Source organism: Anaerosalibacter sp. Marseille-P3206 (assembly GCF_900155565.1).
Classification (GTDB): Bacteria; Bacillota; Clostridia; order Tissierellales; family Sporanaerobacteraceae; genus FUHM01.
The window spans coordinates 1,614,803-2,305,136 of the sequence record NZ_FUHM01000002.1; the positions used below are offsets into that span (position 1 = coordinate 1,614,803).

670 protein-coding genes, 7 tRNA genes, 1 rRNA gene, 2 other RNA genes, 9 pseudogenes and 7 riboswitches (1 of these 696 only partly in view) are annotated in these 690,334 nt (G+C 31.4%); of the genes and pseudogenes, 596 read left to right on the plus strand and 93 right to left on the minus strand.

The genetic code is table 11. The features are described from left to right. Nucleotides 1-209, minus strand: partial view of a tyrosine-type recombinase/integrase gene (locus BQ9840_RS09055; protein ID WP_200804907.1) — the start only. Its footprint begins 520 nt before the window's first position; 209 of the gene's 729 nt are visible here — the first part of the coding sequence; the start codon lies at nucleotides 207-209; its stop codon lies beyond the left edge, outside the window. A 477-nt stretch (nucleotides 210-686) separates the two neighbouring features. Here BQ9840_RS09055 and BQ9840_RS09060 point away from each other — a divergent pair, with 477 nt between their 5' ends. Beyond that, nucleotides 687-4,739, plus strand: a complete 4,053-nt coding sequence (locus tag BQ9840_RS09060) for a S8 family serine peptidase (protein ID WP_077369480.1) — start codon at nucleotides 687-689, stop codon at nucleotides 4,737-4,739. Nucleotides 4,740-4,797: 58 nt separating this feature from the next. Here the strand turns inward: BQ9840_RS09060 and BQ9840_RS09065 are convergent, their stop codons facing one another. After that, nucleotides 4,798-6,315, minus strand: coding sequence for a caspase family protein (locus BQ9840_RS09065; RefSeq protein WP_159436134.1), 1,518 nt, complete (start codon nucleotides 6,313-6,315; stop codon nucleotides 4,798-4,800). Nucleotides 6,316-6,686: 371 nt separating this feature from the next. Beyond that, nucleotides 6,687-6,873, plus strand: a riboswitch (cobalamin riboswitch). A gap of 113 nt (nucleotides 6,874-6,986) precedes the next feature. Here BQ9840_RS09065 and BQ9840_RS09070 point away from each other — a divergent pair. The 5 genes from BQ9840_RS09070 to BQ9840_RS09090 all read left to right on the plus strand — a co-directional run bounded on the left by BQ9840_RS09070 (nucleotide 6,987) and on the right by BQ9840_RS09090 (nucleotide 10,604). Next, nucleotides 6,987-7,307 carry a CGGC domain-containing protein gene (locus tag BQ9840_RS09070; RefSeq protein ID WP_077369482.1) on the plus strand — a complete coding sequence of 107 codons (321 nt, stop codon included), beginning with the start codon at nucleotides 6,987-6,989 and terminating at the stop codon, nucleotides 7,305-7,307. Between the two features lie 21 nt (nucleotides 7,308-7,328). After that, nucleotides 7,329-8,351 carry an ABC transporter substrate-binding protein gene (locus BQ9840_RS09075; protein WP_077369483.1) on the plus strand — a complete coding sequence of 341 codons (1,023 nt, stop codon included), beginning with the start codon at nucleotides 7,329-7,331 and terminating at the stop codon, nucleotides 8,349-8,351. 3 nt (nucleotides 8,352-8,354) lie between these two features. After that, complete coding sequence (locus BQ9840_RS09080; protein ID WP_200804908.1) at nucleotides 8,355-9,446, plus strand: FecCD family ABC transporter permease; 1,092 nt, start codon at nucleotides 8,355-8,357, stop codon at nucleotides 9,444-9,446. After that, complete coding sequence (locus BQ9840_RS09085) at nucleotides 9,446-10,216, plus strand: ABC transporter ATP-binding protein (protein WP_077369484.1); 771 nt, start codon at nucleotides 9,446-9,448, stop codon at nucleotides 10,214-10,216. The genes BQ9840_RS09080 and BQ9840_RS09085 overlap by 1 nt, the downstream gene beginning before the upstream one ends. Before the next feature lie 91 nt (nucleotides 10,217-10,307). Beyond that, nucleotides 10,308-10,604, plus strand: a complete 297-nt coding sequence (locus tag BQ9840_RS09090; RefSeq protein WP_077369485.1) for a MarR family winged helix-turn-helix transcriptional regulator — start codon at nucleotides 10,308-10,310, stop codon at nucleotides 10,602-10,604. Here BQ9840_RS09090 and BQ9840_RS09095 read toward each other — a convergent pair. Continuing rightward, on the minus strand, nucleotides 10,580-11,353 hold the full coding sequence (locus BQ9840_RS09095) for a protein kinase domain-containing protein (protein WP_077369486.1): 774 nt from the start codon (nucleotides 11,351-11,353) through the stop codon (nucleotides 10,580-10,582). The two genes, BQ9840_RS09090 and BQ9840_RS09095, sit on opposite strands and share 25 nt — an antisense overlap. Before the next feature lie 190 nt (nucleotides 11,354-11,543). On the opposite strand from BQ9840_RS09095, the gene BQ9840_RS09100 reads away from it, so the two are divergent. From BQ9840_RS09100 to BQ9840_RS09165, 14 genes are all read left to right on the plus strand, one after another. After that, entirely contained in the window at nucleotides 11,544-12,521 is a 978-nt protein-coding gene (locus BQ9840_RS09100; protein ID WP_097677477.1) for an SAM hydrolase/SAM-dependent halogenase family protein, read from the plus strand. A 168-nt stretch (nucleotides 12,522-12,689) separates the two neighbouring features. Next, on the plus strand, nucleotides 12,690-15,719 hold the full coding sequence (ebgA, locus tag BQ9840_RS09105; RefSeq protein WP_077369487.1) for a beta-galactosidase subunit alpha: 3,030 nt from the start codon (nucleotides 12,690-12,692) through the stop codon (nucleotides 15,717-15,719). Nucleotides 15,720-15,750: 31 nt separating this feature from the next. Then, nucleotides 15,751-17,832, plus strand: a complete 2,082-nt coding sequence (locus tag BQ9840_RS09110; protein WP_077369488.1) for an MGH1-like glycoside hydrolase domain-containing protein — start codon at nucleotides 15,751-15,753, stop codon at nucleotides 17,830-17,832. Nucleotides 17,833-17,882: 50 nt separating this feature from the next. Further along, nucleotides 17,883-19,040 (plus strand): galactokinase, encoded by a 1,158-nt coding sequence (locus BQ9840_RS09115; protein ID WP_077369489.1) that lies wholly within the window; start codon nucleotides 17,883-17,885, stop codon nucleotides 19,038-19,040. A 102-nt stretch (nucleotides 19,041-19,142) separates the two neighbouring features. Then, a complete protein-coding gene (locus tag BQ9840_RS09120) occupies nucleotides 19,143-20,192 on the plus strand; it encodes an HD-GYP domain-containing protein (RefSeq protein ID WP_077369490.1) in 1,050 nt (349 codons plus the stop codon). A gap of 339 nt (nucleotides 20,193-20,531) precedes the next feature. Then, nucleotides 20,532-21,890, plus strand: coding sequence for a YjiH family protein (locus BQ9840_RS09125; protein ID WP_077369491.1), 1,359 nt, complete (start codon nucleotides 20,532-20,534; stop codon nucleotides 21,888-21,890). 13 nt (nucleotides 21,891-21,903) lie between these two features. Beyond that, nucleotides 21,904-22,863 carry a threonine ammonia-lyase gene (locus BQ9840_RS09130; RefSeq protein ID WP_077369492.1) on the plus strand — a complete coding sequence of 320 codons (960 nt, stop codon included), beginning with the start codon at nucleotides 21,904-21,906 and terminating at the stop codon, nucleotides 22,861-22,863. A 162-nt stretch (nucleotides 22,864-23,025) separates the two neighbouring features. Further along, nucleotides 23,026-25,122 (plus strand): methyl-accepting chemotaxis protein, encoded by a 2,097-nt coding sequence (locus BQ9840_RS09135; protein WP_077369493.1) that lies wholly within the window; start codon nucleotides 23,026-23,028, stop codon nucleotides 25,120-25,122. A 70-nt stretch (nucleotides 25,123-25,192) separates the two neighbouring features. After that, a complete protein-coding gene (locus BQ9840_RS09140; RefSeq protein WP_159436135.1) occupies nucleotides 25,193-25,570 on the plus strand; it encodes a hypothetical protein in 378 nt (125 codons plus the stop codon). Between the two features lie 118 nt (nucleotides 25,571-25,688). Next, the gene (locus BQ9840_RS09145; protein ID WP_077369495.1) at nucleotides 25,689-26,843 is read left to right on the plus strand and encodes an acyltransferase; all 1,155 of its coding nucleotides are present in this window, start codon (nucleotides 25,689-25,691) and stop codon (nucleotides 26,841-26,843) included. 12 nt (nucleotides 26,844-26,855) lie between these two features. Beyond that, entirely contained in the window at nucleotides 26,856-28,400 is a 1,545-nt protein-coding gene (gene murJ, locus BQ9840_RS09150) for a murein biosynthesis integral membrane protein MurJ (protein WP_234978642.1), read from the plus strand. Nucleotides 28,401-28,419: 19 nt separating this feature from the next. Continuing rightward, nucleotides 28,420-28,623: a hypothetical protein gene (locus BQ9840_RS09155; protein ID WP_077369496.1), complete on the plus strand. Its 204-nt coding sequence runs from the start codon at nucleotides 28,420-28,422 to the stop codon at nucleotides 28,621-28,623. 206 nt (nucleotides 28,624-28,829) lie between these two features. Then, entirely contained in the window at nucleotides 28,830-29,819 is a 990-nt protein-coding gene (gene galE / locus BQ9840_RS09160; RefSeq protein ID WP_077369497.1) for a UDP-glucose 4-epimerase GalE, read from the plus strand. A gap of 14 nt (nucleotides 29,820-29,833) precedes the next feature. Continuing rightward, nucleotides 29,834-31,351, plus strand: coding sequence for a UDP-glucose--hexose-1-phosphate uridylyltransferase (locus BQ9840_RS09165; protein ID WP_077369498.1), 1,518 nt, complete (start codon nucleotides 29,834-29,836; stop codon nucleotides 31,349-31,351). 52 nt (nucleotides 31,352-31,403) lie between these two features. On the opposite strand, the gene BQ9840_RS09170 is transcribed toward BQ9840_RS09165, so the two are convergent. Beyond that, nucleotides 31,404-32,063 carry a hypothetical protein gene (locus BQ9840_RS09170; RefSeq protein ID WP_077369499.1) on the minus strand — a complete coding sequence of 220 codons (660 nt, stop codon included), beginning with the start codon at nucleotides 32,061-32,063 and terminating at the stop codon, nucleotides 31,404-31,406. Between the two features lie 167 nt (nucleotides 32,064-32,230). Between BQ9840_RS09170 and BQ9840_RS09175 the strand changes: the two genes are divergently transcribed. Beyond that, nucleotides 32,231-33,940 (plus strand): methyl-accepting chemotaxis protein, encoded by a 1,710-nt coding sequence (locus tag BQ9840_RS09175; RefSeq protein ID WP_077369500.1) that lies wholly within the window; start codon nucleotides 32,231-32,233, stop codon nucleotides 33,938-33,940. Between the two features lie 75 nt (nucleotides 33,941-34,015). Here the strand turns inward: BQ9840_RS09175 and BQ9840_RS09180 are convergent, their stop codons facing one another. Next, the gene (locus BQ9840_RS09180; RefSeq protein WP_077369501.1) at nucleotides 34,016-36,970 is read right to left on the minus strand and encodes an Ig-like domain-containing protein; all 2,955 of its coding nucleotides are present in this window, start codon (nucleotides 36,968-36,970) and stop codon (nucleotides 34,016-34,018) included. A 185-nt stretch (nucleotides 36,971-37,155) separates the two neighbouring features. Here BQ9840_RS09180 and BQ9840_RS09185 point away from each other — a divergent pair, with 185 nt between their 5' ends. Both BQ9840_RS09185 and BQ9840_RS09190 read left to right on the plus strand, forming a co-directional pair. After that, nucleotides 37,156-38,763, plus strand: a complete 1,608-nt coding sequence (locus BQ9840_RS09185) for a CTP synthase (protein ID WP_077369502.1) — start codon at nucleotides 37,156-37,158, stop codon at nucleotides 38,761-38,763. Between the two features lie 56 nt (nucleotides 38,764-38,819). Beyond that, nucleotides 38,820-40,478, plus strand: coding sequence for an S-layer homology domain-containing protein (locus tag BQ9840_RS09190; RefSeq protein ID WP_077369503.1), 1,659 nt, complete (start codon nucleotides 38,820-38,822; stop codon nucleotides 40,476-40,478). Nucleotides 40,479-40,505: 27 nt separating this feature from the next. Here the strand turns inward: BQ9840_RS09190 and BQ9840_RS09195 are convergent, their stop codons facing one another. From BQ9840_RS09195 to BQ9840_RS09205, 3 genes are read right to left on the minus strand one after another with little or no spacing between them, the layout of a single operon-like run. After that, on the minus strand, nucleotides 40,506-41,852 hold the full coding sequence (locus tag BQ9840_RS09195) for an ABC transporter permease (RefSeq protein WP_077369504.1): 1,347 nt from the start codon (nucleotides 41,850-41,852) through the stop codon (nucleotides 40,506-40,508). Further along, entirely contained in the window at nucleotides 41,845-43,890 is a 2,046-nt protein-coding gene (locus tag BQ9840_RS09200; protein WP_077369505.1) for a COG1361 S-layer family protein, read from the minus strand. The genes BQ9840_RS09195 and BQ9840_RS09200 overlap by 8 nt, the downstream gene beginning before the upstream one ends. Next, the gene (locus BQ9840_RS09205) at nucleotides 43,887-44,597 is read right to left on the minus strand and encodes an ABC transporter ATP-binding protein (protein WP_097677478.1); all 711 of its coding nucleotides are present in this window, start codon (nucleotides 44,595-44,597) and stop codon (nucleotides 43,887-43,889) included. The genes BQ9840_RS09200 and BQ9840_RS09205 overlap by 4 nt, the downstream gene beginning before the upstream one ends. A gap of 189 nt (nucleotides 44,598-44,786) precedes the next feature. Between BQ9840_RS09205 and BQ9840_RS09210 the strand changes: the two genes are divergently transcribed. The 13 genes from BQ9840_RS09210 to prfA all read left to right on the plus strand — a co-directional run bounded on the left by BQ9840_RS09210 (nucleotide 44,787) and on the right by prfA (nucleotide 55,238). Further along, nucleotides 44,787-45,170: a 3-aminobutyryl-CoA ammonia lyase gene (locus BQ9840_RS09210; protein WP_077369506.1), complete on the plus strand. Its 384-nt coding sequence runs from the start codon at nucleotides 44,787-44,789 to the stop codon at nucleotides 45,168-45,170. Nucleotides 45,171-45,201: 31 nt separating this feature from the next. Continuing rightward, nucleotides 45,202-46,023: a 3-keto-5-aminohexanoate cleavage enzyme gene (locus BQ9840_RS09215; RefSeq protein WP_077369507.1), complete on the plus strand. Its 822-nt coding sequence runs from the start codon at nucleotides 45,202-45,204 to the stop codon at nucleotides 46,021-46,023. 121 nt (nucleotides 46,024-46,144) lie between these two features. Next, the gene (locus tag BQ9840_RS09220; protein ID WP_077369508.1) at nucleotides 46,145-46,801 is read left to right on the plus strand and encodes a hypothetical protein; all 657 of its coding nucleotides are present in this window, start codon (nucleotides 46,145-46,147) and stop codon (nucleotides 46,799-46,801) included. Nucleotides 46,802-46,868: 67 nt separating this feature from the next. Next, nucleotides 46,869-47,720: a class II fructose-1,6-bisphosphate aldolase gene (locus tag BQ9840_RS09225; protein WP_077369509.1), complete on the plus strand. Its 852-nt coding sequence runs from the start codon at nucleotides 46,869-46,871 to the stop codon at nucleotides 47,718-47,720. A gap of 10 nt (nucleotides 47,721-47,730) precedes the next feature. After that, a complete protein-coding gene (gene fsa, locus BQ9840_RS09230) occupies nucleotides 47,731-48,378 on the plus strand; it encodes a fructose-6-phosphate aldolase (protein WP_077369510.1) in 648 nt (215 codons plus the stop codon). Nucleotides 48,379-48,390: 12 nt separating this feature from the next. Further along, nucleotides 48,391-49,359: a class II fructose-bisphosphatase gene (gene glpX / locus BQ9840_RS09235; RefSeq protein WP_077369511.1), complete on the plus strand. Its 969-nt coding sequence runs from the start codon at nucleotides 48,391-48,393 to the stop codon at nucleotides 49,357-49,359. Nucleotides 49,360-49,457: 98 nt separating this feature from the next. After that, nucleotides 49,458-50,828: a transcription termination factor Rho gene (gene rho / locus BQ9840_RS09240; RefSeq protein ID WP_200804910.1), complete on the plus strand. Its 1,371-nt coding sequence runs from the start codon at nucleotides 49,458-49,460 to the stop codon at nucleotides 50,826-50,828. Between the two features lie 96 nt (nucleotides 50,829-50,924). Then, complete coding sequence (gene rpmE / locus BQ9840_RS09245; RefSeq protein WP_077369513.1) at nucleotides 50,925-51,125, plus strand: 50S ribosomal protein L31; 201 nt, start codon at nucleotides 50,925-50,927, stop codon at nucleotides 51,123-51,125. 120 nt (nucleotides 51,126-51,245) lie between these two features. Beyond that, on the plus strand, nucleotides 51,246-52,205 hold the full coding sequence (locus BQ9840_RS12745; RefSeq protein WP_234978643.1) for a DUF1385 domain-containing protein: 960 nt from the start codon (nucleotides 51,246-51,248) through the stop codon (nucleotides 52,203-52,205). Further along, complete coding sequence (gene prmC, locus BQ9840_RS12750; RefSeq protein ID WP_077369514.1) at nucleotides 52,196-53,062, plus strand: peptide chain release factor N(5)-glutamine methyltransferase; 867 nt, start codon at nucleotides 52,196-52,198, stop codon at nucleotides 53,060-53,062. The genes BQ9840_RS12745 and prmC overlap by 10 nt, the downstream gene beginning before the upstream one ends. A gap of 11 nt (nucleotides 53,063-53,073) precedes the next feature. Further along, nucleotides 53,074-53,610 (plus strand): chromate transporter, encoded by a 537-nt coding sequence (locus BQ9840_RS09260; protein WP_097677479.1) that lies wholly within the window; start codon nucleotides 53,074-53,076, stop codon nucleotides 53,608-53,610. After that, a complete protein-coding gene (locus tag BQ9840_RS09265; protein WP_077369516.1) occupies nucleotides 53,607-54,125 on the plus strand; it encodes a chromate transporter in 519 nt (172 codons plus the stop codon). Before BQ9840_RS09260 ends, BQ9840_RS09265 begins: the two co-directional genes overlap by 4 nt. A 45-nt stretch (nucleotides 54,126-54,170) precedes the next feature. Next, nucleotides 54,171-55,238, plus strand: coding sequence for a peptide chain release factor 1 (prfA, locus tag BQ9840_RS09270; RefSeq protein WP_077369517.1), 1,068 nt, complete (start codon nucleotides 54,171-54,173; stop codon nucleotides 55,236-55,238). A 49-nt stretch (nucleotides 55,239-55,287) separates the two neighbouring features. On the opposite strand, the gene BQ9840_RS09275 is transcribed toward prfA, so the two are convergent. Continuing rightward, nucleotides 55,288-55,995 (minus strand): ZIP family metal transporter, encoded by a 708-nt coding sequence (locus BQ9840_RS09275; protein ID WP_077369518.1) that lies wholly within the window; start codon nucleotides 55,993-55,995, stop codon nucleotides 55,288-55,290. A 159-nt stretch (nucleotides 55,996-56,154) separates the two neighbouring features. Between BQ9840_RS09275 and BQ9840_RS09280 the strand changes: the two genes are divergently transcribed. From BQ9840_RS09280 to BQ9840_RS09425, 30 genes are all read left to right on the plus strand, one after another. Beyond that, nucleotides 56,155-57,198, plus strand: coding sequence for an L-threonylcarbamoyladenylate synthase (locus BQ9840_RS09280; RefSeq protein WP_077369519.1), 1,044 nt, complete (start codon nucleotides 56,155-56,157; stop codon nucleotides 57,196-57,198). Next, a complete protein-coding gene (locus BQ9840_RS09285; protein WP_077369520.1) occupies nucleotides 57,191-57,712 on the plus strand; it encodes a low molecular weight protein arginine phosphatase in 522 nt (173 codons plus the stop codon). Before BQ9840_RS09280 ends, BQ9840_RS09285 begins: the two co-directional genes overlap by 8 nt. A gap of 2 nt (nucleotides 57,713-57,714) precedes the next feature. Further along, nucleotides 57,715-58,164, plus strand: a complete 450-nt coding sequence (rpiB, locus tag BQ9840_RS09290) for a ribose 5-phosphate isomerase B (RefSeq protein WP_077369521.1) — start codon at nucleotides 57,715-57,717, stop codon at nucleotides 58,162-58,164. Between the two features lie 39 nt (nucleotides 58,165-58,203). Then, a complete protein-coding gene (gene upp / locus BQ9840_RS09295) occupies nucleotides 58,204-58,833 on the plus strand; it encodes a uracil phosphoribosyltransferase (protein WP_077369522.1) in 630 nt (209 codons plus the stop codon). 116 nt (nucleotides 58,834-58,949) lie between these two features. Continuing rightward, complete coding sequence (locus tag BQ9840_RS09300) at nucleotides 58,950-59,990, plus strand: glycosyltransferase family 4 protein (RefSeq protein ID WP_077369523.1); 1,041 nt, start codon at nucleotides 58,950-58,952, stop codon at nucleotides 59,988-59,990. Between the two features lie 12 nt (nucleotides 59,991-60,002). Next, entirely contained in the window at nucleotides 60,003-61,112 is a 1,110-nt protein-coding gene (gene wecB / locus BQ9840_RS09305) for a non-hydrolyzing UDP-N-acetylglucosamine 2-epimerase (protein ID WP_077369524.1), read from the plus strand. Nucleotides 61,113-61,375: 263 nt separating this feature from the next. Further along, nucleotides 61,376-62,554 carry an acetyl-CoA C-acetyltransferase gene (locus BQ9840_RS09310; RefSeq protein ID WP_077369525.1) on the plus strand — a complete coding sequence of 393 codons (1,179 nt, stop codon included), beginning with the start codon at nucleotides 61,376-61,378 and terminating at the stop codon, nucleotides 62,552-62,554. Nucleotides 62,555-62,714: 160 nt separating this feature from the next. Beyond that, nucleotides 62,715-63,368, plus strand: a complete 654-nt coding sequence (gene atoD, locus BQ9840_RS09315; RefSeq protein ID WP_077369526.1) for an acetate CoA-transferase subunit alpha — start codon at nucleotides 62,715-62,717, stop codon at nucleotides 63,366-63,368. Further along, complete coding sequence (locus tag BQ9840_RS09320) at nucleotides 63,368-64,027, plus strand: 3-oxoacid CoA-transferase subunit B (protein ID WP_077369527.1); 660 nt, start codon at nucleotides 63,368-63,370, stop codon at nucleotides 64,025-64,027. Before atoD ends, BQ9840_RS09320 begins: the two co-directional genes overlap by 1 nt. A 100-nt stretch (nucleotides 64,028-64,127) precedes the next feature. After that, nucleotides 64,128-65,489, plus strand: coding sequence for a short-chain fatty acid transporter (locus BQ9840_RS09325; protein ID WP_077369528.1), 1,362 nt, complete (start codon nucleotides 64,128-64,130; stop codon nucleotides 65,487-65,489). A gap of 243 nt (nucleotides 65,490-65,732) precedes the next feature. Then, nucleotides 65,733-65,960: an AtpZ/AtpI family protein gene (locus tag BQ9840_RS09330; RefSeq protein WP_077369529.1), complete on the plus strand. Its 228-nt coding sequence runs from the start codon at nucleotides 65,733-65,735 to the stop codon at nucleotides 65,958-65,960. Nucleotides 65,961-65,964: 4 nt separating this feature from the next. Further along, nucleotides 65,965-66,357 (plus strand): ATP synthase subunit I, encoded by a 393-nt coding sequence (locus tag BQ9840_RS09335; RefSeq protein ID WP_077369530.1) that lies wholly within the window; start codon nucleotides 65,965-65,967, stop codon nucleotides 66,355-66,357. 72 nt (nucleotides 66,358-66,429) lie between these two features. Then, entirely contained in the window at nucleotides 66,430-67,098 is a 669-nt protein-coding gene (gene atpB / locus BQ9840_RS09340) for a F0F1 ATP synthase subunit A (RefSeq protein WP_200804912.1), read from the plus strand. Between the two features lie 43 nt (nucleotides 67,099-67,141). After that, nucleotides 67,142-67,423, plus strand: coding sequence for an ATP synthase F0 subunit C (gene atpE / locus BQ9840_RS09345; RefSeq protein ID WP_077369531.1), 282 nt, complete (start codon nucleotides 67,142-67,144; stop codon nucleotides 67,421-67,423). A gap of 71 nt (nucleotides 67,424-67,494) precedes the next feature. Further along, nucleotides 67,495-68,007, plus strand: coding sequence for a F0F1 ATP synthase subunit B (locus tag BQ9840_RS09350; RefSeq protein ID WP_077369532.1), 513 nt, complete (start codon nucleotides 67,495-67,497; stop codon nucleotides 68,005-68,007). Then, a complete protein-coding gene (locus BQ9840_RS09355) occupies nucleotides 67,995-68,537 on the plus strand; it encodes a F0F1 ATP synthase subunit delta (protein ID WP_077369533.1) in 543 nt (180 codons plus the stop codon). The genes BQ9840_RS09350 and BQ9840_RS09355 overlap by 13 nt, the downstream gene beginning before the upstream one ends. 21 nt (nucleotides 68,538-68,558) lie before the next feature. Beyond that, nucleotides 68,559-70,067, plus strand: coding sequence for a F0F1 ATP synthase subunit alpha (gene atpA, locus BQ9840_RS09360; protein WP_077369534.1), 1,509 nt, complete (start codon nucleotides 68,559-68,561; stop codon nucleotides 70,065-70,067). A 32-nt stretch (nucleotides 70,068-70,099) separates the two neighbouring features. Continuing rightward, nucleotides 70,100-70,957 (plus strand): ATP synthase F1 subunit gamma, encoded by an 858-nt coding sequence (gene atpG / locus BQ9840_RS09365; protein ID WP_077369535.1) that lies wholly within the window; start codon nucleotides 70,100-70,102, stop codon nucleotides 70,955-70,957. A 19-nt stretch (nucleotides 70,958-70,976) separates the two neighbouring features. Next, nucleotides 70,977-72,374, plus strand: a complete 1,398-nt coding sequence (gene atpD, locus BQ9840_RS09370; protein ID WP_077369536.1) for a F0F1 ATP synthase subunit beta — start codon at nucleotides 70,977-70,979, stop codon at nucleotides 72,372-72,374. 2 nt (nucleotides 72,375-72,376) lie between these two features. Then, complete coding sequence (locus BQ9840_RS09375; protein WP_077369537.1) at nucleotides 72,377-72,793, plus strand: F0F1 ATP synthase subunit epsilon; 417 nt, start codon at nucleotides 72,377-72,379, stop codon at nucleotides 72,791-72,793. Nucleotides 72,794-72,937: 144 nt separating this feature from the next. Next, a complete protein-coding gene (locus BQ9840_RS09380; protein ID WP_077369538.1) occupies nucleotides 72,938-73,726 on the plus strand; it encodes a YwmB family TATA-box binding protein in 789 nt (262 codons plus the stop codon). A gap of 27 nt (nucleotides 73,727-73,753) precedes the next feature. Then, on the plus strand, nucleotides 73,754-75,007 hold the full coding sequence (gene murA / locus BQ9840_RS09385) for a UDP-N-acetylglucosamine 1-carboxyvinyltransferase (protein WP_077369539.1): 1,254 nt from the start codon (nucleotides 73,754-73,756) through the stop codon (nucleotides 75,005-75,007). Between the two features lie 69 nt (nucleotides 75,008-75,076). Beyond that, a complete protein-coding gene (gene spoIID / locus BQ9840_RS09390; RefSeq protein ID WP_077369540.1) occupies nucleotides 75,077-76,102 on the plus strand; it encodes a stage II sporulation protein D in 1,026 nt (341 codons plus the stop codon). Between the two features lie 88 nt (nucleotides 76,103-76,190). Further along, a complete protein-coding gene (locus tag BQ9840_RS09395; RefSeq protein WP_143254328.1) occupies nucleotides 76,191-76,952 on the plus strand; it encodes a M23 family metallopeptidase in 762 nt (253 codons plus the stop codon). 103 nt (nucleotides 76,953-77,055) lie between these two features. Next, a complete protein-coding gene (gene spoIIID, locus BQ9840_RS09400; protein WP_077369542.1) occupies nucleotides 77,056-77,310 on the plus strand; it encodes a sporulation transcriptional regulator SpoIIID in 255 nt (84 codons plus the stop codon). 168 nt (nucleotides 77,311-77,478) lie between these two features. Next, a complete protein-coding gene (locus tag BQ9840_RS09405) occupies nucleotides 77,479-78,501 on the plus strand; it encodes a rod shape-determining protein (protein WP_077369543.1) in 1,023 nt (340 codons plus the stop codon). A 58-nt stretch (nucleotides 78,502-78,559) separates the two neighbouring features. Further along, complete coding sequence (locus tag BQ9840_RS09410) at nucleotides 78,560-79,621, plus strand: flagellar hook-basal body protein (RefSeq protein ID WP_255371028.1); 1,062 nt, start codon at nucleotides 78,560-78,562, stop codon at nucleotides 79,619-79,621. 13 nt (nucleotides 79,622-79,634) lie between these two features. Then, on the plus strand, nucleotides 79,635-80,429 hold the full coding sequence (gene flgG, locus BQ9840_RS09415; protein WP_077369544.1) for a flagellar basal-body rod protein FlgG: 795 nt from the start codon (nucleotides 79,635-79,637) through the stop codon (nucleotides 80,427-80,429). 14 nt (nucleotides 80,430-80,443) lie between these two features. Then, nucleotides 80,444-80,743 (plus strand): rod-binding protein, encoded by a 300-nt coding sequence (locus tag BQ9840_RS09420; protein WP_143254329.1) that lies wholly within the window; start codon nucleotides 80,444-80,446, stop codon nucleotides 80,741-80,743. An 18-nt stretch (nucleotides 80,744-80,761) separates the two neighbouring features. Further along, complete coding sequence (locus BQ9840_RS09425; RefSeq protein ID WP_077369546.1) at nucleotides 80,762-81,604, plus strand: transglycosylase SLT domain-containing protein; 843 nt, start codon at nucleotides 80,762-80,764, stop codon at nucleotides 81,602-81,604. Nucleotides 81,605-81,662: 58 nt separating this feature from the next. Here BQ9840_RS09425 and BQ9840_RS09430 read toward each other — a convergent pair whose 3' ends face one another. From BQ9840_RS09430 to BQ9840_RS09440, 3 genes are all read right to left on the minus strand, one after another. Then, entirely contained in the window at nucleotides 81,663-84,524 is a 2,862-nt protein-coding gene (locus BQ9840_RS09430) for a phosphodiester glycosidase family protein (RefSeq protein ID WP_077369547.1), read from the minus strand. 22 nt (nucleotides 84,525-84,546) lie between these two features. Next, complete coding sequence (locus BQ9840_RS09435; RefSeq protein ID WP_200804914.1) at nucleotides 84,547-85,260, minus strand: tRNA lysidine(34) synthetase; 714 nt, start codon at nucleotides 85,258-85,260, stop codon at nucleotides 84,547-84,549. A 139-nt stretch (nucleotides 85,261-85,399) separates the two neighbouring features. Further along, nucleotides 85,400-85,476: transfer RNA gene (locus tag BQ9840_RS09440), tRNA-Pro, on the minus strand. A 210-nt stretch (nucleotides 85,477-85,686) separates the two neighbouring features. On the opposite strand from BQ9840_RS09440, the gene BQ9840_RS09445 reads away from it, so the two are divergent. The 19 genes from BQ9840_RS09445 to BQ9840_RS13025 all read left to right on the plus strand — a co-directional run bounded on the left by BQ9840_RS09445 (nucleotide 85,687) and on the right by BQ9840_RS13025 (nucleotide 100,646). Further along, nucleotides 85,687-86,160 carry a COG2426 family protein gene (locus tag BQ9840_RS09445; RefSeq protein WP_077369548.1) on the plus strand — a complete coding sequence of 158 codons (474 nt, stop codon included), beginning with the start codon at nucleotides 85,687-85,689 and terminating at the stop codon, nucleotides 86,158-86,160. A 91-nt stretch (nucleotides 86,161-86,251) separates the two neighbouring features. Beyond that, nucleotides 86,252-86,359, plus strand: a riboswitch (SAM riboswitch). Between the two features lie 61 nt (nucleotides 86,360-86,420). Further along, the gene (gene metK, locus BQ9840_RS09450; protein ID WP_077369549.1) at nucleotides 86,421-87,608 is read left to right on the plus strand and encodes a methionine adenosyltransferase; all 1,188 of its coding nucleotides are present in this window, start codon (nucleotides 86,421-86,423) and stop codon (nucleotides 87,606-87,608) included. 183 nt (nucleotides 87,609-87,791) lie between these two features. Beyond that, nucleotides 87,792-88,349 (plus strand): sigma-70 family RNA polymerase sigma factor, encoded by a 558-nt coding sequence (locus BQ9840_RS09455; RefSeq protein ID WP_077369550.1) that lies wholly within the window; start codon nucleotides 87,792-87,794, stop codon nucleotides 88,347-88,349. A gap of 45 nt (nucleotides 88,350-88,394) precedes the next feature. After that, the gene (locus BQ9840_RS09460; protein ID WP_077369551.1) at nucleotides 88,395-88,616 is read left to right on the plus strand and encodes a DUF1659 domain-containing protein; all 222 of its coding nucleotides are present in this window, start codon (nucleotides 88,395-88,397) and stop codon (nucleotides 88,614-88,616) included. Between the two features lie 31 nt (nucleotides 88,617-88,647). Further along, nucleotides 88,648-88,866, plus strand: coding sequence for a DUF2922 domain-containing protein (locus tag BQ9840_RS09465; RefSeq protein ID WP_077369552.1), 219 nt, complete (start codon nucleotides 88,648-88,650; stop codon nucleotides 88,864-88,866). Between the two features lie 17 nt (nucleotides 88,867-88,883). Beyond that, nucleotides 88,884-89,027, plus strand: coding sequence for a YvrJ family protein (locus BQ9840_RS09470; protein WP_077369553.1), 144 nt, complete (start codon nucleotides 88,884-88,886; stop codon nucleotides 89,025-89,027). Nucleotides 89,028-89,118: 91 nt separating this feature from the next. Further along, nucleotides 89,119-91,332 carry an SF1B family DNA helicase RecD2 gene (locus BQ9840_RS09475; RefSeq protein WP_077369554.1) on the plus strand — a complete coding sequence of 738 codons (2,214 nt, stop codon included), beginning with the start codon at nucleotides 89,119-89,121 and terminating at the stop codon, nucleotides 91,330-91,332. 9 nt (nucleotides 91,333-91,341) lie between these two features. Next, nucleotides 91,342-92,010, plus strand: a complete 669-nt coding sequence (locus BQ9840_RS09480; protein WP_077369555.1) for a ComF family protein — start codon at nucleotides 91,342-91,344, stop codon at nucleotides 92,008-92,010. A 23-nt stretch (nucleotides 92,011-92,033) separates the two neighbouring features. Next, a complete protein-coding gene (locus BQ9840_RS09485; RefSeq protein ID WP_077369556.1) occupies nucleotides 92,034-92,444 on the plus strand; it encodes a TIGR03826 family flagellar region protein in 411 nt (136 codons plus the stop codon). Between the two features lie 82 nt (nucleotides 92,445-92,526). Then, nucleotides 92,527-92,808: a flagellar biosynthesis anti-sigma factor FlgM gene (gene flgM, locus BQ9840_RS09490; protein WP_077369557.1), complete on the plus strand. Its 282-nt coding sequence runs from the start codon at nucleotides 92,527-92,529 to the stop codon at nucleotides 92,806-92,808. A 15-nt stretch (nucleotides 92,809-92,823) separates the two neighbouring features. Continuing rightward, a complete protein-coding gene (locus tag BQ9840_RS09495; protein WP_159436136.1) occupies nucleotides 92,824-93,297 on the plus strand; it encodes a flagellar protein FlgN in 474 nt (157 codons plus the stop codon). Nucleotides 93,298-93,299: 2 nt separating this feature from the next. Beyond that, on the plus strand, nucleotides 93,300-94,709 hold the full coding sequence (gene flgK, locus BQ9840_RS09500) for a flagellar hook-associated protein FlgK (RefSeq protein ID WP_077369559.1): 1,410 nt from the start codon (nucleotides 93,300-93,302) through the stop codon (nucleotides 94,707-94,709). A gap of 176 nt (nucleotides 94,710-94,885) precedes the next feature. After that, complete coding sequence (locus tag BQ9840_RS09505) at nucleotides 94,886-95,248, plus strand: four helix bundle protein (RefSeq protein WP_200804915.1); 363 nt, start codon at nucleotides 94,886-94,888, stop codon at nucleotides 95,246-95,248. Nucleotides 95,249-95,302: 54 nt separating this feature from the next. Then, nucleotides 95,303-96,808 carry a flagellar hook-associated protein FlgK gene (flgK, locus tag BQ9840_RS09510; protein ID WP_077369560.1) on the plus strand — a complete coding sequence of 502 codons (1,506 nt, stop codon included), beginning with the start codon at nucleotides 95,303-95,305 and terminating at the stop codon, nucleotides 96,806-96,808. Between the two features lie 149 nt (nucleotides 96,809-96,957). Next, on the plus strand, nucleotides 96,958-97,917 hold the full coding sequence (gene flgL / locus BQ9840_RS09515; protein WP_077369561.1) for a flagellar hook-associated protein FlgL: 960 nt from the start codon (nucleotides 96,958-96,960) through the stop codon (nucleotides 97,915-97,917). A gap of 168 nt (nucleotides 97,918-98,085) precedes the next feature. Further along, complete coding sequence (locus BQ9840_RS09520) at nucleotides 98,086-98,526, plus strand: DUF6470 family protein (protein WP_077369562.1); 441 nt, start codon at nucleotides 98,086-98,088, stop codon at nucleotides 98,524-98,526. A 99-nt stretch (nucleotides 98,527-98,625) separates the two neighbouring features. Then, complete coding sequence (gene fliW, locus BQ9840_RS09525) at nucleotides 98,626-99,072, plus strand: flagellar assembly protein FliW (protein WP_077369563.1); 447 nt, start codon at nucleotides 98,626-98,628, stop codon at nucleotides 99,070-99,072. 1 nt (nucleotide 99,073) lies between these two features. After that, entirely contained in the window at nucleotides 99,074-99,307 is a 234-nt protein-coding gene (gene csrA, locus BQ9840_RS09530) for a carbon storage regulator CsrA (protein WP_077369564.1), read from the plus strand. A gap of 184 nt (nucleotides 99,308-99,491) precedes the next feature. Continuing rightward, the gene (locus BQ9840_RS13025) at nucleotides 99,492-100,646 is read left to right on the plus strand and encodes a flagellin N-terminal helical domain-containing protein (protein ID WP_077369565.1); all 1,155 of its coding nucleotides are present in this window, start codon (nucleotides 99,492-99,494) and stop codon (nucleotides 100,644-100,646) included. A 569-nt stretch (nucleotides 100,647-101,215) separates the two neighbouring features. On the opposite strand, the gene BQ9840_RS09540 is transcribed toward BQ9840_RS13025, so the two are convergent. Next, nucleotides 101,216-101,422 (minus strand): hypothetical protein, encoded by a 207-nt coding sequence (locus BQ9840_RS09540; protein ID WP_077369566.1) that lies wholly within the window; start codon nucleotides 101,420-101,422, stop codon nucleotides 101,216-101,218. 134 nt (nucleotides 101,423-101,556) lie between these two features. On the opposite strand from BQ9840_RS09540, the gene BQ9840_RS09545 reads away from it, so the two are divergent. The 23 genes from BQ9840_RS09545 to BQ9840_RS09650 all read left to right on the plus strand — a co-directional run bounded on the left by BQ9840_RS09545 (nucleotide 101,557) and on the right by BQ9840_RS09650 (nucleotide 122,827). Continuing rightward, nucleotides 101,557-103,410 carry a motility associated factor glycosyltransferase family protein gene (locus BQ9840_RS09545; protein ID WP_077369567.1) on the plus strand — a complete coding sequence of 618 codons (1,854 nt, stop codon included), beginning with the start codon at nucleotides 101,557-101,559 and terminating at the stop codon, nucleotides 103,408-103,410. A 71-nt stretch (nucleotides 103,411-103,481) separates the two neighbouring features. Next, complete coding sequence (locus BQ9840_RS09550) at nucleotides 103,482-104,108, plus strand: hypothetical protein (RefSeq protein ID WP_077369568.1); 627 nt, start codon at nucleotides 103,482-103,484, stop codon at nucleotides 104,106-104,108. Then, entirely contained in the window at nucleotides 104,095-105,951 is a 1,857-nt protein-coding gene (locus tag BQ9840_RS09555) for a motility associated factor glycosyltransferase family protein (RefSeq protein WP_077369569.1), read from the plus strand. Before BQ9840_RS09550 ends, BQ9840_RS09555 begins: the two co-directional genes overlap by 14 nt. A 12-nt stretch (nucleotides 105,952-105,963) precedes the next feature. Further along, nucleotides 105,964-107,004, plus strand: coding sequence for a UDP-N-acetylglucosamine 4,6-dehydratase (inverting) (pseB, locus tag BQ9840_RS09560; protein ID WP_077369570.1), 1,041 nt, complete (start codon nucleotides 105,964-105,966; stop codon nucleotides 107,002-107,004). 324 nt (nucleotides 107,005-107,328) lie between these two features. Further along, nucleotides 107,329-108,432, plus strand: coding sequence for a class I SAM-dependent methyltransferase (locus BQ9840_RS09565; protein ID WP_159436137.1), 1,104 nt, complete (start codon nucleotides 107,329-107,331; stop codon nucleotides 108,430-108,432). 48 nt (nucleotides 108,433-108,480) lie between these two features. After that, a complete protein-coding gene (locus BQ9840_RS09570) occupies nucleotides 108,481-109,218 on the plus strand; it encodes a cytidylyltransferase domain-containing protein (protein WP_077369572.1) in 738 nt (245 codons plus the stop codon). 14 nt (nucleotides 109,219-109,232) lie between these two features. Continuing rightward, complete coding sequence (locus BQ9840_RS09575; protein WP_077369573.1) at nucleotides 109,233-110,138, plus strand: dTDP-4-dehydrorhamnose reductase family protein; 906 nt, start codon at nucleotides 109,233-109,235, stop codon at nucleotides 110,136-110,138. A 2-nt stretch (nucleotides 110,139-110,140) separates the two neighbouring features. Beyond that, a complete protein-coding gene (locus BQ9840_RS09580; RefSeq protein ID WP_077369574.1) occupies nucleotides 110,141-111,217 on the plus strand; it encodes an N-acetylneuraminate synthase family protein in 1,077 nt (358 codons plus the stop codon). Between the two features lie 5 nt (nucleotides 111,218-111,222). Continuing rightward, nucleotides 111,223-111,765 (plus strand): GNAT family N-acetyltransferase, encoded by a 543-nt coding sequence (locus tag BQ9840_RS09585; RefSeq protein WP_200804916.1) that lies wholly within the window; start codon nucleotides 111,223-111,225, stop codon nucleotides 111,763-111,765. A 6-nt stretch (nucleotides 111,766-111,771) separates the two neighbouring features. Next, a complete protein-coding gene (locus BQ9840_RS09590) occupies nucleotides 111,772-112,290 on the plus strand; it encodes a hypothetical protein (protein WP_077369576.1) in 519 nt (172 codons plus the stop codon). A 188-nt stretch (nucleotides 112,291-112,478) separates the two neighbouring features. Then, nucleotides 112,479-112,943 carry a DnaA N-terminal domain-containing protein gene (locus BQ9840_RS09595; protein ID WP_159436138.1) on the plus strand — a complete coding sequence of 155 codons (465 nt, stop codon included), beginning with the start codon at nucleotides 112,479-112,481 and terminating at the stop codon, nucleotides 112,941-112,943. A gap of 316 nt (nucleotides 112,944-113,259) precedes the next feature. Beyond that, a complete protein-coding gene (locus tag BQ9840_RS09600) occupies nucleotides 113,260-113,481 on the plus strand; it encodes a hypothetical protein (protein WP_077369578.1) in 222 nt (73 codons plus the stop codon). Beyond that, nucleotides 113,439-113,675, plus strand: coding sequence for a hypothetical protein (locus BQ9840_RS09605; protein WP_077369579.1), 237 nt, complete (start codon nucleotides 113,439-113,441; stop codon nucleotides 113,673-113,675). The genes BQ9840_RS09600 and BQ9840_RS09605 overlap by 43 nt, the downstream gene beginning before the upstream one ends. A 114-nt stretch (nucleotides 113,676-113,789) precedes the next feature. After that, on the plus strand, nucleotides 113,790-115,160 hold the full coding sequence (locus BQ9840_RS09610; protein WP_077369580.1) for an AAA family ATPase: 1,371 nt from the start codon (nucleotides 113,790-113,792) through the stop codon (nucleotides 115,158-115,160). Beyond that, complete coding sequence (locus BQ9840_RS09615; RefSeq protein ID WP_077369581.1) at nucleotides 115,126-115,980, plus strand: RloB family protein; 855 nt, start codon at nucleotides 115,126-115,128, stop codon at nucleotides 115,978-115,980. The genes BQ9840_RS09610 and BQ9840_RS09615 overlap by 35 nt, the downstream gene beginning before the upstream one ends. Before the next feature lie 251 nt (nucleotides 115,981-116,231). Then, nucleotides 116,232-116,660 (plus strand): nucleotidyltransferase substrate binding protein, encoded by a 429-nt coding sequence (locus tag BQ9840_RS09620; RefSeq protein WP_077369582.1) that lies wholly within the window; start codon nucleotides 116,232-116,234, stop codon nucleotides 116,658-116,660. Continuing rightward, nucleotides 116,657-116,788 (plus strand): nucleotidyltransferase domain-containing protein, encoded by a 132-nt coding sequence (locus BQ9840_RS12885; protein ID WP_143254330.1) that lies wholly within the window; start codon nucleotides 116,657-116,659, stop codon nucleotides 116,786-116,788. The genes BQ9840_RS09620 and BQ9840_RS12885 overlap by 4 nt, the downstream gene beginning before the upstream one ends. A gap of 162 nt (nucleotides 116,789-116,950) precedes the next feature. After that, nucleotides 116,951-117,688: a TRM11 family SAM-dependent methyltransferase gene (locus BQ9840_RS09625; RefSeq protein ID WP_077369583.1), complete on the plus strand. Its 738-nt coding sequence runs from the start codon at nucleotides 116,951-116,953 to the stop codon at nucleotides 117,686-117,688. Between the two features lie 30 nt (nucleotides 117,689-117,718). Beyond that, the gene (locus tag BQ9840_RS09630) at nucleotides 117,719-118,555 is read left to right on the plus strand and encodes a DNA adenine methylase (protein WP_077369584.1); all 837 of its coding nucleotides are present in this window, start codon (nucleotides 117,719-117,721) and stop codon (nucleotides 118,553-118,555) included. After that, a complete protein-coding gene (locus BQ9840_RS09635) occupies nucleotides 118,548-119,825 on the plus strand; it encodes a type II restriction enzyme (protein WP_077369585.1) in 1,278 nt (425 codons plus the stop codon). The genes BQ9840_RS09630 and BQ9840_RS09635 overlap by 8 nt, the downstream gene beginning before the upstream one ends. 265 nt (nucleotides 119,826-120,090) lie before the next feature. Next, the gene (locus BQ9840_RS09640) at nucleotides 120,091-120,186 is read left to right on the plus strand and encodes a MerR family DNA-binding transcriptional regulator (protein ID WP_077368356.1); all 96 of its coding nucleotides are present in this window, start codon (nucleotides 120,091-120,093) and stop codon (nucleotides 120,184-120,186) included. 13 nt (nucleotides 120,187-120,199) lie between these two features. Continuing rightward, entirely contained in the window at nucleotides 120,200-121,519 is a 1,320-nt protein-coding gene (locus BQ9840_RS09645; RefSeq protein WP_200804917.1) for an RNA-guided endonuclease InsQ/TnpB family protein, read from the plus strand. A gap of 144 nt (nucleotides 121,520-121,663) precedes the next feature. After that, nucleotides 121,664-122,827, plus strand: coding sequence for an RNA-binding domain-containing protein (locus tag BQ9840_RS09650; RefSeq protein ID WP_077369586.1), 1,164 nt, complete (start codon nucleotides 121,664-121,666; stop codon nucleotides 122,825-122,827). Between the two features lie 55 nt (nucleotides 122,828-122,882). On the opposite strand, the gene BQ9840_RS09655 is transcribed toward BQ9840_RS09650, so the two are convergent. After that, a complete protein-coding gene (locus BQ9840_RS09655) occupies nucleotides 122,883-123,245 on the minus strand; it encodes a hypothetical protein (RefSeq protein ID WP_077369587.1) in 363 nt (120 codons plus the stop codon). Between the two features lie 282 nt (nucleotides 123,246-123,527). On the opposite strand from BQ9840_RS09655, the gene BQ9840_RS09660 reads away from it, so the two are divergent. From BQ9840_RS09660 to BQ9840_RS12550, 30 genes are all read left to right on the plus strand, one after another. Next, the gene (locus tag BQ9840_RS09660) at nucleotides 123,528-124,835 is read left to right on the plus strand and encodes a glycosyltransferase family 2 protein (RefSeq protein WP_077369588.1); all 1,308 of its coding nucleotides are present in this window, start codon (nucleotides 123,528-123,530) and stop codon (nucleotides 124,833-124,835) included. 101 nt (nucleotides 124,836-124,936) lie between these two features. Then, nucleotides 124,937-125,488, plus strand: a complete 552-nt coding sequence (locus tag BQ9840_RS09665) for an RNA polymerase sigma factor (protein ID WP_077369589.1) — start codon at nucleotides 124,937-124,939, stop codon at nucleotides 125,486-125,488. After that, nucleotides 125,478-125,807: a hypothetical protein gene (locus BQ9840_RS09670; protein WP_077369590.1), complete on the plus strand. Its 330-nt coding sequence runs from the start codon at nucleotides 125,478-125,480 to the stop codon at nucleotides 125,805-125,807. The genes BQ9840_RS09665 and BQ9840_RS09670 overlap by 11 nt, the downstream gene beginning before the upstream one ends. After that, on the plus strand, nucleotides 125,794-127,953 hold the full coding sequence (locus BQ9840_RS09675; RefSeq protein WP_077369591.1) for a hypothetical protein: 2,160 nt from the start codon (nucleotides 125,794-125,796) through the stop codon (nucleotides 127,951-127,953). The genes BQ9840_RS09670 and BQ9840_RS09675 overlap by 14 nt, the downstream gene beginning before the upstream one ends. A 34-nt stretch (nucleotides 127,954-127,987) precedes the next feature. Then, nucleotides 127,988-128,182 carry a hypothetical protein gene (locus tag BQ9840_RS09680; RefSeq protein ID WP_077369592.1) on the plus strand — a complete coding sequence of 65 codons (195 nt, stop codon included), beginning with the start codon at nucleotides 127,988-127,990 and terminating at the stop codon, nucleotides 128,180-128,182. 246 nt (nucleotides 128,183-128,428) lie between these two features. Continuing rightward, nucleotides 128,429-130,429: a methyl-accepting chemotaxis protein gene (locus BQ9840_RS09685; protein WP_077369593.1), complete on the plus strand. Its 2,001-nt coding sequence runs from the start codon at nucleotides 128,429-128,431 to the stop codon at nucleotides 130,427-130,429. Nucleotides 130,430-130,632: 203 nt separating this feature from the next. Then, nucleotides 130,633-132,633 (plus strand): methyl-accepting chemotaxis protein, encoded by a 2,001-nt coding sequence (locus BQ9840_RS09690; protein WP_077369594.1) that lies wholly within the window; start codon nucleotides 130,633-130,635, stop codon nucleotides 132,631-132,633. 159 nt (nucleotides 132,634-132,792) lie between these two features. Continuing rightward, on the plus strand, nucleotides 132,793-134,052 hold the full coding sequence (locus tag BQ9840_RS09695; protein WP_077369595.1) for a double-cubane-cluster-containing anaerobic reductase: 1,260 nt from the start codon (nucleotides 132,793-132,795) through the stop codon (nucleotides 134,050-134,052). Between the two features lies 1 nt (nucleotide 134,053). Then, on the plus strand, nucleotides 134,054-134,272 hold the full coding sequence (locus BQ9840_RS09700; RefSeq protein WP_077369596.1) for a DUF3343 domain-containing protein: 219 nt from the start codon (nucleotides 134,054-134,056) through the stop codon (nucleotides 134,270-134,272). 156 nt (nucleotides 134,273-134,428) lie between these two features. Beyond that, the gene (locus BQ9840_RS09705; protein WP_077369597.1) at nucleotides 134,429-136,429 is read left to right on the plus strand and encodes a methyl-accepting chemotaxis protein; all 2,001 of its coding nucleotides are present in this window, start codon (nucleotides 134,429-134,431) and stop codon (nucleotides 136,427-136,429) included. 148 nt (nucleotides 136,430-136,577) lie between these two features. Then, nucleotides 136,578-137,966, plus strand: coding sequence for an ATP-binding protein (locus BQ9840_RS09710; protein WP_077369598.1), 1,389 nt, complete (start codon nucleotides 136,578-136,580; stop codon nucleotides 137,964-137,966). Nucleotides 137,967-138,001: 35 nt separating this feature from the next. Continuing rightward, nucleotides 138,002-139,933, plus strand: coding sequence for a Dam family site-specific DNA-(adenine-N6)-methyltransferase (locus BQ9840_RS09715; protein ID WP_077369599.1), 1,932 nt, complete (start codon nucleotides 138,002-138,004; stop codon nucleotides 139,931-139,933). Nucleotides 139,934-139,992: 59 nt separating this feature from the next. Beyond that, a complete protein-coding gene (locus BQ9840_RS09720) occupies nucleotides 139,993-140,412 on the plus strand; it encodes a HutP family protein (RefSeq protein ID WP_077369600.1) in 420 nt (139 codons plus the stop codon). Nucleotides 140,413-140,552: 140 nt separating this feature from the next. Further along, entirely contained in the window at nucleotides 140,553-141,569 is a 1,017-nt protein-coding gene (locus BQ9840_RS09725; RefSeq protein ID WP_077369601.1) for an ABC transporter substrate-binding protein, read from the plus strand. A 1-nt stretch (nucleotide 141,570) separates the two neighbouring features. Next, nucleotides 141,571-142,449, plus strand: coding sequence for an ABC transporter permease (locus BQ9840_RS09730; RefSeq protein ID WP_077369602.1), 879 nt, complete (start codon nucleotides 141,571-141,573; stop codon nucleotides 142,447-142,449). Next, nucleotides 142,442-143,218, plus strand: a complete 777-nt coding sequence (locus BQ9840_RS09735; RefSeq protein WP_077369603.1) for an ABC transporter ATP-binding protein — start codon at nucleotides 142,442-142,444, stop codon at nucleotides 143,216-143,218. Before BQ9840_RS09730 ends, BQ9840_RS09735 begins: the two co-directional genes overlap by 8 nt. Before the next feature lie 77 nt (nucleotides 143,219-143,295). Beyond that, nucleotides 143,296-143,970 carry a response regulator transcription factor gene (locus BQ9840_RS09740; RefSeq protein WP_077369604.1) on the plus strand — a complete coding sequence of 225 codons (675 nt, stop codon included), beginning with the start codon at nucleotides 143,296-143,298 and terminating at the stop codon, nucleotides 143,968-143,970. 71 nt (nucleotides 143,971-144,041) lie between these two features. Next, nucleotides 144,042-144,998: a sensor histidine kinase gene (locus BQ9840_RS09745; RefSeq protein WP_234978644.1), complete on the plus strand. Its 957-nt coding sequence runs from the start codon at nucleotides 144,042-144,044 to the stop codon at nucleotides 144,996-144,998. Nucleotides 144,999-145,125: 127 nt separating this feature from the next. Further along, nucleotides 145,126-145,890: an ABC transporter ATP-binding protein gene (locus tag BQ9840_RS09750; RefSeq protein ID WP_077369606.1), complete on the plus strand. Its 765-nt coding sequence runs from the start codon at nucleotides 145,126-145,128 to the stop codon at nucleotides 145,888-145,890. After that, nucleotides 145,877-147,730 carry an FtsX-like permease family protein gene (locus tag BQ9840_RS09755; protein WP_077369607.1) on the plus strand — a complete coding sequence of 618 codons (1,854 nt, stop codon included), beginning with the start codon at nucleotides 145,877-145,879 and terminating at the stop codon, nucleotides 147,728-147,730. The genes BQ9840_RS09750 and BQ9840_RS09755 overlap by 14 nt, the downstream gene beginning before the upstream one ends. Nucleotides 147,731-147,852: 122 nt before the next feature. Then, nucleotides 147,853-148,557, plus strand: a complete 705-nt coding sequence (locus BQ9840_RS09760) for an ABC transporter ATP-binding protein (RefSeq protein ID WP_077369608.1) — start codon at nucleotides 147,853-147,855, stop codon at nucleotides 148,555-148,557. 1 nt (nucleotide 148,558) lies between these two features. Further along, a complete protein-coding gene (locus BQ9840_RS09765) occupies nucleotides 148,559-151,804 on the plus strand; it encodes an ABC transporter permease (protein WP_077369609.1) in 3,246 nt (1,081 codons plus the stop codon). Between the two features lie 240 nt (nucleotides 151,805-152,044). Next, on the plus strand, nucleotides 152,045-152,953 hold the full coding sequence (locus BQ9840_RS09770; RefSeq protein ID WP_077369610.1) for a substrate-binding domain-containing protein: 909 nt from the start codon (nucleotides 152,045-152,047) through the stop codon (nucleotides 152,951-152,953). 7 nt (nucleotides 152,954-152,960) lie between these two features. Then, complete coding sequence (pstC, locus tag BQ9840_RS09775; RefSeq protein ID WP_200804970.1) at nucleotides 152,961-153,818, plus strand: phosphate ABC transporter permease subunit PstC; 858 nt, start codon at nucleotides 152,961-152,963, stop codon at nucleotides 153,816-153,818. After that, on the plus strand, nucleotides 153,819-154,637 hold the full coding sequence (gene pstA, locus BQ9840_RS09780) for a phosphate ABC transporter permease PstA (RefSeq protein ID WP_077369611.1): 819 nt from the start codon (nucleotides 153,819-153,821) through the stop codon (nucleotides 154,635-154,637). It abuts the gene before it with no gap. Further along, complete coding sequence (gene pstB, locus BQ9840_RS09785) at nucleotides 154,630-155,379, plus strand: phosphate ABC transporter ATP-binding protein PstB (RefSeq protein ID WP_077369612.1); 750 nt, start codon at nucleotides 154,630-154,632, stop codon at nucleotides 155,377-155,379. The genes pstA and pstB overlap by 8 nt, the downstream gene beginning before the upstream one ends. A gap of 14 nt (nucleotides 155,380-155,393) precedes the next feature. Next, nucleotides 155,394-156,059 carry a phosphate signaling complex protein PhoU gene (gene phoU, locus BQ9840_RS09790; protein WP_200804918.1) on the plus strand — a complete coding sequence of 222 codons (666 nt, stop codon included), beginning with the start codon at nucleotides 155,394-155,396 and terminating at the stop codon, nucleotides 156,057-156,059. Between the two features lie 10 nt (nucleotides 156,060-156,069). After that, nucleotides 156,070-156,753: a response regulator gene (locus tag BQ9840_RS09795; protein WP_077369614.1), complete on the plus strand. Its 684-nt coding sequence runs from the start codon at nucleotides 156,070-156,072 to the stop codon at nucleotides 156,751-156,753. Then, the gene (locus BQ9840_RS09800; RefSeq protein ID WP_077369615.1) at nucleotides 156,750-158,459 is read left to right on the plus strand and encodes a sensor histidine kinase; all 1,710 of its coding nucleotides are present in this window, start codon (nucleotides 156,750-156,752) and stop codon (nucleotides 158,457-158,459) included. Before BQ9840_RS09795 ends, BQ9840_RS09800 begins: the two co-directional genes overlap by 4 nt. A gap of 550 nt (nucleotides 158,460-159,009) precedes the next feature. Beyond that, nucleotides 159,010-159,174, plus strand: a complete 165-nt coding sequence (locus BQ9840_RS12550) for a hypothetical protein (protein WP_159436139.1) — start codon at nucleotides 159,010-159,012, stop codon at nucleotides 159,172-159,174. Between the two features lie 45 nt (nucleotides 159,175-159,219). Here BQ9840_RS12550 and BQ9840_RS09810 read toward each other — a convergent pair whose 3' ends face one another. Together BQ9840_RS09810 and BQ9840_RS09815 are read right to left on the minus strand one after the other, a co-directional pair. Then, nucleotides 159,220-159,744, minus strand: a complete 525-nt coding sequence (locus tag BQ9840_RS09810; protein WP_077369616.1) for a hypothetical protein — start codon at nucleotides 159,742-159,744, stop codon at nucleotides 159,220-159,222. A 140-nt stretch (nucleotides 159,745-159,884) separates the two neighbouring features. Next, nucleotides 159,885-161,156 carry a hypothetical protein gene (locus BQ9840_RS09815; RefSeq protein ID WP_077369617.1) on the minus strand — a complete coding sequence of 424 codons (1,272 nt, stop codon included), beginning with the start codon at nucleotides 161,154-161,156 and terminating at the stop codon, nucleotides 159,885-159,887. A 570-nt stretch (nucleotides 161,157-161,726) separates the two neighbouring features. Here BQ9840_RS09815 and BQ9840_RS09820 point away from each other — a divergent pair. The 12 genes from BQ9840_RS09820 to BQ9840_RS09875 all read left to right on the plus strand — a co-directional run bounded on the left by BQ9840_RS09820 (nucleotide 161,727) and on the right by BQ9840_RS09875 (nucleotide 172,743). Next, nucleotides 161,727-163,016: a radical SAM/SPASM domain-containing protein gene (locus BQ9840_RS09820; RefSeq protein ID WP_077369618.1), complete on the plus strand. Its 1,290-nt coding sequence runs from the start codon at nucleotides 161,727-161,729 to the stop codon at nucleotides 163,014-163,016. After that, nucleotides 163,016-164,635: an ABC transporter ATP-binding protein gene (locus BQ9840_RS09825; protein WP_077369619.1), complete on the plus strand. Its 1,620-nt coding sequence runs from the start codon at nucleotides 163,016-163,018 to the stop codon at nucleotides 164,633-164,635. The genes BQ9840_RS09820 and BQ9840_RS09825 overlap by 1 nt, the downstream gene beginning before the upstream one ends. 261 nt (nucleotides 164,636-164,896) lie before the next feature. Continuing rightward, nucleotides 164,897-165,979, plus strand: coding sequence for a FecCD family ABC transporter permease (locus BQ9840_RS09830; protein ID WP_077369620.1), 1,083 nt, complete (start codon nucleotides 164,897-164,899; stop codon nucleotides 165,977-165,979). Beyond that, nucleotides 165,976-166,731, plus strand: coding sequence for an ABC transporter ATP-binding protein (locus BQ9840_RS09835; protein WP_200804919.1), 756 nt, complete (start codon nucleotides 165,976-165,978; stop codon nucleotides 166,729-166,731). The genes BQ9840_RS09830 and BQ9840_RS09835 overlap by 4 nt, the downstream gene beginning before the upstream one ends. 35 nt (nucleotides 166,732-166,766) lie before the next feature. Further along, complete coding sequence (locus BQ9840_RS09840) at nucleotides 166,767-167,648, plus strand: class I SAM-dependent methyltransferase (RefSeq protein ID WP_077369621.1); 882 nt, start codon at nucleotides 166,767-166,769, stop codon at nucleotides 167,646-167,648. 14 nt (nucleotides 167,649-167,662) lie between these two features. Further along, on the plus strand, nucleotides 167,663-168,829 hold the full coding sequence (locus BQ9840_RS09845; protein WP_077369622.1) for an iron ABC transporter substrate-binding protein: 1,167 nt from the start codon (nucleotides 167,663-167,665) through the stop codon (nucleotides 168,827-168,829). 133 nt (nucleotides 168,830-168,962) lie between these two features. Next, complete coding sequence (locus BQ9840_RS09850) at nucleotides 168,963-170,006, plus strand: DUF1284 domain-containing protein (RefSeq protein ID WP_077369623.1); 1,044 nt, start codon at nucleotides 168,963-168,965, stop codon at nucleotides 170,004-170,006. Nucleotides 170,007-170,037: 31 nt separating this feature from the next. Then, nucleotides 170,038-170,259, plus strand: a complete 222-nt coding sequence (locus BQ9840_RS09855; RefSeq protein WP_077369624.1) for a hypothetical protein — start codon at nucleotides 170,038-170,040, stop codon at nucleotides 170,257-170,259. Beyond that, the gene (locus BQ9840_RS09860; protein ID WP_042678896.1) at nucleotides 170,240-170,551 is read left to right on the plus strand and encodes a YbjQ family protein; all 312 of its coding nucleotides are present in this window, start codon (nucleotides 170,240-170,242) and stop codon (nucleotides 170,549-170,551) included. Before BQ9840_RS09855 ends, BQ9840_RS09860 begins: the two co-directional genes overlap by 20 nt. Before the next feature lie 188 nt (nucleotides 170,552-170,739). Then, complete coding sequence (locus BQ9840_RS09865) at nucleotides 170,740-171,108, plus strand: GntR family transcriptional regulator (RefSeq protein WP_077369625.1); 369 nt, start codon at nucleotides 170,740-170,742, stop codon at nucleotides 171,106-171,108. Nucleotide 171,109: 1 nt separating this feature from the next. Next, a complete protein-coding gene (locus tag BQ9840_RS09870) occupies nucleotides 171,110-171,991 on the plus strand; it encodes an ATP-binding cassette domain-containing protein (protein WP_159436140.1) in 882 nt (293 codons plus the stop codon). After that, complete coding sequence (locus tag BQ9840_RS09875) at nucleotides 171,991-172,743, plus strand: hypothetical protein (RefSeq protein WP_077369627.1); 753 nt, start codon at nucleotides 171,991-171,993, stop codon at nucleotides 172,741-172,743. Before BQ9840_RS09870 ends, BQ9840_RS09875 begins: the two co-directional genes overlap by 1 nt. A gap of 16 nt (nucleotides 172,744-172,759) precedes the next feature. Here the strand turns inward: BQ9840_RS09875 and BQ9840_RS09880 are convergent, their stop codons facing one another. Continuing rightward, nucleotides 172,760-174,274, minus strand: a complete 1,515-nt coding sequence (locus tag BQ9840_RS09880; RefSeq protein ID WP_077369628.1) for an oligosaccharide flippase family protein — start codon at nucleotides 174,272-174,274, stop codon at nucleotides 172,760-172,762. Nucleotides 174,275-174,451: 177 nt separating this feature from the next. On the opposite strand from BQ9840_RS09880, the gene BQ9840_RS09885 reads away from it, so the two are divergent. Genes BQ9840_RS09885 through BQ9840_RS09895 form a run of 3 tightly spaced genes read left to right on the plus strand, consistent with a single transcriptional unit; the run spans nucleotide 174,452 to nucleotide 177,391 of the window. After that, the gene (locus BQ9840_RS09885; protein ID WP_077369629.1) at nucleotides 174,452-175,681 is read left to right on the plus strand and encodes an ABC transporter substrate-binding protein; all 1,230 of its coding nucleotides are present in this window, start codon (nucleotides 174,452-174,454) and stop codon (nucleotides 175,679-175,681) included. An 11-nt stretch (nucleotides 175,682-175,692) separates the two neighbouring features. Further along, complete coding sequence (locus tag BQ9840_RS09890; RefSeq protein WP_077369630.1) at nucleotides 175,693-176,394, plus strand: GTP-binding protein; 702 nt, start codon at nucleotides 175,693-175,695, stop codon at nucleotides 176,392-176,394. Beyond that, nucleotides 176,387-177,391 (plus strand): ATP-binding cassette domain-containing protein, encoded by a 1,005-nt coding sequence (locus BQ9840_RS09895; RefSeq protein WP_077369631.1) that lies wholly within the window; start codon nucleotides 176,387-176,389, stop codon nucleotides 177,389-177,391. The genes BQ9840_RS09890 and BQ9840_RS09895 overlap by 8 nt, the downstream gene beginning before the upstream one ends. A 116-nt stretch (nucleotides 177,392-177,507) precedes the next feature. Here the strand turns inward: BQ9840_RS09895 and BQ9840_RS09900 are convergent, their stop codons facing one another. Beyond that, a complete protein-coding gene (locus BQ9840_RS09900; RefSeq protein WP_077369632.1) occupies nucleotides 177,508-178,215 on the minus strand; it encodes a cell wall hydrolase in 708 nt (235 codons plus the stop codon). An 8-nt stretch (nucleotides 178,216-178,223) separates the two neighbouring features. Beyond that, nucleotides 178,224-178,354, minus strand: a riboswitch (cyclic di-AMP (ydaO/yuaA leader). A gap of 281 nt (nucleotides 178,355-178,635) precedes the next feature. Between BQ9840_RS09900 and hcp the strand changes: the two genes are divergently transcribed. The 18 genes from hcp to tsaD all read left to right on the plus strand — a co-directional run bounded on the left by hcp (nucleotide 178,636) and on the right by tsaD (nucleotide 200,151). Beyond that, nucleotides 178,636-180,285, plus strand: a complete 1,650-nt coding sequence (gene hcp / locus BQ9840_RS09905; RefSeq protein WP_077369633.1) for a hydroxylamine reductase — start codon at nucleotides 178,636-178,638, stop codon at nucleotides 180,283-180,285. 183 nt (nucleotides 180,286-180,468) lie between these two features. After that, entirely contained in the window at nucleotides 180,469-182,163 is a 1,695-nt protein-coding gene (locus BQ9840_RS09910) for a M3 family oligoendopeptidase (protein ID WP_077369634.1), read from the plus strand. Between the two features lie 141 nt (nucleotides 182,164-182,304). Then, complete coding sequence (locus tag BQ9840_RS09915) at nucleotides 182,305-182,982, plus strand: TVP38/TMEM64 family protein (protein WP_077369635.1); 678 nt, start codon at nucleotides 182,305-182,307, stop codon at nucleotides 182,980-182,982. A 51-nt stretch (nucleotides 182,983-183,033) separates the two neighbouring features. Continuing rightward, entirely contained in the window at nucleotides 183,034-183,399 is a 366-nt protein-coding gene (locus BQ9840_RS09920; protein ID WP_077369636.1) for a flagellar protein FlaG, read from the plus strand. 12 nt (nucleotides 183,400-183,411) lie between these two features. After that, nucleotides 183,412-185,295 (plus strand): flagellar filament capping protein FliD, encoded by a 1,884-nt coding sequence (gene fliD / locus BQ9840_RS09925; protein WP_077369637.1) that lies wholly within the window; start codon nucleotides 183,412-183,414, stop codon nucleotides 185,293-185,295. 20 nt (nucleotides 185,296-185,315) lie between these two features. Next, entirely contained in the window at nucleotides 185,316-185,705 is a 390-nt protein-coding gene (fliS, locus tag BQ9840_RS09930) for a flagellar export chaperone FliS (RefSeq protein WP_077369638.1), read from the plus strand. 8 nt (nucleotides 185,706-185,713) lie between these two features. Next, complete coding sequence (gene flgN / locus BQ9840_RS09935; RefSeq protein WP_077369639.1) at nucleotides 185,714-186,184, plus strand: flagellar export chaperone FlgN; 471 nt, start codon at nucleotides 185,714-185,716, stop codon at nucleotides 186,182-186,184. A 427-nt stretch (nucleotides 186,185-186,611) separates the two neighbouring features. Next, nucleotides 186,612-187,148 (plus strand): ribosome hibernation-promoting factor, HPF/YfiA family, encoded by a 537-nt coding sequence (gene hpf / locus BQ9840_RS09940; protein ID WP_077369640.1) that lies wholly within the window; start codon nucleotides 186,612-186,614, stop codon nucleotides 187,146-187,148. Between the two features lie 202 nt (nucleotides 187,149-187,350). Beyond that, nucleotides 187,351-190,092 carry a preprotein translocase subunit SecA gene (secA, locus tag BQ9840_RS09945; protein ID WP_077369641.1) on the plus strand — a complete coding sequence of 914 codons (2,742 nt, stop codon included), beginning with the start codon at nucleotides 187,351-187,353 and terminating at the stop codon, nucleotides 190,090-190,092. A 16-nt stretch (nucleotides 190,093-190,108) separates the two neighbouring features. Continuing rightward, nucleotides 190,109-191,219 (plus strand): peptide chain release factor 2 gene (gene prfB, locus BQ9840_RS09950; RefSeq protein WP_097677481.1). Its coding sequence is split into 2 segments (ribosomal slippage): nucleotides 190,109-190,183 and nucleotides 190,185-191,219, totalling 1,110 coding nucleotides; the frame shifts between segments, so codons are not numbered across the junction. Between the two features lie 161 nt (nucleotides 191,220-191,380). After that, nucleotides 191,381-193,483, plus strand: coding sequence for a Tex family protein (locus BQ9840_RS09955; RefSeq protein WP_077369642.1), 2,103 nt, complete (start codon nucleotides 191,381-191,383; stop codon nucleotides 193,481-193,483). A gap of 18 nt (nucleotides 193,484-193,501) precedes the next feature. After that, nucleotides 193,502-195,265 (plus strand): hybrid sensor histidine kinase/response regulator, encoded by a 1,764-nt coding sequence (locus BQ9840_RS09960; protein WP_077369643.1) that lies wholly within the window; start codon nucleotides 193,502-193,504, stop codon nucleotides 195,263-195,265. Between the two features lie 34 nt (nucleotides 195,266-195,299). Further along, nucleotides 195,300-196,460, plus strand: coding sequence for an amidohydrolase (locus tag BQ9840_RS09965; RefSeq protein ID WP_077369644.1), 1,161 nt, complete (start codon nucleotides 195,300-195,302; stop codon nucleotides 196,458-196,460). A gap of 54 nt (nucleotides 196,461-196,514) precedes the next feature. After that, a riboswitch (FMN riboswitch) is annotated at nucleotides 196,515-196,636 on the plus strand. A 105-nt stretch (nucleotides 196,637-196,741) separates the two neighbouring features. Continuing rightward, entirely contained in the window at nucleotides 196,742-197,350 is a 609-nt protein-coding gene (locus tag BQ9840_RS09970; protein ID WP_077369645.1) for an ECF transporter S component, read from the plus strand. 156 nt (nucleotides 197,351-197,506) lie between these two features. Next, nucleotides 197,507-197,968, plus strand: a complete 462-nt coding sequence (tsaE, locus tag BQ9840_RS09975; protein ID WP_077369646.1) for a tRNA (adenosine(37)-N6)-threonylcarbamoyltransferase complex ATPase subunit type 1 TsaE — start codon at nucleotides 197,507-197,509, stop codon at nucleotides 197,966-197,968. Then, on the plus strand, nucleotides 197,965-198,657 hold the full coding sequence (tsaB, locus tag BQ9840_RS09980; protein ID WP_077369647.1) for a tRNA (adenosine(37)-N6)-threonylcarbamoyltransferase complex dimerization subunit type 1 TsaB: 693 nt from the start codon (nucleotides 197,965-197,967) through the stop codon (nucleotides 198,655-198,657). Before tsaE ends, tsaB begins: the two co-directional genes overlap by 4 nt. A gap of 7 nt (nucleotides 198,658-198,664) precedes the next feature. Then, on the plus strand, nucleotides 198,665-199,114 hold the full coding sequence (gene rimI / locus BQ9840_RS12755; RefSeq protein ID WP_077369648.1) for a ribosomal protein S18-alanine N-acetyltransferase: 450 nt from the start codon (nucleotides 198,665-198,667) through the stop codon (nucleotides 199,112-199,114). A gap of 14 nt (nucleotides 199,115-199,128) precedes the next feature. Next, nucleotides 199,129-200,151 (plus strand): tRNA (adenosine(37)-N6)-threonylcarbamoyltransferase complex transferase subunit TsaD, encoded by a 1,023-nt coding sequence (gene tsaD / locus BQ9840_RS09990; RefSeq protein WP_077369649.1) that lies wholly within the window; start codon nucleotides 199,129-199,131, stop codon nucleotides 200,149-200,151. Between the two features lie 166 nt (nucleotides 200,152-200,317). Here the strand turns inward: tsaD and BQ9840_RS09995 are convergent, their stop codons facing one another. Beyond that, a complete protein-coding gene (locus tag BQ9840_RS09995; protein ID WP_077369650.1) occupies nucleotides 200,318-202,228 on the minus strand; it encodes an ABC-F family ATP-binding cassette domain-containing protein in 1,911 nt (636 codons plus the stop codon). Between the two features lie 69 nt (nucleotides 202,229-202,297). After that, nucleotides 202,298-202,507, minus strand: coding sequence for a hypothetical protein (locus BQ9840_RS10000; protein WP_077369651.1), 210 nt, complete (start codon nucleotides 202,505-202,507; stop codon nucleotides 202,298-202,300). 235 nt (nucleotides 202,508-202,742) lie between these two features. Between BQ9840_RS10000 and BQ9840_RS10005 the strand changes: the two genes are divergently transcribed. The 8 genes from BQ9840_RS10005 (at nucleotide 202,743) to groL (ending at nucleotide 211,403) form a co-directional block, all read left to right on the plus strand. Beyond that, nucleotides 202,743-203,393, plus strand: coding sequence for a redox-sensing transcriptional repressor Rex (locus BQ9840_RS10005; RefSeq protein ID WP_077370156.1), 651 nt, complete (start codon nucleotides 202,743-202,745; stop codon nucleotides 203,391-203,393). A gap of 235 nt (nucleotides 203,394-203,628) precedes the next feature. After that, nucleotides 203,629-204,768 carry an acyl-CoA dehydrogenase gene (locus BQ9840_RS10010; RefSeq protein WP_077369652.1) on the plus strand — a complete coding sequence of 380 codons (1,140 nt, stop codon included), beginning with the start codon at nucleotides 203,629-203,631 and terminating at the stop codon, nucleotides 204,766-204,768. A 19-nt stretch (nucleotides 204,769-204,787) separates the two neighbouring features. After that, a complete protein-coding gene (locus BQ9840_RS10015) occupies nucleotides 204,788-205,579 on the plus strand; it encodes an electron transfer flavoprotein subunit beta/FixA family protein (protein ID WP_077369653.1) in 792 nt (263 codons plus the stop codon). 35 nt (nucleotides 205,580-205,614) lie between these two features. Then, nucleotides 205,615-206,832, plus strand: a complete 1,218-nt coding sequence (locus BQ9840_RS10020; RefSeq protein WP_077369654.1) for an electron transfer flavoprotein subunit alpha — start codon at nucleotides 205,615-205,617, stop codon at nucleotides 206,830-206,832. A gap of 160 nt (nucleotides 206,833-206,992) precedes the next feature. Beyond that, the gene (locus tag BQ9840_RS10025) at nucleotides 206,993-208,258 is read left to right on the plus strand and encodes a Glu/Leu/Phe/Val family dehydrogenase (RefSeq protein ID WP_077369655.1); all 1,266 of its coding nucleotides are present in this window, start codon (nucleotides 206,993-206,995) and stop codon (nucleotides 208,256-208,258) included. A gap of 105 nt (nucleotides 208,259-208,363) precedes the next feature. Then, on the plus strand, nucleotides 208,364-209,239 hold the full coding sequence (locus BQ9840_RS10030; RefSeq protein WP_077369656.1) for a DNA-3-methyladenine glycosylase family protein: 876 nt from the start codon (nucleotides 208,364-208,366) through the stop codon (nucleotides 209,237-209,239). 214 nt (nucleotides 209,240-209,453) lie between these two features. Next, nucleotides 209,454-209,735: a co-chaperone GroES gene (groES, locus tag BQ9840_RS10035; RefSeq protein WP_077369657.1), complete on the plus strand. Its 282-nt coding sequence runs from the start codon at nucleotides 209,454-209,456 to the stop codon at nucleotides 209,733-209,735. A 30-nt stretch (nucleotides 209,736-209,765) separates the two neighbouring features. Next, entirely contained in the window at nucleotides 209,766-211,403 is a 1,638-nt protein-coding gene (groL, locus tag BQ9840_RS10040; protein WP_077369658.1) for a chaperonin GroEL, read from the plus strand. Nucleotides 211,404-211,440: 37 nt separating this feature from the next. On the opposite strand, the gene BQ9840_RS10045 is transcribed toward groL, so the two are convergent. After that, a complete protein-coding gene (locus tag BQ9840_RS10045) occupies nucleotides 211,441-211,728 on the minus strand; it encodes a hypothetical protein (RefSeq protein ID WP_077369659.1) in 288 nt (95 codons plus the stop codon). A gap of 135 nt (nucleotides 211,729-211,863) precedes the next feature. Here BQ9840_RS10045 and BQ9840_RS10050 point away from each other — a divergent pair, with 135 nt between their 5' ends. Continuing rightward, the gene (locus BQ9840_RS10050; RefSeq protein ID WP_077369660.1) at nucleotides 211,864-212,694 is read left to right on the plus strand and encodes a polysaccharide deacetylase family protein; all 831 of its coding nucleotides are present in this window, start codon (nucleotides 211,864-211,866) and stop codon (nucleotides 212,692-212,694) included. Nucleotides 212,695-213,007: 313 nt separating this feature from the next. Here BQ9840_RS10050 and BQ9840_RS10055 read toward each other — a convergent pair whose 3' ends face one another. Continuing rightward, nucleotides 213,008-214,423, minus strand: a complete 1,416-nt coding sequence (locus tag BQ9840_RS10055) for a DDE-type integrase/transposase/recombinase (RefSeq protein ID WP_077367778.1) — start codon at nucleotides 214,421-214,423, stop codon at nucleotides 213,008-213,010. Nucleotides 214,424-214,638: 215 nt separating this feature from the next. Between BQ9840_RS10055 and BQ9840_RS10060 the strand changes: the two genes are divergently transcribed. Continuing rightward, nucleotides 214,639-215,442, plus strand: a complete 804-nt coding sequence (locus tag BQ9840_RS10060; RefSeq protein ID WP_077369661.1) for a divergent polysaccharide deacetylase family protein — start codon at nucleotides 214,639-214,641, stop codon at nucleotides 215,440-215,442. Nucleotides 215,443-215,482: 40 nt separating this feature from the next. On the opposite strand, the gene BQ9840_RS10065 is transcribed toward BQ9840_RS10060, so the two are convergent. Next, entirely contained in the window at nucleotides 215,483-216,505 is a 1,023-nt protein-coding gene (locus BQ9840_RS10065) for an alpha-hydroxy-acid oxidizing protein (protein WP_077369662.1), read from the minus strand. A 164-nt stretch (nucleotides 216,506-216,669) separates the two neighbouring features. Between BQ9840_RS10065 and BQ9840_RS10070 the strand changes: the two genes are divergently transcribed. The 15 genes from BQ9840_RS10070 (at nucleotide 216,670) to BQ9840_RS10140 (ending at nucleotide 223,536) form a co-directional block, all read left to right on the plus strand. Beyond that, nucleotides 216,670-217,233 carry a hypothetical protein gene (locus BQ9840_RS10070; RefSeq protein ID WP_077369663.1) on the plus strand — a complete coding sequence of 188 codons (564 nt, stop codon included), beginning with the start codon at nucleotides 216,670-216,672 and terminating at the stop codon, nucleotides 217,231-217,233. A 63-nt stretch (nucleotides 217,234-217,296) separates the two neighbouring features. Beyond that, nucleotides 217,297-217,860, plus strand: coding sequence for an RNA polymerase sigma factor (locus BQ9840_RS10075; RefSeq protein WP_077369664.1), 564 nt, complete (start codon nucleotides 217,297-217,299; stop codon nucleotides 217,858-217,860). Then, nucleotides 217,847-218,329, plus strand: a complete 483-nt coding sequence (locus tag BQ9840_RS10080; protein WP_077369665.1) for a hypothetical protein — start codon at nucleotides 217,847-217,849, stop codon at nucleotides 218,327-218,329. The genes BQ9840_RS10075 and BQ9840_RS10080 overlap by 14 nt, the downstream gene beginning before the upstream one ends. A gap of 2 nt (nucleotides 218,330-218,331) precedes the next feature. Next, nucleotides 218,332-219,114 carry a hypothetical protein gene (locus tag BQ9840_RS10085; RefSeq protein ID WP_077369666.1) on the plus strand — a complete coding sequence of 261 codons (783 nt, stop codon included), beginning with the start codon at nucleotides 218,332-218,334 and terminating at the stop codon, nucleotides 219,112-219,114. After that, on the plus strand, nucleotides 219,111-220,028 hold the full coding sequence (locus BQ9840_RS10090) for a hypothetical protein (RefSeq protein ID WP_077369667.1): 918 nt from the start codon (nucleotides 219,111-219,113) through the stop codon (nucleotides 220,026-220,028). The genes BQ9840_RS10085 and BQ9840_RS10090 overlap by 4 nt, the downstream gene beginning before the upstream one ends. Before the next feature lie 131 nt (nucleotides 220,029-220,159). Next, complete coding sequence (gene rph, locus BQ9840_RS10095) at nucleotides 220,160-220,933, plus strand: ribonuclease PH (protein WP_077369668.1); 774 nt, start codon at nucleotides 220,160-220,162, stop codon at nucleotides 220,931-220,933. After that, nucleotides 220,926-221,558, plus strand: coding sequence for an XTP/dITP diphosphatase (locus BQ9840_RS10100; RefSeq protein ID WP_369800198.1), 633 nt, complete (start codon nucleotides 220,926-220,928; stop codon nucleotides 221,556-221,558). The genes rph and BQ9840_RS10100 overlap by 8 nt, the downstream gene beginning before the upstream one ends. Continuing rightward, nucleotides 221,536-222,012, plus strand: a complete 477-nt coding sequence (locus tag BQ9840_RS10105; RefSeq protein WP_077369670.1) for a metallophosphoesterase family protein — start codon at nucleotides 221,536-221,538, stop codon at nucleotides 222,010-222,012. The genes BQ9840_RS10100 and BQ9840_RS10105 overlap by 23 nt, the downstream gene beginning before the upstream one ends. An 84-nt stretch (nucleotides 222,013-222,096) precedes the next feature. Further along, nucleotides 222,097-222,170, plus strand: a tRNA-Gly gene (locus tag BQ9840_RS10110). A 51-nt stretch (nucleotides 222,171-222,221) separates the two neighbouring features. Next, a tRNA-Arg gene (locus BQ9840_RS10115) sits at nucleotides 222,222-222,298 on the plus strand. A 12-nt stretch (nucleotides 222,299-222,310) separates the two neighbouring features. Continuing rightward, a tRNA-His gene (locus BQ9840_RS10120) sits at nucleotides 222,311-222,387 on the plus strand. Between the two features lie 5 nt (nucleotides 222,388-222,392). Further along, nucleotides 222,393-222,468: transfer RNA gene (locus BQ9840_RS10125), tRNA-Lys, on the plus strand. A 4-nt stretch (nucleotides 222,469-222,472) separates the two neighbouring features. Next, a tRNA-Leu gene (locus tag BQ9840_RS10130) sits at nucleotides 222,473-222,556 on the plus strand. A 62-nt stretch (nucleotides 222,557-222,618) separates the two neighbouring features. Further along, nucleotides 222,619-223,416: a metallophosphoesterase gene (locus BQ9840_RS10135; RefSeq protein WP_077369671.1), complete on the plus strand. Its 798-nt coding sequence runs from the start codon at nucleotides 222,619-222,621 to the stop codon at nucleotides 223,414-223,416. Nucleotides 223,417-223,459: 43 nt separating this feature from the next. Next, nucleotides 223,460-223,536: transfer RNA gene (locus BQ9840_RS10140), tRNA-Arg, on the plus strand. Between the two features lie 42 nt (nucleotides 223,537-223,578). On the opposite strand, the gene BQ9840_RS10145 is transcribed toward BQ9840_RS10140, so the two are convergent. Then, nucleotides 223,579-224,805: a tyrosine-type recombinase/integrase gene (locus BQ9840_RS10145; protein ID WP_077369672.1), complete on the minus strand. Its 1,227-nt coding sequence runs from the start codon at nucleotides 224,803-224,805 to the stop codon at nucleotides 223,579-223,581. Further along, entirely contained in the window at nucleotides 224,786-225,007 is a 222-nt protein-coding gene (locus BQ9840_RS10150; protein WP_077369673.1) for a helix-turn-helix domain-containing protein, read from the minus strand. The genes BQ9840_RS10145 and BQ9840_RS10150 overlap by 20 nt, the downstream gene beginning before the upstream one ends. A gap of 234 nt (nucleotides 225,008-225,241) precedes the next feature. On the opposite strand from BQ9840_RS10150, the gene BQ9840_RS12955 reads away from it, so the two are divergent. Then, nucleotides 225,242-225,373, plus strand: coding sequence for a hypothetical protein (locus tag BQ9840_RS12955; protein ID WP_255371029.1), 132 nt, complete (start codon nucleotides 225,242-225,244; stop codon nucleotides 225,371-225,373). 12 nt (nucleotides 225,374-225,385) lie between these two features. Here the strand turns inward: BQ9840_RS12955 and BQ9840_RS10155 are convergent, their stop codons facing one another. After that, entirely contained in the window at nucleotides 225,386-225,736 is a 351-nt protein-coding gene (locus BQ9840_RS10155) for a helix-turn-helix domain-containing protein (protein ID WP_077369674.1), read from the minus strand. Between the two features lie 145 nt (nucleotides 225,737-225,881). Between BQ9840_RS10155 and BQ9840_RS12555 the strand changes: the two genes are divergently transcribed. Together BQ9840_RS12555 and BQ9840_RS10160 are read left to right on the plus strand one after the other, a co-directional pair. Further along, the gene (locus tag BQ9840_RS12555; RefSeq protein ID WP_159436141.1) at nucleotides 225,882-226,037 is read left to right on the plus strand and encodes a hypothetical protein; all 156 of its coding nucleotides are present in this window, start codon (nucleotides 225,882-225,884) and stop codon (nucleotides 226,035-226,037) included. Between the two features lie 14 nt (nucleotides 226,038-226,051). Next, nucleotides 226,052-226,261: a hypothetical protein gene (locus BQ9840_RS10160; RefSeq protein ID WP_077369675.1), complete on the plus strand. Its 210-nt coding sequence runs from the start codon at nucleotides 226,052-226,054 to the stop codon at nucleotides 226,259-226,261. Here the strand turns inward: BQ9840_RS10160 and BQ9840_RS10165 are convergent. Beyond that, nucleotides 226,239-226,718, minus strand: coding sequence for a hypothetical protein (locus BQ9840_RS10165; RefSeq protein ID WP_077369676.1), 480 nt, complete (start codon nucleotides 226,716-226,718; stop codon nucleotides 226,239-226,241). The genes BQ9840_RS10160 and BQ9840_RS10165 overlap by 23 nt on opposite strands. A gap of 66 nt (nucleotides 226,719-226,784) precedes the next feature. Between BQ9840_RS10165 and BQ9840_RS10170 the strand changes: the two genes are divergently transcribed. The 69 genes from BQ9840_RS10170 (at nucleotide 226,785) to BQ9840_RS10450 (ending at nucleotide 262,653) form a co-directional block, all read left to right on the plus strand. Then, complete coding sequence (locus BQ9840_RS10170) at nucleotides 226,785-227,561, plus strand: phage antirepressor (RefSeq protein WP_077369677.1); 777 nt, start codon at nucleotides 226,785-226,787, stop codon at nucleotides 227,559-227,561. Nucleotides 227,562-227,571: 10 nt separating this feature from the next. Then, nucleotides 227,572-227,817 (plus strand): helix-turn-helix domain-containing protein, encoded by a 246-nt coding sequence (locus tag BQ9840_RS10175; RefSeq protein ID WP_159436142.1) that lies wholly within the window; start codon nucleotides 227,572-227,574, stop codon nucleotides 227,815-227,817. After that, on the plus strand, nucleotides 227,817-228,014 hold the full coding sequence (locus tag BQ9840_RS10180; RefSeq protein WP_077369679.1) for a hypothetical protein: 198 nt from the start codon (nucleotides 227,817-227,819) through the stop codon (nucleotides 228,012-228,014). The genes BQ9840_RS10175 and BQ9840_RS10180 overlap by 1 nt, the downstream gene beginning before the upstream one ends. After that, on the plus strand, nucleotides 228,015-228,242 hold the full coding sequence (locus tag BQ9840_RS10185) for a hypothetical protein (RefSeq protein WP_077369680.1): 228 nt from the start codon (nucleotides 228,015-228,017) through the stop codon (nucleotides 228,240-228,242). Then, nucleotides 228,243-228,431, plus strand: a complete 189-nt coding sequence (locus BQ9840_RS10190; protein WP_077369681.1) for a hypothetical protein — start codon at nucleotides 228,243-228,245, stop codon at nucleotides 228,429-228,431. Between the two features lie 103 nt (nucleotides 228,432-228,534). Beyond that, on the plus strand, nucleotides 228,535-228,876 hold the full coding sequence (locus BQ9840_RS10195; protein WP_077369682.1) for a hypothetical protein: 342 nt from the start codon (nucleotides 228,535-228,537) through the stop codon (nucleotides 228,874-228,876). Nucleotides 228,877-228,888: 12 nt separating this feature from the next. Then, nucleotides 228,889-229,188: a hypothetical protein gene (locus BQ9840_RS10200; protein WP_077369683.1), complete on the plus strand. Its 300-nt coding sequence runs from the start codon at nucleotides 228,889-228,891 to the stop codon at nucleotides 229,186-229,188. Continuing rightward, nucleotides 229,181-229,312 carry a hypothetical protein gene (locus tag BQ9840_RS12960; RefSeq protein WP_255371030.1) on the plus strand — a complete coding sequence of 44 codons (132 nt, stop codon included), beginning with the start codon at nucleotides 229,181-229,183 and terminating at the stop codon, nucleotides 229,310-229,312. Before BQ9840_RS10200 ends, BQ9840_RS12960 begins: the two co-directional genes overlap by 8 nt. Before the next feature lie 46 nt (nucleotides 229,313-229,358). After that, a complete protein-coding gene (locus BQ9840_RS10205) occupies nucleotides 229,359-229,769 on the plus strand; it encodes a hypothetical protein (RefSeq protein WP_077369684.1) in 411 nt (136 codons plus the stop codon). Beyond that, nucleotides 229,766-229,912 carry a hypothetical protein gene (locus BQ9840_RS12560; RefSeq protein ID WP_159436143.1) on the plus strand — a complete coding sequence of 49 codons (147 nt, stop codon included), beginning with the start codon at nucleotides 229,766-229,768 and terminating at the stop codon, nucleotides 229,910-229,912. Before BQ9840_RS10205 ends, BQ9840_RS12560 begins: the two co-directional genes overlap by 4 nt. Further along, nucleotides 229,905-230,471, plus strand: coding sequence for a host-nuclease inhibitor Gam family protein (locus BQ9840_RS10210; protein ID WP_077369685.1), 567 nt, complete (start codon nucleotides 229,905-229,907; stop codon nucleotides 230,469-230,471). Before BQ9840_RS12560 ends, BQ9840_RS10210 begins: the two co-directional genes overlap by 8 nt. After that, nucleotides 230,472-231,038, plus strand: coding sequence for an ERF family protein (locus tag BQ9840_RS10215; RefSeq protein ID WP_077369686.1), 567 nt, complete (start codon nucleotides 230,472-230,474; stop codon nucleotides 231,036-231,038). A 51-nt stretch (nucleotides 231,039-231,089) separates the two neighbouring features. Continuing rightward, a complete protein-coding gene (locus BQ9840_RS10220) occupies nucleotides 231,090-231,857 on the plus strand; it encodes a helix-turn-helix domain-containing protein (protein ID WP_077369687.1) in 768 nt (255 codons plus the stop codon). Then, complete coding sequence (locus BQ9840_RS10225; protein ID WP_077369688.1) at nucleotides 231,790-232,635, plus strand: ATP-binding protein; 846 nt, start codon at nucleotides 231,790-231,792, stop codon at nucleotides 232,633-232,635. Before BQ9840_RS10220 ends, BQ9840_RS10225 begins: the two co-directional genes overlap by 68 nt. An 11-nt stretch (nucleotides 232,636-232,646) precedes the next feature. Further along, on the plus strand, nucleotides 232,647-233,444 hold the full coding sequence (locus BQ9840_RS10230) for a site-specific DNA-methyltransferase (RefSeq protein ID WP_077369689.1): 798 nt from the start codon (nucleotides 232,647-232,649) through the stop codon (nucleotides 233,442-233,444). A gap of 1 nt (nucleotide 233,445) precedes the next feature. Beyond that, nucleotides 233,446-233,583, plus strand: coding sequence for a hypothetical protein (locus tag BQ9840_RS12565; protein WP_159436144.1), 138 nt, complete (start codon nucleotides 233,446-233,448; stop codon nucleotides 233,581-233,583). Beyond that, nucleotides 233,580-233,753 (plus strand): hypothetical protein, encoded by a 174-nt coding sequence (locus tag BQ9840_RS12570; RefSeq protein ID WP_159436145.1) that lies wholly within the window; start codon nucleotides 233,580-233,582, stop codon nucleotides 233,751-233,753. Before BQ9840_RS12565 ends, BQ9840_RS12570 begins: the two co-directional genes overlap by 4 nt. Next, nucleotides 233,744-234,037: a hypothetical protein gene (locus BQ9840_RS10235; RefSeq protein WP_077369690.1), complete on the plus strand. Its 294-nt coding sequence runs from the start codon at nucleotides 233,744-233,746 to the stop codon at nucleotides 234,035-234,037. Before BQ9840_RS12570 ends, BQ9840_RS10235 begins: the two co-directional genes overlap by 10 nt. Continuing rightward, nucleotides 234,021-234,167, plus strand: coding sequence for a hypothetical protein (locus tag BQ9840_RS12575; RefSeq protein ID WP_159436146.1), 147 nt, complete (start codon nucleotides 234,021-234,023; stop codon nucleotides 234,165-234,167). Before BQ9840_RS10235 ends, BQ9840_RS12575 begins: the two co-directional genes overlap by 17 nt. After that, a complete protein-coding gene (locus BQ9840_RS10240) occupies nucleotides 234,131-234,646 on the plus strand; it encodes a Holliday junction resolvase RecU (RefSeq protein ID WP_077369691.1) in 516 nt (171 codons plus the stop codon). Before BQ9840_RS12575 ends, BQ9840_RS10240 begins: the two co-directional genes overlap by 37 nt. Continuing rightward, nucleotides 234,647-235,039, plus strand: coding sequence for a replication terminator protein (locus tag BQ9840_RS10245; protein ID WP_077369692.1), 393 nt, complete (start codon nucleotides 234,647-234,649; stop codon nucleotides 235,037-235,039). Between the two features lie 22 nt (nucleotides 235,040-235,061). Beyond that, a complete protein-coding gene (locus BQ9840_RS10250) occupies nucleotides 235,062-235,778 on the plus strand; it encodes a hypothetical protein (protein ID WP_077369693.1) in 717 nt (238 codons plus the stop codon). A gap of 19 nt (nucleotides 235,779-235,797) precedes the next feature. Beyond that, the gene (locus tag BQ9840_RS12580; RefSeq protein ID WP_159436147.1) at nucleotides 235,798-235,974 is read left to right on the plus strand and encodes a hypothetical protein; all 177 of its coding nucleotides are present in this window, start codon (nucleotides 235,798-235,800) and stop codon (nucleotides 235,972-235,974) included. A 52-nt stretch (nucleotides 235,975-236,026) separates the two neighbouring features. Next, nucleotides 236,027-236,437 carry a YopX family protein gene (locus tag BQ9840_RS10255; RefSeq protein WP_159436148.1) on the plus strand — a complete coding sequence of 137 codons (411 nt, stop codon included), beginning with the start codon at nucleotides 236,027-236,029 and terminating at the stop codon, nucleotides 236,435-236,437. 3 nt (nucleotides 236,438-236,440) lie between these two features. After that, nucleotides 236,441-236,623, plus strand: a complete 183-nt coding sequence (locus BQ9840_RS10260) for a hypothetical protein (protein WP_077369695.1) — start codon at nucleotides 236,441-236,443, stop codon at nucleotides 236,621-236,623. Further along, nucleotides 236,624-236,791, plus strand: a complete 168-nt coding sequence (locus tag BQ9840_RS12585; RefSeq protein ID WP_159436149.1) for a hypothetical protein — start codon at nucleotides 236,624-236,626, stop codon at nucleotides 236,789-236,791. Nucleotides 236,792-236,802: 11 nt separating this feature from the next. Then, nucleotides 236,803-236,952 carry a hypothetical protein gene (locus tag BQ9840_RS12590; protein WP_159436150.1) on the plus strand — a complete coding sequence of 50 codons (150 nt, stop codon included), beginning with the start codon at nucleotides 236,803-236,805 and terminating at the stop codon, nucleotides 236,950-236,952. Nucleotides 236,953-236,954: 2 nt separating this feature from the next. Beyond that, nucleotides 236,955-237,104 (plus strand): hypothetical protein, encoded by a 150-nt coding sequence (locus BQ9840_RS12595; protein WP_159436151.1) that lies wholly within the window; start codon nucleotides 236,955-236,957, stop codon nucleotides 237,102-237,104. Nucleotides 237,105-237,304: 200 nt separating this feature from the next. After that, entirely contained in the window at nucleotides 237,305-237,943 is a 639-nt protein-coding gene (locus BQ9840_RS10265) for a putative HNHc nuclease (protein WP_077369696.1), read from the plus strand. A gap of 3 nt (nucleotides 237,944-237,946) precedes the next feature. Next, nucleotides 237,947-238,405, plus strand: coding sequence for a hypothetical protein (locus tag BQ9840_RS10270; RefSeq protein WP_077369697.1), 459 nt, complete (start codon nucleotides 237,947-237,949; stop codon nucleotides 238,403-238,405). A gap of 200 nt (nucleotides 238,406-238,605) precedes the next feature. Next, nucleotides 238,606-238,791, plus strand: coding sequence for a hypothetical protein (locus tag BQ9840_RS10275; RefSeq protein ID WP_077369698.1), 186 nt, complete (start codon nucleotides 238,606-238,608; stop codon nucleotides 238,789-238,791). Nucleotides 238,792-239,138: 347 nt separating this feature from the next. Then, on the plus strand, nucleotides 239,139-239,642 hold the full coding sequence (locus tag BQ9840_RS10280) for a hypothetical protein (RefSeq protein ID WP_077369699.1): 504 nt from the start codon (nucleotides 239,139-239,141) through the stop codon (nucleotides 239,640-239,642). Nucleotides 239,643-239,690: 48 nt separating this feature from the next. Further along, nucleotides 239,691-240,125, plus strand: a complete 435-nt coding sequence (locus BQ9840_RS10285) for a hypothetical protein (RefSeq protein WP_097677482.1) — start codon at nucleotides 239,691-239,693, stop codon at nucleotides 240,123-240,125. Further along, nucleotides 240,118-240,240 carry a hypothetical protein gene (locus tag BQ9840_RS12965; protein ID WP_255371031.1) on the plus strand — a complete coding sequence of 41 codons (123 nt, stop codon included), beginning with the start codon at nucleotides 240,118-240,120 and terminating at the stop codon, nucleotides 240,238-240,240. Before BQ9840_RS10285 ends, BQ9840_RS12965 begins: the two co-directional genes overlap by 8 nt. Before the next feature lie 94 nt (nucleotides 240,241-240,334). Then, the gene (locus tag BQ9840_RS10290; RefSeq protein ID WP_077369700.1) at nucleotides 240,335-240,793 is read left to right on the plus strand and encodes a phage terminase small subunit P27 family; all 459 of its coding nucleotides are present in this window, start codon (nucleotides 240,335-240,337) and stop codon (nucleotides 240,791-240,793) included. Beyond that, the gene (locus tag BQ9840_RS10295; RefSeq protein ID WP_077369701.1) at nucleotides 240,793-242,490 is read left to right on the plus strand and encodes a terminase large subunit; all 1,698 of its coding nucleotides are present in this window, start codon (nucleotides 240,793-240,795) and stop codon (nucleotides 242,488-242,490) included. Before BQ9840_RS10290 ends, BQ9840_RS10295 begins: the two co-directional genes overlap by 1 nt. Nucleotides 242,491-242,656: 166 nt before the next feature. Continuing rightward, nucleotides 242,657-243,892, plus strand: a complete 1,236-nt coding sequence (locus tag BQ9840_RS10300) for a phage portal protein (RefSeq protein WP_077369702.1) — start codon at nucleotides 242,657-242,659, stop codon at nucleotides 243,890-243,892. After that, entirely contained in the window at nucleotides 243,893-244,777 is an 885-nt protein-coding gene (locus BQ9840_RS10305; RefSeq protein ID WP_077369703.1) for a head maturation protease, ClpP-related, read from the plus strand. Then, complete coding sequence (locus BQ9840_RS10310; protein ID WP_077369704.1) at nucleotides 244,770-245,984, plus strand: phage major capsid protein; 1,215 nt, start codon at nucleotides 244,770-244,772, stop codon at nucleotides 245,982-245,984. Before BQ9840_RS10305 ends, BQ9840_RS10310 begins: the two co-directional genes overlap by 8 nt. Before the next feature lie 50 nt (nucleotides 245,985-246,034). Further along, entirely contained in the window at nucleotides 246,035-246,247 is a 213-nt protein-coding gene (locus BQ9840_RS10315) for a hypothetical protein (RefSeq protein WP_077369705.1), read from the plus strand. Between the two features lie 22 nt (nucleotides 246,248-246,269). Next, nucleotides 246,270-246,575 (plus strand): head-tail connector protein, encoded by a 306-nt coding sequence (locus BQ9840_RS10320; RefSeq protein WP_077369706.1) that lies wholly within the window; start codon nucleotides 246,270-246,272, stop codon nucleotides 246,573-246,575. Beyond that, nucleotides 246,576-246,911 (plus strand): phage head closure protein, encoded by a 336-nt coding sequence (locus BQ9840_RS10325; RefSeq protein WP_077369707.1) that lies wholly within the window; start codon nucleotides 246,576-246,578, stop codon nucleotides 246,909-246,911. Then, nucleotides 246,911-247,351 (plus strand): hypothetical protein, encoded by a 441-nt coding sequence (locus tag BQ9840_RS10330; RefSeq protein ID WP_077369708.1) that lies wholly within the window; start codon nucleotides 246,911-246,913, stop codon nucleotides 247,349-247,351. The genes BQ9840_RS10325 and BQ9840_RS10330 overlap by 1 nt, the downstream gene beginning before the upstream one ends. 12 nt (nucleotides 247,352-247,363) lie before the next feature. Continuing rightward, nucleotides 247,364-247,798, plus strand: a complete 435-nt coding sequence (locus tag BQ9840_RS10335) for a phage tail terminator family protein (protein ID WP_077369709.1) — start codon at nucleotides 247,364-247,366, stop codon at nucleotides 247,796-247,798. 1 nt (nucleotide 247,799) lies between these two features. Then, nucleotides 247,800-248,876, plus strand: coding sequence for a phage tail sheath C-terminal domain-containing protein (locus tag BQ9840_RS10340; RefSeq protein ID WP_077369710.1), 1,077 nt, complete (start codon nucleotides 247,800-247,802; stop codon nucleotides 248,874-248,876). A gap of 14 nt (nucleotides 248,877-248,890) precedes the next feature. Beyond that, nucleotides 248,891-249,322, plus strand: a complete 432-nt coding sequence (locus tag BQ9840_RS10345) for a phage tail tube protein (protein ID WP_077369711.1) — start codon at nucleotides 248,891-248,893, stop codon at nucleotides 249,320-249,322. 96 nt (nucleotides 249,323-249,418) lie between these two features. After that, the gene (locus tag BQ9840_RS10350) at nucleotides 249,419-249,799 is read left to right on the plus strand and encodes a hypothetical protein (protein WP_077369712.1); all 381 of its coding nucleotides are present in this window, start codon (nucleotides 249,419-249,421) and stop codon (nucleotides 249,797-249,799) included. A gap of 23 nt (nucleotides 249,800-249,822) precedes the next feature. Beyond that, nucleotides 249,823-249,966 (plus strand): hypothetical protein, encoded by a 144-nt coding sequence (locus tag BQ9840_RS12600; RefSeq protein WP_159436152.1) that lies wholly within the window; start codon nucleotides 249,823-249,825, stop codon nucleotides 249,964-249,966. An 8-nt stretch (nucleotides 249,967-249,974) separates the two neighbouring features. Further along, nucleotides 249,975-252,002 carry a phage tail tape measure protein gene (locus tag BQ9840_RS10355; protein WP_077369713.1) on the plus strand — a complete coding sequence of 676 codons (2,028 nt, stop codon included), beginning with the start codon at nucleotides 249,975-249,977 and terminating at the stop codon, nucleotides 252,000-252,002. Nucleotides 252,003-252,015: 13 nt separating this feature from the next. Continuing rightward, nucleotides 252,016-252,444, plus strand: coding sequence for a hypothetical protein (locus BQ9840_RS10360; protein ID WP_077369714.1), 429 nt, complete (start codon nucleotides 252,016-252,018; stop codon nucleotides 252,442-252,444). A gap of 1 nt (nucleotide 252,445) precedes the next feature. After that, nucleotides 252,446-253,444, plus strand: coding sequence for an XkdQ/YqbQ family protein (locus BQ9840_RS10365; protein WP_077369715.1), 999 nt, complete (start codon nucleotides 252,446-252,448; stop codon nucleotides 253,442-253,444). Further along, nucleotides 253,445-253,693 carry a DUF2577 family protein gene (locus BQ9840_RS10370; RefSeq protein ID WP_077369716.1) on the plus strand — a complete coding sequence of 83 codons (249 nt, stop codon included), beginning with the start codon at nucleotides 253,445-253,447 and terminating at the stop codon, nucleotides 253,691-253,693. It abuts the gene before it with no gap. Then, entirely contained in the window at nucleotides 253,694-254,143 is a 450-nt protein-coding gene (locus BQ9840_RS10375) for a DUF2634 domain-containing protein (RefSeq protein WP_077369717.1), read from the plus strand. Then, a complete protein-coding gene (locus tag BQ9840_RS10380; RefSeq protein ID WP_200804920.1) occupies nucleotides 254,144-255,181 on the plus strand; it encodes a baseplate J/gp47 family protein in 1,038 nt (345 codons plus the stop codon). After that, nucleotides 255,178-255,519, plus strand: coding sequence for a phage tail fiber protein (locus tag BQ9840_RS10385; protein WP_077369718.1), 342 nt, complete (start codon nucleotides 255,178-255,180; stop codon nucleotides 255,517-255,519). The genes BQ9840_RS10380 and BQ9840_RS10385 overlap by 4 nt, the downstream gene beginning before the upstream one ends. Nucleotides 255,520-255,620: 101 nt before the next feature. Continuing rightward, nucleotides 255,621-256,340, plus strand: a complete 720-nt coding sequence (locus BQ9840_RS10390) for a putative phage tail protein (protein WP_159436153.1) — start codon at nucleotides 255,621-255,623, stop codon at nucleotides 256,338-256,340. After that, complete coding sequence (locus BQ9840_RS10395) at nucleotides 256,340-256,759, plus strand: hypothetical protein (protein WP_077369720.1); 420 nt, start codon at nucleotides 256,340-256,342, stop codon at nucleotides 256,757-256,759. Before BQ9840_RS10390 ends, BQ9840_RS10395 begins: the two co-directional genes overlap by 1 nt. A 1-nt stretch (nucleotide 256,760) precedes the next feature. Then, nucleotides 256,761-257,738, plus strand: coding sequence for a hypothetical protein (locus BQ9840_RS10400; protein ID WP_077369721.1), 978 nt, complete (start codon nucleotides 256,761-256,763; stop codon nucleotides 257,736-257,738). Between the two features lies 1 nt (nucleotide 257,739). Then, entirely contained in the window at nucleotides 257,740-258,078 is a 339-nt protein-coding gene (locus BQ9840_RS10405) for a hypothetical protein (RefSeq protein WP_077369722.1), read from the plus strand. Between the two features lies 1 nt (nucleotide 258,079). Further along, a complete protein-coding gene (locus BQ9840_RS12760) occupies nucleotides 258,080-258,238 on the plus strand; it encodes a hypothetical protein (protein ID WP_200804921.1) in 159 nt (52 codons plus the stop codon). 88 nt (nucleotides 258,239-258,326) lie between these two features. Beyond that, nucleotides 258,327-258,578, plus strand: coding sequence for a hemolysin XhlA family protein (locus BQ9840_RS10410; protein ID WP_077369723.1), 252 nt, complete (start codon nucleotides 258,327-258,329; stop codon nucleotides 258,576-258,578). Nucleotides 258,579-258,582: 4 nt separating this feature from the next. Next, the gene (locus BQ9840_RS10415) at nucleotides 258,583-259,251 is read left to right on the plus strand and encodes an N-acetylmuramoyl-L-alanine amidase (RefSeq protein ID WP_159436154.1); all 669 of its coding nucleotides are present in this window, start codon (nucleotides 258,583-258,585) and stop codon (nucleotides 259,249-259,251) included. Continuing rightward, entirely contained in the window at nucleotides 259,244-259,492 is a 249-nt protein-coding gene (locus BQ9840_RS10420) for a hypothetical protein (RefSeq protein ID WP_077369725.1), read from the plus strand. Before BQ9840_RS10415 ends, BQ9840_RS10420 begins: the two co-directional genes overlap by 8 nt. Beyond that, on the plus strand, nucleotides 259,489-259,794 hold the full coding sequence (locus tag BQ9840_RS10425) for a phage holin, LLH family (protein WP_077369726.1): 306 nt from the start codon (nucleotides 259,489-259,491) through the stop codon (nucleotides 259,792-259,794). Before BQ9840_RS10420 ends, BQ9840_RS10425 begins: the two co-directional genes overlap by 4 nt. A gap of 219 nt (nucleotides 259,795-260,013) precedes the next feature. Next, nucleotides 260,014-260,391: a hypothetical protein gene (locus BQ9840_RS10430; RefSeq protein ID WP_077369727.1), complete on the plus strand. Its 378-nt coding sequence runs from the start codon at nucleotides 260,014-260,016 to the stop codon at nucleotides 260,389-260,391. Between the two features lie 60 nt (nucleotides 260,392-260,451). Continuing rightward, nucleotides 260,452-260,985: a helix-turn-helix domain-containing protein gene (locus BQ9840_RS12765; protein ID WP_143254335.1), complete on the plus strand. Its 534-nt coding sequence runs from the start codon at nucleotides 260,452-260,454 to the stop codon at nucleotides 260,983-260,985. Between the two features lie 3 nt (nucleotides 260,986-260,988). Next, nucleotides 260,989-261,330 carry a hypothetical protein gene (locus BQ9840_RS10440; RefSeq protein WP_077369728.1) on the plus strand — a complete coding sequence of 114 codons (342 nt, stop codon included), beginning with the start codon at nucleotides 260,989-260,991 and terminating at the stop codon, nucleotides 261,328-261,330. Between the two features lie 480 nt (nucleotides 261,331-261,810). Continuing rightward, a complete protein-coding gene (locus BQ9840_RS10445) occupies nucleotides 261,811-262,098 on the plus strand; it encodes a hypothetical protein (protein WP_077369729.1) in 288 nt (95 codons plus the stop codon). A 264-nt stretch (nucleotides 262,099-262,362) separates the two neighbouring features. Beyond that, nucleotides 262,363-262,653: a hypothetical protein gene (locus BQ9840_RS10450; protein WP_200804922.1), complete on the plus strand. Its 291-nt coding sequence runs from the start codon at nucleotides 262,363-262,365 to the stop codon at nucleotides 262,651-262,653. Nucleotides 262,654-262,694: 41 nt separating this feature from the next. Here BQ9840_RS10450 and BQ9840_RS10455 read toward each other — a convergent pair whose 3' ends face one another. Beyond that, the gene (locus tag BQ9840_RS10455) at nucleotides 262,695-262,865 is read right to left on the minus strand and encodes an aspartyl-phosphate phosphatase Spo0E family protein (RefSeq protein WP_077369730.1); all 171 of its coding nucleotides are present in this window, start codon (nucleotides 262,863-262,865) and stop codon (nucleotides 262,695-262,697) included. A gap of 99 nt (nucleotides 262,866-262,964) precedes the next feature. After that, a complete protein-coding gene (locus BQ9840_RS10460) occupies nucleotides 262,965-263,315 on the minus strand; it encodes a hypothetical protein (protein ID WP_077369731.1) in 351 nt (116 codons plus the stop codon). 184 nt (nucleotides 263,316-263,499) lie between these two features. Between BQ9840_RS10460 and BQ9840_RS10465 the strand changes: the two genes are divergently transcribed. From BQ9840_RS10465 to BQ9840_RS10485, 6 genes are all read left to right on the plus strand, one after another. Further along, nucleotides 263,500-264,252 carry a L,D-transpeptidase gene (locus BQ9840_RS10465; protein WP_077369732.1) on the plus strand — a complete coding sequence of 251 codons (753 nt, stop codon included), beginning with the start codon at nucleotides 263,500-263,502 and terminating at the stop codon, nucleotides 264,250-264,252. 68 nt (nucleotides 264,253-264,320) lie between these two features. Further along, a complete protein-coding gene (locus BQ9840_RS10470) occupies nucleotides 264,321-264,626 on the plus strand; it encodes a hypothetical protein (RefSeq protein ID WP_077369733.1) in 306 nt (101 codons plus the stop codon). A gap of 294 nt (nucleotides 264,627-264,920) precedes the next feature. Then, a complete protein-coding gene (locus tag BQ9840_RS12610; protein WP_159436155.1) occupies nucleotides 264,921-265,091 on the plus strand; it encodes a hypothetical protein in 171 nt (56 codons plus the stop codon). Between the two features lie 128 nt (nucleotides 265,092-265,219). Further along, nucleotides 265,220-265,582, plus strand: coding sequence for a GntR family transcriptional regulator (locus BQ9840_RS10475; RefSeq protein ID WP_077369734.1), 363 nt, complete (start codon nucleotides 265,220-265,222; stop codon nucleotides 265,580-265,582). A gap of 2 nt (nucleotides 265,583-265,584) precedes the next feature. After that, nucleotides 265,585-266,283, plus strand: a complete 699-nt coding sequence (locus BQ9840_RS10480) for an ABC transporter ATP-binding protein (RefSeq protein WP_077369735.1) — start codon at nucleotides 265,585-265,587, stop codon at nucleotides 266,281-266,283. Between the two features lie 11 nt (nucleotides 266,284-266,294). Next, entirely contained in the window at nucleotides 266,295-267,125 is an 831-nt protein-coding gene (locus BQ9840_RS10485) for a hypothetical protein (RefSeq protein WP_077369736.1), read from the plus strand. Nucleotides 267,126-267,169: 44 nt separating this feature from the next. On the opposite strand, the gene BQ9840_RS10490 is transcribed toward BQ9840_RS10485, so the two are convergent. Continuing rightward, nucleotides 267,170-267,358 (minus strand): hypothetical protein, encoded by a 189-nt coding sequence (locus tag BQ9840_RS10490; RefSeq protein ID WP_077369737.1) that lies wholly within the window; start codon nucleotides 267,356-267,358, stop codon nucleotides 267,170-267,172. Between the two features lie 85 nt (nucleotides 267,359-267,443). Between BQ9840_RS10490 and BQ9840_RS10495 the strand changes: the two genes are divergently transcribed. Continuing rightward, a complete protein-coding gene (locus BQ9840_RS10495) occupies nucleotides 267,444-268,688 on the plus strand; it encodes a M48 family metallopeptidase (RefSeq protein WP_200804923.1) in 1,245 nt (414 codons plus the stop codon). On the opposite strand, the gene BQ9840_RS10500 is transcribed toward BQ9840_RS10495, so the two are convergent. Next, nucleotides 268,689-269,537, minus strand: coding sequence for a sigma-70 family RNA polymerase sigma factor (locus tag BQ9840_RS10500; RefSeq protein WP_159436156.1), 849 nt, complete (start codon nucleotides 269,535-269,537; stop codon nucleotides 268,689-268,691). A gap of 127 nt (nucleotides 269,538-269,664) precedes the next feature. Here BQ9840_RS10500 and BQ9840_RS10505 point away from each other — a divergent pair, with 127 nt between their 5' ends. Both BQ9840_RS10505 and BQ9840_RS10510 read left to right on the plus strand, forming a co-directional pair. Further along, a complete protein-coding gene (locus BQ9840_RS10505; protein ID WP_077369740.1) occupies nucleotides 269,665-270,069 on the plus strand; it encodes a GntR family transcriptional regulator in 405 nt (134 codons plus the stop codon). Then, a complete protein-coding gene (locus tag BQ9840_RS10510; protein WP_077369741.1) occupies nucleotides 270,059-271,171 on the plus strand; it encodes a DUF1648 domain-containing protein in 1,113 nt (370 codons plus the stop codon). Before BQ9840_RS10505 ends, BQ9840_RS10510 begins: the two co-directional genes overlap by 11 nt. 73 nt (nucleotides 271,172-271,244) lie before the next feature. Here the strand turns inward: BQ9840_RS10510 and BQ9840_RS10515 are convergent, their stop codons facing one another. The 3 genes from BQ9840_RS10515 to BQ9840_RS10525 form a co-directional block, all read right to left on the minus strand. After that, nucleotides 271,245-271,496 carry a hypothetical protein gene (locus tag BQ9840_RS10515; RefSeq protein ID WP_077369742.1) on the minus strand — a complete coding sequence of 84 codons (252 nt, stop codon included), beginning with the start codon at nucleotides 271,494-271,496 and terminating at the stop codon, nucleotides 271,245-271,247. Nucleotides 271,497-271,561: 65 nt separating this feature from the next. Beyond that, a complete protein-coding gene (locus tag BQ9840_RS10520) occupies nucleotides 271,562-271,825 on the minus strand; it encodes a hypothetical protein (protein WP_077369743.1) in 264 nt (87 codons plus the stop codon). Between the two features lie 14 nt (nucleotides 271,826-271,839). Next, nucleotides 271,840-273,081, minus strand: coding sequence for a Y-family DNA polymerase (locus tag BQ9840_RS10525; protein ID WP_077369744.1), 1,242 nt, complete (start codon nucleotides 273,079-273,081; stop codon nucleotides 271,840-271,842). 193 nt (nucleotides 273,082-273,274) lie between these two features. On the opposite strand from BQ9840_RS10525, the gene glyA reads away from it, so the two are divergent. The 17 genes from glyA (at nucleotide 273,275) to BQ9840_RS10610 (ending at nucleotide 299,538) form a co-directional block, all read left to right on the plus strand. After that, the gene (glyA, locus tag BQ9840_RS10530; RefSeq protein WP_077369745.1) at nucleotides 273,275-274,507 is read left to right on the plus strand and encodes a serine hydroxymethyltransferase; all 1,233 of its coding nucleotides are present in this window, start codon (nucleotides 273,275-273,277) and stop codon (nucleotides 274,505-274,507) included. 74 nt (nucleotides 274,508-274,581) lie between these two features. Continuing rightward, nucleotides 274,582-275,616, plus strand: coding sequence for a M42 family metallopeptidase (locus BQ9840_RS10535; protein WP_077369746.1), 1,035 nt, complete (start codon nucleotides 274,582-274,584; stop codon nucleotides 275,614-275,616). Nucleotides 275,617-275,749: 133 nt separating this feature from the next. Next, nucleotides 275,750-276,970, plus strand: coding sequence for a MalY/PatB family protein (locus tag BQ9840_RS10540; protein ID WP_077369747.1), 1,221 nt, complete (start codon nucleotides 275,750-275,752; stop codon nucleotides 276,968-276,970). 182 nt (nucleotides 276,971-277,152) lie between these two features. Further along, nucleotides 277,153-278,028 carry a DUF4007 family protein gene (locus tag BQ9840_RS10545; protein ID WP_077369748.1) on the plus strand — a complete coding sequence of 292 codons (876 nt, stop codon included), beginning with the start codon at nucleotides 277,153-277,155 and terminating at the stop codon, nucleotides 278,026-278,028. Nucleotide 278,029: 1 nt separating this feature from the next. Next, complete coding sequence (locus BQ9840_RS10550; protein WP_077369749.1) at nucleotides 278,030-281,587, plus strand: hypothetical protein; 3,558 nt, start codon at nucleotides 278,030-278,032, stop codon at nucleotides 281,585-281,587. A 21-nt stretch (nucleotides 281,588-281,608) separates the two neighbouring features. Beyond that, a complete protein-coding gene (locus BQ9840_RS10555) occupies nucleotides 281,609-284,071 on the plus strand; it encodes a sigma factor-like helix-turn-helix DNA-binding protein (protein ID WP_077369750.1) in 2,463 nt (820 codons plus the stop codon). Between the two features lie 11 nt (nucleotides 284,072-284,082). Next, the gene (locus BQ9840_RS10560; RefSeq protein WP_077369751.1) at nucleotides 284,083-285,672 is read left to right on the plus strand and encodes a hypothetical protein; all 1,590 of its coding nucleotides are present in this window, start codon (nucleotides 284,083-284,085) and stop codon (nucleotides 285,670-285,672) included. Beyond that, a complete protein-coding gene (locus BQ9840_RS10565; RefSeq protein WP_077369752.1) occupies nucleotides 285,641-287,359 on the plus strand; it encodes a phosphoadenosine phosphosulfate reductase domain-containing protein in 1,719 nt (572 codons plus the stop codon). The genes BQ9840_RS10560 and BQ9840_RS10565 overlap by 32 nt, the downstream gene beginning before the upstream one ends. Before the next feature lies 1 nt (nucleotide 287,360). Continuing rightward, on the plus strand, nucleotides 287,361-288,182 hold the full coding sequence (locus BQ9840_RS10570; RefSeq protein WP_077369753.1) for a hypothetical protein: 822 nt from the start codon (nucleotides 287,361-287,363) through the stop codon (nucleotides 288,180-288,182). Then, entirely contained in the window at nucleotides 288,167-288,751 is a 585-nt protein-coding gene (locus BQ9840_RS10575) for an ATP-binding protein (RefSeq protein ID WP_077369754.1), read from the plus strand. Before BQ9840_RS10570 ends, BQ9840_RS10575 begins: the two co-directional genes overlap by 16 nt. A gap of 22 nt (nucleotides 288,752-288,773) precedes the next feature. Continuing rightward, entirely contained in the window at nucleotides 288,774-292,877 is a 4,104-nt protein-coding gene (locus BQ9840_RS10580; protein ID WP_077369755.1) for a hypothetical protein, read from the plus strand. A gap of 33 nt (nucleotides 292,878-292,910) precedes the next feature. Beyond that, nucleotides 292,911-295,370 carry a PglZ domain-containing protein gene (locus tag BQ9840_RS10585; RefSeq protein WP_077369756.1) on the plus strand — a complete coding sequence of 820 codons (2,460 nt, stop codon included), beginning with the start codon at nucleotides 292,911-292,913 and terminating at the stop codon, nucleotides 295,368-295,370. Nucleotides 295,371-295,385: 15 nt separating this feature from the next. Further along, complete coding sequence (gene brxL / locus BQ9840_RS10590; RefSeq protein ID WP_077369757.1) at nucleotides 295,386-296,819, plus strand: BREX system Lon protease-like protein BrxL; 1,434 nt, start codon at nucleotides 295,386-295,388, stop codon at nucleotides 296,817-296,819. Further along, a complete protein-coding gene (locus tag BQ9840_RS10595; protein ID WP_077369758.1) occupies nucleotides 296,809-297,957 on the plus strand; it encodes an aminotransferase class V-fold PLP-dependent enzyme in 1,149 nt (382 codons plus the stop codon). Before brxL (BQ9840_RS10590) ends, BQ9840_RS10595 begins: the two co-directional genes overlap by 11 nt. Before the next feature lie 4 nt (nucleotides 297,958-297,961). Continuing rightward, nucleotides 297,962-298,183 (plus strand): DUF3343 domain-containing protein, encoded by a 222-nt coding sequence (locus BQ9840_RS10600; RefSeq protein ID WP_077369759.1) that lies wholly within the window; start codon nucleotides 297,962-297,964, stop codon nucleotides 298,181-298,183. 4 nt (nucleotides 298,184-298,187) lie between these two features. Further along, entirely contained in the window at nucleotides 298,188-298,988 is an 801-nt protein-coding gene (locus BQ9840_RS10605; RefSeq protein WP_077369760.1) for an REP-associated tyrosine transposase, read from the plus strand. Between the two features lie 133 nt (nucleotides 298,989-299,121). Beyond that, nucleotides 299,122-299,538 (plus strand): acyl-CoA thioesterase, encoded by a 417-nt coding sequence (locus BQ9840_RS10610; protein WP_077369761.1) that lies wholly within the window; start codon nucleotides 299,122-299,124, stop codon nucleotides 299,536-299,538. A 43-nt stretch (nucleotides 299,539-299,581) separates the two neighbouring features. Here BQ9840_RS10610 and BQ9840_RS10615 read toward each other — a convergent pair whose 3' ends face one another. Further along, the gene (locus BQ9840_RS10615) at nucleotides 299,582-300,442 is read right to left on the minus strand and encodes a MurR/RpiR family transcriptional regulator (protein ID WP_077369762.1); all 861 of its coding nucleotides are present in this window, start codon (nucleotides 300,440-300,442) and stop codon (nucleotides 299,582-299,584) included. A 405-nt stretch (nucleotides 300,443-300,847) separates the two neighbouring features. Between BQ9840_RS10615 and BQ9840_RS10620 the strand changes: the two genes are divergently transcribed. The 9 genes from BQ9840_RS10620 to BQ9840_RS10660 all read left to right on the plus strand — a co-directional run bounded on the left by BQ9840_RS10620 (nucleotide 300,848) and on the right by BQ9840_RS10660 (nucleotide 310,573). After that, entirely contained in the window at nucleotides 300,848-302,485 is a 1,638-nt protein-coding gene (locus BQ9840_RS10620) for an ABC transporter substrate-binding protein (RefSeq protein WP_097677483.1), read from the plus strand. Between the two features lie 142 nt (nucleotides 302,486-302,627). Continuing rightward, on the plus strand, nucleotides 302,628-303,581 hold the full coding sequence (locus BQ9840_RS10625; protein ID WP_077369763.1) for an ABC transporter permease: 954 nt from the start codon (nucleotides 302,628-302,630) through the stop codon (nucleotides 303,579-303,581). Between the two features lie 16 nt (nucleotides 303,582-303,597). Further along, complete coding sequence (opp4C, locus tag BQ9840_RS10630) at nucleotides 303,598-304,476, plus strand: oligopeptide ABC transporter permease (RefSeq protein WP_077369764.1); 879 nt, start codon at nucleotides 303,598-303,600, stop codon at nucleotides 304,474-304,476. Nucleotides 304,477-304,488: 12 nt separating this feature from the next. Beyond that, a complete protein-coding gene (locus BQ9840_RS10635) occupies nucleotides 304,489-305,496 on the plus strand; it encodes an ABC transporter ATP-binding protein (protein WP_077369765.1) in 1,008 nt (335 codons plus the stop codon). 3 nt (nucleotides 305,497-305,499) lie between these two features. Then, nucleotides 305,500-306,507 carry an ABC transporter ATP-binding protein gene (locus BQ9840_RS10640; protein ID WP_077369766.1) on the plus strand — a complete coding sequence of 336 codons (1,008 nt, stop codon included), beginning with the start codon at nucleotides 305,500-305,502 and terminating at the stop codon, nucleotides 306,505-306,507. Nucleotides 306,508-306,534: 27 nt separating this feature from the next. Beyond that, the gene (locus BQ9840_RS10645) at nucleotides 306,535-307,962 is read left to right on the plus strand and encodes a hypothetical protein (protein WP_077369767.1); all 1,428 of its coding nucleotides are present in this window, start codon (nucleotides 306,535-306,537) and stop codon (nucleotides 307,960-307,962) included. A gap of 44 nt (nucleotides 307,963-308,006) precedes the next feature. After that, the gene (locus BQ9840_RS10650) at nucleotides 308,007-308,933 is read left to right on the plus strand and encodes a dihydrodipicolinate synthase family protein (protein ID WP_077369768.1); all 927 of its coding nucleotides are present in this window, start codon (nucleotides 308,007-308,009) and stop codon (nucleotides 308,931-308,933) included. Nucleotides 308,934-308,955: 22 nt separating this feature from the next. After that, the gene (locus BQ9840_RS10655; protein ID WP_077369769.1) at nucleotides 308,956-309,642 is read left to right on the plus strand and encodes an N-acetylmannosamine-6-phosphate 2-epimerase; all 687 of its coding nucleotides are present in this window, start codon (nucleotides 308,956-308,958) and stop codon (nucleotides 309,640-309,642) included. 49 nt (nucleotides 309,643-309,691) lie between these two features. Then, nucleotides 309,692-310,573, plus strand: coding sequence for an ROK family protein (locus BQ9840_RS10660; RefSeq protein ID WP_077369770.1), 882 nt, complete (start codon nucleotides 309,692-309,694; stop codon nucleotides 310,571-310,573). A gap of 29 nt (nucleotides 310,574-310,602) precedes the next feature. Here the strand turns inward: BQ9840_RS10660 and BQ9840_RS10665 are convergent, their stop codons facing one another. Further along, nucleotides 310,603-311,097, minus strand: coding sequence for a hypothetical protein (locus tag BQ9840_RS10665; RefSeq protein ID WP_077369771.1), 495 nt, complete (start codon nucleotides 311,095-311,097; stop codon nucleotides 310,603-310,605). 81 nt (nucleotides 311,098-311,178) lie between these two features. Beyond that, a complete protein-coding gene (locus BQ9840_RS10670; RefSeq protein ID WP_077369772.1) occupies nucleotides 311,179-312,549 on the minus strand; it encodes an MATE family efflux transporter in 1,371 nt (456 codons plus the stop codon). A 223-nt stretch (nucleotides 312,550-312,772) separates the two neighbouring features. On the opposite strand from BQ9840_RS10670, the gene BQ9840_RS10675 reads away from it, so the two are divergent. The 20 genes from BQ9840_RS10675 (at nucleotide 312,773) to BQ9840_RS10760 (ending at nucleotide 327,016) form a co-directional block, all read left to right on the plus strand. Next, on the plus strand, nucleotides 312,773-314,149 hold the full coding sequence (locus BQ9840_RS10675; protein WP_200804924.1) for an MATE family efflux transporter: 1,377 nt from the start codon (nucleotides 312,773-312,775) through the stop codon (nucleotides 314,147-314,149). A gap of 71 nt (nucleotides 314,150-314,220) precedes the next feature. Continuing rightward, complete coding sequence (locus BQ9840_RS10680) at nucleotides 314,221-315,516, plus strand: amidohydrolase (protein WP_077369774.1); 1,296 nt, start codon at nucleotides 314,221-314,223, stop codon at nucleotides 315,514-315,516. 52 nt (nucleotides 315,517-315,568) lie between these two features. Then, on the plus strand, nucleotides 315,569-316,603 hold the full coding sequence (gene mtnA / locus BQ9840_RS10685; protein ID WP_077369775.1) for an S-methyl-5-thioribose-1-phosphate isomerase: 1,035 nt from the start codon (nucleotides 315,569-315,571) through the stop codon (nucleotides 316,601-316,603). 48 nt (nucleotides 316,604-316,651) lie between these two features. Then, complete coding sequence (locus tag BQ9840_RS10690; RefSeq protein WP_077369776.1) at nucleotides 316,652-317,422, plus strand: S-methyl-5'-thioinosine phosphorylase; 771 nt, start codon at nucleotides 316,652-316,654, stop codon at nucleotides 317,420-317,422. Nucleotides 317,423-317,434: 12 nt separating this feature from the next. Continuing rightward, nucleotides 317,435-318,076 carry a class II aldolase/adducin family protein gene (locus tag BQ9840_RS10695; RefSeq protein WP_077369777.1) on the plus strand — a complete coding sequence of 214 codons (642 nt, stop codon included), beginning with the start codon at nucleotides 317,435-317,437 and terminating at the stop codon, nucleotides 318,074-318,076. A 10-nt stretch (nucleotides 318,077-318,086) separates the two neighbouring features. After that, nucleotides 318,087-319,271 (plus strand): trans-sulfuration enzyme family protein, encoded by a 1,185-nt coding sequence (locus BQ9840_RS10700; protein ID WP_234978671.1) that lies wholly within the window; start codon nucleotides 318,087-318,089, stop codon nucleotides 319,269-319,271. A gap of 375 nt (nucleotides 319,272-319,646) precedes the next feature. After that, complete coding sequence (locus tag BQ9840_RS10705) at nucleotides 319,647-320,300, plus strand: nucleoside deaminase (RefSeq protein ID WP_077369779.1); 654 nt, start codon at nucleotides 319,647-319,649, stop codon at nucleotides 320,298-320,300. A 51-nt stretch (nucleotides 320,301-320,351) separates the two neighbouring features. Next, nucleotides 320,352-320,666 (plus strand): alpha/beta fold hydrolase, encoded by a 315-nt coding sequence (locus BQ9840_RS10710; RefSeq protein ID WP_255371048.1) that lies wholly within the window; start codon nucleotides 320,352-320,354, stop codon nucleotides 320,664-320,666. A gap of 198 nt (nucleotides 320,667-320,864) precedes the next feature. Further along, nucleotides 320,865-321,044, plus strand: a complete 180-nt coding sequence (locus BQ9840_RS10715; protein ID WP_077369780.1) for a hypothetical protein — start codon at nucleotides 320,865-320,867, stop codon at nucleotides 321,042-321,044. Then, nucleotides 321,038-321,325, plus strand: coding sequence for a type II toxin-antitoxin system RelE/ParE family toxin (locus tag BQ9840_RS10720; protein ID WP_077369781.1), 288 nt, complete (start codon nucleotides 321,038-321,040; stop codon nucleotides 321,323-321,325). The genes BQ9840_RS10715 and BQ9840_RS10720 overlap by 7 nt, the downstream gene beginning before the upstream one ends. Nucleotides 321,326-321,424: 99 nt before the next feature. Beyond that, nucleotides 321,425-321,553, plus strand: a complete 129-nt coding sequence (locus BQ9840_RS12970; protein ID WP_255371032.1) for a hypothetical protein — start codon at nucleotides 321,425-321,427, stop codon at nucleotides 321,551-321,553. Continuing rightward, nucleotides 321,540-321,671: a hypothetical protein gene (locus tag BQ9840_RS12975; RefSeq protein ID WP_255371033.1), complete on the plus strand. Its 132-nt coding sequence runs from the start codon at nucleotides 321,540-321,542 to the stop codon at nucleotides 321,669-321,671. Before BQ9840_RS12970 ends, BQ9840_RS12975 begins: the two co-directional genes overlap by 14 nt. Nucleotides 321,672-321,689: 18 nt before the next feature. Beyond that, a complete protein-coding gene (locus BQ9840_RS10725; protein WP_077369782.1) occupies nucleotides 321,690-322,217 on the plus strand; it encodes an isochorismatase family cysteine hydrolase in 528 nt (175 codons plus the stop codon). A gap of 20 nt (nucleotides 322,218-322,237) precedes the next feature. Next, nucleotides 322,238-322,762, plus strand: a complete 525-nt coding sequence (locus BQ9840_RS10730) for a GNAT family N-acetyltransferase (protein WP_077369783.1) — start codon at nucleotides 322,238-322,240, stop codon at nucleotides 322,760-322,762. Between the two features lie 225 nt (nucleotides 322,763-322,987). Continuing rightward, entirely contained in the window at nucleotides 322,988-323,593 is a 606-nt protein-coding gene (locus tag BQ9840_RS10735; protein WP_077370162.1) for an IS607 family transposase, read from the plus strand. A 13-nt stretch (nucleotides 323,594-323,606) separates the two neighbouring features. Continuing rightward, nucleotides 323,607-324,926, plus strand: coding sequence for an RNA-guided endonuclease InsQ/TnpB family protein (locus BQ9840_RS10740; protein WP_200804925.1), 1,320 nt, complete (start codon nucleotides 323,607-323,609; stop codon nucleotides 324,924-324,926). 96 nt (nucleotides 324,927-325,022) lie between these two features. Next, on the plus strand, nucleotides 325,023-325,235 hold the full coding sequence (locus tag BQ9840_RS12890) for a hypothetical protein (RefSeq protein ID WP_234978646.1): 213 nt from the start codon (nucleotides 325,023-325,025) through the stop codon (nucleotides 325,233-325,235). A gap of 224 nt (nucleotides 325,236-325,459) precedes the next feature. Beyond that, the gene (locus BQ9840_RS10750) at nucleotides 325,460-326,074 is read left to right on the plus strand and encodes an SGNH/GDSL hydrolase family protein (RefSeq protein WP_077369784.1); all 615 of its coding nucleotides are present in this window, start codon (nucleotides 325,460-325,462) and stop codon (nucleotides 326,072-326,074) included. Nucleotides 326,075-326,112: 38 nt separating this feature from the next. Next, nucleotides 326,113-326,445, plus strand: coding sequence for a hypothetical protein (locus BQ9840_RS10755; RefSeq protein WP_077369785.1), 333 nt, complete (start codon nucleotides 326,113-326,115; stop codon nucleotides 326,443-326,445). 109 nt (nucleotides 326,446-326,554) lie between these two features. Continuing rightward, nucleotides 326,555-327,016: a ferritin family protein gene (locus BQ9840_RS10760; protein WP_077369786.1), complete on the plus strand. Its 462-nt coding sequence runs from the start codon at nucleotides 326,555-326,557 to the stop codon at nucleotides 327,014-327,016. A 7-nt stretch (nucleotides 327,017-327,023) separates the two neighbouring features. Here the strand turns inward: BQ9840_RS10760 and BQ9840_RS10765 are convergent, their stop codons facing one another. Then, nucleotides 327,024-327,257, minus strand: a complete 234-nt coding sequence (locus tag BQ9840_RS10765; RefSeq protein WP_077369787.1) for a hypothetical protein — start codon at nucleotides 327,255-327,257, stop codon at nucleotides 327,024-327,026. Between the two features lie 111 nt (nucleotides 327,258-327,368). Continuing rightward, complete coding sequence (locus BQ9840_RS10770) at nucleotides 327,369-328,613, minus strand: MFS transporter (RefSeq protein WP_077369788.1); 1,245 nt, start codon at nucleotides 328,611-328,613, stop codon at nucleotides 327,369-327,371. Between the two features lie 151 nt (nucleotides 328,614-328,764). Here BQ9840_RS10770 and BQ9840_RS10775 point away from each other — a divergent pair, with 151 nt between their 5' ends. From BQ9840_RS10775 to BQ9840_RS10880, 22 genes are all read left to right on the plus strand, one after another. Further along, nucleotides 328,765-329,367, plus strand: a complete 603-nt coding sequence (locus tag BQ9840_RS10775) for a hypothetical protein (protein WP_077369789.1) — start codon at nucleotides 328,765-328,767, stop codon at nucleotides 329,365-329,367. Between the two features lie 10 nt (nucleotides 329,368-329,377). Beyond that, nucleotides 329,378-330,667, plus strand: a complete 1,290-nt coding sequence (locus BQ9840_RS10780) for an NAD(P)H-hydrate dehydratase (protein ID WP_077369790.1) — start codon at nucleotides 329,378-329,380, stop codon at nucleotides 330,665-330,667. A 17-nt stretch (nucleotides 330,668-330,684) separates the two neighbouring features. After that, a complete protein-coding gene (locus BQ9840_RS10785) occupies nucleotides 330,685-331,290 on the plus strand; it encodes a LolA family protein (RefSeq protein ID WP_077369791.1) in 606 nt (201 codons plus the stop codon). Between the two features lie 15 nt (nucleotides 331,291-331,305). Then, nucleotides 331,306-332,481 (plus strand): alanine racemase, encoded by a 1,176-nt coding sequence (gene alr / locus BQ9840_RS10790; RefSeq protein ID WP_077369792.1) that lies wholly within the window; start codon nucleotides 331,306-331,308, stop codon nucleotides 332,479-332,481. Between the two features lie 163 nt (nucleotides 332,482-332,644). Beyond that, a complete protein-coding gene (locus tag BQ9840_RS10795) occupies nucleotides 332,645-332,926 on the plus strand; it encodes a CopG family ribbon-helix-helix protein (RefSeq protein ID WP_077369793.1) in 282 nt (93 codons plus the stop codon). Next, complete coding sequence (locus BQ9840_RS10800) at nucleotides 332,923-333,273, plus strand: type II toxin-antitoxin system PemK/MazF family toxin (protein WP_077369794.1); 351 nt, start codon at nucleotides 332,923-332,925, stop codon at nucleotides 333,271-333,273. The genes BQ9840_RS10795 and BQ9840_RS10800 overlap by 4 nt, the downstream gene beginning before the upstream one ends. A 112-nt stretch (nucleotides 333,274-333,385) precedes the next feature. Beyond that, nucleotides 333,386-333,850: a hypothetical protein gene (locus BQ9840_RS10805; protein WP_077369795.1), complete on the plus strand. Its 465-nt coding sequence runs from the start codon at nucleotides 333,386-333,388 to the stop codon at nucleotides 333,848-333,850. A 15-nt stretch (nucleotides 333,851-333,865) separates the two neighbouring features. Next, complete coding sequence (locus BQ9840_RS10810) at nucleotides 333,866-334,930, plus strand: GNAT family N-acetyltransferase (protein ID WP_159436157.1); 1,065 nt, start codon at nucleotides 333,866-333,868, stop codon at nucleotides 334,928-334,930. Between the two features lie 13 nt (nucleotides 334,931-334,943). After that, nucleotides 334,944-335,873, plus strand: a complete 930-nt coding sequence (locus tag BQ9840_RS10815; RefSeq protein WP_077369797.1) for a PIG-L deacetylase family protein — start codon at nucleotides 334,944-334,946, stop codon at nucleotides 335,871-335,873. 102 nt (nucleotides 335,874-335,975) lie between these two features. Then, nucleotides 335,976-337,097, plus strand: coding sequence for a glycosyltransferase family 4 protein (locus BQ9840_RS10820; RefSeq protein WP_234978647.1), 1,122 nt, complete (start codon nucleotides 335,976-335,978; stop codon nucleotides 337,095-337,097). Nucleotides 337,098-337,102: 5 nt separating this feature from the next. Further along, nucleotides 337,103-337,588 carry a DUF4330 domain-containing protein gene (locus BQ9840_RS10825; protein WP_077369799.1) on the plus strand — a complete coding sequence of 162 codons (486 nt, stop codon included), beginning with the start codon at nucleotides 337,103-337,105 and terminating at the stop codon, nucleotides 337,586-337,588. 16 nt (nucleotides 337,589-337,604) lie between these two features. Continuing rightward, nucleotides 337,605-338,159, plus strand: coding sequence for a hypothetical protein (locus BQ9840_RS10830; RefSeq protein WP_143254336.1), 555 nt, complete (start codon nucleotides 337,605-337,607; stop codon nucleotides 338,157-338,159). Continuing rightward, on the plus strand, nucleotides 338,150-339,481 hold the full coding sequence (locus BQ9840_RS10835; protein WP_077369801.1) for an O-antigen ligase family protein: 1,332 nt from the start codon (nucleotides 338,150-338,152) through the stop codon (nucleotides 339,479-339,481). Before BQ9840_RS10830 ends, BQ9840_RS10835 begins: the two co-directional genes overlap by 10 nt. A gap of 14 nt (nucleotides 339,482-339,495) precedes the next feature. Further along, nucleotides 339,496-340,602 (plus strand): polysaccharide pyruvyl transferase CsaB, encoded by a 1,107-nt coding sequence (gene csaB / locus BQ9840_RS10840; RefSeq protein ID WP_077369802.1) that lies wholly within the window; start codon nucleotides 339,496-339,498, stop codon nucleotides 340,600-340,602. 5 nt (nucleotides 340,603-340,607) lie between these two features. After that, nucleotides 340,608-341,363, plus strand: a complete 756-nt coding sequence (locus BQ9840_RS10845) for a WecB/TagA/CpsF family glycosyltransferase (protein ID WP_077369803.1) — start codon at nucleotides 340,608-340,610, stop codon at nucleotides 341,361-341,363. Nucleotides 341,364-341,382: 19 nt separating this feature from the next. Beyond that, nucleotides 341,383-342,240, plus strand: coding sequence for a YitT family protein (locus BQ9840_RS10850; protein WP_234978648.1), 858 nt, complete (start codon nucleotides 341,383-341,385; stop codon nucleotides 342,238-342,240). Nucleotides 342,241-342,253: 13 nt separating this feature from the next. Continuing rightward, nucleotides 342,254-343,072, plus strand: a complete 819-nt coding sequence (locus BQ9840_RS10855) for a transketolase (protein WP_077369804.1) — start codon at nucleotides 342,254-342,256, stop codon at nucleotides 343,070-343,072. Then, nucleotides 343,073-344,005 carry a transketolase family protein gene (locus tag BQ9840_RS10860; protein WP_077369805.1) on the plus strand — a complete coding sequence of 311 codons (933 nt, stop codon included), beginning with the start codon at nucleotides 343,073-343,075 and terminating at the stop codon, nucleotides 344,003-344,005. It begins immediately after the preceding gene. 108 nt (nucleotides 344,006-344,113) lie between these two features. Then, a complete protein-coding gene (locus tag BQ9840_RS10865) occupies nucleotides 344,114-344,554 on the plus strand; it encodes a protease complex subunit PrcB family protein (RefSeq protein ID WP_077369806.1) in 441 nt (146 codons plus the stop codon). Between the two features lie 105 nt (nucleotides 344,555-344,659). Beyond that, nucleotides 344,660-345,436, plus strand: a complete 777-nt coding sequence (locus BQ9840_RS10870) for a muramidase family protein (protein WP_077369807.1) — start codon at nucleotides 344,660-344,662, stop codon at nucleotides 345,434-345,436. Between the two features lie 62 nt (nucleotides 345,437-345,498). Then, complete coding sequence (locus BQ9840_RS10875; protein WP_369800226.1) at nucleotides 345,499-347,889, plus strand: AAA family ATPase; 2,391 nt, start codon at nucleotides 345,499-345,501, stop codon at nucleotides 347,887-347,889. A gap of 182 nt (nucleotides 347,890-348,071) precedes the next feature. Then, nucleotides 348,072-349,136, plus strand: a complete 1,065-nt coding sequence (locus tag BQ9840_RS10880) for an AI-2E family transporter (RefSeq protein WP_255371034.1) — start codon at nucleotides 348,072-348,074, stop codon at nucleotides 349,134-349,136. Between the two features lie 36 nt (nucleotides 349,137-349,172). Here BQ9840_RS10880 and BQ9840_RS10885 read toward each other — a convergent pair whose 3' ends face one another. Both BQ9840_RS10885 and BQ9840_RS10890 read right to left on the minus strand, forming a co-directional pair. Further along, the gene (locus tag BQ9840_RS10885; protein WP_077369810.1) at nucleotides 349,173-350,360 is read right to left on the minus strand and encodes a coenzyme F420-0:L-glutamate ligase; all 1,188 of its coding nucleotides are present in this window, start codon (nucleotides 350,358-350,360) and stop codon (nucleotides 349,173-349,175) included. Nucleotides 350,361-350,443: 83 nt separating this feature from the next. Next, nucleotides 350,444-351,016, minus strand: a complete 573-nt coding sequence (locus BQ9840_RS10890) for a 5-formyltetrahydrofolate cyclo-ligase (protein WP_077369811.1) — start codon at nucleotides 351,014-351,016, stop codon at nucleotides 350,444-350,446. A gap of 195 nt (nucleotides 351,017-351,211) precedes the next feature. Here BQ9840_RS10890 and ftsE point away from each other — a divergent pair, with 195 nt between their 5' ends. The 5 genes from ftsE to BQ9840_RS10915 all read left to right on the plus strand — a co-directional run bounded on the left by ftsE (nucleotide 351,212) and on the right by BQ9840_RS10915 (nucleotide 356,511). Then, nucleotides 351,212-351,898: a cell division ATP-binding protein FtsE gene (gene ftsE / locus BQ9840_RS10895; RefSeq protein WP_077369812.1), complete on the plus strand. Its 687-nt coding sequence runs from the start codon at nucleotides 351,212-351,214 to the stop codon at nucleotides 351,896-351,898. Continuing rightward, nucleotides 351,882-352,784: a permease-like cell division protein FtsX gene (gene ftsX, locus BQ9840_RS10900; RefSeq protein WP_077369813.1), complete on the plus strand. Its 903-nt coding sequence runs from the start codon at nucleotides 351,882-351,884 to the stop codon at nucleotides 352,782-352,784. Before ftsE ends, ftsX begins: the two co-directional genes overlap by 17 nt. Before the next feature lie 18 nt (nucleotides 352,785-352,802). After that, complete coding sequence (locus tag BQ9840_RS10905; protein ID WP_097677485.1) at nucleotides 352,803-353,927, plus strand: murein hydrolase activator EnvC family protein; 1,125 nt, start codon at nucleotides 352,803-352,805, stop codon at nucleotides 353,925-353,927. Between the two features lie 185 nt (nucleotides 353,928-354,112). Then, complete coding sequence (locus BQ9840_RS10910) at nucleotides 354,113-355,339, plus strand: S41 family peptidase (protein WP_077369815.1); 1,227 nt, start codon at nucleotides 354,113-354,115, stop codon at nucleotides 355,337-355,339. Between the two features lie 29 nt (nucleotides 355,340-355,368). Then, a complete protein-coding gene (locus BQ9840_RS10915) occupies nucleotides 355,369-356,511 on the plus strand; it encodes a hypothetical protein (RefSeq protein WP_077369816.1) in 1,143 nt (380 codons plus the stop codon). 25 nt (nucleotides 356,512-356,536) lie between these two features. Here BQ9840_RS10915 and BQ9840_RS10920 read toward each other — a convergent pair whose 3' ends face one another. Next, on the minus strand, nucleotides 356,537-358,120 hold the full coding sequence (locus BQ9840_RS10920; RefSeq protein WP_077369817.1) for a hypothetical protein: 1,584 nt from the start codon (nucleotides 358,118-358,120) through the stop codon (nucleotides 356,537-356,539). Nucleotides 358,121-358,279: 159 nt separating this feature from the next. Between BQ9840_RS10920 and uvrB the strand changes: the two genes are divergently transcribed. The 9 genes from uvrB to BQ9840_RS12615 all read left to right on the plus strand — a co-directional run bounded on the left by uvrB (nucleotide 358,280) and on the right by BQ9840_RS12615 (nucleotide 369,292). Continuing rightward, on the plus strand, nucleotides 358,280-360,244 hold the full coding sequence (gene uvrB / locus BQ9840_RS10925; RefSeq protein ID WP_077369818.1) for an excinuclease ABC subunit UvrB: 1,965 nt from the start codon (nucleotides 358,280-358,282) through the stop codon (nucleotides 360,242-360,244). 13 nt (nucleotides 360,245-360,257) lie between these two features. Then, nucleotides 360,258-363,077: an excinuclease ABC subunit UvrA gene (gene uvrA, locus BQ9840_RS10930; RefSeq protein WP_077369819.1), complete on the plus strand. Its 2,820-nt coding sequence runs from the start codon at nucleotides 360,258-360,260 to the stop codon at nucleotides 363,075-363,077. 152 nt (nucleotides 363,078-363,229) lie between these two features. Continuing rightward, the gene (locus BQ9840_RS10935; RefSeq protein ID WP_077369820.1) at nucleotides 363,230-363,571 is read left to right on the plus strand and encodes an ArsR/SmtB family transcription factor; all 342 of its coding nucleotides are present in this window, start codon (nucleotides 363,230-363,232) and stop codon (nucleotides 363,569-363,571) included. A 22-nt stretch (nucleotides 363,572-363,593) separates the two neighbouring features. Next, entirely contained in the window at nucleotides 363,594-364,598 is a 1,005-nt protein-coding gene (locus BQ9840_RS10940; protein WP_077369821.1) for a permease, read from the plus strand. 15 nt (nucleotides 364,599-364,613) lie between these two features. Next, nucleotides 364,614-365,546, plus strand: coding sequence for a CobW family GTP-binding protein (locus tag BQ9840_RS10945; RefSeq protein WP_077369822.1), 933 nt, complete (start codon nucleotides 364,614-364,616; stop codon nucleotides 365,544-365,546). 15 nt (nucleotides 365,547-365,561) lie between these two features. Further along, entirely contained in the window at nucleotides 365,562-365,795 is a 234-nt protein-coding gene (locus BQ9840_RS10950; RefSeq protein ID WP_077369823.1) for a thioredoxin family protein, read from the plus strand. Nucleotides 365,796-365,989: 194 nt separating this feature from the next. Further along, nucleotides 365,990-367,441, plus strand: a complete 1,452-nt coding sequence (guaB, locus tag BQ9840_RS10955; protein WP_077369824.1) for an IMP dehydrogenase — start codon at nucleotides 365,990-365,992, stop codon at nucleotides 367,439-367,441. Beyond that, on the plus strand, nucleotides 367,442-368,980 hold the full coding sequence (guaA, locus tag BQ9840_RS10960) for a glutamine-hydrolyzing GMP synthase (protein ID WP_143254337.1): 1,539 nt from the start codon (nucleotides 367,442-367,444) through the stop codon (nucleotides 368,978-368,980). 69 nt (nucleotides 368,981-369,049) lie between these two features. Continuing rightward, the gene (locus BQ9840_RS12615; protein WP_077369826.1) at nucleotides 369,050-369,292 is read left to right on the plus strand and encodes a hypothetical protein; all 243 of its coding nucleotides are present in this window, start codon (nucleotides 369,050-369,052) and stop codon (nucleotides 369,290-369,292) included. A gap of 70 nt (nucleotides 369,293-369,362) precedes the next feature. On the opposite strand, the gene BQ9840_RS10970 is transcribed toward BQ9840_RS12615, so the two are convergent. After that, nucleotides 369,363-369,791 carry a helix-turn-helix domain-containing protein gene (locus BQ9840_RS10970; RefSeq protein ID WP_077369827.1) on the minus strand — a complete coding sequence of 143 codons (429 nt, stop codon included), beginning with the start codon at nucleotides 369,789-369,791 and terminating at the stop codon, nucleotides 369,363-369,365. A gap of 276 nt (nucleotides 369,792-370,067) precedes the next feature. Here BQ9840_RS10970 and BQ9840_RS10975 point away from each other — a divergent pair, with 276 nt between their 5' ends. The 7 genes from BQ9840_RS10975 to BQ9840_RS11005 all read left to right on the plus strand — a co-directional run bounded on the left by BQ9840_RS10975 (nucleotide 370,068) and on the right by BQ9840_RS11005 (nucleotide 376,028). Next, complete coding sequence (locus tag BQ9840_RS10975; RefSeq protein WP_077369828.1) at nucleotides 370,068-370,256, plus strand: hypothetical protein; 189 nt, start codon at nucleotides 370,068-370,070, stop codon at nucleotides 370,254-370,256. A gap of 2 nt (nucleotides 370,257-370,258) precedes the next feature. Beyond that, nucleotides 370,259-371,380 (plus strand): tyrosine-type recombinase/integrase, encoded by a 1,122-nt coding sequence (locus BQ9840_RS10980; protein ID WP_077369829.1) that lies wholly within the window; start codon nucleotides 370,259-370,261, stop codon nucleotides 371,378-371,380. Next, nucleotides 371,373-371,693 (plus strand): plasmid mobilization protein, encoded by a 321-nt coding sequence (locus BQ9840_RS10985; RefSeq protein WP_234978650.1) that lies wholly within the window; start codon nucleotides 371,373-371,375, stop codon nucleotides 371,691-371,693. The genes BQ9840_RS10980 and BQ9840_RS10985 overlap by 8 nt, the downstream gene beginning before the upstream one ends. Nucleotides 371,694-371,788: 95 nt before the next feature. Beyond that, a complete protein-coding gene (locus BQ9840_RS10990; RefSeq protein ID WP_077369831.1) occupies nucleotides 371,789-372,730 on the plus strand; it encodes a hypothetical protein in 942 nt (313 codons plus the stop codon). Further along, nucleotides 372,717-374,171 carry a VapE domain-containing protein gene (locus BQ9840_RS10995; RefSeq protein WP_369800227.1) on the plus strand — a complete coding sequence of 485 codons (1,455 nt, stop codon included), beginning with the start codon at nucleotides 372,717-372,719 and terminating at the stop codon, nucleotides 374,169-374,171. The genes BQ9840_RS10990 and BQ9840_RS10995 overlap by 14 nt, the downstream gene beginning before the upstream one ends. 429 nt (nucleotides 374,172-374,600) lie before the next feature. Continuing rightward, on the plus strand, nucleotides 374,601-374,960 hold the full coding sequence (mobC, locus tag BQ9840_RS11000) for a plasmid mobilization protein (RefSeq protein ID WP_077369832.1): 360 nt from the start codon (nucleotides 374,601-374,603) through the stop codon (nucleotides 374,958-374,960). A gap of 57 nt (nucleotides 374,961-375,017) precedes the next feature. Beyond that, a complete protein-coding gene (locus tag BQ9840_RS11005) occupies nucleotides 375,018-376,028 on the plus strand; it encodes a DNA cytosine methyltransferase (RefSeq protein ID WP_077369833.1) in 1,011 nt (336 codons plus the stop codon). Nucleotides 376,029-376,145: 117 nt separating this feature from the next. Here the strand turns inward: BQ9840_RS11005 and BQ9840_RS11010 are convergent, their stop codons facing one another. Both BQ9840_RS11010 and BQ9840_RS11015 read right to left on the minus strand, forming a co-directional pair. Further along, entirely contained in the window at nucleotides 376,146-376,916 is a 771-nt protein-coding gene (locus BQ9840_RS11010) for a hypothetical protein (protein WP_077369834.1), read from the minus strand. A 3-nt stretch (nucleotides 376,917-376,919) separates the two neighbouring features. Beyond that, complete coding sequence (locus BQ9840_RS11015; RefSeq protein ID WP_077369835.1) at nucleotides 376,920-377,897, minus strand: DNA cytosine methyltransferase; 978 nt, start codon at nucleotides 377,895-377,897, stop codon at nucleotides 376,920-376,922. A gap of 458 nt (nucleotides 377,898-378,355) precedes the next feature. Between BQ9840_RS11015 and BQ9840_RS11020 the strand changes: the two genes are divergently transcribed. The 5 genes from BQ9840_RS11020 (at nucleotide 378,356) to BQ9840_RS11035 (ending at nucleotide 383,735) form a co-directional block, all read left to right on the plus strand. Continuing rightward, on the plus strand, nucleotides 378,356-380,932 hold the full coding sequence (locus BQ9840_RS11020; RefSeq protein WP_159436159.1) for a KAP family P-loop NTPase fold protein: 2,577 nt from the start codon (nucleotides 378,356-378,358) through the stop codon (nucleotides 380,930-380,932). Nucleotides 380,933-381,347: 415 nt separating this feature from the next. Further along, nucleotides 381,348-381,569: a Fic family protein gene (locus tag BQ9840_RS11025; protein WP_077369837.1), complete on the plus strand. Its 222-nt coding sequence runs from the start codon at nucleotides 381,348-381,350 to the stop codon at nucleotides 381,567-381,569. A 324-nt stretch (nucleotides 381,570-381,893) separates the two neighbouring features. After that, on the plus strand, nucleotides 381,894-382,019 hold the full coding sequence (locus BQ9840_RS13115; protein WP_369800170.1) for an excisionase family DNA-binding protein: 126 nt from the start codon (nucleotides 381,894-381,896) through the stop codon (nucleotides 382,017-382,019). A gap of 8 nt (nucleotides 382,020-382,027) precedes the next feature. Continuing rightward, nucleotides 382,028-382,402 carry an IS607 family transposase gene (locus BQ9840_RS11030; protein WP_369800224.1) on the plus strand — a complete coding sequence of 125 codons (375 nt, stop codon included), beginning with the start codon at nucleotides 382,028-382,030 and terminating at the stop codon, nucleotides 382,400-382,402. 13 nt (nucleotides 382,403-382,415) lie between these two features. Next, the gene (locus BQ9840_RS11035) at nucleotides 382,416-383,735 is read left to right on the plus strand and encodes an RNA-guided endonuclease InsQ/TnpB family protein (RefSeq protein WP_200804926.1); all 1,320 of its coding nucleotides are present in this window, start codon (nucleotides 382,416-382,418) and stop codon (nucleotides 383,733-383,735) included. Here BQ9840_RS11035 and BQ9840_RS12620 read toward each other — a convergent pair. Then, a complete protein-coding gene (locus tag BQ9840_RS12620) occupies nucleotides 383,716-383,922 on the minus strand; it encodes a hypothetical protein (protein ID WP_159436160.1) in 207 nt (68 codons plus the stop codon). The genes BQ9840_RS11035 and BQ9840_RS12620 overlap by 20 nt on opposite strands. A gap of 309 nt (nucleotides 383,923-384,231) precedes the next feature. On the opposite strand from BQ9840_RS12620, the gene BQ9840_RS11045 reads away from it, so the two are divergent. The 8 genes from BQ9840_RS11045 (at nucleotide 384,232) to phnE (ending at nucleotide 390,825) form a co-directional block, all read left to right on the plus strand. Further along, the gene (locus tag BQ9840_RS11045; protein ID WP_159436161.1) at nucleotides 384,232-384,777 is read left to right on the plus strand and encodes a DUF4825 domain-containing protein; all 546 of its coding nucleotides are present in this window, start codon (nucleotides 384,232-384,234) and stop codon (nucleotides 384,775-384,777) included. 255 nt (nucleotides 384,778-385,032) lie between these two features. After that, complete coding sequence (locus tag BQ9840_RS11050) at nucleotides 385,033-385,503, plus strand: RNA polymerase sigma factor (protein WP_077369839.1); 471 nt, start codon at nucleotides 385,033-385,035, stop codon at nucleotides 385,501-385,503. Nucleotide 385,504: 1 nt separating this feature from the next. Continuing rightward, on the plus strand, nucleotides 385,505-386,716 hold the full coding sequence (locus BQ9840_RS11055) for a hypothetical protein (protein ID WP_077369840.1): 1,212 nt from the start codon (nucleotides 385,505-385,507) through the stop codon (nucleotides 386,714-386,716). A gap of 65 nt (nucleotides 386,717-386,781) precedes the next feature. Further along, nucleotides 386,782-387,027 carry a hypothetical protein gene (locus tag BQ9840_RS11060; RefSeq protein WP_077369841.1) on the plus strand — a complete coding sequence of 82 codons (246 nt, stop codon included), beginning with the start codon at nucleotides 386,782-386,784 and terminating at the stop codon, nucleotides 387,025-387,027. Nucleotides 387,028-387,283: 256 nt separating this feature from the next. After that, complete coding sequence (locus BQ9840_RS11065; RefSeq protein WP_159436162.1) at nucleotides 387,284-387,544, plus strand: hypothetical protein; 261 nt, start codon at nucleotides 387,284-387,286, stop codon at nucleotides 387,542-387,544. 128 nt (nucleotides 387,545-387,672) lie between these two features. Further along, nucleotides 387,673-388,545, plus strand: a complete 873-nt coding sequence (locus BQ9840_RS11070) for a phosphate/phosphite/phosphonate ABC transporter substrate-binding protein (protein ID WP_077369843.1) — start codon at nucleotides 387,673-387,675, stop codon at nucleotides 388,543-388,545. A gap of 11 nt (nucleotides 388,546-388,556) precedes the next feature. Continuing rightward, the gene (gene phnC, locus BQ9840_RS11075; RefSeq protein ID WP_077369844.1) at nucleotides 388,557-389,288 is read left to right on the plus strand and encodes a phosphonate ABC transporter ATP-binding protein; all 732 of its coding nucleotides are present in this window, start codon (nucleotides 388,557-388,559) and stop codon (nucleotides 389,286-389,288) included. Next, on the plus strand, nucleotides 389,260-390,825 hold the full coding sequence (phnE, locus tag BQ9840_RS11080; RefSeq protein WP_077369845.1) for a phosphonate ABC transporter, permease protein PhnE: 1,566 nt from the start codon (nucleotides 389,260-389,262) through the stop codon (nucleotides 390,823-390,825). The genes phnC and phnE overlap by 29 nt, the downstream gene beginning before the upstream one ends. Before the next feature lie 77 nt (nucleotides 390,826-390,902). Here phnE and BQ9840_RS11085 read toward each other — a convergent pair whose 3' ends face one another. Both BQ9840_RS11085 and BQ9840_RS11090 read right to left on the minus strand, forming a co-directional pair. Then, nucleotides 390,903-391,928 (minus strand): ornithine cyclodeaminase, encoded by a 1,026-nt coding sequence (locus BQ9840_RS11085; RefSeq protein WP_077369846.1) that lies wholly within the window; start codon nucleotides 391,926-391,928, stop codon nucleotides 390,903-390,905. A 246-nt stretch (nucleotides 391,929-392,174) separates the two neighbouring features. Then, nucleotides 392,175-393,443 (minus strand): helix-turn-helix domain-containing protein, encoded by a 1,269-nt coding sequence (locus BQ9840_RS11090; RefSeq protein WP_077369847.1) that lies wholly within the window; start codon nucleotides 393,441-393,443, stop codon nucleotides 392,175-392,177. A 257-nt stretch (nucleotides 393,444-393,700) separates the two neighbouring features. Here BQ9840_RS11090 and BQ9840_RS12980 point away from each other — a divergent pair, with 257 nt between their 5' ends. From BQ9840_RS12980 to tnpB, 3 genes are all read left to right on the plus strand, one after another. Continuing rightward, nucleotides 393,701-393,835, plus strand: coding sequence for a hypothetical protein (locus BQ9840_RS12980; RefSeq protein WP_255371035.1), 135 nt, complete (start codon nucleotides 393,701-393,703; stop codon nucleotides 393,833-393,835). 130 nt (nucleotides 393,836-393,965) lie between these two features. Further along, nucleotides 393,966-394,397, plus strand: coding sequence for a histidine kinase dimerization/phospho-acceptor domain-containing protein (locus BQ9840_RS11095; protein WP_255371049.1), 432 nt, complete (start codon nucleotides 393,966-393,968; stop codon nucleotides 394,395-394,397). Between the two features lie 43 nt (nucleotides 394,398-394,440). Beyond that, complete coding sequence (gene tnpB, locus BQ9840_RS13120; protein ID WP_077370167.1) at nucleotides 394,441-394,551, plus strand: IS66 family insertion sequence element accessory protein TnpB; 111 nt, start codon at nucleotides 394,441-394,443, stop codon at nucleotides 394,549-394,551. An 82-nt stretch (nucleotides 394,552-394,633) separates the two neighbouring features. Here tnpB and BQ9840_RS11105 read toward each other — a convergent pair whose 3' ends face one another. Next, on the minus strand, nucleotides 394,634-396,019 hold the full coding sequence (locus BQ9840_RS11105; RefSeq protein WP_077369849.1) for an MATE family efflux transporter: 1,386 nt from the start codon (nucleotides 396,017-396,019) through the stop codon (nucleotides 394,634-394,636). 113 nt (nucleotides 396,020-396,132) lie between these two features. Between BQ9840_RS11105 and BQ9840_RS12625 the strand changes: the two genes are divergently transcribed. The 17 genes and pseudogenes from BQ9840_RS12625 (at nucleotide 396,133) to BQ9840_RS11180 (ending at nucleotide 412,539) form a co-directional block, all read left to right on the plus strand. Further along, the gene (locus BQ9840_RS12625) at nucleotides 396,133-396,270 is read left to right on the plus strand and encodes a hypothetical protein (RefSeq protein ID WP_159436163.1); all 138 of its coding nucleotides are present in this window, start codon (nucleotides 396,133-396,135) and stop codon (nucleotides 396,268-396,270) included. Next, a complete protein-coding gene (locus BQ9840_RS12630) occupies nucleotides 396,239-396,388 on the plus strand; it encodes a hypothetical protein (RefSeq protein WP_159436164.1) in 150 nt (49 codons plus the stop codon). Before BQ9840_RS12625 ends, BQ9840_RS12630 begins: the two co-directional genes overlap by 32 nt. 237 nt (nucleotides 396,389-396,625) lie before the next feature. Beyond that, a complete protein-coding gene (locus BQ9840_RS11110; RefSeq protein WP_077369850.1) occupies nucleotides 396,626-397,291 on the plus strand; it encodes a GntR family transcriptional regulator in 666 nt (221 codons plus the stop codon). A 561-nt stretch (nucleotides 397,292-397,852) separates the two neighbouring features. Beyond that, entirely contained in the window at nucleotides 397,853-398,875 is a 1,023-nt protein-coding gene (locus BQ9840_RS11115) for a TRAP transporter substrate-binding protein (protein WP_077369851.1), read from the plus strand. Between the two features lie 17 nt (nucleotides 398,876-398,892). Continuing rightward, nucleotides 398,893-399,369, plus strand: a complete 477-nt coding sequence (locus BQ9840_RS11120) for a TRAP transporter small permease (protein WP_077369852.1) — start codon at nucleotides 398,893-398,895, stop codon at nucleotides 399,367-399,369. Between the two features lie 3 nt (nucleotides 399,370-399,372). Continuing rightward, entirely contained in the window at nucleotides 399,373-400,638 is a 1,266-nt protein-coding gene (locus BQ9840_RS11125) for a TRAP transporter large permease (protein WP_077369853.1), read from the plus strand. A gap of 25 nt (nucleotides 400,639-400,663) precedes the next feature. Next, entirely contained in the window at nucleotides 400,664-401,833 is a 1,170-nt protein-coding gene (locus BQ9840_RS11130) for a pyridoxal phosphate-dependent aminotransferase (protein ID WP_077369854.1), read from the plus strand. 69 nt (nucleotides 401,834-401,902) lie between these two features. Next, nucleotides 401,903-402,877, plus strand: a complete 975-nt coding sequence (locus BQ9840_RS11135) for a C-terminal binding protein (RefSeq protein WP_077369855.1) — start codon at nucleotides 401,903-401,905, stop codon at nucleotides 402,875-402,877. 180 nt (nucleotides 402,878-403,057) lie between these two features. Beyond that, a complete protein-coding gene (locus tag BQ9840_RS12635) occupies nucleotides 403,058-403,219 on the plus strand; it encodes a hypothetical protein (protein WP_159436165.1) in 162 nt (53 codons plus the stop codon). 144 nt (nucleotides 403,220-403,363) lie between these two features. Next, nucleotides 403,364-403,594: a hypothetical protein gene (locus tag BQ9840_RS11140; RefSeq protein ID WP_077369856.1), complete on the plus strand. Its 231-nt coding sequence runs from the start codon at nucleotides 403,364-403,366 to the stop codon at nucleotides 403,592-403,594. A gap of 363 nt (nucleotides 403,595-403,957) precedes the next feature. Beyond that, nucleotides 403,958-405,031, plus strand: a pseudogene (locus tag BQ9840_RS13125) (type IIL restriction-modification enzyme MmeI). Between the two features lie 324 nt (nucleotides 405,032-405,355). Next, complete coding sequence (locus BQ9840_RS11155; RefSeq protein WP_077369859.1) at nucleotides 405,356-405,754, plus strand: GntR family transcriptional regulator; 399 nt, start codon at nucleotides 405,356-405,358, stop codon at nucleotides 405,752-405,754. Beyond that, nucleotides 405,755-406,108, plus strand: coding sequence for a type II toxin-antitoxin system RnlB family antitoxin (locus BQ9840_RS11160; RefSeq protein WP_077369860.1), 354 nt, complete (start codon nucleotides 405,755-405,757; stop codon nucleotides 406,106-406,108). It begins immediately after the preceding gene. A gap of 272 nt (nucleotides 406,109-406,380) precedes the next feature. Beyond that, nucleotides 406,381-409,548, plus strand: coding sequence for a helicase-related protein (locus BQ9840_RS11165; RefSeq protein WP_077369861.1), 3,168 nt, complete (start codon nucleotides 406,381-406,383; stop codon nucleotides 409,546-409,548). Between the two features lie 5 nt (nucleotides 409,549-409,553). Continuing rightward, nucleotides 409,554-410,297: a DUF4391 domain-containing protein gene (locus tag BQ9840_RS11170; protein ID WP_077369862.1), complete on the plus strand. Its 744-nt coding sequence runs from the start codon at nucleotides 409,554-409,556 to the stop codon at nucleotides 410,295-410,297. 1 nt (nucleotide 410,298) lies between these two features. Continuing rightward, on the plus strand, nucleotides 410,299-412,161 hold the full coding sequence (locus BQ9840_RS11175; protein ID WP_077369863.1) for a site-specific DNA-methyltransferase: 1,863 nt from the start codon (nucleotides 410,299-410,301) through the stop codon (nucleotides 412,159-412,161). Nucleotides 412,162-412,173: 12 nt separating this feature from the next. Then, a complete protein-coding gene (locus tag BQ9840_RS11180; RefSeq protein ID WP_077369864.1) occupies nucleotides 412,174-412,539 on the plus strand; it encodes a hypothetical protein in 366 nt (121 codons plus the stop codon). 252 nt (nucleotides 412,540-412,791) lie between these two features. On the opposite strand, the gene BQ9840_RS11185 is transcribed toward BQ9840_RS11180, so the two are convergent. The 8 genes from BQ9840_RS11185 to BQ9840_RS13030 all read right to left on the minus strand — a co-directional run bounded on the left by BQ9840_RS11185 (nucleotide 412,792) and on the right by BQ9840_RS13030 (nucleotide 422,943). Then, a complete protein-coding gene (locus BQ9840_RS11185) occupies nucleotides 412,792-413,154 on the minus strand; it encodes a zinc ribbon domain-containing protein (protein ID WP_077369865.1) in 363 nt (120 codons plus the stop codon). 19 nt (nucleotides 413,155-413,173) lie between these two features. Continuing rightward, nucleotides 413,174-414,499 carry a zinc ribbon domain-containing protein gene (locus BQ9840_RS11190; RefSeq protein ID WP_077369866.1) on the minus strand — a complete coding sequence of 442 codons (1,326 nt, stop codon included), beginning with the start codon at nucleotides 414,497-414,499 and terminating at the stop codon, nucleotides 413,174-413,176. Between the two features lie 61 nt (nucleotides 414,500-414,560). Beyond that, on the minus strand, nucleotides 414,561-416,945 hold the full coding sequence (locus BQ9840_RS11195) for a zinc ribbon domain-containing protein (protein ID WP_077369867.1): 2,385 nt from the start codon (nucleotides 416,943-416,945) through the stop codon (nucleotides 414,561-414,563). 12 nt (nucleotides 416,946-416,957) lie between these two features. Continuing rightward, the gene (locus tag BQ9840_RS11200) at nucleotides 416,958-417,719 is read right to left on the minus strand and encodes a hypothetical protein (RefSeq protein ID WP_077369868.1); all 762 of its coding nucleotides are present in this window, start codon (nucleotides 417,717-417,719) and stop codon (nucleotides 416,958-416,960) included. Nucleotides 417,720-417,827: 108 nt separating this feature from the next. Beyond that, nucleotides 417,828-418,616 (minus strand): prolipoprotein diacylglyceryl transferase, encoded by a 789-nt coding sequence (locus BQ9840_RS11205; protein WP_077369869.1) that lies wholly within the window; start codon nucleotides 418,614-418,616, stop codon nucleotides 417,828-417,830. Next, on the minus strand, nucleotides 418,616-420,859 hold the full coding sequence (locus tag BQ9840_RS11210; protein ID WP_077369870.1) for a hypothetical protein: 2,244 nt from the start codon (nucleotides 420,857-420,859) through the stop codon (nucleotides 418,616-418,618). Before BQ9840_RS11210 ends, BQ9840_RS11205 begins: the two co-directional genes overlap by 1 nt. A 22-nt stretch (nucleotides 420,860-420,881) precedes the next feature. Next, complete coding sequence (locus BQ9840_RS11215; protein WP_200804927.1) at nucleotides 420,882-421,442, minus strand: hypothetical protein; 561 nt, start codon at nucleotides 421,440-421,442, stop codon at nucleotides 420,882-420,884. Between the two features lie 88 nt (nucleotides 421,443-421,530). After that, nucleotides 421,531-422,943 (minus strand): helix-turn-helix domain-containing protein, encoded by a 1,413-nt coding sequence (locus tag BQ9840_RS13030; RefSeq protein ID WP_077369872.1) that lies wholly within the window; start codon nucleotides 422,941-422,943, stop codon nucleotides 421,531-421,533. A gap of 684 nt (nucleotides 422,944-423,627) precedes the next feature. On the opposite strand from BQ9840_RS13030, the gene BQ9840_RS11225 reads away from it, so the two are divergent. From BQ9840_RS11225 to BQ9840_RS11245, 5 genes are all read left to right on the plus strand, one after another. Further along, nucleotides 423,628-424,269 (plus strand): hypothetical protein, encoded by a 642-nt coding sequence (locus BQ9840_RS11225; protein ID WP_077369873.1) that lies wholly within the window; start codon nucleotides 423,628-423,630, stop codon nucleotides 424,267-424,269. A gap of 123 nt (nucleotides 424,270-424,392) precedes the next feature. Then, nucleotides 424,393-424,662 (plus strand): hypothetical protein, encoded by a 270-nt coding sequence (locus tag BQ9840_RS11230; protein ID WP_077369874.1) that lies wholly within the window; start codon nucleotides 424,393-424,395, stop codon nucleotides 424,660-424,662. Next, nucleotides 424,655-424,933, plus strand: a complete 279-nt coding sequence (locus BQ9840_RS11235) for a DUF4160 domain-containing protein (RefSeq protein WP_077369875.1) — start codon at nucleotides 424,655-424,657, stop codon at nucleotides 424,931-424,933. The genes BQ9840_RS11230 and BQ9840_RS11235 overlap by 8 nt, the downstream gene beginning before the upstream one ends. Before the next feature lie 87 nt (nucleotides 424,934-425,020). Continuing rightward, nucleotides 425,021-426,025 carry a phospholipase D-like domain-containing protein gene (locus BQ9840_RS12900; protein ID WP_234978652.1) on the plus strand — a complete coding sequence of 335 codons (1,005 nt, stop codon included), beginning with the start codon at nucleotides 425,021-425,023 and terminating at the stop codon, nucleotides 426,023-426,025. A 379-nt stretch (nucleotides 426,026-426,404) separates the two neighbouring features. Continuing rightward, complete coding sequence (locus BQ9840_RS11245) at nucleotides 426,405-426,656, plus strand: hypothetical protein (protein ID WP_159436166.1); 252 nt, start codon at nucleotides 426,405-426,407, stop codon at nucleotides 426,654-426,656. Nucleotides 426,657-426,821: 165 nt separating this feature from the next. Here the strand turns inward: BQ9840_RS11245 and BQ9840_RS11250 are convergent, their stop codons facing one another. Continuing rightward, entirely contained in the window at nucleotides 426,822-427,490 is a 669-nt protein-coding gene (locus tag BQ9840_RS11250) for a P-II family nitrogen regulator (protein WP_077369877.1), read from the minus strand. Further along, nucleotides 427,491-428,966 carry a DUF1538 domain-containing protein gene (locus BQ9840_RS11255; RefSeq protein WP_077369878.1) on the minus strand — a complete coding sequence of 492 codons (1,476 nt, stop codon included), beginning with the start codon at nucleotides 428,964-428,966 and terminating at the stop codon, nucleotides 427,491-427,493. Between the two features lie 371 nt (nucleotides 428,967-429,337). On the opposite strand from BQ9840_RS11255, the gene BQ9840_RS11260 reads away from it, so the two are divergent. The 44 genes and pseudogenes from BQ9840_RS11260 (at nucleotide 429,338) to BQ9840_RS11455 (ending at nucleotide 484,375) form a co-directional block, all read left to right on the plus strand. Then, nucleotides 429,338-429,574, plus strand: a complete 237-nt coding sequence (locus BQ9840_RS11260; RefSeq protein ID WP_143254340.1) for a hypothetical protein — start codon at nucleotides 429,338-429,340, stop codon at nucleotides 429,572-429,574. Between the two features lie 771 nt (nucleotides 429,575-430,345). Further along, nucleotides 430,346-430,480 carry a hypothetical protein gene (locus tag BQ9840_RS12985; RefSeq protein WP_255371036.1) on the plus strand — a complete coding sequence of 45 codons (135 nt, stop codon included), beginning with the start codon at nucleotides 430,346-430,348 and terminating at the stop codon, nucleotides 430,478-430,480. 267 nt (nucleotides 430,481-430,747) lie between these two features. Beyond that, a pseudogene (locus BQ9840_RS11265) lies at nucleotides 430,748-431,008 on the plus strand (Fic family protein); the annotation flags it as partial. Nucleotides 431,009-431,025: 17 nt separating this feature from the next. Beyond that, nucleotides 431,026-431,677 (plus strand): annotated as a pseudogene (locus BQ9840_RS12905) (ATP-binding cassette domain-containing protein); the annotation flags it as partial. A 74-nt stretch (nucleotides 431,678-431,751) separates the two neighbouring features. Further along, nucleotides 431,752-431,891: pseudogene (locus tag BQ9840_RS11275) on the plus strand (nucleotidyltransferase domain-containing protein); the annotation flags it as partial. Nucleotides 431,892-432,043: 152 nt separating this feature from the next. Beyond that, the gene (locus BQ9840_RS12990) at nucleotides 432,044-432,172 is read left to right on the plus strand and encodes a hypothetical protein (RefSeq protein WP_255371037.1); all 129 of its coding nucleotides are present in this window, start codon (nucleotides 432,044-432,046) and stop codon (nucleotides 432,170-432,172) included. Between the two features lie 111 nt (nucleotides 432,173-432,283). Next, on the plus strand, nucleotides 432,284-433,327 hold the full coding sequence (locus tag BQ9840_RS11280) for a hypothetical protein (RefSeq protein ID WP_200804928.1): 1,044 nt from the start codon (nucleotides 432,284-432,286) through the stop codon (nucleotides 433,325-433,327). A 19-nt stretch (nucleotides 433,328-433,346) separates the two neighbouring features. Then, nucleotides 433,347-434,048, plus strand: a complete 702-nt coding sequence (locus tag BQ9840_RS11285) for a rhomboid family intramembrane serine protease (protein WP_025642384.1) — start codon at nucleotides 433,347-433,349, stop codon at nucleotides 434,046-434,048. Nucleotides 434,049-434,482: 434 nt separating this feature from the next. Further along, nucleotides 434,483-434,614 (plus strand): DUF4180 domain-containing protein, encoded by a 132-nt coding sequence (locus BQ9840_RS13130; RefSeq protein ID WP_369800228.1) that lies wholly within the window; start codon nucleotides 434,483-434,485, stop codon nucleotides 434,612-434,614. A gap of 22 nt (nucleotides 434,615-434,636) precedes the next feature. Next, entirely contained in the window at nucleotides 434,637-435,164 is a 528-nt protein-coding gene (locus BQ9840_RS11295) for a GNAT family N-acetyltransferase (RefSeq protein WP_035143318.1), read from the plus strand. A 444-nt stretch (nucleotides 435,165-435,608) separates the two neighbouring features. Continuing rightward, the gene (gene tet, locus BQ9840_RS11300) at nucleotides 435,609-437,564 is read left to right on the plus strand and encodes a tetracycline resistance ribosomal protection protein (RefSeq protein ID WP_025642386.1); all 1,956 of its coding nucleotides are present in this window, start codon (nucleotides 435,609-435,611) and stop codon (nucleotides 437,562-437,564) included. Nucleotides 437,565-437,961: 397 nt separating this feature from the next. Next, nucleotides 437,962-438,456: a PcfB family protein gene (locus BQ9840_RS11305; RefSeq protein ID WP_025642388.1), complete on the plus strand. Its 495-nt coding sequence runs from the start codon at nucleotides 437,962-437,964 to the stop codon at nucleotides 438,454-438,456. Between the two features lie 60 nt (nucleotides 438,457-438,516). Beyond that, the gene (locus BQ9840_RS11310) at nucleotides 438,517-439,308 is read left to right on the plus strand and encodes a replication initiator protein A (RefSeq protein ID WP_025642390.1); all 792 of its coding nucleotides are present in this window, start codon (nucleotides 438,517-438,519) and stop codon (nucleotides 439,306-439,308) included. A gap of 13 nt (nucleotides 439,309-439,321) precedes the next feature. Further along, complete coding sequence (locus tag BQ9840_RS11315) at nucleotides 439,322-440,170, plus strand: ATP-binding protein (RefSeq protein ID WP_051403574.1); 849 nt, start codon at nucleotides 439,322-439,324, stop codon at nucleotides 440,168-440,170. Nucleotides 440,171-440,179: 9 nt separating this feature from the next. Beyond that, the gene (locus tag BQ9840_RS11320; RefSeq protein WP_025642393.1) at nucleotides 440,180-440,902 is read left to right on the plus strand and encodes a BRO family protein; all 723 of its coding nucleotides are present in this window, start codon (nucleotides 440,180-440,182) and stop codon (nucleotides 440,900-440,902) included. A gap of 16 nt (nucleotides 440,903-440,918) precedes the next feature. Further along, the gene (locus tag BQ9840_RS11325; RefSeq protein ID WP_025642395.1) at nucleotides 440,919-441,455 is read left to right on the plus strand and encodes a hypothetical protein; all 537 of its coding nucleotides are present in this window, start codon (nucleotides 440,919-440,921) and stop codon (nucleotides 441,453-441,455) included. Between the two features lie 34 nt (nucleotides 441,456-441,489). Then, nucleotides 441,490-443,271, plus strand: coding sequence for a VirD4-like conjugal transfer protein, CD1115 family (locus tag BQ9840_RS11330; RefSeq protein ID WP_077370168.1), 1,782 nt, complete (start codon nucleotides 441,490-441,492; stop codon nucleotides 443,269-443,271). A 144-nt stretch (nucleotides 443,272-443,415) separates the two neighbouring features. After that, entirely contained in the window at nucleotides 443,416-443,736 is a 321-nt protein-coding gene (locus BQ9840_RS11335; RefSeq protein ID WP_025642399.1) for a single-stranded DNA-binding protein, read from the plus strand. A gap of 1 nt (nucleotide 443,737) precedes the next feature. Next, nucleotides 443,738-443,953 (plus strand): Maff2 family mobile element protein, encoded by a 216-nt coding sequence (locus tag BQ9840_RS11340; RefSeq protein ID WP_018579567.1) that lies wholly within the window; start codon nucleotides 443,738-443,740, stop codon nucleotides 443,951-443,953. A gap of 18 nt (nucleotides 443,954-443,971) precedes the next feature. Continuing rightward, a complete protein-coding gene (locus BQ9840_RS11345) occupies nucleotides 443,972-444,841 on the plus strand; it encodes a VirB6/TrbL-like conjugal transfer protein, CD1112 family (protein ID WP_025642403.1) in 870 nt (289 codons plus the stop codon). Between the two features lie 20 nt (nucleotides 444,842-444,861). Beyond that, the gene (locus tag BQ9840_RS11350; RefSeq protein WP_025642405.1) at nucleotides 444,862-445,266 is read left to right on the plus strand and encodes a hypothetical protein; all 405 of its coding nucleotides are present in this window, start codon (nucleotides 444,862-444,864) and stop codon (nucleotides 445,264-445,266) included. 31 nt (nucleotides 445,267-445,297) lie between these two features. Next, nucleotides 445,298-445,726, plus strand: coding sequence for a PrgI family protein (locus tag BQ9840_RS11355; protein ID WP_071138473.1), 429 nt, complete (start codon nucleotides 445,298-445,300; stop codon nucleotides 445,724-445,726). After that, nucleotides 445,629-448,079 carry a VirB4-like conjugal transfer ATPase, CD1110 family gene (locus BQ9840_RS11360; RefSeq protein WP_077369882.1) on the plus strand — a complete coding sequence of 817 codons (2,451 nt, stop codon included), beginning with the start codon at nucleotides 445,629-445,631 and terminating at the stop codon, nucleotides 448,077-448,079. The genes BQ9840_RS11355 and BQ9840_RS11360 overlap by 98 nt, the downstream gene beginning before the upstream one ends. 4 nt (nucleotides 448,080-448,083) lie before the next feature. After that, nucleotides 448,084-450,588, plus strand: a complete 2,505-nt coding sequence (locus BQ9840_RS11365) for a CD1108 family mobile element protein (protein ID WP_077369883.1) — start codon at nucleotides 448,084-448,086, stop codon at nucleotides 450,586-450,588. Between the two features lie 19 nt (nucleotides 450,589-450,607). Beyond that, nucleotides 450,608-450,883, plus strand: coding sequence for a hypothetical protein (locus BQ9840_RS11370; protein ID WP_077369884.1), 276 nt, complete (start codon nucleotides 450,608-450,610; stop codon nucleotides 450,881-450,883). Further along, nucleotides 450,867-451,757 (plus strand): CD1107 family mobile element protein, encoded by an 891-nt coding sequence (locus BQ9840_RS11375; RefSeq protein ID WP_077369885.1) that lies wholly within the window; start codon nucleotides 450,867-450,869, stop codon nucleotides 451,755-451,757. Before BQ9840_RS11370 ends, BQ9840_RS11375 begins: the two co-directional genes overlap by 17 nt. Further along, entirely contained in the window at nucleotides 451,757-454,075 is a 2,319-nt protein-coding gene (locus tag BQ9840_RS11380) for a VWA domain-containing protein (protein ID WP_077369886.1), read from the plus strand. The genes BQ9840_RS11375 and BQ9840_RS11380 overlap by 1 nt, the downstream gene beginning before the upstream one ends. A 93-nt stretch (nucleotides 454,076-454,168) precedes the next feature. After that, nucleotides 454,169-455,866: a DNA topoisomerase 3 gene (locus BQ9840_RS11385; RefSeq protein WP_077369887.1), complete on the plus strand. Its 1,698-nt coding sequence runs from the start codon at nucleotides 454,169-454,171 to the stop codon at nucleotides 455,864-455,866. Beyond that, nucleotides 455,863-456,819, plus strand: a complete 957-nt coding sequence (locus tag BQ9840_RS11390; RefSeq protein WP_077369888.1) for a DNA cytosine methyltransferase — start codon at nucleotides 455,863-455,865, stop codon at nucleotides 456,817-456,819. The genes BQ9840_RS11385 and BQ9840_RS11390 overlap by 4 nt, the downstream gene beginning before the upstream one ends. Nucleotides 456,820-457,875: 1,056 nt before the next feature. After that, nucleotides 457,876-458,028, plus strand: a complete 153-nt coding sequence (locus tag BQ9840_RS13135; protein WP_369800230.1) for a hypothetical protein — start codon at nucleotides 457,876-457,878, stop codon at nucleotides 458,026-458,028. Between the two features lie 2,156 nt (nucleotides 458,029-460,184). Beyond that, nucleotides 460,185-460,331, plus strand: coding sequence for a hypothetical protein (locus BQ9840_RS12640; RefSeq protein ID WP_159436167.1), 147 nt, complete (start codon nucleotides 460,185-460,187; stop codon nucleotides 460,329-460,331). 176 nt (nucleotides 460,332-460,507) lie between these two features. Then, entirely contained in the window at nucleotides 460,508-462,379 is a 1,872-nt protein-coding gene (gene ltrA, locus BQ9840_RS11400) for a group II intron reverse transcriptase/maturase (protein ID WP_077369889.1), read from the plus strand. Nucleotides 462,380-462,519: 140 nt separating this feature from the next. Next, a pseudogene (locus BQ9840_RS11405) lies at nucleotides 462,520-467,343 on the plus strand (helicase-related protein); the annotation flags it as partial. Between the two features lie 84 nt (nucleotides 467,344-467,427). Further along, on the plus strand, nucleotides 467,428-467,604 hold the full coding sequence (locus BQ9840_RS12645; RefSeq protein ID WP_159436168.1) for a hypothetical protein: 177 nt from the start codon (nucleotides 467,428-467,430) through the stop codon (nucleotides 467,602-467,604). Then, entirely contained in the window at nucleotides 467,594-469,426 is a 1,833-nt protein-coding gene (locus BQ9840_RS11410) for a JAB domain-containing protein (RefSeq protein ID WP_159436169.1), read from the plus strand. Before BQ9840_RS12645 ends, BQ9840_RS11410 begins: the two co-directional genes overlap by 11 nt. A 173-nt stretch (nucleotides 469,427-469,599) precedes the next feature. After that, complete coding sequence (locus BQ9840_RS11415) at nucleotides 469,600-469,830, plus strand: helix-turn-helix domain-containing protein (RefSeq protein WP_077369892.1); 231 nt, start codon at nucleotides 469,600-469,602, stop codon at nucleotides 469,828-469,830. Between the two features lie 11 nt (nucleotides 469,831-469,841). Next, nucleotides 469,842-470,447, plus strand: coding sequence for a DUF1819 family protein (locus BQ9840_RS11420; RefSeq protein WP_077369893.1), 606 nt, complete (start codon nucleotides 469,842-469,844; stop codon nucleotides 470,445-470,447). Between the two features lie 14 nt (nucleotides 470,448-470,461). Next, on the plus strand, nucleotides 470,462-471,019 hold the full coding sequence (locus BQ9840_RS11425; RefSeq protein ID WP_077369894.1) for a DUF1788 domain-containing protein: 558 nt from the start codon (nucleotides 470,462-470,464) through the stop codon (nucleotides 471,017-471,019). A 19-nt stretch (nucleotides 471,020-471,038) separates the two neighbouring features. After that, nucleotides 471,039-474,632 carry a BREX system P-loop protein BrxC gene (gene brxC / locus BQ9840_RS11430; RefSeq protein ID WP_077369895.1) on the plus strand — a complete coding sequence of 1,198 codons (3,594 nt, stop codon included), beginning with the start codon at nucleotides 471,039-471,041 and terminating at the stop codon, nucleotides 474,630-474,632. Nucleotides 474,633-474,649: 17 nt separating this feature from the next. Beyond that, nucleotides 474,650-478,102: a BREX-1 system adenine-specific DNA-methyltransferase PglX gene (pglX, locus tag BQ9840_RS11435; protein ID WP_077369896.1), complete on the plus strand. Its 3,453-nt coding sequence runs from the start codon at nucleotides 474,650-474,652 to the stop codon at nucleotides 478,100-478,102. Between the two features lie 14 nt (nucleotides 478,103-478,116). Further along, nucleotides 478,117-480,711 (plus strand): BREX-1 system phosphatase PglZ type A, encoded by a 2,595-nt coding sequence (gene pglZ, locus BQ9840_RS11440; RefSeq protein ID WP_077369897.1) that lies wholly within the window; start codon nucleotides 478,117-478,119, stop codon nucleotides 480,709-480,711. A gap of 15 nt (nucleotides 480,712-480,726) precedes the next feature. Continuing rightward, complete coding sequence (gene brxL / locus BQ9840_RS11445; RefSeq protein WP_077369898.1) at nucleotides 480,727-482,775, plus strand: protease Lon-related BREX system protein BrxL; 2,049 nt, start codon at nucleotides 480,727-480,729, stop codon at nucleotides 482,773-482,775. 63 nt (nucleotides 482,776-482,838) lie between these two features. Beyond that, nucleotides 482,839-483,795: a nucleotidyltransferase domain-containing protein gene (locus tag BQ9840_RS11450; RefSeq protein WP_077369899.1), complete on the plus strand. Its 957-nt coding sequence runs from the start codon at nucleotides 482,839-482,841 to the stop codon at nucleotides 483,793-483,795. Continuing rightward, nucleotides 483,785-484,375 (plus strand): Cap15 family cyclic dinucleotide receptor domain-containing protein, encoded by a 591-nt coding sequence (locus BQ9840_RS11455; RefSeq protein WP_128751705.1) that lies wholly within the window; start codon nucleotides 483,785-483,787, stop codon nucleotides 484,373-484,375. The genes BQ9840_RS11450 and BQ9840_RS11455 overlap by 11 nt, the downstream gene beginning before the upstream one ends. Here the strand turns inward: BQ9840_RS11455 and BQ9840_RS11460 are convergent. Together BQ9840_RS11460 and mobC (BQ9840_RS11465) are read right to left on the minus strand one after the other, a co-directional pair. Continuing rightward, nucleotides 484,348-485,691, minus strand: a complete 1,344-nt coding sequence (locus BQ9840_RS11460) for a relaxase/mobilization nuclease domain-containing protein (protein ID WP_077369901.1) — start codon at nucleotides 485,689-485,691, stop codon at nucleotides 484,348-484,350. The genes BQ9840_RS11455 and BQ9840_RS11460 overlap by 28 nt on opposite strands. A 1-nt stretch (nucleotide 485,692) precedes the next feature. Further along, the gene (mobC, locus tag BQ9840_RS11465; RefSeq protein WP_077369902.1) at nucleotides 485,693-486,046 is read right to left on the minus strand and encodes a plasmid mobilization protein; all 354 of its coding nucleotides are present in this window, start codon (nucleotides 486,044-486,046) and stop codon (nucleotides 485,693-485,695) included. A gap of 356 nt (nucleotides 486,047-486,402) precedes the next feature. Between mobC (BQ9840_RS11465) and BQ9840_RS11470 the strand changes: the two genes are divergently transcribed. The 10 genes from BQ9840_RS11470 (at nucleotide 486,403) to BQ9840_RS11515 (ending at nucleotide 497,565) form a co-directional block, all read left to right on the plus strand. Continuing rightward, a complete protein-coding gene (locus tag BQ9840_RS11470; protein WP_077369903.1) occupies nucleotides 486,403-487,395 on the plus strand; it encodes a hypothetical protein in 993 nt (330 codons plus the stop codon). 33 nt (nucleotides 487,396-487,428) lie between these two features. Then, nucleotides 487,429-488,796: a DUF6884 domain-containing protein gene (locus tag BQ9840_RS11475; RefSeq protein ID WP_077369904.1), complete on the plus strand. Its 1,368-nt coding sequence runs from the start codon at nucleotides 487,429-487,431 to the stop codon at nucleotides 488,794-488,796. Nucleotides 488,797-488,919: 123 nt separating this feature from the next. Further along, complete coding sequence (locus BQ9840_RS11480; protein WP_200804929.1) at nucleotides 488,920-490,446, plus strand: hypothetical protein; 1,527 nt, start codon at nucleotides 488,920-488,922, stop codon at nucleotides 490,444-490,446. Nucleotides 490,447-490,469: 23 nt separating this feature from the next. Further along, nucleotides 490,470-490,934, plus strand: a complete 465-nt coding sequence (locus BQ9840_RS11485) for a hypothetical protein (RefSeq protein WP_077369905.1) — start codon at nucleotides 490,470-490,472, stop codon at nucleotides 490,932-490,934. A 46-nt stretch (nucleotides 490,935-490,980) separates the two neighbouring features. Continuing rightward, nucleotides 490,981-491,721, plus strand: a complete 741-nt coding sequence (locus tag BQ9840_RS11490) for a hypothetical protein (RefSeq protein WP_200804930.1) — start codon at nucleotides 490,981-490,983, stop codon at nucleotides 491,719-491,721. Nucleotides 491,722-491,849: 128 nt separating this feature from the next. After that, nucleotides 491,850-492,383 (plus strand): hypothetical protein, encoded by a 534-nt coding sequence (locus tag BQ9840_RS11495; RefSeq protein WP_159436170.1) that lies wholly within the window; start codon nucleotides 491,850-491,852, stop codon nucleotides 492,381-492,383. A gap of 355 nt (nucleotides 492,384-492,738) precedes the next feature. After that, nucleotides 492,739-493,293: a TetR/AcrR family transcriptional regulator gene (locus BQ9840_RS11500; RefSeq protein ID WP_077369907.1), complete on the plus strand. Its 555-nt coding sequence runs from the start codon at nucleotides 492,739-492,741 to the stop codon at nucleotides 493,291-493,293. 24 nt (nucleotides 493,294-493,317) lie between these two features. Then, nucleotides 493,318-496,548 carry a hydrophobe/amphiphile efflux-3 (HAE3) family transporter gene (locus tag BQ9840_RS11505; RefSeq protein WP_077369908.1) on the plus strand — a complete coding sequence of 1,077 codons (3,231 nt, stop codon included), beginning with the start codon at nucleotides 493,318-493,320 and terminating at the stop codon, nucleotides 496,546-496,548. A 21-nt stretch (nucleotides 496,549-496,569) separates the two neighbouring features. After that, entirely contained in the window at nucleotides 496,570-497,178 is a 609-nt protein-coding gene (locus BQ9840_RS11510; protein ID WP_077369909.1) for a 4Fe-4S binding protein, read from the plus strand. Nucleotides 497,179-497,259: 81 nt separating this feature from the next. Continuing rightward, nucleotides 497,260-497,565, plus strand: a complete 306-nt coding sequence (locus tag BQ9840_RS11515; RefSeq protein WP_097677487.1) for an antibiotic biosynthesis monooxygenase family protein — start codon at nucleotides 497,260-497,262, stop codon at nucleotides 497,563-497,565. 247 nt (nucleotides 497,566-497,812) lie between these two features. On the opposite strand, the gene BQ9840_RS11520 is transcribed toward BQ9840_RS11515, so the two are convergent. Genes BQ9840_RS11520 through BQ9840_RS11530 form a run of 3 tightly spaced genes read right to left on the minus strand, consistent with a single transcriptional unit; the run spans nucleotide 497,813 to nucleotide 499,310 of the window. Beyond that, complete coding sequence (locus BQ9840_RS11520) at nucleotides 497,813-498,316, minus strand: hypothetical protein (protein ID WP_077369910.1); 504 nt, start codon at nucleotides 498,314-498,316, stop codon at nucleotides 497,813-497,815. A gap of 32 nt (nucleotides 498,317-498,348) precedes the next feature. Beyond that, entirely contained in the window at nucleotides 498,349-498,879 is a 531-nt protein-coding gene (locus tag BQ9840_RS11525) for an ImmA/IrrE family metallo-endopeptidase (RefSeq protein ID WP_077369911.1), read from the minus strand. A 5-nt stretch (nucleotides 498,880-498,884) separates the two neighbouring features. Further along, nucleotides 498,885-499,310, minus strand: a complete 426-nt coding sequence (locus tag BQ9840_RS11530) for a helix-turn-helix domain-containing protein (RefSeq protein WP_077369912.1) — start codon at nucleotides 499,308-499,310, stop codon at nucleotides 498,885-498,887. Nucleotides 499,311-499,442: 132 nt separating this feature from the next. Between BQ9840_RS11530 and BQ9840_RS11535 the strand changes: the two genes are divergently transcribed. The 28 genes and pseudogenes from BQ9840_RS11535 to BQ9840_RS11665 all read left to right on the plus strand — a co-directional run bounded on the left by BQ9840_RS11535 (nucleotide 499,443) and on the right by BQ9840_RS11665 (nucleotide 530,423). Beyond that, nucleotides 499,443-500,678, plus strand: a complete 1,236-nt coding sequence (locus BQ9840_RS11535) for a DNA polymerase Y family protein (RefSeq protein ID WP_077369913.1) — start codon at nucleotides 499,443-499,445, stop codon at nucleotides 500,676-500,678. Nucleotides 500,679-500,691: 13 nt separating this feature from the next. Then, a complete protein-coding gene (locus tag BQ9840_RS11540; RefSeq protein WP_077369914.1) occupies nucleotides 500,692-501,009 on the plus strand; it encodes a hypothetical protein in 318 nt (105 codons plus the stop codon). Nucleotides 501,010-501,125: 116 nt separating this feature from the next. After that, the gene (locus BQ9840_RS11545) at nucleotides 501,126-501,686 is read left to right on the plus strand and encodes a hypothetical protein (protein ID WP_077369915.1); all 561 of its coding nucleotides are present in this window, start codon (nucleotides 501,126-501,128) and stop codon (nucleotides 501,684-501,686) included. 274 nt (nucleotides 501,687-501,960) lie between these two features. Beyond that, nucleotides 501,961-502,398: a sigma-70 family RNA polymerase sigma factor gene (locus BQ9840_RS11550; protein WP_077369916.1), complete on the plus strand. Its 438-nt coding sequence runs from the start codon at nucleotides 501,961-501,963 to the stop codon at nucleotides 502,396-502,398. 440 nt (nucleotides 502,399-502,838) lie between these two features. Next, on the plus strand, nucleotides 502,839-503,069 hold the full coding sequence (locus tag BQ9840_RS11555) for a hypothetical protein (protein WP_077369917.1): 231 nt from the start codon (nucleotides 502,839-502,841) through the stop codon (nucleotides 503,067-503,069). Between the two features lie 100 nt (nucleotides 503,070-503,169). Continuing rightward, complete coding sequence (locus BQ9840_RS11560; protein ID WP_077369918.1) at nucleotides 503,170-504,846, plus strand: recombinase family protein; 1,677 nt, start codon at nucleotides 503,170-503,172, stop codon at nucleotides 504,844-504,846. Continuing rightward, entirely contained in the window at nucleotides 504,839-506,506 is a 1,668-nt protein-coding gene (locus BQ9840_RS11565; protein ID WP_077369919.1) for a recombinase family protein, read from the plus strand. The genes BQ9840_RS11560 and BQ9840_RS11565 overlap by 8 nt, the downstream gene beginning before the upstream one ends. Then, nucleotides 506,499-507,983: a recombinase family protein gene (locus tag BQ9840_RS11570; protein WP_077369920.1), complete on the plus strand. Its 1,485-nt coding sequence runs from the start codon at nucleotides 506,499-506,501 to the stop codon at nucleotides 507,981-507,983. The genes BQ9840_RS11565 and BQ9840_RS11570 overlap by 8 nt, the downstream gene beginning before the upstream one ends. Nucleotides 507,984-508,081: 98 nt before the next feature. Further along, nucleotides 508,082-508,531: pseudogene (locus tag BQ9840_RS12995) on the plus strand (DEAD/DEAH box helicase family protein); the annotation flags it as partial. Between the two features lie 1,596 nt (nucleotides 508,532-510,127). Further along, complete coding sequence (locus tag BQ9840_RS13000; RefSeq protein WP_255371050.1) at nucleotides 510,128-510,757, plus strand: restriction endonuclease; 630 nt, start codon at nucleotides 510,128-510,130, stop codon at nucleotides 510,755-510,757. Nucleotides 510,758-510,916: 159 nt separating this feature from the next. Further along, a complete protein-coding gene (locus BQ9840_RS11580) occupies nucleotides 510,917-512,068 on the plus strand; it encodes an ImmA/IrrE family metallo-endopeptidase (protein ID WP_077369922.1) in 1,152 nt (383 codons plus the stop codon). Continuing rightward, the gene (locus tag BQ9840_RS11585; RefSeq protein ID WP_077369923.1) at nucleotides 512,061-512,552 is read left to right on the plus strand and encodes a DUF4411 family protein; all 492 of its coding nucleotides are present in this window, start codon (nucleotides 512,061-512,063) and stop codon (nucleotides 512,550-512,552) included. The genes BQ9840_RS11580 and BQ9840_RS11585 overlap by 8 nt, the downstream gene beginning before the upstream one ends. A 228-nt stretch (nucleotides 512,553-512,780) precedes the next feature. Then, nucleotides 512,781-514,028: a Fic family protein gene (locus BQ9840_RS11590; protein ID WP_077369924.1), complete on the plus strand. Its 1,248-nt coding sequence runs from the start codon at nucleotides 512,781-512,783 to the stop codon at nucleotides 514,026-514,028. Nucleotides 514,029-514,181: 153 nt separating this feature from the next. After that, complete coding sequence (locus BQ9840_RS11595) at nucleotides 514,182-515,780, plus strand: hypothetical protein (protein WP_077369925.1); 1,599 nt, start codon at nucleotides 514,182-514,184, stop codon at nucleotides 515,778-515,780. Next, on the plus strand, nucleotides 515,743-516,312 hold the full coding sequence (locus BQ9840_RS11600; RefSeq protein WP_077369926.1) for a DUF4830 domain-containing protein: 570 nt from the start codon (nucleotides 515,743-515,745) through the stop codon (nucleotides 516,310-516,312). The genes BQ9840_RS11595 and BQ9840_RS11600 overlap by 38 nt, the downstream gene beginning before the upstream one ends. 144 nt (nucleotides 516,313-516,456) lie before the next feature. Then, nucleotides 516,457-516,681 carry a type II toxin-antitoxin system RelB family antitoxin gene (gene relB, locus BQ9840_RS11605; RefSeq protein WP_077369927.1) on the plus strand — a complete coding sequence of 75 codons (225 nt, stop codon included), beginning with the start codon at nucleotides 516,457-516,459 and terminating at the stop codon, nucleotides 516,679-516,681. A 1-nt stretch (nucleotide 516,682) separates the two neighbouring features. Then, the gene (locus BQ9840_RS11610) at nucleotides 516,683-516,955 is read left to right on the plus strand and encodes a type II toxin-antitoxin system RelE family toxin (RefSeq protein ID WP_077369928.1); all 273 of its coding nucleotides are present in this window, start codon (nucleotides 516,683-516,685) and stop codon (nucleotides 516,953-516,955) included. Nucleotides 516,956-517,167: 212 nt separating this feature from the next. Then, entirely contained in the window at nucleotides 517,168-517,359 is a 192-nt protein-coding gene (locus BQ9840_RS11615) for a hypothetical protein (protein ID WP_159436171.1), read from the plus strand. Nucleotides 517,360-517,661: 302 nt separating this feature from the next. Continuing rightward, on the plus strand, nucleotides 517,662-518,603 hold the full coding sequence (locus BQ9840_RS11620) for a linear amide C-N hydrolase (RefSeq protein ID WP_234978654.1): 942 nt from the start codon (nucleotides 517,662-517,664) through the stop codon (nucleotides 518,601-518,603). Between the two features lie 371 nt (nucleotides 518,604-518,974). Further along, nucleotides 518,975-519,511 carry an RNA polymerase sigma factor gene (locus tag BQ9840_RS11625; protein WP_077369930.1) on the plus strand — a complete coding sequence of 179 codons (537 nt, stop codon included), beginning with the start codon at nucleotides 518,975-518,977 and terminating at the stop codon, nucleotides 519,509-519,511. Continuing rightward, nucleotides 519,512-520,852, plus strand: a complete 1,341-nt coding sequence (locus tag BQ9840_RS11630) for a DUF4179 domain-containing protein (protein ID WP_077369931.1) — start codon at nucleotides 519,512-519,514, stop codon at nucleotides 520,850-520,852. A 106-nt stretch (nucleotides 520,853-520,958) separates the two neighbouring features. Continuing rightward, nucleotides 520,959-521,564 (plus strand): IS607 family transposase, encoded by a 606-nt coding sequence (locus tag BQ9840_RS11635; protein ID WP_077370162.1) that lies wholly within the window; start codon nucleotides 520,959-520,961, stop codon nucleotides 521,562-521,564. Nucleotides 521,565-521,577: 13 nt separating this feature from the next. Next, nucleotides 521,578-522,897 carry an RNA-guided endonuclease InsQ/TnpB family protein gene (locus BQ9840_RS11640; protein WP_200804872.1) on the plus strand — a complete coding sequence of 440 codons (1,320 nt, stop codon included), beginning with the start codon at nucleotides 521,578-521,580 and terminating at the stop codon, nucleotides 522,895-522,897. A gap of 254 nt (nucleotides 522,898-523,151) precedes the next feature. After that, nucleotides 523,152-524,948: a MutS-related protein gene (locus BQ9840_RS11645; protein WP_077369932.1), complete on the plus strand. Its 1,797-nt coding sequence runs from the start codon at nucleotides 523,152-523,154 to the stop codon at nucleotides 524,946-524,948. Between the two features lie 81 nt (nucleotides 524,949-525,029). After that, nucleotides 525,030-525,542, plus strand: a complete 513-nt coding sequence (locus BQ9840_RS11650) for a GNAT family N-acetyltransferase (protein WP_077369933.1) — start codon at nucleotides 525,030-525,032, stop codon at nucleotides 525,540-525,542. Nucleotides 525,543-525,715: 173 nt separating this feature from the next. Next, nucleotides 525,716-526,852: an ArsR/SmtB family transcription factor gene (locus BQ9840_RS11655; protein ID WP_159436172.1), complete on the plus strand. Its 1,137-nt coding sequence runs from the start codon at nucleotides 525,716-525,718 to the stop codon at nucleotides 526,850-526,852. Nucleotides 526,853-526,855: 3 nt separating this feature from the next. Beyond that, on the plus strand, nucleotides 526,856-528,676 hold the full coding sequence (locus BQ9840_RS11660) for an ABC transporter ATP-binding protein (protein WP_077369935.1): 1,821 nt from the start codon (nucleotides 526,856-526,858) through the stop codon (nucleotides 528,674-528,676). Next, nucleotides 528,645-530,423 carry an ABC transporter ATP-binding protein gene (locus BQ9840_RS11665; RefSeq protein WP_077369936.1) on the plus strand — a complete coding sequence of 593 codons (1,779 nt, stop codon included), beginning with the start codon at nucleotides 528,645-528,647 and terminating at the stop codon, nucleotides 530,421-530,423. Before BQ9840_RS11660 ends, BQ9840_RS11665 begins: the two co-directional genes overlap by 32 nt. A 63-nt stretch (nucleotides 530,424-530,486) precedes the next feature. Here BQ9840_RS11665 and BQ9840_RS11670 read toward each other — a convergent pair whose 3' ends face one another. Next, nucleotides 530,487-531,104: a uridine kinase family protein gene (locus BQ9840_RS11670; RefSeq protein WP_200804931.1), complete on the minus strand. Its 618-nt coding sequence runs from the start codon at nucleotides 531,102-531,104 to the stop codon at nucleotides 530,487-530,489. 7 nt (nucleotides 531,105-531,111) lie between these two features. Further along, a complete protein-coding gene (locus BQ9840_RS11675) occupies nucleotides 531,112-531,648 on the minus strand; it encodes an ECF transporter S component (protein ID WP_077369938.1) in 537 nt (178 codons plus the stop codon). A gap of 554 nt (nucleotides 531,649-532,202) precedes the next feature. Between BQ9840_RS11675 and BQ9840_RS11680 the strand changes: the two genes are divergently transcribed. The 5 genes from BQ9840_RS11680 (at nucleotide 532,203) to purN (ending at nucleotide 539,639) form a co-directional block, all read left to right on the plus strand. Continuing rightward, nucleotides 532,203-535,964, plus strand: coding sequence for a phosphoribosylformylglycinamidine synthase (locus tag BQ9840_RS11680; RefSeq protein WP_077369939.1), 3,762 nt, complete (start codon nucleotides 532,203-532,205; stop codon nucleotides 535,962-535,964). Nucleotides 535,965-536,112: 148 nt separating this feature from the next. Further along, nucleotides 536,113-536,592 (plus strand): 5-(carboxyamino)imidazole ribonucleotide mutase, encoded by a 480-nt coding sequence (gene purE / locus BQ9840_RS11685; protein WP_077369940.1) that lies wholly within the window; start codon nucleotides 536,113-536,115, stop codon nucleotides 536,590-536,592. A gap of 4 nt (nucleotides 536,593-536,596) precedes the next feature. Next, nucleotides 536,597-537,946: an amidophosphoribosyltransferase gene (gene purF / locus BQ9840_RS11690; protein ID WP_077369941.1), complete on the plus strand. Its 1,350-nt coding sequence runs from the start codon at nucleotides 536,597-536,599 to the stop codon at nucleotides 537,944-537,946. A gap of 53 nt (nucleotides 537,947-537,999) precedes the next feature. Beyond that, on the plus strand, nucleotides 538,000-539,028 hold the full coding sequence (gene purM, locus BQ9840_RS11695) for a phosphoribosylformylglycinamidine cyclo-ligase (RefSeq protein WP_077369942.1): 1,029 nt from the start codon (nucleotides 538,000-538,002) through the stop codon (nucleotides 539,026-539,028). Further along, a complete protein-coding gene (purN, locus tag BQ9840_RS11700; protein WP_077369943.1) occupies nucleotides 539,022-539,639 on the plus strand; it encodes a phosphoribosylglycinamide formyltransferase in 618 nt (205 codons plus the stop codon). The genes purM and purN overlap by 7 nt, the downstream gene beginning before the upstream one ends. Before the next feature lie 255 nt (nucleotides 539,640-539,894). Here the strand turns inward: purN and BQ9840_RS11705 are convergent, their stop codons facing one another. Beyond that, on the minus strand, nucleotides 539,895-541,310 hold the full coding sequence (locus tag BQ9840_RS11705; RefSeq protein WP_077367778.1) for a DDE-type integrase/transposase/recombinase: 1,416 nt from the start codon (nucleotides 541,308-541,310) through the stop codon (nucleotides 539,895-539,897). A gap of 215 nt (nucleotides 541,311-541,525) precedes the next feature. Between BQ9840_RS11705 and purH the strand changes: the two genes are divergently transcribed. From purH to BQ9840_RS11740, 7 genes are all read left to right on the plus strand, one after another. Further along, on the plus strand, nucleotides 541,526-543,058 hold the full coding sequence (gene purH, locus BQ9840_RS11710) for a bifunctional phosphoribosylaminoimidazolecarboxamide formyltransferase/IMP cyclohydrolase (protein WP_077369944.1): 1,533 nt from the start codon (nucleotides 541,526-541,528) through the stop codon (nucleotides 543,056-543,058). A 26-nt stretch (nucleotides 543,059-543,084) separates the two neighbouring features. Continuing rightward, the gene (gene purD / locus BQ9840_RS11715; protein WP_077369945.1) at nucleotides 543,085-544,338 is read left to right on the plus strand and encodes a phosphoribosylamine--glycine ligase; all 1,254 of its coding nucleotides are present in this window, start codon (nucleotides 543,085-543,087) and stop codon (nucleotides 544,336-544,338) included. 219 nt (nucleotides 544,339-544,557) lie between these two features. Beyond that, nucleotides 544,558-546,228, plus strand: a complete 1,671-nt coding sequence (locus BQ9840_RS11720) for a formate--tetrahydrofolate ligase (RefSeq protein ID WP_077369946.1) — start codon at nucleotides 544,558-544,560, stop codon at nucleotides 546,226-546,228. A gap of 130 nt (nucleotides 546,229-546,358) precedes the next feature. Continuing rightward, entirely contained in the window at nucleotides 546,359-546,682 is a 324-nt protein-coding gene (locus BQ9840_RS11725; RefSeq protein WP_077369947.1) for a YerC/YecD family TrpR-related protein, read from the plus strand. A gap of 171 nt (nucleotides 546,683-546,853) precedes the next feature. After that, a complete protein-coding gene (locus tag BQ9840_RS11730) occupies nucleotides 546,854-548,326 on the plus strand; it encodes an NAD(P)/FAD-dependent oxidoreductase (RefSeq protein ID WP_077369948.1) in 1,473 nt (490 codons plus the stop codon). Beyond that, nucleotides 548,313-549,578: an NAD(P)/FAD-dependent oxidoreductase gene (locus BQ9840_RS11735; RefSeq protein ID WP_077369949.1), complete on the plus strand. Its 1,266-nt coding sequence runs from the start codon at nucleotides 548,313-548,315 to the stop codon at nucleotides 549,576-549,578. Before BQ9840_RS11730 ends, BQ9840_RS11735 begins: the two co-directional genes overlap by 14 nt. 1 nt (nucleotide 549,579) lies before the next feature. Next, on the plus strand, nucleotides 549,580-549,954 hold the full coding sequence (locus BQ9840_RS11740) for a DUF1667 domain-containing protein (protein ID WP_077369950.1): 375 nt from the start codon (nucleotides 549,580-549,582) through the stop codon (nucleotides 549,952-549,954). 273 nt (nucleotides 549,955-550,227) lie between these two features. Here BQ9840_RS11740 and BQ9840_RS11745 read toward each other — a convergent pair whose 3' ends face one another. The 4 genes from BQ9840_RS11745 to BQ9840_RS11760 all read right to left on the minus strand — a co-directional run bounded on the left by BQ9840_RS11745 (nucleotide 550,228) and on the right by BQ9840_RS11760 (nucleotide 553,515). Beyond that, nucleotides 550,228-551,193 (minus strand): IS3 family transposase, encoded by a 966-nt coding sequence (locus BQ9840_RS11745; protein ID WP_077368205.1) that lies wholly within the window; start codon nucleotides 551,191-551,193, stop codon nucleotides 550,228-550,230. After that, nucleotides 551,190-551,867: a helix-turn-helix domain-containing protein gene (locus tag BQ9840_RS12915; RefSeq protein WP_077368208.1), complete on the minus strand. Its 678-nt coding sequence runs from the start codon at nucleotides 551,865-551,867 to the stop codon at nucleotides 551,190-551,192. Before BQ9840_RS12915 ends, BQ9840_RS11745 begins: the two co-directional genes overlap by 4 nt. A gap of 72 nt (nucleotides 551,868-551,939) precedes the next feature. Next, nucleotides 551,940-552,743: an ABC transporter permease gene (locus BQ9840_RS11755; RefSeq protein WP_200804932.1), complete on the minus strand. Its 804-nt coding sequence runs from the start codon at nucleotides 552,741-552,743 to the stop codon at nucleotides 551,940-551,942. After that, nucleotides 552,736-553,515, minus strand: coding sequence for an ABC transporter ATP-binding protein (locus tag BQ9840_RS11760; protein ID WP_234978655.1), 780 nt, complete (start codon nucleotides 553,513-553,515; stop codon nucleotides 552,736-552,738). The genes BQ9840_RS11755 and BQ9840_RS11760 overlap by 8 nt, the downstream gene beginning before the upstream one ends. Before the next feature lie 120 nt (nucleotides 553,516-553,635). On the opposite strand from BQ9840_RS11760, the gene BQ9840_RS11765 reads away from it, so the two are divergent. Then, the gene (locus BQ9840_RS11765; protein WP_077369952.1) at nucleotides 553,636-554,214 is read left to right on the plus strand and encodes a thymidine kinase; all 579 of its coding nucleotides are present in this window, start codon (nucleotides 553,636-553,638) and stop codon (nucleotides 554,212-554,214) included. 4 nt (nucleotides 554,215-554,218) lie between these two features. Next, the gene (gene nudC, locus BQ9840_RS11770) at nucleotides 554,219-555,055 is read left to right on the plus strand and encodes an NAD(+) diphosphatase (protein WP_077369953.1); all 837 of its coding nucleotides are present in this window, start codon (nucleotides 554,219-554,221) and stop codon (nucleotides 555,053-555,055) included. A 23-nt stretch (nucleotides 555,056-555,078) separates the two neighbouring features. Here the strand turns inward: nudC and BQ9840_RS11775 are convergent, their stop codons facing one another. The 5 genes from BQ9840_RS11775 to BQ9840_RS11795 all read right to left on the minus strand — a co-directional run bounded on the left by BQ9840_RS11775 (nucleotide 555,079) and on the right by BQ9840_RS11795 (nucleotide 559,178). Beyond that, entirely contained in the window at nucleotides 555,079-556,233 is a 1,155-nt protein-coding gene (locus BQ9840_RS11775; protein WP_077369954.1) for a DUF4097 domain-containing protein, read from the minus strand. An 11-nt stretch (nucleotides 556,234-556,244) separates the two neighbouring features. Beyond that, nucleotides 556,245-556,814, minus strand: coding sequence for an HAAS signaling domain-containing protein (locus BQ9840_RS11780; RefSeq protein WP_234978656.1), 570 nt, complete (start codon nucleotides 556,812-556,814; stop codon nucleotides 556,245-556,247). Continuing rightward, nucleotides 556,807-557,127, minus strand: a complete 321-nt coding sequence (locus BQ9840_RS11785; protein WP_077369956.1) for a PadR family transcriptional regulator — start codon at nucleotides 557,125-557,127, stop codon at nucleotides 556,807-556,809. The genes BQ9840_RS11780 and BQ9840_RS11785 overlap by 8 nt, the downstream gene beginning before the upstream one ends. A gap of 129 nt (nucleotides 557,128-557,256) precedes the next feature. Next, the gene (gene rodA, locus BQ9840_RS11790) at nucleotides 557,257-558,375 is read right to left on the minus strand and encodes a rod shape-determining protein RodA (protein ID WP_077369957.1); all 1,119 of its coding nucleotides are present in this window, start codon (nucleotides 558,373-558,375) and stop codon (nucleotides 557,257-557,259) included. Between the two features lie 83 nt (nucleotides 558,376-558,458). After that, a complete protein-coding gene (locus BQ9840_RS11795; RefSeq protein WP_077369958.1) occupies nucleotides 558,459-559,178 on the minus strand; it encodes a tRNA lysidine(34) synthetase in 720 nt (239 codons plus the stop codon). A gap of 79 nt (nucleotides 559,179-559,257) precedes the next feature. On the opposite strand from BQ9840_RS11795, the gene queG reads away from it, so the two are divergent. The 25 genes from queG (at nucleotide 559,258) to BQ9840_RS11925 (ending at nucleotide 586,231) form a co-directional block, all read left to right on the plus strand. After that, nucleotides 559,258-560,385: a tRNA epoxyqueuosine(34) reductase QueG gene (gene queG, locus BQ9840_RS11800; protein ID WP_077369959.1), complete on the plus strand. Its 1,128-nt coding sequence runs from the start codon at nucleotides 559,258-559,260 to the stop codon at nucleotides 560,383-560,385. Nucleotides 560,386-560,461: 76 nt separating this feature from the next. Next, entirely contained in the window at nucleotides 560,462-561,652 is a 1,191-nt protein-coding gene (locus tag BQ9840_RS11805; protein ID WP_077369960.1) for a glycine C-acetyltransferase, read from the plus strand. A gap of 62 nt (nucleotides 561,653-561,714) precedes the next feature. Beyond that, complete coding sequence (locus BQ9840_RS11810) at nucleotides 561,715-561,996, plus strand: DUF503 domain-containing protein (protein WP_077369961.1); 282 nt, start codon at nucleotides 561,715-561,717, stop codon at nucleotides 561,994-561,996. 8 nt (nucleotides 561,997-562,004) lie between these two features. Continuing rightward, nucleotides 562,005-562,652: an endonuclease III gene (nth, locus tag BQ9840_RS11815; protein ID WP_077369962.1), complete on the plus strand. Its 648-nt coding sequence runs from the start codon at nucleotides 562,005-562,007 to the stop codon at nucleotides 562,650-562,652. Nucleotides 562,653-562,702: 50 nt separating this feature from the next. Further along, nucleotides 562,703-564,685: a cell division protein FtsA gene (locus BQ9840_RS11820; protein ID WP_077369963.1), complete on the plus strand. Its 1,983-nt coding sequence runs from the start codon at nucleotides 562,703-562,705 to the stop codon at nucleotides 564,683-564,685. Between the two features lie 52 nt (nucleotides 564,686-564,737). Further along, nucleotides 564,738-566,150: a VanW family protein gene (locus tag BQ9840_RS11825; protein ID WP_077369964.1), complete on the plus strand. Its 1,413-nt coding sequence runs from the start codon at nucleotides 564,738-564,740 to the stop codon at nucleotides 566,148-566,150. A gap of 16 nt (nucleotides 566,151-566,166) precedes the next feature. Next, nucleotides 566,167-566,829, plus strand: a complete 663-nt coding sequence (locus tag BQ9840_RS11830; protein WP_077369965.1) for a DUF2225 domain-containing protein — start codon at nucleotides 566,167-566,169, stop codon at nucleotides 566,827-566,829. Between the two features lie 28 nt (nucleotides 566,830-566,857). Then, a complete protein-coding gene (locus tag BQ9840_RS11835) occupies nucleotides 566,858-567,826 on the plus strand; it encodes an ABC transporter substrate-binding protein (RefSeq protein WP_077369966.1) in 969 nt (322 codons plus the stop codon). 14 nt (nucleotides 567,827-567,840) lie between these two features. Then, a complete protein-coding gene (locus BQ9840_RS11840; protein WP_077369967.1) occupies nucleotides 567,841-568,890 on the plus strand; it encodes a FecCD family ABC transporter permease in 1,050 nt (349 codons plus the stop codon). A gap of 16 nt (nucleotides 568,891-568,906) precedes the next feature. Continuing rightward, on the plus strand, nucleotides 568,907-570,163 hold the full coding sequence (locus BQ9840_RS11845) for an ABC transporter ATP-binding protein (RefSeq protein ID WP_077369968.1): 1,257 nt from the start codon (nucleotides 568,907-568,909) through the stop codon (nucleotides 570,161-570,163). A 134-nt stretch (nucleotides 570,164-570,297) separates the two neighbouring features. Continuing rightward, nucleotides 570,298-571,119, plus strand: coding sequence for a Cof-type HAD-IIB family hydrolase (locus BQ9840_RS11850; protein ID WP_077369969.1), 822 nt, complete (start codon nucleotides 570,298-570,300; stop codon nucleotides 571,117-571,119). 17 nt (nucleotides 571,120-571,136) lie between these two features. Beyond that, complete coding sequence (locus BQ9840_RS11855; RefSeq protein ID WP_077369970.1) at nucleotides 571,137-571,604, plus strand: tRNA (cytidine(34)-2'-O)-methyltransferase; 468 nt, start codon at nucleotides 571,137-571,139, stop codon at nucleotides 571,602-571,604. Nucleotides 571,605-571,626: 22 nt separating this feature from the next. Continuing rightward, nucleotides 571,627-573,228 carry a Na/Pi cotransporter family protein gene (locus BQ9840_RS11860; RefSeq protein ID WP_077369971.1) on the plus strand — a complete coding sequence of 534 codons (1,602 nt, stop codon included), beginning with the start codon at nucleotides 571,627-571,629 and terminating at the stop codon, nucleotides 573,226-573,228. A gap of 136 nt (nucleotides 573,229-573,364) precedes the next feature. Beyond that, a riboswitch (glycine riboswitch) is annotated at nucleotides 573,365-573,465 on the plus strand. Nucleotides 573,466-573,632: 167 nt separating this feature from the next. After that, on the plus strand, nucleotides 573,633-574,007 hold the full coding sequence (locus BQ9840_RS11865; RefSeq protein ID WP_077369972.1) for a GrdX family protein: 375 nt from the start codon (nucleotides 573,633-573,635) through the stop codon (nucleotides 574,005-574,007). A gap of 73 nt (nucleotides 574,008-574,080) precedes the next feature. After that, complete coding sequence (gene trxB, locus BQ9840_RS11870) at nucleotides 574,081-575,025, plus strand: thioredoxin-disulfide reductase (protein WP_077369973.1); 945 nt, start codon at nucleotides 574,081-574,083, stop codon at nucleotides 575,023-575,025. A 43-nt stretch (nucleotides 575,026-575,068) separates the two neighbouring features. Continuing rightward, entirely contained in the window at nucleotides 575,069-575,386 is a 318-nt protein-coding gene (locus BQ9840_RS11875) for a thioredoxin TrxA (RefSeq protein WP_077369974.1), read from the plus strand. A gap of 68 nt (nucleotides 575,387-575,454) precedes the next feature. Further along, nucleotides 575,455-576,741 (plus strand): glycine/sarcosine/betaine reductase component B subunit, encoded by a 1,287-nt coding sequence (locus tag BQ9840_RS11880; protein ID WP_077369975.1) that lies wholly within the window; start codon nucleotides 575,455-575,457, stop codon nucleotides 576,739-576,741. Nucleotides 576,742-576,778: 37 nt separating this feature from the next. Next, nucleotides 576,779-577,255: a glycine/sarcosine/betaine reductase complex selenoprotein A gene (grdA, locus tag BQ9840_RS11885; protein WP_077369976.1), complete on the plus strand. Its 477-nt coding sequence runs from the start codon at nucleotides 576,779-576,781 to the stop codon at nucleotides 577,253-577,255. A gap of 33 nt (nucleotides 577,256-577,288) precedes the next feature. Next, nucleotides 577,289-578,599, plus strand: a complete 1,311-nt coding sequence (gene grdB, locus BQ9840_RS11890) for a glycine reductase complex selenoprotein B (protein WP_083717924.1) — start codon at nucleotides 577,289-577,291, stop codon at nucleotides 578,597-578,599. Nucleotides 578,600-578,692: 93 nt separating this feature from the next. Then, a complete protein-coding gene (grdC, locus tag BQ9840_RS11900) occupies nucleotides 578,693-580,231 on the plus strand; it encodes a glycine/sarcosine/betaine reductase complex component C subunit beta (protein WP_077369979.1) in 1,539 nt (512 codons plus the stop codon). A 10-nt stretch (nucleotides 580,232-580,241) separates the two neighbouring features. Beyond that, nucleotides 580,242-581,423 (plus strand): glycine/sarcosine/betaine reductase complex component C subunit alpha, encoded by a 1,182-nt coding sequence (grdD, locus tag BQ9840_RS11905; protein ID WP_077369980.1) that lies wholly within the window; start codon nucleotides 580,242-580,244, stop codon nucleotides 581,421-581,423. Between the two features lie 134 nt (nucleotides 581,424-581,557). Next, complete coding sequence (locus BQ9840_RS11910; RefSeq protein ID WP_077369981.1) at nucleotides 581,558-582,622, plus strand: BMP family lipoprotein; 1,065 nt, start codon at nucleotides 581,558-581,560, stop codon at nucleotides 582,620-582,622. Nucleotides 582,623-582,722: 100 nt separating this feature from the next. Continuing rightward, on the plus strand, nucleotides 582,723-584,246 hold the full coding sequence (locus tag BQ9840_RS11915) for an ABC transporter ATP-binding protein (protein ID WP_097677512.1): 1,524 nt from the start codon (nucleotides 582,723-582,725) through the stop codon (nucleotides 584,244-584,246). Further along, entirely contained in the window at nucleotides 584,233-585,309 is a 1,077-nt protein-coding gene (locus BQ9840_RS11920; protein ID WP_077369983.1) for an ABC transporter permease, read from the plus strand. The genes BQ9840_RS11915 and BQ9840_RS11920 overlap by 14 nt, the downstream gene beginning before the upstream one ends. Nucleotides 585,310-585,337: 28 nt before the next feature. Then, entirely contained in the window at nucleotides 585,338-586,231 is an 894-nt protein-coding gene (locus BQ9840_RS11925; RefSeq protein WP_077370172.1) for an ABC transporter permease, read from the plus strand. A 70-nt stretch (nucleotides 586,232-586,301) separates the two neighbouring features. Here BQ9840_RS11925 and BQ9840_RS12650 read toward each other — a convergent pair whose 3' ends face one another. Continuing rightward, on the minus strand, nucleotides 586,302-586,442 hold the full coding sequence (locus BQ9840_RS12650; protein WP_159436173.1) for a hypothetical protein: 141 nt from the start codon (nucleotides 586,440-586,442) through the stop codon (nucleotides 586,302-586,304). Nucleotides 586,443-586,459: 17 nt separating this feature from the next. Continuing rightward, a complete protein-coding gene (locus BQ9840_RS11930; protein WP_077369984.1) occupies nucleotides 586,460-587,770 on the minus strand; it encodes a helix-turn-helix domain-containing protein in 1,311 nt (436 codons plus the stop codon). Between the two features lie 17 nt (nucleotides 587,771-587,787). Here BQ9840_RS11930 and BQ9840_RS12655 point away from each other — a divergent pair, with 17 nt between their 5' ends. From BQ9840_RS12655 to BQ9840_RS12010, 17 genes are all read left to right on the plus strand, one after another. Beyond that, nucleotides 587,788-588,027, plus strand: a complete 240-nt coding sequence (locus tag BQ9840_RS12655) for a hypothetical protein (protein WP_159436174.1) — start codon at nucleotides 587,788-587,790, stop codon at nucleotides 588,025-588,027. 104 nt (nucleotides 588,028-588,131) lie between these two features. Then, on the plus strand, nucleotides 588,132-589,511 hold the full coding sequence (gene rpoN / locus BQ9840_RS11935) for an RNA polymerase factor sigma-54 (RefSeq protein ID WP_077369985.1): 1,380 nt from the start codon (nucleotides 588,132-588,134) through the stop codon (nucleotides 589,509-589,511). 315 nt (nucleotides 589,512-589,826) lie between these two features. After that, nucleotides 589,827-590,867 (plus strand): sugar-binding transcriptional regulator, encoded by a 1,041-nt coding sequence (locus tag BQ9840_RS11940; protein ID WP_077369986.1) that lies wholly within the window; start codon nucleotides 589,827-589,829, stop codon nucleotides 590,865-590,867. Nucleotides 590,868-590,896: 29 nt separating this feature from the next. Beyond that, on the plus strand, nucleotides 590,897-591,901 hold the full coding sequence (gap, locus tag BQ9840_RS11945) for a type I glyceraldehyde-3-phosphate dehydrogenase (RefSeq protein ID WP_077369987.1): 1,005 nt from the start codon (nucleotides 590,897-590,899) through the stop codon (nucleotides 591,899-591,901). Between the two features lie 67 nt (nucleotides 591,902-591,968). Continuing rightward, entirely contained in the window at nucleotides 591,969-593,162 is a 1,194-nt protein-coding gene (gene pgk / locus BQ9840_RS11950) for a phosphoglycerate kinase (protein WP_077369988.1), read from the plus strand. A 12-nt stretch (nucleotides 593,163-593,174) separates the two neighbouring features. Further along, nucleotides 593,175-593,918: a triose-phosphate isomerase gene (gene tpiA / locus BQ9840_RS11955; protein ID WP_077369989.1), complete on the plus strand. Its 744-nt coding sequence runs from the start codon at nucleotides 593,175-593,177 to the stop codon at nucleotides 593,916-593,918. A gap of 20 nt (nucleotides 593,919-593,938) precedes the next feature. After that, nucleotides 593,939-595,477 carry a 2,3-bisphosphoglycerate-independent phosphoglycerate mutase gene (gene gpmI / locus BQ9840_RS11960; protein WP_077369990.1) on the plus strand — a complete coding sequence of 513 codons (1,539 nt, stop codon included), beginning with the start codon at nucleotides 593,939-593,941 and terminating at the stop codon, nucleotides 595,475-595,477. A 2-nt stretch (nucleotides 595,478-595,479) separates the two neighbouring features. Further along, complete coding sequence (gene eno, locus BQ9840_RS11965) at nucleotides 595,480-596,772, plus strand: phosphopyruvate hydratase (protein WP_077369991.1); 1,293 nt, start codon at nucleotides 595,480-595,482, stop codon at nucleotides 596,770-596,772. Nucleotides 596,773-596,893: 121 nt separating this feature from the next. Further along, nucleotides 596,894-597,121: a preprotein translocase subunit SecG gene (gene secG / locus BQ9840_RS11970; protein WP_077369992.1), complete on the plus strand. Its 228-nt coding sequence runs from the start codon at nucleotides 596,894-596,896 to the stop codon at nucleotides 597,119-597,121. 20 nt (nucleotides 597,122-597,141) lie between these two features. Beyond that, nucleotides 597,142-599,157: a sodium-translocating pyrophosphatase gene (locus BQ9840_RS11975; RefSeq protein ID WP_077369993.1), complete on the plus strand. Its 2,016-nt coding sequence runs from the start codon at nucleotides 597,142-597,144 to the stop codon at nucleotides 599,155-599,157. Between the two features lie 295 nt (nucleotides 599,158-599,452). Then, nucleotides 599,453-600,220 carry an alpha/beta fold hydrolase gene (locus BQ9840_RS11980; RefSeq protein ID WP_077369994.1) on the plus strand — a complete coding sequence of 256 codons (768 nt, stop codon included), beginning with the start codon at nucleotides 599,453-599,455 and terminating at the stop codon, nucleotides 600,218-600,220. Beyond that, on the plus strand, nucleotides 600,213-601,859 hold the full coding sequence (gene murF / locus BQ9840_RS11985; protein WP_369800209.1) for a UDP-N-acetylmuramoyl-tripeptide--D-alanyl-D-alanine ligase: 1,647 nt from the start codon (nucleotides 600,213-600,215) through the stop codon (nucleotides 601,857-601,859). The genes BQ9840_RS11980 and murF overlap by 8 nt, the downstream gene beginning before the upstream one ends. Before the next feature lie 24 nt (nucleotides 601,860-601,883). After that, nucleotides 601,884-603,050, plus strand: a complete 1,167-nt coding sequence (locus BQ9840_RS11990; RefSeq protein WP_077369995.1) for a D-alanine--D-alanine ligase family protein — start codon at nucleotides 601,884-601,886, stop codon at nucleotides 603,048-603,050. 108 nt (nucleotides 603,051-603,158) lie between these two features. Beyond that, nucleotides 603,159-605,270: a ribonuclease R gene (gene rnr / locus BQ9840_RS11995; protein WP_077369996.1), complete on the plus strand. Its 2,112-nt coding sequence runs from the start codon at nucleotides 603,159-603,161 to the stop codon at nucleotides 605,268-605,270. A gap of 74 nt (nucleotides 605,271-605,344) precedes the next feature. Then, the gene (gene smpB, locus BQ9840_RS12000; RefSeq protein ID WP_077369997.1) at nucleotides 605,345-605,806 is read left to right on the plus strand and encodes an SsrA-binding protein SmpB; all 462 of its coding nucleotides are present in this window, start codon (nucleotides 605,345-605,347) and stop codon (nucleotides 605,804-605,806) included. Between the two features lie 5 nt (nucleotides 605,807-605,811). Next, nucleotides 605,812-606,162: a transfer-messenger RNA gene (gene ssrA, locus BQ9840_RS12005) on the plus strand. Between the two features lie 134 nt (nucleotides 606,163-606,296). After that, nucleotides 606,297-606,860: a hypothetical protein gene (locus BQ9840_RS12010; RefSeq protein ID WP_143254342.1), complete on the plus strand. Its 564-nt coding sequence runs from the start codon at nucleotides 606,297-606,299 to the stop codon at nucleotides 606,858-606,860. 43 nt (nucleotides 606,861-606,903) lie between these two features. Here BQ9840_RS12010 and BQ9840_RS12015 read toward each other — a convergent pair. After that, a pseudogene (locus BQ9840_RS12015) lies at nucleotides 606,904-607,494 on the minus strand (IS3 family transposase); the annotation flags it as partial. Between the two features lie 240 nt (nucleotides 607,495-607,734). On the opposite strand from BQ9840_RS12015, the gene BQ9840_RS12020 reads away from it, so the two are divergent. Together BQ9840_RS12020 and BQ9840_RS12025 are read left to right on the plus strand one after the other, a co-directional pair. Beyond that, nucleotides 607,735-608,166, plus strand: a complete 432-nt coding sequence (locus tag BQ9840_RS12020; protein WP_077370000.1) for a DUF1492 domain-containing protein — start codon at nucleotides 607,735-607,737, stop codon at nucleotides 608,164-608,166. 234 nt (nucleotides 608,167-608,400) lie between these two features. Then, on the plus strand, nucleotides 608,401-609,333 hold the full coding sequence (locus BQ9840_RS12025) for an Abi family protein (protein WP_077370001.1): 933 nt from the start codon (nucleotides 608,401-608,403) through the stop codon (nucleotides 609,331-609,333). Between the two features lie 226 nt (nucleotides 609,334-609,559). Here BQ9840_RS12025 and istB read toward each other — a convergent pair. Both istB and istA read right to left on the minus strand, forming a co-directional pair. Further along, a pseudogene (istB, locus tag BQ9840_RS12030) lies at nucleotides 609,560-610,264 on the minus strand (IS21-like element helper ATPase IstB). Further along, nucleotides 610,248-611,536 (minus strand): annotated as a pseudogene (istA, locus tag BQ9840_RS12035) (IS21 family transposase). The pseudogenes istB and istA overlap by 17 nt, the downstream one beginning before the upstream one ends. Nucleotides 611,537-611,891: 355 nt before the next feature. Between istA and BQ9840_RS12040 the strand changes: the two are divergent. From BQ9840_RS12040 to BQ9840_RS12105, 14 genes are all read left to right on the plus strand, one after another. Continuing rightward, nucleotides 611,892-612,194: a recombinase family protein gene (locus BQ9840_RS12040; protein ID WP_097677488.1), complete on the plus strand. Its 303-nt coding sequence runs from the start codon at nucleotides 611,892-611,894 to the stop codon at nucleotides 612,192-612,194. A 485-nt stretch (nucleotides 612,195-612,679) separates the two neighbouring features. After that, entirely contained in the window at nucleotides 612,680-613,942 is a 1,263-nt protein-coding gene (gene ltrA / locus BQ9840_RS12045; protein WP_077370002.1) for a group II intron reverse transcriptase/maturase, read from the plus strand. Nucleotides 613,943-613,997: 55 nt separating this feature from the next. Next, the gene (locus BQ9840_RS12050) at nucleotides 613,998-615,287 is read left to right on the plus strand and encodes a recombinase family protein (RefSeq protein WP_077370003.1); all 1,290 of its coding nucleotides are present in this window, start codon (nucleotides 613,998-614,000) and stop codon (nucleotides 615,285-615,287) included. A 197-nt stretch (nucleotides 615,288-615,484) separates the two neighbouring features. Next, nucleotides 615,485-615,865: a hypothetical protein gene (locus tag BQ9840_RS12055; protein WP_072745489.1), complete on the plus strand. Its 381-nt coding sequence runs from the start codon at nucleotides 615,485-615,487 to the stop codon at nucleotides 615,863-615,865. A 115-nt stretch (nucleotides 615,866-615,980) separates the two neighbouring features. Beyond that, on the plus strand, nucleotides 615,981-616,766 hold the full coding sequence (locus tag BQ9840_RS12060) for an APH(3') family aminoglycoside O-phosphotransferase (protein WP_158281693.1): 786 nt from the start codon (nucleotides 615,981-615,983) through the stop codon (nucleotides 616,764-616,766). 315 nt (nucleotides 616,767-617,081) lie between these two features. Next, the gene (locus BQ9840_RS12065) at nucleotides 617,082-617,312 is read left to right on the plus strand and encodes a type II toxin-antitoxin system MqsA family antitoxin (protein WP_077370005.1); all 231 of its coding nucleotides are present in this window, start codon (nucleotides 617,082-617,084) and stop codon (nucleotides 617,310-617,312) included. 251 nt (nucleotides 617,313-617,563) lie between these two features. Beyond that, a complete protein-coding gene (locus BQ9840_RS12070; protein WP_077370006.1) occupies nucleotides 617,564-618,034 on the plus strand; it encodes a GNAT family N-acetyltransferase in 471 nt (156 codons plus the stop codon). Between the two features lie 95 nt (nucleotides 618,035-618,129). Next, nucleotides 618,130-618,990 carry an AraC family transcriptional regulator gene (locus BQ9840_RS12075; protein WP_077370007.1) on the plus strand — a complete coding sequence of 287 codons (861 nt, stop codon included), beginning with the start codon at nucleotides 618,130-618,132 and terminating at the stop codon, nucleotides 618,988-618,990. A gap of 473 nt (nucleotides 618,991-619,463) precedes the next feature. Continuing rightward, nucleotides 619,464-619,871 (plus strand): CPBP family intramembrane glutamic endopeptidase, encoded by a 408-nt coding sequence (locus BQ9840_RS13140; RefSeq protein ID WP_369800210.1) that lies wholly within the window; start codon nucleotides 619,464-619,466, stop codon nucleotides 619,869-619,871. 169 nt (nucleotides 619,872-620,040) lie between these two features. Continuing rightward, the gene (locus BQ9840_RS12085; protein ID WP_077370008.1) at nucleotides 620,041-621,195 is read left to right on the plus strand and encodes a DUF3885 domain-containing protein; all 1,155 of its coding nucleotides are present in this window, start codon (nucleotides 620,041-620,043) and stop codon (nucleotides 621,193-621,195) included. A gap of 209 nt (nucleotides 621,196-621,404) precedes the next feature. Next, complete coding sequence (locus BQ9840_RS12455; protein WP_200804935.1) at nucleotides 621,405-621,512, plus strand: YgiT-type zinc finger protein; 108 nt, start codon at nucleotides 621,405-621,407, stop codon at nucleotides 621,510-621,512. Nucleotides 621,513-622,008: 496 nt separating this feature from the next. Then, the gene (locus BQ9840_RS12095) at nucleotides 622,009-622,863 is read left to right on the plus strand and encodes a malate synthase (protein ID WP_077370009.1); all 855 of its coding nucleotides are present in this window, start codon (nucleotides 622,009-622,011) and stop codon (nucleotides 622,861-622,863) included. 666 nt (nucleotides 622,864-623,529) lie between these two features. After that, entirely contained in the window at nucleotides 623,530-624,012 is a 483-nt protein-coding gene (locus BQ9840_RS12100) for an RNA polymerase sigma factor (RefSeq protein WP_077370010.1), read from the plus strand. Beyond that, entirely contained in the window at nucleotides 624,012-624,920 is a 909-nt protein-coding gene (locus BQ9840_RS12105; protein WP_077370011.1) for a zf-HC2 domain-containing protein, read from the plus strand. Before BQ9840_RS12100 ends, BQ9840_RS12105 begins: the two co-directional genes overlap by 1 nt. Nucleotides 624,921-625,017: 97 nt before the next feature. On the opposite strand, the gene BQ9840_RS12110 is transcribed toward BQ9840_RS12105, so the two are convergent. Next, nucleotides 625,018-626,535 (minus strand): IS1182 family transposase, encoded by a 1,518-nt coding sequence (locus tag BQ9840_RS12110; protein WP_077370012.1) that lies wholly within the window; start codon nucleotides 626,533-626,535, stop codon nucleotides 625,018-625,020. Between the two features lie 471 nt (nucleotides 626,536-627,006). Between BQ9840_RS12110 and BQ9840_RS12115 the strand changes: the two genes are divergently transcribed. Continuing rightward, nucleotides 627,007-627,897 carry a YitT family protein gene (locus BQ9840_RS12115; protein WP_159436175.1) on the plus strand — a complete coding sequence of 297 codons (891 nt, stop codon included), beginning with the start codon at nucleotides 627,007-627,009 and terminating at the stop codon, nucleotides 627,895-627,897. Between the two features lie 279 nt (nucleotides 627,898-628,176). On the opposite strand, the gene BQ9840_RS12120 is transcribed toward BQ9840_RS12115, so the two are convergent. After that, complete coding sequence (locus tag BQ9840_RS12120; RefSeq protein WP_077370014.1) at nucleotides 628,177-628,404, minus strand: hypothetical protein; 228 nt, start codon at nucleotides 628,402-628,404, stop codon at nucleotides 628,177-628,179. 171 nt (nucleotides 628,405-628,575) lie between these two features. On the opposite strand from BQ9840_RS12120, the gene BQ9840_RS12125 reads away from it, so the two are divergent. From BQ9840_RS12125 to BQ9840_RS12155, 7 genes are all read left to right on the plus strand, one after another. Then, the gene (locus tag BQ9840_RS12125) at nucleotides 628,576-629,154 is read left to right on the plus strand and encodes a hypothetical protein (RefSeq protein ID WP_077370015.1); all 579 of its coding nucleotides are present in this window, start codon (nucleotides 628,576-628,578) and stop codon (nucleotides 629,152-629,154) included. Nucleotides 629,155-629,349: 195 nt separating this feature from the next. Beyond that, nucleotides 629,350-631,041, plus strand: coding sequence for a phospho-sugar mutase (locus BQ9840_RS12130; RefSeq protein ID WP_077370016.1), 1,692 nt, complete (start codon nucleotides 629,350-629,352; stop codon nucleotides 631,039-631,041). A gap of 112 nt (nucleotides 631,042-631,153) precedes the next feature. Further along, entirely contained in the window at nucleotides 631,154-633,598 is a 2,445-nt protein-coding gene (locus BQ9840_RS12135) for a sugar phosphate nucleotidyltransferase (protein WP_077370017.1), read from the plus strand. A 17-nt stretch (nucleotides 633,599-633,615) separates the two neighbouring features. Further along, entirely contained in the window at nucleotides 633,616-642,153 is an 8,538-nt protein-coding gene (locus BQ9840_RS12140; protein ID WP_077370018.1) for a GH36-type glycosyl hydrolase domain-containing protein, read from the plus strand. A gap of 282 nt (nucleotides 642,154-642,435) precedes the next feature. Next, nucleotides 642,436-643,305 (plus strand): sulfide/dihydroorotate dehydrogenase-like FAD/NAD-binding protein, encoded by an 870-nt coding sequence (locus BQ9840_RS13145; RefSeq protein WP_077370019.1) that lies wholly within the window; start codon nucleotides 642,436-642,438, stop codon nucleotides 643,303-643,305. Beyond that, on the plus strand, nucleotides 643,305-644,687 hold the full coding sequence (gene gltA / locus BQ9840_RS13150) for an NADPH-dependent glutamate synthase (protein WP_077370020.1): 1,383 nt from the start codon (nucleotides 643,305-643,307) through the stop codon (nucleotides 644,685-644,687). Before BQ9840_RS13145 ends, gltA begins: the two co-directional genes overlap by 1 nt. Nucleotides 644,688-644,840: 153 nt before the next feature. After that, nucleotides 644,841-646,208, plus strand: a complete 1,368-nt coding sequence (locus tag BQ9840_RS12155; protein ID WP_077370021.1) for an MATE family efflux transporter — start codon at nucleotides 644,841-644,843, stop codon at nucleotides 646,206-646,208. Between the two features lie 48 nt (nucleotides 646,209-646,256). Here the strand turns inward: BQ9840_RS12155 and sdaAA are convergent, their stop codons facing one another. The 4 genes from sdaAA to BQ9840_RS12175 all read right to left on the minus strand — a co-directional run bounded on the left by sdaAA (nucleotide 646,257) and on the right by BQ9840_RS12175 (nucleotide 649,059). Beyond that, the gene (sdaAA, locus tag BQ9840_RS12160) at nucleotides 646,257-647,123 is read right to left on the minus strand and encodes an L-serine ammonia-lyase, iron-sulfur-dependent, subunit alpha (RefSeq protein WP_077370022.1); all 867 of its coding nucleotides are present in this window, start codon (nucleotides 647,121-647,123) and stop codon (nucleotides 646,257-646,259) included. 4 nt (nucleotides 647,124-647,127) lie between these two features. Next, nucleotides 647,128-647,799 (minus strand): L-serine ammonia-lyase, iron-sulfur-dependent subunit beta, encoded by a 672-nt coding sequence (sdaAB, locus tag BQ9840_RS12165; protein ID WP_077370023.1) that lies wholly within the window; start codon nucleotides 647,797-647,799, stop codon nucleotides 647,128-647,130. Between the two features lie 76 nt (nucleotides 647,800-647,875). Continuing rightward, nucleotides 647,876-648,520 (minus strand): polyprenyl diphosphate synthase, encoded by a 645-nt coding sequence (gene uppS, locus BQ9840_RS12170; protein ID WP_077370024.1) that lies wholly within the window; start codon nucleotides 648,518-648,520, stop codon nucleotides 647,876-647,878. 140 nt (nucleotides 648,521-648,660) lie between these two features. Further along, nucleotides 648,661-649,059, minus strand: a complete 399-nt coding sequence (locus BQ9840_RS12175) for a PspC domain-containing protein (RefSeq protein WP_077370025.1) — start codon at nucleotides 649,057-649,059, stop codon at nucleotides 648,661-648,663. Between the two features lie 159 nt (nucleotides 649,060-649,218). On the opposite strand from BQ9840_RS12175, the gene BQ9840_RS12180 reads away from it, so the two are divergent. The 8 genes from BQ9840_RS12180 (at nucleotide 649,219) to BQ9840_RS12215 (ending at nucleotide 659,366) form a co-directional block, all read left to right on the plus strand. Next, entirely contained in the window at nucleotides 649,219-649,650 is a 432-nt protein-coding gene (locus tag BQ9840_RS12180; protein WP_077370026.1) for an FHA domain-containing protein, read from the plus strand. A gap of 12 nt (nucleotides 649,651-649,662) precedes the next feature. Then, nucleotides 649,663-650,904, plus strand: coding sequence for an FtsW/RodA/SpoVE family cell cycle protein (locus tag BQ9840_RS12185; RefSeq protein WP_077370027.1), 1,242 nt, complete (start codon nucleotides 649,663-649,665; stop codon nucleotides 650,902-650,904). After that, nucleotides 650,897-652,300 carry a peptidoglycan D,D-transpeptidase FtsI family protein gene (locus tag BQ9840_RS12190; protein ID WP_077370028.1) on the plus strand — a complete coding sequence of 468 codons (1,404 nt, stop codon included), beginning with the start codon at nucleotides 650,897-650,899 and terminating at the stop codon, nucleotides 652,298-652,300. Before BQ9840_RS12185 ends, BQ9840_RS12190 begins: the two co-directional genes overlap by 8 nt. A gap of 37 nt (nucleotides 652,301-652,337) precedes the next feature. Beyond that, complete coding sequence (gene pepF, locus BQ9840_RS12195) at nucleotides 652,338-654,143, plus strand: oligoendopeptidase F (protein WP_077370029.1); 1,806 nt, start codon at nucleotides 652,338-652,340, stop codon at nucleotides 654,141-654,143. Nucleotides 654,144-654,252: 109 nt separating this feature from the next. Beyond that, nucleotides 654,253-654,444: riboswitch (cobalamin riboswitch) on the plus strand. A 120-nt stretch (nucleotides 654,445-654,564) separates the two neighbouring features. Next, nucleotides 654,565-654,743, plus strand: a riboswitch (cobalamin riboswitch). A gap of 120 nt (nucleotides 654,744-654,863) precedes the next feature. Next, on the plus strand, nucleotides 654,864-656,024 hold the full coding sequence (sucC, locus tag BQ9840_RS12200; protein ID WP_077370030.1) for an ADP-forming succinate--CoA ligase subunit beta: 1,161 nt from the start codon (nucleotides 654,864-654,866) through the stop codon (nucleotides 656,022-656,024). A 13-nt stretch (nucleotides 656,025-656,037) separates the two neighbouring features. Then, nucleotides 656,038-656,934: a succinate--CoA ligase subunit alpha gene (sucD, locus tag BQ9840_RS12205; RefSeq protein ID WP_077370031.1), complete on the plus strand. Its 897-nt coding sequence runs from the start codon at nucleotides 656,038-656,040 to the stop codon at nucleotides 656,932-656,934. Nucleotides 656,935-657,334: 400 nt separating this feature from the next. Beyond that, nucleotides 657,335-658,696, plus strand: a complete 1,362-nt coding sequence (gene prdC / locus BQ9840_RS12210) for a proline reductase-associated electron transfer protein PrdC (protein ID WP_369800212.1) — start codon at nucleotides 657,335-657,337, stop codon at nucleotides 658,694-658,696. Between the two features lie 19 nt (nucleotides 658,697-658,715). Next, the gene (locus BQ9840_RS12215) at nucleotides 658,716-659,366 is read left to right on the plus strand and encodes a proline reductase (RefSeq protein ID WP_077370032.1); all 651 of its coding nucleotides are present in this window, start codon (nucleotides 658,716-658,718) and stop codon (nucleotides 659,364-659,366) included. A gap of 68 nt (nucleotides 659,367-659,434) precedes the next feature. Here the strand turns inward: BQ9840_RS12215 and BQ9840_RS12220 are convergent, their stop codons facing one another. The 3 genes from BQ9840_RS12220 to BQ9840_RS12230 all read right to left on the minus strand — a co-directional run bounded on the left by BQ9840_RS12220 (nucleotide 659,435) and on the right by BQ9840_RS12230 (nucleotide 662,858). Beyond that, nucleotides 659,435-660,775: an aminopeptidase C gene (locus BQ9840_RS12220; RefSeq protein WP_077370033.1), complete on the minus strand. Its 1,341-nt coding sequence runs from the start codon at nucleotides 660,773-660,775 to the stop codon at nucleotides 659,435-659,437. A 35-nt stretch (nucleotides 660,776-660,810) separates the two neighbouring features. Continuing rightward, nucleotides 660,811-661,956, minus strand: a complete 1,146-nt coding sequence (gene iadA, locus BQ9840_RS12225) for a beta-aspartyl-peptidase (RefSeq protein WP_077370034.1) — start codon at nucleotides 661,954-661,956, stop codon at nucleotides 660,811-660,813. 89 nt (nucleotides 661,957-662,045) lie between these two features. Beyond that, nucleotides 662,046-662,858: an NAD(+)/NADH kinase gene (locus BQ9840_RS12230; protein ID WP_077370035.1), complete on the minus strand. Its 813-nt coding sequence runs from the start codon at nucleotides 662,856-662,858 to the stop codon at nucleotides 662,046-662,048. A 106-nt stretch (nucleotides 662,859-662,964) separates the two neighbouring features. Between BQ9840_RS12230 and BQ9840_RS12235 the strand changes: the two genes are divergently transcribed. After that, nucleotides 662,965-663,870, plus strand: a complete 906-nt coding sequence (locus BQ9840_RS12235) for an RluA family pseudouridine synthase (RefSeq protein WP_077370036.1) — start codon at nucleotides 662,965-662,967, stop codon at nucleotides 663,868-663,870. Here the strand turns inward: BQ9840_RS12235 and BQ9840_RS12240 are convergent. Beyond that, entirely contained in the window at nucleotides 663,867-664,472 is a 606-nt protein-coding gene (locus tag BQ9840_RS12240) for a hypothetical protein (RefSeq protein WP_077370037.1), read from the minus strand. The two genes, BQ9840_RS12235 and BQ9840_RS12240, sit on opposite strands and share 4 nt — an antisense overlap. 130 nt (nucleotides 664,473-664,602) lie before the next feature. Here BQ9840_RS12240 and BQ9840_RS12245 point away from each other — a divergent pair, with 130 nt between their 5' ends. From BQ9840_RS12245 to BQ9840_RS12260, 4 genes are all read left to right on the plus strand, one after another. Continuing rightward, nucleotides 664,603-664,887 (plus strand): hypothetical protein, encoded by a 285-nt coding sequence (locus BQ9840_RS12245; protein ID WP_077370038.1) that lies wholly within the window; start codon nucleotides 664,603-664,605, stop codon nucleotides 664,885-664,887. A gap of 88 nt (nucleotides 664,888-664,975) precedes the next feature. Further along, the gene (locus tag BQ9840_RS12250) at nucleotides 664,976-666,745 is read left to right on the plus strand and encodes an ATP-dependent metallopeptidase FtsH/Yme1/Tma family protein (protein ID WP_077370039.1); all 1,770 of its coding nucleotides are present in this window, start codon (nucleotides 664,976-664,978) and stop codon (nucleotides 666,743-666,745) included. Between the two features lie 72 nt (nucleotides 666,746-666,817). Then, nucleotides 666,818-666,992, plus strand: a non-coding RNA gene (ssrS, locus tag BQ9840_RS12255) — 6S RNA. Nucleotides 666,993-667,085: 93 nt separating this feature from the next. Beyond that, nucleotides 667,086-667,328, plus strand: a complete 243-nt coding sequence (locus tag BQ9840_RS12260; RefSeq protein WP_077370040.1) for a hypothetical protein — start codon at nucleotides 667,086-667,088, stop codon at nucleotides 667,326-667,328. Here the strand turns inward: BQ9840_RS12260 and BQ9840_RS12265 are convergent. Beyond that, a complete protein-coding gene (locus BQ9840_RS12265) occupies nucleotides 667,325-668,125 on the minus strand; it encodes a histidinol-phosphatase HisJ family protein (protein ID WP_077370041.1) in 801 nt (266 codons plus the stop codon). The two genes, BQ9840_RS12260 and BQ9840_RS12265, sit on opposite strands and share 4 nt — an antisense overlap. A gap of 155 nt (nucleotides 668,126-668,280) precedes the next feature. On the opposite strand from BQ9840_RS12265, the gene BQ9840_RS12270 reads away from it, so the two are divergent. The 15 genes from BQ9840_RS12270 to BQ9840_RS12340 all read left to right on the plus strand — a co-directional run bounded on the left by BQ9840_RS12270 (nucleotide 668,281) and on the right by BQ9840_RS12340 (nucleotide 687,459). Continuing rightward, nucleotides 668,281-668,472, plus strand: coding sequence for a hypothetical protein (locus tag BQ9840_RS12270; protein ID WP_077370042.1), 192 nt, complete (start codon nucleotides 668,281-668,283; stop codon nucleotides 668,470-668,472). 87 nt (nucleotides 668,473-668,559) lie between these two features. Further along, nucleotides 668,560-669,285: a glycerophosphodiester phosphodiesterase gene (locus tag BQ9840_RS12275; protein ID WP_077370043.1), complete on the plus strand. Its 726-nt coding sequence runs from the start codon at nucleotides 668,560-668,562 to the stop codon at nucleotides 669,283-669,285. Nucleotides 669,286-669,312: 27 nt separating this feature from the next. After that, a complete protein-coding gene (locus BQ9840_RS12280) occupies nucleotides 669,313-670,200 on the plus strand; it encodes a diacylglycerol/lipid kinase family protein (protein ID WP_077370044.1) in 888 nt (295 codons plus the stop codon). Between the two features lie 128 nt (nucleotides 670,201-670,328). After that, a complete protein-coding gene (locus tag BQ9840_RS12285) occupies nucleotides 670,329-670,769 on the plus strand; it encodes a MarR family winged helix-turn-helix transcriptional regulator (protein WP_234978658.1) in 441 nt (146 codons plus the stop codon). A 42-nt stretch (nucleotides 670,770-670,811) separates the two neighbouring features. Continuing rightward, a complete protein-coding gene (locus BQ9840_RS12290; RefSeq protein WP_077370046.1) occupies nucleotides 670,812-676,160 on the plus strand; it encodes a diguanylate cyclase in 5,349 nt (1,782 codons plus the stop codon). Between the two features lie 83 nt (nucleotides 676,161-676,243). Next, the gene (locus BQ9840_RS12295; protein ID WP_077370047.1) at nucleotides 676,244-677,251 is read left to right on the plus strand and encodes a LacI family DNA-binding transcriptional regulator; all 1,008 of its coding nucleotides are present in this window, start codon (nucleotides 676,244-676,246) and stop codon (nucleotides 677,249-677,251) included. Continuing rightward, the gene (locus tag BQ9840_RS12300; protein WP_077370048.1) at nucleotides 677,238-677,642 is read left to right on the plus strand and encodes a hypothetical protein; all 405 of its coding nucleotides are present in this window, start codon (nucleotides 677,238-677,240) and stop codon (nucleotides 677,640-677,642) included. Before BQ9840_RS12295 ends, BQ9840_RS12300 begins: the two co-directional genes overlap by 14 nt. A 191-nt stretch (nucleotides 677,643-677,833) precedes the next feature. After that, entirely contained in the window at nucleotides 677,834-679,360 is a 1,527-nt protein-coding gene (hutH, locus tag BQ9840_RS12305) for a histidine ammonia-lyase (RefSeq protein ID WP_077370049.1), read from the plus strand. 15 nt (nucleotides 679,361-679,375) lie between these two features. Then, on the plus strand, nucleotides 679,376-681,412 hold the full coding sequence (locus BQ9840_RS12310) for a urocanate hydratase (protein WP_077370050.1): 2,037 nt from the start codon (nucleotides 679,376-679,378) through the stop codon (nucleotides 681,410-681,412). A 20-nt stretch (nucleotides 681,413-681,432) separates the two neighbouring features. Continuing rightward, complete coding sequence (ftcD, locus tag BQ9840_RS12315) at nucleotides 681,433-682,329, plus strand: glutamate formimidoyltransferase (RefSeq protein ID WP_077370051.1); 897 nt, start codon at nucleotides 681,433-681,435, stop codon at nucleotides 682,327-682,329. Nucleotides 682,330-682,338: 9 nt separating this feature from the next. Next, nucleotides 682,339-683,592, plus strand: a complete 1,254-nt coding sequence (gene hutI, locus BQ9840_RS12320) for an imidazolonepropionase (protein WP_077370052.1) — start codon at nucleotides 682,339-682,341, stop codon at nucleotides 683,590-683,592. Between the two features lie 129 nt (nucleotides 683,593-683,721). Next, a complete protein-coding gene (locus tag BQ9840_RS12325) occupies nucleotides 683,722-684,186 on the plus strand; it encodes a chemotaxis protein CheW (RefSeq protein ID WP_077370053.1) in 465 nt (154 codons plus the stop codon). A gap of 15 nt (nucleotides 684,187-684,201) precedes the next feature. Next, a complete protein-coding gene (locus BQ9840_RS12330; protein WP_077370054.1) occupies nucleotides 684,202-685,374 on the plus strand; it encodes a sensor histidine kinase in 1,173 nt (390 codons plus the stop codon). After that, entirely contained in the window at nucleotides 685,367-686,026 is a 660-nt protein-coding gene (locus BQ9840_RS12335; RefSeq protein WP_077370055.1) for a response regulator, read from the plus strand. The genes BQ9840_RS12330 and BQ9840_RS12335 overlap by 8 nt, the downstream gene beginning before the upstream one ends. A 14-nt stretch (nucleotides 686,027-686,040) precedes the next feature. Then, on the plus strand, nucleotides 686,041-687,459 hold the full coding sequence (locus tag BQ9840_RS12340; RefSeq protein WP_077370056.1) for an aminopeptidase: 1,419 nt from the start codon (nucleotides 686,041-686,043) through the stop codon (nucleotides 687,457-687,459). A gap of 25 nt (nucleotides 687,460-687,484) precedes the next feature. Here the strand turns inward: BQ9840_RS12340 and BQ9840_RS12345 are convergent, their stop codons facing one another. Beyond that, on the minus strand, nucleotides 687,485-688,402 hold the full coding sequence (locus BQ9840_RS12345; RefSeq protein WP_077370057.1) for a selenium metabolism-associated LysR family transcriptional regulator: 918 nt from the start codon (nucleotides 688,400-688,402) through the stop codon (nucleotides 687,485-687,487). Nucleotides 688,403-688,608: 206 nt separating this feature from the next. On the opposite strand from BQ9840_RS12345, the gene BQ9840_RS13005 reads away from it, so the two are divergent. Continuing rightward, nucleotides 688,609-688,731, plus strand: a complete 123-nt coding sequence (locus tag BQ9840_RS13005) for a hypothetical protein (protein WP_255371039.1) — start codon at nucleotides 688,609-688,611, stop codon at nucleotides 688,729-688,731. 65 nt (nucleotides 688,732-688,796) lie between these two features. Next, nucleotides 688,797-690,326, plus strand: a 16S ribosomal RNA gene (locus BQ9840_RS12350). Nucleotides 690,327-690,334 lie beyond the last annotated feature (8 nt).

The window sequence follows — 690,334 nt, forward strand, 5'->3', positions numbered from 1 at the left end:
AGAAAGGTTCTTTCTTGTTTTTTGATTTTAATAGGTTCTATAAGATTGGCGATGTTTTGTTTACACAAATCTTTGTTACAAGCATATTTCCAAAAGGCTCGTAATGTATATTGATGCCTACTACGACTAGCAGAAGCGAGGCTTTTTTCTTCTTTTAGATAAAATAAAAAGTCCTCTATATCTTCTACTTTTAAATCATCAATATACATGGGACAATTATATTTTTTTCTAAAAAGAATTGGAAGGATGACAAATCAGATAAGTAGGATTTTATTGTTTCCTTACTTTTGTCTGTGGTTATTAAATAATTTTTGTACATATTTATTACATCACTTAACATCATTACTAAGACGACTCCCTTCTTTATAGCTATTGATGTTATTATTTGACAAATGAGTAATTATTATTTGTTATATAATACATTATAACATGAAAAGATTATAAAGGTAATGATTTCTGGCTGAAATTTGGTTAAGTACCCGAATTTTGGTGAAAAACCCGTTTTATGTCGAAAGTTGTTGAAAGAAAGATCAGCCAAGGCATAAAATTCAGTTAATTTTCAAGATAGAAAATATTCTAAAAATTAGAGGAATTTCTATATTTATATAGAATATAGAATATACATATATAAATTTTTAAAAAAGGAGGGTAGTTTGTAAAAATATATTAGAAAAGGGGACGATGATTTGAAACGAATTTCAAAAATGCTTATGTTTGTTTTAATCTTATCTTTAATGGTTTCGAGTTTTGCTTTTGGAGAAGAACAATTACAACCAGAATCTTTTTTAAGTGTAGATGAGGATGTTGAAAACATTGAACAAAACATTGAAGAAAATGATCAAATAGAATCCCTAGATGATACAATTTGGGAACCTGTATCAAATGAAATAATTGATGAAATAAAAGATGCTTTTAAAAAAGGTGAAAAGATAGATAATCTTATTCTAGATGAAGATGATGAAGTAAGGATTATTGTTGAATTAGAAGAAAGACCTTTGATAACTTATGCTACAGAAGAAGATATACAATATTCTGCAATGCCTAAAGGAGAGCTAGATAGTTTAGAAAGAGAACTTTTACAAAAGCAGGAAATAGTTGAAAGGGAAATTCATAGTAAGAATATCAGTTTCAGTTTAGATAAGAGATTTACTACTGTATTTAATGGATTTAGTGGTAAATCTAAATTTAGTGAAATAGATGCTATAGAAAACATAGTGGGAGTTAGAAAGGTTTACATTTCTAAGGAATATGAAAGACCTACTATTAAACCTGATATGCACACCAGTAATGATATGGTTAGATCTCTTAATGCTTGGAATTTAGGATTTAAAGGTGAAGGAATGGTTGTAGCGATTATTGATACCGGTATAGACCCAAGTCATTCAGATATGGTGTTAACTAATAGTGGTGCTGCTTCATTAAGTGAAGAAGATATTAATGTAATGAAAAATGAACAGGGCTTAAAGGGTAGATTTTATACAGAAAAAGTACCTTATGGTTATAATTATTATGATAAAAATGAAGAAATACTTGATATTGGACCTTCAGCTTCTGAACATGGTATGCATGTAGCTGGTACAGTAGCTGCTAATGGATATGTTAAAGGTGTTGCTCCTGAATCACAACTTTTAGCTATGAAGGTATTTAGTAATGACCCTATTTATGCTACGACTTTTGATGACATTTATTTAGAGGCTATTGAAGAAGCTATAAAGTTAGGGGCTAATGTGCTAAATATGAGTTTAGGTTCTACTGCTTCATTTTATGTAGAAGATAGTCCAGTAAATAAGGCTATTTCTTATGCAGTGGATAATGGTATTGTATGCTCTATTTCAGCAGGAAACTCTGGATATATAGCTCATGGTTGGACTGAAACAAACTCTGGATTACCTACTAAAAACAATCCTGATATTGGCCTTGTAGGGGCTCCAGGACTTTCATATGATTCAATCCAAGTTGCATCTTTTGAAAATACTCATATGATGACTCCATATTTAATACTTGGTGATGAAAAGATAGTTTTATCAGTTGCTAGTTCTAATCATCCAGTTTCACTGGGTTCTGATGTAGAGTATGTAGATTGTGGAGTGGGTGATGTAACCGATTTTGAAGAGATAGATGTAAGTGGGAAAATAGCATTAATTATACGTGGGGGATTAACTTTTGTAGAAAAGATAGTTAATGCTGAAAAGGCAGGAGCTATTGGAGTTATTGTATATAATCACAAAGATGGTGGAGAAGAGTTAATTAATATGGCCTATCCTCCTGAAGCTACAATACCTGCTGTATTTGTTGGACATAGTAGTGGAGATAAAATGCTTGAATCTCCTATTAAGACTGTTAGTTTCACAGATGATGAAATGCAAGTTCCAAACCCTATGTCAGGACAGATGTCTGATTTTTCTTCTTGGGGTACTACTCCAAGTTTAGAGTTAAAACCAGAAATTACTGCTCCGGGGGGACAAATATATTCTACACTTCAAAATAACAGTTATGGGACTATGAGTGGTACAAGTATGTCAGCTCCTCATGTTTCAGGTGGTGCTGCAATAGTTAAGGAATATATTAGTAAAAATGGCAGATTAAATGAATTGCATCTTGAAGATTTAATTATAGGTGATGAAATAGGTGATAAGGTATCACCATTGCCTAATAATTCTATAATTATTGGAAATAGGGCTTATGATAGAAGGTTATTGGATTCAGAATATAGTGATATGATTAATGAGCAAATATTAAAGGCTATTACAGAAAACGAACCAATCTATATTAAAACTAGCAAAGGGAATATAATTACATTGTTTAATGAGGAAGTAAAAGATTTGTCTGTTCTTCCTAAAACACTTATCTATATGGATATACATGGGAATGAAACGGTTTATACATCGTCAGCTAAAGAAAGTTCTATTGGTGAGCAGACTAAATTAGCAAAGATACTATTGATGAATACAGCTAAAGTTTTATTAGATGAAGAAAACATAGCTATTTCACCAAGAAAACAGGGCGCAGGATTAATGGATGTAGAAAGTGCCATAGTTACACCAGTAATAGTGGTTAATAGATTAAATAATGAGGCTAAGGTAGAGTTGTTTGATTTTAATGAAACTGAATTTGATTTAAATTTAAGAGCAATCAATACAACTGATAAGGAGATTACTTATAGTATTGATTTAGATTTGTTAACTGATTATATTTACCAAGATCATTTCAATTTATTAGTAGCTAGAGAAATTGATAAAGTAGTATCAGGACCAGATACTATAACGATTCCTGCAAAGGATTATGTAGATTTTACTTTACATGTAGATTTTGGAATGGATGAGGAATTGTATAGAAATATGTTTGTTGAAGGATTTGTTAGATTAGCTGATACTTCTGATACTTATCCTGAACTTAGCATACCTTTCTTAGGGTTTTATGGTAGCTGGGATGAACCAGAGATATTAGACGGATTTGAAGAATTAGGAGAAGAATCCTATTATGGATATGCTGGAATGATAGATGGAGAATTCAACTTTATGATTCCTAGTAAAGCTGCTATTAGTCCAGGTACTGCTGATGGTGAAATATTTGGAACTAATATAGTTATTCCAATACCTTCATTTATGAGAAATGCTGAAGAAGTTAGATATAATATTTTAGATAGTGAAGGAAACAAATTATCAACTATTTTAACAGAGCAGTTTGCATCAAAAACTTATATTGATGGAGGAAGGAAATTACCATTTTCTTTCAATCCTAATAGAGCTTGGGATGGTAAGATAAATGGTGAGATTGTTGAAGATGGATTGTATTATTATGAGATTGAATCTAAAATCCATTATGATGGAGCAAGGTGGCAGGAAAAGAAAATACCTGTATATGTGGATACTAAAGCACCAGAGATAAGCAATTTATCATTTGATAAATATAGTTCAAAGTTAAAATTTGAAGCTGAAGATAGTGGAATAGGTCTTTCACGAATACTTATATTTGTTAATAACAAACCTGTAGAAAATATAGAAGTAGAAGATGAACAAAATCTATTTGAAATAGATATGTTAGAACATCTATCAGGGTTAACAAATTATGAGATTAAAGTGGTGGTATTAGACTATGCAGGTAATATGAGGGAAAAGAATATTGCGGAAGGTAAGGATGAAGGTAGACCAGTTATTTACTTAATTAATCCTGAATTACTAGAGCCATACAATGAAAATGTCATTAAATTTAGTGGTTATGTATTTGATACAACATTAACTCCTGTAGTTAAAATTAATGGAATACAAGCTGATGTATCCTATAATGAAGAGATCGAAATAAAACAAGATGATGAAGTAATAAGAAGTGGTGAAGGATATGAATTTGAACTTGAATTAGAGTTTGAAGATGGATATCATGAGGTTGAAATCCTTTCTATTAGTCAAGGTGGAGTAGAGACTAGCATAGTTAGAAGATTTTGGGTAGATACTACTGAACCAGAGTTGACAGTGGAAGTAAAGGAAAGAGAGCTTACAGATGAAAGCGCTACTTTAGAAATATTGATGAAAGATAATTTTCCAGCTTTAACTTTATATATTAATGGAAGTGAAGTTAATAGAGTTGATAGATTATCTCAATATTCAATAGTAGAACCTATTGAAGAAAGCTTTACTTTTGATGTAGATTTAGATATAGGAATTAATGAATTAAAAATAGTTCTTGTAGATATGGCAGGAAATATGGTGGAGGAAGTTATAACAATTGAAAGAACTGAATAAATAAACAAAGAAGAACTCATTTCTAATTAGAAATGAGTTCTTCTTTCGTTTCTGTGTTTTACTTATGTGTATTAATATAATAGTCATATATTGCATTTAAAAGGCTTTCAAATTCTTTAGTAGTTAAAGGTTCACTGTTAAATGCTACATAGTTTACATTAAAGTTTTCTTCTATTAAGTCTACTGTGAATTGTATTATTAGATTTCCATAAACACCATTTTTTTTGACCATCCCATTAAATTCGACTACATGTGTATCTTCATTGGAGTAGAAATATTCCCAAGCGGGATTATAAAAGTAGTTGTCAAAGGCCTCTCGTATAGTTGGATATGAATGATTAGTGAAATGGCCATTTTGAACAAAATCTAAACATGTATTTTCATAATCTATTATACCTTCTACTGTGAAAAAAGAGGCTAATACTTTATCTTTAAGTCTATGTCCTCTTTGTGAGTATATATTGTCTTCGATTACTATAGTATACTGGGAATTGTAATCATAGTTTTTTAAAGGAGTAATAGTAATGTTTTGTTCATCAGAGCTTATTTTAGCATCTGTTGGGAATTTATTGCCATTAGAATCTAATATATATATATTATCTTCCAATGCATCTTTATTTAATTTCATGTTAAATTTAATATTCCATGCCTTATTAAGAGGAATATCATAAGAGGTTTTCCAAGTAATTATATTTTCAGGAGAAGCTTTTTTTATAGTAGAGCCAATTATAAAGTTGTCACCAATAGGATATGTTTGGACATTACTTGTTCTTACGTTATTCATAGTATAGTAATAAATTTCTTGTAGAGTTACATTACCATCATAGTTACCATCAGCTAGAAAATTGCCATTATATCCATTGCCCATTACAAAAGCTCTAGTGAATTCTCCTCCCCACCCCCAACTATCTGAAAAATTATATTCATAGGAATATTGATTTATTGAAGCTGCTGTAATAACTTTGTATTTACTATCTGTTAAGTAGCTTCGGCTTTTTATTTTTGTAAAGGCATCTAAAATAGATTGATTATAATTTTTTAGATAATCTTCTTCTGTATAGTTGTTTTCAGACATTGTTCCAAAGCTCTTATTTATGAATCCTCCTGAGTGACAACTATCTAATATCACTACAATTGTCCCAGGTATATTTCTTAGTTCTTTTTCTAATTCATGAACGCTTAAACCATATTCATCTACTCCTATTAAATAGGATGTATTATTTGAAATATCATATGCACCGTGGCCTGAATAGTATAGGTAGGAAACATCTCTTGGTTTAGCGTCTTTAAATGCTTCTCTAATACTATTTATTATCTCATCTTTTGTTAAATTTTGATTCTTTATTATACTAGTGAAAGGTGTATTGTTTGTTCCAAAGTAATTAAAAGTAAGAGCATTTTCAACTCTTATTAAGTCGTTTGATGGACCATTGAGGTTTTCAGAAGTTTGATAATTACTATTACCTATTAGTAAAGCTCTGTAGGTTGGAGTTTCAATTCCATAGCTTACAGTTGGTACAAAACTAAGTAATAAAACAAATGCTAATATTGTAATTATAGTATTTTTTTTAATCAAATTATCTCCCCCTTGTATAAATATGTTTGCAGAATAATGTTATATTTATATATTCGATAAATAAAAAAAAACTCCTTCTATAAAGTAGGAGTTTTAATATGTAAAGGCAAGCTATAAGCTTGCCTCAGTTGTAGACAGAACTGCTATTAGTCTAAAGGTTGAGTGCTATGTCAACCTTCAAATATATAATATAAAAATATTAAAAACAATTCAATGATATATATTTGGCTAATGTTCATAGATTTGTTATGGAGACTAAATAAAACCATGCTGCGACATAAGGTGAGACAGTAGGGAAGGTTTTTTTGTCGCAAAACTTACGGTACTTGGGCTTGACAAATCTTTAACCACCTAGTAAAATTTAACTGTCAATTTAATAGTTTAAAATAGGTTCTATTAATTTTTAATTTGTAGATTAAAAGGGAAGTTGGGTGAAAATCCCACACGGTCCCGCCGCTGTAATAGAGTAGTTTTTTCAATATGCCACTGGGAAACTGGGAAGGCTGAAAAAACAATGAGGCTTAAGTCAGAACACCTGCCTATTTTATATTACTATACTTTACGGACGATAAAGGGGGTAAATAAAATGGTTTATAGACATTCTCTATGAGCAATCCTTTGTTGTGTGTATTAAAGGATTGTTTTTTTATTAAATTTAATTAGGGGGAAATATGAAAATAGCAATTGGAATATGTGAAAAAATTAATGGTATATGTACAACTATGGGATGTTTCAGGGCTTATAATAATAAAGAAAAACATTTTTCCCAATATAAGAATATAGATACTGAAATTATGTCTTTCTTTACTTGTGATATTTGCTCTAAAAATACTAAGGAAAATATAATAAATATAGCAGAAAAATTAAAAGAAAATGGAGTTGATAAACTTCATCTAGGAGTTTGTATAGTTAAATGTGAAGCTAATAGATTAGACGAAATAAAGGAGATTTTTGAATCAAAGGGTATTCAGATTATCGAAGGTACTCATTAAAACACATAAGGAGAGGATAGCATGAAAAAGTTTTTAAGTTTGTTTTTAGCTATAATTATGATTTTTGGAGTTACTGGATGTAGTAAGGAATCTGATGTTAAGGAAAATGTTTCTACAGTTGCTCAAGAGTCTATGGAAGAGTCAGAAAATAATAATGAATCTCACTATCCAGTAACTATAAAGACGTATAATTATTCTGCTGAACCTGTGGAGATTACATTTGAAAAGTCACCAGAAAGGGTTTTGGCTGTATATCAAAATTCTATTGAAACATTATTAGCATTAGGATTGGAAGATAGAATTGTTGCTACAGCTGGATTAGATCATGAAGTAAAAGACGAATACAAAGAAGCTTTTGAAAAAGTTAAATATTATGAAAATAGACCTACAAAAGAGGAAGTTCTTGCAATGGAACCTGACTTTATACTAAGCTGGTATTCTCTATTTGGTGAAAAGAATTTAGGAGATGTTGATTTTTGGCATGAAAGAGGGATTAACACCTATATGGCACAGAATAGTGGTGTTGTACAACCTAATTCCTTAGAAAACGAATATGAAGATATTTTAAATATGGGTAAAATTTTTGATGTTGAAGATAAAGCAAATGAAATAGTTAACAACATGAAAGATGAAATAGAAAAAGCTAAAAATTTTGCAAAAGATAAAGATCCAGTAAAAACTGTTATCTTAGAAATTGGTGGAGATAATGTATTTAGAATCTATGGAGAAGATAGTATAGGAGGAAATGTAGCTACTCAGGTTGGTGCAGATTTAGTTGCAAGGCAAAATGGAAATATTGGTGGAGAAGATTTAGTAAAACTTAATCCTGATGTAATTTTCACTGTTTATTATGGTGATGAAATAGATAGGGATACAGCTTTAAAAGCTATTACAGAAAATCCTGCTCTTTCTAGTATAGCAGCTATAAAAAATGAAAGGGTACATCCTATAATGTTAAGCGAAGTTTATGCTAGTGGTATTAGAACTTTAGATGGAATAATAACTATTAGCAAAGGTTTATATCCAGACCTTTATGAGGAGTAGAATATGGAACAGAAGAGTTTAGATAAGGATATTCAACAGGGATTATTTAAGGGAACACCTATATATATAGGTGTTTCTATTATACTTTTAGTTGCATTAGTATTTTCAATATTAATATCTGTAGCTATGGGGTCTGTTGATATATCATTTAAAGACATTTATAGGATTATATTTTATAAGACATTTTCTATAGGAAACCCAGATACTCTTCCTAGCGATGCAATTATAGATATTGTTTGGTTTATAAGACTTCCAAGGATTATTTTAGCTACTTGTGTTGGTATGGGATTATCAATATCAGGATTAATAATGCAAGCAGTTGTTAAAAATCCTTTAGCTGATCCATATATTTTAGGTGTATCATCTGGGGCATATTTAGGGACAACTTTAGCTATTATGTTGGGAGTGGGCATATCCCTTGGGTCCAATTATGTTGGGATATGTGCTTTTATAGGAGCTTTTGCCATATCCATTCTTGTAATAACTATGGCGAATATAAATGGTAGGGCTAATTCTACAAAATTATTATTATCTGGTATGGCCCTTAGTACCTTATGCTCAGCTTTTTCTAGCTTTATAGTATATTTTTGCAAGAACAAAGAGAAAATCAGGAGCATTACTTATTGGCTAATGGGTAGTTTGGCAGGTGCTAAATGGGAAAGTATAAAATTCATATTTCCTATAATAATAATTTCCACCATATTTTTTATAACTCAATATAGAACTTTAAACTTAATGCTTCTTGGTGATGAAGTTTCTATTACATTAGGAAAAGATTTGCACACATATCGTCAAGTTTATTTACTTGTAACTTCTTTAATCATAGGTTTAATAGTGTATTCATCAGGAATTATAGGTTTTGTAGGGTTAATAATTCCACATATTGTAAGAATATTATTCGGAACCGATCATAAAAAGATTATACCAATTACGGCTTTAATAGGTTCTATATTTTTAATATGGGCAGATGTTTTATCACGAATAATAATACCAGGTAGTGAGTTACCAATAGGTATACTGATATCTATGATAGGTACTCCAATTTTCATATATTTAATGATAAATAAATCATATGGTTTTGGAGGTGGAAGGTGATGGAAGTTTGCTCTGAGGAATTAGTTGTTTTTTTAGGTGGAAAACAAATACTAAAGGATTTAAGTATCAATATCTCTAATAATGAATTTGTAGGAATAATTGGTCCTAACGGTAGTGGTAAAAGTACATTGTTAAGATGTCTATATCGTACATTAAAACCTAAAAAAGGTACTATATTTATAGATAATAAAGATATAGAGGATCTTTCATTAAAAGAAACTGCAAAAAAGATCGCAGTAGTTTCTCAGCATAATGAATTAGATTTTGATTTTTCAGTATTGGATATGGTTTTAATAGGAAGATCTCCTCATAAAAGATTTTTAGAAAGGGACAACCATAAGGATTATAGAATAGCTTTAAGTTCTTTGGAAAAGGTAGGAATGGAGGATTTTGCACATAGAGATTATAATAGTTTATCTGGTGGAGAAAAACAAAGAGTAATTTTGGCAAGAGCATTAGCTCAAGATACTGAATGTTTGATTCTAGATGAACCTACAAATCACCTAGATATAAAATATCAACTTCAGTTTATGTCTATTGCAAAAAGTCTAAATATTACGGTTATATCAGCTATTCATGATTTAAATATAGCTGTACTATATTGCGATAAAATATATGCAATGAAAGATGGGCAAATTGTAGATTATGGTGTTCCAAAGGAAGTATTAACTAAAAAATTAATAAAGGAACTATATGATGTTGATTCAGAAATAATTTTGAACAAGGAAAACAAGATTATGAGTATAGCTTTTAAACCATTTCATATTTAAACTATTTTCTATGGTTAAGGATATAATTTGAGTTGTATCTGAATTGTTGTTTACTTTAGAATTTGATATAATTTGTTCTAGAGGTGATGGCATGAAGTTTTTTAAACCAACAAATAAACTTAAGGAGTTATTATTATTACAACATATAGAAATGAACCCGGATACAACTCAAAAAGAAATTGCAAAAATAATTGATGGAGCTCCATCTATGGTTAATGTATATATTAACAAATTGGAAGATGCAAACTATTTAAAAAGAGAATATAAATCTGCTAAGATAGTTTATTATAGAATTACTGAAGAAGGGAAAAGGATGAAGGATCAATTACAAAATGATTATGATAAAGAACTATTAGAATTATATCAACTGTGTAGAAAAAATCTATAATGATAAAGGGGACAGTGAACCTGTCCCCTTGTCCTTTTTAGTACTTTTAGAGTGCGTTCATCCTGTACTTCTTTTCTGAATATAGCTAAATCATCTTTAGGATTTAAATTACCTTGTTTTTTTCTAAGCATAGTTAATAATATAGTAGCTAGTGAATATATATCAGATGCCTTATCTGGATTTTCATTAGATAGTATTCTAGGGGATTTAAAATAGGAACAGTCGGTATTGTCATCTATATAGCAGTTTTTTTCTAATTTTACTGTTGCTAAATCTTTAAGCTTCAATTTATAGTGTCCATTGTTTTTTATGAGCAATATATTATTTATATTCAATTCACCATAGTTTAGCCCTTTTAGATGAAGATAATTTATAGCTTTACATATTTCTACAAAAATATCTATAATATCAAAAAAGTCCATATTTTCTATGTATTCTAATAATTCCATAGATTTTTTGATATATTCATAAGTATAATAATATTGTTCTTCTGTTACTTCCTTATTATCAATGTTAGATATTCTGTTGAAATAATAATTTTTAACTATATTATCACTGTTGATATTTATGAAGCTTAGAAATTCACTTGAATAAAAATCTATCAGTGAACTAGGCATAAATTCATAATTTAATACATTTAATTGCATTTTCTTATTTTCATCCCACATATCTAGAACTAGGTAGGTAGAAAATATATTATTTTGTGTTAGATTTTTAATAATTCTATACCTATTATTAATTAACTCCATAAAATCACCCCTTAGATGATATAATTTTCTTTTATTACATTATATACAAATATGTGCTATAAAAGCAATACAATTGACAAAGTATCAGTGGCGATATTTACTAACTCAGTAACTTACTTCCTAGCACTAATTTTTATTTGTGGTATAATATTTTGGTAGTAATCAGAACAAATATATTAGGAGGGATTGCATGTTTAATTCTAAAAAACAAACACATATCAAGTTAACTAGTTTACTTATTGCACTAGTATTAGTGCTATCAACAGCTAGTTTTGCTTTTGCTGATGAGGCAAAGACAACTGCAAAAGCAGAAAGTTATTTGGACAAAAGGTCAGCATTAGTATTTTTATCAGATTTCGGTCTAAAAGATGGAGCTGTATCTGCAATGAAAGGTGTTGCTTTTAAAACAGATCCTGAGCTAAAGATGTTTGATATAACTCATGATATTCCAAGTTTTGATATTTGGGAAGGTGCTTATAGATTCAAACAAACTTGTAGCTTTTGGCCAGAAGGAACAGTTTTTGTAGGAGTAGTTGACCCAGGTGTTGGTACAGACAGAAATTCTGTTGTACTAAAAACTAAAAATGGATACTACTTTGTAGGACCAGATAACGGACTTTTTGGTTTAGTTGCAGAAGATATGGGAATTGAAGAAGTAAGAAAAATTGATGAAAAGAAAAATAGACTTGAAGGTTCTGAAAAATCCTATACTTTCCACGGAAGAGATATTTTTGCATATGTAGGAGCAAGACTTGCTTCAGGTCAAATCAAATTTGAAGATGTAGGACCTAAGCTTAAAAAAGAAATAGTAAAGATGCCTTACCAAAAGGCAACTATTAAGAATAAAACTGTTATGGGTAATATTCCAGTATTAGATATCCAATATGGAAACATTTGGTCCAATATCCCAGATGAAATGTTTGAAAAGTTAAATGTTAAGGCTGGAGATATGTTTAGAGTTGAAATATTAGAAGGCGATAAGGTGGTATACAAAGGAGATATGCCATTTGCTGATAGCTTTGGAGATGTAGAATTAGGCAAACCATTGCTATACTATAATAGCTTGTTGAATGTTTCAGCTGCTATTAATATGGGTAGTTTTGCAGAAGAACATGGAGTAAGTTCAGGTGCAGAATGGACTATTAAGATAACAAAAATAGGGAAATAATAATTATTTGAACAGACTAATCTAAATGAGGTTAGTCTGTTTTTTTCTTGAAAGGAGTTTTTATTGACTGTAAATATAATGTATAATAATATTAATTAGTTTATTTTACTTATAGAAAATGTTTACTATCACTTAACACATGGGTTAATACTAAAGGGAGGTTGGGAGATGGCTGATTTTAAAGATTTGGACAATCTAGAGGTTTTACAACTTAATAGATTAGATAGTAGGGCATATTTTATGTCTTTTGATGACATAGATTCTGCCGTTACTTTTGAAAGGGGAAGGGCAAAGAGGTTTAAACTTCTCAATGGAATGTGGAAGTTTTACTATTCTAATACTCCAGAAGAGTCTCCAGAGGGTTTCTATGAAAAAAGTTTTGATGTGAGTAATTGGGATGATATCAGGGTTCCTGGGAATTGGCAGTTACAGGGATATGGTTATCCTCATTATACAGATTTGATATATCCATTTCCAGTTGATCCGCCTAGGGTTCCATCAGAAAATCCTACTGCTTGTTATAGAAGAAATTTCTATATACCTGAGGATTGGAGTGGTCTTCAAGTGTTACTTAGATTTGAAGGAGTAGATAGTGGATTTCATCTTTGGGTTAATGGAAAGGAAGTTGGTTATAGTCAAGGAAGTAGAATGCCTTCAGAGTTTGATATTACTTCATACATAAAAACTGGAAAGAATACTTTGGCTGTAAGAGTATATCAATGGACTGATGGCAGTTATTTAGAAGACCAGGATATGTGGTGGTTAAGTGGCATATTTAGAGATGTGGCTCTAATTGCTAGAAACAGAGTTCATATTGAGGACTTTTTTATAAAGACTAAGCTTGATGAGAATTATGAAGATGGTGTATTGAGTATAGAGACTGTTATAGCAAATATTGATTCTAAAGCTGAAGGAGATTACAAAATAGAATATATACTACTAGATGAGGATTTCTCAAAAGTAGGAGAAAAAATAATTGGCAAGCCTCAAAATATAATTAATGTAGAGATACCTGTTAATGGACCCAATAAATGGTCAGCAGAAAATCCATATCTATATAATCTTCTTCAAGTTCTTAAAGATGCTAATGATAATATTTTAGAAGTTGTACCTTCAAAGGTAGGGTTTAGAACTGTGAAAGTGAAAGATGGGAATTTCCTTGTGAATGGCGTACCTATAATGTTGAAGGGTGTTAATCGTCATGAAGTACATCCTGACTTAGGTAGGGCTGTACCTTTCCATGCTATGGAAGAAGATGTAATACTAATGAAAAGGCATAATATAAATGCTGTTCGTACTTCTCATTATCCAAACCATCCAAGGTTCTATGAACTTTGTGATAGATATGGGTTATATGTCATAGATGAAGCTGATTTAGAATGTCATGGATTTGAGTTATTAGGAGATATTAGTCAGTTAAGTGGGGATCCAAAGTGGGAGAAGGCTTATGTTGATAGAATAGAGAGAATGGTTGAAAGAGATAAAAATCATCCTTCTATCATAATGTGGTCATTGGGCAATGAATCTGGTTTTGGTTCAAATTTCAAGTCTATGACTGAGTGGTGCCACAAGAGAGATGATACTAGATTAGTCCATTATGAGGGGGATTTTGAAGTAGAAGTAGCTGATGTGGTTAGTACTATGTATTCTTCTCATGAGAAGATGGAGGAACATGGGAAGAAGGATATGGATAAGCCTCATATTCTCTGTGAATATGCTCATGCTATGGGAAATGGCCCAGGTGGACTTAAGGAATATTGGGATATTTTCTATAAGTATAAGAGGCTTCAAGGTGGATTTGTGTGGGAATGGGTTGATCATGGTATTAGAAGATATACGGAAGATGGAAGAGAATACTTTGCCTATGGTGGAGATTTTGGAGATGAGCCTAATAATGCTAACTTCTGCTGTGATGGGTTATTGAGACCGGATAGGATTCCTACCCCAGGGCTAAAGCAATACAAGAAGATAATTGAACCTGTAAAGGTAAAAGAAGTTAATTTGAGTAAAGGTCAAGTAGAGATAAAAAATATATATGATTTTATATCATTAGATCATTTGAATTTACATTGGAATATTTCAGGAGACGGTAAAACACTTCAAAGTGGAATACTTGATATGCCATATATTGAAGCTGGTAGTAGTGAGATTGTAACAATACCTTTTGATCTTAATAAAAAATATGAATTGAATACAGATTTGTGGCTTAATATTCAATTTGATTTGGCTGTAGATACTGATTGGGCTAATAAGGGGCATGTGATTGCTTGGGAACAGTTTAAATTGCCATATAGTTCATCTAAAAAGTCTATTTTAGCTAAACAATACATGCATAGTTTAAATGTTGAAGAAGACTGTAAGTTTATTAATATAGAAGGATATAATTTTAGATTAATATTTAATAAGATTAAAGGTCAAATTTGTAATTGGAATTATGAAGGGGTAGATATTTTGAAGGAAGGTCCTAAGTTAAATCTTTGGAGGGCTCCTATAGACAATGATATGTATGTAGTCAAAGAATGGAGAAGGAAGGGAATCCATCAAATACAACATAGGATTGATAATGTGGAAACAAATATAGATGGCAAACAGGTAACAGTGACTATAAAAGATTTTGTTTCTCCACCAAATGGTGATTGGGCTGTGGAATGCGAATATAAATACAATGTATATGGTAGTGGAGATGTAGATATGTCTATAAAGGGAAATCCAAAGGGAAAACTTCCAGAATCTTTCCCAAAGATTGGGCTACAGATGAAATTGCCTATTGATATGTCAAGGGTAAAATGGTATGGAAGAGGACCAGGGGAATCCTATATTGATAGTAATGAAGCCAGTCCATTTGGGATATATTGTAGTTCTGTAGATGAGCTATATACTCCATATTCATATCCACAAGATAATGGAAACAGATCTGATGTGCAATGGGTTTCCTTAGCTGATGAGAGAGAAACAGGATTTGTAGTAATTGCTGAAGATATGCTAAATTTCAGTGCTCATTATTATACTACAGAGGATTTAGAAAGTGCTAAGCATCTATCGGATCTTAATAAGAGGGATTTTATTACATTAAATATTGATTATAAAAATCATGGACTAGGAAGTAATAGCTGTGGGCCTGTACCATTACCACAACATAGTCTTAAACCTAATAATTTTGTATTTAATATTAGATGGAAACCTTTTTGTGAGGAGTAATATAAATTATAGGAGGTTTTATAAAAATTCTATGAAGGACAATATTAGATATCAATTTAAGAATATTATAGATGTAACAGGTGTCCCAAGTAAAGCAGAACCTGATGATGATTATGAGATAAATCCATTTTCTGATATGGGGGCATGGCATGCTTACCATCTTCCAAGAATAGATGACAAAGATTATTATGGAGGGTTTACAGGGCCACTATATATTGCACAAGAATATGGAGTATGGCTAAGTAAATGTTTTAATCGTATAGCAATATATAATGCTTGCAATGGGGAAGAGTTTAAATTAGTTGATTGTAAAAATGCTGATTTGGCCTACTATCCAGGGCTATTGGTGCAGGAATATGATATGGAAGATTTTATTTTAAGGCTTGAGCTTAGATTTGTTACTAATAGAACAGCAATTGTTACTACAAAGATTAAGAGTCAAATTAAAGAGAAATTGAACTTAAAGCTTAATTGGGATGGAGAACTTTTAAAGTACTGTAATGACTATGAAAATGAAATTCTAGATTTAAGATTAGAAGTTTCTACAAATGGAGTAAAAGTTAAATTTCCAAATATAAATTGGCCATATAATGCTTTTACTTCAAGTGAAATGGAATATGAAGTTAGATATCCATTTGAAGTAAAGACTAATGTTAGTGGTGATAGATATTTAATTGAAACAGATACTATAAGCATTAAGGCGGGAAGAGAATATGTTTTAAATACGACAAATACTTATACATTTACTAAAGATGAAAAAGATAAAGAAAATGAAAAAATAATAGATATATTTAAGAATACAACAAAATATATTGAGGATAACAATTCAAGATGGGAAGAATATCTTTCAAAGGGTTTAAAGGGAGTAAATGAAGAATATGAAAAACTTATTGTTAAATCAATAGAAACCTTAATAACTAATTGGAGAAGTCCAGCAGGAGCAATAAAAAGACATGGTATTACTCCATCTATGTCTTATAAATGGTTCAATGGTATGTGGGCATGGGATTCATGGAAACAAGCTGTGGCAATTGTAAGTTTTGCCCCAGAGCTTGCGAAGGATAATATTAGAGCAATTTTTGATTATCAGAAAGAAGATGGAATGATTATAGATGCTATATTCTATAACAAGAATGGCTACAATTACCCTGGAGAAAAGGGTGGAAACTGGAATGAAAGAAATTCAAAACCTCCACTTGCTACATGGGCTGTATGGAAGGTTTATGAGTCAACAAATGACAAATTATTTCTTGAAGAGATGTATCCAAAACTTGTTAAATACCATGATTGGTGGTATGTTTATAGAGATAATGACAAGAACGGAATAGCTGAATATGGGGCTTGTATAGATGCTTTAAATGATGATGTAGATCAAATAATACTTGCTGCTGCTTGGGAAAGTGGGATGGATAATGCTGTTAGATTTGATAAGGACTATGGAGTAGAAGTGTTAGAAAATATAGATGATAATGGAAAAATTATTGGATACTCAATCAATCAAGAGTCGGTGGATTTGAATTCGTATCTATATGCTGAAAAGAAATACTTGGCAAAGATTGCAAAGGAATTAGATAAGTCTGATGATATTGATAAATATGAAAAAGAAGCTCAATATGTGAGAGAATTTATAAGAAAGAATATGTTTGATGAGGAAACAGGATTTTTTTATGATATAGATATTCATACTAAAAATCCACTGGTTGAAAGAGGAAAAGGAGTTGAGGGCTTTATTCCTCTATGGGCGGAGGCTTTATCAGAGGAACAAGCAAAAAAACTGAAAGATATTTCAATCGATGAGATGAAATTCAACACTAAAGTACCTTTTCCCACTGCATCGGTGGACAATCCAAGATATGCACCAAATAAATATTGGAGGGGTCCGGTGTGGCTTGATCAAGCATATTTTGCCATTGAAGGCTTAAGTAATTATGGCTATAAAGATGAAGCTTATACATTAGCAAAAAAAATATTAGAAAATACTGAAGGAAGTATGGTTGAAGGTGAAGTCATTCGAGAAAATTATAATCCAGAAAGTGGACAAGGACTTAATTGTACAAATTTTAGTTGGTCTGCAGGGATGATGTATTTATTGTGTAGAGAGTATTTTGTATAGATATAAAAATGCTACTATAATGATGTGGCAAAGAAAGCAGGGGTGTTAAAATGGATATAGCTAATTTTAAAGATAGATTTTGCAAGCTTTATGGTGATGGAGAGGTGAGGACATTTTTCTCTCCAAGTAGAGTCAATTTAATTGGAGAACATATTGACTATAATGGAGGATATGTATTACCATGTGCTCTTGAAATGGGTACTTTTGGCTGTGTTAGAGGGAGAAGTGATAGAAAAATAAGACTTGCTTCAGAGAATTTTGATTTAAAAGTAGAAGTAAATATTGATGAACTAGAGTATGAGGTTGATCATGGTTGGACTAATTATCCAAAGGGAGTTATTTATTATATGAAGGAAAGTGGCTACAAGGTTTCGGGAATGGATATTTTGGTGTATGGAAATATTCCCAATGGAGCTGGACTTTCATCTTCTGCTTCTTTGGAATTATTAGTAGCTGAGATGATTAACAATTTATTTAATGATGGAGATATATCTAAATTAGAACTAGTGAAGATTTCTCAAAGGGCTGAAAATGATTTTGTAGGTGTAAAGTGTGGAATAATGGATCAATTTGCTGTAGCCATGGGAAGAGTGTATAAAGCTATGCTCTTAGATTGTGATAGCCTTAAATATAGATATATAAATATGAATATCAAAGATTATAAATTAGTAATAATGAATACCAAAAAAAGAAGAGAGTTAAATGATTCTAAGTATAATGAGAGAAGAGATGAGTGTGAAAAGGCATTAAGCATTATTAATAAATATAAGTATATTGATAATCTTTGTCAACTTTCTTTGGACGGATATTTAGAAGTCGAAAAATATATAGATGAAGAGTATATCAGAAACAGAGCTCGACATGTAATTTGTGAAAATCAAAGAGTTTTAAAGGCTTGTGAAGCTTTGGAAAATGAAGATATATTTCAATTGGGACAACTTTTTATTGAGTCTCATAATTCATTGAGGGATTTATATGAAGTGACAGGGATGGAATTAGATACTATAGTACAAGCAGCAATTGCACAAAAGGGTTGCATAGGTGCAAGGATGACCGGAGCAGGTTTTGGAGGATGTGCCATAGCACTTGTTGAGAAAAAAAGTGTAGATAATTTTATAAATAGAGTTGGGGAAATATATAATAGAAAAATTGGGTATAAAGCTGAGTTTTATTTAACTGGGATAGGTGATGGAACTAGGGAAATTTAGTTGCTCCTTTGCCAATTTTGTGACTTTTTCCTTATTGACAATAATATACATCGATAGTAGATTGTCATTATAGAGGATAAAAGGTAAAAAAGGGGTGGCAATGTGAACAAGAAGGAGATTTCTGTAATATCTTGTCATGAGAATCAAGTTTTAGCTGAGAATGTTTTTGATGATGAAGGAGTTTTAATAGCCATTAAAAATACAATACTGACTAGTTATGTTATTGAAAAGATAAGACTTTTTAAAGTAAAAAAGATATGGATTTATGATGATACTGATGTTATAAAGGAAGTTGATTCTTACGAAGAACATATAGAAGAATTCAAAAAACAATATATAAAAGATACACTGTTTATTAAAAAGGCTATTATGGAACTTTCAAAAGGAGAGAGACTGAATATTAATACTGTAAAAAACGTAACATCTTCTCTTTATAATGAAGTAATGGATAGTCATAGTGCGGTTAGATACATAAGTAGGCTTAAGGATTATAATGAATATACTTATTATCATAGTATGAATGTTGGTATTTATGCTACTCTTTTGGGAAAGTGGATGGGACTAGAAAAGGATGATTTAAAAGAATTGACAATGGCAGGAGTACTTCATGATATTGGAAAGGCAAAAATACCAAATGAAATATTGGATAAAAGGGGCAAATTGACAAGAGAAGAATGTGCTATAGTGAAGGAACACCCCTTTTATGGTTATTTAATGATTAGAGATGATGAAAATATAGGGGAAAATGTAAAGAAAACTGTACTTATGCATCATGAAAAGGAAAATGGTACGGGGTATCCACAGGGTTTGAAGGGAGATAAGATAAATACTTATGCAAAGATTGTAGCTGTAGCAGATTTTTATGATGCTCTCACTTCAAATAGACCTTATAGAAATAAAGTTTCTCCATTTGAAGCTATAGATATATTTATCAAAACAGGTATAGACGCCTATGATGTAGGTGTATCTATGACTTTCTTTAAAAATATTGTCAATTGTTATATAGGCGAAAAAGCTCAGATAAGTGATGGGAGAATTGGAGAAATATTATATGTGCCCCCATATGATTTAACTAATCCTATAGTTGAAATTGAAGATGAAATATATGACTTATCTAGACATGATGAGATAGAAATTGTTTGTTTGATTTAGTGTTTTTAAATGCAAAAAAACTTATAAACGCAAGAAAATTTATTGCGATTAAGGACTTTTTTCTTGTTTTATCGACAAATCATTCAAGACATTTAGCATGAACAACATTATTTGACAGTAGATTTTCAAACTGTAATACTTTATAATACTTGATAAGATTTAAAAAATTATAAATTTCTATAAATTTAATATAATTGGAACGATTATTGCAAATATAAAGACCGTTAGTGTATTCACAATGTTTTTATTTATTCAAATGAAGAAAAGGAGGTGAAAATTGGTTTATCAAGTTTTTGTAAGTGGCAATACTAAATATACTAAATTTATGGGGGTTTTAAAATGGATGGCAAGATGAAGAAAAAGTTTTCAGCAGGTGATTATTTAAAATTTATAGTACCTTCAATCATAGGAATTTTACTTTTTATGGTTCCTTTTAAATATGAAGGGGAAACTACAATTGTAGTTGCATTATTAGCATCAAAGCTAACAGGAGCTATTGCAGATATTTTACCAACTATTCTTTTAATATTAGTAACTTTTACTGGAGTTATGACTGTGATTTACAAGCTTTTCAAGCCTTCATTTATTGAAAAAAATGAATTTTTTAAAGGTGTATTTAATGTCAATACTTTTTGGACATTGACAAGGGTAGTTGGAGTTGTACTTTGCTTTTTAGTATATTTTAAAGTTGGACCAGAATGGATTTGGGGTGAAGATACTGGTGGACTTATACTAAATGATTTAATGCTTACATTATTCTCAATGTTTATATTTGCAGGATTTTTATTACCATTTTTAACTGATTTTGGACTATTAGAATTTATAGGTGCATTGTTTACACCTATTATGAGACCAGTATTCGGATTACCAGGTCGTTCATCTATAGATTGTATTGCATCTTGGGTTGGTGACGGAACTATCGGAGTTGCATTAACTAATAAACAATATGAAGAAGGATATTATACAGCAAAAGAAGCATCTGTTATTTCAACTGCATTTTCAGCTGTATCGATTACTTTCTGTTTAGTAATATTATCTCAAGTAGGATTAGCGCCATTATTTGGAAAATACTATTTGACAGTAATTTTATCAGGTATAGTAGCAGCTATTATACTTCCAAAGATTCCACCACTATCTAAAAAACCTGATACTTATTATACAGGAGAAAAGAGAGATATTGGAGAAAACGCTCCAGAAGGATTTACAAATGCTCAATGGGGAACTTATTTAGCAGTAAAAAAAGCAGAAGAAAGTGGAAGTGTTAAGAACTTAGTAATAAATGGTACACATACTGTACTTGACATGTGGATGGGAGTAATGCCAGTAATAATGGCATTTGGTACTATAGCACTTATTGTTGCTGAAACTACACCATTATTCAAATGGTTAGGGGTTCCATTTATTCCAATTCTAAAATTATTCCGTATTCCATATGCTGTAGAAGCATCACAAACTATGATTGTTGGTTTTGCAGATATGTTCTTACCATCAGTTATAGGTGCTAGTATACCTAGTGAAATGACACGTTTTGTTATTGCGGCTGTTTCAGTAACACAACTTGTTTATTTATCAGAAGTAGGTGCAGTAATATTGGGATCAAAGATTCCTATTAATTTTAAAGATTTATTCATCATATTCTTAGAAAGAACACTTATTACATTACCAATAATATCTTTAGTAGCACATATAATATTTTAGGGAGTGGTTTTAAATGCCTATTAAATACGAAGACGTACTAAATGCAAGAAATAGAATAGATAAGTATATTTATCATACACCACTAGATAAGTCCATGTATTTAAGTGATGAGGATACAAATATATACCTGAAATTAGAGTGTCAACAGGGAATGAAATGTGCCAAGCTTAGAGGGGCATTGAGTAAACTTACTAGTTTAAGCAAAGAGGAAATAGAAAGAGGAATTGTAGCTATATCCTCAGGAAATCATGGAGCTGCAGTAAGCTATGCTACTCATTTACTAGGCATTAAAAATGTAACTATATATGTACCTGCAACTACTCCAAAGAGTAAGGTTGAGAAGATTAAATACTATGGTGCAAACGTTGTAGGGGTTGGAGAAAACTATGATGAAGCTCATGAAATTGGACTAGAACGTATTAAAGATAGTGGAAGTGTATTTATAGATCCATGTTCAGATCCAGTTGTATTAGCTGGTCAAGGAACTATAGCATTGGAAATATTTGAACAACAAGCTCAAATAGACACAATACTTGTGCCAATAGGTGGGGGCGGAATCCTTACAGGAATAAGTGTTGCTGCAAAACATATAAATCCAAATGTAAAAATCATTGGACTTCAAACAGCGGCATGTCCTGCAATGGTACAATCCTTAAAGGATAAAGTATTTTATGAAATGTTCCCTACAGGAGCTTCAATATGTGATGCATTAGTTGGAGGAGTAGGCGAAATCCCTTACAATATGGCAGAAAGATGTATTGATGATATTTGGGTAATAGAAGAAGAAGATATTGCAGAGGCTGTTTCATTTTTAGCTAAAAAGGAAAAGGTTATAAGTGAGCCAGCAGGAGCGATTGGAGTTGCAGCTGTTCGTAAAAATCATTCAAAGCTTAAAGGGAGAAATGCAGCTGTTGTTATAACAGGTGGCAATATTGATGAAAGCTTGATGGTTAAATTGTTAAATCAATATTAATATATTAGATTACTTATTTGAAGGGTCTTTGTAAAAAATATCAATATCTTTTACAAAGACCCTTTCAAATTATACCATTTTACTGTATAATATATAGATAAGTATGAAAAATGTGACAAAGGTTTATTTACTATTATATGTAAAAGGGGTGGGGTATTAGAAATGAGAAAATTTAAGGAATTAAAAATATTCAAAAGTAAAAAGAAGAATCTAAAAGTAGGAAATAAAGAAAAAGGTCTTAATAAAGGTAGTTCTATAAGTAGAAAGATAGCAATTATTATTAGTTTTTCTTTAATTTTATCTATAGTAGTTACAAGTTATTTTTCTATAAGAAATAGTAAGAATGCATTGTATAAAGAATTAGATAATAGTGCAATTCAAATAGCTAGTATCCTCTCCTATCAAGTAGAATCTATGTCTAGTATTGAAAAAGATATTGATTCTATAGCAGAAGACTACATATATGATATGAGTTATCTCATTGGGAGTGTAGAAGATGTTGACAATGAAAAGTTGAAAGAGATGACTAAATCTACAGGAATAGCAGAAATAAATATTGTAAACACAAAGGGTGAAATCATTAAGTCAAATTTAGATAAAAACATAGGTTATGTATATAAAACTGAAAACCCAATTTGGAAAATATTAAGAAGTGGGAAAGATAGGGTGATAGAGCCAGTTAGAGAGAGTACTGTTGATGGTAAAAAGTACAAATATGGTGCTCGTATGATATATGGTGGAGCTGTTCAAATAGGCATTAGTGCAGATGCTTTAGATATAACTTTAAAAAGTTTAGGGATTGATTCACTTGTGGGAGAATTAACCAAAGGTGGAAATGTGCTTCATATAACTCAATTAAACAAGGATCTTCAACCTGTTAATGGTATAGAAGAAGGAGAAAGCTTTGAAGTTTCAAAGGAAGTGAAGAAGGCTTTAGGAAATGGCGAGACATGTGCTTTTCCTAAATGGGACAATAAGCTTAAAAAGCAAGTATATAATGTATATATACCTAAGATTGGTGAATACAAGATGCTTGAAGGAGCACTTAATATTGGTCTTTCTATGGACAGTATAGAAGAGGCTTATGTCAAAAATATCAAACACAGTATTATGTTGGGGATTATACTATTGATATTATTGTTAGTGATTATAACATTGTTTATTGATAAAAGTGTAATAAATCCTATTAGACAATTAAATATATTGATATCTAAAATATCTAATTTAGACTTGAGAAAAGATGAATCCTATGAAAAGTTATTGAAAAATAAGACAGAAATAGGTCTTATGGCAAAAGAAATGAATAATATGAGATTGGGTCTAAATGATATAATGAACAATATATCTAATGCTTCTAATAAACTTAATAAAAGTTCACAAGAGATTTCAAATAGTTCAAGGGAAACTTCTTATTCTATAGAAGAAGTTGCAAAGGCAGTTGGAGAATTGGCAAATGGGGCATATGAGCAGGCTAAAGAATCTGCAAATGGGTTTGAAAAGTTAAATGTGTTGGCAAAGACATTTGATGATACTTTGGAAGGTGCAAAGGTACTAGAAAAATATGCTGTAGAAACTTCAAATGCAAATAGTGAAAATGTAAAGGTATTAGAAGATTTAAAGGAAAGTATTTATGCAAATAACAAGATGATTCAAGAAATTTCTGAGAGGATATATACTCTATCAGAGAGATCAAATAATATAAGAAATATTGTTGAAACAGTTGATGCTATTGCAGAAGAGACCAATCTATTGGCATTAAATGCAGCAATAGAGGCAGCTAGAGCTGGTGAAGCAGGAAGAGGATTTGCAGTAGTAGCTGATGAGATAAGGAAGCTTGCTGAAGAAACTAGATCGTCAACAGAAGAAATAGGAAGAATAACAAAAGATATAACTAGTGAGATAGAAGTTACAAAGGGTCAAATGGATAGTGCAAATATTGCTTTAGGTAAGTCAAATCAAGTTGTAGAAAAGACTATATCTTCTTTTGACAAAATAAAAGAATCTCTACAGGCAACTCTTAAACAGATAGATTCATTAGGTAGTAGTATCGTAAGTGTAGGTAGAGATAAGGATGAGGTTGTATTATCTATTGAATCAATAACTTCTATTGCAGAAGAATCCTCTGCATCTACAGAAGAAGTTTCAGCTTCTGTAGAAGAACAGACTGCAACTATTGAAGAAATTGCAAGAATGACTGAAGACTTAAAGAATATGGCTGATGAATTAGATAGCATAATAGCAAAGTTCAAAATTGAATGAGTCAGGGGACGGTCCCTTGACTCACTTGAAAAACGCTACACAGGCAGAATGTATTGTCTTATTAAAAAGGTTGAAAGGGGTATTGGAGTCTACGGACAAAAATGCTGTTCCATTTGAAGTAAAAAGCGTTGAACAAGTTTATAGTGGTGTAAATGAAGGGATAACTATAAAAGAAGTAAATGGGAAGGTTATAGTAACTATTGTTGAAATGTACCCAACACCAGGATATACAACTAATGTAGATAAGATATTTAGGGATAGTACTGGGGAGTACGAAATTTACTTATCTGAAAAATCACCAAAACAGGGAAGTATTCAACTTCAAGTTATTACTTACAAAGTGATCGATTTAGAAATTGATGCTACTAATTTAGGGGAAAAACCATATACCTTTAAAACCGTAAGACATTCCATATTTACACCATCGATTAATCAGTTATATAAATAAGTATTAAAAAGACGTTTTTTGACAATATGTCATATAAAACGTCTTTTTTCGTTTAAAAATATGTCTATTAATGTTATAATGTATAACGTACTAAAGAAATTGAGAAAGGGAGTTCAATATGGCTAAGAGAGAAAGAATAGAAGAGCTCTTTTATATTAGAGCAATAGCGGCCTTAGGAATACTGATTATCCATGCAACAGGGAGTTTTGCCGTATCATCAGAATATGGATCAAAGGCTATGTATTTAGGTATATTCTTGAATCAGTTTTTTAGATTTGGAAGTCCTATATTTATGATGGTATCTGGCTTAGTTCTTTTCTACAACTACCGTTCATTAGATGAATTTGACTCAAAGAAATTTTATAAAAAGAAATTTAAGTTTATATTTTTACCTTATGTACTCTGGTCTACTATTTATTTTTTATACAGCCACTATATAAGTAAAGTACCCCTGAAAGGGCAAGGGAAAGTACTTTTAAGAGGCATTCTATTAGGGGAATCATATTCACATTTATACTTTATATTTTTGATATTTCAATTCTACATATTAGTTCCATTAATACTTAAATACCTTATAGAACCTATGAAAGAAAAACCATTAAAAGTTTTTATAATATTTACCATAATCCAAGGTGCTATACTAATATATCAATACTATTTTAAAAATTATAATGCTACAGGATTTATTAGATTGTTTAATAAATACTATTGGAAAACTGTATTTGGATGGTTTGCGTATTTTATCACTGGAGGAATAATAGGTTTACATTATAAAAAAATAGTTAATTATATTGAAGAACATATAAGAGGAATTTTACTGGGTTATATAATAGTTGCAATCTTTTATGTAGGACAAGTTTATATTAATATATATATAAACCAAGGGCGAGATTATTATGGAAAGTTTGGTTCAATAAGACCCCATACTATTATATATGCATTTTTTTCCATGGCAGTACTTTTGTATATTACTAGGAGGATTGTCAAGAAGGATAATTTCTTATTTAGAAATCTTAAGGATTTTGGTACCTATTCCTTTGGAATATATTTTGCTCATCCATTGGTGCTTGGGGAAATAAAGATAAAACTTTTAAAATATTTCCCTCATGCAATAGGGTATAGTAGACTTAGTTCTTTGGTTTTGATAGTAGGATTAGGAATTATAGTTTCATATTTTGTAGTATTACTCTTAGGAAGTACAAATATTAGATGGCTATTCATTGGAAGGATTCCAAAATATAAATGGGGAAGAGAATTATCGACAAATTTGTAGGAGGCGTTTAACTTGGGAAGCAATACTAGGAAAGCAGCGGGATTTGCTGCCATGATTGCAGGAGTTACATTATTTAGTAAATTTTTAGGATTTGTAAGGGAAATTCTAATTGCCTCTAAATTTGGTTCTGGGGTTGAAACAGATACCTATTTTGTAGCTATGACAGCTACTGTCATAGTTATGACAACTGTAGGTGCTGCGCTAAAGACTACCCTTATTCCAGTTTTTTCAGAAATTGAAGAGACAAAGGGAAAAGAACATAAATTAAAATATTTAAATAATGTTTTCAATGTAATATTTTTAATAACTATAATACTTGTTGTAGCAGGATATTTTCTTTCACCAATTGTAGTAAAGATACTTGCAAAAGGGTTTACTGGTGAGCAGTATGAAATGGCTATAAAATTAAATAGAATAGGTCTTCCAATAATAATTTTTATGGGATTTAGCTATGTTGTTTCAGGATTTTTAGAGAGTAACGAAATATTTGGCCCACCAGCTATATCAGGAATTCCTTTTAACTTGGTATATATATTATACCTTTTGATTTTAGGGAATAAATTTGGAATTGTAGGACTTATGTTGACAAGTGTAATTGCAGCTATAAGTCAATGGTTAATTCAAGTACCAGCGGCTAGGAGATTGGGATTTAGTTATTCTATGGATATTGATTTAAAGGACAAATATTTGGGAAAAGCTCTATCACTTACAGTACCAGTACTTATAGGTTCTGCTGTTCAACAAATAAATGTAATTATAGATAGAACTCTTGCTTCTAGTTTAAAGGAAGGAAGTATTTCTGCTCTTAACTATGCAAGTCGTGTAAATGATATGATTATTAGTGTATTTGTCATGGCAATTACAACTGTTATTTTTCCTATGTTGTCCAAGGTTTTTTCCAAGGAAGATACAAAGGAAGGTAAACAGTTGATGTCACAGGGGATTAATATGATTCTTATAATCACTGTTCCAGCTACTATAGGGATAGTTATACTAGCTCCTCCTGTAATAAAGATATTTTTCCAAAGGGGAGCTTTTGATGGGACTGCAACTTATATGACATCTCAAGCATTAATCTTTTATTCACTTGGTTTAGTGGGCTCATCTTTGAGATTAATGCTCAATAAAGTGTTTTATTCAATTCAGGATACTTCCACACCAATGAAAAATGGCGTTTTTGCTGTATTAATCAATATAGTTCTTAATTATATTCTTGTCAGATATATGGCTCATAGTGGTTTAGCTTTGGCTACAAGTATTTCAGCAATTATTACTACTATCTTATTGTTTCTAGATTTGAGAAGGAAGTTAGGTAAAATTGGGTTGAAAAAATATCTAATATGCTTTCTCAAGACATTACTAGCATCTATAGTAATGGGAATTGTGGTATATACAACTTATTTCGGACTAACGGGGCTGTTACCAAATAATAGCATAATTGAACTTCTTATACTCATACTCTCAGTAATTGTAGGAATGTCTATTTACTTTATATTATGTTGTATTTTAAGAATAAAGGAAATGAGGATATTGTTAAAGGGATTGAAAAAATCGTGAGATAAAGGAAGGGATACGGATGACGGAAATATTTAGAAATATTTTGGAGAAAGATATTGATTTATCTAATGTTTCTAATAGTGAGTTGAAGACTGTATTAGACGAAATTGGGAGAGATGCAGTTTACAATCATTTATTATTTGGTAAGGACTATACTTATGATTTTTTTATTAAAAATTTAAAGAGTTATTTAGATTTATATAAGTATTTAGATAAAGAATAAATAATATATTTCCGGGGAAATATGTCGAAATAAAATAATATTTAGCAGAAGCTGTTATCAATTTCAAAAAACCAGTCAGAATTTTGTTTGACTGGTTTTTTATATATAGGATAGAAATAGCTGACCGTTTGTTGTAAGATATTAATAAAGGGCGTAATAGTATATGATTATACTCTGATAAAACCTAGTAAAGGGTGGTGAACAGTATGGCTGTACTTGTTTTAGGGGGAGCAGGATATATTGGTTCTCATTGTGTATATGAACTAATTGATAAGGGCGAATCCGTAGTAGTTGTAGACAATCTCCAAACAGGACATCAGGATGCACTACATGAAAATGCTATATTTTGTGAAGGTGATATTAGGGATATTGACTTTTTAAACAATGTATTTTCAAAATATGATATAGATTCAGTAGTTCATTTTGCAGCAAACTCACTTGTTGGAGAAAGTATGAGCAAACCACTGAAGTACTTTGACAATAATGTATATGGAACAGAAGTTTTACTAAAGGCTATGGTAGAAAATGATGTGAAAAAAATAGTGTTTTCTTCATCAGCAGCGGTTTACGGTGAGCCTAAACATATCCCCATCAAAGAGACTGATAAGACAAATCCTACAAATCCCTATGGTGAAACAAAGTTAGCTATGGAGAAGATGATGAAATGGGTAGATTTAGCTCATGGTATAAAATATGTTTCTTTAAGATATTTCAATGTAGCTGGGGCTCATCCAAATGGAAATATAGGAGAAGATCACAATCCAGAAACTCATTTGATACCATTAGTACTTCAAGTTCCCCTAAATAAAAGAGAAAAAATATTTGTATATGGAAATGATTATGATACGAAGGATGGAACATGTATTAGAGACTATATTCATGTAAAGGACTTAATAAATGCTCATTTATTGGCGTTGGAATATTTGAGAAAAGGCCATGATAGCGATATATTTAATCTAGGAAATGGATTAGGTTTTTCCGTAAATGAAATAATAGAAGCTTGTGAAAAGGTAACGGGGAAATCTATTGAGAAAGAGTTTACTTCAAGAAGAGCAGGAGATCCTCCTATGCTAGTTGCTTCTTCAGAGAAGGCAAGAAATATTCTAGGATGGGAGCCTAAATATACAAATGTTCGAGATATAATTGCTACAGCTTGGAAGTTTCACAGTTCACATGTAAATGGATATATAAAGTAATATGGGGGAATTTCATGATTGATATTAATAAGGAAATCACAAGACTTGTAAATTTTTCTATAGGGAAGGGTTTGATTGATGAGAGAGATAGAATATATGGAATCAATAAATTGTTAGAGGTTTTATCTCTAGATGATTATACAGCTCCTTTTTGTACCATGGATGAAGATGTTTGCGTTGATGATATACTCGAAAACATAAGATGCTGGGCAGTAGAAAACAACAGAGTATCTGATAGCATAGATGAATTGGATTTATTTGATACAAAGATAATGGCTCAATTGACAAAGATGCCTTCAGTAATAGAGGATGAGTTTAAACAGTTATATAATGAGTCTCCGGCGAAAGCTACAGACTATTTCTATGCATTGGCTAAAAATACAAACTATATAAGAGAAAAGAGAATTGCAAAGGATATAAAGTGGAAATACGAAAGTCCCTATGGGATATTGGATATAACTATCAATCTATCTAAGCCAGAGAAAGACCCTAGGACTATTGCAAAGGCTAAGAATATTCGTAAGTCCCACTATCCTGAATGTTTGTTGTGTAAAGAAAATGAAGGCTATGCGGGTAGAATCAATCATCCTGCCAGGGGAAATCATAGGATAATTGAACTAGAACTAGCTGGAGAACAGTGGTTTCTACAGTATTCACCCTATGTATACTACAATGAACATTGTATAGTTCTAAAAGGTGAACATGAGCCAATGATTATTACTAAAAACACTTTTAGAAGACTATTAGAGTTTGTAAAAATGTTTCCTCACTATTTTATAGGTTCAAATGCAGACTTACCAATAGTTGGAGGGTCTATATTAACTCACGATCATTATCAAGGTGGTAGATATACCTTTTCAATGGCAAAGGCAAGAGAAGAAAATCATGTACATTTAGAAAAATATGATATAATAGCTTGTACCCTATATTGGCCAATGAGTGTAATAAGACTTAAAGGAAATAATATAGATAATCTTGTAGAGGCTAGTTATGAAATATTTACAAAGTGGAAGGGCTATAATGATGAAACTGTGTCTATTATATCTGAAACTAATGGAAACCGTCATAACACTATAACCCCAATTTGTAGATTTAAAGATGACTTTTTTGAAATGGATTTAGTATTAAGAAATAATAGAACTACAGTTGAAAGACCACTTGGTATATTTCATCCTAGACCTAAATATCACCACATTAAAAAAGAAAATATTGGTTTAATAGAAGTTTTAGGATTAGCTGTCCTACCATCGAGACTAAAGCATGAGATGAACTTGTTGTGTGAATACTTATTGAATGGTGATATTGATGGAATTAGAAAACATGATGATTTGAGAAAGCATGGTGATTGGGCAGCTAATATCTTAGAAAATTACTTATTGACAGAGGACAATATAAAAGATGTACTACACAAGGAAATTGGAAGTGTATTTTTAGGCGTTATAGAAGATGCAGGAGTGTTTAAGAATACTGATGAAGGGAAAAATGCGTTTACAAGATGCAGGGAAGTTTTGTTTGAAGATATGGGAGATTAGCAAAAACCAGCCTTAAGTTCACATACATGTTCTTAGGCTGGTTTTTTATATTTTAATCTATAGCATTAAAAGCCTTTGCCATTACTTCTCCACGTCTATTTTCTTTATAGCTATTGTAATAATTTTTTACTTCCTTTGCTACAGAAGGATCAAATCCATTTGATTTAAGTTCATTTTCCATTTCTTTTACTAGTGCATTTACCTTTGCATCACTTTCATTTTCCAATGATTTTCCCTTTGACATGTATTTACTAACAAGTTTAGATTTAGATACAGTGCCATTTTTATATTCGCTGTATCCTTGGCTAATCATGGAGTTTAATGCTTCTTCATAGGCGTTTTGTAAGGAGGTAAATTTATCATTGTAATTAGATAATATTGACAAATAAATTACATTGTCTTTATTATTTATATTATTTTCTTTATCATTATTTTCGTTATTACTATTACCTTCTCCTTCATTTGTGACATTGGTATTTGTGTCTTCTTCATTTAAGTTTTCGTTGTTTTTTTCTATAGCTTCTAAAATAGGATTTGAATCTTTAAAGGTTTCTTTATTATTATCAGGTATATCTTTTACTTCTTCATATTTTTTGTAGCTACTCATCATATCAAATACAAATTTGATATTTCCCCAATTTAAAACAACTAGAACGACTAAAATTCCTACAATACTATAAACTATATACTTCTTTTTCTTTACTTTTGCCATTCAAAAATCCTCCTAAAAACATAGTCTTAATTTATTATACCATAAAAAATATAAATGGTTTTTATGTTTTTTTCTGTGTTAAATTTTATATATTTTGGTTGAAAGATTAATAATTTGGTATATAATGAAATGAGCATGTCAAGTTCTAAAAATATAGGGGGTAAAAAATGTTAAAAAATATTAAGGTTAGGATAAAATTTTTGGTGGCATTTTTAATTATAGTTATACTATCAGGAGTTTCTAATTATATATCATTGTCAAAAATCGAGTACATAAATAAAAACCAAAAGATAAGTGAACACAATGAAGAAGAAGTAATAAGATTAGCTAAATTAGAGAAAAATTTATTAGAAATCAGAGGTGATTTGCAAGCTATAGCCTACAATGTGGGTTCAGAAGCGACTAGTTATTATCTTGGCAATATCAAAGTATTATTTGACAATATTGATGAATTGATTTTAGAGTATGAAAACAGTGAATTTGATTATCTAGAAGGAGAAGAAGAAATATTTAATGTTTTTAAAACTAATTATGATGAATATAAGAAAAATGTAGAATCTATTATTAAATTAAGTCAATCAGCAAATTATGATCTTGCAGGGAAGCAATATGGTGAGAGTATAAAAGTTAGGGATATAGCTATAAGTGAATTACATAAAATAGTTGATATGAATCAAAAAAGTTCTGAAGAAATAATTATTAAAAACGAAGAAATTTTCAATAAGTCTAAGAGAATAGTTAATACAATGTCTATTATTTCTTTAGTTATTACCATTGTTTTCGGCATGTATATGTCTAGTAGTATTATGGCATTACTTAAGAGAATTCAAAAATATGCAAATTCTTTAGCAAATTATGATCTTACAGAAGATATTCAAAATGACAGAAAAGATGAATTTGGAGATACTATAGAAGCAATGAAACATATACAGGAAAACTTAAGGATTCTTGTAGGAGATATAATCGGTGAAACTCAAAATTTAAGTGCTTCTAGCCAAGAACTTTCAGCTACTACTGAAGAAATCAATGCTAAGTTTATTGAAATAAATAACTCTGTAGATCAAATAGCACAAGGAATGCAAGATGCAAGTGCTGCTACGGAAGAGATGTCAGCTTCAGTAGAGGAAGTGACATCAAGTATGGAAATGCTTGCAACAAGTGCTTCTGAAGGAAATAATAAGTCTTTTGAAATAAGAGATGAAGCTGTAAAAACTAAAGAAGTAAGTGGTGCATCTAGGGATGCAGCTATAAAATTGTATGATGAAAAACAAAGAAATATTTTGAAGGCAATAGAAGATGTTAAGGTAGTTGAAGAAATAAAAGCTATGGCACAAGCAATATCAGATATTGCTGAGCAGACAAATTTATTGGCATTAAATGCAGCAATAGAGGCAGCTAGAGCAGGAGATAATGGTAGAGGATTTGCAGTAGTTGCAGAAGAGGTAAGGAAGTTGGCAGAACAATCATCAGAAACTGTAGGTGTAATAGAAAGTACTATATTGAAGGTTCAAGAAGCTACTGGAAATTTAGCAAGTAATACTAAAGAAGTACTAGAGTTTATGGATGAGAAAGTAATGAAGGATTATGATGCATTTATTACTACTTTGGATAATAATGTTGAGGATTCTAATTTTGTTAACAATATGTCACAAGATATTGCTTCAATGACACAAGAGATAACTGCTACTATGACTCAATTGAGTCAAGTTGTAGAAACCATAGCTAAAAATGCTGAAGGCTCAAGTGAAAATACAGTAGGTATAGCTGGTGGCATGAATGAAATAGCTCAAGGGGCAGATCAAATAGCTATTACTGCAGAGAATCAAGCTGAATTAGCTGAAAAGCTTAATAGTATGGTTGCAAAGTTTAAAATATAAGATAAGTAAAACCAGCCAATTTGGCTGGTTTTATTGTTTAATATTTTAATAATCTGATCTTCAGCACTGATAGTTTTAGTCGGCGTAGAAAGATTGTCCACCAGATTCTGTTCTGTTGCCACTTTTGTCCATGATAAAATCTGGCTTGTCTTTTATCATTATTCTATAAGAACCACTTTCTTTATTGTTTATTTTTATATTTATTGTACAGTAATCTCTACTTAGGCTAGTAGAGTAACTAGAATCCGAAAGTACATTTCCACTAGGATCTATGATGATTAAATCACGAGCGAATAGTGATTTTAGTTCATCTTGGAGTTTTTCAGTAAAAGTTAGTTCTATAGTACTATAATTAGTTCTTAGATGATAATTATCATCTTTAACTCTTGGTGCTACTTTGTCTAGTATATTTATTGTTCCACCTTGAACATCAAGCTCTATCATAGTTTTCATTTTGTTTGTATTTTTTATAGACAATGTAGGTGGTTCTGTACTATTTGAATTATCAAGTCTTAGGGTGATGACCTCGGAACCATCTACAATTACATCATATATGGTTCTTCCATGTATTGAAAAGTCATCTGGCTTAGCATCTACTATTGGTTGATCAAATTTTATCTTTATTTCATTAGGATCTTCATACACTGCTTGGTATCCTGGTTCAGTTTGATAGAAATCTATTGCTTTTCCCTTCATTGTTGTATATGAAGTAAAATTAAGCGTTATTGGTTCTATTAAATTTCCGGATATATCTTTAACTCCTAGTATTTGAATTTCTGTTAAATTACCAGATGTACCGACTTTTACTTCTTTTCCTTCAATAGTTTCTGGAAGAGTAATCATTAGCATTTTTCCATCACTTAAAGTGTCAAATTGAGTGTCTTGTGGCAAAAACATTCTGAAATTACCAAATTTAACTAAATAGTTGTTTGGATTTGTAATTGTACTCATGTCCATTATTTTGCTAAATTGAAGTGTTATTTGTCTATCTTTACCTGAGTGACTAATAACTCTTGGTGGTGTTAAGTCTTTCATGTCTATAGTTTTTGTATATGGATATATTACATTTTTTAGAGTTGTAGTGTCGTACACTCCTTGTATGGTTAATGTATTTGTACCTACTGGCAATGGTTGAAATAGTACAATCTTATATTCTCTACCAGAACCTGTTATATCCTTAATACTTATTAGTTTATTATCTTTATCTTTTATGGTATAGAAACTTCTGTTGTTAGCTACTACATTTTTGTTGTAGTATACATTTATTTCTTTTCCATTATCAGAAACCCTGATGCTTACTACTTCTGGAGTACTTAAATCTACTGCTGGTACTACGTTTATTTCTCCATATCTAAGCTTGTTTCCTGAGTAGTCTGCTACTCCATCTACGTATATGGTTTCTTTTTTGTTTGCTTGGAGTTTGTTGTTTGAAAAATCTAGTATAACTTCTTCGCCAGATACTTTTACTTGTGTTGGATATCTTTTTAATGACCCATATTTCCAATAGAAATTATTTCTTGAAGCTGTATTAGTATCTATTTCTTCATCAAATGTTAATGTTACTTCTTCTAGTGTTGCTCTTGCTTCTATTAGTTTTGGAGCTTCAGTGTCTTTGATTATTTCAAAAGGTATTGCTTCTTCAACGGATTTATATCCTACATAGTCTTCTATATAGTTAGTAGTTAGAGTATGCATTCCCTCATCTAATGTAGTATAGAAAGTCAAGTAAACAATATTGTCTTCATTTCTTACAGAACCAGAAAATCTTTTTCCATCAATGGTAAAGTTTGAATTCCTTGCAGGTTTTATAGGTTCTGAAAAATATATTTTTAACATTTTATTTCCAAGTTGTTTTACTTTTTCTACATTTGGTACTGCATTGTCAAAAACAGTGAATTCTTCATCTTTTATAGATAGTTCTTCTCCATTTAATGACTTGATTTTATAAATGGATAAGTTGTATTTTTTTTGATTGATCATAGTTGAATTATCAGCTAATGTCAAAACCACTTGTCTGTCTCCATCTTCAAGTCTTACTTTCTTTATATTGCCAGCATTTGTATAGTAGTTGCTAGTAAATAAAGCAGTACTTTTGTCTATAGCTTTTGAGAATGTTAACTTTATTTCCTTTAAGTTGTCAGCTTTTATATCTACTAGTTCAAGTGGAAGTTCTTTTATATTAAAGTTTTCATATTTTGTATAGTAGCTACCATTAGTGAAAGCATAACTATATTCACCACTTTCTAGGCCTTTAACTTCTACTGAAAATCTTCCGTCACTTTGAAGGGCTACATCTACTGATTTTTCTCCAGCTGTTATTCCTTTGGATATTGGCTTTATGTGTAGCTTTAGTGTGTTAGTACCAGTAGCTATACCTTCAACTTTTAGTGTATCTCTATTAATGGTATATGCACTTTCTACATTGAAAGGACTAGGTATATTTAAGTTAAGTGATTCAGCTAATGTTGTGTTAGTACCTTTTTTGTTTATTCTTAAGGCATTTACAGTCATAGAAGCCATTAGACCTCTTATTAAAACATCATTTGGTTGTACGTCAATATTGTCCATGATGCCTAATCCAGATGCAAATGTTGGTACATTTGCCCAATCTTTTGCTTCTTCGTTATAGCCTAGTGCTCTTAGAAGTACTGTTTGCAATTGTTGAACTGTTACAGTTTCATCAAAACCAAATTTTGTTTCAGTTTTACCAACTATAAGACCTTTATTTACAGACCAAGATATATATGGTTTGTAAAAAGAATTGGTTACATCTTTAAAAGGAATTTTTGCTGAACTATTTCTAGCTACAGATTCCTCTTTAAATAGTCTACTAACTAGAACTACCATGTCTTGCCTATTAAGATAATTATTTAGCATCAAGTCTCCGCTTGCATTACCTTGCAATACTTTTACATTACCTAGTATTTCGCCAGCTTGTTTATAGAAATCATCTTGTGAACTTGCTAGACTAGGTGTAAAAGTTGTTAGTAGTAGTGCAATCGACAATAATAGTGATATCGATTTTTTCATTGTTTATCTCTCCTTCCATAGAATAGTTTAAATAGATTATACTACAAAATTGGGTATTAATATATTACAATACGGTTACGATGTAGATATAGCCTATTTTTTAATAGTTTCATTTTGTTGACATATTATTACCGTTGCGATAAAATACTATAGTTAATGTACTAAAAATAAGGAGGTTTTTATATATGCCTACCAAGTATATATTTGTTACGGGCGGAGTTGTTTCATCACTAGGTAAAGGTATTACAGCTGCAAGCTTAGGGCAGCTTCTAAAAAGTAGGGGTCTTAAAGTTACTATACAAAAATTTGATCCATACATAAATGTAGACCCTGGAACTATGAGTCCCTATCAACATGGGGAAGTATTTGTTACAGATGATGGTGGAGAGACTGATTTAGATTTAGGCCACTATGAAAGATTTATAGATATTAACTTAAGTAAGAACAGTAATACTACCACAGGAAAAATTTATTGGTCAGTATTAAACAAAGAGAGAAAGGGAGAATACTTAGGAAGAACAGTTCAAGTAATTCCCCATATAACAAATGAAATAAAGGAAAGAATCAGAAGAGCTGAAAAAGAAAAAGAAGTAGATGTTGTTATCACAGAAATAGGTGGTACTGTAGGTGATATCGAAAGTTTACCTTTCTTAGAAGCTATAAGACAATTTAAAGGTGATGTTGGTAGAGGAAATTGCATGTATATTCATGTAACATTAGTTCCTTATCTAACAAAGGCAGGAGAACTAAAGACTAAACCAACTCAACACAGTGTAAAGGAACTTAGAAGTATAGGAATTCAACCAGATGTGCTTATTTGTAGAACAGAAAGACCTATTTCTGAGGATATGAAGGAAAAGATAGCTTTATTCTGTGATTTAGAACCAAATGAAGTTATTCAAAACTTAGATGCACAAACTCTTTATGAAGTACCACTAATGATGGAGGAAGAAGGACTTCCACAATTAGTTATCGATCACTTAAATCTTAAATGCAATAGCTTAGATTTAAGTGAATGGAGAAGCATAGTAGAAAAGGTAAAAAATCCTCAAGGAAAAGTAACTGTTGCCTTGGTAGGAAAATATGTAGAGTTAAAGGATGCCTATATGTCTGTAGCTGAATCATTAAGACATGGAGGTATTGAAAATGATGTAGATGTAGATATCAATTGGATTCAATCTGAGGATTTAACTGATGAAAATGCTCATGAGTTATTAGAAGATGCAGATGGAATATTGGTTCCAGGTGGCTTTGGAGATAGGGGAATTGAAGGGAAGATTTCTGCAGTGAAATATGCTAGGGAAAACAATATCCCTTATTTTGGAATATGCCTTGGAATGCAAATGGCTGTAGTGGAGTTTGCTAGAAATGTAGTGGGCCTTAAGGATGCTCATAGTTCAGAGTTAAAGCCAGATACAACTACTCCTGTTATAGATCTTATGCCAGAACAAAAGGATGTAGATGTATTAGGTGGAACTATGAGACTTGGTTTATATCCATGTAAATTAACTGAGGGAACTAAAGCTCAAGAAGCATATAAAGACGAACTAATATATGAAAGACATAGACATAGATATGAGTTCAATAATGAATATAGAGACAAGATGGTGGAAAATGGTCTTGTGATAAGTGGAATATCTCCAGATGAAAGGCTAGTAGAGGTAGTTGAACTAAAGGATCATCCTTGGTTTGTTGCTGTTCAATTCCACCCAGAATTCAAGTCTAGACCTACAAGATGTCATCCACTATTTAGAGAATTTATTGGAGCTTGTAAAGAATATAATAATAAATAGAGGAATAATTGTATTTTTGTAGAATATTATCTTAGGAAGAGAAAGGGGGATTTTTAGTGAAAAGGAAATTTTCTCGTGTTTTGACCCTAATATTGCTATTATCACTAGTGATATCAAATGTTTCACTTGCTCAGATAATGTTCACAGATGTAGATGAAAATCATTGGGCGAAGGAATATGTAGAAGATGTAGTGAAACAAGGTTTTATGTATGGATACAATGATGGAACGTTTAGACCTGGTGGAAATGTTAATAAAATACAGGCTTTGACTATGGTGTCAAAACTTATGGATTATACAAAAGAAGATTTGGATGTTGCTAGAAATAAATATGATAATTTTGTAAAACAATTTCCACTAAGCGAAGGGGAAAAAGATATTTTGTCTTTTGCATTGTATAAGGAAATAGTATATGAAGACCTTGTAACTAATACCTATTTCAAAGATGGAAAGGCTACTGATGCTGAAAAATTAGAAGTATGTGTTTATTTGGTACGTGCCATGGGTCTTGAAGAAGAGGCTAGAAAAGGTGGAGGAGTACTGTTGTTTAAGGATGCAGAGTGGATTCCTGACAAGGCTTGCCCATATTTGCATATACTTATTCAAAAGAAAATTCTAGACAGCAAGGGAGATAGTGAAGGGAAATTTAATCCATTTCAGCCTATTACTAGAGGTGCTATGGCTAAAATGCTTAGTTTAGCCAATGCAGATATGGATAAGAATCCTCAAAAGGAATTACCTGTTGTTGAACCTAAACCAGTACAACCCCCTGTAGAAGATACAGAAGTACAACCATTGCCTATAGAATTAAATGTAAAACCAGAAGGAAATGAAATTCTAGGAAATATTGTTGCAAAAGCAGGAGATTTTGTAATTATTGAAAGTATAGATAAAAAAGATTCTTATAAGATAGTTTCAAATACTAGTATTACTGTAAATGGCAATACAAGTACCAAAGAGAGTCTTGAAAAGGGAATGACTGTTAAGATTACAGTAAAAGAAGGTAATATCCTATCAAGCATTGAAAGTGAAAGTACCAATGATATTTTGTCAGGCAAAATTCTAGGAGTAAATTTAGGAGCTAATCCAAGCATAAAATTAGAGTCTGATGATAATACGGTTAAGACTGTTTATTTAGCTGAAGATACTAAAGTTTTGGTTAATGGAAAATCCTCTCTTTTATTTACACTAAGGGAGAATGATACTGTAAAAGTGGAAGTTATTAATAATTTAGGAATAAAAATTGTGGTTGAAAGCTTAAATGGCTCTCTAAAAGGGACTATAGTAGAGAAAAATATAGAAGATGATTATTTACTAGTAGTTGAAAGAGAAGATGGATCAGAACATGAATATACATTAGATAAAAATGTAAATATCATGAGAAATGGTAGTCAAGCTAATTTTGAACAATTAAGAAGAAAAGATGTTGTAAATATAAACCTTGCGAATGGTCTTGTTACAGATGTGGATGCAATGTCGGTAAAAGGCGAAGATGAAGGGTATATAAAAGGCATTTTAATTTCTGATGAGCCACAGTTAATTATAGGTATGGAAAATGGAAAAGAGGAAACCTATGATATAATGAAATCTGCTTTTATAAAAGTTGATGGAAAAATAGTTGATATTTATGGCTTGAGATTAGGTCAATATGCAAATGTAAAATTAGAAAGTGATGAAATAGTTGAATTAAAAATAGTTACAAAGAAGGGAAAATAGGAGACAGAATATATTCTGTCTCCTATTTTATTCTGTTCTTATTGCTTCTAGTGCACTTAAGTTCATTGCTCTTCTTGCTGGATAGTATCCTGATAATAGTCCTATAAAAGTTGCAAAACCTATAGATGCAAATATGAGCCATATAGGGATGATACTTATCTTTGTTTCAGCACCTGTTCCCACAAAATCTCCTAAGCGTGGGGCCAGTTTGTTTAGTAAAAAGGATAGTCCGCCGCTTAGAGTCACTCCGACTATACCACCTAATAGTCCGATCATTCCTGATTCAAATAGGAACAATCTCTTTATATCTCTAAGGGATGCACCTATTACTTTCATTACACCTATTTCTTTTGTTCTTTCGTATATACTCATGACCATGGTATTGGTTATACCTATGGCTGCTACTAAAAGGGACACTGCACCAATGCCACCCAGTATGGCTTGTATTACTCCTGAAGTCTTTTTCATACTTTCTAAGTAATCGGTTAAACTACTGGCGTTGTACCCCATATCTTTTAGCTGGTTTTGAACTTCGGTTACTTTATTTATATCTGGTACATATAAAAGTACTTGTTCATATCCTCTTTGACGTTTTCTTTCTTCTGGACTAATCTTATTTCCTTCTGCTTTGTTTTTTTCTTGAATAAGTTTTTTTACTTGGTCAATTGGCATATAAACAGAGTATGCTTTTTCCCAATCACCTTCAGCTAAAATTCCTACTGATTTAATTTTGTAAGTTTTATAGTCAGGTTTCTTTTGATTATCTACTTCTATAGAAGGGCCTCTTCTTTTGCTTCCATATTCCATGTCAAAGGTGAATATTATCTTGTCTTTCATAAGGTCGATATTAGGTTCTTTGGTACTTCCATATCTTGAATTCTCATCATTAAACATTTGTTTTATTTCTCCACCATATACAACTGAAAGTTCATCTCCACTTCTAAGAAGTCTACCATCTGCAAGCTTAAAGCCAAACTTATCCATGTTTTTAGGGTCAATACCTTTTATGCTAGTATAGGTTGTATATTTTCCATCTACTAGTTTTCCGTTTGTTTCTACCACAGGAGTTACAGCTTCTACACCGTCTAGTTTAGAGAATTTTCCTATGGCCTTGTCATCTAAATCTACTTGTTTCTTATTTCCCATACCAGGATCGTTGTATCCACCATAGTATCCTCGGTATACGGTTATGATATTTAAACTTCCCATTTCACTTATCTGTGCTTTAAAAGTTTCACTCATCCCAAATCCTAAGGAGAGCATTACTACTATGGAACTAGTTCCTATGACTACGCCTAAAATAGTAAGAAAGGTTCTGAGTTTTCTTCTCCATAGGCTTTTTACGCCCATGGAGATCAAATCAATACTACTCATCTAATGCCATACCTTCCTTTTTCTTTTTCCTCTTCTTATAGAAGAAAAATCCTCCTACCGAAAGGGCTATGATAACTGTAATCCAGAAACCTTTCTTTTTAAACAAACTTGTTTTTTCTGGAGGCATTTCTTCTAAGGAATCTTCCATAGGAGGAGCTTCTATTACATTCATAGAGAAGTCCTTCACTATTTCTACATGTTCTCCAGAGGTATCGTCATAGGAAAAGATGATCTTGCCTTTTAATTCTCCCATATCATTAGGGATTATTGTTCCCTCAAAATTTTCACTTGAACCTGATTCGAAATTTCCTACAAAATAATTTCCATTTTCAGTTTGGAAATTTCCTTCTATTCTAACCATAGTATTGTATAGAGTGACTTTACCAGTGTTGTAGAATTCCACAAACATTGGAGTTGGTTCACCAATAAATACTTCTGGAGGAATGCTTATTTCTCCAACATCTAGTTTAGACTGTTGTACTACTGGTACGCCGATTAATTCTGTTGCAGTAAATTCTTCTCCATCAGCATTTTCATATTCAAAATTAGCTGTTATGGTATAGGATTTTGGTTTTGCATCTGGAACGGTGAACATTGTTATAGATTTTGCTACTCTTCCCTTTGGTGGTATAGAGTCAATAAAGAAGGTATTACTGCTTCCTACTGGAGTAAATACATTTCCACTTTGCTCGGTTTTTTCATCTACAACTAGAGAAATTTTTATATTTTTAACTGCCTTTTTGCTATTTGTATTGAAAAATGATAGATTCATGGTGAAGTTTTCACCAGCTTTTGCAAGAGTAGGTTCAAAGCTATATTTATCTATTATTAGCTTTGGCTTTCCTTTAGCATTACCTTCTCCTTTCTTTTCCACATATACTCCTAAGTATTGGGTTACTATATATTTATCTTCGCCTGTACTTAATTCATCAGTGTATTCAATTGTTATATTGATAGGATAATTTTTGCTAGTTGCTTCATCAGTTGGAGATAGTACATATGTCAAATTTGCACTTTCTCCAAGGGCTAATTTATTTATTTTTTTTGTAGTTGCAGTTTTGGGTATTACTGCTGGGTCTGGACTTTCTACTACAACTTTCACATTATTTGCATCTATTTCTCCTACATTTTTCACGTCAAAGCCTATGGTGAAATTTGTTCCAGGCCTTACTGTACCTTCTGGATAGCTTATGTTTTCGATTAATATGTTTGAGTTTTTTCCTGACTTTTCGTCTATGTTTATGAAGAACTTTTGGCTATCTTCATATTCTTTGTTTTGGCTATCTTTGTAGGATATCTTAAGATCAAGACCGTGTCCGCCTCTAGGAATTTTTTTAGAAGCTTTTAAGTCAAATTTGATGTATCCAACTCCACTTCCTGATAGTTTTGGCTGATATTTAATGTTTGAACCAGTTGCCATCACGAAACCTTCATTAGATAGTCCATCAAGTGTAAACTTAATATCCTTTGCATCAATAGAGCCTTTGTTTTCAATGTTTAATCCTACAGTTACTTCATCTCCAGGATTAATGCTCTCAGGAGATATATCTACTTTGCTTATTACTATTCTTGGTGGTACATTTTTGTTAATGACTCTAACGTATATGATTTCGCTTGAAGAGCCTGGATTGTCCCAACCGTTAGTATAAGTATAGTTAAGCTTTATAGGATAATTTTTTTCAGTTGCTCCTGGCGCTATAGCAAGTTTTAGGTTAATACTTCTAGAACCTTTTCCATCTATTTTGTCAATAGTTTGTGTAAAGCTTAAGTCATTGAAAGTAAATGGATTATCTTCTGCTATAAATTCTGGAGTAATAACTACATTTCTAGCTGAATATGAACTTTTGTTTCTAATTGTAAGAGGAATGGTGATGGTACTTCCTGCATGACCTTGCGGTATAGAACTATTTTCTACATTTAATAAAGGCATGAGTTTTGTAGTATCAATTTTATCATCATCTCTATCAGCATTAGAAATATTAGGTAAAAAACTAACTACTAAAACAATTATAAGAAATAAATTCAAAAACTTTTTCATACTTGGGATTCCCCCTTAATAATATTTTCAGTAATTTTTTCAATGTTACCATCTCTAATATAGACAACTCTGTTGGCATAATCTGATATTTCCGTATCGTGGGTGACTATAATTAGAGTTTGATTATGTTCTTTTGCCATGGAAGTCATCAAATCCATTACTTCGAAAGTGGTCTTTGTATCTAAGTTTCCTGTAGGCTCATCAGCAAAGACTATCTTTGGATTTCCTACAAAGGCCCTAGCTATACTAACTCTCTGCTGTTGACCACCACTCATCTCAGAAGGTTTGTGATTTAGCCTACTACCTAGTCCAACGTTTTCTAACATCTTTTTTGCTCGCTTGTCCCTAACTTGTCTAGGTATTCCTCTGAAGGTAAGAGGAAGACTTACATTTTCCATGGCTGATAGGGTTGAAATCAAGTTGTAGGATTGAAATATAAAACCTATATACATTTGCCTAAATTTAGCTAGTTGTTTTTCGTTCATCTTTTCTATATGATTTTTGTCAATTATTATTTCTCCTTTTGTAGGCTTTTCTAGCCCAGCAACCATGTTCAAAAGGGTACTCTTACCAGAACCAGAAGTTCCTAAAAGACAGATGCATTCTTTTTCATCAATAGAAAGACTTATATTGTCTAATGCTACTATTTTTTCATCCCCCATCTTATATACTTTTCTTACATTATTTAAAACAATTAATCCACCCAAAAATTCACCCCCTACAGATAAGTATATAACAAAATTTTACCATAGTGTTAGAAATAAATAACTACAAAATGGTTACAATTTATCTTACCTTTGTTAAATAACAAACAATATCTATAGCCAAGAAATAATCCTTATGATATAATATTAATTGTTGAAATGCGATTATTAAAAAAATAGGAGGTAATACATATGGAAAAAGCTATGATTAGAGTAAGAATGAGTGCAGGGGATGCACATTACGGTGGAAATCTTGTTGACGGTGCTAAGATGTTACAATTATTCGGAGATGTTGCTACAGAATTACTTATTCAACATGATGGAGACGAAGGTCTATTTGTTGGATATGAAGATGTTCAATTTACAGCTCCAGTATTTGCAGGGGATTATATTGAAGCAGTAGGTGAAATAACTAAAGTTGGAAACAGCTCAAGAAAGATGGTATTTGAAGCAAGAAAGGTTATAGCTCCAAGACCAGATATTAATGATTCAGCTTGTGACATACTAGAAGAGCCAGTTGTAGTATGTAAGGCTGTAGGAACTTGTGTAGTACCAAAAGACAAACAAAGAAAGTAATTATAAAATAAATATTTTGTGAGGTGATATTATGGAAAAGTTAATCATAACAGCAGCTATATGTGGTGCTGAGGTAACAAAGGAAAACAATCCAGCGGTACCTTATACAGTTGAAGAAATAGGTAGAGAAGCAGAAGCTGCTTACAAAGCGGGAGCAAGCATTATCCACCTTCATGTTAGGGAAGATGATGGAACTCCAACACAAGATAGGGAAAGATTTAGAGCTTGTATTGAGGAAATAAGAAAGAGATGTCCTGATGTTATCATCCAACCATCAACAGGTGGAGCAGTAGGAATGACTGATGAAGAAAGACTTCAACCAGTAGAACTACTACCAGAAATGGCAACATTAGACTGTGGAACATTGAATTTTGGTGGAGACGAAATATTTGTTAACACTGAAACAACTATTAAGAATTTTGCAAAAGTTATGAATGAAAAAGGAGTTAAGCCTGAAATAGAAGTATTTGACAAGGGAATGGTTGACTTAGCAGTAAGATATCACAAACAAGGTCATATATTAGCTCCAATGCATTTTGATTTTGTACTTGGTGTACAAATGAATGCAACTGTAAGAGATCTATCTTATATGGTAGAAAGTATACCAGAAGGTTCAACTTGGACAGTAGCTGGAGTTGGTAGACACGAACTACCAATGGCTGTAGCTGCTATCATCATGGGTGGACATGCAAGAGTAGGATTTGAAGACAATGTATATTTAGAAAAAGGTGTATTGGCTAAATCAAATGCAGAATTAGTTGAAAAGGTAGCAAAGATTTCAAGAGAATTAGGCAGAGAAGTAGCAACACCTGCTGAAGCAAGAGAAATCCTTAGCCTAAAACCATTAAAATAAAATAATTAGGATCTAGTTAACTTGTTAACTAGATCTTTTTTTTTCTTTATATAACTTTTTTAAAATTATAGAAGGAATTAATAGTTTTATGGAGAATAAAATAAGTAGAGGAGGTGCTGAAATGGTAATTAATAGCAACAAAACTCTACTTGTTAGATGTAGTTCATGTGGAAAGATAGCAAAATACGATTTAAATTTGTTTAATATTTCCCGGGAAATAAATCATGAATTTAAATGCACCTGTGGCGAAACAAATGCTATTTTAAAAACTGTAGATCATAAAAAATATTATCTTGGAATAAAATGTTTTGCATGTGGCCAAAGACATTTCTATAGATTGAGTGCTAGAGAGCTTTTTTGTGAAGACCATTTGTATAGATGTATAGGGAATCTTAAGTCTTGTTATATAGGGAGTAATGAGGGGGCTAGTTCTCCTTTAAATATAAAAAATATAGGACTAGATGATTTGATTAGTAATGAAGAATATCAGGATAAATTCAATAACCTAGATATTGTTATTGCTTGTTTAAATAAATTGAAGGAATTAGATGAAAAGGGAAAGATATCCTGTGAGTGCGGAAACAAAAACATGACTTTGGAGTTTTTTTCTGATAGAATAGAACTGAAGTGTAGTGATTGTAATAGCGTTCAGATAATTTTTGCGGAAACTAATGAAGATTTAAATGTACTTAAGAGAAAAGAAAAAATACATTTACAATTACATAATATCACATTCATAGATTCACTATTTGAAAAAAATAAAGATATAAAGGGTTAGTAATCTTTTGTGTAAATAGTGGATAAAATGATATAATAGATGTGGAATATTAAAAGGAGGCTTTAAAATGCTAGTTACAGGAAATGAGATTTTACAAGAAGCGCATAAAAATGGTTATGCGGTAGGAGCTTTTAATATTAACAATATGGAGATAATTCAAGCTATTATAGCCGCAGCTGAAGAGACAAAATCACCAGTTATTCTTCAAGCTAGTCAAGGTGGAATTAAATATGCTGGTATAGAGTATATAGCAGCATTAGGCAAGGTAGCAGCTGAAAACGCAAGTGTTCCAGTTGCACTACATCTTGATCATGGTACAGATTTTGAAGAAGTAATCAAATGTATAAGACATGGATTTAGTTCAGTAATGGTAGATGCTTCAAAATTTCCATTGGAAGAAAATATCGCAAAGACAAAATTAATAGTTGATATTGCTCATTCAGTTGGAGTTTCTGTAGAAGCTGAGCTAGGCAAAATCGGAGGAACAGAGGATCATATAGTTGTAACTGAAAGGGAAGCAACATTTACAGACCCAGATGAAGCTGTAAGATTTGTTGAGGAAACTGGAGTTGATTCATTGGCTATTGCTGTTGGAACTGCTCATGGAGTATATAAGGGAGAACCAAAATTAGACTTTGATAGGATAAAAACTATAAAAGAGAAACTAAATATTCCTCTAGTACTACATGGTTCAAGTGGAGTTCCTGAAGAAAGTATTAAAAATGCTGTGTATCTAGGAATCAACAAGGTAAATATTGATACAGATATAAGAGCTGCTTTTGCTCAAGGAGTTAAAGACTTCTTAAAAGAAAATCCAGATAATATTGACCCAAGAAAGATTTTAGGACCAGCTAGACTTAGAATGCAAGAAATTATCATGGATAAGATGCATATATTTGGTTCAGCAGGAAGGGCGTAGGAGGTTAGAAATGAAGCTTTTTATTGATACAGCTAATGTAGAGGAAATAAAAGAGATAAATGAATGGGGAGTAATATGTGGAGTAACTACCAACCCATCTCTTATTGCTAAAGAAGGAAGAGATTTCGAAGAAGTAATAAAGGAAATAACTGATATTGTAGACGGACCAATTAGTGCTGAAGTCATATCTCTTGAAAGTGAAGGTATGATTAAAGAAGCAAGAGAATTAGCCAAAATTCATAAAAATATTGTTATCAAGATTCCAATGACTAGTGAGGGATTGAAGGCAGTAAGTGTGTTATCTAAGGAAAATATTAAGACCAATGTTACATTAGTGTTTTCTCCAAGCCAAGCATTATTAGCTGCTAGGGCAGGAGCAAGCTTTGTAAGTCCTTTTGTTGGAAGAATGGATGATATAGGAAATGAAGGAATGGCTATAATAAAAGATATAGTAGAGATATATAAAAACTATGACATGAAAACAGAGATAATTGCAGCTAGCATTAGACATCCTATGCATGTTCTTGAAGCTGCAAAGGCAGGAGCACATATAGCTACTGTACCTTATAAGATATTTAATCAAATGGTTAGTCATCCGATGACGGATGCAGGTATAGATAAGTTCTTAAAGGATTGGGAAGGATTAGTCCAAAAATAAGGAGTGGTTATATTGGATAGAAATCTAGCTTTAAATTTAGTTAGAGTAACAGAAGCTGCAGCATTGGAAAGTGCCAGATTTTTAGGTAGAGGAGATAAGAATGCCGCTGATCAAGCTGCTGTTGATGGTATGAGAAAGATGTTTGATACTTTAAATATTGATGGAACCGTTGTAATAGGTGAAGGAGAAATGGATGAAGCTCCTATGCTCTACATAGGTGAAAGGATAGGAAAAGCTGTTGAAGGTTGTCCAGAACTTGATATTGCAGTAGATCCACTTGATGGAACAAATTCAGTAGCAAAGGGGCTTTCAAATTCAATTTCAGTAGTGGCAGTAGGTCCTAAGGGCTGTTTGCTTCATGCACCTGATATGTATATGATGAAAATAGCAGTAGGTCCAAAGGCTAAAGGAAAAATAGATATAAATGCTTCAGTGGAAGAAAATCTTATGAATGTAGCAAAGGCACTAAACAAAGATATTTCAGATATAACTGTTACTATATTAGATAGACCTAGACACAAGGAATTAATTGAAAGTGTTAGAAAAGTAGGAGCTAGAATCAAACTTTTTGGAGATGGTGACGTTGCAGCTGCTATAGCTACATGTTTTGAACATTCTGGAGTAGATGTACTAATGGGTATAGGAGGAGCACCAGAAGGAGTGTTGGCAGCAGCAGCTCTTAAATGTATGGAAGGTGAACTTCAAGGAAAACTTACTCCAATGGATGATGAACAAAGAGAAAGATGTAAAGACATGGGTGTTGATGTAGAAAAAGTATTAACCCTTGAAGATTTAGTAAAAGGTGATGAAATACTATTTGCTGCAACAGGTATTTCTGATGGAGAATTATTAAAAGGTGTTGGATTCTATGAAAACAACATGGCTAAGACTTACTCTGTAGTCATGAGAGCAGAAACAGGTACAATTAGATTTGTTGAAGCACTTCACAAGCTAGATAAAAAACCTGAATATGCAAAATAGTTCCTGTGGGATTATCCTACAGGACTTCCCTTTCTTTTTTCTCATCTCGTTATTTTCCAAAACACAAAAACTTATAGATTAAATGTGGAGGTGTAATTTTGGTTAGCCAAAATGATTTAGAAGGTAAGAAGATTACCCAATTGAGAGAAATTGCAAATAAATTAGGGATTAAAAGCCCATACAAATACAAAAAAAATGAACTTATTGATTTAATACTTCAAAACAATGCGTTAAAACAGCAGGAAGCAGAAAGGGAAGCTGATTATGGATATGAAGAAAGAGAAGTAGATATTAAGGATATAAATATGGATGTATTGCCTGATAAGGTTAGCGAAGAAATAGAACAGATGGATAATATAAATCTTGCTGCAGGAATATTAGAAATTCATACAGATGGTTATGGTTTTTTAAGAAGAGAAAATTATCTTTCTGGAGATGAAGATATATATGTTTCCCCTTCTCAAATAAGGAGATTCAGACTAAAAACTGGTGACAAAATAACAGGTATTACAAGACCTCCTAAACAAGGAGAAAAGTACAAAGCTCTTCTATATGTGAAACAAGTAAATGGAGAACATCCTGAAACTTCAGTTAGGAGACCAGATTTTGATTCATTAACTCCAATATATCCTAATAAGAGGATAAAACTAGAGGTAAATTCTAGCGATTTATCTATGAGGATGATAGACTTAATAGCACCTATTGGGAAAGGTCAAAGAGGAATGATAGTTTCTCCACCAAAGGCAGGTAAGACTACTTTGCTTAAGATGATTGCTAATGCTATTGCTATGAATCATCCTGAAATGGAGATAATAGTTCTTTTGATAGATGAAAGACCTGAGGAAGTTACAGATATGCAAAGGAATGTGAAGGGTGATGTAGTTTATTCTACTTTTGATGAACAGCCTAAACACCATACAAAGGTAGCTGAAATTGTTCTTGAAAGAGCTAAGAGACTTGTGGAACATGGGAAGGATGTAGTAATACTTCTTGATAGTATTACAAGACTTGCAAGAGCTTATAACTTGACTATCCCTCCAACAGGTAGGACATTGTCAGGAGGATTAGACCCTGGAGCATTACATAGACCTAAGAGATTTTTTGGTGCTGCTAGAAACTTAGAGGAAGGTGGGAGTCTAACAATACTTGCCACAGCTCTAGTAGATACAGGCAGCCGTATGGACGATGTAATATTTGAAGAATTCAAGGGTACAGGAAATATGGAAATACATTTAGATAGAAAACTATCTGAAAAGAGAATATTCCCAGCTATAGATATCAACAAATCTGGTACTAGAAGAGAGGAACTTATTTTGACACAAAAAGAGTTAGAGACTATATGGACCATAAGAAAAGCCATGGGAAATGCTCCTACTCAAGATGTATTAGAACTTTTAATCGATGACTTGATTCAAACAAAAAATAATGATACATTTATAGATGTAATGAAAAAGAAAATTTATGTATAAAGTTGAAATAATTTTTATTCTATGCTATAATGTACGAGTTGAAATAGTAAATTGGAAAATTCCTATAAACTAGTTATTTAAAGAGAGGTGAGCATCATGAAGAAAGGTATTCATCCAGAATATCACGAAGCTACAGTATACTGTGCTTGTGGAAATACTTTTAAAACAGGTTCAACAAAAGAAGAATTAAAGGTTGAAGTATGTTCAGAATGTCATCCATTCTTTACAGGTCGTCAAAAATTCGCAGAAAAAGGTGGACGTGTAGAAAAGTTCAAGAAGAAATATGGATTGAAATAATTTCTTTAAAAAGACAGGTTAGATGCTTACATCTAGCCTTTATTTTTTATATAATAGTATTTGGAGGGAGACAGGGGACGGTTCTCTGTCTCCTAACTAAAATAGATAGGGGTTGATTATTTGAAAATAAAGGATGTAAATAGAGTTCCGAAGCATATGACCACTATAGGAGGGCAAGCCCTTATTGAAGGGGTTATGATGAAAGGACCTAAAGATATTGCAATAGCAGTTAGAAAGCCAAACAAAGAAATTGAAGTAAAAAAAGAAGCCCTTGATACTCCTAGTACCAAGCACAAATTCCTAAGACTTCCCTTTATAAGAGGAGTAGTAGGACTTGTTGAAGCTATGGTAATAGGTACAAAATCCCTAATGTATTCAGCTGAGTTTATAGAAGAAGAATATGAAAAGTCTAAATTTGAAGAATATGTTGAAAACAAGTATAAGGATAAAAAGAAGGCAGAGAATTTAGAAATGTTTTTTACATTGTTACTGTCATTACTAGTGGTTGTGGTTGTATTCATGATGATTCCAACTTTTTTGACTAATCTATTTAAGAAGGTCGTAGATAGCCCTATACTTTTGAATTTGATTGAAGGACTTATACGAATAATAATATTTTTAATATATGTAACGGCTATTTCTAAGATGGAAGATGTGGCAAGAGTATTTGAGTATCATGGTGCAGAACACAAGACTATCCACTGTTATGAAGCAGAGGAAGAGTTGACTGTAGAAAATGTGAAGAAGTATCCTATTCTTCACCCAAGATGTGGAACTAGCTTCTTGTTTATGGTAATGATAGTGAGTATTTTGGTATTAAGCTTTTTTGGATGGCCTAGTCCATTAAAGAGATTTTTAGTAAGAATACTAATGTTGCCTGTGATAGCAGGTATATCTTATGAGATAAATAGACTTATTGGTAGGAGCAATAGTAAACTTGCATACATGCTTTCCTACCCTGGACTTGGACTTCAAAAGTTGGCAACAACTAGAGAACCAGATGCAGAACAAATAGAAGTAGCAATTGCAGCATTAAAGGGAGTATTGGTAGATGATAAGGAGGCAGACATTTGGAAATAAAAAAGCTTTTGAAAATTGGAGTAGATAAATTAGGTAAAAGAGAATATTTAAATCCTACACTTGATGCACTACTTATACTTTCTTATCTACTGAATGTTGACAAAAGCTATCTTTATACACATGGGGATAGAATTGTTTCAGAGGAAATTGTGGATAAGTTTCTATATTATATAGATAATAGAAAAACAGGCTATCCTCTAAGCTATCTTTTAAATGAAAAGGATTTTTATGATCTCAGTTTTTATATTGAAGAAGGAGTATTAGTTCCCAGACCAGATACAGAAATATTGGTAGACTGGGTTATTAATACTGCTATAGAAAAGTATCAAGAAAAACCTATTAATATAGTAGATTTGGGGACGGGTAGTGGTTGTATTGCCTTGACTCTTGCATATCACTTAAAAAATTCTATAGTATATGCTGTTGATTTAGATGATGTGGCGTTAAAGGTAACAGAAAAAAACATCAATAAACACAATTTAAATGATAGAGTTGTACTATGTAAGGGAGATATGTTTTGTGGAATAAAACCTTTACAACTAGGTGGAAAAATAGATATAATAGTATCGAATCCTCCATATATACCTACTGAGGATATTGAAAAACTTCAAGTGGAAGTTAAGGATTATGAACCTAGAAGGGCATTAGATGGAGGAATGGATGGACTTGATTTTTATAATAAAATCATACCTGAGAGTAAAGACTATTTAATAAAGGGTGGAATATTAGCCTTTGAGATAGGATACGATCAAGGAGAAATTGTGAAGGATATTTTTATAAAAGAAGGTTTTAAAGATGTAAAGGTGATTAAAGATTTACAGGGCCTTGATAGAGTTGTAGCAGGGATTTTGCCTTAGGGGGTTTGTATATGCTTTTCAAGATGTTTATGACCTTTTTTAAAATAGGTGCTTTTACCATTGGTGGCGGATATGCTATGATTCCACTTATTCAAGATGAAGTTGTAGAGAGAAATAAATGGCTTACAATGGAAGAGTTTTTGGATATAATAGCTATTGCTGAGGCAACCCCAGGGCCTGTAGCAGTGAATACTAGCACTTATGTAGGGTATAAAATGTATGGACTTAAGGGTGCACTCATTTGCACATTGGGAACTATTCTCCCATCTTTTGTAATTATATTAACTATTGTCAAATTCTTGTGGAAGTACAGACAAAATGAAATTGCAGACAAAGTATTTTTAGGTATCAGACCAGCAGTAGCGGCTTTAATTTTTTCAGCTGTGTACAAAATAGGAAAGACTATGAAGATTACTAAAACTACTTTGGCGATTTCTGTGGCTACAGTATTATTGATTGTATTATTAGATATTAGCCCAATATATATAATATTAGTAGCGGCAATAGGATCTATTGGATATTTCAGAAGCAAGGAGAATAAATTATGACATTACTCAAACTTTTTCTTTCATTTCTAAAAATAGGAGCATTTAGTTTTGGTGGGGGATATGCAATGCTTCCCCTTATAGAAAAGGAGACAATAGAAATACATGGTTGGCTTACTACAAAAGAATTTATAGATATACTGGCGGTAGTAGAAATGACCCCAGGTCCAATAGCTATAAATTCAGCTACATTTTTAGGATATAAGGTGGCAGGAGTTTGGGGATCGGTAGTTGCCACTATAGGCGTAGTGCTTCCTTCTATTGTAATAATACTAATAATTGCTCATTTTTTATCTAAGTTTAAAGATTCTCCTTATGTTGATTGGGCTTTTAGAGGAATTAGACCGGTAGTATTAGGGCTTATAGTTTCTGCTAGTATTACAGTGGCTAGAAATGCATTTATAGATGTAAAAAGTGCAATAATAGCTGTGGTATTATTTTACTTTCTAGCATTTAAGAAATTGCATCCCATTCTTGCTATAGTAATTGCAGGAGTAATAGGAGCTTTTGTTTTTTGATAAATTTAAATAAATTATATGGAAATCAATTGTTGAGGTGATTATATGCTTGAAAAATTATCATTTATTGAAAATAAGTACAAAGAGTTAAGCAAAAAGATAATAGACCCAAAGGTAATGGAAGATATGGACGAGTGGCAAAAACTTGCCAAGGAACATGGGGAAATGGAACCTATAGTTCTAAAATACAAGGAATACAATGAAGCTATGACTACACTAGAAGAAGACAAGGAAATGTTAAAGGAAAAATTGGACGATGAATTCAAGGATATGCTAAAGGAAGAAATAAGTGAATTAGAAGAAAAGGTTGCAAAACTTGAAGAAGAGTTAAAGCTGTTATTGATCCCTAAGGACCCTAATGATCACAAAAACGTAATTGTTGAAATAAGAGCTGGAGCAGGTGGAGATGAAGCAGGATTGTTTGCAGGAGATCTTTTCAGAATGTACTCTAGATTTGCTGAAAGACAAGGCTGGAGAGTTGAAATCATGAGCACTAATGATCAAGGTATTGGTGGTTTCAAAGAAGTAATATTCATGATCAAAGGAAAAGGTGCTTATAGTAGACTAAAATATGAAAGTGGAGTTCACAGAGTACAAAGAGTTCCTGAAACAGAATCTGGTGGTAGAATTCACACTTCAACAGCAACAGTAGCAGTTCTACCTGAAGCAGAAGATATCGATATTGAAATCAATCAAAGTGACATAAGAGTGGATGTATTCCGTTCTTCAGGAAATGGTGGGCAAAGTGTTAATACCACTGACTCAGCTGTTAGAATCACTCATATTCCTACAGGAATGGTAATCTCTTGTCAAGATGAAAAGTCTCAACTTAAGAACAAAGACAAAGCTATGAAGATTCTTAAGACTAGACTTTATGACAAGATGATAACAGAGCAAAATGCAGAAATTGCACAAGAAAGAAGAAGTCAAGTTGGTTCTGGAGATAGAAGTGAGAGAATCAGAACATATAACTTCCCACAAGGAAGAATTACAGACCACAGGATCAATTTAACAGTATATAAACTTGAAAACTTCTTAGATGGAGATATAGACGAAATGGTGGCTGCACTAATAACCACTGATCAAGCAGAAAAATTAAAACAAGTTGGATAGGGAGACACGGAGACAAGGAGGCAAGGTTCTTTGTCTCCTTTATTGTCCATTATAATATTAGTCCTAAGGCAAATCCTATAACAATTCCAATGGTTGAGGCTTTTCCCCTATATAGAGCTTTGGCATTTGGTATCAAATCATCACATACTATATATAACATAGTTCCTCCAGCAATAGAGAGGCAAAGGGAGATATATAAATTAGAAATATTGCCAAGATAAGCACCTAAAAATGCACCTATTCCCATAGGAAATCCTGCAGCCATAGTGATTAATAATATTTTACCAAGTGATACTTTAGATAATTTTAAAGGTAATGCCATAGCCAATCCTTCAGGTAAATTGTGAAGAACCATTGCTATTGATAAGCTTAGTCCTAATTTGTTTGTTACCATAAATGCTGAACCTATAGCAAGTCCTTCAGGGAGATTATGAAGTCCAATACTTATTGCCATAATAATACTATTTCTAAGGATAGGATTGTAATTATCTTTGGGAATTTTCTCTTCTATAAAAACAATCAATAATACTCCTAATATAATGCCAAATAACTCTGGCCATATTCCTCCTAATACATAGGATTCAGGAAGTAATTGAAATGATGCAATACTTAACATAAATCCTCCAGTTAGTCCCAAAAGCATGCTTATAAAACGGTTGTTTGAAACTTTGATAAATGTAGACAGTATGCCTCCTAGGCTTGTTCCTACAACGCCTATAAAAAAACCTATAAATGTAATAGTATGAACGTTTATCATAATTACCTCCCTATCTTTTTACTATATGTTATTCTTATTTGATAAAATAAAGAACACCCTTATCTCCTAAAAAATTTCTAAATTTCCTATTTAAAAAGTGATTATTCATGTATAATATATATTTAGAAGAAAAAAGCTAATGAAGAAGAAGGGATACAATTGAAGACGATAATAAAAAAAGTAAATAGAGAAAATCCTAATGAGAAAATTATAATGATGGCTTCAGAGATTATAAAAAATGGAGGAGTTGTTGCTTTTCCTACTGAGACAGTTTACGGATTGGGTGGCAACTCTTTTGATGAAAATGCAATAGATAAAATATTTATAGCTAAAGGTAGGCCTCAGGACAATCCTCTCATACTTCATGTATCTAGTATAGATGAAGTATATCCACTGGTTGAGAGGGTAGATGAAAAGGCAAGGCTTTTAATGGAAAGATTTTGGCCTGGTCCTCTTACTTTGGTATTTAATAAAAGCGAAAAAGTGTCTTATAAATTGACAGGAGGATTAGATACTGTAGCTATAAGAATGCCTAAACACAATGTGGCACTTAGCCTTATTAAGCATTCGGGTGTCCCTATTGCTGCTCCAAGTGCTAATACTTCAGGAAGACCTAGTCCAACAGAGGCAAAGCATGTTATAGAAGATATGAGTGATAAGATTGACATGATAATAGATGGAGGTAGTACTGGAATAGGTGTGGAGTCAACAGTACTGGATGTTTCCATGGATGTGCCTGTTATATTAAGACCTGGTGGAATCACTATAGAAGACTTGCTTAAAATATTCCCTAAAGTAGAATATGACCAAAGTATATTAAAAGATAATGTTGTTCCCAAGTCTCCAGGACAAAAGTATAAGCATTATGCACCAAAGGCAAAAATGGTAGTATATAATGGAGAAGTTGAAAACATCACAACTGCTATAAAAAATCATGCCCATCAATTGGTTTTGGAAGGAAAAGTAGTAGGGATAATGGCTACTGAGGAGACAGTGGCTAATTATGATGAAGGTAGTGTACTTGTAGTGGGAAGTAGAAATAAAAGAGATACTATAGCACAAAACCTTTTTAGTGTATTGAGAGAATTCGATAGTTTAAATGTAGATGTAATATTAGCTGAAGGAATAGATACTAAAGGAATTGGAACTGCTATTATGAATAGAATGAAAAAAGCTTGTGGTGGTGATATAAGACATGTGTAATGAAGTTAAAAGAATTCTCTTTGTGTGTACAGGAAATACTTGCAGAAGTCCTATGGCAGAAGCTATACTTAAAGATATGCTAGAAAAAAACAATATAGAAAATGTAGAAGTACAATCTCGAGGGCTATATGCATCAGAGGGGCAAAGTGCAAGTGATGAAGCTATTGAAGTATTGAGTAGAGAAGGAATAGACCTAAGTGGTCACAGAGGAAAACAGATTAAGCAAAGTGTAATATTGGATTCAGATTTGATATTAACTATGACTAAAGGGCATAAGGAAATACTTCTTAAATATTTTCCGAATCTAAAGGAAAAAGTCTATACACTAAAAGAATATGCCTATGGCGTAGAATCTGATGTGATAGACCCTTTTGGAAGAGGAATAGTTGCCTATGAGGTAGCATTAGAAGATATAAAAAAAGCATTAGCAAAAATAATAGGACAAGGGGACAGGTTCACTGTCCCACAAAAAGGGACAATGAACCTGTCCCTCCGTCCTAATAAGGAGGAATGAAAATGAAAATTGGTATTGGTTCAGATCATGGTGGATATGAATTGAAGGAAATTATTGTGAAGTATTTAGAAGATGAAGGGATAGAGTATGTTGACTATGGAACAAATTCCCTAGATTCTGTAGATTATCCTGAGTTTGGACAAAAGGTTGCAGAGGCTGTTAAAAACAAAGAAGTAGATAGAGGTATTATTGTATGTGGAACTGGAATTGGAATATCTATATCTGCTAACAAGGTACCAGGTATTAGATGTGCTCTATGCGGTGATACTTATTCAGCTAGAATGAGTATAGAACACAACAATGCTAATATGTTAGCATTAGGTGGAAGAGTAGTGGGAAGGGATTTGGCTATCGAAATTGTTTCTACATGGCTTAAGGCAATTTTCCAAGGTGGAAGACATGAAAGAAGAATTAATAAAATTTCTGACATAGAGAGAAAGTATATGGTATAATGTATAAGGATTTTAATCTAGAAGGAAGGAGACTTGTGTATGGGTAGTGTAACAGTATTGGATCATCCTTTAATAAAGCATAAATTGACTTTTATAAGGGATAAAAACACAGGGTCTAAAGAGTTTAGGGAACTAGTAAAAGAAGTTTCTATGCTTATGGCCTATGAAGTGACAAGGGATCTTGCCCTTGAGGAAATAGAAATAGAAACGCCTGTTTCTAAGATGAAATCTGAAGTAATAGCTGGGAAAAAATTAGGTCTTGTACCTATTTTGAGAGCAGGTTTAGGTATGGTAGATGGTATGCTTAATTTACTGCCTGCAGCAAAAGTGGGTCATATTGGGCTTTATAGAGATCCTGAAACTTTTAAGCCTGTAGAATATTATTGTAAATTACCTCAAGATATTGATGAGAGAGATTTAATAGTTCTTGATCCTATGCTTGCAACAGGTGGTTCTGCAGTGGCAGCTATTCAGTTTTTAAAAGACAGAGGAGCAAATCATATTAAGTTGATGAATTTAATAGCTGCACCAGAAGGCGTTGAAGCAGTAAGAAAGGCTCATCCAGATGTGGATATTTATGTTGCTAGTATAGATGAAAAACTAAATGAACATGCCTACATAGTTCCCGGACTAGGAGATGCAGGAGACAGATTGTTTGGTACAAAATAATGGGTGGAGCTTGCTCCACCTTGTTTTGTATATTGAAGACTTTTACAATGGAATAAGTTGACTAATCTATAAAGATAATGTAAAATTTAGTGAAGAATAAAAGGAGCGAATCACATATGGAAAATTGTCTAATACCATTTATTACAGCAACAATCTTATCCTTTGTAATGACACCCATTGCAAGGAAAATTGCATATAGAGTAAAAGCCATAGACATACCAAAAGATGCAAGAAGAGTACACAAAAAACCTATTCCTCTATTGGGAGGACTTGCAATATACATTTCAACAATTATTACAATTCTAATTTTTTTGCCATTAGATAAGACTACATTTTCAATAATAATTGGAGGTAGTATTATTGTTATTTCAGGAATAATAGATGATACCAAAGATTTGAGTCCTAAGATGAAATTATTATTTCAAATACTCGCAGCTGTAGTCCTAGTTATAGGTGGTATAAAAATAGATTTTATAACCAATCCTTTCAAAGGGGGACTATTGTATCTTAAAGGCTTTTCTATACCATTGACTATATTTTGGATAGTGGGAATTACAAATACTGTTAATCTAATAGATGGACTAGATGGTTTAGCAGCAGGAGTATCTCTTATAGCTAGTATGTCGTTGTTCTTTGTGGCAAGTAGATTTATGTATGAACCTATTATGATTATGTCACTTGTTCTTGCTGGTTCTTGTTTAGGATTTTTACCATTCAATTTCAATCCAGCAAAGATATTCATGGGGGATACAGGAGCACTTTTTTTAGGATTTATGCTATCTATAATCTCTATTGAAGGTGTAATGAAAAGTGTAGCTACAATAGCCATAGTAGTTCCAATAATTATATTGGGATTACCAATATTTGATACTACTTTTGCCATATTTAGAAGGCTATTAAATGGAAGACCTATAATGGAAGCGGATAAAGGACATTTGCATCATAAGCTTCTTCAAAGGGGTCTTAGTCAAAGGCAAACAGTTCTTATATTGTATGCAATAAGTGCAGTATTTGGATTTTCAGCAGTATTAATAGCAAAGGCAAATAGCAAACAAGCTGTTATAATTGCGGGAATAGTGATTGTTTTAACTATACTTCTTGCTAGGAGATTAGGGCTTGTAGAAAAGAGAAAAAATGAAGAAAGGGAAGAAGAATAGGGAGGAATATAAATGAAAGTTTTGACCGTATTTGGTACGAGGCCAGAAGCTATCAAGATGGCACCTATAGTGAAGACTATGGAACAATATGAAGAAATAGAAAATATAGTATGTGTTACTGCTCAACATAGACAGATGTTAGATCAAGTACTTAATCTATTTGATATAAAACCTGATTATGATTTGAACATATTTAAACCTGGACAAACCTTAACTGAAATCACTACAAGGGCGTTAAAGGGCTTAGAAGAAGTTATTATTGAAACTAAACCAGATTTATTGCTAGTTCAAGGAGATACAACAACAGTATTTGCAGGAGCGTTGGCTGCATTTTATCAGAAGGTGAAAATAGGTCATGTAGAAGCAGGTCTAAGAAGCGGAAATATATATTCACCTTATCCAGAAGAAGCAAATAGAAAGCTTACAGGTATTATGACAGATTTTCATTTTGCTCCTACAGAGAGAAATAGGCAAAATTTACTTAGAGAAGGATATCCTGATGAAAAGATATTCGTAACTGGAAATACTGTAATTGATGCACTTTTTCATGTGATTAAAGAAGACTATGTATTTGAAGAAGAACTTTTAAATAATATAGATTTTAAAAACAAAAAGGTCATCTTAATGACTGCTCACAGAAGAGAAAATATTGGAAAGCCAATGGAAAACATATTTAATGCAGTTTTAAGAGCTGTAGAAAAATACGAAGAAGTAGAAGTTGTATTTCCAATACATTTAAATCCAAAGGTTAGAAATATTGCATACAAGGTATTTGACAATCATCCTAGAATCCATTTGGTTGAACCATTAGATTATGAACCTTTTACAAATTTAATGGCAAAATCTCATCTTGTTGTTACTGATTCAGGGGGACTTCAAGAAGAAGCTCCAAGCCTTGGAAAACCTGTATTGGTTGTAAGGGAAGAGACAGAAAGACCAGAGGGAATAATAGCAGGAACTGCAAAATTAGTTGGCACACTAGAAGAAAATATATTTAGAGAATTAGATCTATTGTTGTCAGATCATAATGAATATACAAAGATGGCAAACGCAGTAAATCCCTATGGGGATGGTAAAGCTTCTAAACACATAATTGACGTTATTTTACAAAACATTAGATAATATTAAGAGTTTCAAAGAAGGCTTCTATTTAAATATATTATAAGGAAGCCTTTTTTATTTATAATAAGTACTAGCTTTTAGTATAAATATATGTTAAAATATTATCAGAATGAGTTAAATATATAACGATGTTTGTTTAATTATTAACAAATCATATTTAATACATAGTACTAAACAATTGGCACTAAACTTGCATTAGATAGTATAGTGATACTCGAAAGCTGTTAATAAAATTAAAAACAAATAAATGGGAGGTATTTACTATGAGAGAAGTTGTTATTGCTAGTGCAGTTAGAACACCTATTGGAACATTTGGTGGAAGCTTTAAAAATGTTTCAGCTGTTGATTTAGGAACAGCTGCTGTAAAAGAAGCAATAAAAAGAGCAGGTATAGAAGCAAATCAAGTTGAAGAACTTATATTTGGAAATGTACTGCAAGCTGGTTTAGGTCAAAACGTAGCCAGACAAGTATCTGTTGCTGCAGGTATCCCTATAGAAGTACCATCTTTTACTGTAAACAAGGTATGTGGTTCAGGACTTAAAACTGTAGCTCTAGCAGCTCAAGCTATATTAGCTGGGGAATCTGACATAATTGTAGCTGGAGGAACAGAAAACATGAGCCGAGCTCCATATATACTTAATGACGCAAGATGGGGCCAAAGAATGGGCGATGGAAAATTAGTTGACTATATGATACATGATGGACTTTGGGATATTTTCAATGATTATCATATGGGTATTACTGCCGAAAATGTAGCGGAAAAATGGAATTTAACTAGAGAAGAACAAGATGAATTCTCACTACAAAGTCAACTTAGAGCTGAGGAAGCTATAAAAAGTGGAAGATTTAAAGATGAAATAGTGCCAATAGAAGTTCCACAGAGAAAGAAAGATCCAATCATAGTGGATACAGATGAACATCCAAGATTTGGTTCTACAATAGAAGGAATGGCTAAGTTAAGACCTGCTTTCAAAAAAGATGGAACCGTAACTGCTGGTAATGCCTCTGGAATAAATGACGGTGCTGCAGCACTTGTAATCATGTCAAAAGAAAAAGCAGATGAATTGGGAATAAAACCACTTGCAACTATAGTTTCCTATGCTTCAGCAGGAGTTGAACCAAGTTTAATGGGAACTGGTCCAATACCATCTTCAAGAAAAGCACTTCTAAAAGCTAATTTAACTATTGATGATATAGATTTAGTAGAAGCAAATGAAGCTTTTGCTGCCCAATCATTGGCGGTAGTTAAGGAATTAGGTTTAGATCCTGAAAAGACTAATGTAAATGGTGGAGCTATTGCTCTAGGTCATCCAATAGGAGCATCTGGTGCCAGAATATTAGTTACACTACTATATGAAATGGCAAAGAGAGATGCACATCAAGGTTTAGCTACACTATGTATTGGTGGAGGCCAAGGTATAGCACTAATAGTTAGAAGATAATTAAAAATCAAAATAATCACTAGGATACAATTTAGGGTTTGTATCCTAGTTTAGTTAATAAAATTTTTACAAAAGGGGAATAATTCAGAAAAAAACATTGAAAAAATATTAACAAGTGGTATAATAAAGTTGTAAGCTGAAAAAAACGGAGGTGTATATTATGAATAAGGTTGTAACTATTGATGAAGCTATTGGTCACATTAAAGATGGTATGACAATCATGATTGGTGGCTTCTTAGGTTGTGGAACTCCTCACAAACTTGTTGATGCATTGGTAGAAAAAGGAGTTAAAGATTTAACATTAATTTGTAATGATACAGGATTCGTTGATATTGGTTCAGGAAAATTGGTAGTTAACAAACAAATCAAAAAGCTATATGCTTCTCATATTGGAACAAACAAAGAAACTGGAAGACAAATGACAGAAGGAGAAATGGATGTAACTTTAATCCCTCAAGGTACACTTGCAGAAAGAATAAGAGCGGCAGGAGCAGGTCTTGGTGGAGTATTGACTCCAACTGGTGTAGGTACAGTTATTGAAGAAGGCAAACAAAAGATAGAGATCGATGGAAAAACTTACTTATTAGAACTACCACTAAAAGCAGATGTGGCATTAATCCTAGGTCACAAAGTGGACAAGAAGGGTAATGTTGTTTATAGAGGAGCTACTAGAAACTTCAATACACTAATGGCAACAGCTGCGGATTTAGTAATAGTTGAAGCTGAAAACATAGTTGAAGTTGGAGAAATAGATCAAAATGATGTAGTGACTCCAGGATTATTTGTTGATTACATTGTTGGAGGTGACAAGTAATGGATAAGAAACAAATAAAAGAGTTCATTGCTAAAAGGGTTGCACAGGAATTGAAAGATGGGGACGTAATAAACCTAGGTATTGGTTTACCAACTCTAGTTGCTAATTATGTTCCAGAAGATATGGATGTTACTTTCCAATCAGAAAATGGTTTTGTAGGATTAGGACCAGCTCCTGAAGAAGGAAAAGAAGATAAAGACATAGTAAATGCTGGTGGTCAATATGTAACTATAAAAGAAGGCGGAATGTTCTTTGATAGTGCTACATCCTTTGGAATTATTCGTGGCGGACATGTTGATGCAACTGTATTAGGAGCATTACAAGTAGACCAAAAGGGAAATCTAGCTAACTGGATGATTCCTGGAAAGATGGTACCAGGAATGGGCGGAGCTATGGATTTAGTTGTAGGAGCTAAGAAAGTTATAGTTGCAATGGAACATACTGTTAAAGGAAATCCAAAGATATTAAAAGAATGTAATCTTCCACTTACAGCAGCTGGTGAAGTAGACTTAATCATCACTGAAATGGGCGTAATGGAAGTAACTGACAATGGATTAGTACTAACTGAGATAAATCCAGAATATACTGTAGAAGATGTTAAAAATGCTACAGAAGCAGAATTTACTGTAGCAGATGATTTAAAGAAAATGGAAATATAATTAGGCTACAATAAGTAGCATCTAGGGATTTCCTAGGTGCTACTTAAAAAATATTTCAATTTGTTATATTATTAACAAGTTTAATTAAAGGGGGATTAAAATGTTTAAGAAATTTACTAATGGATGTGTTGCACTAGTACAAAAATTTCTACCTGATGCATTTATATTCGCAATTTTCTTAACTATCCTAACATTTATACTAGGGATTATATTCACCCATCAAGGGCCACTAGATATGATTGTCCATTGGGGAGAAGGTTTTTGGAGTTTGTTAGCATTTTCAATGCAAATGGCATTAGTACTTGTAACCGGTCATACATTAGCACTTTCAAAACCAGTTAAAAAAGGTCTTAGGAGTGCGGCCAGTTTAGCTAAAACACCAACCCAAGCTATATTTGCAGTTTCTCTTGTTTCAGCATTGGCTTGTTGGATCAACTGGGGATTTGGACTTGTAATAGGTGCATTATATGCTATGGAATTAGCTAGACAAATAAGAGATGTTGACTACAGGCTTTTGATTGCCAGTGCATATTCTGGTTTCTTAGTATGGCACGCTGGTATATCGGCATCTATCCCACTTACACTTTCAACTAGTACAGCAGATTTGCAAACTATGACAGCAGGAGCTGTAACTGAAGCAATACCTACAACACAAACTATTTTTGCACCATTTAATTTAATTATTTCTTTCGCAATTATTCTTACATTACCACTTATCAACAAAGCAATGCATCCTCAAGGAAGCGATGTTGTTGCTATAGATCCAGAACTTCTTAAGATGAACAATAAACAAGAAGAAGAAGCTGCTACAATTGAAGTTAATGAAACACCAGCAGATAGAATTGAAAATAGTAAAATTATATCTTTGATAACAGGAATTTTTGGATTGATTTATATCGTATATTATTTTTCAACTAAGGGATTTGACTTAAACTTAAATATTGTAAACTTTATATTCTTAATACTTGGGATACTATTCCATCAAACTCCTAGAAGATTTATAGCTGCTGTTGGAGAAGCTGTAAAGGGTGCTGGAGGAATCATACTTCAATTCCCATTCTATGCAGGTATCATGGGTATGATGGTTGGTAAAAATGCAGATGGAGCTAGTCTTGCTTCTCTAATATCTCATTGGTTTGTAAGTATTTCAACACCAAGGACATTCCCACTTTGGACTTTCTTAAGTGCAGGAATTGTAAACTTCTTCGTGCCATCTGGTGGAGGACAATGGGCAGTGCAAGCTCCAATCATGATGCCAGCAGGAGCAGCATTAGGTGTTCCAGCAGCAAAGACTGCTATGGCTATTGCATGGGGAGATGCTTGGACCAACATGATTCAACCATTCTGGGCATTACCAGCATTAGGTATTGCAGGACTTGGAGCAAGAGACATAATGGGATTCTGTTTAATTGACTTGATTTGGTCAGGTATAATAATAATATTAGGATTTTTATTTTTATAAAATTTTACAAAGACACAATAAATTATAGTTTTATTAAAAAATTAGTAAAGGCAACTTGATTTCAAGTTGCCTTTTTTGCATCTTACTATGGTACAATTAAATAAACAAATTCGATTATATATTGATTATTTGGGTAAAAAAAGTGACATACTAAAAATATAATACTAAGCACTTATATTGAAAAAAATTTAGAAGTAGTATATATTCTATATATGTACAAATTTAAATTTGGAGAGGTGTATTTTGAAAAAGAAAGATAATAAAAATATGCTTATAGGTCTTGCATATATCACACAAGTAGGCCTTTCTATAGTTACGCCAATCATATTAGGAGCATATTTGGGAAATTGGTTGGATAGGAAATTTCATACTGATATGATATTTTCTATAGTGTTTATTATAATAGGCACACTAGCTGGATTTTTAAATTTGTTTAAATTAGGGCCTAAAAATCCTGACAAAAAGGAGTGATAATATGCTAGGAGATAAGGTGATTTCAAAAATTATTAAGTTGACTATCGCAATTAGTATAGTTATTGTTGGACTCTTAGCTATATTCATAAAAGATGCTAAAAATTATATTTTAGGTATGATATTTGGTTCTAGTATTAGTGTATTGTCTTTTATACTTATGGGAATTACTACAAAAAGGGCAGTTCATATGGATTCGTCTAGGGCTTATGGTTATACTGTTAGAAATTATTTTTTAAGATATTTAATATATTTTATAGTGCTATTTGTAGCTGCAGTAGCAGATTATTTAAATTTATTTACTACAATTTTAGGACTCTTTATGATAAAAATTGTTATACTTTCCGGTGCTATTTATGATAATATAAAAGAGTGCTTTAAAAGAAAAGCAAATTAATATATTAGCACGTGGAAGTATATATTTTTATACATAGTTACTACAATAGTCTAGAGAAAGGAGGTAAATATTTTGAAAATAGAAATAGCTATGAAGTTATTTGGGAAAGATATTTTAATTCCAGACTCTATTGTCAATAGTTTTATAATAGTTATCATATTATCGATATTTGCAATAGTGGTCAATTCAAAAATCAAGAAAGCTAAATTAGATGATAAGCCTTCTGGATTATTGAATTTTATGGAAGCAGTAGTTGGAACAATAAATGGATTAGTTAAGGACACTATGGGACTTAAAAATATGTTCTTTGCACCATATATTACAACCTTGATTCTTTATTTAGCAGTAGCCAATTTATTTGGCTTGTTAGGGTTTACACCTCCAACTTCTGACTATAGTGTTACGCTTAGTTTAGCCTTAATTACATTTACATTAACTCAAATATTTAGATTTAAGTCATTAGGTTTTTTAGGCTATTTCAAGAGTTTTGCAGATCCTGCATTTTTAACTCCGCTAAATGTCATTGGAGAGTTGGCAAACCCTGTATCATTATCTTTCCGTTTATTTGGTAACATACTAAGTGGAGTTATTATTATGGGACTATTGTATAGTGCATTGGGATATTTTGCACCAATAATTACGCCTGTACTTCATGGATATTTTGATGTTTTTTCAGGTTTATTACAAACATTTATTTTTGCCATGCTCACTATGATATTTATTTCTAGTGCCATGGAATAATAACTAAATTAAAACTTTTAAAAACTGGGAGGAGGAAAATAACATGTTAGAAGGAATAACTAGTGAAGCTTTTATTTTGGGATGTTCAGCAATAGGAGCAGGTCTTGCTATGATAGCAGGTATAGGACCTGGAATTGGGCAAGGTCATGCTGCAGCTAGAGCTGCAGAAGCAGTAGGAAGACAACCAGAAGCACAAGGTGATATTGTTAGAACTATGCTTTTAGGTCAAGCCGTTGCAGAGACTACAGGTATTTACGGATTAGTTATAGCTATTATACTACTATTCGTAAGACCACTACTAACAGCTTATTTGAACCTATTATAATAGACGTGGTGGATGGGAAAACCCATACCACCATTTCTTAGAATAACCTTCGGGAAAAGGAGGTCCAGTAAATGGAATTTGATGTAAGAGTACTACCAGAACTTTCTTCAATGATATTGCAATGGGCATCTACAATTATATTGTATTTTATACTGAAACATTTTCTATACAAACCTGTTACTAAATTTATGAATGATAGAAGTGAAAAAATTCAAAATGATATAGATGGAGCTAAAGCTTTAAAAGGTGAAGCTATTCAATTGAAATCTGACTATGAAGAGAGAATAAGCAGCGCTAAAGCTGAAGGACAGGAAATAATAGAAAAATCTAGAAAGCGTGGAGAAGAAATAAAAGAGAGTATAGTAGCTGAAGCAAGAACAGAAGCTGATGGAATACTAAAAAAAGCTAGAACAGAAATAGAAAGAGAAAAAGAAAAGGCTTTAGAAGAAATAAAACTTCAAGCTGGAGAGATGGCTGTCCTAATAGCAGAAAAAGTTATAGAAAAAAATATAGATGCAAATATGCAAGGTGACTTGATTAACAAGTTTGTTAATGAGGTAGGTACAGAAAAATGGCAAAATTAGTCAGTAAGAGATATGCTTTAGCCCTATTTGAAACTGGTTTGGAATTGGAAAAATTGGAACAGTTTAAAGAAGAGATAAATTATGTGTCCAATGTACTTGATGCGGAACCAAAAATTGAAATGGTTCTTACTCATCCAAAAGTAACAAACAATGAAAAAAAGGAACTATTAGATAGTTTGTTTAAGAAAAATATCTCTCAGGAGATGTTGAATTTCTTATATGTGATCATTGATAAGAGAAGAGAAAGATATATAAAAGAAATATCTGAGTACTATGATTTTCTATACAATGAAGAGAAAAACATAGTACTAGCAACTGTTGTAACTGCTGTTCCTATTGGGAAAGCAGAAGAGGAAAAACTTAAAACTACATTGACAAAGAAGTTAAATAAGGATGTACAACTTAAAAATGTTATAGATGAGAGTATCATAGGTGGTGTGATGCTTAAAGTTGATAACAAAGTAATCGATGGCTCAATTAAGGGACAATTGGATTCTATGATGAAGAACTTAAAAGCCATGAGAGTATAAGGAAGTAGAGGTGATAAACTAATGGAACTAAGACCAGAAGAGATAAGTTCAGTTATAAAGGAACAAATTAAAAGATATGATAAGAAACTTCAGATGGTTGATGTGGGAACTGTTATCCAAGTTGGTGATGGAATAGCTAGAATCCATGGTCTTGAAGGCTGTATGGCTGGGGAACTTATAGAATTCCCTGGTGGTGTATATGGTATGGCACTAAACCTTGAGGAAGACAATGTTGGTTGCGTACTATTAGGTTCCGATAGAGATATTAAAGAGGGAGATACAGTTAAGAGGACTGAAAGAATAGTTGAAGTTCCTGTAGGAGATGTAATGATAGGAAGAGTAGTAAATGCTCTAGGTCAACCTATCGATGGAAAAGGACCTATAAATGCTAAAGAGTTTAGATCTATTGAAAAAATCGCTCCAGGAGTTATCACAAGAAAGAGCGTTTCAGAACCATTACAAACTGGAATAAAGGCTATTGACTCAATGTTCCCTATTGGTAGAGGTCAAAGGGAGTTAATCATTGGGGATAGACAAACAGGAAAAACAGCAATTGGAATAGATACAATCATCAACCAAGCAGATCAAGATGTAATATGTATTTATGTTGCTATTGGACAAAAGAGAAGTACAGTAGCTCAAATAGTTGACGTATTAGAAAAAAATGGCGCTATGGATTACACTATTGTAGTTTCAGCAACAGCTAGTGAATTGGCTCCATTACAATATATTGCACCTTATTCTGGTGTAACTATAGGAGAAGAGTTCATGGCTAAAGGCAAAGATGTCCTCATTATATATGATGACTTGTCTAAGCATGCTATTGCATACAGAGCCATGTCATTATTACTTCGTAGACCACCAGGACGTGAAGCTTTCCCTGGAGATGTTTTCTATCTTCACTCAAGACTTCTTGAAAGAAGTGCAAAATTAGACAAAAAATATGGTGGTGGATCTATTACGGCCCTACCAATTATCGAAACTTTGGCGGGAGATATCTCAGCATATATTCCTACTAATGTTATTTCAATTACTGATGGGCAAATTTTCCTTGAGACAGATCTATTCTTCTCAGGACAAAGACCAGCTATAAATACAGGATTATCTGTATCTAGGGTTGGCGGTGCTGCTCAAATTAAGGCCATGAAAAAGGTTGCTGGAAAGCTTAAACTTGACTTGGCTCAATATAGAGAGTTGGCAGCTTTTGCTCAATTTGGTTCAGAACTAGATAAGGATACTAAGGAAAGATTACATCAAGGTGAGCGAATGATGGAAATACTTAAACAGCCTCAATACTCTCCTGTAAAAGTAGAGCATCAGGTTGTTATACTATATGCTGTTACAAACAAATTCTTATCTGATATACCTGTTGAAAAGGTAAATGAATTTGAACGTGATTTTATTGTCTTTATGGACAATAATCATCCAGAGATATTGAAGAATATTGTAGATACAAAGGATTTAACTGAAGAAAATGAAAAAGCACTTAAAGCTGCTATTGAAGAATTTAGGGAGAGTTACCTACAATAATCCCATTAAGTTAGGTAGCAGGAGGTGAAATTTTGGCTGAATCAACAAGAGATATAAAAAGACGTATCAAAGGTATTACCAATACAAAACAAATAACAAAGGCCATGGAACTAGTTTCTTCTGCAAAGCTTAGGAAGGCAAGGGAAAAGCTTGAAAAAACTAGACCTTATTTCAATACAGTCTATGATAGTATAAATGAAATACTTTCAACTACAAAAAATATACATCATCCTTTCTTAGAGGTAAGAGAAGTTAAAAAATCTCTATATGTAGTTATCACAGCTGATAGAGGATTGGCAGGTGGATACAATTCCAATATCATAAGGCTTGTGGAAAATGAGATAAGGAATAAGAAGGATGAGGCTCTTTTGATTGTAATAGGATATAAGGGAAGAGACTATTTCAAGAGAAGAGGATACAATGTGGTAGGGGAGTTTGTTGGCATAACTGAGGAACCATATTTTAGTGATGCTCAAAAGATAGGTAAGATGGTTATGGATCTCTATAAAAATAAGGAAGTAGATGAGGTAAAGTTAGTTAGCACAACTTTTATCTCCACTATTTCCCAAGAATCAAAGCTTATTAAACTCCTTCCTAATGAAAATATGAAAGAAGTAGAAAAAGTAAAAACAAGTGTAGTTGATTACGAACCATCTCCAGAAGAAGTACTCAGCTACCTTATTCCTAAATATATTGAAAGTACTATTTATGGTGCATTGATCGAGTCATCCTGTAGTGAGCAAGGAGCTAGAAGAACAGCTATGGAATCAGCTACGGATAATGCTGAAGAGATGATTGATGAATTGACTTTAAGCTTTAACAGGGCTCGTCAAGCTGCTATAACCAGCGAATTGTCTGAGATTGTAGCTGGAGCAGAAGCTCTCAAGTAAGAGAGAAAGGAGTGTGGATATGGACAAAAATGTTGGAAAAATAGTTCAGGTAATTGGACCTGTTGTAGATATTAGATTTAGTGATGAAAACCTTCCAAACCTTTTAAATGCCATAGAGATTGATAACCATGGTACTAAGTTAATTGTCGAAGTAGCTCAACATATAGGAGATGACACAGTAAGATGTATAGCCATGGGTTCAACTGATGGACTTGTAAGAGGAATGGAAGCTGTAGATACAAAAGAAGCTATAAAAGTTCCTGTAGGAAGAGAAACCTTAGGAAGACTTTTCAATGTATTGGGAGAACCTATAGATGAAAAGGGAAAAGTAAAGACAAAACACTATTCTCCAATTCATAGACCAGCTCCAACTTTTGAAGAACAGGAGACTACAAAGGAAATATTTGAAACTGGAATAAAAGTAGTAGACCTTATTGCTCCTTATTCAAGAGGTGGAAAGATAGGACTATTTGGTGGTGCTGGAGTAGGAAAGACAGTACTTATACAAGAGCTAATAAATAATATTGCTACACAGCATGGTGGATTGTCTGTTTTTACAGGCGTTGGAGAAAGAACTAGAGAAGGAAATGATTTGTATTATGAAATGGCTGATTCTGGAGTAATAGATAAAACTGCTTTAGTATTTGGTCAGATGAATGAGCCACCAGGATCTAGAATGAGAGTAGCTCTAACAGGCTTAACTATGGCTGAGTACTTTAGAGATCAAGAACACCAAGACGTATTACTTTTTATTGACAATATATTTAGATTTACACAAGCTGGTTCAGAGGTATCAGCACTATTAGGAAGAATGCCTAGTGCGGTAGGTTATCAACCAACATTGGCTACTGAAATGGGACAATTGCAAGAGAGAATTACTTCTACAAAGAAAGGTTCCATAACATCAGTTCAAGCTGTATATGTACCAGCTGATGACTTGACAGACCCAGCTCCAGCAACAACTTTTGCACATTTGGATGCAACAACTGTACTTTCTCGTCAGTTGGTTGAATTAGGTATTTATCCTGCAGTGGATCCACTAGATTCCACATCAAGGATATTAGACCCAGAAGTTGTGGGAAAAGAGCATTATGAAGTAGCACGTAGAGTACAAGAATTATTGCAAAGGTATAAGGATCTTCAAGATATAATTGCAATACTTGGTATAGATGAACTTTCTGATGATGACAAATTAACAGTTGCTCGTGCAAGGAAGATTCAAAAATTCCTTTCACAACCATTCCATGTAGCTGAACCGTTTACCGGAATAGAAGGAAAATATGTACCTATCAGGGAAACGGTAAGAGGATTTAAGGAAATCCTTGATGGAAAACATGATGACTTACCAGAGCAAGCTTTTTATATGGTAGGAACTATCGAAGAAGCAATAGAAAAAGCTAAGGGGATGGAGGGTTAAACATGGCTAAATTTCCTCTTGAGATTGTAACTCCTGATAGAATGTTTTTTTCAGGTGAAGTGGATATGGTCATTGTGAGAGGTACAGAAGGGGATTTGGCAGTTCTTAAAAATAGAGCTCCCCTAGTTACACCATTAAAGATAGGAAAAATAAAAGTCGAAATTGACAATGAAGAAAAGATTGCAGCTGTATCCAGTGGCTATATAAAAGTAACAGATGAAGGAACTACTATTATTATAGATTCCGCAGAATGGCCTGAAGAAATAGATATAAAAAGGGCAGAGGAAGCTAAGAAAAGAGCTGAAGAAAGGCTTAAAAAAAGATCTGATGGTCTTGATGTGGCCAGAGCAGAAATGGCTCTTAAAAGAGCAATCAACAGACTTGATGTTGCAGATTTAAAATCGGGAAGAAACAAATAATTGAATACAATGTATAAAAGGTACCCTTTCATGGCAATACTCTTACCATGAGGAAAGGGTACCTTTATTTTGTAAAAATGTTTTGTCCCCCTTTACATTTTTTACATAGTACCTTTTCCTCCAATATTCTAAGGAGGTAGGGAAATGAAAAGAGTAGCGTTTTTAACTGGTTTTATTTTAATCTTATTTGCGTTTTCAAGTTGTAGTGGGAGTGAAAGTAAAAATGAAAATCTATTGATTGAAATGACAGAGAACATAGGAGCTGAGTTTCATCAAATGGATATTAACTATGGGGGAAAATTAAATGATTCATTTATGGGTATTAGGGATATAAATATATTTGGGCTTGGATTAAAAGATCAAATGGGAATAGTGGGAGAAAAACTAAATGCTAATACAGAGGAAATAGATGAAAAATCAAAGGGTTATATAGAAAAGACCATAACTCAAGAAAATTTTAATCAATATACTATCTTGGGAATAGATGAAATAGGTTCTCCTATTACCATTATTATTACTTCTTATAAAGATGATGAAACAGGCAAAGGGGAGACAACTGTTTTTGTGGATATGATGTTAAATAAGAAATATGAGGAAATAGATGATATAATTGAGAAAAAAAGGGAAATACTTAAGAAAAATGGAATAGAGGCGGAAATTACCACTTGCATAGTAGGTACTTTTAAAGGAAAATTGGATAGAGATGAAATTAATGATAAAATAACAATGACAATTAATAAGATAAATGGTAAAATAGTAGAAGACTATTATGATAACAGTTTAATAAGTGTTTCAGCTTATACACCACTTATTAATGAGCATATATTTATAGGAAATAAAAAGATGAATTTAAACGTAGCAATGAGGTATAATGAATATGAAGATGCGACATACATTTGGATTGGGACACCTATTATTGCTATTGGATACTAACAAAAAGAAAAACAGGAGGAGATTCATTTGAGCAAAATAGTGGTAGAGAAGAGTCCACCATTGAAAGGAACAGTTAGGGTTAGTGGGGCAAAGAACTCAGCATTACCAATTTTAGCAGCTTCTCTATTAGGCACAGAAGATATAGTACTTGAAGATGTACCAAATTTAAAAGATGTAGATGTTTTTTGTGAAGTACTGTCTTTATTGGGAGCTAAGGTTAATAGATATGACGGAGGAAAAATAGTCATAAATTCAGCAAATATAGATAAATATGAAAACCCTTATGAATTAATGAGCAAAATGAGGGCTTCTTTTTTGGTCATGGGGCCATTATTAGCCCGCTTAAAACATGCTAAAACATCTATGCCAGGTGGTTGTGCTATAGGCACTCGTCCTATTGATTTGCATTTAAAAGGATTTAAAGCATTGGGAGCAGATATTGATGTAGAGCATGGATATGTAGGAGCTTCTGCAGAAAAATTGGTAGGGGACAGGATTTATTTAGACTTCCCTAGTGTTGGCGCAACTGAAAATATCATGATGGCAGCAGCATTAGCAGAAGGTGAAACTGTACTAGACAATGCAGCTATGGAACCAGAAATAGTGGATTTAGCTAACTTTTTAAGTAAAATGGGAGCAGATATTAAAGGCGCAGGGACTAGCAGTATTAGAATTAGAGGAGTAGAGAAATTAGGTGGAGCAGTTCACTCTGTTATTCCAGATAGGATTGAAGCTGGGACTTATATGGTGGCTAGTGCCATAACGGGTGGAGATATCATCATTGAAAATGTAATACCTAGTCATATAAAGCCAGCTATTGCAAAGTTAAGAGAAACTGGTTGTGAGATTTGGGAAAATGGAGATAAGATAAGGGTTATTGGTAACAAACAACTAAAACCTATCGATATTAAGACTCTACCTTATCCAGGATTTCCCACAGATTTACAAGCTCAATTTATGGCATTGATGACTGTAACTGAGGGAACTAGTGTTATTATTGAAACTGTATTTGAAAATAGGTTTATGCATGTTGATGAATTGAAGAGAATGGGAGCAAATATTAAGATAGATGGAAGAAGTGCAATAGTTCAAGGAGTGGAAACTTTGGCCTCAGCCCCTGTAAAAGCTACAGATTTAAGAGCAGGAGCCGCACTTATATTAGCAGGATTAGTAGCAGATGGAAATACTGTTATTGACAATATCTATCATATAGATAGAGGTTATGATGGAATAGAAAAGAAATTAGCTACATTAGGTGCTAAAATTTCTAGAATAGAATAATTAACATAACATCTTTTTCTCTAGCATAGAATGTAATTAAGCAATTAAGAGATAAGTGAGGGGGAAAAGATGAAAAAGTTATTGATATACTTGAGTATTATTTTAGTTGTAACTGTGATTCTTCCTGCAATTATTGTAAAGACTGTTAAGCTAGTGTCTTTGGATGATAAGACTGGGACAAGAAATATGGAAGTAGAAGAAAAAAGTGAAGAAGAATTTATTGAAAATAAGTTTGACGGGTACATAAAAGTGTACGATACGAGGACTCAAGAGGTAGTGAAGATCCCTCTTGAGGACTATGTAAAAGGAGTTGTAGCTGCTGAAATGCCTGGGGAGTTTCATATAGAAGCCCTAAAGGCTCAGGCAGTGGCTAGTAGGACTTATGCTCTTTATAGAAGTGAGAAATTCAAGGAAGGGCATCCTGATCATCCTACAGCTCCCCTTTGTACAGGAGTCCATTGTCAAGCTTTTCTTTCGTTGGGGGAATTGGAAGAAATTCACTCTAAAAAGTGGGTAGATAAGTATTGGCCTAAGATTGAAGAAGCTGTAAATAGTACAAAAGGCGAAGTGATTTATTATGATGGAGAGATTATAGAGCCATTGTACCATTCCACCAGTGGAGGTATGACAGAAGATTCTATAAATGTATTTGCAAGTGATATCCCCTATTTAAAGTCAGTGACAAGTCCAGACGAAGAGGGAGCACCAAAGTTCAAGGAGATTTTCACATTTAGTGTAGCAGAGTTTATATCAAAAATAAGAGGAAAATACCCAGGAGTAAATGTAAACAAAGACAATCTCCCTGATAAGATAAAATTAATTGAAAAGAGTAATAGTGGAAGGGTAAAAAAGATTTTTATAGATGGGCAAGTAGTAGAGGGAAGAGATATAAGAGAATTATTTGGGCTTAACTCTACAAACTTTAAAATACTCTACAATCCCAGAACTGGGATTGTAGATATTGAAACGATAGGATATGGCCATGGTGTTGGAATGAGCCAATGGGGCGCCAATGGCATGGGCAAGAAAGGCAGTAGTTACAAAGAGATAATTGAACATTATTATACTGGAGTAGAAGTAAAAAAGTATAAATGAGAGTCGAGAAATTTTTCGACTCTCATTTTTTTCTTTAAAGTGTATTAAATATTTAAATATGGAAATACTAGCTAATGGAGGTGGAGATATGAGAGAAAAACTTAGAAAAATCATGGGGAAAGATGGATTTTATATTATTTTATTCATTTGTGTGTGCATAATTGCTACTACATCTGTATGGATATCTAGAAGTAAAGTGAACAAGCTAGAAAGCGAAGATGAACCTATAAAAGAAGAGGATTTCATAGTAGTAGACGATGAAGGTGAAGATAATGAGCCAAGTTTAGAGATTTCTAAGATGGAGGGAGGCAAACTAGAGGAAACTGAAGAGGAAGAGGTAAGTGAAACTGAAGAGGAAATGGATATTGTTGATGAAGAAGAAATAGAAGAGGAAGAAGAAAACCAAGAAGAGAAAAAAGTTCCTACTACAGAAACCATAGAGACTTTTGCTATGCCAGTTCAAGGAGAGATAATCAATGATTTTACAAATGAAAACTTAGTATATTCAAAGACTTTAGAAGAATGGACTAGTCATGGCGGTATAGATGTAGAAGGCAAAGTGGGAACAACTGTCAAGGCTTTTGCAGATGGAACGGTAACAGAGGTATACGAAGATGAATTATGGGGAATAGTAATAGTAATTGACCACGGCAATGATCTCATTAGTAAATATGCAAATCTCTCCACAAAGGAAATGGTCAAGGCAGGTTTAAATGTAAAAAAAGGTGATCCTATAAGTGGGATAGGAAATCCTAAGGGAATAGAGTTAAATGAAGTTCCACATCTTCACTTTGAAGTAATACAAAATGGGAAAAATGTAGATCCAAAAGAATATTTACCTGGATATTAGTAAATTTTAAGAATACTGAATATATAGTTCTATAAGACTAGTTAAATGCATAAGTATTTAAAAAGATTAAAATCCCAAAAAAGTAAAAAGGGGGTTATAATGAGTGAAGGATTATATTGAAGAAAGAGCCTTGGAAATAGCAAAGTATATAATAAGTGAAAAGGCCACTGTAAGACAAGCAGCAGGTGTATTTGGGGTGAGTAAGAGTACGGTACATAAGGACGTAACAGAGAGACTCCCAAAGATAAACCCTCTTATAGCAAATATGGTGAAAAGTGTTCTCGAACAAAACAAAGCTGAAAGGCATATTAGAGGTGGCAAAGCTACAAAGATGAAATATCAAGCTGTCAACGATTAAATAGGTCCCTAAGGGACCTTTTAAGCTTTTTTGCATAATTTTCTAAAAAAAACAGAGGAATTTTCCTAATTATATAGAATAATGTTATGATGCACTTATAATTTCTGATATAATGATTACAGGTATATATTGCTTTCACATATTAAGAAACAAAAGGAGGAAAAAGGGATGGCTGCATTGAGAACAGATATGGGGATAGATTTAGGTACTGCTAGTATACTTGTGTATGCAAAAGGTAAGGGTATTGTGCTAAATGAACCTTCAGTGGTAGCAATAGATCAGAATACGAATAAATTTTTGGCAGTTGGAGAAGAAGCAAGAAAGATGCTAGGAAGGACGCCGGGGAATATTATAGCTATAAGACCGTTGAAAGATGGAGTAATTTCAGACTATGATGTTACAGAAAGACTACTCAAATACTTTATACAAAAGGCAATAGGTAGAACCTTATTTAAACCTAGAATAATAGTTTGTGTACCTAGTGGAGTAACTGAGGTAGAAAGACGAGCAGTATTAGAAGCAAGTATACAAGCTGGTTCAAGGAAGACTTATCTTATAGAAGAACCTATTGCAGCAGCTATTGGAGCTGGAATAGATATAACTCAACCTGATGGGAATATGATAGTTGATATTGGTGGAGGAACTACAGATGTAGCGGTAATTTCTCTGGGAGGTATTGTAGTCAGCCGTTCACTTAGGATTGCTGGTGATGATTGTGATGATGCTATAACTAGATATATAAGGAAAAAACACAATATGATGATTGGTGAGAGAAGCGCTGAAGCACTAAAAATGAATATAGGAACAGCTTACAGAAGACAAAAAGAAGTATACATGGAAGTAAGGGGACGAAACTTGGTAACAGGTCTTCCAAAGACTATAAATGTTTCTTCTGATGAAATGTTAGAAGCACTAGAAGAGCCAGTTAATGCAATAGTAGAAACTGTACATGCAGTATTAGAAAGAACTCCCCCAGAACTAGCTGCAGATATTGGCAATACAGGAATCGTTATGACTGGTGGAGGAGCATTGCTATATGGATTAGATAAGTTGATACAAATAAAAACAGGCATACCTACAAGGATTGCAGATGATCCTATAGAATGTGTAGCTATAGGAACGGGTAAATCATTGGATTGGGTAGATATATTAGATAATAGTTTAATAGATTCAGAATCAATAAGAAGATAATACTAAAGTAAAACACAATTAATGTCGATATTAATTTACGAGTATATTTAAGGATGTGATGATTTTGAATAGAGGGCTTTATATAAGTGCTACTTCACTAATAGCAGATCAAAAGAGAATCGATGGTATAGCAAATAATCTAGCCAATGTAAACACCTCAGGATATAAAAAAGACATAGTTTTGGCAGAATCATTTCCAGAAGTATTGCTTTCAAAGATCAATGATAGGCCAGACTTTAGATCTCAACAAGACAATGAAATACAATATGAAACAGATGGTGAAGTACATACAGCTCACACTAAGAAAGGTTATTTTATGGTGGAGACAGCAAATGGTACAAGCTATGTTAAGGATATAAGATTTATTGTAGATGATGAAGGATATCTTAAAACCTTCTATAGAAATGAAAAAAATGAATACAATACAGATGTAGAGAACTACATACTTGGTCCTGGAGGCAACCGTATTCAAGGAGGAGGAGATATTGAAGGACTTCTTGAAGGTCTAGTATACAATCCAAAACCAAGAGTTATTGGGACTATGAGTGCGGGGGTCAATATTCAAAAAGTTGTAACAGATTTTTCTCAAGGAAATATGTTGGAAACAGGAGGAACATTTGATTTAGCTCTAAATGGAAGTGGGTTTTTTAAGATAGAAGGAGAAGACGGGAAAATCTATTATACTAGAGATGGTTCCTTTACTATGAACAATATTGGAGAATTGACAACACTAGAAGGATATAGAGTATTAGGTAATGGTGGCCCTATAGTTGTAAATGGAGGAGAGTTTTCAGTATCAACTAATGGTCAAGTTATAGTGGATGGTAGAATGGTATCTACATTGGACATTGTAGATTTGGACAATAAGGAATATTTAAGAAAGATAGGGAATAATCTATATCAAATGGTGGAAGGTGAAGACGGAGAATTTGAAAACGCAGAAGAGACACCTTTCCAAGGACAAGTAATTCAAGGATATTTAGAAGAATCAAATGTTGATAGTATCAGGGAAATGATTGAGATGATAACTTTACTTAGAAATTTTGAAGCAGGTCAAAAGGCTATCAGAGTTCAAGATGAGATGCTTGAAAAATCATCAAACGAAATAGGAAGAGTGTAGAGGAGGAGTACTAATGAGATCAATGTGGACTGCCGCTACTGGCATGAGAGCACAACAGCTTAATATAGATACTATTTCAAACAACTTGGCTAATGTAAACACTACTAGCTATAAGAGTCAAAGAGCTGAGTTTAAGGATTTATTTTATGCTACAATGAAAAAAAACAACTTAACTGATCAAGAAGGTAGCCCGGTAAATTTAGAAATAGGCCATGGAGTTATGCCTATTGCAACTAAAAAAGATTTTAAAACAGGAAGTTTTTTAGAAACTAACAATTCCTTTGATGTAGCTATAGATGGCACAGGCTTTTTTGCAATAGAACTTCCAAATGGAGAAGTTAAATACACAAGAGATGGAAGTTTTAAATTGAGTATAGATGGCGATGAGGGTATGTTAGTAACTTCAGAAGGTTATAGGGTTTTAAGTGAAGATGATGATGAGATAGTATTTGATTCTGGTGTTAGAGATATGACTATTGATGAATTTGGAAATATTACAGTTTGTGATGAAGATGGTGAAAAACTTGAAGTTGGAAGAATAAAAGTAGTTGATTTTATAAATCCAGAAGGGCTTTTAAGTGAAGGAATGAACCTTTACAGTGCAACAGTTGCTTCAGGAGAAGAAATACCTATGGAAACTGAAGAGATGAATAGTAGATTAGTGCAAGGATATCTAGAAAGTTCCAATGTTCAAGTAGTTGATGAAATGGTAAAGATGATAACTGCACAAAGAGCATACGAGATTAATTCTAAAACTATACAAACTTCAGATGAAATGTTACAGACAATAAACACTCTTAAGAGATAATTGAGGTGATAGAAGTGGAAATATTACCAACTTCCCTTCCACAAAGAAAAATAGAAGGGGCAAATGAGAACAAAAAGGATAAAGAACTAATGGATGTGTGTAAAGACTTTGAGTCTGTATTTATCCATATGATGCTCAAGGAAATGAGAAAAACCATACCTGAAGGTGGATTTGTAGAAAAAAGCACTGCTACCAAGATATTTGAAGATATGTTTGATGAAGAGATTTCAAAGGAAATATCAAATAAAGGCGATGGAATTGGCTTGGCAAAAGTGCTATATAATCAATTCAAAAGACAGAATGTAAATCTATAATTAGGGGGTTTAAGTTTCATGAGTAAAAAGATAGTCTCAATCCTTTTGGCACTCATGATAATGGTGGGAATTATTAGCGTAGGATATTGTGATGTAAACAAAAAATTGTCAAAAGCAGAAGTTGAAAAAATGATTGAAGAAGTAGCTAGGAAAAGGGGAATTCCAAGTGTTATTCTAAAATCTATAGCAAAAGCTGAAAGTTCATTGAAACAGTTTAACACAGATGGTTCAGTTGTAGCCAGCAGAGGTGGAAATCTAGGGATAATGCAAGTCCATAGATCAAGTGGCTACAATGAAAAAAAGCTAAAGGAAGACCCTATATACAATATTGAGTCCGGTGCAGATTTACTATTGAGCAAATGGAGATATGCAAATAGTCGAATGCCTCAAATAGGAGATATGGACCCAAATGTATTGGAAAATTGGTACTTTGCCCTTTGGGCTTACAATGGACTATTAGAGAGAAACAATCCAAATGTAAGAGAAAATACTTATCAATCTAAAATATATAGTATTGCCAATAAGGATTATGGTCAAAAGATCACACCAATAAGTAGAGGAAGTATACAATCTAGAGGAGTACCCAAAAAAGGCGGTAAGATAAAATCTCCAGATACTATTCACAAAGGAGATATAATCACCTATAATGTAGGGGATGTAGTAGTACCAGATGGAAAGAAGTTCTTAGTACTACAAAACACACCTTATGGCAAGGAAATAGGGAAAGTAAAACAAAACACTTCCATGACCATATTAGAAGGACCAAAACTAAAAAAAGGCTTTTATTTTTATAAAGTAAAAACACAGGACAATAAAACAGGTTGGATATTTGGAAATTGGCTAAAGTTAAAAGAAGAATAAAGATAAGAAAAAGAGCTGCTAATTAAAGCAGCTCTTTTCGTCTTTGTAGGACTAATTCCTACTGAATTTGAGGTTTTTGAAAAATAGTTTTTATTTGATATGTGATATTGTCGCCATTTACAGTAAATTCAGCAATACTCAAATTATATATATCTTCTGGATTAGTAATTCCCTTTGAATTTACTTGAATATATCTAATTCCATCCTTCAAATTTGCACTATTTTCATTTCCTCCATGAACAACCCATATGTCTTTTCCATTTAACTTGGTTTCTGATAATATTTCATGTAGTAGATTTGCCTCTAATTTGTCTGTAAATCCACCACTGCCAAATATAGGTTTTGGAAGAACAAGTACTATATTTTTTTCTTTAGAATTTTCCAAGTCATTTTTTAACCATAACCATTGTTCTGGATTAGATGCTCTCAAGCCATTTTTAGAGTCATCAGCTTTTATAATCAATAGATTATTGTTATACCTATATGGTTTGTATCCTTTAACTATATCGATATTAGCCTTTGCCTTAGATGCATTCTTGAACTCATTAGAACTACCACCTAAGTAAATAGCTACATTGTGCTTGTTTACATTAGCAAGTATTTTGTCACTAGCCTTATAGCCTACTACTTCGTCTAAATTTTGTGGTGCAGATGTAACTGCAAAGGAAAATCCATTCTTATTTTTAGCGACATTTACATTTCTTTCATCTTTCATAACACTTGCAGTTGGCAATTGAACATTTTCAAACTTAACAGGGTATTGAGCTACTAGTTCATCTAAGTATATTTCTCCAGTATATTTCTTAACTGAATCTATTTCAGTTAAATATATTCTATCCAATTTAATAGGATAAGATACATTAGAAGGTATATCTGCTACTACATGCTTCCAACCAGTCCAATCAATATTCTTTGCAAAGTCTATATAATATGATTGACCTTTGCTATCTGTGATATTTCCTCTAAGCCAGCCTGTTCCTTCATCACCATATACCCAAAGGCCTAGTTTAGAAGGATTTCCTTCAATTGATAATCCTTGTTCACCATTAGGTCTTAGATTTACATAACAAGCTCTAGTTCCTTCTCCACTAGTGAAGTCATACTTAAGAGCTATTGCCCCATTTCCTTCCTTAGCTTCTATAGCTGGATAAATACTTCCTGTTACTTCTTTAGGATAAGAGCTAAAGCTAAATCTACTTATATCATCAAGAGAATCCACCTTAGTTCCCTTACTTCCTACTGCTACTAATATATTTTCTACTCCAGTTCCAATTCTTGCTGTAATAGCACCAGAGGTAATAGTATTTCCGCTATAGAATATTCCATCTTGAACATGTCCAATATTTCCTGTAACTTCCCACTTCACATCTTCAGGATATACTAGTGCTTGAAAACCATCTTTATCTTTTGCATAGAATACTCCTAAGTTTTTCTGACTATTGATATCTACTGTGAAGCGTTCAGTTTCAGTTACAATATCAGCTACTTTATCCAATACAACCATATCAATATCAGCAGTAATACCATTATAATTTGCTCTTACTTTAGCTTTTCCAGGAGATAGGGCTTTTAGGGTATTGCCATTAATTTCTCCATTTACTCCTTCCACAGTAAATACTGCGTTGTTTTGATCTACTTCAATAGGATTGTGATATTGATCATATCCCTTTATCTTAAATCTTCTTGTAGTATTAGCAAACATGAATTTATCATCTGTAGAAATCTTAATACTTGCAAGTTCTCCCTTAGGTGCATTTGAAAAAAGTCCAACGCCATTGATTACCTTTCTTTCTCCACCATCAGAGGGTCTATTCACAAGTTTAGCTTGTGATTCATCTACATATTTTACAGCCATAGCTGTTGAGCCACCACCATCAAACATTATGGCATTATATGAACCAAGTTCTTTTAATATTGAACCAAAAGTTTTTTCATTAACACCTTTATAAGAAGTGTCTCTACCATCTATAGTTGCAATGATAAGTTCCTTCCCATCTTGAGAAACACCCATTCCAGTTCTAGGTGCTAGCCCTGGTGCGATATTGTGAGAATTCATAGGTACTCCATCTTTAAGGATAATACTTCCTCCACCGATGGCCATTTTGATGTTTTCAAGATTTGGTGTAGTAGTAAGATTTAATTGTACAGTATCTCCTACATGGAAGTTGTCTAAAAGTCTGTCCTTAACTCTCTCTCTACCTACAAGAACATATCCATTCTCTGGGATAGCTATAGGAGGTTGTCCGATTCTCACTTCTGTAACAACATCATCTATAACCACTATCTCAATAAGATCATTGTGTAGTTTGTTTCCAATAGATTGAGCTCCCCAATGTTTGTTGTAAAGCATAACTTCTGCATAAGCTTGACTAGCCTTATTTATAGCAGAAAGTATAACTTCTTTGCCTGTAGCTGATGATACAGCTGCCAATTTCTTATCAAAATATGCAATCTGCACATTCTTATTATTATCCAATACAAAAGCAGGTTTAGCATATTGTCTTTCCATAGGAGAGGATATTATTTCACCATCATTAATAAGAGTTCCAATTGGACTTGCAAAAGGTTTATAATTGAAAAAGTCTCCATTGACTCCTGCAATTGCATTTGATTCATTTACCATAGTGCTTACTTTTTCCCTTTTAGAGATTCCCTTATTGCTAAATAGTCCCTTTACTTCTGTGTACTCATCTTGTAAATCCACTCTAAGTACATTTATATTCCACCAACCTTTTGCAGTAAACCTCTGTACATGCTCATGTACTACTCCGCTTGAAAGATGTTCAGAATCTTTATTTTCATAGATGACAAAGGGAAGAGATTGTGCATTACTTGCCTTAGCGAATGGAAGCAAATTACTGCTTAGTATAATGGAGAGAGCTAATAAGCTTACTGCAAATTTTTTAATAAATTTGTTCATATTTTCTTCACCTCACTTAATATTAAAACCAAAGGTTTAAACCATCCTCGTTCTTTAAAGATGTAAGGAGTCTTTCTCTAGACCCAGGAACCTCTTTATATATCTCTGTTAGAAGGTTGTGAACATGTTCCCTTTTGGTTAATTTGTCTACATAACAAGGATTTTTTACTACAGGTATATCGTATTTTTGGATGGCTCCTATTATATCTTGTTCTGATAGGTATAGAAATGGACGTATTAAATATATATCTTTTCTAGATAGATAGGTAAGGGGTTTTAAGGTACTGATTCTTCCTTCATATAACATACTTAAGAAAAGTGTATCTAATGCATCGTCTGAATGATGGGCAAATGCTAATTTGTTGAATCCTCGTTCCTTTAGTGCATTGTGAATGGCACCCTTACGCATTTTAGCACATAGAGAACAAGGATTTTTTTCTTTTCTAACATTGAAAACAATCTCACTTATTCTAGTTTTACTTAAATTCAATGGTACGTCTAAACTATTGCAATAGGACCTAATGGTATCAGTGTCAAATCCATCAAAACCTAAATCCACAGTAAAGGCTTCCAATTGAAAATCCACTGGGCTAAAAGATTGATACTGTTTTAGGGCTTTTAACAGAACCATACTATCTTTTCCCCCGGACAATCCAACCCCTATCTTGTCTCCAGTTTCAATTAATTCAAAATCTTGTATAGCTCTTCGCATACATCCTAGTATTTTTTTCATCATACCAACCCTTCTAATAGAGAAACTATCTTCATTATATAATTTAAATATATCAATTAGGTTACAAATACATTACAATACATTGACAAAGGCAATAATCAAAAAATAAAAAAAGGATTGAAATTAATCAATCCTCTTTCGATGGTCGGGGTGGAGGGATTCGAACCCCCGGCCCCATGGTCCCAAACCACGTGCGCTACCAAACTGCGCTACACCCCGTCATCCCGTCGACTATTATAGTATAGGGGATTTTCTCTTTATATGCAACATATCAAAATAGGCCAAAAACCGTAATATATTTGATGTTTCTCGTTGTATCTACATTAATCTAACTTTTTCTCATTTTTTTAAATTATTTTTAAAACAATAAAGGTATTTATAATAATACATAGAATATAATTAACTAATAGCCAAAAGGAGGAGTGCAGAATGATTGAAATATTTGAAACAATAAAGGAAGAACTAATGGTAATGCTAGTTGCTGCTATGCCTCTTTCTGAATTGAGAGGAGCAATTCCTCTAGGGATAACCATGGGTTTTACTCCATGGGAAAGTACAGTTTTAAGCATCATAGGAAATATTATACCAGTACCTTTCTTGCTTAAGCTATTAGAACCAATAATGAACTATTTAGAAAACACCAAGCTCTTTTCAAAGACAATCCAATGGGTAAAGAGAAGAACCCTAAAAAGAAGTAGGGATAAAATCAAGAAATACTCTATATTTGGTCTATTCATACTAGTAGCAATACCCCTTCCAACTACAGGGGCTTGGACAGGATGCATAGCTGCAACACTACTAAAAATAGACTTCAAAAATGCACTAACATCCATAATATCTGGGGTAATAGCTGCTGGAATCATAGTATATACATTAAGCTCTAACATAATAGCCGTATTTTAGGGACATGGGGACAGGTTCACTGTCCTTTATCTTTTGTTGACATAAAACAAAACTTATGTTAAAATTAGTCTAAATTAATAAAAATCTTGATGCCTTATCAAGAGTGGTGGAGGGAATGGGCCCTATGAAACCCGGCAACCCACAGGTGAAGCTGTGACGGTGCTAAATCCCACAGAATATTAATTCTGGAAGATGAGGTAATGACAAAAATTGCCTTTTCCTTTTGGAAAAGGCTTTTAAATTTTAAGGAGGTACTTTTAATGAAAAAGTGGTTATTTACATCAGAATCAGTTACTGAGGGCCACCCAGATAAAGTTTGTGATCAAATTTCAGACGCCATATTAGACGCCATAATAGCACAAGATCCTTATGCTAGGGTAGCTTGTGAGACTGCTGTTACTACTGGAATGGTATTGGTAGCAGGAGAAATCACTACAAATTGTTATGTAGACATTCCTCATATTGTAAGGGAAACTGTAAAAGAAATCGGTTATACAAGGGCAAAATATGGATTTGACGGAGAAACTTGCGCTGTTCTTACATCAATAAACGAGCAATCACCAGATATCGCTATGGGAGTAAACGAAGCTCAAGAACACAAACAAAATAAAGAAGATGAATACAATAAAATAGGTGCTGGAGACCAAGGTATGATGTTTGGTTATGCTTGCAACGAAACAGAAGAACTTATGCCATTACCTATATCCTTAGCACATAGACTATCTAGAAGACTTACAGAAGTGAGAAAGAATGGCACACTTTCATATCTTAGACCAGATGGTAAGACTCAAGTAACTGTTGAATACCATGACAACAAGCCAGTGAGAATTGAAAGTATAGTAGTTTCATCACAACACTGTCCAGATGTAGAATTAGAGACTATCAGAGAAGATATCATAAGAGAAGTAATATCAAAGATAGTTCCAGAAGATATGCTAGATGAAAACACTAAATACTATGTAAATCCTACAGGAAGATTTGTTGTAGGTGGACCTATGGGCGATGCTGGACTTACAGGTAGAAAGATAATAGTAGATACCTATGGTGGTTATGGTAGACATGGTGGTGGAGCTTTTTCAGGAAAAGACCCAACAAAAGTAGACAGATCAGCTTGCTATGCTGCAAGATATGTAGCTAAAAACATCGTAGCAGCAGGATTAGCTGACAAATGTGAAGTAGGCCTTGCTTATGCTATAGGAGTAGCTAAACCACTTTCCATCTATGTTGATACCTTTGGAACTGGAAAGATTGATGACAATAGAATCGAAGAATTAGTAAGAAAACACTTTGACCTAAGACCTGCAGCTATTATAGACAAATTAGATTTAAGAAAACCTATATACAAACAAATTGCAAGCTATGGACACTTTGGTAGACTTGACTTAGATCTTACATGGGAAAGAACTGACAAAGCAGAAACACTAAGAAGTGAAGGATTAGGAAAATAACTAATTCTAAGTAAAACATAGGCAGAATTAGTACAATTCTAACAAAAAAAGAATAGAAAAGAAGAATTTCTTAAAAAGTAGAATGATGAAAAGGCGTCATTCTGCTTTTTTTTTATTCTATTTTCTGAGGTAATATCTAACTACCGGTAATAAACGAAAGCTAGCTTTCCTTGGAGGAAAACTATGTACAAAGAAATAGATGATTTGAGGATATTAAGTAAAAATGGAGACAATCTAGCAAAGCAAAATTTATTACAAAAGCTAAATCCCCTAATCATAAGCTCAATAAAGAGGTATTATAACAACTACAGCCAGTATGAAGACCTAATCCAAGAAGGCTATGAGGAGATACTAAAATGTATAGTTGACTATGATGAAAACAGAGGTGTGAACTTTTTAGGATATATAAAAGTTAAGTTGAAATTTCTATATCTAAATAAACACAAAGAAAAGAAGACTTTTTCTCTAAATGAAACATTAGGAGAAGATGGAGTCGAATTAATAGAACTATTAGAAGGAGAAGAAAACCCCCTAGAAGATTATCTAATGAAGGAATCAAATGAATCTCTAATAGATGCATTGTCTAAACTAACAGAAAGGCAAAGAGAAGTCTTAATATTATTCTATATAGATGAACTGTCCATAGGTGAAATATCCAAAAAACTAGGTATAAGCTACAGAACAGTAGTAAATACCAAAACCAGAGCCCTAGAACTATGTTTAAAAAATTGCCAATGGTAAAAATCATCTTCCACTTCTATATAAAGAGTATAAGGAGGTGATAACATGGCAGTTAAAGAAACTAGAGAAGCTAGAAAATTGAAGCTAGAACTAGACGGAGGAATGAAAGGTGATAAGCAAATCATCAAAAGCAAAACTTTCTCTAAAGTAAAAGTAGATGCAGCAAATGAAGACATTTATGCAGTAGGAACAACCCTAGCTGGTCTTCAAGAAAAAGCACTACTAAAAGTGAAAAAGATTGAGGAAGTTTATCTATCAGAAGAGTAATAGTTAAAAATAGTTAAAAGGAGGTGAGCAGATGGAAAAGTCAAAACTAGAATTGATCTTCAAAAATAATGCAGACAAAAAAATCACCCTATCTGTAGATGAGCCAAAAGCTGACTTAACCGGAGTAGAAGTGAAAACAGCAATGGATACATTAGTTGCTAAAAATATTTTCAACTACGATGGAGGTGGCATGGTTGCCACAGTAGGGGCTAGACTAGTGAAAACTACAGTTGAAGATTTGGAAATTTAGTGTAAAAGGAGACCATCATGGAAAATCTATATACTCAAATAGCAAATTTAGGCTTTCCAATAGTGATTTCAATATATCTTCTAGTTAGAATAGAAGGAAAACTCAATGAACTCACTAAAAGCATAAATGAGCTATCTAAAACAATAGCTAGCATGAACTAAAAAAACCCTTGACTTATTATAGCAAATATAAGTCAAGGGTTTTTTTCTATGGTATAATTATCATAATGATAAGGATAATGGAGGAATTGTTTTGATAAGCATCGAGGGAACTATAGAAGAAGTAATATTTAGAAATGAGACAAATGGATATACTGTAGCCATATTAGAGTCAACAGATGATGTAGTCACCATAGTTGGCTATATTCCCTTTGTAAATATAGGAGAGACCATAAAGGTAGAGGGGGAATGGATGAATCATCCTAATTATGGTGAACAAATAAAAATTGAAAACATCTCTACAGTAGTTCCTGCTACACTAAACGGTATAGAAAAATATCTCTCATCAGGACTCATCCCCTACATAGGACCCAAAACTGCAAAAAAGATAGTTGAAAGATTTGGAATGGAGTCCATAGACATTATAGAAATGAATCCAGAAAGGCTAAAAGAGATAGATGGAATCGGAGACAAAAAGATAGAAAAAATCCTTGAAGCCTTTCAAGAACAAAGAGAACTAAGAGAAATAATGATATTCTTGCAACAATATGACATCAGCCCATCCTATGGGGTGAGAATATATAAGAAATACGGAAATGAAACAGTAAAGATCATCTCAGAAAACCCATATAGACTCTCGGAAGATGTATTTGGCATAGGATTTAAAACAGCAGACAAAATAGCTCAAAGTATGGGAATTGAAAAAGACTCCCCCTATAGAATAAACGCAGGAATAAAATTTATTCTAATGGACTATGCAGGCAGTGGTCACAGTTTTGTACCAAAAAAAGAACTATTGAATAAGTCAAAAGAAATGCTAGAAGTAGAAGAAGAGTCTATAGAGGAATCCATCAGAGACTTGGCCATAAAAGGTGAAATCCAACTTGAAAATGGAGAAGAAGAGATATTAGTATACTATATGCCCTTTTACAGAGCAGAGGCTAATGTTAGTAAGAAAATAGTAGAACTCTCTAGAGTTGAGTTGGACTCATTGAATATAGATATAGAAAAGGGAATAGAAAAAATTGAAGAAGAAGAGGGAATAAGATTTGCAGCTAAACAAAAAGAAGCCATTAAAGAAGCTGTAGAAAATGGAATGGTAGTAATAACAGGAGGCCCTGGAACAGGGAAGACCACCACTATAAATGCCATAATACAGCTATTCGAAAGGGAAAATTTAACCATAGCATTGGCTGCACCTACAGGGAGAGCTGCAAAGAGGATGAGTCAAGCATCTAACAGAGAAGCCAAGACCATTCACAGACTATTAGAATATTCCTTTATGGAAGCAGAAATGGGCTTTGGCAGAGATGAAGACACTCCCCTAGAGGCAGATGTGGTCATAATAGATGAAACTTCTATGGTAGATATTATTCTTATGAATCATCTCATGAAGGCTATCATACCAGGGACAAGAGTAGTATTTGTAGGAGATATAGACCAACTTCCTTCTGTAGGACCAGGTAATGTACTAAGAGATATTATAGACAGTGGAATTGTAAAAGTAGTTATGCTAGATGAGATATTTCGACAGGCAGAAGAAAGTATGATAGTAGTAAACGCTCATAGGATTAACAAGGGAGAACCTCCATTTTTAAACGTAAAAGACAAGGACTTCTACTTTATTCCCAAAAGTGATCCCAAAGAAATAGTTTCAACTATATTGGATTTATGCAATAGAAGACTTCCTAACTTCAATGGATATGACTCATTGGCAGATATTCAAGTGCTTACTCCTATGAAAAAAGGAGAAGTGGGTATAAACTCCCTAAACAAGCATCTACAAGAAATACTCAATCCCAAAGGTTATGGAAAAGCAGAAAAAAAGATGGGCAATGAGCTATTTCGTGTAGGAGATAAGGTAATGCAGATAAAAAACAACTACACTACCGAGTGGAAAATATATGATGATAATAGAGTAATAGAAGAAGGAGAAGGAGTATATAATGGTGACTTTGGATTTATAACTCATATAGATGAAGAAGATAGAATAGTTAAGGTACTATTTGATGGAGAAAAAGAAGTAGAATATGAATTCAAACAACTGGATGAATTAAAACTAGCCTATGCTACTACAGTTCACAAAAGTCAAGGCAGTGAATTTCCAGTAGTCATCATGCCAATATCTTGGGGTCCACCAATGTTACTTACGAGAAATCTACTTTACACCGCCATTACAAGAGCAAAACAATTAGTAGTACTTGTAGGGCAAGAAAAATATCTTTATATGATGATCAAAAACAATAGGATTGCAAAGAGATACTCCGGCCTTGACAACAAACTTAGGCAGATATTCACTATGTTTTAGGAGGATATTATGGGACTATTTGATGGGCTCAATAGTTTGCTTTTCCCTGATAATAATATATGCCTTTTTTGTAGAGAAAAAATAGAAGTAGATGCTCCATACTTTCTATGCCAAGATTGTATAGATAAGCTTAAGTTTCTAAACAAGGAGATAAATATTGACTCTCCCTATATAGAAAGCGGGATATATTCACTATTCTTCAATGAATATGTTAGGGAAAAAATATATAAATACAAATACTATAGATGTAGTTATCTATATAAAACCTTTGGTGAAATTCTAAAACAAAGCATTGAAAGTGTAGAGCTTTTTAAAAATATAGATATAATAACCTATGTCCCAATACATAGGAAAAGAAAGGCCCAGAGAGGATTTGACCAATCAGAACTAGTGGCTCAATATATAGGACAATCACTGGATATCAAAGTTTCAGTGGGAAATCTAGTGAGAACTAAAAACACTATGGCTCAAAACAAATTATCAAGAAGTAGAAGACTTGAAAATATTAGTGGAGCTTTTAAAATTAAATATGAAGATGAATTTTTTGATAAAGAAATTCTTCTAATTGACGATATAATTACTACAGGAGTAACACTAAATGAATGTGGGAAAGTATTGTTAGAATCTGGAGGTAAGAAGGTTTATGCCTTGGCAATTACCTCTGGGAAAAATAGATAATAATAAATTAAGAAGGTGATTTGATGGATGTAAGAAATTGTACACGTTGTGGTAATATTTATGTATATGATAATTTTAAGATCTGTCCAAAATGTAGGAGAGAAGATGAAAAGGATTTTCAAACTATAAAAGAATATATAGATGAGTATCCTGATGCAAATATAACTGAAGTATCTGAAGAGACAGGAGTAGATACTCAAAAGATAATTGCTTTCCTAAAAGAAGGTAGATTAGAAATAAAAGGAGACAACAATATATTCTTAGCTTGCGAAAGATGTGGACAGCCTATTAAGACTGGGAGATTTTGTGACAAATGTACTCTAGAGATGCAAAAAGAGATGAGAGAAGCCATAGGTGGCAGAAAAGATCCAAGCGAACTTCATACTGGAGAACTAAAACAAAGGCTTGGAGTCAAGGATAGAAGACGTAATTAATAATAAAAATAAAATATTAAAGTAATACCCCATTGTTTCCGATAATAGTATTGAGAAAAGAAAGGAAAAATGGGGTGTTTTTATGAAAATTAATAAAGTGGATAAAATACTTCAAGTGTATAATACTCAAAACATAAAGAAAACAGAATTAGCAAAAGGCAATGGAAAAAAGGATGAATTGAAATTATCAGAAAAGGCAATTGAATTTCAAAATGCAGTCAATAGCCTAAAAGATATTCCAGATATCAGAAAAGATAAAGTTGAGAAGATTAAGCATGAGATAAAAACAGGAACTTATAAAGTAGATGGTGAAAAAATAGTAGAGAAGATGATGGGAAATATTAGCTTTGATAAAAGAGCTTAATATGGTGGTGATATTTTGACTTTTAAAGAAGAATTAGAAGCTGTTTTAACTCAGCAGCTAAAAACACTCATAGATTTAAAGGATATTACAGAAGAAAAGACTCAAGTATTGATAGATGAAGACTTAGAAACTCTAGAGAGAATAACTAGAGTCGAACAAGAGCTAATAAACAGAGTGGGAACATTAGAAGTAGAGAGGGAAAGGCTTCTTGACAGTTGGGGGCTAAAGACAAACACCTCTCTTTCTATTATCATATCCAATCTTCCAGAAGATGAAAAGGAAGACATAGGAAAACTAGGGGAAGAACTATATAAAATCATAGAGATAATAGATGAAAAAAACAAATTAAATAGTCAACTTTTAGCAGACAATATAGATTGGGTTGAGTTTAATTTAAACTTACTAACAAGCGTACAAACTCCTTCTACCTATAGTAAAGGAGAGGGAAATATGAAAAGCAATAATAGCTTATTTGATAGGAAGGTGTAGATATGTCATTTGGAGGACTGTATATTTCTATATCAGGATTATATGCAAACAAAAAAGCATTAGATACAATATCTCACAATATTTCCAATTCCAACAACCCTATATACGTGAGACAAAGTGCCATACATGCAAGTAATAGGTATTCAACAACTCAAGTTGGAAATATGCAAATGGGTACAGGAGTCCATGTAGAAGAAATCAGGCAAATTCGTGACGAATTTATTGACTTGAGACTTAGAAGAGAAATGGAGATACATGGATATTGGAGTGCTACTAGTGATGTACTTCACGAGGTAGAAATGATATTCAACGAACAAACCAACAGTGGACTACAAAAGGTAATGTCAAATTTTTGGGATAGCTGGTCTGAACTATATCAGAAGCCAGATAGCATTACAATGAGGGGTCTAGTCCATGAAAGTGCTGTAGCCTTTGTAGAAACTGTAAATCATATAGATACTCAGCTAGACAATCTTCAGCTGAATCTAAATAAAAAGATATTAAATGAAGTAGATGAAATAAACAATATTTTAGAAGATGTAATGTTTTTTAATGAAAAGATAAAACTAGGAGAAGGACAGGGAGAAAATATAAGAGCAAATGACTTTAGAGATAGTAGAAATGAATTGTTGGACAAACTATCTGAAAAACTCCCTATCACCTATTATGAAAAATACACTGGAGAAGTAGTAATCTCTCTAAATGGAAGAGACTTAATCAACGGAAACTATATGAATCCATTAAAAATTGTTAAAGACAATAAAGGCTATGGAAACATCTATTGGTCTGACACTAATGAGAAAATTGATTTACAAGGAAAAGGAGAACTTGGCGGATATATAGATGCAAGAGATGAAGCTGTGGAAAAGTATAGGAAGAGTTTGAATGAGTTAGTTAAGACTATGGCAGATGAGATAAATGAGGTACACAAGAATGGAAAAAGTTTGGATTGGGATGGAAAGACTAATGAAGAGATTGAATTTTTCATAGGTTCAGGTGGAGAAATCAATGCAGCCAATATCAGAGTCAATCCAGAACTAGGAAACTTCAACAAAATAGCAGTATCCAAGTCTGGAGCATTGGGAGATGGAGAGAACATCAAAGATATACTGAAACTTAGAGATGAGATTAATAAAGAATTAAAGGATATGACTTTCGATAATTTTTACAGAGACATAATATCCACCCTAGGTGTAGAAAGAAACAAAGCAAGAAGTATTACACTAAATCAAGAAATACTCATAAAACAAATAGAAGATAGAAAAGGTGCCATCTCAGCAGTATCCCTAGATGAAGAAATGGCAGACATGCTAAAATATCAACACTCCTACATAGCCAACTCCAGAGTAGTCAACGCCATAGATGAGATGGTAGAAAACATAGTAAATAGAATGGGAATAGTGGGAAGATAAAATGCAAAGCATTTTATCTTCCAATTGTGAATTGTAAATTATAAATTTTAAATTAAAAGAATAAATTCAACCAAATACAAATTAAGCTTTAGCTTAATTTGTATTTGCACCATAATTCACAGTTCAAAATTTACAATTTAACATTTTTTCGACCAAAAGGAGAAAATAAGATCGGAGTGAGAAAAATAGCTAATATTATTAGAGATAAAAGTTATGATTTTGCTCTTCGAATTGTAAAAATGAACAAGTATTTAATTAATGAAAAAAGGGAATATGTGCTATCTAATCAAGTGTTAAGAAGTGGTACAAGTATAGGAGCGAACATAGAAGAAGCATGTTCTGCACAAAGTAGAAAAGATTTCATACATAAGCTGTCAATAGCACAAAAAGAAGCATTTGAAACAAGATATTGGCTTAGATTATTAAAAGACAGTGGGGAACTAAAAGAAGACTACGCAAATAGTATTATAAAGGACTGTGATGAATTAATAAGTATATTAACAAAGATATTAATAACAACTAAGTCCAATTCAGAATAATTTACAATTCACAATTTAAAATTTAAAATTTTTACGACCGGAGGGAGTAAATATATGTTTGGATTCAATACAGCAGTTTCAGGACTTCTAGCAAGTCAAAGAGCATTATACATTACAAATCATAATATACAAAATATGACAACAGAAGGCTATTCAAGACAAGTTGCAAAACAAAGAGCCACAAATCCTATGAACCTACCAGGAATAGGATTCTTAGGAACAGGAACAGAAATATATGATGTAGTCAGGATAAGAGATTCCTATGTGGACTTTAAATATTGGAACGAAAATGCTCCAAAAGGAGAATGGGAAGTAAAAAAGGAAAAACTAATGGAAATAGAAAAATTATTTGGAGAACCTTCTAATAGTAGTTTTAGACAATATTTAGATGATTTCTTTACATCTATAAATGAACTATCAAAAAATCCATCTGATTTTTCCTATAGACAGCCAGTAAAAGAAGCTTCTCTAGCACTTACAAAACATATAAATGAAACAGCAAAGAGACTAGAAAATCTAAGGAAAGATACAATGTTTTCAATAGATACAAAAGTAAAACAAGCAAATGATATTGCATATCAAATATCTAGTTTAAACAAACAAATATATTCTCTAGAAATTGACGGTAAAAGTGCCAATGATTTGAGAGACAAAAGAGAACTACTAGTAGACAATCTATCAAAGATAGCCAATGTAAAAGTAGATGAATCACCAGAAGGAAAATACAGAGTAAGCATAAGTGGAGTATCCATAGTAGACCACGACTATGTAAGTGAAATTGAATATAAAAGAGAAGACCCAACGAATGCAGATAGCAAAAGAATACTTCAATGGGCAAATGGTGGAAAATTAAATCTAAAAGGTGGAGAACTCAAGGGACTTATAGAATTGGTAGATGAAAATGGAGAAAAAGGCAGCTATAGAGGTATACCTTTTTATCAGGAGAAGTTAGATGAGTTTGCGAGAGAATTTGCAAAGAGGATAAATGAAGTGCATAGAGAGGGATATGGGTATAAGAAGGAAGAAAAGAATAAGTTGTTTTTTGCAGTAGATGAAGCTACAGGGACAATTCCAGAAAAGACTGGCATGACTGATGAAGAATATAAGAAAGAATTAAATAAGTATTACGAACAGTTCAATGCTACTAATTTAACTATTTCAAAAGATATACTAGAAGATGTAGGCAATATTGCAGTAGCTAAGGATAATGGAAACAATGTAGAAGACAATACAAACATGCTAGAAATATTAGCCTTAAGAGAAGATAAAAACTTCTTCTCAGAAGGAATGTCCAAAGGAACTCCTGATGACTTCATCAAATCCCTGTTATCTAATTTAGCAGTAGACAGTATGCAAGCTCAAAGAATGGACAGCACCCAACAGTTGATCATAAACAATATCGTAAAAAGAAGACAATCAGAATCAGGAGTATCAGAAAATGAGGAAATGGGTAATATAGTTAAATTTCAACACGTATACACTGCCTCAGCAAGAATGATAACAACCCTTGATACCATACTTGATGTCACTATAAATAGGTTAGGACTAGTAGGAAGATAAGAGGCTTACGCCAATTGTGAATTGTGAATTGTGAATTTTAAATTAAAAACAAACAAATACAAATTAAGCTAAAGCTTAATTTGTATTTGCACCATAATTCACAATTTAAAATTTAAAATTCAAAATTTTTTCGAACGGAGTGAGAAAATATGCGTATTACCAATGGTATGATGATTACAAATATGTTATTTAATTTAAATCAGAATATGTTAAGATTTGATAAACTAAATCAACAGATGCACACACAGAAGAAATTCTCTGTTCCATCTGATGATCCAATAGGTGTAAGTAAAAGTTTGAAATATCACACTGATCTTTCTAAAATAGAACAATACAAAAGAAATGCAGAAGATGCCAACTCATGGATGAAAGAAACAGAATCAGCCTTAGTAGAAATAGGAGAAGTACTACATAGAGCAAATGTACTAGCAGTTCAAATGGCAAATGATACTTATTCAAAGGATGATCTTCTAAAGGTAAAAGAAGAGGTATCTCAACTAAGAGAAAGCCTTATAGAAATATCAAATTCCACCTATGCAGGAAGACACTTATTTAGTGGATATAAGACCGATAAGAAACTGTTGGATGGAGATGGGAAGTATAATGTAGATTTGAGTAAGGATGAAATAGTTGAATATAATATAGGAGTTTCTGAAACTATAAAGGTAAATACGGTGGGGATGAAGGTATTTGGTGTTGGAGAAGTGGATGATGCATTAGATACAAATTCAACTGAACCTTTTGAAAAAGATGCAGTTGATCAAAATAATAAAAGCTATATTATAGCTGTATTTGAAAAATTCGAAAAAGCTTTGGCTGGAGAAGTAAATAAAGAAGAAGTAGACAAATCCTTAACTAGAATCCAAACCTGTATGGATCAAGTATTAACAGTAAGATCAGAAATAGGTGCAAAGATGAAAAGACTAGAACTAACTATGAAAAAATTGAGTTCCCAAGATCTAAGTACCCAAGAACTAATCACTAACAACGAAGGTATAAACCCAGCAGAAGTAATAACAAAGTTAAAAACCGAAGAAAACATCTACAGAGCCAGCCTATCCATGGGAGCAAGAATCATACAACCAAGCCTAGCGGACTTCTTAAGGTAGGACCTTAAGAAGTCAATTTTAAATTGTGAATTGTGAATTTTAAATTAAAAGCTCAAATACAAATTTAGCTAAAGCTAAATTTGTATTTGTACCATAATTCACAATTCAAAATTTACAATTTAACATTTTTTCGACCGTAGGGAGAAAATAAGATCGGAGTGAGAAAACATGATCGGTTTAACACCATTAAGTATACAAACCACATATCCAAAAGTACAAATAGACAGACAACTTCCAAGAGTAACAATAGACCAATATCAATGCTTTGCAGAAGCAGGGCTTAAAAATGCCAAAGATTTTACAGCAGATTCAGTATCATACGCTTATTCAAAAGCAGCAGAAGGAATAGATACCATAGTATCAGAAGGAAATGCAATGGGAGCAATAGAAACAGGCAATTTCAATATCATCACAGACACGGCATTTGATAGTGGACTAGGGCAGAAAGAGTTCAATGTAGATATAATCCCTAAAAGCAGACCCAAAATAGAAGTAGAAGGCCACCTAAACATAGAATATGAAATGGGAAAAGTAAACTTCTACAAAGAAAGCATGCTAGAACAAAAATACAAAACCACAATGGGTGGATTAGTAGATGTGAAACTGTAACCCCACAATTCACAATTTAAAATTCACAATTGGCGTGAAGCACCTACATAAATTTAAAATGTTCACAAACTCATTAACAAATAAAAGGAGTGAAATAATATGAAATTACACACCTCAAGCTTTGGCGAAATTGAAATAAACGAAGAAGGCATCCTTACCTTCCCAGAAGGAATCCCTGGATTTGAAGACTTAAAAAAATACATAATTATCAACAATCCAGACGAAGAAAACCCATTTCATTGGCTTCAATCTGTGGATAACGGTGATTTAGCCTTTGTAATAATTAATCCTTTTTTCATAAAACCTGACTATGACATAGTCATTCCTCAATCAGCACTTGAAAAACTAAAAATCAAAGATGAAAGCGATGTTGTATTGTACTCCATAGTAGTAGTACCAGAAAAGATAGAGGACATGACAGTCAATCTAACAGGTCCAATTGTCATAAATATAAAAGAAAAATTAGCCAAACAAGTTATATTAGAAGACAAAAGATACACAACCAAGCACTATATATTTAAAACAGAAGAAAGTAGGGGTGAATAATATGCTCATACTTTCCAGAAAAAAAGACGAAAGCATCATCATAGGAAATGACATAGAAATCACCATAATAGAAATAGAAGACGGAAAAGTAAAACTAGGCATAGATGCCCCAAGAAACATAGACATACACAGAAAAGAAATATACCTACAAATCCAAGAAGAAAACCAAAAAGCTTCTCAAAGTAAAATAGATATGGAAAATTTAAAAAAATTATTAAAAAACCCTAAAGTTTAATGCTATACATCCGATATTAATATTAAGAAACAAAAAAATCCTTTTGGCCAAAGGAAAATATAAATTTTGTGATTGTAATTTATATAATTCACAATTCACAATTCACAATTCACAATTCACAATTTCGCCCATAGGGCGACTGGCAAGGATGCCGAAACAATAAAATTTCAGGGAGGAATATATAATGAGAATTAACAACAATCTTATGGCTATGAACACTCATAGACAATTAGGAATCAACAATGCAGCAACATCAAAATCATTAGAAAAATTATCATCAGGATTTAGAATTAACCGTGCTGGAGATGATGCAGCAGGACTAGCTATTAGTGAAAAGATGAGAGCACAAGTAAGAGGATTAAACATGGCTTCAAAGAATGCACAAGATGACATTTCACTTATTCAAACTGCAGAAGGTGCATTAACAGAAACTCATGCAATTCTTCAAAGAATGAGAGAATTAGCAGTACAATCAGCTAACGATACAAATGTTGGAGTAGACAGAGATAAAATACAAGCAGAAGTTGACCAACTTTCAAGAGAAATTACAAGAATTGCTGAAACAACAGAATTCAATACACAAAAGCTTTTAAATGGTGATAAAGCTACAAATACTGCTGCATTAACTTTCCATGTTGGTGCAAATCAAGGACAAAATGTTGAATTGACAATAAACAATATGGACGCAAAAGCATTGAAAGTTACTGAAGGAACATATACAGATGTAACTGCAGGTGCTGGTGTTAAAGCAAAAAATATTACTACTGGAACTTTAACAATGGATGTAAAAGTTTCAGCAGGTTCTACCACTGGTGTAGTTGTTAGCGTTGCTACAACTGGAGCTGTAAAAATAACTTTATCTTTGAAAACAGGAGCACAAACAGCACAAGATGCTCTTAATGCTTTAAAAGGTACCGATGCTGAGAAATATGCTTCTTTCGCACTTCAAGCTAAAGCTTCTACTGCAATGACAGCAACAACAGGAGCAACATTAACAGCTGCAACTTTCTCTGATGCAGATTCTAAAACTGGCGCTGGTATTAAAGTTAATACACAAGTAGCTGCAGATACTGCAATAACAGTAATCAACAATGCTATTAACTCTGTTTCAGAAGAAAGATCTAAACTTGGTGCTATGCAAAATAGATTAGAACATACAATTAAGAACTTAGACACATCAGCAGAAAACCTACAAGCATCAGAATCAAGAATCAGAGACGTAGATATGGCAAAAGAAATGATGGAATTCACAAAACAAAATATACTACAACAAGCAGCAACAGCTATGTTGGCTCAAGCAAATTCACTTCCTCAGGGAATACTTCAATTATTAAGATAGTTGAAGTAACTAGAAATTGTTAATGGCGAATTGTAAAATTTAAAATTAACAATTCCAACGGAAGTTGGTTTCGGGTCCATTAGAGAGTAATCTCTAATCGCAAATTGGGTGAATTGCTGGAACTTCCTAAAGATCTACTTCCTACAACGTAGTTGGAAACGACAAGCGTGAAAGGTTAAAAAGTAGTAGAGATGAAACAATGGATAATCAGCAGCCGAGCTCCTGTATCGAAAGGTTGGAGAAGGTTCAACGACTAGGATGTACCACCTAAAGCTTAATGCTATGGTGATGAGATCCATAGGGGCAGAGGTGCCCTCGAAGTACCCAACAACCATTATTATGGTTGAAGATATAGTCTGGCAGATAGTGAAAGCTATTTGATGGTCCGCAAGCAAACCAAGCACCTCAAACAGTGCTTCAATTATTAAGATAAGCAGAGAACCAATTTTAATGTTTTCCTAAAATTGTGTGAATCGCTTACTCAACGACCTTAGGGAGTCGAGTTACCTTTAAGTCTTGAGAAGATAATTAAATACAAAAATTGTACAAGCCGAGGAATTTTCCTCGGCTTAAATTTTACCTTCATTTCTATATTTATGTATATTATTATATACTTTATTCATGTAATTTTGATTTTTCTTCAATCTAAGTCTAGCGGCTTTTGTTCTTAAAGCTGATTCAGAAATGCCAAGTTTTGTAGCTAATTTACTATTATCTGAATGTGGATATTCACTTTTTATAATTTGAATCATTTTATCTGTATAATAGGTTGGCATATTATTTCACCTCGCAAAACATATGTTCATATTATATTATACCACATGACAATAAAACTTTCCTCGGTTTTTAAACTTTTTTGCTAAACATCCGATAATATATATGTGAAATCATATTATGAAAGGTTGATAAAATGAATGAATTGATATTAAAAAACAACTTGGAGATTTTAAAAGTATTAGGTTATGATGATTCATATATAGTAAAACCTTTAGAAATAGAAGACACAAAGGATGGTTTACATACTTATAGATATTTTGTAGAGGATAACAAAAAGATATATATTCATAGCAAATATAATATACAAAGAGAAGTGGATATTACTTTAGAAGAGATTGATTTTAATAAGGATGCAATCTATTTGGTTTATGGATTAGGGTTAGGCTATCACATAAAGGAACTAAAAAAGAAAATTAGCAGTAGGAGTTTTATTTTTGTAATAGAAAAGAATTGGGATATTATCTCAACATATTTAAATAATGAAGATTTTTCAGAAATAGCTAGTGGGAATATATTTTTCTTTTTTGGAGATGAAGATGAAATATTAACACGTTTTAATAATAGTATATTTGCTTTTAATACTATGCCCCTTTTAGGAAATTTAACTTATGTTATTTTACCTTCCTATGATAAGATTTATGGAAAATGGATTCATAATATGAATGAAAAGTTTAGAGCTACTATTGAGCATGCATTTTTTATGTTAGGAAATGATATGGATGATACTATTATTGGAATAGAAAATAATTTTGCAAATATGAAAGAACTTATAGAAAGTCCAAGTATAGAATGTGTAAAGGATAAATATAGAGATATCCCTGCTATTATAGTATCTGCAGGACCTTCATTAGATAAAAATATTTCTGAGTTAAAAAGTGCAGAGGGAAAAGCTCTTATTATTGCTACAGATGCAGTGCTAACTACATTAAAAAATAATGGCATTGTTCCAGATGCAGTTGTTAGTATTGAGAGAATATTATTGACGTATGAGAAGTTTTATAAAGATAAAGATATAGATAGCAATATAGTATTTTTGGGGCCTCCAGTAGTTAGAAAAGAAATATTTGATAAAATGAAAGATAATAAAAAGTTGATATTTTTAAAGCAAGGTGAAAAAATAAATGAATGGATAAATAATGATATATTAAATGAAAATAGATTATTACCAATGGGAACTTCTTGTGCCCATATAGCATTTTCATTTTCACAATATGTTGGTGCAAATCCTATTGTATTTATAGGACAAGATTTAGCTTATACACCTGATGGGATTACCCATTCTAAGGATGTTGAAGTTAGAGCTGAAATTAATGCTAAAGAAAAACCAGGAATTTGTTATGTAAAAGGAATAAATGGCGAAGACTTGCCTACAAGTGAGGCATTTAAGAACTTTTTAACATGGTATGAACTTCAGATTGCAAAAGATAGTAGCAGCCGAGAATATATAGATGCAACTGAAGGTGGGGCAATGATTAATGGAACTAAGTTAATGCCCCTTAGCAAAGTTATTGATGAATATTGTATTGAAACAAGTCCTAGACTAAATGATATATTGCCTGAAGAGAAATTTAATAAGCAGAAATATGATAGAGCTATTGAAGAAATAGAAAAATTATTTAAAGCATTTGATGAGATTAGAAAAGAAGCAGGACTTCAAATTCTTAGACTAGATAAATTACAAAAGAAAACAATAAAAGAAAAGAAGAAATTAAATGACAATGATACTGAGAAGATAATGGATGTGTTAAATAAAGCTTCTAAATTAGAAAATTTTATATTAGGCAATGATATAACTAGAACGTTTTTTCAAGCTCCATTAATGATGGCAGCTAGTGAAGTAAGAATGTTGGGCAATCAATTATCTGTAGAAACCTTAAAAGCAAATGTAAAAATACAGAAAAGAATGGTTGCGTCTATTATTGGTGGCTGCTATGCGGTACAAAAATCTCTAATTGAAATAAAGAACAATATGAAAACAAATCAGTAGTAATAATCATATTAAAAAAACCTCTATTCTTGTCGATAATACTTATAGATCATAAACTTGGAGGTATTAAAATGAAAATATATGTACTTGACAAAGTATTAGAATATCCAAATAGCGAAGACGAAATTAAGAATATATTTAATGAAATAGACGAAATCATTTCAAAATCTAAATATGCTTTTAGTCATTTAGAAGTAGATGGTTATGAAGTATATGAAGATTTTCAAAACTATTTTTTAGACAATATAAGAAACATAGAAGAAGTAAAGGTAATTGCAAAGACTTTCAAGGAATTTGTAATTGAAATACTAAACACCACTGCTGAGTATTTTGAAAATGCAATACCTGAGATAGAAATACTTTCAGATGAATTTTACAAGACTCCAACGGGAGAATCTTGGAACAAGTTATCAGATTTAATTCAAGGTGTTAAGTGGATTATGGATAGTTTTGTAATAATAGATCAAAGTGATGAAATCAAAGATATAGTTAAAAGCTATGAAACTTGGAATCTCTATGCAAAGGATATCTATTCCTTAAGAGAACTTTTAGAAGAATTCGAAGAGATTCTTGAAAATGAAGATTTAGTTTCCACAGCTGATATACTTTCCTATGAAATAGCACCATTATTTAATGAAATGCTTAATAAGTTAAATATTCTAGTGGATAGAAAGGTAGGCACAAGTGCTCTTAGTTGATAATATAAATATATTAAAAACTAGATATACAAAAACTTGGGACAGGATTAAAAACTATGAAGATAAGTTGGATGAAAACTATATAAAAGTAGAAGAAACCAAAAAAGGTTTTAAAACATTATCAGTAGACAAAGATGGCAAAATCATATATATGCATAGTAAATACAATCCCATAAGAGAAGCAGAGACCATAGTAGATGAATATGATGGTGTAGAAGATGGTGCAAATGTGATTTTCTATGGTATCGGATTGGGATATCATATTGATTCATTTTTAGAAAAATATCCAAATGTTAACTACTATATATATGAACCAATACCTGAAATTTTACATGCATATTTATCTAATAAATCACTAAAAGATCTACCTTCAAAAAATTTAATGGATATAATGGTAGGTTTAGATGAACAAGAAATAGCTACTTTTTTAAGTAGGTTTATAGATAAAAATAGAAGTGACGTGCAGATAGTAGAACTACCTATACACAAACAAATATTTCCTGATGAATATGAAAAGTTCCTAAAATTATTTAAAGATATGATAAATGATAAAAGAAGTGGGATTCACACTGATTATGCCTTTCAAAAAAGATGGATAATAAACAGCATGAGAAACTTTGGAGATGTTATATCTACTCCAAATATTATAATGGAAAAGAAAGACCAATTTAAAGGTAAGCCCGCAATACTTGTAGCAGCTGGTCCATCATTAAATGAAGAAATAGAGAACTTAAAATATATAAAAGAAAATGGACTTGCGTATATATTCAGTGTAGGTTCAGCTATCAACAGCCTTATACATCATGAGATTTATCCAGATGCTGCAACTACATATGATCCTACAGTTAATAATCAAAAGGTATTTGCAAAGGTGAAGGAAAAAGAAATTAAGGATATTCCTATGATATTTGGTTCTAGTGTTGGATATGAAACTCTTATAGATTATCCTGGAGAGAAGTATCATATGATTACAAGTCAAGATACAGTTGCAAACTATTTTTTAAAAATAGAAGAAAGTGACAACATAGCAATAGTTTTAGATGCTCCCTCAATAGCTGTTGTTACATTGCAGTTGTTATATACCTTAGGATTTGGTCCAATAATTCTTGTAGGCCAAAACCTAGCATATAGAGGAAAAGAAAGACATTCTGAAGGAGTATATTACAGTAGTGAAGTTTCAGAACAAGAGATGGAGAATGGTATATGGGTCAAAGATGTATATGGAAATGAAGTTCTTACAAATGAAGGTTTCAATAATATGAGAAGTCAAATGGAATTATATATAAAGGGATTTCCTAATATTAATGTAATAAATACCACTAAAGGTGGAGCTCATATTGAAGGAACTAGCTTCATGGAATTTGAAGAGGTAATGAATAGTTATTTGAAAGAAAAAGTGGTTGAAGACAATTGGCTTGAAGGAAATAAAACTAATTATGATAGGGATTATGTAAAATCTCAAACAGAAAACATGGATCGAGCTTTAAAAAGAGCCAAAAAGTTAATAGGTGAGTATCATGATATATTGGACAAGATTGAAAGACTAATAAACAATAGAAATTTCAATGAAGTAGAAAAGAAATATACAGAATTAGACAAAGTATTTGGTAAATTAGAAAGAAACAAGTTCTTCATTACTTTCATACTACCTATGAATAGGGTACAGTACAAAATATTAGCAAATAGTATAGACAATCTAAACGCAGAAAAGAATTCTACTGTGAAGGGGAGAAGGATTGTTGATAGCTTTAGAGGATTTATAGAACTGTGTAATAGAGATATAAATATGATTGAGCCAATATATGAGGAAATGAAGGATGAAATAAAAAGTTTTATAGTATAGCGAGGGATGAAAATGCTGGATGACAAAACAATACTAATAACAGGTGGTACAGGTTCTTTTGGAAATAAATTTGTAGAAATGGTTTTTAAGAAATATAAACCTAAAAAGGTCATTATATATTCAAGAGATGAATATAAACAAGATGTTATGAAGAAAAAACTTAAAGAACACCAAAAGGATTTAAGATTTTTTATAGGTGATGTTAGAGATAAAGAGAGATTATATAGAGCTTTTGATGGTGTTGATTATGTTATACATGCTGCAGCTATGAAGCAAGTACCTGCTTGTGAATACAACCCATTTGAAGCTATAAAAACTAACATTCATGGAGCACAAAATGTAATAGATGCTGCTTTAGATAGAGGTGTTAAGAAGGTTATTGCATTATCTACAGATAAAGCTGTAAATCCTATAAATTTATATGGTGGTACAAAGTTAGTTTCAGATAAATTATTTATATCTGCAAATGCATATTCTGGTGGAAAAGGGACAAGATTTGCAGTAGTTAGATATGGAAATGTTGCTGGTAGTAGAGGATCTGTAATACCATTTTTCAAACAACTTATAGAAGATGGAGAAAAAGAACTTCCTATAACAGATTTTCGTATGACAAGGTTTTGGATAACATTAGAGCAAGGTGTAGAATTAGTATTTAAGGCGTTAGAAGAAGCAAAAGGTGGAGAAACTTATATATCCAAAATACCATCATTTAAAATAACAGATTTAGCAAAAGCAATGTCTCCAAGTGTAAAACTTAAAGAAGTAGGTATTAGAGAAGGAGAAAAATTACATGAAGTAATGGTTACTAAAGATGACTCAAGAACTACTTATGAATATGAAAAACATTATATAATATATCCACATTTTGATTGGTGGAGTTCAGAAAGGTATTTTACACCAGGTGGACAACCTATTGAAGAAGGATTTGAATATAATTCTGGAACAAATAGTGAATGGTTAAGTATTGAAGAATTGAGAAAAGCTTTGAAACAATTAGATATGATGCCTTATGTACAAGATTATTTTGAAGAAGTAGCAGTGACTAGAGAATAATATTTTATAATAACATAATATATTTTTAGATGGTGAACTAGGTTTTGATGAACCTAAGTTAATTAAGGCTTTTTAAGTGACTATTCTTAAATTTAATATGTTATAGGCACTGGATAGAATTAGTATTTAAGGTATTAAAAGAAGTAAATAAAGAGTTTGCAAAGTTATTTTACATCAGTTTAATAAGTAATAGGGTAAGGGTTTAAACATAATTATAGAATTAATAAGGCAAATAAGAAATATATAAATTTATATTATATAATGTTGGAGAAGTTAAGATGGATTTTTAAGCATTTATTACTGTGTAGAAGGGAAGTTAATTATATGATGATATGGGAAAGAACTACAAGTTTTAGTTATGACAATAATAAAAATGAAAAATGGATGTTTAAAGATGATGATTTTATAAAAGAATTTGATGTTCAAGTTTTTTTTAGTAAGCCAATGGATGTATTTTCTCTAAAAGGATCAAGTGCTAATTTTTTCAAAGAGAGTATTAAAAAAATAAAAAGTTCTAGGGAGGAGTTGTATTTTAAGGAACTTGAATCATTAGACAAATGTCCAATATGTAATAATGCGGTTGAGAATTGTGAATTCCAACTAAAGATATATAATGCTGATTATGTTAAGTGTACGAATTGCAATCATGTATTTATAAAGAGAAGGCCTTCTAAAGAAAAAATCCAAGAGTTTTATAAAAATGATTCTATATATCAATCAACATATGCTGATGTAGATACAATTATGAATAGGGTTAAAGAAGTTGCTATTCCAAAAGTAGAATTTATAACAAAACTTTATAAAGAAAGATTTGGGGAAAGATGCCCAAAAATATTGGACATAGGTGCAGGAAGCGGCCATTTTGTATATGCTTGTAGAAAATTGGGATTTGAAGCCGATGGCATTGAAATAAGTACTTATGGTAGAAAATTTGCTAAACAAAATTTTAATGTGAATTTGCTAGACGGTGATTTTGTTAAAGATTATAATCGATTAGAGGGTTATGATATAATTACTTTTTGGGGAGTAATAGAACATGTTACTAATCCGTTAGAAATGTTAGTAGCTGCAAGGAAAACTTTAGGGAATAATAAAGGGCTTATAGTTGCAGAAGTGCCACGTTGGGAGTCAATAAGCACGTGCATTCAGAGCCAAACACCTAATACAATAATAAGACATTTAGATCCATTAGGACATATAAATTGTTTTTCAGATATGTCTATTGCAACATCTTTTGTTAAAAGTGGATTAGATATAATTGGGGCATGGTATTTTGGTATGGATGCTTTTGAATTAGTAAATCAATTAAACTATTACATGGAAGATAATCAACTTATTTCACAGTTTCAAAAATTTGTACCAAAATTGCAAGAACAATGTGATTTATCTAGATTATCTGATGAAATGGTATTGATAGGAATGAATTAAAAAATGTTGAGTATAGAATTGATATAAGTTTAAAGGGATGTGAAAAAAGTGAATGTAGTTTGCATTGTACAAGCAAGAGTAGGTTCTACTAGATTACCTGAAAAGGTTTTAAAAAAAATTTGTGGTAAAACTGTTTTAGAGCATGATATTGATAGATTAAAACAAGTTAAAAACTTAAATAATCTAGTAATAGCAACTACAACATTAGAGGACGATAATAAAATTGAAAAATTAGTGACAAAGCTAGGGGTTGATTGTTTTAGAGGATCCTCTGAAGATGTCTTATCTAGGTATTACTTTGCTGCTAAAAAATACAAAGCAGATGTTATAGTAAGAGTTACTAGTGATTGTCCATTAATTGATTATGATACAAGTGATAAAATTATTAAATATTACTTAGATAATTTAGATAAATATGACTATGTAAGCAATACTATTGAAAGAACATATCCTAGAGGATTAGATACAGAAGTGTTTAGTTTTCAAGCTTTAGAAAAAAGTCATATGGAAGCTAAAAAGAAATATGAAAGAGAACATGTAACTCCATATATTTATCAAAACACAGATATGTTTAGAGTAGCTCAATATAAAAATGAAGATGATTATTCTAATTATAGATGGACGTTAGATACTGAAGAAGATTATAAATTAATAAGTATAATTTATAATAATTTGTACAAGAAAGATAAATTATTCTCTTTCGATAATATATTAAAATTTATAGATGAAAATCCTTATTTAATTAAAATAAATGAACATGTTCAACAAAAAAAGTTAGGAGAATAGTGGAGGGAGAATAATTGAAACAAAGGATACTTATTACTGGTGCTACCGGTATGTTAGGAATAAGTATTATTAATGCGTTTAAAGATGACAATAGGTTTGAAGTATATGGTATTAGCAGAAGAGTTAATGAAAAAGTAAATGATTATAATAGGGTTATTGCAGATATTACAGATAATAATGAATTATTGATAATTTTAAATGATATTAAACCAGATGTAATAATACACTGTGCTGCTAATACTAATGTAGACAGTTGTAACCACAATAAAGAATATGCATATAAATTACATGTAGAGGCTACTCATACTTTAGCAAAATTTGATTCTAGATATATATATATATCTACAGATTCTGTTTTTGATGGTCAGAAGGGTGACTATTATGAAGAGGATGAGACAAATCCATTGAATTATTATGCAGTTACAAAATTAAAAGGTGAAAAGGTAAGTTTAAATAGTAATTCTAAAGCATTAATTTTAAGGACAAATATATATGGTTTTCATTTAGAGAAAAAAAATTCACTGGTGGAATGGGCTTTAGATAATTTATTATTAAATAAAAAAATTAATGGGTTCAATGATGTATATTTTAATCCTGTATATGTGAATCAATTAGCAAGAATAATAAAAAAGATTGTTATTATAAAAGATATTTCGGGGATTTTAAATGTTGGTAGCAAGGAATATATAAGTAAATACAAGTTCCTTATAAAGTTGGCAGAAGTATTTAGTATATCTAAAAGTTTAATAATACCTAAATCTATAGATGATATTAAATTTGATGCTATAAGACCTAGAAACACAACTTTAAATCTAGACAAATTTGAATATGTATTTAAAGAAATTCCTAGTATAGATGAAGGAATAATGGAATTAAGAAATGATTATGATAATTTTTTTAGCAATAAGGAGGTATTTTAACTATGAGTTTTAATTCTAAAATTAGGATAGGTGACAGAACAATAGAAAAAGGTGGGAAACCTTATTTTATTGCAGACATTGCTGCTAATCATGATGGTTCAATTGATAGGGCTTTTAAATTAATAGAATTAGCAAAAGAAGCTGGAGCAGATGTAGCTAAATTTCAAAATTTTAGTGCGAATAAAATTGTAAGTAGAAATGGATTTGATTCATTAGGGGGTCAATTGTCGCATCAGGCAAATTGGGAAAAATCAGTTTATGATGTTTATGAAGATGCAAGTATCCCTGAAGAATGGACAAGACGTTTAAAAGAAAAATGTGATGAAGTAGGAATAGAATATATGACTAGTCCATATGATTTTGATTCTGTTGATTTAGTTGAGCCTTATGTAAATGCTTATAAGATAGGTTCAGGAGATATAACTTGGAGCGAGATATTAAAACATATAGCAAAAAAAGGTAAACCTGTATTATTAGCTACAGGAGCTTCTGATTTGGATGATGTAAAAAGGGCTGTGGATGAAATAAAATGTATTAATAAAGATATTGTTTTAATGCAATGTAACACAAATTATACAGCTAGTAAAGAAAACTTTAAATATATAAACTTAAATGTATTAAATACATATAGGAAAATGTATCCTAATATAATATTAGGTTTGTCAGACCATACTTTAGGGTATTCTACAGTATTAGGTGCTATAGCTTTTGGAGCTACTATAATAGAAAAACATTTTACTGATGATAATGATAGAATTGGTCCAGATCATAAGTTTTCTATGAATCCAACCACATGGAGAAAAATGGTGGAGGCAGCTAATGAATTATATTTATCTTTAGGAGATGGAGTAAAAAGAATAGAAGAAAACGAGCAACAAACAGCTATAGTTCAAAGAAGATCTTTATATTATAGAAAAGATTTAAAAGCTGGGCATGTAATTGACAAAAAAGATTTATTTCCAGTAAGACCTATAAAACAAGATGGCATACCACCATATGAAATAGATAGAATTGTAGGCAAAAAGATTTCAATAGACGTAAAAAGTGATGATTATGTAAAATGGAGTGATTTTGAGTAATGGTTATGGGGAAAAAGGTTTATTTGAAAGCGATTGAGAGAGAAGATTTACCCTATCTTATGAATTGGAGAAATAGACCTGATTTTAGAAAATATTTTAGAGAATATAGAGAAATTAATTCAGATATGCAAGAAAAATGGTATGAAAATAAAGTGATTAATGATAATTCTACAATAATGTTTTCTATTAAAGATATAGAAAATAATCAATTACTAGGATGTTGTGGGTTATGTTATATAAATTGGATACATAGGTATGCAGATTTATCTTTATATATAGGGTGGAATAATGAATATATAGACAATAAGGGATATGCATTAGAAGCATGTGAACTTCTTTTTAATTATGCCTTTAATGAATTGAATCTAAATAAAATTTGGACTGAGATATACGAGTTTGACAATAAAAAGAAAAAATTATATGAATCAATGGGGTTTAAGGTAGATGGAATATTAAGACAGAATTATTTTTATGACGGAAAGTGGTGGAATTCATATATTTTGTCTTTATTGAAGGATGAAATATATGAATTTAATGAGGGAGATTAGTGTATAATGCTAGAAGAAGATATTGAATCTAAACTTAAGAAAGCTTTTGAAATGTTAAGAAAACGGGATAAAATATTGCTTGAAATAGATATAAATGAAAGGACATTATGCCATAGATTAGCAATTTATTTAGAACAAATTTTTGCAGGGTATGATGTAGATTGTGAATATAATAGAATTGGTTCAAATGATCCAAAAAAGCTAATATTTAAAGATTTGAAAAAAGATTTCAAAGATGCAAAACTTGATAATTCAGCAGCTGATGATACAGTTGCAAGGACTGTATACCCAGATATAGTAGTTCATAAAAGAACTACGGAAGAAAATTTACTTATAATTGAGATTAAAAAATCTACAAATAATACGGATAGAAATATTGATATTAACAAAATAAAAAAATACAAAAGTCAATTAGGGTATAAACACGGTGTATTTATTGAAATAGAAGTTAAAAATAAAATTGATAGTGATGAGGATTTTTATGAACTGTCGTTTATACATGATAATGTAAATTGTATTAATTAACAAATTTAAACCTTGACATTATACAATTAGTAAATCTAAATTATACAGACTGGAGATTTTTCCAGTTTTTTTTGTTGCTTTTTATAGGGAACTAGATACAATTATATTATAACATATATAAAATACTCAGAGGATTCATGAATTATGATTTTCTTAATAAGAATCATTATATGAAAGGAGTGAAATGTATGCCTTCAAAGATTGATTTATTATTAAAAGAAATAGGAAATATCAAAAAAAGTTTATCAATAATAGAGGAAGAACTTATACAGATGCAAAATCTAAGACAAGAAACAAAAACAAACATGGGAAAAGTAGATGAAGAAACATCAGATATTTGGAGTCAGGTTATCAAAGTTATTAAAAATGAATTAACAGAAGTTAGTTTCAACACTTGGATAAGAGATATAAAATTAGTATCTAAGGATAATAATTATTTCTATATTTCCGTGCCAAATGCTTTTCATCAAAATATAATCGAGGGAAGATATCTTAAAATAATTGAAAATGCTCTTATGTTTGTAACTAATAAAAATTATACGGCAAAAGTTTTAGTAGAAGAAACCTATGAAGATTGTAGTGAAAAATGGGGAGCAATTGAAAGGATAGAGAAAACCGATAATAAATATAATTTTGATAATCTTATAAAATGAAGTTGAAAAGAATCACTTTAGAATTGTGTAGTAAAATATATCAATAAGATTATGACATTGATTGATAGTTTTTTTGTTCAAGTAGTTGATGAAATGTATGTATCTAAAAATTGTAATGAATTGAAATTCACATATAGGGTTTAATTTGATGGTTAGTGTCTTATTTAATTTCAAAGATCATGAGAAGGGTCTTTTTCTATAACAAAATATGGTAGTTAGAATTACTTATATTTCTCCATTCGAATATAATTAAGATGAAAATAGAATATGTGACTACCGAAAAAGCAAAGGGGCCAATGAGGATAATAATGATAGATTGGATGAAAATGAACCAATGGAAAGAACCAATATGAACTCACCATTACCAGAGATTACTTTAAAGACTACTACAGATATTTCTAATCAATCTATCAGTCAATCAGGAAATAGGAGAGTTGAAAGTATAAAAGATGATAGATTGATAGAGAAAACATATCTTATGAGAATTTTCAAGATATGTATGAAAAGATTATCAGTAATTGTGAGCTTTATGCTATAGATGAAAAATATAGAGAAGCAGTGGCTCATGCTATAAAACTATTGTTACTTGATATTGAGAAAAGTAATAATATTAAGGTAGGGGATAATTATATACCTGTTCAAATAGCCAAAAAGGTGCTTATATACAATTCTATAAATGAAATAGATATAGATATGGATTCAAAACTTAGATATGAGGATTTGATTGAATAAGTTAGTGCCGGGGGCGAATATTTTATGTTTGTATATTTTATATCCTATAAGTAAATAATATTTATTGTCATTTGTGAAAAAATCACATATAATATATACAGAGGAGGGATAGATATGCTTGTTAGGTTTATATTAGAGAATTTTTTGTCATACAAGGAAAGAACAGAATTTGCTATGATTCCAGGTAATGTTAGAAGAATGAAGGATCATTTGATTGATTCAGGTGACATTAACGTGCTTAGATGTGGGACAGTTTATGGAGCTAATGCATCTGGAAAGTCTAATTTAGTTAAAGCTATAAAATTTTCATCTGATATAATAGTTAAAGGTATTGAAAATGTTGATGCTACCAATAAACATTTTAGACTTGATGATTTATCTGCAAATAAACCAAGTATTTTTGAATATGAGATATCTATAGAAAATAAAATTTATTCATATGGTTATGCGACTACGTTATCCAATAAAGAAATTATTGAAGAATGGTTATATTTAAAGAAGAGTAATGGAGAAGAATGTATTTTTGATAGGGAATGTTTACATGGTGAAACAAAAATTGAAACAGATATTAAATTTAAAGATAAAGAATCTAAAACTAGATTTGGAGTTTATATGAAAGACATTGAACGTATGCCAAAAACATTATTTTTAACTGAAATAGCAAATAAAAATATTAAAAGTAAAGAACTTGATATTTTTAAACAAGTTTATGATTGGTTTAAGAATAAGCTTGTGGTTATATTTCCTACATCAAAGTTTTTGGGAGTTAACAGAATACCAACTGATTCAAGAATAAAAGAACAATTTAGTGAGTATTTAGAGTATTTTGATACAGGAATTACTAATGTGGAGATAAAGGAGATAGATTCGAATAGATTTTTAAAACAATTACCTGATGATTTAAAGTTAGAATTTAATAATATGGAACGTAATAAAAGTACTGTATTAATTATTGAAAATAAAATTTTTTCTATTGAAAAAGACAATAAAGGTCAAATTATTATTAGCAGAATAGGGATTGAACATAATTATTCTAAAGATTTATTCGATCTTGAAGATGAATCAGATGGTACTGTAAGACTTTTTGACTTAATTCCTCTTTTGGCATTAATACCGAAGGATAAGGTAGTATTTATTGATGAAATAGATAGAAGTTTTCATCCTAAATTAACAGTAGAGTTTATAAAATTGTTTTACAAACTTTCTTTAAGAACTAAAGCTCAATTGATAGTGACTACACATGAATCTCATTTGTTAGATCTTAATTTATTTAGAAGAGATGAGATTTGGTTTGTAGAGAGGAATAAAGAAGGTAGTTCAGAAATATATTCTCTTGATATTTTTAAAGATAGATATGATAAAAAAATAGAAAAAGATTATTTGATTGGTAGATATGGAGCTATACCAATTTTTGAACATTTAAATTCTATTGATTGTGGGGGAAATAAAAATGGGAAGGCTGAGAACACGGACAAGATACAATAAGAGGAGCTATGAAAGTGAATCTAAAGATCCAAATAAAGTTTTTATTATAGCTGTTGAAGGTAATGAAACTGAAGCACAGTATTTTTGTGGCCTTGAGAACAATAGTAAGTATTTGGGAATACCTAGTACGGTGAGAATTGAAGTTCTGGATAGATATGATACCAAAAGTGCACCTAAGTATGTGGTAGAGTTATTAGAAGAATACATAAGAGAAGGATATACTACTACTTTTATTGACAAATTTAAAGATACTATTGAAAATGCAGGGCTAGGGGATACTGCTGAAAACCTTATTAGAAAATATTTTGAGGATAAAATATCTTCGGAAACAAGAAAAGAGATGGAGAGGCTTATATATGAGGCTGATCGAGATAGAATATATTATCAGTATTTAGAAACTTGGAATATAGATAAAAAAGAATTTTGTGTTGTCTTTGATAGAGATAAACAGAGTACAAAACCTTGGGATTTTTCTCAAGTAGTTAAAGATTCTATAGAAAAGGGCTATAGAGTAGTTATTACTAATCCTTGTTTTGAGTTTTGGCTTTTATTGCATGTATGTGATGTACAAAAGGAATATTCCTTAGATGAAATAATACAAAATAGGTCAGTTAGTAGGGATAAAAATTTTGTTGATAGTAAACTATCTGAGATTTTAGGTGGATACAATAAGTCTAATATAAAATTTGAAGAAATATTTATGAATAAAATTGATATTGCTATAAAAAGAGAAAAAGAATATGCAACTTATTGGAAAGATATTATTAATAATGTTGGTAGCAATGTTGGGAGTTTTATTGAGGATATAAGGAAGAGATGATTTTGTGAATAGTATGAAGGGACAAAGTGTTGCTATAGGCTCTACAAAAGTAGGGCTTATTTTTTTAGATTTAAAATTTGATTGAATAAGTTAGTAAGTTAGTGCCGGGGTCGAATATTAAGAATTGCTTATATTTCTCCATTCGAATATAATTAAGATAAAAACATAATATATAGCTACTAGAGAAGAAAAGGGGAGTATAAGTTATGGACAATGGTATTATCTTAGTTTAAATTAAGGGAGGTAATTATGTGGATCAAGATGTCCGTTGGATTCAAAGATTCAATAACTATAAAAAGGCACTGAAGCAACTTCAAGGGGCAGTAGAATTAATGAAAAAAAGAGAACTTTCAATACTTGAGAAACAAGGAGTTATACAGGCTTTTGAATATACTCATGAATTAGCATGGAAGACTTTAAAGGATTTTCTCGAAAGTAAAGGAAATACAGACATATATGGCTCAAGGGATGCTACCAAAAAAGCTTTTTTACTAGACTTGATAGAAGATGGAGACATATGGATGCAAATGATAAAAAGCCGTAACTTAACTAGTCACACATATGACGAAAGTACAGCTGATGATATTATTACCCTTGTAAAAGATTTATATTTTGAACAATTTGAAAATTTAAGAATCAAAATGGAACGATTGGAAAAGGAAGAGAGTAAAAAGATATGAAATATGGGTTAAATGAGAATACATTAGAAAGTATAATTAGTATTTTTGCTAATCATTCAAAAATAGAAAAAGTATTGCTTTATGGTTCCAGGGCAAAAGGAAATTATAGAAAATTAGGATTTGATTAATCATATCAATAGAATAGGGATTATGATATACCAAAGAAGTTAATAAGTTCTATTTAGCTAAAAGCTCTACATAAAATAGGGCTTTTTTAAAATATTCTCCTATTGAAACATATGTTTGGCTAGTGTATAATTATATTATTAAAGGGTTAAGGGAGAGATAATATGGATTGGGAACCTAGGGATTATAAAATGGAAACTACTACATTATGGAGTTTTCCAGAAAGAGGAAAATGGGCTACTCATAATGGAGAATATAGAGGAAATTGGTCACCATATATACCTAGAAATATTATCGAAAGGTATTCTTGTAAAGATGATATTGTACTAGATCAGTTTATGGGAAGTGGTACTACTTTGATAGAGACGAAATTGTTGGAAAGAAAAGGGATTGGAGTTGACATTAATCCTATAGCTATAAAAATAGCAAAAAGGAATTTGAGTTTTGATAAAAATAGAGAGTATGAACCTAGAATTTTCAATGGAGATGCAAGGAATTTATACTTTATACCTGATAATAAAATTGATTTGATTTGCACTCATCCACCATATTCAAATATAATTAGATATAGTCAAGGAATAAAAGGAGATTTATCTAATTGTGACATTGATAAGTTTGTAGATGAAATGAGTATTGTTGCTAAAGAATCGTTTAGAGTATTAAAGGAAAATAAGTATTGTGCAATATTGATAGGAGATACGAGAAAGTCTAAACACATAGTACCACTTGGATTTAAGGTGATGGAAAAGTATTTGGAAGCAGGTTTTGTGTTAAAAGAGATAATTATTAAAGAACAGCATAATTGCAAAACAACAGATTATTGGTATGAAAAGAGTGTAAAACATAATTTTTTGCTAATTGCTCATGAGTATTTGTTTGTATTTAGGAAACCTAATTTTTAGTAATCAGCATTTTGTTAGGAGAGGATTTTCGTGAAAAATGATGAATTAGTGATGCCAGTTGTTAAATGGGTAGGAGGAAAAAGACAGTTACTTACTGAGATTGATAAATATATACCTTCTCATTTTTCTACTTATTATGAGCCATTTTTAGGTGGAGGAGCTGTGTTTTTTTATTTACAACCCCAAAAAGCAATAGTAAATGATATAAATGAAGAACTAATTAATTTATATAAAGTTATAAAGGATAATGTTGAAGAATTAATAGTGGATTTAAAAAAACATAAAAATGAACCTGATTATTTTTATAGCATAAGGGAGTTAGATAGGGATATAGAGGTGTATAAGAAATTAAATCTTGTTGAAAGGGCTTCTAGAATACATTATTTAAACAAAACTTGTTATAATGGATTATTTAGAGTAAATTCTCAAGGACAGTTTAATGTACCTTTTGGAAGATATAAAAACCCTAATATTGTAAATGAGACAACTTTGAGAGCGGTTAGTAATTATTTTAATAGTTCTAATATAATATTTAAATGTTGTGATTTTGAAGAGGCGGTTAAAGGAGCTAGGAAAGGTAGTTTTATATATTTTGATCCACCTTATGATCCAGTTAGTGATACTAGTAGTTTTACAGGTTATGATAAAGGTGGCTTTAGTAGGGAAGAACAAATAAGGCTAAAAAAGCTATGTGACAAATTGAATGATAGAGGTATTAAGTTTTTACTTTCAAATTCTGAAACGGACTTTATATTAGATTTATATAGAGATTATAAGATAGAAATTGTTCAAGCCAAGAGAACCATTAATTCAAAAGGAAATAAGAGGGGAGAAGTGAATGAGGTGTTGGTGATGAATTATGAGTAAAACAAAGAATGATCTAGCTTGGGACAAGTTATTTGATAAATATAATATATTAACTGAAATAGATAGAAAAGGTTTTTTTGAGATTTCATCAGCTCAAATTAATGAGTATAGAGAGGCTAGATTAGCGACTAAGTTTGATCACAAGATCAATTTGCCAAAGCTATTTAAGGATAACCATTTATCAATATTACCAATAACTAGGGGGAGTTATATAATATCTTCTTTCGAAGCTTACAAAGAGTTTGATGAAATAAATGCAGAAATAACAAAATTTACTTTTCCGGGAAATATAGAAAGTATTGACTATGAAAATATAACATCTGAAGCTATGGCAATTAATTGTGCCTATGTGTCAGGGATATTATCTGATTTTCTTCAAGAAAAGAGCCTATTACCTACAGTTAGTGGTAGAATGAGTTCAGAAGAGTTTTCATTTTATATTAATAATTCTAATATCAAGAGAAATGTAGAGGTCATGGTTTCAAATTCTCAAATAGAAATCGATGGTGGATATGAGGGTTTAGATAGTCTTGCTTTAATAGAGGCTAAAAACTCAATTTCAGATGATTTTTTGGTAAGGCAATTGTATTATCCTTTTAGATTATGGGACAATAAGATAACAAAGACGATTAGACCAATTTTCATGGTATATTCTAATGGTATATTTACATTATATGAGTACGATTTTAAAGTACCCAATAATTATAATTCATTAGTTTTATTAAAGCAAAAAAATTATACTCTAGAACAAGATACTATTAGCTTAGATGATATAAAATGTATATTAAAAAGTGTAAAAGTAATTGAGGAACCAAGAATTCAATTTCCACAAGCAGACAATATGAAAAGATTAATAAATTTAATTGAACTATTATATAACAATGAAATGACAAGAGAAGAAATAACGACTACCTATGATTTTGATCCAAGACAAACCAACTACTATGCGGATGCTGGCAGGTACTTGGGAATAATAGGTAAAAGGAAAGAAGATAGAGAAACAATTTACTATTTAACTGATGAAGGTGAGAAACTTTTTAAAATGAACTTAAAGGAAAGGCAACTTAAATTTGTTGAAACAATACTTAAATACAATGTTTTTAACGGCACATTAAAAGAATATTTTAAAACAGGTGAAATGCCAAATAAGGAAAAGATAGTTAAAATAATGAAGGTATCAAATTTATATAGAATAGGATCTGATAGTACATTTGAGAGGCGAGCACAGACTGTTTCAAGTTGGATAAACTGGATTTTACAACTAACCTAAACATTCTCTCAGCACTAATAAAATCAAAACCTAGCCATGGTTTTGAACTGACCTTTGTCAAGTAGACAGATAAATTAATTAAAAAATGCAAGTATAACTATTAAATATTGTGGAGCTTGGTAGTGAATGTGCAGAAGATGAGGATTTGATTGCAAAAGTTAGTAAGTTAGTGCTGGGGGTTTTAAAACAGTATACTTAAAACTAACTAAAATTACTTAAAAACATTGCATATTAAATAAATTTATACTATACTTTATAGTAAGGGGTGATTATCATAAAACTTACTATAAAAGAAGCAAGTGAATATTTAGGAGTTGCAAAATCAACTCTAAGAAGATGGGAAGATGAACTATTCAAATAGCCAAAGGCGGTGAATGAATGTAATGATATTCAATAGAAAAATAGAAGTTATCTTTACAAAACAAGATGAATTAATTCTAGATGGACAATCTAAAATATGTAATTGGCTATACAATCACCTATTGGAAATGACAATAAAAGATTATAAAGAAAATAATAATGACAAAAAACTCTTGACAGGAAGGAACTTAAGAAATCAAGTTCCAATACTAAAACAAGAGTTTATTTTTTTATACTCAGTACATTCATCACCACTCAAAAACACAGCAATAAGACTGAAAGAAACATACAAAAAATTTTTCAACAATGAAACAGGATATCCTAAATTCAAATCATGGAAAAAACATTGGTTTTCACTATATTATGATGAACCAAACAAAGGCTTTAAACTAATAGAAAACAAAAATTTACAAATATCCTTAGGAATAAATAAAGAAAATAAAAGAATAAAAGTAATAGGAAAACTAAAAGAAAATTTAAATTTAAGAAACACAGACAAAATAAAAAACTTCAGATTATGCAAACAACAAGGCAACAAATTCTATGCAATATTTTGTATAGAAAGAAAAGACATAGACAAAAAAGAAACAAACAAATGGATAGCAATAGACCAAAATCATAAAAACTTCTTTGTAGCCATAGATAATACTGGAGTAAGTTATGAATTTGAAAAACTGCCACAAACAAAATATTGGGACAAAGTAATAGATGAAATAAAATCAAAGAGAGATTTATGCAGCAGAAAATCAAAACTAATAGAAACAGAAACAGGGAGAAGCTATTACCTACCAAGCAAAAGATGGACAAAGCTAAACAAAGCATTAGACAATGCTTACCACAAGAGACGAGAACAAATAAAGTCAAGTTGTTATAGCATTGCTAATTGGATAGCAAAAAACTATGACTATGTAGCAATAAGAGACTATACTCCTAGTCTTAATACTGCAACTTATGATAATATGCATAGAAGCATGTTAAATCAAGAAATAATAGGAGAATTTAGAAACATACTAAAATGGGTAATGGAAAGAAGCGGTAAACACTATTCAAAAGTAGACGAAAAAGATACAACTAAAAATTGTTGTATATGTGGAAATAAAGAAAAGAAAGATCCACAGATAAGAGAATTTACATGTCAAAAATGTAAAACTAAATTATCAAGAGATATAAACAGTAGTGTTAATATAGCTAAAAAAGATAAATTATTGTCTGGTTCGGACTATGTTGATTGGGATTTATACAACTCAACATATACAGCTAAATGGAATTTTAAAAAAAGTAAAATTCTATTTACTGGCCATACGTTAGAGAAATCTAATATATGGATGAATTAAATCGAGAAGGTGATACTTCTTGAGCAAAATCTATTTGTATAAATATATTTTGATATATTTGAGTAGGTTTTGTAGAACGGCGAATATTTACACATAATATGATATAATCTATATAACTTAAATATTAATACAGGAGGTGATAATATGGATTTAGCTGAATTACAAGCAATTGTACGACTAGGAGATGATAGCAAAACTCAGTTTAAGCAATCTATAAATAGTTCTGATGCACTTGCAGCAGAGATTTCAGCTTTTGCCAATACTAAAGGTGGCAAATTAATAATTGGAGTAAATGATGATGGTGATATTGTTGGTTTATCTTCTGATGAAGTAAAAGTGTTAAACCAGATGATATCTAATGTATGTTCTCAAAAAATAGATCCATCTATTTCTGTGACTACTGAGAACATTGGATACGGAGAGAAAATAGTTGTTGTTATTAATGTGCCAATGGGAACTAATAAGTTTTATATGGCTAATGGCAAAGATATATGGATAAAGATGGGTTCGGATAAGAGAAGAGCAAAACGTGAAGAATTAAAGCGATTATTACAAGAGTCAGCTCACTTATTTGCTGATGAACAGCCAGTTGAATTTACAAATATTAAGGATTTAGATATGGATTTGATAAATAGTTTTATTGAAACGAGATTTAGAGAAAACATTGAAAAAATTTCGATTCCTTTAGATAAAGTATTGAATAATATGAAGGTAATGCATGATGATAAATGTACATTAGCTGGATTACTTTTATTTGGGAAAAACTACAATCCTATTTTGTCTCAATATGGAATTGGCGCTGTATCTTGGTACGGAAATGATTTAAGTGGAACTGAATATAGAGACAGTGAAGATATTAAGGGAAATGTTTTAAAGCAGTATAAGGATGGTATGGCCTTTTTAAAAAGGCAACTTAGAAAAATTCAGAAGGGACAAAGCTTCAATAGTTTAGGAATTCTTGAAATTCCTGAAATTGCATTAGAAGAGGCATTAGTGAATGCAATTGTACACAGAAACTATTATATTAGTAGTAATATAAGGTTGTTAGTTTTTGATAATAGAGTTGAAATAATTAGTCCCGGGACATTGCCAAATACATTAGATGTTGAAGTTATAAAGATGGGAGTTCATGTAGTTAGAAATCCTATATTATTATCTCATATAAAGGATATTAAAGGTATACCTTATAGAGGCATGGGTACGGGAGTTTCAAGAATTATAAAGAGTTGTAATGAAGTAAATGTATCTGTTGAATTTTTCAATGAAGTTGAAAAAAATCAATTTAGAATTGTGTTTTGGAGGGAGTAAGTGATCAAAACCCAGCCAACATTACTTTTGGCTGGGTTTTTAAAACAAGGTTTTTTTATTTTACGGATTTTAGTTTAGCTATATCAAAAGCATTTTTTGTAGTAATTATCTCCATTGTATTCAAATCATGTCGAAGTTCTTTTACTTCATTTAATACTGCTTGTATTTCAGTATGAAGTTCATCAGCTAAAAGGTTGATTTCATCTTTAGTAGCTAAATTAGTAATCTCATCCTTAGTAACTAAATTAGCGATTTCATCCTTAGTAACCAAATTAGTAATTTCATCCTTAGTAACTAAATTAGCGATTTCATCTTTGGTAACCAAGTTGGCAATCTCATCTTTAGTAACCATGTTATTTTGTATTTGTTCTAGTTGTCCGTTCAAATTCTCTAGTAACTTTAACACCTTATCATCCATGCATTTTCACCCCTTGATTTTTTGTTTTAATAGTTCTTTAGTATTTGACAAATGAAATACCGTCCTTATAAATTGAGTTTCTGTCAGATCATATATGTAAATATATATTATCATTTATTATTTATAATGACAATAATAGTTTTCTACCAAGCTAAATATTCTCCCATGGAGCTAACTTACTAACTTAACAGTTGACACCAATATTTTCCAATTGAAACAAAGTAAAAAAAAACATATAATATTTACGTTAAATTAGCTTTAAAACGGAAGGGAAATTTAAATATGTATAAAAATAAGTATATAAGTGTTAATGAAAAGTTTTGGTTAAGTCATCTGTTTGCTTTTTTATGGATGGTGTTTTCTATTGTAGTATCTATACCTTGGTTAAATGATTTAGCTAGTATAGTAGGTAAACCTATTGCTTTATTAATTATTGCAGGTATAGGGTACATACCTGGGTATATCAATTTGTTTACGTTAGCAAGTTTACTTTTAGATCGTCAACCTGGTTTTAAGACAATAAACCCCTTAGATCCTGTAACAATTATAATAGCTTGTAGAAATGAAGAAAAATGTATAGCGGATACATTATACTATATTAAAAAACAAGATTATGAAGGAGAAATTCATGTTATTATAGTAGATAATGGATCAACTGATAAAACATCAGATATAGCATTGAATACTGGAAGGGATTTAAATTTAAGTTTTGAGATATTATTTGAGGACAACCTTGGCAAATATAATGCTTTAAATAAAGCTTTAGAATATGTAAAAACTGATTATGTAATTACACTCGATGCTGATACATTGCTTCATAAGTCAGCTGTACGTTATATTATTTCACGTATTACATCTTCTCCAGAAGATGTTTGTGCCGTCGCTGGTGCAGTATTAGTACGAAATGGCAGGCGAAATTTGGTAACAAGGCTTCAGGAATGGGATTATTTTTTAGGTATTGCAAGTATAAAGAGAATGCAAGGCTTATACCAAGGTACATTAGTTGCTCAAGGGGCCTATTCTGTTTATAAAACAGAAGCATTAAAAATTGTCGGTGGTTGGTCTAATGCTATTGGAGAAGATATTATATTGACTTGGAATTTTTTAAAAGAAGATATGAAGGTATATTTTGAACCTTTAGCTGTAGCATTTACAGAAGTGCCAACTACTTTAAGGCATCTATATAGACAGAGAAGCCGTTGGGCAAGAGGTATGATTGAGGCTTTAAAGATTATTATGCCATGGAATCATCCAATAAAATATGTACGGTATTTAACAGGTGTGAATCTTGTTATGCCTTATTTAGATATAGTTTATACTTTTTGCTGGATTCCTGGATTGATTTTTGCGTTTTTTGGTAAGTTTTGGATCGTTGGTCCAATGACATTATTCGTTATTCCTATAGCTTTATTACAAAATTACATTCTCTATAGATATCAAAGTGAAGTATTTAAAAATCTCAAATTAAAAATTCGCAAAAATCATTTTGGTTTTATTTTGTATGTTCTAACTTATCAAATGCTTATGAGTCCAATGTCCTTGTTAGGATATATTCAAGAAATATTTCTTTTAAAACGTAATTGGAAGTAAATATTGTTTCAAAAACCAGTCAATGTGAACTTTGACTGGTTTTTGTGTTTTCATTGCAACCTTTTTTGAATATAATAGTCTAAAGGTATAGGGAGGACAAAATGGAGAGGTATATAGAAAAAGAGCTAATAAAAAAACTTAAGAAGGGTAAAGAAGAAGGTTATCAAATAGTGCTAGATACATATGGAGATAGACTTATGAAGACTTGCTATCTAATCCTTAATGATGAAAGAGAATGTGAAGATGTGGTACAGGAAACTTTCTTAAGGGTTTTTAAAAACATTCACAGTTTTAATGAAAAAGCCTCTCTTTATACTTGGATTTACAGGATTGCTATTAATCTATGTAAAGATAGTTTAAGAAAAAGGACCTTCAATCTTCCTTATGATGATGGTCTAGAGATAGAAACATTAGAAACAGTTGAGGATGCTATATCTGATAGCATTGATAGAAAAGTGTTAAGGCAAGAACTATTGAAATTACCACCAATATATAAAGAGGTATTAGTATTATTTTATTTTGAAGGATTGTCCATAAAGGAAATAAGTGAAATTAATGGTGAAAAGGAAGGTACTATTAAGAGTAAATTATCAAGAGGAAGAAATAAGCTTAAAGAATCTCTATTGAAGGGAGGACATTTTGTTGAAGGATAAATTTGATTTAGAACTGAAATCTATAATGGATGAAGAAACTAAAAATGTTTTTATGCCAGATGAACTTAAAAACAGGATTATGGAAGACACCAAAGGTAAAAGTTTAAAAGAAAAGATATCTGCTTTTTTAAATAGATATATAGAGATCCCACTGCCAGCAATACTAGGAGGATTGGCAGCGGTAATGATTATTAATTTAATGCCACTAGTTAAGTTAAATAAAGATATTAATTATAGCGATGGAAAAGTAATTAAAGTTGGCTATTCTGAGATTATAGTTAGGAATGTAAAGGATGTGGATTTACATGAAAAGGATTAGGGTCAAAGTTAAAACTCTAATAATAGTATTGGTTTCTGTAGTTATGATATTTGGACTTATTTTACCTCAAGTTATGTTTAAGATATCTGGTTATATTAGCGATAAGGATAGGGAAAAAGCCATTAAATTTTATAATGTATATTTAAATACCCTATCATTTGGCAAAAAAGATGAAGCACTATACAATATGGCTACTCTTATGGCACCGTGTATAGATACTTATAATATATTTATGGGAATGAGAGGGGGAGAAGGCTACAATATAACCAAAGATAGAGTTGAAGAAGTCATAGGATATTATGAAAATATATTGGACAAATATGGGAAAAGCAAATATTATGCTAAATCTTATAATAATTTGTTGGATATATACACTGGATTAGGGGATATTGATAGTGCTTATGAGTTAATGGACTGGGGAAAGAAATCTTCCAATGAAAAGATAAGATATATTAGCGATTTATTCAGAGCTTTCTATTATTTTGTGGATAAAGAGTATGATAAATCATTAAGTATTGTGGATTATTATATAGATAAAGGTGAGGAAGATAGCAAACTTTATGTTTTAAAAGGACATATATACTTTGCTAAGGAAGAATATGATAAGGCTAAGGAACTTTATAAATTAGTAGACGATATGCCTTATATATATGAAGAAGATAATATTTTGTTTGGCAATCTAAAAAAGCTTTATAGAAGCCGATGGATTGATGAGTTTTCAAAGTATAAGGGAGAACATAAAATAAGAGGTAAGGTTGTAATTGATGGGAAGGGGATACCCTTTGCTCAAATATATGTAAAAGATATATCTAAATCTGGAATTTATGGTTCAGCGGGTAATGAATTTGTTGCAATTACAGATTCCAATGGAGAGTTTGAAACGGTAGGGTTCAAGGAAGGGGAATATGAAATAGGTATAGGGATTAGCCAGCCTTTAGTCTATGATATGGTATATATGGAACAGAATATAAGACGTTTGGATGTATATGAGGACACTGAATATGATTTTAATTTTACTTCTCCTATGGAAATGATAAGTCCTAAGGGTCAATTTGTATTAAAGGATAAGGAAATTACTCTAAAATGGGAGAAAATAGAGGGAGTAGAGTATTACAGAGTTCAAGCTGTAAGCTTTGAAGATTCGAAGGAAAGTAGTGTTACTTTTGCAATTCCTGATAAGTATGGAGAATATGATATAGTAGAAAATCAAGCTACATTAAATTTAGATGTTTTAAAATTAAGTAGTAGAGCGATGTCTTATTCAGGAGAGGAAATGATTGCAAGTCCTCAGAATATATTAGGTACTTTTTATCCACAGAGTAGTGTACCAATAGTAATATCGGCTTATGATAAAGACGGCAATCTTATAAATAGTACATTGCCTATAAAATCTTTCTACGATGATATTACTGTAATAAAAGTTAATGATAGAGAATTGACAAAAGGAGAAAATCTGATACTTCATAAGAAATATGAAGAAGCTGTTAAATATTATGAAGAATTATTGAAGGAAGATACGAATAATAAAGAAGCACTTATGTATCTTTCTAGGATGTATGTTGAAGGATGGAAAAAGGGTACTAAAGATTTGGCTAAAGGAGCAGAGTATTCTTTTAGACTATATGAGCTAACAGAGGAAAAAGATATACTTGGACGTTTGTTATTTAGCTTTGATAGAGATGAGATGGAAAAACATTTAGAAATATTTGAAAAGGTATTTGAAATAATACCTGATGAAGAATTAAATAATGACTTACTTTGGGAAAAAGGTAGATACTATGCCACTAAGGATGATTTCAATAGGAGTAGAGAATACTATGAAAGAGCAGAGACAGACTATATAGACTTAGATGTTATCTATATAGATTTATATAATAGAGAATTTGACAGAGCATTAAACAAACTAAAAGATAATAAACTTAATTTATGGTCAATGAACAAAAGAAATTTAATAACTGGTATAGAAGGACTTAAAGGTATAGATGAAAATTCTAAAGAGTGGATAGAATTTAGTGAATTTCTATACAAGAGCATAAAAAGAAAAGATGAAGAAGATGACTTCAACAAAATTTACAAAAATATAACAAATCCATTCATAAAGATAATCTTAAAAGAAATAGGAATATATTATAGATGGTTATTATAAGTTAGAGGAAGTACTGTTATATTGGGAAAATATTGTGACAGAAGTCGGAGAAAAATTAGATATAGATAATGATGTAATTGATATTTTTAAAACCAACAAAGAATTTAAAACATACATACTTTTAGCTGTGAACCAATATATTCCTTCATTGGATCATTTAATTATTATTGCTATATTATCTTGTGGTGACTACATTAATAAGTGTATGCCCCCGGCACTAACTTACTAACTTTTGGATGAGTTTTAAAAAAACTTAACAAACTTAACACAAATCAATGAAAAATGTATAAAATCCTCGAATATTAGAGGATTTTATATTTTTTTGTAGAATAACATAGGGTGATAAAGTATTATAAAAAAGGCTTTTATCAAAACATTATAAGGAAGCCTTTTTTGAAACCCATTTCGGAAAGTTTTATATTAAGGAAAACTAGAACTTTCCTATGGGTTATAAAAAAACTAAGGGGATGGTTAAATGAAGTTAAAGGGTAAAATTGTATTGTTTACCGTATTGATTTGTATTTTTAGTATTTTATCTGTTTCAATAATTGATTATATGGGATCAATTAAGAAACTAGAAGAAGAAGTTAATGAAAAAGTACAGCTTGAAACTATGAGTATAGCTAAGGATATAGACAAATGGATGGCTATACAAAAAGATACGCTTTATGATGTAGTAGATAGTATAGTTTTTAACAATAATTATGAATATGATTATCTTCATAATTATTTAATAAAAGCTAATGATAGATATCCTGAAAAGGATCATTACATACTTCTTTCGGATGGTTTTTATGCAGATGCAATTGGCTGGGTACCAGATGATGTTAATGATATAGCTACACAAAGCTGGTATACAGAATCCATTGGAAATGATCAGGTTTTTGTATCAGAACCATACTTTGGTCTTGCATTATCTAAGATGGTTGTTACTATTTCCAAATCTTTCAAAACACTTGATGGAAGAGAAGGTTCTGTAGGTTGTGATATTCTTCTCGATAGTTTAGTTAATTTAATATCTTCAGTAGAGGTAGGAGAAGGTTCATATGCATTTTTAATTGATAATGAGGGAAATATTGTTACTCACTTGAATGAGGAATTTAATGCAGGTGAAAATAAATCTACTAATATAAACGATATACTAGGTGGAAAACTTAATAATATACTGGAAAAAGAAAATATGGGTATTAAGGATAGAAAAATTAAAGACTATGATGGAGTCGATAGGTTTTTCTTCTTTGAAGATGTTAAAGAATCTGATTGGAAAGTAGGAGTTGCTGTTTCAGTAGACCATACTGTAGGAGCTATTGACAATACTATTCACAATACAATATTGGCAACAATAATAGTGTTGATAGTAACTATTATTTTATCTTTGTATATTTCCAATTCAATCACAAAACCAATAGTTAAAACAGTAGCAATTGCTGAAAACATAGGAAATTTGAATCTATTAGACAAAATAGATGAAAAGGATCTAAACAGAAAAGATGAAATAGGTCAAATGTACAAATCCTATCAAAATATAATTGATAAACTAAAGGTATTTATGAAGGATATGGAAGAATCTATTCTCACTAACCAACAGGTATATGAAAATACTATAGAAAAATTAAACTATTTAGTAAATCAAGCAGAAGACACCTCAGCAACTACGGAAGAATTGTCAGCAGGAATGGAAGAGACATCGGCAACGGTCATATCTATAAATGAATCTGCCAATGAAGTAGATAATGCTATTTCAGATTTTACAGAAAAAGTAGAAGAAGGTGCAATTACTTCAAGTGAAATAAGCTCAAAGGCAGATGTGTTAAGTAGTCAATTCAATAAAGCAAGGAACAATACCAAGGGTGTATATGCAAGTACAAGGAAAGAAATAGAAAATGCTATAAAGTCTTCAAAAGAAGTAGAAAAGATAAATGTATTATCAAATGCCATATTAGAGATAACCGATCAAACAAGCCTACTTGCATTAAATGCAGCTATAGAGGCGGCAAGAGCAGGAGAATCAGGAAGAGGGTTTGCAGTTGTAGCAGATGAGATTAGAAAGCTAGCAGAAAACTCCAATTCAACTGTAGTAGAAATCCAAGCTGTAACTGAAAGTATAACAAAGGTTGTAAGCCAATTGGTAAACAATACTACTAAATTAATAAACTTCTTAGAAAGTGATATAATGGGTGACTATGAAATGGCAGTAGATGCTGTAGCACAATACAAGGATGATGGTTCTTCACTTAACAATATTATCTCAGATGTGTCAGCAACATCAGAAGAATTAGCAGCTTCAATAAATCAAATATCCATGTCCATGAACGATATATCTATAACAGTAGAAGAATCAACAACTGCAACAACCAATATAGCGAATATGAATATGAACATAGTAGAAGCTATAAATAATATAAATGACATAATGGAAAAGAACAAAGAAGTATCAGACAAGCTAGAGGAAATAGTTTCTCAAGTTAAATTTTAACAATTTAAGTATATGCCCCCCGCACTAACTTACTAACTTTTGATTCAAATTAAATAATAGTAATTAAACCCAGCGTGGAGATATCTAGTGAGAGGTTTATTTCCTTAGTTGGGTTTTTTTATGTAATTAATTAATGAATTTTAGCTAGATGTCGATATATATTAACAGAGTATATTTTTTATATTAAAAGAAAGGATGGTTAAATGAAACTGAAAGGAAAAATAGTATTATTCACCGTACTAATATGCGTTATTAGTATTTTATCTGTATCTATTATTAACTATGAATTGTCAATTAAAAAATTAGAGGAGGAGGTTAATGACAAAGTTCAACTTGAAGCTATGGGTATAGCCAAAGATGTTGACAAGTGGATGGCATTGCAAAAGGATTCTATTTATGAAGTAATAGAAAGTATGGTTATTAGTAATGATTTAGAATATGAATTTATTCGAAATTTTTTAGACAAGGCTGTTCAGAGAAATGCAGGAAATGCTTACTTTTTATCATTTTCTGACAAATCTTTTGTATCTGCATCAGGATGGATTCCTGACAGTAGCTATGATCCTACATCTAAGGACTGGTTTATTGAAGCTATTGATAATGATGATTTTTACATATCTGAGCCCGCTATAGATGCGAGGACCGGAGAAATGGTTATCACTATATCTAAGTCTTTCAAGACCCTTGATGGAAGAACTGGCGTTGTAGGTAGTGATATTAATATTGATTATTTAGTTGATCTTATCTCTTCAGTAGAAGTTGGAGAAGGTTCATATGCGTTTTTAATGGATGATAAAGGGAATATTGTCACTCATGAGAATGAAGAGTTTAAGCCTAGCGAAGATGCTTCTATAAATGTTAATGATGTTCTAGGTGGAAAACTTAATAATATAATTGAAAAAGAAAATATGGGTATAAGAAGTAGAAAAGTTAAAGACTATGATAAAGTAGATAGATTTTTCTTCTTTAACGATGCATTTGAATCTAATTGGAAAGTAGGAGTTGCTGTTTCTGTAGACCATACTGTAGGAGCTATTGACAATGCTATTCACTACACAATATTGGCAACAATAATAGTATTGATAGTAACTATAATTTTATCTTTGTATATTTCCAATTCAATCACAAAACCAATAGTTAAAACAGTTGCAATTGCTGAAAACATAGGAAATTTAAATCTATTAGATGAAATAGATGAAAAGGATCTAAAGAGAAAAGATGAAATAGGACAAATGTACAATTCCTATCAAAATATAATTGATAAACTAAAGGTATTTATGAAGGATATGGAAGAATCTATCCGCACTAACCAACAGGTATATGAAAATACTATAGAAAAATTGAACTACTTAGTAAATCAAGCAGAAGATACCTCAGCAACTACAGAAGAATTGTCAGCAGGAATGGAAGAAACTTCAGCAACAACTATATCCATAAATGAATCAGCAACTGAAATAGACAAGGCTATTGCAGATTTTGCAGAAAAAGTAGAAGAAGGGGCAACTACCTCAAGTGAAATAAGTACTAAGGCAGATACATTAAGTAATCAGTTCAATGAAGCTAAAGATAATACCAAGGAAATATATGCTAGTACAAGAAAAGAAATAGAAGATGCAATAGAATCCTCCAAGGAAGTAGAAAAGATAAATGTATTATCAAATGCCATATTAGAGATAACCGACCAAACAAGCCTACTTGCATTAAATGCAGCTATAGAGGCAGCAAGAGCAGGCGAAACAGGAAGAGGATTTGCAGTTGTAGCAGATGAGATTAGAAAGCTTGCAGAAAACTCCAATTCAACTGTAGTAGAAATTCAGTCTGTAACTGAAAGCATAACTAGAGTTGTAAGTCAATTAGTAAACAATACTACTAAATTAATAAACTTCTTAGAAAGTGATATAATGGGTGACTATGAAATGATGGTAGAGGCTGTAGAACATTATAAGGATGATGGTTCTTCACTTAACAATATTATCTCAGATTTGTCAGCAACATCAGAAGAATTAGCAGCTTCAATAAATCAAATATCCATGTCCATGAACGATATATCTATAACAGTAGAAGAATCAACAACTGCAACAACCAATATAGCGAATATGAATATGAACATAGTAGAAGCTATAAATAATATAAATGACATAATGGAAAAGAACAAAGAAGTATCAGACAAGCTAGAGGAAATAGTTTCTCAAGTGAAATACTAGTAGAGTAACCCAGCTAAGGGATGTAAACTTTGGCTGGGTTTTGATATCTAAAAAAACAATAATAAAACAATATCTTATTGAATTTTTCTATAGTAGTTATTTAAGTTAATCTATAATGATATAATATCCTTGGAAAATTAATATGAGGGGGATATGATAATGGCTGACTACAGAGATATGTGGAAAGATTTAAATGTGGATTTAGAGAAACATGATCAATTATGTGAGATCCTTCCAGAATTATATGGAGAAACCTATTTGACACAGGAAAATAGGCCAGAAGGGATGAACTATTTTAATTATGTAGTAGCAGAAGTTCATGGCGCAAGAATTCAAGAACTTGAAGAACATAAGAAAAATGGTCGTAAGATAATAGGTACATTTTGCGTATTTGTTCCTGATGAAGTAATATTAGCAGCTAATGCTGTTAGTGTAGGACTATGTGCAGGAAGTCAATTCTGGATTGAAGATGGAGAAAGAGTACTACCAAGGAATCTATGTCCATTAATCAAAGCTTTTACTGGTGCAAAGATAGGCAGGACTTGCCCATATTTCCAATCTTGTGATTTATTGGTTGGGGAAACTACTTGTGATGGAAAGAAAAAAGCTTGGGAAGTGTTAAAGGATTATACTCCTGTTCATGTAATGGAATTGCCTCAAATGAAGAGACCCCAAAACTATGAACAATGGGCAGAAGAGATAAAATTATTTATTGAAAGAATAGAAGAACTTACAGGGAACAAGGTAACAGTTGAAGGATTACAAAAGGCTATAAAGTTAAACAATAGAAAGAGAAGAGCATTAAAGAGATTGTATGATCTAAGAAAAAATACTCCAACTCCTATTAGTGGATTAGATGTGTTACTAATTTCACAAATAGCATTTTATGATGAACCTGAAAGATTTATAGAAAAGGTAAATGAATTATGTGATGAATTAGAAGAAAGAGTTAAAACTATGAAACCTAATGGAAAGAAGAGAATAATGATAACTGGTACACCTATGGCATTACCAAACTGGAAGATGCATTCAATAGTGGAAGGATTAGATGCTGAAATAGTATTAGAAGAAACTTGTACAGGTACTAGATATTTTGAAAATGAAGTAGCTGAAGATGGAGAAACATTAGATGAAATCCTTAAGAATTTGGCAGATAGATACATGGGTGTAAACTGTGCCTGTTTCACTCCTAATGATGGAAGAATAGATGATATATTGAAATATGCAAAAGAATATAATGTTGATGGAGTAATAAACTATAACCTATCTTTCTGTCATACTTATGCAATTGAATACAGCCAAGTAGAAAAAGCATTGAAAGAAAAAAATATACCAGTAATGATGATAGAAACAGATTATTCAACGGAAGATACTGGTCAAATTAAAACAAGGGTTGAAGCATTTTTGGAGATGATTTAATTTGCAAAGAAACTACATTCTTTTTAATAATCACACCAATGGATTGAAGCTAGAATCATTTCTTAAGAAGAATAATATAAAATATACCATATCACCTACCCCGAGAAAACTATCGACAAGCTGTGGTATATCGATTATGTATAAAAAGGAAGATGAACAAAAGATAAAAAAGATAGTCAAAGAAAATGATATAGAAGTAAAAGGATTTTATACAATATAAAAAAGACTCAGCCGCATGAACATAATTGTGGCTGGGTTTTGATATTTTTATTTATCAAATTTTTGAGAAAAAAGAAGGATTATATATATTAATGTAGAATAATATATTAAGAATAAAAATCAGAAAATTCTTTAAAATCAGAAAGGAGTGATATATATGAAGTTAAAGGGGAAAATAGTATTATTTACAGTACTAATATGTGTTGTTAGTATTTTATCTGTATCTATTATTAACTATGAATTGTCAATTAAAAAATTAGAGGAGGAGGTTAATGAAAAGGTTCAAATTGAAACTATTGGCGTTGCTAAAGATATAGATAAGTGGATGGCAATGCAAAAAGATTCATTATATGAAATATCAGAGAATATGATTGTTAATAATAATTTTGAATATGATTTTGCTCGTGATTATTTAAAGAAAGCTGGCGAAAGAAATTCTGGCAATTTATATTATATGTCTTTTTCTGATAAAGAGTTTATAGATGGGTCAGGGTGGATACCAGATAGTAGCTTTGATCCTACATCTAGGGATTGGTATGTTGAGGCTATTGGAAATAATGATTTCTATATATCAGAACCTTATGTAGATGCGAGAACAAAAGGTATGGTTATTACTATTTCAAAGGCTTTTAAAACACTTAGTGGAAGAACTGGTGTTGTAGCTAGTGATATTCAAATTGATTATTTAGTTGATCTTATTTCTTCAGTAGAAGTTGGAGAAGGTTCATATGCGTTTTTAATGGATGATAAAGGTAATATTGTCACTCATCAAAATGAAGAGTTTAAAGCTAGTGAAGATGCTTCTATAAATGTTAATGATGTTCTAGATGGGAAACTTAATAATATAATTGAAAAAGAAAATATGGGTATAAGAAGTAGAAAAGTTAAAGACTATGATAAAGTAGATAGATTTTTCTTCTTTGGAGATGTTAAAGAATCTAATTGGAAAGTAGGAGTTGCTGTTTCTGTAGACTATACTGTAGGAGCTATTGACAATGCTATTCACTACACAATATTGGCAACAATAATAGTATTGATAGTAACTATAATTTTATCTTTGTATATTTCCAATTCAATCACAAAACCAATAGTTAAAACAGTTGCAATTGCTGAAAACATAGGAAATTTAAATCTATTAGATGAAATAGATGAAAAGGATCTAAAGAGAAAAGATGAAATAGGACAAATGTACAATTCCTATCAAAATATAATTGATAAACTAAAGGTATTTATGAAGGATATGGAAGAATCTATCCGCACTAACCAACAGGTATATGAAAATACTATAGAAAAATTGAACTACTTAGTAAATCAAGCAGAAGATACCTCAGCAACTACAGAAGAATTGTCAGCAGGAATGGAAGAAACTTCAGCAACAACTATATCCATAAATGAATCAGCAACTGAAATAGACAAGGCTATTGCAGATTTTGCAGAAAAAGTAGAAGAAGGGGCAACTACCTCAAGTGAAATAAGTACTAAGGCAGATACATTAAGTAATCAGTTCAATGAAGCTAAAGATAATACCAAGGAAATATATGCTAGTACAAGAAAAGAAATAGAAGATGCAATAGAATCCTCCAAGGAAGTAGAAAAGATAAATGTATTATCAAATGCAATATTAGAGATAACCGACCAAACAAGCTTACTTGCATTAAATGCAGCTATAGAGGCAGCAAGAGCAGGGGAAACAGGAAGAGGATTTGCAGTTGTAGCAGATGAGATTAGAAAGCTTGCAGAAAACTCCAATGCAACAGTAGTAGAAATCCAAGCTGTAACCGAAGGAATAACTAAAGCAGTAAGTCAATTAGTAAACAATACCACTAAATTAGTGAACTTCTTAGAAAGTGATATAATGGGTGACTATGAAATGATGGTAGAGGCTATAAGTCAATACAAAGATGATGGTTCTTCACTTAACAATATTATCTCAGATTTGTCAGCAACATCAGAAGAATTAGCAGCTTCAATAAATCAAATATCCATGTCCATGAACGATATATCTATAACAGTAGAAGAATCAACAACTGCAACAACCAATATAGCAAATATGAATATGAACATAGTAGAAGCTATAAATAATATAAATGACATAATGGAAAAGAACAAAGAAGTATCAGATAAGTTAGAAGAAATAGTTTCACAAGTGAAATTTTAACAACTTAAGTATATGCCCCCGGCACTAACTTACTAACTTTTGATTCATAACTTAAACAAGATTAAGTATGTTTTAAATAACTTAATCTTGTTTAAGTTATTTATATTAGGATATAATAAAGATAAAAGTAATTGAAGATGGTGATAAAATGGAATTTATAGGTAGGGAATATGAACTAAATAGTCTTGAAAAATTATATAGAGAAGATACTTTTCAATTTGTAGTTATGTACGGAAGAAGAAGGGTTGGAAAAACTAGACTACTAATGGAGTTTTGCAAAGATAAAAATTCTATATTTTTTGTAGCAGAAGAATACAATGACAAAGTCGCTTTGGAAAAGTTCTCAAAAAAAATATTAGAACATTTCCACATGGATAAATGGGTTCAAGGTTTTGACTCTTGGGAGAAGGCTTTTTTATTTCTTAATGAAAAAGCAAAAGAAGAACCATTAGTACTTATAATAGACGAATTTCCATATATAGTTTCAGCAAATCATTCTATTCCTTCTCTTATGCAAAATTTAATAGATCATCAATTAAAGGATAGAAAATTGTTTATAGTTGTATGTGGTTCTTCTATGAGTTTTATGGAAAAAGAGATTCTTTCTTATAAAAGTCCTCTTTATGGAAGAAGAACAGCTCAAATTAAAATAGAACCTTTTAATTTTTTTGATAGTATAAAATTTTTCCCTGATTATGGTCTAGAAGATAAAGTAATAGCTTATGGGATTGTTGGAGGTATACCACAGTATTTATTGAAGTTTAAGGATGTATTTTCTATTGAACAAAATATAAAAGAACAAATATTAGATAAATCAAGCTATCTTTATGAAGAACCAGCTACTCTTTTGAAGCAAGAACTTAGGGAGCCAGCTTTGTATAATTCAATTATCGAAGCTATTGCTACAGGAAGTTCTAAGCTAAATGAAATAGCTACAAAGGTTGGAGAGGATAGTTCAAAAACTTCTAATTATATAAAATCACTTATTGAACTTGAGATTGTAGAAAAGGAAGTTCCTGTAGGAGAAAAGAAAAACAGTAGAAAAACAATTTATTCTATAAAGGATCCCCTTTTTAGATTTTGGTATAGATTTATTTTTAATAATATAGGACTTATAGAGCAAGAAATGATTGACTATGTATATGAAGAAAAAATTTCACCTCAATTAAATGATTTTTTAGGAAATACATTTGAAAGTATCTGTGTAGATATTTTAAAGTCTAAAAACAAAAGTATGGAATTGCCTTTTGTTTTCGAAAATATAGGGAGATGGTGGGGGAATAATCCTATTATGAAGAGAGAAGAAGAAATAGATATACTGGCAATATCTAAAGATAATGCATTAATTGGTGAGTGTAAGTGGAGAAATCAGCTTTTAGATATGAGTGTTGTCAACTCATTAATAGAAAAATCTCAAGCATTAAGGTATAAAAACAAATATTATGTATTTTTTTCAAAATCAGGATTTACAGAAGAGGTTATAAGTTTTTCAAAGCATAATAAAAAAATTATGTTGATAAACAATATTCTCACCTAGCACTAAATTACTAACTTTTGAAAAGGGCGATTTATATGACTGTAGAATATTTTGAACTAAATAATAGAAGATATCTTGGTAACAAATATAGACTTATACCTTTTATTAAAAAGCTTGTTAAGGAAAACTGTAAAAATTGCAACTCTTTTTTTGATGTTTTTAGCGGAACTGGAGTGGTGGCAGAAGCTTTTAGTGAATATAATTTGATTACCAATGATTTGCTATATAGTAATTTCATAAATCACTATGCTTTCTTTTCTAGTGATGATTTTGATAAAGAAAAGCTTATTAGATTTATTGATAAATGGAACAATATTTCCAATATTAAAGAAGAAAATTATATGTCTATTAATTTTGGAAATAAATATTTTAGCAATGAGGTTGCTAGAAAGATTGGCTATATTAGAGAGGAAATTTCTAAATTAGGTAAAGATAAGGAGATCAATAAAAGGGAAGAGTGTATACTTATCACTTCATTGATATATGCAATGGATAAAATTGCAAACACTTGTGGTCATTATGATGCCTATAGAAAGTCTAAAAAATATAATGATGATTTAGTGTTGAAATTCCCAAATATTAAGAAGTGCAAGGACAACAATAAGATTTATAATACTGATTCAAATAAACTTGTTAGAAAAGTTAAAGCTGATATAGCATATATTGATCCACCATATAATTCAAGACAATATTCAGACACATATCATCTACTAGAAAATGTGGCAAGGTGGGAAAAGCCAGAAGTATATGGTGTAGCTGCTAAGATGGATAGGACTAATATCAAGAGTGATTATTGTACAAATAAGGCTTTCGAAACATTTAAAGATTTAATTGACAAAATAGATGCAAAATACATTATTGTCTCCTACAACAATATGGGTAAAAAAGGGGATAGCAGGTCAAATGCAAGGATTACAGATGAAGAAATATTATCTATTTTGAGAGAAAAGGGAGAAGTTCAAGTGTTTGAAAAAGAGTACAAAGCATTTACAACCGGAAAATCTGAAATTGATAATAACAAAGAAAGGTTATTCTTATGTAAAAAATTAGTTGATATAGCTTCTCCATTAAATTATACTGGTGGTAAGTACAAACTATTAGAACAAATAAAACCACTATTTCCTCAAAAATTTGACACTATGATTGATCTATTTTGTGGGGGCTGTAATGTTGGCATTAATGTAGAGTGCAATAATGTGAAGTTTATTGATAGTGAGCCACGATTAATAAGATTATTTAATGCATTTAAAACACATTCGAAAGAAGAAATACTAAGTCAAATAGATAGTATAATCAGTGACTTTCAATTATCTAATTCTCGCAAATATGGTTATGGCTATTATAATTGTAATAGTAGCAGTGGATTGGGGAAATATAACAAGGAAAAATATATGCTGTTGAGAGATAAGTATAATAGTAGGCAGGAAGATAACTTTTATCATGATATGGTATTATATGTTTTGATAGTATTTGGTTTCAATAATCAAATGAGATTTAATAAAAGTGGTGAATTTAATCTTCCTGTTGGGAAGAGAGATTTTAATTCAAGGATGAGAGAAAAACTTATCAATTTTATTGATAGAATTCAAAGTAATAATTATGAATTTATAGCAAAAGATTTTTCAAATATTAAGGCTCAAAATATTGAAAAGTCAACTTTTGTATATGCTGACCCCCCTTATCTAATAACTACTGCTAGTTACAATGAACAAGGTAAATGGAATGAAAAACATGAAAAAAAGTTACTACGATTTTTAGATGATTTAAATGATAGGGGCATTAAATTTGCACTATCTAATGTAGTTGAAAATAAGGGTAAACGCAATGAAATTCTAATAAATTGGACTATTTCAAATAGAGATAAATATATAGTTCATTATTTAAACAATGACTATTCAAATTCCAATTATCAAACTAAAAATAAAGATAAAAATGCTACAGTAGAAGTATTGATTACAAACTATTAGCCCCCGGCACTAACTTACTAACTTTTGACTTAATAAATAAATGAAAGGATTTGATAAATATGAATAAAAACAGTACAGAAGTTGCAAAGGCTGCTATTAGATTGGCAGTATCTACTAGAGAAGAGGAAAAAGCTATAATAGAAGAGCTTGAAAGCAAAGGTGTAAAATCTGCAGCGGTAGACATAGGTGGAGATTTGGTCAATTCTATACCTAAGATTATTGAAAGAGCATTAGTTGCTTCAAAGAAAACTGGAATTATCAAAGATGTACATGTTCATGAAGGAGCAGTGGCTGGAGCAGCAAAGGATGCTATTAGTCAAGTTAATTCAAAGGCACTTGGCCTTAACTTTGGAGGAAAATTAGGTATAGCTAGATCAGGGGAACATGTGGTAGTATGCCTATTTATTAGCATAGGCCTTCTTCATTTGAATGATTTAGCAATAGCAATAGGACATAGATCTATTCCAATAATAGATTAAAGTGATAAATTAGTATTGACAATTACTAATTTTCTTATTATAATCAAATCATTATATTTTTGTAGATAGCCATGAGGCTAAGGGTAGCAAGGTAGATTAGTAGGATGTAGTTTAAAAAACAATATTAGGAGGATGGTAGCATGGTAGGGAAAAAATACCACACCAGTCTAAGTACATGCTTAGGCTTTATTTTGTTATTTGCAATTGTCTTATCTTTAAGTGGATGTGAAAAATCAAATTCCACAGAAAGTTCCAAGGAAATGATTTCAATTGGCATTAGTCAAATCATTGAAAATCCCGTGCTGGATTTAGCTAGGGATGGATTTGTTGATGCCCTAAATGAAAATGGCTATGAAGATGGTAAAAACATTAAAATTGATACTCAGTTTGCTCAAGGGGATATGGCGTTGACTATAACAATATCCCAAAACTTTGTATCTCAAAACAAAGATTTAATCCTTGCAATTTCTACCCCATCAGCTCAAGCAGCTCTACAATCAACTAACAAAACACCAATTTTATTTACAGCAGTTACAGATCCTGTGTCATCAGGATTAGTAAAGGATTTAGAATCTCCAGAGGCCAATATAACAGGAACTACTGATTTGGTTCCTATGGAAAAACAGCTTAAATTAGGAAAAACACTTTTCCCTAATGCAAAAAAAGTAGGGGTTCCATACAATACTAGTGAGATAAATTCTCAAGTTCAAGTAGAATTGGCCATAAAAGCAGCTAAAACTTTAGATCTTGAAATAGTAGAAATACCTGTCACAGTTTCTTCAGAGATAGAGCCAGCTCTTAGTGGAAAGATCAAAGATGTAGATTTTTTATTTCTCCCATCAGATAATTTAATAGCATCTAGTATGTCTATTATTACTAAGGTAGCACTAGATAATAGTGTGGGAACTATTGGTGTAGATGAACCTATGGTTAAAAATGGCGCATTAGCTTGTGAGGGACTTAATTATTACAAATTGGGATACCAAACAGGGCTTATGGCTATAGAAATAATAGAAGGAAAAGATGTTAGAGATATACCTGTTTCTAATATAGAGGAAACTGAACTTACTATAAATAGTGAAATGGCAGAGAAGCTAGGAATTACATTGCCAGAAAATATTTCAAATGAAGCAGTAATTGTTGAAGGAGGTAACTAATATGAGTAGTTTTGCAATTGGAATCCTTCAACAAAGTTTAATATTTTCTATTGCGGTTATGGGAATATATATAAGCTATAGCATACTAAAATTTGCTGACCTCTCTGCTGATGGTAGCTTTACTTTAGGTGCAAGTGTATCAGCAATACTTATTACCAGAGGAATGAATCCTTATATTTCATTAATTTGTGCTATGCTGGCAGGTTTTGCAGCTGGAATGGTTACAGGATTATTAAATGTTAAGCTAAAAATACAAGATATACTTTCAAGTATTTTGGTAATGGTAGGGCTCTATTCTATAAACTTAAGAATAATGGGAAAAGCAAATCTTCCGCTTTTCAATCAAGATAGTATTTTTAAAGATAAAAATGCTTTATTAGTAGCTATTATAATTGCAGCTATTTGTGGATTGTTCTTTACATTATTCTATAAGACTAAGTTAGGATATCTACTGAAAGGCATTGGGGACAATGAAAATATGATTGTATCTTTAGGGATCAATACAGGAACTATAAAGATATTTGCCCTAGCCCTTTCAAATGGATTTATAGCACTGTCTGGAGGAATATTGGCTCAATATCAAGGATTTAGCGACATTAACATGGGAACTGGGACTATGATTATGGGACTTGCTTCTATTATTATCGGTTATAATATATTGTTTAAAAATGTAAGGGTTTTAAATAGTAGTCTAATGTGCATAATGGGCACTATCATATATAGAACAAGTATAGCACTAAGTTTGAAGGTAGGGTTTAACCCTAGTGATTTAAAGCTAATTAGTTCAGTTATTGTTATTATTGCTTTGACTATTGGTAATGGAAAACAAATTATAAAAGATTCATTGAAGTTAAAAGAGGTAGGTGGGAATAATGCTTAAACTTGAAAATATATCAAAAACCTTTAATAGAGGAAGTATTAATGAACAATGTGTATTTGAGGATTTCTCTATAGATATTAATGATGAAGAATTTATAACTATAATAGGAAGTAATGGAGCAGGGAAATCTACCCTTTTAAACATTATTTCAGGAAAGACTAAGGTTGATAGTGGGAGAATAATGTTAAATGGTTCTGATATTACAGAAGAAAGGGAATATGAAAAATGTAAGATTATATCTAGAATTTTTCAAGATCCGTCTCTGGGAACGAATCCATCTATGACTATTTATGAAAATTTATCTATGGCAAAAAACAAAGGGGAAAAATTTGGATTAAGTTTTCTCGTAGATAAAGGTGACGAGGAGTACTTTAAGGAAATATTGGGAGTTCTTCATTTAGGTCTTGAGGATAAGCTGCATACTCCTGTATCACAACTTTCGGGAGGACAAAGACAATCCTTAGCACTTATCATGGCAGTATTAGGAGAGCCAAAGCTATTATTGCTTGATGAACATACAGCAGCTTTAGACCCAAAGACTAGTGAAATAGTAATGGATACAACAGAGAGAATAGTTAAGGAAAAGGGACTTACTACATTGATGATTACCCACAATATAGATCATGCTATTAAATACGGAAACAGACTAATAATGCTCCATAGAGGAAATATAGTAATAGATATATCGGGAGATATGAAAAAATCTATAACAAAAGAGGAGTTATTATCACTTTTTAAAGATATAAGTGATAAAAACTTGTTTAGCTAACTTTTAGCCATGGTAATTTTACTAATTTTACCGTGGCTATTTTCATGTTATAATAAGTTAAAGAATGAGGTGATAATGTGTACAAGATTCTTATAATTGAGGATGACAGGGCTCTTTGTGACAATGTAAAAGAGGGAATTATTAAATGGGGTTTTGATACGGTTTCTATAGAAAATTTTGAGAATATATTAGAAGAGTTTGCAAAACTCAATCCTCATTTAGTATTAATGGATATAAATCTTCCACATTTTGATGGGTTTTATTGGTGCAAAAAGATAAGGAATATGTCAAAAGTTCCAATTATATTTTTATCTTCAAGGGATAGTAATATGGATATAATAATGGCAGTGAATATGGGCGGTGATGATTTTGTCACAAAACCATTTTCTATGGACATATTGTTAGCAAAAATCCAAGCTATACTTAGAAGGACTTATTCCTATGGAGAAAATGAAGGTCAAATAATAGAGTGTGATGGAGCTATTTTAAATATAAATGATGGAACATTGACCTATGACAACAAAAAAATAGAGCTTACTAAAAATGAGTTTAAAATACTTCAATTACTTATGAAAAATAGAGGGAAAATAATATCAAGGGATAGGATTATGAGAGTGCTTTGGGAAAGTGAGTATTTTATAAGTGAAAATACATTGACGGTAAATGTAAATAGGCTTAGAAAAAGGCTTGAAAATGTGGGACTTAAAGATTTCATAGTCACTAAAAAATCTCAAGGATATATGATACCATGAGCTTCTTTAAATATCTAAAAGACTCACTTTGGAGAATTCTATATTTCATAGTAATAATATTAATAATTAACTTGATACTATTAAGTAGTACAGCTTTGAATAGATCTATATCTGATATTATTTATATGAATATACTCATATTTTCTGTTTCATTAATATTTTTAATAATAGCTTATATAAAATGGAGAAATACTTATAAAGATATTAGAAAGGCTCTCTGTAATAAGGAAAATATTGATAGATTACTCCCAAATGGCAATAAACTAGAACAAGCACTTATGAGGGAAATAATAGATTTCAAAAATGAAGAAAAGACAATAGAAACTAGTAAACTGAAAGAGGATTTACAAGAGATACATGACTATATAACAAAATGGGTTCATGAAATAAAAATACCCCTATCAGTATGTGAGCTCATAGCTGACAAAATTGAGGAAGAAGAACTATATGATATATCAGGGGAACTTAGGCAGGAACTAGAGCGGATAAATTTTCTTACTAGCCAAGTATTATATACTAGCAGGGTTTCAAGTTATTCTGAGGATTTTATAATAGAAGAAATAAATATTGATGGATTAGTCAAAAGTGTAATCAAAAATAATATTAATGCTTTTTTATCAAAAAAGATAGAAGTCGTAATAGATGACTTGAATTATAATGTATTTACCGATAGCAAATGGACTTTTTATATATTAGATCAAATAATCAATAATGCTTGTAAATATGTAGATATCCATGGGAAAATTGAAATCTCTGCAGAAGAAGATGATGAAAGTGTTATACTTTCTATAAAGGATAATGGAATGGGTATTCCTACTAAAGATATAGAAAGAATTTTTGACAGAGGATTTACAGGGGACAATGGAAGAAAAACTACAAAATCTACAGGCATGGGACTTTATATAGTAAGAAAGATTGCAATTAAGCTTAATATAAAAATAGAAGTAAGTTCTAAAGTTTCACAGTACACAGAGTTCAAAATAATATTTTATAAAATAGCTGATTATTTCAATGTGACAAAGATGTAATATTGCTATCCATATTGTCACCATAAGTGATGGCGTGGGGCTAAAGAAAATATTAGAATATAGATGAACAATAAATATTATTCTCTCTTTATTAAGAGAGAATTTTTAATACATAGGAGGGAATACCATGGAAATTGTACTTGAAACTAAAAATTTGAGAAAAGAATATGGTTCAAAGGGAATAATATTTACAGCAATAGAAGATATAGATTTAAGCGTAAATAAGGGTGAGTTTTTAGGAATAATGGGACCATCAGGAGCTGGAAAGACAACACTTTTAAATATGTTATCTACAATTGATAGACCTACTTCTGGAGAAATATATTATGAAGGTAAGAATATTGGTAATATGAAAAATAGGGAGCTTTCATTATTTAGACGAAATAATATAGGTTTTATATTTCAAGATTTTAATTTGTTAGACAGTATGTCAGTTGAGGATAATATGGCACTACCCCTTGCTCTTTCGAAAGTTAATGTAAGAGAGATAAATGAAAAAGTAGAAAAGTTGAGTAAGTTCTTTGGATTAAAAGAGCAACTAAAGAAATATCCTTATCAACTATCAGGGGGACAAAAGCAGAGAGTGGCAGCAGCAAGGGCTCTTATTACTTCTCCATCTATAGTTTTTGCAGATGAACCTACTGGAGCATTGGATTCTAAATCTTCACAAGAGTTGTTGCAATGTTTATCTCAAATGAATGAAGAGTTCAACACAACCATAATAATGGTCACTCATGATGCATTTGCAGCAAGTTATTGTAAGAGGATTTTGTTTATTAAAGATGGAAAAATCCATGCAAGAATAGACAAGGATTCATCTAGGAAAGAATTCTTTAAGAGGATCATTGATTTCCTTGGTTCTATGGGAGGTGGAACGGATGAACTCTTTTAAAATAGCTATTATTAATTTCAAGAGAAATATAAAGACTTATGGATTGTATCTAATGGCAATGATTTTTTCCGTAGCAGCTTATTACAACTTTTTATCTATGAGGTATAATCCACAGTTTTTAGAGTCAAAAGATGTATCAATTTATATAGAAGGTACATCCCATATAGCTTCTATGCTTATGATAATGTTTTTAGTATTTTTCATAGTGTATTCTAGCAACTTTTTCTTAAATCAGAGAAAAAGAGAAATAGGAGTCTATGCTTTTATGGGAATTGACAACTACAAAATAGCATTTATCTTTGCGTCAGAAGGATTATTGCTTGGAGTATTGTCATTAGCTATTGGATTAATCATTGGAATACTATTTAGCAAATTGTTTATGATGATACTGGCAAAGGCAGCTCTTTTAGATATTACAATTAAGTTTTATTTATCAAAAAAAGCTATTTTGGGTACTGTAATTGCCTATTCAATTATTTTAATTATTACATTTTTAAAAGGATATTTGGATATTATTAGAACAAATTTGATTGACTTAATGAATTCACTAAAAAAAGAAGAAGAACTTCCAAAAGTTAATTATTTTAAGGGAATTGCTTCAATAATAATTATTGGTGTAGCATATTTTATTGCAATTAACTATAAAAAGGTAGGTTTTGAAACAGCTTTTATGGTTACAGTTCTTCTTATAATATGGGGAACTTATTGGCTATTTGGTTCTTTTTTCTCTATGGTTGTAAGGCATTATATTAACAAAAAATCTTATCTATATAAAGGAGTAAATATTATTAGTGTTTCAAATATAGCATTTAGAATTAAGAACAACTATAGAACCCTTGCAGCAGTAGCAGTATTGATAACCACTTGTATAACTTGTTTTGGCACAGTTAGTTCTCTTAAATACTATGTGGAAAAGAACCATAAAGTTGAAGTTCCTTATACTATTTCCTATATTTCCAATAATGAAGAGGAAATTGGGAAAGTAAATGAAATTGCGGAAAGTTCAAATCATAAAATTGAGCTTATGGAAAAGGCAAACTTCCTTTATGTACCTGAAAATGAAGTTGTATTGATGAAGTTATCTACTTTTGAAAATGTAATATCAGATTTAAAAGTAGAAGATATGGTATCTAAATTTAAATTATCAAAAGATGAAGTTGTTTATATAGAAAGACCTGGGACAATGATGTCTATATTAGGAAAACAGAATAGTATCAATATAGGTGATAAGAAATATGATATAAAGCTCAAAACTAAAATTCCCCTTTTAGGAAATGGAGTAAATTTTCCTTGTATAGTTGTTAATGACGAGGAATATGAGGTATTGAAATCACAATTTGATGAAAATCAGTTTAATGGAATTATCCTAGATAATCCAGATGATACAAAGGATTTAACATTTGATTTAGCCAAAGTATTATCAGAGGATTCTAGACTATTTACTTATTGGATAGCTGGTGTAACATTTTATGATTTTGCAGGGATTGTCTATTTTATAGGTGCTTTTTTATCATTGGTATTTGTATTTGCAACAGGTAGTATAATCTATTTCAAGACTTTAAGTGAATCCTTTAGAGATAAAAACAAATATGAAATACTTAAGAAATTGGGAACTACGGATTTAGAAATATATAGTTCAGTTTCAAAACAGGTAGGCATATTCTTTATACTTCCACTAATAGTTGGAATAGTTCACAGTATAGTTGCCATTTCAGTATTGAGCGATATGATGAATTATGGTTTAGTTGTGCCAACAGCAATAAGCATAGGTGTATTTGCACTTGTTTATGGGATATTTTATATATTTACTACAAAAAAGTTTATAGCAGTGGTTGACTAGCCAAATCAAATATATGCCCCCGGCACTAACTTACTAACTTTTGCCCTTATTTTATTTGAGACATCTATCAAATATTAGGGTATAATATTAAATAATAGACTAAATAGTAAGGGTGAAGAATTATGCCAAAATTTATAGAAGTAAATAATGTGGAAAAGATATATAAAATGGGGGAAGTTGAAATAAGGGCATTGGATAATATATCTTTTTCCATAGAAAAAGGTGAGTTTGTTGTAGTGGTTGGACCTAGTGGAGCGGGAAAGAGTACTGTATTAAATTTATTAGGGGGCATGGACACTCCAACTCATGGGGAACTAATAGTTGATGAAAGCAATGTAAGTAATTATTCTTCTAGAGAATTAATTACTTATAGAAGAGAAGATATAGGTTTTGTATTTCAATTTTATAATTTAGTACAGAATTTAACTGCATTAGAAAATATAGAATTGGCAACAGAAATATGTAAAAATCCTTTTGAACCAGAGATAGTGTTAGAACAAGTAGGTTTAAAGGATAGAAGAGATAATTTCCCTAGTCAATTGTCTGGGGGAGAACAGCAAAGGGTAGCCATAGCTAGAGCATTGGCCAAAAATCCTAAGCTATTACTATGTGATGAACCTACTGGAGCATTAGACTATAATACTGGAAAATCAATACTTAAACTATTGCAAGACACTAGCAAAAATAATAATATGACAGTGATTGTAGTTACTCACAATTTAGCTATTGCACCTATGGCAGATAAGGTAATAAAGATAAAGAATGGAAAAGTAGAAGAAGAATTGAAAAATAAAAATCCACTACCAGTAGAAAGGATTGAGTGGTAATATGAAACGTTCCTTAATGAAAGATACCTTTAGAGAAATTAAAAATTCCCTAGGACGTTTCCTAGCTATATTTGCTATAGTAGCATTGGGAGTAGGTTTTTTTGCAGGTGTTAAGGCTACTGCACCAGATATGAAAATTACTGCAGATGCTTATTTCGATGATTATAGACTGATGGATTTCTATTTGATTTCTACTTTGGGATTTAATGAAAAGGATATAGAGGAAATTTCAAAACTTGAAGAAATCCAAGGATTATCTCCAAGCTATTCTATGGATGCAATATTTCAAGATGGAGATAATGAAAAGGTAATAAAGCTAATATCTTTACCTATAGAAAAAGCAAAGGACAATGATGAAGATTATATAAATAGAGTCAAATTAATAGAAGGAAGACTACCAGAAAACCCTGGAGAGTGCTTGGCGGAAAGTGGCAGTATCAAAGAAGAATCATTATCTTTGGGTGATAAAATCAAATTAGGTTCTGGAACAGAGGAAGATATTTTAGATAGCTTAAAAAGAGACGAATATACTGTAGTTGGATTGATTGAAAATCCTCTTTATATAGCTTTTGACAGAGGAAGTAGTAATATTGGAAATGGTAAAGTACACAGTTATGTTATGATTCCAGAAGAAGATTTTGATTTGCCTGTTTATACTCAAGTATATTTAACAATAAAAGGGGCTAGAGAACTTCAAACATTTGATGAAGAATATGATAAACTACTAAGTCATATTAAAAAAAGCTTAGAGGATGTAGGGAAATTAAGAAAAGATTTAAGATATGATGAAATAGTTCATGAGGCCAATGAAAAGCTAGATGAAGGAAGAAAAGAATTAAAAGAAGGAGAAGAAAAACAAAAAGAAGAATTATCTAAAGCAGAAAGTGAGCTAAACGATGCAAAGAAAAAAATAGAAAAAGGTGAAAGTGAATTAAGGGACAAAGAAACCAAATTTTACAATACCATTAAATCAGCAGAAAATAGAATAAAAGAAGAAGAAAACAAACTTAAATTAGGTGAAGAAGAATATTATGCAAATATTAGTTCTTTTAAAGATAAAAAAGAAAAGGCAAATGAGGAATTCAAGCTAGCAGAAGAAAAAATAGCCAATGGAGAAAGGGAATTAGCAACAAAAGAAAAAGAAATAGAACAGGTAAGGCTGGGATTAGACTATATTGAGTCTGAAGCAGAAAAAGCGAAAACCTTCGCTATGATCGAATCTTATGAGAAGGAAATAGAAAAGGCAAAAGAGGAAATTTCCATATCTAAGATGGAGCTAAATAAGGGGAAAGAAGAGTTAAGGCAAGGAGAATTAGAACTAGAAAAGGCTAAAAAGGCTATAGATGAAGGTAAGAATAAATTAGAAAATGAAAAGGTTAAATTAGAAGCTTCCAAAAAAACTGCCTTAAAAGAATTTGAAAGTGGTCATAGGGAATTGGAAGATGCAAAAAAAGAATACAAGGAAGGCTATGAGGAATATCTAAAAGCTAAAAGAGAATCTGATGAGGAAATAACTAATGCTAAAAAGAAAATAGCCGATGGTGAAGAGGATTTAAAGAATTTAGAAAAGCCTAAATGGTATATTTTAAAAAGAAATCAAACTAAAGATTTTATTGAATATGAAATGGCTGCTGACAGGATAGATGCAGTAGCAAGTGTGTTTCCTGTGTTTTTCTTAGCTATTGCTATTTTAGTGTGTTTAACTACTATGACACGTATGGTAGATGAGCAAAGAGCATATATAGGTAGTTTAAAGGCCATGGGGTATTCAAATATGTCCATAGCATCAAAATACCTTATATATGCACTTATGGCGAGTATAAGTGGTAGCATAGTAGGATTAATCATAGGATTTAGAGTATTACCTACTGTAATATTTAATGCCTATAGGATAATGTATATCATGCCTCCTATCATAATAGGGTACAATTTAAGTTATGCTATATTATCCACTTTGGTAGCAGTACTAGCTACAACATTGGCAGCACTAATAGCTTGTTATGGAGAATTAAGACAGACACCTGCTAATCTTTTAAGACCAAAAGCTCCAAAACCAGGGAAGAGGATTTTGTTAGAGAAAATAAATTTTATTTGGTCGAGATTAAAGTTTTCTCAAAAGGTTACAGCAAGGAATTTATTTAGATACAAAAGAAGATTTTTTATGACCATTATAGGAATAGCTGGTTGTACTGCATTATTATTAGCAGGATTTGGGCTTAAAGATTCTATAATGGCTGTTGCTACTAAACAATTTGATGAGATAAATAGATATCAGATGATTATAGATCTAAAGGATGCTATAGGAGTAGGGGATAGTAGCAAGTCCTTAGATGTATTAAAAGATGACGAAAGAATAAAAGAATATATATTGGTAAAAGAACAGACCTTGGATATAGGTAAAGGAAATAAAGAGGAGTCTATCAATATAATAGTTACGGAAAACCCAGATGATATTGGAAAGTTTATTATACTTAGAGACAGGGTTACTGGTGAAAGTTTATCAATAGAAGAAGATGGAGTAATACTTTCAGAAAAAGTGTCTGAACTAATTGATGCTAATATTGGAGATGAAATATATATAATAGATGAAAATGATAAAAAAGTAAATGTGAAAATTACAGGTATCACGGAAAACTATGCCAATCATTATCTATATATGTCTCCTACTTTGTATGAAAAAACATTTGCTAAAGATATAGAATATAAAAGAATTTTGGTTAATACCACTGACACCGAAAAATCATTTGAAAATAAGCTCTCTAGGGATTTGCTGAAAAATAAAGATATAAGTTCTATAGATTTTATTACTAGTTTAAGTAAAGATTTTAATAATGCGCTAGATAGCCTAGATTATGTGATTATGGTATTGATATTTTCCGCTGGGGCTTTAGCTTTTGTAGTATTGTATAATTTAACCAATATAAATATTTCTGAGAGGATTAGGGAGATAGCTACTATAAAAGTATTAGGTTTTTATGATGAGGAAGTTTCAAAATATGTCTACAGGGAAAATACAATTTTAACCATAATAGGGACAATATTCGGGCTAATATCGGGAATATTTCTCCACAAGTTTATTATAATCACTACAGAAATTGAGTTTATAATGTTTGGAAGAGAAATAAGGGCTATTTCTTTTGTATACTCAGCTATTTTAACATTAGTGTTTGCAGCATTGGTTAATTTGGTAATGCATTTCAAACTGAAGAAGATAGATATGGTTGAATCATTGAAATCAATAGACTAAGCCAACTTAAATATAAGCCCCCGGCACTAACTTACTAACTTTTGACCACGGTAATTTTCCGTGGTTTTTTCTTTTTGTTTGTCAAACAAAAAGAACCGTCCCCGCTGTTCGTCCCCGCTGTTCGTTCGTTGTCGTTGCATTTTACATTTTACATGGATTTTACATACACCAAATTCTAGATTTTACATTCATGCCTTATTATTAAACATGTAAACAAAATATATGTAAAGGCGGGATATGATGAAAAAGTTGATTAGTAAAAGGTGGATTAGTATTATGATGATTACAATTTTAGTTGCAGCTATTGCAACTGGCTGTACAGGTAATAGTAATGCAAGTACAACAGATGATAAATCATTTAACTTAGAAAATGAAATAGTAGTTGTAACAAGAGAGGAAGGTTCAGGTACTAGGGGAGCTTTTGTAGAATTGTTTGGTATAGAAGTAAAAAATGAAGATGGGACAAAGACTGATAGGACTACAAAAGAGGCAATTACTCAAATGAAAACTGACACAGTTTTAACCACTGTTGCAGGCAATGAATATGCAATAGGTTATGTATCCACAGGTTCACTAAATGATACAGTTAAGGCAATCAAAATTGAAGGGGCTGAACCTACTACAGATAATATTAAAAATGGCAGTTACAAAATAGCAAGACCATTTAATATTGCTACTAAAGGTGAGATGAATGAATTAACTAAAGATTTTATTGATTTCATAATGAGTAAAGAAGGCCAAGAGGTAGTTTCAAAGAGCTATATATCAGTAGATGATAGTGCAAATTCATATAGTGGGACAAAACCTTCAGGGAAAATAGTTGTTGCAGGTTCATCTTCAGTTACACCACTTATGGAAAAGCTTAGAGAAGCATATTTAGAAATAAATCCAAATGCTGAAATAGAAGTACAACAAAGTGATTCATCTTCAGGTATGAAAGCTGCAATAGATGGAACTGCTGATATAGGCATGGCTTCAAGAGAACTAAAGGATAGTGAAAAAGAAGAACTTGATGATATTGCCATAGCATTAGATGGAATAGCAGTAATCACTAATAATGCTAACAGTATTTCAGAACTAACAGTAGATGATGTACAACAAATATTTATAGGTGAAAAAACTAAATGGAGTGAAATTGAAGAAAAGTAGGGATGATATGATATCAAAACTAAAAGAAAAAACAATGGAAATAGTATTTTTCATAACAGCTTGTGTTTCTATATTATCATTGATATTGATATGTATATTTATGTTTGCAAATGGTGTACCTGCAATTAGAGAAATTGGGTTAATGAAGTTTTTACTAGGTAGAGATTGGTCCCCTAGTAATATTCCCCCTTCATTTGGCATATTTCCAATGATACTTGGCTCCCTATATGTAACTGGGGGAGCCATATTATTAGGAGTGCCAATAGGAATACTAACAGCTATTTATTTGGCAAAATTTTGTCCTGAAAGATATCATAAATATTTAAAGCCAGCAGTGAATTTAATGGCAGGCATACCTTCAATTGTATATGGCTTTTTTGGACTTATAGTTTTGGTTCCAGTAACTAGAGAAATATTTGGAGGAACGGGAAATAGCATATTAACTGCCTCAATTCTATTAGCTATTATGATATTACCAACTATTATAAGTTTGTCGGAATCTGCAATACGAGCAGTTCCCAAAGATTATTATGAGGGAGCAATTGCCCTTGGTGCAACTCATGAACGTGCTGTTATTTTTGCAATGTTGCCTGCTGCAAAGTCAGGGGTTATGTCATCCATAGTACTTGGAATAGGTAGAGCCATTGGAGAGACTATGGCTGTGGTAATGGTTGCAGGAAATCAAGCTAGAATGCCAAATGGAATTCTTAAGGGAGTGCGTACTCTTACTTCAAATATTGTTATAGAAATGGGCTATGCTGCTGATTTGCATAGGGAAGCTTTAATTGCAACAGGTGTTGTATTATTTGTATTTATTTTGATTATAAATGGGCTGTTTTCAGTATTAAAAAGGAAGGTGGTTTAGATGAGTAAGTTTATTAGATTTATGGTTAAGCTATCTGCTTTTATTACCTTTTCAATACTATTTTTTATCATTGTATATATCTTAATTAAGGGTGTACCTTATCTTAAGCCATCATTATTTTCACTAGAGTATAATACCGAAAATGTATCACTTTTCCCTGCAATTATTTCTACAATAATAATGACATTTTTATCATTGTTAATTGCAGCTCCAATAGGTATATTTACAGGCTTTTATTTAGTCGAATATTCTAGTAGTGAAAATAGATTAGTTAAGATAATAAGGCTAACAACTGAAACTCTATCTGGAATACCTTCTATTGTATATGGACTATTTGGTTTACTGTTTTTCGTAACTTATTTAGGTTGGGGTTTTTCTATTTTAGCTGGAGCTTTTACCCTTGCTATTATGATTTTACCGCTAATAATTAGAGCTACTGAAGAAGCTCTATTGGCTGTAGACGATAGTTTAAGAGAGGCTAGTTTTGGTCTAGGGGCAGGGAAACTTCGTACAGTGTTTAAAATTGTACTACCAGTTGCTATTCCTGGAATATTGTCAGGAATAATACTAGGGGTAGGTAGGATAGTGGGAGAAACTGCAGCTTTGGTGTATACTGCTGGTACAGTACCACAGATACCTAAAAATTTATTTTCCTCTGCCAGGACTCTTTCTATTCATATGTATGCTCTCTCAAGTGAAGGATTATACACAAATGAAGCTAATGCAACAGCAGTAATTCTTTTGATTGTGATTATAGGAATAAATGGACTATCATCCTATTTGACTAAAAAATTGTTAAAGGGGAATATAAATGGATAAGATTAAAATTGATAATATGGATTTGCACTATGGAGAATTTCATGCTCTAAAGGGTATAAATATGAATATTGAAGAAAAATGTATTACATCTTTTATCGGTCCTTCTGGTAGTGGTAAATCTACACTGCTAAAATCTCTAAACCGTATGAATGATTTAATAGATGGTTGTAAGATTACGGGAAATATTTTTTTAGATGGAAAGGATATTTATGATAATATTGACGTAAATAATTTGAGAAAACGAGTAGGCATGGTATTTCAAAAGCCAAATCCCTTTCCCATGAGCATATATGACAATATAGCTTTTGGCCCTCGTACTCATGGGATCAAGGCTAAATCAAAACTAGATGATATAGTGGAGAAAAGTTTAAGAGATAGTGCAATATGGGATGAAGTAAAAGATAGACTTAAAAAAAATGCATTGTCATTATCTGGAGGACAGCAACAGAGGATTTGCATAGCTAGGGCATTGGCAGTAAATCCAGAAGTACTTCTAATGGACGAACCAACAAGTGCCTTAGACCCTATATCTACAGGGAAAATAGAGGATTTAATTCAGGAATTAAAAAAGGATTATACTATTATCATTGTAACTCACAATATGCAACAAGCAGCAAGGGCTTCTGATAAAACTGCCTTTTTTCTAGCGGGAGATTTAATAGAATTTACTGACACAGAAAAGCTGTTTTCACTGCCAAGGGATAAGCGAACTGAAGATTATATTACTGGGAGATTTGGTTAAACCATTATGGAAGGATGATAATTGTGAGAAATAAGTTTTATAGGGAATTAGAGGTTCTTAACAATGAACTTATACAGATGGGTTCAATTGTGGAAAATGCAATAGAAAATGCTATAATAGCATTGAGAGAAAAAGATATGGAATTGGCACAGAAGATTATTGATAATGATGATGAAATTGACAATATGGAAAAGGCTATTGAAAGCAGATGTTTAAAATTATTAGTTCAACAACAACCAGTAGCAGGAAATCTTCGTTTGATTTCATCTATTTTTAAGATGATAACCGATTTAGAAAGAATTGGAGATCAAGTAGAAGATATATCAGAGATAACTTTGAGAATAGGAAATAGCAAATTGATAAAAGAGCTTACTCATATACCTCAAATGGCAGAAGCTACAATGAAAATGGTCAATGATAGCGTAGATGCCTTTGTGAATAGGGATATGGAATTAGCAAAATCAGTTATTGTACATGATGATGTAGTGGATAATCTATTTACAATAATAAGAGATGAGTTAATAGATTTGATCAGAAATGATATAGACAATAGAGAACAGGCTATTGATTTGTTAATGATAGCAAAGTATCTTGAGCGAATTGGAGATCATGCTGAAAATATAGCTGAATGGGTATTGTTTTCAATAACTGGAAAGCATGAATTTCAAGAAAACATATAGAGGTGAGCATATGCCTAAAATTTATTGTGTGGAAGATGATGAGAGTATTAGAGAACTTATAATCTATGCGTTAAAAAATAGTGGATTTGAAGCAGAAGGTTTTGAAGAAGGAGAGGAGTTTTTTTCTAGACTTAATTTTTCTAAGCCAGATTTAGTCATACTAGATCTTATGCTTCCCGGGGAAGATGGCCTTACTATTTTGCGAAAGATAAGAAACGATGCAGATACTAGAGAAATGCCAGTTATTATACTAACAGCAAAATCAACTGAATATGACAAGGTAAAAGGTCTAGATATGGGCTCAGATGACTATGTTACAAAACCCTTTGGCGTAATGGAGTTGATATCAAGAATAAAGGCTGTTTTAAGACGAACTTCAATGAAAGAAAAAGATGAGAATGTATTGATATTAGAAGGAATTTGTCTTGATTATCATAAGAGAATAGTAACAGTAGATGATGAGCCTATTAATTTAACTTACAAAGAATTTGAACTACTATACTATTTACTAAAGAACAAAGATATAGTTCACACAAGAGAAAATTTGATGAATCAAATATGGGGATTTGATTTTGAAGGAGAAACTAGGACAGTTGATGTACACATAGGAACCCTTAGAAAAAAATTAGGTGATTATGGGGAATTAATACAGACTGTAAGAAATGTGGGTTACAAAGTAGGTGAACTAAATTGAAAAAGAGGATATTTAAAAACTTTTCTATTTTAGCAATTATAACAGCTATATTAACAGCAGTTCTCATAAGTGTTATTTTTTATAATTTTTATATTACTTCAGAATGGGAATCACTAAGAAATACAGGATATATTCTAGCTAATACAATGACAAATGAAAAATATAGGGATTTTAATTATTTAAATAAGATAAAAGATCAAAACTCAAATCTTAGATTGACAGTAGTAGATTCTAAGGGAGTTGTATTATTTGATTCAGATACTGATGAAAGCAAAATGGAAAATCATTTAGAAAGGCCTGAAATAAAAAGTGCAATTGAAAATGGAAGTGGGGAATCAACAAGGTATTCTTCAACACTGGGAAAGGATACTCATTATTTTTCTATACTACTTTCCAATGATCTGGTGTTGAGAATTGCTAGGGATTCAGAAAATATGTTTTCTGCATTAAGTAATATATTACCATGGATATTGGTAATTCTCATACTTGTAATATCATTATCATTTCTCATGTCATCATTACTAACTAAGAAAATACTTAAACCAATTCAAGGAGTAACAGAAAATATTGATCAGCTTATTAAAGGAGTAGAATTAAAAGAAGTGGAGATTTATGATGAGTTACTGCCTTTTACTAAAGCTGTTAATAGACAAAGTTTGGAGATCAAAGAATATATAAAAAAATTAAAAGAAAAGGCAGATACAATACAGGTGATAACTCAAAATATGAGTGAAGGATTTATGATAATTGAAAAAAATAAGAAGATTGTTTTAGTTAACAATAGTGCTATAAGATTATTGGAAGCTAGAGATGATAGGGATTATTATGGGGAAAATTTCATAGTATTATCTAGGGATATGGAGATAAATAAAGTATTAGAAAAGGTATTGGAAAATGGAGAAAATAAGGATATATTTATTCATTTGGCGGACAGATATCTAAATATTTATATAAATCCAGTAATGAATGATGGTGTGGTTATAGGGGCGATGATGTTAATAGTGGACAATACAGATAAATATAAGGCAGAGAAAATGAGAAAAGAGTTTTCTGCAAATGTATCTCACGAATTAAAAACACCACTAACATCAATAAACGGATATGCAGAAATTATAGAATCAGGTTTAACGAGTAGAGAAGATACTATTAAATTTGCAGGAACAATAAGAAAAGAGGGAAATAGACTTCTTGAATTAATTGATTCAATTATAAAATTGTCAAAACTTGATGAGGATTTTGAAGAGAAAGAATTTGAATTAGTAGATTTGTATGAATTGGCAAATAACACTGTTGAAAATTTTTCTATAGTTGCAGAAGAGAAAAATATAAGTCTTAATGTTGAGGGAAGCCACAATCAAATACAAGCCAATAAAAGTATGATGGAAGAACTTCTATACAATTTAATAGACAATGGAATAAAATACAATAAAACAGGTGGCAGTGTAAATGTGAAAATTGAATATACACCAAGCTCAACGATATTGACGGTAACTGATACAGGTATAGGAATATCAAAAGTAGATCAAGAAAGAGTGTTTGAAAGATTCTACATGGCAGACAAGAGTAGAGGTAAACAAAGCACAGGTTTAGGACTTTCCATAGTAAAACATATAGTAGAATACCATAATGGCAAAATTACACTAAAAAGTGAAAAAGACAAAGGAACAGAAATAACAATAGAGCTAAATATATGCCCCCGGCACTAACTTACTAACTTATTGTCGCAAGGTGACAGAAGAATTCTCCTGTCACTTTTTGGGTTATCTCAAGGCAAGATGGAAAGGTAAGGTGGATATTGTTTAGATTCTATTTTTGGGAGAAAGAATGAAATTAAAAATATTTGTAGAATAAGCAAACCTAGTAAGAATTTTCATGTATGAAAACAAAGATTAAGTCGAGGTATATGTTTATAAGGTGTTGACTTAAGATATATACAAGAATTATTAGGATATTCTAGTTCAAAGACTACAGAAATATATACCCATGTAACCCTGAAAAGCATACAAAATATTTCTAGTCCACTTGATATGATAGTTAGCAGGGATAACCAAGTTTAATCTGAAGGTTATGTTATAAGTATTAACGACAGTTAGAAACAATGACTATAAGGGATATTAGACGACGTATGTCGTGAAAGCGATAGTTAGGTGAAATAAAAACTTTCTGTGTAGAATGCAATTTGTTGATACCAGATTGTTTATTTAAAGTAAATATTGCATAGCAATAATTACATAAATGATAGGAGGGTTTGCATTAATGGATTTTGTTAAACAAATTATTGACTACATTCCGATTAATGAGCAAGAAACACAAGACAAGAAAATAATTCTAGATTATATTAAGTTGTTTCCTAAAACTGTATTATTAAGAGATAATGAAGTTGCTCATATTAAGTCCTTGTCATCATATATACACAAATGATCTCTAACAAATTTTTCAGCAGTATAATTAGTATTTTGTATGTCCTTAGGATATTTTAGTGATGTCACTATTTTTATTTTTATATTCTTTAAGTTCATTTTCTGTCCACTCAAAATTTTGTTTAATTATTACATTAGTGCCATTTATGTTAGAAAGACACAGTGGTTTTGCATCTAATTTTATATTAGTTTTCGAATCCTTCTGTATTGCATTATGCTGCTCTTTTAGTTTTTTTATCATATCATCTTGAGAAATTAATAAGGAAAAGCTATGTGTATGGTTATTTTCATTTTTTTCAAAATTAATATCTATGACATTTTTCTCATTAATATTTATTCTAAAAAATTTATAGCCTTCAGGTATATTATCAGGTACTTTAAATTTAAAATCAATGAAGTCCATTGCCCTATCTAGAGTAGTAAAGTGTTTAGTGGGGGAATAGAATGAAAATTCGCTATTTTTATCTTTTAAGTTTGTAGCATTTGTCAATGTTGTGGTTCCAAGTACTATAAATAGCACAACAGCTATTATAGATATTTTATAGGAATCTTTTTTAAACCTTTTTATCATTGTAATTCTCCTTTCAATTTGAGATTTACTTTCATAAAAGTTCACAGGAAGTATATCAATGGATTGGCTGTTCTTGTACAGGAAAGTTTCAATCTTGATCCTTTTTCAAGAAGTCTATTTATCTTTCTACAGTTCCTTTGTTATGTAGAAGAACGCCTTCTTATCCTATTGTATCTATACAGGAAATGATTATGTCCTGTAATCTTTACGCATCTTTCTAGTTCTATACGAAAAGTATTATATAGCGAATCATCTGACATATAAATAAAAATTGGACGAATTTTTTTAAAAATATAATTTTCTAATTCTTCAAAGGAGGCATTACTGTTTTTTAATAGATAGAATTTATAGATAACATTAAATACATCTGGATAATTCTCTTCATTATAGTTTGCTTCCTTTGCTTCTAATGGGACATCTATTCCTGTAATGGTAGAAATCACATTCAAATAAATTGCTGTGGGTAAAAAGAGTTCTTTAGATTCATTCAGTACAAACAATAGAAGCTCAAATGCAAATTCATATTCTTTCCTTTTTAAATAACCTATAGCAGTATTGTATATGTATATAATTATTTGTTTCTTATCTTTATGTATATGTTTTTTGAAGAGAGGCAATATTTGTTTTACTTCATCATTCCATTCATTTGACTTCATTTCATCTATTAAGTCTAATTTAATAGAGTAAGTTCTTAATAATCCAAGAATATTATCTTTTTCCATATAGATTTTTTGGACTTTTAATAAATTCTCTGTGGCTTCAAGATAGTATTTTTTTCTTATGAGAGTATTTATATAATTACATTGAAGTCGAAGAGATTTAATGTTTTGCAAACTGACAACTTGGTTTATTTCTTCTAAGTCTTTTAAATTGCCAAAATTATAAAAGTAACTATGTATTCTATCGGCTAGTATTAGCTGTATGCTGGATTCATATATTGGGAGTAGTTCTAAGCATTTTTTTATATCCTCTTCTAAATCAACTGTCAAAAAATTTTGTATAAGATTAATTACGTATATGAGTTCCTTTTCGAGTACAAAGTTTTCGTAAGGGGTAAGAGCTTTCGTATAATCAATAATTAAGTTATTTAATAATTCATCATTATAATTTTCAAAAGCATCGATGATCTTTTTATGAAACTTCTCATGTATTACTGATAGGTCTTTTTCATAATTGTATTCTAGTCCCAATTTTTTAAGTAGTTCATCATATATGTCATCATTTTTAATGATTTTTGTATTTTCTATGGCAGAAAGAGTAGTAGGAGAACATATATACTCTTCATCGTCTTTGACGAAGTCATTTATACCCCATGAATCAGGATGGCTCTCTTTATAGTAATTTGTTCTATAAAATTTAATTACAAGACCTAATTTCATTTTATGATCATTAGGAATATCTAGAAAAACCATTTAAACACCCCTCTTATAAACATATGTTTTATAAATTGAATATAAAAATATTACAAAGGTTTTAATAAAATAATATGTCAATTACGTAATTATATTTATGCAGTCAAAAAAGTCAAGAATGTTTGCAAAATTAGCAACGAAAAAAAAGTTATGCTAATTTCAACATATGTAACTCTAAAATTGCTAAACTCTATATAGAATAAAAAACTCAATTCAAATATCATGAAAGGAGGTTTAAGTATGACTATTGTTAGAACTGGTAAGGCTTATAATCAACCATGTGATGTTAACTTCTTCTGTAAAATAAAAAAATAACAATTAAAAATTGAGTGTACATTACATTAAAATCATATTACAAATAGGTAAAAAAGTCAAAATGTTTGAAAAATTAACAATGAAAAAAAGTTATAATCAACCATGTGATGTTAACTTCTTCTGTAAAATAAAAGGGTAAAAGAATGGAGTACTAAATAATACATCATTGAAAGCATTTTTTTATGTTGATTGAGTAGTATCTATGCTTGTTATATCTTTATAACAAGCATAGATGGTTTACTAGGAGGTGGTTATATGGAATTAAGTCAATATAGTATATTAACGAAAAAAGGAAATGATTATTTATTAATTAATACTAAAACTGGCTATGTCGTGAAAATATATGGTGACATTGAAAAGTTGAAATTTGAAAAAATTATAAATACGAAATTTGATTTCGATGATTCTGATAATTTCTATTCTGAATTATTAGAAATGGGTTTTATCGTTGAAGATTTTAAAAATGAGTTTAAACAAGTGAAAAGTAATTTTGATTATTATTTTTCATCAGATTATTTTTTAAGGTTAACTTTAATAGTGACAGAAAATTGTAATTTTAAATGTAAATATTGTTATGAGGAACATAATAATATTTCTTTTACTAAAGAATTATATAATGCAATATATAATACTATCGAAACTGGTATTGTTAATGGTAGATATAAGAATATAGAAATTAATTTTTTTGGTGGTGAGCCAATGCTTCAATATTCACCTATAATAGATTTTTTAAAAAAATTAAACGAACTAATTTTAGAACATAGAGATGTAAACCTTTCATGTACTATGGTTACAAATGGATATTTTTTAACATTACCTAAATACGAAATTTTATCTAAATTAGGAATAAAAAATTACCAAATAACAGTTGATGGTATGCAAAAAGACCATGATTTATATAGACCATTAGTAAATGGTGAAGGAACTTGGAGTATAATTATAAACAATTTAAAAGATATATTAAAAAGCAAGGTGAAATCAAACATTTATTTACGTAGCAACATTAATAGTGATATATCAAAAAAATATTTTGACTTTCTATATTATATTAAGAAAAACTTAGACAATAATTTTATATTGCAACTAAGTCCTATTAAAAAGTTTAGTGAAAATGTAATTGGATGTAGTAATGATGAAAATATTGATGAAATTATTACTTCAATATACGATAAAAGCAAAGAATTAAATATAAAAACTATGATGCAACATGGATTAGATTTTGGTTGTATGGCATGTAAAATGGCATTACCTAATAGCTATGTTATTGATCCTTATGGGAATCTTTCTAAATGTAGTGTTTATTTTAAAGATGATATAACAAAAGTCGGTAAAATTATGGAAGATGGGTTATTACTTTTTAATGAAAAATTATCTTTATGGGATAATGATAAATTAGATTCGAAATGTGAGAACTGCAAACTATTTCCACTTTGTGGGAATAGAAGTTGTCCATACGTAAAAATAAAAAGTCTCAATTCTGAAAGTTGTGAACCGAATAAGAATATAGATACGATTAAAAAATTAGCTATGAAAGGATTGATATAATGAAAAAAAATAATAGTTATTTAAGTCTAAAAAGAAATATAGAAGGAATTTTCCCTCATCAAGTTGCTTCTTATTTTTTATCTGTGATAAACGCTCTATTAAACACCTATTTAATACTGTTAATGCAAAAATTAATTGATTCAGTATCAACTAATAGCGATATTACTCCTATTTTAAAGAGATTTGGGATAGTAATTTTACTATTCCTTATAGAAACATTTATAAATCAGTATTTTTTCAGAGAAACAACTATATTAGGTAGTAATAAAGTACAAACAATCTTATTTGATAAATTATTAAATAAAGATATAAGTTTTTTCTCAAAACAACAAACCGGAGCTCTCAATTCTTTGCTGACTAATGATGCTGAAAATGTTGCAGATTGGATGTCTTCTGGAGTGTTAATAATGCTGATACAATCAACATCTTTTATAATAACATTAGGACTAATGGTTAGATATAGTTTAATCGTAACTTCTATTTTGGTAGTACTTATTGTAGTTTGTTTTTTAGGGACAAATATTGTATCTAATTCCATATCAAAAGCTACTGAAAAATCCTATGAAATTAAAGGTGAGGTAAATCAATTTATATTAGAAAGTTTAAAAACAGTAAATGTTATAAAGGTGCTTAAAAAAGAAGGTTATTTTTATAATAGATTTAGCCAATTAGTCAATGAGAAAAAATTTAAAGTTGATAGAAAGGTAGCTGCACTTTATGCTGTATATATTTCTATTTATGCTATGCTTTCGTGGATAGTGCCTTTTGTGGCTATTGGTCTAGGTGTTTGGTTGACGGCTCAAGGGAAATTAACAATAGGTACTGTAATAGCACTTTATGCATTGGTAGGCAGACTTCAAGAACCAGTTCGAATTTTAGCTGAATCCATTAGCGATAAAAAGGTCGCAATGAAACTAGCAGACAGACTAAATATAATATTAAATAATGACAGAAAAAAGGAAGGAGAAAGAGAAATTTCAGGTTTTGAAGTATTAGATGTCAACATACCTTCTTTTTCATATGACGAGAAGGAGATATTAAAGGATTTAAACATTGAAATCAAGCCTAGTGATGTATTAATTGTAAAAGGTGAAAGTGGTAGCGGAAAATCAACTTTAGCAAATCTTATAATGGGAATTTTGCCTTTTGATAAAGGAAATATTAAAATAAATGGTGATAATATTAAAAGTATTAATAAAAGTTCATGGTGGGAACATGCTTTAATCCAAGGACAAGATCAATTAATATTAGAAGGTACCTTATATGAAAACTTAACATTAGGTGATGAGTATACAGACAATGAAATTAACGAAGTCATTTCTATAGTTTGTCTAGATGATTTTGTAAATGAATATGGTTTAAATTACAAAATTGATGAAAGTGGTAAAAATATAAGTGGAGGTCAGAAACAACGTATTTCTTTGGCGAGAATTTTATTGAGGAAGCCAAAATTATTGATAATGGATGAGCCAACATCTGCTCTCGATGCTGAAACATCTAATCGATTAGTTCAAAACATTATAGAGTTTGCAAATGAAAATGATATGGCTCTATTAATAATATCTCATGGAGATGAATTTGATAAATATGCCACTTCCCAATTAAACTTAGCATATTAAAAGAATCAATAAATATAGCCCCCGGCACTAACTTACTAACCTTTGGTGACAAAAGTAACCTTATCAACTGTTGACATTGTCGACAAAATATGATAACATTTGCAATGGAAATTAAGCCATGAAGGCTTTAACGTTTAATGACTACGGATAATAACCCATGAAGGGATGTTTAAAAGACAGCTCTATTCATGGGTTGTTTTTTTGTCTAAAAAGTAAAAAAATGCAAATTGTATACATAAGAAATTAAGGAGTGAATTGGATATGAATCAGGAAGTGTATGCAAAAAATAAGACACATAATACTGGCCAATATAAAAAATTTATAAGAAAAAAAAGGCTTATAATTTTAGGCTTAATTGTTTCAGTTCTTGTTTTGGCTGTTTTGGCAATTAATGCTGGTTCTTCAAAGCTTAATCCAAAGCAGGTTTTGGATGCAATACTAGGAAAAGGTAGCGATATTTCAGATATAGTAATTTGGCGTATACGTTTACCTAGGGTTTTAGCTGGGATAATTGCAGGAGCAGGTTTGTCAGTAGCTGGTTGTGTAATGCAAAACAATTTAAGAAATCCTTTGGCTTCTCCATCAACTTTGGGGATATCAAATGCAGCGGCATTTGGAGCAAACTTGGCTATTATAGTATTTGGTGCTGGTAGCACTCATAGTTCTAGTGCGGATGCTGTAAATATAAGCAATCCATATTTAGTTACTATTTCTGCTTTTGTATGTGCTATGGCAGCAGTTTTTATTGTAATAATGCTTGCAAAGTTGCGTGGATTTAGGCCAGAAGCTATAGTTTTAGCAGGAATAGCAATTGGTTCTCTTTTTTCCGCTGGAACTATTTTAGTTCAGTACTTTGCACAGGATACAAAAGTAGCAGCAGCAGTTTTTTGGTCTTTTGGAGATCTTGGTCGAGTTTCTTGGAAAGAAGTAATCATTTTGGCATGTGTTGTTGGTTCATCAATAATATATTTTATGTTTAGAAGATGGGATTATAATGCTTTTGACAGTGGTGAAGAATCTGCAAAAAGTCTTGGTGTTAATGTAGAAAGAGTACGTTTTGAAGGGATGTTAATATCATCTTTAATTACTGCAGTTGCAGTTTCATTCCTAGGCATTATCGGATTTATTGGACTTATAGGGCCTCAAATAATGAGAAGGTTTATAGGAGGGGATCATCGTTTCTTGATCCCAGCTTCAGCACTTATGGGTTCATTAATTCTTTTATTATCTGATACTGTAGCAAGAACAATTATTGCACCAGTGGTATTACCTGTAGGTGTTATTACATCTTTTCTAGGGGCACCATTGTTCTTATATTTATTAATAAGGGGGTATGAAAATTGACGATTTTGTCTGTTAATGGATTGGAATTTAAATACTCTAGTCATTCAGTTTTAAACGGTGTATCTTTTTCTTTGGAAAAAGGAGAATGTTTAGCTATACTCGGAACAAATGGAACTGGAAAATCCACCTTATTAAAATGTCTAAACAGAATTTTAAAGCCGCAAATGGGTACTGTTCTTATTGAGGATAGTGATATTAAGGAATTGAATAGGATAGAATTGGCGAAAAAAATAGTCTATGTTTCTCAAAATGGTAGAAGTTCTAGAAGTACTGTTTTTGACACAATACTACTGGGAAGAAAACCATATATAAAATGGGACGTTACAAAAAATGATTTAGATATAGTAAATAATGTTATTAAAACCCTAGGTCTTGAGGATTATTCCTTGAGATATACAGATGAGTTAAGTGGTGGAGAACTTCAAAAGGTATTGATAGGAAGGGCACTTGCTCAGGAGCCAGAGGTACTTATGCTTGATGAACCTACAAGTAGCCTTGACTTAAAAAATCAACTAGAAGTAATAAATATAATAAAAGAAATAGTTAGGGAAAAACAAATAGCTGCTATAGTGACAATACATGATTTAAATTTAGCACTTAGATTTGCAGATAAGTTTATGTTTCTAAAGGATGGTAAGGTTTTTACTGCTGGGGGAATGGAGATAATGACTCCTGAAAATATAGAAAAGGTTTATTCAGTGCCTGTAAACATTGAAACATATAATAACAATCCAGTTGTAATACCTTTGTAAAATATGAACTTAAAATAGAAAGAAGGTGAATTAGAATGATGGATGTAGAATTTTTTAAATCACAATGGCAAAAGGCTGTAGAAAAATCTATATATCTTAGCTCATGCAATAGTGCTAGAACAACAAATGCACAAAAAATAGCAAATTTCTGGGATGATAAATCTGCTAAATATGATGATTCATGTGCTCAAGATTATAGAAGGGTAGAGAAGGTATTAGATATATTACACAATGAAAATTATATTAACAAAGAATCATCTGTTCTTGAAATAGCAAGTGGAACTGGGATATATACAATACCAATTTCAAAGTGTGTAAAGGATGTAGTTACAATAGATATTTCTAAAAAGATGATAGAAGTTCTTAATGAAAAAGCTAATAAAGCTGGGGCTAAAAATATAGCACCTTTAAATGAAAATTGGAATGAATTAAATTTAAAGGAAAAGGGACTTTATAAAAAATTTGATTTAGTATTGTCAGCGCTTAATCCTTCAATAAAAGACTTTGATGCTCTAAATAAAATGAATGAGGCTTCAAAGGGAGCCTGTTGTCTTGTGAGTTGGGCAGGTCCTGTTGAAGACAAAGTAGCTAGTGATTTAAGTAGTATAATATTGGATGAAAAAGATAGTAAAAAACTACAGAGAAGAGCGTTCGATATAATATATTCATTTTCTATATTATACTCAATGGGATATTTCCCTAAAATTGATTATGTAGATTTTGGTTATACAATTGAGGAAAGTTATGATGAGGCAGTAGATAGACTGTGTAAAAAATACTCTGCTTATGTTGATGAAAATATAAAAGTAAAAGATAAAATCACTAAATACATAGAGGAAAATATAGTTGATGGAGTATTTAGAGAGTCTTTAAAATCAAAGATAGGCATAATTACTTGGCAAGTTAAAAATATATAAGGGAGGAAAATTATATGAAAAAGAGAATTATATCACTGTTAATGATTATGTGTATGGCTATGACATTATTAACTGGATGCGGTTCAAAACCAGCTAATGATGCTGACGGTGAAGTTAAAACAGAGGCTGGTGAAGCTAAAGAAGCTAGTGAAAGTATTACCGTAACAGATATGCTTGGTAGGGAAGTAACAATAGAAAATGGAGTAGCAGAAAAGGTTATTGCAAATAATTCTGGAGCATTGAGATTATATTGCTATGTTGGAAGCATAGATAAATTAGTTGGGGTACCAGAAAGAGAAAAAAAGGATTCTAGAAGAAGACCATATGCATTGGCAAATCCAGGAATAGTTGAGATCCCTAGTTTTGGTCAAGGTAGTGGCAGTAATGGTGATGATTTTGAAAAGATATTAGAACTTAATCCAGATGTAATTTTTGCTATTGATGATGATAAGGCTAATCTTGATAAGATGCAAGAAAAGCTTGGGATTCCTGTAGTTGCTTTAAGTTATGGGACAGGAGTTATATTTGATGAAGATGTATATGATTCTTTAAAGCTTATTGGAGAAATTATAGGTGAGGAAGAAAGAGCAAACGAAGTAGTTGAATACATGGAAGAGTGTAAAAAAGATTTAAATGATAGAACAAAAGATATACCAGATGACCAAAAATTAACTGCTTATGCAGGTGGCTTAGCATGGAGTGGTTCTCATGGAATTGAAAGTACTAGAGAAAATTATCCTTTGTTTGATGCAGTAAATGCTAAGAATGTAGTTCAAGGGATAGGTCAAGATGGTGCTATTATGATAGATAAGGAAAAGTTACTTGAATGGAATCCAGATAGAATATTTATTGATTTAGCAAGTTTTTCTCTTGTCCAAGAAGACTATATGAAAAACCCAGAATACTATAAATCATTAGATGCTTTTAAAAATGGTGAAGTATATTCTCAATTACCTTATGTTTGGTGTTGGGTTAATGTTGATACAGCTATGGCTGATGCTTATTATATAGGAAAAGTTTTATATCCAGAACAATTTAAGGATGTTGATCCTGCGGAAAAAGCAGACGAAATTTATGAGTTCCTTGTTGGAAAAGGAGTTTACTCAGAAATGGTAGAAGAAGATGGTGGATTCCAAAAGATAACACTAGAAGATTTAGAAAATATAGAAGTAGAAAAGTAAATATTGGTGGGAGATGTTAAGTTATTAGTTGGTGGTGTATATTTGGTAATATAAGGTGACAGAATGGTTATTCTGTCACCTATTCTTTTTTTATGGATGAGTTGATATAATATATAGAAAAGGGGGACTGAACATGATACTAATATTAAACTGCTTATTAGAAGAAAAGAGTGTCAATGATTTTAATAAAGCTATGAAAAAACATCTTGGAAACTTACCTATTAACTATGAAATCATCAGAGTAAGAGAAGCAGGTAAAATAGCCAACTTGAATGTATATTCTCATCTAATAATATCTGGCTCTGGAGCTTCACCTGCAGAAGATAATCCTTGGAATTCTGACCTTGAAAAGATAATAAAACATTTTGTAAACAATAAAAAGCCAATACTTGGAATATGCTATGGACATCAATTTCTTGTTAGAGTATTAGCTGGAGTAGATCATGTAAGAAAAGCTGAAAAGGGAGAAATAGGTTTTGCAAGTATTGATATTGATGACAATGAGATATTTAATGGAATAGTAGATCCTGTATTTAGTGTAGCTCATTATGAAGAAGTATTTGATTTAAATGAAGATTTTAAGATAATAGCTAGAAATAAAAATTGTGCAGTTCATGCATTTCAATATAAAAACTTGCCAATTTGGGGCACTCAATTTCATCCAGAATATGGTCCAGAAGATACAAGGGCTAATATCAACGAGTATAGAGAAAAGGACCCTGATTTTGAAAAATACTATATCTATGATTTAGAAGATGAGAAAAAAACAATTCAAAACAAATTGATATTTGATAACTTTATAAGTTCTAATAAGATATGTTTAAGACCTCATCATCTAATGTGCATACAATCTTATATAGGTAAGGGATATAGTGAAGAATTTGTAAAAAATATGGATATTGTTGTTGGAAGTTTAAGAGAAAACAAAGATCAAATTATTAGATTAGTTGAAGGAAATGATCATGTTTGTAGCCATTGCCCTCATAATATAGACGGAAGAAAGTGTGAATCAGATGAAAAGGTAGTCACAATGGATAGAAAGGTACTTAAGTATTTAGAAATTACTCCAGGAGAGTATAGTTATAGTCAATTATTCAATAGGCTAAAAGAAAAATTGACTGACGAAGCCTTCAGAGATATCTGTGGAGACTGTGAATGGTATGAACTTTGCCATTAACTTATTGCCATATAATAAGGAGAGGAATTCTATGAAAATCAAAAAAATGATAGCACCTATAATAATTACTTGCTTATTGTTATTATATTTTTTCTTGTATATTTTAGGGATTATTAATATTCCTAGTCAGTTATGGGTAAAAATAATTATGCTAATAATTCCATTAGGGCTAATGGGAGTCAGCATATTTGTTTTAGTTGAAAGAATAAAAGAGATAAGGAGTGGTGAAGAAGATGATCTTAGTAAATACTGATTATTATAATGACAAAGAACTAGAAATGCTTGGACTTGTTAAGGGTAGTACAATTCAAAGTAAAAATATTGGAAGAGACATAACCCAAGGGTTTAAGACTATTGTAGGAGGAGAGCTTAAGGCATATAATGAAATGATGAATGATGCAAGAGCACTTGCTACAAAGAGAATGGTTGAAGAAGCTGAGGAACTAGGAGCAGATGCAATAATAAACATTCGCTATGCATCCTCTGCAATAATGCAAGGAGCAGCAGAAGTTATAGCCTATGGAACAGCAGTAAAATTTAAATAATTAATCAAAACCCACTATGGTGGGTTTTTTGGTAATTATCATTATATTGTCAACTTAAATATTGTCCTCTGGCACAAACTTAGTGCTAGAGGACAATATTTATTATTGACAAAAAAGTCAAACAGGCATATACTTAATTACATAAGTAACTAACTATATAACTATATATCAAATATGGGGGTGGTAAATTGCTTGATTTAAATTCAGACAAATCTATTTATATACAAATTGCAGAATCGATAGAAAATGAGATACTTTTGGGAAATTTAAAGGAAGAGGATCAAGCACCGTCAACAAATGAATTTGCTAAAGTTTATCAAATAAATCCAGCTACAGCAAGAAAAGGGCTCAATCTTTTAGTTGATGAGGAAGTACTTTACAAGAAAAGAGGACTTGGGATGTTTGTAGCAAAGGGAGCAAAAGCAAAGATCTTAAAGAAAAGGCAAAATGTTTTTTTCAAAGAGATTCTTCCAGAGATTATTTTAGAAACTCAAAGACTTGAGATATCAATAGATGAATTAATCAAATATTTAATAGATTATGAGGGAGGGGAATAATTTGCTTGAAATCAAAAATCTAAATAAAGCCTATGGTAAAACCCAAGTGCTAAAAGATGTGAATATTACCATTGAAGATAATAAAATCTATGGATTACTAGGTAGAAATGGAGTTGGGAAAACTACACTATTAAACATAATATCTAGTCAAATACTAAGACATAGTGGAGAAGTATTATTAGACAATGAGGATGTATTTGAGAACGCTAAGGCTATGGAACAAATCTGTTTTGTAAAAGATAGGGGGATAGCTTTTGAGGAAAATAAGATAAAAGAATTATTTAAAATGGCTAAATTTATATACAAGGATTGGGATGATGAATATAAGAATTACTTGGTTAAGGAATTTAATTTAAATACTAATAAGAAATATGAAAAACTTTCTAGGGGATATCAAACAATAGTAGGTTTAATAATAGGTTTAGCCTCAAGGTCAAGAATTACAATATTTGATGAACCTTCTCTTGGTCTGGACGCAGCATTCAGATACAAATTCTATAATTTACTTCTTGAAGACTATGAAAAGAATCCTAGAACTATAATCATATCTACCCATTTAATTGATGAGGTAAATAATTTGTTTGAAGAGATTATAATATTGTCAGAAGGAAAAGTAATGCTTAAAGAGGAAACAGATTTTCTAATGGAAAGTGCTTATTTTCTAAGTGGAAAAGAAGAAAATCTTTTAGAAATTATAAATACCAAAAAAATTATTAGCAGAGAAGAGTTTGGAACAACAGTAATATTAGGGATTTTTGATAATTTAAGTGAAGATGAGATACAAGATTTAAAAAATAAGGGAATAGAAATAAGCCAAATACCACTGCAAAAGCTGTTTGTCTATTTAACAGAACAAAATGTTTTAAAGGAGGAAAACATATAATGGATTCAACTAAAAGAATGATAAAATTTCAAAATTATGGAGATAGAAAATCTTTGGAAGTATTTTGGCTTATTATGATAGCAATAAATATATTTAGCTATATTTTGAATTATTATATTGGTACGAATTCTAAGGCGTTTTATTTTTCAATAGGCAATAGTAGTACAATGTCAGTTGCTGGTCTTAATGTATCAGTAGCATTTATATATCTATTGGTAGTAGGAATATGTATGTACTATAAATATTTTCCTATAGCAATTGGATTTAGTGTTACACGAAAATCTTTTTATAAATCGGTTATTGTAAGTAATATTACTACCTGCTTAACCATGGCAATTATAAGTGGTTTATTACTCAAAGTTGATAGATTTATTATAGCCGCAATTGGAAGAGAGGCATTAGTTGATTTTGCATTTTTTAACATTGTAGATGATAATATCATATACATTATATTTTCTCTATTTATTCAATTTTTAATTACAATATCTATATCTAATTTCTTTGGAGTACTTTTATATAGATTAGGGGCAGTTAAATTTTGGGGTGGAGTTTTGCTTTTATTTATTGTTATCCAATCTAATCATTTTAAAATAGTAAAAAACATCTTAGATAGTTTAGGAAAGATATTTACTACTAGAATTACACCTATTAATTTAATATACTTACTTATAATAGGTTTGATACTTTATTCTCTAGGCTATTTTATTATTATGAGAACCGATGTAAAAGTTGGGGCAGGGGAAAAAAGTTGAAAAGATGTCTAGTAAGTTAGTGCCGGTGGCTAATATTTAATTTGGACAAAACATATAAAACAAACAAATACACCCCACATCCTAATAATAAACTCAATGTAAAAATAATTTTATAGCTAATATTAAAACCAATCTCCAAAAAAATCCTCATAAAAAATATCATAAAGGTTGCTGAAACTAAAGGTTTTAGGATTATATCCATATAATCTACTTTTAATTTCAGCATATTTTTTAATACAAAAAAGTTTAATATGCAAATAATTATACTGGACAAATAAAATCCAATAAAAAAGCTGTTTATTCCAAACCTTGGGTTACTTACCAATAAACATGCTGAAATTTGAATGATTGTTCCTATTAATCTATTTATAGATGAATATACTTGTTTATTTAGACCGTTGAGTATATCACAAAGAATATTTTGCAAAGACAAAAATACTGTATTGTAACTCATAATATAAATAAACTTACCTAATTCCAAATCATCATATAAAAATCTTGCCAAAGAATTGGGGAAAAACACATACAAGCTAGTTAAAGGAATAGAAAATAAAAAAGTTATTTTGATTGAAGTCAAAATTTGTTCTTTAACTGTGCGATAATTTTTAGAGGACATTTCCCCTGATAAATTGGGAACCATAATAAGCCCCATAGCGGAAGTAATCATAAAGGGCAATGAAATTAAAGGCATAGCCATTCCCATAATCCTACCAATAACCTCCATAGCATCTGAATTTGAAAATCCTATTTCAATTAATTTCTTCGGTACTAAAGTAGTGGTAGCAAATCTTGACGACATAGCTAATAAATTAGAGAACCCAATGGGTATTGCAATGGTAGAAATTTTAGCTAATATGTGGGTTTTACTGATTTTTTGATATGTATTAAAGGTAAATTTACTTTTCATTTTTCTTTTATTAAAAATAAGATAAAGTAAATTAATGCACTCTCCTAAACTAATGCCAATGATGGGAATCATGGCACCATAATAGGGTTCTATAGTCTGTACATAATAAATCATGCTTAATACAAGAAGTAATTTAGGCAGGTATTCTAAAATTTGTGAAATGCTTGGAACCTTTATTATATTTAATCCATAATAATAGCCCCTTAAAACAGAACCAATAGAAATTAACACAATGGCTGGTATTAGAAGATATATATGTATAAACATATTTTCATCTTTAAATATTATTAGAGCAATAGTCTTGCCAAAAATAATTAAAAATATAGTCAATATTCCTGAAATAGCACAGACTATAAAAAGAGCCATATTAAAAATTTTATTAATTCTATAGCTATTGTTTCTGGAATTTTCCATTGCTACTAGTTTAGATACTGCTGTAGGAATTCCTCCTATGGAAATCACCAAGGCAATCATCAATATTGACATAGCCATTTGAAACAATCCCATGCCTTCCGCACCAATAAATTTAGCTAATTTTATATTATAATTAAAATCCATAATCATTATTATGAAATTTACTAAAACTATAAAAAAAGAGCTATAGATAAACTTATTTTTATTCAAAAAACCACCTCAGAGTTACAAAATATATTTATCTATATGCATAGAATTAATGAATTATATTTCAAAAGTTAGTAAGTTAGTGCCGGGGGCAAATATTTAATTTGGTCGTAACATTCGTTACCGAATTTACATAAAAAAAAGGTTAAACTAATATTAGCTTTAGAAGGAGGCGTTAAAATGGGAAAATACTTTGACTATAATGATTCCATTTATGATATTACAAATAGATATCCAGAGACATTGGATTTATTTATCACAAATGGATTTGAAAATATGAGAGACGAAAAAATGAGAGAAATCTTTGGAAAGTCTATTACCTTGGAAATGGCATTGTCTATGAAAAAGATAAATATTGATACTTTTGTTGATAGAATGATTGAAATAATCGAGGAAAATAAAACTGTTGTAGATGATAGCTTGATTTCAACAAATAAGAATACTAACGCAGATGTGAGAATTGACGGAGTTATTCCATGTCCTGTAAGAATACCACTAATGGATGCTTTTAATACTTGGATGGAGGAAAAGTGGAATAAGCTAAATATATCTGTTGACTATGAACTAAAAGCTGCATCAAGTGGAGTAGTTTGGATAAAGAATACATTAGAAGAGGCTGATTCAGAAGATGTTCTATCAGATATATTTATATCTGCAGGATTCGATTTATTCTTTGACACTAAACTTATGGGAAAATTTAAATCACAAGGTGTATTTGAGGATATGACTGGATTTGATAAGTTTAATTCTGATTTTGACAATGAGTATATTGACTTAAAAGACCCAGATAGACAATACTCCATTATTGGAGTTGTTCCAGCAGTTTTTCTTGTTAATACTGAAGAATTAGGCGGAAGGAAGATGCCAAGTAGTTGGGAAGATATATTGAGTCTAGAATTTGAAAATGCAGTTAGTTTGCCTATTGGGGATTTTGACTTATTTAATTCAATTTTACTAAACATATATAAAAAGTTTGGTGAAGATGGCTTAAGAAGACTAGGGAAATCACTTCTTAGAAGTATGCACCCATCTGAAATGGTTAAATCACATATAAAAAAGGATAATAAACCTGTGGTTACGATTTTGCCATACTTTTTCACTAAGATGATCAAAAGAGGTGGCCCGATGGTTCCAGTATGGCCAAGTGATGGAGCTATTATTAGTCCAATATTTTTATTGGCTAAGAAGTCAAAGAAAGATTTAGTTAAGCCTTTTGTAGATTTTTTTGCATCAAAAGAGGTTGGAGAGATATTAGCACACAATGGAAGATTCCCAAGCACTAATCCAATGGTAGACAATATGATTTCAGCAGAGCATAAGTATATGTGGTTAGGATGGGATTATATAGTGGAAAATAATATTGGCCAATTGATAGCAAAATGTGAGGATATATTTCATAAGTCAATATGAGGAGGGATAGAATGAACTTGGTTACATTTTCAGGTCCTCCATCTTCAGGGAAGACCTCGATAATATTAAAGACCATCGAAGCGTTAAAGAGTAGAAATATTTCTGTAGGGGTAGTTAAATTTGATTGCCTCTATACAGATGATGATATATTGTACGAAAAGGCCAATGTTCCTGTAAAAAAGGGACTATCTGGTTCCCTTTGCCCAGACCATTTCTTTGTAAGCAATATAGAAGAAGTGGTTCAGTGGGGAAAAAGCGTAAAGCTTGATCTGTTGATTACAGAAAGTGCAGGACTTTGCAATAGATGTTCTCCTTATATTAAGGGAATAGAGTCAGTTTGTGTAATAGACAATTTAAGTGGAATAAATACTCCTAAGAAAATTGGGCCAATGCTTAAATCAGCAGATATTGTAGTAATTACAAAAGGAGACATTGTATCTCAAGCAGAAAGAGAAGTATTTTCTTCTAGAGTTAATTCTGTAAATCCAAAAGCAATAACTATGCATGTAAATGGTCTAACAGGACAAGGTGCTTATGAACTTAGCACTCTCCTTTATGATGAAAATGCAAATATAGAGACAGTTCAAGGGAGAGAATTAAAATTCCCTATGCCATCAGCATTGTGTTCATATTGTCTAGGGGAAACAAGAATTGGTGAAGACTATCAAATGGGTAATGTGAGAAAGATGAAATTAGGTGATGACGATGAATAATAGACTAATAGATACAATTACAATAAGAGAACTTATAGAAAAATATCCTTTTGTAATAAACTACTTTAGCAATAATAAATTAAATGTTGAAGGATATGAAAATCATAGTTTCAAAGAATATTTAGCTCATTTCACAGATGAAGAAATAGAGGAATGGGCAATTGATACTGTTGTATTGTTGGAAGGGCTAATAGAATATATCAATCAAATGGTAGAGTTTCTTGGAATAGAGGAAGACAAAGGGGTAGAGAGTTTAACCATATTAGCAGGTAAGGACAAAAGTGGAAATAGGGAAGGATTTGAAGAGTTAAATATAAATAGAGGAGAGATAGTCTCAATCGTAGGGCCAACGGGTTCAGGTAAGAGTAGGTTACTTGCAGATATTGAATGGGCAGCACAAAATGATACTCCTACTGGAAGATCTATTTTAATTAACAATGAAGTGCCTGATAAGAAATGGAGATTTTCTTCTAATAATAGACTTGTAGCACAACTTTCACAAAATATGAATTTTGTAATGGACTTGACTGTAGCTGAATTTTTAGAGCTCCATGCAAAGAGTAGAATGGTGGAAAGTGTAGAGGAAGTTGTGAAAAACATCATAGAGGCAGCAAATAATCTAGCAGGAGAAAAGTTTGACCTAAGCACTCCAATTACCAGCTTAAGTGGTGGTCAGTCAAGGGCTTTAATGATAGCAGATACGGCAATTTTGAGTTCATCTCCAATAGTGTTAATAGATGAAATTGAAAATGCAGGAATAGATAGAAAGAAGGCATTAAAACTGTTAGTAAGTAGTGACAAAATTGTTTTAATGGCTACTCATGATCCACTATTAGCACTAATGGCGGATAAGAGAATTGTAATAAAAAATGGTGGAATAAATAAAATAATTGATACTAGCAGTGAGGAAAAAGAAGTACTTTCTCAACTTGAAAAAATGGATGCTGTTATTCAAGAAATGAGAAACAGCCTTAGAAACGGACATTTAATAAGTTAGTAAGTTAGTACAGGGGGCGAATATTTAAATTGGCTAGGCAAAAAAATTAAGCTAACAGGGGGAAAATATAAAAAAAGATGCGCTAGGAACTGTCCTAGTGCATCTTTTTAATCTTACTATTTATAAAATACATGTTCACCAATTTTTGTTACATATGTTTTATTGTTTACAATCCATTTACCTTCTGCTTTTTTAGGATTGAAAAAATAAGTAGCATTTCCTACTGGCTTTTTACCACTTAATGCTTCTTTTGCTGCTTTTATACTTTCTTCTGATGGAGTATTGTATATAGTTCCCTCTGCTACAGGACTAAATTGGGGAATGTTTTGATAGTATTCAAATATTACGCCCTTCACAGTATTTGGGAAACTACTTGATGCTACTCTGTTTAGTATTACACTTCCTACAGCAACCTTTCCATTATAAGGCTCACCTTGTGATTCCGCATGTATTATTCTAGAAAGCCAATACAAATCTGTTTCATTGGTATTTCTACTTAGGCTTGTCCCACGGGAAGATGTTGTGCTAGTAGATTTTGCGTATAATTTTGACTGAGTTTGTTTACCGGCAATTCCATCAACTTTAATCTTACTAGCTTTTTGAAATGCAATTACAGCTTTTCTAGTGTTTTTGCCGAATATACCATCAACTTTTCCAGCTGAAAACCCTTTGCTGTTTAGAGTTTTCTGAAGTAGAGATACTTTTTCACCTCTGCTACCAACCTTTAAGTTTGTGTAGCTTGAAGCAGCATGTACACTTGTTACGTTTAGCAAGATTAATAGTGAGAGGAATATGGGAACAACTCTCTTTAAACTTTTCTTCATAAGTAGTACACTCCTTCCTTATTTTGCTTCCGAAGTTAGCTGACGGGTTCGGGATGAAGGTTCCCTACCATAATACATGGATTAACCCCTTCTTGGTTCCTCCGTACCTAGAAAATCCAGGATTCAGCAAGTGTAGTTTTTGCATATTTAACATTATAGAAATCAATGATTGCAATGTCAACCGAGGAGAATAAATTACCGTTTATATGCCAAAAGTTAGTAAGTTAGTGCCGGGGGCAAACATTTATCTCTGTCAGTCGTCATAACATAGTGAAGAATATTTACTTTGTTTTGGGCAACAATATTAAGCCAGCTAGGGGAAAAGGGTAAAAATTTGTCTATCTGTAACGTTTGTTACCGAATCATATGGGTATATATATTAATATAGTTTTACAAAGAAAATATTGAGGAGGTTAGAAAATGAGTATGTTTTGTTATCAATGTCAAGAGACAGCAAAAGGTAAGGGTTGTACTATTCAAGGGGTATGTGGTAAGACTTCTGATGTAGCAAATTTGCAAGACTTATTAATTTACACACTAAAGGGAATATCTATTTTAGGATTAAAAGCTGATGAAATAAATATGTGTATACCAGAAGTAGACAAGATGCTAGTAGATGGACTATTCATGACAATAACAAATGCAAATTTTGATGAAGATAGATTTATTAAAAAGATCAAAGAAGCACTAAAAATTAGAGATGAACTAAAAGCTAAATTGGAAGTTAAGGGAGTTAAATTAGAAAAATTACATGATTCAGTAACTTGGACTGGAGAAACAGTTGAAGCTTTTGAAGCGAAGGCAGATAGTGTTCAAGTAGGAGTATTGGCAACGGAAAATGAAGATGTTCGTTCTCTTAGGGAGTTAATTACCTATGGAGTTAAGGGAATGGCTGCTTATGCAGAACATGCAGCTAATTTAGGTTTTGAAGATGAAGATATTTATAAATTTATAAGAAAGGCATTAGCAGCTACATTAGACGACAATCTTTCAGTTGATGAACTTATAGCACTTACATTAGAAACAGGTAAATATGGTGTAAATGTTATGGCTTTACTTGATAAGGCTAATACTACAGCTTATGGTAATCCAGAAATTACGGAAGTAAATATAGGAGTAAGAAACAATTCAGCAATACTTATATCAGGGCACGATTTAAAAGATATGGAAGAATTATTAGAGCAAACTAAAGGTACCGGTGTAGATGTTTACACTCATGGAGAGATGCTTCCAGCACATTATTATCCAGCATTTAAGAAGTATGAACATTTTGCAGGAAACTATGGTAATGCATGGTGGAAACAAAAAGAAGAATTTGAAAAGTTTAATGGGCCAATACTATTTACAACTAACTGTATAGTTCCACCAAAGGAATCCTATTCTGACAGAGTATATACTACTGGATCTTCAGGATATCCAGGATTTAAACATATTCCAGATAGAGTAAATGGAGAAGCTAAGGATTTCTCAGAGATCATAGAACATGCTAAGAGATTACCAGCACCTACTGAAATTGAAACAGGTAAAATTGTGGGTGGATTTGCACATGAACAAGTATTTGCATTGGCTGACCAAGTGGTTGAGGCTGTTAAGACTGGAGCAATAAAGAAGTTCTTTGTAATGGCTGGATGTGATGGTAGAATGAAGTCAAGAGAATACTATACAGAATTTGCAAAAGCACTTCCAAAGGATACAGTAATACTTACTGCAGGATGTGCAAAATATAAATACAATAAGCTAGATTTAGGAGATATAAATGGAATACCTAGAGTATTAGACGCAGGACAATGTAATGATTCATATTCATTAGCACTAATAGCACTAAAACTAAAAGAAATATTTGAATTAGAAGATGTAAATGAATTGCCAATTGCATACAATATAGCATGGTATGAACAAAAAGCTGTAATAGTATTGTTAGCATTATTATATCTAGGAGTTAAAAATATCCACCTAGGACCAACACTACCAGCATTCCTTTCACCAAATGTTGTCAATGTATTGGTTGAAAACTTCGGAATTGGTGGAATAACAAATGTAGAAGATGATTTAGCAATGTTTATGGCATAAAGAAAAGGGCTCTACTTATAAAGTAGGGCCTTTCTTAATGCCAAAAGTTAGTAAGTTAGTGCCGGGGGCAAATATTTATTCAAGTCATGATGGTTAGTAAGTTAGTTCCGTGGTAGAAAAATTTCTATCATTTTACTGAAAAGTTTGATATTATAGGATTAGTAGCGAAAGGAGGATGACAAAATGAAATTTAGTGATTATAAGTATGTTAGACCAGATGTAGAAAGTATAAGAAGTAAGTTTGTAAGCTTGATTGAAAGATTTGAAAATGCTTCAAATGTAGAAGAACAAAATGAAGTTATAAAAGAAGTAAACAAGATTAGAGAAGAAGTGGACACTCTAGGAAATTTAGCTTATGTAAGACATTCAATTGATACAGAAGATAAGTTTTATGAAGCTGAACAAGAATTTTTAGATGAAAATATGCCTCTATTTACTGAAGTAGTAGTTAAATACTATGAAGCATTGGTTAATTCAAAATTCAGAAGTGAACTTGAAGAAAAATGGGGAAAACATTTATTTAATTTAGCAGAAATAGAACTAAAGACTTTTTCACCAGAAGTGATTGAAGATTTAGTTAAAGAAAACAAACTTGTTAGCGAATATGACAAATTAGTTGCTTCTGCAAAGATAATGTTTGAAGGTGAAGAGAGAAATCTATCTCAAATGCAACCTTTTATGCAATCAAAGGATAGAGACACTAGAAAGAGAGCATATGAAGCATATATTAGTTTCTTTAATGAAAATGAAGATAAATTTGATGAAATATATGACAACTTAGTTAAGGTAAGAGATGGTATAGCTAAAAAACTTGGATTTAAGAACTTTGTTGAACTAGGATATGCTAGAATGTCCAGAACAGACTATGATGCAAATATGGTAGCTAATTATAGAAAACAAGTATATGAAGACTTGGTGCCAGTAGTAGCAGAACTTAAAGATAGACAGAGAATAAGACTTGGTCTTGATGAACTTAAATACTATGATGAACCATTAGAATTTACAACAGGTAATGCTATACCAAAAGGAGATCCAGATTGGATATTAGGAAATGGAAAGAAAATGTATGGAGAACTTTCTCCTGAAACTCATGAATTCTTCTCATTTATGGTAGAAAGAGAACTAATGGATTTAGTTAGCAAGAAGGGTAAAATGAGTGGAGGATATTGTACTTACTTCCCAGATTATAAGTCTCCATTTATATTCTCAAACTTTAACGGAACTAGTGGAGATGTGGATGTACTTACTCATGAAGCTGGACATGCATTCCAAGCTTATCTAAGCAGAGATATTGAAGTGCTTGAATATATGTCACCAACATTAGAGGCTTGCGAAATACACTCAATGAGTATGGAATTTATAACTTGGCCTTGGATGAAATTATTCTTCTTAGAAGATGAAGAAAAGTATAAATTCAGTCATTTAAGTGGAGCAGTAAACTTCATTCCTTATGGAGTTACTGTAGACGAATTCCAACATTTTGTATATGAAAATCCTTCAGCTACTCCTGAAGAGAGAAAAGCAAAATGGAGAGAAATAGAAAAGAAATATATGCCTTTCAGGGATTATGAAGACAATGATCTATTAAATAGAGGTGGATATTGGTTTAGACAAGGGCACATTTTCCAAGTACCTTTCTACTATATTGACTATACTCTAGCACAAGTATGTGCATTCCAATTCTGGATTAAGTTCAGAGAAGATAGAGAAAAAGCTTGGGCAGACTATGTAAAACTTTGCAAAGCTGGAGGAAGTATGCCATTTTCACAATTAGTTCAATACGCAGGACTTAAAGTTCCTTTTGAAGATGGATGTATAAAAGAAGTTGTAGGACCAATTAAAGAATGGTTAGACGGAGTTGACGATACAAAATTCTAATTAAGCAGTGAGTCAAGAGCAATCTCTTGACTCATTTTATTTGCATTAAAATACATATTATGTAGTAAACTATGGACGTGGTTGCAAAATTTAAAAATTGAGTTAAAGTATAGTTATAACGAATAGATTAGAGGGGTGTTTATGACTAGGAAGAGAGTATTAAAAATTAGTTTAATAATAGCTTTTATAATGGCCTTAATTTATCTAATTACAAGTATGAATATATATGATAAGGAAAGTTTGACGGAGTTTTTTTCAACAGGAAGTGAGGATACTAATTTTTCTGTATTCTTCACAGTAGCTACAACTATATTAATAATTTTCTTTGTACCAATTTCATGGCTAAATGCATTGGGAGCATATTTCTTTGGGCTAAGGGGTTTTAGTTATATAGCAATTGCAGGAGTAATAGGAGCTACAGTTTCATTTTTTATAGCTAGAGTATTTCAAGAGGATGCTATGAAATTTGTTGAAAAAATATACAACAGAAAGAAAAGAAAGGTAAGTTTAGAAGAAGTGACGGAGAAAATTGATAAATTTGGTATGGGTTATGTGTTTTTCATAAGAAGTATGCCATTTATACCTTTTAGCATAGCAAATTTCGTATCTGGAGTAACTTCTATTAGGTATAGAGATTATCTAGTAGGAACTATACTAGGCCTTATTCCAGGCCAATTCATAACCAATCTTTTCTTTACAAAGGCAGTTGGTTTTAAAGAAAATCCTATAGCTGCAATAGGCGCAGCAGGTTTAAAAGCTATGTATGTAATAATAGTTTTACTATGGCAAAAGAAAAGTAAATATCGAACTAAAGAATAGAGTCTTTTAGTCGATATATATTACAGAGAAGTTAGTAGAGGAGGAGTAGTTATGCAAATTGATAATGTTTCAACTATCAATTCAACTCAAAGATATACACCTATGATCGGTGAAAAAAACACTGCTAATCAAGATAGAAATATAGGAAATATGAATAAAAGACAAGCTAAGGTAGTTGAGGATAGAAAATACAGAGAAGATGAGATAATAGATGCAATTGAATCGGCTAATAAAAAGTTTGTCGCATATGATAGGAAATTTGAATTTTCTATTCATGAAAAGACTAAACAGATAATGGTGAAAGTAATAGATGCTAATACCGATGAAGTAGTTAGAGAAATACCTCCTGAAAAGATACTAGACTTAGTAGCATCTATTTGGGAAATGTCAGGGATTATAGTTGATGAAAAAATTTAAGGTGGTGAAGAAATGTATAATAATATGAGAATAACAGGTCTTGCATCTGGGATAGACACAGAAGAAATGATACAAGGTTTGATGAAGGCTGAGAGAATTAAATATGATAGAGTAGGACAAGAAAAGCAGGTATTGTTGTGGAGACAAGAGATGTACAATGGTCTAAACAAAGACTTTGCCAACTTTATTTTAAACACTAGGAAAGAATTTGGACTTACAACAACCACAGCTACTGGAGCTTTTCAAACAAATTCATACAGTAATTTAACTTGGGTAAAGAAAGCAACTTCTTCTAATGAAACCATAGCAACAGTAAGCAGCACAGCTAAAGCTGTGAATGGAAGCCATAGTGTGAAGGTTACCCAATTGGCAGAGGGAGTTAAGGCTGCAAGTGGGAGTGATATAAGGAAAGAAAATTTCAATCCTGCAGATGCAAGTATAGGTACAATTGTAGTTAATGAAGATGGAAAATTGCAACGTGTTAATAATGAAAAGAAACTAGAGGATGTAGCAAACTTAACATTTACTATTAATGATGGTACAAAGTATAAAGATGGAAATATAGTAAGTTTTAAAATTGAAGTTTCTAATGATAATGGAATCACTATGAACGATGTTGTCAAAGCAATAAATTCTAAAACACAAACAGTTGATGGAAAAGAAGTATCTTTAGGGGTTAAAGCATCATATGACAACAATATAGGAAGATTCTTTTTACAAACAGAAGCAACAGGAAAAGATGCTAAGTTAAGTATAAGTATTCCTGAAGCTAGTGTGGGTGCTAATCCAACAGAAGAAGAAAAAGCTAAACTAGCAGTTATTGAAAATAGTAAGAAATTAATTGCTGCACTTGATCTTAAGGTAACTGGCTATGATGAAAGTGGAAATCCAATTACCGACTCTAACGGTGCTCTAACAATCGGAACAGAATACCATGGCCAAAATGCCCTAATAAACTTCGATGGTGCAACAGGCATAGAACAGTCCTCAAACCAATTCAGCATAAACGGTATCGACTTTAACCTAAAAAGTCAATCTGATGATACATTTACTGTAACCGTAGGAACAGATGTGGATGCTGTATATGATAAAATTAAAAAATTTGTAGATGAATATAATGAACTTGTGGACAAGACCAATAAACTTTTAACAGATGAAAGATATAGAAGTTATCAACCTCTTACTGCAGAACAAAAAAAGGAAATGGACAAAAAAGATATTGAACTTTGGGAAGAAAAGGCTAAAAGTGGTCTTTTAAGAAGTGATAATATAATATCTAGAACCATGCAAAATGCAAGAAGAGGGTTATATGATGAAGTAAAAGAAGTAAGTGGTAGCTTTAAGCTGCTATTCCAAATAGGTATAGATACAGAGAAATTTTCAAGAGGATCAGCAGGTGGTAAACTTGAAATAAATGAATCTAAATTAAAGGATGCTATAAGAAAAGATACAGATGGAGTATTAGAATTATTATTCAAGGAACCAGAATATGGTAACAAGGATAAAGGCCTTGAAGATGTAAATTCACTTAAATCAGAAAAGGAATTAACATCTACACAACTTGAAGCTAAAAGAAAGCAAAGTGGACTTATCAATAGACTTCAAGATAATTTAATATTAGGAATGCAAGATATAATTGAAAAGTCTGGAGCAGGAAATGAAGCGAATCTATATAGAAGTATTAAATCAAATATGCTTATAGAATTTGTTACTAAGAATTCAAGCATTAGTCTTATAGATAAAGATGTATTATCAATAGATAGAAAGTTAGATGATTTGGGAGCTTATCTTGTAAGAAAAGAAAACCACTACTATAGCCAATTTGCAGCAATGGAAAAAGCAATATCTCGTATGAATCAGCAGAGTATGTGGTTAATGCAACAATCTTCTAATTAGTATTTGAAAGGATGGGTTAAATGAGTTATAACGCTCTTAATCAATACAAGCAAAACACTGTTTTTACAGCAACCAAAGAAGAATTGACACTTATGCTATATGAAGGAGCTATAAAATTTATCAACATTGGAAAATTAAATATTGAAAACAAAGATACAGTAAAATCCCATGAAGCATTGATGAGAGCTCAGGATATTGTTATAGAATTGAATGCTTCTTTAAATATGGACTATGAAATATCAAAAAACCTAAGAAGTATATATGACTTTGTATTAGAAAAGTTAGTAGATGGAAATATTGAAAAAGATATAGCTCCATTAGATGAAGCATTGGAGATTTTACAAGATCTAAGAGATACTTGGAAGGAAGCTATGCAAGAAGTAAAAAAAGCTAGATATGCTAGTAAGTAGGTGTAAAGATGAGTAAAGATATAGTTGATAAACTCGTAAGTATTAGTAGTGAAAAGCTTGTATTATTAAATAAACTATTAGATTTATCAAAGCTGCAAAAGAAATTTATTAGTGAATCTGATATGGACAATGTAAATATTATAATAGATAAAAAAGATGAAGTAATGAAGGAGATAGACGCTCTAGATATTAAGTTTATGACTCATTTTGCAGAGCTTAAAAAGGAAAACAATGTAGTCGAGTTAAATGAACTAGATACTAGTAAATATCCAAATTTAAAAGAGCTAAAGAATGTAGTCAAGGAAATAACATCAACCTTAATGGCAATATCTTTATTAGATGAAGAAAACAATAAGTCATTAAAAGCAGATTTAGAAAAGATAAAATTAAACTTAAGAACTGTAAAGAAAGGGCAAAAAGCATACAAAGGATACAATAAGGTATTAGATAATAATATAATGATAGATGAAAAAAAATAGCTGCTAAAATAGTAGCTATTTTTTTCATCAAAATTACTTTTTGAATACTAATCTATATATAGTGCCTGTACACATTCAAAACACAACAATAAGAATAACTATAATTATCGAATAAATTTGAAGGTTGTCACAATAAGTCGAGTGAAAAATCATCAAATTTTGTCCACTTTTTATCAATAAGTTATCCACAGCCTTAAATTACTATATACAGTTATCAACAGAATTATACACACTATCCACAGAAACTCATAAAAACTATCCACAGGCTGTCCACAAGTATGTGTTAATAGTTTTTCAAATATTTATTCATAGTTTATGATAATTTATTAATTTTAAAAAATATGTTATAAGACAAGTTAAGTGGGTATTATATATTAATAAGACATATAAGTAGAGTTCCTACTTATACTGAAAGGAGTTGGGGTTTATGAAGATGAATATTACAGGTAAAAACATGGAGATTACAGATGCACTAAGAGATGTTACTTATAAGAAGATGGGTAAGCTTGACAAGTATTTTGATAAGGATGTATTAGCTGATGTAACTTTCAGTGTTGAAAAGAACAGACAGATTATCGAAGTTACCATAGACCTTCCTGGAACAATACTTAGAGCAGAAGAGTACACTGATGACATGTATGTTTCAATAGACAGAGCAGTAGATGTACTAGAAAGACAAATAAGAAAATACAAGACAAAACTTCAAAAGAGATATCAAAATACAGATACAATCAGATTTGAAAATATTCAACCACTACCTCAAGAACAAGAAAAAGAAGAAAAACCAAAAATCGTGAAAACTAAAAGATTTTTTATGAAACCAATGCACGAAGAGGAAGCATTATTACAGATGGAATTATTAGGACATAATTTCTTCATGTTTATGAATGCTGAAACAGATGAAGTAAATGTGGTATATAAGAGAAAAGATGGAAATTATGGCTTGATTGAACCAGAGTTTTAATAGTATAATTAATATATAGAATTGCAGGATATATATCCTGCAATTTTTCGTTATATAGGATTAGTTATTTCACTTCAGGAAATAATGTTAACAGAAAGAGGAAATATAAATATTTAGGTAGGTACTAGTAACTGTTGTAACTAAAAATGATAAGTGATAAAATTAGTTGATAGATGTGGATAATTTGAGAGGTGGTAAAATGATGAAAGCCTTATTTGAAAAGCTATTTGGCTCTTATAGCGATAGAGAACTTAAGAGACTCTACCCAATAGTGGATGAAATTGATTCACTAGAAGGTGAATATAAAGCACTTTCTGATGAAGAATTGAGAGGTAAGACTCAAGAATTCAAAGATAGACTTAGTAATGGTGAAGAATTAGACAATCTTATTCCTGAAGCTTTTGCAGTAGCGAGGGAAGCTTCTAGTAGAGTATTAGGTATGAGACATTTTAGAGTTCAATTACTTGGAGGCATAATACTTCATCAAGGAAGAATAGCTGAAATGAAAACAGGTGAAGGAAAGACACTGGTTGCTACACTTCCTGCTTATTTAAATGCCCTTACAGGAAAAGGTGTCCATATAATCACTGTTAATGATTACTTGGCAAAAAGAGACAAAGAGTGGATGGGAAAAATATACGAATTCTTAGGATTAAGTGTAGGCTGTATTGTACATGATATGGACAATGAGGAGAGAAAGAAAGCCTATAACGCAGATATTACCTATGGTACAAACAATGAATTTGGATTTGATTACCTAAGAGACAATATGGTTATATTTAAAAATGAAATGGTTCAAAGAGAACTAAATTTTGCCATAGTTGACGAGGTTGACAGTATATTAGTAGATGAAGCTAGAACACCTCTTATCATTTCAGGTACAGGAGACAAATCTACAGAATTATATAAGGTAGCAGATGGATTTGTAAGAGGACTTAAGGGAAGAGTGCTAGATCCTAGTGAAACAAAGACCGATCCATTTAATAGAGAAATAAAAGAAGAAGTCGTAGATTTTGTTATGGATGAAAAGGCAAGAAGTGTTACATTGACAGAGAAGGGAACTAAAAAAGCTGAAAGTTATTTTGGAATAGAAAATCTAGCTGATCCAGAAAATATGGAAATAGCACATCATGTAAATCAAGGATTGAAAGCTAGATATCTTATGAAGAGAGATATTGACTATGTTGTAAAAGATGGAGAAGTAATCATAGTAGATGAATTTACTGGAAGACTTATGTATGGCAGAAGATATAGTGATGGTCTACATCAAGCTATTGAAGCAAAGGAAGGGCTAAATGTAAGAAGTGAATCTAAGACATTGGCAACTATTACATTCCAAAACTACTTTAGAATGTACAATAAACTTTCTGGTATGACCGGTACAGCTAAAACAGAGGAAGATGAATTTAAGGAAATCTATGGTATGGATGTAGTGGAAATACCTACAAATAAACCTGTCATAAGAGAAGATCATCATGATGTGATTTATAAGACAGAAGAAGCTAAATTCAATGCTGTAGTAGAAGAGATAAAGGAAAAACATGCAAAGGGTCAACCTATATTAGTTGGAACTATATCTATAGAAAAATCAGAAGTTTTAAGTAAACTTCTTAAAAAAGAAAAAATTACTCATGAAGTATTAAATGCTAAACACCATGATAAAGAAGCTGAAATAGTTGCTCAAGCAGGTAGAATGGGCTCAGTGACTATTGCTACCAATATGGCTGGACGTGGTACTGATATTGTACTTGGAGGAAATTCAGAGTATCTTTCAAAGGCAGAAATGAAGAAAAAAGGCTATAGTGATCATATAATATCTCTTGTAGATAGTTTTGCTGAAAACGATGATCCAGAAATCGTAGAAGCTAGAAAGGTATACAATTCTATACATGAAAAGTATAAGAGTGAAACTGATAGTGAACATGAAAAGGTAATTTCAGTAGGAGGATTACACATAATAGGCACAGAACGACATGAGTCAAGAAGAATAGACAATCAGCTTAGGGGTCGTGCTGGTCGTCAAGGAGACCCAGGAAGTACAAAATTCTATATTTCCCTTGAAGATGATTTGATGCGTCTGTTTGGAGGAGAAAGAATAATTGGGATTATGGAAAATGCTAGTATGCCTGATGACGAACCACTAGAGCACAATCTTTTGACAAAATCTATAGAAAGAGCTCAAATGAAAGTTGAAGGGAATAACTTTGCAATAAGAAAACATGTACTCCAATATGATGATGTAATGAACAAACAAAGAGAAGTAATATATGGTGAAAGAAGAAAGGTACTAGAAGGAGAAAATTTAAGAGACCACATTGTTTCAATGATTAAGAGAATAATAGAAGATGCAATAACTATGTATTCTCAAGGAAGTAACTATCCTGAAGAATGGGATTTAGAAGGTCTTGAAGTTTATTTAGGCAGTATATTTTTACCAAAGGGATATTTAACTCTTGAAAGAGTTAAAAAATATTCTGATGAAGAACTTAAAGAAGAATTGATTAAGCTTGCAGAAGAATTGTATAGAAATAAAGAAACTGAAATTGGAGAAGAAAGATTTAGAGAAATCGAAAGAGTTATTTTACTTCAAGTAGTTGACAATAAGTGGATGGATCATATTGATGCTATGGATCAGTTGAGACAGGGAATTGGTCTTAGGGCCTATGGTCAAGAAGATCCAGTTAGAGCTTATCAAGTTGAAGGATTTGATATGTTTGAAGAGATGATTAAGAACATTCAAATTGATACTGTTCGCTTCTTGTATCATGTGGAGATGCCTGATAAGATCGAAAGAAAAAGAGTAGCTAAAGTAGCTGGAACTAATCAAAATGGTGAAGATGTAAAACAAAAACCAATAGTTAAAGGCAAAAAAATTGGAAGAAATGATCCTTGTCCATGTGGCAGTGGTTTGAAATATAAGAAATGCTGTGGAAAAGATTTATAATTAAAGGAGTGATTCAATGGAAGAACTATATGAGTATAGAGATAGGATTGCTGATATGAAACAAGCAATAGATGAGCTGGGTGTTTCTCTTTGACTTGGATAATATAAAAAAAAGAGTGAAAGAATTAGATACTTTGGCCATAGAAAAGGACTTTTGGGATGATCAAGAAAGAGCTCAAAAGATTCTTCAAGAATCGAAAAACTTAAAAGACAAGGTAGAATACTACGAGAAATTGTGTGAGGAAGTAGAAGACTTAGAAGTCTTAATAGATTTAGTCTTTGAAGAAGAAGATTACTCTATGGTAGGAGAAGTTAAAAATGTTTTTGTAAGAGTCAATAAAAATATTCAAAGGTTAAAATTAGATACTCTATTGAGTGGAGACTATGACAAGAAAAATGCAATTCTTTCAATTCACTCAGGTGCAGGAGGATTGGAAGCACAAGACTGGGCAGAAATGCTTTTAAGAATGTATAGACGTTGGGCAGAAAGTAAGGAATTTAAGGTAGATACCTTAGATATTTTACCTGATACAGAGGGAGGCATAAAGAGTGTCACTCTTCGTATAGGAGGGTTTAATGCCTATGGGTATTTGAAAGCAGAAAAAGGAGTTCATAGATTGGTTAGAATATCACCTTTTGATTCATCTGGGAGAAGGCATACTTCATTTGCCAGTGTAGATGTATATCCTGAAATAGATGATGATAATGAGATAGATATAAATGCAAGTGATTTAAAAATAGACACTTATAGGTCTAGTGGTGCTGGAGGTCAGTATGTAAACACCACTGACTCAGCTGTTAGAATAACCCATATTCCAACTGGGATTGTTGTTCAATGTCAAAACGAAAGATCTCAGCTTAGTAACAAGACAACTGCAATGAGAATGTTAAAGGCAAAGCTTATACAGCTTAAAGAAGAAGAACACAAGGAAAAAATCGAAGACTTACAAGGGAAGTATACCCAAATTGCTTGGGGTTCTCAAATTAGATCCTATGTATTTCATCCTTATAATCTAGTTAAAGACCATAGGACTAATGCAGAAGTTGGAGATATAAATGGAGTAATGGATGGAGATTTAGATATTTTCATAAATGAATATTTAAAACAAAAAGCCCTTAAAAATTAAGGGCTTTTTGTTTTGTTAAAAAAATTTACAAAAAATAAAGGAATTATAAATTGTATGTAGAATATAGCTAGTGTAGTATAGCACATATAAGTGTATTTAATTGATAAATGTAAACTTATTGTTTAATTTATATAAATATTTAAAGAGGATGGTAAATTTTAATGGATATAATAAACATTTTGGTAAATGAATTTAAACTAAAGAGATTTCAAGTTGAGAACACTATAAAACTTATAGATGATGGCAATACTATTCCTTTTATTGCTAGGTACAGAAAAGAACAAACTGGAGAACTTAATGATGTCATTTTAAGGGAACTAGATGAAAGACTTAGCTATTTAAGAAATTTAGAAACTAGGCAGGAAGAAGTAATTCGCCTTATAGATGAACAGGGAAAACTTACTAGTGAACTAAAAAGCGAGATACTGTCTTCTGAAACTCTTCAAAGAGTAGAAGATTTGTATAGACCTTTCAAGCAAAAGAGAAGAACTAGAGCTACTATGGCAAAAGAAAAAGGTTTAGAACCATTAGCAGAATTAATACTTAGTAATTCATGCCTTAAAGGAACTTTAGATGAGATAGCATTGCCTTTTATTGATGAAGAAAAGGGTGTAAATACTACGGAAGAAGCATTTAATGGCGCCATGGACATAATTGCTGAGATAGTTTCTGATAATGCAGAGTTTAGAAAGACTATAAGAAAAATATATATGGAAAAGGGGGTTATTTTTACAGAGGCGGTTGAAAAAGATAGCGAATCTGTTTATGAGATGTACTATTCCTATAGGGAAAGAGTTAGATCTATTCCAAATCATAGGATATTGGCAATTAATAGGGGAGAAAAAGAGAAGTTCTTAAGAGTAAAGATAGAAGTTCCAGAAGAAGAAATACTTGATATCATAAGGAATAGTATGATATCAAACAGTAAAGCTATAACTACTATGTATTTAGATGGCGCTATTATAGATGGATACAAAAGATTATTGTCTCCTTCTATAGAGAGGGAAGTAAGGTCAAATCTTACTGAAAGAGCGGAAGAAGAAGCCATAAAAGTATTTGCAGCTAATTTAAAACCACTTTTGATGCAGTCACCTATTAAGGGGAAGGTTGTAATGGGGGTAGACCCAGGTTTTAGGACAGGATGTAAGGTGGCTGTTGTAGATGAAACTGGCAAATACTTAGAGAACACAGTAGTGTATCCTACTGAACCACAAAATCAAGTAGAAAAGACAAAAGAAAAGCTTAGTGAATTAATAAATAAATATGATGTAGATGTTCTAACAATAGGAAATGGAACAGCGTCTAGAGAGACTGAGGTAGTGGTTGCAGAAACCATTAGGGAGCTAGACAGAGAAGTATCTTATGTGATAGTAAGTGAAGCAGGAGCAAGTGTATATTCTGCTTCAAAGGTAGCAAATGAAGAATTTCCAGAGTTGGATGTTTCCATTAGAGGAGCCATTTCTATAGCTAGAAGGCTACAAGATCCAATGGCTGAACTTGTAAAGATTGAGCCTAAACACATAGGTGTTGGGCAATATCAGCATGATTTAAATCAAACTAAGTTGGATGTTGCATTAAAAGGGGTTGTAGAAGACTGTGTAAATACAGTGGGGGTAGATTTAAACACTGCTAGCGTTTCACTACTTAACTATGTTTCTGGTATATCTAATAGGGTTGCAAAGAACATAGTTGAGTATCGAGAGGAAGTAGGAAAGTTTAAAAACAGGAAACAATTGTTGAAAGTCAAAGGATTAGGAGATAAGACATTTGTTCAATGTGCAGGGTTTTTGAGAATACCTGATGGAGAAAATCCATTAGATAATACGGGAGTTCATCCAGAGTCTTATGAAATAGCTGAAGCTATTTTAGAAAGATCAGCATTGGATGATGCATTTGCAAAAACGCTAGCAGAAGAGTTGAATGTTGGACTTCCTACCCTTAAGGACATAATAAAAGAGCTTAAAAAACCGGGAAGAGATCCAAGGGAAGATATGCCTAAGCCTATATTTAGAGTTGATGTTCTAAATATGGAGGATTTAAAACCAGATATGATTCTTACGGGTACTGTAAGGAATGTAGTTGACTTTGGAGCATTTGTAGATATAGGAGTAAAACAAGATGGATTAGTTCATATCTCTAAGCTTAGTGATAATTATGTAAAACACCCTATGGAAGTAGTAAAAGTTGGAGACATAGTAAAAGTTAAAGTATTGGATGTAGATGTTTCAAAGGGTAAAATATCTCTAAGCATGAAAGATGTTTAACCACTAGGAGGTGGTAATATGAGCGATATTAATGAGTGTTGTTACCAAGGGGGATTATTTTGCGGATTTATAGGTTTAAAATCATTAGGCAAGAGTATTAATCAATTTGATAAATTAGCTATGAAGTTAGTGGAGGAGAATGGATCGCTTATTTATTTGTATAAAGGTAATAAAGAAAAACCAGATTTTGAAGCCTTGTCAAAATTCTTTCAAATGGATTTATTTGAAAAAGTTGAGAATGGACAGTTAATATGTATAGATATAGAAGAATTATTAATAGAAGAAGATACAATAGATTTAGAAAGTGCTATAAAATTGTATGAAAAAGAGATAGATGCTTTAAGGGAAAAAGGTATTGAAAAAGTACTCATATATGGGACTAGGAATAATTATATTATTAAAAACTGTACTAAGAAAGGATTATATAGTTATCATAAAAAATTAAAAGCTCTTTGTAAAGAAAAAAATATCATGGTAATTATTAAATATATTGTAGACGATTTATCTGAAAAGGAATTTGTAAAACTAATTAGTCTTCATGATGTATTTGTATTAGATGATGATAAAACTGGCAAAAAATATACTTATTTAGAATTGATAAGTTATTCACTTTTGTATTTGTCAAAAAAACAACAAACAGATGAAGAGTATAGACAAGAAATGAAACGAATTGAATATTTAAAGAATTTGGGAGAATTGGTGGAGGGTTTCACTCATGATTTCAACAATCTGTTAACTACTATTGTTGGATTTTCTCAAATAGGGTTATTTAAGGATATAGAAAATCAATTAAAAGATTACCTTAATGTAATTTATAATACTGCGATGGATGGAAAGGCAATGGTAGATAAGATTCAGGAATTTATAAAAGGTAACAATATAAGGGAAAAAAAGCTACATAGGATAAATGATTTAGTTAAAAGTAGTATTAATATGATTAAGTATAAAATTAAGTTTAATACTGAGAAGTTGGGAAAAGAAATTGTACTTAAAGAAGAATTGAATTCTGAAAGATGTATATATGCTGATGAATTTGAAATACGACAGGTGTTTTTGAATGTGCTTTTAAATGCTTTGGCTGCCATGGAAGATGGAGGTACTCTTACTGTTAAAACTTACGATGAAAATGAAAAAGTATATGTTCAAATTACAGATACAGGAGTTGGAATGAGTGAAAACGTAAAAAGGAGAATTTTTGATCCATTCTTTACTACTAAGGGAAAAGAAGGTACAGGATTAGGTTTAAATACTGCAAAAAAGATAATTGAAAACCACTCTGCGGATATAGTTGTTGATAGTGAAATGGGTGTGGGAACTACTTTTACAACTATATTTCCGGAAAACATAAAAGAGATTAGATATGTGGAAGATGAAATGAATAGTGAATTCATACATGGAGCAAAGGTATTGGTAGTAGATGATAAGTATCCAGTGGCAAAGACTATTGCTGAGTTAATTGGGCTGGTGGATATGAGTGCTGAAGTAGAGACGAATAGTGAAAGTGTACTAAGTAGGCTTGATGAAAATCTTTATGACATTGTGATATGTGATTATTCAATGCCAAATATAAATGGATTAGAAGTATCTAAGTTGGTAAAAGAAAAATATCCAGAGAAACCATTTATACTACTTACAGGGTATTCGGATAAAGTATACGAAAAATCAAATACAATAGATTATGTGCTTAAGAAGCCCTGTAGCGTTGAAGAATTAGCAGATGTTTTAGGAAAAGCCCTTAATATTATTGATGGTAATAAGAATAAAAGCTATAATGTTAATTAGATAAACTAAATATTTCTATAAGGGGGCACTGAATATGTTATATATTAAAAATGGTTATATTTATACTATGGCAGGAAATGTAATTGAAGGTGGTAGTATACTGATTGATGATGGTAAGATAGTGGAAGTAGGAAAGGATATTGTAGCACCATTAGATGCAGAAGTTATTGATGCTGAGGGTAGAATGGTTACTCCTGGATTTATTGATGCTCATTGTCACTTAGGCATGTGGGAAGATGGTATGGGGTTTGAAGGTGACGATGGAAACGAGTGGGTTGATCCTGTAACTCCACAACTTAGAGCAATTGATGGATTAAATCCAATGGATGTTACTGTTAGAGAAGCTTGTGAAGGCGGAGTAACAACTGCAGTTACTGGACCTGGAAGTGCTAATGTTGTAGGTGGTCAGTTTGTAGCTATTAAAACTCATGGCAAAAGGGTAGATGATATGATTCTTAAGGAACCTGTAGCTATGAAGGTTGCATTTGGTGAAAACCCAAAAAGAGTATATGAAAGTCAGAAAAAATCACCTATTACCAGAATGGCTACAGCAGCAATTTTGAGAGAGACTTTATTTAAAGCTAAGGATTATTTAGAAAAGAAAGAAAGTGCAGTGGAAGAACCATCAAAGATGCCTGAATTTGACATGGGAATGGAAGCAATGGTTAAAGTTATAAAAAAAGAAATCCCACTAAAAGCTCATGCCCACAGAGCAGATGATATTTTAACTGCAATTAGAATTGCAAAGGAATTTGATATAGATATTACATTAGATCACTGTACAGAAGGGCATTTGATTGCAGATATCCTAGCTGAAGAAGGTAGACCAGCTATAGTAGGTCCATCATTGACTGATAGATCTAAGATAGAGCTTAGAAACCAAACTTTCGATACTCCTAGAATTCTTCATGAAGCAGGAGTTAAGATTGCTATTATGACAGATTCACCAGTTATTCCAGAACAATATTTAGCTCTTTGTGCTGGACTTGCAGCAAGATCAGGATTAGATGAGATGGAAGCTTTAAAAGCTATAACTATTAATCCAGCAGAAATAGTAGGTATTGCTGATAGAGTAGGTAGTATCGAAGTGGGTAAAGATGCAGATATAGTTATATTTGATGGAAATCCTCTTAAGGATATAGATTCAAAAACTTATATGACTATTATAGATGGCGAAATAGTTTATAGAAGATAGTATAATTAAGTTGACTATAAATAGATATAAATGTATAATATAAGTGAAAATATAGATTATCTTCAGGGCGAGGTGCAATTCCTCACCGGCGGTGATAGTCCGCGAGCCAAAGCAATTTGGTTGACTTGGTGAAACTCCAAGACCGACAGTTAAAGTCTGGATGGAAGAAGATTTTATACACATGCTTATTTATTTGAGTATATGTGCCCCGAAGAAATATCTTCGGGGCTTTATTATTTTAATAATCCCTGAAGAAATAACAAAATTGGAGGGATTAAACAATGGAACTAAAAAAAGAAAGAGGTAGAGTTTCAGCAAAAACTCTTACAAAAATTGGTGTACTTTCAGCCATTGCCTTTGTACTTATGCTACTAGAGTTTCCACTATGGTTTGCACCTGGATTTTTGAAGATGGATTTAAGTGAAGTACCAGCACTTATGGGTTCTTTTGCATTAGGGCCTATGGCAGGAGTAATGATTGAACTTATCAAAAACTTATTGAATCTAGCTATTGATGGGACTACTACTATGGTAGTGGGTGAGGCTGCAAATTTTGTTGTAGGAAGTGTATTTGTATATGTTGCAGGTTATATATATCATAAGAATAAAAACATCAAGAATGCAGTATTAGGGATGGCACTAGGCACATTAGCTATGACTGTTGTCATGTCTTTTGCAAACTATTATGTTATGATACCTTTTTATGCAAAGTTATTTAATGCGCCATTAGACGCAATTGTTTCCATGGGAAATGCAGTGAACAAATATGTAGTGGATTTCAAATCACTAATATTATATGCAATTGTACCATTTAACCTATTGAAAGGCATTATTGTAACATTGATAACATTCCTTCTATACAAAAGAGTATCACCGATACTCCATAAATAATATTGGCTGGACAGAGTACTATACTCTGTCCTATTTTATTGTCAATAAGTTAGTAAGTTAGTGCCGGGGGCAAATATTTAAGTTAGTTTAATATAGCACAATGAAATTGTAAATGCTATAATTGATATGATTCATATAATATAGGAGTTGAATGAAATGCTTAAGATTACTTTAGATGGATTAAAAGAAACAGAAGATTTTGGTTTAAAGTTAGGCAGTATACTTAAAGGTGGAGAAGTCATCTGCTTTATTGGAGATTTAGGAGCAGGAAAGACTACTTTGACCAAGTCAATAGCCAAGGGTTTAGGCGTTAAAGACTATGTAACTAGCCCTACTTTTACACTTATAAATGAATACAAGGGAAGAGTTCCCCTATATCATTTTGATGTTTACAGATTGGAAGGAGTAGAAGATATTCTAGACTTAGGATTTGAAGAATATTTTTATTCTAAGGGGGTTACTATCATAGAATGGGGTAATAAAATAGAAAAGGCATTGCCAGAGGATTTACTAACCATTGAAATGAAAATGGGTTCCCATATTGACGAAAGAATATTGTGTATTTATGGTAGTGGAGAAAAAAGCAATAGGATAATAGAGGAGTTGAGAGATAAGTGAAAGTATTGGCAGTAGATACATCAAGTGTAGTAGCAACATGTGCTGTGGTTGATGAGGAGAAAGTATTAGGTGAATTTACATTAAATCAAGATATGACTCATTCAGAAAAGCTTATTCCAATGATAAAAGTTGTAATGGATAGTTTAGGATTGAGGCCAGAAGATATTGATTTGTTTGCAGCAGCAGTAGGACCAGGTTCTTTTACAGGACTTAGAATAGGACTGGCAACTATAAAAGGATTGGCTCATGTAGTAGACAAACCAGTTTTGGGTATATCTACACTAGAAGCATTGGCTTTTAATATACCTTGGGGAGATACAATTATTCCAATTATGGATGCAAGAAGGGATAGAGTTTTCACTGGAATATATAGATGGGAAAATGGAATACTTTTAAATGTATTAGAACCCACAATATTTGAAGTTGATGAACTTTTAGATTTTATAGATGATAATTATGAAATGGTTATGTTCAATGGTGATGGCACAAATGTGTTTAAAGAGAGAATAATGGATAGACTTCTAGATAAGGCACTATTTGCACCTGTATCACTAAATATGTCAAGGGCTTCAAGTGTAGGGGAATTAGCATTAAATAAATGGAATACAGGAGAAAGAGAGAACTATTTTGAATTAGTTCCTGATTATTTAAGAGAGTCTCAAGCTCAAAGAGAATTAAAAAAAAGGTAGTGAGTACATGGATATAATTATTAAGGAAATGACAGAAGAGCATATAGATGATGTGATAGAAATTGAAAAGATTTCTTTTACTACACCTTGGTCTAAGGATTCTTTTGTTGTGGAAATAACACAGAATATGCTTGCAAAATATGTTGTTGCAGAGGCAGATGGAAAGATAGTAGGCTATGGTGGTATATGGCTTATAATAGATGAAGGACATATTACTAATATTGCAGTGCATAAGGATTATAGAGGATTAGGTATAGGTAAAAAAATAATAGAGGGTCTAATAGATGTGTGTAGTGTAAGAAATATAAGAGCTATGACATTGGAAGTAAGAAAGTCTAATGAAGTAGCAAAAAATCTTTACAAACAATATGGATTTAAAGAATATGGAATTAGACCGAAATATTATGCTGATGACAATGAGGATGCAATTATTATGTGGAAAAGAATAGATGGTTAACAGAGGTGAAAACAATGGAAAAGAATATTATTACATTAGCAATAGAGACTTCCTGTGATGAGACTTCTTGTGCAGTTCTTAGAGGTGGTAGGGAAGTACTTTCAAATGTTATCTCTTCACAAATAGAGATACATAGGAAATTTGGTGGAGTAGTGCCAGAGGTAGCTTCAAGAAAGCACATTGAAAGCATTAATAGTATCATACAACAAGCTCTTGATGAAGCTAAAATTGGATTTAGTGATGTGGATATAGTAGGGGTTACAAGAGGACCTGGATTGGTAGGAGCACTTTTAGTTGGAATATCAAGTGCCAAGGCCATTGCATATGGATTAAATGTACCACTTGTAGGTGTTAATCATATAGAAGGGCATATTTGTGCCAACTATATTACCCATAGTGATTTAAAGCCACCTTTTACTTGTCTAGTGGTATCTGGTGGACATACTTATTTAGTCCAAGCAAATTCATACACAGATTATGAAATGATAGGTAGAACTAGAGATGATGCTGCAGGGGAAGCTTTTGACAAAGTTGCCAGATCCTTAGGACTTCCTTATCCTGGAGGACCACTTATTGACAAGATGTCATATGAAGGCAATAGAAAAGCTATAGATTTTCCTAGACCTTGCTTAGATGAAAAAGGATATGACTTTAGTTTTAGTGGGCTTAAAACTGCTGTATTAAATTATCTTAATCATGCAAAGCAAATGGGTGAAGAGATAGTAGTAGAAGATGTGGCCGCAAGTTTTCAACAGGCTGCAATAGAAGTGCTTGTAGAAAAGAGTATCAAACTTGCATTGGAAAGAAAAAGTAAAACTATTGTATTGGCAGGAGGAGTAGCAGCTAATACAGGACTAAGAAATCTACTAGAGAGTAGAGGAAAGGAAGAAGGAATTGAAATCAAATATCCTTCCACCATATTGTGTACAGACAATGCTGCAATGATTGGTTCTGCTGCATATTTTAATTATATAGATGGGTTTACTTCAAATTTCGACTTAAATGTTGAGCCAAATTTAGAATTGGGAGTGAAATAATCAACAATTTTTGCACATATTATCCACACTTCAATTAGCAAATAATTAAAAAAGTGTGGATAATGTGGAGAACTTGAGAAATATTTGATAGAATAGGGCATGTACTTGTGGATAAACATGTGGATATTGTGGATAACTTGTGGATTTGTTGTGAATAATGATTTTTTTATTTTTCAGTTATGTTAATCCACTTTTCATATAACTTGTCCAATTCATTATGAGTTTCGTCTCTTTTTATGGCTAATTGCTGAACTTTTTCTGGTTCTTCATAAATATTAGGATCACACATAATATGGTCAATTTCACTTATTTGTTCTTCTAGCTGTTTGATTGATTCTTCAAGTTCAATTATTTTTCTCTTTTTTTCTTTTTCCTTTTCTCTTAATTCTCTTTCTTTTTTTCTTTCTAATTTTAATTGAGTTTTAGTTTTTTCTTCTTCCTCTTCTATTTCAATTACTTCATTTTTCTTTTCTACATAGTAGTTATAATTCCCTAAGTATTCTTTTAATCCTTCTTCAGTTAGTTCAAGGACTTTGTCAACAACTTTATTTAAAAAATATCTATCATGAGAGATGACTAATAGAGTACCATCATAGTCTTTGAGAGCATCTTCTAGTACTTCTTTAGAATCTATATCTAAATGGTTGGTAGGTTCGTCCATGAGTAGGAAATTTGCTTTTGATAACATTAGCTTTAGAAGTGCAAGTCTACTTCTTTCTCCACCACTCAAATCGTTAATTTCTTTAAATATATCATCGCCTATAAATAAAAACTGTGCTAAATATGATCTTACTTGATAATGATCAAAGGAGGAGTTTTCATCCCATATTTCATCAATAACGGTTTTTTCTAAATTCAGTTTAGTTTGTTCTTGGTCAAAGTAACCAATATTCACATGATGACCTAGCTTAATATTTCCCTCACTTGCCATTGTATCTCCTAATACCATTTTAAAAAGAGTAGTTTTACCAATGCCATTAGGACCAATGAGGCCTACTTTTTCACCTCTATAGATATTGAAGTTAATATCTTCAAATAGCTTGAAGTTGTCAAAGGATTTCCCTAGAGATTCCACAGCTAATACTTCTCTACCACTTACTATTTTAGGTTCAAATCTCAAATTTGTTTTTTTAGAGTTTTCAATAGGCTTGTCTATTTTTTTCATCTTATCAAGAAGCTTTTGTCTACTTTGGGCTTGTTTTATATATCTTTGACCACCGTAGTTTGCAAATCTCTTGATGATCTCTTCTTGTCTTTCAATTTCCTTTTGCTGATTTTCATATTGTTTTTTCAATAATTCCATTTCTACTTTTCTCTTTTTCATGAATTCAGTATAATTGCCATTGTATGTTTTGAGATTTAAATTTTCTAGTTGAAATATTTTAGTTACTACATTATCTAGAAAGTATCTGTCATGAGAGATAATCAGTGCAGCTCCACTATAATCTTTTAGGAATTTCTCCAGCCAACTAATAGCTTCTATATCCAAATGGTTAGTAGGCTCATCAAGAAGCAGTAGATTAGGTTTTTTAAGTAGTAGTTTACCAAGAGACAATCTGGCCTTTTGTCCACCACTTAATTTATTTACTTCCTTTTCCATTTCTTCTTCAGAGAAACCTAGACCCTTTAAAATCCCTTTTATTTCACTTTTAAAACCATACCCATTTTTTTGAGTAAATTCTTCCAAGAGATCAGCATATCTATTCATAAGCTTGTTTAATTCTTCTGATTCACCATTATTACCTTCAATACTTATCTGTTGTTCTAAATCTCTTAGCTCTCTTTCCATCTCAATAAGGGGAATAAATACCTCTAAGCACTCATCAAATACAGTTCTGTCACTTTCTACATGAGTATGTTGTTTTAAATAACCTATTTGCAGGTCTTTTTGTACAAAGATATCTCCACTATCACTAGGGACTTCTCCTGATATTATATTGAAAAGTGTAGTTTTACCAGAACCATTTAATCCAACTACACCAATTTTCTCTCCTTCATTCACTGAAAAACTTATATTTTCTAATATGTTATCCACTATAAAACTTTTATTTATATTACTACAGGATAATACTATCATCACCTTGTCCCCCTTATAAATTCTATATTATATTCTATCAAAAAAAATAGCCCTAGAAAAGGTCAAGGACTATTTCTTGCCTAATTCCATTGAAAGACTTGAAAGTATCTTATCTACCAAATTTATGTCGCAAAAACCGCTTTCAGTAAAGTGTTCGCAGTTTTTACAACTTTTTGTTTCTTCAAAATGAGAAGTACTAGAAGAAAAAGAAGTATCAAAAACAGGTCTGTATTCGTTGCAATACATTGCAACTTTTCGTAATTGTTCTTTACTAGCCATAATAATTCCTCCTTCTAAAAGTATATAGATATTATTTCTAATAAAAATATTTATATACATGAGTTATAAAACTTATACAAATTGACACAATAATAGCAAAATGTTATAATTATTTAATAACTACTTAAAGTAATAAAGTGTTTTTCAATTACATATTAAATATTACATATTAAATTTGGGTGGACAAATGTTAAATATAGTGTATAGTTTTAATATAGGGAGTGAGGGATTTTTAATGGAAAGAGAAAGCAAAGTGTCAATGACAGTTATAAGGCGATTACCCAAATATTATAGATATTTAGGAGAGCTTTTAAACAAAGGGATAAACAGAATTTCATCCCAAGAATTAAGTAAATTAACAGGATTTACAGCATCACAAATAAGACAAGATTTAAATAATTTTGGTGGATTTGGTCAACAAGGGTACGGGTATAATGTGGATGAATTAAAAACTGAATTAGGTAAAATATTGGGGCTAGATAAATGCTATAATACCGTAATAGCTGGTGCAGGTAATCTAGGCCAAGCGGTTGCAAACTATAAGGGATTCGAGGATGCAGGATTCAAGGTATTGTCCTTATTTGACAAGAATCCAAAATTAATAGGTTTAAAGATTAGAGATATTGAAATAAAAGATGTAGATGAAATGGCAAAGTTTATTGAAGAAAATGATGTAGAGATAGGAATTATCACTACTCCAAAGAATAATGCACAAGATATAGCGGATATATATTCCAAAAGTGGTATAAAGGGAATTTGGAATTTTGCTCCTGCAGATATTAAAGTACCTGAAACTATAGTTGTAGAAAATGTACATTTAAATGAATCTTTATTTATACTTTCTTATTTTTTAAAGAACCATATTTTACCTGAAGGTGGATTTTAAAAAACAAATTATTAACAACAAAATATTACAAAAAATTATTATATGATGCTTAAAAGACTTGTAATCCTTATAATATGAAGGATTTACAAGTCTTTTTATCTCTTTTAAAGAGATAAAAACAAAAGGAATTATTTCAAAAGATAAAATTTTAACAATATTGATGGAATTATATTAAGAAATGAACTATAATATATATGGAGATTATCAGCCAATATTATAGGGAGGGAAGTATAATATGAATTTCACATTGACGAAAGAGCAGGAAATGGTTAGAACCGTAATGAGAGAATTTGCTGAAAATGAAGTAAAACCAATTGCAGCAGATATTGATGAAACAGGAAGGTTCCCAAGAGAGAACGTTGAAAAAATGGCTAGATACAATATGTTGGGTATACCTTTCCCAGAAGAACTAGGTGGAGCAGGCGGAGACGAATTAGCTTATGCAATAGCAGTAGAAGAATTATCAAGAGTTTGTGGTACAACAGGAGTTATATTATCAGCTCATACATCATTAGGATGTTGGCCAATTTATAAATACGGTACAGAAGAACAAAAACAAAAATATTTAATACCATTAGCTAAAGGTGAAAAACTAGGAGCTTTTGCATTAACAGAACCTAATGCTGGTACAGATGCAGCAGGACAACAAACTATTGCAGTAGAAGATGGCGATGACTATATTCTAAACGGATCAAAGATTTTTATAACTAATGGTGGACAAGCAGATGTATATATAGTATTTGCTATGACAGATAGAACAAAGGGAACAAGAGGAATTAGTGCTTTTATAGTTGAAAAGGACTTTCCAGGATTTACTATCGGAAAGATAGAAGAAAAAATGGGAATTAGAGCTTCTTCAACAGCTGAACTTATTTTCCAAAACTGTGTAGTACCTAAGGAAAATCTTTTAGGTGAATTAGGAAAAGGTTTCAAAATTGCAATGTCTACATTAGATGGTGGTAGAATTGGTATTGCAGCTCAAGCATTAGGAATTGCTCAAGGTGCATTAGATGAAACAGTACAATACTTAAAAGAAAGAAAACAATTTGGTAGATCACTTTCTAAATTCCAAGGACTACAATGGATGGTAGCAGATATGGCAACTGAAATAGAAGCAGCTAGAATGTTAGTTTATAGAGCAGCTTATAACAAAGCAAACGGTCTTCCTTACAATAAAGAAGCAGCTATGGCAAAATTATATGCAGCTAACACAGCTATGAATGTAACTACAAAATGTGTTCAATTACATGGTGGATATGGATATACAAAAGACTATCCAGTTGAAAGAATGATGAGAGATGCTAAGATTACAGAAATATACGAAGGTACTTCTCAAGTACAACAAATGGTTATTGCTGGTCATTTATTAAGATAATAAAAAGGAGGAGGAAGTTATGAAAATCATAGTATGTTTAAAACAAGTTCCTGATACAAATGAAGTAAAGATTGATCCAGTAAAAGGAACTTTAATTCGTGAAGGAGTTCCAAGTATTATAAATCCTGATGATAGAAACGCTTTAGAAGAAGCATTAAGAATAAAAGATAAATGTAAAGATACTGTGGTTACAGTTGTTAGCATGGGGCCACCTCAAGCTGATGTTGCACTAAAAGAAGCATTAGCTATTGGTGCTGACGAAGCAATATTACTTAGTGACAGAGCTTTTGCAGGTTCTGATACATGGGCTACATCAACAGCTATAGCTGGAGCTATTAAGAAAGTTGGAGACTATGACATAATATTCTGTGGTAGACAAGCTATTGATGGTGACACTGCACAAGTAGGACCACAAATTGCTGAACATTTAGGAATCCCTCAAATTACTTATGTAGAAGAACTAGAAATATTAGACGGAAAAGTTAGAGCTAAAAGAGCTCTAGAAGATGGATACTTTGTAGTAGAATCAGAAATGCCAGTATTGCTTACTGCAATTAAAGAATTAAATGAACCAAGATATCCATCAATAAAAGGTATTTATAAAGCATATAGAGAAAACAAAGTTACTGTTTGGACTGCTAATGACTACGAAGTAGATAGAGATAATTTAGGTCTTGACGGATCACCAACTGAAGTTAACAAGTCTTTCACACCTCCAGGAAAAGCATCTGAAGTTGAAATGCTAAATGGAGATGCTAAGGAAGTTGCAAGACAATTAGTTGTAAGACTAAAGGAGAGAAAGATTATATAAGGGTTTGAACTTAAATTATAAAGGAGGATGTAGCTATGGCAGTAAAAGTCATAAAAGAAAAATGCGTTGGCTGTGGAGCTTGTATTAAGGTTTGCCCATTTGATGCAATAATGATGGTTGATAAAAAGGCTGTTATAACGGATAAATGTACCGCTTGTGGTCAATGTGTACAAAAATGTCCTGTAAAAGCAATTGAAAAAGAAGAAGGCAAAAAAGGCGGAGTAAATGTTGATGAATATAGAGGAGTTTGGGTATTTGCTGAACAAAGAGGTGGAGAACTTCTAAATGTAGCTATTGAATTATTAGGAGAAGGTAGAAAAATAGCTGATGAATTAGATACTGAACTTACTGCAGTATTACTTGGACACAATATTGATGATGACGCTGAAACATGTATTAAATATGGTGCAGATAGAGTGTTATATGCAGATAGTGAACTATTAGATGTATATACAACTGAAGGATATGCAAAAGTAATATATGATTTGATTCAAGAAAGAAAACCAGAAATACTTCTTATAGGTGCTACTAATATAGGAAGAGATTTAGGACCAAGACTATCAGCAAGAGTTCATACTGGACTTACTGCTGACTGTACAAGATTAGATGTTGACAAAGAAAACAGACGTCTTATGATGACTCGTCCAGCATTTGGTGGAAACCTAATGGCTACTATTCTTTGTCCAAACCATAGACCACAAATGTCTACAGTTAGACCAGGGGTTATGGAAAAGGCAAAACCAGTAGAAGGAAGAAAAGGAGAAATCGAAAAATTTGCTCCAAAACTAACTGCTGCTGATATCAAAGCTAAAGTTATAGAAACTGTAAAGAGTGACAAGCCAGTAGTTGCTCTAGAAGAAGCTCCAATCATAGTTTCTGGTGGTAGAGGATTAGGAAATGCAGAAGGATTTAAACTAATTGAAGAATTAGCTGAAAAATTAGGTGGAGTAGTAGGAGCTAGCCGTGCTACTGTAGATTCACAATGGATAGACCAACCTCACCAAGTAGGTCAAACTGGAAAGACTGTTAGACCAGGACTTTATATTGCCTGTGGTATTTCAGGAGCTATCCAACACTTGGCTGGAATGCAAGATTCTAAATGTATTATAGCTATAAACAAAGATCCAAATGCTCCAATATTTGAAGTGGCTGACTATGGTATAGTTGGTGACTTATATGAAGTAATCCCAGCATTTATGGAAGCATTGGACAATGTAGAGGACATAATGGAAGCTATAAAAGCTGTTAAATAAAATTAATATAAAATGAGATAAAGCTTAGTCTTTATCTCATTTTGTTGATTTTCTTTGTGTTTACAAATAAGTATGTCTATGTTATAATTTCTATTGTAAATGAATATGGTTTTTGGTGAAAACCTTTTCACCAGAATCAAAATATAGGGAGGTCATGTTGATGTCAAAAGAAAATTTAAATCCACTAGAAAGTGCTCAAAAACAAGTTAAAAGCGCATGTGACGCTTTAGGCCTAGACCCAGCTGTATATGAAATACTAAAAGATCCACAAAGAATGATTGAAGTATCAATACCTGTTAAGATGGATGATGGTACAGTTAAGACTTTTAAGGGATATAGAGCTGTACATAACAACGCTATTGGACCTGGTAAAGGTGGAGTTAGACTACATCCTGGAGTAAATCCAGATGAAGTTAAAGCGTTATCTGTATGGATGACTTTCAAATGCGGTGTTATGGGTGTACCATATGGTGGAGGAAAAGGTGGAATTACTGTTGACCCAACTAGCTTATCACAAGGAGAACTAGAAAGACTTGCAAGAGGATATGTTCAAGGAATATATAAATATATAGGCGAAAAAATAGATATACCTGCTCCAGACGTAGGAAGTAATGGACAAGTTATGGCTTGGATGGTAGACGAATACAATAAATTAACTGGCGAATCCTCTCTTGGCGTTATAACTGGTAAACCAGTTCCATGGGGTGGTTCAAAAGGAAGAAATGAAGCTACAGGATTTGGTGTTTCTGTAATAGCTAGAGAAGCAGCTAAAAAAGTTGGAATCGAAATGAAAGGTGCAAAAGTTGCTATCCAAGGATTTGGAAACGTAGGAAGCTATACAGTTAAAAACGTTCAAAAACAAGGTGCTAAGATAGTAGCTCTTGGTGAATGGGCTAAATCAGTAGGAACTTATGCATTATATAATGAAGATGGACTAGATTTTGCAGACATGAAAGCTTACATGGATGAACACAAAAACCTTGTAGGATATCCAAAAGCTAAACAAATCACTCTTGATGAATTCTGGGCATTAGATGTAGACATTCTTATCCCAGCAGCATTAGAAAATGCAGTAACAGCTGAAGTAGCTGAAAAAGTTAATGCTAAATTAGTATGTGAAGCAGCTAATGGACCATTAACTCCAGGTGCTGACGAAGTATTTGAAAGAAGAGGAATCCCTGTTACTCCAGATATCTTAACAAATGCTGGTGGAGTTACAGTATCATACTTCGAATGGGTACAAAACCTATACGGATACTATTGGGAAGAAAAAGAAGTTGAAGAAAAACAAGAAGTTGCAATGGTTAATGCATTCAACGATGTTTGGGCATTAAAAGAAAAAGAAAATGTTACAGTAAGAAAAGCTGCATACATGAATTCAGTTAAGAAAATAGCAGAAGTAATGAAATTAAGAGGATGGTATTAATCCTTATTAATAAATAAAGGCTGGTCATTGACCAGCCTTTTTCAATGAATGAGTCAGGGGACGGTTCCTTGACTCATTGTTAGTGCTAGTCAAGAGGTGAAAATAATGAGTTTTAATATAGTAGAAAATGGAGGCAAGATTATAGCAAAAATAAATGATTTTGACCCAACCCATATATTTGAATGTGGACAATGCTTCAGATGGAATAGGGAAGAAGATTTTAGCTTCACTGGAGTTGCCTTTGGGAAAGTATTAAATGTAAAAAAGGAAGATGACTGTATCACCTTTTCCAACACTAATATAGACGAATTTAATGATATATGGTTTAATTACTTCGATTTAGAAAGAGACTATAGTAAGATAAAGAAAAAACTTTCTAAAGATCCTATACTAAAAGAGGCTGTAAACTTTGGTAGTGGTATAAGAATACTTAATCAAGATCCTTTTGAAACCCTCATCTCCTTTATCATCTCTGCAAATAATGGAATACCTAGAATAAAAAAATCCATTGAACTTATATGTGAAAGATATGGGGATTGTATTGGACAATACAATGGTAAGAGTTATTATTCTTTTCCTACTTCGGAAGTATTATCTAAGGTTTCAATGGATGAACTAAGAGAATGCAGTGTTGGATTTAGAGATAAGTATATTTATAATGCTTCAAATATGGTTGCAAATGGAGAAATAGATATTTACAATCTAAAGGATTTGTCTATTAATGAAGCTAGAGATACATTGATGAAATTCCCTGGAGTAGGACCTAAGGTTTCTGATTGTATAATGCTTTTCTCAATGGAAAAACATGATGCATTTCCCATAGATGTGTGGGTGAAAAGAGTTATGGAATACTTTTACCTTAAAGAAGATACTAGCTTAAAGAAAATTCAAGCTTTTGGGCAAGAAAAATTTAAAAACTTAGCTGGATTTGCTCAACAATATTTATTTTATTATGCTAGGGAATTAGGAATAGGCAAATAATGAAGGAAATATGAGGTAATAAATGAAAAGATGAGATATTTACCATTATAGATGAAATAATAGGAAAAAAGGTATAATTAGGCTAAATATAAAACTTGATAACAAAAATAATATTAAGTAACATAGAGATTGTAGACATTAGCACTCAAGAGTTAAGAGTGCTAATAAATTTGAAGGGTAAATAATACATTTTTAATACAAGGAGGTTATAAATATGAACATTAAACCATTAGGAGACAGAGTTGTTATTAAAATGATTGAAGTTGAAGAAAAGACAAAGAGTGGTATTGTTCTTCCAAGTTCAGCAAAAGAACAACCACAAATGGCTGAAATAGTAGCAATAGGCCCTGATATTTTAAATGATGAAAAGAAAAAAGATCAAGTTAAAGTAGGAGACAAAGTAATATTCTCAAAATACTCCGGAACAGAAGTTAAAGTTGATAATGTAGAATATACAATACTTAAATTAAATGACGTTTTAGCTGTAGTTGAATAATATTCTAAATAATAAAGGAGAGTGAATATAATGGCTAAGGAAATTAAATTTGGCGAAGACGCACGCCGTGCTATGGAAAAAGGAATAAACAAACTTGCAGATACTGTTAAAGTAACACTTGGACCTAAGGGTAGAAATGTTGTATTAGATAAAAGTTTTGGTGCACCATTAATTACTAATGATGGTGTTACAATTGCACGTGAAATTGAATTAGAAGACCCATATGAAAACATGGGAGCTCAACTTGTTAAAGAAGTTTCTACAAAGACTAATGATGTTGCAGGTGACGGAACTACTACTGCTACATTACTTGCACAAGCAATCATTAGAGAAGGACTTAAGAATGTTGCAGCTGGAGCTAATCCAATGATATTACAAAAGGGTATTCACAAAGCTGTTCATACTACAGTTGATGAAATAAGAAGATTCTCTAAAAAAGTAGAATCAAAAGACTCTATTGCACAAGTTGCTTCAATATCAGCTGGTGATGAAGAAATAGGTAAGCTTATTGCTGAAGCTATGGAGAAGGTTGGTAATGACGGAGTTATCACTGTTGAAGAATCAAAATCAATGGGAACAACTTTAGAAGTAGTTGAAGGTATGCAATTTGATAGAGGATATGTATCCCCTTACATGGTTACAGATGCTGAAAAAATGGAAGCTGAATTAGAAGAACCATATATCTTAATTACTGACAAGAAGATTACAAACATTCAAGATATATTACCAGTATTAGAACAAATAGTTCAACAAGGCAGACCATTACTTATTATTGCTGAAGATGTTGAAGGTGAAGCTTTAGCTACATTAGTAGTAAACAAATTGAGAGGAACATTTAACTGTGTAGCTGTTAAGGCACCAGGATTTGGTGATAGAAGAAAAGAAATGTTACAAGACATAGCAATACTTACTGGTGGTCAAGTAATATCTGAAGAATTAGGATATGATTTGAAAGACACTACTATAGAAATGTTAGGTAGAGCAAGAAAGGTAAAAGTAGACAAAGAAAACACTACTATAGTAGATGGTGAAGGTGAACAATCTGAAATTGAAAATAGAGTAAGACAAATCAAAGTTCAATTAGAAGAAACTGATTCAGAATTTGATGCTGAAAAATTACAAGAAAGACTTGCAAAACTTTCAGGTGGAGTAGCTGTAATCCAAGTTGGAGCTGCTACAGAAACTGAACTTAAAGAAAGAAAGTTAAGAATAGAAGACGCATTAGCTGCTACAAGAGCTGCTGTTGAAGAAGGTATAGTTCCTGGTGGTGGAACAGTTCTAGTAGACTGTATACCAGCAGTTAGCAAATTAGTTAATGAAACTAGTGGAGATGAAAGAACAGGTATCCTTATAGTTCTAAGAGCATTAGAAGAACCTGTAAGACAAATAGCTACTAATGCTGGACTAGAAGGTTCAATCATAGTAGAAAAGGTTAAAGAAAGAGAACCAGGTATCGGATTTGACGCATTGAAAGAAGCTTATGCTGATATGATGGAAGTTGGTATAGTAGACCCAACAAAGGTAACACGTTCAGCTCTTCAAAATGCTTCTTCAGTAGCTGCAATGGTATTAACTACTGAAAGTGCAGTAGCAGATATTAAGGAAGATGACCCAATGGCTGGAATGGGCGGCATGGGCGGAATGGGTGGCGGAATGCCAATGATGTAGTCCCATATAAAAACCTCTGAGACAATCTCGGAGGTTTTTATTTTTTGTCTTTTTCTACCCAACTTTTTTCTAGTGGTGCGAAGTATTCTAGTATAGCTAAAGCTGCTAAAACTATATATAGATAGATATTTGTATAAAATGGGCCTGAATGTTTTGTATTACTAGAAAATAAAACTATGAAAGCAATAGCTGATGATACTACACGATAAGAATATTTTGTAATAAGCCTACTTTCACAGTGAGGACATCTAATTCCTCCAAAGATCTTTTTCAATACTGAATAATCTAGTTTTCCCTTACATTCAGGACAAGTTTTCTTTTCCACAACATCACCTCTGTTTTTAGTATAACATAAAAAGAATTATTATTTTCAGAAAAACTGTAATGATTTTGTAAGCCTTTTTTATAAAATATATGTTACTATCCTATATATTAAATTATAGAAAAGAGGATTATAACGATGAAAAAATCATTATATGCAGTTTTAGCTTTAATACTATTAATATTAGGAACTATACTTGTTAAAAATGGAAAGGTAAAGATAGCCATTGCAGATTCAAATAAAGTCATTCCAGTACTTATGTATCATCACATTGTAGAAGATGAAAATGAAGCCAATAAGATAACATTAACTTCTAAAAGATTTGAAGAAGATATGGAATATTTAAAAACAAAGGGATATACAACTATATCTTTTAAAGAATTAATTGATTATAGTGAAGGCAATAATAATTTACCAGATAAGCCTGTAATAATAACCTTTGATGATGGTTATGAAGATAATTATATAAATGCTTATCCTATATTAAATAAAAACAATATGAAAGCTACTATTTTTGTAATAGGTTCTAGAATTGGAATAACTAATTTTAATAATGATCCTAGATATTCATATATGTCTTGGGGACAAGCCAAAGAAATGTACCAAAGTGGACTAATAGAAATACAACCTCATTCTTATGATTTGCATCATTATAAAACAAATGCGAAACATGGACAAGGTGTACTACCAAAGGATAAAGAAAATGAAAAAGAACATTACAATAGGTTTTTAGTAGATACAGAAAAGGTTATGAAACTTATTAAGGACAATGTAGGAAGTGAATCCTATGTCTATGCATATCCTTATGGTAAGTACAATGCGACTAATGAGGAAGTTCTTAAAGCTTTAAATTTTAAAGTTACTTTGACTACAAAAAGCCAATATGCAGATATATCTAATGGATTGTACAAACTTAAAAGAATAAATGTGCCTTGTAACAAGAAATTAAGAGAGTTACTTTTATATTAAATATTAAATGAATATATTTTTCAAACATAATGAATACATTTATTATATAAAAGGGTAATGTAAAAAGTTTTATGAAAAAATAAAAGTCAAAAATAATACTTTTCAATTAAATTTTGAGTGGGATCTCCCGCCACCCTTGACAAAAAATAAGAAAATGCTTAGTTAAAACTAACAAGGGCGAGGGGAACTCAAAAACAAGACAACGCAAATAAGCCCTTGAAATGTTCATTATAGCATTTTCTTAAATATTTTTGTCAAGGGCAAGCCTACGGTGGCTAGTGCTGCTGGGCTCAAAGAATCTAAAAACAAGACTTTAAGCACAAGAAGATATGTATTCTTCAGACAGTTGTATTAATTTAATCCATCTTGCAGGCATATTGGGTAAATCCTCAAGTTCAGGAATAACAACAGGTACACTAGCTTCCAATGAAGCATGAGGTCTTAAAAAGTTGAAATAAACAGCAAACAATGTAACAAAAGTAACAGAACCATGCTGGGCACCAAATCCATGAGAGGATTTGTAATTGCCTTTAAAAGTGCGATTAAGACGTTCGATAACTTGCTTAAGTGGTCTAAATTCTTTTGAAACAGGATCATCATTAGTAAGACCAATGACCTGTGAAACATCAAAAAATATATCATGTTGGGCAAAAAAATGTTGAGCAAGAAGGTAAATAGGATTACCATCAACAATGATATTAAGATTCTTTGGAATTTCCTTAAATTTAGACAAAACATCATCTAAAGCAATAATAGCTGAAGGAGTGTCACGATTAGGAGAAACATGGTAAGACAAAATAATCTTCTTAACAGCATCAAAGAAAAAGAAGATATAATGCCATTTACCATTAACCCTAATATAAGTTTCATCACCACAAATAGAGTCAGATAGCTCATAAGGGTAATTGTCAACAAATGGCTTAGTAATAACACTTACAGTGTTAGCATAATTAAGAACAGTTTGATGAGAAATATCAACCTGATGAATATCTTTCATGATAGCAGCAGTCTTTCTAGCACTTAGGCCATAATTAACATAATAAGTTAAAACAAGACCTAAAACATGATTGGAAGCATAAATCCTTGGCAAAGAAACAGAACCTTTAACAGGAGAAGTTCTAGATAAAGGCTTAAAGTTAATATTAAAAGCTCTGTAAATATAATGCATTTTAAAAGAATGAGGCTTAATCTCAAACAGCTCCTTTTGTTCTTTAGATAAAGAATTTTTGTTTTTAAGATAAAAAGAGCACTCATTGTTTTTACACTTGTAGATAATAAAGAATTTACGATCCTTAATAGGCTCAAGAGCCTTGTTACAATGAGGACATCTTAAAATAACAGACTTGGAAAATTGATTTTTTCGGCTAAAAGTTGATTCACAAACCTTGCATTTAAATTGGCCTCTGCCACCGTTGTTATCGTATATGTAAATGTGAGGAGCACCACAACAAGGACAAGAAATAGATTCAGGAACAGGAACTTTAGAGTTAACAGGTTTAAGCTCTTTTCCTTTATCCAACAAATAATTCTTTAAAAGAACTTTGTGATCATATTTCTTAACCTTATCAAAGATAGGCATTTCGTCGACTTTCAGTTTACGATAAGGCTTATCAATGGGTTCATCAGGTAGCTTCGAAGCTTTAATAGCACCTAAACAAAATAGAAGATATAAAATAATGTTATTTTGGACTTGAATAAAGTATAGTAAATAAGTTATAATATCGAACATGGATGACAATTCCTTTCTAGTTAGATTTGTTTGACGACGATATTATAACTAATGAATGGATATTTGTCATCCATTTTTGTATATAAAAACAAAAAATATTTAGCTCTCTTTAGGGGGTAAATATTTTTATTAAGATAAATGTTTGAAAATCAAGGATTGTCAGAGATGTATATTAATATTTTTGACAATACCTATAAAAGTTTAGGGGGATTTTTATGTATATTAGTAAAAAAACATTATGGATTTTACTTATTGTATTCATTATCATTATGGGATTAGTTGTATTTAATTTAGTGTTTGGGAAAAAGAGTATTGAAACAGATGCTCCAGTAAAAGGATATGTAGCAATAGTAATTGATGATTTAGGAGGAAATGGAGAAGGAATAGATGAACTTTTGCATTTAGATATCCCAATTACTGCTGCTATCATGCCTTTTTTAGAAGCTACAGAATCTGAGGCTGTGAAATGTAATGAGGCGGGTTTAGAAATAATATTGCATATACCCATGGAACCTGAACAGGGTTCTCCTAGTTGGCTAGGACCTAGACCTATTACAGTTGATAAAGCCGATGATGAAATAAGGAATATTATAGAAGATGGGCTTAAAGAAGTAAAATATGCAAAAGGTATGAACAATCATATGGGTTCTAAGGTTATGAAAGATAAAAGGATTATGACAGAAGTTTTGAAAATTGCCAAAGAAAATAATCTATATTTTTTAGATAGTTTAACTGGAGAATATACTGTAGCAAACGATATATCCCATGAACTGGAAGTTGTATATCTTAGTAGAGATGTATTCTTAGACAACTCTAAGAATAAAAATCAAATAAAAAAGGCTATGGAGAAACTTGCAGATATAGCTTTGGAAAAGGGATATGCTATTGGAATAGGCCATGTAGGTGGTCAAGGAGGAAAAGTTACTATTGAAGTTATAGAAGAGATGAAAGAAGAATTAAAAGTAAAAGGAATAGAATTTGTATATTTATCACAATTAGAAAACAATAAGAAAATGTAAGAAGGTTACATAAAAAGGAACTTTTAAAGTTCCTTTTTGTTTACCATTCTATTAAAATCTTTGAATTATCGATGGATTCCAAGTCCTTAGTGCTTGTGAGTATCATTGTTTGATATAGTTCGTTTTTCATCTTATTGAGAATTAACGAAACTCCTTCTTCATATCCACCAAAAGCACCAACGATAATAGGTCTACCTATTAGTACTCCATCAGCACCTAGGGCAATCATCTTAAACACATCAACTCCTGTACGAATACCGCCATCAACAAGTATCATTACTTTTCCTTTGACAGCTTTACTTATCTCAGGTAGTACCTTTGCAGTTGATTCACAATGGTCCAATACCCTACCACCATGGTTTGAAACTACTATAGCCTTAGCTCCAACTTCTACAGCTAATTTAGCTTCTTCTACAGTCATTATTCCCTTTAAGATAAAGGGTAAATTAGTTGAAGATACTATTTCTTTTAATTCATCTACAGTCTTTGGACCAACAGGTTGTCCTTTTAAAGCCATAGTTATTAGTCCCGCTCCATCAATATCCATTCCTACAGCCAATGAATTTATACTTTCAGCAATTTTAACATTTTTGATAACGTGGTTGTTTTCTCTTGGTTTTATTATAGGTACACCTTTACCATCTACATTTTTTAATGCATTTATCCCTTCTTCATATAATGATAAATCTGCGGAATCTCCAGTCATAGCTATTGTACCTGCTTTTAAACTACCCTTTATTACACTATTAATATATTCCCTTTCTGTCAAAGCTCCTCCCATATTAAAAACAGTACCAGTTATAGGTGCAACTATTATAGGAAAGTCTAAAATTGTATTGAAAAAGTTGAATTTTAAATCTGGATTTTTTGCGTCATGGATTGTTTTTAATTTCAATTTAACCTTACTTAAATCGTCTACATTGCTTTTAAAAGTAGAACCTGTTAGCGAACCACCCATACCAGGAACTTCTCCAGCACAGGCTACACCATTGCACACAGGACAGACTCTACAGTAGCCCTTCATTTTCTCCCTTGCCACAGTTCTAACTTCTTTTAAATCCATATTTATACACCCCTTTTATTAACTTTATATATTCCTTATATTTCGATTATATATTATAATTATATCATTTCAAAGAAAAAAACTTTATTTGCAGTACTTTTGTTTTAATGGTCGTTATATTAATAGATATGTTTTTTATAATAATTACATCAGAGGTGGATAATATGGAAAATAATAAAAAAATATATATTTTACTTACTTATAGTGGTTCTTTACTTTCCAAATGCATTTATGTATATACAAAAGAACCTTACACACATGTTTCTATTGCATTAGACAGTAATTTGAAGGAACTCTATAGCTTTGGAAGACTATATCCTTCAAATCCTATATTTGCTGGATTTGTCAAAGAAGATATAATAAATGGTACTTATGCTAGATTTCCAAATACAAGATGTGCACTATATTCATTGGAGATAAGTGATTTTCAATATTATAGATTAAAAAAAGAACTATATAAATTTAAGCAAAATGGTGATAAATATGGCTATAATCTATTAGGATTATTTGGAGTAGTACTAAATGTTCCAATAGAAAGAAGATATAATTATTTTTGTTCTCAATTTGTAGCTACACTATTAGATAATAGTGGTATAAATATGTTCCACAAACCTAATGGTTTAGTATCTCCTAAGGACTTTAGGGAATGTAGAAAATTAAAACTAATATACGAAGGTATGTTAAAAAGTTACAGTAGTGATTTAGTATTATATAGTAAAGTTTTATAAAAAGTTTGCAGTACTTTTGTTTTTGCTTACGTTTATGTTAGTAGACAGGAAAGGAGGGGAGGTATGACTGAGGATAATGTTTTAATAAAAGAGACACTCACAGGCAGTGAAATAGCTTTTGCCAAGATAGTAGATAGATACAAGGGATATGTATTCGCTATTATATTAAATTTTATTAAGGATCATGATGAAGCAGAAAATGTGGCTCAAGAAGTATTTTTACAAGTTTATATCTCCCTTCCCAATTATAAATTTGATAATTTCAAAGGATGGATTGGCAAAATTGCAGCAAATAAGTCTATAGACTGGAAGAGGAAACAGATGAGTAAATTCAAAGAGGAAACCATAAATAATGCTGAATATATCATAGATAGTCAAGAATCAAACTATTGTGAAACTCCAGAAGATAAGCTGATTGAAAAAGAAAATAGAGAGTTAATATTAAAATTATGTAAAAGCATACCTCCCATATATAGAGACACTATCATGAAGTTTTATTTTGAAGAAAAAACTTATGAACAAATAGCTGAAGAAGAAGGCACTACCACTAAGACAATAGCTTCTAGACTCTATAGAGGAAGGAATATGTTAAAGGAGAAATGGAGGGAAGAAAATGAAACATTATGATTATATGGAATGGTTTTTTTATAAGGAAAAAAATATTTCTGATGAAAAGTATAGAGAAATGGAAGAACATCTTTATAATTGTGATGAATGTATGAATACTTTTCTTTCTCTCATAGACAATGAAGAAATAGATCAAGCTGAAGAGGCAATTTCATCAGATTTTACTAAAAATGTTATAGGTAATATTCAAAAAGTAAAATATAAGCCAAAACCAAAGATACATTATGAGGCAACATCATTTATGAGTGGATTTGGCTATTATGTAGCAGCTGCAGCAGTAGTTATAATGCTGACATGGAGTGGGTTCTTTAGTGGATTAGTTGACGTGGTACCCAAAATTGCAGAGACTACTATTGAAGAAGATATAACAGAAAAACCCAATATTATTTTTAGCTTGTCAGAAAAAATAGTCAATAGGACTTCAAGTTTTATAAATGATTTTGAAATATACAATGGTAAGGAGGAGTGAAAATGAAGGAAAAGAGTAAATTTGTAAGTTTTCTATTATCTTTTGTCCCTGGATTATCACATTTATATCTAGGTTTTAGCGATAGAGGTGCAATATTTTTAGTAGTATTCTTTGCATTAGTATTTGGAGTATCAGGATTGACCGTATTGACAAATGATGAAGCATTTATTGCAATACTCGCTTTTACTTTGCCAATACTTTGGCTTATTGCATTAATAGATGCCTCTTCTATGAGGAAAAAGGCTATCTATAATGAGAACAATCCTTTAGGAAATGCAATGAGTGAAGAGGATAGAGAAGAGCTGAAAAAGTCAAATAAAAAGACCATAGCAATGACTTTGTCGATAATACCAGGTGCTGGTCATATGTATTTAGGCCATCAGAAAAAAGGTTTAGTTATAATGGGTGCATTTTTCTTTACAGTATTTTTCATGGGATGGTTAAACTTGAGTTTCTTTCTATTTATATTGCCTTTAATATGGTTTTATAGTTTTTTCGATGTACTACATTCTGTTAATGGGAAAAACATAGATGAAGAAGAGATCTCATTTGTATTGCCTAAAATCAAGCCAGAATGGATAGGTTGGACACTTATTGGATTAGGTTTACTTGTTATTGTAGAACGTATACTTTATCCAATGCTATCTTATGAAATACGAAACTACATCCAAACATCAATAGTATCAATTATATTTATCATTGGTGGTATTAAGATACTTCAAAAGAATAAAAATTCAAATGCTAAAGATATTGATGAATCAGATGAGGATGGTGAAGAAATATGAAACAAAGAAGAGTAGGAACTATTTCCATGGCAATTGTTTTAATTGCTGTGGGAATTATAATGTTAGTTTCCCAAATAAATGATGTATCAGCTGTAAAATTGTCAATGAAGTTTTGGCCTGCAGTATTATTTTTACTTGGTGGAGAAATACTTTGGTACAGTTATAAATATAATGACGAAGATATAAAAATAAAATATGATGTTTTTAGTGTATTTATTGTACTTTTGATAGTTGGTATAAATTTATGTTTTTATGGATTGATGGAAACAGGTTTAATGTCTAGAATAACTTCTAAAGTTTCATCTCAGACATATACTTATAAACTTCCATATAAGGAAGTTGAATTAGGTAATGAAATTGAAAAAATAGTCGTAAATTCACCTAGTGGTACAAATCTAACTATTAGAACGGAAGGGAGTAACAAAATAGTTTCCTCAGGTTCTATAAATGTTACAGCAGATAGGGAAGAAAAAGCTAAGGAATTTTTAAATAATGAGTATATCATTACCAATGTATCTGACAATATTATGTATATCTCATTTATGGATAGATCTAATTACGATGATAGTATTTATTATGCGCATCCTTATGATTATGAACTTATATTGCCAGAGAACAAAAAGGTTGAAATCAATGGTGGAGATAATTTGAAGTTAATAACTAGCAGTATTAAAAGTGATTGGGTTATAGACAATGTGAATAGAATAAGATTAAGAATGGGAAAAGATTTAAATGTAAAAGTAAAAACCCTTGTAGACAGCAGAGAAATGTTACGAGGAAATGCCAAATGGAATATTACTGAAGAGAAAAGTGGAGAAGAAATAGTAAATGTTACAGGAGAGTTAATGTATGGCGATGGAAAGAGCAATATTAATATTCTTAATTCTGGAGAAATAGTTGTAGATGAGCTATAAAGTGAGTCAAGGGACGGTCCCTTGACTCACTAGTTTTTTGGTATAATATTTTAATTAATCAACATAATATAGAAAAAGAAGTCGCTTTCTGTTATTATAAAGTTAAAGAATATGTAGGGAGATGTATTAATATGGACAGAATAGAAGGAAGACAGTATGATGAACTTAGGAAAATTAATATTACTAGGAATTATTTAAAGCATCCTGATGGATCAGTTCTCATGGAAATGGGGGAGACAAAAGTAATATGTACTGCTATGATAGATGATAGAATTCCACCTTTTTTGAAAGGCTCTAATACAGGATGGATAACTTCTGAGTACTCTATGTTGCCAGGATCAACTATTAATAGAAAAGTAAGGGATTCTTCAAGGGGAAAGGTAGAGGGAAGGTCTCAAGAAATTCAAAGACTTATTGGCAGATCTTTAAGATCAGTTGTAGACTTAAGTGTTATAGGAGAAAGAACTATTTGGATTGATTGTGATGTAATTCAAGCAGATGGAGGGACTAGAACAGCTTCTATTACTGGAGCTTTTGTGGCACTTATAGATGCTTTAAATAAATTGTATACAAGAGGAGATATCCCATATATACCAGTGTCAAATTTTATATCAGCTGTTAGTGTAGGAATAGTAGGTGGTGTTCCTATATTAGATCTATGCTATGAAGAAGACTATAAGGCAGAAGTAGATATGAATATTGTCATGACGGACAATGGAAGATTTGTCGAAATACAAGGGACAGGTGAAGAAAGCACTTTTTCTTTAGAAGAATTAAATAAACTAATATCATTAGCGCAAAGTGGAAATGAAAAGATAATATCTATACAAAAAGAAACACTAGGTGAGATTGGAGAATTAGTAGGCAGAAAAATAGATGTAGAGGGGAAATCAGATGATGAATAGGAAACTTGTTCTATCAACTGGAAATATTCACAAGATAGCAGAAATAAAAGATATTTTAGAAGGACTACCTATTGAAATTTATTCAAAAGAAGATATAGGATTGAAAGATTTAGAAGTTGATGAAGATGGAGAAACTTTAGAAGAAAATGCTATAAAAAAGGCTTTGGCAATAGCAGAAAAAACAGATGGTATTGTAATTGCAGATGATACAGGATTATTTGTTGATAAGCTAGATGGTAGACCAGGAGTTTATTCTTCTAGGTATTCTGGAGAAGATGCTACTTATGAAGATAATAACAATAAGCTACTCAAAGAACTAAAAGGAGTTCCTATTGAAGAGAGGACAGCTGATTTTAAAACTGTTATTGCAATAGTTTCTGAGGATAAAACTGTAACAACTGTATATGGTGAGTGCAAAGGTAAGATTGGGTTTGAGCCAAAGGGAGAAAAGGGTTTTGGATATGATCCATTATTTATTGTAGATGGCTATGGAAAAACTTTTGCAGAATTAGGTGAGGAAATAAAGAATAAAATTAGTCATAGGGCAAGGGCAATGGAAGAACTAAAAAAACAGATTAAAAAGCTATTAGAGGATGATTGTAGTGAGGATATTTGTAGTAAGTGATACTCATGGCAGAATAAATGAATTCGTTAGATACGCCAAAAAACTAGAAAAACCAGATTTAATAATACATTTAGGTGACAATGTAGAAGATGCTTATCAAATAGAAAAAGAGATGAAAGTTGATACAGTTGTTATAAGAGGTAATTGTGATTTTGTATCAAATGATATCGAATCTGAAAAATTGTTAAAGATAAAAGATAAAAATATTTTTATAACTCACGGAAACAAGTATAATGTAAAATACGATCTTACAAGGCTTTTATATAAAGCTGAGGAAGTTGAGGCGGATATGGTTTTGTTTGGTCATACACATATTCCATTTATAGAAAGTGAAAAGTATGGTATAATAGTAATGAATCCAGGGAGCCCTACTTTACCAAGGGGTTCAAGTGATTATAGCTTCGGGATAATTGATATAGGCGAAAAAATTAAAGCAAAAGTTATAGAATTTTAAAAAAAGCTATTGACATTGTATTTTGTATCTGCTATAATTTTAAATTGTTAGCGGAAGCTGCTTGGAAGTTAACTCGAAGTTTCTGCGGGTGTAGCTCAGTGGTAGAGCACTGGCTTCCCAAGCCAGCTACGAGGGTTCGATTCCCTTCACCCGCTCCAGTGTCAAGTTTGTATGACATATATATGAGTCTTTAGAGCTTCAGGAACCGTGCACCTATAGCTCAGTTGGATAGAGCAACGGACTTCTAATCCGTGTGCCGGGGGTTCGAATCCTCCTAGGTGCACCACTTTTATGCATGGTGGATATGGCCTAGTTGGTTAGGGCGCCAGATTGTGGCTCTGGAGGTCGTGGGTTCGAATCCCACTATTCACCCCATACATGACCTATTAGCTCAGGCGGTAGAGCACCTGACTTTTAATCAGGGTGTCCGGCGTTCGAGTCGCCGATAGGTCACCAATATGCGGGAATGGCGGAATTGGCAGACGCGCTAGACTTAGGATCTAGTGTCTTTGACGTGGGGGTTCAAGTCCTCTTTCCCGCACCAAAACAAAAATTGGCTCAGGCCAATTTTTTTTTATACCAATATATCTTGAAAGGGAAATTATCATGAAAACAAAGATAATAATATTTATTTTATTAATATCAATTTTATTTATGTATTTCATCATTGAAATAAAATGTTTCAAAATAAATAATGTTGTTTTATATAATGATAAATTAACTGAAGATATAAATATAGTTCAAATAACAGATTTTCATGACAATAGACATATAAACAGAAAAAAACTGATTGAAGAAATTGGAAATATCAATCCTGATTTTATTTTTCTAACAGGAGATATAATAGATGCTAAGACAGAAGATACTAGATATACTTTAGAATTAATAGAGGAATTAACAAATATCAATGATAATATATATTTCGTATGGGGAAATCATGAACATAGAAATATTAAAGGAGAAGAATTTGTCAATAATCTTGAAAAAATAGGTGTTAATGTTTTAAATAATGAAAATGTATGTGTAAAATTAAATAAAGATGAAATAAATATTTCAGGAGTAGATTTCTATTTAGATAAATCTGATTATGAAAAAGCATTACAAGGCTTAAATGAAAAAAACTATACTATACTTCTATCACATTCTCCAAATAGACCACTATATTATACTAGAGGATTAGAAGATCTAATACTTGCAGGTCATACCCATGGTGGTCAAGTAAGACTTCCAATAATAGGACCTATAATAGCTCCAGGTCAAGGTTATTTCCCTAAGTATGATAAGGGAATATTTGAGTTAGAAAATGGAGTTATGTATATAGACAGTGGACTTGGAAATAGTGTACTTCCTATTAGATTTTTAAACAGAGTACAAATAAGCAATATTAAAATAAGTCCTAGTTAAATTCAATATTATAGGATATAATATATATTGTAAATAAAAAAGTGCACCCTTAGCTCAGTTGGATAGAGTCGCTGACTTCGAATCAGTTGGTCGGGGGTTCGAGTCCCTCAGGGTGCGCCAAGAAAAAACCCTGTAATCATAACGGTTACAGGGTTTTTATTTTTACTTAACTATCTTTAATTTCGGTGGATTCGTGCCACTTTCCGTGCCACTTTTCAAAATATCGTTAAATGTGTCTGCCATTTTTCTTTCTACAGACTCTAAAGCATGAGCATAAAAATCTGTAGTTGTGGAAGTTTTTGCATGGCCAAGAGAATGGGAAATACTTACTATATCTATGTTGTTATTTATCAGTATTGTAGTGTTGGTATGTCTTAGCCCATGGAAGGTGATGTGTTTTAGATTGTTTCTCTTAATGAATTTATTAAACCACTTTGAAGGAGTGCTAACAAAAATAATGCTTCCATTTTCTTGAGTAAATACAAAATCGTTTTCATCTTTGTTATCCTTGCCATAATACCAATCTTCACCCAGCAGTTCTTTTTTTAATGACTCATCTTCTCTATGTTCTTCTATTAAATCAACTAAAAATGCTGGAAAAGCTATTACTCTTTCTGAATGAGTATTTTTGGTAGATTTGATGAATGATCCTTTCTCTTTTGTATATGAGTTAGCCTGTTCTATTTTTATTTCTTTATTGTCTAGGTCAATATGTTTCCATTGTAAGCCCGTTATTTCACCCAGCCTTGCGCCTGTTGTAACAGCAAGTAATATTATTAGCCGATACTTTGTAGGTTCTCCAGTAAGGCAATTAAGCATTTTATTTACATCTCCTATATCATAGTAATTATCTTTCAGCTTTGCCTTAGGTGCCTTTATAGGAACATTGTCCATAGGATTATCTGCAATAATCTTTAGCGTTACAGCATCATTAAACATTGCTTTCAAAAGTGTGTGGTAGTGCTTAACTGAATTAATGGATAATTTGCCTGTTTCAGTTTTTGCTGGAGATTCTTTTATTATTTTCATCAGATCTATCATGTCTCCAGTAGTAAGGCTATCTAGTGTTTTATTGCCTATCAATTTTAATATCCTTGTATCTAGTAATTTTTTATATTCTTCTTTGGTTTTAGGTGCTATTTCTTTATAGTCTAACCACCAAATAGAGTATGCTTCAAAGGATCCCTTAGCTAGTTTCTGAAACTTAGGATCCTTCTTCTTTACTTCATCTTCAAAATCAAATTCAGCTAACATTAAAAACTTTTCTAAATCTCTACCTTTTAGATCTGTAGTAACAGTTTTTGAAAATCTTCTTCTGGAGCCGTCCAAATTAAATCCATCAGAAACAAATATTCTGTATTTATTTTTATCAACTTTTGTTACTGACATCTTTATCCTCCTTTGCTTTTAATAATTTTTTTAAAAAATACGCAGGTGTTACTTTTAAAACTTTTGCTATCCTAATTAGTTTTCCTATAGTCAATCCATCTATGTCTCCATTTTCTATTCTACTTATATAAACTTGGCTAATGCCAATTCGTTCTCCTAATTGTTTTTGTGTATACCCTCTTTTTGCTCTCAAACCTTTCAACTAAACCATCACTTCCGACTATTTTTCTTTAATTATGTCGAAAGCTATCTCAATATTCAACGAACAAAATGTGGTAATGTCGAAAAATGTCGGAAATATAACTGCTAGTTATATTATTTATGTTACAATTATATATACAAGGAAAAAGTTTTCCTGTTTGATTTTTTTAAAAAAGCGTGTATAATAATATTGGAACGTTTGTTCTGAACGTTAGTTTGTAAAAGGGGGATACATATGAAAGAAAACATTAAAACAGAACTGGATGAGGTTGTTGAACAATTATTATTACCAGAATTATTGATACTCCTTTCATTTGCGAAGTCGCTTTTAAATAGAGAAGGTAAAACAACTAAAAAGAAAGAATGATCTCTAAACAGGTCATTCTTTTGCTATTTTAGTTAAAAAATCCATAAATATTTTTCTATGTTCTTCAGGTAATTTAAAGTATTCGATTAGAAATCTTTCTTCCATAGGGTCCATGTTCCCTAAATTATCCGCTATAACCTTCAATAAGTCATCTTGCGTTCTGAACATCTCTCCTTTTCCTTCTAGAAGCCATTCTTCGTTTACATAGTATTCTCTACAAATAGCTTTTATCATTTGATCCGTAAGGTTTCTATCTCCGCTTTCTATTTTTGATATTCCAGCTCCAGTAACACCTAATCTTTTGCCAAATTTCTCTTGGCTTAATTCTAATTCTTTTCTTAACTGCAACACTCTATTGTTCATTATCTCATGCCTCCACCTTCTTTTATTGTCTTTCTGAATACATTTTACTAAAAAAACTTGGCAAAGTCAAGAAAAAAGTGTTGACAAACTTGGCAAAGTTAAATATAATATTGTCATAGCCAATAAAACAAAGGGAGGCGAGAATGTGGCAGAGAAAAAAATAACAGTAAAAGAAGCACAATTATTATTAGAAACAGTTAGCTCTTTAGATGAAAAAACAAAAGAATTAGCTTTTGCGACCCTGACAGGAATGAGATTGGTTTCAGAAGCTAATAGAAAAAACAAAAGACAAACTGCGTAGAAAGGAGGGTGAATGTGGAGGCATCTATTTTCTCTAGAAAGATGATTGAAGAAAAGGCCAAGGAGATTGCTGGCATTAATAATGTAGATATAAAGCTGCAATCTCCAGGGCATATATTGATAAAAATAGAATGTAAATCCGATGCAAAATATAAAGAGTTTAAAGAATGGATTAATACCAACAAACCATTAGGTGCAAAAGTTACTTTTTGCAGAAAACTTTGATCCAAGTTCCAAGCGGAGCTAATTCTTGAGCATATATTTGCAATTTAACTAGTTCTTCATCAGTGAATTTGTTTTTAGTTTCTATACCAATTATGTTTTCTGGTACAGCAACATGAAGTACAAAAGGCACTAAATCAGGTAAGCCTTTTTCGATTTTTAGTTTGATAGCTTCTTTATTACCACCATCAGACATCGCAAGTCGTTCTACCAAAGGTGGAAGTTTTGGTTCTGGCGGAACCTTATCTTGGTTTAATTGATGATAAATTTTAAAGTTATATTCCAAATGACATGGAAGAAGCTTTTTTATAGAAGATATAGTATCTTTATTTAAAAATTCTTCACTATCTCCAAGATAAATATTGATTTCAGAATATTTGTTTGGTGGCTGCCAAACACGTACGTTAAGATTTGGATAAAGATTTTGAATTAAAGTTTGTACAAAAAGCCTAGTAGACATAGTCACACCCCCTTTCACGGTAAATTCTACCACATGAACGGGACGAGTTCAAAGGAGGAATGAGAATTGAATAACAATTTACAAGTTTTTAAAAACAATGAGTTTGGAGAAATAAGAGTAATTGAAATTAACAGTGAGCCTTGGCTAGTAGGAAAAGACATCACTGAAAAGCTGGGGTACCAAAATGGTAGTAGAGATATACAAAGACATGTAGATCCAGAAGATAGAGTTGTTACAAAAATACATGACGGTACTCAAAACAGAGATATGACAATTATAAACGAAAGTGGTTTTTATGCCTTGGTTCTAGGTTCAGAAATGCCAACAGCTAAAAAATTCAAAAGGTGGGTTACAAAAGATGTGTTGCCGACTATAAGAAAGCATGGAGCTTATTTAACTGATGAAAAAATAGAAGAAGTTCTAACAGATCCAGACACGATAATCAAACTTGCAACTACTTTAAAAGAAGAGCAACTGGCAAGGCGAAGAGCGGAAAAGCAAATAGAAGAACAGAAACCAAAAGTTATTTTTGCAGATGCAGTAACAGCTTCACATACTTCTATTTTAGTAGGAGAGTTAGCAAAGTTACTGAGACAAAATGGAATAGATACAGGACAGAATAGATTGTTTAAATGGCTAAGGGATAATGGATACCTAATAAGAAGGAAAGGAACTGACTACAATATGCCAACTCAATATTCTATGGATCTAGGGTTATTTGAAGTAAAAGAAACTTCTATCACTCATTCAGATGGCCATGTAAGTATATCTAAAACGAGTAAAGTAACTGGAAAAGGTCAGGTATACTTTATCAACAAGCTAACAGAATTGAAGGAAGCATAGGAGGATGGATATGGACGAAACATTATTGAAGGAATTAAACGAAAACATCAAAGAACTTAACGAGAGAGTTAGAAAGATTAATCAGAATGTATTTAACGCAAGGGAAGCAGCTGAATATCTTAGGATTGGATATGACACAATTCTAAGACTGACTAGGATAGGAAATATAGAGTATGTAGCAAATGGATCTAGCTACCTATATAAGAAAGAGTATCTAGACAGATGGTTAGACAGAAATAAAAGGGAGGTAATCTAATGAAGCTTACGAATTGCGAATCAAAGGAAGAGAAAACATTAAGGGAGATAGAATTACAAGGACTTAGCAACAATGAATTAGTTGGTTTGTCTAAAACAATAAAGGAAGGATGGTATAAGCAAGATTTGCGAGATGAAAACATAGTAATCGACGCATTAATACAGATAACTGAAGAATTAGGAAGGAGGTGCAAATAGATGAATAAGAAAGCAGAGGAATTATTAAGCAAAAATCAAGTTGCAAAACGTATATTAAGCAATAAAAGTTTTTATGAGAAACAAATAGTAAAGTATAAAAAGTTGGAGAAAAAAGATAAAGATGACTTTGTAAAAGGTTTAGATAGCGGAGTGCAGATAGGGTTTAAATCTGCGGCATATAATTGCAAAATATTGTTAGATTCAATGCTTGTAGGGGAGGTAAATTAGATGATTAAGAAGGTTTTGACGGTATGTTACAGAGTTGGAGAATTTTGTTGGAGTTATGTGGAAGAGTTTTTATTTCAAAAGGAGATTAGGCCAACTAAAGTAGTTGGGACAGATACTACAGTAATAGGAGCTAGAAACACACTAGCAGTTGGACATAGGTTCCGTGGTGATGTAGGGGAGGTGATGTAGTGGGAGGTTTTGTTTGTAGTATATGGTCGCCAATAGTTGGGTTTGTACTTGCGGCAGCTTATATTGTTTGTTTAGTTAGAGACTATGTAAAGGAGGAATTGTAGTGAAAACATGGGAAATAATGCAACATACAGGTAAAAGATTTAAAAGAAAATCAGATGGTCTAACAATAGCAATAACGGAAGATGGAACATTGAATTGGGAAAGTGGATATATGAATTTAAACACAAATGATGATTGGAAAGAAGTTAAGGAACCAGTAACGTTTATGGAAGTATTGGAAAAAGCAAAAGAAGATAATACTACAAGAATTCACATGGAAAATAAAAAAAGAAACATAGTAGAGAATAGTACATTAGGTACTTTGATGTATAGATTGATAGCAGATTATAATTCTCAACATGTAGCAGAAATCTTATTAACAAGTGAATTTTATATCGAATAGGAGGTGGACAAGTTGCAAGAAACTTCTATAGATTTAAGAGAAAATATATCAGCTTTGTGTGTAGCAATTCTTCGAGATGATATAGCTATACCCGAACAAGCTTTTGCAGTATTGGAGGGCAAAAAGTACGAACTAACAGAAAAAGATACATGGGATATGGTTAGGCTACATTTGTTAGAGGGAGTAACGTTTAGAGAATTAGAAGAAATATATGGAATAGGTTATTCAGCGATACATCACAGAATTACAAGGCATACACCATATGAAGAATTAAAAGAATTAAAAAAATCAAGGAGGTGCAAAATTGTCTAAGAAGGACAGGCAGTATAAAGCAAAAGCAAGAAGAGAAAAGGAGAATATAAGGAAAGAAACTGCAGCAATGATAAAAAGGTTAAAAAAAGACCAGTTCAGATGGCAGTCTGAAAAGGTCAACTAAAATTAACTATTTAGATAAGTATATCACATTGGAAAGGAGAATTTCAATGAGAAGACATAGAAGTTTTAGGCTTAGATGGAGTAGATATTATCAATTCTTAGTAGAAGGACAAGTTTTCTACATGAAACAAAAGGCTTTTACAAACGATAGTGATGGATGTATAGAATGGGAAGTGATTACAGAGCAGACGTATAGAGAAGCACTTAAAAGAGGATATAGAGACAATGTAGTAGTTGTAGAAGAAGAAATATCTATAGCTGATGTACAAGCCCTCACACTTATATTCAATGAAATATGTCAAATAGATGAGGATTGCATGAGACAAGCAGTTATAGAAGGACAGGAATCTGTTAGAGAACTTAGGAGACATACAAGGATTCCTAAAGGCTTGGAATATAGGATTTTCAAAAGGGTTACGGAACTAAAATTAAATGAATTTGAGGAAGTGGCTATATGAGGTGTCCAAAGTGTGGTAGAGGAGTAAAGATTAAGAAGAATCAATTATACAACTGCCAGTGTGGGGCTAAATTACTGGCAGTTGAAATAAACAAGAAACTGATTGTTGAAAATTTAAAAAAGGAGAAGATGAATAATGGATAAAATGACTGAGATGGAAATAATGGAAGTGGAGAATATTGAGGAAGAAGAAAAAGAGAGATTCAAGATTCAAGATGTAGAGCAGGTTAATTGGGCTTTTAGAAAAATAAAGGCATTCCAAAGTGAAATAAATCAAACAAATGAACTGGCAGATAAGGAATTAGAAAGAATAGAAATATGGAGAAAAAAAGAAAATGAAACAGCTAGAAACTCAATAGAATTTTTTCAAGGACTTATAATTGAATACTTCGCAGAAATGAAGAAGAAGGATCCTAAATATAAAATATCTACGCCTTACGGAAAGGTATCGACTAGAAAGCAACAACCTAAGTGGAATTATGATGATGAAAAATTAGTTGAATGGCTAGAACATTATAAGCCAGAACTGGTACGAGTTAAAAAAGAAATAAATAAGACAGACTTTAAAAAAGCAGTAAAAGATGAAGATGGATTTATAGCGATAGGTGATGGCAAAGTAGCGAGTAGTGAAACTGGAGAAGTTATAGAAGGTGTAACTATAGAAGAAAGACCCGAGACTATAAATATTAAGGTGGTGGAATAGATGGCTGCATTGGCTGAAAAGTTGTTATCCATACAAGCTGAACTAAAAGTACCTAAAAATCAATACAATAGCTTTGGAAATTATAATTATAGAAGTTGTGAGGATATCTTGGAAGGATTAAAACCTTTGCTAACTGAATATAAAGCTACATTAACGATAAGTGACGAAATAGTGCAAATAGGAGATAGATATTATGTAAAAGCTACAGCTACATTAGCAGACATAGAAAAGGATATGTGCATAGAAACAACAGCTTACGCAAGGGAAGATGAATCTAAGAAGGGAATGGATTTAGCACAGGTGACAGGTAGTACAAGCAGTTACGCAAGGAAATATGCCTTAAATGGACTTTTTGCAATAGATGATACAAAAGATAGCGACTATACAAATACGCATGGGAAGGCAAAGGACAAGCCAAGCAAACCAGTGAACAATCCAAAGACAGATGGAGAGGTAAAACTATACTGCAGTAGTTGTGGAACGGTAATAAATCAAAATGTAGCTTCATACTCAAAGCAAAAGTTTGGCAGAGTGTTGTGTATGAATTGTCAGAAGAAAGAGAAGTAGGCTAGGGGCTTTGCCCCTGGTCCATATAGAAGTAAAAGAAGAGGTGGGTATATGAAAAATCATGCTAAATTAACAGGTGTATTGGAAAAAGGATACGGTTTAGCTCCAAAGCTGATTATGTTAGATAAGGATTTAAGCATAGAATCAAAAGCTATATATTGTTATATTTCTTCGTTTTGTGGAAATGGGACAAGCGCTTTTCCTAGTGTAGAAACTATTACGCACCATTTAGGAATAGGAAAGAAAAGATTTTATAAACATGTTAAGCCATTAGAAGATAAGGGATATATTACTATAATTCCTAGAAGAAATGGAAATAGGAGAGATAGCAATTTATATAAATTGAATATGGAATTAGATTTTGAATGTAGTCAAAATGAACATATTCAAAATGAACCTATTCAAATTGAACATGTTCAAAACGACCCCAGTAATAATAACAGTCTTAATAATAACAATATTAATAATAACAGTTCAAATAAAAACAACTACAACAATAATAGTAGTAATTGTGAAGAAGATATTGATAAAGAATTTAAAGAATTAGCACAGCTATATCAGAAGTGTGGTTTTAAAGTGAACGGACTTACTCCTAGTTGGATAAATAGCATTAAGGAAGAATATGGTTTCCAATGGTGTAAAAATGCTTTCTTAGTAGCTGAGAAGAAAGGAAAACTCACAAAAAGCTACGTAGAAGGAATACTTCAAAATTGGAATAAAGATGGTGGCATGAAATTAGGGGGTGGACCAGATGGAACGAATAGCAGAAACAACGAAAGTAGCCTTGGGCAGTACGCGGACATTGGAATCACAATATAAGCTGAAAACTTGCCCTAAATGTGGAGGTAACAAAGAATTCATTCTAACGATAGGAGGAGAAGAAAGAAAAGTACCTTGTTTATGTAAATGTGAAGCAGAAGAAAGAGACAAGCTGAAAGAACTAGATGAACGGAAACAAAAGATATTAAGATTAGAAAGACTAAGAAGCCATTCACTTATGGGAAAACAATTTGAAAGTTGCACATTCCAAAACTTTGAAATAGACAGCCAAAATAAAGGAATGTATAAGCTGGGAAAAAACTACTGCGAGAATTGGCAAGAGATGAAAGAAAATAATATGGGATTACTTTTATATGGATCTCCTGGAACAGGAAAAACTTTCTTAGCTTTCTGTATAGCAAACGAATTACTAAGCGAGATGGTACCAGTAATAGCTATATCTAGTATTGGGCTACTAGGTAAAATAAAGGAAACTTACAAGAGTTGGGGAAGAGATGGAGAAACAGAGATTATTAGAAGCCTTAAAAATGCAAGCCTATTGATATTAGATGATCTAGGAGCAGAAAACAATACAGATTGGGCAAAAGAAAAAGTATACGAAATAATCGATTCGAGATACAGAGACAAGAAACCTTGCATAATTACAACGAATTTGAGTAGAGAAGGCTTGAAAGAAAAGCTTACTGGAGAGGATGGTGTATCTAGAACATATGACAGGATTGTAGAAATGTGTTACCCGATACAGGTACAAGGACAGTCAAGGAGAATAGGTTCAGCTAGAGAAAAAGAAGAAATAGTTAAGAAACTGTTGAAGTAAGGAGGGATAAATTGAAACTTTATCATGACCATTTTCAGAATTACAAAAGATACAATATTCCAAAAGCGCAGCTCATAATAGCTGACATACCTTACAACATTGGAGAAAATGCATATGCAAGTAACCCTCAATGGTATAAAGATGGTGATAATAAAAACGGAGAAAGTGAATACGCAAAGAAACAATTCTTTGATACGGACAGTGATTTTAGAATTTCAGAATTTATGCATTTTGTGAATACCATGTTAAAGAAAGAACCAAAAGAAAAAGGACAAGCAGGTTGCATGATAGTATTTTGTGAATTTGAGCAGCAATTTATGCTAATAGAAAAAGCTAAAGAATATGGGTTTAATCACTATATTAATTTAGTGTTTAGGAAGAATTATTCACCGCAAGTATTAAAAGCAAACATGAAAGTTGTAGGTAATTGTGAGTATGCAGTGCTTTTATATAGAGACAAATTGCCGAAGTTCAACAACAACGGAAAAATGATATTTAATTGTATGGATTACAAAAGAGATACAGAAACACCCAAAATACACCCAACACAGAAAAGTATACATGTAATAAGCAACTTAATAAGTATATTTACAGACATAGGTGATGTAGTAATAGATCCATGTGCAGGTAGTGGAATAACATTATTTGCAGCTGAACAGCTAGGACGTAAATCATATGGATTCGAAATAAAAAAACAATATGTAAGTGACTTTAACGTAAAGTTGGCGAAAAATATTCAACGTTCTTTTTTCAATATGCAATTAGAGAAGATAGAAAACAACAGGAGAATTTCACATAAGGAGGGATAACATGACATATCCAGAAGAACTGATAGAAAAAGTTAAGAACATGTACCTAGCTGAGTACACAACGAGAGAGATATCAAATGAAACAGGGCTAAGTATTCATCATATTTATAAAATCTTAAAGGAGCTGAACTGGAAATGAATGCACCTTGTAAGGACTGTAAGCAAAGAAGATTATATTGTCATAGTCAATGCGAAAAGTATAAAAATTGGAAATATAATTATAAAACAAGTGATAGGGAAGAAAATGTATACACTGATTACGTTGTAGGAGCAGTACAGAGAATGAAAGGAGTAGGGAGATGGGGTTAAACGTATATCAAACGGAGTTGGTACATGGGATTGAAGAAATGGCACTAGAAAGGGGAATGAGCATTAGACAAGCTACTAAAGGAGCTTTAGAACTAGAAGAACTAACGTATAAAAATAAAATTGAAAAAGTTCAAACGGATCTAGCTGCAGCAGAACAAAAACTTGACTATGCATATACAGCTGATGATATAGAAAAAACCGTATTAGATATTTATGGGGCTGAGATGGAATTAGGTATTTTACATGAGAAGTTAGAGCAGATAGGAAGTGATAGAAAATGTTGATAGGGAAAAAGCTATGGAAGAAGTTGTTGAACGGAACATTGTTAAAAACTTACATGATAAGCAGAATATTGAAAGGATAAGGAGTGAAGGTAATTGGGATACCATAAGGGAGACGGATTTGAAGAAATAATTAACTTAGCTAACACAACCTACAAAAGGAAAGGAATAGCATTAGTACAGAAAATAGCAACACCAATGAAGCCAATTAGGCGAGGTAAAAAGATAGTATCAGCATACTATGAGGAAAAAAGCACACTAGACTATATAGGAGTATATGATTCAATACCTATAGCTTTTGATGCAAAAGAAACTAGAGAAGAAACAAGATTTCCACTAAACAATATACAACCACATCAAATTAAGTTCATGAAAGAATGGGATGAATATGGAGGAATAGCATTTTTACTAATTTATTTCACTAAGTTAAATTTGATATATAGGCTTGATTGGACAACACTAGACTGGTACTGGAAACAGTATCAAGAGAATAGGGGCAAAAAAGGATTCGGAAGTATACCAATTAGGGAATTTGAGTGTAATTGCAAACAACTGAAATCTAGAGATGGAATAATATTAGACTATTTAGAAGGATTAAAGGAGGTAATTTAAATGGACAATATGATTAATTTAGAGAAGTTTGCAGGTGGAGCATTAGCAGAGAAATTCAATGTAGGCTTAAAGGAGGTGCTAGAAAACATAGCAGATCCAAACACAGAAGCGACAAAGAAAAGAAAAATGACAGTAGAATTAACATTTGATCCAGACCAGGACAGAGAATTAAGTGTAGTAGGAATAACAGTAAAAACTAAATTAGTACCAAATACACCAGTAGCTACAAAAATAATAATAGATAGAGACGGTAATGGTGGAATAATTGCAAGTGAGTATAAGAACCAACTTAAAGGACAGCAGTATCTTAGAGTAGATGAAGAGACAGGAGAAATATTGTCAGATGATGAGGAAGATGAAGTAGATATTAAAGGAATTAAGCTTATAAAATAATAAAATTTAGGAGGAATGAATTATGTTAAATAAAGAAGCTTTAGAATATTTGGTAGGTTTAGGTTACGAGGAAGATGTTTTAGTGGAAACTGAAAAGGGGTTGTTTTCTAAGACTAAATTAGAAAGAGTAGAACTACCACAAATAGAAACTTTGAAAGTATCTAATTTAACAAGCATTGTAGACTTCATGAAGGCTAACATAGATGGAATTGAAGGGAAATTATTAATCCAAGTCGTAAGTCCTAGAGAAGTAAAAATACTTTCACCTCTAGATACAGATAGAAATAGACAAGAGATATTAAGGGCAGTGGCTATATTGCCTGACAATATAATTTATGACAGATTCATAGATACTGAAAGATTTAATATCATGTTACAATCAGGATTTGCTGATAATGAAGACAAGAAACTATTGTTAAAGTTTACAGGGCTAATAAGGGACGAAGCGGTAAAAGATACAGGGGATGATGGAATATCGCAACAAGCAACAATAAAAACAGGAGTAGCAAGTGTAGCGGATGCAAAAGTACCTAATCCAGCAACATTGGCACCATATAGGACATTCCCAGAAATAGAACAAGTAGAATCTAAGTTTATATTCAGGATGAGAAGTGGTCCAGAAGCGGCATTATTTGAAGCAGATGGTGGAGCGTGGAAAAATTGGGCAATGAGAAGAATTAAGGAACATTTAGTTGAGAATTTAAAGGAAATAGAAAGCAGATACGAGATTATATCTTAATTAAATTGGAGGAATTAAAATGGATGCTGAAACTTTAAGAATGATAACCGAACTAGAAAAAAGAGGTTATAAAGTTATCAAGATATCAAAAGCTATGGAAAAAGACATGGAAGAATGCGAAGAAATGGATTTGGAAGGGAAAAGTAAAGAATGCCTTGGTTGTTCTTGCAGTATATGCTTAATGCAAATTTATTAATTAAATATGAGGGTAGTACAAGCTACCCTCTCCTATAAGGAGGTTTAGAAAAGTGAGAGAGATTAAGTTTAGAGGGAAAAGAGCTGATAATGGTGAGTGGACCTATGGTTATTACTACAAACATAATCCACCTTTACAATGTATAGGAGATTCTAACGAAAAGTCTCAACACTACATTATAAAAACTGGATTCGCTGATTGGAATATGCCAAGACCAGTTGAAATGATATTAATAGATCCAAATACATTAGGTGAGGACACAGGGTTTAAAGATAAAAATGGCAAAGAAATATACGAAGGAGATATTTACAAAGACGAAGAGAATATGCTATGGAAAGTAATCTTTGATGATGGGTGTTTTAAACTAGAAAATATTCATATACCAGGGAGAATGTTTATCACCGAAGACGTAGAAATCATAGACAATATTTATGACAATTCCAAGTTGTTGGAGGTGGAATAAAGAATGTTTGAAACTATAGAATATTGCACAAGGGCGGTTATAAGATATTTGAACGGAGACATGGATCTGTTTAAATCTTACACTAGAAAGGCTATGAAAATATACGAGCAAGAGAAATGTATAGCGGCTATAGGGGAAATGATACCAACTACAACAAAACAAAAACTTTACGAGATGGTGAGCTAGATGAGAAATTGTAAAGATTGTGTATGTATACAGTGTGAAAAAGAATTTGGGATAAATAAAGAAAAATGTATGTGTCATAGGTGCGAAACAGAATTCAGTGGAGATGGCATAGGGTATTGCAAGAAGTATAGAGAAATGTGGGAAGACACGCAATTAAAAATGTTTTAGGAGGAACAGCTATGGAAGACAGAATAGAAATAAGATGCATAGGGTGCGGAAAGTTATTAGGGAAAGTACCAACAAATACAGAAGCAGAAGCAGAAATAGAAATGAAGTGTCCAAAGTGTAAAGAGATCCACGCCTACAGGATAGGGAGGAAAGGAGAATAAAGATGTATTATTTAAGATTACAATCTTATCAGATAAAAAATGCTATAGGCAAGACATTTGAAACAGGAGATAGAGCAATATACAAACACAAGAAATATAATAGATTTTATAGAAATTTTTATCCTATACCAGATAGCACCAGTACAAAGTGAAGATTTAAATGAAATAGGAAAATGGAGCTTTTCTAAAAACTATTGGTTAAATAAAACATGCCCTAATTGTGGGGAATTGATACCAGTAGAATATTAATGTACATTACAAGCAAAATACGCAACAACTAAATAACAAGCTAGAGGCTCTAGAAGTCCAGGGAGATTATTCCTTGGGCTTTTTATTTTAGGAGGGAAGAGAAATGCAATACTTCTCACAGATAAAAGGAATTAGAGAAACAGAAAAAGGAACAGATCTAATAGTTCATGTTCCTGGAGAGCAGATACAGAAAGAAATTGTCAGATATAGAAATGGATCCGTAATAAATAGTGAAATAAGAATAGATGATAACAGAACTATTACAGCGGACCAAAGAAAGAAAATATACGCAACAATAAAAGACATAGCGAACTATCTTGGAGATTGGCCTGAATACTACAAAGAGTTTTTAAAGTTCAATTTCTGTATGGAAAAAGGAATAGATTATTTTTCATTATCAGATTGTAGCATAGAAGTCGCAAGGGATTTTATTACATACCTTATAGACTTTATACTAGCCAATGATATACCACTTACAGACGAAGCACTCAAGAGGACAGATGATATAGACAGATACCTATGGTCATGTATCAAGTACAAAAGATGTGCAATATGCGGAAGAAAAGGAGAAACACATCATTGGGATGCAATAGGCATGGGGAACGATAGGAGAACATTGGACGATAGCTTGAAAAGAAAGATACAACTATGCAGAATTCACCATACAGAGATACGCAAAATAGGGAAGGAAAGCTTTGGGAAAAAATATCACGTTTACGGTGTTATATACAAGGAGGAATGACAGATGAAAATAAAAGATAAATATTACAAAGAAACCGAATACTTATTATACAGCTATAAGATGTTTAAAATATCTATAGAGAATATGAAAAACGAGATAAAATACTTAGAAAATGAAGAAGATGGAATGACAGGAATAAGCTATGATGGTATTAGTACAAGCCCAACTCATAAACTTAGTAGTATAACAGAAGATACAGCACTAGCTAAAAGTGAAAAAATAGATTACTTAGAGCATAGCATTAGAAGAATAGAAAGCACACTAGAAGGAATAGACAGGGCATTAGAAGGATTATCAGATATAGAAAGAGATGTAGTGACAGAAAGATATATAGAAGGCCTTCAATGGTGGCAAGTAGGGTATAAAGTAAAGTATTCAGAAAGACATTGTAAGAGAATAAGGACAGGTGCAATAGAGAAGATGGCAATAGGAATAAATGGAGATAAAGCAATAGGGAAATAATGTCCCGATAATGTCCCCATTTTTGACTTTAGGTGTTATATAATTAGAATTGGAAGAAATCTTAGCTAACAGGTCTTAAAAAATTAAAAAGGATTTATCAAAAAGGCTATTACTATTTTAGATAGAATAGACCTCCTAAGAAGGGCATACCTAAGTGGACTGGGTATGTCCTTTTACATATTTAAAAGGAGGTGAAGGAAATGACCATAGGAGAGATAATAAGATACAAAGATATAAACACATATAGAAAGCTAACAAAGATGTGTAGCAAGAAGATAGACAAGCCAAAGAAGGAAATAGAACTTGGAGATACAGTAGAAAATCTTATGCAGCATGATAGCTATAGGAGAGAAGGAAGAAGATTGAAACAAACCAAGTGGGGATAATGAATTTAGACATATAAAAGCAGCTACCTATAAACCTTGTAAAGTGTTCCGATTTTCACGAAAGGATTAACGATAAGAGCATGTCTAACGGTTAGACCTTTTTAAAAGGCCATTTAGTTTTTCAACTATAGTTAAAATCATATTTATTATAGTTAGAAATTTTATCATTAGACCACCTCTTAATCATTATTAAGGTAGCCGCTAATTTGATTTTATAGCATCAACATATATTAAACAACCAATACTTATCGACATTTATCTAAGTAATTGTGTCGAATAATGTAACACGATTATAACAGGATTTTCTCTTTTCTTGTAGAAGTAGACAAGAGAAGGGAGGGAGTAATGTGGATAAATATATAGTAAGCTTAGAATCAGGCTGGACAGATATTGTAGCAGCAGTTGTAGTTATTTATAGTGCAGTGCTTTCCACTATAACTTTTATAAGACAATGTATGAGAGAAAAACCAATAGGTAAATTAGAATTTGGATTTATAAATATTATAGGAATGATGCAAGGACATAAAATGGTTGAAGAAAATGAATTTGAAATAAATCCGAGCATAACATTTAACAACAAAGGTGTAAATAAAATTAAAGTAACAAATATTGGCATAAAACTTCCAAATGACATGAATATATACTTTTTAAACAAATACGTACAAATGCCTCAAATAGTCGAGCCTGGAAATAGTTTTACTACATGGACTGTTGGAGACAAACTGGTTGAAGAGTTAAGAAAAAATGACTATAATGGCGAGAAAACATTACGTTGCTTTGCTACAGATGCAGTAGGAAATAAATATCATAGTAAAAAATTTAAAATTAATTTAGAACAAAAATTCAGATAAGAGCCATTACCAAGGCTCTTTTTTCATGGGATAAAAGGGGTGACGTAGATGGCTTTAAAGAAAATATGTAGATGCGGGAGAGTAATAGATTACAATCAAACATTTTGCAACGAATGTGAAAAGATATACCAACAAGAGAGAGCTATAGCTAATAAGCACTATGATAAATATATAAGAGACAAGAAGTCCACTGCATTCTATAATAGTCCAGAGTGGAATAAAACAAGAGCATATGTATTAGGAAAGTATAAAGGGTTAGATCTTTATGCTTTTTTTATTTTAAGAGAAATTGTTTATGCTGATACAGTTCACCATATAGAAGAATTGAGGGAGAATTGGAATAAGAGAATAGATATAAATAATTTGTTTCCTTTATCCAGTAGCAATCATAATGTTATACATGCTATGTATGAGAAGGATAAAGAAGGTACACAGAAATTATTATTTAGTTTATTGAAAAGGTGGAGGGAAGAGTATGAATAGGTGGTGTAACTTATGCAACTGTTGGTGCGATGATGTAGAAGAGATAACAGATGGACAACTAGGATGTGATTATGATTGCAGTAATTGTGAAGAGAGTGAGGACATGCAGGAGTAGGGGGAGGTTAATAATTTTTTAGTAAAGATATGAATACCCCATCCCCACTCTCATTTTCATGAAATTCCCGAAATGAAATCTAGGAGGTGAGGAAATGGCAAGACCTTGTAAATCAGTAAACGTTATATCGAAAAATTTAACTAAAGAAGAAAAAGAAATAAGATTAAAGGCGGAGGAAAAACTAAAAGGTGGAGCTGATAAAATTTCCCCTCCAAAGCATTTAACTAAAGAACAGAAGAAAATATTTAGAAGCATAGTTAAGGAATTAAAAGAAAGTGGTATACTAGGCAATCTAGATGTATATATATTGTCAACTTGCGCAGTGGCATTAGATAGAATTAGAACTATCGAAATAATGATAAATGAAAATCCAAAATTAATTTCAGATACAGATTTAAGACTGGCCCTCGATAAATACACTAAGGATTTTTTTAGATGCTGTAATGAGTTGTCGCTCTCTCCACAAAGTAGAGCTAAGTTTGCAAACATTAATATGCAAGCTAAAGAAGAAAAGGAAGATCCACTATTAAGAGTGTTACGTGGTGATAAGTAATGATATTACTAGATGGAGCTATGCAATACGCGCAAGATGTTGTAGAAGGCAAGGAAATCACTACATGGGAAGTAAAAACGCAGTGTAAATGGTTTTTAAATGATTATAACAATAAACAGTACCAAGAAGATTTTAAATTCTACTTTGACGAGGATAAGTTGCAAACAATCAACGATTTGCTAAAACTTATGAATTTTGCTACTGGATTTGTAGCAGGAAAACAAGTATTAGAGCATTTGGCACCGTTCCAATGCTTTTTTATTGCCAATATATTTGGGTGGAGATTCAAAGATAATCCAGATAAGCTTAGATATAATGATGATACTTTATTTATAGCAAGAAAAAATGCCAAGACAGCTATAATAGGCATTGTATTTATATTATTAATGTTAATATCACAACAATATAGTGAGTTTTATAGCATATGCTTAACCAAAGAATTGGCAGCAGAAATAAAGAAAAGTATGGAACAAATAATTAATGCAAGTCCATTGATTAAAAGTAGATTCACAATATCTACTACTAAAACAGGAAGAATCACTTGCAACCTAACCAAATGTTTCTTTGAACCTAGGGTGAGTGAAGCGGGAAAAAACAACTCTATTCGTGCAGAAGCTTTTGTAAGTGATGAGCATGCAAACTTCACAGAGAACAGTAACTTTAGGGCTATGAAATCTGGACAAAAAAACGTATTGAATGGATTAGTATTTAGAACTACTACAGCTTATGCAATAAACAATTCTATCATGGAAGAGGATTTAGATTATATCAGAAAAGTTTACAACGGAGTAATTGATGACGAAAGACAATTCGCTTTAATATATTATGCGGACAAAGAACATCTTTGGGACGATTATGGTATGTATCAAGCCAATCCTCTAAGAATAGAAGAAAATTATAATACAATGAGGGAAGACAGAGCAATAGCAATAGAAAAGCCTAGTGAAAGAGAAGAGTATTTAACCAAAACATGTAACGTATTTGTCCAAGAGAATTCAGAGGAAAAATATTTAGACATAAACGAGTGGAAAAAATGCAATACTGATAAAGTTGATTTTACAGGCAAAGAAGTTGTTGTAGGGGTTGACTTGTCTATTAGTACAGACCTTACAGCAGTTTCAATAATGTATAAAGAAGATGGGAAATATTATTTACATTCTAAAGGATTTCTGCCCTCCGCTACATTAGGTCAGCGCAGAGAAAGAATTGATTATAGGCAATACGAAAGAGAAGGTTATTGTGAGATACATGAAGGTTTTACAATAAACTATACAAAAATAGAGGAGTATATAAGAAACATAGAAGATAAATATAAATGCAAAATAAAATCTATAGTTTCTGACCCTTACAACGCTTTGCAGATGATGGAATCTTTAGCAGAAGATTATGAAGTAATACTTATTAAACAAACTTATACTAACTTATCTCCACCAACAAAAGCTTTTAGAGATGATGTCTATAAAGGAAATATGGTTTACCAAAAAAACAAATTATTAGATTGGTGTGTAAGTTGTGCTACAACTCAAAAAGGTAGATCAGAAGATATTATGTTAAATAAAGAGAATAAAAATAAACAAAGAATTGACTTATTAGTAGCGAGTACATTTTGCTATAGCCAATTATATTTAATTAACAACACTAGCATAGATATAAATAAATATGCTGAATCAGATTTTTTAGACAAGCTTTGGGGGTGATTTTAATACTTAAATACATTGAAGATATTTTCATTATAAGTGGCTTAATTTTAATAGTTATAGCTACTTTTTTATTGTCTAAAATCATAGGAACATATGTCTTGGGAATAGTTTTGTTTGGAATAGGAATATTCCTGTCAAGACATCCTCCAAAGGAGGTGAATAAATGATATTTAGAAGAGGATTTGAAGTAAAAAACGAATCAGACTCAATGGATATAGCTGATGAAAGACTATTGGAATGGCTTGGAATAAAAATAGATGGAGTCAATGTAAGAGGTAAAGATGCTTTAAAAGAAGCTACAGTATTCGCCTGTATAAGGATTTTAAGTGAAGCGGTAGCAAAGTTACCTATAAAGATTTATCAAGACCAAAATGGCATTAAAAAGGCTACTGACCATTATTTATATTCAATATTAAAGATTAGGCCAAATTCTTTCATGAGTTCATTTAACTTCTTTACTTGCTTAGAAGCTCAAAGGAATACTCATGGCAATTCATATGCAAATATCGAATATAACAATAAAGGAAAAATAAAAGCAATATGGCCAATGAAATCAGAGAAGGTAGAAATATGGATTGATGATAAAGGTATTTTAAATACTAGCAATAGATTGTGGTATGTAGTCAATTTAGATAATGGAAAACAAGTCAAATTAAGACCTGAAGAAGTTTTACACTTCAAAGGCTTTACTTTAGATGGAGTAAGCGGAATAACTCCTTTGACATATTTAAGGACATTAGTTCAGAATGGAAAATCATCAGAAGAATATATCAATAAATTCTTTCAAAATGGTATGCAAACTAAAGGCATTGTTCAATATATAGGAGATTTGGACCAAAAAGCAGAGGAGACATTCAGGAATAAGTTTGAGCAAATGAGTAGTGGTCTTAAAAACGCACATAGAATTAGTCTATTGCCTATAGGTTACCAATTTCAGCCTATATCATTAAGTATGGCTGACGCTCAGTTTCTTGAAAATACGGAATTAACTATAAGACAAATAGCTGCCGCATTTGGAATTAAAATGCACCAATTAAACGATTTAGAAAGAGCTACTCACACAAATATTTCTGAACAACAAAGGCAATTCTATATAGACACACTAATGGCAATTCTAACTATGTATGAACAGGAATTGACTTATAAATTACTATTAGACAGTGAATTAAACAAGGGTTATTATTGTAAATTTAACGTAGATGCAATTACTAGAGCAGATATTAAAACAAGATACGAAGCTTATAGAATTGGAGTTCAAGGTGGATTCTTAAAGCCAAATGAAGTAAGGGCTAGAGAAGAAATGGAATCCGCAGAAGGTGGTGACGCATTATTAGTAAATGGAAACATGGTACCTATTACAGAAGCTGGAGCTGCTTATAAAAAGAAAGGTGGTGAGTAAGTGAGTAAAGTATTAGAGTTCAAATCAAAACATAAGACTGGTGGAACTATAGAGATTAAAAATCAAACTGAAGATAAAGCAGAATTATATTTTTATGGTGATATAGTTTCTGACTGGTGGGGAGCTTGGCAGGACGAGGATCAGTATCCAGATGCAATAAAAGATTTTCTCAAAGATGTAGAAGGAAAAGACTTAGATATCTTTATTAATTCAGGTGGCGGTTCTGTATTCGCTGGTCTAGCAATATATAATATGCTAAAAAGACACAAAGGGTACAAGACTGTATATGTAGATGGTATGGCTGCAAGCATAGCTAGTGTGATTGCATTAGCTGGAGATAAAGTTGTTATACCTTCCAATGCTTTTATGATGATTCATAAACCATGGCAATATTTGTGGGGAGGATATAACGCAGATGAATTTAGAAAAATGGCAAAAGATCTAGACGATATTGAAAAAGGTATAATAAATGTTTACAAAGAAAATCTCAAAGAAGGCATAGATGTTGAAACTATACAAGAATTAGTCAATGAAGAAACATGGCTAAATGGAGAAGAAGCGGCTGAATATTTTAATATTGAAGTAGGGGAAGAAAATAAAGTCGCAGCTTGTACATCAGATTGTTTCAATAGTTACAAAAATATACCTGAAGAACTTTTAGATAAACCCAGCAACAATAATAAAGATTTAGAAAAGAAATTAGACCACATCATCAACAAAATAAACAAACTAGAAAAAAAAGAACACAAAAACGAACCAAAAAGCAACGAAAACGAACCTAAAAATGAAGAAATAGAAAAATTAAAAGAGAAACTATCATTCAAGAATAAAGGAATAGATAGTTTTTTATTTTGTCAAAAACAAGGAGGAAAGAATAATGAGTAAAGAATTAAGGGAACTTTTAAATCAATTAGATTTAAAAAACAAAGAAATGGGCGAACTTCTCAATAAAGAAGGAGTTACTAAGGAAGAATTAGAGAACATTTCTAATGAAATTGATGTATTGCAAGCTAAAATAGAAGCACAAAAGAAGAAAGATGATATTGACAATAGTCTTAGTGATGGTGAAGGTACTAAAATACCTACAAATGAAGAAAACGAAGTGGTTTATAATGGGGCTTTGTTTACTAGAGCAATAGCAAACTCTATATTAAGACAAAGAAATATGCCTGGGCTTGAATTTACTCCAGAAGAACAAAACAAAATAACTGAGCATATAGGAGAAGATGGAGGGTATGCAGTTCCAGAAGATATCTCGGTTAAAATTAATAAAAGATTGAAAGATGCAACGGATTTACAAAACTTAGTTGATAGTGAAAGAGTTTATACTAGAAAAGGACAAAGAACATATGAAAAGAGAGCAGACCAAACCGCATTAGTAAACTTAGATGAGTATGGATCTATTGAAGAAACCGATCATCCTAAACTAGAAAGATTATCTTTCAACCTTCATGATTTTGCTGGAATAGTAACTATACCAAACGATTTACTTCAATTTGCTACAAGTGAATTAGAAAACTATATTATAGATTGGTTAGTAGACAAAGTAAGATTTACTAGAAACATAAAAATATTATATGGCACTGGTGAATCTACAGACTTACAAGGAATAATGACATCTAAAAAATATAAAAGTTTAACATTGCCTGAAGCAGCTACTATGAAAGACTTTAAGAAATTAAAGAATGTAGATTTGCTAAATGTATTTAAACCAACAGCTAAATGGATTGTTAATCAAGATGGTTTTAACTATTTAGATTCATTAGAGGACAAGCAAGGTAGACCATACTTACAACCTAATCCAAAAGATGCAACACAATATGTATTTTTAGGGTTGCCAGTTGTAGAATTACCTAACACTGTATTAAAAACTACTGAAACCGATATACCTATAATTTTAGGAGATTTAAAAGAAGCCTATAAATACTTCTATGATGATGATTATCAACTGTTGACTACAAACATTGGAGCTGGAGCATTTGAAACAAACACTACTAAAACTAGACTTATCACTAAATTAGACGGAACTGAAAAAGATAAAGATGCTATATTGATAGCTAAAATACCAATAGCAGCAGTTCCACAGGCATAAGAGAGGGATAAACCCTCTCTCTTAAATAATAAAGAGAGGATGAATTTAATATGATGTATTTAGTTGAAAATACTTTTATAGATAAAGAAACAAAGGAATTACACGAAAAGGGAACTATTTACAAAACTGATAAAGAAGAAAGAGCTGAAGAACTTAGAGAAGGAGGTTTTTTAGGAGCTGAATTGGTAGTAAAAGAAGAAAACGAATCTTCTGAAGAAGAAACACCTAAGAAAGAGGAAGAGTCAAAGGGAAAGAAAAAATAATCTCCGTTTTGGAGGTGGTTAGATGATATTAGATTTACAAGAAGCTAAAGAATGGCTCAGAATTGATTATGATGAAGATGACATGCAAATACAACTTTTAATCGATACCGCAGAAACATATTTAAAAGATTCAATAGATGATTTTTATAAAAAAATAGTACACGATACAGATGGAAGTTTTAAAAATAAGGCTAAACTAGTAATGCTGGTCCTTATAACTAACTGGTATGACAGTAGGGACTTTACTGAATTAGATGCAGATGAAAAAGTCAGGTATACAATTACTTCATTAATGAAACAAATGTCATATGGTTATGAGGTGACGTAGATGAGTAGAATGACAAGTAAGTTAAGAAATAAAGTTGATGTATATACAAAACAGAAAGTAGAAAACGAATTAGGAGAAATTGAATACAAATATGCTAAATTAAAAACTATATACACACAAATAATACCCAAAACATCTACTTTAAAAGATGGCCAAGCAGAAACTGAATATGTAGAGTCTACTCATAAATTTAAAGTCAGAATTAAATCCTTACCTGAACTAGATAACACTTATCGATTTGCATATAAGGGACAAACATACGAAGTAAAATACTTTGATCCGGATTATCGAAGCAATGAATTCTATGACGTATATACAAGGTTGGTGATAGAGTAATGGCTAAAGATGGTTTTGATTTTAGTGAACTAAGTGAGCTCGAAGAAGATTTATTAAATTTAGCTGGTGAAGTTGAAAATGGAAAACAAGCTAAAAGGTTTTTAAGAAACAAAGGAAATAAATTAAAAAGAAGGACATTAAAGGTCGCTAAAGCAAAGGTTAAAAAGAAAAGCGGTAATCTATTCAAAGGAATTAAAAGAGGGAAACCTTATAAATACTATGTAGACGGTAGCTGGGCTGTAAGAGTTTATGCTGGATCACCTGCTAATCACGCACATTTACTTAATGATGGCCACAGAATAGTAGACAAAAATGGAAACGAACATGGCTTCAAAGAAGGCTATCACTTCTTTGAAGAAGCTGCTGAAAAATATGAAGAAGAATATTATGATGATGTACAGGATTTTATAGATGAATTGTTGGATGAACATGGATTCTAGGTGGTGATTAAATTGGTTAAATATACTGAAATCCATAAAGCTATAGTTAATAAATTGAATAAAACAGGAATAAATACTACTTCAAAAGATGTGAGTGAAGGCTTTGACAGACCTTCATTTTTTATTTCTTTAGACAATATCAAAGCTAGTGATTTTATGAGGGAAGCCTTAGATAGGGAAATAACTGTAAGGATATATTATTTCTCTACAACTGTAGATAACAACAGAATAGAATTATTGAACATGCAGGATAAACTTAATGAAATATTTTTAGAAGATAATTTAATAAGAGCCAATGAATATGTGAATATAGAAATTGACGAATTAGAATTCAATATAATCGATAAAGTTTTACATTGTTATTTCGATATAAGGTTATGTGAAAACTACGATAGAGTTGACGATACTCCAACTATGGAAGAATTACAAATAGAAAGGAAGGGATAATATGGCTGATATAGGAATGCCCAAAATAGATATTGTTTTTAGAGGTTTAGGCACTAGTGCAGTACAACGTTCATCTGGCGGAAGGACAGCGGTATTGATTATTAAAGACGATACCGATACTACTTCCGCCTTTGCTGAATATAGAGGAATAGATGATTTAACAACGGAAGAACAAGCGAAATACACACCTGAAAACGTGCAATATATTAAAGAAGCATTAGAAGGAATTCCTAAAAGATTAATAGTTGTTAGAATGGCTAAAACACTAGAGGGCGAAAGTAGCTTAACAGATTTATTAAAAGCAATAAAAGGCAAGGTAGAAATGAATTGTTGGATAGGAATGGCAGATGCAACCCAACAAGAAACTGATGATTTAGTTAGCTTTGTAAAATCAAGTGTAACAAATGATAAGAAAAGATATAAAGCATTAGTTTATAAAGCTACTAAACCAGACGATATGCACATAGTAAATTTAACTAACGAAGGTGAAAATAAATCTATACCATATATGTTAGGCTATCTAGCAGGGCTAAGTTTAGACATGAGTGCTATTGCTAAACCTCTAAAGATTGACAGTGTAATCGAACCTGACGATTTAGATACAGCTATCAACAACGGAGAATTTATTCTCTACAATGACGAGGGCGAAGTTAGAGTTGCTAGAGGAATAAATTCGCTGGTAACAACTGGTCAAGGTATTACTGATGATATGAAATTTATTTTAATAGTAGAAGTAATGGATATGATTTATACAGATATCTACACTACATGGAAGAGATTTTACAAAGGTAAGTATAAAAATTCATTAGATAATCAAATGCTTTTAATAGGCGCTATCAATTCTTATTTTAAAGCACTTGCTAATGATTTAATATTAGATCCTAACTTTGAAAACAAAACTAGAGTAGATGTTGAAAAACAAAGATTAGCTAACATACCTAAATATGGAGAAGAAGAAGTTGCCACATGGGATGACAATAAAATAATGGAAATGACAGTTGGTACTAATGTATTTTTAGCTGGAAATATAAAAATTTTAAATGCTATGGAAGATTTTGACTTTGAAATAACTATGTAAAGGAGGGTTAATACATGCCTAGAGCAGAGAATAGAAGTAATAATTATTGGAATGGATCTAACGGAGATCTATGGGTAAATGATTCAGATTGGGACAAAGTAAAAAGTTTCAATTTAAAAATGATACTGGAATGGGAAGATGTTCCTAACGGATTATCTACTGACAGAGTATTGATGGGTTATGGCTATGAAGGAGCTTTCACATATAGAAAATCTGACAAAAACTACAACAAGGCAATAGATTTATTATTTGCAGAATATGCAGCTGGGAGAGTTCCTGATGTGAGTATAGTGGCGAAGGCATATAATAAAGCTACTGGTAAAAGACAACGAATAAAAGTAACTGGAATCACATTTGATGAGATTGATTTACAAAGTTGGGAAGAAAAATCAGTTGGAGAAATAGAAATGCCTTTTAAAGCCAGTGATGTAGAAATATTAGAATAAAACACTATAGTATGGATAGGTTAATTTAAGCGCCTTAGAAACGGTTCTAGGGCGTCATTTATTTTCACTTTTATGTAAAAAAAGGAGGAAAAAGAAATGGGTAAAAAAGCTACATTAGCAGAAATAATTGCAAGAAAAAAACAAGGCGAAATGGATAAAATGCAAGTCAAATATTATTCTAGTGAAGTCTTAGGTATGGATATAGAAATCAGAAAAATACCTTTATCACAGTATATGGATTTAATTGATGAAGTAGAGGAAGGCAATAGCATAGAAGGCATGAATAAATTAATCTATGAATGCTGTCCAATGTTTAAAGAAAATGCAAAAGAAGCTATGGAAGTATATGAAGTAGCCACTCCTACTGATTTACCAAGTGCAGTGCTGGAAGATCAGTTAAATGAAATTAATGGCATTATAGAGGTTATCAACTCTTTTTATGGTCTAGAAAAAATAGATGTTGATATAAAAAACTAATAAGAGATGATGGAGAATTTCAGATGTATGCCTATTACTTGGATAAAGGACATACATTGGATTCTTTATTATCTCTTTCTAATTTAGAAAAGATTTTTTATATAGAAGCTATGAATTATGCTATAGAAATGGAGAACGAGAAATATAAAGCCTTATTTGGGAAGTAGGTGAGGAAGTGGCAAAACAGATTAATACTGTACTTTCTCTAAAGGATAAAATTTCACAACCTCTAGTTAAAGTGTCCAAGAATGTAGATAAAGTAACTAGGGAAATGAAGAAATCTCAAAATCAAATTGAAAAGTGGAAAAATAAATCTGTAAAAGCAATGGATAAAGTAATTAAGAAATCGGTTAAAGTTGGAGCAGCGATAGGGGCAGCAGTTGGAACTATAGCGGTAAAAGTCGGTTTTGATGGAATGAAAGAGTTAGATGCTGCTAGTGCAAAGGTAAAGTCTATAGCCGGAAATTCTCTTGATCTAAAAAATATCCAAGAAGATCTATTGAAGACATCCAATAAAGCTGGTATCGCAGTTGAAATGTTGGGAGATACACAGTATTCAGCCATATCGGCAGGTATCAAGGCTAAAGATAGTGTAATGGCTAGTGTTCAAGCTAGTAAATTAGCAGTAGCGGGTTTCACTGATTCTAATAGTGCTTTATCCGTAATGGCTAGTACAATGAATGTATTTGGCATGGAAGGCAAGAAGGCTATGGAGGATATATCAGATAAGCTTCTAGTCACTCAGAATCTAGGGGTTACAGATGTTCAAAAATTATCGGAGAGTTTAGGGTCCGTTACCCCAATAGCTAAAAGTGCTGGGTTATCACTTGATGATGTTTTAGGTTCTGTAGCCAGTTTAACAAAAGGCGGTCTTGAAACTTCTCAAGCTATGACTTCTTTAAAAGGCATGATGTCTAATGTTATAAAACCGTCAAAACAAGCCCAAGAGGAAGCACAAAGATTAGGATTAGATTTTAGCGTTGCAGCGATTAAAAGCAAAGGCTTTGCTAATTGGTTAGAGGAAGTGAAGAGTAAAACAAAAGGCAACACAGATAGCTTGGGTAAGCTATTTGGAAACGTCAATGCTTTAACTGGTGCATTAGCTTTAACAGGGGATGGATTTGAAGAATTTAAGGAAATCTTAGGAGAAGTAGAGAATAGTACAGGAAAAACAGAAGAAGCATACAAGACCATGACTAATACAATAGGGTTTAAATTAGACAAAATGAAAAATAGATTCAAAAATACTTTTACATCTATAATGAATACTCAATCAGGTGCTATTGGTGAAAATATAGATAAAATAGATACATGGCTAGAAAACAACGAAAATAAAATACAACAGTGGGTACAGTCTATCGGCGAAGGTGTAACAAAGATAATTAATTTTATAAAAAGTGTAGTAAGCTTTATAAAAAAACACGAAAAAGCTATAACAACTGTAGGCGTATTCGTGTTGAGTATGTATAGTGTGATTAAAGTAATAGGCACTGCTAAAAAAGTATTAACCGGATTAAATAATATAGGAATGTTGGTGAATGGCACATTAGCTATGACACCTCTTGGATGGTTGGTACTTGCGATAGGGGGAGCTATTGCAGCAGGATATGCACTATATAGAAACTGGGATATGGTAAAAGAAAAGGCTGGAGACTTAGGGTATGGAGTTGTAGCAGCTATGGAGAACATGGAAACAGGACTAAAAAACATATTCAAAGGCATAGGAAACTTCTTTATTGATTGGGTTATAAATCCTATTATTAAGGGCCTTAATATGCTTAGTTTTGATATTCCGGAGTGGGTACCTAAGTTTGGTGGAAAGCACTTTGGGTTTAACTTAAAAACCGTAAACAAGTTTGAATACGAAGGATTTAAGTCTCTTAAGAAAGGGAAATACGATACAAAGCAAGGCATGGTTACTGGTGGCGGAAAACAAATGCTAGGTTTTGCTAAGGGAACTTCCTATTCTCCAGCTGGTTATGCAAAAATCCACGAAGAAGGTGGAGAGATAAGAAAATTATCCTCAGGAGAAACAATAATACCCGCCGATAAATCTGATAGATTATTGAAGAATAAAACTCTTGGAGAAGATCTGAAAGTCGATGTAAAAATCTATGGAAATATCTATGGCGATGATGAAATTGCTGATAAGGTAGGAAATACTGTATATAAGAAAGTAAAAATAGCATTAGAAAATGTTTAGGAGGTGGTAGAGAATGGGGGATAAAAGCAATATAGTCTTTAGTGCAAACAACAGAGAAGAAGTAATGATATTGCCAGTAGTACCAGAAATAGAAGTTGAGAAACCTCAAAACAATGAACAGTTTGAAACTATAAATAATGGTACTTTAAATTTAATTGGAGATGAAGGGCTTAGAACATTTTCTATCACTTCAATATTTCCTTCTCAAAAGTATATATGGTTAAAGTCTGGAAGTGTAGCAGAGCCTTTTAAATATGTAGATTTTTTCAATAAATGGAGAGCAAAGAAAGTACCACTTAGAATAGTTACAAGTAGGCCAGACGGACGTGAATGGTTTAATATGGCTTGTTTAATAGATAATTTCACATTCAAAGTAAGACGAAATGGAGATATAGCTTATACTTTAGATGTAAGTGAATATCCATTTGTAGAGGGTGTATAGCATGAATAATTACACTATAAATTTAATAAAAGATAATGGTGGCAATAAAAATATAACTAATATAAGTAGTGGCTTAAGCTGGAAAGATAGCATAGATACTTTAGGAATGGAATTAAACTTTACTACTGGAAGAAGTACAATTGATAGATATATGAAAGGTTATGATTTGGTTGAGATAGGGGATAAAATAATACTACTTAACAATAGCAAAGAACTGTTTAGAGGAATTATAGTAGATTTAGGAATCGATAAATATTCTAAAGCTATTACAGCGTTTGACTATGCCTTTTACTTAAATCAATCCAGGACCATAATTCAATTTAACAAAGTAAAAGCAGATGATGCTATAAAACAATTATGCAATAAATTTAATGTACCTATAGGTAATATAACATCTATACCTACAACTATTACTAAAATATATAAAGATGATACTGTAGCAGATATAATTAGAGATATATTGAAACAAGCCACAGATGCCCTAAGAATAAAATATAGGTTAGAGATGAAGGCTGGAAAATTATATATAGAAAAATATACAGATTTAGTTATAAAGCCAAAGTTTAAACCTGCTCCTAATATAGCTCCTTTTAATCCTTTAAAAGCAATAGGAAGTATAAGTAAAACTGAATCGATAGCAGATATGAGAAATAGTATATTAATAAGCTCTAGTAATGAAAAAAGTAGTAGAGTGGTTGCTACTGCTAAAGACGATAAAAACATAGCTAAGTTTGGACTCTTGCAAGATGTTGAAAGCGTAGATGATAAGAATATAGCACAGGCTAAGGTAATTGCTCAAAACAAACTTAAAGAATTAAATAAAGTAAATGAGGACATATCAATAACCATACTGGGTGATGATAATGTAAGAGCAGGCAGAATACTAGAAATAGACAATGATACGTTTAAGCTAAAAGGACAATATCTAGTTAAAGATTGTATCCATGCCTATCATAATAGAATTCATACTATGGATTTAACTTTAGAGAAGGTGATATAGATGTGGGATGTAGGATTGGCTCAAATGTTTAAGGAAAGGGATAATAAAAGTAATATAGGTCCTTGTATTGGGAAGGTAGTAGGAATTAATCCTTTAAAAGTATCTATATTAGATGGACAAGTAATTTTATATGGAGATCAATTAATAAAGTGTAGTCATGTAGTAAATTTAATTATGAGTGAAGAAGTATTGATCATACCTGCTGAGAATGAGCAGGTATTTTTTATAGCTGGTAAGGTAGGTGATTAGATGTTTCCTACACTAAATTTAGATAATATCGTAAAGGAATTACAAGTCGAAGAAAAGAAAAATCAAGGAAAAACCTTCCTGTATGATTTTAAAAAAGGTGATTTTGCAATAAGAGGTGGCAGACTTGTAGAAGTAGAAGGCAAAGAAGCCGTAAGGGTTTGGATAGAAAAAATACTAAGAACAGAGAAATTTAAGTTTGAAGTATATAAAGAGGATGAAGGAATTGATGAATATGGTATTAGTATTAAAGATTTAATCCAAGGCAAAAAAGTCCCTCAATTCTTTCTACAATCTGAGCTAAGAAGGGAAATAGAACAGGCCTTAAAAAAACATAGCGAAATAGATAGAATAGAAGATTTTAGAACAGAACAAGAATTAGCAACATTAAAAATATATTTCACAGTAATATTAAAGAATGGCGAAACCTTCAATCAGGAGGTGAAATTTTAATTGGAAAGTATAAAAGAAATACACAATAGAATGTTGAAAAATATAAGTGATGAATATGACAAGACCGAGGGGTCTTTTTTTTATGATTCTACTAAGCCAGCAGCAATTGAATTTGCTTTAATGTATATGGAATTGGAGGAAGTAGCCAACAAGCTAGATGTAGAAAACTTATTTGATGAAGAATTAGAAAGGTTTGTATATCAACGTACAGGAATAAAGAGAAAACAGGCTACAAGATCCACAACTATAGTAGTAATATCAGGGGCTGAAGGATCTGGTATAAAAAAGGGTGATTTGGTTGGTACTGATACTGTAAACTTTATTGTCCAGGAAGATATTATAATAGACGAATCTGGCCAAGCAAGAGTATTTGTAGTATGTGAAGAATATGGATTTGTGGGAAATGTACCAGCTAATAGTATAAATAAATTCCCAGTATCAATACCTGGACTAATTGATGTCTATAATCCAGAGCCTGTTACCAATGGCTATAATTCTGAAACTGATGATGAACTAAGGAAAAGATATTATGATAAACTTCAAAGACCAGCCAAAGCAGGTAATAAATATCATTATGAACAATGGGCTAAGGAGGTTGTAGGGGTCGGTGGTGTTAGAGTAGTACCAAGATGGAATGGCCCTCTAACTGTAAAAGTAGTAATAATTGATTCCAACGGCCAACCAGCAAGTAAAGATTTAATTGGCAATGTATTTAATCATATTGAGAGCGAAAGGCCATTCGGTGCTAATGTAACAGTTGTAAGTGCTACGCCGGTAACGATAAATATATCGGTTACTTTGGTATTAGTGGAAGGTTATGAGGAACTACGGGTAAAAGAAAATATATCTAAAAACATATCAGAATACCTAAAATCCATAGCATTTAAGACTGATTACGTATCTTATGCACAGATAGGAAGTATTATTTTAGATACAGATGGTGTGCTGGATTATTCAGATTTGCTAATTAACAGTGGTATATCAAATATACCTATTTTAAATGAAGAAGTAGCTATAATGGGGGTGATTAATCAATGAATCATATGTCAGTTTATTTAAAGAATAAAGTTTTAAACGAGAACCTACAAAATGTATATGTAGGTCTTTTTAATGAAGATGTAGAAGTATCTAAGGCTAGTTATAAAAGACAACCTAGTGTTTTTGTATCGGCTACAGAAGGACAAACTTCGAATAATGCAGATATATTATTTCCGATAGCAGCAGAAAGTTGGGGACCTATTACTCATATAGGAATTTATGATAGTTTGAATGGTGGAAACCTACTCTTTAAATCTCCAGCAGAATTTGTAAAGACAATAGATGTTTCAAGTCAATACAAGATACCTAAGAATTATCTAATAGTAAGGTTAAGGTGATGTAAATGCATCCAATACAGGAATTACAATGGGGACAAGTTAATATTCATACGTGGCAAGACCTAAGCCCACATATGTGGGAATGTTTTAGATTAGCTTTAATGGAGGCAGAAACAGAACAAGAAGTCCAAGGTGTGGTATTAGAATATTCTAAGGCCTTTAACGAAGTTATAACTGAACTAAAGGGCCAAGGGGTAAGAGTAGAGTTTTCTCCTACTATAGTTTCTACAACTACAGAAATGATAGTAAATATAGTAGTTAGTAAAAGGGATTATAAATCGGCTATGCTTGAATATCTACCTTGGTATGAAAGAAAATCCATAATATTTGACAGTATCTTAAATGCCTATGACAAGGAATTCAGACAATTAGAGCAAGGTTTGGATATTGTAGATAGAAATATGTTATTGGATACTGCAATAGAAAAGTTAAATATTTATGAAAGAGATTTGGGAATAAAAGCTATTCAAAATCTAAAATATGACCAAAGAAGGGAACAGATTTCCAGTAGGTATATAGCCAGTTTTGACCAAACTACAGAGGAAACTATAAAATCAGTTGCACAGGCATATTCAAATGGTGAAGTAGAGGTAAATCCTACTGATACAGATGGATTATATGAAATTAAGTTTATAGGTTCCAGAGGTGTACCTAATAATTTAGAAGGATTAAAACAAGCCTTAGATATAGTCATTCCAGCTCACTTAGGACTAACGTATAAATATACTTTTACCCCTTGGGAAGATTTGAAATTAAGAACTTGGGGAGATTGTCTACCTAAAACTTGGAATGAATTAAGAGTATGGGAAGGAGTGATTTAATGGAATTAACAGAAAAACTTAATTTAAAGAAACCTGACTCAACTGATTATGTTAATGTTAATGATCTAAATGACAATATGGATATTTTGGATCAAGAGGTTGGAGATTTAAAAGATGATTTAACGACGCATAAGGCAGAAACAGCGTCACTAATTAAGATTAAAAAAGATGTAACAATAATGGCTAGTGGATGGGTTGATGATAGTTTAGTTAGTGGATTTTGGAAGTATGAAATATTAGATGCAGATATAACAGCAGATACAGTAGTAGATGTAAATATTCATTTAGGAGATTTAGAAAAAGCTAGTAGCATTAAGTCGGCTAATTTGAGTAGTAATGGTAAGGTCACTATATATGCAGATGAAAAGCCGACGGCTAATTTGACTTGTGATTTAAAGTTAATAAGGCAGGTGAGTTGATATGGCAGTTGGTAGAGTTAATGTCGGTGGGGTGGTTATAGAAACTATTGATAAGTTAGGAATATTTGATGAAACTGAAACTGCAATGGCCTATAATAACATCCTGAGTGATGGTGGAATGTTTTTGTTTGCATCAGCTGGAAACCAAATCTTTAAATTTGACCTACAATTCAATATAATCGCAAGTGCAAATGTAACTATAGGTAAATCAAAAATAAACTACGATAATGGGTTTTTATATTTTAGGACAGGGACAAGAGGAATAACCAAATTAGATATATCAACAATGCAGTATCAGGAGTTTACAGATAGTGATTTTTCATCTACTGATATATACGCTTTTGATGACGATTATATGTATCTATTAGGTTCAACTTTTGTTGTGAAAGTAAATAAATTTAATATGTCAGTAGTAAGTAGAGCATCTGTAAAAAACAGTCTAAACACAAACGAATATGCTAATACATTGGTAATTGATGATGAATTTATTTATGTAATTAGCTCTATAAATTACAATAGCAATGTTGGGACTTTTGTAACTAAAGCCGGTAAACAGGCTTTAGACATAATTGAATCCAAAAAAATTAGCGATGATTACTATCATTATCCCCATGCGATTTTAGATGATGGTATTATCTATGCTGCTTCATCTATTTCATCTGGACAATCGCTAATAAAATTGAGGTCTAGTGACCTTGTTATAGTAGCATCGGCTAGTCATATGAGTTTTTCTACTTTTTTAGTAGATAAAAACAATTTATATTTGAACGGAGGCAGTACATTAGTTCGAAAGGTAGATAGAAATACGTTGGTTGAAATTTGTAAAACAATTAATTCATATCCTACCACTACGCAATCACACCCAAAACATCCTACTGAACTAGTTGGTGAGACTATATTTGCAATAGGGAATGTTGGAGGTACTGCGCCATTCAAGATATATAAAATAGCAAATACAATCAGCAGAAGGAGGAAATAAAATGATTTACGTATTTGAAAATCCAAATAATGGAGCAAGTGTTGTATATGATGAAACAACATTAACAGAAAAAGACAAATCTAAAGGAATAGCAATAGAACAATTACCTATAAAAGAGGAAATTGAAGGTAAGATTGCAATACTAAAATGCAGAAAATCAACAAATGAAGTATGGTATGAGTATGAGGACATACCTGAATCAGTAGAGGATGAACAAACTAAAAAAATAGCAGAATTAGAAACTGCATTACTAGAAATGACTACATTAAATGCTATCCAGCAAGCACAAAATGAGCAAGCTATTATGGAACTAACTATGACGATAGGAGGAGGAATGTAATATGTTTACAACAGAAAGTGCATTAGTACAGATTTGGGCAAGAAATGTAATAACAGAGAAAAATCCTAATGGTACTTATACAAGGGAACAAGTACCTAATTTAAGCAATTTAAGAGAAATGGTATATGCAGTATTAGATGCAGAAGAACAAGTAGCTTAGTGAAGATAAGGTTATTTATGTGCAACATCAATAACACCTAGGAGGGTGTATTTTTATGCCCTTCTGGATAATTTGACGGAGGTGGAATATGGAAGAGAACATTTGCAGAGAAAAGCATAAGAGAATTGACGAAAGGCTAGATGTACACGATACTAGATTGAATAATCACTCAGAACGTATAGACAAATTAGAACAGTATCAGAGCAAAACAGAAACTCAAATAGCGAATCTATGTGAGCAGATAAAGAACCTAGTGACTACAATGAGGTGGTTTATTGGCCTTATCGTAGGTAGTATGGTTGGGTTTTTCATTTGGTATGTACAAACTTTGGGGAGGTGAGAAAATGAGTAATTTCAGAATACTAACTACAGAACAATTATTGAAAGAGCTAGATAGGTATAAATTTAAACAACTGCATATTCATCACACATGGAAACCTGAACATAAAGATTTTAAAGGCAATAACCATATTGCTATGCAACAAGGAATGTATAATTACCATACTAAAACTTTAGGATGGCAAGATATTGGACAACACTTATCATTATTCCCAGATGGTAAATGGGTAACTGGCAGACCTTTCAATATTACCCCTGCAAGTATTAAGGGGTGGAATACTGGAGCCTTAGCTGTAGAGATGATAGGTAATTTCGATATAGGTCATGATGCATTGGGAGGAAAGCAGAAAGAAAACATATTGAAACTTGTAAAATATTTCATAGATAAATATGGAGAAGGATCTATTAAATTTCACAGAGAGGGGCCAGGAGTAGCAAAAACTTGTCCTGGTACGAGTTTAAATAAGGCTAAACTAATTCAAGATGCTAAAAATTTAGGGAAGGTGAATAAAATGGCGAACAAAAAAGAAGATAACACTCCTAGCACTTGGGCCAAAGAAGGATGGGAATGGGCAAAAAAAGAAGGTTATTTAGATGGGAAAAGGCCTAAGGAGCCGATTACTAGAGAGGAAATGGCTATTGTGATTAAAAGGTTGGTAGATAAAATTGGATAACATAGATACAAAGGAATTAGAAAGATTAATAAAAAAACAAAAGGAGAATAAGAAAAAAGGCAGGTTTAGTAAATTTATAGTAGTATTAGTAATTCTATTAAACGTAATATTTACAGCTGGAATATTTTATGTATTTACAAGGGTAGGGAATGAACCATCTACACTAATTGTATCTTGGTTTGGATTCACTACTGTAGAACTATGGAGCTTGTCCAAAATTAAGAGGGAGGCAAATAAATGAATATTGATATAATTGTAAAAGTATTAATACCGATTTTAGGTGCTATCTTAACATATTTGATAGTGCCTTTTGTTAAGTCTAAAACTACTAAACAGCAGAGAGACAATATCTATTTTTGGGTACAAGTTGCAGTAGGAGCAGCAGAGCAAATATACGCAGGAAAAGGGCAGGGCAAACTAAAGAAAGAATATGTAATAACTTTCCTACAATCTAAGGGAATAAATATAACCATACAAGAATTGGATGTACTTGTAGAAGCAGCAGTAAAGGAATTAAATTTAGTGCAAAGGAAAATCGAATAGATTTAATTGGGCCAGGGTTAATTCCCTGGTCTTTTTTTGTGCCTAAAATTAATTAAAAACATTTCGACATTATTCTACATATAAGCTATAAGCTAGTTGTTGCAACGGTTACGTGAATTAAAATAGTTTTGTATAAACCTTGACATAACAAACGATATCGTTTATAATTATATATAGATAAACGAAGTCGATTAAAAAATAATTCAAGGAGGTAACAAAATGAAAAACATATTTAAGGAAGCTCATGAAATGACAAGAAAAATGAAAGAACGTTACCCAGAGGTAGATTATCAAACACAATTCGGTCTATACGTTAGCTACCTCTTTGAAGAAGGAAAGGAGGAAGAAGAAGTGAAGGAATTGAAAGGGACTCCAAAACAAATAGCTTGGGCAGAAGATATTAGGACAAAGTTTTTAAAACAAATAGGAGAAGCTGAAGAAAGAATAGCAGATAGGCAGAATGAAAAAGCAGATACATACAGGGCAATGTTCGCAAACGCAAGAGAAAAAATAGTAAATATCGAAGATTCAGCTTGGTTCATAGATAACCGTAACGAGTGTGGCATATCTATAGCAAAAATATTACTTAAAAAATAACAAAGAAAGGTCTAGGAGGTACCTTCAAACTTCCTAAATAAAATTGTTGGAGGGATTAGAATGAATATTAAGGAAGTGGCAGAAAAAGAATTAAAAGAAATGGGATATGGGAAAAATGAAAAAGCCCTTTTCTATCTTGGATGTATGGTTAGAAAAGTAGATAAAAAGCAATGTGCACTAAAAGGTCATTCGAGTTTTGCAAATAGAATTTTCAATAAGTATGAATTTGAAGCAAACATCAAAAGGCTGTACACAGGCACTATTGAAAAAGTAGTAGAGTATAACATTGAAAGCGAAGTTGAATGGGCTATGAAGGGGTTTGTTGAAAATTATACAGAAGAAATTGAAAAAATGAAAAATGAAGAAAAACAGTTCTATCTTATATCTGGTTCAGCTTTTGCAGGGGTAGCCCAAGTAGATGAAGTTATGACATTTAAAGAAGCGAGTGAGAAATGGAACGTTAGCACTTCGAATCTAAGAAACAATGTTAGAAATGGAAGATTTGAAGATGATGAAGTTAGAAAATCCGGTGAAGTTTGGCTTGTGGCAGAAAGTGCAATGAAAAGATTATATGGAAAAAAAGAGGAGGAATAAAAAATGTTAAAGGAAAAAATATTTAATAAAAACAACATTAGAAATTATGGCATGGAGGTAAAAAATTCCTATCTAACACCAGATAGCATTGAGTGTATGTCAATCAAAACACGAAAAAGCATACTAGAAAAACTAGAAAGTTACAACGATACCGATATAGTAGTTGTGGTAGTGACAGGTGACCTTGTAGAAGATGGAGTAGAACTATATGGAATATATCTAGAAGAAGAAGTATCTGAAAAATCATGCTGGCACTCATGGGGAATGCCGACAGGTAGAGCAAAGTCTATGATGAAAGAAGGAAAGTATATAGAAGCTGATGAATATTGGAAGGTCCAAGGCTAGGAAAAACCTAGTCTTTTCTTTTGCCAAAAATAAAGGAAATAAGGTTTCCCTTCTCTCCTTTGCTCATTTTAGAAAATTCTACACTAACTCACCAGTGTAGATTCCTTATAGGTAGTCTAATCAAACTAGTCATATAATAATAATACATGTTTCAAATCCTAATAGGTAAACTATTGACTAGTTCCAAAAATAAATATATCAGAAAATTCAAAACGTGTCAATGAATTTTTCTCGAAAATATTTACGCCAGTTTTTTTATTTTGCCAATGAATTTACTAATCTCCAATCTTGCACAAAAACAACTCACATATCTAACATAAGACAAGTTTTATCCCATACGGTAATGTAATTGGTATAGCAACATACGAAAATGCAATACAAGCTAAATACGAGGGTTTGGCGAACTATTGTATATTTTGCATAAGTTTAGAAGGAATTTCTCTGTTTTTATAGAAATATAAGGTAAAAGAGGTGGTAAAAATGGAGAAAACTAAAATTATATTGGAAAAAATTTTGAAAGCAATGATTGTTATATGTTCATTATTTGGCATTACATGTTCAATTTTGTTTCTTAGAATACATATTAAAAGTTGGCCATTATTAACTTCTATTTATTCATACGAAATAATTTTATTTGTAAATTTAATTATTACATTTTTATTGGCCATAAAATTTAAATTTAAATATTTTAAATGGGTAGCTTTTATTGGTATAATATTAGCTGGGGTTAATTTATTTGGTTTTGGAATATTTATAAAAAGAATATAAGAAAGCTTATGATAAACTCTATTTTTATTGGTTATTTTATCAATTTTATTATTGAAAATGCGTGCCACTTTCCGTGCCATTCGTGCCATAAAAAGCAAAATATATCGTTTTAAATCAAAATGCCAAAAATAAGAATGGCTATTTTACAAGGGTATAAGCTTGTCCCAAACCATACAAAACATAAAACAACTGACTTCGAATCAGTTGGTCGGGGGTTCGAGTCCCTCAGGGTGCGCCAATTATTCACAATAGGGGGAATTTGGGTTGGATGATAAAACCTTTGAATTGATTGAAAAGATGTATAGTGAGTTTAGTAAAAGATTTGATGGACTTGAGAAAAAATTTGATATACTTGAGAATGATAATAAAGAAATGAAAGATGATATCAAATCTGTAAAAGAAAATTTGAATAAAACAAATGTAACTATTGAACATGATTTAATGCCTAAAATAGAGGTATTATTTGATGGACAATTACAAAATATTCAACAGCTAGAAAGAATAGAAAATGCAGTATCAAAACATGAAGATATAATCATGAGAAAGATTAAATAGATTTTTGATGTATAAAAAGAGGACAAGAACTGTCCTCTTTTTTATAATTTTTTTGCAATTAAATTGTTATATTTGGTAATAACCTGATTAAGCTCTTGACTAGCTTTAATTATTTCAGGATCTTGCAAATTAAAATCCTTTCTTTCAATTAACTCATTTAAATTTTCCTTTAACTTGTCTATGTCTTTAATCAATTCATCTATTTCAGACAAGATTAAACACCTCCTAATAAATAGGATGCTTTAAACAAAGAAAAATATACTTTGTAACAAAACACCCTTGTACTTATTATTTAGTACAAGGGTGTTTTGTTATTTTATTTCTATTCTTTTAACAGCTTTTAGCCTAGCGATATCACTCCAATTATCTGCTGTAGCTATTTCAATTCTGGACAAGTCAGTTTTAACTTTTTTCAAATCACTATCGATTGTGATATGTCTATCTGCATTATTTGCTTCCATCAAATCTAATTTTTCTTCTAATTTATTAAACCTATTATTAGTTTCTTCTCTGAAATCATTTAATTCTGTTCTTACTGAACTAATATCACCCTTTAATTCTGTTCTTATTGAGTCGATATCACCTTTTAAGTCTTTTTTGGTATCCTGTAGTTCGAAATAAATTTTTTCCAATAAATCATAAAGTTTATCTTCGCTATTCAAAATTTCACCTCCGTTTTTATGAGATCAATTTAGCCGTTCTAAAAATGTCTTAATATAATTATATATTAAAATGTAACATAAGTATACTATATATTTCAGCCAAAGGAACGTTATTATGACAGGTTAAAAAAGGTTACTTTTTTCCCTGTAGCTGAATAGAATATACAAAGGGGGCATTGACTAAATGTTAAGAAATACATTAAAGAAAATAGGAACAATTGTTATTATTTTTTTGTTGTTTTTAAATAATTGTTATGCAGAAGATATTAAAAATGAGGAAGTTTTAAGAGACTATGTAAGTAAAGGATTTAATGAGAAACAGCTAGAGGAAAGGTATGCACTATTAAGATTTCAAGCAGAAAACAATATAATTGTAAATCCAGTTATTGAAAAGGATACAGAAAAGGCATTGTCAGAAACAGAAAAAGTGATTTTAGACACAATACCAGAAGAAATGAGAAAATTGGAATGGTTTATTGTTATTAACAAGACCAAGAAAATATTAACGGTGTATAACAAGGGCGAGATATATAAAAAATATCCAGTAGCTCTTGGAAAATCTAAAACCCCAACTCCAGATTATAAATTCACTATCATAAATAAGGCAAAGAATCCTCGTTGGGGTGGAATGGGTGGCAGATATAGACCTGTAAAAGGTGGAGCATCTAACAATCCATTAGGTAAGCGATGGCTAGGCCTTTCTACTGAAAAACATAGGGGATATGGAATACATGGTAATTCATCTCCTTACTCTATTGGGCAATATGTATCTCATGGTTGTATAAGAATGATAAATGAAGATGTAGAGGAATTATATGAATATATACCTGTAAAAACAAAGGTATGGATTGGAACAGAAGAAATACTCAAAGAATGGGGAATTGAACAGTATATTCAATATGAAGAAATAGAAGAAGTTTGTGACTCATTGACTTGAAAATTGTTGTCATAATGGAGTGCTAGCTATAATATTATTTAGATATAGGATTAAAAGGAGTGAATGATGTGTATGACAATTTTATGTCTTTAGAGATACTTAGTACCTTTGCAGGTATTGTAGCAGCTACTAGTATTATTGTTCAATTTAGTAAAAGCATTATAAAAAAGAACTTTGGAGATAGTTTTGTTAGGCTTTATACATTCATAATCGCACTTATTTTAAATTTTGTATTTGGAAAAACTGGTTCTGGTATTCAGGGAATAATACTCACTATAATAAATGCACTTATGGTCACATTTGCTGCTATGGGTGGCTATGAAGTATTTTCAGACCCTATGGCACAAAAACAAAGAGTAAAGAATAAATATTGAAATCGAGGCTAGGCCTCGATTTCTTTTAGTTTGTTAGCATCTACCACAAGGTAAAAAGCAGAATAGTATTACTAGAAGTAAGAAGAAGAAAAGTAGTGAATCGTCAAAGCAGCCACCGAATAATCCACATTGTTTATCTGCCATTCAAAACACCTCCTAGGAGAATATGGGATTTTGTTCCCATTATAAAATATGCTAAAAACAAAAAAAGTGTTAATGTATATAAGTTATTTTGAATAATTAAATGAAAGCTAGAATATATTTTATTATCAATACGAAATAGGAGTGTTGTAAATGAGACATATGACTATTATTGATTGCAATGATGGTTTAGACCTTGAAGACAAAGTATATAATTGGATAGAAGACAATGAAGAAGAGATACTGGAGGTAATTGATGTAGAGTTTGAAAACAGAGGCAATATATTCTTTGCAATCATTACTTACGAAGAGAGAACAAATTAAAAAATCCTTGGTGTTGATTAAAAATCAACACCAAGGATTTTTTAATATAATTTTGTTGACAAATATACAATGTTAGTGTACTATGTAGATAGTGCACTAAGACGGAAAAATAATATGGAGGTGAGAAAGTGGAATTTGATGATAAACTTCCTATATATACACAGATTATGAATTACTTAAAGAAAAAGATGGTTTCAGGAGATATAAGTGGGGGTGATAAATTGCCATCTGTAAGAGAGTTGTCAACAGAATTAAAGGTAAATCCAAATACAGTCCAAAGATCCTATCAGGAGTTGGAGAGAGAGGGGTTAGTATATACTCAAAGGGGTATGGGTACATTTGCTACAGAAGATAAAAAAAATATTGTGGAATTGAAAAAACTCATGGCAGTTGAGATTATAAATGTTTTTGTTGAAGAAATGAGATCTTTAGGATTTGATGATGGTGAAATAATTGAAATTATATCAGATAAGATTAATAAGGAGGGTTAAAAATGAGTAGCTTAGTTGAAATAAAAGATTTATCAAAGAGTTATTTTAATAAAAAAGCTCTTAGAAATCTAAACTTAAATATTGAAGATGGTAGGGTAGTAGGAATACTTGGCCCTAATGGTAGTGGGAAAACTACTCTCATAAAGATACTTACTGGACTTTTAAGACAATCAAGTGGAGAAGTACGAGTTGATGGGAAAAAAATAGGTGTAGAAACAAAAGCAATAGTATCCTATCTACTAGATAGAAACTTCTTATACAAATGGATGACTATAGAAGATGCTTTTAAATTTTATGGTGATTTTTATTCTGACTTCGATGAGAAGAGGGGAGAAGAACTACTTAAATTTATGAAGCTTGAAAGGAATATGAAAATTAATTCTCTATCAAAAGGTATGACAGAGAAACTAAATTTAACATTAGTATTAGCAAGAAAAGCAAAGCTTTATATATTAGATGAGCCAATTGCAGGAGTTGACCCAGTAGCAAGAGATAAGATACTAGATGCAATAATTTCAAACTATAACCAAGATAGTTCTATGATTATAACTACACATTTGGTTAGAGATATGGAAAATGTATTTGATGATGTAGTATTTTTAAGAGAAGGAGAAGTAATATTACAAGGAAATGCAGAGAGTTTAAGAGAAGAAAAATGTATGAGTATAGATGAATTATACAAAGAAGTATTTGAAGAATAGGAGGGTTAGACATGGGTAAATATATGAAATATGAGATTAAAGGAAGTTATAAGTTTATATTGGGAGTTTTAGCAATTGTACTAATACTTACTACAGCATTATACAGTTATACATTTAGAAGACAAACAACAGAAGCAATGATGCCAAATGCAGCTTTTACAGGAATAGCTATACTTATAATGCTTGGTGCATTATTTGCAGAATTTCTATATATAGTTGATTCTTTTAGGAAAGAACTATACGAAGACAGAGGATATTTGACTTTTACACTGCCACTTACTGGAAATCAAATACTAGGCTCTAAATTATTGGTAGCAATTATGTGGTTTATATTATTAGGAGCTGTAGTTTTTTTATTCAATGGGTTTATGATTTCTAGATTTATAGAATTTGATGTTAGTCTTGATGATTTATTTCCAAGTTTAGATTTTATTATTAATATTACTATCACATTTATTAGTGGTGTAGTTACTTTGATACTTATCTATTTTTCTATGGCTTTAAGTAGAGTTACATTTAGAAATAAAAAAGTTGGTGGATTGTGGTTTGTAGTATTTTTAGTATTAAATGCTCTAGTTGGATATGCTACTATAAAAATAATAGGAGCTTTTCCATACTATTTAGATTTAAAGGCTTTCAAAGTAGTTAGCTATAATCATATATTAATTAATGGAATGAATACTATATCTGGTTTCTTTAGGAGCTTTGATAAAGGAGGTATGGCTATTACAGCTGGAGGAACCACATTTATTAACTTAGTAGCTTTTGTATTTACCTTAATTATAGGAGTAGTATCTTTCTTGAGCACAGGATATTTAATTGAAAACAAAATTGATTTATAGTTAATATGAAAAATAGCCCAAATTTAGGGCTATTTTTCGTTATTTTACCAAATACATATTGGGTTACAAAATAGTATTACTAATAGTAAGAAGAAAAATAGTAGACTATCATCACTTCCAAATAGGAAGTCTAATGGACCTTGGAATAGAATTACTAATAGCAAAAAGAAAAATAATAAACTTGACTGTTGATCAGGACTACATCCTGTAGCTGCAGGTTTATTTTCAATCATTGAAGGCACCTCCTACTTATTTCTAATATACAGTATGAAATTGGGCATAATTATGTTACTATTAATATTGAAAGGATGTGATAATTTGGATAAAAAGGTAATGATATTCTTTAGTTTGTTTTTCACAATTCTAATATTATTTATACTTATTATATTTATAAGTGAATATAAGAATATGGAAGAGTTAAGGGAAGAATATTCTTATATTTCAGAAGAGGCTTTTTCTTATAAGAAGACTAATTTAAAAATATGGGCAGTAAATTTGATACTTACTTTTATTATTCCCTTTTTAATTTTAAAAACAGGATTATCAAATAAAATTAAGATTTTTGCCCAGAGTAAAACAAGTAATCAATTTTTCATTATAGCTATTTATGTTCTCATATATTTTTTAATTGATTTTATAGTTACTTTACCTCTTAGTTATTACAGTAGTTTTGTTGTTAAACATAGATATGGGCTTTCAAATCAAACCTTTGGAAGATGGGCTGAATTGTTATTTAAAAACTTTTCTTTGAATTTTGTATTGATATTAGGGTTTACTTGGTTCCCGTTTTATTTAATATACAAAATTCCTAATAAATGGTGGTTATATCTAGGTTTATTATCTATTCCTATATCTATATTTGTATCATTTATTAGTCCTATGTATATTGATCCTTTATTCAATAAATACACAGCTATTGAAGATAAAGAGCTAGAAAGAGAAATACGTACTTTATTAGATAAAGCAGGGGTAGGAGATGCAAATATTTATCAAGTAAACAAAAGTGTTGATACAAAAGAAATGAATGCCTATATGACAGGAGTTTTAAAATCTAAGAGAATTGTTCTTTGGGATACTACCATTAACAATTTGACAAGAGAAGAAGTAGTATCTATAACTGCTCATGAAATTGGGCACTATGTAAAGGGGCATATTTGGAAGAGTATTGTTTTAGGAAGTGCTTTTTTAACTCTAATACTATTCCTAATAAATAAAACATCTCTTTGGATATTAAATGGGTCAAATGGATATTTTGGATTTAGACATCTTTATGATATTGCAAGTCTTCCACTTTTAATATTTGTTATAAGTATTTATATGTTTTTTACATCTCCAATTACTAGTACCTATTCTAGAAAACTTGAATGGGAAGCAGATACATTTGAATTAGAACTAGCAAGAAACAAAGAAGCCACTGCTTCATCATTGCTTAAACTTCATGAGGGAAGTCTATCATTACCTAGACCAAGTAAAATCTACAAAATATGGTACTATAGTCATCCATCTTGTGAGGAAAGAGTTAAATTTGCACTAGATTATGAGTATAAAAATAAGCTACCCTAATTAAGGGTAGCTTAAATAATCTTTGAGAGAAACTCCATTACTTGATATTTTAATTTTTGATAAAGTTTTAACTTCAATTTGCCTGATTCTTTCTCTAGTGAGATTATATTTATCTCCTATTTCTTCTAATGTAGCTGGTCTGCCATTTTTAAGACCAAATCTAAGTTCTAATATTTCTTTTTCTCTAGATGGCAGAGTATTCAATATTTTCTCTATATTATTTTTCAAATCATCATCTATAACTATTTCTTCGGTGGATGGTTCATTAGAAGGAATAAAGTCTTGAAGTTCTACATAAGATTCTTCACTATCTAGGCTTAGATTAGTATTAAGAGAAGTAAAATTATAAAAACTATTTCTATAGTAATCAATATTATTGTATTCATTTTCAGTGATTTTGATTTTTTGACATAGTGATTTAACATCAATATTATTGTCTTGCGATTGGTTTAAATTTTCGATTTGGGTTAACTTGTTTACTTTTTCATACATATGAGCAGGTAGTCTTATTAAGTGGCCAGTATTCATTATTGCTCTGTTTATCTCATGATTGATCCAATAGTAGACATAGGTTGAAAAGCTAGTTTCTCTATCTGTATCAAATTTTTCTATTCCACGAATCATTCCTATGACCCCTTCTTGTACTAAGTCTTCAAAGGACAGTGAACAGTAACCCTTCTTTTTATTTTTAGCTGCTATGTATACAAGACCTATATTGTTTTCTATTATTTTATTTCTTGTATTTATATCTTTGTTTTTCTTGTAAGCAAGGAGTAGTTCCCTATTAGAAGGTTTTCTATTTTTACTTACATCAAAGCTATCTAAAGGTTTAGCAGTCATATTTTTCATTTTCATCACCTACTATTAAGTATATTCTACATTTGTTAATAAAATCCTTTAAAAGTAAATAAAAAATTATTGACAATGATTTTGGCTTGTTATATAATATGTATAACAAATAGAAAGGATGAAACAAATGATTGTTAAAATTGATTTTGAATCTGAAACCCCTATTTATGAACAACTTAGAAGACAACTAATTGAAGGTATCGCTATGGGTGAATTACAGATTGGCGAAGAACTTCCTTCTGTAAGACAATTAGCAGAAGACATTGGGATAAATCTTCATACTGTGAATAAGTCTTATAATATATTAAAAGATGAAGGGTATTTAGTTATAGACAGAAGAAAAGGAGCAATGGTTAAAGATACTCTACCAAATATGTCTCAAAAATATTATGAGGGCTTAGAAAGTGAACTTAAATATATTATTGCTGATGTCTTTTGTAGGGGAATGGGAAAAGAAGATTTTTTATCTCTTTGTGAAAAGATCTTTGATGATTATATTAAAAGTAGGGAGAGTGAAATAGATGGAAGATAGAGTTTATATAGTTATTATGAATCTGTTCTTTTATATGATTATGTTAATATTACAAATTTTCATGCCTAAAGTGACTAGAAAAAATATATACTTTGGCATAAGAATACCAGAAGAAGAAGTAAATAGTTTTGAAGTTAAAAATATATATAAAAATTATGTGATAGAAAATATTATTGTAAGTATTCCATCAATAGCTTTACTTTCTTATTGGGCTTATATTACAGACAATATTGTAGTTACTGCTTCTTTACCTATTTTTATTTATATAGGCATATTGTTTATAGTTTATTTACGTGCAAATAGCAAAATGAAGAAATTGAAAGAAGTAAAAAGTTGGGAAAAACCAAAAGAAGAAGTGGTAGTTGATATAAAATTTAGCAAAGAAAAAATAAAAGCAGGAAATGTATCATCATTATGGTTTTTGATTCCAGTAGGTATAGCTTTATTAAACTTAGTAGTTGGATTAAATAAGATTCCTACTTTACCAGATAAAATTCCTACTAATTGGGACTTACAAGGGAATATAACTGGTTATATGGATAAAACTAAATTTGCATGGTTTATGCCTCTTACTCAGCTAGGAACAGCTGGTATACTGTTTTTCGTCTATAAAGTTATTGGTTGGTCAAAACAAGAGATAAGTTCTAAAAATCCAGAGGAATCAGTTAAAAGAAATATCATATTTAGAAGAGTATGGTCTATATATACTCTAGTTATGGGTATTGTTTTAAATATTATTATGACTTTAGCTAGCTTTTATTCTCTTGGAATAATTGGAGGAAGTGTAAACACTATTACAAATTTGTTTTTTATATTTACGATATTGATTATAGTAGCTAGTATTATTATCTCTATAAAAGTAGGTCAAGGTGGAAGTAGACTTAAATTTAATAGTGAGAATGGTTATGAAGAAATGAACAGAGATGATGATGAATTTTGGAAATTAGGAAACACAATATACTATAATCCTGATGATCCTACTCTGTTTATTGAAAAGAGATTTGGGGTAGGGTGGACTGTTAATGTAGGTAGGCCACTGGGAATGCTTTTTATGATTCTTCCTTTTATCATCGTCATAATAACTTTGATAATGGTAAAATAGATTATTTTAGGATATGAAAACAGGCGAAAATTATTTCGCCTGTTTTATGTTGGAAGTATATTTTTACTTAATACTAATGAATACTTTCATGCTCATTATCTTTTACTAATTTAGAAAGTAAAGATTTAGTCAAGCTATTTACATCTTCAATTTTTTCTTTAAGTTTAATGAAGTTTTTTTCAAGGGTATTATCCTTTGTACTGCTATAGTCTTCAGAAGTAAGTAACAAATCAATACTAGTTACACATTCTAAGTTGTTCCAGTTATTATCTTCTATTTTCTTTGCTTGCTCAATTATTTCATTTATGGCTCTTTTATTTTCCAAATTATCACCCTTTCAATGATGTTATTTCAATTTTTAGTATATGCAAAGAAAGGATATATTAATCTTCACATTTTAAATAAAAACCATTTACAACTGTCAATTTCATACTTTATTTCATATATTTTTTGAATGTTATTTATAATACTTTCACATTTGTATACGATCATTTTATTTCCTGCTAACTTTTCTTCTTCACTAGTTATTACTCTGTCTACTTTTATGACTACATTGGTTTTGTCTTCAGACTCAATTCTATATCTTAGTGGTACAGGATTACCTTCATTTGTAAACCATGCAATCATTTCTATAGGTTTCATAATCACTTTCATTAAACTCACCTTTCTTAAAGTAAACTAGACATCATAGGATATTCCTCTTCCATAACTACTCCACCAGTAATAGGTTTTATTCCAGAATAAAGAAAACAAGAACGAAAAACTGAATTATGTCCATATTTACATCTTATTTTATCAATTGTATCATCTAACTTTCTCTCTTTTTTTCTATTATTATCAAATATAGAAAGTTGAAAGAAGTCATTGGAAGAAAGTTCTGATAGATCAATAGAAAATCTTCTTATTGGTTCCCCTTTCCACATTTCTTCAAACAATTCTACAGCTGTTTCATATATGGTATTAGTAATATCAGTAGGATTTTCTAGTTTTTTTTGATGTGAATAAGAAAAAAAGTCATTACTTTTTAGTGAAACAGAAATCACATTCGTACACTTATCTAATTCTCTAAGTCTCATAGATACCATTTCAGAAAGAGATAGTAGTATCATACAGGCTTCCTTTTTTGTATCTACATCAAAAGATGTAGTAGTAGAATTACCTACACTTTTAATTGGGACAGATTGAACTTTCACTGGAGAGTCTTCTATACCATTAGCATAATTCCATATTAAAAGGCCATGTTTTTTAAGCCAAGAGTATAGATAATCTTTATCTTGTTTGGCTAAATCACCTATAGTATATATTCCCCTGCTATTAAGCTTAGTTCTAGTTCTAGAGCCTACCATGAATAATTCTCCTACAGGTAGAGGCCACATTTTCTTTGGTATTTCCTCATGAAAAAGAGTGTGTATCATATCTGGCTTTTTAAAATCAGAAGCCATTTTTGCCAATAGTTTATTAGGACCTATTCCAATATTTACAGTAAAGCCTAATTCGTTTTTTATCCTTTCTTTCATCTCAATAGCAGCTTTCATATAGTCCATATTTCCATAGGTATAGTCTAAGAAAACCTCATCAATAGAGTATCTTTGTATGGAAGGAGAATATTCTTTAAGTAAATTCACCATAGCATTGCTACATTTTATATATAATCCATATGTGGGAGATACTATAGTTAAATTAGGGCATTTGTTTCTAGCAGAATAGAGAGATTCTCCTGTTATGATTCCATATTTTTTAGCAGGTATGGATTTGGCTAGGATAATTCCATGTCTATTTTTTTCATCTCCTCCTACTACAGAAGGAATTTCTCGTAAATCTATTTTTTCTCCATGTTGTAGCCTATAAGCAGCTTCCCAAGACAAATAAGCAGAGTTTGCATCAATGTGAAAAATAATTCTATCTTTCATTATTATCACTCCTGTAGTATAGATTATAACAGAACATACGTTCAGTGTAAAGTTTTTTGTTATAGTTATTTGATAATTTTTAATTTTTATTAATATAAAACTTAATCATTGAACATATATAGATTTTCTTATATACTTAAATTAGAGAATTTCGTAAGTCTAACTTTATTTAAATACACAAGGAGGTTTTAATATGAATTTTGAGAATTTATCAAATTTTGACCCAGAGGTAATGGAAGCAATAAATCTTGAATTGAACAGACAAAGAGACAAAATCGAATTGATTGCGTCTGAAAACTTTGTTTCAAGACAAGTAATGGAAGCAATGGGAAGCTATATGACTAACAAATATGCAGAAGGATACCCAGGAAAGAGATATTATGGTGGTTGTGAATATGTAGATATTGTTGAAGATTTAGCTAGAGAAAGACTTAAAAAACTTTTTAATGCTGACCATGCTAATGTACAGCCTCATTCAGGAGCTAATGCAAATATCGGTGTTTATTTCTCTATATTAGAACCAGGTGACAAAGTTTTAGGTATGAACCTTTCACATGGTGGACACTTAACACATGGAAGTCCAGTTAATATTTCTGGAAAATATTTTAACTTCATTGATTACGGTGTTGACGAAAAGACACAAACAATAGATTATGATAAAGTTATGGAAATTGCTAAAAAAGAAAAACCAAAATTGATTGTAGCAGGTGCAAGTGCATATCCAAGAATTATTGATTTTAAAAAGTTTAGGGAAATTGCAGATGAAGTAGGAGCATATTTGATGGTAGATATGGCTCATATTGCAGGTTTGGTAGCAGCAGGTCTTCATCCAAGCCCAGTTCCATATGCAGATTTTGTAACTACTACAACTCACAAGACATTAAGAGGACCAAGAGGAGGAGCAATACTTTGTAAAGCTGAATATGCTAAGAAATTAGATAAGGCTATCTTCCCAGGACTACAAGGTGGACCATTAATGCATATTATAGCTGCAAAAGCAGTTTGCTTTAAAGAAGCATTAGACGATAATTTCAAAGTATATCAACAACAAGTAATAAACAATGCAAAAGCTCTAGCAGAAGCATTAAAAGAAAAAGGATTTGATTTAGTTTCAGGTGGAACTGATAACCATCTAATATTATTAGATTTAAGAAATAAAGGACTTACAGGAAAGAAAGCAGAAGCTCTATTAGACGAAATAGGAGTAACAACTAATAAGAATACTATTCCATTTGATCCAGAAAGTCCATTTGTAACAAGTGGTCTTAGAATAGGAACTCCTGCAGTTACAACAAGAGGATTTGTGGAAGAAGATATGAAAGTGATAGCTGAAATATTTGACTTAGCTCTAAATGAATCAGTAGATAGAGATGAAGTAAGAGCTAAAGTTAAAGGATTATGTGATAAATACCCACTTTATAAGTAATTAACTAGTGAGTCAAGGGACGGTCCTTTGACTCACTTCTTCTTAAAAATCATATGACATTGGAGGATAAAAACATGAAAATTGATACAGAAAATATTTTAAATAAAATGAAGAAATATCTTGATATTCCAAGTCCAGGAGGATTCACAAAAGAAGCTACATTAGAAGTTAAAAAGGACTTTGAAATGTATGGACTTAATACAAATTTGACAAATAAAGGAGCATTAATTGCAACATTAGAAGGGGAAAATGACGAAGAACATGTAATGATTACTGCTCATATTGATACTTTAGGATGTATGGTTAAGGATATTACAAGTGATGGTAAGCTTAAATACAATAAAATTGGTGGAGGTAGTTGGAGTTCTATTGAGGGGGAAAATTGCTATATAATAACTAGAAAAGGCAAAAAAATTCGTGGTTCAATTATCCCTACAATAGCATCAGCTCATATATATGGCCCAGATAAAAATGACGCTAGAGACGAGAGTGTTATGAGAGTTAGAATAGATGAAGATGTAAATTCCAAAGAAGATGTACTTAATTTAGGAATAAATATTGGAGACTTTATATGCTTAGATACAAGAACAGAAGTAACTGAAAGTGGATTTGTTAAATCACGTTACTTAGATGATAAATTAGCTGTAGCAATATTGGTTGAAATTGCACGATGTTTTAGTGAAAATAATATGAAACCTAAATATACTACTCATTTCTTCATTAGCAATTATGAAGAAATAGGCCATGGTGTAGCAGGAATACCAGAAAAGGTAAAGGAAATGATAGCTGTAGATATTGGAATTGTAGGAGAAGGACAGAATTCTGATGAACATAGTGTGAGTATAGTTGCTATGGATAGAAGAAGCCCTTATGATTTTGAATTTAGAAATAAACTTGTAGATATTGCTGAAGAAAATAATATTAAGTATAAAGTAGATCTATACAATTTCTATAGTTCAGATTCTACTCATGTTGCTGGTCAAGGAAAAGATGTAAACTTTGCATCTTTAGGACCTGCAGTAGATGCATCACATCACTATGAAAGAACTCACATGGACTCCATCATAAATACAGCACAAATACTTTTAAATTATTTGATGGTAGAATAACGGTACTTTGAGTAAGTTTGGGATAGGAATGAGTCAGGGGACGGTCCTTTGACTCACTTAGGAATAATATAGGACGGCCTTTGGTCGTCCTATATTACTACTATATAAATAAGATTATAGTGGAGGGGAAAAAATGAAATTTGATTTTGACTCAGTGATTGATAGAAAAGGCACGAATAGTAGGAAATGGGATAACTGTGAAGAAATCTTTGGAAGAGAAGATATTCTTCCTATGTGGGTTGCAGACATGGATTTTAAAGCTCCTGAAGAAGTTATTTCTGCTATGAGAGAAAGACTTGAACATGGAATATATGGCTATACATTTAGGTCAGAATCTTACAATGAAGCTATAATAAACTGGGTAAAAAAGAGACATGGTTGGGATATAAAAAGCGAGTGGATTACATTTAGTCCTGGAGTAGTACCTGCAATAAGTATAGGTATTCAAACCTTTACACAAGCAGGAGACAAGGTGATCATTCAACCGCCTATTTATCCTCCATTTTATTCAACAGTAAGAGAAAGTGGAAGGATTGTAATTGAAAATGAACTATCCTATGTAGATGGTCATTATAAAATGGATATAGCTAAATTAGAAGAACAGATAAAAGCAAAAGATATTAGCTTTACTAACAACACATATGGTTTAAACAATAAATTTGATGAAAAAGTGAAGATGTTTCTACTTTGCAATCCTCACAATCCAACAGGAAGAGTATGGACAAAAGAAGAACTATTAGATATAGGTAAGATATGTACTGAAAACAATATTTTGATAGTTTCTGATGAAATACATTCAGATATCATATACAGTGATTACAAACATATTCCAATAGCTTCATTGTCAGAGGAATTAGAACAATGTACTATAACTTGTATTGCACCAAGCAAGACATTTAGTTTAGCAGGACTATCTGCATCTGCAATTATTATTCCAAATGAAAAAATAAGAAATATGTTTAACAATACCCTAGAAACATGGCATATTGGTGGTGGAAATATATTTGGAAATGTAGGACTAGAAACAGCATATAGATATGGAGAAGAGTGGCTAGAAGAGCTGTTAGTATATCTAGAAGGAAATCGAAATTACCTTATAAAGTATTTTGAAGAAAGAATACCTAAGATAAAACCAGTTTTTTCTCAAGCAACTTATCTTGCATGGCTAGATTGTAGTGAACTGGGATTGGAAGGTAGGGACCTAATGGACTTCTTTGTTAATGAAGCAAAAGTAGGAGTTAATCCTGGAACAGCATTTGGGGAAAAATACGGACACTTCATAAGACTAAACATAGCCTGCCCTAGAAGTACACTCAAAGAAGGATTAAAGAGAATACAAAGTGCAGTAAACTGAGTTAAAGGCATGGCCTTTGACTCGGTTTTTTTTACTATTACAAACTTTTAATAAAAAATTGGAATTATTAGAAGGAATTTGACGTTTTATATAGAACTATACAAATAAAGAAGAAATAAGTGAGTCAGGGGACGGTCCCCTGACTCACTTAAAAAGTATTCAAGCATGAAGGGTGGCAAACTATGATATTTAACAAACATGGTAGCTTTTATTTAAGAAAATCTTGGCCGATGAAGGGACTAAAGGCTATTAGACAAGAACCAACAATATTTACTCCACAAAATGAAGCATTAGCAGTAGATACTCTTGGAATAGGAAGGGTGATGGTTACTTCATTAAGGTATTGGATGTCAGCAACAGGATTAGCTGAAGAGGGTAAAGACAGTAGTGGGAGAATAACTCTTGATCCAACAGGTTTAGGGGAAATAATTGAAAAATATGATCCTTTTTTTCAAAGTATTGGTACAGCATGGCTACTTCATAGGAATTTAGCAAAAAATGAAGATGACGCTACAACATGGTATTGGTTTTTTAATGAATTTGACAAGAAAACGTTTACCAAGGAAGAATTTCTAAAGGGGTTAAAATCATATATTTTACTACATGGTGAAACAATAGCTGATTCATCTTTAAATAGGGATTTTGATTGTCTAAAAAAAACCTACGAAAGGGAAGAATTTAGTGATATTTCAAATTATATAGAAGAGGGGATAATATCATACTTTTCCCAGCTTGATTTAATAAAACAAGAAGGAAAGAAAATGTATAAGAAACTAACTCCTGTAGATAAGAAACTACCAGAAGAGATACTTTTATATTCAATAATAGATGATATTGATGATAATCAAAATCAAGTAAGTATAAAAGAGTTACATGAAACAAAAAAATACATAGGAAAGGTGTATAATCTATCCTATTTAATTCTTATGGATAAATTAGAGGCTTTAGAAAGAAAAGGGTACATTAAAATTTATAGTCGTTTTGGGCACAATCATATAGAAATAAATGAAAAAGATAAAAATCTAATACTCGAAAATTATTATAGGAAGGTTATGTAATATGAAATATACAAATATGATTAATCCAATAGAAGGATTTAAGTATTCTGCTAACATTAGATATGATTTGATGCAAGACAATAGCATACTTCAATATATACCTACGCAGAATAGTTTAAAAATTTTTAGAGATATATTTAATGATATAACAAATGGAGGTATAGGAAACAAACAAGCGTCTAGACTAATATATGGTTCTTATGGGACAGGTAAATCTCATCTTATGACGATACTTGCTTCTATCTTAGGAAAGCTAAATTCAGAAAAAGCATACTCAATTTTTGAACAGAAAGTAGCTTGTATAGATCATAAGCTAGCTAAGGATATTCATAATTACTTAGATATTTCATTGCCTTTTATTATAGTTCCTATTGATGGTAGTTTTAACAAGTTTCATGAATGCATATATTATTCACTAACAAGAGCATTAGATGAGAAAAAAATTAATTATAAATTAAAAGATCCATATATTGAGGCAACACAAATAATTAAAAATTGGAAGAAAGAAGGAAATTCGGATTTTTATCAGTTATTGGAGGACTCTTTTTCTAAATATGAAATATATGCTAATGATTTAGTGACAGAATTAATGAATTTTAATCCAAAGGCTTTGGAAATATTTAAAAATATATTTTACGATATAACTTGTGGTGTTGAATATAGACCGAAGCCAGGAAACTTATATGAGAATTTAGATTATATTAATAGCGTTATATTAAAACAAGGATATAGGGGAATTATATTTATATTTGATGAATTTGGTAAGTATTTAGAAGATAATATTAAAGGTTTAAAGGTAAAAACCATTCAAGATTTTGCAGAGTATTGCGATCATAGCAATTTTGAAAACTATTTTTTACTTATTTCTCATAAACAACTTTTACAATATGTAGAAGCAGATGATAGAGATGAATGGGAAAAAATCGAAAGTCGCTTTCAACCTGTTTCTTTTGAACAAAGTGTCGAAGATACAATGTATCTTATAAGCAATGTATTAATAAAAAAAGAGCCTATCTGGAGTAAATTTGTTCAAGAAAACAGCGATTATTTCCAACAAATTCTAAATGAAACTTTAGATATAGGGTTTTATAAAAATTTAAGCAAAAATGATGTTAAAAATCTTTTGTATGGCAATTATCCACTTCATCCTATAGTTGGACAAACACTAAACATTTTATCTAAAAAAATAGCTCAAAATGAACGAACTATTTTTACATTTTTAGCTAGTGAAGAAGAAAATAGTTTAGGTGACTTTTTAATAAAATATGATGTGTCTGATTTTCATTTTGTAGGTGCAGATTTACTGTACGATTATTTTGAAGAGAACTTAACCAAAAACAAATCTTCTTTTGAGTATAGTGAATGGCTTGAAGTTAAAAATTCAATCAATAAATTAAACAAAAAGGATGATAATTATCATTTAAAAGTTAAAATTATTAAGTCGATTGGAATCATTAATATAGTAAATGATTTCGATATCTTAAAACCAGATGATAAAACTTTAAGTTATATAATAGATGATGATGAGCAAGCTATTGTTAAAGCTATAAATGAAATGTTACAAAACAAAATAATAATTTATCTTAGACAATATAAATACTATAGATTTTTTGACGTTAGTAGTGTAGATATCGAAGGATTAATATCTCAAACTATGGAAATATCAGATAATACAGCTCAAGCTGTAGAATTATTAAATAGAAGATTTACACAGTTTCCAGTATTGCCAGATAAGTACAATGAAAAATATAAGATGATTAGATATTATTATCCAATATACATATTAGATAGTGAAATAAACGAACTAGAAAAATTGTTGAATAAGAAATACTATGATGGTTTATTAGTTTATGTGATAACAAAAAAATCAAAAGAAGAAATACTTTCAGAGTTAAATGGAGAAAGAATAATATATGTTTTGAGAGATAATTCTTTTGAAATTATGGAAGAGTTAAAGAAATTAATAGCTATTGAGTATTTATTGACTCAAGAAAAGAAGCTAAAAAAAGAGGATCCCAAATCTATTGTAGAGCTTGTAGAGTACAAAAAAGAAGTAGAAACTTATATAAATAATTATACTATTGAATGGGCTAATCCAGCACAAGAAGATGTTTGTTATGTTGAAGATGAAAAAGTATTAGAAAAGATAAATTCTACAGGCAAATTATCTGAGTATATGTCAAGAGAAATGTTTAAGTATTTTGATAGAACATTGATTATAAATAATGAATTAATAAATAAAAACAAACTATCTAATCCTATGATAAAAGCTAGAAAAGAAATATGTAATGATTTATTACTACAAGAGGAAATGCTACCTTCTTTAGGATATAAAGAACTTTCTACAAATCATACTTTTATTCGTTCACTATTAGAGCTAAATGGAATACTAAAGGAATCAGAAATAGTCATACCCGAGTTGGATAATCAAAATCTCAGACTGAAAAATACTCACTACACTATGAAAGAAATAGATACATTTATAAGAAATGCAGAAAAAAATGAAATTAATTTAGGAGATATTTTTCATATATTAAAATCAAAACCTTATGGGTTAAGAGATGGTTATATAGTTGTACTTTTAGCAGCAAGCTTAAGACAATATAAACATAATGCTTTGATAAGGTTAAAGGGAATAGATCAAGAACTAAGTGGAGATTTATTTGATAGAATAGCAAAATATCCAAATCAATACACTTTAATTATCCAGAATTGGGACAAAGAAAAAGAGGGATATATCCTATTTTTAGAAAGAAAATACCATAATTATATTGATGAATATGCCAAGAAGAAAAACAGATTAAAAGCATTGCACGATGGAATATTAAGTCACTACAAAAGCATTAGTAAGTTTGGGAGAACAACTGTTAATCATGTAAAAGAATCTACCATAAAATACAGAAAAATAATAGAAATGGAAACCGAAAATTATAGGGATTTTTTCTTTAACAAGTTAAACGAATTAGGTAAAGATTATATTGAAACTGGATTTGTTATTTCAGATGTAAAAAAGGATTTAGAGTGTGCAGATATAAGATTAATAATAAGTACAGAAAAAGTAATACGTGAAGTATTTAAATTAGAAAAAAACAAAGGTATTGCTACTCAGTTTTTAGATTTATATAAAAAAAGGTGGAAAAAAAGAGTAGAGTTTAATCTAAATTATTTAACGGGCAAGTTTATAAGAATGTTAGAAACAATGGATATTAACATGGATGATATTGACATAGTTAAGCAAATGGGATTATTGATTACAGGTTTTCAATTTAATTATTGGAGTGATGAACAAAGCAAAGAATTTATTAATTCACTTAAAGAAATATACAATGATTTGGAAAAATCCAATGATAATTTTAAATTAGAAGATGGCGATATAAAAATAATATTAGAAGATGAAGATGGTACTACAAAAAGAGTTAAATTCAATAGAGAAGAGTTACCTGATAATGGACAAATCCTCAAAAATTTAATTTCAACTAATATTGAAAACTTTGGACAAGCATTGAGTCATGATATGAAAAGACAAGTGTTATATGAAGTTTTAATGAAGTACATTTAATTATTAGGAAGGATAGTTTCCATGTTAGAAAAATACCTATATAAAGAATGGAACAAAATTGAATATACTACTAGAGTATTATCAATAAAAAATATATGTAATAAATTATCTCTTATATATGGTAAACCATCAGAAACATTTGTTGATTTTGTCAAACAATATTTTGTAGAAAATAAGGATGCTATTTTTGTTAATGGTAATCAAATAATAGATAAAAAGACATTAATAAATAAAAATATTAATAGCCTTCAAGAACTATACAATATATTACTTAATGAGTATTTTGTAATGGATATTGATATAAAGTTTCTATCATTAGACATTATTAAACCTAAAAAGGCTGAAACAGATATAGTAAAATATTTACCATTTCCAGAAGAGTTATTTAACAATTTTTACAAGGCCACAAATATATTGAATGATATAAAGGATAATGATAATGAAAAAGCAAATGTTATATTTAATTATTTAAGTAAGCAAAAGATGCCGGCTAATATATATGATATTTATCTGAATTTAACAGGTGCACTTATTGATATAACTATTCGAGATTTATTTAATATATTGAATAATTGTAGAAACTTTGTTCATTATAAAGAATATTGGACAGTAAAAGGTATAAAAAGAACTTTTTCTGAACAAATACAGCTTAATCAATGGCTACATACTAGATTATTGAAAACGCCAAGTTATGAACTAGTCAATACATATATAGATAATGTTTTTGATGATAAAATGGAAATTTCAATAGACAAAGTGATAGACGATGTGGAAATACTAGGTATAGAAATAAGCAAAAAAAGAATAGAAGATTTACTTATTGAACGAAATTATACTGAAGTATTTCCAGGATGCTGGTTAATACACGAAGAATTAGATTCATTAGGTAGATTTAGTTTAAAAAAACAATGGGAATTAACATGCTCAAGTCTTTTGAAAAGTATTAAAAACAAAAGAAATATTGATATATTTTATAGAAGAATATTAAAGGGTGAAACACTAGGTTCCATAGGAGATAGCTTAGATATAACAAGGGAAAGAGTTAGGCAGATAGAGAAAAAAATAAGAAAGAAAATGACGCATAGGAGTTATTCTAAATATATTAGACCTTTTTATAACTGGTTTATAGACAAGCTTAAGTTAGAAAAAATTATAGACTTATCTACCATTGGTATTACAGAAGAAGAATATAGATTATTTGATTTAATAATCAATAATTATTTTGAAAATAAAAATGTATGTAGGATAATGGATGGCATAGTAATTTTTAAACCTGAATATGAAAGAATTATCACAGAATTAAATAAAATTACTATTGATAGTAAGATAATTTCTCTAGAAGAGATTCCATTTGCATCTGGTTTTAGTAAACACATAGATAATTATATTAGGGTTTTACAAGAATATATAGGTATGACTAAAATAGACGAAAATAAATATTTTTATACAGGCAAGAAACCAACAAACGAAGAAGAAATATACATAATCATTTATAAATCAGGTCGACCTTTACACTATAGTGAGGTAGAAGTTGCAGCAGAAAAATTCAAATTACCTTTGAGTACAGAACCAGGAAGAAATACCTTAGCAACTATGCAAAGGGATAATTTACTAAGAAGGGTGGCACCTGGAACTTATGGCTTGAAGGAATGGGGGATTCCTAAACATATATATATAACTGATTTGATATACAAGGTTTTAGAAGAAGCAGGTAGGCCATTGTATTATGAAGAATTATTTTCTGAAGTTAAAAGACGTAGGTTTGATAAGATCAAAGAACGATCAGTTCAATACTACTTAGCAACTCATGAAGAAGTTGCTTATATATATACAAAACAATATATTTTAACTGAGTGGGTTGATGAACCAGAAAGGCTAGCTAAGTATGGAGTGGATATCACAAAAATTCAGAATGATACTTTGTTATATAATAACAAGGTAATTTTAGATGTTATAAAATTAAATGAAATTTATATAACAAAATATAAACTTTCTGAAGCTTGTAAGAAATCTTCTAGTTTGCGTATAAGTAGACATGTTAACTTTAATTTTGATAGAAGGATTGTAGTTATTGATAGGAATGAAAAGTTACATTTTCAATCTTATAGTTCAGATACTATAACAGGTATTAATAGATGGACTTGTATACCTGATATTGATGAAGTGTTTTACATGGAATTTATAAATGAAAAGGTAGCTCGCTTTTTATCTGTTAGTGGTTTAAATGAGTATAAACCTATAGAAGAAAACTTATTACTAGAAGCAGAAGAATTTTGGACAAGAAGTATGGAAGAGTTATTAGAAAACGAAGAAAAAGACGAAGAAATAATAGATGAAATTCTATCAAAAGAAAGTTTGTTAGCATTTGGACTTGAAAAAGGTTATGTATATTATGAAACAATAGAAAAGCTAGTAGACTTAGGTTATAACCCTAGAGAATTGTTATATGAATTAAATGATAGAGGCATAATAGTAAATTATTAGGTGGGAGTAAAATGGATGAACTAATTAAAAAAAGAATACAAAACACTATTTCAAAATTAGGAACAAAAGTAATTAATACTAAGTATTTTCCAACATACATGAATCAGGATAATTTTAAAATATCTCAAAGAGAATTAGAAGATTATCTAAAAAATGAAGGTTATATATCTATTTCAGATAATTATATGTTTTATAAACCCGATTTTATTAAATACTGTACTGAAAACAACTTGAATACTATAAGTAAACTCAAAAAGCATATATTTGTAGATAGTGGTGTGCCATATATAACTTTATCAGACCTTCAATTGCAAGATATATTAAAAAAGGATTTAGAAGATAATTCAAAAGATAAGTATACTTATTCTAATAATGAATTAGTTAAAAGCAATATTATAGCAGAACATCTAGGAGAAAGTTTCTATATTAATAATAGAAAAGATTTAATAGAATACGGTCTTAAAAAAACATATATATCCTATGATTTAATTGAAGATTTTTGTGATGTTTTTCCAAAGGAAAATCGTTTTGAGATTACATATCTATTACAAGATAGAGATATTGAACTATCATCAAAGAAAATTGATTATCATATCAATTATTTAGATGAGTTTGAGAAAGTGGCTGAAGAGGAAGATGAGGGGATCTTAAGTGATAATTTATATGAAAATAAATTTTTAGAATACAAAAACAATAATTTAATTAATGAAAACATAAATATAAAAGAGAAAAATTTAATAATTAATTTAAGATTAAATGAAATAATTGCTACATTCATTAATTTAGGTTATTTTGGAGATAAGATTAGTTATTCAGTAGCAAAAGAATATTTTTTGCCTAAGCATTTAATGGAATTTGAAAAAATAAATTTAATTAAGAAGAATTCTAAAAAAAAGAAAAGGTCATCTTACATAGTAACTGAAGAATGTTTAAAAATATCTAATAAGTTAATTTCATTAACAGAAGTTAAACCACATAGGGATTTATTTATGGATACTGAATTAGGGAAGAATGAAAACATTGATTTTTTATTTAAGCAAATAAAAAATGATTTTGTAGAAGTATTAAACAAATTTGATAGTTTTAGATTTTTATTTAATTTAATTAAAGATATAAACTTGATTGAAAAGTATTCTATGATGGACATTTTAAAATATTGTATTGTAAATGGATATAATAAGGAATTTTTATGGATTTTTATTGGCAAAGGAGCTTCGGGAGGTAAAGGATCCATATACAATGGTAAAGATATTTGTTGTTTAAATATGAGGAATGATTTAGACAAAAATTCTAATACAAATTGTATAAGGTGTTATAAAAAATATGGTATAAATAAATCTAATTATAAAAAAGTCCTTTTAAATATAAGGGAGAATAGAGCTAATAAAATATATAAAGAAATAGAAAACAATGTAGAAGAATTAGAACTATTAATAGATGATCCTATTTCGCTAAAGTTTTTGGTGAGATTTGGAACAACTTACTACAATAAAAATATTCTAAGGGCAATGGGACTAATTAATTCCAAAGCATATATGAAAAGTAGTGGAGGGTATTGCCCATTGTTAGATGAATGGAGAATGGATGATAATGAGATATAAATGTAATATTTGTGGAGCTTTTTCTCATGAAGAAAGATGTAAAACATGTGGAGAAGATTCTGATATGGAAAAGGTTCAAGTTCCATATTGTAAATATTGTAAAATGCCTGTATGGGGTACAGATTCAGATGGAAGATGTGATATATGTGGTAATTATATAGAAGAATATTATGGAGATATTATACCAGTTTTTTTAGAAGAGAAAGTACTTCTTTCTGTTATATATGATAAAGAAATATATAAACAGCCTGTATGGAGTTTGGGTAGTAATAGATATTTAATAGATAATAAAAAGAAAAGATTAAATATTAACAAAATAAAAGACACTAAAGAAATATCGAAAAAATATTATGATTTAATTGAAACGTTAGATCTAGAAACTTTAATAAATAAGGAAAATGAGTTTATAGAAAGATTTATTAAAGCAAATAAAGAGAGATTTTTGGAATTAGAAATTGAAGGGCATGAATATGTAGTAGATGTTTTTAATGCAAATAAGAATAGAATAGCATTTGTTTCATTTAGCGGGGGAAAAGACAGTATAGTTGTATCGGATATTGTAAGACAAGCATTATCTAAAAACAACATTTTACACATATTTGGTAATACAACATTAGAAATGAAGAATACAATAGAATTTATTGATGAATTTAAAAAGGAAAATCCATCAATTCCATTTATTGAGGTTAAATCGGATAAAGATTTTATGAAATTATGTGAAGAAATAGGTCCACCAACGCGTATAAGAGGTTGGTGTTGTTCAATATTTAAATCAGGACCAATATCTCAAATATTAAATACCATAACTTATGAGGATAATGGAATAAAACATGATAAATTTTTAACTTTTTATGGGGTTAGAGCTGAAGAATCATCAGCTAGAAATAAATATGGCAGAACTTCTAATAGCCCTAAAATAACATCTCAAAAGGTAGTTTCACCTGTATATGGATGGCTAGACTATGATATATGGCTATATATTCTTACAAGAAGATTAAAATATAATTATGCATACAGATTAGGTTATAGAAGAGTAGGTTGTTGGTGTTGTCCAAATAATTCAAAGTGGTCAGAGTTTTTAAATAATATATATTATGAAAATTTACAATTACAATGGACTGAGTTTTTGTATAATTTTGCACAAAAAATCGGTAAAAAAGATTATAAAGAATATGTAGATGGTGGTTATTGGAAGGCTAGACATGGTGGTGCAGGATTAAATAATGACCATACTAAAATTGATAAAACACCATGTGTAGATAAAAAATATGAAAATTTTATTATACAAAAATCATATTCTGATTGTTTTGACGAATATCTTAAGCCATTTGGTAGTATTAAAAAAAGTGTTAAAAATGAAATGGTTGATATTTTAGTATATGATGGAAAAAGTAATAAAAAACTATTTGAAATTGAAACAAGATATGATTCAAAAATAATTAAATTTATGCCTTATGTAACAAAAAATGTAACCCTTCTTAAACAAAGATTTGAGTGTCAATTAAGAAAATATCAATTATGCATTAAATGTTCAGCTTGTGATAGTGTATGCTCAAGAGGTGCTATATCTACTTTCAATAATATCTATAAGATAGATAGTAATAAATGTATTCATTGTTTAAAGTGCATAGCAAAGTTTAATGGTGGTTGCTTAATGAATGAAGTACTAATAAAAAAGGAGGAATAAAATGAATAGCGGTCATTCAGGTCAGGGGTTTAAGTTTGATATACCATTGATACTTAAGTTATTAAGTGATATTAATTGTGGTTATAAAATCAAAGCTGAATTAGCAAGGGAAAATGGGCTTGGAGATCAAAAAATTGATAGTTATGTTGAATATTTAGGTAAAGTAGATTTAATAACAAGAAATGAACAAAATGAATATTTAGTAACTTATTTTGGTTCTAATATACTTAAATTAAAAAATAATTATAACTTTTTAGAGCCCCTATTATTATATAAATTGGCTAGAGGTGAAGAAAATGGTGGCCATTTATACTTTTCAGCTTTAATAAATTTTATACTTTATGATATAGCTTTTAAAATAAATAATAAAACTACTATTGCGGATATTGAAAAAGGATTTGAAATTCAGTTTCCAAATATTAATTATTCAAAAAAATTTGCATTATTAAAACAAGCCTTAAATCAAGGATTATGTGATAATACTACAGGTTTTGGCAAGATGGGAATGGTTGTAAACAAAGATGGATTATATGAAATCTCAGGATATATTCCACACAAATTAGTAACAGCATATATTTTTTACGATAATTGGCCAAAGTCAAGAGCAGCATTGAAACTTGCTGAATTGCCAACTAAAGATTATTTCCCTGCAAAAATATTTTTCATGGGACAAGACTTATTATACGAACAAATACATTATTTAGTAGATGATAGGATTCTTTATTTAGAACAAGAAGCAGGATTAAATCAAATCAGTCTTTCACCGGAATTAGATGCAGACAAAATACTTGATAGGATTGTAGAAATATGCATATCCAATTGATGCCATCCCAAAAGGAATATTTAAATAGAATATTAGAATTAGAAAACAAAAATTATCGTAGGGAAAATATACTTTTATTTGGTGCTTCTCAAACAGGTAAAACTGAGCTGGCGAGATATCTATCAAAGGAAAATCCAAGATATATATACAAGAATTTTACTAAAGAATATTTAGAAGGCTTTGTTTCAACCAAAAGATTAAGAACCATCGAATTCCCAGATTTACAACTATTCTTAAGAAAAATATTTATAGAAAATGAAAAAAACAATGAAATAGTTATTTTAGATGAAATAGATAGTGTTATTTCTGTAATTACTGAAAATGATAAACATAAGTTAATTTCTTTATATAAACAATTTTTGACTATGGATCAGCCTATTAAATATATATTTTTAACATCTATTTTTGATCAGAATATGATAGAAAAACTAATAGCTCAATTTAGTGAGAGGGTACTTGCAATGCCTTTTTGTAGAGAAGACAAAGAGTTTATTGTAAAAACTTATTTTAATAATATTAATTTATTTGAATTAGATAAGGTTACAAGTTTAAGGCAGATGTTTAATTAAAATGGCTAAAGGGGGAAGAAATATGAGATTAAAAGAGGCTGTAAATATAAAACCTATATCTACAGTAATAGATTTTCAATCCTCTGATAAGACCCTTATTGATGGTTATATAGTATTAGAACAAACAGGGGAATATTTTTTAAATATCTTGGAAGGATTTACAAGGCAAAGAGATGATAAAACTACTGAACATAAAGGTTCTATTATACCTGGTAAAGTCGATAGATGTCATAAGATTACAGGCACTTATGGAATGGGGAAATCGTATTTTCTATTGATGATAAAGTCTATGTTAGAATCCTTAGAAGATAAAGATATGTATGATGAGATTATTGAAAAATTTTCGGATTTTTCAAGTATATTATATCAATTAGATACTTTAAATAAACAGGCAAAACGATATATTATAGTAGATATCAATGGAAAGGATTTTTCTCAGTTAGATTTTAAAAGTGTTATAGAAAGACAAGTATATAATAAATTGGTAAAAAAAATAGGGAAGGAAAAATTAAATTACAATAGTTTTTATGAAAAAACAGCAAGACAATTAATAGAATGGAAAAGTGAAAATAGTCCAATGTATAATCTGTTTAAGGATCAGTTCGAGGATGAAATAGATTTTACTTATGGAGAAATGATCGAAGGATTACAGCAAAGGGATAGATACGCTAAGGAAGGTTATGAAAAAGTATATAAATTAATTATGAAAGAAGATCCTAAAGACAATTTCGATACATTGGGAGAGTTTTTAGGAGAAACAGATGAAATAATTAAAGGTAATGGTTATGATGGTTTAGTTATTATATTTGATGAATTTTCTTCATATTTGAGAGGACGTTCTGAAGCCGGTTTTTTAAATATTGATTTAGGAAGTATTGATATATTAACAGAGAGTACGATGGTTGAAAATGCAAAGCAAATTCATTTCATAACAACTGAACATGAAGATATAGAACATATACTTGAGAAGAATGTTTCCAATATGGATGCTGTAAAAAAGACCGCTGGAAGATTTAAAAATTACAAACTTTATTTTGATAGAGGTTCAAAGTTAATTGAAAATGTAATCGAAAAAGATGAAGAAAAACTTAATAAGATTAAGTTTGAGAATATTAATATATTTAATCAATACGATGAAAATAATGAATTGTATAAACTAGAAGAAGTATATCCTATGAACCCTTTTACACTGGAATATTTAATTAAGATATCAGAAAAATATGCTCAAGGGGATAGGACATTATTTACATTTATGAATGAAGAACTTAGAGCTTTCGTTGAAAAAGGCAATATTTATCATCAAGGTAGACTAAATTTATTAGGCGTAGATGCTATTATGGATAGCTTTAATGAAGTTATATTTAGAGGACGAGAAGAATTTGCAAAAGCTTATAATATTCAAATAAAAAGGACTAATACCGATTTACAGAAAAGAATAGTTAAAGCACTTGCTTTGGACTATGCTATTACTATTACAAATGTTGGAAAAATAAAAACGGGGATAAACGATTCTAATATAAAATATATTTTGTCTTTAAATGAAGAAGAATTAAAATTAGCTAAAGAATATTTTTTAAAAGAAACCAATGATTCTCAATCATATATTATTTTTAATGCAGGTGCAAATGGATATGAATTATCACCAGATTCAGCTGGTATTGATATTGAAGAAGAAATAAGAAAGGAGTTGCCAGATACTGATAAGGAGAGGCTGCTTAAAAACCTTATAACAGATAGATCTGCAACCTTAGATATTAGGACTAGTTACACTCTTACAAAATCATCTAAGAGATTTCCTTTTGACAGATATATAGAAGGAAAGTTTGCTAGTTCTTTTGGGGAACTAAAAGAATTAAATATTGAGGAAGAAATAGATAGATGTAGTGCTGATGGCAAAATAGTATTTTACTTACCAACAGCAGGACAAACCTATAATTATCATGATGTAATGGAAATTGCAAAAGAAAAATCAAAAGAATTAATAGATAATAGAATTGCACTAGCTATACCTAAAGAATTTACTTTTGCAAGTGATGATGCAAATCTATTAAGAAGATATGAGGCTGTTCAAAGATTAACTAAAAATGAAAGCATAATGAGTAATCCAAAAGCACAGAATCAACTTAGATTGGAAATTGTTAGATTAAGAAATGAAATATACAATAAATTAAGCTTTTTTGGAAGATCTGAAAACTTTATCTTTTTATTTAAAGATGAAATTTTAGAAGATATAAAATCTATGGACCATTTACTAACTTTATGGTTAGTAGAAAAGCTATATCCTAAATTTCCAGTGATAGATTCTGAAGATTTTAGTACTAGAAATGCATGCAATCAGTTAATAGAAAATCTAATAGTTCCCGGAAAGGCAGAAAGGGTAGATCTTGATTCAAGCAAAGTTTTTTCTAAACAAATTAGATGGTCTTTAAAACCTTTAGATTTGGTTAAATTAACAAAGACAACTCAAAATTATAGGGTAGAGATAAAAAGGCCAAATAATAATTCTATTGTAAAGGAAATATTTGATTTATTTGCAGAACCAGAAGAAAAGCTATCAATTAGGGATAAGTATAATATACTTATATCTCCACCTTATGGACTAAATGATCCTATGTTCGAGGTGTTATTTGCTATTTTTCTTAGGATATCAGACAAGTATTACTTGATAGACAGTGAAGATAGACGTATAGAAGTAACTGTCGATACTATGAAAGAGGTATGGAATAATTATAAGATGGCGGAAGTCAAGGATTCGCTTCCATTTATAGTAAAAAAAGATGTTATAAATATTTTAGAAATAATAGATAAAAGCTATAGTGATACAAGAGCGTATATTAGTTTATCACCCACTATGCCTTCGGATGATTTTGGTAAACATGCTAATTTAAATATTTTTAGTGGATATATGCAGACTTTTTGTGATAAAACAGATTTATTTATAAAAAATTTAGAAATACTTTCCACTAAAAATTTTTTAATAGAAAAGTTAGATGATATAAAGAAAGATGTGAAAAAAACATTTAATATTATTAAACCAGATGATTTACTATATTCTATTAGTAATATAATAGACAAACATTTTGATAATCATATAAAGCTAAATGATTCAGATAATGATATACCAATTTCTAGATATATTAAGCTACAAAATTTTATAGATAATACAATATGGTTACAAAATAATATAAATGATTTTATAGAACAACAAAAAATTGCTTTTCAATTAAATGAAAAAACAAAAAATATAGACATAGAAGCTATTGTTAATAGTGCTAAAGAAGCTGAAGATTCCTTAAATACGATAATAAATAAAATATTTACAGAAGATAATTGGAAAAACAATAAATTTGAATCTATTATTCTACTAGATAATCTGAAAGAAACTGTAAATAATGCTATAGAAAAGTATAATGAAAGTTATTTATTCAATCACAATATTTTAAATATAACAAAAAAAGAATTATTAGATGCAATAGCAAATTATGAATTTATTCCTCTTATAAAGTGTTTAGAAAATATAAACTTCAATGATTTAGATAGTCTTTCTTCTATAAAATCAGAGGTTAATAGGATAGCAGTTTGTGATCAAAATATCGAAAATGAAATAGGTCGTATTATACAATGTAAAAGTTGTAGTGATTTAGAAAATATTATAAATAATATAAACGTTATTAAAAACAAACAAAAAGATATTAGGTTAAAACTAGGTAGTTTAGCAGACCAGTATATAAATAAAATTGATAATTTGTCACAATTAGAGATCGTAAAAGAATTATATAACAGAGATGAAACAATAGTTGAATTTGTGAATAAAAAATATCCAAAGCAAATACAAGAAACAAGAAATATGATGTCAATTATTAGATACGATTGGGCTGAACACCATGATGAAATTATAAATTTAGTTAATGAGTTGTATCCTATCATAAATGAATATATTGATAATTTTATTATTATTGATACTACAAAAAAAAGAGTTGATTACAATAAAATAATTAAAAATATAAGCAAAAGTATAGAATTATCAGGATATAAAGAGATGACAGTTTCTGAGTTTAAAAATAAGTTGATTACAGAGATAGACAATATAAAGAATCAATATGATGTAATAATTATTAAGGAATAATTTATTTTAGATTAATGGATTTGGAGGATTGAAATGATAAAAATAATTCAAGATCCAGATAAATTGTATAAGGACTGTGCTGATATTATAGTTAACGATGCATTAACTTATGCAAAAAGCCGACTAATGATTAATGAAGTGAAGGAAGGTCAAAGAGAAAAGGCTGATATTGTAGTTGTTCGTCCATCTTATTTTAAATATTATGAAGATATATATAATATACCTAGTTGGTGTGATTTAATACAATATTCATTTGATACTATAATTGAACAGTTTGATTTAGATTTTACATTATCAGAAAAGCAGGAAATAAAAGAACTAGTTTGTGAAGAAGATATACAAGATTTTCTAAAAAGTTATAATAAAAATTTAAATTTTGATATCAATATAATTAAATATATATTTAATAATGGTGAATTTATTGTTCAAATAAAAAATTATGAAGAGTTAATTTTATGGATGGAAGATTCCATAAAAGAAGAAAGAGCAGAATGGACTGATATAAGATTAAGGGAAATAATGGAGGATAACCTAGATATAGAATTTGATCCACTATTTCTTGATAGGCTATTTTCAATAGAGGATGAAAAAGCATTAGATTTAATGAAGTTGTCTTTGGTTTCAACTTATTTGTTCTATGACTATCCTTTATCTTCTAAGAACCTTATAAGTACAAAAGTAGATTTGCTTGAGAAAAATTATGTTTCTAAAGAATTTGTAATGGATTTAATTCAAAGATCACCTTATGTCATTGATGAATTAAATTTAATTATTTCATCAATGAAGGACAAACTAAGCATATTTGAAGTAGAAGAACTTAATCAATTTTTGAGTAGAACAAAGGGGTTTTTAGATGAAGAATGGAATTGGGTATGGAATTATACTAGAAATAATTTTAGCGTGGATACATTTAGAAAAAATCTATCAAAAATATATCTTTGGTTAAATGTAAAAGAGGGCAAAGAAAAGATAAAGTTACTTCGAAATTTAATGGATTTCATGGAACTTAAAGGAAACTATAATGTTCCTGAAAAGTTAGAGGATTGGTTTTATTATTATGAAAACTTTCATCTTAAATGGTTTTCAGCTATGGAAGAAGAAAAAAATATTATTAAATCGTTAGAGAATTTGAATGAAGTATTTTTATTAGAAATAATAAATGAAATCAAGATATATAAACATAAGATGGAATCTTATTATGAAGAGTTTTTATATAAAAATTATCCTAGGTTTTTAAGGGAAGATAAAACTAATATTAAGATAATAAAACAAGTACAGAACTATCTTGATAAAGCTAGGATTTTTTTCTTTGTTATTGATGGTCTTAGATGGGAATTGTGGAATAATATAAAGAATATATTTGAGGAAAATGAATATTTTATTGAAAATACAAAACAAAGTTGTTTATCAATGCTACCTTCAATAACTTCAGTATCTAGAACTAGTTTAATTACTGGAAATACCTATAAAACTTTGGTAGATGAAAAGCAGGACAAAGAATATCAATTTAACATATATAACGAAGAAAAACATTTGAAGAGGAATTTTTCAAATTATACTATAGCATATAGAAATGGTGGAATAGATGAAATTGATGAATTGTTGAAGGAAAATGCAGATATTTATACTTTAATCTATTCTCAAAGTGATGCCATATTTCATGCAACAAACAATATGACAACAGAAGCGATGGAACCTTTGTTAAGAGATTTAATAAGTAGATTGATAACAAAGATTAATGAGTATGGAGATATGATAATTGTATTGTCAACAGATCATGGTTCTATTAATATCGAAAACAAGAAAAAAATATTTTTAGATATTCCGGATATTATTGAAGAAGATCAACATGGAAATTGCTTAGTTTTGATGAGCCAATATTTTGAAGAAAGCTTATATGAAAAAACTAAGAGTCAAGTCAATGAGAATGAATGGTATTCAATTTGGAGAGAAGATAGTTATAAATATGGTTTACCTAATGTAATAAATAATAAAGAAGTCTATGCATGGTTATTTCCTAGAAATGAATATTATTATGGAAGGCAAGCAAAAGGATTTGTTCATGGAGGACTTTCTATGGAAGAAACAATTATTCCCTATGGTATATATAGGAAGCAACCAGCTGTTTTTAATGACTTAATAGTAACTACAGGGGATAGTTATCTGATTTTAGATGAAATATCTTTTTTAAGCTTAGTTATATATAATCCTAATAACTATGGCATAAAAAGAATAAAGATAAATCTACCTAATTTAGGTATAACTGAAGAAGTAACTGATTTATCATCAAAGGAAAAGAGAAAAATAATACTCCAATTTAAGCTAAAAGATAGCTATTGTAGAGGAGAAAAATTAAAGGAAACAATAAAATTAAAGATATTTTATTTAAATAATAGTACTGAACAGTCATTTAGAATATCTGAAAAAGTTCAGGTAAGTACAGTTAGTTCTATTAATAAAGAGATGTCAGAAAAAAGATCTTTAGATTTTTAAAAAGGGTGGTATATTATGGAGAAATGGGAAGAACAATTAATGGATAATTTTGGTTCTGCTGTTGTAAATAAGAAACTTGCTTTAGAAAATGAAATACAAGGCATTCCAAGATATGTTTCAGAATATATTTTAGGTGTTTATGCTATAGATGGAATTACTAAAGAGTCAATAGAAGAAGCAAGTAATTTTATTAATTTACATAAATATAGCAGTAGAGAAAAAGAACTTTTAAAAAACAAATTAGTTTCTGAATATAGTATCAAAGTTTTAGATAAGTTTAAAGCAGAAGTAGATACAAAGAAGAATGAAATAAATGCAAGTATGGGAACTACACAATTAGCTAATATGATTGCTAATCCAACTCTAGTTAAAGAACATGAAAGATTATTAATTGATGGAATTTGGGGATTAGGAGAACTAAGATATTATGCACCTGGTTCTGAATATGATGGTGAGGATGTAAATAAAGAAGGAATTATAGAATTACAAAAGTTTAAACCGTTGCAACTTTCTAATATTTCTTTAGAAGATTTTAAAAGAGGCCGTTCTAACATTGATACTGAATCATGGATTAATGCAATCATATCAACAGTTGGACTGGATTATAATAATTATGATTTGAGAAAGAAGCTTATAATTTTATCTCGATTAATCCCTATGGTTGAAGAGTCGGTATTTTTGATGGAGTTTGGGAAACCAGGTACAGGAAAAACTTATTGTTTTGAAAATATTTCAGCTTATTCTCGAGTGATATCAGGAAGTGCTGTTACTCCTGCTCAACTATTTTATAATTTGCAAAGTAAGACTCCTGGACTTTTACTACAGTATGATATTGTATTGTTTGATGAAATTGATAAAGTTAGGAAAAAAGGTTTAAATGAAGAGGTAATAAATAAACTCTACAAATATTTAGAAAGCTTTTCGTTTGATAGAGGTGGAGTTGAACAATCTTCAACTTGTGGAATTATGATGGTCGGAAATATTAGTCCAGACAAAGAGTTTCAAGAAGAAACATTATTTTTAGATGTACTCAATCAAAAGTTAAGAGAAGAAGCTTTTGTAACACGTTTGTCAGGAGTTATTCCTGGATGGGAATTAGATCCTATAGAGAAAAGAGAAGTAAGTATTACAAAACACTATGGATTTATGGCAGATTATTTTAGTGAAATACTACACGAGCTTAGGAAGTCTTATATACATCAAAATATAGCAAGAGAAAGAGTTAAACTAATCAATGCAAATATTAGGGATGAAAAGAGCGTAATCAAAATTGTTTCTGGATTATTAAAAATAATATATCCTCATGGTGAAGTTGAAGATGAATATTTAGAAGAGATAATAAAATATGCAGTGGAAATAAGACAATTTGTAATAAATCAGAATTATTATATTACTGGTAAGAAGGATTATAATGTGAAGTTGGAATGGGAGATAAGAGATGAAATTTAATGAAATAATATATTTTGATAATGCAGCTACTACAAGGAAAAAACCTGAGATTGTACACAATGCTTTTGAATCTTATATTAGGGAGATAGGGACAAGCCCGGGTAGAGGAAGTCATTTGTTAGCTATAGAAGCGTCAAGATGCTTGTATCAGTCAAGGAAAGTTGTATCTAATTATTTTGGCTGTCCATCTACTAATGTTATATTTACTAAAAATGCTACAGAAGCGTCAAACTTATTTTTAAGGGGATTTTTAGAGAAAGATGATCATGTACTAATATCACCAATGGAACATAATGCTATATTTAGACCTTTGCATAAGCTTAAGGAAGAAGGAAGAATAGAGTATGGTATATTACCAATGGAAGCGTTTAGAAGCTTAGATAAAGATGATTTGGATTTGTATATCAGAGAAAATACTAAGTTATGTATATTATCTTTGGCTTCTAACATAACAGGTGAAATTTTATATTCTTCTAAACTAATTAAATATTTAAAGAGTAGGGATATAAAAGTTTTATTAGATACTGCCCAAGGTGCTGGTAGAGTAAATCTAAATATGATAGATGATAATATTGATTTTTTAATATTTACAGGGCATAAGGATTTGTATGGATTGCCAGGAACGGGAGGACTATGTTCTTTAAAAGAGTTAGATATTGAACCTCTTATACAAGGAGGAACGGGAGTTCATTCAGAAACTTTTACTAATCCAAATATTATTCCAGAAAAATACGAAGCAGGGACTTTAAATATGCCATCTATATGGAGTTTGAAATCAGGGATAAAGTATGTTGAAGAAAACAAAGAAGAAATATTAGATAAAGAAAGAAATCTTTATTCAACATGTTTAGAGGAGCTTAAGACGTTACCAAGAATTATTGTTTATGGTAATAATGATTTAGAAAAAAATTTATCTATTATAAGCTTTAATGTAGATGGGATGGATTGCCAAGAAGTTTCTTATTATTTAAGTGAAAATAATATTTGTGTTAGATCAGGTCATCATTGTAATATATTAGGTCATACCTACTTAGGGACAGAAAATACAGGAGTAGTCAGGGCAAGTTTAGATTACTATAACTCATTAGAAGAGGTAGAAAAATTTATTTATGTAATTAAAAAAATGATTAAGGAGTAATGTTATGTATTATATATTTTATAGTACTAATGACGTTTTTAAAGGTGAAGAAATACTAAGGGATAACAATATTGATTATAAGATTGTACCTACACCAATTAAGGACAGTGTTTATTGTGGAGTATGCCTTTTTTCAGATGTAAGCATAGATACTATTCAAAATTTACTCGACTCAAATGAGTCAGGGGACGGTCCCTTGACTCATAAATATATAATTATGGGGTGATAATATGAGAATGCCTCGGCAAAAAAGTCAAACTTATGTATATCATATTATGGTTCGTGGAAATGAAAAGAAAAAAATATTTTTAGATGATGAAGACAGAGAAAAACTATTAGACATTATATCTTTAAAAAGTAATAATAATGAATTTTGTATTTATGCTTATTGTCTTATGGACAATCATATACATTTGATAATGAAAGAAATAAGTGAAGATATTTCTACTATTATGAGTAAAATTAATACTACCTATGCTTTTTATTTTAATAAGAAATATGATAGAGTAGGTCATGTTTTTCAGGGAAGGTTTAAAAGTGAGCCTATAGAAACTGAGGAGTATTTATTAACTGCAGTTAGATATGTACATAATAATCCTGTTAAAGCAAAGATAGTAAAAAAAAGGGAAGATTATATTTGGAGTAGCTATAGATCATATTTAAGTGAGACTTATGCTCTTGATTGTCTAAATACAGATTTTGTACTTTCTCTGTTTTCACAGTGTAATTCAAAAGCTATGATCTTATTTAAGGAATATTCAAGACTTGAAAATGAAGATGAGTTTATTGATATTCAAGATTTTGAAATTATTGAGAGAAAGAATTTGAAAACTCCAGAAGAGGTGGAAGATTTTACAGAAGAATTCTTAGATAAAAATAAAATATCATTTGATGAATTAATGAAAAATAGAAAAAATATAAAGTTAAGAAATAGATTGATATATGAAATAAAGACTCAATCTAATTTTTCAAACAGAGATTTGGAGAATATATTAGGTATTAATAGAAATATTATACAAAGAGTAAAGTGAGTCAGGGGACTGTCCCCTGACTCAAAGTGAGTTAAAGGCATGGCCTTTGATTCATTATTAAATTTTAGAAATATATAGAAATAATCAACATTTAGTGCTAATATATTCTTATCACATCATAGGGGGTAAGGATATGGAAAAAGTAAAAGTATCACGTTTAGTTAAGTCTGAAGATTTGAATCATCATGGTACATTATTTGCTGGTAGAATGGCTGAATGGTTTGTGGAGTCTTGCTTTGTATGTGCAGCTAAAGAAACCGAAAGACCTGATAATATAGTTTGTGTTAATGTACATGGGCTTACATTTACGCAACCTGCAAATAGAGGAGACATTATTAATATTGAAACTGTCATGGTTAAAGCTGGAAGAAGTAGCTTTACTGTTCATGGTAAAATAACTAAAAACAATTCAGATTATGTATTATCAGATGGATTTATTACTTTTGTATTTGTTGATGAAAACGGAAAATCTATGCCCCACAATATTATTCTTGATGAACCTGAAAATGAAGAAGAAAAAATATTTAGAGAAAGAGCTAATAATCTATAAAAAAGTGAGTCAAACTGAGTCAGGGGACTGTCCCCTGACTTGGTTATAGTAATTTTGAGGAAATTGCCTTTGTGGTTTTTTCCTTATTTTTTTGGCATATTTCATTGTGTTGTTTAAAGAATTCGCTATAGAGTATGTCCACGATGTATAGTTGGGCAATTTTTGTTGATAATGCTCCTCCTTGTAATGGGCCTTCTACAGATCCACAGAGTAACGTTATATCTGCATATTCTGTAATGGGAGATTTTCTAAATCTTGTTATGCAAATGGTTTTTGCACCATTATTTTTAGCAAGCTTTAGAATATCTATAGTATTTTTTGTAGAGCCACTGTAGGAAAATGCTATAGCTAAATCCTCCTCATTCATCAAGGCAGCTTCCATTAATTGCATATGAGAGTCTAGTATACAGCATGTATTTGGTATAATGCGGGCAAATCTATCTCTAGCATCTAAAGCTATTGAACCAGAAGAACCTGCACCAAAAAAGCTTATTATTCTAGATGATGATATCATATCTACACATTTTCTTATATTATCAAAATTGAGAAGTTGGAAGGTTTCATTTAATGTAGAAAGGCTACTCATTAAAACTTTTTGTGACAATTCTTCTACTGTGTCTTCTGATTTGATTTCTCCTGATAATCCTGAGTATATATAATTATTTTTATTAGATAAACTTTGGGCGAGTAACATCTTAAATTCTTGATATCCGTTTAGATTTAGGCTTTTACAAAACCTAGAAACAGTAGCATCTCCAACATTACAGGATTCTGCCAAATCTGATATAGATAAGTATAATACATCTTTAGAGAAAGTTTCTACATAATCAGCTATTTTTTTTTCTGCTGTAGTAAAAGTATCATATTTATTTTCAATTATACTAAATAGGTCATCATTTTGCATTTTTTCTACCTCCAATAAAAGCATAAAAAAAAGCCTTAATTTTGGTATTGAATCAAAAGAAAGTCCTTTATAAGATAGTATAGATGAAAAATCCATGAATTTCAATAAAAAACAAAAAATAAATTAATTGTTATGATTCTTTATCCAAAGCAAGTAAATGTCCCAAAAATTCAAGGAGGATTTTAAGGAGAAATAAATATTTATCAATTTATAAAAAATATTTTCATAAATTGATTGAAACAAAATTTAAAATATGATAATATACATACTAAAGCTTGATTTCAACAAGCTATTAACGAGTTGGAAAACATTTTCATTAAATGCCAGATTTCAATAGTTCTAGAATTAAAAAATATTCTAAGGACTAAAAAACAACTAATTTTTATAGAAAAGGAGAGATTTAAAATGAAAAAAATAGTTGCATTACTGTTAGTTTTGGTATTATCTTTTTCAGTTTTTACCGGTTGTGGTAATAAGAATGTTTCCGAGCAAGGTAATGTAGAGAAAACTGAAGAAACTCAAAAAGTTGAAGACGTATTGTATACAGTTATTAATTCTGGTACAACTATGGATACTCAATTTGATCATTTATGGGTAAATCGTGGTGAGTTATTTAAGGTATTAACATTTAGAAGTTTATTTTTACCAGATGCTACATTAACTAATGTAAAACCGGATTTAGCTTCTGATTATAAAATATCTGAAGATGGTTTGACTTATACTATTACTATGAAGGATGGAGTAACTTGGCATGATGGAGAACCTGTTACTGCAGAAGATGTAGTTTGGAGTATTGGAACTTCTTTAAAAGCTTCTTTGTTAAATGCTATTTACTCAGGTGCTTTTAGTAAAATAGAAGGTGCAGAAGAGTGGAAAGCTGGAACTGCTGATAGCTTAAGTGGTTTAACTTATGAAGGAAATACTATAACTATGAAATTAACTAATCCTGTTGGGAATATGCTTAATGTATTAGGTCAATTTGCAATTTATCCTAAACATCTTTTAAAAGATGAAGACCCATTGGAAATTCACAATGCAAAGTTTTGGCAAAAACCTATTGGAAATGGAATGTATAAAATTGATGAATTTAAACCTGGCAATTATCTATCTTTAGTTCCATATGAAAACTATGATGGAGAAAAGCCTAAGATTTCTAAAGTGGTATTAAATATTATTTCCGATCCAGTAGCAGCTGCTCAAGCAGGACAGTTAGATATTTATAATACTAATGCTGCAAATGAAATAAGCGAATTGAAAAACATTGATGGTTTAACAGCTGAACCTGTGGATATATTATTCTATCGTTATTTTGTTATGAATCTTAAAGACGAAAATGGTAAGCCTAATGAAAAATTAGATGATGTTAGAATAAGAAAAGCTTTACTTTATGCTATCGATAGAAAGACTTTAGAAGAAAAAATGTTTACTGGTTTAGCACAAATTCATAATACTGGAGTTCCATCATCATATGATGAATATTACAAGTCAGCAGAAGATTACGAATACAATCCTGAAAAAGCAAAACAACTTCTTGAAGATGCAGGATTTGATTTTTCTAAGACTCTAAAATTAAGATATTACTATGATGACCAAGCATCTATAGATTTTATGGAAGCTATTGCTCAATATTGGACAGAAGTTGGAATAAAAGTTGATGTTCAAAAATTCCAAGGGGATGCTACTTCTGAAATCTTTACTACTAGGGATCATGATATTGTATTAAAAGGTCTTTCAGCATTTGGTTATGAAGAGTGGTATGGTGAATATGCTTCAGATAATACTAACTTTGTAAGAATTTTAGGTAAAGAAGGCGTATTTGACGATAAGATAAACGAGTTAAGAGAAACTACAGATTCTGAAAAACGTGCTGAAATACTTCAAGATTTACAAAAGTTAGAACAAGAATATTTATATAAATTGCCATTGCTTGGTTTACAAAATATCTATTTTATAAGGACAGATAAGGTTAAGACTGTTGGAGAATTTGGAAACCCATGGTATAACTATGACAGACACTTTGAAGAGTGGGAAATCATTAAATAAAACAATTGATAGTAATAAGGGGAGAAAAACATAAACCCGATGGTTATAATAGGAGGTAAATAATTATTTACCTCCTATTGCATATAATTTGCTTATATTCTAAAGTCTGTAGGAACTTTATTGTTCAGAAAGGAGTGAAGAAATGTTAAAATATTTTGTCAAAAAGTTGCTAGCAATAATCCCCATGTTGTTATTAGTTAGTGCTTTAGTTTTTTTTGCGTTAGAACTTTCACCTGTAGACCCTATTAACTATTTAGCTTCTCCAGATATGACATCAACTGAGAATTTAGAAGCACTTAGAGAATCTCTTGGTTTGAATGATCCTGTTTATATACGATATTTTCGTTGGTTATCAAATATTCTCAAAGGAGATTTTGGATACAGTATTTCAACTGGAGCAAAAATAAGTGATTTGATTAAGTTAAGACTTCCTGCAACTTTGGAATTATCTATTATAGCAATTGTATTGTCCACTATACTTGGAATTGGTTTGGGACTTATATCTGCTATTAAGCAAAATTCTATTGTGGATTATATTGGCAGAATAATTGGAGTAGTAGGGATATCTATTCCTCAATTTTTCTTTGGAATTGTGGTGATTCAGATATTTGCCATCAAGTTAGGATGGCTACCTTTTGGTGGGCGTTTAACAGTTGATGCTAAATCTTTTGCAGATAGGATACCAAATATGATTTTGCCGTCTTTTACTATGGCTATATCCATGACAGCTGCTTTACTTAGATATACAAGAAACTCTATGTTAGACGTTTTGAATAAAGACTATATTAAAACTGCTAGAAGTAAAGGAATTCCAGAGTGGAAGGTTTATATTAAACATGCTTTTAGAAACTCTTTAGGTCCAATACTTGTACTTCTTGCTTTTAGACTTCCTCTTTTAGTTGGAGGTTCTGTTGTTATAGAGTCTGTATTTTCATATCCAGGGATAGGTTCATTGATTTTAGCTGGAGTTTCATCAAATGATTATCCAGTTATAATGATTACGACTTTAATGGTTGCTGTTGCAATTCTTTTATCTAGTTTTTTAGTAGATTTAGTGACCGCTGTATTAGATCCTAGGGTTAGATTTGATAAATAGAAAGGAGTGATTTTGGATGGCAACTAATGAAGCAGTTATTAATAAAACTAAGAAATCAAGCTTGGCAAAGAGAAGTTGGAATAAAATGTTGAGGAATAAGTTGGCGATGATTGGATTGATTATCTTTGTCATTATGGTATTAGCTTCTGTATTAGCTCCTTTATTGACTTCTTATAATCCTTCTACTGTAGATATGGACAGTATAACTTTGGCTCCTAGTAGAGAGCATTTACTTGGAACGGATAAATTGGGTAGAGATGTTTTCGCTAGGATACTATATGGAGGACGTGTTTCTGTTTATGTTAGTATTTGCGGTGCTTTGGTTGGAACGCTAATAGGAACAATTTTAGGAGGTATAGCAGGTTACTTTGGAGGTAAAATTGATAAGTTTTTAGTTCGATTATCTGAAGTTTTTTTAACTTTTCCGAATATGATTTTGATTCTTATTTTAGTTGGAATTGTTGGGCAGGGTGTGAATAATCTCATTATAATATTTTCCCTAACTGGATGGATGACTACTTTTAGAATGGTTAGGAATGAATTTCTTTCTCTTAGAGAAGAAACATATGTAGAAGTATGCAAGGCTTTTGGCATTTCTGAGGTATCTATAATGTTTAAGCATATTCTACCAAATACTCTAAGCCCTATTATGGTTTCAACTACCTTAAATATTGCAGGATATATTTTACAAGAAGCAGGGCTTAGTTTTTTGGGACTTGGTGTTCCTAGTACAATTCCTACTTGGGGAAATATTATGAATGCTGCTAAGTCTGTTGAGGTATTGAAAAATTATTGGTGGCTATGGCTATCACCTGGTTTGGTTATATCTATATTTGTTTTAGCTATTAACTATCTAGGGGACGGTCTACGTGATGTCCTTGATCCAAAACAATAGGGGGCAGTGATTATGAACAAGAAAGAATTAATACTGAAGGTTGATGATTTGCATACTAGTTTTAAAATCGATAACAATGAAATTGAAATTATAAGAGGAGTTTCCTTTGAAGCTTATAAAGGTGAAACTTTAGCTATCGTAGGAGAATCTGGATGTGGAAAGAGTGTTACTGTTCACTCTATTGTCCGATTGTTACCCAAAGCTGGAAGACTAAAGAGTGGAGAAATTACATTCTATGCAGATGATAATGAATATAAACTAAATGAATTAAGACCTTTTGGAAAGGAAATGAGATCCATTAGGGGAAAGAAAATTGGTATGGTGTTTCAAGATCCTATGGCTTCTTTAAATCCTGTATATAAAGTAGGAGATCAAGTTGCAGAAGGTTTACTTGAACATTTTGATATGTCAAAAAAGGAAGCTAAGGCTGAAGTCGTGAAAATGTTTGAGAAATTAGGCATTCCTGATGCTGCATCTCGTGTTGATGATTATCCTCATCAATTTAGCGGAGGGATGAAACAGCGTGTTATGATAGCTATTGCCATGATATGTAATCCAGATATGATTATAGCTGATGAACCTACTACAGCTCTAGATGTTACAATTCAAGCGCAGATAATGGAACTGATGAAGGAACTTCAGATAAAATACAACAAGTCTATTATTTTGATTACACACAATATGGGGCTAGTAGCTGAGGTAGCAGATAGAGTTGCTGTTATGTATATGGGAAGAATAGTTGAATATGGCAGTATTGAACATATATTTAATAATCCAAGTCATCCTTACACAAAGGCTCTTTTAAGGTCTGTGCCAGTTTTAGGCATGAAAGAAGGAGAAGTTTTACAAACCATTAGAGGTACTACTCCTAGACCACAAGATGTACAGACAGGTTGCGAATTTGCAGATAGATGTGATTTTTGTACTGATAGATGTCGAGTAGGGGAAATTAAAGATCATGAAATAGAAGAAGGTCATAGAGTTAGATGTACTTTATTTGACGATATGGAGGGGGTGTAATTGATGGCTGAACGTGCTAATAAAGAATCTGAAAAATTATATGAGATAAAGGATTTGAAAAAGTATTTCCCTATATATGGAGGTTTTTTCAATAAGGAAGTAGGAGCAGTTAAAGCTTTAGATGGAATTTCCTTAGATATAAAAAGAGGCGAAACAGTAGGTGTAGTTGGTGAGTCAGGATGTGGAAAAACTACTTTCGGCAAAAATATTATGATGCTACAAAAACCTACTAGTGGAGAATTAATATATACTTTTAATGATGGACAAAAGGACATTGCAAAACTTAGTAAAGCTGAATTGTTTGAATTTAGAAAGAAAGTTCAAATGGTTTTTCAAGATCCTTATTCTTCTTTAAATCCACGTAAGAAAATATTTGATTCTTTTGATGAACCATTAAAGGTTCATGGCTATACTAATAAGGATGAACGAAAAGATATCATGGAGGAAATGTTCAAAATCGTAAATTTACAAACTGATTATCTCTATCGTTACCCTCATGAATTTTCAGGTGGTCAAAGACAGAGAATCTGTATTGCTAGAGCTCTTTGCATTAAGCCTGAACTAGTAATATGCGATGAACCTGTTTCTGCCTTAGATGTTTCTATACAGGCACAGGTATTAAATCTGATGAAGGAAATTCAAAGAAAGATGAATCTAACTTATGTTTTCATTGCCCATGATTTAAGTGTTGTTCAATATATGAGTGATCGAATTGTAGTTATGTATTTAGGAAAGGTTCTTGAGATTGCTGATTCAAGAGGATTATATGATAAACCCCTTCATCCGTATACACAAGCATTGCTTTCAGCTGTACCTATTCCATCGATAGAAAAGAAAAAAGATAGGATTATACTTGAGGGAGACGTTCCTAGTCCTATAAATAAGCCTAAAGGTTGTGCTTTTCACAATAGATGTGTTCACTGTATGGATATTTGTAAGGAAGTTGAACCTGAATTATTAGATTACTCTAATGATATGGGTCATCAGGTGGCATGTCATTTATATAGATAGATTGATTTGATATGGAGGTTTGAAGAAATGAAAAAATACCTATTTCTTGATAGAGGCATAATTGATGGACATTGGACATCGAATGCAATACTAAAATTGAATCAAATAACTAAGGACGTGGAAAACAATCCTATGTTTAGGGAAGACTATTTTTCCAATCCTAGTAGGCCTTGGGAAGTTAGATATGATAATGGTTATCCAAATGTTTTTTATGATAAAGAGTATGAGATATTTAGGTGTTATTATACCCTTTTTACTTATGATATAGAATCTCAAAATACTGCTTTAGAGGAAAGAACAAATAAACAATATATACCTACTAGTTCTCGTATTACATCTGTATGCTATGCAGAATCGAAGGACGGAGTTAATTGGGTAAAACCAAATTTAGGTCTTGTAGAATTTGATGGTAACAAGGATAACAATATTCTTATGCGTTATGGACATGGAACTAGCGTGCTTTATGATGAAGATGAAGTTGATCCAAATAAGAGATACAAACTTATGACTAAAATTGAGTATTCTCATGACAATCATTTTATGGCTGTAGCATTTTCATCTGATGGAATTCATTTTTCTGATTATATAGAGTGGCCAAAGTACAATCCTCAGGCAGACACATATAATTTTGTTTTTAGAGACAAGAAAACTAACAAGTTTATTATGATTACTAGGGTATGGAAAAATGGAGTTAGAATTGTTGCAAAGTGTGAAAGTAATGATTTTATTAACTGGTCAGAGCCAGAGGAGATTTTGAGAGGAAATGGCTTTGAAGATCAGATATACTCTATGCCAGTTTTCCAATATGCAGGTATATATTTGGGATTAGCATCGGTTTATCATGAAGGAGACAGGACTTTACCAGACTTCGACTTAGTGGATTTAAAGCTTAAGTTTGCTACTGACTTAAATAATTGGGATAGTATTTGTCCAGGTGAATGTTTTATTCCAAGAGGCGAAGGTATTTATCCTGATGGAGAATTTGATTGTGGATGTATTTATGCTAGTATTCCTGTAGAAATAGATGACAAGCTTTATTTCTATTATATGGGGGGCAATGGACAACATACTAACTTTAGAGAAACTTCTTTTGGAAGAGGGTTTATAGAAAAGGATAAATTTGCCTATTATACCCAAAGAGACGATGAGCTTGAAGGAGAATTGCATACAGGATTGTTTAGTATCTATGGGAATGATTTAAGTATTTTAGCAGATATTGAAGAAGATGGATATATTCTTATAGAACTTGAAGATAAATATGGAAATGCAGTACAAGGTTTTACTTTTGAAGATTGTATTCCTTTGAGAAAAGCTGATGGATTTAAAAAGATATCATTTAAAGATAAGAACTTACTAGAAATCGGAAACAAAAGTGTTAAGTTTAAGTTTAAATTCCAGAATTCAAAACTTTATGCTTTAAAGGGCGATATTGATAGTTGCAGAAGAAAATATTAGTTTGATTTAAAAGATTTAAGCAGAAGGATTAAGGAGGGGTTAATGTGTCAAATTTTAAGATTACCGATATAGTAGGAGTTATACCAGCATTAATTACGCCATTTGATGAAAATGAAAACTTTGATGAAGGAAGAATGAGAAATGTAGTTGATTTTTTAATTGAAGAAGGAGTTCATGGATTTTATTTAACTGGTAGTACTGGTGAGGGTTTTCTAATGACTCCAGATGAAAGAAAAAAAGTTGTAAAGGTTGTAGTTGATCAGGTTAATGGTAGGGTTCCTGTTATTGCACATATTGGAGCTATTTCTACTAAAATTTCTATAGATCTTGCTAAGGATGCCTATGAAACTGGGGTAGATGCTATTTCATCAGTGCCACCTTTTTATTGGAAGTTTAAAGATAACAATATTTTTAAATACTACGAGGATTTGTCAGGGTCAACACCTTTACCAATGATTGTATACAATGTTCCTCTTGCAGGTTTATTTGGATTTGATTTCATAAAGAGATTATCTACTATTGAGAATGTAAAAGGGATTAAATATACTGCATATACTCATCAAGATATTCACAAGGCAAAAGCTCAGATAGGTAAGGATTTTATGGTTTATTCTGGTGCAGATGAAATGGCTGTTTCAGGTCTTTTCAATGAAGCAGATGGAATCATCGGTTCTTTTTATAGTATGTTAGCAGATGTATATGTAGATATTTATAATAATATAAAGGCTGGAGAATTCAGTAAAGCTCAAATTAAGCAAAAGATAGCAGTTGATATTATCGAAGCTTCTCTGAAATATGATTACTATGCAGTAATAAAGGCTGCCATGAAGTGGATGGGATTTGATGGAGGTTATGTTCGTAGGCCTTTTAATAATTTAAGTTCATGTGAAGAGGAAAAAGTAAAGGATGAATTTAGAAAGATTAGAGATAGATATGGTGTTGAAGATATACGAGTACTAAAATCTATATAGAGAAGCTTAGGAGGCAGAAAAAATGGTAACAAAAGATGTTTTAAAGTTAATAAAAGGTGGATTAGTAGTATCCTGTCAAGCCCTTCAAAATGAACCTCTTCATAGTTCATATATAATGTCTAGAATGGCATATGCGGCTATGTTAGGTGGAGCAGTAGGAATAAGAGCCAATGGGGGAGAAGATATAGTAGAAATTAAAAAGACAGTAAATCTTCCCATCATAGGTTTAAGAAAGAGAGTTTATGATAATTTTGATGTATTTATAACACCTACTATGGTGGAAGTTAAAGAAGTTGTAGAAGCAGGAGCGGATATTGTAGCTATAGATGCAACAGACAGAAAAAGACCTGATGGCTTAACACTTAAGGAATTTGTAGAAGAAATTAGAAAAACATATCCAAATATTCTTATCATGGGAGATATATCGAAGGTTAGTGAAGGAATTGAATGTGAAAAACTTGGTTTTGATCTAGTAGGGACAACATTAAGTGGTTACACAGAAGATACAAAGAATAGAAAACTTCCTGATTTTGAGCTTATGAAAACATTAGTTGAAAAGCTTACAATACCTGTTTTAGCGGAAGGTGGCATAGGCTCTCCTGATGAGTTAAAAGAAGCTATGGATTGTGGAATATATGCTGCAGTTGTAGGAACTGCAATAACAAGGCCTATGGAAGTAACTAAGAAGTTTGTAAGTGCTATAAGTTGATTATAAGAATTCATTTTTAAGAGGAGATTATTAGGTGAGGGGGCATATCATGCGTATATTAGCATTTGACATAGGTGGGACATCTATAAAGTATGGTATTGTAGATGAAAAGGGAAAAATATACGAAAAATATGAAATACCAACTAGAGCTAAAGAAGGTGGAGAAGCCCTTATGAAACGGATTTTATCTGTTATTGGTGAATTTCACAATATAGATAGGATAGGTGTTAGCACCGCTGGACAAGTAGATTCAAAAAAAGGCAGCATTATATTTGCTACAGATAATCTCCCAGGTTGGACTCGCATGGATATTAAAAAGAGGATAGAAGATATATATAGTATACCTACTTCAGTAGAAAATGATGTTAATTGTGCTGCAATAGGAGAAGCTTATTACGGAGCGGGAAGGGAATATAATAGTTTTTTATGCCTTACCTATGGAACTGGTATAGGAGGAGCTATTGTAGATAAAAAACAAATATATCGGGGTTCATTTAATTCTGCAGGCGAGTTTGGACATATGATTACCCATGCTGGAGGTAACCCTTGTACTTGTGGAGGAAGGGGTTGCTATGAAACTTATGCATCTACTTCAGCTCTTATAGAGTTAGTTAAGAAAACTTTAAAGCTTGAAGGCGAAATTAATGGGAGAATTATTTTTGATAAGGTAAATGAAGGGGATATGATTTATAAAGAAATTGTGGATAGATGGATAGATGAAATCGTAATTGGGATATCTAGTCTTGTTCATATATTTAACCCTTCCCTTATTGTTCTAGGTGGAGGAATAATGAAGCAGGAATATATTGTAGAAAGTATCAAAGAAAAGCTTCCAGATTATATAATGAGAAGTTTTAGAAATGTAAAAATAGAATCAGCGAAATTAGGCAATGATGCAGGAATTTTAGGTGCATCCATAGTGAGTCAATGAGTTAGGGGACAGTCCCCTGACTCATTGACTCACTTTTTTCCATTATAAAAACCTATGCTAAATACAATCAACATAAGTACATAAGAAACAATTACAGCAATACGACTCTCTATATTCTTTGTAAATAAGGAGATAATGAGACTACTCCATCTCACAAATCCTAAACTATATCCTTGGGCTAACTGATTAAACCAAGGTATTACCTTAATAAAATTGATTCTACTATTTGAATCTGTTAAAAAGAATATTATAATATAAAAAACAAATCCAATTCCCCACAAAACATTTCCCAATATAAAACTTTTAGTTCTTCCCCTATAAAAACCTCCATATTTTTTGCCTACCCAATACCAATAAACAATACAAGCGTATTTCCAAATTTTAATAATAAAATCTGCGACATTACCTATATTAGGTTTATTATAAATTGTTGCAGTAGCTATGAGTCTATCTATAACTATGGAAACTATAAGTGGGAATAATATCATTAAAAACATTTTAATATTATACTTATTTTTTGCCATTTTTCAACCTCCATATAAGTCATAATATAATCTTTTGTTTCCTTTTAATATTATTCTACATTTAATAAGTATTTCCTTCTTTCATACTCTTTTAGTTTCCCAAGTACCTTTTTTGTAGGATATAAACACTATCAACATTTCAATAGCATCAGCTATTATAAAGCTTCCCCAAACATATAGTACTGATAGATTTAATACTCTTGTTGTTAGGAAAAGTAGTGGTATTTGAACTCCCCATCTAGATATTAAACTAGATAGTAAAAGTGGGAGATTGTGTCCTGATCCTGGAAAAACTGAACCTAATCCCATGGCAGCTCCTCCAAGAGCTAATGCAGGTATCATTATCTGAATCATAGATTTACCTACCTCTATTACATTTACATCATCTATAAATATCCTCATAACTTGGCGAGGGAACAATATTGCAATCAATGATACAATACTCATCATTATGAAATTAAGTAGTGCAGAAAATTTAGCAGTATCTTTAGCTCTTTTTACATCTTCAGCACCTAGACATTGGCCGATAATAGTACTACTACCCATTACAATCCCAAATATAGGCATAAAGGCAAAGTTGAAAAGTCTACCTCCAATTCCCATGGCAGCAACGGTATTAGTACCGTATTGAGAAACAAATTTAAGCGTAAATACGCTAGCTAAGTTTCTTGAAAGAACTTCCATACCAGATGGAAAACCTATTGTTAAAAGCTTTTTATCTATTCCCCAATCTAAAGTAAATAGACCTTTAAGAGTAATTTTTACTTTATCAGTTCCTTTAATTAATATAACAAAACCTAAAGTAAAAGCTACAATAGTAGAAATAACTGTTGCAAGTCCAGCACCAAATACACCTAAGTTAAGACCAGGAATATTGGTTCCAGGAAAATGACTAAACATAAACAATGGATCTAAAAATATATTAACGATTGCAGCTACTATCATTATATACATTGGTGTTTTTGCATCACCTAGGCATCTTAAGGATGTATTTACTGAATAAGATGAAAACATAATCGGTAAAAAGAATATTCGTATATAGCCATAGTCTAATGCAGCTTTCAAAACATCCGCTTCATCAGTGAAAAAACCTAAAAGAGGTTTTAGTGTAAATAGCATAATAACAGCAGCAATTATTGCAACTAGAGCTTTAAAGGTAAGTGTTTGTTCAACTATTCTCACAGTTCTTTCGCTGTTACCACTACCATAACTTTGGGATACTAGAGAAATAGAGCTAGATCCTATTATTTCGTTTAATACAGAAACAATCCAAAATACAGTTGAAAATATTGTAACTCCTGCTACAGCAGCTGCAGATATACGTCCAATCCATATCATATCTACTATATCGTATACTGCTTGTAGTACAAAACCGAGCATTGTAGGGATAGAAATTTTAAGGAGATTTTTTCGTAAATCTCCTGTAAGTAGTTCATTGTTTATTTGGTTCATTCAATCATCTCCTTAAAATTGTTTAGACTCTCTAAATAGTATATAATATATAGTAAGTTATTTTTCATATAGTGTCAATGATTTATTTAATCATGTATTGAATTAAAGCTAATTAACATATAAGATAGATTTACAAATGAAAAAATATTGTTTAGAACAAATCTTGTTTAGAGACTCTAAATATAATATAATTATATTACAATATACATAAGGAGAAATGCCTATGAGTAGGGATGTGAACAAAAGAGAAAACGCAATAATCAGAAAAAAGATATTTTCTATGATATTGCCAGTAACTATGGAAAATATTCTTCAAATGTTGGCTGGATTTGTATCTATGGCAATGATAGGAAGGATAAGCGCTATAGCAATAGGTTCTCTGGGGATAAGTACTAGAATTACTCAGATAGTATGGGCTCTTTTCAAGGGAATTGCTACTGGGGCATCTGTGTTCGTGGCTCAAGCTTATGGAGCTAATAATCGAGATAAGATGAGAAAGGTAACAGTACAAACGCTCTTGTCTTCTATAATATTAGTATTTATTCTTCAACAATTGTTATTTTGGAAGGCGCCATTTTTCTTGAAGATATTCAATCCAAGAGATGTTCTTTTGCAGAATGGAACTATACATTTGAGAACGGTTTCTTGGGGATTGCCATTTTTAACTATAATCCTCATAGTAGCAGGAGTACTTCAGGGAACTGGAAATGCTAAAACCCCTATGAAAATTGCTTTAATAATGAATTTACTCAATATAGGTTTTAGCTATACTTTCATATTTGGACATTTTGGCTTTAAGCCAATGGGACTTAAAGGGGCAGCTCTTGCGACAGTATTGTCCCAAGCTATAGCAGCTATCATAGGATTGTGGGTTTTATTTAGCAAAGATGGAATATTAAGTTATTCAACTGGTTCAAATTCATTTAAACTAGACAAAAAAGAAGTAGTTTCTATATACAAGGTGGGACTTCCATCTTCATTTGAGTCTATATTTTGGCAAATTGCTGCTATTATTATTACTAAGGTTATCCTTACCTATGGGGAAGTAGCTTTTGCAGCTTATCAATTAGGACTTCAAGCAGAGTCAATATCATATATGCCAGCTGCAGGATTCGGGGTAGCAGCTACTACATTTATTGGGCAAACCTTGGGATCTGGTGAGAAAGAATTAGGAAAGAAATATTTAAAACAGCTGGTAATAGGTACATCTATTATCACCATATTTACAGCTGGAATGCTTATATTTTTCCCAGAACAAATCATGAGAATACTTACTAATGACGCAGAGGTTATTAAGATAGGTATTGGATATCTATTTGTCATGGGTTTTGCTCAGTTACCTCTCAATGTAGCAGGAGTAATCAATGGCGCATTACGAGGTGCAGGATATACAAAGGTTCCTATGATTGTAGCTGGAATAGGTCTTTGGGGTATACGAGTTCCATTTTCTCTACTGATGGCTTACTATTTCAAAAAAGATATTATGGCATTGTGGATTATAATAGGTATAGATATGGCTACAAGAATAATAACTAGCTATGTAATATATAGAAAAAAAGATATATATAGTGGAGAATTGTTAATAAAAGAGAAGCAATAGCTTCTCTTTTCAGTTTAATGAGATTAAAATTATGGTATACTAAAATTAGTACTAAAAAGGGAGGTTTTTTAATGACTATTTTAATTAAGAATGTAACATTATTACCTATGGGAAAAACATTAGAGCCAATAGAAAATACCAATATATACATAGAAGGAGATTCTATTAAACACATTGGAGATATAAGAGAAGATTTAAAAGTTAAAAAGACAATAGATGCATCGGGAAAAGTTGCTATTCCAGGTCTTGTAAATGGACATACTCATATTTCCATGTCTTTACTAAGAAACTTTGCTGATGATGTACCATTGCATGAATGGTTAACACAAAAGATTTGGCCAGTAGAAGCAAATTTAACTGCTGAAGATGTTTATTGGGGAGCAATGTTAAGTATTGTAGAAATGATTAGATCTGGTGTGACATGCTATTCAGATATGTACTTTTTCATGGAAGAAGTGGGAAAGGCTACAATAGAATCAGGAATTAGAGGAGTACTATCTAGAGGAACTATTGAAGAAGATGATGAAAAGGTTAATAAGGGGAAAATAGATTATACAAGACAATTATATAAAGATTTTCACGGAACTGGAGATGGAAGGATAAAGGTAATGGTAGCACCTCATGCACCTTATACATGTAGTCCAAGTTATTTAGAAAAACTTATAGAATTAGCAGATGAACTAAAAACAGGATTACACATTCATCTTTCAGAAACTAAAAAAGAAGTAGAAGATAGTTTCAAATTATATGGCAAATCACCAATCAAACATGTATATGATTTGGGATTATTTAAATATCCAACATTAGCAGCACATTGTGTTCATATTTCTGATGAGGATATAGATATATTGAGTGAAAACAGTGTAAATGTTGTAAACAACCCAGGTAGCAATTTAAAACTTGCTAGTGGATTTGCACCTGTAGAGAAAATGCTAAACAAAGGAGTAAATGTAGCATTAGGTACAGATGGTTCTTCTAGCAATAACAATTTAAATATGTTTGAAGAAATGAATCTAGCTGCACTTATTAACAAACCAGTAAACGAAAGTGCTATATCTATTCCAGCTATCAAGGCAATAGAAATGGCTACAATAAATGGTGCAAAGGCATTAAGTTGGGAAAGGGAAATAGGTTCAATAGAAGAAGGAAAGAAGGCTGATCTAATCCTTATAGATATGAACAAACCCCATCTATGCCCAAGACACAATATTGTTTCAGCTATAGCTTATTCTTGCCAAGCATCTGATGTTGAAACTGTAATAGTAGACGGAAAAATAATAATGGAAAACTATGAAATCAAAACAATAGATGTAGAAAAAGTAATGTACAACGCAGAAAAAGCTGCTCACAGCCTAGTAAACAGATAAACATTGTAGCGGCGACCTGTGGTCGCCAGTTTATAGAAAGGAGTTAATATGTATGGAGATAAAAACTCTTGAATTTAAAGACGAAAAACTTTTCCTAGTAGATCAAAGAAAACTTCCAAATTCCTATGAAATATTTGTATGTGAAACCTACAAGGATGTGGATTTTGCTATAAAAGATATGGTAGTGAGGGGAGCTCCAGCAATTGGTGCTAGTGGAGCTTATGGAGTGGTATTAGGAGCTAAGGAATTCAAATCATTAGACAAAGATGCTTTCACTACAAAAATGAAAGAAGTGCTAGAAGTATTAAACGTATCTAGACCTACTGCAGTGAATTTAATGTGGGGAATAAAGAGGATGAGAAGTGTATTAGAAGATAATATAGAATTATCCCCAGAAGAGATATATGAAAAGCTAAAAGAAGAAGGAAATAAAATAGCCAAAGAAGATGTAGAAATAAATAAGGCAATGGGGAAACACGGCAATACCTTAGTGCCAGAAAAGGCAACTATTCTAACCCATTGCAATGCAGGAGCATTGGCTACTGTTGGATTTGGCACAGCTTTAGGAGTTATAAGGGAGGCTTTTTATTCAGGTAAGGATATATTTGTATATGCAGATGAAACAAGACCTAGACTACAAGGGGCAAAACTTACAAGCTGGGAATTAGTTAAAGAAGGAATACCTTGCAATCTTATTCCTGACAATGTTGCTGCAACCCTTATAAGAGATGGAAAGATTGATTTAATAGTTGTTGGTGCGGATAGAATAGCTTCCAATGGAGATACAGCCAACAAAATAGGAACATTCATGTTGTCAGTTGTGGCAAAGGCATATAATGTACCAATGTACATTGCAGCTCCAATATCAACTATTGATTTTGATATTGAAACAGGAAAAGATATAGTAATTGAAGAAAGAGATGAAAAAGAAGTAACTCATATAAATGGAGTGCAAATTGCTCCTGAAGGGGTAAAAGTGTACAATCCTTCATTTGATGTAACACCAAATGAAAATATTACAGCAATAATAACAGAAAAGGGAGTCATAAGACCACCATTCAAAGAAAACTTAAGCAAACTCAGATAATGAGTCAGGGATAAGTCCCCTGACTCACAATATAGGGAAGGTGATATTGTGGAAAAGGCTATTATTGGCGGTACTGGCGTATATGATGTAGGAGAGGAAACTTACATAAAAATGGTCAATACAGAATACGGTGAAGTTCAAGTTGAGGTAGTAAAGGTTAAGGGTGAAGAGATAGTTTTTCTTCCACGTCATGGAAAAGGCCATTCAGTTCCTCCACATTTGATTAACTATAGGGCCAATATGAAGGCTTTAAGTGAATTGGGTGTAAAATACATCTATGCTACTGTAGCAGTAGGTTCTATGAATGAAAACTATGTTCCTGGAGATATAGTTGTTATAAGTGACTTTATAGACTTTACAAAATCAAGACCTATGACATTCTATGAAGGTGGAAAAGAGGGAGTTATCCATACAGATATGTCTGATCCTTATTGTAAAAACTTAAGAAATGTATTTTATAGCATGGCAAAAAGAGAAAATGTCCCAATAAAAGGTGAGGGAGTATATGTTTGTACAGAAGGCCCTAGGTTTGAAACTGCAAGTGAAATAAAGATGTATAGAAAACTAGGTGGAGATGTAGTAGGTATGACTAATGTACCTGAAGTTGTTTTAGCTAAGGAACTTGGCATGTGCTACCAAGCTGTAGGAATAATAAGCAACTGGTGTACAGGTGTAGAACCAACTGGTATAACAATCCACGACATAGCTGGAGCTATGGAAGGTAAAAAGGAATTGGTGACAAATTTATTTATAAATGCTCTATTAGAAGAATTAAATCAAGAAAATTGTACTTGTAATAGTTCACTTATCAAGTTGTAAGGAGGCTTGGAAATGTACGAAAAAGAAAGAATGGAAGTAATAAATACAGGTATCGAAATGGCTAAGACTAGCTTAGTGGTAGGAACTTGGGGAAATATTAGTAAAAGAATAGATGATAATTTAATAGCAATAACACCAAGTGGAATGGACTATTATTCTCTTAAGCCAGAGGATATTACTATACTCAACATGGATGGAGAAGTAGTTGATGGAGAGAGAAAACCTTCAATAGAATACAATATGCATTTAGAAATATATAAGAATAGAAGTGAAGTAGGAGCAGTTGTTCATACTCATAGTACTTATTGCACTGCTCTTGCAATGGCGAGAAAAGGCATCCCTGGAGCTGCAGAAGATTTAGTTCAAATAACAGGTGGAGACGTTAGAGTTAGTGAGTACGCACTTCCAGGAAGTATGGAACTTGCTAAAAATGCAGTAAAGGCATTAGAAGGAAGAAATGCTGTTATATTAGCAAATCATGGAGCATTGTCAGCAGGAAAGGACTTAAAAGAGACCCTTAAGATATCACTAATACTAGAGAAAACTGCAAAGGCTACTATATATGCACAACTTTTAGGTGGAGTAGTACCATTATCTCAAGAAGACATAGATTTTATGAGAGATTTCTATTTAAATAAATATGGACAAAGATAGGAAAGGAGTAGTGAACTTGGATAATAAATATAAAAAGAACACTCTATTAATCCACGGTGGACAAGTGGGAAATAATCCTGAAAAGGCATTAAATCCTCCTATTTTTCAAACTTCAACATTTGTTTTTGATAGTATTGAAGATGTAGCTAAAGTAATGAATTTTGAAAGTGATGATTATGTCTACACTAGAGGAAATAATCCTACACTTAGATTATTTGAAAATAAAATGGCAGTTCTTGAAGAAGGAGTAGGCTCAGTTGCTTTTGCTTCAGGAATGGCTGCAGTTTCAAGTGTACTATTTTCACTATTAAAACCTGGTGATGAAGTCATAGGAAATAGTACCCTATATGGTTCAACTTATAATGTAATCAAAAATCTATTACCTCAATATGGTGTTAAATCCAAACTAATAGATTTAACCAATTTAGAATTACTTGAAAATTCTATTAGCGAAAATACTAAGGTTATTTATTTTGAAACTCCATCAAATCCTAATTTAAATATAATTGACATAAAAGGGGTTTGTGAGATAGCAAAGGAAAAAAATATAAAGGTAGTAGTTGACAATACCTTTGCAACTCCTTATTTTCAAAGGCCATTATTATTAGGAGCAGATGTAGTAGTTCACAGTGCTACAAAATACATCTCAGGTCATGGAGATGTAGTAGGAGGAGTGGCAATAGCAAAAAAATTAGACTATGTACACAAGTTAAAATTTGACTACATGTGTGAGTTTGGTGGCGTTATGAGTCCTTTTAATGCATGGCTATTACTTAGAGGACTTAAAACTTTAGGAGTTAGAATGAGGGAACATGAAAAAAATGCATTATTGTTAGCTAAGTATTTAGAGAAACATCCAAAAGTCAAAAATGTCTACTATCCAGGACTACCAAGCTTTAAAGGCCATAATATAGCTAAAAGTCAAATGGAAGGCTTTGGAGGAATAATTGCTTTTGAAGTAGAAGGTGGCCTAGAAGCTGCAAAAAAGGTAGTCAATGGAGTTAAACTAATGAAGTTAGCAGTAAGCTTGGGAGACTGTGAAACACTAATAGAACTTCCAGCTGCCATGACCCATTTAGGATACCCTACAGAAAAGCTTAAAGAATTTGGACTAACAGAAAGCATGATAAGAATATCTGTAGGATTAGAAGATATTGAAGACATAATAGAAGATATAGAAAACGCATTAAGGTGATAGGGACTTCCCTGTTACCTTTTCTTTTTGTAGATATATTTGTTTGAGAAAAAGAAGGAATAGGGGTATATTTGTAGAATATGCAATGTGGTGGGAAGTTCCATTGAGAAGAAAATTTTTTATTATAGCAATCAAAGATTGATAATGGAGGTATTGAAATATCAGTAGAAGAATATGAAGATATAAGAAAAAACATTTAATGTAGTTTATAAAGGAACTAAAAAAAGAAGAAGGCAAAAATTGTCTTCTTCTTTTTTATTCATATGTTTGGAAAAAAGAAGGAATATGTAAATATTTATAGAATAAGCGAATATAAGATTATATGTATAAATAATTCCTAGATTATAAACTGGTTAAAAAAAGGCGGAGATGTAAATGTGGAAGTATTTAGAAAAACCATGGCAAGAAGCATTTGAAATGGCGTGGGAAGCTTATAAAAAGGGCACTATACCTATCGGATGTATAATTGTAACAAAAGAAGGCGAAATAGTATCAAAAGGAAGAAATAGAATTTATGATAATAGTACTGAACATCCCCTTGCTGGAACCAATATGGCTCATGCAGAAATGACAGCAATGTTGGGATTGCGTGAACCAGAACATGCGGATATAAGAAATTATATACTTTATACAACTATGGAACCATGTCCTATGTGTTTTGGAACAATGGTAATGATGAATATACGCCATATTCGTTATGGAGCTAGAGATGGATTTGCAGGTGCAACTACATTAAACGATAAGTTAGACTACATTAAAGATAAGAAAATAGATATAAAATGTGGGATAGATGAGATAGAGGCTTTTCAGCTGATATTACAAAGTGCATATGAGTATAAACGTCAACATCCAAGAACAGAGTTCATATTAGAAACATGGAGAGAAGTAAATGAGTTAGGTGTAAAATACGGAAAAAAACTAAATGAGTTACAGTATTTTGAACAAGCAGTTAAGGAAAATAAGCCTATACATAAAATTTATGATGAAGTAATTGAAGGATATTTTGCACATAAGATATATAAGATATAAAGATTATTAATATTTGTAAAAGGAGATTGAAACATTGAAAAAGAAAAAAACATTAAAAATAATTGGAATTACCTTGGGAATTATTATAGTCATTGGACAAATTATCCAATAGCTAATATGTTTTTGGAAAATGGATATAATGTTGTTTCATATGATCAACGAAGTTCTGGAGAAAATACAGCACAATATACTACATTTGGTTATTTAGAAAGTGATGACTTAGCAGATTGTGTAGAATATTTAAAAGATAATATTAATGATAATAATAAGATTGGGATATGGGGAACTTCATATGGGGGAGCAACTGTGGGAATATATTTTTTGATTATCCAGATGTATATGAAAGAAATATACTTGAATTCATAGGACAATTGCCGTAATTTTGAGGGGAGTTGAATTTAAATGGGTAAAAACACTAGATTACCTCTCTCAGGACTATAGAGTGCTATATGTTTAGAGGATGAAAGTGAATTTGTAGATACTTAAATTGTATTTAACTAGAAGAGATTTTTTTGCAATATTCGTATATAATTAACATAAGATAATTAAACTGGAGGTGGGATTATGCAAATTTTAAAACAAGATATTATAGATTTAGTATCTAAATTGCCAGAAAAATTTGATATGGAAGAATTCATGTATAAATTATATGTTTTAGATAAAGTTAAAAAAGGTCAAAAGGATATAAATAAAGGTAATTTTATTGATACAGATAAACTACGAAGGGAAATAAGAGAATGGTAAAGTGGTCAAAAATTGCCATTGATGATTTAAGAGGAATATATGATTATATTTCAAAGGATTCAGTGGTTTATGCTAAGAAAGTTATTAATGAAATAATAAATAAAACGGACTATTTAGAAGAATACCCCAATATAGGTAGAGCCGTTCCTGAGTTGAGCAATGAAAGAATAAGAGAATTAATGATTTATTCTTATAGAATGATATATCAAGTAGAGAATGGGGATGTTGAAATATTAACCTTAGTTCATTCAAGGAAGAACTTCTATTTAGAAATCGAATAAACATACAATTGTAGATTAGGACTTGATAATAAATTATTTAAGTAACAGAAAATTAGATTATCAAGTCTTTATTAACATAAAAAAGGGGATTGTTTATAGATGAACCATTATTCACATCAATATAAATTATTACAAGGATTTGAAAAAGATCCTGATAAACTAAAAGAACATTCAGATACATTAATTCAATGGATTACTGATTTGACTTTTATTTGTGAGAAAATTTGAAGTATTAGAAGCATTTGGAGTATATCAAACTGGTTGTAATAAAGAAAAGGTTACACAATATATTGTTTGTATAAAAAACTCAAAGGCAACAGAGCCACTTAATGATGAATATGATTAATGAAAAGAGGAGATATTTATGAAAGCGTTGTTGATATTAGATATGCAAAAAGGATTTTTTAATAATAAACAGTTCTTTGAGCAACAAGAAATTGTTAAAAGGATGATAGCTGAATTTAAAAACAGAGGAGATAAAATAATTGCATTTAAACATATTGATAAAATAGAAGGTAGTATTATAGAATATGGGACAGATGATAGTGAGCTTCTTGATTATATAGAAGTTGATAGTGATATTGTCATTGAAAAGGATAGTCCAATAGCTTTTATGAATACTAATTTAGATAATTTGTTAAAGAAAAATCAGATAGATCACTTGTTTATTGTTGGTTTTAATACTGAATATTGCTGTATGTTTACTTCTATTGCTGCTAGAGATAGAGGATATAAAGTTACTTTCATAGAGGATGGTACAGGGACAGTTAATGATATGGAAACCTATGAAATGCCTAATCTTGATATTCAAGATTTCGTTGGCTCTGTGCTTAATTGGTCTAATATTATTGAAGTTCTTTATTATGAGGAATATGTTGAAAAATATGAATAGCAATAAGATGAGGTGAGGATTTGGAAGTCATTGGAGATAAAATAGATCTTAGATCATTTACAAGAGAAAATTGGCATCAATTTTGGATGAACTATGTTGCAGATCCAGTGATGGATCCTAATGAATACATCTATGATAGTCATCAAGTAGACATTAAATTTAATAGAAGTATAGAACGGGAAAGTTGGTATCCAGATATCGGGATTTTTCTAAAAAATGGAGAACCAATAGGAAATATGAATCTTAAAAGAATTGATTATGAGCAAAGTAAGTGTGAGCTTGGAATAATTCTTGTTAATGACAGTGTGAAAGGGAAAGGATATGGTTCTGAAGCTGTTTCGTTGCTCATTGACTATACATTTAATAATCTAGGCTTAAATAAGATATATGCAGATACTATGGGCTCTAATATTAAAATGCAAAAAATATTTAGTAAACTTGGATTTAGATTTATAGATAGAGTTGAACATTGCTATGATATGAATGGTAGATGGGAAGACAAGCTTATTTATGTGCTTGAACGAAAAAATAGAAATTCTATTTAGGAAAATGGCATTATTTAGAGGACATTAAAAAAAGAGATTGAATTTAGATAAAGATGAATTGATTATTTATATAATTTCTATAAAGGAGAGAAAGCATGAAAATAGTAGTGATGTATGGAACAGAGCATAGGGGTTATAAAACAGTATACCTAAAACTAATTAAAGTTACTTAAAAACATTGCATATTAAATAGGCTTATACTATACTTTATAGTAAGGGGTGATTATTATAAAACTTACCATAAAAGAAGCAAGTGAATATTTAGGAGTTGCAAAATCAACTCTAAGAAGATGGGAAGATGAAGGCAAGATAAAGCCTGAAAGGACAGCTGGAGGACATAGAAGATACGATAAAAGCACACTTATTAGTTTAAAAAACAAAAAAGAAAATAAAAAACTAACCATTGGATATTGTAGAGTTTCTTCATCAGATCAAAAAGAAGATTTAGAAAGGCAAATTAAAACAGTAAGTGATTATTGTAGTGCAAGAGGATATCAATTTAAAATAATCAAAGACATAGGAAGTGGCTTAAATTACAATAAAAAAGGTTTAAAAGAACTAATAAAATTAATATGCGAAAGAGAAATTGACAGGATTGTAATTAATTATAAAGACAGATTAATAAGATTTGGATACGACATAATAGAACAAATGTGTGACTTTAATGGTGTTAAAATTGAAATAATAAATTATACAGAAGATAAAACTTATGAAGAAGAACTAGTAGAAGATGTTCTATCAATAATAACAGTATTTTCAACAAAACTATATGGCAGTAGAAGTCATAAGGCAAAAACAATTCAACAAGAAAACAAGGAACTATTCAAATAGCCGAAGGCGGTGAATGAATGTAATGATATTCAATAGAAAAATAGAAGTTATCTTTACAAAACAAGATGAATTAATTCTAGATGGACAATCTAAAATATGTAATTGGCTATACAATTATCTTTTGGAAATGACAATAAAAGATTATAAAGAAAATAATAATGACAAAAAACTCTTAACAGGAAGGAACTTAAGAAATCAAGTTCCAATACTAAAACAAGAGTTTATTTTTTTATACTCAGTACATTCATCACCACTCAAAAACACAGCAATAAGACTGAAAGAAACATACAAAAAATTTTTCAACAATGAAACAGGATATCCTAAATTCAAATCATGGAAAAAACATTGGTTTTCACTATATTATGATGAACCAAACAAAGGCTTTAAACTAATAGAAAACAAAAATTTACAAATAACCTTAGGAATAAATAAAGAAAATAAAAGAATAAAAGTAATAGGAAAACTAAAAGAAAATTTAAATTTAAGAAACACAGACAAAATAAAAAACTTCAGATTATGCAAACAACAAGGCAACAAATTCTATGCAATATTTTGTATAGAAAGAAAAGACATAGACAAAAAAGAAACAAACAAATGGATAGCAATAGACCAAAATCATAAAAACTTCTTTGTAGCCATAGATAATACTGGAGTAAGTTATGAATTTGAAAAACTGCCACAAACAAAATATTGGGACAAAGTAATAGATGAAATAAAATCAAAGAGAGATTTATGCAGCAGAAAATCAAAACTAATAGAAACAGAAACAGGGAGAAGCTATTACCTACCAAGCAAAAGATGGACAAAGCTAAACAAAGCATTAGACAATGCTTACCACAAGAGACGAGAACAAATAAAGTCAAGTTGTTATAGCATTGCTAATTGGATAGCAAAAAACTATGACTATGTAGCAATAGGAGACTATACTCCTAGTCTTAATACTGCAACTTATGATAATATGCATAGAAGCATGTTAAATCAAGAAATAATAGGAGAATTTAGAAACATACTAAAATGGGTAATGGAAAGAAGCGGTAAACACTATTCAAAAGTAGACGAAAAAGATACAACTAAAAATTGTTGTATATGTGGAAATAAAGAAAAAAAAGATCCACAGATAAGAGAATTTACATGTCAAAAATGTAAAACTAAATTATCAAGAGATATAAACAGTAGTGTTAATATAGCTAAAAAAGATAAATTATTGTCTGGTTCGGACTATGTTGATTGGGATTTATACAACTCAACATATACAGCTAAATGGAATTTTAAAAAAAGTAAAATTCTATTTACTGGCCATACGTTAGAGAAATCTAATATATGGATGAATTAAATCGAGAAGGTGATACTTCTTGAGCAAAATCTATTTGTATAAATATATTTTGATATATTTGAGTAGGTTTTGTAGAACGGAAGTACTTACAATATAGTGCAACTTTTTTTAGAAAATTTACTTGTAGAGAAAGAGAATCTAAGTGAATTTTTTTTACCAAAAGATATGCCTAATTTCTGCTGTGGATGTACAAATTGTTTTTTAAAGGGCGAAGAATTTTGCCCACATCATGAAGTAATTGCTCCAATAAAAACTGCTATGGAAAAGGTGTTAAGGATAGTAAGAAAAAACAAATACAACAATAAGTAGATAAATTGTCTACAAAAATAAGGAAAGGATATAAATATAACAATCCAAGTATTAAAGTAAAAGTACTATTTTTTGTAATGCGATTTATACAAAAAAAGTTTTCATTTAATCCAACTGACAAAAAACATTGGGAGGAACAAGGTTGGCTTGGGAAAGGGCGTCCTTGGAGGTAATGGTTGAGGAGAAGTAGTTGAATTATAGAAAGGTAATCAAAGGTGATATTTATGAAGCGTAAAGTATTTGTAATAGGTGATAGCGTATCAATACATTATGGTCCATATTTAAAAGCTATGATAGTAGATAAATTTGATTATGATAGAAAAAGAGGTATAGGAGAAGCTCTATTAGATTTAGATAAACCTATTGGAGCGAATGCAGGAGATAGTGGAATGATATTAGGGTATTTAATGGAGGAAAATGAAAAGAATACTGTTTATGATATTTTACTTATTAATTGTGGATTACATGATGTGCGTATAGATAGATATTCAAATAGAATTCAGATTGAGTTGGAACAGTACAAGAAGAATTTAATTAGAATAATTGATATTGCTAAGACTATGGCTAATAAGGTTATTTGGATAGGATTAACACCTATAGTTGATGAGATTCATAATGATAGAGATGTAGGATTTTTAAGATATAGTAAAGATATTATTGCTTATGATACTGTTGCAAAAGAAATAATGGATGAATATAATATACCGTGTTTAGATATGTATAATTTCACTAAAAATTTAGGTTTTGATATTTATTTAGACCATGTTCATTTCAAGGAAGAGGTTAGAAAATTACAAGCTGCATTTATTGCAGGATCTTTAAATTGTTTTGTGTGGTGAGATTTTGAAAGGGGGATTAAATAAATGGAGGTGATTGTATGGAAGGAGCTATACCATTTGCGATAATCGTATGGATATGTGCTTTGGCTTTTATATCAATTGGAATATACGCTTTAAAAAGGAAAACGCCAATGCATTTTTGGTCTGGAACTACAGTAAAACCTGAAGAAATTTCTGATGTGAAAGCATATAATAAAGCTAACGGAATTATGTGGATTTTATACAGCTTTACATTTATATTAGGTGGAATACTCTCATTACTTTTTAATACTAATATAGGGGGAATTATTGTAGCCATCTCAAGTACATTAGGATCAATTATATTGATGTTAGTTTATAGACGAATATATCAGAAATATAAGAAATTATAAATAGTAAAGAGAATACTAAGAAAATAATGGTGATATAGGCAGCGGAACCTAAGAACCTCCTAGGATTATATGAATATTATATATTAGATAATCTTAGGAGGTGTTTTTTATGTATTATGACTTTTACAATAGTGGATGTAATAACTATTATGATAATTATAATTGGGGATATTACACTGGATTAGTTAAAAGGCTAGAAGAATATATTCAAGATGAACTTCAAGATAGTGCTTATTATAAAGAATTGGCAAAATTAGCACCAACAGAACTTTCAAAAGAGATAATAAATGAGTTCAGCCAAGATGAAAAAATGCATGCTGAAAATTTTCAAAAAGTATATTATATGATTACAGGAAGATACTATTATCCTGAGCCTTTAGAGCCAATAGTTATAGATGACTATGAGGAAGCGTTAAAATTAAGAGTATTAGCTGAGACTAATGATTATAAAAAGTATGGAGAAGAATATCTTATGGCTCCAAATAAGTATTTGAAAGATTTATTTTTTAATACAAGAACACAAGAAGCACAACATGCAATAAGAATATCAATATTATTTGAAGAAGAGTGAAATATAACTATTCATCAAAATCTATTGAAAAAGTAATTACAGTATTGGGATTTATAGATATAGTCAATTCAATAGATTTTGTTGATTCTCTAGTGGCTTGAGAAAAACTTAAACTAAAAGGGATATTCATTTTAATTAAAAGAGTAGTAGCAGCATTTAGCTGCTCTATTTTTATGCAATCATTATTTATCAATTTTTGAAAAGTGGTAGTAGATAATATGTTTATTATATCTTTGTACATAAATAGCCCTCCTCTACAAACCTATAATATTATACTCACATAAATGTTGAATGTGAATGTATTGAGTAAAGTTAGTAGAGAAGGAAAAGGTGACAAGAAAAATCCAGTCACCTAAGCTATTCTATGCTTGTCCCTTATGAAGAAAAATATACTTGCAGTAATTCTAAGTAATCCAATTATCACTAATGATATTTTCATAGTAGTAGCTTCCTTTATAGCTATACCTATCATTGGAGCTATAGCAGATATTATTGCTATAAAGGTATTATATATTGCTATATAAACTGTTCTATTTTCCTTAGGTGTTACTTCTAGCAATATATTAAATAAAATCAAAGTAGTACCTGCCACAGAAACACCTACTATCACATTGAACAATACAAGTTGCTTAATAGTACTAGATAGTGCATATAGTATAGGTGTAATTCCCATTCCGAATATAGCTAAACTTAGTGCAAAGCTATTTCCTTTCTTATCCGCAAATTTTGCCCATTTTGTATAGGCTATTATAGATGAAAGACTACTTGCTATAGCAATAGCACTTATACCAATTTCATTTGCTTTCAATACTTTAATTGAATATATACTGAATAATGGTTGCGCACCCATCCATCCTATGTGAAAAAACACTGAACATAGGGTAAATATTATAAAGTCCTTTTCTTTTGGAACTTTTCTAAGGGTTTCTTTTAGAGAATCGATGTATTTACAATTATTATCTTTATTTTTTTTCATACCTTTAAATTTAAAATAAGATATTACTTCTCCTAAGGATATTAAAAATGCAATTACAAAAAATACTTGGTATAATACTATAGCTTCGTTGTTTGTCTTGGGAATTTTTGCAAGTGTTTGTCCAGATAAGAAAGTAACGATCATACTAAAAATGGTTGCATATCTATTTCTAAGTCCCATAGAAATGCCTCTATCTCTAGGGAGGAATATATCTCCAATGCTAGATTGATAGCCCATAGTTCCAATAGAACCAGGTAAATTCATAAGACCTATCAATATAACGAAAAGTGAAGCTTTATTTACATTATTAAAAAATGGAACACAAGCTAACAATAAATAGAAAAACTTATGTATCAACATTATGGTTCCAGTTACCTTTTTTTTGTTGCTATTACTTTCTATGAGTATTGCTCCAGGTATAAAGGCAAATATGCTTACGAAATGTGGTAATGAGGTTAATAAGCCAATTTGGTAATCAGTAGCACCTAATCTTTCAGCGAATTTTGCAAAGTAAGGATTGACTAAATTTAGAGATACAGTAGCACAAATACCGCATATGATATTTACTTTAGTGTTATAATCAACAAGTTCTTCTTCATAGTACAATGATTCTTCTTCCATTATATCCACCTTCTTTATGAAAAGTATCAATATAAAACATTATATATCAGTAACTAAATATTTTCCACAGTACATACTAAAAATAGCCCTAAAAACTTATTTCAATATATAGAAACATTGTAGTATAATTTAACCAAAGGGAGTTGGACATATGTTTATGAAAAATATAGATTTAGATGAAAATATTATACTGAAAAATAATGTTCCTATATTAGTAAAGGATGAAAATTGGATAAAATTATTTGGTGATGTAAATGATAGGGCTATTCAGTTCAATAAAGAAACTCTTCAAGAACTACTTAAAGAACAGGTAAAACTAGAATCTGAAATTGGGCAATTACAAAAAGAAAAATTGAAATGTATGGTCATGATTTTAAGAGTTTCTGATGCTGTAAATAATGAAGAAAAAGTCGAGGGAGTAGAACTTTTAGATGAATACAAGGAAAACATAAACAGTATCAATGAAAAGATGGATGAATTGACATTCAAATTGGAAACTATTCCCCAAGAGATAAGAGATGTCAATTATGAACTTTTAAGGGTAACAGTTAAATATGGATATAAGGATTTAAAAACAAAGGAAAAAAAGCTAGAAGAAGTAACTGATGAATTTGAAGAATTGCGTGAAAAATTAAAGATATTGATAAATGAGAAGCATGATTATGAGGAATCGATAAATGCAACATATACTTTTCTCCATGGGATGTTGGGAAGCAAAGAAATGGAAAAATTAGATAAGGAAATATTGGAATAGGAGAATAATTATGATTGGTAGTATTGGGATAGATATAGTCAAGATAAATAGGATTGAAAGAATAATGGACAAGAATGGTGAAAGATTTTTAAACAAAGTTTTCACCACTGATGAGATAGAATATATCAAGAATAAAAAAGAAAATATAGCAACGATATCTGGAATATTTGCTTCAAAAGAAGCAGTTAGCAAATTGCTAGGTACAGGAATAGGAAAGGTGAGTTGGAAGGATATTGAAGTTTATCATGACTTTTTTGGAAAACCACTTATAATTCTCCATGGAAATGCATATATAAGAATGAAAGAAAAGTTAATACAAAATATTCATTTGACTATAAGTCATGAAAGAGAATATGCTATTGCATTTGCAGTAGGCCAAGGTGATTCAAGTTCGTTTTTAGATAAAGAGTTGATAAACAATACAATGAAGGATATAAAATATATGAGTGAAATACTACCTAAAAGGGAAAAAAATAGTCATAAAGGAAGTTTTGGAAGAGTAGGTATAATTGCAGGGAGTATGGGAATGACAGGTGCTCCATATTTAAGTAGTGAGGCTGCCCTTCGCACTGGAAGTGGCCTTGTATATACTATATCCCCTAAATCTTTACAAAACATATTGTCTATTAAATTGACAGAAGCAATAATAGTGCCTATAGAAGACCATGGAAGAGGTCATTTTGTATTGGACAGTGTTGATGATATTCTTGAAGAAATTGAAGCATTAGACTTAGATGTTATAGCTATTGGACCTGGTCTTGGAGTAGATGGTGAAAGAAGGATTATTGTAGAGGAACTACTTAAATCTATAGAAAAACCAGTTGTATTAGATGCGGATGGATTAAATTGTATATCAAATAAAACTGGCATTCTTGAAAGTAGGAGGGAAAAAACTGTCATTACTCCTCATCCTGGAGAGCTTTCAAGATTACTTAATATTAGTATAGTAGATATACAAAACGATAGAATAAAATTTGCTAAAATGGCTTCAGAAAAATACAATTCAATTACAATATTAAAGGGAGCAAATACTATTGTATCTAGTGAAAATGGAGAAATATACATCAATCAAACAGGCAATCCTGGAATGGCAACAGCAGGTAGTGGCGATGTATTGACAGGTGTTATAGCTAGCTTTTTAGGCCAAGGTATAGATGCTATGAAGGCTTCTATATTGGGGGTATATTGTCATGGACTTGCAGGAGATTTAGCTAGTATAGATATAGGAGAGTATGGACTTATAGCTAGGGACATTTTAAAATACATTCCAAAATCCATTAATACAATTCAAAAATTCTAAAATAAAGGTTGGGATCTATGAATATGAAGAAGGTATTATTAGTATTATTAATACTACCATTACTATTGATTACTTCATGTGGTAGACCAACAGATGAAGAATTGTTTCATGAAGTGCAAAAGACTATTAGTAATTTCAATAATTATAAATGTACTTCAAACATAGTTGTAAAGAGCAATAAGGGAGAAACAAAATATGTATTTATTGAAACTTTTGTAAAACCTGATAAAATAAAATTAGAAATAATTGAACCAAAAGACAGTTTTGGGTGTATAATTATATATGATGGCTTAAAAATGTTTTTAGTGCATCCCAGTATTAATCAGACCATCACTTTAGAGAACATAAAGTCAATTGATAGGCAATATTTCTTAGGAGATTTTTTCAAAAACCTAAGCCTTTGTGAAAAACCCCAAATCATGAAAGAAAAAATAGGAGAAGAAGAGTACATAATAATTAATATTGATATGCCAGCTCAAAATCAATATAGGTGTAGTCAAAGTGTTTGGTTTAATGTTAAAGATTTTATTCCCTATAAGATGAATATTTTAGACAAAGAGGGAATAGTCAATACTGAAGTGATATATGAAGACTTTGACTACGATATTATTTTAGAACAATAGAGGGAGTTGCAGAAGATGAGTAATTTAAATGAACCAAAATTTGTTTGGGCTGAAATCAATTTAGACAACTTAGCGCATAATATTAAAGAAGTAAGACGAGTTGTAGATAAAGACACATTGATAGCGGCAGTAGTTAAGGCGAATGCATATGGGCATGGTTCTATTGAAGCTGCAAAGGTATTTTTAAAAAATGGAGCTGATAGATTAGCTGTTTCTACTATATCAGAAGCTATAGAATTGAGAAGAGCTGGAATCAATGTACCTATACTTATACTTGGTTATACACCTGATTGCTATCATAGCAAAGTTGTAGAAAATAATATTATAGAAACTATTTATACTGTTGAATCTGCTAAGTCTTTATCTTTAGTTGCAAGTAAATCTAATAAAGTTGCTACAATCCATATAAAAATTGATTCAGGCATGTGTAGACTAGGATTTAAAGCTGAAGAAAAGTCTTTGAAATTAATTGAAGAAATATCAAAACTACCTAATTTAAAAATAGAAGGAATATTTACCCATTTTGCCAAAGCAGATGAAGTAGATAAGTCTTTTACAAATACACAATTTGAGAGGTTTAAATGGGTAATTGATAATTTAAAAGAGAGAGGAATAGATATTCCTATTGTCCATGTTTCTAATAGTGCTGCAATTATTGATCTAAAAGAATATAATTTGGACATGGTAAGAAGTGGTATAATGATGTATGGTCTTTATCCATCCAATGAAGTAAACAAAAAAGGGGTAGATTTAAAACCAGCTATGACCTTAAAGGTTAGGATTTCAAATGTAAAGGAAGTACCTAGTGGAACCGGGATTAGCTATGGCCAAACATTTATTACTACAAGAAAAAGCAAAATTGCCACTATACCAATAGGATATGCTGATGGATATTCAAGACTATTGACTTCAAAAGCTGAAGTAGCTGTGAAAGGTAAAAGAGTCCCAGTAGTAGGAAAGATATGTATGGATCAGTGTATGATAGATGTAACTGATGTGGAAGATGTGCAAATAGGTGATGAAGTAATATTATTTGGTGATGGAACTAATTCTTCACCTCATATAAACGAAATAGCAGAAGCATTAGGTACTGTTAACTACGAAATAATATGTTTAGTAGGAAGAAGAGTACCTAGGCTGTATATAGAAAATGGTAAACCTGTTAAAATTATAGATTACTTATTAGATTAAAATTTGCATAATTTTTCATGTACATTGACACAATTATATTAACTATCTATAATTAGAAATATTATATTAATATTGAAATTCTACCTTTCAAATATATTTTGGGGCTATTTATAAGTGTACAGTTGCTTAGGGGGAAACTCTAAAGGCTTGGGGGTGCAAATTAATGGCTGAAACGAAAAGGATTATGATTAGTTTACCAAATAGTTTATTAGAAGAAGTTGATTTTATTGTCTCTAATGAAAAAAGGAACAGAAGTGAATTCATAAGGGAGGCTATGAAGCTTTATATAAGAGAAAAGAGAAAGGTTCAGATTTCAGAAGAAATGAAAAATGGATATAAAGAAATGAGTCAAATTAATTCTACTCTAGCAGAAGTTGGATTTGATCAGGACATGAGAGAGTTATTTGTCTACGAAGCAAAACTTACAGGGTGTGAAAAATTGTGATTATTAAAAGAGGAGATATCTTTTATGCTGATTTAAGTCCAGTAATCGGCTCAGAGCAGGGTGGAGTGAGGCCTGTACTTGTTATACAAAACAACATAGGTAATAAGTATAGCCCAACTATAATAATTGCAGCTATTACGTCGCAAATTAATAAGGCTAAACTACCTACCCATGTGGAGATAAATGCTCCTGAGTATGGACTTCCTAAAGATTCAGTTGTTTTATTAGAGCAAATTCGTACTATAGATAAAAAAAGATTAAGAGAAAGAATAGGCAAGTTTAGTAATGAAATGATGGAAAAAGTAGATGAGTGTTTAAAAATAAGTATTGGACTTGTAGAACTATAAGAAAATAAGCATGGTTAACATGCTTATTTTTTTGGGAAATTTCCTGGGAAATACACATATATATTTTAAAGCAAATGAATATATAGTATAATCAAAAGAAGGAGGTTTTGATATGAAAAAGAAATGGACTACAATATGCTTAATTGGATTATGTATTATAGCAGTATTCAGTGTAGAAAGGGAAACTTTTTCTGCCCCAGGTGCAGAAGATGATCCATTGGTTACGAAGAGTTATGTAGAAAAGAGAATAGAACAAATAAAATATTATATTGACCAAAAAATAGGCAATCAAAACACTGAGGTTGTATCTACATCTGAATTAGAAGTAGTAGAAGTAGAAAGTGGACAATCTCTAATAGGAATGGCAGGAACAGAGATAATACTTCGTGGTGGTAAGGGACAAGTTATAGCTGGAGAACTAGGTGGACTTTCAGATATTACAGGAGGAAAAGATCTAAAAATGGGAGAAATGGTACCTGCAAATCATCTCATGATAGTTCCTAGAAATGATAGAAGAGGAGTATTTGTAACTGAAAAGGCTATTTTCATGGTAAGAGGAGCTTATCAGATACAATAGAAAGAAGGGATATTTTTGGTTGTTTTAAGACCCTATAATGATGGGGATGAAGTTCAAATTGTTAAATTGTTTAATGAAGTTTTTAAACATAATAGAACAGTGGATTATTGGCACTGGCAATTTTTAGAGAGCCCTTATGGTAAGGCAACTATGGCTCTAGGAGATGCAGATGGGAAAATAATTGGTCAGTGTACATTACTTCCTTCAAAGATACAAGTAGGAGATAGTGAAATACTAGGTGGCCAATCAATAGATGCTATGGTACATCGGGACTTTAGAAGATGTGGATATTACGAAAACTTAGCGTTTATGTCTTATGATATTGGCACAGAATCTGGTATCAAGTTTAGATATGGTTTTCCTAGCCAAGCTGCTCTTCAAGGGATATTAGAAAAGCTTGGAGGTAGTTTAGTTAGTGATGTACCACTATATATGGATGTATATAGACTTGATAGACTAGTATCGTATTTTTTAAAGAGCAAGGTAGTGTCAAAGATATTATCAGCGCCTGTTAAGTTTTTAATATGGCTCTTTAAAGGAAAAAAGATAAAAAGTAAGAGAAAATATGAATTTAAAGAAGTTAAAAACTTTGGTAGTGAATTTGATGAGTTTTGGGATAGGGTTAAATCCAATTATCCTACTATGACTTCTAGAGAGAGTTCTTTTCTCAATTGGAGGGTGGCAAATCATCCTACTATAGAATACAAAACTTTTGCTGCGTATTATGATGGCAGACTTAGAGGATATATTGTACTTAAGGACGAAGAAAAGATGGTAAGGGGAAAATATCCTTTGAAGATTGGCAGTGTTGTAGACATAATTGGAGAAGATGAAGATACCTATATTGGCCTTTATGAAAGAGCCAAGGACCATTTTAAATCTATAGATGTGGATTTTGTATTGAGTTGGATACTAGATGGAATGTACTATGGTGATACACTAAAGAAATTGGGTTTTATAAAGACAAAAAGTAGAATTCCATTTGCGGTAAAGAATTTGACTTTAGATAGTTCTATAGATGAATATATTTTTAATGAAGAAAATTGGTATCTGATGCCAATTGAAGCAGATACTTATTAGAGGGGGATTTAAATTGTTAAAAAAAATAATAAAGGCAATACTTAAGTACCCTTTAATTCTTATAAATAGGGTATACACCTATTTTTATTACAAAAACAGTGAAGCAAATGAAAACTATCTTGTAGATGATATGTTTGAAGGGAAAAATAAGGTTTTAGTAGTAGCACCTCATGTAGATGACGAAACTATTGGTGCTGGTGGAGCATTGATTAAACATAGAGACAATGAAGATACTATAAGTATTGTATATGTATCAGATGGTGGAGGAAGCACTACTGAACACTCAAGGGAACAGTTAATTGAAGAGAGAAAGTCTGAAGGAATGGGAGTTAAGGACTTTTTACATGGAAAAAGCATATATTTTTTAGATGAACCTGATGGAAGTGTAAATTCAAATAGTGAAGAATTGATTTCTAATTTAGTAAAAATACTAGAAGTGGAAAATCCAAGTGTTATATATACTCCATTTTTAATTGATGGACATACTGATCATGTAGAAACTACTAAGAGCATCATAAAGGCAGTGGAAAGATGGAACAGTGATTTTTCAAGTATCTACATGTATGAGGTGAATTGTCCTATTATACCTAAATTGGTCAATAGTATATGTTCTATAGACAAAAACACATATGATGAAAAAGAAAATATGTATAAAATATTTAAATCTCAATGGGCAATGGGTTTTAGTGTATTTAGCTTATTGAATAGGAGAAAAAAGTTAATTGTTGGGGAAAGCTATGGAGGAGAAGTATTTGTTAAGACCAATGTAGAAAGTAGTATAAAGGCTATGGAAGCTCTTAGAGAAAATGGATTTTTACCAGAACAATTTAAACAATTAAGTAGTGAGTACAACCTTCTTATGGCTTTTAGGAGGAATGCTGATTTGAGAGAAAAATACAGCAATATTGTAGGGAATACTATTATAGAAGAAGTTGCAAAGTAGTAAATAAGTATAGGATAGGAAAATGTATTGTGATATAATGTAAGATACGTTTATTTCATTAAAGCTTGAAAGGAGGAAGGCTCACATTAGAGCTAGGATATAATGAAAGTACTTCATCTAATAAGTGGTGGGGACACAGGAGGAGCAAAGACTCATGTGATCTCATTAGTAAAAGGGCTAGGCGAATATGTAGATGCTAAAATTGTATGTTTCATCGAAGATGCCTTCTATAAAGAAGCCGTAGAAGCTGGACTCAATATAGAGGTATATAAACAAAAAAAGAGATATGATATGTCAGTTATATCAAAACTCAAAGAAGAAATACTTAGAGAAGGCTATGATATTATCCATTGTCACGGGGCAAGGGCTAATTTTATTGCAATGTTTTTAAAAAACAAAGTAAAAGTACCTTTCATAACCACTGTACATAGCGATTATAAATTAGATTTCAAAGACAATCCTTATAAAAAGATTGTATATACAACTATAAACTCTACAGCACTTAAAAAATTCGATTATTATATTGCCATTTCTTCAAATTTTAAGAGGATGCTAGTAGATAGGGGATTTGACGGAGATAGAATATTTACTGTATACAATGGTATTGATTTGAAGGGTAAAATCGACTATGTCTCAAGAGAAGAGTTTTTAGATAGATATGATATTAATGGAGAAGATAAGACTATTGTAGGGATTATGGCAAGATTGGATTTAGTGAAAGATCATGAAACTTTCATTAAAGCTGCCAGAATTGTACTAGATGAGAGAAAGGATGTACTGTTTTTAATAGCAGGAACAGGAAATGATGAAGAAAGGCTAAAATCCATGGTAGAAGAAATGGGTATAGGGGATAATGTTAAGTTTTTAGGATATATAAAAGACCCATACTCCTTTTTCAATACTATAGATATAAATACACTAACCTCTGTAAGCGAGAGTTTTCCTTATGTAATTTTAGAAGGTGCAAGACTCAAAAAGACCATAATAAGTACTGATGTAGGTGGTATAGGAGATTTGATTAAAAATGGATACAATGGCTGGTTAATAAATGTGGGAGATAGTGAAGCTTTGGCAAAGTGTATAAATTCATTTTTAACAGACAAGAGTAGGATTAATCTACTAGGTGAAAATCTTTATAAAACTGTAGAAGAAGGTTTTTCATCTGATAAAATGGCACTAAATCATTTTCAAATATACGAGAAAATAATAGAAAATAGGAGGTAGGATAAATGAAAATAATAAATGAAAAAGGTAAGTTATTTGGAATAATAAATATTATAGATTTAATAGTTATTGTAGTTTTGGCACTTTTAATAACTGGAGGAGTAAAAAGAGTAAGAACAACAAGACCAGACATGGTTTCAGAAACAAAGAAGGCAACAGTTACTATTGAAGTTTCAGAGATTAGAAATGCAACAGTTGAAGGTTTGGTAGTTGGAGATCCTATATATCATTATGACAAGGGAAATTATTTTGGAAAGATTGTAGATGTAAAGGTAGAACCATTCAAGGAAGCTGTAGAGAGTAATGGAAAATGGGTTAATGCAGAAGTCCCAGAAAAGTATGTAGCGACTCTTACTGTAGAAGCAGATGCAGTTGAAACTCCTGATGTAATAATAATCGGTGGAGAACAGACAAGAATTGGACATCAGTTCAGATTAAAAAACAAAAAAGTAGCAGTCTTCGGTACCATTCTTGGAGTGGAAGTTGAATAGTATTGGGAGTGATAGTATGTATAACAGTATTACTGTAACAGTTTTAGCTAAAATATGGGCAGTAATCACAACAGGATACAGATATAGTATATTAAAGAAGATAATGAATGGCCTAGGAAGAGGCTTAAAGTATATTGGTAGAGGTTCATGTTTTATAGGAATTTTTACTTCAAGTAGAAAGATAGTACAGGAATCTATTTTTTATGTGGTTTACTGTAAATGTATGAATATTATTCAAAAGATTTTAGAAGTACTAAAAAGGCTTATAAGTAAATGGAATAGTGGTAGTTTTATAGATACATCTACCTCTAGTAATTTTAAAAACGAAGATACAATCCAAAATGCATTATCAGTATTTTTATTGTTTTTTGGTTTGACAGTATTTATTTTTAATGCTGTAAGAGGGAAGTTCTTAGGAAATTCTTTTAGAATTTCTATATTAGTTATAATTATAGCCTTAATAGGATTTAAATATGAAGGTGGCTATATGAGAATAATTAGAAACAGCAATTGTTTTAAATTAGTTAATAGTATATTTACTATAGATGAGGGAGGGGAGAAATGGTGGTAGAAAACTTAAAAAAGAAACAGTACATTCTCCCTATATTATTGGGAATAGTCTTTGGAGTACTATATTTCAAACTCCCTCTACGATATTTTGCAGCAATATTTTTAGGATCATTAGTGGCAATTGCTATTCTTCATGATGTAAAGGTAGGATTGTTTTTAAGTATTTTAGTTTTACCCTTTATGCCTGATGAACTAAATTTGATTTTTATGCTATTTATATTTTTAGCATTTGTATATAGAGAGGTATTTAGAGATATAAATCCTCTTACGAAAAATCCAATAGATATGCCTATTGCTTTATTTGTAATACTTATTATTATCTCTACTATAACATCAATAAATCCTATGGGAAGCTTTAGGGATTTGGCAATTCACTTATTGTCCATTTCCTTTATGTTTGTTATGGTGAACAATATTAAGGATAAAAACGAGCTGAATATTTTGCTTACTATTATGGTTGCTACTGCGTCATTAGTAGCATTATATGGCTTGTATCAGTACAAAGTTGGAGTTGAAATGGAAGCAAAGTGGCTTGATACTACTAACAATGAAGGTATAACTACTAGAGTATTTTCAGTGTTTGGAAATCCTAATATTCTAGCAGAGTATCTCATAATGGTTACACCAATTTCAATAGCACTGTTTTGGCAGACTAAGTCTATGTTTAAGAAATTTTTATTCTTATTAACATCTCTACTATTAACAGGTACATTGGTACTAACATTTTCTAGAGGTGGTTGGTTGGGATTTGCCTTTGGAATATTTATATTTATACTATTAGTAGAAAAAAGACTTCTTTTATTGTTGATTCCATTGGGCTTAGGTGCAATTAATTTTTTACCACCTACAATTTTAAACAGAATACTCAGTATCGCCAACTTTGCAGATTCATCTAATAACTATAGAATTAGGATTTGGAAAATAACTTTAGATATTATAAAGGACTATTTGCCTACTGGAGTTGGATTTGGATATATTCCTTTTAAACAGACTTTTGAAACATATATTAGAACTATGCCTGCTTATCATTCTCATAACACATATCTTGAGACTTTAGCAGAGATGGGGATTCCGGGGATTGTAGTTCTTATAATGTTAATTTTTATAATATATAAATACTCAATTAAAACCCTTGTAAAAGGGGAAGATAAATGGACAAAAGTGATTTCAGCAGGAATACTTTCTGGGATAAGTGCATTACTTATGCATGGAGCTGTTGAAAATGTCCTTTATTTGCCAAAGATAATCATTACATTTTGGACCTTAGTATCTTTTTTATTAGTTCTCATGAGATTATCAGAGGAATCTAGAGATATTGGTTAAAAAGGAGAATAACTATGAAAGTGAAAGACAAGATACTTATTTCTGGATACTATGGGTTTGACAATAGTGGCGATGATGCTATTTTAAGAGCTATAGTTAAAGACATTGAAGAGAATAGTGACAATGTAGAGATAACAGTACTGTCTAAAAGACCTTCTTATACACAAGAATCCTATGGGATAAAGGCTATTGATAGATTTAATATGAAGGAAACAGCTAAAGCTATAAGAGATGCTGATTTGTTTATAAGTGGAGGAGGAAGCTTACTTCAAGATGTTACCAGTACTAGATCAATTTTATACTATTTAACCCTAATGAACTATGCTAAAAAGCACAATATTCCTGTAATGGTATATGCAAATGGCATTGGTCCAATAAATAAGAAATATAATAGATTCTTGACTAGAAGGATACTCAATAAAGTTGATTTGATAACCCTTAGAGATGAAGACTCTAAAAGTTTTCTGAAAGAATTAGGAGTTAAAAATAAAAATATATATGTAACTTGCGATCCAGTTTTTACAATGATACCTTCAGAGAAATCTAGAATTGAAGAAATATTTCAAAAGGAAGGCATACCAAGGGAAAAACCATTGATAGGTATAGCTATTAGACAGTGGAAAGATGCTCCAAATTTAGTTGATACAATGTCAGAGTCTATAGATAAAATACTTGATGAATACGATGTAAATATTGTTTTCATTCCTATGCACTATCCTGAAGACTTAGATATAAGTATTGAAGTTGTTAAAAATGTATCTAAGAAAGGTATATATGTATTGAGGGAACAATATAGCGTTGAAGATATAATGGGGATAATAAAAGAACTAGAACTCATTATTGCCATGAGATTACATTCCCTAATATATGCTACAACTCAAGGTACTCCTATGGTAGGACTAATATATGATCCCAAAATTGAAGGATTTTTAAAGTTTATAGATGTAGAATATATGTGTTATGTAGACAATATGAGAGTAGAAGAATTATTACAAAATATTAGATCTGTTTGGGAAAATAGAAGTAGCATAAGAGAAAAACTGGAAGAAGGGGACGAGAAGTTTAAGGAAAAGGCATTAGAAAATGTCCATATGGCCTTAGACCTTTTAAAGAGAAGGTGATTTAAATGGAAAGTATAAAGATATTTGGTGTAAGGGTAGATAAGGTATCATTAAAAGAAGCTGTATGCAAAGTAGAAGAATTTTTACAAGGGAATGGGCCTAAAACCATATATACACCAAATACTGAGATAATAATGGAAGCTAAAGAAGATGAACAACTAAAGGAAGTATTAAACAATGGGAATTTGATTATTCCTGATGGTATTGGACTTATATATGCTGCAAAGATAAAAAAGAAACCTCTTGTAGAGAGAGTGACAGGATTTGATTTGTCTATTGAGATGATTAAATTAGCAGATAAACATTCATATAGTATATTTCTTTTAGGTGGAGAAGAAGGAATTGCAAAAAAAGCTGGGGAAAAAATAGTAGAAAAATATACAAATGTAAAAATTGCAGGTTATAATAATGGATACTTTAAAGGAGCACATATAGGTTTTCCAGGTCATGAAGAGGAAAGAGAAGTGATTGAAAAAATCAAACAAGCTAAGCCGGATATTCTATTTGTTGGCTTTGGGGCTCCAAAATCAGAAAAGTGGATGGAACTTTATAAAGATGAGTTAAACTGCAAAGTTATGATAGGAAATGGTGGAACTATGGATATAATTGCTGGAAAAGTTAAAAGGGCTCCAGAGGTATATCAAAAGCTAGGACTAGAATGGTTTTATAGATTGATAAAAGAACCGTCTAGAATAAAAAGACAAATAGCTCTTCCGAAATTCATGTTTAAAGTTATATTTGGAAAAGATGTAGTAGAATAGAAGAGAGGGGCGAAACTTAGTGGAAAACAATAAAAAGTGGTATAAGGAAATTATATCCTATGCAGGTATTGTACTGGGTGTCATGATAAGTGCAGTGGCATTTAATTTTTTCTTAGAGCCAAATAATATTGCTCCAGGTGGGGTCACAGGTTTGGCTATTGTCATAAGAACAGTTACTGGAATTCCTATATATCTTACAAACTTAATTATTAATATTCCACTATTTATTATAGGAGTTGTTGTACTAGGTAAGGCATTTGGAGCAAAGACTTTATTTGCTACTTTTGGTCTTTCATTTTTTCTAAAAATAGTTCCTTATAGGGTTGCAACAGAAGATTTATTGTTGGCTTCTGTTTTTGGTGGAATACTTTTAGGTTTTGGGTTAGGACTAGTGTTCAAATCTGGTGGTACTACTGGAGGCACTGACTTAGCTGGTGCTATACTCAACAAGTGTTTTCCAAGGGTTAGTATATCTTCCTATATGATGGCTATAGATGGTATTGTAGTTGCCATTGCAGGGCTGGCATCTAGGAAGTTAGAGATATCATTGTATTCTGTAATAGCACTATATCTTGTAATTAAAGTTATAAATACCATGTTAGAAGGGGTAGGCTATGTAAAGGCCTTTCTCATTATAACAGAAAAGCCTGAAGAACTTGGGCAAGCAATAATGAGAGATATACAAAGAGGTGTAACCCTATTTAAAGGGAAGGGCATGTATACAAAAGAAGAGAAGGATATTCTTCTTTGCGTAGTCAACAGATCACAATTTACAAAACTAAAAGAATTAGTTAATGCGATTGATGCAAAAGCTTTTCTTATGGTGACAGATATGTATGAAGTCATAGGGGAAGGTTTTCAAGAAATAAAAAAATAGTAGGAGGGATACGATGGAAAAGTATGGAGAACTAAAATCTATAGCAAAAAAATTGAGAATTGACATCATTGAAATGCTTACAGAATCAAAATCAGGGCACCCAGGTGGCTCCCTTTCAGCTTGTGAAATACTTACTGCATTGTACTTTAAAGAAATGAATATAGATCCTAAGAATCCAGATTGGGAGGATAGAGATAGATTTATACTTTCTAAAGGACATGGGGCACCAGTTCTTTATGCAACATTAGCAGAGAAAGGGTATTTTCCTAAAGAGGAATTGATGAATTTAAGAAAGATAGATTCTATGTTACAAGGACATCCTGATATGAAGGGAACTAAAGGAGTAGATATGAGTACTGGTTCTTTAGGCCAAGGAATAGCAGCAGCTAATGGAATGGCAATTGCAGGAAAACTTGATAATAAAGATTATAGAGTTTATGCCTTATTAGGTGATGGAGAATGCCAAGAAGGAATAGTTTGGGAAGCAGCTATGTTTGCAGCTCACTACAAACTAGATAATTTAACAGTATTTTTAGACCACAATGGATTACAAATAGATGGAAGAAATGAAGATGTTATGAATATTGAACCAATAGATGAGAAGTTCAAAGCATTTGGCTGGAATGTAATCTCAATTGATGGACATAATTTTGAAGAAATAATTTCTGCCATAGAAGAAGCAAAGAATACAAGTGGTAAACCAACTATGATCATCGCTAAGACTGTAAAAGGAAAGGGAGTATCTTTTATGGAAGATCAAGCAGGATGGCATGGTAAAGCACCTAGCAAAGAAGAAGCAGAAAAAGCACTAAGTGAATTGGAGGTGGAATAGATGGCTAATATGATGGCAACAAGAGAAGCTTATGGTGAAGCACTAAAAGAATTAGGTGGCAAAAACAAAGATGTAGTTGTACTAGATGCAGACCTTTCAGGTTCTACTAAGACAGCAGTGTTTAAAAAGGAATATCCTGAAAGATTTTTTAACGTAGGAATAGCTGAACAAAGTCTAATGGGAACTGCTGCAGGATTAGCTACTACAGGTAAGATTCCTTTTGCTAGTACATTTGCTATGTTTGCTGCAGGTAGGGCATTTGAAATAATTAGAAACTCTATATGCTATCCAAAGTTAAATGTAAAAGTTGCTGCTACTCATGCAGGACTTACAGTAGGAGAAGATGGAGCTACTCATCAAGCTATAGAAGATATAAGTATAATGAGGTCTATTCCAAATATGGTAGTATTAAATCCAGCTGATGGTGTAGAAACAAGACAATGTATAATGAAAGCGGCTGAATATAATGGACCTGTATATATAAGATTAGGTAGAAGTAAGGTACCTGTAATATTTGATGATAATTATAATTTTGAAATAGGAAAAGGTGTAGAGCTAAAGAGTGGAAAAGATGTAACTATAATTGCAACCGGCATTATGGTTGCTAAAGCCTTAGAAGCAAGTGAAGCCTTAGAAGCAGAAGGCATATCAGCAAGAGTAATAAACATTTCAACTATAAAACCTATAGACAAGGACATAATTATAAAGGCTGCAAAAGAAACTAAGGGTATAGTTACAGCAGAAGAGCATAGCATAATAGGCGGATTAGGTAGTGCAGTAGCTGAGGTAATTGTAGAGAACTGTCCAGTACCAATGATGAGAGTAGGGGTAGAAGATACTTTTGGAGAATCTGGTACAGGAGAATCAGTTCTTGAAAAATATGGTTTGACCTCTGAAAATATAGTTAATAATGTAAAAAGAATATTGAAATAGATAAACAAGGACATTTTCTATATGGAAGGTGTCCTTTTTTTCATAAAAAACCCCTATAGAGAATATGTATATTAGAGAGATAAAATATTTTTAATGGAGGGGGACTTTTTGAAGAAGAATGTTATTGTATTTATTATCATCATAATAATTGTTTTAGGAATTATAATTGTTCCCAAATATTTTCAGGCAGGTGATGGAAAAGTGAGATTTAAAACTGTTGAAAAACAGGAAATACCACAAAAAATAGTTGATATACTACCTAATTATTTAGCAGATGAAAGAGCACTAGGATGCAAAGTAGAGGATGAAGTATTTGTTGTAGTGACTAGAGGGGAGAAAAACACAGGTGGATACTCAGTTACTATAGACAGAATTGAAAAGAAAAAAGTTTCTAAAGATGAATACAATCTCACAGTATATGCAGTATTTAAGGATCCAAAACCTGATGAGATCGTAGCACAAAAGATTTCATATCCCTTCGCTATAGCCAAAACAGATTTAGATAAACTCCCAAATACAATTCAATTAGAGGTTTTATATGAGGAATAGGCATATAAGTTTTATGCCTATTTATTGTTTCCATAAATTTCTTAAAGGAAATTAACATTTTATGTAGAAGTATATACGATAAGAACAATTGAAGGGGGAAAATCAATGAAAAACTTTAAGAAAAAAACTTGTATGCTCATAGTAGCATCAATGGTGGGATTAAGTTCAACATCTGTTGCAGCACCTTATACAGTAAAATCAGGAGATTCATTTTGGAAAATAAGCAATAACTTTAATATTTCTTTAGAGAGTTTGATGAAGGCAAATAATGCAAATGAAAATACAATCATATATCCTGGGCAAGTTATAGAAGTACCAAATGGTAAAAAAGAAACAAAAGTTACTAATACAACTGCTAATAGAAGTAGCATTGGAAGAGAAATGAATAAATCTATTGATTTAGGATATGGTGAATATTTAGATTGGTTTGATGAAGTAAAAGAAAATGTTCTTCCTATAGGTTCAGTATTTAAAGTAACAGATTTCTACACAGGTAAATCTTTCACTATGAAGAGGACTATAGGTTCATTTCATGCTGATTGTGAAGCTTTAACATTGGAAGATACAGAGATTATAAAGGAGATTTGGGGAGGATTTAACTGGGAGAGAAGACCTGTAATTGTACAAGCTAAAGATAGATGTGTAGCAGCAAGTATGACAGCTATGCCTCATGCAGGTTTAGATAGTGTAGAAGGTGGAAAGTATACTGAAGGCAGAAGTGGTGGATATGGTGGAGGTACTAACTATGACTACATAAAGGGCAATGGAATGGATGGTCATGTGGATATTCACTTTGCAGGTAGTAAAAGGCATAAGGATGGAGCAATAGATCCACAGCATCAAAAATGTATAAAAATAGCTGCAGGAATGGCAGATAAGTAAAGTCATATATTCACAAAAACGATATATATATAATAAAATAGGGTATCAGTAGAATTATGGGGGTGACCAAATTGTTTACTAAATACGAAGTGCCTCTGGAAAGTTTAAAGAGAAGATGTACTGCTGATACATTTGAGCATGATACTACTTCCAATATTCCAGTGTCAAGGGAGCTTATTGGGCAAGAGAGGGCGATGGAAGCACTAAAGTTTGGACTTTCTATAAAGAGAAAGGGATACAATATCTATGTATCGGGGCTTACTGGAACAGGAAAAAATAGTTATTCATACTTGGTGGCAAAGGAGTTTGCAGAGAAAAAAGATAGACCAAAAGATTGGTGTTATGTATTTAATTTTAGAAATTCCAAATCTCCAAGAGCTATTAGCTTAGAATCAGGTATGGGTACGATATTTAAAAAAGACATAGAAGAAGCGATTAAAAATATAAAGTTAGAGATACCAAAGATACTATCATCGAAAGAATATGAAGATAGTAAAAATTTAATATATGGTCAACATCAAAAAAAGGCTCAAGAAACTATTGATGAGTTAAATGATGTGGCAAAGAATTATAATTTTGTATTTAAACAAACAGATCGAGGAATTTTAAGTCTACCATTAGTAGATGGGCGACCTATGACTGATGAAGAAATTGAAAACTTGACTATATCTCAAGTAGAAAAACTAAAGGAGCTTTCAGAAGAACTAAGTAAACAGGTTTTTGATTATGTAAAGAGAATTAAAGACTTGGAAGTTAGTCTAAGAGATAAAATTAAGGAACTAAAAGAGCAGAAAACCTTAGAAGTTGCTTCACTATACATTGATCCTATAGTAGAAAAGTTTCAAGTTCAAAATGGGGTTAATAGTTATCTATTAGATATGAAGAAGGATATAGTTAAGAACTTTGATAAATTTGTTGTTGAAGAAGAAAAATATCTAGACAATGCGTTGATTCCAATTGATAGGAAGGAAGATTTTTTCAAAAGATACGAAGTTAATCTCTTTATTGATAATAAAGATGTCAAAGGTGCCCCTGTAATAAGGGAAATGAATCCAAACTATTACAATTTGATGGGGAAAATAGAGTATGTAAATGAATTAGGGGGACTAAGAACTGATCATACTAAGATAAGACCAGGAGCATTACATGAGGCTAATAGTGGCTATCTAATCATACAGGCAAAAGATATACTTCAGAGCAAAGCGGCTTGGGATGGGCTAAAAAGAGCTATTTCTACAGAAGAAATAGTTATTGAAAATATTACTGGTCTAAACATAATATCTGAAACCCTAAGACCTGAGCCTATACCCCTTGATATAAAAGTTATAATCATTGGAGACTATATGACATATCACTTACTTTATCAATATGATGAAGATTTCAAGAAACTTTTCAAAATCAGATCGGATTTTGATGTTGAGATGGAAAGAAATAGTCAAAACATAATGAAAATAGGTTCCTTTGTAGCCTATCAATGTGAAGAAGAAAACTTAAAGCCCTTTGATAGAACTGCATTAGCTTCAATAATAGATTTAAGTAGTAGGATAGCAGAGAGTCAAAATAAGTTGACGGCTAGATTTAATGAGTTAGTTGAAATCATATATGAAGCAGAGGCTTATACTACAGCAGAAAACAGGGATGTAGTTACAAAAGAAGATGTTTTGATGGCTGTAAACAAAAAAGTCTACAGAAACAATATATATGAAGAAAAAATACTAGAATATATAGAAGATGGTACTATATTACTTGACACAAGTGGTTGGAAAGTAGGAGAAATAAATGGCTTATCTGTTATGAATATAGGCCAATACAACTTTGGCAGGCCTTGTAAGATAACAGTAAATACTTATTTAGGCAAAGAAGGTATTCTAAATATAGAAAGAGAAGTAGATCAAAGTGGAAGTATTTATGACAAGGGAGTACTAATACTTGGTGGATATTTAGGAGAAAAATATGCCAAAGATATTCAGCTTTCAGTTACCGCAAGTATAACATTTGAACAGTCTTATGACGGTATAGAAGGAGATAGTGCTTCTAGTACAGAACTTTACGCATTACTATCAAGTCTTGCAGACATACCAATAAATCAAGCAATAGCAGTCACTGGTTCAGTCAATCAAAAGGGAATGGTTCAGCCTATTGGTGGAGTCAATGAAAAGATTGAAGGATACTATAAGGTTTGCAAAATCAAAGGACTTACTGGAAGTGAAGGTGTGATAATTCCAAAGCAAAATGTAGAAAATTTAATGTTAAATGATGAAGTAATTGAAGCGGTAAAAGAAGGACTATTTAAAATCTATGCTGTGGAAAGTATAGACGAAGGGATAGAGATATTGACCAATATGGAAGCAGGAGAAATGGACGAAGAAGGAAATTACAAAGAAGGAACAATTAATTATTTGGTACAAAAAAGATTAGAAGAATACTCAGATTTAAGTAAAGATTATGAGTAATGATTATAAATTCCCTAGCTAAAAGGGTTGTTCCCATTTAGTTTAGGGGATTTTCGTTAGTAAAAAAATTTTGAAAAGGGTTTCAAAATGTCTTTTAAAATAGATAATAAAATGATAGAATGTAATATACAAAAAATAGAATGGAGTGATTAGAAATAGAGAAAAAAATAAATCATGTAAAATTGTTTTTTTTATTATTGTTTTCATTTATACTATTTAAATTAGTTAATAGCGAAGATGTGTCAATAACAGTACACAATATATTAAGACCTTTTATTTGGGCTTTTGCTATTGCATTTTTTTTAAATGTATTATTAGCGAAAATAGAAAAAAAGTTTAAGTTAAAAAGATGGTTAAACATTCTTATTGTATATATAATTTTCTTTGGAATAATAACATTATTTGTATTATTTATTACTCCAATGGTTGTTAATAGTATTAAAAACTTAGGAAAAGAATTGCCAGAGTATATTGATATTACTCAAGAATGGTTAGAGGGATTACCAAATAAATTCCACGGTAAAACTGAATACTATTATATTGTAGAAGAGATTAAGTCAGCATTAGAAAGTCTTATGGTCAAGGCAAAAGAAAGCATAGGACCACTATTAAATAAGACAATAACTCAAATAATCAATCTTACATCTGGAATATTTAATTTCATCATGGGTGCTATAATATCTGTATATATTCTTAAAGATAAAGAACAGTTTGTAAATGGTTTCAGAAGGATTACTTACGCAATGTTTTCAAATGAAACAGCAGAAACCTTAGGAATAGTACAGAGGGAGATAAATGGAGCTTTTTCAAAGTTTTTCGTTGGAAAAATAATAGATTCAGCTATAATTGGAATACTTTGTTTAATAGGACTATGGATAATGAAAGTTCCATATGCTCTTTTAATAAGCCTTATTGTTGGTATAACAAATATGATTCCGTATTTTGGACCATTTATAGGAATGATTCCAGCAGCTGTAATCACATTGTTTGATAGACCTATAAAGGCCTTATGGGTAGTAATATTCATATTCTTATTGCAGCAATTTGATGGATTGTATTTGGGACCTAAAATATTGGGTATACAAGTTGGAATGAAGCCTTTCTGGATAATCACTGCAATATTGATTGGTGGAGGATTCTTTGGAGTATGGGGTATGCTATTTGCAGTTCCTGTAGCAGCTGTTGTTAGATCTTTAATAGATAGATATACAAAAAAACAACTACAGACAAAAGGAATAAAATATTAAAAAAAGGGTGGTATTACCACCCTTTTTACATACCTATTATTCAGTTGCATAATTGTCAAAATATCCTTGTATAAGTACAACAGGAGTTCCCTTATCTCCACTGCCACTAGTTAAGTCACATAAGCTTCCTAATAGATCAGTCAATTGTCTTGGTGTTGTGCCCAATGACTCAGCTTGACCAACTAGATTATTATCTTTTTCTTTTATCTTTTGAACAATGGCATTTTTCATTTCTTCTCCTTCAAGTTCATTTAGCTCAGCGTCTGCTAAATACTTCAACTTGATTTCATTTGGAGTGCCTTTAAGTCCTTCAGTATAGCCAGGGGAAACAACTGGATCTGCGAGTTCCCAAATCTTCCCTGCAGGGTCCTTGAAAGCTCCATCTCCATATATCATTACTTCAATATGTTTTCCAGTAGCTTCTTTTAGTTTCCTTTGTATTTCATCAACATAGTGCTGGCAATTCCTAGGGAAAAGTTTAATTTTATCTTTAGTAGCCATATTTGATCCTAAAAGACCATATTCAGGATTATATCCACTACCATCAACAGATGTAGTTAGAATTTCATCTAGTCCATAAACTTTTTTAGCACCAGCATCCTTTAATATTCTCTTAGTTCTCTTTCGCTCATGAATATTTGCTACTAGAACATCTTTAGTAAAGTTTAATACAGTTCTAGGATCATTAGAAAGATGTATTTCAATATTATCATTAACTCCTAAATCCTTATACATTTGAACATAGTCCACTCCTGTAAAGGGGTGTCTAACATTTTCACCAAACAATTTCCTATATTCACTTTCACTTAATACATCGGTATAAGGGTTTATTCCTAATCCATCCATTTTATCTATATTCATTAGATGATTTCCCACTTCATCAGAAGGATAATTTAAAACTAAATAGATTTTTTTACCTGTCATAGCCAGACCTTTTAAGATAATGGAGAATCTATTTCTGCTGAGAATTGGGAATATCACTCCAAAATCACTTTCAAATTTATCATCTGTAGCCTTTTTGATTTGTTCAATAGTAGCGTAATTTCCTTGTGCTCTAGCTACTAAGGATTCTGTTATTCCTACAACATCTCTATCGTTTAGATTGTAGTTTTCAGTTTTAGCAGATTGTAATATTGAATCCACTACAATATCTACTATATTGTCACCTTCTTTTATAATAGGGGTTCTTATACCCCTTGTCGTAGTACCTACTGTTCTTACCATTTCTATTCCTCCCATTGAGAATTAAATGCATTCTTTTAATATTATAACATTTAAATGAAAACTTAGTAGAAATAATTAGAAATTTAATTACAATGAATCAGTCCCTTTTCAGTAAGTATATAATCAATTGGTAAATCGTATTCTCCCTTAGGTACTTCTTCAATAAGTTGAACAGAGAAAGCTAATGCTATTGTAACAGCACTATCATTTAATTTGTTCAAAAATCTATCATAATACCCTCCACCATAGCCGATACGGTATCCCTGTCTATCAAAGGCTACTCCCGGAACCAAAACTAAATCAATCTTTGAAGGCTCAACTTCTCTTATATACTCTTTCTTAGGAGTCAATATATTATAAACACCTAATTCTAATTCATTGTCATAGTCTTTTAACTCTGAAATCAAAAGCTCCTTTGTTTTAGTAATAGAAATAGGAACACCTATTTTTTTACCTGAATTTAGTGAATTTCTAATTATCTCTTCAGTTATAACTTCACTTCTAAAATTTACATAACTCATGATAAAATTACTGTTTTTGTATAAATCTAAATCATATAAATTATTTGCAATGGCTTGACTCATGGACTTTACATCATCTTCAGATATCATATCTCGTCTTTTTATATATACACTTCTTAGTTCTTTTTTATTCATAGAATCACCTCTTAGTGTTTATTTATTGCTTACTTTATATTATAATATATATTATAATACTAAAAAGGTTTTTGACAAAAAATAACTAGAATAATTGATTAAAAATAAAGGTTTTTTTGATTATTAGTAGAAGTTATTATATATCGTGTAATTCACAATAAAGATGACGCAATTCATCATAGGAGTGGTAAAAAGGTGATAAAATTTATCAATGTAAGTAAGGTTTATGATAATGGAACTAAAGCATTAAATAATATAAATATATCTATAGGAAAAGGAGAGTTTGTTTTTTTAGTTGGACCCAGTGGAGCGGGAAAGTCTACTCTTATAAAGCTTCTCTTAAAAGAAGAAGAGCCTACATCTGGAACAATTTTACTCAATAAAGTCGATATAACAAATGTAAAAAATAGAAAGGTGCCATATATCAGACGAAATTTAGGAGTAGTTTTTCAAGATTTTAGACTACTTCCAAACAAAACTGTATATGAAAATATATCATTTGCCATGGAGATAATAGGAGCTCATCCAAAGGAGATAAGAAGAAATGTTCCAATGGTATTGAGCATGGTGGACTTAAGTGGAAAAGCTAATTCTTATCCAGATCAGTTATCTGGTGGGGAACATCAGAGAGTTGCCATAGCTAGAGCTATTGTCAACAATCCACCAGTACTTATTGCAGATGAGCCTACAGGAAACCTCGATCCTGATACAGCTTGGGACATCATGAAAATTTTGCAAGACATAAACAGAAGGGGAACCACTATACTCATGGCTACTCATGCAAAAGATATAGTAAATATTATGAAAAAGAGAGTAATAGCAATTGAATCAGGAAGAATTGCAAGGGATGAAGAGAAAGGTGTGTATGAGTATGAAGTTTAGAGTGTTTAAGAATATTCTCAAGCAAGGCTTTCAAGGAGCATGGCGTAACAGAGGAATGGGACTAGCATCTATAGGGTCTATAACTGCAGTTCTTATAATACTTGGAATGGTTTTGATTATTATATTAAGTATTAATAATGTGGTAGTAGAAACTAAAAATAAATTTGATGAAATTCACGTATTTATAGAAGACGATTTAGATGAAGAGCAGTTAGCTAAAATTGAAGACAAAATGAAAGATTCTGAAGGTGTTAAATCTGTAATCTACCAATCAAAAGAACAAGCTATGGAAATAATGAAAAATGATTGGGGAGATAAAGCTTCTCTATTAGAAGGTCTAGAAGACAACCCACTACCTAATTCATATATTATTCAACTTGAAGATATCGAATATGCAGATGGAGTAGTAAACAATCTAAAAGGAGTACAAGGCGTAGAAAAAATCAAATACTATAAAGATATTATAGATAATTTGTTGACAATGGCCAATTATATAAAAATCGCAGGTGTTGTCATAATAGTAGTTTTAATGTTCATTTCAGTATTTATCATTTCAAATACTATTAAGATAACAGTTACGGCAAGAAAAAGAGAAATAAATATTATGAAATATGTAGGGGCAACCAATAGCTATATAAGAGGACCTTTTGTGATTGAAGGAGTTATTTTAGGACTAATAGGGGCAGGATTATCCATTCTTATAGTAAACTATGGGTATGAATACCTCTTTAAGGTAATAAACGAAAAGCTTTATGTTATTTTCACAGTATATCTAGTATCACCACATGCACTGTTAAAAGACATAACAATCATGTTTACATCTATTGGAGTAGGAATAGGTACACTTGGTAGTTTAGTTTCACTGAAGAGATTCTTAAATGCCTAGCAAAAGGAGGGTTTGCAAATGAAACGGAAGATCGCCTTTGTTGTTTTGATTGCCACATTAGCAATGGCTTTTACTACAGTTTATGCAGATAATAGTTTAAACAAGCAACTGAAAGACACTCAAAAACAACAACAAAATGTCAAAAAGGAAAAGAAAGCATTAGAAAGGACACAAGAAGAGTTATCAAAAGAAATAGATAATCTAGACAGAGAAATAGATTCTGTTGGACTAGAATTAGAAAGTGTAGAAAAACAATTAGCTAAAATTACAAAAGACATAGAAAAGACTACAAATGATATAAAAGAGGCTGAGGATAAGATAGAGGATAAGAATGATACTCTTAATTCTAGATTGAGAGTCATGTATGAAAATGGAAATGTAGGGTATTTGGAAGTATTATTATCAGCAACTAGTATAAGTGATTTCCTAGCTAGAAAGGAAATGGTACAAGCTATAGTAGAGCATGATACAGAATTGCTTAAGTACATGAAAGAACAAAGAGATATTGTAGTTAGGAAAGAAAAAGAACTCCAAGGACAAAAGGCATCTGTAGAAGTTACAAAGAGAAAAATTGATGAGAAAAAGAATCAATTAGTTGTTGCTACGAGAAATAAAGAAAGCCGTATGAAAGATTTAGAAAAAGACATAAAAGAATTAGAAAAAATGGAAGACCAATTAATAAAGACTGCAAATGAGATAAAATCTAAGATTCGTAGTCTTCAGGTTAAAACTGGTCCCTATTCAGGGGGCAAAATGGGTTGGCCAGTACCTGGTCATTCTAGGATCAGTTCTCCTTTTGGATATAGAATTCATCCTATATTTAAAACTAAAAAATTACATACTGGAATAGATATTCCAGCGCAAACAGGTACGTCAATAGTTTCTGCATCTGATGGAACAGTTATTTTTGCAGGTTGGCTTGGCGGTTATGGAAAGGCTGTAATGGTTGACCACGGTGGAGGAATAGTTACACTTTATGGTCACAATTCTTCATTAAGTGTATCAGTAGGTACAGAAGTAAAACGAGGTCAAACTATTGCAAAAGCAGGTAGTACAGGATATTCAACAGGACCACATTGTCACTTTGAAGTTAGAAGGAATGGTTCCTATGAAGATCCTATTTCATGGCTAAAGGGAAAATAAGCATAAGGACGGAGGGACAGGTTCACTGTCCCTTTTTGTTTTTTTCTTTTTGAAGTTTCACTTTCTTGTTATTTGTCAATAATATAAATGAACTTAATTTTGAGAACTAATAGGCCTAGTGGTATAATGTAAAAGTAGTTTTAATAATATTAAATACATAATGCTTATTAATAGGGGTGAATAGAATGTCAAAGAAAAAGCGCATAACTTTAATTGTTTTATTAGTATTAGTTACAAATATTATTACATTTGGTGTAAGTACTATATTACCGACTCCACTAAATAAAAAGGTAATGATTTCAAAATCCGAATACAATGAATTGCTATCATTTTACAATGATTATTCTAAGTTGATGGCGGTGGAAAACTCCATAAAGAAAAACTTCTTAAAAGAAGTAGATGAGGAAAAACTTCTAGATGGTCAATTAAGAGGTATGTTACAGTCACTAGAAGATCCATATTCAATATATATGACAAAAGAAGAATTTGATGATTTCATGGAGCATACAAAGGGAGTCTATGGTGGAATAGGAGTTATTGTTTCGCCAGGGGAAGATAATTTGATAACAGTTGTTTCACCAATAGAAGATACTCCTGGGGAGAAAGCTGGTATAAAAACTGGAGATAAAATAATCAAAGTAAATGGTGAAGAATTTACAGCTGATAAAATGGATATGGCAGTAAAGGTAATGAAAGGGAAACCAGGAGAAGATGTAACTTTAACCATATTAAGAGAAGACAAGGAAGGAAAGAAAAATCAATTTGATTTAACTATTAAGAGAGAAGAAATAAGATTAAAGAGTGTAAAATCAAGTGTTGTTGAAAATAACATTGGCTATATTAAAATCATTTCTTTTGATGATTTAACTTATGAAGATTTTAAAGAAGAATTAAGTAAACTTCAAAAGCAGAAAGTAAAGGGGATAGTATTAGACTTAAGAAACAATCCTGGGGGACTTCTAGATGTATGTGCTAATATTGCTGATGAATTTTTAGACGAAGGAGATATAGTATATACACAAACTAGGGATGGTGAAAGAGAGTATTTAAAGTCAAATAAGAAGAGTATAGATCTACCCCTTGTAGTACTTGTCAATGAAGGAAGTGCTAGTGCTTCAGAAATATTAGCAGGTGCTATTAAGGATAGAGAAAGAGGAGTATTAGTAGGGACTAAGACTTTTGGTAAGGGTATAGTTCAAAGAATATTTAAACTTCCAGATGGCTCTGGATATAAATTGACTGTATCAGAGTATTTTACACCTAATGGAACTAATATCCATGGCATAGGAATTACTCCAGATGTGGTAATTGAATTGCCAGAGGATGTTGAGTTTATAGGAATAGATAATCTAAGTGAAGATATACAACTTAAAAAGGCTTTAGAAATATTGAAGGAAAAAATGGGTCAATAGTAAATTGATATATTTTAGGAGAGTTGTATATGTTAGATTTTAAGACTGTTTTGTTTTATTCAGTACATTCTATATTGACTTCACTTAAGTCACCAATATACTGGATTGTAGTTGTGATAGTGTATTTTCAATATAGAAAACTAGCAAAAATGGAAAAGATGATTTTGGGCTCCCATAGGGAGCCCTTATACAAAAGGATGATTACTTCGACTATCTTAGGGATTTTAGGTGGAATAGTTGCAAGTATAATATTTATATTGTTAGGAACCACAGTAGAAGGAAATGATTTTTTATTTATACTTCCAACAGCATTATTACTTTCTCTTATTCATCCAAGATTTATATGCTTTTCATATGCAGGAGGTCTCATATCTCTAATAAGTTTAATTTTTGGTTTTCCCAAAATAAATGTAGTAAGTGTTATGACTGTAGTAGCTGTACTTCATTTGGTTGAGAGTTTACTCATAATAACTGATGGACATAGTGGAAGAATGCCTATTTTTATGGAAAAGGATAACGATATAGTCGGTGGTTTTAACATGAATAGGTTTTGGCCTATGCCATTTTTAATATTAGTTCAAGGAAATAGAGTTTATCCAATTGTGATATTAGCTGTACTAGGATATGGAGATTATGTTTTAACTAAGTTTCCAAAAGATAAAACAAAAGAAACTTCAGGTATGTTATTATTATTTAGCTTGGTACTTCTACTATTGTCTCAACTTTCTAAACAGTACAATGTGTTATTATATCCTTTAGCTATTTCGTCTCCATTACTACATGAATTGATAATACAATTTGGAAGAAGCAGAGAAGATACGGGAAGGCCAATATTTGTACCTTCATCCATGGGGTTAAAAATACTTGATACATTGCCAGATGGTGTTGGAGAAAAGATAGGACTTAAAACTGGAGATATACTAATTAGTATAAATGGAAACAGGATAAATTCTAAAAGGGATATAGTAGAATCACTTATGATGAAACCTAAATATATCTGGTTAGATGTATTGGATATGAAAAAAGGACTTATAACAAAGGAATATAAAAATTATCGAGAAGGAATAGATAGCTTGGATGTATTAGTTATACCTAAAATACCTGAATATGCCTTTGTTATGGAAGAAGCAAAAAGTCCAATAAAAAGACTAATGGAAAAGATAAAAAAATAAGGTACTCCTTAGTGAAAAGGGTACCTTATTTATCTTTAATTTTCATCTTATTTAAATCAATTGAATATATTATATGTCTCTTACTATTTTCTAATGGAGGTGAAAGTGAGATATATCCTTTGTTCAATTCTTCATCATAGTAAATTTTCTCATTATTGATTCTAGCTATTTCTCGTACTTTATCTTTTGCTGTATTATAATACAATAGTTTATAATCATTTTCACAACTATTTTTTTCTATAAGAAGCAATACTTCTGGTTTTATCTGTAAATAGTTTATTACATTGATATCTGTTTGTGTTTTCATCTTTTTATCTTTTACATTGTAAAGGAATAGCTTATCTTCATTTTTGTCAGAAATATTTTTTAGATATACAATAGTATTTTTATCTAGAAAACTTATATTGTGACCTATATCTATCTTATCAAAGGATACTCCATCTTCTGTTATAAAAATAGCTTTATTTATTTTTTTATCATCATATTCTGTAAGAACTAATAAATCATCTTCAATATCAAAACTAGATATATTTTTAGGAATTTTGTATATTTCATCTACATTGTTGTCTTTAATACTATATAAAAATACTATGGAAGAACCTTTTGAACTATTATCTATAAAGTAAAGATTGTTTGCATTTTTCCATTCCATATTCCAAGTATGACTATGACCAACGGGGGTTATTTTATGTATAACTTTTTTCCCTATATTGATTAAATAAATATTAGTCACTCCATTATCATTCTCAATTAAAGATATATTCTTGTGGTCTGGACTAAATTTTGATAAATAGATAGAATGGTTTGTTTCGTATATCTGATGTTTTTCTTTTTTTTCTAAATCATAAAGCCATAGAACATCAATTGTTTCATTATTGTTCAAATTTTCCTGTTTGTATAACAAATATTTTTTCGGTATATAATCTAATATCATTCCATCATCAATATAGTCAGAAACAATGTCTTTGTCAGAATCGATTATTTCTCCTGTTAAGGCATCAGCTTTTACATTTAAATTTATTAGAGGTGCTTGTAAATTTCCTCTATCAAATATACCATTGAAAACAATATTCCATACAAAGCTATCTTTTTGTCTTATAAGACTAACATCTGGTATTGAGTTTGGCGCAATTTTAAATTGGGCATAAATATTGTTGAGTATTTCAGTTTTTCCAAATTTTAATTCTATAGGAGAATAATTTTTATTTATTATATTAAATTTATAATTATCTGTTTTGCCATCTAAAATTTTATCTAGAAGTACAGTGGCTTGGGGTATTGCTAATTGAGTTTTGTCATCTTCTAATAGTCTATTGGTATATATATTTATTTCGTTATTTTTTTTGGTGATTTTATCTATAGTTACTCCAGAACATTCTATGAGTCCAAAACTAATAGATAGTTTAGTTTTATTGTCTTTGGTAATGGTTTCTACTTTTGGTTCTAGTGTTTGATATCCTTTAGAAAGTAATATTTTTTCAATTTTAAATCCTAATATTTCTTCGTTTGTTTCTTCGGCAGGCTCTAATTCAGTAATTTTATTAGTGCTGCATGCAGTAAGAGTTATAATCAAGAATGTCACGAATGTTAATAAAACTATTTTTTTCATAAACGGCCTCCTCCTTATATAGATAGTTTATACTATTCAACAAATAAGTTCAATGTCCTTTTTTTTAGAGAAAAAACTTTAAAATCTATTTGATTTTATTTTAATATATATTATAATTGAAGTATGTTTCGAACTAGTGTTCAAATATGAGGTGAAGATATGAGTAATTTTGAGATAAAATCAAGTTATAAACCAACAGGTGATCAGCCAGAAGCAATTGAAAAATTGTCTAAAGGTTTGATGAGTGGAAGTAAATATCAGACATTACTAGGTGTAACTGGGTCGGGAAAAACTTTTACAATGGCTAATATTATTGAAAAAGTTCAAAGGCCTACATTAGTAATAGCACATAATAAGACATTGGCCTATCAATTGGCTAGTGAATTTAGAGAGTATTTCCCCAACAATGCTGTTGAATACTTTGTTAGTTATTATGATTATTACCAACCAGAGGCATATGTACCCCAAACAGATACTTATATTGAAAAGGATGCCTCTATAAATGATGAAATAGACAAACTAAGGCACTCTGCAACAGCATCTTTATTTGAGAGAAGAGATGTGATTATAGTAGCAAGTGTATCTTGCATATATGGATTAGGGGATCCTATTGATTATGAAAATTTGGTGGTTTCTATTCGACCAGGTATGATAAAAGATAGAGATGAGATCATAAGAAAACTTGTAGATATTCAATATATTAGAAATGACATAAATTTTACTAGAGGAACTTTTAGAGTGCGAGGAGATGTGTTGGAGATATTTCCAGCTTCTTCAAGTGAAAATACCATCCGTGTAGAATTCTTTGGAGATGAAATAGACAGGATAGTTGAAGTAAACTATCTTACTGGGGAGATCATAGGACTTAGAAGTCATGTTTCCATATTTCCTGCCTCTCACTTTGCCACTTCTCCAGAAAAGATAGAGAGGGCTATTAAAAGTATTGAAGTTGAATTAGATGAAAGATTGAAAGAACTCAGAAGTCAAGATAAACTGTTAGAAGCACAAAGGCTGGAACAGAGAACAAGATATGATATTGAGATGCTTGAGGAAATGGGATATTGTCAGGGAATAGAAAACTATTCTAGACATATTAGTGGTAGACCTAAGGGAAGTAAGCCTTATACATTGATAGATTATTTTCCAGATGACTTTTTGATAATAGTAGATGAATCTCATGTGACTATTCCTCAAATAAGGGGTATGTATGAAGGTGATAAATCTAGAAAAACTACATTAGTGGAATATGGATTTAGGCTTCCTTCTGCACTAGATAATAGACCTCTTAAGTTCAATGAATTTGAGAGACATATAAATCAAATATTATTTGTAAGTGCCACTCCTGGACCATATGAATTAGAGCATTCAGAAAAAATTGTTGAACAGATTATAAGACCTACAGGACTATTAGATCCAGAGATTGTAGTTAGACCAACTGAAAACCAAATAGATGATTTAGTAAAAGAGATTAGAATTCGTGAAAAGAAAAATGAAAGAGTGCTCATTACTACATTGACTAAAAAAATGTCTGAGGATCTTACAAATTACTTTAAAGAAATAGGGATTAAGGTAACTTATCTTCATTCTGATATAGATACTATTGAAAGGATGGAAATAATAAGGGATTTAAGACTAGGTAAATATGATGTATTAGTAGGAATTAACCTATTAAGAGAGGGATTGGATTTGCCAGAAGTTTCTCTTGTTGTAATATTGGATGCAGATAAGGAAGGATTTTTAAGATCAGAGACATCTATGATACAGACTATAGGTAGAGCAGCGAGAAACTCATCAGGAAAGGTAATCATGTATGCTGATAAGATGACTAAATCAATGAAAAAGGCAATCTTTGAGACAAATAGAAGAAGGAAAATTCAAAATGAGTACAATGTGGTGAATAATATTACTCCTAAGACTATAGTAAAGGGAATTAGAGATGTTATAGAAGCAACAAAGGTTGTTGAAGATGATGAGACATATGCTACTGAAAAATTATCCAAGGAGAAAATACTAGAAATAGTACAAGGATTAGAAGAAGAAATGTTAAAGGAAGCAGAGATGTTGCACTTTGAAAGAGCTGCAGAGTTGAGGGATAAGATAGTAGAATTAAAAGAGAAGTTATAATAGAGGTGAAAAAATGTCAAAAGATAAAATTATCATCAAAGGTGCAAGGGAACATAATCTTAAGAATGTAGATTTGGAGCTCCCTAGAAATAAATTTATAGTATTTACAGGTTTAAGTGGTTCGGGAAAATCTTCTTTAGCTTTTGATACCATATATGCAGAAGGACAGCGTAGATATGTAGAAAGTCTTTCTGCTTATGCAAGGCAGTTTTTAGGGCAAATGGAGAAGCCAGATTTAGATTATATAGAGGGACTGTCACCATCTATATCCATTGATCAAAAGACAACTAGTAAAAACCCTAGGTCAACAGTAGGAACTGTTACTGAGATTTATGATTATTTAAGACTTTTATTTGCTAGAATAGGAACACCCTATTGTTATAAATGCGGTAAGGAGATATCTAGCCAAACTGTAGACCAAATGGTAGATAGGGTTATGGAATTTGAAGAGAGAAGTAGAATTCAAGTTTTAGCACCAATTGTGAGAGGGAAAAAGGGTGAACATCAAAAAGTATTAGAATCTATAAAAAAGGATGGCTTTATTAGGGTAGTAGTAGATGGTGAAACCCATGAAGTTACTGATGATATAACATTAGAGAAAAACAAAAAGCATAATATAGAAGTTGTAGTAGATAGATTGATTGTAAAGGAAGGAATAGAGGGAAGATTAGCTGATTCTATTGAAACAGCTTTAAAGCTTGCTGATGGATTAGTTATTATAGATATTATTGATGGAGAAGAGATACTTTTTAGTCAAAAGTTAGCTTGTCCTGATTGTGGTGTTGTTATAGAGGAACTTTCTCCAAGAATGTTTTCTTTCAACAGTCCCTTTGGAATGTGTCCAACTTGTAATGGAATAGGATACTATAAGGAAATAGATAAAGAAATGATAATACCAAATCCAAGTTTAAGTATTGATGATGGGGGACTTGCTCCATATAGTAATTCAGGAGAGGATACCTACTATTATCAGATTTTTAAGACACTTGGGGAGTATCATAAATTTGGTATGGATAAGCCTTTAAAAGAAGCACCAAAGGAATTTATGGATGAGCTTTTATATGGGACAAATAGGATAATTGAGTTTAAATTTGAAAGCCATTTCAATGGTTCTAGGTCCTACAAGGGAACTTTTGAAGGGATAATACCAAATCTTGAGAGAAGATATAGGGAAACCAATTCTGATTTTATGAGGGAGAGAATAGATGGTTTCATGATAGAAAACCCTTGTCCTCATTGTCACGGGAAAAGGCTTAAAGAAGAAGTATTAGCAGTGAAGATAAATGGTTTAAATATAGCAGAGGTAACAGATCTTTCTATAAAGGAATCGTTAAAATTTTTCAAAAATCTAGATTTAACAGAAAGACAAAGGATTATAGGTGAACAAGTTTTAAAAGAGATAATAGAGAGACTTAATTTTTTACAAGATGTTGGACTAAATTATTTAACTCTTTCAAGAAGTGCTGGTTCTCTTTCAGGGGGAGAATCTCAAAGGATAAGATTGGCTACTCAAATAGGCTCTAGTCTCGTAGGAGTTGTGTATGTGCTAGATGAACCTAGTATTGGACTTCATCAAAGGGACAATGCTATGCTTCTTAAGACTTTGAGAAACCTTACGGATTTGGGAAATACCCTTATAGTTGTAGAACATGATGAGGATACCATGTATTGTGCAGATTATATTGTAGATATAGGACCAGGTGCAGGACTTCATGGAGGATATGTTGTAGCCAAAGGAGATCTAGAAGATATAAAGAACAGTAAAGAGTCTATAACAGGTCAATACCTATCAGGTAGAAAGCAAATCAAAATTCCTGATGAAAGAAGAAGTTCTAATGGTAAATCCATAAAGATAATGGGAGCTAAGGAAAACAATTTAAAAAATATAGATGTAGAAATTCCATTAGGTGTTTTCACATGTATTACTGGAGTATCTGGTTCTGGGAAAAGTAGTTTGATAAATGAAATATTGTATAAGAGTTTGGCTCAAAAGTTAAATAGGGTCAAGATAAAGCCAGGTAAACATGTGGAGATAAAGGGACTTGAAAATCTGGATAAGGTAATTGAAATAGACCAATCTCCTATAGGAAGAACACCTAGATCTAATCCTGCAACTTATACAGGAGTGTTTGACTATATAAGAGATGTATTTGCCATGACTCCAGAGGCAAAGATGAGAGGTTACAATAAGGGAAGATTTAGTTTCAATGTAAAAGGTGGAAGATGTGAAGCTTGTAATGGCGATGGAATAATAAAAATAGAGATGCACTTTTTACCTGATGTGTATGTTCCTTGTGAAGTGTGTAAAGGAAAGAGATACAATAGAGAAACTTTACAAGTAAAGTATAAGGGAAAAACAATCTCCGATGTACTGGATATGACTGTAGAAGAAGCATTAGAATTCTTTGAAAACATACCAAGGATTAAGAGAAAGATACAGACATTAAATGATGTAGGGCTAGGATATATAAAACTTGGGCAACCTTCCACTCAACTTTCTGGTGGAGAAGCTCAGAGGATTAAACTAGCTACTGAGTTGAGTAAAAGAAGTACAGGAAAGACATTGTATATATTAGATGAGCCAACAACTGGTCTTCATATGGATGATATCCATAAGCTTATAAAAGTATTAGATAAGCTAGTAGAAGGAGGAAATACAGTAGTTGTAATAGAGCACAATTTAGATGTGATAAAGACAGCAGATCATATTATAGATTTGGGCCCTGAAGGTGGAGATGAAGGTGGAACCATAGTAGCCACAGGAACTCCTGAGGAGGTAGCAAAAGTGAAATCCTCCTATACAGGCCAATTCTTAAAAAATGTCTTAAAGTGAGTCAGGTATTCTGACGCAAAAAAGGCTTCCTTAAAATATTTCGAAGGAAGCCTTTTTTGTGTTGACAATGTTAATAAATAAGAATATTATATAACCATAAGAATATATACGTATATAGGCATATACTATATTAAAGTGAGGGGGTGTTACAAATGGATAAATTAATTAATTTTTTCAAAGTACTATCAGATGACACTCGTTTGAGAATAATTGTGCTTCTTTACCACGGGAAACTTTGTGTTTGCCAAATATGTGGAGTAACAGACATATCTCAACCCAATGTATCTAAGCATTTGGCAAAGCTTAGGGATATGGGATTTGTAAAAGATGAAAGGCAAGGGCAATTTATCTATTATTATTTGAGTTTAGAAGAAGATATCTTTAGTGAAATAATAAAAGAAATAGTTGAAAATATAGATGACTATCCAATATTAAAATCTGATATTGGAAAGCTCAATAATATTGATACCTATTTAGAAAACTGTGGGAAATAATATAATTGGAAGGAGAATGACTATGGCAGTTTTTCGATTTTTAAATGATCAATTATTAAAGATGAACTGGCTTTGGGAACTGGTAAGGCTATTAGTTGAAAATGTTTTTAAAATGTCCATAGATACAAAAGTAGGTGGAAGTGTTCACTTTTTCATATATGACACTATTAAAATATTCATCCTATTATCTGTACTAATATTTATGATCTCCTATATACAAAGCTATTTTCCACCAGAGAGAACTAAAAAGATTTTAGGTAGAGTTAAGGGCGTAAAGGGGAATTTATTGGGAGCATTACTTGGTACTATTACTCCATTTTGCAGTTGTTCTAGCATACCACTTTTTATAGGTTTTACCTCTGCAGGGCTTCCATTAGGAGTTACATTTTCTTTTCTAATATCATCTCCCCTTGTAGATTTAGCCTCATTCTTACTATTAGTATCCTTCTTTGGAGTAAAGATTGCAGTTGCCTATGTAATTGTAGGACTTATACTTGCAGTTGTAGGAGGCACTATTATAGACAAATTAAATATGAATAAATATGTTGAAGATTATGTATGGGGAATACAGGCTGGAGATGTAGAAATAGAAGAGTTAACTAAAAAAGATAGAGTGAAGTTTGCAAAAGGTCAAGTAAAAGACATAGTCCATAGAGTTTGGATTTATATATTACTTGGAGTAGGAATTGGAGCAGCAATTCACAATTGGATTCCACAAACAGTTATTGAAAAAGTAGTAGGTGGAGATAATCCATTTGCAGTGTTTTTAGCAACCTTTATTGGGATTCCAATATATGCTGATATATTTGGTACTCTTCCTATAGCAGAAGCTTTAGTAGGCAAAGGAGTGGGCTTAGGAACGGTATTATCCTTTATGATGGGAGTAACTACTCTTTCACTACCATCAATGATAATGTTAAGCAAAGTTATTAAATCAAAATTGTTGGCGTTATTTATAATTATAGTGACTATTGGAATAATCATAATAGGTTATTCATTTAATCTATATTCATATATTTTTATATAGGATGAGGTGAAAAAAATGAGTGAAAAAACAGATCTATATTTATTAACAGGTTTTTTAGGTGCAGGAAAAACTACATTACTAACTAATATCCTAAATGATCTTTCTGGGGAAAGTGTTGGAGTTATAATGAACGAATTTGGGAAGATAGGGATTGATGGGGATATTATTAAGAAGGAAGGTATGGAGCTAGTAGAGATAAACAGAGGTTCAATATTTTGCTCTTGCTTGAAACTAAATTTTGCACAGGCAATGGTGGAGTTGGCAGATAAGAATCTAAAGTATCTTTTTGTTGAAAGCTCTGGATTAGCAGATCCTTCAAATATTGGAGATATTCTAGATGGAGTAAAATCTGTTAAAGGGGATGTATATGAGTACAAAGGGGCCATATGTTTAGTTGATGGAGTAAACTTTTTAGAACAAGTAAAAGATTTAGAAACAGTAGAAAGGCAAATCAAACATTGCCATTTGGCTGTAATTAGCAAAGTTGATTTGATAGATGAGGAAACACTGACTAAAATAATTGAGGTAATTAGAAAGATTAATAATAAAGTTAATATTGAGACAACAGCTTTTGGAAAGCTTAATTACAAATTTTTAGAAGAAGATTTAATGAAAAACCAATGGGTAGAAAATGAAGATACAACCAACACTCCAGAGACAAAACCCAAAACACTTACTTTGACATTTGAAGGAGAAGTAAATAAAGATGAACTATCAAGATTTATCAATGAAATCAAAAAAGACAGTTATAGAATAAAGGGATTTTTCAAGTTGGAAGATGGGTGGAATCAAGTTGATGTAGTTGGAAATATTATTGACTACAAACCAACTGATAAAAATGAAGAAATATCTCAATTAGTTATAATATCTAAGATTGGTCCACAAATAATAAGACCGATATTTAATGCTTGGAACAGTATATTTAAAGAGGAAATGAAATTAAGATAAAAGGAGAGTGGAAATATGATAATAAAAATATTGGGGACTGGATGCTCTAAATGTAGCAAGTTGGAGACAAATGTGAAGGCTGCTATAGATGAATTGGGAATTGAAGCAACAATTGAAAAGGTAAAAGACTTGCCAGGAATTATGAAATATGGAGTTATGAGCACTCCTGCGTTAGTAATTGATGAAAAGGTTAAAACTGTTGGTAGAGTATTAGATACAAAGGAAATTAAAGAATTAATTAAGGGTTAATATAAGTATTTTCCTTAAAAACCATTACATGGGGCGATCCTGATACAGAATCGTCCCATGTTCTAATTTAATATTCTTGTTTTTCAAATTGCTCTTGACATAGTAGTAAATATTTGTTAAGTTAAAAAGAAAAATAATGTCTGTTCGTGTGTGGTATACTATAGAATAGATAAAAATAAAAGGAGGAGTTTACCTTGGAATTTGTCGGAGAAGGTTTGACTTTTGATGATGTTCTATTATTGCCATGTAAGTCTGAAGTATTACCCAAGGAAGTAAAAACATATACACATTTAACAAAAAAGATAAAATTAAACATACCACTTATGAGTGCTGGGATGGATACGGTAACTGAAGCTAGAATGGCTATTGCTGTGGCTAGAGAAGGTGGAATAGGGATAATCCATAAAAATATGACTATTGAAGAACAAGCTTTGGAAGTTGATAAAGTAAAAAGGTCTGAACATGGAATTATAACAGATCCATTTTATTTGTCCCCAGATCACATTGTTTCAGATGCTCTTGAACTTATGGAGAGATATCATATTTCAGGAGTACCTATTACAAATAGAGATGGAAAGCTTGTAGGTATTATAACTAATAGGGATATTAGATTTGAAAAAGATACATCTAAAAAGATAAATGATGTTATGACAAAAGATAATTTAGTAACAGCTACTCAAGATATTTCTATGGATGAAGCATTAGAAATAATGAAGGAACACAAGATTGAAAAACTTCCATTAATAGATGAAAATTATATGCTTTCAGGTCTCATTACCATTAAAGACATAGAAAAATCTATTCAATATCCAAATTCAGCAAAGGACAGCTCAGGAAGACTTCTTGCAGGTGCAGCTGTTGGAGTTACTGAAGATATGATGGAAAGAGTTGCTGCACTAGTTAAAGCAAAAGTAGATGTAATAGTTGTAGATACAGCTCATGGACATTCTCAAGGAGTAATAAAAGCAGTTAAGAGAATAAAAACAGAATATCCAGATCTTCAAGTAATAGCTGGTAATGTTGCAACTGGTGAAGCTACACTTGATTTAATCAAAGCTGGAGCTGATGCAGTAAAAGTAGGTATAGGACCTGGTTCAATTTGTACTACTAGGGTAGTAACAGGTATTGGTGTACCTCAAATCACAGCAATACTTAACTGTGTAGAAGTAGCTAAGGAATATGAAATACCTATTATTGCAGATGGTGGCATTAAGTATTCTGGAGATATAACAAAGGCTCTTGCAGTAGGAGCTAATGTAGTTATGATTGGTTCACTATTTGCTGGAACTAGTGAAAGTCCAGGAGAAGAAGAACTTTATGAAGGAAGAAGATTTAAAGTATATAGAGGTATGGGATCTTTGTCAGCAATGCAAGCAGGCAGTAAAGATAGATATTTCCAAGAAGATACTAAGAAATTAGTTCCTGAAGGAGTAGAAGGAAGAGTTCCTTATAGAGGACCACTAGGAGATGTAGTATATCAATTAATGGGTGGATTGAGATCAGGAATGGGCTATGTAGGTGCTAAAACCTTAGTAGAATTAAACCAAAAAGCTAGATTTGTGAAGATAAGTGGGGCAGGACTTATAGAAAACCATCCTCATGATATTCATATAACAAAAGAAGCTCCAAACTATAGCGTTAGATAGATAAAGGGAGGTTTTGCCTTGATTTTAGTAATAGATTTCGGCGGTCAATACAGTCAACTTATAGGAAGAAGAGTAAGGGAATCAAAAGTTTATTGTGAAATTGTTCCTTATGATTATCCTATTAAAAAGATAAAGGAAAAGAATCCAGAAGGAATAATTCTTTCTGGAGGTCCTGCCAGTGTTTATGGAGAAGACTCTCCAAAATGTGATGCGGGAGTATTTAAACTAGGAGTTCCAGTATTGGGAATATGCTATGGCAGCCAACTTATGGCTGAAACTCTAGGTGGGAAGGTATCTAGAGCTTCTACAAGAGAATATGGAAAAACACAAGTATATGTTAATAACTCTAGCTTATTATTCAAAGGATTAGAAGATGAGATAACTACTTGGATGAGTCATACAGATTTTATTGAAAAGGCTCCAAATAGTTTTAGTATAGTTGGAAGTACTCCACTATGCCCAGTGGCAGCTATGGAAAATGTAGAAGATAAATTGTATGGAGTTCAATTTCATCCAGAAGTAGAACATACACAAGGTGGAAGAGAAATACTAAAGAACTTCCTATATGAAATATGTGGATGTTCACCTGATTGGACTATGGAAGATTTCATTAAAAAATCCATAGATAAAATCAAAAATGAAATTGGAGACGGAAAAGCTATATGTGCTCTTTCAGGTGGAGTAGATTCATCTGTAGCAGCAGTATTAGTCCATGAAGCTATAGGAGACAATTTAGTCTGTGTTTTTGTAGATCATGGTTTACTTAGAAAAAATGAAGCAGAAGAAGTTGTAAAACTATTTAGAGAAGAATTCCATATGAATCTTATAGCAGTAGATGCTAGAGAAAGATTCTTAAATAAATTATCTGGAGTTACTGAACCAGAAAGAAAGAGAAAGATTATTGGTGAAGAATTCATAAGGGTATTTGAAGAAGAACAAGGAAAATTGACAGGAATAGATTATCTTGTTCAAGGTACTATATACCCTGATGTAGTTGAAAGTGGTACTGGTAAATCATCTGTTATCAAGAGTCATCACAATGTAGGTGGACTTCCTGAGGATGTAAACTTTACATTAGTAGAGCCTCTTAGACAATTGTTTAAAGATGAAGTAAGAGAAGTAGGAAGAAAACTAGGACTTTCTAGTGATGTAGTAGATAGGCAACCATTCCCAGGGCCAGGATTGGCTATTAGAGTTCTTGGAGAAGTAACTGAAGATAAGCTTAAAATTGTAAGAGAAGCAGATTATATTTTTAGAGATGAAATCAAAAAAGCAGGTTTAGACAAAGAAATCTGGCAGTACTTCGCAATGTTACCTAATATAAGAAGTGTAGGAGTAATGGGAGATGAAAGAACCTATTCCTATACAGTAGGGCTTAGAGCAGTAACAAGCATAGACGGTATGACAGCAGATTGGGCTAAGATACCCCTAGACGTACTAGAAAAGATTTCAAACAGAATAGTAAATGAAGTAGATAATGTAAACAGAGTAGTATACGATATAACAAGCAAACCCCCAGCAACGATTGAGTGGGAGTAGTAAAAAATAAACAAGAAAGCTGATAAAACCAATATTTGTAGAGGATTAAAGTTCTCGACTGGAACGAAATTGGGTAAAAAAGTTTTTTGGAATAACTCAAGAAATAATATCAAGTGGATTACAAGTAGAAACACCATAGAAATCTTATTAAAAGAATCTATGGTGTTTTTGTATGTATATTTATTTTTGAAATCTAAACAGATTTCTAAAGGCATCGAATTCGACACGTTTAAAACTTGGGTTATGAATTTGCTTATGAAGCACTTTAAACCTATCGAATTCGATGGGGTTAAAATTGGATTATATGCTTAGTATTGAATTATTTATAAACTAGTCGATTTCCACCAGTTTAAAATGAGCTTATATGTTTATAGTTTAATAATTATTTTTCCAGTCTAGACTTCTTAGGATATGAGAGCTTCCAATCCTCAAATTCTTCATCTGTAATTTCTCCGTTATAGTGTTTTTTTCTAATTTCATCCCATTCAGTTAGAAAATCATTTAAATTCATATCATGGGAAAGCAGCCCTATTGTAGAATCTTCTACTAGGGGTCTGATTTTTAACTCTTCCTCATAATCAAAAAGTATTTGCATAAATTCAAAATTAGAAATAGGAGTATGGTCAATTAAGGCAGATACATCACAGTCTAAAACTTGGGCTATTTTTATTAATTGATCCTTATTAGGCGAACGATAACCCAATTCATAATTCCTTATAGCAGAATCTGTAAGTCCTGATTTTATAGCTAATTCCTTCTGTGTCAATTCTCTAAGTAATCTTAACTTTTTTAGCTTTTCACCTGAAATCATTTGGAACTCCTTTAAAAAGTATTTTTATTTATTCTATCATAAAACATCATCAATAGCAACAAAAGTGAACTATTACAAAATCAAGCAAACCCATTGTAATACAAGAAATAAATTTTAATTATAATAAATAAAACTTGACAACACGGAAGCGTGCTGATAATATATAATTAAATAGCACGAAATTGTGCTATTTAATTATAAGGCAACCAAATTGATGCTCGTCATTTATTCATTGATGAGAAGCTTATAAATAAAAACACAAGGGGGAAGAAAAAAATGAATAAGATTTTTATGAACGCAAAAGAAGTTCAGGATTTTTTAGAAGTTAGCAGAACTACAGCCTATCAAATAATAAATGAAATGAATCAAGAACTAGTTGAACTAGGCTATAGAGTTCAAAGAGGCAAAATTAATAGACAATATTTCTTGGACAAGTATTGTTACCAAGTAAGAAAGGAGGCCTAGTAGTGGGAGCTTATAGAGATGAAAGTGGAAATGGCACCTGGTTTGCTAAATTCACCTATAGTAATTGGCGTGGTGAAAAGATTAATAAAAAGAAGAGAGGATTTAAAACAAAAAAAGAAGCTCTAAAATGGGAAGAAGATTTTTTAAGAGAGCAAGCTGGAAATCTTGATATGACATTTAATGGGTTTTTTAAGGTGTATGAAAAAGATATGCGACCAAGATTAAGAGAAAACACTTGGAGAACTAAGGAACAAATAATAAGGACAAAGGTTATTCCCTATATAGGAGATCTTCAAGTTAATAAAATTACTAAAATGACAATAGTTAAATGGCAAAATATATTAATGAAAGAGGAAGATGAAAAAGGCAAAAAATATTCCCAGACCTACTTAAGAACAATACATGCTCAATTAAGTAGTGTCCTAAATCATGCTTGTAAATATTATAATCTAAAATCTAATGTAGCAAGGGATGTTGGATCTATTGGAGAAAAGGAAGCTTCTGAGATGAAGTTCTGGACTGAAAAAGAGTATGACAAATTTATAGAGGAAGTTAAAGACAAACCTTTATCTTTCCACGCTTTTCAAATTTTGTATTGGTGTGGACTAAGAACAGGTGAATTACTGGCCTTAACAAAGGAAAAATTTAATCTTACCAATAATACTATAAGGATAAATCAATCTTTACAAAGAATTGATGGTGAAAATACAATTACAGAGCCAAAGACAAAGAAGAGTATTAGGACTGTTGTTATGCCAGACTTTTTGGCAGAAGAAATGGAAAAATATATGGCTGGAATATACAAGCTAAAGGAGGATCAATTATTATTTCCAATTACCAAGTCCTACCTGCACCATGAAATGACTAGGGGAAGCAAAAAAGCTGGAGTTAAGAGAATTAGAGTTCATGATCTAAGACATTCCCACGTATCTTTATTAATTGAATTAGGTTATTCGGCAATAGCTATAGCAGATAGATTAGGACATGAATCTATTGATATAACCTATAGATATGCCCACTTATTCCCAAGCAAACAAAATGATATGGCTAACTCCCTATCTATTATAAGAAAAAGCAACTTAGATGATGAATGGGAAAAATTATTGGAGGATGAAGATGAGTAAGGAAATAAAAAAACAAGTTAAAAGAAAGAGAAATAAGATAATTTCTTTTAGAGCAACAGGGGAAGAAGCTGAGTTATTAGATAGAAAAGTAGAAATAAGTGGCCTTACTAAGCAAGATTATATTATAAGTTCATTAACATCGCCTCCTGTGTCTATTAAGGCTGATTATAGACTTGAAGATAAATTTGCTCTAGAAATATTTAGACTAGCAAAAGTTGTAAAGAAATATGGAAGATTAAAAGAGGAAGACCAAGAGATTTTAAGGTTTTTAATAGAGATTTACTATGAAATCAAAAAAGAAAAAAGCCTTTAGCACAAAGGCTAAAGGCACACCCCATATGGAATGTTTCTACCAAATTCATTTTACCATGTGGGGTCTGTTTTGAATAGCATAAGGAGGTAAAATGAATGGAAAAATATAAATATATACCAGAAGAAATGAAAAAATTAAAAAGATTTGTAGGTTGGAGAAAGGAAGAATTAAATGGTAAAGTAGCCAAACTTCCTTTTTCCCTAATTGATGGAAAAGCTAACGAGTGGAATCATCCAGAACGATGGATAGCTTTCAATGAAGCTAAGACTATGAATGAACCTCTAGGTTTTGTTTTAGTGGAGGAAGATAGGATTATCTGTATAGACTTAGACCATGCAATTCAAGATGGAAAGCTAACTCCTATGGCCAAAGAAGTTGTAGAGAACTTTGCAGGAACTTATATGGAATTATCTCAATCAGGCAAGGGAATCCATATTTTTGCAAAGGGAACAATACCAGACAACCTAAATCTATCAAGTCAGGGAATTGAGATATACAAGAAAAATAGATATATAGCTCTTACAGGAAATATTGGAGATGGCTCCTTCTTTCCTAGAAGTAATAAACTTTTAGATAAAGAAGATGAATTAAATAAGCTTTACAAGAAATGGACACAGGAGAAAGAATCCACCTTAAAACAAATTAGAGAATACAAGTATGAGCCTTTAAACAAGTTTTCTAGACTTGATGACCTAAGCCTAGATGAAATACTAACCACCATGGAAAGAACCAATAGCAAGGCAAGTATGCTTATCTCAGGAGCTAGCCTAACAGGTGACCATAGCAGAGATGACTTTACCTTTCTACTACTTGCTAGAAACTATACAGATGGAAATCCTAACTTAATGAAAGACCTATTTTTAATGACCCCTTTAAACCGTCTAGGAAGCGGTCAAAAGAGAAGCGATGATAGAAAGTATCTTGACTATTTAGAAAAGACCATAGATAAGGTCTTAGGCCTTGGGAATTTTGTAGCCTTTGACTGGAGCGGGCATTTTGAATATAAGACAAGGATTAGGGCCTATGAAAGAGTTTAAACTAGCTTTTCCTGAAATAGACCAGTCCTACTCTTTAATTGATTTACAGAAAACAGTAAAAGGTAACGTAAAGCAGATTACAGGAAATATTGTCACAGTACTCCTTAACCCAAAATATTGTAAGGCTAAGAAGATATATGAAGGACAAATCTTCTATGATAAATTTACCAATGAAATTAAATTCCAAGGTAAGATCATAGGGGAAAAAAGTATAAAACCAAATCAAATTAGACTATGGGATGACTCATTAAATAACAGGCTAGGACTTGAAATAGAAAAGCATTTTGGACTTAATTACAATGCTAATAAAATGTGGGATGCAGTTCGCTTTGTTGCTAATCAATATGAAATAAGTCCACCAGAACAATATCTAAAAAATCTTACTTGGAAGGGAGATAGAAATGCCATAGCTAAACTCCTACCAACTTATCTAGGAGCTGAAGATACAGAACTTAATTCTTGGATTATGGAGCATATGATTTTAGGTTTGATTAAAAGAGTCTTTGAACCAGGAGCCAAGTTTGATGAAATGATGGTCTTAGTAGGTGGACAAGGAATAGGAAAGTCTACTTTTGCTAGATATTTGGCTATAAGAGATGATTGGTTTTGTACCATTGAAAATATTCAAGGTAAGGATGCTGTTATGAACTTAATGGGAAAGACTGTAGTAGAAATTGAAGAATTTGTAGCCTTAAGAAATGCAAAATCAGCTAATGAAGCAAAATCATTTTTATCTAAATTAAGCGATAGAATAAGAATCCCCTATGAAAAATTCTCAACGGATGTTCCTAGGACTTGTATTTTAATTGGTACTTTGAATGAAAGAACTTTTTTAAATGACCATACTGGCGAGAGAAGGTATCTACCAATAGAATGTTTTAAGGAAAAAAGAAAAAAGGCTATTTACCCTGACAAGGATTATCAAGGAAATCAATCAGAAAAAGATTATTTGGATTCCATTAGAGAAGATTTCAACCAGGCCTTGGCCTATGGATATAAACTTTATAAAGAAAAGAAACACTCCTGGACCTTACCGAAAGAATTGCTAAAAGATTTTTATCAGGAGCAAGAAAAATTTAAATACCTCAATCCAGATGTGGAAGATATTAGGTATTTTCTAGAAGAGTATAAGCCAGGAAGTCAAGAGCCTAACCTAGTTTGCTTCAAGGAATTGGCCATGCAAGGCTATCAAATAAAATCAAAATCCTTCTCTGAAATAATGGACAACTACTTTCCAGAATGGAAGGCTATCAGATCATCAAAGACTAAAAGGATTTCTCCTAGTGGAGTATCTATACCTGTAAAGCTTTATTATGAGAGAAAGGAAAGTATAAAAGAAGATTTTGTAGAAGTAGATAATGTTGATACACCAAAAGAGTGGCAGTCCGAACAAATAATAATGGGCACAGGTAGTAATGAAGATATTATAGATAAATTATAACTGTGTTTAAGACCTAACTTAGCGAATGAAATGAGCTTTAGTAGGTCTAATGCAACCTGTTTCCCAAGAGCGATAGTGATTGGCTAGAAACAGTCTGTAACCTTGTAACTTGTAACTGTACTTTTAAAACTATTAGAATTAGTCTGATAGAAATTGAATCCTAGTAATATCAAGGCTTAGTGAGGTTTTATAAAAAAAGACTTGCCTTATTTGAGGACTTTTGAAATCCTAGGTTACAGTTACACTCCCCTGTGCCTATTAAAACTTTAGTAGCAAGCACAGTAAGTGTACGGACACTTACGAGAAAATAGAATAAAGCTGACCTTAAGGTTCGCTTTATCCTATTCAATTTTCTACTTGTTCTTATCAGAAGGATTTAGGGGTAACCCCTAAGACCCAGTTGAAAATATAAAAGTAAAGGAGAATAATATGACTAATAGATATAGGAATGAAAGGATTGAAATCAAGTTAACCAAGGAAGAAAAAGAAATTTTTAAGAAAAAATTAGAACTGTCCAAATCAAAATCAATGGGCCACTTTATAAGGAAATGCGTTATGGAGGCTCCTATATTTGTAATTGATATGAATGAATTTAGAAGGATACAAACTCTTATAGGAAAGAATTCTAGCAACTTAAATCAGATAGCTAAAAGAGTAAACACTACAGGAATAATTTACAGGGAAGATATTGAGGATTTAAAAAAGGAAAATGATAATATATCGAAAGAGATAATGAAGATACAAAATATCTTGGTGAGAAAATATAGTAGCAACTCCTTGCAGGTGTAAAAAGACAAGAAGTTTGATATAATTATTTAGAGGTGTATTTTAAAAAAGGAGGCAATTATGCTTGATATAAATAAAAAAACACTAAAAGGATATACATTTATAGATTTGTTTGCAGGAATAGGTGGGTTTAGACTTGCCCTTGAATCTTTTGGTGCACAATGTGTTTATTCTAACGAATGGGATAAATATGCTCAGGAAACTTATAACTTGAATTTTAATGAAATACCTGATGGAGATATAACACAGGTAGATGAGAAGAATATTCCAAATCATGATATTTTATGTGCTGGCTTTCCTTGTCAAGCATTTTCTATTAGTGGAAAACAAAAAGGATTTGAAGATAGCAGGGGTACTTTATTTTTTGATGTTGCTAGAATAGTAAAAGAAAAAAAACCTATGGTTGTATTTTTAGAGAATGTGAAAAATTTTGCTACTCATGATGGGGGTAATACATTAAGAGTAGTAAAAGAAACTATGCAAGAACTAGGATACAGTTTTGATTACGAAGTACTAAATCCTATTCATTATGGGGTGCCTCAAAAAAGAGAACGTATTTATATGGTTTGTTTTAGGGAGGATGTCAAAAGAGAAACTTTTATATTTCCTAAACCCATCAAATTAGAAAGATATGTAGAGGACTTCTTACTACCAAATGAAGAAGTTTTAGAGTATATTATTGAAAGGGATGATTTAGTTCTAAACGATAAGGCAAAAACTACCAGAAATTCTAATTCTACAATTCGTGTAGGTAGTGTTGGAAAAGGTGGTCAAGGAGAAAGAATTTACTCCCCTAAAGGTATTGCTATAACATTATCTGCATATGGTGGAGGTATATTTTCTAAAACTGGTGGATATCTAATTGATGGTAAGACTAGAAGACTACATCCTCGTGAATGTGCAAGACTTATGGGTTTCCCTGATACTTATAAATTGCACCCCAATAAAAACCAAGCTTATAAACAATTAGGAAATTCTGTAGTAGTAGATGTTTTGCAGCTTATTACAGAACAAATAGGAGAAGCTTTAAATTGTGAATATAGTGGTATTAAGCAATTAGCTATTATTTAAACCAATAAGAAAATTATCTAATATATTTGGAAAGCCTAGAAGATAGACTTAGTCTAATAATATATAGTGCTTAAACTTTTACCCCCTAAATCTATATAATGATTTAGGGGGGATTTATTACAATCTTGATTTAAATTTTTCTAAATCAAATTTATCTTGATCTTTAATTAATTTAATACTAAAAATAACATTGGGGTTATTTGTATTTGATAGCTTTCTAATTCTGTAAGTATCATCATCATATTTTCTAATCATATAATCGGAGTCTGCTATAGAAAATCTTATGTTATTAATTGACTGAGTTGATTTAATCATGAAGTTATCTAACAGAACAAATTCTATATTCATGTTACTCAATTGATTGAGAACATCATTTTGGCGACTTTTAGGAACATTGCTTGATCCACTTTTTTTAACTCTAAAATTGCAATTTATTTTAAAGTATTGGCTGTACTGTTCAATAGGGAATATTATGAAGTCTTTCTCTTTTGTTATAAAAAATTCTACACCTTGATTCTTATAATTACTAATAATCCAATTGCTAAAAAGATCTTGTGGAAGATATATTTCCTCTCCCCTAGTTCCAGCATTTTCATATTTAGAAAAGTTTTTGTTCATGTGGTCTATAATAAACTGAACATTTTCATCAATTTTACTTTTATTTCTTGGTGAGAATACAAACTCCTTTTTATCAGAATCCGGTAATAAAACAAATTGTCCACTTTGTGCTGAGGGCATCTTTGCTTCAATATAAAAAGACTTTTCATCCTTTTTGTATTCTATATCACTTGTGGTCGAGTCACTGAATCCTAAGTGACTGAAGTAATTTCCGTAGGTTTTATTTAAATAGTCCACGCATTCCAATTCAAATTTTCTCCAATTTTCCATTTACTATTTACCTCCTGAGAGTGTTTTTAATATGGACCTTCCTATTTCTTCAACAACATTTGCTGTCATTGCATTACCTGCTTGCATCAGTAAATGCCTATTAGTTACTTTGTTTTTAACACGGGATACATGTTCGTGGTTAAATCCTTGAAATAATAATGCCTCCGCACCTGTCAAATAATACACCTTTTTATTTTTAACATAGTAAATCCCATCTCTATGTGCCCTTAAAGTTGGCATTCTATTAATATAGAGTCTTAAATCTGACATTCTAGTGTCTACAATTAAATTATCTTGGTTTAAAATATTATTGATATCAAATTTTCCTTTGTTTTTTTCGTTATTAAGATACTTGTAATAGAACCATCTTTTATCATCAGGACTCATCTCATTATCCTCAGGAAATAAGAAATCTGATATATTTACTCTTGCCTTAGGGACAGGCCAAGAAAAATCTTGAGAACCAATATCCAAGTCTTTACGAAAACCAACTATAAAAACCCTTTGTCTCATATGTGGTACTCCATAGTCAATGCTATTGAGAATCTTATAAAATACTGAATATCCAATTTCTGATAATGACACTATTATTTCTTTAAATGTTTTACCACCATCGTGACTTATAAGACCTTTTACATTTTCTAAAATGAATACCAGAGGCTCAGCTTTTTCCAAAATATTCATTAGGTAATAAATAATTTGACCTCTAGGATCTTTAGTTCCTGCTTGTCTTCCTATAACTGAAAAACTTTGACATGGGAATCCAGCTATTAGCAGGTCAAATTTAGGTGATACTTTAGGATCGAATTTTTTTAAATCACCATAATTTTTATCATTTTTGTTTGGAAACAAAAGATCATAAGTAATATTTGCAAGCCTACTAGTATCAGATGATCCTACACATTCAAGGCCACAATTTTCTAACCCCAGTCTTCCTCCTCCGATACCAGAACAAAAGTCAAAAAACGTTTTCAATTCCAAACAATTCACCTCCCTAGGATATATTACTTTTTATTATATCAGCCAATAATTTTAAATTCCAGAGCATACTTGTTTATCTATGGTAAAATAAAATTTATTAAAACAAGTATATTAATATTTATTTGGATCTGAGAATTATTTACGGCAGAAACCTTTATTGATAATTAAAATAATATAGCTGTCAATTTTAATTTATATAATAACATTTGTTACTAAAATATTAAGAAAACACCACGATTACAAAACTGGAGCTAATAAATTATGCAAATAGAAAACTTGTCTTAAGCTGGATTTTTATATATTATAGAACTATAACTTTAAATATAGTAATAAGCAAAATAAAAAGTGTGATAAGCTGTTCTAAGGGATTATCGTTAATTAAATCAAATAATAAGGTTAGAAAACTGCAGAGAGTAATAAAAGCAGTTTTTATAAGATATATGTGGATAGGAGGCACTATGAAAAACTATTTTTGTGAAGTAAATAAAAATTATTCTATCATAAAACAAATCAAAATATCTGTTGTTATATCATTTAGTTTACTTATTTTAGACATCTTGGATATTCCAACAAAACTAATAACTAAATATGATTTCCCTGTGATTCTCTTGATGTCAATAGCTATTGTAATATTAATTGGATTAACTGTAATAGAGAATGGTCTTTTAGATATGTTCAAAATACAATCAATTAATCGTATAGATGCTATAATTTGTGTTAAATTATTTAGCATATTGATATATACAACTTTGATTTATTTAATGGATGAGCTATATCTATATAAATTTATTATATTGGGAGTCTCCTTAGTATTAATTCTGATTATTGGGGCTATTCGTAATTACAAATATAATATAGCTAAAAAGCAATCAAAAGAATATACGTCAAACATAGTGGATCTAAAAGATTTGTATGACGGGAATATTGGAGTGTTAGAGGGAAAGCCCATCTTATTAGATGAAAAGGATGTCGACTATGACTTGCTAAATAGGGGTAAGATAATAAATTATCTATATGATGCTATTATATCAACTAATCCAGATGGCAAATTTGTGATTAGTTTAGAAGGAGAATGGGGCAGTGGTAAGACTACAATAATAAAAAATGTAAAAAGAATGATTCTTCAAGATAATAAAGACGTTGTTGTAATAGATGAATTTGATCCATGGATTTATGGGGATGAGAATACTTTACTATTAAATATGTTTAATTTAATTCTTCAAAAGTCTGGTTTTAAATACAGTAGTTTATTTACAGATAAAATAGCAGAAGACCTATCTGAACTGGTTTTAGGAACAAACAAGAGTAGTTTAATAAAATCTGTTTTCTTTGAAAATAGTGCTGTTAATATGAAATCTAAGATCAATAATTATTTAAAATTTAGCAGGAAAAAATTTGTATTTTTTGTTGATAATATAGATAGAGCAGAAAAAGAAAATGTAATTTTATTGTTTAAACTAGTTGGCAGCATTTTAGATTTTGAAAGAATAACTTATGTATTATCTTTTGATGATAAAAGGGTCAGAGAAATATTCAAAAGGGACTTCAGTATAGACTATGAATACTTAAAGAAAATTATAAATTTACAAATTCGTATTCCAGAAATAGATAAATCTGTTTTATCGAATCTATATGCAACTTCTTTGAAAAAGTTACTAGCTATGTATGGTGAGAGTGAAGAAAATTTAAGTGATTATAATTCCTTTATTAGATTTATCTCTAATAAAAGATTAGATGTAAGAGATTTTAAAAGATTTATAAATTCAGCAGTTAATCTTAGCTTTAAGACTAGACATTTTTTATATAAAAAGGATTTATTAATAATGGAATATATAAAAATGTTCAATTTCCCTTTATATAAGGCCATACATGATAATAAAGAATATTTTATATCTCATGATCAAATGTATGACCACCAAGTTTACAAAGTTATTTATAATAGAGAAAAATTCAATTCTGAAGGAAAAGCCTTTTTGGAGGATTTATTTAGGAATTCAGACAATGAAAATTATAGAGAGATATTAGGGGAAATATTTCCATATGTAAATAAGTATAATAACAGTCAGGACTTAGTATATACTGGGAACATCATATCAAAAGATCCAGATTACATAATTATATCTAAACTAAGAAGAATATCTAGTGCAAAATATTTTGATTTATATTTCACCGAGACAAGCAATGCTTATACAGAAATAGGAAGTATAGTAGAAAACTTTATTAATAAAATTAATAAGCAGCAACCATTAATAAACAAGAATATATTATTAGAAGAGATATTAAGCTCAGTTCATTATTCATATCACAAAGAAATTTTTGAGAGAGTGCAATTATACGTGGATGATTTTGAGCAAGAAAATATATATGATTTTGTAAAGATACTTTTTAATAATGTTGAGGTTATAGATGATTCGCGAGAATTTATGGCTTTAAGTGCCAGAAGTAGGGTGGCAGTAATTATCCACGCCTTATTAAATAAAATTTCAAACCATGAATATGTGAATTTTTTAGAATCTATCATGAAAGAGTATAGTAGATTGAGATTTTTACAAGATGTGTCATATTGGTTCAGCAGTGATAAAGAAAACATTAATATTAATGGTAGAAAAGAATTATTGGAAGAAACTATCAAAAAAATGGCAGAAGATATATTGAAAAATAATATAAATTTGTATGAGGATATCAATTATATGCCAAAAAACATATGGGGCATATATCATGCATATAAAGAAGAACAAGACAAAATTAAGAGTTATATTAAGGTAATTATATGCGAAGCAAATATATTTAGGTTCTTGAATGATATGATAAATATATCTGTTGGAACAGGAGGTTATACATATTCTATTAGTAAAGAAAGTTTAGAAGCTTTCACTAGTAAAGCTGATGTGGATTTAATTTTGAAAAGAGTAGAAGCGAAAACGAGTGATGAGAAATTTGTATTAGAAGTATACAAAGCTTATGATGAAGATATTAAGGATATATGGGGAGACGCAGGAATAGCAATAAGCGAAGAAAAGAAGTTAACATTATAAGATTTATTTATGTAAATAGTTGACCGGAACTGGGACTGGAACGGGTAAAATAAATTATAAATGTATCCAAATCAGATGAATAGAACATAAATGAACTGTTAAATAATGCCTAAATTAAAAGCTTTACCATATACTTGATAATATAAAATAAAGAGTGGGAGTAACACCCAATTTCATCAAGTGTAAACGCAGATGAAATTGATGGTGTTACCCCTGTCAGGGTTGGCGAGACTTATAGCGACCAAAGGGAGCTATAAGTTCGCAACCTACGGCGTGGAGTGATGAACTAGGTTCAGGAGTTAGGAATATTTTCAAATATAATAGAATCTATTCAGGAGCCGATCCAGTATTTATAGAAGAAGATGTATTTAAAACAATAATACCTCTTGTTTCTGAGGCTAATGACCAAGCTTGCATGCAAGCTACCATGCAAGCTGATGAAGATACTGAGAAATTACTTGAATTTTGTACAATACCTAGAACTAGAAATGAAATGCAAGAATTTATGAACTTTAAAAATCGTGATCACTTTAGAAAAAGTATTTTAAACCCTTTGATAAAAGGAGGATTATTAAAATTAACAGTACCAAATAAACCAACAAGTCCAAAACAAAAGTATTATTCTGAAAATAGGTAGATTAGTTGTTGAGATGACTTTCAAACACTAGGGACGGTTCTTTTTGTTTGGAGTTAGAACAAACAAAAACCTGATAATGGCTAGAAGTAGCTGTTATCAGGTTTTTTATATGCTACCATTTATACTAGATATATTTGTTCTTATGATTCAAAACACAAACTACTAACTGTAAAATCTAATACTAATCCAACGGTTTATCAATTAGGAATAGCCAAAAGTTAGTAAGTTAGTGCCGGGGGATTAAAACAGTATACTTAAAACTAATTAAAATTACTTAAAAACATTGCATATTAAATAAATTTATACTATACTTTATAGTAAGGGGTGATTATCATAAAACTTACTATAAAAGAAGCAAGTGAATATTTAGGAGTTGCAAAATCAACTCTAAGAAGATGGGAAGATGAAGGGAAGATAGAGTTTCTTCATCAGATCAAAAAGAAGATTTAGAAAGGCAAATTAAAACAGTAAGTGATTATTGTAGTGCAAGAGGATATCAATTTAAAATAATCAAAGACATAGGAAGTGGCTTAAATTACAATAAAAAAGGGTTAAAAGAACTAATAAAATTAATATGCGAAAGAGAAATTGACAGGATTGTAATTAATTATAAAGACAGATTAATAAGATTTGGATACGACATAATAGAACAAATGTGTGACTTTAATGGTGTTAAAATTGAAATAATAAATTATACAGAAGATAAAACTTATGAAAAAGAACTAGTAGAAGATGTTCTATCAATAATAACAGTATTTTCAGCAAAACTATATGGCAGTAGAAGTCATAAGGCAAAAACAATTCAACAAGAAAACAAGGAACTATTCAAATAGCCGAAGGCGGTGAATGAATGTAATGATATTCAATAGAAAAATAGAAGTTATCTTTACAAAAGAAGATGAGTTAATTCTAGATGGACAATCTAAAATATGTAATTGGCTATACAATTATCTTTTGGAAATGACAATAAAAGATTATAAAGAAAATAATAATGACAAAAAACTCTTGACAGGAAGGAACTTAAGAAATCAAGTTCCAATACTAAAACAAGAGTTTATTTTTTTGAATACAGTACATTCATCACCACTCAAAAACACAGCAATAAGACTGAAAGAAACATACAAAAAATTTTTCAACAATGAAACAGGATATCCTAAATTCAAATCATGGAAAAAACATTGGTTTTCACTATATTATGATGAACCAAACAAAGGCTTTAAACTAATAGAAAACAAAAATTTACAAATAACCTTAGGAATAAATAAAGAAAATAAAAGAATAAAAGTAATAGGAAAACTAAAAGAAAATTTAAATTTAAGAAACACAGACAAAATAAAAAACTTCAGATTATGCAAACAACAAGGCAACAAATTCTATGCAATATTTTGTATAGAAAGAAAAGACATAGACAAAAAAGAAACAAACAAATGGATAGCAATAGACCAAAATCATAAAAACTTCTTTGTAGCCATAGACAATACTGGAGTAAGTTATGAATTTGAAAAACTGCCACAAACAAAATATTGGGACAAAGTAATAGATGAAATAAAATCAAAGAGAGATTTATGCAGCAGAAAATCAAAACTAATAGAAACAGAAACAGGGAGAAGCTATTACCTACCAAGCAAAAGATGGACAAAGCTAAACAATGCATTAGACAATGCTTACCACAAGAGACGAGAACAAATAAAGTCAAGTTGTTATAGCATTGCTAATTGGATAGCAAAAAACTATGACTATGTAGCAATAGGAGACTATACTCCTAGTCTTAATACTGCAACTTATGATAATATGCATAGAAGCATGTTAAATCAAGAAATAATAGGAGAATTTAGAAACATACTAAAATGGGTAATGGAAAGAAGCGGTAAACACTATTCAAAAGTAGACGAAAAAGATACAACTAAAAATTGTTGTATATGTGGAAATAAAGAAAAAAAAGATCCACAGATAAGAGAATTTACATGTCAAAAATGTAAAACTAAATTATCAAGAGATATAAACAGTAGTGTTAATATAGCTAAAAAAGATAAATTATTGTCTGGTTCGGACTATGTTGATTGGGATTTATACAACTCAACATATACAGCTAAATGGAATTTTAAAAAAAGTAAAATTCTATTTACTGGCCATACGTTAGAGAAATCTAATATATGGATGAATTAAATCGAGAAGGTGATACTTCTTGAGCAAAATCTATTTGTATAAATATATTTTGATATATTTGAGTAGGTTTTGTAGAACGGTATTGGCTTGCATTGGTGTTTACTGAAATGTACTCTTTTGCTGGATTATTTATGAGTATGTCAAATACACTAAAAGTTTTGTATCCTATTACAGCTGTATTTACCATTTCTGGCTACTATGACGCATCAACATGGCAAATAATACTTAGTTGCATTAGCCTACTGCTTTGCGGCTGCCTTTCTGCTTTTATACTGAAGGGCCTAAAGCATAGTGAAGAAAGTTGAAATAGGTCAAAGATACAGAAAATTAAAAGTAAAAGTGAAATCCGAAGAAGAAAAAGTAGAAAGTACAGACAAATTTCTTAAGACTATTTGTAAATATTAAAAAGCTAATGAATCAAATTCCATTGACAATGATGATCTATTAGAATTAAAAAAATACTTAGATGAAAAGATAGAAGAAAGAGGTGAATAGGGTGAAAAAATCAGGAAAACCTTTAGTTGTATCATTGATATTAATAATATTATGTACTAGTTTTTTAATAGGTTATGAAACTAAAAAAGAAAAAACCTTGGTAGATGAATTATACAGCTATAAAACTAAATATGTAGGTGATAATTCTAAAGTAGGGGGTATAGTTTCAAAATTAGAATTTCCAAAAGAATATAGTTATAAATCTATGGAGATTTTATCTAAGGAAGAACCCTATGGATTAAAATTATACTTTAATGGAAATGCAAATGAAGTTAATATAGATGATTTTAAATTGGACAGTGCTATATTGTTTTCTTTAATAGACAATTTAGATCATATTATCTATATAGTTGAAGACGATGGTGAAGAAATAGAAATTGAAACTATTACTAGGGCTAATATAGATTCAATCACTATATCTGTTTTAGGTATGAGGACTAGTGAGTTAGGAAGTAGTAAAAACAAATTCACTAAATTAGTAGAATTTTATGAAGAAGTTAAAAATGAGATAGAAGAGGAAAAAGAAGATACAAGTCAAATAATCTAGGATAATTTAAATACAGAAGGTACAGTAAAAATAGAAGATGATAGTCAAGTATTTACAGATAAATATGAAGAAGATTCATTTACAGCCATAGCATTAGATGTAAAGGGAGTTTATGAAAAAGATAATATTTTAAAAATATATGCTGTTGTAGAGAAGAGTGAATTTTTATTATACAATAAAGTTTTAGAAATTAAGTCAACACTTTTCACTTCTCATTCGTCTAATAGATAAAGACATTAAAAAAGGAGGGGCAAATTGATAGATAAATTATACAAGGATTATTATAATAAACTTTTGTGGTATTGTATAAGCCTCTCCAGAAGCAACACTTCTATTGCAGAAGATATAGTGCAGGAGACCTTTATGAGAGCATTGGAAAATGCACATATTCTTAATGACTTGACTGAGTCTCAATGTTGTTCTTGGCTATATAGAACTGCTAAAAATATCTTTATTGATAAGGTAAGGCGTATGGCAAATGAACCTATGATTGAAGAGCCCTTATTTAAAGAAGATGATTTAAGCAAAATTTTAGTAAGTCAATTGTGTGCTCGTTTACCAGAAAAAGAGAGAGCCTTGTTTTGGATGAGGTATATAGAAGGATATACTTCTACTGAGCTTGGTGAGATGTTTAATTTACCGTCATCAACCATAAGGTCAAGATTATCTTCAGCAAGAAAAAAGATGTCTAAAATATATTTTATGCAGAAAGGGAAAGGTGATTGATATGGAAAAGAAAAAATTAGTAATTAATACTGCGATATGTGATGCAAGAAATGTTTCCGAGACAACACTTGAGTCCTATGAAGATATAAATATAAATGCAGCTACTGTTTTAGTTTCTAAAGAAACTAAAGAACTTATGGCAAGATATAATGTAACTATGAATACAGCAGAGGTGACAGAAGTTTCCAAAGAAGCTGAAGTTATGGTTCATAATGGCTCCTATGAAATTACTGATAGTACTATATTATCAAAACCAGTAGTACTAATTGTAAATGGCAGTTTAAATATAGAAACAAGATCTCAAGAAGTATTAGACAAATTTACATTAATTCAAGTAAATGGTTCAGTTTCTTACCCTTCGGATATTAAAGGTAATTTACCTTTAATTAAAGTAAATGGTAGTACAGATTCTTATCCTGGAGATGCCATTAGACTTAAAAGTAAATTAATTATGGATAAGACATTTATCTTAAGAGCAAAAGGCGAAAAATATTATGTAAGAAATAAAGTTATTATTCCAGATAAGGATTTAAATATAGCTTCTTTAAAAGAAATAGGAGCTACATTCATAACAAAAAAGGCTATTATAGCTGAGAGCTTGTTAGAAGAAGCTTTACCTCTTTTTGATGAACATGCAGAAATAAAAACTATACCTGATGGACTCAGTTATACAAATAGCCAAATATTAAATGATGTTTTGATAAGAAAATATGGAGATAAACTATATGTAGATGGAAATTTAATAATAGATCTTGAAAGTGAAAATGCTCTAGATAAACTAACAAGGCTTAAAGTAGAAGGAACTGTATTTATTAATGAGAAATTTATTGATAGGTTTCACAATATAAATCCAGAATATAATGATATAGAAGCAACAAAAGGAGCTAGTATTGGTGATAAAGCCTTTTTAACTATCGATAAACGAAAGTTAAATAAATATACAGAAGGAGTTAGAGTTTTTGATTGCGGTATTGTAAACATAAAAGATGATATAGACCCAGATGAAATAGAAGAAAAATTAGAATTTGTAGACTGTGGAGTTATAAATTGTAGCGAGGAACAGAAAAGTGCTATAGAAACTGTATCAAAAGATGTAGGAATGATTACAGATAGTAAAAAAGGGACAATAGATACATTTAAAGACTTAGTAGGTGGATTTGGATTATTAGATAAAGATACGAAGGTTATCAATGCTGCTAATTATACTATGTAGTTAAATATATTTATAAAACATATTTAACTGAGGATATTTAAGTAAAGAAGTAGTAGTAGAATTTTATGAAGAAGTTAAAAGTGAGATTGAAAATAGGAGTTACCTTATTAGGCATTGGAGAATATGATGAGGAAAATAGTCCGCCAATTCAAGTTAATATGACTAATGGAACGACACAAGAGATAGAATTATCTACTTTTTTTAGTCAAGATGAAAAAATAAATCTTAAGTACCTTTCAAATGCACCATTAGACAGTACAATGGTAGAATCAGTAAATATAAATGGAAAACTTATTAAATTTAAACACTAGCCAAAAATTAGTAAGTTAGTGCCGGGGCAAATATTTATTGAGAATTTTAGTATAGAATTATCAAACAGTCGGGACGGTTCTTTTTGTTTGGAGTAATAGGAAACTAAAACCTGATAATGGCTAAGAATAGCTGTTATCAGGTTTGTTTTTTTGTTGTATGTTCACTATATGATATGATAAAATGTAATACAATACAAATATAAACTTAAAGAACGGATAATGGTGATTGGTACTAACTTTACCTTTAAATCAGAGGATGGTTTGGAGATATTTGTTTACAAATGGGAAACAAGGTATAGTCCTTGATATTGGAATTATGTTAGCTAAAAGAGAAATAAAAAAACATGGTGCTAAGAGTCAGAGCACTAAATTAAACAATTTAATATTTGGGAAATATAACACCTATTTTAAAACTAATAATACTGAGTTTGATTGGTTAAGTAGTGATAGTGATGAAGTGGATAAGTACATAAATGATCCCTATTGTGGCACTATTTTTACTGCAGGATTATTTTAATAACCAAAGATGATTAAGAGTGACCCCCTATATTATCGATACACTTTTATTTTTGAAAAAGTGTATTGCTTTTTTATCAAAATTGTTATATGGTATATTTGAAATTAAATTGTAAGGGGGACATAAAAATGAAAAGAGTAATTGTTTTATTGTTAATAGTAGTTTTAGCTATTTCAATTGTTGGTTGTACACCAAAGGAAGAAGAGGTCATTAAAATGGGATTTGTTCCTATGAAAGATGGAGATTCATTAATAGAATCTGTAGAACCATTGACAGAAATGTTATCTAAGGAACTAGGTGTTAAGGTAGAAGGATTTACTGCTACAAATTATGTAGGAGTAGTAGAAGGATTAGGCTCAGGTCAAGTTGATTTTGGTTTTATTCCACCATTTGCTTATGTATTAGCAAATAAGGAAAGCGATGCAAAAGTTATATTAACAGCATTAAACAAATCAGGAGAGGCAAAATATCGTTCACAATTTCTAGTAAGAAAGGATAGCGGTATAACTAGTTTTTCACACACAAAGGGTAAAAAAGTAGCATTTGTAGATCCATCTTCAACATCTGGATATTTATTTCCAGGGGCACATTTGATAAAAGAAGGAATAGACATAGAAAAAGATATAGAATATGTATATGCTGGAGGGCATGATAAGGCACTTCAATTGCTATTAAATGGTGATGTAGATGTGGCAACTACTTTTGTAGATGCAAGAGATAGATATAAAGAAGATTTTCCAGAAGCTATGGAAAAAACTGAAGTATTAGGCTACACTGATTATATCCCAAATATATCAGTAACTGTTAGAGGAGATATGGAAGAAGAGCTTAAAGAAAAGATAAAAGTTGCATTATTAAATATAGCAAAGACTGAAGAAGGTTCAGAACTTTTAAAGACTTTATTTAATATGTATGGATTTGAAGAGGCAACAGATGCAGATTATGACATTATAAGAACTACAGCAGAGACGATGAATATTGACTTAAAAGAAGCTGAATAGGAGTGGATGTAATGCTTAAAATAGAAGGTTTAACTGTTTCCTATGATGGCAAAACATTAGCAATAGATAATATAAATACAGAAATAAAGCAAGGAGAATTTATAGGTATAATAGGTTCTTCTGGTAGTGGAAAATCTACTTTACTAAAGTCTATAAACTTATTAGTTACACCTTCCAGTGGTAAAGTGTATATAGATGATGTAGACATTATAAAGCTAAATAATTCTCAGCTTAGAAATATAAGAAGACAAATAGGATTTGTTTTTCAAGATTATAACCTAATTGAAAGGTCTACTGTCTTAGAAAATGTATTAATAGGAAGACTTGGATATAAGTCTTCCTTAAAATCTTTTTTCGGATTGTTTAATGATGAAGACTATGAAAGTGCAAGTAATGCATTAAGGCAAGTAGGTTTAAGTAAAAAAATGTTTGAAAGAGCTGAAGAATTAAGTGGAGGACAAAAGCAAAGAGTAGCTATTGCTAAGACTCTTTGTCAAAAACCAAAGATTATTTTAGCAGATGAGCCAGTATCTAGTTTAGATATAGCTACTTCTCAAAATATAATGGATTATTTTAAGGCTATTAATGATAAGAAAAATATTACTATAATGATTAATCTTCATGATGTAAATTTGGCAAAGAAGTACTGTCATAGAATTATAGCTCTTAAAAATGGAAAAATTATATATGATGGGAAAGTAGGTGATTTGAAAGATGAACTCCTTAAAGAATTATATAGCTAAGAATAAACTATATAAAAGCTTATATTTTTTAGGCATTATTATTATTTTGGTTTTTCTTGGATTTAAGGTAGAATTTGATTTTGTTAAACTACATAAAGGTATACCTAGCATGTTTAATCTTTTTGAGAGGATGCTAAAACCAAATATATCTTATGGAGTAGAAGCATTTGACAAACTAATTGAAACAATTCAAATTGCTATAGTATCATCTATTTTAGGAGTATTAGTAGCATTACCTTTTTCTCTTTTAATTGCAGACAATATCACTCCAAATAGGTATGCATCAGCCATACTAAGTGGAGTATTTTCATTTCTTAGAACTATACCAAGTTTAATATGGGCAGCAATTTTAGTAAGTATATTTAGTGTAGGAAAGTTTTCAGGAATAGTTGCTCTTACTATTATTGCATTTTTGATATCATTAAAATTATTTAGAGAATATATTGAAGCAATTAAAGAAAATCAATTAAATTCAATCAGATCAGTGGGTGCAAATTCTATACAAGTTTTAAGGTATTGTGTTTTACCCCGTATATTGGAATTATCTATTTCTGTTTTTTTTATTGTACTTGAGACAAATATCCGCAGTGCAACTATTTTAGGATTAGTTGGTGCTGGAGGAATAGGCCAGATCATGTGGAGGGATTTAAATCATCTCAGATATGACAATTTATCAACATTAATATTAATTTTATTTTTTACAATTTTGATTATAGATTTACTGAGTTTATTTGTTAGAAAATATCTTATAAAAAAAACTATAAGATTTAAAACTATTAATACCTATAAAAAACTTCAGGTATTTAAGATTTTTTATATACCTATTTTAGTGATAATATTATTTATATTTGCTTTTAGATCTTTGAATATTACCTATGATAGATTTATATTAGGATTGGGTCAGGGTAAAGATGTTATATCGAGAATGATAAGAATAGACCCTACTTGTTTTCCTAAGCTTATAGAGGGAATATTAGAAAGCTTTTTTATAGCAGTATTTGCAACAATAGTAGGAGGATTATTTGCTTTAGTTCTTTCATATTTAACAGCATACAATACATCACCTAATAAAGGAATATCTATATTTTTAAAGGGAGTTATAAATATTTTAAGGACATTTCCACCAATAGTAACAGCAATAATTTTTTTTAGAGGAGTAGGACCAGGGCCCATGGCTGGAGCTATGGCTCTTAGCATCTATACGACAGGTGTGCTTACCAAAATGTATAGTGAAGTACTGGAAAGTGAAGGGAAAAACATACAAGATAGTATAATAACAACAGGAGCAACTAATCTGCAGTCCTATAGACATGGACTACTACTTCATACATTTCCAACTTTTATTAGCTTGGCATTATACAGATTAGAATCAAACATTAGAAATTCTACTATTTTAGGAGTAATCGGCGCAGGTGGAATAGGCACTACCTTAGTTATGAATATAACCTGGAGAAACTGGGAAAAAGTAGGTTTTCTACTTCTTGGTATATCAATAATGATAATAATAATAGATAAATTAAGCCAACTCAAACGGTAGGGACGAAATCTACTCCTAAAAAATAAAAAGTCCGAGCATTTTATTATTATGCTCGGACTTTTGGATTGAAGCCTTTTTTATCTTAACATGCCATATAAATTCTTAGGATTTTCTAGTACTGGTACAAGAGTTTGTGGTTTGCCTATATTTTCATCTTTTGCAATGTCATAAAGTAATCTTAACATTGAAAAGTCTTCTAAAGCGAAACCTACTGAGTCGAAAATAGTTATTTCATCAGGTTTTCTGTCTATAGGCTTTCCAGTTTTAATTACATTACAAATTTCAGTAACTTTAAAATCTTCATCCATATGTTGAATTTCTCCTTCTACACGACTTTGAGGTTCAAATTCAACATATACATCTCCCATATGAAGAACTTTTGAATCAAGTTCTGTTTTTCCTGGGCAATCTCCACCAACGCCGTTTATGTGTACACCTGGTTCAACCATATCAGGTGTAAGAATTGTAGCGTATTTCTTGTCTGCGGTAACAGTTGTTATAATGTCAACACCTTTACATGCTTCTTTTGTGCTGTTACATTTTATTAACTTTAGATTTTTTACATCTTTTAGATTATCCATCAATTTGTCAGTAGCAGCTGGGTCTACATCATAGCAATAAATTTCTTCTACTCCTAATATGTGATGAAAACCAAGTGCTTGGAATTCACTTTGGCAACCATTTCCGATTAATGCCATTTTCTTTGGATTAGGTTTAGCCAAATACTTTGCAGCCATTACTGAATTAGCTGCTGTACGAATAGCAGTTGTTAATGTCAATTCGCTTAAAAGCAATGGAAATCCAGTTGATACTTCTGCTAAAAGCCCGATACCCATTACTGTTAAATAGTTATGTTTAGGATTTTCTGGATGTCCATTTACATATTTAAATGAATAAGTCTTTGAATCACCTACAGGCATTAATTCGAGAACACCTACATCGCTGTGATGTGCAGTTCTAGGAATTTTATGGAAATCTTCCCAACGTCCATAGTCATCTTCCAAATATGGAATTAGACGTTCCATAATATTTTCTACACCAACTGATTTTAAATATTTTGCCATGGTAGGCAAATCAATGTACTTTGTTTGTAATTTTCCCATATTTAACACACCTTTCATATAATTTTTTATTTAAGATTAATCTTTCGGCCGAAGAAAGTTGTAAAAACTATAAGTGTAAATAATGATGAACTTTCATAATCTTGAAAATGTTCATTCAAAACTTACAATTACAATGTACCATGGCATTTACAACAATGCAAACGTTTTACGGTTTATTGATATATATACAAAAATAATATAATCTAATGTCCAAAATCGTATTTTTAATGCAATTATAAACAATGGTTATATTAACTTTTTTTGCAGCTCTGTTTTTTTGCGGAAATCGCTGGGAGTCATTTTTTGATATTTATAAAAATTTCTTGTAAAGGTCTTAGTGTTATTAAATCCTACCTCATATGCAATATCTGAAATTAAGTTTCCAGTGTTTAGAAGTAATTCGCAAGCTTGATTGATTCTGATAAAATTTAAAAAGTCTTCAAAACTTTTTTCAACTTGATACTTTAAAATTTGGTTGAGTTCTACCACAGTAATGTTAAAATTTTCAGCAACTGAATTTACGGTGATATCTTCATTGTATCTATTGAATATATATGAGATAATCTGATATGGTTTTTTACTTCTTTTGATTTTACATATTTCATTTATCTTACTATAAGTTTTTCGATAATCTTTTGCCTTTATGCCGACCTTTCTACTAAAAATTTTTGAAACGTGGGAAGCATCTACATAGCCTAGTACTTTATCGACTTCATCAAGTGTTAAATCAGTATATAATAAAAAGTTTATAGTTTTTGCAACACGCATCTCAGCTATTAATTCGGAGTAAGAAAAACCAACCGTATCATAGATGTATTTACTTATAGCAGATTCACTCATATAAAATATATTTGATAGTTGTTTTAATGTGACTTTTTCACTCAAGTGCATATAAATATATTGAAATATTTCTATTTTGCACGGAACATTCTCTTGAATCTTGTTTTTTTCTTTTTTATCAATTGCACGATAAAAGGTTACTAATATTTCAATAATGAGAGAATTTAGAAAAATTGGGCTGAGATTGTCATTATGCGATTTTGAAATATTAGCAGACTTAACTCCAATTTCTTTACTAATTTTTCGACATATATTTTCAACTAGCATTGCTGTATCCTGATCGCAATATACAGCGTTGTTGGTTGAAATTGCATTGATTAAATCCACATCTTCATTCAAAACATTAAAAAGTTTTTTGATTATACTATTTATAATGTCAAATTTGTAAACAATCAAATAATATCTCAAAGGTTCTTCAACTTCTATAATCTCAGAATATTGCCAAGGCAGTATTGCAATCAGTGCACCCTTATTAAGATTGAAAACATTTCCTTGAATTAAAATTTTGCCTTTTCCTTCGAGAATATACAAAAAACGAGATTGTTGATGGAGAAGTGCCTTGGTAGGTTTGTCTATAAATTCAATATCAATAGCACAAATAGAAGTTTCATCAAATGTTTGACAATTTGTAGATTGTACTGCTATATATTCTTCATGTTTACGGTTTTTATCCATATATAATTTTCACACTCCTTTCTTAAATAAAAAAACCCAAAAAAGGATCCTTTCTTTCGGTATCCCTTCATGGGTTTCGTTATAGTTAAAAACTTAACATTAAAGCCTTCATAGCTTCTTTTTCACCATAAATATTATCATGTTTTTTTTACAATGTCAAAGCACAAACAGTAGGTAAACAGTAATGTTGATTTAATATTAAAAAATATACAAGAATTAAGAAATTATTTGTCCCAACAAAACAGTAGTAATATTTTTTGTTTGGAATTAGTGGTATTGTAAATATGAAAGATGATATAGACCCAGATGAAATAGAAGAAAAATTAGAATTTGTAGAATGTAAAGTTATAAAATTATTTATGATGTATAATATCTTTGAGGTGATTAAATGAGAATATTTTTACTAGAAGATGATGATTATAGCATCCTTAGAGATGAGTTATATAAGATTATAGTAAATTTAAAATCTTTAGAAGAAGAATCACAAAGGCAAAATCTAATCTAAAGAAAGATTTATCAAATATAGCCCATCAACTTAAAACACCTATAATCTCAATAGGATTTATGGCAGAGTTAATTAAAACAGATAAAGAAAATACAGATATATACTTAGAAAAATTGTATTTAGAATTAGATAGACTTAAAAACTTTACAGAAGTACTTTTAAAGCTATCTAAAGTAAATTCAAATACTATAGTTTTAGAAGAAAGTTTTGGCTCTAAAGCAAAGACTAAATTATTTAAAATGGATGATAATGCTTTTTCCACTATTAAATCCTGGCTAAAACAAGGACGGCTACCTGAAGATGGAGAAATAATAATAAGTAATGATATGGCTAGAGAAATTGGAAAAACTGTAGGAGATAGTATTAAATTTGGAGGAAACACCTACAATATTGCAGGAATTATTATGATACAACTTATGAATATCAAGAATTTTACAATATATTTTTAAATGTAAATCAAAACAGCCTTTTAAATAGTGAAGAAGAACTTTCATTTTTGATCCTTTTTCAAGAAGCCTATTTGTTTTTTGTAATAGAAAGAAAGATAAAATTAAAATATTAGAATGGGATATAAATGGGTTTTGGGTCTACTTCAAAAGATAAGAGTAGAAAGGGAACGGGCTAAGATTTTAGAGGAATAAAAATAGTAGAATAGTGGGGACGAGGAACCTTTTCCTCTGTCCCTTTATGAATCAATGAAACCTTTTTTACGCCAATTACCTTTCTTAAAGAAAATAATAGTTATAATTGCTCCTATCGTCCAAGACATAAGTAGAGAAATAAAAATGGATTCAGGCCTTCCTGTAGGATATGCTTTACTTCTAGTCAAATAAGCAATACCATAGGCTATTGGAACACGAACAAGAACTGTTGTAAATAGTGAAATCCACATTGGAGTCATAGTATCACCAGCACCACGCATTACACCAGATAGACTTTGTGTTATTGCCATTGCAATATAGCCCACTGCAAGGATTCTCATCATGTGTACACTTAAATCAACTAATTCTTTAGTGTCAGTAAAAACACCCATAAGATATTTACCAAAAATCAAAAGTAAAATGGTTATTGTAGTAGAAATTCCTACAGCAATCATAGTACCTTCCTTGGTACCTCTTTCTACTCTATCTATTTTTCTAGCTCCTATATTTTGACCAGCATATGTTGTCATTGCACTACCAAATGAGAAGTTTGGCATCATGGCAAATCCATCTACACGCATTATAATTACGTTAGCGGCTATGACCATTTCACCGAAACTATTAGTCAATGATTGTACTATAATCATTGCAAGAGAAAAAATAGCTTGTGTTAATCCTGATGGCAAACCAAGTTTTATTAGTCTATGAGAATATTCCTTATTTAGTTTCAACATTTTCAGATTTAAATCAAAACTGCTTTTAGATTTCATTAATTTTATAATAGATAGAATCGCTGAAAAACCTTGTGCAATAATAGTTGCAAATGCAACTCCAGGAACGCCCATATTAAACTTAGCAACAAAGATAATATCAAGTACTACATTTAAAGCAGTAGAAATCAGTAAAAAAATAAGAGCTGAGATTGAATCTCCAAGTCCTCTTAAAACTCCAGATAGTATATTAAAATAAGCAAATCCTGCAATTCCAATAAAAAAGATGGTTAAATAGTCTGTGCACCAATCTATAATAGATTTTGGTGTCTTAAGAAGTGAAAGTAATGGACGAGCAATAATTGGTCCAATAATCATAATTGCTATTGAGGCTATAGCTGTCAGTGATAAACAGACACCAATAGTGTGGGATAGTTTTTCTCGATCTTTAGCTCCAAAATATTGAGCTACCATTATACTAGCTCCTACAGAAATCCCTACAAATAGTACTAGCAAAAGATTTAATATTGGAGAAGCACTACCAACTGCGGCAAGGGCGTTGTCACCAACATATCTCCCTACAATAATTGAATCAGCAGTATTATATAATTGCTGAGCAACATTTCCTATTAACATAGGTATTGCAAACTCTATAATTCGCTTCCAGGGAGGACCTTCTGTAAGATCCTTCGGGGCGAATAATTCTTGTAAATTTTCCATATTTGTCCCTCCGAAAATTAAGATATATTTAAAATTATATCATAATTTTAAATAGTTGAGATAGTTTTTTTAGAGTTGCTATAATTAAATTGTAAATTATTTTTCCTGTTTTCATGTTAGAATGGATAATAATACATGATAAAAAGGAGAGGGAGAAACTAATTATGAAAAAAGCTATGGAATCAGCTGGAATTGTACTATTAACAGGAGGAAAATTATATGGAATTTCCAAGAGCAGTAGAATCTCATAAAGAAAATATACCTATGCAAAATTTTTTAAAGAAGGCTGGATTTCAATATTGTGGTATAATTTATTTAGAAAACAGTGATAAAAGAATAGCTTTTGAAAAGATAATAAAAGGGATTTAAAAATTTTGACATTAATAAGAATGTATGATAATATTCTAACATAACTTAAGCTATGAAAGCTTTGGTGTAAAACTTTTTAAAATGATAAAAACCCATGAAGGGCTACCGTATGAAACGGGTCTATTCGTGGGTTTTTCTTTGTTGAATATTTGTTATAATTGGGGATATTTGAGACTATAAAAAACTTGACATTATTGAATAAAATGGATATTATATAAACGAAAAAGGAGGGTAAATATGAATAAATTACCTAAGATAAAATCAAAAGGGACATTAACTGAAAGGACAATCGAAATTTTAAAAGATGCTATTGTAAATCTTGAATTAAAACCAGGGCAACTAATAAAAGAAGAAGAGATAGCTGAACAGATAGGTGTATCTAGAACTCCTATTAGAGCAGCTATTGATCGGCTTGTATACGAAGGATTACTTGTAGTTATTCCAGGCAAAGGTACTTTTGTAACAGAATTAACTCATAAACAAGTTGACGATCTATTGAGTGTTAGAAAATTATTAGAAGGTCTTTCTATTGAATTAGCAGCAACTTTGAGAACAGAAGAAGATTTAAAAAATATAAGATATTTATTACATAAACAAGAAGAAGCATTAAGAGGAGAGTTTAAGAGTAAGAAGGTTTTTTTAGATGTGGATTCAGAATTACATAATTACATAGCTAGTATTAGTAAAAATGAATATTTGCAAAAACAATTATCAATTATTATTATGAATTCTAGACGTTTTTTAAATGCTACAACAGAAGATACATTTTTCTTAGAGGTTATAGAGGAGCATAAAGAATTATACAAATGTATAGAAGATCAAAAACCAGAAAAAGCAAAAGAATATATGCAAAAGCATATTGATAATATTAAAATTCGTATGATTAAAAGTTTAAATATCTAAGGCATTAGGAAAATCAACAATATTATTTAATTGTTAATAGTTTGTGAATATTTAGATATATATGTTTTTATATATTAAAATATTGTATTTGTATTTTAATCTTATATCAATTTTCTTATGAAGAATTATTCATACCATTGTATTTATGTCTATTAATCTATTTCTTATTATATTCAAATTTCATTTATAGCATTTCTTTTATGATAATTTTTAAACAGGCAATTTATACAGATTATTTAGACATAACTGAAGATTAAAATGATTAATCGTTTTTCTTATGATTTTTCTCGTAAATTACATATAAGAACTCTTTTTTGGACCAATTAATTGTGTTCCAGAAAAGAGTTCTATTTTTTTATTTAAATATAACTATTTATTATTATTATAAATAGTTAAAAAAGTAACAAAAACTTCATATAATTGATTGACAAATTAGAATTATTTAAATATAATGTACACAAATACATGTATATGTATACATTAGGAAAGGGGGAAATTTTTAAAAAATTATGATTTTTGAGAGTTAAGTATTTAGGAGTTAAAAAATAAGGAGGATTAAAAATGAAGAAAAAGTATGTATTTCCTTGTTTGCTATTATTTATTGCAGTTTTAACAGCAGGTATATTTTATAAAGAAGATTATAATAAAAAAAATCCAACTTCATCGGGACCTATTGTTATTAGACTTTCTCATGTAGCAAATGAAACATCTCCTTTACATTTATCATGTGTTTATTTTGAAGAAATTTTAGAAGAAAGATCAGAAGGTAAGTTTGATGTACAAGTATATCCAAATAGCCAATTAGGTGGAGATAGACAAGCAGTAGAAGCAGTAAGTCTTGGATCTATAACTGCATCTTTTCCAGGGACAGCAGTTTTATCTGGTTTTGAGCCTAAATTTATGGTAGGAGATTTACCTTTTATATTCAAAACACGTGATGCAGCATATAAGGCATATGATAATGAACTTGGTGAAGAATTAAACAAATTACTTGAACCACATAATCTTGTTAGTTTAGGATATGGGGACACAGGTTATAGGCATATAACAAATAATAAGAAACCGATTACCTGTCCAGATGATTTAGATGGACTTGCCATTAGGACTATGGAAAATCCTATACATATGGCATCTTTTAGAGAATGGGGAGCAAATCCTACTCCTATTAGTTTTTCAGAATTATTTACTGCATTGCAACAGCATACTATTGATGCACAGGAAAACCCATTACAAATAATATGTTCTTCAAGGTTTTATGAAGTACAAGATTATTTATCTTTAACTGGACATTTTTACGCATTAGGGAGTTTATTATTCAATAAAGAATTTGTTGAAAATCTTCCAGAAGATTTAAATATATTGTTAAATGAATGTGCTAGAGAAACGGTTGAATATCAAAGAAAAATAACTCAAGAAATGGAGGAAGAATTCCTTCAAGAATTAGAAGCAGCAGGAATGCATATAAACGAATTGACTCCAGAACAAAAGGATTTATTTATTGAAAAGGCAGAGCCCGTATATGAAAAATATGAGGGTATGTTAGGAAAAGATTTAATAGAGTTAGCTAGAAAATATAATGATTAGAATAGGAGGGGAAAACGTTGAAACTTTTGAAATGGCTAGATAAAAATTTTGAAACTTACTTCCTTATTGGAACATTGATATTTATGGTCGTTATTATTTCATTACAAGTTTTTCTTAGGACATTTTTTCATTTTTCATTTTCATGGGCTGAGGAAATTTCTCGTTATGTAATGTTATATCAAATTTGGGTAGGTGCAGCTTTAGCAGTAAAGGAAGATGCACATTTAAGGATTACTACATTTAGAGATAGATTTTCTAAAAAAGGACAAGCAAAGCTTGAAATTTTTGTTGTAGTATTATGGACAGTATTTGCTGCATTTATGACTATTAAATCAGGTCAATTAGTAAATATATTATTTAGTAGAGGACAAGTATCTCCTGCTATGCAAATGCCAATAGGATATGCTTATGCTTCCGTTACTTTTGGTTGTGGTCTCATGACATTTAGGTTATTACAAAAGCTTTATCATGAGATTAAAAATTTGGAGGTGTAGACCATGATTATTCTATTATTCGTATTATTAGCTGTATTTGTAACTATTAGTATGCCAATTGGTATTTCCCTTGGGGTAGCTACTTTAATTACTGTATTATTTGCAACTAATATAGATCCTGTTATGATTGCACAAAATTCTTTTACAGCTTTGGATTCATTTACATTAATGGCAATTCCATTTTTTATGCTAGCAGGAAACTTTATGAGATATGGTGGAGTTTCAAAAAGATTATTAAATCTAGCTGATGAAATAATTGGTTTTATAACTGGTGGACTTGGAATGGTAACAACATTAACATGTATGTTTTTTGCTGCTATTTCTGGTTCGGGACCAGCTACAGTATCAGCAGTTGGATCTTTTATGATACCAGCTATGAAAGAAGAAGGATATGATGGAGGATATGCAGCAGCATTAACAGCCGCAGCTGGAACTATTGGTGTTGTTATTCCACCATCAATACCATTTGTTATTTATGGTGTTGTAACAGGAACATCTATTGGAGATCTTTTCCTAGCTGGAATTATTCCTGGTTTGTTGATGGGTGTTGCTTTGATGGTTCTAAATTATAAAATTGCTAAGAAAAATGGATGGGCAGGAAAAGGTAATAGACCTACATTCAAATCAGTTTTAAAAGCAATAAAGGATGCTTTTTGGGCATTATTAAGTCCTCTTATAATTCTTGGTGGTATATATAGTGGATATTTTACACCAACAGAGGCAGCAGCTATTTCATGTGTATATACATTTATTATTGGAACTTTTGTATATAAAGAAATTGGGAAACAAGAACTATTTGATTGTTTAAAAGATACAGTTGTTATAGCTGGTGCAACATCATTTATGATTGGTTTATCCTCAGGTTTTGGAACTTTATTAACTATGGAACAAGTTCCTGGAACTGTTGCTAGTGCATTGATTAATTTCTCAAATAGTAAAATAGTTATTTTGTTATTAATAAATGTATTTCTATTAATAGTTGGTATGTTCATTGATAATATCTCAAGCTGTACTATTTTAGCACCTATATTTTTACCAGTTATGCTAGAGTTAGGTGTTAATCCAATTCATTTTGGTATTATTATGACAATGAATTTAGCTATTGGATTTATTACACCTCCATACGGAGCAAACCTTTTCATTGCCTCAGCAGTAGGAAAGATTCCTATGGAAGATATTATTAAATATATTTGGCCAACCATTGGCGTTATCATAGCAGTACTATTATTAACAACATTTATTCCACAATTATCTATGCTATTAGTTTAAATTAAAAAAATGGGAGGAATATAAAATGATATCATGTAACAAAAGATTAGAAGCAATTCCTTTTGGGGGATTATATGAGATTTTTGGGAAAGCTAATAAATTAGAAAGACAAGGAAAAAGAATTATACACATGGAAATAGGAAGACCAGATTATGATTCTCCAGATTTCGCTAAAGAAGCAGTTAAAAAAGCTTTAGATAAAGGACAAGTTCATTATACTGATGTTAATGGTATTGAGCCTTTGAGAAGAGCAATTTGTGAAAAGGAAGAAAGACGTTTTGGACTTAAATATGATTATGAAACAGAAATTAGCGTAATGTGTGGAGCAGCAGAAGCAATAGGTGTAATTATGTTGAGTATGATGAATCCTGGGGAAGAAATCATTTGTCCTAGTCCTTTCTTTTCAGCTTATAGAGAACAAGCTATTATAGCAGGTGTAAAATTAGTAGAAGTACCTGTACTTATGGCTGATAATTGGGAACTAAAAATAGAAGAAATAGAAAAAAGAATAACTAAAAATACAAGAATGATATTGATTAATTCACCTAATAACCCAGCAGGATATGTTTTGAATAAAGAAAATTTAGAGAAGATTGCAACTATAGCAAAAGAAAATGATTTAATAGTTCTTTCAGATGAATGTTATGATGAATTTATTTATGGACAAGAACATGTTTCTATTTCAACTTTAGAAGGTATGAGAGAAAGAACTTTAGTTGTAAAATCTACTTCAAAATCATTTTCTATGACAGGTTGGAGGGTTGGATATGTTCTTGGGCCTTCAAATGCAATTAAATATTTAAATAAAGTTCATCAAAATTTCTCAACTTGTGTTACAGCGTTTGCCCAATGGGGAGCTGTGGAAGCTTTCAAATATGGTGATGAATTTATAGATAATATGGTAAAGGAATTCAAAAGAAGAGGAGATTATCTATACGATGCTTTTACCAAAATTGATGGAATAAAAATGATAAAACCAAAAGGTGCTTTTTATGCATTCCCAGATATTACAGCCTTCGGAATGAGCGAAGCAGATTTTTGTAATTATTTGATGGAGGAAGCAGGGGTTGTAGGAGTTCCTGGGACATCATTTGGAGACTATGGAAAAGGACATATTAGATTAGCATATTGCCGTTCCTTTGATGAAATTGTTGAAGCTTGCGATAAAGTAAAAGAAGCTTTAGGAAAATTATAAATTTGATTTTGAATGAAATATAGTAAAGTGATATCCAATAGATTTAAAAATAATTAGGAGGTAATATACATGGCCAAAAAAATTGTCTTAAGTAGTGTACTAGTAGATGATCCAACTTATGAAAAAAGTTTAATAGAAGGAACAGGATTTGATTTAGTGTTTGTACCAAATGATGATCAAGAAACATTTTTGAAGGAAGTTGTCGATGCAGATGCTATTATAACAGCAGATAAACCAATTACCAAAGAAATAATTGATTCTTTAAAAAATTGTAAAGTCATTGTAAGACAAGGTATTGGATATGATGCTATAGATACAAAGGCAGCAAAAGAAAAAGAAATTGCGGTTTGCAATATTCCTGATTATTGTATAGATGAGGTTTCAGATTTTACTGTAACTTTAATGCTTAATTTATTAAGACATATTAACACTTATGATCAACATACTAGAGAAGGAAAATGGGATATACAAAGTATTCACACAGTTACTGGTTTCCCTGAAATGAGAAGGTTATCATTATTAACATTAGGAATTTTCGGATTTGGAAGAATTGCAAGATTAGTTGCAAAAAAAGCAAAACCATTTGGATTTAGAATAATTGCAGTTGACCCATATGTAGATCCTAAAGTTGCTGAGGAAATGGGTGTAGAATTAGTTGATTTCGATACAGCTGTAAAAGAATCAGATATTATGACAATTAATACACCATTAACACCTGAAACTAGACATCAATTTAATATTAATGTATTTAAAAAGATGAAACCAACAGCTTATGTTGTAAATACTGGAAGAGGTCCTTTGATTAAAGAAGATGATTTATATGAAGCATTAAAGAGTAAGTTAATAGCTGGAGCAGCTTTAGATGTTACTGAAACAGAACCACTTACTCCTGATCATAAATTATTTGAACTTGATAATTTGATTGTAACACCACATGCTGCATTCTTTACAAGTGATTCATTGCAAGAATTAAGAAGAAGAGCATGCGAAGAAGTAATTAGAGTTTTAAATGGAGAAGAACCAGAAAATAGAGTTAATAAATAGACATAACATGACCAACCTATATAAAAAAGAGAATGGTGAGCTAATGCTCATCATTCTCTTTTTCAAACAGGAATATATCTTGCCAGAGATTTCGCATCTAAAAAAATAAATGATTGCAAAATAAAAGCATCCTTTTTATAATAGTTTTGATGAGAAACCAACAAAAAGGATGCTGATAAAATGAACAAAAGTTATTTAAAACAAATGCTCACTTATATTAATAAGGTATACGATATTGGAGAAAAAATCAATAGTTTAAAAGATAAAAGAGTAAAGTTTTTAGTAAAAAATTCTACAATTACCTTCATAGTATTATTTGGAATTATGCTTCAAATAAAATGAGCGATGTGGAAGTAATATTAAACTTAAGAGATGCTTAGAAATACTTAATTGGCAATATAGAAAAACTTTTTAATCTTGATTTTATATGTAAAATTAATTATTTTGTTTCAAGAAATGAAAGCCTAAAATGGGGAGTTTTAAGAAATGGGAATGAGAAGTCAGTTATTTTGGGATGGTAACAAGCGAACAAGTACATTATGTGCTAATAAGATTTTAATTAGTGAGGGAAAAGGAATTTTGAGTATTCCAGAAAAATATATGAGGGAATTTAATGTAAAACTTAGTGAATTTTATAATACTAATGATTATAGTAAAATTGATAGTTTTATATATGATAATTGTATACATGGTCTTGTATTACAGCACGAACAGTAGGGGCAGTTTGGTCTGAACCCCTAATGGTTTACACTTTGGGTACGGTTAGTTTTACCTTTTTTTTCTGGCACTTTTTATTAAATAAAAGTCTTGAAACCTTTACAAACAGAGGTTTCAAGACTTTTTGAATTCTCTTTTCTGAAAAGAATCAGAATAAGGTTCAAAGTAAGAAAGAGAATTACTTATGTAATCATTACCAATTAAGTAGTAGCTTGAAACGGTAAAACCTATCTTTAATCTTTGCAATAGCTCCCTTGATAAAATAGAATGGCAATAATGCACAATTCCCAATAGTTACGTATTAAAAGTTAATATATGGAAATGATATTTTTAACAAGTAATACTAAGCTAGGGGAGTTAGTTATGTTAAGTTGGAGTAAAATTGAAGATAGAGCAGTCAAATTTCAAAAGTATTGGAAAAACTGTGATGGTAATGAGAGACAAGAAGCTCAAACTTTTGAAAAAGATTTTATGAATATATTTGAAGTTGACTGGAAAGATGGATTTCATGAACATCCAATAACTTTGAAAGATGGATCTATAGGATATATTGACTATTTTATGCCAGGGGAAATTCTAATTGAAATGAAGTCCAAGGGACAATCTTTAGCCAAAGCATATACACAAGCTATGGGCTATGTTCACTCTTTAAAACCAGAGGAAGTACCTGTATTAGTAGTAGTTTCAGACTTTGACAAAATGCAGGTATATAATTTAGAAAAAGATCATAGGTATAAACCTTTTAAAGTAAGCCAAATAAAAAAACATATTAGGATATTTGGTATTTTAGCAGGATACGATACAACATATAAAGAAAAAACAGAGATAGAACTAAATACAGATGCTTCATATAAAATGGCTGAACTACATGATATTTTAAAAGAAAATGGATATGATGGTCATAGTTTAGAAATATATTTAGTTAGACTATTATTTTGTTTATTTGCTGAAGATACAGGTATTTTTGAAAAGTATAGCTTTAGAAACTATGTTTAAGTTTCAGAAAAAGATGGTTCTGATTTAGCTATGCGTTTAATGGCATTATTTAATGTATTAAATACACCATTAGAAAAAAGAATGAATAATTTATCCCCAGAATTAAAAAGATTTAGATATATAAATGGTAATTTGTTTAAAGAGGATTTACCATTAGCTTCATTTAATCAAAATATGAGAAATCTTTTATTAGAATGTTGTATGTTTAATTGGTCAGAAATAAATCCAGCTATATTTGGTGCTATATTCCAAGGAGTAATGGACCAAGAGCAGAGAAGGAACCTAGGAGCTCATTACACATCTGAAGAAAATATTATGAAGGTATTAGAGCCTTTATTTTTAGATGAATTATATGATGAATTTGAAAGATCCAAAAGTACGGTTAAAGAACTTAAGAATTTTCAACGGAAATTAGCATCATTAAGGTTTTTAGAAATGTAACTACAGTAAATGATACAATTTAACAAAACAGAATACGGCTATTTCAAGCCATTATAGGACATATAATTACTGCTGACCCTAAAATTGAGGTCTTTTTTTATTGCCTTTTTTAGGAAACACTACTCTATGCACACCCCTTGAAAAAGATATTCTTATACTTTTTAATGCTATCTTAAAAGAGGTATTCTTTTATTTGGATTGAAACTATGTGTAATAAAACGATCAACTTTTAAATTCAATGTTAGATATATAATTCCGGGGATTGTAATTTGATTTTCCTTATGATAAAATAAGTACACATAAGTACACTGTAATAGATAAACTATGGATCAAGGAGGGAGTTTAATCAACATAATTATAAATACAGATTCTAATGAGCCTATTTATGAACAGATAGAAAATCAAATAAAAAAGAAAATTATAGACAATGAACTGCAAACTGGAGATTCACTTCCATCTATGAGATCTTTAGCAAGGAATCTGAAAGTTGCAGTCATAACTGTTCAAAGAGCTTATGAAGATTTACAAAAAGAGGGTTTTATAGAAACTGTTCATGGCAAGGGAAGTTTTGTATCTGCGAGAAATGTAGAATTGTTTAAAGAAGAAAACTATGCTGAGATTGAAGAATTAGCTAAAAAAATGATTAAAATCTCAAAAACTAGTTCTTTATCTTTAGATAATTTAATAAATTTGATAAAGAATATATATGAGGAGGATATATAAATGAGAAAATATTTAATTAATAATCTAGACATTGATAATTTTAGTATGATAATTACTTTATTAGATTATGAAACTAAAATTTCTGATTGTCTAAAATCTGTTAGAATATCCTCTTTTGATAGTAAGGAATTGTTAGTTGATACTGCATTGTGTTCTGGTATGAATGGTTATAGGTTTATTGCTACAACATTAAATAATGATGGAACTATTAATATTAGTGACTATAGATACGTAGATGTTAATCCACTTATATTAGAAAAAGCAAATGAAATAATACGACACGAACCAATTAGCCTAAACAACTCTATTTTAACTATTCCTCAAATAAACTTCTTGAAAAGCAAGCTAAATTAGTGGAATTAAAGTATTTTTATAAATATAAATAATGTAATAAGAAAAAGCACTTAATTATTTTAATCAGGTGCTTTTTTTCGTGTCATTACCTTGACACGAGCGGGTTCAGGAAACTTTCTAATAAGGAGCTTCGAATTATTGTCTATTTTAGCATTTAAACATGTATATAAAATTAGGTTATGATATAATAAAATATATGAAAATTATGTAAATTAATAATTAAATCCTAAATCTGGTCTTGGTATATTTAAAGAATTGGACAGGAGGACATTATGGAGACTATGTATCTAAATAACAAAGGAAAAGAAACTACATATAATTACATAATGAAGGATATCAAGAATAATTCAATAATAGATATAATTTCAATGAATTATTCCATATATGCGTTTAACGAATTAAAGCGAGAATTATCGGAGAGTAAAAAAGTTGATGCAATAATTTCTAATCCAGAATGGAACAAACTAGAAATTTTAGGTGGAAAATATGAAAGACATCATAGAAATAAATTGAATCAAAGACATATAGCCATGGAAATCAAAAACATACTTCAGGATAATATTAATATTCTCATTTCAAAAGATATTAGTATAATGAACAATGGGATTATAAAAATTGAAAATGAAAGAGAAATTTCAACCATTATGGGAAATATAAATTTTACTTTGGATGGTTTAGGAATAGTGCCAACAGAGGACTTTTATTTAAATACATATATAAATCATTCAAAGAATGAAAACAACAATATTATTGGATACATAAATAGTATTAAAGATAATAGATTGAAAAGTATAAAAGATGAGTTTATCTCAATATTAGATGAATTAATTGAGGCTAAATCTCCAGACTATATATATTTTATAATGCTATATAGTATATTTACAGATGAGTTAGCTGGTTTAAAAGATGGAGCATTTAATAAACAAACTGGAATAGAACAAACTAAAATTTGGAATACACTTTATAAGTTTCAAGAAGATGGTGCAAGAGGTATTATAGAAAAGTTGGAAAAATACAATGGATGTATATTAGCAGATTCAGTAGGCCTTGGAAAGACATTTACAGCACTATCTGTAATTAAATATTATGAACTTAGAAATGATAGAGTACTTGTTTTAGCTCCAAAGAAGCTTAGAGAAAACTGGACAATATACACATTAAATGATGATAGAAATCCTTTTGTAGATGATAGATTTAATTATGATGTATTAAATCATACAGATTTAAGTAGATATACAGGATATTCAGGAGATATAAATCTTGAGAATATTAATTGGGGAAACTATGATTTAGTAGTGATAGATGAATCTCATAACTTTAGAAACAATAATACTAGCAAAGAAAAAGTAACTAGATATAGTAGAATGATGGAGGAAGTAATAAAAGCAGGAGTGAAAACAAAAGTATTAATGCTTTCAGCTACACCAGTAAATACTAAAATGAACGATTTAAAAAATCAAATAGCTTTTATTACAGAGGGAGATGACAGTGCCTTTAAAAGTGCTGGTATCAAAAGTATAGAACAAACTTTAAGGATAGCACAAACTAAATTTAATATTTGGTCGGATCTACCAGATGGGGAAAGAACCACGTACAGATTTATATCTGAAGTAAATAATGATTATTTTAAATTACTAGATGCCATAACCATAGCTAGATCTAGAAAACATATAGAAAAATATTATGGGCTTAATGAAATTGGAAAATTCCCTGAAAGACTAAAGCCTAAAAATATTTATTCTGATATAGATTTAAAAGGTGAATACCCTAAATTAGAAGATATAAATAAGATTATTAAAAATTTAAATTTTGCTATCTACAGCCCATTAAAATATGTATTACCATCTAAAAGAGATGTATATAGTGAGAAATATGATACTGAAGTCAAAGACGGAAAATCCATATTTAAGCAGACAGATAGAGAACAGAGCATCATAGGACTTATGAGGGTAAATATGCTTAAGAGAATGGAAAGTTCCATTCATTCATTTGGGATTACACTGGCAAATATTTTAAAGAAAATAGATTGTATGATAGATAAAATTGATAACTCACAAAATGAGAAAATCAAGGAAGTAGAAATAGACGAAGAACTAGATGATGAAGATTTAGATATGGTAACAGTAGGAGAAAAGATAGAAATCAATTTGAAGGACATGGATCTTAGAAAATGGAAATCAGAACTGGAAGATGACAAGAAACAGTTGGAAAAGATCCTAAAGGCAACAGCAGTTATAAGACCTGAAAGAGATGAAAAACTATATGAACTTAAAAAATTAATAAAATATAAAATAGAAAATCCAATAAATGAAGATAATAAAAAGCTTATTATTTTTACAGCCTTTGCTGATACAGCAGACTATTTATATGAAAATTTGGCTCAAGAGTTCAAAGATAAATATAATATAAATTCAGCTCTTATAAAGGGTTCAGGGCAAAATAAGACAACCATGAAAGATGTAAATACTAAAGATATAAATACAGTATTAACTCATTTTTCTCCTATTTCAAAAGAGAGAAAGAAAGGGTTTACCGAAGAAATAGATATCCTAATAGCTACAGACTGTATATCAGAAGGACAAAACCTTCAAGATTGCGATTATCTAATAAATTACGATATACATTGGAATCCAGTTAGAATAATTCAAAGATTTGGTAGAATAGATAGAATTGGTTCAAAGAATGATGAAATACAATTAGTGAATTTTTGGCCAAATATGGAGCTAGATGAATATATAAACCTAGAAAATAGAGTAAAAAGTAGAATGGTTCTATCAGATGTATCTTCAACTGGAGAAGAAAATGTCCTAGATTTAAGCAAAAAAGAAATGAATGATTTAAAATACAGGAAAAAACAACTTTTAAAACTTAAAACAGAAGTAGTAGATTTGGAAGAAATATCAGGTGGGATATCTATAACCGATTTAACCTTTAATGATTTTAAAATGGATTTAGAAAAATACCTAGAAAAATATAAAGAGGAATTTTTCACAGGACTATATGCTATAGCTAAAATACCAGAAAGTTTAAAAAATGAATACAAAAAAGGAGTAATATTTGTACTAAAACAAGTAGATGAAGATGTAAAGGCAGAAAATTATAATCCATTTCATCCATATTATTTAATATACATAACAGATGAGGAAGAAATAAAATATAGCTATACTCACACTAAAAACATACTAGACATACTTAAAAAAATAGGAAAAGAAAATATAAAAGTAGATATGGAGCTGGAAAATAGATTTAAAAAAGAAACAAACAATTATAAAAACATGGACAAGTATAGAAGACTCCTTGAAAAATCCATAGAAAGTATTCTAGGAGAGAAGGAAGAAGATGGGATAATGTCTTTGTTTAGACCGGGTGGAACAAGTATAGGTATAGAAAATAAAGATATAGATTCCTTTGAAACTATATCATATTTAATATTGGAGTAGACAAAATGGAAAAGATAATGGAAGTCTTTAATATAAAAGATGAATATGTATTAAATCAAAAGATATTTAAAAAGTTTTTCTATGAAAATGAAAACCTGAAACAGCATCAGAAAAATTTAATAAAGAAAAATGTAGACTATATAAATCTAGTAACTATGATAAAGCCGAATATCGTTAATATACCAGAATATGAAGACGATAATATACAATATTTTGAGATTGCTATACTAGAAATAAATCTAATAAAAGAAGGTAAGGAAGAAGAAATATCAGAAATAATAAATAAGATGATTCAATATCCAGTAATACTATTTTTAAAATATGATAAAATTATAAGTTTGTCTCTTTGTGAGAAAAGACTGGACAAGCAAGTTGGAGCAAATAATATTATAGAGGATATTTTAGTATTAAAAGATATTTATAGTTTTAAAAATGTAGAAGATTATTTAATATCTATAATGTATCTAAACAATACCAATCTATATGAATACTATAAAGACTTATACAAAAAGACTTATGCATTGGAACTTTCAAGGGAAGTAGATAACTATGAAGCTATTTCAAAACAGTCTTTGGAAATACTTCAAGAAAGCTATAATCTGCTTACTAAAATAGATAGAAATATATTATCCTATAGAAATAAAATAATAGGAGAAGTGGATATAGGCAGAAGAGTGGATTTAAATTTGAAACTCAAAAAAGAAGAGAAAAAAAGAGCCAAATTATTTGAAGAACTTAAGGAGGTATAGTATGGAAAAGATAAATGGTGAAAGCATGAATATAGAAAGGGAAAATATAAAAAGATTAAAAGAAATATTTCCAGAAGTATTTACAGAGGATAAAATTGACTTTGAAAAGCTACAATTAATCCTTGGAGAAGATATAGAAGAAAGTGAAGAAAGATATAGTTTTAATTGGAATGGTAAAAGAGATGCCATAAGACTATCTCAAACTCCAACTACAGGAACATTAAGACCTGATAAAGATAATAGTAAGAACTGGGATGAAACAGAAAACCTATATATAGAAGGAGATAATCTAGAAGTACTTAAACTACTTCAAAAATCCTATCATGGGAAAATAAAGATGATATACATAGACCCACCTTATAATACAGGAAAGGACTTTGTATATAAGGATAACTATAGAGATAATATGAAAAACTATCTAGAATTTACAGAACAAGTAGATGAAGAAGGACATAAACTCTCTACCAATACAGAGACAAACGGAAGATACCACACAGACTGGTTAAACATGATGTACCCTAGACTTAGGCTTGCAAGAAATCTGCTTACAGATGATGGAGTAATATTTATATCTATAGATGATAATGAGGTTCATAACTTGAGGAAGATTTGTGATGAGGTGTTTGGGGAGGATAATTTTGTGGGCGAGATTATTAGAAAAACAAAGAGTATGGTTGGAGACGATGGTAACGGTTTAAACACCCAACATGAAAATTTACTTTTATATTCTAAGCATAAAGAGAAAACTATGTTTGTTGGTTCTGAGAAAGATTTTAAAGGCTATTCTAATCCAGATAATGATATCAATGGTGATTGGTGTAGTGCAGATCCAAGTGCAAAAAGCGGTGGTGCTACTACATATTTTGAAATTAAGAATCCATACACAGGAAAAATAGATTTTCCACCGAAAGGAAGATATTGGGCGTTTAATAGACAAACTATGGATGAATATATAAAAAGTGGAAGAATTAAATTTAAAAAAGAACATGGTGATAATGAACGTGGCTTTATATTTAAAAGATATAAGAAAAATTTAAGTACTATGCATGATCCATTATCATCTATTTTTGCTATTGATAATAAATATATGAATCAAAATAGCAAGAGAGATTTACAAGAGTTGGGGATAGACAACATTTTTGATTATCCAAAGCCAAAAGAATATATAAAAAGGATAATTAATTCATTAAATGATAATGATTTTATCATCCTAGACTTCTTCTCAGGATCCTCCACTACCGCCCACGCAGTCATGGACCTAAACGCAGAAGATGGTGGAAATCGTAAATTTATAATGGTACAACTTCCAGAGCCTACAGATGAAAAATCTGAAGCATATAAAGCAGGATATAAAACTATTGCAGACATAGGTCGAGAAAGAATAAGACGAGCAGGGGAGAAAATATTAGAAGACAATAAAGACAAAGAAGACATAGAGAATTTAGACATAGGATTTAAATCTTTTAAACTAGATAGTTCAAATATAAAAGAATGGAACTCAGAGTATATGGAAAAAGACTTTACTATGGAGGAATTAATCAATAATCTTGTGCCAAATAGAAGTGAAGAAGATATACTGTATGAAATAATATTAAAATATGGTATAGATTTAACTGCTCCAATAGAAGAACATGAAGTAAATGGCAAGATTATTTATAATATAGGTTTTGGTGCCCTTTATATATGTTTAGACAATCATATAGACAAAGATGTAGTAGAAGAAATACTAAAATTAAATGAAGAAAACAAAATGCCAAATCCAATGGTAGTATTTAAAGATACAGGATTTAAAAATGATGAAATAAAACTCAATGCTATATTAAGTCTAAATGATAATGGAATAGAGGAAGTAGTTAGTATATAGGAGGTGAATTAGTTGAGAATACAATTTGACCACAAACTAGATTTTCAGTTAGAAGCTATAAATTCCATAGTAGATATATTTGAAGGACAACCAATTGAAAATGGAGTCTTCACAGTAGAGAACTATGGGCAACAGATGATTAAGGCTTTTGACGAAGGAGTTAGCAATAAATTAGTTATATCAAAAGAAGATATATTAGAAAATGTACGAAACATACAGCTTAGAAATGGCCTTAAGCAATCTGAAAAACTAGATGATTTAGATTTCAGTATTGAAATGGAAACGGGGGGACGTGTCATAATAGTGATGGGTGCAATAAATGCTTTTAAATCAAGGGTTTCAGAAACTTTTATTAAAAATAATTCATGCATTGCTTAGAGTAATTAGGATCTAATTACTGTGAGCAGTGCATGATTAGAGAAGTTAGTATTTCTATTTAATTAAAGAAAGAAAATTAACACTTGATATTTATGTTAGGTTTGTTTTTTACCTAACATAAATATCAAGTAGCAAGGGTTTGAGAAGAATATTTTATTATTGAGTAAAAATATGTCATAAAAAGGTTGACATACCCATATACAAGAATCTATTCATTTCCTTATTCTGGTATATAAGGGTTCTTCCATGTTTCTAATTAAGTTTTGCGCCGCAGGCTCCACAAAAGCCAGCGCCTAGAATTATTTCCTTTCCACATTTAGAGCAAAATTTAATTTGCGAAGCAGTCTGAAGTGTGGTGGGTAAATCCTCATCTGTACTGGAGCCTGTCAGAAACAGCCAGTATATATCCTCGCCATCCTCGCATAAACCGATGGCTCCGGCGGGGGATACCACATAAAAGCTGTCCTCGTCCATAGGATTTTCACTGTCGCTTGTCTCGGCAAGCACCAGCAAGCCTTTTACGTCGTAGTTATCATTGGAAGTGGCAAAACTCCAGCTATTACAGCGTGTTACGGCGAATTCCACCGCCTCTAGCAATGTATTGAATTTTTTCATTAAAAATCTCCCTCCTTTTTTATTTGAACAGCAGATTATTACACCGCTTGCAGCGATCATTCTGTATGGGATTCATCATGGAGCATATGTTGCAGTAGATGATACGGTCTTTCGACTTATCATATTTTTCATACGTACCGAACTTTGGATGAAAACGTACCCTGTCACCAACTGATAGATAATCGTACATATGCCGTCCGCTGTCCTTTTCCACGATGGTCTTTTTCTTGCCTGCGTCGGTGTTTATGACCGTGGTGTATTCCGTATAGGTTCGCCAGTTGTCGTCCTCGCCGCCCCTATGCTCACTTTTCTCCTTGCTGTACTTATTGACCACCACGCCTTCCCACATAGGCTTCTTGGTCCTTTGCAGCGCCAGTAAATTAACGACCAGCATGATAAGAGCAATGCCAACGCCGATAACAAGAGCTTCTCCAAAGGGGAAGTCGTCCATCAGCAGACCTGCGACGGGAAAGCCCATGAGGGGTACGAAAACCAATATCCACATACAGCCTATGGAGAATTTTTTGTTTTTCTCCGCGGCGGCCAGTATCTCCGGCGAATGACACCTGTCGGAGAAACCCACCAGCCCCGTGCCTCCCTGTATGGTTGGGGAAGGTGTCCCTTGGGTCGGTATCTCCGCTTCCGGCCCTGTCCGGCTCACAGCTTTACCACAGCCGATGCAAAATTCAACACCGTCTGGCAGTTCCATGCCACAGGCAGTGCAGACCTTAGGGGCACTGGCCTGGATTTTCGCACCGCAGCCCCCACAGAAAGCAGCGCCCTCTGGCAGCTTGTTTCCGCAGTTATGACAAAACATATTTATATCACTCCTTATTTGGATTATTTGAGGCGTATCTGGTTTCCTCGCCTCTTTTTTTTTCTTTTTCCCAGCTCTGGCTGTTCGTATGACAAGTAGCAGCAAAAGTAGATGACCGATAGGGGCCAGGATATGATAAATAATCGCGAATTCACCCATCTCATCAAATTCGCTCAGCATGGCGGGCTTGTTGACGTAGGGGAAAAGGTCAAGGTATCGTATGCGCTCGGAGCGTGTTTCGCCCTCATCTAAGCTCGGCCATGCCTCGTCGCTGCTATAGATCACATAACCCCGGTATTCCTTGCCATTTGCTATGAACCAATATCCCTTGGAAACGGTTCGTGAGCGATTTGGCTCCGCATTCGTGTCATCCAGTCTAGATTCGTAGCTGTCCACCGTGCCCATAACGCTGTCGCCCCATATCGCCAGTGCCAGCGTACTGAGGCTACTGTACATGGCAAACACCAGCGCGGCGCAAATCAGAATGAGGATAGGCAGGGGGATATTATTTTTTTTCTTCTTTGCCATTTCGACACTCCTTTCATTGTTGTTCCTAATCACGCTCTTAGGCCATCTCCATATTCCTTATCTAGTTGTAGGGTTCTACGCCGTATCTCATACCTTTTTCCAAACCTCTGCTCTCAGGGGTCATATGACTGTCAAAATTCCGCATGGTATAAGGGCCGTTGAGATAGGCCGTTCCCGAGTCAAAGTCTATGGTTATAGTTTCCCCGTTACTGTATGAGGCGGTAAATATGTTCCCGGACGCATCCAAAGTCCCGATGATGCCGTCCTTACCCAAGGCGTACAGCGGCGTTTCCTCTTTCCCCTTTGGTGCACCGGTCACCTTCAGCACAGCGTCAGCGCCCTTTCCTTCAATCTCAATGACATACCCGTGGTCCCGTTTGAATTCCTCCAGACTGCGACCCTGGCGCATTGAGCCGTGGGCATCATAAAACTCACTTATAGTTCTGCCACCGTAATAGGATCCAGACTCAAATGTATCCTGATACAGCAAATATCTTTTCGTTGCTTTGCCCAGAGGGATTACCGTGACCTTTTCCGTCACATTGAATGTCTGGGTCAGCGCCGGTTTATCCTTTAAGTAGTTGTCGCCCTTGTTCCATAGGCGAAGCTGGGTAGGCAATCCTGCCTGTATATAGCCCACTATGGTGGCGTCAAGTGAAGCTCGGCCGTCCTTATCAAGGTCCACTGTCCAAGCTCCGGCCACAGGTGCACCCGGTCGTGAGATTACCACGGTTGCGCCTGCGTATTGACTTTTTTCACCATCGGGGATTTCCTCAATGATTTCAAACTCCAATGGTGCATTAAGCGCCTGACGCAGCTCCGTAGCGTTTTGTCTGTAAGCCTTGAGTGAATCATGGCGCACCTTCTGTGCAACGTCCGAAAGCACAGGCTGAAGTTTTTCTCCCAAACGCGCCATATACTGCTGGATGCAATACTCTTTGGCGGCCTCTGTTTCAGGAAGAAGGCCCGTGGTGTAGGCGTGTAGGCCCGCCTCATTGGTGGCTACAAGTTGCTCCTCCGGGTTGTCGAAGAAGTAACGGGAGCTGTAGTTTTCCATGATGCCGCGTAAAGCGGCATTAAACTTTTTTGGGTCGTCGCCACGGTTTTTGTATAGTCCCATAATACGGGCGTACCATTGCGCCTCCGTCCACGGGTGTATCTCCTCGTTGTAAGCGATGACCACATTAAACAGGGCGTCCTTATAGGTTTGGTCGGCTGCGACCATGAACTTGTTCAGAGAGTAGTCAAGGGCGATGACCCCCAGCATGGAGAGCTGTACCATGCCGGTGGTGATTTTTTTATAATCCAGCAATGCCAGGCCCACGTTGAAGGACAGCTTATATGCCTCAGCAGCCACCCTTTCGGCGGATTCCTTGCCCTTATATGCGTCTATCATGGTGTCCCCCAGGGATAAAGCAGAAACTCCAAGGAGCATATAGTTGCTTTTCTCCAGTATGCTTGCCGTCTGCTTATAGCCGACGCCCTTTGCCGCCAGCTGGCTCACATCGGTCAGCCAGCCTAGAAGCTCATGTACAAGATCGGCTTCGACGTTACCGAGATTTTCTTGGTATTGCAGAGGTAAAAACTGTTTGTAAAAGGTGCGTAGCAAACTGTCGCCTAGGTCTCCAGGCTGTCCACTCTGTTCATACTCTCGCAGTATCGCTATGGCGGTTTCATCGTCCAGACGCTTGCTGCTGAATTTAGACAGCAGAGCATAGGGCGAGCCTGCGTCCCGTAGGGTGACAGTGCAGTATTCCGAAAGATGGTCGGTGGTGATGGTAAGGGTGTTGTGGTTGGTGTCGACGGTGTAGTCCGCAAGCTCCCATTGGCCGGTTTCCCTGTTGTAATACTCCGCAAGCACAGAGCCTTCCTCATCGGCGGAATCGGTTTTGCTTTCGTCATAGGGCAGAGTAATAGTCAAAAGACCGTCAAACTCGGTGCGTTCACCGGCTGTAATATCATAGGCCGTCCGTGTGCCGCCCTCTATGCTATGGCTGTCGGCGGACAGCTCCTTGATGGACACCTTTTCTCCGTCCATTGCGTTATATGGGCCGAAATCTACCGTTACGCCCCTGCCTGTCGAAACTGCGGTCTGTCCCTCCTGCAAGGTAAAGCTGTCGCTTTTTTGTAGGGAAGGGCGTTGTACCCCTCCACCGACCATAAACCCCGGCCAGCCGTAAAGCGCCACCGCCACGATCTGTAGGACGAGCAAGACGGACAGTACGATACACAGCGCATTGCGTCCGCCGTTTCTTTTCAGTGTTGCAGCGCTTTTTCCTTCTGGCGTCGCAAGGGGCGGAGTATATTTTTGAGGCTGCACCTCGGTTTTAGTCTGTGCTACGGGAACAGGATTCGGGGGCGGGTCAAGGACCGCCGCGCCGCATTTTGCACAGAAGCGAGCAGCGGTATGAAGCTCTTTACCACAATTCATACAATATTTTTTCATATCCGCACCTCCTTATGGTCGCACCAGCGCTATATTCGCTGGTGTTCCGTCGGGCGTATCCATTGTGCCAACGGCGTACTGTTTTCCGTTTTGCTCATAAAACTGCGTAAGGTGTATAGTTCCCGCGCCTGATGCCCACAGGCCACCGTTTTCCCATTTGCCGGAAAATACGCTGTCTTCCATATCCGTTTCATCGACGCTTTCTCCCTCGTTTGCCCAAAAAATCTGATACCAGTCTAGTGTGAGGCTCAGACTCTCCGCAGTACCTGTAAGGGAGACATTTAAAAACTCCATAGCACCTGCGTCGTATTCGTTATTGGGGTCATAAATAATCAGTGCTTTCCAACTCCCGGTCAGCGATCCGATATTGTCGATAATATTCGCATCCGATGGAAGACCGTCATAAGCCACTTCTTCTGTGTACCAGTGAAAGTCCGCTAAATCGGGGCGTTTCTCTGTGGACAAGCTGGCGTATGTTTCTTCCATGGATAAATTGGTGTCTTTTTCCTCAATGGATAAGCTGGAATCTGTTTCCTCCGGTTTGCCAACACTGCCGCTTTCCGTAGCGACGGGTGGAAATTCTTCCTCCTGAGGCGGTGTGGCGGGTACTGTTTGCTCAGCCTTCGTCACAGGAGGATTCTTTGTCGTTGCTCCTGACCGCAGATTGGGTGGTATAGTGATGATGCCTATCATAAGCATGAATATATTTGCCACGATAAGTATTGCGGGCAAGATTTTATTGCCTCTGCCCAAAGATGGAATGTTACCTCTCATGGTTATACCTCCAGTTTGTTTGATCTGATTATTGTTTGCTATTTTCAAATTACTGTTCCTTACAGATTGATTGTACCTATGCTATATTTACCTACTGAAGTAGCTTTGTTATGGTTGTTTCTTCGTCCTCGCTCGTCGCAACACTATGGCTATGCCTAGCAGAATTACAATGACATACAGCAGTGGGTAAACGACGGTTTTGATAATATCGGGATAAGTCAAGGCGCGTAGGGGCAGCACGGCCAGTCTTACGGCTGAAAACCACGCGGTATAAAGAAGAAAGCTCGCCCCCTGCTGCAGGCGCAGACGCTTGACCAGCCAGAATACCAGTGGAAGGCCCAGGGCAGCCCCGGCCAGCTCATAGAGCTGGGTGGGATGAACGGCGCGGGATGCGGAGAGGAATGGCATCCATTCGCTCAGCACCTGCTGATAGCCGGCCTTGGATGGGAACACCACACCCAGCGGACCAGAAGTAGCTCGTCCTGCACAGCAACCGTTCAGGAAGCAGCCCAACCGGGCCAGACAGAAAGCAACACCGCCGGGGACTGTCATGGCGTCCAGACCGGCCCACGGGGATAGGTCCCATTGCCACGCCGCGATGATCAGTGCCGTTCCGGCGCCCAGTGCGCCGCCGTAGAAGGACAGTCCTGCCCAGCGCAGGCTGTACCATTTCAGCCCACCCAAATAATTTCCCGGATTTACCACCACATTCCACAGCCGCGATCCGATGAGAAAGGCGGGGATCATGATCAGCAGCAAAGCTATGGCCTGCGCCCGCCCCAACCCCGCACGGCGTAAAGCGGGCAGAGCCAAGGCGCAGCCAATTATAGCGGCCAGCAGGGCACAGAAATTATAAGCTGGTATCTGCCAGCCCCCTATTTCCAGCAGCGGGCACATTATGGTTTAAGAGACTTTGAACCGTCCAGCTTAAGCATAACGTAGAAGTCGCTCTCCGGGAATAGGGCGGTCATCTTCAACTCTCCGGAGAGGACAACGCCACTCTTATCCCCATTGTATCCGGCGCGCAGTTCTCCGCTCATGCTGGATTTTAGTTCAGCGTCGTTCATGTTAAATTTAAGTATACCGGAAGTCGGGTCATAGGTCACATTACCGGGGCTGCCGTTCAAAGGCAAAATACCGACGTTTTCTCCGGTTTTACTAAGGGTAAAAGGAGATTCCTTGGCTACGCCGATCTGTTCCTCTAACCCCAGCAAAACGTCTGCTATATCGCAGCCCGCATATTGCTCATTGAGTTCGTCAGTGATTGAGTCTAAAAAGCCGTCGCCTCCACTACTTTTTCCACTGTCCTCCGATGAGGCGGGCTTCTCCAGCTCCGCCCGGAGCGTGTCGGAAATGAACACGCTGGTGATGGTCATAGTTCCATCCTCATAGCTGCCCACCAGTTCATCAAAGGTGGGTGCGCCGCCAATCTTTACCTCCGTCACCGGCGTGGAGAGCTTAAAACCCACAGCCAGCTCTGGCTCATCACTTTCGGGGTCGTCGCCGGGTTTGAACAGTCGAAGTTCCTTAGGACAACCTGCCTGCACATAGCCCAGCAGAGTAAAATTGGTAGAAGCCCCTCCCATGCCCTTCATCGTACCACTCCAACTCTCCTTCACCGCGTTTTCGGAAAGCGGGGCGAAGCGCAGGGCGTAGCCGTCATACTGTGACTTCTCGCCATCGGGAATATTTTCCACAATGTTGAAGGTGATTGTTTGGTTAAAGAAGGCTTTGACCTCGTTCAGAGCAGCTAGATACACAGCCTCGGCCTTGCGCTGCATATACACCTTGACGGACTGCGTTACCGGGTAGAGGCGTTCATAAAGCTGCGCCTTGTAAGCGCCCACTAAGGTTTCTATTTCCGCTTGTGTCGGGTTGGGAACGGTAACCGAGCCTTTGTTGCTCTTATCCTTAATATCCGTAACGACGACGGCCTTTTCCATATCACCCAGCGTCCAGAAATAGCGGGCATAGTGGTCTATCTCCTTTTCAATGGCGGCCTTGGCATCGGTTTCGTTGGGGTTGGCCTCGACGATATCGATTAGCACCTGTCGCCAATCTTTCAGGCTGCGGGCCTTCCAGCCGTTCCCTACATCCAGTGTGCCGGAGAATTGGTCGTTGAAATAGACATAGACTTGGTCTATCTTATCCATCTTCATAGCCATACTTTGTTCAAACATATTGCTGATGGTGTAGTCAAAAATGAATAGACCGCTAGCGGCAAGTCCCCACACTGCGGATTCTGCATAGGAGAGTGCCAGCATCGCCGTGTCTTTATATAATCCAAGAGTATCGGCGTCTGTTTTTTCCGTATTCAGCATTACCGCACCGATCTTCACCGCTGCTGCTACTTTGCCCAGCTTATTCATCTTTTTGTAGGCTGAATCAGCCAGGGAGGTGTCAAAGGTCGGGCTGCCGAGGGATGCCATGTTCAGAATCGTACCAGTGAAGTCGGTGGCAAAGCCCACATCACCGGTTGCTCCCGCCATGCCGCTCATAAATCCGTTATGGCCGGTGATAAGCCGCGCTGCGAGTCCTGCCGCTTCTTCTCCGTCTGCGCCGCCACCTGCCACGTATTTTCGTAGTGTTTCCGTAGCTTCCTGCTGGTCAATGCCGGAAATGTCTGCATAAATGTTGGTGATTTTGGCACTGCGTTGACCCTCATTTTTGACATGGAACACGCCGAAGGTGGAGAGATGGTCGGTGTAGATGATAAGCTCATTCGCAGTTGCATCCACCTCGAACAGCACATCCTCCCATTTGCCAGTGGTTTCGTTTTTGTACATTGCGCCCACGCATTTTGCCGGATCCTGCCCATCCTCGCAGTATGCGGTATCGTAAGGGATACGAAGGGTAATGAAGTCCGAAAGCTCGGTCATATCGCTCAGCTTAAAGTCATAGGCTTCTATTTTATACCCTTCATCTTTATTTTCTTCCACAGCTTGCTTGGTTACGGTAAGTTCTTCTTCACCGTCCAGCACATAGACACCTAGATCTATGCTGACACCGTTTGACAAGGTGACGCTGGTGGTCTCTGGTGAAAGTGTTGCCCCGTCGTTTTTGCCTCTTCCACCGTCGCATCCGGTAAGATTGCCTAAAAGCAGCACTGTCACAAGTAAAATAGATACTGTCTTTTTCATTTCGCATTCCTCCTTTTCATTTCTAATTTATAATTTTTGCTGTTACGCCGGTTTCACAAAGTAGCTTTTGTGCTACATCCAGTATAGCCTGCTTCCCTGGCATTCCGTGCAGCAACTCTACCCGCATGGTCTTGGACGCGTCGCCAAAGGTTAGGTACATCCGCTCCTTATCAATTTGAACTGCACTCAGCCGCACACCATGCACCCCGTCGAGGCCCCACCGGTAAATTTTACTGCCGATGAGAATACCAAAAGTAGATACTACAGTTTCCTCAGTGTCTTTTTTCATTTGGCGGCCTGGCATGGAGATGAGAGCAGATGGCACCGCAAGGATGGGATTATCGCAAATAAGTCTTGCAGCATAGAGTAGACGGTTCTGCCTCACCAATAACAGGAGAGTGATAAGGCTGGTGGCTCCAAAGGCGAAAACCGCTTCTAACATAAATGCCTTGCCCAACCAAACCGTCAAACAAATACTTGCTGCCAATAATAAGGCATATCCATTCCGTCGTTTTCGGATTAATTTCATTTGCACCAACCCTCCTCTAATATAGATTTTAAGGAAAAATTCTTTTAAAATCATCCTTCGAAAGGATGATTTTGCAGAAAAAAGCCCCTCATACTTTAGTATGAGGGGACGGTTAAACCCTGTATTCATATGATTTTATGAATTATTCAACCCTTTGATTCTTCAGCAGGGTGCTGATGAGTTCTGCCCGACTACCGACATCATATTTTGAAAAAATGTTCCTTACATGTGTTTTTACAGTACTCTCACTGATAAACAAAGCCCCAGCAATTTCTCGGTTAGATTTGCCTGAAAGGATTAGCTGTAATACCTCCTGCTCCCGGGGAGTCAGTGGGTCAAGAGTTTTAATTTGACAAACAATGTCCCTTTGCCGTGACTGATTCATATTGTCATAGGCAGTAAGATAGGTATGGTTTTTCAGTAGTAAAACAAGTTGGCGGTTCAGTGGTGGTAGCATAACCAGTGTAAGGCAAACCACAGTAAGGGCAATCACCGCAACCTCCGCACTGGGAAGCCCAATGGATGTTAGGGTCATTCCCAAGACGCCTCCGCAAAGCACGCCAAATACATTGGCGGAAAGCCCAATGCCAAAGGTTTGTGCTGGGTTGTCGCTATAATCCAGCATTTCTCCAAGGATGCTCCACCAAAACAGATCAAAAATACCACAAGCACCGAGCATCAGCGTATCCACAATCAGATAGTCGGAAGTGTTTCGCCCTAACAGCATAAAGCTGATGAATGCTCCTATAATCATTGCCATTCCCATATACAAAATTCTAGATCGCTTTGCTTTCATAGGTAGGTTGCGCATAATAGCAAGTGCCACAATATAAGGCACGGCCCAATACCAGCTCACCAGCCTCGTCAGGTGTTCAAAAGCGGGGTTGATGACCTCATACATTAGTCCTGAATTAATTGTTATAATGAAGACAAAAAGGCACAGCAATATTAGCGGGGTTTTAATGCCGCCATGGGTCTTATTTTTAAATGCTTTGTTCTGCTCATTCTCCTGCTCCAACGGCAGCATCCAAATGAAGACCATGCCAATCACAAGGCAAAGCATAGAGAAGCCAAGCCCGATAAAGGTTGACCTGTTCATGGCCACCACATTAACTGCAATCATCAGCAAATTGGAATAAATCAGAACGTCAGCACAGGATTTAATGTACTCGTTCTTAGGAGTATAGGCTCTAAGGAAAAATCCCCATGCTGCCACCGCGCAGCCGCTAAAGTATCCGCTGACAATCAGTCCCACCAACCATAGAGAGGAGGGAGGAAAAAAGAAGGGAATAGTAGCAGCTAAGCATAAGCCCATAGCTCCGAGCATCATGTTTTTTGCGACCGTCTGTGATTTAACAAACAGGCCGCAAGTAAAAAGCCCCATAAAATGCGCGACAATTGCAGTCATTATGTAAGGGTTGGCATCTGTTCCACGAAGATTCAGCAGGCTGTAAAGTACCTGCCCTTCAAACTGAAATGACAGAATATAGGCAAAGAGAAATGAAAATCCGGCAACAGAAAGCCTTCGGGCATTTAAAGTTTTAAATCTGTTCATTTTATAACCTCCCGCTCTATATCAGCGGTTTTGAAGCGCCAGAACTTTCCCACCTTGGATGCAGGCATAGAAACCACCTCATTTTAGTAAATTTGAACAAATATCCTAATTGATTGTTATTAAATAATTATAGCACAATAATGTCAAAATGATAGTTAACATTTGTTGTTTTAAATAATATTGCCTAGTATTTATTTATGGTATAATTGAAAAATAAGTTAATAAAGATGGAACATTTATTGTTGAAGACTATGCTGCACAGCAGAGAATTATCCAGATAGACTCTGGAGTTAGCAGTAAGCTGTTTTAGGAAAAAGAAGGTATATTAGAAAATATTAGAAATATACAATTATAAAATATACTTGAGCAATTCTTAGTATAAAAAACTTGATTTTACTATAGATATGAAAGCAGGGGAACGTGTCATAATAGTGATGGGTGCAATAAATGTTTTAAAGTCAAGGGTTTCAGGAACTTTTACAGAAAAATTTTTGTGCATTGCTTACAGTAATTAGGATCTAATTGTTGTAAGCAGTGCATGGGAAACGAAGCTTTAATTCTTTAAGAATTTATAAATGTATAGTATACTTATATTATAATCATTGTCAGTTACGACGTATCAGTAGTATATGACGAACTTTTAAGTATCTTATGATATAAAAAAGATAAATAGGAGGTGCAAGAATGATAAAAAGAATTTCTATATTTACTTGTGTATTGTTATTATTTATAAGCACAAATGCCTTTGCAGGAGATATACCTGAAGGAATTATGTTAGGTCATCAAAAGGCACTATTTATAGGAGAAATAACTTCTATCACTGAAGATACAATTACCATAATACCTTCGACTGTTATGATGGGGAGTATTATGGAATCAGAGGTACAAATAGAAATGTTTGATAATTATTATGGAACAGATAAAAAGCCTGAAATTGGAGATTATATTGTTGCTGTTTTATTAGATGACAATAAAATAGATGATGGGTGGGTATTTAAAGCTTCTTCTGATGATTACAAATCTTTAAATCTTGTCAGTGAAAAGTATGATATGGTAGTTCGATATGAAGAATATATCAATGGGGGAAAATACTTTGAGGCACAAAAGAAAATAGATGAAGAAAAAACAGAGTCAATTGATTCTAAAGATGTAGAAGAAGAGGAAATAGAGCCGATTGATTCTAAAATTGTGGGGGAAGAGAATGCATTAAAATTAAAATACAGTAAAACACAATCTGATATTATTAATAATAAACTTGTATTAGGGGCAATTTCAATAATCTTTATAATAATAGCTTTGTTTGTATTAAAAAATAAAAAGAAATAACACAATTTAATTAAAAAGCAACTCAACATATAGATAGGTAATTCGTAGTGTTAGTAAACTATGACATATAAGCAAAGTTATATATTTATAAAAATACAAAATTTAAGTTGGGAGGTATTTCATATGATGTATCCTTATATTACATTAGCAGATGAGACTGAAATTACTCACTCTCATATAATTGAAGAAAATGATGTAAAGAAAGTAGAAGTTCACTTTGAGCGGCCAACAGAACATGGATTTGATACAGCAAGGTGTATTTTGCCTAATTATACTTGGATAAAAATAGAAGGTTATACTGATGAAGAAATTGAAAACTTCAATGAAATGCTTAGACATAATGCACATCTTCTATATAAATATGCCTCAATAGGAGGTATTCAAATTGCCTAGTCTTTTTAGAATAGGAGGATATTTGGTTTACTTCTGGTCTAATGAAAACTTTGAACCAATCCATGTTCATGTAAGCAAGGGAAAGCCTAGCCCAAATGCTACTAAAATTTGGTTAACTGCTTCAGGTGGTTGTATCTTAGCTAATAATTCAAGCAAGATACCAACAAAAGAATTAAATAATATTTTAGAAATAATAGCAGCACAATACTTTTTAATATGTAAGGAATGGAAAGAGCATTTTAAAACAAATGAAATTAGATTCTATTGTTAAAATAATTTCAAAATGTAACAAAATTGAGATAATGACACAGAAGGTAAGGTCTCCTGTGTCATTTCTGTTTATAGGGAGGAGAGTTTAATGGAATATGGACTGTATGAAAAAATATTGGATAATCATTCCAGAAAAAATTTAAAAGATACAAAGTATAAAGAAATTAGAAATGTAGATAATAGCGAAATATCTAGAGTGCTTTCAATTACATATCAAAAAATAATTAGACAGACTCTTTCACGTATGAGTAGTAATACAGAAAGAGTAGAATTCATAGAAGATCTTAATAAGACTATAGGAATAGAGGGATTTGATTATGAGGATCAAAAATTCAAAGAGCTTCTAGCTATCTCGACAAGTACTTTATTTACAGGAAATTCAGGACCAACTTTGAAGAGTGAGTTAAGTAGAGAAATTAGAACAGCAGATGAAATTGATTTTTTAATTTCCTTTATTAAATTTAGTGGTTTGAGACTTATTTATGACGATTTAGTGGAATTTACAAAGACAAAGAAATTAAGAGTAATTACAACTTCATATATGGGAGCTTCAGATTATAAAGCTATATTAAATCTTTCCAAATTGCTTAATACTCAAGTCAAGATTTCTTATGATACAAAAAGAACCAGATTACATGCTAAAGCATATTATTTTAAAAGAAATACAGGATTCAGTACAGCTTATATAGGTTCTTCAAACTTATCTAATCCAGCATTGTCTAATGGATTAGAATGGAATCTTAAAGTATCTGAATATACATCTAAAGATGTAATAGATAGTTTTAAAAAAACATTCGAAACATATTGGAATGATGATGAATTTCAAACATTTCAGCCAACAGATGAAAATAATAAAAAGGAATTAAAATCCTTGCTTAGTATAAAACAAAAAGATGATAATCCCTATGTATTTTTTGATTTAAAACCATATTCCCATCAAAAAGAAATATTAGAAGATCTAAGATTAGAAAGAGAAGAGTATAATTCTTATAAAAATCTAGTAGTGGCTGCTACAGGGGGACGTGTCATAATAGTGACAGGGTGCAATATATGTTATAAAATCAAGGGTTTCAGAAACTTTAACCAAATATAATTCATGCATTGCTTAGAGTAATTAGGATCTAATTGTTGTAAGCAGTGCATAAGAAGTAAGGATTTTGGTTCTTTAATAAAATATAATTATTTAGTATAATTATATTTGAGATGGTAATCAGTTGTGTATATGTAGATAAGTGTGCAACTAAATAGTTCTCATAATCTAGTAATCTGATAATATGTGGAATTTAATAAAAAATGATTTTATGCTTTGTAGATCATGAACTTTTTTAATAGTTATATTTAATATTTTTCCAGGACTCATTAATTTTGTTTTACTGATGATGTCTAGTTGTTGGATCCTAAGTCCCTTATTTATTTTCTTTTATCATTTCTTATTACTCAGTAAGGGATGGAGTCAAATTATGAAGGGCCATATGGATACTAATGCTAGACCAATAAATATGTTTTGTATGATAAGGGCCCTAGATTTTATATTATTAATTTTAAGTATAAATCTTTACTACACATATTCCAAGGCAGAAAATCAAGATAAAAGGATAAGTGTTGCTAGTATATTTAGCTTTATAATATTGATAAGTTGGCCAATCTTAAATAATATTTTAAGTTTTAGAGTAATCGCAGTGAAATCAATAGAAAATACTATAAAAACAATAGGGAAGCCATAATTCTTATGGTATTTGTTATTTCTATCTTCGCCTATTTATTTTCCATAGAAAAACTTAAAAGGAAGCTTATGGAATAAGAATAAAATCTCTTTTCTAGTAGTTGAATCTAACTAGTAAAAGAGATTTTGTTTTATAGGTTTTAAGGATTGTGTATATGACTATGGGCTAATTTCCTTGATAAAGCCCTAGGGTCTTTTTCACGTCCATTACAAAGATAATACCTTTACCAGGCTGGTTAATATTTAATTCTTTTTCAATGGCCCTAACAATACTATCAGTATTCTTATTAGGAGAAAGGATTAGAATAATTTCCTTTTCAGGGTCTATTTCAATATTAAATAGTATAGGATTATCTCTTGTTCCAGATCCCCTAGCACGAATTATGGTACCACCTGTGGCTCCACCCAGTTTGGCGGCCTCAATAACTTCATGGTCCAAACCCTTATCAACTATTGTAAATATTGCATCATACCCCATATCTCTCACTCCTTTATTATCTACATTTAGCTTGCATTTTGAGTCTCTTATACCAAAGCAACTTTTTAAATCCATGGAAAACACTATTCCATGATGTGGCTTTTCAAAATGAAACTTTTGATTTAATCCATGGAAAAGTGCTGCTTCCCTTTCTTCTTCAATAATTATCAATAATACTTCTTTTCGGACTTCGCTTAGACCTAGAATATCCAAGAAATGGTTGTGTACAGTTCCTCTACCCAGAAAGATTGTACCACCTGTAGCCCCTAGTTTTTTAGCCTCTTTGAGGATCTTTCCTGCCTTTCCAAAGTCTACAATTACAGAAAATAAGGAATGGTGTTTTTCTAATATATCCATTTAAATTTCATCCCCCTTATTAGCCTTAATTTTAAATATCAAGCCTAGTAGCTGAATAGCCACTATAGGGGTCATAGCAACCATAGCTATAACTCCAAATCCATCTACAAGAACATTTGCAGTAGGAACTGCACTAGCTGCACCTTGGGCAAATGCCAGTATAAAGGTTGCAGTCATTGGACCTGAGGCCACTCCACCAGAATCAAAGGCAATACCCACAAATATTGATGGGACTATATAACTTAGGAAGACTCCCAGAGCAAAACCAGGTAGTAGAAAGTGCCAAAGTTTTAAACTTGGAATCATAATCCTTAGCATTGACATAGATACTGCAAAGGCTATACCCAGAGAAAGAGCAACTAAGATAACTTTTCTTCTAATATGGCCTGCAGTTACTTCCTCAACCTGCTCAGTTAAGACATAGACTGCTGGTTCTGCTAAGACCACTACAGTACCAAGGATAAAACCAATTACTGGTAAGGCCCAGGAAGAATTTAAGCTAGCAATACCTTCACCCATAACCCTGCCTACCTCCATGAAGCCAGCATTTACACCAGTTAAAAATAAGGTTAGACCAATATAGGTATAGAGAAGACCCTTTAATATTCTATTTCTATTTTCCTTTTTTAGCTTGAATTTATATTGATTAAATATAAGAAACAATATAAGAAGAGGAAATAAGGTGATTACAGACTCTCTCATGAGTATAGGCAATTCCTTTATATATGGAGCAAATACACTAGAGTGAGAAATAAAGGCCTCTGCTTCTCCATGTATATTTTTAATACCAGATATGATGCTCATAAGCATAATAGCAAAAATAGGACCTGAAGATGCAAGACCTACCATACCGAAACTATCCTCTTCGGAAGTCTTACCACCCTTTAGTTGGGATACTCCTAGACCTAGGGCTAGAATAAAAGGGGTAGTCATTGCTCCAGTAGTAGCACCTGAGGCATCTACAGATATAGCTAAAAATTCTTCACTGACCCAGACTCCCAATACAAGTATAAAGGCATATACAACTGTGAAGAACCGATTTAAGGGTTTACCAAAAAGAATTCTAAGTAGGCCTAGAGCAACCATTGTTCCAACACCTACAGATACCACTATTAAGGTTAAGGAAGCTGGAATAGCACCCCCACTGGCCTTACTAACCTGGTCAGCTAGTATTTGTATATCAGGCTCAGCCACATTGATTAAAAAACCTAATATAAAACCTAATATAATAACGTAATGAGTCTTATTTGTCTTGGCTATTGTTCCTCCCATTAGGTTACCAATAGGACTTATTCCCAATTCAGCACCAAAGAGGAAGATGCCCAATCCAGTTACTACAAAGAGAGAGCCCAAGATAAACCTCATTAGCATTGATATCTCTATAGGTACCAGAGTAAAATGAAGAATAATAACAATTATGGTAATAGGTAGAACGGAGGATAATACCTCCTTAAATTTACTTGTTAATACACTCAAATATAACCACCTTCTTTCAAAAAATTAACTAAAAGAAACCATATAGAAGTTAATCTCAATATAGTAGGATACAAAATAACCTAATATTGTTTCTAAAGAGTTATTTATATTATATCATTTCTCACATAAATATAAAGATTTAATTTTGTGAAGTTTCTAGAGCCTAGTCTACAGTCCTACTTTAAGGTGATAAGTATTTTTATTTAAGGGTGTAAAAAGGTGGTATAAATATGGAGAGAGGATTATATAATAGAGATTTGGATATAGTCTTTCCTAAAGAAGGAAGCTTTTCTTTTGATATCAGAATTTTTTCTCACAGTCCTATAGAAGAGAGGCTCATATAGGAAATCAAAGGTGAGTTGGAAGATGGTATGAAGTTAGGCCATGATGGCCTAGATATTGCTAGTTCAAAAGTTATGGATGATGGTGATTATAAGAATGAAACAGTAAATATAAGATATTTAACATCAAGCTATATAAAAAATATAAATGGGGTAGGTAAATTTGCCTTTGTTAGTGATTATGAACATCATCTACTATCTTTGCTATATATTTTAGTAACTTTATTTTTAGTGAAAGCAGTTTTTAAAGCTTTAGGGGTGGAATAATTCTATTTTAAAATCAAAGTGAAAATTTCTTTTAAAGAGGATAGAAGCTACTAGATTATTGATTTTCCTGACAAAACGTTGGAACTTTATAATAAGTTAAGAGTGGAAGGTTATTGATACATTTCTTGATAAATATGAGAGATCCACTAAAGAATGATCCTCTAGATGAATTTAAAATAATATTAATGACTTAGATTATGTTATTATGATTTGTTTGAAATAGTACCAAGTTCTACACTTCCTTAATATTGAGCACCTTTTGAAAACTGCAAAATAATTAACTACCTCTTGCCATATAGAAGGATTTTGGAGATTAATATAGAATATTATATAAAGTGGTTTATTAATAGAGTGATAAGGAGGTAATTCCAATGAAATTTGATGTTATACAGTCAATGTGAAGCTCAAGAACCCTCAGAATATCATATCAGCAGGAAGCAGTAGATGGTTTAAACAGTTATGCTGACGTACAAAAGCCTGGATCTCTGCAGAGTGGACTTCTAGTAATGCCAGCAGGGGAACGTGTCATAATAGTGATGGGTGCAGTTAATGTTATGAAACCAAGGGTTTCAGGAACTTTAAATAAATATATTTTGTGTATTGCTTAGAGTAATTAAAGTTGATTGCTGTAAGCAATGTATGAGAGGGGGCAAGAATATTAGTTCTTTAATAGTTGACAATTAGTTAGTATAATTACATTTAAAATAATAATAATAATTACGTATATGTAGTATTAAGCGAACTTAATTGAAATTAAAGGAGTGAACTCATATGATTAATGTTTTACCTTCACTTTTTATTTCATTACCTTTATACCTAGGAATACCAGCAATAATCCTATATTTTGTAATAAAAACAGCCGTGAAAAAGGCAATAAAAGAACTAAAAGATGAAAATATATTATAATTAAAGAAGCGTGTAGTTTATAAACTGCGTCGTGGATATAGAAAAATGTGCAACAAATCTTTTGGGTTTAGTGATAATTTTAATAGTTAAAAGCTGATAACTTCTTACATAAAAGAGTAAGATTTTCAGAAGGCATAATCCCAAAAGAGTTTATAGAATAACAGGGGGAATATGGAACAAGAGATATGTTATATGAAAAGGAGGTATGATTTATGTGGGAAAATACAGAATTAACAAAAAAGAGCTTATGAACTTTTTGATGACGGGATAATAGATACCTTTGAAGTAGGAACATTTAAGGGAGTGCAACAAATTCATCATTATATATTTCAAGATGTATTTGATTGTGCAAGAAAAATAAGGACAGTTAATTTATCAAAAGGTAATTTTCGTTTTGCTCCTGTTGGATTTTTAGAATCTAACCTGGAAGTTATTGAAAAGATGCCAGGGTCCGATTTTGATAGTATTATTGAAAAATATGTAGAAATGAATGTTGCACATCCTTTTAGGGAAGGGAATGGTAGAAGCCAGTAAAATAAATATTCCATCAGAAAACTATAGGAAACAAGCAAGAAACATTGCATAATGCTGCTAAGTCCATTGAGCAGAGAATTGAAGGTTTGGGGGAAATAAAAGCTCTAGAAAACGTCAGCGCTATTCGTTTTAAACAGAGCAAGGCATTTGAACTTCATAATCCCTACCCTATTATTGGAGAAGAAGGGAATAGGAACTTTGGGGATAATGTGCTATTTAAAAAAGCCTCCTTCCAAATTCCTATCGGGGCAAATGTGGCACTAACTGGAGAAAATGGTACTGGAAAACAACTCTAATCGAAATGATATTAAACCATGAAGATGGTATATCAATATCCCCTAAGGCAGAAGTAGGCTAATTTTCCTAAAATGGGTATAAATATAACCATAATCGAAAGGTTATGGAATTTATACAGGAGGATTGTGATTACAATATTTCCAAAAACCGCTCATTACTCACTTCCATGGGAATTAAAGATGGGGATATTAACAAAAAACCATCTGTTTAAGTGGGGGCGAAATTATTAAATTAATGCTGGCCAAAAAGCTTATGGGTAGTTATAATATATTATTAATGGATGAACCAAGTAATTTTCTTGATATACCTAGCCTGGAGGCACTGGAAGTGTTAATGAAAGGGTATGCTGGAACGATAATTATTTTATTTTTAGTACTGATAAATTGTAAGTGGACCAATAAAAGGGACTATAGCTTTTGATATTAAAGGGGTGTATTAGTATGGTAGACAATGCTATTCAAATGGTAACAGAGAAATTATCTTCTTGGCCTTGCGTGAGAGGTATTATATTAGGGGTTCATGTGCAAGAGGCACCCATACAGAAGATTCTGATATAGATGTGGGAATTTATTACAATGCGTAATCATTTGACCTGATAGCGATTAATCAAATTGCTACAGAATTGAATGATGAAAGATGTGGAATTGGGAATGTAAAAGCCATTTTATAAAAGACTAGTTCAACAAATGGGACAGATTACTTAATAAATTATTAATTTTAGGAGAATGATAAATGAATGTAAAAACCTTTACTGCGATGACTGAGGCAGGCTTAGACAGAAAAGTAAATAATCTTTTAAATGGTAATTCTTTTGATGTCGTAGATATAAAGTATTCATCCTCAATTTTTTATATGTGGTAATGGTTATATACAGACAATCAAATAAAGAATAATAACTAAGCAATCAGGCGCAGTTGTGGAATTAGAGCTGCACATCAAACGGAGTGGATTGTGGTATTATAATTTGTTGTCTTGGGTGAATTTAAAGTAATCGAAATTGATTATCTGAAAGGAAGTGTAGAGTATATGAATCCAACTAGTTTAACGTTTGGAGTTTACCCATTAGGTGCGGTAGGTACACCTTCTGGGTTGGCTAAAGGACCTATTGATGATTTTGATAAGATTCAACTAGCTTTAAAGGATTTACAAGGGGATGCAAAAAGGGTAATTCCGAGAATGTACATTGTTTATACGAAAGAATGGGAATCTGAAATGTTATCCAATATAGCATTTTTTCGCGATGATAGTTTATTGGGAGACTTGTGTATAGTATTAGGTGATTGGACAAAGAAACAAGGGTCGGATATAGAACTTGATCATTGGCTTAATTTTATTAAAAAAGTAATAAACGATTTTGGCTCACATTTGGGCTCCCTTCAAATTACCAACGAACCTAATTTACCGTTTATGGAGGGGTCGAATCCGCATATTATTCAAGCATTGGTAGAAGGAGTGGTTGTAGCGAAAAAGCAAGCCCAAAAGCTTAAACTCCCAATTAATATTGGATTTGGTTCGGTACCAAGCGGTGATGCATCAGTTCCATACTTTTGGGAGAATCTCACTAAAGAAGGAAATGATAAATTTGTTAAATATGTTGATTTTATTGGACATAATTTTTATGTAGACGTGTTTGGTGAGCAAACTCTCGCTTTACAGGAAGTGCCTTCTGTCGTGGAACATACACTTCGTAGTTTAAGGGAAGTGGATCTCGTTAAGGCTGGTATACCAAATTCAGTTCCTATACGAATTACTGAAAACGGGTGGTCTACTGGGAAAAAGTCTATTTCTGATTTAGATAGGTCTTATGAACATCAATCAAAGGTACTCGAAACAGTGATACGTACAGTCTACAGTTTACGAAGTGAACTTAACATTTCACATTTCGAACTTTTCGGACTCCGGGATGCTAATAGTTCCATAGATGATCTATTCCATCAATTTGGGGTTATGCGAGATGATTACTCACCGAAACCAGCATACTACACATTCAAGCGATTAATACGGGAATTAGGGTAATTTAATGGAGTGAAGATATATGTACGGTAAAACAATAAAAAACAACAAGTTTTTCTTGTCCTTGACAATGGTCATTGTTTTAATTACCTCCATTGTAACAATTTTTCAATTTTTTCAACCTGAAGTATTGAACATACTTCGTCGTGACCCCGAAAGATTGGCATCTGGAGAGTGGTGGAGGATTATAACACCCTTACTTGTCCATTCCGATGGTTGGGGACAGTACATTTTCAATATAGTGTGTATTATAGTAATCGGGATTGAAGTTGAACGATTATATGGAAAAATTGATTTTCTTTTTCTTTATTTAGCGGGAGGTTTGATTGGCGAGATTGCAGGCTATGCATGGGAACCATATGGCGCTGGAGCATCAGTAGGTCTTTGTGGCCTATTAGGTGGATTATATATTATTACATTGATAAGTAGGAAAAAGGTAGCAAATCCACTTTCTCTCTTGTTAAGTCTTTATATTGTTGTTGGTCTTGTCAGTTTTGCAAGTGGAAGAATCTATGTATCAATAGGACTCTTCATTATGGTTGGGGTTCTTACAGGAATTATCATGAAAAGGAAAAATCCAGAAAAATTATTAGGCACCCTATCTAGTATAGGTGGTTTCATTGGTGTGATAACTCTGTTGGTGTTTCATGATATACATGGAGCAGCAATTCTGGGTGGATCTCTCACTGCCGTTATTCTCTTTTCCCTACAAAGGTGGTCGTGACTTAGCAACTTGAATACATACGTAAGATTCTACCAGTTTATGTTAATTGTTCAATAATAATTTAATTTAACAAAAGGGCGCGATTGTTGAAAAAAGGGATAGCATTTGCTACTCCTTTTTATTTGTGTGCCCAACATGGGCAACAACTTGATGGTAAAAGCTATTTGGTAGGAACCTTTAGCTAAAAGTAAATTTATCCACAGCGACATGGAATCTGAAGGAAACTAGAGGCAAAATCCCGAACTGGCGAACAGAAGCCACATCAGGGTGAAATAAAGTGGATGAGTTTACATAACAAAACAAAGTCCAATACTACCCGAACCTTATACAGTAAATGTGACGGTTACTTGTGAGGAAGGCCGTTGTTCTTATCTAGGGAGGTCTTATGGATATGAGAAAACAGAGTATGCACCATGGTTGAAACAAGATTTGTCATGATCGTGGGAGATTTCTCTATATATACAAGTAAGAGTTTGAAAGATTTTATTTATGAATGTAATAAAGGAAAAAATATTTTTTTCACATCTGATGTAGAGCAGGCTATTAAGAGACTAAGTATAGAGTGATTAAAGGGGCGAGATTTAATTGATGCACATTAGGATTAGAAGACCAACTGAAGATGACAAAGACCGATTAGTTAAATTTTTTAAAATTGTAGTGGTCGATACCTTTATCAAGGAAGGTATCGAAGAAATGGTAGAAGATTTAGAGGAAGAAATTGAATCTAAGAAGCAATATTTAGAAAATGATCTAAAGAGCAATGGAGAACTTAGATGTTTCCTAATAGCAGAATATGAGGGCTGTATAGTAGGTACAATAGAATATGGACCTGCCAGTGACCTAATTAATAGTTGTACACATGGAAAATATAAGAACCTTTATGAAATAGGTACAGTTTTTGTAAGACCAGATTACCAAGGACAGGGTATAGGTAATTTACTATTGAATGCTATGATTCAAGAATTACAATGTAAAGGAATCAAAGAGTTTTGTATGGATAGTGGATATTCCAATGCACAGAAAATATGGAGAAAAAGGTTTGGTGAACCTGAATATTTCCTAGAGAATTATTGGGCAGAGGGTCAACATCATCTAATCTGGAAAATTAAGATTTGAATATATCATGTAAAGATGAATTCCTATAAAAATCTCTACGAGTTATTAGTAATATGACAAGTTAAATGCGTTAAGGGATCAAATCTTCCTTGACAAATATAATAAAAACAAATATTATAATATGTAGTATTAATTAAAGGAGTTTTATCATATGAGGCATAGTATTTTTAAATAACTATTAATAAAATAGAACAAGTACATTTTCCGTGCAAAATAATATTTGTATGGCTTATTAATTGTACTTTTATTTAGAAATATTCTCATAATAATAAATTTATATTTTTATGTATTATATAGCATTAATTAGGTTATAGATATAAAACCATGGTGTTGTATCTAATTATGTATGTTATATTTACTTTAAGCAGTTATATAAAAAATAAGTTCCCCTGTGAAGAGAGTATTTTATCACAGGGGATTTTTATATAATTATGGAGGTATAAAATGAAAATTATTAATATAGGAATCTTAGCACATGTTGATGCAGGAAAAACAACTGTTACAGAAGGTTTATTGTATAAAAGTGGTGCAATTAATAAAATAGGAAGGGTCGATAATGGTACAACAATAACAGATTCAATGGAACTGGAAAGAGATAGGGGGATAACTATACGAGCATCTACAGTTTCATTTAATTACAATGATACAAAGGTTAATATCATAGATACCCCCGGACATATGGATTTTATAGCTGAAGTCGAACGAACCCTGAGAGTGTTAGATGGAGCTGTTTTAGTAATTTCGGCGAAAGAAGGAATTCAAGTTCAAACCAAAATAATTTTTAATACTTTGGCGAAATTAAATATTCCAACACTCATATTTGTGAATAAAATAGACAGAAAGGGAGTATGTTTAGATGAAATATATACTCAGATAAAGAGGAAATTAACTCCTAATCTTGCAATAATGCAATCAGTTAAAATAAAAGATAAAGGTGATTTTGAATTGACAAATGTAAGGGATGATAAAGTAATTCAAAGTCAAATAATAGAGAAGTTACTGGATATAAATGATTATCTAGCAGAAAAATATATAAATGGCGATGTCATTACAGAAAAAGAGTATGATAATGTATTTCTGGATGAGGTAAATAGTTGCAATCTTTATCCTGTTTTGCATGGTTCTGCTTTAAAAGATATTGGGATTGATGAGTTGCTATTTGCTATTACAAACTATCTTCCTGTAAATAATGATAATATTACAGATAACCTATCTGCGTATGTTTATAAGATAGATAGGGATGAAGAATCGCGTAAGATTACTTTCTTAAGAGTATTCAGTGGGAATATAAAGACACGTCAAGAAGTTCCCATAAATGACACAGAGGAAACCTTTAAAATAAAAAGTCTGGAATCAATTATGAATGGAGAAATTGTAAAGGTAGATCAGGTTAATAGCGGGGATATTGCTATTATTTCTAATGCTAATTCTCTTAAAATAGGTGATTTTATTGGTGAGAAATATGATAGGGTTCTAGATATAAAGATAGCCCAACCAGCATTGAGGGCATCAATTAAACCTTATGATTTAAGTAAAAGAAGTAAACTGATAGGAGCGTTATTTGAATTAACTGAAGAAGATCCATTTCTAGATTGTGAAATTAACGGAGATACTGGAGAAATCATATTGAAACTATTTGGAAATATTCAAATGGAAATAATAGAATCACTACTTAAAAACAGATACAAAATAGATGCTAAATTTGGTGAATTGAAAACAATATATAAAGAACGACCTAAGAGAAACTCTAAAGCAGTAATCCATATAGAGGTTCCACCAAATCCTTATTGGGCATCTATTGGACTGTCAATAGAACCACTACCAATAGGGTCAGGATTATTATATAAGACAGAGGTGTCCTATGGATATTTAAATAATTCATTTCAAAATGCAGTAAAAGATGCTGTAGAGAAGGCTTGTAAAGAAGGGCTTTATGGATGGGAAGTTACAGACTTAAAGGTAACTTTTGACTACGGATTATACTATAGCCCAGTAAGTACCCCCTCTGACTTTAGGAATTTAACACCATATGTATTTTGGGAAGCTCTTCGAAAAGCAGGAACTGAAATATTAGAACCTTATTTAAAATATACAGTTCAAGTTCCAAATGATTTCTGCGGAAGGGTTATGAGTGATCTTAGAAAGATGAGGGCTTCTATTGAAGATATAATAGCCAAGGGAGAGGAGACAACTTTAAGTGGAAAGATACCTGTTGATACATCGAAGTCCTATCAGTCAGAATTGCTTTCCTACTCAAATGGGAAAGGTATTTTTATTACTGAGCCTTATGGTTATGATATATATAATGGTGAGTCTATAACTAATGATATTAGAAATAATGATAATGATAGTAGCAAAGAAGGACTGAGATATTTATTTCAGAAACAAAGTGAAATTTGAAAGGAGCTTAAGTGCAATTATCAGTTAAATATGGATAAAACCTATATCTATAAAGGTTTTCACCATATGTACAAAAAAATGAACCATGGGATAAACATCAATACGTAAAACAAGAAATGGTGGTAGTATATAACTATGGATACTAAATAAGGTTTTATATATATGCTATAGCAGAGGATGCTTTAAGATCTTAGGAAGAGCTTATTATGTTTTTAGATGATTGGCTTAAACCAAATCGTGTAAACTACTCATTAAATCATTTAACAAAAATATTTAAAGAGGAGCTAGTTAATAATTAATATTATAACAATACATGAAATCTTTTAATAAATCTTAGTGGTTCAGATATAAAAGTCTGGGCCGTTTTTTTTATTTCCCTAGAAAGGAGGTTACCTGCATGGTAAATGACGAAGTCAATAATAAGGCTATAAATATTGAGATTAAGGTTGCAGAGTATTCAGCAAAAGCAATCTTTAAGGCAATTAAAAAGATTATGGAAGATGCAGCTGAAAAAAGCCAACCACTTGCTGACTATCTTAGTGAGAAAAGGAAGACTAATTCAAGGAGACTTAAGGATATGGTTAAAAAAGGTCAGCTTGAAAATATTGAACTACAAAAAGGTGAAGTCAAGGAACTTAAAAAACAACTTAACCGATATGGAGTAAGGTTTTCTGTAATGAAGAATAAGGAGGCAGGACTATACTCTGTATTCTTCCAGGCAAAAGATACTAAGGCTATGGATCTAGCCTTTAAAAAAGCTATAGAAAGATATGAAAAGAAAGAAAATAAGAGAAATTCAACAAGGGATATTTTAAATAAGTTTAAGGTGAAAGTGAAAAATACAGTAGTTAAAGACAAGGTGAAAGAAAAACACCAGCAACAAGAAAGATAAGGAGAGAGGCATTTAAGAGAAATTTTAGATGTCTTTTTTTATTGAGATGAGGTGAAGTGAATGGATTTTGATTATTTCTATGGGAGAGACGCTGAAAGCTTTAGGTTTATCCGCTTACCTATAGTTCTTATTGAAGATGAAACGTTTAAAAGCCTATCAATAGATGCTAAGGTGCTTTATTCCATGTATCTGTCAAGGAGTACCTTATCTTATAAGAATAACTGGGTAGATGAAAATGGAAGGGTTTATATCTACTTTACTGTTGAGGAAACAGCCGCACAACTTGCTTGTGGTATTAAAAAGGCAGTAAAACTTATTAAAGATCTTGAGAAGATTGGTCTTATTACAAAAAAGAGGGCAGGCCAGGGTAATCCTACTAAAATTTATGTCAAAGATTTTATGAGTATTTTTAGAAATGAAGAGCTTAGATCAATCAAAAGGGAAAATCAAGACTTGTCAAAAGGACAAGTCAAGAATGGTGATTTTGATAATTCAAGAGTGGCAAAAAAGGAAAGTCTAGACTTATCAAAAAGACAACCTAACTATATAGAGAATAATAAGATTGATAATAGTTATATTGATTTTAGTGAGAAGGATAAAAAAGGAACCTTCTTAAATGTAATTATTTCTAATGAAGAAGAAATGAAACTAGAAGATAAAATCCCTAATCTTAATGATTATATTGAAAGATTATCAGCCTATATGCAAAGTACAGGAAAAACCTATAAAGACCATGCTTCAACAATTATGACCTGGTATTTAAAAGATAAGAGCGAAGGAAAGCTTAGGAGGGAGGAATCTTATACGGGAGATCCCTCGGACTATGAAAGTGAATGGAACTTAAATGATTAGAGAGGTAGATAAAATGGAAGATAAAATAAAAATAATTGAAATTGATGGAGTAGGATTTTCTTTTAATGCAAATAGGGCTCATGAAAGAGATGGCCATGTTTATTGTAGACAATGTGGTGAACAAATAGATTCAGAACCCCTTGCTTGTCTTGGTAGTAAAAAAATAATATTTAGTCGAAATTGTAGATGTGATAGGGAAACAGAGGCTAAGAGAAAGGAAGAAGAAATAGCAAACCACATCAGAAGGCTTAAAGAAGAATGTTTTGCTACTAGCAGAAATCTAATAAGCTATAGTTTTGAAAAGATTATAGAGCCTGAAAGACAGGAAGTTATTATAGCAAAGAATTTTGTTAAGAACTTTAAAGAACTTGCGAAAAATAATAATGGACTTATATTTCATGGGAATGTTGGAACAGGAAAGACATATTTAGCAGCTTGTATTGCTAATAAAATTATTGAAGAATACCAGATAAGGGTGAAGATGAGAAATATCCCTCAGATAATAAATGATATTGAAAAGCGTGGCTTTGATATAGATAAAAATGAATATTACAGGCTCTTATGCAGTGTACCACTTCTCATTCTTGATGATTTTGGAATTGAAAGAAATACAGAATATATAAATGAAATGGTCTATCAGATTATCAATACCAGATATGAAGCAAAGAAACCCACTATTATTTCAACAAATATTCCCTTAGGTGTAATCATGAGTGGAAGTAATGATATTGATAAAGAAAGGATATATTCAAGAATTAGGGAGATGTGTATTCCAGTAAAAATTGCAGGAGAGGACATAAGAAGAGAAATAGGAAAATTAAAATTAAATAAAACTAGAGAGTTACTTCTAGGTGAAAGATAGGTGAAAGAGATGAATAAAATAAAAACATTTGAAAGTTTTGAATTTGGACAGGTTAGGACAATGCTTATAGATAATGAACCATGGTTTGTAGGAATGGATATAGCCCAGGCTCTAGGATACAAAAGACCAAGTGATGCGATTGCAAGTCATGTATATGAGGAAGATAAGCTGAAACGGTGTTTTACCGTATCAGGTCAAGGAAGGAATTTGATAGTAATAAATGAGTCTGGAATGTATGCACTGATTTTTGGAAGTAAACTTGAAAGTGCCATAAGATTTAAAAACTGGGTAACAAGTGAAGTTCTACCTTCAATTAGAAAGCATGGTGGATATTTTTCAGGACAGGAGGAAATGAATGATCAAGAACTTTTAGCAAGGGGCTATCTTGTAGCCTTAAGACAAATAGAAGCTAGGACAGAAGAATTAGAAGGTCTTATTCCCAAGGGAGAATTCTTTGATAAGTTTATGGATTTAGGTGACTGTATATGCCTTAGGGATACTGCAAAAGAATTAGGAGTTTCTCAAAATAGATTTATAAATATACTCATTGATAGGGGTTATCTTTATAGAAATCAAAAAGGGAAACTAAGATATTACTCAACTGCAGCTGATTACTTTAAATTAAAAGATTATATCAATAAATATAATGGACAACCCGGAGTCTATACAGTAGTTAGACCTGAGGGAAGAGCATATCTTTTCTCCTTATTTAAAGAGATGGGAGAAATCTAGAAGGAGGTGGTCTTGGATGATAATGCTTAATAAGAAAAGTTGTATAAATTGTGATGAAAGAGATTTAGTTAAACATAATGAAGAAATAAATAAGATTCTAGGGGAATTAAGAAAGCTAGATAACTATGATTGTGTAGTCCTTCATAAGTACCAGGATATAGGCCATAGAAATAAAGATTTGCAAGTTATTAATATAAATCTATGGGATATATATGAGCTGGCAGAGCTTGCTGATTTTAAAAATGGAGTAGATTTTCTTATAGATGATGAGGGATTTCTTAATCTTTCTGTATATGGACAGACCTATAAGCTGGGGGGAGAAAGCCATTTTATCCATGCTGTCTTTAAAATTATTCCCCATGATGAAGATTTGAATTTCCTTAATATATCTGAATTTATTCTTGAAGGAAAGCCTATAAGATTTTCAGACAAGCAGTTGAATAAAAAGAAGAAATCAACTATTGCACTTCTTAGTGAATATAAAGAAAAAGTTATTAATAATAACACTATAAAAAAAGATAGTCAAATAAAAGAAAAAGGTGAGGAAAGATAAGAAATCTCTGGCTTAAGGAGGTGAGGTTGTGAGCATAGTAGAAAAAATTAAAAAGGACATAAAGGATTTATTTGATGTGCAAGATGGGAAGGAATTTATTAAAAAGAACATGCCCTATCTTGCATTTTTCTATTTAGGAGATATTCTCTCTCACCATATAAATTCATATATAGGAGGTGACTTAATAGACCGTATATTCCAGGCGGTCATGGAAATAGAAACTATGACCTATATTCCAAGTTTTTATCCGAGGGACTTGCTTGTAGGTCTTGTCCTAGCTGGAATAGTGAAACTTATTTTATATAGCAAGGGTAAAAATGCAAAGAAATTTAGGCAGGGTACTGAATATGGCTCTGCAAGATGGGGTAATGCCAAGGATATTTCTCCATATATGGATGATGATTTTGGAAATAATCTTCTACTAACTGAAACAGAAAGAATTACCATGAATAGTAGACCAAAGATTCCTAAGTATGCAAGAAATAAAAATGTACTTGTAATTGGTGGGTCAGGTTCTGGAAAGACGAGATTCTTTGTAAAACCTAATTTGATGCAACTACACTCAAGTTATGTAGTAACTGATCCTAAAGGAAGTCTTCTTCATGAATGTGGCAAAATGTTAGAGGTGAATGGTTATGAAATAAAATCTCTTAATACAATTAATTTTAATAAGAGCATGAAATATAATCCCTTTGCCTACCTAAGAAGTGAAAAAGATATTCTAAAGCTGGTTCAGACAATTATAGCAAATACAAAGGGGGATGGTGAAAAGGCAGGAGAGGATTTTTGGGTAAAGGCTGAAAGACTTTATTATACAGCCCTTATAGGATATATATTTTATGAAACTCCAAAGGAGGAACAAAACTTTACAACCCTACTAGCCATGATAGATGCAAGTGAGGTTAGAGAGGAGGATGAAAACTTTAAAAATGCAATAGATTATATGTTTGAAGCCTTGGAAGAAAAGGATCCAGACCATTTTGCAGTTAAGCAATATCGCAAGTATAAACTAGCGGCAGGAAAAACTGCAAAATCTATTTTAATTTCTTGTGGTGCAAGATTAGCTCCTTTTGATATTAAGGAACTTAGAGAGCTAATGAGTGAAGATGAAATGGAACTTGATACCCTAGGAGATAGAAAAACAGCCTTATTCGTCATCATTTCAGATACAGATGATACCTTTAATTTTGTAGTATCACTTCTCTATTCTCAGATGTTTAATCTACTTTGTGATAAGGCAGATGATGTCTATGGCGGAAGACTTCCTGTTCTTGTTAGATGTCTCCTTGATGAGTTTGCAAATATTGGCCTAATCCCTAAATTTGAAAAGCTTATAGCGACAATTCGTTCTAGGGAAATAAGTGCTTGCATAGTTCTACAAGCACAATCACAACTAAAGGCCATATATAAAGATAATGCAGATACTATTATTGGTAACTGTGATACCACATTATTTTTAGGAGGAAAGGAGAATGGTACTTTAAAAGAGATTTCAGAAACCTTAGGCAAGGAAACTATTGACCTATTCAATACATCAGAAACAAGAAGTAATCAAAAGTCTTTTGGGCTTAACTATCAGAAAACTGGCAAGGAACTTATGACTAAAGATGAACTCTTTGTAATGGATGGAAGCAAGTGCATTATGCAACTAAGAGGTGTAAGACCATTTCTATCAGAGAAGTTTGATATTACCAAGCATAAAAATTATAAGCATCTTGAAGATTATGATGATAGAAACTTCTTCGATATTGAAGAATATATGAAGAAACAAGGTAAGGCCAAGCTCAATAAAGATTCTATAATAACAAGATTGTAGGTGAAGATATGAAGGTTAAGGTGAGAAGCCCTTCAAAAAAGAAAGTAACAAAGTTAATAAATTTGATTTATAGCGATTGGATAAGAAACAAGTCCAGTCGCTTTTTTTATTTCAAAAAAGAAAAGAGGAGGCTAGAATTAGAATATGGCAAATTTTAAAGAAAGAGATATGAAAAATGTAACAGCTAATCTAGTAGGAGAGGTAAAAACAGCTTCTTTTGACTGGGATGGTGAAACTATCAATGTAACAAATTTCTCCCTTGTAGAAAAGAAGAATGGGAAAAGGCACTATACAAACTGTGCAGCTTATGGTGAATGGTCAGAAGTAGCAAAGGAACTAAAGGCTGGAGATCTTGTCCATGTCTTTGGTTATATTAGGGAAAGAAGAAATAATGACAAGCTATATAAGAATTTTATAGTAAAACATATGAATAAAATTGAAAAAGAAAATAAGGAGGAAAAATAATATGGCATTTTTTACAGAAGGAATAGCAGTTTTAAAAACTTTAGTTACTGCAATTGGTGCAGGTTTAGGGGCATGGGGAGTAATTAACCTTATGGAGGGTTATGGAAATGATAACCCTGGAGCAAAATCACAAGGGATCAAGCAGCTAATGGCAGGCGGAGGTATTGTTCTTATTGGAATGAAACTTATACCTTTACTTGCAAATACACTTAATTAAGAAAGAGGTAGATAAAATATGTTTGGACTTTTCGACAAAATAACTGAATTTTTTCAGGAGATTTTCATCGGAATTATCCAAGCAAACCTTGAAGCAATGTTCTTAGATATAAATGAGAATGTAAGTCTTGTAGCTACAGAAGTCGGGAAAACACCAAGTAGCTGGAATGCAGAAGTGTTCAGCTTTGTAAAGAATATTAACGATACTGTAGTTATCCCTATAGCGGGAATTATCATAACCGCCGTCTTGTGCATAGAACTCATAAACATGGTCATGGAGAAAAATAATATGCACTCTGATACAGATACATTTGATTTCTTTAAATACATTATCAAGATGTGGATAGCAGTATGGTTTGTAAGTAATGCTTTCACTTTCTCGATGGCAGTATTTGATGTATCACAGACACTAGTAACTAAGGCGGCGGGCGTGATAAATACAAATGCATCCCTTGATGCTATGGATGTGGCCGCAATGATAGATCATCTAAAAGATGAAAGCTTATGGAATCTGATACTGATAGCAATGGATACTTCACTGGTGAAGCTTTCAATCCAGGTTGTATCAATCATAATTACCGTAATAACTTATGGAAGAATGATTGAAATTTGCTTGTATAGCTCAGTATCAGCAATTCCATTTGCAACTATGGGAAATAAAGAATGGGGTCAGATTGGAACAAATTATATCAAAGGATTATTTGCACTAGGGCTTCAGGGATTGTTTCTTATGATATGCCTTGGAATATATGCGGTACTTGTAAAAACGATTCATGTAACCACAGATATTCATGCCAGCATATTCGGAGTTCTTGGATATACGGTACTTCTTGGAATTATGATGTTAAAGAGTGGAACAATTGCAAAAAGCATAATGAATGCTCATTAAAAATATAGGAGGAATATAATTTGGAATTTAAAAAGAAAAGATTAATAATAGGTTTGGCACTTACAGGGGCAGGTCTTCTTGTTTCTGAAGTAAAAAGTAGAAAGAAATTAGGTGAGCTTACACAAAGAATTAATCATACAGAGGATTTTTTAGAAGATCTTGAAGAAAAGACATGGAGTTTAAATAGGTCTATGAAGGAAATTGCTAAGGCTCATAATAGTTTAATAAAAATGAGAATAGATGACTATGAAGACTTTGATGAAAGATTTTATGAAATTGAAGATGAAATTGCTACTATCTATAGCCACCTTGCAGAACTTGATAGACTTAAGAAAAATAAAAAAGGTGTAGGTGAAAGTTCAAAAATATTAAATATCAACCCTGATGAATTGGAAGAAAGCATAGATGAGATTGAAGAAGAATAAAAAAGCTAATGGAATAGTGAGGTGATAGAGATTGGCTTATGTTCAGATACCCAAAGATTTAACCAATGTTAAAACAAAAGTAGCTTTTAATCTGACCAAAAGGCAGCTAATAGGGTTTGGGGTGGCAGGTATTATTGGTATTCCAACATATCTAAAAACGAGAAATGTTCTTGGTAATGATCTAGCTGTCTTTTTAATGATTGTACTAACTATCCCTATTTTCTTTGTGGTCTTTTATGAGAAGGATGGGCTTTCAAGTGAGAAATACCTTAAATATATATATCTTCATGAAAGACACCAACCTAAAGTTAGGGTTAGTAAGGAGAGATTTATAGAAATGAGGAAGGAGGAGCAAAACATAAATGGGAAAAAATCAGATTCAGCAAAGAAATTTAGAAAAAAGAAAAAGACAGGAAGAAAAACTTCAAAAAAAGGAAAAAGAGCTAAAAAAAGTAGCTAAGGAAACAAGAAATATTAAGTCTAGTCAGAAGAAAAGCTCTTCATTTCTTGATTTCTTAAAGAAGGAAAAGAAAAGATATACCATAGAAGATACCATTCCCTATAAGAGGATGTATAGGAATGGTATATGTTATATCGGTGAGGGAAAGTACAATAAAGTTATAAAATATGAGGATATAAATTATCAGCTTGCACTTGAGGAAGATAGGGATCTTATCTTTAATCAATTTGCAGGCTTTTTAAATTCCTTTGATTCAACAACAGAGCTTCAACTAAGCTTTGTTAATCAGGTAGGAAGAATTAAGGAAATGGAAAATGCAATTACTATACCAGGTAAGGGGGATGGTTTTGATGAGATAAGAAAAGAATTTAGGGGAATGCTTAAGGACCAGCTTTCAAAGGGGAACAATGGTCTTAAAAAGTCAAAGTATGTTGTTGTAAGTACAAGGGCAGACACCTATGACCAAGCCAAATCTGTTCTTGAGAGGATAGAGATAGATGTCCTATCAAATTTAAAAAGTATGGGGGTAAGGGCTGAAACCTTAGTAGGTCTTGAAAGACTTAAACTACTTCACGATATGCTAAATCCTGATAAAATGTTTGATTATGATGGACAAGGACTTGAAGCTAGGGACACAAGAAAACTTATAATGCCTAGTACATTCAAGTTCATAAGTCCTAAATATATGCAGATGGGAAATTATATCTGTGCATTGAGCAATTTTCAGATTCTAGCTAGTGAACTTTCAGATAGGTTCTTATCAGAAATTCTTTCTATTGAAGATAATATGTATGTAAGTCTTCATATTCATGCTATAGACCAGGTAGATGCAATCAAGATGGTAAAAAGAAAGAATACTGATCTTCAGAAAATGATGATTGAAGAGCAGAAAAAAGCCGTAAGAGCTGGTTATGATATGGATATTATTCCATCAGACCTTAATGTTTATGGTAATGATATAAAGAATCTTTTGACTGATCTACAGTCTAGAGATGAAAGAATGTTTTATGTAACCTTTACAATTATGAATTTAAGTAAAAACAAGGAAGAACTTGATAATACAATAGCTCAGATTTCTTCAATATGTAATCGTAATAACTGTGCATTAAAAAGACTAGACCACCAACAAGAGCAAGGCTTTATATCTATCCTGCCATTAGGAGTAAATAAGATTGAAATTAAAAGGCAACTTACATCTTCATCAACTGCTGTATTCATGCCTTTTACAACTGAGGAACTATTTATGAGTTCAAATACAAGTTTATACTATGGGCTTAATGCTCTTTCCCACAACCTTATAATGGCAGATAGAAAGAAATTAAAAAACCCTAATGGACTTATTCTTGGAACACCAGGAGCTGGTAAGTCCTTTGCTGCAAAAAGGGAAATGGCCAATGCTATTTTAGTTACTGATGATGATGTAATTATTACAGATCCAGAAGGAGAATATGGAAGTCTTGTAAAGGAATTTAATGGTGAAGTAATTAAGATTTCAGCAAAGTCAAAGGATTATCTAAATCCACTTGATATCAATATGAACTATGGAGATGGAGATGCACCTTTAAAGGATAAGGCAAACTTTATAATGAGTATGCTTGAACTTGTAGTAGGTGGAAGTGGTCTAACTGCAGCTGAAAAATCTGTAATAGATAGGTGCCTTCCTAAAATATACAAGGACTACTTTGACAATCCTATACCTGAGAATATGCCTATACTTAGTGATCTGTATAATCTCCTTCAAGAGCAGGAGGAAAGTGTAGGAAGAAAACTAGCTACAGAAATGGAAATCTATGTTACAGGCTCTTTAAATGTATTCAATAATAGAAGTAATGTAGACCTTAACAAAAAACTTATATGTTTTGACATAAAGGAGCTGGGAAATCAACTTAAGAAAATAGGAATGTTAGTAATACAAGACCAGGTATGGAATAAGGTTTCTTCAAATAGGGGAGCAAATAGGGCAACAAGATACTATATTGACGAGTTTCACTTGCTTCTAAAGGACCAGCAAACTGCCCAATATTCAGTTGAAATATGGAAAAGATTTAGAAAGTGGGGTGGAGTGCCAACAGGTATAACTCAAAATGTGAAAGACCTTTTGGGAAGTGCTGAAATTGAAAATATCTTTGATAATACAGACTTTGTCCTTATGCTTAATCAAGCATCTGGAGATAGGGAAATCCTAGCCAAGAAACTTAAAATTTCTCCTTTTCAATTAAATTATGTTACAAACTCTAATGCAGGAGAGGGATTATTATTCTTTGGAAACACCATAGTTCCCTTTGTAGATAAATTCCCTAAAGATACGATTCTGTATCAGAAGATGACAACAAAGCCTGAGGAAGTGGAGTAAAAAAATGAAAGAGAATAATAAGAAAAAAAGGAGAACTAATCTTGACATAGGTAAGAGAGAAAAAATAAAAGAATATAAGGAAAAGAAGGTTGATGATAGCCAAAGATTCCAAGAGTCTATTATAGAAACAAAGTCTAAATTAAATAATGTTGAGAAAAATGATGAGCCTACTTACAAGAAAAGTGGGCTTTCTTCATCTCAAAAACAAATAAAGAAGCATATGGATAAAAGGGAAAAAGTGGATAGTAAAACTCCTGAAATAATTGATTATAGGCGAAAAGAGGAAAGGGTAGGTGATTCAAGCAATTTAGAAAAAAGAACTTCAGAAAGTAGCCAGTTAAAAGGGACTATAAAAGAGCATAAAAGTCTCGATATAGGTGGAAGAAAAAAGACTAACAATTACCTCGGTAAAAGAGTACATGAAAAAGATAGATTTGATGATTCTATTGTAAAGAAGAAAACAAAATTAAATCATAGCCAAGTAAAGGCTAGTGATGGGAAAAATGAAATAGCTGAAGACAAGGGAGATATTTCAGGAGGTGATAGGAGTCTTTCAGATAGTTTAAATGAGAAAGCAATAAATAAAAATAAAAGGAAAAAGCAGAAACAGATAAATAATCTGAAAGATAAAGAAAAAACCAATAAGTATGAAACTCTAGATAAAGAAACTAAAATCAATGCTTTACTTGCAAAAGACACTGATGATCCTACTGTTTCTGATAAACATGATAATGAGATAAAAGCAGAAGATTATGAGGATGTAAGCTATGGTGTAGAAGGTCTTAAAAAGAATGGCAAAATTTCAAAGAAAGATTATTACAAAAGAAAAGCTATTTATGATAATCAGAAAAAGAAGAAAAGCAAAGATGGGAAATTAACCACAGATGATGTTAAAGACCTTAAAGGTGGCATGGCTAATAGGGCAGGTGAAAAATCTTCATTTGAAAGTAAAGGTCTTAGTGAGAGGGCAGAGAAAAAATATCAGGAAAATGAAAGTAAATTAATTCAGAAAAGGAAAAAAGCAAGTAAGCTTTACAATAAGCCTAAATATGATAAAACAAGCAAGCTTGTAGGAGGAATATCTGGAGCAAGTTACATGGCTTCTGAATACATGAGAGCTGGAAGTGATGAAAATGTAGCTATTGACGCAGCAGACAAAGGTTTATATCTTAATGCAAGTATGACAAGACAAGCCCAGAATAGACTTCAGAGAAAAAGAAAAAGTCCCTTAAAGGTTAAAAGAGAATTGGCTTTAAAACATCAGAAGAATATGGCAAAGGCTGAATATCAGACAGAAATTGAAGTTTTGAGAAAAGAAAAAGATTTTCAGAAGAAGAGTGCCTACAAAAAACTGATTAAGAGAAAGCAAATGAAAAAGAAAATTTATGAAGAGCATAATATTGCAGTTACCTTCAAAGATAGACTTAAAAGGGGAATTGAAAATATTTTAAAAGGAAGTTCCCAGGTTATAAGAAGAAATATTAGGAGACTCCTTATTCTTCTTGCAGTCGTTATTATAGGTTTTATGACCTTAAGCCAGATTGCAACTTTTTTTCTTGGTGGAATATCATCAGTAACAAGTCAAGTTATGAGTACCACATATTTGTCAGGTGAAGAGACTCTCGCAGATATAAATAGCGAATTTACTAATTATGAGTATGAGTTGGCAGATGAGCTTGCCAATATTGAAAGCTATTATCCTGGATATGATGAGTACCATGTAGGAGGAGATACTGATATAGGGCATGATATTCATGAGCTTTTAAGTTTTATAACTGCTAGATATGGAGAAGTAACCAATGTTGCAAGTCTTAATGGGGAGTTAAAAGATCTATTTAATAAGATGTATAAGGTTAACTATGAAACTGTGGTGGAAACCAGATATAGGCAGGTATGCTATGGAAGTGGTGAAGATAGATACTGTGTAATGGAGCCTTATGATTGGTATATTTTGAAAGTTACAGTAGAGAAAAAAGAACTTGATACTGTAGCAAGAGAGGAATTTATTGGATATGAGGACAATCTTGCTCACTATGAAGCACTCCTTGAAACAGGTGGCAATATGGAACACTACTTTGGGGGAAGTGGTATAACCCCTGTAATACCAGATAGCACCATAATAGGTGACCTTATAAACAATCCTAATCTTTCAGATAAAGAAAAGGCTCTTGTATCAGCAGCATATAGGACACCGACAGCAGGTAACGGCTACTGTGCTGCATGGGTAAGCAATGTCTATGTAAATGCAGGTTTCCCAAGACCTGGAGGAAATGCTTGTGATCAATATTATTGGTATTGTCATAGTAATGATCTTTCAGAACTTAGACCTGGAATGATGGTAGCAGTACCTACTCACAATCATACTAAGGCAGGAAGGATTTATGGTCATGTTGGTATCTATGTTGGAAATGGGATTATAAGAGAAAATATAGGTATTGTAAAAGATAGCAAGCTTTCAGACTGGATTTCCTATTATGGTAGCAGTGCAAAATGGGGATTTCCCTATTAAATGAAGGAGGGTTTAATGAATGGATAAAAAAACAGAAAATAGATATAAGAAAATAAAAAGAGACCAAAAAAAGCTAAAAGACCAAATTAAAAAAAGCGAAGATGAATTGGAACTTTTAAGGTTGGAAGAAGAGGAAATAGCAGGTCAAGAGATCATGGCTATATGTTATGAGCAGGAAATTAATCTTTTGGAAGCAGTGAAGATTTTTACTGAAGCAGAAAAAACAAGAGGAAATGAAAATAAAATATTTAACGAATCTGAAAAGGAGAATTTAACCTATGGAAAAGAACAATGATAAGAGAAAAATTATAAAAATATTACTAGTACTTGCGATAACAAGCATGATTGGGATAAACTTTGTTACCACTGTCTTTGCTTCAGATATTAGTGGAGAACTTGAAAGAGAGTTTGTAATTGATGTTAATAGTCCTGAATCTGCAAAGGACAAGGAGGATAACATCATAGTTGATGTAAATAAACCTTCACTCAATCCAGCGGAAACAGGGAATGGATTTGTGGTAGATGTAAATAAGCCTAAAGAGGAATCTACTATTACAAAGGAAAATCCTTATGAACCGTCAGATCCTAGTCAAGCAAGAGGGACTATTACAGAATCTGTTGGGGTAGATAATAAAGAATATCCTAGGAGAAGTGAGGTAGCAGATGTTAGAGAGGAAGCTAGTGGTGGTCAGATGAGGGAAAGACCAAAAGCTGATGCGAGAGAATTCCTTACCTTTCAAACAAAAAGTGGCAAGGTATTCCATCTGATTATTAACCATGACGAGCCTGATTCTAATGTTCAACTGTTAACTGAGGTATCTGAACAAGATTTACTAAATATGATAGAACAAGATGAAGAAAGAAATGGCATATCTAAAGTCAAGGAGGAACCTAAAAAAGAAGTAGTAAAAAAAGAAGAGCCTGAAATAGAGGAACCTGAGAAGGAAGATTCTAAAGGTTCTTTTTTAATTGTTCTACTCATCCTAGTGGGAGTAGGTGGAGCTGGATATTACTTTAAGTTTGTAAAATCTAAGGAAGAAGGATTTGATGATTTTGAAGATGATGAGATTCCAAATGATGATGATTTTTTCAGCAATAATGATGAAGAGATAAATGATGGTGAAGTAGAAGATGAAGATATTGAATATACAAAGGAGGATTTGATCTAATGGGTAAAAGAACAGGATTATTTAAAAAAATACTAGCAGGAGTGCTTAGTTTCTCTATAATGTTTGGGGCAGTAACTCCTGTATTGGCAAGTGAGAAAGAGGATAAGACAGGTTATGATGTTGATATGACTATTGTAGTTGATATTTCAGGTTCAATGAATGGAACTAAAATGACAAAGGCTAAAAATTCAGCTAAAGATATGGCAAAGGCTATATGGAAGGAACAAGAATCCTATGATATTAATACAAATATAGCACTTATTAGCTTTGAGTCTAATGTAGTCCATCACAAAAATGATGGAGCAGACTTTTTCCAGAAAAAAGATGAGGACAAGCTCTTTAGTGCTATTGATGGTCTGTCTGCGAAGAATATGACCTTTACACAAGGAGGTATTCATGAAGCAAGAATGATTTTTAAAAACTCTACTGGAGATAAAAAAATCATAGTCCTTCTTTCGGATGGAGAAGCAAATCGTATTTATGAACCAAAGATTGACCTTGATGATTATATGAACAATAACAAAGAGGTTCTTGAAGGAAGTTTCCATTATGATAAAGCAGGACAAGATACCACTACTAGCAAGGGTAAGTTTTGTGCCTTAGCAGAAGCTAATCTTGCAAAAAGTGATAATATTGATGTTCTAGATATCTACACAGTCGCAGTTGACTGTAATGAACAAGCAAAAGAGTTTTTAAAAGAAGTAGCAAGTGGAGAAGATAAGTTTAAAGATTCAGATACAGATGACCTAGAAGATACCTTCAAAGATCTAACTGATGAAATAAAAGCTAATATAGAAAAAGAAAAACTAGAAAAAGAACTTGAAGATCTAAATAATAGGATTGATGAGCTAGACAGAGAAAAAGCAGAACTTGAAAAAGAGTTTGCTGAAGAAAGAGAGCAGGCGGCTAAGGATAAGGAGGAATTTAACAAGGAAATTAATGACTTAAAAGACAAAATTGATGAACTTGGAGAAGCTAAGGATAAATTAGAACAAGACTTAGCTGATGAGAAGGAAAAATCAGAAGAAGATAAAAAGGCTCTTGAAAAAGAGATAGAAGATCTAAAGCAAAAAACTGATGAGCTAAATGAATCTAAAGAAAATCTAGAAAAAGAGATGGAAGACATAATAAATAAAATGGAGGAAGATAAAAAAGAACTAGAAAATGAGATTTTAGAACTAGATAAAAATATTGAGAACTTAAGAAAAGAAAAGGATGCTGTAGAAGAAGAACTTAATAAGAAAATTGAAGAACTGGAGGATAGACTCAACCAGGAAAAGGCTGAGTATGAGAAGGATAAGGAAGAACTTGATAACAAGATTTCTGACCTTAATGATAAATTAGACCAATTAAATAAGGAGAAAACAGAAATTGAAAATCAGCTTGAAAAAGAAAAAGAGGAATCTAAGGCAGAAAGAGATCAACTGAAAGAAAGTATTGATGACTTAGATAAAAAGATTGATGAAATAATTAAAGAAAAGGCAGAACTTGAAAAAGAACTGGCTGATGAAAAGAATAAGACAAAGGAGGAAAGGGAAAAGCTTAAGGATGAGATTAACGAGTTAAATAATGATTTAGATTTAATAAATAAGGAAAAAGAAAGGCTAGAGGATAAACTAAATCAGGCAATAGAAATCTTTGATAAAAAGGTAGAAAAACTAGAAGACGATATTGAACAATTATCTAAAGATAAAGACTTGCTTGAAGCAGATTTAAGAAAAGAAATAAATAAGGTGAATAAAGAAATAGAAGCCTTGAAAAAAGCAAAAGAAGAGATGGAAAAAGAACTAGAAAATCAAAAGAATCAGTCAGTTAAGGATAAGCAAAATTTAAATAATGAGATAAATAAACTTGATGATAAGATTTATAATCTTAGTAAAGAAAAAGATAAGCTTGAAAAAGACAATGAGAAATATAAGGAAAAATTTGAAAACCTTGAAGATGATGTAAAGGATTTAAGAGAAAATCTTGAAAGAGAAAAGGATAAAAATAATTTAAAAGATATGAATCTGCCAGAGGGTGTTAAAGTCAATCAATGGTATCCCGAAAAATTTGTAACTTTGCCTGATAAGAAAACTTATGATGATGGTGAAAATATTGATATGGCTGGAATGAAGATGAGATTTACTCGTGTAATAAAGAGTAATGGAAAGTATATAAGAGAAACAGAAGATGTATATTATAGGGAATTTAAGAATAGTTATAGGGGCTGGGAGTTTAATTTAAAAACAAAGACTGCAGAATATGATGAAAGTACAAATGGAAAGATGAAAATAGTATTTACATTTTCACTTAAAAATCCTAATCAGTCCTGGTAAAAACAAGATAAATAGATAAATGATAGCGGCTCGGATAAGTAATTATATCTGAGCCGCTATTTTTTTGTCTAAAAATGAAATGGAGGAAATAAATTGAAATTAGTAATAGCAGAAAAACCAAGTGTAGCAATGAGTATTGCCAAGGTCATAGGTGCAAATTCAAGAAAAGATGGATATGTTGAAGGAAATAATTATATTGTAAGTTGGTGCGTAGGACATCTTGTTAGGATGAGCAATCCAGAAAGTTATGATGGAAGGTATAAAAAATGGAATATAGCAGACCTTCCTATATTTCCTGATAATTATAAATATGAGGTTTCGAAATATACCAAGAAACAGTATGACATTTTAAAAAGGTTGTTATTAGATAAGAGAGTTGTTGAGGTTATAAATGCCTGTGATGCAGCAAGAGAGGGAGAACTTATCTTTAGGCTTGTTTATAATCAGGCGAGGTGTAAAAAGCCTATAAAAAGACTTTGGATTTCATCAATGGAAGATAAGGCTATAAAGGAAGGTTTTAATAATCTTAAAGATGGAATAGAATATGAAAATTTATATAGGTCTGCACTAGCAAGAGGACAGGCTGATTGGCTTGTAGGAATGAATCTTTCAAGATATTATTCTTGTCTTCATAATAAAAACTATTCAGTAGGTAGGGTACAAACACCAACACTTTCAATGGTTGTAGATAGGGATAAAGCAATAAGGAATTTTGAAAAAGAAAAGTATTTTACAGTCCAGATAGATGCTAACAATATGAAACTAGAAACATCAAGGATTGATGAAAAAGAGAAAGCTGATAAGTTACTTTCATCTATTCCTGGGATTATTGAGATAAAGGAAATAGAGAAGAAGAGAAAAATTATTAGACCTGATAGACTTTTTGACCTAACAACACTTCAAAGAGAATGTAATAAGTATTTTGGATATAGTGCAAAACAAACCTTGGATTATGCACAAAGTTTATATGAAAAGAAACTAATAACTTATCCCAGGACAGATAGTAGGTTTCTTACAGATGATATGGTTGATAATGTTAAAAGCTATGTAGATTCCTTTGGTAATGACTTTGATGAGAAGAACTTTAAGAGTATTTTTGATTCTAAGAAGGTCGAAGATCACCATGCCGTAATTCCGACAAGTGCTTCTCTTGATTTTGATACTACAAGTTTGCAAAGGTCAGAAGAAAAGGTATTTGAACTTATAAAAGCAAAGCTTTTAGCAGCAAGATCAGGCAATCTAATTACTGAAAACACTAGGCTTATATGTGGTGTAAAAGGCTATGAATTTACAACTACAGGAACAGTTGTAATTGATGAGGGATATACAAAATATCTTACTCCTTATATAAAGAAGAAAGAAGATAAGGTTCTTCCTAAGCTAGATGAAGGCGACAAGCTTAATGTAGAAAGTAAGAAAATAAATGAGAAATATACTAATCCACCTAAGCATTATACAGAAGACACTTTGCTTAAGGCTATGGAACTTGCTGGAAGTGATGCAAATCAAGATGTGGAGGTAGAACGTAAAGGGCTTGGAACACCGGCAACAAGGGCTGGAATACTTGAAAACCTAATTAATAAGGAACTTATAAAAAGAGATGAAAGGAAACTTATTTCAACAGAGAAGGGGGAGCAGTTAGTATCCTTAGTAGCAGACTTCCTTAGAAATCCAAATACAACAGTAGATTGGGAAGTGAAACTTTATGAAATCTCAGAGGGAAAAGCTGATTTAAAGGATTTTATAGGCGATGTAGAAAAAAGAATAAGGGAAGTTATTTCACAAAAATGAAAGTGGTAGAGCTTTTCGGTGGTATAGGTGCTATAAGGAAGGCTTATATCAATAGTAAAATTCCCTTTGAGATAGTAGATTATGTTGAAATAGATAAGAACTGTGTTAAGAGTTATAATGCACTTTTCAATGAAAATTATGAGCCACTAAGCGTATGCAATTATAGTCTTCCAGATAAAAAAATTGATTTACTAATGCATGGTAGTCCCTGCCAGGATTTTTCTAGGGTAGGAGAAAAACTTGGTGGGAAAAAAGGAAGTGGAACAAGGAGCAGTCTATTATTTGAAACAATAAGGATAATAGAGGAAAGACAAGACAAGCCTAGATGGGTAATATGGGAAAATGTTAAAGGAGTTCTTGATAGAAAAATGAGAGCTTCCTTTTTTTATTATCTTGAAGAAATGGAAAGGCTAGGTTATGAAACAAAATATGAGATTCTTAATTCAATAAATTTTGGGATACCACAAAAAAGAGAAAGGATTTTTGCTATTAGCTATCTAGGCAAAAATCCTTTTAAATTTGAAAACCTAAAACACAAGGAAACCAAACATTTATCAGATTTCCTTGAAAAGGATGTAATGAAGACTTATGGAGATATATTTTTAGTCAAGCAGCCTTCAATGTTAAAAATACTCTATGATTCAGAATATAAGCCAAAATTTCAAGGAAGACTTCAAGTAATAGAAGACTTTTGCTACACCATATCTACTAAGCAAGTAAGAGTCCTTAACTCTGGAATACTTGCTATAGGTGATAACAGGTATAGATATCTTACTGAAAGAGAATGTTTTAGGTTGATGGGATTTGATGATAGTGATTTTGATAAGCTTATTAAGATTTTTCCAAGAAGAAAAAACTGTATGTCAAGTATTCTATATAAACAGGCAGGCAACAGTATAGTGGTTAATGTCCTTGAAGAGATAGTAAAGGAGATTCAAAACTGTAGCTTATAAGTTTATAAAGATGGGTGATGGAGTAAAATCCATAACCCTTTAATTATGCAAGGAGGAGAAAAAGCATGAGAATAAATGATTTTAAACATTTAATTCAAGAAATCAAGGCAAAGGCTCTCTCTAGTAGTGATGAATATACTTCACTTATGAGAACCGTTGGAAATAATTATAAATATGATTTTACTAGTCAGCTTAGTATCTATGATAAGAATACTAGTGCAAGAGCCTGTGGAGAATTTGATTTTTGGAGAAGGAAATTTAATAGAACTGTAAAGCGTGGTGAAAGAGGAATCCCCATATATAAGAATTATGGAGAATATGGCAAAGTAACCTACATCTTTGATCTCAGCCAAACAGTATCAATGACAAGAGCTACAAATCAAGTAGAATTATGGGAATTAACCAATGGGGAAGATAGCCTAAAGGGAGTTTTAGGATTTGATGGAGCTTTTAGTGAAGATGAAATGAAGAATATGACAATAGATGAAATTCTTGAAAATATTGCATATATGGAAGTAATCAACAAGGGTAACTATCTTTTAAATGAACTTAAGATAACTCCTAATTATAGAAAGATCTTCAATGATTTTCTTATAGAGTCCTTTAAAATAGGATATGCTGCAAGGCTTGATATAAATTATGAAGCTGATAGAAATAAGATTAATGATATCCTTGGAAGTCTTGATGAAATTTCACTAACAATAGTAGGTAATGAGCTAAATTTAATGGTGGCAAACATCCTTGAAAGAACAGTAGCTATAGATAAAGATATTGATAAAAATAAGGTGCTGACAAAAGGAGCAATTGAGCGGTACAATGAAAATAGACAAATAACAGATAAGGAAGAAAAAATAGGAGGGATAGATGATGAGTTTCGAGGAAATGTTGGAAGAATATCTGATGGAAGAGAAGGTAGAGAACGAGTATCAGATGATATTTGGGGAATGCGAGACATCGGAAGAGATAACCTTGAAGATGAAGGAAGTAACAGAGAAAGTTTTAATGAAGGATCAGACACACCTGACTCACAGATTCGCCCAGGCAAGACTGAACTTCATGGTAGAGGAGAAAGAGAGATTATTTCAAGAGATGTTCCTGGAGAAAAGCCTTATGAAGCATCTTCTAGAAGTGGAAGAGACAGCCAAAAGGTTCATAGAGATGGAGAAACCGAGGATGATGGAAAGCTTTGGGCTGACAGAGGAACTGTAGGCAGAAGATTCGATGAAGTGGACAGGTCTTATGGAGAACCTGAATCACGAGTTGAGGGAGATGGCAATGAAGGAGTACGTTTACAATTAGATGAAGGAATAAGCATAGATGAGGACCAGGGAGTAGATGATGAATCTGCTTCCTTTTTTGTTCCCAAATACTACTCAAAAGATAATCCTCAAGAACTTATGAATGAAGAAATCATAGAAAATGTTCCTAGACTAGGAGAAACTGAAGAAATATCTGCAGCAGATAAAATAGTTCATGCAGCATATATTATTCCATTTAGAAGTAATTGGACCTGGTATTTGACAGAGTATGATCCTGAAACAGAAGATGCTTATGGTCTTGTAGCAGGTCTTGAACCAGAATGGGGCTACTTTAATCTTAAGGAACTTAGGGAAATTGGAGCAGAAAGACTTGTTCTTGAAGATTTTCCTAAAACATTTAAGGAATTAATGGATAGTGAACTTAAAAAACAATTAAGCGAAGAAGAAATTCATAGAGTATTCTTTGGAGAACTTGATGATTTTACAAGAAATGAAGTTTCACAAGAGGTAGACCCAGAAATTCTTTTTATGCAAGGGGAAGAACAAATAGATAAAGAACTTATTGCAGCTAAAGTAGGTACAGAATTTATTATAATTCCAAAAAGCAATCTTAATCATATAGAACTTGATAAAGATGAAAGACAGGTTTTAGTTGATGGTGTAGAATATCAACTTTATAAGGGTAAAAACTTTGAAGACTCAAGAGAAATAGAGCTTTTTATGGATGAAGAAGGTTATAAAACCTATAAAATAAATGATTATCTTATAGATTTAAAAGACCAAGAGTTAAATAGAGAGCCTATTACTAGGGATAATGTTATAAAAATGTGGGACAATCCTTTTATTATTACAAGTGTAAGAGAAGATATGCTTCTTATAGAAATGCTTCCTTATGAATTGAAAGATGAATATATTCTTGATGCAAGACAGGTAAGAAGGCTTCAATTTGAAAGCATAGATGAATTTAATGAGTTTATTTATACTACTGAACTTTATGACTTTGATGAAGAAAAAGCTAAAGAAGATGAACAAATGACTTTTTCTTTTGGAGGTTTTGAAGATATAGAAGATAGACAAGAAGAAAGAGAAAGCCCCAAGATTGAAAATTATATAATTACAGATGAAATTATTCCTGATAGCCTTCCACCACAGCAAAGATTAGAGAATAATATAAATGCTATAAAAGTTCTAAAAATTTTAGAAGAAGAAAATAGAAATGCAAGTAGAGATGAACAAGTAGCTCTATCCAAATATGTAGGTTGGGGTGGGCTATCTGATGTATTTGATGAAAATAAAACAGGGCAATGGGAGCGAGCTAGAGACTTTCTTAAGGAAAACCTCACTCCTAGGGAATATGAAAGTTGTCAAGAGTCAACACTAACTGCCTTTTATACTCCTAAGATTGTAATTGATGGCATATATCAAGTCCTTGAAAACATGGGATTTGAAAAGGGAAATATACTTGAACCCTCATGTGGAGTAGGGGGTTTTATAGGAAGTATTCCAGAAAGCATGAATGGATCAAAAATATATGGTATAGAACTTGATAGCATATCAGGAAATATAGCCAGAAGATTATATCCAGAGAGTAATGTACAGGTTAAAGGATTTGAAGAAACTTCGTTTTCAAATAATTTCTTTGATGTGGCAATAGGGAATGTTCCATTTGGGGAATTTAAAGTAAATGATAGATTATATGATAGGAACAACTTTTTAATTCATGACTATTTCTTTGGTGCGACTCGTTCCTAAGTGAAAAGCTTAGGTGTAAATTTGAAAGTGAGGTGAATATAATATTTGCAAACTAACAATTCGATTGGTGGAATGATGGGGTAACGCCCTGAAACGCCAACCTTGATACTCCGACTGGCTCTGCTCAAAAGGCAGATGTTCAGAAGCTCGGTGAAGTCGGCAGAGAGCTACCGTCTTACAGTTGCGTAAACAACTGTAACGAAAGCTGTCTAGAGGTAGATGGTGTAGCCTATATGCCGGAGGTCTACAAAATATCTATGGTGAGAATGACTGTAAAAAGTCTGACGAATCCTCGAATGTAAGGGTCTATAAGTAGGCTGTATAGAAATGTACAGTTATCCAAATGGATAGTATGTGGGGAAAAGTAAAAATCAAAGATATGAAATTCCCTATACCGTTAAAGGCGGTATTAAGCGTACAGGTTTAGAGAGGACACCTACAGATATATGTATAGATAGAATTGTTGGAACGAGGAAAGCAGAAAAGCTAACCAAAGGTTAGTCAACGCAGGAAATCATAACTGCGTGAATTTTCTGTGAGAGCGATGGCACGACCGTTGATATTTCTGTAATGGAAACGGAGGAACAGCCATTAGCCGTTTATGATAATCAAATAATAACAAAGCAAACATTCACAGCTTCGAGTATGACAAAGAAAATCAAATCCGAAAGGAGGAGATGCCTGTGACAACTACGAAGCAGAAAAAGAACTCAAAATTACGCTATTTGGAGTATTACGACCTACAAAATACGCTTGATATGTTGTATGCGGATAGTGGACAAGGAAAGATTTTCAATAATCTTATGCCACTTATCGAGAGCGAGGAAAATATTCGCCTTGCGTATCGAAATATTAAACGCAATTCTGGAAGCAATACAAGCGGAATAGACAGGCTTACAATTAAGGATATTGAAAAGATACCCGAAACTAAGTTTGTTGAAATTGTGAGGAAGAAACTCCAATGGTATAAACCCAAAGCAGTTAGGAGAGTTGAAATTCCGAAACCCAACGGAAAATTAAGACCGCTGGGTATCCCTGCAATATGGGATAGAATAGTCCAACAATGTATTCTACAGATTCTTGAACCTATCTGTGAAGCTAAATTTAGTGATAGAAGCAATGGTTTCAGACCCAACAGGTCGGCAGAACACGCTATCGCACAAGCCTATGCGTTTATGCAAAAATCTCACCTACATTATGTTGTAGACATTGATATTAAAGGATTCTTCGATAATGTCAATCACAGCAAGCTGATAAAGCAGATGTGGAATATGGGAATACAGGATAAGAAATTGCTATGTGTAATAAAAGAAATGCTGAAAGCTCCGATTGTTTTACCCAATGGAGAAACAATTTATCCGCAGAAAGGAACACCGCAAGGTGGAATCCTATCTCCACTTCTTTCCAATATCGTTCTGAATGAATTGGATTGGTGGATAGCGAGCCAGTGGGAAAAACAGCCTGCACACAATATTCGTGACCATATTACGAAAACAGGTGCTGTCCATAGAGGACGAGCCTATAACGCATTCCGCAAATCAGGATTAAAAGAAATGCACATGGTAAGGTATGCAGACGATTTTAAGATATTTTGCTCTAATCGAAAGGATGCTAACAAAGCGTATGAAGCAACAAAAGCGTGGCTTCATGAGCGTTTGAAGTTGGAAGTAAGCGAAGAAAAATCAAAAATCGTTAATTTGAAAAAGGGCTATTCGGAATTTCTAGGATTTAAGCTTACCCTAATGAAAAAGGGTTCGTCCTATGTTGTTAAGTCGCATATATGTGACAAGGCAAAGCAGCGAGAAACGGACAAGCTGAAAGGTCAAATCAAGAAGATAGCACACCCTAAAAACGACGAGGAACGAGCAAAACTCATCAATGAGTATAACTCTATGGTTATGGGTATGCACAATTATTTTCAGATTGCAACCTGTGTAAGTTCAGATTTTGCAGATATGGGACGAGAAGTAGATGTTGTGAAATTAAGTCAACTAAAGCGAAAGGCACTTTCCAAAGAAGGAGATTACAAAGGTGCATTGTTCATTGAAAAGAAATATGGGCAGAGCAAACAAATTCGCTTTTATAGCGGAAAGCCTTTGGTACCAGTGGCATATATTAAGCACAAAAATCCCATGTGGAAGAAAAAATCGGTGTGTAAATACACTCCAGAGGGAAGAAATGAAATTCATAAAAAACTTGGCATAGACACCAATACTATGTTGCTACTTATGCGGACAAAGGAAGTTGGTAGAAGTGTTGAGTATATGGATAATCGAATTTCTCTATATGTGGCACAATACGGAAAATGTGCAATAACAGGACAAATACTGGCATTGCATGAAATTCATTGTCACCACAAAAAGCCTGTTAGTCAAGGTGGAAACGACAGATACGAAAACTTGATTATTTTGCACAAGGATATACACCGATTGCTACATGCAACAAAAGAAGAAACAATTAGGGCTTACCTTTCACAACTGCAACTCACCTGCAAACAAAAAGCAAAGCTGAATAAGTTACGCCAATTGGCAAATTTGCAAGCTATTTAATATTAAAATGAGTTTCTTTACTGCTCGAATATTGTAAGTTTACTTTAGTTAATACCGAATCATAAACGGTGGAACGCCGTGTGCGGTGAAAGTCGCACGCACGGTGTGGAGCGGGGGAAAATCCGAAGATAACATCAAAGGATTACCTATCGCTATCTAAGTCAATAGACAAGGTAAGAAGCGGTGGAGTTATTGCATTTATTACTTCCAGTGGAACAATGGATAAAAAGGATGATTCAATTCGTAGATATCTGGGTGCAAGATGTGAGCTTCTTGGTGCTATAAGGCTTCCAAATAATACTTTTAAAGGTATGGCTGGAACTGAAGTAACTAGTGATATTATTTTTCTTAAAAAGAAGGAATCGGTAATAGAAAGAGAAGAGCCATGGTATGAACTTGGAATAGATGATAAGGGTCTAAGTTATAACAAATATTTTGTGGAAAATCCTCAAATGGTGCTTGGTGAAATGATAGAAGTATCAGGAAGATTTGGAAAGACTACCACCTGTCAAGCTAAGGAAAATCACGATTTAAAATTTGAACTATCACTAGCTATAAATAGGATTCAGGGGAAGATTGAGCCTATAAAAGTTGAAAGAGAGGAAGGAGAAAAAGAAGCTGAGATTCTCCCAGCTGATGAAGATGTAAAGAACTTCTCATTTACCGAAAAAGATGGAAAGGTCTATATGAGAGAAGACTCCATAATGAGAGAAGTGGATAGGAATGATAAAGACCTAGATAAAATCAGAGATTATATAGCTCTTGGAAATGCTCTTAGAGAAGTGATTGATTTACAGTTAGAAGATAGAAGGGAAGTTGAGATTAAACTAGCTCAGAGAAAACTTAATGATATATATGATGAATTTAGCAAGAAGAATGGCTTTATAAATGGGAGAATGAACACAAGACTTTTATCTGAGGATAGTAATTTTGCTCTTATTTCAAGTATTGAAAAACTTGAGGAAGGAAAGTTCAAGGAAAAGGGCGATATATTTACAAAACGAACAATAAAAAAGGCTGTGCCAGTAACTCATGTGGACACACCAGATGAAGCCCTTATTCTTTCTATTGCAGAAAAAGGAAGAGTAGACCTTGAATATATGGAGGAACTTACAGACCTTGATGAAAGAGTCTTAGTAGAGAGTTTAAAAGGCAAGATATTTCTTGATATTAAGGAATTTGACAGAGAAAACAATGCTCTTCCTTTTACAGAGAAGAAAAAGCACAATCCTATGGCTTTTAACTATGTAAGTGCTGATGAATATTTAAGTGGAAACATCAGAGATAAGATAAATATTTTAAACGAATATATCAGCCATACTGAAAGAACTTTAGGTTTTACGGATATGGACAATTCTAGTATAAAGGAAATAGAAGAAAATCTTGCTAACTTTAAAATACAAAAAGCAAGTCTTGAAGAGGTAATGCCAAAGGAACTAACAGCTTCAGAAATTACAGTAAGGCTCGGAGCTACATGGATGCCAGAAAAAGATGTAGAAAACTTTATCTTTGAAACTCTTAAAACACCAGGATTTGCAAGATGGGATATTCATGTTAGATACTCACCTTTTACAGCTGAATGGAGAATTGAGGGAAAGAGCAAGGATGGAGGTAATGACCTTGCAAATATGACCTATGGTACTAGTAGAGTTAATGCTTATAAGATTATAGAAGATGCCCTTAACCTAAAAGAAACTAAGGTATGGGATAGGGTTATAAATCCTGATGGTAGTAGGTCTTCCATACTCAACAAAAAGGAAACAATGCTTGCAAGTCAGAAACAAGAACTTTTAAAAGAAGAGTTTAAAAATTGGATATTTAAAGATCCAGATAGGAGATACCGTTTAGAAAAGCTTTATAATGAAAAATTTAATTCTGTCCGCAATAGGGAATATGATGGAAGTAATATTCGATTTGAAGGCATGAATTCAGGTATTATCCTTAAAGACCATCAAAAAAATGCAGTTGCAAGAACACTTTATGGTGGCAATTCCCTTCTTGCCCACACAGTAGGAGCAGGTAAGACCTTTGAAATGATTGCTTCTGCTATGGAGTCAAAGAGACTTGGAATGAGTAGTAAGTCCTTATTTGTGGTGCCTAATCACTTAACAGAGCAAATAGGTAGGGACTTTATGGAACTTTATCCTGGAGCAAATATTATGGTTGCTACCAAGAAAGATTTTCAGCCAAAGAATAGAAAGAGATTCATAGGTAAGATTGCAACAGGAGAATATGATGCAGTTATTATAGGGCATTCACAATTTGAAAAAATACCTATGAGTAAAGAATATCAGGAAAACCATATAAATAAGGAAATTGAAGGGATACTTGATTACATTGAAGAGTATAAGTATGACAGAAGTCAGAATTTCACAGTAAAGCAGCTACAAAACACTAAAAAGAAACTTGAAAGTAGACTAAAAAAACTTAATGATGATTTTAAAAAAGATGATGTTGTTACCTTCGAGGAACTAGGAATTGATAAGTTGTTTGTGGATGAAGCCCATAATTATAAAAATCTATTTCTTTATACAAAAATGAGAAATGTGGCAGGAATAGGTCAGAGTGAAGCACTCAAATCTTCTGATATGTTTATGAAATGTCGATATTTAGATGAAATGACAGGAGGAAAGGCAGTAGTATTTGCTACAGGTACTCCAGTGTCAAATAGTATGACCGAGCTTTATACCATGCAACGCTATCTTCAATATGATGAACTTGAAAAGAATAACCTACAACATTTTGATTCATGGGCAAGTACATTTGGTGAGACTGTAACGGCAGTAGAGCTTTCACCTGAAGGAGATAAATATAGAGCTAAAACAAGGTTTAGCAAATTCTATAACCTTCCTGAGCTTATGGCCATGTTTAAAGAAGTGGCAGATATAAAAACAGCTGATATGCTTGATTTAAAAGTTCCTGAAGCAGAATATAAAACTATAGTGACAAAGCCTACAGACGAACAGAAAGAGGTCTTAAAAGGCATCTCAGAGCGAGCAGACAGGGTAAGGGATAGAAGGGTTGAACCAGAAGAAGATAATATGTTAAAAATCACGAATGATGGTAAAAAACTAGCCCTTGACCAAAGGCTTATCAATCCTCTTTTACCTGATGATCCTGATAGCAAGGTAAATGTATGTGTAAAAAATATTTTTTCTATCTGGGATAAAACAAGGGATAATCGTTCAACCCAACTAGTATTTTCTGATATGTCTACCCCAAAGAATGATGGAAGTTTTAATGTTTATGATGATATAAGGGACAAACTTTTGAATATGGGTATTCCAGAAAAAGAAATAGCATTTATCCATGATGCTAATACAGAAAAACAGAAGGATGAACTATTTTCTAAAGTCCGTAAAGGCCATGTAAGGATTCTTTTAGGGTCTACCCAAAAGATGGGAACAGGTACTAATGTACAAAATAGACTTATTGCTACCCATGACCTTGATGTACCTTGGAGACCTGCAGATTTAGAACAAAGGGCAGGTCGTATTGTAAGACGTGGTAATGAAAATGATAAGGTTAAAATATTTAGGTATGTTACTGAGAATACCTTTGATAGTTATTTGTGGCAGACAATAGAAAATAAACAAAAATTTATCTCACAAATTATGACTTCAAAAACACCTGCAAGAGTAGCGGAAGATGTTGATGAAAACACCCTATCCTATGCTGAAATTAAAGCCCTTGCAACAGGTAACCCATTAATAAAGGAAAAGATGGACCTGGATATTGAAGTTACTAAATTAAAGATGCTTGAAGGAAACTACAAGAGTAATCTTTATAGTCTAGAAGATAAAATTATAAAGACCTACCCTAGAGAAATTGAAAGGTATGAAAAGCTTATTGAAGGCGCTAAAAGTGATATTGATAGAATCAAGCCACAGGGAACAGGTGATAATAAATTTACTTCTATAAAAATTGGAGATGAAGTAATTACAGATAGAAAATTAGCAGGAGATAAAATTCTTGAAGCAGTTAAGGGAGTGAAACTAGGAGATAAAAAGATTATTGGAAACTATAGGGGATTTCCTATAGAAGTAACATATAATTTTCTTACAAACCAACATAACTTTAATTTAAAAGGCTCCAACAATCACTATGGAGACCTAGGGGAAAATAGAGATGGGAACATCACAAGAATGGATAATGTCTTGGAGAGGATTCCTGATAGTTTGAAGAAATTTGTAGAAAAACTTGAAGCTACTAAGGAACAAATTGAAATTGCTAAAGAAGAAGTTAAAAAACCCTTTGATAAGGCAGAAGAATTAAAAAACAAGACACAAAGACTTACTGAAATTAATAGACTGCTTGACATGGGAGAAGTAGAAGACTTAGAGAATTTAAATCCTCTAATTGAAGATATTAAAAGGTTTATAATTGATTATTGTAATAGAGAGTTTGAACAAGATAATTCTTATGAGGATTTTAATAAACTTTATCCTGATGAAGGTCATATTGGACTTGCCTATACAACAACAGAAGATGGTAAACACGAAATACAGTATGAAATAAGTCTTAAAGATTATTCATGGACACAGTATGTAGATGAGAAAGAGGTATCTCATGGGAGCTACCTTGAAAGTGAAGAGGGGGAACTATCAAATAAAGAGGAGGCTCTTATAAACTTAAAAAGAGATCTTGAATATAGTGACTTTGGTGAATATATAAGAGTAGATGAGAAAGACTTAAGAGAAAAACTTGGACTTGAGATTGACGATGAAGGTAATTTTTATGATCCACTTTCAAAAGACCTAGATAATGATGGGATTCCAGATAGGTATGACAATGATTTTAGAAGTAGCAATTACTTTGAGTCTACTTATGATGTTGATGGTCTTAAGTTAGATGACAAAAAATCTACTTTGGGACAGCTTGAAAAATTTAAAGCCAAAGTTAAAGAAGAAACAAACCTATCTTTGGATGAAAAAGATATGGAAAAGAATAAGGGTGCAAGATAAGAAGCTCTGAGGAAACTCGGAGCTTAACCTTTTAAAGTAGAGCAAATAATTAGTATATAAACAAGAAAAATAAGGAGGAACATTATGTTGAATAAGAAAAATGAGAATAAATTGTTACAATATTTTGGCCTTACTAGCCATAGTGAAATAATGGATTATGTTAGGAAAAATCCAGAGGATGAAAAAGTAAAAGAAATAAAAGAACTGCTTAAAGCACTTCCTATAAATGCTGATGAGGAGGTGGATAGGAATGAGAAATAGCCTATATGAGGAATTTAATTGTAAAAATGAGGTAGAACTTTATGAGAAAATAAAAAATCAAGATGAAGACATAAAACCACTTATAGAATTTTTAGATTATGCTAGAGCCAATATTAAAAATAATAGACAAGCAATAACTAGTCCTGATACCTTAGTAGAATATGTAAAGTCAATAACTTTACCTACTAAAGATGCCGTGACTATTATTTTTGCAAATACTAAGAACCATCCAGTCCATCTTAAAAGGACCAGACTTAGTCAAAGGAATAGTATAAAAGAAAGCTTAAGAGAGGGCTTAATGGCAGGGGCTAATAGTGTCTTTTTAGCCTTTTCTAATGAAACACCTGATAAAAGAATAGAGGAAACAAAAGAATATTTTGAAAAAATAGGGATGAAGGTAGTAGATACTATAGGCTATAGCAAGGAAAATAACAGTTTCCTTTCAATGCTTGCAGGAAGAAGTTATTATGCATCTAAAACCTATGAAATAGCCAATGATACAGAAAATGTCTATGGAGATAAGGATTATAGCCTTAAGGATAAGTATGAAGATTTTACAAGCTACTTTGCAAGTAACGAGCTTATAGATTTAAATTTAATAGAAAATACAAATGAAATAAAAGAGATACTAAAAATAGGTTTTCAACATCATCAGCAAGAGATTTTTGGCATTATAGTTTATGATAAAGATGATAAGATTATAGGAGCAGAACAACTTTTTAAAGGGTCTACTGATGCTGCAATAGTGGATTTAAAAATTATAGCTAGAAGTTTATTAAACTATCAAGATGTAAAAGGTATGGCAGTCTTTCATAATCATCCTAGTGGCAATCCTACTCCTAGTAGAGAAGATCTACAAATGACTAATAAAATAAAAAACCTTACTGAAATTTTTGACATAGAGCTTTTAGACCACTTTATAGTAGGAAAAGAGAAGACCTTATCCTTTTCACAAGAGGTTGACAGTTTTCAAAGTGAGAACCAAAGTTATCAAGATAAGCAAGAGGAAATTCCACTCCTTAAGGAAGATAAAAGTAATTACGATATGGGAAAAGTTTACCTTAGAGTGGGAGATAAAATAAAAACTTCTTTATCAGATGAAACTATAGTTTTAGACATAGATAAGGATAATGCTGTATTGTTTGATGGAAGACAATTTGTAGAGGTCTATGGTCTACAAAGTAATGAAGAAAAGTTCTTTTGGAATCATGGTAACTATTCTGATCACTATCCTAAAAATAAGGATATTAACTCAGTAGATACTTTAAATAATATGATAGATAAAGACTATGAGGGCTTTGTAAAGGCCTTAATTACATTAGAGATGGGAGTAGACAATCCAGACATATTAGAAGAGATTTATGAAAGGTATATGCGTAATGATGGAGTAAATCTAATTAATGACTATTTTGAAGAGCTTATATATGAACTAGAGGGGGAAATACCAATAATAGGCAATAGGGCTATAGAGACTGATGAAAAAACAAATAAAGAAGAAGATTTTTGTAATAAGATTGATGATTTCATAAATTCTTATGTCGAGCTATCCAATGCTATGTATGAAGTAGACTACGATTTTGCAGAGAATTATCCTCTGGAAAAATCCTTTCATGATATAGACTTTATAGATTGGGCTGAAGCAACTAAAAGAAATTTAACTAAGGCAAAAAATAGAATGAAGCCAGGAAAAGACAGTAAAGAAACAAAAAAAGAGTCAACTATTGAGAAACTTAATAAACTAAAAGATAAGGTAGCTAAGGATAGTATAGGAAGGACACAAGAGAAGGCTGAAAATAAGAAGAATGATAGGGAAATACAATAGTAGTAATATAAGCAAGTAATAGATATGGGGCAGGCTTCGGCCACCCCTTCTTTTTTGTGCGATTTTTTAAGTTTATAACTCAAAACTCTATAATTATGATATAATCAAATATGGATATAATTTACGCAAACATATAGAAGTATTATATATAGAAACTAATAAGGAGGATGTATATGGGATTCAGCTACAATAAACTTTGGAAGATTCTAATTGATGAAGAAATGAATAAGACAGAGTTCCAGAAAGCTGTTGAATTGAGTCCTACTACAGTAGCAAAGCTAGGTAAAAATGAGACAGTAAATATGGAAATTTTAGCCCGTATTTGTGATTATTTCGATTGTGGAATAGAAGATATAGTTTCTTATAGCCCTGAAAAGAGAAAATATGAAAATAAAGATAAATAAGGAGGTACTTCATGGATAGTAATGCACCATATATAGCTTCACTTACAAGAGAACCTTTTATGTATTATGAAATGAAAATAACTGCAAAGTTACTTGAGGAAGGATTAAGCGAAGAAGAAGCTATAGAAAAAATATTTAAAGAAAATTTATATCAATATCCTACAGAAAGAAGCCTTAAAATGAGAGCAAGAGCTTGTATAAAAAGATTAAATGCACTTGGAGATGAAGAACTCGTATCCTGGATTATAAATAGACCTTTAGATATTTCAAGACAAGTATGTCTATATGCAATGATGAAAGATTCAAGACTTATATGGGAGTTTATGATTACTGTTATTGGAGAGAAATACAGAACCCGTAATTTTTCCTATAGCAGAATGGATCTAAATGTATTTTTCACTAGACTTCAAGAACAGAATGATACTGTAGCAAGTTGGAGTGACTCAACAATTAACAAGCTTAAATCGGTATTTGCTAGTCTCTTAAAAGAGAATGGATATATAGATAAAACCAGTTCTAAAAGGCTTAATGAAGTGCTTTTAGATTATAAACTAAAAGATAAAATAATCGAAAATGGAGATGCAACTTGTCTTCCAGCTTTCAATTATTTTGAGTAAAGGAGTGTAGCAGAGTGAGCAATATAAACGAAAAACTAGATAGATTAAGAAACTTAATTCAAGATCAAGACTTTCTAACAGGGAAAGGACTGAGCAATGAAGTTAATATAAGAATGTTCTGCTATGAACCTAAGGATGAAATGGCAGTAAGGCATTTTACAAAACAACTTGAAAACGATAATTCCCTGGAATGTAATCTTATTTGTCATAATCTTTATCATGTGTTTTTGGAAATATGTGAGGAAAAAAATATTATTAAGAAGATTCCAGATATGGAAGAAAAAAAAGGAAGCGACTACCTTAAAGATAGGATATTAAAGTTTTCAACAACAAAAGCTTTTGCAGAAAAAATGCAGTATGAACCACATGAAAAAGGAGATGTTCTTTTACTTACAGGAGTAGGAGAAGTATATCCATTTATGAGAGTTCATTCTCTTTTAGAAGAATTACAGACAGGATTTGATGACATTCCTATAGTTGTTCTTTATCCAGGAAGTTTTAATGGTAGATCAGTAACACTATTTAATGAATTTACACCAAATGAGTACTATAGGGCATTTAATATAATTTAGGAAGTGGGAGGGAATATAATTGAGAATACAAAATATGTTTTATGATGACATCAATAGAGAGATAAATGGTGTTATCAAAGTTGATCAAGATACAGAAGGTATAATAGAACAGGAACTTTCAGAATATGTTATTACAAGGGAACTTAAGAAACACTTTATAAGTTTTTTTAATTACTATTCAGATTCTTTTGATAGACCGACTGCTGATACAGGTGTATGGATTTCTGGATTCTTTGGAAGCGGTAAATCTCACTTCTTGAAAATCCTTTCATACATTTTAGAAAATAAAGAAGTAAATGGAATTAAGACTGTAGAGAGATTCAGAGAAAAATTTACAGATGATTTAGCAACATTTATGCTGATTGATAAATCAACACAGGCTCCTACAGAAACAATTCTATTTAATATTGATATAGAAGGGCCTATGGAAAAAAACAAGACAGCAGTTTTAAGGGTATTTGCCAAGATGTTTTATAAACACCTTGGATTTTATGGTGAAAATCTTAAAGTTGCAAAACTTGAACAATATGTTGATAGGAGAGGAAAAACAGAAGAATTTAGACGTGTTTTTGAAGAAAAAAACGGTGATTCATGGATAGATTCAAGAGATGTATTTGACTTCTGTGAAGATGAAGTAGTTGAAACACTTATGCAAGTTCTTGGTATGAGTGAAACAGCAGCCAGAAATTGGTTTGACTCCTCTGAAGAAATTGATATTTCAATAGCACAGCTTGTGTCTGAAATAAAAGAATATGTTGATAGTAAGCCAGATAATTATAGGCTTCTTTTCATGATTGATGAGGTGGGACAGTATGTAGGTGCTGATACTGATATGCTTCTTAATCTTCAATCTTTAGTTGAAAAGATAGGCTCTGAGTGTATGGGAAAAGTCTGGGTAATGTGTACTGGGCAAGAAGCTCTAGATGAAATAATTAGAACAAGGGCAGACGAATTTTCAAGAATCCAGGCAAGATTCAAGACAAGGCTTTCACTTTCTTCATCATCAGCAGATGAGGTTATTCAAAAGAGAATTCTAAAGAAAAATAATGAGTCCAAAGCCTATCTTGAAGATGTTTATGACAAACAGAAAAGTGTTATGGACAATCTCTTTAAATTTAGAGAAGCAGTTGGAGATATAAGAGGTTTTGAAGGACCAGGAGAATTCTCTGTAAACTTTCCCTTTGTGCCATATCAGTTTATCCTTATGCAGAAGGTATTTTCTGAAATTAGAAAACATGGTAATGCAGGAAAGCATTTATCAGGTGGAGAAAGATCTATGCTTTCTGGCTTTCAGGAAGCTGCACAAAGGGTTCAGGATAGGGATGAGTATGCAATAATTCCTTTTTGGATGTTTTATGACACAGTTCATACTTTTCTTGATGGTTCAATTAGAAGAGTAATAGAAAGAGCAGAAAGAGCAGCAAGAGATGATAAGGGTCTTGAACCTATAGATGTTAATGTCTTGAAGCTTCTTTACATGATTAGGTATGTGGAAGATATACCTGCAAATCTTGATAATATTATAATTATGATGGCTGAAGATATAAGAGTGGATAAGATTGATGAAAGAAACAAGATTCAAAAATCACTAGATAGGCTTATTCACCAGAACTATATTGCAAGAACAGGAGATACATATAATTTTCTTACTGATGCAGAGCAAGATGTAGAAAGAGAAATCAGAGATGAATATGTAGATCCAAGCGAGATTACAAGAAAAATTTCTGAAATGATTTTTGGGAATATATATACAACAAAAAAATTCCGTTATGAAAAGAAATATGACTTTGAATTTGATAAAAAAGTAGATGGTGTAAATTATGGTAATCCAGTTGGAGGAATGGAACTAGAGATTCTTACTATTGCAACAAGCGTAATAGATAAACAGGAACTTAGACTGATGACTGAATCTCAGAACAAGGTTCTTGTGGTACTTGAAGATACGGAATACTACAACTTCATAGAAAATGCTATGAAAATAGATAAGTTTGCAAGAAAGAAGAATATCCCACAACTTCCAAAATCAATGCAAGATATTATAAGAAGTAAACAAGACGATGCTGAGCATTTTAAAGAGGATGCCTTAGTGGAACTTAAAGAGGCTTTTATGAAAGCAAAGTTTTATATAAATGGAGATAGGACTACAGTAAAAGCTGGAACACCACAAGCTAAAATTGATGAAGCATTAGAGTATCTAGTTTCTAATGTATATAATAAACTTGACTTGATTACAAAAAATGCAGATTCAGATGAAGATATTTATAAGATTCTTGATGGAAGAGAAGATGATGGTATAATGCCAGGACTAGAGTCCAACAGAAAGGCAGCAACTGAGATTGAAACCTACCTAATAGCTCAAAACCAGCAACACCTTCCTACCAATATGGCAGATGTTCAGAAAAGATTCACATCTATTCCTTATGGATGGCGAGAAAGAGATGTTGCAGCTGTAGTTGCAAGATTAATCTATGAACAAAAAGTAATTGTTAAATACGGTGGAGAAACCGTAAGAACAGATGATGAGAGGCTTCCAGAACTTTTATATAAGAGAAGTGAAATAGGGAAAACAAAGATTCAAAAACGTGAAATGATAAGTATTCAAAAGATAAAAGAGGCAAGAGACTTTTTAAGAGATTTCTTTGATCTTATGGATGTGCCAGAAGATGATGATGGACTTGTAGATTTTATTATTTCCAAATTTGAAAACCTAGAATACCATTATGATGAATTACTTAATAAATATGAGGGCAATAACTATCCTGATAAAAAGAAAATAATTGAAGCAAAGGCTACTGTATCAGATCTTCTTTATGCAAAGACAGATAATATTGCCCTTGTAAACAAGCTTATTGATATGGAAGATGAGCTTGAAGATATGCAGGAAGATATGGAATCTATTGAAGACTTCTTTAAGTCACAGGTAGATACATTTGATGAAGCAACAAGACTGGAAAGCTTGCTTCGTTCAGACCTTGATTACCTTCAAAATGAAAGTGAAGTAAACGATGCACTTAATAAAATTAGACTTATAGTCAATATCAATCCTAAAAAAGACGATTTTGATTATAGGGATGTTCCAAAACTTACTGATTATATGAAGGTAGTGAGAGAAGGACATAATAGGCTTGTTTATGGCAAACGTGAAGAAATCCTTGAAATTGTAAGACAATGTATGGAAGAAATCCATAGGGGAGATAAAAATGATAGGATTATCGGCAATATAATTAAGAAAACTGATGATTTTTATACACAAAAGAAAAAGGAAATTGCTGAAACAGAAAGTCTTAGAATTCTTGATGGATTTATTCCTAGTCTTTGGTCTGAAAAGGATCAGGCAGTCAAAGATATAATTTCTATTGAAAAAAGTAATGCCGAAGCTGAAAGAAGACGTAATGATGAAGAAGGAAAGCAAAGTGGAGAAAATGATACAGTAAAAGAAACTGAAGTATCACCTGAGCCTGAAAAGAAAAAGCATATTAAGAAATTCTATAGGCAATCAATATTCCCTGCAAGAACTCTGGAAAGTGAAAGTGACATAAGAGAGTATCTAGAGACTATTGAAAAAAATCTTATGACACTCTTAGGAGATTGTGATGGTATAGAAATAAATTAAGAAAGGAAAGGTAGGATATGAATAAAACAACGATAAAAAACTTTGCAATCTGGGCAAGAAGAGAACTTATCGAAAAAGTTACTAAGAAAGCAAAGATATATGGAATAGAAAAAGATAAAGAAATGAAGGAGATGGATACTGCTCTTAATGGGCAGGTCCTGACTTCTGATGATAAAAAAGCAAGAAGAATATTAATTGAAAAAATAGATAAAGATGGCTTTGATGAAACTATAGAAGAGGTTGCTTATACATGGTTTAACCGTTTTATTGCCATAAGATTTATGGAAGTAAATGGATATATACCTAGCCATATAAGAGTTTTCACTTCAGAAAATAATGAGTTTGAACCTCAGATTCTGTCAGAAGCTATACATATTGATTTACCAGGGCTTGATAAGTCAAAGGTTCTAGAACTTTATAATGCTGGTAACAAGGAAGAGGAACTTTTTAATTATTTATTTATTACTCAATGTAATGCTTTAAACGAAGTTCTTCCAGGTATGTTTCAAAAGCTTAATGACTACACAGAGCTTCTTCTTCCAGATGGACTTTTAAGAGATGATTCTGTAATAGATGTAATGATAAGTGAAATACCTGAGGAAGACTGGAAGGAACAAGTTCAGATAATAGGATGGCTATATCAATATTATAATACTGAACCTAAAGATGAGGTATTTAAAAAGTTTGGTGATAAAAATAAAGTTAATACAAAAGAAGATATTCCGGCAGCCACACAACTCTTTACTCCTGACTGGATTGTAAGATATATGGTTGAAAATTCACTAGGAAGACTATGGATTGAAGGACATCCTGATGAAGAACTGAAAGAAAACTGGAAATACTATATAGAAGATGCAAAGCAAGAAGTAGAAATAGAAGAAAAACTACAGAAAATAAAAAAAGAATATGCAGATATTAAACCACAGGATATTAAGTGCATTGATCCTTGTATTGGTTCAGGTCACATAGGGTGCTATCTTTTTGATGTACTTATACAAATATATGAATCATGTGGTTACAAGAGAAGGGATGCAGTAAAGCTTATATTAGAAAATAATATCTATGGTCTTGATATAGATGAGAGGGCAAGACAGCTTGCATATTTCTCTTTAATGATGAAGGCGAGACAGTATGACAGAAGATTTTTAAGTAGAAAAGATATTCCACAACCCAAAGTATATGCAATAGAGGAAAGCAACTTTTTTAAAACAGAGAATGGGAAAAATATTATTGAATACTTTTCAAATGGAGATAATGATTTAAAGAAGGATATAGATTCCATTATAGAAGATATGATGGATGCAAAGGAATATGGCTCTATTATAAATGTGAATCAAGTAAATTTTGAAGCTTTATATAATCGATTTGAGGATATTAAAAAAGAATTTACTATGAATCTAGATGGTGTATTAGCATTAGAACAATTATTACCACTTGTAGAGCAGGCAGAAGTTCTTTCGGATAAATATGATGTAGTAGTAACAAATCCACCATATTTAAAAGCAGATAATATTCCAACAAAACTTGCTGATTATATATATAAAAAAAATACATATGCAAAATATGATTTATATGCTGCATTTATATATAAAAGTTATTCATATTTAAAACAGAATGGAATTTTGGGAATGATAACTATGCATAACTTTATGTATGCACCAAGTTTTTTAAATATGAGGAATGAGATAAAACATTGGGATTGGATATCTTTATTACATTTAGGAAGCAGGGCATTTAGTGAAATAAGTGGAGAAGTAGTACAGACGGCAGCTTATGTAATTTCGAAAACAAATATAAAAAGAAAAATGAAAGTTGTTGATGTAACAAAATTCAATGATAGTGATTTAAAAGAAAAAGAATTCTTAAATAGAAATTGTGAAATTTATAGTTTTGATATATCTAAGATAGATATTATTCCTGGTAATGCATTTGGATATGATTTGAGCGATACTATATTGGATTTATATAAAGAAAAATTATTTTTAGGAGATTATGGAATAAGTAAAGCAGGAATTGTAACTGGGAAAGATAGTTATTTTATAAAATTTTGGCATGAAGTTAATTATAATGATATAACATTTAATCCAAATTATAATGATATAAGCTATAAATATGTTTTATTTAGTAAAGGTGGAACTTTTAATAAGTGGTATGGTAATACTCAAAATGTATTAAAATTAAGTGATTTATGGGATGATACTAAAACTAATAAATCAGTTCGTAGAGGAGATATAGATGTTTATTATAAAAAGGGTATAGGATGGTCTCAAATGGGTGGAGGTGTAAATAAGTCATATAGTCAAATTGAAAATGCCGTTTGTAAAACAACAACACCTATGTTATATCCGAACAAAAAATATTTTGAATATATTTTGGGATATTTAAATTCTAATATACCACCTCGAGTATTAAAATCGCTTAATCCAACATTAAGCATACTTACAAGTGATATTATGAATTTACCAATTATATATGATGAACAGTATGCTGAAGAAATAAAAAAGATAGTAGAAAAATCAATAGAAATTTCAAAACTACTATATTCTCAAAAAGAAGAAAATTATCAATTTCTGAAAAATCCATTATTGCTATATGGAAAAGGTAGAATTTCTGATTCTTTAAATAAATATTGTGAAAAAGTTTATAAATTAGAAAAAGAAATGTTTATTTATCAAAAACGTTTGAATGAAATTTTTAGTAATATATTTAGTATAAAGAATGTGCAAACAATAAATTTCGAAAGTTCGATAGATAAAAAAAATGAAATAATTAGATTCATGTCTTATTTCGTAGGTTGCTGTATGGGAAGATATTCTCTAGATGAAGAAGGACTTGTATTTGCTGGTGGAGAGTTTGATTCATCAAAATATACTAGTTTCAGAGCAGTTGAAGATGGCATCCTTCCAATAACAGATCAAGAGTATTTTGAAGATGATATTGTAGAGTTATTTGTTGAATTCTTAAAAATTACATTTGGAGAAGAGCATCTAAATGAAAACCTAGATTTTATAGCGTCAGAGCTTAAAGGTAAGAAGAGTGATAGTAGTAGGGAAAGAATAAGAAATTATTTCTTAAATGATTTCTATAAAGATCATTGCAAGATGTATCAAAAACTTCCTATTTATTGGCAATATGACTCTGGCAAGAATGATGCTTGTAGGGGTTTGTTTTATCTCCATAGATATGATAAAGATATGTTTGCTAGAATAAGAATCAACTATGTTTTTGAAGTGCAGGATAGATATAAGCAAGAGCTTGTAAGAGTAGAAGACACTATTGCAGAGTCAAGTGGAAATAAAAAAATAGAACTTCAGAAACGTGCAGATGCACTTAAAAAGAAAATCATAGAATCTCAACAATTTGAAGAGAAAGTCCAGCATATAGCAGATTCCTATATAGAAATAGATTTGGATGATGGAGTAAAAGAAAATTATAAAATCTTTAAGGATGTATTGGCTAAAATTAAATAGGGGAGGTGGCAGGTTTGGACTTAGAAGAAATTTTAAAAGATTTGCAGAAAAGATTCAAGGAACCCTATCCTGAATTTTATAATAGGAGAATTATCTTTTGGATGGATAGGGATAGAGAATTTGAAGATGAAATTGATAATCTTGAAATTCCAGATGTAAAAACAATAAAAATGTCTGAAAATAATAAGTTCAGAGTAAAAAAACTACTATCCTTTGATGACCAGGAGTCAGACTTTCTTGTATACTGCCCTCTTATTTTCAATGAAAAAGAAGATAATTGGATAAATGATGTTATGAGATACAGTGAGGAATTTAGGGCGGATCTTGTATCTATACAGATTGACGAAATGAATTTACCAGATAGCATTGCTATTAGAAAGTCTGTAAAAGTTTATAAGAAGTTCTTTAATGCTAAAGCAAGAAGAGAACTTATAAAGAAAAAGGCAAGTAGAATTGAAAATCCCGCACATTTAGAACTTGCTATTATGAGTGAGATTGCAGGATGTGAAATGCAGCCAGGACTTATTATCAGAGAAGTTTTGAAAGCAGGCATTGAAAATGATGAGAATGATATTTATCAGGAATTTATAAATTATGAAATAGATGAAACTTTCTGGAGAATGGTAGGACAAGGAACAGGTTATCAAAGTGAAGAAAAGAGCCTAGAAAATTTATCTATTCATATACTGCTTACTGCAGCTTCAAGAAATATAAATAAAGAAGCATTTATAGGACTTGATAATTTTATTTCCAGTCCACATGAAGCTTTTTGTTTTCAATTTGTCGAGGACTGGCTTAGAAATGCTAATGAGAAAAGGAGCATATATGAACTTGTCCGTTATGTAGAAAAAGAAATTCAACTTGATGAAAGACTGATGAATCTTGATATATCACATTTTGAGAGCAACGAAGCTTTTCCATGTGTTGATGAAATTATACTTATAAAGCTTATGACAAATATTAAAAATGATATCATAGATCCTGAAGAGATTTCAGATATATATGATAAAAGAAGAGTTGTAGCCTGGTATGAAAAGTTTAGTTCATATTATGAAGGTATTTATAACATGGGTAAAATGAAGGATTTTTATAATAAAAACCAAGCATCATTCCATATGACAAGTGCGAAGGAAGTTTGGAAATCCTATACAGATAAATTTTATTTAATGGATACCTATTATAGAAAATTTCAGAGGGCATATCAGAAAAGCCTTAGAAATTCAAATGCTAAGCTTGATGATTTATTTAAATTTACGGTAGATAGGGCTGAAGGTATATATAAGCATTGGTTCCTAGATGATCTCCTTACTAACTGGTGTAATGTTAGCGGTAAAGAGTTTGAAGAGTATGGAAAAATTTCTGAGATTAAACAGCAAGTTGACTTCTATAACAATAATATTAAAAATGCTAAGACAAAAGTCTATGTAATTATTTCAGATGCAATGCGTTATGAGGTGGCAAAAGAACTTGCTATAGAATTAAAACAGGATATGCAATGTAAGATAGAAATTGATGATATGTCGGGGATATTTCCTACTATTACACCTTTTGGAATGGCTGCATTGCTTCCTAATAATGGGCTTCAAACTGAAATTAGAAATAATAATCTCAAAGTTCTTATTGATGGCGAATCAACAGATATGCCTAATAGAGAAAAGGTTTTACAAAAGGCTAATAAGGATTCTAGAGTGCTTAAATATGACGATTTGATTCATATGAAGAGAGAAGAGAGAAAAGCTCAAGTAAAAGGTATGGAAGTTGTTTATATATATCATGATCAAATAGATGCAGCCAGCCATACATCAGATTCTAGAGTTTTCTCTGCCTGTGATAAGGCTATAGATGAAATTAAGAATCTGGTTAGAATTCTTGTGCATGAGTTTTCAGCTGTAAATATAATGATTACCTCAGATCATGGTTTCCTCTATACTTATGAAGAGTTTACTGAGGATGATAAGGTATCTAAAGAAGGCTTTAAAGGTGTTGTTGATTATGGTAGAAGGTATGCAATAATGGATGAATCTGCTAATCCAAGTTTCTTGATGCCTATAAAATTTGTTGATGAAGAATCAGGGCTTAAAGGATTTGCACCGAAACATAATATCCGTATTAAAAAGCAAGGTGGAGGAATTAACTTTGTTCATGGAGGAATCTCACTTCAGGAAATGGTTGTTCCACTAATTAGATACAGACATTTAAGAAATGATAATAAAGAATATCAGAGAAACAGGAGTAAATATGATGTTAAACCTGTGGAACTTAATATTCTTTCAACAGGAAGAAAAATTAGCAATATGATATTCAATCTGTCTTTCTATCAAAGTGAAATGCTTTCAGTAAATAGAGAAGCCGCAAATTTCCTTCTTTATTTTGTTGATGAATATGGAGAAAAAGTTTCTGATGAAGTCCGTATTATAGCTGATAAGAATACTGATAATGAGCAAGATAGAGTATTTAATGTAACATTCAACTTGAAAGCTGGAAAATATGATAATAAAAAGACTTATAACCTTGTTATCTATGAAGAGTCAGGTCAGATTCTTCCAAAGAAGATTGAGTTTGTAATAGATATTCCCTTTGCCACAGGTGAATATGATTTCTTTAGTTAAGGGGGGTGACTAGGTATGGAAGATGTAAGTTCAAGAACTGAAATAAAACAAAAACTTAGAGAAAATTTTGATGGAAAAATAGTAGCAAAAGATTTGACTAAAAAAATCAAAGAAGGGGCTAATGTTCCTGTATATGTTCTAGAGTTTTTGCTTGGGCAGTATTGTAGTAGTGATGATGAAGAAATTATTGAAAAGGGTATAGGAACAGTTAAAAAGATTATTTCAGATAACTTTGTTAGACCTGATGAAGCTCAGAAAATACTTTCTATATTAAGAGAAAAAGGTAGCTTTTCCATTATAGATAAGGTAACAGTAAAACTAAACATAAGAAAAAATAGGTATGAAGCGGAGTTTTCAAACCTAGGACTTAGTGATATTCCAGTACCAGAAGAATATCCAACAAGATATGATAGGCTTCTTTGTGGTGGTATATGGTGTATGATTCAACTTGATTATGATTATGATGAGAATGAGCAGAACAAAAATCCTATTAGCATTACAAGGCTTACACCTATTCAAATGCCACAGGTGGATATAAAAGAGCTTAAAGAAGGTAGAAGCAAATTTACAAAAGAAGAATGGATAGATGTTATGCTTCGTTCTATTGGTATGGAGCCTAATGAATTTGAAGAAAGAGAAAAATGGTTGTTGCTTACAAGATTAATTCCACTTGTGGAAAATAATTTTAATCTATGTGAATTGGGTCCCAGAAGTACAGGGAAATCTCATATTTATAAGGAGATTTCACCTAATAGTATTCTTGTGTCTGGAGGACAGACTACTGTTGCTAATCTGTTTTACAATATGGGAAGAAAGACAATCGGTCTTGTAGGACTTTGGGATTGTGTAGCATTTGATGAAGTTGCAGGAATAAAGTTCAAAGATAATGATGGTATACAGATTATGAAAGACTATATGGCATCAGGTTCTTTTGCAAGGGGAAAAGAAGAAAAAGCCGCATCGGCTTCAATGGTATTTGTAGGTAATATTAATCAAAGTGTCGATGTACTTTTGAAAACTTCCAGCCTGTTTGATCCATTTCCAGAGGAAATGGCAATAGATACAGCTTTTCTTGATAGAATGCATTGTTATCTTCCAGGTTGGGAGATCCCTAAATTTAGACCTGAGCATTTTACAAATGATTACGGTTTTATTACTGATTATCTTGCAGAATTTATGAGGGAACTTCGCAAGGATCAGTATGGAGATAGCTTAGACAAGTATTTTAGATTAGGCAAGAATCTAAATCAAAGAGATACTATTGCAGTTAGAAAAATGGTTAATGGCTATTTGAAAATTGTATATCCACATGGTGAATTTACAAAAGATGATCTTGAAGAAATACTATGCTTATCTCTTGAGATGAGAAGAAGAGTGAAGGAACAACTAAAGAAAATAGGTGGTATGGAATTTTATGATGTGAACTTCTCATATATAGATTTAGATACTTTTGAGGAAAAATATGTAGGTGTTCCTGAACAGGGAGCTGATAAACTAATTCCTGATGGTATGCTAAATCCAGGACAAGTTTATACAATTGCTAGTGGAGGAAATGGAATGATTGGTTGCTATAGATTGGAGTCTCAAATGCTTCCTGGTAATGGAAAATTTGATAGAACAGGACTTGGGACTAATCGTGAATCTAAAGAAGCAAGTAATACTGCTTTTAATTATCTTAAAGCTAATGGTAATAGGATTAGTGCTTCAATAAGTACAACTACAAAAGATTATATTATAAATTATCAAGATTTACAGGGTATAGGAATGACAGGGGAGTTGGCTCTTCCTACTCTAATTGCATTATGCTCAATTGCACTTGGAAAACCTGTTATAAGTAATTTGGCGGTGCTTGGAGAAATAAGTATCGGTGGAAGTATTATGAAGGTTACAGAAATTGCAGATAGTCTTCAAGTTGCACTTGATAGTGGAGCAAAGAAAGTTCTTATACCTAGTACATCTTTTGTGGATTTTGGAACAGTTCCTGCAGAACTTATGAGTTCATTTCAAATAATTCCATATCAAAGTGCCGAAGATGCTGTATTTAAAGCTTTGGGGGTGGAGTGATTTTGAATATATTAGTAATAAAACTTGTCATTATAAAATGTTGAAAGGGGTTGACTTAATTTTATGATTTTTACTGAAGAACAATTAAAAGATTATGCTAAGCCACTTAGTGAAACTGAAGAAAATCAATGTAAAAATGCTATAAGAATGGTATCAAATGCATTAAAAGATTTGGGTCTTAGTGAAAATGAAATGGAGACTATATATGGTGCTTCTACAGCATATCAAATTAGAATGAGTGGTGGTCTTAGTGGGTATGATATTAAATTGTTTTTGCAAGGTTCTTATGCAAATAATACAAATGTAAGAGGACATAGCGATGTTGACATTGCAGTAGTACAGGAGGATATATTTCGACCTGCATACAGATTAAATGTATCTGGAGCAGACTATGGATTTACAAATGCAACTCCCAGGATAAAAAGTTTTAAAGATGAAGTTGAAGATATATTAAGAAATCACTTTGGTAAAGATGTTGAAAGAAAAAATAAATCAATAAAAATTAATGGGAATTCATACAGAAAGGATACCGATAGTGTACCATCAATGAGACATAGAGACTATAGGCAAGATTATACATTTGATAAAGAAAACTATATCGGTGGTATTTTAATAAAAGCTGATGATGGCCAAGAAATAATTAATTACCCAGAGCAGCATATAAAAAATGGTGTCGAAAAAAATAATGCTACAAATTATTACTTTAAAAAGATGGTTAGAATTGCTAAAGAACTTAGATACCAAATGAAAGATTTAAGATATCCATATGCCCAAAAAGCAAGTTCTTTTGGTGTAGAATGTCTTTTGTGGAATGTTCCAAATGAATACTTTACCAAATACAGTACCTATCGTTACGCTTTTGATGAGATTGTTGGGTACTTATATGATAATAGATATTCCACTCTTAATTTTATGGAAGTTAATAATATAAAAAAATTATGTGATGATTCACCTGATAGACGAGATATTTACAAAGGGTTTATAGAAGAGTTGAAAGGTTTTTATGAATATGAAATCTAAAATAAATAATTTATTAAAATTATCGGCAATATTTTGTGTAATTATTTTTTTAGTTTTAAAATATTTAAAAGGTTCGGAGACATTGTTAGACAACTGGGAGTTAATTACACAAGCTGCAGGATATAGTGCCATATTAACGTTGGTATATGAAAAATGGATTTGGAGGATAAATCCTTTAATCAAAATACCTAAATTCAAAAAAGAATATGGTGGTTTAATAAAATATGAATATAATGGAATCCAAGGAACTAAAAATATAGATATAAAAATTTCTCAAACATTAACTAATGTATATGTTTCGATAAAAAGTGATGAGATTACAAGTAAAAGTATAACAAGTGAGTTAGTAGAAGAAAATAATAAATATGTGTTATATTATACTTATATCACTCAACCCAAAAGTGAATTTAGTGATGAGAATCCTATCCAATATGGCACCTGTAAAGTGCTTGTTGACGATGTAAAGGAGTTTCATGGAATTTATTGGACAACCAGTAAAACCAAAGGCGACATTTACTTTGTAGAAAATAAAAAAGATAGCCAAGCAATTTTTTATCGCTCGACCTCTTTCCCTAAATAGGTATCATAGTTTTTCTTATACTGATATAGTTTCTTTTGTTCCTGGCGGGACTGATTGAGTTTCTCAATGAGAGACTCTTTTTTTGTATTTAATTTTTCAAGTTCTTCAAATATCTGTTTTGTGGTAGGAAGAGTATTGGAGTTCTGAAAACTTTCGGTAACTGCTTTTTTATAAAGCAAAAGTTGAGCATTATACTCGTTAGTAAAAGCCTTATCCTCGGGATGATTTTTAGCATATTTATAAATTTCTTTATACTGCTCAATGATATATCTGTTTTCCATAGTCTGCTTTTTTTCTTCAATTAGTTTTTCTATCTTCTTGTTTTCTGAAAGAAGATTTTGAATTTCAGAAGCTTTATCCTGGAGTGCTTTTTCTAGTTGCTCTTGTGTTTTAAAACCTTTACTTCTAACCTGGTTGATTGTTTCTGCCATAGTATAAAGATTATGCTTTACTGCCCAATGCTTGTATCCAGGAGAGCCTTTAAATTTCTCGTTAGCATTAATATCAATAACATTATCCAAGGTCTTAAATGGAGATTTAGGACGTTTTCCTCGTATCTGAATTTCCTCTGAAATACGTTCTTTTAATCTTTCCTCAGTATAATCTTCTCCAATTCGCATAGCTCTAGTGAAACGCTTTTGACCCTCTTTTTTCTTGAAAGCGATATGCTTTCCATGTTTAATTTCATATCCATACTGCTCCATAAGATAGAGGAAATCTTCCCAATCCTTAGCTTTCTTAATAGCTCTATCAATATCAAACTGGAGTCTTCCCTTCCATGAAGTGCCTTCCTTTCTCTCCTGATATTCCCTATAGGATTTACCTTTTGTCTTATACTTTTTCTTGTATTTTTCATAGTATTCATCTATGACAACAAGATTATTTTCCTTGCATAGCTTATCACTTTGGTAGCGAATTCTATGGTAACTTCGTTTATTTGATTGATAGCATTTACCTGTTTTCCAGTTTACATTATTAAAGATAATGTGGTTATGAATATGGTTACGATCTACATGGGTTGCTAGAACATATTCATATTCTCCTTTTAAAATTTCTTTAGCAAGGTCAATGCCTATCTCATGAGCCTTCTCAGGGGCTACTTCTCCAGGGACAAAACTTTGTATTAAATGTCTGGCAAGAACTGTTCCCCTAGTATTGTTTACTTCTCTTGTATTCATAAACTGTAGGTGGGCAGTTGCAGGGGAGCAGCCATCAGAATTTATGAGAATTTGCTCGTCAGTTTTGTCGGTACTGGTAATATAATCAATTGCAAGGCTGAGAGTTGATTTGATGGGATGTATCTTTGTAATTGCCATTTTAATCAGCCTTATGCATATATTTTCTTGTCAGGATATTTTGAATTTTAATTATTTCCCTTGAGATATCATCATTCTCTTTTTTAAGATCTTCAATATCTTCTCTATAGATTATGCCTGTACTATTAACTCTTTTTGCAATTTGATTGATGTTATTTGAATTCTTTCCTATAAGAGTTTGTAGCCTTCTAAAGACATTCATATCAATAACAAATATAGGGGCTTCAAGTACACATTTTCTAATAAAATGTCCCATTGATTTTGACTTACTCATTTCAAGTTTTTTCTTAAAAAGTTCCTTTTCTTCATCAGTAACCATTACATGAATATCATTTTTTCTAAGTCTATTTGCCATATAAATCCTCCTTTTCTTTCTTCTTTATAACAGGGTATTAGGGGTGTCCCCTAAATCATTCCGATAGGAACAAGTAGAAAATTGAATAAAAAGAAGCGAACCTAAAAGGGTCCGCTTCATCAATTTTCTCGTAAGTGTGTCTACACTTACTGTGCTTGCTATTAATGTTATTTTAAAAGCAGGCATTAAGCTTAGTATTTGATTTATATATCAATATTACCGCACTATGGAGAAAATGTCAGCGTGAATTATGTAAATTTTCATATTATATTAGCAATGTATGATTTATTTGGTACAATAGTAACTAATAGGTTGAGTTGTACTTTAAGCATGTATCAGGAATGGGGGGATAATTCATGATGGTAAGTCCAGAAACATATATGAGCTTTTTACAGGATAAAAACTATGAAGAACTTATAAAGGAAAGAGATAGCCTGATAGATGAAATAAAAGGATATGAGAAAATATCTGATGACTTTATAGATATGAATCCTTCAAGGGAAATTTTATACAAATATAATCATCTATATTTATCAAAAGTATGTGAGTTATTATCTGAAAAGTTTACTGAAACAGGGTTTAGTAATAGACAAGAAAGCTTTATGGGGGAAGAATGGGTACATATATTAAAAGAATATTTGATAGAAAATAATTTGTTCGAGATATGGACAAATGATAATTTACAGCGACGAAAAATGGGAAAGAAATTTACCTTATCAGATCATATAAAGGGATTAATATATTCTTTACTAAGTAATCAAAGACCCTGGAAAAGCATTGTTGCAAATATGGATAAAATAGAAAATATATTTTATGACTTTGACGTGGATAAAATTAAAACTGAAAATCCTGAGAGATTTATAGATGAAATTCGCAAAATAAAATGTGGTAATCGAAATATAAATCAGCAGATGAAAAGCTTGGCTCAAAATATTGCTATAATGGAAGAGATAGAAAGAGACTATGGAAGTATGGATGATTTTGTTACATCTGCTCCTGCATATGAAATTGTAAAAAAGATATCTGATAACAAATCAAAATATAAAATAAATAGAGTAGGCGAAGCTTTAGCTTGGGAATATTTAAGAAATGTTGGAATTGATGGCATGAAACCAGATGTCCATTTATGTAGATTTTTTGCTGGGGATCGTATGGGAAGTGGAAGTAATATACCTGCAACAATACATGAAGTTTATGAAACTGTTTTAAAACTTTCTAAAGATACAGGAATATCTATGTCTGAAATTGATTCGCTAGTATGGAATTTTTGTTCATCTGGATATGGGGAAGTATGTACCTCAAATCCTAGATGTGAAATATGTCCTATAAAAGAATACTGCAATAAATAATCTTAAAAGTAGGTAGAATTGGAGGTGGATTTGATGAAGATAGGATTAGTATCATGCAGTAAAGCCAAAAAAGATTATATTTGCTCTGCAAGAGAAATGTATTCTGAAAGTAATACCTTTAGACTATCACTTGAATACTTAGAAAAAACATGTGATAAGATTTTTATTTTATCTGCCAGACATGGCTTATTAGATTTAGACGATGCTATCCAGCCATATGATGAAACTTTAGTAGAAAAACCTGTTGCTGAAAGAAGAAAGTGGGCTGATGAAGTAATTTTTAAACTAAAAGAAAAAACAAATTTAGAAAAAGATAAATTTATAGTTTTGGCAGGTCAAAAATACAATGAGTTTTTACTAGAACATATAAGAAAATTCCAACTACCATTAGAGGGTCTAACTATGTTTAAAAGAGTTCCTAAATTGAAGGAAATGATTAAAGATTTGGATAATGAAACTAGATTAATCCATCAGATTGCAAATGAAATGCAAAGATTTGCCTGGAATGAAATAGATAATTTAACTTTCACTAATGGAATATATATTATATTTGAAAAAGGTGAAAGTTACTATGATTTAGATAGGATTGTGAGAGTTGGAACTCATAAAGCTGATGGTAGATTAAAGGCTAGACTTAAGGATCATTATCTAAGAAAAAACAAGGATGGAAGTATATTTAGAAAAAATATTGGTTTAGCCTTATTAAATAAAGATCAAGATCCATACTTAAGGATATGGAAACTGAATACATCTAAACCTAAGATAAAAAAAGAATATAAAGAAGAATTAAATTTAGAATACAAGAAAAAAATTGAAGAAAGAGTATCTAATTACTTAAGGGAAAAAACCTCTTTTACCTGTTTTGAAATCTCTAGCAATGAAGAAAGATTAAGAATAGAAGAAGGCATGATTGCCTTATTAAACAACAGTAAATACTTTAAATCTAGCGATAAGTGGCTAGGAAATTATCACCCAGATCAGGAAATAAGGGAAAGTAATCTTTGGAACAAACAAGGGTTGAGTGGACAGGCTTTGGATTTAAAAGAACTTTGGTATATTGGTAAGGGTCAAGGAGTTAAAAATATTAGTAATAACTCATGTGATCTTAATTTCCCGAAACCAGGAAAAAACTCATTAAATAAAAATGAAAAGGATGAAGAAAATAAAATAAGTGCTAAGGATATAGAGAAATTCATTAAGGATATTTTTATAGAAAGTAAAGGTAGTGAGTATGTAGATATCTTGTCAAAAGATATTCATAAAGCAATGGGTTTGAAATCAAGATATTCTATGGTATGTGGAGCTATGTATAACTTACAGAAAGAAATTAGTAGAAGTGACATTTTACATAAAACTTCAAGCGGACAAAGCTCTACTTTAAAAATCAGATATTATTTATAAAAATATGCAAATAAAACAAAAAATAGGCAGAGGCTTCATGTCAGTGGTAAATCGGAAACGAAGCAATATAATTTTTTATTTTAAATGCGACAACTTACTTGACAAACACCGGGGGTGAGATGATTGAAAGATATGAAAGAAGTTCATAATTTTGCAGTAAAATGGCTTGATAAATTTAGGAATCAAGAAATTGATTATATAGAATTAGTAGACCATTATCTGGCCGATGATTGTGATGCACTTGGATTTGAAATGGATAGTGGAGAAGAATTTTCTAAAAGATATGGAAGTGCCGTTTATGACTATAGAGAACTCCAAAAAATTATAGATTATGTAAATGATATTGAACTACTAGGTTCTGCCATTTATTCAAGATGGAGATATTTTAATCATTGGGCATACGATGGAGAAGAAATTTTAGAAGATAGAAATCGTTCTTGGTTTATTCTAGCTTTAAAGCGATTGCTTGTATTATCTGCTGAAAATAATGCTATGTTTAAAGGTATACCAAAGACTATTCATATTGTATCTAATAATATTTGCTATGGGCCATGTCCAGAGCCTACAGATGAAGTAGAGCAACACCTAACAATTAGTTCTGAAGGACAAATAAAATTTTCATCATTTAACTTTGGTTACGGAATGGAAAAATATGAAAAAGGAAGAAGTAAAGATTTTAATATAGGAAAACCGGTAGCTGAAAAAATATTAAGTGCGGTAGGTGAATATTTCAGTAATGAATATATTGAAATCTTTGCTACAGATATTGGCGATTGGAAGATGGAGATAATCAATACAGATGGAGAGAGCTACCACTTCAGAGGTTCACTTTGTGCAGATTTTGAAATTGATGGCATAGACTTATCTGATCTAATTCGTGATGAAATAGGTATAAAAAATTTATATATATTTGATGGGAACAATAAGCCGGATAAGGTGAATAAAATCACTATTGAATATAATAGAGTAGTAAAAATAAAACCCAAAGAATTAATAAGTGAATCAGAAGAATATGTAACTTGGGATTACAAGGAGAGTTTAACAATTGATAGGAAGACTGAAACAATTGAACATATACAAAATATCGGGTCAGGATGCATTGTTTCAAGAAAATTTCAAGTTCAAGGAGGAGTGGAGGCACTTCTCGATGATTTAGATGGAGATAGTTTGTTTGAATATATTGAGGGAAATCCTCCAGATGTTGTTGAAAATCCAGGGGAAATAAAAGGCTATAAAATTACTATAGAATTAGAAAAAGATGGTCAGCGAATAATTATAGGAACATTTGACAAAAAAGGACTGCCTGAAGATTGGGAAGACTTTGCGGAGGCTGTTTTAGATTTTATGTTATTTTATGGGCTAGGGGAAATACTTGATCCATCTATTTATAATTTGATAAAAAGGCGGAAAGGTGAATACATATATTGCAGCGTTACCTTTGACGATAGCTATAAAACTTATTACTATTTAACAGATGATGATAGTATTGAAGTTGGAGACTCAGCCATGGTCCCTGCTGGAATAGATGATCATCTAGCTATGGTAAAGGTTGTAAAGATAGGGTATTTCAAGGAAGAAGATGTTCCTTTTCCTATGAATAAAATAAAGAAGATAGTCAGAAAGGCTGCTGATGTAGATTTTGATAGCTGATCATAGTTATGGAGGATAAAATTATGGATATTAAAGCATTAAATAAAGATTTAGCAGAGATTATTCTAGGGTTATCTTCCATTTTAGGTAAGCCTATAAGTGAGGATAAATTTGAAATAGTAGATTTGGGTATTCCACATCAACCAACATCTCTCCCAAAAGGGAAAATGGGTATCTATATGTTTTTATATGATAATAAGTTTTTAAAGATTGGCAAAGCTGGTCCAAAAAGTAATGCTAGGTTTTATAGTCAACATTACAATCCTAAATCAGCTAGAAGTACATTAGCAGCTTCTATTCTAGCAGATGAATCAACTGCGAATAAAAGCATCTCCGAGTCTAATGTAGGAGTATGGATAAAGGAGAATTGTTATAGGATTGATATATTATTTGATTCTGACTTAGGAATATTTGCGTTAGAGCTTATAGAAGCTGCACTGCATTATAAATATGAGCCTGTATATGAAGGGTTTATAAGTCAAAGATAGAATGGTAGGGGTTGTTAATATTCAATATATAGGGGTTATCATTTTCATGATACTTATAATTATGATTTGTATTGTATTAGTACTCAAATTTAAAAGAAGCCAAGGTCTTGTACTTACCACAACAGATAATTATAATGGGGAAAAAAGCAAGCTAGAATTTACTACGGAAAATATACAGAACGAATTAGTTATCCAAATGGAAATGCTCCCTGCAGAGGTAATTATTGACGAGAACAAGCTTGTTGAGATTACAAATAGCAAAGTCTTAGCTCATGTAAATAATCTAGTACCTGGTTTAGCACAGGTGGGTAATGTGGCTCACAATGCAGTCCAAGCGGCACAAGCCAATGGGGAAGTATTATATAAAGCAATAATTCCTGCAGGTACGAAGTTGGCAGATTCAAAGGCTATGGAGAATGCTATTCGTGGTATTTATCGTGGCTCAGATGGTATTAAAGGTCATGGAAACCTAGTAGCTGTTGAAGCACAAAAAGGAACAGCGGTTGTAGCCAATATCGTAGCTGCTGCTATAGGAGTTGCCTCAATGGTTGTTGGTCAGTACTATATGACACAGATTAATGCTGAACTCGGAGTAATTAGCGAAGGCATATCTAAGATTTCAGATTTTCAGGATAATGAGTATCGTAGTAGGGTTTTCTCACTTGTTACTCATGTTAAAAAGATAGAGGATTTCCAAGTTGAAATTCTTGAAAATAATGAATTGAGACTCAGTAAAATTGGTCAACTTGATAGTCTGGAAGAAGAAAGCACTCAACTTCTAGGATAAGCTACATGGTAAAAGTATCCACCAAACAAAAATCATCCTTAAGTAATAGAAAGGTTAATACAAAATCGGATGCCTTTCTAATTGAAAGTGAAATTCCTTACTCCACACACCTAGAAAATCAATTTATTTTGGCTGAAGATGATATATCTAAATTTGAATATAAGAAGGTTGCTAAACCTGGAATTTCTGTAAAAAGGCCAGATTCGAAAAGTTATACTCTACAAAAATTTACTAGGGATTCATTTTATAAGGCTTTTGAAAATTATATTGACAATGTAGCTTTAGTTTTTTATGGAAACTTAATTTATGTGGATCCCAGGCAAATTGATAAAAATATTGTTATGGCAAATGACTTGGAGATTTCTTTAGAGGATTTTGTAAAATTCTTCATTAATTCTGGGGATCTTGATGATTTGAAAAACATAGAAATACTAACTTATATTAAGAAAGCTTCTCAGGACATTGTAAAGAATTCCATTATAAATAACGAAGAACTTGCAAACTCAATTTTCCAAGGTAAAGGTTGGTTTGAAGAACCTTATGTTGCAAATTATATATACGAAGATTCTAAACTTAGAGATAACTCTATTACAGGATTTACAATAACTACAGATTCGGGCAGAGGTAGTGGGAAATATACAATTATAATAAAACCTATTTAAAATACATTAAATAAAGAAGATTCGATATAGAGGCTTCACTTTTAAAAGTAGGGGCCTCTATACTTTTATATCCTTTTAAAAATCCTTCTTAGGTTCATATGGAATTTTTAAATTATAACCCATCCTATTTATTTCACAAAGCTTGATTACAACAAGATTGGTTTGAGTATTTAATATACTGGCTATTTAAGCTGGAGGTAATCCTTCTCCAGGTATTCATAAGTTTCAATTCTATCTAAAATTTAATAATAATAAAAACACCTATAATATTTAGAACCCCAAAAATATTTTATTGACAAAAGAAATTTTTATGATAATATATGTAAGTAAGCACCAACATAAGGAGGGGCGATAGATGGAAAAAACTAATAAAAGAATGACAAGGGAAGAAAGAAGAAAGCAAATATTAGAATCAGCCTTAAAGGTATTTATAGAGAAAGGATACAATGGCTCAACTACTTTAGATATAGCAAAAAAAGCAGACATATCTGAAGTTACTTTATTTAGATACTTTGACTCTAAAAAACAAATGTTTATGGAAGCTATAGAACCAATTTTAATAACTAGCTTAAAAGAATCCTTGGTAGAGTCCCAGGGCTTAGAGCCTATGGAAAAGTTAGAATATATTCTAAAGAATAGAATTAAATTCATTTCTCAGCATAATAAAGTAATTAAATTAATTTTAATGGAGAGCCAAGTAAATCCTGAAGTAGCTGATTTTGACTTTATTAAACAAATAACATCAATGTTAAAGGATTCCATAAGGGACACAGATATTGACTTAGAAGATGAAGATTTCTCCATAAGACTAATGATGGGAAGTATTTTATCCTTCTTATATCTACCTAAAATAAAAGATAATGAAATTGATTCTTATGTAGAAAAACTAATAGATACAATTACCAAATAAAGATCTAAGGAAGGATGGGTTATCATGAACAAGATATTTTCCAAGATAGGAAGTAGAATAGAAAAAACTCCTTTTAAAACCTTATTTGTAACTATAATAATATTTGCCCTTATGATAGTTGGTGCTATAAAGGTAAACATGGCGACTGGTAGTGAAACTCTAGTCAAGACTAGCAATGAAGCCTATATATCTAATTATGCTATGGAGGAGGAATTTGGTGGAGATGCCATCATGGTACTACTTGAAGGTGAAGAAGAGGATTTATTAAAGTTAGATAATATGAAAAAGATGTGGAATGTGGAAGAAAGACTTAAATATAATGAAGGAATTTTTACTCTTATGAGTCCAGCTAGCATTGTACATCAAATAACAGATAAACAAGGAACAGAAATAAAGAAACAAGTACCAAATATTAGCGATGGACTTGGTGAATTGGGAGATAAACTTACTGAAATAGGCCAAGAATTAGGAAGTAAAGAATTACCAGATCCTCAGGCAGTAGAAGAAAAGCTTGATAATTTAATGAAATCTATGGATCCAAGTAAGCTTATGGATGATATGGCTGGAGAACAAGAAAAAGAATTAAAAGATAAGTTTATGACCATGGGTAATGGGTTGGGAGAGATGGGGCAAAAACTAAGTAATATAGGCAGTGAGTTAGCCGGTAAAGATATACCTAATCCAAAGATGATAGAAGAAAAGTTAGAGGAATTATCAGGAATTTCAAAGGTATTTGATGAACTTAGCAGTGGTCAAGATGATTTAGCAAAAGGTGTAACAGAACTGGGAGGTGGATTGGATACTTCTTCAGCAGGCTTAAAGGAAGTATCAAGACAGCTAGGACAAATGGCAGAAGAGATGAAAGGCAATCCTGAGCTTTATAAAAAACTAAATATGTTTGCAGAAAATATAGATAAAAGCTCTGCAGGTTTATCAATGATGTCAGAGAATACAGGAAAGCTTTCACAGGGTAATGAAAATACTTCTCAGGCACTTAACAATATTGGTCAAAAACTAAAGCAAGAGTTAGAAGAAATGAAAAAAGCTTTATCTGGCGATGGGATATCCTCAGAAGAACTAAAGCAAATGTCAAATGGTTTTATTACTATGGGAGAAAACTTAGGTGATTTAAGTAAGGGCCTCTCTCAAATGGCAGCAGGTGGAAGCATACTTCCAGATAGCTCAAATGTTTTTTCTTCTTTAAAAGGAAACATAGAAAAAGAAGTTTCAGCTATGAAAGACAATCTATCAGGCGGTATTTCACCGGATGAGTTAAAAACAATGTCAGATGGATTTATTACTATGGGTGAAAACCTTAGTAAAATAAGTGGTGGACTTAAGACCTTCCATGAAAAATCTGGAATGATGATTCCATATTTTCCCCACAATCAAAAAGAATTAGAAAATATTTTGTATGAAGATGGAAATTTAAGAGATATATTTTCTGATACCATAATCGATGAAAATCATATGATGATAATGATTAAGTTAAAAGGAAACCTAGAAGATAGTGAGATTGACTCTATTTTTAATGAAGTCTCCCATGCTATGGAAGCAGAAGACTTTGATGTGAACTTCATAGTTTCAGGAAAACCTGTATTGGATTCCTCCCTAAGAACAGAGATGAAATCTAATATGATAATAATGGTTGCTTCAGCAGTAGCTTTGATGCTTATAATACTCAACCTGGTCTTTAGGGTTAGATGGAGGGCCTTAAGTCTTGGAATAATATTTGTATCTGTAATAGCCACATTAGGACTTATGGGACATTTAAATGTTTCCATGACCATGGTTTCCATGGCAGTCTTTCCCATCTTAATTGGGCTAGGTATAGACTATTCTATACAATTTCAAAATAGATATGAAGAAGAGCATTCCGTAAAAACAACCCTTGTACAAATTGGTAAGGCTGTGGGTCTAGCTGTACTAGCTACAGTATTAGGATTTGTATCCCTCTTTGCATCCCCAGTACCTATGATACAAGATTTTGGAAAGATGCTTACAATAGGAGTTACAGTTTCCTTTATAGGAAGTATCTTTTTACTAATGCCAGTTCTTAGTGCTAGGGATACAGTGGCATCAAAGGCTAGGGACTTTAGAATTAAAGACTATGAAAAGGCAGGCCCAATAGATAAGTTTTTAAGATTTACAGTAAACTCAGTTATAAAACTAGCACCTCTAATAATAATAATTGCCATAGGCCTGGCTACCTTCGGGCTTATAGCTGATACGAAGGTAGGTGTAGAAACAGATATAGAAACCTTTATGCCCCAAGATATGGATGCCCTTCATGATATTCACTATATTAGGGATATTGTAGGATCTACAAATCAAATGGTTATATTTATGGAAGACGAAGAACTTCTTACTGAAGACAATCTCAGCTGGATGAGAGACATAAGCAAGCAAGCAAGAGCTGAATTTTCAGATAGGATTGTAGATATCAAATATATAGATAATCTTGTAGAAAACTTCTCTGATATAGAAGAAATAAGCTTTGATGAATATCTGGAGATTATAGATAATGACATACCAGAAAGCCAAAGAAGGATGTTTATTAGCGATGAGAAGGATAAGGCTGTTATTCTTATGAATGTAGAACATATGGCAACAGCAGAGTTACAAGAGTTTGTGGAAGATATGAAGATTATGCTAGAAGATGCCCCTATAAAGACATCAATTACAGGGAAATCTGTTTTAGATGTTGAAATGGTTAAGGGACTAACAGATGGTAGGTTAAGAATGACCATTATAGGTTTGGGATTAGTATTTTTATCCCTGTTAATACTTTATAGATCCTTCTTCAAGGCTCTTGTAGCAGTACTTCCAGTTGTCCTAATAGTAGGTATGTCTGGTGGCATTATGAACCTACTAGGCTTAAAATATACTCCCATAACAGCAACCCTTGGAGCCTTGGTTTTAGGGATGGGAACTGAAATGACTATAATGTTACTTGAAAGGTATTTGGAAGAAAGAAATGAAGGGAAAGATAAAAGAAAGGCTCTCTTTACTACTATAAAGTTTATAGGTAAGGCAACACTAGCATCAGGACTTACCACAGTTGGTGGATTTAGTGTTCTAATGACTTCAAAGTTTGTAATACTTAAGGATTTTGGTCTGATGACAGTAATAAATATATCCTTGGCCCTGATGGCAACCTTTATAATCCTACCAGCCTTGATATGGATTTTGGATAGGTTCATTGTAAGTGACAAGGTGAAGAAAGAAGCATATAAGGAGGTACCACAAGAATAAGGAAAGAAGGGGGAATATATCTTGAAAAAAAGGAAGATAGTTCAAGGGGTTAGCCTAGTATTATTTATAAGTCTAATAATTCTTGGGAAAGTACAAGTTTGGATGGCCATATTTGGTGGTAGTTTACTATTATCAACCTATTTTGGAAGATTTTATTGTGGCTATATTTGTCCCATAAACACTGGTATGGAGATAATAGATGGTAAAGCAAATAAAAAGAAAAGAAAAAGAAAATCTGTTCCAGATCTATTTAAAAAAGCAATTGTTAGGTATGGTATTTTAGCCTTATTTCTAGGAACTATGGTTATAGTTTTCAAAACAGGTAAGAAGTTGCCAGTATTGCCAATCCTATTTTCTTTAGGGCTAATAATAACCTACTTTTACAGGCCAGAATTTTGGCATAGGTATCTTTGTCCCTATGGTAGTTTACTATCTATTTTTTCTAAGTTTAATAAGAAAGCATATAGGGTCTATAATGGTGGTTGTATAAAGTGTGGTAAATGTGTAAGAGTTTGTCCAGCAGATGCTTTTATTTGGGAAGATAAAAAAGACTATCCTCTTATAATAAATAATGAATGTCTTCAATGTGGAAAGTGTGTTGAAGCATGTCCTACTGATTCTATAAAATAGAAATAGATGGAGGAGACGAAGATAATGATATCAGAAAAAATGATTTATGTAATATTTGTAGTAGTAATTAATAAGGACTAAATGGACCAATATTTAAATATAGCAGATAAACTTAAGAGGCATGTTGAAGTAAATAAAGGATTTGTAAGGTCGGAGCGTTTCTCTAGCCTTGTAGATGAAAGGAAACTTTTAAGTCTATCAGTATGGGAAAATGAAGACTATCTGAATGAATGGAGAAATCAAATAGACCATCGACTAAGCCAAAAAGAAGGGCGAGACAATATATTTGAAAGTTACACAACAACGGTTACATCAAAACTTAGATGTTATACAAATAATGATAGGGCAGAAGCCCCAGGTGATTCTAATGATTTCTTGAACAGGTAGATAAAGGAAGAATAGATTATTGGGTGAGATCGTAGGGTATAATACACTTATAAAAATTAAATTGAGGTGTATTAAAAATGTTAGAAAGAATAGATAATTCTTATGAAGTTAATAATAATCATGGGCTTATTAAGATATTAAAATTGTCTCTCCCAATCAATTTTGGCATAGTGATAAGGATAAAAATAAAGCGACAACTTTAAGAAAATATTTCTTAGAGTGGTCGCTTTTTATCTGCCTATTTATATTAAAATTCTTCAAGCTTACTCATCCTATATCTCCATATTGGAAGAGTAATAATTCCCAAAATCATATATTTCAGAAAAAGACCAAGCATATGGTTTTGGGATAAAATAATATCTCCATTGAATATAAAGCCTTTATTGAAAATTTGAATTATAGGGGTCAGAAGTCCTATTGTAAAAGGTAGTGCTATGCCAACACCTATAAATGTAATAATCAAATTAAGTATATTGCTTACCCTAGGGAAAGTATCATTGATAAATAAAATCAAAAGTCCATAGAGAATTATGGCAAGGATTCCAGCTCCAGCATCAAGTAAATATTGAAGTTTTCCCTCTACAAGTTTTGTAGCTATATTGGGATGGAAAAGATATATTGCATAAAATAGAATAACAAAGAAGTCAATTCCAAATGCCATTGTTTTGAAGGAAAGCAAGGTAATATTCTTATAAAGATTTATAAAAAGAACTAATATTATTAAACATATCCCTATAAATAATCCTATCATTATACTGACCCCCTATAGCCTATTTTCTTATTTTACTTTTTCCCATCAATATTTTTAAAGAATTTTCTATCTAGAGATTGGTCTAGGTTAAAATCATATCCTAATTTATTCATTCCATAAAACTTGAAGAGTAAAAGATTAATATTAACTTTCATAACCTGGGCGATTTGATCTAGGTCATAGCCCATTTTCCCATAATCAATAATTTCCTCTTCATCTAGGAGTAAGTGGAAAGCAAAAAGATTAGCTTCATACTCTAGGCTTGATTTAACGTCAAAGAGGGTGAACTCTGACAGTCCTTCCTTGGCTTCCGCTCGATGGTAAAGATCATGGCCTAGCTCATGGGCAAACATCATTCTTTTAAAATTATCATCAATAGAGGGATTGTAGAAAACAAAGCGATTCCTCTTAATAACCACATACATACCTAAAGCATGGGTCTGGCCAGTAAATGGTAGTAGATTGACATTTCTGTTTCTTAAAATCAATTCAGGGTCTCTAGTTTCATGCTTCATAATTAACTTCATGGCATCTTCATAGATTAATCCATACCTGTTTTTCATAATATCTATTCCTTATTTTCATCATCAACTACTCTGAATTTTTTAGGTATAAATTTCTTGTTTTCTTTCTTAGAAATGATGAAAGCTTCTTGGAGAGTTTCTAAGATTACCCTTTTATCATCATCAGTTATATCCCCACCAGCCATTAAACCCACCATACCGTTTACTAAATCAGAAGCATAGTTAGCATCATAAGAACCAAACTTTTCCTTGATAGAAAGGACAAAGGCATCTTCATTACTTAAAAGTTCAAGTTTATCAATTTTTAAAGCTTTTGCCAGATCATCATAAATTCTAGGATACCTAGGATTTGATTCTCCAGACTCATACCTGGAGATGGTCTTAGAAGACACACCAACCATTTTAGCTAGATCATCTTGGGTCAGACCTTGCTCCTCTCTAAGAATCTTTAATTTTTGGCCAAATTTCATTATCTTCACCTTTTCTTTCTATTAAAAATTATTTTCGATTGACAATGGACATTCACTGTCCTATAATAGACATTACATGCTTGAATATAATCCTATTGTACAATAGCGGACAGTCACTGTCAAGGGAGTTTAATGGAAAGAGTTATTTTACATGCAGATATGAATAATTGCTATGCTTCCATTGAGACCAAGCTTAATCCAAAACTAAAAGGCATTCCTCTAGCTGTATGTGGCAGAAGGGAGGACAGGCATGGGATAGTATTAGCTAAATCTCAAGAAGCTAAAGTATTAGGAGTAAAGACTGGAGAGGCTATTTGGGAAGCTCAACTAAAGTGTCCTAATCTTTTAATAGTTCCTCCTAATTATGATGAATACCTAAAGCACTCCAAATGGGCCAGGGATATTTATTATGACTATTCCAACCAGGTAGAGCCTTATGGGATTGATGAGTGTTGGTTAGATGTATCAGGTTCTCTCCATTTATTTGGAAAAGGTAGAGACATAGCTGAAGAGATAAGAAGTCGGATAAAAAAAGAACTAGGAATTACAGTAAGTATAGGGGTAAGCTTTAATAAGATTTTTGCAAAATTAGGTTCTGATATGAAAAAACCAGATGCAGTGACAGAAATAGCTAGGGAAGATTTTAAGGAGAAGATATGGAATTTACCAGTAGAAGAACTTTTAGGAGTAGGTAAGGCTTCTAAGAAAAAGTTAAATAGGCTAATGATTTTCACTATAGGAGACTTGGCTAGGGGAGATCCAGATTTAATCAGGATGAAGCTAGGTATTAATGGAGTTTATTTATGGAACTATGCCAATGGTAGAGATTATAGTTCAGTAACTGATAGGGACTACAGGGCTCCAGTTAAGTCGGTAGGAAGAGGAATAACTACTACAGAAGATTTAGAAAACAACTTAGAAGTTTATAGGGTATTTAGAGAATTATCCTTTGGAGTATCCAAGGCCTTAAGAAGCTATGGATACTTAGCTGGAGGAATTCAAATATCCGTTAAAAATAACAATCTATTATCTAAGCAATATCAAAGACAGATATCCTATCCTAGTCTATCTTCTACTATCTTAGCAGAAGAAGCTTATGACCTCTTCTTAGAAAAGTATAGTTGGGAAAGTCCTATCAGAGCTTTAACTATTAGAGCAATAAATCTAATAGGAGAGAAGAATGGAAGTCAATTAAGCTTCTATGAGGACTATTCAAAACTAATAAAGAGAGAGAAGGTAGATGATGCCTTCTTTAAAATCAGAGAGAGATTTGGTGACTATTCTATTTCTTATGCTGGTCTTATGGGAGATATTAAGATGCCTATGGAGAGAAATGAAGTAGTGACTCTACCAGGTGGAACTAGATAGGAGGGGGGACAAGGTGGATGAAGGAAAATCTAGAGAGAAGAAAAATAAATATAGCCCAGGAAGTTATGAGGATCTTATAGGAATAAAAGGATATAAGGCAAAAGGACAGATTATCTCCTACCTAGCTGATGATAGTAGGGGGATTTTACCACATGGTATAGTCAATGGAAGTATAATTTTTGTAGATACCAAGGCTAGTTATAAAGAGGGAGATTTAATTATAATTAAGGATTTGAGAAATAAGAAGGATGGAGTAAGGATAGCAAAAGCAATTAGTAAAAAAGAAAAGGACTTTATGGGAAGAATATTCCTAGTTACAACAACATATTAAGGAGTTGATAAAAATGCAAGTTAATGCAAAATCCTGGGATATTACGGAATGGGTATTCTGGGACTTTGGTCTAGGACACAGAAGAAACTTTACTTTCGCTAGGAGGAGGGTATATCATGAATTTTAATGGGATGATAAAGGAATACAAATTAGAAAATCTAGATAAAAAGAAGTTAAGGAATGATATTAAACTTCTCCTGAGCTTGTATCGAAAAGTAGATTTCCATATCCAGGACCATATAGAAAATCTAGATAACATATTTTACGAAACAAAAAGAAAACATTTGGATGATATTGTCCTATCTATATTAGAAATAGATAAGGATATTAACATAGAGAAGGTTGAAAGCCAGCTCTTAAATACACAACAAAGCATATTTTTACTTAAGCTTATGGATGATGCTTTATCTAGATTAAGTGCTTATCCAAACAAGGGTGAAATTTATGCAGATATTATTACTTATAAATATTTTGAGAAGAAAATAAGAAGTAATGAGGAAATTTCTGAATTGCTTTTAATTTCAAGATCCACCTATTATAGATATATGAATAAAGCTATACTCATATTTGGAGTCATGCTTTTTGGATATAGTGTTTTCGATAGAAATTATGAAGACTTATCAAATTGTAAGCTAAAAGTAGCAGAAGATAAGATAGATTATAAAATTGAATTATAAAATGAGACTTTTATGGGACTAAAATGGAATAAAACTGGAACCCTTTTGGTACTGTAATGAGACTTTAAGCCTGTTACACTCAATACAATAGGCAACCTCTGTTTGGAAAAATGGAGGTTTTTTTATGCCTAAATATAAGGTTTGAAGAAGACATGTGGCTCTTACACTTGTCTTTTTTTTGCCCTAAATTGAGGTGAAACAGGTGAAATACATTAGAGAACCTCCTCTTTGTGAATTTTAAATTGAAAATTTTAAATTCACAGGAGGAAAGAAAATGAAAAAAGATAAAAAGAATTACTATCTCTTTATAGGGGATAAAAAAGTAGATGTAGCGGAGGAAATTTATAAAGAATATTGGAGTGAGACAAATAGAGAAAATTATCTTAAAAGGCTAGATAGACAGAATAAACTAAGTTATTTCTCAGAACTTGCGATAGAAGAAAAAGATAGAGCCTTTGAGGAGAGAGTTGCAGATAAAACTATTGACATCGAAAAATTAGTAGCAGTAAAAATGCAAATAGAAGCACTTAATAAAGCCTTGAATAAATTAAGCCCAGAAGAAAGGGAAATTATTCAGGCTCTTTTTTTTGATGAAGTTCCCCAAAGAGATTTAGCAAAAAAATTAAATATTAGCCAAGGAGCAGTATTTAGAAGAAAAGAAAAAACCTTAAAGAAATTAAAAATCTTTTTAGAAGATTGGAAAGAAAAATAAAAAGTTTTAAAAAAAGCGAATCAAAGGGGTGGATTTTTCACTGTTATATATAAGGGACAAAATGCAGTCCTTTATATAACAATAAAAATTTATATATTTTGAACTTTGAAAACTAAATAGACCAGGACAAGACTTTATCCATTTATGAAGCCAGTAGAAACTACGCCATGACCATTTTGCTAAGGCCAAGCCTTGGTTTAAATACATACTTGCATAACGCTAAACGCAAAGGATAGAAAAATGTAAGCGATAAATAGTTTGCTACAAGAAATGATTGGCAACCTTTCTTGCAAAGATATAAATGGTGACAATGATACTTCTATACGTTGTTGCTCCCTATCGAGAAAAGGGGAGAGGTGAAATTCCTATGTAGCTGCCAAAGCACTTGTCAATGTCAAAAAACTTACATAAAAAATATTAAAGAAAGAAGAGGTATCAAGATGAAAACTATAAAAAATAAAAATGAGAACTCTTCTTCTGTCAATTATAGATATAAAGAGGAATTATCAAAAGAAAGATATTTAGCTCAAGAACTAGAGGCAATACCTGAAGGTAGAAAGAATCTTTTTATCCAGGTAGGCAATGTTCTTGTTAATTGTTGTATAGGAGAGACAAAGGTTAGTATGGATGATTTTGTTGAAGATTTATGTAAATTAGAATTAAGGATTTAGGGTGCTGACAGATATATATAAGTGCGGTAAGATAAAAATATAAAGTTTCTGAAATCCTTAATAAATTGCACCCAAAATATTTATTAAGGAGAGAAGAGAAATGGAAAGAACTAAAGCTTATATGTATCTTCGTCTATCAAGAGACGATGGTGATGAAGGTGAAAGCAATTCTATTACTAATCAAAGGGAGCTTATTAAAAGTTATGCTGACAAGGCAGGCTTTAAGATTATCAAAGAATTTATTGATGATGGTTATACAGGCTCAAACTTTGACAGACCAGATTTTAAAAGAATGCTTCATGACCTAGAAAAGAAAGACTGTAAAACAATTATTGTTAAAGACCTTTCAAGATTTGGAAGAGATTATATTGAGTCGGGAAAGTTTCTTCAGAAAACTTTTCCTCAAATGGGAGTCAGATTTATATCAGTTAATGATAACTATGATAGTGAAAGTGCTGATGTAAGTGACACACATCTTATTCTTCCTATAAAAAACTTTATTAATGATAGTTATTGCAGAGACATATCTATGAAAGTAAAAAGTTCTCAAAAAACTAAAAGACAAAGAGGAGAATTCATAGGGGCATTTGCACCCTATGGATATAAGAAAAATAAGAAGCAAAAGAACCATCTTATAGTTGACAGAAATGTATCTCATATAATAAGAAAGATATTTGAAATGAAAATTGAAGGCTACTCTTCAAAGGTTATAGCAGATGAGCTTAATAAACTTGGGATCCAAACCCCTGGAACCTATAAGGAAAGCCAAGGTTCTAATTATTCAACAGGTTTTGCCAGTAATAAAAATAAATGGCAAGCAAAGATGATAAATAGGATTATTGAAAATAGGGTTTATATAGGGGTTCTTGAACAAGGAAAACGGACCAAGCTTAATTATAAGTCTAATAAAGAGATTAAGGTCTTAGAAGAGGATTGGATTAAGGTAGAAGGAACTCATGAAGCTATAGTGTCTGAAACTATGTTTAATGTAGCCAATAAGATGATGGGAAGAGATATCCTTAATAGAAAATCAAAACCTGATTTTCTAACAGGTCTTCTTTATTGTGCAGATTGTGGGAATCAACTTATTAGAAGAAGGCAAAAAACAAAGGATGGTTATAAAATCTATTATATCTGTGGTTTATACAATAGAGGAAATGGTTGTTCAAGACACAGTATAAGAGAGGAAGAAATTTTATCATTATTGGATTTTATCCTTAGGCAGCATATAAAATATCAAGAAGAATTGTTTACACGAATAAGAGAAACTGATTTAAGTAAAACAAAATACCAACTGGATTTAGATGATTTAATTGCTGATAAGAAGAAGTATGAAACCCTTAGAAAATCTCTTTACCTTGATTTGGAAGATGGACTAATTGATGAAGATGAATTTCAGTCCTTTAGAAAAAGCTATCAGCTTAAAATTAAGGATATAGAGGGGCAGATGATAAGCAGAAAGAAAGCCTATGAAGAATTAAAAGATATACTTTCCTCTAAGGAAAACTGGCTTACTGATTTGGAGAAGTATAAAAACATTGAAAGTATAGACAGGCAAACCCTCGCTTTATTTGTAGATAGGATATTGGTAGAGGAAAAAGACCAAGAAGGTAGATCTAGAATAGCAGTATTTTTTAATGATATGGAAAAACTAGATATATTAAAGAGAATAATAAGTGGAGTAAAGAAAGGCAATGCTTCAAACCTTATTTCCTTTAACACGATAGCTACTAAGAACTTAACCACTCCAAGAGAGGGGGTAGTTGTTAATGGCTAGAATATCTAGAAGGAATCTTATAAAGACAGAAGAAAAGAAAACTCTTAGTTCATTTAGGGCTGGAATTTATACTAGGCTCTCACAAGAAAGAACAGAGGAATGGAGGAATAAATCATCTTCTATTGAAACCCAAATTGAAATCTGTCAGGAATATGCCAACAGTGAAAATATGAATTTAGTCAAGGTTTATACAGACTATGAGTATTCTGGAACAAATTTTGACAGGCCTGGATATATTGAAATGATGGATGATGTGAGAAGTGGTCTTATAAATTGTATTATAATAAGAGACCTATCACGACTTGGTAGAGAGCATCTTGAAATGGGCAGACTTGTAGACAAGGTATTTCCCTTTTTAGGAGTAAGATTTATTTCTGTAGTAGATAAGATCGATACAGAAAGAGGTATTGATGCAAAATTATCCTTTGAAATGCTAATAAAGAACCTTATAAATTACATGTATGCAAAAGATATTGGTTATAAGGTTAAAACAAGCAAAAGGCTAAATGCCAAGCAAGGATTCTTTATAGGTTCAACTCCACCATTTGGTTATAAGGTAGTAGAAAAAGATGGTGGAAGAAAACTTGAGCCTGATGAAGTAAGCAAAAAGATAATAGAGAGAATATTTACTAGATATGTAGCTGGTGAAAATACATTTAAAATTGCTAAAGAGCTTAACGAAGATAATATTTCTACATCAAGTGCCTATAATAAAACAGGTAATATTATGCGTGAACCTGGAGAGCCACAATGGAGGAAAGGTACAATAGCAAATATGCTTAGGCAAAGAGTTTATACAGGATGTCTTGTTCAAGGAACTAAGGAAAATGTCCAAGGTAAAAAGTCTGGCCATTATAGGCAAAAGCCTAAAGATGAATGGATAGTTGTAGAAGATACTCATGAAGCTATAATTACAAAGGATCTATTTATAGCAGCTCAGGAGATACTGGATAATAATAAGGGAAAAGATCATTTTAAAATAACAAGACATGATCTTAAAAGAGAGCCAATTAATAAATATAAAGGCCTAATATTTGATGGCAATACTAAGCTTATTTTAAAAAGAAATTGTATAAAAAGTAGAAAGAAGAATGCTAAGTTCTACTATTATAAATTTACAAATGAAGAAAACAATGGGGTTATACTAGAAACACCCTATATTTCTATCATGGAAGAGGATTTAGATAGATTAGTTATAAATAAACTAAGGAATGTATTGAGTATTGATGCAAGTGGAGCAGATTGTAAAGATAGAATAATTGATATAAGCAAGATGAATATTGAGGTAGTAGAAAAACATCGGATATCCCTTTCGCTTAAGATTTCTAAGCTTAATTCGGAATTAAAAAAGTTATATGAAGCCTATAGTTTAGGAAAGCTTGAAAAGGAAGAATACCTAGAAGAAAGGATATTAAATAGAAATAGATTAAACGCCTATGAAAAAGAATTAAGTAATCTTGATTTAGAAATTCTATCTATAGAGGCTAAGACTGAAGAAGAGTTAGAGCTATTTGATTATTTAACTTCCTATAAGGATATTAAACTGGATGAAGAAATTATCCCTAAATACATTAACCGTATTGATGTATATGATAATGAAACTATAAAAATTAGTTTAAAGGGCTATCTGGCTGGGAAGGAGATGAAATCAAATGAATAACATTGCTATTTATATGAGGATTTCTTTTTCTGAAAGAGATAGACAAAAACAAACAGAAGAAACTATAAATTCTCAAAGAAATATAATTAAGCATTTCATCTTTAATGACCAAGAACTAAAAAAAGCAAATATAGAAGAATTTGTTGATGAAGGCTATAGTGTAAGTACTACTTCAAGACCAGGACTTGATATGCTCCTTAAAAAAGTAAGGGGACAAGAGATTAACTGTATTATAGTAAAAGACATGTCACGATTTATGAGAAATTATATTGAAATAGGGGACTATCTTGAAAACATCTTTCCTTTTATGGGAGTTAGATTTATAGCAATAAATGATGGCTATGATAGTGATAAGGAAGGCCATAATGGTACAGAGCTAGATATTCAATTTAAAAATCTTCTTAATGATTATTATAGTAGAGATATTTCAGAAAAGATGACTACTGCCCTTTACACAGCTAGAAAGCAGGGGAAATATACCACAGGAACACCGCCATATGGATATCTAAAAGATCCTAAAAATAAGTACAAGCTTATCATTGATGAATCGGTTTCAGATAATGTCAGATATATATTCCAGCTTATCCTTGAAGGATATACTTTAAATGAAACTGCGAAAATCCTTAATGATGAAGGTGTTATTACTGCTAGAGCAAGAAGAAACCAGATTAAAGGCTATGACTCATATTCTAATAGGTGGTTTTCTACTGTAGAGCAAACAATATGGTCTCATAGTATGGTTAGAAGGATTTTAAAAAATGAAGTATATACTGGAACAATGGTCTTTAATAAGACAAGCAAAAGTAAGCTTGATGGTGGTAGTGTTACTTATCATCCTAAGGAAGAATGGGAAAAGATTTACAATAACCATGAAGCCATTATAAGCAAAGAAACCTTTGATAGGGTAAGTGAACTACTAAAATCAAGGCATAAAAATAAATTCTATGGTGGAAAGAGCAAATATAAAAACAGTCCTATTGCTCCCTTTGTAAGATGCAACAAGTGCGGTTATAAAATAAGATTTCTTAAAAGTTCCAATGGAAAAGAGTTAATAGGTATAAATCTCTACTGTTATTATTGCAGGATGCTAGACCAGGAAGAAAAGTTGCCTCATTATAAGGATTTAGAAGAGGATGTCTTTAAAATTCTTAAAGATAGGTTTCACACAGATAAGGCAGAAAAAGAAAGACTCCTAAAGGAACAGAAAAAACTCTATGATAAGAATGATGAACTTTTAAAGAAGAAAAGAATAGAATTTGAAAATTATAAGTTTGGTAAGATTTCAAGAGAAGCTTTTATAGGCTTAAAAGATCAATTAGAAGAATCCACTGAAGAGAATAATAAACGTATAAAAGTTATTGATAAGGAACTGAAAGAAAGTGGAAGTATAGAAAGTCTTACTGAAGATGTAGTAGCTAAATATATTAAAACAATATACATTTCAGGTAAAGGAATAGAAAAAATAGAATATTGTTAGTAGAATAGAAGGAGATCAATTAATCGTGGTCTCCTTTTACTATAAAGTTTTTTAGGAAAAATAGCATCATTCGCTTGACACGATAGGGAACGGGAAAGACCTACGTATATCTTAGGACTATAATGGAATTAAACAAAAAGTATGGGTTTAAAAAATTTATAATAGTAGTACCTTCTATTGCTATTAAAGAAGGTGTTTATAAATCTCTTCAAATGACTGAGGATGATTTTAGGATGCTTTATAAAAATGAGCCTTATGAATATTTTGAATATAATTCTGACGATTTAGAAGAGGTTAGAAATTTTGCCACAAGCAATAATATACAAATAATGATTATTAATATTCAGGCTTTTAATAAGAATTTTACTAAAAAAGGCTTGGGTAATATTATTCATAGAAACAATGATAAGTTAAGTGGTAATAAACCTATTGAGCTTATAGGGGAGACTAATCCAATTGTTATAGTAGATGAACCTCAATCTGTAATAAGTACTACTAATGCAAAGAAGGCAGTTAAATCATTAAATCCTCTATGTCTTTTAAGATATTCTGCTACTCATAGAGAAAAGATAAATTTAATGTATAAATTAGATGCTATTGATGCTTACGAAAGAAAATTAGTTAAACAGATAGAAGTAGCAAGTATTACAAGTGAAGACGATCACAATACTCCTTATATTAAACTTCTTAGTGTAGACAATAAGAAAAGCCCTATTACTGCCAAAGTAGAAATAGATGCAATGGAAAATGGGAAATTAAAGAGAAAGTCTATAACTGTAAGGCAAAATGATGATTTATTTAGATTATCAGGGGGAAGGGATCTCTATAGTGGCTATATAATCAACGATATATATTGTGAAGAAGGAAATGAATATATAGATTTTACTAGTCAAGAAGATATAATTCCATTGGGACAAAATATAGGTGGAATAGATGATGATATTATTAAAAGGGCTCAAATAAGAATGACCATTGAAGAACATTTAGAAAAGGAACTTAGGCTAAATAAAGAAGGTGTAAAGGTATTAAGTTTATTCTTTATAGATAAGGTAGATAATTATAGGATTTATAATGAAGATGGAAGTATAGGAAATGGGAAATATGCACAATGGTTTGAGGAAGAATATAGAAGACTTTTAGATAAACCTAAATATCAAAAATTATTAAATGGTGAAGATATAGATAGGCATATTAAAGATTCTCATAATGGATATTTTGCAAAAGACAATCAGGGAAGGATAAAGGATTCAAAAACCGGAAGCTCAAAAGATGATGAAGATACTTATAATTTAATTATGAAAGATAAGGAAAAACTATTAAGTTTCGATTCTAAACTTAGATTTATATTTTCTCACTCAGCTTTAAAGGAAGGATGGGACAATCCTAATGTATTTCAAATCTGCACATTAAATGAAACTAAATCTACTACTAAAAAAAGACAAGAGATTGGGAGAGGTCTTAGACTTTCTGTTAAACAAGATGGTACAAGAACTGAAGGTTTTGATATAAATACATTAACTATAATGGCTAATGAATCCTATGAAGATTTTGCAAAGAGTCTACAAAAAGAGTATGAAGATGATGCAGGAATTAGATTTGGATTTATTGAAAAACACAGTTTTGCAAATATAAAAGTTGAAAAATATGGAGAAACAAAGTATATCGGAGAGGAAAGATCTAAGAAGATATTTGAAAATCTTTTAGAAAATAAATATATAGAAAAGGATGGCAAGGTTACTAGAAAACTTCAAGTAGCAATGAAGGAGAATTTATTTGAAGTAGACAAGGAGTTTAAAGATATAGAAGAGGATATTAAAATTCTCCTTGAAAAGATGGTTTCAGGTGTTAAAATTAAAGATCGTAATGATAAGAGAATAGTTAAACCTAAGAAGGAAGTTATATTATCTCCAGAGTTTCAAGAGCTATGGGATAATATAAAATACAAGACTAATTATTCTGTTAGTGTGGATTCTGAAAAACTTATTAAGGAATGTGCTATTGATATAAAGAAAAATGTAAAAATAGATAGAGCAAAGATCTTGTATGAAAAGGGAAAATCTGATATTAGTGAAGCTGGAGTTATAATGAGAGAAGATAGTAGAAAATTGGAAGTCATAGATTCTAATTATGATAGATTGCCGGATATGCTTACTATTCTTCAAAATCAGACTGATTTAACAAGAAAAACTATTGCTAGAATTTTAGATAGATCAGGAACATTGAAAGATTTTAAAATAAATCCTCAAAAGTATATTGAAGAAGTTGCTAGTATTATAAATAGAAAAAAGAGATTACTTTTAGTTGATGGTATTAAATATACTAGGATTGGTGATGAAGCTTATAGTTGTCAGGAACTATTTTTGAATAAAGAGCTTACAGGTTATCTATCAAAAAATCTATATGAAGCTAGAAAATCTACCCATGAGTATGTAGTATATGATTCTGATAGAGAAAGAACTTTTGCTGAAAGTTTTGATTCTAACAATATTATAAAATTATATACAAAACTTCCATCTGAATTTAAAATAAAAACCCCATTAGGATCATATAATCCAGATTGGGCTATTTTAGTTGAAGAAGAAGGAAATGAAAAGTTATATTTTGTTGTAGAAACAAAGGGAAGTGTAAAATCCGAAGATTTAAGGGATGTAGAAGAAAGAAAGATTATTTGTGGAAGAGAACATTTTAAAGCTTTAAATACAGATGTGGAGTTTGAAGCATATGATGATAGTAATAAATTATTAGATGATATGCATATTAAGTTAAATAGATAAGAAATATTTTAACGAATGCATTCAAGGAGAATATATTGGCATTTAAATCCGTTGGATAAATGTAGTTGAGATTAACAAATTGATGTAAATATGTATGGTAAGAGTAATCATTTTCAATAAAATTTGATATAATATAAATAAAAGAAAGGAGGTTTCCATATGGCCGAAACAAATAAAATTAAAGTTAAAAAAGAGATATATGAATGGGCAATTAAAGAATCTCAAAAAGATTTTGAAGAAATTAATCTTAGATTCAATAATATTAAAAAGTGGTTAAATCAAGAGGACTTCCCAACTTTTAGACAACTGGAAAAATTAGCAAACTTTTTAAAAGTTCCTTTGGGCTATATGTTTTTAGATAGACCTCCAAAATCTGATATTATAGAAAGCGAATATAGAACTATTGGAAACAAGAAACCATATATAAGTAAGAATTTAAAAGATACCATATATGATATGAGTAGAAAGCAGGATTGGATAAGTGAATATAGAAAAGATAATGGTTGGGATAAAATAATTTTAGATAATTATAATGAACTAGATGTAGATGCTACTTTAGAAATTGCAAATAAGGCAAAAGAATTCTTAAATCTAAAGGAGTTTTGGTATAGAGATTTTAAAGTTAGCAGAATTGCTTATAATTTCTTAAGAGAAAGGCTTGAACTAAAAGGGATTATTGTGATGCAGAATGGGATAGTAGGTTCTAATACCCATAGAAAACTAGATATAGATGAATTTAGAGGATTTATGTTATATGATGAATATGCACCTTTAATATTTATTAATGCAAATGATAGCATAACTGGAAAGATATTTACGTTAGTGCATGAATTTATTCATATACTGTTTGAGAAAGATGATATTTTGGAAAATAAAGATTTACCTAGAGATGTAAAATTAGAGTCTCAAATTAATAAAATTACTGTTGAGTTACTTATGCCTGAATCTCATATTAGGGAATATTGGAATAAAGAAGATAAAAACTTAAATCAAATAGAAGGGCTCAGTAAGCTATTCAATGTGAGCAGACTAGCATTAGCTATAAGACTTTATAATCTTAAATTAATAAATCAATCTTTAGTTCAAAAGGTGAGTGAAGTAACCAAGGGGGATTTAGAAAAAAAAGAAAGTAATTCCAGTGGTGGAGACTATTGGGTTACTTATAAATCTCGATATAGTAATAACTTTGTTGAAACTGTGATTCAAGGTGCAGAATCTGGTGAGATAAGTTATAACTACGCCTTTAATTTGTTGGATGTAAGGGCAAAAAATTATGATATTTTAAAAGAGGAAATAATTAGATATGAATAATAATTATTTAATAGATTCAAATATTTTTATTACTGCTCATAGACTATTATATCCCTTTGATATTGCACCAGGATTTTGGGGACAGCTAATAGAGAAAGCATCTGAAAAAATGATTATTATAGAAAAGGTTAATAACGAAATAGTAAGGGGTGGAGATCAATTAACCGAATGGTGTATAGAAAACAAGGACAAGTTCAATGTTTTAACTATACCAGAGACCCCAGTGATAGAAGCTTATAGTAAAATAATTAGTAGCATAAATGATAGTGAACATTATAAGTTATCAGCTAAAGAGGAATTTGCCTCAGTTGCTGATTCTTGGCTATGCGCTTATGGCTTAGCTTATGATTATACTATAGTTACAAATGAAAAATATTCAGCCAATTCAAAGAAAAAGATATTTATTCCAAATGTCTGTGATGAATTTAATATTAATTATATTGACTTATTACAATTTATGAGAGAAACTGAATTTAGATTATAGATAGTATTTAAATATAGAAGTATCAATAAAGTCGAGTGAGTTTATTAAACAAAACCCTGATAATAGCTAAAAACCTGTTATCAGGGTTGTTATTATATTGTTTATATTTTAAATAACTCATTATAACTATGACCAAAGGCATTTTCATTTTATAAAAAGTGAATTTATGATTAATTTTAATGTTTTAAGGCAATACTTATGTTATAATACATTAAAAGGGGGGATAATATGCAATATATGAATAAACTATTTTATAATTTAGGAAGTATAACAAACAGAGAGGCTAAATTAAAAGAAAGATTAAAATATGATTCTATTGTACTTCCAGGACTTCAAATCAAACCTATTAATCAAAGCAAAATATATGACCTTTACTATATCCCTACAATGAAAACTATAGATTTAATAAGTAGTATTTCAAAAGATGATATTATTTTAATGCAACTATATGATAATTTACCAAAACTAGCTCAAAGGAATTTTCTAATAGATATGTTAAGTTCGGAACTTCATAGTACTAATTTACTTGAAGGTGTAAGAAGTAGTAAAGAAGAAATAGTTTTTACGGCAAAAGAGGTACTAGAGCCAAAAGAAGAGAATAAAGAAAATTTTAGATTCTTTAATGTTATAAAATCATATAGAGAACTTCAAATAGGTAATCTTAAAAGACCTAAAGGTATAAAAGATATTAGAAAAATATATGATGAAATTACAGTTGACGGTGTAGAAGAAGAAAACCTTCCTGATGGTAAGTACTTTAGGAGTGAAGCTACTTATGTATATACTTCAGGTTTAAAGGAAATACATCGTGGAATTACCTCAGCATCTGGAACGGAAGAATATATTATATTTATAATGAATAAACTATTATATTTTTTAAATAGTGATACTAAATGTAATGAATTAGTTAAAAATGCAATATTCCACTATTATTTTGGATATATACATCCTTTTTATGATGGAAATGGTAGAACAGCTAGATTCATAAGTAGCATATATCTTAAAGAAAACTACTCATGGCTTACAGCTTTATCATTATCCCAAGGGTCAAATGATAATAGAAGCCTGTATTTAAAAGCTTTTGATTCCACTAATCAAGTTTCTATGCAAGGAGAATTAAATTTTTTTGTAGATTCTTTTTTAGAAGTATTAAATAATGGACAGAATATCTTAAAAGAAAATTTGCAAAACAAGACAATCTTACTAGAAGAGTCCTTTAATAAAATAGAAAATGATTCAAATATCAAAGAAGATAGGGATTTAATAGATATTATGAAAGTAGCTATTGAAATGTATTTATTTGGCCCACATAATGATTATATAGATGTTGAATTATTACAAAAACAAGAAAATCTTAATTATACTAATCAAACTATAAGAAAGAAACTAAATCGATTATATGAGAATAAACTATTAAATAAAATAAGTAAAAATCCAGTACGATATACTTTAAATCCTGATTATTTAGAATTCTAATTTCAAACAATAGTACGCAACCAACAGCGTGGAGTGATAAAAAGGTCTTGAAGCTTTTCATAAAAATGTTTCAAGACTTTTTCAATATTATTTAACCATTGACTTCATATACTACATAGTGTAAAACTAAATCAGGGATTAGGAGGTTGTGATATGGAGATTTTTAAGAATTTTAACTCATCTTGGCATTATAAAATACTCATTTTAGTCCTAATATTAGTTTCTGGATTTCTTGTAGCTTGCAATATTATGCCTAATGAAGTAATAGGAGGGAATGACTCTTTTATAGTATATATTAAGGAAGATGGATTATATTTTTCTTCTTTAAATAATGGAGAAGAGACTAAAATTCACGAAGGAAAGGAATTTAGTTATCCTGTTATTTCAAAGTCAGGGGATTATATTGCCTATATTAATAATGATGGTCTTTATATATATGATATAAAAAATGAAAAGTATGAAAAAATAGCAGATAAAATGGATTCCACTTATAATTCTTATGACTGGATAGGTGATAAAACTATAGTTTATGCTACTAAGGACCCGGGTTTTAAAACATACAATGTATTAACTAAAGAAAGGAAAGAGCATTTAGACCAATGCTATTATGATGATTTTAAAGCTTCTAATAAGAATATTGTTTATGGTAGAAAAATGAGCAAATGGACTACAGAAGAAGGGGATTTTGCTGCTAATGTTGGTATTATAGAGATAAATCTAAATGAGTATGATTCAAAAAACAAGACATTTTCAACAAATATAATAATTGAAGGTCAAAAATCCACTGATGAATCTCTAGGATATAATCCTAGCATATGGGATATAACAGAGGATGGAAAGTACATTTATATTATGGAAAAATCCAACTCAGCTTCATTAAGTACAGATGGAATAGGTATAGGAGTGTATGATGCTGAGACTAAAATTCATACAAAATTCGAGAAATTAACAGTATTACCTTATAAAGATAATTTGTCTATAAATCCAAAAGACAATAATTTAATCGGCCTAATTGAAGGTGGTAATAGGGAAATGATTTTAAATAAAAAAGCTGTTTTGTATGATATAAGTAGTGATAAAACATCTAATACTATGTATTTTATGGATAAGGATTTAGTTGCTATGACTCCAAGTTTTACTTTAGATGGGGATAAATTATTGTATTCAGCAACTGAAGGTGTAGATATTGCTAGAGATTTTATTGATTACAATAAAGCTTTTGAAGATTGGGAAGTTGGGCCTCACCATATCTACGAATATGATTTAAAAACTTCTCAGGTGAAAAATGTAACAGAAGGAGATTATTTTGATTTTATGCCTATAAGTATATCTAAAGATGAAATATTATTCAGTAGATATAAAGGGAATGGATTTTTTAGTTTGATAAAATTGGTCAATGGAAAAGAGGATATAATAGCAGATAATATTATATTTGACTATCATAATGAAGGTAGGGCTTTTGGGTTTTATGGACATATAGGAACAGAAAAAGCTATGGATATATATTTAAATATGAGGGATGAAGACTTTGAAAATGCAGAAAATCAATATACAAATAATATTAAAAAGGTTGAGGTGATATTTAATGAGGATAATCCTCATTTCAATGGTGTAAAGCCTATATCCATTACAGATAAAAAGATGTTAAATGATATCATAAATATGCTGAAAGATAGTAAGCCAATTCAGGATGATGAAAAAATGGGTAAAATGAGTGGTATGTCCTATAAAGATATATTGGGCTTACAATAATGAATTATCGAAAAGCATAGGTTTAGATTTCAGTAATTATTTAGGCAATACAGTAGAGGCAGAAATTTATAGACTAAGAGAACCACTTCCTGAATATATGAAGCCTAGAATTAATGCAAGAGGTATTGTAATAAAAAAGGATGAAAAGATTATTGGAGCCTATATAGATGCTGGAAGGCATGAGTCCTTTGCGTGTTCTCTTGATAGGAAGAGTTTAGAAGATATAACAAACAAAGATTGGAATGAGTGGATTCAAGATTATATTGATTATAATGATAAACTTGAAAAAGAATTAGCAAAACTTAGCCCTGAAGAGATTATAAAGACATACTTTAAAGCTTTAGATTCCCATGATGTAAAAATAGCAAAGGTATGTCTTTCCAGAACACAGTCAAATGTAGGTGGAGATTTATCTGCTAATATGAGCAATAGAGAACTTTATAATAAGAAGGATTATGATTATATAGATAATATTTTAACTTTAGACTTAGAAAATACTCTTAACGAAACTTTTGTAGATAAAGTTGATTAAATCTCATATATGGATAAAAACTTACTTATTTACAGCAGTTAAATAATATTGAAAAAACATTTAACCAGAATAAAATAACTTTATTTTCATATTGTAAAATGTGCTACATTGTGTTACGATATATGTATGAAAGGAGAGGTTTTTATGAGTACTATTACCGTTAGGTTAAATAGGGATGAAGCTAAAGCTTTCAATGAATATGCTAAATTTAAAAATGTTCCCTTATCTACTTTGATGAAAGAAGCCCTGGAAGAAAAAATTGAAGATGAAATTGATTTAAAAGCAATCCTTGATTATGAAGAAAGGCTTAAAAATAATGAAGTTGAGTATATTTCTTTTGATGATGTAAAGAAAAAACTGGAAATGTAATATGAAATATAAAATTCTATTTGATAAAAATGCAGATAAACAACTAAAAAAAATAGATAAAACTCAACAAAGAATCATAGTTAATTGGATAATCAAGAATTTAGAAAATACTAATGATCCAAGAGTTTTTGGAAAAGCTTTGAAGGGTAATTTAAAAGATTACTGGAGATATAGGGTCGGAGATTATAGAATAATCGCTGAAATTAACGATGCTGAAGTTAAAATATTAATAATTGAGATAGGTCATAGAAAAGATATTTATAAAAAGCTCTAAGTTTAGGGCTTTTTATTTCTCTTTCTATCTTTTTTAAAAATAAATATGGTAATTAAAAAAGGTAATATTAATTAATTAAAGGATATAAAGTATTTACAGCAGTTTTCATATTAATTGTATTATTAATGATTCTTTATTTGAAATACATATCTTCCTTACAAGAAGAGATATTTAATTCAGGTGATGTCTTTTACATGATTTATATGTTTTTTATGATGGGAATATTTTTGGCATTTCCAATTGTAACTTCTTCATATTTTAAAAAAAGCAATTATATAAAACAACAGATTATTTCTTCAAAAGTTTCAAAAAAGTCTACTTTGTTAAATGATACATTTGATAAAAATGTTTTAAGGCTTTTTCAATATTATTTAACCATTGACTTCATATACTACATAGTGTAAAACTAAATTAGTTTTACATATCTTAAAGAAGATGGATTATATTTTTCTTCTTTAAATAATGGAGAAGAGACTAAAATTCACGAAGGAAAAGAATTTAGCTATCCTGTTATTTCAAAATCTGGAGATTATATAGCCTATATTAAAGAGGAAAGCCTTTATATATATAATATGCAAAATAAGAAGTATGAAAAAATAGCAGATAAAATGGATTCCTATTACGAAGTCACTGTTGCTTGTCTCGGTGGTAGTTCACATAACAATTGGGTTATTTTTACGTTTAAATTTCATATAAGGGTGATAATATGTGTACAGGTATAAAGATAAATTATGAAGATGGCTGTGTTATAGGAAGGACAATGGATTATGAAGTTCCTTTAAATTACAATGTAATCTACTTACCAAGAAATTATAATTTTTGTAATGATTTAATGGGCAATCCATTGAATACAAAATATAAGGCATTAGGGATATGCTTTGACAATCAAGATATATTGAAAGATGGTGTAAACGAACATGGATTAATAGGAATCACCAATATTTTTACAGGGTTTAATCTTTATTCTAATCAAACAAAATCAGAAAAGTTTAATATTTCTAGTTTGGATTATTTCACCTATGCACTTACAAACTACAAATCTGTAGAAGAATTAATTGAAGACTTACCAAATATTCATATTTCTACTAAAGATAATAGGGGAGAAAATGTAATATCACCAGATTTTCATTTTATGTTTGCTGATTCAACTAAAAGATGTATTGTTATTGAACCAAAAAGAGGAGAATTGATATATTTTGAAAATCCATATGATGTAATGACCAATTCACCGGGCTTTAAATCTCATGTTAGAAGACTGAATCAATTTTTAGATTTAGATAATCTTGAAGATTTTAACTCTGCTAAAAATTTACCAGGAGGTTATGATCCTATTTCTAGGTTTATTAAAGCCTTTTATCTAACTAAAATGAATATTAAACCTAATAGTTATAAGGAAGCACTTTCATATTCTTATAATATAATGGCTGCAATGACTATGCCAAATGGATTTGTTAGAAACAAAAAGTATAATCACAATACTTATACTAGATATATTTGTTCTTATGATTCAAAGCACAAACTACTAACCGTAAAATCTAATACTAATCCAACAGTTTATCAATTAGGATTTGAAGACATAGAAGAAAAGGATAAAAGACAAGCATTTTTCTTAGATACAGATTTTGTCGTAGAAAAGTTAAATAGATGAAATTACAAATGCAACGATAGACACAACCAATAAAATAATTGAATATTTTTAGGTACAAGTGGTAGGGACACTTTGGAATAAGGCATTACAATAAAATATTTAATATATATGAAGCAAGCTGGGTTACAATAGGAATACTTTTAGCTTTAGTAGCTCTAGAATACTGGGGAAATAAGTACATAGTAAAAATTATGGAAAATAAATATTAGATAATATATATACATCCTTTATTTTCATACATAATAATTCAAATGAAAAAGCAATGCTTATTTAAAATGGCATTGCTTTCGTATTTTATATGTCACAAAAATAAACTTGTTTACGTATTAGAAGTGAAGACTAGTTTTTAATTCAAAGAAGGGAGTGTAAGAATGGAAGCAAATATATTGGATGAATCTTTCTCTACCGGTGGAGAATATGAGCTTGAGTGTGCAATTGAGTTGTATGGACAACCATTGTTACGATATTGCCATAATATTCTCTGTGACTATCACAAGGCACAAGATGCGGTGCAAGAGACTTTTATAAAAGCCTATAATAAAAGAAATAGTTTTAAAAAAGGTCGTTCTTTGTCCACGTGGCTATATAGCATTGCCTATAATACTTGTATGGATATATTGAGAAAGAGAAAATTATTGTTTTTCATACCTGAATCAAATAAAAATACAGAAGATACTTCAACTGATTTCATAAGTGAGGATTTAAAAGAAGCACTTTTAAAATTAACAGGACCAGAGCGTGCCTTGATATTTAGTAGAGTTATTGATGAAAAAAGCTATAAGGAATTAGAAATGATTTATCGAGTTCCTGCTGCTACATTGAGAAAACGATATGAAAGGGTCAAAAATAAACTTATGAAAGCTTTGGAAAAAGAGAATTCTTATTATAAAAGATTGGAGGAATCTTAAATGAAATATGATAGTGATGAACAAATAATTAAAGCTAAGCTAAGTACTATCAAAACTCCTGAATATGATATTACTACGGAAGTGAATAGAAAATTGAAGCAAAAAAGTTGTATTATAAATAAGAAAAAACCTTTAAGGATAGCAATTGTAACTTGCCTTTGTCTAATGGTATCGGTTGGAGCATTGGCTGCTACTGTTCCAAGTTTTAATAAGATTATATCAAAAGTGAGTCCTGATATAGCTTCCATACTCCAACCAATTGAAATGACAAGTGAAGATAATGGAATCAAAATGGAAGTCGTTGCAGCATATAATGATGATGAAATGGCAGTGATTTATTTAACTATGCAGGACTTAATAGGAGATAGAATCGATGAATCTCTTGATTTATATAATTATACCCTATCTGAAGGGGTACTTTTTAACTCTCAAATAATTGATTATGATGAAGAAACTAAAACAGCTACATTACGTTTGCAAGCTAATGGTGGAGAAAAAATTAATGGTAAAAAATTAAGTTTTACTGTTAAGTCTTTTTTAAGTGGTTCTTTAGTATTTGATGAAGTAGAAACAGGAATTAATTTAACAGATATAGAAGATGTTAGTTCACAAACTATACCACTAAATATTGAGCATGTATCTGGTGCTAGTGGTACAATGTTTGACTCATGGGAAGAACAAGGTACAATACAGGTTTTAAAAGGAGATGAAATGAATATTTCACTTCCTCAGATTGACTTTATGCATATTTCTAATATAGGATATATTGATAATAAGCTTCATATTCAAACCAAATGGGTAGGGGATGGTATTGATGATCATGGGTACTTTTACTTTACTGATGCAGAAAATAATCAATTAGAAATTCACCCATCTACTGTTCATTTTGGAATAGATGAATTAGGAAAAACTATGGATAGGGGAGATTACATTGAATATGTATTTGATTTAGAAGGAATAGATCCTAAGGAAGTATTTCTTAAAGGCTATTTTGTATCTAATGAAAGATATACGAAAGGTAACTGGAAAACTAAATTTAAACTTCAGTCTGTAAATCCAGAAAAAGAAGCAGAATGTAATTTGGATTTTGAAACTTGGAAACTAGATTGTATTCAAGTTTCTCAAATAGGGGTTACCTTATTAGGTGTGGGAGAATATGATGAGGAAAATAGTCTGCAAGTTCAAGTTAATATGATTGATGGAACGGAACAAGAGATAGAATTATCTACTTCTTTTAGTCAAAATGAAAAAATAAGTCTTAAATACCTTTCAAATGGACCGTTAGATAGTAAAATGGTAGAATCAGTAAGTGTAAATGGAAAACTTATTAAATTTGATTAAAAAAGCATGAGGGGGATTAAAACAGTATACTTAAAACTAATTAAAATTACTTAAAAATATTGCATATTAAATGAGTTTATACTATACTTTATAGTAAGGGGTGATTATCATAAAACTTACTATAAAAGAAGCAAGTGAATATTTAGGAGTTGCAAAATCAACTCTAAGAAGATGGGAAGATGAAGGGAAGATAAAGCCTGAAAGGACAGCTGGAGGCCATAGAAGATACGATAAAAGCACACTTATTAGTTTAAAAAACAAAAAAGAAAATAAAAAACTAACCATTGGATATTGTAGAGTTTCTTCATCAGATCAAAAAGAAGATTTAGAAAGGCAAATTAAAACAGTAAGTGATTATTGTAGTGCAAGAGGATATCAATTTAAAATAATCAAAGACATAGGAAGTGGCTTAAATTACAATAAAAAAGGGTTAAAAGAACTAATAAAATTAATATGCGAAAGAGAAATTGACAGGATTGTAATTAATTATAAAGACAGATTAATAAGATTTGGATACGACATAATAGAACAAATGTGTGACTTTAATGGTGTTAAAATTGAAATAATAAATTATACAGAAGATAAAACTTATGAAGAAGAACTAGTAGAAGATGTTTTATCAATAATAACAGTATTTTCAACAAAACTATATGGCAGTAGAAGTCATAAGGCAAAAACAATTCAACAAGAAAACAAGGAACTATTCAAATAGCCGAAGGCGGTGAATGAATGTAATGATATTCAATAGAAAAATAGAAGTTATCTTTACAAAACAAGATGAATTAATTCTAGATGGACAATCTAAAATATGTAATTGGCTATACAATTATCTTTTGGAAATGACAATAAAAGATTATAAAGAAAATAATAATGACAAAAAACTCTTGACAGGAAGGAACTTAAGAAATCAAGTTCCAATACTAAAACAAGAGTTTATTTTTTTGAATACAGTACATTCATCACCACTCAAAAACACAGCAATAAGACTGAAAGAAACATACAAAAAATTTTTCAACAATGAAACAGGATATCCTAAATTCAAATCATGGAAAAAACATTGGTTTTCACTATATTATGATGAACCAAACAAAGGCTTTAAACTAATAGAAAACAAAAATTTACAAATAACCTTAGGAATAAATAAAGAAAATAAAAGAATAAAAGTAATAGGAAAACTAAAAGAAAATTTAAATTTAAGAAACACAGACAAAATAAAAAACTTCAGATTATGCAAACAACAAGGCAACAAATTCTATGCAATATTTTGTATAGAAAGAAAAGACATAGACAAAAAAGAAACAAACAAATGGATAGCAATAGACCAAAATCATAAAAACTTCTTTGTAGCCATAGACAATACTGGAGTAAGTTATGAATTTGAAAAACTGCCACAAACAAAATATTGGGACAAAGTAATAGATGAAATAAAATCAAAGAGAGATTTATGCAGCAGAAAATCAAAACTAATAGAAACAGAAACAGGGAGAAGCTATTACCTACCAAGCAAAAGATGGACAAAGCTAAACAATGCATTAGACAATGCTTACCACAAGAGACGAGAACAAATAAAGTCAAGTTGTTATAGCATTGCTAATTGGATAGCAAAAAACTATGACTATGTAGCAATAGGAGACTATACTCCTAGTCTTAATACTGCAACTTATGATAATATGCATAGAAGCATGTTAAATCAAGAAATAATAGGAGAATTTAGAAACATACTAAAATGGGTAATGGAAAGAAGCGGTAAACACTATTCAAAAGTAGACGAAAAAGATACAACTAAAAATTGTTGTATATGTGGAAATAAAGAAAAAAAAGATCCACAGATAAGAGAATTTACATGTCAAAAATGTAAAACTAAATTATCAAGAGATATAAACAGTAGTGTTAATATAGCTAAAAAAGATAAATTATTGTCTGGTTCGGACTATGTTGATTGGGATTTATACAACTCAACATATACAGCTAAATGGAATTTTAAAAAAAGTAAAATTCTATTTACTGGACATACGTTAGAGAAATCTAATATATGGATGAATTAAATCGAGAAGGTGATACTTCTTGAGCAAAATCTATTTGTATAAATATATTTTGATATATTTGAGTAGGTTTTGTAGAACGGCTATATAATAAAATTGTTTTGTAAATTTGTAAATCTAAGACAAATGATGGTCAATCTGGAAACATATTTACCTTAATATATGAAAATATTATATATTATTTGAAGAAAATAATGTTTTTACTAAAATAGATAGAACTTAAATATGTTATAATGCATTTATTGGAGATGATATAAATGCAAAAAAGATTTATAGATAAAAAAGAAGAATACAATAATTTATATAAATCCTTAGAAAAAAAGTACAATATAATTAGTAATATTAGATTTTTTGTTATGGTATTAATTATTTACTTAGGGTATAAGATTTATAATAATTTTGGGACAATGTTTTTAGCTTTGGAAATAATCCTAGTGTTTTTATTTTTAATTTTAGTAGTATATCATCAAAAGATAAGAGTAGAAAGGGAACGGGCTAAGATTTTAGAGGATATAAATGGGAGATATATATCTAGAATAGATGGAACTTGGATAGAGTTTGAAGACACAGGAAAAGAGTTTATAGATACGAGTCACGACTATTCAAATGACTTAGATATAGTAGGAGAAAACTCTATTTTTCAACTATTAAACATTACAAATACTCATATTGGAAGAAAAATATTTGTCAATAATCTTTTAAAACCAGATAAAGATAAGAAAAAGATTTATTTGAAACAAGAGGCCATTAAAGAATTAAGTGGAAAGTTAGACTTAGTACAGGAAATAGAGTATATAACTTATAAAAACAAAAAAGACTTAAAAGATCCAGAGACTCTTATAAAATATGCAGAGTCAGATGAAAATTTATTTAAAAGTAAATTTATCAAAAACTTAATTAGATTTATGCCTGTTTTAGTCTTAGGTATAAATATATATGGCATTATTTCTAAAAGCTTTTTTATAATTTATATAGGTCTAGGTGTATTAATAGTTCAGGTTTTAATATGGCTATTTAGTATGTTTAGAAATAGTAAAATATTAGAAACTGTACATTATTTAAAATATAATTTAGAAACATATTTAGAAGTATTAAAACTTTTAGAAAAAGAGAATTTTTCTAGTGAAGAATTAAAAAGGATTAAAGAAACTATGTTCTCTCAAGGTCAGTCTTCAATAGAAGCTATAAAAGAATTAGATAAGATTACACAGATAATTAATATTCGTTCAGGTGGAATTTCCAACTTAATTCTAAATGTATTGTTCCTTTGGGATTACCAGTGTATATTTTTACTTGAAAAGTGGAAAAACAAATATGGTGAAAAAGTCAAAAGCTGGATTGAAGGCATAGGAGAAATAGAAAGCCTTATTAGTTTTTCAGTCTTAAACAATATAAATTCTCATATAGTATTTCCTAAGATAGTAGAAGGAAAATCTAGAATAATAGCTGAAGAAATAGGTCATCCATTAATAAATATGGAAGATAGGGTAGACAATGATATTAAACTAGACAATGAGATATTTATTATAACTGGTTCCAATATGTCAGGAAAGACTACTTTTTTAAGGACGATAGGTATAAACCTTGTATTAGCCTACAATGGAGCGGGAGTTTGTGCAAAGTCTATGGAGCTTACTTTATTAGATATAATTACCTCTATGAGGGTTGTAGATGATTTAAAGGGTGGTATATCCACTTTTTATGCAGAAATACTTCGTATTAAAAGGATTATAGATAGGGCAGAGACTCAGGATAATATGATATTTTTAATAGATGAAATATTTACTGGTACAAATTCAGTAGATAGAATATTAGGTGCTAAAAATGTTATAGGAAATTTAAACAAAGATAATATTATAGGAATGATAACCACTCATGACTTAGAACTTTGTGCCTTAGATTCAAGGAAAAGAATAAGAAACTTTTATTTTGAAGATAAATATGATGGCAAAACTATTAAATTTGATTATAAGATAAAATCAGGAAAGTCAACATCAACTAATGCAAAAAATCTAATGAATTTAGCGGGAATAAAAATAGTAATCAAACAGTAGGGACGGTTATTTTTGTTTGATAAGTTAAAATTAGGTGGCAAACAAAATGTCCCCTTGCCACCTTTACAGGAGGAAAATCATATGGAATTTCGATTAGCAGTAGAATCTGATGTAGACAATATTATGGATATAATAAAGCAAGCACAAAACTATCTTAAAAACCAAGGTATAGACCAATGGCAAGACAATTATCCAAACTATGAGACAATAAAAAATGATATTAAAAATAATAATTGTTATGTATTATTAAAAGACAATACTATAGTTGGAACAGTTGCTGCTATTTTTGGAGAAGAAATAACTTATAAAAATATATATAATGGAGAATGGTTAAGTGACAAGGAATATGTGACCATTCATAGATTAGCTATATCTTCTGATTATAAAGGATTAGGATTATCATCTATAATATTAAATAAAATAGAAGAACTATGTATTAGTAAAAATATATATAGCATTAGAGTAGATACTCATGAGAAAAATTTATCTATGCAAAATTTTTTAAGGAAGGCTGGTTTTCAATATTGCGGTATTATTTATTTAGAAAATGATGATAAAAGAATAGCTTTTGAGAAGATAATTGATAAACAATAAGGACGATTTCGTATCGTTCTTTTTTTATTATGAAAGCCCTATAAATATTAATAAAGATTTATAGGGCTTTCATAATAATCTCAAAAATATACATCAATCTATATTTGACAATCATCTAATTTAGATATATAATGAAGAAAAGCAATAAAAGTATAGGTGAGAGGGGTAAAATTGTGAAGCTGATCATTGAAAATAAACCAAATATCTATTGGGAAGCAAGTGCTATTGTAAAGGATATATTAAATCGCAAAAAGGGAGATCCTGTACACATAATTGAAAACAAGGATCGTTTTATATTATCTGAAGATGAAATCAATGAAAAATACAGTGATTTAATTGAATTTTATATAAAGGTTTTTGATGAATCTTTAGAGGTTTTAAAAGATTATCCAGAATGGAGAGATTTATTCAGCATCCAATCAGACCAAAATGATATGGGCTTTTTTGGAATGGTGACTCGATTTACTAATGCAAAGAAAGTGGTTGAATTATCAAAAGAAGAATTTTTTAATGCTTGCCATTATCATCTTCAAAACATAGATGCGGAAACAGAACAATCTGATTTAGACGAGATAGGAGAGGCGAGAAAGGCTCTTAAAGAAATGAAGGATAGAGCTTTTGATGCAGATTATTATATAGAAAAAATTATGGCTTCTGAGTTAGATAATGATGAAAAAATTAAGATGATGGACTTGTTTCAACATGCAGATGAGAGATTTGATACCTATGTTGAGCTTATAAAAAAAATCGAAAAAATATATTTGAAATATTATGGCGAAGTAGAGCATTATATTCAATCTAAAGTTGAATTGTTTACTTCTTCAGGAAAAGGTGATGCTAAAAACACTCCAATTGTAAATTTTATAGATGTTGAACGATGGAGTTTTCGAAGTGAAGAACCTATTCATTTGTACTTTTCAATTATCAACAAAGGTACTTTTGGAATGTCTATTATTAAGGATGAATCTATAAGACCAAATATGATTTTGGGTATTTTATTTGAGGAACTTGAAGCATTAGTTAATAAAGGAAAACATGATACGGAACTTTTTATAGAACAAATGAAATCTATGGGAGAAGAAAACCGATTCAATATCATGAAACTGTTAAGTCAAAAGCCACATTATTTAAAAGAAATTGCAAACACCATAGGACTAACTCCTGCAACAGTTTCCCATCATATGGAACAATTAACTAAAGCAGAACTAGTTTATATGGCTACTGAAGGAAGGAAAGTTTATTATTATGTAAATGATAAAAAAATTAAGAAGTTGGCAGAGTTATTTGACCAATGGGCAAAAGGGGTGTAAAAAATGAAGTATATTCAACCTGCATCTAATAAAAAAACCATCAAGCGAATGCTTGAACCTGTTACTAAAAAGATTTGGTTTAGTATGATTTTACATGGAATAGCTGGTGGTTTAATTCCTGTGTTAACTGTTTTTTCTATGGAATGGATTATAAGAGGAATTTTAAAAAGTAATGTGGAAATCCAAGAAGTGATAAAAATTATCGCTTTTGTATCCTTAGTTGGCTTTGGACTAGAAACCATTAAAACACAGACTGAAAAACGAACATATAATAAAATAAACTATATTCGACTTAATTTTTTAAAGGAATTAATGCATAAGACAATGACTATGGACTTAAAATATTATGAAAATACAGAGTTTTCAGATGAAATGGAATCCTGCATAATAGCTGTTCAAAGTAATAATAATGGAATTGAAGGTATTTATCATATAGTTTATCTATTGGGAGCCAAATTACTAGGAGTAATTTTACTTGCTATTATTTTAGCTCGAATTAACATTTGGATTGTAGTAGTTATAGCTTTATCTGTATTACTTACATTTTGGGTATTGACGAAAGTATCAGCTGCACGTTACCTAAGAAAGGAAGAATTAAGTCAAGCAGAAAGAAGAAATTATGGTTATGGGCATCTAACTACAGATTTTAGTTATGGAAAAGATATTAGAATTTATAATTTCCAAGATCGTTTTTTACAAAGCTATGAAAATGAAATTCAAAAATTAGAAGGTATTTATGGGGATTTATTTTTAGTTGAAAGAAGATTATCATTGTTATCTATTTTGGGATTGGTATTTGCTGATTTGTTTGCCTATTATATATTAACTTTTCAAGGTATGATGACATTTAAAATTTCTGAATTCGTTATGTATTTAACTGCAACCAGTTTATTTTCACTAATGATGAATGAAATTACACAAGATTTTGCAAATATTCATAGGGAATTTGTCTATTGTAAAGACACTATTGGTTTTTTAGATATGAATCTCATTACAGATGAATCAGATAAAAACTATGTACCTAGTACACCAATATCGGTAGAGTTTGAACATGTTTCTTTTAAATATCCAAATTCTAATAAATATGTTTTCAAAGATTTATCTTTTAGAATTGAACCTTCAGAAAAGCTTGCTTTAGTAGGTGTTAATGGAGCTGGTAAAACTACAATTGTAAAATTGCTTACGGGCCTTTATCGACCTACATCAGGCAGGATTCTTATTGATGATATAGATTATACACAGTTTAGTATTGAGGATTTACATGAATTATTTGGTGTGGTTTTTCAAGATATTGAACCTTTGGCTGTGACGATTAAGGAAAATATAGCTGCTAGTTCTAGTGATATTGATGAAAAAAAGGTAGAAATGGCTTTAAGACAAGTTGGACTTTGGGATAAAATTAGTCAGTATGATAAGGGAATTGATCAAATGCTATTAAAGATTATAGATGAAGACGGTGCTGTTTTATCAGGTGGAGAAAATCAAAAACTTATGATAGCAAGAGCAATTTATCGAAAAAGAACACAAATGATGATTATGGATGAACCTACAGCAGCGTTAGATGCACTTGCTGAAGAAAAGATTTATCGTGAATTTGACCAAATTATGCAGGGGAAAACATCTTTGTTTATTTCTCATAGATTAGCAAGTACTCTTTTTTGCGATCGAATACTACTATTAGATGGTGGGAAAATGGTAGAAGAAGGAACTCATGATGAATTGTTGTCTCATGATGGATTCTATGCTCATATGTTCAAAACTCAAGGGAAGTATTATCAGGAGGTGAAGCAAAGTGAAAAACAGGCAAGTATTGAAAGTGTTTAACAGAACTATAAGAGAAATCATGCCTTCTGTGTATTTATGGCTGTTTATTGGTGCTATTACAAGTACACTGAATACCTTATTGACCATAATGATTCCTAAATTGCTAATAGATGCAGTTATGGAGAAGGTGACTATTTCCTATCTTTTGAAAATGCTACTAGTTATAGGGGTATCAAAATATATACTTTTAGAAGCAAATAAATGGATTGTGATCAAGCAAAACAATCAAAAAGAAATACTAAATCAGAGGACTATGAAAAGATTTGCTCAAAAAATAACTGCAATTGATTACAGTTATTTGGAAGATCCAGATATATTGGATTTGAAGGAAAGAGCTACTTTTGCTATCCAGTCTTATGGTGCTTTAGCTGTTATTGTGGATTCGATGATTAATTTTCTAGCTGCAGTGTTCACTCTTATTGGTATTAGTGGAATTATCATTCAATTTAACTATTTATTTTTGCTAATTATCTTTGTATTATCAACACTTAGTTTAGCATTTAGTTATCGTATAGTTATTGAAACTCAAAAGTCAACACAACTAGTTATTCCTGTAAATCGTAAATATAATTATTATGTTGGGCAATGTTTAAATGGTTGCCAGCAAAATGATTTTAGAATTTATAATATGAGTGATATGATGGTCGGAAAAATTGCAGATTTGAATATGGAATCTATGAGGTGGTCTGATAAACTTTATATTAAAATTGCAAATATATTTTCAATTCAAAGTTTAATCAATCATTTAACACAATTTGTAACTTTTACTTATGGAGTAATTCGTGTACTTTCAACGAAATTTGGACCTCAAATCACATTAGGTGAATTTACACTTTTGACAGGAGCAAGTCAGCAATTTTCTACGGCTTTTATGTCTACAGTGGAAAGCTATTTTAGGTTTATTGAATCTCTAAACTATTTAGAGCCTTTTGCTCAATTTATGGCTTTGCCTGAAAGTGAAGAAAATGTAGGTAGACTTATACCTGAAAGTTTTGAAACATTGGAATTTAAAAATGTATCTTTTTCTTATCCAAAGAGTGAAAAAAAGATTTTAAATCACATTAGCTTTAGTATTCATAAAGGCGAGAAGATATCTATTGTGGGACTTAATAATGCAGGAAAAAGTACTATTGTAAAACTTATATGCTGTTTTTATCGACCTGATGAAGGTGAGATACTTTATAACGGAAGAAATATAGAAGAGTATGATTATGATGAATATATGAAGATACTTGCTGTTGTTTTCCAAGATTATAAGCTGTTTCCATTTACTATAAGAGAAAATATAGTAGCAGGAAGAACAAATGTGACTGATGATGAAATTTGGCAAGTATTAGAGGAAACCAATATTAATAATGCTATTTGTGAATTGCCAAAAGGGTTGGATACCTATTTAGATAAACATATACATGAAGATGGCACAGATTTTTCTGGAGGTCAACGTCAAAAACTTGCAATTGCAAGATCAGTTATAAAGCAAGGTGAGATTGTAATATTAGATGAACCTACAGCAGCTCTAGATCCATTGGCAGAAAGTGAAATATATGAGGACTTCCATAGATTAGTGAGAGGACGAACTGCTATTTTTATATCCCATAGAATGAGTTCTTCAGTTTTCTGTGACAAAATATTGCTACTGCAAGATGGAGAGATAAAAGCATTTGATAGTCATGCTAATTTGATGAAACAAAACAATCTTTATAGTGCATTATTCACAACTCAAGCTAAGAATTATCAAACAACATAAAGTTGTCCCTGATGTTTGATGATTGTAGGGTATGAGTCAGGGGACCGTCCCCCGACTCACTTCTCACAAAACTATATCACTTTTTTCTCTTATTTTCATTTGTTTAAAATATTTATTTTCCATTGGTATCCACTCATTAATAAATCTCTCATACATGAGTGGACCATTTCTTTTTAGTATGCGTTTACCTTGTTCATATTTATCAATAGTTAGGAAGATTTTTAGATTATAGCTATCTATTAATGTTGGGTGCATACTATAAACCCCTTCTATAATATTTAATTTTTTAGGTATTACAGTGACAAATTCAGTTAATTCCATTTGTTTACAGTCATATATTTGATATTGAAATTTATGATTACTATATAAATTATCTATAATTTCTTCTTTAAATCTTTTATAGTCAACATTTCCTCCGACCTCTTCTAATCTTTCTTTTGTTTTTTGTTCAGTTCTTAAGAAAAAATCATCCATATGAAATACATTACAATCATAGATTTTTTCTAATATTTTAGACAATGTTGTTTTACCAGAGCCGCTGTTACCATCAATAGCTACATTTACATTTTGATTTTTCAATAGAAGCGTATCAATTAGATCAATTAACATATCAAAGTTTTGAAACTGCATCTTCTGATGCAGTTTATACTGTTTCAACAGTATATTGTTTGAACTTTTCATATTGTAATTATGCATTTGTTGTAACATTTGATTTTTCAACAGCAGAAACGATTATTGGAATAAGTATTAATTGAACAATGATACCTGGGATTGCATTTATAAATGCTCCACCTACAAAGAATTTCCATGTAAATGGATTACCAACAAAACTATATAGTATATAGCTTACGATACCCCAAACCACTCTACCACCAAGCATAGCTATGATTAGAGATACATATATATCTTTTGTATCTTTATTAAGTCTAGTTTTATAAACTAGTCCTGCTATACAACCATATGCTGCTAATTCAAAAGCCATTGCAGTAGCAGTTGGAAACATTGGTGGCATTGTAAATAGCACACTTCTAAGTATTGGTGTAATAAATCCTACTGCTAAACCATATGGCCATCCTACTATAAATCCACAAAGCAAAACTGGTAAGTGCATTGGCAGTAATTTGTTTGAGATACTTGGTATTTGTGCTGTTAAAAATGGTAACATTAGGCCTAAAGCCAAAAATAACCCTGAAAGTACTAGTTTTTTTGTAGTTAATTTTTTCATTCAATTACCTCCATAGATGAAATTTATATTAACTGCATTCTTCAGAAAGCAAGTAACCTTCATGGTTTATTTAAAAATTAGATTCTTCTAATTTCATTGTAAATTATATCATTCACATAGTTGAAACGCAAGGCGTGGCTTATGTTTATCATTTCAAACAAAAACAACCATCCCTTATATTTGAGGGACTATCCCATGACTTGCTTTATTATGTTTATTATATATTAAACATATATTATATATTCAAACTTATAGTTCACTATATAATAAACTATATAAAATAATATTTAAAAATACTATTGACATACATAAACTATACTGATACTATGAATATAGATAGATGATACATACATAAATACTCATACATTTCTCATAATAGAGATGGGAAGTTGTGGGTGAAAGTGTGCCTAGGGTTCCGAAGTATAATCTTGTCTGGTCCAAGCGGCACAAATATTGGAAATCCAATATTACACCGATGGGATAAAAGCCCGGGCGGGTAGGTTTCGCTTATACCTACTCGCCTGGGCTAATTATATTTAAGGAGGGCTTCTTTTATGGTTAGTATAAAAAAGGTGTTCGTTGAGAAGAAAGAGGGCTACAATGTAGAGGCTATTCAATTACTAAAGGACTTTAAAGAGAATCTTAACATAATGGGCTTAACTGGAGTTAGAGTTATTAATTATTATCAAATTGACAATATATCAGATGAGGAATTTAAAAAAGCTGTTGTAACTGTTTTTTCAGAACCAAATGTAGATTATGTATATTTCGAACAATTTCCAGTAAACGATGGTGATTATACTTTTCGTGTAGAATTCCTTCCGGGCCAATATAATCAAAGGGCAGATTCAGCAACTCAATGTTTGGAAATACTTACAGGGAAAAAAGGATACAATGTTAATTCTTCTAAGATTGTAATTCTAGAGGGAGATATTACAGATGAAGAAATTAAGAGAATAAAGGAATACTATATAAATCCAGTAGAATCAAGAGAAGTAGCAATTGATCAAATTACTCTTTATACAGAATTAGAAGAACCAGCAAATGTTGAAATAATCAATGGTTTTATAGATATGTCTAAAGAAGAATTAGAGAGTTTTAGAAATGAGATCGGGTTTGCCATGGATTTTGAAGATATATTATTTTGTCAGGAATATTTCAAGAATGAAGAAAGAAGAGATCCTACTATTACAGAACTAAAGGTAATAGACACTTATTGGTCTGATCACTGTAGACATACAACTTTTATGACAAGTATTGAGAATATAGAAATTGAAGAAGGCCAATATAAAAAGATTTTTGAAGAGACATTAAAGAAATATTTTGAGTCTAGAGAATATGTTCATGAAGCTAAGGAAAAGCCAGTTTGTTTAATGGATATGGGTACCATAATGGCAAAGGAAATGTCAAAGAAAGGTGTTCTTGATGACTTAGAAAAATCAGATGAAATAAATGCTTGTAGCATTGAAATAGATGTAGATGTAAATGGTAAGATTGAAAAATGGCTATTGATGTTTAAAAATGAAACTCACAATCATCCAACAGAGATAGAGCCTTTTGGTGGAGCTGCTACTTGTCTTGGTGGAGCTATAAGAGATCCTCTTTCAGGAAGAAGCTATGTATATCAAGCTATGAGGGTTACAGGTAGTGGAGATCCAAGAACAAGTATTGAAGAGACTCTTCAAGGGAAATTACCTCAGAGAAAGATAACGTTAGGAGCAATGAAGGGATACAGTTCTTATGGAAATCAAATAGGATTGGCAACAGGCTATGTTAGAGAAATATATGATGAAGGATATATAGCTAAGAGAATGGAAGTAGGTGCAGTTGTAGGTGCTGGCCTAAAGGAAAATGTAATAAGAGAAACTCCTCAACCAGGAGATTTGGTACTATTAGTTGGTGGTAGAACAGGAAGAGATGGATTAGGTGGAGCTGTTGGTTCATCAAAAGAGCATGATGAGAGTTCTTTACTTACTTGTGGTTCAGAAGTGCAAAAGGGAAATCCACCTATTGAGAGAAAAATCTTAAGACTATTTAGAAGTCCAAAGGTAAGTAAAATGATCAAAAGATGTAATGACTTTGGAGCAGGAGGAGTATCTGTTGCAATAGGTGAATTAGCAGATGGTTTGAATATTGAACTAGATAAGGTTCCAAAGAAATATGAAGGCTTAGATGGAACAGAGATAGCACTTTCAGAATCTCAAGAGAGAATGGCAGTAGTTATTGATAGTAAAGATGTAGATACTTTTGTTAAATACTGTGAAGAGGAAAATGTTGAAGTAACAATAGTTGCAAATGTAACAAGTGAAAAGAGACTTGTTATGAATTGGAGAGAAGATGAAATAGTTAATATAAGTAGGGATTTCTTAGATACTAATGGAGTTAGAAAAAAGACTAGGGTATTTGTAGAAGAACCAAAGGGTAATAACTACTTTGATTTACTTCCAAAAGAATTAGAAAAGTCAAAGGATATAAAAGATGCTTGGATTTCAAATATGACAGATATCAATACTTGTAGCCAAAGAGGATTGATGGAGAAGTTTGACAATACTATAGGTGCTGGAACTGTATTGATGCCATTTGGTGGAAAATACAAACAAACTCCTATTGATGGAATGATAGGGAAAATCCCTGTATATGAAGGGGAAACAGATACTTGTTCTATGATGACATATGGATTTAATCCAAAGATTTCAAAATGGAGCCCATTCCATGGTGGAATGTATGCGGTGATTGAATCATTGGCTAAGATAGTTGCCTTTGGTGGAGATTATAGAAAGGTAAGACTTACATTCCAAGAGTATTTTGAAAAGTTAGGTGAAGATGAAAAAAAATGGGGTAAGCCTTTTAGTGCATTATTGGGAGCATATTTAGTTCAAAAGAGCTTAAATATCCCTAGTATTGGCGGTAAAGACAGTATGTCAGGTACCTTTAATGAATTAAATGTTCCACCTACACTTATTAGCTTTGCAGTAACTACAGGTAAGGCAAGCAAGGTAGTGTCTCCAGAGTTTAAGGGAAAGAGAAATACTGTTGTCTTAGTTCCACTTACTATAGATGAAAATGGAATGCCAGATTTTGAAGAATTAGATAAGAATTATACTAGAATATTTAATTTAATTGAAGATGGTAGGATACTTTCTGCAACTAGTGTTAAAGAAGGCGGAATAGCAAGAAGTATAAGTGAAATGTCCTTTGGTAATAGAATAGGATTTACTTTTGGAAAAGAAATTGATTCTAAAGTATTTGCACCAATATATGGTTCTATAATACTTGAAATTAGTAGTGATGAAGATGTTAAAGAACTTTTTGAAGGAATTGATATAGAAATACTTGGTTCAACTAATGATGGAGATTATATAGAGGCAAATGGTGAAAAGATATCATTAAACGAACTTGTAGGAGAATGGGAAAAACCACTTAAGGATGTATTTTCTTTAAAAGAAGATGTAGATGGAAAACCAATAGAAATTTGTTATGGCAAGGGCGTAAAAAGAACTTCAAAGATAAAAATAGCTAAGCCAAGAGTGTTTATACCAGTATTTCCAGGCACTAACTGTGAATTAGATACTAAGATTGCTTTTGAAAGAGCTGGGGGAGTAGTAGATACATTTGTATTTAGAAATTTAGCTGGTGAAGATATCGAATACTCAATCAAGGAAATGGTAAAACATATTAATAACAGTCAAATAATAGCTATTCCAGGTGGATTTAGCGGTGGAGATGAACCAGATGGTTCTGGTAAGTTTATAGCTACAGTTTTCAAAAATCCATATATAAGTGAAGCTGTGATGGAACTATTAAAAAATAGAGATGGACTAATGTTAGGAATATGTAACGGATTCCAAGCACTTATTAAACTAGGTTTGGTACCTTTTGGAGAAATAAGAGATATGGAAGATGATTCACCAACTCTTACTTTCAATCGTATAGGTTGCCATGTTTCCACTATAGTTAAGACAAAAGTTGTTTCAAATCTTTCACCTTGGTTTAACAATGTAAAGGTAGGGGATATTCATACTGTACCTATTTCTCATGGAGAAGGAAGATTCGTTGCTAATAAAGAAACAATGGATAGATTAATAGCTAATGGTCAAGTAGCTACACAATATGTGGATTTTGATGGAAAGCCTTCTTATGATGGATACTTCAATCCAAATGGATCTATAGAAGCTGTAGAAGCCATTACAAGTCCTGATGGAAGAGTACTTGGTAAGATGGGTCATTCAGAGAGAATGGGCAATAATATCATAAAGAACATACCTGGTAATAAAGATCAAAAGATATTTGAAGCTGGAATTAGATATTTCATATAATCTCCATGGAGATTATATGAAAAATTGTGAATTGTGAATTTTAAATTAAACCCCCAAATATAAATTATTCTTTAGAATAATTTATATTTGCACCATAATTCACAATTTAAAATTTAAAATTTTGGCGAAGCCAACAGGAGGGTTATTCATGAAAGTTGCTATTGTTATGGGAAGTATATCAGATAAGGATGTTGCTGATAAAGCCATAAAGATGCTTGAAAAGTTTCAAGTGGAATATGAAGTAAGAGTTATTTCTGCCCATAGAACTCCATATGAGGCTATAGAATTTGCTAGTAGTGCTGAAGAAAGAGGTATAGAAGTGATTATTGCTATTGCTGGAAAGGCTGCTCATTTAGCAGGAGTTATAGCAGGGGTGACTACACTACCTGTAATAGGTATTCCAGTAAAATCATCCACTATGGATGGTATGGATTCCCTTCTTTCAGTAGTACAGATGCCTAGCGGAGTTCCTGTAGCTACTGTGGCAATAAACGGTGGAGAAAACGCAGGAATATTAGCAGTGCAGATATTGTCTGTTAAATATGAAATATTAAGAGAAAAACTAAAAGATTATAAAGAAGAAATGGCAAAGGCAGTAGAAAAAATGGATGAAGAGTTAAGAGGGTGATAAAATGGGTGGAATAATAGGAATATACGATGTAGAAAATAGAAACATTTCAAAAATTCTTTATTATGGGCTTTATGCATTACAACATAGAGGACAGGAAAGTGCGGGAATAGCTGTAAACAACAATGGTTTTATTGATTATCATAAAGAATTGGGATTAACTCATGAAGTTTTTCCAGAAGAAGTTCTAAATAGATTGAGAGGTAATATTGGAATTGGTCATGTGAGACTTGGAGCTGGAGATAAGATTTCCAGTGTAAATGCTCAACCATTAGTAGTAGGCTATAAAAAAGGAGCCTTAGCCCTTGCTCACAATGGGAATTTGATTAATTCAGCTGAACTTAGAGAAAAGTTAGAAGATGAAGGAACTATTTTTTCAACTAATATAGATTCAGAAGTAATAGCAAATCTAATAGCTAGATTTCATAAAGACGATATAGAGGAAGCTATTTTAGATACTCTTAGGATAATAAAAGGTTCTTATGCATTGGTTTTAATGACTGTAGATAGACTTATTGGTGTAAGAGATCCTCATGGGATTAGACCACTTTGTATTGGAAAGTTAGGTGAAGACTATATACTGTCTTCAGAAAGTTGTGCTTTTGATACTATAGGAGCAGAATTTGTTAGAGATGTAGAACCTGGTGAAATGGTAGTTATTAAAGACAATAATATAAAGAGTATCAAAAGTAAAAACAAATATAATAGAAAGCTTTGCTTGTTTGAATTCATATATTTTGCAAGACCAGATAGTAAGATTGACGGAATGAGTGTTTATCTTTCAAGGAGAGAGGCAGGGAAAATATTAGCTCGTGAATGTCCTGCAGAAGCAGATATAGTTATTTCTGCACCTGATTCTGGTACAGTAGCTGCTATAGGATATGCAGAAGCCTCGGGGATACCTTATGATGAAGGATTAATCAAGAACAAATACATTGGTAGAACTTTTATTGAATCCACTCAGGAAATGAGGGAACAAGGAGTTAAAATAAAACTTAATGTATTGAGAGAAAATGTAGAGGGTAAAAGATTAGTATTAGTAGATGATTCTATAGTTAGAGGAACTACCATGTCTAGAATCGTGAGAATGCTAAAGAATGCTGGAGCTAAGGAAGTTCATGTAAGAATTTGTTCACCAGCAGTACTTCATACTTGTAATTTGGGAATGGATACACCAAAGAAACAGAACTTAATTGCCTCAGAAAAAACAATAGAAGAAGTAAGAGAGTATATTGGAGCAGATTCACTTTGCTATATTTCTCTTGAAGGACTAATAAAAGGAGCAGGTGGAGAAAATGTATTTTGCACAGGATGTTTTGATAAAAAATATCCTACAGAATTAAATATTGACTGAGTCAGGTGACAGTCCCCTGACTCACTGACTCACAAATGAAAGGAGAGGTTCTGATGAGTAAATCCTATAAAGAAGCTGGAGTAGATGTGGAAGCTGGATACAAGGAAGTAAGTCTTATAAAACAGTTTATAAAAAAGACATATACAAAAGGAGTTATATCTGATATAGGTGGTTTTGGAGGATTATTTGCACTAGATTCAGAAAATTATAAGGAACCTGTATTGGTAGCAGGTACTGATGGAGTTGGAACTAAGCTTAAGATTGCATTTATGATGGATGTACATGACACTATAGGAGAAGACTGTGTAGCTATGAGTGTTAATGACTTACTTTGCCAAGGTGCAAAGCCTTTATTCTTCTTAGACTATATAGCAACAGGAAAACTTGTACCTGAAAAAATGGCAAATATAGTTGAAGGTGTTGCAAATGGATGTGTTAAAGGTAAATGTGCCCTAATAGGTGGAGAAACTGCTGAAATGCCTGGTTTTTATAGTGAAGACGAATACGATATTGCAGGATTTGCAGTTGGCGTAGTAGATAGAGAAAAAATAATAGATGGTTCAAAAATAGAAGAAGGAAATGTACTTATAGGACTTCCTTCTAGTGGAGTTCATAGCAATGGTTATTCTCTAGTTAGACATATATTTTTCGAGAAGAATGATTTAAGTGTAGACACATATATTCCTGAATTGGGATGTACATTAGGTGAAGAACTATTGAAGCCAACTAGGATATACACTGATCCTATGATTGAGTTAGTAGAAAAGTTTGACATAAAGGGCATTTGTCATATTACTGGTGGTGGATTTTATGAAAACATTCCTAGAATGTTACCAGAAGGACTTACAGCAGTTGTAGATACAAGCCATATAGAAATACCTCCAATATTTGATGTGATTGCAAAATACGGAAAAATAAATAAAGATGATATGTACAATACATTTAATATGGGTATTGGTATGGTCTTTGCTGTAAGGAAAGAAGATGTAGATGGTATAATAGAATTATTAAGATCCAAAGATGAAAAATTTGTAGTTCTTGGCGAAATCAAAAGAGGGGAGAACAAGATAGAACTATGCTAAATATTGGAGTTTTAATATCTGGTGGCGGGACAAATCTTCAATCTTTAATAGATCATATTAATAGCGGATATATTAATGGAAAAATCGCAGCAGTTATATCTAATAAAAAAGATGCCTTTGGACTAAAAAGAGCGGAAAGAGAAAAAATTGAATCCCTATGGATAGATAGAAAATCCTATGATTCAGATGAAGAATATAATAGAAGGATTATAGATGAATTGAAAGCAAGAGATGTGGATTTGGTAGTATTAGCTGGATATCTAAAGGTTCTTTCAGAGGAATTTATAAGAGAATATAAAAATAGAATAATAAATATTCATCCATCTTTAATACCTAGCTTTTGTGGGAAAGGGTATTACGGAGAAAGGGTTCATGAGGAAGCACTAAAATATGGCGTGAAATATACTGGAGTTACTGTACATTTTGTAGATGAGGGAACTGACACTGGGCCTATAATACTTCAGAGGGTAGTGGAAGTAAAAGAGGATGATACGGTTGAAACTCTAAAGGAAAGAGTACTTAAAGTAGAGCATCAAGCATTACCTGAAGCAGTAAGGCTTTATTGTGAGGGAAATATTAAGCTTGATGGAAGAAAAGTGATTATATGGTAATGTAAAAAGTTTTATGAAAAAATAAAAGTCAAAAATAATACTTTTCAATTAAATTTTGAGTGGGATCTCCCGCCACCCTTGACAAAAAATAAGAAAATGCTTAGTTAAAACTAACAAGGGCGAGGGGAACTCAAAAACAAGACAACGCAAATAAGCCCTTGAAATGTTCATTATAGCATTTTCTTAAATATTTTTGTCAAGGGCAAGCCTACGGTGGCTAGTGCTGCTGGGCTCAAAGAATCTAAAAACAAGACTTTAAGCACAAGAAGATATGTATTCTTCAGACAGTTGTATTAATTTAATCCATCTTGCAGGCATATTGGGTAAATCCTCAAGTTCAGGAATAACAACAGGTACACTAGCTTCCAATGAAGCATGAGGTCTTAAAAAGTTGAAATAAACAGCAAACAATGTAACAAAAGTAACAGAACCATGCTGGGCACCAAATCCATGAGAGGATTTGTAATTGCCTTTAAAAGTGCGATTAAGACGTTCGATAACTTGCTTAAGTGGTCTAAATTCTTTTGAAACAGGATCATCATTAGTAAGACCAATGACCTGTGAAACATCAAAAAATATATCATGTTGGGCAAAAAAATGTTGAGCAAGAAGGTAAATAGGATTACCATCAACAATGATATTAAGATTCTTTGGAATTTCCTTAAATTTAGACAAAACATCATCTAAAGCAATAATAGCTGAAGGAGTGTCACGATTAGGAGAAACATGGTAAGACAAAATAATCTTCTTAACAGCATCAAAGAAAAAGAAGATATAATGCCATTTACCATTAACCCTAATATAAGTTTCATCACCACAAATAGAGTCAGATAGCTCATAAGGGTAATTGTCAACAAATGGCTTAGTAATAACACTTACAGTGTTAGCATAATTAAGAACAGTTTGATGAGAAATATCAACCTGATGAATATCTTTCATGATAGCAGCAGTCTTTCTAGCACTTAGGCCATAATTAACATAATAAGTTAAAACAAGACCTAAAACATGATTGGAAGCATAAATCCTTGGCAAAGAAACAGAACCTTTAACAGGAGAAGTTCTAGATAAAGGCTTAAAGTTAATATTAAAAGCTCTGTAAATATAATGCATTTTAAAAGAATGAGGCTTAATCTCAAACAGCTCCTTTTGTTCTTTAGATAAAGAATTTTTGTTTTTAAGATAAAAAGAGCACTCATTGTTTTTACACTTGTAGATAATAAAGAATTTACGATCCTTAATAGGCTCAAGAGCCTTGTTACAATGAGGACATCTTAAAATAACAGACTTGGAAAATTGATTTTTTCGGCTAAAAGTTGATTCACAAACCTTGCATTTAAATTGGCCTCTGCCACCGTTGTTATCGTATATGTAAATGTGAGGAGCACCACAACAAGGACAAGAAATAGATTCAGGAACAGGAACTTTAGAGTTAACAGGTTTAAGCTCTTTTCCTTTATCCAACAAATAATTCTTTAAAAGAACTTTGTGATCATATTTCTTAACCTTATCAAAGATAGGCATTTCGTCGACTTTCAGTTTACGATAAGGCTTATCAATGGGTTCATCAGGTAGCTTCGAAGCTTTAATAGCACCTAAACAAAATAGAAGATATAAAATAATGTTATTTTGGACTTGAATAAAGTATAGTAAATAAGTTATAATATCGAACATGGATGACAATTCCTTTCTAGTTAGATTTGTTTGACGACGATATTATAACTAATGAATGGATATTTGTCATCCATTTTTGTATATAAAAACAAAAAATATTTAGCTCTCTTTAGGGGGTAAATATTTTTATTAAGATAAATGTTTGAAAATCAAGGATTGTCAGAGATGTATATTAATATTTTTGACAATACCGATTATATTATAGAGGTGATAATATGAAAAGAGCTCTTATTAGTGTATGGGACAAATGTGGAGTAGTAGATTTTGCAAAAGAACTTGTAAGCTTAGGTTGGGAGATAATTTCAACTGGTGGAACAAAAAAGGTATTAGAAGAAGCTGGATTGGAAGTAATTGATGTTGAAGATGTAACAGGATTTCCTGAAGCATTTGATGGAAGAGTAAAGACTCTTCACCCTAAAATTCATGGTGGAATACTTCATGTAAGAGACAATGAGAAACATGTAGAGACATTAAAAAGTTTAGACATAGCTCCTATAGATTTGATAGTAAACAATCTTTATCCATTTAAACAAACTATACAAAAAGAAGGAGTTACTCATGAAGAGATAATTGAAAATATAGATATCGGTGGACCTTCTATGATTAGGGCAGCAGGTAAAAATTATGAATATGTAACTGTAATAGTTGACCCAAGGGACTATGAAGTTGTTCTTAGTGAACTAAAGGCTGAAGGAAAAACTTCAATCAATACTAGAAGACGTTTAGCTTGTAAGGTATTTGAACATACAAGTCAATATGATACTCTTATTTCAAATTATTTCATGAGTTTGGATGATGAATTTTTACCTGAAACTCTTACTTTGACTTTTGAAGATAAGGCAGAGTTAAGATATGGAGAAAATCCTCATCAAAAGGCAGCTTTTTATAAGGAAATAGGGGATATTTCAGGTACTATTTCATCTGCTAATAAACTTCATGGAAAGGAACTATCTTTTAATAATATAAATGATGCTAATGGAGCATTAGAAATACTTAAGAGTTTTGAAGAACCTACAGTTGTAGCTGTAAAACATACAAACCCATGTGGAATAGGTAGTGCTGATACTATCTTAGAAGCATATAAGAAGGCTTATGAATGTGATAAAGTATCTATTTTTGGTGGAATAATAGCAGCAAATAGGGAAATAGATGTAGATACTGCAAAATTGATAAATGAAATATTTATTGAAATAGTGATGGCTCCTTCTTATACTGAAGAAGCACTAAAAGTACTTACTTCAAAGAAAAACATTAGAATACTAGAAATTCCTGATATTATGAAAAATGATTATAAGGCGTATGACATGAAAAAAGTTCTTGGTGGACTATTAGTACAAGAATTGGATACAGAAGTTGGTATTGAAGACTTAGAAATAGTTACTAAAAGAGAACCAAGCAAGGAAGAAATGAAAGACTTATTATTTGCTTGGAAAGCAGTAAAAAATGTAAAATCTAATTCTGTAGTGTTGGCAAAGGATAGTGCTACTATAGGAATTGGAATGGGTCAAGTAAATAGAATATGGGCAGTTGAACAAGCAATAGAACATGCAGGAGAAAAAGTGGTTGGAAGTGTATTGGCTTCTGATGGATTCTTCCCATTTAGTGATTCTATCGAGGCTTTAGGAAAGGCTGGAGTTACTGCAGTTATTCAGCCGGGAGGTTCTATTAGAGATGAGGATTCTATAAAAGCAGCTGATGAAGCTGGGATAACAATGATATTTACACACAAGAGACATTTTAAACATTAAACTTCTAAGAGAGGAGTTGTGATGAGATGAAGGTATTGGTAATAGGTAGTGGTGGTAGAGAACATGCACTTATATATAAATTGGCTCAAAGTAAAAGAGTGTCTAAAATATACTGTGCACCAGGTAATGGAGGAACAGCTAGTATTGCTGAAAATGTGAATATATCACCTAAGGATATAGATTTACTTTTGAACTTTGCAATTACAAATAAAATAGATTTAACTGTTGTAGGACCAGAAGATCCACTAGTAGATGGAATTGCAGATGTGTTTGAGGAAAATGGATTGAGAGTGTTTGGACCTAAAAAAGAAGGTGCAATACTAGAAGGAAGCAAAATAGTAGCAAAGGAATTTATGGAAAAATATCAAATTCCAACTGCTAAGTATAGGGTTTATAAAACTAAAGAAGAAGCAATTGACGGACTTGATGAATTTAGTTATCCATTGGTAATAAAGGCAGATGGTTTGTGTTTGGGTAAGGGAGTTATAATATGCCAAAGTAAAGAAGAAGCAACAAAAGCAATTGAAGATATGATAGTTAGTAAAGTGTTTGGCTCTGCTGGAGAGACTATCATAATTGAAGAGTTTTTAACTGGTATAGAAATGTCTTTACTTTGCTTTGTTACTGAGGGAAAAATTGTTCCAATGGAAAGTGCTAGAGATTATAAGAAGATATTTGATGGAGATAAGGGACCAAATACAGGAGGAGTTGGATGTTTTTCTCCAAATCCAGTTTTAACTGAGGATTTGAAAAAGGAAATTGAGAGAGAAGTGCTTAGGAAAATAAGAAGAGGATTAGATGAAGAAAGCATTGACTATAGAGGCGTACTGTTTATTGGATTTATGCTTACGGAAGACGGTCCAAAAGTATTAGAATTCAATGTAAGATTTGGAGACCCTGAAACAGAAGTGGTACTTCCTCGTCTTGAAAATGACCTAGTAGACATATTCCAAAAGACAATTGATGGAACTCTTAGAGATGATGATTTAATTTGGTCTGATAAAAAATGTGTTACAGTAGTTGCAACATCTAAGGGTTATCCTATTGAATATCAAAAAGGTTTTAAGATAAGTGGTATAGAAAACTTAGATAAAAACATAATACTTTTCCACAATGGAACAAAGATAGTAGATGGTGAATTAGTAACAAATGGAGGAAGGGTACTTTCTGTAACTTGCCTTGGTGATACCATAGAAGAAGCTAGAAAATGTGCATATAAAAACATAGAAAAAATTAATTTTGAAGGTATTTGTTATAGAAAAGACATTGCAGATATTTAGGAGACATAAGTTTGTCTCCTTTTTTGTCGAAACTAAGAATATTAAAAAGCAAAACTATTTTAAAATTCTAAAAAGTATGTTAAACTAATTCGTGGATGATATATTAGGAAAAGAATGAATTTTTAGTTTTATGATTTATTTTTGGGGAATAATAATAGGGAATACATAGGGAATTATTATTAAACAAAGGTGAAATTTTTGAAATAAGGAGGAGTAAAAGTGAAAACTGATGTACAGATAGCTCAAGAAGGGAAAATGCTACCAATCGTAGAAGTAGCTGAAAAAATTGGACTTGAAGAAAATGATTTAGAGCTTTATGGTAAGTACAAAGCCAAGGTATCTCTAGATGTTTTAGAAAAGTTAAAGGATAAACCAGATGGTAAGTTAATATTGGTGACAGCAATTAACCCCACTCCTGCAGGGGAAGGAAAAACTACTGTCAACATAGGATTAAGTATGGGTCTTAATAAGATTGGGAAAACAGCCATATCTGCACTTAGAGAACCTTCACTAGGGCCTTGCTTTGGCGTTAAAGGTGGTGCAGCAGGTGGTGGATATGCACAAGTACTTCCTATGGAAGATATAAACTTACATTTTACAGGAGATTTACACGCAATTACAGCAGCTCACAATTTACTTTCAGCCTTAATAGACAATCATATACATCAAGGAAATCAATTGCAAATTGATTCAAGAAGGATTACTTGGAAAAGAGTTTTAGATATGAATGATAGAGCTTTAAGAAATATAGTGGTAGGTCTAGGTGGAAAGCCTAATGGAATGCCTAGAGAAGACGGTTTTGATATTACTGTAGCTTCAGAGATCATGGCTATATTATGTCTTGCTGATGATTTAATTGACTTGAAAGAAAGAATAGGAAACATTGTAATAGGTTATAACTTCAGTGGAGAAGCAGTTCATGCAAAAGACTTAGATGCAGAAGGTGCATTAGCATTATTACTTAAAGATGCAATAAAACCAAATTTAGTTCAAACTCTAGAAAATACTCCTGCTTTCATACATGGTGGACCTTTTGCAAATATTGCTCATGGTTGTAATAGTGTATTAGCTACAAAGATGGCTTTAAAATTAGCGGATTATACTGTTACAGAGGCAGGTTTTGGTGCGGACTTAGGAGCTGAAAAGTTCTTCGATATCAAATGTAGAATGGCAGGTTTAAAACCAGATGCAGCAGTAATTGTTGCTACTGTTAGAGCTTTAAAACATCATGGTGGAGTTTTAAAACAGGATTTAAATACAGAAAACTTGGAAGCATTAGAAAAAGGTTTTGCTAATCTTGAAAAACATATAGAAAATGTAAGAAAATACAATGTACCTGTAGTTGTAGCAATAAATGAGTTTCCAACTGACACTGAAAAAGAAGTTGAATTAGTATTTAATAAGTGTAAAGAGATTGGAGTAGAAGTAGTTCAAACTCAAGTATGGGCAAAAGGTGGTTTAGGTGGGGAAGAATTAGCAAAGAAAGTTGTAGAAGTAATAGAAAACGAACCTTCAGATTTCAAAGTTCTTTATGATGAAAATGATAGCATTAAAGATAAAATAACTAAGATTGCAAGAGAAGTTTATGGTGCTAAAGATGTAGACTTTACTCAAAAATGTATGAAGGATATAAAACAAATTGAAGCATTAGGATTGGATAAAATGCCTATTTGTATGGCAAAAACTCAATATTCACTATCTGATGATCCTAAGCTTTTAGGTAGACCAGAAGGATTTACTATTGAAGTAAGACAAATAAAGATTTCTGCTGGGGCTAGATTTTTAGTAGCATTAACTGGTGAAATAATGACAATGCCAGGTCTTCCAAAAGTACCAGCAGCAAATAGAATGGATATACTTGAAGATGGAGAAATAATAGGACTATTTTAGAAAAAAACTAGGAATCTTAATTGAGGTTCCTAGTTTTTCAATCTAAACATTGTGAATAAAAATTAATTAGTTTATTAGAAGGAATTTTTAATTATAAGTAGAATTAAATTGGTAAGGGAGGTGTTCTATAGTGAAATATGATTCTAAAATAAAAAATGAACAAGTGGATTCGTTTTTTAAAGCAATATTACAATTAAAAAATATGGAAGAGTGCTATCGTTTTTTTGAAGATATATGTACAATAAAAGAAATACAATCTATAGCCCAAAGACTTGAAGTTGCAAAGTTACTTAGAATGAATAAAACCTATAATGAAATTGAAGCTGAAACAGGGGCAAGTACAGCTACTATTAGTAGGATCAATAGGTCTTTAAACTATGGTGCTGATGGATATGATTTAGTGTTAGATAGGATGGGATATCCAAAAGCTGAATATGATAATAGATCGGACTGAGTCAGGGTCCTTTGACTCCTTGGGTATAAAAAAGTGATTAAGAAAATTTCTTAATCACTTTTTTTGTGGGCAATATTATTGATTTAGAGAATAAATACATAAGGTAAATAAGTATATATACATATAAAGGGGTAATATTTAAGCTATCTTATTTTAAAGGGAGATGATGGGATGTATGATGTTGCAATAATAGGGGCAGGCATAATAGGAACATTTATAGCTAGAGAACTTTCAAGATATAAACTTAGTATTGTACTTATAGAAAAGGAAAATGATATCTCAAATGGCTGTACAAAGGCAAATACGGGAATAGTTCATGCTGGTTATGATGCAAAACCAGGAACAAAGATGGCTACTTTTAATGTTAAGGGAAACCCAATGTTTGATAAGGTGTGTGAAGAATTAGATGTGCCATTTAAGAGAATAGGCTCTCTAGTAGTTGGATTTGATGAAGAAGATGAAAATACTATAAGAGAATTATATGAAAGAGGCAAAATAAACGGTGTACCAAATTTACAAATACTTGATAGAAAAAGAGTATTAGAAATGGAGCCTAATATTGGAGATGAGGTAATAGTAGCACTATATGCTCCTACAGCTGGAATTGTTGGTCCTTGGGAATTGGCCATAGCATTAGCTGAAAATGCAATAGATAATGGTGTAGAGTTATTTTTAAATAATGAGGTTAAAAATATAACTAAGATAGAAGAAGGTTTTATTATTGAGACTGTAGAAAGAATAGTAGAGGCTGAATGTGTAATAAATTGTGGGGGAATTTATTCAGATAAGATAAATAATATGGTGTCTGAGGAAAAGTATGTGGTAACTCCTAGAGCTGGTCAATACTATGTTTTGGATAAGAGTGTAGGAAAATTAACTAATACTACTATATTTGAATGTCCTAAACCTTATGGAAAGGGAGTTGTAGTTACTCCAACTGTTCATGGAAACATGATGATTGGGCCAGATAACAAAATCGTTTCAACAAAGGAATCTAAGGAAACTACTATGGAAGGACTAAGAGATGTAAAAGATACTGCAGGTAGAAGTGTGAAGGGAATACCTTTTAATAAGACTATTACAAATTTTACTGGACTCAGAAATGATCCTAGTACGGGGGATTTCATTATTGGAGAGGCAAGTGATGTGAAGGGATTTATAAATGTAGGAGGAATCAAGTCACCAGGACTTACATCTTCACCTGCAATTGCAGAGTATGTAGTTGAGTTAGTTGATAATGTATTTGATGGACTAATTAAAAAGGATGATTTCAATCCTAGAAGGAGAAAGATGACAAGATTTGAAGAATTATCAGAAGAGGAGAAGAATGAAATAATCAAAGAGAATCCTAGCTATGGAAGGATAATCTGTAGATGTGAAACTATTACGGAAGGAGAGATAGTAGACTCAATACACAGAAATGCTGGTGCTAGAACTGTTGATGGAGTTAAAAGGAGAGTAAGACCAGGTTCGGGAAGATGTCAAGGTGGATTTTGCTCTCCAAGAGTTATGGAAATATTGGCTAGAGAATTAAAAGTAGATGTAGTAGAGATAGTTAAAGATTCTAAAGATTCATATATACTTACAGGGCCAACCAAAGAAGTAGATGAAGTGGAAGGGGGTATAGAAAATGTACGAATATGATATTGTAATAATCGGAGGCGGTCCTGCAGGGTTGGCAGCAGCTATTGAAGCTAAGAAAAATGGAGTTTCAAATATTCTTATACTAGAAAGGGACAATGAACTAGGTGGAATTCTAAAACAGTGTATTCACAATGGATTTGGTTTAGATATATTTAAAGAACAATTGACAGGACCTCAATATGCAGAAAGATTTATTAATGAGTTGAAAAGTATGGGAATAGAATATAAGTTAGACACTATGGTTTTAGATATAGATGAAGAGCGGAAAATAAGTTATATAAATAAGCAAGACGGATTTGTGAACATAAAGGCAGTGGCTATTATATTGGCAATGGGCTGTAGAGAAAGACCAAGAGGAGCTATATCTATCCCAGGAACAAGGCCTTCAGGTATTTTCACTGCTGGAACTGCCCAAAGATTTATAAATATTGAAGGATATCAAGTAGGTAAGAAAGTAGTAATATTGGGCTCAGGAGATATTGGAATGATAATGGCTAGAAGGTTGGTATTAGAAGGTGCAGAAGTTAAGGCAGTAGTTGAGATAATGCCATATTCCAGTGGACTTACAAGAAATATTGTTCAATGTTTGCATGATTATGACATACCATTATATTTGAATCATACTGTGATTGAAATAAAGGGAAGAGATAGAATTGAAGGAGTAGTAGTAACAGAGGTAGATAAAAATAAGAAGCCTATTTCAGGAACAGAAACATATTATGAATGTGATACATTACTTCTTTCAATAGGGCTTATTCCAGAGAATGAACTTTCTACTAAGGCTAATGTAGAAATTGATCTTGTAACTAATGGACCAGTGGTAAATGAATCTATGGAGACAAGTGTTGAGGGGATATTTGCCTGTGGAAATGTAGTTCATGTTCATGATTTGGTAGACAATGTGACTAGGGAAAGCTATAAGGCAGGTAGATGTGCTAAAAGATATGTGAAAGGTGAGTTAGTATGTGGTGGTCAAGTGGTAAAAACAAAAGCTGGCGAAGGAATTAGATATATTGTACCTCAAGTGATAAGGGTAGAAAACTTAGATGAGCATATAAACTTACTTATGAGGGTTACGGATATTTACAAAAATGCAAAACTAGTTGTAAAGGGAAATGATATTGTACTAAAAGAGATAAATAAAATGCAGCTAACACCTGGTGAAATGGAAGAGATAGTGTTGGACTCTAAACTGCTGAAAGAAAACAATATTCGTGAACTAACAGTTTCGGTAGAAAGGCAGGTGGAGTAAGGTGGATGTATATGAAAAAATATGCATAGTATGTCCTAGAGGATGTAGACTTACCATAAAAAAGGATGAAAAAAGTCCAAGAGGTTATACAGTTGAAGGGAACACCTGCAAAAGAGGAGAAGATTATGGCATAAAGGAAGTAACTAATCCTACAAGAGTTCTAACAAGTACAGTAGTGCTTAAAAATAGCTCATTAAAAAGGCTTCCAGTAGTCACCAAGGGATATATACCAAAAGAGAAGATGTTTGAAGCTATGAAAGTTATAAACAAAGTAGTAGCCTATGCTCCAATAAACGAAGGAGACATAATAATAGAAAACCTCCTAGACACAGGAGTAAACCTAATAGCTGCAAGAAGTATTAGTGCCAGGTACTAACTTACAAACCTTTATGATAAAGAAAAGAGGCGAGTTTATATAAATGATTGATGATATATGCAATGGAATAATTAATTACATTCTATAATATTAGTATTAATGTATATATATATTAATAAAAAATTTAGACCAGCTAAATTATAACAAAATTAAGGACATATTAATAAATAAGGTGACAGAACACAATGATATGCCCCTTGTCAAGTAGACAGGTAAAATATCTAAAATAATTTTTATGAACTACCACATGACATCTAAGTTATGTGGTAGTTTTTATGCTGTCCATTTTTCTTTGTACTTCTCTATTCTCTTATTCGCAGATATAGGGTATTCTATAGGAGTTTTAATTGATAAAGCTTCTGTCCTAACTTCTAATGGCGTTTTACAGTTAAATCTGTCTTGTAATCTTTCCTCTGAGTAAAAACGCATGTAATCATTAATTGCATATCTTAGGGACTCTTCATCTGTAATTTCATACATTTGATACATTTCTGATTTAATTATTCCCCAGAATCCTTCTACCGGTCCATTATCAATACAGTGTCCTACTCTTGACATTGACTGTTTCATTTCTTGTTCTTTCAGTTTTCTTTGAAATACTTTACTTGTGTATTGAAATCCTCTATCGCTATGGAAGATTGGTTTTGCTAATGGATTATCTTTTATTGCTTTATCAAAGGTCTTAAATACTAATTTGTTATCGTTTCTACTACTTAATACATAGGCTACTGGATACCTATCATACAAATCAAGTATGGCGCTTAAGTAAATCTTTTTCTTTTCTCTTGGTACTTTAAATTCTGTAATGTCTGTTACCCATTTTTGATTTGGTTCTGTTGCATAAAAGTCTCTTTGTAATATGTTCTCTGCTATTGTTTCCGGCTTAACTGAAATGTATTTATTCTTCTTTTTTCGGATTACTGAGTGAATACCTAATTTTTGCATAATCCTATGGACTCTTTTTTTACTGTAATTAGTTTGATTGAAATGGTTAATCCAAGATGTCATTCTACGATATCCTAAAATATGATTAAATCTTTCATCATATTCTTTTATTAATCTTGCTAATTCAATATTTTCTAATTCTTGTTGAGGTACTTCTCTGTGGAGCCATTTGTAGTATGATGCTCTTGATATGTTAAGTACTTTACACATCCAATTAATACTCCATATTTTTGTTTCATAAAAGTATTTTATTGCTAGATACTTATTTTCGTTACGTTGTTTGCCAAGCCTCACATCCCTTCGAATTCTTTCACTTTTTTTAGCAGTTCTACCACCATATCTTTTTCTTCTAGTTTCTTTTTTAATCTAATATTCTCTCGACGTAATTTCTCTAATTCATCTAATTCTTCATCTTTTTTATGGTGTCCTCGTCTATCTATTAGCCCTTCTTCGCCTATATCATCATACTTTTTAACCCAAGAGTAAACTTGGCTGTATGAAACATCATAAAGGCTTGCTGCTTCTTTGTAATTACGATTATGTTCAATACAATATTTAACTATTTCTTTTCGCTCTTCTATAGTTGTTTTTCTTCTGGAATTTGCCATATATACCTCCCCTTTAGGATCATAATCCTTGAGTTCTATATTGGCATTATACCTTGAAATCCAACCACTTAAAACAGAACGACTTGAAATATTATATTTTGCTGTTATATCATTAACACTTCCTTCTCCGGATAATACAGCTTCTACGCACATTGTTTTAAATTCGGAAGTATATTTTTTATTTCCTGCTTTATTTTGAAAAGCTAAAATGCCATAAAGTTTATACTTGGAAACCCATGACTGTATTGTTTGCAGACCAATACTATATTTATTAGCTAAAAAAGGGAATGAGCCTAATCCATCAAGATATTCTTGAGATACTTTCGCTTTAAATTCAGGAGTATGTGGTGATTTTGCCATAAAAAACCTCCATAAGTAGTTTTGGTTATTTACCTTGTCTACTTATGGAGTATCATATCACAATCTGTCACCTTATTGTTGCCATTTCATGTATTTGTTTTCAAGTAGTGCAATTAGTTGATACATAATGGCAGATATTACTGCAAGTATAAATACACTCATCATAACTAAGTCTAGTTTAAATACTTGCCCTCCATAGACTATCAAGTATCCAATTCCTGCTTTAGATACTAGAAATTCACCAACTATTACTCCTACCCATGAAAGACCTATATTTACCTTTAAAGTGCTTATGATAGTGGGAATATTAGAAGGTAGCACTACTTTTTTTAATATTTGAAATTTAGTAGCACCAAATGTTTGTAATAGCCTAATTTTATCTTCGTCAACATTAGTAAAACCAATATATACATTCATAATGGTAATAACTATGGAAACTGTAATAGCTGTGACTATGATTCCTGAATATCCAGCACCTACCCACAATATGACTATAGGGGCTAAAGCTGTTTTAGGAAGGCTATTTAATACTACCAAATAAGGATCTAATACTTTTGCTAGAAAATCTGACCACCATAGAATTATTGCAATTATTACCCCTAATATAGTACCTGCTAAAAAGCCTATTACTGTTTCAAACACCGAAATACCTACGTGATAAAACAAACCTCCATTTTTTGTGTAGTTCAAAAACAATTTCCAAATTTCAGATGGATAACTTGTTAGAAAAGTATCTACACGTCCAAATCGAGCTAATATTTCCCATAGAATTAACCAAATTACCAATATCAAAATTTGTGTTATAAATATGGCTTTTTTTCGATGCTTAACTTTCTTTATATATTGTTCGTGTTCTGTAGATGTATTCTTATACATGGACATCTAGCTCCTTCCATATCTTATTGAAATAATGTCTAAACTCTGGAGCTTCCCTACACTTCATAGGAGTTCTAATATCTTCTGGACAACTAAGTTCAATTGAAATAATATCCTTTATAGTTCCAGGTCTTTTTGACAAAACCACTACTCTATCTGCCATGGAAATAGCTTCTGCAATATCATGAGTAACCATTAGAGCAGTTTTTTTCTCTTTTTTAAGGATTACTCCTATTTCATCTGCAATTGCTAGTCTTGTTTGATAGTCAAGTGCAGAAAAAGGCTCGTCTAATAAGAGTAAATCTGGTTTTATGACTAGTGTCCTGATTAGTGCTACCCTTTGTCTCATACCACCAGAGAGTTGTCTAGGAAAGCTGTTTTTAAATTCGCCTAATCCATAGGTTTCAAGAAGTTCCTCTGCGTATTTTAAGCTATCTTCATTTACTTTTCCCTGTATTTCTAATCCAATCAAGACGTTTTGAAGAATATTTCTCCATTCAAAAAGGTGATCTCTTTGAAACATATATCCAATATCACTAGCTGTTTTTGTTGCTTTTTTTCCATTTATCAAAACTTCTCCCTTTGTCGGTTTAATGAGTCCAGCAATTATTGAGAGAAGAGTAGATTTTCCACAACCGCTAGGACCTACTAGTGTCACTATTTCACCTTTATATATATCAAGATTTACATCTTTGATAGCCTCTGTTTCACCTTTCAAGGTATGATAGTTCATACATATATTTTTTATTTCAACTACTTTTTTCTTCTCCACAGGCCCTCCTCCTTTTGCAAAAATATGGTTAATTTATCATATTCAAATCAACAATTATGTGTGAATAATAAAAGCTTATGTTATAATTAAGTTTGGAATAATATTAAGGAGGTTCGAAAATTGCATCAATACAAGGGAAGATTAATAGTGCATACTGGTTCAATGTTTTCAGGTAAAACTTCAAGTTTAGAAAAAGACATTAAAAGGTTTAAAATAGCAGGGTATAACACATTAGCTTTTAAACCTTTAGTTGATAATAGATATTCAAAAAATGAAATTGTAACTCATGATTTGACTTATGTTAGTGCAATATTAGTAAATGATATTAATGAAATCAAAGAATATTGTGAAGAGATAAAACCAGATGTTATAGCGATAGATGAAGTTCAATTTTTAGGAGGAAATCCAGAAGAGATAATTAAAGGGATAAAAGGATTTTTAGAAAAAAATTTGACAGTAGTTGTTGCAGGTCTTGATATGGACTATACTGGTAAGCCTTTTGAAATAGTAAAAGAACTTATGCCAATATCAGATTATCTATATAAACACCATGCAGTATGTGCAAAATGTGGTACAGATGCTTGGGTAAGTCATAGAAAATCAGAAGATGAGGAAAGAATAGTAATAGGTGCTTCTGATGAATATGAACCTTTGTGTAGGAAATGCTTTTTAGAAGAAAAGAAAGAAAAACAGGAGTGATAAAATGACAAAGTATTTAAGATTTGAGTCTTCGATCAATCCAATATATGATGAAAGTGAAAAGGATTTATGCTTACTATACAATAATGGAAAAATAATAGTAGATTCAAGGGATCAAGAGATTAAATTATTAAGAGGAAAAGATTTAAGACAATTGAATGCAAATTTACAACATATAGATTGTATAGGAGCTTTTGATGGAGCTAATTGTTACAAGGCAGAAGTAAAAGATGATGTTAAATTACCTAATGGATATATGGAATATGATTTGAAGCCTTTAACATTTTTATTAGAAGAAGAGGCTTTTCTAATGGCAGCTAAAGGGCTATTGTTACTTAACTGGGAAAAGACTCATAAATACTGTGGTGTTTGTGGATATCCAATGGAAAAGAAAAAAAGCGATACTGAAAGAGCTCTTATTTGTCCTGCTTGTGGGTTTACCACTTGGCCTAGAACATCTCCTGCTATAATTGTAGCAGTTACCAAAGGAGATAAGTTACTTCTAGCACATAACAAAAATTTCCCTGATGGAATGTATAGCGTAATAGCTGGATTTGTAGAACTTGGAGAAACTTTTGAGCAATGTGTAAGAAGAGAAGTGTTTGAGGAAGTAGGAATAAAAATAGACAATATAAAATACTTTGGAAGTCAACCTTGGCCTTTTCCAAATTCAATGATGATTGCTTATACTGCTGAATATGCAGGCGGGGATATAAAAGAAGATAATGATGAAATAATCCATGCTGATTGGTTTAGTAAAGAAGAAATCCCTGGTATGTATAAAGAATCTAAAAGCATAGGTACAGAATTAATAAAATGGTTTATTAAAACTAACCAGTAGGGGCGACCAAAGGTCGCCCGCTTCTATTTAGAATAAATATTTAAATCCCCTGAAGTTGTTCCGATGTCTATTTTATTTTTTCCTGAGCCAACGGTTCCTACGAGAGTGTTTTTTTGTTTTTCTTCTACAGTTATAGGGAAATTACATCTTAGTTCTCCTGAAACAGTTTTGGCATCAAGTTGAAAATCTGAACTTTTAGGTAGTATTAATTTTAAATCTCCTGAAACAGTCTTTGCACTAATATCGTTGTTATAATCCTTATATGAAATTTCGATATCACCGGAAGTTGTATTTAACTGCATATCACCAATGGCATCTTTTACTTCAATATCTCCAGAAGTAGAATTAAATACAAACTCATCAGATGATATATTTAAAGAGTCCAAATCTCCAGAAGTGGTATTCACAACTGCATTTTTAAATTTCAAGTCATTTAGATCAATATCTCCTGAAACAGTGCTTATATTTAAATCATTAAAATCCATTTTAGATATATCAATATCTCCAGAAGTAGATACAATATTAATATTATTGCTATAGTTTTTAGGAACATAAATATCTAATTTCAAATCAGAATAGTTAACACTAAATGGTTTTATCAATTTGTCATTTTTTGCATATATATAGAGTGTATTCCCAGATATTTTTGTTTTAAGTTTAGGAATATGGTTTGAATTTATTTTGCCAATATAATTAATTTTTACATCACTGCGATCATCTGGGATGAAGTTTACATCAACAAAGGAAGTTTCTACAACTATATCTTTTACATCTGTTATATTTTCGCTTTTGCTTGTATTGATATTTTCACAATCCCCATTCCATGAAAAATCATCATATTCATCTGGATCCACTTCTTCTCCGTTTACATATACTCCCTTTGGTGAAATATCTACAACTTCACCTCCGTCATTTACATATACCCCACTAGGACTGATTTTCACTTCGGTACCATCTTCATCTTTCACATGTATACCGCTAAAACCTATTTTTACTTGTGAGCCATCTGCATCTATATTTAGTCCTTTAAAATCTTTGCCACTGTGATTATTCCACTTGTTCCTGTGATTAATATTTAATCCTAATTGTTGCCCAGATAAATTGTATGAAAGAAAAGCAATACCAAAAGCAACAAGAGTTATACCCGCCAAAATGGCAACTAGTTTTTTTACGTTCATAAAAACCCCTCCTATTTTTTAATAATATCAACATTCCACTTAAGATAACTTATAGTACCTTTGTAGAGTAGTTTTGTAAAATAGATACATGCAATAAAGAACAAAGCTCCTAAAGCGGTAAGCCCTATTCCAAAGGAAATAGATGTAATAGAGTTAACGCCAAAAGTCACTTGATAAGAGGAAAATGGAACAAACATTGTACCAAATATTGCACTTATTCCTCCAGCAACAAAACCTATGGATAGACCGTATAATCCAATGAGTAAACCTACAATGGCAATAAAAGGACCTAGAACAATTATAAAATTGAAAATACCAAGTGCCATTGCAGAAAAAACAGCTTTAAGAATATTTTTTGTAGATGGATTTTGTTCAGCTTCATCAATTTTTGATGACACATTGTACATTTTTGCAATGTTTCTAGGATCTCCTAATTCCCTTGCTATTTCTTCTTCTGTTTTCTCTTTGGATAATCCAATTTGGAAATGTTCTTCATAGTCATAGATGATATCTTCTAATTCATCTGGTGGAAGCTTCTTTAAATAAGTCCTTAAGCTTTGAATATACTCAGCTTTAGTCATCATATTCCCTCCTAACAATTGTATTAACCCCTTGAATAAAATGGTTCCATTCAGTAACTAGTTCTTCATAAGCTTTTTTGCCTTCTTCAGTTATTTCATAATACTTTCTTGGAGGACCTTCCTGAGATTCTTTTAAATAAGTTGTTACATATCCATCTTTTTTTAGTCTTCGTAAAAGGGGATATATAGTACCTTCAGATATATCTATATATCTAGATATATACTCTACCAGCTCATAGCCATAATAGTCTCTTCTAAGAAGCATTGAAAGAACACAAAGCTCTAAAACTCCTTTTTTAAATTGTATATTCATTGATTTTCTCCTTTTCACTGGTATATTAACTACATTATATACTACGCTACCTTTTTATGCAAGGTACTGAATTAAAAATATATGCTTTAAAAAAGACAGGGGAAATGTTCCACCCTGTCTTTGAAAGCATCAGAAATTCAAACCTTCTTTATGGAATCCTACACTTAAGGCTATACCAATACATATCATATTCATAAGCAAGAATGTACCACCATAACTCATAAATGGAAGTGGTATACCTGTAATTGGCATAAGACCAATGGTCATACCGATATTTTCCCATATATGAACTGCTAACATAGCAGTTATTCCTGAAATCATAACAGAACCAAAGGTATCCTTTGTATTTCTTGCAATCCTTATCAGTCTATAGAACATAATGAAATATAGTGATAGAAGAAGTAGTCCACCCATAAGGCCCAGTTCCTCACCTACAACAGCAAAAATCATATCTGTTTGCTTTTCGGGGATAAATCCAAATTGGGTTTGTACACCTTTAAACAATCCTCTTCCAAATATTTTTCCAGAACCTATAGCGATTTTTACTTGACTCGCTTGATAACCTGCATTTGTAGTATCGTGTTCTGGGTCTAAAAACACGAATATTCTATTTTTCTGAAAATCATCTAGTGAAAACCAAAGTATAGGCAAACTTATAATACCAAGTATGATTGCATATCCAAAGTATTTAAGTTTAAGTCCTGCTGCAAATAACATGACCATTACGAAAAACACAAATACAACTGCTGTTCCAAAGTCTGGTTGAAGAAGTATTAGTCCTATAGGTACTGCTGCAAATAATAATATTTTTAGTAGTACAAAGGGTTCATTGATACTATTCTTATTTTTATCAATAAACTGTGAAAGAGATATTATTAGTCCTACTTTAACAAATTCTGCAGGTTGAAAAGTAATACCTCCTATAGATAACCAACTTCGAGAACCCCAGTTTTTACCACCAGCTCCAGTGCTTGTTCCAAATATCAGTACAGCTACTAACAATAGATTGCATATTATATAAATTGGCATATAGAATTTTCCCAATAACTTATAGTCTATTGCAGTAAGGAATATAATAGCTATAATGCCTAAAATCATAGAGATTCCTTGAACTTTAACAAAACGAGGATTTTCAAAGCTAGCTGTTGCACTTGTTATCATTAAAAGTCCATATATACAAAGTAGTATTACGGTTATAAACAGTGCAAAATCAAATTTTTTAAGAATTTTTTTTCTAAATGTCAACATTTGTATGACTCCTTTAATTGTTTTCAATTGTAATTATATCATAATTAATGTAAAGAAATAATATTTATTTTGAATGTAACTAGCTACTTCCAAATATTATTGTAGTCAAAGTTTTCTATGGCCTTTATTGTTTTATCTTGAAAATCAGGGTATTTATTTTCTATTTCTTTCAATATTTCATGAATTTCACTTCTTTTATTTAAATTGTCTTGAGGACAAACTTTATCTTTACCTAAAGGCAAATTTTCATCTTTTACAATTTTGTCAATAATATCTTCATCTATATAAATAAGAGGTCTTATTAATTTTAAATCATGTTTTTCATTATAAATATTTGGCTTAAATGTTTCGAGCTTTCCTGTATATATAAGGTTTAGTAGAAATGTTGTAGTTACATCTGTTTTGTGATGACCATAGGCAATTTTGTTTATATCATTTTGTTTAGCTATTCTAGCCAAAGCTCCTCTCTTCATCTTAGAACAAAGGTAACAGGGGCTTTTACTTTGGTCAAATATTTTGTCAACAATATCAATGGATTCATATATAAAAGTTACATTGTTTTCTTTGCAAAAGAGCTCTACATCTTGCATATTAATACCGATACCTATATCTATATGAACACCTATTAAGTCAAAGTCTAAATAAGAAAATTTTCTTAACAGTATAAGAGAGTACAATAGAAATATACTATCTTTTCCACCAGATAGTCCAACTAGTATTCTATCATTGTTTTCTATCATATGATATTTTTCTACTGCATTTCTTATATCATTCAAGAAAAGTTTATTGTACCACTTTTTCATAATTTAACCTCCATTTTTCTTCTATATACTTCTTACTAAATGATATAATAAATATAATGAAAATAAAAGGAAGATGCACATGAAATTAAAACAATTTATTGTAGAAGTAGCAAGAAAAGTAGGAATAGATATTATAGGTTTTACAGATTGTAATATATTGGATAATATAGAGGATTATCTATTGGAAAGAATTGAAGACAATAGGATAACTGAATTTGAAGAAAGAGATATAAAAAAGAGGATAGATCCTAAAAAGGTATTTCCTGATTGTAATAGTATTATTGTATTAGGTATTTCTTATAATGTTGATTTCAATGAATACCCAAGTTATAAACTCAAAGGGAAAATTTCAAAGTCATCTTGGGGAGAAGATTATCATAGAGTAGTAAAAGACAAGATGGATAAACTTGTATATGAAATAGAAAAAGTAGTTGATTTTAAATATTTGTCTTTTGTAGACACAGGACCACTTGTAGATAGGGAATTGGCAATGAAGGCTGGTGTAGGCTGGTATGGAAAGAATTGCTCAATTATCAATGATGAGTATGGTTCATTTATTTTTATAGGATATATATTGACTGATTTAGAAATAGAAAGTGACAATTCTATACAGAGTAAGTGCGGGAATTGTGAAAGATGTCTAAAAGCTTGCCCTACAGGAGCATTAGAAGGAGCATATAAGTTTAATCCGAAAAAATGTATTTCTTATCTTACCCAAACAAAAGAAAGAATACCATATGAATTACGGGAAAAAATGGGTATTAGTATATATGGTTGTGATGTTTGTCAACTTGCCTGCCCTAAAAATAGCGAAGCAATAAAAAGTAAGTCAAAGGAATTTATTCCTAAGGTCACAAAGGGATTTGTTGATATAGAGGAAATGCTTGAAATGTCAAATAGTGAATTCAAAGAAAAATATGGGTCTATGGCAGGGAGTTGGAGAGGGAAAAATGTTCTAAAGAGGAATTGTTTGATAGCTTTGGGAAATATGAAAAATAAACATAATATTCCACTATTAAAAAAGGTGTTATTAGATTCTAGTCCGATGGTGAGAGAATATGCGGCTTGGGCTATACTTAAAACTGATTATAATATAGGCGTTAAAGCAGTAGCAGAGGTTATAAAAGTGGAAAAAGATATAGATGTAAAAGAAGAAATGCAAAGATTGTTAAAATATTTTCACAAAAAAATATTCAATGTTTCATAAAAATTCCTTATTATATGATATACTATATTTGAACAATTTTTAACTTTTTCTCAAATCTAAATTAGGAGGGAAAAACATGGGAAATGTACATGAATTAAATTATTTAAAAGAAAAAATACAAGGTTTAAAGGATGATGGAGTTTATAGAAAACTTCCTGTTTTAAATGGTGCAAATGAAGCTGAAGTTATACTAAATGGAAAGAATGTTATAAACTTATCATCAAACAACTATTTGGGATTCGCAAATCACCCAAGACTAAAGAAAGCTGCTATTGAAGCAGTAGAAAAATATGGTGTTGGTTCAGGTGCTGTTAGAACTATCGTTGGAAACATGGACATCCATGAAAACTTAGAAAAAGTACTTTCAGAGTTTAAACGTGAAGAAGCAGCATTTATCTATCAATCAGGATTTAATTGTAATGCTGGAACTATCCAAGCTATAACAGAAAAGGGAGATTTAATAATTTCTGATGAACTAAATCACGCTTCTATTATAGATGGAACAAGACTTTCTAAAGCTGACAAAGCTATATTTAAACATGCTGATATGGATAGTCTTGAAAGTGTACTTAAAGAAAATAGAGATAAATACAGAAATATACTTATCATCACTGATGGTGTATTCAGTATGGATGGAGATATTGCAAAATTACCTGAGATAGTAGAATTAGCTGAAAAATATGAAGCTATGACATATGTTGACGATGCTCATGGTTCAGGAGTACTTGGAGAAAGTGGAAGAGGTACAGTTGACCACTTTGGACTACATGGAAGAGTTGACTTCTCAATTGGTACATTATCAAAAGCAATAGGTGTTGTTGGTGGTTATGTAGCAGGAAGCCAAACAATGTATGAATGGTTAAATCATAGAGCTAGACCAGTACTATTCAGTACTTCACTTCCTCCAGCAGCAGTTGGAGCTATAACAGAAGCTCTTACAATGCTTATGGAATCAACTGAATATACTGATAGACTATGGGACAATGCAAAATACTTTAAAGCTAAACTTGGTACATTAGGATTTAACACAGGACATAGTGAAACTCCAATAACTCCAGTAATAATTGGAGATGAAGCAAAGACTATGGAATTCAGTAGAAAGTTACTTGAAAATGGAGTTTTCGTATCAGCTATAGTATTCCCAACAGTACCAAGAGGAACAGGAAGAGTTAGATGTATGGTAACAGCAGCTCATACAAAAGAACAATTAGACAGAGCAGTAGCTGCATTTGAAAAAGTAGGAAAAGAAATGAACATATTAAAATAATACAAGGAGGGGGTTGTTCCCCCTCTTAATTAATACATATAGGTAATATATGAGGTGGTATTATGATTATAGGTGCTTGTACAATTAAACTTTTGATATACGAATCAAATTCATTAAAAGAAAAAAGACATGTTATAAAAAGCATAATAGGAAAGATTCAATCTAGATTCAATGTCTCTATTGCTGAAGTAGATTTAAACGATAGCTGGAAGACTTCCGTTATAGGTTTTGCATGTGTTACAAATGATACATCTCATGCCAATCAAATGGTATCAAATGTCATAAAGTTTATTGACAAGGATAGCAGAGTTGAAATTGTAGATTATAGTATTGAAATATTGTAGGTGATAATGTGAAAAAAACGCTTAAGAAAAGTGAGATAAGTGAAGTTTTAAAAATTCTTGAAGAAGTTTATCCAGATGCAAAGGCTGAATTGAATTTTTCTAATCCCTTTGAACTTTTGATTGCCACTATTCTATCTGCTCAATGTACGGATGTTAGAGTTAATAAAGTAACCAAAGAGCTTTTTAAAGAATATAAAACTCCTGAGGATTACTTAAATTTATCTCAAGAGGAATTAGGAGAGAAAATAAGAAGTTGTGGGTTTTACAATAACAAAAGCAAAAATATTTTAGGTACATGTGAAGCTTTAGTAAGTAATTACGATGGACAAGTTCCTAATACAAGAGAAGAACTGATTAAGCTTCCGGGAGTAGGTAGAAAAACTGCAAATGTAGTACTTAGTAATGCTTTTTCTGTAGATGCAATAGCTGTTGATACTCATGTTTTTAGGGTGTCAAATAGAATAGGTTTATCTAGTAGTGGAAATGTATTAGATACGGAAAAAGATTTAATGAAAAATATTGAAAAATCTATGTGGTCAAAAGCACATCATCTGTTAATATTTCATGGGAGACGAATTTGCAAAGCTAGAAAACCAAAATGTGAAATTTGCCCAATAATCAAATATTGCATATATTACGAAGAAAACTTACAATAAAAAGGTAGGACAATTATGTTAAATGAAGATATAAAAGAGAGGGTATGTATATGGAAATTTCAAATAGAGTTATTAAAGAACCAGAAAAGTTAATATTTTCATTAGACATAGGGACTAGGACAGTAATAGGAATAGTTGGTGAATATGATGATGGGAACTTTAAAATAATTGAAAGTACTATAAAAGAGCACAATAAGAGAAATATGTATGATGGACAAATTCATGATATAGAAGGAGTAACCAAAGTAGTAAAAGAAGTAAAAGAAGAACTAGAAGAAAAATTAGGAATAACTCTGAAAAAAGTCGCTATTGCAGCAGCAGGTAGAGCATTAAAGACTAGTAGAGTAAAGATAGATAAGGAAATTGACATAACAACTGAGATAACTAGACAAATGATTGAAGCTCTTGAACTTGAAGCAGTGCAGAAAGCGGAAGAAGCTTTAGATGTAGAAAAAACTGGAAAGGATTTCAGATACTATTGCATTGGGTATAGTGTAGTTAACTATTATTTAGATGAAAGTTTCATAGAAAATCTTGAAGGCCATAAGGGTGAAAAAATGTCTGTAGACCTTTTAGCTACATTTTTACCTCAAATAGTAGTAGATAGCTTATATGCTGTAGTAAGCAGAGCAGGACTTCAAGTAGCAAATATAACTTTAGAGCCTATTGCTGCTATAAATGTTGCTATCAAACAAAATTTACGACTTTTAAATTTGGCATTAGTAGACATAGGAGCTGGTACATCAGATATTGCTATAACCAAAGATGGAACTATTGTTGCATATGCTATGACTTCAACAGCAGGAGATGAGTTAACAGAATCACTAGCTAAAAACTTCCTATTAGATTTTGATTCTAGTGAAAAATTAAAGGTAAGTTTAAATAGTGAAGAAATTCATGAATTTCAAGATATAGTGGGTATTGAACATAGTATGAGTACTGATGAAATTGTTTCAAGTATAGAAGATGTAATAGATAATTTAGCCAAAGAAATAAGCGAAAAAATCATAGAGTATAATGGAAAAGCTCCAAGTGCAGTATTTTTAATAGGAGGAAGTAGTCAAATTCCTAGACTAAATGAATACATTGCAAACTATTTGGGTCTTCCAAAAGAAAGAGTAGCTATAAGAGATGTATCACATATTGAGAATATATTTGGAATAACAGATGAGCTTAAAGGGCCAGATATAGTTACTCCTATTGGTATTGCAATGGAAGGAGTAAATAACAAATATAAAAATTTTTTAGATATATATGTTAATGGCGAAGAGTTAAAAGTATTTAATACAGATTTGGTAAAAGTAGCAGATATCCTTGTCCTTATTGGATATAATCCACGAAAATTAATCCCTGAAAAAGGTGAAGATTTTATTTATTATGTAAATGGGAAGAAGGAAATTGTTAGTGGAGAATTAGGTAAGCCTGCTGAAATATATGTAAATGGTGAGCTAGGAAGTATAAATACTAAGTTAAATGATAGGGATTATTTAGAAATTAGAGAAGGAACAAAAGGCAATAAAAATATACCATATCTTTATGATTGTGTTCCATTTGAAAAGATGGTAATCTTAGATAATGAAGAAATACAGTTAATATTTGATATAAAAGTAAATGGGATGAGAACCAATGACAATATAAGACTTAAAAATGGGGACAAAATAGAATATAATGAGATTGAAGATGTGTATGATTTGATTAGCTATTTAAAATTAGATAAAAACAAATATTCTCTATATAAAAATGAGGAACAATTGGATTTAAATTATATTCTTAACAATGGAGATGTACTTGAAATAAAGGCCTTAGCTAATAAAAAATCCGAAAAAAACAATATAAGATTAATCATAAATGGTGAAGAAAAAATCATTTATCATAATAAGGAGAAATTTATATTTGTCGATATATTTAATTACATTGATTTTGATATTACAAAAGCTAAAGGAAAACTTATATTGAAATTAAATGGAAGAGATGCTGAATATATGGAACAATTAAACCATGGAGATGAGATAGATATTTATTGGGAGAACTGATTAGTTTAAGGCAAAGTACAATAATACATGAATTAAAGGGTGGAGAAAAAGTATGAGAGAAAAAAGACAAAGCAAAAATAATAATAAAAAAATAAAATTTTTCATATTGTACATTGCCATAATAATTATATTATTAGGTATAGGTTTTTATGGATTTTTTTCTGTTCTCAATAGAGATACTATATACGAAGATGTCAAAATTGAAAGTTTTAATGTAAGTAATATGACTAAACAAGAAGCTTTAAATGTTATAAAAGATCAATTAGAAGGAGAGCTTTCCCAAAAACAAATGAGATTAAGCTATGGTGATTTTTCTTATGATGTTGGGATAAAAGAACTAGGGTATCATTATAGCTATGATGAAGCAATAGAAGAAGCATATAGTATAGGAAGAAGTGGAAGCATAATAAATAGAATTAAAACTATAATGAATACTACAAAATATGGAAAGACAATTAAGTTAAAAACAGGCTATGATAGTAATTTAATAGATGATTTAGTTATGAAAATCTCTGATGATATAAATCTTTTAAGTAAAGAAGCACAATTTAATTTTAATGGTGGAAGAATGTCGGTAACACAAGATGTAGTAGGAAGAAAAGTAGATACTGCATTATTGAAAAAGCTAATAGAAGAAAATATAGAGGTATTGGAAGATATTCAAATTCCAGTTGAAGAAATAAAGCCTACTATGACAAAGGCACAATTGAGTAGGATAAATGGAATAATTGGTCAATTTTCAACATCCTTTAAAACTAGTTCAGCTGATAGAAAGGAAAATATTAGAGTTTCTGCAAGGGCTTTAGATGGAAAATTAGTTTTGCCTGGAGAAACAGTTTCTTTTAATGATACAACAGGCCCTAGAACTAAAGCAAAAGGATATAAAGAGGCAAATGTCATCATAGGGGGAGAATTCATTCCTGGTGTTGGTGGTGGGGTATGTCAGATGTCAACTACATTGTACAATGCATTGGTTAGAGCAGATTTGACAATTGTTCAAAGATCTCCTCATTCAATACCATCTACTTATGTTCCCTATGGCCAAGATGCGGCAGTTTCTTATGGACATTTGGACTTGAAGTTTAGAAATGATTTTGATTTTCCGATATATATTCATACATTAACTAAAAACGATCAGGTATTTGTTTATATATATGGAGATGTAAACACAAAGAATTATACTGTAAAGTTAGATTCTGAAATAGTAGAGACTATAAAACCTAAAGACGAAATAATTAAAGACAATACTTTAAAACCGGGAGAGAAAGTTCTACATCAATCTGGTAGGACTGGTTACAAGGTTAAAACTTATAAATCAATAGTTAAAGGCGGCAAGGTTGTTAAAAGAGATTTGCTTAATTCTGATTTTTATAAACCTCGTAATTCTATTTATAAAGTGGGACCAGATTTACCAGCTAATGTAGAAGATGAAAATGTAAACCCAGTTGATGCAGAAGAGGAATAGAATATGGAGGAGCAAAATGAGGGAAGTTAGTGAGTTGTATGAAAAAAAGATTAAATGCCCAGTTTGTAAAGAGCAATTTAAAACAAATAAAGTGAGAACTTCAACACTTAAGTTAGTAAAAAGAGATGCAGATTTTTTATCATATTATCAAGGAGAAAATCCGTTGTTTTATAATGTTTTTGTTTGTCCTAACTGTGGATATGCAGCATTAGAGAACAAATTTAGTAAGATAAGACCTAGAGAGGTTGATACGATAAAAAACACTATTTCTCCTAAATGGAATAAAAGAGATTTTTTAGGCAAAAGAACTGTTGATGATGCTATCGAAGCATATAAACTAGCACTGCTTTCTGGACAAATACTAGAATACAATAAGTATGATTTAGCAAATATATGTATTAGATTGTCCTGGTTAAATAGGATGAAAGATGACAAAGATGAAGAAGAACGATTCACTTCTTTAGCAAGGGATCTATATAAAGAAGCATATACAAATGAATCAGTTAATATGGGAGTAACCACATTAGCTTATCTAATTGGAGAACTCTCTAGGAAAGTTGGAGAAAAAGAAGAAGCTATAAATTGGTTCAATACTGCGTTAAGGAGCCCAGATATCAAAGAAAATGTTGCCCTTGAAAAAATGGTTAGAGAACAGTGGCAAGCTGTTAAAGAAGGGTAATCAACAATAAACAAATGGAGGAATGAATATGAAAAACTTTAGAAACAAAAAAGTCTTATTATTGTTATTAGCACTAGTATTGACACTAACTGTTTTCACTGGATGTGGAAATAATAAGACAGAAGAAAATTTAGATAGCAAAGGAGAAAAGGTAGAAGAAGAAGCTAAAAATTCTAATTATCCAATGGAAGTAGAAGACCAATTTGGCAATACTGTAACCTTTGAAAAGATGCCTGAATCAATAGTTTCATTAGCACCAAGTCATACAGAAATCCTTTTTAGTTTAGGATTAGAAGACAAAATTGTTGGTGTTACTGAATTTTGTGATTATCCAGAGGAAGCAAAAACTAAAGAAAAGGTTGGTAGTTTTACAGGAGTAAATATTGAGAAAATAATTGAGTTGAATCCAGACTTAGTAGTTGAATATGGCCCTGGTGATGAAGAAGTAAATAAAAGTTTAAGAGAAGCTGGAATCAATGTATTGTGTTATGAACCTGAATCAATAGATTCAGTAATAGATGTAATAGAAAAGCTTGGAGAAATTACTGATACAACAGGTCAAGCTGAAACTGTAGTAAATGAAATGAATAATAAAAAAGAAGAAATAGTAAATAAGGTTAAAGATAGTGAAAAAGTAAAGGTGTTCTATGAAATATGGCATGATCCACTTATGGCAGCAGGCCCTGGTTCTTTTATGGATGAACTTATAAATTTAGCTGGTGGAGAAAATATTGCTGCTGATGCAGAAGGGGATTATCCTCAATTTGACCTTGAGCAGTTAATTGAAAGAGATCCAGAAGTATATTTAGCTGCTGAAGATAGTGAAGAAAAGACAGTTGAATCAATTAAAACTAGACCTGGTTTTGAAAATATAAGTGCTGTGAAAAACGGAAAGGTATATTTATTAGAGCCAAATATAGTATCAAGACCTGGACCAAGGATTGTAGAAGCATTAGAAATGGTTGCTAAAGCTATACATCCAGAGTTATTTAAATAATAAGTAGGGATATCATGGGGTTTAAAAAAGTTAATACAAAGTACAATACCAGTATTTTCATATTGTTTATTTGCTTGTTTTTTTTCATTGTTTTATTTTCAACAATGGGAACTGCAAATATTAAGATAATTGATACATTAAAAATAATAGCTTCAAAAATGCCTTTTATAGGGAAAAAAGTAGATGTTAGTAATATATCAGATTCTTATAAGACAATTATCATAAATATAAGATTACCAAGGGTATTATTAGGAGTAATAGTAGGGGCAAGTCTTGCAAGTGCAGGAGCTGCTTTTCAAGGTATGTTTAAGAATCCTATGGCTGATCCATATGTAATTGGTATATCTTCTGGAGCAGCCCTAGGGGCTTCTATTGCTATAATATTAGGTATGAGAAGTACGATATTTGGGCTATCTCCTGTGTCTGTATTTGCATTTATAGGTTCTCTTTTAACTGTATTTACAGTTTACTATATTTCAAAAGTTAAAAATAGAGTTCCAGTAACTACATTATTACTTTCTGGTATAGCTATAGGACAGTTTTTAACGGCAATAATGTCTTTTTTAATGGTTATTTATACAAAGGATATGGAGAAAATCATATTTTGGACATTGGGAAGTTTGGCTGGAAAAGGCTGGGAACCTCTTATAAGAATTTCTCTTCCAACAATAATAACGATTATTGTTTTGAACTTTTTTGCTAGAGATTTAAATGTTATATTAACAGGAGAAGAATCAGCTAGAAGTCTTGGAGTTAATGTAGAGAGAATTAAAATCTATATATTGCTTTTATCTTCTTTCATGACATCGATGGTAGTATCAGTAAGTGGAATAATAGGATTTGTAGGCCTTATAATACCTCATATAGTTAGACTTATAGTGGGGCCTGATCATAGAATATTACTTCCTTCATCAGCTTTAGTGGGTGGAATATTTATGATTTTTGCTGATACAATTGCAAGAACTATTATTTCCCCAATAGAAGTTCCAGTTGGCATTATTACAGCCTTGTTTGGAGGACCCTTTTTCATATATCTACTAAGAAAGAAAAAGAAGGAAATTTGAAATAGGAGTGAAAGTAATGGACAATGCAATTATTGTTGATTCTTTAAATTTTGGATATTCTAGGGAACTAGTCCTAAAAGAGATTTCTTTTTCAGTGGAAAAGGGACAATTTATAAGTATAATTGGGCCTAATGGTTCTGGAAAGTCTACATTATTAAAGAACTTAGCTAATATTTATTCACCTATAAATGGGAAGATAGATATTGATGGGAGAAATATTATAGACTATAAGAAAAAAGAATTGGCTAAGAAAATAGCATTAGTACCTCAAGATACTACAATATCTTATGGTTTTTCAGTGTTTGATATAGTTTTGATGGGTAGGTTTCCATACATAGGAAGGTTTGAAAAGGAGTCAGAAGCAGATTATGAAATGGTAGTAGAAGCCCTAAAACTTACAAATACTTTTCACTTAAGAGATAGAAGTATTAATGAAATAAGTGGTGGGGAAAGACAGAGGGTCATAATAGCAAGAGCCCTTGTACAAGAACCAGATATTATATTTTTAGACGAACCTACTAGTCATCTTGATATAAATCATCAAATAGACTTGCTTACACTTTTGAGAAAACTAAATAGAGAAAGGAATACAACTATTATACTTGTTATTCATGATATTAATTTAGCTTGTAGATATAGTGATCAGATTCTTTTAATGGATAAAGGAGAAATTTTGAGTTTTGGCAAACCTACAGATGTAATAACTAGGGAAAATATTGAAGATTCCTATGGACTTAATGTGATTATAGAGCAAAATCCTTATACTGATAGTCTTTACATAGTACCTCTTTCGTTAAAAAATAGAAATTCCATCAAAAAACCTAAAGTAAAAATTCATGTAATAGCTGGAGGAGGAAGTGGAGGAGAAATACTTAGTAAATTAGAAGAAAAAGGGTTTGATGTCTCTTTAGGAGTAATAAATGTTGGAGACAGTGATTGGCATTTGGCAAAAAAATTGTCTTTAAAAACTGTTGACGAAATACCTTTTTCTGAAATAAGTGAAGAATCCTATAAGAAGAATCTAGAGTATATTAGTAAGTCAGATATAATAATACTAACTAGTACTGCCTATGGAAATGGAAATTTAAAAAACTTACAAAGTGCATATGAAGCGTTAAAAATCGGTAAAGCGGTTTACTTGGTAGACAACTACAGAAGTGATAATGAATTCGACTATACAGGTGGAATAGCACTTAGCATATTAGACAAAATGAAAAATAAAGGATTATTTATAGTTAATTCAGTAGATGAGATAATAGAGAAGGTTTTTTAGGCCTTCTTTTTTTAAACTAATACTGGGATGTATTGTGAGCATAGAGAAATATTTATAAATTTTGATTATATTTATTAAAAAGTACACATTTTTATGGTATACTCTTATTTGATTTTAAGAATGGAGGTATATAAATGAACAGTAAACTAATTGCAATAGATATGGATGGTACATTATTAAATAGTGAAAACAAAATATCTGAAAGAAATATATCAGCAATTAAAAAAGCATCAGATTTGGGAGTTAAAATTGTATTATGTACTGGTAGGATTTTTACATCTGCATTGTATTATTCTAATGCACTAGAATTAAGTACGCCTATAATAGCTTGTAATGGAGCTTATATAGCAGAAAAGGACAAGTCTAAAATAATATATGCAAATCCTATATCTTTAGAATGCACTAAAGAAGTAATTAATATTGCGGAACAAGAAGGTATGTACTATCATTTTTATGATGATTCTAAGTTTTATGCTAGAGAACTTACAAAAACAGTAGAGAACTATTATAGATGGAATATTGATAAAGCCGACAAGGATAGGCTAAATATAAATATAATAGATAATCCATCAGAAACTGTTGAAAGAGAAAAAACTAATGTATATAAGTTTGTATTTGTTGAAGATGATGGTGAAAAATTAAAAAAATTTAGAAGCAAACTTTCTTTTGTTGAGGGAATTGAAGTATCTAGCTCTTGGTGGAACAATATGGAGATTATGAATAAAGGAGTTTCTAAAGGGAAAGCTTTAAATGTATTATGTGACTTATTAGATATAGATAGTAAAAATGTAATGGCAATAGGAGATAATGAAAATGATATCCCTATGTTAAAGTTTGCAGGTACAGGTGTAGCTATGGGAAATGGAGAAGATATAGTAAAAGAAAATGCTGATTTTGTAACTGATACCAATGAAGAAGATGGAGTTGCAAAGGCTATTGAAAAGTTTATTATATAGTTAAAGGAGATAATATTATGGCTATGAATATTGTGCTTATAGAACCTGAAATACCACAAAACACTGGTAATATTGCAAGAACATGTGCTTTAACTGAAACAAAACTACATTTAGTAAGACCACTAGGTTTTTCAATTGACGATAAACATTTAAAGAGGGCAGGACTTGATTATTGGCATTTGGTTGATATTAGTTATTATGATAGTTTTGATGAACTTTTAGCAAAACACAGCAAAGAATCATTTTTCTATGCAACAACTAAAGGAAAGAATAGTTATACTGATATGAAGTTTTTTGAAAATTGTTTTATAGTTTTTGGCAAGGAAACAAAGGGATTGCCTATGGATTTACTTTCAAGCAACTGGGATAGGACAATAAGAATTCCTATGAAAAAAGGGATACCTAGATCTTTAAATCTCGCTAACTCAGTAAATATTATTCTTTTTGAGGGATTGAGGCAGATTGGGTTCCCAGGTTTAGAATAAAGTAATGAGAGGGGGCTATTAAATGGAAATTGCTGTTGGCGTTTTAGGTGGGTTAGGTCTTTTTCTATATGGTATGAATTTAATGGGAACAGGTCTTCAAAAGGCAGCTGGCGAAAAACTAAAAAAACTTATTGAAGTACTTACTAATAACCGACTTATGGGGGTATTAGTAGGAGCACTAGTTACTATGATTATACAAAGTAGTAGTGCTACTACAGTTATGGTTATAGGTTTTGTAAATGCAGGAATTATGACTCTTAATCAGGCAGTAGGTGTAATAATGGGAGCAAATATAGGTACTACTGTTACTGCTCAGCTTATTGCTTTTAATCTGACAGATTTAGCACCATTAGCTGTAGCAATAGGTGTAGCAATATGGTTATTTGCTTCTAAAAAAAGAGCTAAAGATGTGGCAGAGATTATGATAGGTTTTGGAATACTATTTATTGGCATGGATATTATGGGTAGCAGTTTAGCACCACTAGCTGATAATCCTAAATTTGCTAGTATTATGGCAAATCTAAATGATCCGTTCTTGGGTGTATTAGTAGGATTAGGCTTAACTACTGTTTTGCAAAGTAGTAGTGCTTCTATTGGTCTACTACAGGCATTGGCTGGTCAAGGACTTATAAATATTAACATGGCTTTTCCAATATTATTTGGAGATAATATTGGTACTACCACTACAGCTTTACTATCAAGTATAGGAACAAACAAAACGGCTAAGAGAGCAGCAATTATTCACTTTTTATTTAATTTAATAGGAACAATTGTTTTTATGACGGTATTAAGGATTCCTATACAAGCGTTAGTTACTAAGCTAAATCCCGGAGATATACAAAGACAAATAGCTAATTCACATACATTATTTAATTTGATAAATGTAGCTATTCAATTTCCATTTGCAGGATTTTTGGTTAAAATTGCAAACAAACTTGTACCAGGAGAAATTGAAGATGAACCAATTGGGCCAAAATATTTTGACTTACGTATTATAGAAACACCAGCTATAGCTGTTGGGCAAGTATCAAAAGAAGTATATAGAATGGCAAAAATAGTTGAAGAAAATGTAAGAATGTCATTTAAGGGTTTTGTAGAAGAAAATGAAAAAGTGATAAAAGAAGTATTTGAACAGGAAAAAGTTATCAATAAATTAGAAAGAGATATTACAGCGTATTTGGTAGAATTGTCAAATGCACCATTGACAGATGAACAGCATTGTTTAGTAAATACACTATTTAATGCAATAAATGATATTGAAAGAGTTGGAGATCACGCAGATAATATTGCAGAACTAGCACAATATCGAATTGATAATAATATAATGTTTTCAGACAATGCTATTAAGGAATTGGAAGTTATGTTTGGAAAGGTAGAAAAAGTGTATATTACTGCTGTTGATTGTTTTAACAATAATGATATAAACAAAGCGAAACAGGTTTTGGTTCTTGAGGAAGAAGTAGACTCAATGGAAAAGCAGTACAGAGCTAATCATATAGATAGATTAAATAAACTATTATGCCAGCCTAGTTCTGGAGTAGTTTTTTTAGATGTAATAAGTAATTTAGAGAGAATTTCAGACCATTCATCAAATATTGCAAATTATACTATTGATAAAAATTAATAAATTATGTATTGATAAATTTTATAGTATTAAATTTAATTATTATTTATCTAAATAGTTGTAATTAATATGTTTATATATTATAATAAAAGTGAAAAGTCGGAAAATGCAAAAAATGCTAATAAAAATAAGCTGAATGATAGATGCGGGAGAGACCAATTTTTGGCGCCGAAGGAGTAAGTTGTGGATTTGCCATTCCATTATGAAGCTCTCAGGCAAAAGGACCGTGTTTGGACAGCTCTCTGGAAAGCGAAAGCACCGAAGGAGCAACCCTCTACGAGGAGAATCTCTCAGGTTATTATACAGAGTAGATGGGCATTATAATACCATCTATTCTGTTTTTTTATCAAAAAAATAGATTTGGGAGAAAATGTAATATATATTTTTATTTAAGGAGAGTATTTATGGGTAATAATATTATAATAACTAATAACCCACTAGTTAAAGAGAAATATGATGAAATGTTTTTAGTGGAATACTATGATTTAGGTTTTTTAGAGCTGTTAGAATTAGTTAGAGACAAAATACATTTAGGGTACAAGCTTTTAACTCATCCACTGTCAAGTAGTGTTAAACCAAATGAAACTCCATATAAAACTATTATAGTTTCAACTGGTGAAAAACTAGATAATGATTCATTACTTATTATTGAAAATGGTATTTTAACAGCTAAAAAATTAATAAAAGATACTGGGCTTCCTAAGTGGAATGAAAGTATACTAGAAGATTTTCAAGTTGTAGATTTATCAGTTATAGAAGGGGCTTTAAATCGATTATAAAAGTATAAGTTAAAACATTTTTGGTAAATTTAATACCAAATATATTATAATATTTTTTAAGGAGGAGATACCTATGACAGATATTTATGATGTAGTCATCATTGGCTCTGGCCCAGCTGGTCTTGCAGCAGGATTATATGCAGCTAGAGCAAGACTTAAAACTGTAATAATAGAAAAAGAAAAAGCTGGAGGACAAATAGTTACTACTGAAGAAGTTGCTAACTACCCAGGTAGTATTGAAAATGCCAGTGGTCCTTCACTGATAGCTAGAATGGTAGAACAAGCTGATGAATTTGGAGCAGAAAGAGTTCTTGATACAATAACTGAAGTTGAATTAGAAGGAAAGATAAAGGTTCTAAAAGGTAAGAAGAACGAGTATAAGGCAAAGGCAGTAATAATGGCAACAGGTGCAAAACCAAGACCAATAGGATGTCCTGGGGAAAAAGAATTGACAGGAAAAGGTGTATCCTACTGTGCAACTTGTGATGGAGCATTCTTTGAAGATTTAGAGATATTTGTTATAGGTGGAGGAGATTCAGCAGTTGAAGAAGCACTTTTCTTAACTAAGTTTGCTAGAAAAGTGACAATCGTTCACAGAAGAGATGAATTAAGAGCTGCTAAATCCATTCAAGAAAAGGCGTTTAAGAATGAAAAAGTTGATTTCTTATGGAATTCAGTTGTTGAAGAAATAAAAGGTGATGGTATTGTAGAATCAATGGTTGTAAAGAATACTGTTACTGGAGAATTAACTGAAATAGTTGCTGATGAAGATGATGGAACTTTTGGAATTTTCGTATTTGTAGGGTACTTACCAGAAACTAAATTGTTTGATGGATTAGTTGAAATGGAAAAAGGATATATTAAGACAGACGCAGATATGCATACAAGTATTCCAGGTGTATTTGCAGCAGGAGATTGTAGAGTAAAATCTTTAAGACAAGTAGTTACGGCTACTGCTGATGGGGCTATAGCTGCTGTTCAAGCAGAGAGATATATAGGTGAAGTATTTGATATTTAATAAAATATCAGACAATTTTTAATATTAATTAGGAGGGATTCTAATGTTAGAACTAGACAAAAAGAATTTTGAAGAAGAAGTATTAAAGGCTGATGGTTATGTATTGGTAGATTTTTGGAGTGATGGTTGTGAACCATGTAAGGCTCTTATGCCACATGTTCATGAACTAGCTGAAAAATATGATGGTAAAATGAAATTTACATCACTTAATACTATGAAGGCAAGAAGACTTGCTATTTCACAAAAGATATTAGGTTTACCAGTTATAGCAATATATAAAGATGGAGAAAAAGTTGACGAGAGAGTAAAAGAAGACGCTACAATCGAAAATATTGAAGAAATGATTAAAAAGTATATTTAGCTTTTAGTTCTGGGCTTTATGCCCAGAATTAGAATATATATTTCCAAAGATTAAGAGGAGGTGACTATATGCGTCTTGAATTAGGTCATATAAACATCAAAGATGTTCAGTTTGGAAGTGAAACAAAAATTGACAATGGAACTTTATTTGTAAACAAGGATGAGATAATTTCCATAGTCAAAGAAGATGAACACTTTACAAGTGTTGATGTTGAATTAGCTAGACCAGGTGAAAGTGTAAGAATCACACCTGTAAAAGACGTAATTGAACCAAGAGTTAAAGTTGAGGGTCCAGGAGGAGTATTCCCAGGGATGATTTCAAAGGTTGAAACTGTAGGTTCAGGTAAAACTTATGTATTAAAGGGATGTGCTGTAGTTACAACAGGAAAGATTGTTGGGTTCCAAGAAGGAATTATTGATATGACAGGACCCGGAGCAGAATACACTCCTTTTTCTAAGTTGAACAATGTGGTTTTAGTATGTGAACCAAGAGAAGGATTAAAACAACATGAGCATGAAAAAGCATTAAGAATGGCAGGATTTAAAATAGCAACATATCTTGGAGAAGTAGCAAGAGAACTTACACCAGATACTGTTGAAACTTTTGAAACACTACCATTACTTGAAAATTTAGAAAAATATCCTGATTTACCAAAGGTAGCTTATGTTCAAATGCTTCAAAGTCAAGGATTAATGCATGATACCTATGTATATGGTGTAGATGCTAAACAAATTGTTCCTACTATTCTTTATCCAACAGAAATCATGGATGGAGCAATTGTAAGCGGAAACTGTGTATCAGCATGTGATAAAAATACAACTTATCATCATCTAAACAATCCAGTAGTAGCAGACATGTATAAAGCTCATGGTAAGGAAATAAACTTCTTAGGTGTAATAATCACTAATGAAAATGTTTACCTTGCTGATAAGGAAAGGTCTTCAAATTGGACTGCTAAATTGACAGAATATCTTGGATTAGATGGTGTAATAGTATCTCAAGAGGGATTTGGTAACCCAGATACTGACCTTATAATGAATTGTAAGAAGATTGAAAAGAAAGGCGTTAGAACAGTAATCATTACTGACGAATATGCTGGAAGAGACGGTGCAAGTCAATCACTTGCAGACGCTGATCCACTAGCAGATGCAGTTGTTACTGGTGGAAATGCTAATGAAGTTATAACACTACCACCTATGGACAAAGTTATAGGACATATTGATTATGTAGATACTATAGCTGGAGGATTTGATGGTAGTTTGAACAAAGATGGTTCAATAGTAGTAGAACTACAAGCTATTACAGGAGCAACAAATGAACTTGGTTTCAATAAATTAACTGCAAAAGGTTACTAAAATAATTTTTTAAAATAATAAGAAAGGAAGTGGAAATATGTCAAGATATGATGGTAAAAAAGTAATCATCATTGGCGATAGAGACGGTATACCAGGACCAGCTATTGAAGAATGTTTAAAATCTACTGGTGCTGAAGTCGTATTTTCATCAACTGAATGTTTTGTCTGAACTGCTGCAGGAGCTATGGACTTAGAAAATCAAAAGAGGGTTAAAGAATTAACTGAAAAATATGGTGCAGAAAATGTAATCGTATTAATCGGTGCTGCTGAAGGAGAAGCTGCTGGATTAGCAGCAGAAACTGTTACAGCAGGAGACCCAACTTTTGCAGGTCCACTAGCAGGAGTCCAGTTAGGACTTAGAGTATATCACGCAGTAGAACCAGAATTCAAAGATGAAGTAGATCCAGAAGTATATGATGAACAAATAGGTATGATGGAAATGGTTCTTGATGTTGATGATATCATAGATGAAGTTAAGTCTATTAGAGATGAATTTACACAATTTGAAGATTAATACCCGTCGAAAAATACGAGAGGGGGGAAGACAATGGAAAAAATAAGAGTAGTCCATTATATAAATCAATTCTTTGCTGGTATAGGTGGAGAAGAAAAAGCTGATTATAAACCAGAGGTACGTGAAGGAGTTGTAGGGCCAGGTATGGCACTTAACGCTGGTTTTAAAGGTGAAGTAGAAATAGTAGCAACTGTTATCTGTGGTGACAGTTACTTTAATGAAAATCTAGAGGAAGCTAAAAAAGAAGTAATAGAAATGGTTAAAAAATACAACCCAGACCTATTTATAGCAGGTCCTGCATTTAACGCTGGTAGATATGGTGTTGCTTGCGGTACTATAACAGAAGCTGTACAACAGGAATTGGGAATACCAGTTTTAACAGGAATGTATGAAGAAAACCCTGGAGCAGACATGTTCAAGAAGAGTGTTTATATAGTTCCTACAAAGAACAGTGCAGCTGGTATGAGAGCTGCAGTTAAAAAGATGGTACCATTGGCTTTAAAACTTGGTAAAGGTGAGGAAATTGGTTCACCAGAAGAAGATAACTATATGTCAAGAGGTATTAGAAAGAACTACTTTGCTGAAAAGAGAGGTTCTGCTAGAGCAGTAGATATGTTAGTTAAGAAACTTAAAGGTGAAGAGTTCGTTACTGAATTTCCAATGCCTGACTTCGATAGAGTAGAGCCAAATCCAGCAGTAAAAGATATTACAAAAGCAAAAATTGCATTAGTTACTTCAGGAGGTATTGTACCAAAAGGAAATCCTGATCACATTGAATCTTCCAGTGCTTCCAAGTATGGTAAGTACGATATCGAAGGTATAATGGATTTAACTAGTGAAACACATGAAACAGCTCATGGTGGATATGACCCAGTATATGCAAATGAAGACTCAGATAGAGTTTTACCAGTAGATGTATTAAGAGATTTTGAAAAAGAAGGTAAAATAGGCAGTCTTCACAGATACTTCTATACAACAGTAGGTAATGGAACAGCTGTTGCAAGCGCTAAGGGTTTTGCGGCTGAATATGCAAAGGAATTAGTGGCTGATGGAGTAGATGCAGTTATATTAACTTCTACCTGAGGTACTTGTACACGTTGCGGTGCAACAATGGTAAAAGAAATTGAAAGGGCAGGAATCCCAGTAGTTCACATGTGTACTGTAACTCCTATTTCTATGACTGTAGGAGCAAATAGAATAGTACCAACTATTGCAATTCCTCACCCATTAGGAAATCCAAAGCTTGATCCAGCTGAAGAAAAAGCTTTGAGAAGAAAATTAGTAGAAAAAGCACTTGTTGCTTTAACTACAGAGGTAGAAGAACAAACTATATTTGAAGACTAATAATATTTGTAAATAACTTTAGGTGAGTGGTATTGCTGCTCACCTAAAGTTGAATATCACATTATATATAAATATTAGCGGAGGTGGAATTTTATGAATTATGCTGTAGTTAAAGGTGCTGGTTACATATTAGCACATACTCCAGATATGGTATTGCACAATGGTGCTACTCAAGCAACAGAAAGAGCAATAAATCCAGATTCAGATTATTTAAAGGAATTACCAAAGCATTTAAGAAGTTTTGAAGAAGTGGTTAGTTATCCACCAAATCAAACTTATATCGGGAATATTACTCCTGATGATTTAAAAGGGTATGAACAACCTTGGTTTGATAAAAAAGTAGATGGGGCAGATAGATATGGGAAATATGGTGAAATAATGCCTCAAGATGAGTTTATAGGACTTATGAAGATTGTAGATGCGTTTGATTTAGTGAAACTAAGTAAAGAATTTACAGCAGAAGTGAAGAAAGAATTAGAAGCACATAGCTATATTAGCGAAGAATTAATTGGAAAGCTTAAAGAAGGAGAAGAAATCTCAGAAATAGAAAAACTAATAAATGAACAAGGAGCAGAAGGATTGTATAACAACAACAAACTTGTTGGTTGTGTAAAGAGAGCTCATGATATAGATGTTAACCTTAATGCTCATACTATATTTGAAAATCTAGCAGTTAAAGCTTCAGGAGTATTGGCAGCATTATCCTTAGTGGAAAAAAACAATATTAATCCTGAAGATGTTGAATATGTTATTGAATGTTCAGAAGAAGCATGTGGGGATATTAACCAAAGAGGTGGAGGAAACTTTGCAAAATCCATAGCAGAATTAGCAGGATTTGTTAATGCAACAGGTTCTGATACTAGAGGATTCTGTGCAGCTCCTACACATTCAGTAATTGAAGCTGCAGCACTTGTTCAATCAGGAGTTTATAAAAATGTTGTAGTAGTTGGAGGTGGAGCTACTGCAAAGCTAGGTATGAATGGAAAAGACCATGTTAAGAAAGGTTTACCTATTTTAGAAGATGTACTTGGTGGATTTGCAATCCTTATTGGAGAAAATGATGGTGTGAATCCAATTCTTAGAACTGATTTAGTAGGAAGACATACAGTTGGCACAGGTTCATCTCCACAAGCAGTTATAACTTCTCTAGTAACAGCACCACTTGATAGAGGAAATCTAAAGATTACTGATATTGACAAATTTTCAGTTGAAATGCAAAATCCAGACATAACAAAACCAGCAGGAGCAGGAGATGTACCAACATCAAACTACAAGATGATAGCTGCACTTGGTGTTAAGAGAAAAGATATAGAGAGAAGTGAATTAAATACTTTCATTGAAAAACATGGAATGGAAGGTTGGGCGCCAACACAAGGTCATATTCCATCAGGAGTACCTTATATGGGATTTGGTAGAGAAGATATACTTGCAGGAAAGATAAACAAGGCTATGATAGTAGGGAAAGGAAGTCTTTTCCTAGGTAGAATGACTAATTTATTTGATGGTGTATCTATTGTAATCGAGAAAAATCCAGGAAAAGTAGATGAAGAAAAGGGAGTATCTGAAGAAGAAATTAAAAAGCTTGTAGCTGAAGCTATGAGAGATTTCGCGACTCATCTACTAAAGGAGTAGAGGTGATAATATGACTGATAATAATGTAAAAAAAATGATTGGAAAAGTTTTTAATGATATAGCTGATGCAATGGAAACAGGTCAATTTAGTAACAGAGTTAGAGTTGGTATAACTTCTTATGGAAGTGAACATGGAGTAGACAATGTAGTTAAAGGAGCAGAAATAGCTCAAAGTAGAGATTCTTCTATAGAAGTAGTTTTAATAGGGCCAAAGGTAGATAGTCCACTAACACAAGTAGTAGTTGAAAATGAAGAAGAAGGCTACAAGAAGATGGAAGAACTCCTTGACAGCGGTGAATTAGATGCAGCAGTAACAATGCATTATAGTTTTCCTATAGGAGTTTCAACAGTTGGTAGAGTTATAACACCTGGTAGAGGTAGGGAAATGTATATTGCTACTACTACAGGAACATCATCACCTCATAGAGTTGAAGCCATGGTAAGGAATGGTATATACGGAATCATAGCAGCAAAAGCTATGGGGGTTGAAAATCCAACAGTAGGTATATTGAATGTAGATGGTGCTAGACAAGTAGAAAGAGCACTAAAAGAATTAGATAAAAATGGATATAAAATAAACTTTACTGAATCACTAAGAGCTGATGGTGGTTGTGTAATGAGAGGAAACGACCTTCTTGCAGGTGTACCAGATGTTATGATAACTGATACCCTAACAGGAAATATTTTAATAAAAGTTTTCTCATCATTTACAACAGGTGGAGATTATGAATCCATTGGTTATGGTTATGGTCCAGGAATTGGTGAAGATTATGATAGAACAATACTTATCCTTTCAAGAGCTTCTGGAATTCCAGTTGTAGCAAATGCTATTAGTTATGGAGGAAGTTTAGCAAAAGGTAAAGTGATGAATGTTGCAAAAGATGAGTTTGAAAAAGTAAATAAAGCGAAGTTTAAAGAAATTCTTAAATCATTAACTAAAGATACAGCAAAAGAAGATAATGATGAAGAGGTTACTGCCCCACCAAAGGAAACTGTTACAGGTACTATTGCAGGGGTAGATATAATGGAATTAGAAGATGCAGTTAAAGTACTTTGGAAAAATGGACTTTATGCAGAAAGTGGAATGGGCTGTACTGGTCCAATTATAATGGTAAATGATACAAAACTAGAAAAGGCAACTGATATACTAGCTAAAAGCGGATATATTACAAAAGAATCAACAGTTTGTTAATAAATCATAAAACAAAATATCAAAAGCAAAGAAAATGTAACAATAATTTTGATATTAAAGAAGGATTTTAATAATATATGTAGAATTATATAAAGTGCGTTAAATATATTATTAAAATAAAGGAGGAGTTTTAATTGTCTAAAAAGATAATTGCAGTACTAATGATTGCAGTACTTGCATTCAGCCTTGTAGCATGTACAGATAGTGGCAAATCAGATGAAGGAAAAACAGATGAAGGCAAGGTAGAAAGTGATTTAAAAGTAGCTATGGTTACAGATGTTGGTGGTGTAAATGACCAATCATTTAACCAATCAGCTTGGGAAGGTTTACAACAAGCAGAAAAGGATTTTGGAGTAAAGGTTAGTTATCAAGAATCACATCAAGATGCTGATTTTGTTCCAAATCTAGAAACTCTTGTTGATGCTGAAAATGATATGATTTGGGGAATCGGATTTAAACTTGGTGATGCTATAAAAGAAGCAGCAGAAAAGAATCCAGATACCAAATATGGTATAGTTGACTTTTCATATGGTGATAAGACTCCTGAAAATGTAGTAGGAGTAGTGTTTAAAGCAGAACAACCATCTTTCCTTGTTGGCTACATAGCAGCAAAAATGACTGAAACTGGTACAGTAGGTTTCGTTGGTGGTATGGAAGGGGATGTAATCTGGGGATTTGATTACGGCTTCCACGCAGGTGTTGCTTATGCTAACAAAGTAAATGGAACAGATGTAAAAGTATTAAGACAATATGCTGAATCATTTAATGATGCAGCTAAAGGTAAAGCTATTACAAATAGTATGTATCAACAAGGAGCAGACATAGTATTCCACGCTGCAGGTGGAGTAGGTGATGGTGTTATTGAAGCAGCTAAAGAACAAGGTAAATGGGCTATAGGTGTAGATAGAGACCAAAATTATATGGCACCAGATAATGTTCTTACATCAGCTATGAAGAGAGTAGACCAAGGTATTTATTTAATTGTTAAAGATTTAGCTGATGGGAAGTTCACAGGAGGAGAAACTGTAGTATTAGGTCTTAAGGAAGGTGCTGTTGATATAGCTCCAACATCAGACAAACACGTTCCAAAGGAAATACTAGATGAAGTAGAAGGATTAAAGAAAGATATTATTGATGAAAAAATAGTAGTTCCAGTAAATGAAAAGACATTTGAAGAATACTTAGAAACATTAGAATAGTTATAACAGGCAGCTCAGGCAATATGTCTGAGCTGCTTAAGTATTAGAATAGGAGGTTACCCTATTGAATAATATAGATTTTTCAACCAAAGTTATTGAAATGAAAGGTATAACTAAGAAATTTGGCAATTTTGTAGCAAATGATAATATTGACCTAACAGTTCATAAGGGTGAAATACATGCACTATTAGGAGAAAATGGTGCAGGTAAAACCACTTTAATGAATGTGCTATATGGCTTATATACACCTACATCTGGGGAAATAATGATAAATGGTGAAAAAGTGGAAATAACAAATCCTAATATAGCAATACAACATGGTATTGGTATGGTTCATCAGCATTTTATGTTGGTTGATGTCTTTACTGTAGTAGAAAATATAATGCTAGGTATGGAAACTACAGTTAAGAAAGGTAATTGGGATACTGGTCGCTTAGATGTAAAGAAGGCAAGACAACAAGTAGAAGAATTGTCTAAGAAATATGGATTGTATGTTGATCCAGATGCTAAGATAGAAGATATAACAGTGGGTATGCAACAAAGAGTAGAAATATTAAAAGCACTCTATAGGGGAGCTGACATACTAATATTTGATGAACCTACAGCAGTTCTTACTCCGCAGGAAATTGATGAACTTATAGATATTATGAAAAACTTGACTAGTCAGGGAAAGACGATTATTATCATAACTCATAAATTAAAAGAGATTAAACAATCAGCAGATTTTTGTACAATAATTAGAAGAGGTAAAAAAATTGATACTGTTAAAGTAAGCGAAGTAACAGAAGAAGAGTTAGCTGAAAAAATGGTAGGTAGACAGGTTAATTTTGTGGTTGACAAAAAGGAATTGGAAAAAGGTGAAGTAGTTCTTGATATTGATAATATAGTTGTAAAGGATAATAGAAAGTTAAATGCTGTAGATGGATTATCACTTAAACTTCACGGTGGTGAAATATTAGGTATAGCTGGTATTGATGGAAATGGCCAGAGTGAATTGATTGAAGGTATAACTGGGCTTAGGCCTATTGAATCTGGAAAGGTTATGCTAAAAGGCGAAGATGTTGCCAACTCTACACCAAAACACATTATTGAAAAGGGAATGAGTACGATCCCAGAAGATAGACAGAGAAGGGGATTAGTTCTTGATTTTACAATTGGAGAAAACTTCATATTAGAGAATTACCACAAAGCACCTTTTTCAAAAAATGGAAGATTACAACATCCGCAAATCAGTAAAAATGCAAAGGAATTAATTGAGAAATTTGATGTTAGACCACAAGATGAAAATCAATATGCTAAAGCATTGTCAGGTGGAAATCAACAGAAAGTTATTATTGCAAGAGAAGTGTCAAATGATCCCGATGTATTAATTGCGGCACAGCCTACAAGGGGACTAGATGTAGGTGCAATTGAGTTTGTTCACAAATCTTTAGTAGAACAAAGGGATAGAGGAAAAGCAGTACTTCTCATTTCTTTTGAGTTAGATGAAATAATGAATCTTTCTGATAGAATAGCGGTTATATATGATGGTAAAATTGTTTCTATATTAGATGCAAAAGAAGCAGATGAAAAGACATTAGGATATCTTATGGCTGGAGGAGGTGTAGATGATGAAAGGCAATAAGCTCAAGTTTACTATTATAGCTATACTTTTAGGGCTAGTAATAGGAGCAATAATACTACTAATAACGGGTTATAACCCATTAGAAGCTTATGGAATAATGATAAGAGGAGTATTTGGGAAGCCAAAATTTATATCTTGGACAATTATTAAATCTACACCACTAATATTAACGGGTATTTCAGTAGCTTTTGCTTTTAAAACAGGGCTATTTAATATAGGTGCAGAGGGCCAATTTATTATTGGAGCATTAGTTGCTACACTTGTAGGATATTTTTGGCATTTACCACCAGTTATTCATGCTATTGTAGCATTACTTATGGCTTGTTTAGCAGCAGCAATATGGGGTGGTATAGCTGGTTTACTCAAGTCTAAATTTGGTGTAAATGAAGTTATTACTACTATAATGCTGAATTGGATAGCACTTTATTTTAGTAATTTCATGGTGTTTTGGGATAAATTCAAAAGACCTGAAAGCGAAGCTTCTCAAAAGATTTTAGAATCAGCTAGTATAGGATTACCTGAGAGTTGGAAGGCGTTATTTGGAGGATTTTTTGATGCACCAATAAACTGGGGTTTTTTAATAGCTATATTAGTAGCATTTTATGTAAGACATATATTGAAAAATACTACATTAGGATATGAATTAAGAGCTGTAGGATTTAACAAAGATGCAGCAGAGTATGGTGGTATTAATGTTAAAAAGAATACAGTTATTGCAATGATGATAGCAGGTGGAATAGCAGGTCTTGCAGGAGCTGTTCACGTATTAGGTGTAACTAGAGAAGTATCAATATTGGCTGCTATGGAAGGCAATGGCTTTGATGGTATAGCAGTATCATTAATAGGAGCTAATAATCCTATAGGATGTATATTTGCAGGACTATTATTTGGTGCATTGAAATATGGCGGATACAAGATACAGCCAGGAATGGGAGCACCATCCGAGATAATTAATATAGTTATAGGTATTATTGTATTATTTATAGCTATGCCTAAACTAATAGAAATGTTTAAAATGAGAAGAGTTAAGAAGAGAGGTGAAGAAGTTGAAAGCATTAAATGATTTAGGGTTAATCTTAGGAATAAGTTTAATGTATGCTGCACCATTAATGTATACAGCCCTAGGTGGAGTAATTAGTGAAAACTCTGGAGTTGTAAACATTGGGTTAGAAGGTATGATGACTATTGGAGCCTTTGTTGGTGCAACTGTAGGTTATTATTCAGGAAATCCTTGGCTAGCATTTTTGGCTGCAGGATTGGCTGGAGGTATATTGGCGTTACTTCATGCAATAGCTTGTGTAACTTTTACAGCAGAGCAAGTTGTATCTGGTATTGCTATCAACTTTTTAGGGCCTGGTTTAGCTCTTTTCCTAAGTAGAATTTTCTTTGATGGAGCAACCATGACTAAACCTATTCAATTGGATAATAAAATGCCAAGGCCACTAAACGGGGTATTTGCTCAAAACTCATTTTTGGATTTGGTATTTAACCAATATGCAACAGTATATATAGCGTTTATTTTAGTTTTGGTAGTTTGGTATTTACTATATAAGACCAGATTAGGACTAAGAATTAGATCTGTTGGAGAACATCCAAGAGCTGCAGATACATTAGGTATAAATGTATTTAAAACAAAATATCTTGCTGTAATACTTTCTGGAGTCTTTGCAGGTTTTGGTGGAGCTGCTATGAGTTTAGCAGTGGTATCAAATTTTAGACAAACTTTGATATCGGGGCAAGGTTTTATAGCCTTAGCAGCAATGATATTTGGAAAGTGGACACCACATGGTTCTATGTGGGCTTGTTTAATCTTTGGTTTAGCACAGGGATTAGTAGTATATTTAGGTGGTACAGATATAGCAGTATCATCTCAATTGCTAGCTATGATCCCTTATGTAATTACCTTAGTAATCCTTATGGGATTTGTAGGTAGAGCAACAGGTCCAGCAGCAAATGGTATACCATATCAAAAAAACCAAGAATAATATAATAAAAAAAGCTACTCATAGAAATGACTTCTATGAGTAGCTTTTTCAGGTTATTTCCCAGGAAATATTATTGTTGATTGTAGTGTATAATGCTTTCTATTCTTTCTGGTTCTGGATCTATTTCTCCAAATGGTACTACAATGGTTAAATTAGCTAATACTGTAAGAGATAAAAATAATGATAAGAATGCTTTTTTGTACTTCATCATATTTTTTCATCCCCTTCTTATTTATTTAGTATTTCTTGGATTAATTCTTTGACCAAAGAATTATATCCATTATCAAGATAGTATAAAACTAAATTTAATAGTAGCTTAGTTTTATCATCAATATCAATATCAATTAAATTTTCTTTTATTTTTTCTATGTATAGATTAATTTTTACAGTGTTATTTGTTTTGGTACTAAGTTCAAAAATTTTTAATAGAACTTTTGAGAACAAATTTTTTTGATTATTTTTTTTCGAGATAACAAGAGAATTTTCCAAATATTTCATTGTTAAATCATAATCCTCTAAAAAATAATAGGCATTTGACATTTCAAAATATATTTTTGCTAAATAAGATGAGTTTTCATTTACATTTGGGATATATTTATTTAATATATTTAGATGTTCAATTACTTTTGGAATATCATTATTTTTAATAAACATATCTATAATATTAGTATATATTAGACATAATTCATCAGAATTTGTTTCATTGTCTGATATTTCCAATAATTCTTTGTATATACTTAAAGCTTTATTATAATTTTTTTTATTGGAGTAGCAAAGTGCTTCTAATGTCATAATCTTTTTCAATGTTTTATTATTAGTATTATTAATAAGTTTTTTAGCTAAGACTAATTCTTCTAGACTCTTATCAAATTGATTTAAATTCTTATATGCAAGAGCATTATTATAGTGAAATATTCCTTTATGTTCATCTATCATATCATTATTACTTAATAACCCTAAATTCCCCAATGTAATTGCTTCTTGATATTTTCCAGTATTGATGCAATTAGAAACTAATTTCGATATTAACTTATAATTGCTTTTAATATCTGAAAACATAAAAGAACATTCTAAAGCCTTGGTTAAATAAATAAATTCTTTATTAGATTCACTAGAGTAGTAAAATATATCACCAAGAAGTTCGTATATTTTTACTTTCTTGTCATTTAAATTCCAATTGTTTAAAAAGAGTTCTATTTCTTGCAGTTTTTCTGTTTCAATATTATAGTTTTTTTCATTTAAATAATTTTGTAATTGTTGAATATATAAATCGGCTTTTTTCTTTGCATCATACCTTTTTGGATTTAGTATATCTTCAGTTTCAATATAAATATCTAGCCCTCTTTCTTTCATAATCAAGTTCATATTTTGTGAAATTATTTTAGCATTAGTTTCAGATAGTGGTGTTTTATTATTTTCGATGAGACTAATTAAATTTCTTGTAATCTCTCCCCCAGTTATTTCACTTTGCCTAAGATTTAATTCTTTTCTAATTCTTCTTAAATTTTGACCTATAGTTATTAGTGTATTGTTTTTCATAACATCATCCTTTATTATTGTGTTACTTTGATTATATTATACAATATAAAGATTTATTAGTAAAGATATTTACATCTCGGGAAAAATATGATATGACTAGTAAAATGCATATTTCAAAATTAGAAACATCTAAGGAAGATAATAAACCTGAATTCAAAGTAGTACTTTTAGACAAAGAGATAAAAAATGAGTATGTTAAGGATTTTACATTATTTAAACTAGTATTAATAATAAAAGGTTTCTCCCTACAAAAGTAATATGTCGAAAAACAAATAATTTTGTACATTAGATAATTATCTGATATAATACTAACATATATTGTTTATAGTAAGGATTAAATTAGTTGGGAGAGTGAGTTTTAATGAGATTAGGTTATGATTTGACCCTTGAACAATCTCAAAAATTAGTAATGACACCAGAGTTGAGGCAGGCAATTCAGTTACTTCAATTTTCAAGTATGGAGTTGAAAGAATATTTAGAAAAACAATTGGAATCAAATCCTCTATTGGAAATTGAAGGCTCTTCTGATGATTATGAAAATATAGAGGAAGTAACTAAAGAAAATGAAGAAATTGATTGGAAAGAGTTTGTAGATAGCTATGATGATTTTAGTTATACTGGTCCAAGAGAGCGAAAAGATAGTGAAGTAAATTATGATGGGTTTGTTACTTATTCGTCTTCTTTAAAGGAACATTTATATTTGCAATTAAACTTAAATTTTTCAGATAAATTAGAAATAAACATAGGTGAATTTATTATTGAAAATATAGATGAAAATGGCTATTTGACAACTACTATAGAAGATATATGTGATGAACTGTGTGTTTCTTATGAACTTGGGGAAAAGGTTTTACTTCAGATACAAAGTTTTGATCCTGTAGGTGTTGGTGCTAGATCATTAGAAGAATGTTTAGTTATTCAACTAAGAGATAGAAAAATAGAAAATGAAAAAATATACTCAATAGTAGAAAGCTATTTAGAAGATGTAGCACACAATAGACTTAATAAAATATCAAAAGAGTTAGAGATAAGTTTAAAAGAAGTCCAAGATATTTGTGATTTTATAAAGAGCTTAGAGCCTAAGCCCGGGAGAGCTTTTTCAGGTGAAGTTAGCGAAGTTAAGTACATCACTCCAGATGTAACACTTACAATTGTAGATGGAGAATATGTAATAATTTTAAATGATATTACAGGCCCTAGATTAAATATAAATAGTTTTTATAAGGAGTTAATTTCTAGCTCTGATGATGAAAATGCAACTACTTTTTTAACAAATAAACTTAATTCGGCACTGTGGATTATTAGAAGTATTGAGCAAAGAAGAATGACTATATATAATGTTGTTGAATCAATACTAAAGTTCCAAGATGAATTTTTAAAAAAAGGAGAGAAGGCACTAAAACCCTTAACATTAAAAGATGTGGCAGAGGATATAGGAGTTCATGAATCTACTGTTAGTAGAGCTACAAGTGGAAAATACATTCAAACTCCAAGAGGATTATTTGAATTAAAATATTTTTTCACAACAGGAGTTTCATCTGGAAAAGGAGATATTTCTGCTACTAGTATTAAGGCGTTAATTAAGGATTTAATTGAAGAAGAAGATCCTACAAAACCTTATAGTGATCAACAAATAGCAAATATACTTGAAAGTAATAGTATTGAAATCTCTAGGAGAACTATAGCAAAATATAGAGATGAATTAAATATCCCTTCTTCATCATTAAGAAGAAGATACTGATACTAAAGCCTTTGTTTAAAAATAAAGGCTTTTACCTTATAACTCATAGGAAAGTTCTAGTTTTCCTTATTACAAAACTTTCCGAAATGAGTTTCAAAAAGGGTTTCCTTGTAATGTTTCCATAGCAGCCTTTTTTATAGACTTGCAATAGTTCATATTATGTCATATAATATATTTGTAATTTGATTTGATATTTTTTTAAATGTACTGGGACAAATATCATACACGGGGACACATATGGGCCAACAACTATTGTACTAATTATTTTATTATAAGGCATAATACTATATATGTCTTACATAAGAGGTGTTTTACTTGAGTGATTTAATTGAACTAGAAAAGAAAATAGTGCCTGAAATACTTGAAACCCTTGAAAAAAGATATGAAATTTTAAGGAGCATTTATTATTATCAACCTATTGGGAGAAGAGCACTAGCTAATCATTTGGGTCTAGGTGAAAGAACAGTTAGAACTGAAGTTTCAGTTTTAAAAGAGCAAGGGTTATTAAATATAGAATCTGTGGGTATGTATGTAACTGAAGAAGGAAAGAGTATTCTCATGGATTTAAAGGATGTAATTTATAATATAAAAGGTTTAAAAGATTTAGAAAGAGTGCTTGAGGATGCTTTAAATATTAAAAAAGCATTTATTGTGCCAGGCAATTCTGATGAAGATGAGTTGGTATTGAAGGATATAGGAAAAGAAGCTGCTAAGCATCTAAAAAAGCTAATTAGAGATGATAATATTATAGGGATTACTGGTGGAACAACTATGGAACAGTTTGCTGAAGAGGTAAATAGTGAAAAAGTAGCAAATAATGTTCTTGTTCTTCCTGCTAGAGGTGGGCTTGGCAAAAGTGTAGAAACTCAAGCAAATAGTATTGCAGCTAAGTTGGCTAATAAAATTGGTGGAAGTTATAGACTTTTACATGTTCCAGATATTGTTGGAAAAGAAGCTCAAGATGCTTTATTGAAAATCCCTGATGTTAGAGAAATAGTTAGTATAATTCGCAATTTAGATATTTTGGTATTTGGACTTGGAAGAGCAGATACAATGGCAGAAAGAAGAGAACTTCCAGAAGAAAAGATACATAAACTTATTGAAAATGGCGCTGTTGCTGAAGCTTTTGGCCATTATTTTGATAGAAGTGGGAATACTGTATATGAGTCAATGACTATAGGACTATCACTGTCAGATTATGAAAGAGTAAAAAATGTAATAGGTGTTGCTGGTGGTGAAGAAAAAGCAGAAGCTATTATTTCTATCTGTACTATAAGAGGAGATATGACCTTAGTTACAGATGAAGGAGCAGCTAGAAAAATACTAAGTATTGAAAAAAATAAGCTACATAGTTAGCTAAAATAAATATAAGGAGGAAGATTTATATGACTATGAAAGTTGGTATTAGTGGTTTTGGAAGAATAGGTAGAGACGTACTACGAATCTATATGGAAGAAGGAATAGAGGACTTTGAAATAGTAGCACTTAATGCTTCAGGGGACTTAAATACATTAGCTCATCTATTTAAATATGATTCCCTTTATGGAAAGTTCAACGGAACAGTGGAAGTAGTAGAAGATGGATTTGTTATTAATGGAAAGAAAATAAAAGTAATAGCTCACAGAAATCCAGAGGAAATTCCTTGGAAAGAACTTGGAGTAGAGTTGGTTATTGACTCAACAGGTGCATTTAGAGATAGAGAAGGGGCAATGAAACACATAAATGCAGGAGCTAAGAAAGTTCTTATTACAGCACCAGCTAAAAATGAAGATATTACTATAGTAATGGGAGTAAATGAAGAGCAATATGATCCAGAAAAGCATCACATTATTTCCAATGCTTCATGTACAACTAACTGTTTAGCACCAGTTGCTAAAGTTATTGTAGATGAATTTGGAGTAAAAAAAGGTCTTATGACTACTGTTCACTCCTACACAAATGATCAACAAATTCTAGATAAGAGACATAAAGATTTAAGAAGAGCAAGAGCAGCTGCAGAATCTATTATTCCAACAACTACAGGAGCAGCTAAAGCTGTTGCATTAGTAATTCCAGAACTTAAGGGTAAGTTAAATGGGTTTGCTATGAGAGTACCTACTCCAACAGTTTCAGTAGTAGATGTAGTGTTTGAAGTAGAAAAACCAACAACTGCTGAAGAAGTGAACAAAGCATTAAAAGAAGCTAGTGAAGGAAAAATGAAAGGCGTATTAGGTTTTTCAGATGAACCATTGGTATCTGTAGATTACAAAGGTGATCCACGTTCTTCAATAGTAGATGGATTATCAACAATGGTTATAGATAATATGGTGAAAGTTGTATCTTGGTATGATAATGAATGGGGATACTCACGTAGAGTTGTAGACCTAGCAAGTTATATTGTAAACAAATAGACATATTAGACCGGTCTTGACTTTCAAGACCGGCTTTTACCATTTTAATAATAATAGAGGTGATAATATGCTAAATAAAAAGTCAATAGAAGACTTACAAGTTTCAGGCAAGAGGGTATTAGTTAGATGTGATTTCAATGTTCCGATGGATGAAAACAACAATATTACTGATGATAGAAGAATAACCAGTGCTCTTCCTACAATTAACTACTTGTTAGAACATGATGCTAAAGTAATTCTTATGTCTCATTTAGGAAGACCAAAGGGAGAACCAAATCCTAAGTATAGCTTAGAACCAGTAGCAAAGAGATTATCTGAGTTATTGAATAGTGAAGTTATATTTGCTAAGGATGACAAAGTAGTTAGTGAAAATGTGAAAAATATTGTTGAAAATATGAAAGAAAGAGATGTAGTATTACTTGAGAATACTAGATATAGGAAAGAAGAAGAAAAGAATGGAGAAGAATTTTCTAAGGAATTGGCTTCTCTAGGAGAATTGTATGTAAATGATGCTTTTGGTACATCTCATAGGGCGCATGCTTCAAATGTAGGAGTTTCAAAATTCTTACCTTCAAGCGTTGGGTTTTTAGTGAAAAAAGAAATTGATGTAATGGGAAAGGCACTAGAAAATCCAGAAAGACCTTTTGTTGCTATTTTAGGAGGAGCAAAAGTATCTGATAAGATAGGTGTTATAGAAAACCTAATAGAAAAAGTTGATTCCATACTTATAGGTGGTGGAATGGCTTATACTTTCTTAAAGGCTAAAGGATATAATATAGGTACTTCACTGTTAGAAGAAGACAAGGTAGAATTAGCCAAGGAATTGATGGAAAAAGCTAAAGCTAAGAATGTAAAATTGTTGCTACCAGTTGATACTATAGTAGCAAAGGAATTTAAAAATGATACAGAGTTTAAAACTGTAGAAGCTGAAAATATCCCTAACGATATGATGGGATTAGATATAGGTGAAGAAACTGTAAAAGTGTTTAGTGATGAAATTAAAAATGCTAAGACTGTAGTTTGGAATGGACCAATGGGAGTATTTGAAATGGAAAACTTCAAAAAAGGTACCAATTCAATTGCAAAGGCTTTAGCTGAGACAGAAGCTATAACTATAGTAGGTGGAGGAGATAGTGCGTCAGCTGTAGAAAAGGCAGGTTATGGAGATGTAATAACTCATATTTCTACAGGAGGAGGAGCTTCATTGGAGTTCCTTGAAGGCAAGGTATTGCCTGGCATTGATGCTATAAGTAATAAATAAGGGGGAAAAGTTATGCGTACTCCAATAATTGCTGGAAATTGGAAAATGAATAAAAATGTAAGTGAAGCCTTAGAACTTGTAAAGGAATTGAAGAAAATAGAAAGAAATAAAAATGTGGAAACAGTTCTTTGTGTTCCTTTTACTAATCTATGGCAAGTAAAAAATGAAATAGAAGGAACAGATATTAAACTAGGAGCACAAAATATGCATTGGGAAGAAAGTGGAGCATATACAGGTGAGATATCACCACTTATGCTTAAAGAAATAGGAATAGACTATGTGATTTTAGGACATTCTGAAAGAAGACAATACTTCAATGAGACTGATGAAACAGTAAATAAAAAAGTGAAAACTGCTCTTGAAAAAGATATCTATCCTATAATATGTGTTGGAGAAACTCTAGAAGAAAGAGAAGCTAACAAAGAAAAAGAAGTAGTAAAAAGGCAAGTTATCAAAGCATTAGAAGGTATTGAGGCAAAAGATATTGAAAAAATAGTAATAGCTTATGAGCCAATTTGGGCTATAGGGACAGGTAAAACAGCTTCAAGTAGCGATGCAAATGATATGATAAAGTTTATAAGAGAAACTGTAGAAGAAGTGTTTGGAAAAGTTAGTGAAGATATGAGGATACAATATGGTGGAAGTGTCAAACCTAACAATGTAAAAGAAATAATGGCTGAAAGTGATATTGATGGAGCATTAGTTGGTGGCGCTAGTTTAAAGGCAGAAGATTTTGCAAAACTTATAAATTATTAATTGAGTTTGGAGGCAAAAATATGTATAAGAAAAATCCAGTGATGCTCATGGTATTAGATGGATGGGGATTAGGAAATGAATATGAAGGAAATGCGATTAATCTAGCTAATAAGCCAAATTTTGATAAGTATAGTAAGATGTACCCTACTACTAAATTGAAGGCTAGTGGCATGGCTGTAGGCCTTCCTGAAGGTCAAATGGGAAACTCGGAAGTAGGTCATTTGAATATTGGTGGTGGGAGAATAGTCTATCAAGAGTTGACTAGGATTTCTAAATCTATAAGTGATGGAGATTTTTTTCAAAACGAAGAGTTTCTTAAAGCAATTGATAATGTAAAGAAAAATAATAGCAAAATTCATGTAATGGGATTAGTTTCTGATGGTGGAGTTCACAGTCACAATACTCATCTCTATGGACTTTTAGAATTGTTTAAAAGACAAGGATTAGAAAATGTATATATTCATGCATTTTTAGATGGAAGAGATGTTTCTCCAGTTAGTGGTAGTAGGTTCTTATCTGAATTAGAAGAAGAAATAAGAAAAATTGGTGTTGGTAAAATTGCAACAGTATCTGGCAGATACTATGCTATGGATAGGGATAAGAGATGGGAAAGAGTAAAACTAGCTTATGAATCAATAGTATTAGGTAGAGGAAAATATGATGATAATCCAGTAGAGGCAGTAAAAAAATCTTACAGTGAAGATGTAACTGATGAATTTGTAGTGCCTACAGTAATAACTGAAGATGGCAAAGCTATATCTACTGTTGAAGATGGCGATTCCATAATATTTTTCAACTTTAGACCAGATAGAGCAAGAGAACTTACTAGAGCTATAGTGGATGATGAGTTTGAAGGGTTTAAAAGAGAAAAAAAGGTAAAAACTTATTATGTGACTATGACTCAATATGATAAGACTATTGAAAATGTACATGTGGCTTACAAACCTGAAAAATATAAAAATACATTAGGTGAATATGTAAGTAGTATTGGAATGAAGCAACTTAGAATTGCAGAAACAGAAAAATATGCTCATGTTACTTTTTTCTTTAATGGAGGAGTAGAAGAACCTAATGAAAATGAGGATAGGGTTTTGATTCCTTCACCAAAAGTTCCTACTTATGATATGAAGCCAGAAATGAGTGCTATAGAAGTAAAAGATGAAGTTATAAAAAGATTAGAAATGGACATATATGATTTAATCATATTGAATTTTGCCAACTCAGATATGGTAGGTCATACTGGAGACTTAAAAGCAGCTATCAAGGCTGTGGAAACTGTTGATATTTGTGTTGGTGAGATAGTAGAAGAAGTACTAAAGAGAAATGGAAAATTAATCATTACAGCTGATCATGGAAATGCTGAAAAGATGATTGACGAAGATGGAAATCCAGTAACAAGTCATACAACAAATGAAGTACCTTGTATAGTAATTGGAGAAGAGAATGTGAAGTTGAGAGAGGGAATACTAGCTGACATATCTCCAACATTACTTCATATGTTAAATGTTCAAGTTCCTAAAGAAATGACAGGAAAATCACTAATTGTAGAGGAGGACTAAAAATGACAATGATAACTGATATATATGCTAGAGAAATACTAGATTCAAGAGGAAATCCTACTGTGGAAGTAGAAGTATGGACTGAGTTTGATGCTTTTGGTAGGGCCGAAGTGCCATCAGGAGCTTCTACAGGAGCTTTTGAAGCTGTTGAATTAAGAGATGGTGACAAATCAAGATATTTGGGAAAAGGTGTAATGAATGCAGTAGATAATGTTAACAATATTATTGCACCAGAGATTATTGGAATGGATGTATTTAATCAAGCTGGAATCGATAGGAGAATGATAGAACTTGATGGTACAGACAATAAAGGAAAGCTTGGTGCTAATGCAATACTTGGTGTTTCATTAGCGGTTGCTAAAGCAGCAGCAAATGAATTAGGTTTACCTCTTTATCAATATCTAGGAGGAGTAAATGGCAGGGTACTACCAGTTCCTATGATGAACATATTAAATGGTGGGGAACATGCTGATAATAATGTAGATATTCAAGAATTCATGGTAATGCCAGTAGGTGCAGTAAACTTTAGAGAAGCACTAAGAATGGGAGCAGAAGTATTCCACAACTTAAAAGCTGTGTTAAAGGGTAAGGGACTAAATACAGCAGTTGGAGATGAAGGTGGATTTGCTCCAAATTTAACAAGTAACGAAGAAGCATTGGCAACAATAGTAGAAGCTATTAAAAAAGCTGGTTATGAACCAGGTAAAGATGTATGTCTTGCGTTAGATGTGGCTGCTACTGAATTGTATGATGAAGATTCTAAAATATATAAATTAGCTGGAGAAGGTAAAGAATATACAGCAGAAGAAATGGTTAATTACTATGAAAAACTAATAGAAAAATATCCAGTAATATCTATTGAAGATGGGCTTTCAGAAGAAGATTGGGATGGATGGAAGCTTATGACAGATAGATTAGGTAGTAAGATACAAATAGTTGGGGACGATTTATTTGTTACCAATACTGAAAGAGTTAAAAAAGGTATAGAATTAGGAGTTGCTAATTCAGTTCTTATTAAATTAAACCAAATTGGTACATTAACAGAAACATTAAATACTATTGAAATGGCAAAAGTTCATGGTTATACAGCAGTTGTATCTCATAGATCTGGTGAAACAGAAGATACAACTATTGCAGATTTAGTAGTTGGTTTAAATGCAGGCCAAATAAAAACAGGTGCTCCTTCAAGAACAGATAGAGTAGCAAAATACAATCAATTATTAAGACTTGAAGATATGCTAGGTGAAAATAGTGAGTATAGAGGTTTGAATGCTTTTTATAATATTAAGAAATAATAAATAGTAAGGGGCCCTCCCTTGCTATTTATTTGTTGATTTTATATAACCTGTATGTTAGAATAATATTGTTTATAGAGAGGAAACAATATTTTTCAGATACAGAACAGGAGGTGTAAAAGTGCAAACTTTTTTTTCTATTTTAATATTAGCTTCTAGTTTATTTTTAATTGGTACAATAATGTTACAACCAGGTAAATCAGAAGGTCTTGGTACTATTGGCGGTGGTGCTGAAAAGATTTGGGGTAAAAACAAGGCAAGAAGTTATGAAGATACGCTTAGTAAGCTGACTGTTATATCAGCTATTATATTTATTATTTCTGCATTAGTTTTAGCAGCATTACAATAAAATAAAGGAGGTATAATTAAATGGATACTGCTGTTATTATTGCACCTGTTATTGGTTTACTTGCACTATTATTTGCATTAACAAAAGCAAAATCTATTGACAAAGTAAACCCAGGAAACGAAAGAATGAAAGAGATCGCTTCCTATATTAATGAAGGTGCAATGGCTTTTCTCAGAAGAGAATATAAGTCATTAACAATTTTTGTCGTAGCATTATTTATTATTTTAACTGTAACTATCGGATGGAAAACTGCCGTTAGTTTCTTATTAGGTGCACTTTTCTCTATACTTGCTGGTTATTTTGGAATGAAAGTAGCTACAAAAGCAAATGTAAGAACTGCAAATGCAGCTAAAGAAGAAGGTATGAACAAGGCTTTAAATGTAGCTTTTTCTGGTGGAGCAGTTATGGGAATGTGTGTAGTAGGTTTAGGAATTTTAGGTGTAGGATTGCTATACATATTATTTGGTGATCCTGAAATTATTACTGGTTTTGGTCTAGGTGCATCATCTATTGCACTATTTGCTCGTGTTGGTGGAGGAATTTATACAAAAGCTGCTGACGTTGGAGCAGACTTAGTAGGAAAAGTAGAAGCAGGAATTCCTGAAGATGACCCAAGAAACCCTGCTGTTATTGCTGACAACGTAGGAGACAATGTTGGTGACGTTGCAGGTATGGGTGCAGACTTATTTGAATCATATGTAGGAGCTATTATTTCAGCTATTACATTAGGATTAGTTGCTTATGGTAATGATGGTGTTAACTATGCTCTTGCTTTAGCAGGTGCTGGAGTTATTGCTTCAATAATTGGTGTATTTTTCGTAAGAGGAGATAAAGATCCTCAAAAAGCATTAAATTCAGGTACAGTTGTTAGTTCAATTATTACTATAATTATCGCTTTTATATTAAGTAAACGTATGTTAGGAACTATTAGACCATTTGTTTCAATAGTATCTGGTCTTGCTGTAGGAATTATAATTGCAAAGATAACTGAATACTATACATCTGCTGACCACAATCCTGTTAAAAAAATAGCAGATGAATCAGAAACAGGTGCATCAACTAATATTATAGGAGGACTTGCTACAGGAATGATGTCCACAGCTGGTCCAATTGTAGTTATTGCTGTAGGAATATTAATAGCTTTCTTTGCTTCAAATGGAGCTACAAATGCTGCAGAAGGATTATACGGAATTGCATTAGCAGCTGTTGGAATGCTTTCAACAGCAGGTATGACTATTGCAGTAGACGCTTATGGTCCTATTGCAGACAATGCTGGTGGTATTGCTGAAATGTGCGAATTACCTGAAAATGTAAGAGATATTACTGATAAACTTGACTCAGTAGGAAACACTACTGCAGCAGTTGGTAAAGGTTTTGCAATTGGTTCAGCTGCATTAACTGCATTAGCATTATTTGCTTCATATACACAAGCTGTTGGATTGTCTTCTATAGATTTAACTAGTCCAACAGTAATAGCTGGATTATTTATAGGTGGAATGCTTCCATTCTTGTTCTCAGCTATAACTATGAATGCTGTTGGTAAAGCAGCTTTCAGTATGATTGAAGAAGTAAGAAGACAATTTAAGACTATGCCAGGAATCATGGAAGGAACTACAAAACCTGATTATGGCACATGTGTAGATATCAGTACTCAAGCTGCTTTAAGAGAAATGATTATACCAGGATTATTAGCAGTTGTTGTTCCTGTATTAATAGGTCTTTTACTAGGAGCAGAAGCTCTTGGGGGTCTAATTGCAGGAGCTCTTGTAACAGGTGTTATGATGGCTATATTCATGGCAAACGCTGGTGGCGCTTGGGACAATGCTAAGAAATATATTGAAGAAGGAAATCACGGTGGAAAGGGAAGTGAGGCTCACAAAGCTGCTGTTGTTGGAGATACAGTAGGTGACCCATTCAAAGATACTTCTGGTCCATCAATTAACATATTAATAAAACTTATGACAATTGTATCATTAGTATTTGCCAACTTGTTTGTTAACTATGGTGGCGTGATAGAAAAATTATTTACTAAATAAATTAAAATCCCTCTCGTTGGAGAGGGATTTTAATTTCTATGTATAAAAAAAAGCGAATATATGGTATAATCGTATAGTTAATACTAGTTTCAACAAAGGCAACAATAATTTAATGTATTTTAATTGATGTCTTTGTTATAACCCATAGGAAAGATAAGATTACCTTAAAATAGCTTTCCGAAATGGGTTTCAACAAAGGCAACATTAATTTAGTGTATTTTAATTGATGTCTTTGTTATAATCATAGTGTATAGGTGAATAATATTTATTATAGAAATGCAAGAGGAAGGTATTTATGAAGATTAAAATAGAAGGAATCAACATAAATTATATAACAGAGGGAAGTGGGCCCTGTGTACTTCTACTTCATGGATGGGGAGCAAATATTAACACCATGATGCCCATATTTAACATATTGAAAGATAATTTTAAAGTATATGCCATAGACTTTCCAGGATTCGGTGAAAGTGATGAACCAAAAGAAGTCTTTGGAGTATATGATTATGCTAGAGTGACTAAATCTTTTATAGACAAAATGGGAATGAAAGAAGTTATACTATTAGGTCATTCTTTTGGTGGAAGGGTTTCTATTGTACTTAGTAGTCAATACAAAGAAATGATAAAGCAGATGGTTTTGGTAGACAGTGCAGGCCTTATCCCTAAAAGAGGATTGAAATACTATATTAAAGTTTATAGTTTTAAAACATTAAGGTTTTTATATAATACATTGTTTTTCTGGAAAGATAAAAATGAAAGATTAGAAAGCTTTTATAAAAAATTTGGTTCCCAAGATTATCAAGATTCCTCAGGAATAATGAGAAAAATACTAGTAAAGGTGGTTAATGAGGATTTAAGGCCACTTTTAAAAGAAATAGAATCATCAACTCTTTTAATATGGGGAGATCAGGACACTGCTACGCCATTATATATGGCTAAGATAATGGAAAGTGAAATTAAAGATAGTGGGCTAGTAGTGTTAGAAGGGGCAGGTCACTATTCATATCTAGATGACTTTGGAAGATTTTCTATAATACTTAGAACCTTTTTATTAGGAGGTGAATAAATTGTTAACTAAGATTTTATTTTTAGTTTCAATTGTTTTATGGGCAATATTGTTGGTCTATAGGTCAAAGTTCTTTTTACATATGATGCAATTAGAAGGATATAGAAATAATCAATATAGTAAATGGATGAGTGGCTCTTCAAAAGTTTATCCAGAAAAGCACAAAAAATCTTTTATAGCTATTATTATTATTTCAATAGTATATATAATACTATCTCAGTTTACAAAAAATGATTATATATTATACTCATATGGTTTAGTTTGGATTATTTGTATGTTGACTACATTAGATTTGAAGAAAGAAGAAGCAAAAAAAGAGCTTGTATTTACTCCTAGAGCAAAAAGACTTTTTACATCTAATTTTGTAGTAGTTATTATTCAATTAGTTATAGTTTTACTAATATATAATGGTATAGTAAAAGATAAGGAATACTATTTGCCAATAATATTATTTACACTAGCAGCTATCAACTATTTCCAAGGAAAAAACATGATACTTGCAAATGTATTAGTTAAGCCAGTTGAAAAAAGAGTAAATATGTATTATTTTGAAAAAGCTCGTGACAAAGTAAAATCTATGGACAAATTAAAAGTAATAGGAATTACAGGTAGCTTTGGAAAGACTAGTACAAAATTTATTACAGCGAATGTATTAAGTGAGAAGTTTAATGTTTTAAAAACACCTGAAAGCTATAATACTCCTATGGGAATTAGTAAGGTAATAAACAATGATTTGACTGAAGATGTGGAAGTATTTGTAGCAGAAATGGGTGCAAGAAATATTGGAGATATAAAAGAATTAGGGAAATTAACTAGTCCACAAATAGGAGTTATTACTTCTATTGGTCCAGCTCACTTGGAGACATTTAAAAATATTGATAATATCATGAAAACCAAATATGAACTAATAGAAGAACTACCAGCTGATGGTGTTGCAATATTTAATTATGACAATGAATATATAAAGAAGTTGGCAGATAAAACATTTAAGGAAAAAATATTATATGGAATAGGAGAATCAGAAGAATTAGATATTTATGCCAAGGATATAGAAGTTTCAAAACTTGGTTCAACATTTACTTTGGCTAGTAAAGATGGTGAAGAAATAAGATGTACAACGAAGTTATTAGGTAAACATAATATATACAATTTATTAGCTGGAGCTTGTGTTGGAAAGGCATTGGGTTTGACAATGGATGAAATAAAAAGAGGAATAGAAAAAGTTGAACCTATACCACACAGACTTAATATTATTAATCCAGGTACGGGAGTTATAATAATTGATGATGCATTTAATTCAAATCCTATAGGTGCAAGAGCAGCATTAGATGTATTGAGTCAATTTAAAGAAGGTAAAAAGATAATAATCACTCCTGGTATGGTAGAATTGGGAGAAAGGGAAGAAGAAGCAAACAGAGAATTAGGTGCTAATATAGGGAAAGTATGCGATTTTGCTATTTTAGTAGGGGGTAATAGAACCAAACCTATTTATGAAGGACTTATGGATGTTGGATATAGTAAAGATTGCATATTTGTCGTAAAAAATCTTGACGAAGCTACTATGGAGTTGCAAAAGGTTGTTAAACCTAATGATGTTGTATTGTTTGAAAATGATTTACCTGACAATTATGAGGAATAATTTCCACTTGAGGAGGTTAAAATGATGAAAAAAAGGGTTGGCGTAATATTTGGAGGAAGAAGTGTAGAGCATGAAGTATCTGTAATCACTGGAATTCAAATCATGGAAAACATTGATAGGGAAAAGTATGAAATAGTACCTATTTATATTAATAAAGAAGGAAAATGGTTAACAGGTGATAGCTTATTTAAATTTAAAAACTTTAAAGACAACAATTTAAATGATTTAAAAGAAATAATGATAACTCCAACATACAATGATCACAATTTATATTCTCATCCTGAGAATGTTGGATTATTTGGAAAGAAGATTGTTGACAGTGTTGATATAATTTTCCCAGCAGTACATGGTACAAACGGTGAAGATGGAACAATACAAGGAATATTTGAGTTAATGAATATTCCATATGTTGGTGGAAGTGTATTAGCTTCAAGTGTAGGAATGGATAAAATACTTATGAAAGATGTATTTAAGGCAAATAACTTACCAATTGTTGATTTTATGTGGTTTTATAGATCACAATGGGAAAAAGACAGTGGAGAAGTAGTGAAAAATATAGAAGGAAAACTAAAGTATCCACTATTTGTTAAACCAGCTAATTTAGGTTCTAGCGTAGGTATTTCTAAAGCTGTTGATAATAAGACATTAGTAGATGCAATTGAAGTAGCTATTAGATACGATAGAAAAATAATTATAGAAAGTGCTGTAGAAAATCCAAGAGAAATAAACTGTGCTGTAATGGGTTACAACAACAATGTTAAAGCCTCTCTATGTGAAGAACCTTTAGGATGGAAAGACTTACTTTCATATGAAGATAAATATGTTAAAAGTAATACGAAAGGTGCTAAAGGAGGAACAAGAAGAATTCCTGCAGACCTTGAAGATAATACAAGAGAAGAAATCGAAAGAATTGCTAAAGAGGCGTTTACTTCTATAGATTGTAGTGGAAATGCTAGAATAGACTTTTTACTAGATGCTGATAATAACATATATATAAATGAAATAAATACATTACCTGGATCCATAGCGTATTATCTATGGGAAGGAAAGGGAATTAATTTTAAAGAATTATTAAGTGAAATGATTGAAATTGCAATTGAAATTCATAAGGAAAAGAATAAAAATATGTATTCCTATGATGTAGATCTTTTTAATAAAATTAATTTAAGTGGTAAACCTCAAAAAATGTAAGATATTTTATATATCTTACATTTTATTTATAAATAAGTTAAAACTATAGATAATAGGGTAAAATAAAAACTAACAAAGATATTTTGTAGTGATATTTGGAGGATAGAGATGAAAATAAAAGATAATATTTTAGATTTTATGGAAGAAAAATTGTATAAACCTATGACAAGAGAAGAACTAGCAAATGCATTTGAAATTGATAAAAATGAAGCTAAGTATTTTTATGATGTCATTGAAACCATGGAGAAGGAAGGAACTATAGTTAGAACTAGAAATGATAGATATGGCCTTCCTGAAAAGATGAACTTAATCATAGGTATACTTGAGGGAAATGAAAGAGGATATGGATTTTTAATCCCTGAGGACAAAGAGAAGGATGATATTTTTATTCCAGCTGAGGATATGAATGGGGCACTTCATGGTGATAAGGTAATAGTAAGAATTACAAAGAAAAGTAATGATGGCAGAAGAGATGAAGGAGAAATATTAAGAATATTAGACAGAGCAAACAAATACATTGTAGGAACATTTGAAAGTAGCAAAAATTTTGGATTTGTACTTCCTGATGATTCCAAAATAAGTATGGACATATTTATATCTAAGTCTGATTTCAATGGAGCTAAAACAAATCAAAAAGTAGTAGTTGAAATAACCCAATGGCCAGAAAAGAGAAGAAATCCAGAGGGAAAAATAGTTGAAGTATTAGGATATATAAATGAAAAAGGTACTGATGTACTATCAGTAATCAAACAATATCAATTGCCATTAGAATTCCCAGAGAAGGTACTAGACCAAGCAGATAGAATAGAAGAAAGTGTTTCACAGGAAGAAATATCTAGAAGAGTTGATCTAAGGGGCATGAATACATTTACAATAGATGGACCTGATGCCAAAGACTTTGACGATGCTGTGTCAATAGAAAAAATGGACAATGGGAATTTTAAACTAGGTGTTCACATTGCAGATGTATCTTATTATGTTAATGAAAACTCAGCAATGGATAAAGAAGCGTTTAAACGTGGCAACAGTGTGTACTTGGTAGATAGGGTAATACCAATGTTGCCTGAAAAGTTGTCAAATGGTATTTGCAGTTTGAAACCTAATGAGCCAAGACTTACATTGTCTATATTTATGGAAATAAATAAAGATGGTAAAGTAATAGATCATCAGATATTTGAAAGTGTTATTGAAAGTAAAGAAAGGCTTGTATATGATGATATTTCGGATTTGTTAGAAAAAGATGATGAAAATTTGAAAGAAAGATATGCTCATATATATGAAGATATAAAACTTATGGAAGAGCTATGTCATATACTAACTGAAAAAAGAGAGCAAAGAGGTAGTTTGGATTTTGATTTTCCAGAAGCAATACTTATATTAGATGATAATGGAGTTCCTATAGATATTAGAAAAGAAGATAGGAGAATAGCTAACAGAATGATAGAAGAATTTATGCTAGTTTCTAATGAAACTGTTGCAGAATATATGTATTGGGCACAAGCACCTTTTATATATAGAATTCACGAAGACCCTGACTTAGAGAAAATTTCTGGATTCAATAAATTCATACACAATTTTGGGTATGCTTTGAAAGGTTCTCAAGATATACATCCAAAGGAATTGCAAAATCTTATGAACAAAGTTAAAGGTAAAAAAGAAGAAAACCTTATAAATACATTATTACTTAGATCACTAAAAAAGGCTATATATAGTAGTGAAGTTGATGGACACTTTGGTTTAGCTGCTAATTACTATTGTCATTTTACAGCTCCTATAAGGAGATATGCTGATTTGGAAATACACAGAATAATAAAGGACTATATAAATGGAAAACTTTCTCCAGGTAAAATAGAAAAGCTTGAAGAAGTACTTCCTAAAATAGCTGATCAAGCATCTATAATGGAGAGAAGAGCTGAAGAAGCTGAAAGAGCAGTAGAAGATATAAAGAAAGCTGAATACATGAAAGAGAAGATAGGAGAAGAATACGAGGGATTGGTTTCTTCATTAACTCATTTTGGAATGTTTGTACAGCTTGAAAACACTATCGAAGGATTAGTACATTTTAGTAATATGGTAGATGATTACTACTATTATGATGAGGAAAAATATTATATAATAGGTGAGCTAACTAAAAAAACATATAGAATTGGTGATACTGTAAAGATAAAAGTACTTGGTGTAGATATGCTTAAAGGCACTATTGATTTTGTATTAGTATAAATTAAAATTTTGACATAATGTTGAAAAGATGTTATACTATTAAATAGACTCAAAAAAATCATATGGTGATTAAAATGGTAAAAGATAGTGTAAAAATAGTATCAAGTAATAAAAAAGCTAGACATGAATTCTTTATTGAAGATAGTATAGAAGCAGGGATTGTGCTAGCTGGAACTGAAGTAAAATCAATTAGACAGGGCAGATGTAATATCAAAGAAGGTTATGCCCAAATAATAGACGGGGAAGTCTATCTATTTAATGTGCATATTAGTCCTTATGAACAAGGCAATATATATAATCAAGATCCTATTAGGACTAGAAAACTTCTTCTCCACAGAAGAGAAATAAACAAACTCACTGGATATGTAGCTCAAAAAGGCTACACCTTAGTACCTTTAACCGTTTATATAAAAGATGGGCGAGTGAAAGTTGAACTTGGAATAGCCCGTGGTAAAAAACTCTATGACAAAAGAGAAGATATTGCAAAGAAAGATGCAGAAAGAAAGATTCAAAGACAAGTAAAAGAAAGATATTAATTAATGGGGGCGAATTTGGTTTCGACGGGGATATGGAGTAAGGAGTAGCGAGTCGTTGTCGCCAAGCAACGTTAAAAGTGGCAAATTAAATTAAACGCAAACGATAATTACGCATTAGCTGCCTAATATGGTAGCTCGTCCTTCCCAAGAATCCCACGACTTGAGATAGGGCGCCAACTTAGTGGGGAACCGAGCCTTACAAAGCTTTGAGTAAGGAACGGAAATCATGAAGCTACTGAAGCTTGAACCCTGTCAGTAGGGGTCGAGCAGAGGGAATGGAAAAATACTGACTGCACTCGGAGAAACTCTTTATGAAGTGTTTTCGGACGTGGGTTCGACGCCCACCGCCTCCACCATAAAAGAACTTAAATATTGATACAATAGAAACTCCTTGATTTCAAGGGGTTTTTTAATTTTTGTGGATAAATTTAAGATGGATTTTCTATATTTGCACACAGTAACGCTAAATTATGCACACGGGTGTGCAGTTTTGGTTGGGTGGGTGCACTTTTTAGCGATAAGTGATAGGGTCAAGGCTTGCCCGCATTGTGGCTATCCCTTAATAGAGGATACAGAACCTAAACCTAAACAAGAAGAGATGCATGAAGAACAATCTAAGAAGAAGTTAGATAGGAAAGTATTTATTGGAATGCTAACAATAGCTATTGCAGCAGTTATTATTTTTGGGGTTATATATAATGTTAAAGTAGTGGAACCAAAAAAAGCTTATGTAGAAGCAATCACATTGCTGGAAGAAGGAAAATATGAAGAGGCTAATAAGATCTTTGATACAATCTCATCATATGAAGATGTTTCTACTTTACAAGAACAATTGAAATATGAATCTAGAGTATATGAATGTATTACTTCATTGAAACAGTATTTGAAAAATCCAGACTCATTACAGGTGTATGAAATTGTATTCTATCAGGGAAATCCAGAGGAAGGGCAAGAAACGACTTCTGATTCTTTAGAAGAAATGAAAGAAGGTTCAGAGGAGAATCCGATTTGTGTAATGTATTTTGGAGCTCAAAATGGGTTTGGCGGAAATTGAACAGCCCCCTGTCAAGTAGACAGTGGAAATAATAAAAACAATCTTAAACAGCTAAGGCTCGATATTCCATCGGACTGAGGCTGTTTAGTCTTTTTTGTAATCTCTCATAATTATAAAAATAAATATATTTATCAATATCATTTTTAAGTTCTTCAAATGCGCTATATTTGTTTAGATAATATTTTTCACACTTTAATATTCCCCAATATCCTTCTATTGGGCCATTATCAATGCATCTACTTACTCTAGACATACTTTGTGTCATTCCTGCTTTATCTAATCTCCTTTTGAACCCATAAGATGTATATTGAAATCCCCTATCACTGTGAATCATTGGACTAGCCCCAGGGTTCAAATTTAAAGCTAAATCCAAAGTCTTAAACACTAGTGGATTATCGTTTCTGTGTCCAATTACATAAGCCACTATGCTATTGTCATATAAATCTAATATTGCACTTAAATATGCTTTCTTGCCAGGTCCATATTTAAATTCTGTAACATCTGTAACCCATTTTTCATTTGGCTTTGATGCTGTAAAATCTCTATTTAAGATGTTTTCTGAAACAAATTGTGGTGTTGATTTTACATATCTTTTTTTCTTCTTACGAATTACAGATTTTAGTCCATTAAAATTTTTAGTTTTTCTTCTGCTGTATGCTTGTTTCCTTTAGACATAATAATACTCCCCCTAAGGTATCAGATTTTTATTTTTTAATCTGTCTACCTTAAGGGGAGCATATCACATTTTATAAAACCAAGGGGCAATATAAACTAGATCAAAAGAAAGCTATGAAGAGAATTCTAACTTTAGATAAAGAATTACAAGTCCATATAAATGAAACTTACAATAATGGAAAGATGGGAGGTAAGCCGAATGAACGCTAAGGAATATCTATCCCAAGCTATATGGCTTGATAAAAGTATAAATAATAAGCTGGAGCAAATGGAAAGACTGAAAGCTATAGCAGAGAAGGTTACTGTAGACTTTACTCAGGACAAAGTATCTGGGGGAAAAGCAACAACAAGTCCTATGGAAGATGCTACTGTTAAACTTATAGATTTAAGCTATGAAATAAATGATGACATTGATAGATTAGTAGATTTGAAAAAGGAAATATTAAAAACCATTGGCCAGTTAGAAGATGTTAGTTACCAACTGCTATTAGAAATGAGATATATAAATAATAAGAGTTGGGATGATGTGGCAAGAGACATGGGATATGATAAAAGATGGGTAATGAGACTTCATGGTAGAGCTTTAAAAGAAATTGATGAAATTTTAAAAGAAGCCACTAAAAGCCATTGAAAGCCACTTAATAAATGTAGTATTATATAAGATGTAAAGGTATAGAAAAATCAAGAGAACCATATGCTGTCTGAATATGCCAAGGTTATATCGAATCGATTCCAAGGAAACGCAGCATTCTTGAATACAACCCCCAAAGAGGGCTTTTTTCTATGCCTGGAAAATAGTATGTAGAATTATAGATAATCTGATATAATATTTTTAAGATTAAAAGTTTATATCAGGGGGCAGAATATGAGGAAGAAAAAATTATCGATAGATGAACAAATTGATTATATGAAAGATAAAAGTGGGATACAGTTTAATATAGTCAACGAAGAGGAAGCAAAGAAATTTTTAACAAATAATAATTATTACTTTAAAATAAAGTCTTATGCAAAGAACTATGAAAAATATATAGAAGGTGAGAATGCTGGTAAATATATTAATTTAGAGTTTGCATATCTTAAAGAAATGTCAACACTGGATATGTATTTTAGAAGAATAATTATTAAGATGACTTTAGATATAGAACATTTTTTAAAAATACAGCTACTTAGGGATTTTTCACGTAATGATGAGGAAGATGGGTATAATATAATAGATGACCTATTTGAGAGGTTTCCATACATAGAAGAAAATATTGATAAAAAATCTAAAAATTCTACATGTTCTGATTTAGTAACAAAGTATAAGGGTAACTTTGCAATTTGGAATATAGTTGAGGCCATAGGGTTTGGTGATTTTACGAAGTTATATAGAATATATTATGAGAAGTATAAAACTAAAGGTTCTATGGAAAAACATGTATGGTCTGTACGTTTTTTAAGAAATGCAGCAGCACATAATAGCTGTTTATTAAATAGTTTAAGAACACCTTATAGCAAAAAAATCAATCCAAATATGGAAGTTATAAATTTCATATCTAAGATTGATGGTATTTCTAGAAAAACTAGGCAGGATAAAATGAGAAATCCAATAATACATGATTTCGTTGTCACTTTATATATATTTAATAACATAGCTACTAGTGAAGGAATTAAGAGAAATACCATGGAAGAATTAAAGAATTTAATAGATAACAGATTTACTGCGAATAAAGAATTTTTTGAAAAGAATCAGCTCATTATATCTTATTACGATTTTGTCAAAAAAATCATTGACTATTTTTACGATTTGTGTATATAATACTATCAAGGAACAAAAACTCTTAGGAGTTTTTAGCGAGAAGGTGCCTGCACCTACTCGTATTTTTGTTTTTTAGGATGAAAAGCTCTAGAGCATTTAGCTTTAGAGCTTTTTCTATGCCTAAAATTAGGAGGATGAAACAAATGAATAAATGCAAGAATTGTGTCTGGAGTATAAATGTCAAGATTAAAATGTAACTTTTTGATCATTTAAGAATGTATCTTTTTTACTCATCCTCTTGTTTAAAATGATCTTTTAATCGATATGATTTTCCATTAATAGAAACAACATGAGCATGGTGTAAAATCCTATCTAAGATAGCATTTGCAATAACTGGATCATAGAAAACATCATCCCAAGCATTAAAATTTATATTAGTTGTTAATATCGTACTCTTTTTTTCATATCTCATATCAATAAGTTGAAAAAACAACTTAGAATCTTCCTTATCTATTGGTAAATAACCTAATTCATCTATTATTAGAAGCTTATACTTGCTAAAATGTTTAAGTCTAGCATCTAATCGATTCTCTAATTTTGCATGTTTTAGTTGCTGTAATAAATCATGACATTTTATAAAATATGTGCTATATCGCTTTTTGGCTGCCGCGATACCAATGGATGTTGCAAGATGTGTTTTCCCAACTCCGCCAGATCCTAAAAACACAATATTTTATTGTGAATCTAGGAAACGTAAGGTTAAAAAATCTAGTATTTGATCTTTATTTATACTAGGCTGAAAATCAAAGTCAAAATCTTTAATTTCCTTTTGATGTGGAAAAGCTCCAACCTTAACCATAGATTTAATCATATTTGCTTCTTTAAAATCTATTTCATGATCTGTAAGTTTAATAAGAGCATCTACAAAAGATAAATTGTTTTTGGTTGTAAAATCAATAACTTGGTCTAAATGGTTAATCATTTGTTTCATTTTTAAATACTTCTCCTATCATTTTTAAATTATTTTTAGCCATTTCTATCATCTCATAAGAATTTTGATTTAATGTTAGAGCACTAATTTCAGCATAATGTTCAACATGATAATTAAGTTTTTGATTTTGTATTCTATGAATAGTAACTAAATTTGTGTTATAATACACATGTAGTTGATCATCATATACTTGAAGTTTTAGTCTTTTACCTATATATTCTGGTGGGACAGAATATAAATTTGATTTATATGAAATCATACTTTGGCTATTTACTTTAACAGATGTGGTGATTATTTTATAATGATTTCTTATTTGATCTTTAGGTAGTTCTAATAAGAAATCTTTTTCTTTTTCTAAATGTAATATTGGTATTTTGCCTGTTGATGTATGGCATGTACTGTTAATTCTATTATTTAAATCAGCAACAAGCTTATGTAGCTCTTCATAACTTAAGGTTCCATTATATGCTCTTATTTCATCTAATAATTTCATAGGAGCCTCTACTTTAGCTTTTGTATTAGGTCTTCCTGCTACACAGAGATGTACTCTAAAGCCATAATCATTTGCAAACTGTTGAAACTTATTATTTATTTTTCCTTTAGAATAATTAGTTCTAGGATTATCCATAACAGTTTTCATATTATCTGTTAGTAATTCCTTCGGAACTCCTCCAAATACTTCAAATGCCTCATCTAGAAAAGAAAATAATATATCCTGTGTTTTGTCAAGAGACAACCTATATACTCTAAATCTAGAGTATGAAAGAATTAATACAAAAATATTTATAATAACAACTTCATCTGTATTTAAAACAAAATCAATATTTTCTTTCCAGTCTAATTGTCCTTGTTGACCTTTTTCTGTCTCATACCGCATAGGCGTAGCCTTGGCTATATGTCCTTTTTTCCTATTATTAAAGTACTCATTAAATTCTGAGTGATTAGAAATATATCTTCTAAAAGAAGATTGTGCGCAGTCTAATCCATGATTATCTTTAAGATACTGCCATAAAATACTTGAATTGAATCTTTACCAAGAAGCTCTTTGATAATAGGTTCAAAAGCATCTATTTTGGATTTGCGATTTCTAGTGGTGGGTTTAACATATCCATTTAAATATTTACCTACGGTACGTGGATCAACGCCAAGTTCTCTAGCTATCTGACTTTTGTTTACTTTCAAATTGTTTTCCTCCATAATTAATTTTAATTTATGAAGATCTTCTAACTTATTTATCTTTATTTCAGGATGAACATCTATATGTATAATCATAATTACCTCCAATTTAAATATTGATAATTATACTATACATATAATCAATTTGTACATTCTTAAATGATCACTTTCTTACATTCTTATCGTATCATTTATAAGAAGTAGATAATTTTGATGAAACCCTATTCAATGAAAAAATTGAACATATAGAGATATGTGATTCTAACATACTGAAATTTATATTTAGAGATGGGGAAATTATTCAGAGGACATGGGAGCATAAACCACGAAGTAAAAGCTGGGATGAAGAAGCTCGTCAAGGGGCAAGAGAAAGGGCATTAAAACAATGGGAGGAGAGAAATCATGGAGGTAGTAAGAACGGTAACGGTTATACCTGCCAAGAATAATAGCTATGAAAGTTTCAAGGAAAATAGGCCCATTAAGAAAAAAAGTAGCTGCTTATGCAAGAGTCTCAACCAATTTTGATGAACAGGTTTCTAGCTTTGAAGCACAAAGAGATTATTATACAAACCATATTAAATCAAAACCAGAATGGCAGTTTGTGGGAGTATATACCGATGAAGGGATATCAGCTACTAGCACCAAGAATAGAGATGGTTTTAATCAAATGATTGAGGATGCAATGGATGGGAAGATTGACCTTATAATAACTAAATCGGTATCTAGATTCGCTAGGAATAGTGCGTCCAGCTAACGCTAAATATATAGCAGGTGGGAATCCTGTCTGGTAAGGTCTAGCCAACCGCCAGTACTCAGCCTTGGAGCCGAAGTGGCGACACTAGGTTTAAGCGTAGGCAGTAGGAGCAATCGAGCCGCAATCCGAAAGGGTGAAGCGATACAGCCCCGTTAGCGAACATAAATACAGAAGCCGATGTACTTGTTTCTACAGTAGGCAACAATAGTATTATCATTAATGGCAAGAAAATACTATTTCTGTCGGGGTCGGAGAGCGTGGCGAGTTTGACATTGATATATTTAGTGGACTGGAGAGGTCTTGCATATTCCATAAAAGGTAATGAATAATACAAGAATGAAAGAGGTCAAGATTATTCACAAGATATGCAAGAAGTCGGATTAGTTCATAGTACCAATGAAGCGAGTAATGACCGTGGAGGGAAGGGACTAACATAGAAATCGCCTTTAAATAGGCAACATTATCACACGAGAGGTGAGAAAATAATGACAAATGAATATTTAAAGATAGTTGAACAAGTGGGAAAGTATAAAACAGTGCAAAATATAATGCACCATGTAAACAAAGAAACTTTATACCTAAAACACAAAGCACAAATAAGGAAAAAGGCACCAGGAATAGATGGCATAACAAAGATAGAATATGACCAAAATATTGAAGATAACCTTGAAAAGTTAATGGGAAAGATGAAAAGATTTTCATATAAACCACAACCAGTAAGAAGAGTATATATACCTAAAATGGCTAGTGACAAACTAAGACCATTAGGTATACCATCTTATGAAGATAAACTTGTGCAAGGTGTTATGGCAGATATTTTAAATATAATCTATGAGCCTAAGTTTTTAGATATATCCTATGGCTTTCGTCCAAAAAGAAGTTGTCATCAAGCAATACTTGATTTAGATAAGAAAATTATGAGAGAGCCAGTGAACTACATTGTTGATGTTGACATAAAAGGATTTTTCGATAATGTAAATCATGAATGGATGATAAAATTCTTAGAACATGATATAGAGGATAAGAACTTCATTAGATATATTAAAAGATTTCTAAGAAGTGGAATAATGGAAGAAGGTAAATTTATAGAAAGTGATAAAGGAACTCCACAAGGTGGTTTAATATCACCAATACTTGCCAATGTCTACCTACACTATGTGCTTGATTTATGGTTTGAAAAGGTAATAAAGAAAGAATGTTACTATGCCAGTATGGTAAGATATGCTGATGATTTTGTATGCTGTTTTAGACACGAGAGGGAGGCTAAGATGTTCTTAGTTAAACTTAAAGAAAGGCTACTAAAATTTGGTTTAGAAGTAGCAGAAGATAAAACCAAGATAATGAAATTTGGAAGATTTCAAAAATCCAAAGAAACTTTTGACTTTCTAGGATTTACACATCTAAATGGTGTAAATAGAAGAGGAAACTATAAACTAATACATCATACATCAAGTAAAAAGCTTAAAGCAAAAATGCAGGCAGCAAAACAATGGCTATATGAACATTTTCACGAGAAACCTTCAGAGATAATTGAAAAGTTAAATGTGAAACTAATTGGTCATTATAGATATTATGGAATTTCTGATAATCATAATAAGTTAAGGAGATTTCAAAATTACTGCCGTAGGCAATTGTTTATAGCACTTAACAGAAGAAGTCAAAAGAAATTAACTTGGGAGAAATACCTAAATATATTAAAATACAACCCAATAGTAGAGCCGAAAATATATGTTTCTACTTGGCAATAAATGATTTTTATGAAGAGCCGTATGCGGGAAAACTGCACGTACGGTTCTGTGAGGGGTGGCAGTAATAGAAATATTATGGAAGCCGTCTACTCGACCTGTAGATACTTTAACTACTGTAAGGAAATTAAAAGAAAATGGAGTTGAAGTATATTTCGAGAAAGAAAATATTTTTACAATGGATAGTAAAGGTGAACTTCTAATAACCATAATGAGTTCTCTAGCTCAAGAGGAAAGCCGCTCAATTTCTGAAAATGTAACATGGGGACATAGGAAAAGATTTTCAGATGGAAAAGTAAGCCTTCCATATGGCCAATTCCTTGGATATGAAAAAGGTGAGGATGGCCTTCCTAAAATAGTAGAAAAGGAAGCAGAAATTGTTAGAAAGATTTATAGATTGTTTCTTAAAGGAAAGACTCCTTCAGGTATAGCTAAAGAACTTACAGAAGAAAACATACCAACTCCTGGAGGAAAGAAAGTATGGTGTAGTTCAACGGTACAAAGCATTTTACAAAATGAAAAATATAAAGGGGATGCACTATTACAAAAGTCTTATACAGTTGATTTTCTAACAAAGAAGAAAAAGATTAATGAAGGAGAAGTTCCACAATATTATGTAGAGAATAGCCATCCAGCTATTATTGAACCAGAAACCTTTGACCTAGTGCAACTTGAGATGAAAAAACGAAAGGAAGCAAAAGGCTACAAGACAGGAGGAAGCTGCTTTTCTGGAAAATTAGTATGTGGTGAATGTGGAAGCTTTTATGGAAGTAAAGTTTGGCACTCAAATAGTAAATATAAAAGAACCATATGGCAATGCAACTACAAGTTTAAGAATGAAAAGAAATGCAAGACTCCACACATCTATGAAGACCAGATTAAAGAAGCATTTATAAAAGCTTTTAATAGCTTAATAGAAGATAAAGAAGAAATTATAACGGGCTATGAAGTTATATTAGAAGAACTTCTAGACACAACAAAGCTTGAAAAGAAGGCAGCTAATATTCAAAATGAGATGGAAGTTGTAGAAGAATTATTTAGAAAAATGGTTGATGAGAATTCTAGAAAGACTATGGACCAAAAGGAATACTCAAAAAAGTATAATGAGTTAGCTGAAAGATATAAAAAGGCTCAAGATGAATTAACCGAAGTTGAAGAAAAGCATCAAGAAAACAAAGTTAGAAAAGATAGCATAGATACCTTTATAGACAGACTTAAAAGCCAAGAAACAATTTTAACAGATTTCGATGAAGCTTTATGGACATCTACTATAGATAAGGTAGTTATTGAAAATGATATTACATTCCACTTCAAGGATGGAACAGAAATTAGACAGGAATTATCATAAAAAACTAGACCCTGCTGGTTTAAAGGTTATAAGGCCTTAGACTAGCGGGTTATTTTTTATTTCAAATAAAATTTAATAGAAATTAGCTAATATATTTGATAGAATAAAAGAAATCAAGGTTATGTGATTAAAATAATTGATGTATATATGTAAAATTATGTGTTCAGTAATTATTAATATAATAGGTGGTGCTAAGATTGAATAGAAAACAAATAATTTTAGATTTCTGGCAAGATGTTGCTAACCAAAATGCAAACAATTTACAGAACTATTTTTTATCTAATGCTACTATTAAATGGCATAATACAAATGAACAATTTTCAGTAGAAGAATATATAAGAGCAAATTGCGAGTATCCAGGAGATTGGTGTGGTGAGGTTGAAAGAATAGAATTGGTAGGGAATTTAGGAATTACAGCTACAAGGGTTTGGCTGTCAGATAATAGCGCCTCTTTCCATGCAACTTCATTTTTTGAATTTATTGACGATAAAATCATATCTCTTAATGAGTATTGGGGGGATGATGGAGTTGCCCCACAATGGAGATTAGATAAAGAAATTGGCAAACCAATAAAGTAAGGATTATACAAAGCTGATTAAATTCAAATTACTTAATTTTAAAGGACAAAATAATTATAAGAGTAATGAACATCATTTATTTTATGTGTATTATATAGATTTAAGGAGGATAGCATTGAACCAACCAAATAAGATAAAAGAGATAATTGGGGGCATACCTTATTCAATAGATACAATCGGAATGTCAAACGCAAAAGTGATTTGCTTTGAAGATATGGTATTAAAGATTGAAAAGCAACAGGAGGAATCAGATAATGAGCACATAATGATGTCATGGATATCTGATAAACTTCCTGTCCCAAGAGTCTTATGTTTTGAAAAGCATAATGGGATAAACTATCTACTAATGAGCAGAATTAAAGGCAAGATGTCATGTTCATCAGAACTACTTGAAAATCCAATGCATTTAGTAAAATTGTTAGCGGATGGCTTGAAAATGCTATGGGGTGTTGACATATCTAAATGTCCATTTAATAATTCAATTGACAATAAATTAAGACAGGCTGAGTTTCGTGTTCGAAATAACCTTTGTGATATGGAAGATGCAGAGCCCACAACTTATGGGGCTGAAGGGTTTGAAAGTCCAGAAAAATTATTACAATGGTTAAAGGAAAACAAACCAGATGAAGAGCTTGTATTTTCTCATGGAGACTATTGTCTGCCCAATATTATTATTAAAGATGATAAAATTAATGGTTTTATAGATTTAGGGAGAAGCGGTATTGCCGATAAATACCAGGATATTGCTCTTTGTTATAGAAGCTTACAGCATAACTATGATGGAAAGTATGGAGGAAAGGTGTATGAAGGGTTTGATGCCTCAATACTTTTTGAGGAGTTAAATATAGTACCAGATTGGAATAAAATCAAATATTTTATTCTACTGGATGAATTGTTTTAATTATGTGTTATCTATAAACTAGAATATATATAAAAAAGCCTTTGTAGGTAGGTGCACAATTTAGCGTTAATATACCTTTTAGCGTTAATCGAATATTGCTAAATTGTATTAAGATTGGAGTCATTAGACATAAAAGAACTTAAATATTGATACAATAGAAACTCCTTGATTTCAAGGGGTTTTGTTGTTTTTGGGGGATAAAATTAAGATAGGATTTTTATATCTAGTAAATAAGAATAGTATATTATTCCTATTTACAGTATAATATAATTAAGGCAATTAGAGTAATAGGAAAATAGATCCATGGAGGTAAATATGAATTGCATTCTTTGCAAGGCTAATTTAACAAAAGGAAAGGTAAATCATATTGTTGATTTAAGGGAAGGAATAATCATTATAAAAAATGTGCCTGCCAACATCTGTGATCAGTGTGGTGAATATTACTTGGATACTAAAACGGCCCTAGAAATAGAATCTATGGTAGATGAAATAAAGAAAAACAAGGCGGAAGTATTTATTGTAAATTATGATGAAATGGTAGCTTAATGGCATAAGATGAGGATGGAACTAAAATTAAACAGGAAATATTATAAAAATTAAAACCTGCTGGTTTAAAAGCGATAAAGCCATAGACTAGTGGGTTATTTTTTGTTTTAATTTGGTAGGAATTAGTTAATATATATGATAAAATAAAGGAAATCAAGGATATGTGATTAAAATAATGGATCTATTGTATAGTTAAAATAATAGACAATTCAATAAAATTGCGTAAATATCGATGTTTGGAGGACTTAATAATGAATTATAGAAAAATTGAGCTTGATAGTAGTAATATCGACAAGAAATCAGAATTGCTTTTAATGCAGATTGCAAAATGGCATAATCTCACACCAAAACTATGGATACCAGATTATAAAGTTACAACAGCAGAAATAGAAGAAACAGTACTAAAAATTCAAAATACAAGAAATGAAGATTTGTTACTTGTTGTTGCGGAAGATGAACTAGGCCATATACAGGGATTTATATGGGCTTGCAAACAAGAGAAATCTCAAGATAGTGCTATGATTTTATCTTTATATGTAACAGAGGATTATAGGGGCCAGGGGGTAGCTACAAAACTAAAAAAAATATTGGAGGAATGGTGTCGGATTGGAGGAATAAAAACAATAGAAACAACAGTACATTATAAGAATAATAGTATGATGGAATTAAATCGAAAACTTGGGTATACTCCTGGAATAGTATATATGACAAAAAAATTATAAGAAGTATACTTCTAAAAAGACAAAACATAACACAAAAAGTCGGGAAAAATCCCTTGATAAGAGATAAGATATATTTACAGATAGGGGTGATAAATATGGGATGGGTTGAAGGAATTGGTAGGGCTATTAATTATATTGAAGATAATATCACAGAAGAAATTTCAATAGAGGATATTGCAGAAAAAGCATTTATATCTCCATTTTATTTCCAAAAAGGTTTTACAATGCTTTGTGGTTTTACGGTTGGAGAGTATATTAGACAACGTAGGCTTACGCTTGCTGGTAGTGAACTTATTTCTACTGATAAAAGGATTATCGATATTGCAGTGAAATATGGCTACACCTCAGCAGATAGTTTCACAAAGGCTTTTACCCGATTTCATGGTGTTACACCTACTGCAGTCCGAAAAGATGGAGCAATGGTTAAATCATTTGCCCCACTAAAAATCAAATTCTCATTGGAAGGTGGTTATATTATGGATTACAAAATTGTAGAAAAAGATTCATTCACTATTATGGGTGTATCAAGGATGTTTAAGTATGATAATGCAACTATGACAATTCCACAGTTTTGGACAGAGCATTATCAAACAGGAAAGGGTAAGTTTGTATGTGGAATGTACGGGATATGTATAGATGAGAGCATGGTGGATTCAGATGAATTCGAGTACTTAATTGCAGATAATTATAATCCATGTTTGGAAATACCTGATGGTTTTGTTACAAAGGTTATACCTAAACATACATGGGCTATTTTTGCTTGTAAGGGTGCATTGCCAAAATCTTTGCAGGATGTGAATAAAAAGATCTATTCAGAATGGCTGCCTAATTGTAGAGATTACGAAATTGCAGCAGGTTATAATGTTGAAATGTATACCAATATAGCTGATTATCCAAAGGGTAATCAGGATGAAAACTATTATAGTGAAATTTGGATTCCTGTCAAAGAAAAATAATTATGTAGAATAGGATAATTAAGGTTTATAAAAAGTAAAACTCACTGGTTTTAAAGAGATAATGCTTTAGACTAGTGGGTTGTTTTTTATTTCAAATAAAATCTAATAGAAATTAGTTAATATATTTGATAGAATAAAGGAAATCAAGGATACGTGATTAAGATGATTGATGTATATCTGTAAGAAAGTGTGCGATATATGAAAGATGTAAAATAACTTAATAAATAGTAATTTGAAAAGGAGAAATGTATGAATAAAATAGGATTAAACATGGCTACAGCATTTTTATGGGTAGCTATATACTTTTCTGGATGTTTATATATGGCGAAAAATCATGCCCGAATATTCGCATTATTTAAATATTATTTTCACTATAGTTTCTGTTATAGGATTTATCATTTTGCTTTGTAATAAAACAGGTTATAAAGTTAGAGCTTTTGAGAATATTACAATTATAAATATTCTCTTAGCAGTTGGCTGTTCTATACTATTTTATTTTAGATAAATGTTTTGACCCAATATTTGAAAATCTATATCCTGCTAGTGAGCAAGCGTATCAAGATACAATACAATCGTTATTAAGGTCACCGATTACTAGTTTCCTGCAAGTATGCATTATTGCACCTGTTATTGAAGAAATACTTATGAGAGGATTTGTATTAGGTGGATTGAAAGACTCTTATGGAATTAGCACAGCGCTATTAATATCGGCGACTCTATTTGCACTGCTACATTTTAATATGGTTCAGACGTTGTCTGCTTTTATTTGTGGAATTATACTTCGGATTCTTTTCATTAAAACAGATTCAATTTTGAGTTGTATGCTTGCACACTGTGGATATAATTTCATTTGTTATAATGATTATGCCTTACATAAATAGATAAATTCCAAGTTGTAGAGTTGATGTAATATAATTTTAGATTTAGCTAAGGCGTAAGAATTTTTTTATTGGTTTATGAATACCCCCTGCTAAACAGGTGGTTCTAAAAAGTTTCCAGCATTAAACAGAAAATACCTCCAATGATATAATAAAGTTAGGTGAATAAATCTTGAAAGTCAAAGGAAAACCAAAGGATATTTTAAGTAATATTTTAAAACAATATGGAGTAGAAAACAAAGTCTTAAATAGACTAACTTATAAATATATGCTTCATATTGATGAGTTAAGTGAAAAGTATCAGTATCTAGAAGATGGAAGTTTAAATGAATTATGTGTGGAAGAATGTCTTCAAAAAGCAATAGAAATATATACATTTATAAATTATAGTGATAATCTTTTAATTATTTATGATAATTTATTTGGACAAGATAATGAAAAAGAGAAGAAATTCTTAGAGAGCACTTTAACTGATATAATTCAATATGATACATATAAATTAAAATGGCAATATCCTATATGTAAGGATGATTTACCAATACATCAAGATTGTGAAGTTTATACCTGTATAAGACATTTGTATCATGTAAAAGAAATAAATATACAGAAATTATTTAGAGAGATAATTTTATCAGATGTAGGTGGGGAAATGGATCTTTGCTCATCTGTTTTTATTATAGATATAAATAGTGGTTGCATTTTCCATTTATATGATGATAGGGGAATTGTTTTATTTGCTCCAAAAGAAGAACATCTTACTAATGTATGTAAGGAATTTCATGATAGTATTTTTACACTTGATTATCAAAAATTCAAAATAGAAGTAAACAGTCTTTATTGGATGAATGAAATAAAGGATGATCCTAATGATTTATGTCTTCATGGAGATATAACAGTTACTATAGGAGAAGAAAAATTATCCTATTCTTGTACAGCAAGTGCAGCAGCTCTTAGAATGTTAAAAACATTATCTGAAGATCACTTACCAACAAAAGGGGAACAAATGCTACCTTGCTGTGGTTTTTTCATGATTCCTAATGAAAATTTAGATGAGGTAGATATCATGGGATGTGATAATGGAGTTGATTGGGCTGTTCTACATGAAGATGGAATGGTCAAGCTTATTACTGAAAAGGGAAATACTGTATTCGTTTATTATTTCCAATATAAGGATGAAATTTTGCGTTTTGTTGATATAGTGGAAGATTATTATAAAAAGTCTTTACCTAAAAATATACCAGAAGATGAATTTGAAAGAAATGGATATATAGCATTTTGGAATGAATGGTATAGAAGAAAGGGAGAGTATTTGTGGAGTATAATCTAATATTTATGGTTGAAAAAATGATATTGTTACTAATAATATAGCACCAATCTTTGATAGTTATAAATGGTTTACATTTTCACATTATGGAGATAAAATTTAGATAGGATTTTTATACTTAGGAAATAAGAATAGTATATTATTAGTGTTTACTATATAATACAATTAAGGCAATTAGAGTAATAGGAAAATAGATCCATGGAGGCAGGATCATGAATTGCATTTTTTGCAAGGCTAATTTAATAAAGGGAAAGGTAAACCATATTGTTGATTTGGGGGAAACAATAATCATCATAAAAAATCAGAACCTGCTGGTTTAAAGGTTATAAAGCCTTAGACTAGTGGGTTATTTTTCATTTCAGATAAAATCTGGTAGAAATTAGGTAATATATTTGATAGAAAAAAGGAAACTAAAAAGATATGATTAAAGTAATTTATATATATATATAAATGTTTAGTATTAGAACGGTTATGAAAGGCCTGCAACTATATCATTACTTCCAGAAGTTAGAGGTAAGAAATTTTTAGATGCAGGTTGTGCAGCAGGGTGGTATACTAAATGGTTATTAGAACTTATGCCAGCAGAAGAATTTAAAATCGTACATCCTGATATATATGATAGATTAACTAAAAAAACCTCAGTTTTTATTTAAACAATATATTGTATAATAAAGAACATAGTTGTGTCAATAGAAAATTTGAACTATTTTGTTTTTAGTGTTATAATATTGGTAAGAATAGGTTAAAATTAAATATAAATAGAATAAAATGGCTTTTATAAAAGATTGCATATATAAAATGGAGGGGTATAAGTTAATGTATTTAGTTGATAAGGAAGTAATACATGAAACTTTTGGTAAAGGAAGTGTGGTCAACTATAATGATAATTATATAAAAATAGATTTTGAATCAGGTGCTAAAAAGTTCGTTTTTCCTGATGTATTTGCAAAATATATGACTCTTGTTGATCAAAAAGCGGTTAATTTAGTAAAGATGAAAATACAAAAAAGAGAAGAAGAAAAAAAGAAAGAAAAATTAAGGCTCAGAAAGGAGAAAGCTTTAGAACGGGAACGTCAACATATTTTAGATCAGAAAAAACCTATGCAAAGTCGTAAAATTAATCCTAAACAACAAGCCGTCTTCTGGTGTGAAGCAGGAGAAGAGGATAAAATTTTCACAGATGGTAGGATTTTTATAGGGGAAGTTAAAAGTGGGAAAAACAAAGGACAGCCAAGAAGACTGGCTCGAATGAATTGGAAAAGCGGATGTCTTTTAACTAGAAGAGAACCTAATATGCTAGAAAAGGATAGACGCATCTTAGGTGTATTTATGGCAGAGGAAGGTTTTAATGGACAGACATGTAAGGATGGATATATTCTAGCTCATCCAGAGTACAGACTTCGTCTTTCAGAACAAGAATCAGATAAGATGCTTTTTTGGAATTACTATATGAATAAAAGTTTTCCTACTAGGATGACATGGAATTCAGGAAGACAACGTTATTTTGATAATATATGGATGGCCCAAATTTTACAGGATATTGTTTCTTTGAAAAAGAAACCTGGAGAACGTGAGGATGCACAGAGATTTTTTGAACGTTTTTGTAAAATCAACCATATAAATGGAAGTAAATTACCAGAAGCTAATGGTGCATTGATGCAGATGCGGTAAAGGTACCAGGTAGTGCGCCAAGATAAGGGTGTAAAAGGAAGGGGATAGTCGTTAATCTGTATTGATGCGAATTTACCTCCTCTTGTAATACCATTAATGAACTTTCGTGAATAATACTAAGCATCTCAAAAATAATTAGAGGTGCTTTTTTTATATTTAAAACAAAAAGCCCTAAGAGATTAGCTTTAGAAGGTTGAGCAATTATCAATCGAACCTAGTACACACTTGGAACCTTATCAACCATCAGCGCAGATGGTAGGTTATAACAAGATTCGAAATAAGGGAAAAAGAATTCTTTATATTGACCTAATTTTATTGACAATCTGGTGTATAATTTATAAATAAAATATGAAAGCCAAGCAAATGGGAATAGTAACTATTGAGTATGACTTAAACCTAAGATATATTTGTGATAAATGTAGAAAAAATCAGGGACCAACTACAGATGCTATTATAGAAGCTTAAAAATAAAATCAAATAATTAAAATAAAGGAGAGGATATAATGAATATCATCTGATAGGATGATTTTAAATTGAGATATTTATATCCATTGATATAATTGTTTGTCAGAATATGTGTTGTAAAAAATAGAAAGATAATATTTTTTTTAAGAAACTTTGTAAGATAATCTAAACTTCTGCGTCTTATAAATAGGAGGTGAGAAAGTGACAGAATTAGAAAGTCTATATAGAGCTTATTTCCAGGATGTATATCTTTATATATTATCTTTATCCAAAGATGAGCATATAGCTGAAGATATTACCTCTGAAGCTTTTATTAATGCCATTAAATCTATTGATACTTTTAAAGGAGATTGTGATATTAGAGTATGGTTATGTCAAATTGCAAAGAATTGTTATTATTCTTATTTACGAAAAAATAAGAAAATTATATATACAGATGAAGAACCTGAGCATATAAGTGAAATTAATATTGAACAATCAATTGTCTCCAAAGAGGATTCAATAAAAATTCATGAAATTTTGCATAAGCTTAAGGAACCCTATAAGGAGGTGTTTTCACTACGAATTTTTAGTGAATTAAGCTTTAGAGAAATAGGATATTTATTTGGGAAAAGTGAAAATTGGGCTTGTGTCACTTATCACCGGGCTAGAAAGAAAATTCAAGAAGAAATGGAGGATTATTAATGAAAATTACCTGTGATGTAATTGAGGATCTTTTGCCTTTATATGCGGAAGGGCTTACAAGTGATGATACTAATTTTCTTGTAGAGGAACATCTTAAAACATGCACAGATTGTAAAAAACAATTGGAAGCAATTCAAAATCCTAAAGAACTTCCAATAAATACTGATATAGAGCCATTTAAAAAAGTAGAAAAGAAACTTTTTCATAAAAGAGTCCAAATAATTGCTTTAACTATTGTACTAGTATTGGCAATTGTAATAATTACTATGGCCTACCTCACATCACCAGAATACTTGCCCTATTCTAATGAAACTTTATCCATAAAGGATGACGAAGATGGGAAAGTTATAATTAATTTTGATGATAATGTAGCAGGATATGATATTGAATCTCATAAATTAGAGAATAATAGAGGCTATGTCTACCATATAACTACTTGGAATAATATTTGGAATCAGTATATTTCTAAAAATAAGGCCCAAAGCATAATATTAAATCCAGATGATGAAGATGTTATATCCATATATTATTATTCAACTGATGGAAGTGGGGACAGATTAATTTATGGAGTAAATTTGCTAGGGAATGGCGGTGTGCTTACACTACCTAGATTAGCCCTTGCATATTATTTACTATTAGCTATGGCATTAGCAACTGTATTTGGAATCTTATTATATGTGTGTAGGAAAAAAGGTAAAGAGAAAACCATATTAGAAAAAATTTTCTTATTACCTGTATCTTATATTATTGCACACTTTTGTATTAAAGGTTTTGAAACTACATCCTATTCGATGCAACGGGACTTTTTTGCCATTTTACTATTAATGATTCCAATATATTGCTTGTTGCTCCTTGTTATTAATTTGTATGGCAAAACAAAAAATAAAAGAAATACCATATACAAATAAATTAATTTAAAAACATTCCAAAGGTGGCAAAGGGACGTTTTGAGGCCACTGAAAAAGTGCCCTTTTAATAACACCTTAATCCTAAAATAATTATTTTCTAATAAAATACCAATTTAAATCTAAAAAACTTCATAATAAAAGAGAATTTAGAGGATAGTATACTTGCTATCCTCTTTAAATTAACTGCTATTGCAGTTAATTTTGCTTGTGTGGACATGCTTCTTAAACCATACCCCCGAGCACGGTTTAATCCATGATTATTTTTCATTTCGCCATTTTTCCCTTCATGGCAAGCTCTTTTTTTATATTTTTCTTTGAATTCATCTGTTTTTTGTTCTTGACTGTATCCATAAAATTCAGGAGTGTTTATACCTACTTCAAGAATTTTACCAATATTTTTGCCAGTTTTACACTCTTCTCTTTTGCTACAATTCCTGCATTTTTCCTTTTCAAAGTAATATTTATATGTCTCTTTTCCGCTTTTGTCTTTTCTATGTTTTTTTCTTATTGTTATGTTTCCTTCGCTACAAAACCATTCATCTGAATCTTTGTTGTAACTAAATATTTCTTCATCTATCTTATATGCCATTTCGCTTATTGGGATATATGCTTTTGCTTCCATTTCTTTTATTTTATCTAATATCGGCTTTCTAAAATATGCTTTATCTCCAAATACTTCTTCTACTTTTAAACCTGTTTGATTAGTCAATTCTATTAACTTATCAAAATTTGTTCCATCTACATATTCTCCACTTTTTACTGTTACCGCTGTTATTATCCTCTCATCAGTTGTCATCATAAATTCTGTTTTATATCCAAAAAAACGTTCTGTTTTACTTTTATGTCCGACTCTTGCTTCTTGGTCAACAATTGATCGAACTCCTCTTTGTTCTAAGAATTTTGGATCTTTTAATATTTCTTTTGCATTCTCCAAAATCATTATTGTTTTAGGATTTTCTTCTTGATGAACAATGTTTTCAACTTTTTTAATTTCTTTTTCAAGATAATCCTTCATAGTTTTCTTTGCTTCTTTATGATCTTCAATTTGTTTGTAATCTGGAATATCTTTATCTATATTTTCAGGTAGTTTTCCCGATTCTTCTTCATAAGTTTTAAATATTTTCTTTGCTAAGTATTTCATTACTCTTTCAGGAGTAGCCTTAAAAGTATTAGCTTCTGTATGAGTTGCATCAATACTAATACCAGTATTTTCTATTATCCCTTTTTCTACACATTGTCTTACAATTTCAGTTATAATTTCGTCTAATGTTATATCATTTAATCTATGTACTCTAAATTTAGATAGTAAACTTGCCTCCGGCAAATCCTCATCTGGATTTATTCCTAAAAACCACATATATGATAAGTTTAATGAACATTCTTCAATTAGCTTTTCATCCGACAAATTGTACAAGTACTGTAATATCAAAAGTCTAATCATAAGTTCAGGGTCCTTAGCTGGCCTTCCATAGTATTTGTTGTATGATACTTCAAGTAGTTTCGTTACAAAACTTAAGTCTATAGCTTTATTTATTAATTTTAATGTATGATTTTCTGGTATTTTATTATATAATATTGAGTAGATGCTTAATTGATTATTTTTGCCTTTAAGCATTGCAAATCCTCCTTTTGGTTATGTTTTCTTATCAATTACATTATACCAAATTAAGGAGGATTTTGCTTATCTATTTTATATTTAATTCATCTTACATATTATTACATCGTTTTTCAGTGGCCTCGGACGTTTTGTTTGCCACCTCTTTATTTTCATCTTTTCATCGAGCAAAGGTACCAGGTAGACCCCGCTTTTTGTCGAAACATACAATAAGATAGAAATGAAATAAGTTAAAATAGGTAGGTGCACAATTTAAGTTTACAGACATAAAAGAACTATAATATTGATACAATAGAAACTCCTTGATTTCAAGGGGTTTTGTTAGTTTTTTGAAAAATTTTAAATTATTGATTTTGAAATATAAGAATTTATGTTACAATTAATATTGTAACAATTCTTTGTTTATATTATAACAAGCTAATCATATTTGCAAATAAGAAATGGTTAGCTTTAAATATGAGGAGAGATAAAATGAGTGAAAGGATAAAGTCTTTTATTAAGGATTTGCCAATTTTAACAATAGGTATGTTTATTGGAGCATTAGCTGTACATTTCTTCTTGATACCGAGTAAATTAATTGTTGGTTCTATTACTGGTTTATCAATAGTAATTAATTTGCTTACATCAATACCATTGTCATTATTAATTTTTATTATAAACGCATTTTTATTGATTTTATCTTACTTTCTTATCGGGAAAGAATTTGGTGTTAAAACTATATATGCAGCTTTGATTTTGTCACCTATGCTTGCAATACTAGAAAAATTATGTCCAATTGAACAATCATTGATGCAAGATCAGTGGCTAGATCTTTTGTGTTTTGTGTTGCTTTTGAGTTTTTCACAAACCATTTTATTTAGACGCAATGCATCAACTGGTGGTTTAGATATTATAGCTAAAATTGTAAGTAAATATTTTCATATTGATTTAGGCGCATCAGTTTCTATTGCAGGAGCAATTATTTGTTTTACTGCTATTTTTGTGTATGATATAAGGACGGTAATCATAGGATTAATTGGAACTTATCTAAATGGGCTGATATTGGAGCACTTCACGATAGGATTTTATTCTAGAAAAAGGGTTTGTGTTATTTCAAAGGATTACCAGTCGATTCGTAAATTTATAATAGAAGATATGCATAGAGGTGCAACATTATATCCAATTAAAGGGGGATTAGGATCTCAGGACAACTTTGAAATTCAAAGTATAATGACAAGAAATGAATTTTCTTATCTTATGGAATTTATTAAAAAAGAACAAATTGATGCATTTATTACGGCAGGAACAGTTAGTGAAATTTATGGCAATCTTGGAGTAAAGGGAATCAAAAGTAAACCAAAAGTATTAATTGAAAATAAATAAAAATATCTACTAATTTATTGAGGACGTTTTGTTTACCACTCTTTGTGACAGATAATTAAAGTTGTTTATGTTAATAAAAAAACCAGTAGGGTTACATTTTAAAGAGCCTACTGGTTTTTTTATAACTCATAGGAAAGTTCAGTTTTCCCTAGTATACAACTTTTCGAAATGAGTTTCAAAAAAGGTTTCCTTATAATATTTGGATAGGAGCCTTTTTTATAAATCTATATTTAAGAAGTGTTTTAAGCTACTTCCTCAGAGAATTACATATTTAGTGAGCTAGTAAAGTGGTGGATTTGGAGTTCTACATGGTGGAAATGGAAGTACATCTTGAATTTGGTTTAGGGGATAGTGTTTCATTGCAAATTGAGTATGATATAAATATTCCATCAAGTATATTTCATTATGGGTTATACTACATAGTACTCCTGAAACACCTGTACCGTTAACTAGAGATACTCCCACAGGTTTATTTATCAAATATCGCATAGTTGTTTGCCAAGGCATGTTGGGTCACCTCCTAATATAGATTATTCAAAATTAGGATTTAAGGTGCTATAGGTTAGAAAATATAGTTTAACTTTTCACCCTTTTTAAGTTTTATATTGTTTTATTAATTTATATCTAATATAATCTATATAAAGAGAAAAGAAATACTGAGAAATAAGGGGGTAAAAAATGAACAACGAAGAAAAATTATATGCCCTACTAGAAAAAATCTATATCGAACTTCAAGATACTAAAAGTGAATTGAAAGAAGACATAGGCAATGTCAGTAGTGAATTGAAAGAAGACATAGGTAGTGTTAGAAGTGAATTGAAAGAAGACATAGGTAGTGTTAGAAGTGAATTGAAAGAAGACATAGGTAGTGTTAGAAGTGAATTAAAAGAAGATATAGGTAGTGTTAGAAGTGAATTAAAAGAAGATATAGGTAGTGTTAGAAGTGAATTAAAAAAAGACATAGGCAATGTCAGTAGCGAATTGAAAGAAGACATAGGCAATGTCAGTAGTGAATTGAAAGAAGACATAGGTAGTTTGAGAAACGAATTAAAAGATGATATTAGAAGAATTGAAACAAAAATTGAAACTGAAATATCCGATAAAATTCGAGGTTTATATGATAATCGTGAAGTTACAAATGAAAAATTAGATGAAATGAGTGTTGATATCAAAGATATGAAAGAAAGTATTTCCCAAATTGAAATGATAACCGCAAGTAACTGGAGAGATATAGCTAGACTTAAATCTATTAAATAATATTATAATACTTAAAAGCTTTGATTAAATAATCAAAGCTTTTATTATTTCAAAGTATATGATTTAAAAGGGTTAATAAAATAGTTTTTTAAGGGTAATATTTATATAATAGGCTATGTAAAAGATGACATTATGGTATATATTGTTTATAATTTAAAGTATAATATTGTTTTAGATTTGTTAGGAGGTTAGAGAATGGAATATAAAAAAAGATATGATGAATGGTTAAACAATCCTTTTTTTGATGAAGAAACTAAAAGGGAATTATTTGCTATAAAAGATGATGAAAAAGAAATAGAAGATAGGTTTTATACTAGTTTGACTTTTGGTACAGCAGGGCTTAGAGGTATAATAGGTGCTGGAACCAATAGAATGAATAGGTATACTGTTTCACTAGCAACTCAAGGTTTGGCAGATACTATAATATCCTATGGCCAGGAAGCTATGAATAAGGGAGTAGCTATAGGATATGATGTAAGACATTATTCAAAGGAATTTGCAAGTATTGCAGCACAGGTACTTACTGCCAATGGAATAAAAGTGTACTTATTTGATTATTTAAGACCTACTCCAGAACTTTCATTTGCCATAAGAGAACTAAAAACTATTTCAGGTATTATGATAACAGCAAGTCACAATCCTAAGGACTATAATGGATACAAGGTATATTGGAAAGAGGGTTCTCAGATATTAGATGATATTGCCAAAGAAATATTAGATAATATTAATAAAATTGAAGATTATTCAAAGATAAAGCTTATGGATATTGATGTGGCTATTGAAAGTGGCCTTTTGACTATGATAGGTAGTGAAATAGATGATATATATTTGGGAAAAGTGAAAAAACTTTCATTAAATGATGATATAGATAATAATATAAAAATTGTATATAGTCCGTTAAATGGAACTGGAAATATTCCTGTTAGAAGAGTTCTAAAAGAGAGAGGTTTTACAAATGTCATTGTAGTTCCAGAGCAAGAAAATCCAGATGCTGATTTTTCTACGGTTGGATATCCTAATCCTGAAGATATTAAAGCTTTTAAGTATTCAGAAGCACTTGGCAAAAAAGAAAATGCAGATATATTAATTGCTACGGATCCAGATTGCGATAGGGTTGCTTGTATGGTAAAAGATGAAAATGGAGATTTTATAGCTTTAAATGGAAATCAAACTGGAGCATTACTAGTTAATTATGTTTTAGAATCTAGACATGCACAAAACAGTATTCCTGAAAATGCATGTATTGTTAAATCAATAGTTACAGGTGATTTAAGTAAAGCTATAGCTAATAAATACGATGTCACTACAATAGAGACCCTTACAGGTTTTAAACATATTTGTGGCAAGGCCAATGAATTTGAAGTAACAGGTGAACATACTTTTATATTTGGATATGAAGAAAGTATAGGGTATGTTTATAGTACAATTGTTAGGGATAAAGATGCAGTGATTTCTAGTATGTTATTAGCAGAAATGGCTGCATATTACAAGAAGAGAGGTAAAACACTTTTAGATGTTTTACATGAACTATATGAAGAACATGGATATTATAGTGAAAAACTTATTTCAATAGTTTTAGAAGGATTGGAAGGAAAAAGTAGGATAGAGAGGATAATGGACTCTTTTAGGGCTAAACCAATTAAAACTATTGGAGAAATAAATCTTAATAGAACAATTGACTATTTAAATGACAAAACAGATACTCCACCTTCTAATGTACTTAAATATTACTTAGATGATGGCAGTTGGTATGCTGTAAGACCATCTGGTACAGAGCCTAAGATTAAGATATATATATATTCAAAGGCTGACTGTGAAGTAAAATCCAAAGAAAAGATTTTAGATATTGAAAATGCTGTTATAGAAAGAATAAATTCAATAGAATAAGTAAACTATAACCAAGGTATGAGATGTTTTAACTTATACCTTGGTTTTTTCTTTTTGTGTATATATTTATACTATATTTCAAACAATAACATATACAACAAAAAAGTAGGGAGTGATTGAAATTAAAGCAGTAATTATGTCTGGTGGAAAAGGAACTAGACTTAGACCACTTACTTGCAATATTCCAAAACCTATGGTTCCTATTATGAACAAGCCGGTTATGGAGTATTCAGTTAATTTATTGAAAAGTTATGGGATTGAGGATATAGCAGTTACACTACACTATATGCCCTCATCAATTATAGATTATTTTGGTAATGGTGAACAATTTGGTGTTAAGATGAACTATTACATAGAAGAAAGTCCACTTGGTACAGGAGGTAGTGTGAAGAATGCAGAAGAGTTTCTTGACAGTACTTTTTTGGTAGTTAGTGGAGATGCTTTTACAAATATGGATTTTCAAAAGGCATTGGATTTTCATAAAAAGAAGAAATCAAAGGCAACTTTGGTTTTAAAAAGAGAGCCAATTCCTTTGGAATATGGGGTAGTAATAACAGATGAAAATGGTAGAATAACTAGGTTTCTAGAAAAGCCTAGTTGGGGAGAGGTTTTTAGCGATACTATTAATACTGGAATTTACATACTAGAACCTGAAGTGCTAGATTATTATAAAAAAGGTGAAAACTTTGATTTTAGTAAGGATTTATTTCCAAGGCTTTTAAAAGACAATGTTCCTATGTATGGGTATGTAACTGAGGAGTATTGGAATGATATAGGAGATATAAACTCTTATATAAAAACTCATGAAGATTTGTTAAATAAGAGAGTTCATGCTGATTTTAAATCAGAGGAAATAGAGGATGGAATATGGGTAGGAGATGGAACTTTAATTGAAAGAGGTGTTCAAATTATTCCTCCTGTGTATATAGGCAAAAATTGTATTATTAAAAATGGTACTGTATTAGATTCAGATACTGTTATTGGAGACAACTCATATATAGATAATAATTGTTCTTTAAAGAGAACTATTATGTGGGATACAGTTTTTCTATCAAAAGATGTTGAGACAAGAAAAGCTATAATTTGTGATTCTGTGCAAATAAAAGACCATGTTAAATTATTCGAAGGTTCAGTCATAGGTTCATCTTCAACAGTATTAAAGAGAGCTGTTGTAAGTCCTAATATTAAGATTTGGCCTCATAAATTAATTGAAGAAAATACAAAGGTAAATGAAAATTTGGTTTGGGGTTCAAAAGTATCTAAAAATATCTTTGGCTCTAGAAACATTGGTGGAAATATAAATATCGATATCAATCCGGAATTTGCTACTAGACTGGGTTCATCTTATGCTACTGTTGTAAGCAAAGATGGAGTTGTAATAGTAAGTAGTGATGAGCACAATTCATCAAAACTAGTTAAAAACTCACTCGTTTCTGGGATACTATCTACTGGTGCTAAGGTTATTGATATTAGTGATGCAACTCTTCCTATGTGTAGATTTGCTGTAAGGTATTTTAGTGGAAATGGTGGTATTCATATTAGTTCAAATTCCAATGACAAAAATATGATTCAAATAGAATTGATAAATAAGAGCGGTGCCAATATTGATAGAAATTTTGAAAGAAAAATAGAAAATGCCTTTAGTTCAGAAGGTTTTACTAGATGTAATGGAGACAGGATAGAAGATGTAACTAGAATATATAGTTTTTCTTCAATGTACATAAGGGAAGGAAGAAAATTACTCAAAAATGAATCTACTATCAAGAGAGAAAATCCAAAGGTAATGATAAGTTCTATTTCAGGAAAAATTCTCTTATTGGCTAGAAAATACTTAGAAAGCATTGGTTGTCAAGTGACAAGTAGACAATTAGAAAATGCAGGAGAAAGTGAATTAAAAGCTATATCAAGAGAAGTAGTTGAAGGTTCTTTTGATTTGGGATTATTTTATAGTGAAAATGGAGAGAACATGACATTGATTGACGATAAGGGCAATGTCATGGATAGAGAAAAATTCTCCTTATTGTCAATTCTCATGGGGCTTAAGAGTGGAGAGTTAGACAAAATAGTTGTACCATACAATTTTCCAAGAGTAGTAGAGGATTTGGTTAGAGATTATGGTGGTAAGGTTTATCTTACTAAGACCAATTTAGCTGATTTATTAAATGAGATTTTTAAACAAGGCAGTATATATCAGTATATTATTAATTTTGATGCCATTTTAGGAACAGGGAAAATATTAGATTATTTAGTTTCATATAAAATAAAATTAAGTGACTTGATTGAACAATTGCCTGTTTACTACTACGTTAAAGGTCAGGTCAAATGCCCTTGGGAAGAAAAAGGTAGAATACTTAGATACATTATAGAAAATGATGATAATCCTATTGAAACTGTTGAAGGTGCAAGAATTGTAAATGATAAAGGATGGGTACTAATATTACCTGACAATGAAAAACCAATATTCAATATTTACGCAGAAGGTTTTTCTGAAGAATATGCTGAAGAACTATCAAATCTTTATTATGAAAAGATAAATGAAATATTAAGTGAAAGGTAAACTAGTAGCAGAAAGGAATGAGCAAGATGTTGGCCATGTATATAGGCGGATTTTCTATTCTAATATTATTGATAATTATCATAGCAATATATTTGCGAGATGAAGAATATAAATCCATTGAAATAGAAGATGTACTGTTGACTAAAGAGGAACTCATGAATCATGGTAGAGAATTAGGGATAAGACATAATCTTGGTAGAAAAGTAGATGTTAAAGATTTTCTTATCTCTAATTTAGATAAGAATTTTAGGGAAATAGAAAAAATATATTTAAAGCTAAATAGAGATGCAAATGAGAATAGGGAATTGCCAAGGGCTTCTGAATGGTTACTTGACAACTTTTATATTTTAGAACTTCAATATAAGGGGATAAGAAGAAGTCTAAAATCAGAAAAGAAGATGGTGTTAAATGTACTAAAAGAAGGTCAGCTAAAAGGATACCCTAGAGTATATATCTTGGCATTAGAACTCATATCTCATACAGAAGGTGCTATAACTGAAAATGATATAGTAAACTTTGTAAATGCTTATCAGAGAGAAAACACTCTTTCTATCAAAGAAGTTTCCTCTATTAGTATGATGCTTTCAATTGCACTTTTAGAATATACAAAAAATATTTGTGAAAAGATTTATAAAACAAAGATGATTTGGGATAAGGCAGATGCTATATCTTTATCTAGTGTATTAGATTTAGAAAGTGACATGGCATATAAGCTAAATATGGATACTACCTTTTTGCAAAGAATATTTATTAGACTTAGAAAAACAGGTGAAGATGGTAAGACTGCAATACTTGATAAAAAACTTAACTACCTTGGTACAAGTATTAAAACTGTAATAGAAAATGAATATAATAGACAATCAATTACGAGATTGGAGATAGGTAACTGTATTACAAGTCTAAAAAACATCTCAAATTTAGATTGGGAAAGTATATTTGAGAATTTATGTATAGTTGAAGGAATACTAAAAAAAGATCCCCTTCAAGTATATGAAAATATGGATTTAGAAACAAAAAATTATTATAGATTTCATGTAGAAAAAATGGCAAAGTCCTTGAATACTAAAGAAACTGTTGTAGCTAAAGTTGCATTAGAATTAGCAATGAATAGTTATGACAAGGAGAATGGAGATAAAGAAAGTCATATAGGATATTACATAATTGATAAGGGAAGAAGCAAGGTATTTGAAAGCTTAGGCAAAAGAGATAATAGACATGGATTATATTTTAAAAACGAAAAACCGTATACAATTTCCATATTGGTACTTTCATTGACAGTAGTTTTTTTGTTAGCAAGATATGCTTTTGTCAATAGTGGTAATTTTGGAATGACTATTTTAGTATTTTTGGTTACCTTTATTCCAGTTTTGACTATATGTATCTCCATAGTTAATAGAGTTTTTTTCAAGATTCAGAAACCTGTTATATTACCTAAGCTTAATCTTCATGAAGGCATACCAGAAGAATCTAAAACTTTTGTAGTTATTCCAACACTTTTACCTAATGAAGCTAGGGTTAGAGAAATGGTTGAACAAATAGAAGTACATTTCTTATCTAACAAAGAAAAAAACTTATACTTTGCAATTGTTGGAGATTTTAAAGATGGAGATTTAGAGCATACAGATTCAGATGAAAAGATTATAGAAACTGGGTTAAATTTAATTAGAGAATTAAACAAAAAATATTCTACAGATGAAGATATATTTTATTACTTCCATAGATGTAGAACTTATTCTCAAGGAGAGAATAAATGGATGGGCTGGGAGAGAAAAAGAGGTGCATTGGTAGAATTTAATAGCTTGATATTAGGTGATAAGGATACTAGCTTTTCAATTGTATCAAGTGATATCAATCATCTTGTAGATAAGATAAAATATGTAATCACTTTAGATGCTGATACAAAATTGCCATTGGAGACTGCTAAAAAACTTATTGGAACTATATCTCATCCATTAAATATAGCTAAGGTAGATGAAGAGAGAGGTATAGTAACTGAAGGATATGGATTGATTCAACCTAGAATAGTAGTGGATGTTGAAAGTTCAAATAAATCCATATTTTCAAGAATATATGCTGGGCAAGGAGGAATGGATCCATATACTACAGCTGTTTCAGATATATATCAAGATTTATTTGGGGAAGGTATATTTACAGGAAAGGGAATCTATGATCTAAAAGTTTTTCAAAGATGTTTAAAAAAAGCTATACCAGAAAATACAGTACTTAGTCATGATTTGTTGGAGGGTAGCTATATTCGAACAGGTTTAGCTACGGATATAGAATTAATGGATGGGTATCCAGAAAAATATACATCTTATATGATGCGACTTCATAGATGGGTTAGGGGAGACTGGCAACTCATAAGATGGCTTAGTATAGGGAAAAACAATCCTATTTCAAACTTATCAAGATGGAAAATATTTGACAATTTAAGAAGAAGTACCCTTCAGATAAGTATTCTTTTACTTATTTTATTGGGTTTGACGGTTTTCCCAGGGAATACATACATTTGGATGGGATTGATGCTTTTAGTATTATTTAGTTCTCCTATAGCATCTTTATTGAATTATATAACAGATAACAATTTTATTAAAACTAGATTCAAACTCAATGGAGATTTGATTACAGGAGTAAAAGGAAGTTTTTATCAGGCTTTACTTACTCTTATGTTCATTCCCTATGAAGCTTGGTTAATGTTAGATGCCATTTTTAGAACCTTATATAGGGTTTGTTTTTCGAAAACTAATTTATTGGAATGGACAACAGCTTTTGATATGGAAAAGAAACTAACAAATGATTTGAAAAGTTATATTATTAAGATGAAGACGGGACCTATTTTTGGTGTGTTAACTATATTGTTAGGATATTTACTTGCACCACAAATATTTTATTTGTCGATAATTATAGGAGTACTATGGTTGATATCACCTATAGTAGCTTATGTGATTAGTAAAGAAACACTACAAACAGAAGAAAATGTAGATGTTGAAATCATAAAAAGAATTGGTAGAAAGACTTGGGAGTATTACAAGACTTTTACAAATGCTGAAAACAACTATTTGCCTCCTGATAACTTTCAGGAATATCCATACAATGGGCTAGCTTATAGAACTTCTCCAACTAATATTGGTTTTTTATTATTGTCTATAATGTCTGCAAGGGATATGGGGTATATAACTACATCTAAAATGGCAATGTATTTAGATAATACTATATCAACAATTGAGAAAATGGATAAATGGGAAGGTCATTTATACAATTGGTATAGTACAACATCTTTACAAGCTTTAAAGCCATTTTTTATTTCTACAGTTGATAGTGGAAATTTTGTTTCTTATTTGTATGTTTTGAAAGAAGGACTTTTAGAATATCTAAAGAGTCCTCTAATAGATATCAAATTACTTGAAGGCATAGAAGATACGATGAAACTTATAGAGGATGAAAGGGTAAAAGAAGATATTTCTATATTAATAGGATTATTAAAATCAGAAAGCGATATAGAGTTAAAAGGAGTATATAATCAGCTAGAAAAGATAAAAGAGAAAGGTTTAGTTGATAAGTGGTTAGATAGTTGCTTGGATATGGTAGATAGTTTATTAGCGGAGTATGATAGCTATTTACCTAATGGTGAAATTATAAAAACATTAGAATATAATTTCGAGAAACTTGGTAAAGATACTTCTCTATATGATTTAAGGGATTATTATATTAATGCATTACAAAATGTAGTAGATGAAAAGCTAATAGATATTTTAAAAAGATGGTATAACAATATAAATGAATTGATTTTAAAAATAGAAAATATAATTTCTAGAATAGACATTTTAATTGAAGATACAAAGTTTGCTCCTCTATATGATAATAAAAAAGAATTATTTTCCATAGGTTATTTTGTTGAGGATAATAAAATGGTAAATTCCTATTATGATTTATTGGCTTCTGAGGCTAGAATTGCTAGCTATATTGCCATATGTAGAGGGGAAGTGCCTAAAAAGCATTGGTATAAACTTAATAGGTCCCTTGTTTTATGGGATGGATATAGATGTTTAGCATCTTGGACAGGAACAATGTTTGAATATCTGATGCCTATATTGGTTATGAAAAACTATAAAAACACTTTGTTAGATGAATCATATAAGACTGCGATTAGAGCTCAAAGAGAATACTCCAGCAAAAAGGGTTTACCTTGGGGGATTTCAGAGTCTGGTTTTTTTGCATTTGATGTAAACCTTAATTATCAGTATAGAGCATTTGGTTTACCGCAATTGGGATTTAAAAGAGGTCTCAAGGAGGATTTGGTGATTTCCCCTTATGCTTCTATACTAGCACTCAATTTAGATAAAGATGATGCGATTTCAAATATGAAGAAATTAACAGAAGAAAAGATGGAAGGACAATATGGTTTTTATGAGGCAATTGACTATACAGCTAAAAGACTACCTGTAAATATGGGAAAGGCCATAGTTAAGAGTTATATGACTCACCATCAAGGCATGATATTTTTGTCTATAAACAACTATTTGAATAGAGATATTTTAATTGAAAGATTTCATAGAAATCCAGTAATGAAATGTGGAGAAATACTTTTACAAGAAAAAATACCTATGAATATAATAGTTGCTAAAGAAAAGGAAAATACTTTGGAATTGGGATATGAAGAAAGTCAAAAGAAGGAACTGGTACTTAGAAAATATAAAAAGGCATCGCTAAAGGATGTTAATTGTCATATTTTATCATCAGGCAACTATTCAATGTTTATAACCAATAGTGGAACAGGATATTCAAAGAAAGAAAACATTCATCTTTACAGGTGGAGGAAGGATTCTAAAGTTAGACCATATGGTTTTTTCTTATATGTAAAAGATTTAAATAATAACAAACTATGGTCTACAACATATGAACCAACTAAAGCAGAACCTAAAGAATATGAAGTGAGATTTTCAGATTATAAAGTTTCATATTTTAGAAGTGATGATGATATAGAAACTCAAATGGATGTTATTTTATTTCCTGAAGAAGATGGAGAAATTAGAAAAGTAACAATAAATAATCGTAGCAAGGACGATATCCTTTTAGAATTGTTTAGTTACTTAGAAATAACTGGGGATAGCTATAAATCTGATTTAGCACATCCAGTATTTAATAGTCTATTTATTAAAACAGAATTGATTGATGAATATAATGCTCTTCTAGCAAATAGAAGAAATAACAAGAAGGGTCAAACACCTACTTGGATGGTTCATGTTTTGGTTGGAGACGAATTGGAGGAAGGTGGTCTACAATACGAAACAAGTAGATCAAGTTTTATCGGAAGAGGAAATGAACTATCAAATCCAGAAGGAGCATATAAGGATTTAACAAATACAGTCGGAACTGTATTAGATCCTATTATGAGTTTAAAGAAGAGATTAAATATAAAAAGTGGAGAAAGTAAGACTGTATATTTCATAACAGGTATTTTTGATAGCAAAGAAAAAGCTATACAATTCATTAAAAAGTATAGGGATGATTTGAGTTTAGAAAGAGCTTTTGAATTAGCTTTTATTAGGAGTCAAACAGAGATTAGCTATTTAGATTATAAACAAGAAGACATCAAATTGTTTGATGAATTGTTACCAAATATCATTTTTGAAAATGGTGATAACAAAAGAAAAAACAATAATTTAATTGCAAAAAATACAATGGGGCAGGAAGGGCTTTGGGCATATGGGATATCTGGGGATAATTATCTAATACTTTTAAGGATTAAGTCAATGGAAGGCCTAGATACTCTTAGAACAATGCTAAAAGCTCATGGATATTGGAATCAAAAAGGATTGTTGGTAGATTTAGTAATATTAAATGAAGATGAAGGTTCTTATTTTGAACCATTATTTGAAAAGATTCATCAGTTAGTGTATGAAATTAGAGGTGGTTTGTCTAGCGGAAGGGGCAATATATTTATTATTAAGTCAAAGGATATAAATGAAAAAGGAAAAATACTATTGTTCAAATGGGCAGATATGATAATCAATGGGGAAGAGGGAATAGTTAAGGAAAGTGTCCTTTCAGAAAGTATTCCTTTTAAGGAGTTTAGCGAGGATATAGTTGAGTATCCAACGGTTTCAAGGCAATTAGACCTTAAATATTTCAATGGATATGGAGGATTCTCAAGGGATGGAAATGAATATACTATGATTTTATCTCCAAATATGAATACTCCACTGCCATGGGTAAATGTTATTGCAAATAGAAATTTTGGTTTTCTAGTAACTGAAAATGGTACTGGTTTTACTTGGGCACACAATAGCAGAGAAAACAAGCTAACACCTTGGTATAATGATCCTTATATAGATGTACCAAGTGAAGTCATTTATATAAGGGATGATGAAAGTGGTGAGATATGGAATATTACACCAGCGCCTATAAGGGAAAGTAAAGATTATATAATTACTCATGGTCAGGGGTATACACATTTTAATCATCATAGTCATGGTTTAGAAGAGAATTTAACTATGTATGTTTCACTTAAGGATAATGCAAAGATAAACTTAGTAAAACTAGTAAATGATTCTCTTAAGGAAAGAAAGTTATCAATTGTATATTATATAAGGCCTGTATTAGGAGTTACTGATGAGTTTACAGCAAAACATATTGAGACATATATGAATGAGAAGGGAAAGGTATTTACAGTAAAAAACACTACAAATACAGAATTTGCTGGTTCAAGTATTTATGTATCTACATCAGAAGATATAAGTAGTTTTACTGGAGATAGAAGTGAATTTTTTGGTTTATTAGGCAATTTTAAAGAGCCTGAAGGATTAAAGAGAGAGAGTTTTTCAAATACAACAGGACTGGGATATGATCCTTGTTGTGCTATACAAATAAATATTACTTTACCAATGAATACAGAAAAGGAAATAGTATTTTTATTGGGAGAGAGTATGGATGAGGACACGGGATATGAACTTGTTAAAGAGTATAGGGAAATAGAAAGGGCTAAAGAGGAATTTAAATTTGTAAAAAAATATTGGAGAGAAAAATTAGGAAAAATAAAAATTGAAACTCCTGATGAGTCTATGAATGTACTTATGAACAGTTGGCTTATGTACCAAACTATAAGTTCTAGACTGTGGGCAAGAGCGGGTTTTTATCAGGTGGGGGGAGCTTATGGTGCTAGAGATCAGATACAAGATGTTATGAATGCAACACTATTGTTTCCAGAGGAGTGTAGAAAACAAATACTTAATGTATGTAGACATCAGTTTCTAGAAGGAGATGTACAACATTGGTGGCATCCTACACCTTTAACTGAAGTACATAAGGGTATTAGAAGTAGATATTCTGATGATTTGTTATGGTTGCCTTATGCAGTATCAGAATATGTAAAAATAACAGGAGATGTTGATATTTTAAAAGAAGAAATTCCATTTATAGAAAGCCAAATACTAAGAGATGATGAACATGATAGGTATGAGGTACCAAGTATTTCTAAAACTGTAGGTTCCGTATATGAACATTGTAAAAGGGCGATTGATAGATCTCTAATCTTTGGTGAAAGAGGAATACCTCTAATGAAATCTGGAGATTGGAATGATGGCATGAACAATGTTGGCAGCAAGGGAAGAGGAGAAAGCATTTGGCTTGGATGGTTTTTAGGAGATGTATTGCAGAGATTTGTACCCTTGTGTCAAATGTATAATGATGTGGAATCTATAGAAAGATATACAAATGCAATAGATGAAATAAAAAATGCAATAGACAATAATGCTTGGGACGGAGAATGGTATTTGAGAGCATATTTTGACGATGGTACACCACTTGGGTCAAAAGTAAATGATGAGTGTAGAATAGATTCCATTTCTCAATCTTGGGGTGTTATTTCAAATTTAGCAAGTGAAGAAAAGAGCATAAAGGCAATGAATTCATTAGAAAGATATTTAGTAAATGGAGAAGAAGGGATTATTTCTCTTTTGAAGCCACCTTTTGATGAAGGAGATTTAGAACCAGGATATATAAAAAGTTATGTACCTGGAGTCAGAGAAAATGGTGGTCAATATACCCATGCTGCAGCTTGGGTAATTGGAGCATTTGCATTGATGGGAAAAGGTGATAAGGCTCTAAAATTTTTCAATATGATAAATCCAATTAATCATACTAGGACTTTTTTAGAATGTAATAAATATAAAGTAGAGCCATATGTACTTTCTGCAGATGTCTATAGTAGAGAACCTCATATGGGTAGGGGAGGATGGACTTGGTATACTGGTTCAGCTGGTTGGTACTACAAAGTTGGACTTGAGTATATTTTAGGTTTTAAGAAAATAAATGATAGATTGTACATTGACCCTTGTATATCTAAACAATGGCAAAGCTATAAAATCAAATATAAATATCTAGAAACTATTTATAATATAGAAGTTAAAAATCCTTATAAAATAAATAAAGGAGAAAGTAATATAAAAATTGACGGTAAGCAATTAGAGGAAAAGTATATAAATTTAGTAAATGATGGTAGAGAACATTTTGTGGAAGTGACTATTGGAAGCTATAAAATGAATTTAAATCATTAAAATATGAGGATAGGCATAAAAGTCTATCCTTATTAATTTTTAAATATGGTTAATAGTATGAATATTTGTTATAATATAAATGTCATATATATATATTAATAGCAATCAGTTACCTTTGTTGGGAAAAACAGAAACGTATTAATTATTGTACAAGCAAATATATTGTGATAAAATCGACCATGTAATAGTATTTATTGTGGTTGATTAAATATAGTAATTTATTAATAAATATGGCTGTTTATAAGTTTTTTAACTTTTACTAACAAAAAGGGAGGGTTACAATTGTATAAGATTGTAGATAAGAAAAATCTAGCACCAAATATTTTTTCTATGGATATTTTGGCTCCTAGGGTAGCAAAAGCGGCGCAACCAGGTCAGTTTGTAATAGTAATAGCTGACGAAAAAGGAGAAAGGGTTCCACTAACTATCTGTGATTATGATGAAGAAAAGGGAACTGTAAATATTGTTGTTCAGTCTATGGGGTGTTCTACAAAGAAAATGGCAGAATACAATGTAGGGGATTATTTCCAAGATTTTGTTGGTCCATTGGGACAACCTTCTGAATATGTAAATGAGGATTTAGAAGAATTAAAAAAGAAAAAGATATTATTTGTAGCAGGGGGAGTTGGAACTGCTCCAGTATATCCTCAAGCTAGATGGTTCCGTGAAAGAGGTATTGATGTTGATGTTATAATTGGTGCTAAAACAAAAGAATTAATAATTCTTGAAGATAAAATGAAAAAGGTAGCAGGTAATCTTTATGTTGCAACAGATGATGGTAGCTATGGCTTTAAAGGTATGGTTACAGCATTAATCGAAGATCTTGTAAAGAATCAAGGTAAAGAATATGACCTTGTTGTTTGTATAGGACCAATGATTATGATGAAATTTGTATGTAAGCTTACTGAAGAACTTGGTATTAAAACTATAGTAAGTCTTAATCCAATAATGGTTGACGGAACAGGTATGTGTGGAGCTTGCAGAGTAACAGTTGGAAATGAAACAAAGTTTGCTTGTGTTGATGGACCTGAATTTGATGGCCATATAGTTGATTTTGATGAAGCACTAAGAAGACAAACTCAATATAAACCTGAAGAAGCAGACAAAACTGAAAAATATATTTGCAAATGTCAACAAGGAGGTGCTAAATAATGGATAGATTTAAAAGAGTACCGATTGCAGAACAATTACCTGAAGTTAGAAACAAAAACTTTGAAGAAGTATGTTTAGGTTATACTGAAGAAGAAGCTGTGGCAGAAGCTAAAAGATGTCTTAATTGTAAAAACCCTCAATGTGTTACAAAATGTCCTGTATCAGTAAATATACCTGAATTTATTCATGAAATTGCTGAAGGAAACTTTGCTGAAGCAGCTAAAATATTAGCTAAGTATACAGCACTACCTGCAGTTTGTGGTAGAGTCTGTCCACAAGAAACACAATGTGAATCTAAATGTGTTCTTGGAAATAAAGGAGATGCTGTATCAATAGGAAAACTTGAAAGATTTGCTGCAGATTGGGGTAGAGAACATGGTGTTGAAGTAGCAAAAGCTAAAGAAAGCAATGGACACAAAGTTGCAGTTATAGGTTCAGGACCTGCTGGAATTACATGTGCTGGAGATTTAGCTAAGGAAGGCTATGATGTAACTATTTATGAAGCACTTCACAAACCAGGTGGAGTTTTAGTATATGGAATACCTGAATTCAGACTTCCAAAAGATACAGTTGTAAAACATGAAATAGAAAATTTAGAGAAACTTGGAGTTAAGATAGAAACAAACGTAATAGTAGGAAGAACTATTACTATAGATGAATTGTTTGAAAAGGGAGGATATGAAGCTATATTTATTGGTTCTGGAGCTGGTCTTCCTAAGTTTATGGGAATCCCTGGAGAAAACTATAATGGAGTATTTTCTGCAAACGAATTCCTAACTAGAAACAATCTAATGAAAGCTTTTAATCAAGATTATGATACACCAATAAAAGTTGGTAAAAAAGTTGCTGTAGTAGGTGGCGGTAATGTTGCAATGGATGCTGCAAGAACTGCAAAGAGACTTGGTGCTGAAGTATGGATAGTGTATAGAAGATCAGAAGAAGAACTACCAGCAAGAGTAGAAGAAGTACATCATGCTAAAGAAGAGGGTATAAACTTTGAACTTCTTACAAATCCAATGGAAATAATTGGTGACGAAAAAGGTTGGGTTAAAGGCATTAAATGTATAAGAATGGAACTTGGTGAACCTGATCAATCAGGAAGAAGAAGACCAGAACCTATTGAAGGTTCAGAGTTTGAATTTGAAGTGGACACTGTAATAATGGCTCTTGGAACATCACCAAATCCACTTATACCTTCAACTACAAAAGGACTTGATGTTAGTAAGAGAAAATGTATAGTAGCTGATGAATATGGAAAGACATCTAGAGAAGGTATCTTTGCTGGAGGAGATGCAGTAACTGGTGCTGCTACTGTTATCTTAGCTATGGGTGCAGGGAAAGAAGCTGCAGCTGCTATTGATAAATATATTAAAAATAAATAAAACCATAATGTGAACTTGCAGACTGAAAATCATTGAAAAACACAATGATTTTCAGTCTTTTTAAACGCAATCATACCATAGGATTCTTTAAATAAATTCCGAATTATGTTATAATATTTAGAGTATCGAAATTATCATAAGAGGTGTTGGTTAATGGAAGAGTGTTATGAGAAAAAACACATTAGAAGTGAAGTATTAAATATTGCATTACCTGTATTAGTTGAGTTGTTTTTAGGCTCTCTATTTGGTATGGTTGATATGATGATGCTTGGAAGGATAGAGAATAGTAAGATTGCTGCTGCTTCTATTGCATCAGTTGGAATTACAAATCAACCTCTTTTTATAGGCTTGTCACTTGTTCAAGCATTAAATGTTGGTGGTACTGCTATGGTGGCAAGATATATAGGTTCTAGAAAAAATGATAGGATAGAAAGTGTTGTTAAACATGTGGTATTATTAAATTTAATTTTATTGGTTTTGCCAATATTTATTATTGGAATCTTTTTTACTGAAGATATAATGAGTTTATTGGGAGCGCAACAAGATGCAATTATGGTAGGAAAAAACTACTTTAAGGTAATTATGGTAGGGTTTATTTTTCAAGCATTTAATTTGTCTATAGCAGCAGTTTTGAGAGGTGCAGGAAACACCAAAACTCCTATGAAAATAAATTTAAGAGTAAATTTAATAAATGTTGTTGGCAATGCAGTACTTATATATGGTCTACTAGGATTTCCTAAATTAGGAGTTGTTGGTGCAGGAATATCTACATGTATTTCTCATATAGTTGCTAGCATTTTTCTAGCTAGGCATGTATTAAAAAAAGATGATTTGATAAAAGTTAGTTTAAAAACTCCCCTTAAATATGATAAAAATATTATTTATAATCTTATAAAAATTGGAGTACCAGCATCTTTAGAACAAGTTGCTTTTAGAATAGGAATACTTCTTTATGTTAGAATGGTTGCATCTTTGGGAACTGTAGTTTATGCTACTCACCAAATATGTTTAAATATACTTAGTTTAACATTTACACCTGGGCAAGCTTTTGGTATAGCTGCTTCTTCTTTAGTGGGGAAAAGCTTAGGTGCTGATGATTTAGAAGGCGCAGAAGAATATATTAAGGAATCTAGAAAGATTGGGTCCATTATTTCTAGTACAGTAGCAGTAATCTTTTTCTTTTTTGGTGGAAAAATTGTAGGTTTATATACAAAGAATCCAGAGATAATAAATGAAGCTTCAACTGTTCTCAAGATAATAGCTTTTGTTCAACCTTTTCAATCTTCTCAATTGATTATAGCTGGAGGATTAAGAGGAGCAGGTGATACAGTTTGGACATTGGTAGCTACTTTTCTTGGAGTAATGGTATTAAGAGTTATATTGGCATATTTATTTGTGAGAGTTTTAGGAATGGGATTAGTAGGGGCTTGGATAGCTACATTTGTGGATCAGTTTGTTAGATGGATAGTTATATATTTAAGATTTAGAACAAACAAGTGGAAATATATTACCATTAGGTAATTTAAACAAGGCAGTTATCCTAGGATAACTGCCTTAATGTTTTTTGATTTATAGTATTTTATTTTTCCAATGTTCGCCTGTTGGAGTAGCAGCAAGTCCTCCTAGTGCAGTTTCTTTAAGTGTATCTGGAAGGGATTTACCTACTTTGTACATAGCTTCTACGACTTCATCAAAAGGAACTAAACATTCTATTCCTGCTAGTGCTAAGTCTGCTGAAATAAGAGCATTTACTACTCCAGATGCATTTCTAAGTGCACATGGAAATTCTACCAATCCAGCTATAGGGTCGCAAACAAGTCCCATAATGTTTATAAGAGCAAAGCTAGAAGCATTAAGACAAGCTTTAGGAGTACCTCCTAGCATTTCTACAATTGCAGCTGCAGCCATTGCTGCGGCTACACCACATTCAGCTTGACAGCCACCATATGCACCGGAGACTGTTGCATTTTTTGCAACTATTTCACCAATTCCTGATGCAGTTAAAAGACCATTTACCAAATCATCATCACTTAGGTCAAATTTTTCCTTTGCTGTTAGTATAGCACCTGGAAGGATTCCGGCAGCACCTGCTGTAGGAGCTGCTACGATTTTACCCATGGATGCATTTATTTCGGAAGTTGATAGAGCCTTTGCCATTGCGGTATTAATAGTTTCACCACAAATTGTTTTGTTGTTTTTTTTGTATTCTTCAATCTTCATAGCTTCCCCACCTATTAGTCCACTAACAGATTTAACTTTATTAGTAAGGGCATAGCTAGATGATTCGATCATTACCTTCAAGTTTTCACTCATCATATTTCGTATTTCTTCTTCAGGTAGAGACGCAACACTACTTTCTTTTTCTAATACAATTTCAAATATTTTTTTGTTTTTTTCATTGCATAATTCAATTAAATCTTTACCATGATTATACACTTGATCACCTCTTATCTATTGGATTTATAGCCTTTATATAAAATATATCTTTAAACTTTGTTATTTCTTTTATTACACTATCATCAATATAAGAATCAGCTTCTAGAACCATTGTGGCAATCTTGTTATCACGAGTAACTTTCATTGTTGCAATGTTTATTTCATTGTATGATAATATTGTACTTATTTTACTTATAGTGCCCTTTTTATCATTATACTTTAATATTAGTGTAGGTAAAACACCTGCAAAATCTACTTTTGTTCCATCAATATCTGTTACTAAAATATTTCCTCCACCAATAGAAGAACCTGTTACATAAAATTCGCTTTCATCTGTTTTGTGGAATATTATTTTAACGGTATTTGGATGTTCATAGCCTAAATCTGTTTCTATAAACTCAATTTCTATACCTTTTTCTTTTGCAATTTTGAGTGAATCTCTTATTCTTTCATCAGAAGGTTCCATTCCTAGCACTCCAGCAACTAGTGCTCTATCTGTACCATGTCCTCTATAAGTTTTTGCAAATGAGCCATGGAGTAGAAAGGATACTTTGTAAAAATTATTTCCTTCGATTTGTGCTGCAATTTTACCTAGTCTAGCAGCTCCAGCTGTATGTGAACTAGAAGGTCCGATCATTATAGGACCTAAAATATCAAAAACTCCATATTCTTTCATATTATCTCTCCCTATATCTTAGTCGTATTAATTTTAGCATTTATTATAAAAATAGGCAACAAAAAAGAGGGTATATTTACCCTCCTAGTGTAATGTCTTGTTCATTATACCACTCTAGAGCATTATAAAAATGTTTTGGTTTAAAATCTGGCCAATAGTCATCTACAATATAAAAATCAGAATAAACAGATTGTAATGGTAAAAATCCACTTAGTCTTCTTCGACCACCCCATCTTATAATTAAATCCACTCTTGAAATATCTCTTGAATATATAAGGTCTAAGGCATTATTTTTATTATTTTCTTCTATTAAATAATTTTTTAAGTCCCATTGCCAACCATAATTTACTAAAAAGTTTACCTTAATTCCACCATTTCCAAAGGTTTGTCTTCTTATAGTATAAGGTATAAGTTCCTTAGGAAACATAGCTGAAGTAGTATTTCCTACAACTAAAAGGGAAGCATTTTCTTTTGAAAGCATTTTTACTGCATCTACACATGCTTTAGTAAAGGCAAGTCTTTGAACTTTTGGCCTTTTCGTATTGTCAACTGTAAAGCCATAGTAGGTAATTTCCTTTATGCCTATATCTTCACATAGTTTAAAAAGTTTAAGTCCAGGTTCTAGACCACTTTTATAACCATTTTCCTTTGTAAGACCATTATCTAGTGCCCAACGTCTATTACCATCAGGAATTACCCCTATATGTTTAGGAATCCTCAAATAAAATCACCCCATATTTTTATAGAAATAATATTGTTATAAATATTATTTCCAATATATCAAAATAAATACAATTACAAGGATAGATTTATTTATGGATAAAATTAATAAAAGCCTTGATTTATAAATCAAGGCTTTTATTAATTATTTTTTTTCTGATTATATATAATGTAAATTCCGGCAACTATCAATAATATAGGCCAATATTTAGTAAAGTTAAAATATTTTAAAGTAAACCAAGGCCATATCTTTCTTATTAACATAATGGCTCCAATAACTATCAATAATCCGCCTACAAATAGAGCACTGTTCTTGTAATTACTAGAATCTTTTGAATCATAATATATGACTCCATCTCCTTCAGGAATGATTATACCACAAATGAAATAGGCTATTATGCCAGCTCCACCAGTAGATATAGAAAACAATAGCCAAAAAAGTCTAACTATGGAGGGGTCTATATTGAAATATTCACCTAAACCACCACACACACCAAAAATAACCTTATTAGTAGAAGAACGATAAATTTTCTTTGCCATTAAAACACCTCCTCAAATATAAGTCATAAGTTAATTTTAACAGATTTGTAACCAAAATTAAACACATTTAATTTATACTCAAAAGCAAATACTTTATTCACTTTATATAATCAATGTGGTAACATTGAATTTAGATAGAATTATTTTGGAGGTCAAAATATGTATAATATATTGTCATTAGTATTTAAATACTTGTTTATCCTCATAATATATTTATTTATGTTTAGTATTATAAGACTTATTTATTTAGATATTAAGGGGATGGGATTGTCTAGCTATGTTAAGGATACCTATTTAAAACTTATAAACCAAAAGGATACTCTTCCATTTAAGATTAAAGAAGTATATTCATTAGAAGAAGATATAACTATAGGTAGAAGTAAAAACAATACTATAACTATTAAAGATCCTTATATATCTAAAAATCATTTAAGTATAGTAAAAGATGAGGGAGATTATTATTTAGAGGACCTAGGCAGTGCCAATGGAACTTATATAAATGGGGATAGGGTAATGGATGTAGTAAGGCTAAAGAACGGTGATACTATAAGATTAGGGCAATTAGATTTTATTTTTGTTAAGAGAAATTAGGGAGTTGAAAATATGTTTAAAAAACTTATTAGTTATAGAGTTCCTAGAAATCTATTGGTATTGATTTATCTCATGGGGCTAATGCTTTTATTTTCTCAAAATATTGAAGAGCCTGACATGTTTACATTGGTTACTGGACTTGCTCTTGTACTTATTATATATGTTTCTAATTTTATATTAGTAAGGGTTTCTCCAGGAGATCATTATATATTTTTGATTGTAACTATGCTTATAAGCTTAGGAATAATAATGATCTATAGAATAAATCCAAGCTTAGGTGCCAAACAAGTTGTATGGGTGAGTATAGGAATTGTAGCCTTTTTTCTTTCCTATCTAATAGTAAAAAATATTAATGGATGGGATAAATGGATAAGGCTTTATGGCATAGTATCTCTAATATTATTTATTATCACTTTGATATTTGGCAAGACAATTGGAGGTGCAAGAAACTGGATAAAAATTAGTAGATTCAGCTTCCAACCAGCAGAGCTTATAAAATTATTGTTTATATTCTTTATAGCTTCTTATTATAACAATGTAGATAAATATAATTTGGACAAAAAAGGTGGTTATAAAATATTAATTGCTGTTTATATTTTTATTGGATTTTTATTTTTGCAAAAGGATTTGGGAACAGCATTAGTATTCTATTTAATATTTTTAGTTATACAATATGTTTATGAAGAGAACAGAAGATTGATACTTTATAATATTGTATTAGCGGCAGTAGGAGGAATCTCTAGTTATTTTATTTTTGACCATGTAAAGATAAGGGTGGAAACTTGGTTAAATCCTTGGCAATTAATAGATAATAAGGGGTATCAAATTACCCAATCCTTATTTGCTATAGCCAATGGAGGTTTTTTTGGTACAGGAGTTGGTTTAGGTCATCCTGATTTTATACCTGAAGTTCATACTGATTTTATTTTTTCAGCCATATGTGAAGAAATGGGCATATTTACAGGTATTGCAGTTATGATGTTGTTTTTGATTTTAGTTTATAGAGGATTTAAAATTGCCTTTAGTCAAGAAAACAAATTTTTTAAAATTGTAGCTTTTGGTATTAGTTCTCTATTTGGATTTCAAGCTTTTATAATATTTGGTGGAGTAATCAAGATGATACCATTAACAGGTATTACACTTCCTTTTATCAGCTATGGGGGAAGTTCAATGATTGCTAGTTTTATTGGATTGGGAATTCTTCAAGTGGCTTCAGAAGAATTGGATATAGATGAGGTGGAGCAAGATGGATAAAGAACTAAAGAGAATGATAAGAGTTTTTACAGCTATGTGTATTCTTTTTGTAGTTTTGATAGTGTATCTAAGTTGTTTTCAAGTATTTACAGCACCTAAAATAAAGAACAATAGTTACAACAAAAGACTTTGGATAGATGAAGAAAATATATTACGTGGAATGATACTTGATAGAAATGGTAAAATTTTAGCCTATAGTGAAAAAACAGAAGATTCATCTATTAGACATTACAACTATGGTAGTCTTTATGGTTATATTATAGGATATAGTTATAGGGAATATGGAAAGGCTGGTTTAGAGGCAACTTATAACAATGAACTATTAAATCTTAAGGAAAGTGCAACTTTAAATGAAATAAAGAAGATTATAGAGCCAAATGGAGAAGGTAATAGCTTAAAACTTACACTAGATCATGGTTTACAGGAGATGGCAAATGGACTGTTGAAAGGTAAAAAAGGGGCCATTGTATTGATGAATCCTCAAACAGGAGAAGTTTATGCAATGGCTAGTCAACCAACTTTTAATTCTAGTACACTTAAGGAAGACTGGAAAAGGTTGGTCGAAAATCCTGATAGTCCTTTTATAAATAGGGCAACTAGTGGACTTTATGCACCTGGTTCTACCTTTAAAGTTGTTACTTCAGTTGCCAGTCTAGAAACACCAAATGTAGAAACAAATTATGATTGTAGTGGTTCAATCAAGATAGATGGGTATAAATTAAAGGACTATGGTGGAAAGGCTCATGGAAAATTGGATTTAGAAGAAGCATTGGTTAAATCGTGTAACTCATATTTTGCACAAATGGGTATTCAAGTTGGGAAAAATAAGCTTGGTGAAGTTTCTGAGAAGTTTATGTTAAACAATCAAATACCATTTGATTTACCTGTAAAAAAATCTTCATTTCCATATAAGGAAGGTATGGGCAAAACTGATTTAGCAGCATCTAGCATTGGTCAAGGGAAAGTACTTGTTACACCATTGAATATGGCCCTTGTTGCCTCAGCTATAAGCAATGGTGGAGATATGGTAAAGCCAATATTAGTTAAGGAGATTATATCTCCTGATGGAAAGGTAATAAAAACTAATTATACTGAGACGATTTCTACAGTTACAAATAGTTTAGTGGCAAATGAGCTAAAGGATATGATGGTAGAGGTAGTAAAAAGGGGAACAGGTACAAATGCTAGGATAAAAAACATAAAAGTAGCTGGAAAAACAGGAACTGCTGAAAATGCATCTGGCAAGACTCATGCTTGGTTTATAGGATTTGCACCAGCAGATAATCCTAAGTATGCCATAAGTGTTATTTTAGAAGAAGATGGGACTACAGGTGGTAAGAGTGCAGCGCCTATAGCTAGAAAACTTATGATTGAAGCTTTAAATAGGATAAAATAATTTTAATTAAATTTTATTTATATAGGGAGGAATTATTATGGATATTGAAAAAACAGGTTTATTAGAAAGAGAAGAGATCCCTGTAAAGTATAAATGGGATTTAGAGTCAATGTATGCAAATAATGAATTATGGGAAAAGGATTTTGAAAAGGTAAAAACTTTAGCAAATGAAATTGAAGTTTACAGTGGAAAAACAGTAGAAAGTAGTAAGAATTTATTAGATGTTTTGGTGTTAAAAGATGAATTATATAGACTATCTTACAATGTATTGGTGTATGCAAGAATGAGATCTGATGAAGATAGTAGAAACAGTACTTATCAAGCCCTTACAGACAGGGCTATGGGTTTGGCAGCTTTGGTACAAGAGAAAACTTCTTTTATAGTACCAGAAATACTTTCTCTAGATGAAAGTGAAATGGAAAAGTATATAAATGAGCAAAAGGATTTAGAAGTATATAGACATTTCTTAGATACAATCTTAAGAAAAAAAGAACATGTATTATCTCAAAGAGAAGAAGCCCTATTAGCTCAAATGTCAGAAGTAAGTGAATCACCACAAAATACTTTTTCAATGTTAAATAACGCAGATATTAAATTCCCAAGTATTGTAGATGAAAATGGAAATGAAGTAGAAATAACTCATGGAAACTTTATACCATTTATGGAAAGCAAAGATAGAAGGGTGAGAAAAGATGCTTATGAAAATCTATATCATACCTATGGAAACTTTAAAAATACTTTTGCTTCTACATTAAATGGTTGTGTTAAGAAAAATATTTTTTATGCTAAGGCAAGAAATTATAACTCAAGTATAGAAGCATCTTTAGATGAAAACAATATACCTGTATCTGTATATGATAATTTACTTAATTCAATAAATAACAATTTAGATGCAATGCATAAATATATCAGTATTCGTAAAAGAGCATTAGGAGTAGATGAACTTCACATGTATGATATATATACTCCTATAGTTAAAGATACTGATATAAAAGTTCCTTATGAAAAGGCACAAGAGGTAATCATAGAAGGACTACATCCTCTAGGAGAGAATTATTTAGAAGTATTAAAAGAAGGATTCAACAATAGATGGATTGATGTGTATGAAAACAGAGGTAAAAGAAGTGGAGCTTATTCTTTTGGGACATATGATTCTAAACCTTTTGTACTATTAAACTATCATGAAACTCTTGACAATGTATTTACAATTGCTCATGAAATGGGACATTCTATTCATAGCTATTTTACAAGAAAGAATCAACCATATATTTATGGAGGATATAGTATATTTTTAGCCGAGATAGCTTCTACTACTAATGAAGCTCTTTTGATGGATCATATGCTTAAAAATGCAAAAGATAATAGTGAAAAATTGTATTTACTAAATCATTATTTAGACCAATTTAAAGGTACTATTTATAGGCAAGCTATGTTTGCAGAATTTGAAAGAGATATCCATGAATATGTTGAAAATGGAGGCGCACTAACAGCAGATTACTTATGTGATAGTTATAAAAAATTAAATGAAAAATACTATGGTCCTGATATGGTAATTGACGATGAAATAGCAATGGAATGGGCTAGAATACCTCATTTTTATTACAATTACTATGTGTTCCAATATGCAACTGGTTTTTCATCTGCAATTTCGCTATCAGAGAAAATACTAAAAGAAGGTAGTGAAGCTGTAGATAGATATATAGAGTTTTTAAGTAGCGGAGATTCAGATTATGCAATAAATGTACTTAAGAGAGCAGGAGTAGATATGACTACTAGCGAACCAATAGATAAGGCGTTGAAATTATTTGGTAAGTTAGTTGATGAAATGGATAAATTAATTTAGTATAAAAGGAGACCATTAGGTCTCCTTTTTCAAAATAATTATAATATTGACAAAGTGATTTATTTAGCATAAACTAGAGTTGGTTAGTGAAATAGTTATATGAAAATTAAATACCGTTATGTTTATAAGTTTATTTATATAATTAATAGGGAAGTTGGGTGAAAAGCCCACGCAGCCCCCGCTACGGTAAGTATTTCTTCATTATGATTGAAGAGTGTTTATCAATATGCCACTGGATTTTTCTGGGAAGGCGATAAACATATACTAAGCCCGGAGACCTGCTTATAAACAGTTTGCATTTTTCGGTGGGAAAAATAGTAACAATATGTTGTAGGACTTTGTGTTTATATATAAAGTTTATATATTTGTGTATTTTTCTGCCGTTAAAAATTTAACGGTTTTTTATATTTTTTGATACAAAATTAAATAAGAGGCTATTGGTGTAATAAAAATACTTAAAAGGGAAGTTTGGTGAAATTCCGACACGGTCCCGCCACTGTAATAGATAGAAGCTTATCAAAACCACTGTGCATGAGCATGGGAAGGTGAAAGATTCGTTATTCTTAAGTCAGGAGACCTGCCAATAGTAGCAATGCTGTTTATTACTCACGAGGATGAGGAGGTGTTATTAAATTAGTAGAGTTATCTACTTGTTAATTATGCCTTTCTGCCTTTAGAAAGGTTTTTTTGTGTGAAAATTAAAAGGAATGGAGGATTAATATGAATATTCATGAATACCAAGCAAAGGAAATATTAAATGAATATGGGATACAGGTTCCAAGGGGGCAAGTAATATTTACTCCTGAAGAAGCTTTTAAGGCGGCATGGAGAATAGAAAGCGATGTAGCAGTTGTAAAAGCACAGATTCATGCAGGTGGTAGAGGAAAAGCTGGAGGAGTAAAAATAGCAAAGAGTATTGATGATGTAATGCTTCATGCAAATGAACTATTAGGGAAAAAACTAGTTACTCACCAAACAGGACCTGAAGGCAAAGAGGTAACACGACTATTGATCGAAGAAGGCTGCGATATAAAAAAAGAATATTATATAGGACTTACTTTGGATAGAGGCACATCTAGGATTGTTTTAATTGCATCTGAAGAGGGAGGAACCGAGATTGAAAATGTAGCTAAAGAGATGCCAGATAAGATATACAAAGAAATAATAGATCCTGTTATTGGATTGACTCCTTTTCAAGCACGTCGCATTGGTTTTAATATTAATATTTCTAAAGAGCTTATGCAGCAATTTGTAGAGTTGTTACTAAATTTGTATCGTTGTTTTGTAGATAAAGATTGTACTATTGCAGAAATTAATCCTCTAGTAGTTACTGAAGATGGAAGAGTAATGGCATTAGATGCGAAAATGAATTTTGATTCCAATGGGTTGTATCGTAATAAAGATATATTAGATTATAGAGATTTAGAAGAGGAAGATGAAAAAGAAATTGAAGCTTCAAAATATGATCTTTCTTATGTATCACTAGATGGCAATATTGGTTGTCTGGTAAATGGCGCAGGTTTAGCAATGTCAACAATGGATATTATAAAATATTATGGTGGAGAACCAGCAAATTTCCTAGATGTTGGTGGTGGTGCCACAGAGGAAAATGTTAAAGCGGCGTTTAAGATTATTCTTTCAGATAAACGCGTAAATGGAATATTTGTTAATATCTTTGGAGGAATTATCAAATGTGATGTAATTGCAAATGGGATTGTTGAAGCTTGCAAGGATATAAAGGTCAAAGTGCCTATTGTAGTTAGATTGGAAGGTACTAATGTTGATGAAGGAATAGAAATACTTAACAATTCAGGATTAAATATTGTTACTGCAAATTCAATGGGTGAAGGTGCTAAGAAAATTGTTGAATTAGTAAAGTGAGGAGGGAATTTTTATGAGTATATGGGTTAATAAGGATACATTGGTAATTGTACAGGGGATAACTGGTTCAACTGCTAGTTTTCATACAAAGGAAATGTTGGATTATGGAACAAAAATAGTAGGTGGTGTTACTCCAGGTAAGGGTGGAACAAAAGTACAAGGAGTTCCAGTGTTTAATACGGTTAAAGAAGCTGTAGAAGAAACTAATGCAAGCGTTTCTGTTATTTATGTTCCTGCTCCTTGGGCTCCAGATGCAATAATTGAAGCAGTTGATGCTAAGTTGGATATGGTTGTTTGTATTACTGAACATATACCAGTGCAGGATATGGTAAAAGTTAAGAGATATATGGAAGGAAAGAAAACTCGTTTAATAGGGCCTAATTGTCCGGGAATAGTTATACCAGAGGAATGTAAAATTGGAATAATGCCTGGATATATTCACAAAAGAGGTCATGTAGGGATAGTATCACGTTCTGGAACCTTGACTTATGAAGCTGTTTATCAATTAAGCCAAAAGGGAATTGGACAGTCTGCAGCTGTTGGTATTGGTGGAGATCCCATAAATGGAACGAATTTTATAGATGTTTTAAAGGCATTCAATGAAGATGAAGATACCAATGCAGTTATTATGATTGGTGAAATAGGAGGTACTGCAGAGGAAGAAGCAGCGCTATGGATCAAAGAAAACATGTCAAAACCTGTAGTAGGATTTATAGCTGGTGCCACAGCACCAAAAGGTAAGCGTATGGGCCATGCTGGAGCAATTATTTCAGGAGGCAAGGGAACAGCAGATGAAAAAATAAGAATGATGAAGAAATGTGGAATAGAAGTAGCTGATACATGTGCCACAATAGGAGACACTCTTGTTGAAGTTTTGAAAGAAAAAGAATTGTTAGATTATTGTCTATAAAAATGTATTGACATATATATATAAAACAAATATTATATCAATAATTAAATAAAAAACATTTCGTCTTTTATATGGATGAAATGTTTTTTTATCAGTTATTTAGTCCTATCATGAGAAAGGATAGTTTAAAAATAGACACGGAGACTAAAAAACGACACACATAGATTGTTAATTTAATGGCATTGTAAGTATACATTATTCAATTGATATGTGAAAAATAAATCAATTAATAATGGTCAATTAAAAAATTAATGTCTATTTTCAGACTCTTGTTTTTTTAATTGACTAATTTTACCTTTTATAAAATCTAGTTTAAAAAGGATGTAAATCAGTATTATTAGCGGTTTTGACTATATTATTTGCAAATTAATTATTTATAGATTATTATATATATTGTGGTATGATATTTGCAACATACTTAATAGATGTTACATTAATTTTATGGGAGGTGAAGGCCTTGAAAAGAATGTCATTTATGTTAAAACAACATATAGGAGCACCATGTAATCCAATAGTTAAGGCTGGAGACGAAGTGAAGAGAGGACAATGTATTGCAGAGCCTTCAGGACTAGGTGCTAAAATATTTTCAAGTATTTCTGGTAAAGTAGAAACTGTTAATGATACTGAGATAGTAGTACTTGCAGATGATGTTCAAAACAAGGATTATGTTAAAATAAAGGAATGTGATTCAATACTTGATACTATTTATGAAGCTGGGATAGTTGGAGCTGGTGGAGCTGGTTTTCCAACTCATATTAAGTTGAAAGCTGATATACCAGATGGTTATATAATAGCAAACTGTGTTGAATGTGAGCCAGCATTGCATCACAATATTAAATTACTAGAAGAAGACCCTGGTGTTGTAATAAGGGGTATAGAATATGCAATGAAGGTTACTAATGCTCCAAAAGCGTATATAGGAATAAAAGCTAAACATAAAAAAGCTATTGAAGCTATTAACAAATATTTAGATGGCAATAAGGATATTGAAATCAAAGAATTAAAAGATATCTATCCAATGGGAGAAGAGAGAGCACTTATTCATGCTATACTTGGTATTTGGCTTGAACCAACACAATTACCACTAGAAGCTAAATGTGTAGTTATAAATGCTGAAACTCTTTCAAATATAACAAGAGCTGTTGAAGATAGAAAACCTGTTATAGACAAAGACATGACTATTATTGGAAAAATAAAAGGTGGAAATGAGCCTCATATTTTATTCCAAGTACCTATTGGAACTCCTATTAAGGAATTAATTGAAGAATGTGGAGGAATAGATGGGGAATATGGAGAAGTAATCATTGGAGGACCATATACAGGCAAGGCACAAGATTTAGATAGTTCTTATGTTACTAAGACTTCAGGAGGGGCAATAGTTACTATACCTTTCCCTAAATATGAAGGCCCAATAGGTCTATTAGTTTGTGCCTGTGGTGCAAATGAAGAAAGACTAAGAGATGTTGCAGCTAAGATGGGTGCAGAAGTTGTTGGAGTTACAAAGTGTAAAAATGTTATAGATGTAAAAGGTGCAAATAAATGTAAGACTCCAGGAGATTGTCCGGGACAAGCTGAAGGAATTATCAAGCTAAAGAGAAGTGGAGCTAAGAGAGTTCTTATTTCAAACTGTAGTGACTGTTCAAATACAGTAATGTGTTGTGCACCTAAGATGGGACTACCTGTATACCATCATACAGACCATGTATTTAGAACATTAGACTATCCATTGACAAGAAGATTACCTATGGAAGAAAACAAGTAGTTGAAGGGAGGTTTTATATATGTCTATGAGTGCAGAATATGCAGAATCAGTAAAAAATGAAGTAGCTGCTGTTTGTTGTAGAACTGAAGAAGGTACAGTAATTACACCAGAAAATTTAGAAGATCCAGCAATATTTCCAGATCTAGTAGATTCAGGACTTATGAATATTCCAGATAATTGTTTAAAGGTTGGAGAAGTTATTGGAGCAAAGATTACAAAGACTATTGACTCCTTAACACCAATTACTCCTGATATTGTAGAAGGAGCAAAAGCTATCGAAGGAGCTACAGATGTTGAAGTTACAGATTCAGATGAAAAAGCTGTTTTAAAATTCAATAAAAAAGCAGGAGATATTATAAACCCTGAGGATTTAGAAAATCCAATGCATTTTGAAAAACTTGTAGATTCTCTTCTTATAGATTTAAATGATAGTGTACTTACAAGAGGGGAAGTTGTAGGAAAGAAATTAGCTAAAGATGTATTAGCTTTAACGCCTGTAACAGGAGATATGATCGAAGGATTTGTTGAAAAAGAAGTACCAGCACAAGAAGTAAAATCAACTCAAGCTTCTACTATAAAAGGCGGAGTAGTAAAGATTAAGATTGGTGAAGGTAAAAATATAAACATAGAAATACCTGTTGGTATGAAAGGAAAAATTTCAATAAAATAATACACAAGAGTGTTATCATATAGGTTAAAAAAAGGCTTCCTGAATCTTTCGATGGAAGCCTTTTTTATCTAAAATACTGGACCCAATGTGTTCCAAGGACTTAACATTATTGGTTCTTGTTCATAAGCTTTTATTATTTCTTCAGGTACATATTTTTTATTTATAGCTACTCTTAAGACATATTCATCAAACCATTCATCACTCATTATATAAAAACCATTATTTCCGGCAGATTCTCCCCAACTGTTTTGAACCTTCCATCTATTAGGTTTACCATCTACAAGGTTTACCCCGGTAAAAGTCATTACATGGGCTGAACCACTAGCTTTGTACATGAGTCTTTCTTTTTTATTCATAGTAAATTTAGTATTTAAAACAGTTTCATAATTAAACAAATTCATATCCATAATTCCAAATTCCCTATGAGACATCTTTCCTACATCACAACCAAAAGAAACCTGTTCTCCCCCTTTAATTTGAGATATAGCCAATTCCTTTAAAGTATTTATATCAACATTTAAATATTTAATTGGTTCATCGTCAACTACATTTCCATGATATTTTAGAGAATAGGTTTTTCCAAAAGGTTTATCATCTGTTGGATAGTTTACTAATATTATATAGTCTTTTGGTTTTACTTTTGAATATTTATTATAAAAATCTAAAGGTGTAATATCTCTATCTCTATGGAAAACTCCATTAAGGTCTCTATACTCAAAATCAAAAGTTTTTGGTGGTTCTCCAAGAAAATGACATAATATATTATATATATCTATTAGCATATTTTCTTTTTTATCTCGAATGGAATCAATTGTATTGTTTTGTCTATACATTTCTCTCAATACTTTAGCATATTGTCTCATCTTTTCATTTAATATTTGATTAAGTGTTTTTGAATCTTCTGAAGCTTTAGAATCTGGCATTGCATATTTAGGAACTACTCCATACTTTTCAATTATTTTTGTAAACAGTCCCCATCTTCCTCCTTCATGTATAGGAGAATTAAGTAGTCCAATTACTTCATGATCTTCTAGCTCTTTGTCAATAGTACTGATTATATTTTCTAGAAATAAATTAGATTTTTCTAGCTTGTCCCAGAAGAATATATAATTTTGAGAGAGTTCAAAATTTTTTTCATCCATCTGTAAACTATTAGAAATACTATATCTTACACAGTTTAAAGCTCCAAACATCCAACATCTTCCGGTTTTCATTTGATTTGTAACTTTTCCAACATCTATTTCTTCTGAAAAATGGTAATGCATATTTGCAACAGCTTCATGATTTAATGCAACATCAACAAGACCATTTCTTATTACAGCATCAGAATATACCTTGTTATTTATATCTGAGTTGTAATATTTTGAACATCTTTCAATAAGTTCATTTGTCACTGATTTTTTGTCCATAAATCTAACCTCCTGTATTTAAAAAAAATTTAGCCTTATTGTTCATATGTTCCTTTTTCTATCAGTACACCCTCATGCATCATCAATTTACCCTTAGCAATTACGGTTTTTATTTCTAGATTTTTATCTATAACTAGTAAATCAGCATCTGAATTTTCTATTATTGTTCCCTTTTGAGGATAAAGATTAAGTGCTTTTGATGCATTTGTTGTAAAAAACTTTAACGCCTTTTCAAAGTCAAATTCTAGGTCTAGTACCATTGTTTTAAATTCTTCATATAAGCTACTTACTTGAGACGCTCCTATTTCTATGATATTGCCTTGAGAATCATATTTAGACCAGCTTCCATAGCCATCAGAACTAATAGTAATGTTTTCTAGAGGTACCTCCAAGGATTCTGCTCTTTGAATCACCTTTCCAGGAGACAATTCTTCATATGTTCCACAAGTCAAGTCAATTATACCTCCATCTTTTGCATATTCAAAGGCTTCCATTAAAAGATCTTCTTTACGATTTACATGAGTGGGTCTTATTGTCCTAAATGGAATATCTGTTTCTGCTAAAACTTGTTTTATTGGCTGCAATCCTTTTTTCCCATTTCCCATATGGGCAACTAATATACCTGCTTTTCCAGCAAGCATTCCAGCTACTCTTACATCTGAGGCTAATCTTGCTAGTTCATCTTGAGTTAGACTAGAAGATCTGTGGTCTGATAAAGCTATTTTAGCTCCAATTATTTCGTCTATAAATACAATATCACTCTTAACTGAATTAGTTAAAGTTGGCGATGGAATTTCGTAAGCTCCAGTAAGTGCATATACTGATATTCCTTCTTCTTTAAGAGATTTGGCTTTTGCTATAAGATTTTCTATACTTCTAGTTGTAGAGTCAGTTCCCAAAAGGCCTACTACAGTTGTAATTCCTGCTTCTACTAATTTAGATAATGTGATTTCAGGTACTCTCGTTTTAAAACTACCTTCTCCTCCTCCTCCAATAATATGTACATGATTATCTATGAATCCAGGAATAAGCATTTTGCCAGTGCCATCAATTATTTGTATTTTGTTAAAAAAGGGGTGGATATCATCTTCAATTAAGGATATTTTACTATTGCTAATCAAAACATCCTTTGTTTTTAGGTATTCTGGACTATAGATTTCAATGTTTTTAATCAATATCATATAAATCCCTCATTTCCTTATTTGATTATTCTATGTACATTATACATTCTATATTATGATAGGTCTAGGACCGCCTCTTTTGTTTATGTTTATAGGAATTTACTCTTTAGATTGTTCCAATACATATCTTTATCAAACACTAAACGGAAAATAGTTGTTTTTGACATATTAAAGGAAACCTCAACTATATCATCATATTTATTTTGTACTCCGTCATTTATTATCAATATAGAATTTTCATAGAGATATTCTGGTTTGATTTTTATTGTCATATCTCCAGGGATTATAGCACTATTTAATAATGAACGATATGCTTTTGAGCTTATAGGAGATAATGGTGTTAATTGCAATGTTTTAAGTGTAGGATATACAATACATCCTGCACTAGAATAGTTATAAGCTGTGCTTCCAACTGGAGTTGAAACAATAAGGCCATCTCCACTAAACTTTTCTAGATGGTTATCATCTATAAATACTTCTAAATGGACTACTTTGGATTCTATACCTTTTATAACTATTTCATTAATACCCAATAGATTTATACAATCTGTTTTTGTACAAACATTAGCTTCTACAAGGAAAATTTCTTCTATAAAATAAGCATCATTTATATAGTTATCTATAAAACTATCAATTTTTTCTGGGAGTATTTCTTGGAAAAAACCTAAATGGCCTGTATTTATGCCAACATAGGGAATTGAAGAAAAATAATTATTATGCACAGCCCTTAAAAAAGCACCATCTCCGCCAATACATATATTTAGTTCTGCATTGGCATCATATTCTTTAGGGATAGTAAACCCCTTACTTTCAAGTTTCTGAGTTAAAACTTCACAAGTTTTTATAGAATCAAAATTATTATTTGGAATAATATTTATTATTCCACTTTTATTAAATGTCAAGAAAAAAACCTCCTAAGGGACCTTTTATTTATACTATGTATTTTGATATAATAATCATCGTTTGCTTATATTATACAATAAAAGACTAAATATTTGGAGGATTGAAATGAGTTTGTTAAAAGAAAACGAAAATGTAGTATTATTTAAAGTAAAAGACGAGATGACAGTAGAAGAAGTGCTTTTTAACTACAATATTTCTTCAAGGCTTTTTAGAAAGTTGAAAAGAGATAAGGCAATATTTCTAAATGGCAAACCTGTAAAAAATACTTCTATTGCAAGTGTTGGGGATATTATTTCTATAGTAATGGGAGATGAAATAGACGATACAATCCCAGAACCAATACCATTAGATATAGTATATGAAGACTATGATTTATTGATTTTCAATAAAAAACCAAATATGGTGGTTCATCCTACAAAAAGCCATCAAAGTGGAACTGTTTCTAATGGAATTAGTTATTATTATAAACAAAAAAATATAAAGAAGAAAATAAGATTTGTAAACAGATTAGATATGGATACTTCAGGAGTTTTAATAGTAGCTAAAAATTCATTTAGTCATCAACAATTGGCTATCCAATTTCAAGAAAACAGTGTAACTAAAAAATATATTGCAATAGTAGATGGTTTAGTTGAAAATGACAATGATATTATTGATTTACCCATAGGAAGGGAAGAAGATAAAAGTGTTAAAAAAGTAGTAACAGATGATGGCAAAAGGGCAATTACTGAGTACAATGTAAAAGAAAGATATAAAAATGCAACTTTACTTGAAGTTCAAATATACACTGGTAGGAGTCATCAAATAAGAGTTCATTTGAATCATATCGGTCATCCTATAATTGGAGACGTACTTTACAATAAACCAAGTGAATATATTGGAAGGCAAGCTCTTCATGCAAACTATATTAAATTTAAACATCCAAGAACTCAAGAAGATATGGAGTTTATAGCTCCACTACCTGAGGATATGACTAAACTTATTAGCATATTAAAAGACCCCAAGAATTAATCCTTCTTAGGGTCTTTCTTTTTTGAAGAATCTAATACTTTCATTATTTCTATCATTTTTAGCATTTCTTTCATTTTTTCTTTTTCCTTTTCGTTTTTTCCATCAAAAAGAGATTCTGCTAACTTAGTTAACTGATCTTTATCATTAATCTTTTGAGGATTTGATAATACTTGTGACATTAATCCCATCATTAACTTATACTTTTCATAGTTTAATATCAAATTCATTGGAGTACCCATTTCATTTAGTTTTTCTTCAGGTATTTCTTCCTTTAGAGTGGAAACTATGTAATTAAATCTTTGCTTATTGTTATCTAGTTCCATAGGGGTAATTGGTTCCTTGGATGTATTTCTTTGCAAGAACTCTGTTAGCTCATGGAATTTAACTATTTTTTCTGTAAGCAATATAGATTTGTTTAATATTGGAGCAAGCCATTCTGGAAAATAGGGTCCAATTTTTCTTAAATGTTCAATTTTTTCATAAGTTCCTTCAACATCTAAACTTTTATATTCATGTATGATTACATGTTGATTTTTATTAATATTATCTTTTTTACTCATTAAAAAATACAAAAAAATAAATAAAATAAAAATATTGTTCATTATCATACCTCCATAGTTAAAAATTAGTAATACTATTTTATGTTCTAAAAATTAAATTGTTCCACTTATAAGTAATATATTTATACATTTACTCATAGATTTAAAATAAAAAACAAATGGAGGTAATTAAGTGGAAAATAAGGATAAGTTAAATATTAGTATTGAAGATTTAAAAGATATAAATCCATCAGAAGAGCAACTAAAGCAGATACAGGATATGGCAGAAGCTTATTCAGATAAGTCTGAGGATGAAATAATATTTGAAATCATTAAGCTAAACAACAAAATGGAAAGTGAAATGAAACCTGATGAGTATCAAGATTTAATGGGAAAACTGGAACAGATAAGGCCTTTACTGGATGAAGAACAAGTAGAAAAACTTGATAAAATATTGGAAATACTTAAAGGTGAATAAATTATCTCCTAAATATAGGAAATAGACTTCGGATAAAAATGATGTTATAATTCAATATATACATTATGTAAACTAGGAGGAAAAACAAATGAAAAGGCCTAAGAAATTGAAAATACTATTATTGCTTGTAATTTCTTTCGCTATTCTTTCAAGTTTGTATCTATATATAAATAGTGAGAAGAAATATGATGATATTTCATATAGTGAATTTATGGAGTATGTAAAGGATGGAAAGATAGAAAGAGTAGATTTAAATGATGGTTCAAGAATTAGAGGAAAATTTGCTACAGGAGAATACTTTATAACAGATAATCCTAGGACTGAAAATTTTAAGGAAATACTTTTAATGAATAATGTAAAAGTTGTAGAGTCAAATGGTAGTTCTGTTATAGCTCAAGGACTTACATTTTTACTTTTCATAGTTGGTATAGGGGTTATAGGTTATTTTGTTAATAACAATATGACAAAACAGGCCCAAAAAGAAATGGCTCTAATGTCAAATGTTGAAAGTGGAAATGGAAGCGGTGATGTGTTTACTTTTGATAATGTTGCTGGAAATGAAGAGGCAAAGGAATCCTTGAAAGAGTTAGTAGATTTCATTGAAAATCCAGAAAAGTATAGTAAATATGGTGCAAGGATTCCTAGAGGAATTTTACTGTATGGGCCTCCTGGAACAGGTAAAACTCTCTTAGCAAAGGCATTAGCTGGGGAAGCTAAAGTTCCATTTTTCTCGGTTTCAGGTTCGGATTTTATTCAAGTATATGCTGGATTAGGGGCTAGTAGAATAAGAGCCCTTTTCAAAAAGGCAAAGGAATGTGGAAAAAGTGTAATATTTATTGATGAGATAGATGCTTTAGGCAAAAAGAGAAAAGGAAGTCTTTCTAATAGTGGTAATGATGAAGGAGATAGAACACTTAATGCATTACTTACTGAGATGTCTGGGTTTAGTGATAGAGAGGGTACTATAGTAGTTGCTGCAACTAATAGAGTTGATACACTAGATGAAGCACTATTAAGACCTGGTAGATTTGATAGACAAATAGAAGTAGGACTTCCTGATTTAAATGCTAGATTTAAGATATTAAAACTTCACAGCAAAAATAAGCCACTATCAGAAGATGTAAATTTAGAAAAACTAGCTCAAGAGACATCCTATTTCAGTGGTGCTATGTTAGAAAATCTAATGAATGAATCGGCAATGATAGCTGCTCGAAACAATGATATTAATATCAATATGGATCACATTGATAAAGCATTTTTTACTGTATTAGTTGGAGAAGAAAAGAAAGATAGAAGTAGCATATTAAATAAAGACAAAAAAATAACTGCATATCATGAAGCAGGTCATGCACTAGTAGCAAAAAAGGTTTCAAAAGAAAATAGGGTTACTAAGGTAAGCATAATCCCTAGTACTAAGGGGATGGGTGGATTTAGTATGAATATTCCACCTGATAAGATGTATCAAACTAAAAAGGATATAAGAAATAGTATAATGATTGCACTAGGAGGAAGAGCTGCAGAAGAGATAATATTTGGCATAGAAAATATTACAACGGGAGCTTCTAGTGACTTACAAAAAGCTACGGACATGGCAATTAAGATGATGGGCATTTATGGAATGGATGAAGAATTAGGTCTTGTAAATTATGAAGTGGTATTAGGTCAAAACATAGGTAGCAATAGCTTTGTCATAGAAAGACTAAAAAAACAAATTGATTCACTATATGAAGAAACAAAGGAAATACTAATTACAAATGAAAAATTCCTACATCAAATTGCTACAGCTTTATTAGACAAAGAAGTATTAGATGAATCGGAAATTAATGTATTGGCATCAAAAAAATGTTTAGCTGTTTAAAAAAATAGATACAATGAATACTTGAAGAAAAATGTATTTCGGGTTATAATAAATATACGAAACACAGAGTTTTATTTTCTGCGATGTTCGTTATCCTGTATAATTCAACCGACATAGTGCAGACGGGAGTCTGAGTTCAGTAATGTATGACATGCCTTTTACTAGGAAGTCAAAAATTATTGACAGGATACCCACCTTGTGAGAGGCGGGTCTGAATTAGCACGGAATACGGCATTGCGGGAATACAAAAGCCTCTTAGATTTAATCTAAGAGGCTTTTGCATATTTATTTTAAATAGTTAAATACTAATTATAGATAATATATTGAAAGAAGGTATTTTATGGAGCTTATTTGTCCATTATGTAATGGATTGTATGAAATCAAGGTCATTTGCCCGATTTGTCAAAACAATATGATAGATAAAGGGCCCATTGTAAATTACTTAGATAATTATAGTCCCTATCTACCAGATGAAATAATTTCTAAAGTAGATGGAGTTCCTAGTTATAAATGTATTCACCTTTTTAAATGTCTAAGGTGTAAACATGATAAAAGGGTAGAAGTAGATAGAGTATATTTTTAGCCTATTTGTATAGGGACTTTTTTTCTCTCTTTAAATATATAAATGTATTTAAAACCTAATTCCTTCAAAAGTTTTTCAGCTTGCTTATATTCATATCCAACAAATTGTGGTTCATGAGCATCTGAACCAATGGTTATAATTTCTCCTCCCATATCTTTATACAGTTTTAATAATTCTACCTTAGGATGGTAGTAATCAAGTCCATATCTAACACCTGAAGTATTAAGCTCAATTCCTTTACCAGATGAAATTAATTTTTTGAATATTTTTTCAACTGAGGCTATATAGTTTTTTACCTCTGGTACCATAGATGGATCTTCAAAGTATCTATCAATAACATCGATATGTCCAACAACATCAAAATCATCAAAATTATCAATACAACTTAATAGTTCTTCATAATACTCAAGGGTTACTTCTAAAGGATCTTTATCAACTAAATATCTATCACCATACATATCATTTCCTTTAATAGTATGAAGGGACATTAAAACGAAGTCAAATGGATTTTCACTTATGAATTTACTATACCTATCACTTAAATGAGGTTGAATCCCTATTTCTACTCCAGTTAATATTTCAATTTTTTTTAAGTACTTATACTTTACTCTTTTTGATTTTCTAAAATAGTCTTCAGTATGAAAAGCCATATCCAATTTTTTATCAGTAGTTTCAAATTCTATATGATCAGTGAAACAAATACTTCTAATGTTTTTTTCAAGAGCTTTGATAACCATATCTTCCATAGAATATTTGCAATCTAAAGAATAATCACTGTGAACGTGAAAATCGTACATTTGCAACACTCCTAATTTTATTATATTGATATTATTGTAAGATAAAACAGCTAAGAAGTAAAGATTTAAATCTTTAAATAAAGGTTACAATATAAATACATAAAAATATTTTTACTAGGAAGTATATTATTAAAGGATTCTTGGAGGTGAAAAACATGGAAATGAATACTAAAGAAGTAGTCAAGAAAAAAATATTAGATGCTCAAGAGATGGTAAGAGATTATGAAATGTATTCTAAACAAGTTGAGAATGAAGATGTAGCATTGACATTTAAAGGTTTTGCTGAAGAATGTGGATATCAAGCTAAAAGACTTCAAGAAATATTAAAAGAAATAGACCATAAATAGGGATATATATCCCTATTTTTTTTCCCTATTTATATGAAAAAGTGTATAATGATAATATGAGTTTAAATTATCTAGGAGGGGATAATAATGGTAAAACCATTAATTTATGCTCACAGAGGGGCTTCTCATTATGCACCAGAGAATACTATTGCATCTTTTAAGAAAGCTGTAGAAATGGGAGCAGATGGAATAGAAATTGATGTTCACAAGAGTAAAGATGGATATTTAATGGTATGCCATGATGAAAAAGTTGATAGAACTACTAATGGAAGTGGATATATAAAGGATAAGGATATGAAAGAGTTAAAGTCTTTAGACGCTGGTAGCTGGTTTAGCAAATATTTTGAAGGTGAAAGAATTCCATTACTAGAAGAAGTGTTAGATTTAGTAAAAATGGAGAATCTATTATTAAATATCGAGTTGAAAAATGGACCAATATTTTATGAAAATCTCGAAATGGATGTTGTAAATGCAATTAAATCCTTTGGATTAGAAGACAATGTAATTATATCATCATTTAATCATTATAGTCTTTTGGGAATAAAAAAGATTGAACCTAGGATTAAAACAGGAATTCTCTATATTGCAGGAATGGTGTCACCTTGGAAATATGCAAAAACTATTGGCGCTGATGCTATTCACCCATTATATGTGACTATTAACAAGGAAGTAACTAAAGAATGTATTAGAAACGATATAATGGTCAATCCATTTACAGTAGATAGGGAAAATGATATGATACTAATGAGAAATATTGGTGTTACAGGAATTATAACTAATTGCCCTGATATAGGTAGAAAAGTAGTTGATTAATTAATAGATTAAGGAAGGCTGATACGTGTGAAGAAAGTAAAAATAATATGCAATCCATCTTCAGGTAGACAATTGATACAAAGAAGAGTTGATGCTATTTGTAAAATACTAGTTGATGAAGGATATACAATAAGTAAGTTTATTACTAAAAAAAAGAACGATGCTATGTTTGAAACAATTAAATGTTGTAAGGAAGACTGGGATATAATAATTGCCTGTGGTGGAGATGGTACAGTAAATGAGGTTGCAAAGGGTATTGTACTTGGTGGAAGGAAAATACCTGTAGCAATATTAGCAGCAGGTACTGTCAATGACTTTGCAAATTATTTAGATTTACCTAAAAGTAGTAAGGAATTTTATGAACTTATAGAAAACGGGAATACACTAGATGTTGATTTAGGAAAGGTAAGAGATGAATACTTTGTAAATGTTGCAGCAAGTGGATTACTTACAAATGTAGGATATCAAGTGCAACCTGAAATAAAAGCTGTATTGGGAAGGATGGCATATTATTTAGAAGGATTGAAAGAGATTCCAAAACAAAAGTTTAGACCTATAAAAGTAAAATTTGAAAGTGAAGAATATACTAAAGAAGAAGATATTTTGTTGTTTTTATTATCTAATAGTTCTTCCATTGGTGGTTTTAAGTACTTAGCTCCAAAAGCTTATATAAGTGATGGGTATCTAGACAGTATTATAATTAAAAAATCCGATGTACAGGATTTGGTATCCATATTTATAAGCATTTTTAGCGGAGAACATATTAATCATCCAAATGTTGAGTATTTTAAAACTCAAAAAATCACAGTATATACAGAAGAAGATGCGCCTATTGACATTGATGGGGAATATGGTGGAAAATTGCCGGCAACATTTGAAGTTGTTCCTAACAGCTTTAGGATATTTGTTAAATAAAAGCAGATTATTTAATCTGCTTTTTTTAATATATATTTTGATATTATATTTTGGTATAATTTCAACTATTGATTTATAATATATTGTATAATATGATGAATACAAGATTATTTATGGAGGAGATATCTTTGAACGAAAAGGTTTGTGACAATGTTGTTGAAATAGAAAAGTACGTGAGAAAAGTTGACTATATAATTAGAAAAAAAGGAAGAGAGATATTAAATGATTTTAATATTACAGGTCCTCAATTTACTGCATTGCAGATTCTTATAGGCGAAGGAGATTTAACTATAGGAGAATTAAGTCAAAAAATGGCTCTTGCTTGTAGTACCATTACAGACTTAATTGATAGAATGGAGAAGAGCGGATTAGTAATTAGAAAAAAAGACGAAAAAGACAAAAGAGTTGTTAGGGTTGAAGTTCAATCTATTGGATATGAATTAGTTCAAAAAGTATTGGATAAAAGAAGAATTTATCTTGATGAGAAATTGAATGGATTTGAAGAAAAAGATAAGGAATTTCTAAAAGAAGCATTAAAATCATTGTATTATGCAATGAAAGATGATTAAAGATATGTAAATTATATTGTTTTTAAAGAGGGGAAGGATGTCATGAAAATTATTGACAATAGGTATAAGATTGATAAGATTATTTCTGAGGATCCTAATGGAATTGTGTATATAGCCACTGATTTATGGAATAAAGATAAAAAATTATTTTTAAAAACTTTTAATCACAATAAACATATATCTCAGATCGATTATTTTATATCCGAATTTGTTACCATCTCAAACATAAAACATGAATACTTGTTAGCCAGTGAAGAATTCAATATTATTAAATCAATAGATCAAGAGATAACTCATATAAATCAATATTACTATGTTACAGAGTATGTGGACAAACCTAAATTAAAAGATATTTATGAATATCTTAATCTTACCCAAAGAGTAACTATAGTACAACAGCTTTGTACTGTATTAGATTTTTTACATTATAGAGGATTTGTCTACAAGCATTTGACTCCAAAAGATATTTATATTTTTGATAACAATATTATAAAAATAAAAGATCTGGCAACAGTAAATGATAAATTTATGTGTAGTGATTATGATTTAATAGACAGACATTTTATAGCCCCTGAAGTGATTTTAAATAAAAACAATATTGATTTTCGTGCAGATTTTTATTCCCTTGGAATTACTATGAAATATCTTTTTTTAGAGGATGAAAAACTTTTATCTTCTTTAAACAATACTCAAATTAATTTTTTAGAGGACACAGTAAAAGCTCTTACAATGAAGAATGCTTCAAATAGAGATGGAGAATTAAGTTCTATAATTTCAGACATTAATAAATATTTCTCACTAGACTATACAGTGGATTATAAAAAGGAAAGAGAGTATCTAAATTTTAATACAAAAATAGTAGGAAGAGAAAAAGAAATAGATAAATTAATACATATTGATAATAGTATTAGTAAAAAAAGCCAAACTATCACTTCATTGCTAGTAGAAGGGGAAGTTGGAGTAGGAAAGACTAGGTTTTTAAATGAAATAGCTAGAATAATAGAATATAGAGGAAGAGAAGTATATCAAATTGAATTAAACTCCAAAAGAAATGCCAGTTTTAAATCAATAACTGATATATTAAAAAAAATAATAAAAAAAGCTCCAAAATTTTTGGTGCAAAAATATGGTAGTGAACTTGTAAAGATAATACCAGAACTAAATCATGTAGAAGGTATAAAACCATCTGCTAATTTAGTCAAGGAAAAAGAAATGCTTCGAATGTATGATAGGATTTCTAATTTTATAATAGATTTATCTAAGTTAAAACCAATATATATACTTATTGATAATTTTAATTATGCAGATGATGATACTTTAAAACTTATTAATTATTTGTTGCAAAACAATAAAAACGCTCGTTTGTTATTAATATTGTCATATAACAAAGATTTCTTAGAAGAAGAGTTAAGTAAATATTTAATTGATGATTGGTTATCAAAGGATTATGTAGAACAAATAAAATTATCTAAACTTAATCTTGAAGAAATTGGAGAGATGGTCAAGAATATATTAGGTATGAATTTTAGACCTTTAAAATTTTCTACGGTTCTCTTGAAGGAAGCTTTAGGAAATCCACGATATATTGAATTATTATTACAGGAATTATATACAATAGGTGAATTAAGTATAAAAGATAAGATATGGCATTTAATGACAATGAGTTATAAGGATATTTTCATGCCATCTAATTTAGATGATACCTTAAGAAATCAGTTAAAGCGTCTGGAAGACGAACTTTTACAGTTAATAAAGATAATATCTATTTTTAATAGCCCTGTATCTAAAAGTATATTGCTAAAAATGATTGATATTGATATGGATAGATTAAATGAAATAATTGAAAAATTAATATCAATGAGGCTTTTAGATGAAAGAGTAGGAGATTGGGGATATAGCTATACTATTTATAATATGCAACTTAAGAAGTTAGTTTATTATGAGTTAAAAGATGAAGAAAAAGAAAAACTTCATAGCCAAGCTGCAATAGTACTAGAGGAATTATACAATGTTTTAAATGGAGGAAATATAGAGGAGCTTATTTATCAGTTATCCTTATCAAATCAGAAGAACAAAGTGGTAGATTATCTTATAAGACAAGCAAAAAAAATGGGACCAGCACTAAGTGCCCAGTCAATTTATATGTGGGAAAAAGCATATAGTTTAATGGATGATGCTAATAGTGAATTGAAGATAGAAGTGCTATTAAATATTGGAAAGGCAAATCAAACTATAGGGAATAATGATAAAGCTCTTGAAATATATGATAAAGTATTAAAAAAGTCTCTAAAATATGGATATAAAAAATATGCTGTTAAATCTAAAAATTATAGTGGTGAGATATTTTTAAGGCGAAATGATATAGATAAGGCTGAAAAAGTAGCTTTAGATGCTATGGCTTTAGCAGAAGAGATAAATTTTATAGATGGCATTTTAAAAGCGAAGACCCTCTTAATAAAAGCGTATTCTACAAAAGACGAAATAATAAAAGCTTTATATGAGTCAAATAAAGCCCTCGAATTAATAAAAGCACATGATAAGGTTGAATTTTTAGGAACTATATACAATCAAATGGGAATATTGTTTTATTTTAAGGGGGATATGGAATCAGCTAAGGATTTTTATGAAAAGAGTATAGAAAGCTATCAAAAGGTAGGTAACGATATAGAATCTTCTAAGCCATTAAACAATCTAGGTAATATTTATAATGAATACTATGGTGATAAGGTTAAATCTATGGAGTATTATGATATAGGACTTCAAATATGTAATAAATACAATAACTTAGATATGGAATTAGTTTTTTTAAATAATATAGGAGAAACATATATAGAAAATCATGATTATGAAAAAGCAAAAGATTATATTGAAAAGGCTAGAAATATTGCACTAGAAATTGAAGATAAAAGAATGTTGTTTTTAGCAAATATCAATTTAGGACAAATTTATTTAAAAATTGGAGAGTTTGACCATGCGTTTAATTGTTATAATTTAACTAAAGAAGAATATGAGAAAGGTTTTTCCCTTTCCAAAGAATTGATTTGTCAATACTATGATTTTTTAGGTAATTTTTATTTCAAATTTGGAAAATGGGAAGAAGCTATAAAATACTATACTTTAGAAAGAGATATAACTAAGAATTTTCAAGCTAGCAGTTATTTAATTTCTAAAAGCAGGATAATAGTAAGTAAGTATTTAAATGAAAATCATTTGGACAAAGAGGCTATGGAAGCCATCAGAAATCATTATAGGAAAAGTAACCTTACAAATGATAGAGAAAAAGTATTAACTGAATTTGCTTTTATAGCATTTTTAAATGGTGAATATGAATATGTTCAGGATTTTTTAAAAGAAATTGAAGAATTATCAGATTTATCTTATTCAAAGTTTTTAGATTTTCTACAAAAGCTTCTTAAGTTTAGCTTAAAAAATGATAGTTCAAGTTTGAATTTGCTGCTTGATTTAGAAGAAAAATCAAAAACTGTCAATCTATATGAAATTAATTTATATATAAACATTGTAATTGGTAATGAGTTTTATTCAAGAAAAGATTATTATCAAGCAATAAACTATTATTTGGAGTCATTAGACATGATGTATAGACTAATAAAAAAAATACCTTTAGAAGAATTGCAAATCTCTTATGTTAAAAGCCATCAAGGTGATAGAATAAAGATTCAGATAAATAAGATATTGAAAAATCTCTTTAATTTAGATGTCAATTGCGTTTTTATAGAAGATGTTATAGATGGTAAAAGTGATTTAGAAAATTATTTTGATTTTAAAAATTTATTAGATTTGATAGGGAATGAAAATTTTATAAGAATTATAAGAAATAGTAAGACAAATAATTATGCAGAAAATATCAATAATATGACAGATCTTATATCTAAATTTAGTGATGATTATGAGTACAATTTAGATTTAATATTAAAATATATTGCTAAAGAAACCATGGCTCAAAAGGGGATTATTTGCTATTTTGATGAAGAGAATGATAAATTACAACCGATAGCTCGATTAAATGTTGAAGATTGCTCTTTTATTAAAGAGAGTATTATAAATATAGTAAACAAAAGAGAAGATGGTGTTATTATAAAAAATTCTTTTGTAAATCATAAGAATGGTGTTTTTGAGGAATTGTTACCAATTGATACAAAAGCATTGATATGTATGCCTATTATGAGACCTGATAGTGTTAATAAAACAAAACTCATGGAAAGAAGAAAAAATGCTTATATAAGAGAAAACAAAATAATAGGATATATATATTTAGAGACAGATAGAATATTTAATAGAATTGATTATGAGAGATTTAAGATCATTAAAACAATATCATACTTAGCATTTCTAAATATAGATAATTATAGACTCAAATCAGTATCATCTATAGATAAAATGACAGGTACTTATACTAGGAAATACTTTGATATAATTTTTAATATTTTGTTAGAAGATTTAAAAAAGAAAAACGGGACATTTTCGTTACTCATGATAGATATTGATAAATTTAAAGATGTAAATGATACTTATGGCCATAGAAAAGGAGACGAAGTATTATCTTTAATTGGGCAAACTTTAATAGAAAATACTAGATGCACTGATGTTGTTGCTAGATATGGGGGAGAAGAGTTTATTATTGTTTTACTAAACACCAAAGAAAAGGAAGCTATAGAGATTGCTGAAAAAATTAGATGTTTTATACAGAAGTTAGATTTCCCGGGTATAGATAATCCTTTGACAATTAGTATAGGAATTTCTATTTATCCGAAGCATGGGGAATTTAGTAGTGAGTTAATAGAGAAAGCAGACCAAGCACTTTATTGTGCTAAAGAAAGGGGAAGAAATGAGGTTATATTATGGGAATCAAATATAGCCAACAATATAAAAAGGGGAGATAGGCTAGCTGGAATTATATCAGGAAATACTGTACAAGATCAGAGAAATGTACTAGCTATAATGGATATTATAGATTTATATAATAAAGACCTAAATAAAAACGAAAAAATTTATGAGTTTCTAGGGAGAATAATAGAAATAGTCGATGCTGAATATGGTATGCTTATATTAATAGATGAGGAAAATGAATATTATTCTAGACAAAGATTTATATCTGGCTGGATTGAAAATGTGAAATATAATCAAAAAATAATAAATAGAGCTATTAAAAATAAAAAAGGAGAGTTTTTGATTGATTGGGATAATATTAATGATATAGACATACTCTCTGGAACCCCAAACTGGCAATCAATAATAGTTATACCATTAGTTAAATCTGATATTGTAAAAGGTGTTGTATATTTATCTGTTCCAATAAAGGAAAAAGAGTTTGATTACAACTGTTACAATTTAGTTAATACTATATGTGGTGTATTTTTGCCTGTTATATAATTTCTACCTTTTTGTTGCTTGAAAAAATGAAAATGTGATATAATGTATAGTACATGTAGAAGCTCTATATGAGGAGGATAAATATGTCAGCAACGATAAAAGATGTTGCAAAATTAGCAGGTGTATCTATTTCTACTGTTTCTAGAGTAATTAACAATTCAAAACCTGTGAGCAATGAGGTTAAGAAAAAGGTTTTAGATGCTGTAAATGAATTAGGATATAAACCAAATGAAGTTGCAAGAACCTTAGTAACGAAAAGGTCTTATTTAATAGGAGTAGTTGTGACTGACATTGGAAATTCTTATATAGCAGAAATGGTTAGAGGAATAGAAGAAGTAGGAAAGATGTATAATTATGATATCTTGCTTTGCAGTAGTTATGGAGATTTAGAAGCCGAACTAAAATTTATGCAACTATTAAAAAGAAAACAAGTTGAAGGAATAATATTGTTATCTGAAATAGTAAATGAAGAAGTAATAGATAAATTAGATGAATTAAAAATACCTTTTGTATATTTAAATAGATATTTTTATATAGAGGATTTTCCAACAGTAACAATTGATGATTATCAAGCAAGTTATGAAATGACAAATTACTTAATCAACCTTGGACATAGAAAAATAGCTTATGTAACAGTAAATGAAGATGAATATTCACTGGAAAATTTTAAAATTGCAGGATATAGAAAAGCGATAGAAGAGGTTGATGGATGTGAGGAAATACTTTATAGTGCAAAGGGTTATAGTATTGATGATGGTTATGAAATGGGAAGGGATTTCCTTAAATTAAGGGATAAACTTGGAATTACAGCTGTGTTTTGTAGTCATGATGAACATGCTATTGGCCTTATGAATTATTTTTATGATAATAACATAAGGGTTCCTGAGGACATTTCTGTAGCTGGTTATGGAGATATCAAGATTGCTTCAATCTATAGACCTAGATTGACAACTGTTAAGGAACCACATTATGATATTGGGGCAGTAGCTATAAGAAAGATAATCAAGGAATTGAAAGATAAAGATCAAAAAGAAACTATAATAAAGCTACCATTTCAAATAGTAAAGAGGGAAAGTTGTGAAAAAATTTAAATTTAAAGACTTAAAACCAGTATTTATATTATTTGTTATTAGTGTTATAGTAACAGTAATACTATCGTTGACCAATAGAATAGAAGGTAAGTTTATTCAAACATTGAGTAATAATTTTTTTGTTGTAGGAACTGTCTATATGACTGTGGGTATAATGTTTGAAATAATAGGTTGGTCAACTCGTAAAAAATATTTGAGAAAGCCAATGAGTAAAGATGAATTAGAAGAAATAAAACATAGTCATAAAGATGCTGGGATTGTCAAAAGTATGAATAAGGAAAAAGAAGCCGAAAAAAGAAAAGAAATATATGGCATGTTATGGAAGGCATTTGTTATAGTAGGTTTTGTAGATTTTGGCTTATCGTTGATTATGCTTTTATTTATAAAATAAAATTATTTTGATAAAGAGTGGGTGAGTTATGAAAAAGAGATTGTACACTCCATTAAAATCAAATAAATTAAAAAAAACGACCACAGGTAATTCTGTGGTCTTTTTATACACTTTAATGTAATAGTGTAACATACAGATAAAACTATATAGTTTTATTTGCAATCAATAGAAAATTAAGGAGGAGATAAAAAATGAATAAAGTTATAATTGATGGGAACAGCCTTAATATTGAAGATTTCATCAATGTAGTAAGAAAAGGTTATGTTGTAGAAATGTCAAAAGAAGCAATCGAAAAAGTAGAAAAGTCAAGAGATGTAGTTGATAAATATGTTGATGAAGGAAGAGTTGTATATGGCATCACAACTGGCTTTGGAAAGTTTAGTGATGTAGTTATTAGTAAAGATGAAACAAAAGATTTACAAAGGAATTTAATAATCAGCCACTCATGTGGAGTTGGAGAACCACTTGATGAAGAAGTAGTAAGAGGTATAATGTTATTAAGGGCAAATGCACTATCTAAAGGTTTTTCAGGAATTAGACTTTCTACATTAAACACTCTTATAGAAATGTTAAATAAGGGCGTTCATCCAGTAATACCTGAAAAGGGTTCACTGGGAGCTAGTGGAGATTTAGCACCTTTAGCACATATGGTTTTAGTATTATTAGGTGAAGGAGAAGCATATTACAAAGGTGAAAGAATGTCAGGTAAGAAGGCTATGGAGTTAGCTAATATACCTACTGTAGAACTTACTTCAAAAGAAGGTTTAGCTCTTATAAATGGAACACAAGTTATGACTTCTGTTGGAGCATTAGCTCTTTATGATGGTATGAACTTAGCAAAGATAGCGGATATTGCAGCAGCACTAACAGCAGAATCACAAAATGGTATAGTAACAGCTTATGATGAAAAAGTTCATATGGTAAGACCACATAGTGGACAAATCAATACAGCTAAGAATTTATTAAAATTACTTGAAAATAGTAATATGACTACAGTTCAAGGGGAATTAAGAGTTCAAGATGCATATTCCTTAAGATGTCTACCACAAATTCATGGAGCAAGTAAAGATGCAATAAACTATGTAGGTGAAAAAGTTAATATTGAAATTAACTCTGCTACTGACAATCCATTGATATTTGGTGAAGAGGATCAAGTAATATCTGGTGGAAATTTCCACGGGCAACCAATGGCTTTAAGCTTTGACTTTTTAGGAATAGCTTTAGCAGAACTTGCAAATGTTTCTGAAAGAAGAATTGAAAGAATGGTAAATCCAGCATTAAGTGGACTTCCAGCATTTTTAGTTGAAAAAGGTGGAATAAACTCAGGTTTCATGATAGTTCAATACGCAGCCGCTGCACTAGTTTCAGAAAACAAAGTATTAGCTCATCCTGCTAGCGTAGACTCTATACCATCATCAGCTAATCAGGAAGATCATGTTTCAATGGGTACTATAGCTGCTAGAAAAGCAAGAACTATTTTGGACAATGCTAGAAACGTTATTGCAATGGAATTACTTGCTGCAGCTCAAGCTATTGATTTAAGAGGTAACAAGGGATTAGGTAAAGGAACTAAAATAGCTTATGATTTAATAAGAAAACAAACAGCAAAGATAGAAGATGATATAATAATGTATAAGGAAATTAATAAATGTGAAGAGCTTATTAAATCTAATGTTATTTTAGAGGAAATAGAAAATAGTATTGGTAAACTTTATTAAAAGGGAGGAGATTTCATGGTAAATAACTTTGATATTTCAAAAGCTATGACAATTAAGCTAGACAATGAATTGCCTGAAATGCCTGAATTTGTTGAAGGTATAAGGAGGGCACCAAAAAGAGAATTTACACTTACAAAGAAAGAGACAGAAATAGCTTTAAAAAATGCACTTAGATACGTACCAGAAGAATTACATGAAACATTGGCAAAAGAATTTTTAGAAGAACTTTATACTCGTGGAAGAATTTATGGATATCGTTTTAGACCAGAAGGAAATATTAAAGGAAAATCAATCGATGAATACAAAGGAAATTGTATTGAAGGTAAAGCTTTTCAAGTAATGATTGACAACAATTTGGACTTTGATGTAGCATTATATCCTTATGAACTTGTAACATATGGGGAAACAGGTCAAGTATGTCAAAACTGGATGCAATATAGATTATTAAAGAAATATCTTGAAGAACTTACTGATGAACAAACTCTTGTGGTTGCATCTGGTCATCCACTAGGATTGTTTAAATCCTTTAAGCACAGCCCTAGAGTTATAATTACAAATGCATTGATGATTGGTATGTTTGATGACCAAGAACATTGGATTAAAGCTCAAGCTATGGGAGTTGCAAACTATGGACAAATGACAGCTGGTGGTTGGATGTATATTGGACCACAAGGTATTGTTCATGGAACTTACAATACCATTTTAAATGCTGGTAGATTGAAACTGGGTATACCTGAAGATGGAGATTTAAGTGGACATATTTTTGTAAGCTCAGGACTAGGTGGAATGAGTGGGGCTCAAGGTAAGGCAATTGAAATTGCAAATGGAGTAGGCATAATAGCAGAAGTTGACTATTCTAGAATTGAAACAAGATTAAATCAAGGTTGGATAGATAAGTCATCTGATAATTTAGAAGAAATATTTAAAATAGCTAAGGATTATATGGAAAGAAAAGAAACTATAGCTTTGGCATATCATGGAAATATCGTTGATTTACTTGAGTATGCAGTTGATAATAATATAAATATAGAATTACTTTCAGATCAAACTTCTTGTCATGCACCATATGATGGTGGATATTGTCCACAAGGTTTGACTTTTGAAGAAAGAACAGAATTATTAAATAGTGATAAAGAAAAATTTGTGGAATTAGTAGACAAATCATTAAGACATCAATACCAATTAATAAAGACTTTAGTAGATAGAGGAACATATTTCTTTGACTATGGTAATAGTTTTATGAAGGCAGTATATGATGCTGGAGTTAAAGAAATAGCTAAAAATGGAATAGATGAAAGTGAAGGATTCATATTCCCATCTTATGTAGAAGATATAATGGGACCTATGTTATTTGACTATGGTTATGGACCATTTAGATGGGTATGTTTAAGTGGAAAACATGAAGATCTTGTAAAGACAGATAAGGCAGCAATGGACTGTATTGATCCAAATAGAAGAGGTCAAGATAGAGACAACTATATTTGGATAAGAGATGCAGAAGAAAACAAATTAGTTGTTGGAACTCAAGCTAGAATTCTTTATCAAGATGCACTAGGAAGAAGAGATATTGCTCTAAAATTCAATGAAATGGTTAGAAATGGTGAAATAGGTCCTGTAATGATGGGTAGAGATCACCATGATACTGGTGGAACAGATTCACCATTCAGAGAAACAGCCAATATTAAAGATGGAAGTAATATGATGGCAGATATGGCTACTCATTGCTATGCAGGTAATGCTGCAAGAGGTATGAGCTTGATAGCATTACACAATGGTGGTGGTGTAGGTATAGGAAAGTCTATCAACGGAGGATTTGGGCTTGTACTTGATGGTAGTGAAAGAGTTGATGAAATAATTAAATCTGCAATTCCTTGGGACGTTATGGGAGGAGTAGCAAGAAGATCTTGGGCTAGAAATGAAAACTCCGTGAAGACTTGTATGGAATTTAATGAAAATCATAAAGATACTGATCATATTACAATACCTTATATAGCTAATGATGAATTAGTAAAAGATCTTATAGACAAAACTTATGAAAAATATAGCAAATAATAACTAAGGGGGAAATTTAAATGGCTAGATTACTTCAATGTGTACCAAACTTTAGTAATGGTAGAGATAAAGAACTTATTGAAAAGATTGTTGATGAAGTGAGAAAAGTGGAAAATGTAAAATTGCTGGATTATTCATCTGATAAGGATCACAATAGAACAGTTGTAACTTTTATAGGTGAACCTGAAAATGTTCTTGAAGCTGCATTTAATGCATGTAAAAAAGCTTCAGAATTAATTGACATGACTAAACATACTGGAGAACATCCAAGAATGGGTGCTACAGATGTAATACCTCTAATTCCTATATCTGATGTAACTGAAGAAGAAGCAATAGAAATGTCTAAAAAATTAGGAGAAAGAATAGGAAAAGAACTTAATATCCCAATATTTCTATATGAAAAGTCAGCTTCAGCTACTCATAGGGAAAATTTAGCAGATGTAAGAAGAGGACAATATGAAGGCATGGCTGAAAAATTAAAAGAAGATAAGTGGAAACCAGATTTTGGTCCTAATGAATTAAATATAAAATCTGGGGTTACAGCTGTTGGAGTAAGAATGCCTTTAGTAGCTTTTAATGTAAACTTAGATACAAATGATATCTCTGTTGCTAAGAAGATTGCAAAGGCAATAAGAGGAAGTAGTGGAGGCTACAGACATTGTAAAGCATTAGGTATAGAAATAACTGAAAGAAATATTGTACAAGTTACAATGAATATGGTCGACTATACTAGAACTCCTCTTTATAGAGTATTTGATACAATAGAAAGAGAAGCAAATAGATATGGGGTTAATGTAATAGGAAGTGAGATAATAGGTCTAGTTCCTATGGCAGCTTTAATTGATTGTGCTGATTATTATTTGAAGATAGAAGATTTCAGTCATAGTCAAATACTAGAAAAAAGAATATACGAATAAGGTGGTAAAATGAAAGCTGATATTATTATTAAAAACATTTCCAATTTAATAACTATGCAAGGTGAGAATAGACCAAGAACCAAAGATGAAATGAGAGATATAGGATTAATTGAAAATGGTATTGTAGCAATTAATGATGATAAGATCATTTATGTAGGGGAAGGAGAATGTCCATCAACTATAGAAATAGATAAAGATACTATAGTTATAGATGGAAGAGGTAAAACTGTTACTCCTGGACTTGTTGATTCTCATACTCATTTAGTTCATGGCGGTTCAAGGGAAAATGAATTGGCAATGAAATTAAAGGGTATGGAATATCTAGATATATTGAAGATGGGTGGAGGAATACACAGTACAGTAAGCGCAACTAAGAAAGCTACCTTTGATGAACTCTATGAAAAGGCTAAAAAGAGTTTAGATGTAATGCTTGATTTTGGTATCACTACAGTAGAGGCAAAGAGTGGATATGGAATTGATGATTTTCAAACAGAATTAAAACAGTTAGAAGTAGCTAAAAAGCTAAATGAAGACCATCCAGTAGATATTGTTTCTACATTTTTAGGAGCACATGCTATTCCAGAAGAATATAAAGAAAATCCAGATAAATTTGTAGAAATTTTGATAGAAGAAATGATACCAGAGGTAAGTAAAAAAGGTTTAGCTAAATATTGTGATGTATTCTGTGAAGAAGCAGTATTTTCAATAGAGCAATCAAGAAAGATATTAAATGCAGGTAAAAAACATGGATTATTGCCCAAAATACATGCAGATGAAATAAAACCTTTAGGTGGTGCAGAACTTGCAGCAGAAGTTGGTTGTGTAACTGCGGATCATTTAGTAGCTGCTAGTGATGAAGGGATAAAGATGATGGCTGAAAAAAAAGTAATAGCTAACTTATTACCTGCTACATCTTTTAATCTTCAAACAGGCAAATTTGCAAAAGCTAGAAAGATGATTGATTCAGGTGTTCCAGTATCTCTTTCAACAGATTATAATCCTGGAAGTTGCCCAACTGAAAATTTACAGTTGGCAATGAGCTTTGCATCCCTTATAATGAAATTGACACCAGAAGAAGTTATCACTGCTGTAACCATTAATGGTGCTTGTGCCCTAGGCATGGAAAATGAAGTGGGTAGTATTGAGGAAGGAAAGAAAGCTGATATAACCATATTTGATGCACCAAATTTAAATTACATTATATATCATTTTGGAATAAACCATGCGGAAAGAGTGATAAAGAAGGGTATATTAGTTAAATAAAAAAAACAGCACAGTATTGTGCTGTTTTTTTCAAAGAAGTTTAGCAAAAGCTTAAAAAAAAAGAAGGATTTACGATAAATATGTAGAAATAATATTTAGAAAACATTAAAAATATTGGGGGTGAAGAATGTGGCAGAAAAACAATATGTTGTATTTAAGTTAGGGAAAGAAGAATATGGTATAGATATTATGAATGTTAGAGAGATAGGCCCTTATCAGGAATCAGTTAAAGTTCCCAATACACCAGAGTTTATAGAAGGGATTATTAATTTTAGAGACAAAGTGATACCAATAATTAATTTAAAAAGAAGATTTAAATTACAAGACACTGGCATCACTAATGATACTAGGATTATCATAATTAACTTAAATGAAAAACAAATAGGGTTTGTTGTAGATGAAGCTTCTCAGACTATTAGACTTGATGATAATGATATAGATCCTACTCCAGATATTATTTCAACTGTAGATAAAAGATATATTACTGGTGTTGGGAAAATGGGTGATAATAGGTTGTTAATTCTTATAGATTTAGAAAGAGTATTAAGTGATGAAGAAAAAGATGAAATTCAAAATATGGAAATAAAGCAATAAGAGGTGCAATATATAATGAGTGATACCCATATAGATATAAAAAGAATAAATGAAATACTTAATGATACCATAACTACTATAGAAACTAATCGTGAAGAAATATTTGATATAGTAGAACATGCAAGAAATGAATGTAATAATATTAAAGAACAATTACAAAAGGTTAAAGAAAAGGCAGAAAAGGTTATTTATGAAGTAGATGTATTAGAAGTTGAAGAGAAAAGTAGTAGAATTAGATTAGCCTCTGTTAGTAAAAATTTCAAAAATTATGATGAAGAAGATATTAGAAGTTCTTATGAAAAGACTAATGAGCTTAGGGTATTGCTCACTTTGAAACGAGAAGAGGAAAAGAGCTTAATTGAAAAAAGGGCAGATTTAGAGATTAGATTAAAAGAATCTGTGAAGGTATTAGAAAAAGCTGAAAAGATAAATAGCCAAGTTGGGATTGCCATGGAATGTTTAAAGGGAAATTTAAATGATATATTGGCTACAGTAGGTGATTTAAGTAAGAGGCAGTTATTAGGGATAAAAATTATTGAAGCACAGGAAGAAGAAAGACAAAGGCTAGCTAGGGATATACACGATGGACCAGCACAATCTATGGCCAGTATAGTTATTAAGACAGAACTATGCGAAAGGCTTTTAGCAACAGATAAAGAAAAAACAAAAGAAGAATTAGTTGAACTAAAGAATATTGCTAGACATAATTTGAAGGATATTAGAAAAATAATTTATGATTTAAGGCCTATGTCTTTAGATGATTTAGGCTTAGTACCTACATTGGAAAGATATATTTATAATTTTCAAAATGAAACAGGGATTTTAGTTGAATTGAAGGTGATTGGCAATATAAAACATATGGGTTCTACATTTGAAATTGCTATATTTAGGATAGTTCAAGAAGCATTGAATAATATTGAGAAGCATTCTAATGCTACTAATGTAAATATTATAGTAGAAGCATCATTAGAAAAATTGAACTTAATGGTGTCAGATAATGGAGATGGATTTGATTTAGAATTATATAGCAATGATGGAGATGTTCGAACTGGAGGTTTTGGGTTAATAAGCATGAAAGAAAGAGCTGAGTTAATTAATGGAAAGCTTGAAATAAAATCATCCCCAGGGATGGGAACTAACATATATCTTTCAATCCCATTAATTAAGGAGGAAGATTATAATGAGTAAAAAAAAGATTGCAGTTATGCTAGTTGATGACCATAAACTATTAAGGCAAGGTCTTAAACAAATTCTAGAACTAGAAGAGGACATAAATGTAGTTGCCCAAGCTGGAGATGGTGAGGAAGCCATTGAAAAGGCCCAGAAATATAATCCTGATATAATATTATTAGATATAAATATGCCTAAAGTAAATGGAATAGAAACTTTGAGAAGATTAAAAGATTTAGGTATAAATTCAAAAATAATAATACTTACTATTTACGACGATAGAGAGTATTTATTTGAAACTATGAAAATAGGGGCTAGTGGGTATGTTCTTAAGGATTCAGATGCAGATAGTTTAATAAAAGCAATAGAGGATGTAAATGATGGAAAGACCTACATACAACCTAGTATTGCTTCAGCTTTAGTAGGAGAGATAAATGAAAAAAACAAAAAAGATGGTGATTATGCAAAGATTGAATCTTTAACAAAACGAGAATATGAAGTATTGACATTAGTAGCTGAAGGTCTTAATAACAAAGAAATCGCCAGTAAGTTATTTATCAGTGAAAAAACAGTTAAAAACCATGTGTCTAATATTTTTAAAAAAATAAAAGTAAATGATAGAATTCAAGCAGCAATTTTTGCATTTAAAAACAATATAAAAAAAATATAAATGGGGGTAATAAAATGACAGGCAAAAAACTTATGGAAGAACTAACAAAAAAATACAAAAGCGTTTGGGAAGTAATTTCAGAAAAAGAAAGAGAAGAACTATTTTCAGTTAATGAAGATTACAAAAAATTCTTAGATTTAGGAAAAACAGAACGAGAAAGTGCAAGAGAAATTATTAAAAGAGCAGAAAAAAGTGGTTTTAAATGTTTAAATGAGATTATTGATTCTAAAGAGAAACTTAAGCCCGGTATGAAAGTATATGCTAACAATAAAGATAAAGGTGTAGCACTATTTGTTTTAGGTAAAGAATCAATTGAAAAGGGAATGAATATCGTTGGTTCCCATATAGATTCCCCTAGACTTGATTTAAAACAGAATCCATTATACGAAGATTCAGAAATGGCTTTTCTAAAGACTCATTATTATGGTGGAATTAGAAAATATCAATGGGTATCATTACCTCTTGCATTACATGGAGTAGTTGTTAAAAATAATGGAGAAAAAATTGATATTGTTATAGGTGAAGAAGAAACTGATCCTGTATTTTTAATTACTGACTTATTACCACATTTGGCCAAAGATCAAGGAAGCAAAAAATTAGATGAAGCTATTGCTGGAGAAGGATTAAATTTAATTATAGGAAGTATACCTTATGCTGATGATGAGATAGATGAAAAAATAAAACTTAATGTTTTAAAAATTCTAAATAAAAAATATGGAATAACAGAAGAAGATTTTACAACTGCTGAATTAGAAGCAGTACCAGCTGGAAAAGCTAGGGATGTAGGTATAGATAGGGGTTTGGTTCTTTCCTATGGTCATGATGATAGAGTATGTGCTTATACATGTTTACAAGCTATATTAGAAGTTGAAAATCCTGAGATAACATCTGTAGGTCTATTTGTTGATAAAGAGGAAATAGGTAGTGTTGGAAATACAGGTATGCATTCACATTTCTTTGAAGATGCTGTTGCTGAGATAGTATCCTTAACAGAAGAAAATTATACTGATTTGAAATTGAGGAGAGCTTTAGCAAATTCAAAGGTATTATCTTCAGATGTTGCAGCTGCATATGATCCAAACTATCCAGAAGTATTTGATAAGCTTAACAATGCTTATGTAGGTAAAGGGGTAACATTAGTTAAATATACAGGTTCAAGAGGAAAAGGTGGAAGTAATGATGCTAATGCTGAGTTTATTAGTTATATAAGAAGAATATTTAATGAAAATAATATAGTATGGCAAACTAGTGAACTTGGTAAGGTTGATCAAGGAGGAGGAGGTACTATAGCTTACATTTTAGCTAACTATGGTATGGAAGTAGTAGACTGTGGTGTTCCAGTGCTAAGCATGCATGCTCCTTATGAAGCAGTAAGTAAAGCAGATGTTTATATGACATATAAAGGATATAAGGCTTTTTATAAATCAAAATAAAACGAACTAAAGCAAAAAAATCAGGCTATTTAGCCTGATTTTTTACTTTAGTATATTCTAATACAAAATCTTTAAAAGTCTCACTTAGTGGAGATAATTGTCTGTTTTTATGATATACAAAATAGAATTTTCTAGAAAGATCTAAGTTTTTAACATTAAAAACTTTAAATCTTTCTAGCGAATATTTATCCTGTACAGTACGCTCAGATAGAAAACTAACGCCTGCACCTAATGAAATTAAGTTTTTAATGGTTTCAGTATCTTCTATGTACGCAAGGATTTTAAGAGAACTACTAGAAATATTATTTGATTTTAATGTTTTTTCAAGGAGTTCCCTAGTCCCTGAACCTTTTTCTCTGAAAATCAAATTTTCTTTAAAAAGAATATCTAATTCAAGGGTTTCAAAGTTATTATAAGGGAAGTTTTCATTATTAGCTGTAACTAATAAAAGTCTATCTTCCATTAATTCAATGTATTCTAAGTTATTAGATGGGTACATGGCACCTACTATGCCAAAGTCTGTTTCCCAACTTAGAATGCTTTTTATTACTTGTTTAGAATCTTTATCTTTTAAAGAGAACGTTACATCTGGGTAAATAGAGATAAATTCTTTTAGTATTTTAGGTAATAGATATTGTCTAGGAACAGAACTAGAACTAATATCTAAATGTCCATTGATTTTACCTCTGTATGAACTTAAGTCAAACTTAGCCATTTCGCACGTATTAATAATATCCAAAGCGTATTTAAAAAGTATATTGCCGGTTTGTGTTAAACTCATATTTTTACCAGTACGATTTATTAATACTGTTCCAAGTTCTTTTTCTAGGTTTTGAATATGGCTAGTGACAGTTGGTTGAGTTATAAAGAGTTTATCTGCTGCTTTTGAAAAACTTTTATACTTACATACTTCTAGAAAAGTTTCTAGTTGACGAAGATCCATTTTTTAATCACCACTTTCAAATCATATTGATATCTTTATTTTATCAGTATAGTTGAAATAATGCTATAACAACTAATATGATTTTTATTTTTGTTAAAAGTATTGACAAAGATAAAAAAACCTGTTATATTATAAAAGCTGTCTGAAACACATGAAAAAAGACAGCAAAACAAATGAAAATTATCTCTTGACAAAAGAGCCAAAAGATGATATCATTTGTAATTGTTGCTGACATAGCAGAAGAAAATAACTTGAAAAAAGATTTAAAAAAGTTATTGACAAAGAAGTTCAAATATGCTATATTAATAAGGCAACTTAAAGAACCATGAAAATTGAACAGCGTAATACAATCCTTGAGTTTAATGATTTTAAATAATTTGTTCAGGTAAAACTTTTTTATGAGAGTTTGATCCTGGCTCAGGACGAACGCTGGCGGCGTGCCTAACACATGCAAGTCGAGCGAAGGATATATGAGGAAATCTTCGGATGGAATCATATAAACTTAGCGGCGGACGGGTGAGTAACGCGTGAGGAACCTGCCTTGCACAAGGGGATAGCCTCGGGAAACCGGGATTAATACCCTATGACACTTAAGATTCGCATGAATTTTAAGTTAAAGCGCTTTAGCGGTGCAAGATGGCCTCGCGTCCCATTAGCTAGTTGGTAAGGTAAAAGCTTACCAAGGCTACGATGGGTAGCCGGCCTGAGAGGGTGACCGGCCACACTGGAACTGAGACACGGTCCAGACTCCTACGGGAGGCAGCAGTGGGGAATATTGCACAATGGAGGAAACTCTGATGCAGCGACGCCGCGTGAGCGATGAAGGTTTTCGGATCGTAAAGCTCTGTCCTAAGGGAAGATAATGACGGTACCTTAGGAGGAAGCCCCGGCTAACTACGTGCCAGCAGCCGCGGTAATACGTAGGGGGCGAGCGTTGTCCGGAATTATTGGGCGTAAAGGGTGCGTAGGCGGCCTTGTAAGTCAGATGTGAAAGATCACGGCTTAACTGTGGTAAGCATTTGAAACTGCAGGGCTTGAGTACAGGAGAGGAGAGTGGAATTCCTAGTGTAGCGGTGAAATGCGTAGATATTAGGAGGAATACCAGTGGCGAAGGCGACTCTCTGGACTGTAACTGACGCTGAGGCACGAAAGCGTGGGGAGCAAACAGGATTAGATACCCTGGTAGTCCACGCTGTAAACGATGAGTGCTAGGTGTCGGGGGTCAAACCTCGGTGCCGCAGTTAACACATTAAGCACTCCGCCTGGGGAGTACGGCCGCAAGGCTGAAACTCAAAGGAATTGACGGGGACCCGCACAAGCAGCGGAGCATGTGGTTTAATTCGAAGCAACGCGAAGAACCTTACCAGGGCTTGACATCCCTCGGACCGAACTAGAGATAGTTCTTTCCCTTCGGGGACTGAGGTGACAGGTGGTGCATGGTTGTCGTCAGCTCGTGTCGTGAGATGTTGGGTTAAGTCCCGCAACGAGCGCAACCCCTACTTTTAGTTGCAAACAGTTCGGCTGTGCACTCTAGAGGGACTGCCGATGATAAATCGGAGGAAGGTGGGGATGACGTCAAATCATCATGCCCTTTATGTCCTGGGCTACACACGTGCTACAATGGTCAATACAACGGGTAGCGACCTCGCGAGAGGTAGCCAATCCCACAAAGTTGATCCCAGTTCGGATTGTAGGCTGCAATTCGCCTACATGAAGCCGGAGTTGCTAGTAATCGCGGATCAGAATGTCGCGGTGAATGCGTTCCCGGGTCTTGTACACACCGCCCGTCACACCATGGAAGTTGACAATACCCGAAGCCAGTGAGCTAACCGTAAGGAGGCAGCTGTCGAAGGTAGGGCCAATGACTGGGGTGAAGTCGTAACAAGGTAGCCGTATCGGAAGGTGCGGCTGGATCACCTCCTTTCTAAGGAG

Coding starts and splice junctions, on each gene's coding strand:
- BQ9840_RS09070 (WP_077369482.1), top strand. CDS start 6,987: ATGAAAATAGCAATTGGAATATGTGAAAAAATTAATGGTATATGTACA.
- BQ9840_RS09075 (WP_077369483.1), top strand. CDS start 7,329: ATGAAAAAGTTTTTAAGTTTGTTTTTAGCTATAATTATGATTTTTGGA.
- BQ9840_RS09080 (WP_200804908.1), top strand. CDS start 8,355: ATGGAACAGAAGAGTTTAGATAAGGATATTCAACAGGGATTATTTAAG.
- BQ9840_RS09085 (WP_077369484.1), top strand. CDS start 9,446: ATGGAAGTTTGCTCTGAGGAATTAGTTGTTTTTTTAGGTGGAAAACAA.
- BQ9840_RS09090 (WP_077369485.1), top strand. CDS start 10,308: ATGAAGTTTTTTAAACCAACAAATAAACTTAAGGAGTTATTATTATTA.
- BQ9840_RS09095 (WP_077369486.1), bottom strand. CDS start 11,353: ATGGAGTTAATTAATAATAGGTATAGAATTATTAAAAATCTAACACAA.
- BQ9840_RS09100 (WP_097677477.1), top strand. CDS start 11,544: ATGTTTAATTCTAAAAAACAAACACATATCAAGTTAACTAGTTTACTT.
- ebgA (WP_077369487.1), top strand. CDS start 12,690: ATGGCTGATTTTAAAGATTTGGACAATCTAGAGGTTTTACAACTTAAT.
- BQ9840_RS09110 (WP_077369488.1), top strand. CDS start 15,751: ATGAAGGACAATATTAGATATCAATTTAAGAATATTATAGATGTAACA.
- BQ9840_RS09115 (WP_077369489.1), top strand. CDS start 17,883: ATGGATATAGCTAATTTTAAAGATAGATTTTGCAAGCTTTATGGTGAT.
- BQ9840_RS09125 (WP_077369491.1), top strand. CDS start 20,532: ATGGATGGCAAGATGAAGAAAAAGTTTTCAGCAGGTGATTATTTAAAA.
- BQ9840_RS09130 (WP_077369492.1), top strand. CDS start 21,904: ATGCCTATTAAATACGAAGACGTACTAAATGCAAGAAATAGAATAGAT.
- BQ9840_RS09135 (WP_077369493.1), top strand. CDS start 23,026: ATGAGAAAATTTAAGGAATTAAAAATATTCAAAAGTAAAAAGAAGAAT.
- BQ9840_RS09145 (WP_077369495.1), top strand. CDS start 25,689: ATGGCTAAGAGAGAAAGAATAGAAGAGCTCTTTTATATTAGAGCAATA.
- BQ9840_RS09155 (WP_077369496.1), top strand. CDS start 28,420: ATGACGGAAATATTTAGAAATATTTTGGAGAAAGATATTGATTTATCT.
- galE (WP_077369497.1), top strand. CDS start 28,830: ATGGCTGTACTTGTTTTAGGGGGAGCAGGATATATTGGTTCTCATTGT.
- BQ9840_RS09165 (WP_077369498.1), top strand. CDS start 29,834: ATGATTGATATTAATAAGGAAATCACAAGACTTGTAAATTTTTCTATA.
- BQ9840_RS09170 (WP_077369499.1), bottom strand. CDS start 32,063: ATGGCAAAAGTAAAGAAAAAGAAGTATATAGTTTATAGTATTGTAGGA.
- BQ9840_RS09175 (WP_077369500.1), top strand. CDS start 32,231: ATGTTAAAAAATATTAAGGTTAGGATAAAATTTTTGGTGGCATTTTTA.
- BQ9840_RS09180 (WP_077369501.1), bottom strand. CDS start 36,970: ATGAAAAAATCGATATCACTATTATTGTCGATTGCACTACTACTAACA.
- BQ9840_RS09185 (WP_077369502.1), top strand. CDS start 37,156: ATGCCTACCAAGTATATATTTGTTACGGGCGGAGTTGTTTCATCACTA.
- BQ9840_RS09195 (WP_077369504.1), bottom strand. CDS start 41,852: ATGAGTAGTATTGATTTGATCTCCATGGGCGTAAAAAGCCTATGGAGA.
- BQ9840_RS09200 (WP_077369505.1), bottom strand. CDS start 43,890: ATGAAAAAGTTTTTGAATTTATTTCTTATAATTGTTTTAGTAGTTAGT.
- BQ9840_RS09210 (WP_077369506.1), top strand. CDS start 44,787: ATGGAAAAAGCTATGATTAGAGTAAGAATGAGTGCAGGGGATGCACAT.
- BQ9840_RS09215 (WP_077369507.1), top strand. CDS start 45,202: ATGGAAAAGTTAATCATAACAGCAGCTATATGTGGTGCTGAGGTAACA.
- BQ9840_RS09220 (WP_077369508.1), top strand. CDS start 46,145: ATGGTAATTAATAGCAACAAAACTCTACTTGTTAGATGTAGTTCATGT.
- BQ9840_RS09225 (WP_077369509.1), top strand. CDS start 46,869: ATGCTAGTTACAGGAAATGAGATTTTACAAGAAGCGCATAAAAATGGT.
- fsa (WP_077369510.1), top strand. CDS start 47,731: ATGAAGCTTTTTATTGATACAGCTAATGTAGAGGAAATAAAAGAGATA.
- rpmE (WP_077369513.1), top strand. CDS start 50,925: ATGAAGAAAGGTATTCATCCAGAATATCACGAAGCTACAGTATACTGT.
- BQ9840_RS09260 (WP_097677479.1), top strand. CDS start 53,074: ATGCTTTTCAAGATGTTTATGACCTTTTTTAAAATAGGTGCTTTTACC.
- BQ9840_RS09265 (WP_077369516.1), top strand. CDS start 53,607: ATGACATTACTCAAACTTTTTCTTTCATTTCTAAAAATAGGAGCATTT.
- prfA (WP_077369517.1), top strand. CDS start 54,171: ATGCTTGAAAAATTATCATTTATTGAAAATAAGTACAAAGAGTTAAGC.
- BQ9840_RS09275 (WP_077369518.1), bottom strand. CDS start 55,995: ATGATAAACGTTCATACTATTACATTTATAGGTTTTTTTATAGGCGTT.
- BQ9840_RS09285 (WP_077369520.1), top strand. CDS start 57,191: ATGTGTAATGAAGTTAAAAGAATTCTCTTTGTGTGTACAGGAAATACT.
- rpiB (WP_077369521.1), top strand. CDS start 57,715: ATGAAAATTGGTATTGGTTCAGATCATGGTGGATATGAATTGAAGGAA.
- upp (WP_077369522.1), top strand. CDS start 58,204: ATGGGTAGTGTAACAGTATTGGATCATCCTTTAATAAAGCATAAATTG.
- BQ9840_RS09300 (WP_077369523.1), top strand. CDS start 58,950: ATGGAAAATTGTCTAATACCATTTATTACAGCAACAATCTTATCCTTT.
- wecB (WP_077369524.1), top strand. CDS start 60,003: ATGAAAGTTTTGACCGTATTTGGTACGAGGCCAGAAGCTATCAAGATG.
- BQ9840_RS09310 (WP_077369525.1), top strand. CDS start 61,376: ATGAGAGAAGTTGTTATTGCTAGTGCAGTTAGAACACCTATTGGAACA.
- atoD (WP_077369526.1), top strand. CDS start 62,715: ATGAATAAGGTTGTAACTATTGATGAAGCTATTGGTCACATTAAAGAT.
- BQ9840_RS09320 (WP_077369527.1), top strand. CDS start 63,368: ATGGATAAGAAACAAATAAAAGAGTTCATTGCTAAAAGGGTTGCACAG.
- BQ9840_RS09325 (WP_077369528.1), top strand. CDS start 64,128: ATGTTTAAGAAATTTACTAATGGATGTGTTGCACTAGTACAAAAATTT.
- BQ9840_RS09335 (WP_077369530.1), top strand. CDS start 65,965: ATGCTAGGAGATAAGGTGATTTCAAAAATTATTAAGTTGACTATCGCA.
- atpE (WP_077369531.1), top strand. CDS start 67,142: ATGTTAGAAGGAATAACTAGTGAAGCTTTTATTTTGGGATGTTCAGCA.
- BQ9840_RS09350 (WP_077369532.1), top strand. CDS start 67,495: ATGGAATTTGATGTAAGAGTACTACCAGAACTTTCTTCAATGATATTG.
- BQ9840_RS09355 (WP_077369533.1), top strand. CDS start 67,995: ATGGCAAAATTAGTCAGTAAGAGATATGCTTTAGCCCTATTTGAAACT.
- atpA (WP_077369534.1), top strand. CDS start 68,559: ATGGAACTAAGACCAGAAGAGATAAGTTCAGTTATAAAGGAACAAATT.
- atpD (WP_077369536.1), top strand. CDS start 70,977: ATGGACAAAAATGTTGGAAAAATAGTTCAGGTAATTGGACCTGTTGTA.
- BQ9840_RS09375 (WP_077369537.1), top strand. CDS start 72,377: ATGGCTAAATTTCCTCTTGAGATTGTAACTCCTGATAGAATGTTTTTT.
- BQ9840_RS09380 (WP_077369538.1), top strand. CDS start 72,938: ATGAAAAGAGTAGCGTTTTTAACTGGTTTTATTTTAATCTTATTTGCG.
- spoIID (WP_077369540.1), top strand. CDS start 75,077: ATGAAAAAGTTATTGATATACTTGAGTATTATTTTAGTTGTAACTGTG.
- BQ9840_RS09395 (WP_143254328.1), top strand. CDS start 76,191: ATGAGAGAAAAACTTAGAAAAATCATGGGGAAAGATGGATTTTATATT.
- BQ9840_RS09405 (WP_077369543.1), top strand. CDS start 77,479: ATGGCTGCATTGAGAACAGATATGGGGATAGATTTAGGTACTGCTAGT.
- BQ9840_RS09410 (WP_255371028.1), top strand. CDS start 78,560: ATGATTTTGAATAGAGGGCTTTATATAAGTGCTACTTCACTAATAGCA.
- flgG (WP_077369544.1), top strand. CDS start 79,635: ATGAGATCAATGTGGACTGCCGCTACTGGCATGAGAGCACAACAGCTT.
- BQ9840_RS09425 (WP_077369546.1), top strand. CDS start 80,762: ATGAGTAAAAAGATAGTCTCAATCCTTTTGGCACTCATGATAATGGTG.
- BQ9840_RS09430 (WP_077369547.1), bottom strand. CDS start 84,524: ATGAACAAATTTATTAAAAAATTTGCAGTAAGCTTATTAGCTCTCTCC.
- BQ9840_RS09435 (WP_200804914.1), bottom strand. CDS start 85,260: ATGATGAAAAAAATACTAGGATGTATGCGAAGAGCTATACAAGATTTT.
- BQ9840_RS09445 (WP_077369548.1), top strand. CDS start 85,687: ATGATTGAAATATTTGAAACAATAAAGGAAGAACTAATGGTAATGCTA.
- metK (WP_077369549.1), top strand. CDS start 86,421: ATGAAAAAGTGGTTATTTACATCAGAATCAGTTACTGAGGGCCACCCA.
- BQ9840_RS09455 (WP_077369550.1), top strand. CDS start 87,792: ATGTACAAAGAAATAGATGATTTGAGGATATTAAGTAAAAATGGAGAC.
- BQ9840_RS09460 (WP_077369551.1), top strand. CDS start 88,395: ATGGCAGTTAAAGAAACTAGAGAAGCTAGAAAATTGAAGCTAGAACTA.
- BQ9840_RS09465 (WP_077369552.1), top strand. CDS start 88,648: ATGGAAAAGTCAAAACTAGAATTGATCTTCAAAAATAATGCAGACAAA.
- BQ9840_RS09470 (WP_077369553.1), top strand. CDS start 88,884: ATGGAAAATCTATATACTCAAATAGCAAATTTAGGCTTTCCAATAGTG.
- BQ9840_RS09480 (WP_077369555.1), top strand. CDS start 91,342: ATGGGACTATTTGATGGGCTCAATAGTTTGCTTTTCCCTGATAATAAT.
- BQ9840_RS09485 (WP_077369556.1), top strand. CDS start 92,034: ATGGATGTAAGAAATTGTACACGTTGTGGTAATATTTATGTATATGAT.
- flgM (WP_077369557.1), top strand. CDS start 92,527: ATGAAAATTAATAAAGTGGATAAAATACTTCAAGTGTATAATACTCAA.
- flgK (WP_077369559.1), top strand. CDS start 93,300: ATGTCATTTGGAGGACTGTATATTTCTATATCAGGATTATATGCAAAC.
- flgK (WP_077369560.1), top strand. CDS start 95,303: ATGTTTGGATTCAATACAGCAGTTTCAGGACTTCTAGCAAGTCAAAGA.
- flgL (WP_077369561.1), top strand. CDS start 96,958: ATGCGTATTACCAATGGTATGATGATTACAAATATGTTATTTAATTTA.
- BQ9840_RS09520 (WP_077369562.1), top strand. CDS start 98,086: ATGATCGGTTTAACACCATTAAGTATACAAACCACATATCCAAAAGTA.
- fliW (WP_077369563.1), top strand. CDS start 98,626: ATGAAATTACACACCTCAAGCTTTGGCGAAATTGAAATAAACGAAGAA.
- csrA (WP_077369564.1), top strand. CDS start 99,074: ATGCTCATACTTTCCAGAAAAAAAGACGAAAGCATCATCATAGGAAAT.
- BQ9840_RS13025 (WP_077369565.1), top strand. CDS start 99,492: ATGAGAATTAACAACAATCTTATGGCTATGAACACTCATAGACAATTA.
- BQ9840_RS09540 (WP_077369566.1), bottom strand. CDS start 101,422: ATGCCAACCTATTATACAGATAAAATGATTCAAATTATAAAAAGTGAA.
- BQ9840_RS09545 (WP_077369567.1), top strand. CDS start 101,557: ATGAATGAATTGATATTAAAAAACAACTTGGAGATTTTAAAAGTATTA.
- BQ9840_RS09550 (WP_077369568.1), top strand. CDS start 103,482: ATGAAAATATATGTACTTGACAAAGTATTAGAATATCCAAATAGCGAA.
- pseB (WP_077369570.1), top strand. CDS start 105,964: ATGCTGGATGACAAAACAATACTAATAACAGGTGGTACAGGTTCTTTT.
- BQ9840_RS09565 (WP_159436137.1), top strand. CDS start 107,329: ATGATGATATGGGAAAGAACTACAAGTTTTAGTTATGACAATAATAAA.
- BQ9840_RS09580 (WP_077369574.1), top strand. CDS start 110,141: ATGAGTTTTAATTCTAAAATTAGGATAGGTGACAGAACAATAGAAAAA.
- BQ9840_RS09585 (WP_200804916.1), top strand. CDS start 111,223: ATGGGGAAAAAGGTTTATTTGAAAGCGATTGAGAGAGAAGATTTACCC.
- BQ9840_RS09590 (WP_077369576.1), top strand. CDS start 111,772: ATGCTAGAAGAAGATATTGAATCTAAACTTAAGAAAGCTTTTGAAATG.
- BQ9840_RS09595 (WP_159436138.1), top strand. CDS start 112,479: ATGCCTTCAAAGATTGATTTATTATTAAAAGAAATAGGAAATATCAAA.
- BQ9840_RS09605 (WP_077369579.1), top strand. CDS start 113,439: ATGTATGAAAAGATTATCAGTAATTGTGAGCTTTATGCTATAGATGAA.
- BQ9840_RS09610 (WP_077369580.1), top strand. CDS start 113,790: ATGCTTGTTAGGTTTATATTAGAGAATTTTTTGTCATACAAGGAAAGA.
- BQ9840_RS09615 (WP_077369581.1), top strand. CDS start 115,126: ATGGGAAGGCTGAGAACACGGACAAGATACAATAAGAGGAGCTATGAA.
- BQ9840_RS12885 (WP_143254330.1), top strand. CDS start 116,657: ATGAAATATGGGTTAAATGAGAATACATTAGAAAGTATAATTAGTATT.
- BQ9840_RS09625 (WP_077369583.1), top strand. CDS start 116,951: ATGGATTGGGAACCTAGGGATTATAAAATGGAAACTACTACATTATGG.
- BQ9840_RS09635 (WP_077369585.1), top strand. CDS start 118,548: ATGAGTAAAACAAAGAATGATCTAGCTTGGGACAAGTTATTTGATAAA.
- BQ9840_RS09645 (WP_200804917.1), top strand. CDS start 120,200: ATGAATGTAATGATATTCAATAGAAAAATAGAAGTTATCTTTACAAAA.
- BQ9840_RS09650 (WP_077369586.1), top strand. CDS start 121,664: ATGGATTTAGCTGAATTACAAGCAATTGTACGACTAGGAGATGATAGC.
- BQ9840_RS09655 (WP_077369587.1), bottom strand. CDS start 123,245: ATGGATGATAAGGTGTTAAAGTTACTAGAGAATTTGAACGGACAACTA.
- BQ9840_RS09660 (WP_077369588.1), top strand. CDS start 123,528: ATGTATAAAAATAAGTATATAAGTGTTAATGAAAAGTTTTGGTTAAGT.
- BQ9840_RS09665 (WP_077369589.1), top strand. CDS start 124,937: ATGGAGAGGTATATAGAAAAAGAGCTAATAAAAAAACTTAAGAAGGGT.
- BQ9840_RS09675 (WP_077369591.1), top strand. CDS start 125,794: ATGAAAAGGATTAGGGTCAAAGTTAAAACTCTAATAATAGTATTGGTT.
- BQ9840_RS09685 (WP_077369593.1), top strand. CDS start 128,429: ATGAAGTTAAAGGGTAAAATTGTATTGTTTACCGTATTGATTTGTATT.
- BQ9840_RS09690 (WP_077369594.1), top strand. CDS start 130,633: ATGAAACTGAAAGGAAAAATAGTATTATTCACCGTACTAATATGCGTT.
- BQ9840_RS09695 (WP_077369595.1), top strand. CDS start 132,793: ATGGCTGACTACAGAGATATGTGGAAAGATTTAAATGTGGATTTAGAG.
- BQ9840_RS09705 (WP_077369597.1), top strand. CDS start 134,429: ATGAAGTTAAAGGGGAAAATAGTATTATTTACAGTACTAATATGTGTT.
- BQ9840_RS09710 (WP_077369598.1), top strand. CDS start 136,578: ATGGAATTTATAGGTAGGGAATATGAACTAAATAGTCTTGAAAAATTA.
- BQ9840_RS09715 (WP_077369599.1), top strand. CDS start 138,002: ATGACTGTAGAATATTTTGAACTAAATAATAGAAGATATCTTGGTAAC.
- BQ9840_RS09720 (WP_077369600.1), top strand. CDS start 139,993: ATGAATAAAAACAGTACAGAAGTTGCAAAGGCTGCTATTAGATTGGCA.
- BQ9840_RS09725 (WP_077369601.1), top strand. CDS start 140,553: ATGGTAGGGAAAAAATACCACACCAGTCTAAGTACATGCTTAGGCTTT.
- BQ9840_RS09730 (WP_077369602.1), top strand. CDS start 141,571: ATGAGTAGTTTTGCAATTGGAATCCTTCAACAAAGTTTAATATTTTCT.
- BQ9840_RS09735 (WP_077369603.1), top strand. CDS start 142,442: ATGCTTAAACTTGAAAATATATCAAAAACCTTTAATAGAGGAAGTATT.
- BQ9840_RS09750 (WP_077369606.1), top strand. CDS start 145,126: ATGGAAATTGTACTTGAAACTAAAAATTTGAGAAAAGAATATGGTTCA.
- BQ9840_RS09755 (WP_077369607.1), top strand. CDS start 145,877: ATGAACTCTTTTAAAATAGCTATTATTAATTTCAAGAGAAATATAAAG.
- BQ9840_RS09760 (WP_077369608.1), top strand. CDS start 147,853: ATGCCAAAATTTATAGAAGTAAATAATGTGGAAAAGATATATAAAATG.
- BQ9840_RS09765 (WP_077369609.1), top strand. CDS start 148,559: ATGAAACGTTCCTTAATGAAAGATACCTTTAGAGAAATTAAAAATTCC.
- BQ9840_RS09770 (WP_077369610.1), top strand. CDS start 152,045: ATGAAAAAGTTGATTAGTAAAAGGTGGATTAGTATTATGATGATTACA.
- pstC (WP_200804970.1), top strand. CDS start 152,961: ATGATATCAAAACTAAAAGAAAAAACAATGGAAATAGTATTTTTCATA.
- pstA (WP_077369611.1), top strand. CDS start 153,819: ATGAGTAAGTTTATTAGATTTATGGTTAAGCTATCTGCTTTTATTACC.
- pstB (WP_077369612.1), top strand. CDS start 154,630: ATGGATAAGATTAAAATTGATAATATGGATTTGCACTATGGAGAATTT.
- phoU (WP_200804918.1), top strand. CDS start 155,394: ATGATAATTGTGAGAAATAAGTTTTATAGGGAATTAGAGGTTCTTAAC.
- BQ9840_RS09795 (WP_077369614.1), top strand. CDS start 156,070: ATGCCTAAAATTTATTGTGTGGAAGATGATGAGAGTATTAGAGAACTT.
- BQ9840_RS12550 (WP_159436139.1), top strand. CDS start 159,010: ATGGATTTTGTTAAACAAATTATTGACTACATTCCGATTAATGAGCAA.
- BQ9840_RS09810 (WP_077369616.1), bottom strand. CDS start 159,744: ATGATAAAAAGGTTTAAAAAAGATTCCTATAAAATATCTATAATAGCT.
- BQ9840_RS09815 (WP_077369617.1), bottom strand. CDS start 161,156: ATGGTTTTTCTAGATATTCCTAATGATCATAAAATGAAATTAGGTCTT.
- BQ9840_RS09820 (WP_077369618.1), top strand. CDS start 161,727: ATGGAATTAAGTCAATATAGTATATTAACGAAAAAAGGAAATGATTAT.
- BQ9840_RS09825 (WP_077369619.1), top strand. CDS start 163,016: ATGAAAAAAAATAATAGTTATTTAAGTCTAAAAAGAAATATAGAAGGA.
- BQ9840_RS09830 (WP_077369620.1), top strand. CDS start 164,897: ATGAATCAGGAAGTGTATGCAAAAAATAAGACACATAATACTGGCCAA.
- BQ9840_RS09840 (WP_077369621.1), top strand. CDS start 166,767: ATGATGGATGTAGAATTTTTTAAATCACAATGGCAAAAGGCTGTAGAA.
- BQ9840_RS09845 (WP_077369622.1), top strand. CDS start 167,663: ATGAAAAAGAGAATTATATCACTGTTAATGATTATGTGTATGGCTATG.
- BQ9840_RS09850 (WP_077369623.1), top strand. CDS start 168,963: ATGATACTAATATTAAACTGCTTATTAGAAGAAAAGAGTGTCAATGAT.
- BQ9840_RS09855 (WP_077369624.1), top strand. CDS start 170,038: ATGAAAATCAAAAAAATGATAGCACCTATAATAATTACTTGCTTATTG.
- BQ9840_RS09860 (WP_042678896.1), top strand. CDS start 170,240: ATGATCTTAGTAAATACTGATTATTATAATGACAAAGAACTAGAAATG.
- BQ9840_RS09875 (WP_077369627.1), top strand. CDS start 171,991: ATGGATTCAACTAAAAGAATGATAAAATTTCAAAATTATGGAGATAGA.
- BQ9840_RS09885 (WP_077369629.1), top strand. CDS start 174,452: ATGGGAAAATACTTTGACTATAATGATTCCATTTATGATATTACAAAT.
- BQ9840_RS09890 (WP_077369630.1), top strand. CDS start 175,693: ATGAACTTGGTTACATTTTCAGGTCCTCCATCTTCAGGGAAGACCTCG.
- BQ9840_RS09895 (WP_077369631.1), top strand. CDS start 176,387: ATGAATAATAGACTAATAGATACAATTACAATAAGAGAACTTATAGAA.
- BQ9840_RS09900 (WP_077369632.1), bottom strand. CDS start 178,215: ATGAAGAAAAGTTTAAAGAGAGTTGTTCCCATATTCCTCTCACTATTA.
- hcp (WP_077369633.1), top strand. CDS start 178,636: ATGAGTATGTTTTGTTATCAATGTCAAGAGACAGCAAAAGGTAAGGGT.
- BQ9840_RS09910 (WP_077369634.1), top strand. CDS start 180,469: ATGAAATTTAGTGATTATAAGTATGTTAGACCAGATGTAGAAAGTATA.
- BQ9840_RS09915 (WP_077369635.1), top strand. CDS start 182,305: ATGACTAGGAAGAGAGTATTAAAAATTAGTTTAATAATAGCTTTTATA.
- BQ9840_RS09920 (WP_077369636.1), top strand. CDS start 183,034: ATGCAAATTGATAATGTTTCAACTATCAATTCAACTCAAAGATATACA.
- fliD (WP_077369637.1), top strand. CDS start 183,412: ATGTATAATAATATGAGAATAACAGGTCTTGCATCTGGGATAGACACA.
- fliS (WP_077369638.1), top strand. CDS start 185,316: ATGAGTTATAACGCTCTTAATCAATACAAGCAAAACACTGTTTTTACA.
- flgN (WP_077369639.1), top strand. CDS start 185,714: ATGAGTAAAGATATAGTTGATAAACTCGTAAGTATTAGTAGTGAAAAG.
- hpf (WP_077369640.1), top strand. CDS start 186,612: ATGAAGATGAATATTACAGGTAAAAACATGGAGATTACAGATGCACTA.
- secA (WP_077369641.1), top strand. CDS start 187,351: ATGAAAGCCTTATTTGAAAAGCTATTTGGCTCTTATAGCGATAGAGAA.
- BQ9840_RS09955 (WP_077369642.1), top strand. CDS start 191,381: ATGGATATAATAAACATTTTGGTAAATGAATTTAAACTAAAGAGATTT.
- BQ9840_RS09960 (WP_077369643.1), top strand. CDS start 193,502: ATGAGCGATATTAATGAGTGTTGTTACCAAGGGGGATTATTTTGCGGA.
- BQ9840_RS09965 (WP_077369644.1), top strand. CDS start 195,300: ATGTTATATATTAAAAATGGTTATATTTATACTATGGCAGGAAATGTA.
- BQ9840_RS09970 (WP_077369645.1), top strand. CDS start 196,742: ATGGAACTAAAAAAAGAAAGAGGTAGAGTTTCAGCAAAAACTCTTACA.
- tsaE (WP_077369646.1), top strand. CDS start 197,507: ATGCTTAAGATTACTTTAGATGGATTAAAAGAAACAGAAGATTTTGGT.
- rimI (WP_077369648.1), top strand. CDS start 198,665: ATGGATATAATTATTAAGGAAATGACAGAAGAGCATATAGATGATGTG.
- tsaD (WP_077369649.1), top strand. CDS start 199,129: ATGGAAAAGAATATTATTACATTAGCAATAGAGACTTCCTGTGATGAG.
- BQ9840_RS09995 (WP_077369650.1), bottom strand. CDS start 202,228: ATGATAGTATTATCCTGTAGTAATATAAATAAAAGTTTTATAGTGGAT.
- BQ9840_RS10000 (WP_077369651.1), bottom strand. CDS start 202,507: ATGGCTAGTAAAGAACAATTACGAAAAGTTGCAATGTATTGCAACGAA.
- BQ9840_RS10005 (WP_077370156.1), top strand. CDS start 202,743: ATGGAAAGAGAAAGCAAAGTGTCAATGACAGTTATAAGGCGATTACCC.
- BQ9840_RS10010 (WP_077369652.1), top strand. CDS start 203,629: ATGAATTTCACATTGACGAAAGAGCAGGAAATGGTTAGAACCGTAATG.
- BQ9840_RS10015 (WP_077369653.1), top strand. CDS start 204,788: ATGAAAATCATAGTATGTTTAAAACAAGTTCCTGATACAAATGAAGTA.
- BQ9840_RS10020 (WP_077369654.1), top strand. CDS start 205,615: ATGGCAGTAAAAGTCATAAAAGAAAAATGCGTTGGCTGTGGAGCTTGT.
- BQ9840_RS10025 (WP_077369655.1), top strand. CDS start 206,993: ATGTCAAAAGAAAATTTAAATCCACTAGAAAGTGCTCAAAAACAAGTT.
- BQ9840_RS10030 (WP_077369656.1), top strand. CDS start 208,364: ATGAGTTTTAATATAGTAGAAAATGGAGGCAAGATTATAGCAAAAATA.
- groES (WP_077369657.1), top strand. CDS start 209,454: ATGAACATTAAACCATTAGGAGACAGAGTTGTTATTAAAATGATTGAA.
- groL (WP_077369658.1), top strand. CDS start 209,766: ATGGCTAAGGAAATTAAATTTGGCGAAGACGCACGCCGTGCTATGGAA.
- BQ9840_RS10050 (WP_077369660.1), top strand. CDS start 211,864: ATGAAAAAATCATTATATGCAGTTTTAGCTTTAATACTATTAATATTA.
- BQ9840_RS10055 (WP_077367778.1), bottom strand. CDS start 214,423: ATGTTCGATATTATAACTTATTTACTATACTTTATTCAAGTCCAAAAT.
- BQ9840_RS10060 (WP_077369661.1), top strand. CDS start 214,639: ATGTATATTAGTAAAAAAACATTATGGATTTTACTTATTGTATTCATT.
- BQ9840_RS10065 (WP_077369662.1), bottom strand. CDS start 216,505: ATGGATTTAAAAGAAGTTAGAACTGTGGCAAGGGAGAAAATGAAGGGC.
- BQ9840_RS10070 (WP_077369663.1), top strand. CDS start 216,670: ATGGAAAATAATAAAAAAATATATATTTTACTTACTTATAGTGGTTCT.
- BQ9840_RS10075 (WP_077369664.1), top strand. CDS start 217,297: ATGACTGAGGATAATGTTTTAATAAAAGAGACACTCACAGGCAGTGAA.
- BQ9840_RS10080 (WP_077369665.1), top strand. CDS start 217,847: ATGAAACATTATGATTATATGGAATGGTTTTTTTATAAGGAAAAAAAT.
- BQ9840_RS10085 (WP_077369666.1), top strand. CDS start 218,332: ATGAAGGAAAAGAGTAAATTTGTAAGTTTTCTATTATCTTTTGTCCCT.
- BQ9840_RS10090 (WP_077369667.1), top strand. CDS start 219,111: ATGAAACAAAGAAGAGTAGGAACTATTTCCATGGCAATTGTTTTAATT.
- rph (WP_077369668.1), top strand. CDS start 220,160: ATGGACAGAATAGAAGGAAGACAGTATGATGAACTTAGGAAAATTAAT.
- BQ9840_RS10100 (WP_369800198.1), top strand. CDS start 220,926: ATGAATAGGAAACTTGTTCTATCAACTGGAAATATTCACAAGATAGCA.
- BQ9840_RS10135 (WP_077369671.1), top strand. CDS start 222,619: ATGAAAACAAAGATAATAATATTTATTTTATTAATATCAATTTTATTT.
- BQ9840_RS10145 (WP_077369672.1), bottom strand. CDS start 224,805: ATGTCAGTAACAAAAGTTGATAAAAATAAATACAGAATATTTGTTTCT.
- BQ9840_RS12955 (WP_255371029.1), top strand. CDS start 225,242: ATGAAAGAAAACATTAAAACAGAACTGGATGAGGTTGTTGAACAATTA.
- BQ9840_RS10155 (WP_077369674.1), bottom strand. CDS start 225,736: ATGAACAATAGAGTGTTGCAGTTAAGAAAAGAATTAGAATTAAGCCAA.
- BQ9840_RS10165 (WP_077369676.1), bottom strand. CDS start 226,718: ATGTCTACTAGGCTTTTTGTACAAACTTTAATTCAAAATCTTTATCCA.
- BQ9840_RS10175 (WP_159436142.1), top strand. CDS start 227,572: ATGGACGAAACATTATTGAAGGAATTAAACGAAAACATCAAAGAACTT.
- BQ9840_RS10180 (WP_077369679.1), top strand. CDS start 227,817: ATGAAGCTTACGAATTGCGAATCAAAGGAAGAGAAAACATTAAGGGAG.
- BQ9840_RS10185 (WP_077369680.1), top strand. CDS start 228,015: ATGAATAAGAAAGCAGAGGAATTATTAAGCAAAAATCAAGTTGCAAAA.
- BQ9840_RS10190 (WP_077369681.1), top strand. CDS start 228,243: ATGATTAAGAAGGTTTTGACGGTATGTTACAGAGTTGGAGAATTTTGT.
- BQ9840_RS10205 (WP_077369684.1), top strand. CDS start 229,359: ATGAGAAGACATAGAAGTTTTAGGCTTAGATGGAGTAGATATTATCAA.
- BQ9840_RS12560 (WP_159436143.1), top strand. CDS start 229,766: ATGAGGTGTCCAAAGTGTGGTAGAGGAGTAAAGATTAAGAAGAATCAA.
- BQ9840_RS10210 (WP_077369685.1), top strand. CDS start 229,905: ATGGATAAAATGACTGAGATGGAAATAATGGAAGTGGAGAATATTGAG.
- BQ9840_RS10215 (WP_077369686.1), top strand. CDS start 230,472: ATGGCTGCATTGGCTGAAAAGTTGTTATCCATACAAGCTGAACTAAAA.
- BQ9840_RS10220 (WP_077369687.1), top strand. CDS start 231,090: ATGAAAAATCATGCTAAATTAACAGGTGTATTGGAAAAAGGATACGGT.
- BQ9840_RS10225 (WP_077369688.1), top strand. CDS start 231,790: ATGGAACGAATAGCAGAAACAACGAAAGTAGCCTTGGGCAGTACGCGG.
- BQ9840_RS12565 (WP_159436144.1), top strand. CDS start 233,446: ATGACATATCCAGAAGAACTGATAGAAAAAGTTAAGAACATGTACCTA.
- BQ9840_RS12570 (WP_159436145.1), top strand. CDS start 233,580: ATGAATGCACCTTGTAAGGACTGTAAGCAAAGAAGATTATATTGTCAT.
- BQ9840_RS10235 (WP_077369690.1), top strand. CDS start 233,744: ATGGGGTTAAACGTATATCAAACGGAGTTGGTACATGGGATTGAAGAA.
- BQ9840_RS10245 (WP_077369692.1), top strand. CDS start 234,647: ATGGACAATATGATTAATTTAGAGAAGTTTGCAGGTGGAGCATTAGCA.
- BQ9840_RS10250 (WP_077369693.1), top strand. CDS start 235,062: ATGTTAAATAAAGAAGCTTTAGAATATTTGGTAGGTTTAGGTTACGAG.
- BQ9840_RS12580 (WP_159436147.1), top strand. CDS start 235,798: ATGGATGCTGAAACTTTAAGAATGATAACCGAACTAGAAAAAAGAGGT.
- BQ9840_RS10260 (WP_077369695.1), top strand. CDS start 236,441: ATGTTTGAAACTATAGAATATTGCACAAGGGCGGTTATAAGATATTTG.
- BQ9840_RS12585 (WP_159436149.1), top strand. CDS start 236,624: ATGAGAAATTGTAAAGATTGTGTATGTATACAGTGTGAAAAAGAATTT.
- BQ9840_RS12590 (WP_159436150.1), top strand. CDS start 236,803: ATGGAAGACAGAATAGAAATAAGATGCATAGGGTGCGGAAAGTTATTA.
- BQ9840_RS12595 (WP_159436151.1), top strand. CDS start 236,955: ATGTATTATTTAAGATTACAATCTTATCAGATAAAAAATGCTATAGGC.
- BQ9840_RS10265 (WP_077369696.1), top strand. CDS start 237,305: ATGCAATACTTCTCACAGATAAAAGGAATTAGAGAAACAGAAAAAGGA.
- BQ9840_RS10270 (WP_077369697.1), top strand. CDS start 237,947: ATGAAAATAAAAGATAAATATTACAAAGAAACCGAATACTTATTATAC.
- BQ9840_RS10275 (WP_077369698.1), top strand. CDS start 238,606: ATGACCATAGGAGAGATAATAAGATACAAAGATATAAACACATATAGA.
- BQ9840_RS10285 (WP_097677482.1), top strand. CDS start 239,691: ATGGCTTTAAAGAAAATATGTAGATGCGGGAGAGTAATAGATTACAAT.
- BQ9840_RS12965 (WP_255371031.1), top strand. CDS start 240,118: ATGAATAGGTGGTGTAACTTATGCAACTGTTGGTGCGATGATGTAGAA.
- BQ9840_RS10290 (WP_077369700.1), top strand. CDS start 240,335: ATGGCAAGACCTTGTAAATCAGTAAACGTTATATCGAAAAATTTAACT.
- BQ9840_RS10295 (WP_077369701.1), top strand. CDS start 240,793: ATGATATTACTAGATGGAGCTATGCAATACGCGCAAGATGTTGTAGAA.
- BQ9840_RS10300 (WP_077369702.1), top strand. CDS start 242,657: ATGATATTTAGAAGAGGATTTGAAGTAAAAAACGAATCAGACTCAATG.
- BQ9840_RS10310 (WP_077369704.1), top strand. CDS start 244,770: ATGAGTAAAGAATTAAGGGAACTTTTAAATCAATTAGATTTAAAAAAC.
- BQ9840_RS10315 (WP_077369705.1), top strand. CDS start 246,035: ATGATGTATTTAGTTGAAAATACTTTTATAGATAAAGAAACAAAGGAA.
- BQ9840_RS10320 (WP_077369706.1), top strand. CDS start 246,270: ATGATATTAGATTTACAAGAAGCTAAAGAATGGCTCAGAATTGATTAT.
- BQ9840_RS10325 (WP_077369707.1), top strand. CDS start 246,576: ATGAGTAGAATGACAAGTAAGTTAAGAAATAAAGTTGATGTATATACA.
- BQ9840_RS10330 (WP_077369708.1), top strand. CDS start 246,911: ATGGCTAAAGATGGTTTTGATTTTAGTGAACTAAGTGAGCTCGAAGAA.
- BQ9840_RS10340 (WP_077369710.1), top strand. CDS start 247,800: ATGGCTGATATAGGAATGCCCAAAATAGATATTGTTTTTAGAGGTTTA.
- BQ9840_RS10345 (WP_077369711.1), top strand. CDS start 248,891: ATGCCTAGAGCAGAGAATAGAAGTAATAATTATTGGAATGGATCTAAC.
- BQ9840_RS10350 (WP_077369712.1), top strand. CDS start 249,419: ATGGGTAAAAAAGCTACATTAGCAGAAATAATTGCAAGAAAAAAACAA.
- BQ9840_RS12600 (WP_159436152.1), top strand. CDS start 249,823: ATGTATGCCTATTACTTGGATAAAGGACATACATTGGATTCTTTATTA.
- BQ9840_RS10360 (WP_077369714.1), top strand. CDS start 252,016: ATGGGGGATAAAAGCAATATAGTCTTTAGTGCAAACAACAGAGAAGAA.
- BQ9840_RS10365 (WP_077369715.1), top strand. CDS start 252,446: ATGAATAATTACACTATAAATTTAATAAAAGATAATGGTGGCAATAAA.
- BQ9840_RS10370 (WP_077369716.1), top strand. CDS start 253,445: ATGTGGGATGTAGGATTGGCTCAAATGTTTAAGGAAAGGGATAATAAA.
- BQ9840_RS10375 (WP_077369717.1), top strand. CDS start 253,694: ATGTTTCCTACACTAAATTTAGATAATATCGTAAAGGAATTACAAGTC.
- BQ9840_RS10385 (WP_077369718.1), top strand. CDS start 255,178: ATGAATCATATGTCAGTTTATTTAAAGAATAAAGTTTTAAACGAGAAC.
- BQ9840_RS10390 (WP_159436153.1), top strand. CDS start 255,621: ATGGAGGCAGAAACAGAACAAGAAGTCCAAGGTGTGGTATTAGAATAT.
- BQ9840_RS10395 (WP_077369720.1), top strand. CDS start 256,340: ATGGAATTAACAGAAAAACTTAATTTAAAGAAACCTGACTCAACTGAT.
- BQ9840_RS10400 (WP_077369721.1), top strand. CDS start 256,761: ATGGCAGTTGGTAGAGTTAATGTCGGTGGGGTGGTTATAGAAACTATT.
- BQ9840_RS10405 (WP_077369722.1), top strand. CDS start 257,740: ATGATTTACGTATTTGAAAATCCAAATAATGGAGCAAGTGTTGTATAT.
- BQ9840_RS12760 (WP_200804921.1), top strand. CDS start 258,080: ATGTTTACAACAGAAAGTGCATTAGTACAGATTTGGGCAAGAAATGTA.
- BQ9840_RS10410 (WP_077369723.1), top strand. CDS start 258,327: ATGGAAGAGAACATTTGCAGAGAAAAGCATAAGAGAATTGACGAAAGG.
- BQ9840_RS10415 (WP_159436154.1), top strand. CDS start 258,583: ATGAGTAATTTCAGAATACTAACTACAGAACAATTATTGAAAGAGCTA.
- BQ9840_RS10425 (WP_077369726.1), top strand. CDS start 259,489: ATGAATATTGATATAATTGTAAAAGTATTAATACCGATTTTAGGTGCT.
- BQ9840_RS10430 (WP_077369727.1), top strand. CDS start 260,014: ATGAAAAACATATTTAAGGAAGCTCATGAAATGACAAGAAAAATGAAA.
- BQ9840_RS12765 (WP_143254335.1), top strand. CDS start 260,452: ATGAATATTAAGGAAGTGGCAGAAAAAGAATTAAAAGAAATGGGATAT.
- BQ9840_RS10440 (WP_077369728.1), top strand. CDS start 260,989: ATGTTAAAGGAAAAAATATTTAATAAAAACAACATTAGAAATTATGGC.
- BQ9840_RS10445 (WP_077369729.1), top strand. CDS start 261,811: ATGGAGAAAACTAAAATTATATTGGAAAAAATTTTGAAAGCAATGATT.
- BQ9840_RS10465 (WP_077369732.1), top strand. CDS start 263,500: ATGTTAAGAAATACATTAAAGAAAATAGGAACAATTGTTATTATTTTT.
- BQ9840_RS12610 (WP_159436155.1), top strand. CDS start 264,921: ATGAGACATATGACTATTATTGATTGCAATGATGGTTTAGACCTTGAA.
- BQ9840_RS10480 (WP_077369735.1), top strand. CDS start 265,585: ATGAGTAGCTTAGTTGAAATAAAAGATTTATCAAAGAGTTATTTTAAT.
- BQ9840_RS10485 (WP_077369736.1), top strand. CDS start 266,295: ATGGGTAAATATATGAAATATGAGATTAAAGGAAGTTATAAGTTTATA.
- BQ9840_RS10490 (WP_077369737.1), bottom strand. CDS start 267,358: ATGATTGAAAATAAACCTGCAGCTACAGGATGTAGTCCTGATCAACAG.
- BQ9840_RS10500 (WP_159436156.1), bottom strand. CDS start 269,537: ATGAAAAATATGACTGCTAAACCTTTAGATAGCTTTGATGTAAGTAAA.
- BQ9840_RS10505 (WP_077369740.1), top strand. CDS start 269,665: ATGATTGTTAAAATTGATTTTGAATCTGAAACCCCTATTTATGAACAA.
- BQ9840_RS10510 (WP_077369741.1), top strand. CDS start 270,059: ATGGAAGATAGAGTTTATATAGTTATTATGAATCTGTTCTTTTATATG.
- BQ9840_RS10520 (WP_077369743.1), bottom strand. CDS start 271,825: ATGAAAGTGATTATGAAACCTATAGAAATGATTGCATGGTTTACAAAT.
- BQ9840_RS10525 (WP_077369744.1), bottom strand. CDS start 273,081: ATGAAAGATAGAATTATTTTTCACATTGATGCAAACTCTGCTTATTTG.
- glyA (WP_077369745.1), top strand. CDS start 273,275: ATGAATTTTGAGAATTTATCAAATTTTGACCCAGAGGTAATGGAAGCA.
- BQ9840_RS10535 (WP_077369746.1), top strand. CDS start 274,582: ATGAAAATTGATACAGAAAATATTTTAAATAAAATGAAGAAATATCTT.
- BQ9840_RS10540 (WP_077369747.1), top strand. CDS start 275,750: ATGAAATTTGATTTTGACTCAGTGATTGATAGAAAAGGCACGAATAGT.
- BQ9840_RS10545 (WP_077369748.1), top strand. CDS start 277,153: ATGATATTTAACAAACATGGTAGCTTTTATTTAAGAAAATCTTGGCCG.
- BQ9840_RS10550 (WP_077369749.1), top strand. CDS start 278,030: ATGAAATATACAAATATGATTAATCCAATAGAAGGATTTAAGTATTCT.
- BQ9840_RS10555 (WP_077369750.1), top strand. CDS start 281,609: ATGTTAGAAAAATACCTATATAAAGAATGGAACAAAATTGAATATACT.
- BQ9840_RS10560 (WP_077369751.1), top strand. CDS start 284,083: ATGGATGAACTAATTAAAAAAAGAATACAAAACACTATTTCAAAATTA.
- BQ9840_RS10565 (WP_077369752.1), top strand. CDS start 285,641: ATGAATGGAGAATGGATGATAATGAGATATAAATGTAATATTTGTGGA.
- BQ9840_RS10570 (WP_077369753.1), top strand. CDS start 287,361: ATGAATAGCGGTCATTCAGGTCAGGGGTTTAAGTTTGATATACCATTG.
- BQ9840_RS10575 (WP_077369754.1), top strand. CDS start 288,167: ATGCATATCCAATTGATGCCATCCCAAAAGGAATATTTAAATAGAATA.
- BQ9840_RS10580 (WP_077369755.1), top strand. CDS start 288,774: ATGAGATTAAAAGAGGCTGTAAATATAAAACCTATATCTACAGTAATA.
- BQ9840_RS10585 (WP_077369756.1), top strand. CDS start 292,911: ATGATAAAAATAATTCAAGATCCAGATAAATTGTATAAGGACTGTGCT.
- brxL (WP_077369757.1), top strand. CDS start 295,386: ATGGAGAAATGGGAAGAACAATTAATGGATAATTTTGGTTCTGCTGTT.
- BQ9840_RS10595 (WP_077369758.1), top strand. CDS start 296,809: ATGAAATTTAATGAAATAATATATTTTGATAATGCAGCTACTACAAGG.
- BQ9840_RS10600 (WP_077369759.1), top strand. CDS start 297,962: ATGTATTATATATTTTATAGTACTAATGACGTTTTTAAAGGTGAAGAA.
- BQ9840_RS10605 (WP_077369760.1), top strand. CDS start 298,188: ATGAGAATGCCTCGGCAAAAAAGTCAAACTTATGTATATCATATTATG.
- BQ9840_RS10610 (WP_077369761.1), top strand. CDS start 299,122: ATGGAAAAAGTAAAAGTATCACGTTTAGTTAAGTCTGAAGATTTGAAT.
- BQ9840_RS10615 (WP_077369762.1), bottom strand. CDS start 300,442: ATGCAAAATGATGACCTATTTAGTATAATTGAAAATAAATATGATACT.
- BQ9840_RS10620 (WP_097677483.1), top strand. CDS start 300,848: ATGAAAAAAATAGTTGCATTACTGTTAGTTTTGGTATTATCTTTTTCA.
- BQ9840_RS10625 (WP_077369763.1), top strand. CDS start 302,628: ATGTTAAAATATTTTGTCAAAAAGTTGCTAGCAATAATCCCCATGTTG.
- opp4C (WP_077369764.1), top strand. CDS start 303,598: ATGGCAACTAATGAAGCAGTTATTAATAAAACTAAGAAATCAAGCTTG.
- BQ9840_RS10635 (WP_077369765.1), top strand. CDS start 304,489: ATGAACAAGAAAGAATTAATACTGAAGGTTGATGATTTGCATACTAGT.
- BQ9840_RS10640 (WP_077369766.1), top strand. CDS start 305,500: ATGGCTGAACGTGCTAATAAAGAATCTGAAAAATTATATGAGATAAAG.
- BQ9840_RS10645 (WP_077369767.1), top strand. CDS start 306,535: ATGAAAAAATACCTATTTCTTGATAGAGGCATAATTGATGGACATTGG.
- BQ9840_RS10655 (WP_077369769.1), top strand. CDS start 308,956: ATGGTAACAAAAGATGTTTTAAAGTTAATAAAAGGTGGATTAGTAGTA.
- BQ9840_RS10660 (WP_077369770.1), top strand. CDS start 309,692: ATGCGTATATTAGCATTTGACATAGGTGGGACATCTATAAAGTATGGT.
- BQ9840_RS10665 (WP_077369771.1), bottom strand. CDS start 311,097: ATGGCAAAAAATAAGTATAATATTAAAATGTTTTTAATGATATTATTC.
- BQ9840_RS10670 (WP_077369772.1), bottom strand. CDS start 312,549: ATGAACCAAATAAACAATGAACTACTTACAGGAGATTTACGAAAAAAT.
- BQ9840_RS10675 (WP_200804924.1), top strand. CDS start 312,773: ATGAGTAGGGATGTGAACAAAAGAGAAAACGCAATAATCAGAAAAAAG.
- BQ9840_RS10680 (WP_077369774.1), top strand. CDS start 314,221: ATGACTATTTTAATTAAGAATGTAACATTATTACCTATGGGAAAAACA.
- mtnA (WP_077369775.1), top strand. CDS start 315,569: ATGGAGATAAAAACTCTTGAATTTAAAGACGAAAAACTTTTCCTAGTA.
- BQ9840_RS10695 (WP_077369777.1), top strand. CDS start 317,435: ATGTACGAAAAAGAAAGAATGGAAGTAATAAATACAGGTATCGAAATG.
- BQ9840_RS10705 (WP_077369779.1), top strand. CDS start 319,647: ATGTGGAAGTATTTAGAAAAACCATGGCAAGAAGCATTTGAAATGGCG.
- BQ9840_RS10715 (WP_077369780.1), top strand. CDS start 320,865: ATGCAAATTTTAAAACAAGATATTATAGATTTAGTATCTAAATTGCCA.
- BQ9840_RS10720 (WP_077369781.1), top strand. CDS start 321,038: ATGGTAAAGTGGTCAAAAATTGCCATTGATGATTTAAGAGGAATATAT.
- BQ9840_RS12970 (WP_255371032.1), top strand. CDS start 321,425: ATGAACCATTATTCACATCAATATAAATTATTACAAGGATTTGAAAAA.
- BQ9840_RS10725 (WP_077369782.1), top strand. CDS start 321,690: ATGAAAGCGTTGTTGATATTAGATATGCAAAAAGGATTTTTTAATAAT.
- BQ9840_RS10740 (WP_200804925.1), top strand. CDS start 323,607: ATGAATGTAATGATATTCAATAGAAAAATAGAAGTTATCTTTACAAAA.
- BQ9840_RS10750 (WP_077369784.1), top strand. CDS start 325,460: ATGAAGCGTAAAGTATTTGTAATAGGTGATAGCGTATCAATACATTAT.
- BQ9840_RS10755 (WP_077369785.1), top strand. CDS start 326,113: ATGGAAGGAGCTATACCATTTGCGATAATCGTATGGATATGTGCTTTG.
- BQ9840_RS10760 (WP_077369786.1), top strand. CDS start 326,555: ATGTATTATGACTTTTACAATAGTGGATGTAATAACTATTATGATAAT.
- BQ9840_RS10765 (WP_077369787.1), bottom strand. CDS start 327,257: ATGTACAAAGATATAATAAACATATTATCTACTACCACTTTTCAAAAA.
- BQ9840_RS10770 (WP_077369788.1), bottom strand. CDS start 328,613: ATGGAAGAAGAATCATTGTACTATGAAGAAGAACTTGTTGATTATAAC.
- BQ9840_RS10775 (WP_077369789.1), top strand. CDS start 328,765: ATGTTTATGAAAAATATAGATTTAGATGAAAATATTATACTGAAAAAT.
- BQ9840_RS10780 (WP_077369790.1), top strand. CDS start 329,378: ATGATTGGTAGTATTGGGATAGATATAGTCAAGATAAATAGGATTGAA.
- BQ9840_RS10785 (WP_077369791.1), top strand. CDS start 330,685: ATGAATATGAAGAAGGTATTATTAGTATTATTAATACTACCATTACTA.
- alr (WP_077369792.1), top strand. CDS start 331,306: ATGAGTAATTTAAATGAACCAAAATTTGTTTGGGCTGAAATCAATTTA.
- BQ9840_RS10795 (WP_077369793.1), top strand. CDS start 332,645: ATGGCTGAAACGAAAAGGATTATGATTAGTTTACCAAATAGTTTATTA.
- BQ9840_RS10805 (WP_077369795.1), top strand. CDS start 333,386: ATGAAAAAGAAATGGACTACAATATGCTTAATTGGATTATGTATTATA.
- BQ9840_RS10820 (WP_234978647.1), top strand. CDS start 335,976: ATGAAAGTACTTCATCTAATAAGTGGTGGGGACACAGGAGGAGCAAAG.
- BQ9840_RS10825 (WP_077369799.1), top strand. CDS start 337,103: ATGAAAATAATAAATGAAAAAGGTAAGTTATTTGGAATAATAAATATT.
- BQ9840_RS10830 (WP_143254336.1), top strand. CDS start 337,605: ATGTATAACAGTATTACTGTAACAGTTTTAGCTAAAATATGGGCAGTA.
- BQ9840_RS10835 (WP_077369801.1), top strand. CDS start 338,150: ATGGTGGTAGAAAACTTAAAAAAGAAACAGTACATTCTCCCTATATTA.
- csaB (WP_077369802.1), top strand. CDS start 339,496: ATGAAAGTGAAAGACAAGATACTTATTTCTGGATACTATGGGTTTGAC.
- BQ9840_RS10845 (WP_077369803.1), top strand. CDS start 340,608: ATGGAAAGTATAAAGATATTTGGTGTAAGGGTAGATAAGGTATCATTA.
- BQ9840_RS10855 (WP_077369804.1), top strand. CDS start 342,254: ATGGAAAAGTATGGAGAACTAAAATCTATAGCAAAAAAATTGAGAATT.
- BQ9840_RS10860 (WP_077369805.1), top strand. CDS start 343,073: ATGGCTAATATGATGGCAACAAGAGAAGCTTATGGTGAAGCACTAAAA.
- BQ9840_RS10870 (WP_077369807.1), top strand. CDS start 344,660: ATGAAAAACTTTAAGAAAAAAACTTGTATGCTCATAGTAGCATCAATG.
- BQ9840_RS10885 (WP_077369810.1), bottom strand. CDS start 350,360: ATGGTAAGAACAGTAGGTACTACGACAAGGGGTATAAGAACCCCTATT.
- BQ9840_RS10890 (WP_077369811.1), bottom strand. CDS start 351,016: ATGAATAAAAAAGAACTAAGAAGTGTATATATAAAAAGACGAGATATG.
- ftsX (WP_077369813.1), top strand. CDS start 351,882: ATGAGTATGAAGTTTAGAGTGTTTAAGAATATTCTCAAGCAAGGCTTT.
- BQ9840_RS10905 (WP_097677485.1), top strand. CDS start 352,803: ATGAAACGGAAGATCGCCTTTGTTGTTTTGATTGCCACATTAGCAATG.
- BQ9840_RS10910 (WP_077369815.1), top strand. CDS start 354,113: ATGTCAAAGAAAAAGCGCATAACTTTAATTGTTTTATTAGTATTAGTT.
- BQ9840_RS10915 (WP_077369816.1), top strand. CDS start 355,369: ATGTTAGATTTTAAGACTGTTTTGTTTTATTCAGTACATTCTATATTG.
- BQ9840_RS10920 (WP_077369817.1), bottom strand. CDS start 358,120: ATGAAAAAAATAGTTTTATTAACATTCGTGACATTCTTGATTATAACT.
- uvrB (WP_077369818.1), top strand. CDS start 358,280: ATGAGTAATTTTGAGATAAAATCAAGTTATAAACCAACAGGTGATCAG.
- uvrA (WP_077369819.1), top strand. CDS start 360,258: ATGTCAAAAGATAAAATTATCATCAAAGGTGCAAGGGAACATAATCTT.
- BQ9840_RS10935 (WP_077369820.1), top strand. CDS start 363,230: ATGGATAAATTAATTAATTTTTTCAAAGTACTATCAGATGACACTCGT.
- BQ9840_RS10940 (WP_077369821.1), top strand. CDS start 363,594: ATGGCAGTTTTTCGATTTTTAAATGATCAATTATTAAAGATGAACTGG.
- BQ9840_RS10945 (WP_077369822.1), top strand. CDS start 364,614: ATGAGTGAAAAAACAGATCTATATTTATTAACAGGTTTTTTAGGTGCA.
- BQ9840_RS10950 (WP_077369823.1), top strand. CDS start 365,562: ATGATAATAAAAATATTGGGGACTGGATGCTCTAAATGTAGCAAGTTG.
- BQ9840_RS10970 (WP_077369827.1), bottom strand. CDS start 369,791: ATGATTTCAGGTGAAAAGCTAAAAAAGTTAAGATTACTTAGAGAATTG.
- BQ9840_RS10975 (WP_077369828.1), top strand. CDS start 370,068: ATGAATAAGATTTTTATGAACGCAAAAGAAGTTCAGGATTTTTTAGAA.
- BQ9840_RS10985 (WP_234978650.1), top strand. CDS start 371,373: ATGAGTAAGGAAATAAAAAAACAAGTTAAAAGAAAGAGAAATAAGATA.
- BQ9840_RS10990 (WP_077369831.1), top strand. CDS start 371,789: ATGGAAAAATATAAATATATACCAGAAGAAATGAAAAAATTAAAAAGA.
- BQ9840_RS10995 (WP_369800227.1), top strand. CDS start 372,717: ATGAAAGAGTTTAAACTAGCTTTTCCTGAAATAGACCAGTCCTACTCT.
- mobC (WP_077369832.1), top strand. CDS start 374,601: ATGACTAATAGATATAGGAATGAAAGGATTGAAATCAAGTTAACCAAG.
- BQ9840_RS11005 (WP_077369833.1), top strand. CDS start 375,018: ATGCTTGATATAAATAAAAAAACACTAAAAGGATATACATTTATAGAT.
- BQ9840_RS11010 (WP_077369834.1), bottom strand. CDS start 376,916: ATGGAAAATTGGAGAAAATTTGAATTGGAATGCGTGGACTATTTAAAT.
- BQ9840_RS11020 (WP_159436159.1), top strand. CDS start 378,356: ATGAAAAACTATTTTTGTGAAGTAAATAAAAATTATTCTATCATAAAA.
- BQ9840_RS11025 (WP_077369837.1), top strand. CDS start 381,348: ATGCAAGCTACCATGCAAGCTGATGAAGATACTGAGAAATTACTTGAA.
- BQ9840_RS11035 (WP_200804926.1), top strand. CDS start 382,416: ATGAATGTAATGATATTCAATAGAAAAATAGAAGTTATCTTTACAAAA.
- BQ9840_RS12620 (WP_159436160.1), bottom strand. CDS start 383,922: ATGGTAAATACAGCTGTAATAGGATACAAAACTTTTAGTGTATTTGAC.
- BQ9840_RS11055 (WP_077369840.1), top strand. CDS start 385,505: ATGGAAAAGAAAAAATTAGTAATTAATACTGCGATATGTGATGCAAGA.
- BQ9840_RS11060 (WP_077369841.1), top strand. CDS start 386,782: ATGAAGAAGTTAAAAGTGAGATTGAAAATAGGAGTTACCTTATTAGGC.
- BQ9840_RS11065 (WP_159436162.1), top strand. CDS start 387,284: ATGGTTTGGAGATATTTGTTTACAAATGGGAAACAAGGTATAGTCCTT.
- BQ9840_RS11070 (WP_077369843.1), top strand. CDS start 387,673: ATGAAAAGAGTAATTGTTTTATTGTTAATAGTAGTTTTAGCTATTTCA.
- phnC (WP_077369844.1), top strand. CDS start 388,557: ATGCTTAAAATAGAAGGTTTAACTGTTTCCTATGATGGCAAAACATTA.
- phnE (WP_077369845.1), top strand. CDS start 389,260: ATGAACTCCTTAAAGAATTATATAGCTAAGAATAAACTATATAAAAGC.
- BQ9840_RS11085 (WP_077369846.1), bottom strand. CDS start 391,928: ATGGGAAAATTACAAACAAAGTACATTGATTTGCCTACCATGGCAAAA.
- BQ9840_RS11090 (WP_077369847.1), bottom strand. CDS start 393,443: ATGGATAAAAACCGTAAACATGAAGAATATATAGCAGTACAATCTACA.
- BQ9840_RS11105 (WP_077369849.1), bottom strand. CDS start 396,019: ATGGAAAATTTACAAGAATTATTCGCCCCGAAGGATCTTACAGAAGGT.
- BQ9840_RS12625 (WP_159436163.1), top strand. CDS start 396,133: ATGTTAGAATGGATAATAATACATGATAAAAAGGAGAGGGAGAAACTA.
- BQ9840_RS12630 (WP_159436164.1), top strand. CDS start 396,239: ATGGAATTTCCAAGAGCAGTAGAATCTCATAAAGAAAATATACCTATG.
- BQ9840_RS11110 (WP_077369850.1), top strand. CDS start 396,626: ATGAATAAATTACCTAAGATAAAATCAAAAGGGACATTAACTGAAAGG.
- BQ9840_RS11115 (WP_077369851.1), top strand. CDS start 397,853: ATGAAGAAAAAGTATGTATTTCCTTGTTTGCTATTATTTATTGCAGTT.
- BQ9840_RS11125 (WP_077369853.1), top strand. CDS start 399,373: ATGATTATTCTATTATTCGTATTATTAGCTGTATTTGTAACTATTAGT.
- BQ9840_RS11130 (WP_077369854.1), top strand. CDS start 400,664: ATGATATCATGTAACAAAAGATTAGAAGCAATTCCTTTTGGGGGATTA.
- BQ9840_RS11135 (WP_077369855.1), top strand. CDS start 401,903: ATGGCCAAAAAAATTGTCTTAAGTAGTGTACTAGTAGATGATCCAACT.
- BQ9840_RS12635 (WP_159436165.1), top strand. CDS start 403,058: ATGAACAAAAGTTATTTAAAACAAATGCTCACTTATATTAATAAGGTA.
- BQ9840_RS11140 (WP_077369856.1), top strand. CDS start 403,364: ATGGGAATGAGAAGTCAGTTATTTTGGGATGGTAACAAGCGAACAAGT.
- BQ9840_RS11155 (WP_077369859.1), top strand. CDS start 405,356: ATGGATCAAGGAGGGAGTTTAATCAACATAATTATAAATACAGATTCT.
- BQ9840_RS11160 (WP_077369860.1), top strand. CDS start 405,755: ATGAGAAAATATTTAATTAATAATCTAGACATTGATAATTTTAGTATG.
- BQ9840_RS11165 (WP_077369861.1), top strand. CDS start 406,381: ATGGAGACTATGTATCTAAATAACAAAGGAAAAGAAACTACATATAAT.
- BQ9840_RS11170 (WP_077369862.1), top strand. CDS start 409,554: ATGGAAAAGATAATGGAAGTCTTTAATATAAAAGATGAATATGTATTA.
- BQ9840_RS11175 (WP_077369863.1), top strand. CDS start 410,299: ATGGAAAAGATAAATGGTGAAAGCATGAATATAGAAAGGGAAAATATA.
- BQ9840_RS11185 (WP_077369865.1), bottom strand. CDS start 413,154: ATGAAAAAATTCAATACATTGCTAGAGGCGGTGGAATTCGCCGTAACA.
- BQ9840_RS11190 (WP_077369866.1), bottom strand. CDS start 414,499: ATGGCAAAGAAGAAAAAAAATAATATCCCCCTGCCTATCCTCATTCTG.
- BQ9840_RS11195 (WP_077369867.1), bottom strand. CDS start 416,945: ATGAAAAAATATTGTATGAATTGTGGTAAAGAGCTTCATACCGCTGCT.
- BQ9840_RS11200 (WP_077369868.1), bottom strand. CDS start 417,719: ATGAGAGGTAACATTCCATCTTTGGGCAGAGGCAATAAAATCTTGCCC.
- BQ9840_RS11205 (WP_077369869.1), bottom strand. CDS start 418,616: ATGTGCCCGCTGCTGGAAATAGGGGGCTGGCAGATACCAGCTTATAAT.
- BQ9840_RS11210 (WP_077369870.1), bottom strand. CDS start 420,859: ATGAAAAAGACAGTATCTATTTTACTTGTGACAGTGCTGCTTTTAGGC.
- BQ9840_RS11215 (WP_200804927.1), bottom strand. CDS start 421,442: ATGATTTTAAAAGAATTTTTCCTTAAAATCTATATTAGAGGAGGGTTG.
- BQ9840_RS13030 (WP_077369872.1), bottom strand. CDS start 422,943: ATGAACAGATTTAAAACTTTAAATGCCCGAAGGCTTTCTGTTGCCGGA.
- BQ9840_RS11225 (WP_077369873.1), top strand. CDS start 423,628: ATGATAAAAAGAATTTCTATATTTACTTGTGTATTGTTATTATTTATA.
- BQ9840_RS11230 (WP_077369874.1), top strand. CDS start 424,393: ATGATGTATCCTTATATTACATTAGCAGATGAGACTGAAATTACTCAC.
- BQ9840_RS12900 (WP_234978652.1), top strand. CDS start 425,021: ATGGAATATGGACTGTATGAAAAAATATTGGATAATCATTCCAGAAAA.
- BQ9840_RS11245 (WP_159436166.1), top strand. CDS start 426,405: ATGGATACTAATGCTAGACCAATAAATATGTTTTGTATGATAAGGGCC.
- BQ9840_RS11250 (WP_077369877.1), bottom strand. CDS start 427,490: ATGGATATATTAGAAAAACACCATTCCTTATTTTCTGTAATTGTAGAC.
- BQ9840_RS11260 (WP_143254340.1), top strand. CDS start 429,338: ATGAAGTTAGGCCATGATGGCCTAGATATTGCTAGTTCAAAAGTTATG.
- BQ9840_RS12985 (WP_255371036.1), top strand. CDS start 430,346: ATGATTAATGTTTTACCTTCACTTTTTATTTCATTACCTTTATACCTA.
- BQ9840_RS12990 (WP_255371037.1), top strand. CDS start 432,044: ATGAATGTAAAAACCTTTACTGCGATGACTGAGGCAGGCTTAGACAGA.
- BQ9840_RS11285 (WP_025642384.1), top strand. CDS start 433,347: ATGTACGGTAAAACAATAAAAAACAACAAGTTTTTCTTGTCCTTGACA.
- BQ9840_RS13130 (WP_369800228.1), top strand. CDS start 434,483: ATGATCGTGGGAGATTTCTCTATATATACAAGTAAGAGTTTGAAAGAT.
- BQ9840_RS11295 (WP_035143318.1), top strand. CDS start 434,637: ATGCACATTAGGATTAGAAGACCAACTGAAGATGACAAAGACCGATTA.
- tet (WP_025642386.1), top strand. CDS start 435,609: ATGAAAATTATTAATATAGGAATCTTAGCACATGTTGATGCAGGAAAA.
- BQ9840_RS11305 (WP_025642388.1), top strand. CDS start 437,962: ATGGTAAATGACGAAGTCAATAATAAGGCTATAAATATTGAGATTAAG.
- BQ9840_RS11310 (WP_025642390.1), top strand. CDS start 438,517: ATGGATTTTGATTATTTCTATGGGAGAGACGCTGAAAGCTTTAGGTTT.
- BQ9840_RS11315 (WP_051403574.1), top strand. CDS start 439,322: ATGGAAGATAAAATAAAAATAATTGAAATTGATGGAGTAGGATTTTCT.
- BQ9840_RS11320 (WP_025642393.1), top strand. CDS start 440,180: ATGAATAAAATAAAAACATTTGAAAGTTTTGAATTTGGACAGGTTAGG.
- BQ9840_RS11325 (WP_025642395.1), top strand. CDS start 440,919: ATGATAATGCTTAATAAGAAAAGTTGTATAAATTGTGATGAAAGAGAT.
- BQ9840_RS11335 (WP_025642399.1), top strand. CDS start 443,416: ATGGCAAATTTTAAAGAAAGAGATATGAAAAATGTAACAGCTAATCTA.
- BQ9840_RS11340 (WP_018579567.1), top strand. CDS start 443,738: ATGGCATTTTTTACAGAAGGAATAGCAGTTTTAAAAACTTTAGTTACT.
- BQ9840_RS11345 (WP_025642403.1), top strand. CDS start 443,972: ATGTTTGGACTTTTCGACAAAATAACTGAATTTTTTCAGGAGATTTTC.
- BQ9840_RS11360 (WP_077369882.1), top strand. CDS start 445,629: ATGGGAAAAAATCAGATTCAGCAAAGAAATTTAGAAAAAAGAAAAAGA.
- BQ9840_RS11365 (WP_077369883.1), top strand. CDS start 448,084: ATGAAAGAGAATAATAAGAAAAAAAGGAGAACTAATCTTGACATAGGT.
- BQ9840_RS11370 (WP_077369884.1), top strand. CDS start 450,608: ATGGATAAAAAAACAGAAAATAGATATAAGAAAATAAAAAGAGACCAA.
- BQ9840_RS11375 (WP_077369885.1), top strand. CDS start 450,867: ATGGAAAAGAACAATGATAAGAGAAAAATTATAAAAATATTACTAGTA.
- BQ9840_RS11380 (WP_077369886.1), top strand. CDS start 451,757: ATGGGTAAAAGAACAGGATTATTTAAAAAAATACTAGCAGGAGTGCTT.
- BQ9840_RS11390 (WP_077369888.1), top strand. CDS start 455,863: ATGAAAGTGGTAGAGCTTTTCGGTGGTATAGGTGCTATAAGGAAGGCT.
- BQ9840_RS13135 (WP_369800230.1), top strand. CDS start 457,876: ATGGTAGAGGAGAAAGAGAGATTATTTCAAGAGATGTTCCTGGAGAAA.
- ltrA (WP_077369889.1), top strand. CDS start 460,508: ATGCCTGTGACAACTACGAAGCAGAAAAAGAACTCAAAATTACGCTAT.
- BQ9840_RS12645 (WP_159436168.1), top strand. CDS start 467,428: ATGTTGAATAAGAAAAATGAGAATAAATTGTTACAATATTTTGGCCTT.
- BQ9840_RS11410 (WP_159436169.1), top strand. CDS start 467,594: ATGAGAAATAGCCTATATGAGGAATTTAATTGTAAAAATGAGGTAGAA.
- BQ9840_RS11415 (WP_077369892.1), top strand. CDS start 469,600: ATGGGATTCAGCTACAATAAACTTTGGAAGATTCTAATTGATGAAGAA.
- BQ9840_RS11420 (WP_077369893.1), top strand. CDS start 469,842: ATGGATAGTAATGCACCATATATAGCTTCACTTACAAGAGAACCTTTT.
- pglX (WP_077369896.1), top strand. CDS start 474,650: ATGAATAAAACAACGATAAAAAACTTTGCAATCTGGGCAAGAAGAGAA.
- brxL (WP_077369898.1), top strand. CDS start 480,727: ATGGAAGATGTAAGTTCAAGAACTGAAATAAAACAAAAACTTAGAGAA.
- BQ9840_RS11450 (WP_077369899.1), top strand. CDS start 482,839: ATGATTTTTACTGAAGAACAATTAAAAGATTATGCTAAGCCACTTAGT.
- BQ9840_RS11455 (WP_128751705.1), top strand. CDS start 483,785: ATGAAATCTAAAATAAATAATTTATTAAAATTATCGGCAATATTTTGT.
- BQ9840_RS11460 (WP_077369901.1), bottom strand. CDS start 485,691: ATGGCAATTACAAAGATACATCCCATCAAATCAACTCTCAGCCTTGCA.
- mobC (WP_077369902.1), bottom strand. CDS start 486,046: ATGGCAAATAGACTTAGAAAAAATGATATTCATGTAATGGTTACTGAT.
- BQ9840_RS11470 (WP_077369903.1), top strand. CDS start 486,403: ATGATGGTAAGTCCAGAAACATATATGAGCTTTTTACAGGATAAAAAC.
- BQ9840_RS11475 (WP_077369904.1), top strand. CDS start 487,429: ATGAAGATAGGATTAGTATCATGCAGTAAAGCCAAAAAAGATTATATT.
- BQ9840_RS11485 (WP_077369905.1), top strand. CDS start 490,470: ATGGATATTAAAGCATTAAATAAAGATTTAGCAGAGATTATTCTAGGG.
- BQ9840_RS11490 (WP_200804930.1), top strand. CDS start 490,981: ATGATACTTATAATTATGATTTGTATTGTATTAGTACTCAAATTTAAA.
- BQ9840_RS11500 (WP_077369907.1), top strand. CDS start 492,739: ATGGAAAAAACTAATAAAAGAATGACAAGGGAAGAAAGAAGAAAGCAA.
- BQ9840_RS11505 (WP_077369908.1), top strand. CDS start 493,318: ATGAACAAGATATTTTCCAAGATAGGAAGTAGAATAGAAAAAACTCCT.
- BQ9840_RS11515 (WP_097677487.1), top strand. CDS start 497,260: ATGGACCAATATTTAAATATAGCAGATAAACTTAAGAGGCATGTTGAA.
- BQ9840_RS11520 (WP_077369910.1), bottom strand. CDS start 498,316: ATGATAGGATTATTTATAGGGATATGTTTAATAATATTAGTTCTTTTT.
- BQ9840_RS11525 (WP_077369911.1), bottom strand. CDS start 498,879: ATGAAAAACAGGTATGGATTAATCTATGAAGATGCCATGAAGTTAATT.
- BQ9840_RS11530 (WP_077369912.1), bottom strand. CDS start 499,310: ATGAAATTTGGCCAAAAATTAAAGATTCTTAGAGAGGAGCAAGGTCTG.
- BQ9840_RS11535 (WP_077369913.1), top strand. CDS start 499,443: ATGGAAAGAGTTATTTTACATGCAGATATGAATAATTGCTATGCTTCC.
- BQ9840_RS11545 (WP_077369915.1), top strand. CDS start 501,126: ATGAATTTTAATGGGATGATAAAGGAATACAAATTAGAAAATCTAGAT.
- BQ9840_RS11550 (WP_077369916.1), top strand. CDS start 501,961: ATGAAAAAAGATAAAAAGAATTACTATCTCTTTATAGGGGATAAAAAA.
- BQ9840_RS11555 (WP_077369917.1), top strand. CDS start 502,839: ATGAAAACTATAAAAAATAAAAATGAGAACTCTTCTTCTGTCAATTAT.
- BQ9840_RS11560 (WP_077369918.1), top strand. CDS start 503,170: ATGGAAAGAACTAAAGCTTATATGTATCTTCGTCTATCAAGAGACGAT.
- BQ9840_RS11565 (WP_077369919.1), top strand. CDS start 504,839: ATGGCTAGAATATCTAGAAGGAATCTTATAAAGACAGAAGAAAAGAAA.
- BQ9840_RS11570 (WP_077369920.1), top strand. CDS start 506,499: ATGAATAACATTGCTATTTATATGAGGATTTCTTTTTCTGAAAGAGAT.
- BQ9840_RS13000 (WP_255371050.1), top strand. CDS start 510,128: ATGCTTACTATTCTTCAAAATCAGACTGATTTAACAAGAAAAACTATT.
- BQ9840_RS11580 (WP_077369922.1), top strand. CDS start 510,917: ATGGCCGAAACAAATAAAATTAAAGTTAAAAAAGAGATATATGAATGG.
- BQ9840_RS11585 (WP_077369923.1), top strand. CDS start 512,061: ATGAATAATAATTATTTAATAGATTCAAATATTTTTATTACTGCTCAT.
- BQ9840_RS11590 (WP_077369924.1), top strand. CDS start 512,781: ATGCAATATATGAATAAACTATTTTATAATTTAGGAAGTATAACAAAC.
- BQ9840_RS11595 (WP_077369925.1), top strand. CDS start 514,182: ATGGAGATTTTTAAGAATTTTAACTCATCTTGGCATTATAAAATACTC.
- relB (WP_077369927.1), top strand. CDS start 516,457: ATGAGTACTATTACCGTTAGGTTAAATAGGGATGAAGCTAAAGCTTTC.
- BQ9840_RS11610 (WP_077369928.1), top strand. CDS start 516,683: ATGAAATATAAAATTCTATTTGATAAAAATGCAGATAAACAACTAAAA.
- BQ9840_RS11615 (WP_159436171.1), top strand. CDS start 517,168: ATGATGGGAATATTTTTGGCATTTCCAATTGTAACTTCTTCATATTTT.
- BQ9840_RS11620 (WP_234978654.1), top strand. CDS start 517,662: ATGTGTACAGGTATAAAGATAAATTATGAAGATGGCTGTGTTATAGGA.
- BQ9840_RS11625 (WP_077369930.1), top strand. CDS start 518,975: ATGGAAGCAAATATATTGGATGAATCTTTCTCTACCGGTGGAGAATAT.
- BQ9840_RS11630 (WP_077369931.1), top strand. CDS start 519,512: ATGAAATATGATAGTGATGAACAAATAATTAAAGCTAAGCTAAGTACT.
- BQ9840_RS11640 (WP_200804872.1), top strand. CDS start 521,578: ATGAATGTAATGATATTCAATAGAAAAATAGAAGTTATCTTTACAAAA.
- BQ9840_RS11645 (WP_077369932.1), top strand. CDS start 523,152: ATGCAAAAAAGATTTATAGATAAAAAAGAAGAATACAATAATTTATAT.
- BQ9840_RS11650 (WP_077369933.1), top strand. CDS start 525,030: ATGGAATTTCGATTAGCAGTAGAATCTGATGTAGACAATATTATGGAT.
- BQ9840_RS11660 (WP_077369935.1), top strand. CDS start 526,856: ATGAAGTATATTCAACCTGCATCTAATAAAAAAACCATCAAGCGAATG.
- BQ9840_RS11670 (WP_200804931.1), bottom strand. CDS start 531,104: ATGAAAAGTTCAAACAATATACTGTTGAAACAGTATAAACTGCATCAG.
- BQ9840_RS11675 (WP_077369938.1), bottom strand. CDS start 531,648: ATGAAAAAATTAACTACAAAAAAACTAGTACTTTCAGGGTTATTTTTG.
- BQ9840_RS11680 (WP_077369939.1), top strand. CDS start 532,203: ATGGTTAGTATAAAAAAGGTGTTCGTTGAGAAGAAAGAGGGCTACAAT.
- purE (WP_077369940.1), top strand. CDS start 536,113: ATGAAAGTTGCTATTGTTATGGGAAGTATATCAGATAAGGATGTTGCT.
- purF (WP_077369941.1), top strand. CDS start 536,597: ATGGGTGGAATAATAGGAATATACGATGTAGAAAATAGAAACATTTCA.
- purM (WP_077369942.1), top strand. CDS start 538,000: ATGAGTAAATCCTATAAAGAAGCTGGAGTAGATGTGGAAGCTGGATAC.
- purN (WP_077369943.1), top strand. CDS start 539,022: ATGCTAAATATTGGAGTTTTAATATCTGGTGGCGGGACAAATCTTCAA.
- BQ9840_RS11705 (WP_077367778.1), bottom strand. CDS start 541,310: ATGTTCGATATTATAACTTATTTACTATACTTTATTCAAGTCCAAAAT.
- purH (WP_077369944.1), top strand. CDS start 541,526: ATGAAAAGAGCTCTTATTAGTGTATGGGACAAATGTGGAGTAGTAGAT.
- purD (WP_077369945.1), top strand. CDS start 543,085: ATGAAGGTATTGGTAATAGGTAGTGGTGGTAGAGAACATGCACTTATA.
- BQ9840_RS11730 (WP_077369948.1), top strand. CDS start 546,854: ATGTATGATGTTGCAATAATAGGGGCAGGCATAATAGGAACATTTATA.
- BQ9840_RS11735 (WP_077369949.1), top strand. CDS start 548,313: ATGTACGAATATGATATTGTAATAATCGGAGGCGGTCCTGCAGGGTTG.
- BQ9840_RS12915 (WP_077368208.1), bottom strand. CDS start 551,867: ATGGCAAAATCACCACATACTCCTGAATTTAAAGCGAAAGTATCTCAA.
- BQ9840_RS11755 (WP_200804932.1), bottom strand. CDS start 552,743: ATGTATAAGAATACATCTACAGAACACGAACAATATATAAAGAAAGTT.
- nudC (WP_077369953.1), top strand. CDS start 554,219: ATGACAAAGTATTTAAGATTTGAGTCTTCGATCAATCCAATATATGAT.
- BQ9840_RS11775 (WP_077369954.1), bottom strand. CDS start 556,233: ATGAACGTAAAAAAACTAGTTGCCATTTTGGCGGGTATAACTCTTGTT.
- BQ9840_RS11780 (WP_234978656.1), bottom strand. CDS start 556,814: ATGACTAAAGCTGAGTATATTCAAAGCTTAAGGACTTATTTAAAGAAG.
- BQ9840_RS11785 (WP_077369956.1), bottom strand. CDS start 557,127: ATGAATATACAATTTAAAAAAGGAGTTTTAGAGCTTTGTGTTCTTTCA.
- rodA (WP_077369957.1), bottom strand. CDS start 558,375: ATGTTGACATTTAGAAAAAAAATTCTTAAAAAATTTGATTTTGCACTG.
- BQ9840_RS11795 (WP_077369958.1), bottom strand. CDS start 559,178: ATGAAAAAGTGGTACAATAAACTTTTCTTGAATGATATAAGAAATGCA.
- queG (WP_077369959.1), top strand. CDS start 559,258: ATGAAATTAAAACAATTTATTGTAGAAGTAGCAAGAAAAGTAGGAATA.
- BQ9840_RS11805 (WP_077369960.1), top strand. CDS start 560,462: ATGGGAAATGTACATGAATTAAATTATTTAAAAGAAAAAATACAAGGT.
- BQ9840_RS11810 (WP_077369961.1), top strand. CDS start 561,715: ATGATTATAGGTGCTTGTACAATTAAACTTTTGATATACGAATCAAAT.
- BQ9840_RS11820 (WP_077369963.1), top strand. CDS start 562,703: ATGGAAATTTCAAATAGAGTTATTAAAGAACCAGAAAAGTTAATATTT.
- BQ9840_RS11825 (WP_077369964.1), top strand. CDS start 564,738: ATGAGAGAAAAAAGACAAAGCAAAAATAATAATAAAAAAATAAAATTT.
- BQ9840_RS11830 (WP_077369965.1), top strand. CDS start 566,167: ATGAGGGAAGTTAGTGAGTTGTATGAAAAAAAGATTAAATGCCCAGTT.
- BQ9840_RS11835 (WP_077369966.1), top strand. CDS start 566,858: ATGAAAAACTTTAGAAACAAAAAAGTCTTATTATTGTTATTAGCACTA.
- BQ9840_RS11840 (WP_077369967.1), top strand. CDS start 567,841: ATGGGGTTTAAAAAAGTTAATACAAAGTACAATACCAGTATTTTCATA.
- BQ9840_RS11845 (WP_077369968.1), top strand. CDS start 568,907: ATGGACAATGCAATTATTGTTGATTCTTTAAATTTTGGATATTCTAGG.
- BQ9840_RS11850 (WP_077369969.1), top strand. CDS start 570,298: ATGAACAGTAAACTAATTGCAATAGATATGGATGGTACATTATTAAAT.
- BQ9840_RS11855 (WP_077369970.1), top strand. CDS start 571,137: ATGGCTATGAATATTGTGCTTATAGAACCTGAAATACCACAAAACACT.
- BQ9840_RS11860 (WP_077369971.1), top strand. CDS start 571,627: ATGGAAATTGCTGTTGGCGTTTTAGGTGGGTTAGGTCTTTTTCTATAT.
- BQ9840_RS11865 (WP_077369972.1), top strand. CDS start 573,633: ATGGGTAATAATATTATAATAACTAATAACCCACTAGTTAAAGAGAAA.
- trxB (WP_077369973.1), top strand. CDS start 574,081: ATGACAGATATTTATGATGTAGTCATCATTGGCTCTGGCCCAGCTGGT.
- BQ9840_RS11875 (WP_077369974.1), top strand. CDS start 575,069: ATGTTAGAACTAGACAAAAAGAATTTTGAAGAAGAAGTATTAAAGGCT.
- BQ9840_RS11880 (WP_077369975.1), top strand. CDS start 575,455: ATGCGTCTTGAATTAGGTCATATAAACATCAAAGATGTTCAGTTTGGA.
- grdC (WP_077369979.1), top strand. CDS start 578,693: ATGAATTATGCTGTAGTTAAAGGTGCTGGTTACATATTAGCACATACT.
- grdD (WP_077369980.1), top strand. CDS start 580,242: ATGACTGATAATAATGTAAAAAAAATGATTGGAAAAGTTTTTAATGAT.
- BQ9840_RS11915 (WP_097677512.1), top strand. CDS start 582,723: ATGAAAGGTATAACTAAGAAATTTGGCAATTTTGTAGCAAATGATAAT.
- BQ9840_RS11920 (WP_077369983.1), top strand. CDS start 584,233: ATGAAAGGCAATAAGCTCAAGTTTACTATTATAGCTATACTTTTAGGG.
- BQ9840_RS11925 (WP_077370172.1), top strand. CDS start 585,338: ATGTATGCTGCACCATTAATGTATACAGCCCTAGGTGGAGTAATTAGT.
- BQ9840_RS12650 (WP_159436173.1), bottom strand. CDS start 586,442: ATGATGAAGTACAAAAAAGCATTCTTATCATTATTTTTATCTCTTACA.
- BQ9840_RS11930 (WP_077369984.1), bottom strand. CDS start 587,770: ATGAAAAACAATACACTAATAACTATAGGTCAAAATTTAAGAAGAATT.
- rpoN (WP_077369985.1), top strand. CDS start 588,132: ATGAGATTAGGTTATGATTTGACCCTTGAACAATCTCAAAAATTAGTA.
- gap (WP_077369987.1), top strand. CDS start 590,897: ATGACTATGAAAGTTGGTATTAGTGGTTTTGGAAGAATAGGTAGAGAC.
- pgk (WP_077369988.1), top strand. CDS start 591,969: ATGCTAAATAAAAAGTCAATAGAAGACTTACAAGTTTCAGGCAAGAGG.
- tpiA (WP_077369989.1), top strand. CDS start 593,175: ATGCGTACTCCAATAATTGCTGGAAATTGGAAAATGAATAAAAATGTA.
- gpmI (WP_077369990.1), top strand. CDS start 593,939: ATGTATAAGAAAAATCCAGTGATGCTCATGGTATTAGATGGATGGGGA.
- eno (WP_077369991.1), top strand. CDS start 595,480: ATGACAATGATAACTGATATATATGCTAGAGAAATACTAGATTCAAGA.
- BQ9840_RS11975 (WP_077369993.1), top strand. CDS start 597,142: ATGGATACTGCTGTTATTATTGCACCTGTTATTGGTTTACTTGCACTA.
- BQ9840_RS11980 (WP_077369994.1), top strand. CDS start 599,453: ATGAAGATTAAAATAGAAGGAATCAACATAAATTATATAACAGAGGGA.
- BQ9840_RS11990 (WP_077369995.1), top strand. CDS start 601,884: ATGAAAAAAAGGGTTGGCGTAATATTTGGAGGAAGAAGTGTAGAGCAT.
- rnr (WP_077369996.1), top strand. CDS start 603,159: ATGAAAATAAAAGATAATATTTTAGATTTTATGGAAGAAAAATTGTAT.
- smpB (WP_077369997.1), top strand. CDS start 605,345: ATGGTAAAAGATAGTGTAAAAATAGTATCAAGTAATAAAAAAGCTAGA.
- BQ9840_RS12020 (WP_077370000.1), top strand. CDS start 607,735: ATGAACGCTAAGGAATATCTATCCCAAGCTATATGGCTTGATAAAAGT.
- BQ9840_RS12025 (WP_077370001.1), top strand. CDS start 608,401: ATGAGGAAGAAAAAATTATCGATAGATGAACAAATTGATTATATGAAA.
- BQ9840_RS12040 (WP_097677488.1), top strand. CDS start 611,892: ATGAAAGTTTCAAGGAAAATAGGCCCATTAAGAAAAAAAGTAGCTGCT.
- ltrA (WP_077370002.1), top strand. CDS start 612,680: ATGACAAATGAATATTTAAAGATAGTTGAACAAGTGGGAAAGTATAAA.
- BQ9840_RS12065 (WP_077370005.1), top strand. CDS start 617,082: ATGAATTGCATTCTTTGCAAGGCTAATTTAACAAAAGGAAAGGTAAAT.
- BQ9840_RS12070 (WP_077370006.1), top strand. CDS start 617,564: ATGAATTATAGAAAAATTGAGCTTGATAGTAGTAATATCGACAAGAAA.
- BQ9840_RS12075 (WP_077370007.1), top strand. CDS start 618,130: ATGGGATGGGTTGAAGGAATTGGTAGGGCTATTAATTATATTGAAGAT.
- BQ9840_RS12455 (WP_200804935.1), top strand. CDS start 621,405: ATGAATTGCATTTTTTGCAAGGCTAATTTAATAAAGGGAAAGGTAAAC.
- BQ9840_RS12095 (WP_077370009.1), top strand. CDS start 622,009: ATGTATTTAGTTGATAAGGAAGTAATACATGAAACTTTTGGTAAAGGA.
- BQ9840_RS12105 (WP_077370011.1), top strand. CDS start 624,012: ATGAAAATTACCTGTGATGTAATTGAGGATCTTTTGCCTTTATATGCG.
- BQ9840_RS12110 (WP_077370012.1), bottom strand. CDS start 626,535: ATGCTTAAAGGCAAAAATAATCAATTAAGCATCTACTCAATATTATAT.
- BQ9840_RS12115 (WP_159436175.1), top strand. CDS start 627,007: ATGAGTGAAAGGATAAAGTCTTTTATTAAGGATTTGCCAATTTTAACA.
- BQ9840_RS12120 (WP_077370014.1), bottom strand. CDS start 628,404: ATGCCTTGGCAAACAACTATGCGATATTTGATAAATAAACCTGTGGGA.
- BQ9840_RS12125 (WP_077370015.1), top strand. CDS start 628,576: ATGAACAACGAAGAAAAATTATATGCCCTACTAGAAAAAATCTATATC.
- BQ9840_RS12130 (WP_077370016.1), top strand. CDS start 629,350: ATGGAATATAAAAAAAGATATGATGAATGGTTAAACAATCCTTTTTTT.
- BQ9840_RS12140 (WP_077370018.1), top strand. CDS start 633,616: ATGAGCAAGATGTTGGCCATGTATATAGGCGGATTTTCTATTCTAATA.
- gltA (WP_077370020.1), top strand. CDS start 643,305: ATGGATAGATTTAAAAGAGTACCGATTGCAGAACAATTACCTGAAGTT.
- BQ9840_RS12155 (WP_077370021.1), top strand. CDS start 644,841: ATGGAAGAGTGTTATGAGAAAAAACACATTAGAAGTGAAGTATTAAAT.
- sdaAB (WP_077370023.1), bottom strand. CDS start 647,799: ATGAAAGAATATGGAGTTTTTGATATTTTAGGTCCTATAATGATCGGA.
- BQ9840_RS12175 (WP_077370025.1), bottom strand. CDS start 649,059: ATGGCAAAGAAAATTTATCGTTCTTCTACTAATAAGGTTATTTTTGGT.
- BQ9840_RS12180 (WP_077370026.1), top strand. CDS start 649,219: ATGTATAATATATTGTCATTAGTATTTAAATACTTGTTTATCCTCATA.
- BQ9840_RS12185 (WP_077370027.1), top strand. CDS start 649,663: ATGTTTAAAAAACTTATTAGTTATAGAGTTCCTAGAAATCTATTGGTA.
- BQ9840_RS12190 (WP_077370028.1), top strand. CDS start 650,897: ATGGATAAAGAACTAAAGAGAATGATAAGAGTTTTTACAGCTATGTGT.
- pepF (WP_077370029.1), top strand. CDS start 652,338: ATGGATATTGAAAAAACAGGTTTATTAGAAAGAGAAGAGATCCCTGTA.
- sucC (WP_077370030.1), top strand. CDS start 654,864: ATGAATATTCATGAATACCAAGCAAAGGAAATATTAAATGAATATGGG.
- sucD (WP_077370031.1), top strand. CDS start 656,038: ATGAGTATATGGGTTAATAAGGATACATTGGTAATTGTACAGGGGATA.
- prdC (WP_369800212.1), top strand. CDS start 657,335: ATGATATTTGCAACATACTTAATAGATGTTACATTAATTTTATGGGAG.
- BQ9840_RS12215 (WP_077370032.1), top strand. CDS start 658,716: ATGTCTATGAGTGCAGAATATGCAGAATCAGTAAAAAATGAAGTAGCT.
- BQ9840_RS12220 (WP_077370033.1), bottom strand. CDS start 660,775: ATGGACAAAAAATCAGTGACAAATGAACTTATTGAAAGATGTTCAAAA.
- iadA (WP_077370034.1), bottom strand. CDS start 661,956: ATGATATTGATTAAAAACATTGAAATCTATAGTCCAGAATACCTAAAA.
- BQ9840_RS12235 (WP_077370036.1), top strand. CDS start 662,965: ATGAGTTTGTTAAAAGAAAACGAAAATGTAGTATTATTTAAAGTAAAA.
- BQ9840_RS12240 (WP_077370037.1), bottom strand. CDS start 664,472: ATGAACAATATTTTTATTTTATTTATTTTTTTGTATTTTTTAATGAGT.
- BQ9840_RS12250 (WP_077370039.1), top strand. CDS start 664,976: ATGAAAAGGCCTAAGAAATTGAAAATACTATTATTGCTTGTAATTTCT.
- BQ9840_RS12260 (WP_077370040.1), top strand. CDS start 667,086: ATGGAGCTTATTTGTCCATTATGTAATGGATTGTATGAAATCAAGGTC.
- BQ9840_RS12265 (WP_077370041.1), bottom strand. CDS start 668,125: ATGTACGATTTTCACGTTCACAGTGATTATTCTTTAGATTGCAAATAT.
- BQ9840_RS12270 (WP_077370042.1), top strand. CDS start 668,281: ATGGAAATGAATACTAAAGAAGTAGTCAAGAAAAAAATATTAGATGCT.
- BQ9840_RS12275 (WP_077370043.1), top strand. CDS start 668,560: ATGGTAAAACCATTAATTTATGCTCACAGAGGGGCTTCTCATTATGCA.
- BQ9840_RS12290 (WP_077370046.1), top strand. CDS start 670,812: ATGAAAATTATTGACAATAGGTATAAGATTGATAAGATTATTTCTGAG.
- BQ9840_RS12295 (WP_077370047.1), top strand. CDS start 676,244: ATGTCAGCAACGATAAAAGATGTTGCAAAATTAGCAGGTGTATCTATT.
- hutH (WP_077370049.1), top strand. CDS start 677,834: ATGAATAAAGTTATAATTGATGGGAACAGCCTTAATATTGAAGATTTC.
- BQ9840_RS12310 (WP_077370050.1), top strand. CDS start 679,376: ATGGTAAATAACTTTGATATTTCAAAAGCTATGACAATTAAGCTAGAC.
- ftcD (WP_077370051.1), top strand. CDS start 681,433: ATGGCTAGATTACTTCAATGTGTACCAAACTTTAGTAATGGTAGAGAT.
- hutI (WP_077370052.1), top strand. CDS start 682,339: ATGAAAGCTGATATTATTATTAAAAACATTTCCAATTTAATAACTATG.
- BQ9840_RS12330 (WP_077370054.1), top strand. CDS start 684,202: ATGAGTGATACCCATATAGATATAAAAAGAATAAATGAAATACTTAAT.
- BQ9840_RS12335 (WP_077370055.1), top strand. CDS start 685,367: ATGAGTAAAAAAAAGATTGCAGTTATGCTAGTTGATGACCATAAACTA.
- BQ9840_RS12340 (WP_077370056.1), top strand. CDS start 686,041: ATGACAGGCAAAAAACTTATGGAAGAACTAACAAAAAAATACAAAAGC.
- BQ9840_RS12345 (WP_077370057.1), bottom strand. CDS start 688,402: ATGGATCTTCGTCAACTAGAAACTTTTCTAGAAGTATGTAAGTATAAA.
- BQ9840_RS13005 (WP_255371039.1), top strand. CDS start 688,609: ATGATATCATTTGTAATTGTTGCTGACATAGCAGAAGAAAATAACTTG.